The sequence below is a fragment of the Sphingobacterium sp. SRCM116780 genome, assembly GCF_021442025.1.
Classification (GTDB): Bacteria; Bacteroidota; Bacteroidia; order Sphingobacteriales; family Sphingobacteriaceae; genus Sphingobacterium.
Genome location: NZ_CP090446.1, coordinates 2,364,530 through 3,287,275, shown reverse-complemented (window position 1 = coordinate 3,287,275; position 922,746 = coordinate 2,364,530). Strand labels below are relative to the sequence as shown.

Here is a 922,746-nt window from a genome sequence, read left to right as displayed (position 1 = left end):
CCATTTAAATGGTTCAATTTTGGAACGACAATTAATGCAAGTCGCAGTCTTCGAGATAGAAATAGAAGTTTACGTGATCGTTTTGGAGAAGCATCTTATGTGCCCGATCTTTCTGTGCCTATTTCTCCAAATAAGCAAATGTATGGCCAATACTTATCTATCTACGATAAAGCATTGGACAATAACTCTGTGAACATGCTTAATCTATTGGTCAACTTAGACCTCTATCTACTTCCAAATTTAAAATTTAATTCAAGTTTGGGGATTGATTATTCAGAAGGAGCCAGACAAGCATTCTTTCCAGGATCGTTGATGGAGACAAATAATTATATGTCGAGTTATTTTGGATTTAACCAACGTCTTGTGTTTAATAATTCATTGAATTATAACTTTGCATTACAAGATGAACATAAATTCAATTTTACTTTAGGGTCAACCTATACACAAGACCTCTACCGATACAATTATGCCCGAGCGTATGATGGTCCAAATGATTTTATCAAGGTCAATGTGGTCGAAGGAGATCCTAACAAAGCAGGTTACTTAACACCAATTGGAGGTTTATATGTTAACCGTTGGTCAAATCGAGAAGACTTTAGATTACACTCGCTTTATCTTTCTGGCGAATACAGCTGGAAAAATAAATTGGATGTGAATGCTGTGATCCGTTATGACGGATCTTCTACGATGCAACCTGATTCAAGATGGTTGGCTACACCAGCAGTTGCTGCAAAATATCATTTTATTCCAGAAGCAAATGAAGGACTTTGGAATCATTTTGACGTAAAAGCATCTTGGGCTAGAATTGGAAAGCCCGTATTCACAAGTAAGTATGCGGTGGGACCCAATTATACAGCGGATTTAAATTGGGGATCCGAGTCTTCTTTAGTTTCATACAATGGTTTTGCAGTAGCATCACGTCCTTATTCTGAGGGATGGGTAGGTTACAATATCAAATGGCCTTACACCGATCATGCTGAATTGACTTTTGATGGTTCATTACTCAATAAACGTCTGGACTTTGCCTTATCACTGTATCAGAAAAAAGATGTGAATCAATTGATTAATACACCAATACCAGCTGAATATGGTTACAGTGGACAGATCATCAATGGAATGAGTGTACAGAACAGAGGGATCGATTTTAGTGCAGGAGCTCAAGTTTTAACAAATCCTGAAAATCTACAATGGAATACTTCTTTAAACTTAAGTGTTAATCAAAATAAATTGACTGCACTACCAGAGGGTCGTCAAGAATTAGTCATTGGCAATCGAATATTAAAAGTTGGACAAGCAGTAGATCAGTTTTGGCTTTATGAAAATGAAGGAATTTACAACGAAGAGTCAGAAATACCAGTACAGAATGGTCAAAAATTGCAATTCGATGGCGTTGATTTTGCTGTAGGAGACCCACGCTGGAAAGATCAAAATGGCGATTTTCAAGTGAACGATGATGATCGTGTCATGAAGGGTAATGCAATGCCTAAACTAGTAGGAGCATTTCAGAACCAATTCAAGTATAAAGGATTTGATTTGAATTTTCAATGGTATTTTGCTTTAGGGCAAAAAGCAATGAACCAACGTGCCTCCAATAAATACGATTTTATCAATACCGAAAATACAAACTCATTAGAAGGTATTCGTGAAGTATTTCATTGGCAACAAGATGTTGACATAAGCAAATATCCAATCTATAATCCATGGAGTCCGATTGTTGCTTACCGTGTAGATCAAGATCTGTTTTTGGAAAATGCATCTTTCTTAAAATTGCGCTCAGTTAGTCTAGGTTACGACTTAGCACATATGAATGCCATCAAGGATAAATTCAAAAGTATTCGTAGAGCTTACGTGTATGTATCTGGAACAAACCTATTGACTATATCTAAATTTTCAGGAAAAGATCCTGAGCTTGTGGATTTCAATGGGTATTATACAGGTTATGGTTTGCCATTGTCACCTGTGGTTTCCATGGGAATAAAATTGGAGTTATAATATCATAATGCTGAAAAAGATGTTAAAAATGAAAAGATTTAATCAATTGAGAATAGCAGTACTAGTAGGCGTTAGTGTACTAGTCTCAGCAACGTCTTGTAATAAAAAATTGGATATTGTATCATCCAATTTAGGTTCTGAAAGCAAAGAATGGGCGTCTATTTCTGACACACGTGCCCACCTCATGGGTATATATGGTTTAATGCGCGCAGCAACAGTTAATAACTATGGGCATTGGATCTATGGAGAGATGCGATATGGGGATTTTACACCTTATTCCCGTGCAGATCTACGTGTAGTACAAGAAAATAAATTAAAGTCAGCTTATCCATTGGTTAAAGATTTGACCGATTGGAGACGTTTTTATGCGGCTATCAATGCTGCGTCTTTGTTTATTGAAAGAGCACCTGAAGTGATGGCAAAAGATAAACGTTATACCGAACGAGATATGAAGTATGATGTTGCTCAAGCAAGAGCTGCCAGAGCATTTATGTATTTCTATATGGTGCGTATCTGGGGTGAAGTTCCTTTATTAAAAGACTCTTACGACAATGGTAGTTTTGTTGAAGTCAATAAATCTTCTGAAGCAACTGTATTGGCGTTTGCAGAAGATGAATTATTGAAAGCTGCACAAGACTTACCTTATGCGTATGGTGTAGGAACACAAACGTATTATGGCGAAAATTCAAGTACTTGGGTAGGCGTATTGATCAATAAAATAACAGCTTATTCGTTATTAGCACATATTGCAGCTTGGCAAAATAAATACATCAATGCGGATGTGTATGCTAAATTTGTGGTTGACAATTATACGAAAGCAGGACTAAACATTCTATCTGTCGCAAATATTGTCAATCCTACAGATGGTCTATTTGGACCAAGTACAAGACCTCAAATCTTAGCTATACGTGCGTCGTATGAGCTTGGTGAAGCTACGAATACTGGCCATATTGAGTCTCTGACTTTAGGTTATCCGATAGTAACGAAAGCAAAACCAGATATTTATGTTTCTCGCGATACCATTAATAACGTATTTGACGATGTGAATGATACCCGATTTGGTATAGACTCTGTATCGGGCTTGGTAAGGACCAATTATTTCACTAATTATAATGGCGATATCCCTATTTTCTCTAAAATAAAAGTAATCCGTAATGGAGCCGGTGATTCTGATTTTTCCATTTTTGGATCCAATTTGATCTTTACTCGTTTGGAGGAAATAATACTTTTATTAGCAGAAGCGAAAGAGGTTTTGGGACAACACGATGAGGCCATTAAATACTTAAATCAAATCAAATCGGCTCGGGGACTGAAACCTTATATTTCATCTTCTACAAAAGATCTGCTAGAAGAAATTTTCTCAGAACGTCGTCGTGAATTGATGGGTGAAGGATGGAGATGGTATGATCAAATTCGTTTAGCTAAAATCAAAAAAAATAATCCAACTATTAACAATTTGATTGCTACTGGAGGAATTTATTGGCCTATTTCGGCAGATGTCTTGGCACGAAATTCAAAATTGCAACAAAATACATATTGGAAATAACCTAGCAATATACCATGATGAAAAGACAATTATATATCGTGTTCTCCTTTTTGACACTGGTAATAGGCTTTGCAGCCTGTAAAAAGGGAAACACTTATTATGAAGATTATCAGTTAAAAGATACGGAGTTCAAAGGAACTACGCTAAACTTTTTGGAAACACAAGGATCAGTTTATGACTCTTTACTATTAGCCTTGGAGCGTGTACCAGATTTGCGAAGCAAATTGAATAGCACAACGGATACGTTGACATTTTTTGCGACGACCAATAGTAGTTTTACCAATGCTTTGGAAGCGATGAATGCGGTCAGAAAAGCGTCCAATAGAGCGCCATTATTTATAGAGGACATTCCTCAAATAGTTTTAGATAGTTTGATGTATCATTATGCCTTTAATGGAAATTATAATACAAATTCTTTAGAAGAATTTAAAGAAGGTAAAGAGGTCCGTGCTATTGATAATTATCGGATGCATTTGATGTTTAAAGTGACATCAGCTTCTGGGATTACAAATGGTGGTCAACAACAGATCAAACTGAGTGACATCAATAACTCCATCTTTCAAAGATACTGGCAAGAAAGTAATACATCTGTTGTCAATATTAAAACTACAAATGGAACAGTTCATATTTTAAGCCCTAGTCACAACTTTGGGTTCAGTAAACTAGCCAAAATTTTAAATAAATAGCATGAACATAAAATTTTACAATCCACTCAAACAAGTTGCATTGTTCGGTCTAGGACTGTTCGTGTTGGCTTCTTGTAAGAAAAATATTCCAGATGATATTGATTCATTGGGTCAAGATATTGTATATAGTAATAATGAAATTACTCCCATATTAGGAAGAAATACTTTCTATAGTAATATTGTTAGTATAGGAGAGAATACCTCGCAACCTTTAACGTTCAAGCTAGTCAATATTCGTGATATTGATGGACAACCTGCGACTATATTTAACGATAAATTCCCCGTTACAATTTGGAAAGAAAGCTACACTGGTAATGAAAAATCAATTGCTGAAATAGAAAGTAAAAGAAAAATTGAATATCGTCCTATTTTGGAAGTATTGGAACACTCTGGCAATATCAATTTTTGGGGACAATCAGCAAATTCTAGTTTTGTCAAAGCGCAACCAGACTCAGGTTATGTCTTTGATATTGAAGTGAGTAATAGTGGTGGTCGTCGCTATATTCGAGACTTTAAATTAAAGCCTTTTCGTGAAAGACCTTATGAACCGAGTATTGTTGATCCAATTACAGGTCTATCCATACTTCCATATACATGGCCTCAAACGGTTCGAAATATGCAAGGATCTCGAACAAAGCTAGTGATGTCGAGTTCTGACATCAATATCTATTTTAATAAGCTGGAGAGCAAAGGACAAGGAACTAAAACACTGACGATCAGTTTTCTTGACTCTTTAAATAATCCAATCGATCCAGTTAAGTTCAATGCTACGAACTGGGATAAATTGTTGCATGGTTTTAATCATCGCTTCGAAAATAAAAAGGTTATCTATGATGTTGCTTATCCTATTCCACTAACACCTATTGAAACAGAATATACAATAGGCGGGGGAAATTATGCATATATGCAATTTAAATATCGTAGAAAAGGCGATTTTGGAAATTTGGAAGACTGTTATTTTGGATTTTATTATGCCATTTATGAAGAAGGAGACTGGGAGATCCAATTTCGCTTCCCACATGAGTCTCCTTTATTTGATTGATAACATACCAATTGATTTAGCTAACAATTATGAAACAGTTTTGTATAACAATAATACTTTTTACCAGCATGTTGGGGAATGTCCTTTTGGCACAAACTAAATTGGTAAAAGGAACGGTAAAAGGAACCGATAATAAACCTTTAAGTGGGGTTTCCATCAAATTGGAATCACCAAAAAGAGATCTAGGAAAAACAGGAGATGATGGAAGGTTTGTCATTTCTGTACCTGTAAATGGGGTAATGATTTTTACCTATCAAGGATATGGTACAGTTAAGGCAACTGTTACGGCATCAAAAAATGAATACAACATCGAGATGGGAAGTAAAAACCAGGAAATCGATGAGGTTGTCGTAGTGGGTTACCAACAGCGTAAACGAGAAACATTGACTGGGTCTGTTGTCACGATTAGCGGTAAAGAAATTCAAGATATTCCTGCAGGTAACTTTGTGGATCTATTGCAAGGAAAAGTGGCGGGTATGAATATCCAAAATAATACGGGTAGCCCTGGTATGCGTGGTACAATAGCCGTACGTGGTATTTCTAATTTTAATGTATCTGGAAGTGGAGACAATGCCTTTTTGACTCCAACCTCTCCCTTATTTGTTATCGATGGGGTGCCTATTGATGATAACTCAGGTTACGAATATGGATTTGAAACAGCAGGACCTGGTGTATCTCCAATCTCCATGATTCCACCAGAAGATGTAGAAGATATTACCGTATTAAAAGATGCACAAGCAACAGCATTATATGGTTCCAGAGGAGCTTATGGTGTTATCTTGGTTCGAACTAAACGTGGTAATTCGAAAGTGCCTCTTGTACAGTATCAAGGTCAGTTCTTTTTAAGTACTGTGCCAACCTTAAGAAAGGTAATTGGAGGTCGAGATGAGCGTATGCTTCGAATTGATCAAATTTTAAGAAACGATACAACATTAGCGATGGCTTTTCAAAGAATCAACGACTCGCCAATGTTAGCAGATAGTTTAAACCCTTATTATAATAATTCAACAGATTGGCAATCGTATTTTTATAGAAATACCTATAACCAGACACATAACGTCAATATTTCAGGAGGTGAACGTGTGTTTAACTATAAGGTCAATATGAACTATTACGATGAGAATGGTATCATTGCTAATACGGGTTTCAAACGGTATACGGTACAATCCAATATGCAGTACGAACCTAATGACCGTTTCCGGATGATGGCGAATGTAAACGCCAATCTTGCTGAAAATCAAATGGGTAGTGGTAATGCGATGCTGCAAACAGGAGTCGGTAAATCGGTGAATACAACTTCACTGTATCCATCTCCATCGCTATTCTCTGGAAGTATGGGAGCCTTATCAGCTTTAAACGTAGATGATCAAAATAAAACAGGTAATTATGTGGCTCAGGTAGAGTTGCAATATGAACCGATTAAAGGCTTAAGGGCGACATCAACGTTTAATTATAATTATACCACCTCAACAAAAGATCGTTATACTCCAGAACTACTTTTAGGGAACAGCTCAGAAGTATATGGATACTATGATAACAAAAGTAAAGTCTATAATAGAAACTTAATTTCCTGGGTAAAAGCTATAAAAGAGAAGCATGTGTTCAACATTTATGGTTTTACTGAAATGGAAATTTCACAATCTTCGGCTAATCTGAATATTATTCGGGGTACAGCAAATGACCAGTTTCAAAATGGTATCAGTTACAATACCCGTAATTCTTTAGGAGGACTGTTAAATAATCTAGCCAATTACCGTTCGGTAGCATATGCAGGTAATGCATCTTATAACTATGATTCCAAATATATTGTGGATTTGACTTATCGTTTAGATGGAACTTCTGTGACAGGAGGTAAATCTCCTTGGTCTTCTAATCCATCTTTAGGTTTCCGTTGGAATTTCAAAAAAGAAAAATTCATGGAGAACTTGGGATGGTGGGATACCGGATTTTTCCGTGGTTCAGTAGGTCGTACAATCTCTCCTACAGGAACGTTATCTGATCTTTATGGATGGTATAAAATTGATGATGGCCGCTATAACAATAGACCTACAACTTCTTTAGATCTGGAAAATGCTCCTAATACAGAATTGGTGCCACAGACAACAACGCAATGGTCTGTCGGAACTGAATTGGGATTTTTTAATAGTGCTTTGTATATAACTTACGAAACCTATTACAAACAATCAGATAAAATCTTACGTTCAAAAGCAATTGCTAACCACAATGCTTTTCAAAATGTATTGACTAATGAATCAGCAATGGTTAATATGGGACATGAATTAACGATTAATTTCAGACCTCCACTTCAAAATAAAGAATGGGAATTGACTGGTACTGCGACATTTGCTATGAACAAGGATTATATGGCCGCATTACCTGATGGAGCTCGTCAATTATTACAACCAGATCTTAGTTCAGGTTATGATTTACCAACCTACTATAGACTTGGTCGTAATTCGCAAACATTTGTATTGTACGACTATAAAGGAGTATATAAATCGGATGATGAAGTACCCGTTAATCCTTTGACAGGACTGCGTTATCGAGCAGGAGGTGCGCTATCGGAAGGAAAATTCTTCCGTGCTGGAGATCCTATTTTTACCGATCTGAATGGCGATTATATATTGGATCAAAATGATCTTGTTTATGTCGGTAATTCGCAACCAAAAATGACAGGAGGATTGAGTCTTTATTTACGTCACAAAGGATGGTCATTGCGTACACAATTTTCATATACGTTGAAACGAGATATCTTGAATACCGCTTTGGCAGATCGTTTCCGTAATTACTCTAATCCTACAGGTATCTATGCTGATCCCAATGCACAACCAGGAGCGTATGTTCCATTGGATGCCTACAATGTATGGCGAGAATTAGGACAGAATGCAGATTATCCAAATGTTTCAGACTTTACACGTCTTTCTTTATACAATCCATATCGCTATAACTCAACGATGTTCTTAGAAGATGGTTCGTATGTTAAATTCAACTCTGCGACTTTAGGATATAATTTTGATCGTCAATGGATACGACAATTTGGAATTAGTTCCGCACGTATCAATTTTACAGCAAACAATATCTATACTTTTAGTCATTATTCTGGACCAGATCCAGAGATTGTGACAGGTGTGGGTAGGGATGGTTCCAATGGCTATCCAAGTAAAAGAACTTATTCATTGGGTGTTAGTGTACAGTTCTAAATAAAATGATCATGAAAAGAAAGTTTATTTATACGATATTATTAGGAGTCAGTTTAGTGTTAGGCTCATGTGGAAAGGATTTTTTGAATATTACCCAAATTGATAAATTGACTGGTAATAATTATTGGACTTCAAAAGAGGATGTGGAGCAATATATGGGTGGAATATATTCTACGTTTCGTGAAGCGACCATGTCCAATATCTTTTTCCCTGCAAGTGGCGATTTGCGTTGTGCTCCAATCAATCGCACAAGCGCGACCAACAATTCAGGAAGGGATTATTTAGTTTATTTAAGACAAAATAACCTAAGCCTGATTTTCGCGAGAGAAGCTGATTTCTCTTATTTTGGATTTCCGAAAATATCAAAATGGAATGAGTTTTATAAAATGGTTCAAAATGCCAATATTGTTTGTTATCAATTGGAAAACAAAGATATGCCATTTCTATCCGAACAACAGAAGAAAGCATACAAAGCTGAAGCCGTTTTCTTACGTTCATTAGCATACTTTTTCATGGTTCGACTTTTTGGAGACATTCCTTACTATACTGATGTGAATACAAACCCACTTCCGAGAACCAATATGATCACGGTATTGAAAAATATCTCAGCAGATTTGGATGCCAATTATAAGGAATTGCCTTGGACTTTTGATGATCCTTCTATTGTTGCGGTGAAAGCCATGCGAGGAAGTGCATTGGCTTTAAACATGCATATCAATATGTGGATTGCAGGTTTTGCTAATGAAGATAAGGCTCCTTACTATGAAAAGGTAGCAACTATGGGAAAAGAATTGATGGAAGAAAATAATGGTGCATATGGATTATTGAGTTTATCAAGAACGAAAGAGATTTTTAAGGGACGTACGAAAGAAGGATTATTTGAGATCGTTCAAAACTTCAATTATGGTGAGAGTTTTCATTTATCAGCATCCTTTTCAGATTACGTTCTTCGTGCTCCAAATAAAGTAACGACCAATTCCTATATCTTTTATGATCCTAAGTTTATGGAAGAATTGTATCCACCAGTAGGGGGAGATTTACGTAAGACCTATTGGTTCGATGATGAAATTTATTCCACTAACGGTAAATTTCAATGTTTGAAATTCCTGAATGTTTTTATGGAAGAAGGCGAAGATAATAATCCAGATGATAACCAAATGGTTTTCCGCTATTCTGATCCTATTTTGCTTCGGGCAGAGGCATTGGCGGAATTAAATCGCGACGAAGAAGCTCGTGATGTAGTCAATGTTATTCGCGATCGAGCAGAAGCCTCTTTGATTACCGAAAGCGGAGATGAATTGAAAGATGCGATCTGGTGGGAAAGAGCTCGTGAACTTTTTGGGGAAGGTAACTTCTTTTATGATTTAGTTCGAACTAAAAAAGTGGTTAATTCGAAATATACCTCCGCACCTATGTCAGTAGGAGCCTTTAACGCAGGGGGATGGACATGGCCAATCGATAGATCTGCCTTGACTAACAATCCGTATATGCGTTTAAATAATTATTGGAATTAAGAAAATAGCGATATGAAGAATTTGATGAAAATAAGCTTTATGATGCTGATAGCTAGTATGATTTTATTTTCTTGTAAGAAAGAAGATTATATAGATACAGGTATACATGATCCCAAGTTTAATGGAACAACTTGGCAATATTTAGAATCCAGACCTGAGCTTTTTGATACACTGATGGTAGCATTAAAGATTGCTAAATTGGATGATGTAATCAAAAATGAAGAAGTAACTTTTTTTGCCCCTCCAGATAAATCTATTTTAAAATCTGTATGGAAATTAAATGAATCATTGTTTCGTATGGGGCAAGATACCATTACCACATTGGATCAAGTACGTCCAGAGGTTTGGCGTAAATTTTTATCTAAATACATCATTAAAGGCAAGTATTTGGCAAAAGATTTCAATCAAATGGATACGTTGAATTTAGCGGCATTTCCTGGAGGCGTATATAAAAACTATGAAGGTACCGATATGAATATTGGCGTATTGTACAATGATATTAAAACATCTTCCAATACAGGTACTCAAATTATTAAATATGCAGGTTATAGACAATTATATTTGAATTTTCCTTATTCTGTAGCAGTTCCAGATGAAGAACAAGATTATTTTATTCCATTCCTAACCGCTCCAGTTGCGACTTCAGACATACAACCAACAAATGGAGTGTTACATGTTTTGCAATTCTCAAAACATGCATTTGGATTCCAGACTAATCTTTTTGTCAATGAGGCTTGGACAGTTGGCATATTATATAAATAACCATAAGATCTGAATAATTATGAAAAATAAATTATATAAATCTTTTTACTTGCTATTCGCATTGGGTGTCCTTGCTTTTACAGCGTGTAATAAAGAAATTGTGACAGGGGAGGATCCTTATGCTGGAGGCAAGGGATCCTTAGGGATCGGATTCATAACCAATTATCCAACTCCTAATGTGGCTAAACCTGGAGAATTGGTTGATTTTAACGTAAAAGGATTGAAACCTTATCTCGGTAAAATTGATTTCTTTGTCAATAATACCAAAGTTGAAATTGTCACTGCTCAAGATTCTTTGGTCACGATCAAAGTACCTGCGGAAATATCTTCTGGAGATGCGAAGATTGTCGTGGATGGACAGGTTTTTTACGGCCCTCGATTAGAAATTGAGGGAAATACCAGTTTGGATGAAAACTATGGCATGATCAACGGTTTTAGAGGGTCAGTTTATGATATTTTACCAAATGCTGGTGGGTTTATCGTTGCAGGATATTTCAACAATTTTGAAAATGAAGCCGTTGATAAAGAAACCTACCGCAATGGTATTCACTTTATCGATGCAAGTGGAAAAACTTCCTCCACGATGAGCTTTGGTAAAGGAACAGGGGCTACAGGGGGTGTTAATTCTATCGCTAAATTAAGTAACGGTAGCTTTATTGTTGGGGGGAATTTTACTTCTTTCAATGGAAAACAAGTATATGGACTTGCCAAACTGTATAGCAATGGTGAATTGGATTCTACGGTTGTCGATGTCATCAATACAACTGAAAATCCTAAAAATTCTTTAGACACGGTTTCGAGCTTTAATGCTGGGGTATATGGTGGTCCTGTCTTAAAAGTATTTTCGGTAACAGATGATAAAGTGATTGTTGTAGGAAACTTTAGTCGCTATTTTAAGATAGACTATGACTATTCATCTCGTGATAATAGACGATCGATCGTTACAGAAGCGAAACATGTGATTCGTTTACGTTCAGATGGTTCTTTGGACTCCACTTATATTATAAAAAATGAAGGAGCCAACGGAATGATCTTAGATGCGACGATGATTGACAATGAACGCATATTGGTCATCGGTTCTTTCACATCTTATAATGGAAAAGCTGCACCAGGTATTGTTTGCTTAAACGCAGACGGTAGTGTTGACCCTGCTTTTAACTTGTCTGGATCTATAACACGCTTCTTGAGTGTTACCTACAATGAAGAGAATGAAAAAATTGCTTTAACAGGTATATTTAGTGGCTTAGGAGGAAATGCGAATGCAAAAAGTGTAGCACTACTTAATACAGATGGGTCTGTTGATAATCAATTTGTACTAGGGAATATCGGAACAGGAATTGTCAGCTATGCTCAAGTCTTGAATAATGAACAAGTTGTGGTTCAGGGTTCTATGGATACTTACAATGGTATCGGAAGAGGAAAAATGTTAATCCTAGAAAAAGATGGTAAGCTATTGCAGAAATATAATTCACAAGCACCATTTTCAGGATCCATTTTCAAAATTGTTGAAACCAAGTCGTCAACTGGAGAACCAGCACTATTGGTTGGTGGTAGTGTATCACAATATGGTGTTAAAACAGTTGGTAATTTTTTCCGATTAGAGATCAAAGAATAATTTTTTATTGAACCAAATATGAAAAAGTCTTTAAATATATATAGCAAGATCGTGTATGGTCTGACTACGCTCTTAGTGTTTTGCGCCTGTAATAAGGATTTTCCAAACTTATTGCAAAACTTTAATGAAGCCAAAGACAGTCCTGAAACACATGATAAAGTTTTATTGGTCATCGTCGACGGACTTTCTGGACCAGCAGTACAAGATATTGAACCTGAAAACCTTATTTTATATACCCGAAATGGATTAGTTACTTATGGAAGTTTGGCAGATCCAACAACAGATTTTGAAGTGACTAACACTTCGGTAGCTACGGCATTACTTACAGGTGTCAATAGTGCCAAGAACAAAGTAACGGCAGATGATCTTTCAGTCTTGGATACGGAAGAGTATCCAACCATTTTTAGTAAATTAAAAAATATAGGTAGACGTAAATCAAAATTGTTTACTTCTTCTACAAGTTATGAAACTTACTTAGGAAAAGATGCTACGGTTGAACACGGAACAGATGATGTTGCTGTTGTTGCTGCTGCAGTTAAAAATTTACAAGTCGATTCGGCAGATCTTAATGTAGTTCATTTAGCACAAGTGGAAAAGGCAGGGGATGAAAATGGTTTTGGTTCCGAAATTCCACAATATGTAGATGCGATTAAAGTGATGGATAAGCAAGTAAAACAATTGGTAGAGAGTTTGAAAGCTCGTAAATCTTATGGAACTGAAAACTGGTTGGTTATTGTTACTTCTGGAAAAGGAGCACCTGCTACAGAACCAACAACAGATTTTACACCTTATGGGGATTCGAAAAGAGATACTTACACGTTGATGTATTCTCCTGAATTTTCTAGAAAAATTATACCTCGTCCTAATGCGAAAGACATACCTTTTGCAGGTAATGCTACGCGATATACCTATGCTTCTAATAACCAGGTAATTGGTAAATTAAATGATGTTAGCAAATTTAATATGGGTACAGGATCCGACTGGACGATCACGTTGTTTCTAAAATACAACATTGCGAATGACAATTATTATTACCCTTCTTTTATGTCGAAAAGAGCTGCTGGGTTTAGTGGTGCTGGATGGAATATGTTTTTAGAAGGAGGATACTGGGGTATGAATAGCTCTATCGCAGGGCAGGCATTTGGACCTAATATTAACGACGGAGAGTGGCACGCACTGACAACTGTTATTAAACGAAGTGGAGATCAAGATTCCCTTTATGTATTTACAGATGGAACAACTGCTGCAGTATCAGGTAAGGTTTCGCAAATTTCAGCAAATAGTAATAATTTGGATAATACCGCCCCTTTAACATTAGGTTATCTGACAAGTGACGGAAATACCAATGCTGACATTTCTATTTGTAATGTACAGATCTATAATCGTGCGTTTAATTATGAAGAAGTTAGGAGATATGGAGGAGTAACACATATCGATGAGACATTCCCATTTTGGGATAATCTACAAGGTTATTGGCCCGGTTATGATGATGTAAATACGTCTAAATTAACAGAAAAAACAGGTAAAGCAGGTAATTTTAATATCAAAGGGCCTGTAACGTGGACAAGTTTTAATGAGTTGGTGCCATTTTTCCAACCTCCTATCGGTGAATCATTCTTTCGCTTGGTTCCCAATGCCGTAGATATTCCATTTATGATCTATCAATGGTTGGGTGTTACTGTTGAAAGTTCTTGGAATTTAGATGGAAAAAGCTGGAGTCCAAATTATACACAAATTAGAAACTAACTTTTAGAATTAACCATTATGAACATTCGATATATAACATTAGGAGCCTTTTGTGCTATGTTGACATTGGCTTCTTCCTGTGGCAAATATGGCGTTGATTTTGAAAATGGCTATCAACAAGGAGATTCGACAGAAACACCAATTCTGACTGATACGACTATGGGTAAAGCTGATAAAAGTCTATATCACCGGGCTAGGATTTATCCTGGGCTGGTTGGCGATAATGTGTCTCGTGTTAAAGACACCACCTTATCCATGTTAATGAACCGTGAGTATGTGAGTCCATTTGATTACAAAGTAAGCTATGTTCCACCTGCAATTTATAGTACTGGACTCTATGCTCCTGCAGGAGAAGTTATTCGTATTACTGTTCCACAAGGACTTATTGGATTGACAGTCCAAATTGGTGTACATACCGATAACATTTCGGGTATAGATGCACCACGTCGGGACAATATTATTTATACGAAGAAAGAATTGTTTCCTGGAAATAATTATGTCATGAATCTATATGGAGGTACGATTTGGATTCACAATCAAAATGCACGTTCAACACCTATAAGCCTAAAATTTGCAGGAGTTGTTAAAGCGAATGATTTTGTGCTAGGGAGAGACAATGTGAGTCAATGGCAGAAAGAAGTCTTGGCAAACGATGTTCCATGGATGGACTTGATCGGTAAACGAACAATATTTTCAGTACCTCGATCATTAATCGTTAAATTTATTCAATCAGGTCGTGCAGACCAAATTGATGAAGCCCTAAGTTTATGGGATAAATCTTATGAACAAGATTACTATAATTGGATGGAACTTACACCCACAGCCAGTGATAAAAAGAATCGCTATCCTTCGCTTTGGGAGCGAGGGGTAATGGATATTCATCCTTCTGCTGGTTATGCGCATAGTGGTAACCCTTGGATTATGCAAGAAGACGAATATTGGTTGGATGAGTTAACGAATCCGACGACCATAAAAAAAGGAACCTCTTGGGGTAGTTATCACGAAGTAGGGCACAATTATCAAGCAGGAAACTCTTGGAGTTGGAGCGATTTAGGCGAAACAACCAATAATCTTTTTATTTTCAATGCGGCACGCAATCGTGGAGAAACGAATCGTATTGACTTTCACCCTGCCTTAAAAACAGCTATTCCAGGAGCTTTAGCGTATGCGAAATTCACAGGAGCTAAAAGTTTTTCAAGTTTTCCGACAGGATTTGGAATAGATGCGGATGATCCATTCGCTCGTATTACACCTTTCTTGCAGATCTTTGACAAGGTAAAGGGTAAAAATGGTCAGTTAGGATGGGATTTCTTTCCATATATCTATAACAAAGCTCGAAATGAAAACTTTACGACACCTTTAGATCAAGCGAAGAAAGATTATTTTTATCGTCAGCTTTGTCATTTTGCAGGAGTAGATTTCAATCGCTTTTTTATTGCCTGGGGTATTCCAGTAAGTGCTGGAGCAAAAAGAGAGATACGTAATCTGTATCCACCGATGACCACTGCAATTTGGGAGTATAATCCGCTGACCTTTACAGGAGGAGATGCGCCATTAGCTTCAAAATATTACTTACCGAGTAGTACATACGATTTTACGGCTAACGTGGCAACGGCTACTGGAGAAAGTACTGGAAAATTCTCTGCGATGATAGATGGCTCTGCCTCGACGTATTGGCATACTTGTTATTCTGGCTGTAGTGTTTCTACTGATCTTCCAGTAGAATTAACGATGAATATGAAAGAAGTAAATGCTTTTAAAGGTTTTTATATCCAAAACAGACAAAATAATACTTTCCAAACAAAAGTTAAGGTCTTGGTGAGCCGAGATAATAACAACTGGACAGAAATGGGAACGTATACACTAGCGCAAGCATCTGAAACTACAGCACAAAGAAATGCAATACGTGAATTTTCTTTTCCTCAGATTGTAGAAATGCAATACGTGAAATTTGTATTCCCAGATAAAAATTTAGGCGGAGAGAACCATGTCGCTTTAGCTGAAATTGGAGTGTTTTACGATATATAATTAAACAGTTATGAAAAGAAATTTTAGTCGAATAAAAGCTACTATTTATGCATTAACAATGTTAATGATATGGAGTAGCTGTACGAAATACGAAAATCCTCCAGTAGTATTTGAAGAATATGAACAGGAGGGAACCCAAGAGGTAAAAAGAAAGGTTTTATTTATTTCGATAGATGGAGCAGTGGGTCAGGAAATCAAAAAGAAATTACCGGCCAATTTAACCACGCTGTTAAAAACCAGCAAATATACGTTCAATGCATTTGCGGATGAAAATACAAGTGATGCTTCCGCTTGGATGTCGATGATGAGTGGAGTATCCTTTGCCAATCACGGCATTGAGGATGATAGTTATATTCCGAAACCAGATGAGAACGACCCGCATCATAACGTAGCAGGGTATCCCTCCATATTATATCGGATTGCCACTATTGCGCCTAGTACCAAAACAGCTGTTGTTTCAAGATCGGTTAGTTTAAATGACAAACTATTGGTTAGTGCGGATGAAACTTATGATGAAACCACAGACGAAGGGGTTAAAAATCAGGTAGTAAACTTGTTAGAGAAGAAAAATGAAGATTTAATGATTGTTCAGTTTACAAGTTTATTGGATGCTGGAAAAGAAAATGGATTTTCTGCTGACAATGTAGCATATGTTAACGCATTAAATAAAGTTGATGGTTATATTGGTAATATTTTAGATGCGCTGAAAGCTAGACAAAATTATGCAAACGAAGATTGGTTGATCATTGTCACATCAAATCACGGAGGTATTGATAAATCTTATGGTGGCTCATCTGCTCCCGAGCGTAACACATTTGCAATTTTTGCTAATCCAAACTTTAAGGAAGCTGAATTGACTGGAAAGGCGATGAGCTATGTTCGATTATGGGGATATGATGGGACAGGTAATAAACCTCTTGGTGTGAGAGCTGTAAGTGAAAATCTAGGTAATGCAAGTGACTATGACTTGTCTACATCTAAAGAACTAACTATTTCGACAAGATTCAGATTTAATTTGAATAATACCATTATATCTTCCACATATCAACCCAATACCTATAATTATTGGTATTCAGGTATTTTTGGAAAAGATTCGAATACCAGTACAGGTACGCCTGGTTGGATGTATTATACATTTGGTAATGATATTCAAGTTCGAATAAGTGATGGTACAACTATTGCTTCGTGTCAAACCCCAAAAATTAATGGAGAATGGTATACAATGACTACAGTTATATCAGCAATTGCGCCAGATAAGGTAAATATTAAGATTTTTAATAATGGAACATTGGCACAAGAAACAACAACGTCGGGTATGAACATCAATAATATTAAAACAGATGATCCATTAATTTTTGGATACCGCCCTACAATTTCATATGATTTAGTAGATTTTGATGTATCTGACATTCATATCTTCAATAAGGCCTATAATCAACAAGAAATACGAGATTTTACCTGTTATTCGGGTGAACTGAGTACATCCTCTTACGCCGCGAATTTGAAAGGTTATTGGAAAATGAGCCCGACTTCATCTGGACAAGTTTCAAATGAGATAGCTGGAAAAAGTAATATGCAATTATCAGGAGCATTCAGTGCAAAAAGTGTATCCGAAATTAAACCTTGTGATTTGGGGAATAATGCTGTCTTTGTTCAGGCTACAGATTTCTATACCCAGATATTTTATTGGATGGAGTTGCAAACGCAACAAGATTGGAATTTAGAAGGGCAAGTATTCTTGAACAAGTATGAAATTGAATTTTTAAAGCCATAGATTTTAACCTGTCATGATAAAATTAAAAAGAACTATGAGAATCAATCAGTTCGTCCTTTTCGGAGGGATGTTACTGGCTTTGAATGCATGTAAGGAAGAGGAGTTGGTGTTTCCTAAAAATGTAAATCAAGAAATCGAGATCACAGAAAAAAGACCAACAGCAAAACCAGCTAATTTAACTTTTGTATCTGATTTTAATCAGACAATTGAAATCTATTGGCCAGAGTTGAGCGAACGGGTAACGAAGGCAGTAATTACCTACAAAGAAGGAACTGAAGTTAAAAAGATTGAAGTAACCAAGTTTGACGAAGCGACTATTCTTCATCTAGATGAAATGAAAGAATACGATTTTGATTTACAATATTTTACTTCAGAGGGAACATCTTCTAAAACCACTTCAGTAAAGTTGAGCCCTAGACCTTTTGAGGCAGATTATAAAATTCTAAATCTAAATGCTCAACCTATTGCAGGCGGAGTTAGTTTTATATTTCCCAAGACTTCAACGCGAGAAATTCCTGGAACGATCACATATAGTTTTAATGGAAAATCTTATGAAAAAGAGATTAAAGGAAATATAGCAGATACTGTAAATGTTGTAGGGTTGACGGATGAGACCCAAGAAATAGCATTTGCGATTACTTTAAATGATGCAAAATGGACACGAGAGGCTAAAGGAACTAAACAATTAGCTCCTGGATTATTAGTATACAAATTGATTCTTCCATCACTTTTAGCTTATATGGAGGGAAATAATGCAGTTGTCAGCTGGAAAAATAATACAGGAGATCCTGTAGATGTGCAAGTTAATTATAAACTAAACGGTGTTAACAAAACAGCTGTTGTGAATGCGAGTACAGAAACTACAGGTAAACTTAGTTTTGATGTTGGTGGAAATGCAACAATCTTAAATGTTACGTTAAGCACTGACGGAAGTACATCTCCAGTTCAAATTATTCCAGTAAAACCACTCACTGAGATTGCTAAAACAGGTTGGACAGCTGAAGTCTCTTCTACGGAGAACAATGAAGGAGCTGCAAACGGTAAAGGATCATCATTAATTGATGGTGATATCAATACGTATTGGCATTCAAATTGGTCGGGACCTGGATCTAATTACCCACATTGGTTTATTATAGATTTTGGACAAATTGAAACGATAGGTAAATTTGGAATGATTCGAAGACATAATAATGCAACTGGCGGTTTTAAAACCTTCAATGTAGAAGTTTCTCTGGATGGTCAAAACTGGACAGAGGTTGGAAAAAATCTGAACTTTAATTCTAGCGATTCTCCTGCTGCATGGCAAGACTATACTTTAGCCGCAGTTAAAGCTAAGTATATACGTATTACGATGACCGCACCAATGAATAGTGCGACATCTACACATCTTGCTGAATTTAGAGTTTCTGGATATTAATACTAGTTTTTTAAATAAAATAAGAGGTCTTGAATATATTATTCAGGACCTCTTATTGTTTAAAAAGAACAGGTACACTATTACTTATTTAAATAGTTTTCGATAATAAATAATTTTACCTATATACGTAATACCTTGAATGGTTAAATAATATCCTTTTTACACTCGATAAATAACAAAATTATTTAGCTAATAATTTGAAAGCCCTTTCTACAGAAACATTGTCACCTGTGATTGCATTGCCATCCTTATCAACCAATGTCAATTTTACTTTTGCATCACCTAATGGTAAACCTTTAATTTCATAAGGACCCCATTTGTCTAATGTAAATTGTTTACCATTTACATCTGCGATAACCTTATTTCCATCAGCTGCTAAAGTTGTATTTACTAAGAAAAAATCCAATAAGAGTACTTTCGTATCTTCCCCTTTATACTCTCCTTTTGGGCGGCTATAAAACAAAGAAGGGCTCGTTACAGCAGATTCTTGTACGACTTTACCATCTTTATCGAGTTTGAATTTCACCAATTTAGAAGCAGCAGTTGTTTTGATCGACTCATGATAAGAGCGAGACAAGAATGATAGCAGATAATGCTCCGAGTTTAATGCCAGCGTTATCGTATTTTCTGGTTTATACAAAGCTACATATGGTTTATTATCCAAAATAAAATGGATATGTTGACCATCATGCGAATTAGCCATATGATGATCATGAATCGTTTGTTCCGTTAATTTGAAATTGTTAACCGTGTATTTTACGGTTACTTTTGCAGAATCCGTCCCTACTTTTTCAGAAGTAATGGATGCGATTTTCAAATCAGCACCAGGGAATTCTTTTGAGTCTGCCACAGGAGTCACCGTAATTTCTGTAGCTACAGTTGTTGTATCACCAGTAGCAGTCGAATCTTGTTCCGACGTACTTTTTGTTGACGTATTTTGACAAGAAGTAAGCGTAGCTGAAATTGCTATGAAAACTAATGCAGATTTTAATAAAATATTTTTTTTCATGATTGATATAGATTTACTACTAGAGGTAAACAATTTGTTCTTGAAAAAGTTTACAATTCATTAAAAACGAGATCCAATGCTGCAAAAATATGCTGTTTCGTTGTGTCTAAATCCTGTGCAGTATGTGCATGAGAAACAAAACCAACTTCATAACCCGAAGGACCGAAGTAGATTCCTCTATTGAGCAATTCACGATGCATTTTTTTGTAGGACTCCATAGAATTTGGATCAATGTCACTCGCTTTTAAAATCGCGTCTTGTTCCGTAAAAGCAAACCAGAATATGGAAGCAATGGTAAAGATTTTTACAGGATACTTCTTCTCTGTTATATAATGACGTATATCAGCTACAAAAGCTGCTGTTTTTGCATTCAGATTTTTATAGAAATCAGGCTGTGTCAGGACTTTGCAAGTCGCAATTCCAGCAGCCATAGCAACAGGATTTCCAGAGAGCGTTCCAGCTTGATAAACAGCACCATCAGGAGAGATACAACTCATTAATTCTTTTGATGCACCGTAAGCTCCTACAGGCATACCTCCACCAATAATTTTACCATAGGTGATGATATCAGGCTGAATCTCATAATAAGCTGCTGCACCCTCAAAACCTAAACGAAAACCTGTAATGACTTCATCAAATATGAGCAAAGAACCATTTTGTTTGGTGATTTCACTCAAAAACTGAACGTATTCTTTTGTTTGAATTAATAAACCATTATTTGCGGGTACACCTTCAATAATAACAGCGGCTATTTGATCTTTGAACTGTTCAAAAACTGTTGAAAGAGCCTCCTTATCATTTAATGCAATAACAATTGTTTCATCAGCAAATGCTTTGGGTACACCTGCAGAAGAAGTTTCTCCAAAAGTTACTAATCCTGAACCAGCTTTTACTAATAAAGAGTCCGAATGTCCATGATAACAACCCTCAAATTTGACAATTTTATCTCGCTTTGTATAGCCTCTAGCTAAGCGGATAGCCGACATAACTGCTTCCGTACCAGAACTAACGAAGCGAATCTTTTCAATAAATCTATTATTGGATATAATCAGATCAGCAAGCTCATTTTCCAATGCCGTAGGTGCACCAAAACTTAACCCTTTGCTTAATTGAGCAGTAACCGCTTCACGAATCTGATCATTATTATGACCCAGAATAAGTGGACCCCAAGAACAACAAAAATCAATAAATTCATTTTCATCAGCATCCCAGATATGTGCTTTGTCTCCTCGTTCAATAAAAAGAGGTGTACCATAAACAGATTTGAATGCTCTTACTGGTGAATTTACTCCACCTGGAAAATATTGTTTCGCTTTTTCAAAAAGTTGAGCAGACTTTTCTCTAGAAATATCAGCTGTTTTTGTTTGAGCGCTATTTTGTTGTGTCATATGTAGTATAATTTACCCTGCAAATTTATCCATTTATTTGATAAAATCTCTCATATGAGTGTAAGTTATAATAGATCTTTAGCTAGATGATAATAATGCGAATTTTAAATTATTAAGAATATCTAAACAAACAAAGCCTAAGTATATACTCAGGCTTTGTTTGTTTTATGGGAGAATAGATCTTTATTTTATCCATCCTTTTTCAATAGCTTCTTTAGCGTGATAAGTCAAGATTGCAGTAGCACCTGCTCGACGGAAGCTCATTAAAGTTTCCAAAATAGCATTTTCTTGTAACCAACCGTTTCCGATAGCAGCTTTAATCATCGCATATTCACCAGAGACATTATAAGCCGCAATCGGTAAATCAAAATTATCATGCAACGACTTGATGATATCCAAATAAGGAAGACCTGGTTTCACCATTAAAAAGTCTGCACCCTCTTCTAGATCTAATTGCGCTTCTATTAGAGCCTCTCTAGCATTGGCATAGTTCATTTGGTAGGACTTTTTATCTCCTTTTTTTGGAGCAGAACCTAGCGCATCACGAAAAGGACCGTAAAATGCAGAAGCATATTTAGCCGTATAAGACATTAAAGAAACATGGGTAAAGCCATTCTCATCGAGTATATTTCGAATATAGCCAATACGTCCATCCATCATGTCCGAAGGAGCGATGATGTCTGCACCTGCTTGTGCATGTGCTAAGGCCATTTTGCCTAAAACAACTAAAGTCTCATCATTTAGGATTTCACCATCTTCAACAATACCATCATGACCATCAGAACTATAAGGATCCATAGCAACATCTGTGATCACACATGCCTCAGGGAAATTCTTCTTTACCTCTTCAATAGCGCGAAGATATAAAGTTCCCTTTTTATAACTTTCTGTAGCAAATTTATCTTTCAAAGATTCTTCTACAGCAGGAAATAAATCAAATGAATTTAATCCCAATTTTAAACAGCCTTCTATCTCACGCAATAAGTTATCAATCGAATAGCGAAAGATACCAGGCATTGACGTAATTTCTGTTTTTTGATTTTGTCCTTCTACAATAAAGAGTGGAAAGATTAAATTACCCGTACTTAAACGGTTTTCTTGAATCATATCGCGAATCACGGCTGATTTGCGATTTCTTCTCGGACGTTGTAACATAAGTATATGTATTTAAAATTGGAAGAAAATACATCCTTCCAATCGTTATTATGATGAATAGTCTAATCCAAAAATTGCCTCAGCTAAGCCAATTTCATCTGGCGAATAAGGTAGTGTGTACGATAGTCCCATTTCGTCAAATTTTGCAGCAGTGGAACGACCGATGCAAATTACATGCTGGTCAGGTTCGATTAAATTCTCAACAAAATAAGCTTCTACATTGCTGGGGCTTGTGAATATCAACACCTCTGCACTCGTCGCATTTACTTGATCTTCTAAAACGGTTTCATAGACTGGCATATTGATAATCTTTGTTTCAGGAGAGAGCGCTTTTTGAATCGTTTCTAATGATTCCTTCGCGCGAGGAATTAAAACAGTTCCTCCATTTGCTAATTCGGCAAAACGAGTTCCGATCTCTTCCATATTAATCCCAGACTGTTCTCCAGAAAAATCAGCTACACGATCAAATTTTCGTAAAGCCTCTTCAGATCCACGTCCTACAACCGCAATTTTCGTTTTTTTACTCAAACGAGGTTCCAGATTGAAGAAATGTTCAATACCATTCTTACTACCAAAGAAAATCCAATCCACATGTTTCAATATGAAAGGATCCAGTTTATTAATAATGGGGAATATTTTAATTAAAGAACGGGCATCCGCTTGCATCTTGTGTTTAGCAAAGAAACGTGATAAATAGGAATGCTCATCCAAATCACGTGTAATGAAAACAGAAGTTGGTAATTTGCGATCTTTGCTGTATTTGGAAAAGATGATATCCGCTAATTTCGAAGGATCATCCCCTTTCACATACACACGATCTGGAAAATCATCACTTGTATCTGCAATAGAAGCCCAAGCTTCATACATATCACCTGTCTGACGACAATAAGCACCAAGTGGTGCATGACAACCCGCATCAAATAAATTAAGAACTTTACGCTCTACAGCAATCATTTTTTGAACCTCTTCATTGTTGATCGGTTTTAGCGCTTGCAATAGTTCCGTATCTACTTCGCGAATCTGAACAGCCAATACACCTTGAGCAGGAGCGGGGATCAATTCCACAGCAGGAATTTCTTCAACATGAAAATCTGAAATATCCATTTCAATTCGAGCAATACCTGCTTTAGCTAACATGATGGCATCATATTGTTCATCACGAAGCTTCTGTATACGCGTCTGCAAATTACCTCTTAGATCTGTAAATTCTAAATCAGGTCTTATAGCAGAAAGCTGTGCTTTACGACGATTTGATGAGGTTCCAATGGTTGCATTGTGTTTTAAAGAAAGTCGTTTCTTGATATCAACACAATCTTTGTGGATAATCAATAACTCTGCAGGATTTTCGCGTTCAGATACTGCTGCAATTATCAACCCTGGAGGGTTTACAGTTGGTAAATCTTTATGTGAATGAACGGCTAAATCAATGGTTCCGTTTAATAACTCTTCTTCTAATTCCTTGGTAAAGAAACCCTTTCCTTCGAGCTTATCTAAACGAAGGTGTTGAATAATATCACCTTGAGTTTTGATGATTTTTAATTCAGATTCAATGCCAATTTCAGCGAGACGATCTTTTATAAAGTTTGCTTGCCATAACGCAAGTGCACTTCCACGTGTTCCAATGATAAGTTTTCTATTCACAATCTATATAATTTACCTTATTTTGATAATTAAGATAGGCAAAAATAAAAAAATAGTCTTGATTTGTTGACACGTTACTGTCAGATTAAACTGAATAAAAAGGAAAAAAGAATTTTAAGAAGAGTAGAGATTAGTTTACACCATTTTCGCTCACTTTGACTAAAATTTCTTTAGCCATAACCATTGGAACTTTGATGTATTTTTTCTCCATGTAATTAATGATCTTTTCCAGTACATCACGAGCCTCGGGGTTTAAGGCTTGAATCTCAGAAGCAAAAACTTCATTCAATGCAACAGATTTGATTTCTTTAATTTTTTGTGGAACTTGACGCATGGCTACTTCTACACGTCTTTGTTTGATAATAGGGATGAACTCTTGGATATTATCCTCAATTATTTTTTCGGCATGAGATAACTCACTATAACGGTCTTCAATGTTCTTATTTGCAATGGCCTGGAGCGAACTAACTTCGATATAATGAATGGCGTTATTGACGAGTACTTCAGCATCAATGTCATTTGGAACAGCTAAATCAACAATGACTTTTTTATCCGTCTCTCCATTTAATAAAGACTGGTACAACGTATTATCAATAATGGCTGTTGGGGCACCAGTACAAGTAATTAAAATATCAAATCCACCTTTATAGTTCATCAACTCTGCTAGTGGATAAACTTCTGCTTTTAATTCTTCAGCTAATTTTTGAGCATTTTCAACAGTGCGGTTAAAAATCACAAAATTATTCGATTGATTTTTTTGAAAGTACTTAGCAAGATTCTGATTGGTTTCTCCAGAACCAATAATTAAAATCCTTGGATTCTCAACCAGTTTGATCTCTCTTAATTTGCGGTAAGCTAACGAAACAACGGAAATAGGATTTCTAGATATTTTGGTGTAGGTATAGACTTCTTTTGCTGTCTTCACCAAACGATCCATCAATAGACGTAAAAAATCACCCGTAAAACCAGCTTCTCTACATCTTTCGTAAGCACGTCGCACCTGTGCTAAAATTTCTTTCTCACCAACGACTAAGCTTTCAAGTGAACAAGACATACGAAGTAGATGGTTTAAAGCATCTAAACCTTCATATTTGTCGACTTGACCTAAATAGCATTGCAATCTTTCTTGAGGGACACAGAAATTGAGTTTTTCCATAAACTGAGCAATGAATTCATGGGTTAAGTCATGAGCACCATAAAACACAAATTCAACACGGTTACAAGTACCAATATAGAACACTTCAGGAATATCTAAGTTATGTTTTAGATTCATTAGTCTACTTTCTAACTCCTCATTACAAATAACTAGATTACCTAAATCTTTAAGTTCTACGTGTTTATGTGTAAATGCTAATACCTTAAGATTCTTCAAAGCTATACCCTCGATTGATTTTAACACTGCAAATGTACTTTAAAAGCATCTGTCATATGTCAAAAATCTGTCAAACAGAGGAATTTAGAACGATTATAAATAATGTTAATTTTATGTTAAGCTCTTGATAATTAGAGGAATTTATCTTTAAACTATTACAAATGTGACTCCTGTCATTTTATATGGCGTTTATCGTATTGGCATTTCACACAATAAATAGCATATAAAAGAGTTTTTGACCCTATTATAGCCTATTGTCATATTATTTCCAAAACAGTATAATAATTTATCAAAGAAATAACAAAATTGAACAGCTAGATGATTATTTTTGATACATATTTAAATTAGATAATATGATTATCATAAGAAAAAACTTAGCACTGTTAGGTTTGATACTATGTTTCTTGGCGGGTATGCTACCCCTATTGAAAGTTCCTGTTAAAGGGAATTGGAACCTTTATCAAACTGACGCGGCACTATTTTTTATTACCTATATGATTTTAGGGATAACAGCCTTACTCTTTTTCATACGACAATTGCAAGGATATCGTTTGATGACACTTGTAGCCGGAACTTGGTATGTGATTAGTATTTTTGGCGTGTATTTTAAAATCAACAACTATTTTGGTTGGGGATTTGCCGACCGTTTATTGTCAAAAACAATACATATGCGTTGGGGCTGGATTGTGTACTTAATAGGCGTCCTACTCTTATTGTTGAGTACGAAAAAATTAAAAAAGATAGCAGATTAAAAATAAGCTTGGAAATTTTCCAAGCTTATTTTTTGTTAGGGCGGTGGGAGATGAAATGTGATTTTAATTTATCTATTCCCAAATCTTCTTCCTCTTTATCAAGTTCGTAAAACCAAACTTTATCTCCAAGGATATCATTTATCTGTTTCGGATTTGTAAGATCCACTGGCCTCACGCGTTGTTCCTTAACAATTGGATTTTGGGTCTGTTGCAAACTGTTTGCATGTCTTATAATTTGAAAACGGAAAGTTGGCCATTTCCCAACAGTGGCAAAGTTCCCAGAATAAAACTGAACAGAATCGTGTTTGCTTATTTTCTCAGCAAATATTCCTTTTGACTTGTTAGCAGTCGTATCAGAGATGCTCACTAATAATTCATAAGAAGTTTCATTGATAAGGTGTAATTTGGCTAACCCATCCTTATGATCCCCCGAAATCGCCAATAAGATTCCTTTTTCAATAAATTTTGAAGATACCTCTTCCGCTTTTTCATCAAGCTCATCATCATCACGACGCATATTGCCATGTATTAACGTCAACTTGTTTGCTAATACAGGTATTTCAAACCCTGTATCATCCGTTACGCCAATGAGATCATTGGCTTGAAAAGATGTAATATGACCTTCAATTGGTTCATCTACAAATCTGACTAAATCTCCTATCTTAAAAGCCATGTTATGTTAAAATTTTAGTGTCAATAATTTTTAATAATCTTTCTAAATCAGCATCATCATTATAAAGATGAAATCCGATTCGTATCCCAGTTCCTCTTGGGAAACATTTGATATTATTCTCCATTAAAGTGGAAAAATGTTTTTGATCTATTTGCAGATTAAAAATAGTACTCGTTTCTGCTCTATTGATGGTAACAGGACTCAGTAAATTTCTTTTGCACAACTCATCTTTGGCTTGCTTTACCAGTTGGTGGGTATAAGCAGAAGTATTTTCTAAACCTAGTGTGTTAAAAAATTCTATTCCTTGTTGTAAAGTCCCTTGTGATAAGGTATCGATATGACCAGGTTCAAAATAGAGTTGAATGATATCTTTCCCATCCCACATCTTATCCAGTTGGATATGCTGTGTAGCGACCTGAGAAAAAAGGACATGCTTTGCAAATTCACTAAAAAGAAGAAAACCATTGCCATAACCCCCTAAAAGCCATTTGTATCCACTTGCACCCACAATATCAAAACCCGATTGCGAGAAATCAAAAACCTCAGTTCCTAAAAATTGCGTTCCATCTCCTATGATCAGTAATTCTGGGAATTGATCCTTTATCTTTCTTATAAACTCAAGATTAATTTTTACACCAGAGATGTATTGAACTATACTGAAAATAAATACCGTGGGCTGATGTTTCTTTATCGTGTTGAATATGTTATTTTCTAATTGCTCATCTATAGCAGCTGTCACATATTGAAAACCTCTAGCAATGACTGGAAAATTAACGGAAGGATAGTCCCCATCTAACAATAGCACCTTTGCATCTTTAGGAATTCGTTCTAGTAAAGCATTGAAACCTGTTGAAAAATTTGACGTGTTATACACATTGTTAACAGGAATTGTGAAAAACTTAGCAATACTATTTTTTACACCTAAATTAAATTCCCCTTGTCTTTCTCTGAGATCAGTAGATACCGAAAAAAAATCTTTATCCCTTTCTGAACGCCATTTTTGAGAAGCTGTGGGCAATAAACCAGAGCCTGGAGTAGTCAGATAGCAGATATGATCAGGAATATCAAAATATGATTTATATCGCTGTTGTGTCATTTTCTTTTAATAGGGTTAAATATTCTTCTTGTGAAATGATAGAGCCTCCCATAGAAGCTAAATGTGGCGTGTGAAATTGACAGTCTACAAATTTTAAAGAAAAATGTGTTAACAAATAAATCAAAGCTACTTTTGAAGCGTTAGAAACTTTCGAAAACATACTTTCCCCACAAAAAACCTGGTTGATATAAATTCCATAGAGTCCACCAACCAATTCATTATCTTGCCATACTTCAACAGAGTGTGCATAGTTGATTTTTTGAAGATCAGTATAAGCACAAATCATGTCTGCTGTAATCCAGGTTCCATCCTGATCTTTTCGGACAATTTTTGAGCAGTTGCTGATGACTTCAGAAAAAGCTTGATCGACAGTAATTGAAAACTTGTTACTCTTCAATACCTGTCGCATACTTTTGCTGATTTTAAGATGCTCAGGAAATATGACAAATCGTTCATGCGGAGCATACCATAGAATAGGAGTATCATCATTAAACCACGGAAATATACCATTTTCATAAGCCAACACCAATCGATCAGCACTCAAATCTCCACCTATTGCTAATAATCCATCCTCATCTGCCAGTTTAGGATGAGGAAAACTAATTTGGTTCTTATCAAAATCTAAATTAAAGACCATGTTTAAAAATAGAAAAAAAAACCAGATTGTTTAATCTGGTTGCCTTGTTTCTTTGCTGATTTCTTCAAATATTTTATCCATATGCTCAACATATTCATTGGTATCGTCTAGGAAAAAATCGAGTTGAGGGACAATCCTAACCTGATTTTTTATTTTAGAGCCCAATTTATATCGAATCTCCGTTGTTTTAGTACGGATTGCTTTTAAATCTTCAGGAGCTGTTTTCGTATTTAAAAAACTTAAATATACCCTTGCAATCGCTAAGTCTGGTGTGACGCGTACCCGTGTAACCGTAATAAATGCACCTGGTGCCCAGCTATTGCCTTCGCGTTGGAGTAATTCGGCTAAGTCTTGTTGTAATACACCTGCAAAACGTTGCTGTCTTTTGCTTTCTGTTCCCATCGTTCAGTTTTTTGATTTAGTGGAAATTCACCTTTATTATGTTACAAAGATAAATATAAAAAAGAACAAAGGCATATCTTGGATGGATATGCCTGTATAATTATGGTTTATAATCGGTTAGGGTCTAATTTCTTAAAGTTTAAAGACGTTATGGTCTATCATAGTTTGGTTTTGTGAGGCTTTAAAAGTAAGTGTTTGCTAACTTTAAAACGTATATTTTCTTCTTTCACTCTCCCTAGTGGTACAAACATATAAAATTTAACTTGTTGCCACAATAACGGAATCAAAAACAAAGTAATTACTCACTCACTATCGCTGTTTATTGACTTTTTAACAAACATTTAACAAAAAAATATTTTTTATTTAGATAGATTATAGTTCAAATTATTCCAATAACTGATTTAATGTTGTACTTATCCTAATACAAAATATACAGTTTGAGCTGTAATTGTTTTATTTGTTTTCAAATGGTATTTTTGCAACGCATATTAATAGCACATTAGAAATGAAAATCTGGCAAAAAAATATAGATGTTGATGCATTCGTAGAATCATTTACCGTAGGCAATGATCGTGTAATGGATTTACAATTGGCAGCAGCTGATGTTTTGGGCTCTTTGGCTCATACACGCATGTTGAATAGTATCAACCTGATGACAGACGAAGATCTATCGTTAGTACAGCAGGAATTGAAAAATATCTATCGAGAAATACTAGCCGGAAAATTTGAAATTGAGGATTCAGTAGAAGATGTGCATTCTCAAGTGGAGATGTTGTTGACAGAACGAATCGGAGAAGCAGGGAAAAAAATCCATGCTGGACGTTCTCGTAATGATCAAGTTTTAGTTGATCTGAAATTATACTTTCGAACAGAGATTCACAATATCGTGAACAATACAGAAATTTTATTTCATGAGTTGATTAAACTAAGTGAGCAATACAAAGATATCCTGATCCCAGGTTATACGCATTTACAAATTGCTATGCCATCATCGTTTGGACTATGGTTTGGGGCTTATGCCGAGAGCCTAGTCGATGATTTAGAACTGATGAGAGCAGCATGGAAAGTGTGTAATAAGAATCCATTAGGTTCTGCTGCAGGTTACGGTTCCTCTTTTCCGCTAAATCGTACGATGACTACAGCGTTGTTAGGATTTGAAGACTTGAACTATAATGTGGTTTATGCGCAAATGGGTCGAGGAAAAACAGAAAGAATCTTAGCACAAGCAATGAGTTCCATAGCAGCGACTTTAGCCAAATTTGCGATGGATGTGACTTTATACATTAATCAAAACTTTGGATTTATATCTTTCCCAGCTCATTTGACAACAGGATCCAGCATTATGCCGCATAAAAAGAATCCTGATGTATTTGAATTGATCCGCTCACGTTGCAATAAAATTCAAGCACTGCCTAATGAAATTGCTTTGATGACAACTAATCTTCCATCAGGATATCACCGCGATTTACAGTTGCTAAAAGAAAATCTGTTTCCAGCATTTAAATCATTGAACGATTGCTTGGAAATAGCAACATTCATGTTGGAAAATATTTCTGTTAAAAAAGATGTATTGAATGACCCTAAATACGATTATTTGTTTTCTGTAGAAGTGGTGAATAATGAGGTGTTAAAAGGAATTCCTTTCCGTGAAGCGTATAAAAATATCGGAATTGCTATTGATGCAGGAGAATTCCAACCTTCCAAAGAAGTAAATCATACACATGAAGGAAGTATTGGTAACTTGGGCAATGACCAAATACAGCGTATGTTTGAACAAGTGAAGGCAACGTTTGGATTCGAAAAAGTAGAACAGGCATTAGATGAATTAGTGAAATAATGTATGTTCATTCATAATATAACAAAATGGGGAGACTAAGCCTCCCCATTTTGTTATATTATTTTTCAATTGAAAATTTATAATGCGTTTCGGATATAAATTCTTCTCCAGTTTTCAGCAAAGTAGATGGAAATTCAGGTTGATTTGGACTGTCTGGAAAATGTTGTGTTTCCAAGCAAAATCCAGCATAAGGCAAATACGTATTTCCCGACTTCCCAATATCATTTCCTGTCATCCAGTTTCCAGTATACAATTGTACACCAGGCTCTGTCGTAAAGACATCTAAGCGGACACCCGAACTAGGTGAATAAACAGTTGCACAAGCTTGAGAAATTGGATTGTTGTGGATATAGCAATGATCATAACCTTTTGCTGAAATTAATTGTTCATCAGGAGCAATAATATCCTGAGCAATTGATTTGAATTCCTGAAAGTCAAATGCTGTTCCAGCAACAGGAACTCTAGCACAAGGGATTTGATAATCGTCAACAGCCAAATAAGCATCAGCATGAATTCTTAACTGATGACTTAAAATATCTCCGGATCCCTCTCCATTCAAATTGAAATACGTATGATTGGTCAAATTGATTACCGTATCTTGATCGCTATCTGCCCGATATTTTATAATGATTTCATTTTCATTTGTTAAGGTATAACTGACAGAAACGTTCAGGTTTCCTGGAAAACCTTCTTCTCCATCTGCAGATATTAAATAAAACTCAGCTTGCGATTCATAACTGACACGTCTATCCCAAATCTTTTTGTGGAAACCATTTGGTCCACCATGAAGACAATTAATTCCGTTATTGATAGGAAGAGAAAATTCTTTCCCATTTAATTCAAATTTGCCATTCGCGATGCGATTGGCAAATCTTCCTGCAGTAACCCCGTGGTATTGTTCATCAGCATAATAATAACGGTGTATCGAACCAAATCCTAAAGCAACATCAATAAGGTTTCCCTTGTTGTCGGGCACTAGAATGCTAACAATTCTTGCCCCATAATCGCTCAAAGCAACCTGCATTCCTCTTGTATTTTTTAAAACGATAAGATGCGTGTTTTTTTCGTTAATTGTGCTTGAAAAATTATGAATAGATGGTAAGTGATAGTGATTCATGATATTGGTTATTTTTGATTCCTTGCTAAAGATAACGAATAATACCAGGTTAAAAAATGATTCTCGTCATTTATAAAAATTCAAATTGTAGCAAAAAGCCACAACAGTTAGAAAATCAAAAAATGTATATTTGCACCATGTCTGTAAATACAAGTATGAATTGGAAACAACTGCTATCAGCTAAACGTTGGGGATATGAAGATCGCGTGAGCGATAGCTATTTGATAACACGTTCGGAATTTCAACGGGATTATGATCGATTGATCTTTTCTTCTCCATTTAGAAGACTGCAGAATAAAACCCAAGTTTTCCCGTTGCCAGGAGCTGTATTTGTTCATAATCGATTGACCCATAGTCTGGAAGTTGCCAGTGTGGGGAGGTCATTAGGTCGTTTGTTTTATACGAAGATGAAAGATGCGAATCCTGCAGTCGATGAACTTTTTCCATATTTACAAGAAGTAGGGAATATTGTTTCAGCAGCATGTCTATCGCATGATCTGGGTAATCCGGCATTTGGACACTCAGGAGAGGCCGCTATTTCCACTTATTTCACAGAAGGAGACGGTCGAAAATATCAGGAACAAGTAACAAAAGAAGAATGGGCAGACTTAACACATTTTGAAGGGAACGCAAATGCGCTTCGTATTCTAACGCATCCTTTTAATGGAAAAGATGATAAAGGATTTGCTTTAACCTATACCTCTTTGGCATCCATTGTGAAGTATCCATGTGCAGCGATTGATGGTCACATCAAAAAGAATCACCATCGTAAGAAATATGGTTTCTTTGCTTCTGAAAAACAGACTTTTGAAACAATAGCCATAGAATTAGGCATTTTGGTAGACCCAACGAATGCAAGAGGTTATTTACGTCACCCACTTGTATATCTAGTAGAAGCCGCGGACGATATTTGTTATAATATCATTGATCTAGAAGATGCACACCATTTAAAAATACTGACCTATCCCGAAGTAGAAGAACTGTTACTTCCTCTGTGTGGTGGCGAAGATTTAAGAACACGTTTAGACTCCCTGATCGATACCGCAAGCCGAGTAGCATTATTAAGGGCGAAAGCAATCAATACGTTAACAAAAGCGTGTGTAGAAGTATTTTATGCTGAACAAGAAAGAATATTAAGCGGAACTTTTCCGTCCTCATTGATGGATGCGCTAGACGCTGATGTTGTTGCTCATCTGAAAAGAATTTCTACAATATCTATAGCAAAAATTTACAATGCACCTACAGTTGTTCAAATTGAAGTGGCTGGTTATAAAGTGATGAATGCTTTACTAGCCGAATTTGTACCAGCCTATTTGAAGAAGAACAAAAATAGTTATGATGAGAAACTTGTGGCATTAATCCCACATCAGTTTTATACAGATCGAGAAGATTCTTATTCTAAAATAAGATCAGTATTGGATTTTGTTTCGGGAATGACAGATGTATATGCCATCGATTTGTATCGTAAAATTACAGGTATGATTATTCCTTCAATAGATTAAGCTTAAAAATTAAACAGTATAAAAGAGATCATGAACAGGAGAGGGACAACTTTCCATATGCATGATATTTTATCTAAATATAAAATATGAAAGTCGTTATTGCCGAAAAACCATCAGTTGCAAGAGATTTGGCCCGTGTCATGGGCGCAAAAGAAACAAATGATGGTTATATTTCAGGAAATGGTTATGCTTTCACCTATGCCTTTGGACATTTAGTACAGCTATGTACACCACAAGCATATGGATTTCATAATTGGTCAATTGGAAATTTACCTATTATCCCAACAGAATTTAAGCTAGAATCCAAGAAGATAAAGCGTGATGGTAAACAGCTGGATGATGCAGGAGCATTGAAGCAATTGAATACAATTAAATATTTATTGGATAAAGCTGAAGAAGTCATTGTAGCAACCGATGCTGGACGAGAAGGGGAATTGATCTTTCGTAATATTTATTATTACCTTGGTTCCAAGGTTCCGTTCAAGCGTTTATGGATTTCTTCACAGACAGATAAAGCAATCAAAGAAGGTTTTGCCAATCTAAAAGAAGGAACAGAATATGATAGTTTGTATATGTCTGCACGTTCTCGATCAGAGTCAGATTGGCTTATCGGAATTAATGCAACACAAGCCATTACATTAGCTGCAGGCAATAGAGGCTTACTCTCTCTAGGTCGTGTGCAAACGCCTACTTTGGCGATGATTTGTTCGCGCTATTTAGAAAATAAAGATTTTAAGCCACAGACTTTTTATAAGATTCAAGCAGGATTTGAAAAAGATAGTATCAAATTTAAAGCGACTTCCGAAAAGATAGATAAAAAAGACGTAGCAGAAGAAGCAGTCGCCAAGATATCCGTTGGTTCACAAGCGAAAGTAGTTAAAGTAGAGGCAAAAGAAACAAAAGAACAACCTCCTTTATTATTTGATTTGACTTCTTTGCAACAAGATGCTAATAAAAAATATGGTTATTCTGCCGATCAAACGTTGAACATCGCACAGGCACTTTACGAAAAGAAAGTAATTACCTATCCCCGTACCGGCTCTCGTTATATTGGAGAAGACGTATTTGAAAAGGTAGAAGAATTATTTCAACACCTAGCCGATACAGCAGAAGAAAGTATTGCGACCATATCACGTAATCTGATTGGAGCAAAACTCAATAAAAGATCTGTCGATGAAAAGAAAGTAACCGATCACCATGCACTACTGGTGACCGATGAGAAACCAGGAGCATTATTGCAAGAACAACGGAATATCTATAACATGATTGCGAAGCGCATGGTCGAGAGTTTTTCTGATGTTTGTCTGAAAGATATCACAACTGTTGTGATTGATGCAGCAGGAGTGGAGCTGATCGCAAAAGGAACGGTGATACGACAATATGGATGGCGTCTTTCTGCGGATCAAATTGAACTGCCAGATGAAGACAAGAATACAGACGATCAAGATAATGAGAATGCACAATTACCTAAATTGACAGCAGAAGAATTACTGGAAATTCTATCTTTAGAATTGTCTGAAAGATTCACAAAAGCAAAACCCATTCATACGGAGGCCTCCTTATTGAAATCAATGGAGACATCAGGGAAAGAAATCGATGACGATGAAATGCGACAGGCGATGAAAGATTGTGGTTTAGGAACTCCAGCAACACGTGCAGCTACCATTGAAACTCTGTTCCAACGAGATTATATCAAACGTGATAAAAAGAAACTGATTCCTACGGATAAAGGTTTAACCGTATACAATTTAGTGAAAGATCGTTCCATTGCGAAAGTGACGCTGACAGGTAAATGGGAACAGAAATTAGAAGAGATGCGTGCGAATAAAGTTTCCTATGAAGTTTTTATGAAACATATCAAGGATTACACCGAACGCATCACTAAAGAATTACTTCAATTACGGATCTCTATTGCCCATGAGGAAGTAAAACCCTTACAAAAAGGCAAAATAAAATGTCCTAAATGCGATCCTGGTCAAATACAACTATTTGATAAAGTTGCACAATGCGATCATTATGCGAAAGGTTGTGATTTTAAAATCTGGCGTACACTGAATGGTGTTACTCTGGATGAGAAAGAGATGAAAAACCTGCTGGAGAAAGGAAAAACATCCGAATTAAAAGGTGTTAAAACCAAAGAAGGAACTATCATGGATGCGGTTTTGACCTTTGAAAATTTTAAAGTGAATATTGGTTAGGATCTTTTGTTATGATTAAGCTTTATGCACTTTCGGGACTTGGAGCTGATCAAAAAGCGTATTCAAAACTGGATTTATCCGAGTTTGATGTCGTTTATGTAGAGTGGATAACACCTTTAGAGAAAGAAAGCTTAGCTAATTATGTTGCTAGACTCGCTCATCACTATGATATTCCAAAGAAAGGAGCCCATATAATGGGTGTTTCTTTTGGGGGAATGTGCATCAGTGAGTTAGCAAAAAGCTATGATTTTGAAAAAATTATTCTCATCTCCTCTGCTAAAACTAAATTTGAACTTCCAAGGCTATATCATTACTATAAGTATATCTCTTTTCATCAACTGTTTCCAAATAAATTTTTTAAGAAATCAAACTTGATTATCAATTGGTTATTTGGCGTTCATTTGGAACAAGACAAATCTATTTTAGCGAATATATTTAAAGATTCGAATCCAGTTTTTGTGAAATGGGCTATTGATAAGATCATCAATTGGGACAATATACAGAGCTCTAAATCAGCTCTACATCTCCATGGTGATAGCGATCATATTATTCCAATGCAAAATGTCAACTATACAACGAAAATTAACAAAGCAGGTCATTTGATGGTATTGACCCATGCTGCAGAAATTTCTATTGCTATCCGGAATTATTTATTGAAATAACGTAGTACTTTGAAAGGTAGTGCCTTGGATGAGAAAGAGACGAAAAAAAACTGCTAAAAAAAAGGAAAACATCCAAATTGGAAGGTGTTAAAACCAAAGAAGCAACCATCATAGATGTGGTTTTAACCTTTGAAAACTTTAACGTGAGTATTGATAATCGTTTTTAAAACGAAGATAAGTCAATTCATGATTTTTGATACTATCAAATGATACTATTGCTATAAAATAATTTTTAGAACACACAAGCCCCCATAAAACGGTTATAGTTTTTAGGGGTGAAGGTAGAGTCTTCATCCTATTTTTTATGTATAGAACTGAAAGAATCAATTACCAAAGTTTATTTTTCGGTGACTTTACTTTTTATAAAACATGTACCTTTGTACCCTATATGTCAACATCGTTATACAATCCATTTAAAATATTCAAATTTGATAATCAAACCTGTTTTTTGACAGGAGAGACATTATCTTCTATAGACGAACAGATTCAGGTTTTTCCAGTTTGGATGATGCGAGCTTTTGATCTGGAAGAAAAACCTTTTAAAATGCTAGACGAATCTATCGTCACTTATAAAAGCTTGAAACTTCCCTGTTCAGCTGACGCCGCATTGGCGATTGAAAAAATGGAATCAGAAGTTGAACGCGCATTTGCAACGGGTTATGAAGCAGTACGCGATTTATCACAGATTACCTTATTCCAGTGGATGTCAAAGATATTGTATGGTGTTGTTTTCAATGAAATTCAAACCGGTATTCGTCAACAAACCTTAACAGGTGAGGAAATGAATTTTTCGCAGGTATTAGTGCAGAAGTTTAAGAATCTCCATGCGATGTTGCAATCGTTACTACAACCCATGGAGTTCGAAGGAACGAATCCCTTCTCCATATTTCTAAGTCAAGTCGATAATGCAGCAGAGACATTCAATTATCGTGATGAAATCAACACCTTGATCTTTTCACTACGGATGAATGATTTTGGAATTGTTGCTTGTCTACAAGATAACGCAACGAACAACATCTATCATGAAGATGCATTAAAGTTAGTTGAAGGGAAAATATTACACCCTATTCAATTCGAAGAACTAGCAGCCCGTTATTTTTATTCTGTATATCTATTTAATCGTCTTCCAGAATATACCTATTTGAATACGCCAAAAATGATCTATGTGGAGCCGATGCCATTGGCAGACATGTCGATGAAACCAATTTTTGATCATTGGCAAGTCAAGGTTTATGGTCAGGTTCTGGAGAACTTCTGGAAACCTTGGGGCTTTATCTTATTTGAGATTATCAAAGATCCCGATTATCCGATGAGCTTTATAAGGGATCAAGAAGGAAATTTCGTTCCACGTGAAGCAATTCAATTGCCACTTGGATAAATATAAAAATCTCCTAAATTATTTTTTAGGAGATTTTTTATGCTTTTGAATCTGTTGTGGTCTTTTTTTCTGCTCTTCCAGATCCTCCTCTTTTTTCTTTTTATTCAAGATGAATATCAACCCAAACGGACCAAGTATGGGAATGCATAATCCCAATATGGAAAGAATGACAAATCCTCCTGTTACGTTCTTAAGTCTAAATAATCTGAATAACGCGATAGCCATTAATGCAAAGTGAATAACCGTCACTAATTGTACTAATGCGAACTTACCTGAATCCATATGCCGTTTTAATAATTATTGCAAAGGTAAGCAGATTCATTGAAAAAGAGAACCTTGAAATCAAGACACGCAATTAGACGATTATAGTATCCTATCCATGATTTCAATAGCTTTGTCAAGCTCCTCAATACTGACATTCAAGTGTGGTCTAAAACGTATACTTCGCTCACCACAGCCCAATAAGAGTAATTTATTTGCAAATGCATTTTTGATGAATTGATCTCTTTCCTCTTCATTCGGGAAATCAAAGGCTATAAATAATCCTTTCCCTCTAATATTACTAATTTGCGGATGTTTATTGGCTAATCCTTCCAATTTCTCCATAAAATAAGAACCCTTAGGTGCAATCTGCTCAATTAAGTTTTCCTGCTCTATGACTTCCAAAATCAGTTTGAAACGCATCATATCTGTGAAATCTCCTCCAAAAGTTGAATTAAGGCGAGAAGACTCTACAAAAACATGTTTTTCTACTTGATCGAATTTTTCTTTGTTGGCTAGCAAACCACAAACCTGTGTTTTCTTTCCAAAGGCAATTAAATCCGGAACGATTCCAACGGTTTGAAAAGCCCACATATCACCCGTTAACCCAACCCCAGTTTGCACCTCATCAAAAATCAATAAAATTTCGTGCTCATCGCAAATGTCACGTAAGGCTTGTAAAAACTCGTTTCTGAAATGATTGTCACCACCTTCAGCTTGAATTGGTTCTATAATGATACAGGCAATGTCATTCGGATGATCTGCTAACGCTGTTCGGATCTCTTGAATCGCTATTTTTTCTTTTTCGATTACTTGAGATAAATTTTCCTCTGTAATAGGAAAAGTTACTTTAGGATTGCTGATTCTTGGCCAATTAAATTTTGGAAAGTACATGTGCTTTCTTGGATCTTTTGTATTGGTCAGTGATAAGGTATACCCTGATCTGCCATGAAATGCCTCCTTGAAGTGAATAACTTGTGACGCCTCTTGCTGAATTCCTCTTGACAAGTTTAACCTTGTTTTCCAATCAAAAGCCGCTTTCAATGTGTTTTCAACAGCTAATGTACCCCCAGCTATAAAAAAACAGTATTGCAACTCTTTAGGTAAAGCAACACGTTCGAAAACTTCCATAAAATCAGCAAATTCTTTTGGGTAAATATCTGACAATGCCGGTTTATTAATGGCCATTTTGCCCAAAAACTCTTGTTCCTTTACGATATAAGGATGATTATAACCAATAGCCACAGAAGCGAACATACTGAATAGATCTAAGTAGGTATCTCCGTTTCGATCAACTAAATAGGACCCATGGGATTTTTCCATATCCATAACAATGGGGAAACCATCGGCTAATAGATGTCTGGATAAAATTTCGTGAACAGTACTCATATGATATATTAATTTAAGGTTATAATTAAAGATTAAACGTAATTCCCTGTGCTAACGGTAGTGCTGTGCTATAGTTGATGGTATTGGTCTGTCTTCTCATATAAGCTTTCCAAGCATCAGATCCAGACTCTCTGCCGCCACCTGTATCTTTTTCGCCACCAAAAGCACCTCCTATTTCCGCTCCAGAAGTTCCAATATTGACATTGGCAATACCACAATCCGAACCCTGTGCACTTAAAAATAGCTCTGCCTCACGAAGATTGGTAGTCATAATAGCAGATGACAAACCTTGTTTAACATCATTTTGAATGGCAATAGCTTCCAAAACATCACCCGTATATTTTATTAAATACAAAATAGGCGCAAAAGTTTCGTGTTGCACGATATCAAAATCATTTTTTACTTCAGCAATGGCTGGTTTTACATAACAACCACTTTCAAAACCTTTTCCTGTTAACACACCGCCATCCACGATTATTTTCCCACCTTGTTTTTTGATTTGTTCTAAAGCGTTTAAGTAATGATTAACAGCAATTTCATCGATTAAAGGACCGACATGATTATTTGTATTCAGGGGATCTCCAATTTTTAATTGAGCATAAGCTTTTACTAAAGATTCTTTTACTTGATCGTATACACTTTCGTGAATGATGAGCCTACGTGTAGACGTGCATCGTTGACCAGCAGTACCCACAGCTCCAAATACAGCTCCTATAGTGGTCATCTTCAGATCAGCATCTGCTGTAATAATGATCGCATTATTTCCTCCCAACTCAAGAATTGTTTTCCCGAGCCTTGAAGCCACTTGTTGCGCGACGATTTTACCCATTTTAGTTGAGCCTGTCGCTGAGATTAGCGGAATATTGTTGTCATTGACAAGCCATTCACCTACCGTTTTATCACCTATGATTAAGTTCGAAATACCTTCTGGTAATTCTTTTTCTTTCAAAACCTCAGCGAGGATTCGTTGACAAGCAATCGCACATAACGGCGTTTTTTCACTGGGTTTCCAGATGACAACATCACCACAAACAAGAGCTAAGGCTGTATTCCAGGCCCAAACAGCTACTGGGAAATTGAAGGCAGAAATAATACCGACAATTCCAAGAGGATGATATTGATCGTACATCCGATGGTAAGGACGTTCAGAGTGAATGGTTGATCCATAGAGTTGACGAGATATACCAACAGCAAAATCACAGATATCGATCATCTCTTGCACTTCACCCATTCCTTCTTGTAGCGATTTACCCATTTCATAAGACACGAGTTTTCCTAAAGTCGATTTCAGTTGTCTTAATCGATCTCCAAATAAGCGAACCACCTCACCCCTTTGTGGAGCGGGTACGATACGCCAGGTTAAATATGCTTTTTTAGCTTGAATACAGATTTGATCATAATCTTTTTTGGAAGAACTGGTAACGGAGGCAATCTGTTTCCCATCCACAGGGGAATGAGAAGAAATCGTTTCACCTGTTGCAAACCAAGTTTCTCCTGTAGAAGAACCTAAATTGGTCGGTAGAATCCCCAATTCTTTTAATTCTTTTGTTATCATACTGGCTTATATTGTTCGTTTATATTTCGAATATAATGAATTATATTCGAAATTATGATTATATTTAGATATTAAATTATGATAAGTATGAATTTAACATGCGATTATTTCAATATTGATGCGTTATTGTCAGAAGAAAATAAACTCATCCGCCAGTCGGTTCGAGATTTTGTAAATACGGAAATAAAACCTGTGATTGATCAGGCAGCACAGCATCACGAAGATATTCCCAATTTAATGCTGAAGTTGGGTGCAATTGGAGCCTTGGGCCCTTATATCCCGATCGAATATGGAGGATCTGGTTTGGATCAGATTGCTTACGGTATTATCATGCAGGAATTGGAAGCAGGTGATTCGGCAATTCGCTCGGCTGCTTCTGTGCAATCTTCATTGGTGATGTATCCTATTTTTACTTTTGGTAGTGAAGAACAAAAACAGAAGTACCTTCCTAAGCTTGCAAAAGGTGAATACATCGGAAGTTTTGGATTGACAGAACCCAATCATGGATCAGATCCAGCGACAATGGAAACACGATTGGTAAGAAAAGCAGATCATTATATACTGAATGGTGCTAAAATGTGGATTACAAACGCACCATTATGTAATATCGCGGTTGTTTGGGCAAGAGATGAAGAAGGAAAAATACGTGGTATCATTGTAGAACGTGGAATGAAAGGGTTTTCCACACCAGAAACATTCAATAAATGGTCATTGCGTGCTTCAAAAACTGGAGAATTGATTTTTCAAGACGTGGAAATTCCTTTTGAGAACGTGCTCCCCGATGTAAATTCACTTCGAGGACCATTCTCGTGTCTGAATTCTGCCCGTTATGGAATTTCTTGGGGGGTGATAGGTGCGGCGATAGACTGTTATCAAACAGCGGTCAAATATGCATTGGAAAGAGAGCAGTTTGGAAAACCTATTGCTTCCTATCAATTGCAGCAGAAAAAACTAGCCGAGTTTCTCACAGAAATAACAAAAGCCCAATTATTATCATGGCGTTTAGGAGTCCTGAAAAATGAAGGAAAGGCAACTCCGGCCCAGATTTCAATGGCAAAACGAAATAATGTCCATATGGCATTGCAAATTGCGAGAGAATCTAGACAGATATTGGGAGCAATGGGTATTGTAGGCGATTTTCCGATGATGCGACACATGATGAATCTAGAATCCGTGATTACCTATGAAGGCACACATGATATTCATTTATTGATCACCGGGAATGACATTACTGGATTAAGTGCTTTTTAAGCAAAAGATCCTAAAATAACTTGAAATGACGTGAAATAATCTTGTGTCATTTTATCCCAGCTATAATGTTGTAAAGAGTATTGTTGAAACCCTTCGCTTCTGGTTTTCAAAAGCGAAGGGTTTTCAAGTGCTACATGAATGCAATCAACCCAGACACTTGCTTCTTCTGATGGAAGTAGAAAACCATTTTTATAATCAACAATCGCATCTCTTATCCCTTCAATATCCGCTGCAAATACGGTAGCGCCACAAATACTCGCCTCTAAACACACCAATCCAAATCCCTCCATGTCCCCCTCAACCTGGATGTTGGGCATGATAAAAAGACCCGTATGTCGAAGCAAACATTGCAGATCAGCTAATGGAATCTTGCCTATATGTTGCAATTTATCGCTGTAATGCGGGTCGCTTAAATAGTGCCGTATGGCTCTTTCATCAGAAGGATACCCTAGAAATAAAAACAACAAATGCCTCATGGCAGGAGGTAAGAGGTAGAATAACCTTTCTTTCCATGTTGCTGTTTTGGTAAAAGGACCGATTAAAATAAGTTTGCAAGAAGAAGGTAATTGTCGAAGTACATGTTTAATAAACCAAGAAATTCCTTTCCGTTTTACAGAACGACCTAAAGCTACAATAATTCTTTCTGCTTTTTGATCAATCTGATAACGGGTTAGAATTTCAGCTATGGTTATTTCAGACGATTCCAAAAGATGATGATCGACTCCATTTAAAATCACCTCAATTTTATTTGCCTGTATACCTCTTGCTATAGCAGCCTCTCGTGTGGCACGACTCACCGCGATAATTTTATCAAACCGATTGAGTTTGGGAATAATCTTCCTTTGGAAATAGCCTAATGGAAACACAATATCTAAACCATGAATAGTCACTACCTTTTTTAGCTGATCATAACCATGATGGTATAAGGAAAAAGTAGCTAATAAACCATCATTAAAATGAATGAGTTTAATATTTGGATGTTTTTTCAGCATAGCACGAATCCGTCTGTTTAACAGGAAGAAAAATTTGAGAATAGATTCATCGGCCTTATAAACAATTTTGTGTACGGTTGTATATGCCTCCATATTCTCTATCAACTCAAAACTTTGTTTTTCCATTCCTCCGATAGCAGGAGGATATTTATGACTGACGAATAATATCTCCATGATAGGAAGTAGAATAATGCTTTTTGATGATTAAGTAGGCGAAGAATCCAAAAGCAATCCAGAATAACTGTCTGGATCTTCGGATTAAAGCAATCACGATCCAGATATTGACCGTATAGATGCCAATGCTTGTGAGCAGTATTTTGTTTCCAAATTCTTCTACCCCGATCTGACCAGGAATGAAAGCCCCAAAACTCTTAATGATCACGATACTCATGTCCATAAATACGCTTAGGAAAATGGAAACCGTTATGCCAGAAAAATATAATATGAAGAACAACTCGATGGAACCAATGATCCAATGAAGACAAAAATAGAAGTATGCACGATAGCATTTGTTGGCATGATCTTGATAAAACTCGATGACAGCATTCATGACAACCTGCAGGCGAATGCTTAGTTTTCTGAAAACTTGATAGGAAAGAGCAGAATCTTCTTTGAACCTTCTCGCTTGTTTAAGGATATAAAAGAAAAGGATAGGAGTACTACAGCACACAATAGCCAATGCCCATAAAACGATCTGAAATTGATCGGGTATGTTTTTTCTAAAAGAACTCAGTAAAAAATAAAATCCACTGATTCCAACTAAACTAAATTGAGAGATAACTGCTAACACGCGAGAGATCAAAACGGAATTCAAAATATCTTGTTTGGACATTTCTGCAGGTTTTAGTAATACTGTTTTAATATAATCTCCACCAATAATACTCGTCGGATTAAATAACGATATTGTTTCTCCAATATGGCGGATGCAGAAAAATTTCCAGAGCGATACATCTTTGGGTTTCTGTATAAAGCAACTTTGCCAACCTATAGTGCCGAATAAGTAAGCAGAAGCAGTGATGACAATAATCCAAAGTAACTTCCAGCCGATATGGTGAACTTCGTCTATTACAGCTTTTATATCGATATGTCGAATGAAAGCAAATAAAGAAATGAAGATGAGGAGCGTTAAAATTATTTTAAGAAGTCGTTTATACATTAACCCACTTGCGATTTAAATAATGAATGTGCTGAATTTTTGCTCATTTTTTCAAGATCTTCAAAATAGACATCCGCAAGTGAGTTCCAATCCAGTGATTTACTGAATAACAATGCTTCCATTCCGATTTGTTTTCTTAATTTTTCATGCTGCAGTAATTGCAGTATTCTGTTCACAAACATGCTGGCATCTTTTGGTTGACATTTAAATCCGTTGACTCCTTCTTTTATCAGATCAGCAGAACCTCCTCCGTCAGCAATAACGCAAGGTAATCCAGATGCCATCGCTTCAATGACAACATTGCCATAGGTTTCGGAATGAGAAGGAAATACAAATACAGAAGACGATGCGTATAGTTTTGCTAGATTTTTATGGTCTAATTTCCCTAAAAAGAGAGCATCAGGCATACTGGATTGACAAGATTCCATTGCTGAACCATCTCCGGCAATGATAAAATTAAAGGATAGGTTTTCTTGTTTTAGGATAGTATATATGGCAATTAATGTTTCCAAATTCTTCTCCCAAACCAATCGACTAGCAAACAGAATCGTTGGATGATCATTTTGAGTTATTTTTTTAAGCCAATTTCTGTTTCGTTTTTTTGGTGAAAATAGCTGATTATCGATCCCCCTTTTCCATATTTGCATTAATGCAGGATAGACACCCATTGTTATCAGTTCAGATACAATACTGTTTGTGGGTACATACACCTTGTCACAATTATTGTAAAATTTGTTTTGTGTTTGGATAATTTTATTTTTGGTTGGCTGTATAAGGAAAGGAATCCGCCTTAGATAATAATCTATATAGCTGACAAAATGTGTGTGATAAATACTGATAATCGGTATTTGATTTTTTAAAGCATATTTCTGTGCATAAAACCCCAATAATGAAGGAGTAGCGATATGAATGATATCCGGATTAAAATCATATAGTTTTTTCTTGATGCGTTGATCGACAAACGAAGGTATTGCCATCGTATAATTTTGTTGGATAGGAAGGCTTAGCGCAGGAATTTTGAGTGATTCAAAATCCTGTATTTGGTCAGGTCCTGTCCCATAGATAAATAAAAATTCAAATTTCTTTTTATCGATGCGGTTTACTAACTGGAAAATCGTGCGTGCAGCTCCGTCGAAGTCCGGAATCATGATCTCAGCAAAAAAAGCAACTCTTATCATTTTTTACAGTTTTTTCAAAATAACAGTACGGATGTTTCTTTATGAATAAGGATTTGTCAAGTAATAAAGGTCTTTATATTAATATAGTGTTATCAGTTTTCCACCTTTTCGGGTGATTTCATCTTTATTTAAGAAAAAGGAAGTTCTAAGAATAAATCTATAAATCTTGAATAAACGGTTATAAGTGTCCCAGGGATCAAATTAAAACCAAATTGGGACCAACTCTGGACTGTGGGTACCTTGCGTGTAGGGTGGGAACGCCGTGTGAGTACAGTAAAAGGTGGACTCACGGTGCACGCACCGTGCTCTCACTGTGCTCACAGGTAGGAATTGGTCCCAATTTGGTCTCCGGTTAACCCCTATCATTGACCGCAATGGATAGCAGAACGGTTTATTATTATCTGGACATGATGGTACGACTCCTAAATAAACTAAGGTCCATTCATAATTATAAGGACTGTTTTTCTGTTTTAGTTGACTTTGAGAACTTTTTCGGGGCAGGTTGTTATGCCCGCTACTCGGAGAGCCTCTTTTTACAGTATCTTTTCTCTACCGGTGTTAACCCTGCAGGCTGTTCCTGCTACATCCACGAATAATATCCTTATCCAAAGGAAACAAGCCACAGTAGGATATTGCAGGCAGAAATAACCCCATCTCGGATCAGGTGCCTGTTTTATCCCCTGCGGTAGAAATTAATCGTTCAATGTTACAGCAAGTTAACGTTAATATTAAAAAATAAGCAGGCCAGGTCTTGGAATTAGGTTATAAAAGTTGCTATCTTTGCACCACTCCGCAAGGGAGGAAGGGTTGCTTTGGAAGAAGCAATCCTGAAAAAAGAGGGGTTTAAGCTTGCTTGAACGCAGAAATCGGAAGAGAAACGATAAAAAATAAATATAGATTTATTTTGGAATTTCGGAAAATATTTCTACCTTTGCAGTCCCCTCGGAAACGAAGGGTTTTAAAACAAGAAAAGATCGGGGCGCAATGCCGAAGATATACAAGCCGAAGCGTGAAGCGGAAGCGAAGCAAGTTCTTTAAAAATATAATCATGTAACGTAACGAGTAGTGTTGAGAAACAGCGAAAGTTAAAAAACTCAACCTGTCAATTTTAGAATTAGAAATAAAAATACAAGACAATTCTATTTATTATAAATAGTCTTGATCTTACCCTTCATTTTACAATGGAGAGTTTGATCCTGGCTCAGGATGAACGCTAGCGGCAGGCCTAATACATGCAAGTCGGACGGGATTGGGATCAAAGCTTGCTTTGGTTCCATGAGAGTGGCGCACGGGTGCGTAACGCGTGAGCAACCTGCCCATATCAGGGGGATAGCCTCTCGAAAGAGAGATTAATACCGCATAACATCATTTAACGGCATCGTTGAATGATCAAATATTTATAGGATATGGATGGGCTCGCGTGACATTAGCTAGTTGGCGGGGTAACGGCCCACCAAGGCTACGATGTCTAGGGGCTCTGAGAGGAGAATCCCCCACACTGGTACTGAGACACGGACCAGACTCCTACGGGAGGCAGCAGTAAGGAATATTGGTCAATGGAGGGAACTCTGAACCAGCCATGCCGCGTGCAGGATGACTGCCCTATGGGTTGTAAACTGCTTTTGTCCAGGAATAAACACCCCTACGTGTAGGGGCTTGAATGTACTGGAAGAATAAGGATCGGCTAACTCCGTGCCAGCAGCCGCGGTAATACGGAGGATCCAAGCGTTATCCGGATTTATTGGGTTTAAAGGGTGCGTAGGCGGTCTTATAAGTCAGTGGTGAAATACGGCAGCTCAACTGTCGCAGTGCCTTTGATACTGTAGGACTTGAATACACTTGAAGTGGGCGGAATAAGACAAGTAGCGGTGAAATGCATAGATATGTCTTAGAACTCCGATTGCGAAGGCAGCTCACTAAGGTGTGATTGACGCTGATGCACGAAAGCGTGGGGATCAAACAGGATTAGATACCCTGGTAGTCCACGCCCTAAACGATGATAACTCGATGTTGGCGATACACAGTCAGCGTCCCAGCGAAAGCGTTAAGTTATCCACCTGGGGAGTACGGTCGCAAGATTGAAACTCAAAGGAATTGACGGGGGCCCGCACAAGCGGAGGAGCATGTGGTTTAATTCGATGATACGCGAGGAACCTTACCCGGGCTTGAAAGTTAGTGAATGATCCAGAGACGGATCAGTCCTTCGGGACACGAAACTAGGTGCTGCATGGCTGTCGTCAGCTCGTGCCGTGAGGTGTTGGGTTAAGTCCCGCAACGAGCGCAACCCCTATGTTTAGTTGCCAGCACGTCAAGGTGGGGACTCTAAACAGACTGCCTGTGCAAACAGCGAGGAAGGTGGGGACGACGTCAAGTCATCATGGCCCTTACGTCCGGGGCTACACACGTGCTACAATGGATGGTACAGCGGGCAGCTACATAGCAATATGATGCTAATCTCTAAAAGCCATTCACAGTTCGGATTGAGGTCTGCAACTCGACCTCATGAAGTTGGATTCGCTAGTAATCGCGTATCAGCAATGACGCGGTGAATACGTTCCCGGGCCTTGTACACACCGCCCGTCAAGCCATGAAAGTTGGGGGTACCTAAAGCATGTAACCGCAAGGAGCGTGTTAGGGTAAAACCGATAATTGGGGCTAAGTCGTAACAAGGTAGCCGTACCGGAAGGTGCGGCTGGAATACCTCCTTTCTAGAGCATTCGGAATTGAAGCTCGTTACGTATACACATGGTTAATATTAAGAAAACAAAGATGAACATTTGAAGAAATGTGCCCGTCCCTTTAGGATGGTCCATTGAGAGATGAAGAATGATAAGCTAGTCCCGTAGCTCAGTTGGTTAGAGCACTACACTGATAATGTAGGGGTCAGCAGTTCAAATCTGCTCGGGACTACCATCTAAGATCAGAGATGAAAGATAAGAGACAAGAGACAGAGTAAATAGTCTCGGATCTCGGCTCTGAACTCTGCTGTCTACACAAAGGGGAATTAGCTCAGCTGGCTAGAGCACCTGCCTTGCACGCAGGGGGTCATCGGTTCGACTCCGATATTCTCCACATTATTACATAGACCTGGTCCGCGATGGACGAAAGGGGAAAAAAACAAGACGAAGAAAGGCCATAGGGGCCAGAGCATCCCGATCCATCGGTAGGTTCATCGGTTCGACTCCGATATTCTCCACATCTCTGGATATGAGACGATAGATATGAGACAAGAGACACTTATGGGCAACCATACCAGATCTCAAATCTCTGATCTAATATCTCAACTCTAGAAGAAGAGTTCTTTGACATATTGAAAGAAAAAAATTACAAGAGAAGACAACAGTAGAGACAATACTGTGGTGTGCCTGATGTATTGAGAAGACCCTCGGTCAAAAGCCGAACGGATCGATGCGTAGCACCATGGTTATATATCAAAAGCAACCCATAGTAGCAAAAGGGCTATGAGGTGAAGAAAGTAAATAAGGGCACACGGGGGATGCCTAGGCTCTCAGAGGCGATGAAGGACGTGATAAGCTGCGATAAGCTTCGGGTATTAGCAAATGTGATTTGATCCGAAGATTTCCGAATGGGGCAACCTAGCATACTGAAGGTATGCTGTATAAAACGCGAACGCGCTGAACTGAAACATCTAAGTAGGCGTAGGAGAAGAAAATAATAATGATTTCCCAAGTAGTGGCGAGCGAACGGGAAAGAGCCCAAACCGGTGATGTTACGGCATGACCGGGGTTGTAGGGCTGCGATGTGGCATTAGCAGACAGAAGTGGAATGGGATGGGAAGCCCAGCTATAGACGGTGATAGCCCGGTACACGTATAGAAAGCTAGCCTAGCAGTACCCTGAGTACCGCGGGGTCGGAGACGCCCTGTGGGAATCTGTCAGCACCATCTGATAAGGCTAAATACTCCTGAGAGACCGATAGTGAACTAGTACCGTGAGGGAAAGGTGAAAAGAACCTCGAACAGAGGAGTGAAAAGAACCTGAAACCGTGTGCTTACAAGCGGTCGGAGCTGGCGGGTCCAGTGACGGCGTGCCTTTTGCATAATGAGCCTACGAGTTACTCTTGTCTGGCAAGGTTAAGCGGTTCAGCCGCGCAGCCGAAGCGAAAGCGAGTCTTAATAGGGCGCATAGTCAGATGAGGTAGACGCGAAACCTTGTGATCTACCCTTGGGCAGGTTGAAGTTGCAGTAACATGTAATGGAGGACCGAACCGATAAACGTTGAAAAGTTTCCGGATGACCTGAGGGTAGGGGTGAAAGGCTAATCAAACTGGGAAATAGCTCGTACTCCCCGAAATGTTTTTAGGAACAGCGTCGGCATGGAGTCTTATAGAGGTAGAGCTACCGATTGGGTGCGGGGGAGTCAAATCCTACCAAATCCAGACGAACTCCGAATGCTATAAGATATGGCCGGCAGTGAGGCTTTGGGTGCTAAGGTCCAAGGCCGAGAGGGAAAGAACCCAGACCATCAGCTAAGGTCCCTAAATATACGCTAAGTTGAACTAACGAGGTCCGGTTGCCCAGACAGCTAGGATGTTGGCTTGGAAGCAGCCATTCATTTAAAGAGTGCGTAACAGCTCACTAGTCGAGCGGCCGGGCGTGGATAATAAACGGGCATCAAGTGTATTACCGAAGCTATGGATTTGCAGCATAAGCTGCATCTGGTAGGGGAGCATTCCATGTGGGGCGAAGCGGCCTGGTAATGGACCGTGGACCGTATGGAAAAGCAAATGTAGGCATAAGTAACGATAAGGCGGGTGAGAAACCCGCCCACCGAAAGACTAAGGTTTCCTGATCAACGCTAATCGGATCAGGGTTAGTCGGGGCCTAAGGCGCATCCGAATGGAGAAAGCCGATGGACAACTGGTTAATATTCCAGTACTTTTTATAACTGCGATGTGGTGACGGAGTAGTGACACTGCCGCGGACTGACGGAATAGTCCGTTAAAAGGCGTAGGTATAGGGACGGTAGGCAAATCCGCCGACCCTGCTGAGACCCAATAGTACAGCAAAGCTTCGGTGGCGCTGATAGAGCAGGTAAACAGACTTCCAAGAAAACCCGCTAAGCTTCAGGTTATAAAAACCCGTACCGTAAACCGACACAGGTAGTCGAGGAGAGAATCCTAAGGTGCTCGAGTGAATCATGGCTAAGGAACTCGGCAAAATGGCCCTGTAACTTCGGGAGAAGGGGCGCTTCCTTGTAGCAGTACAAGAAGCCGCAGTGAAAAGGCCCAGGCGACTGTTTAACAAAAACATATGGCTTTGCAAAATCGAAAGATGAGGTATAAGGCCTGACACCTGCCCGGTGCTGGAAGGTTAAGAGGGGATGTCATCGCAAGAGAAGCATTGAATCGAAGCCCCAGTAAACGGCGGCCGTAACTATAACGGTCCTAAGGTAGCGAAATTCCTTGTCGGGTAAGTTCCGACCTGCACGAATGGTGTAACGATCTGGGCGCTGTCTCAGCCATGAGCTCGGTGAAATTGTGGTATCGGTGAAGACGCCGATTACCCGCAACGGGACGGAAAGACCCCATGCACCTTCACTATAGCTTAACATTGGAATTGGGTACAGGATGTGTAGGATAGGCGGGAGATGTTGAAGTGGCTTCGCCAGGAGTCATGGAATCAACCTTGAAATACCGCCCTTTCTGTATCCGGTTTCTAACTCCCCGATGGGGAGGACATTGTTTGGTGGGTAGTTTGACTGGGGTGGTCGCCTCCAAAAAGGTAACGGAGGCTTTCAAAGGTAAGCTCAGTACGCTTGGTAACCGTACGCGGAGTGCAATGGCATAAGCTTGCTTGACTGTGAGACCGACAAGTCGACCAGGGTCGAAAGACGGACATAGTGATCCGGTGGTTCTGTATGGAAGGGCCATCGCTCAAAGGATAAAAGGTACGCTGGGGATAACAGGCTGATCTCCCCCAAGAGCTCATATCGACGGGGAGGTTTGGCACCTCGATGTCGGCTCGTCACATCCTGGGGCTGGAGAAGGTCCCAAGGGTTGGGCTGTTCGCCCATTAAAGTGGCACGCGAGCTGGGTTCAGAACGTCGCGAGACAGTTCGGTCCCTATCTGTTGTGGGCGTTGGAAGTTTGAGTGGATCTGTCCTTAGTACGAGAGGACCGGGATGGACTGACCGCTGGTGAACCAGTTATGCCGCCAGGTGTACGGCTGGGTAGCTACGTCGGGAATAGATAAGCGCTGAAAGCATCTAAGTGCGAAACTAGCCACGAGATGAGACTTCCTTATAGGGCCGTAGCAGATGACTACGTTGATAGGTTGCAGGTGTAAAGGTAGAGATACCATAGCTGAGCAATACTAATCACCCGAAGCTTTCTCAAAGCACGCATACACTGTTGTCTTCCTCTTTGATTTTTTCTTTCAATTGTCTATAGATTAGATGACATAGATGTGAGACGATAGATATGAGATGTGAGACAAAAGAAAAGTCTCCAATCTTTGATCTGATATCTCCTATCTATAATCTGATAAAAACATTTTAGGTGCCTATATCGGCGGTGTCTACCTCTTCCCATTCCGAACAGAGCAGTCAAGCCCGCCAGAGCCGATGGTATTGCCGTAACAGGTGGGAGAGTAGGTCGGTGCCTTTTTTTATACAGAAGCCTTTGCTGAAAAGCAAAGGCTTTTTTGTACACTTTACTTTTCCCCCTCAAATTCTTTCCTCATTCGTTTCTGGAAACAGAACAATTGTTACTTTTCATTCTTAATTCTCATCTTTGATGGAAACATAGAGAAGATAGCAAGCTAATAAGAGTGATCTATTCAAAAGATTAGTAATAACTAATCTAACAATCTAACTCCCTAACCATTTAACTATTTAACATATTTCTAAAGTATACCAATAAGATTATAAACTCTTTTAGTATGTTCGAAATTTCTTATCTCATCTTTTTTGTATAGCGGTGAAGTTTGACTTTAAAGATTTTCTGTAGCTGAACATTAATTTTTATACTATATGTATGATTGTTAATATTGCTAAAAGCAATTGATGTAATCAAAGAGTTACTAAAATTACAGGTGAAATAATTGTTAATGATCACAAATTGCAAACGGTTGTTTATTTTGAACAATCGTTTGCTTTGTTTTTTTATTTTTTAATATCAAATTTCTAATGTATCCTTGTTATAGAAAAGGTCGACGATCAATTCTATAACTAATTATTGAACTACCCATCATCAAGTTTAATAATCATTGCAAAGACTGTTTAGTTTGTTTTAAAAATAGGTGATTTTAGAGGGGCTTTCTATAGCCCCTTTAATTTTGTTTGCAACATTATATCTATAAAAAATTATATCTATCAAATATGAATTCTAATAGAAGAGATTTCTTAAAAAAAGCAGGTATCTTATCATCTGTAGCGATGACATTACCAACTTTAAATTCCAACGTATTAGCAGGGACAAAATTCAATATGTCAGGTTATGCATCTCCTAAAATTGATAAAGTACGCGTAGCGATTATAGGTCTAGGTATGCGCGGTCCTGGTGCTGTTGATCGACTATCTTATATTGATGGTGTTGAAATTGTGGCTTTATGTGATAAACACGCAGATCGTGTAGAACGTGCTCAAGGTATATTACGTAAAAAGTCACTCAAAGATGCCAAATCTTATTCTGGTGAAGATGGCTGGAAAGAGATGTTGAATAATGAAAAATTAGACCTCGTATATATATGCTCACCGTGGGATTATCATACGCCAATGAGTATTGGGGCAATGAAAGCTGGTGCACATGTGGCTTGTGAAGTACCTATTGCACTAACATTAAAGGATTGCTGGGAGGTCGTGAAAGTTTCTGAAGAAACAAAGAAACATTGTATGATGTTGGAAAACTGCTGCTATGACTTCTTCGAAATGTTAACCTTAAATATGACTCGTCAGGGACTATTTGGTGAAATTTTACATGGGGAAGGTGCATATATTCACGATTTATTGGATTTGAATTTTGCGAAGAATGGATATGACAATATGTGGAGATTGCGTGAAAACATGAAGTTAAATGGTAACTTGTATCCCACGCATGGTTTAGGTCCAGTTGCACAATGTATGAATATCAATCGTGGAGATAAGATGAACCATTTGGTAGCGATGTCTACAAATGATTTTCAAATGGGAGCAAAAGCAAAAGAATTAGCAGAAAAGGATTCATTCTATCAAGAATTTATAGGTAAAAGCTTCCGTGGTAATATGAATACTACTTTAATTCGAACAGAATTGGGTAAAACGATTATGTTACAACATGATGTCACTTCTCCAAGACCATATTCACGATTACATACATTGAGTGGTACTAAAGGTTTCGCACAAAAATACCCAACTGAAAATATTGCCTTTGGACATAGTTTTATTTCAAAGGATAAGTTAAAGGAATTATACACACAATATACCCCAGAGCTAGTGAAATTTATTGGTGACCAAGCAAAGCAAGTGGGAGGACATGGTGGCATGGACTTTATGATGGACTGGAGATTAATCGACTGTTTACGTAATGGATTACCTTTGGATCAGGACGTTTATGATGCAGCTTCATGGAGTTGTGTCGTTCCATTAAGTTGTGACTCTGTAAAACGTAATTCACGCACTGTCGATATTCCAGATTTTACGCAAGGTGCTTGGAAAACAAATAAACCTGTTGATATTACATTAAATGGGGGAGGTACCACTAAAATTCGCTCAAAAGAAGGAAAAGCAAGTGCTGTCCAATTAGATGTATAATCTTTTCAAGATCCAGGAATTAACATGATAGAAGAAGAGAACAATAAAATGTTCTCTTTTTTGTTTTTATAAATTTCCACTTGCTATTTAAAATCTATAAATTAGAATTTTGAATTAATGTTCAGCTGTTTATGGTCAGAAATCTATCTATTTTATATCCATTTTGTCTTTTATTAACTTCTTGCTTAAGTAGTGCTAAACCAACGGTTAATCCAGCAAACTTATTTATTTCACCAGATTCTTCACGTTGCTATATGGCAAAAAGTATTCCTTCTCGGTTTTCGAATCTGGAATCCGATGTCAATATTGTAACGGGATCAGGATTAGATCAGGAGAAAATGATAAAGATAACAGGTGGATATTTCAAGATGGGATCGGATAATTTCTCGGACGCAAAGCCGATTCATGAAGTTAAACTGAATAGCTTCTTGATGGATGAGCATGAAGTGACGAATGCACAATTTGAAAAATTTGTTCAAGCAACAGGATATGTTACTGTTGCCGAAAGACCTTTAGATCCGAAGGAGTTTCCAGGGGTAGATTCGGAAATGTTAAAACCAGGGTCAGCAATTTTTTCCCCTCCAAAAGAAGTCAAAGATTTGCATAATCATTTACAATGGTGGTCTTATGTTATTGGAGCTAGTTGGAAACATCCTGAAGGAGCTATGAGTAGTATCAAAGGTAGAGAAAACCATCCAGTAGTACATATTGCTTACCAAGATGCAGAAGCATATGCAAAGTGGGCAGGAAAACGATTACCAACAGAAGCCGAATGGGAATATGCCGCTCGTTCTCGAACCTCCAATCCATTAACCTACTATTGGGGTAATGAATTGTTAGATAACGATCGTTATTTAGCAAATATTTTTCAAGGTCAGTTCCCTGTTCAGAATACGAAGTTAGATGGATTTATAGGAACTTCTCCGATTAAATCATTCCCCGCAAATAGTATTGGCTTATATGATATGGAAGGAAATATTTGGGAATGGTGTGCTGATTATTATCGTCCTGATTATTACGCGAACAGCAATGTTGACAATCCAAAAGGACCTGAAGATTCCTATGATCCTGAGGAACCTAATGCCATTAAAAGGGTACAACGAGGAGGATCATTTCTTTGTAACGATCAATATTGCGAACGATATAAAGCTGGAAGTAGGGGGAAAGGTGAAATTAACAGCCCAACCAATAATGTAGGGTTTAGATGTGTAAAGGACATATAATAGCAATAGTTGATCGCATAAAAAGTCGCTGTCTTAAAGTTAACTGTAGGGATGAAAATAAATCTTGTTGATTTATTAGTTCATTTTATAAAAGATCCAATCTGTCAAAAGTGGTTTCATATCACATTCTCTGAACACTGTTGCTATTTGTCCTCTATGATAAGTTGAGTGGTTAATAATTTGAAATAAAATATCCCGAATAGTATTATTATAGGGTTTTCCATTAAAAGTTGAATATTGTATTTCAAAGGCTAAGTCAAATTTCTCCATTATAGAAATTGAGGAATTAAAGTTTGCATTATCAATTTCTATCAATTCTTTCACACTAAATGTGTCCCATGGTTTATAATTTATCTTCGTTGATAGAATTCTACTATTCCATATACCATGAACATTTACCATATGACTAAGAAGCCTTATTAATTTGTCCGAAATTTGTTCCTGATTTTCAGCTAAAAAATAAAGAGTCTTTTGGTTGAAATTGAAATTGTATTCAAATAATTCTTTAAAGAATGTTTTCATTTGCTTTGATTGTTGTTATTGGACGGTATAACCTCCAGCTGTTTAGGTAAGATAGCAACATTTAAACATTTTAAAAAGAACAAGAATCTAATTGCATGACAAAAAACTGATTTCGCATTTAATTGTAGACCCCTGAATTTAAGAATTCAAAGAAATTATTAATCAAAATATCTGACAGAAGAATTGTAGAAATACGTAAAGCAGTTGATAATAAAAACACAAGCGGCTGTCTCAAAATATGGAGGCAGCCGCTTGTGTTTAATAGGAAAGCATGAAACTTATTTCGATAAGAACATCGATTTTTTAGCGACTAAATCTCTAAAGTAAGGATCATTTAAATCTTTGATGAAACGGATGGCTTCACCTGTAGATTTCATTTCTGGGCCTAATTGTTTGTCAACTTCAGGGAATTTTGAGAATGAGAACACCGGTTCTTTGATTGCCCACCCTTGTAGTTTACGTTCAATTTTGAAATCTTTCAATTTATTAGCACCTAACATTATTTTAGTAGCAATATTGATGTAAGGTACATCATAAGCTTTCGCGATGAAAGGAACAGTACGAGATGCACGAGGATTCGCTTCGATCACATATACCTTTTCACCTTTGACTGCAAATTGTATGTTCAATAAGCCACTTACATTTAATGCTTTTGCTAATTTAATCGAGTATTCAGCCATTTTATCTTGAACAGCTTGTGATAAGCTAAATGGAGGTAATACTGCGTAAGAATCACCAGAGTGGATACCTGCAGGTTCAATGTGTTCCATCATACCAATGATGTGTACATCTTCACCATCACAAATTGAATCGGATTCCGCTTCTTCAGCACGGTCTAAGAAATGGTCAATTAAGACACGATTTCCTGGAAGATTTTTCAGTAAGTTAACAACAGCTTTCTCTAAGTCTTCGTCATTGATAACAATACTCATTCCTTGGCCTCCTAATACATACGAAGGACGAACAAGAACGGGGTATCCAACCTCATTTGCTACTTGGATAGCTTCTTCTGCCGATTCAGCAACACCATATTTAGGATAAGGAATATCTAATGATTTCAATAAATCTGAGAAACGACCACGATCTTCAGCTAAGTCCATATTTTGGAAGTTCGTTCCAATGATCTTAACACCTAAAGCTTCTAATTGATCAGCCATTTTCAGTGCTGTCTGTCCACCCAATTGAACAATTACACCTACAGGTTTTTCTAATTCAATGATTTCACGAACATGCTCCCAGAATACAGGTTCAAAGTATAGCTTATCAGCCATATTGAAGTCTGTAGAAACTGTTTCAGGATTACAGTTTACCATGATGGCTTCATATCCAGCTTCTTTAGCTGCTAAGAGACCGTGTACACATGAATAATCAAACTCGATACCTTGACCGATACGGTTAGGGCCTGAACCTAATACGACGATTTTTTTCTTGTCAGATGCAATCGATTCGTTTTCTTCCTCAAAAGTAGAGTAGTAATAAGGCGTTTGTGCAGGGAATTCCGCAGCACAAGTATCAACCATTTTGTAAACACGGCTAATACCTAGTTCTTTACGACGGTCGTACACCTGATCTTCTGTCACATTTCCTAACAACCAAGAGATCTGAATATCTGAATAACCTTTTTGTTTTAAGGTCATGAAGAAATCTTTTGGAATATTATTCAATTGGTAACGGCGAAGTTCTGTTTCTAAGGCTACTAATTCTTGAATCTGTACTAAGTACCATTTATCGATACGTGTTGCTTTGCGAATAGATTCCAAAGGAACACCTAATTCGAATGCATCTTTGATATGGAATAGACGATCACCACTTGGATGCTCCAGGCTATCCATGATCTCTTCTAAATTGCGTAATTGACGACCATCAGCCCCTAAACCAGCGCGGTTTGTTTCCAATGATTGACATGCTTTTTGTAGCGCTTCGATGAACGTACGGCCGATAGCCATTACTTCACCTACTGCTTTCATCTGTAAACCTAATTCTTTGTTTGCTCCTTTGAATTTATCAAAGTTGAAACGAGGAACTTTTACGATTACATAATCTAAGGTTGGTTCGAAGTAAGCTGAAGTTGTTTTTGTGATTTGGTTTTGTAACTCATCCAAATTGTAACCTATTGCTAATTTAGCAGCAATTTTTGCAATTGGGTAACCTGTTGCTTTAGATGCTAAAGCAGAAGAGCGAGATACACGAGGGTTGATCTCGATAGCGATAATATCTTCGTTTTCTGGATTAACAGAGAACTGTACGTTACAACCACCTGCAAAGTTACCGATAGAGCGCATCATCAAGATGGCTTGATTACGCATGCTTTGGTAGCACTTGTCAGATAGGGTCATACCAGGAGCAACTGTAATAGAGTCACCTGTATGGATACCCATCGGGTCAAAGTTCTCAATTGTACAAATGATGATTACGTTATCATTGGTGTCGCGTAACAACTCTAATTCGAATTCTTTCCAGCCAAGAACGGCTTTTTCAACTAATACTTCATGCGTAGGAGAAGCACTTAGACCTCTACTTAAGGCAGCGTCGAATTCATCTTTCGAGTGGACAAACCCACCTCCAGTACCTGCTAACGTATAAGAAGGACGGATAACTAATGGGAAACCAATTTCTTGTGCAGCTTCTTTACCTTCTAAGAACGAGTTCGCGATTTTCGAAGGTGCTACACCTACACCGATATCAATCATTAATTGGCGGAACTCTTCACGGTTTTCTGTTTTTTCAATTGCAGCAACATCAACACCGATAACCTTAACATCATATTTTTCCCATAAACCGATGTTTGAAGCTTCAATACATAAATTTAACGCTGTTTGGCCACCCATAGTAGGTAACACGGCGTCAACATTATGTTCTTTGAGGATTTGTTCAATACTTTCTACAGTTAACGGAAGTAAATAGACGTGATCTGCAATGACTTTGTCAGTCATGATGGTTGCAGGGTTTGAGTTGATGATGGAGACTTCAATACCTTCTTCTTTTAAAGAAAGGGCTGCTTGAGATCCCGAATAATCAAATTCACAGGCTTGACCAATTACAATTGGACCTGATCCAATGATTAAAACCGATTTAATGGAGGTGTTTCTGGGCATTATATCTAGTTCAAAAAATAAAATTTCAATTCAAAATCATGAACAAAGACAATCAAAAATGCGCTTCGAGAAGGGGATATTCCGACCGCTTTGTCGGAGTGCAAAATTACATTATTTTATTTAATTTTTTGCTATTTATTTTCAGATAAATGATTTAAAGGAATAATATAGGTCAACTTAAAAGATGTGACAGCTCTAAAAATGTCACATCTTTTAAAGCTATAACCACACTTAGTAGACAATAAGCTCGTCTGTAAATAGAAATCCTTTTTTAGTATTCGTTGCTACTACACGCACATATCTTGCTTGTTGAGGCTTCGCTAATTTTAACTCAAATCTTTTAAAGATGAGGGTAGGATCTTGATCAGAAATGTCATTTTTAATAACACCTACCTCTCTAAAAGTACGTCCATTTTCGGATAATAAAACTTTAAACTCTCCTGGCATAAATACACCAGGACCACTAAGCTGCATAAAATTCATTGCGACACTATTGATTTCTTCACGACGTTCAAAGTCAACAACAACATCTAGATCTTTTAGAAAACCTTGCCATTGCCCATCCTGATATGTTAATCCTCCTTTAATACCATTGGTTAGCGTCAAGTCTTTCTGTGCAGGATATCCTTCGCTCCAAGGATTATTATAAGTCACGGTTTTACCGATGGCTTTATGTACATCCAATTGGATTGTTTGAATAGGCCCTACTTGAGTGGAATCTAAGAAATATGCTGCATTTACGACTGTTGGTACAGATAGATCAAACGGATTATTGTAAGGTGCAGTATGATAGGTTGGTTTGGATCCATCTATGGTATAATGAATATTGCTGGCATGTAACTGTTCTGAGCTTAACGTTACCGTATTCAAGGATTTCTTTTCGTCAAAATCTACTTTATAATTGACATTGTAAGAAGGACGATAATAATTCACTTCAAACTTTTGCAATAATTTGTAGTGCGATTGAAGTCGTTTATGAAAATTAGGCCAGTTTTTTAATTCAGACTTTGTCCATACCACTTCAGATAAAGCTAACGCTCTAGGGAAAGCCATGTATTCGATCTGCTGATAATTTGGCATGTACTCTGCCCATAAGGTCGCTTGAGCACCAAGGACATGCTTAACTTTATCTTGTTGAATGTCTTTTGGAATAGGATTATATTCATACACTTTGCTGAGCGGTAGGTAGCCACCAATCGTTTCCGGTTGCGTTCTTGGATCAGATTGATAAGAATCAAAATAAAGATGAGAACCAGGAGTCATAATCACATCGTGACCTGCATTTGCAGATTTAATACCTCCAGATTCACCTCGCCAACTCATAACTGTTGCCCCTTTTGTTAGTCCTCCTTCCAAAATCTCATCCCATCCAATGATTTTTCGACCTTTCGATTGTACATATTCGTCCATTTGTCTGATTAAATAGCTTTGTAGCTCTTCTTCAGATTTTAAGCCCTCTTTTGTTTTTAAAGCTTGACATTTGGGACATGTCTTCCAATGTTTTTTATCAGCTTCATCTCCACCAATATGAATATATGGAGAAGGGAAAATAGCAATGACCTCATCCAACACATTTTTCAAAAATTCATATGTTTTCTCATTTCCAATACAGAATTCAGATTGGGTATATGGTTTACCAGAGCAAGATAACTCAGGATAGATGGCAAGTACCTCCTCTGAATGTCCAGGCATTTCAATCTCAGGAATGATATTTATACCCTTTTTTGCAGCGTAGTCGACGAGTTCCCGAGCTTGTTCTTGTGTATAGAACCCACCACTAGCATTGGGAGAGCCAGCATCAACATACTGACGACCATTGTTCCACCAATCTTTCCACTTGACATGTGTACGCCAAGCTGCTTTTGAAGTTAGTTCTGGATATTTTTTTATTTCCAATCGCCAGCCAGCTCCATCCGTTAGGTGCCAGTGTAAATTGTTGAATTTATATATTGCCATGATATCCACAAACTTTTTCATAAAGGAAAAAGGGATAAAATGACGAGAAGGGTCTATGTGCATACCCCGATAGGAGAAGGCTGGTTGATCTTCAATATCGACTGCATGTATTTGAGCAGGGTTATCTTGTAGATATCCCAGTTGAACCAATGTATAAATAGCATTGATTAAGGGAGGAACTTCATGTGCGATAATAAGAATACCTTTTTCATCAATAGAAATACGATATCCAGATTTATCTAATTTATCCGTATCCTCAGCTTTCAATATCCGAATCCCTTCTTTGGGAGCTTTTTTTACTTTTTTGACGATTTCCGTAGTTATCGATTCGATAGCAGGGTGTTCAGGTAATAATTGAGCAGCAGTTAAAAACTCTTCTGATACAAAAACTTTTGGAGAGGCAGGAATTTCGTAGGTTCCTACCACAAGAGTCAAACTAGCAGGTTTTGGAATTAAATCAAAATTTTCTTGCGCAAATATGTTCAGGGGAAGTATTCCCACAAAAAGTAATATTGCTATTGAGTGAGTAAATCTCATGTGAATAGGTGTTAAATATGACGCACGTAACAAATATCTTAAAAAAAACAATACGTTCAACACTATGTATTGCTTGTTAAGTATTAATTATGATAATATTCATACAAAACGTGGATAAAAAATTACAGTAATAATCATTAACTTTGCTTTATGATTGAACTTCCTGTTACTCCTGCAACACAAGCACAGCGTAAGCCTGATTGGTTGCGTGTAAAATTGCCTGTAGGTAAAGAATATAGACATGTCAGAGGCCTTGTGGATGAGCATAAGCTACATACCATATGTGAGAGTGGTAACTGTCCTAACATGGGAGAATGTTGGGGTGCAGGAACTGCTACGTTCATGATCTTGGGTAATATCTGTACACGCTCATGTTCTTTTTGTGCAGTATCAACTGGTAGACCAAAAGCGGTGGAATTGGATGAACCTGCGCGTGTAGCCAATTCTGTGAAATTGATGCAGGTGAAACACTGTGTGATTACTTCCGTTGACCGTGATGATTTAAAAGATGGGGGTTCTACGATCTGGGCAGAAACCATTTTAGCTATTCGTCATGAAAGTCCTACAACAACTTTAGAGACATTGATTCCTGATTTTAAAGGACAGTGGGAGAATCTTGACCGTGTGTTGGCTGTTCGTCCAGAAGTAGTTTCACATAATATAGAAACGGTTCGTCGTTTGACTCGTGAAGTACGGATTCAAGCAAAATATGATCGTTCATTAGAATGTCTTCGTCGTATTTCGGAAGCAGGTTTGCGTACTAAATCAGGAATTATGCTTGGTTTTGGTGAAACAGAAGAAGATGTTATCGAGACCATGCAAGATTTGTTTAACGTAGGAGTTGATATTTTGACTATCGGTCAATACCTACAACCGACGAAAGCACATCATCCAGTTGTGGAGTGGATTACACCAGAGCAATTTGATAAATATAAAGAAATTGGTTTGAAAATGGGATTCAAATATGTAGAATCGGGACCATTGGTAAGATCATCTTATCATGCAGAGAAACATTTGTTTGATATGCAATAAGAATAAAATTGGAATTGTAACGCCTCAAATAGTTAACTATTTGAGGCTTTTTTTGTGCGGTATTATCAGTAAAATTTGGCATATTTAGGGCATGAGTGTATTGGCATATTTTAAAAGCTTGTATCCTATTGATGACGATCTGGATTTATTCTTTGAGCGAATTATTGAAATAAAAGAATTTCATAAAGGAGATGTAATTTTTGAGCCAGGTAGTTATTTGAAATATATTTATTTTATAGAAACGGGCATGACCCGTATTTTTTACTATAAAAACAATAAGGATATTACGCATTATTTCTTCGGACCCAATACATTTAGTACAGGCATAGAAAGCGTCTTTTATCAGAAACCGTCTTTATTTGGCTTTCAAGCCCTGACATCATGTAAGATTTCATTAATTCCTTTTCAAGCGATTTATGAGCTAGCCAAGACCAATATCGTGGTCAATCAAATTATTCAAAAGGCATTGTTAGATTCTTTAATTAATTTTTCCAATCGTTTTTATAATACACAATTTCAGTCCGCATTGGAACGGTATCAACTGCTTCTGGCAGAGAATCCAGAACTCCTTCAAAATGCTTCCCTTGGTCATATTGCTTCTTATTTAGGTATTTCCCAGCAGACACTGTCAGTCATAAGAGGACAAGTCGTTTAATTTTTTCCTTTTTTAAGATATCTGAAAATTTAATCCATAAAACATAGTCACCTTTGTATTGTTACAACATATACAATCGATTTATGAATATGGTATTAAAAAAAGTTGTCATCCTTAGTTTTTTTCTGTCGTTTTTAACAACAGAGCTGTCCTTTGCGCAGCAAGGCATCACAGCACGATTGAAAGAGCCTATTTTAAAAGCAATTCAAAATAGTACGGAGATTAAGAACAGCTATTTAGAAAATCAAAAAACGATTTTAGATAAAAATAGTGTCGGTGGTAAATTATTGCCTCAGGTAAGTGCCTTGGGTATGTATGGTTACTTGAATGGCTCTGGAGAAATTGACTTACCGACAAGAACATTACCTATTTTGGGTCTTGACTTATTTGATGGTGCTCAAAAATTTAATGCCTCTTCTCAAATCGGTCTCGCGGGTGTAAATGCGACTCAAGTTATTTTTAGCGGATTGCAAATCACGAATGGTAAGAAAGCGTTGGACGAAAAATTTAAAGCGCAACAACTGATGACAGAAGCTAGTTATGATCAGGTAGCACAAGAAGTCGTGCTGGCTTTTGATCAAATTATGTTACTAAAAGAAGTTGATGCCTTGATTCTGGATTCAGAAAAAAGATTGAATAAGGAACATTTAAAAGTGATAAAAGCAATAGAAAACGGTCTAGCAATTCCTTATGATCGAGATAAGATAAAATTGGCCATGCTGGAACTGGAAAGTAAAAAGGCAGAGTCGTTTAATAATCGAGAACTGCTATATTTTAAATTGGAAGAATTAACAAAAATGTCTGTTGAAGAGCTTAAAAAATTAGATTATTCACTCGAATTAATGTTAATAGATTCCTTACGATCATCTATTGAAAATAGAAAAGAATTACAGGCTTTAAATGCATCGCAACGTGCTTACGAATATGTGTTGAAAAAAGAGAAAGGAGCTCGCTTACCACAGGTTTTTGCATTTGGGAGTGCATTTTACGTCAATGCATTTGATACAAAATTTAAGCTGAAAGATTTACCTCAAGTCGGCAATCTTAATCTATCTGCCAATCATTTTCAACTGGCACCTAGCTTTGCTTTAGGTGTTGGTGTGAAGTGGACTGTTTTTGATGGAAATCAACATCGCAATAATATCAAGAAAGCAAATATTGATTTAATGATGAATCAAAATAAATTGAATGATACCAAAGACAAACTTTCGTTATTGAATCGTAAGACATACTCAGATTATCGATTGGCAGTGAAAAAAATTGCTGTTCATCAGCAACAAATCAAAATTGCAGATAATAATCTTGATTTGGCCTCTAAACAGTTTGAAGCAGGTTTAATTGATGTGACAGAGCGGTTAAGTGCTGAAAACGAAATGTACAAGCAGTCGTTGAGTTATTACAGTCAATTATTGTTACAACGTAGTGCAGCTTTAGAATTGCTGAAATCACAGGGAAATCTTTACGAATCATTAGTCAAATAGTCATGAAAAAAATAATATATATAGTAGGAATAGCGGTATTAGCACAAAGCTGTCGTAATGGTGAAAAGGTTAAAAATACTTTCGAAGGAAAAATTGAACGAGATCAGATTTCGGTAACAACAAAAATTCCTGGAAAAGTACATCAAATATTGGTAAGTGAAGGAGCGATTGTTCAAGCTGGAGATACCTTGATGATTCTAGAATTTCCAGAAGTAGATGCGAAGTCGGCTCAAGCAAAGGGGGCATTAGATGCTGCTCAGGCACAGTATAATATGGCAGTAAAAGGAGCAACAGATAATCAGTTAAAGCAATTGCGAGCAAAGAGAGATGGATTACGTGAACAATACGAATTCGCACAAAAGTCGTTGAAACGCATGCAGAACCTCATTAAAGATTCTTTAATCGCTCAACAACAATATGATGAAGTGTATATGAAATTTCAAGGCGCTAAAAATCAGTACTTGGCTGTGCAAGCCGAATTGGCAGATGCTGAAAATGGAGCTCGAATAGAACAACAGCATATGGCACTGGGTCAGAAAGAAAGAGCGCTTGGAGCTGTTTCTGAGATCAATGTTGCGACGAAGGAACGTTATATCATCGCACCACAAAATATGACGGTAGAAACCATTAATTTGAAGGTCGGTGAACTTGCATTAGCCGGATATAGTTTGATTTCAGGTTATTTGATTGATGGAACGTATTTTAGGGTCACCATTCCAGAAAAGCAATTACAAAATCTCACTGCAGGAAGTAAACAGGAACTTTCTTTTCCTTATTTAAACAATAAAAAAATCACAGCGGAAATTGTTTCTGTTAAAGCTTTAAGCTCTTATGCAAATATTGCCACAGCCTATCCAGATTTTGAACAACAGGAATCGTTGTTTGAAGTAAAATTGAAACCAATGCAGAGGGAAGATGCACAAAAACTGTTGACCAAAGCAACCTTCATTCTTCACATTGGCACTACAAAATAAGTATTATGCGGACATTTTTATCTTTATTAAAGCGAGAATTTCAGCTGTTTTTCCAAAACAAGGTCTTGTTAATGCTTTTCGTTGGAGCTCCGATTTTATATGGTGTTTTAATTGGTGCTGTCTATCAAAAAGGAAAGGTGACACATTTACCCATAATTGTTGTGGATGAAGATCATAGTCCACTTAGTCGGCAATTGATCACCATGTTCAATGAAAGTGAAGTCATTTATGTAGCAGCTGTGCTGCCAGATGCTTTTCATGCAAAAGAAGAAGCCTTAAAACATGAAGCAACAGTAGTTGTACAGATTCCGAAGAATTTTGATGCAAATGTAAATTATAATCGATCGACAGAATTGACTTTTTTTGTGAATGCCTCCAATACATTGACGTCCAACTATGCGAGTATGGCGGCGAATGTTTGTGCTACCACACTAAAAGCTGGGATTCAGATAAAAGCGCAGCAGAAAAAAGGAGTGCCAGAATATGTCGCTACACAGCAGTATGAACCTTTTAAGACGACTATTATTCGTCAAAATATTAAAAGTGGAAATTATTTATACTTTATGCTTCCCGGTGTGCTCTTGACGGTATTACAACAGGTGATGATGCTTGGACTTGCATTAAGTTTTGCTTCGGAATTTGAGAAGGGAACATTTGCAACCCTAGTTGCCAAATCATCTAACATAGGGATGTTGATACTCGTAAAGATAGCGCCTTACTTAATCATGTCTGTCGGTATTTATTTACTATACTTTGGTTTTTCTATCTTTTATAGAATGCCTTTGGAAGTGGATATGGGAACATTTCTATTGGGGACGATCTTGTTTCTACTTGCGGTTAGTTTTATAGGAATATTAGTCAGTATCCTTATTCCTAGTCAACTTAAAGCAACGGAGATCTTAATGGTTATTGCTACCCCTAGTTTTATTTTGAGTGGTTTTACCTGGCCATTAAGTCAAATGCCAGATTGGGTAGTATGTATTTCGAAACTCATACCGCTTACACATTATTTGGAAATATTCCGAGTCTTAGTTATTGAGCATGGTACAATAACCAATGTTCAGTCTTCTATAATAGCACTTGCTATCACAGCACTTGTTTGCTTCATGCTCTGCTTTATTTTGTTATCTATGAAAGTGAAAAGAATGAAAAAGCAAACGTTGACGACCAGACAGGACACTAAAATATAAAGTTGAAATATGAAGGTTTTAATAGACAACATCCTTGCTATTTGAATTTTAAAAATAAGGATGTTCAGCAATTAGATACATAATTATTATAATTCGATAATAATCTATTTTTTGTTGTTAATTAATTGTAAATAAGTTTGTTAAACTGATTTTATTTTGTTTGTGGCATCTCCTTTGAGCAGTCTCAGTCATTGAACACTTAAATTCTTTTCAACTATGAAAATCATGAATTTTCCTACAAAAATAGTAACGGTAGTTGCTATGCTAGCGGTATTCGGTGTATCACCGATAGCTGCTCAACAAACACATCCTGAAAAGGTTGTGAAAAAGACTGCACAAGCAGTAAAACCATTGGCACCTGTGAAGAGAGCACATGTAGTAAAAGATTCTATTTCTCAAAAGAAAACTACAGATATGAAAGTTAAAAGTGTAGCCCCTAAGGCAAAATCAGCAACAAAGTAATTCGAATTTGGATCGTCTATAGGAGAAAAGATTTTACTAGGGCAGAAGTAGAGCCTTTTTTCTAAAAGATGGATATGTTTTTCTCGATTTCATCGTAAAGAGCTTGCCTAAGCTGTATCTGACTTTTCTCAAATAAAAACTTTTAACTGTTTCATGAATTGGACAAAATCGTGTACTAAATTTTAAGTACGATGACTATCTTTTTTATGAGACTTTTGTGTAAACCTTTTTAGTAATACTTCTAACGTTAAATCTTTGTTAATTATGTCTGAATGAAGATTTTTTTAATTGTGTGGCATTTGTTTTGAATTATCGAATATAGTTTAAAAATAAAATATTGGGTTATGAATATCTCAAATTATTTCAAAAAAATGGCAGCATTAGCTGCATTTGTTTCCATGTTTGGAGTTACAATAAGTAATGCACAAGAAACAGCTCCATATAAGGCGGTGAAAAAACCTGAAAAGGCTGTTAAAAACATGACAGTCAAAACTCAGGATGCAACAAAGCAACAAGCAAAGAAAGGAACAGTTGCCGCAAAAGATGAAGCAGGTAAAGCGGTGAAGTCTGCAGAGAAAGCAAAAGTTAATACAACAAAAACGACGGAAGTTGCTAAGCAAAAAGTAAATCAAAAAACAGCCACTGCAAAAAACGAAGCTGGTAAAGCGGTGAAATCTACAGAAAAAGCAAAGAATGATGCAACAACGGCGGCAGTAGCGACTAAACAAAAAGTAAAACAAGAAAAAGCTGTTGCAAAAGATGAAACAAGTAAAGCAGTGAAATCCGCAGAAAAAGCAAAGGATAATGCAACAAAAACAGCGGAAGTAACAAAACAAACCGTTAAAAGGGAGGCTGCTAATACAAAAGATGCAGGACAAAAAGCAGTATCGTTGACGCAGAACACAACTAAGGCTACTAAAACTGCAGTATCAGATAAATTGTCTTCTGAAAAATACAATGGACATGCCGTATATATTGGTCCAGAAGGAGGTAAGTATTATATTAACAGCAATGGTAATAAGACCTATATTCCGCGAAAATAAATAACAGAGAACATTATCAATAAATCTCTCGTTGTTATAATTTTTTTTGACAAGAGATAGAAAATGAAGAAAGGCTGCTCGAATAACTCGAACAGCCTTTTTAATTCAAAAAATCAAAATAAATGATTAACAGTACTCGTCAAAAGCTGCAGCTAAATTATCTGCAATCATTTGTGCAGAGCGACCTTCAATCATATGTCTTTCAATCATGTGTACCAATTTACCATCTTTGAATAAAGCCATCGCTGGAGAAGATGGAGGATAAGGTAACATGTAATTTCTAGCTTTATCTACAGCCTCTTTTTCCATACCTGCAAATACAGTTACAAATTTAGTAGGATGTTTTTCGTTTTTCACAGCAGCTTTTGCTGCCGGACGAGCATTTGCTGCTGCACAACCACATACCGAGTTCACAACGACAAATACAGTTCCTTCTGTTGCAATAGCTGCATCAACCTCTTCTGGAGTTTTTAATTCTTCGAAACCTACATCAGTAAGCTCTTTACGCATAGGTTCTACTAAATATTCTGGATACATAATCTTCTTTTTAAAATTTAATACTACAAATATAAGGGTTGTCAGGAGGTAAGTCAAGACATAAGTCTCAAAACAATGTCAGAATTTGAAAGCTTTCAATTCCAACGTTTTGATTTAAAGGTATTGAATGGTATTTTTGCTAAATAAATTTAAAATTTAAAAAGAATAAAATATGTCATCAGTAGAAAGTACATACGTACCTTACAAAGTAAAGGATAGCAGCCTTGCTGAATGGGGCCGTAAAGAAATAGAATTAGCGGAAGCTGAAATGCCTGGTTTAATGAGTCTTCGTGCTGAGTTTGGTGCGGCAAAACCATTAGCAGGAGCGCGTATTGCAGGTTGTCTTCACATGACTATCCAGACAGCAGTTTTAATTGAAACATTGGTTGAATTAGGTGCTGATGTCACTTGGTCTTCTTGTAATATCTTCTCTACGCAAGATCATGCTGCTGCTGCTATTGCTGCTGCAGGGATCCCAGTTTATGCTTGGAAAGGGATGAATGAGGAAGAATTCAACTGGTGTATCGAGCAGACGTTATTCTTTGGTGAAGAGCGTCAACCCTTGAATATGATCTTAGATGATGGTGGTGATTTGACCAATATGGTCTTTGATAAATACCCAGAATTGATTGCTGGAATCAAAGGTTTATCAGAAGAAACAACGACTGGTGTTCACCGTCTTTACGAACGTATGAAAAACGGAACATTACATTTGCCTGCGATCAATGTAAATGATTCTGTTACAAAATCTAAGTTTGATAATAAATACGGTTGTCGCGAATCATTAGTGGATGCGATCCGCCGTGCGACAGATTTAATGTTAGCAGGTAAAGTTGCTGTTGTTGCGGGTTACGGTGACGTAGGTAAAGGTTCTGCAGAATCTTTACGTTCTTCAGGAGTACGTGTTATCGTAACAGAAATCGATCCGATCTGTGCTTTACAAGCTGCAATGGAAGGTTTTGAAGTGAAAAAATTTGCTGATGCTGTAAAAGAAGCCAATATCGTTGTGACAACGACAGGTAATAAAGATATCGTTCGTCCAGAGCATTTCAAAACGATGAAAGATAAAACGGTTGTGTGTAATATCGGTCACTTCGATAATGAAATCGATGTTGCTTGGTTAAATGCAAACTATGGTAATACAAAAGTTGAAATCAAACCTCAAGTAGATAAATATACGATCGATGGAGTTGACATCATTTTATTGGCTGAAGGACGCTTGGTAAACTTAGGTTGTGCTACAGGTCACCCTTCATTTGTGATGTCTAATTCTTTCACAAATCAAACGCTAGCGCAATTGGAATTGTGGACGAATACAGCTGCTTATGAAAATCAAGTGTATACACTTCCAAAACATTTGGATGAGAAGGTAGCGCGACTTCACTTAGCACATATCGGTGTAGAATTAGATGTGTTAACACAAGAGCAAGCTTCTTATATCGGAGTAACTGTAGAAGGTCCGTTCAAAGCGGATGCTTACCGTTACTAGTATACGATATGATATAGTAGAAACAGAAGCCCTATCATAAAATGATAGGGTTTTTTTATGTTTATTTTTTAAAATATGTTGCTATTGCCTCAATAGCATTTTTGAATCGCTCTTCACCTAGTCCCGATATGATGGTATACTTAGCATTCAAGGAGCGCAATTCTGATTCCCAGACAGCCATGAAGTGTTCTCGTTGATCAGGAAAATCACGCAAAGGATCTTCTACCCAAGGAAGGTCAATATTCATAAGCAGATAGAGATCATAATGGTGATGATTAATTTCATCCTTTACTTCTTGTGGGGTATCGCCAAATAGGTAATCGCACCAGATTTTGATCGTCATGATGGTCGTATCACAGATAAGAATGTCATTTTTTGCCAAAGGTATCAACGTATTTTCCAATGCGATTTGACCATAATACATATTGACTTCATCTTGCAGTGTATAGGTGTTCCCTAAGTTTTTACAATATTCGCGAGCATATTCTGGTACGCAAACCGTATTCAAATATTGAGCAAGTTCTTGAGCAATAGAAGATTTTCCTGTTGACTCTGGACCAACTATTGCAATCTTTTTTAACGTATTCATTCGTAATTATTTTGACTTTTGATAGGTTCTATTCCAATCATGATACCCGTTCCAAGCAATAAATGCAAAGGCAAGATAAAGAATCGCGGTTAATAATAAGCTTTTGTGGAAATATAAGGGGATATAACACAAATCAACAAAGATCCACAAGATCCAGTTTTGTAGTACTTTTCTTGTCATTAAAAACTGAGCAACAAAACTAACGGAAGTGCAGAAACCATCTGCATAAGGAACATCAGAATCTGTGATATGGTCTAAGAATATGCCTAATAAACCTGCGAGAACAAAGATAATCAACACCGTATACAGCATTTGTCTGTTGGAGAAAGCTACGATGGGTTTTTCATCTCTTTTTGTTTTTCTTATCCAATAATACCAGCCATAAACAGCGGTAAAAAGAAAATAAAGTTGGAGTACGGCATCGCCGTATAATTTACTTTCGAAGAATAAGAAAGCATAGGCCAAAACACTGATGATACTAATCGGCCAATTGAGAATGTTTTGTTTAGCAGCAAGATATACACACATAAAACCCGTTAGTGTACCTATCCATTCCAACCAAGTCGTTTGATTAAATTGTTGGAAAATTTGCTGAAAGAAATCGTGCATACCTAAAAAACTTATCGCTTTAAAGATACATAACAGCACGCAATTTTCTGAAATATTCTACTGTACTTGCTTGTTGGCACAAGTTGTACTAGCAAAAGATTCGGGTTTAGCTTTGAATACAAATCCCATTCCCATGATATAACCCATGGCTTCTTTTAAGGCTACGTTAGATTGAAAATTTGGATTGGTATTGATGTCGGCATGTACTTCCAGATCGACTTGGTATTGTTCTAGAAGTGGACAAAGTTGATAGGCAACTTCGATAGATTTTTGAACTTCAAGTAACATCCGTTCCTTGATACTCATGAGATGATACCTTTTGTCTTTATGTACAAACATAAATCCTCCGCGATGCTCTCGGAGAAATACAATGACAGTTGCAAAGTCGATTGTACCTCGTTTTACCTGAGAGTCTGTTCCAATATATACTTTAAGTTTATTGCCTAAAGCTATTTCTCTCAATATATTTGTTTCAACTGCATCTCGTATGGATGTTTTGATGCTTTCGCCGTTGTATTTCTGCCAATTCATATGAAAATTGTTTTTTGTGTGTAAAAGCGTATTCCATTTTATAGATTAAATTTACTGTTATATAAGGTGTTAACATCAATGATGTGTGTTAAGTTTTTACTATTAAATTATAAATTCTAGGAGTGCTTGTTCCCATAAGCAAGATCTCCTGCGTCTCCTAAACCAGGTACGATATACGCTTTGCTTGTCAATTCATTATCGACTGCACCCACCCAAATATGCGCTTTTGGTAAAAAAGCTTGTACGTGTTTAATACCCTCTTCAGAAGCAATTGCGACAACTAGATGTAATTCTTTGATGGCATAATCACTTAACAAATCTTTACAACATAAGACCGCACTTCTTCCTGTAGCTAACATTGGGTCAGAAAGGATCACCACTTTATGATCCAGATCGGGTGTATTCACGTATTCTTTACGAACTTCAAACTCGCCACTTTTTTTTGTGTGTCGATAAGCAGCAATAAAAGCACTGTCAGAATGATCGAAAATATTCAATAATCCTTGGTGCATCGGTAAACCCGCTCGGAGTATGGTTGCCAAAACAGGTTGTTCAAGGAGCATTTGCGTGCTTGCTATTCCTAACGGTGTTTCTACATCTTTAGGAGCATAGGTCAATGTTTTACTGATTTCATAAGCAAAAATTTCTCCTAAACGTTCAAGATTGCGACGGAAACGCATGCGATCTTGTTGAATTTGGACATCGCGCAATTCTGCAATATATTGATTCGCAATGCTATTCTGGGTACTGAGGATAGTTAGCATATGATATAGTTTAAAGTGATTAGTAGCAATTTACACAAATATTCTTATTTATCGCATGATTATCAGCAAAATAGTCCTGTTATTATGTGCTCATGGAAATATGTAAATGCCTCATATATTTTGATTAAATTTGTGAGTACTTGAATAGGATTTTATGAAGTTTCAGCTTACGTCAGAATATAAACCAACTGGAGATCAGCCAGGAGCCATTAAAGAATTGGTAGCAGGCCTGAATGAAGGAGAACAATATCAAACATTACTTGGAGTTACTGGATCAGGGAAAACGTTTACCGTGGCAAATGTGATTCAGCAAACACAAAAACCCACGCTAATTTTGAGTCATAATAAAACATTAGCCGCACAACTGTATGGTGAATTTAAACAGTTTTTTCCACAGAATGCGGTTAATTATTTTGTTTCCTATTACGACTATTATCAACCAGAAGCGTTTATAGCTTCATCCAATACCTATATAGAAAAAGATCTAGCCATCAATGAAGAGATAGAAAAACTACGCTTGGCAACGACAACAGCACTGATGTCTGGAAGGCGTGATATCGTAGTCGTATCTTCTGTATCCTGCATTTATGGTATGGGTAATCCAGAAGATTTTTCTCGTTCCATCTTTCGCTTTGCCGTTGGAAACACGATTTCTAGGAATGCTTTTTTACATCGTTTGGTTGAAATCTTATATGCCCGTACAACAACAGAATTCAAGAGAGGAACCTTTCGTGTGAAAGGAGATACGGTCGATATATACCCCGCTTATCTAGACTTTGCGGTTCGGGTATCATTCTTTGGTGATGAAATAGATGAGTTAAGTGAGATTGATCCTGTATCTGGAAAAACGTTAAATAAGATGGAAGATCTAGCTCTTTTTCCAGCGACTTTATTTGTTACACCAAAAGAAAAATTCACTTCTTCCATATGGGCTATTCAAGATGAAATGGTACAGCGGAAAACACAATTGGAAGATGAGGGAAAAATGTTGGAAGCAAAACGCTTGGAAGAACGTGTCAATTACGATTTGGAAATGATGCGTGAGTTGGGATACTGTTCAGGAATTGAGAATTATTCCAGATTTTTTGATGGTCGTGATCCAGGCATGAGACCTTTCTGTTTATTGGATTATTTTCCAGAAGATTATCTTCTTGTTATCGATGAGAGCCATGTCACAATTCCGCAACTACGTGCTATGTATGGAGGAGACCGTTCGAGAAAAATTGCTTTAGTCGAACATGGGTTTCGATTACCAGCCGCTTTGGATAATAGGCCTTTGAATTTTCCAGAATTTGAATCCCTGACTAATCAGACGATTTATGTCTCTGCGACACCTGGTGATTATGAGTTACAACAAACAGAAGGAGTTTTTGTGGAGCAAGTTATTCGTCCGACGGGCTTATTGGATCCGATTATAGAAGTGCATCCCGCGATCAATCAGGTGGATGATTTTCTAGAAGAGGCCGATAAAGCCATTAAAGCAGGAGGACGTGTTTTAGCAACTACTTTGACGAAGCGGATGGCAGAAGAGCTGACGAAATATATGACGAAACTGCATATAAAAGTGCGTTATATCCACTCTGAAGTAAAAACCTTGGAGCGTGTGGAAATTCTTCGTGGATTGCGTTTGGGAGAATTTGATGTTCTGGTGGGGGTTAATCTATTAAGAGAAGGATTAGATTTACCAGAAGTAACGTTGGTCGCTATTTTAGATGCCGACAAGGAGGGTTTCTTACGTTCGCAAAGATCATTGATCCAAACGATTGGACGTGCAGCACGTAATGATAAAGGTCGTGTAATCATGTATGCGGATAAGATGACCGATAGTATGCGCGCTACAATTGAAGAAACGAATCGCCGTCGTGAAAAACAAATGAAATATAATGAAGAACATCATATAACACCTCGGACGGTTGGTAAAACAAAAGAGGAAATTATGGGACAAACGTCATTATCTGATTATAATGGATTGGAACAACAAATATATGTAGAACCAGATCCGTCAGTGAGCATTGCAGCAGATCCTGTATTGCAGTATTTGGGTGAGAAAGAACTGAAAAAAGCTATTGACACCGTCCGTAAGAAAATGGAAAAAGCGGCAAAAGAAATGGACTTTTTGGAAGCTGCGAAACTGCGGGATGAAATGTTCTCGCTCGAAAAGTTATTTGAAGAAAGATTCTCTTAATCGTAGGTTTTACGAGAGCTTACCAATCAAGTTAGCAGTGGTTTGTTTTCTGTAGGATTGCGTGATACCTTGAAACAATAAAAGCCGGATTATTCTGGCTTTTATTGTTTTTCTTTATAAAGTTCGTCACCTCCCTTTATTAATGTCCAGCAATGATCATCTTGGATCAATCTGTAATCATTATTTGCATACTCGTGTTCTTTTACATGCTTGAGAACAATACTTTCTGGGTTTTCTTTAATAAACACTTCTGCTCCATGTTTAGCCTCGTCAATAATTAAATAAGCTGCCGTTTCGTACGTATCTTGATTATTGATGACACCCAGTTGTATTTGTTCGAAAGGTCGCACACAGCTATCTTTTAAAGTTGACCAAGTATAACCCGCACTTGCAATACAGCCATTTTTATCTTTGTCCGCTCCGACGATTGTCGAATCCTTTGTATTTTCAGCCTGCTTGTTATTTGTATTGGATTGACAAGAAACAACTGAAATCGCAGCTGCTATTATCATGTAAAGTATACGATTCATAATTTGATCTATTAAGTTCATGATTATACTGCATAAACTGTACCATATAAAATATATTAATTTACTAGATTTTTTTGATAAACCTTTCTTTTATCAAAACGCTTCGTTATTTTTATAAGAATAAGTCAATACCTACTAAACTAAGCAGAAAATTACATGAAAAAGCCAATAGTTGTGATCAAGTTTGGCTCGGCCTCTATCACAACAAAAGATGGAGAAGTAGACGAGCGGATTGTATTGGAGATTGCTCGACAGACCGCTCAATTACAGCAACACTATAACATTGTGTTGGTATCTTCTGGAGCAGTGGCTGCCGGGAAAAAATATTTACCAAACTATGCGGGTACCTTATCAGAACGCAAAGCGGCAGCTGCAATTGGTAATCCATTGCTATTGCAGACCTATAGTACTTACTTCAGACCTTTTAAGATTGCATTGGCACAAAGCTTATGTGAACGTCAACATTTTGCGAATAGAGACCAATTTCTACAATTGAAAAGCACCTATGAGGAGCTTTGGAAAAACAATATTATTCCTGTAGCGAACGAGAATGATGTCGTGAGTAATAATGAATTAAAATTCTCAGATAATGACGAATTGGCAACATTAATTGCTGTTGGTTTTGGTGTTGAACAAATTTTATTTAGCACGTCGGTGCCAGGTGTCTTAGATGCAAAAGGAAAGGTTATTCCAGAATTAAAAGTGATCGATAAAGCAGCGCTTTCGCTAGCCAGAAAAGATAAGTCTTCAGTAGGTTTGGGAGGAATGACTTCTAAATTGAACTTTGCCCGATTGGCCAATCAAATGGGAATTCGAGCAGTTATTTTCAGTATGCAAACAGAAAATGGATTGCTAAAAGCGATAAAAGGAGAGACGGGCACGGTATGCCTTCCTGAAACTAAAAAGGTGTCCTCTCGTAATAAATGGCTGGCTAGTGGTAGTTTGATCAAAGGAAAAGTAATTGTTGATCAGGGAGCAGTGGAGGCATTATTAAACCGCAAAAGCCTTTTACTGGTTGGAGTAAAACAAATCGTTCAAGCGTTTGAACAGGGAGAGGTATTTCATATTTTTGATGATGCGGGAAATACCATCGCAGTAGCAAAGTCAAAATTAGATACCGCATCTTTACAGGAAGAAGGAAATAAAAAAAATGTCGCATTAGCGCATGCTGATGATATCGTATTGTTGTAGAATGGAAAATATTACAGAACAGTTAAAAGCAGCTCTAGCAGCTACCCAAGATATAAATCAACTCGATTCTAGCAGAAAGGAGTCGCTATTAAAAGATTTAGCAGATGCCATTGTCGTGCAGTGGAAAGCGATCATTGTGGAAAATGAAAAGGATTTGAGCCAGTTAGATATAGATGATCCCAAAAGAGATCGCTTAGTTTTAAACGAAGAACGTATCCATACATTAGCAAGAAGTGTTTTAGATGTAGCGCAATTAGCAGATCCTGCAGGTAAGTTATTATCAGAACAAGTACTGGAAAATGGATTACTGTTGCAGAAGAAAGCTGTTCCTTTAGGCGTGGTGGCAGTCATTTATGAGTCAAGACCAAATGTGACCATCGATGTGGCTTCCCTTTGTATTCGGTCTGGAAATGTTTGCTTGCTAAGAGGAGGAACAGATGCTTTTCATACCAACAGTATTTTCATCCAAATTATTCAAGGAGTATTATTGAAGCATAACTTAAACCCCAATATTGTCCAATTATTGCCAACCGATAGAAGATTTGTGCAAGAATTGTTGGAGGCAACCAAGTATGTGGATATCATTATACCAAGAGGATCGCAATCCCTCATTGATTTCGTTCGTACCCATGCTAAAGTACCGGTTATTGAAACTGGGGCAGGAGTATGCCATACTTACGTAGAACAATCCGCGTCCATCGATAAAGCTGTTGCCATTGTAGCAAATGCTAAGATATCTCGTCCTTCCGTTTGCAATGCCTTAGACACGATTTTATTGGATGAACAGATTGCTGTTCCGTTTTTGGAAGGGATAATAAATCCTTTTGTAGCAGCAAAAGTAGAAGTCTTTGCAGATGAAAAGAGCTATGCATTGCTTCAACAACTCCATTATCCCTATTTGCAGAAAGCAGAAGAGGCTGACTTCGGTCGAGAATTCTTAGATTTGAAATGTTCAGTTAAAGTACTGAATGGTTTGGGTCAAGCATTAACACATATTGCAACACACTCATCGCGACATTCTGAATGTATGGTCTCCAATGACCCAATTAAATTGGAACGATTTATGAATGCAGTAGATGCTGCTGCGGTTTACGCAAATGCCTCTACGCGATTCACCGATGGAGGAGAATTTGGATTAGGAGCAGAAATTGGTATCTCGACACAAAAACTTCATGCGAGAGGACCTTTTGCTTTAGAGAAATTAGTGACTGAAAAATGGTTTGTAACCGGTAATGGACAAATAAGATAAATATGGGAATTAGATTTGAAAAGGATTCATTGCTGAATTGGGTCAATGAAATGGGGAAATTTCTGAGATTGCTTGTGGATGAACATCATGCTTTTGATGAACCAACGGCTGTTGTGTTTGATAAAGCATATGAGGAGTTTTTTAAGAAAAGCCGAAATTATTTTTTATTGGTAACCGATGAAGAATTGAGAAATTATGTCAAAGAGGATTTGGAAGTAGAGCAGATCAGACCCTTAGCTTTAGTTTTGATGCACGATGGATTGAGAAGTTTGGATGAGAAGGAGCAACAAATCTTATTACTAAAATCGAAATTGCTGTTAAATTATGTGATGCAAGAAACATCAAATTTTGCATTTGAAGATTACAGTTATTTATCGACGATAGATAACAAGCTTTCTTAAGAAGACATCGAATAACACATTGATCTGTTGTAAAGATTTATAAAGTCACAGCAGTATTAAAATGAGAAAAACAAAAAGGGGGATGATTTAATTCGTCCCCCTTTGTATTATTATTTTAAGATCTCTCTCGCAATCACTAATCGCTGTATTTCCGATGTTCCCTCGTAAATCTGTGTAATTTTTGCATCACGCATCAATCGTTCTACATGATATTCTTTCACATATCCGTAACCTCCATGAATCTGTACGGCCTCAATACTGGTTTTCATGGCGACTTCTGAAGCATGTAGTTTAGCCATAGCCGCTTCCTTACTGTATGGAAGCCCTTGATCTTTTGTCCATGCTGCCTTATAAGTCAATAATCTCGCCGCTTCAATTTCAACCTCCATATCTGCTAACTTAAATTGGATCGCTTGATGATCCGAAATTGGCTTACCAAAGGTCTTACGCTCTTTAGAATAGGCTAAGGCAAGATCATAAGCACCAGCAGCTATGCCTAAGGCTTGTGCCGCAATACCAATACGACCACCGTCTAATGTTTTCATGGCAAACTTAAATCCAAATCCATCTTCCCCAATGCGATTTTCTTTTGGTACTTTCACATCCGAGAACATTAAGGAGTGTGTGTCTGAACTGCGAATCCCCAATTTATTTTCTTTAGGACCAATTGTAAATCCCTCCATTCCTTTCTCTACAATCAATACATTGATGCCACGATGTGCTTTCTCAGGGTGTGTCTGTGCAATAACCAAGTAGATATCTGCATTACCTCCATTCGTAATCCAGTTTTTCGTTCCATTAAGAAGATAATAATCCCCTTTATCTTCTGCAACCGTATGTTGTGATGTTGCATCAGATCCCGCTTCAGGTTCTGATAGTGCAAATGCACCCAGTTTTTCCCCAGAAGCTAAAGGTTTCAAATATTTTAATTTTTGTTCTTCTGTCCCAAATGCCTGCAAACCATAACAAACAAGGGAATTATTGACAGACATAATAACAGCGGCAGATGCATCGACTTTGGCAATTTCTTCCAACACCATGGTATAAGCCAAAGCATCCAATCCAGCACCACCATATTGGATATCCACCATCATGCCCATGAAACCTAATTCACCCATTTTTTTGATCTGTTCATAAGGAAAGACAGCTTTTTCATCTCTTTCTATGACACCAGGTTTGAGTTCTTGCTGTGCAAAATCCCTTGCGGCTTCCTGAATCATTTTATATTCTTCGTTGAGTTCAAAATTCATAATATGTACATTCGTAATGGTTTGTAAGTAAATATACTATTTTTTTATTATGCAAGCATAGCAAAAACAAATAAATAATGTTAAGCTTTTCTTAAAAAGACAGGGTAATGTTTTATATTGATTAAAAATCTACTATATTTGTAGAGTAAATTGTTTTAACAAGTTCTAAATAGTAAAATATGAGTTTAAGATTAGGAGATGAAGCGCCAAATTTTAAAGCGCAAACAACAATAGGAGACATTGATTTCCATCAATATATTCAAGATAGTTGGGTCGTGTTTTTCTCTCACCCATCAGATTTTACACCTGTATGTACAACCGAACTTGGTCGTACATCAAAACTAAAATCAGAGTTTGACAAAAGAGGAGTAAAGGCGATTGCTTTAAGTGTAGATCCTTTACAAGATCATTTGACTTGGATTGAAGATATCAATGAAACACAGAATACAACGGTTAATTTCCCAATTATTGCAGATGAAGACAAGCATATTTCTGAATTGTATGATATGATTCATCCAAATGCTTCTGCTACAGCGACCGTTCGATCGGTATTTATTATAGGTCCTGATAAGAAAGTAAAACTGACATTAACGTACCCAGCTTCTACTGGTCGTAATTTTGATGAGATTTTACGTGTCATAGATTCCTTGCAGTTAACAGCGGATTACTCTGTTGCTACACCTGCAGATTGGAAGCATGGAGAAGATGTGATTGTCGTACCTGCAATTAAGACGGAAGATATTCCAGCTAAGTTTCCAAAAGGTTTTAAAGAAATCAAACCTTACTTGAGAACAACGCCTCAGCCAAATTTGTAGGATTTAATAATGTAATTCCATCAGCATGTGCTGATCTTTAAATAAGAAAAGGCGTCCAAATATTTGGACGCCTTTTCTTATTTAAAGATATTTTTAGTGATTAATATACTTTCACCATGTATATATAATCTTGTAGTCTCTTGATCTGTTCGGTTCTAGATAAACCAGATAACATATTTTTCTTATTCAATTTCACTTGACCTTGTAAAGAATCTGCTGGTATTTCATCCAAAGCTTTTAAGATAGATTTTGTTTTGATGGCAAAAGCAGCTCCATCAATACCTCTTTGTTTTCCACTGATAATACCGATCACATTTCCTTTTGTATCCATTACAGGTCCTCCGCTGTTACCTGGGTTGACAGGAATAGAAATTTGATAAGCAATCGTATCACCAGCATATCCAGTAGCAGAACTTAAATACCCTTGACCATATACGGCTTCATCACGAGGGAAACCAATGGTATAGATATCTTCTCCCAAATCAGATGCACCAGTTTTAAATGTATAGGGTAGTGTTTTCCCCTTTTTAAAATTAGCATCTGCGATGAGTAAAATCGCTAGATCATTAGTCGCATCTGAATGGATCACTTGTGCTTTGAAAGATTCTCCTTTGTTATTTTGAAGATAAATAGAATCTGCGCCACTGACTACGTGATAATTAGTAACCACATAACCGTTGTTCGATACCATAAATCCAGTAGCTCCAAATTGACTGGCAGAAGCTTCATTCGTTTTTGTTGATTTATTATTGATACTTTTTAGTGCAGCGTTATGTTCATTAACATTTCTCTTCACATTGTTCATATCTCGTTTTAAAGCACTATAATCTGTATTGGCTTTATCAATATTTTTGTAATAACCAGACATCCATAATGTCGAAAAAACCGCTACTACTGCAACTGCTGCTGCCACTAAAGAACTCGCCTTCAACTTTTCCCATAAAGAAACAATTTTTGTTTGTTTCATTGGTATAACCTTCGCTTTCTGATATGCTTGATGATAGGTTTTAGCAGATTGCGTAAGTTGTTGTTTAAAATCAATACGTGCCTGTGTATCCTTTAAATTATTCAGAAATTGACGGTGTTGTACTAGTTGCGCCGAGAAAGAAGGATTTTCTGCACAGAAAGATTCAAAAGAGAAGCGTTCTTCTTTTGTCATTTCATCTCTGAGATAGCGATCTGCTAATTCAAAAAATTCTTGTTGACTCATCATACTCATTGTTTGTTACTCTAAATTAGTTACTGCGTGAAAAACAGTTTTTTTAACCTTTGCAGGCATTTGTATTTTTGAGTTTTGGCATTGTCAGTATTTGTATATCCAAATTTCTCGCAGATATCCTGCATGGAGTGGTTTTCGATATAAAAATCATGAAGAATGGTTTTGCAAGGTTCACCGATAAGGTTCATTGCTTGTTCCATTTGATCAAATTTTTTGTCAAGCTCCTGATGTTTTTCAATATCATCATCATCAACTAACGAATCCTCGTATCCACTGATGTCACTTGAACCAAAACCTGCACGATTTAACTGTTTTAGCCAAAGCCTTCTGCAAATCGAATAAAGATAAGTCTTAAGCTTACTGCTTAATTCAAAATTTCCCTTGGAGACCTTGTCATATAAAACAATAACCGCCTCTTGGAAAATATCCTTTGCCTCATCTTCGCTCCCATTATTCTGAGTAATCATATGCTCAATCGAGGGGTAGTATAATTGATAGATCGTATCAAGTGCTATACTATTCCCAGTTTTGATTCCTGCTATGATTTGCTCATCATTATCGAGCTTATTTGATTTACTGATCTTACTCACCTATTAATACCTTATATAACTAATAGTAACCCAATGTGTTTAATATTTCTGAAGTTCACTCCAAAAAACCATGCTATGTTACGTCAAACCTACTCTTTTTTTTTGATATGAATAAATTTTTTAAACGTAAAAATTACTGATTTCGTATTGTAAACAGATGTTTTTTATCACATTAATAATAGGAATATCAATCCTTGTTCTACAAGATTATTTTTATAAAATCACTTAGGCTCATATAGATATGAAAATTTACGCAATCGAATGATTGAGTTTAAGGTCTTGTAATTCATGATATTGTTTATATTTTTATAAAATAACCTCTATTTAACAATTAAGTATGATTAGAATCTTCGCTATGAAAATAAGCTGTATAATGGCAGTTTTATTGACATCGACATACCAAACAAATGCACAGATAGGCGATTCGGTTGCAGGATTTCGTTATGGAGTTGAAACAGCTCCTACTGGAAAAGAATGGGAGTCTCCACAAGATTTAGCGCTCAATAAAGAGCAACCACATGCCTATTTCTTTTCTTTCCAAGATGCCAATAGTGCACGTAAAGTATTACCAGAAAACAGTCCGTATTGGCAGTCTCTGAATGGTACATGGAAATTCAATTGGGTAAAAGAACCTGATGAGCGACCGAAAAACTTTTTTGATCCTCAAGAAAATGTTTCCGCTTGGGATAATGTTGCTGTTCCGATGAGTTGGAATATCGCAGGTATCCAAAAAGATGGTACATTAAAATATGGAGTACCGATCTATGTCAATCAACAAGTGATATTCAAACATACCGTAAAAGTTGATGACTGGAAGGGAGGAGTAATGCGTACAGCACCTAAAGATTGGACAACCTATATCTACCGGAATGAAGTTGGATCTTACAGACGCTCTTTTACTGTTCCCGCGAATTGGGATGGACGAGATATCTACATCAACTTTGACGGTGTTGATTCGTTTTTCTATTTATGGATCAATGGCAAATATGTTGGATTTTCTAAAAACTCCCGTAATGTAGCGTCCTTCAATATCACAAACTTTTTGAATAAAAAGGGTGAAAATATAGTCGCAGTACAGGTATACCGAAGTTCTGATGCATCTTTTATAGAAGCTCAGGATATGTTTCGTCTTCCAGGTATTTTTAGAACAGTAGCGTTGACGAGTAAGCCTAAGGTTCAAATTCGAGATCTCATTGCTATACCAGATTTGGATGCAAATTATCAAAATGGAACGTTAGCAATCAAAACTGAAATTCGCAATACAACAAAAAAAGAAGTTAAAGGATACAAGGTACACTATACATTATATGCCAATGAATTATATAGCGATAACACTAATGCCTTCCAATCAAACGCGATCTCCAGTAATATTGTAGACGTAAGTGCTAATCGCTCAGCTATTGTGCAGGCAGTTCTTCCAGTTGAAAACCCCAATAAATGGTCTGCAGAAAATCCTTATCGATACACACTTGTTGCAGAACTAAAAGATAATAAAAATCGAACCATCGAAACAAGTTCCACCTATGTAGGTTTCCGTAAAGTTGAAATTAAAGATACCAAAGCCTCGGATGACGAGTTTGGTTTGGCAGGCCGATACTTCTATGTGAATGGTAAAACCATTAAACTGAAAGGTGTCAATCGCCATGAGTCAAACCCAGAAAAAGGGAAAGTGGTGACACGTGAACAAATGGAACAGGAAATCAGATTAATGAAGAAAGCGAATATCAACCATGTTCGTAATTCACATTATCCTGATGATCCCTATTGGTACTATTTATGTGACAAGTACGGAATTTATCTAGAAGATGAAGCGAATATTGAAAGCCATGAATATTATTATGGAGATGCTTCTCTTTCACATCCACCAGAATGGAAAAATGCACACGTAGCACGTAACTTAGAAATGATTCATGCGGATGTCAATCACCCTGCAATTGTATTATGGTCATTGGGAAATGAAGCTGGACCTGGAAAAAACTTCGTAGCAGCTTATGAAGCCATCAAAAAATTTGATGTTTCTCGTCCTGTTCAATATGAGCGTAACAACAATATTGTGGATATTGGTTCCAACCAGTATCCTTCTATCGAATGGGTACGCCAAGCGGTGAAAGGTGAATTCAAAATGAAATATCCTTTTCACATATCAGAGTATGCACATTCGATGGGAAATGCATCAGGTAACCTGATTGATTATTGGAAAGCGATCGAGTCTACGAACTTCTTTATGGGAGGAGCTACTTGGGATTGGATTGATCAGGCGATGTATTATTACGATAAACAAACGGGAGAAAAATTCCTTGCCTATGGTGGTGATTTTGGTGACAAACCTAATGATGGCACCTTTGTCAATAACGGTTTGATTTTCGCAGATATGAAACCAAAACCACAATACTATGAATTGAAGAAAGTATACCAAAATGTTGGGGTTAAATCCGTTGATATCACGCAAGGTAAAATAGAGCTGTTCAATAAGAACTATTTTGTTTCTTTAGCAGATTATGATATTGTATGGTCGTTATATGAAAATGGGGTAGAGGTGAAAAAACCAACTCCTGTACTTGACAAGGGAGATGATATTCGAGCTCGTGAGAAAAAAACAGTCACCTTACCATTGGATTTTCAAAAACTAAATAAACAATCTGAATATTTTGTTAAAATACAGTTTCTATTAGGGAAGGATAGGCTGTGGGCAGAAAAAGGATATTTACAAATGGAAGAACAGCTGTTTGTAAAAGCTGCAGAAGATAAAACTTCCATTGCAGCTGTACAAACAAAAGGTCAATTGAATAGCATTGATGAACAAAAATTAAAGGTTATTCAAGGAAAAGACTTTACGGTCAAGTTTGATATAGAAAATGGATCTATCTATAGCTTAAACTATGCTGGAAAGCAAATTATTCGTGATGGGGAAGGACCTAAATTGGACGCGTTCCGAGCAGCAGTAGACAATGATAACTGGGCTTACCAACAATGGTTCCAAAAGGGATTACACAATCTAAAACACAAAGCATTGTCTAGCTCAATTTATACAAGACAAGATGGTGCTATCGTTCTTTCTTTCTTAGTCGAATCACAAGCACCAAACGCAGCCTCCGTTCATGGAGGTACTTCTGGTACCTATACCATTCAAGAGCATACCGATAGACCATTTGGCGCTGATGACTTTAAGTTTACAACAAATCAAGTTTGGACAGTTTATCAAGATGGTTCGTTAGAATTAGAAGCGAATGTTACTTCGAATGATGAAACATTCGCATTAGCAAGATTAGGATATGGATTGCAATTACCACAAGAATACAGTAACTATACCTATTACGGTAGAGGACCAATCAATAATTATGCAGATCGTAAAACGGCGCAAAATATTGAATTACATAAAAGTACAGTTAAAGATCAATTTGTTCCTTGGCCGAACCCACAAAGTATGAGCAATAATGAAGAAGTCCGTTGGACTGCTTTGACAGATGCTTCAGGCAATGGAGTTGCATTTATTGCAAAAGATCACCTATCTACATCTGCATTACCTTGGAGTGAATTGGAGTTGATGCTAGCAAGCCATCCTTATAAATTACCAAAGAGTTCTGGAACCCATCTGCATATCGATGCCGCAGTTACAGGTTTAGGTGGAAATAGCTGTGGACAAGGGCCTCCATTGGAACAAGATCGTGTAAAAGCAAAGTCAACTTCATTTGGTTTTATTATACGTCCTGTTTCCAATCAAGATTATAGTAAAAAGGCACAAGTTCGGGTAGCAGGAGATATGCCAATTGCAGTTTCGAGAAATCGGACTGGCGACATTCAAATCTCAAGTGAAAATCCACAAGCAGAATTATATTACAGTATTGGTAAAGGTCAGGCAAAAGCATTTAAAACCCCTTTCAATTTACGTGAAGGCGGTCTGGTAACGGCATGGGCGAAGGGAAATGAAAAGGTGAAAGTTACCTTTGAATTTCCTAAAATTTCAAGTATTCCGATGCAGGTGATCTTTGCTTCTAGTGAAGAAACAGGGGAAGGAGAAGCTGCCAATTTATTAGATGGGGATCCATCTACCATTTGGCATTCGATGTATTCGGTTACCGTGGCTCAGTATCCGCATTGGGTAGATTTTGACGCAGCTGCAATCAAAACCATTAAAGCTTTTACCTATACACCACGTGAAGGCGGTGGAAATGGGAACATCAAGGGATATAAATTGCAAATCAGTACGGATGGCAAAAACTGGGGAACTCCAGTTGCCGAAGGAAATTTTGAAAATAATGGAAAACCAAAAACAGTCACTTTATCAAAGCCTGTAAAAGGGCGTTATATTCGATTTACGGCATTAAGTTCTCAAAATGGGCAAGACTTTGCCTCAGGGGCTGAATTTGCCGTAAGCGCAGAATAAATAGCTTTAAATAGAACCTGGAAGGCTTAGTAACCTGCGTTCGATTCATCAGTATGTAGCTAATTGGTTAGTAACCTGATGAATTGAACGCAGGTTATTTAGTAAATAGCTTTTAATAGTGCTCTCATACTACTCAGAAGATGGAAGCACGATTGGTCCAGTCCCTAAGCAGGTATACTACAGGGTATAAGCATAGATAAAGCGTTATTCAAGAGAGCACGATATTTGGAACTGGTAAGAGCGTGGTAAGAGCGTTGATACTGCGTTTTAGGTATACTTTTAATACTGTATGTACGCTTTATCCCTGCTTAGTCCGTACTTGATCCCTACCTAGGGACAGGAGAATGTCTAGTTCACACACAGTTAATCATGTCGGATTGCTTTGGTCAGGTGCGTTAACCTGTTCCTTTATATACCTAACAGTGAACACTCATGTATAGGTGCTCATTTGTTCCAAATCAATAGTTTCAATCTGTTAGCGTGTTGCATTCGGTTATTATTTGAGCTTGTTTGCAAGGTAATAGTTAAGGATGAAGGTAAATTCAGTAGTCAGAAACGGATGAAGACAATAGCGAATATAATGAGCTATCATCTTTTAATATCAGCTGGATAATGGACGGATCTCTTACGGATATTGGACGCTTACATCCGAAGCTCATGCGTCCAATATCCGTCTAATATCCGAACAAATAACGTCCAATAGCAAGAGCTGGTTAAAAATTGCTACTGTGTCTTATCCTGAAGAAGACAATAGAAATAGGAGAAGAAGTTTAAGACAAATTGAACAATGAAGGCACAGATCATACACTAATTTTAGTTCACACACTTGATCATTAGCCTGATTCCAGACGCATTCTTTTTAAGAAAAACTGCTATTAAGTTTGAAAGGAATTTCTCAACTAAAGGAACGCTATTTTAAAATCTAACCTAGGTTGTAGGTATCCAATGGTGTTGTTTGAGTGAACATCAATAAAACAAAAAAAGCTTTCAATGTGCATTGAAAGCTTTCTTATTTCAGCGGTCCGGACGGGACTCGAACCCGCGACCCCATGCGTGACAGGCATGTATTCTAACCAGCTGAACTACCGGACCGTTTTTTACTATTTTTTGGCGGTCTGGACGGGACTCGAACCCGCGACCCCATGCGTGACAGGCATGTATTCTAACCAGCTGAACTACCAGACCGAAAAATGTAAAGTTATATTTAAAATTGGCGGTCCGGACGGGACTCGAACCCGCGACCCCATGCGTGACAGGCATGTATTCTAACCAGCTGAACTACCGGACCAAATTTTAAATGTTGTTAAAGAACTGTTTTGAGGTTACCTCTTTTTAGCGGTCTGGACGGGACTCGAACCCGCGACCCCATGCGTGACAGGCATGTATTCTAACCAGCTGAACTACCAGACCATTTACCTTCTCTCTTGAAGGTGTGCAAATATAGCGTTTATTTCTTTATTTGCTAATATTTTTTTAAAAAATCTAGTCTACAGCGCCGTCTTTCATCTTTTCTGCATTCTCAGCAAATTGCAATGCATCGATAATTGGTTGAATATCACCATCCAAAATAGCAGGTAAATTGTAGGTGGTCATACCAATTCGGTGTTCTGTAAATCTTCCTTGTGGGTAGTTATACGTACGGATTTTTGCCGAGCGGTCACCTGTCGATACTAGAGTTTTTCTCTTAGCAGCGATATCACCGTTCTTTTTGTTCAATTCAATCTCGTAAAGTTTTGTACGAAGCATCTCCATCGCCAATTCGCGGTTAGCAAGTTGAGAACGTTCTACCTGACAAACCACGACAATTCCTGATGGTTTATGTGTCAATTGTACTTTTGTTTCAACCTTATTGACGTTTTGACCTCCGGCACCACCAGAACGAGAAGTTTGTAATTCAACATCGCCAGGATTAATTTCAACATCGACTTCCTCTGCTTCTGGAAGCACAGCAACAGATGCTGCAGAAGTATGGACACGACCCTGAGTTTCTGTATCTGGGACACGCTGTACTCGGTGTACACCCGATTCATATTTCAATTGTCCGTAGGTATCTTCACCGATTACTTTTAAGATCACCTCTTTATATCCACCAGAAGTTCCTTCTGTTACATCCATCACCTCAACTCTCCAGCCTTTGGTCTCAAAGAAACGGGTATACATACGGTATAAATCACCTGCAAATAGGGCAGCTTCATCACCTCCAGTACCACCACGAATCTCCAATATAGCATTCTTGTCATCTTCTGGATCCTTGGGAACTAACATCATGCGGATCTCGTCTTCTTTCTCTTCTTTCGTACTCAATAAGATATCAAGCTCTTCTTTCGCCATCTCACGAAGCTCTTGATCTTTCTCATTGCTGATGATATTTTTATTTGTTTCGATGTTGCTGACCATATTTCTGTAAATATGGTATTGGTCTACAATTTTGCCTAAATCTTTGTACTCTTTATTTAATTTAGCAAAACGCTTCATATCTTTGATGGTATCTGGATTGCTTAATTCAGCCTCCACTTCTTCCCATCTTTCTTTTATAGCTTGTAATTTTTCTAGCATAATTCAAATAATTCAAATCCTGCTATAATAGCAGGAGCTTTTGAGCTTACAAAAGTAAAGAAATTTTGTCGCTTTTATAACAGTTCTTGTGCTTAATGTGAAGAAACTGCTTTAAGACCTATAATGGAAGCAATAAGTGTGAAAATGAAGAATATGCGCCAGAAATCTGCACTTTCTTTGAAGAAAAATATACCAATTAATACCGTGCCCACAGCACCGATTCCTGTCCATACGGCATAAGCTGTACCCAACGGTAATGTTTGTGTCGCTTTGATCAATAATCCCATACTCGCAAAAAGAGAGATAACAAACCCAAGATACCAAAGATACATTTCAGCACCCTCACTTTGTTTCGCTTTTCCTAGACAAGAGGTAAATCCGATTTCGAATAACCCTCCTAAAATTAGTAATATCCAATTCATATCTTGATGTATTTGTTTCCACAAAGATGATTAGAAATAGCTGGATTATTTTTTACATATGTTAAAAAATTAACGAATGGAAGCACGTATGCGACTCAAGGTAACCTGAGAAATTCCTAGGTAAGAAGCGATATAGCCTAATTTGATGCGGTTGATATAAGTTGGGTATTTCGCAAGGAGATCCATATATCTGGTTTGGGCAGAGTTGAATAGCTTAGACATCGCACGTTGTTCGATTTTGATGAATTCGTACTCTGCGATCTTTCTGCCCAGATTGGCAATCCGAATATTTTCTTCGTACAACTTAAAAAGAGCAGTAGGGTTTATTTTAAATAAAATAGCGTCTTCCAAAATGGAAATATTTTCATACCCAGGTTGATTACGCGAATAGGTATTGATGGACATCAACATACTGCCAGCATCGTTAAAATCTAATGTAATTTCTCGATCAGGCACTTCGTAATATATTCTCGCCAATCCAGACGACAAAAGGTAGATGTCGTGTTGCAGTTTATCTTGTTGGATAATAATGGTATTTCTAGGGATGTGGACGACTGTGGTGATCGCCTCAATAGCAGCGATATCACTTTCCGCTAATGGATAATAGTTCAAAAGGCACTCCCGTAGGCTTTTGCTTATTTCACCCATTTTTCAAGCACAAGTTCTTGACCGTTCCAAACCGCATAGGTGTGATAATTAATCCATTCTCCGAGGTTTATCACACGACTTTGATCCGAAAGTTTCCTATCATAGGGGAGATGGCGATGGCCGAAAATATAAAAATCATGGTGGGTTTTCGCTTCCATCTCTTTTGCGTAGCCAATTAACCATTCTTTATCCTCACCTAAGAATTGCTCATCTGCATTATTGGCAAGGCGACTATGTTTCGACCAACGCGTAGCGATACCAATCCCTAAATTGGGATGTAAACGTGCAAAAAGCCATTGACAAGTTTTGCTGCGGAAGATTTTCTTGAGTAGCTTATACTTCCGATCTCCTATACCTAATCCATCTCCATGATGCAAATAGAAAGTTTTATTATCGCGTTCGATAATGAATTCATCATCAACAATCGTGGCTTGAAGTTCCTCTTTTAAGTAACTGAACATCCACATGTCATGATTGCCCTTGAATACGGTGAGTTTAATACCAGCATCCACTAATTCAGCTAATTTTCCTAAAAATCGAATATATCCTTTCGGGACAACGGTGCTGTATTCAAACCAAAAATCAAAAATATCACCTACTAAATAGAGTTCGGAAGCATCGTGCTTGATATGGTCAAGCCAAGAGATAATGAGACGCTCTCTTTCTTTGGACTTCTCTAAAGGATAAGATCCTAAATGAAAATCCGAAGCGAAATAGATATTTTTTGCTGTTGACATGTGCTCAAAACTACCTAAATCACTTCGGATTTCAAATTTATTCGTTCGAGTCTTTTTTATTTGGGACTCATGATTGTTCTACAACTAAGGGTTTTTCTTAAGCGATGCAATTAAAGAGGCGAGATGTTCTTTCGCTTCCGAATCCACAGATTCAATCGCTTGATTCAATTTCGCTGGAGCTAATTTTTTGATTGCAAGTAGAGACGCACTGATGACTGCATATGACTGTTCTTTCAAACCTTTCTCAATGATCGACAAATTCTTTTGATCACGACTATTCCCTAAAGCAAAGATGGCAGAAGCACGTACCTTTGTTTTTGGATCTTGTTGTGCGATTGCAATAATTTTAGACTCGACCAATTTTTTTAGAGCAGGATCATTTAAATCCAATCCTTGTATCGCAATAGCCCGAAGATCCTCTTCCTTATCATCTAGAGCTGCTATTAAGATTTTGGTTGTTTCAACGTTCTTATTATATAAAGCATAACCAATTGCTTTGCTTCGATTAAAATAAGTAGGTACATTTTTATATTGATAACTATAATCTGCTTGTGTTTTATTGTCACGAACTTCACCTACTAATATTTTAGCGGGATCAAAATCGATGAAATCAGGCTTTTGAGCAAAAGGGAAAGTAAATTCTTGCGCACGTTGATTCATAACAATAGACCTTGTCTCTTTCCCATTTGCGGTATAGAAATCAATATTTAGCGGTAACGTGAAGGTTTGTACGGTACTATCTTGAATTTGTTTAATGGCTAATTTCTGAATACCATTTTCATAGGTATATTGAATGTCCAATATGGGATGTCCACCTTGATAATACCATTGATTGAAATAAGGATTCCAGTCTTTTCCTGTCACTTCTTCCATCGCCAACCGAAGTTGGTGTGTCTCTCCAGCCTTATGGGCATTGTCTGTTAAATATTTTTGTAATGATTTATAGAAAGCAGTATCTCCCATTTGATTTTTTAACGCATACAGAATAATAGAACCCTTTGAGTACGAAATATTATCAAACATATCCTCTTTATCATTATAATAAAAGCGAGCTAAGGTTGGGCTTTGTCCATTTTTAGTCGATCTTAAATAGCTTTGAAGCTTTTCGAAACGAGATTTATCTTCTTTGTCCTGACCGCCATCATGACCGCGCCAGATGACTTCTCCAAATGTGGCAAAAGATTCATTCATCGTCAGATTTGACCATGATTCAGCAGTCACCAAATCACCAAACCATTGATGGAATAACTCATGTGCAATAGTCCCTTCCTGGTTATCATCAAGCAATTCACGTGTCGTTTTTTGAACAGATTCACCATGTAGGGTCGCAGTTGTATTTTCCATCGCTCCGGACACATAGTCACGAGCCACCACTTGTGCATATTTATTCCATGGATACTCGACACCTAAAACTTGGCTGTAGTACGCCATCATATCTGGTGTTTTTCCAAAGATTTGCTTTGCAAATGGGGCATATTTAGGCTCTAGATAATAATCTACAGGAATAGATTTATATTGATCTTTAAAAATTTTAAAATCACCAACAGCCATCATAAACAAATAAGGAGAATGCGCTTGGGTCATTTTCCAGGTATCTGTTCTCGTGCCATCTGCATTTTTCTGTTGATTAGTCAATGCACCATTGGAGAGCGTTGTATACTGATCCTTTACGGTTATTGAAATTTCAGATGTTGTTTTCTGACTAGGCTTATCTATCGTAGGAAACCAGACCGAAGAGGCTTCTGTCTCTCCCTGTGTCCATATTTGAATAGGTTTGTTAGGATCTTTTCCATCTGGATTGATAAAGTACAATCCCTTGGCATCCGTAATAGCAGCACTTCCTTTTGCTTTTAGCTCATCAGGTTTTGCCGTGTAGGCAATGTAAATGGTATAGGAATCTGTCGATTGAAATGTCTTTCCTAAATGAATCAACAGCGATTCACTATCGTATTCATATTTTAAAGCTGTTTTCTGTTTATCATTTTGCAAAGAAACTTCCTTGATATCCATTCCTTTTGCATCAAGGCGTAAAGAGTCTGTGGGATAAAAATGCGGTTTTAATGTCACCCATTCTTGCCCATAGAGGTAACGTTTGACATAATCAAACTTAACATCCAATTTCGTATGAATCAGATCATTGACTTTGGTTTCTGTAACACGGTATTGCTTAATGGGTAATAGCGGGTTAGTTTGTGCGAGAGAAGCAGTGAAGCTCATACTAGCCAAAACACCCAAAGTGAAAAATATTTTATGAATCATACGATTTTAGTTTATGCGGATGCAAAATGCGATATTTTCTGTATTAAACGAATTTTTGATTGTAAAAAGTTTTGTACAATCTAATAAATTAAGAGAACGAGAAACAAATTTAATTTTGTTAATTTTGTTTATAACCTTATTTGACAAAATATGAATAAAAAACTGAGTTTAATTTTAACCGTAATTGCAATGTCAGCCATACAGCAAGGGAATGCCCAAGGAATGAAATATCCAGATACAAAGAAGGATCAAGTCGTTGATGAGTATTTTGGAGAATCAGTTCCCGATCCATACCGTTGGTTAGAGGATGATTTAGCAACAGAAACAAAGGATTGGGTTGTTGCGCAAAATAAATTGACTTTTGATTATTTAGCACAGATTCCTTATCGTGATCAATTGAAAAAGCAATTGACAGATATCTGGAATTACGAAAAAGTAGGTACTCCATTTGTTGAAGGTGATTATACCTATTTTTATAAAAATGATGGTTTACAACAACATGCTGTTTTGTATAGAAAAGCAACGAAAAGTGGAAAGGAGGAAGTATTCTTAGATCCCAATACATTCTCTAAAGATGGATCAACCTCTTTATCTGATGTGAGTTTTTCTAAAGACGGGAGTTTAATGGCTTATTCGATTTCCGAAGGCGGTTCAGACTGGAGAAAAGTCATTGTTTTGAATACCGCAGATAAGAAGCAAATTGGTGAAACCCTTATTGACATTAAATTCTCAGGTATCGCTTGGAAAGGAAACACCGGATTTTATTATTCAAGCTACGATAAACCAAAAGGTTCAGAGCTGTCTGAAAAAACAGATCAACATAAGGTATATTTTCATCAATTAGGTACTAAGCAAACGACAGACAAAATGATTTTTGGAGGGACGGAAGTACCTCGTCGTTATATTGGTGCATCTTTGACAGATGATGAACGGTTTTTAGTTATTTCTGCTGCAAATACCACAACAGGTAATGAATTATATATACAAGACTTGTCTAAGCCAGGAAGTAAAATCGTCAATATTTTAAGTGGTTTTGAAAGCAGTACATACATTGTGGATAATGATGGCGAAACTTTTTATCTGCAGACCAATTTAAATGCCCCGAACAATAGACTGGTAAAAACAAATATTCTTCACCCTGAGGCTAAAAACTGGGTGAATGTGATTCCTGAGACAGAAAATGTTTTAGCAATTTCTACTGGTGGAGGTTATTTATTCGCCAATTACTTAAAGGATGCTATTTCTGTGATTGAACAATATGATTTTACAGGTAAAAAGATTCGTGAAATTAAATTACCAGGAATCGGTACTGCTGCAGGGTTTTCAGGAAAGAAAAAAGAGAAAACCATTTATTACGGTTTTTCAAACTATATCACACCATCTACAAGTTTCAAATTTAATGTAGATAATGGTCAATCTGAGGTTTATATTAAACCAAAAGTAAAGTTCAATCCTGATGATTTTGAATCAAAACAAGTGTTTTATACCTCAAAAGATGGTACAAAGGTACCAATGATCATCACCTACAAGAAAGGACTTAAACTAGATGGTAAAAACCCTACGATCGTCTATGGCTATGGTGGTTTTAATATCAGCCTAACCCCTGGATTTAGTGTGTCGACAGCCAATTGGATTCAAAATGGAGGTGTATATGCTGTTGCAAATTTAAGAGGTGGAGGTGAATATGGACAAAAATGGCATGATGGCGGTCGTAAATTCAATAAATTGAACGTATTTAATGATTTCATCGCAGCTGCTGAGTATTTACAAACCAATGGGTACACTTCACCAGACTATACCGCTTTGTCGGGAGGTTCTAATGGTGGATTGTTAGTGGGTGCAACGATTACGTTAAACCCTGCTATTGCAAAAGTAGCCTTACCTGCAGTAGGTGTATTGGATATGTTGCGTTACCACACCTTTACTGCTGGAGCCGGTTGGGGATATGACTATGGAACAGCAAATGATAGCAAAGAAATGTTTGATTATTTGAAAGCATATTCACCTGTACATAATGTTAAGGCTGGTGTGTGCTATCCTGCAACGCTCGTAACAACAGGAGATCATGATGATCGCGTAGTACCTGCGCATTCGTATAAGTTCGCCGCAGAGCTTCAGGCAAAACAAAACTGTGAGCGCCCAGTTCTCATTCGGATTGAGACTAAAGCAGGACATGGTGCTGGTCGATCTACAGAAGTTGTTATCAATGAGACAGCCGATAAATTTGCTTTTACACTTTGGAATATGGGCATAAAGACATTAAAATAATTATCATTTGAAAGTAAATCCACTCCCAAAAAGAGTGGATTTTTTATAGAAAGACTTATTTTTACTTAAAACAAAGATATAATGAGTACAAAAGCATATGCTGCCTTTTCGAAGTCAGAAGATTTAAGAGCACATGAGATCCAACGTCGGGATCTAGATGATAAGGATGTGTTTATTGATATTGAATATTGTGGTGTTTGCCATAGTGATATTCATACCGCGAGAGCAGAATGGGGAGAACCTCATTATCCAGTAGTGCCAGGACATGAAATTATCGGTCGCGTGTTAGCCATAGGAGCGAAGGTGACCAAATACAAAGTAGGCGATCTGGTAGGAGTCGGCTGTATGGTTGAATCCTGTAAGCATTGCCATTCTTGTGATGAAGGCTTAGAGCAATATTGTGAAAATGGATTGATTGGAACCTATAATAGTGCGAACTCGAAATACGGAGGTGTTACCTATGGTGGATATTCTGAAAATATTGTAGTAGAAGAAGATTTCGTGCTGCGTATACCCACTAATATTGACATAAAAGCAACAGCACCTTTATTGTGTGCAGGTATCACAACTTGGTCTCCATTACGCCATTGGAATGTAAAAGCTGGCGATAAAGTAGGTGTTATTGGTCTGGGTGGATTAGGACATATGGGCGTGAAATTTGCTAAAGCAATGGGTGCTCATGTGGTCATGATTACAACATCAGCAGAAAAAGGAGAAGACGCGAAAAAGTTAGGAGCAGATGAAGTGTTACTTTCTAAAGATCCAGAACAACTCGCGAAACACAATAATACATTTGATTTTCTGTTGAATACGATTCCAGTAGGACATGATGTTAATCCATATTTGAACCTATTGAAATTGGATAAAACGATGTGTATTGTAGGAGCTGTAGAACCTTTACCAGGCGTACATGGAGGTTTGTTGATCATGAAGCGTCGTCACTTAGCTGGATCACTTATTGGAGGTATCAAAGAAACACAAGAGATGTTGGATTTCTGCGGAGAGCATAACATTGTTTCTGATGTTGAAGTGATCGATATCCAAGACATCAATACAGCCTATGAGCGTATGATTAAGTCGGATGTAAAATATCGATTTGTTATTGATATCAAATCTTTGAAAAAATAGTATCCATAGTTATAAAACAAAGCGGCTGAAAATTTCTAATTTTCAGCCGCTTTGTTTTATCGTTCAATCGCGAACCCTCATCATTTGTTTATTGCCAAGTAGGAAGGTCACTCTTCATTTTAGTAAGCGTATCTTGATAATTACCTTGTTCGCCTTCCATAGCTAGCGATAACGCTTGTTCTTGCCACTTGATCGCATTCACTTTATCTCCTTTTTTATATAATAAATTAGCATAGGTGTCTAGATAAGCACTTCTCGTATCTTGTTCAACTGCTTTTTTACTCCATTTTAAAGCCGCATTGAGACAAGCAGCATCATTACACTTTTCAAAAATTTCCCACGCATAACTATTTAATTGATTCGAAGTTAAATCTTCAGAAGTTAAATAGTTTTCAATGATAGCAGTGAAAGCAGGCCAATTATGGGATTGCATATAATATTGTGCTTTCATAATCTTAAATATCGGCTCAAAATTGATATTGCTATATTTTTGGCTTACCTCCGTTTTTAAAGATTCCCAATTAGGTTCTGTATTAAAGTCGATTTTCTTTCCTAATACTTCATTGACAGCAACAGAAGCAACAACACGGTTAGCTTCCCCATTTTTACCTAATAAGGCATCAATTTTTTCAGGCTGATTACGCAATAATTCAAAAGCCTTCGATTTCGTTGTACGTGTATTTGTTATTAAATAGGTTGCACATTCTTTAGTTAGATCCTCAGGCCTTGTATGAGAAAGAATAATATCTTCAACTTTGATCACAGTAGCCTCATCGTAAGCCGTATTTGCCGCTTTTACCATACGATGTGCTAAAGGTAAATCGGTTGGATTATTTTCAAAAGTCTTTAGCAGTGTATAATATTGTGTTTCTGGATTTAAAGCCTCTTTTGCGCGTGCTATAAATTCGTCCGCTTCTCCACCACCCACCATGCGGTGAACAAGCTCTCCCTGTGGACTGAATACTAAAAAGGTTGGATATGCTACGATGTTATAATCTTTAGCAAAGCGCTCGGCTTCATTGTACCAACTTTTCACCCCTTCATTATCTTTGTCTGTTTTATCCATTTGGATTTTTGTACTCACAAATTGAGCGTTGAAGAAATCACCAACTTTTTGTTGAGGAAATACAGTTGATGACATATATTTGCAAGGACCACACCAAGTCGTAAAGACATCAACAAAAATATATTTGTTTTCTTTCTTCGCCTTTTCTTTAATTTGATTCCAGTCCAGTCCCTGCTCAAATGTTATTCCTTTTTCTTGCCCTATAGCGATAAAGGGTAAAATAAGGAGGAATAAAAATATCTTTTTCATAACCAAGTATTAAATAAAGTTTTTAATTGGATTTCCCTTGTCTACTAAAGTTATGTAATAAAATTGTAAAAAAATAGGTTACAGAAATTTATTTCTGTAACCTATTCGTTAATCATTATTTATGTGCGATTAGATCTTCAATTTAGACTTTAAATCTTTTTGAATACCATCTTTATGTACTAACAAAGAAGTTGTTTTGTAACGAACAAATTCTTTAGTTACATATAAATACCCTTTATAATCGTTAGATACTCCCCAAGAGTTTTTAACGATATAGTATTCTTTACCATTTTGATCTTTTACTAAACCAACAATGTGCATACCATGATCATCAGTTGTTTGGTAGTTATCAAAAGCCTTTTGTCTTTCTTCAGCGGTAATTTTAGCTTCTGGTTTTGGACCTACAAACATTTCTTGTTGTTCTTTTGGAGTCATTTCCTCAAAAGGTTTTGTCGGCACATAAGCCACACCATTTTTCCAGCTAAAACTTTTTTCAGATACATCGGTCGCCCAAGCAACAGTAAATCCTTTATTTAAAGCGTTGTCAATAATATCAGTCAAATCATTGATTTGTACATTATAGAAATTATCAAACGACCAGTTGTCAGGGATCAATAGCACGAATTTGTTGTAATAAGGGTGATCCGTTACAGAAGCAATCGGTACATAATCGTCTGGATTGATACCAATCACTTGATCCGCAAAAGTACGTGGTGTATAGCTTTTACCTTTGTATTGGAAGTTCGCAGGAACATCTCCTAAATAAGCATCCATTGCAGCAGCATATGCTTTTTCCCAATTTGGAGTTAACGTTTTGCTCTTCGTAAAAGAAGCTAACATGCCATCCAACATCGTAGTCATCTCACCAAAGTTATTTTTATCTGATCCATAATGTAAACCAGTATATTCTGTTTGTGGTAATGCCCCGTATTTACGGAAAGCATTTAATACATCATGAAATTGACCACCTTCACCTAAAGATAAACCACCATGTAAACGAACATAGTTTTTAGCTTTATCTAAATACGTATTACGAGCGGAGTAAATTTGTGAAATTTCAACAGGTTCTTTTCCCATTCTAATCATTTCTGATTCTAAAAAAGAATTCCCAGAGTATGACCAACATGTACCCGAAGAACCTTGGTTTTTGATGGAAGTATTTTTTAAATTGATAACCTCAGTAAATGTGAAGCCATCTTTACTGTTATCGTTTTGATTTGTTTTTAAGGCGTTGATTAAATTATCCTGTGCCTGTGATACTTGTAAAGAAGCAACAAATAATGATGCTGCTAATACCAGTGACTTATTCCAATTCATTTGCTAAAAAATTAATGATTTTATGTTGCTAAATTAAAAATAAATTTAATTAACATCGTGCTAAACTTAATATTTGATTGTAATAAAATTGTGCATATACAAAAACGGGGCTTTTAAGCCCCGTTTGTTAATTTTCTAAGTTTAGATCTTCCTTTTTTGGAAACATTAAAGATGCGATAACGCTAATTGCTAATATGCTGACGATGACAATCAATGAATGTGACGTCGAGAATCCAAATTCCACTAACCAATGGTGTAATAACATTTTCAAACCTATGAAAATCAATAAAAAGGCTAATCCAACTTTTAAATAGTGGAATTTGTGAATAATATTGACCAATAAGAAGAACATCGAACGTAAACCCAGTATCGCAAAGATGTTTGAGAAAAATACGATATAAGCATCTTTCGTTACAGAGAAGATCGCAGGAATTGAATCTACAGCAAAGATTAAATCTGTAAATTCAATTACTAATAGTACCAAAAATAAAGGAGTCATATATTTGACGCCATTTTCAATGTGGAAGAAATGTCCTCCATCTAATTTTGGCGTCACTTTAAAGTATTTAGAGGCAAATTTTACAACAGGGTGATTCTGTGGATCTACTTCTTCTTCGTGATTTCTATTGATAAACATTTTTACTCCTGTAATCAATAAAAACCCACCAAAGATGTACAGAATCCATCCAAATTTAGTAATCAGCGCAGCACCTAAGAAAATGAAAATAAAACGCATCAAAACAGCACCAATTACTCCCCATACCAATACTTTATGGTAGTAACGCTCTGGAATGCCAAAAGAAGAAAATAATAGCACCATGACGAAGATATTATCGACGGATAAGGCATACTCAACGACATAACCTGTAATAAATTCCAAAGCGAGGTTATTGTTGTATAAAGCGATACTTCCTTCAAGATCACCAGGAATTATTTTCACATCGTGTACATGTGCTTTAATGATTTGTTGTAAGTGATTTAAATCTTGAATATTATGTAATTCGTGTCCATAATGACGAAGGATCCAATAAAAACCTAACGCTAATAATACCCAAATAAGACTCATAATTGCGGCACTTTTCAGTGAGATATTTTTGTCTCCTTTTGCAAAAACGCCTAAATCTATGGCTAGCATTAAAATAATGAAGATTAAAAATCCTCCAAAAAACATAATTTCGTGACTCATTTCTATTTTTTTCTTTCAGTTGTAAATTTGACAAGTTCTAATAATCCTGTTTTATATTCGTTATCAGGAAATTCATCTAATATTTTAAACGCATCTTTTTGGTAATCTAACATTTTCTCTGTTGCATATTGCAACCCACCACTTTGTCTAACAAATGCAATGACTTCCGCTACTTTTTTGTTATCCTCACTATGGTTTTTTACGAGATTGATGATCCTTCTTTTTTCTGCTTTGTCGGTTTGACTTAAAGCATAAATAAGTGGTAATGTCATTTTTTTCTCCTTAATATCATTACCAAGTGGTTTACCTACATCGTCAAGACCGAAATCAAATAAATCATCTTTTATTTGAAATGCAATTCCTATTTTTTCACCAAATGTGTGCAATTTCTTTACTGTCTCTTCATTTGCTCCAGAAGAAGCAGCGCCACAGGCACAACATGAAGCGATCAATGAAGCTGTTTTTTGTCGAATAACCTCGAAATAGATCGATTCCTCAATATCCAGTTTTCTCGCTTTTTCAATCTGCAATAATTCCCCCTCACTCATTTGTTCCACTGCTTCTGATACTATTTTCAGTAAATGATAATCATGGTGTTTAACGGAAAGCAGTAAACCTTTGGAAAGTAAAAAATCGCCAACTAATACAGATACCTTATTTTTCCAAATGGCATTCACAGAAAAGAAACCTCTTCGTTCATTGGCATTGTCTACCACATCATCATGTACCAATGATGCGGTATGGAGTAATTCTACAAGAGACGCTCCTCGATAAGTTGATTCGTTGATACCATTACAGAGTCCTGCTGAAAAGAAAACAAACATCGGACGCATCTGTTTTCCTTTAGTTTTGACAATATAACCTGTAATACGGTCTAACAAAGGAATGGAGCTTTTCATTGAAGCTTTAAATTCAGTTTCAAAAGTTGCTAATTCCTTTATGATGGGGCGTTGTATATCTTTTAATTTTAGCATGGAAGATGGTTGAAAACCACTATTATCTTCTTAAAATGTCTATAAATATAAGAAATAGATTATAATGAATCTATTGTGTCTTCTAGTTTGTGATACCATTCTTCTCCGTATTCGCGGATTAATGGATCTTTTAAGAATTTGTAAACAGGGACTTGTAATTCTTTGCCAAAAGTACAAGCATCTTTACAGATGTGCCATCGATCATAATGAAGGACATCAAATTCAGGGTAGTTCGTTGTGCGGATAGGGTATAGGTGACAGGAAATAGGTTTTTTCCAGTTGATATCACCTAATTCATAAGCCTTCTCTATCGCACATTTTGTGATTCCGTTTTCCCAAGTGACATAGGCACACTCTTTGTTGCCATCTACACACGGAGTGGTAAGATCACCATCCAGATCGATGACATGGGTGCCTTGTTGTTCTATCGCTTCTATACCTTTAGCTGTCATATAAGGTTTCACCTTTGGATATATTTCCGCAAGTATTCCCAGCTCATTTTGTTTCAATGGAGCGCCGGAATCCCCCTCTATACAACAAATGCCTTTGCATTTGGAAAGATTGCATACGAAGTCATTGTTGATCAAATCCTCGTGCACTAATACATTTCCTACTTCTATCATGATATTAATTATTTTGAATAGCTCACTCGTTGTCCGAGTTTATACTTCAAGCCATCGGCTTGGAGAAGCTCTAATGTGACAGATCCAATTAAAATGTCAACATTCGCTTTTACAGGAATACGATTCCCATCATTGGTTACCCAAAGATACAACTTACTATTCTTTTTGAAAATTCTACCTGGTTTGATTTCAGGACTAAATTTTAGGCATTGTAAAGATCCTAATTCTGTTTCAATGGTTTCGATACCAATATATTTTATTCCTAAAGTGGCGATTTCGTCATTTAAGAAATACGTTAATTTAAAAGATTGTCCCTCTTTTACGGATGACAAGTCTAAGTTTCTAGCAAAATAATAAGCAGATAGTAAATCAAATGTTTGAGAAACGGTACTTTTAAAATTACCTTTATTTCCACTTACCGCTTTATTTTTTTGATCAAAAGTTACCTTATCATTACGTCTATAGCCACCTTCTCTAATATTCTCCGTATAGTAATAAGGCAAATAACTTTTTCCATCAATGTAAGAGTTATATTCGTTTTTTACAGTATAAATGGCAAATGCACCAGCGGTTTTCCCTGTTGCATATAATCTAAATGCTGGAGTGCCTGATCCTGATTTGGTATCTGTGACTGTTAATAAACCTGTTGCTGCAGATAGAAACCCGTATTTCAATTTATATTGTAATTTTTCTCCACCTTTAAAAGCTGATTCTTTCAGGTGAGGAAGCTCTTGAGCAAATACTTGACTAAATAAACTGAATAATAATAGTGTTAAAGTGACTAGCTTTTTCATATACGTAAGAATACAAAAATAATTTTGGAAATACGAATGGAACTATTTCCGTTTAAATACAGGAACGGTAGAACACGGTTCGCCGTACATAATGCTTTTAGCAACTTTTGCTAATTGGAAGGAAAACTGTACAAAAGCAGATTCAGGTACTTTAATATCACCACAACCTTTTACAACTATCCGCTGATCTGTATATGGCGACATATCGACTTGAGCGATAGCCTGTGCAAATAATATGCGCTCTAATTCATCCAAATCACCAAACACAACAGTCGTCGCAAAAGGCTCTAATTTGGTTGCTAAAAGCATATAAGCCCATGTTTGTACAATAGCATCTGATGAACAAGTAATCGCTACATGTTTACCTGTATATTGAGACCAGTCATGTTCCTTGATAAAATCTCTAAAATCCTTCTCCTTTAAAATCAATCCATGAAAAAGATTATCCTTAATATCATATTGGACAAATTCACCAGTAGGTTTGAATTTAGCTAAATCGATGGTGATGATACCACTTTGAGCAACTTTATTAACAATGTCAGTTTGAATATCCATATCTAATAATAAAAAAGCCGGACGAGCTATCGTCCGGCTACAAAGTTAACTAAAAATATTCTAAAAGAATTTCACACGATTGTCAGTGATTTCCGCTTTATCTTGTAATGCTCTAAAAATCGACGCCCAAGCACGTTGCGTTTTACTCGCTAAAATTTGTTTTTTCTGTTCGTTTAAATCAGGAATTGCAGCAGGATTAACAAATGCATTAACCTGAACGGCAAAAATACCTTGTGTTCCTTCAATTGCTTTCGATGGTTTATTTGGTTGTAATCCAAATACAGTACCTACAACTTTGTTTTCTTGAGAAACACCTGGAATAACAGGGTTCGCCAATACAATATTTTCAACAGCTACAGGTGTTTTACCTAATTTTTGACCTACTTGAGCTAGAGAAGAAGCACCGCTTAAAGCTGCATTCATTTTCTCTTTCAGAAGTTTTGCTTTTACGGTATTCTTAACAGCAACTTCGATATCTTTTTTAATACTTTCCAATGGCACGATACCTTTAGGTTGCACATCCACTAGACGAGCTAAAATATAAGATTGCTCCGTTTCAAAAACGCGATCCGAGATATCACCTTTTTTCGCGTCGAAAGCCCATTTGATCAATTCTCTTGGTGCCTCGTTTCCATCTAATGTATTATCCATTGCTAATACACGACTAGCAGTAGTCGTTTTTAATCCTAACTTCTGAGCTTCTTGCGCAAAGTTTTGTGCAGTAGCAACCGTTAAGAATGCATTCGCTTTACTATGTGCATTGTTTAATGTTTCTTTACCGCTGATAATTGCTTTGTCGACAATGGCCGCTTTTACGTATTTCGTAGAACCAATTGAATTTTCAATTTTAATGATCTGAACACCATATTGAGATTCTACAATTTTGATATCGCCAGTTTTACTATTGAAAATAGCATCTTCAATAACGGCAGGCATACGTCCACGAGTCAAAGTACCAAGTTCACCACCATTTACTTTACTCGCTTCATCTGTGCTAAATTGAACAGCCAAAGTAGAGAATTTTTCTCCTTTAGCTAATAAACCTTTGATTGAATCCGCTTTTGCTAATGCCTTTTGAACACCACCTTCAGCAGTAGGGTTTAATAAGATATGGCTTGCTTTTACAGAATCAGGTCCCACAGTAGTTTGTACTACCTTAGCAATTTCAAGTGTACCATTCGATTCAAATGGACCAACAATACTTCCTGCAGGAGCGTTGAAAACAACAGAATCTAAAGCAGGGCTCAGTTGACCTTTCTTCACAAAAGCATAAGGATATTTGTTGTCTGAATTGATAGATGCAAATAACGAATCATTTGCAGCAGTTGCCAATTCTGTTTTTAACTTGTTGATCGTTTCTTTTGCAAAGTTGATATCTTTTGCTGTTGGACGAGCGTCTACGACAGCATACTCAATAGAGCGTGTTTCTTCTTGGTTTTTAAAGGAGTTTTTATGCTCATCGTAGTAGGCTTGATAATCAGCATCAGTAACTTTGATTTCATTATCTTTAACACTAGCATAATCCAACAACAAGTAATTGAAATTAGCCAATTTATTGCGTTGTTGATATTCATCATTAGCCTCTAAAGACGTAACATAAACACTATTGTTTAATAAACTTGAATATTTACTGTTTAAACGTTCTTCTTTTACAGCAGCTAACAACATTTCCCATTGTTGAGCAGCTTGTGCATTTCCAGATGTATTTACTTGAGAAATGAATGTTAACAATTGATTACGATCAAATTGTCCAGTTTGTGGGTTTGAAAAAGCTTGAACAATTTGATTGGAAGGATTTTTTCCTGTCACTAAATCATTTAATTCATTTTTACTTACATCTAAACCGATTTTTTCAATTTCACCTTTTAGGATTTCTTTTTGCAATAATTGATTCCATACCTGTTGAACAGCATATGATTTCATTTGAGGAGTCAAATTACCACCACCCATTTGTTGTTTAAACATCTCTGCTGTTTGATCAACTTGTTGATTGAATTCTTGATAATCAATTTTTTCTCCATTTATTTCTCCTACGCGATTTTGGTTTTTAGCCCAAAACGGAGTTCCAGATTTGACAACATCTCCTAATAAAAATGCTAGAATTGCGACAGCCATAGCTCCAGTTAAAATGTAACCAGCTCGGTTGCGCAAAAAGCTCATTAATCCCATAGTCTGTTTATTGTGTTTATATTGTTTAAATACTTAATATATCTTAATCCAAGCAATAGTATGCCTAAATGCGGTGCAAGATACAATTTTTATAAAAAAAAGAGTAATAATTTCTAATTAAGACAAACTTATTTACTTGAAATTTGTTTCGGACGGATTTTATTGCCCAAAAGTTGGGAACATGCTATTATCTTTTATAATCATGACACCAGTAGAATTTTGAATATTAATTTTCTTGAAGTCCTTATCAGAAGTAAAGGAAGAGCCTTGTAAATTCCCTCTATTGTCTTTGAAATAGGCGGTTATAGGTACTTGATTGTAGAAAGATTCTTTTCCTTCATCATACACGATTTCTTCTGTTTTGATGATTGATCCATCAGCCATGGTAACGATAACATTCTTTTTGAAGGTAGTCGTTTTGTTTGCTTCATGCTGAATGGCATAATCGGATGTGATTCTTTGTGTTTCCTTGACGTTTTTGTCGTAAAATATAATCTTTATACCCTTTGGAAATTCATATACCTGTGTACTATCATGTTTGATGCGCATTTCTGGGGCGCTCATTTCTGCTTTTACAATAGTGGAATCACTGTAAATAACCGTCACTTGGCGAGAAATATCCACCGCTTCTTCCTTTTTCATATTAGCGATCCGATCGACTTCTTTTAAATCGGGTTCACAAGCAGTAAAGAATATTGCCACTAATGCAAAGAGAAGCATTAGTGGCAATGTGTAAGCTTGTTTTGTGGCAATTGAATGGGTTGCCATATGTCGTTTACTATTAATCAATTTGACTTTTTCTAAACCAGCGGTCGTTCAATGTAAAACCAACATTCAAATTCACATATCGTTCTCTGATTAAATTATTGTTTAGCGTACCCATCTGTCCCAATTCAGCAGAAATATTCACTTTTGAAAAAGCACCTGAATAAGGGTTTCTTGCTAAAGGTAGACCAACACCAAAAGTAATTGCCATATCATTAATATCTTGTTTATTAATAAAATATTGCGTTTTGTTATAACGGAAACCTAAGCGGTAATCAACAAGCTTTGTATATTTAGACGATGTAGGATCAGGTGTGATTTGCCCACCAATAGCAAAACCATAATTTGTTTTCAGATTTTCTTCTCCCTTTCTCACTTGAAATTTAGACCAATCTGCATATTTAAATTCAGCACCTACCATCCAACGATTGGTTTTAGCAAATGTGATACCTATATTGTGTTTGAGTGGAAGATTTAAATCTCTTCTTACACGATCTGTACTAAATACCGTATCTAATGCAATGTTAGAATCTTCTTCTGTAACTGCTGGTTGTACACGAGTGGTATAAGACGTGGTCCGATCGTGAATGGTATTATTAAGTGATCCAGAATATCCTACTGTCAATGCGTACTCTTTATTGATGGGCTGATAGTATTGTGCTCCATAATCAAAACTTAATCCCTGAATTTCACGTTTGTCTTGTTGTTGAACATTCAACGCTCCGTAGTTGTAAGGGAATTCTGTTTTTCTAAAATCATTTAAAGTTCCAAATAGGTAAGCAATATTAGCTCCAACACTGATATTCTTCGTTACATTAACACCATAACCAAAATAAGCTTTTGTCAAACCACCTTCTCCAGTAAATACTTTTCTAAAATTGATAGAATCTAATTTTTGAACACTATTGGAATTGTATCCTAAATCAGAGTAAGGTAAAAGACCTAAACTAATACCTCCAGCTTTTTTCATAGGAAACGTCATGGTAATGTGGCTGAAAGCAAAATCAGCGGTATTATCTGTTTTACTGGTATTGCTTAATTGTGTAAAGTTACCATACAAGCCAGCATCGAAAGTACTAAACTGTGCTGCAGAATAAGAAGCAGGATTGCTTGGGTTTGTATTGTAAACGGAACCGAAATAACGAACTCCAGTTGATAATCCACCCATGGCACGTTGTTGAGGGAGTAAATCTTCACGCATTTGACCGAAGCCAAACTGTGAATAAGGAGATGCAGACGTCGATTTCTGCGCAAATGCTACCGACGAGCTGTATAATAAGCCTAAAGTCAATAACACTTGAGGTACTTTATTTGTAATGGAGCTTAAAAAGCGTTTCTGCATGATTATAGATTAAAGTTGCGAAACTAATATTTATATAAATAGTAATTTAAAGTTTTAAGTGTTTCAAAGATTCTAAAAATAGTCAAAAAAGATAGATATTATTGGTTAAAAATCTGTTCCAATTTATATTTTGCGATGATCTTATCAGCATACAAAACTATTTAATTTTTGCGACCTTGTAGAGTTGATTTTGTTAAAAAAGGTTAAACTCCTGATTGTTAAAATTTTAGAAAAACTGAAAGTACAAGATTGTTAAAATAATGATGACATAAACACTCTCAAAAATCCACTTTTTCTTTGCATGAGTAAAATAATACGCCATATAGATCGCCAATGGTGGGGCGCATAACAAAAAATGTGTTTCCGTAATTTGTTTGTTCCAGTAAAAAGAACCGAATGCAAAAATAAACATGAAAAACAAAAGCTGAAAAGATTTTCGAATATGGACGACACTCTTGAAAAAATTATCTTTCAGTACCAACAAAAATAGAATCAAGGTAAATAAGATTGGGATTAGAACAAAATAGTCATGCAGCTCCATGCTGATGGTACTTGGAAATTTGTTTGTCAATGGTAACCAGATTCCATAGAATTCTTTTATTCTTCCCAACCAGAGATAAATAACGGCAAGGATGAAATAGATAGTTGCAAAACCTAGTAAAGGGGTTATCCATTCTCTCCAATTGAACGGTCTAAAGATAATAAGACTTATCCAGAGCAGCAGAAACATGATAATAAAGGGAAAATAGATCAAGCTACCAATAGCTACGATCATCCCTAAATCAAACATTAAAGCTTTGATATCATGTCGATGATAGAGACTTAATAATTTACTAAGCATCCAAACGGATATAAAATTACAGATCAGAGCCGTTGAAATCACTAAAAAAGGTAAAAATAAGCTCGCTAATGTCAAATACATCAATGCAACAAGGAAGCTTGGTTTTCCCAATAAATTAAAATGACTGATGATCCTATTTAAAATCGTTGCCTGAATAATAGTAAGCGCCAAAGTGACAATCACATTCATTTGTGGTGAAAGTGTATGCATGCCATCTTTCCCTATTAAATTGCTTAAAGCGGGTTCAAATAGTATGGGCGTGAGTTGATCAGGCAAATGGATAAATACTCCAAAACATAAGAAAAATCCGATTAGAATTAAAAATATGACGTTAAAAGGAGTGTATTTCCTAAATTGACTGATAATCATGTTTGTCCTTTGCGAAGTGATTGCCTACAATAATACTATTAAATTCCGAATTAAAAGCTGTTAAAACCAACAATGCCATCATACTTGGATATGATAGCATTGTTGGAAATTTATTGTTTCCAATGCTATTTCTGTTCCTGTTTTTTCTCTAGTTTAGTTATTTTTCTATCCAGGATAAATAAATACCCGGCAACCCCTAAGAACAGAACTAACATCACCAAAACAACGACATATATTTTGCCTGAACTTCTTAGTCCAGTTGCCATATCTACATCACTTTGTGCAAATATATTTAATGTAGTCATTAAAATGAAAGCGATAGAAAGGGATAACTTTTTCATATTAATTATCAATAACTTTTTCAAAAAATTAATTAATTTCATTTTGCTTGTTTTCTATCAAGCGCATGCGATAACGTAAAGAGCACATCCATGTTCCCATTAAGATCCAACCAATGATGGCCGTATAAAATACGGGTCGCAACTGATTGTTCATATCCAAATTTCCGAAAGTAGAGTTACCACCATTACCTGGGTGCAATGAATCTGTTAATTTTGGAAGAATATAGAGCAATACAATCATGATCGGGAAGGCGAAAATATTATAAACAGCTGATATTTTTGCTCTTTTTTGCTCTTCTTCCAACGCATTTCTTAATACTAAATAAGCAAGATACATTAATGTTGCAATCGCTGATCCGTTTAATTTTGGATCATTCGGCCATGGATCTCCCCATGTAATATTTGCCCATAACATGCCTGTTGCTAAACCCATAAAACAGAATGTGATACCCGTATTCACTGCTTCTACAGCAATAAAGTCATATTCTTGTTTACCTGTATTGAGATATTTGATACTATATATAACAGAAATTAGATATAGGAAAATCATAGCAAACCACATCGGGACATGGAAATAAACATTTCTGATGGTTTCATGAAGAATAGGTAAGACAGGTACTGGTCCTAATAAACCAGCGATGATGACGAATGAAAGTAAGACTACTGCCAAAATTTTCCACCAACTTTTTCTCATTATTATGAATATTTTAAAACTTCAATTCTACGATTAATCACGCCAAAGGTAAGGAAATAACAACAAAGAAACAGTGATTGTAATGATATTAATTGCAAGTAAAACCACGATTTCATTGAGACTTTCTGCGCGATCCATCCCTAACATGGCATTTCGCGAAAGTTCAATCAACACAATCAGTAAAGGAATGATAACAGGGAAACTAAGAATAGCCATCAAGGTACTGTTGTTCCCGGCTTTTGACGTAATGCCAGATACCATAGTAAAAACAGAGGCAAAACTAATGCTTCCTAGTATAACAGCAAATAAATATAGACCTGGGTCACCCAATGGATTTTTAAAAATGACCGAATACGTTACATACGCAATAATCGCTAAAAAAGCCATTAAAAACATATTGTAAACTATCTTGGAAAGGATGATTGCTTTGGGGCTGACAATCGAATAGTAATAGAGTTGACGTTGTTGACTTTCTTGGATAAAGCTTTTATTAATTGCATTGACAGATGCGAAAAGCATGATAATCCAAAAAAGCGCATTCCATATCGTAGCATCTACAGATTTGAATGCTTGATAGCAAACAAACACTGTAGATATTACGTATAATAAAATGCTGTTAATGGCATATTTGGATCGCCATTCCAGGATGGCATCTTTATAGATTAAAGTTTTTACCTGTTGTAGTAAATTCATACAGCGCAAAGATACAAATGAAATGTAATACGCGGAATGAATCGTGCAACGACACTGTAAAATTTAAGAATGCTTATGCATTATCAACTTTATTTTTTGCAGTATCTACTGCCTCATCCACGTGGTTCGCTAATCTTTGTGCAGAACTATTTGTACTATTCAAGGCGTCTCTACCTACTTCCTTAGCCTTGTTTTTTAAAGATCCGAATTCGTCTACTGCTTTGTTTTTCAAAGCGTGTAACTCCTCAGAAGCTTGAGTAGCTAGTTTTCTCGCTCTCTTAGCCTCTCTTTTTGAAACATCTTTTAAAGAACGAGTAAGCTCCTTAATACCGTCATTAGCACGATTTAATTGTTTTTTACCATCGTCTGTACCCAACAAATACCATGTTGCAGCTCCTGCAGCCAGTCCTAATAACGCGAATGCTACTAATCCATTTTTATTTTTCATAACTCACAAATTTTATAAATTTCCTTTATATTCTATATTCAACTATAATACCAAAATAAACAGTTATATAGAAGAAAAGTTTTTAAGAGTAGTGAAAATTAACAATTTTTCACATTTGCACCTTTTGTTTTGATTGTAGCGAGTATAAATGGTGGTATAACCCACTTCCTTTACTCATCAGTTCAATATGATTGCCAGATTCAGATACAGTTCCGTTTTCAATGACGAGAATTTGATCAGAGTCTACAATAGTAGACAATCGATGCGCGATGATGATGGAGGTTCTTCCTTTCATGAGTTCTTCCAATGCCAACTGAACCAATCTTTCTGATTCCGAATCCAAAGACGATGTAGCTTCATCTAATATCAAGATCGCAGGATCTTTCAGTAGGGCACGTGCAATAGCGATACGTTGGCGCTGTCCCCCAGATAGTTTAACGCCTCTTTCTCCGACAAGGGTATCGTATCCTTCAGGGAAATTCATAATGAAGTCATGTGCATTCGCACGTCTCGACGCCATGACGATATCTTCAGCCTCAGCATCCAATTTACCATAAGCGATATTTTCACGAATGGTACCGCCAAATAAAAGTACATCTTGGGGAACAATAGCCACTTGGTTTCTAATATCGGATAATAAGTAGTCATCACTACTCATGCCATCATATAAGATTTCACCGGTATCCGGTTTGTAGAACTGGAGGATCAGAGATGCAATTGTCGATTTTCCGATTCCACTAGGTCCTACAATGGCTATTTTCTCTCCTGCTTTTGCATGGAAGGTAATTTCTTTCAGAATTTTGATATCAGGTCTGCTGGGGTAGGAGAAGGAGATGTTGTTGAAGGTTAAATCGCCGTGGAAATGTTTGCGAATTTCTTTTGAACTTTCATCAATGTTGATGTTTTCTGGCTCTTCCTGTAGAATTTCTAATACACGTTCACTAGCACCCAAGGCTCGCTGAATATTGGCATATAACTCTGGGAAACTGCCCATAGAACCTGCTACAAACATCGAATATAGAATATAAGTTGTCAGATCCCCAACAGACATTTCGCCTAAAAATACAAGTGTGGAGCCGTACCAGATAACCGCAATCACAGCACCGAAAATACAGAAGATAATAAAAGAAGCAAACGCACCTCGATAAGTAGCACCTTTGACAGCTAACTGAACGACAGCATCAAGCTGGTTCGAATATCTTCTTGTCTCGTAGTACTCATTCACAAAAGCTTTTACGTTGCTGATACCTTGTAATGTTTCTTGAACGATGGTATTGGAGGCCGCTAATTTATCTTGTGCCTGACGGGATAGATTACGGATGAACTTGCCAAAAACGATCGCCGTAACCACCAGAATAGGTAAGATACACAGATTCATTAAGGCCAGTTTTGGAGATACAAAAACCAATAAGGCTATCCCAAATCCTAAACTGATAAATTGCCTTAAAATCTCAGCCAATGTAGTGGTCATGGTATCTTGGATCTGAGCCAAATCTGCAGAAAGTCTACTGTTCAATTCTCCAACACGACGATTGGCAAAAAATTCCATGGGAAGGGATATCAATTTCTGGTAGGAATCGCGACGAATACAAGCCAATGACTTTTCCGCAATTTCTACAAATATTCGAATTCTAAAAAATGATAGAATAGAAGTGACGGTCAATATGGAAAAAGCTATTCCTCCAATTTTGAACACATCAGAAGGAAGCCAAGGATAAGTCTGCTTCCCTTCAGAAGCATCGATCATGGCACCTAAAAGTGCTGGGAAGGTTAGCATCGCCAAACTAGAAAGAGCTAAAAAAATCATCCCCATCAAAAATTTCATTCTAAATGGTTTTAGATATGAAAATATTTGAGAGGCTTTTTTAAATAATTCTTTATTAAGTTTCGGTTTTGGTAGTTCTTCTTCTTGTTTATTTCCGCTGTTAAATCCTCTTGCCATAACACCATCAATTTAATATTGAGATTTGCAAAAATAACGACTCTTCGTCAATCACTTATCATCCTTTAGTAAATTTTTGACTTCGAAATAGTAAAAATCCGAGAATTACGATCACAATCAATGCGATATATAAGAAAATATTACTGCTATGATCACTATTTTCTAATTTCCCAAGCTCCTTTTTCAAATTTTCATTTTCATTTTGAAGCTTATTAATCGTGCCCATATAGGCAGAAACCTGCTTGTCGTACTCATTGGCAAGATTTTGAAATTTCTGTTTCTCATCATCCTTGATATGAATCAACTTTTGAGTTTCTAAAAAAATATGATTGTCTGTGATGACGATGTTTTTTAAAATATCAATTGTTTTTTGCATATCACCTTTAGACTTGAACAATCCAAAAATGCCAGTTTTCTTTTCTAAGCTCACATCATACTCGCCGAATTTTACTTTTCTGTCCTCAATGAGTTTATTGACACGGACACGTTGCGCTTCAAAGGAAGTAGAATCTGTATTTTGAGCAGATGCAGGTATAGCTGTTAGTAAAAATAAGATGAAAGCAAATAGTTGTAATGACTTCATATAATCTTTTGTTAAATCCACGATAACATGAACAAATATAAAAAAAGTTTAAGAGTAGGTCGGGTTGTATCTAATTATGGAATTCTATTCTAATGATATGGGATTCATCATCAAATAAACCAAGCAGCTGACTTGCATTTGCTTTATTCATCGCGATTTCTAGAAAGTTACTGATCCCGAACAGACATAATTTCTCTCCCTCCGTCACTTCGTTATAATTCCAAGAAAGATTGGAGATTGTCTCATTTCTTTTAAAATACAACGTAAAACTTCTACCTTTTTGTACACGGTTGAATAACTCTTTGGAGATATTCGTGATGGCATTTCCAAAAGCATCGACGTAAACGACATTCCCTCGAATCGTATCACGATCAAAAATAGGTTGTAAAGTTACCTTTTCCACTGTATTATCAATGGCAACGCCGATTTCAGCTAATGCGCCACCTTTTGCAATATGACATGCTGATTTGGTTAGAATATCCGCTAAAGGAAAATGAAGATATCGAAGATCTTGAATTAGATTGAGTTCGAAGAGCTCTTGAGGTTTATCACCATTTAAAAGTAAACTGAAAATACCATTATCAGCGCCTACGAAGAAGTGATCATTGTATTTCATGGCAACATAACGGGAGCCTTCATGAAATAAGGTGTTGATACCAATAATATGTACGGTGTTTTTTGGAAAATAATGATAAGCATTGGCCAAAACAAAAGCTGCTCTTGGGATATTAAAAGCGGGTATTTCATGTGTAATATCAACAATACGAGCATCAGGAAGCTCCGATATCAAGCTACCCTTTAATGCTGCCTGATAGAAATCTTTATGTCCTAAATCTGTTGTTAATGTAATGACGTCCATTCGTTAATTATTTCCCTTAATATCCTAGTCAAATTCCCTCTTTGTTCTTAGGATTTGTGATGTTACTTTCAAAGTAATGAAAATTTTAATCCAAAAAAAAGAAAAGGTACGCAAAAGTACGCAATGTCTTTTGATAAAATTAAATAGAATCTTGGAATTCGAATATAGAATTCCTTCTTTGTTTTTTTTATCTTGATATCCATGGATATAAAATTAAAATTGCCTTGTTTTTTTTATTTTTATTCTACAATGTAATGTCAAAATTCATATTAATACTGTATTTTTGAATATTGGTTAGCAAGTCATCATATCTTGCCAACGCAGAAAGAAATTTACCTTAAATTGAATGATTTGAATGAATTACTAATTACATTAGAAGGTGTCAATCTAGCCATGCTTTGGGGAGCTCAAAATGAACATTTTGATTTCGTTAAAAAACAATATCCCAAATTGAAAATTGTGGCAAGAGGAAATGAAATGAGGGTGTTGGGAGATGACAATCAACTCACTATTTTTAAACAATCCTTTGAGGATGTTATCAGCCATTTAGAGAAGTACAACAAACTTTCGTTGATGGATTTAGAAAATCTACTGCATGCAAGTTCTGGCTCTGCTGCTCAAGAAGAAAAGATGTTAGCTGATAAAGCCGCAGCAATTGGCTCGGAGCCAATTGTATATGGACCCAATGGAATTGTTGTCCGTGCACGCACCCCCAATCAACGGAAAATGGTTGACAGCATCAATACAAGTGATATTCTTTTTGCTATTGGTCCAGCAGGTACAGGTAAAACATATACTGCAGTTGCTCTAGCTGTTCGAGCATTACGTAATAAGGAAATAAAACGTATTATTTTAACACGCCCAGCTGTTGAGGCTGGTGAAAATTTAGGTTTTCTTCCAGGTGATCTGAAAGAGAAAGTAGACCCATACCTGCGACCTTTATACGATGCTTTGGATGATATGATTCCAGTAGAAAAATTGAAAGGTTACTTAGAAAACAGAACGATTGAAGTTGCTCCATTGGCATTTATGCGTGGACGTACTTTAGATAACTGTTTTGTGATCTTAGATGAAGCGCAGAATGCAACAGATATGCAGTTGAAGATGTTTTTAACTCGGATGGGACCTACTGCAAAATTTATTGTGACAGGCGACATAACACAAATCGATTTGCCAAAGAAAAACCAATCTGGATTGGCGACAGCTATTCGTCTGTTAGATAATATTGAAGGCATTGATATTATTCATTTAAATGGCGCCGATGTTGTTCGTCACAAATTAGTGAAACGAATCTTGGAAGCCTACGGAGATATTTAATCGTAAATAATAAAATTGAGGTAGTGAGAAGCTACCCACTCATGATATGAACGCAATACAAGAAACAAATTTTAATTTCGAAAATCAAACCGCTTTTTATAGGGGTAAAGTACGTGATGTATATACCATTGCAAATGAATATTTAGCCATGGTCGCATCCGATCGTATTTCAGCATTTGATGTGGTTTTACCAAGACCTATCCCTTATAAAGGACAAGTTTTGAATCAGATTGCTGCTAAATTTCTGAAAGCAACCGAGGATATCTTACCAAACTGGGTTGTTTCTGTTCCAGATCCAAGCGTAACAATAGGAATGATGTGTGAACCATTTAAAGTAGAAATGGTGATTCGCGGTTATTTATCAGGTCATGCATGGAGAGAATATAGTATTGGTAAACGTGAGGTTTGTGGAGAAGCAATGCCTGATGGTTTAAAAGAAAACGCAAAATTACCAGAACCCATCATTACACCGACGACAAAAGCAGCAGTAGGGCACGATGAAGATATTTCAAGAGCAGCTATCTTGGCAAAAGGTATCGTAAGTGAAGAGGATTATGTACAATTGGAAAAATATACAAAAGCATTATTCCAACGCGGAACAGAAATCGCTGCCGAAAGAGGGTTGATTTTAGTGGATACGAAATATGAATTCGGAAAGAAAGACGGTAAAATTGTTTTAATTGATGAAATTCATACGCCAGATTCTTCGCGATATTTTTATGCGGAAGGATATGAAGAACGTCAAGCGAATGATGAACCGCAAAAACAGCTTTCGAAAGAATTTGTTCGTAAATGGTTAATTGAAAATGGATTTCAAGGAAAGGATGGACAACAAGTTCCAGAAATGACCGATGAAATAATAAAATCGATTTCTGAACGATATATCGAACTTTATGAGCATATTGTCGGTGAAGAATTTGTTTATCCAAATCAAGAAGATGTTTTGGCCCGTGTAGAACGCAACGTATCGACTGCTTTAAAAGAACTAAAATATTAATTGAAAGACCTGATTTATGAAATATACGATTGATAAACATGACCGCTATATTGTGATAGAACCTCTTTCTGATACTTTGGATGCAGAAAAGGCGGCTAAACTGAAAGGTGAATTTCTGTTGAGAAACACGGTTGGTCAACGTAATATTATTTTAGATCTTTCCAATGTGCGTAAGATAGATGAAAGCTGTCTTCGTTTAGCGATACTGGCCAACCGCCTTTGTGATGCTAGTGGAGGACTTTTTATTTTAGCAAATATAGATTCAGATGTTCTAGAGGTAATCGAAATGTCTCATTTCCATACCAATTTCACCATTGTGAATTCGATTAAAGATGCTGAAGATATAGTTTTTGCACATGAAATAGAAATGGATTATAGAGGGGAAAAAGAGAAATAATATGCGTTTTGAAGTTTTGATTTTAGGGAATAGTTCAGCAACCCCTATGTACGATAGACATCCCACAAGTCAAGTATTGAACTTCAATGAACAATTGTTTTTAATTGATTGTGGCGAAGGCACCCAGATGCAATTGAACCGCTATGGGATTAAAAGTAATAAAATCAGTCATATTTTTATTAGTCATTTGCATGGAGACCACTATCTTGGTTTAATCGGGTTATTGTCCTCCATGCATTTAATTGGACGCAAAAGCGATTTACATCTCTATGGGCCAATAGGTTTGGATGAAATATTAGCTGTTCAGTTTAAATATTCGGAGACTATGCTTCGATATAACTTAATCTTTCACGAAACTTCGGCAGAACGTCCAGAAGTTATCTTTGAAAACAGAACACTCAAAGTCAGCACTTTTCCACTGACACACCGTATTCCTTGTACTGGATTCCGATTTGATGAAGGACAGCGAGCACGAACCTTATTAATGGATGAAGTGGAAAAAGAAAACATTCCGGTAGCGTATTATCAGGTGCTTAAAAAAGGAATGGATTATATCGCTGATGATGGACGTGTTTTCAAAGCCGCAGACTTTACATTGCCAGCTCCGTTATCTAGGAGCTATGCCTACTGTTCAGACACCATTCGAACAGCATCTTACCTGCCTTACATTCAACAGGCGACTCTGCTATATCACGAATCTACTTTCCTGCATGATATGGTTGATCGAGCAAAAGAAACATTTCACACGACTTCTTTAGAAGCAGCTGAAATTGCAAAAGAAACAGCAGTAGGAAAGCTATTATTAGGACATTATTCTGCTCGATATAAAGATTTACAACCGCTGTTAGCAGAAGCGCAATCCGTTTTTCAGCATTCCATGTTGTCTCAGGAAGGAAAATGGTATACCGTTTAAGATTTTTTGTAAATTTTCTCGCTATAAAAAAACTTAGAGATAGGGGAGAGAACGATACTAACGAAGCACCCAAGAGTACTTGTTAAATAGTAGGATAACGAATAAATTTGCTCATATAGGCAATTATATTGTGTATCTAAGCAAATTTATCTAAGTTTACGCTTTAAAATTTAACAAATTAATGGACACTCCATTCAACTTAACGAAATTATTACGAGCAAACATTCAAAATCTCGTACCTTATTCTTCTGCAAGAGATGAATTCAAAGGGGAAGCATCAGTTTTAATAGATGCAAATGAAAACGCTTTTGGCTCTCCTTTAGCGCATAATTACAACCGATACCCAGATCCTCTTCAACATCAAGTTAAACATAAACTTTCGCAGATTAAAGGTGTTCCAGCAGCAAATATATTCTTAGGTAATGGAAGTGATGAAGCCATTGATATTTTATTCCGTGCATTTTGTCGCCCAGGAGTAGATAACGTGGTATTAGTACCGCCTACTTATGGTATGTACGAAGTGTCAGCAAATATTAATGATGTTGCCTATCGGAAGGTAAATTTAACAGCAACTTATCAATTGGATCTACCTGCTATTGCAGATGCAATTGATGAACATACCAAATTGATTTTTATCTGTTCACCAAATAATCCGACAGGCAATAGTATCAATCGTCAAGATATTGAGACGATCTTAAATAACTTTGAGGGTTTGGTCGTTGTGGATGAGGCGTATATTAATTTTTCGCAAACTAAATCATTCACACATGAATTGGTTGAATATCCAAACTTGGTTGTTTTACAAACGCTTTCTAAAGCATGGGGATTAGCCGCTTTACGTTTAGGAATGGCTTTTGCCAGTACTGAAATTATCGCCGTCTTCAACAAAATAAAACCACCTTACAATATCAATCAAGCAACACAAGACATCGTATTGGAAGCCTTGGAAAATATTGATCAAGTCAACTCATGGATTAAACAAACCGTTGAAGAACGTGAAAAGTTAGTGCAAGAATTGGATAAATTGGAAATGGTTCAACATATTACACCTTCTGATGCAAACTTTATCCTTGTGAAAATGAATGATCCACGAGGAGTTTACGAATACTTAGTTGGAAATGGTATTATCGTACGGGATCGTTCTAAAGTAGAATTATGTGAAGGATGTCTGCGTATTACAGTTGGTACTCCACAAGAGAATCAATTATTATTAGAAAAATTAACAACAATCAATAGCTAAAAAAATGCCTAATCAGCTTAAACGTGTATTATTCATCGACCGCGATGGTACTTTAATTTTGGAACCAGAAGATCAACAAATTGATTCTTTTGCGAAGTTGAAGTTTTACCCTGCAGCATTACAATATCTGCCACGTATTGCGAAAGAATTAGATTTCGATCTGGTATTAGTATCTAACCAAGACGGATTGGGAACAGATGCTCATCCAGAAGCCAACTTTTGGCCAGTCCATCAATTTATTATCGACACGTTTGCTGCTGAAGGCGTTGTTTTTTCTCAAGAACATATTGATCGTACATTTCCGCATGAAAATGCGGCAACACGTAAACCAGGTATCGGTATGCTGTTGGATTATTTTGATCCTTCAACATATAATTTAGCACAATCTTTTGTTATCGGAGATCGTGTCAATGATGTAAAATTAGCACAAAATTTAGGTGCCAAAGCCATCTGGTTGCGAAACAATGATGATTTGGGCGTATTAGAAAATGTACAAATAGATCCAGAAACCATTGCGCTAGAAACCTCCGATTGGAAATCCATTTATGAGTTTTTAAAATTGGGAACGCGTACAGGAGAACATCATCGGAAAACAAATGAAACGGATATCTATATCAAATTAAATTTGGATGGATCTGGGAAAGCTGATATTGATACAGGATTGCCATTTTTTGATCATATGTTAGATCAGATTGCACGTCATGGCGCAATTGATTTGACGGTGAAGGCAAAAGGAGATTTACATATCGACGAACATCATACGATTGAAGATACAGGTATCGCTTTAGGAGAAGTGTTTTTAAAAGTGTTAGGAGATAAACGCGGTATTGAACGTTATTCCTATACATTGCCAATGGACGATTGTTTAGCGCAAGTAGCTTTGGATTTTGGAGGTCGTAATTGGATCGTTTGGGATGCAGAATTTAAACGGGAGAAAATTGGTGATATGCCAACAGAAATGTTCTTCCATTTCTTTAAGTCATTCTCTGATGCTTCAAAATCGAACTTGAATATTAAAGCCGAAGGCGACAATGAACATCATAAAATAGAAGCAATATTTAAGGCATTCGCAAAATCAATAAAAAAGGCGGTTCGTCGGGACGCGGATAATATGCAACTGCCAAGTACGAAAGGGGTTTTGTAGAATTAGATTTGAGACAATAGATTTGAGATTGGAGACTGTGTATAGTTTACTATTTTGTAGATAGAAGCAGATAAGAAAATCAAGTCTCTCATGTCTAATATCTCAAATCTGATATCTCATATCTAAAAAAATATGATAGGAATTATAAATTACGGAGCTGGCAATATTTTTTCATTGACGGCAGCTTTGGATCGTGTTGGACTTACCTATGGGATGGTCAACAAAGTAAAAGATATCGATCAATATGACCGGATTATCATACCAGGTGTTGGACATGCAGGAGCTGCTATGGAAAAACTACGCGCTTCTGGATTGGCAGAATGTATTCATACCATTCAAAAACCTGTATTAGGGATTTGTGTGGGGATGCAATTGTTGACTGATTTTTCAGAAGAAGGACAGGCAGATTTATTAGCTATTATCCCATTAAAAACACTTCATTTTGATCAAAAAATTAAAGAGAAGGTTCCACATATGGGTTGGAACAGCATTTCGATCAGAAATGACAATCCATTATTCAGCAATATAGAAGATAATGCTTATTTTTACTTTGTGCACTCCTATTTCATTGAATATGATGAGGAATACACAGCAGCAAGCTGTACTTATGGAGTACAATTTTCGGCTGCCATCAGCAAAGGGAATGTCTATGGAGTACAATTTCACCCCGAGAAATCAGGGAAAGCAGGCGAGCAATTATTAGTGAATTTTTCAAAATTAAGTTAGAAATATAAAATATTTTACAATGTATATTATACCCGCTATTGACGTTTTAGATAAGAAAGTCGTTCGTTTGAGAGAAGGAAACTACAACGATGTGACCTCTTATGAAATCAGTTTAGAAGAGCAAATCGAGAAGTACCATGCGAATGGTACAGAATTGGTACATATCATTGATTTGAATGGAGCAAAAGGAGATTTTAGCAATCAAGAATATTTATTTGATATCATTCAGAAAACAGAGATGAAAATTCAATACGGTGGAGGTGTTCGTAGTATTGAGAAAGTCAAAGAATTGGTTGATGCAGGTATTTACCGTGTTATTGTCGGTACACAGGCCATCACAAATCCTTCATTTTTAGAAGAACTAAGCAGCTTGAATGAAGGCAAAGTAAAATATGCTGATCACATCATTATTGCTATTGATGTTTTAGATGAAGTGATTAAGTATTCCGGATGGTTAGAATCGTCACCGATTAAATTAATTGAATACATTGATAAATGTCTTGCTTTAGGATTCTTCCGTTTCTTATGTACTGACATTAGTAAAGATGGTAAATTAGGAGGTGCAGGAGTTGATTTATATAAGAAACTGCTCGATCATTCACCCATTATCAAATTAATCGGATCAGGAGGGATTAGCTCGATGGACGATATTCGCAATCTAAACGCATTAGGTACGATGGAATCTGTTGTTGTTGGAAAAGCTATTTATGAAAATAGAGTTTCTATTGAAGAAATTAAAGACTGGAATTTAAAATCCTTAATTAGCTTTTAAGGATGTTAGCAAAGCGGATAATTCCTTGTCTAGATGTCAAAGACGGACGAACAGTAAAAGGAGTCAACTTTGTTGATTTACGTGATGCTGGAGATCCTGTAGAATTGGCATGGCAATATTCCCAACAAGGGGCTGATGAATTGGTTTTTTTGGATATCGCTGCGACACATGAAGGCCGTAAAACGACTATTGACTTGGTGAAAGCAGTTGCCCGAGAAGTGAATATTCCATTTACAATAGGTGGTGGTATTAACGAAATGAAAGACGCTGAAGTTCTGTTGAACTCTGGAGCAGATAAAATTTCCATTAATTCAGCTGCGGTACGTAATCCGCAATTGATCAATGATCTTGCTGCAGCATTTGGAACTCAGTTTGTTGTTGTAGCTGTAGATACCCGCTATTTGGACGGACAAAACTTTGTTCATTTAAGTGGAGGACGTATCCAAACAGAAATAAAAACAGAAGACTGGGTGAGAGAGGCACAAGAAAGAGGAGCTGGTGAAATTCTGTTGACATCGATGGATCATGACGGAACGAAGAATGGTTTTGATAATGGCTTGTTGAAAAAAATCAATGATTCCATTACTATTCCGTTGATCGCATCGGGAGGAGCTGGTCAACAACAACATTTTGTTGATGTATTTCAACAAAGTAATGTGGATGCCGCTTTAGCAGCTTCTGTATTCCACTATGGTGAAATATTGATCCCAGAATTAAAAAATACATTACGCAGTAATGGTATTGTTGTACGTTAAACTTGCTTGCACAAGTAAGGCTAAATACCTAGTGCTAAATACTAACTACTAGTGATAACCTTTCTAGATTTAAGTGACCGCTGAAAGAGCGAATACTTAAACCAGTTAAGGATATAATTACTAAATACAAAGAATAGGTTGAGCCGTAGGCTTGCAGAAGCAAATCTAAATACTCAATACTAACTACTAAATACTAAAGATAGGTTGAGTCGTAGACTTGCACAAGCAAATCTAGCTACTAAATACTAGCTACTAAATACTATTAAAAAATGTTAGATTTTTCAAAAAGTGACGGACTTGTTCCTGTGATTGTGCAAGACGCTCAAACATTGGAAGTGTTGATGCTAGGCTACATGAATGAAGAAGCATGGCAAAAAACACAAGCTGAAAAGCGTGTTACTTTTTTCTCAAGAAGTAAAAATCGATTGTGGACAAAAGGCGAAGAAAGTGGAAACTTTTTAACCGTGGTGAGTGTACATATCGATTGTGATCAAGATACCGTATTGATTAAAGCTAAACCAGCGGGCCCTACTTGTCATACGGGTAGTCGTAGCTGTTTTAATACCACATACAATCAAAATTTCCTATTGGAGTTAGAGCGTATCATTAAACATCGTTACGAATTTCCTTCCGATGAATCTTACGTCAATCGTCTTCGTTCGAAAGGAATTAATAAAATAGCACAGAAAGTTGGTGAAGAAGCTGTTGAAACGGTCATTGCCGCATTGACGGAAACAGAGCACGATTTTATCAATGAGACATCAGATTTATTCTTCCACTTATTGGTACTCTTGCGAGAAAAAGGAATCACCTTAGAAACGATCGCTAAAAATTTAGAAAGTAGACATCAATAACATATCCTTAGTTTTCGATGACACAATAAAAATAGATTGCTGTATATTTGTATACGGCAATTTTTTTATGGATAAATTTGAGATCGAATTAGCAGCAACTTTAAATGGGCATCAGAACCCAATTTTTGCATTGGAAAATGGCTATTTTTCCAATACCTTCTTCTCAGGAGGCAATGATAAAGGTGTCGTAGAATGGGATTTAGAAAAGAAGGGATTCAAACGCATTCTTTGTGCAGTCAGTTCATCTATCTATGCCTTACATTTAATACCTAACACACCTTATTTAGCGATCGCACTGCGTGAAGGAAAAGTGATGATTGTCGATGTTGAAAATCAAAAACTGATCGCCAACTTGCATGTCTCCAACAAAGCTGTTTTTGCTTTGCAAACGATCCCTAATAAAAAAGAACTTGTCGCTGTAGGAGAGGACGGCATCGCGAGCGTTTGGTCGTTGACATCGTATGAAAAAGTACATGAATTCGCTATTTCATCCAATACGATCCGTACTGTTGCCTTATCTCATGATCAAAAGAACATTGTATTTGGAGATAAAAATGGAGATCTATTTCTATTCTCTGCCGAAGACTACCATTTTTTATTGGCAAATCAAAAACATACCATGCCCATTACAAGTCTGGTCTTCTCTAAAGATGATCGTTTGGTTTTTAGTGGAGCAAGAGATGCAGCCTTCAAAATATCGGATGTAGCATCATTGAAAGAACAGCATACCTTCACGCCACATATGTTTACCGTATATGGTATTTATCCGCATCCCATTTATCCCATAATGGCTACCGTAAGCCGCGATAAGTCATTCAAAATTTGGGAAGACAATACCTACTCGTTATTGAAAGCAGTAAGTCGGGATAAATTCTACGATTCACATACCTTATCCATTAACACCGGGATATGGTTGGCAGAAGGCAAGTACTTCTTAACCGCAGGAGATGATAAACTGATTAAGATATGGGAAATGAAGCTTCCTTAAGAGAGTAAACTAACAATTTCAGTTAAATATTTTTCATCAATTTCATCAAAAGCATTCAGTTCTGCACTATCCACATCCAAGATACCGACGATGGAATCTTGTTGATAAATAGGTATGACGATTTCCGATTTTGACAAAGAGCTACAGGCGATATGCCCTGGAAATTCATCGACATTAGGTACCACAATTGTTTTTGACTCTTTCCAAGCTGTACCACAGACACCTCTTCCATAGTTGATGCGTGTACAGGCAACAGGACCCTGAAATGGACCCAATACCAATTGCTCTCCCGCAACTAAATAAAAACCTACCCAAAAGAAATTGAACTGTTCTTTTAAAGCTGCTGCTACATTGGCCAAATTTGCAATTTGATTATCTTCTCCGGTAATTAATCCTTTAATTTGAGGAATTAATCCAACATATTGTTCCTCTTTTGTTCCTTTATGAATGCTTAAATCCTCTGCCATAAAAAAAATGCGCTATTATGCTGTTCAAAGTTAACAGAATAATAGCGCTTGAAATAGTAAAAAATATAAAATGTTGTTCTGATGATAATAATCTATTTTTCGTGATTACAATCTTTTTAGAGCTAATTTGATCATATCCTCAACAGAAAGATTCGAGTCTGCCTGCATGATGGTATTTAAGACCTTCTCAGAAGCCGATTTATTAAAACCTAACATGACTAAAGCCGATAGTGCTTCGTCTGGTAACGACTGCCCCATTGGTATTGTCGATAACGCATCCACTCCTTCTTTTTTCAATTTATCTTGAAGTTCCAGAATCAAGCGTTGCGCTGTTTTAGGACCTATCCCTTTTATTTTTTGGATTAGCACAACTTGCCCATTGACAATGGCCGATTGAATTTCTTCAGGTGTATTCGAGGAAAGAATCATGCGACCTGTATTGGGACCTATCCCAGATACAGATATCAGGTTTTCAAATAATTTTTTCTCTCCTTCTGTAGCAAAACCAAAAAGCGTATGTGCATCTTCCCTTACTTGAAAAGAGATGAACAGCTTACACTGTTCTTGGTCTTTAATTTGGGAAAATGTATGTAAGGAAATATGGATATAATAACCAATCCCACCCACATCAAGAACGACATGGGTAGGGGCTTTATGAGCTAATTTTCCGTTGAAGTATGCATACATAACGTAAAAAACTAATTATTTACCTTGTTTTTCGTACGACTGTACATCGACAACTGCAATCGTCACCATGTTAACAATCTCACGAACAGAACTATCCAATTGTAATACGTGAATAGGCTTGTTCATTCCCAATAAAATTGGACCTACTGCTTCCGCATTACCTACTTCTTGTAATAATTTATACGCAATGTTTCCTGATTCTAAGTTCGGGAAAACTAGCGTATTCGCTGGTTGTCCTTTTAATGTACTGAAAGGGAAATTGGCTTCTAATAATTCACTGTTAAGTGCAAAGTTTGCTTGTAAATCACCATCAGCAACAATTTCAGGGTGTTCTTTGTGAACGATCTGGATGGCTTCTCGAACTTTTGTCGGTGTATTACCTTCATTAGAACCAAAATTAGAATAGGATAACAGTGCAATGCGCGGACTGATGTTCATTTTTCGAACTGCAGCATCCAATTGTACCGTAATATCAGCTAATTCTTTAGCCGTAGGTTCTTTGTTGACAGTTGTATCGCCTAAGAAAATAGGTCCTTTTTTAGTCAACATCATATACATACCAACAATACGACTTCCTTCTTTTGCTCCGATCACATGTAAAGCAGGTTTAATCGTATGTGCGTAATTTTTAGTTAACCCAGAAATTAACGTATCAGCCTCGCCAAATTGAACCATACTTGCTCCGAAATAATTACGGTCAAATAACAGTTTCTTCGCATCAAATTTTGAAATACCACGACGTTGTCTTTTCGTAAATAAGTGATCTACATATTTATTGACACGTGCTGATTCTGCCTCTTCAATAGGATCGATAATTTCTACAGCATCTAATTCAAAGCCATACTCCTTAATTAAATCGTTGATTTTATTTTTCTTACCCAATAAAATAGGAATCGCGATACCTTCTTCTTTGACAATTTGTGCTGCACGAAGCGTTTTGTAATTGTCAGCTTCAGCAAATACAACACGTTTAGGGTCACGTTTTGCCGCCATAGTCAAATTGCGCATGATCGCGTCATCTTGACCTAATCTTTTGCGTAACGTCTCTCTATAGTTATCCCAGTCTTCAATGGCATGTTTAGCAACACCTGAAGCAATAGCAGCTTTTGCTACAGCTACAGAAACTTCTGTGATTAAACGTGGATCATTTGGTTTTGGAATGATATATTCCGCAGAATATTTTAAATTACTCGTATTATAAGCTTGGTTTACCTCTTCAGGTACGGGTTGTTTTGCCAATTCAGCAATTGCTTTCGTTGCCGCCACTTTCATTTCTTCGTTGATCGCTGTTGCACGTACGTCTAAAGCACCACGGAAGATATAAGGGAAACCCAATACATTGTTCACCTGATTCGGGTAATCCGAACGACCTGTGCCCATAATGACATCATTACGTGTGGCAAGTGCTAAATCGTAAGCAATCTCCGGGTTAGGATTGGCCATGGCTAATACGATTGGTTTAGCAGCCATTGTTAATAGCATTTCAGGAGTTAGTACATCTGCTGCAGAAAGTCCGATGAATACATCCGATCCATCTACTGCATCAGCAAGTGTGCGAATGTCCCGATCTGTAGCATAAACAGCTTTCATGCCATCTAAGTTTTCGCGATCACGACGGATAACACCTTTACTGTCTAACATGACAATATTTTCCTTTTTAGCACCAGCAGATACATACATCCCGGTACACGAGATCGCTGCAGCACCAGCACCATTTACGACGATTTTAACCTCCTCGATTTTCTTTCCAATCAATTCACAAGCATTGATCAAAGCTGCACAGGAAATAATCGCTGTACCGTGTTGATCGTCATGCATGACCGGTATATTCATTTCAGCTTTCAAACGTCTTTCAATTTCAAAACATTCTGGAGCTTTAATATCTTCTAAATTGATACCACCAAAAGTAGGTTCTAATGCCTTTACAATATTCACAAACTCATCGACATTCTTCGTGTCGAGTTCGATGTCAAAAACATCAATATCAGCAAAGATTTTGAATAATAAACCTTTACCTTCCATAACCGGTTTACCTGCTACAGCGCCAATATCTCCAAGACCCAATACTGCGGTACCATTACTAATTACGGCAACTAAATTTCCTTTTGCCGTATATTTATAGGCATCTTCTTTGTTTGCCGCGATAGCTAAACAAGGCTCAGCAACACCTGGTGAATAAGCTAGCGATAAATCCCGTTGAGAATTTGTTGGCTTGGTAGGCACAACAGCTATTTTACCAGGTCTACCCATCGAATGGTAGTCCAATGCGGCTTGTTTACGATTTACATTACTCATTTTTATTCTTTTAAAATACTCGTTTATTCAACTAAGGTTACAAATGTATCATTCTTTTTGTGAGAAAGAAATGATTTTTCCTCAAATATTTATTCTGATAGGTCAAATTATTTTAAAGTATCCAGAAGCTGGAACATCTGTTTGCGCATGGCACTGGTGGATCCCGAATAATTGTTTACTAATAAGGTGAATGTAAATTTTTCTCCCATCGAATTTGTTTGAATACCGGTATATCCCAATGCGCCACCTATGGTACCACTTTTCATTTTCATTTTGTTGTATTCGGGTAAGCTCTTATAGAATTCTGGAAACCAAGATTGTGATTGTGTATACTGCATGATTTTAGCCATGGCACCCGTTGTTACGCGATTTTGGGGAGAAAGTCCGGATCCATCACAGCTGTTCAGCTCATTTGGGTTAATCTTCAGTTTGTTTTCCCAATATTTTTGTACACAAGAAGCCCCATCACTGGTTTCTGTTTTTTGAGCTGTTTGGTAAGCGATCGCCTTCAACAACGCTTCTCCATAAAGATTGATACTTTTTTGATTGAACCAGTAGATAATTTCAGATAAAGGAGCTGATTCGTGTATATCTAAGCTATGTTTTTCTATATCTGTCGTCACTATGCTCCGACTGTTACTTGGTGGATTAGCTGTTTTAATACCTGCATTGGTTAATGATTTTGATAACTGAAAGGCAACATCATAAGCGGGATCAGGAACAGCGATCTCGATCGTCTTTTTTAGATCGGCACCATAAGTTCCTCGGATATATACCTGAGATGCGTAAGGACCTGAATACGCATAGACGTTATCGCCAGACTCATTTTTACCTGTGGTGACTTCATTGATGATTTGAAGGTAAGACAGATCTGCTGTCAATTTCTGAATAGCAGCTGGACTACCAATTTTTTCACTTGGATTGAAAACAACACCTACCGCATTTTCTCTCCAGTTGAGCGATGAAACACCTGCTCCGTAATAATTGCCGATGTCTGTCCAAATCCAGCCTCCGGGAACCTTATATCCTCCATATAGACTGTCGTCACCAATAACTCGACCTTTTATTTCTTTTATTCCTGCATTCTGGATCACATAAACCCATTTATTTAAGAGTTGTTCTTCACTAGATTCGGGGTAACGACTGCTACCTAGAGTGGGATCACCAGTGCCGTGGATAATGATATCACCATCAAGAATACCATTTTCTTGGATAGATCCTGTATAATATAGGGTTGTTTTAAATTTAAAATCTTTACCCAAAACATCAAAAGCGGTAGCCGCGGTGATGATTTTCATTGTTGATGCTGTTGCCAATCCAACGGTTTCATTCTGCTGAAAGATAGGTTCTCCTGTCGTACCGTTCAATACGGTCAGGGAAGCTGTTCCATTTTTTAAAGCAGGATCATGTTCGAATAAGCGATAAGCTTCTTCGATTTTTGACTTTGTAATAGATTGTGCAAAACTAGGGGTGATCAATAAAGGGGATAAGAAAATACTGAGAATGCTGATGGATGTATTGGTTTTCATTAATAATGGGCTATCTGTTTATATAAAGGTACTATTGTTTGGTTAAAACTTGTTTAATATAAAAGTCAAAGTTATGATACAAATCGTGTTTACTTCTTGAAAATTCCTAACTTGCCATGATAAAATTAGAGAAAAAATGACGCATTCAGAAAAATTAGCGGCAATAAGAGGTTTAATGAAAGACCAGGGTGTTGATGGTTATATTATCCCTTCTTCCGACCCGCATATCAGTGAATACTTACCAGATCGATATAAATGTATCGCTTGGACTTCTGGTTTTACAGGTTCTGCAGGTACACTAGTCATTACACAAGATTTTGCAGGTTTATGGACAGATGCGCGTTATTTTGTTCAAGCAAATGAACAATTGGCAGGAAGTGGCTTTGAACTGGTGAAATTAAAAGTGCAAGGTAATGCGGAATATGCAGACTGGTTGGGCGAGCAGTTAACAAAAGGAGCAAAGGTAGCCTTTGATGGTAATTTAGCTTCTTTATTGGTGGCACAATCTGTACAGCAAATCTTGACTCCTTTGGAGATTCAGGTTGATGGACATGTCGATTTGCTATCTCCGCTTTGGGAAGGACGTCCTTCTCTACCTTTAGCCAAAGCTTATTTATTGGACGAAGCAACAACAGGACAATCTACAACATCAAAACTAGGAGCTGTTCGTGCTGTTCTGGCAAAAAATAGAGCACAAACACATTTAATTTCCTCTTTGGATGATTTAGCTTGGTTATTAAATATTCGTGGTCGCGATGTCCCTTGTAACCCAGTCGTGTTAGGATTTGTCTACATAACCGCAACAGAGGCCACCTTATATATTGAGTCTGCTAAACTGGAATCAGCAACGATTGCCAGTTTGAACGCCTCAGGTATTCAAATAAAAGAATATCATGAGGTATATGCCCAAATCAGCCATTTAAGTGTAGACTCAATCCTCATCGATCCCAAAAGAACGTGTTTTGCTATTTACGATGCTATCCCTTCATCAGTAACCATCGTCGAAAAAATCAATCCTTCGACTTCCTTAAAAACCATTAAGAATGAAGTCGAGATTGCACATACGAGAGAAACCATGATTAAAGATGGTGTTGCTTTAACTAAATTTTTTAAATGGTTGGAAGAAGCTGTACCACAAGGAGGACAATCCGAAATTTCTATCGCTGCTCGATTGCAAGAATTTAGAGAAGAACAATCTGGTTTTAATGATATTAGTTTCAATACCATAGCAGGCTATTTAGATCACGGCGCATTGCCACATTATTCAGCAACTGAAGAAAGCAATTACGCATTAGCATCAAAAGGACTTTTATTAGTAGATTCAGGAGGTCAATACCAAACTGGAACGACTGATATTACACGTGTCGTTTCCTTGGGACAAATCACCCAAGAGGAAAAAGATGATTATACCATTGTGTTGAAAGGTACCATTGAGGGAAGTCAAACTATTTATCCAAAAGGTTCAAAAGGATATCAAATTGATGCGATTACACGTCGTCCGATTTGGGCTACATTGCGAAATTATGGTCATGGAACAGGACATGGTGTAGGCTTCTTTTTAAATGTACATGAAGGGCCTCAAGTATTCAACTCTGCGAATATCGATATCGCGATTGAAGCGGGCATGATCACTTCGATTGAACCAGGCTTGTATCGTGAAGGCAAACATGGTATCCGTATCGAAAACCTCGTGTTATCCAAAAAACATGATGCTTCTATTTTTGGAGATTTCATGAACTTTGAAACCTTAACGATATGTTATATTGCGACGGATTTGGTTGAAAAATCTTTATTGGAACAAACACATATCAATTGGTTGAATACGTATAATCAATGGGTATTTGATCAGTTATCACCAAGATTAAGTATAGAAGAAACAGCCTGGTTGAAAGATAAAACACAGGCGATTTAATCCAATAATAAGAGCATAAAAATAAAGGAGGTCTAATAAGGTCTCCTTTATTTTTTATCTGAAATTGGTTTGCTATAACGTTTTAATTCTGTAAAATTAATACTATTTTTGTTAAAAGACCCAAAGACAATTATGCGTAAGATCTTATTTTTCAGTTTTATTTTTTTCTATTCCTTTTCTTTGTTTGCCCAAAACAATATCATTCCCATGCCCCAGCATGTAGAAGTTCTCAATAAAGGAGTATTTCTATTGAAAGGAAATTTGACAATCAGGAAATCCGTATTTGGTGAGCAAGCTCAGTATTTAGCCAGTCAATTGGAAACTGTTTTAGCGGCAAAAGTACCAGTAAAGAAATCGGGAACGATTCGTTTTCAGAAAATAACCCATCCGACTGCTGATGAACATGACTATTATGAGCTAAAAATTGATGCAAAAGGAGTTTTGATCGCGGCCTCTACAGAAAGTGCGGCTTTTTATGCTACTCAAACCTTGTTGCAATTGGTTCAAGAAAACCAAGCTAAAGGAGGCATCCCTTATTTAGAAATAAAAGACTTTGCGAAGTTTGGTTACCGAGGAGCACATTTGGATGTGTGCAGACATTTTTTTACAGTAGATGAGGTCAAACAGTTTTTGACCTACTTGTCGCGCTATAAAATGAATAAGTTTCATTGGCATCTAACGGATGATCAAGGCTGGCGTATTGAAATAAAAAGCCACCCTAAATTGACAGAAATTGGTGCTTATAGAGCCATTACCGATGATGTTAAACAAAATACGGCACTCCTGAAAGATGGTCGTTATGGCGGTTTTTATACACAAGAACAAATTAAAGAAGTTGTTGCCTATGCAAAAAAATTACAGATTGAAGTAATTCCTGAGATTGAAATGCCAGGACATGCACTTGCAGCATTGGCCGCTTATCCAGAACTCTCCTGTACAGGAGGTCCGTTTCAAGTGGGTACGACTTGGGGGGTAATGGATGATATTTTTTGTCCCAAAGAAGAAACCTTCGCTTTGTTACAAGATGTAATAGATGAGGTTGTCACCCTATTTCCAAGTCATTATATCCATATCGGTGGTGATGAAGCACCAAAAACAAGATGGAAATCCTGTGCATATTGTCAAGCCCTGATCAAAAAACAAGGACTAAAAGATGAGCTTGAATTACAATCTTATTTCATCAAAAGGATGGAAAAGTATATCAATGGAAAAGGGAAAAGTATCATTGGTTGGGATGAAATCTTAGAAGGTGGATTAGCACCAAATGCGACTGTGATGAGTTGGACAGGAATTGAGGGCGCTATTCATGCTGCAAAAACAGGGCACGATGCGATTATGACTCCTGTCAGCCATATGTACTTTGATTATTATCAAGGAAATCCACAATCGGAACCCTTAGCATTCAGTGCGGAACTACGTTTGAATAAAGTGTATGCGTTTAACCCGATTCCCAAGGAACTTACAGCACAAGAGGCTAAACATATTTTGGGACCACAAGCGAACATGTGGACCGAATATATCCCGAACTTTAAGCAAGTACAATATATGTTATTCCCAAGACTCTTGGCCTTATCTGAGGTTGCCTGGGGAACAGCCAAACCTGAGGCATACACATCTTTTGAGAACAGAGTTATTCATGAATTTGCCTATTTAGATCAACAACATATTCCATACAGTAAAGCGATTTTTGAACTCAACAGTGATTATGTTTTCAAAGAAGGAAAGATGTATTATAAACTTTCGACTAGTAGAGATGATGGTGATATCCGATATACTACGGACGGTACTATTCCAAATGCAAATAGCAAAAGTTATCAAGATCTTATTTTAATAGACAAAACAATGGAAATACAAGCCGGTGATTTTGCACAAGATCGTTTGATAGGTTCTGTCTTAAAACAAAATTTTGTTGTGAGTAAATCAACAGGAAAAACCATTCAATTGGTTGATAAACCAAGCGAGTCTTACCATGCAAATGGCGCTGCAACGTTAGTTGATGCGATATATGGGCATTCGAATTATTTTAAGAAAAACTGGTTAGGTTTTAATGGAAAAGATCTGGTTGCGACTATTGATTTAGGAGAACCTACCACATTTTCTGCTGTTGAATTAAATACAATCGACCAGAAAGGAAGCTGGATTCATTTTCCAAAAGCAGTTCAAGTATTTGTTTCCAAAGACAATCAGACGTTTTCTCTTGTCCAAGAAATGGGAAAACAGGAAATCGATCGATCGAATGGAAAAATTAAATTGAAATTTGATAACCAAACAGCACAATTTATCAAGATTGAAGTTCAGAATGCAGGGACTATTCCGACAGGATTTGTGGGTGCTGGTTCTCCAGCTTGGTTATTCGTTGATGAGCTATCCGTTTATTAAGTTAAGATATCCACGCATCAATAAGAATTTGATCAAGTAAAACGATAACATAACCATTCACTTTGTTTCCATTGTTATTTCAAATAGTGGGAAATATAGCGAAAAAATGTAAAAAAGGAAATTCTTTTAATTGATCTGACGGATAATGTCGAAAAGAGCAAATTTGTCTATCGGTTTTACTAAATAACCATTGATAAATGGATAATGATCAAGTTGCTCCTGATCTATTTTGCACGTGGAGGAGCTTACAATATAGATTGTCACTTTATTGACAAAATTAAGGTCAGCTTCTAGCTTATCCATCATCTCCCAACCCGTCATGAAAGGCATACTAATATCAACAAATAGGATATCGGGCAATTGATCTGGATTATAATTATTTTTTTTATCAAAAAAATCCAACGCATTCTCAAACAAATGAACTTCAAGATGGAAATCAGGGAAACCCTTAATCATATTGCTAAAAATAACACGTAAAATAGCATTGTCATCTACAATGGCTACTCTTCTTGTTTTTAGTTTGTTCTCCTGCTGCATGTGTTATTTTTTTGAAAATTTTACTAAAAATGTACTTCCTACTTCTGGCTCACTTTGCACATCAATTTTTCCACCTAAGGATTCAATCTGATAACGTGTTATAAACAATCCAATACCTTTACTGTGGAAACCACGATGAATATTTTTTTTGAACATAAAAAGATGTGATTTAAATTTAGGTAAATCAATACCTATTCCATTGTCTTGGACGCTTAGTATGATTGCTCGATTTTCTTTGAACGTTCGAATATGAATGATCGGTTGTTTTCCTTTGCTGGTATATTTCAACGCGTTACTCAGCAGGTTGTTTAATATGTTTTCCAAATATATTTTGGGATAATAAATTTCTGGAGCTTGAAAATCTGGGATAAGAATGGCTTTTTTACGGTGAATTTCCTTGGAAAATTGATTGATAACCTGTTGATAGATGGCAAGGAAATTACATTTTTTAAATGTAATAAATTGCGTCGCGCGAAGCTCTAATACTTCGGACAACTCCGCTAGTGTTTCGCTTACATTGTCATTGCTAATTTTCAGAAGTTTCAGATATTCATCTTTACAAACAGCATTCTTTTCATCTCTTAATTGATCGATCAGCATATGGATGTTACTCACAGGGCCTCTCAAATTATGGGCAACGATTTGATTGAACTCTTCCAGTTGTTGAACTTTTGATTCCAGATCCATTTTGATGATGCCTAATTCCTTTTTTTGTCTTTTTAACGTTTCTATATTTTTTTTGATTTCAGAAATATCCTGTAGTTGAGAAATAAGAAACGAGACTTCTTGAAATTGATTAAGAACGGTGGATATGGTTACAGCACACCAGATATAATGACCACGCTTGTGTCTATAGCGTTTTTCTATATAAAAACTTTCGATCTCACCACAGATCAGTTTTTGACGTAATTGATAGTATTTATCATGATCTTCCGGATGTATATAATCCGAGAAGTTCATCTTGGAGAGCTCTTTTTTAGAAAATCCTGTAATTTTGGTTAGTGTTTTATTTGCCTCTATACAATATCCCCCAATATTTGTTAATATCATACCCAAGCCCGAAAAATGAAAAGCTTGATTGAATTTGTGTTCATTGAACCTTATTTTCTCGTTTGATTCTATACTTTTGGTAATATCAGAGATCAGAAGAGCAACTCTGTTCTGGGTTAAATGAATAGGTTTAACTTGCAGGTTATACCAATTATTTTTATGCGAATCTACCGGTGATTGAAAATCCATCTTGTAGGAAATACCATCCGCCAAAGACTTTTTTATTAAGGCTATCGTTTTTTTTGATATCTCCGTCGGGAATAAGTCCGAGAGGTTTTTATTCAGAAAATGTTTGGGTTCGTAAAAGAGTAAACTGGGATCGTTGGTCCAATAATTTATGAATACTCCTTCTCCAGTTACTTCAAATACAATATCGTTCAATGAGGCGACTAAAAGTTTTAAGTGATGTTTTTTTTCAACTAACTGTCTATGCTGATTGATAATCTTAGAAACATCAATGATCGAAATCAGGATGTAAGATGAAATTTGATCCGTGATTCGTTTTGAACTACATGATAACCAGATAAACATATGGTCATCAATTTTGATCCCTACTGTTTTCTCCAGTACGTCTACCCCTGTTGTCAAGCTGATATAAAAAGGTGTTTGTTCTAACGGGATTGGACTTAGATCCTCTACTGTATAGTACGTAAATAAATGATGGAACTGTTTTTCTTGATAGGCTACTTCCTCAATAGGTAAGAGAACACGAGCTCGCTCATTACAAGACTGTATATATCCATCCAAATTTATAACAATCAACCCTTCCATACTTTGTAATGGAGTGGAGAGTAAAAGATCGTTTAGAGGAGTATGTCTAAAATTCATGTTTGAACATATTAAAAAAACAGCTAATACTGATCCTAATGGACGTTTTATACATTAATATTTGGCGCGTTTAAATTACGTGAAATTTACATCTAACTTTGTAGATATTCAGCTACATTTAACAGAAAAGTGTAGGCGGATTCTATTTAATCCTTTCTATCCAAATTCTGTTTAGCCAAAGTTGTTGATTTCCAACGACATGAAAATCTATCTTTTTATTCCCAATTTTTTCAACATTAAATTCCCCAATTCGTTTATCGATAAATTCATCCGTGTAGTAATTTTGATTCGGTTCAACAACCAACTTTCCATTAGGTTTTAGTGTTCCTGTAAAAGATTGATCTCCTATTTGGATGTCAACCGTTATATCTTTTCCGCTTGGATTATGTGCTGACACATCCAATGTATAGGTTCCTTTCTCAGGGAATTCTACTTCCCAGTTGATCACTTCGCCTTCGGTCTCGATATGTTGCGGTCTGGTGCCGTCGTATTGAACAATTTTTAACTTGTTTTTATTGATGGTATTGTTGCTGTTTAATGAAAAACCTCCAAAAGTAGATTCGGCAACCATATCAGGATTCAATTGTAAAGGCTCGTCATACGTCAATAGAATAGAAGAGACAAAATTATCGGGTTGTTTTTCGGGGAGGTGTACATATAAAATACTACCTTTTTGCTCAAATTTTAATTTATCCATTGTCTTTCCCGATAATACAGCAACCTGTTGAGGTGTTGTTTTAATTCCGGATATCCGTAAGATCCGATCCAACGGCCAATTGAATACCTGAGCGTACACTTTTGTTTGGTCTCCTTCTGTTTTTGTTGTTAGATAGCCCCAATCATGCTGATTCGCACGTAACGCTAGACCTGTAGCACCGTAAACTCCTTGACCATATTTCTGTAACCATGATCCGATCTCTTCAAGTCTCGAGATACTCTCATAAGGTACCGTACCATCAGCACGAGGGCCAATATTTAAGGTGAAACTTCCATTTAAGCTTACGTTGGAGATGAGTGATTGGAAAATTTGACTAGTAGATTTCCATTCATTTTCCTGTCCATTATAGCCCCAAGAGTGCGCAATGGTACCAGGAGTTTCCCAAGGATGATTGACATATGACGTTCCAAACTGGTTATCACCGAAAGTCTCAAAATCAATATTTTTCTCATCTGTCGGCAGACCCAATCTGGAGTTGATTAAACAATTGGGTTGCAACGTATGGATCAGTTCCACCACTTGTTCCAATTGCTCTTTTTTAATAATTGATTCTTGGTAAGGAATCCACATATCAAACCAAATCAGCGCAATATCGCCATAATTGGTTAAAAGTTCCCGTAACTGAGGAATGACTTTTTCTTGCCAATATTGGTTGTATTGAGCATCGGTTACATGACCGGTTAATTCTTGATTATGATTCCAACCATAAGGATGTTCCCAATCGATCCAGTGTGAATAGTAAAATCCGAGCTTCATGCCATGTTTTTTACATGCAGCAGCTAACTCTTTGATGACGTCACGATTGCTTCCGCTTAACTTAGGTAAACTATAGTTCCCTATTTTAGTGTCCCAAATCGCTACTCCATCATGGTGCTTAGCCGTTATGATGATGTATTTCATACCCGCTTTTTTTGCCAGCAAAACCCACTCTTCAGGATTGATTTGATCCCAAACAAACCGTTTGGCTAATGTGCCATATTCTTCTTTTGAGACACGGTTACGATAGCGAAGCCACTCCGCATAATTATTGAGGTAACGCAATTTTTCACCTTTCCAAAGACCTTCAGCACCGCTGTATAAGCCCCAATGGATGAACATCCCAAAACGATCATCGCTGAACCATTTGGTCTTCTGTGAATTTTGTGCAAAAAGCTGTGTAGATAAAGTGAAGAGCAGGCAAATAAGTACGGATTTTTTCAAATTCAATATCATAAGGCGTCATAATTGTTAGACTAACAAGATAAGAAAAAATATTCAAAAGGAGGTTTCTGTGAATAGATTGAATTGTTGATATAACTATCATTAACCTGTCTCAAGTACGCAGTCGGAACACGAAGTATATTAATAGGAAACATCACTTCCAGAGAATAAAATTTTTATTCAACTTAGTTTAACAAGTGTATGAGAATGTTTAAGTTTGTTTAATTAAAGATAAACCAAATTTAAATCAATCAAATTTTATATATTTCATGAAGTCATACTTCTTTTTATTGTCTTTAGCTTTTATTTTTAATATCGTTTCTGGGCAGGGAATTCAATTTAAAGGACAGGGTGTATTGATTGAAAATCGATCTTCATACCAAGTTTTTGAAACCCGTTCACCGGAGTTTTTCAATAAACTGAATATAGATTTTCAACTTTCATTTCAAGATATTACTCCGTTTGGATATATATTATATATCAAAGATGATCATGGAACAAACGCCTTTAGCTTAATTTATACCAATAAAGGAGATGGTATGAGCCAATTCAGATTAAATGAGGAGGGGCGTTCCAACCTGATGACATTTGATGTTGAACAAAGTCGTATCAAAAGAGAAGGCTGGATCCCTATTAAACTTTGTTTAGATGCAATAGCTAATAAAATAGTACTGCAGATAGGTACGCAGATAAAATCATGCACGTATAAATTTATTGAACGTTCATTTAAACCGCATATTACTTTTGGCTTAAATGAACGTTCAGTAGATATGGCTTCATATGCCATTCGAGATTTAAAGGTACATGACCAAAAGGAGAGATATGAATTTAAATTTAGAGAAAACTCTGGCGATATTGTTTCCGATCAATTTCAAAATAAAATAGGACTGGTGAAAAATGCAGATTGGCTGATCAAGAATTCTTATCATTGGAAAAAGATACTGGATCACCACGTAAAGTCTGTGACGGGTATTACATATTTACAACCGGATCTTTTGTATTTCATAGGTATGGATTCTCTGAAATCCTATAATTTTGATAATGAAAATTTTGAGACATATCCATATAGTAATGCATTCCCATTAAAAACCTGGTCGTTGGGTATGGTCATGGCTAAAGATAACGAGCACCTTATCGCGTATGAGGTCAGATCTAATGAATATGAGCCAACCGTCACGGAATTGGATATCAATAAAAGAAAGTGGGGCAGTATCCATATAGGTGGACTAGGAAAGCAAATGCATCAGCATAATCAGATTTTTGATACCAATAATCAACAATTACTGCTGTTTGGAGGATTTGGAAATCAACATTATTTTAATGAAATAAATAGATTTAGTGACAAAAGCAAAAGGTGGGAAAGTATAGTATTTAAAGGTGATATCCCAGCTCCGAGATTCTATTCTTCTTGGACTTTTCTGCCAAACAAAAATGAAATATTATTATTTGGAGGAATAGGCAATCTATCTGGTGATCAGACTGTCGGTAGAAATTACTTTTACGATCTATATAAAATTGATCTTTCACAACAGTCCATCCGTAAATTGTGGGATATAAAATGGCATGACAAGAATTTGGTACCCTCGAGAAATCTTGTGATGCTGGATGATTCTAGTTTTTATGCCTTATGTTACCCTGAGTATGAACCCAACTCGTATGCACAGCTTTTTAAATTCAGTATCAAAGATGGAACACATGAAAAAGTTGGTGATAGTATTCCGTTCAGATCAGATATGATCACGACCAACTTGAATCTCTTCTTTAATACAGTACAGCAAAAATTTATTGCCAGTATCCAGGTGTTTGATGATAACGACAGGTCTACTATTTCTATATTTACCCTTAATAACCCTGCATTAACCCAATCTGAATATCAGGAATTACATATACATTCTCATGGAGATCGCACCTTGAATTATATTTGTATGGTACTCCTTATCGTGGGAACAGGGGGAATCCTTGGTTACTTTTTAATAAAGAAGAGGAAAAAGAGTGCTCCCAAAGTTTTGGATGATTATTCTCCACAAAGTGTAGCGGCCGAGCAGGAATCTGAGCGTATTGACATAGCGGGAGACCAAACGACAAATAGTATCTATTTATTTGGAAATTTTACTATCTACAATTCAAAAGGGAAAGAAATAACCTATCTCTTTAGCCAGCGACTGCGCAATTTATTGTTAGTACTGCTCATATATGATAGTCAACTGGGTGTTTCTTCTCAAAGATTAAGTCAATTGATTTGGCCAGATAAGGATGAATTGTCTGTTAAGAATCTGAGAGGTGTTTCCATGAATCAACTGCGAAAGGCATTATCAGATATTTTGGGCTTTGAGATTATATTTGAAAATAGTCTTTTCAGGTTAAAATATCAAGATGGTTTCTGTTGCGACTTTTTACAAGTCGATAATGCGATCGTAAAAGGCGATGAACTGACTGCTATTAACATTGGTCATATCGTTTCATTACTTTCTAGGGGACAGTTTTTAAAAGATTTTCCCGATCAGTTACAGCAGGAGGTATTAGTAAACTGGAAAGTGGCTATAGATCGTATCTGGATACCGCAATTTAAAGATCTCATTGCGCAAGGTAACTGTATTACTATCATGCCCATCATTAAATATTTCTTTCAACTTTATCCGCTTGATGAAGACTTGTTAAAGCTATACTTGAATTGTCTAAAATCTACAAAGAAAAATATAGCTTATCAGGAAGTACTCGCCACATTTAAAAGTAATTATAAAGCCAAATATCAGCAGGAATATATGGGCTCATCTGATTTAAGTTAATACTGAGCCACAGTTTTGAACATCTATGCTACGCTGTTTTTAACGGTGAGGTAAATCGAGTTCATCAGTCATTAATCATCCGATTAATGCTTTTTATTGCTCATTAACCCATTATTAACCCGCTATTAATCGCTAGAATGTTTAATATCATTTAATTTCGGATTTATAGAATTGCATTCAAATTTCTCATCTTTTTATCCAAAATAAGAATAGATGGTCTGAAGCTTTTTATAGGGGAAATTAATAACCAATTAAACAATCTGATTATGATACAGAAACCAATTAAACAAAAATTGTGTATTAGACAGAAATGGCTATACAATAAACGATCAACATGCCATTTTAGTTTAATGCTGACACTAGCATTAGGTACCGCCCAGTTACCGATTAGTTTCGTTCAAGCGCATGAACGTTTTGTTCAAGATGTTCAAAAAATAACCATCAGTGGAAAGATTGTCACGAATAAAGGTGAATCACTAGCAGGTGTATCGGTTTATCTTGAAGGCACTTCTTCGGCGACTAAAAGTAATGCTGATGGTACTTTTCAAATACAATCAACCAAAAGTTCAGGACAATTAAAAATCAGGTTAGTAGGATATAAAGAGAAGCTTGTTCCTTTTTCAGGAATAAATCTACTGACGATCCAACTAGAATCGGAAACAACTGTACTTGATGAAATCGTGACGGTGGGTTATGCCAAAGAGAAAAAAATCAATCTGACTGGAGCAGTTGCCTCTGTAGATGCCAAAGTTTTGGATGATCGTCCACTAGCGAATTTAGGTGCTGGACTACAAGGTATGATCGGTAATTTAAATATATCAACGGGCAACGGGGCTCCTGGAAAAGGAAGTGGTTTTAATATCCGGGGATTGAATTCGATCAATGGAGGAGGTCCTTTGATTTTGGTCGACGGCGCACAGATGGATCCAAACTTGATTAATCCTGCCGATGTAGAAAGTGTATCTGTACTTAAAGATGCGGCATCTTCATCAATATACGGTACTCAAGCGGCATATGGCGTCATCTTAATCACAACAAAAAAAGGTAAAGAAGGAAATGCCAAAATTAACATTCAGTCCAATTTGGCGATCAACCAACCCACACGTATTCCGAGCTATTTGAATTCATGGGAGTTTGCCAACTTTCTCAACGAGACAAATCGTAATTCAGGCGGTTCAGATTATTATGATCAGAATTATATGGACCATGTGTATGCCTATTTTACCGATCCGAAAAACAATGCGCCTGTCTTTATAGATCCTAATGATCCGAATAAGTATTTATACAATGGGAATACCGACTGGATCCAGGAGACGCGTAAAAAAACAGCATTGATGCAAAATCATTCGGTATCCATCAGTGGCAGATCTGATAAGACAAGTTACTATGGTTCGGTCGGTATGCTTAGTCAAGAAGGTTTTTTAAAACACTATGATGACAGCTACAAACGGTATAATCTCAACCTCAATCTGTCAAGTGAATTAAAAGACTGGATGCAGGTGAGATTAAAATCACGTTATAATCATGCTTATCGCGATATGCCTTTCGGGACCAATTCAAATGATATGGAATCTGCGTTTTATGGCGCTGACCTTAGACCGCTGATGCCTGTCTACCATCCTGATGGTAATTTTTCAGGACAAGGTAGTTGGACCAATATGGTGGCGATACAGGAAATTTCAGGTACACGTAGACATAAAGAAAATGATGTGTGGATAGGGGGTGGATTGACATTGAAACCACTGAAAAGTTGGAATATCAATGTGGATTATAACTTCAACATGTATAGTATCAATAAAAAATATCACGGGAAAGAAATTTTAGAGCATACAGCCAATCCCAATATTGTGACTGTATTTCCACATACTAGTCCCAGTTCGGTTGAATATACCAATGATGATAACTACTACCATAATGTAAGGGCATTTACTGATTATGAATACAAATTAGAAAAACATCAGTTCAAATTTTTGGCAGGTTATGATTTTGAAAAGAAAAGCTATCGATGGTTCAATGCTAAACGGGTTAGTTTAATTAGTAATGATCTGGGACAGCTAGGACAGGCTATTGGTGAAAAATATAACAATAGTGGCGAGCGTGCAAATGCGACGATGGGGTATTTTGGGCGAATCAACTATAATTATGACGATCGTTATTTGCTTGAAGTTAATGGTCGTTATGATGGTTCTTCCCGTTTTCCATCAGTGAAACGATTTGCATTTTTCCCATCTGTATCTGGAGCATGGCGGATTTCTAATGAAGCATTTTTTAGTGATTTGAAACAACATGTTAATGAATTGAAATTCCGAGCCTCTTATGGGCAACTTGGTAATCAAAGTGTAGGTGGAGATTACCCTTATATACCGACTATGTCGACCAATGCTGAGATGGGTTATATAATTGACGGTAAACAAATATCCAGTGTAAACCCGCCAGGATTAGTGAGCCCATTTTTAACCTGGGAAACTGTTAGACAGTTAGATTTTGGGTTGGATTGGTCTATGTTCAATAATAGACTGACCGGAACATTTGACTGGTACCGACGCAACACGTTGAATATGGTGACTTCAGGAACCCCATTGCCAGCTATTCTAGGTACTGCTGTTCCACAGGAAAATTCAGCAGATCTTAAGACTACAGGGTGGGAGCTGAACTTAGGTTGGCAGGATCATAAAGGAGACCTATCATATGGTCTCCATGCTATTCTTTCGGACAATAAGGGTACGATAACCCGTTTCAATAATCCACAAGGACAGATTTCTACACATTATGCTGGAAAAGTTTGGGGTGAGATCTGGGGATATGAGACAGAGGGACTATTTCAGAGCGTAGAAGAAATAACACAACATGCCAATCAATCGAAGGTCTTTGGTGGCACTTGGAATCCTGGAGATGTCAAATATAAAGATCTGAATGGTGATGGAGAAATCTCGGAAGGAAAGGGAACATTAGCAGATCATGGTGATCTGAAGATTATTGGTAATAGTGAACCGCGTTATTCTTTCGGATTCCGTGGAGATTTAAAATGGAAGAATATTGATTTTGACTTTTTTATTCAAGGTATAGGAAAACGAAATATCATGCCAGGAGGCAATCAGTTCTGGGGTTTTGGTAATGAATGGCATGTTCCATTCCAACATAGTCTAGATTCGTGGCGTGAGGATAATAAAGATGCTTATTTCCCGCGGTCGACCTATGATAACGTAACTGGAAATCGAAAAACACAGACACGATATCTCCAAAATGCAGCTTATGGCAGACTAAAATCTGTCAGTATAGGTTATTCACTGCCGCAGCATATTCTTTCTAAAGTGAAAATAGATCGTGTGAGATTTTATGTGACAGGAGAAAATCTGGTTACGGTGACGAGTTTATTAAAACTTTATGATCCAGAAACGATTAATGTAGGCGCTTACCCGTTGTACAAGTCTATTTCATTTGGTGTCAATTTAACCCTTTAATCTTAGTGTTATGAAAATACAATATTATATCTTCATATTAGGCGTAGTATTAGGATACTCGTCTTGTAAAAACGAATTGAACCTGTATCCTGAAGATGCCCTTTCGGATCCTTCTTTTTGGAAAAGTGAACAGGATCTTGAGCTGTATGCCTCCCGTTTTTATGATATCCTTCCAGGTGCAAATGGACCAGGTGCAGATAATCAATCGGATTGGTATGTTAGCAATTCGCCCAATTCATATCTGTTTGGCTATGATGTTACACCTACTTCAGGTGGGGGGTGGTCATCGGGAGACTGGGAAAATATTCGAGCCTGCAATTATTTTCTACGTAACTATACCCGTGTTAAGGGAAGTGAAACACGTATCGCTAAAAGTGTAGCTCTGGTTCGCTTTTTTCGGGCTTGGGAATACTTCAATAAACTGAAAAATTTTGGTGATTTACCTTGGTTGGGCACAGATCTACAGGTTAATGCTGATGAATTGTTTGCACCAAGAACATCTCGTGAAATCGTTATGGATTCGATTATCGCCGATCTTGATTATGCTATAGCCAAATTACCTGAACAAAATGAGGTTAAAGTAGGAGAGCTTCATCGCTATGCCGCAATGGCATTCAAATCTCGCATCTGTCTTTTCGAAGGGACTTATCGTAAATATAGAAATATGTCGGGTGCAACGGCATTACTTCAGACATCCATAGCAGCAGCAAAGCAGATCATGGATTCCAATAATTATGCAATTTGGAGTACAGGTCAAGCAGGAACTGATTATACCAATTTGTTCCTTCAGGAAGATTTAAGTAAAAATACAGAAACTATTCTTGCCAGAACTTATGTGTCAGAACTGCTGATGCATAACAATACCCGTCAACTGGAAGAAAGTGGAACGGGATTGAGTAAGGCTGCGGTGGAAAGTTATTTATGTACCGACGGTCGACCTATTTCGGTAAGTAAGTTATATCAGGGTGACCAATTGCCTACTACCGAACTTCAGAATAGAGACCCACGTCTATTGCAGACTGTTGATAATCCCCAGTTGCCTTTCAAAAACCTAGCAGATGGATCTACGCAGTATCGACCGTTACCGATGATCGATCCGCAATATTGTACCACGGGTTATTATGTGATGAAATATCATTCGCCGGATCCCGTACAATGGAATATAGGGATGTCTACATTAGATGTTTTTATCTTCCGTTATGCCGAAGTGCTGCTTAATTATGCAGAAGCAAATGCCGAGTTGGGCACTTGTACCCAATCGGTCTTGGATCAAAGTATCAATAAACTGAGAGATCGTGTTGCAATGGCGCATTTGGTTGAAAGTGTAGGGTTTCAGGATGCAAACTGGCCGAATTACGGATACAATTTAAGTCCACTGCTTCATGAAATCCGTAGAGAACGTGCCGTAGAGTTAGTAGGAGAAGGTTTCAGATGGGATGATATCGTTCGTTGGAAAGGTGGAAAACTAATTGAAAATCCAAAAACTATACAGGGACTTCATGTAACAACGGCGCTAGCAAAGCAATATCCTAATTTCAATAAAGAATTGAGTGCCGATGGACTATTGCTTGTTTATCCAAAGCTCAACGTGCGGAAGTGGAATGATAAGCTTTATCTCAGACCGCTGCCTATCGATCAGTTGACACTGAATGACAAATTGAACCAAAACCCAGGATGGTAATATGATTATTTTTATATTCATCCAACTTGTTTATTATAGTAGTTTATAACTAAATACATATCAGACCTTATATGAAGAAACTATTTTTAATTCCTTTAACATTTATGCTTTTTAAGCAAAACAACTGTTTAGCGCAAGATATTATACCTTATGGGTTGACCCCTAATGCCAGACAAGTGGAGTGGTATAACCAAGAGATCATCGCTTTCTTTCATTTTGGTTTAAATACTTATGAAGAGTTTGTCAATGAAGGAGATGGAAAAGCGAGTACATCATTATTTAATCCGACAGATTTAAATATAGATCAGTGGGCAAAAACACTAAAAGCAGCTGGTATTCCAAATGGGATCTTAACGGCAAAACATGCCGATGGTTTCTGTTTATGGCCAAGTGCATATACCGATTATAATGTGAAAAACAGTCCTTGGAAGAATGGGAAGGGCGATGTCGTTAAGGAATTTACAGAGGCGTTTAGCCGAAATGGCTTAAAAGCAAGTGTTTATTTAGGGCCACACGATCGACATGAGCATTTACATCCAGAATATTCCATCGCAAAATATAAACAGTATTATGGCAATCAATTGCGCGAACTGATGGGCAATTATGGACCAATTTGGGAAACCTGGTGGGACGGTGCAGGAGCAGATGAACTGACTACTCCTGTATACAGCAGTTGGTCAAAGATCGTACACGAACTACAGCCCAATTGTGTAATCTTTGGTACGAAAAATTCTTATCGATTTGCAGATGTACGATGGGTCGGAAATGAGTCCGGTTTTGCAGGAGATCCATGCTGGTCAACGATCGATTCAGCAAGTATCCGTGATGAAGCCGCAAATATCAAATATCTTAATCAGGGAGAATTAGATGGAGATGCTTATATACCTGCAGAAACTGATGTCTCGATAAGACCGAGTTGGTTCTATCACCAAGAAGAAGACAAAATGGTGAAAACAACAAAAGAGCTGTGGGACATCTACTGCCAATCAGTTGGTCGTAATAGTGTATTGCTGCTGAACCTTCCACCAGATCGCAGAGGGCAATTATCACCTATCGATTCCACCAATGTGGTACAATTGCGTCAAGGGATCAATGAAACTTTTGGTAACAATTTATTAAAAGGGGCTCAGATAAAATCCAAAAATGGTAGAGGCGGACAGTATGTCGAGACAACTCTTTTAGATAATTCAACTGAAACTTTCTATACTACCAAGGATAAACAGACTACAGATGAAATTACTTTTACCATGTCGGATAAAAAGGAGTTTGACTGTCTGATGATACAGGAAGTCATTCAATTGGGGCATCGTACCACAGGATGGGAAGTGGATTATTCGCAAGATGGTAAACGTTGGACGACGATCTCCGAAACAAAAGGCAGACAAAGTATTGGTCATAAATGGATCGTGAGATTTGAACCTATCGAGGCAAAATACATCCGTTTACGCATCACTAAAGGACAGGCTACTCCGGCTTTACATAGCTTTGGTATCTACAAACAGTCTTTATTATTTACCTAAATAGATAGTAGTGTTTATCTTATAAATCAGGGTACACGTACATATGTACCCTAATTTATATGTTGATTGCTAAATATTATCATTCAATCAAGTTATCATGCAAAATAAACTTCAAAGACTTTTTGTGGTCTTTATGCTATTGAATACTTTTTTTTATAGTAAAGGGCAAGAATTGGACACCAGTAGATTTTATAAGATTATCAGCCCGTTGGGACTTGTCTGGGATAATCATCAAAGTCCTGATAACAATAGTTTTATAAAACTTGAAAGTCCTAAGCTCAATCAAGAAGGTCAAATCTGGAAATTCACGTTGTTATCGAATGGATTTTATGCGATTTCAAATCCATTTTTAGGAAAAGGAATAGACAATAATGGTGCACAGAGTGGACAGACCGTCGATGTGATCCAATGGGAAAGCAATGCGAATAATCCCAATCAACAATGGAAATTGACGGTTACTGGTACTGGAGGTTTTATCATCAGTCATCCGGTTAATAAGCTACAAATTGCGGTAAAAGGTAAAGAGGTAAGTGGTGGTCAGATAGGTCAGTTGCCCAATGCTTATCAGGTATGGAAACTTGTCGGAGTAGATGCTCGAGTGCCAAAAAAAGAAGTACATGCCAAGAGTGACTTAGAATGGGAAAATGAGCAGGTTTTCGGGGTCAATAAAGAGGAGGGACATGCTACCTTCTTTCCATTTCCCAATAGCGGACTATTAAAGCAAGATCCTTATTTTCAGTATCCTTGGGTCTTTCCAAATTCTCCCAATGTAAAAAGTTTAAATGGTTTATGGAAATTCAATTGGGTGAATGAACCCAGCTTACGGCCTGTCAATTTCTATGAAGAAAATTATTCAACGGCTACTTGGAAAGAAATTCAGGTTCCATCCAATTGGGAGATGGAGGGTTACGGCACACCTATATACACCAATATTACCTATCCATTTCGCAATGAACCACCCTTTATCTTACCTCAAAAAGGTTATACCAATGAAACAGAGATCAACCCAGTAGGGTCGTACAAAAGGGAATTTGATATTCCTGCTGATTGGAAGGACAAGAATATTTTTGTTCACTTTGATGGAGTATATAGTGGCATGTATATATGGGTGAACGGACAAAAGGTAGGCTATAGTGAAGGAGCAAATAATGATGCCGAATTTAATATCAGTAAGTACGTGAGACCTGGAAAAAACACACTTTCCGTAGAAGTTTACCGCTGGACAGATGCGAGTTACATTGAAGATCAAGATATGTTTCGGTTGAGCGGTATACATCGTGATGTTTATTTGGTCGCTCGGTCCAAGAGCTATATCCAGGACTGGCAGCTTAAAGATAAATTTTTAGCAGAAGACCTGTCCAAAGTACAGCTGTCAACAGCAGTCTATTTTGGAGGTGAGGATACTGGGGCAAGACAGGTACAATTGACGATGCTAGATGCCGGTGGTAAAGTCGTCGGTCAACAGCAGATAGCTGTAGGGAAGGAAGTGCAGACGACATTACAGGTAATACTAGACCATCCACATTTATGGTCTGCCGAACAGCCGTATTTATATGATCTGATATTGAGCTATCAGGACGATAATGGAAAAGAGATAGAGGTGGTTGCTCAAAAACATGGATTTCGCTCACTCCAGCTAAAAAATGGAAGGGTTTATGTCAACCAGCAGCAGGTCTTTTTTAAAGGGGTAAATCGTCATGATATCCATCCGCGATTTGGTAAAGCTGTTCCTGTTGAAACTATGCTACAGGATGTACGAATGATGAAACAACATAATATCAATACAATACGTACCAGTCACTATCCCAATAGTCAAAAGATGTATGCGATGTACGACTACTTTGGATTATATGTGATGGATGAGGCCGATCTCGAGAACCATGGAAATCATAGTATAGCACATAATCCCGATTGGATCCCGGCATTTAATGATCGTATCAAACGGGTTATCCAACGCGATCGTAACCATCCATCGGTCTTGTTCTGGTCATTGGGAAACGAAGGTAGTGATGGGGATAACTTTCGGGTGATGGCTCAGTTGACTAGAGAAATGGATCCAAGTCGTCTTATTCATTACGAAGGTAAAAATGAGATTGCAGATATGGACTCCCATATGTACCCATCTTTGGAAAGAATGCAGCAGTTCGATCAGGAGGGCGCGGATAAACCTTATTTTCTATGTGAATATGGTCATGCTATGGGCAACGCAGTAGGGAATTTAAAAGAGTATTGGGATTATATTGAGAACAATTCAAAGCGCATGATCGGAGGCTGTATATGGGATTGGGTGGACCAAGGTATCAATAAACCTGGACGACCATTAGATGAATATTATTATGGAGGAGATTTTGGGGACAAACCGAATGACGGTGATTTTTCCAATAATGGTCTGACGACGCCCGACCGTCGTGTTACAGCTAAATTATTAGAAGTGAAAAAGATCTATCAATATATCAAAGTCACGCAAAATCAAGGTGCCGTTAATAAATTCACGATACAGAACAAGTACAATTTTACCAATCTTAATGCTTTTCAAACCAAGTGGAAATTACGAAGGGAAGGTGTTGTTATTGCTGAAGGTATACTTCCGGTATTGCATGTTGAGCCGAATCAGAGTCAGGTCGTTGAAATTCCTGTAGCGCAGTACATAAAGAGTGATCATGAATATCTGATTGATTTCAGTTTTGCGATAAAGCAAGATCATTCATGGGCAGATAAGGGATTTGAGATGGCTTCAGCACAGTTCGCATTGACCGGTCGTACTACAGTAGTTGGCGTTGATCTGAAAAATATTAAAAAAATCAATTATGAAGCACATGGGAATAATATCCATGTATTTGGACAGGATTATCGCGCTATATTCAGTTCGGAAAGAGGAACCTTGACGTCATTGAAATACAAAGGGGTAGAAATGATCGATCAAGAACAAGGTCCCTTGATGAATTGGTACCGTTCGGTTAATAATGATAAATACACCGATCAAAACTATTATCCAATGCAACGTGAAAAAACACAGTTCACCTTTGATATGGATCCCGATGGTAAGTTTATTCGTTTCATAATAGGCAATCGTTTTGATATTGCATCACCAGAACCATTTCATCTCCATACCACCACTATCTATACACTTTATGGTAATGGAAGTATCGACGTGGAAAATCGCTTTGATAAACCTAAACAAGAAAATCTATTGAGACGTTTAGGTTTACAGTTGTTTGTGCCTAAAGGTATGCAGAAGGTAAGCTGGTATGGCAGAGGACCATTCGAAAACTATATAGACCGTAAGGATGCCTCTTTCCTGGGTTTGTATACTAATACGGTAACGGGCTTTGCATCAGAACATTATGTGCGTAGTCAAAGCATGGGCAATAGGGAAGATGTACGATGGTTGAGCATGCAGGATGAAAAGGGCAATGGATTTAAAATAAGCAGTTATGATCGTTTATCCTTTACAGCTCTTGCATATACTGATCAGGAGCTGTGGGAAGCCAAGCATGATTTTAAATTAAAAGAAATCAAAAGAGACAATATTGTGCTCAATTTAGATTGTTTTCAACAGGGTTTGGGCAATGCCAGTTGTGGACCTTTGCCCTTGGTTCAATATTTGATGCCAACATCAGAATCGTTGACATTTAGATTTAGGATTGACCCTTTGTAACATGATTGTTGATTTTAATTAAAGTAATACGTGTAATCTTCTCACCTGAAAAGCTTACACGTATTGTTTTTATTTAGCTATAATAGCAAATTCTTTTTCTCCTTTTCATTTCTGCTATTCAAAGTATTTTAATTTTATAGACTAAATGAATTTAAATGTTATCGCTATAACCTCAACGGGCTTTTGAACTATTCTTACAGCTGCATTGGGCATTTTGATCTTCTATATTTAAATCTTAAAAGCACTGATAATGGCTGCTGTATTGAAATCCTTTGTATTCAATAGATATTCTTTCGTTCCATTTGTTGTTGTATGTTGTGATATATAATGAATATTGAGACCGACGAGAATAGTTTTGTTTTTAACAGCATGGCAATCGATGATCCAATGCTGTGGTTCGGCAATAGGGACGTGAAAAAAGTCCTCCATTTCGAATTCCACACTTTTGATTTTTTCTGAACTTTGATCGGGAAAATTTAAGTCTACGACCTGAAAATGCATAATGATTTTATCACATTTTTTAGGCATACGTACAGCTCTGATGATATCAAATTCAGGGAGTTGAATATGTAATTGTTGATTATGATCCAAGTGAATTTTAGGATCAAGGAAAAGGTAGTCCTCCATATGATTTTTTTCATTGAATTGAAATCCGACTAAACGACTCAATACCGCGTGATCCATGGACATCATTCCCGCCACTTGGTCTGGATTAGATCGCAAGGCACGATAGATCTGTTTATTCAGCCGATTGATCATTTGTCCATCGTACAGATTCTGATGAATTTCAATCAAACCAAATCGGATGGTAAAAGATGCACGGCTTGCTACTCCAAAATCATGGGAGCACTCTTTGGTACCTTCGCTCTGTTTGATGCGACGACCAGCTTTGGTTTGAATAACATTGATACTTCCTAATTTGCGGTTTACCAGGTTGCCAACTTGCCCCCGTAAGAATCCATTTTGATTGATAGCCATATCCAAATATACGGCTGTAAACTGTCGAAAATCAAATATTTGTGCATTTTTGCGAATATGAAAAGGACTGAACACAAGTGCATTATTAAATTTGAAATGACGCATCACAACTCATTTCAAATTTGATAATCAGTTTGCCTCATCCGATTGTTTTGATTTATCTTTCAGCAGGTAACTGTTGACAAATACTTGGGAGTTACTGGGAGATTGCTAGGGGACTGATTGGATATAACTTGTACCTGCGAGTAGGGTTTGTCTACCATCCGAAAATGGTGTGAGCACTTATAAAAGGTGCACTCACGGTGGACGCATGGTGCTCACACGGTGCTCACAGGTACAAGAAGGTCCTAAGTTAGTCCCCAGTAAACCCTAAACAATATAACCACCAATGATTCCACCAAGTAGATACAGATATGGTTAAATTTTACTAATTTTAATTGGACAAAAATAATCGTTTAGAAACTAGCTAAGTATCATGACCTTCCGCTTTCTATCTCGCGCTGTATTGGGTGTCATTGTCTCTTTTACGGTTTGCACCTTACTTTCTTATCGCAATGAAATGCCCAATGATGGTGCGTTACAGATCGGATTTCCGTTTCATTTTTTTAGACAATCAGTGGGTTATGATCCCGTCTTAAATGTCATGGATGAAGCCAGTAATTTTTCCTACAGTTACTTTGTTGGCGATTTTCTTTTTGCGATCCTACTCTTTTTCTTTTTACAACTGCTTTTTAGAAAAATCTTGACAAAGAAAAAGTAATGGTTGTCTTGTCCAGATGTAATAGGAATTCTAATGCGCTTTTTAAATTATACTCCTATGGAATATCCTTGTTAAAGGAAAATTAAAAGATTAATTTGTATCTTTATAGTAAGATTATCATGTAATTGTGAACCATGGTTGATTTAAATAAAGTTAATGTAGATAAAAGTTTTAGTGAAGCAGAAATAGCATTGTTAAAAGAAGGCCTTAGTCGATCTTATAAAGAAAGATTTGAAATGGCTACAAGGCTTTATAAAATTCAACAAACCCTAAAAAAAGCTAAAATTTCCCATAAACCATTTTTAGAAAAGTAATTTGTCTATGGATATATTTGATGAAGAAATTCTATCATTTTGGAGAAATCTTGAAACTTGTCATGTTGATTGATTATATTATGATCGGTGGTTATGCGACTAATTTACATGGCTTTCAACGATTCACAGGCGATCTTGATATCTGGATAAAAGATTCTTCACAAAACAGAGCTTATCTCCGTAAGGCATTTGTATTATCTTCTTTGGGAGATATTTCACAATTAGAAACAATGGATTTTATTACTGGTTGGACAGATTTTCATTTGAATAATGGACTACGATTGGATATCTTAACTCATATGAAAGGTTTAGAAAATTATTCCTTTGATGAGTGCCTGGAACTAGCTTCTATAGCTGAGATTGAAGGAATACATATTCCATTTCTCCATATCAATCAATTGATCGCTAATAAAAGAGCCGTAAATCGTCCAAAAGATCAAGTGGATATTGATGCGTTGGAGCAAATAGTGAAGCTGCGAGAAGATAATGAACAAGATTGAGTAAATTCTTGATAATTAAATTGCAAAAAGACGATTGTTCGTCTTTTTTTATGAGATTCTTTTTAAAAAAGATAACATGATTAACTTTTTCTATTGCTAAATCGTTATTTTAGTGGTTTAAAAACCGAATACAAATTCTATTATATATTATTTTCGACAATGAAATTTAGCTCAATTCTTATTCTGGGTATACTTTCCTGCAGTTTCTCGCAGCTTCAGGCGCAGCAAATGCCTTATAAAAACAGTAAGCTGCCTGTAGAAACACGTGTGCATGATCTCTTAGGAAGAATGACTGTGGAAGAAAAGGTTGGACAGTTATCTAAATTGTTGGGCTGGGAGATGTATGAAAAGAATGCAAAAGGGGTTGCTGTTAGTGCTAAATTAAAGAAAGCTGTCAAGGAACAGCATATCGGTCTGCTTTGGGCAACCTTAAGAGCAGACCCTTGGACACAGAAAACGTTGTTAAATGGTTTGAGTCCTGTGGAAGCCGCTCGTGCGACTAATGCAATCCAGCGTTATATGCTGGATAGTACGCGTCTAGGGATACCTCTCTTGCTTTCGGAAGAGGCGCCACATGGTCATATGGCCATTGGAGCAACGGTTTTTCCAACGGCCATTGGACAGGCTAGCACTTGGAATCCCACACTAATTCAGGAGATGGCTGCAACCATAGCAAAAGAAACCTATGCCGTAGGAGGGAAGAATGGTTATGGTCCTGTGTTGGATTTGGCTCGTGATCCGCGTTGGTCTCGTACCGAAGAAACGTATGGTGAAGATCCGTATTTGATCGGACAGATGGGAAAAGCAATGGTGCAGGGATTTCAAGGTGATCACATTGGTCAAACAGATAAAATAATAGGGACATTGAAACATTTCGTCGCTTATGCCGCTCCAGATGGTGGACATAATGGCGAAAGTGTTGCCTTAGGGGAACGAGCATTGCGACATTATTTTTTACCACCATTCGAACAAGCTGTACGTGCAGGAGCTGGTTCCGTGATGACGGCTTACAATAGTATCGATGGTATTCCATGTTCGGCTAATCCGTGGTTACTGAAAGATGTATTACGTAAGGAGTGGGGTTTTAATGGTTTTGTTGTTTCAGATCTCTTAAGTATCTCAGGACTTAATGGGGGACATGCCACAGCTTCGGATGGGGTAGATGCGGCTTCGCAAAGTATACATGCTGGACTGGATGTTGATTTAAGTGGTTCGGGTTATGGTCCAAACTTATTGAAAGCAGTACAGCAAGGTTTGGTCGAAAAATCTGTATTGGATACTGCTGTCACACGTGTTCTTCGCATGAAATTTAATCTTGGTTTGTTTGATCGTCCTTATGTGGATGAAAAACGGGTTGCACAGCAAGTAGGAACAGACGAGAATAAGACAATTGCACGAAAAGTAGCGCAAGAATCAATTATTTTATTGAAAAACGAGGGGGGAGTATTACCCTTAAGTAAATCGTTACAACGTATAGCGGTGATCGGACCGAATGCAGACAATGTTTATAATCAGTTGGGAGACTATACAGCTCCACAGGCTGATGGAAAAGTAAAGACGGTATTGGATGGTATCCGTGCTGCGGTAGGAAAAGGTGTGCAAGTGGATTACGTGAAAGGCTGTGCCATCCGCGATACTTCGGTGAATAGTATTGCAGAAGCTGTCGAAGCTGCCAAACGATCGGATGTGGTTGTGGTGGTTTTGGGTGGATCGAGTGCACGTGATTTTAAAACGTCTTATCAGGCAACAGGCGCGGCTAATGTCGATGCCAATGCGATTAGTGATATGGAGAGTGGGGAAGGGTTTGATCGCGTTTCCTTGGATATGATGGGAAATCAGTTGAATTTATTGCAGGCTTTGCACGCTACAGGTAAATCGATCGTATTGGTTAACATTATGGGAAGACCCTTGAACTTGAACTGGGCATCGGATCATATCCCTGCGATTATCAATGCCTGGTATCCTGGACAGGAGGGTGGTTTGGCTATTGCTGATGTTCTTTTTGGAGATTATAATCCTGCTGGGCGCTTACCGATTTCAATACCGCGTTCGGTCGGACAATTGCCTGTACATTATAACTATAGCAAACCTAAACATCACGACTATGTGGAGATGGAAGCGAAACCTCGCTATGCATTTGGCTATGGCTTGAGTTATAGTACTTTTGGTTATACTAATCTTAAAATTGATCTGAAAGAGGAGTCTGCTGATTTTTTATGCACGGTCTCTTTTGATGTCAGTAACCAAGGACAACGGAATGGTGATGAGGTTGCACAATTGTATGTTGTCGATGAAGTGAGTTCGGTCGTTACGCCTATTAAACAGTTAAAACGTTTCGAACGGAAATCAATTGATGCGGGTAAACGCGCTACTTACTCATTTCAATTAACCAAAGCGGATTTGAAATTATGGGCTGTTGACAAATCCTGGAAAACAGAGAAAGGAAAATTTAAATTGCAGATCGGGGCTGCGTCAGATGATATTCGTTTAGAAGGGGACGTCGAGTTAACGAAAGATTATCTTTAGTAGGTTAGATAGTTAGATTCATCTTGTGTAAACCTTCGGTTTCTTGAGTCTTAAGTTTTAGATTTGGTTGCGCAAGGCTTTAGCCCTTAACTGGTTTATTGTTCGCTTTTTCAGCGGTCAATAAATCTAATATAAAATCTAAGACTCTGTATGGAAATAAAGCAAAAACGACCATCTGAAATATAATGTTTATTTAGTACTACATTTCGGTCTGGAGACCTTGGTTTCAAAATAGGATTTAAGTGATCCGTTGGAACACTTAAACCAGGTTGTGTAAGCCTACGGCATTTTTGAATATTCAGTTTTAGACTTGGTTGCGCAAACCTTTAGGCTTCAACCTATTCTTACTTCAAAACGACATGTTTAATGCTTTTTCTATTCCAGGTATAGGTGATATGGATATGTCCTTTGCTGTCTTGAATAAGGGTTGGATAGGAATATTCATCGCCTTTAACGCCATCTTCCAATTGCATCGCATCTTTCCATTTGATGCCGTCTTTGGATAAGGCTACCCGTAGTTTGGTTCGCCCTTCCCACCAATCTTTTCCAGCAATATCTGGGTTGTAAACAATCATATAATAACCATTTTTCAATTGAATAGCGTCTGTGGCCGCGTTTGGATTTAATAAGTTTGTAGGCGTCCAATCGTCCCATGTTTTTCCTTGGTCTTTAGAGAAGGCTGTCATAACCGAGTTTTCTTTGCTACGACAAAGGACTTGTATCCTGCCGTCTTTGTGTAGCAGAACACTGGGTTGGATGACTTGAATGGGACTGTCTGGATTTATTTTACGAACAGTCCATGTTTTTCCTTTATCCTGACTAACTTCAATGTGAGCTTTCCAGATTTCTTCTTTCGATTCTGTGCTGGATGGTGATAAAATAACACCATTTTTAAGTGTCAATGGTTTATTCTTAATCGGGCCTAAAATTCCTTCTGGCAATGCTTGTCTCGCAGACCAAGTGGTTCCTTTATCCATGGAATATTGATAATAACCTTTCCATTCCCTTGGATTTGGTCCGATCTTGTAATACAAAAACAAACTGTCTGAAGTTGGATGTTGATAGAGTACGGGATTCCAACTGGGATAACGCTTGTCTTCCAATTGTCCATTGGCTACATTGATTGGTTGTTGCCATTTGCCATTGACACTAAGCGACATCCATATACAGACATCTGGATTGGACTCGTGTGTTCCGCCAAACCAAGCGCTGAGCAAACTGTCTTTTCCAACCTCTTGAATGGTTGATGCATGACATTGCTTGAAATCGACTTGTCCAACAGAAAAGATTTGCTCATTACTAAGCAATGTGGGTTGGTAACTTTTACAAGAGGTAAGGCTTAGGAGTAGCAAACAAAAAAGTATATCGAATTGATAGCGCATAATAGGAGTTTTAAATTGATCAGAAGATCTAGTAATTGTCGAAATCATCATTCACAACAGCATATAAACTCCAACTGCTACAGGTTAATAACAATTGGAGCTTGCTTTTTATTTCGCTTTTAACTGGATGACAGTTGCATAATTAAGTCGTGTGTTTACTCCTTTTACGCTTATTTGATTATCCTTCTGTGACCATTTTAATTTGCCTTTATGTCCTAAGATGCTGATATCTTTTACATTAAAATTCTCTGGTAATGTGAACGTATAGGTCGCAGGTTGTTTATAGGTATCACCACTTTGTAAATGGAATACATTGACTACTTTACTGTCCTTGCTACGGGTATAATAATAATCGTCTACATGAAATGGAGCAATGGGACGTGTGGCATATACGGCAGATTGATTGATTTGCATCCAAGCAGCTAATTCTTTCAATCGATCGTAAGCTGCTTGATCATAATCACCGTTTGGTCCCGGAGCGATATTCATCAGGTAATTTCCTCCTCTTGAAATGATCTTAACCAACGTTTCGACAATCTTTTTTGTAGGCTTATAGTTATCATTGGGTACATAGCTAAAGGAATCTCCCATCGTGATACAGCTTTCCCAAGGGATATCTAAGGTGTGATCAGGAACAGCTTGTTCTGGAGTAACATAATTTTCCCACTTACCTGGAACGGTACGGTCTACAACGATAATACCAGGTTGATTCTTTCGAGCCATGGTACCAATACGATCCATATCGATATCTTGTTCGACTTTGATGGTTCGTTGCCAATCTACGGATTGATCAATGGTTTTAAATGGTCTTACCCATCCACCATCTAACCAAAGAATATCGACTTTGCCATATTCGGAGGTCAGTTCATTGAGCTGGTTGTAGGTATAGTCTTTAAATTTTTGCCATCTTTCGGGATGTTTTTGCGGATCGTAGTTGACATTACGATCTTTCGGTGGGAAATAGTTCCACCAATAAAAATCGGTATGCCAATCGGGTTTTGAAAAATAGGCACCTATTTTAAAGCCATCATTCCGGAAAGTATTAAAAATTTCTTTGGTGACATTGGCTTTAGGATTTGTTGAAAAAGGGGTATTGGGTGATGTGATTTTATAGTCTGATTCTTTTGTGTCAAACATAGCAAATCCATCGTGATGCTTAGTGGTGAATACCACATATTTCATCCCTGCAGCTTTGGCGGCATCGGCCCATTTCTGTGGATTGAAGTCTGTTGGATTAAAGGATTTTTGTAAATTTTCGTAATTCTTTACATAGTCATTATAGTTCTTGCCATGTTCAGGTTTTCTTTTCGTCCACCCTTCGTCTTCTGGACATAGACTCCAACTTTCTACAATACCCCATTGGCTATAGGTACCCCAATGCATAAATAGACCAAATTTCATGTCTTGCCATTGTTCGAGATTTTCGACAACTAATGGATCAGTAGGTTTTTGATAACCTGCGGATACATTGTGCGCTTGAGGAAAAGCTTTTGAAGTTGAAAGAGCCAATAGACTTACGGCTATTATTTTTTTATAATAAGTCGACATGTGTATGCAATATATTAGTAATGTAAATTCGTGAAAAATAGTTGTTTTTATGTACGTTTATACGAAAGCTATCATCAAACCGATTTGAATATTCCATGTCATTTTTATTACAGGAAACAAATGATAAGCTCAATAATAAAGATAATAAATAAAGGATCTTTTTCATAAAAGTTTATGCTAATTAGTTAACCTATGTAACGCGAAGATTATTCAAAATACTATAATATAAAGAAAGCCACTGATGTGGCTTTCTTTATTAAGTTAAAAAAAATTAGTTAACGTCCCAGAATAATTTTGTATTCGGATTGTCCTGGTCTTTAACGACATTATAGTTCGCCTCATTATATGTTGCTTCAGCCTGTGGTAAAGTCAACTTAACTGGCACAGTTTTTTGAATGTCAGAACTAAAGGTAGGAATCGTAAATTTAGGATAATCTAGCCTTCTTACTTCTGACCAGTTTTCTACCGCTTGAAACAAGTTGAAGTGTAACCATTTTTGCGTTGCAATCAATTGAATTTTGTTGCTGGCGGCATCCCAATTAACAGTTGAAATGAACGTTGCAATTTCAGCAGCAGTTGGTACAGCAGCAGCAGGAACTGTTTTATCGTCACTTTTCTTGCTGATACTGCTATATAAGTTAATGGACTCTTTTAATCCATTTTCAAATGCTGCTTTTGCAGATCCTGCATTTCCCGTTTTATTATAATACTCTGCCAAAAGGAAATTTACTTGCGAAGCACTAATCAGAATACCCGGGATGTATTTATTTCGAGATAACGTATGTCTATTATAGATCGTTAACGTATTTCCTCTTACTAAAGTAGATTGTTCATTATTGTTCAACGATTGATCCAAACCAATGTATACTCCAGCAGCTTTATCACCTGTCTCAAATAAAATAGGAAGTCTAGGATCATGTGTACTGACCATTTGGTCAATCATGGGTTTACTCGCTATATTCGCATACCATCCATCCGTTTCAAAAGCACCCTTAATATCTTCAGATTTGATATCTGAACTTACATTAAAAATATCAATTTGAGCGTTTTCACTATTTGTGAGAATCAACGGATACTTTGTTTGGTTCTTAACGATTTCATCAATTTCAGCCGTTGCTCTACTTGCAAATTGGCTGCTTGCCGATACACGTGTCAGCATTCTTAGACGAAGTGAATTACAATATTTTTTCCAAAGTTCTAAATCACCATTATTAATTAAATCTTGAGTTTTGAAAGAACCTGCAAAAGTTGCTGGAATTTGCAATGTATTAAGATCCTCACTCATGATTTTTAAATCATCAAGCATTGTGGTATAGATATCTACTGCTTTGTCATATTTCGGATAGGAAATAGTATAGTCTCCACCATTAGCCATTAGGTTTCCTGCTTCTGTCCAAGGAATGTCGCCTACTAGATCAACCATTTGTTGTGTTTGATCATAGAATAAAACTTTCGCAGCTAAAAGCATCGCTTTTTTATTTGCTTTGTCTTCTTCACTTTGATTATTGAATAACCGTATAAATTCTTTGTATTGTGTAAGACCTGCATAGTATTTATTCCATCTTTCTTCAATAGCAGCGGAGCCCGGGACTAATTGGTTCGCTTGGTTAAGTGAACCTAGGTTTTGAATGTAAAGATTAATGGTAGGACGGAGTGTAATAAAGTAATTCCCGTATGTTGGAATGATTAACGCCCTAAAATCATAAATTATCCCAGTGAATTGTTTTTCTATACTTGATTCGGAGACTTTTGCTGGATTTTTATAATAATCGGCAAAAGTATCTTTTTTACAAGATGTTATCGTTGAAAATGAAGCTACACAGAGCCCCATCATTATAAGTGACTTTTTCATTATTTTTTTCTTTAGAAGCTAGCACGTAGCATTAAACCATAAGTTCTAGTTGCAGGAGAAGTTCCAGCATTTGAAACACTATTAATCCAATTGGATCCACCAGTCATTTGCTCAGGATCTAAATCTTTAATCGATCTGTAAATGAAGAATAAATTACGACCAAATGCAGATAATTGAACATTTTTTGCTCTTAATTTACTAGCGATTGAACTCGGCAATTTATATCCTAATGAAATTTCACGCATTTTAAGATAATTGTTTTTTTGAACATATAGTTCATAACGTGATTGAGAATATTGAGGTCCTCCCCAATTATAGGTGTTGTTATAGTAAGTAGCTTGCGAAATAACATTACTGTTCTCCGTTCCGTTGGCTAGTTTTCCATCCATTAACATTCCATCATGATAAACAATTTCACCATTTGGACCTGCAGTAGAATTGGTTGCGACACCCATCGTATTACCTGCAGCATCTTTTGTTTGGTAATAACTAAGACCGCCATGCTCCGTATCCATATTATTTAAACTCTCTTCTAATAAACCACGACTGATCATCCAATTGATACCTGTAGGCATCACGCTGCCTCCTAACCTGAAGTCCATTAATAAATCTAACGAAAAGTTCTTGTAAGAAAAGTTGTTGATAAATCCTCCAGTAGCTTTTGGCATTGCATTTCCAGCTTTGATCCATGAATTTCCATCAATTTCATAAAGCCCATTTGCTGCCACAACTTTGTCTCCATTTTGATCTGTTTTAACTGGGCGCACCATGATGTCTCCCATAGACTCTCCGACATTAGCAACGAGTTGAGCTGCTTTACCATCGTAATCTCTTAATAATAATGAACCTGCATTACCTGGTAAAGAAATTACTTTGTTTTTATTCATAGAGAAATTAAGAACAGTATTCCATTTGAAATTCTCATGTTGGATTGGTGTGCCATTAATAGCAAATTCCCATCCTGTGTTGCGTAAACTTCCTACATTGGCAAGAATAGAATTTGCACCAGATGTAATAGGTAGCGTATAATTTAGAATTTGATCTTTAACCAATCCATTATAGTAAGTTATATCTAATCCTAAACGTCCTTTGAGCATTTTTGTTTCTAAACCAAACTCAACCTCATTTTTAGTTTCAGGTTTGATATTCTCGTTGCCAAATTCTGTTGTTGGAACTGTGGTATAAATAACGGATGTACCACCATCAGCTTGTGGTCCTAATGTTTTTTGCGTGTAGGATAGTGCACTTTTATAAATATCAGGATAATTACCCACTATACCCCATGATCCTCTTAACTTGGCATAACTAAAGATTTCTGGTAATTTAACAGCATCAGAGAGAATAAAACTTGTGTTTAAGGATGGGTAATATAAAACATTATTGTCAGGATTCATCGTAGAAATACGTTCACGTCTTAATGTTCCTTCAACATTCCAAAATTGCTTTAAATTGAAGTTTACTGTTCCGAAAACGGCATCACGTAACATGTAATTACGATAATTGTATCGGTCATTTCTTTTTGCCTGATTTAATGTGGCGTTTACGTCATACCAGTTTCTAACGGTTAAACCACCATCGGTTTCATTTTCAACATAGATGTCTTGTGAACGGGTTGCGGTATATCCTGCTACTACACCTAACTTAATGTCATCATTAAGTTGTTTGTTGTAGGTCGCCATTAAGTCTGTGTAGTAAATATTGGCATTTTGATTTCCTAATGAGAAAAAACCAGTATTACCAAAGGCTAAAGGAACCTCATTTGGTTGTTTGTCTTCTGTTTTTAATGAAGTTACATCTGCAGAGACACGTCCACGTAAAGATAAGTCATCCGTTATACTCCATGTTGCTGTATAGGAACCAATCAGTCGATTTGAATTTTCATCGTATTGTTTTGCTTTCGAGTTCCAATAGTATTCAAGAACGTCACCTCTATAACCAAAATAATGAATATCTTCAGCAGGAGTCAACGATTGTGTTTTTGGGTCTTTGATCACATATTTATAACCAAGACTTGTTTGGTATTTATTTAAATACCAATCCGGATTGTCAAACGTGGAAATCATCCCTGTGAAATTGTTAATTAAACGATCTGTTAGGAGCGGTCTATTGTGTGTTTGTTGGTTGATAAAGTTGACAACAACATCATTTTTAAATTTTTTCCATAATGTGAAACTTGCATTCAGATTCGCAATATTTTTTTTGTTATAGGAATCCATCGCAGTCATTTGGTTATCTTGACGTGTAATAGAGAATCGAATATTTGAGTTCTCCGTAGCGTTTCCTATCGCAAGATTGAAAATCGAATTATTCGGGTTGTTGAAAAATTTATTGTAAGAATTCTGCGCACTGTATGGTCTTACTTGACCATCCCAAGAAATGATATCTTGACCATCAAACTTTGGTCCGAAATTGATTCCCGAGTTCATAACACCTCGATTCACCCCATTAATTGCTTCAGCTGGAGTATAATAATAAAACAGATCATCTGATTGTTTATCGTTTTGATAAGCCTTAGAATACCCTGGTCCTCTAACATCTTGAAATCTTGGTAAATAAGCAATCTGATCATGTGCGTATGTGGCATTAAAATCAACAGAGAATCCTTTTCCAGCTTTTCCTGATTTTGTTGTCACTAGTACAACACCATTCATCGCTTCTGATCCATATAATGCGGCAGCGGAAGCACCTTTCAAGATGCTGATATTTTCAATATCTTCTGGATTAAGATCTTCTAATCCGTTACCACGAGCACGTTGGTCCCCCCAATAATCGGAGTTATTAAAGGAACTTTGACGCATCGGTACACCATCTATGATAACCAAAGGTTGGGAGTTACCTGTAATGGAGTTTGTACCACGGATATTGATATTGACACCTGAAGTGGCACCACCTGGAGCAGCTGAAATACGTACGCCTGGAGCTTTACCGTATAAGGCACCAGCAAAGTTAGGGGAACCTGTCTTAGTCAACTCTTTCGAATCGACCGTACTCATGGCATATCCCAATTCTTTAGGGGCTCTCTTGATACCCATAGCTGTTACCACAACCTCGTCTAATGCAGATGCATCCTCTTGTAGTGATACATTAATCGTTTTAGTTGACCCAACTGAAATTTCTGTGGCTTTATAACCGACCATCGAAAATCGCAATGTTTCTCCCTGAGCTGCTTGGATAGTAAAACTACCATCTGGGCCTGTTTGCGTTCCGCGTGAGGTTCCTTTTATAGAAACGCTAACACCGGAAATTGGTCCTGTAGCATCCGTTACCTTTCCTGTAACAGATTGCTGTGCGAATAACGCTGATGCACTAAATAATGTGCATAACGCCAATCCCGCACTTTTTTTGTAAAAATAACTCATACGTTAAGGGTTGATAAGTTTTAATTAGTTTGGTGTTATTAGTGTGTGTATTAAGTTTTCGATAATAAACGCTGCTGTACCTAAGCTTTGCGCTCTCTTATTTAAATCTGATATTTTTAATTCTGTGGCTTTTGCTAACCGAGGGATACAAAATTCGTTGACTGCGGTTTGGATTTGAGGCATCAAAATATCGCCTGCCTTGGCTCCTCTTCCGCTAATAATGATCGCTTCGGGGTTGACAATATGGATCAATGTGGCGATTCCCTTTCCGAGCATATAGCCAATTTTTCCTAAACTGGCAACGGCCAATTGATCACCTTTTAATGCATGTTCCAATAAGGCATCTCCTTGCGCTAAGAGATTGCTATACTGTTCCGATTCTAGACTTGATTTTTCTCCAGCGACTAATGCGGTCTCGACGTTTTTTAAGGCAGCCGTTAGAGAAGCTTCCACTTCCAGACATCCTTTTTTTCCGCACGAACATAATTCATTGCTATCACTCAATGGGATATGACTGAATTCTCCAGCATAACCACTAGAACCTTTGAAGATCTCATCATTGACAATGATACCTAAGCCTACTCCCCAGTTTAAATTGATAACCAGTGAGTTTTTTATATCTTTTGCAACACCAAATTTCTGTTCTGCAAAAGCAATACAGGTGGAATCATTTTCGAGAATAACAGGTACTTTAAAGTGATCCGCAATATGTTTTTTTATATGATACAGCTTGGCCTGTTTGTCAAAAGAATCATTGATACCTATAGAGGGATCGACAAATCCAGGCATGCTGATACCAAAACCAAGAAAATTGGATAACGGAATATTGGATTGCTCCAACACTTGCTCAATAACACCAATAATAGTGGAAAGGCTTTTCGGATTTGAAACTAGAGGATTATATATATCCGTACTTTCATGAATGATATTATTTTCTAGATCGTAGATTTGAATCGAGGTATAGAACTGATCCAGTATGATAACTAATGTATATGTTGATCGCTTGTTGTTAACTTTGAATTGAATCGCCCTTCTTCCACCAGTTGATACAGCAAAACCATTCTCTTCAACAAGATTCATCTCCAATAATGAATTTATTGATTTAGTAATGAGTGGTATACTTTTATTAAACGTTTTACTTAGATCCGCAATCGATTGCGATTCTTGAAAGTAAAGTGCTTTCAAAATTTGGCAGTTTATCATACTGTGGTTTGTTGATTTTCGCAATGTGGCTGTAAATAAATGAAATTTATTTTAATATAGCAACAACTTTATAATTTTTTTTAAAAAGTGGGTGTTACTTTTGTTTTTAATTCTAGTAGAATGAGGATTGTGTAAGAGATTAAAATCAATAACGAGTATTGTTGTAACGAAATTATGATACCTAAGTTTGTATTACTGATCACTTCATATGCTATAGAATTCTTGTTTTGCTTAGTGCTTTGGATAACTAAAACGCTCTTCAAATTGATTTTCAGATTTTTCTGTATACAATAAGATAAGTGATAAACAAGAAATGTAATAATGTGGATACAAACTAAAAGCTCTCTTCATAAATCAAGCATCCGAAATTTTTAGTCATAAAAAAAGCATGTCCAAAGACATGCTGTAAAAAAGGAAAGCTACCGAAGTAGCTTTCTTTATTAAGATTTTAAAATTTTAGTTTACGTCCCAGAAAAGTTTAGTTGTCAAATTATCTTTATCTTTTACGTTTTGATAATTGACTGGATTATAAGTTCGTTCATTTTCAGGATACAGCAATCTTGTAGGAGGCATTGGGCTTTGTTGAGATCCATTATCTTTAACAAATGTCAATTTAGGAAAGTTTGTTCTCCTATACTCTGCCCAAGCATGTTGTGCTTGAATAGGTGAAAAATTCAACCAATTTTGTGAAGCAATTTTTTCTAGCTTTTCTTGTTTTGAACCTGAGTAAGCAATTAATGCATTGGTTAAAAAAGTATTAATTTGAGATTCAGTTGGCTTCGTTTTAGGAACATAAGCTGTACCATCAGCATTGTCATTTAAACTATTGACGTAGTACCAAAAATCGATAGATTGTTTTATCCCGTTTTTATATTCCATTTCAGCTGAGTTTCCAATACCCCATCTTTCATTAGCTTCTGCTTTCAGAAAAGACACTTCCGCTGGTGTAATAATGATCCCAGGGAATTTATCATTTCTGCTAAATGTAGCAGAATCTACACGTGATATCAGATTACCATTGATCTGGTTTTCTTGAGTTGTTTCATCAAGATTAGGATCCAAACCTAAATATTCTCCTTTGATGTTTTTCGAGAAAAATACTTGTAAACGAGGATCTGCCGAAGGTTTCATTAAATTATTGATAATATACCCAGGAGCGTAGTTGAATCCAGAACTTTCAAATGAATTTTTAATACCATCTACACCAACAACACTTCTTAATTGAGTGCCCCGTGCATCAATTTTTATTGAATTCGCAATGGTGGTAACAACTGGATATAAAGTTGGGTTAGTAAGGATTTCATTGACTACTTGTTTGGCTTTTGTTTCGTTTGCATAACTAATGCGCATTGCTAAACGTAGTCGTAATGAATTGGCATAAATTTTCCATTTATCCAGATTTCCTAAATTTAATAAATCAGCTTTATCAAACATTTGTTTGTAATAGGTTGTTGTCTTATTATTATTTAGGTCGTCTGCAATTACCTTTAAGTCATCAATCATTTGATTGTACAATGCTTCTTGGTCATCATATTTTCCATTGATAATATCTCCACCTGTTAAAATGACTTGACCAGCTTCAGAAAATGGGATATCTCCCCACATGTCAATCATTTGTGCAGTTTGATCGTATAGGAAAACCTTACTGGTTTGAACGAAAATTTTATACCCTTCTTTATCTTCGTTCGTTGTTAATGTTTCATAAAATTTAGTTATTTCTTTATATGAAGCTAATGGAGCTGTATAATAGTATTGCCAGCGGCTTTGTGAATATGCAGTTTTTTGTTCATACATTCCAGGACCGGAAGTATACCCAAATAATTGTGTATAAGTCCCTAAAGTTGGCAATTGAAAAACATATAAATTCCAATATCTTGGCATTATCGTGTTAGCACTAGCTGTGCTTTGATTAAAAAGAAGTCCAGAAAAAAGTCTAGGTATATCTGCTTCTACTGAAGCTTCGGGATTATAGTAATTTTCATCAAAAGTTGACTTTTTACAGGATGAAAATGCTGTGGATAGCAATAATCCGCTTAAAATGATATTTTTGATTGTTTTTTTCATAACATTTGTTGTTAATAATTTTTAAAATGAAGCTCTTAATGATACACCAAATGATCTTGGTACCACCCCTGCATTACCAATATTGGCACGAGTAAGCCAATTGGTTCCCATAGTTGCTTCAGGATCTAAATGTGGAATGGTTTTGTGGAAGTAAAATAGATTTCTACCATAAGCCGTTATCGTTACATTTTTCGCTTTTAATTTTTTATTGATAGATTGAGGAAGCATATAAGCGAATGAAATTTCTCTCATTTTTATAAAATCGTTGTCGAAAACAGCACTTTTATAAGTTCCCGTTAATCCTGAACCTGGGTAAGCCCCCCAATAATTTGATATACGATAGAATTCTCCAGCTTCTATAATGGTACTGTTTTCAGTTCCATCTGCGCGTTTACCTTCTAGGATCATTCCATCATGGTATGTTGTAGATCCAGAAGGAGCACCATTACCAACAGGAATGAAATTTCCTTGAGAATCGGCATAGTAAGCCAAACCTCCACTGGCTTCATCTCTACCAAAAAGGGTTTCTTTATACATACCAGCACTTCGTCCATATTGGATCGATGGCGAATACACTTGTCCTCCGAATCTAAAATCAATAACCGTATTCAATGAAAATGATTTGTATGTAAATCCATTGATAAATCCTCCAACTGTTTTGGGCTGAATATTACCAGCTACAATTAGATTGTCAAAATCTGGTACATAAAAACCATCATCTCCAACTAATAAACTACCATCTTGATTTCTGGTTAAATCGTAGGTATAAATATTACCTGCCGCTTCACCAACTTTAGACCTAACATATAATGAACCGTTGTCTACATTAGAATGTTGAAGCATATCCAAATTTTCTGCTAGTTTTAATAGTTTATTGCGGTTGAATGCAAAATTGATTCGACTATCCCATGTGAAATTTGTATTTTTAACAGGAGTGAAACTCAATCCAATCTCAAGACCGTAATTTCTCATGTTGCCGACATTTTGCATGATATTATTTACACCTGTGGTATAAGCAACATCCAATGGTACAATCATATCAACAATTTTGTTATTGTAGTAGGTTAAATCCAAACCTAATCTACTGTTCAGAAACTTATTTTCTAAACCAACTTCAAACTCACGTTTAGTTTCATTTTTTAGATTATTGTTTCCATATGTTGATGGTACGACTAATGTTGGTGTTCCAGACACACTTTCTGCTGTATAGACCACATTGGCGGCATAGGTGTCAGGAGGATTACCCACGACTCCAAATGAAGTACGTAATTTACTATAATTAATAAATTTCGGCAATTTCACTGCATTGCTTAGTTCAAAAGCTGCACTTACAGAAGGATAATAGAATACATTGTTACCAGGTGCAAGTGTAGATGTTCTTTCTTGTCTTAATGATCCTTCTAAGAATAAATAATTATTGATGTCAAAGCTAACAACTCCAAATAATCCGTCTTTTACTAGATTTCTTCTTGAAGAATACCCTCTTGTCGCGCTATTTGATGCATTCATAGAGTACCAATTTCGTTGTGATAAACCACCTTCAGTATTTTGGGACGAGAAATCAAAATTTTCTTCTCTACCTTGATATCCAGCTTGAAGCGTTAAGCCGATCTTTTCAGCCAGTTTCGTATTATAAGCAAGCAAAATATCTCCATATAGAATATTGAAGCGGTTATGATTTGTGCTATAGTAACCAGATGTTCCAAGGGATAATGGTAAGGTATTAGGCTCTTTATTTTCGGAATAGAAACTGGTAAAATCTGTACCCATTGTACCTCTGATCGATAAATTATCAAGAATTTTGTAATTAATCTTTCCTGTTGCCATTAACCTATTGGAATATTCATCATATTGTCTCTCGTTTTGCGTCCAGTAGTACTCCATATAATCAGTTCCAGATACAGTAAGGTCAAAAGCTTCCTCAGGGTTTTGTGCACGGTTACCAGCTGTAACATATTTATAACCTTGACTAGTTTTATAATACTTTTTAAACCAATCAATGTTATTAACTGAACTTAAAAAACCCGTATAGTTATTCGTCATTCTATCAATCATGTAAGGACGATTGTTGATATGCTCATTAACATAGTTCGCAATAATACTTACATTTAGTTTCGGGGAAAGATTGTAGTTGGAATTTAAATTAAACGTATTTTTGTTCTGTGGCCCACTTTCCATAACCCCTTGGTACGTGTTTCTTGTATAAGAAACCCGATAGTTCGATTTTTCGTTAGAGTTCGAAATAGCAAGATTATAGATACCACTTCGTCCATTTTGATAAAATTTCTTATAGTTGTCCTTATAAGCATTATAGTTTCTCACTTCTCCATCCCAGTAAATAACTTCGGAACCATCAAAACGAGGTCCAAACTGTCCCCAAGCACTGAAACGAGGTTGTTTGATGATATCACCTTCTTTATAACCCGCTGGAGCAGCGATATTATAAGTCGTTGAGACATTCGGGGTACCAAACCAAATTCGGCCATTGGAAATCGTTCTATGAATAAAACCATCAGCTTCTACACCTGCGGCTGCAGTTCTTGCGTAACCTGGTCCGAAATCATATTGATAATCTGGAAGTATACCAACTTGTTCAATACCTTGAGATAAACTGAAATCGACACCAAAACCTTGTGAACCTTTACCACTTTTAGTAGTAATCACGACAACCCCTGCTGCTGCATCGGATCCATAAAGTGCCGATGCTGCGGCTCCTTTTAGAATGTTGATGCTTTCTATATTTTCAGGATTTATATCTAAAATACCATTTCCTCTAATGCGTTGGTCACTCCAAAAACCACTGTTATTTACTTCTTCATTTCTAGTAATGATTCCATCTACTACAATTAGTGGTTGTTTTTGAAAACTAATGGAGTTCATATTTCCCCGAATATCAATACTCACTGCAGAGTTACCTCCTCCTGCATTTGTATTAATGGATACTCCTGTAGCTTTACCGTATAGTGCACTAGCAAAGTTTGTGGGAGAGGTTTTAATGATGTCTTCACTTTTAACTGTGGAAACAGCATATCCAACTTTACGTTGTTCCATAGTTCTTCCCATAGCGGTTACGATAACCTCATCTAATGCTCCTGCATCTTCTTGCAACGAGATGTTAATCGTTTTAGTTGATCCAACCACAATTTCTGTGGCTTTGTAACCGACCATAGAAAAACGTAATGTTTCGCCTTGTGTCGCTTGGATGGTGAAACTACCGTTGGCTCCTGTTTGTGTTCCGCGTGATGTTCCTTTTACGGAAACGCTAACGCCAGAAATTGGTCCTGTAGCATCTGTTACCTTTCCTGTAACAGATTGCTGTGCGAATAACGCTGATGCACTAAATAGTGTGCATAACGCCAATCCCGCACTTTTTTTGTAAAAATAACTCATACGTAAGGATTGATAAGTTTAAATTAATTTGGTTTTATTAGTGTGTGTATTAAGTTTTCGATAATAAAGGCTGATGTGCCTAAGCTTTGTGCCTGTTTATTCAAGTTTGATATTTTTAATTCTGTTGCTTTTGCTAACCGAGGAATACAAAATTCGTTGACGGCAGTCTGAATATGGGGCATTAAGATCGTATCTGCTTTAGCTCCTCTTCCACTAATAATAATGGCTTCCGGGTTGAGAATATGGATCAACGTAGCGATTCCTTTTCCAAGCATATAGCCAATTTTTCCTAAACTGGCAATGGCTACCTGGTCACCTTTTAACGCATTTTCCAATAAGGCGTCTTCTTGTGCTAGAAAATTATTATACTGTTCTGTTTCCAGACTTGACTTTTCTCCTGCTATTAATGCTTCCTGCACATTTTTTAAAGCAGCAGTTAAAGAAGCTCCTACTTCCAGACATCCTTTTTTTCCGCAGGAACATAGTTCATTACTATCACTTAATGGAATATGGCTAAACTCTCCTGCATAGCCACTGGATCCCTTAAAAATTTCGTTATTGACAATGATACCTAAGCCTACGCCCCAGTTTAAATTGATAACCAACGAGCTTTTTATATCTTTTGCAACACCAAACTTCTGCTCTGCAAAAGCAATACAGGTCGAGTCATTTTCAATAATAGTAGGTACTTTAAAGTGTTCAGTGATGTGTTTTTTTATATGGTGTAACTTGGACTGTTTATCAAAAGAATCATTGATACCCTTAGTTGTATCCACAAATCCAGGCATGCTGATACCAAAACCAAGAAAGTTGGACAATGGAATATTGGATTGCTCTAATACTTGTTCCACAGCAACAATAATGGTTGAAAGGATTTTAGGGTTTGAAACTAACGGATTATATATATCTGTGTTTTCCTGAATAATATTATTTTCCAGATCGAAGATCTGAATGGAGGTATAGAACTGATCCAGTGCAATAACCAATGTATATTTCGATCGCTTGTTGTTGACTTTGAATTGAATAGCCCTTCTTCCGCCAGTGGATACGGCAAAACCATTACCTTCAATGACATTCATTTCCAATAATGAATTTATCGACTTTGTAATAAGGGGTATACTTTTATTAAACGTTTTACTTAAATCCGCAATCGATTGTGATTCTTGAAAGTAAAGCGCTTTCAAAATTTGGCTATTCATAATACTTGGGTTAATGGCTCTTACTTGTATTGCGAGTAAAGAAATAAAAAAAAAATTAAAAAAACAATAACTTTATAACTTTTTTTAATAAGTATTCATTTCTTATGCATTTTTTGGTGTTTAAATATTGTTTTATTTGTAACTTTTTTAAAAGTTTAAACGTATAACGTTATTTGTGTAACTTTTTTATAGCATTACGAAAAATGATAATTTGATATAAAGTAGTTAGATTTTGGAATTACTCCAGTTGTTTATGATGGTTTGATAGCTGTAATTTTTGTTTTCGAGACCTATATGATTCTGCTTAGGAAAGTTCTGCTGTTTTTCATCTAAAAATAATATCTTTGGTTTATAACCACTATGTATGAAACAACGCTATTATTCACTTGATGTATTTCGCGGAGCGACAGTTGCTTTGATGATTATGGTCAATAACCCAGGAACATGGTCGCATATGTTTGCACCATTAAAACATGCCGAATGGCATGGTTGTAGCCCAACAGATTTAGTTTTTCCTTTCTTTTTATTTGCTGTCGGCAACGCAATGTCTTTTGTAATTCCGCGCTTGCAAGAAGCTGGTGATGCTGTTTTTTGGAAAAAAGTCATCAAGAGAACCGTTCTAATTTTTGCTATCGGATTGTTTTTGAACTGGTTTCCCTTTGTGCAATGGACGGGGGATTCTTTGGGATGGAAACATTGGGTGAATCCTGATCATGCCGAAAAAGGTATTCGTATATTGGGTGTGCTACAACGAATCGCTTTGGCTTATTGCTTTGCTTCTATTTTGGCTTATTATTTCAAAGAGAAAACCCTCATTTGGATTTCAGCGTTTATACTCCTTCTTTACTGGGCTATTTGTGCTTTTGCAGGTCAGGCGGGAGATCCTTATAGCTTGGCTGGTTGGTTTGGCACCTCGTTGGATATTCAAATTTTAGGCATGGCACATGTCTATAAAGGAGAGGGTGTACCATTTGATCCAGAAGGATTGATGAGTACGTTGCCAACTATTGTGCAGGTTGTGTTTGGTTATTTAGTTGGAACGTATATTAAAAAGCAAGGTCAAGTAGATTGGTTGTGGTCTAAGGTGCCAGAAAGTAAAGAGCCACATTTTAAATTACTCTCCGGATTATTGGTTACTGGATTTATCTTAGTGGTATTGGGTTGGATCTGGTCATTGGGATTCCCAATCAATAAGAAAATATGGACAAGTTCATATGTGCTTTATACTGTTGGTTTAGGAACGATGACAATTGCTGCTATGATCTGGTTTATCGAAGTGCAAAGCGTGAAGAATACACTAACCAAGTTTTTTGATGTTTTTGGAAAGAACCCGTTATTCATTTTTGTTTTGAGTGGTGTTTTACCTCGACTAGTGGAACTAGCGCGTATTCCTGATGGAGTAGGGGAAAATGGAGAAGCGGCATATACAAATGCTTTTACTTGGTTCTACACGACAATATGTAAACCATTGCCTGGCGCACCTGAAGTAGGTTCTTTTGCATACTCGTTGTGTTTTTTAGCGCTGATGTGGGTGATTTGTTATTATTTAGACAAGAAGAAAATTTACGTAAAGGTTTAAGTCAGTGATTGGCCTAAGAATTTAAATTTATAGATAATAGCCGTTTTGTTATCCAATGGATTCCAGCATTGATAAATAGCCATCGGCTTGCATTACCAAAGTCTTACTACTAAATACTACAAACATTTGGCATTACAAAGTTTATATAGTATCTTTGCAGACAATTAACAAAAATTTTTAACGCTTTAATATTATTCAAGAGATGTATTTAAGTAAAGAGTACAAAGCAGATATCTTCGCGGAATTTGCAGGTTCGGCAACGAACACAGGTTCTACTGAAGGTCAAGTAGCTTTATTCACTAAGAGAATTGCTCACTTAACTGAGCATTTGAAAAAAAACAGAAAAGATTTTAACACACAACGTGCCCTACAAATGTTAGTAGGTAAACGTCGTTCATTATTAGCTTACCTGTACAAAACAGATATCAACCGTTACCGTGCGATCATCAAAGGTCTAGGTTTACGTGATATTATCAAATAAGCTTTTAGTACAAAACTTTAGAAAAGCCGTCTCTTTGGAGATGGCTTTTTTTGTTTTTACGTTTTGGAAATATTGTTTTTACACATATTTCCGCTATAAAATAGTTTTCTATGCTAGAGAAGAGTGTGATCAATTGCTTTTATACACAATTATAATTCCATGTAAAAGCAATTGATCTAAGTTTGATTGTAAATATTTTACCTTATCTTTGTGCCGAAATTAAATAGTTTTAATATAGGTATGCTGCCAAAAGATGAAAAGCATATCGCAAATAACAACGAATGAGTTATAACGAAATCAAAACAGTAATCGATATGGGCAATGGCTCCCAAATCGAGCTTTCTACTGGTAAATTGGCTAAACAGGCTGATGGTTCAGTAGTTTTAAAACAAGGAGATACCATGCTCCTTGCAACTGTAGTTTCTGCTAGAGAGGCAAAAGCTGGAGTTGACTTTTTACCTTTATCCGTAGATTACCAAGAGAAGTACGCGGCTACAGGCCGTATTCCTGGAGGTTTCTTACGTCGTGAGGCACGTTTATCAGATTACGAGGTGTTAATCTCTCGTTTGGTGGATCGTGCGTTACGTCCTTTATTCCCTGAAAATTATCACGCAGATACGCAAGTGATGATCTCTTTGATCTCCGCAGATAAAGATATTATGCCTGATGCATTAGCTGGTTTAGCAGCTTCTGCTGCAATCGCGGTTTCTGATATTCCTTTCAATGGTCCTATTTCAGAAGTTCGTGTTGCGAAAATCGATGGTCAATTGGTGATCAATCCAAAAGTTTCTGAATTAGAAAGAGCAACTTTAGAATTTATTGTTGCGGGTTCTGCACAAGATATCGGTATGGTGGAAGGTGAAGCTGATGAAATTTCTGAAACAGAAATGGTTGAAGCGATTGCTTTTGCACACGAAGCGATAAAAAAACAAGTTGCTGCTCAGGTTGAATTGGCAAACTTAGTGGGTAAGACGGTAAAACGTGAGTACAATCACGAACCTACAAATGAAACATTGCGAGCTGAAATTTTCAGCGCGACTTATGACAAGGTATATGCTGTTGCAAAATCAGCATCTGCTAAACATGAGCGTTCTGAAGCTTTTGCGGCTATCTCAGATGAATTTAGAGCAACACTTCCAGAAGAAATGGATGACGATACTAAATTCTTATACAAAAAATATTTCCACGATGTACAATTCGACGCAGTTCGTAATTTAGTATTGGATGAAGGTATGCGTTTAGATGGTCGTAATGTACGTACTGTACGTCCGATCTGGTCTGAAGTGGATTACTTACCTGCAGCTCACGGTTCAGCAGTATTTACACGCGGTGAAACACAATCATTGACTTCTGTTACTTTAGGAGCAAAAGATGCGGAACAAATGATCGATGGTGCATTCTTCCATGGGTATAATAAATTTATTTTACACTACAACTTCCCTGCATTCTCTACGGGTGAAGTAAGACCAAATAGAGGTCCAGGTCGTCGTGAAGTTGGTCACGGTAATTTGGCAATGCGTTCATTGAAAAAAGTATTACCTGCAGATACAGAGAATCCATACACAATTCGTGTTGTTTCGGATATCTTAGAGTCAAATGGTTCTTCTTCTATGGCGACTGTTTGTGCTGGTACATTGGCTTTATTAGACGCAGGGATTAAGTTGAAAGCACCAGTTTCTGGTATTGCTATGGGTTTAATCTCGGATGAAGCAACTGGTAAATACGCAATCCTTTCGGATATCTTAGGTGATGAAGATCATTTGGGTGATATGGACTTTAAAGTAACGGGTACTGAAAAAGGTATTGTTGCTTGTCAAATGGACTTAAAGATCAATGGTTTGAAATGGGAAGTGTTGACGCAAGCGTTAGACCAAGCGAAAGAAGCTCGTCTTCATATCTTAGGTGAGATGAAGAAAACGATTACTGCTCCTCGTGAAGATTATAAACCGCATGCTCCTCGTATCGTTCAAATCATCATTGATAAAGAATTTATTGGTGCTGTTATCGGACCTGGTGGTAAAATTATCCAAGAAATGCAACGTGAAACTGGAGCAACTATTTCTATTGAAGAGGTAGATGGTAAAGGTATCGTTCAGATCTTCGCTGATAATAAAGCTGCGATTGATGATGCAAGTACACGTATTAAGAATATCGCTGCAAAACCTGAGGTAGGTGCTACTTACGAAGGTAAAGTGAAGTCTATCATGCCTTTTGGTGCTTTCGTTGAAATCATGCCAGGAAAAGATGGTTTATTGCACATCTCTGAAATCGATTGGAAACGTTTTGAAACAATGGATGGTATTTTCAAGGAAGGTGATCAGGTAACTGTGAAGTTATTGGATATCGATAAACAAGGTAAATTGAAGCTTTCTCGCAAAGCGTTATTGCCTCGTCCTCCTCGTGAAGAGAAACCTGCTGGAGAAGCGCCTCAAAATGATGCTCCTCAAGCGTAAGTTTTAAAAACTTACTGAAATATTAAAGCCCACTGAAAAGTGGGCTTTTTTTGTTTAGATAGGACTATCTTTTCATCAACACATCATATTTATTTTCATAAACTCAAATAAACAAATCTTCAACATAATTCCTTAAATAAGTCTGTATTGAAGAGTCTATATTAAATGAGCTGCTCTTTCAGTTATAATCATTTTTTTATTTTATTAAATCATAATAAAATAAAAAATAATTGTTGCTAAATTTTTTTTATTTTCGCATTTCTAGTCAATGTTAAGTTAAATATCAATTTTTATGAAAATTGTTTTCGCTATCCTTTTTATTATAGGTATTAATACTTTTGTTTGTTTTGGACAACAACCTCAGCCTAACAATAGGATTAATTTGCCAGATTTTCAAAACCCTCAGGCTGCAAGTTTAGGCAAATTTGGAATATATCCTACAGCAGAATATACAGGAGCATTACCAATAGATATCCCCTTGTTCGAAGTAGATGCTAAAGGATATAAAATTCCATTTTCACTTTCATTCCATGGTTCAGGTGTAAAGTTGGATCAAATGGAAACAGAAGTTGGTTTAGGGTGGAGTTTGTCTGGTATTGGGATGATAAGTCGTTCCGTTGTTGGTGTTCCAGATGAGAAACCAAATGGGAGTTGCAATATTATTCTTAAAACGGGACAGGAAATATTTAATAATGCAGTATTACCTCCTACAGCAAGCCAAAGTGAAATTATGTCAAAAAGAGTATGGTTAAAAGCAATGTCTGAAGGAAAAGGAGAAGACACCCATACAGATTATTATTTTTACAATTTCCCAAATCATTCAGGAAAATTTATTATTAACAATAAAACAGAATATTTACCGATTCCTTTTTCTCCAATAAAAATTGAAAGAGGAAATATTTCGAATGATTTGTATAGCTCATTCCCTTTCAAAATCACGGATGAACAAGGTTCGATTTTATCTTTTAATAGTACTACATACTCTACTCCAGAAAATTTTGAACCTTTACAAAATAATGCCGTTACCAGTAGTTGGTATTTGGACAATATTTTGATCCCAGACCACAATGAGTCTATCAGTTTTATTTATGAGGATTTTTTTATAAAAGAATATACCTCATATCAAGAACAGAGTATTGGGTATAATGGAAATGCTGATGGTACTATTAGTCCAATTCAACCTTTAATTTCTAGCATATCTGGATCTATCATGCAAAGAATGAAATTGATTAAAGAGATATCATATGGAAATGGGGCTATTAAATTCAATTATATGGATTCTCCTAATGCGAATGTTTCAACAATGAAATTTTTGAAAGAAATTCTTATTTATGATAAATCCAATATTTTAATTAAAAAAATTGGATTTGACTATAGTGTTCCAGCAAATCGAGTAAAATTGAGCCAAGTAAATTTAATCGATCTGCAAAATGCATCGAATTCGGGTTCTTACAAAATCATTTATAATAGTTTAAATTTCCCTAGTCGATTTAATTCAGGAAGTCCAAGTGATTATTGGGGGTATTACAATGAAAAGGGATCAGGTATGATTGCTCGTAAAGATATCTTGCGTTCGAACATTTCTTTATCTGCAGATGGGGAAAGTAGTTGGGTAGATTATGCTATATCTGTCGGTAACTCAGATCGTACTGTGAATGAAAATGTCAATCAAGCAGAAATGATCTCAAAATTAATCTATCCAACTGGAGGATACACTAATTTTATATTTGAACCAAACAAGTTTTTAAACAGAGAGATAGTAACTTCTGATGTTAATATTCAATATGGAGGTAGCGTAAATGGAAAAGGAACTAATACTAAAAGCGAACAAGTTTATCTCTTTTCATTAGATTCTACCAATATTTTGAAAAAGTTCTCACCAAGACCAAAGATTGATATTACTTTTGGTCCGCCAACCCCAATTAATGGAGCTTTTCAAACTTACACACAATTTGTTGCATTAAAAGATCTGACTACAAATACTATTATTTTTACAAAATATCACGACTCAGATCCTTCCTTGCCATTAAGCTTTTCCGAAGAATTGGATTTAATTCCTGAACACCAATATGAACTTAGACTGACTGTTTATGGTGTTTCCACTTATGTAAATGGGAATATGACCTCTTCAATTAATGCCTATGTAAAATGGATCAGTAATAAAAATGAATATGGATATAATACCCGATTGGCTGGAGGTTTGAGAACCAAACGCGTTGAAAATTATGATTTTAATGCTAATCTTATTAATAGTGAAGAATATGCTTATGGTAAAGATGAAAATGGTACTGGTCGACCATTATTTGATCCAGATATATTTTTCAAGAATTATCAAGATTTTCAATATTATACTTTCTATCAAGCACCCACAACTCCAGGTTTTGCTTCACAGCCAAGATCATTAAAATTTTGGGAAAGAAAATATTTTGGTGTAACAGAATATTCTAGTATTGGGCTAAATGGATCTCCGGTTTTTTATGATTTTGTTACAAAATATACAAAATCAAATAATTCTGTAGAAAAATTTAAAGCAATTAAGGAGTATAAATTAAATTCTGAGAAAACATATGAATCTATTGAATTTATGAATTCTAAGAATTACGGAGCATTTTCCTATTTGTTAAACATGCCAGTTCCTATTAGTGAGAAATTATTTGATTCAAAAAATCAACTAATTAACACAAAAGTATGGAATTATGATTTTTTCAAATATAATACGTATACACCAGCGTTGGTCTTTGAAAATAATGTTTTTCAAGATCCACCTTCAGGATTGTCGGGAGGATATATTTTTGATTATAATATTGTTTCAGATTTTAGGATTACAGGCTCATCGATTAGAAATGCTTTGCAATTACCAATTTACGAATCAGAATCAACATATTTTTATTCTAATGGTGCATTGTTAGATAGTTCTATTGTTAAAAAAAATATGAATTATCTCTCTTCTTATACATTAGCACCTTCAGAAATTAAGATATTACAATCAGATCAAAAAGAGAGTGTTACAAAAATAAAATATCCCGATGATATAACCTCAACAACTCTGGCTGGGGGTAATTTGTCTGCGTTAGAACTTCAGTCCATTCAAAAACTTAATAAAGCTAATCAGCATCAAATAGGTGTTCCTATCCAAACAGAGTATTATAGCAATAGTAATCTATTATCGATTGAAAGAAATCTGTATGCTGACTACGGAGGGAAGTCAAGATTAAATAAAAACTTGAAAAAGTTTTTACCATCAGAGTTTAGTGAAAATATACAGTTTCTCAAATATGATGCTTATGGTAACCCTCAAGAAATAAAAAAGAAACTAGAACCAAATACCACCTACCTCTGGGGTTACGGAGGGCAGTATCCGATTGCGGAAATCAAGAATGCGACCTATGCGGAAGTATTGGCAATTCTGGGTCAAGCTACTATCGATAATCTAAATGCACTGACCGTTTCGGAAACGACGATCAATACGGCGATGAATACGTTACGTACGCACGCTAATCTTTCCAAAGCGATAGTGACCAGCTATACGTATAAACCTTTGGTCGGGATGAAAAGCAAGACCGATCCACGAGGGGTTACCGAGTATTACGAATACGATGGCATGCAGCGTCTGCAAGCTGTTCTTGACCAGTTCAAGAATGCGACCAGTTCCATGGATTATCATTACCGTCCCAACTAACCAAGATCATTTATGAAAAGACATATTTTAACGACCATAGCGATAGTAGCATGCCTGGCAGTACAGGGGCAAAGCCTTGTTGACGATCTGGTACTAAATACCTATAGCAACCAAACAAGTATACAGGCTTTAAAGAGCATTACGCTGACCAATGGTTTTTATATCCCAACAGGGAAAACAGTGACACTTTCGATCGCTGCTTTTCCTCTACTGACAAGCCTGCCCACTCCTGGCCAGAACTATATTCTGACCAAGAAGTTCCGTACTCCGGGTGTTACTGTCGCAACATTGAATGCTTCGCGCAGCATCGGGGACGAGAACCAGACGGTTCAGTATTTCGATGGACTGGGCAGACCGTTACAGACCGTCCAGCTGATGGCGAGTCCCGGTTATAAGGATATCGTACAGCATATCGAATACGACGGCTTCGGCAGGGAGAGCACGAAATATCTTCCTTATGCCGAGCAGACGAGCAATAACGGCAGTTATAAAACCACTGCTAAGACCAGCCAGACCAATTTTTATAAGAGTACAGGCTGGGATACCCATGTCAAAAAAACCGACCAGCCCTTTGCGGTTACGGTTTTCGAGAACAGCCCGTTGAACCGTGTGCAGCAGCAGGGAGCACCCGGTCTGGCTTGGCAGCCTGCTACTGATAGAGGAACTGTAGCTGTTACTTCGACCACAGGTCATACCGCTGTGACCGAGTATGGAACGAATCTGGCCAGTGATGTGAAACTATGGACTATGACTGCCGCAGGTACGGGAGCGACCTCAGCATTCTATGCTGCAGGCACATTATATAAGACAATCATCAAAGATGAGAACTGGGTAAAGGCTACGGGTAAGCAGGGGACAGTCGAAGAATATAAGGATTTTGATGGACATGTCGTATTAAAACGTGTCTGGGAAACAGATACGAAGAAACTGGAAACCCATTATGTGTATGATGATTTTGGAGATTTGCGTTATGTGATCCCACCGGGATATACAGCAACCACGGTCACAGACGACAATGCGGACTTCAATGAGCTGCTCTATGCTTACAAATATGACGGTAGACGTAGGCTTGTAGAGAAGAAAGTTCCCGGTAAAGGCTGGGAATACCTGGTCTACAACAAGAATGACCAGATTGTTCTCACGCAGGATGCGAACCAGCGTGTACGCAAGGAATGGAGCTATACCCGTTATGATGCCTTTGGCCATGTCACCACAACAGGACTTTATGTCAATATCAATGCAGCACAGCTGACAAGGGCACAAATGGAAACTTATGTGGATACCCATACAGGACCCTTATGGGAAAGCCGAAATGGAGCAGCTACTTATCTGACCCCTGCAACAACTTTCCCTACAGCAGGTACAGGTATCACGATCACTCCCTTGCTGGTGAATTATTATGACGATTATAGTTTTACAGGTGCCACGACTTTACCCCAACAAAGCATAACCAAAAGTGTGAAGATCAAAGGTCTGTTGACAGGGAGTTTAGTCTACAAGGACGATGGTACAACACCGCTGTTGACCGTACAGTATTATGACGACTATGGGCGGGTGATCCAGACTGCGAGCCAGAATCATCTGGCAGGTACCGATTATGTGACCAATACCTACAACTTTCCTGGAGAACTGTTGACCAGTAAACGGATACATACCCCAGCGACTGGAACAGCAACCACGATCCTGACGACCAATGATTATGATCATGTGGGCAGATTGCTGACGACCAAAAAGAAAGTGAATACCCAGGCCGAGATCCTTCAGAGCAAGCTTGCTTATAATGAGATCGGTCAGCTCAAAAGCAAAGGTATCCATAGTGAAAACAGTGGTACGAACTTCCTGACCAATATAACCTATGCTTACAATGAGCGTGGCTGGGGAATCAAAACCTCTGCTCCACAGTTTACCTACGAGCTGAACTATAACTTGAACAGTGCAGGATCAGCGATACTCAGCAATGCACAATACAACGGCAATATCGCCCAGCAGTTATGGGGTCATGCAGCGACGACCAGCAGTACTTTTGTGTATACGTATGATGCCCTCAATAGGCTGAAGAATGGAACCAGTACAGGTACGGTCATGAGTGAGGCTTTGACCTATGATGATATGGGTAATATCAAGACTTTGACAAGGGACGGTGGTACTACAATTACCTATGCTTACAACAATACGAACAAGAGTAACCGGCTGGCAACTTTAACAGGAGGATTGACAGGGACGTTTACCTATGATCTGAACGGTAATGCGACCAAGGACCGTACAGGTATGGCTTTTACCTACAACCAGCTGAACCTGCCCAAGACGGCAGCAATAACAGGAAGAACGGTTGCTTATGTGTATGATGCAACAGGAGCTAAACTGAAAAAGACAGCAACAGTTGCAGCTGTTACCACCGAGCAGGATTATGTGGACGGGATTGAATACAGTAAGCTGGGAGCGGCAGCCAGTGTGATCGAGCGTATCGCTACAGAGGAAGGTTTTTTGTTGAACAGTGCTGGAATCTACAGTTATCATTATAACCTGACCGACCATCTGGGTAATGTACGCTCGGTGATCAAGCAGACAGGAACTCCTGCTGCACCGATTGCAACGGTGGTACAGAAACAGGATTACTATCCATTTGGAAAGACCAAATCTATTGTAAATAGTGTAAATAGTAAGTATCTTTATAATGGCAAGGAGATGCAGAGTGATCTGAATGTGGGTACGCATACCTTAGGAGGTACTTATTTTCTGGAAGGGGAGTTGGATTACGGTGCTCGATTCTATGATGCGGAGATCGGTCGATGGAATGTGGTGGATCCAATGGCAGATAAGATGCGCAGACATTCTCCATATAATTATGCCTTTGATAATCCGATTCGGTTTATTGATCCTGATGGTAGAGAGTCGACTGGTTGGATAAAATCGAAAGATTCAAATGGAGCTTCAACTTATACTTATGATGCAACTATAAAGAGTCAGAAAGATTTGGAAGTCGCTATTCCGAATTCAGGTAAGACATATATTGGAGAAAATTTCACATTATCGAGCTATACAAATGGTGCTGCTGATGGTTCTTATAAATATTCTTTTAAAGGAATTTCAGCTACGGATATAAATGGTGATAAGGTTGACCTTACTGGAAATTTGACTACTCCTTTGGGTTCTACAGTGATGGATCCAAAAAATACAGGAGGATCATATACTGGGTTTTCGATAGGTGGGGCTGTAGGAGGTGGAATTAGTTTACAGTTAGGTGTCGTTACGGATAATTTCGGAGATAAAGGTCTATATTTTACCTTTGGAGGACATGCTGGATTTGGTGGAGGAATTGGAGTTTCTTCTGGTGTGACAAGTCCTTCTGGAGGTCAAACATTTAGTGTAGGAGACTTTGGAGGAATGGGAAATTCAATTAGCGTAGGTATGGGAGTTGGTCCTGTTTCGGTTGGAGCTTCATATGGAGGTTCACAAGGAGGTAGCTTTTCAAATTTTGGAAATCAAACTACAGAGACCCCAAGATCTTATTTTTCATATGGAGGGGGACAGTCTTCTCAATATCCAGGGGTGAGTATGAAATTAGGCGGAGGAATTTCAGTAGGAGCAACTATTGATGCAACAAGAACTTGGGTGTTAAAGTTTTAAATTAGATAACAAATGAGTTTGAAAAAAGAGAGTATATATAATTTAATAAAGATTTTTCTGTTTTTTAGTTTCTTAACTTGGCTTATATATTTTATTTTTACTAAAAAAACGGTTTTGAATGCATTGAATATTGGATTTAGCAATCAAGTGGAGAGTGAATATGAGGGAATCATTCAGAAAAAATATGTAGACCATGACAATCATAATAGTACAATGGTAGCCTTTACACATCGTAATGCAATCGGAATCAATGGTGAGTTTTGGGGACAAATGGAAGAAGGAGATTCTATTAGTAAAGTAAAGGGAGATTCGGTGATACAGGTGTTTCGTGGGGATAAAAAGATTTTGATTGAAATTGCGCCATTTTATAGGGAGGCTATTCAGAAAGAAATTGATAAAAGAAAAAGTAAATAGATAGGCAAAATGTAATAATAAAACAATACTGTTTTGAGACCAAAAACACGATCTTTCTGTTATCCTTTTTCTATTTGAGGAAGGATAACAGAAAGATTGAAACCTATTCGAGCAAATCGTAAACTCCTTCGTTATTAAGGTCTAAATAATACTTAATAGATGTAATTACAAATAATACCCTCTTTATAACAACAATGCCTTTTTGCTGACTAAAATGCTGATGCTCAAGTTCGATAGACTTATAGATATATACTGTTGGACTACCTCCAAAATCCATTATAAAATTAGTATTCTCTTCTTCTATTTTTTTTAGGAAATCGGGGCATTCCATGTTACTAATAGATATCACTTTATATCCAATTGAGTTAAACTTTTTGTTAATAGAGGATGCATAGTTAGTTTTATTAACGACTGTAACTATGAGTGCGAAACCTAGAAGAAAGAGTAGTCCTAGAATAAAAAAAATCAATAATATAGCCATTCTTATTTAATGCAAATATCCTTTTCCATTCTTTGAATCATATACTATTGTATTTGCAAGGAAAAAGAGTCTATCTTTTAATGAATGATTCAAGTTCCTTTATCTCGTGGATAAGCTTTAGGGTCTGTTTGCCAAAACTGTTCCTATTATCAGAAAGGTAATTGAGTGAAATCTCTATAGCGTCTTATGATCTTGTAGAATATAATTGCATGCAGAGCAAATTATGTTTGTGAGATTTTTCGACTTGCATAGTATCACTATTTTATCTCTGACGTTTATTAACATACAAAAGATGTTTAATCCAGTTGAATAGCTCAAATGTAGAAATAAAAGTTAAAAAATGAAATTATCATTTTCTTATGGAAAGCAACTCCTTTTTTGCATATATTCGGAATAGTTTCCCTAAAACTTGCTAACAATAGTTAGTTCCTAATCTACATGGATAGTAAGCTGAATATGACGGAACTTGGTAAAATTAAATTAAAAACTGTACAAAGGCAACAAGATATAGATTTGTAGTTAGGGAAAGAAAAGGGGCATGTCCCAATAACATTTATGTAGTGCTGTATTTTGGTCTGGAGACTTGGTCGCTAAAAAGGATTTAAGTGGCCCGTTGGAACACTTAAACCAAACGGGGAAATATGTGGGATTATAGGGGTAAATTGATTTCTTATCACTGGATTTATTCTTTGTAATCTTTATAAAAGGTAAGAAATATCTTGTTTACGATGAGACAACGACGGGGTATGTTGATGGGGAATTATATTGGGCTATTCGCTTCGATAATATGTTGTAATATTTGTATCCTATATTTTTTTGTAAGAGATTTTAGTTAGTTATTATTTTTATGGAATTTTCATATGGATTAAAATTATTTGTTTCCATTTTTTTTATAGTGTCGGGTATTATGGCTAGATATTCTATTGGAGATGGTTGGAGCTCATTAAAAAAGTATTGGAGGTTATTGCTGTTTTTGGGCATTATTTCTTTGATAGTGAATATCTATACATTTATTTAGTGTAGAGAAGAACTATAAAGGTATAGGTTTCATAATAGGGGGAGAGGTAATAAGTTTTGTTATGAAAAGATTCCAATAAAAGGTCTGGGTAATGAAATACTAATACAGGGAGTAAGCATATGATAGGGATATAAAAACAAAGAAAGAGGTTACAGACAAAGGGTACGCTTGATCCCTACTTGATCCCTACCTAAGGACAGGAGAACACCTACAAGTGAGGTAAGTAGAGGTACACTTAAAAGCGTTTTATTGTTTGGTCTGATGATGTGGAAGAACCAGAATTATGGGAATGATTAGAATGATGAAGGAAGGTATTAGTTGTTTTCAAATTTCCTAAAACAAGAGAAGGCTGTCTATAGACAGCCTTCTCTTGTTTTATTATAGCATAATGACCGATTCTATTTTCGATACTTTTTTATAATAATCGATTACTTCATCTGCATGATTAACGAAAACTTCTACGGTGATAGATTTGTATTTACCACCTGATGATTCTTTTTCAGTGTATTTTGCACTTGTATGCGTAAACACATTTTTCACTGCTTCTATTTTATCTGCATCTGCTGTAACAATGAATTTAAACGTGTACAATAATGGAAATTGTTCTACATCAATCAGCTTTTGTTTAAAGTTTGCGTAGAAATCCGTATTGTTATCTCCGTCTTCAATAGCATTGATACGAATGTTATTGTTTAATTCTGACATTTTTAATCTCCTTTTATAGCTTATTATCAAAAGCTATTCCATAATTAAAACCTGACAATCTTGCTGTTAATTCTGCGCAGAAACAGGTCTATCTTGTAAGGTTTTACCAAAGTTTTTGTTCGGACTGCTGCTCATTTCAATTTCAAGACTTCCTCCTTTTAAGATATCATCATACGTAATGTATGATTTTGAATAGACCTGACCATTGCGTTTGATACTTTTGATATAGCTGTTTTGCGCTCCTTGATTTTTTACTTGAATAACCAGTTGTTTTGTATTCGGAAGATTGATAGTTGCTTTTTCCATCATCGGTGAACCGAATACATAAATGCCACTCACAGGGCTCAACGGGTACATACCCATGGCTGAAAATACATACCAGGCGCTCATCTGTCCAGCATCGTCATTACCACATAAACCATTCGGTTTGCTGGTATAGAAACTCTTCATTGCTTTTCGGGCAAGAGCAGCACCTTTCCACGGTTCTCCAGCATATGCATAAAGATAAGGAATATGGTGATTAGGTTCATTACCTTGTGCATATTGACCAATAAGACCCGTGATATCATTGGATGCTTCGCCGCCCAGATCAGAAGACATCGATGTGAACTCATCTAGTTTTTTCAAAAATTTCTGATCGCCACCAAAAAGATTGATTAAACCTTTAACATCTTGAGGAACCAACCAGGTATATTGCCATGCATTCCCTTCACAGTAATCGTTTTCACGGTGTTTCGCCATCAAGGGGTTGAAAGGTCTGCGGAATTCTCCCGTGGCTTTACGTCCAACAAAATGACCAACTTCTTTGTCGAAATATTTTTCGTACAGTTTATATCTTTTTTCAAAGTAAGCAGCATCTTCTTTTTTACCAAGCTTTTCTGCCATTTTGAAAGCGCTATAATCAGCAATTGCATATTCCAGAGCCCAAGCAACAGACTCATGATCCATGCTATCAATAGGGATATAGGTTAATTCACGAACGAATTTTAAACCATTATCATAACCCATTGCTGTCGTTTTAACCGCTTCCCAAGCTAGTTCGTAATCTTTTTCATCAAGGATGCCTTTAATGACAGCATCGGCCACAACAGGTATCGCAGGAAGACCTACCATGGTATTCGTTTCATTACCTTGTAAAGGCCATACAGGAAGTTTGCCCTGTTGTTGGTAAATAGCCAACATCGATTTGATAAAATCTTGATTGATTTTTCGATCTTCCAATAGGTTCATTAAGGGATGTAAACCTCTGTAGGTATCCCATAGTGAAAATACCGTATGGTTCGTGAAATCTTGTTTTTCGTACACTTGTTTATCTGTCCCTAAATAATCGCCATTGACATCGTTAAAGATTGTAGGTGCAAAATAGGTATGGTACAAAGCCGTGTAGAATATTTTCTTTGTATCCGAATCACCTTCAAATTGAATTTTATTTAACGTATTGTTCCATTTGTCGTTTGCTTGACTTTTTGTTTGCGCAAAATCCCAGTTTGGAATTTCTGCTTGGATATTAGCTAAAGCATTTGTGGTGCTAACGGCAGAGATGCCTACTTTTACTTCAATAGTTTTGTTTTTTACGGCATCAAAAAATAAAGCGGCTTTAATGGCTTGGCCTTTTACCGTTGTGGAACCCAATTTTTGATTTTTATCATCGTAGAATTGAACCTTTTGGATAGGAACTGATGTTTTTAATGCAAAATAGACTTTTTGGTCATTTGCCCATCCCATAGAAAAGCGATACCCTACAAAAGTGCTGTCATTGATTTGTTTGATATAAGAGTCTGTCGTTTTATCCCAGTTCATCTTAAACGCCAGGTCCAGAAGTAGATGTGCATTATCAGACTTTTTGTAGATATATTGGTGATAACCTACACGTTCTGTCGCCGTTAAGTTGGCTTGAACTTGGTAATCATCCAAAAGAACGCTGTAAAAACCCGGTTGACAGATTTCATTTGCTTTTTGAAAATGTGACCCATAACCGGTATTCATCTTATCGAATTCTGCAGGAGCTAACTGAACTTTACCTGTTGCAGGCACGAGCATAATGTCGTTAAGGTCGCCAATACCTGTACCACTTAAATGGGTATGGGTAAAACCTAAAATTTCTTTGCTTTTGTAATTGTAACCACTGCACCAATCCCAACCGTTAAACTGATCCCAGGTCTGTGAGATTTGCGAGGGGCCGAGTTGAACTGCACCAAGGGGTACATTTGCACCGACAAACACGTGACCATGATCTTCGGAACCGATGAAAGGATCTACAAATGCAGTTAAATTCTGTTGAGCAGCTAAGCTTAATGGTAGGCTAGCAAGGATACTTAAAAATATTTTACTGTAATTCATGCGAATCATAAGTTATTAATTTGATCTTATTTAGTGCTGAAATATAGTACTTTTTTGTTAAATAAAACCTTTTAGCTTTATTTTTTTTACAATAAATAATGTTATTACTTTATTTTTTTTTAGATTAGTGACTGACATATTTAAAATTAGTATAGTTAATGAAGAAGAGAATTTTGATTAGTGACATAGCAAAAGCTTTAGGGGTTTCGGTTACGACGGTATCTTTTATACTAAATGATAAAGCCAAAGAAAAGCGAATTAGCGAATCATTAACAAAGCGCGTTCTTGATTATGTGAAAAAAGTAGGCTACAAACCCAATGAACTTGCTAAAAGCTTACGTACGGGTAAAACAAAAATTATCGGTTTAATTATTGAAGATATCTCGAATCCTTTTTTTGGAAATATTGCCCGCCTGATTGAAACGAAAGTTTATGAACAAGGTTATCGGATTATTTATTGTAGTACAAATAATGATACGGAGAAAACAAAGGAACTTATTGGTGTTTTTAATGACAGACAAGTGGACGGTTTTATTATCACACCATCAGAAGGGATAGAAGAAACGGTTTCGAGTTTGATGCAATCCAATGTTCCAGTCGTTTTATTTGACCGTTATCTGCCTGAGATCGATACTGATTATGTTATTGCTGATAATTTTCAAGGTGCTTTTGATGCTACTGTTCATTTAAATGAGCAAGGCTACAAACGTATCGGACTTGTCTCTTTATATTCCGATCAAACGCAAATGAAAGATCGTTTAGGGGGGTATATGAAAGCGATGGATCAGTTTAAAAAACAAGCGTATATCAAAAAAATACAATTGGATGCGTCTGAAAGTGAGGCTATCGACGAGCTACATGAATTCATTGCAGATAATAGACTCGATGCTGTTTTATTTGCGACTAATTACCTTGCGATTACAGGACTTAAATCGGCTAAGAAACATGGATTTAAATTACCAGCATTAATTGCCTTTGATGACCATACTTTGTTTAAGCTGCATGAACCATCCATTACTGTTGTTTCGCAGCCAATAGAACAGATTGCTGATCAGATCATCAGTGTGCTGCTCCTTAAATTACAGGGTAAAGCCAAATCTTTGAAACATCTGACTTTACCTTGCGAATTAAAAATCCGTGAATCTTCTATTTTGAAACCGTAGTATCTGCTACAAATTTCATGGAAATAGAATTGACACAGTGACGTGTGTTTTTATTGGTGAATCCTTCTCCGATAAAAACATGACCTAGATGTGCCCCACATGCTTGGCATAGAATCTCTGTTCTTCTACCATCTGCATCAGTTTCTTTGCGAACAGCACCCTTAATTTCATCGTCAAAACTTGGCCATCCGCAGTGCGAATCAAATTTATCTTCCGATCGATAAAGAGGGGCATTACATCTTTTGCAGATGTAGGTTCCTTTTACTTTGTTTTCCAATAGCGTTCCAGTATAAGGACGTTCTGTTCCTTTGTGAAGAATCACGTATTCTTCATCTTTTGTCAGTTGATTATATTTTGTTGAGTCTTCCATTTGTTTAAAGATTGATGTCTTTTCTACGGTTTGGCGAGTTTGCGCTTGACAGGAATTCGTCAAAAAAATCAAGCTATATAAAATTAACAATTTGCCCATAATAAAAGTATATGCGTAAAGTTACCATTCTGTCTTTAATTCTTTGTCAGGATACTGTTAGGAAGAAAGGAATCGCTGGTATATTTTTAATATTTCAAAATGTCATATTAATGTCTTAAATTGCTACATGTCAATTTCCACTCCATGTATAGGAAGTTTACTGGTTGTTCGTAATCGCAATTTTCAATTTATTTAGAACGATTATAAATTGAAAAATTAAGTCATAAAATTGTCAGCGATTTGTTAATAAGTTATACTTTTGTGGCATTATTAGGCGGGGTTATGCCTTGTCTAGAGTGGTGTTTAAATTTTTATATTCACAAATAAATAGTATAAAGTGCTAAATATGAGAAATATCTCATCCGTTTTGGGAAAACTTGCGAGGGTAGTGTCAATGAGTTTGGTACTATTATTTGCCGTTACGACGCTGCATGCGCAAGATGTCAAGGAAGGTGAAAAAATCTTCAAATCTAAATGTACAAGCTGTCACGCCATTGGTAGAAAAGTTGTTGGTCCTGCTTTAAAAGGAGTTACTGATAAGCAATCTGAGGAATGGTTGATTAAGTGGGTTAAAAATTCTCAAGCTTTCATCGCTTCTGGTGATAAGGATGCGGTCGCAATCTTTGAGGAGTATAACAAATCCGTGATGACTTCTTTTACAGATTTATCAGATGATCAAGTAAAGTCTGTATTGGCTTACATCAAAGCTGAATCTGTAGAGAAACCTAAAGAGGCTGGTGCTCCTGGTGAGGCGGCAAAAGATGACAATGCAAACTTATTTATGATCTTCGGATTGTTAGGTGTGGTTGTTTTGGCTATCGTTGTTATTGTTGTTTTAAACCGTGTCATCCGTACGTTAGAGAAAGTTATTGCAACGAATCAAGCTGCAGTTGAAGCTGATGAGGAACCTAAGAATAGTAAGAAATTCCTTTCTTTTGCGCAAGGGTTTATTAAAAACAAGAAATTAGTTGGTTTTGCTGTATTGATGTTGGTTGCGTTATTGGCAGTAGGTGGTTGGAAAACAATGTGGAACATTGGTGTTCATACTGGTTATCAACCCGTTCAGCCGATTAAATTCTCTCACCAATTACACGCTGGTGTGAATAAGATTGAATGTCAATATTGTCACGGTGGTGCTTTTAAATCTAAAAATGCATCTATCCCTTCTGCAAACGTGTGTATGAACTGTCACAATACAGTAACAGCATCTGAACACTATGATGGTGAAATCTCACCTGAAATTGCGAAAATTTACCGTGCATTGGATTGGGATCCAGAGAAGCGTACTTATGGTGATAACCCTAAGCCGATTCAGTGGGTTCGTATTCACAACTTGCCAGATTTTGCTTATTTTAATCACTCACAACACGTAACAGTAGCAGGAGTAGCATGTCAAACCTGTCACGGTCCAGTTGAAACAATGGAAGAAGTATACCAATACTCTCCGTTGACCATGAAATGGTGTGTGGAGTGTCACAAGAAAACAGATGTGAAATCAGATAACAAATACTACGAAGAGTTGATCAAAGCACATGAAAGCATCAAAAAAGGTGAAAAAATGACAGCAGCGATGATCGGTGGTCTTGAGTGTGGTAAATGTCACTATTAATAATTATTCAGAAATACGCAATCTTATATACAGCTTAAATGGATAGCAATAAAAAATATTGGAAAGGTTTGGAAGAATTGAAACAAACGCCTGCTTTTGTTGAAAAAAGTAAGGGTGAGTTTGCCGAATCTATTCCTGTAGAAGATGTCTTAAATGAAGCAGGGTTGAGTACAAAAACTCCACGCCGTGACTTCTTAAAAGCATTAGGTTTTGGTGTTGGGGCTGTTACTTTAGCCGCATGTAACCGCACACCTGTGCATAAAGCAGTTCCTTATTTAATCAAACCTGAGGAGGTTACTCCTGGTATTCCTAACTTCTATACGTCGACTTTTAACGGTCAAAGTATTTTGGTAAGAACACGCGAAGGTCGTCCTATTAACGTAGAGGCTAACCCGAATGGGATTGGTTTGAATCAAGGTACAGATTCTGGTACTGCAGCATCAGTTTTAGATTTATACGATGAGTCTAAATTAAAAACTGCTCAATTAAAAGGGCAAGATGTAGAATGGTCTAAATTAGATAGTACGGTTATCGCTGCTTTAAACGCAGCAGCTACTGCTGGTAAACAAATTACAATTGTTGCAAGCACGGTAAATAGTCCGACTACGTTGGCTGCTATCGCTAAATTAGCTGCGAAGTATCCAACGACAAATTTAGTACAAGTAGATGCTGTTTCTTATAGCGCTATGATTGAGGCGAACAAAAACGCTTTCGGTAAAGCGGTTGTTCCTTCTTATCATTTTGATAAAGCAAATGTTGTTGTTTCCGTAGCTGCTGATTTCTTAGGAACTTGGGTTGCTGGTGAAGAACATACACAACAATATGTTAAAAACCGTGATTATAAATCATTGAAAAATGGTAAAATGTCACGTCATATTCAATTTGAGTCAGGTCTAAGTATGACTGGATCAAATGCGGATGTGCGTATCGCGATCAAACCTTCGGAAGAGGCTGCGGTATTAATCGCTTTATATAATGCGGTAACAGGTTCTTCTTTAGCAGGTGGTATTGCGACTAAAAAGGCACAAACTGCTGTTACGCTAGTAGCAAAAGAATTACTGAATAATAAAGGTGCTGCTGTGGTTGTTGCAGGTTCGAATGATATCAATATTCAAACCTTAGCAAATGCAATCAACAGTGCTTTAGGTTCATACGGATCGACCATTGATTTAGATAATTTCTCTAAACAACATCAAGGTTCTGATGCAGCATTTGCTCAATTCTTGACAAACGCGAAAGCAGGTCAAGTAGGTGTAGCCTTATTATTAGACAGTAACCCTGTTTATAATTATTTCAAAGCTGAAGAAGTGAAAGCGGCATTGAAGAAAGTTGATTTTACATTATCTTTCTCACAACGTGCAGATGAAACGGCTTCAACATTGACTGCTATTGCTCCAACCAATACATTCTTAGAATCTTGGGGTGATGCAAATCCTAAAGAAGGATTATTCTCAATCGTTCAACCAACAATTAATCCTGTTTTCAATACGCGTCAGGCTGATCAATCTTTATTGATTTGGGCAGGTGATACAACAGATATTTACACATTCGTTAAAAATCTTTGGACTACATCTATCTTAGCTGGAAGCACTAAAAACTGGAATGCAGTATTACAAACTGGTTTTGAATATAAAGGAGCAAAAACTGCTGCAGCTTATTCATTCACTGGAGATGTAGCTGCTGCTGCGAATGCAGCTATTGCTGCTGCTAAAACAGTTGTGGGTGATTTCGAATTGAAATTATACGAACCAGCTGGCGTACGCGATGGTAAATTTGCGAATAATGCCTACTTACAAGAGCTTCCGGATCCAGTATCTAAAGTAACTTGGGATAATTATGCTGCTTTGAATCCTAAAGATGCCGAGAAATTAGGCTTAGGTGAAGATGCTACTGTTACCGTTGAAGCGAATGGTTACAAAGTGGAGTTGCCCGTTGTTCAACAACCGGGACAAGCTTTAGGTACTGTTTCAATCGCTATCGGTTACGGACGTACACAAGTTGGTAAAGCGGGTAATAATGTAGGTAAAAATGCATATCCTTTCGCTAGCTTAGTTAATGGAACCATCCAATTCGTAAGCAAAGCGACTATCGCGAAGGCAACGACCATTTATCAATTAGCACAAACACAAACACACCATACAATCGAAGGTCGTAACATCATTCGTGAGACAACTTTCGCTAATTATTTAAAAGATCCAAACTCAGAATCAGGTCGCTTTACAGATAAACACAAAACATACGATTTGTGGAACAAGTATGAGCAACCAGGTCACAAATGGGTGATGGCAATTGATTTAAATGCTTGTACTGGTTGTGGTTCTTGTATTGTTGCTTGTAACGTAGAAAATAATATCCCTGTTGTAGGTCGTGATGAGGTTCGCCGTCGTCGTGAAATGCACTGGTTACGTATTGACCGTTACTACACAATCGAAGCCGATGGTCAAGAATATACGAAGGAAAAAGAGATTCAAAAACTTAATGATTTCGAAAATGTAACTGTTGTTCACCAACCGATGTTATGTCAACACTGTGCACATGCACCATGTGAGACAGTATGTCCAGTATTAGCTACTGTACACTCATCAGAAGGTTTAAACCATATGGCTTACAACAGATGTTTCGGAACACGTTACTGTGCGAATAACTGTCCATATAAAGTTCGTCGTTTCAACTGGTTTAATTACTGGAATGATTCACGTTTTGATAACTACTTGAATAATGAGTTTACACAATTGGTATTGAATCCAGATGTAACAACACGTTCACGTGGGGTTATGGAGAAATGTTCAATGTGTATCCAACGTATTCAAGCAGGTAAGTTACATGCGAAAATAGAGAACCGTAAAGTAAAAGACGGTGATATCAAAATGGCATGTCAACAAGCATGTTCTGCAAATGCAATTATCTTCGGTGACGCTAATGATCCAGAATCAGAAGTATCGAAAGCATTACGCAATGAGCGTGTTTATTACGTACTTGAGGAAATCAATGTACAGCCAGGTATCGGTTATATGACAAAAGTTAGAAACACTTTTGAGGCGTAATCTTGTTCATTATTTGAAATAAAAATACTATGTCATCGCATAACGAATCAATATTAAGAGAACCATTAATGACCGGTAAGAACATCACGTATGCAAAAATTACGGATGATATCTTACTACCGGTTGAAAATAAACCGAATAAAGCATGGTGGATCGGATTCACTGTAGCCGTTTTGGGTGCTTTATTATGGGTAGTCAGCGTTAGTTATACCTTTTGGACAGGTATCGGCGCTTGGGGTCTGAATAAAACAGTAGGCTGGGCTTGGGATATCACCGACTTTGTATGGTGGGTAGGTATCGGTCACGCAGGTACATTGATTTCAGCCGTATTATTAATTTTCCGTCAAAACTGGCGTAATTCTATCAACCGTTCTGCAGAGGCGATGACGATCTTCGCCGTTATCTGTGCTGCAACGTATGTTGTTGCCCACATGGGTCGTCCTTGGTTAGCGTACTGGATTTTCCCACTACCGAATCAATTCGGATCTTTATGGGTTAACTTTAACTCACCATTAGTATGGGATGCCTTTGCGATCTCGACTTACTTTACAGTTTCCTTAGTATTCTGGTACTGTGGTTTGTTGCCTGATATTGCAACAATACGTGACCGTGCTGTTGGTCTTAAACAAAAAATATACTCGGTTCTTTCATTCGGTTGGAATGGATCGGTAAAAACGTGGCAACGTTTTGAGATTGTGTCATTAATTTTGGCAGGTATCTCAACACCATTGGTACTTTCGGTACACACGATTGTATCTTTTGACTTTGCAACGTCTGTTATTCCAGGATGGCATACGACAATCTTCCCTCCATATTTCGTTGCAGGTGCGATCTTCTCTGGTTTTGCGATGGTGCAAACGTTATTGTTGATCGTACGTAAAGTGATGAATTTTGAGGACTATATCACCATGTTCCACATCGAATCGATGAATAAAATCATTATGACGACAGGTTCTATTGTTGGTATTGCATACTTAACAGAGTTATTTATCGCCATGTATTCACAATCAGAATACGAGATGTACGCTTTTGAGAACCGTATGTTCGGTCCTTACGCTTGGGCTTACTGGTCGATGATGACGTGTAACGTAATTTCACCACAATTATTCTGGTTTAAGAAAATCCGTACAAGTATTCCTATTTCATGGATATTATCGATCGTGGTAAACATCGGGATGTGGTTTGAGCGTTTCGTAATTATCGTGACGTCATTACACCGTGATTATTTACCATCATCTTGGGCAATGTTCTACCCAACATGGACTGACGTGGGTATCTTTGTAGGATCTATCGGATTATTCTTTACGTTATTCTTATTGTTCTTACGTTTCTTACCGGGTATCGCTATTGCCGAAGTGAAGTTGTTGTTGAAAAGCTCAAGTTTACAACAGAAAACGAAATTGGTTAAAGAAGGTGCATTCCCAGCTGAACAAGTGGAATACTTTAGAGATTCTTTGGGTAAATATGATTCGATAACAGAAGAAGAAATTAGAGAGTTAAAATAATAGCAATGGGCAATACAAAATATATATTAGGTAGTTTTGCTGATCCAGATGAAATGATGCATGGGATCGACAAATTACAGAAAAATAATGTAAGCATCTATGATTGCTTTACTCCAATGCCAATTCACGGTATTGAAGCTAAATTGGGCGTTAAACCTTCGCGTTTGCCTATTGCAGCATTTTGCTTTGGAGCATTAGGAACAACATTGGGATTTAGTTTATTGTATTACACAATGGTGCATGACTGGCCGATGAACATCGGCGGTAAACCATCATTTGCTATTCCGAACTTTGTTCCCGTAACATTCGAGGTAACGATTTTAATCTGTGCATTGGGTATGGTGGCGACTTTCTTTTATCGCAATCACTTATTCCCAGGACGTACTCCTCGAGTAATGGATTTGAGAGCTACAGATGATCGTTTCATCATCGCTATAGATGCGCAGGAAAACGCAGACCACGCTTTGATTGATTCTTTATTGAAAGAAGCAGGTGCTGTAGAAGTTAAGTACAATGATAGAAAATATGTTAGTTATGAATAAGAAGAATTTACTCGTTACAGTATGTGCAGCGTTATCGTTGACAGCAGTCGTTTCTTCTTGTGGTGACAAGACTACTCGTAGTACAGGTTTTGAGTTTTCTCGTAACATGTACGATCCGATTGCATTCAACCCGGATCAACCAAACGAGAATTTTAAAAATAAACAGACTGCTCAAACACCTCCAAAAGGAACAGATCCGATTGGGTTTACAAGATTTGAGTATGCCAATACTTTAGAAGATTATGAACGTGCAGGACGTGAAGTAACTAGTCCTTTGGAGCATACACAAGCAAACCTAGAAAAAGGTCAAGCTTTGTTTACGACCTATTGTGCGGTATGTCATGGACCAGAAGGAAAAGGTGATGGTTCTATTACAAAAGATCGTGAGATTACAGATTCAAGAGGTACTCGTAAGTTGGAGAACTTCCCTAATCCACCTTCTTATCATAGAACGGATGCAGTAAATTCTTCAAGAGGTGGTTTGATGGCTGATCTTACAGATGGTAAAATTTACCATACGATCTATTACGGTCACAACTCAATGGGATCACATGCATCTCAATTGTCTCCTGAAGAACGTTGGGAAGTGGTTATGTACGTTCATGAATTACAAAAGAAATAATCTAACATCAGATAAATAAATGGGAACTCACAATCATCATCACGATTATAATTTCAACGAGCGATACGAGTTTGCTGGTAAAGCAAAAACATTCAGTATTATCGCAATCGTTGTTGGTATAGCTGCAGTAGCCTACGGAATGCTTATGGGCGATCATATTCTTGTAGAGCGTACTTATGCTAACTTATTATTGATGGGTTATTATTTTACATGTGTATGTGCTGCCGGAGCATTTTTCGTAGCCTTACAATATGTAACACAATCTGCTTGGTCAGCTGGTATCGTTCGTATACCGCAGGCAATGGCAGGTATTTTGCCTATTGCTGCAATCATTTTACTAGTGATTGTCGGATTAGGATTAAGCACTCACAATCTATACCACCACTGGCACGCAGAGGGTCTTACGGATCCGAAAAGCGCTAATTATGATAGCATCATTGCCGGTAAATCATGGTATTTAAATTTTTCAGGCTTTTTAACTCGCCAGGTAATTTTTATGGGACTATACAGTATTTTTGCTGTTATCCTTGCTAAATTATCTTATAAAGAGGACTTAGAAGGTGGTTTGAATTCTTACAAAAAGAGCTTTAAATTATCGGCTATATTCTTAGTTATATTTGGTTTCACGACACCTATTTGGTCATTTGATACGATCATGTCATTAGAGGCACACTGGTTCTCTACGATGTTTGGTTGGTATAATTTTGCTGCCATGTGGGTAAGTGGACTTTGTGCGATTACTGTTATTTTAATCGTATTGAAGAAAGCTGGATATATGAATTGGGTAAATGAAAATCATTTACATGACTTGGGTAAATTAATATTCGGTTTCTCAATCTTCTGGACTTATGTTTGGTTTGCACAGTTTGTATTAATCTGGTATGCAAACATGCCTGAGGAAACAGTATACTTCTACAAACGTTGGGAGCCTGAATACAAACCATGGTTTTGGTTGAGTATTATTATTAATTTCGTAGCTCCTTTATTGTTATTGGTAGACCGTGATGCAAAACGTAAGCAGAATGCGATGTTATTCGTTTCTATCTTATTGTTAGCAGGTCACTGGTTGGATTACTACATCATGATTATGCCAGGTACAGTGGAGACACACCGTGGATTTGGGATCGTTGAAATTGGAACAACAATTGGTTTCATTGGTTTATTTACATTCTTAGTGCTGAATAAATTAAGTAAACAGAATTTAGTAGCTAAGAACCATCCGTTCTTGGATGAAAGTTTACATCACCAAATATAGTTTCACTTTAAAGGGTTATTACGTAAAATCGTTATAAAAAAATGAGCTTTAAATTAAATAATAGATTCAAATCCATCTCGGGTTTTGTACTTGCAATCGGATTGTTTTTTGCAGTCCCATCTTTCGCAAGTCAAGATACTGTTGTGGTAGACACAGCTAAAGCTACAACAGCTGTTGCCGTAAAAGCAACAGCGGATACAGCAAAAGTTGTTGATTCGGCTGCAGCTGCTCCAGCAAGTGTAGCAGCTTCGGCAGGGACGTCTACTGCAAAAGTTGACGCGGCGAAAGTAGAAGAAGTAAAAACAATAGACCCTCAAGTCTATAAAAACTTCATTTATTATGTTTTATTATTCTTAGTTATCTGTACAGTAGTTGCTGTTATTGGTAAGGTTATCTCCATCTATGAGTTAACAAACAAGATGAATAGAAAACATAATCCGTTAACATCAAATACTTTTCAAGCAACTTTATTATTCATTTTCCTATTCGTTTTCTTAGGAGGTGTTTATTATTCATTTGATCACTACGGTAGCATGTCTTGGAGAGACGCTGTTACCGAACATGGTGCTAAGATGGATACCATGTTTGTCATTACAACGGTTATCACAACTTTTGTATTGGTCATTACACACATTTTATTATTGACGTTCACGTTTATTTATAGAATGCGTAAAAATGGTAAAGCCTACTATTTGCCACATAACAACACGATTGAAAAAATCTGGACGATTGTTCCAGCTATTGTGCTAACGGTATTGGTATTATTTGGTTTCTTTACATGGAGAGCAATTACCAATGTTCCTGAAGATTTACAGAAATCTGCTATTCAGATCGAAGTCCTTGGTGAGCAATTCCAATGGCAAGTTCGTTATGCTGGTGCAGATGGTGTAATTGGTAAGCGTAATTACAAAATGACGACACCGACGAACTCATATGGTATCGATTTTAATGATAAAAATTCTTGGGATGATATCCAAGGTGCTGATATTGTGATTCCGGTTAATAAATCCGTTCGTTTCCGTATTGTATCGAAAGATATTATTCACTCATTCTTCATTCCTGATTTCCGTGTTCAAATCAACGCAGTACCAGGTATGACCAATTACTTTCAGTTTACACCAACGGTGACAACTGAAGAAATGCGTGAGCGTATGAATGACTACAAATATGATTATGTTATGTTATGTAATAAGATCTGTGGTCAAGGACACTATAACATGCAGAAAAAAGTGGTAGTTGTTACTGAAGCTGAATACAAAGCATGGTTAGCGACTCAGAATAAATATTTTACTGAGGACTTACAAAAAGAGTTTGCTGGTCAAACTACGCCAACTCCAAAAGTAAAAGATAGCGTAAACGTTACTGCTTCTTTAAATTAATTTGAATAATTGAATTTTAAAAACGAATATGTCAAGTACAGTTATTTCGCATAGCGCTGAGCATCACGATTCGCATGGACATCATCATCAAGAGTCGTTCATCACGAAATATATCTTCAGTGGTGACCACAAGATGATTGCTAAGCAATTCTTGATCACAGGTATTTTCATGGCAGTATTTGCTATGATGTTATCAATATTATTCCGTATCCAACTTGCTTGGCCGGAGAAAGAATTTCCTATTTTGGAAGTATTCTTAGGTAAATGGGCTGAAGGTGGTCGTATCGCACCAGACTTCTTCCTTTCTTTGGTAACCATTCACGGTACCATCATGGTATTCTTTGTTTTGACAGCAGGTCTATCCGGTACTTTTAGTAATTTGTTGATTCCTTATCAAATTGGTGCCCGAGATATGGCGTCACCTTTGATGAACATGATGTCTTACTGGTTATTTTTCATCGCTTCTGTGATCATGATTGCATCTTTCTTTGTTGAAAGTGGACCTGCTTCTGCTGGTTGGACAATCTATCCTCCTTTATCTGCAGTACCTACAGCAATCTCAGGTTCTGCTACAGGTATGACTTTATGGTTAGTGAGTATGGTATTATTTGTTGCATCACAATTGATCGGTGGTATTAACTACGTGAGTACAATTTTGAATATGCGTACAAAAGGGATGGATCTTTGGAAAATGCCTTTAACAATCTGGGCATTCTTCTTGACGGCTATCGTAGGTATGTTATCATTCCCTGTTTTAGTATCTGCTGTTGTTTTGTTAATCTTTGACCGTTCATTCGGTACTTCTTTCTACTTATCAGATTTAGTTGTTCAAGGTCAAATTTTACCTAATGAAGGTGGTTCTCCAATTTTATTTCAACATTTATTCTGGTTCTTAGGTCACCCTGAGGTATATATCGTTGTGATGCCTGCGTTGGGTCTTACTTCGGAAGTAATCTCAACAAACTCTCGTAAACCAATCTTTGGTTACCATGCGATGGTTTACTCGTTAATCGGTATTACTGTTCTATCCTTTATCGTATGGGGTCACCATATGTTTGTGACAGGTATGAATCCTTTCTTAGGAGGCGTATTTATGATCACAACATTGATTATTGCAGTTCCTTCGGCGGTAAAAGCGTTTAATTATATGGCTACATTATGGAGAGGTAACATTCGTTTCACTCCAGCGATGATGTTTGCGATTGGTTTAGTATCATTCTTTATTTCAGGTGGTCTTACAGGATTATTCTTAGGTAATGCTGCTTTAGATATTAACTTACATGATACGTACTTCGTTGTTGCCCACTTCCACTTAGTAATGGGATCAGCTTCTATTTTTGGTATGTTGTGTGGTGTTTACCACTGGTATCCAAAAATGTTCGGTCGTATGATGAATACAAAATTGGGTTATTTACACTTCTGGTTGACTTTCATTGGCGCGTACTTGGTATTCTTCCCAATGCACTTTATGGGTATTGATGGAGTTCCTCGTCGTTACTATGCATTTACGCAGTTTGCTTTCATGGAGAAATGGGTATCGGTTAATATGTTGATTACTTGGGCGGCAATCGTTGCTGGTTTAGGTCAAGTAGCTTTCTTATTCAATTTCTTTTACTCGATATTTTTTGGAGAAAGAGCTCCTCAAAATCCTTGGAATTCAAATACATTAGAGTGGACAACTCCAGTAGAACATATCCACGGAAACTGGCCAGGAGAAATTCCTACGGTACACCGTTGGCCATATGACTATAGTAAACCAGGACATGATCAGGATTTTATTCCTCAAAATGTTCCTTTCTCTGAAACCATGAGTTCTAATTTCATTCATGATTTTGAAGGAAACGAAGAAGCGGAACGCATCCAAGCGGAATGGGATGCGCAGCATAAAAAATAATTAAACAAGGTATCTAGCGTAAATCGTGCGAAATGATTTACGCTAGATACCATTCATAATAAAATACGGTAAACGATATGCTTCCAGCTGCTGAAAAGCGATTTGTTAGAACTAATTTCATCACGATTATTGTGTTGTTTTTAGTGATTGTTGCTGGAGGGGTTGTACGAAGTACAGGTTCTGGAATGGGGTGTCCTGATTGGCCGAAATGCTTTAATCGGATCATACCCCCAACAGCTGTATCACAATTACCCGTTGGTTATGAAGAACATTATATAGCAGGTAGAGCTAAAAAGAATGAACGATTTGCCAAGATGATTGATTTCTTTGGCTACCGTGAATTAGCTTCTAAAATTCGTCATGATAAAAGTATTCTTGTTCATGAAGAGTTTAATGTTGCCAAGACATGGACCGAATATGCCAACAGATTGGTTGGTGTTGTTGCAGGTTTTTGTTTATTGTTTACAGCAATCTATTCTTTTACCTATATAAAATCCAAAAGATCAATCTTTGTTTGGTCTGTGATTAATTTATTTGTTGTTGTTTTTCAAGCTTGGTTAGGTTCTATTGTCGTTTCAACAAATCTAACACCTTGGGTAATTACGGTGCATATGTTATTGGCTTTAGTTATTGTCGCGATCGCCATATACACCTATTTTAAGGCAAGAACATTACGAGATAAATCAATCCTAGTCAATCGTGATTCTAAAGGATTAAAAATCCTTGCTATCATCTCTTTATTGTTGATGTTGGTGCAAGTAATTTTCGGAACGGAAGTGCGCGAAATGGTTGATGCATTAACCACTTCGGGTATGCCGAGAGCAGATTTTATACAAAATATTGGTCAACATTTTGAAATACATCGTTGGCTAGCATATAGTTCTTTGATTTTAGTAATTGTATTGTTCTTTTTAGTGCGTTCAAAATTTAGGGGTTGTACAACTCAAGCGAGATTTGCGACTATACTCCTGATTTTGATAGGGGGTCAGATGTTGTCAGGTATTATTTTGGCAAGATTTGCAATTCCTGCGTTCGCACAAACAACACATTTAGTGATTGGTAGTCTTTTATTCGGAACCCAATATTATTTGATGTTGTTATTAGGGAAATCAAAACGTTAATTGAATGAATGAAATGAATGCACATGGTAAGTTAGATTTACTTTGTACACGCAGTTAAAAAGAGGACATTTGTCGCTATGAAAGAATTTATTTCTGATTTCAAGAAATTAGTTAAGTTAAGACTGACATTAACGGTTGTTTTTTCGGCATCCATCTCTTTTTTGATCGGTGCCAAACAGTTAGGTGGAGATATTTTATGGTTCAATTGGTTGTTGCTGACGCTGGGAGGTTTCTTAGTGACAGGGGCAGCAAATGGATTCAATGAAATCATTGAAAAGGATCTGGACAAATTAATGACACGTACAGCAGACCGTCCTTTACCTTCGGGTAGAATGACAACAGGTCAGGCTTTGATCCTCAGCTTATTTATGGGGATTCTAGGAACTTTGGTTTTAGTACGTCTAAATTTTGTTGCCGGTTTGTTATCCGTGTTTTCTATCTTGTTATACGCTTTTTTGTATACGCCACTAAAAAGAAAATCGCCAATAGCTGTATTTGTAGGAGCTTTTCCTGGAGCATTGCCTCCCTTGATTGGATATTTTGCAGCATTCAGTCAAGATGATCTTGCTTCCTATAGTCAAACGAATGAGAGTGCAATCATTATGATTCCATTCATCTTATTCGCGATACAGTTTTTATGGCAATTTCCTCATTTCTGGTCCTTAGCTTGGGTCATTGATGATGATTATAAACAGGCTGGTTTTAGACTGTTGCCAACAACCAAAAGGGATAAAGTATCTGCATTTATGGTATTTCTTTCAGCATTACTGATGATACCTGCAGCGTTTCTTCCTATGTATTCTGGGTTTGGCGGATGGATCTTTACAACTGTTTCTGTAATTGGCGGATTGTTCTTTACTTATTATGGCTTTTTGCTATTTAAGAATCAGGATATTCCTTCGGCTAAAAAAGTGATGTTTACCTCATTTTTTTATCTACCTATTACACAACTAGTCTTATTATTTGACTTTATACCTTTGAAATAATGTTAGATCAAAGAGAACAACAAACTGACGAGAAGTTAGTATCGCGAAGAGCTCAAAAATTTAGCCTATGGTTAGGTATGTTGGGAATGTTTATGATGTTTGCCGCACTATCAAGTGGTTTTATTGTCTATACGGCAAGTGGTGTGGACAAAGGTCTTAAAACATTATTACCAGATACGTTTATCTATAGTACGATCGTAATTGTTTTGAGTAGCATCAGTATTCATTTTGCTTATAAAGCAGCACAAGTGGGTAATTTGGCTAGACAAAAGGCATTACTGTTTGTTACCTTAATTTTGGGTCTCTTATTTTTTGTGCTACAAGTTAATTCTTGGGAAATATTGGCAGAGCGGGGCATTTATTTTGTTAATAATAATGCGTCACAGTCCTTTGTATATATTTTCACTGGAATGCACTTAGCACACATTATTGCGGGCGTGATCGTATTGATTGTAGCTTTAATAGGAGTGTTTAAACCACTTCCTCCAGATAGCAATCAATTCCGCATGAATTTGGCAAGTATTTTTTGGCATTTTCTCGATCTTTTATGGATTTATATATATGTTTTCTTACTTTTGAATCAATAATAGTAAACAATGAGTACAACTGTATCACAATTGGATAAGGTAAAAACCGGTCCATGGAATGGTGGAAAATCACCTTGGAATTTGGAATACGGAAAAATCATGATGTGGTTTTTCTTAGTTGGGGATGCCTTTACATTTTCTGCGTTTTTAGTTTATTACGGAACGCAACGATTTGCACATACTACATGGCCAGATGCGGATAAGATCTTCCAATCTATACCAGTTCTTGCTGAGCATGGGCAACCGTTAGTTTTCGTCGGTCTTATGACTTTTATTTTGATTATGTCATCTGTCACTATGGTATTGGCTGTAGAAGCGGGGCATCGTAATTCGAAAAATGAAGTTGTCAAATGGATGCTTTGGACAATATTAGGTGGTATCTGTTTCGTCGGATGTCAAGCTATTGAGTGGACCCACTTACACCATTTGGGATTCTGGTTTGGTAGAAACCCAGCAACTGGCTTAGAGGGTGATGCCATTAAAAACGCTTTACAACCGTATTTCTCACATGATATCTCTTATACGTCAGCATTGCAATTTGCCAATCTGTTCTTTACAATCACTGGTTTCCACGGTTTCCACGTTAGTGTAGGTATTGTATTAAATATTATTATACTGTGCATGACGTTAAATAATACATTCGAAAATCGTGGTTCGTATTTGATGATTGAAAAGGTAGGTTTATACTGGCACTTTGTGGATTTAGTTTGGGTGTTTGTATTTACATTCTTCTATTTGGTATAATTATAAGTTTTTAATTTTAGAAAGGCTATGTCACAACATCAAGATCATATTGCTCACGATGAGCACGAGCACGTAGAAGGAATGGATAAAAAAGGTATCTGGAGAATTTTCTTCGTCCTTTTGGCTTTAACTAGTTTAGAGTTCTTAATCGCATTGGGATTTGTTCATCACTGGCAAATTTTAGCGAAAGGTGCTTTGGTTAATACCATTTATATCGCGTTAACATTAGTAAAAGCATATTATATCGTTGCTTACTTTATGCACTTAAAATTTGAGAAATCTAGTTTTATTGTTACGGTAAGTATCGTCTTCATATTCATTATTTATTTTATCGTTTTAATGCTTACAGAAGGTAACTTCTTATTACATGAATTACAACCTCACCAATTGTGGGAAAATAAATAGTATAAATGAGTCAAAATACTGGCAGAAATAAAGGTATTCAAACAATCATGATCCTGGCAATAGTATTATTATTGCCAGGATTTTTGTATGTAGTGTTGAATAAAAGTGGCATGGCCAATTCTTATTCCACTTTGCCTATTTATGGGGAGAAAAAAGTCCCTGGCACTACACATCGGAAATGGGGGCGCGATCTAATGGACACTATTTATCATGAAGTACCGAATCTTTCTTTCGTGAATTATGATGGTAAGAAAATCCAACTTTTCGAACAGGATAGTGCCATCACTGTTATTCATCTTTTCTATTCCCGAGACCAATCTTTCTCCACAACACTGATTAATAACTTGAATAAGATAACAGGAGAATTTAGACAAAGTCCCAATATCAAGTTTTATTCGATTACCGTAGATACGAGTTATGACAGCCCAGAGGTTGTCACCAAGTATATTAAAAATATTGATCCTTCAGGAAAGAGTTGGTATTTCTTAACAAAACCATCTTCTGATATTTTTAAATTTGCGAAAGATGGTCTACTTCAGGATGCTTTAACAACCAGTGATGTGAATAAACCTTTTGTTATTGGTTCATCTTATGTACTCATTGATTCGAAAAGAAGAATCCGAGGTTTTTATGATGTGACGATGAAGAAGGAGCCTGAACGTTTGGCCGATGAGATTAAATTATTGACGGTGGAAGAAATAAGGAACCATCCAGCTAAGATTGAAACAAAATAAAAATGGAACAGACTGTAGAAGAAAAAAAATATAACAAGTGGATCATTATTTTATCGGTTGTGATTCCGCTTGTCGTAGCCGCTTTGTTTGGTGTTAATTTGCGAAAATTGGGTTATGATGTACAGCCTTTAAGTTTTTTACCACCAATATATGCGACTATAAATGGGATTACGGCTATTTTATTGGTTTGGGCTGTGGCAGTTATTAGAAAAGGAAATAGAAAATTACATGAAAGATTAATTAAAATCTGTGTTTGTTGTTCTGTTGCTTTTCTAGGGATGTACGTAGCTTATCACATGACATCCAACTCGACACCTTATGGGGGTGAGGGAATTTTACGACCTATTTACTTCTTTATTTTGATTTCGCATATTGTTTTGTCAGTTATTATTATTCCCTTTGTATTGATTACATATGTAAGAGGTATTACGGGATCTTATGAAAGACATAAAAAAATAGCGCGTATCACTTATCCAATGTGGTTGTATGTGGCAGTTACTGGAGTGATTGTTTATTTGATGATTTCTCCTTATTACATTCATTAATTAAATTATTCGATATGACAAGTGCGTGGGTTTATCAATCGAATCGTTTCTTTACCAATGAAGAAGCGGTATTGATTCAGGAAAAATTAACTGATTTTGCAGCAGGATGGAAAGTTCATGGAGAACCTTTATCGGCACAAGCAGTTGTGAAAGATAATTTATTTATTGTGCTTTCTGTTGACGAGCAGCTAGCTGCAGCTTCTGGTTGTTCTATTGATAGTTCTGTTCGCTTTCTTAAAAGCTTAGAGGAAGAATTTAATATTCAACTTTTTGATCGGATGAATGTCGCTTATAAAAAGAATGATCAACTTCTTTTGGCGACAAGAGATGAGTTTGAAGATTTAGTTAAAACAGGTGCCATTGAGGCTACTACCTTTGTGTTTGATAATACGATAACTTCTTTAGATGCCCTAAGAGATAAATGGGAAATTCCATTTGCTGAAAGTTGGCATAAGCGCGTGTTTGGATAAAAAATTAAAAGCGATGATTGATCATCGCTTTTTTTATGACTGGATTTATTTTTAAAATTGTGAATAGATTTTTAAAATCAATGCTGTTGTATGGATAAGATCTTGATTTTATTCTGGAATCTGATAATGATCAATATACCGAACAATGCTATTTGCTCTGTGGTTGACATATACCGATGGATTACGGGCATCCCATTGTCTTGGATTCGGAAGGATAGCGATAATCAACGCCGCTTGCTTTTTGGATAGGCTCGCACCTGATTTTTTGAAGTAGTATTGCGAAGCTGCTTCAGCTCCATATATGCCTTGTCCCATTTCGATGACATTGAGGTATACTTCCAATATTCTCTTTTTGCTCCAAAGTGCTTCGATCAAGACCGTGAAATACGTTTCCAATCCTTTTCTTAACCATGATCTTTTAGGCCATAAGAATACATTTTTTGCTACCTGTTGGCTGATGGTACTGCCGCCACGTAGATTTTTCCCATCTTTATTTTTTTCTATGGCCTTTTGAATGGCATCGGTATCAAATCCCCAATGTGTTAAAAAATGGGAATCTTCACCAGCAATCGCAGCACGTTTTAGATTATCAGATATTTCATCATAACTCAACCAATCTTTTTCTAACTTAAAGCCTTTACCAGCAGCTTTGAGTTCAAATCCTCGTTGTATCATGAGCCATGTGATCGGAGGATTGATAATTTTAAGCGCCAATACCCAAAATATAGGAAGCACAAAAATAGCAATACCGATACGTATTGACCACATTTTTAGCTTCTTTTGCCAACCTATAGGAGTTGTTTTTTTCTTGATCTTATTCGATCTTTTAATGGCCATTATACTCTTTTTTTACGAATGCAAACATAAATAAAAAAACGTCAAATTGTAAAAAAGAACAAAGCAATCAATCGTATAAATTGTGTCATAAATTGAAGTATCAAGCATATGATTTTATATGTAATAAGTAAAATGATTCCCCATCTGGTTTTCTATTCATTTGCAGGAATAGCATTTCATCTGCTATTTGAAAAATAATCGTAAATAGTACGCTAATGTAAGCTGATATTCTTGTCAAATCCCCTCAATTATCCTATTTTTACAGACTACAACTAAATGAAACAAGCGTTGGCAAAGGCAGAAAAAAAGGTAACTCCATTAATGCAGCAATATAATGCGATCAAGGTAAAATATCCTGGAGCGCTGTTGTTGTTCCGTGTAGGTGATTTTTATGAAACATTTGGCGAAGATGCAATCAAAGCAGCCAGTATTTTAGGAATCGTTCAAACAAAAAGAGGAAATGGAACGGAATCTGAAACTGCTTTGGCGGGTTTCCCTCATCATTCTTTGGAAACTTATTTACCGAAATTAGTTCGTGCTGGTCAACGTGTTGCGATCTGTGATCAATTGGAAGATCCGAAGCAGACCAAAACAATTGTCAAACGTGGAGTGACGGAGTTAATTACTCCAGGTGTGTCATATAGTGATAATATTGTACAGCAAAAGTCCAATAATTATTTAGCGTCTATTTATTTTGAAAAAACACAGATCGGAGTTTCTTTCTTAGATATTTCTACAGGTGAATTTTTGGTTGCGCAAGGAACTCAATCTTATATTGATAAGTTGTTGCAAGGTTTTAAGCCGACAGAAATCATTATGGCCAAGAAGCAAGCGAAGGAGTTTGCGGAGCTTTTTGGTAATCAATATTATACGTATACCCTTGATGAATGGCCTTATACAGGTGATTTTGCCACAGAGAATTTATTGAAGCATTTCGATGTCAATTCGATGAAAGGTTTTGGTATTGATCGTATGTCTGTAGCCGTTGTCGCTGCAGGTGTGGCGTTACACTACCTGAATGAAACAGAACATCGTAATCTACAGCATATTTCTAATATATCCCGTATTGAAGAAGATCGTCATATGTGGTTGGATCGTTTTACAGTTCGTAATCTGGAATTGATCGGTTCTGCGAATGAGAATGCAACAACTTTATCGGATGTGCTCGATCAAACGGCTTCTCCCATGGGAGCGCGCTTATTAAAACGCTGGATTGTGATGCCTTTGAAAGACCGTAAGTCTATTCAGGAGCGTCTGGATGTGGTAGCCTACTTTTCGGAGCATAAAGAGTTGCGTGATGAATTGATTCAGGAAATCAAACAAGTAGGGGATTTGGAAAGGTTGATTTCAAAAATCGGTCTTCTGAAAGCTTCTCCTCGAGAGATTGTGCAATTGAAACGTGCGCTATATGCGATTGAGAAATTGAAGAAATTGACCAATCAAAACGATTCTGAAGCTTTAAGAGTGATTGCAGAACAGTTGGATACTTGTTCTATCATTCGTGATCAGATTGAAAAAGAAGTATATCCTGAACCTCCTGTAGCGCTCAATAAAGGTAATGTGATTGCTAATGGAGTAGATGATGAATTGGATCGTTTACGAAAAATCTCTTTCGGTGGAAAAGATTATTTGATAGAAATTCAAAAAAGAGAAGCAGATGCAACAGGAATTCCTTCGCTTAAAATTGCTTTTAATAATGTCTTTGGTTACTATTTGGAGGTGACGAATACACATCGTGATAAAGTACCCTCAGGATGGATGCGTAAGCAGACTTTAGTAAATGCAGAACGCTACATTACAGAAGAATTAAAGGAATATGAAGATCAGATTTTAGGTGCGGAAGAGAAGATTCAAGTCATTGAAAACCGACTGTATGCCGAATTGCTGGTTGCTATTGCTGCTTATATCAAACCGATTCAATTGAATGCGCAATTACTGGCCAAATTGGATGTACTCTTAAATTTTTCTGTTATTGCAGAGAAAAATTATTACGTTCAACCAGAAATCTCGGAGAGTAAAATTTTAGATATTAAAGGTGGGCGTCATCCTGTTATCGAAAAGAAAATGGCTATTGGTGAGGACTATATCACGAATGATGTCTATCTTGATAATGAGACGCAGCAAATCATCATCATTACGGGTCCCAATATGGCAGGTAAGTCTGCTCTTTTACGTCAGACTGCGCTCATTGTTTTGATGGCTCAGATCGGCTCTTTTGTTCCTGTAAAAGAAGCGAAGATTGGTCTTGTTGACAAAATTTTTACCCGTGTGGGCGCTTCTGATAATCTGTCTTCGGGTGAGTCTACCTTTATGGTTGAAATGAATGAGACAGCAAGTATCATGAACAACCTCTCGGATAGAAGTTTAATCCTATTGGACGAAATAGGTCGTGGTACCAGTACCTATGATGGTATATCAATCGCTTGGGCTATTGCCGAGTTTTTACATAATCACCCTACAGCGAAAGCGAAAACATTATTTGCAACACATTATCATGAGCTGAATGAATTGACAAATTCGATGCCTCGTATCAAAAATTATAATGTGACGGTCAAAGAGGTTAATAATAAGGTTATATTCTTGCGGAAACTGGTTCCTGGTGGTTCTGAACATAGTTTTGGTATTCACGTAGCCAAACTCGCAGGTATGCCTTCAAAATTACTTAGTCGTGCCAATGAGATACTAAAAAGATTGGAACAGGAACGCACAGGAGGGGAGCAGATCAAGGATAGTATGCGTAAGATTCAAAAGCAAGCCTATCAACTGCAAATGTTCTCTATTGATGATCCTGTGTTAGAGAAAATACGTGATATGTTGAATAATTTAGATGTCAACACCTTGACACCAGTAGAAGCCTTGATGAAGTTGGATGAAATCCAACGGTTATTGAAGAATTAGAAACGGAAGAATAGTTCTATACTTCCATAGTGATTGTAAATACTGCTGATCAGTTGACTATCCCATTGATAAGGTGTATAGTGATAACCCGCTTCTATACCCATGTATTTTTTTCCATTGACCTGAATCATTCCTGCTAAACTCAATCCAAGATGCATGGTATTTACGGTATGTAGTTTTGTTGCGTTTCCACCATCAATATAATAGCCATTACCATCATAGTATCCGTCGTTATATACTTCTTCAGATATTCCTGTATCTACGATATCAACGCCTAAATTAAGTTTAGGGAGCAATATAAATTTAGTGTTGTCATATACTTTATATCCTATAGCACCTCCAGCGAATAGTCCATATCCAGCATTTACGGATTCGGCTTGGTCGTAATAATTATAGTCAAAATTTTTATCATTGGAATTAATCCTGACTTTAATACCGCCTTCAAAGACAAATGATCTTGCTAAGGAGCTCATCACCGTGAAACCAAGGGATACATTTGTGCCAAAAGTTGTATTTTTCCCTCCTATAGGGCCATATATACCGATATAAGGTATATATCCAATCTTGGATTTATAGTATGTACTTATTTGATCCTTAGTGGGTTGTTGTGTGATTTGAGCTGGTTCTTCAACGGTTTCCGTGGTTTGATTTTCAACAACTTCCTGATTTTTTGTCCATTCTTCATTTGAAAAAAGACGGAGTATATCAATTTCCGAATCGTTTAATACATACAATTGGGACTGAAGTAAAGCTTTTGCACGTGTTTTGATCAAGAGATCAAGCGGATGACGTAAAGGAAAATAATCGTATTGCGCTTTATTGGATTCATATTGATAGGCATAATCTTCTTTTGCTGCATCTCGGAAACGTTTAAGCAACTTTTCATCTAAACTATTATCCAAATATTGTGTGATAGCGACAGTACTATTTTCTTTTTGGATAATCAGATTTAATATTCTTATCCGTTGACTTAATTCCGTCTGTCCACAGCTATTCTCCATTTGGATCAATAAAGGATCCAATTCGTTATATTCGTTCGCATTCAATTTCTGAGTTATCGATGTTAACGAGTTCGCCAGGGTAAGCTCGCATTTTTCTTGTGCAATAGCTGATGGTGTTCCTAATAATAACGAAATACCGCTGAAAAGAAGAGCAAATAGATAATGACGCATATATTGATCTGTGCTTAATGGTATAAAAGTAAATAAAAATTATCTTTTGACAAGGAGCAGTACATTTTTAAAAGAATTATCTTTGTGACAATGGCTTCTATATTTCAATTTAAAGAGTTTGCGGTAGATCAAACGGATTGTGCGATGAAAATCAACACCGATGCTGTGCTATTGGCTTCATTGGTCGATGTTGGTGAATCTAAGCGTATATTAGATATTGGGACAGGGACTGGAGTAATTGCATTGATGTTAGCACAACGTTGTACTGAAAGTCAGGTGGTTGCTGTTGAAATTGATTCTGCTGCTGCCCAAAGAGCTCAGGAGAATTTTAGGAACTCACGCTTTCATGATCGAATGAAACTTCATGCTTGCGCTTTTCAGGAACTCGCTGATGAAGATACTTTTGATTTTATTATTTCCAATCCACCTTTTTATACCGATTCTTTGCACAATCCAGATGCGAGAAAAAAATTGGCTAGACATACCAATTTGGAATTTTTTGACGAGTTATTTCAATTTTGTTCTCAATATTTAAGTACAAAAGGAAAATTAGCATTAATATTACCAACGTTGTTGGCTGATGAATTAACAGAAATGGCAAAATCTATTGACTTAAATCTGCAGCAAGAGATCCTGATTCGCTCCTTTGACGGGGGAGAAGTAATCCGGAAAATTATCCTTTTTGAAATGGGATACACAGGTGCAATTGCTAGTACTGAATTTATTATTTATCAAGAAAAAGGTATGCATTCGGAAGGATATAAAGCTGCTTTGAAACCTTATTTTTTAGCGTTTTAATATGACAAAGATTGGATTAATTTCAGATACACATGCTTATTTGGATCAAGCGGTATTCAAGTATTTTGAACACTGTGATGAAATCTGGCATATTGGGGACTTTGGAAGTATAGCTATCGCTGATGAATTGGAAGCTTTTAAACCATTGCGGGCTGTATATGGGAATATTGATGGTCAAGATATCCGAATACGATTTCCTGAAGATCTACGGTTCAAATGTGAAGAAGTGGATGTTTGGTTAACGCACATTGGAGGTTATCCGGGGAGATATGCTCCAAGGATCAAGAAATTGATAACAGAAAATCCTCCACAGTTATTTATTACGGGGCATTCTCATATATTGAAGGTGATGTACGATCAAAAATTGAAATGTCTACACCTCAATCCAGGAGCTGCAGGAAAGCAGGGATGGCACAAAGTCAGAACGCTGATGCGTTTTGATATTGATGGCAGTAAAATCGAAAATTTGGAAATTATTGAACTCGCTGAAAGATAAACCTACAAGCTATCCCGTACTTCCATTAAGAAACTTTTTAATTTCTCTAAGGAGTCAATAACACGTTGGTTCTCTTTTGCCTCTGATTTATTTGTACGGAGATATTCGCGCGCACCTTGTAAGGTATAGCCTTTATCTTTTACGAGATTGAAAATGATTTTCAAATTAGCAATATCATCCTGTGTGAAAAGACGGTTCCCTTTTTTATTCTTTTTGGGTTGAATAATATCAAATTCACGCTCATAAAAACGAATTTGCGAAGCATTGACTTGAAATAGCTCTGTCACTTCCCCCATCGTATAATATAATTTATTAATTTCGCGCTCTTTGTAAGGCATACTAATTTTTTAATTTTAATATAACAAACTTAGCTAAATTTGCTCGTATACACAATACAATTGTGTTGGAATAAATGGTAAATTATTTAATTCTTATCATAGAGGAAATATACTGTAATATAGATTATAAAAATTAGCTATCTTAAATGGGCGAATTATCAATTCGGAATAATTATTGATTGGATTTGATTTTAACTACTAACATGATTTTTGTAAGCCGCTTTTGGACTAAACTATTTTCATTTGGAAAAGCTGATGCGATCACGATCTATCCGTTTATATTTTTAAAAAAAAGAATATTCAAAGACAATCAACAACTCATCAATCATGAGAAAATCCATATTCGACAGGCAGCAGAGCTGTTGATTATTTTCTTTTATTTCAGCTATTTAATCGAGTTTTTATTTCGATATATCCAATATCGGGATTTTCATCAAGCTTATCTGAATATTTCTTATGAACGGGAAGCATACTCCAATGAAGCAGACTTTAACTATCTGTCTCAACGGAAGTTTTGGGCTTTTTGGAAATACCTAAAAAAATAAGAGCTCCAATTTGGAACTCTTATTTTTTACTCTTTTACCAACTACAATTTTTATCTGTTGTAAAATTTGCTGTTTGGTCTATAAACGGGATTGATTTATTTAACCAATCTCAAGTAAGTCGAAACTTTTTGTTTTAATTCTCTTCTGTCTACGATGAAGTCTAAGAAACCATGTTCTAAAACGAATTCAGAAGTTTGAAATCCTTTTGGAAGATCTTTTTTGATTGTTTCTTTAATCACACGTGGGCCTGCAAAACCAATTAATGCACCAGGTTCAGCAAAATTGATATCGCCTAGCATGGCATATGAAGCGGTTACCCCTCCTGTCGTTGGATCTGTTAGTAAGCAGACATAAGGTAATCCTGCTTTTGCTAATAAGGCTAATTTGGCAGAGGTTTTAGCCATCTGCATTAATGAAAATGCCGCTTCCATCATACGTGCTCCACCAGATTTAGAGATCAACATAAAAGGAATTTTATGTTTGATACAGTAATCAATAGAACGGGCAATTTTTTCACCAACAACTGATCCCATAGAACCTCCAATAAAGTTGAAGTCCATACAAGCAATGACAAGATCTTGTCCGTCGATTTTACCATGACCAGAACGGATAGCATCTACCAAACCTGTTTTTACTTGGCTTTCTTTTAATCGTTCGCTGTAAGGTTTTGAATCGAAGAAGTTGATAGGATCACCTGAGCTTAGTGTAGGGAATAATTCTGTAAACTCGTTGTTATCAAAAATGATGGAAAAATAGGCTGCAGAACCAATTCTAAGATGATATCCACAGTATTGACAAACGTAGTTGTTTTCAATTTGTTCAAGGTTCAATAACGGTTTTTTACATGAGGGACATTTGTTCCACATTCCGTCTGGAGCCTCTTTCTTATTTTCTGTTGCCGTGCTAATTCCGGCTTTATCTCTTTTAAACCAACTCATACGATAGTTCTAATTCAGTTACAAATAAACAAAAAAAAAATTAGATTTGAGATAATAGAAGTGACATTTGAGGTTGGAAAGGAAAAATTTAGGCAAAAAAAATGGGTAAGCTCCTTCTATCGCACCGCTCAACCAAATACCCTTGCTTTGTTCCCAACCTGGGGGAGTCAATGGGAGCTGGTCGTAAAAGACTTACCCGTCACAAAAGTAGAAAAAAAATTGTTCTTAAGAAACATTTTTCGTGAATTGTGTTTACTGCCTTGATATTCAATACGAATAGTTTTAAGTCCTCTCTTTTGCATACTCTCCACAAAGGGCATAGTAACCAAACAACCCTAAGCCCATGGAGATAATCGGAGTTAAAATGAACATGATGATAATTCCGAAGACTAAATCTTCCTGATGTCCAACTTTTATTTTGGGTATTGCAAGTTCGAATAGGCAAAAATAAGCCGTAAACAAGGCTAATGCAATCCAAACGAGACCTAATATTTTTTTTAGATTATCCATTGTTAAGGTGATTAGGTTTATTTTTAATATAAAGTGAACCGATAGTAAAACAAACAGCGGCTATAATAATGGGATACCATAAGCCTGCTAGATAAAATTCAGGATCATTTGCGACTTTCGCATTGGTTGTGAGATAAGTGGAAATTGCAGGTAATAATCCTCCGAATATGCCATTGCCGACATGGTAGGGAAGGGACATCGAGGTGTAGCGAATCTTGACGGGAAACATTTCGACTAAAAATGCCGCAATAGGACCATAAACCATCGTAATATAGATGATTTGAATAAAAATTAAAGCCGTTAACCAAATACGTGTGCTACCATGTACGGTAACTGTATTTTTGATCCGGGTTTCTTTTGTTATGCTATTCAGCTCCTGAGTCTCTTGAGCATGGGTGCCATCTGTATATAGGTCTGTCTTTATTTGTTTATGATCATCAACTTGCTGCGTGCTGCTGGAAACAAGTTCTTTTTTTGCAAGATCGGTTAATTGGTACATCGCTTTATAAATAGGTCTATAGGTGCAGAGGGCAAGCAACATACCCAATAACATGATCCATTTTCTTCCAACTTTATCGCTTAGCCATCCAAAGAAAATAAAGAATGGTGTTCCGATCAATAGGGCTGTTCCCAAGATCATATCTGCTTCGTCTGAACTCAGATGCATCACCGTTTTCATATAACTCATGGAGTAGAATTGACCCGTATACCAAACCACACCTTGCCCCATTGCAGCACCAAATAAGGCTAGCAACACAAATTTGAGGTTATAGCGATTACCGAAACTTTCCTTTAAAGGATTTTTACTTGTTGTACCCTCTTCTTTGGCTTTCGAAAATTCGGGTGATTCGCTCATATTTTTACGAATCAAATAAGAAACATACACCATTAAGATCGACAAGATAAAAGGAACACGCCATCCCCAGGCATCAAACTGTTGTTCTGTTAAGATAGATTTGGTGATTAAAATAACCACCAAGGAGATGAAAAGCCCAAAAGTTGCTGTTGTTTGGATCCAAGAAGTCCAATAGCCCCGTTGTCCTTCTGGGGCATGCTCAGCAACATAAGTCGCAGCTCCACCATATTCTCCTCCAAGTGCAAGTCCCTGCAATAGGCGTAAGATAAGAACCAGTAGTGGTGCAAAAAACCCTATACTTTGATAACTCGGTATACAGCCGATCAAGAAAGTGGCTCCGCCCATCAACAGTAGGGTAACCATAAACGTGTATTTTCTTCCGATTAAATCTCCTAATCTCCCAAAGAATAGTGCTCCAAATGGACGTACAACAAAACCTGCAGCGAATGTTGCTAATGTTGATAAAAAAGCTGCGGTTGGATTGTCTGCAGGAAAAAACTTGGTTGAGATGACGATAGAGAGACTTCCGAAAATAAAGAAATCATACCATTCAATCAGCGTGCCCATGGAGGAGGCGCCAATTACTTTCCAAATTGTTTTGGTGTTAGCCTTATTTTTCATTTAGGTTTTGAAGAATAGTTGAAATTTTAGGATTGTTTTTATAATGTATATACTTTGCCTGGAAGGGAGGTTATATGACCATTCATTTCCATTTCGAGTAATACGATCGCTAATTTACTTTGTGACCAATTGCAAAAGCGGCTAATCTTATCAATAGTAACTTGTTTTTTTTCTTTTATAAAATGATAAATATGTAATTGATCTTGATTTAAATCTGTTGGGATCAAGGATAATTGCGTTTGGGTTTTCGTGTTTTCAAGATCCCAATTCATCAGATAGCATAAATCTTGTGCATCGCGGATCAAGTGAGCACGGTTGGTTTTGATGAGGTAATTGCATCCTGCTGAATACGTCTGATCGACACCTCCAGGAAAAGCACAGACATCTCTGTTATAACTATTCGCTATTTCTGCTGTGATCAGGGCACCGCCTTTTATTGCGGCTTCGATAACGATGGTTACATCCGCCATGCCTGCAATAATCCGATTCCGCATAGGGAAGTTTTGACGCTCTAATTTGGTGTCAGAAGCAAATTCTGTCAATAAACCACCTTGATAAATCATATTGGATGCCGTTTCTCTATGACTAGCGGGATATATTCGGTCTAATCCATGTCCCAATACAGCGACTGTCGGTATTTGATTCAGCAATGCACTTTTGTGTGCAGCTATATCAATACCGTAGGCAAGCCCGCTAACAATCGTGGTATGAAGTGGTTTCAACTGCTCTATTAAGGTGTCACATATTTTTCGACCATAATTTGTTGCATCTCTTGTGCCGACAATACTCACCACACGTTCATTGTTGAGATCGGCATTACCTTTATAATATAAAACAAGTGGAGCATCTTCGCAGTTTCTTAATTTCGTAGGGTAATCGGGGTTCGTTATCCATAACACCTGAATCTGATGTTTTTCGACGAATGCGATTTCTTTCTCGGTCGCTTCCTGATAGTTTTTTGCCGCTATTTCAGTGGCAGTTTTGCTATTAACCCCTGGTATTTTTGCTAATATGCTTGCTTTTGTTTCTAATATTTCTTGCACAGAACCACAGTAGGCGAGTAAATTTCGCGCAGTTTTAGGTCCTACACCTTTAATTTTGGTAAGTGCTATTTGATGGTAAAAACTCATAATTGGTACTTTAAAGATAAGCTTTACTTCTGTGATTTTAAATTAAAAAGATATATTTGTTTATATTTCAATTCAATATGAACCTAAGATTTTTTTGTTTAATTTTTATCTACATTTTGTTTTGCCGTATCTGTGTCGGTCAAGATAAAATAATGTTGTCTCCTTTGGAACAGCGAGAAGATTTTAAAGCCTTGGTGGATACATTAAAACTGGTACATCCAAATATATATCAACGTATCTCTGAAAAGAAACTGAATAACATAATTGATTCATTAGCGCTGACTATGCAAAAAGAAATCTCGCTAGCAGGTTTTTATCATAAAAGCATGGAATTATTGCAAAGGATAGCAGATGGGCATCTTGCAATCAATCCATTTTCTCTGAACAAAGATGTAAATTATGCTAGTCCCATTTATAATTTTAGGTATTATCTTAAGGATGAACATATCTATATTGTGGATAGCAATGAAGAGGATAAGCATTTGATCGGCTATGAATTGCAAAGTATAAATGGAATTCCTGTGCAAAAAATTATTAAGTACATTACAGCTGGATCAATCTGCTTTGATGGTGAAAATAATGGATTTCAAACCTACTATCTCAATGAGTTTTTTCATCTTCCCTACTTTATGATTCAATATTTTAATCTTGAGTCTACAGCGCATTTTATTTTGAAAAAGGGAAATGATATCGTGGAGCTTGTGTTAGAAAAAGATATAAATAAAAAAACGAAGTGGTTTCCTACAGAGAGACCAAAGATCGTTAATACTGGAGATAATGAGGTGGGGTATCGTCGTTTTTTATACAGCATGGGACTCAATTCTTTTCAATCAGCCACAGCGGTAGAAGCGTATTTTGATCAGATCGGATTGGATACTTTGGGCAGCTTTGTGTTGGATTTACGTAATAATACAGGTGGGTTTAATCATCTTAGCATGGAGCTTCTTTCTTATTTTATTTCAGATACGACTTATTACTTAGAGAAAGGAATAATGAACGAATCTTTCTTGCAGTTTCTGGCTGTCAGAAATGTTGATTATAGAAATGAACTGGTCAAAGTCGGGGAAGATATGAGGCAAATGGTTGTTCCTTCCAAAAAATCGTTTAAAGGGACATTATATGTTTTGGTCAATAATGGAACTTTTTCTAATGGGGCTTATCTCGCTTCTCATTTAAAAAGGCAAAAAAATGTTGTTTTGGTAGGCGATACTGTCGGTGGATCGGGATATAGCAGTATTGCCGGTAGAATGATTCCTTTTAATCTTCCTAATTCAAAATTGCAAGTTACGATGGGTGCATTTTATAATCAAATTTATGGTGGTCAGAAAAGTGATTCTTTGCTTACTCCAACCATTTTTATTCCTTATGATATCGAAGATATCATATTGAAAAAGGACAAGGAAATGGCATGGGTCATTGCATTAATGAAGAAAACAAATAACTTTGCTTATTAAATTTTTGCGCTATGGAAATGAAAGAGCCTTTTGATATAGAGATCGAAAATATAGTTTACTCGGTATTCCCTGAAGAGGAGGATACGTATGTTATCTTTAAAGAAGGAGTGGAGTATGTCCAGATTATTAAAGATACCGAGAGTCAATGGTTAAAAACAAACCCTGAAACTGGTCTACCTATGTTTGGTATGGATGAGGAGGTGAATACGATTGGTAAGAAGATCATAGAAGAGTTGGGATAGGATTTATATTCAGAATCATTTAATATGATTCTGAATATAATAAACCTCTAAGGGGTATTAATGGGCTAAAAAACTCAGTTTTTAGCCTATTTACATGGCGACATATACCACATACTTGGTGTCGAAGAAATCTTCTTTAAAATAATCGGATAGTGGATGAAGTTCCGCTTTCAAACGTGATTCCTTAATTTCCTCTTTTAGATCACCACCTTTTAAATATAGAATTCCATTTGGAATACCATTTTTATCTTGTTTGAAGAATTTATTGCGAATCCAAGGAGCAAAATCTGCCAATCGTGTAACCGCACGTGATACAACGAAATCATACTTATCATCCAGTTGTTCGGCACGGATATGATCTGCTTCTACATTTTGAAGACCCAATGCTGCCGCAACTTCACGGACTACTTTAATTTTTTTACCAATAGAATCAACCAAGTGAAACTTCACTTCAGGAAATAAAATCGCTAAAGGAATACCAGGGAAACCTCCTCCTGTTCCTACATCTAAGATGCGTGTGCCAGGAGCAAATGTCATCACATATTTGGCAATACCTAAAGAATGTAAAACATGGTGTAAATACAGGCTTTCAACGTCCTTACGTGAAATAACGTTGATTTGATCATTCCAGAAAGGATAGAGTTCTGCCAGTTGGGCGAATTGTGTTTTCTGAACTTCTGTTAAGTTCGGAAAATAGTGATATATGATGTCTACTGTAGGATTCAAAGCGTATGTGTTAAAGAATAAATATTATTTCCAGCTAACTGATTTCTTTTTTCGGTTAAATAAACCATTGGTGCAAATATAGAAATAGTAGATGATGTCTAATAATGGCAACCACCAAATCAGATCAGAAACAGCTAATTTCTTATAAATTGATCTAAAAACAAGCAACTGTACTAATAATCGAATAGCATATGCAGCCAAAGGTACATACCAATAACCCGGGAAAAAAAGTGCTGTCAAGATGATACCGCAATAAAATAAAAAAGAAGTTATCAATTGCATACCCAACATCCGTTGATGCTTTTTCTTGTAAAGAACTGAAGCTCCGGAATGACGCGCTTTTTGCTTGTAATAACTTTTCCAAGTTTTTTTAGGTTCTGAGTATACGATCGAATCAGGATGGATACATACCACAGTATTATCTCTTGTTGTATTTTCATTAACAAAAAGATCATCATCGCCAGATTTGACATGCATATGGGAAGCAAAGCCTTTATTCTTAAAAAAAAGAGATTTCTTATACGCCATGTTTCTTCCAACAGCCATATAGGCATCTTTTTTCAAAGCATAGGCTAGATAACTCATAGCAGTATGTGTGGTTTCAAAACGAATAAGTTTGTTTAAAAAGCCTTTCTGTTTGAAATAAGGAGAATAGCCAATGACAATTTCTGTGTTCGGTTGACATAAAGCTCCAGCAATTTCCTTGAGCCAATTATTGGATTGCGGTATACAATCAGCATCTGTTAAGACCAATTGTTCATAGGAAGCAGATTTGATTCCCATCGTTACCGCGAACTTCTTGCCGTGTTTTAACCGGATATGTTCTTTGATATCGACAATCTTTAGCTGTGGATAACGGGTTTGAAATTCTTGTAAAACCCATTTCGTATCATCGGTAGAGTAATCATTCACGACAATCACTTCAAATTGTGGATAGTCTTGTTCTAAAATTGATGTCAAAAATTGTTGCAGATTATTTTGCTCATTATGGGCGCAAATGATCACTGAAATAGGATCAAACTCGTCTTGATCTTGAAAGGATAATATTGCGTAGCGACTCAATTTTCCATATACAAATAGCAGATAGTATAACTGAAAAAGGAGTAACAGAGCTAGCATACCAAAGGCTATAAAGGGATAATAGAAAGCATATTGTTGTATGATGATCATAGATTGCAAAGATAGGATGTTCAGCGGATATTTGGTTTAAGAATGTTTTTTGTATTGTAAATGTTAAAATCTTGTGAAAGGGCAAGCTTTGCATTGGTTTTTATAGTATTTTTGCAAAGATTTTTAAAAAATGAATGGGGGAAATTGCTTTTGAAAAGCATAAAAATCATCAAATTAAAGTCCCCAAAAATAAGATATTAATGAAATTCACCCTTCAAGTACAAGATAAATTTTCCAAAGCGCGTGCAGGTGTTATCGAGACAGCTCACGGAAAAATTCAAACTCCTATTTTTATGCCTGTTGGTACCGCTGGTACTGTTAAAGGTGTTCATCAACATGAATTAAAAAATGATATTGAAGCTCAAATTATTTTGGGTAATACGTATCATTTGTATCTACGTCCGGGATTGGATGTATTGAATAAGGCTGGAGGTCTACATCAATTTATAGGCTGGGACAGACCTATTTTAACAGATTCTGGAGGTTACCAAGTTTACTCTTTGTCCGATAATCGTAAGATTAAGGAAGAAGGTGTAACGTTTCGTTCACATGTAGATGGTTCGAAGCATTTATTTACACCTGAGAACGTGATGGATACACAACGTATCATCGGAGCGGATATCATTATGGCGTTTGACGAATGTACTCCTTATCCATGTGATTATGGGTATGCGCGTCGTTCGATCGATATGACTCACCGTTGGTTGAAGCGGTGTTGTGACCGTTTTGATAGTACAGAACCGCTTTATGGCTATGATCAAACGTTGTTTCCCATTGTTCAGGGATCGGTTTATAAAGATTTACGTGAAAAATCTGCAGAGAAAATTGCTTCATTCAACCGAGAGGGAAATGCTATTGGCGGATTGTCTGTAGGCGAACCTGCGGAGGAGATGTATGCGATGACAGAAGTTGTCTGCAATATCCTTCCTGTTGACAAACCTCGTTATTTAATGGGAGTTGGCACGCCCATCAATTTGTTAGAAAATATTGCTTTGGGTATTGATATGTTTGATTGTGTAATGCCAACACGTAATGCACGTAATGGTATGATTTTTACACGTCATGGTACGATTAACATCAAAAATGAAAAATGGAAAGACGATTTCTCTCCATTGGATCCAGATAGTGATCTTTTTGCAGATCAGGTGTATACGAAAGCTTATCTACGTCATTTAATCCGTTCACAAGAGCTTTTAGGGGCGCAAATTGCTTCTTTACACAATTTACATTTCTATTTGTGGCTAGTGAATGAAGCTCGCGAGAAAATTGTAGACGGTACATTCTATGATTGGAAAAATAAAATGGTCAAAGTATTAGGTCAACGTTTGTAATTTTTTGCATCTTAGTAGCATTATGTTTTCTATCATCGATCGTTATATCATCAAGAAATATCTGACCACGTTTGTGTTCACGATGGCTATTTTTACTGTAGTCATGGTCATTTTTGATATTTCTGAACGATTGGATGACTTTTTGAAATATAATGCACCAATGGACAAGATTATATTTGAATATTACGCGGGATTTATTCCGTTTTATTTAAATTTTCTGTGTCCTTTGATCAATTTTATTGCTGTTATCTTCTTTACATCAAAGATGGCAGACCAAACTGAAATAGTCCCCATCTTAAGTGCAGGCTATAGTTTCAATCGTCTTTTGCGACCATATGCTTTTTCTGCTACGCTTATTTTTGCCATCTCTTTCATCTTTAATCTATACATTATTCCGAAAACGAATAAGATTAAAATTGACTTTGAAAATATCTATGTGAAACCGCTCAAGGATAACACCAAGGTATCCACACATATGCAGATTGATAAAAACAGTTATGTCTATATTGACAACTTTGATAATAATATGAAAGTTGGTTATAAGTTCGTTTTGGAGAAATTTAAAGGGGACACATTGTTGGAGAAACTGATTGCAGAACGGATTACTTGGGATTCGGTTACGACAAAATGGAAGATCCAGGATTATAGCAATCGTATTATCAATGGTCTGCATGAGCGTATGGAAAAAGGGGTATCAAAAGACACGACATTGGATATGAAACCTGCGGATTTTGAACTGTATGATAATATTTTTACAGCGATGGATACCAAAGATCTGAATGAACGTATTCATAAGGAAGAAATTAGGGGTACTGGGATGATGACGGATTTGAAATTGGAAAAATATAAACGTTATGTCTATCCTTTTTCTGCTTTTGTGCTCACGTTGATGGGTGTGGCATTATCTTCCAAAAAAGTAAGAGGGGGGATTGGACTGAGTTTAGGTATTGGTATTGGACTGAGCTTTACCTATATCGTTTTTATCCAATTTGCCAATATGTTTTCTTTAAAGGGAGGACTTCCTCCTTTGATTGCGGTATTGATCCCAAACGTGACGTTTTTAATTATTGCAATCTATTTGGCTATAAAAGCGCCAAAATAAACATATTTATATGTCTAATATAAAAATAAATCAGAATGTTCTTATTCTGCATTTAACTGTCCTGATATGGGGTTTTACGGGTATTTTAGGAAATTTAATTTCTGTTTCTGCTATTCATCTTGTTTGGTATCGTGTCTTAATTGCTGCAATTTCCCTATTTGTCTATCTTGTAGCAACTAAACAGCAGATTCTGGTAACACGAAGAAATTTTATATCTTTTATATTAGTAGGAGGAATCGTGGGTTTTCACTGGGTTTTATTCTTTTATGCCATTAAAGTATCTACAGTATCTGTTGCATTAGTGACACTCTCATCACTTACGCTGTATACCGCTATTCTTGAGCCGATTATCAATAAACAAAAGATTCCGATCATGGATATGGTGATTGGTGTGGTGATTATACTCGGGATTTATATGATATTTCAGTTTGAATCTCATTATATTGAAGGTATCATTGCAGGTTTAACTTGTGCATTTTGTGCCAGTATCTTTTCTATAGCAAATGCGAGAATGGTCAAGAAATCCAGTGCAACCTTGATTACATTTTATGAAATGTTAGGTGCTTGGTTTTGGATATCCATTTATATGGCTTTTAGTGGAGACTTTAATGAACACATGCTATTGAACCAATCTGACTTAATCTATTTACTTATTTTAGGGGTGATCTGTACCGCAATAGCTTATGTACTTGGTGTTGCGGTGATGAAAGAATTGAGTGCATTTACAGTCGCCTTAGCAACCAATTTAGAACCTGTTTATGGTATTATACTCGCTATACTCATCTTCGGTCAGGAAGAGACCATGAGCTTGGGTTTCTATATAGGTGCTGTGATTGTTTTAGGTGCCGTATTTCTATATCCCTATATTAAAACGAAGATGAAGAAACGGAAGAAAGAGTTGATCATTAGAAAGATTTACTAATCTGAGTCAAATTTTAAAATAGTGTTACTCTTTTAATTTGGGTTGTCTGGATATTAAATTGTAAAATAATTCATATATAAAACGTATCTCATACGTATTTCAACCGTACCTTGTTCGTTTTTATTCGAACGAGGTCTGAACAAGGTACGGTTGAGGTCCGAACCAGCTCCCTACTATTTTACCAGTTAAATCCTATGTCTATCCTGAATTATCCTTACAGCATTCGGATAGTTAAACGGTTAAATCCTTACAATTATAAAAAGTTATACGGATATATCCTTACATTGTTTTTTCTTTGTCCGTGTATACCCTTACAATCGGGTTGTACTGTTTCTTGTTTTAGTGATTTCCTGACTATGTCTTTGCGCCGGTGTCATCATTTTACAGCTCATGTGCGGTCTGACATTATTGTATCTTTCTATCGCTCTGCACACCGGTTCAATAGCCATTGAATAGGACTCAAAGGTGTTATAGAGCTCAAATTCTGTTTTCAGTATACCGTTTACCCTTTCGGCAATTGCATTATCATAGGGTGATCCGGACTGAGTCATACTGATCTGGATATGGTTTCTCTGCAATAGTTCCACATAGGCATCACAGCAGTACTGTATCCCCCTGTCCGAGTGGTGGATCAGCGGCCTTTGCTTATATTCCCTGCCGTTTATAGCCTTTTGGAGTGCCGATAGGCATCCGGAAGCTTTTAGTGACTGGCTGAGATGGTAGCCTACGATCTTTCTGGAATAGGCATCTGTGATCAGAAAAAGGTAGATAAATCCCGTGCCTGTCCGCAGATAGGTAATATCGCTTACCCAGACCTGCTCGGCCATCAGGGGCTTTGCCCGGCTGATCATATCCGGCCATTTCCTGTAATGATGGTAGGACATCGTGGTGGTCACATATCTCCTTTTGGGATAGATCAGCATGCCATTGTCCCTGATCAGCCTGGAAAAAGCATCCCTTCCGATGGTAATATGATGCGCTTTGAGGTTCTGCTGCAGCATATGAAGAAGCTTTACGCATCCTGTACGCGGAAGCACTGATCTGATTTCCCGGACCCATTCTAGTATCATTCCATCCTGAATCACCGAAACGTCCCTTCTGGCGTTCATTTCATACCAGGACTGTCTTGTTCTGCCAAACAGCGAGCAAATGGTACTCAGGGGAATATTGATAAATATCTCCTTCATTTTACTGGCGGTTTGGTACCAGACTTTTTTCGGATATCGATATCCAGCTCCTGCTCTGCAATATGGATCATCATCTCAAGGGCGGTAATCTTCAGCCTGGCAAGCCGGAGTTCCTCCTGAAGCTGCTCATCAGGACTGCTGGATGCTAAAGGCGGCAGCTCGCTGTCAGGTGAAATAAGGCCTGAATGGATTTGGGCGATGTTCTTTTTGTACCAGTTGACAAAATAGCGAACCACCTCGCCACTCTTAAGTCCATGTTTACGCCCAAGCTGTGACTGGCTCAGATTGCCCTCAAGGTATTCTCTGGCAACTGCAATCTTAAAAGATGATTCGTAGGTAACAGGGGCTCCTGTATGTTTCCCTTTTCTCGGTGTTTCCATATTATATAAAATTAATAATTACTCCGATTTGTGTAAGGGTAATTTAGGAATAGACACTAATTTTATCCTTAATGCTCTATTGTCTTCATGTGTTAAATATTGCCTTGCAAACAAGTTTAATACCAAATCGAAGATGGCATGCTGAGACAACTAAGTCAATACTGCAGTTATGGAAGAGAAGAAGAAAGCGTGTCCCAACAAGAACACGCTTTCTGTACGATAAGACGTATAAAAACGTTAAAAATCAAATGTTCCAATCGTCACATTACGCTCTTTATCCTTATCTAAGTATATGGTGATGATTTTACGTTCTTGCCTTCCGGAACTATAATACAGATATATTTCAGCCATAACAGCAGCAGGACCAGCGAGTGTTAATTCGCTATTGTTATAAAAATCGACTTCGATTTTGTATTTTCCTTTGACTGCTTTTTTTAATAAAAACTGTTCAGGTCCATATCCTCCTGTAAAATCATTACTCAAACGACCTCCAATAGCTGTGCTATTGTTGCTGTAGAAACATTTTTCGTCTCGAGGATCTGTTACCCAAAGATCAATATCTGTATTTCTAGAATTCCAGTTGATTACCACACGAATGTCAACAGGCAGATCAGCTATGAGTTTTTTACTCGTATGATTAGCGTTTATAGCAGCCTTATTTAATTTCAATAAATTATTCAATTCCATAACAATAATTTCTTCGATACCATCATCTCGATTGGCTGCTTCGGGTGAGTAGCTCTGTGTTAGGATGCTATAAAGTTGCTCAAATGCTTCTTGGTAATGATGATTGTCTTGTAGCGCTAAAGCATAGTCCCGATGACTTTGTGGATCCATCGGACGCCAATCTAAAATTTTCTTACTGATATATTGTTCACTCTTATATTGTTCCCATTGTTTAAGTTTGTAAGCCAATGTTTTAAATAGATCTGCATTTTCAATTTGAAGATCTGCAAGCGAACTTAGCACTAACAAGGCTTTATCCTTCATCCCTTTTCTATAAAAGAAATTGGCAACATCAAAATAAAATGTAGGCGTTCCCAAATATGCTGGACGCAGTTCGAGGTATGTTTGATAGGGATGAGCTGATTTTTCTAGTGCTTGGAGATAAACATTGTCTTCTTTAATCTCAGGAATTGTAATTTTTGCACGAGAAGAAGCATTATTTATTGCTGTGTTCTCATTGGCAATACTGACACCGGCAACTTTACCTTGCAATGTGCCTGTCACCACAACCTCTTGTAGTGCATCTGATGATTCCATTTTTTTAGCATCCATTGAGATAGATTCCTTTTCAGTAGCTTGTGAGTTTGCTACGGGAGGAGTATAATCTGCTACAGGTCTCATTTCTTCAACAGCAATTTCATCTATTATTTTCTTCGGTTTAGGGTAATGTTTCTTTGGGCTGAAGTCGGTATTCCACCAAATTTTAAGTTGTTCAACCGATAGTTCAGCTTGTGCTAATAAATCATTGACACGTTCTTCCTGAAGGGTATTTCGCTCTTTTTTAAGGCTATTATACTCGGCAAGCAGTTCTGCGGGTGGTGCAATGTCATAGCGTACATAGTCGGATGCTGTCTCTAAGACAATTAAACTTGTGTTACGGGTAACAATGCCAAATTGCTTACCCAGTTCTTCAATCTGTTCTTTATTTTGGTTATAATCCACATCCAATGCAGCGATTTTTTGCTGTGCCCATATTTTATGAACGTCTAACTCATTCTGTTGATAATTCACATCGACTTTAACTTCTTTGGTTACTTGATTGCCATAACCAAACTGTAAGGTCATCTGTTTCAAATTTTTATTTTTCCCCAGACCCGTTATTGCGATATGTTCATGGACTTCTGTGTTGGCGGCAGGATATATTTCTGAAAAATCCATCGCTTCTTTTATACCTAAAAATTTTAAATTTTCAGATCCTAATTGTTCTACTGCATCAGCAGGATTTGTTTTCAATAGATTGATGGTCTTTCCTCCTGTTTTTTTACTGATGGCTTGGAGTGTGCTGTAATCGGCAATAGCGGAAGAAGAAATACAATAAATCGGCTTTCTGATGGCTACTTGGTTTGAGCCAAATGTCGATAGGCCTTCTGTAAAAAATAGATACTCATCCGCTTGTAATACTTGTTCGTTTAATTGGGAGAAATCTGTTCCTCCATCGTAAGTTATGGCCAATAAATAGTCTTTCAATGCAGTCCAATTCCCTTGTTCAATCTGGAATGTTTTTGCTTTAACATAGTTGATGTTAAGCAAACCAAGTTCTATCGTTAGATCCTTTTTTTGTTGTATGATACGATCTAGCAAGTCCAATTCCTTTTGGATGTCTTTGTCTTTAGCACTTAAGGAATTATCCCAAATGATACCTATTTTGTTCTTCCAAGTTTTTGTTTTTGAAGGAGCTTCTAGGAATACATTGCTGAGAAAGTAGAACGATTGATCTTGATTGACCTGTGTTAGGATCTTATTTTTATTGACCTGTTTGGGTAATATTATGCTGAGTGACTTTTCCGGTATAAAATTAGTTTTATTTATGCTCGCTTGGTACATGTGATTTTCTTCTGAGAAAGAAAGTGAGGCATCTGGATTGCTAACGAAAGTTGGCTTTTTATCCGATTGATAGACGTTTACCTGAAGTTTAAATTGCGCAATAGCTTGTTTATAAGCTAGCGGCAGATTATATTGAAAACCTGTAGTAGCATGAAATTGCAAGTTCTCTTCATAGGTAATGCTGATAGTTCTTTGTCCTTTTGCTGGTAAGGGATAAATTCTTGTTTTAAAATTATTGCCTTCTACACGTTCTAGCAATCCTGGATCCACACGACGAGACTCAATACTTTCGAAGATCTCAGTACCCTTGTTTTTGTCCACTGCAACGGCTTGACGAAGCTTCCCATTGATATCAAAAGCGTATCCTGTTACAGAGACACCTTCTGGCATCGGAAAAGTTAATGTTCCTTCTAAATCTCTGTTCTCATCGTTGTGAAAAGTCATTGTCATCGTTGTTTTGGCTATATTGCCAAAGATGTCGACTTGGATATCGAGGTTCTGTAAACCTACCTTTGCTTGTCCCTTTGGATCATTCGAGATCTTTAAACTCGGAATTGGTCTTGTTGGGTTCTCTTGCGATTTGATCTCGTCATGTTGCGAGAGACATAAAATCAGCAATAATAGCATCAGCTTTTTCATATTTTTTAGATTAGCTTATTGGATTAATTTCGGATAGGATGCAGGATCTCATCAGATTCCATAAGTGCTCTTGTTTTTTTATGATAAATAATTTCTGAACGAATAGTATACTTAACATTCTTCTAATCATAAGGTAATTTCACTGTATTAAGTTTGCGGAATAAAATACGTAGACAATGAAAAAAATTTATGGTGTGCTAGCTGTTTCGCTCTTGCTTTCAGCTTGTGGTAAAGATGATGTCAACAAAATCATAGATCCGATTGTTAATCTGACTTATCCTGATTATGCAACGGCCTCTAATCCAAAAGTATTGGCTGATGTACAGGGTGTAAAAGTGTATAACGGGGGTTATGGATCGGCAATGGTTCAAGATCCGAATGATAAGGCTATCTTTTATCTATTGACCGATCGGGGACCGAATATCGATGGTCAAGTGAAGGACAGTAAAGTTTTTGCAAATCCTGCATTTACGCCGCAGATCGGAAAATTTAGATTAAAAGACAACACACTTGTGTTGGAGTCTATTGTCGAATTGAAAAACAAGAATGGCGTCCATTTGAATGGCTTACCAAATCCAGATGGGGTGGGAGGATCAGGAGAAATTGCTTTAGCGGTAGATGGTACTCCATTGACACCAAGTGTTGATGGCATAGATTCTGAAGGATTGGCAAGAGGAGCTGATGGATCTTGGTGGGTGAGTGATGAATATGGGCCACATATCATTCATTTTGATGCAACGGGAAGAGAAATTGAACGATTGAACCCCTGGTCTACAGGAAAGAAGTTGCCTTTAGTATTAGCCAAACGCCGCCCAAATCGTGGTATGGAGGGGCTAACGTTAACACCTGATGGGAAAACTTTAGTGGGTATCATGCAATATCCATTGTACAACCCAAGTAAAGATGCAATGAAGAACTCATTGGCTATTCGTATCGTTACTGTTGATCTCATGAGTGGAACAACAAAGCAATTTGTGTATATGATGGAGAATAAAGACTTGCAAGCTGTAAGTGAAATTGCAGCGATCAGCAATTCTACTTTTATTGTTTTAGAGCGTGATGGTGAGTATGCAACTGCAGCAAATAAAGTAACAGTATTTAAAAAGATTTATAAAATTGATCTTGCCGATGCAACCGATATCAGTGATCCAAATAATACCGCAAATGGTAAGCTGTTTGATGGAAAAACAGTTGAAGAACTGAAAGATGCTGCTACATTGGCGAAATATAACATAAAACCGGTTACGAAAACATTGGTTGTAGATCTCATGACGGATGTCAACCCTTTATATCCGCATGATAAGGCGGAGGGTCTAACCGTTATCAACTCCACATTGATCGCCGTGTGTAATGATGATGATTTTGGAGTGACAGGAACTGGAATTTACGCGAGTAAAATACTTCCTTATACCTCAACAGTTGACAAAAATAGTATCTACTTCATTAAGTTGAAAACAGCGCTCAAATAGGTGGTTACCTCCCGCTGTACAAAATGGTGGGTAGCCTCTTGAACTGGAAATGCATCAAAAATAAAACCCCGTAAATTTCTTTACTGGGTTTCTTCTTTTCTATTTTAGGATTGGTATTAAGCGTAATAATGAGTTGCTTCTTTGCTTTCGAGTTCTGAATATCCCATTAGAAATTCATCTACTTTTCGGGCACATTCGCGACCTTCTGAGATTGCCCATACAACTAAAGACTGACCTTTTCTACAATCACCAGCTGTAAAGACGTGGTTGACTGAAGTTTGGTAAGCTTTATCGGTTGCAATGATATTGCCACGAGCATCTACTTGAACACCTAACTGGGCTGTTAATTGATGCTCGGTATGTTGATATCCTACAGCCAAAAGAACTAGATCTGCAGGTATTTCCTTAGGCTCGGATTGCCCTAAAAGCGTTCTTCTACCATAATCATCAACTTGATATTCGACTTCGATGATCTGAACAGCTTTAACATGTCCGTCTTCACCACTGATAAATGCTTTCGTTTCTGTTGCCCAAAGACGATCGCAACCTTCTTCCTGTGAAGAGGAGGTCTCAAACGTTATTTTATCCATAGGCCAAGGATTATTTTTTAATCTTTCCTTGGATGGAGTAGGTTTCCGTGCGATCTGTGTAATACTTTTCGCTTGTTGGCGATTGGAGGTTCCAATACAGTCGGATCCGGTGTCTCCATCTCCAATGACCACAACATGTTTTCCTGTTGCCAAGATCGCTTGTTCTGTGAAATCAATAGCACTTACTTTCTTATTTTGCTGTTTCAAGAAATCCATCGCAAAGTGAATACCATTTAAATCTTTTCCAGGAATATCTAAATGCCAGGGTACTGTTGATCCTGTCGCTAAAATAACGGAATCGAAGGCTAATAACTCGCTAGTTGAGATATTGTTTCCAACTTCCGCATTGACCTTAAACACGATGCCAGAAGCTTTCATGATATCAATCCGACGATCAATAATTTTCTTGTCTAATTTGAAGTCAGGAATACCATAGCGTAATAAACCGCCGACTTGATCATCTCGCTCAAAAACGACTACCTCATGACCAGCTTTATTCAATTGTGCTGCGGCAGCTAAACCTGCTGGGCCAGAGCCTACAATAGCGACTTTTTTATCTGTTTTGATATAGCCTTTGTTAGGTTTTACATAACCTTTATTAAAAGCAATTTCAATAATATGTTTTTCGATCTCTTCAATAGTAATTGGAGAACTATGGATACCCAATACACATGCCGACTCACAAGGTGCAGGACAGATGCGTCCTGTAAACTCGGGAAAGTTGTTGGTTGAAGTGAGGATATGATAGGCTTCTTCCCATTTGCCATCGTATACCGCATCGTTAAATTCAGGAATTACATTGCCAAGTGGACATCCCGAATGACAAAATGGGATACCACAGTCCATACATCTTGCTGCTTGCGTATGCAATTGACTATCGGAATATCCTTTATTAAACTCTTGATAATTTTGTGTTCTGCTTGCTACCGGTTCTTTTTGAGGAAGCTCGCGATTATATTCTTTAAATCCTGTTATTTTACCCATGACTTTTCCTCCTGACTTATGCTTCGACTAATTTTTTACCTAATACATGTTTGTATTCTTTCGGGAATACTTTAATAAATTTGCTTTTTTCAGCACTCCAATGTTGCAGGATGTGTTGCGCAATTGTACTGTTGGTTAATAAAATATGTCGTTTTAATAAAGCAATAATAGCCGTTTCATCTTCTTGTTCCAATGGATCTAAATCCACCATTTCTGTATTGCAGTTGTCTCTAAATGTTCCCTGTGTGTCGTAGATCCATGCGATGCCACCGCTCATACCAGCTCCAAAATTACGTCCTGTAGATCCTAAAATTAATGCACGTCCTCCAGTCATATATTCACAACCATGATCACCAACACCCTCTACAACTGCCGTAGCTCCAGAGTTACGGACAGCAAATCGCTCTCCTGCTTGTCCATTGATGAACAGATGTCCGGATGTCGCTCCAAATAAGGCAACATTTCCGATAATGATGTTTTCATGTGGCACTAATTGACTTTCCGCTTTTGGATAAATAGCCAATTGTGCTCCAGATAAGCCTTTTCCAACATAGTCATTTGCTTCTCCTTCTAATTCAAAGGATAATCCTTTGGTTGAGAATGCACCAAAACTTTGCCCAGCAGAACCTTCAAATTTATAATTGATCGTATTATCTGGCAATCCTTCTGACCCATATATCTTGGAAATCTCATTGGACAAGAGTGTTCCAATCGTACGATCCGTATTTTTAACCACGAAAGTGCCAAATACTGGAGTCTTATTTTCTAAAGCAATCTTTGCTTGCTTCAATAATCCCCAGTCCAGGATCATACCCATGCCATGATCTTGCTCTTCTGTGTTGTACAACGATTGACCTTGTTCGTTGGGTTCTACATATAAGATGCCTGAAAAATCAATCTTAGCGGCTTTCCAATGCGTGATGTCTTCGCGTTTTTTCAAGAACTGTGCTTTCCCAACCATTTCATTAATGGTTCTGAAACCCAATTCGGCCATGGTTTCTCGGATTTCTTCTGCCATAAAGCGGAATAAGTTCACGATATCTTCTGGCTTTCCTGTAAACAATTTACGTAATTCTGGATCTTGGGTCGCTACGCCTACAGGACATGTATTCAAGTGACATTTACGCATCATGATACATCCACCAGCGATAAGGGCAGCGGTAGAAACACCCCACTCTTCTGCGCCTAATAATGTGGCAACAACAATATCACGACCTGTTTTTACTTGTCCGTCTGCTTGTAATACAATACGGCTTCTTAATTTATTTTTAACCAATGTTTGATGTGCTTCCGCTAATCCCAATTCCCAAGGTAAACCTGCATGTTTTGTTGAACTAATAGGTGATGCACCTGTTCCGCCATCAAATCCAGCAATTAATATGACATCAGCATGCGCTTTTGCTACACCTGCGGCAATGGTACCCACTCCAGCTTTGGAAACTAATTTGACATTGATACGAGCTGCACGGTTCGCATTTTTCAAATCAAAGATTAATTGTGCTAAATCTTCGATAGAATAGATGTCATGATGGGGAGGGGGAGAAATCAAACCTACCCCTGGAGTCGAGTGACGTGTTTTTGCAATCCATTCATTCACTTTAGGACCTGGTAATTGTCCTCCTTCTCCAGGTTTTGCTCCCTGCGCCATCTTGATTTGTATTTCATCAGCCTGAGTCAAGTAGTTGGATGTTACACCGAAACGGGCGGATGCGACTTGCTTAATGGCAGATCGCATGGAGTCTCCATTTGGTAGGGGTTCATAACGTAATTCATCTTCTCCGCCTTCACCTGTATTGGATTTCGCTCCAATACGATTCATGGCAATCGCTAATGTGCTATGTGCCTCATGGGAAATGGAACCGAAAGACATCGCTCCAGTGGCAAAACGTTTTAATATTTCGCTGGCAGGTTCTACTTCACTCAACGGAATAGCAGTTCTATGTTTTGCAAAGTCTAATAAACCACGCAATGTGAACATCTGTTCCTTTTGGTTGTTTATTTTCTCTGCATATCTTTTGTAAGTGGCATAATCATCATTTCGACAAGCTTGTTGCAGCAAGTGAACGGTATCAGGATTCCATAAATGTCCTTCACCACGACGTTTCCATTGGTATATTCCTCCTTCAGGTAGTAGTGTTTTTGGTGTACGGCTTTCTTTGAAATTCACCCAATGTTTTGTCAGTACTTCTTGCGCAATATCATCCAGGTTTAATCCCCCTATTCGCGATACCGCTCCACAGAAATACTTGTCAACAACAGTCTTGTCAATGCCTAAAACTTCAAAAATCTGTGCCCCATGATAAGACTGTAAGGTTGATATTCCCATTTTTGAGAATATTTTCAATAATCCAGCATTTACGGCTTTTACATAATTTTTTGAAAGTTCAGGCCAAGTGAGTTCTGTTTCGATCGTATTTTGCTCTTTCATGGTACGGATACTCGCTAAGGCCATATAAGGATTAATGGCTGTTGCACCAAATGCTAATAAGCAAGCAAAATGATGAACTTCCCATGTGTCTCCTGCTTCGACAACAAGTCCAACAGCACCACGGTTACCCGTTTTGATTAAATGGTGATGTACAGCGGATACTGCTAGTATCGATGGAATAGGAGCATGTTGTGAGTCAATTGCCCGATCTGAAAGAATCAAGACTTCAAAACCATCGCGCACGGCATCATCAGCATACCGACATAAACGTTCTAATCCAGCTTCTAAAGATCCGTCTTGACCATCTGCCCTAAAGTAGGTTTGCAAAGTTTTTGCTTGGAAAACACCTGTATCAATAGAACGTAGTTTCTCTAATTCTTTGGATGTTAATATGGGATGTTCAAGGGTTACACAGTGACAGAATTTCTTGTCTTCAATTAAGATGTTTCCTGCATTACCAATAAAAGTAGCCAAACTCATCACCAGTTTTTCTCGAATAGGATCAATTGGTGGGTTGGTTACTTGTGCAAAAAACTGTTTGAAGTAACTTGATAAATGCTGCGGTTGATCGGATAAGATGGCCAAAGGTACATCGGAACCCATAGATCCTGTTGGCTCATAACCCGTGAGTGCCATTGGTGTCAAGATCGTTTCCAGATCTTCTCTTGAATAACCAAATGTTTGTTGATATCGAAATACCGATTCTTTTGATAAATAGGTATAGGTAACACGAGGTTCTGTTAATTCTTCTAATTTAATTTTATAACGATCTAACCAATCTCCGTAAGGTTGTTGGCGAACTAATTCTCCTTTTACTTCTTCGTCAGATAATATTTTTCCTTGCTCCATATCGACCAAGAAAATTTTCCCTGCTTGTTGTCTTCCCTTTTTAATAATGGTTGATTCATCAATAGGAAGCGCTCCAGCTTCAGAAGCGACAATAACACGGTCATCGGAAGTGATCGCATAGCGTAACGGACGTAATCCATTGCGATCTAACGTTGCACCAATGGATTTACCGTCTGTAAAACATAAGGCTGCAGGACCATCCCAAGGCTCCATTAATGTAGCATGATACTCGTAAAACGCTCTTTTTAAAGGATCCATTTGTGTGTTGCCATCCCATGCTTCTGGTACAAGCATCAGCATGACATGCGCTAAACTTCTACCGCTATGTAATAATAGCTCTGCTACGTTATCTAAACAAGCGGAGTCAGATTGGCCGCGATCTACTACTGGTAGTAAGATCTCCATTTCATCTTCGGTAAAATAAGGTGATGAAAGTGCGCGCATACCGGCATAAAACCAGTTCAGGTTACCTGTTAATGTATTGATCTCGCCATTATGCGCCAACATTCGGAAAGGTTGTGCTAATGACCAAGAAGGAAATGTATTGGTTGAAAATCGAGAGTGTACTAAACCAAAAGCCGAGATAACTCGAGGATCACGCAGGTCCTTAAAATAGGTGCCTACTTGATAAGTTGTCAACTGACCTTTGTAAATAATTGTTTTACAAGATAAAGAAGCGAAATAAAGTGGAAGTGGATATTCTTGATGTTTCTTGATCTTTTGGATGATCAGACGTCTTAGGACGAATAGTTTGCGTTCAAATTCTTCGGTATCACGTACACCGTCTGGTCTGTCGATAAAGAATTGAACAATTTCGGGTTCAGCGCTCAAAGCCGTTGGTCCGATACCAGCTCTACTTACTGGAACGTCCCGAAACCCAAGGAACTTCATGTCTCTTTCTGCAGCAGCTTCTTCAATGACAGCTCTGCATATTTTGTTCATTTCAGTTTCTTTTGGAAGGAAAACCATTCCTGTTCCATAGTAACCTGGTTCTTTTAGCTGTATACCTAAATTAATACATTCTTCCCATAAAAATTCGTGTGGCAACTGGATCATAATACCTGCGCCATCACCGCTTTCTGGATCACATCCACATGCTCCACGATGTTCCATATTCTCTAACATGGTTAAAGCATCCTGCACTTGTGCGTGTGATTTTATTCCCTTTATATGTGCTACAAAACCAACTCCACAAGCATCATGCTCAAAATTTGGATCGTAGAGCCCCTCTTGGTTTTTACCAGTTTCAATCATCTTCTTCCTTTTCAAATATTGTTTTGCTAATATAAGAACAAAAACTGTATTTAATTGTAGATTTTATAAAATATTTTAATTTATATTGTTTTATTTGTAAATATAGGTGCTTTTGTTGTTGATATTGTATTTTGTTGTTGGTTTTTATGGTTTTTTTTAATTTCACGATTGCGTATTTTATTATGAGTCTACCGCAGAATTAAATTCAATATTGATTTGCTTGCAGAATTTTTTTCTTAAACTACCTATAATATTCATTTAATATGTAATAACTAGATTTACGATCTGTATTCGATTTGACAATATGTTTAAAAAGGAGTTGATCTTTTTAGTTAAAAGCATAAGTACTGTTAGAAGAATGGAGATATGGTTTGTGCTATAAAAAAATGCATGCTACGGGATACATACGATTATACAGTTTACGAACACAAAAAAGTTAAACACGATCATGATAAAATTAGTCAAAGTAATACTATGGAGTACAATTATGCTCATGCATTTGCATAGCTATGGACAGGAGCAGCATAAGTTGTTTGATAGTTTGATGTTTAGCAATGCTTCGGCAACTTCAAATGTACAGATCAAAGGTCATAGCCATAACGACTATGAACAGCATATTCCTTTTTACACGGCTTACTATGCAGGTATGGAATCTATAGAAGCGGATGTGTTTCTTAGGAACGGGGTCTTATATGTTGCTCATAATAAAAATGAGATCAAAAAAGATCGGACTTTGTCATCCCTTTATCTGGATCCGATCATCCGTATGATGAAAACGCATGACGGTCATATCTTTCAAGATAAGAACAAAAAAATGCAGTTGATGATTGATATTAAAGAAGATTATGTGCATGCCTTGGACAACTTGATCAAATTAATTTCAACACATGGAGAAGTATTTGATACGAGTAAAAATCCGAATGCTGTAAAAATAGTGATCAGCGGTGATCGCCCTGTTCCTGCAGATTTTAAAAAGTATCCAAAATGGTTGTTTTTTGATGGGTTGGTTGATCAAACGTATACTGCAGATCAATGGAAACGTGTTGCGATGATCAGCGCCGATCTAAAGGATTATACCAATTGGAATGGCAAAGGAACGCCTATTCCTGAAGATAAAGCTAAAATCAAAGCTGCGATAGCTATTGCAGAGCAACAACAGCTTCCTTTTCGTTTTTGGGATAACCACGATAGCCCCAATACTTGGCAGGAGCTAAATAAGTTAGGTGTCTACTGGATCAATACAGACCAGCCCGAAGCTTTATCCCGATTTATTGATCGAATGCCCTATGAACAGTTTCGTCTAACAGAGCCGCAGCAGGTTTATACTCCTTCTTATCAGGTCGATGATACAGATACTGATATCCGTAAAGTGATCTTACTGATTGGCGATGGAATGGGTTTGGCGCAGGTTAAAGCGGCCATGGCTGTAAATCGAGGATTACTCCATATGTCGACGATGCGTAAGATTGGTATTTCGAGGACAGAGGCAGCTAATTCTGACAATACGGATTCTGCAGCTGGAGGTTCTGCACTTGCTACTGGGAAGAAAACAAACAACAGAAGTATTGCCGTTGATACACTAGGAAAGCCAATGACGAGTTTGGCGGATACGCTTCAAAAAATGGGTTGGGGAACAGCTATTTTATCAACAGGTGACTTAACAGATGCTACTCCTGCTGTTTTTTATGCACATGTTGCCGAACGAGATTCTTCGAAAGTGATTGCAGCTCAGGCGCTAGATGCTCCATTCTCCATCTTAGCTGGTGGCACACCGGGATGGTTTAAAGGAGAGGCTGCACAGCAGTATCGCACTTCTATGCAACAAAAAGGGATAGCTTATGGTCAAACTCCTCAGTTGCAATCAGCTGCCAAAAAGCAGATTCTGTTTTTAGATGCTACTTATACAAAACCGATTAAAGATGGTCGTACACAAGTGCTAAGTCAATTGTTGCGTGAAAGCTTAACCGTATTGGATAAACAACATGACCGTTTCTTTATTATGGCTGAAGGTGCACAAATAGATTATGGGGGGCATGCCAACGATCTTCCTTATGTGATTTCAGAGACATTGGATTTTGATCTTGCAGTAGGAGAGGCTTTACGTTATGCAGACCAAGATGGTCATACACTTGTTATCGTAACTGCAGACCATGAAACTGGGGGGTTGACATTATTGGACAGTGATGAAAAGAATGGTTATGTACGTGGAAATTTTAGTAGTAACGATCATACGAGTGTTCCCGTTCCCGTATTTATTTATGGCCCTAAATCCGATAAACTGACAGGTTATTACCCCAATACAGAACTGTTTCATCGTATATTAAAAATAGTAAAATAACGCTTTTGATTAAGAATTTACGTTTATCAAGGGTCACTATTTTTAGTATTCTTTGTTTATCTTCGCTTTTGTTATTTCCTTTAACCAAAGGAAGCAGAAGACAATTTTAAACATGAAAATAACCGAAATAGAAATTTATCGTTTGCGTATTCCGATGGAGCCTTTTGTTATTGCTACAGGTACCATGGACTATGCACAGAACACATTTATTCGTATACATACGGATGAGAACATCTTTGGTGTCGGCGAATGTTCTGCTTTCCCTATGATCGTAGGAGAAACACAGGATACTTGTTTAGTTCTTGCGCGTGATTTTGCGAAAATTTGGAAAGGAAAAGATCCATTACAGATCGAAGAACGATTGGCGGAGCTGGATCTGTATATTGCCGGGAATAAGACCATCAAGTCAGCATTTGACAATGCCTTATATGATCTAGCTGCGAAGCATGCCGGACTACCTTTGTATAAATTCTTGAAGGGGACGCCTAGAGAGATTGTAACCGACATAACATTAGGTATTGCATCTCCGGAAGAAATGGCTATAAAAGCGAAGGAGTTGTATGATGCAGGTGCAGTGATGTTAAAAGTAAAACTAGGAAAAGATCCTAAAACGGATATTGCACGTATTCGTGAGATTAGGAAAGCTGTTGGTTTTGATATGCCGATCCGTATAGATGCCAATCAGGGTTGGTCATATGCGGGAGCTGTTGAAGCTTTGCAAGGTTTGGAACCGTTCAAAATCCAATTTTGCGAACAGCCAATGCGGACTTATCTCGATCATTTACTTCCGCAGTTGCGTACCGAAACCACGGTATTGATTATGGCTGATGAATCGGTGTATTCACATCATGATGCAGAACGTTTATGTCGAGAAGATGCTTGTGATTATATCAATATTAAATTTTCAAAATCTGGAGGAATTCATGAAGCCCTGAAAATCGCTGCGGTAGCTGCGGAGTTTAATATTGCTTGTATGATCGGTGGTATGTTAGAAAGTCGATTAGCTTTGGCGGCAAAGGTACATTTTGCGTATGCTGCTCCTAACGTGAAATTTTATGATTTGGATACCTGCATGGTTGGTCATTTGGAAGATCCGGTTATTGGTGGTATTCAATATAATGGCTATCATATTCATATTTCGGACGAATTGGGTATTGGTGCGGACATGAAGCAAGAGTTTTTGGATAAGTGTGAACGTTGGGTGATTTAAATTACTGTTGAAGGTGAAATTCTATTTTTCTTTTATTAAGGTTAAATAGATAATATTTTCATTGCTATTCGTTCTTTTCCAAGATTCTTTATTATTGATCCATAATTTTTGTATTTCATTGCTTGTGTTAAATTCGACATCAATGGTATCTATAATTGTTTGACTCCAATTGATTATCGTTCTTGATTTATTATTTGTTTTCTGGTTATTTAAGGAAATCTGAATACCAAATTCATTTTGATTTTTAGTAAAAATGAAAAAACCTTTAGGGTAATCAGAATTGGGATTATAGACTTTTGTAGGAATATGATCGTTCACATAATAAAGGTGAATATTTTCGGCTTTGTAAGCGTGCTCGTATGCAGGGTATAACAAATCGTTTTGATGTTTATCTACTAGCGAAAGAACTAGGTTAGTTCTAATTAGATCCTTGGACATACAACAATCTTCTCCTTTACAAGAAAACAACAAAAATACAGTGCTGAATAATAAGGAAAGGATTATAATTTTTTTCATTTAATTGGTTTATTTTCTAGTAAAACGTCGGTTTCTTTGTGGTTGCGACAGAAATATAGTAAATAATATTCAGTATCTTTGCAACACTTATTATTTTATTAAAAAGTAACAAAATATTATGAGTTCACAAAAAGGTCCTATTTCTCAGTTTATTGAGAAAAATTACCTTCACTTCAATGCTGCGGCATTGGTAGATGCTGCCAAAGGTTATGAGGCCCATCTATTGGAAGGTGGTAAAATGTTAATTTCTTTAGGTGGTGCGATGAGTACTGCTGAATTGGGAATTTCTTTGGCTGAAATGATTCGTCAAGATAAAGTACATATCATTTCATGTACAGGTGCGAATTTGGAAGAAGATGTGATGAATTTAGTGGCGCACTCACATTATAAGCGCGTTCCGAACTACCGTGATTTGACTCCAGAGCAAGAAAGAGAATTATTAGATCAACATTATAACCGTGTAACAGATACTTGTATACCGGAAGAGGAAGCTTTCCGTCGGTTACAAAAGCATTTGGAAGATGTATGGCATGCCGCTGAAGCAAAAGGTGAGCGTTATTTACCACATGAATTTTTATACCAAGTTGTCAACTCTGGTGTTTTAGCACAATATTATGAAATTGATCCTAAAGATTCTTGGATTGTTGCTGCAGCAGAGAAAAACTTACCTATTATCTGTCCAGGATGGGAAGATTCGACGACTGGTAATATTTTTACAGCCAATGTAATCAAAGGTAATCTAAATGTGCATACCGTAAAATCTGGTATTGAATATATGATTTATTTGACAGAGTGGTATCGTGCTAATTCTGCTGGTAAAGGTGTTGGTTTCTTCCAAATTGGTGGTGGTATTTCTGGTGATTTCCCTATTTGTGTGGTTCCGATGATGTATCAAGATTTAGAATGGGAAGATGTTCCTTTCTGGTCTTACTTCTGTCAAATTTCGGATTCGACGACTTCTTATGGTTCGTATTCTGGTGCGGTTCCAAATGAAAAAATTACTTGGGGTAAATTGGATATCGATACACCAAAATTTGTGGTTGAATCTGATGCAACAATTGTTGCTCCTTTGATTTTTGCTTATATATTAGGCAACTAATTAAAACATATGTCGAGTTTACTGACTTCAGATCCTATTGCTTTACAAGTATTTATGTCCGAGACTATTTTTGCAACAGCGGATGCTATAGGGGTATTGAAAGATAATGCTGAAGTCTTGACTCAACCACATATTCCGCAACAGACTTCTGCTCATCAAGAGTCTGTTGCGGAATTTATATTCCAAGGATCGAAAGAGAAAGGTATTCTTTTTATTTTGCGTTATGCTGATTTCCCTTACTTCTCTCCCGAAGCCGAGGATGCTTTTATTAAAACGATTGCTGCATTGAAATTAACCCTTGCTGATGTTGCTGTTGTTAATTTGGCAAATGCACATAACCCGAATGAATTCAAGCGAATTATGGAATTCTTTAGTCCAAAGAAGATTATTCTTTTAGGAGTGGAGCCAAAATCTTTGCAACTTCCTGCTATTGCGCATAATTCTTATATGCATGGACGTGTCGCTACAGTATTTAATACCTTTAGCTTTGAAGAGATGTTTGTCGATCTTACTAAGAAAAAAGCTTTTTGGACTGAATTTAAATCGCTTATTCAGCATCAAAATTAGAAGAGAAATTAAAGTCTTTTATTTTTCTTTTTATAATTTCTACATTTGAGTTGGTTTACAGCTTTAGCTTGTACAACAAAATTCTTACTACTAGATACTAAAGAAATAATGATTGAACTTATTTTTGCGACAAATAATGCACATAAACTTGAGGAGGTACAGGCGATCATCGGAAACAAATTTTTACTCAAATCTTTAGCGGATATTGATTGTTATGATGATATTCCGGAGACAGGTGATACCTTCCATGAAAATGCAAAACAGAAAACAGATTACTTAGTGGAAAGATACGCTGGTTTGAATTGTTTTGGAGATGACTCAGGTCTGGAAATAACAGCTTTAAACGGTGAACCTGGAGTTTATTCGGCGCGTTATTCAGGATCCCGAGATATGGAGCAAAATATCAATTTAGTTCTGGAAAAGTTGGAAGGGATATCTGATTGTCGAGCACGATTTATTACCGTAATTTCGCTTTTTTTAAATAAACAGCAATATTTCTTTGAAGGAACGATTGAAGGAACTATTCTTTCGGAACGAAAAGGTGTTGATGGTTTTGGTTACGATCCTATTTTTATTCCAAATGGCTATACCAAAACATTTGCAGAAATGACAGCCGAAGAGAAAAATAAAATTAGTCACCGTGCTATTGCTGTACAAAAATTAGCGGCGTTCTTATATAAACTTTCATGAATATAAAACGTATTTTTTTTAAGAATAAGAATTTCAAATTCGGGTATTATGTGCAAGCCATATTAAGGGAGTATTCGCTTTTGTCGTATTATAGATTAAAAAGAACGCGATTAAAGAATTCTATACATTTATTTGATCCAGTGGTTGTGCGATCACGTTTGGATTATTACAATAAATTGAATGAACATGCTACTTTAGGAATTGGCGCTTGTCAGTTAAAAGATATTAAAAGACCAAAAAAAAGAACGCCTTACTATTTTGATTTGAAAGCTTATCTTCGCTATTTTGATCAAAAACTAAAGCTTGAAATGATACCCGGAGATGTCATTGTGATTCCTGAAACTCCAGCCATTGTGAAAAGTAGACCAATAATGGGAAGTAATCGAAATGCTGTGCTGTTGAATTTGGATAAGACACGCCATTTTAATTTTATACAGGATCACATCTGTTATAGGGATAAAAAAAATATATTGCTGGGACGTGCTTCGGTATACCAAGAACATCGATCTCGGTTTTATGATCTGTATTTTGATCATCCGATGTGCGATCTTGGGGATGTCTCAAAGAAACATCAGGATTCGCCTTGGTTTAAATCAGCTATCCGTATTAGCGATCATCTGCAATATAAATTTATTCTGGCTCTCGAAGGAAATGATGTAGCGACGAATCTAAAATGGATCATGTCTTCCAACTCGATCGCAGTGATGCCAACACCAAAATATGAAACTTGGTTTATGGAAGGTTTGTTATTGCCTGATGTCCATTATATTCATATTCGGGATGATTACTCGGATTTAGAAGAGAAATTGAATTATTATATTGCACATCCAGAAAAAGCGGAGGAGATTATCATGCATGCACATGCATTTGTTCAACAATTTCAAAATCATAAATTGGAAGATCTCATTTCCATTATGGTTTTGGAGAAATATTTTGAAAAAACAGGGCAAAGGGTTACTCCATTATAATCCGAGTTGTTTTCCTATTACTTGCTGAGGAGTTATAAAGCAATACATGAACTTTTGAAATTGTATAAATTTAACCTTGAATCTTGTAAGTATAGCGATTTTTCAATGCTTAATTTTGTTCTATAATTTTAAGTACTGGAATAATCACTAAAATACAGGTTATGTTTTTAATAAGATATTTTATACTCTTCGTTGGTTTGTTTTTCTTTTCACTGAATTCATTTGCACAAGAACAACATAACAGTACACATACCACAGCATCCGTTTATGTATGTCCGATGCATCCTGAGGAGACTTCCTCGAAACCAGGTATATGTCCGAAATGCAGTATGGAGCTAATCAAAAAAGAAGGACGTATGCAGGACTCGATGTCTCATCATACTGTTACCGATAATCCTTATTTGGGAAATAACAATCGCTATAGTAGCTTTCAAAATTTTGCTATTCCAGTGCTAAGACCAACTACAGATCCTTCCAGAATTCCACCATTTACCTTAGCGAATCTTGAAAAGGATATAGAGACGAAGTCTATAGAGGGGGCTCGTGCAGGTTTGCATTTACCGAAAGGAACTCCAGATGTTAAGACCATTCGTTATGATTTATTTGTGTCAGATTCCACCGTTAACTTTACGGGTAAAAAGCGGAGAGCGATTGCTGTGAATGGTAGTCTCCCAGCACCACCATTGGTATTTACTGTTGGAGATACGGCATTGATTTATGTTCATAACAACAGTGATGAACCAACGAGTATACATTGGCATGGAATATTTCTGCCAAATCGAATGGATGGGGTCGCGCATTTAACACAACACCCAATACCTCCTCATCAAACTTATGTGTATAAATTTCCAGTGTTGCAGGATGGAACTTTTTGGTATCATAGCCACTTCTCCTTGCAGGAACAAATCGGTCTATATGGTGCTTTGATTTTTAATAAACGAACGGAACCTGATATTCCAACCATACCAGTTGTTTTGAGTGATTGGAGTGATATGAATCCGCATGAGATCAATCGTAGTTTACATGCGGGGAATGATTGGTTTGCCATAAAAAAGAAAGCTACCCAGAGCTATAGTGAGGCTATCAAAGCAGGACGCTTAGGAGTCAAATTGACAAATGAATGGAAACGGATGACTGCGATGGATGTGAGTGATGTGTATTATGAGAAGTTTTTACTTAATGGTACTCCAGCACAGCACTTGTCTCAATTTAAAGCCGGAGATGAAGTTCGATTACGTATTGTCAATGGTAGTGCATCGACTTATTTTTGGTTGAGTTTTGCTGGGGGTAAATTGAAAGTTATTGCTAATGATGGTAATGATGTGACTCCTGTAGAGGTCAATCGGATGTTAATTGCTCCTTCTGAGACCTATGATTTGATCGTAAAAATTCCGGATAATATGAAATATGAGTTTTTGGCTACAGCCGAAGATCGGACAAATCATGCTTCGTTATGGTTAGGGTCTGGTATGGAAATACCAGCTGGAAAACTGCCTAAGTTGGCCTATTTCGAGGGGATGAAAATGATGAATGGCATGATGAAAATGAATGGTGATATGAAGCCAATGGGACATGAGATGAGTTTACAGCAGGTAGATATGAATGCTGTCATGTATCCAGAGCTGAAAAAATCTACTGAAACAGCTCATCATAGTCTGCATACGGGAAAAGTATATGTATGTCCAATGCATCCTGATGTTGTTTCTAATCAACCAGGTACTTGTTCGAAATGTGGAATGGAATTGGAATTAAAGAAGGAATCTGCTGGGACAGGGAATTCACACAACCATGTTGATGTAGATACGAGTGGGTTGGTGACGTTGAACTATAACATGTTGGAGTCGGTGGAGAAAACAACTTTACCTACTGGAAGTTGGAAAGAGTTGAATTTTGAGTTGACGGGGAATATGAATCGCTATGTGTGGACCTTAAATAATAAAACGGTTTCTGAATCAGATAAAATTTTGATTAAACGAGGTGAAAATGTTCGAATCAAATTGTATAATAATTCCATGATGCGCCATCCGATGCATCTCCATGGACATGATTTTAGATTAATCAACCAATATGGAGAACGTTCACCTCTTAAGAATGTAGTGGATATTATGCCGATGGAAACGTTGACACTAGAATTTGCGGCTACGGAAGATGGTGACTGGTTTTTTCATTGTCATATTCTTTACCATATGATGAGTGGTATGGGACGTATATTCACTTATGAGAATTCTGAAGCAAACCCAGAGATTCATGATCCTATAGAGGCTTATAAAATGGTGAAAATGGATGATCGTATGTTTACTTTAGCGGGTGAAGCAAGTGTGCAAAGTAATGGTACGGAAGGGTTGGTGACTTATAGTAATACGCGTTGGCAGGTGTCTCAAATGTGGAATGTTGGTTACCAAGCTACACATGGTTATGAAAGTGAAATAACAGTTGGGCGCTTTGTTGATAAAATGCAATATTTGATGCCTTATGTCGGCTTTGATTACCATTACAAAAAAATAACGGATTATGAAAAGAACTTGTTCGGTAATCCTGAACGGAATATGTTTGGTCAGAAGGCGAATAAAAATAACCGAAAGGTTCCTGTATTCGGTATTGCTTACACCTTACCTTGGTTAGTTACGGCTGATATGCGTGTAGATACGAACGGAAAGTTACGTTTTCAATTGGGAAGGGAAGATATCCCTTTAACTCCTCGGTTACGGATGAATTGGATGCTGAACACAGATAAGGAATATGCAATTGGTTCTCGTTATATATTAACGAAATATATTTCGTTAGGCGCACACTATGACAGTGACATGGGGCTAGGTGCTGGTTTGGTATTCACTTATTGATAAAATTTATCTCATCATATGATGGGATAAATTTTGATTTTTATGCTAAGATTACTAATCTTAGCATTTTCTCTAAAATGCTGGTCTAATTACCATGGTCTTTCGATGACCACAGCACATTAAACAATAGCTATTTTTTTGTAATCGATGGCTGCAGTTTTAAAGGAGCTTCCTTTTTTGCGGCTTCTTGTTGGAGATTTGTAGAGTCTACCTTTGTTGTGCCTTTTTGTATCCCTGTTGGAGCTTTTGTGTCAATAACTTTGTCTTTCATCTCCTTTTTTACAGATGTGGAGTCGACTGTTGTTTTGTCCTTTTGTATCTCTACTGCTGTATTTTCTTCTAGAATTGGAGTAATCTTTTTCTTTTCTTGACCTTTACTGTTTCCTTGTTTCAGATCAGTCTCTTTATTTTCTGGGTCAGGAGTTTTAACTTTTGTTTGGGAAATATCACGTTTTCGATTTAATAAATCTTCTTTAGATTTCGGACGATCTTCAGGTTTCCAAATAAAACCAGGTAAAAATTCCTTTTCTTGCGTTAATTGTGCAATAGGGTATACTTTGCCATCTACTTTTCTGATGGATACATATTCTTTCAACTTATTGTTTTCCATGTATATCTTAATGCGACTGCTTCGATCATGAAATAATTCTGTTGCTACATTTGTCTCTTCATTAATCACGTAAATAATGTTTTCGGCATTGCCATCTACAAACATGCGCTCTAATCTGTTTTTATCAAAGAATCCAGTAATTTTACGCCCTTTCAGTTGGTTGTATTTGGCAGAGTCTAGTGTTGAATTTACCATAAAAGCATTGCCAACAAGTAGGGTATTATCCAGCTTTTGATTAACGAATTGTAGGTAGATTGTGTCTGCAGATATTTGTGATTTTTCTGCCCATATCATTGGCTTACCCATTAATCGGAACATGGAGTCAGCCATACCGTAATATACAGAATCTGCTACTGCCTGAAAGTCAGATTTGAACATGCGGACATTATGATAAGCCTTAACAATACGAGTCTTTGTTATATCCACAGGTGCATTTGCGTTTTCTTCTTTATTTTTAGCTGATGCGAGTGCTTTATTAAAAATTTGCGTACTAAAATCTGCCTTTGGAACAATCGCATTTTTCCGTAAGATACTATCGGCTTTACTATTTTTCTCTAATTCAAAGCGGTTCAAATCTTTTATCTCTCCTCTTGAAGGTTGTTTGTTATTACTAGCTTGAGGTGTTATTTCTTTTTTGACTTCTTTTTTAACAGTTTGCTTTGTATCTGATGACTTGCCTTTTACTTTCTTCTGTAAAGAATCTTTCGTAATAACTGTTTTTCCTAATGAATCTGTTTGCAAACTCGAACCATTAGTTCCCTCATTGAAAGAAGTTTCAGGACTATCACTATCATCATCACCATAATCTTCTTCGACTTCTACATCCAATGCGCCACCATCTCGACTTAGGTGGAAATTTTTAGCAATATAAGCACTGCGTAAAATCATTTTTGAAAAGAGTGTGTCAGCAGTCATGAATATAGAATCCATTTGTGTAGATTCTTTGGGTAAAGCCTCACTTTCTATCTTGAGCGTTTTATCTTTAGATTCTTCGCTCTCTTTTGCAACGATTTCAGTTTTAACGTTTTTATCAGTTTTTTCTTTTTTCTTTACTTCTTTAGTGGAAGTCGAGCTCTTTTTTGAAGGCGCGGTAACTGTAGGCTCATTTTGAGTACTATCTTTTTTCACTACGGTAATCACTAAAGGTTTATCCGTCATGGTAATGGATTCATCCGATTCCTGGTAAAATCCTTTGTCTCCGTAGACATAGAATTTATCTAATGTATCAATAAAAACAACATTCTTGATCGCTTGTCCTTCTCCCGTACTTCGGTTATAATGTAAGATGTCTCCTTTTAACATTTTACTGCCTTCCGTGTATAAATTGTTTTTCGTGAAGTTTGCTATACCAGTTGATGTATTGTAATCACCTTTCTCTGTGTACAAATTCTCTCCTTTATTCCCTTTGATATTGGTTGGTGTATAGAAATATGTCATACTACTCGGTGAATTATACTTCATCGAATCAGTAAAAATCTTAACATTTTGAGAACGTACCACGACTTTTTTATTGAAAAATGCATCCTGTGTATTTTCAAAATAGGTGGCGTTTGTGCTGGTGATGGTATCGGTACCACTTGTGATACGTCCTCCTCCATAGTAATTACCAACACTGCTTCTCATGTTATATTCCAGATGATTGGTCGTTAACACGGAAGAGCGACTGACCATTCTTACATTTCTGGTTAAAGTCGCGTTTTGGGAAGCAGCATCGTAATGCAATTTATCTGCGAATATTTGCGTTCCTGTCGGTTGTGTGATGATAACATTGCTGTAGGCTTCAAAATATTGTCTTCCTATATCATCCTTGTGTAAATATCCGCTATCTGCAGAAAGTGTCGATCCTTTATGTTCGTACACAGGTCTGTAAAACATAGCATTTCCAGTTTTGGCATTGAGAACACTATAAGAAGATGAAAGCAAACGAAGTTCATCCTGCTGCTGTGCAGATGCTATCATAAGGCCCATCACCAGAAATATAAAAGATAAAAAGTACTGTTTCACAAAGGCAAAAATATGTATTTTAAAGTGAACTTGTTGATTATTGGTAAATTTTCATTTAAACAAATATAGGCTCTCAAAATATACTGTACCTTTGTTATATGAATTTGCTGGAGAGACTGACATTTTTTATTCAAAATAATGGCCTTTTTGAGGCTAATGATAAGATACTGTTGACAGTAAGTGGTGGACGGGACTCGATGTTAATGACATTTTTATTAACTAAAGCTGGATATAAAGTAGCAATTGCACATTGTAATTTTCAACTGCGAGGGACTGAGTCTGATCTGGATGAAAGTTTGGTCAGAAGTTTCGCCGAGGAACATGGAATCCCTTTTTATGTAAAACATTTTGAAACTACGCAGATTGCCCTCGAAAGAGGGATTTCAATCCAAATGGCGGCAAGAGAACTGCGGTATAATTGGTTTGAACAATTGCGTATTGCTATTGGTTATGACAAAATCGCTATTGCACATCATCTGAATGATCATATTGAAACAGTCTTGCTTAACCTTTTGCGCGGAACCGGTCTCCAAGGTTTACAAGGAATCCAGCTTAAGCGAGATAAATTAATTCGTCCTTTATTATTTTTAAAAGCAGAAGAAGTACTGCGATATGTACAAGAGTATCAAATCCCATATCGAGATGATCAATCAAATTTCTCTACGAAATATGCTCGAAATAAAGTACGTATTGATATTATACCGCAATTCAAAAAGATGCAACCAGATTTTGAAAGTATCTTTGAACAGAATATTATACATTTTAAAGAAAGTTATACTTTATTACAGCAATTTATAAATCCTATTCGTCAGTCTCTTTTTAGAAAGGAATATGATGAATGGACGGTTGAAAAGGCAGAGCTTAATCTCTATATCCATGATCTACCCTTGCTTTATGAATTGTTTTCAACATTTGGTTTTACCAAAAATGTATTGGCTGATTTACAGTCTTGTTGGGATAAAGAATCTGGTCGGTTATTTCAATCGGAGTGCTATGATTTGTTGTTGGATCGTGATTTTTTAATCATTCGCGAAAAGGAATATAAACAACAGGATGAAACGGTTATCACTTCTGAAACAAAATCTGTATCTTGGAGGAATGCTTGTTTTACCTGTGATTATTCTGTCGATCTTTCGATTGTTAAGGATAAACAGATCGCAAAAATCGATGCTGATCTATTGATCTTTCCTTTAACATTACGTTCCTGGAAGACTGGAGACTTTTTTTACCCTTTAGGAATGACAGGTAGAAAGAAGTTGAGTGATCTGTTTACTAATTACAAAGTGAATATCTTTGAAAAGGAAAATGTCCCAATTTTAGTAAATGGAAATGGTGACATTATCTGGGTGGTAAACTATCAACTTGATGATCGTTATAAAATAAGTAGTAATACAAAAAAAGTGTTTATTTTAGTTTGTAAATAGTATGATGAAAGAAGGACTTCTTTATACAGAAAATCAATATTTAGGAAGAGACAAAGTATGGATAAGTGTACGTTTAGTACTTGCGCTATTTTGTTTTACTGCAGTTTATTTAAATATTGATCAATTAATTTCGAGTCAATTATTTTTGTTGGTAGGGATTGCTATCATCATTACATCAGTTATCATGATGTATATGTTGTTGTACCGCATTGAAGTGTTTGAAGGCAAGATTATGCTTAGTGGATTGTGGACAACACGTCTGGTTAAAATTGAATTGAGCTCTATCGTGAAAGTGGAAAAAAAACCTTTCAGTAATTTTTTCTTTAATAATCCAGTTTATAATCTACATATCAATGGTAAAATTAAGTTTTATGCAGGTGGTAAAGATGCGGTATGGTTAACGGATGAGGATGGCCTGGTTTATGTAATTGGCACCCAACGTCAGGAAGAATTGTTTAGAGCTGTGCAACAAGCAAAATTGAATAAGGGAAACTCTTAAAAATTGTTAAAATCAAATTACTGACATTCTGAAGACAACTCTTTTAAGAGAGATTGGTTAAATTTGATAAAATGACACAGATATAAGTTATGGTAGGGTTATTAAAATTTTTATTGATCGCATTCGCTGTTTGGTATTTGGTTAAATTATTAATTCGATTATTTCTACCATTTGCGATGCGCAAAGCTGCAGAAACGTTAATGAAAAAAGCGCAGCAACAAGGTGGGTCTACCTATACAAATGAGGGAGGCACTTTTCATTATGAAACATTTGGTCAGCATAATACACGTTCGCAATCTACACGAGCAAATGAAGGGAGTGTATCTGTAGATTATGTACCACCCAAACAAGATCATAAAAGAAAAGTAGCAGATGATGCTGGTGAGTTTGTCGATTTTGAAGAAATAAAATAAATGAGTTGCTACGCTAAATAGCGTATCTTTGTGCTATGTGGTTGCGTCAGCTTTCGGTTTTAAATTTTAAAAATTATTCAGAATCTTCTCTAGAGTTCCTTCCAGAAGTCAATGCTTTTGCTGGAGATAATGGTGTTGGAAAAACCAACTTATTGGATGCCATCCATTATCTTTCCTTGTGTAAAAGTTATTTTAATCCCGTTGATTCACAACACATCAAGCAGGGGAATGATTGGTTCATGGTGCAGGGAGCTTTCGAGAAAGATGAATATCATGATGTTATCTCCTGTAGCATCAAACGTAATCAGAAAAAACAGTTTAAAAAAAATAAAAAGGATTATCCCAGATTGGCTGATCATATTGGTCAATTTCCTTTGGTGATGATCTCTCCTAATGATAGTATTATTGTTACGGATGGAAGTGAAGAGCGACGCAAGTTTATCGATAATGTCATTTCACAGACGGATAATCAATACTTAGATACCCTTATTGTTTATAATAAAATTATTGCGCAACGTAATATGTTGCTGAAGCAAGCAAGACAAAGTGGGTTTCTAGATTTAGGACTTGTAGAAGTATTAAATATACAGTTGGAAGAAGTGGGCACGCTTATCTATCAAAAACGTGTCTCTTTTATGGCTGAGTTTCAACCTGAGTTTGATCGACATTATTTGTATCTGACTGAAGGTGCAGAAACAGTACAACTTGTATATGACTCGCCTCTGATGCAGGATTCTTTTTTGAATATTTTGGAAAAGAATCTAGAAAAAGATCGTATACTGGAAAGAACTTCACTTGGTATTCATAAAGATGATTTGATTTTTACCATTCATGAGGATATGCCGTTGAAAAAATTTGGTTCACAAGGACAACAAAAATCTTTTCTCATCGCATTGAAATTAGCTCAATACTCGTTTTTGCAACAAAAAAAAGGTTTTAAACCACTTTTATTGCTTGACGATATTTTTGATAAATTGGATGATAAGCGTACTCATAAGTTAATGCAGATGGTTTCTGACGATGAATTTGGACAGATTTTCTTGACAGATACGGATGCAGAAAGAATTCAACGAATTTTTGATGAGATTGCCAGTCCAGTACGTATCTTTGGGATATCAGGAGGTGAAGTTTATGTATAATAAAAAGTATAAAGGTGGATTGGAATATATTCGTTCTAGCGATGATATCACAATCAAAGAGGCAGTTGATAGACTGTTGGATGCCTACAAGCTAAAACGTAAATTTGAAGAAACCTCTATTTTAGCTGTTTGGCCAACGTTGATTGGTAAAGCAATCGCTAATCGAACCAAACAAATCTATATCAAAGACAAAAAGCTTTTTGTAAAAGTTGAATCGGCAGTCATTAAAAATGAACTGGTATTGATGCGTAAGCAAATATTGGGACGTGTGAATGAACATGTGGGGCATGTTATTGTCGAAGAACTAATTGTTCTATAATTGCGTGTTGAAATGATAATCTTGATAAGATGAATTCTTTCTTTCAAAATCAAATCACTCAGTTATTTGAAATTCCGCAACAAAATCTTGAAACAATATTGGCTTCTTTTGAAGAAGAGGATTTACCTAAAGGTGCTTATTTTTTGGAAGAAGGAAGGCGTTGTGATCGACTAAGCTTTATTCAATCTGGTCTTGTTCGTGTATTTAGAGATACTGCGTCTGGACAGGTTACTCAATGGATAGGGCAAGAGGGATACTTCATCACAGATTTATCTTCTTTTCTATTTGAACAACCTGCACGATGGAATATTCAAGTCTTGGGTGATACTAAATTACTTTCTATTCATAGAAAGGATTATCTGTCTTTTGAAAAGCATATTCCAGATTGGAATCGACTGGAAAAACATTTTATTGCTAAATGTTTTTTGCAACTGGAAGATCGTATTTATAATTTTATAGCACATACTGCTGAGGAACGATATCGCTTATATTTTGAACAGAATAAAACTCTTTTTAATCAAGTTCCTTTGCAATATATCGCTTCATTGCTCGGTATGTCTCCAGAAACATTAAGCCGAATACGAGCAAAAGTGAATTCTTGATAAAAGTCAAGTACATGATTATTTAGATAGGCTACTTTTGGTATATGAAAATAAATATCGAAAGTAAAATAACCATTCATGCCAATATTCATGCTGTGTGGTTGGTATTAGCTGATTTTAATCAATATCCAACTTGGAGTCCTACTATTAAATCGTTTGCAGAGATTCCACATGTTGGAAAACGATCTGAAGTTGAATTGGAGCAACCTGACGGCCCTGGTATGACAATGAGACCTTTGTTTCTTAAGATTGAGCCAAATGAAGAATTGCGTTGGAAAGGAAGACTTTTAATGAATGGATTATTTGATGGAGAGCACTATTTTATATTAGAAAAAATTACAGATACTGAAACGATTCTTATACAAGGAGAAATATTTTCAGGTGTATTCGTTCGGTTTTTTCAAAAAATGATTAATGGTGCCACCTTGAATGGATTCCGACTGTTCAACGAAGCGATAAAATCGAGGGCAGAAGAACAGATTGTTTAAGATATTATAGATACTGCTCTAGATCTCCTTTACCTTCTCGGATGATTTCAAATTCTCCTTCTGTGACATCAACAACTGTAGAGGCAACATTGTCTCCATAGCCACCATCAATAACGATGTCTACTAGATTTTCATATTTCTCATGAATCAATTCTGGGTCAGTAGAGTATTCTACAATATCATCTTCATCATGAATAGAGGCTGTCACAATAGGATTACCCAGCATACGGACAATTTCGCGAACAATATTATTATCTGGAATACGAATGCCGACGGTTTTCTTTTTGGAACTTAATAGTTTTGGTACTTGTCCACTTGCATTAAAGATAAATGTAAAAGGACCAGGAAGTGCTTTTTTCAATACTCTAAAAACAGTTGTATCAAATGGCTTGGTATAGAGTGAGATGTCTGTTAGATCGTAACAAATAAAAGATAAATTGGCTTTATCGGCTTTTAATCCACGTATTTCACAGATTTTTTCAATTGCTTTTTGATTGGTAATATCACAACCAATACCATATACCGTATCAGTCGGGTAGATGATAATGCCTCCTTTTTTCAATACATCAACGACTTGCTGTATTGATTTTTCATTTGGATTATTTTCGTAGATACGGATTAACATTTGTTTTCGTATTAAGATTTGCGATGTGAAATATGAAATTTTAGTTTTTCTAACCTATATAGTTAAGTATCTCTACTTCTTATGTAAAAGAATAACAGCCAAAATATTTGTTTTGGCTGTTATTCTTTTATTAAAACTCTGCGTTATTTGGTGTACGAGGGAAAGGAATGACGTCACGAATGTTTGTCATACCTGTAACAAATAAAACCAAACGTTCAAATCCTAAACCAAAACCAGCGTGTGGGGCTGAACCAAAGCGTCTTGTATCTAAGAACCAATCCATCTCTTCAGCTGGTATACCAACCTCAGCCATTCGAGAAAGAAGTTTATCTAAGTTTTCCTCCCGTTGAGAACCCCCAACCATTTCTCCAATACCTGGGAATAAGATATCCATTGCGCGGACTGTTTTATGTCCGTTCGCATCGATAGCATTCTGTTTCATATAGAATGACTTGATTTCTGCTGGATAATCGATTAAGATAACAGGTTTTTTATAGTGTTTTTCTACTAAATAACGTTCGTGTTCAGATTGTAAGTCAGCTCCCCATTCGTCAATCAGGTATTTGAACTGTTTCTTTTGGTTTGGCTTACTACGTTTTAATACTTCAATTGCTTCTGTATACGTAACACGTTCGAAATCGTTATTCAATACGAATGTTAACTTATCTATTAGATTCAACTCCGCTCTTTCTGTAGCAGGCTTGTTTTTTTCCTCTTCTAATAAACGGTTTTTTAAGAATTCTATTTCTTCTGGACATGTTTCTAAGGCATACCTGATGACGTATTTCAATAAGTCTTCAGCTAAATCCATATTGTCTTCCAATTCATAAAAAGCCATTTCTGGTTCGATCATCCAGAATTCAGCGAGATGACGTGTTGTATTAGAATTTTCTGCTCGGAAGGTAGGTCCAAATGTATAGATGTTTCCTAATGCCATAGCCGCTAATTCTCCTTCTAATTGTCCAGAGACAGTTAGGTTTGTCGACTTACCAAAGAAGTCTTCTTTGAAATCAATTTCTCCATTCTCAGTACGTGGAATATTGTTCAGATCTAACGATGTAACACGAAACATTTCACCTGCACCTTCAGCATCAGAACCTGTAATAATCGGTGTATGCATGTAAACAAAGTCTTTTTCATTAAAAAACTTATGAACAGCAAATGCTAGGGCATTACGGACTTTAAAAATAGCATTAAAAGTAGTGGTACGGAAACGTAAGTGAGCAATTTCACGTAAAAATTCTAAACTGTGTTTTTTGGGCTGTAGTGGAAATTTCTCAGCATCTGAATCTCCCAAGATGGTCAACTCATTTACTTTAATTTCAACTTTTTGGCCTTTACCTAATGATTCAATTAAGTTCCCTTTTATGCGTAAAGCGGCACCTGTCGTGATTCTTTTTAATAACGTTTCTGGTGTATTTTCAAAGTCAACGACTGCTTGAATATTTTGAATGGAAGATCCATCATTGATTGCTATAAATTGATTGTTACGGAAAGTTTTAACCCAACCTTTAACAATAACCTCATGCCCAAATTCTGTGGCATTTAATAATTCTTTTATACGTGTATGTTCCATTTTAATTGTAGCATTTCAAATAAGATATAAATTATAGTCTAGATCTTATTCTTTGATATACGAGACTCAAAAATAGGGTATAATTTATAAAAATCCTTGATTTATTTAGAAATAATCTGTATTTGTTAAGATAAAACAATTCTGGAAATCTGTGAGAGATTTTTATAATCAATAAAGCTGATTGAACTTACTTAATAACGATAGTCATCAATTGACTTTTCAAAAAAAAAGCCTCTGAAGATTTTCAGAGGCTCTCTATATTATTTTAAAGGGAAAATTATCCTTTTAATACTTTTGTTACTAATTCAGCAGCTTCTTGTAATTGAATAGCAGAATAAACTTGTAATCCTGAATCATCAATTAATTTTTTAGCTTCTGCTGCATTTGTTCCTTGAAGACGAACGATAATTGGCACTGGAATATTTCCAATTTCATTATAAGCATCAATCACACCTTGCGCTACACGGTCACAACGAACAATACCACCGAAAATGTTGATTAAAATTGCTTTTACATTTGGATCAGATAAGATAATGTTAAAACCAGCTTTAACAGTTTCAGCATTAGCAGTACCACCCACGTCTAAGAAGTTAGCAGGCTCACCTCCAGCAATTTTGATAATATCCATAGTTGCCATTGCAAGACCAGCACCGTTAACCATACAACCTACGTTACCATCTAATTTTACGTAGTTTAAGTTTGATTTACCAGCTTCTACTTCTGTTGGATCTTCTTCTGTCACATCACGCATTGCTGCATAATCTGGGTGACGATATAATGCATTTTCATCTAAGTTTACTTTAGCATCTACTGCTAAAATTTTGTCATCAGATGTTTTTAATACAGGATTGATTTCAAACATAGAAGAATCAGTCTCTTCATAAGCTTTGTATAAGGCAGCAACAAATTTTACCATTTCTTTGTGTGCAGCACCAGTCAGGCCTAAGTTGAAAGCGATTTTACGGGCTTCGAAACCTTGTAAACCTACTTTAGGATCAATTTCTTCTTTGAAAATTAAGTGAGGAGTTTTCTCAGCTACTTCTTCAATGTCCATTCCACCTTCTGTAGAATACATGATGATGTTACGACCTTTGGTACGATCTAATAACACAGACATATAGAATTCTTTTGTTTCACTTTCACCAGGATAGTAAACATCTTGAGCAACTAGTACCTTATTTACTTTTTTACCTTCAGCACCAGTTTGTGGAGTTACTAACTGCATACCGATAATATCTGTAGCACGTTGTGTTACTTCTTCTAAGTTTTTAGCTAATTTAACGCCACCACCTTTACCGCGACCACCAGCATGAATTTGAGCTTTGATTACAACCCAATCAGAATTGTATTCTTCTTTCAATTTTTTAGCAGCTTCTACAGCTTGCTCTGGAGTTTCAGCAACAATACCTTCTTGTACTCTTACGCCAAAACTTTTAAGTATTTCTTTTCCTTGATATTCGTGAATGTTCATTGCAAAAATGTTTGTGTTGTAAAAGTATTATTTTTTAAGCGAATGGTCAAGTTCTAGAGCATATTTTTAGCTTAAAATTGACTTTTATTGAATAGTGTATGGCGGATATGGACTAATCTTGTTGGTATTTATTCAAACGTTTTGTTTGCAAAAAATATTTAACTTTGTCATATGATGTTACAAGCCAAAGGTATTTTTAAATCATATGGTCCACTTCCTATTTTAAAGGGGGTAGATATAGAAGTTGAAAAAGGCGAAATTGTGAGTATTGTTGGAGCCTCAGGTGCAGGAAAAAGTACGTTACTTCATATTATTGGTACTTTAGATTTAGCTGATAAAGGCGAGCTGCAGATAAACGGAACGAGTATAAAAGGACTAAGTGCAAAAAAATTAAGCGCTTTTCGAAATCAACATATTGGATTTGTTTTTCAATTTCATCATTTACTTCCTGAATTCACTGCTCTGGAAAATGTTTGCATACCCGCTTTTATTAACGGAGTTGGACGTAAGGAAGCAGAACTTCGTGCGCTAGAATTATTGAGTCTATTAGGGGTATCTCATCGAGCTGATCATAAACCAACAGAAATGTCCGGTGGTGAACAGCAACGCGTATCTGTTGCTAGAGCTTTGATCAATAATCCTTCTGTTGTATTAGCCGATGAACCTTCTGGAAATTTAGATTCAGAAAATGCAACTGCACTGCATCAATTGTTTTTTGATCTTCGAAATAAATTTCAACAGACTTTTATAATCGTTACTCACAATGAAGAGTTAGCGCGTATTTCTGATCGTATTATTCATATGCGTGATGGAAATGTGATGATATAGTGAAACGAGCTCAATAAAATTAAAGCTAACACGCAATATTAAAAGAATTTATTCTGATGAAAAAAAGAATATTAATAACCTTTGGAACAAGGGGACTGGGACAACGTATTGGAAAATTATTATCAGATCGCTTTGATGTTTATTTTGCTAGTTCGGAGGAGATTCCAACAGTATTGTTAAATTCTGAAAAATATGTAAAAATTCCTCCAGGATTAATGCCAACTTATGCACATGAACTGTTGAAAATAAGCCTAGATAAGCAAATAGATTATGTATTACCTTTAGGTGGTTTTGAATTTGAACCGCTAGCACAAGCGAAGATTTTATTTGAAGAATATGCGATAAAAGTAATTGTTCCAGAACATGTAGTATTAGAAAACTACTTTATTATTGAAAATCCATCTAAGGATCTAGCGTTAGTTTTACTAGTTGATGGAAAGTCTTTAATTGATAGCTTTGAACTTGAAAATTCTTCTTTGGATGGTTTATTTGTTATTTCAGATTCTGGAGATGATTTTGCGTTATGTGCTGTTTCAAAAGATTAATGTTAATATATTCTGATTTCCCATCTGAAAAAACAGTTTTTGTTTTTGAATTGGATGATGTTATTTATCCAAAGAGGGAATATTTATTGCAAATTTATTATCTATTTGCAAATTTTTTGGAATTTACAGAAGCATTTCCTCCGCAAGCTGATTTAGTTTCATTCTTCAAAAATCATTTGGATAGCCAAGGTGAAGAATTGATTTTCGAACATGCACAAGAAACTTTTAAGTTTGATGTGAAATATAAAGAGAATTTTGAACGCTTATTTGTTAATGCTGTATTGCCTGTCAAATTGTTGATGAAGGAAGGGATAAAAGAACTTTTCAATGATATTATTACTGCAGATAAGCAAATTTGTATTTTGACCAAAGGAAATCCATTAACACAATTGAATAAAATAAAGCATATTGAATGGGGTGTTTTTGCGTCTAAATTGAAAGTCTATTTCGTTGATGAATTGAAATTTCGCAATCTAAACCCTCTTGATTATATAACGGATGAACTTCAAATAGCTAAAAGCGAGCTTATCTATATCGATTGATTTGTTTTTAATTTAGCGATTGATATTCAGTTTATTGTCAGATTAATTAGCGTAATTTTTTTATTTTTAAAAAACTCTTTTTCTAAAAATATGCTAAATAGTGTTATATTTATCGTGAATGTAAATTTAGTGAAATTCGACTATGAGTACGCAAGGAGATAAACCAACAACAATTAAAGAAATAGCTAAGAAGCTAAAAATTTCGCCATCTACTGTGTCTCGAGCATTGAATGACCATCCAAGCATTGGGTTAGTTACGACTATGCGGGTGAAAAAGGTAGCGCAAGAATTGAATTATGAACCAAATCAAACGGCTATATTTTTCAAGCAGCGCAAAACTTTCACTATTGGTGTTTTATTACCAAGTTTATCTGAACCATTTTTTTCATCAGCAATTAGTGAAATTGAAAACGTCTCTAATGACCATAAATATACCGTTATTATGGGACAGTCTCTGGATGATGCAGAAAGAGAAGAAAGGATCTTGAAAACTTTTAAAAGTCATCGTGTCGATGGTGTTTTGATGTCAGTAGGCAAAAATACGACGAATCTAGAATTTATTGAGAAGTTAGAAAATTCAGGAACCCCAATCGTATTTTTTGACTGTGTCCCTGATATTCCAAAAATTAATAAGGTTGAAAGTGATTTAGGAACTGGAATGAATGAAGCAATAGATGCTTTCGTTGCAAGAGGGCATGCTAAAATAGCGTTAATTAATGGCCCTCAATTACTTCCTGCAAGTGACGAACGTAAAAGCTCATTTTTATCCGCTTTAAAGCGTAATGGTTTAGATTATGATGAAAAATATATTGTCAATACTGATTTGACAACCGAAGGCAATGAAGCGGCTATGGATAGGTTATATGCATTACCAGAAAGACCTACAGCTGTGGTTTCTTTTAATGATTTTGTGACTTTAGATGTGATGAAGGCTGCCCGAAATAAAGGGTTAGTTTTAAATCATGATATCCATTTTATCAGTTATGCTAATTATCCGCTCTGGAAATATATGGAAAATCCTCCAATGGGTTGTATTGAACAGTTCCCAGGAAATCAAGCTAAAAAAGCTGCAGAAATTTTGTTTGGAAAAATAAATAATCCAGATTTAGCTTCACAACAGATTGTCTTTAAATCAAGATTGATTATGTAGTAAATATATAAGTAATAGAAAAGGCTTACCATTTGGTAAGCCTTTTCTATTACTTATATATTTAAGCTAGTTTCTGTCAATTATAAATGAATGACTTCACCATAAGCGTCTGCACATGCTTCCATGATTGCTTCGCTCATTGTTGGATGTGGATGAACTGCTTTGATCATTTCATGACCAGTTGTTTCTAATTTTCGAGCCACTACAATTTCAGCAATCATTTCAGTTACATTAGCACCAATTAAGTGTGCCCCTAAAAACTCACCATATTTAGCATCAAAAATAACTTTTACAAATCCATCTTTTGTACCCGCTGCAGATGCTTTACCAGATGCTGAGAAAGGAAATTTACCTACTTTTATTTCATAACCAGCTTCTTTTGCCGCTTTTTCAGTATATCCTACAGAAGCTACCTCAGGAGAACAATATGTACAACCTGGAATATTATTATAATCGATAGGTTCTACATGAAGACCTTTTATTGCTTCAATACAAGTAATTCCTTCTGCTGAAGCAACATGAGCCAGCGCTTGACCTTTTACAATATCTCCAATAGCGTATACGCCTTCGATATTTGTTTTATAATAATCGTCTACTAGAACACGACCACGATCTGTTTTTACACCAACCTCTTCAAGGCCTAAATTCTCGATGTTTGGCATGATACCTACTGCTGATAATACTACTTCAGCTTCGATAACTTCCATTCCTTTAGCCGATTTGATATTTACTTTGCTTAAAGCACCTGAGGTGTCAACAGATTGTACTTCAGAGGAAGTTAAAATATTAATACCTTGTTTCTTTAAACTTTTTTCTAATTGTTTCGATATCTCTTCATCTTCAACAGGTACAATTCTATCCATGAATTCTACAACAGTCACTTTCGTACCAATAGCATTGTAGAAATAAGCAAATTCAATTCCAATAGCTCCAGATCCTACGATAACAAGTGATTTTGGTTGTTTTGGAAGAACTAATGCTTGTCTATATCCGATGATTTTTTTACCATCTTGAGGTAAGTTTGGTAATTCACGTGAGCGCGCACCAGTGGCTAAAATAGTATGTTTGGCAGTATATTCTTTAGAAGAACCATCTGCTGCTTTTACATCGATTTTACCACCCTTTTTAATTTTTGCAGTACCATTAATGACGTCAACTTTATTCTTCTTCATTAAGAATTGAATACCTTTGCTCATTCCATCAGCTACGCCACGACTTCTTTTCACTATTGCATCAAAATCAGGTTCTCCACCTTGTACATTGATACCATATTCAGCAGCATGATTTAAATATTCAAAAACTTGTGCACTTTTTAATAGAGCTTTAGTTGGGATACATCCCCAGTTTAAACAAATACCACCTAAAGATTCGCGCTCGATGATAGCGGTTTTGAAACCTAATTGTGAGGCTCTAATGGCAGCAACATATCCACCAGGACCACTACCAATTACAATGATGTCGTAATTCATAAAATAATTATTGTGTAGTTGAATGCTCAATCTATTTTGATTCTCTAGATATTCAGAATGGATTGAGGTTGCTCAAAAGTACACATTTTTTCCGAATGTTATAAAATAGATCCGCATTAAATTGGCTGATACTAATAAATATTGACCTCTTGAAATTTAATTATGTCAAACGGAGGTCAAAGCGTGAATTATTGAATTTTCATGTCATTAAATAATTCTATTTTTGGAATTAACGCATTTTTAAATAAAGTTTTATGCTCCGTATTTTTAGACAAATAGCGCTTTGGGAAGCTATTTCAACCCTATGTTTGTTTTTCTTTGCTATGCCGATGAAGTATTTTTTTGCGACACGTGAAGCGGTAAAGATTGCAGGTTCAATTCATGGCTTTTTCGTCGTCATATTTGTCATTATGTTGATCATGTGTACGATTGAATATAAATGGAATTGGAAGAGAACATTGACCTATTTTGTTGTTTCACTCATCCCTATTTTAGGATTTTGGGTTGAGCTAGATGTGAAGAAGATTATTAATGGCCAAAAGAAATAAATGACTAAAATAAAAAAGACGATTTACACATCGTCTTTTTTTATTTTATCAATTCCTACATAGGCGTAAGTAATTTCTGTACGACCATGTGCTGTTGGCATTCCTTCTTGATTGAGATTTACAAAGACAAGTTTATCAATAGAAAGGATGGTTTTTCGTGTGATTTTGTTACGCACTTCACAACGCATGGTAATAGAAGTTGTCCCAAAGTTAATAGCTTCTATACCTAATTCTATAATATCGCCTTGTTGAGCAGAACTAACAAAATTAATTTCGGAGATATATTTTGTTACAACATGTGGATTGCCAAGTTGAACAATAGCATATATGACTGCTTCCTCATCGATCCATCTCAGAAGTGTACCTCCAAATAATGAACCATTGGGATTTAAATCTTCTGGTTTTACCCATTTTCTAGTATAGAAATTCATGTCTTTTTTAGGCTAAAAAATTTGTTGAAAAGAAAAGGGGAAAATTTTAATTTTCCCCTTTTTATTTTTTAAGCGTGAATGGCTCTATTTGCAGTTGCAGCCAATGCAGCTTCTTTTATTGCTTCAGTATATGTTGGATGAGCATGACAAATACGGCCAATGTCTTCTGCAGAAGCGCGATATTCCATCGCTACTACAGCTTCAGCGATCATGTCTGCGGCTCTTGGGCCGATCATGTGTACCCCAATAACCTCATCTGTTTCAGAGTCAGCCAATATTTTTACAAAACCGTCTGTATCCATAGATGCTTTCGCACGACCTGATGCCTTAAACGAGAATGAACCTGTTTTATATTTTACACCAGCTTCTTTCAATTGTTCTTCTGTTTTACCAACAGAGGCAACTTCTGGCCAAGTATAAACAACACCAGGGATTAAGTTGTAATCAATATGAGGTTTTTGACCTACAATACTTTCCGCAACATAAGTACCTTCGTCTTCTGCTTTATGGGCAAGCATTGCACCTTTGACAACATCTCCAATAGCATAAACTCCGGGTACAATAGTTTCCAAATGATCATTTACTGTTATTTTTTTACCTCTTTCTTCCACCGTGATACCGATATTTTCTAAACCTAGATTTTCAGTATATGCTGTACGGCCAACGGCAACAATACAATAATCACCTTCTAAAGAAATGATTTCTCCTTTCGGATTTTCAGCAGTTACAGTAACTGTTTTTCCTTTAGTCGTTGCTCCAGTTACTTTATGCCCAGTATAGAATTCCATTCCAACTGATTTTTTCAAAACGCGTTGTAACTCTTTCCCTAAACCACCGTCCATCGTGCCAATAATTGACTTTGCAAATTCTACAACAGAAACTTTAGCACCTAAACGAGCGTATACAGAACCCAATTCAAGACCAATAACACCTCCACCGATTACAATGAGATGTTTAGGTACTTCTGTTAAGTTTAAGGCTTCTGTAGAAGTAATAATTCTTTTTTTATCGACTGGTAAGAAAGGTAAATAGGTAGGTTTTGAACCTGTGGCAATAATTACATTTTTACCTGTAATCTGCTCTGAAGAACCATCTTCTTTTGTGATTTTAATTGTATTTTTATCTACAAATGATCCAATACCTTGAAAACTATCAATTTTGTTCTTCTTAAATAAAAAAGTAATACCAGCAGTATTTTGATTGATTACATCGTCTTTACGAGCAATCATTTTTTTCATGTCAACTTTTAAATTACTTAAATTGATACCATGAGCTTCGAAAGAGTGTGCAGCATTGTGATAATGCTCTGATGAATCTAATAAAGCTTTTGAAGGGATACAGCCTACATTTAAACAGGTTCCTCCAAAAGTACTATATTTCTCAATTACAGCAGTTTTTAATCCTAATTGTGCACAACGGATTGCTGCTACATATCCGCCTGGTCCACTTCCAATTACTATTACGTCGTATTGCATCGATTAAGTTTTATAAATTTTAGCAAATTTAGTGATAATTAACATTATAGTAAATCTATTTTTGTTAAAATCATGTATAATTTTGAAATTGATATATTTCTAATTTAAAATGAAACCTTATTACCAAAAAGGGATAATAAACCTTAAATTTTAAAAAAGAAAACGGACTCTCAGATAAAAAATAAACATTCAAAAAAAAAAGACATTCCGCAAAAGAATGTCTTTTTTTGAAATGTTTTGTCAGTTTATTCTGCAACAATTTTTCCTTGCATCACACCGTAATGTCCTGGGAAGCTACAAATGAAATCGTAAGTTCCTTTTTCTAAAGTAAATGTAATTTTATCAGTTTCTCCTGGACCTAATAATTTAGTGTGCGCCACAACAGATGATAGAGCAGATTTAGGTACATAGTCATCCGCTTTTGCACCAGCTGCTTCTCCACCAAAAGTAGCTAAATCAGTTCCTGGTTTTAGGACAACAACGTTATGACCCATAGATTCTTTTGGCATGGAGCCTGCATTTTTTAATGTCAATTCTACTGCTTGTCCAGCTTTAACACGGAATAAATTTTTATCAAATTTCATAGCGTCACTAGCTTCCAAAGCTACTGTATTAGAAACTTCAACATTTTCAATGCCAGGTACTGTTTCCGAAGGAGCCTCTGGAGTTGTTTGTTCAGTTGTTGAACCGCCTTCATTTTTTGTAGTATTGCCTCCGCAAGAAGCGAAAGATATTGCTAATGCAATAACTGGTAAAACAAATAATTTTTTCATTCTGTTAGTACGTTTTTTTATTAAAATTAAATAAAATATTGCTTTTAATTGTTTTTTTTGAGCAATAATTTTTCTATTACTGCATGTAGTTGTATAGGATCGAATGGTTTTCCAATCACTTCATTAGCTCCAGCATCAAATGCTTCTTGTTGTTCAGCCTCCAAAACGGATGCAGAAATCGATATAATCAGCATATTTGAAATTGTCGGATTTGGATTGTTTCGTATATTTCGTATCGTATCAAATCCACTCATAACAGGCATATGTGAATCCATAAAAACAATACTATAGTCATTGTTTTCAACTTTTTCTAATGCTATTTGTCCATTTATAGCAGTATCCACTTCACAGTTCCATGTTTTTAGAATACTCGCTAACATAAAACTATTTAACTCGTTATCTTCTGCTACTAGAATTTTTAAGTTATTAAATCGGCTTAATTCTGAATATAATATCTTTTCTGGTTTGGCCTTAACGACTGTACTCACACGATCAAACCAACATTCGAAAGTAAACTCACTGCCTTCGCCATAAGAACTAGATGCTGTTACTTTTCCTTCAAGCAAAGTCGAAAGTCTTTTTACAATAGCTAAACCTAAGCCAGTTCCTCCAAATTTTTTTGTAATTCCATCTTCCCCCTGCTCAAATGCAAAAAATATTTTTTCTAACGATTGGTGAGGAATTCCAATACCAGTATCTTTTACTTGAAACTGTAAACATAATTGATGATCATTGGAATCAATAAGATTTATATTTAATTCGATATGACCCTTGGATGTGAATTTGAAACTGTTTGAAATAAAGTTAGTTAGAATCTGCTTTAAACGGAAAGGGTCTGTTAAGAAAAAACTGTCAATTTTTTCATCAATATTAATATAGAACTGAAGTCCTTTATGAATAGCTTTATCCACAAATAAATTTTTGAGATCGTCAGTGATATCATGTACCGAAGTGGGTTCGAATTCCAATTTCATCATCCCTGAATCAAATTTGGATAAATCTAAAATATCATTGACAATATTCAATAAGCTCAATGATGCACTATTTAGTTTATTGACCCAGTCTTGTTGCTCAGGAGACAATGAAGAATTTTTTAACATTTGAGCGATTCCCATAACTCCATTGATTGGAGTTCGGATCTCATGACTCATATTGGCCAAAAAGGTTTCCTTAGACTTGCGAGCCAGTTCAGCTTCTTCTTTTGCTCGGATAAGTTCTATTTTGGATTTTTCTAAAGCAATATTTTTTTCTTTTATTTCATTCTGAGTTTGTACTTGTTGAATGAAAGATTGCACTTTCGCTATTGTTATTTCAGGACTTAAAGGTTTATATAAATAATCTACGGCTCCGCTATTCAATCCTTTAATGAGATATTTTTCTTCTTTAGATATCGCTGTAACCATTATTGCGATAATATGGCTAGTCTTAGGGTTATGTTTTATTAATGAGACAAATTCGAAGCCATTGATTTCTGGCATTTGAACATCTACCAATGCAATATCAATGTTTTGCTTATAGCAAATGCGAAGTGCTTCATTAGGATCTTCACTACTAATGATATTGATATTTTCTATATCTGTTAATAGTGCTGTCAGACTAATGATATTCTCAATTTTGTCATCAACTATTAATAAGTTTATCTTCTTCATTTACTAATTATTTTAATTGATGAATATATTTGATTATTTCTTCTGTTGAATAAATAAAATGTTGCGCACCAATATCTATAGCTGATTGAGGCATCGTAGGGACTTCAGCTTCTGTTGGATCTTGAACAATACATATTCCGCCAGAATTTTTAATCTTTAATAAACCTTTTGCTCCATCTTGATTGGCTCCTGAAAATAAAATAGCAATACAGTTCTCTTTATAAACTTCAGCTGCAGATTCAAAAGTAACATCAATTGAAGGTCTAGAAAATTGGACAGGTTCTGAGATATCCAATGATAATTTGAAATCTGGTTCAATTAATAAATGATAACCTGGAGGTGCAAAGTATACTTTACCTGTTTCGATTTGTTCTTTATCTTCAGCAGACTTGATCTCTATCGTAAACGCATTTTTAAACGCATTTTCGAAATTAGAATGAAACTTTGGATTCCGGTGTATAATAACAAGGATAGGTATTGGAAAAGATGTAGGAATAGATTTTAACAATTCTAAAATAACGCTGAACCCTCCTGCAGATCCACCTAATAATAAGATTTTGTTATTTGTTCTCATTAAGCTATTTTTTGATAGATGTTATTCTTTTTATCAACTAATTTGAACCGATCTGAATGCTTGTAATTAATCATCGATTCTTTAGAACCTAAACACAAAAAACCTAATTTACATAAAGAATTGTAAAATAGATCGAATACTTTTTGTTGTAAGGCTACATCAAAATATATAAGTACATTACGACAGGTAATCAATTGAAATTCATTAAATACACCGTCAGAGATCAAATTGTGAATAGAAAATAGAATATTTTTCTTCAAATCATTTTGAATGGCTGCTGCATCATACATCGCTGTATAATACTCCGATAGTGAATGTTCGGTGTTTGTTTTGATGTAATTTTCAGAATATTCTTTGAGTTTAGTTAAACTATAAATACCTTTTTTTGCTTTCTCAATCACATTGTGATTGATATCTGTTCCATAAATAAACGAGCGACTAAGTAGATTAGATTCTTTCAACAAGATTGCTAAAGAGTACACTTCTTCACCTGTTGAACAACCAGCACTCCATATTTTTATATGTGGATAAGTTTCTAAATAGGGAAATAGTTTTGTTTTTATAGATGTATAAAAATCTGGATCTCGAAACATTTCAGTGACATTGACAGTCATTTCTAAAATGAAATAATGCATAAAGCCTTCTTGATTAATCAGATTAGATTTTAGTTCGATAAGATCAAATTTGTTGATATCCATAATACGAGTAACGCGTCTTTTTAAAGAGGCTTTTGAATATCCAGATATATCTAAACTGTGAAAATTCTTAATAATTTCAATAATTTCTTCTAATTCAGAATAGTTTAACATACTCTACTTTTTTAACTAACCCAAACACGTATTAAAGAAATCAATTTATCGATATCAATTGGTTTACTGATATAATCATTTGCGCCTGCTTCGATTGCTTTTTCTTTATCACCTTTCATTGCCTTTGCAGTGACGGCTATAATTGGCAAATCCTGATACTTTTTGTTTTTACGTATATTTTCTATGGCCTCGTAACCATCCATAATAGGCATCATAATGTCCATTAATACAAGATCAATTTTATTTTCTTTATTTAACAAATCTAAAGCCTCTTGTCCATTATTTGCAATTTCAACACGAACATTCAGATCTTCAAAAGCACTCGATAATGCAAAAATATTTCTCATATCATCGTCAGCTAATAGAATTGTTTTGTTTTCTAATGTTTTTTCAGGAATAAAATCTTTTGTTTTATAACTTACAATAGCTTTATTTTCTGGATCCTGATTTATTTTGTTTAAGAATAAGTGAACCTCATCAATGAGTCTATCATTAGACTTTGCAGATTTTAAAACCATTGCTTGGGAATGTTTTAAAATTCTTGAAGTTTGTTCTGAAGTCAACTCCATTGCTGTATTAATAATTATTGGTGTTTCGGCATAAGTTGCATCTGCCTTAATTTCGTCTAATAATTCTAATCCAGACTTATCAGGAAGATGTAGATCTAAAATAATACAGTCATATTTGTTTGCTTTATTAGCCAATAACTCGCTTGCTTTATTGGCATCATAAGCTTGATCAACAATTAACTTCTCTTCTTCTAAACCATTTTTGATAAAATCACTTTGAATCTGATGATCCTCAATAAGTAACACTCTTTTAACAGAAGTTGTAATCATTGATCTAATTTTTTCAAATGTTTTCTCCAAAGATTCCTCCGATACTGGCTTTGACATAAATCCAATAGCGCCTGCACTTATCGGCTCGTTATGCAGATATGTTCCTGCTGACATCATATGTACAGGTATTGATTTGGTATCTTCGTTTGCTTTTAATGCTTTCAAAACATTCCAACCATCTATTTTAGGTAGCATAATGTCTAGTATGATTGCTTTTGGTTTAAGCGTTAATGCTTTTTCTAAACCCTGTTCTCCATCATGAGCAAGAGTAACATGATAATTGTTGACCTCTGCATAGTCTTTTAATATATCAGCAAAAACTAAATCATCTTCAATGATCAATAACGTATTTGAATCTTCAATAACCTTATTTGACGATTTATTTTCCGGTATTTTTGAAGAAGATTCAATACTTTTAACGATAGCTGTTTTTTCTTCATTAACTACTGTTTTATTTTTGACCTCTTCTACTGAACTTGCCGATGTAACAAGCGGGATTGTTAATATAAAAGTACTCCCAGCACCAACTTCGCTCATCAAATCAATTTTTCCACCTAATAATTGAGATGTTTCTCTGCAAATGGATAATCCCAAACCTGTTCCCCCATATTTCCGACTAGTAGAGCCATCTTCCTGTTTGAATGCTTCAAATATTAATTTTTGTTTATCTGGTGCAATACCTATTCCAGTGTCTACAACTTTAAATAGAAGGTGATTATCAATAGTTTTGTCAATGTTAATCGTTACATCGCCACCTGGATTGGTAAATTTGAACGCATTGGAGATTAGATTTTTTAAAATCTGCTGTAATCGATATTCATCAGAGATGAAATGAGTGGGCACATCTCCAGCTAGAGCTATTTTAAAATTAATTTTTTTATCTTCTGCGGCATTTTTGAAAAAATCTTCAATATAATTAGTTAAGTCTTTGATATCGATGTTTTCTTGAGACAGTTCTACTTTTCCAGATTCTATTTTTGCGAGATCTAAGAGATCATTAATTAAGTGGAGTAAATCTGATCCTGCATTATGAATGACTGCTGAATATTTGATTTGTTCTGGGGTGAGATTTTTATTTTTATTATCTTGTAATAGCTTGGCCAATATTAAGATACTATTTAAAGGGGTACGTAATTCATGGCTCATATTTGCCATAAATTCCGATTTATATTTAGACGCTAATTCAACCTCTTTGATCTTTAATGCAATATTATCCTTTGCCTTCTCTAGCTCATTATTTTGCTGTTGCAATAAATTAGCTTTTTCATCTAATTCATTATTTGTTTGAACTAATTCTTCCTGTTGTACTCTAAGTTCTTCTTCTGAAGCCTCTAATAAGTTAGTTTTATAACTTAACTCTTCGTTTGTCGTTCTTAATTCTTCTTGTTGAGCTTCTAATTCTTCTGTCTGTTGTTGTAATTCTTCATATAGTTCGGCCATCTTCGTATGTGCCTGAGCCACTTTTAAACTAATAGCAAGTATTCTACTGACACTTTTCAAGTATTCAATATGTTGATGTTCTTTTTTATTATCGCTTTGACAAGCTAACTCGATAATACCAATGGATTCATTTTCATAAACAATCGGTATTAAATATAAATGTGTTTGAAATTTATCAATTAAGGAAGAAGAAACAGCATATCTGGCAGCATCCACATCATGAATTATTCGAAAGTTTTGTTGCTCAATTACATCATTTAACAGACCATCTCCTTCTGAAATTATATTTTTTAAATCTATGCCAGCGGGAATTCCTTGTTTGGCTAATAGAGAGAAAAAGTTACTATCTTCTTTTTTTACATATACTGTACCAGCCAATGCGTTGGTTGTTTTACAAATACTTTTTAATCCAATATTAGCAATCTCTATTTCATTAAAATCTCCTCTCAAATTTTCATCCAAGAGATTAATGTTATTTAAAAAATAATTGTCTTGCTCAATCTTATTAGTCAGTTTTACTAATTCTGCATTGGATTTTTTCTCGTCATTAATACTCTTTTTTAAGATCTTGAATACTCTTAATGTAACAACGAAAATATAGACCATGATGGATAAGCCAATAAATACCAAAACGTAGGTAACATGTCTTATCGTCATTAATTTATTATTGGAACTCAGGATTAATTCTTTTCTTTGGTCCTGTAGTTCTTTGGTGAATATTGTTAATTGGTTTTGAATATCCGATCTCTTATGATTAACGTTTAAAACATGAAATTCATTTTTTTTATTTAATTCAATATCCTGTTCGAAATCGTAGAATTCTAATATTGTATTTTTTAAAGTATTTAATTTGTTATTATCGATTGTATAATACTGATCAGAATTACTTAAGTTTTTAATAGCATCTAATATAGTTGTAAGCTCTCGGGCATAGGGAGTATAAATACTTTCTTTTTTATCTGTATAGTATTCTAATTTGACATCATTTACGGCTGCAACGCTCTTTTTTATATTCTCAATTTGATCAAATTTTGATTCAGAAGCTTGAATGATGGATTGTTCATAGGCAATATGCCTATCTAATTGGGTAAAGAATAATAAAGCAGCAGAGAGGATAATTAGAAATGAAAATATAATCCCAATGATAAGTTGTTGTTGAAAACGTAGCTTTTTCATTTAAGTATAATAGTAATCTTTTGATAAGAAGTTAAATAAAAACTTGAATAGAAATTCAGTGTTATTTGTTTGATTTCTTGTTTGTTAAGTAATCTGTTTTGAATATTTGGATCTATTTGCTTATTGATGTTTTTCTAAATAATCCCCAATGAAAACTCCAACTACAAAAAATAATGAGTAAAAGTAATAAAAAAAATAAGTAAGTGGTTACAACTTTTATTGTTAATTTTTGATGATATTTTTATAGTTTGTTGAATTTTGTTGTATTTAAATAATTTCTCATTATTTTTTTTTAATGAAGTGTAGCGAACTATGACCATTATTTAATATCTTTAAAACAAATACTATATTAATTTAATCTAATGGATCCAAATTTTTCCTTTGCCTTAATGATTGTAGGCTGTGTAGTAGCCTTATTTCTTTTACTTTACTTATTGCCTGTCAATCTGTGGTTCACTGCACAATTGTCTAATGTTAAAATTAGTTTATTGAATTTGGTTTTGATGAGACTTCGTAAAGTACCTCCATCTTTGGTTACGAATGCGATGATTACATCAACGAAAGCTGGGTTAAATATTACCTCCAATGATATCGAAACTCATTATTTGGCAGGGGGAAACGTGAATAAAGTAATTAGGGCTTTAATTTCAGCAGATAAAGCAAATATTCCTTTGGATTTTAAACTAGCAACAGCGATTGATTTGGCTGGGCGTGATGTTTTTGATGCAGTTCAATTATCTGTAAATCCTCAAGTAATCAATACACCTCCCGTAGCAGCTGTAGCAAAAGATGGCATTCAATTGATTGCTAAAGCAAGGGTAACGGTTAGGGCTAATATCAACCAATTAGTGGGAGGGGCAGGTGAAGAGACTATTTTAGCTCGTGTGGGCGAAGGTATTGTAACAACAATTGGATCGTCAGAAAATCACAAACAGGTTTTAGAAAATCCAGATCGTATTTCAAAAACTGTTCTTTCAAAAGGATTGGATAGTGGTACTGCATTTGAAATATTATCAATTGATATTGCTGATATTGACATCGGTGAGAACGTAGGTGCAAAATTACAAACGGATCAAGCTGAAGCAGATTTGAAAGTAGCAAATGCGCGAGCTGAAGAACGTCGAGCCATGGCAGTTGCGAATGAACAAGAGATGCGGGCAAAAGCACAAGAGGCAAGAGCGAAAGTAATTGAAGCTGAGTCTCAATTACCTTTGGCCATGGCGGAAGCTTTTAAAAATGGAAATTTAGGAGTAATGGACTATTACAAGATGCAAAATATTCAAGCGGATACAGATATGAGAACTTCTATTTCTAAACCAGGACACGATACAAAAGGACATAAGGATTAAATCTTTATGTAACAGTTTTTTTATATTATTTGACAACCGATTGCAAGTGCTATGCAATCGGTTTTTTGTTTAATCTGGTTTTTGAGCATAAACTATTGTTGTTTCTATCGATTATATTTATTGATCTAATTAATTATATGAAAATGGAATCAATCAAAAAGTTATTATTTTTATTTCTCTTTTTAAACCTCACAATCGTTTATGGACAATCTTCAACTGAGTTGGAATTGGGTGAAAATTTCGTGCCTATTGGAGGAAATAGCTGGGAATATCCACAAGCAAATTATAGAAAATCCATCCTAAAAACAGGAAAAATTGAAAATTGGAAGAGTCCTGAGCAATCTATAAAAACATTTATGCGATTTGGGAAAACTGGTAATTTAAATGTTGCTGTTCATGTTATTGCAGCCAATGAAGGAGGTAAGTTTACCTTTACTTTAGCGGGGAAAAGTGTTAATGTAGTCGTTGACGCTAATCAAAAGGGGAAAATTAATATTTCAAATTTTAGTATTCCAGATACAGGCTATTATGCAATCGAAATAAAAGCAAATACAATTCAAGCCCTATATCCGACTATTGATGGCTATATTATATCGGGAGATGCATCGGACGGTAAAATGAATTATGTGAAAAATAATGATGATAATTTTTTCTATTGGGGCAGGAGAGGGCCTTCTACGCATATGGGATATCAGCAACCCACAGATAAGAAAATAGAATATTATTATAATGAAGTTACGGTTCCAAAAGGAAGTGATATTGAAGGTTCTTATTTTATGTCCAATGGATTTAATGTTGGTTATTTTGGCATGCAGGTGAATAGCTCCACCGAACGTAGAATTCTATTTTCTGTCTGGAGCCCTTTTACAACCGATAATCCCAAAGAAATTCCAGATGATCATAAGATTATCTTGAAGACGAAAGGAGAAACTGTGCATACTGGTGAATTTGGAAATGAAGGATCTGGAGGTCAAAGCTTTTTAAAATTTAACTGGGTTGCAGGAAATACCTATAAATTTTTATTACGAGGGAGACCTATTGGAAATAATTACACAGCCTATACAGCTTGGTTTTATGCTCCTGAAATAGGGAAATGGCAAATCATAGCCGAATTTCATCGACCACAGACAGATCAATATTTAACAGGGTTTCATTCATTTTTGGAAAACTTTAATCCTGATCAAGGAATTTATGAAAGACAAGTTCAATTTGCAAATCAGTGGGTAGCTGATAACCAAGGTAATTGGTATGAGTGTACACAAGGACGATTTACAGTAGATAACACAGGAAAAAAAGGATATCGAATGGATTATTCTGGTGGAGTAAATGAAAAAGGATTCTATTTGAAGAATTTTGGCTTTTTTAAAGAATATGTTCCTGCTGGTAGTAAATTTATACGAAAAGCAAATGGTATAAAACCTAAAATAAATTTTAAATCTCTCCCTCAAAAATAGAGAATAAGTGAGTTAAAGAAGACTGTAAATAATTTTTTTTTACAGCTTTTTTTGTATTCTAGTTGTTTAAAAAACAAAACCCTGATGATGGGCATCAGGGTTCGTTACTAACCAATTATAAACCTAAATTATGAAAAGACATTTTTAAATAAATCACTTTATTTGGTGATTTGATAGTTCAAAATTAATGATAAACATTTGATTGAATGTTGTATGAATGTCATTTCCATTTTTAATAATAGACATCCCATATTAATTTTTTCACATTTGATAATGCTTATTATCTTCGACAAAGATACAGCTAAATATATATTTATTCCAAATGTTTTTATATAAAGTTGTTTTTGCAATCTACGTTATGACGTTAATATGATCTTTTGTCTTTTAAGAATAACTAATTGACTTTTGCGCAGAAAAATTTAAGTTAGATTTATGACAGTTCAAATATTTTAATACTTATTTTTGAAAAAAAAACAATGATTTTTGATAATCTGAAAAAAGTAAAGGCTTTCGTATTGGATGTGGATGGTGTATTGACAAATGGAACAGTACTTGTCAATGAAGCTGGAGATCAAATGCGAACTTTTAATATTAAGGACGGCTATATCATGCAATTAGCTGTCAAATTAGGCTATCCTCTTATTATTATTACTGGAGGAAATTCAGCAGGAGTTGCTAAAAGACTTGTTGGATTAGGAATTAAAGAAGTTCACTCTGGAGTTGCTAACAAGGTCGAGAAATTGAAGGAAATTATGAATTCTTATAATTTGAATTTCCAAGATATACTTTACATGGGTGATGATATACCTGATCTAGCGTGTATGAAACTGGTTGGACTCGCAACATGTCCAGCAGATGCTATAGAGGAGATAAAAGCGATTTGTCAATATATATCTCCTAAAAAAGGGGGAGATGGTGCTGTTCGTGATGTGATGGAAAAAGTACTAAAACTTCAAGGGAAATGGCAGATTGATTCAACCATTAAAAGTATTTAAGGAATGATAAATTTAGCACATAAGCAAATTATATTGGGCTCGCAGTCTCCACGTAGAAGTCAATTATTAAGTGAGTTAGGAATAAAATTTGACGTTATTGTCCGGGAAACAGATGAGATCGTAGATGCAAGCTTGAAACCAATAGATGTTGTTCGTACAATTGCTGAGAAAAAAGCCGAAGCTTTTTTGTCTGATTTTCAAAATGCTCTCATCATAACTGCTGACACAATTGTGGTGACTTCGGAACAAGAAATATTAGGGAAGCCAAAAAGCACAGATGAAGCTTTTCAAGTTTTAAAAAATTTGTCAGGAAATAAGCATGAAGTAATTACTGCTGTTTGTCTCTTAAATAATCAGAGGTTAACAACTTTTGCAGAAACAACAGAGGTCGAATTTTATACTTTAAGTGATGATGAAATTAATTTCTATATCGAGAAATGTCAACCAATGGATAAAGCTGGTTCTTATGGTATACAAGAATGGATTGGTCGTATTGGTATCAAAAGGATAATCGGTGAATATACAAATGTTGTTGGACTGCCCACAGCTCGACTATATCAGGAATTAAAAAAAATAAAATAGAAAAGGAACAATTTGTTCCTTTTCTATTCTTTTAATTAAGATGGTATCTTACCCCTGTGTAGAACATTCTACCCGTCAATGGACCCCATAATAAAGAAGTGTCAAAATAATTTCCAAAAGGATCATCAGCTCCTAATATAGGATTATGTTGATAATAATTTGTTAAATTCTCTCCTCCTATGTATACGGTTAAGTTTTTGTTTTTACCAAAATCTTTGCTAATCTGTGCATTCATTTTCACATAAGTATTTGATTTTGTTGTTAATCGGTAAGCTATTGGGTTTTCCTCTGTGGATGGGATTCTTTTATCACCAACTATGTTCAAGGTATAATCAAAGCTCCAACCTGAAGGAAGTGTATAAGCTAAATTGGTAAAGCCTCTATGTTTAGCAAGTAAAGGTTTACTTTTTCTACCACTCTCAAAATCCGTTTGAACATCCAACAAGCGATAAGCAAATCTTGTCTCTAATTGTGATAATGGACTAAATCGCAATTCTGTTTGAAGACTATTTGAATAAGATTTACCTGTTAAGTTATAAAATGATATTTCTCTTGGATTTTCATAATCCACAACAACTTGATTGTTAAAGTGATTTCTAAATAGTTCTATAGATGCTGTTGCTTCTCTATTGAATAATCGAAAATTTTGATCGATGGTGACTCCAGTGTTCCAGGAAACCTCTGGTTGTAATCCATAGGCATTTTTAAAATTGTCTACAGATTTTATAATTAAGGTACGACTACTTGCTAATGCAGACATATTTTCAGCAATAATGTTGGCTGTTCTTTGTCCTCTTCCGGCACTTAAACGAATTGTATTTCCAGAGAAAGGAGCATAACGTAAATTTAGACGTGGAGTGTTGAACCAACCGTATAAGGAATTGTAATCCTGTCTAAGTCCTACTACGGCATCAAATTTCTCGCTTGGACTAAAGGTATACTCTAAGAAAACTCCCGAAACGGTTTCTTTTCTTTTGAAGTTCTGTACATCTAAATAAAGTTCATTGTAGTTATCGTAATTAACAGAAGCTCCTACACGATATTTGTGAGCTACTGTTCCAATCACATCTTGAAAGATCAAGTTCGCATAACCGTTCTGTTGTTCACCATTATAATTTTTCAAACCAAAATAGCTCTTTTGATTATAGTTTGAACCCGCGAGTTGTAAACCTATGCTACGATGTCTATTTTCAGGAAACACGTAGCCAATTTTTGCAAACCCTTCAATTCTTTCAATATCAAAACCTAAACCATATTTGTTTGTAGTTCCTTTATCTGTTTTTTTATCAAAATCAGTTTGACCTCCTGTACGATCATCATTTAAATATTTTATTCCAAATTGAGCAATAAGTCCTTTACCATTTTCATAGTGCCAACGGTTGATTCCTGAAAAGAGATTGCCGACAGGGATATCACGAAACCCATTGTCACTGAAATTCATATGTTTATTAAACATGAAATTATCATGCAATAAAACGGAAGTAGACCAGTTGTTATTAATCTTTTGTGCTAAGTTTAAATTCATATCCGTTCTTCCCATGTTGTTTGCATATGCATTAAAGAAAAGTCGATCAGAATTATGAGGTTTCTTAAGTTCCACATTAATTTGCCCTGCCATGTTTTCATAACCATTAGCAACGGAGCCAATACCTTTAGCGATTTGAATTGATTCAATCCAAGTACCAGAGATCGAGTTTAGTCCTAATGGAGAAGAGAGTCCCCGTGGACCAGGTAAATTTTCAACAGTGAGTTGGGTATAAATACCACTCAAACCAAGCATTTGAATTTGCTTCGATCCAGTTACAGCATCATTGCTAACGACATCAACAGAAGCGTTAGTTTCGAAACTTTCACTTAAATCACAACATGCGGCTTTAAACAATTCTTTCGTTGTTAACACTTCTACACGAGCTGGGTTCATTCGGTTAATGAAATTTGATCTTCTGCTACCTGTTACTACTACTTCTGCCAAAACATTACTTTTAGCGTTAATCATAATAACATCGTGCAAGTCTTTTACTGTAATGGTATCCGGTTGCATGCTGGCGAAACTAATGACTAATTTCTCGAACCCCTTATGATGTTGTAACTTGAAAACACCATTTTCATTGGTTCTTACATTTTTACTTTTGTCCTCTAACCAATGGATGTTAACACCAACAATAGGATTTAGATCTCCTTTTTCATTCTCTTCAACAACACCTGTTACAATATGGTTATGATCATGTTGATCATCTTTATTAACCTTTACCTCTGTTATTTTTCCATTTTCCATTCTCGGATACAAACAACACTCATGTAAGGCTTCGTATGTTTTATCATCTGCTCGGAGGTTTTCGACGTCATGTCCTACGGTAGCAATACTCTTTTTTATATCCTCTAATGTTGACTTTTTGTGATTATAAGTGAGTGCTAGTTGTTTTGTTTCTATATTCCAAGAGGCAGATGAAACTCCTGAAAGTGAGGCTGCTTTCTCGATACGTTTTTTACATAACCCGCAGTTACCTGCTACATGGATGGATATGGTACTATCTTGTTTGATGATAATAGATTCTGCTTTTAAAGCGACTGATAATAAAAGGAGTAAAGATATAAACGTGTATTTTATTAATTGTTTCATGTTTTTTAAATTTTTAAAATAGCAATTCTACTTCAAGCTCATGGCTTGAAGTGTAATAGGGAAAGTCTCTAGGAGACTACTAAAAATTTAAAAATTAGATTCTGAAGTTACAATTAATTAAATATGGGGAGATATTCGATTCGGAAATCGGTATATTGGAAGATAAAACATATTTCGAATGATCTATATTTTCAAAATACAGTTGATTCAATACTATCCAGTGCAATACTAGTATTGCTGGACTTATGCTGGGAGAAATCTTTGCGTTATCTTTAAAAAAATGATTGTCGTCAACCTTTTTTAAATCAAGAGAGACATTTTTGCAACCATCTTCTTCCGATGCTTTAGTAGTAGAGCTTTGTTTATGATAAGATTTATTTTCTTTACACAATGGACATTCCTGCTTCGAGGCATCTTGCTTATCAAAGGAGATAGATTGCGCTTCACCATGACAAAAATGAAAATAAACAGTTGCACTACTCGCTGTAAGGGAATAATGAAATATTAAGATTAATATAATTAACTGCTTCATTTGGGCAAATCTAATAAAGAACTACTTACTTTAAGTATTCTTGTTGTCATATTATCGCTACAAAATATTCATTTTAACACTTGATTGATATAAAATAATTTTTATTGTTTAAAATAATTTTTAGTTTAGTCACAATAATTTTACAACCAAACCTTAACATCTTAATACTATGAGTTTTCACTTAGATCCAATTTTACTTTATTTCACAGCATGTCTATTAATCTTAGGAGCAGCAATACTTTACAAAGTATTTTTTAAGATAATAAAGAAAATTTAAGCATAAAAATATCCTTGTTTAGCAAGGATATTTTTATATTATCTTTATATTATCCTTTTATCGATTTAATAAAATCTGGAATTTTCTCTAAATAACTATCTGCCGCTAATAATTTGACAAATGCAGTCCCTATAATAGCTCCTGTAGCATAAGATGTTGCTTGTCTGAAGGACTCACTATTTGAAATCCCAAAACCAATAACCAAAGGATTTTTGAGGTTCATATTTTTAACGCGTTGAAAATAAGCTGTAGTTTTATCTTCTACATTTAGTTTTGTACCAGTTGTAGCATTGGAAGATAATAGATAAATAAAGCTATTAGAAAGATTATCGATTTTTTTAATACGTTCTTCCGATGTTTGAGGTGTCACAATGAATATATTGGCTACCTCATTTTTTTCAAATATATCCTGATATAGTTCCTCATATTCATACATCGGTAAATCAGGAACGATAATTCCATCAATACCGATAGCTTTACACGATTCACAAAAACGTTCTACCCCATATTGTAATAAAGGGTTTACGTATCCCATTAAAAATACAGGAATACTGACATGTTTACGTAAATCTTTTAATTGTTCAAATAGTTTTTCTACTGTCATCCCATTTTTTAATGCAATTTCTGAACTATTTTGAATCGTTGGGCCATCAGCAACTGGATCTGAATAAGGAAATCCTATTTCTAAAAAGTCTACACCAGATTCTTCGAGTTTTTTTGCAATAGCTACTGTACTATCTAAGGTTGGATAGCCTGCTGTATAATATATGGATAGAAGACCTTGATCTCCTTTTTTTTCTATCTTTCTCATCATTAAAAACCAAAGTATTTCATATAATTGTCTAGATCTTTGTCACCTCTCCCGGATAAACAGACCACGATTGTATCGTCCTTTTTAAATTGCATTTTCTCCAAATATGCTAATGCATGTGCACTTTCTATGGCTGGGATGATGCCTTCCAGTCTGGTGAGTAATAATCCTGCCTCCATGGCTTCCTTATCAGTTACGCTGACATAATGCCCTCGTCCTGATTTAAACAACCAGGCATGTTGTGGTCCGATTCCAGGATAGTCTAATCCTGCAGATATGGAGTAAGGTTCCACAACTTGTCCATCTGGAGTCTGCATTAATATCGATCGACTTCCATGCAATACACCTTCTTTTCCTAAGGCTGTTGTTGCAGCAGATTCTCCAGAATCGACTCCATGTCCTGCAGCTTCCACTGCAATAAGCTGTACTGCTTCTTCATCTAGAAAATGATAGAACATGCCTGCTGCATTCGATCCACCACCTACACAAGCTATAGCATAGTCAGGGTTAGCTTTACCTGTTTTTTCAAACAGTTGTTTTTTCGTTTCTTCGGAAATAATCGATTGGAAACGAGCAACCATATCTGGATAGGGGTGGGGTCCAACCACAGATCCGATAATATAATGTGTATCTACGGGATTATTTATCCAATCTCTTAATGCTTCGTTAGTTGCATCTTTTAATGTCTTACTTCCTGATTCTGCTGGGATAACCTCAGCTCCCATCATCTTCATACGAGCAACATTTGGTGCTTGTCTTTCAATATCAATTGCTCCCATATAAACCACGCACTGCAAGCCTTTTAAAGCACATACTGTTGCAGTTGCAACACCATGTTGTCCTGCACCAGTTTCGGCGATAATTCTTTTTTTTCCTAATCTTTCAGCTAATAAGATTTGACCAATGGTATTGTTTATTTTATGGGCTCCTGTATGATTAAGGTCTTCTCTTTTTAAGTAAACATTCGTTTTGTATTTTTCTGAAAGTCTACTTGCATAGTAAAGTGGAGAAGGACGTCCCACATAATCTCTTAAAAGCTGATTAAATTCCTCTTGAAAACTAGACTCTTGGATGATGTCTAAATACTGCTGACGCAATTCTTCTACATTTGGATATAGCATTTCTGGAATGTAAGCACCTCCAAAATGGCCATAATATCCCTTTTCATTAACTTGGTATTTGCTCATTTCTAATGATTTTCAATGTCTTTTCTAATAATTCTATATTTTTTATACCCGATTTAAATTCAAATTTTGAATTTAAATCAAGCCCATATAATCGATTGTCCGGAATTTGGATAGCAGACTCAATATTATCAGCGCTCAACCCTCCGCTTAAAAAATAGGGCTTATCTAAAGGATAGTTCAATAATAAAGTCCAATCAAACTGTGTTCCTGTTCCACCGTGGTTGACACTTTTTGTGTCAAATAAAAAATAATCCACAGCAGACTCATAAGATTTTAATGATTGCCAATCAAAATTTTCATCAATGCCGAATGCTTTAATAACAAGCATATCGTGTAACTTGATTTGTTGGCAAAATGCTGGACTTTCATGACCATGTAATTGGATTCCCTCCAATCCAAAGTTATTGATCTGATTCAAAATCTCTTGTTCACTGCTATTGACGAAAACACCAATCTTTTTTACCCCTTGAAGAGATTTTATAAAATGGGCATCTATGGTGCTGATATAACGTTTTGATTTTTCATAAAAGATCAATCCCATATAGTCAATAGGTAATTTAATCAGATCTAACATGTTATCTAGATCTCGCATGCCACACACCTTTATTTTCAAGCTCATGTTATCTATGAATCAATTTTTTGAAACTATTTAATGCTTTTCCGCTTTTTAATGCTTCTTCTGCTTCATAAAAGCAATCACCGAAGGTCTTTTGTGGATCAAATGTTTTGATTGCAAAAGCAGCATTGGTAAGTACAACATTGTTTTGGATGTCATTCCCCTCGTTACTGATAATTTTTTTGAATGTGGCAGCCGCTTCTTCAATTGTTTCTCCACCAGTTAATGAAATAGGAGAAATAGGGTCAAATCCTAATTGTCGAATACTATAATAATTTTCTCCAGCATTGGTAATTACTTTGAAATCCCCTGTTAAAGATATTTCATCATACCCATCAAGCGCGTGAATAATGGAGTACTGTTTCGCCGAATCTTGATACAGATAACCATATAAACGAGCCAACTCCAAACTGAAAACACCAACAGATTGAAATTTTGGATTGGCTGGGTTAGTCAATGGCCCTAACATATTAAAAAAAGTTTTTACACCAAGTGCTTTTCGAATAGGAGCAACAGTTTTCATAGCAGGATGAAATAAAGGTGCATGTAGAAAACAGATATTTGCCTCGTCTAGTTGTCTTGTTAGTTCTCCTTTGTCATTTGTGAATTGATAACCCAAATATTCCATGACATTCGATGAGCCACATCCAGATGAAACACCTATATTACCATGTTTAGCAACATGATAACCTGCTCCAGCGACAACGAATGAGGCTAATGTTGAAATATTAAAGGTGTTTTTTCCATCACCTCCCGTACCGCATAAATCGATCAGATTATAACCTGTAAAGTTAAGTTGGAGACATAGATCATACATAGCATCCCGAAAACCACCAAGTTCTTCTACACGAATACTTCTCATACCATAAGCTGTCATGAATGCCGCAATTTGATGGCTGTCATATTTTCCTTCCGTAATATTGATAAGAATATCATAAGCTTCTTTTCTGCTAAATGATTTGTATTCAAATAAGTGTGCTAATATTTTTTTCATGATGCTATTAAAAATAAAAAAGGCTTACCTAAAAAGGCAAGCCTACTATTTTGACGTATAGATAAATCTAAGCAATAGTTCTTTGCCACAACAGTTAACTGCTATGCCACCACCAAGCCTTATTTATTACGTTTTTATTCATTTTTTATTGTATAAGCAAATATGCTTCATTGTTTTTAAAAAAACAAGGGATTTAATGAAATTTTTTAATATGTTACAAAATGAGCCAAATTATCACCTTTAGATACCAGTGTAAAGGATGCGATTTTTCCAGCATCTAAATACAATGCGACGACTAATCTATCTTTGATTTTTAGAAAGTATATATTGTTTGCATTTTTTCCCTCTAAGTCAATGTCACGAGTTTCTTTTTTTGGAAGCTGAAAGTAGTTAATATATTGTATCTGACTAATATCCTTCATTTGTATATTGAGTCTTACTTCATCAAGGCTGACTTGTAAATATTCAAAATACTCATCCGTTAACTCGTTGGTGATGGTTATATACTGACTCAAAATTACATCAGTGGCAATGTTTGTGTTGTTCAAATCCTTGACAAACTTGTTGATATAAATTAGATTTGATTCAGAAGGTTTATTTTCCTGCGCAAAGCTACTGTTAGGAATAATAAACGTCAGAAGGATCAATACGTTTCTTAAATATGTAATCATATTGGTATGACTTATATTTTTGAGAAAGGATTAAAAATTAATAAAAAATGCCTCACTAGATAGCAAGGCATTTTTTATTAATACTCGTCTTCATTAAAGAAGAAATCATCCTTTGTTGGATAATCTGGCCAAATTTCTTCTATATTCTCATAAGGCTCGCCGTCGTCTTCTAAATCTTGTAAATTTTCGATCACTTCAACTGGAGCACCAGAACGAATACCATAATCAATTAATTCATCTTTTGTTGCCGGCCAAGGGGCATCTTCTAAATGTGAAGCTAACTCTAATGTCCAATACATAATAAAAACAATTTAAGTTTTCAATTTTCGCAAAACTATAATATAATTTGTCTTTAACAAGTTATTTAACATTTTTTTTTAATGGTTGAGTTTAAGGTGTTGATATTCAATGTTAAAAAATGAATCTCATATAGATGAATTTTTAGATGTTTTCGAAATCATCACCACTTTCCTGTAAAGCTGTCAATCTTGGAGAGACAGATTTAATATCTGTATTTGGATAGTCAGCTTCAATAAGACCATCTCGCATGCGTACGATTCGATGTGCATGTTGTGCAATATCTTCTTCGTGTGTCACTAATATAATTGTATTGCCTTTAGAGTGAATTTCTTCTAAAAGTCCCATGATTTCAATGGAAGTCTTCGTGTCAAGATTTCCTGTTGGTTCATCCGCAAGTATGATCGATGGATTATTTATCAAAGCACGAGCCACTGCAACACGTTGTCGTTGTCCTCCGGAAAGTTCATTTGGTCTATGATCCATTCGATTACCTAACCCAACACTATCCAAAGCCTGAGCTGCTTTTTCCTCTCTTATGTTTTGCTTAATTCCTGCATAAATTAATGGAAGCGCGACGTTTTCTAAAGCTGTACTCTTAGGAAGTAAATTGAACGTTTGAAAAACAAATCCTATTTCTTTGTTTCTAACCTCGGCCAATTCATCATCAGTCATATCACTAACATTTATCCCATTGAGAATATATGCACCATGATTAGGTGTATCCAGACATCCTAGAATATTCATTAGTGTGGATTTTCCAGATCCTGATGGCCCCATCAATGCAACAAATTCACCCTTTTTGATATGTAACGAAACAGATTTTAAAGCATGAATCGTTTCTGTTCCAATGGTATATTGTCGGGCAATTTCTTGGATTTCAATTAAAGTGGAGACAGCCATAATTTATATGTTAATGTTTACGGATGAAATTACGATTTATTCTGTAATATCCAATGTGAAAGCATTTTATTATAAACGTAATCTTCTAACTTTTCTGCATTTTGTTCACTGTATTGTTCTGTATTTATTGGTGCAAGAACTTGAATATGAACAATTCCTGGATGCGAACCTAATCGACGTCCATCATCCCACAAGATTTTCCAAGCATTCTCAATAACAATCGGTATAATGGGAATATTATTATCTATAGCCATTCGAAATGCACCAGATTTGAATTCATGTAAAGTAGGAGGGTATACATCATCAATTTTTCCTTCAGGAAAAATGGCCAAAGATTTGCCTTCTTGTAACCGATCATTTGCTTTTTTAAAAGATCGAAAAGAAGACATTCTGCTTTTACGATCAACAGGTATATCAATAGTTTTAAAGAAAATACGCGTGACAGGATTTTTAAGAAGCTCAGCTTTTCCAATAAATGAGAAAGGTACCGGTGATATATAGGTTAGGGCAGTGATATCTAAGATTGAAGTGTGATTAGCACATAGGATAAATGGTTTAGTCCAATCTATTTCTTCTTCAAGTTTGACAGAATAAAAAATCCCTACAAAATAAGAACCCAATAAACTCATCCATTTTCTAAGAATGCCTATTTTATTATAATTTTTTTCTGGATTTTTAGCATAAAACCATAATAAAGGAAAAAAGAGACAGAAGACTAAAAAAACACTAGCAAAATAGAAATGTCGATGAAGTTTCTTTAAAAGTCGTATCATAAAATATGCTAACGTTTTTGTTGAATAGAGAAAAAGTTAATCAAGATATTAATCTAAAATAAAAGGGATTCAACGATTGAACCCCTTTTATATATTTTCTAATCTTATTTACTTAATTCTGCATAATATTTATGAAATAAAGGAATCGTAGAAATACCTTTAAGGTAGTTTTCTATACCATACTTCTCATTTGGAGAGTGCAGATTATCACTGTTTAATCCGAATCCTAGCAATACTGTTTTTAGACCCAATACTTCTTCAAAAAGAGCAACAATCGGAATTGAACCACCGCCACGAGTTGGTATTGGTTTTACGCCAAAAGTATCTGTTAAAGCTTTTTCAGCCGCTTTATAAGCCACACTATCAGTAGGCGTTACGACAGGTTCACCACCATGGTGAGGCTTGACTTCAACTTTTACAGTATTTGGAGCGATACTTTCAAAATGTGTTTTAAATAATTCGGTAATGCGATGTGAATTTTGATTGGGAACCAAACGCATAGAGATTTTTGCAAAGGCTTTTGATGGAAGTACCGTTTTGGCTCCCTCACCAATGTATCCACCCCAAATGCCGTTAACTTCTAATGTTGGGCGAGTACCCGTACGTTCAATTGTTGAATAACCATTTTCTCCCCATAACTCCTCAACACCTAAATCTTTTTTGTATTCTTCTATTTCGAATGGTGCTTTATTGAGCTCGTTACGTTCCTCTTGCGATAATTCTACAATATCATCGTAAAAACCTGGTATTGCAATATGATTATTTTCGTCATGTAATGAAGCAATTAATTTCGCTAAAATAGTAGCTGGGTTAGCAACAGCACCACCATATATACCTGAGTGTAGATCTCGATTAGGTCCAGTAACTTCTACTTCTACATAAGACAATCCTCTTAATCCTGTTTCCAATGATGGTGTTTCTAAGCTGATCATCGATGTATCTGAGATAACAATAACATCAGCTTTTAGCCTTTCTGTATTTTCTTTCACGAATGTTCCTAAGTTAGCGGATCCTACCTCTTCTTCACCTTCGATCATAAATTTAATATTACATGCTAAGGCATTATTTCTCATCATGTATTCAAAAGCCTTTACATGCATGTAGAATTGTCCTTTGTCATCCGCAGAACCACGTGCATAGATTTTACCATCACGAATAGTAGGTTCAAATGGAGGTGTATCCCACAATTCATAGGGATCTGCAGGTTGTACATCATAATGTCCATAAGTTAACACTGTTGGTAAAGCAGGGTCGATTATTTTTTCACCATATACGATCGGATTACCTGCTGTCTGACAAATCTCAACATTGTCTGCACCGGCTTCTTTTAATTTTTGAGCAACAAATTCAGCAGTTTTTTCGATATCGTTTTTAAATTTTGGATCTGCACTTACTGAAGGAAGGCGTAATAAATCAAACAATTCATCTAAAAATCTTTGCTTGTTTGTCTCTACATATTCTTTTATAGTTTGCATAATATGATTGTATTTCAAACAAAAATAGGTAAAACATTAGTAGTGTCATAGGTAATAGTTTAATATATTGATTTTTAACTATTTATGTGCATTTTTTATTCTCTGATTTAAAAATCGATAAATATAAAGCTTAACTAAATGGAGACTTTGAATTATTTTATATTATAGAAATATATCTGAGTTTTTCATAAGATTTATTGGTTTCATAAGATTTATAATGTTTTTTAAAAAAAAGTGTAAAATAACTGTAACATTTCGATTGAAACCTTATCTAATAGATATATTAATACAATATATTTATACAATTTTATTAACCATCGTGATATTTATAGTTTTTAGATGAAAAGAAAAACAATTATCCAGTTGTTATTACTCTTACCAATGCTCATTAGCTTTTGCTTCGCCCAAAGTAAAATACAAGGTAAGATTAGTGATTCCAAAGATCAGCAGAAGTTGCAAAATGCAACAATTATGCTTTTAAGCACGAAAGATTCTGTTCTTTTGGATTTTACTAGGTCCGATGAGAATGGAAATTTTTCATTAAATAAACCAGTTACTAACGAAGGTTTATTAATCGTTAGTTATCCTAAATATGGTGATTACTATACATCAATTTTACCAGGTCAAGATTATTCAGCTTTAAAGGTCGGATTGACTAACAGCGCACAACTTCTACAAGAAGTAATCGTGAATGGTCGCATTCCAATTACAATAAAAGGAGATACGACCGAATTTGATGCGGGTAGTTTTAAGGTTGAAAAAAATGCTAAAGTAGAAGATTTGTTAAAAGTTTTGCCAGGTATTACTGTTGATGCATCTGGAAAAATTACCGCTCAAGGAAAAACAGTTAAAAAAGTCTTATTAGATGGAGAGGAATTCTTTGGGGATGATCCAACATTAGTGACTCGCAATATTCGTTCAGATATGGTCGATAAAGTACAGGTATATGAAAAAAAATCTGAACAAGCTGAACGTACTGGAGTCGATGATGGGCAAAGGGAGCAGACCATCAATGTTAAATTGAAAGATGGAGCAAAGAGAGGAATGTTTGGTAAAGCTTTAATTGGCGGTGGTACTGATGATTATTACATGGGACAAATCATGGTCAATAAATTCAAAGGTTCACAAAAGATATCCGCTTATGGTTTATTTGGAAATAATGGCACTACGAGCATGAATTGGCAAGATGCTGATAAATATGGAGGCGATTCTGGAGTTTCATATGGCGACGATGGATCGATGAGCATGATGAATTATACGGATCCTTTTTCAGGTCAAGGGGTAATTGGTATTCCTAAAGCAATCAATTCAGGGATTAATTTTTCAGATAAATTTGATAAGAACAAACATAATGTTAATATCAGTTACAAGTATGGTCGTCTTAGTAGTGACGGTCAAGATGAAACAATTATGAGTGGATTGATCAATAATAGAACTGTTAAAAATATTGATACAGAGAATGATCAGCACAGAGTTAATCTGAAATATGATCTTAATTTTGATTCCTTAAATACCTTGACAATTCGGGGTGGAGCCTCTAAAAAGAATTTATGGTCTGACAATAAGCGGCTAGCACATCAATTCTCAACCGATTTGGATACCATAACTTCTGAAAATACAAAAGAAATTATTGATAATGATGTAAAGACCTATAATTTAAGTGCTTTATTCACGCATAAATTTAAGAAAAAAGGAAGGTCAATCACCTTAAATGCACAGGCTAAAAAAGATGAAATGACAGGTATTGGATCGTTGTATTCAGCAGTGCATAAGTATAATCTGGATACCGATTCGATCACTGATCAACGAAAAAATAGAGTTCAGAATACATCTAATAAACAAGCTTCTTTAACCTATACAGAACCATTATCTAAAGTTTTGAACTTATCAATTGGTGGTGGCATTGAACGTGATGAAAGCTCATCATTGGTCGAATCGTTTAACAAATCAACTACAGGAAACTACGATCAATTAGATACTCGTTACAGCAATGATTATGATTTTGATAGGACAAGTAGCAATTACAAATTAGCATTAAGTTATACCACAGAAAAACTACGTTTTAACTTGACCAATAGTTTTAATAATGATGGTTTAAATCAACAGAATAATTACACCAATAAAGAGTTTTCAAGAGATTTTTTCACTTACAATCCATCACTAAGTGCAGGTTACTCATTTACAAAAAGTAAACATCTATGGTTCAACTATAATGGCCGCAATCAGCTACCTTCTTTAACTCAAATTCAACCAATTTTAGATAATTCAGATCAATTGAATCGTTATTTAGGTAATGAAAATTTGAAACCCTCTTTTAGCAACAATGTGAATTTGGGCTATAATACATTTAAATTGCTTACGGGAAGTTATGCCTATATCGGTGGTAATCTAAACTTAGTGAAAGATCCTATTTCGCAAAATATCAGTACTTCAAACGGAATAAATACTTATGAATGGAATAATATTACAGGAAAGACAAATGTTTCTGCAAATTTTTGGTCTGGCTATTATTTCAAGTTAGATAAGAAACTAGGAGTGAGTAATTCTCCCCAATTATCAATGTCATTATCAGAGAACTATAATTTCTTCAATAATGAACTAAACAAAGTAAATACAACCAATTATAATTTTACATATAATCTAACCCGTGATACCAAGACAGGATTAAATTTTAATATTAATATGAGTCCTCAATACCGTGTTATGGAATCGAGTTTACAAGAGAACACAAATAGTAATGGATTTGTATTTAGTTCTTCGGGTAGCGTGGAATACTTCTTTACAAAAACATTTAAAGTGTATAGTAATTACGAATATACCTATGAAGCTGCAACCAAAGCATTTGATCAGAAATTTGAGCAATTTTTATTGCATCCTGGAATTAGCAAAAAATTCTTAAAAAATGAATCATTGATGTTAGATTTTACGATAAATGATGTTTTGAATCAAAATAAGGGCTTTAGCAGATCAGCCTCCAATTCTGTTTTTACACAAAGAAGATACGATACAATCAGACGTTATTATATGCTGAAACTATCATGGGATTTTACTAAAATGTTTTTATAAGATGAAACACATGAAAATAATTAATTATTGCATTCTTTTTGTACTCTTACTATCTGGTTCATTAGCAAAAGCTCAGTATACACTGTTTTCAAAAGTAGGATCGATCTCTTTTGATAAGACAATGTATATGAAAAATATTGTGAGTAAGCAATTTATTGCTAAAGCCGATGGAAATTCAAAAGATCAGTTTGAGCGTATGCTTCCTACAATTCCAGAAAATGTCGTGTTAAAAAAGACCTTAAAATTCAACGGAAATGAAACACTTTTTGAACCTGTAGTAGGTCAAGAAATAGATATGAAGGTGAAGCAATTAATCATGATGTTTGCCCTTGATTTTGATGCACAAACGTTGTCCAATCTATCAACAAGGGATTATAAACGGTTTAATGATGTCATGGGTGATAAGGTTATTATTCAAGATTCCGTGAAGTCTATCAAATGGCGAATCACGGATGAATACCGTGACATTGCAGGATACACCTGTCGTCGAGCGAATGGCTTTACTTCAGACTCTACGTATGTGATTGGTTTTTATGCCAATGAAATTCCTATAAGTGGGGGGCCTGAATCGATTAATGGTTTACCAGGGATGATTCTAGGACTTGTAGTACCAAGTCAACATGTTTCTTATTTTGCAACTAAAGTAGAGTTGAGTAATACAGTAGTATTAGATAAAAAGGTATTCGAGAATAAGAAAACTAAAACAATGACACGTAAACAAATGGTTGATCAATTCACGGCTACTATATCACAATGGTTAAATAAAGAAACAGTAGAATACATCATGCGATTAGCTACGCTGTAGTTTTAAGTATAATAGAGTATTAAAACAAAAGCCCTTCAATTTAGTTGTTGAAGGGCTTTTGTATTTATCAAAAATACTATAAAAGAAAAGGCGCTTAATTAGCGCCTTTTCTTTTAAGAAGATAAATAAAAATTATTTACCATCATTTTTCTTAGCAGTAACTTCGTTACGAATGTCTTGTGCTAATGTTTTAATGTCTTGTAATCCTTTGCGTACACGAGTACCAGCTGCTGAATTACCATTGTTGAAAAATTTGTCTGCATCTGCTTCGATCGATGCTACTAACTCTTTTAATTTTACGTAGTTTTCCATTTTAATAATTATAATTTTAGTTTTATGGTCTTGTTTATTAATCTAATTAACACAATAAATATACAAAAACCAATTTAATAGAAAATATTTTTTCTGAAAAATTAGTGTTAAAAATTGTAAAATGGTAATTAATCTACAATTTTTAATTCATTTATGATATTTGTAGCTCCTGCAAATTTGTCAATTACAAATAAAACATACCTGATATCAACAGATATCGTACGTTGCAATTTGTGATCAAAAATGACATCACCTGCCATTGCTTCAATATTACCATCAAAAGCCAAGCCAATTAACTCACCATTTCCATTTATTACTGGAGAACCAGAGTTTCCTCCTGTAATATCATTGTCGCTTAGGAAGTTAACTGGAAGATAACCAGCTTTATCCGCATAACGGCCATAATCTTTAGAATTTTGTAAATCAATCAATCTTTGTGGCAAATCAAACTCTTCATCGCCCTTTTTGTACTTCGCAATTGTACCTTGTAATGTGGTATAGAAGTTCTGTGCGGCATCATTACGTTTGTCAGCAGGCAAAGATTTAATAGAACCATACGTTAAACGTAAAGTACTGTTTGCATCTGGATAAAATTTACCTTTTGGATTTGAAGCGAGTACACCAGCAACATATTTACGGTGAGCAGCTTCAAATTTATCCGTTGCCTCTTTATCAGCGGCTGATGATTCACGGTATTTATTTAATAATGCAGTAGATAATTTGTATAAAGGATCATTTTCTAATGCAACAGCATTTGGATTATTTAAGAAATTATTTAGTCTTTCTGCGGATGCAAAAATACTGTTTTTAACGGCCTCCTGAACATAAGAGGTTAAATTGTTATTGTTAGCCTTTGCTAATTCTGCTACATAAGGAGCGATATTACCACCTTTTTTTGCATACAGGTTTAATTCATCTGCTAATACATCTTCCTCAAGAGGCAAGTATAATTTCTCATAACTAGAAGTAATAGCACCCTGTAGTCTTGGTAACAATTCTTTGCGCTGTGCTTCGTTTGCTTTAATATATACATCTAAACCATTGCCAATGGAAAATGGCAAGGCAGCTAGTGTACTAGAACGTATCATACCACTCAAGTAGTTGTCGTGGCGAGCTTTTTCGTTCGTTGCTGCATAATATGCATTGATCGTTGAAATGACATCACCATATTGCTCTTTATTGGCTTTTTTATTTGCCCATTTATTGAACTTTGCTTCATCTTTTGCTTTTGTGATCGCAGTTTTATGCAATGTTAAAGCATCAATCATACCTTGACGGTTTTTCCAATAATTAGCTACCTGAGAATATTTAGAAGCATAATTTATTTTAACAGCTTGGTCTTTGTCCATGTGTTTTTTCATGGCGTCCATACCTGTTTTAGAAGCCTCTACCCAAGCAGGATAAGCAAACTTTACATTTTGATCAATTCCTCCAGAAGGCATCCAACGATTCGTACGACCAGGATACCCTAAGATCATGGCAAAATCTCCTTCTTTAAAACCTTTTAAGCTAATAGGTAAGAAATGCTTAGGTTTTAATGGTACATTATCTGTGGAATAACTTGCTGGATTACCATTTTTGTCTCCATATACGCGGAAAATAGAGAAGTCTCCTGTGTGACGAGGCCATTCCCAGTTGTCAGTATCTCCACCAAATTTGCCAATGCTGTTTGGAGGAGTACCCACTAAGCGAACATCTTCGAAATCCTGATAAACGAAGTAGTAATATTCATTTCCATTGTAAAATGATTTTACATTTACCACATATTTACCATTCTCGCTGTTCTCCTTTTCGATTTTAGCAATTTCTTGGCTAATGATTTTTTGACGTTCAGGCTCAGGCATCTTATCATTTACCAATGACAAAATTCTTTTAGAAACATCATCCATACGAACGAAGAAACGAACGAATAAAGATTTAGGTTTTAATTCTTCTGACTTTGTTTTTGCCCAAAAACCATTCGTTAAATGATCGTTTTCAGGAGTAGACAATTCAGCGATAGCACCATAACCACAGTGATGATTAGTGAATACTAACCCTTGGTCAGAAACAATTTCTGCAGTACAACCACCATTGAATTGGACAATTGCATCTTTTAGACTAGAATTGTTGATACTGTAGATTTCTTCTGCAGTCAATTTCAATCCTTTTTTTTGCATATCAGCCTCATTTAAACGCTTCAAATGCATTAAGAACCACATTCCTTCATCTGCGAATGTGGTCATACTTGCTGTGATTAACAGCAATAAGATCCATAATTTTTTCATACAAACTTGATAAAAAAGTTTAGTTATTTACTACAAAGATGATTTAATTCTGCTTTAAATCAAAATATCAGATAATCTGCTCATTTTTTTAATGCAAAACTAGGCAATAATGTCAATTTTAAGTCAATGTATGAATCATTTGATACATTGGATAAGCAAGTGAATGGTTTTCATTACCTTTGTAAAATGCAGCAAACATTTGAAAATTTTAAATTGAATAAGCAGCTTTTGAATGCAATTGAAGAGGCAGGTTATTCAGTTCCAACAGAAATACAACAAAAAGCTATTACACCGATTCTAGCTGGTCAAGATATCATGGGAGTAGCACAAACAGGCACTGGAAAGACTGCTGCATTTGTCTTACCTATACTGATGAAACTGAAGTACGCACAAGGACAAGATGCCCGCGCTTTAATTTTATCTCCTACACGTGAATTGGCGATGCAAATCGAAGAAAACATCCAAACATTTTCGAAGTATCTGGATTTACGTACTGTTGTATTATATGGTGGTTTGGGACCTAAAACGCAAATTGAAAATCTTGAAAAAGGAGTGGATATCATTGTCGCTACACCTGGACGTTTCTTAGATCTGTATCTAGAGGGACATATCAATGTGAAGTCTTTGAAGTTCTTAGTAATGGATGAAGCCGACAAAATGATGGATATGGGATTCATTTCTAAACTTCACCGCATTTTGGAAATCGTACCACGCAAAAGACAAAATTTATTGTTCTCTGCGACAATGGGCGAGTTGGTGCGTAAAATTGCAGGTGACTTTTTGGCTTTTCCGACTATAATAGAAGTTTCAGAACAAGCAACTCCAGCGGTCACCGTTAATCAACGTATCTATTTCGTACCAAATCAAAAGACAAAATTGAATTTACTGCAATATTTGTTGAAAGATGACGAATCCTTTCATCGTTTGATTGTCTTTTGTAAGACAAGAACTGTAGCAGATAATGTGTTTGCTTTCTTGGAGAGGAAGTACGGCAAAGATCAAGTTCGAGTGATACATGCTAATAAAGGTCAAAATACACGAATCAATTCTATCAATGCTTTTAAAGAAGGTAACATTCGAATATTAGTGGCGACTGATGTGGCTGCCCGTGGCTTAGACGTGTCTAATGTATCACATGTTATTAATTTTGAAGTTCCGATTGTTACAGAAGACTACGTACACCGCATCGGACGTACGGGACGTGCATTTAATTCTGGTGATGCGATTACTTTTTGTAATGATGCTGAAAAATATTATTTCAGAAAAATTGAAAAGTTAATGCGTCAATCTGTAGAAGTTGCTTCAATACCAGATGAAGTGTTTATAGAAGAAACACCTTATTTCGAACGTCAGATTATTGCAAAGGAAATTGATAATCAAAAGCGGAAATCGGATCCTGATTTTAAAGGCGCGTTTCATGAGAAAAAGTTTGCAATTAAACAGAAAGAAGCAAAAGCCTCACAACGTGCTTCTGGTTATAAATCGAACAAGCAAGGTCCCAAAACTTCTACTAAAAGAAATTATAGAACAAAATAGTGAGACTTACACCCATTAATATCTTATCAGCTTGTCTTGTGGCTTGGTATTTTGTGGAAGATATTTCGGATCAAACTCCATTATTATCTTTTTTCGGATTACTGATCTTAATGGTTGTTTTATTATTGGTGGATATCTTTTTTAGGATCATTGTTAAACAAGATAAAAAACTTTGGCTGTATGAGTTAGGTTTTATGATAGTAGTTGCTTTATTGATACTCATTATAAAAATAACCTAAGCAATTTTAAAATAGAATTATTAATATGAAAAAAGCAGAAATAAAATTACAAATTGAATTGGATGAAGCAAATGTTCCTGACACCATTACCTGGTCTTCTAGTGATGGAGAATCATCTGATGAACTCCCTGCAAAAGCCATGTTTTTAGCTTTATGGGACTCAGCATATAAGAATTCAATGCGTATCGATTTATGGACTAAAGATATGCCTTATGATGAAATGAAACGTTTCTTTTATGAGACACTTCAGACGATGGGCGATTCATTTTTACGCTCTTCTGGAGGAGACCCTATGGCAGAAAAAATTATTGCTGATTTACGTGATTATTGTGCACATTTTGCTGATAAAATGGAAGTATTGGAACAACAAAACTAATTTCTTTTTGATATGAATTACTTTTTAGTCAAATCAGAACCTTTCAAATATAGTTGGGAACAATTTAATAAAGATGGTCAAACCTTCTGGGATGGTGTGCGTAATTATCAAGCACGTAACAATCTAAAAGCAATGAAAGAAGGCGACCTTGTTTTATTCTATCACAGCAATGAAGGAAAAGAAGTAGTCGGTATTGCAAAAGTCATAAAAGAGTATTACCAAGATCCTACGACAGAAGATACCAAATGGGTTGTTGTAGACCTAGCACCTGTAGAAACATTTAAAAAGGCAGTAACTTTGGAACAAATTAAGGCAGATGAGTTTTTACAAGATGTTGCCCTGGTGCGCCAAGGACGGTTGTCCGTGATGCCGTTGAAAGCGGAAGAATTTGATCGTATCGTCGCTTTAGGTACTGAATAGATCTTTACACGAAAAAGCCTCTGATATCATTCAGAGGCTTTTTCTTTATCCTTTGTGGTCAAATAAACTTACGAGACTTTTTAACTCCGTAGCATCATTTGGGTCTAGTTTGCCACCTAAAATCAATCTTAATTCGCGACGTCTCATCGCTTCATCAAAAAGTTTATATTCCAGTTCTGTTTCAGGAACTACCTTAGGGATAGGTTGCGGCTTAGCGAGTATATCTACCGCAACAAATGTATAATAAGCTTCATTCGATTTTTCTTTCGTTCCTAATGGCAGGTTTTGAGCAAACACTTCCATTCTTACTTCCAACGAAGTATTAAATGCACGTGTAACTTTCGCTTCAATCGTCACTACTTCTCCGAGACGGATGGATCTTTTAAACGAAACATTATCAACGGATACCGTGACCACTGGACTATTGCAATGTTTCTGTGCTGCCATCGCCGAGCAGATATCCATCCAATATAATAATCTACCTCCCATTAAGTTTCCAAATGTATTGGTATCATTGGGCAACACCAACTCATTCATCACCGTAGTAGATTCTCTTGCAAATTTATCCTTCATGTCAATTCTTTTATTTACGGAAAATACCGTATTGTGTTTCAATTATTTTTAAACTCTCTTTAAAAGATGTGGGTTGGTATCCCAAGATAGATTTCGCTTTCGATAAGTCAAAGCCAGTTTTGCGAGGTCGGTTTTCAGATTGACCAATTTCTGCTGCCGTTATTTCTGAAATTAACGTTTTATCCAACTTCCAGAAATCAGCAACTTGGTATACCGCTTCTGCAATGGTTAACATTTCTTCTCCACTGATATGGAAAACGCTAGTCACTCTTTTTTCAAGGGCTAAAAGACAGGCATTTGCGAGATCATCAACAAAAGTAGGCATCCGCCATTGATCGTTAACAACCTTTATTGACTCTTGTTTTGTGAGTTTCTCTTTTGCCCAAAGTACTAGATTAGAACGATTTGGGTTTGCATTAATACCATAAACTAAGATTGTTCTTAAAATAGCATAGGCACATTCGGACTTCTGGATAACTTGTTCAGAACGCCATTTACTTTTACCATATTCACTCAATGGATGAGCTAAATCATCTTCTTTGTAAAGACCATTTTGGCCATCGAAAATAAAATCTGTGGATAATTGTATTAAAAAAGCCTGCTCACGCTTGCAGTAAGAGGCCAATTGTTCCACAAGATCCACATTCATCCGTTGACATTTTTCTTTGTCAGCCTCACAGGCTTCAACACTTGTGATTGCAGCAGTATGAATAATGTAATCTGGCTTTACTTGATCTAGATAATCATTCAATTTTTCCGTATCCAATAAATCCATTTGTTGAAAATCATAATTTCCGATAGTTGGATTATCGTTTTCATGCATGGAAATGGCAAATACTTTGTAGTCAGCATGCATACTGAGAAGATCAACTAGCTTTTGTCCTAAAAAACCATTAGAACCTGTTATTAACACTTTGTGGATAACGCTCATTAATTTGTGAATTGAAAATCTAGTTTTTCAGTTTGTTTTAACATATTGTTGATAACCATGATTTCAAAGTCAATAATTCCGGTAAGGCCAGGGTAATTGATCTTTTCAGGATCATCAGTTGGCATATGGTAATCTGGATGTCCCCCAGTGTGAAAAAATAACACGGGAATTTCTTTTTTATAGAAAGACGTTTGATCAGAACCGCCATTGCCATCATGACCAGTATAAAACTTAATCGAAGGAACAATCCCGTTAAAGATCTCTGGCCATTTTTTACTCGTACCATAACCGATCACAGCTACACCCTGAGCAGGATTCAATCTTCCGATCATATCCATGTTCAACATGGCCGTGATTTTATTTAATGCAAATGTAGGATGTGTTGTAAAATATTTAGACCCTACCAATCCCAATTCTTCGGCACCAAAAGCAATGAAGAGAAAGTTATAACTCTCCTTGAGATTATTGGTACTGTAGTAACGAGCCAACTCCAATAAACCAGAGACACCAGAAGCATTGTCATCAGCGCCATTGTGAATTTTTCCAACCCCTAATGAATCTTTGGAACTTCCCTGTTGTCCAGTTCCCAAGTGATCGTAATGGGCTCCTATAACAATGGTCAATGGGGCATCATTATCTAAGAAAGCGATAATATTATCTGCTTTCCGGATGCTGTCCGCAACTTTAACCTTCCACACTTTTGCTTCAAAAGATTGACGGAATCCTTTTTCACCTAATGGTTGAAGTTTTAGCTTTTTGAAGTATTTTTCAATATAATCGGCAGCTTTGAATACTTCTTTGCTGCCTGTACCACGACCTTTCATCTTATCGTTAGCCAGGTAATTGATGTGTTTTTTTACTAGAGCTATATTGCTATACTGTGCATTTGTTGTTAAACAAAGGATGCTGAATAGTACAAGTAAGGAAAATTTAATATCTAATTTCATGAGATTGATATCTATTATTATTCAATAAAAAAAGCCTTGATAATTCAAGACTTTAATAAGTCGTTTTTTAATCTTCAACGATTTCACTATGTATGCTGGTCTTTTCTTCTTTTTCTTCTTTGAAATACTTCTTTTGAAAAAGTAAAATCAGAACGACACCAACAGATATAGCCGAATCAGCAATATTAAATACTGGTCGGAAGAATAAGAAATCCTGTCCACCCCAAAAAGGTAACCAAGAAGGAAAAGTTCCATCAATTAGAGGGAAGTATAACATGTCCACTACCTTTCCATGAAAGATCGTCGCATATCCACCTTCAGCAGGAAACAAAGACGCTTTATTATACCAAGTGCTTTCATTAAAGATCAAACCGTAAAATGTAGAATCAATGATATTGCCCAATGCTCCTGCAAATATCAAAGCAATGTTAAGTATGAATGCTCTATTATATTTCTTTTTGACCATATAATGTAGGCCATAACCGATCCCACCTACAGCAATAATACGGAAAAGTGTGAGCATGAGTTTTCCAAATTCTCCGCCGAATTCCATTCCATAAGCCATTCCATTGTTTTCAATAAAATGTATTTGTACAAATTTACCGATCACTTCATAGCTTTGACCAATGGTCATATTCAATTTGACCCAAATTTTAAAAATTTGATCAATTAAAAGGATTAGAATAATTAATATTACTGGTTTAGTATAACCTTTCATAGTTGTAAAAATGGTCTTTACGGAAAGTAAAGACCATTATTTTTATGTATTTAAATAAAATTAATACTGCTTATTTTTAGCTTCAATGCTTAGGGTTGTATGAGGAACTGCTTTCAATCTTTCTTTTTGAATCAATTTTCCAGTTTCTCTACAGATGCCGTATGTTTTGTTTTCAATACGTACCAAAGCAGCCTCTAAGTTATCAATGAACTTTCTTTGACGTGCAGCTAATTGATTGGTTTGTTCTTTTTCTAATGTTGCAGAACCATCTTCCAATGTTTTATAAGTGCCAGCAGTATCGTCTGTCCCATTTGCATCACTGTTATTTAAGGATGCAGTCAACGACGAAAGTTCTTCTTTTGCTATTCTCAATTTTTCTAAGATAATGCCTTTAAACTCTTGTAGCTCTGAATCGCTATAGCGTGTCTTTTCGTTGTTAGTTGCCATAATTTAATTTTTTTCGATTAATATCTTCAATTCTTTTCCGTCAATATCAATACTATCTCCGGCTGTTAGTGACTCTTCAAATCTCAATGAATCGGCTAGAATTTCGGTACAAATATAAGACAAATTTTTATTCGTTGCTTCCTCAATATCAGTATCTTTACTTACTTGAACTATGATGCGGTCTGTGACCTCAAAACCCTTATCTTTTCTAAGATTTTGGATACGATTAATCAGCTCACGAGACAAACCTTCTTGTTTTAATTCTTCTGATATATGAACATCTAAAGCAACGGTTAATTTGGCTAAATTAGCTACTTGCCATCCAGCAACGTCTTCTGCTATAATTTCTACATCATTTAATTGGATTGTATAGGCAGTATCAGCTAACATAAGTTCGCCATCCTGTTCCAACTGTGTTACTTCTTCGGTAGAAAGTGCATTGATCTTTGCAGATACTAACTTCATGTCCTTACCAACTTTCGAGCCAAGAGCTTTGAAGTTCGGCTTTATTTTTTTCTTAATAATGCCTGTAGTATCGGTAATGAATTGAATATCTTTGATATTCGTTTCTGAAAGTATTAAATCTTTTACCTTTTCTACGCGTTCTTGAAAACTATTATCTAAAACAGGAAGTAAGATTTTGTTTAGAGGTTGACGTACATTGATGCCCACTTTTTTGCGCAGTGAAAGTGTCAACGAAGAAATATCTTGCGCTAAAGCCATTCGCTCTTCTAAGTCTTTATCAACCAACTGTTCCTGATAAATTGGAAAATTAGCTAAATGTACAGACTCAAAAGTTTCTTTACCAGTCGCATTGTTTAGATCCAAATACAGTTGATCTGAAAAGAATGGAGAAATAGGAGACATCAATTTTGCTATCGTATCCAAACAGGTATATAAAGTTTGATAAGCTGAAATTTTGTCTTCTGAATATTCACCCTTCCAAAAGCGACGACGACAAAGACGAACATACCAGTTACTTAAATGCTCATCTACAAAATTTTGGATCGCACGAGCCGCTTTGGTCGGTTCAAAATCTGCGAAATATTCATCAACCTCTTTTGTTAAACTGTTCAATAATGAAATCACCCAACGATCGATTTCAGGACGTTTCTCTAAAGCAATATCTGCTTCAGCGTAACTGAATTTGTCAATGTTCGCATATAGTGCGAAGAATGCATACGTGTTATATAAAGTACCAAAAAATTTACGACGAACTTCGTCTAAACCTTCTACATTGAATTTTAAGTTGTCCCATGGAGATGCATTGCTGATCATATACCAACGAGTAGCATCAGCACTGTATTGATCTAAAGTTGCAAATGGATCAACACCATTACCAAGACGTTTAGACATTTTATTTCCATTCTTATCTAATACAAGTCCATTAGAAACAACATTTTTAAAAGCAACAGATTTCTGAAGCATGGTTGATATGGCATGTAATGTGAAGAACCAACCACGTGTTTGATCAACACCCTCAGCAATAAAATCAGCAGGGAAAGCTTCATTATAACCATTTTTAAATGGCAATGCTTCTCCTTTTGATAACTTGTCATAATCTAATCCCCATTGTGCATAAGGCATCGCTCCCGAATCAAACCAAACATCAATCAAGTCAGGCTCACGGAATAGTTTTTGACCGGCATCCGATACTAAAATAATATCGTCTACGTAAGGACGATGCAAGTCCAATTTCTCTGTCCCAAATTTATCTAAATAGGATTTGTTTGTTGCTTTTTCCTCTTCTGATAATACATTTGAAAGCAATGAAGCTTCCAATAAAGATTTCAGTTCAGGCATAGAGCCCACGCAGACTTCTTCATTTTCATCTTCCGAACGCCAAATTGGAAGAGGAGTTCCCCAATAACGAGAACGAGATAAGTTCCAGTCCACTAAGTTCTCTAACCAATTACCAAAACGTCCAGAACCTGTCGCTTCTGGTTTCCAGTTAATGGTTTTATTTAAGGAAACTAAATCATTCTTTACAGCTGTAGATTTGATAAACCAGCTATCCAAAGGATAGTATAAGACCGGTTTATCTGTACGCCAACAGTGTGGGTAAGTATGCTCATATTTTTTAACGTCAAATGCTTTATTATCTTCTTTCAATTTAATAGCAATAAGCACATCCGTTGGACGGAAATCTTTATCTGCTCGTTCTGCATCAGCATAATATTCTTCTTTGACAAAACGTCCAGCGAAGTCAGTTATTTCCTTGATGAAACGTCCGGTACGATCTACTGTAGGTATTTCTTTTCCGTTTTCATCTTTAACCAAAATTCCAGGTACTCCTTGTTCCTTAGCGACTCTAAAGTCATCTGCACCATAGGTTGGGGCAGCATGGACGATACCTGTACCATCTTCCGTAGTTACAAAATCACCAGGAATCACCCGAAAAGCTTTCTCCTGCAATTCATCCGAAGTGATATAAGGCATCAATTGCTGGTAGCGTAAACCAATAAGTTCCTCACCAGTAAATTCTGTATCGACTTCCCAAGGGATGATTTTATCTCCTAAAGTATAATCTTGAAAAGAAGCCTCTTTTCCTTCAGCTTTGAAATGTTTTAAAATTAAATCTTTAGCCAAGATCACGGAAACTGGAGTCCCTGTATACTGGTTGAAAGTTCTAATTTTAACATAGTTGATTTTTTTACCAACAACTAATGCGGTATTGGAAGGTAAAGTCCATGGGGTCGTTGTCCAAGCGATAAAGGCAACATCTTCAGATTCATCTTCTACCAATTTATCCATAGCAGGATGAAGCTGATCTTTGATCAATCTAAATTGAGCAACGATAGTGGTATCCTTTACATCCTTATACGTTCCTGGTTGATTCAATTCATGTGAACTCAATCCTGTACCAGCTGCTGGAGAATAGGGCTGTATAGTATAGCCTTTGTATAAGAGACCTTTTTTGTATAATTCCTTTAATAAATACCAAAGTGTCTCAATATATTCATTCTGATAGGTGATATAGGGATGTTCTAGATCTACCCAATAGCCCATTTTCGTCGTTAAGTCATTCCATACATCAGTGTACTTCATGACCTCTTTACGACAAGCATCATTGTATTCTTCAACCGATATCTTTTTACCAATATCCTCTTTTGTAATTCCAAGTGTTTTCTCTACTGCAAGTTCAATAGGAAGACCGTGCGTATCCCAGCCACCTTTTCGTTTTACCTGAAATCCCTTTAAAGTTTTATAACGACAGAAGATATCTTTGATTGTACGACCCATTACATGGTGAATACCAGGCATACCGTTAGCCGAAGGTGGTCCCTCATAAAACGTATAAGGCTTGCTTGCTGGACGGTTTGTGATACTTTTTTCGAATATTTTTTCCTGTTCCCAACGGGTCAATATTTCTTTGCCTATTTCTGGCAAATTAAGCTGCTTATATTCTTTATACATCAGTGTCTCGTATTCTTTTTCTAAAGGTCGCTAATTTAATCAATTAAGCTGAAAGCTGAAAGTGAAAAAATGAGCAGCCTTTTTAAGGTAAATGACTGTTAAATTAATCAATTTTTACTGAAAATCAATAATTATTTTTGAATGATTATTATGGCAGCTGTTATGAACGAACAAAGCCCAATATTATTGAAATATTGGGCTTTGTTTATATGTCTATTTGTTTAGTTTATGCTGAGAAAGAACTTCCGCAACCACAAGTACTGGAAGCATTTGGGTTGTTAAATGTAAATCCACGAGCATCTAAGCCATTTTTGAAATCAACTTCCATTCCTGCTAGATATAAACCATGTGCTTTATTCATAAAAACACGGATACCATCAATGCTATATTCGCTATCACCTTCTTTTTTTTGGTCGAAACCTAAAATATAGCTCATTCCAGAACAACCCCCGCCCTCAACACCAATACGCAATCCAAAATCGTCTGAAATCTCTTGTTGATCCTTCAGTTTTTTTAACTCCTTTATTGCTCCTTCAGTTAATGTTAAAGGTGCTTTCTCTGTTATCGTTTCTGTATTCATCGTGATAATATTTTAATCAACTTATACAAAATTACATATTTTTATACAAAGTTTTGATGGCTTCAGTTTTATGACACTGATCAAACATAGTGATAGAATAGGAGTGAGATAGATCAGTATAACAGATATTTATGTCGAGATGTATGAAGCTTTTTGATGACGCGAGAAACAAATCCTTAATTTGGGAAATTAAGATGACCCGTTGGGTATAATTATTTGAAGTAAAATAAATCGCCCAAACCAGGCAATGACGGGGATTAACTGGAGACCAAATTGGGACCAATTCCTACCTGTGAGCACAGTGAGAGCACGGTGCGTGCACCGTGAGTCCACCTTTTACTGTACTCACACGGCGCTCCCACCCTACAGGCAAGGTACTCACAGTCCAGAGTTGGTTCTAATTTGGTTTTAATTTGATCCCTGGGACATCTTTAACCGTTTATCGGGGTTGAGATGTTCATCCATAACACTTCGTCTATTCTTAAATAAAAGCGAAATCAGCTGAAAAGGTGGAAAAATCAAACAATTTAATTACACCCAACGAGTTAAGATATATTGAAACAATAATTAAATAAATCATAATAAAGAGGGGGTTTTTGTGATATTTTGCAATAAAAGAGCGCATTTGTGAAGCTCTTTTTAAGTATTATACTATATTTGTAGAATAAAATCATAATATTCATATTTTATACTATATTAAAACAATGGAAAGAGATCAAGCCATTTTCAATTTGATAGCTGATGAGCTTAAACGCCAAGAAGAGGGTATCGAATTAATTGCTTCAGAAAACTTCGTTTCTAAACAAGTTATGGAAGCTGCAGGTTCAGTTTTGACAAACAAATATGCTGAAGGCTTACCAGGAAAACGTTACTATGGTGGTTGCGAGGTTGTCGATGAAATTGAAACAATTGCTATTAATCGAGCTAAACAATTATTTGGTGCAGAATGGGTAAATGTACAACCACATTCTGGAGCGCAGGCAAATGCAGCTGTTTTCTTGGCTACAATAAAGCCAGGGGACAAAATTTTAGGACTTGATTTATCACATGGTGGTCACTTAACACATGGTTCTCCAGCAAATCTTTCAGGTAAAATCTACCAACCGTTGTTTTACGGTGTAAAAGAAGATACAGGTTTAATTGATTACGAACAATTAGAGGAAACAGCACTTCGTGAGAAACCAAAAATGATTATCTGTGGCGCTTCTGCCTACTCTCGTGATTGGGATTATGCCCGTATTCGTAAAGTAGCCGATGAAATCGGTGCTTTAGTTTTAGCAGATATTTCACACCCAGCAGGATTAATCGCTAGAGGGTTGTTAAATGATCCACTTCCTTATTGTCATATCGTGACAACGACCACACATAAAACACTTCGTGGACCTCGTGGTGGTATGATTATGGTTGGCAAAGATTTCGAAAATACTTGGGGAGTTAAAACTCCAAAGGGCGAAACACGTACCATCACACAATTATTAGATTTAGCTGTTTTCCCAGGTACGCAAGGTGGGCCTTTGGAACATACAATAGCAGCAAAAGCTATTGCCTATGGTGAGGCTCTTTCGGATGAATATATGGATTATATTGTTCAAGTAAAGAAAAACGCAGCTGCTTTAGCCCAATTCTTTGTTGAAAGAGATTACAAAATTATTTCTGGTGGTACAGACAATCACTTAATGTTGGTTGATTTACGAAATAAAGATATTTCAGGTAAAGAAGCAGAAGCTGTTTTGGGTAAAGCAGGTATCACTACAAATAAAAATATGGTTCCTTTTGATTCACGTTCTCCATTTGTAACTTCAGGTGTTCGTTTTGGTACAGCTGCGATTACTTCACGTGGTATCAAAGAAACAGAAATTATTCAAATTGGTGAATTGATTGATGCAGCAATTACAAATGCATCTAATGAGTCTGAGTTAGCTAACATCCATTCAAAAGTGAGAGAGATGATGGCAGCTTTCCCTCTTTATAAATAAAAATTTACATTTATCATACTGATAACTTACTGAGTGCCTCAATTTTAAATTGAGGCACTTTTTTTGTGCAAAGTGTTAAAAAGTCTTAAAAAATATTGTAATAATTTGATTACTGGATAATTTTTTCTTGCTTTGACTATACAAAAATTGATCACAAACTAAACGAACTACTATACGGAATACATTTACTTTTTTAAACAGGTGTTAATTAATTAATTTGGTAACTGCTAAAAATAGGTGAGGTATGAGTATTTTAAATAAGAAAACGGATCAAGAATTAATCCACATATATTTAAGTGGTAAAGAGTCAGCGTTAGCAGCTTTGTTAGAGCGTTATAAATCAAAAATATATACATCCATTTACATGAAAGTGAAAGATGAATATCTTGCTGAAGATATTTTTCAAGAAACTTTTATCAAAGTCATCAATACATTAAAAGGTGGAAAATACAATGATGAAGGTAAATTTTTACCTTGGGTGATGCGTATTGCACACAATATGATCATCGATCATTTCCGAAGAGAAAAAAGAGCCCCAAATATTGTGAATACAGAAGGGTTTGATATTTTCGATGTGCTAGAATTTAGCGATGAGAATGTGGAATCAAAGATGCTGAAAGAACAACGAGATATTGATTTGAAAAGAATGATTCAAAAATTACCAGACGATCAAAAAGAAGTGCTAATTATGAGACACTTTTGCGATATGAGTTTTAAAGATATTGCGGATATTACAGAAGTCAGCATCAATACTGCACTAGGTCGTATGCGCTATGCATTGACCAATCTAAGAAAAATGATTGAAGGAGAAAGTTTGATGTTACAGATTAATTAGAAAATCTTAATGATATTAAAAAAGGATGTACTTTTTAAAGTACATCCTTTTTTGTTTTTGACTTTTTATGCAATAATGGCATATTTCTGTTTGACTTTTTACTGTATTTTACCATCTTGAATCATTTAAGTGCTTTAGTAAGTGAAATTTTGTCCGATATAAGAGGATGGAATGTATTTTGATAATCATTAAGAAAAGAACGAAAGATTATGTATTGGATTTTATTTATAGGGATCATGGTTGTCAGCCTGATCGTACAAACCCGATTTAAAAATAAGTTTAAAAAATATTCAGAAATTCCTTTGACCAGTGGTCTTACAGGGGCTGAAGTAGCTCAAAAAATGCTTCATGATAATGGTATTTATGACGTAAATGTCGTTTCGATCCCAGATCGTTTGGGAGATCATTATAACCCAGCAGATAAGACCGTGAACTTAAGTCCTGAAGTATACAGTGGTAGGAGCATAGCTGCTGCAGCAGTTTCGGCACACGAGTGTGGTCATGCTGTCCAACATGCTACGGCTTACAAATGGTTGGGATTTAGATCTGCTATGGTTCCAATGGTTAACTTTGCTTCAAAACTAACTTCTTGGATCTTGATGTTAGGAGTTATGTTGATGGTGTTTTCTAAAATTTATATTTTACTGGCGATTGGTGTTGCGGCGTTAGCCATAACAACTATTTTTAGTTTTGTGACACTTCCTGTAGAATTCGATGCTTCTAATCGTGCTAAGGCATGGTTAAGTAATAATGGAGTAACCCATAGTGCAGCAGAGGATGAGGGCGTTAGAGATGCTTTAAAATGGGCAGCAATGACCTATGTAGTAGCGGCGTTAAGTGCATTGGTAACTTTATTGTATTATGCATCTATGTTATTTGGTAGAAGGAATTAATCGCTTTAATTCGCCATCAAATGAAAAAGGCAAGCATTTTATACATGTTTGCCTTTTTTTATGCTTTTAATGCTTGGAATTGAATTCTATATGCTTGAGCTTCCGACAATTTTTTTAACTTTGCTTTTTATATAGCATAGACTTACAATTATCATGTTTCAGAACTTACAGGATAAATTAGATAGAGCCTTTAAGGTTTTAAAAGGCCAAGGTAGTATTACCGAAATCAACGTTGCAGAAACGATGAAAGAAATTCGCAAGGCATTATTGGATGCCGATGTGAATTATAAAACTGCAAAAACATTTACAGACGATGTCAAACAAAAAGCTTTAGGACAAAATGTATTAACAAGCATTTCTCCAGGTCAATTGTTGACAAAAATCATGAGCGATGAGTTGACGGATTTAATGGGAGGTTCTGTTACAGAATTAGAGACTTCTAAAAATCCTACTGTTATATTGATTGCTGGTTTAAATGGTGCTGGTAAAACAACATTTTCAGGAAAACTAGCACTACATTTAAAAGATAAAAAAGGAAAAAAACCTTTATTGGTTGCAGGTGACGTTTACCGCCCTGCTGCGATAGATCAGTTGCAAGTATTAGGTGAACAAGTAGGTGTTCCTGTATATGTCGATCGCACTTCTACTGATCCTATTGCGATAGCAAAAGCTGGTGTTGAAGAGGCGAAAAGAAACGGAAATAATATTGTCATCATTGATACTGCAGGTCGTTTAGCCATTGATGAGCCATTGATGATAGAGATTACGGCAGTAAAAGAAGCGACACAACCACAGGAAATCCTTTTCGTGGTCGATTCAATGACTGGTCAAGATGCGGTAAACACGGCAAAGACGTTCAATGATCGTTTAGATTTCACAGGTGTTGTATTGACGAAATTAGATGGCGATACACGTGGTGGAGCTGCCTTGTCTATTAAATCTGTCGTTAATAAACCAATTAAGTTTATCGGTACTGGCGAGAAGATGGATGCATTAGATGTTTTCTATCCAGATCGTATGGCTTCTCGTATTTTAGGGATGGGTGATGTTGTTTCACTCGTTGAACGTGCGCAACAACAATTTGATGAGAAAGAGGCCGCTGAACTACAAAAAAAGATTCGTAAAAATAAATTTGACTTCAACGATTTCAAATCTCAAATCCAACAAATCAAAAAAATGGGTAACATGAAAGATTTGATGGGAATGATTCCCGGGGTGGGAAAAGCAATGAAAGATATTGAAGTTGATGATAATGCATTTAGACCTATTGAAGCGATTATTGATTCAATGACACCTTTCGAAAGAGAGAATCCTGATGCGATTGATCAAAAACGTCGTGTTCGTATTGCTAAGGGTTCAGGAACAGATATCAATGAAGTGAATAAGTTGATGAAACAATTTGGCGATATGCGCAAAGTCATGAAACAAATGTCAAATCCAGCTATGGCAGCAAAATTAATGAAGAATATGCCAAAGATGCCAGGAAAGTAAAATAGAAAATATAAAGTTTATACTAAAAAACACGTTAAAATTTTTAACGTGTTTTTTATTTGTATGTTGATTTCGATAAATATTGAGAATGTGATATTTCGCTTAATATTTTGTATTTATTTTTTGTATTTTGGACTAAGTTCTATTTGTAATAGAATTATTTTTTAACTTTGTAACACAATGGATGACCCCGGACAATTATCGGAATACGGAAAGATACTTATCATAATTTTGGTAGGGATATTTTTAGTTGCGATGACCATTATGGCAGGAAGAATGCTGTCTGTTAAAAAGCCAAATCCCCAGAAATTAAGTACATACGAGTGTGGAGAAGATGCTGTAGGCTCTTCTTGGATTCAATTTAATCCTCGATTTTATGTTATTGCACTTATATTTCTACTCTTTGATGTTGAATTAATCTTTATTTTTCCTTGGGCGACTGTATTTGGTCAAGCAGATTATATCGCAGCAGATGGAAGGTGGGGATGGTTTACGTTAATCGAAATGAGTTTGTTTGTTGGTATACTAATTTTGGGGTTGATATTTGTTTGGGTAAAAGGTGATCTAGAATGGGTAAAACCTTTAAATTACCGTCCATCTGTAGATGTTAAAATTCCTGCTACTGCCTACGATACTCTTAATGATGCAACTTATCAGGTGAGAGATTATAAACAATCCGTGCAAGTTGAAAAATCTGTTGATATAAAATCAGAAGAGTTATCGACTGCTCCTAAAATAGCCTTTAAACCAAGATTCAAAAAACCAGGTGCAACCTCATGAGTTTAGAAAGTCAAATACAAAATAATGGCGTTATTGTTGCTAAATTGGATGATTTGCTAAATTGGGCGCGCCTATCTTCTATGTGGCCGATAAGTTTTGGAATTGCTTGTTGTGCGATTGAGATGATGGGAGCTATGGCAGCTAACTATGACTTGGATCGATTGGGAGTGTTTCCACGACCTTCTCCCAGACAATCTGATGTGATGATTATCGCAGGAACAGTAACCTTTAAAATGGCCGATCGTATACGAAAATTGTATGAGCAAATGCCAGAACCCAAATACGTCATTTCAATGGGTTCATGTGCTAATTGTGGTGGCCCGTATTGGCAACATGGCTATCATGTAGTCAAAGGTGTAGATCAGGTAATTCCAGTGGATGTATATGTACAGGGATGCCCCCCTAGACCAGAAGCATTGATTGGTGCATTTTTAGAACTTCAAAAGAAAATTGAAAAAGAAAGTTTACTGGGAGAACAATTGTTTAACCAAAAAGCTTAATAGAATAGAAAAATAGACATGGGAAAAGATTTTTATGGTGATTTGCAATTAGGTGTTCTTGGCGGTGGTCAATTGGGCCGTATGTTGATTCAAGAGGCCATTAATTATAATGTTAATGTTCATATCCTTGATCCAGATAAGAATGCTCCTTGCCGTAAATTATGCAATCGTTTTGAATGTGGCTCTTTGAGTGATTTTGAAACCGTATACAATTTTGGAAAAGATCTTGATATGATTACGATTGAGATTGAAAAAGTAAATGTAGATGCGTTGGAAAAATTGGAAGAAGAGGGTGTACTTGTTTATCCACAATCGCGTATTATTCGCTTGATACAAGATAAGGGGTTGCAAAAACAATTTTTTAAACAAAATGACATTCCAACTTCAGCATTTCAATTGATCTCTACTAAAGAGCATCTTAAAAATGCAAATTTGACCATTCCTTACATCCAAAAACTACGTAAAGATGGCTATGATGGTAAAGGAGTGAAGAAGATAAATGTCATAGAAGATATCGAAACAGCATTTGATGAACCATCTTTGATAGAAGAATGGGTAGATTTTGAAAAAGAAATCGCTGTTATTGTTGCACGAAATGATGATGGTGATGTGGCTACCTTTCCTATGGTAGAAATGGAATTCAATCCAGATGCCAATTTAGTTGAGTTCTTGATTGCTCCATCGACGTATGGTTTCGATATTCAGCAAAGAGCAGAAGAACTTGCAAAGAAGATTGCAACCGATTTGCAAATTGTAGGATTATTAGCTGTTGAAATGTTCTTAACAAAAGAAGGTGATATACTGGTCAATGAATTAGCACCTCGTACACACAACAGTGGTCATCAAACCATAGAAGGAAATTATATCTCTCAATTTGCACAGCATTTGAGAGCAATATTTAACCTTCCTTTGGGCGATACACGCTGTCGTACGAATGCTGTGATGATTAATTTACTAGGAGAAGAAGGATATGAAGGTTTAGCAAAATATGAAGGCGTAGAGGAGATTTTAGCCATGGAGGGTGTATATGTTCACTTGTATGGGAAGAAGTTTACAAAACCTTTCCGTAAAATGGGACATGTATGTATCATCAATGACGATCGTGAATTGGCCATTCAAAATGCGAGAAAAGTACAAGAGATTTTGAAAGTAAAAGCTTAAAATATATGTCAACATTGAACCAAGCCTTAGTTGGAATTATTATGGGAAGCAAATCAGACTTACCTGTGATGCAAGATGCAGTCGATGTATTGAAAACATTAGGAGTGCCCTTTGAGGTAACTATTGTTTCGGCACATCGTACCCCACAAAGAATGTTTGATTATGCACAAGACGCTGCAGAGAGAGGGCTAAAAGTCATCATTGCGGGCGCTGGCGGCGCGGCCCATTTACCAGGAATGGTCGCATCCATTACACATTTACCTGTTATCGGAGTTCCTGTGAAATCTTCCAATTCGATTGATGGTTGGGATTCTGTCTTATCGATTTTACAAATGCCTAATGGTATTCCTGTAGCAACAGTAGCCTTGAATGCGGCTAAAAATGCAGGTATTCTTGCGGCACAGATTTTAGGTACGTACAATGCTGAAACAGCTAAAAATGTCATTGCATTTAAAGCTGACTTAGCTAAAAAAGTAATTGAAACTGCTGAAGAAGTAGAACAAATGACTTTCTAAGCAATCTTATCGATTAAAAAAAGGGCTATAGCCCTTTTTTTGTATCCTTATATTTTTGCCAATTTCTCTTGGACATAATCATAACTCTTTTTCAAACTTTCAAATTTGTTTGGTATGTAAATATCATCCTGTTCAACAAAAGCATATCGTAAACCAGCCTTATCTTTTGCTTGAGCAATAGAAATGAAATCAATATTTCCAGTACCTACTTCTGCATATTTTACCTCCTTTGAAATAGCTCTAAAATCTAATTTATCGAATTCAGGACCCACAATTGTTTTTGTAAAAGCTTTGTCCATATCTTTGATATGCCAGAACTTAAATCTGTTAGGAAATTTTTCAAATAAACTAACCGGATTGATCCCTGCTTTCTCCGCCCAATATAAATCCAATTCAAAATCAACCAAATCAGGTTCTGTAAATGCCAATAAAACCTCTTCACCTTTCGTTCCATTTCCTAAATCACGGAATTCCCAAAAATGATTATGAAAGGCGACCTTTAAACCATGTTTCTTCGCTTGCTCACCAGCCTTGTTCAATTGCTCTGCAATGTATAGAAAATCATCTTTCTTCAATGCAGAAATATCAAACATAGGAGATACTGGTGCAATGACATATTCTTGTCCTAACTCTTTAGCCGCATCAAAATAAAGAGTCAAATCCTCTTTATCCTGATAGTTTCGACTGAAATATTTGGACATATCATAATGGCCACTATGTGACTTCAATCCATTATCATCCAGAACCTTTTTTAAACCTTTATAATCTAATCCCCAGAAACGTTTTGTGGCAGTATCTATTCCAAATGTTTCCACATGCTTGTAACCAATTTTAGCAACTTTTTGTAACGAGTCAGTTGGGTTTACAGCCATCAGATCCCGAATAGAATACAGTTGAACACCTAAATTTGCAAAAGGAGAATCACTAACTGCTTTTCTGTTTTTACAAGAGATCAATTGAGGTAAAAAATAAGCGGCAGAAAGCCCTAGACCAGCTTTCTTAATAAATTGACGACGAGAATTATTCATGCTGTTTAGTTTCTTTAAGTTTAGTATAAAGATTAAGGTACAACTAATTTTAAATAAATCAATACATTTTAAATGAAAAAAGGAGGATGTAAACCTTTTTTTACATCCTCCTTTTTTAAATTCTTATCAAAAAAATTATACCGTCATGATATCTTTCTCTTTCAACTCCGCTAATTTATCGACCTTAGCAATAAATAAATCTGTTAGTTTTTGAACTTCAGCTTCGCCCACTTTGATTTCATCTTCTGAAGCACCATCATTTTTCAATTTTTTCAAAGATTCATTGGTCTCCTTACGGATGTTACGAACGACGATACGACCTTTTTCAGTTTCTTCTTTTGCTTTTCTAACTAAGTCACGTCTTCTCTCTTCTGTTAAAGCTGGAATAACTAAGCGGATCACAATACCATCATTTTGTGGATTGACACCAAGATTAGCATCTGTAATTGCTTTTTCAATAGCAGAGATTAATTGTTTTTCCCATGGTTGGATAACAATTGTACGTGCATCAGTTGTATTAATATTACTAACTTGAGACAATGCAGTTGGTGATCCATAATAATCTACAGAAATACCATCTAACATAGAGGGCGATGCTTTACCCGCACGAATTTTTGTTAACTCTGATTCTGTAAAAGAAACAGCTTTGGACATACTCTCCTTACAATCGTCCAATTCAAGTGAAATTAATTCATTCATATCTTAATATCGTTTTTATCTTTTTATGATTAGCGTACGACAGTACCCACGTGTTCGCCGTTTGCTAATTTTAACAAATTACCTGGTTTATTCATATCAAATACGATAATTGGCAAATTGTTCTCTTGACATAATGTAAATGCCGTCATATCCATAACATTTAGACCTCTTTCATATACTTCCGTAAATGAAATCTCATCAAAACGTGTTGCTGTAGGATCCTTCTCTGGATCAGCTGTATAGATACCATCTACACGAGTCCCTTTTAATACAGCATCTGCATTAATTTCGATTGCTCTTAATGATGCAGCAGTATCGGTTGTGAAATATGGATTACCTGTACCTGCACCGAAGATAACAATGCGACCCTTTTCTAGGTGACGAACAGCTCTTCTACGGATAAATGGTTCGCATATTTGCTCCATTTTAATCGCCGTTAATAAACGAGTTTTCAGTCCTACTTTTTCAAGCCCATCTTGAAGTGCCATACTGTTGATAACAGTTGCCAACATGCCCATATAGTCCGCTTGTACACGATCCATACCTGATTGCTCTGCACTTAAGCCTCTATAGATATTACCCCCACCAATAACAATAGCAATTTCTAGACCTTGTGTATGTAATTCTTTGATATCTTTAGCATACTGGGCAACTCTCTTGATATCAATGCCATAGCTTTGATCCCCCATTAAGGATTCTCCGCTAAGTTTTAATAGGATACGTTTATATTTCATAATTGTTTTTTTGGAAATTCTCCAAAGGCCAAAGATAAAATTTTTTTTTCATCCACTAAGGACGAAAGTTATATTTATTGTGATTTATTTACCTTTTCTATCACCTCTCTATAGTAATCTTCGTATTGAGGCATGATATTACTCAGTTGAAATGTTTTAGCATGTTCTAACGCTGCTTCTTTAAATTTTTCCAAACGATCAGAATCTTTTAAGATATAAATAGCATTTTTAGCCATTTCCTCCACATTTCCAATATCACTTAAGAAACCCGTCACACCATTGACATTTAATTCAGGAAGACCACCCGTATTGGTCGATATCACTGGAACTTTACAAGCCATAGCCTCTAAAGCTGCAAGACCAAAGCTCTCAGAACTGGAAGGCATTAAGAACAAATCTGAAACAGATAAGATTTCCTCTACAGCATCTTGTTTCCCTAAAAATCGAACATCTTGACACACCTCAAGCTCACGACATAGCTCTTCTGCATTGGTTCTCTCTGGACCATCCCCCACCATTAACAACTTACTTGGAATATGTTCATTTATTTTTTGAAAAATACGGATCACATCTCCTGTATTCTTTACTTTCCTAAAGTTTGATGTGTGAATTAATATACGTTCATTTCCAGGAGCAATTGCTTTTTTGAAATGAGATCGATCTTTAATGCTAAATCTTTCTAGATCAATAAAGTTTGGAATGACTTGAATAGCTCTTTTTATATCAAAATAACTAAGAGTTTGATCTTTTAGACTTTGAGAAACTGTCGTAACACCATCCGATTGATTAATCGAAAAAGTAACGACGGGACTAAAACTTTTATCTTTGCCAACTAACGTGATATCTGTTCCATGAAGTGTAGTCACAACTGGGATATTAATACCATAGGTTAATAAAATTTGTTTTGCCATGAATGCCGCAGAGGCATGGGGAATCGCATAATGAACATGGATAACATCTAACTTTTCAAAACGAACAACATCGACAAGTTTACTTGCTAAAGCCGATTCGTAAGGTAAGAAATCAAAAAGAGGATATTGTGAAACAGCTACTTCATGGTAAAAAAGATTCTCTGAAAAGAAATCTAATCTTGCCGGTTGTCGGTACGTGATGAAATGAACTTGGTGTCCATTGTTTGCTAAAGCCTTTCCTAGCTCTGTGGCAACTACACCACTACCACCAAATGTTGGGTAACATACGATACCTATTTTCATATTTCTAATTTCTTTTACTGCAAATTAAAGATTATTTTGGAAAAGGGTCTATCACACAAATGCAATAATTCTTTTTAATAACATAAAGTCCAATCAATGAGTTATTAATGAAAACCATTATCTTGTACCATATTTAACTAGCTAATATTGTATGAAAACTTTTGTAAGTAGTTTATCTGGTAAGACATTTCCCATGTCTAATAAGGTTTTGGTTTCTACATTAAGAGGTTCGATTTTTGATCTCATCAAACAAGATTTTCCAAATATTTCAAGAGCAGACTTACTATCATTGACTGAATTGGAAGCTTACAAAGAGAAGTATATGTCTGGTATATTAAAGACAGAACTGCGAGAATTGACTCGTCTAGATGAGTTGGTTTTAGATAGTCTAAAAAATAATGAAATCATTAGTGCTTCTCTTGATCAGGAAGATCATAAGGAATCATTTGGTTCTAAAATAGCGGATAAAGTAGCTGATTTTGGAGGAAGTTGGACGTTTATATTATCCTTTATTGGATTTTTGCTATGTTGGATTGCATTAAATATATTTTGGTTGGGTAATAAAGGATTTGATCCCTATCCATTTATTTTATTGAACCTCATATTATCTTGCGTAGCAGCATTACAAGCGCCAGTGATTATGATGAGTCAAAATAGACAAGAGGACAAAGATCGTAAGCGGGCTCAAAATGATTACATGGTTAATCTGAAAGCAGAATTGGAAATACGAACATTACATGAGAAAATCGATCACTTACTAATTCATAAAGAAGAAGAAATAGTGCAAATGCAACAATTTCAATTGGATGTGATGAAAAATCTAATTGAAAAAATAGAAAAATTGGAAAAGAATAAACATGATAAATAAAGATTTACTACTTAAAGAGTTAACATTTAAATTTGCACGCTCAGGTGGAGCAGGGGGACAGCACGTCAATAAAGTATCCTCTAAAGTTTTATTGCAGTGGTCGGTTTTGGCTTCTGCAACTTTTGACGATGATGAAAAAAATCTGATCATAGAACATTTGAATAACCGTATTAACAAAGACATGATCTTCCAGTTGGAATGTGACACCGATCGATCGCAATTGAAAAATAAAGAGATTGCTATTGAAAGATTCCTGCAGATCATAAAAACAACGCTGACACCTGTCAAACCACGAAAGAAAACTAAAGTACCCTATAGCAAGGTCTTGGATCGACTGGACCGTAAAGCAAAACTTGCAGACAAAAAAGCTAATCGTAGCTGGAAAATGGAATAAAATTTTTCGTTGAGATTATCTTCAATATTTGAATCGTTTCGACTTCTAAAACTATTGTAATAGTTATCCTTTTCCTCTCAAAATAATACATTATTACTTTTTTGTTTAAAGAATTCGGCTATAAAAAATGGTGTCAATGGAATTGTTGAAGTCGCTTTTGTTGTCGAAAAAGATGGTAGTTTATCTGATTTTAAAGTGAAAAAAGATCTGAACTATGGAACAGGAGAGGCTGCTGTTAATGTGTTAAAAAAATATCCTAAAAAATGGAATCCAGGTGTGCAAAATGGAAGAAATGTACGAGTAGCTTATACCATGCCGATACGATTAAATACAGTTAAATAGAGAAAGATCGTTTATCGTCTTGTAAATGCTGGACAATCCTATGGGTCATTTGTGGTTTGTAAAAGAAATTACCCTGTTGAATTGACCGGTTTACATCATCATACGATTTGGAAAGATGAGATTTTGGTTGAAGGTGATTTACCCAATTAATATCAAAGCCTTGAATTAAGATTCCAAGGCCTTGATATAATTTTTTAAGCGTTGCAACTCGTCTTGTAGATGTTCTACTTTATGAATGAGATGGTTGGCAACTTCTATTCCAGCGGGATTGACATCTAAGTCATAATACCAATTGGCAAATCTTTCCAAATCTCTCAATTGTTCTTCTTCAATGTATTTTTCCTCTTGCTGTACGATAATATGTAATAGGCCATATTCATTTAATGTCTCTATAAAAGTGATCTCTACTTTTCTGGAATTACAATAATCCGTTAATCTAATTAAGGTTGTTTCCATCTTTTTTATTTTTTTAAATCAGCTAATTGTTTGAATAGATCTTTTTCTTTATCAGATAGATTGGTTGGAATCTTAATATTCATACTGACATATAAATCCCCGAATTCCCCTTCTTTTTTATATATCGGGAATCCTTTCCCTTTGAGCCTTACTTTTGTATTGTTTTGCGTTTCTGGTTTGATTTTAAGTTTTATCTTTCCTCCATAAGTATCAATTACTGCTTCCCCACCCAAAATTGCGGTATATAAGTTGATATCTAAAGAACTGTATAAATCATTACCTTGTCTTTTGAATTTAGGATCTGGCTGGATATGAAAAGTAATATATAAATCTCCTTTAGGACCTCCATTAACGCCATCGCTTCCAAGACCTTTAAGCTTTATTTTTTGACCATCTTCTACACCTGCATTGATGGTGATCCGTATATTTTTACCGTTTATAGTAAATGTCTGGGAGTGCGTTATATAAGCCTGTTGCTGTGTTAGTTCCAGTTCTGCATTGAAGTCCTGTCCACGAAAATTGCTCTGTCTTCCACCTCCAGTACGGCTTCCGAACATCTGTTCAAAGAAATCCGAAAACTGACCGTCATCAAAATTTCCCGAATAGCTTTGTGATCCACCAAATGGATTTCCTCCAGATTGGCGATGCTGTTGCTGCGCTTTTTCATACTCCTCTCCATGTTGCCAATTTTCACCATATTGATCATATTTCTTCCGTTTATCAGGATCTGAAAGCACCTCATTCGCTTCGTTTATCTCCTGAAACTTCTGCTTCGCTGCTTCATCACTGGGATTCAGATCAGGATGATATTTTCGAGCTAATTTGCGATATGCTTTTTTTACATCATCAGAAGATGCTGTTTTGTTAATGCCAAGTACTTGATAGTAATCTACAAATGCCATATTAAATTTAATTTCTACAGTCTCAACAATCAATAAGCCTGTTTTGTTTATTTTTTCAGTGTCGTAATCTTGAATTTATAAATGTATCCAAGCAAAAAGTATTGCCGAAGGGTAATGGAATCGTGGTAATAAGTTGTATTTCCATAGGTACCCCAGTAATTTTGGGTATTCTGATTTAAAATATCAAAACCAGTTAACTTGATTTGAGAATTATTCTTTAATGTATAGTAGAGAGACGAATTTAAGATATGGTAATTTTGTCTTTCACTTAAGCCACTTGCTCTATTTTCTAAGGAATAAGAAGTTTCTAAAGAGAATCCTTTTATCGGATTGATATTTAATCCAGCACCGATTTTATGTGTTTCATAAGAACTTTCAATAAAATTGGGATTGTTTTGTACAGAATTCATGGCTTTGTTCCAACTATATTCATATTTAGGTGAAAATCCGATCAGGTTTTTCCAAGTAACAGAAAATTCTTGTTTCAAATTTATTCCCAGATTACTTAATTTATTATCAACATCATTGATAGAAGCATATCGTTCGTAAGTATATAAGCTGCTATTTTGAGAAATGTAAAAAGTCCAATCTTTGCCAGATTTGAAATTATACCGACCATAGAAGTATATACTATGATTCGTCGTAGATCCTGCTTGAAAAGATTGTATCGTGTAACGACCTGTGGTCACATCTCTCCAACTTTTAGAACCTTCACTTTTATCTTTATAATTTAAGTCGGCATAGAAACCAATTTGATAGTTTTGTGCATATTTATTAAAGGAGAATCGGGCCCTTTGGTTTTGAACATTCTGATAAAAAAATGAGGATAGCCTTGTCATCAATGGATTTAAGTCATCCGTTACCGTTTGCATTCTGGATGTGGTGGGCGAAGCAAGATCCTTTGACCATGACAATTCAAATTCTTGAAAACGAATATTAATATTGGGTAACCAATAACCATTTGAAGTTGTTTTATGTTCATCTATTTTATATAAATCGAACTGGTTATCCTTAAGGGCATATGCTGTACCAAAATTGATTGCTAAATTTTTTATTGGCTTCCAAAAGAATTTTATCCCTGAAATATATTCTTGTGAATCATAACTATAGTTGTTCTCATATTGCTCTCCATGAACAGCTCCTGTGCTGTCACGATTGAAGTATATGGTTTCGAAAGGAGTGTTTTTCGATGAATTATAAGCAACATAGAAATCGAAATTTAATTTTTCGATGCTTCTATTATTATATCCTACATTTAGATTTATAGTGCTCGATTTTTCATTTTCCACTTTATTTTCCCATAAACTGGAATTAGGTATTGGATTTTGATAGATATTTGAAATTTGATTATTCGTTTCTTCACTCTTGTTTTTATTGATACTTATATTATTTCGTAAAGAAATAATATGGTTTTTATTCCATTGTTTTTCTATATAGAAACTATGTGAATAATCTAAACTAAATTTATTTGACAGATTCGTGCTCGTGTTATTATTTAAGGGTTTATCGATTGTGTATGTTTTCATCCAACTATTACTTTTACCATCTCCATTTGAAATATTCAAGTTGGGAGTAAACTCTAGATAAGCTGTTGTATCCATACGATGTCTAAAGAGTGTTTTAATATTGTGCGCAACAGACTTATTATGGGTGTTATATATATTTTCATTAAATTGTTCTATACTATCGTATAGAGCTGATTGATTACCTGTATTGCTATTTTCATCTTTCTTATATTTTAGCATATACATCACATTTAATTTGGTTTTCTGTCCCCAATCATTATTGAGGTTAAATCCAGCGGCCATATCATTAGCTTTACCTCCGTAGTTTCTACCTCCAAAATCATTGAAACCATAGTTTTCTGCTCTTCCCAGTCCAGCATGTTGACTCAGTTCATTATAGTCAAAACTTTCACGATTGATATTATTTCCAAATCCAATAAAACTTAATTGTAACGTATCACGAAAGCTATTTACTAAACCTCCTGCCTCGTACCGATCTCGCGTACCAACACTCCCATATAATTTTCCAAAACTCGCTTTTAGAAAATCTTTCTTAAATTTTAGGTTGATGGTGATGGGTAGTTTTTCCTCATCTTCTACGATTTTTTTTGATTCTCCTTTGTCGCGATACACTTGTACAGTCTTAATCAATGAAGCATCTAAATTACGAGTTGCAATTCGGAGATCACTTGCGAAAAAATCTTTCCCATTCACTTTAACTTGTGATACTTCTTTTCCTTCATAATAAATAGTACCATCCATATTGATTTGTAATCCAGGAAGTTGTTTTAAGAGTTCTTCTGCATTCGCATTTGGTCTTGTTTTAAAATAATCGGTATTGTATTCTAACGTATCTTTATTCATTCGGACAGGAGGGGCAATAGCAATCACGACTTCATCCAGTTGTTTTCCTTCCATAAGAATGCTGTCTATTTGCCTCTTTTCATCAGGAGCAAGTCGGATTATCTGATGAAAATTGTCACTATTAATATGTGAGATATATAAGATTAAATCTTTATTTGTAGGAAGCTTAACAAGGCTAAATTCTCCTTTTTCATTTGTTAGCGCGTATAATAGGAGAGAGGAGTCTTGTTTCACCAGAATAGAGACAGTCGCCTTTTCTAATGGTTTATGATACGAATCAAGAACAGTTCCTTTTAAACTTCCAGTATTTTGTGAAAAAGCAAAATTTATACATAATGAGAAAATAGCTAATAAATATAGCTTCATAATTTAATGAGTTAAGGTTGGTTGAATACAGATGCAAAATAATTAAATTAATGACTGCTGAGCTATTAATTAACATTTTTAACAAATTCGTTACTTTCTATTTATTAGTTTTAATAAATTGAATTCTATTCATTTTTCCTCCGCTTGATCGATAAGATGGCTAATTGACATTGTCTTAATGATGGGATTGATGAAAACATAACGAAAAACAAGTATTTGATATGCAATAGAGGAAAGCTATATAGTTACAGATATGAGATGATTATATCAAGAGCAGGTATAAAAAAGGGGCTTTCAATATATTGAAAGCCCCTTTTTTAATTATTATCATTGAAACAATCTAGTCTTTTTTACTATCTACAGCGGGTTTTGTATCGCGATTAGCGACATCCCAAGCGGTTTGGAAAATAAATTTTTCCCTCTTGACCATAATTGGGAAATCAATTTTATCAACCGTATCGTCTGGTGTATGGTAATCTGGGTGTAAACCTGAAAAATAGAAAATGGAAGGAATACCCTTGCTTGCAAAATTATAATGATCAGAGCGATAATAAAGACGCATAGGATCTTTAGGATCATCATACATAAAGTCTAGTTCCAATTGACTGGATTTTTCATTCGCCTCTTTGTTTATTGTGGATAATTCAGAACTTAATTTATCGGCACCAATCGAGTGGATATATTGATGATTACCATTTAAGTGCTTATTATCGATGCGACCTATCATGTCGATATTGATACAAGTAACGGTATTGTTGAGTGGAAAGATCGGATTCTCCGTATAGTATTTGGAACCCAATAGTCCCTTTTCTTCTGCAGCATATGTAATAAACAAGATGCTTCTTCGGGGACCATTACCCTCTGCCTTGGCTTGACTGAATGCTTTTGCTAGCTCCAAAACAGCTGTTGTACCAGAAGCATTGTCGTCTGCTCCTGGAAAGATTGTGCCATCGGCGTCTTTGCCGTCATGATCATAATGGCCACCGATCACAATAAGTTCATTTTTAAGATCGGTACCTTCCAAATAGCCCATCACATTAGGATCTGTAAATTGTTCCGCCATCAAGCCTAATTGGCTATTAAAAACAGTGTTAATGGTGAATGACTGTGGCTTCTGACTTCGATTTATTTTTGAAGTAATATTTGCTAAACTTGTTTTTCCTTGATTTAAAATGTAGTTAGCTACATGATCCGTAATATTAACAACAATAGGCATAGGGTTAGTTTCAGGAGCTGCTTGATCCTGAGCTAAGTTAAAGCGTCCTTCTGTCGCACGACCTCCTGCATTTTCCAGCCATTTGTCCAATTCTTCTGTGTACGCTAAAACTAATTTAGGATGGTGCTTCATGATCTCTTTGATTTTTTTATTCCTGACGGTAGACCATTCTGATAATTTAGTTGTTCCCGTAATGATTGATTTTCCATTCTCATCAACGGGTTCCTTATCATTTAATAAAAGAACAATTTTATCTTTTAGATCTAATCCCTTTATGTCCGAATATTTAGGGTCATCAATGCCATAACCAATAAAAATAATTTCTTTATCATCTATTGATTTTAATTCATTATTTCCTAATGCCAAGAGATCTTGTCCATTCACGAAGGGACGTCCAGCAATTGTGAAATTTTTGACTTGATAACTATTTTTCAATAAACTTACAGGTTGAAAGTATTTACCCCCCACAGGTGCTGTTAAACCTAATTTTTTATATTCATTAGCAATGTATTCAGTTGCCAGCCGTCCACCTTTCTGACCAGTACCACGTCCTTCAAAATCTACCGAAGCAAGTATCGTAAGATGTTTTCTTGTTGATTCTTCTGTAATAGCATTGGCATATTTAGCCGCAGGATTTTGTGCAACAGCACAGCTATATAAGGACGAGATAAAACAGATAACACTAAAGAATTTTTTCATACTTTTTTATATAAAACAAAAAAAACGGAGAAAAAGTATATACACACCTCTTCTCCGTCCCTTAAATTATGTTAAAAATTAACAATCACAGGCAATTTTATTCACTCGGTTTGCATGTCTACCACCATCAAAATCTGTTGAAACAAATGTTTTGACGATAGATTTTGCTAATTCCAAATCGATAAACCGAGCTGGAATACAAATGATGTTCGCATCATTATGTTGACGAGCTAAAGCAGCGATTTCTTCTAACCAAGCAATAGCGGCACGGATTCCTTGATGTTTGTTCGCAGTAATTGCAACACCGTTCGCACTACCGCAAATCAGTATACCTAGACTTGCTTTCTTGTCTTCTACTTCACTTGCAACTGGGTGTGCATAATCCGGATAATCCACAGAATCGCTATTATAGGGTCCGAAATCTTTTACTTCGTAACCTAATTCATTCAATAAAGCTATGATAGCTGTTTTGTATTCAAAACCTGCATGATCACTTCCTATTGCAATTGTTTTTAAAGTACTCATTATATATTATTTTTTTCTTGTGCTAATTTTGCTTTCTTAACATTCGCAGATACTAAGATACTGATTTCATACAAAATGAACATTGGAGTAGCTACCGTTAACATTGTAATGACATCGGCAGTAGGGGTGATGATGGCTGCAATAACTAAGATAATTACTGAGGCATATCTTCTACTCGCACGCATAAACTCTGGTGTCATGATTCCTATTTTAGATAAAATAAAGATTAATATCGGTAATAAGAATACAATACCACAACCTAAGGATAATGTTGCAATCGTGGAAAGATAAGAGTCAATGGTAATTTGATTGGTAATTTCGACACTTAATGAAATATTAGCTAGGAAGTTGACCGATAAAGGTACCACGACATAATATCCAAATAAAACACCTAATACGAAGAGTAAAGTAGCATAAAAAACAAAACCCTGAGCCGATCTACGCTCAATATCTGTTAAAGCAGGTTTTATAAAAAGCCAGATTTCAAACAAAATGTAAGGGAAACCTAATAATAAGGACATCAATAAACAGGAGTTAATCTGTAGCATGAACTGCCCTGCCAATTCGGTATTGATAATATTAAAAGGAATATGTTCGACACAGAACCCATCAAGATTAAATTTATTACCCACAATACACATCATTCTGTATGTCCAAAAATTAAGATTTTTGGGTCCCATAATAATTTCGTTGAAGACGAAATCGTAGAAAGTGAAGGATAAACCCGCAAAGATACAAATTGCAATGACTGAACGAACCAAGTGCCATCTTAATACCTCGAGATGGTCAAAGAAAGACATCTCTGCCTCTAAATTTTTTCCTTTATCTTTTATAGATTCTATTAAGCTTTTTCGTTCTGTTGTACTCATAAAAAATGTTTGTAAACAAAAATACCATTCTTATTGAAAAGAATGGTATTTTTTATCTATGTAAAGATAATTTTATTATGCAATATCCTCTGAAAGATCAAAAGTCTCCATAAATTTCGTGGTAAAGTTACCCGCTCTGAAGTTTGGATCACGCATTAGACGTAAATGAAGTGGAATTGTAGTTTTAATACCTTCAATAACAAATTCACTTAACGCTCTTTCCATGGTCGAAATTGCTTCCTCACGTGTTTGTGCAACACATATTAATTTTGCAATCATTGAATCATAGTTTGGAGGTATGGTATAGCCTGCATATACATGTGTATCTACACGTACGCCATGACCACCTGGTGAATGGAAATTCGTGATTTTTCCTGGTGATGGACGGAAATTTTGGAAAGGATCTTCCGCATTGATACGACATTCAATAGCATGCATGGTTGGTTCGTAGTTTTTACCAGAAATTGGGATACCAGCAGCCACTTTAATTTGTTCTTTAATTAAATCAAAATTAATGACTTCCTCGGTTACGGGATGTTCTACCTGGATACGTGTATTCATCTCCATAAAGTAGAAGTTGCGGTTTTTGTCAACCAGAAATTCGATTGTACCAGCACCTTCGTAATTTACCGCTTTAGCACCTTTAATCGCTGCTTCTCCCATCTTTTGACGCAATTCTGGTGTAATGAATGGAGAAGGAGCCTCTTCTAATAATTTTTGATGACGACGTTGTATCGAACAATCTCTTTCAGATAAATGACATACCGTGCCAAATTGATCACCCACGACTTGGATTTCAATGTGTCTAGGTTCTTCTACATATTTTTCCAGATACATACCATCATTACCAAAAGCAGCAGCAGATTCCTGACGAGCAGAATCCCAAGCCTGCTCAAATTCTTCATCTTTCCAAATGATACGCATACCTCTACCACCACCACCAGCAGTTGCTTTAATGATAACAGGATATCCGATTCCATTCGCCAGTTTAATACCTTCTTGAAAAGAAGTCAAAAGACCTTCAGAACCAGGTACCGTAGGCACACCCGCTTTTTTCATCGTGTCCTTTGCATGAGCTTTATCGCCCATTTTCTCTATCTGATCAGCAGTAGCACCAATAAATTTGATGCCGTATTCAGCACAAATAGCTGAAAATCTTGCATTTTCAGATAAGAAGCCATATCCAGGATGAATCGCATCTGCATTTGTTAACTCTGCAGCTGAGATAATATTTGGAATGTTTAAGTAAGAATCTTTACTCGCAGGAGGACCTATACAAACAGCTTCATCCGCAAAACGAACATGTAAACTATCTCTATCGGCTGTTGAATAAACAGCTACACTCTTAATACCCATTTCACGACATGTGCGAATGATACGTAAGGCGATTTCTCCTCTATTAGCTATTAATATTTTTTTAAACATTGTATTTTCTGTGAAGTTTTGGGTTATGAGTGCGCACTTTGTGCACGCTCATGTTGATCGGTAATAGAAATACTGACGATTGTTTATCTTGGATCTACCAAGAATAATGGTTGGTCGAACTCAACGGGTTGAGCATCTTCTACCAAGATTTTAACAATTTTACCTGAAACTTCAGATTCAATTTCATTGAATAATTTCATTGCTTCAATGATACACAATACCTTACCACTATTGATTTCGTCTCCAACATTTGCAAACATTGGTTTACCAGGTCCCGCCGAACGATAGAAAGTACCGATCATAGGAGACTTGATCGTAATAAAATTAGCCTCTTCAGAAACAACAATTGGTGCAGCTGCACTTGCTACTGGAGTTGCTGCAACAGGTTGAGGAGCAGCTGCTAATGGTGCCGCAGCAACAGGAGCTGAAGCGGTAACATATGTAGGCTCTTGATTTGTTTTTATTGTAATTTTGAAATCTTTTTCTTCGATTGCTACTTCATTCACACCTGATTTTGAAACGAATTTAATCAAGTCTTGAATTTGTTTAATGTCCATACCCATAGTTATGCAGGTTAAATATTTTAGTTTAAATTTAAAAATCTTTTTGAACAACTTCTAAAGTTACAAAATAAATTTTGTACTTAGTAAGCCCATTTTATGTAGATAGATCCCCAAGTAAAGCCACCACCAAAGGCAGCTAAAATCAGATTATCACCTTTTTTCAATTTGTTTTCCCATTCCCATAAACACAATGGAATAGTAGCACTTGTGGTATTACCGTATTTCTGAATATTGATCATAACCTTTTCTTCCGGTAATCCAGCACGTTCAGCTGTCGCATCGATAATACGTTTATTTGCTTGATGAGGAACTAGAAAAGCAATATCATCTGCGGTCAGATTATTTTTTTCCATAATCTCCGCTGCAACATTGGCCATATTCGTAACGGCAAATTTAAAGACAGTTTTACCCTCTTGATAAGCATAATGCATACCCGCATCTACAGTAGCGTGCGAAGCAGGGTTTAGTGAACCTCCACCTTTGATATTTAAATACTGACCACCAGAGCCATCCGTTCTCAATATACTATCTTGAATGCCCAATCCTTCTTCATTTGGCTCTAATAAAACAGCAGCACAGCCATCACCAAATAGGATACAGGTGTTACGGTCTTGATAGTTAACGACAGAAGACATTTTATCAGCACCTACAACAAGTACTTTTTTATGTTTTCCAGACTCAATAAACTGAACCCCAGTTGTTAATCCAAATAGAAATCCAGAACATGCTGCTTGCAAATCATATCCCCAAGCATTTGTTGCGCCTATTTTATAGGCTAAGATATTGGCTGTTGCAGGAAAAAGCATATCAGGCGTGCTTGTACAGAAAATGATCAATTCAATATCTGTAGCCGCTATACCTCTTTTTTCCAATAACTGTTGTACTGCAGGTACAGCTAAGTCTGAAGTTGCTTTACCTTCTCCTTTTAAGATTCTACGTTCTTTGATACCCGTACGAGAGACAATCCACTCGTCATTAGTATCAACCATCGTTTCTAGCTCTTTATTGGTGAGGATATAATCCGGAACATATCCACCAACTGCTGTAATAGCAGCATGAATTTTTGACATAAAATTTAATTAAAAGCAGATCTGATTTTGTCAATAAAATCTGACTGAATCATATCTCTAGATTGTAAAACCATATTTTTAATAGCCTGTGGAGTTGATATTCCATGACCTATTATAACAGGAGCATTTACTCCTAAAACAGGACTTCCTCCATATTGCTCGTAGTTGAATCGATCGAAGAATTCATCTTTGAATCCTTTTTTCAATGTCACTACGTAAAATGATTCTGCTAGTTTTAAAACAACGTTACCCGTGAAACCATCACAAACGTATACATCAGCAAGATCTGAAAACAGATCGCGACCTTCTATGTTTCCAATGAAGTTAATACGCTCGTTATTTTTTAAAAGGGGATAGGTGGTTGTGGTTAGGAGATTACCTTTTTCTTCTTCTTCACCGATGTTTAGTAAACCCACTTTCGGTAAAGTGATACCGTACATATGTTGCGAATACAAACTTCCCAAAATGGCAAACTGATTCAGCATTTCGGGTTTGCAATCTGCATTAGCACCGACATCAAGTAATAGCCCAAAACCTGATTTGAGTTTTGGAACAATTGTCGTAATAGCAGGTCTTAATACACCAGGCACTGTTTTTACACTGAAAACAGATCCAACAAGCATTGCACCAGTATTACCAGCGGAAGCAAAAGAATCTATTTCACCATTTTTTAGTAATTCAAAGCCTTTGGCAATACTAGAATTTGGTTTTTGTGTAATTGCTTTAGTAGGGTGTTCACCCATACTAATATTGTCAGGAGCATGCACATATTCAAAATCTAAAGGATTACCCCCAGCTTGTTCAATAAGTGATCTTGTCTCATCTTTATTACCAAAAAGAACAATCTTTTGATCGTTTGATAATATCTGTTGAGCTTCTATCGCTCCTAATATTGTTGCTTTAGGGGCGTAGTCGCCACCCAAAATGTCTAAACCAATCTTCATTCGTGATTATTTTTCAAGTCAATAATACGCAAAAAACATCCCAAATTAAAGTATAATTTTTTAATTATACTTGTTTTGGGATGTTTTATGTTCTGAAAGATCTAAGTTAGACAACAGCTGTATTTTCAATGATCAATTTACCGTTGTAGTATACATTTCCGTCTACTGTGTATGCACGGTGTGGTAAATGAACTGCACCAGTCTCTTTACAAATTGTTAAGCTAGGTTTGTCAGCTTTATAATGTGTTCTTCTTTTGTCTCTTCTTGATTTAGAAGTCTTACGCTTTGGATGTGCCATCTCGTATCTCTGTTTTAGTTATTTTTAATATTTCTTAATGCTGCCCAACGTGGGTCAATGTTTTCTTCTTTTGCTTGATTTTCCTTTTCATGCTCACTGGATAAGTGTGCTAACATCGCCGGATCACAAGTAATATCCATTCCTTGATCGCTACATTTAGCAAATAAAGGAACAGCTAAATTGATATATTCATATAACAATTCAGTAAGATCTAGTTCATGATCGCTTTTAGATAAGACCAATACTTCTTCTGTATTATCTGTCCAGTCCTCTTCAGTGAATTTGACCAATATGCGTTCTTTTACTGTAATTGGCGATAGAAATTCGCTTAAACAAACATCGCATGTCAATTGGATTTCACCAACAATTGTAAAATTCAAAATCAGCAAGTTTTCTTGCTTTTGCAATTCGATATTTGCGATCAGATTTCCATTCTTTACAATGGAATGCTCAAAACAATCAAAGAACTTTTTATCTATTTCAAATTCAAAATTGTGTTTTCCTGCATTTAGCCCCGAAAACGGTATTTTATATTGTTTTAGATGTTTCACAATCTTGCATTTGAGCCTGCAAAGGTATGTATAAATAAGTTAGAATTGAAATATATTTTAAAAAATATATTTCAATTATTTCTTAAATATGAGCCTTATAACAAGCTTTATTCATAATAATTTTTACCTAATTCTATTTTTTCTCTACCCGTTTCCATTCGCCAGCGATTGGTGTCCCGTAAAGAGTAAGCACAACCACAATATTCCTGCATGTAAAAACGTTCTTTTTTAGATATTTCTAACATACGGATAGCACCCCCTTTTTTTCTCCAATTGAACGTCCAATAATCCATTCCTTCATGACGAGAGGCAGCACGTAACCCACAATCATTGATTTGATCCATATTTTTCCATCTCGAAATTCCTAACGAACTAGAAATAACATCAAATCCATGTGCGGCAGCATATTCAGCTGTTTTTTCAAACCGCATATCAAAACACATCGTACAACGAATCCCTTTTTCGGGCTCATGTTCCATTCCTTTTGCTAACTCAAACCAATGATCAACATCATAGTCTGCATCAATAAAAGGGATATTGTGTTTTTCAGCAAAACGTATATTCTCCTCTTTACGTAAATCGTATTCTTTACGTGGATGAATATTAGGATTATAGAAATAGATGGTGAATTCGATATTCGAACTGATTAACGCTTCCATTACTTCTCCAGCACATGGTGCACAGCAAGAATGTAAAAGCAATTTCTTGCCTTCATTGGGTAATGTTAATTTTTCTCTGATGAACTCCTGCTCTTCCATTGCTATTAAACTAATAAAAGTTTGGCAATTTTACTCAAAAAGTACTGAATTTACAAATATTTGGATAATAGAATTCTTGATACAGAAGCGAATCTCTATTTTTTTATCTGTATATTGGATCATATTTGTAGATTTGTACATATATCAAATTAAAAATGAAATCACTAACAACATATATCACGCTTTTAATTTTTGTGCTTGTAACATGTTTAACTTCTTGTGTTAGAGAAGATGATGATCCAGAGCTGGCAAGGATTTCGATTTCAAGACTATACGTGTCTTTTTCAGAATTTCAATTGAATGAGGCACTGACTCCCTATAATAATATTGATATTATTGATCGTGCAGATTCTGCAACTTCTTTTGTACCCTCGTTATCCTATAATTCAGGGATAAAAGGTGGTTCAGGAATTCTTTTTAATCCGATTGCCAAATATGTTTTTCAAAGCAGTGCCAATGGTAGTGGTTCAATTCGAGATACCACAATTCAGGTGATGTCAATTAATGCCTTGACAGGTGCTCCAGCTAGCAAAGGTATGATTTCAAATGGACTTTTAAAAAATGTAAAAGGGTTAGCTTATCATTATAATAATGGTGCTGATAATCTTTATGTATCCAATATTGGAGAAGGAACCAATCCATCTTTTATCTATTTGTTTCAAAGTCCAGGAAATTTTAGAGGAAAAGCAATTCCTAAACAACGTATTGCTTTAGGTACACTTAAACCTTGGACGATGGCATTCAAAGGCCCTGAGGCAAATGCAGATTTATTGATGTCAGTAACAGAAGGAAAAAAAGGAATAGCAATTTTTGGAAATATTCTAAATAAAAATCCAGCAGTGGATTCGGTATTGAATGAACAATCTTTTCCTCCAAGAGCAGTATTGACAATTGCAGATCAAGGCGAAATAAGAGGCTTTAGTTACTCGGCGCGCCAAGATTTACTAGCAGTAGCTACCTATGTGACAACGAATGGAACTTCAGTCGGTAAAATTTTATTATATGAAGGAGCTTCGGCGTTATTATCCAGTTCAGCTGATCAAGCGATTTCACCAACCCGTATCATTTCAGGTGATTTAACAGGTTTAAAAAGACCACTTGATGTTGCAATTGATAATCGAGATGGGGCTAAATATTTGTATGTTGCTGATGCTGACACAAAGATTGTTTCCCGTTTTCTAATAACAGATAATGGCAATGTTGAACCAAATATTAAAAAACAATATGCGTTAACACCTGTTGCATTATCATTGGATGCAAGAGGTCCAAACGAACAATAAATTATTCCTCCAAGAGTTTGAAGAGTGTTTCTATTTCTTGTTTCTTGCTTGAACTTTCATTTTGTTCGTAAGCAGTGATTAGATTTCGTAACACTCTTTTTAGTATGGTGACATTATCGCAAGGTAGCATAAACTCCTTTGATAAGGGAAGGTTGAGTTGCTTTAGAAAAGAAATAACATCTGATTTTTGCATAACTTGACCCTTATTGAAAGCATTGATGTAAAACAATACCTCATTTTCTTGCTGATCATCATCCACATACGAAAGCATAAAATGTTTCGGAAGGTTAATGCCAAAAATAGGAATATCTAACTTTTGAGCGATAATCGTATAGATGCAAGAAAGTGTTAATGGATTCCCTTTTTTAGACTCTAGAACTCGCCCGATAAAGGAATTTTGAGGATTATGATAATCATTTGTATTCCCTGATAGACCAAACTTATTAAACAAGACGTAATTCATTAACGACACCTTCTCCAAAGGAGTCATTTCATAACGAAGTTCCAACCATATTTCACGTTTTAGATCCTCCATCGTAATGCGAATAAGATTGTTATCATAAGACGGATACTGGTAACTATTAATCACAAGTAAACCTTCTAGCAAATTATAAGAGTTACTCATTTTCCAAACTAATAATTCATTTTTAGTCTGTTCAAATTGTATGTTATGAATAATTTTTTCTAACCGTTCCTGTATATTGGGATCAAAAGAAGATTCCCAATATTCTTCCAACGAGGGAATAATGTCAGGACCTAAGCTCAATAATTTATTTTCGATTTCTTCAAAAATTATTTGGTCAGGGTCATCCAATAACGTTATTAAAGCCTGTAATTCTTTTTCATCCATATACAAATTTAATAAAAATCCCTGCTTAATGCCAAATTTGACATCTGCAGGGAGTTATTTCGGTTATATTGGTTTGTGAAATTACTTCAATTGACCATCAAGCATGTGAATAGTTCTTTTTCCATAAGTGGCATTTTTTTCAGAGTGTGTTACCTGAATGATCGTGACACCATCTGCATTGAGCTGTTGGAATAATTCCATGATTTCTTCACCCTGTTTAGAATTTAGATTTCCAGTTGGTTCATCTGCCAATAGGAGGGATGGAGAACCAGCCAAAGCTCTAGCAATTCCAACAATCTGTTGTTGACCACCTGATAATTGAGCAGGAAAAAGATCTTTTTTACCAACAATATTAAAACGATCCAATAGATCACTGACGATCGATTTACGTTCAGAAGAAGATTTGTTTTTATAGATTAGCGGTGTTTCGATGTTTTCATATACCGTCATCTCGTCGAGCAAATGGTAGGATTGAAACACATACCCCATATGCGATTGGAAAAGTTGCGTTCTTTTCTTTTGCTTTAAATCCAATACATTTTCTCCCATAAATAGATACTCTCCCTCGTCAGGTTCATCCAACATACCAATGATATTTAAAAGCGTTGATTTTCCAGATCCAGAAGGTCCCATAATGGAAATGAAGTCACCTTCATCAATAGTTAAACTAACATCCTTCAATACGAATGAACGTGCAGCTCCGACATTATACCATTTAAATAAATGTTTTAATTGTATCATATGATGTATTTTTTATCTCTTTTTATTTAATAATTTTTATGTATTACGAATCCATCATTTGTAATCAGTTTTTCTACCGCTCTTGCGAAGTATACTATTGAATGATGAAGTTACTTTAACCTTATGATTAATCAAATCACAATTTTATATGCTCTTGCGCTCTATGATCATTCATCCCTTAAATTATCTATTGGATTAGCTTTTGCAGCTTGAATAGTTTGAAAACTAATTGAAATCACGATAATGATAAAAACAATCAAAAAGGCAAATAAGAAATGTGCCCATTGTATTTCGACACGATATGCAAAATGTTCTAACCACCTGTTCAAGAGTAAGTAGGCTAGGGGAGTCGAAACCAAGCTTGCTACTATAAATAATTTGAAAAAAGGTTTGTTCAGTTGGAAGAATATGGTTTGCACAGAGGCCCCCAAAACTTTACGGACACTCATTTCTTTTTTACGGATAACAACTAGATAAGCCGACATACTAAATAATCCAAGAGCAGCAATAATAACAGATAAAATGGTAAAGCTATTGAAGACTTTCTGTAATTCTTGCTGTTTCTGATGCAATAACGCGTATTGCTGATCCATAAAAGAATAGTCCAAAGGAAGTGATTGTGCGAAAGAATTTTTTTGCCATTCCTTTTGAACGGTCTCGATAACTTGATCTACTTTTCCTTTTGCAATTTTCACCATTAATGTTGTTTGAGGACGTATAGGTCCACATTCATTTTTGTAGGAATAGATAGTTGGAGACACTGCATTTTCAAAACCATAGGCCTTACTATCTTTTATTACGGCTATAATTTCAAAACTTACGCCGCACCCTGCGAGTTTTGTACCAATAGGTTGACTTAGGTTTAAGGTTTTTGCTGTTGACTCGTTGATGACCGCATAATGTGACAGAGAGTCTTTGAGTAATTGATCAATCGAGATCCGATTGTCTCCTTGTAAAGTCGGAATATCTAAGGTTTTAAAATATCCTTTGTCAATACCAATATGTTCCAAATTAAATTGCTTCTGACTGTAAGTAAATTGTTTTTGTGACGGGATTTCTCCCTCTCCAGGGATATTGGTAGCCGAGGCAACAGAAAGAATATTTGGCTCATTTTCTAAGCGCTGTTTGAGATTTTGATAGGAACCCTTTAAAGTTCCATCATAATACATTCCTATTCCTTTAAAGCTAATGACCTGACTAGGTTCAAATCCCTTATCTGTAGTCTGCATATAACGAATTTGTCCATGTATAACGAACATTCCACTGATAAATAAAAGTGCTATACTGATCTGAAAAACTAAGAGACCATTTCCAAAGGAATTTTTTTTACGTGTAGGCGTTAAGCCCCCTTTTAGTAAATTGATCGATTTAAATCCTGAAAGAATAATGGCAGGATAAATACCCGATAAGATTGTTGTCGCGATAACTCCAATAAAAAGCTGTAATACAGTTGCTGTGCTCAGGATGTACTGTTTGAGGTCATCGTTGAACCATTTCTGTAATATATTCCCTGTAATGGATAATGTCATTAAGCTCAATAATGCAGCAATCAAAGTCAAGACAAAAACTTCTAAAAGGAGCTGGCGTATAATGGACCAACGTGAACTACCCAGTATTCTTTTTAATGCTAATTCTTTAATCCGTTGGTCAGCTTGAGCCATCATCATATTGGCGAAATTAGCAGATGCCAATACAAGAATTAAGATAGATATGATACCTACTATCCATATCATTAAATAAGGTGTGTTGCTTCCCGATTTTGGTCTTAAATGCAGATTAGCTAAAGGATCCAAATAAATTTTTCCCTTAGCCAAGCTCGAGGATTGAATTTGACCTTGAGAAGCAATTTTATCACGATACAACGTATTTATCTTTTGAGACAATTGATCGATGTCTGTGCCAACTTTAACTTGAATATAAGTTTGATATAAAAAAGGACTTCCAGTAGCAAATAAGTCTTGTGGTTCTTTGATAAAAAGTAAATCATAGTCAATTAAGGAAAGATTTCGAGGTTTACTGATACCATATATATTTTCTTGTTGTCCTAGCTGAAGGCTCATAGCAGGAACCGATTTTGGGCTATCAAAATTTAAATCTGATTTTTTAAATAATTTTTCAGCTAGATGACCTTTTACTAATGTGGCTTCATTTTGCTCCTTATTTTTATAAAGAGCACCCGTTTTGCTTTCCACTTGGAAGATGTGAGCTGCAGAAGAGTCGATCATTGCCGCATTTTTGACGTAGACTGTCTGTTCGCCAAACAAAGGATAAGCACCAAAATTATAGTTGACTTTTCTTCCTGCAGTCTCTATTTCCGGTAAACTTTCCTTCAGTAATGGAGCTAAGGTTGCTGGAGTTTCATTTGTAAATACGCCTTCATTTTGAAAACCTATTTGATAGATACGATCAAAATTAGCATTCCATTTATCATAACTTGTTTCACGATTAATATATTGATAGGATAGAATAAAACCTGAAAAACCTAACATCAGACCCAATATATTCAACAATGAAAAAATCTTATTTTTCCATAGACTTCGCCAAGCAATTTTGATATCTGTTTGAAACATAAGCTGTCCAGTTCTACGCTGTTTATAAATTTATATGAGATATATTTTATCCTTCTATTTGAGTATACAATCGCTTTGCCATGTTGTTATTTTGTTGTTATTCAGTTGTTTGATTTCCTTTTCGGATTTTAAACTGTTCGTTATTGAACAGTTTTCGTTCACAACCGTACAACTGGAAATCACTCATTTCGTAGACTATCTACTGGATTCGATCGTATGGCTTTTAATGTTTGGAAACTGATTGTTCCTAAAGCAATCAGAATAGCAAAACATCCAGCGACAGCAAAATACAGCCAGCCGATATCAATTCGATAATTAAAATCTGCTAGCCATTGATTCATTGCCCACCAAGCGATTGGTGTGGCAATGACAATGGCGGCAAACACCAGTTTCATGAAATCACCTGATAATAATTTTAACAAGCGTATATTACTTGCGCCAAGAACCTTTCTGACGCCAATTTCTTTGGTACGTTGTTCTGTGATATAAGTAGCCAAGCCAAATAATCCGAGAGAAGCGATACAAATAGCGACCACAGCAAAACAGATGAAAATATTTTTTGTTCGTTCCACATCTCGATATAAGGCTTCAAATCCTTCATCCAGAAAGCTGTAGTTGATTTTTTGATTTGGGGCAAACTGATTCCAGACTTTTGTAATCGCTGCCAATGTTTGATCCATCTTTTGCGGTTTTACCTTAATAACCATCAAAGAAGGACTATTTTGTAATGTCAAGCCAAGAGGGGCTATTCCTTCACCTTTTAAAGATTCGAAAATAAAATCATCTACTACACCTAAGATTGTCCAAGTCTGACCATTGGTGATTTTTGTACCAATAGGATTCGTAATGCCTAATTCTTTCAGCATCTGTTTGTTTACAATGATGCCCGAACTATCCGATGCCAGTTGAGGATTGAAATTACGTCCGTCCACCAATTGAAGTTCGAAGATTGAAATGTAATCTTGATCAACGTTCCACAATTGCCCTTGTATTGCGAGATCCATTTCTCTTCTTCCATCTAACCAAAAAGGGTTGCCATTTCTTTTGGCACCATCGATTGGTACCGGAAGATAATCGCCGATGGAAACGTTACTGACTGAAGGAATATTTTTAAGTTCATTTTTGAAGAGCGTCAGCTGATTGGGAATTGCGCTCAATCCCCGCAGTACGATTATTTGATCTTTGCTGAATCCCAAATCTTTATTTAAGATATATTGAATTTGTTGGTTACTGATCAATGCACCAATAATCAGGGTAATGGAAGTTGCAAATTGAAAAATAACCAAACCATTACGTAGAAAAGAACTACGTGGATTGCCAGCCGATTTATTCTTTAGAGCAGATATGGGTTTGAAACTCGATAGATAAAGTGCTGGATACAGACCTGCTATAATACCGATGATAAAGGTGGCAAAAATTAAGAAGGGAATAAAATACCACGTCAACCAAGGTATTTCAACGGATTGATTGATGATGTTATTAAACAAAGGGAGTAATAATGAAGCTAAGAATAAACCAATAAATAAGGACAGAAAACTATAACTTAGTGCTTCGCACATAAACTGGCTAATTAAGCTTTTTCGGTTAGATCCAATGGTTTTGCGAATACCAATTTCCTTAGCCCTTGTTGTTGCATTGGCTGTAGATAAATTAATAAAATTAATACAGGCAATCAGTAGGATAAAAAGTGCTATCGCTGCAAATGTCCATACCATACGGATATCTCCACGATTCAAGGTTGAAATTTTATCGTCTTCGATGTCAGATGAATGCAGATGAATGTCTAGTGCATTTTGAAGCGTGATCTTAATTTGATGAACAATGGGATTAACTTTTCGTCCTGCTTTAATGAGTTCTCGAATATAATGTCCCGTGATATAATTTTTGATAATTTCCTGTTCTGCAAGCTTTACATTTGCTCCTGCTTTCAATTTAACATAGATTGTGTAATTATTGCTGGTCCATTTAATTTGTTCGCCTGGATAAAATGGTTCTCCTGCTAGTGACATAAAGAAATCATAACCATATAAAGTAGAATTGCTGGAGATATCCTCAATGACTCCCGTAATAGTATAAGCTTTTGATTTATTGTTATTCAAATAAATCTGTTGTCCAATTGGATTTCCTTTAAAGTATTTAGTCGCTTTACTTTTTGTTAAAACTAAGGTGTTCGGTTTGTCCAACGCATGTTCCAATTGACCATATAACATGGGTGAAGGAAACATGTCCAATATAGATTGGTCGATATATACAAACCCTTCATCATAATGATTGTCTGGTGTCTGGTTAATGGAAAATTGATTACTTCCAGCGCCGAATAAAGGATTGGGAAGCATACGACCTGAAGTTTCGATTGCTGGAATTTCTTCTTTTAATGTTGACGCTCCAGGAGCAGAAAGAGATACCCAACGATTTATTTTATTACCTTCCGGTGCTTGAACAATTAAGCGATAAACCCTATCCATTGATGGATAGAACTTATTATAGCTTGTTTGATGTTTGATATACAACACAATTAAAATACAGATGGATATGCTAAATGCAAACCCACCGATTTTGATACTGGAATATAATTTATTCTTTGTAATATTCCGCCAAGCGATTTTAAGATTATTTCTGATCATATCAATTGCTTTAGTTTGAAGGCCTCTCCTTAATCGCTGAAACAACGAGTCATACCTCATAAGGCAATTGCATTGCCAAATTTTTATTTTATTAATTATCAGGACATTACAGTCTATTTTGATAAAATATTTTTGTACGATATCGAACGTAAACTGTTCGATATCGTACAAACCCTTTATAAGAAGATTATGCTATTATTCATTTGGTTAGGATAAGTATATAACTTTGTGTTGGGGCGGCTCAACCAAGATTGATTCTTCATTAAAAATAGCATTAATTTCCTCATCCGATTTATTGATAAGCTCAAAATCATCCTGTTTTACTTTCACAAACAGTTTCACTCTCCTTGAACTGAATGTGAAAAGCATAGCTATCCCAGGTTTTGTGGAATAGATTATAAGTTACCACAGGATTGAGATATTGATAATCTGCACCTATGGTAACTTATAATCTATACGTTAAAAACCTAATCGATGTTCATGCAAAAGTCCGCATTATTCATCTCTTAACTTTTCAATCGGATTGAATCGGGTCGCACGATAGATAATTCCTATAATCAAGGTGCCAAGTAATAAAGCCAAAAAGCTTAACGGCAGTAAATAGGTTAGTATCTCTATATGAATGCGGCTTATATAATTTTGTAACCAAATATTCATCAGTAAGTAACTTGTCGGTATAGTCACAATTAAGGCTAGAACAAAAATTAAATAAAACTCTTTTGAAAACAATAAGATTAAATTTAATAAGGAGGCACCAAGAACTTTACGGATGCCAACTTCTTTGTTCCTCAAATTTATCGACAGTGTAATTAAGCCGATTATACCCAATGATACAATCAATAAAGATGCGATTGTTGCGACTTGCGATGCACGTTGTAACTGAAGTTCCGTCTCATACAGTTTTCGAATACGTTCATCCATAAATTGATATTGAAAAGGTGCATCAGGAAGCAGTTCTTTCCATTTTTTTTCCAACGCTTGTATAGAAGTAGCTACAGAACCTGCTTTCAGTCGAATACTTAGATATCGAAATTGATTACTTTTGGACACATCCATCCAAACAATTGGTGGAGACTCAGTATGCATGGAATTTGCTACAAAATCTGCTGTTATACCAGCAATGGTAACTAAACTATCTACTCCTTTTAAAGTAATGATTTGTCCAATGGCTTCATCGGGATGTTGAAATCCTAAGGAAAGCATCGCTTTTTTATTTAATACAACGTAAAAGTTATTGACCTGATCAACGGCATTTTGATAAAAAAAATGACCAGCTAGTAATGGAATTTGATACGTTTTGGCAAAATAGGCGTCCGATGTAATGGTTTGCGCAGTTACCTCTTTGTTGGCCTTACTATTGATGATAGACACATTATAGTTTCCCAGTAGACCAGGAGTCTCATAAGAAAGGCTTAAGGATTCAATCTCAGGAAGCTGTTGAAGCTCATTTCTAAAAGTCTTCATCTTCTTAAGACCCTGTTCACTCCAATCCCGTGGCACCTGTATGGTCAGCAGGGATTCTTTATTGTAGCCTAGATTTCCATCGATAAATAAATTGATTTGTTTAGATATAATGATGGTTGCCATTAAGATAATGATGGCAACGGCAAATTGCAAGAATAACAAGACCCTACGAACAACTTGTTTGCTGCTATTTTGTGTAAATTTATTTTTTACAGACTCCAAAACACCATTACTAGACAACTTAACTGCTGGATAAATTCCTGCGAGAAGACCAACTGCACACGCGAATAGAAATAACAGAATAAAAAAAACAAATGGGAGCGTTGTTAATGCTGGTAATTTACGCATGAAGATTTCTTCAAACAAAGGACGTAGTGATACATATAGAGGAAGACTGACGACAACAGCAATAATCATGGTAATGATATACTCGGCGAGTAATTGTGAGATGAGCTGCGAATGAGAAGAACCCATCACTTTTCGGATACCAATTTCTTTTAAACGTGTGATATTTTGACTGATGGAAATATTGATGAAATTGATGATAGCCATGAACAAAACAAACCCCCCAATCCATAATAACGTGGAAATCATTTTACGTATGGCTCCATTGTTATCATCTAAAAAATAGGTTTTTAAAGGTTTTAAATCTGGAGCATAGTTTGCTGAAAATTCTTGATCCGTATTACGCTTTACTAGATCTTGGATGGGACCTTGCAATTGATCTGCTGTAACACCTTTTTGCAGTTCAATAAAGGAAGCAATATAAGGATTGTTCCAGTTGTCAATAGAGCGTCCAAAATACGATTCGCTTGCTATAGGCAAGAATACATCACAGTGCATAGCCTCGTTTAAATGCATTACGGAGTTCTGAGTATTGGACTTGATTACGCCCGTGATGGTGAAAGGATGTTTTTCACCTGTGAAATTTTTTATTTCTAAAGTTTGTCCCAAAACATCCACTTTTCCAAAATATTTTTTAGCAGCGTTTTCTGTTAATACAACGGTAAAAGGTGTTGTTAATGCTGTAGATGCATCTCCTTCAAGTAAAGAAAAACCAAACATGTTTAGAAATGTCGGATCACCAAGACCCACACCTTCTTCAAATGTTTTTTGACCATTGGACAGGATACAAGTCAATCCATCGGTGCGATAATAGTTGGCAACTAAATTTGGATATTCTTCTTTTAAAGCCTTAGGTAGGGCACCCAAACTAGTTAAAGCTAAACCAAAGCCCTCTTTTTTATAGCTACTCTGTAATAAATATTGTTGATCTTTATTCCTTAATTGGCTATTCACCTGATACACATCCCATATATAAGCGGCAACTAACATGACGAAAGTAACACTACAAACTAACCCTAATAGATTGATTATACTTTGATATTTTCGTTTTGCAATATTCCGCCAAGCGGTTTTGATATAATTTTTGATCATTGTCAAACTGTATTTTTTTTACTTTATATTCAGTACCCTATTACTCATCCCTTAATGTTTTGACAGGATTAGTATTTGCAGCCTTTATAGCCTGCATACTAACAGTAGTAATAGCAACAGCTAAAGCTGAAACTCCTGCTAAAATAAATATCCACCATTGTATTTCTATGCGATAAGAAAAATCTTGTAGCCATTTGTTCATCGCCCACCAGGCAATAGGAGAGGCAATAAGGATAGATAAAACCACTAACTTGACAAAGTCTTTGGACAACATTGTTGTGATACCAGTAACGGACGCTCCTAACACTTTTCGGATGCCAATTTCCTTTATCCTTAATTCAGCGATATAAGAAGTGAGTCCAAATAAACCAAGACATGAAATGAAAATGGCCAAAACAGAAAAAATTAAGGCTAATTGTCCTGTCTGCTCTTGCTCCTTGAATTTTTTTGCAAATTGCTGATCAACAAAACTGTAGTTAAAAGGATAGGCAGGGTTGAATTTTTTAAAAATAACCTCTATTTTTTGTAGTACCTGATCTGTTGGCATACTTGTATTTGTATGGATAGCGATATTGTAAAGCCATTCTTTTGATGGAAGAACGAGCATTGGACTAATTGGACTGTAAGGTGATCCACTGATAAAATCTTTAAATACACCAACAATGGTATAGGTATTATCTCCCCGTTTAAAGAATTTTCCAACAGGATTTTGCAGTTTCATTTCTTTAATAGCGGCTTCATTTAATAAGACAGCCGCACTATCTGCCGCTAATCGTGCGTAGTCCAAATCTCTTCCATCAACCAATGTCAATCCAAGTGTCTTGATGAAATCACTTTCTGTTCGAACTAAATTAAAACTCAAATTTTTGATTTGTTTAGGTGTTGCACCATCCCAAGAGAAATTACCACTTGAATTGGATGCATCTCGTGTTATTGACCAACCCGTTCTTGTAACACTGGTTGCTATACCAGTGTTGACCAATTCCGATTTAATCACTTCATAATTTTTTTCAATATCACCCTCCACTGGAATTTCAATTAACCGGGAAGTCGCATAGCCAATGTCCCGTAGCCCTGCATAATCGATTTGCTTACGCACGATTAGCGTGGCGATGATGAGTACAATTGCAATTCCAAATTGCAATACCACTAGAACTTCACGAAAATTTAACGTAAATCTCTTTCTTGTTCCAATCGTTTTTAATGCTTTTATAGGTTGAAAAGAAGACAGAACAAAGGCAGGGTAAAGTCCTGCTAGCAACCCAGTCATGAGTATAAAGCCCAGCATTCCTAACCAAATTAGCGGATTTGTCAATTCCAAGGAAAGGGGTTTATCCAATAATTGATTAAATAAGGGTAATACAATAAATGTTAAGCCGAGCGCTAAGATTCCAGAAATGAAGGTCAATAAAACCGATTCTGTTAAAAACTGACCAATTAAGCTACTTCTGTTTGCACCCACTACTTTTCGCACAGCAACTTCCTTTGCTCTCTTTTGGCTTCGCGCTGTGCTCAAGTTGATGAAATTAATACAAGCAATTAATAAGATTAACAGACCGATACCAGCCACCAATCTTACCTGTTCTATTTTACCTCCAACGGCAACACCTTGTTCGAATTGAGAATAGAGATGCATCTTCGCTATCGGATATAGAAATACCGAGCTTTTCAACTCATCATTGGTTTGTTTACGGACTAGGTTTGCTATTTTCTTATTAAATGCATTAACATCGGTTCCTGCCTTTAGTTGTACATACGTGTAAAATGTATTTGTATTCCAATTAGATCCATACATATCTGCCTTTAACGGAATCAGATAACTAAAATCAAAATCCGTATAACTAGGCAAATCTTGCATCACTCCAGTGACCTTAAAAGATTCCTTATTGTCCAAAGTGATGGTTTTGTCCATAGGATCTTCATTTCCAAAGAGGCTTTTTGCTAAGCTCACTGTGAGAACAATACTTTTTGGATCGTTTAATATATGTTGTGCAGTTCCTTTTATTAATGGAAAATTAAACATTTGCAAAAACGAAGCATCCACTTCATTCCCTTTGGATTTCAGTTTTTTATCCGCATAAGTGAATAGACGATCCGTTAACCAATACATACGAGCAGTGTATTCAACCTCTGGAAATTCATCTTTCAAAGCTGGTGCAGTGGGAGCAGAAGTGATATCATATACACCAATCTCTCCTTCATCTTCGTATTTATTCCAAACTTTGTACAGATTTTCTTTATTGCTATAAAAGTTGTCAAATTGCAATTGATTTTGAACCCAAATAGCAATGACTAACACAGCTGTCATTCCAATAGCTAACCCCATGATGTTAATAACAGAATAACCTTTGCTCTTCCAAAGGTTACGCCATGCCATTTTAATATAGTTTTTGATCATCTTTATCTTATTTAGCCTATTACTTTATCTCATTTTAGTTTACTCGTTTCTAATCTCAAGCATGTTCAGGTGAGAAGCATCATCATTTTATAGAACCAATCCTTACGCCATATTTTTAATACATTGAAAATGAGATTTTAATGTATTTTGATATGTTTTTTCAAGTGTTCATATTCGAACAGTATTCGTTCAAAAGCGCACATATCTAACTTCTTTATCGATGCAGTCTTGTTTGGAAAAACTCATGCACTTTGCTTTGTGATTACCAGACTGCTTTTATAATGATAAAAATATTTGATGGATGTATCATGAAGGATCAATATGGAGTTTTCAACTCCCAAAAATTTTCGATTTACTCATTCTTCAACGTATCCACTGGGTTTGTTAATGCCGCTTTGATTGCTTGGTAACTCACGGTGAGTAGGGTAATAGTAAGAGCAACAACTCCTGTGAATAGGAAAACAGACCAAGTAATAGAAATACGATAAACATAGTTTTCCAGCCATTTATTCATCAATAAATAAGCGAGCGGTGCTGCGATGGCAAATCCAAGTAAAGTAAGCCAGATATATTCAGTCGTCATCAATTTCCATAGATTAAATTCCGAAGCACCTAATACTTTTCGGATACCGATTTCTTTTTCCCGTTGTTCAGTCAAGAAAGAAACTAAAGCATATAATCCCAAACAAGATATCATGATGGCAAGTCCCGTAAAAAGGCTGATCAAACTTTTGATCATTTCCATTTGCGCAAACTGTTTAGCGTAAGCTTGATCCGTAAAGGTATAATTGAACGTAATATTAGGATCTATTTTGGTGAATTGTTCAGCAATAGCTTTCATTGTCGGATTGACTTCAGCATGATCTTTTAATCGTAAGGTAATCTTGCTTGTCGGTAATAGATTTAGAAAATAAGCCGTAGGTGTAATCGATTTAAATGGAGATTCCGACATCGTATTCTGTATGACGGCAAGGATGTGGTAATTTACCCCTCTAAAACTCAATTGCTTGCTATCCAACGCCGATACCCCCATATATTCTGCAGCAGCTTCATTTAAAATAACGGCAGCAGAATCTGTTTTAAAATCTTTTGAAAAATTTCGGCCCTTAATAAATTTCCATTGCACAGTATTGGCAAAATTTTCATCTATGGTAAACATACCCATAATAGATCCTTCTTTGACGTCATTACCCTGCCAGGTAAATCCGCCTCCTGTTAAGGAGAGATTATTTATAAAACTGGATGATAAGGTTGCATCTTGGATTAAACCCTTCGCAAATAACTCTTGTTTAAGCACATCAAAATTTTTAATAATTTCATTGCTTGTGCTGGTTACGTTGACTAGATTTTTATTGCTATAACCAATAGGTCTATCCTTTACATAATACAATTGTTTTATGACCAAATAAGTAGCGATCATCATAAAGATGGAGATGGTAAATTGGATTACGACCATCGTTTTTCGTGCGTTAAATTTGGATTTTCCCTGAATTGCTTTTCCCTTTAGTGCCAAAATTGGATTAAAGGAAGATAAGAATAGAGAGGGATATAACCCAGTTAAAAGTCCTAATCCGAGGATGCATAAGAAGGAATAGGCATAAAAATTAAAGGAATAAACAGGAATGTGTAATGCTGTGCCTGTGATATTGTTTATCCAAGGAAGAAGTAAGGCTGTCAAAATCAACCCGATGATAAAAGCAAAAAAAACAGATAGTATAGATTCAAATAAAAAACCCTGAACCAATTGCAACTGATGTACACCAATTGATTTTAGAATACCAATTTCTCGACCTCTTTTGATGCTTCGTGCCGTACTTAGGTTGATAAAATTAATGCAAGCCAATAAGATAATCAGTACGCTAATCAAGGTAAACATCCATACATATTGGATCTGACCACCATTGTTTTTCCCATTTTTAAAGGAATCGTATAAGTGCCATTTCGACATCGGATGCAAAAGTATCTCTGGATCGATATCTGTTAATTTTGGTTTAAGTATGGCCGTCAATTTAGTTGCTAATGAAGAAGAATAATCAGGATTCTTCATTGATCCATAAATACTAAAAAAACAATTTCCCCAGCTTTGGTCTACGTTTGGATTTTTTTGAAGATAATCTGTAAAAGGCAATACATAATCCAGTTGAAAGAAGGTGCTATTCTCTGGAATATCTGTATACACTCCCTTTACTTCATATTGTTCATTACCGTTTAGTTGAACCATTTTTCCAACAGCATCTGTCTCTCCAAAAAGGCGATTAGCCAAAGACGCAGAGATAATTAAGGTAGCTGGTGCAGTAGGGGTTGATACATCACCCTGAAGAGCTTTAAATGAAAAAAGTTCTGCAAATGTTCCTAAGGCATAGTGACCGTTAGCATGCAATCGCTTTTCTCCGACTTTAAAATTAGCCTGTTCCAGTTTACTCACCAAGGTCACCTGTTGCATTTCATTTTTAAAATCTGCTTGCAGGGCTTTCGCTAATGGAATAGGGGCAGAAGGATCTGTTGATTGCTCTCCATTGAATGTTCCAGTTACCATTACCTGGTAGATGTTATGGTAGTTGTTGAAATTTTTGTCAAAAGAAAACTGCTTCAAAATCCATAAGGAACTGACGATAGCTACCGTAAAACCAAGTGCTAAACCAAGTATATTGATGATCGAATTAACGGAATTACGTTTGATATTACGCAAAGAAGTTTTTAGAAATAGCTTTATCATTGTTCTTCTGATTTAGACCTTGGGCGATAAGCTTAAGGCTCTCTTATATTGGTATGTTTTATTTAGCTGATAGGTCTCGTACTTCCATATACAATCTTTATTGAAAATAAATACTTCTTCCATGCTATTAATCGCTAAGTTGAGGTATTAAACCCCGTGATCAATATGTTTGAAACTATTCATCTCGTAAACTATCTACTGGGTTAGCCATGGCTGCCATAATGCTTTTCGTTGATAAGACGAAGCAGGCAAAAGCAATCAATCCAACAGCTGATAAAGCGAAAATTGATAAATTGATATCTGTTTTATAGGCAAAATCTTCCAGCCACTTATGCATAGCATAATAGGCTATCGGAAAGGCAATTAAACAGGCTATTCCGACTAAAACAACTAGATTTTTCAATAAAAGAAATACGATCTGCATAATAGTAGCGCCTAATACCTTACGAATACCAATCTCTTTCGTTCTTTGATTTGCTGTAAATATGGCCAAGCCAAATAAACCTAGACTAGCAATTAGAATGGATAAACCAACTGCCCAAGTAAGTAATGTCGAAAGTTCCCTCTCCCTGTCATAAAATTTTTTGATGACCTCATCCAAAAACTGGAGATCTATGTCATCATCTGGAAAAATTGTTTTATAAGTTGTTGTGATTTTATTGATTGTATTTTTCCAATTTTCAGGATGTGCTTTGTCTAATGCAATATGTAAAACATAACCATCTTTATTTCCAAAATAAAGGAGAGGTTTTATTGCTTGATGTGCAGAAGCGATATCAAAGTCTTTCATTACACCAACTATTGTTTTGTTGCCCTTATCAAATGTTTTTCCAATAGCATCCTCTGGATGCTTAATATTTAATAACGCTAAACCTTTTTCATTGATCAATACTTCAGAAGTAGAATCTAAAAGCCTGATATTTCTTCCTGCAATTAATGGGATATGATAGACAGCAAGATAATTTTCATCCCCTGAACGGCTGTCAAATAGCAATTCTTTTGGATCATTGCTGTTATCCAGATTGATCGAGGTTTGCATATAACCATTCATTGCGGGGGCAATATTACCGAAACTGACCGCTTTTATTTCTGGAAGATTCTTCAACTTATCTTTGAGAAGATTTCCTTTATCCGAATTTTGAAAAGCTCCAGGGATATATAAATTCACAATCGCATCTTTTTGAAAACCCATATCTTTTTGTGAAACGTAATTGATTTGTCTGATAACGATCAATACACAAATTAAAAAAGATTGGGCCAAGACAAACTGGAAAATAGTCAATGCTTTTCTGATCCACGCACTACGAGATAAATTTGAATTTTGTGATTGTTGATTTTTTAATGCCAAAACAGGTGCATAACCCGTGAGTATCCAGGCAGGATAGAAACCTGCCAGTAATGTAATGATGATAAGTTGTGCTAACAAAAAGAATCCAATAGCGATTTTAGGTAAATTACTTATCTGTAAATCGCTTGGAATAAAACCATCAAATACGTGAAGAAATAAGGGTAAAAGAATAGCGGATAGGATCGTGGCGATTAGTGTAATCAAAAATGTCTCTACTAAAAACTGTTTGATCAAGGTAGATTTAGAACTCCCTAATGTTTTGCGAATACCCACTTCTTTAGCTCTTTCTGTAGCTTGTGCGGTCGATAAGTTAATAAAATTTACTGCACCAAGAGCCAATAAGAAAAATGCGAGTAATATTAAATTTCTTAACGTTTCAGGCTTGGTCGCTCCGTAATTAAAAGTTGTATTAAAATGTACATCGCCAAGAGGTTGTAAGATAAATTTATCTGTTATTTTTTCACCATTACTTGCTTTATGTTTTTTAATCAAACTTGCAATATTTGATTCAATAGTTTTTGTAGACGTACCTTGTTTTGTTTTTATCAAGACTTGATGAGCGTCTGATACACTATTCCAAGCATCCCAATTAAACAGATCTTTTAAACTAGTGTTGGCTTCAATGGTTTTTTGTGAGATAAAGCTGTCAAAACTAAAATCAGAATTTCCGATCGGGTTATCGACAACTCCGACAACCTGTAAAGATATACTATCCGCATATAAGATTACTTTTCCAATAACTTCGGCAGGAGAAGTTATTCCATAATAGCGTTCTAATGTTTTTTTTGTTAAAACAATTGTTCCGATTTGATTGAGTTCTTTAGCATTACCAGATAACCATTTAAATGGGAAAATATCGAAGTATTGACTATTAGTCAATACTATCTTTTCTTCCTTTGGAAATATTTGATACTTATTTTTATTCCCAGAACCAATTTTTATTTTTTGCACGTAGCTTTTGAAAATAGGTGCAATGGTCTCTATATTGGGAACTTCCTCTTCTATGGATCGAACAAGAGGAGTGATTACTCCTGCATTTTTATACTCTCCATCATTGACAATGCGATATATTCGCTCTTGATTAGGAACATTTTGATCGAAGCTATAATCATGTTGAATCATTAAGAAAATGACCAAAGTCGCACTGATCCCAATAGAAAGACTGAGAATATTGATTGTTGTAATCAACTTATGCTTTTTTAAAAAGCGAAGAGCAATTTTAATATAATTTTTTATCATAATCTCTATAATTGTTTACTGATTTAAGTTAAATATCTACTCAATACAATAACTACTCATCCCGTAGACTGTCGATTACATTTACTTTCGCAGCTCGGATAGCTTGATAACCAATTGTCATTCCCGCAATCAATAACGCTATACTTGCACCTATTAAAAATATCCAAATGTTCAATTCTGTTCTGAAACTGAAATTGGCCAACCATTCCTTTGAAAAATACCAAGCTAGTGGACCAGCAATCAAAATGGCAACTAATAATAAGCCGACAAACTCTCTTCCCAATAACTGAACGATTTGTGGTATACTAGCGCCCAGCACTTTACGGATGCCGATTTCTTTCACTTTTGTTTGTGCAGAATTAGCAGCTAGCGCTAACAGTCCAAGAGAAGAAACAAAGATGGCGATCGAAGCAAAGATGTTGAAAAGAAGACCCGTGCGTAGATCTGATTTATATAACTTGTCAAATTTGCTATCCAAAAATGTGTATTCGAAAGGTTGCGTTGATGGGTAACTATTATAAATAGTTTTCACTTTCTCTATCGCTTTTTGTGCATTTGAAGCTGTTGTTTTTACATATAAGGTTCCTGAATAGCGATGCGTCCAAAAAACCATCGGACCAATCGGATTTTTTAGATCATTGAAATTGAAATCCTGGACAACACCGACAACTGTTCCAGGGACTTCGTGCAATGACATTTGAGCACCAACATAAGGTTTTTTCAATCCCATCTGTTTAGCCAATGTTTCATTGATGATATAACTTGATGAGTCAGCCGGAACTCCTTTGAGATTACTTCCTTCAATCAATTTCATCCCCATTAATGGAATAAAGTTCTTATCTATAGTAGCTCTTGCGACAATGAGCGAGTAATCTTTTGCACGGTTTGGCCAATCGATATCTCCAGTAGAATTGCCATAACTCATAGGGTCGTAAACACTATTGATCGAGTACGAAACGATGGAAGGATCTTCAGCAAGTTTGGCTGCTACAGTTGATTTATTTTCAACAGCTCCTTCGTTAAGCTGAACGGTAAAGATATAGGAAGTGTCATACCCTAAGTTATACTCACGGATGTACTTCATCTGTTTTTGAATAACCAACGTGCAGATAATCAATATGATTGATGTTACATATTGAAATACCACTAAAGCTTTTCGGAAAATACTATTTTTCGGTTTGGATGATTTGCCTTTCAATGCCGTGATTGGTTTGAAAGCTGACAGTTGAATGGAAGGGTATATACTGGACAACAATACCGTCACTAGCAAGGCTGATCCAATTAAAAGCCAAAGCGCTGGATTACCTAGACTGAATACCATTGATTTTCCTGAAATAGTATTGTAAGCTGAGAAAGACAATCCAATCCATAAGGCAGCAACAAGAGTCGCTAAAATAAATGTTAGAAAGGTTTCCGACATAAATTGAAAGAACAATTGTTGTCGGTTAGCGCCGATAATCTTTCGGATACTGACTTCCTTCGCTCTATCCATTGCTCTGGCGGTAGAAAGATTGACATAATTGATTGCTCCAATAAAAAGCAATAATAAGGCCACTACTCCAAATATTTGCACCATGCGCAATGCGGATTTGTTTCCATCTGGTGCTATTAAATGCTTGTCCTCAAGGGTTCCAAGTTTAAAGGTGGTCTTTGTACTACCTTCCTTTGCTTTAATGAATCTGTTATTTATTTGTGCAATGGCTTGCTCAGGATCCGCCGCGGGTTTTAATTTTAAATACGTATCAAAGTAATAATTTCCTAAATCTTCGTCTATGGTCTTCCATACACCATTACCTCCATTTTCAGTAAAAGATTTGGCTTGATAGGCCATCGGAAAAATAACATCGAATCGGATAGAAGAATTTTGTGGTATATCCAAAAATACGCCTGTTACGAAGAAGGGATTTTTTCCCAAAAGGATAGTTTTGCCAATAGCATCTTGTCCATGGAAAAGTTTTTTGCTTAGTGTTTCGCTAATGGTCACTTCGTCTATATTCGTCAATACATTGGGCTTGCTGGATTGTAGCAGTGGAAAAGAAAAAAAACTAAAAAACGTGCTGTCAGCATAAGCTATTGAAAGCCCTGTATAGGGATCTTTCTGTTCCTTTAGGCTAATGATACCATTATATTCTTGTGCTATCCTGACTGATGATTCTACTGCAGGAATGTCTTTCGCATAAAATCCAACTGGCCCTGGTGTATTATTGGAAATTTGTTCTTTATCACCCCCTTTCCAGATATTATGGACATTATAAATTCGTTTGTAATCTTTGTGAAATCGATCATAACCAATTTCGTCCTGTACCCAAAGTAAGATCAGGATAGCTGTAGCTATACTGATCGAAAGTCCTAGGATATTAATGGCTGTGTAAAACTTGCTTTTTTTCAAATTACGCCATCCAGTTTTGATGTATTTAAAAATCATAAGAGTAATTTCTATGTGATGGTTTGTACTTTTAGGTTGTTTTCTTTTTTTAATTTTAAAGTCCAATCCCTAAGCCACTGTTTTAAACATCTTATATACAGATTATTAAGTGTTTTGGTCTGCTGCTATAAGTGTACGTTTACGAACACTAGACGTTCGTAAACGTACATTTATGTATAAATTATTGATCTCTCAAACTATTTACAGGATTGGCTCTAGCAGCTTTTAAAGCTTGGTAACTTACGGTCACCAAAGCGATGAACAAAGCACTCATCCCCGCAGTAGCGAACATCCACCATTGCATATCAATGTGGTAAGCAAAATTATCCAACCATTTATTCATTGCCCAATAGGCAATAGGTGTCGCGATACAAATAGCAATAAGAACTAGTTTGATGAAATCAATGGATAATAATTGGATAATACCAAAGATGCTTGCTCCTAGTACTTTACGAATTCCAATCTCTTTTGTACGTTGTTGAGCGGTATAGGTAATGAGCCCTAATAGTCCCAAACAGGCTATAAAAAGAGCAAATCCTGAAAATGTGGTGAAAATTCTTCTGAATCGATAATCAGCTTCATATTGACGATCAAAACTCTCATCCAAAAAACTGTAGTTAAATGGAATGTTGGGTGCCAATCTAGACCAAAGCTTTTGTATCTTAGCAATAGTCTCTGATTGATTGGCTTTCTGAAGTTTAATCGTTATATATCTACCACTTGATGGATCTAATCTTAAGGCTAGGGCTTCCACTTTATTATGTAAGGAGAGATAGTTGAAATCTTTTACTACACCAATTATTTGGCCTTCTCTACCCCATTGATTAAATCGTTTGCCAATGATCTCTTGTGGATTGGTATATCCCCAAAGTTTAGCAGCAGCTTCATTGATGATCAGTGAATGTGCGGTGTCGGCAGGGAAGTCTCGAGAATAAGCGCGTCCAGCAATCATCTTCATGCCCATGTTGGGAATAAAATCGATATCCACTTCAAAAAGACCTGGCGCTAAAGGAACCATTTTGCCTTCGCGTGATTCAATATCAGTTCCCGCATTTGGGAAGAATGTTCCAGGAACGCTACGCGAGGATGAAACAGCAATGACATCTTTTTCTTTTGATAAAGAATTTTTGATGGACTCTAAATTTTTATTTACTTGATCATCAAAGTTGTAATCAATGGTCAACATTTGATTTTGTTGAAAACCAAGATCTGTATGTTGTAAATGATGTAATTGTGAAAAGACGATACAAGTTCCTGCAATGAGCACGATGGATAAACCGAATTGGAAGACAACTAATCCTTTTCTTAAAAACTGCCCTCCAGCAACACTTTTAAACGTTCCCTTTAACACTTCGACAGGTTTAAAACTAGCCAAAATAAAAGCAGGATAACTAGCGGCAATAATTCCAGTCAAAGTCACGATCCCCAAGAAAACAGTAAGACTTGTCCAATTAAATAGGCTAGTCCAAGCTAACTGCTTTCCAGCAAAGGCTTCCATAAAAGGAAGAAGTATAACGACAAATAGCAGGGCAAGTAACGCAGAAATAAATACCAATGCTAACGATTCACACATAAATTGAAGTATGAGGTTGCGATGGTTAGCTCCGATAGCTTTTCGAACACCCACCTCTTTCGCTCTTTCCATAGAGCGGGATGTGGCTAAATTCATAAAATTAACGCAGGCTATAAAAAGGATAAATAGACCAATAATTGCGAATATGTATAGATTTTGCACACTACCAGTTACACCAGGTTGTCTACCTGCTGTAGAATGGAGATAGGCATCACGTAGAGGTTCAAGATGGAAATTATACCGACCTTCTTGTGAAGCATTGTGCTGTTTGAGAAATTGAGGAATTTTTTTATTGAAATCAGCAAGGTTAAATTGATCAGACACCAACAAATAAGTGTAAAAATCTACATATCCCCAAGAATCAAAAATATCAGCACGAGTCTGTTCAAAAGTTCGCATGGACAACAGCACATCGAATGTAAAATGAGAATTTGAAGGTACATCTTCAATAACTGCTGTAATTTTGTATAACCCTGGGTCAGCACGTCCAGCGGCAAGGCCACCTTCTAATGTTTTGCCAATAGGGTTTTCATCACCAAAATACTTTTTTGCCGCACTTTTAGTTAAAACAGCTGAGTAAGGTTCATTTAATGCCGTGCTTGAATTGCCAATGATTGTCTTCCAGCTAAACACATCAAATGCGGTAGAATTCATAAAAAAGACACGTTCTTCTTGAAAGACTTTTTCTTTATTCTTAAAAGAAATGGAGACCTGTCCTGAAAATTGCACCACCTTTTCAACTTCTGGGAAATCTGCTTGTAAAGCAGGACCGATGGGTGCTACTCCCCATACATCTTCTCGCTTTGTTTGTCCTTTTTCTTCCCAAGAATGGACAACACGATAAATGCGATCCTTGTTGACGTGATATTGATCATAGGAAAGTTCGTCATGTATATATAATACAATTAATAAACAACAAGCTAAACCTATCGCTAAACCAATAATATTGATGGAAGAATAACCTTTATTTTTCCAAAGGTTTCTCCATGCTATTTTTAGATAATTCTTGATCATTTTTTAATTTTTTTAATACTTAAGTATTGATTTCTTTAGCTGTAGATAAATTAATTTACCCATACTATTCATCTTTTAGACTATTGACAGGATTAGCTATTGCTGCTCGTATGGCCTGCGTACTGACAGTAAGCAAGGCAATTACAATAGCTAGAAGTCCAGCTATTGCAAACATCCACCACTGAATATGCACGCGGTAAGCGAAATCTTGTAACCAAGTATTCATCGCCCACCAAGCTATCGGAGAGGCAATAAGGATAGCAATGAACACCAATTTGATAAATTCGAAAGATAACATGCGTGTAATATCGGATACAGAAGCACCGATTACTTTTCGGATTCCAATTTCTTTTTTACGCTGGAGAGCAGTGAAGATGGCTAATCCCAATAATCCAAGACAGGCTACAAAAATCGTTAGTGTCGAAAAAATAGTCAACAGTTGTCCGATCTTAAGTTCTGACTGATAAGTCTGATTATATCGGTCATCAAGAAAAGAATAATCGAAAGGAAGATCTGATGGGAAGGCATTGTAGCTTTGTTTCACGGTCTCCAGTAATTTTTCCATGTCTGTTGCTTTTGTCTTGATGATCAGATGCCCAGCTTCATGACCTAAGACCATCACCAAGGGAGCAATGGCTTCATGTAAAGGTTTGAAATGAAAATCTTCTACAACTCCAACGACTTGATAAACTTTGTTATCCTTATTTGTTAATGTTCTTCCGACGATATTGTCTTTCCATCCAAGATTTTTGGCAGCCGTTTCATTGATAACAGCCGATAGGCTGTCGTTACCATAAGTAGCTGAAAAATTGCGACCTTCCTTTAGCTTCATCCCCATTGTAGGGATATATTGTTCATCCACATCATAACGGAGCGTTTTCACCCACTGGTTTGGACTTTCTTTCGGATAGACAAAGAAGTTGTTGTTATTAGTGGCTCCAGCTGGAAGATAAGACGAGTGAGAGACATGCAGTATTCGACTATCTTGAGCGAGACGTTCAGCGAATGCTTTTTCATTCGCTCCTAAAGGCCAACTTTGGACAATAATGACATTTTCCTTATCATAACCCAATTTAATATGCCGTATATAATTTAGTTGGCGATTGACCACGACTGTACAAAAAATCAACCCCACTGATATCATAAATTGAAAAACAACTAAACCACTTCTTAATCCGAAACCTTTCTCAGAAAAATTGAATCTGTTTCTTAAAATCGATAAAGGGTTAAAGGAAGATAAATATAAAGCAGGGTAGCTACTGGAGAATAAACCAATCAGTAAACCAAAGCCAATTAGAAATGGAATTGCCTTAAAAGGAGACAGCTGTTGAATCTCCAAAGACTTTCCAGAAAAGTGATTGAATAGGGGAAGAGCAAGCAATACAATACCTACAGCTAATAACAGGGCGATATAGGTGATGAGAACGCCTTCTGTGAAGAATTGAATCAGCAGATTTTGTTTTCCTGCTCCCAAAACTTTTCTTACGCCAACTTCTTTAAATCTTTTGGAACCACTAGCCGTAGATAGGTTCATGAAATTGATCGTCGCAATTAATAACATAAAGAGGCCAATTACACCAAAAATATACAGGTATCTGATGTCACCAGAAGCACTCAGGTCATTCACAAAATCGGAATGTAAATGAATGTCCGTTAAGGGCTGAAGATAAAGTCCAATCCTGTTTCCTGCTTTTTTGTAATCTTCGTAACTCATACCAAAACCAGCCATAAACTGTGGACCGACATGCTTATCAAATAAAGTAGCGAGTTTGGCTTCTACTTGTTTAGCTGTAGCATCCTTATTCAATAACGCATAGGTATAGTATTCGGAGGTCATCCACGATGTGGATCGTGCATCTTCCAAAGCCTCAATAGAAGTAAAGATATCAAAATGGAAGTGAGAGTTTTTAGGTATGTCTTTCATCACACCTGTTATTTTCAAGATAGCCTGATTTCCTTTAATCGGTAGCTCTTTTCCAAGCACGTCAATCGTGTTGAAGTATTTCCGAGCCATAGTTTCGGATATTATAGCCGTGTTAGGCTGCGCGATTGCGGTCAAAGGATCGCCTTTTAATAGCGGAAACGTAAATATTTTGAAGAAGGAAGCATCGACATAAGCCAAATGCTCATCATGGAAAACTTTATCGCCCACTTGGAATAGCGGAGTTCCACCTATTCGTAGACGAGCAGTTTCTTGGACATCTGTTAATTCAGCTTTCATCGTAGACGCTACAGGTGGCATAATATGGGCTTCTTTGATATCACCTCCTTTTACCTGACCTCGAAAAACAACACGTACGATGCGGTTGGCTTGACTGTGAAATCGATCATAGCTTAGTTCATCAACGATGTACAGGCTGATGAGTAAGCAGGTGGCGATGCCTAAGGCTAATCCACATATATTGATCAAAGAAATGGAGATATTCCTTGTTAGGTTTCGTACGGCTACTTTTATATAATTCTTGATCATGTCTGTTGATATCTAAGATGTTGTGCTATATTTTTAACTTTGCTCTCTACTCACCGAATAAACGATCTACGGGTTTAGCCGTCAACTTTTTAATATTTAATTTTACGTTGTACACTTCCGTATGTTATTTTAAAGCAGAGGTCTCCATAATCACTTGCCCATCCAGCATGCGGATCACGCGATCTGAAAATTTAGCATCATGCTCACTGTGTGTTACCATGACGATGGTTGTTCCTGCTTCATTTAGCTCGGTCAGCAATTGCATAACTTCATTGCCATTATTGGAATCTAAATTTCCAGTAGGCTCATCGGCTAAGATCAGTTTCGGATTGTTAACCACCGCACGAGCTACGGCGACACGTTGCTGTTGCCCTCCTGAAAGCTGTTGTGGGAAGTGATTACGTCGGTGCATGATCTGCACTTTCTCTAATACCTCTTCCACACGGCGTTTACGTTCTGCAGCAGGAACATTCGTATAAACCAAAGGAAGCTCTACGTTTTCATATACCGTCAATTCATCTATCAGATTGAAGCTTTGGAATACAAAACCGATATTGTGTTTGCGTAAATCTGAGCGACCACGCTCTTTGAACTTGGCAACTTCAATTTCATTGAATAGGTAACTTCCTTCATCCAAGTCATCTAAAAGCCCAATAATATTGAGCAGCGTAGATTTACCACATCCCGATGGACCCATCACTGCTACAAATTCACCTTCTTTGACATGAATATTCAAATTATTCAATGCCACAGTTTCCACTTCTTCTGTACGATAGTACTTTTGAAGATTGCTTATTTTGATCATGTTTTTTTCCACAATATCTTAATTTACGTTTTGAAATTTAATGCTGATGCTCAACTAAATCTAATCGTTAACTTGACTATTTTTTGATATTTAATTCTTGTATTTTATCGTAAGTCTCATAACTCGACACGATCACTTTATCACCAGGTTGCAAACCTTTGATGACTTCATAATATTCCGGATTCTGTCTTCCTAATTGAATATCTATGCGATAGGCAGTCGTGCCATTTTTATCTAATTTGAATATCCAGTTTCCACCTGTTTGTTGATAAAAACCTCCTTTTGCAAGTAATACGGCTTTGGTTTCATCACTTAAAGCTAATCGGATTTGTAACGTTTGACCTCGGCGAATGCCTTTAGGAACTTCATTGATAAACTCCATATCGACTTGAAAGCGACCATTGGTTACTTGTGTGTATACTTTTTTGATTCGCAATTTGTATGATTTGTCGCCGATTGTAAACTCACCCTGTAAATCAGGAAAGATTCGATTGATATAATGTTCATCGATATCTGCACGAACTTTAAATCCAGTAAGGACATCGATTTGCCCCAAACGCTCTCCAGCATTCTTGCTTTGCCCTATTTCTGCATCAAATGATGTCAGTTGTCCATCAACAGGTGAACGGACAATCAAATCACCAATTTTTCTCTTCATTAATTCTAGAGCACTCTGCGTACGATGATAGGTTTCGCGATCCTGATTAGCTTTTTGATTGGTCGAAACTTCATCTTGTTTTAAGATTTGTTTCGTCAGACTTACTCTTTCTTTTTGGTAATTGTATTCGTTCTTAGATTTTTCGAACTCTTGCGAACCAATTGCTTTCTCGTTCAATAACTTTTGATTTAATCGGTATACACGCTCAGCCTCTTTGTAAGCCTGTTCTACATCGGCCATTTGGTTACGGTTGTTGATGGAAACCTGTTGGGCATTTGTTTGCGCGATTTGGGATTGTGTTAATAAATTCAAAACTTGAGTTTCCTGTTGAATCAGGCTCAGTTCTTGATCGGTGTTGGACAGACGCATAATGGGATCACCTTTTTTTAAGATAGCTCCGTCTTCTACATATTTTTCTTCTACTCGTCCCCCCACAGAGGCGTCTAAATAAATGCTGCTGATAGGAAGTACCGTTCCGTTAATGGGAATGAACTCCTGAAAATTATCTTTTTTTATCTCAACAATGGAAATACGATCTGCATCTACATTTAGTTTGCTTTTTCCACTTGTAAAATAAAAACTTGCAGCAATGAGGCCAACCAAACCCGTAATTCCAACTAAGGTTAATATGCGTTTGTTATTCCATTTCTTCTTTTCTAAAGGTCTGTCCATAATGCGTTTCAATTTTGTTATTAACTATGAAAGCTGTGCCATAAATATAATGTATTGATAATTAGCTTGTTAATTTGATTTATTTGTTTTCTAGTGTTCGTAATCGAACACTAGTTGTTCGCCTACGTACAACTTGATAATTACTTCCAGATAGAGCAATAGATTTTTAGGAAAATGAAAAGAATATTGTTAGTGTTCGTAATCGAACACCTAATTGTACGAAGATGAACATGTATATGGGTTGTTGGTTATTATTTGTCTGATAATTAACACGTTGCTTATTTGGCATGGCCTATGGTTAAAGATTTGGAAAATATGAAATATGAAACAAATCTTGATATACAGTTTGTGTTTTCTTTGTAGCTTGACTTTTGCGAACGCTCAATCCCATCAGCGTTCAATTGCTGAATGCGTGCAGTTGGCTATTCGAGAAAACCCTGCTTTAATGCAAAATGAACTTAATGTTAAAAGAGCAGATATTAATTTGAAACAAGCAAAAGCAAATCGGTTACCAGATGTCAATGCCAATTTAAATCATGGCTTCAGTACCGGACGTTATTTGGATAAGACGATTAATCAATATACAACAACGAACAACTCTTCTGGAGGTTTTTCTGTTGGAGCAGATATTCCTGTATTTAATGGATTTCGAATCTTGCACGATGTACGGATGAAGGCTGACGCTAAGGAAGCGAGCAAGTTGGAGTTTGATTCACAAATCAATGTACTTAAATTGGATGTGATCGAAGCTTTTATCCAAATCTTAACAGCCCAAGATGTACTAAAACAATCCGAATTGCAAACCGACGTAACAAGAGAGCAAGTGCGTAGGGCAGAAGTACTGCATAAAGAAGGAGCAATCAATCCTGGAGATTATTTTGATCTGAAAGGACAATTGGCGAATGATATCAATGCGATTGAAAACAACAAACAGCTGTTATATCTCAATCGATTACGTTTGTCTAACTTATTGAACGTAGAAGAAGAGAACTTGGGAGAATTGAAACCCTTGGAATTCAAACCAGATGCTGAAGTGCAAACAGCATCCCAACTGTTTAATAGTGCAATTGAAAAACTACCCAATGTTCCAGCTCTTGACTGGAGAATAAAAGCTGCTGAAAGAAATATTAAAGTGGTGAAGTCTGGTTATTGGCCATCACTTTCATTAAGTGCAGGTTTATCCACGAATTATTCAAACGGAGCAGATTTTGGTTATTTGAAACAATTTAACAATAATTTAGGGAAGTCGGTTTCTTTAAATTTGAACATTCCGATTTTTAATCATTTAACAATATACAATCAGGTAAAATTAGCTAAATTGGATTTGGAAACCGCTAAATTTCAGAAGGATATTGCCTTAAACAATTTACATGTAGAAACGGCAAAAGCAGTTTTTAATTTGAAAAATGCCAGTAGCAACATTGTACAATTACAAGAACAACAGCAAAGTTATACAGAGTCATTTCGTATTGCGCAAGTACACTTTGAAGCTGGAAATAGCAATTCCGTATTGTACTTAACAGCAAAAAATAAATTGGATAGTAGTCAGATTCAACTGTTGGTCAAACAATATGAATGGCTCTTGCAAAAATATATCAGCGATTATTATGCTGGCTCGTTGAATTTATAGTTACCTTAGTATTCAAATAAAACCATCAAGAGCTTTCAAGTGCGCAACTGTTATGAACCGATCAAAATTGAATATGTTCTTGAACCTTTGAAAGCAAATCATAATAAAAATAGGAACGGCTAATGATCGTTCCATAGCCTTTAAAAAACAAATTATTTGAATGAAAAAAGCAGCAATTTTAGTCGTCGATGATGACCAGGATTTATTGACAGCCGCACGGATTCTGCTTAAACCTAAAGTGCGTCATGTGCAAGTAGAGTCTAATCCAGAAAATCTGATGGGACATTTGGATAAGATGCCCTATGATCTGGTGTTGCTGGATATGAACTTTAAGAGCACGATCAATACAGGTAACGAAGGACTTTTTTGGTTATCAAGAATCAAAGAAAAATATCCCACCATTCGGGTCATTATGATCACAGCTTATGCTGCAGTGGATTTGGCTGTAAAATCGCTTAAGAAAGGTGCCTCGGATTTTGTGGTCAAGCCATGGATCAATGAGCAGTTATTAGCAACAATAGAAAGCACGTTAACAGAACATAAAAATCAAGATAAAAAAACAAAAAGTTCGCTCTTAACCTTGGATGGTACACCTGATCTTATTGGGCAATCCGTTATTATGGACGAATTGCAATATAAACTCGAAAAAATAGCACCAACAGATGCTAATATTCTTATTTTAGGTGAAAATGGTACTGGAAAGGATCTGATCGCACAGGCGATCCAAAAACGTTCGTTGCGCTCAAAAGAAGTGTATGTAAAAGTTGATGTAGGTTCTTTGACCGAAAGCTTATTTGAAAGTGAGTTATTTGGCTATAAAAAAGGAGCTTTCACGGATGCACGTGAAGATCGCCAAGGTCGTTTTGAAACAGCGAATGGTGGAACTTTATTTCTGGATGAAATTGGTAATATTTCTTTACAACAACAATCTAAATTATTGACCGTACTTCAGAATCGTTATGTGACACCTTTGGGATCTCATCAGGTGATACCCGTAGATATCCGGCTTATTACAGCAACAAATGTTGCGTTAAAAGTTCTTGCAGATGAAAATAGATTTAGAAAAGATTTGATCTATCGCATCAATACTGTAGAGATTCAAGTTCCTCCTTTACGACATAGAGGACAGGATATACAACTTCTCGCAGAACATTTTTTAACCGTATATACAAAAAAGTACAATAAGCGTATCGACGGATTTGAAACAGATGCCTTAAAAAAATTATTTTCCTATCATTTCCCTGGTAATGTACGTGAACTACAGTATAGCATCGAGCGCGCTGTGATCATGGCTGACCAAGCGAGTATCCGTGGTGATGATATCTTTTTCTCACCGATTGAACAACAACCAGAAGAAAAACCTTTTGAATCCTCCATATCGGGTAGTAATTTGGAAGAACTGGAGAGGAAAACGATAAAAGCTGCTGTTGAACGTTATAATGGAAATATAAGCAAAGCTGCAAAAGAGTTGGGTTTGACACGAGCAGCCCTTTATAGAAGATTGGAGAAATATGATATTTAAGCGATGAGAGGTGGTCGATTGCTACAAGTAATAAAATTATTATTGGTACTACTTTTCTGTATAATAACAGCCTATTTCGTTATGATAGGTTTATATGTCTATGCAGCAATATTTTTTATTATCCTATTGGCACTTGCTTATAATCTTTATCACCATTTTAACTTGCTCTTTCGGCAATTGGTTGAATTTGCTGAGGCTGTTAAATATCATGACTTTACAAGGCGCTTTGTCGTAAAGAATCCAAAAACGGCTGAGGGAAAACTTTTCACAGCCTTCAACCAGATAAACGATATCTATAAAGAAATCAGTATTGATAAGGAAATCCAACATCAGTATCTCGATCGGGTCATCAACATGTTGAATTCAGCGATTATCTTTTATCAATTGGAAAATGGGAAGGTGATGTGGGTCAACGATGCCTTTAAGCAGTTGTTTCATATGCCTCACTTAGGAAATATTTCTGCACTGAAAAAAAAACATGAAGAACTTTATGAAAAAACCATGCACTTGGAAGTGGGACAACAGCAAATGGAATCAGTACAATCTAGTAAAGGTAAGATTAAGCTATTGATTCAAAGTTCGAGTTTTGAAACCCAAGACGCAGTATTTCGAATTGTTGTTTATCAGAATATCAACGAGGCGATGGATGAAACTGAAACAAAAGCTTGGCATAAGCTTTTGCGGGTACTGACACATGAAATCATGAATTCAATCGCTCCGATTAGCTCTTTAGCAGAAACGCTAAATGGTCGATTGAATCATTTTAGAGGGCAAGAAGATATTGAAGATCTAAAAGTGGGTATTTCTACCATTAAAAGAAGGAGTGAAGGACTTTTACATTTTGCCAAAAGTTATCGAATGATTAATAAAGTGGATCAACCTCAACTCGTCCCTATTCATGTAGCACAATTATTTGAACATATCTATCAACTATTGGAACCAACACTCATTCAGAAAAATGTAGATGTTGATATTATTCTTAAAAATACGAGATTGGTTTTGCATGCAGATGTCAATCTGATCGAACAGGTGATCATCAACTTAATGCTCAATGCGATTGATGCGGTTAAAATAAGAGATGATGCCTATATCAGTCTTTCCGCACTTGAAGTTGAGGGTAAAATACAAATCAGGATTGAAGATAATGGGGTAGGGATACCCACTGATCTGCAGGAGCAGATCTTTACACCATTTTTTACAACAAAGAAAACAGGAACAGGTGTAGGATTAACCTTAAGTAAACAAATTATGTTACTCCATAAAGGGACAATCTTTGTCAATAGTGAGGAAGGAAAAGGAAGTACGTTTGTTTTGCAGTTTTAAACGATTATTTTTTCATCCTCTCCGCAAATTTCTAACCAGCATCTCGTAAAGATACATCTCTCATAATAATTTCTTTTTCATGCTTTTTTGGCCATGTTCCATGTGGAATATAGTTGAAAAGAAATCAAAAAAACAACCAACTAACCCCAAATAATTCTTTAAATATTCCTTACTGGATACTTAATCCCGCTGTATCTTATACACCTTGTTTTTAAAAAAATAGAACTATATGATAGTCTGATCAAATAGAAGATCGCTTATTATCATATTCATATTTAATAGGGATATAACAGGGTATTAGTAGGGGGTTAATAGGGGTTTAGTAGGGATATATCCCTACTAAACCCCTACTAATACAGAGTGAAATCATTACTAAATCTATACTAAGATAGAATATGGTATCCTCCTTGTTGAAAATTCTATCACTCTATGTACATTTGCAGTTGACATGTATTATTTAAAATATTTACGCCATTATTTAATTTCCCATAGTCGTCATGGTACGCATTCACCGTTTGTTTATCAATTGGTGGATGAAGTCATTTATCAAAAGCCTACTGAATTGGAATTGAATGCTGTGCCGTTAACTTATATACAAGCTGGTCATAAATCTTTGAAAAAATATCTGCTTGTGGAGCGTCTCTTGAAAACTCTTGCATTTAATGAATTTAAAATACAGACAAAATCAACCCATCCTGATCTTGAAAAATTATTTGAACAACACAAAGGAATGGCTTGCAAAAGAGTTATTCATTATATCGATACGGATACAGACTATTTAGCTGTACTGCATAATATTGGAGATCAAGACTTGTTGATGATAGAAGAACCTCATCTTTCTAAGGAACGGGATAGCAATTGGGAAAGAATAAAAGGAGACAGCAGCGTCACTGTCACAATTGATCTTTTTTATTTTGGATTGGTTTTTTTTAGAAAAGGACAAAGAAAAGAAGATTTTTTAATTCGTTTTTAATAGACAAGCCAGCGTTTTTATGACTGTCTTATCTATTAAAATTCAAGAAGTCTTTCTAAAAAGCTTCACTTAGCGATAAATAAAATCCAGATTGCCTTTTCTCTCCAGGACGTTGTTCCCCAAAGGCATAGTCAATACGAATATTGCTATTGTGTTCGAGGCTAAAAAAGTAACGAAGACCACCCCCATAAGAGGGAACGAATCGGGCATTATATTCTTTTGAGAAAACAGATCCAAGGCCAACAAATCCAGTTACCCCAAATCTGGGATGAAAACGATAACGCAATTCTGCCTGCGAAGCCAAGTAATTTTTATCCTTGTAACGACCGATATAATACCCTCTCATCATCATGTCTCCTCCAATATCACGATATGCATAGAAAGGAATTGTTTTTCCAAAAGTCGCTCTATATATCGCTTGTGCAGCAAGGGTTACTTTTTGATGTAGCGGGAAGAATCCACGTAAGTCCGTGTCAAAAATCCCACCTTCAAAATCTTCTTTTGTCCACAATTTTGGAGCATAGGCTAATTTTGCTCTCGCATAGTAACCTTTTGTTGTGTAAGACACATTATTTCGGTTATCATATAATTGGGAGATCCCTATTAATAGTTGTTGTCCACCATTTTTTCCAATTAAAGATGCCTCATCAAATATACCTCCACTTTCTTTGTCTCTAAATTGCAAATAATCATATTGGATATTTACACCAGTATAATAATGAGGGATAATTTTCTTTTCAACCTCGACTTTAGCACGAAACAATTTTTGGCTGATTAAATCTTCATCTATTTTTTTTGTATCCATACCAATACCATAGAAATTAAAGGGCCAGTTACGGTAGCGGATTTCTGAAACTATGTGGTAATTATTATTACTTGTCCATATGTCAGTTTGTAATTTGATGTTTGATTGTTTTTTAGAAGTATAAGTTCCCATTAACAAGATGTTGGAAGATCTGATACTGGTATCTTTTTTATTTAAATAAAAATTGTAATTACTCGCAATTCCATATTCTACACCCGTTTCTTGTGCGTATCCGAAAGCAGGTAAGATCATAAAAAAACCAGATCTGGCAGAATCTCGCTCGGTAGAAAAGACTTTTTTTGTAACCTTTTCTATTATATTTTGAGCTTTTAATATGTGCGTATAGGTGATAAGAACGATGAATAACACGGAAACGAGTATCTTGATCACCTTGTTTTGATCTGGATTTTGCATGGCCAAAGATAGAATTTTGTAAGAACAATATAAATTGTAATATTTCAACTAAAATTTATTTATCTGCATATCAGTAGTGTTGTGAAAAACTCTATTTTTTTTTAGAAAAATATTTTTGTAATGTGGGTTTAGTGTATATCTTTGCATCAGCAAACGAGGAAATAGCAATGCTAACAGAAAAGGTTTGAATAGTTCTTTTAAGAGTGAAAAAAAATAAAAAAAAGCTTGTAGATATCAAAATTAAAATGGATATTTGCACTCGCTAAACAAAAGAAATAAAGTTTAGGGATTAAAAAGCTTTTAAATAGAAACGCCTCTTTAGCTCAGCTGGTAGAGCAACTGACTTGTAATCAGTAGGTCATTGGTTCGATTCCGATAAGAGGCTCAAACATAACTTATCAAGTTATGGGGGGGTTCCAGAGCGGTCAAATGGGACGGACTGTAAATCCGTTACTTCGGTTTCGAAGGTTCGAATCCTTCTCCCCCCACACTAAACAGTTTGCGTACTGTGAAGTAGATGAAAATCTAAATAAAATCGCAAGCAAAGCGGAAGTAGCTCAGTTGGTAGAGCGATAGCCTTCCAAGCTATAGGTCGCGAGTTCGAACCTCGTCTTCCGCTCAAATTTTTAAGTATTGATTTTTAGTCTCTGTCTTCTTTGATAATAGTATATCTAAAGGTGGAGGCATTAATCTGTAGATGGAATTTTCGAAAGCCGAAGTAGCTCAGGGGTAGAGCACTTCCTTGGTAAGGAAGAGGTCGTGGGTTCAAATCCCATCTTTGGCTCGTACAACATTGTATAACAAATAGAGAAATATTTATAATTACTAATTCGCATAAACATGGCAAAAGAGAAATTTGACCGTAGTAAACCACACTTAAACATTGGTACAATCGGTCACGTTGACCACGGTAAAACTACTACAACTGCAGCTATCACGAAAGTATTAGCAGACAAAGGTCTATCAGAAGCTCGTTCATTTGATTCAATTGACTCTGCTCCTGAAGAAAAAGAACGTGGTATCACAATTAATACTGCACACGTTGAGTATTCAACAGCTAACCGTCACTATGCGCACGTTGACTGTCCTGGTCACGCCGATTACGTGAAAAACATGGTTACTGGTGCTGCTCAAATGGATGGTGCTATCATCGTAGTTGCTGCTACTGATGGTCCTATGCCTCAAACTCGTGAGCACATCTTATTGGCTCGTCAAGTAGGTGTTCCTGCATTAGTTGTTTTCATGAACAAAACTGACTTAGTTGATGATCCAGAATTATTAGACTTAGTTGAAATGGAAGTTCGTGAATTATTATCATTCTACGAATACCCAGGTGATGATATTCCAGTAATTAAAGGTTCAGCTTTAGGTGCTTTAAACGGCGAGCCTGAGTGGGTTGAAAAAATTATGGAATTAATGGATGCTGTTGATAACTACATTCCAATCCCTCCACGTTTAACTGAATTACCTTTCTTAATGCCAGTAGAGGATGTATTCTCGATCACAGGTCGTGGTACAGTTGCTACAGGTCGTATTGAAAGAGGTGTAATCAACTCTGGAGATCCAGTTGAGATCTTAGGTATGGGTGCTGAGAACTTAAAATCTACAGTAACAGGAGTTGAGATGTTCCGTAAAATTTTGGATTACGGTGAGGCTGGTGATAACGTAGGTTTATTGTTACGTGGTATTGAGAAAACTGATATCCGTCGTGGTATGGTTATCTGTAAACCAGGATCAGTAACTCCTCACGATTATTTCAAAGCTGAGGTTTACGTTTTATCAAAAGCTGAAGGTGGTCGTCACACACCATTCTTTAACAAATACCGTCCTCAATTCTATTTCCGTACAACAGACGTAACTGGTGAGATTTCATTAGCTGAAGGTACTGAAATGGTAATGCCGGGTGATAACGTTACGATCACTGTTAAATTGATCTCTCCTATCGCTATGGAAAAAGGTCTACGTTTCGCTATCCGTGAGGGTGGTCGTACAGTAGGTGCTGGTCAGGTAACTGAAATTATCTAGTCTGTAAAGATTATATAAAATATAAAATAAGCTAATCGGTTCATACTGATTAGCTTATTTTTTCAGTCCCTAATAGGCATTAAAAAGCAATAAAAAAGATTAAAAATATTTGCGAGGGATAGTTTAAAACACTATATTTGCATCATCAAAATAAGAAAATACACGGGAATAGTTCAACGGTAGAATAGAGGTCTCCAAAACCTTTGATCAGGGTTCGAATCCTTGTTCCCGTGCTTAATAAATAAACTGAAAATGGCAAAAGTACTTGATTTTTTTAAAGACTCTTATGTCGAGATTACAGAGAAGGTTACTTGGCCTACTTGGGCTCAATTGCAAAGTTCCGCTGTAATTGTACTTGTTGCTTCTCTTATTATCGCATTATTAGTTTTTGTAATGGATAAGGCTTCAAGTAACGTATTGGAGTTGTTGTACGGTATTGCTTCTTAATTTCATCAAATATTATTTATGGCAGATCAAAGTTTAAAATGGTACGTAGTTCGTGCTGTGAGTGGTAAGGAGAAGAAGGTAAAGCAATATATAGATGCCGAAGTTAGCCGTTTAGGAATTGAGCATTTGGTAACACAAGTGTTGATTCCTATGGAAAAGTATTATTTAATGCGTGATGGAAAAAAAGTTGCTAAAGAACGCAATTATTATCCTGGATATGTTTTGTTGGAAGCAGCCTTAGATGGTGAGTTGGAACATATTATCAAAGGAGTTAATAGTGTTATTGGTTTCTTGGGAGATAAAGCTGGGAATGCAATTCCATTACGTCAAGCAGAAGTTAATCGTATTCTAGGTAAAGTAGATGAGATGGCTGAACAAGGTGAGACTATTAATGTACCATATTATGTTGGTGAGACCGTGAAGGTGAATGACGGTCCATTTAATGGTTTTACAGGTGAAATTGAAGAAGTCCACGAAGACAAGAAAAAATTAATCGTAATGGTGAAAGTTTTCGGAAGAAAGACACCATTGGAATTAAACTACATGCAAGTAGAAAAAGAATAATAAAAAAGAGCAAAGTTTAACCTTTGCTCTTTTTTATGTTGTAAAAAATTTGCATTTCGTTTATTTTCTATATATCTTTGCACCTCATTTAGTGGTGAAACGAAAGTTTGCCACGATGTGAAATAATAAATGTTACGTTATTTGCTTCCAACTTACTAACAAACATTTAATAATTTAATTCAAAACAAGATGGCAAAAGAAGTCAGTGCGTTAGTAAAATTACAAGTTAAAGGCGGAGCTGCGAATCCTTCACCTCCAGTAGGACCTGCATTAGGTGCTAAAGGGGTGAATATCATGGATTTCTGTAAGCAGTTCAATGCCCGTACGCAAGACAAACCAGGAAAAGTATTACCTGTTGTCATTACAGTTTACGCTGATAAATCTTTTGATTTTATCATTAAAACTCCACCAGTTGCTATTCAATTGAAAGAAACTGCAGGGTTGAAAAGCGGTTCAGGTGAGCCTAACCGTAAAAAAGTAGCTTCAGTTACTTGGGAACAAGTAGAAGTTATTGCCAAAGATAAAATGGTAGATTTAAACGCGTTTACTTTAGATGCTGCTATGAGAATGGTAGCTGGGACAGCACGTAGTATGGGTATTACCGTTGCAGGTAATGCTCCTTGGAACAATTAATTAAGAAATCAATTTAAGAAAAGTGGCTAGATTAACAAAAAATCAAAAAGCGGCACTATCCAAAATTGAAGCTGGTAAAGCATACTCTTTAAAAGAAGCTGCGGCTTTAGTTAAAGAAATCTCATTGACCAAATTCGATGCTTCTGTGGATATCGACGTTCGTTTAGGCGTAGATCCCCGTAAAGCAAATCAAATGGTTCGTGGTATTGCAACTTTACCTCACGGAACTGGTAAAACTGTACGTGTTTTAGTTTTATGTACTCCTGATAAGGAAGAAGAAGCTAAAGCTGCAGGAGCAGACTTCGTAGGTTTAGATGAGTATATCAGTAAAATTGAAGGCGGTTGGACTGACGTTGATATCATTATTACAATGCCTAGTGTGATGGCTAAAGTAGGTAAATTGGGTCGTATTTTAGGTCCAAGAAACTTAATGCCAAATCCTAAAACTGGTACAGTAACTACAGAAGTAGGTAAAGCTGTAACAGATGTTAAAGGCGGTAAGATTGATTTCAAAGTTGATAAAACTGGTATCATCCATACTTCAGTTGGTAAAGCGTCGTTCGATGCAGACAAAATTTATGAAAACGCATTAGAGGTATTACAAACTATCTCTCGTTTGAAACCGTCTGCAGCTAAAGGAACATACTTTAAAAGCATTCACATTTCAGCAACTATGAGTCCTGGTATTCATGTTGAAACTAAATCAGTAGCGGGTATTTAATCATGAGAAAAGAAGAAAAACAAGAAATTGTTCAAGCTTTGGCCGAGCAGATTAAATCTTACGGTAATTTCTATATTACTGACACTTCTGAATTATCGGTAGAAAAAGTGAATGGCATTCGTCGCAAATGTTTCGAAAGTGATATTGAAATTAAAGCTGTTAAGAACACTTTAATCAAAAAGGCATTAATTGAAGCTGGCATTGATTCAGAAGAAATCGTAGGAGCATTGAAAGGTGCGTCAACAATGATGTTCTCTGAAGTTGCAAATGCTCCAGCAAAATTAATTCAAGCTTTACGTAAAGAAGGTGATAAACCTTTGTTAAAAGCTGCTTATATCCAAGAAACTGCATTTGTAGGTGACAATCAATTGAAAGCGTTAGTGAGTCTTAAATCTAAAAATGAACTCATCGCTGACGTTATCGCTGCATTGGAATCTCCTGCGAAGAATGTTATTTCAGCTCTTCAATCGGGTGGAAATACAATTTCAGGTTTAGTAAAAGCTTTAGAACAAAGAGGTTAACGAATACTCTTTTTAAATAAAACATTCGTTGTATTATAATTAACAATTTTTCACAAAGACAATCAAAAATTCAAAATAAAATGGCAGATTTAAAACAACTTGCTGAACAGTTAGTTAACTTAACAGTAAAAGAAGTTAAAGAATTAGCTGATATCTTAAAAGACGAGTATGGTATCGAGCCTGCTGCTGCTGCTGTTGCAGTTGCTGCTGCTCCAGCTGAAGGTGCTGCTGCTGCAGAAGAGAAAACATCTTTCGATGTTATCTTGAAAGAAGCAGGTGGTGCTAAATTAGCTGTAGTTAAATTAGTAAAAGATTTAGCTGGATTAGGCTTGAAAGAAGCTAAAGATTTAGTAGACGGTGCTCCTAAAGAAATCAAAACTGGTGTTTCTAAAGACGAAGCACAAGCTTTGAAACAACAATTAGAAGAAGCTGGAGCTGTTGTTGAGATTAAATAATCTTAGCTAACAAGCCCTCAAAAGGTTTAGACTCTGACGTATTTTCGTTAGAGTCTATTCCTATTTATGATATTTGACTACTAGTCTATGTGTATGCTGAACATAGTCGAGATGTAGTAATAGCAGCATAGTTAAGCTCAGTTTTTTTAAAACTAAAATTCATATTCCCTTGGCAAACAATAATATTCAACAAGAAAGAGTAAATTTTGCAACAAGCAGGAAAGTTCTGGAATATCCAGATTTCTTAGATGTGCAATTGCAATCTTTCAAGGAGTTTTTTCAACTAGAAACTACTTCTGACAACCGCCATCAGGAAGGGCTGTTCAAGGTATTCTCGGAAAACTTCCCTATTTCTGATTCAAGAAACATTTTTGTGCTAGAGTTTTTGGATTATTTCATTGATCCTCCTCGCTATGATATACAAGAATGTATCGAACGTGGGTTAACTTATAGCGTTCCTTTAAAGGCAAAGTTAAAGTTATCTTGTAATGATGAAGAACACGAAGATTTCGAAACTATTGTACAGGACGTATACTTGGGTACCATCCCATATATGACACCGAAAGGTACTTTCGTGATTAATGGTGCAGAGCGTGTGATCGTATCTCAATTACACCGTTCACCAGGCGTTTTCTTTGGTCAAAGTAGACACACAAATGGTACTAAACTTTATTCTGCAAGGGTAATTCCTTTTAAAGGATCTTGGATTGAATTTGCAACTGACGTAAATAACGTCATGTATGCTTATATCGACCGTAAGAAAAAATTCCCAGTTACTACTTTATTACGTGCTATCGGTTACGATTCAGATAAGGATATCTTAGAATTATTTGATCTTGCTGACGAAATTAAAGTAAGTAAATCTGGTCTTAAAAAATATGTTGGTCGTCGTTTGGCGGCAAGGGTATTGAAAAAATGGATTGAAGATTTCGTTGATGAAGATACTGGTGAAGTAGTATCCATCGATCGTAATGAAATCATCCTTGAACGTGAGACTGTTTTAGAAGAAGATCACATTGACTTGATCATCGATGCTGGAGTAAAATCTATTATTTTAGCAAAAGAAGATGCATCAAACAATGCTGACTATTCAATCATATATAACACATTACAAAAAGATACGTCAAACTCTGAGAAAGAGGCGGTAGAACATATCTATCGTCAATTGCGTAACGCTGAACCACCTGATGAGGAAACTGCTCGTGGTATCATCGATCGTTTATTCTTCTCAGATAAACGTTACGATTTGGGTGATGTAGGTCGTTACCGCATTAACCGTAAATTGAAATTAAATACTCCAGATGAGACGAAGGTATTGACTCGTGAAGATATCATCGCTATCGTGAAGTATTTGATTAACTTAATCAACTCTAAAGCTGAGGTGGATGATATTGACCACTTATCTAATCGTCGTGTACGTACAGTAGGTGAGCAATTATACGCGCAATTTGGAGTAGGTCTTTCTCGTATGGCACGTACGATTCGTGAGCGTATGAACATTCGTGATAATGAGGTGTTCACACCTACAGATTTAATTAACGCACGTACGTTATCATCGGTTATTAATTCTTTCTTTGGTACTAACCAGTTATCACAGTTCATGGACCAAACGAATCCTTTAGCAGAAATCACGCACAAGCGTCGTCTTTCAGCTTTAGGTCCAGGTGGTCTTTCTCGTGAGCGTGCAGGTTTCGAAGTTCGTGACGTTCACTATACGCACTACGGTCGTTTGTGTACAATCGAAACTCCTGAAGGACCAAATATTGGTTTGATTTCATCATTAGCTGTTCACGCTAAGATTAATAATTTAGGTTTTATTGAAACTCCATACCGTCGTGTTCAAGATGGTCGTGTAGTGGTTGAAGAGCCTGTTCATTATTTATCTGCAGAGGACGAGGATGAAAAAACTATTGGTCAAGCAAATGCAAAATATGATGATGGCGGTAATTTTATCGATGCTAAAGTAAAGGCAAGATATTTTGGTGACTTCCCGGTAATCGAACCTACGCGTTTGGATTATATGGACGTTGCTCCTAACCAGATTACATCTATTGCGGCTTCATTAATTCCTTTCTTGGAGCATGATGATGCCAACCGTGCATTGATGGGATCAAACATGCAGCGTCAAGCTGTTCCAATTTTACGTCCACAAGCACCTATCGTCGGTACTGGTCTAGAAGGCCGTGTTGCGAAAGATTCTCGTACATTAATTAATGCAGAGGGTAATGGTATTGTTGAATATGTAGATGCGGATGAAATTAAAATTCGTTATGACCGTACAGATGATGACCGTTTAGTGTCATTTGATGATGATGTCAGAACATATCGATTGATCAAATTCAAGAAAACCAATCAAAATACTTGTATGAACTTGAAACCTATCGTAAGAAAAGGTCAACGAGTTGAAAAAGGACAAGTATTATGTGAAGGTTATGCAACTGAAAATGGTGAATTAGCATTAGGACGTAACTTGAAAGTAGCATTCATGCCTTGGCAAGGATATAACTTTGAGGATGCGATCGTAATTTCTGAGCGTGTAGCAAAAGAAGACTGGTTTACTTCTCTTCATATTGAAGAGTTTGAATTGGAAGTTCGTGATACAAAACGTGGTGAAGAGGAATTAACGGCAGATATCCCGAATGTTTCGGAAGAAGCAACTAAAGACTTGGACGAAAACGGTATTATCCGTATTGGTGCTGAAGTGAATGGTGGTGATATCTTGATTGGTAAAATTACACCTAAAGGTGAATCTGATCCTTCTCCAGAAGAGAAATTATTACGTGCGATCTTTGGTGACAAAGCTGGTGATGTGAAAGATGCTTCATTGAAAGCTTCTCCTTCACTGAAAGGTGTTGTTATCGATACGAAGTTATTTGCTCGTGCTAAAAAATTATCGAAAGAAGTTGAACGTAAAACATTAGAGAAATTAGAGACAGCACACGAAAGAGCTGTTAAAGTTTTGAAAGAGCGATTAGTAGAGAAATTATTTACGATCGTAAATGGAAAAACTTCTCAAGGTATCTACAATGTTTATAAAGAATTGTTAGTAGCGAAAGGATCTAAGTTTACACAAAAAATCTTAGCTGAATTAGACTACAATAATATCAACCCAACAGGTTGGACAACAGATGAAGATAAGAATGAAATGATTAAAGCTTCTTTACACTTCTATAACATCAAGTTAAATGAAGAGTTAGGTGCTTTCAAACGTGATAAGTTCGCAGTTTCTGTCGGTGATGAATTACCATCAGGTATTGTTCAAATGGCTAAAGTTTACGTTGCTAAAAAACGTAAATTGAAAGTAGGGGATAAGATGGCAGGTCGTCACGGTAATAAAGGTATTGTTGCACGTATTGTACGTGATGAAGATATGCCTTTCTTAGACGACGGAACACCAGTAGATATCGTGTTAAATCCATTAGGTGTACCTTCTCGTATGAACTTAGGACAGATTTACGAAACTGTTTTAGGTTGGGCTGGTCAAAAACTAGGTGTTAAATTTGCGACTCCTATTTTTGATGGTGCGGAAAAAGAAGAGGTAGAAGATTGGGTTGCTAAAGCAGGTTTACCAGCTTCAGGTAGAACTTACCTTTATAATGGTTTAACAGGTGAGCGTTTTGACCAACCAACGACAGTTGGGGTGATCTATATGTTAAAATTAGGTCACATGGTTGATGATAAAATGCACGCTCGTTCTATCGGACCATATTCATTGATTACACAACAACCATTGGGTGGTAAAGCTCAATTCGGGGGTCAGCGTTTTGGTGAGATGGAGGTTTGGGCTTTAGAGGCATTTGGTGCATCTAATATCCTACAAGAAATCTTAACTGTTAAATCGGATGATGTTGTTGGGCGTGCGAAAACTTACGAGGCTATCGTAAAAGGAAACAATTTGCCAACACCATCTGTACCAGAATCGTTCAACGTATTGGTACATGAGTTACGTGGTTTAGGTTTAGATATCACATTGGATTAATTAAGCAAAATAGAGTTTCAGTGATCACTATGATCACTGAAACTTCTTCATAAAGCTTTAACTTTTGAATAAGTATGTCTTACAAAAAAGATAATAAAATTAAAAGCAACTTTACATCAATTACTGTAAGCTTGGCGTCTCCAGAAACAATCTTAGAGCGTTCAAGTGGTGAAGTTGTAAAACCGGAAACGATTAACTATCGTACCTACAAACCAGAACGTGATGGTTTATTCTGTGAACGTATCTTTGGTCCTGTAAAGGATTATGAGTGTCACTGTGGTAAATACAAACGTATCCGTTATAAAGGTATCGTATGTGACCGTTGTGGTGTTGAAGTTACGGAGAAAAAAGTACGTCGTGAGCGTATGGGACACATTTCATTGGTTGTTCCTGTTGCTCATATCTGGTACTTCCGTTCTCTTCCAAATAAAATTGGTTATTTATTAGGTCTTCCTACTAAAAAATTAGACATGATTATCTACTACGAAAGATATGTAGTTATTCAGGCTGGTATTAAAGAGGATGATGGTATCAACTATATGGACTTCTTGACTGAAGAAGAATATTTAGATATTTTGGATACTTTACCTAAAGAAAACCAATATTTAGACGATAACGATCCTCAAAAATTCGTTGCTAAAATGGGTGCTGAGGCGTTAGAAGAATTGTTGAAACGTATTGATTTAGATAAATTATCTTATGATTTACGTCACCAAGCTGCTAATGAGACTTCTCAACAACGTAAAAATGAGGCATTAAAACGTCTTCATGTTGTAGAAGCATTCCGTGGTTCTAGAGATCGTATTGAAAATCGTCCAGAATGGATGATTGTTAAAATCGTTCCTATTATTCCACCAGAATTACGTCCTTTAGTTCCTTTAGATGGTGGTCGTTTTGCGACTTCAGATTTAAATGATTTATATCGTCGTGTTATTATCCGTAATAACCGTTTGAAACGTCTAATCGAAATCAAAGCTCCAGAAGTAATCTTACGTAATGAAAAACGTATGTTACAAGAAGCCGTAGATTCATTATTCGATAACTCACGTAAAGTTAACGCAGTGAAAACTGAAGGTAACCGTGCGTTGAAATCGTTATCTGATATCTTAAAAGGTAAACAAGGTCGTTTCCGTCAAAATTTATTAGGTAAGCGTGTGGATTATTCGGCTCGTTCGGTAATCGTCGTTGGACCTCACTTGAAATTACATGAGTGTGGTTTGCCTAAAGATATGGCAGCAGAACTTTACAAACCGTTTATCATCCGTAAGATGATCGAGCGTGGTATTGTGAAAACTGTAAAATCAGCTAAGAAAATTGTCGATCGTAAAGATCCAGTTGTTTGGGATATTTTAGAAAATGTGTTGAAAGGTCACCCGGTATTATTAAACCGTGCACCTACATTACACAGATTGGGTATTCAAGCGTTCCAACCTACTTTAGTAGAAGGTAAAGCGATTCAATTACACCCATTAGTGTGTACAGCATTCAACGCCGATTTTGATGGTGACCAGATGGCAGTCCACTTACCTTTAGGTAATGCTGCAGTTTTGGAAGCACAAGTTTTAATGTTGGCTGCTCACAATATCTTGAACCCTGCAAATGGTTCTCCTGTAACTGTACCTTCTCAGGATATGGTTTTGGGTCTTTATTATATTACTAAAGGCCGCAAAAGTACAGAAGAGAAAATTGTTAATGGGGAAGGAATGACTTTCTACTCTGCAGAAGAGGTGATTATCGCTTTGAATGAGAAGAAGATTGATTTGCATGCCTTCATTAAAGTAAAAACAAAAATCAGAACAAAAGAAGGTAATATCGTTGATACGTTATTAGATACAACAGTTGGACGTGTTATATTCAACCAGGTTGTGCCTCATGAGGTGGGATTCATTAACGAATTATTGACGAAAAAATCTTTACGTAATATCATTGGAGAAATTGTGAAAACTACGGGTATGGCTCGTGCTGCACAGTTCTTAGATGACATGAAAGAATTAGGTTTCCAAACAGCCTTTAAAGGTGGTTTGTCGTTCAACTTACAAGATTTGAACATTCCTGATGCGAAGGCTGATTTAATTCAACAAGCAACAAACGAAGTTGAAGACGTAATGAATAACTATAATATGGGTTTCATTACAAACAACGAACGTTATAATCAAATCATTGATATTTGGACACGTATCAACAATAAGTTGACATCACACGTAATGGATATCTTATCGAATGACAACCAAGGATTCAACTCGGTATACATGATGCTTGATTCTGGTGCACGTGGTTCGAAAGAGCAAATTCGTCAGTTGTGTGGTATGCGTGGTTTGATGGCTAAACCTCAGAAATCTGGTTCAGCTGGTGGTGAAATTATTGAAAACCCGATTTTATCTAACTTTAAAGAGGGTCTTTCCGTATTAGAATACTTTATCTCTACCCACGGTGCGCGTAAAGGTCTTGCCGATACAGCTTTGAAAACGGCGGATGCGGGTTACTTAACTCGTCGTTTACATGACGTGGCACAAGATATGATCGTTATTGATCAAGATTGTGGAGGTTTAAGAGGTATTTATACGACAGCATTAAAAGATAATGATGATGTTGTTGAACCATTATACGATCGTATTTTAGGTCGTGTGTCGTTATACAATGTGTATGATCCTGAATCTGGAGAGTTAATCGTTTCTGCAAATGAAGATATTGAGGAAGATATTGCAGAACGTATCGAAAGCTCTGGTATTGAGGGTGTTGAAATTCGTACGGTATTAACATGTGAAGCGAAACGTGGTGTATGTGCTTGTTGTTATGGTCGTAACTTGGCTTCTGGTAAACGTGTTCAGTTGGGAGAGGCTGTCGGAGTTATCGCAGCGCAATCAATTGGTGAGCCGGGTACACAGTTGACACTTCGTACGTTCCACGTCGGTGGTACGGCATCTAACATTGCTGCTGAGTCTCAAATTTCTTCTAAATACGAAGGTACAGTCGAATTCGAAAATGTACGTACAGTATCGCAAGAAGGTGAAGATGGTACACATCAAGTCGTATTGGGTCGTTCAGGGGAGATCAAAATTTTGGACGCAACAGGTAAAGTTGTATTCCAACAAAATATCCCTTACGGTTCTCAATTATTTGTTGAAGAAGGTAGCAAAGTTTTAAAAGGTGATAAATTAGTTGCATGGGATCCATACAATGCGGTTATTATCTCTGAGTTTGCTGGTAAAGTAGAATTTGATGCCATTGTTGAAGGGGTAACCTTCCGCGAAGAATCAGATGAACAAACTGGTCACAAAGAGAAAGTAATTATTGAAACGCGTGATAAAACGAAAAACCCTGCTATCAAAATTTTAGATAAAAAAGGTGAAGTTATTCGTACATACAACATTCCAGTAGGAGCTCACGTTTCTGTAGCGGATGGTGTTGCTGTAAAAGAGGGTGGTATCTTAGTGAAGATCCCTCGTTCTACAGGTAAAACACGAGATATTACAGGGGGTCTTCCTCGTGTAACAGAATTGTTCGAAGCACGTAACCCTTCTAATCCAGCAGTTGTGACTGAGATTGATGGTGTGGTAACATTAGGTGGTGTTAAACGTGGTAACCGTGAGATCTCTATCGAGTCTCGTGATGGCCAAATTAAAAAATACTTAGTTCCACTTTCTAAACATATCTTAGTACAGGATAATGACTTTATCAAAGCGGGTATGCCTTTATCAGATGGTTCGATCTCTCCAGCAGATATCTTATCTATCAAAGGTCCTTCAGCGGTACAACATTATATTGTAAATGGTATTCAAGAGGTTTACCGTCTTCAAGGTGTAAAAATCAATGATAAACACTTTGAAACAATTGTTCACCAAATGATGCAAAAAGTGAATATTGAAGATCCAGGAGATACACGTTTCTTAGAAAAAGAAGCCGTGAACAAATGGGATTTCATGGAAGAAAATGATTCACTTTACGACAAAAAAGTTGTTGTTGAAGCTGGTGATTCAAATGATCTACGTCCAGGACAAATTGTTTCATTACGTAAATTACGTGAAGAAAATTCAAGCTTGAGACGTCGTGATTTAAAACTAGTAGAAGTGCGTGATGCAATTCCTGCGACATCAAGTCCATTATTGCAAGGTATCACAAGAGCTTCGTTAGGTACGAAATCATTTATCTCTGCAGCGTCCTTCCAAGAGACTACAAAAGTCTTGAATGAGGCAGCTATCGCAGGTAAACGTGATAATCTATTAGGATTGAAAGAAAACGTAATTGTAGGTCACTTAATTCCTTCAGGTACAGGTCTTCGTCAATATGGTAATATCATCGTAGGTTCTCGTGAAGAATACGATCAATTATTAGCTTCTAAAGAAGAGGATTAATAATTTTCAATAATAAAAGAAAGGGTTGTAGATTTTATCTGCAACCCTTTCTTGTTTTTTAGGTGTTTTGTTGATCTTAAATTCTGATTAGAGGATTATTTTTCTATTGGTCGAAATATATCGATAGATAGATATTTGTAAGATATCTTTTCTCTTTATATTTCTATAGTAGAAGTAGGGGAGACTGGCGTGATACTAACAATCGCCGACTTGGGGTATCTCTACAGTGTTAAAAGAATTGATATCAAGTATGCCATTATAAGTTTTCAAGAAGAATTTATTTCACAAGATTATCGTGTTGGTTTTTAAGCTCATTTCAAGGCTACAGCTTTTTTGTACAAAAATTAATGTTTTCAGTCGATATATAACAACAAATGTATTGGAAGAAGAGTAAGATTATGTTGAACTATTTTTATTATGCAATAATCCCACAGAAGCGAAAAATCATCTTTTTTTGCACTTTGATCCACGTTTATTTACAAATTAATCGTTCAATGTTACAGCCAGTTAAGGTTAATATTAAGAAATAAGTCAGAAAAGGTTAGGAATTGCGCCTAAGAAGTTGTTATCTTTGCACCACTCCGCAAGGGAGGAAGGGTTGTTCCGAGAGGAACGGCCTTGAAAAAAGGAGGGTTTAAAGTGATTTGAACGCAGAAATCTGAGGAGAAGCGATAAAAAATAAATTCAGATTTATTTTGGAATTTCGGAAAAGATTTCTACCTTTGCAGTCCCAACGGAGACGAAGGGAATAAAACAAGAGAAGATCGGGGCGCAATGCCGAAGATATAAAAGCAGAAGCGTGAAGCGGATGCGAAGCAAGTTCTTTAAAAATATAATCATGTAACGTAACGAGTAGTGTTGAGAAACAGCGAAAGTTAAAAACTCAACCTGTCAATTTTAGAATTAGAAATAAAAATACAAGACAATTCTATTTATTATAAATAGTCTTGATCTTACCCTTCATTTTACAATGGAGAGTTTGATCCTGGCTCAGGATGAACGCTAGCGGCAGGCCTAATACATGCAAGTCGGACGGGATTGGGATCAAAGCTTGCTTTGGTTCCATGAGAGTGGCGCACGGGTGCGTAACGCGTGAGCAACCTGCCCATATCAGGGGGATAGCCTCTCGAAAGAGAGATTAATACCGCATAACATCATTTAACGGCATCGTTGAATGATCAAATATTTATAGGATATGGATGGGCTCGCGTGACATTAGCTAGTTGGCGGGGTAACGGCCCACCAAGGCTACGATGTCTAGGGGCTCTGAGAGGAGAATCCCCCACACTGGTACTGAGACACGGACCAGACTCCTACGGGAGGCAGCAGTAAGGAATATTGGTCAATGGAGGGAACTCTGAACCAGCCATGCCGCGTGCAGGATGACTGCCCTATGGGTTGTAAACTGCTTTTGTCCAGGAATAAACACCTCTACGTGTAGGGGCTTGAATGTACTGGAAGAATAAGGATCGGCTAACTCCGTGCCAGCAGCCGCGGTAATACGGAGGATCCAAGCGTTATCCGGATTTATTGGGTTTAAAGGGTGCGTAGGCGGTCTTATAAGTCAGTGGTGAAATACGGCAGCTCAACTGTCGCAGTGCCTTTGATACTGTAGGACTTGAATACACTTGAAGTGGGCGGAATAAGACAAGTAGCGGTGAAATGCATAGATATGTCTTAGAACTCCGATTGCGAAGGCAGCTCACTAAGGTGTGATTGACGCTGATGCACGAAAGCGTGGGGATCAAACAGGATTAGATACCCTGGTAGTCCACGCCCTAAACGATGATAACTCGATGTTGGCGATACACAGTCAGCGTCCCAGCGAAAGCGTTAAGTTATCCACCTGGGGAGTACGGTCGCAAGATTGAAACTCAAAGGAATTGACGGGGGCCCGCACAAGCGGAGGAGCATGTGGTTTAATTCGATGATACGCGAGGAACCTTACCCGGGCTTGAAAGTTAGTGAATGATCCAGAGACGGATCAGTCCTTCGGGACACGAAACTAGGTGCTGCATGGCTGTCGTCAGCTCGTGCCGTGAGGTGTTGGGTTAAGTCCCGCAACGAGCGCAACCCCTATGTTTAGTTGCCAGCACGTCAAGGTGGGGACTCTAAACAGACTGCCTGTGCAAACAGCGAGGAAGGTGGGGACGACGTCAAGTCATCATGGCCCTTACGTCCGGGGCTACACACGTGCTACAATGGATGGTACAGCGGGCAGCTACATAGCAATATGATGCTAATCTCTAAAAGCCATTCACAGTTCGGATTGAGGTCTGCAACTCGACCTCATGAAGTTGGATTCGCTAGTAATCGCGTATCAGCAATGACGCGGTGAATACGTTCCCGGGCCTTGTACACACCGCCCGTCAAGCCATGAAAGTTGGGGGTACCTAAAGCATGTAACCGCAAGGAGCGTGTTAGGGTAAAACCGATAATTGGGGCTAAGTCGTAACAAGGTAGCCGTACCGGAAGGTGCGGCTGGAATACCTCCTTTCTAGAGCATTCGGAATTGAAGCTCGTTACGTATACACATGGTTAATATTAAGAAAACAAAGATGAACATTTGAAGAAATGTGCCCGTCCCTTTAGGATGGTCCATTGAGAGATGAAGAATGATAAGCTAGTCCCGTAGCTCAGTTGGTTAGAGCACTACACTGATAATGTAGGGGTCAGCAGTTCAAATCTGCTCGGGACTACCATCTAAGATCAGAGATGAAAGATAAGAGACAAGAGACAGAGTAAATAGTCTCGGATCTCGGCTCTGAACTCTGCTGTCTACACAAAGGGGAATTAGCTCAGCTGGCTAGAGCACCTGCCTTGCACGCAGGGGGTCATCGGTTCGACTCCGATATTCTCCACATCTCTGGATATGAGACGATAGATATGAGACAAGAGACACTTATGGGCAACCATACCAGATCTCAAATCTCCCATCTCTGATCTCACATCTAGAAGAAGAGTTCTTTGACATATTGAAAGAAAAAAAATTACAAGAGAAGACAACAGTAGAGACCATACTGTGGTGTGCTTGATGTATTGAGAAGACCCTCGGTCAAAAGCCGAACGGATCGATGCGTAGCACCATGGTTATATATCAAAAGCAACCCATAGTAGCAAAAGGGCTATGAGGTGAAGAAAGTAAATAAGGGCACACGGGGGATGCCTAGGCTCTCAGAGGCGATGAAGGACGTGATAAGCTGCGATAAGCTTCGGGTATTAGCAAATGTGATTTGATCCGAAGATTTCCGAATGGGGCAACCTAGCATACTGAAGGTATGCTGTATAAAACGCGAACGCGCTGAACTGAAACATCTAAGTAGGCGTAGGAGAAGAAAATAATAATGATTTCCCAAGTAGTGGCGAGCGAACGGGAAAGAGCCCAAACCGGTGATGTTACGGCATGACCGGGGTTGTAGGGCTGCGATGTGGCATTAGCAGACAGAAGTGGAATGGGATGGGAAGCCCAGCTATAGACGGTGATAGCCCGGTACACGTATAGAAAGCTAGCCTAGCAGTACCCTGAGTACCGCGGGGTCGGAGACGCCCTGTGGGAATCTGTCAGCACCATCTGATAAGGCTAAATACTCCTGAGAGACCGATAGTGAACTAGTACCGTGAGGGAAAGGTGAAAAGAACCTCGAACAGAGGAGTGAAAAGAACCTGAAACCGTGTGCTTACAAGCGGTCGGAGCTGGCGGGTCCAGTGACGGCGTGCCTTTTGCATAATGAGCCTACGAGTTACTCTTGTCTGGCAAGGTTAAGCGGTTCAGCCGCGCAGCCGAAGCGAAAGCGAGTCTTAATAGGGCGCATAGTCAGATGAGGTAGACGCGAAACCTTGTGATCTACCCTTGGGCAGGTTGAAGTTGCAGTAACATGTAATGGAGGACCGAACCGATAAACGTTGAAAAGTTTCCGGATGACCTGAGGGTAGGGGTGAAAGGCTAATCAAACTGGGAAATAGCTCGTACTCCCCGAAATGTTTTTAGGAACAGCGTCGGCATGGAGTCTTATAGAGGTAGAGCTACCGATTGGGTGCGGGGGAGTCAAATCCTACCAAATCCAGACGAACTCCGAATGCTATAAGATATGGCCGGCAGTGAGGCTTTGGGTGCTAAGGTCCAAGGCCGAGAGGGAAAGAACCCAGACCATCAGCTAAGGTCCCTAAATATACGCTAAGTTGAACTAACGAGGTCCGGTTGCCCAGACAGCTAGGATGTTGGCTTGGAAGCAGCCATTCATTTAAAGAGTGCGTAACAGCTCACTAGTCGAGCGGCCGGGCGTGGATAATAAACGGGCATCAAGTGTATTACCGAAGCTATGGATTTGCAGCATAAGCTGCATCTGGTAGGGGAGCATTCCATGTGGGGCGAAGCGGCCTGGTAATGGACCGTGGACCGTATGGAAAAGCAAATGTAGGCATAAGTAACGATAAGGCGGGTGAGAAACCCGCCCACCGAAAGACTAAGGTTTCCTGATCAACGCTAATCGGATCAGGGTTAGTCGGGGCCTAAGGCGCATCCGAATGGAGAAAGCCGATGGACAACTGGTTAATATTCCAGTACTTTTTATAACTGCGATGTGGTGACGGAGTAGTGACACTGCCGCGGACTGACGGAATAGTCCGTTAAAAGGCGTAGGTATAGGGACGGTAGGCAAATCCGCCGACCCTGCTGAGACCCAATAGTACAGCAAAGCTTCGGTGGCGCTGATAGAGCAGGTAAACAGACTTCCAAGAAAACCCGCTAAGCTTCAGGTTATAAAAACCCGTACCGTAAACCGACACAGGTAGTCGAGGAGAGAATCCTAAGGTGCTCGAGTGAATCATGGCTAAGGAACTCGGCAAAATGGCCCTGTAACTTCGGGAGAAGGGGCGCTTCCTTGTAGCAGTACAAGAAGCCGCAGTGAAAAGGCCCAGGCGACTGTTTAACAAAAACATATGGCTTTGCAAAATCGAAAGATGAGGTATAAGGCCTGACACCTGCCCGGTGCTGGAAGGTTAAGAGGGGATGTCATCGCAAGAGAAGCATTGAATCGAAGCCCCAGTAAACGGCGGCCGTAACTATAACGGTCCTAAGGTAGCGAAATTCCTTGTCGGGTAAGTTCCGACCTGCACGAATGGTGTAACGATCTGGGCGCTGTCTCAGCCATGAGCTCGGTGAAATTGTGGTATCGGTGAAGACGCCGATTACCCGCAACGGGACGGAAAGACCCCATGCACCTTCACTATAGCTTAACATTGGAATTGGGTACAGGATGTGTAGGATAGGCGGGAGATGTTGAAGTGGCTTCGCCAGGAGTCATGGAATCAACCTTGAAATACCGCCCTTTCTGTATCCGGTTTCTAACTCGATCATGTCGAGGACATTGTTTGGTGGGTAGTTTGACTGGGGTGGTCGCCTCCAAAAAGGTAACGGAGGCTTTCAAAGGTAAGCTCAGTACGCTTGGTAACCGTACGCGGAGTGCAATGGCATAAGCTTGCTTGACTGTGAGACCGACAAGTCGACCAGGGTCGAAAGACGGACATAGTGATCCGGTGGTTCTGTATGGAAGGGCCATCGCTCAAAGGATAAAAGGTACGCTGGGGATAACAGGCTGATCTCCCCCAAGAGCTCATATCGACGGGGAGGTTTGGCACCTCGATGTCGGCTCGTCACATCCTGGGGCTGGAGAAGGTCCCAAGGGTTGGGCTGTTCGCCCATTAAAGTGGCACGCGAGCTGGGTTCAGAACGTCGCGAGACAGTTCGGTCCCTATCTGTTGTGGGCGTTGGAAGTTTGAGTGGATCTGTCCTTAGTACGAGAGGACCGGGATGGACTGACCGCTGGTGAACCAGTTATGCCGCCAGGTGTACGGCTGGGTAGCTACGTCGGGAATAGATAAGCGCTGAAAGCATCTAAGTGCGAAACTAGCCACGAGATGAGACTTCCTTATAGGGCCGTAGCAGATGACTACGTTGATAGGTTGCAGGTGTAAAGGTAGAGATACCATAGCTGAGCAATACTAATCACCCGAAGCTTTCTCAAGCAACGCATACACTGTTGTCTTCCTCTTTGATTTTTTCTTTCAATTGTCTATAGATTAGATATGAGACGATAGATATGAGAGACCTAGATTTTCCGAAAGGAATGATCTGACCTCCGATCTGATGTCAAATATGAGACGTAAGATAAATACATGGGCGACCATATACTATCTCAAATCTCCCATCTCAAATCTAATATCTAAAAAACATTTTAGGTGCCTATATCGGCGGTGTCTACCTCTTCCCATTCCGAACAGAGCAGTCAAGCCCGCCAGAGCCGATGGTATTGCCGTAACAGGTGGGAGAGTAGGTCGGTGCCTTTTTTTATACAGAAGCCTTTGCTGAAAAGCAAAGGCTTTTTTGTGCTATATACTTTTTACTTTCCTAATCTTAGAGACAGAATACCTCATTACTTCTCTCTTTTCCTGTTTTTCTTTCTTCGTTAGTCTGGAAATAGCATACTTATTACTTACCTAAGAATGGAGATATCATTACTTTTCTGAAGCCAGAATTCCTGTATCTAAGTAATATATCATTTGATATAAACTTTACTGATTGGGTAGGCATTCTTTATTTTATATTTAACATATCTTGGAATAGGATGCTAGTAGCATATTTTTATTTTGCAGGATAATCTTTATATTTAAATCATGATAATAATATCCAAGACGATGAAATGTAATCTATGTATATCATTTATACTCTTATGTATATTAAATTCTTTTTCAAGTTCCGCTCAAACAGTAAAGAGTAAAAAACCGAATATTATTTTTATTTTATCAGATGATCATACGAATAAAGCAATAGGAGTATATGGCAATAAATTGGCAAAAACACCCAATATTGATCGTATTGCTAAAGAAGGGGCATTGTTCAAAAACTTTTTTGTCACAAACTCTATTTGTGGGCCTAGTCGAGCGACTTTACTTACAGGGAAATACAGTCATGTAAATGGATTTATTTCAAATGACAAAAAGTTTGATATCAATCAATTTATTTTTTCTCGAACCTTGGAAGATTCAGGATATCAAACCGCTTGGATAGGAAAATGGCACTTGGAAACATTACCTCGGGATGCTTTTAGCTATTGGAACATTCTTCCGGATCAAGGTTATTATTTTAATCCAAACTTTATTACACAACAAAACGATACGGTTAGTTATAAAGGCTATGTAACGGATATTATCACAGATCTTTCAGAGAATTGGATAAAAAATAGAGATCATGCAAAACCTTTTTTCTTAGTAATAGGAGAAAAGGCTACACATCGTGAGTGGTTACCTGCTATAGAGGACTTGGGGTCATATGATGATGTTAATTTCCCCATACCAGCATCTTTTTATGATACTTATGATAAGCGAAAAGCGGCAGGTCACCAAGATATGTCAATTGCGGAGACGATGAAATTAGGTTTTGATTTGAAAATAAATGTTGACTACGATACGGATTGGATTTATAGCAGGCTGGATAAAGAACAGAGGGCGGCGTATAAAGCTTATTATGGTGATAAAATAAGTAAAGAGTTTAACGAAAAAAAACTTTCTGGTAAGGCATTGGCAGAATGGAAATACCAACGGTATATGCGAGATTATTTTGCGACAGCTAATTCTTTGGATAGAAATATCGGTAAAATTCTAGACTTCTTAGATACTAATGGATTAGCCGAAAATACAATCGTCATTTATGGTTCAGATCAAGGTTTTTATTTGGGAGAACATGGTTGGTTTGATAAGCGCTTTATCTATGAGGAATCATTGAGAACTCCTTTTATGATCCGCTATCCAGGAGTCATTAAACCAGGAACAGTAATCGAGCAGTCGGCACTTAATATTGATTGGGCACCTACGTTGTTGGATATGGCTGCTGTGCAGAGTCCAAAAGAAATTCAAGGTAATTCCTTTGCTAAACTCTTAGAAAATAAAACAATCCCTTGGAGAGATCGGATTTATTATCATTATTATGAATATCCACAACCACATCGAGTAATGCCACATTTTGGCATACGAACAACAAGATATAAGTTGGCTCGATTTTATGGTAATGAAAATTTTTGGGAACTCTATGATTTAAAAAAGGATCCTCAGGAATTGAACAATATTTATAGTCAGTATGAGAATAGTAAACTGGTTAAGAAGTTAAAACAGGATTTGAATGCATCAATTGCGGAATATAAAGATGATTTAGCAGCACAAATTATCAGTAAATAATTAGTATTCTTCTTGTTGGGTTTATAATCCAAATATTTTCAACCTAATGGATTTGATAAGTGATGATGTTGATTTTTTTTAAATAATATTTTATTTGCTTAGCTAACTGATTTGTAATTAGCATTTTACTTTTTGTATAATAGGGGCCACTTCTATTTGGTTTTGTTTTGGTATAGTATTTGGAAATTAATTCTTAAAGAATTAATTATGAAAGCAAAACTTGCGATATTTTTAAGTGGATTAATGCTGCTATTAGTAGCGAGCTCTTGTGTAGGATATTATCACGATCGTGGACCAAGATATGATCGAGGACACCATTACGGTCATTATAATAAGCATTATAAAAAACATCATAGGCATCACCATTAACATGACAAGGGAATAAGCAATTATTCCCTTTTGTTTTGGTTATAAAGGCTGTATAACACAGGAATTAAACTTCGTATGGGAATCAGATTGAATTGAAATAGTACTGGGTAAACTAGATAGATTCACGAATAATTAGTTCAGCCTCTAATGCTATTGTTTCATAAACAATTTCTCTCTTTTTCATACGTAAGTCTAATATATTAATCATTTTCTCAATGGCTAACTTTCCGATATTTTTAGCTGGTTGAGAAATACAAGTTAACGGAGGGTTAAAGGAAAAAGCATAGTTGGTATTTGAAAAACCAATTAAGGCAATTTCATCTGGTATTTTTATTTTTTGTTGCGCAAGCAAACCTATAGTTCTATTTGTCAATAAATCAGTTGCTGTAAAAATTGCATCTGGACTTTTATTCGCTTGTTTTAATTTAGTTAGCTTATTTAAGATTTGGTTTTCTACAATTTCTATTTGTGAAAGATCACATCTTAAAAGATTATGCTCTTGGAAAGTGATGTTATTTTGTTTGAGGGCTTCTTGGAAACCTGTAAGTCGTTCATTTGTAACGCCATTATTAAGTCCCGTTATATGTAAGATATTTCTGTAATTTCTATTAATAAGTTCTTGGGTAGCTCTTTTTGCAGCTTTTTTATTGTCTATTCCTATTTTGAAGGTATTGAGATGGTTATTGATACGATCGAAAATTACAATCGGGCAGTCTGTCTGATGCAGTTGTTGTAGATAGTTTAAGTTTGCACTATCAGATACGGGTGAAATTAATATACCATCGACTCCTTTAGAATATAAAATATCAATACATTTTTTTTCTATAGCAGGATTCTCTCTACTCTGCATGATAATAACATTATATTGTTGCATCAGAGACGACTCTTCGATTCCCTCCAAAATCTGAGAAAAGAATGAATTGCTAATGGTCGAGACAATAACACCTATAATGTTCGTTTTACCTGTTTTTAAGCTTCTTGCTAATGTGTTATACTGATAATTATGTTTACGAGCATAAGCGGCAATTTTCTTTTTTGTATCCTTATTGATTTCATGACTATCAGAGAGGGCTTTGGAAACAGTAGATACTGATAAGTTTAACGCAATTGCAATATCTTTAAGGGTTATTTTTTTCATAGTTTCCTGGTATAACTTATAAAGATACTAAATTGAATAATGAAATCTATTATTGGCCTGTATATAATATAACCCAAATAATTAAATCCTATGAAATCTTTCTATCTTTGTATTTATGAGCACATTATTAGATATAGGACAAAAGCCATACAATCATTATGGATCTTATTTAAAGAAAAAATATAATGGTCAACGCGTATATAAAGTTATCGTGGATGGAAATTTTACTTGTCCTAATCGCGATGGAAGTAAGGGATATGGCGGTTGTTCGTATTGTAATGTCGATTCATTTACGCCAGAATCAGCTCGTAAATTACCAACCATTCGTGAACAAGTAGAAGAAGGAATTAAAAGAGCTAGGGAAGGTTACCGTGCCGATAAATTTGTCATTTACTTTCAACCGAATACCAACACCTATGCTCCAGCTCATTTTTTAAAAACAATGTATGATGAAGCTTTAGCAGTATGCCCCGAGGATACAGTCGGACTGTCTGTAGGAACACGCCCAGATTGCATCGATTTTGAGAAAGTAGCCTTATTGGAGAGCTATTGTGATCGTTTTGATGTTGATTTGGAGATGGGTATGGAGTCGATCTATGATGATACGTTGAACCGTATAAACCGGGGATGTTCACATGAAGAGTTGCAAAAAGCTTTAAAATTGGTAGAAAATAGTCCTTTGGAAATTTGTGTACATACGATTTTCGGTTTTCCATGGGAAACAAAGGAAATGATGCTGAAATATGCGAATGAAATTAATAAGCATCCTCAAATTAAATTTGTGAAGTTGCATCATTTACATATCGTAGAAGGTTCTATTATGGGAGTTCAGTATAAGCGAGAACCTTTCCATGTATTTTCTATTGATGAATATTGTGATTTTCTGGCCGAATTTATTCCATTATTACGACCAGATATTGTGATTCAGCGTTTATTTGGATTGGCGGATCAAGATCTATTAATTGCACCCAACTGGGGAATGAAGAAATCCGCAATTCAAAGCTATATTGACAAGGCTTTAGAAAGAAAAAAAGCCATTCAAGGCTCTAAATATTTAGGATAAGAAGAAAGGGCTATACAGCCCTTTCTTTTTATCCTTCTATGATTGATTTTAAATCAGCCGGAGAATAATTAATGGATTTCAGTGTTTTATTATCTTCAGCTCTGAAGACTAAAAATAGCCCATCCACTTCTTTATAATAACTCTCCACATCCTTTGTATCTTTATAATGTTTTATCGTTGCTTCTGCCTCTTCTATCGATTGACAAGCTTTGCTCATATTTGAACGTTGTACCTCTTCAAATAAGGCGTTGAATTTGTCTTTTAAGCCAAATTCAAGAACAGCACCTGATAATACATATTGAATGTCACACAAGGCATCTGCTACCTCTACAAGATCATTATTTTGAATTGCTTCTTCTAGTTCTTTTAATTCTTCGGCAATCAGAGATACACGTAATGCACTTCTTTTTTCGTCAGGAATAGTAGGGGTATCTAAAATCGGATGTTGAAAAGTTTTATGAAATTCAGCGACCGATGTTAACGTTTTTGGATCTGTCATGATATGGATGATTTTTGCTAAATTATATAATATTCTGTAATTATAAAAAGAGATTGTAAGAAAAAAAGCAGCTATAAAAGCTGCTTTCTATATTAATAAGAGTAATTTCTAAATTAAATGTTTCAATTGAACTAATTCTCGTTCTTCAATATATCTCCAACGACCTCTAGGTAAATCCTTTTTAGTCAAGTTAGCATATACAACACGATCAAGTTTAATTACTTCGTAGCCTAGTGATTCAAAAATACGTCTTACGATACGATTTTTACCACTATGAATTTGGATACCAACTTCTTTTTTACTTGCACCCGTTACGAAACTTAAATCATCAGGTTTTATAAAACCATCTTCTAACTCCAAACCAAATTCGATTTTATTGAAATCGCCTTGTGTTAAATTTTTATTTAATTCTACGTTATAGATCTTGCTGATATTATTACGAGGATGTGATAATTTTTCTGCTAAATTACCATCATTAGTCATTAATAATAAACCAGTGGTGTTTCTATCTAATCGACCTACAGGATAAATACGTTCTTTTGTTGCTTTTGAAACCAACTCCATGACCGTATGACGTTCTTGAGGATCATCCGTAGTGGTGATATAATCTTTTGGTTTATTCAATAAAACGTAAACCATTTTTTCACGTTTCAAGCGCTCACCGTTATATTTGATATCGTCTTTAGCCGGATCAACTTTTGTTCCCAATTCTGTCACGAATTCTCCATTGACACTCACAACACCAGCAGCAATCAGTTCGTCCGCTTTTCTTCTAGAACATATGCCAGAGTTTGCAATGTAACGATTTAAACGGATTGTACCATCATCTTCTTTTGAATATTTAGAACGTTTAGGTCTTTCTGTATATTTTTTTTCACCAGAAGACTCTTTACGATCCTCCTCGTTATTGAATTTTTTGTATGAAGATTTGTACTGTCTATCCGATCTGTCAAAATTTCCTTTTCTATCAGGGCTTTCATTATCAAATTTTCTGAACGGTCTGTCCCCACCAAAAGATTTACCTTCTTTGTTGAATGGTTTGTCGAAAGTTCTTTTTCTATCGGAGTTTTCACCATCGAATTTCTTGAACGGTCTGTCTCCGCCGAAAGCTCTGCCTTCTTTGTTGAACGGTTTGTCGAAAGTTCTTTTTCTATCGGAGTTTTCACCATCAAACTTCTTGAATGGTCTATCTCCTCCGAAAGCTCTACCTTCTTTGTTGAACGGTTTGTCGAAACTTCTTTTTCTGCCTGAGCTTTCCCCATCAAATTTCTTGAATGGTCTGTCTCCACCAAAAGATTTACCATCTTTGTTAAACGGCTTGTCGAAACTTCTCTTTCTATCGGAGCTTTCACCATCAAATTTTTTGAACGGTCTGTCTCCACCAAAAGATTTACCATCTTTGTTAAACGGTTTGTCGAAACTTCTTTTTCTGTCAGAGTTTTCCCCATCAAATTTTTTGAACGGTCTATCACCTCCAAAAGATTTTCTGTCGTTATTGTATGGTTTGTCTGTGTTATCTTTATTACCGAATGAAGAAGTTCTCGGTCTTTTATTGTCTTTGAAATTAGAGGATCTTTCATCCTTTGAACGATCACCTCTTGGTTTGAAGTTTTCTGAGGTACTTCTTGAGTTTTTGGACTTGTCATCACGACTGTTCCTTTTATTGCTGAATGGCATCTTATTACGATAAAATAATGTGAACGGCAAAGTTAGCTATAATATTCCTTTATTCGCTAGAAATTATAATTATTTTTAAATGGTCGATCAAAAGTTACAAAAGAATCAAGGTTTAAAGCGATTTAAACCCTGAAAAGTAGTAAGTGTTTGTTTTTTAGGCAAATAGTCTTTATCTTTGTTGCCTTGAATTTGTACCAAGCTATTTTTTGATCGATTTTATCGTGGATAGGGTAGCATTAAGGGAGTGAATGTTTAGAAAAAAAGTACTATGTTGTAGTCTGATTTTGTCAGCGTTAGTGTTGTCAAAATTGTACTCAAACCCAAACAGAATTGCTAGAGGTGGTGATAAGATCATTACTGTGATAGCGCCGAATAATCTTTCGCGTGAGGGAGATGAAAAGGAAAAAAATGATGATGACGACAATAGTCATTATTTAAGTTCATTAACATTTGCAAATGATACACTACCTATTAATAGGCCCAATGTAGAAAGCAAATTGTTAAGATATTTTAAAAATTTCTCTTTTAAGAAAAGAGGTTCTTACAGTCTACATAAAAAAGCAGAAGCCTATCTGCCTAAGATTGAAAAGATTTTAGCATCTTATAATATTCCTGAAGACTTCAAGTACATCCCATTAGTAGAAAGTGGATTGGATCGCGGTGTGGTTTCTTCTAAAGGAGCTGGAGGTTACTGGCAATTTATGCCTGCTACAGCGAGATTATACGGATTGAAAGTAAATGGTAGCGTTGATGAAAGATTAGACTTGGTTAAATCAACTCATGCCGCTGCTAAATACATTAAATCACTGTATAAGGAGTTTGGAAATTGGACCCTGGTTGCTGCAGCCTATAATGTAGGAGGGGGAAGCCTAAAAGGAACAATCAGACGCCAAAAAGAAGATAGTTATTACGATTTGAAATTAAATAATGAGACAGGTTCATATGTCTATAAATTAATTTCAATGAAGGAAATTATCGAAAATCCACAGAAGCATGGTTATACACGCTATGCTAATCGAGTAGATAAAGACGAAGATAATTCAAAAGAAAATTTACTATAAAAAAGAAAGGGCTTGAATAATTTTATTCAAGCCCTTTCTTTTTTATAGTAATCTCATTATCTCAAATCCACTATTTCATACCCACTATATTTTCCTTTATTAAAGGTAAATAAACTGCTGTCTAAATTTTTGTTAGCAGTTTGTGTTTTAATGGTATAATTGTATTTACCTCCATTTTTATCAAATACAGTCGCATCGTGAATAAGTTTTGTAGACTTATTGATGCGCAATTTGATTTTGGAGTAATTCTTTTTTGTGTCCGTTGGACTTAATTCTACTACATTTAATACCGTTGTTCCAGATTTTTCATTGGCCGCTAACGTATATTTAAATCCAGTTTTGTAAAAGCTAAAAATATTACTTGGATCTATGGCATCAGCACTTTTCTCTACTTCTGCCATTTGAACTTCTTTTTCATTCTTTAAGATCGTATAGAGGTTTTTACCATCAGATATCATATCTTGACTTTTCATCGAAATTTGGTATCTGTTATTTTTCTTATCCAAATAAAGAGTACCAGCATCCGCGTATGCAGATTTGTTAGCTCCCTGCACAGCAGAAAAAGAAAAATTTGCTTGCACACTCTGATAACTGTCGTATTTTTTACTGACTTCAGCTAAAATTTTTTTTGCAGCTGCATCTTGTTGTGCAAAAGCTGAGGTCGCGCATACTAAGGTTAACATGCTAACCAAAAAGCTCATCGATTTTTTCATTTTTTTTAATCCTTCCTTAATGTTTCTAAAAACTGTTCCAAAGAATATTCATCAGGATAAAGTACTTCACGTGCTTTACTCCCTTCAAAAGGACCAACAATACCTGCTGATTCCAATTGATCGATTATTCTTCCAGCTCTATTGTAGCCCAACTTCAATTTACGTTGGATTAAAGAGGTTGACCCTTGTTGATGCATAACGATTAGGCGTGCAGCTTCTTCAAATAATTGATCTCGGTCAGAGAAATCAAAATCTGTTGACCCTGAACCATCGCCATTCTCATCCACGTATTCCGGTAACATAAATGCCGAAGGATATCCTCGCTGACCACCGATAAAGTCAGAAATCATTTCTACTTCAGGGGTATCGACAAATGCACATTGAATACGAATCAAATCACTACCTGTTGATAAAAGCATATCCCCACGACCTATTAACTGATCGGCACCTCCAGAATCTAAAATAGTACGTGAATCTACTTTAGATAATACGCGGAATGCCAAACGAGCCGGGAAATTGGCTTTAATCGTTCCTGTAATGATATTGACTGAAGGACGTTGGGTGGCAATCACTAAGTGAATACCTACTGCACGAGCTAATTGTGCTAAACGTGCAATTGGTGTTTCTACTTCTTTACCAGCCGTCATCATCAAGTCGGCAAACTCATCTACTATAAGAACTATAAAGGGTAAGAATCGATGACCCTCCTCAGGGTTTAATCTGCGATTGACAAATTTTGCATTATATTCTTTTAAATTACGAACATGACCGTTCTTTAACAAATCATATCGTTGATCCATCTCAATACAAAGAGAATTTAATGTATTGATAACCTTCTTTGTATCTGTAATAATAGCATCTTCTTCTCCAGGTAGCTTCGCTAAAAAGTGACGTTCTACCTTTTTGAACAATGAAAGTTCTACTTTTTTTGGATCGACCAATACGAATTTTAATTCCGCTGGATGTTTTTTGTAAAGTAATGAAGTCAAAATAGCGTTGATACCAACAGATTTACCTTGTCCAGTAGCACCCGCAACGAGTAAGTGGGGCATTTTGGCTAAATCTGCAATATATACTTCATTTGATATTGTTTTCCCCAATGCAATAGGAAGATCCATATCTGTTTTTTGGAATTTCTCGGTAGCAATAATAGATTTCATAGATACCATTTCAGGGTTGCTATTTGGTACCTCAATCCCGATGGTACCTTTCCCTGGCATTGGCGCGATAATACGTATCCCTAAAGCGGCTAAACTTAGCGCGATATCATCTTCTAAATTTTTAATTTTTGAAATACGAACTCCCGGTTTCGGAATGATCTCATATAAAGTAACTGTAGGGCCAATTGTTGCCTTTATGTGCTCAATTTCAATGTTATAATTTCTTAAGGTATCAACGATTCTATTTTTATTCGCTTCTAACTCTTGCTGATTAATAGTAATTTTTCCAGTACCATAATCTTTTAATAAATCCAATGTCGGATGTTGGTAACCTGCCAAATCAAGTTTAGGGTCATATTGACCAAACTGTGCAACTAGATCATTCGCTGTTATTGTTTTTTCCTCTTTTAACGATTCGACTTCTAACTCATGATGCTCTTCTACTTCGATAACAGGATCCAATTCTAACGGTTCATCTACTGTAAAAGAGATGCTATTATCTACTACAGGATTGGGATGTTGCTCAACGTTAAAACTGTCTTCTATGTCAAAAGGAATGATTACTTTGTTTTCTGGTTGAATTTCGTTGACAGGTAAAATGATTTCTTTATGTGGAATAACAGATTCCTCATTTAATTTGATTTCACTATTTCTACCAGATTGAAATTTATCATTTAGACTAGGAGGAGGGGTGTAAGATTCTCTTCTATTGACTAAAGGTTCCGAGTCAATACTTTCAGATTTACGAATGGTATTACTATAATTGCCATCGTCTTCATCATCATCTTCTTCAAAAAATTCTTCTTCTACCTTTTTTCTGGAGTCAAAAATGCTAAATTTTAAGTCCAAGTTATAGATTAAAATTAATGTTGTAAGACACGCAAAGATTAAAATTCCAGCTACACCTACAGTTCCTATTTGCGCCTCTAATAATTTATTTGTCCAAAAACCAAACTTTCCTTCTAAGATATGAGGTGCCTTTTCTATAAAACTATGGAAAAAACCCAATGTCACCGAAATGAATACAATAGCAATGAATGAATATATGATGGTGCGAAAAACAGGTAGTATTGATTTTTTATATAATAATCTATATCCAATTACAAACAATACTAATAAGAATAGAAACGAAGCAACCCCAAACCAATTGTAAATAAATTGGTTTGCAAATAAGGCACCATATTTTCCTAGTTTATTTTGAACGATAGGTAAGTCTATGTCAGGATCATCTATTTCATCAGCGGTATTCATTACTGTGCCCCATCCGCCATTGGAAGAAGCAATATAACTTTGATCTTCTGACCATGTAAATAAATAGGAGACAAATGCAACTCCCAATAAAACAGCACATAACAATAGAAAAGCTCCAAAAATTTTAATTAATTTTTGTTGCACTTCTGATAAATCTCTAGCAGGAGATTGCTCTTTATTTTCGAACTTTTTATTTATTGGAGTTTCCTTTTTTGTACTCCTTTTCGTTGATGTATTAGCGCTAGACGGTCTAAATGTATTTCCTTTATTTGACATGAATATTTCACAATTATCCTTCATACAAACTTAAGTATTTAGACGGAAATTTAATTGTGTTATAAACCTTTTATTTTTCGTTGTAGCATTTTATTTATAACAAACGTCTTTTATACAGACGGTCGTTGAACTTTATTGAAAATAAAAAAATGAAAATGAAAAAGGCATTATTTTTTGGATTAACTGTAATGGTCCTCATGCTGACATTGAATTCTTGCAATAAGCTAGATGATGATTATTCTTATGTAGAAATATCAGCGGTGTCAGCGGTGAATGTTGTCCCTGGCTCTGCTGGTTTGGATATCGGATTAGACCAAAACAAGTTGAATAATGGTTGGGAAGTGTTTTCCTACAATCATGTTTTAAATTATAAAAACGCATATCCCGGCAATCGGTTAGTTCGAGTCTTTGACCCTAAGGCGATGGCTGGTGATACTGCACTTGTGCGTAAAAATGTAAATTTTACACCTGGAAAATATTACAGTTTGTATATCATAGGAAAAGATAAAATAGATGTACTCGCTACCGAAGACGATTTTGGCGTGTTGAAAACGGGACTGGCTAAATTCAGATTTATGAATTTAAGTCCAGAGGCACCTAAACTAACACTAACATTGAATACGACAGATAGTTTATCTGTGAAAGACAAAATGTATAAAGATTTAAGTGCATTTAAAAATATTAAGAGTAGTGAAACCTATACCTTGAAAATCAATGGTGCGGGTATGACAGAACTGGTAGGAGAGTTTAAACCTGAAGATAAGGAAGTCTATACCATTTATGCTGCTGGATTAAAGTCAAGCAATGAAAGTAATAAAAAATATAGCTTTCAAATCGTTAAGCATAAATAGCTTGAAAGTTAGATTATAATTTTGGTTGATTATAATGGTTAAGCCTGCTCTGAAAAGAGCAGGTTTTTTATTTATCCTACTGTATTTAATCGAATCGGTATGATATACTTGACATGTACCGTTATTCCCCTTTGCACTCCAGGTTCCCAGTTTTTCATTTTTTTAAGTACCTTAATCGCTGCTTCTCCAGTTCCATAACCGAGGTCTGTTTTGATCTTAAAATCTTTTGGTTGTCCACTTTTATCGATAACGAATTCAACTTCTACGATGCCATTTATACGTGCAAGTAACGCTTGTTTGGGATAATCATAGTTGGAACCAATGAAGCGCATCAATGCTAGGATTCCATCAGGATAGGTGGGTTCTTTCGAACCTTTTGTAGCATCATAAGAAGTTTTATTACCGAGTGAATCCGTTGTAACGCCCGATATAAGTTTATTTTCTTTAAAAGTTTCTACGAAAGTGTATTTCTTGTTGTCAAAATGTCCTTTCCACTCGCCATCTTTTTTATGGTTCACATAACTTCCTTCTTCGTAACTATAGGAGTTTTCTGAAACAGCAAAACCATTTCCGTCTTTTAAAAGTACCTTTCCTGTTGAGTCTTCATAGATTAAATAAAGAGGTTCTTCAATTTTATATTTTCCTTTTTTACCTATAGTAAAAGGGTAATATAGAACAGATTTAATTTTTCCGTTTTCATGATAATAAAAAGCCGTATCAATTTGCTCTGATTGATTCGAGAACATTTCTTCTGATTTCAGATTACCATTTTCAAAGAGCTCATATTTTTTACCTTTAAATTTTGTTCCAGCGATATCTGTTACGGTACCTTGTAGTTTTAGCGCTTTATTGGATGTATAAAATTCTTCAACAATTCTATCTTTTGTATTTTGATCTGGAATGTTGACGATTCGTGTGTAATATGCTTTTTCTAATTCTTTCGTTACGTTTCCATCTTTTGTATATAGGGTTTGAAAACTAATTTGGGCATAGCCCGTGATACAAGTCAGTACAAACAGAACAATAAGTAGGATCTCTTTTCTCATAAAATTTAAAGATTGTGGTTGCTATATCCTCATTTAAATGAGGATATAGCAGTAAAGTTTTACAAAATATAAATAGCCGCTTTAAACGGCTATTTATATTGATGATTCTGCTTACTCAGCAATAATCAAATAATAATTTTTCTTTCCTCTTTGCGCAATGATATATTGATCATTGATCAGATTAGAAGTATCAATATTTTGTTCAATATCGGTTGCCTTCTCTCGATTGATAGACACACCACCACCTTGCAGCATTTTACGCGCTTCTCCTTTTGACGGGAAAATTTGCGTCGTAACCGCTAAAAGATCTAAAATATTAATTCCATTAACTAAGGACTCTCTAGACACCTTAAATTGTGGAATACCTTCAAATACATCTAAAACACCTTCATGATCCAATCCGTTCAAGAATTCTAATGTTCCGTTACCAAATAAGAAATCAGAAGTTTTAATAGCGGTATCATAAGCTTCTTCCGAATGGGTACGGATGGTGATATCTTGTGCTAAAGCTTTTTGTACAGCACGTGTGTGTGGCGCAGCATCATGTTCCGCAATAATAGCATCAATTTCTTCTTGTGACTTTAATGTAAAAATCTTGATCCAGTTTTTAGCATCATCATCAGAAGTGTTTAACCAAAACTGGTAATATTTGTAAGGAGAAGTCTTCTTTGCATCTAACCAGATTGCACCAGATTCTGTTTTACCAAATTTCTGACCATCTGCTTTTTTTATCAACTGTGTTGTAATGGCAAAAGCAGTTCCTTGATCTTGACGACGGATGAATTCCGTACCTGTTACAATATTTCCCCATTGGTCAGACCCACCCATTTGCACTTGACAATTATGGTGTTTCCATAGATAATAGAAGTCGTATCCTTGAATCAATTGGTACGAAAATTCTGTAAATGAAAGACCGTTTTCGCCTTCCAAACGTTTTTTTACAGAATCTTTAGCCATCATATAGTTAACAGTAATTAATTTACCGACATCACGAATGAAATCCAAAAATTTAAAATCTTTGAACCAATCATAATTGTTAACCATTTTGGCATCGTTTACACCTTCTCCAAATGCAAGAAATTTGCCTAACTGATTTTTTAGACATTCCACATTGTGGTTTAATGTGTTTTCGTCTAATAAGTTACGTTCTGCAGATTTGAAAGAAGGGTCTCCAATCATTCCTGTTGCACCACCAACCAAAGCAACAGGTTTATGTCCTGCATTTTGGAAATGGATTAACGTCATGATTTGCGTCAAGTGACCTACGTGTAAAGAGTCTCCAGTGGGATCAAAACCAATATAACCAGATACCTTTTCTTTATTTAATAAGTCCTCAGTTCCGGGCATAATGTCTTGAAGCATGCCTCTCCAGCGTAATTCTTCTACAAAGCTCATTGTGTAAAATGGGTTAAAATTTTTAATATAAGCCACAAATATAAGAGATTAAGCTGTATATTGAGTGCATATTTCTCGTTAAATAATAGCGATAAACATAAAAATGTAGTTATGAATTTTTTGTCACACTTTTATTTTGAACGTTTTGCGACTACTCCAGAGCGGGTTGTAGGAAGTCTATTACCAGACTTATTGAAAAACGCTGATAAGGATTTTGCGCTGAGACCAAATAACTTCGAAGATCGATTAAGTGCAAATCCGTTACATGGAGAATTATTGAAAGGCTGGAATGGACATATTGAGGTCGACCGTTTATTTCACAATTCAGATTATTTCTTTCATCATACACATGAAATCAAAGATTGTATTAAAGAAGAATTGCAAGGATTAGAAATTAGACCCTCATTTTTTGCCCATATTGCGTTAGAGCTACTCTTGGATCATCAATTGATCCAACATAAAGCCATATCTATTGACCGGTTTTATCTCATGTTAGAAAAAGTAAATCGCGATTCTTTACGATCTTTCTTACAGATAAACGAATTAAATGACATCCAAAAATTTGATGTTTTTTATGATAAATTCAAAGAGGTTAAATATATTTACGAATATGCAGATTTAGAGCAGATCACTCGATCCTTATTTCAAATTTGTCGAAGATTATGGACTTTTGAAATTCAAGAAGAACAAGTTTTATTGATAATCGCTAAATTGGCTCAATATAGGAAAGACCATTTAAATAATTTTAATGAAATCTACCACTACATACAGCACGAAATGATCGATTTCGAATAGTATTTTTGTTGTATACCTGCTATCACCCTTATTTTTTTTATTTTCGTAACCAATTACTTAACATTTAACATTCATTACATGTTTAAAAGACTTTTTCGAAAGAAAAGTGTAGATCAGATTTTATACGACTCCGAGCATGGAGAAGGTACAGGACTTGCAAAAGTACTTGGCGTACGAGATTTGGTTTCACTTGGTATCGCAGCTATTGTAGGCGCAGGGATTTTTAGTACAATAGGATTAGCGAGCTATGAAGGTGGACCAGCAGTTTCGCTTTTGTTTATATTCACAGCTATTGCCTGTGTATTTACCGCTTTGGCCTATGCACAGTTTGCAAGCACTGTTCCCGTATCTGGGAGTGCTTATACTTACGCATATGTGGCTTTTGGAGAACTATTTGCCTGGATTATTGGTTGGGCATTGGTGCTAGAGTATGCTGTTTCCAATACTGTTATTGCCATCTCTTGGTCTCAATATTTTGTATCGATGTTAGAGGGATTCGGTATTCAGATACCTGCATGGCTGTCTATGGCTCCAGGATATGCTTTAGATGCTGCACAAAAACTTTCGGAGAAAGGAGCAGATAGCTTAACAGCTATAGATAAACATGGATTAGAAGCTTATTTGAATGCTCCCCGCATAGGAGGAATACCTATTATATTTGATTTACCGGCAGGTATCATCACCGTTTTGGTGACCGCTTTGGTATACATTGGTATTAAAGAATCGCAACGTGCAAGTACCATCATGGTGATGATCAAGGTGGGAATTATTTTAGCTGTTATTTTTGGCGGTATTTTTTATATAAAGCCTGAGAATTGGACACCATTTGCTCCTAACGGTATGCACGGTGTGATGGGAAGTGTCGCTGCAGTATTCTTTGCTTTTATTGGTTTTGACTCTATTTCTACCACGGCAGAAGAGTGTAAGGATCCACAACGTGATTTACCAAAGGCAATGATCTGGTGTTTAGTCATCTGTACGATATTGTACGTGGCTATTACCTTAGTCTTAACAGGAATGGTGAACTACACAGAATTGAATGTAAAAGATCCTTTAGCTTTTGTGTTTAAATATGTTGGGTTCGATTATATGGCGGGTATTATCTCCATTACGTCCGTTATTGCTATTACAAGTGCCTTGTTGGTCTATCAATTGGCACAACCTAGAATTTGGATGACCATGAGCCGTGATGGATTGATGTCAAAACGATTTGCAAGAGTGCATCCCAAATATAAAACACCTTCGTATGCCACGATCGTCACGGGAATAGTCGTGGGAATTCCGTCATTGTTCTTTAAAATGGACTTTTTTGTGGATCTAACAAGTGTCGGTACCTTTTTTGCATTTATTATGGTATGCGCAGGTGTGCTGTATATGGATTTCTCTGGTTTATCTCAAAAATCCAAATTCAAAGTTCCTTATGTAAATGGGAAATACTTAGTCGGTCTTGGGTTGTTAGTGACCATCGTGCTGATGTTGATCTACGGACAATCTATCTTGTTAGAATGGAAAAGCTTACCTTTTATGGAGATTATCAAACATAAAGTTTTGATTATCGTGTTTTGGTTGACTTGGTTGGGGTTAAGTATTTATAGTTTTAAAATGAATTTCTCTTTACTACCTGTAACGGGTATTTTGATTAATTTATATTTAATGACAGAATTAGGAGCCAGTAACTGGATTATCTTTATTATTTGGCTGATTGGTGGACTTGTGATCTATTTCTTATATGGCTATAAGCACTCCAAGTTAAATAGGGACAGTATGTCATCTTCCTTATAAAATGGCATAAAAAAAGCTCTAAACAACGTTTAGAGCTTTTTTTATGTCTTTAGAATCTCCATAGTAATATGCGACCTACTTTGTTTCCTTGTTCCATTCGGATGACCTCCATTTCAGTCACATTCATTTTCTTTAATTTATGTTGTAAACCTCTGATATCTTCGCGATGCGCTACCAATGTGGAGAACCATTTTACTTGTTCTTTGTAAAATTGGCTTTCAAAAATCATCCTTCCTATGAATGCTTTTTCACCACCATCACACCAGAGTTCACTCCCTTGGCCAGCGAAACTCTGTACTATTTTATCTTCGGATGTTGTTTTTAAGCTTTTCACTTTACGATCAGCTTGTGCTAACGCTTCTAATTGAGAAGAGAAAAAAGGAGGATTACAAATCACCATATCATACTTTTCATCCTCCAAGATAATATCTTTAAAAATGGCTTTCGGGTTATTTTGTAATCTAATTTGCACATTGTTCTTCAGTTCCGGATTTAACCGAACGATTTCAATGGCATTCTTATAAGCTTTTTTTACAATCTCGGATCCTACAAATGACCATCCATATTCATGGTGGCCCACAATTGGATAAATACAGTTTGCACCAACACCGATGTCTAAAATTTTAACTTGTTTTCCTTTCGGAATCTCATTGTTATTTGCTTTCGCTAAGATATCAGCAACATAATGGATATAATCAGCACGTCCAGGAATAGGAGGACATAAATTTTCTTTGGGGACATCCCAAAATTGAATATTGTAATATTGTTGAAGTAAGCCTTTGTTTAACAGTTTAACTGCCTCAGGATTTGTAAAATCTATTGTTTTGGTTTGGTAATCATTGACAAAAACAAACTCCTTTAGTTCTGGAATGATTTTGATGAGTTTAACGAAATCATACGCATGAAGATGTTTATTTCTAGGATGAAGTTTCTTCGTTGTGGGAGTTGTTGCTGTTCCTGCCATATATTATGTATTTGACGCAAAAATAAGCTTTTATTTTAAGACATCCGTTAAATAAAATATGTCTGGATTCAAAACGATGTTTCTTTTTCTTGGACATAAAAAATGCTCCCAGAAAGTGATTCACTTTCTGGGAGCATTTTTTATAATTGTTCTTTTTAATTTTTCCTTTTCAGATCGATGATCGACGTTTGCGGTAAATTTAACGGAACACGCTCAATGGTCACAAAGCTGGCATCCAAACCAAATCCTTTTTCTTCGGATAAACTTAGTTTTTTAAGATAACCATATATCTCCATGATGATACGTTGAAACCAATTTAATTGATTTCCCTTTGATAATATCTTTTCCAGTACGACAAATTTAAAATCTCCAGGGATATTGTGTTTGCGTAAGGTGTCATATCGACTGGTAATATCAATTTCACCTTTTTCTACCATATCTTCTACGACTTTTCTGAATAGTAAACTGATCCGTTGTTCTTCTCTGAAACCAAGTTTAAAATCGATACGAATTAATTTCCCAGGGATCAACTGATCAATCGTATATTCACGGGTATAGGGATGATCCATAACATCAACATGGAGCAACCAATATACATCTGCACGTTTTGGTTTTTTATTCAGTATCGAATAAATGATTTTAGATTCAATTTCTGATTTGAAATTAGCGCTAGTCAAGTATACCAGATGCGATGCATAAGGAGGTACAGACTTATCTTCACTAAGCTCTGAAATGATTGGATAATACTTGTCAATATTGATGAAGTTGACAAATCTATTTTTAATACGTCTAGCATTCCACCAAGCATACATGATGAGAAATAGAAGGGATGCCAATAATAGCGTTAACCAACCACCATGAACAATTTTTACACCATTTCCGAGTAAAAGAATGAGTTCTAATGCTAAATAGAATCCTGTAAACAACGCGATGATAAATTTGTTGACTTTTTTCATTGCCAAAAAGTACGTTACCAAAACGGTTGTTGTGAGGAACGTGAGGTTAATGGCCAATCCATATGCAGCTTCCATATTGCTGGATTCACCAAAAATTCGGATGATAACCATACATCCTGCCCACAAGATCAAATTGATAGAAGGTACATATAGTTGTCCTTTATGTTCACTTGGATAGCGGATGGCAACTTTAGGCCAAATATTCAAGCGGACAGCCTCAGAAATTAAAGTGTATGATCCAGAGATCATCGCTTGACTGGCAATTACTGCCGCTATGGTGGCAATAGCGATACCATAACCCAAGAACCAATGGGGCATAATGGCGTAAAAAGGATTGTTTTCCCCTAATACTTTACCTTCTTGAGTAAGTAACCAAGCGCCTTGTCCGAAGTAGTTGAGGACAAGTGTAAGTTTTACAAAAATCCAACTGATACGGATATTTCCTTTACCACAGTGCCCCATATCAGAATAGAGTGCTTCGGCACCTGTTGTACATAAAAACACAGCTCCAATAATAAACAAAGCATTGGGATAAGCAATTAATAGTTTGACGGCATAATAAGGATTAAATGCTTTTAATACTTCTAATTCCAAGTGTATATTCGTTAAACCTAAAATACCTATTGTTGAAAACCAAATCAACATGAGTGGTCCAAATATTTTGCCAACCACAGAAGTTCCGAAACGTTGAATAGCAAATAATAAGGTAATGATTGTAACAACGATCGGAATCGTCGGTAAACCTGGGTATTTAATGTCTAAACCTTCAATCGCAGAAGAAATAGTGATCGCAGGTGTAATCATTCCATCAGCAAGAAGCGTCGCCGCCCCAATCATCGCTGGAAAAATTAACCATGGAGCTCTTTTTCTGACAAGTGAAAATAAGGATAATATTCCTCCCTCGCCTTTATTGTCTGCCTGAAGCGTAATTAATACATATTTGACAGTAGTTTGAAGTGTAATCGTCCAAAAGACACATGATAAACCTCCTAAAACGAGCGCCTTATCAATTACACCTTTGTTCATTATCGCTTTAAAAACGTAAAGAGGAGAGGTACCAATATCTCCAAAAATTATCCCTAAACTAATGAGTAAACCTGCAAGACTTACTTTTTGTGCGGTACTTTGATGACTAGCCGTCATTTTTTTTATTTTTTTTAAGTGAAAAACCTTCTTTTTAACCTAATTATGAAGGTTCGTTAGCATTGAAAAACTTGTGCCAAATTTTAGCATTTTGTTTGACAACGCCAAATCTTGTTAAAAATTGTTAAATGAAAAATAATAATTCTAAATAAGCGCTAAATATTTAAACAAATATGCTACTTTTGTTGTTGATATATTGGTCTATAAATATTATATTTGATTAAACTTAAGCCAATTCAACGAGTCCTAGTATTGCAACATGAAAATTAATATGAAGAAAATAGCTTACTTATGTCTGCTCAGTGTGATTTCACTGACAGGAAGTTTAGGTTATGCTTCTGTATTACATGTTTCTAAGTCGATTCAATATGAGGATAACCAATCTTATTTTGATAGATTTGATCGTGTTTCTTATACTAATTCTTTCCGTTTGGTATCGGAGAGCAGTAAGGACGTTGATAAATTGATCAATAACGTAAAAGTTTTTTATAACCCCATTTCTGAACAAATTAGTTTATCATTTAAATTAGGCAAACAAACATCTGTTGCTATTAAAGTAATGGATGCTTTAGGAAATGAAGTATTGCAGTTAATGAATGGAACTTTAGATGCTGGTAATCAAAACTTATCTTTTGATCCAAGCGGTAAATTAAATTCAGGATTTTATTTTGTCCGTGTAGTTTCTGGATCAGAAACTGTTGTAAAGAGATTCTCCGTTCGATAATAGAACTTATTCAAAAATATATAAAGGCCTAAATGTTTGATCATTTAGGCCTTTTTTCTTTTAGTTTGGAATTTCATTTTCATCAATCCACAATCCATCTGATTTGATGATATCAATGAGCTCATTTAGAGCGTGTACAGTGCTTACATTTTTCTTAACGACTTCCTGTCCGCGGTAAAGTGTGATTTTATCTGGTCCAGCTCCTACGTAACCATAATCTGCATCAGCCATTTCACCTGGACCATTGACAATACAACCCATGATCCCTATTTTTAATCCTTTCAGATGATTTGTTCTATTTCTGATCATTTGCGTTGTTTCTTGAAGATCAAATAAGGTGCGACCACAGCTTGGACAGGAAATATATTCAGTCTTCGATATCCTAGACCTTGTCGCTTGAAGAATACCAAAAGATAAGGATACGATTTTATCTAATGGTGTCGCAGGAGAATCAATCCAAATACCAGATCCTAATCCATCAATCAATAGTGCTCCTAAATCTGTTGCTGTATAAAGCTGAATTTTAGAAATAGGTTCTTCAGGATTCATGATATCACCCAATGGTCCTGAAAAATCTTCAACGGCATAAGTTCTTTTAATGATAACCGGGTTATCAATACCTATTTCTTGAAGATTTTTGAAAAACTGCCGTTGCTCGGCCATTCCATGGACAGCTATTGTTTCTAATAGGAATACAACCGTTTTATCCAGTTGGAGATTTTCAAACAGATCTGATGATAAATCTGTATTTTTTATTTGAATAAGATTCAATACAGGATCTTTTTCATCCGCTTGGTTAAACGCTTCTAACGTAAACAAAGGATGAATATTTGTTCTATTTTGGATATTCTTCCAAGTCTTGTAGTTATACAGTTGTTTTAAGTTTGCCGGCATATTAAATGACGGTAACTCATCGGCTAGATAAACAAAATCGACAGACTGTTCACCCATATGGTATTTATCTAACAAGATATCATAACGATAACCAGCTTGCGATAAAATCTGTGCATCTTTCAGATTCTGTTTAGAAATATCAACAACTACTCGAGGAACCAAAGAACCTCCAATAAATGTGTTTACTTCTTTAGAAGTATATGGTGTTGTTTTATTGTTATCTGTTAATGCTAAGATAGTCGGAATTTCCGCTGTTTGAAAAGCATGCTGTCTTTTTGTATAGCGATTCACTAAAGCGATAGCCACAGGAGCCTCCTTTTCGGGTTCTTCTGTCAGTGATACGCGAACAGTGTCGCCCAATCCATCCTCCAACAAAGTGCCTATGCCTACAGCCGATTTCACACGGCCATCCTCTCCATCACCCGCTTCTGTAACGCCTAAGTGAAGCGGATAGTTCATATTTTCCGATATCATCTTTTCAACCAACAGTCGATAAGCACGAACCATAACTTGTGGATTACTCGATTTCATCGAGATACATAAATTATAATAATTTAAATCTTCACAAATTCGGATGAATTCCATCGCAGATTCGACCATCCCTTCTGGAGTATCACCATAATGGCTCATGATACGGTCCGAAAGAGAACCATGATTAGTACCTATTCGCATCGCTGTACCATATTCTTTACAAATATTGACAAGCGGTTTAAACTTTTTATAGATACGGTCTAATTCCGCCTGATAGGATGTCTCTGTATAACTGAGCTGATCAAACTTTTTCTTATCCGCATAGTTTCCTGGATTAATACGCACTTTCTCTACAATTCGTGCGGCAACTTCAGCAGCATTTGGTGTAAAATGAATGTCCGCAACTAAAGGAACGTGATATCCCCGCAGGCGCAACTCTTTCTTGATATTAGCCAGGTTATTTGCTTCTTTAATAGATGGAGCTGTTATTCTTACGTATTCACAGCCTGCATCTACCATTTTTATGGTTTGCGCAACAGAACCCAGGGTATCCATCGTATCTATTGTTGTCATACTTTGAATACGTATTGGATTTTCCCCACCCATCGGTACATCCCCAATTTGCACTTCTCTTGTTTTCCATCTTGAATAAGTGGTTTGAGAATTGCAATACATCCCAGGTAATGTCAAAAGTTTACTTGTGTCCATATCTAATTGCAAAGTTATGTATTCTACTGCAATTATTGTAAGTTCTTTTAATATCTTCTGATCGATACAGATGTAATTCCTGCATCTATTGTTATATCATATTTCGCAGTTGCATTATGGTAATTAGCGGTTGTATAATGACCAGTTTCATCATCTTTATGAAAACTATCATCAACATCAATTGAAGATAAGGCCATTTCCGAAATCAATTGACAGGCAACACCCTTAGGAATGTAAATTTCCATCGATGACGCTCCAGCATCAATAGCGATTTTAGAATCCTGCAATGGATTACCCAGTTTAAGTTTCGTGCTACTTGCACCCGTATCAAAAGATAAATTTCTGATTTTAAATGGAGACAAATCCGCATTGATATCAATGGCGCCTACATCAAAATTAAGATCCCATTCTACATTTTTATTCAATTTGATAATCGTCCGGTTATCTTTTGAATCTAAATTCTTTTTGGTCTTTCCTTTTAAATTTATTGTCGTCTCATGTTCATCATCGATTACGGTACTTAACGAGAGAAAAGCCATTTCAGCACTATTATTTGCTTCAAATAAGTTTGTTGCTGTGCTGTCCTTTAATATCAGAGCCGTAGCACCCAAATCGATATTTGCAGTTGCTCGTGTTGTATTGGGCGTATTTTTTGCGAAGACAAAATGCGAAGCATCTTTGAAATCATCCTCATCATCCGTATTTGTATTGACTGTGCTGCGGCTATTGATGATACGCGATAGTAAACTTTGGTTTGGAGTTGTGAGTCCGATAAAGGTGAATATTCCTAAAATAACACAAGTAGTGCCGATGGATATGATATAGCCGATATCCTTTTTCGGTACCAATACATTGACACCCAATAATATAATCAATAATGGCCAATAACGAATAACCTCAAACCAGTTAAATTCGATGACATCCATCTTACTTAATAAAAGTACCACTCCTATAAATAAAAATATAATGCCTGTTGTGATTCTTTTCGCGTCCATAATATATGCGTTTATTAATTTATCTTTTATTGTATAGCACAAATGTACTGTAAAATTTATTTTTTGGTTTTGATAATTAGGTTACTCATTTACTAATCTCGGTAAAATATACCATTTAGTCGGTAAATGAATGATAGCAATCAACTGGTTTAAAGGAAAATTATTGCATCGCTTAAATATTGCTTACCTTCGTTATATATCATCCTAACAATAGAAAACCATTTTGTATAATCTGGTGTTATAATGGTATATTAGATTTTAAAGAAGAAAACACTGTAAAAATATATGATATTTCACCATATAGGTTCTTATTTGCTCTTGCTACGTTCGGTTTTTAAGAAACCAGAGAAAGGAAAAATTTATTGGAAAGAGACCATGCATGCGATGAATGAAATAGGGTTAGGTTCAATTGGACTTATTGTTATTATTTCTACTTTCATTGGGGCAGTTATGACGATGCAAATTGCATTTCAATTGGTGTCTGACTTGATTCCAAATTCAATCATCGGATCTATTAATAGAGATTCTAATATTTTAGAGTTGGGGCCAACGATTTCGGCTTTAGTGTTAATGGGAAGTGTAGGCTCTTCTATTTCTTCTCAAATCGGTTCGATGCGGGTGACCGAGCAAATTGATGCTTTGGAAATCATGGGGATTAATGCTCCAGGTTATTTAATATTACCGAAAATATTAGCAGGCATCACGATGGTTCCAGTTTTGGTTATAATCGCTATCTTCTGTGCCATTGTTGGAGGACTTTTGGGTGGAGCCCTTTCTGGGGCTGTAACGCCTGCAGATTATATCATGGGTATTCAAGAAGGCTTTAATGGATTTACAGTAACAGTTGCGTTGGTTAAAGCTTTTGCATTCGGTTTTATTATTACCTCCATCGCTGCGTATAAAGGCTTCACTGTAAAAGGAGGAGCTTTGGAAGTTGGGCAAGCAAGTACGAAAGCTGTTGTTGTCGGATGTATAACCATTTTGGCAGCTGATTATCTCATAACAGCTTTGATGCTGTAATCCTGTTTAAAAATCATGATACAAATAGAGAATATTTATAAATCTTTTGGAAGTAACGAAGTATTGAAAGGTATTGATGCCAGTTTTGAACCTGGAAAAGTCAGTTTAATTATTGGAGGTTCAGGATCAGGAAAAAGTACCTTATTAAAATGTATGGTTGGTTTACATGAGTCGGATAAAGGCCGTGTATTATTTGATGGTAAAGATTTTTCAAAATTAAGCTTTGAAGACCGTATCCCTATTCGAAAAGAAATAGGGATGCTTTTTCAAAATTCAGCTTTATTTGACTCCATGACTGTGGAGCAAAATATCATTTTTTCGTTAGATATGTTTACGGATATGTCTAAATCAGAAAAATTAGATCGTGCTAATTTTTGTTTAGAAAGGGTGAATCTGAAAGGGAGGAATAAGCTTTTCCCTTCAGAATTATCTGGAGGAATGAAAAAGCGTGTAGGGATCGCCAGAGCAATAGCCATGAGTCCCAAATATTTGTTCTGTGACGAACCAAACTCAGGTTTAGATCCGGAAACATCCATCTTGATCGATGAATTGATTTTAGATTTAACACAAGAGTATAACTCGACTACGATTGTCGTGACCCACGATATGAACTCCGTAATGGGCATAGGGGAGTATATTTTGTATCTGTATAAAGGAGAAAAATTTTGGGAAGGTTCCAATCAGGATATGATGCGGTCAGAAGTCAAAGAATTAAATGATTTCGTATTTGCCAGCCCGTTAATGAAGCGCGCGAAAGAAACAATGTAATCCGAATCGTCTATGCCTAATTGTTTTTAGATTTACGTATCTTTGCGCCAAATTATTGATTTTGACTACGACAGATATACAATTATTAACACCGCAACATTGGAAAGATTACGAGCTAATCGATTGTGGTGATTTCGAAAAATTAGAACGTTTTGGGGATTTAGTTTTAATTCGTCCAGAACCTCAGGCTGTTTGGCCAAAAGCACTTTCGGAAACAGAATGGAATAAACGCCAGGATATTAAATTCAAAGGCCGCTCGGCTACGTCAGGTGAATGGCTAAAAAAGAATCCTAAAATTCAAGATCGTTGGCATATTCAATATAAGAATGATGATGTAGCGATTAAGTTTCGTCTAGGATTGACTTCATTCAAACATGTGGGTATCTTTCCTGAGCAAGCAGTAAACTGGGATTATATTTCGCAATCCGTTCGTGCGTTTAAAATCGAGAAACCAAAGGTGTTAAATTTATTTGCGTATACAGGTGGTGCTTCTTTGATCGCTCGTGCTGCTGGTGCAGATACGACACACGTTGATTCCATCAAACAGGTGGTGACTTGGGCGAATGAAAATCAAGAATTATCTGCAATTGATAATATCCGTTGGGTGGTAGAAGATGCGTTGAAATTTGTAAAACGTGAAGTGAAGCGTGGGAATACATATAATGGTATCATTTTGGATCCTCCTGCATATGGGCATGGTCCTAAAGGAGAGAAATGGAAGCTGGAAGATCACATCATGGAAATGATGCATGATGTGGTGCAGTTATTAGATCCAAAAGAACATTTCTTGATTTTAAATACCTATTCATTAGGTTTTTCTTCTGTTATTGTCGAAAACCTTATTCGTTCCGCGTTTCCTAAAGTTGAAAATCTCGAAGTTGGAGAATTGTATTTACAAGCTACAGCAGGACCAAAATTGCCTTTAGGTGTGTTTGGTAAGTTTAGAAAAGTAGCCGAATAGCGCTAAATAACGATAAAAAAATAAGGGACGGCCATACAGCTGTCCCTTATTTTTTTATATCCATTGCTGAGAGAGAATCTAGTATCAGATTAAAGGACTAGTTTTGAAATGTTATCTGTGCTAATTCTTTTTCTGCATTTTTGAGTTGCTCTGGAATACCGGCAATGATATGACTTGAAAAATCATATAACTCATTTTTGAGTTGTTCATAATAATTAATCCCTTCCATAAGTTGCGTTTTAAATTTTTCTAAGTATTTGATGTTTTTGTCGTTGACAGTAGCTGTATTCATTTCTACATATTTTTTGATATGCGCGACATATAGGCGTAATTCATTGATAAAGAAAAAGGGCCTATCTTCATTTTGAATTAAATCTGTTCTTCCATAGATATGGTTGATCATTTGATCTAGAGAAAATTTATTTTTGAACCATACGGTATTTGGGCCTGGACAGATGGCAACAGCATCTTTTTCTTTAGGTTTTAAAATATTATATTTTAAATAAGCAGGAGCTGCAAGACCATCGCAAAGACATGTTTTTTCGGTAATCTCCGAAAACTCCTTTTCATATCGGACTGGGTCTAATTTTTTTGCTTCCAATTCTTTAATCTTGAGATGCTGATAGGCACGAGATGCAGTACAAATAGGCGTTGAACCATACTCGATATTGGAAACTAGATATTTCTTTTTACAAGGACTTCCAGGTTTACCTTCTTTTATTCTTTTGAGTCGTAATTGTTCCGATGAACTTTTTCTGAAGTTATTAAACGGTACTCCAAGGGGAGAAGCTCCACTGCTATAGAAATCATCAGCTGTTGCCGAAGTCAAGGCGGCTAAAGTTTCTTCATCAACTGTTGTTGCTTCTGGAACAAGCAAGAATGGTGACCCCCAACCCACAGCATCAAACTCATAATGTTTCAGTAAAAATGTGTGTTCATCTGCCGTGCCAACTCCTCCTTGAACGGTATATTTTATAGGAGGAGCATGTTCAATACAAATGTCTTTTTGACTCCAATACTGTCGATAGCTAGTGAATAGCTCTTGTTGTAATGCTTGTTTTTTATTTTTGAACTCAGCTAATATAGGACCTAGTAAGAGACCGTCTGTAGCAAAAGCATGTCCTCCACAGTTTAGTCCAGATTCTACGCGGAATTCCGAAACCCAAATTCCTTTCTTTGCCAAAAACTTTGCTTGAATATATGCAGATCTATAATCACTCACTTTTAAGGTCAATTTCTTGTCAAAACTACCATCTTTTTTCTGCCAAAAAGCCGGTAATTCAGCTAAATAGGAATATAATCGCGGATTCATCCCTGCAGATAGAATGACGGAAGACTGTAAGTTTGAATTTGTAAAACCACGTAATGCGGCTAGCGCATCTGAAAATTTTTCTTCAAGAGCATCCCCATTTTTCGCATAATTCACCTTGTCCACCTTTGCCATGATGTTGACATCAATGTCCCCCGCTTCAATAAATGATCTTAAACTTTGTTTCTTTTTAGCTTTTTCTACATTGTTCGTCTCGGAGATCATTGCATAGTAGATCTTTTTTGCAGGATGCGATTCTGGGATGAATTGAAAATAGCGTTCAATTTCTGATCCTTCTTCAAAAAACTGCGTACGTATGTTCTCCATCTGTTCATGTACGAGTTTGGAGACTAAGTTTAAGTAGCTTGATATGCGATTTGCCCTGTAATCGTGATCTTTTTTTGTGATGGGTAAGTATTCGCGCTTGTTTATCTTACAATAGTATGCCCGAATGCGTTCAATTAATTCATCATCTACGATAGAGATGACAGAAGAAATACCAAATCGAGCGACTTTTAATGGAGAATCTATCGAAAATGCTAATCCCAAAACAGGAATGTGGAAAGAATGCGTCATATCATTTTTATTTCAGTACGAAATACTGAATAAAAATGAAATCAAAAAGTAATGTATCTAGCAAGAAAAAATGATTGTTATCATCTTTTCTCTTAAGAATCGAAAATCACTGTTTTATTCCCATTAAGCATCACACGATCTTCACTCAATAGTTTGATCGCCTTGCTGAGTACCGCTTTTTCAATTTCTTTACCAGCAGACACCATATCTTTTACCGTGAAGTTATGCGCTACACGAGCGGTATTCTGTACGATAATAGGACCTTCATCCAGATCATTGGTGACAAAATGAGCTGTAGCGCCAATAATTTTGACTCCTCTTGTATGCGCTTGACGGTAGGGATTTGCACCAATAAATGCAGGTAAAAAGGAATGGTGTATATTGATTAGTTTGTGCTCAAAAGTTTGTACAAAAGTAGGGGATAAGATACGCATAAACTTCGCTAAGATAATGTAGTCATAATCATAACGGTTGATTTGATCAATAGTTTCTTGCTCAAATGCCTCTTTTGTCTTTCCTTCATGGTCGATATGATGGTATGGAATTTCAAATTTTTCAGTAAAATTTCTCAACTCGTCATAGTTACCCACGACAGCTTGCACTTCAGCTCCCCAGGATTCGAAATGATGTCTGACCAAGATATCAGCCAAACAGTGATGCTCTTTGGTGACCAACACGACGATCTTCTTTCTTTGGCTGGGATTTACACTTACTTCTGCATCTTTCGGTAATACATCTTTTAGTGATGCAATCAATAGATCGCTATCATTTAGTTCACCATTACAGGCAACACGGACAAAGAACTTGTTGGCTTCTTCGTCCACAAATTCACGCATGGTCACGATATTGAGGTGGTATGCGGCTACCGTATTCGCTATACGTGCGACTAATCCGACAGCATCTTGACATTGGATTAGAATTAAGGTTTGGTTTTGCATAGGCTGATAAAAGCGGGTTATTTTAACCCGCTTGTTGTGCTTCTAGAGCTTCTTTTGCTAATTCTTCTTCTAGATCCAATTCAATTCGAAGGTTATTGACAATGTGCTTTTGTCTATCGGGTGTATTTTTACCCATATAGTACTCCAAAAGCTGTTTTATCTTGTTATCTTTTGATAAAAAGACAGGATCTAAACGGATGTCTTTACCAATAAATAAACCAAACTCTGATGGAGAAATTTCACCAAGACCTTTAAAGCGTGTAATTTCAGGCTTATTCCCTAATTTAGCAATAGCACGTTGTCTTTCTTCATCCGAATAACAATAGATTGTTTCTTTTTTATTTCGGACACGGAAAAGAGGTGTTTGCAAAATAGAAACATGGCCAGCTTTGACAAGATCTGGGAAAAATTGCAAGAAAAATGTCAATAGTAATAAACGGATGTGCATACCATCAACATCGGCATCGGTTGCAAACACAATATTGTTGTAACGTAATCCATCCAAGCCATCCTCAATATTCAGCGCATGTTGTAATAAGTTGAACTCTTCATTCTCATAGACGATTTTCTTCGACATGCCATAGGAGTTCAATGGTTTACCTTTTAAACTAAAAACAGCTTGTGTCTGTACATCACGAGACTTTGTAATCGATCCCGAAGCAGAATCCCCCTCCGTAATAAATAAGGTTGTTTCTTGATTTCGTTCATTCTTATCAGAAAAATGTACTTTACAATCCCGTAATTTACGATTATGTAGAGAAGCCTTCTTCGCGCGCTCATTCGCTAATTTTTTGATACCTGCGATATCTTTACGCTCTCTCTCGGATTGTAGAATACGTTTCAATAAGGCATCAGCCGTATCTGAATTTTTATGTAGATAATCGTCTAATGCTTTTTTTAAGAAATCATTGATAAATGTCCGTACTGTTGGCCCATCAGGTCCAACACTTTGCGAACCTAGTTTTGTTTTCGTCTGCGATTCAAAAACAGGTTCTTGTACTTTTATCGCAATGGCACCAATGATAGAAGAACGTACGTCAGATGCTTCAAATTCTTTCTTATAAAACTCACGTATTGTTTTCACTAAAGCTTCTCTAAAAGCAGCTTGATGCGTACCGCCCTGAGTCGTATGTTGTCCATTAACAAAAGAATAGTATTCTTCACCATACTGCTGACCATGTGTAATGGCTATTTCGATATCCTCACCTTTCAGATGAATGATCGGGTAGCGCATAGACTCGGTGTCAATATTCCGTTCTAACAGATCTTTCAATCCATTTTCAGAAATGAATTTTTGACCATTGAAATTTATCGTTAATCCAGAATTTAAGAAAACATAATTCCAGATCATATTCTCTACAAATTCTAAACGATATTTGTAGTTCCGGAATATGGTTTCATCGGGGTAAAATGTTACCGCTGTACCGTTGCGTTGTGTTGTTTCTTTTTCCTCATCTGTAAGAAGCTCTCCTTGACTAAATTGCGCGATACGGGTTACTCTTTCACGATAAGATTGAACAGTAAACTGTCCTGATAATGCGTTGACAGCTTTTGTACCCACCCCATTAAGACCTACAGACTTTTGAAAGGCTTTACTGTCGTATTTACCACCGGTATTGATTTTAGAAACAACATCCACCACAGAACCAATTGGAATTCCTCGACCATAATCACGAACAGCAACTTTATTGTCATTCACGGTAATGTCTATTGTTTTTCCCGCACCCATGACAAACTCGTCAATACAGTTGTCGACTACTTCTTTTAATAAGACATAAATACCATCGTCATAGGCAGAGCCATCTCCTAATTTCCCAATATACATACCAGGACGTAAGCGAATATGTTCTTTCCAATCAAGGGAACGTATACTGTCTTCGTTATAAGTACTCATGTTCTTTAATTATTCTTCAGTGTGTAGCAAAAATAGCAAAATAAAGATTAAATAAGAGCAGTCCAAAGTTTAATTAAAATATTTAGTTTGCATGAAATGTGCGATTGATCCATTTTTGAATTCTTTTATATACAAGGTGATTCTATTGGATATAAAAGGAAATTTATCTAAGTTTAAGGAAAGTTATAAAAAACAAGTTATGGGATTATTTGATAAAATAAGAAACGAGTTTATAGACATCATCGAGTGGGTTGATGATAGTTCAGATACGATTGTGTGGAAGTTTCCACGTTATCAGAATGAAATAAAAATGAATGCACAACTTACTGTTCGAGAAGGTCAGGTTGCTGTATTTATGAATGAAGGTGTGATTGCAGATGTTTTTTCAGCAGGTCGACATGTATTGACCACGCAGAATATGCCGATCATGACGACATTACAAGGATGGAAATATGGATTCAATAGCCCCTTTAAAGCTGATGTTTTCTTTGTCAGCTTACGTCAATTTACGAATCAAAAGTGGGGAACGAAAAACCCAATTATGTTGCGTGATGTCGAGTTTGGGCCTGTACGATTACGTGCTTTTGGATCTTATGCTTTTCAAGTCAAAGATGCCGCGGTCTTTTTAAAACAAATAGCCGCGACCAATCCCACATTTACGATTGAAGATATCAATGAACAATTGCGTAATATCGCTGTCACTCGTGGGATGGATGCGATTGCCGAATCAAAAATTGCGGTTTTGGATTTAGCTTCCAATTATGACGAAGTTTCCGTTTTTGTGCAACAAAAAATAAGTCCTGAGTTTGAGGAAATTGGATTGAGCTTAACGAAGTTTTTGGTAGAAAATATTTCTTTACCTGAAGAAGTTGAGAAAGTATTGGATAAGAGAAGCAGTATGGGCATCGTTGGAAATTTGGGTGCTTATGCACAATTTCAAGCTGCAAACGCGATGGAAAAGGCTGCCGAGAATCCAAGTGGGGGAGGAATTATGGGAGCTGGATTGGGCGTAGGACTAGGAGCAGGAATGGCTGGACAAATGGGAGGAGTATTTCAACAGAATAAATTTGATGGAAATAATCCGTCAGGTACTAGTGCTGCTGTGGTTCCACCTGCGATACCGACAGCTGTACACTATTTTTTAGCGATTAATGGGGTACAAGCGGGACCTTTTACGATCGAACAACTGAAAGAAGAAGTCCAAAAAGGCACCTTACTTTCTTCGACACTGGCTTGGAAAGCAGGTCTAGAAAATTGGAAAGAAGCGAATCAAATCGAAGAGTTGAAAAATTTATTTCATACTGTACCACCCCCACTTCCAGGCGTATAATCGGATAGTATGAGTTTTGAAGATAAAACAGCAGCGATCAGCGAACATTTGCAATGTCAAGGTTGTGGAGCACTATTGCACTACCAACCTGGAACTTCCTATTTAAAGTGTGCATACTGTGGAACTGAAAATCAGATCACGGAATCAGACGCCATCGATCATGTTGTCAAATCTGTGGATTATGAGGAGTTTACAACTGCCATGCAGAATGTTGCTGATGCGCGATTTACCATTTCTGCTGAGGTCGTTCACTGTCGTAATTGTGGTGCCAACTCTACGTTAAATCCGCATATCACAGCAGATTTATGCGCTTTCTGTGCCTCCCCTTTAGTGATTGACCATTTGGAAGAGCGAATCGTCAAGCCTCATGGCTTAATTCCTTTTTTTGTTGAAGAGAAAAAGGCTTTTCCTCTTTTTAAACAGTGGGCTGGAGCGCTTTGGTTTGCCCCAAATGATTTCAAACGTGTTTTTAGCGCACAGAATAATCGATTAAAAGGCGTCTATATTCCATTTTGGAGTTATGATGCGGAAGCGGATTCTTCTTATCAAGGTCAAAGGGGAGAATACTACTACGTGACGAGAACGCGTAAAACTTCTGACGGTAAATCCGAAAGCTATGAAGAACAACGGACAAGATGGTATTATGCATCTGGTCAGGTACATAATAGTTTTAAAGATGTTTTGATTAGTGCTTCCACATCGTTGCCTAATAATTTTGCATCCAAGATAGGTCCCTGGAATACGGCCTATCTGAAACCATATAATGATCAATATTTGAGTGGTTTTATTGCAGAAACCTTCACCATTGATCATGTTGCTGCGGCGCAGACTGCAAAAACAATCATGGCCAATGAAATTGAGCATACAGTACGACGTGATATCGGCGGTGATACGCAACAGGTAGATAACATAGACTCTACTTATCATGCGATTAAATTGAAATATATTTTATTACCCGTTTGGCTATCGGCTTACCAATACAAGGATAAGAGTTATCAGATTATGGTCAATGCATTTAATGGTACCGTTTACGGTCAGCGACCTTATAGTTTTTGGAAAATCGCATTTGTTGTGCTATTAGGACTTATCATTATCTTTTTATTAACTCAAATGGGGTAGGTTCTTGTTCATTGCTCTTGGTTCTAATCAGATTTTAAATCTATTCCGTTTCAGCTTTAGAAATTCCCTCCTCCTTCTTTCAAAACGTCCTTTATCACTTAATTTTTTGAGCACACTTCCAATCTGTTGCTTAGTTAAAATCTGTAGACGTTTTGTAGTAATTTTTAATTAGAAAAGTAGTCCTTTTGTAGCGGATGTTTTCTTTTTTATCGGACTTGGGTGTCGGAATTTTGAATTGTAATAAATCAATAACAGAAATGATATATTTTTTCGAAACACGCTCTACTCTTTTTACTGAACAAAAAGAAAATGTAGACACGATATAATAAATTGAACGAAATTTTTAAAGAGAAGTTGTAGGTTGATACCTGATTGAAATAAATAAAAATAATGATGGAAAATTACACGTTAGCTCATTTTGGAGCTATTGTAACAGAGAATTTAAACGAGTATTATCGAGTTACTATAGATTTTAATGGTGGAAAACTTAATCTTGACCTCAATTTTAGAAACAAAGAAATTGACATACCAACATTGGCTAAAGTAGAAACTTTTCTTAATGGTATGGACGCATTTGATAAGTCAAACCTGAATCAGATCATCAATAATTACGATGAAAAAAACAGTTTAGTAAGAGAGTATATTGATTTTCACCTTGAAGAATTACCAAAGAACCAACTTGAACAATTGATAGATGTCAAAAATCAAAAGGTGTCTCCAGAAAAGCAAATGTTAGGCAAGTTGAAGCTTGAACGCATTGGTTTATATCCTGATGGAGCCTACAACACCGAATCTTTTGCTGTTTTTGACTACACTTTCGAAGGAAATATTTATGTAGACGGTAGAAGAACAATAACTGACCAGATTATAGTGCTAAAAACCAGTGAAAATGGAGCGTTTAACGATATGACATGGGAGAGCTAAAACTAGCTGATAGCATGTTAAAACGGTATTGACAATATTGATTCCTGAAGGGCTTAATTAACAACAAAACAAATAAAAAAATGAATCAGAAATCATTAATCCTTATATTTTTTACTTTAATGCTATCTGTAACATCATGTAGTTTGGGAGAAAAAAGTTATTCAGAAGAGGTATTTCAAAAGGTAAAACTGAATAGTAATAAAATACCAAATGGATTTAAACAGCACTTTAATGAAATAAGAGGACAGCTCAAAGCAGGAAGCCTTAAAATCGTAACCCAAGAGAATGAGGTGAAAAATGTGAATGCTTCAGAATATGTACAGAATCACTATGTCCATATGTTCGACAAAGATATCGAGGATGTAAAGGGTATAAAACCTGATGACGAAACAGCACCAATATTAAAAGTCTCTCTGGAAATGTTTCAATACGTAGATGAGATCTATAAGACCGATTTTCCAAGAATTGCCAAAATGATTGATGACGGCAAGTCTGACGAAGAGATCAATGCAGCTATCGAAGAACTGGATGAGATAAAAGGACCTATTGTGGATGAAAAATTTAATAAAGTTCACGATCTCATTATGCCTTATGCCGATAAACATGGTGTAGAATACAAAATTCTGGATATGCCCAAACCTGTTAATTACTGAAAAAATGAAGTATGTTAAGGAAGCAGATATAAACAAGAAATGTTGTTGCTGATCATGGAGTGTTTAGAAAAATAAAAAATATCCGGCTTATGGATTTAGACAAAAAATATATAAAATATTTTCCCGAGTGCGAAGAAGTATTCATTGGAGATATGGATCAATATCGCAAACACTTTCTGCCAATTTGTTCAATCAATTTGCAGGCAATTTATCCCGAGGAAAACCAATGGCTTCACTTTGTTTCCGTGAATGAAATATACGACGGATGTGTGGGACAGGAAACCCAGGATTATCATACCGATTATTGTAAAGAAGATATGGTCGGTTTTAATGTCATTGGCGACAAGTATGAATTTGAAGCAGATTGGAAGTATTTCGTCATCGAACATGGGCCTGAAGAATATCAACTGGCAAATGAAGAAATCGTAAAGTTATACCGGGACAAACTATCTGATTTTGTGTCACAGGAAGCCGCTGAAGAATGGGTCGATTCTTTTGGAAAAAGATTGTCTACAGTTACCGCCGACAAATTAAAGGCGAAGTACAAACTCTTTGCTACTTCAGAAGATAAAGGTTTTGTAAATGCTATGCTAGACAGATTCCAGAAACAAGCCATTCAAGCGGATAGCGATAGCCTCGCAGGCGCCTATAGATTGAACCAAGCAACCTACGATCTCGCTAAAAATTATTATAAGAAACACAATCGTATTTATCCTTTTACGATCGGCAATTATTTTGACGAAGTGTTCACGCTTGAAAAACTCGAAGAGAATGTTAAAAAAGATCGGCATTACGTTAAATATCCCGAAATGTATGGCATTTTGGATGACATTCAATTTCACTCTAAAGGCTGTGTAAGCTTAATGAAAGAGTATACTATTCCTTTAGAAAAAATGAAAAGCTTTGAAAACACGAATTTAACAGAAGTGCCACGTGATCAGGATGGAAATATATTTGAGTACGTCGGAACTTTTACCGGCTATTTATTCCAATGCTTTGGTGCTGATCACGCCTATCTATTTTACAATAAAGAACTTCGGAAAGCGGTTGTCTGTTTCGAATATACATAATCTTATTGTTTATTCATGCAGCATACATGTAAATGAATTTAATACGCAAAACCCTAAACCATGAACTTACCTTTTATAGAAATAATCGAAGCCACAACGCCAGATCCTAATCTGTTGCTATGGAAATACAAAGACGAAGATAAAGAGATTAAAAACGGCGCAAAGCTTACTGTAAGGGAATCTCAGTCCGCCATATTTCTCAATGAAGGACAGCTTGCTGATATTTTTGCTCCTGGACTGCATACGTTGAGTACGGAGAACATTCCAGTGTTAAGTAAACTCAAAGGTTGGAAATATGGCTTCAATAGTCCATTTAAAGCAGATATTTATTTTGTAAATACACGTCAGTTTGTAAACAACAAATGGGGAACTCGCGCCCCAATTATGATGCGGGATCCCGAATTCGGACAAGTACGCATTCGTGCATTTGGAACATTTGATATACAGATCCGCCATATGGGCGTTTTTTTTCGTCAATATGCTGGGAGTTTTGAGACCTTCAACATTTTTGAGTTACAGCACGAATTACGGGATTTTATTGCTCCGAAATTCGTTGAAGTATTGGCACAGCAGAATATGTCCGTAAAAGACGTCGCTGGTAATCTTACCGAATTGAGTAAGCAAGTAGAGCCATTTCTGAAACCGTATTTTGAGCAGTTCGGAATTGAACTGATAACTTTTACGATCAGCAGTGTAACACTTCCAGAAGAGGTATCGGCTCATTTTGATAAGATCACCAATATGAATATGGTAAATGATATGGATAAATATACCCAGTTCAATACCGCCAATGCGATCTCACAACAGGGAACGGTATCAAATCAGGCAACTGTAAACGGGATGATGGCGGGAATGATGATGAACCAAATGCAGCAACATCAGCCACCAAATAATAGCGATGACATAACGGTAAAATTGCAAAAGCTCAAAACACTTTTTGAAAGTGGATTGATTGACGAAGAAGAATATAAAACCAAAAAAGCAGATCTTATTAAACAACTGTAAAACGATGGGAACAGAAAACAGTAAACCGCTTTCCATTTTGGAGCGCATGAAACAAAAAGCCCAAGAACAACAGACCTACGGTGGAAAACAGGAAGACAGGCCTGCGAATATGAAAGCCAAAGATTGTCCCAATTGCGGAGCAGGTCGCGCTCAGGATGATGGATTGACACATTGTGCTTTCTGTGGCTTTAAATTCATGACAGTAAAACTGACCGATGGTATCCATATTAAAAAAGAAGACAATTCTAATAATTAGTAACTAACCATGCAGTACAATCCATCTGTTATCAAGACCGATATGCAGGATACCCAACAACGATTTCTGGTTTTCGTTGATAAATTAAAGACCAAACTTCAGGAATTTGCAGAAGCTTCGATTCCGGAACTTCGTGAAATGAATGCGAATAAAGATGATGAAGATTCTTATCATCGGATGAGATCTGCCGTACTGGGACAGGTTGAAAGCATCCGAAAGAAAGCTTACGACGTATTGGAAGAAAAAATATCCAATTACACTTTTCCTTTGAATGATCCTGATCTTCGAGATCAATACTATGAAATGAGAAGGATCTGTCGTGATGCTTATAATGGATTAGATGAACTCGTACAACATTATCGAAGAGAAATAGAGGCTACATTTTCGGAGGATCTGGAGGCACAGTACCAATCTATTTTGGATGAATTTGAAAACATAAAAGACAAATTCAGTTGTACACAATGCGGAGGAAATCTGACCATTGATAAGATCTATTTCACCACGACTTACATAGCCTGCTCATATTGTCAGACCCAAAACACCTTTGAGCCCAGTTCACAGGCAAAATCATTGGAATATCTTGGACGTTCATTGGCTGAACAGCGAAGTCTACCTTTATTACAACATTACCAAGAAGCCTTGGATACGGAAGGAAGACTCTTTCAGCAAAAACATCATCTGGAAATGGAAATGAGTTTTGAAAGAGATGAATTAGAAAAAAACAATAAAAGTATTGAATTCAGGGCAATTGTGCAGCATTGGGAAAAAGCAAGAGAAGATTCTATAAACCGTTATGAAAATTATCTGCGCGGCATGTTTGATGAGTGGAACAAGATAAACCCAGCACTCCGTTCAGAACATGAACGTTTTTATAACCGTATGCTGAATGACTATATGGAAACTAGATTAAAAGATTAATATAAACGACAAATAAAGAAAAAATGAGTAATCCATTATTAGAACCAATTCACGGTGTTTCGCTTTACGATTATGCGACCGTGTCCGCTAAAATAGCATCAGGAATAGAGCAAGAAGCCATTTTAAAAGCTTTGGGTATTGAAAATGCCATTTATGAAGAAGCTTCAGCATTGTGGATTACCCGAATGCAGGAAGATAAGGATTTTGTGATTATAACCGAATTTGGTAAACATTACGCTAACACAGATAATCATCCTAAATTAAAAGATTTAAAACCAGAGGTTAGTGCTGAAGGTGCTCAGAATCTTGAAAAACTAAAATCGGACCGTCATTTCTATGAGGAGCTTTGCGGAGCAAGAATAGCTGCTTACCAGTATGGCTATGATGGATCACAATGGATACTGGATAATTACGGTATCACCTTAGGTGAATTTCAGAACGTAGCGATGCAATGGGCAGAGGTTTCGACCGCAGAGGCTATCGGTGAAGATGTGGAGCAAGTACATTATTGGTCAAGTTTTCAACAACAGAAGCAAGCGGAGTATGCTCAAAAATTTGCTTCTGAACAGGGTGGAAATATCGGTGATGATGTGGAGTTTTAATTGAACCAGATTTTTGCACAAACCATATGCTAAGAGTATCATCAAAAAGTGCATTTAGTATCGCTTACTGGGGCGAATATGGTGTTTCTCAAGCAATGAGATTGGGCTGATTTGATTAAGAGAGGTATTGATGAGAAATTTTAAAGAAGTTTTGAGACTTGAACCAGATTTGGTCAATTTCCTTCAAAAGGAAGAATATTTTGAAAAACCTTACCATGGCTTAAAAGATAATTTTTTAATAATAACTGATCCTAAAGTGGCGGATGCATACTTTAATAACATTACCGATGCTGGGGATTGGGAAGATATTCAAAATTCAGGGGATTGGGATATTGATGATGTCCCATCTACCGAATTTGACTCTGAAAATCTCAAGTATGTTTCAGATAATTTTTTATCTAAAAATAAGAAATATCATAATGCAAATGATGCAGCAGAAAATCTGCAAGATAACATGATATCAGATTTTTGTAGAATGTTTGACTTCTGTTGTATGGAGATGGATGCGCCCCCAATATGGAAGACCATTCGATATGTTTATCTTCATTCTGGTTGGCCTTGTGGTTGGGATGGCGATTATCCAAACGGAAGAATGGTGATTTTTTCCAATGAAGTTAATTTAAAATAGTTTTAACTGTCAAGGTTTATTTTTAAAAGCGCAACTTTTTACTCCTCCTAATATTCCGAAAATCTTACAGTATTGGGTTGTTCCCACAACCCATATTTATAACGTTGAGCCAAATGCTCAGCCTAAGCAAACTCATCGGATTTATTGAGCAGCTATATAATGCCCAGCAAGTACCTGCTAGTAATAATTTTAGATTGATACTAATTGTAGCACTTGTCCATACAATACCAGCTCTTCTTTCATAACGATCGGTATCTCTGACGTCAACCAATTATAATCTTTGAAAAACATAGATCCACGGTAAATTGCTTTGCTACATTCGCAAAGTCCTGTCTTTTTTCTGAACAGTCAATCCATAAAAACCATCTCTAATTTGAGTATTTATTGAATCAAGGATTGTTATCGTATCACTATCCGATATGCTGACAACTTTACTTTTGATTGTTTGACTAAGCGTTTCTATCAATCTAACATCCACAAACCATCGTTTATAGCTGAATTTGACTCTTTAAGCATGATAAATTTGTCATCATAGAAGTTCTCTCCACAAATTTTAGGATACGTTCCACTAGCTAATTTTCATAGTTTTCGGTATTTCGGAGATACCGCTTAGAAACAGCAGATTTTAGGGTTATTCCGCTCTTAAACCCGCTACTTTTGTATAGTAATCAAAGATAATTGACGGTTGATCATACAGATTATTGGTATTCTAGAAGCTAAAATAAAAAGTATTTGGCCTCAATTCTTGATCACAAGGTGATGTCGGACATTAGGATCATGTCAGCATCATTACCACAAAGTATTTAAAATTTATTATGACAACAAAATCAGAATTAAAAAGGTTTTTTGAAAATGGGGATGTCCCTGATCAAGAACAATTTTGGGCATGGCTGGAGAGCTACTGGCACAAGGAAGAAATGATGGATGCTGCATCGATGCAGTATACCAATCCGCTTCCGAGCATTTACCCGGTAGGAGGAGTACCTGTTGGGACAACATTCGACCAAATGCCTATTAAGGATTTATTAGATTTAATTTTCTACGGAAAGACAAAACGTACATTGACGATCACCACAACACCTGTCGATGCGACGGTTAAGATCAATGATGTTGTAGGAAATACCAGCAATATGACCATAGGAACAACGGTGAGCTATACGGTAGAAAGACCGGGGTATTTTCCAAAAACAGCAACGGTGACGGTTACAGAAGACATGACGATCGATGTTGCACTCGAACCAGATCTGTCGAATACCGAGATCACATTCACAGTAAGAACTACCCAACTAAATGAGCAGGTGCCTATCGCACTTTTGCGGACTTCGGACACCCAGACACTCGCTAAGATTAACTATGGCGATGGAAAAGAAGACCTGGTTTCGGTGCCTCCTTTCAATGGTTCCCAGTCCTGGACGGATAATGAAGGAAATATTCATTATGTAGACAATGGTAATACTTTTTATCATGTCTTCGATAATATTGGAGACTATGTAGTCACCATAAATGCTGGATCCAACGTCAGCTATGTACGATTCTGTGAAGGTTTGACAAGCGGGGCAGGATATCTATCTCCAACCATCAACAATTATGTACAGGAGATTTCGAAGTTCAGGTCTGATTCGTTAGCGAATCTGGATTATACCTTTGCTGGTTTATCCCAGGCAAATGTCAGTACAAGTTTTAAATTGGAAACACCGCAAGTAACCAGCATGAACGCCACATTTTACGGTTTTGGGGTAAGCAGGGAGTTTGACAGTTTTCCTGCAGACATGCTTGCGCAGATTACCAAACCAACGATATTAATGGGTACATTCTTTAAAGCAGGGCTTAAAAAGATTCTTCCTGGACTATTGGACAGTTTCGCTGATCTGGTGAGTGTTTTTGAATGTTTTAAAAACTCGAAACTTGGAAAAGGATACTACAATGGAATCACAGCAGGAAATTATAGAGATAAACACAGTATAAACTCATCCTATGATTTTATACCGGTATCCTTATTCTGGAAGAATCCGAAATTAAAAGATGTATCGCATTGTTTTAACTATATCGGCGAAGGTGGATTTGGTAACCTGACTTCAGGATACCTGGCGTTTAATATTGTGCGTAGAGAACTGTTCTGGAACGGAAAATCAGTGGGTAATGCAACGGGTACGATCGAAAATGCATTCTACCTATTTGCTAAAAACAATCGGATCCTATGTGAAGCGAACTTCCTGAAATATGCGCCCAATATGAAACATATCGGCGGTATGTTTACGCAGACCAATCATGTGTCCCATGCGATTAGCTGGGGAGGAATGATTCCTATTGCCAAGAATGAGACGACTTCCATTCGTTCCAATGATGGGGGACAACCATTTGAAATGGCAGGAAATGGCTTAACCTATGATTTAAATGTGATGTTCCCGGATGCGAGTTATCCGAATATCCTGACTTTAAACGGTGCGTTTACGGCAGCTGCTACAGGAGCGACATATGGATTTAATCATGATCTGAACTATACTGCTAGTGCTAGTCCGGTCACCATCAACCAAAGTTTCAATGCTGCAGACTTCCTGGCTAAATTTCCAAATGCGAAAGCAGGAAGTGTAGATGCTTATGCTAAACAGATGCTTGGACAGTCGGGAGGAACAACAGATGAGAAGAATGATGGCCGTAACGGTGTGTTCTATCTGCTGAATCAGGATACCAGAATCACGGACAAGGCAACTTTGCCAGCACTTGTTTTCAACAACGCGATTCCATATTAAGCTTTTAGAGACAAGAGAGTTCCTCTTGATCCACGCACATTAACAAATAAATTTTTACCCTTAAAAATTGATCTGCAATCAGGTCAACAGGTAAAACTATGTCTAAAAATTTAAAAAAATAAAAAAATGAGTACAAATAATAATAACGCATCACAGACACTTTTTCGTTTAGCAGGTTTACGAAGCCCGCAATTAACAGAAACAAGAAAAGAAAATCTGGGCTTTATCCACCGTCCGGATGTAGAAGGAATAAAAGGCTTTTTTGATGCCATTTTAGAAGCGGGAGCTACAACTGATGGTATTACAAAATTTACAGCATTAGAAATAGCTTCTAAGGATTTTACAGTTCCAGAAGATTTTAAATCAGATATAAAACTGGAAAACCTATATCCTGCATTGTCCAGTCTGGGGAAAAGCCTCTGTAAAAGAGAAGAAATTACAGCGAGTGCTATCAATAAGGCTACAGCAGAGTGGAGTGCCAAAACTTCAGGTCTGAATGCAGATGAGACTATTGCACAGCAGAAGATCCTTTGGGACAATATGATCTATCAGACTGTAACACAGCATGATTTTCAAGTAAAAGAAGTGATCATTCAGATCCTCAAAGCTATTCACTACCTGGATGCCGATTCATTGGAGAGAACCGAAGAGACCATCAAAATCAATGGGGAAGATTTTCGAGCAAAAGCAGCAACAGCAGCAATTGTCTTTCCTGATGCTTTAGTGCTGCGTACCACAACAGAGAATAATGGAATTCCATTTACTGTGAATCAAAGTGCCGTTGGGGGTGCGAGCATAAAATATGCTAACAGCAGAACTTTATCTGTATCGGAGCAAAATCAGCTGACCAATATGGCAAATATCGAAGTAGGAGTTTCAGAGAGTTTGTTGCGGAAAGATGCACTTGAAGTACTTAAAAGCGAGCTGGAAAATGCTCGAAAAGAGTATACTATTGCCTACAATGCCTCGTATAATACGCAGTATGCAGCATATCAGGTTAGTATACAGCCAGAAAAGGATAGATACGAAGGCGAGGTCAGAGCGGTAGAAGCGGGCTTTACGGATCAGACGACAGACGCTGAAAAAACCGCGGCATATCAAAATGTTATTCCGGTTAATATTCCTCCGTTTGAATTTATTTTCAATAAGGAAATTGATCTGACAGTATTAAAGAATAAACTGTCAGGTACCTCCTTTGCTGTATTTGTGGAATTATTCACCAATTATGGTGAAGATTTAAAAATGTATATCTCCCAAAATCCAGCTGTCGAAATTGATATTCAGGTGATTTCACCCACATTGGCGGAGATCAACGGTTTTACCCTGTCATTGAATGCTATATATTCAACTTTTGAAGCTGTAATAACAAAATTAAACAGCGGAATTTCTGAAAATTTTTCAAAAGCATCATCGCTTAAGGTGCTGCCACAAAGACAGTTTGCAAATATTGGAGGGGTATTGATTCCTGTTGCAGAAAGTGCGAAAGTATTTCCAAATAGTTATTATTTGCGCTTAACTTCCGAGAATAGTTTATTTGTGACAAACACTGGTTATCTGCAATTTGGTTTCACCACTGAAGATAGCTCCTGGTCTGTTTCGTCCATAAAAATTTCCGTAGGTACTGGTGATCTTTCTCAGGAGGAAACACAATATAATATTGCGGTTACCGATGGCAGCATAACAATTCCGCCAATGCTGATTGAAAGATTTGAGGATATAGGTAGTTTAAGCATACATATCTGGTTTGACAACGGATGTGAAAGCACATTAGATTATGCTTCTTTAGCAGTCAATACAGACATGAACGGTATTTTAAATATAACAAAATCATCAGCTTCTGGAGATACACCGTCTGTTTTCCAGCCTAAACATTTTGGCGTTAAACGTCTGGGGATTGCCGATTATCTAAAAGTAGAGCAGAGCATTCATGCTTATGTACCAGGAGAAATTTCCAATATCGAAAATGTGATGGCCAGCGAGCTGCGCCATAAATCCTCCACATCCAGAGAATATTCGGAAATTACAACCAGTACATCCAAAAGTCAGGAAACGGAAAAACTTTCCGATACCACTAAAACATCCAGAGCGGATATGCAGACGGAAGTGGCACGTCAATTGGAAAAAGAACAAAGCTATGACGCGCATACCAGATTTGGTAAATCGGGAACCTGGTATTTTGAAGCTGGCGGCAGTTATGCAAGTAACAGCGCGCAGCAGGACAGCACCAGACAAGCTGTTGCGAAATCCCAGGAAATTACCGAGCGGGCGCTGGAAAGTGTGCTAACAAAGATTTCAGAAGAGCGTGTAGAAAAGATCATCAAAGAATATACAGAGACCAATGTCCATGAATATGATAACCGTGGTAAAGTGATCGGAACGAATACTCCTGATACCCGTCCGCAGCATATTTCTGGAGTCTACCGCTGGGTAGATAAGAAAATGAAAAATCAGATATTCAATTATGGTAAGAGGATGATGTTTGAATTTATGATTCCTGAGCCGGCAAGACTTCATACCTTGGCAACAAAATCAGTAAAAGCAACACTTACTGAGCCTTTAGATCCTAGAAAAGCCAATGATTTGGTTGCTTTAAGATCATATAGTGAGGTAACGGAGGATAAACTGAAATACTGGTTAAAATTCTATCCGGAACTGGACTTAGAATTTCACCCATTAACAGCTGTTATTCCGTTAACCAAATCGATCGAGCAATGGAGTAATGACGGAAGAGAATCTCATGCCGCAGAATTTGATATTAACTTGCCTGAGAATTATAAATTAGATACCATCAAAGGTATTGTAAGAGTGGGCGAAGGTAAGAGCCAAGCTTGTTTCGGGAATATGTGGTCTGATACATACGTTGCAGGCCAAATAATACATACAGGAGGTTACAGAAATGATTGGCCTATTGACTTAAATTATATTGGCGGAGGTGAAATAACAGGCAATATCCAAGTGACTAATAATTCTTGGGATATTGGATCGATTAACTATTCTATGGTTTTAAGCTGTTCCATTGTACCTGCGTTCTTAGAAATGTGGAAAATCAAATCATTTAATTTGTTAGTTGCGGCTTATGAAGCTGCATATGAGAAATTCCGTGAAGCACAAAGTGCTATTAATGAACAGGCTGCAGAACAGGAAAAAGAGAACAATGAAAAAGCTGCAATCTTCTACCGCAGTACAGAGTCCAATATCTTAAAGCACAACTGTATTGCTTATCTCCTGCAGAATTACAACGCCATAGGCTTGGAAATGTCTGTAGATGACGGTCAAAACATGCAGAGCTTTAATATGAAGTTTGGTGACAATCTGGATCAATACACTGCTCTTGCTAAATTTATGGAGCAGGCTTTTGAATGGACTGTGATGGATTATACTTTCTATCCCTACTATTGGGCAAATAAAAATCACTGGCAGGATCTGTATATGTCAGAAGAACTGAATCCATTGTTCCGTAGTTTCTTACAGGCGGGTATGGCACGTGTCATTGTCACTGTAAAACCAGGCTTTGAAGATGCAGTACAGTTCTTTATGAATACCGGAAGAATCTGGAACGGCGGGATAGTGCCTGTTATTGGTGATCCGTTATACCTATCGATTGTGGATGAAATGCGTGAACCTACAGGTGTTCCGCAAGGAAAATTCTGGATTACACGTGTACCAACCACTTTGACCATACTGCAGGCAAAATCTGCGGGTCTTGAAGTGGAAGATGCATTACCGATTTTCCCTGAAGATAATCCGGAGAACTGTGAAAATCCGAAGGAATTGGAAACCGTAAGTGCTTTTGGAGCACCTGTAGATGCAGTTATGCTGTCTCTGCCAGGTACGACAAGTACATTAGGCTAAATTAATTGAAGGAAATGGTGGTATAACTGCCACCATTTCTATTACTTAATCTTAAACAAAATAAAATGAGTGCTATAAAAAGATTGGGGATCTCTAAGGTAAAGGCCTTAGGGTTGAAGGATACTGCTTTTGCAGGAAACTCGTACCGAAATTTTCTAGAAAAAAAAGCGAAATATCCTGCTATAGCTGGAAACTTTCCAGATATTGATTTTGAAAAAATTTCATATCAAGAAATTTCAACAATTATTAACATTAAATACAAATAATATGGAAGACTTATGTTCTGTTAGACAAATAAGAGTCATTGAAACGACTTTTGAATCGGATATATATTCCACTTTTTTAAAAGCTGCTTATGAGCAAACAAAAAATACAGTTAATAATGCTTTTTGGTTTCTTGAAGGAAATGATTCAAATCTAATATTATTTCACCTTTTCTCAAATCGTAAAACTGGTGATGTAGAATATGTGATCTGCAATTTGGGAAGTGATATTTTTGATTGTATAAAACTGAATACCAGCGTTTTTGCTACTGGAGGTTACGTTATAGAATCTAATGGAGTAAAAACTGTAAATCCTGAACTGGATACATTTAAAGAAGATCTCACTATAAACATTTTAGAATTATACAGAAAAGAGTTTAATAAATATAGACTTGAAGCATATCAAATTAATAAAGCTCTGGATCTAGAATTTAAAGCTGAAGCTCATTACGTAAGTATGGTCGATTGGATTTTTAATAAAATTGAAATTACAACAACATTCAAATATTTTATGGATGGACTAAATAACTATGCAGGAGATATTCGGAAAAATAAAGTAGAGGATTTTAACTATCTGCCCTATCTACCCAATTTTGATCCTTTGATAAATGATAGTTTTTTGAAAGCTTTTGGTATAAATCCTACAACGTTGATTGAAAGATATACAGTTTCCAAAGAGGAACTAGAATATTATAAAATCAAGGAAAAGGAGGTGAATTGGGTATATGCCTTTAATGCCGAATTCTGTGGCTTTTGGAATGCTTTTATCGATTCTATAGAAGGCTTATATCTCTTACTTCCCGGTTTATACGAAATACTGACCGATAGAGCAAACTTAAAGAGTTTTATCAGATTGATCATCAGTATTTTTGAAAAATTTTCTAAGATTAAAGACATTATTACACAATATGATTACGAAAATAGCAATGGTTCTATTTATAGATATTGTTATCAGCAAAGCTACGAAGTCGCTATGATACTTAGTCTGTTGTTACCTTTGCCTAAAGCTGCAAAAGGTATAACAGCACCTTCTACATTTGAATTCTTCTCTACTGCTTTAGCTCAACTTTCATTGAAAAGCGAACTCCTACTACTGGCGTATAGACTGGGCCTCCGAATAGAGAGGACAGCAGATGAATGGGCATTAATTTCTGAAAAAGCAACACTTTTTAAAGGAACAAAAGAAAAGGTGTTGAAAAGGATAGAACACATTGCAGAAGTAACAAAGAAAAATCCTAAATTCGTATTGAAAAATCTTTCTTTGAAAAGATTAGAAAACCTAATTAAGATTAAAAAGGCAGAAGGACTTCTTTTGCGTGGACTTACTAAGGAAGAAATACTGATTGTGCAAAAAAGATTAAGATCAGCCAATATAGCGGTTGTCAAATTTAAGGTTAGCTACAAAGGGAAAGTAATTAATATAGAACTAAAAGCATATTCTGGACATACTATTAAAGAATTAAATAATTCAGGTTTTGCTAAAACTGCTAATATAAGAAGCGGGGAAAAATTAACTCAATTTGAAGAGATTACAGAAAAAGGTTTGACTCGAAGGTTTCAAGATACTGAAAGTAAATTATTTCGAGAGTTTGAAGATTCGCATTTAAAGAAAGTTATAAATCAGCTGGGGGTTAAGTCAGTAAATGAACTAAAGATTGAAGCAGAATTATTAACCTTATTAGATCCTTGTAATGTATGTCAAGGGCAAATGAATGTTTTTCAGGCAAAGTATAATGCAAAAATTAATATCTATAGTAGTGGCGCAAACAATACACAAAAATTAATAGAACTATACCCTAAGTTTAAATAAGGAATAATCATGGACTTAACATATTTGAAAAATTTAGAAAATTATTATATCAATAATCCTAAGATATCTAGAATTGGTATATCTGAACAACAAATTGAAAAATTAGAAAAAGAGCTGAGTATTGAATTACCTAAAGCATATAAAGAATTTCTAAACCTAGCGGGAGATAGAGATAATCTTTTAGGTGATTGGAATAGAGGATTCGACCAATTAAGTTGGATACAAGAAGAAATAAAAGAGAGTATGACAGATGTAAACTTACACTTAAAACCTTTTTTTGTCTTTGCAGAATATAGTAGAGATCAAGCCTTATTTTTCTTTTTAAATGAAGGGGAAAATCCCTCAGTTTATGCTTATTATGAAGAAAGAATAGAAGAAAACGGTAAAGAAGTTTTTTATATTAAGTTTAGAAATTCTTTCAGCGAATATATTGATAGATGCATTAATGAAATGTTGACCAATAAATAACGGACTGTTATGGCTAATAAAAGAAAACAGCATGGATTTAATCCATGCTGTTTTCTTTTATTTTAGAGTTTTAGTTCTCCTAGAGAACTAAATAAATTTTATCTAAAATTTAAAGTAGCTAACCTTAAAAATTAATATGATGCAAATAGAATATTTAACCAAAATGAAAAATACACCTAAGATTGGTAAAAGAGAAAATGAAGGAGTATCCGAGGAAGAAATTTCGCGGCTGGAAAATAAACTCAATGTAACTTTACCCAAAGCATATAAAGAGTTCTTGCTTTTAGGTGGAAGATATGATAATATCATTAATAATTTTGAATTGGATTTTGATGGTTTGGAATCTATGCAAAAATTAGCAAAAGAAAAAGTAGAGACAGAAAATCTAGATTTAAAAAATTTTTGGTGTTTTGCAGAATATGGTGATTTTGATTCTTTTATGTTCTTTTTATTAAATGATGGTGAAAATCCTGCTGTTTATAGCTTTATAGCAGAAAAAGGACTATTAAATGATAAGAATGAGCCTGTTTCGTATTTAAAATTTAGAAACTCTTTTAATGAATATATTGATAGATGTATTGATGAGGCGTTGAATGATAAATAACTATCCATTAGAGTCAAATAAATAAAGTAGCGTGGATTTAAACTGTGCTGTTTTTGTATAATTATCTTAAAGTTTTGTATGCCAGAGAACTAAATAAATTTTATCTAAAATTTAAAGTAGCTAACCTTAAAAATTAATATGATGGAAATACAATATTTAACCAAAATGAAAAATAATCCTAAAGTAGGAAGATTTGAAAACGAAGGGATATCTGAGGTAGAAATTGATAAATTAGAACAATGGTTCACTATCAAATTTCCTCAGGCCTATAAAGAATTTTTATATTTAGGAGGAGAAACTGAGCAGATTATTGATGGTTGGAGTTCAGAAGCAAAATATCTAAATTGGCGACAACAAAATATAAAGGAGAGTATGGAAAGTGTAAATTTGAAGCTAAGACCATATTTTGCTTTTGCTGATTTTAACGGAAGCAATTGTCTCTTTTTCTTTTTGGATGAAGGTGAAAATCCACCTGTCTATGGATATGATGAGAGTAAGATTTATACAAATGAAAATGGAGATGAAGTTTATTTTATAAAAACACATGTTTCTTTTAGTAGTTTTATTGAGGAATTTATAAATCATGCTCTTAACAATAAATAATTTGTATAGAGGTTGTCAGTTAAACTGTTCCTAAAAAGTTGGACAAATTTAGTTATTAGATTTGTTATAATGAGCTCGATATTCCATCGGGCTCATTCCATTAGAAACCTCCTCCGGTTTATTGTTCCAAAGGGTCTCTTCAATTCTCTCTTTTGAAGTACGGTCTCCAAACCCGAAATATAGCGCTACAAATACTTAATCGTCTGTTCCATTTCCAGACAGAGTCTTGGATTTTATGTTGGATTTAAGTGGCCGCTGGAAAAGCGAACACTTAAACCAGATAGGGAGTAGTGGTTCTTATAGATTCTTGCACAAGGATTATTTAGGCAGTATCTTAGCCATCAGTAGCGAAGACGGTACTTTGTTAGAAGAGCGTCATTTTGATGCCTGGGGCAATCTGACCCATGGAACAATGGATCTGCTAGATAGAGGATATACTTCTCATGAACATTTTGACGAGATAGGGATTGTCCATATGAATGGTCGTTTATATGACCCATCGTTGAGGAGATTCTTAAATGCTGATGAGCATATTCAGGATATATTCAATACCCAAAATTACAATAAATATGGGTATGTGCTGAACAATCCATTGATGCACAATGATCCAAATGGAGAGGTGTTCTTCTTTGCATTCTTAGCAGCTTGGGGGTTAAGCGCCTTATGGGCAACTGTAGCGACAGGAGCGATTATTGGAGCAGGTATTGGACTAGCAAGTTATACGCTTGGCCTAGCGGTTTCTGGAAATATAGGCCAATGGAGTGTTGGAGGAGCACTCAGAGCAACTTTATTTGGTGCTGTTTCTGGTGCTGTTACAGCTGGTATTGGGGAACTATTTAGTACCGCGGCACAAACTTTTGGCAATGCACTCTTGCAAGCGGGGGTACATGGTGTTGCCCAAGGCGTTCTGGGGCTGGTCCAAGGAGCAAATTTCTTAAGTTCAGCAGCTGGAGGTTTGTTAGGAAGTTTAGGTGCTTACGGTTGGGGCCAAATGATGAACGGTGTAGGATTAGCTCAATTTTCTCAAAGTACCTATGGAATGATTGGTTTTGGAGCCTTATCTGGTGGTATCGGAGCGGAACTTACTGGTGGTAACTTCTGGCAAGGTGCAATCGTAGGAGGTGTTGTCGCTGGATTGAATCATGCGATGCATAAGTTAGCAGGCCCAGGGGATGAAAAAGGAAAAGGTCGTTCCGCAAAAGCCACAAATGATGCACAAGGAGATAAATTGAATTGGTTTAATGAGGACGAAGATGGCGGTCTTTATACCGTTGCTAACAATGATAACAATGTTCCTGAAGGAACAGTTAGGATATATGCTCACGGAAATAAAAATTTGATAGTTGGTCCTGATGGAGTGTCTATTAAGAATGCAGAACAATTTGATAAAGCCCTTATGGAAAGAAGCCCAACTTGGAGAAATTACAGAGAAAACGGAGGAAGCATAAAAATAGAATTAATGTCTTGCAATACAGGTAATGGATTTGCCAGTATGATTTCAAAGGCTTTTAGATTTTCTTCAGTTATGGCACCTAATAATTATTATGTTGCAATTACAAAAAGGAATGTTTCTTGGGGAACTGTATCGGGTCGAAATAACTTAATTAATCCTGGAAGATGGTATAATTTTGTTAATGGTCAAAATATGACTACTATAAATTTACAATTGGGATACGGAAAATAATGAGAAATATAGGTAAACTTTTGACAGTTTTATTTTTTACAATAGGCTGTAATAGAAATAATGTTGTGAAAAAAGATTTGACACAACCCGTTAATAATTCAGATACTGTAGTAACAGTAATTGATACTGCTTCAGTATTTACGAATAATCAAATAGAAGAATATCAAAAAAATGTAATTAATAAAGGAGATGTAGGCTCGTTTAGCAGACTTTTAATTCATTATGACAATCTTTCTAATTATAAAGAATTGCACAAATATGCATTGATTATGGCAGATAAATACAATAATGGAGCAGGTTGTAATCAGGTTTTTGTAGATATAGTTGCAATCAATAATAACAATGATTTTGATATTAATGCCTTATTGAGACTTAATGAAAAAGATAAATCCACAGCTTTGAAATATTTGAAAAAAGGGGCTTTGTTGAATGATATTGAGTCCATATTAATGCTTGCCGAAATTTACAGAAATGGAATTGGTGTCGAGAAAGATGTTAAAAAAGCTGATGAGCTCAAGAAAAAGATAGAAGAAATATAATAATCTATATCTTAATAATAATCCCGCCGAAAGGCGGGATTTTTTTATAAAACGGCGACATTTTTATTAAAGAAGTTTTTAAATTTTTTCTTTGTGAGTATTGTTTGTACAATTTTAACTACAATAGATTTATCTTCCTCGTCTACTTGCGGATAGGGCTGAATCATATCATGCATAAGTTAGCAGGAAAGTCATAAAAGACCAAAATAATTTGATATGAAATTAAAAACAATATTAATAGCAGGATTAATTATTATTCTAGTGGGATCTTGTAACAGTTATTTAAATTTATTGGTTTCAGAAAAATATGAGACCCAACTAGAGGGTTTAGGCCCAACTGAACAACAGATTAAAGAAGCAAAGGAATTAAAAAAGAAAATAGACTTGGAAAAGAAGATTACTATTGCAGTAGCTTTAATTTCACTAGCGTTATTTTATCCAGTTTCTTTAATGAAGAGTAAGTCCAAATAAGATAATATAAATTTCATTTATTTAAGTATAATAAATGAATAGTGGGAACTCATTAGAGTTTCCACTATTCATTTGAAACTATATAACATTTTCTTATGGACTTATGAAACACGATTTAAGTTTAAGGTTTTGTATCTGGCAATACGAAGATGTCACACATGAAGAGATTACAAGTACGCTTGGCTTACTTCCTTATAAGGTATATGTAAAAGGAGAACACGTATATCCTCAATATGAAAGATTAGCAAAAGACAGTGGATGGATATATGGAACTCCTTACAACAACCCAGATGATTTTGTAACACAAATGGATAAAATATTGGATGCTCTCGAACCTAAAATTCCTATTTTACGAGAATACGCAGAAAAATATCATTGTGAATTTTCTTGCGCTATTTTTATCAATAATAAGGAAGAAAGTGCTCCTCGAATTTATCTTGATAAGAGATATAATGCTTTTATCAGAGAAGTGAATGCCATCTTTGATGTTGAAATTTATACTCCTGATTTAGACGATGAAGAAGAATGAAAAATATGAGAAGTTTTCATAATAATATTCTTTTAGAACTTTAAATGGATGGATAGCACGAACGTATAGTCCGTGCTATTTTTGATATTATCATCCATATTTATGGAGATAAATATTTTAATAGAAAATTCAATAATATTTTTCAACTTAGTCCAAGAACAAGGATGGGCAAACTTTCAAGCAAAAGGAATTTGGGAACAGATAGTTGTAGCTATATTTATGGGTATTGTTCCTTATGAAACTGAAAGAAAGAATGGAGCTCCTTATAATGAATTTGATGCTGAACAAAAAAGGCTCGAAATCCAAAGATAATTGAATATAATATGAAAGTAATAGTTTTTTTATTGAGCTTATTTATGCTGAACAGTTGTATAATGCCTATGTCACCAAGGTATGATCATTACTATATGAAAAACGTAACAAATAGTGATTCTTCTGCGAAGTATGGCTATGTCTATAAAGATCAGTACAGTATTCTAAATTTATGGGTTCATTCAACACGTTGGAAATCAGTGTGTTTAAGTACTGATTTATCTGTTGACGATTCTGTAAAATTAACAAAAAATGATGGTAGCATTTTGTATCTAAAGAAGGTGAGTGGTGAACGAATTAATGAGTTACCTTTTCATATGTATCACAATGATTCTGTCAATGTTTATCAAGCAACATTAAAAATCAGAGATAAAAAGTGGTATAGTAAGAAGAAAGATAAGCTACGTCGTGATACCATTACAATTGAGCTAAATAATAAAAACTATGAGTTTTTCTTATCAAAGTAAGAATTTCTTTTGAATATTTTTAAAAGGGATGGACGAAAGTTCATACCTTTTTTGATATCATCAACAATCACTAGATTTATAACAAGTATAACAATCAATTTTATGAAACACGACTTGAATTTAAGTTTTTGTATCTGGAAACACCAAGAGATCATACATGGAGATTACAAGTTCGTTTGGCTTAATTCCTTGGAAGATATTCTGTATAATTTAACCTATAAAAATATTTATATGCAGAGCTATCCATGCTAGTATCGAAATAATTAGAGGAGCAACAAACGATCTAGCTCTATATTTTAGATCTTTTGGAAACATGAGGTCTCTAATGTAAAATAATCCTGATGCTCCAACTCCAGAAATAAAAAATGTTACGTAGAAAAGACCTTGATTATCTTTCAGATAATTTTCATGAATATAATATGTTATATAAATTTGAAATATTACGAAAACAACCCCATATACTATAGAGATAAATATGCCTTTCGAATTTTTAATTTTAGCAAAATTTACAACTTGAAGAATCGTCCCATAAATAACTCCGAAAACAATACTAAAAACCATATGGGAGTGTAACTCAAACTGTGTCATTGGATAATTATCTAATGCTAAAATCCTCTATCCAGCTTGAGCCTATCTCCAAATTTAATATAAAGTTGAGATATCGTCAAGCCCCAGTTGTGCATCGGCATTGTCCACTTTTTAGAGATATCCTTAATTATCAGGAACATTAACTTCATAAGAGCTTGCTCAGAACTGAATGCACCTTTAGACTTCGTAATTTTACGGATCTGACGGTGCATGCCTTCAATAGGATTAGTGGTGTAAATAGCCTTGCGAACCTGTTCATCGTATTCGAAAAAAGTAGATAAGTTGATCCAATTGTCCAGCCAGGATTTAGCAGCAATTGGATATTTCTTACCCCATTTCTCCTCAAAGGCGAGTAAGTTTTCGTAGCCCATTTCTTCGTTAATCGCTTTATAAACAGGTTTTAGATCTTCAATGACTGCTTTTTTATCTTTTTCTGTAACATAGCGCATACTTGATCTGATCTGGTGGACAATACATAACTGAACTTTAGTTTTAGGGAAAATAGCTTCAATAGCTTCGGGGAAGCCTTTCAAACCATCGATACAGGCAATTAGAATATCTTCGACACCACGCTGTTTTAGGTCTGTGAGAACAGATAACCAAAACTTTGCACCTTCATTCTCTGAGCTATAAAGACCTATCAGATCTTTACGTCCATCCATCCCTACACCTAATATATTATAAATAGCCCTAGATTCAACTGTACCATTCTGACGTATTTTATAGTGCATGCAGTCTAAGAACACAAAGGGATATACTGCTTCCAATGGACGACTTCTCCACTCATTTACTGCTGGCATGACACTTTCTGTGATACGGGATATTTCAGTAGCAGAAATATCCATAGCGTACATCTCACGAATAAAATCGCTGATAGCACGCGTACTCATGCCTTTGGCATACATACCAAGAACATGCCCTTCTAGCTGTTCTGTAATAATAAGCTGACGCTTGGGAACTACTTTAGGTTCGAATGTGCCAGATCTATCACGCCCTGATTCTAGTTCAAAAGTACCTGTATTAAGACCTCGAACTGTCTTTTTTGTCTTTCCATTACGACGATTAGAGCTGCCAGAGGCCTTCTCCTCTTGAAGATGATTCTCTAGCTCTCCATCCATCATAGACTCCAGTAAATGTTTCATTAAGGGCGCTAGAACGCCGTCGTTGGGAGATAGACTCTTGCCGTTGTAGAGACCTTGCATGGCTTCCTGTTTGAAGCGGTCAAAGTCGAATGGGGTCTTTTCTTTCATGACCATGTCGTTTGAATAATTAAATATAAAAAATCTTATTAAATTATTCCGTTGACACAGTTCTCGTTACAGTCTCGCTAACGCTGATAGTTATCTTTCAACATCTTAATAATATTACTTTTTATGAAAATAATTTTCCTTTTGAGTTTGATGAAGGGTATCAGTCTGTTATCCCTGTACTATTGTAACGTCCGTTTGCTGATGTGAAGCATCTCGCAAACCTGTCCTCCTGTCAGGTAGATTTCCTTTTTTAAGAGTGAGTGAAAATATTCCTTGATATACAGCAGTTCATTTTTGATACCTACCACAGCTTCGAGCAAGGCAAGCATATGTTCGTTTGAATTTCCAACCTGTTTCATCTCTTTTGCTTTTTTAATGGCCGCTCTCCCTACATCAGTAGTTCCACTTCAGACAATCTGAAATATAAGTCTTCCGATTGATGTGCGTTACCCCAAGCATGCTCTTTACCTTGTACGTTTGTAACGTCCTTTTACTTGACAAACTTCTTGTTGATCTAGTCATTTTGTTGCCTGTTGCAGTGCCTTGTAAGGTGAAGTAATTTTCTCAATCAATTTGGAAACTTCCTTGACTTCCCTATGCAATGTTTTTAAAATCTGAATGTCTAAAACCGTTATTTCCATGTTACGTCATTTATACCTCGGAAATAAAAGCCTATTCCAATAAGCATCCCTAATGTTGCTTCCAGTGACTTTATTTGGCGTTCAGTTGCCGAATACTGGCATATAATCCCAACTTTGGTTTCTTGTTTTTTTGGATTGACTGTTGCGGTTTGATTAAGTTGCTGATTTTTAAAGTAGACTTTTTGTTAGTCTGTACAACTTGATTTTTTTATTTTGTTGAAATGACATTGTATCTGACTACAAAGATATACCAACTGTCGAAAACATTTGAGGTACTTCACAACTTTTTTTAAAAGCACGAATCTTTTTCAACGAATTGTAAACTATGCTCGTCAAATTGTAAATGATTTTACATTTCTACAATAGAGATGTATATCTTTAGAAGGAAAATTATTTAGAGGAGACGAAATATTACGCAATTAAAAGAAAAACTCAATAAAAATTGGGAATTCCCTAAAATCATTGATAATGAAAAATAAGATTTTTGTATTTCCCGAAGATTGAGTTTTCCTTGTTTGAAAAGGATTATAAATAGAAAAAAATGAAATAATTAATTCTAATTTTTTGTCTAGCACAATGAAAAAAACAACCTTTTATGTTATCATCTTCCTTACTACAATCCTTTTAGCTTCTTGCTTTTCCTCTTGTGATGGCATTTTGGGACGTAATAAAAAACCATTGGCTTCAGCATATGCACATTTTCAAGAAATCAACGAAAAATACCGTTCCGAAAACTTCGAGGTAAAGTTGTTTTGTGAAACCCAAGCGTTGAGCTCCGCTTCGCCCCACCCAATTCGTGTTTTTCCATCGGTAAACAACCATTTGATTGTGTCTTGTGATGCAGAAAAAAATGAGAAAACCCAAGGCGATCAAATTTATTATAAAATAAATAGCGATGGAGCGCGAGTAGATACTTTGTATTTGCCTCAAGACGAGTATTCGCCAGAATTCATAGATGATTTTATGGTTTTCACCAATTATGACGAAGCCTATTATACCACTTGGCCTCAAAACGGCGACACAACCAAACAAGCCATTAAGGTTTTAAATGAAGATTTGAATTGGGCTGAAGAAAAAGTAAATCAAAAAATTGAAAATGCAAAAAAAGATGGAAAATATTGGTTTTTTAAAAATGTGACCAATAATGATAATTATTACATGCAGTTTTTCTTTTATCAAGACAGACAATGGCAGATGTTGTGGCAAAAATTGCCAGCATACAGAAGCCTTGATCGTAGTGAAACAGCGGATCGCTACTGTATAGATGTTTTTTGGACAGGCGAAGAAGATTTTGATCTACCAGACAATGTTAATTTTTTACATTTTCATCCTGAAGAAAAATTAAGCTATGACCACCATATTGGCGGAGGAAATCCTGGGTATAGTGTAACCAATTGGCGCGGAAAAGCTTTCTTTAAAACACAAATTGGCGGCAAAGATTTTAATTTTTTTGCACCCAATATCGTTGTGGAAAATGAAAAATTTGATGACTTTAAAAATCGATTTTACAAAGTAAGAGACCGAGATTCTGGGGCAATAATTTTCAGACCATCGTTTTATATTTCAGCTAATGGTTTTGCATTTTATTCTTCCGACAGCCAAAAAATGTATTTAATCCGCAAAAAAAACAATCAGTAAAACAACTCAATTAGCAAATTATGAAAAAAATATCACTTCTTTTAATGGTTTTATGTTGTATTTCAAATGTTGTGTTGGCACAGAAAAAAATCACCGCAAACGATTGGACAAAAATACTTTCGAGTAGCATTACAAGTTATCAAGATTACCAATAAAAAATAAATTGTATACGGATGAAAAATATACTAACCTGCCTAATATTTATCGTCTTGGCTACGAGTTGCCAAGGGCAAACAAAAAGTACTGGAACGCCTAAAACGCAAGTGAAAAATGTATCCAATTACGATACATCAACCAAAACCATTCATGTTTTTGTTGCACTTTGCGATAATAAATACCAAGGTATTGTACCCGTACCCAAGTTAATAGGCAACGGACAAGATCCAAACAATAATTTATATTGGGGCTGTTCTTATGGCGTGAAAAGCTATTTTAAAAAGAGTAAAGAGTGGAAATTACTACGGTCCGAAAAACTTGATAAAGTACGAATGGAGCGTTTAATATTTAAGCATACCACACAAAATTATTATCTCGTTGCCGATGCTTATGATGGGCAATACATCAAAAAAACAACGACAGATTTTTTATATAGCGCTGCTGGGCAACTAAAAGATACTATCAACATAAATAAGACAACAATTGGTATAAACGGCAATGCAAAATTAGTGGCTTACATTGGGCATGATGGTTTAATGGATTTTCAGCTGAACGAAAATTTTACCAATGCTGATGGACAACAACGCGATGCCATAATTTTGGCCTGCATCAGTAAAAAATATTTTGCTCCACATTTAACACAGACAAAAGCAAATCCACTTGTATGGACAACTGGTTTAATGGCACCCGAAGCTTACACTTTACACGATGCTTTGAGTCGTTACATTGCTGGCGGAACGGCAGAAGAAATTCGTACTAAAAGTGCTATGGCTTATACCAAATTCCAAAAATGTAGTTTAAAAGCATCGAGAAATTTATTGGTTACAGGATATTAAGATTAAATCGATAGACATAAGAAAAAGAGAACCTTGAAAGGATAAAACATATTAGAAACCGATATAAACAATTAAAAGATGTCAGATAGCAATGGTTTTACAAGAATAAAACAGATCATGAAAAATAAAAAATGGTTTCTTATTGCCGCTGCGGTTGTACTGCTGATTAGCTTGTGCATCATTTTCCCTATAGAAAGTAGTAAAAGTGATTTTATCGCAGATTATATTTACACATATATAACCTTGGTTACGGCAGTCATCATTGCCATGTATGGCTTAATGGGCAAAAACTTTTTCAAAGGCCTACTTTTTATCTTTTGTAGTGCCGCTTTTAGCGTTTTTTGTTGGTTCTTTTTATTGCCAACTGACGAGTTAACGGAATCTAGCTCTGGGTTTCTGGCGCTAATTGTCGTTATTTTAACTGTGTTTGTAAATTTTGCTGCTCTTTTTATGGGAACTGTAACGGGTATCATTTCAGGCTTACTATTTTTAATTGTTAACGCCAGAGTTTTGAAAGATGAAAATCGTTACAAACTTTTTGCAAAAAGGCTACTGGCTTATTTGCTAATTTTAGTTATTGTTTCCATGTTATTTTATAAGGGAGGCGATTGGATTGATGAAATTTCCGACTATTTTAAACCAAATTAATGAACAATATGACAATAACGTTCCAAAACCCTTTTGAAGAAAACATTAGGTCGATTAATTACATCAATAAGGAGCAAACAATCAAATCATTTTTAGATATAAATTGGGAACAGTTAAATATTGATAGTTACGAAAAACACGATGAGGCTATACAGGATTACTATTTTTTCGATATTGAATTTACAGATAGCCTCAATTTTAAGCATTGCCTTAACATTAGCGGTCAATATACTTACGGCAATACCTTAATCAATGATGGGCCACACTTTTACGTTCGCTACATAAGACCTATCGAAAAAACAAGCAGAGGCTTTTTGGGCTTGGGTGCATCAAAAACAAAAACTGTTTTAAGAGAATTGGAAATGGAAGAATGCAATAAACCGTTCGTTATTGATTGCTTAACTGCATTTTTAAATCAAGACACCGTTTTTCTAGAAAACAATATCATCAATAACATAACTTCAAGTTTTTAGGTTTCTGCTTAACAAGCTGGGCACGTAATACACAAGAAATGAACAATTGAATGAACAGAAAAATAAAATTATTTAGGTTTAGCTTTTTCCTGAAAACTTAAAATAAAAAATCACGAAAACTTAAAGCTTCCGTGATTTTTTATTTTGTTGAAATGAATTGTATCTGATTACAAAGCTATATTATCTGCCAAAATCATCCTGAACGCGAACAATATCATCTTCGTTAGATGGATTTTCGCTATCTGTATGTTGCCAAATCTCCGCTAAGATACCGTATCCGTCTAATCCAATTAGACGGTGGCGTTGACCTTGGCGAAGTTTGATAATACTACCTGCACTTAAGGTCTGAACAACAGATTCATCATCTGTATCCGAAACCATCACACCAACTGTTCCATGGATTACTTTCCAGATTTCAGCACGACGGTGGTGATATTGCCATGATAATCTTTTTTGTGGTGCTACAACTAAAATTTTTGGACTTAGTTTATCTGAAATTTTTAAATCTTTGACGTCTAGGCCATCGAAATATTCATTCGCAAATTTCTGCGCTTGATCTTCATTGATAACAAAAAAACCACCCCAAGGTCTTGTTTGGTCAGATTTTTCAATTTCAAATCCTTTTTCTTTTAACGCTTTATCTAATTCCTCAAATAGCGTCGATTTATCAGTTACCATAATATTATATACTTAATAAGAATGTACGTTTATTTTTATTGCTAAATATAAAAAAAATCTTTTAAATAAAAATTGCACAACCGATTTAGCTAAAATTATTTTCTTCTATAATGAAATTGTTCTTTTTAAAATTTATTGAATCGATATAGCTTCCTGTACAGACATCATAGATGATATTGAGCATGATTACACTAGGGCTATCATTATCTCCTCTCAAAATATTTGATTAGTTTTGTATTCCTATTTAAATTATCAATATGTCAGAAATTAAGATCGATCGTGAGAATACATCTTTTATGCAAGCTGTTGCTTTTGTCAACCAGACAAATCAACATATTTTTCTTACGGGAAAAGCAGGAACGGGTAAAACGACATTTCTGAAATACATACGTGATCATAGTTATAAAAAAATGGCGATTACTGCCCCCACTGGTGTGGCAGCTATGAATGCTGGGGGGACAACCTTACACTCTTTGTTTTGGTTGCCTTTTGGAACTTTTATAGAAGACTATGAATTAAAATGGGATGAGCAAGACGGCCATATTTATAATAAGAGTCGATTGTTTAGCACCATTAAACTGACAAAACAACGCCGTACGATCCTTCAGGAATTGGAATTGTTGGTTATCGATGAGGTATCGATGGTTCGTGCAGATACGCTGGATGCCATCAATGTCATCCTGCAATCTGTCCGTCGTGATATGCGACCTTTTGGAGGTTTACAATTACTTTTTATTGGAGATTTATATCAATTGCCTCCTGTGGTACGTGACCATGAATGGCAGGTGCTTCGTAATCATTATAGTTCGATATTTTTCTTTAATGCAAAGGTGCTACGGGACAATCCTCCAATTTTGTTGGAACTGGATAAAATCTATCGACAACAGGATGAAGGTTTTATTTCTATTCTGAATGCTATTCGCAACAATAATTGCGACACAGAGATGTTGCAACAGCTCAATGGATATTATCATCCTGATTTTGAACCTAAAGAAGGAGATCAATTTATTACACTGACTTCCCATAACCGTAATGCGGATGATATAAACGGCAAAGCATTAGCCAGTTTATCGGGTAAAATGCTCAATCTGAAAGCTGTCGTGAAGGATGATTTTGCACAAGGATCGTATCCTGCAGAAGAGATTTTATCGTTGAAGGTTGGTGCTCAAGTGATGTTCATTCGTAATGATACGGGTGACGATCGGAAGTATTACAATGGAAAAATCGGTACTGTAAAAGAAATCAATCTGCAAGCAGAAAGCGTAACAGTTTCATTTCCGGATGGGAGTGAAGATGTCGTTGCCAAACGGGAGACTTGGGAGAATATTAAATATAATTATGATAAAGGGCAAGATCAGATCAAAGAAGAGGTGCTGGGAACTTTTTCACAATTTCCGTTGCGGTTAGCGTGGGCTATTACGATTCACAAAAGCCAAGGTTTGACCTTTGATAAGGCTATTATCGATGCAGGAACCTCTTTTGCTGCTGGGCAGGTGTATGTCGCACTCAGTAGATTAACAAGTCTAAAAGGCTTGGTATTAAAATCCATTATCCCGAGTTATGCTATTCGTACCGATGCACAGGTTGTCGAATTTGCCTTGCGTTCTTCTTTTCAAACTGATATCAAAGAAATATTGGAACAGTGTCAAAGAAGCTACCTGGCTCAGAATCTGATCAATTGTTTCCGTTGGGATGCTTTGACGGGTGCTTGTCAAGATCAGGTAACGGCATTGGCTGATCGAAATATTGATAGCAAAATAGAAGCGGAAGCTTTTTGGGCAACTGTGCAATCCAATTTAGCAACACAAGAAAAAGTAGCGCATAAATTTATTGGTCAATTGTATGAATTGTTGAAAAAGACGGATGAACATGTTGATTACGTGTTAATCTGTGAGCGCACAACTTCTGCTGTTAGCTGGTTTCTGCCCAAAATGGACAAAGACCTAGTTGAAGCCTTAGATAAACACATCAAAGAATGGCAGATTAAAAAGCGTACAAAAAAATATATCGATGAGGCGAAAGAGTTGTTGTTGGATTTTAAGCGTAAAAGGGAACAATTGCAACAATGTCTGATCATTGCAGATGCATTGTCCAAGAAAGATGATTTTCAAACGGCTTTAGAGCAAGTACAGGAACAATCGAAGACGAAAGAGAAGGAAGACCTTGTCGTACAAAAAGAGGAGGGAGCATCTCCTGGGAAGCTGGATACAAAACAGGTGACATTGGAATTGTATAAAGATGGGGCTACTATTGAAGAAATTGCTGTAAAAAGAGGCATGGTGGCAGGAACGATCTATGGTCATCTCATTCATTTTGTGGGGACTGAAGTCGAAGCGACAGAATTGATCGCACAGAGTAAGTTGGAGATTATTGTGAATGCGATTAAAACCAATCCTGGAAAATCATCATCAGAATTAAAAATGATTTTAGGGGCAGATATCGATTATCCCGACATTAAAATTGGACAAAAAGTGCTAGAAACCCCCGTTCATGATTAAGATTTTTCAAAATATGTGTATGTTTGTAACATTAGCTATAAATAGCCATGGGAAAGTCTAATAAGAATCCCAATAAATGGATGGTTTTTGTCTCATTGCCTGTGCAAATGGGAGCCACGATTTATTTGATGTATCTATTAGGGACATGGTTGGATGAGAAATATCATTTTTCTAATGATGTTGCCATGAAAGTCTGTACTTTTATTGGTATTTTCGCCTCACTATACCATTTTATACGAGAAGCTAATCGATTGAATAGAGATGAATAATTATATAAAATTTATTGCAATACTTTTAATTTTCACTATTATCCTATTTGGAGGTCATTATTTCGCTTTACCATCATTCGGAATGGAGGATTTTAAAAGTCTTACAGGATTTCAATTATATAGTTTGTATTTATTTGAAGCGATAGCATCTTTAATTATTCTGATCATCGTACTGGCTACAGACGCAGTGATGCCTAAAAACATAGGTTTTATTTTTTTGGGATTAATTACACTAAAAGCGGCAGCGAGTTATCTTTTTTTTAAAAATGGATTTAACTATTCGTTGGATGATATTTTCGAGTATAATTTTTTAATTGTGTTTTTTCTATTCTTATTTTTCGACGTATTTGTGGCTTTTAAGGTCATTAATAAAGAAGTAGAATCAACCAAAAAGTTGTTTTAATAAAAAGTTTAAATTAATCGCAAAACTTGACAAATAATATTGTATTTTTGCGCAAAAATAAAAACAGAACATGGGGAGCGTTAAGAAAGCATTTCTTTTTTTTACAGTGATTTTATTTGCTGTTAATCCATTTTTGGCTAAGGCTAATGAAGCAAGCGTAGCGCCTGATTCTCAAGACAAAGAGATCAAGTCATACATTGAGCATCACTTGCAAGATGATCATTACTTCTCTTTGTATACAGATAAAGAAGCGGGTAAAACGTATGGATTCTCGTTACCTGTTATCTTAATCGATGGAGGTTTGAAAGTATTTTTATCAGGAGCGTTTGATCATGGTCATGCCGTTGTTGAAAAAGATGGTCAGTACTATGCTTTACACCACGGTAAAATTTATAAAACAGATGCTGAAGGTACGTTGAATGGATATGAGTATCATAAAGATGAGACCGGAAAATATATCACGCTAAAAGATGCTAACGGTAAGGAGCAAAATCAAGAGTTTGAAGCATCTTACAAAATCAACTCTCACGAACTTCATGAAGCACATGATTTTCATCCTACAAATGCAAAAGCATTGGATTTCTCCATTACCAAAAATGTTTTGGGATTAATTTTAACAGCTATTTTGTTATTCTGGGGTTTTATCAGTTTAGCAAATACGTATAAAAAAGGGGCTAATAATTTACCAAAAGGGGTAGGCCGAGTTTTAGAACCATTGGTCTTGTATGTTCGTGATGAGATGGCTATCCCAAATATTGGTCATCGTTATAAAGAATTTATGCCTTATCTATTGTCGGTATTCTTCTTAATTCTGGTATTAAACTTATTAGGGTTGACTCCACTGGGATTCAATGTTACCGGTAATATCACGATTACCTTTTGTTTAGCAATCTTTACATTTTTATTCGTCAATATTAAAGCGAATAAAGATTATTGGAAACATATTTTTTGGATGCCAGGTGTACCGGTTCCTTTTAAAGTAGTGTTGGCACCAATTGAAGTTTTAGGTATGTTTACTAAACCATTCTCTTTAATGGTTCGTTTATTTGCCAATATTACAGCGGGTCACACGGTTATCATGGGATTGATTGCTGTTGTTTATCTATTGCAAAATCAGTTAACATTAGGAGGAAGTATTGGTGTGTCGATGTTATTGACAACCTTCCTGATGGTTATTGAATTATTAGTTGCGTTTTTGCAAGCATTTATTTTCACGATGATGTCATCCCTTTTCATTGGTATGGCGGTTGAGGAACATAATGAAGCACATCACTAAAAGAAATTTTTTGTTTAATTATATTTAAATCATTTATTATGTACAATTTAATTGGAGCAGGTTTAATCGTTATCGGAGCAGGATTAGGTCTAGGTAAAATCGGTGGGTCAGCAATGGAAGCAATCGCTCGTCAACCAGAAGCAGCTAGTAAAATCCAAACTGCGATGATCATTATCGGAGCCTTATTAGAAGGTTTAGCTTTCGGTGCGTTATTGTTAGGTAAATAATCACCCAATGAATTTAAAAGTATTATTTGCGACGGTTGGTCGTAAATAATACTTTCAATTAGACGAAATACAAAAAATATTATCATTCATAATGGAGAAATTAATAGAACAGTTTTCATTTGGTTTGTTTTTCTGGCAAGTCATTATCTTAGTAATCATTATCTTTTTATTAGGTAAATTTGCTTGGAAACCAATTGTAAATGCATTAGCTGAGCGTGAGCAAGGTATTTCTGATGCATTAGATGCTGCAGAGAAAGCGAAATTAGAAATGGCTCGTTTGACAAACGAAAATGAGGCATTATTAAAAGAAGCGAGAGTAGAGCGTGATTTAATCTTGAAAGAAGCAAAAGAAATGAAAGATAAAATTGTTGCTGAAGCTAAAAATCATGCACATGCAGAAGGTGCAAAAATGATTGCGCAGGCATCAATCGAAATCAACGAGCAAAAGAATAAAGCGATGGCAGAAGTAAAAAGTCAAGTTTCTACTTTAGCATTGGATATTGCGCGTAAAGTATTAAGTAAGGAATTTGAAGACCAAAATAAGCAAGAAGCATTAGTAGCAGATTTGCTTAAAGACGTGAAAGTTAACTAATTGGTCATTCAAATTTTATCATTTAAAGAAGTATGTCAGTATTTAAAGTAGCATCAAGATACGCCAAATCATTAATTGATTTAGGAAAAGAACAAGGTAGTTTGGACGCTATCAAAACCGATATGGATCAATTTATCGCTGTTTTGAAAGCTAACCCTGAGCTACGTGCAGTATTGTCTAATCCGATTGTTAAATTGGATAAGAAAGTAAATATCTTAGCGGCATTATTTAAAGATAAAATCAATCCTGCTATCTTATCATTCTTTAACATCATGATCACGAAAGGTCGTGCTGAAGTTATTGAAGCTGCTGCTCATGAGTTTGTTCGTGAGTACAATGAGGTAAAAGGAATTGTAAAGGCTACAGTAACATCTGCAGCACCACTTTCTGATACTAATTTATCAGAATTGAAAGCAACGATTGCCAATCAAATCAATGCACAGGTAGTCATTACCAATAAAGTTGATCAAAGTCTGATCGGCGGTTTTGTAATCACTATTGGTAATAAACAATATGATGCAAGCATTGCAGGTAAATTAAACAGATTAGAAAGATATTTTGAAGGTCAACGTGTATAACGTTGATTTTAGCATTTAACAAAATCAAAAACCCCTTATAATAATAACAATGATAGAGGTAAGACCAGATGAAGTTTCGGCAGTTTTAAGAGAACAATTGTCGGGCTTTAAATCAGAAGCCGAACTAGAGGAAGTTGGTACCGTACTAAGTATTGGTGACGGTATTGCTCGTATTTACGGCTTAACTAAAGTTCAGTCCGGTGAATTGGTTGAATTTGATAACGGATTACAAGGTATCGTATTAAACTTAGAAGAAGATAACGTTGGTGTTGTACTTTTAGGCCCTTCCGATATCGTGAAAGAAGGTGATACCATCAAACGTACCAACCGTATCGCATCTATTAAAGTAGGTGAAGGTATGTGTGGTCGTGTTGTGAATACATTGGGTCAGCCAATTGATGGTAAAGGACCTATCACTGGTGAGACATACGAAATGCCTATCGAGCGTAAAGCTCCAGGTGTCTTGTTCCGTCAACCCGTAACGGAGCCATTACAAACAGGTATCAAAGCGATCGATGCGATGATTCCAGTTGGTCGTGGACAACGTGAGTTGGTTATCGGTGACCGTCAAACAGGTAAAACTGCTGTGTGTATCGATACCATCTTAAACCAAAAAGAATTTTATGATGCAGGTGAACCTGTATTTTGTATCTATGTTGCTGTTGGTCAAAAGAACTCTACTGTTGCGAATATCGTTCGTACGTTAGAAGAACGTGGTGCTATGGCTTATACTGTTGTAGTTGCTGCTTCTGCTGCAGATCCAGCTCCATTACAATTCTACGCACCAATGGCAGGAGCTGCTATCGGAGAGTTTTTCCGTGATACTGGTCGTCCAGCATTGATCGTATATGATGATTTATCAAAACAAGCGGTAGCTTACCGTGAGGTGTCTTTATTATTGAAAAGACCTCCAGGACGTGAAGCATACCCAGGTGACGTATTCTATTTGCACAGTCGTTTATTAGAAAGAGCTGCGAAAATCAATGCTTCTGATGAGATTGCTAAAAATATGAATGACCTTCCTGAGTCGATCAGACATTTAGTAAAAGGTGGTGGTTCATTAACAGCTCTTCCTATCATCGAGACGCAAGCAGGTGACGTTTCTGCTTATATCCCTACAAACGTAATTTCCATTACCGATGGTCAGATTTTCTTGGAGTCTAACTTGTTTAACGCAGGTATTCGTCCAGCGATCAACGTGGGTATCTCGGTATCACGTGTGGGTGGTAATGCACAAATCAAACCGATGAAAAAAGTAGCAGGTACATTGAAATTAGACCAAGCACAATACCGTGAGCTAGAGGCTTTCGCGAAATTTGGTTCTGATTTAGATGCTGCAACTAAAGGTGTTTTGGACAAAGGTATTCGTAACGTTGAAATCTTGAAACAAGCACAATATTCTCCGGTATCTGTTGAAAAACAGGTCGCTATTATTTATGCAGGTACAAAAGGTTTATTCCGTTCTGTTCCAGTAAATAAAGTAAGAGAATTTGAAGAAGAATACTTAACGTTGTTAGAGCAACGTCATCCAGAAGTTTTAGCTGCTTTTAAAGCCAATAAATTCTCTGATGAGTTAACTTCAGTATTAGAAACAGTAGCTAAAGATTTAGCATCAAAATATTAATTTAGGTTTGAGATATTAGATTTGAGATAAGAGGCAGTAGATTGCGTATCGTTTATTCAACCATACAGCATCTCATATCTCAAATCTCATGTCTCCTATCTCTGATCTCCAATCTCGATATGGCAAATTTAAAAGAAGTAAGAATCCGTATTGCATCGGTAACATCAACTCAGCAGATCACCAAAGCGATGAAAATGGTATCTGCGGCGAAATTAAAACGTGCTACTAATGCGATTATTCAATTGCGTCCGTATGCGAATAAACTTCGTGATATTTTGGCTAATGTATCTGCAAGCGTAGAAGGTAGTAACTCTCCTTATACGGTAGATCGCGAACCGAATAAAGTGTTGATTATTGTTGTTTCTTCCAATAGAGGTTTGGCTGGTGCTTTCAATGCTAACGCAATCAAAACTGCGAATAAATTAGTCGCTGAGAAGTATGCTGATCAGTTACGTAAAGGTGATGTAAGCATTATTACGGTAGGTAAAAAAGGGTATGATTTTTATGTTAAAAAACCTGCATATAACATAATTGCTAATCATAGTGAGTTATTTGCTGACTTGAACTTTGCGAACACTTCAAAAATCACTGAATTTGTGATGGAACAGTTTAAGGTGGGTAATTTTGATCGTGTGGAAGTGGTCTATAACCAATTCAGAAATGCTGCGGTACAAATCTTAACTTCTGAACAAATATTGCCATTGCTTCCTTCTGAAGATCATCAAGCTACTAAGGAAAAAACAGCTGAAGTGGATTATATCATCGAACCTTCTAAAGAGAAGATCATTGAGGAGTTAATTCCAAAAGCGATTAAAATTCAATTATACAAAGCTATTTTGGATTCCCATGCTTCTGAGCATGGAGCGCGTATGACAGCTATGGATAAAGCAACGGATAATGCAGGTGATTTGTTAAAATCATTGAAACTATCTTACAACCAAGCTCGTCAGGCGGCTATTACAACAGAGTTAACGGAGATTGTATCTGGTGCAGCGGCACTGTCAAATGGCTAAATAAAGATTCATATCCATATAAAAAAGGCGATGAAAGTTTAACTTTCATCGCCTTTTTCTTTACACCTATATGTTATTTAATCATTTTCCTGTTTTCATCGTAAAGACCGATCAGCAAGCTGTTTCCTTTGTCATCAACCTGTATCCCTCCAAATTTTGCTTTGTCATATTTCGCTGCTTCTCCTTCTTGAAAGAAGTAAGATTCAGCACCGATTAGGAGTGTATACTTGTTTGGCATGGTATATTTAATGACTATTTCTTCTTTATTTAAAGGTGTCATGTTGGATTGAATTCGAAGTGCTTCGGCTACTCCTGAACGGTTTAATTTGACCACTAAATAGCCTCTTCTGGAGACATCGTTCAACGTGAATTTTTGAGCAAGTGCATAGCGCAATGTCATGTAATCTCCTTGCATCAGCGATCTTGGATCAACAGGTGCCAATTGCAATAGTATAACTTGACCATCTTTTAGGATTTTTTCTTTTTGAACGATCGTAAAGCTAAAATAAGCAATGATGATCAGTAGATTGGCGATGATGATCCAGTTTTTATATTTTTTCATTGGAAGATTTATTAATATTGATCACGAAGTATATGATTAAAAATAGTACACCAGAAAGCATAAGCGCTATCGATTTTGTCAGTAAACTGAAGTTGAGGTCATAGTAAAATCGCCATAAACAATACAAGAATGCAATAATAGCTAGGGATAAGCCAATTTTATATTGATAATAAAAGCAGATGAATAGGAGTAATATACTTCCTGATATGCCTGGATTGATGATGGTAGGTGCTAAAATCAATATACTTAACACATAGATGCTCAACATCAATACTGATTTTTTAACGTTTAATTTATGCATGATTTTATAGATCATGAATAGGACACCGATACCATATGCTACGGATAGGAGATATAAGGCATTTTTCCAATTGGTTTCACTGTTATTCAAGAATAAATGATGTGATGAAGAAATAATATATCCGGTAATCCCAATCGAGGTAAGTGTAAATGCATCTCTCAAGGAATCATATAGGGTACTAATCAAATTTCTTTTCGCTAGGATTGTTGCTTCATTGGATAAAAGATAGATAAGACCAATAGCGACTAAGGCCGCCATAATGGAGAGTAAAAGATAGTTTTCGAAGTTATGGATCAGCAAGCCTATTATACCAATTAGAATGCATAGTATGTTGAACAGGGATAGCAGATAGCGTTGTACGATCAATAACGTGCCGATGCTAATGGCTATGACGATGATCAGTATAAGATTCGTATTGTCCATGTCCATACCATAGATCAGCATCCACCCTCCCAAAGCATATAAGGCTAAGCTGGATGTATCGATGATAATGGTATTGTATTTTTTTATAAAAAATATAGATACGGTCAGTAAAAGGAAACCAAAGACAAGTAAATTTATATTTTCATCCAATAGATGTAGAAAATATAAAGCTGCAATAAAAGCGAAAACACTTAGGATGACGCCGACTATAGACAATACTTTTATGGCGATATTGGATTTGTTTGTGGATAAGAATCTATATTCTTCCACTATTTTTTCTGTATTTATTTGAATAGCTGTAGGACGAGCTTTGCTGACTTCCGCTATTATGTGTTGTATCTCTTCGTTCGTTTTCATAAAATAATTTTTAACAGTAATGAAGCTAGCATAAACAATTAATATACATCATGATTTGTGGGTGGTGTGCTGATGCTAATTTCATTGTTCCATTTTTTTTGGAGATTCAACAATAGTTTAATAATAGCTGTAACTGCAACGAGTACGAAAAGGCTGATGATAAACAAAACGGCTTCATCTTCAAATGCCTTTATCAATAACGCACAGAAAATGATCATGACACTAAAGGATACTGAGGCAATCAAAAATATACTTTTATTCGATAGTGCATATTTGATCGCATATAGATAGTAACAGAGAGTGCCAATAATTAATAATATGCCAGAAATAGTGTAATCATCAAATATGAAATAGCAAATACCTAAGGTGGACATCGTTGTTACGGCAAGTGCTAATGTGTTTCTGAACCATAACGGAATCAAGGTTTTTCGACGTTCATTAATGAGTAGCAATAAAATGAGTGTCAAGCCATTGATGAAAAAAAGTAACGTGACGATACCTACATCATTCAGATTGGTCAATACTTGTTCATTATACAGCACAATGGTGGTATTGATCAGGAGTAAGTATAATAACCAAAGAGGGTAAAAATTTGCAATGATTACCCACAGCGTTATAAACAACGTCCAAGCAAGAAAGAAGTCATAAGCATTGGCACCTGTCTGGTAAATTTGACCAAATACGGCAAATAATACACCAACAAGCATAGCTGCTGCAGTGAGGATTAAGTTTTTATAAACTTCCTTTTTTACGAGTAGACTACCTGCGGTGGTTGCAATAAGTAGGATACCGATAATACCAATTTTAAGAAACTTGTTTAGCTCTGCCCAATTGTATGCAAAGAAGAATACGATACCGGTTGTGACAAATCCTATACCTAAGGTCAGCACAAATAGATTGATGAATTTTTGCCAATCTTTCTTATCTGCATAGCTATTTTGTTCTAAAAGGTATCCTATTTCCTCCTTAGACAAATCACTATGTTTGCTTGTCATATATATATCTTCGCGATTAATTTTTTTCATTACTAAATCTAGTGAAAAATTGTAGGATTTCTTTGCCTAATTTAATCTAATAAAAATAGGTTTGGTGTTAGGAAAGGGAATAGGTCGTAAATATTTAGAATTCTATCTACAGGAAGGAAATCAATTATTAACATAGTTATCCACATTGTGTTAATAACTATGTTGGAAAGACGCTGGATAAAGCTATTGTAGCATTATCACTAGATAATGATTTATTATTGCTTTTTTTATTCTGTTAAATTTTGGTATTATTGATTATCGTTATTCTTATTCAAATGAATCTATATAAAATTTTTACCTCTTTAAGTTGTATGGTAGTTTTTACAGTGTCTGTACAAGCTCAAATTGTGAAAAGCTTTGCTCCTGTATATGCGGATATTAAAAAAGTTATTTCAGATAACCAATCTGACAATCATTATCCCAAATTATTAAAAAGGTTTTTGGAAATGGATTCGACTTTAACCGAAGAGCAGTATTATGTGATTTATTATGGACAATGTTTGCAGGATAATTACAATCCACTGAGCAAGGGAAATGAAAGCATTCAAAAATTAGCACAAAAAGTAACTGCAGAGAATTATACTGATTTTAAAACAGCATATTTAAAAACAAAAGATCAATATCCTCTTGACTTGAGATCGCTACAAAATGCCTATATATTAGCATATAAGTTTCAAGATGATGCGTTCGTTAGAAAATTACAGGTACCACTTATTGGTTTAATCAAGGTAATAGCTAGTTCAGGAGATGGGAAATCTCCAGATCAAGGTTTCCACATTATGAATGAAAGTGATGAGTATGTCTTTTGTAATTTGCTTAATCTTCATATACTAGAAAAATCACAAGTTGGCGAGTTTGATTTTATTCAGCTATCAAAAAATGAAAGATTCGGAAAAATTATCTATTTTATTAATAGACCCCAATTATCTAATAAAAGTCCAGTAATATTAGAAGAATTCGTGGATGATTAAAAGGGGATCTTTCTAAATCCCCTTTTTGTATTACCATCTGATTAAGGCAGATCCCCAAGTAAATCCAGCTCCGAAAGCCGCTAAACAAACCAAGTCACCATCTTTTATTTTTCCTGCTTCCCAAGCCTCACATAATGCGATTGGTACGGAAGCGGCAGTGGTATTTCCATATTTTTGAATATTGTTGAACACCTGATCGTCACGTAGTCTTAGTGTTTTTTGGATAAATTGTGAGATTCTTAGATTTGCTTGGTGTGGTACCAATAAGCTAATATCCGCTGTTGTTAACTTATTTTTCGCTAATGCTTCTCCGATTACTTCTGGGAATTTGACTACTGCTTTTTTGAAAACAGCTTGACCATCCATAACAGGGAAGGCAGATCCATCATCAAGCATTTCTTTTGTCATTAACATCCCTCCAAGTTCTTGTTCTGGCCATTTTGGTTTTTCATCGAGCCATATACCACCAGAAGCACCAGGGAAATACATGGCTAATTTTTCAGCATCTGCTCCATCTGAATGCAAATGGGTGCTTAATATCCCTTTTCCCTCCTCTATAGTCGGTTGCAGAACGACAGCTCCAGCACCATCTCCAAAGATAACGGATACGCCTCGACCTCTTGTCGAATAGTCTAAGGCAAATGAATGCTTCTCTGAGCCTACGACTAAAATATTTTTGTACATACCAGTTTTGATAAACTGGTCCGCGACAGATAAGGCGTATACAAAACCCGAGCATTGATTTCTGATATCCAAAGCTCCAACTTCTTTCATTCCCATCTCTCTTTGCAGGAGTACACCACAACCTGGGAAATAGTAGTCTGGAGATAATGTTGCAAAAATGATGAAATCTATTTCTTGTGCAGTTGTATTGGCACGTTCTATGGCTATTTTAGAGGCTTCTACAGCCATTGTTGTAGTGGTCTCACCAATTCGATCCGCATATCGACGCTCTTTGATCCCTGTTCGTTCTTGAATCCACTCATCACTCGTATCCATAAAACGAGTTAGATCTTGATTTGTATAGATATTCTTAGGGACATAATACCCGATACCTGCGATTTTGGATTGAAACATACTGATTTGTTAGTGTTTAAGTTTTCAAATTCAGTAAAATTACGTATTTTTTGAAAATTAAAACTACTTTTGTCTTATGAGTACAGAAACAGCGCAAGAGACCTATTCCTTATCCGAAATTTTGGCTTCAGTTAAAGAGTCTAATCGATTGATTCTCTGGAACGATGATATCAATACTTTTGATCATGTCATCTTTTGTATGATGCATCATCTTCAGTATTCAGAATCTGAAGCCGAAAGAATTGCCTTTAAGGTTCACAATGAAGGTAAGTGTGCGATATTAGAAGGCTCATTGACCGAAGTGGAAATCTATCGGAAAATCTTGAAAGCAGAAGGTTTGACTGTTTCTGTAGAATAATATATAAGCGTATATTTATCTTAAACACGCTTTTTCTTTTTGGTAATAAAGTGGTTACGAGTAGTTTTAGTTCAACAAAAAAATACATTTTTGTGAAATTATAGCTTATAACGACAGTATGTTATCAAAAAATCAATCTTTACTTGTTACTTTTTTAATTACAACCTTGTTCTTTCCAATGCTAGCTTTAGCACAATCAGGAAAGATATCCGCCGTACTTGTAGATGAAAAAACTGGTGCTACAGTCAATTATGCCAGTGCAGCTTTACTCACTGGTGCTAGTCAAACCTATTTAAAAGGAACCCAATCTGACGATAAAGGAGTAATAACTTTTAATGATGTTCCAAATGGGACTTTCACACTTCGAGTTACTTATGTCGGCTATTTGGATTTCTTAAAAACGAATGTTACAATCGCTAATTCTTCTTCTGTCAATCTTGGTAAACTCACATTGAAACCTTCTGGTGAAGTATTAAACGAAGTTGTTGTGGAGGGAAAAGTCCCTGCCATGCAGATCGGGATTGATCGCAAGGTTTTTAATGTAGGCGAAAGCTTAGTGAGTGCAGGTGGTACCGCAACAGATCTACTGGCAAATGTGCCTACGCTACAGGTAGATCAAGATGGTACGGTTAGTCTGAGAGGCTCTAATGTTAAGATTTTAATCGATGGGAAAGAGTCTGCTATGGCAGGAAGTAACGTGACCGCTTTATTGCAAAGTTTACCTGCAAATTCAATTGAAAAGGTCGAAATCATTACGAATCCCTCATCGAAATATGATGCAGAGGGACAGACGGGTATTGTGAATATTGTGATGAAGAAAAATATCCGTACAGGACTGAATGGATCTGTAAATGCTTCTGTTGGATCTTATGATAATTATATGGCTGGGCTGACGTTGAATTACCGGGATAAGAAGTTTAATTATTTTGGTAGCTATAATTTCAATCATCGAAATATGGTTGGAAGTGGGAAAAGTGATAATACCTTTTTGGATAATAATAGTCGGATTTATAATGAGTCCGAATCATCACGTAAAGGGAAGGGACATACCGTTAAAGCTGGAGTTGATTATTCTGTAACCGATAAAACAACTTTAGGACTGTCTGCGAATATAAGTGTTCGAAACAGTGATCGTTCTGAAGATTTGAATTATCAATATTTTAATCATCCTAAATTATCAGGCACAAGTAATCGTAATTCGAGACAATTTGAAGATGATCTTGGCTATGATTTAAATTTTGATTTCAGACATCAATTTAAAAGATCCGGTGAGGAATTGACTGCCACTGCGAGTTATGGAAACGATAAAGAAGATGGTACAAATGATTTTGTACAACAGTATACAGATGATAATCCAGATAGTGGACGGAAGAATGTGACTTCTGAAAATGGAAAAGTGATTAATTTACAGGCAGACTATATACTTCCGTTTTCGGAAACGAGTAAGTTTGAAGCGGGGTATCGTACGCAAATTAGAAAATCTTTTGACACACAATTCTCGGATACTTTAAATGTCAACAATGGTCATTATTTCCCCGATTATTTGATCAGTAATGATTTTGATTTCACCAGTACAGTACATGCAGTATATGCAAATTATCAAAACAGATTGAGTAAAAAGATTGGCTACCAATTGGGATTACGTGCAGAACAATTTGAATTAAAATCTACCTATTTTTCCAAAGACCCTGCAGTCGTAGATAAAGAAACACATGCTAATCAAGATTTTTTTCGATTATATCCGACAGTTTTCTTGACCTATGATGTGGGTGATGCTGGTGATAAGGTACAGTTGAGTTATTCTCGTCGTGTACAACGTGCGCAAGGCTGGCAGGTGAATCCATTTTTGGATGTGTCGGATGATATGAATCGTCGTCAGGGTAATCCCAATTTAAAACCTGAAGATGTTCATGCTGTTGAATTGAGTTTCGCGAAAACTTTTGGTAAAGTGAATTTGGTTAGCTCCGCATATTTTAACTATACGAATGATGTTATACAGCCTTATGTTTTTCGTGTAGACAATACCAATAGTGTAACTTATAGTAGATGGGAAAATTTAACAAGTCGTAGTTTATCTGGTTTGGAACTTATTTCGAAAGTCAATGCAACAAAGGACTTCGATTTTACGTTCAATCTGAACCTGATCAATATCAATTATAAAGCAAATGAAGCTTACAAGTTAAAGGGTTCTAATGGCTTTGCTTACAATTCGAATCTGACCGTGAATTATCGGCTTACCCCAACTTTTACCGCGCAAGTAAAAGGAGATTATAATTCTTCTCGTGTGGTCGCACAAGGAAATATGAATGCGATGACGGGTGTTGATGTTGCTTTGAAAAAAGATATATTGAATAAAAAAGCTTCGATTATGTTTAACGCGCGTGATCTATTTAACTCGAGGAAAATGGAGGGTTATATGGAAACTCCTCAGCTAATCTCTGATTTTGAAAGACGCTGGATGAAACGGATGTTTACACTTTCTTTCTCGTATAGATTCGGAAGTCAGGATTTATCGAAGCTCAAGAAAAAAGAAAATAATCCAAATGAAGTTAGCGGGGGCGAAGAATATTAAAAAAAATTCTTCATTGTGATTCAAATTTTTTAAATTTAATAAACTAAACTATAGACATGAAATTAAATGCAATCGTTTTAGCAGCGGCAATAGTCGCTTGCACATCCAATATCAGTGGGTCATTTGCCCAAGAGAAAAAAGAAGTTCCAGCTTATAAAATCTTAGATCTGCCGAGAGTAAATTTGAAAAAATTTAAGAAAAATAAACAAGGAGCCTATATCCTTTTTGATGGTACATCTTTAGAAGGATGGCGTGGATATGATAAAACTGTCGTTCCTAAAAAATGGGTTCTTGATGATGGAGCCATCAAGTTTGACAGCCAAGCTAATGTAGGAAAAGATGAAGGGGGTGATTTAATTTTTGCGTATGATTTCAAAAATTTTGAATTGGAATTGGAATGGAAAGTTGCTAAAGGATCGAACTCGGGTATTTTCTTTTTAGCGAAGGAAGTTGAAGGGCAACCGATTTATATTTCTAGCCCAGAATGTCAGGTGTTGGATAATGAAAATCATCCGGATGCTAAAATGGGAGTAGATGGTAATCGTAAGTCGACTTCATTGTATGATATGATTCCGGCTAAACCTCAAAATGCTAAACCTTATGGCGAATGGAATAAAGTGAAGATCGTGGTGAATAATGGCAAAGTTGAACAATGGCAAAATGGTGTAAAAGTTGTTGAATACACGCTTTGGGATCAATCTTGGATTGATTTATTACAAAAAAGTAAATTCAGCGAAACAAAATGGCCATTGGCTTATGAGTTGTTGAAAAATGTAGGTGGTAAGTCGAAATCTGGTGTTATTGGTTTCCAAGATCATGGTAATGATGTTTGGTTCAAAAATGTCACGGTTAAAAAATTGTAACAGCATCTTAATGGATAAAAAAAGCGAGCTTGATTCTTTTCAAGCTCGCTTTTTTTATGCTCTGTTTTTTCTTGTATGCCGCTATAGCTATTATGGTAAAGTCAACTGGTTCGATTGTTTTCGAGAAGTATCGCGTTCAAACGGTATCGGTGATCTGCTCTGAACAGGAAAATAGTTATGTACAATAAATACCTTTATAAAATAGATTGTAGTTCTTTTAAATTCGTGATCATGTGCGGTATATCTTGTGGTTTTTCTGCCCATGTAGGATTAAAAAATATAGCATCCATTCCTACCTGCATAGCGCCACGAACATCGGCATCCAAATTATCGCCAATCATCATGGAAGTATATGCCCGTGCATCCGCTTGATTGATGGCGAAATGGAATATTCGAGGATCTGGTTTATTGACACCAACAACTTCAGATATAAAGACATTTTTGAAATATTTATTCAAATCGCTTGTCGCTAATTTGGTCTCGCAAGCTTCTTTAAATCCATTGGAAATCAAATGTAAATTATACTGATCATACAGATAAGTTAATGTTTCATGTGCATGTGGAAATAAATTTGTCTTTTGTGGACAAATGAATAAATATTCTTCTTCAAAATTCTTTGGAAAAAGTATCGGATCGACCCCTAGTTGTGTAAAGGTATCTGCAAAACGGGCTCGACGTAATTCTGTTTTATCTATTTTACCATGATGGTACAGATTCCAAAGACGGTGATTATTAACGGTATAGGTTTGAATGAAGAGTTCAGAAGTTGGCTGTTGGAATAATTGATCAAATTGATATTGATAGTATAATTCATGCAATGTCTCTTCTGCATTTTTGTCAAAATCCCAAATGGTATGGTCCAAATCGAAGAATATATCCTTTTTTTTGTTTTTAAACATAGTGCAAATATAAGGGTAATCTCAAGGATGGAAAAGTATTCTTGTCTGTTGAATTTTCCTCTTTGTGTCATAAAGTCCAACACATTTTTTTATACCTCTGTTTATCGTTATTTTTGTTCTGTTGCGATATATGGTATGAAAAAAGCACTTGTTTTATTTTATTTTCTTGTTTTTTATGCTACCTCTCAATTGATTTGGTGGGGAGTTATGCTGGTACAATTTCAACCTCAACGGAAACCGATGATCATCGGGGAAGGTATATTTTTCTTACTGATCTTTATGTGGGGGGCGATGCGGTTAAAAAAACTATTTGTCCGGGAACAAAAATTACAACAACAGCAACAGAATTTTTTGCTTGCCATAACACATGAGTTAAAATCTCCATTGGCTTCTGTGAAATTGTATATCCAAACCATCTTAAAAAGAGATCTGGATAAAGAACAGCAACAGGTTTTTCTTAAAAATTCATTGAAAGATATTGAACGGTTAGATGATTTGGTGGAGAATGTATTGATGACCACCAAACTTGAAAATCGCAATTTTAATTTACCAAAGGAAGAGTTTAATTTGACAGAATTGGTGGAACAAATCGTTGATCGTCTGCAAAAGAATGCATGCCGTACACAGGTTTTGAAACCCAATTTACAGGAGAATATCATGCTATATGCCGATAAGTTTGCCATTAGTAATGTGGTGACCAATTTGATTGAGAATGCCATTAAATATTCACCTCCATGTGCAAATGTTGTTGTTAAATTGGCAAATGAAGGCAATGGAATTATTTTTTCCGTTGCGGATCATGGAATTGGTATCCGTGATGAAGAGAAAAAACTTATCTTTAATAAATTTTATCGTGTAGGAAGTGAGGCAACTCGTAAAACTAAAGGAACAGGTTTGGGGTTGTATATAGTGAAGACGGTTTTGCAGAAACATAACGCGTCTATTAAAGTAAAAGATAACACTCCTTCGGGGAGTATTTTTGAAGTAACATTTGATAAAAATGCAAAGTAAACAACGCATACTACTCGTAGAGGACGAAGAACACTTGTTAGAGGCTATCAAGTTAAATTTGGAGTTAGAAGGCTACCGTGTCACAACAGCGACAGACGGTAAAAAGGCTTTGAAAATCTTCAAGGAAGAACGCTTCAACTTAATCATTTTGGATGTCATGATTCCAGAAATTGATGGATTTCAAGTAGCAGAAACCATTCGTCTTCAAAATACTGAAGTTCCGATTATGTTTTTAACGGCTAAAAATAGCAGTGAAGATCGTATTACTGGACTTAAAAAAGGAGCTGATGATTATTTAATAAAACCCTTCAATTTAGAAGAACTTATTCTTCGGGTAGGTAACTTGGTTCGTAGAAGTTTGAAACCGGATGATTTGAAAGAGCTCAACTCGTATCAGATTGGCGACAAGACAATTTATTTTAATTCTTACGAATTGCATCACGCTGATGGTACCATTACATCTTTGACAAAGAAGGAGACAATGTTGTTGAAGTTGCTTATTGAGCGTCGTAATGAGGCTGTTTCTCGTGAACAAATTTTAGAAACGGTATGGAACTATGATGTTTATCCTTCGACACGTACGATTGATAATTTTATATTGACTTTCCGTAAATATTTTGAACCTGATCAAAAGCATCCTATTTATTTCCACTCTATTCGTGGGGTAGGCTATAAGTTTACAGATAACAACGCATAGTAATATTTTATGATGACATTTAAGGCTCGTGTAGCTGTTATTATTATTGCATTATTATTGATTGGGTATGGGGTTTATGGGGGTCATTATCAGACTTCCATCCTGATTGCGGGTGGAGTTTGTTATTTAGTTTGGAGTCATCTCCGAGAGAGCTCAGTAGCGATGGCTAGTGACGCGTTCCATAAACAAAACTACACAAAAGCAAAATTACTGTTGGCGGAGGTGAAGAATCCTGATCGTCTGAGAAAAGGCCGTCGTAATATTTATGAATATATGATGGGTACTATTTCTCTCCATGAGGATCGCATCGATGAAGCAGAATACCATTTCCAATTAGCCTCTCGATTACCTTGGAAAAAGGATAATGAAAGAGGGATGATCTTGATCAACTTGGCCAATATTAGTTTACGAAAAGAAGCGTATGAACGTGCTCAGACGTATATTGACGTGACTAAGAAGCTAACCCTAACGGAACGTCAGATGAGTATAATTGGAAAAATACAAAACGAAATTTCAAAACATATATAGTGAGTACTACTTTACAAAACGACTTATTGATTAGAGCTGCATTTTCGCAGCAGACAGAACGTCCACCTGTGTGGATGATGCGCCAAGCTGGAAGATTTATGCCTCAGTATTGGGAGATAAAAAATAAATATTCCTTTTTGGAAATGTGCAAAACTCCAGAAATTGCAGCCGATGTAACCATGTTGCCTGTTGATTTATTAGGAATTGATGCTGCAATTTTGTTTTCCGATATTTTGGTAACTGCAGAAGCTATGGGTGGGGATTTGAGTTTTGAACAAGGGGTAGGTCCTCGTTTTGCAAATCCAGTGCGCTCTTTTGCGGATGCTGATAAATTGACAACAGATTGTCTTCCCAAATTGGAATATGTTGCTGATGCGATAAAAGTTATTCAACAACGTTTGAATGGCAGTATTCCTTTAATTGGTTTTGCTGGTGCACCTTTTACCATCTTGAGTTACTTAGTGGAAGGGGCTTCTTCAAAAGATTTCAAATTGACTAAATTGATGTTGAATAATGAGCCTAAGCTGGCGCATACTATTCTTCAGAAAATCGCGGATGTTACCGTGGAATATTTGAATATGCAGATCGCTGCAGGGGTAAATGCTATTCAATTATTTGATAGCTGGGCATTGGCATTATCTTGGAATGATTATCAAGAGTTCTCGCATTATTACAATCAGCAGATTATAGCTAAATTGAATCGGCAGGATATTCCAGTGATTTCATTTTGTAAGGGTTCTTCTGTTTTTGCTCCTATTATGGCAGAGGCAAAACCCGATGTAATTTCAGTAGATTGGAATGCTGATTTAAAAAATATTAAGCAATCGTTGCCTTCAGGGATTGCTGTTCAGGGTAATTTAGATCCTTTCGTTTTATATGCGGACAAAAAAGTAATCAAAGATAAAATAATCCAATTGTTTGAACGCATGCGCGGAGAAAACGGATTTATTTTTAATTTAGGACATGGAATCATGCCTGATATTCCTTTCGATAACGTAAAATACGCCATTGAAGTTGTAAAAGAATTCAGGTATTAATAACTTAATAAGTATGAAATAAAACAAGGAGCATATACTTTATGTTCCTTGTCTTGTTTTCAGATCTTCTATCAATCTCTTCTAATTAAAAAAATATTCGGCTATCTTTGTCCTAATTCATTATACTCATGGTTTATCTCTACGCTAAGGCTGTACATATTATATTTGTTATTTGTTGGATGGCAGGTTTATTTTATATGCCTCGATTATTTATTTATCATACGGAAGCTAAGGATCAATCTAAAGAAGCCTATACTGTTTTACATAAACAATTCTCGATCATGGAAAACCGTTTGTGGTGGGTGATTACGACACCATCCATGTATATTACGGTTATCTCTGCATTGGTCATGTTGTATATCAATCCCGAATTATTACAAATGGGCTGGATGCAAGTGAAGCTGTTATTTGTAGCAGGTATGATCACTTATCATTTCATCAGTCAGCGTATGATGTTCAACCTCCGTGATGAAAAATCAACATTAAGTTCTTCCAAACTCCGCATGTGGAATGAAGTAGCAACCATTCTATTATTTGCCATTGTATTTACCGTTATTTTAAAATCTGCATTAAATTGGATCTATGGTGTACTTGGTCTTTTATCTTTAGCCATTTTGTTAATGTTATTGATTAAGGCGTATAAAAAATACAGACTATCAAAAGGTAATAAGTAAGATCTAATTTATCTTCATCTTTCCAAGAAATAAAAACCAACTCTTCCCTTTTATAAAAACGAGAAAAAGTAAACAGACTTATTTTAGGAGAAGTGGGGGAAGAATTATGTACTTTTGTCGTAAATAAAACATGCTTATGTCATTTGAATCTTTAGGATTATCACACCATATTATTCATTCTGTTAAACAATTGGGTTATCTAAAACCTTTTCCAATACAAGAACAAACCATTCCGGTTATCTTGTCGGGAAAAGATTTAATGGGAATTGCACAAACAGGATCGGGAAAGACAGCTTGTTTTGTGATGCCTATTCTAGAGAAACTACAGCAGCAGGAGGTTAAGCGTGATCGAAATATTCAGGTATTAGTTCTTGTTCCCACGCGTGAATTAGCTATTCAAATCGATGAAGTTTTTAGGGCTTTTACAGGCCATCTAAAACGTGAAATCAAAACGATGGCGGTCTATGGAGGTGTTTCTATCAATCCGCAAATGAAAGGGATGTTAGGGGTGGAAGTGTTAACCGCAACTCCAGGTCGTCTGCTCGACTTAATCCATAACAAAGCATTAAGCATTAGTCAAATTCAACATTTAGTTATTGATGAGGCTGATAAAATGTTTCAGTTAGGATTTGAGGATGAATTAAAGCAAATTTTTGCTTTGTTGCCTAAGAAAAAACAAACGACATTATTTTCAGCAACTTTAAATGATAAAATTTCTGAAATAAAGAATATTCTAGCGATTCAACCTGTTGTTGTAGAGATTGCAAAAGATGCTCTTGATATTGATAAAATAGATCAGGTAGCTTATCATGTGACTGCAGAAACGAAGGGGCCATTCTTGCGCTATCTGATCAAAGAAAATAAAATGAATCAGGTTCTGGTATTTGTATCTTCTACACGTACGGCTGATAAACTCGTGGAGAAGCTACTGAAAAATAAAATTAGGGCTATTTCTATTCATGGTGAAAAATCACAAGGGAGTAGAAGAGATCATCTGGATTATTTTAAAAAAGGGGATGTGCAAGTTTTAGTTGCTACAGATTTAATCGGTCGTGGTATCCATATTGATGCTTTACCAGTTGTTATTAATTTTGAACTCCCACGTTCTCCATTGGATTATGTTCACCGTATTGGTCGAACTGGTCGTGCACATGATGCTGGATCTGCTATTACTTTATTAACAGATGAGGACATGCATCACTTTGGTGTTATTCAAAAGAAAATGGGTAAAACTGTTGAAATAAAACCTACGACGGATATCAATTTACATGGTTATTAGCAGGTTCTGTTTATTCTTGTTCCTCATATTTTGATGTAAATCATCTTTTATTATCCCTATCATACTTTTTATTCAATAGGATCTATTTTGGGGCTTTTATTTCCTCAAAAACAAATTTGCTCTGATCATAGTTGATGGGAACATCGGGTGCGTAATAGGGGATATCCAAGAAACTCATCACTGCACCCGTCCCTAATCTTAATGTCTTTCCTTTTTGCAAGAGTGCAAATGCGGTTCTTTTTTTTGTACCTCCATTTCTAGGAATATAGAAATAATCGCCTATGAGTGTGTCCCCTGAAATCTTACCTTGAACTTCACCAGAATCCTTTGAACTCAACCCATATTGAATGATATACTGACCATAGAAAAAATTCTTACGTTTGGTGATTTTAAGAAATGCGGTATCTCGATTAGCAATTGCTTGATAGTATTTTGGTGTGGCATCATTTTCCGCAGAGCTGCAGCTCAACAGCATGACTAGGGTGGGCAGGTAAAAATATTTAAAAACGTAATTAAAAATCATTTTCTATAATTAAAGGCTTTAAGCAGTTATTGTTCCTCGAAATACCAGGAAACAGAGCTCTCAAGCTCTTCAATTAAGTCTTTATCCATGAATTTGTATTGATCAGGGATTTCCAAGGTGACTATTTCTAACGCTTTAGTTTCAACAGGAAATTGCGTTATTAATTTTTCTTTATGATGCTTTTCCATTACAAATACCCTATCGGCCCAAGTTAAGTGCTTTGCGTTTACTTTTATTCTTGCATTACTTTCGGTTCCGGCAGATTTGACTTTAATCGAGGGATGGTTTTTATAAATTGTTTCCGCTGTTAAACTTCTCCACCTATTTCTACTACAAATGAATAATATGTTTTGCATGCTTTACTGATTTTCTTGTCGCAAAAATATATAATTCTATTGATCAGGTGTCTTTAGTTCTCTACTTGATGATTTACCATCCTTAGCAACTATTTTTATCTGAAGGATACTTATATCAAATTCGTTTTGATGATAAGAGGGGCATCAGCTAAATATTCTTGAGCAACTGTTCCAAAATTTTTGATATAAGGTTGTTCATTATGTGCGTCGAGACCTGCTTGATCTGACCATGTTTCATAAAATGTAAATACATTCGGGTCTTCGGTACCTTGATGTAGATTATACAGTTCGGCAGCAGGTTCAAGACGCGTCTGACGAACCATATCCAGCAGGGTTTGTTTTACTTGTTCGCGATAAGCTTCTTTCGTACGTAATACAACGGTTAAATAAACTTTCATTTCTTTCCTTTTTAATGAAGTGGGGTTTTCCTACTCCTAATCTCTAAAATACAGATTTTTCCCTAGATCGTGTATATTGTACCTAAAATGTTATTCGATCTTTTAAGTCTATTCTTGCTATTTTTTGAAATTATGTATAATATTACATATAAGCATTCCGGGATATTCAATAAAAACCTAAACCGAGAATAGAAAAGAATGTCTTAATCTCATAATAAAACAAACAATGATGAAATTAAAATTTTTAGTAACCGCATTATTAATAACCGGGACTAGTCTTTTAGGATTTAAAAGTCTTGCGCAACAGAAAGTTAAAAAGAAAGAAATTGGATTGCAATTGTACTCTGTTAAAAGTTTAATCCACAATGACACAGATTATTTTCCAGTTTTAAAAAGATTGGCAGGTATGGGCTATACAGGTGTTGAAGCTGCAGGCTTTAATGATGGTCTATTCTACAATACAAGCCCGCAAGATTTTAAAAGTAAAGTTGAAAAAGCAGGAATGAAAGTTATTTCTTCACATGTAACTAGAACGTTGACAAAGGAAGAGTTAGCATCAGGTGATTTTTCAAATGCGTTGGCATGGTGGGAGAAAGCGATCGATGCACATAAAGCCGCTGGTATGAAATACATTGTAACACCATGGCTTGAAGTTCCGAAAACAGTCAAAGATTTGGAAACACAATGTAAGTACTTAAATGAAGTAGGGAAGTTATGTCGTCAAAAGGGGATTAAATATGGGTATCATAACCATGCGCATGAATTTCAAAAAGTAGAAGACAAAGTGATCATGTTTGACTATATGATCGAACATACGGATCCTCAAAATGTATTTTTTGAAATGGATGTATATTGGACAGTTATCGGTAAATCAAGCCCAGTAGATTATTTCAATAAATATCCAGGTAGATTTTTAGCACTTCATATCAAAGATCACAGAGAAGTTGGACAAAGTGGAATGGTTGGTTTTGACGCTATCTTCAAAAATGCAAAAAAGGCAGGTGTGCAACAAATATTTGTTGAACTGGAAGAAGTTTCTGGAGATTTGGAAGTTGGTTTACAGCAAAGTATAGATTATCTTAAAGCAGCATCTTATGTACCTGCTAGCTATGCGAAATAGTTTTTAAACAGGACAAAATAAAGATCTTTAATCTAAAAATAAAGTACAACATATTGATTACCCCCAAAAAGTTAAACACTTTCTGGGGGCATTTTTATAATGTTAAAATTCAATACAATGATGAATTTGGACATTATAAAAAGTGTTCTACATTATTCGGCAAAGCACAAATATTTCAATTCCATGTATTCATCCAGACCATGTTTGGATCCTTCCCGTCCGACACCCGATTCTTTGACCCCTCCAAATGGAGCAGCTGCATTGGATATTAACCCGGTATTAATACCGACCATACCTGCTTCTAATTGCTCAGCAACACGAAAACAACGGTTGACATTTTGGCTATAGAAGTAAGATGCTAATCCAAATGGGGTATCGTTTGCCAGTGTAAGAACTTCCTCTTCTGTTTTGAATTTGAATAAGGCGCATACAGGGCCAAAGGTTTCTTCTTTGGCGATTAGTGCATCGTGGGTTAAGTTTGTCAGTACTGTAGGCTCAAAAAACAAACCAGACATCGGTTTACCACCTGTTGTAATTGTCGCGCCATGTTTTAGCGCATCATCCAGATGTTTTTGAACTTTCTCCAGACCCTTGCTATTAATGAGGGGACCAACCTGTACGCCTTTCTCCAGACCATTGCCTACCTTCAGCTTTTTAACAGCTGCTGTTAGTTTTTGTGCAAATGAATCATAGATATTCTCTTGCACATAAAATCGATTAATGGATACACAGGTTTGTCCTGAGTTACGAAATTTACCTGCTATAGCACCTTTTACAGCAGCATCAATATCAGCATCTTCAAAAACAATGAAGGGAGCATTCCCTCCTAATTCCATGGATACTTTTTTGATATTTGAAGCTGCTTGTTGCATTAAAGTTCTTCCAACTTCAGTTGAACCTGTAAACGATAATTTTCTTACAATAGGGTTGGTTGCTAGTTCTTGACCAAAAGCAGCGCTATTTTTACTTGTTAATACGTTAAAGACACCTTTTGGTATTCCTGCCTCTTCTGCTAGTTTGACTAAAGCCAATGCGGTGAATGGGGTTTGTGAGGCAGGTTTTAAGACCACTGTACAGCCAGATACAAGTGCTGGTGCTACTTTTCGGGTGATCATGGCCAAAGGGAAATTCCATGGGGTGATAGCCGCTACGACGCCGATACCTTGCTTGATCGTCATCAAGTGCATGCCATTTTGTGAAGAGGGTATAGTTTCTCCATAAGCCCGTTTTCCTTCTTCAGCAAACCACTCGACAAAGGAATTACCGTAATCAACTTCAGTTAATGATTCTTGTAAGGGTTTTCCACTTTCAAGAGTCATAATTTCGGCTAAATGATCTTTGTTCTCTAAGATGAGTTCGTACCATTTTCTGACAAATATGCTTCGTGCTCCTGAAGATACTTTTCGCCAAGTAAGCCAAGCTTTTTCTGCCGATTGTATTGCTTTTTGACAGGCTTCGATGTCTAAATCAGGGACTGTATCAATGACTTTTCCTGTTGCAGGATTGATGACTTCAAACGTCTTTTTAGAGGAAATGAATTTTCCATTCATATATGCTTGATTGAGCAATAAAGGATTTTTCATAGCTTGTAAATTTTTTTAAATAAATTTTTTACGGATTTGTTCAGAAGGTACTTCGCATGTTTCTCTTTTTCCAAACCAACGATATCTATTTCTTGCGATATAATCATAACAATTGTCTCTCCAAGTTGTTGGCAGAAATCGAAAAATAGTCAGTAATGAATAGGGAAAGCCTAGATCTTTGGCAATAAATAAGGCTGCGGTACTTTTTGTTAAGACTTGCTTATTTCTGATGTAGAAAATAGAATCGGATTTTGAAGGTATAGCACGGAGATACGACTGCCCAATTTCGGATTGTAGGGAGGTAAATCGAAACTTGTCCTTTTTATCTTTTTTGATGATAAAATTCACAGTTCCGTTGCATAAATTGCAAACGCCATCAAATATAACGAGCTGCTGCATGTCTTCTTGTATCATCTAAAACTACAAATAAAAAGGGAGCACTTGCGAACTCCCTGATATGATTAAAGATTTTTCATAATGGTATGACCCATTCGATCTCTTTTTGTTTTTAAATATTCTTCATTATAAGGATTTGAATCGATTTCAATTGGAACATTTTCAACAATTTCTAATCCATAACCGATTAAACCTGCGCGTTTTGTAGGGTTGTTGGACATCAAACGCATTTTAGTAATGCCTAGATTCCGTAAGATTTGAGCACCTACGCCATAATCACGTAAATCTGCCTTAAAACCTAATTCTAAATTCGCATCCACGGTATCTACACCGTTTTCTTGCAATTTGTATGCATGCAATTTATTAACAAGGCCTATTCCACGACCTTCTTGATTCATATATACGATAACACCTTTTCCTTCTTTTTGAATCATGTCCATCGCTTTGTGTAACTGAGGGCCACAATCACAACGACAAGAACCAAAAATATCTCCTGTGATACATGAACTGTGTACGCGAACGAGTACAGGTTCATCTTCTGTCCATTCTCCTTTATAGAGTGCTAAATGGTGTTCTCCAGTATCTTTTTGAGTGTAGGCTTTTAATTGGAAGTCACCATAGGTCGTTGGCATGTTGACTTTAACTTCTTCGGTGATCAGTGAATCATGTTTTAAACGGTATTCAATTAAATCCTCGATGCTGACAATTTTTAGATCAAAGCGTTTTGCTACTTCCATCAATTCGGGGAGTCTAGCCATTTCACCATCTTCTTTCAAAATTTCAACCAATACCCCTGCAGGTTCAAACCCAGCAAGACGAGCTAAGTCTACTGAAGCCTCTGTGTGGCCTGTGCGTCTGAGTACACCACCGTCTTTGGCAATTAAAGGGAAAATATGTCCTGGACGACCTAATTCTTCAGGACGAATATTCGGATCAATTAATGCTTTAATTGTTTTTGAGCGATCTGAAGCGGAAATACCTGTTGTACAGCCATATCCTTGTAAATCGACTGAAACAGTAAAGTTCGTTTCATAAACAGCTGTATTTTTTCCAACCATTAATTCTAATTGCAATTCATCACAACGTTCTCTTGTTAAAGGAGCACATACTAATCCTCTTCCGTGAGTTGCCATGAAATTGATAATTTCTGGAGTTGCATTTCTTGCTGCAGTGATAAAATCACCTTCGTTTTCGCGGTCTTCATCATCCACTACGATGATCACTTTGCCAGCTTTTATATCTTCGATTGCTTCTTCAATCGTATTTAATTTGAAATCCATTGATATCTTAAATGTATTATACAAAGTTAGTGTAGAATTCTATTTTATTTATAATGTATAAGTCAAAATGAGCTTTTTATTGCGTTTTCGCTTTCTTTTGTCCAAATTTATTCTTGATCCAGTTCCAACCTGCTTCTGCTTTTATTTTATATTGATCAATATCGAATAAGGCTGAATCTGTGGTTGACTTATAGGTTAGGAATGCTGCCAATGGTGATAGCACGATAATAGCCATCCACATTCCTAAAATAGGGGAGATACCACCATCTTTAGCAGATTTTTCTGCTACGGTAGAAATAATGTGATAGATCAAAAAGAAAATAATAGCCATGATAACGGGTAGACCCAATCCTCCTTTTCGGATAATGGCCCCTAAGGGTGCCCCAATAGCAAATAGCAAAAGACAAGAAACAGCTAATGTAAATTTTCGATGAAACTCGATCCGATAACGGATATCTTTTCCATTCAAATCTTTATAATCAGGTAATCGATTACTCAGCTCATCTTTCATGTAGGTTACTTGACTCAATGCATTTGCCGCAATTTGAGCTCTTTGTTCTGGAATAACAAGATCTTCTACTAAATTGTCAAAGGGTTTTATTTTCGCAGGTTTTATTTTTTCTTGTTTATCATTAAAATAAGTGGAATACAAATTAAAACGATGATCCAACGTTTTAGATAGGATAGTCCTTACGCTATCTAATCTCATTTTATTTGAATCGGTATATATCTTTAACTGTTTTAAATTCAACATGGCTTGGTGGCTCTTGAACAGATTTTCATCTGTTCGTTGCATTTTATTCCATTCCATATCAAATTTTTGTTCCGTCTCTTTAAACTTGAATCGTGTAAATTGTTGTCGAGGGTCGTAACTTTTTGAGCTTTTTACACGTGCATCTTCATAGCGAATACCATCTTTTAGTTTTAAGATCATATAGCTATTGTCAGGTGAATTGTAAATAAAGCCTTCTTTAGCAATCAATACCGTGTTTCCTGCATTTCCACCTTGATTATCATAAATCATCAAATCGTACAAGATGGTACCATTGTCATTTTTACCTTTTGCACGGATAGAATAGCCTGGAATGGTGTTATTGAAAATCCCTGGTTTAATGAGGAAATCGGCTTTCTTATTTCTTACATCGTATAAGAGCGATCCCATTTTGAGATTGACGATAGGTAGGATGTAATCTGAAAATAAAAAGGAGCTCAAGCTAAAAAAACCAACCAAAATAAATAAGGGTGTCATTGCTTTTCTGAGGGAAACTCCTGCTGCTTTGATGGCAACAAGTTCATAGCTTTCACCTAGATTACCAAAAGTCATGATGGAAGATAATAGCATAGAAAGGGGCATAGCCATAGAAATCTGGACGGCACATTGATAGCCGATTAATTTCAGTATGACATACCATTCAAAACCTTTTCCTATTAAATCATCGATGTATTTAAATAAGAAAAGCATCAAAAGCACAAACATCACGATACAAAAAGTGACAAAGAATGGCTTTATAAAGGATTTAAGAATAAGTAAATAAATCTTTTTCATCCGCTCACGTGTTCCTTTCTAAAGCCTTGATTTTTTTGAAGCTTTAGAGGTCTATTTTCATAGACCTTTATTTAGATGCAAAGATATACTTTTTTATCCTCCAATTACACTTTGAAGATATTCAATTGAATTATTCCAGATCATTTTACGATTTTCGACATCTTCTTCTTTAGCAAAATCTGTGATACGTAGCGCCACATCATTTGTTAATTCGTCTTGATCGATTTCTAATTCGAAGTAATAGGGTTCGTCTTCAAGCCATTTATATCGAATGAGTTTGTTTTCTTTAATGCTGACAATTTTGGCCTTGTAACTTTCGTCATCCCAAATAAAGTCATAGATAGATTCGCGAAAATTAACATCATCGGCAAACCATTGTGATAGGGCATTCGGTTCCTCTAAATAGGGAAATAAAATTCTTGGTGAAGAATTTACAATATATTCTAGGTTTAATTTTATTTTTTCTGCCATATTACATGAATAATTATTTTTTCTTTAAATCAAAAAATCTATATTTGCATTCCCAAAAACGGCGGGGTAGCTCAGATGGTTAGAGCGCAGGATTCATAACCCTGAGGTCGGCAGTTCGATCCTGCTCCCCGCTACTAAAACCTCCCTTCCACTAGCATTGCGTATTGGCTATACTTTCATAGTATTATTTGTAATAATACATATTTATTTTGTTTTTGCAATTATTTTAGTGAAAACTTTTGTGCTAAATATATTTCTAAATGTTTGCAACATGTTTAGCAAGTTTCTCTATTTCAAGTATTCGTTCGTTAATGAAATTAGTATTTATTTCATTATAAAGGAATTGCATTTTTTAAGCCCTGAAAGACATCTAAACGGTGAAAAAAAATTAAAAAAAGCTTTTTATTTGAAGGGTTATTGCTATATTTGCATACCGAAAAACGGCGGGGTAGCTCAGATGGTTAGAGCGCAGGATTCATAACCCTGAGGTCGGCAGTTCGATCCTGCTCCCCGCTACTAAAAAGCTTCAAGGAAACTTGAAGCTTTTGTCATTTTATAGGTTTTTGGCTAAGATTCATAACACCAGCTGGCAGACTGTAGTTCTCCACTATCGGTTATATAAACTCGAGATGTCGAAAATTCAGTGATTTCAACGACTAATTTAAATATTTGAGCATGTTTAAAGTTTTATGTCGCCAGTACTTAGATACTGAACCACGATTTGTGTAAATAAAGTATTGTATTTCGTCTGGATAAGCTCACTTTCCGCCGTAAGCAGATTTGATCGTGATGTGTTCAGGTCGTATATACTGATTTTTCCTGCCTCATAACTCTTTAGACTTAATTCAAATGCTTTTTTGGTTACTTCTAAAATATTAGTAGCTAATTTATATTGCTTCTGATAATTATCCAGATCCAATAACTGTTTTGCTAAATCCTGTTTGATCGTAAGTTGTTCTAGTTCCAGCTGTTTTACATTTTCTGCCTGTTGAATTTTATTCTTTTGAACGGCTATCTTGACTGCGTTCTTATTGAATATCGGCACATTGATGGTCAAACCTATCTGCTGAGAAAAATTATTTTGAAGTTGATTAAACAAAGGAAGCCTGCCAAAACTAGTGGTCAAATTATTGAAATAAAAACTCCCCAGCGTCAGATTGGCATCTATCGTTGGATACAGTTGCGCTTTAATTGCTTTTTGATCAAATTGGAGTGCTTCGTTCAACAATGCATATTTTTTCAAACCAGGGTGTTGCTGTAAAAAGGATGCATATAAATCTGAACTTTTATAATTCGATTCTGGTAACGATGATAAAGCTTGGAGCTCCGTATTGATTTCAAAATTTTGATCCGGTTCAATAGCCATGATTTGTTCAAGTTCCAACATGGCTTTATCTATGGTGTAGTGCGCTTGCCTATTCTTTTCATTTTCACGTTCATAATTCGCCTTTGCTTCATATAATATCGTGAGTGAAGTGGCACCAAGATCGGTTGACTTCTGTATCTTTTGAAGCTGATGCTGAGCAAATAGCAAAGCTGTATCGACAGACTTACAGATCTCCTTTTGCAACAATACGTTTAAGTAACCTTGAATAGTTTTCAGGGTTATTTCTCTTTTCAACAACGCTAAATCTTGTCCACTGGCTTCCAACTCCATTTTTGCCTTTTTAATGGAATTTCGCAGTTTCCCATTATTTAGAATGGAATAAGATGAGGATAAACCTAAGGTACCGTTAAAGTTGTCATTTCGTGCATTATTACCAAAAATATCCTGTGATTGTCCAAAATTGCTATATAGATTTGTAAATCCATTTACATTAGGTAGGCGCTCATTTTTATAACTTTTTACATCCAAGTTTTTGTTGTCCAGGTCTAACTCAGCTTTATCTACAGTGATGTTTTTTTCAAGTGCAATGGCAATACATTGATTTAAATCGAAAGTCTGCTGTGCTAACAAAACCTTGTCTGTCATAAATGTGATCACAAGCGTTAGCAATATATATCGAAAGTATACAAACATTAATTATCCTGGTATCTAAGTAAACTCCTCAATTGACTCAATATTCTTTCAGCAAGGGTCAATTCTTCTGTGACGATATCGGCTGTTCCACTCAACTCTTTGTCAAATGCAATCGTTTTATGATACGAAGTTTGCAATCCATTTGGCAAACCTACCTCGACATAGTATTTACTATCTTTATCCTGCAACGAAGCGATGGACTTGATTTTCCCTTGTACTATTCCATATTCCTGATACTTGTAGTTATCTAGCTTAATCAACACCTTTTGATTTATTTTTATCTTTCCTTGATTTTGGGCTCCTATATGCATTTGCCCTACCGTTACCTGTCTATTATTCGGCAGTATACTGAGCAACGTACTTCCCGCTTTTACAAATTGTTTCTCTCCTAAAAACTGCAGGTAACTTAATGTTCCATCTATGGACGCATAGATCAGGTAATTTTTTTCCCATTGACGTAGCGCTTTCTTAAGTTTTTCAAGCAATAAGATAGATGCGGATGAATAGGAAGTTTTCTCTTTAACAATATTCACATCTGCACCAGATTTCAATTTTTTAAAATTTAAAATGGTCTCTTCCAGCTGGGCAATAGAAATTTCTGTGTTTTTAAAGTTCTTTTGTGCCTCCAATAATTTTACTTTTTCGTTTTCAAGTTCCAGAGGAGATATCACACCTTCATGCTGCAGCGATTCAGAGCGTTTATAATTTTTTTCGGTCAGCTGAAGCTTGCTTGATTCCAATATATGCTGTTGCTTCAGATTAGCGATACGTTCTTTATAATCTGTAATACCTTTTAAGGCCGTAATTTCTTCTGCAGCATACGGTTGCAAACTGGTAAATAAGATCTCTTCTTCCAGCGCCTTGGCAAAAGCATTATAATCTTCCTGCACTTCTCCCAATCTAAAACTTGACACAAGCTGCAATGGAAATTTGGAAAGCTGCTTTGTAGAGATTGAATCGAGAATTCCCTTCAATTGATGGATATCTTCATCGTCTGCCGATGACTCCAATACCATTAGTAAATCTCCCTTTTTTACTGTTTTTTGATCCTTTGCAATCAGCTTTTCAATCCGTGAATCTATCCTAATCTCAATTTTTTCTGGTGGATTTTGAGAAGATATAATAATGGTTGATGGAATGAATTCTGGATATTTAATGATGCAGGCCAGTAAAAAAAACAAAAGAATTATACCCAAAACAACTAAGCTCCCCCAGCGGATAAGCCAATTTGGTGGTGTCTCCAAAACCTCTTGTACCTGCTCAGAACGCAGATTAATATTGTCCAATATGTTGTCTTTAGTTTCCAAGTTCCAATTGATTTTTTACTAATCGATAATATTCTCCTTTTAGGGACACAAGGTGTTCATGATTGCCTTCCTCTACCACTTTACCTTTATCCAGTACGATTATTTTATCTGCGTTTTTTACCGTTGATAACCGATGGGCTATAATAACAGCTGTACGTCCTTTTAGAAACTGATTCAAATTATCTGTTATTACTTTTTCTGTATTTGCATCTAGCGCAGAAGTAGCTTCATCAAAAAACACATACTGCGGTGATTTATACACTGCCCGCGCGATTAACATCCTTTGGCGCTGGCCTCCACTAATACCGAGTCCCTCATAACCTATTTTGGTATTATAACTTATGGGCAATGACTCAATAAAATCTTTAATATGTGCGATCTCAACCGCGTGCTTTAATTTGTGTTTATCTACGGTAATATTACCCATCGCGATATTATTCGCTATACTTTCATTGAAAATGTAACCATCTTGCATCACCACACCGCAGGTAGCACGCCACATGCTTGGAGCAATATGACGGATATCAGTCTGACCGATCTTAATTTCACCTTCATCTGCATCGTAAAACTTTGTTAAGAGTTTCATGAGAGTCGTTTTTCCAGAACCGCTTGCGCCTACAATAGCCGTTGTTTTTTCATAAGGAATTATCAGGTTTAACTCTTCAAATACAGGATTAGTTGATCCTTTATAGCGAAATGTCAAATTGGACACGGAAATATCCTGCGCTGGTATCTCGGACGCATAGCTATTATCCATCCGTTCCTCATCATCCTTTCCATGGATTTCGTTCAATCGCTCCAATGCAATTTTAGCATCTTGAGATTGTCGGATAAAGTTCATAAACTGTATTAATGGACTATTTAATTGTCCAATAATGTATTGGACAGAAAGCATCATCCCTAAAGTCAACTGACCTTCTACCACTAAGCTTGCCGCAACAAAACTGATGAATACATCTTTGAGTTGATTGATAATATTCCCGCCGATTGTCTGTACCTGTTCCAGCTTAAGGGCTTTAATTTTAATTCGGAAAACTTTTATCTGAATTCCTTCCCATTGCCAGCGTTTATTGGTTTCGGCATTATTCATTTTGATTTCCTGCATACCATTGATCAGTTCCATGACCTGTCCTTGCTCTTCGGCTAATTGGGAGAATTGCTTATAGTCTAATTCTCTTCTCTTTTTCAGAAAAAATGCAATCCAAAAGAAGTAAAGAATAGCACCAACCAAGTAAAGTAGAAAAAGCTTATAGCTATAAAGAAGAAGAACAACACCAAAAACTAAAAAGTTGATGAGTGAAAAGATCGTCTGTAAAGAATTATTGGTCAGTAATTGTTCGATTCGACCATGATCAGCGATGCGCTGCATGATATCTGCTGTCACCCTGGAATCAAAAAAATTAATAGGCAGGCGCATCAGTTTAATGAAGAAATCAGATACGATGGATATATTAATCCGCGAGGAAAGGTGTAACAAAATCCATCCTCGGATGACCTCTATCCCCATTTGTCCGATATAGAGCATAATCTGAGCAAATAGCACCAGATAGATAAAATTTAAGTCCTGATTCTGAATCCCTATATCTACTATACTCTGTGTTAGAAATGGGAAAACCAAGGATAGTAAACTTCCTCCGATCAACCCAAAAGCCAATTGAATGATAAAGGATTTATACTTGAAAAAATAGTGCTTCAGATAGCTTGTTATCGAAAAGGTTTTGTCAGAAACATTTTGTTGTTGGTCAAAACGTGTTGTTGTTTCTACGACGAGTGCAATCCCTTCTTCTGTTGTATCGGTAGCACCTTTGCCTATCCAGTGATTTAAAAACTCTTCTTCTGAATAACTGATCAAGCCATAACTTGGGTCTGAAACATGTATGCGATAGCCTTGACGTTTTTTTTCAATCTTATAGACAACAACAAAGTGTTGTTTCATCCAAAACACAACACATGGAAGTGGGGCATCTTCAACAAGTGTCTTAAAATCTATTTTTACAGAAAGGGTTTTAAATCCGATGGATTCAGCAGCTTTACTTAATCCCAAAAGACTTGAACCTTCACGTGTTGTTTCGGCCAAATCGCGAAGCATTTGAAGTGGTAAAATTTTTCCATAATATTTGCTGATAATACGGAGACAGGTCGGTCCACAATCTTTGGAATCTGGCTGTTTATAGAATGGAAATTTTGCCATATTTATTCTTTCACTGTCAATTGTTCAAAACCATAATGTGCTATTGCTTGCTGCTTCAGCGGATTCAATGACCAGTCTGACCATTCATTGCTGTACGGATCATAGCCACATTTCAAGGGTTTTGAGATATCTAAACCTAATTTATTATCATGTGAACGTTCTGTAAAAGCTCTGCAATCGGTACACACATTTCTAAACTCACAATCTTTACAGACCATAACTTCATCTTTCGTCAGGTGCCAATATTGCTGAACAGCATCTTGTTGTAAAACCTGTTCTAAAGTCATTTCGTTTATATTACCAAAAGACTGTGGCATTGCTGGACAATTTTTAATATTGCCATTGATATCAATCCCAAGCTTTTTGTGAAGACAGGAATTGTGGTTTATAGCCTCCAAAACCTTAGGCATATTCGTACTGAAGTCATCCACGTTTACTTTTCCACAGGAATTAATTGATAGTATATCTTCCGTAAAATCTAGCATAAATTTGTAGCTGGTATTCGCAATCACAGGAACCTCTTCACATTGATAAAATACCAAATGATAAATGCGCTGGCTTTGATCTTGAACAGCTTGAAGAAAATCGGCATTGATTGCCGTGGAATAAGCCGAATATATTTCTAAACCTTCTAAAGGTGTATTTTCAAAAGTGCCGTCAAAATCGATCAAGTCCTGTGAAGATGCTGCACTTCTACAAAAAACAACCAAATGCTTAATATTTAGGTTGACTATAGAGTGTATTAACGTTTCTGATAGCGCTAATTTTTCAACTTCTATAAATAAATTGGAGATCAATTGATAATCGTGGTATGCATAAGATAAGGGTGGAAAATTTTTGTCCCAATCACCTTCAGTTATAAAACCATATTCTTTTTCCAATAAATAATCTACATATTCTTGGACAATAATTTTGGATTCGGAATCATAATTTTCAAGTACCGATTCAATGGAAGTAGATTTTAATTCTGCTATAAGCTCATGTAATTCCAAAGGATATAATTTAGAAATATTTCTTCCTAAATCGGAAATCAGTATACGATTATATCCCTTAGTTATAAAGATATCACTGTACAAATTAAAGAATCTCATATCAGTCTCGTCAATCGTTTAAATGGTTTTGTCCGTAACAAATAATCTGTTTGATAGGTTGAACATTTCAGATAATGTGATGAACTTGAATTATTCGAACTTTTACCACCATACAACTCCATGTATTCAAAGGTCAATGGAAGTTTGTTCTTTTCTTTTATGATCAGGTCTTTTACTTTTTCTTCCATATTACAAGTATGCTGCTATTTCTCTTTCTAATCCATAGTTGCAGGTATTTGACATCCCTAAGAATTGGCCGATTGCATTAATTTCTAAAAAATAAAACGTATCACCGGATTTGATAAAATCCAAAGAGCCCGAGTTTAAATCTAATGCCTGCATCAATACATCAATTTTATGCTCTACTTCCAGAGGAAGGTTATACCGCACATTTCTATTGGGGATTTTGCTGTTGTATCTTCTATGATCAATCTTGGTTTTTTCATCGTTTTGTGAAATAATGGCTGTCGAGTAAATTTTTCCATTTAAATAGAAACTTCGGATCTCAAAATCTTTTTCGATCTTATCTTGAAAAAAAGAAATAAAGAAGTTCGACGCTTTCTTTTGTTCAATAACCGATGTATACATAATTCCATTTTGGTTTTCTTGGATCTGATCTATTATTGGCGTTCCAGAGATGGGTTTTACTATGGTTTGATTGATGATCACATCTTCCATATCCTCAGCCAAAAAATAGGGTGGTACATCCAGTCCTACTTCTTTTGCTTTTTCTAAAACCAATAGTTTGTTTACATGGCTGTTACTTTCCTTGTTGATATGTTTTTTTCCTTCCAAAGACTTGATCACATAATCCATTAACCAGTGTTGTACCTCAAACATATAGCGATCTATAGCTGGATTCTGATACTTTAACGTATCAAATGCTATACCTCCTCTTCGATACCAAACAGCCCTTATCTCATCAAGAAAAAATTGATTGCGATGACTTTTTAAAAGGATTCTTTTTTTTACAGCTTTGATTTCAAACACCTCATCTTCATGAATGCGAATAAATGGCTTATTCATGGCAATAAGCCACTTTATGACCGTTGTAGTCGTGATTTCATTGTTTTTAGAGATTATTAAAATCATAAATTTGAATGGTATCGTACTTTTTGAGAATAGCAACCTTTTTCTAAAACACAAGCTGCTTTTGCAAACAAAAGCAGCTTGTGTTTTAGAAAAGTATTTGATTAAAATTGAAGTTCAGCTTAATCTAAGTGGGGAAATCCTCCTTCTCTGATCCATACTCTTGACAAGTATGCGCCTCCATTTCCATCATAAACATCTACATCATAGCAACCATGCGCATCAACGAAGTTTGATTGTATTTCATAAAAACCTCCGCCACCGGACATCGCTAACCCACCGATGATATTCATATCGACTTTCTTCTTTTCCAAAGTAGAAAAATCCTTCATTCCTATTAACTTTTTCATTTTCTTAAAATTTAAGATTAGCAACCTGAACAATCAAAATGTCTAGCACGCCATTTACCATCATAATAATAATCGACATCTTGACATCCATTTTCATCGAGAAAATTAGACTGAATAAACTGAGGGCCACCAGCTAAACTACCCAACACAGCTTTAGAATTTTCTAAGTCTAGTTTTTTGTTTTCTAAAGAAGAGAAACTCTTCATTCCGTTTAATTTTTTCATTTTTTAAAAATTATAATTAACAAATTGAATACCTTAATACTCGTGTTTCTTAAAATTAATCAATAAGTCAAGTGTCTTTTTGGGTAATAAATATTCGATAGGTATTTATAGACTTTCGCATACTTTTAAGTGATATTCGTTTCATCAATAATTTACCCTGATTGATCATGCTACATTGCATGTCCATTATAAGATTTGTAATGCTCGAATATATATATCACAATCAAATGAAGCATCAGCAATTTATCGTGCGTGAATTTATTTTAGTTTAGTTATCAATATATTGCGTAATACTATCACGTTTAGGATTGAACAGCATTCCGTTGGATGTTACTTTTTGGAGAGTAGCAACGAGAAATCAGTTTGAAGATTTTGAATTTTATATACTTAGAAAGTTGACCTTATTTTACAACACTATGAACCTGATACTGATTCAGCGTATGTTGTAGGTCAGCAATATAAAGTTCCAGTTCTTGCTTCGTATCTGCACTTAACCGCAGTTGAGTTGCAAACATATATTTACGGGACAGTTTTCCATCTTTTGTTTGAATTTGAAAACGTCCAGTATAACCATTTTGCCGAGCGGCAGTTTCTATGGAGAAAACAACCAGATCAATATCTGATAACGAATAAGACTTGGTCCATAAACTATTTACTTTAAAGCGCTTGTTTTCGATACTAAAAGGCTTTGGATTGACACCTGATTTCCTTAAAATCCATAGGAATAGTTGAATACCTACAGCAAAAAGTATAACAGCCCATAAAAACCAATAATTGGTGGAGTAGGAGGTCTTGGCATTCACCAATTCTGTTTTTTTGATCGTTGCCATATGATCTGTACGAACGAGTTTTCGAATTTCTTCTGTCTGGATTTTTGGTGATAGAAGGGCATCAACCGTAGCTTTATCGGTAATACGATAAATGGTTTGACCAACCAGCTGTGTATCGCCAAGTTGATCAAAGTAATAATAGTTACTTCCATTTTTCCAAACCGATCCATAATTATAATTGACCATACCTATCTTTTCCCATGTTCCTGTCGTGGGTTCATCTAGCCTATAGATATGCGTTGATTTGGATTTAAGTCCAGGATTTCTTCTACCTCCCCAAAAGTCACTTGTCTCTGTATAGAGAATTTGCTGACCATCAGAAAAAATCAACGGTGCGATTTCTTTAAATTTTCCACTGTTAAACGGATTGTCTTTGACTCTCAAAACCTTATTTTCCTCCTTATCAAAGTAGAATATCCCATCTTTGCTTAGAAATAACGTATGATAAACATGTCCGCCATGTAAAGACAATACATGATAGGGGGCATGCTGCTTTTCGAAAGCAATATCATTGACATATGCCATACCCTGTTTAGGGTCGATGAGATAATTTTCTTGATTTTGCGCATCAATAACGATCGCGTATAGATCCGCATTATCTTGGAGTGGTAGTCGGGTATTTTTATAATATACGTGTTGACCATCAGCTAGATAGATTTCACTGTCACGGATATCACCATCGTTGTATAATTTTGGAATCTGTCTAAGATGTTCCGAATTTGCTTGGGGCAGAATTTTTCCTTCGTAGTAAGATAAGGGACCATTCGTAGCAATATCTGTATTCAAGATTGCACGATAAGGAGTTGCAGTGGTTTTCAGCTTAAAGAAGGGATAAATATAGGTCTGGGGCTTATCATCCGTAATTCCTAAACCATACTGCATCCGCTGGTTTAATTCTGAAACGATGGATAATGCATCATTGTTGACACTCATCATCGCACAGTAACACGTTTGCTTGCCATCACTAAAGTAATCATTGCCAATTGCTTTAGCTGTAGAGGGATTGAGATCTTCGACAATTAGGTTTCCGCAGTAGGCGTGATGTTTATCTACACCGAACTGACGGTTTTGGTAGTTGTCATCCAACAACCTAAAACTGCTAGGGTCAGCCCCCTTGATCAGATAATTACCATTACTTGGTACGGATGCATATATCTGGTTGTTGTACTTCTTAAATATACCCCCTATATCCTGTCCGTTACGATCGATATCCATACTATTCGGACCTTTGGAGTCCGATAGCAACAAGGATGCTATAAGTAACAATGAAAACGTGACGGCAACAATAGCCACCGTTATGCCAATACGTTTAATCATGTTTACGTTCATTCTTTAATTTTAGCACTTAAATTAGCATTCCGTATCCTCACGACTATTAGCCGAAAGATGCCTAGCTTCTTCGCCTTTGAGTTCATCAAAAACGTATTTCTGAAATAGCTCTTGGTATTAGATATTCCCAAAATATACATAAGATGACAGCGTTCGAAGATTGCTTTTGTAATTTTCCTAATTTATTAAAATTACTGTAATTATTTATCCCCACCTGTTTTAAGTGTTCCAACGGATCACTTAAATCCTTTTTAAGTAAGATTACATTGGTTAAAATTTGTTATTAAATTTTTAAGCAATTGCTCCACTCAAGTAACATTATTTTAAAATCGAATTTAGGTTATTAATAAATTAGACATGCTGCTATAAGCTAAGGCTGATGTTCTACATATTTTTTGAAACTGTCTAATAGCGCTTGCCAACCTAAAGAAGTCGCTGGTTAGTAAGTATGGCTTCTCTTATGAGTAATTATAGAAAATCCCCAGATTGATTCTTAAGCTTTACTTTTCCATCTCTGAATATATAGTCGAACTTATTTCCCTTATTGTCTTCAAAATCATAGTTCTTATCACTTTTACTAGTTCTCCGAAACGTTGCGACATCGGGAACCTGTATGATTTCGGTACCATTATATACGTGGTTTTTGTCTTTGCCTATCGATAGATGCATATGTTGATATGTTGCAGGGTCGGCATCTTTGATAATTTCCTCCTGATAGTACACCTGATTTTTATCTTTTGCTATAAAAAATGTGCTGGACAGGAAGAGTATTTCAAAGGATGTAGCATCCGCATCTTTGGTTCTAAAAGGTTGTCCATCTACAATCACGGCATCATTGATACATACAACTGTGTTATCGAGTACGCGTATATTTTTTATTATATCAAAATGCTGGTCAAATAGGCTGTTTTGATAGTAAAGTAATGTTTTATTGTCAAGCAAAATATAGGAATCTGTTAGTGAGTCCACAGTTGTAGCCGTAAATTTGGTCGGTGTACATGTATTACCATCATGTATATACACGCTATTTTTGTCTTTAGAAAACCGTTTGTTGATAATTTTAAAGGACTGGTAATCTACTTCTAGCGGTTCGTTATTATAAAAATACCTGTTCTTGTCTTTAGCAAACTCGTAATACGGTTTTGTGAGCTTGACATAAGTCTGTGGATCTGCTAATGGAATGATGCTCCATTCGTGACTATGAGGAGAATTATAAGCGATGTCATAGCTATTGTCGTGATATACATGGTTCTTATCCTTAAAAATACCATGCGCTATAGAAAAGGAATGGTAATCTACTTGAGGTTGTTTATAACCTTTGTAATAGATATGAGATTTGTCTTTTCCTACATCTTCAGATAATACCTGAAACGTGTTTTTATCAGCATCTGTTTTAACGGATCCTCTTTCAAACCAATTTCCTCCAGGGGTATAGCATATTTCACCGCTTTTGAGATAGTAATTCTGTGATAAGGGATCTACTTGTTCACCGCAGGAAAGAAAGATTCCTAACAGCGAGAATAACAATATACGATATAGATTTTTTTTCATTGATAAGTCCGATACACTGCTATAAGTTATGGTTGCAGTTCCACATATTTTTTAAAATTATCTAGTATCGCTTGCCAACCTGCACGTTGCATTTCTTCGGTATGCGTTGTCTCAATCTCAAAACTTTGAACGATCGTAACGGTATTATTATTTTCTAAAAATTTTGTACTTACTTCTCTATGATCTTGTAAGGTATAGGCGATGTGCTCTAATGGTTTAATTTCATCATATGTTCCTCCAAAGTCAAACCCAAAACTTTTATCTTTTGCAGCCATATGAAAGCTGAATTTGCCCCCAGGAGTGAGGTCATTGGTTGCTGAAGTAGTTTCCCAATCATCACTTGCTGCATTCCATTTGACAATATGTTCAGGAAGTGTAAATAGCTCCCACACAAATGCTAATGGGGCATGAATATCAGTACTAATCGTTATTGTTGACATAAGGATATGTGTAATAAATGAATATTTATAAAGGTAATTGATTTTTTAATTGTCATCAAAAGCTAAACTCTTCCAGTTTTCTTTTTTAAGATATTTGATCATGAGTAAGAAAATAATCCAAGCGATAATAGCAAGCGCCCAAATGATCATTTCATAATCACGAATGATGATATGTAAGTATCCAATTAATGCTAATAGTCCGAAAACTAATATATTGATGAGCACTCTACTTTTTCCATTTTCTGTTGCTTGAGAAAATGGAAATGATTTTACTAAAAAGAGCATGACCAAAACACTTTCGATCCCACCAATTGCTGTCGCTAATAGAATGTCATTGGTGACATGTGGTCCAAAAAGGGGCACACAGATGATCAAGAAAATGAGATTGAAAGGAATAAAATATTTTAAAAAGGCAGATTTCAATACTCCCGACATCAATTCGCCTGTTTGCTGAATGGGTGCTGCATAATAAATCCATGCAGCTTTATATTTTTCACTTTTGGTGATTAATTGAAAAACGCTCAGTACGGTTAATAACGACAAGTAGAAAATTAAAATGTAGTTTCCAGTTGCATTCATATGATCTAAGCGTTCAGCCAATGTACTATCTTTACCTTGCAATAACAGAAAAACACAATAGATGGGTAAATAAGCCATCGTAGGATACAGTTGCATTTTAAATTCTCTGGAACGTGCTGTGATGAGCCAAATGATTGAAAAGCCAGCTTTTTCTATGGGGCCACTGGTAAATATCTTTTCAATCTTTTTATAGAATGGAATCTTTCTGGCATCATATGTTGCCATCTTTTCGGTTGGAAGATCACCGCCTGCGAGTTGTGCTATTTTAGTGTTAAAATCCTTTGAGAATAATTGTGACGAACCAAAAAAGGCAATAATAAGCAAGATGATGGTAAGCGCAAAAAATAACCAGATTAACATACTGAAATCTTTTACTAGCAACGCTTGAAAAGAAGCTATCCATGTTCCAGGAGATAACCAAAGTAATTTTAGATCATGGACTTTGGTTTTTCCTTCTGTAACACTTTGCATAACTCTCGGGCCTATTTGATAGCCTAAAAAAACAAAAATGGAAAAGAATATTTGCATATAACCTATGGTATCCTTGAATTTTTGGATGGATAAAAATCGGAGACATAGGGAATAAAAAATATTGACAAAAAAAACAGCTACAAGTGCAGCTATTATAATTTGAATGAGAAAAAAGATGGAGGATAAGATATCCCAGCTGATGAAAACATAGATAATACTCGGTAATGTGATCGCTATCAATTGCGTTGAAATCTTAACCATCATATAGAGTATTCTCGAAAATGCAACCGTTTTATCCGAAACTGGTCTAGGAAGGATAATATATTGATCTTTCGTATCCAATAAAATGTTCGAAAAATCAGAGATTAATGAAAGGGATAGCATCCCCAATGTTAGTGTCAGGAATAAAGAGGTTGCTAAGAATTTGTCTGGCACAGTGACAAATGCTAGGAACATCAAACCCATCAAGGAAAATATAAAGAATTGAAACCAGGTAGAATATTGAGATGGTTTTCTATTTTGTTTTCTTGAAAATGAGGTTAAAGGACGACGATCGTCCAGGGTTAATTTTGTTTGCAATATTAATCTCAATTGTGCGACATCAATACCCATACTTGCCCATAGTTTGCTGAAAAGCAAAATAAATTTCAACGTTAGTTTTTGCATGTTATCTAATTACAATTAACGAATGGCTGAAATAATGTTGGAGGCATCGACGAGTCCATTTTCTTTTCCGGTGAGTTTTGAAAAGATCTGTTCCAAAGAGTCTGATTGATTTGTTTTTAATTGTTCAAAACTACCATCAGCAATGATGTTTCCTTCTGAAATTAACAAAATTCGGTCGGATACTTTTTCGACGACATCCATCATGTGGGAACAATAAAAGATTGTCTTACCCTCTTTTGCCAATAAAGAAATCAATTCTTTAACAATGATAACCGCATTCGCATCTAATCCTGATAAAGGTTCATCTAAAATGATGATTTGTGGATTGTGGATAATACCTGATATGAGGAGTACTTTTTGACGCATACCTTTGGAAAAGGTATCCATCCTGTTGTTTATATTTGCTTCTAAACCAAAAGCGGTCAATAATTGTTGAGCTCTTTGTTGAATGAGTGTATCTTCCATCCCGTATAATTTGCCGACAAAGTCTAGGTATTCCATTGGAGTAAGTACATCATAGAGTTCTGCATTTTCAGGAACATATCCAATTTGACTTTTCACCGCTAACGGATTTTCTTTGATATCAATATCGTTGATATACACTTCACCTTCGAAATCATTAATTAAGCCCGTTAAAACCTTTACGGTAGTTGATTTTCCCGCCCCATTTGGTCCGATATAACCAATAACTTGACCTGGATAGACATCTAAATTAATTCCTTTTAATATTTCTTTTGTACCATAAGATTTTCGAAGATTAGAAATTCTAATGGTAGGTTTGTTGATTTCCATACACTATAATATTATAAGCTAAAGATATAAAATTTGAAAGCTTATTTAGTGAAATTTTATAAATAGGAAATCAGCGCTAATAATAGGTAGCTAATTCTTAGAAAACGAAATAAGCGTCATCTCAAACGGAATAGGAGATGACGCTTATGTAGTTTGTTTGAAGGAGTTGATTTGTTTTATATACTTAATCGTAGTTGATCGGATAGCCTTCTTCATCGAGATCATCTTGTAGATCTTCTGGAGTTTCTGATAGTAATTTGTCCAGCGGATTCAATTTGACTTCTCCTTCTATGCGCATGCCATCCCCATCCAAATCATCCTCTATCAGATCATCCAAATCCGCATATTCATCCCCAACATACGGGTTTGAATTGTCGTATGTTGAATCGTCATCAATGGCTCCTTCTGCAACAGTTTCATAATCACTTGGATGATCGTAATCTGGGTCATCATCGTCTACGTCTAATTCGAAAGACTTTTTATCAGCATCGTATGCCAATTGATCCGGATTTGAAGTTTTAAATTCGTTATCCTCTTCGTTTTTCTTATTTTGTTTTGACATTTTTATCTCTCCTTTTCTATATAAGAAAAAACAAAGGAGGAGAAGAAAAGTTTAAAAAATTATGCTTCGATTTTGATGCCATATTCAGTTAATAAGCCTGGTAGACTGGACAAAGAAAATTTTGCTTTTTTTAGTTTATTTCTATTGGGGGAGATGACCACATTTAGTGCATTTCGAAAATCCACTTGTTCGAGGTTTGTTTGATCAAAGATTGCTTGATTCAAATCAGAAGAATTAAAAGATGAATTCGTCAAATCTGATTCTGAAAAATCTACTTCTCGCAATTGGCAATTTGTAAAGTTTGTGTTTTTGATTTTCAACTGGTAAAAAGATGCATGATCGATATTACAATTTTGGAAAGTAAAGGAGAGACCAAAACTATTGCATTGATTGAACTGTAATCCTAATAATTTACAGTTCTGGAAGAGCACCTGCTGAAAGGATGTTCCTAACAATTCTGCTAATGAAAAATTGCAATCAATGAAGGTGCAATCTGCAAAAATACTATTGTTTAATTTACAATTTGAGAAATCACAGCTTTCAAAAGTACAATTGTCATATTCTGCTTGTTCGAAAATATTCTTTTTATAATCGATAGAGCTGAATTTTTCGCTCTCATAATATCCAGTAGTCATATTCAAAAGTAAAGAATTTAAATCAAGAATATACGGAAAGTTGCTTCTCTAATTCTAGATTTTATACTCAAGAATACAGTAAATGTTAGTGGTTGAGAGACCTTCAATATTTAGCAAGTTTTAAACAAATTGCCAGATGTTATTCAACAACAATAATTACGGGAAGATGATCGACAGGAATATTTATTGACTTTGCGATAAAACAAAAACTATTTGCTTTGGCATGTAATTCTTTAGCTAGTGTTACATGTTCGGATCCTCTAATCCAAACTGTTGGGTGAAGTGTAATCTTTGTGAATTGGCCAGCGCCAGATTTTTCCTCTGTTAGTATTCCAATAGGTTGATCTTCGTATCGTTCTACGAGAATGCCTGATACTGCACAAAAATGTAAATACCAAAGCATATGACAGCTTGATACTGCGCTTAAGAATAAATCTTCGGGATTATGCCTGGTTGGATCACCTAAAAATGCAGGGTCTGATGAACCTAAGATTGTCGCTTTCGAGGGTAGCTTGATTTCAAAATCCCTTTTATAATCTTGGTAAGATAAGGTGTCCTTACCCATATTACCTGTCCAAATTAGTTTTTGCTGATAGTGATGTTCTTTTGCCATAATTAAAAAAATACAAAAAGCTAAACGTATCCCGTTTAGCTTTTGTAATTTACGAATTTAAAATCTTTATTTATGTGGGTTAACATCAACATTGATCATCCAATGGATGCCAAATTGATCTGTCAGCATACCGAAATAAGCTCCCCAGAACGTTTGACTCATAGGCATTGTTTGCGCACCATTTGTTGATAGAGCTGCATATAATCGATCAGCTTCTGTAGTTTCAGTGCTATTGATTGATAGTGTAATGTTTGTACCTTTTACAAAGGGACCACCGCCACAAGATTCATCCATGCTGTCACTGCCCATCAAAACGCTTTCTCCATCAATAGGTAAAGAAACATGCATGATTCTATTTGCTTGTTCTGGCGATAAAGCCTCTTGGCCTTCTGCAGGTGGCATTTCACCAAATCTACCAACATATTGGAATTCTTTTTTGAAAACACCTTTATAGAAATTAAATGCTTCTTCGCAATTTCCGTCAAATGTCAAATAGGGATTAATTGTTGTCATGATTTATTATTTGTTAGTTTCTAAATTTGTTTTTAATCGTTGTAATCCTACTTCCAGATCACCACCTAGCATTTTGTCAAAATCCATGCAGAGTAACATGAGGTTCATTGGATAATTCATGTGACCATCAAATCCCCAGCTTACTTTTGTCGCCGTTGGAGATACTGGTTCGGTAATCATGTAGGCTTTATCTTTTGATTCAAAAGGTTTGATGAATCTGATCTCAAAGTCAATACGTTTTCCATTATCGATTTTTAAGATCTCTTGTTCCCCTTTTCCCACACTATCCAATTTACTGTCCCAAGCAGAGATAAATCCAACTGTACCATCGGTCCCCGAGTACGTTTTTTGCATATTGGGATCCATCATTGCCCATTTACTGAAAAAATCTTGATTACGTAAGTATTTAATGTAATCAAATACTTCTTGATTTGGTTTGTTGATGGTGATTTCTCGTTTAACAGCATAATCTTTTTTAATGAATAAAGCTGTTACTAACAGGATTGCTACAAGAACGAGTAACCCAATTAGGATTCTTTTTAAAATTTTCATAATTTAAAGTTTATTTAATCTAAGATAATACTTCTTTTGGAAATTTATCAGCAATTAAATTTAAGTTTATCCCATGTTCAAGATAGGCTTTACATCCGTCTAAGACTGTTGTGAATCCACCTGTTGAATCCATTAATATCTTCGTCAATTCGTCACCTGATTCTGAGAATCCCTTCTGTTTAATGACAACATAGGTGCTCTCTGGAGAAAGAGATTTAAAATTGAATTCGACTTCTGTTGCAGGTTCTCCCCAAAGCACGACAATTTTTTCATTTGGAATAATATCTTGAACAGTAGCCGGGCTTTTGACCCCATACATTTCCCACTCCCAAATACTGGTTTTGCCTAATTCCAGTTTCCCTGAACTTTTGGTAAACCAAAAATGAATGGTGATCTCAGGATCAATAAATGCTTGAAAAACTTCTGAAGCAGGTTTTCTAATTAGCATTTGTGCTTCTACATATAGTTTATTTTCCATGGGGGTATACTATTGAATTTGTTTTAAATAATTAATGATACCAATCACATCTGATTCTCCAAAACCAGCATTATGTGCTTTTTGATAGCTATCGATTAAAACAGCGCTCATCGGAGTATTGACACCCTCTTTTTTAGCGAGGTTGATATCTTTCAGCATCAGATCTAACGCAAAAGCTGGTCGATAGTCGTCTTGTAATAGGAGTGGGGTTTTAACTTTGGTGGCTCCACTACCACTTGCACTTTCATTGATAATGGCTAACATATCTTCTCTTGCAATACCACTTTTTTCTGCAAATAAAACGGTTTCTGCTAGTCCTTGATAAATGATGGATAGGAAGTAGTTAATAGCAAGCTTTGCAGCAATACCACTTCCTACAGGACCCAAATGTTTAATCGCTTTACCCAGTTTTTGTAAATAGGGTAACGCTTCTTCTATATCCTTTTCTTCTCCTCCAGCCATAATAATCAGCGTTCCTTCTTTTGCAGGGGCTGTACTTCCTGCTACTGGAGCGTCAATAAATCGCGCCTGTCGTTCTTGTATTTCTTGTGCAATTTTTAAAGATAGTCCTTTGGAAATGGTACTCATATCAATGAATAATTTCTCTGAAAGATCCTCAAGTGTAAATATTTGCTGAAAAAGGTCAGTAATTGCTTGGTCGTTTGTCACCATTGTGAAGATGATATCACAATTTTTAACCAATTCTATCGCACTGATATAGACTTCTGATTGATCGATAAAGGGTTCTGCTTTGGTTACGGTTCTGTTGTAAACGGATAAGGAAAATCCAGCATTTTCGAGGTTCTTCGCCATCGGAAGTCCCATGTTTCCTAACCCAATCCAACCGATTTTTTTACTATGCATATCTCTGAATTTATTACTAAATATAACAACTATTTTTTGAGTTGGTTTTTATATGCTGTTGGGGTCATATTTTTTTTCTTTTTAAAGAAATGTGTTAAATGACTATCATCGATAAAACCCAATTCTTCAGCAATTTGCTTCATTGTATATAAGCCTGTTCGAATTCTTGATTCAATGATTTCTAATCGATAGCTATCAATATAGTTCTTGTAAGTCATATCAAAAGTTCTTTTGAAAAAAGCACTGAAATAATTGATCGAGATATGAAACGAGGCTGCGACCGTTTTAATTTGAGTTTGTTGTGGGCTATAGATGTTTTGTTCAATATAAGCGACGAGTTCATCTTTCAAGGTCTCTTTCTCATCTCCCGGAGGAATGATTTTTTGTGTTTTCTCCAGAATAGCAAAAAGAGAAAGTAGTTGAAAATAGGCTAATGAATTGCTGTTCAATTCATCTTTCTTTTGAATGAGTAATAGATTTTCTAGGGTATTGCGAAGGAAAAGAAGAGATTTATTGGAGAAGCTTAGTTTTTCTCTCTTGAATTGATCCAATTGAACAAGATGATTGGGGGAGTAGGTTAATCTAAAATCATCTAAGAATGTATTCTGGTTTTTGAAATATGTTGGATCAAATTGAATGGATACCATTCTGCTATTTTTCTTGACCTCAAAAACAAAAATATCTTCTGTAGAAAATAGGAAAAGATCATCTTCGCCATACTTATGTTTAAAAGAAGAGCAATGTAGATTACCCTTTCCTTTGAAAATAAAAATAAGGTGGTTATAACCGTTTGATGTTGATTTTAACTTTGATTTTTCTTCAATTTCTTCAACAATTAAAGATGGTCTGAATTGCTCTTTCATCTTATAAAGATACAATAAAAGAGCTTTTTCAAGTTCGAATTATTTGTTTTCGTACAAATAAATTTTAAGGTAAAGTTCTTCTACTTTTTTACGAGCCCATGGCGTTTTGCGTAAAAAAACTAAAGATGATTTTATACTTGGATTTTCATTGAAACAGCGAATATTGATCCGTTGACCCAATTCTTCCCAACCGCCGAAATACGTGACTAGATATTCTAGTATAGCATCCAATCTTTTTCCGTGTAGTGGATTATTCTGTTGTTCCATTATTTTTGTTTTTTAAAATTTAAATCTTGAAAGTCAAAGCTGAAATCTGTCAATGGTGAGATGGGCTTCATGGTAAATCCAATAACTTCGTTCTTTTGAATATCAAAATTAACAAACGCATCGGCATACATAAAACGATTGTTCCATTTTACAACATAGGTATTATCTTGATAATAGAATAACTCACCTGTGAGTTGCGGGGAACGCTTAGAGGCAAATTCTAACTTATTTTTTTTAACCTGAATGGCTACATCTCCCAACCAATTATCGACATAGTGACCTTGAATTGCTTGGTGATGTACGTCTTTGGTTTTTTTATTCTCTTCAACGATGCGCCATGTGTTTTGTGTGATACTATCCGCTTGAGCCGTATTTTGCGTTAAACTTTTTTGATAAGTTGAAATCCATTTTTGATCGGATATACCTAAATAAAAATCTTTAATGCTATTACTAATGGCATTAAAGGCAACACCTTCTTGTTGATTTGTTAAGACAACTATACCTAGATTTAATTGCGGAAGCATAACAATTTGCGTCACAATACCTTCTAGGCCACCGGTATGTGACACTTCTAATTTACCAGCTACATCTGTCAGACGAAACCCTAATCCATAAGCTCTAAATAATGAATAATACGGTGCTGAGGTAGTGCCAGGGATAATGGTTTGGGCTGTCGTTAATTCTTTCATCTGCTTTTTAGAAATCAACTGTTTCCCATTGATACTTCCTGTATTGAGATGGAAAATCATCCATTTGTTCAGATCATCAACATTGGAGTAAATCCCACCAGCAGCGTCCAAGATGGTATTTGTGTACCGATTACTAACTTGTACTTTGCCCGATATAGGTACATGGGGAGCAATAACATCCTCGCGATCTTGCAGTAAATTCCAATTAGCGGCTGAATGATTCATCGCTAAGGGATTAAAAATCCGTTCTTGAATAAATGCTTGCCAAGTTTGTCCTGTTACTCGCTCGAGTACTTCTCCTGCGATAATGTAAAGCAGGTTGTCATAATCATATTTTGTACGAAAGCCTGAAGTGGGTTTTAGAAATTGAATATTATGGATGATGTCTTCAGGAGTAAAGTCATGTCCATCTGGCCAAATCATCAAATCGCCGGCTCCTAAACCTAGACCACTTCTGTGTGTCAATAAATCACGGATAGTAAAATTTTCACTAACATAATCCGTATACATTTTAAACTCAGGAATGTATTTTCGAACGGGATCGTCCCAATTTAATTTTCCTTCATCGACCAACATAGCCAAGGCTGAAGTCGTAAATGCTTTTGAATTAGATGCTATTCCAAAATTTGTGGAAGATCGCACTTTGTTCATCTTATTGAGATCGGCAATACCATAACCTTTTGCCAGGATAACTTGATTATCTTTTACGATACCTACTGCAATACCAGGTACGTTGAATGTAGATAAGGTTTGTTGCACCAAAGAGTCTACGGTACTTTCTTTTATATTTTGTGCAAATAATAAAGAAGATCCATTAAGGAAAAGAAGGGTTATGAGGGCAATTTTTTTCATCCATTCGTTATTGTTCCTCAAATATCTGAATAAAACAGTATATGTTTTGTATGAACATAAAAAAGCGGTAAAATTTTCATCTTACCGCAAGTAATTTCTTATGTGCTTTTGGCTCCTCGAGTCAGTTTTTCAACCATGTCCCATTGTTCTTCTGAAACGGCATCAAGAGCATTAAATTCACCAGCACCTTTTAGCCATTCACCACCATCAATGGTAATAACATCTCCGTTGATATAAGCGGAATAGTCAGATACTAGATATGCTGCTAGATTGGCTAATTCTTGTAGGTCTCCTGTTCGTCCTAGCGGGATTCTATTGACAGGATTGAGGGTGTTACTGAGGTTGCTTGGGAACAAACGATCAAAGGCTCCTGTGGTGTGAAAAGGACCAGGGGCAATCGCATTCAGACGAATGCCTTTGCGTCCCCATTCTACAGCCAATGATCGAGTCATTGCCAGCACGCCAGCTTTTGCGGAAGCAGAAGGAACGACATAGCCTGAACCTGTACTTGCGTAAGTTGTGACAATATTTAATACCGCTTTGTCTTTATCTTTATTTGCGATCCAGATTTTTCCGAGTGCCAATGTACAGTTAATCGTTCCTTGTAACACAATTCCTAAAACGGATTCAAAAGCGCGGTGACTAAGACGTTCAGTAGGAGAGATGAAGTTACCTGCAGCATTGTTAACTAATACATCAATAGAACCGAGTTCTTGAATGCCATATGCAATGACTGTTTCGACTTGTTCATAATCGCGAACATCACAAGCGATCGCGATACACTTACCATTTGTTTCCTCGCTTAGCTCGAGGGCTGTTTTCTTGATGACCTCTTCTTTACGACTCGTGATGATACATTGTGCTCCTAATTGCAAAAAGTATCGCGTCATCGCCTTTCCAAGACCTGTACCACCTCCTGTAATTAATATATTTTTACCTTTTAGTGCATCATCACGAAGCATACCTTGTGTTATACTCATCTCTATACCATTTAGTGGTTTATAATCAAAATTGTAACCCAATTTACAAAAAAGAAACTTCGTTTTTGTACTATTTTATCTAGAAGAGACTGTTTTGATATCTTCAATTTCTAAAATCGCTTTTGCATATCCCTGTTTTACAACGTTTATCATGGCTTTCCCTACTTGCTCCATGGTAAGCGATTTCTTAGGGAATAAATAAGGGAAGATGGCGATAACAACTTTAAGAATCGACTTCACATTTTTCTGTCCTTTAAACGGTTTCATAAACCCTGGTCTAAAGTTATAGACTGATTTTAATGGTAGCTTCAGCAAAGCATTTTCTGTTTTACCTTTTACTCGTGCCCACATGGTTTTACCGGTTTCAGTACTGTCCGTTTGCGCTCCGGATACAAACGTAAAAACCATATTGGGATTCAATTGGGTAAGTTGTGTAGCGAAATGGGTGGTGGTGTCGTAGGTAATCTCGGTGTATTTTTTTTCGTCCATCCCGATGGAGCTGATACCAGCACAATAAAAGCAAGCATCATAACCAGCTAGTTCTTGTTGATAATCTTCCAATTTCATGAAATTTGGAATAATTAATTCTTTCAACTTGGGAGATTCCATTGAATAGTGTTTGCGATTGACCATCAATATTTCTTGTACATCGGGATTTTGTATGCATTCAAATAGAACGCCTTCACCAACCATTCCTGTTGCCCCTGTTAGTATAATTCTCATCGTTATGTATTTAAATGATTGTTTAATTCTTAAAATTTAAATGTAATCTGAATTTGATTGGCATCTTTTCCTCTTTCCCATTTAGGCCCATTTCTAAGAATTCTTATTAAATTTTGATCCAATACTGTATTTGTACTTTCCATGATCTGGATACGAGAAGGAGAACCATCTATATCCAGTGCAAAGATAAGTTTAACCTTACCTTTTAACTGTAGTTGTTGAATTTCCCTTTTTATATATTCATCAAAAGATTGGCGTCCTCCAATAGGTGCCGATTTTTTTAATTCTATTTTTTTGCGATACCCTGATACAACAATTTCATTTAGCGTAGCATTATCAGGAGCAAGCTGGATCATATTGTTATGCATAGAGATGTAGTTGAGATGCGCTGCATTATATCCAATGGCAAATACATCAATGATAGAATCTTTTGGAATAATAGGGATCGTAAACTTACCCTGTAGATCGGATACGGTTGTATATTTACTCTTTTTTAATTGAATAGAAGCACCTTCAATTGGTGAGCCACTTCTGGAGTCAATAATTGTCCCTTGCGAGATTGTACTTGGATGAAGAGCATCATCCGTCACGGTATTAACTGCTCCTAATATTGATTTGCCTTTTTTATTTTCGTTTTTTTCAAAACGATTTGGTGAAATATACAATCCACTAACTTTTCCAGCTAACTCTGTATTGGCTAAGACTTGAAAACTATCTAGTGTAATTTCTTTATTAATAGAAGGATAGGTGTTGGAGAGCTCCTCCGTTTCGATCTGATCTCTTCTTATACTTTCTGCTTTTGGTTGTGCTTGTGCTATTTTTACCTCTGTTCGTTTTGTATTGGGTAAGGTTTCCGATGCAGATGGAGCTGCTACATTTGCACTCGACTCATTATGCTGCTCTGATGAATCATATTTTGATTCACCTTTTATCTGAGGAGCAACTTTGTCAACACTTGCTGTTTGGTTTTCAATTTTTTGATTTTGTTGAAAATAAAATAGCGCAACACCAGATAAGAAGAGAAACGTTGCCGCTATAGACATATAACGCCAGTTGATAGGACGTGTTTTGTTTGGTACCTGCGCTGTCCTTTCTTGAATGCGTTGCTGAATATGCCGTAGAGGGATATCCTGGGTGAATTCGTTTTCAAACTCCATACCCAATAAGATATCCATCAGCATCGGATCATCCTGTGCGGATCTTTCAACAGCATGCATCTCCTTAGCATTCAGTTCGCCACGAAGATATTTTCGAAGATATGCAATATCGTAGTTACTGTTTTTCATGCCAAGTTTCCATACAATTTTTTAAATTCCTCTTCCCATTTTGGATATAACTTTTTACTTCAGGAAGACTATACCCTGTATATACGCTGATTTCTTGATAACATTTTTCCTGAAGGAAAAATAAATGTATTGTTTCTTTTTGTTTTTCTGGTAATCGCTCCATACAGCCTTCCATCGCTGTCAATTGTTGTTCCTTTTCATCATCATATTCTACCTGATGCAATTCGGAAGGGAATTTCACAAATTCGTCTAAAGAAACTGATGATTTATTTTTTTGAGCCCTTAAATACATTAAACAATGATTTTTGCTGACTACATATAACCAACGTGGAAAGTCTTTAATCTCCTGCTTGTTGATTTTATGGATGAGTTCTTCAAAGATATTCATGACAGCATCTTTACTCATCTCCTGGTCTTGAAGATAACGTAAGCAGACATAATACACCATTTCGGTATGTCTTTGATATAAATCTCCCAAAATGGCCAAATCTCCTGATTTCCGATAACGGTCAACCAAGATGTGATCTTCTTCTTTTTGGTCAGTGGAATAAATAAACATGCTCATTTTCAGAGATCAAAGTAATTTATTTTTTTCAGTTATGGAAATAATATTTCGTGTTTGTCCTAAAACTAAAATGATACAGGAGAATGAATAAAAAGCACTCCGCTGTAGTAATCTTGAATATAGCACTGATCCTATTCATAAACCTAATTTTTTAAGGAAATGGTTTTGTCATTTATTCGATATTCCTTTCTAGAAATCTAGACGAGAAAATATTGGAAATATCAAAATTGTCACATTTGAATGGAGAAAATGAGCCTTGATGTTATTATAAAAAAGAAATAGCATTACTCTAATCAAGTTGATATGAAATCGAGATTTATAGAAGAGCTTTTGCTATCATTTCATATTCCCAAAGTTTGTATTGATGATCATAAGGAATTGTACAGATCATGATTTCGTCAAATCCGTAAAGTTCTTGCTCTCGTAGGAGGTGATCAGTCACTTCTTTTACGGTTCCTTTTATATGCCAAGAAGAGTTTTCCTTTATGTTCGCTTTATCCATTTCAGATAAGGGGAAATTCTGCGCATCTTCAGGAGAGAGTCGTAAGACATTTTGCCCACGATGTAATAGCATCCTCGCAATGTCAGCAGGTAATCCCTGGTATTCAGCTTCTTCTTTTGTATTTCCTACGGTTACAAAATAACAAACTAAAGAATAAGGTTTTTCGAAATATGCTGATGGTTGAAAATACTGTTTATAGGTGTCAAATGTAGTTGGATCCATTTTACCATTGAAAAATTGAACATAGGCATATCCAACACCCATATGTCCTGCTTGTGCAGCACTATTGCCACTGGAGCCAAGCATAAATGGTTCGGGTAATACGATTTGTTGTGGGTGAGCAATAATATTTTGATACGTTGCCTCCAAGCCTGGCTGATCTTGAATCAGTTGCAAGGTATTATAAAATTTGCTGTATAATTCTTGATGCATACTGTCTCTACCTTCTGATAGCGCATAGATTGCTTTTCCATCTCCTCCAGGAGCTCGACCACCACCAAAATCGATTCTCCCAGGGGCAAAGGCGCTCAACGTTTTAAATACTTCTGCCATTTTATAAGGAGAGTAATGCATCATCATTGTGCCTCCAGAACCGAATCTTATGCGCTCTGTTTTACCTGATAAATAGGCCATCGATATCTCAGGAGCAGAACTGGCAAGACTATAAGAATTATGATGTTCCGCTATCCAAAAACGATGATACCCTAATTTATCTGCAAAGATCGCTCCTGCTTCCATATTTTTTAGGGCTTGTGCAGGTGATATTCCTTTTGATATAGGAGCTTGATCTAATATGCTTATTTTCATGCTATGAACTCGAAATGAATAAAATCTCTTATTGTTAGATAAATGTATTGTAATATATCGACTGTTCTGTCTACATACTGTCAAATGAAGCAAAACGACAATAGTATGAAATAAGATCTTTATCTAAAAGCTTGTATTGATGTTAAGACTAATCATTTTTCAAAACAGCTACTTACATCGCAGTATTTATTTCCAAGCTATACGGTTTGTTTAACCTAATTTATGTTATGGCAATAAGTGGATTCGTCATTCGGATAAAGACGAAGCTAAATTCTAAATAAAGATTTTCAGAAGAATTATTATGTTGTTTAGCATAATAAAATGATTAGAAATACGTATTTTGGTGGAGTATGTCTATTAATGAAATCGCAAAATATTTAAAAGTATCCAAATCTACCGTTTCATTGGTCATTAACGGAAAAGCAGAGCAGGGGCGTATTAGCAAAACTCTGGAGAAGCGGATATTGGATTATGTTGAGCAAATCGGATACAAACCCAATGCTTTAGCCAAAAGTTTGGCTACAGGAAAATCACACACGATTGGTTTGATTGTAGAGAATATTGGAGATTCTTTTTTTGGACCTATTGCATTGTATATTGAAGCGTATCTCCGTGTGTTTGATTACCATGTCCTGTACAGCAGTACGATGGGAGACAGTCGCGTAGCGTCTACAATTATTGATACGATGCTAGAGAAGAAGGTCGAGGGAATTATCCTAGCACCGACACAAGACTTGGTGGAAAGTGTCAATAAGATTGTCAATAGTCAGGTACCGTTGGTCATTTTTGATCGCAATATTCCTGAAGTAGAGGTTAATTATGTGGGAACTAATAACTATGAGGCGAGTCGTGAGGCATGCCTGCACTTATTAGGGCGTGATTTCAAGAATGTAGGTATGGTAACGATCAATTCCGTACAACCCCAAATGGCGGAGCGCCGTAAAGCATATGAGGATTTGTTGAAAGAGAAGAGGATATCAACCAAGATACTTTCGGTACCTTTTGAAAATTATAAATCACAAGCGATAACCGAAATACGAGCATGGCTTAAGAAAAATCCAGATCTGGATGCCATCTATTTTACAACCAATTATCTATGTATTGCAGGACTCAAAGCTATTGAGATGTGCAAAACACAGAACAAACAGTATGGTGTCATTGCTTTTGATGATCATGATCTCTTTGACCTTATGAATCCTCCAATATCGTGTATACATCAGCCGCTGGAACTTTTGGCTAAACATACAGTAGACTTACTTTTACAGCAGATTAATGATGGAAGTAGCCCTATTTCCAAAATCATAATTCCTTCCAACCTTATCGTTAGAAATAGCTCCTGTTAAAAAAAATTTGGAGATTAATTTTAAATAGCATAGCTTTACTTTAACTGCAAAACCGGTTTTTCAGTTGATTTAAGTAACCAATTTATAAACTTATTATGATAAAATCACAATTTTCCAATCCGTTGGGGACAGTAAGTAAACTTATTGTATGTGGTATATTATCGATTGCACTACCGTATGCAGGTCGTGCAAAAACAAAATCGATCGATGCCACAACATCTGTACAACAAACGTACACAGGTAAAGTATTGGATGATACAGGTCGTGCCTTATTGGGTGCATCTGTGCGTAATCTTACCTCCAATTTAATGACGGCTACCGACCCAGGTGGTATATTCAGTATACAAGGAAAGCCAAATGATGTGCTAGAGATAACATTTACAGGATTTGATAAACAACAGATCACGTTGTCATCGAATACAGCTATAACTGTAACCTTGACTAGTCATAGTCTACAGGTTGACGAAGTGGTAGTGGTCGGCTATAATTCGCTGAAAAAGTCCAACATCAATGGTGCCATAAGTCGGGTCGATATGTCTATTGCTGACAAACGCCGCGTACAAGATATCTCTCAACTTTTGCAAGGCCAGGCTACAGGTATTAACGTTACTCAATCTACAGGTCAACCTGGAGATGATATTGATATCCGCGTACGAGGTGTAGGTACATTAGGCAATAATTCACCTCTGTTTATCGTAGATGGAATTCCTACGACTAACTTTAGTTTTATCAATCCAGCAGATGTAGCCTCTATTTCAGTATTAAAAGATGCGTCAGCTGCCTCTATCTATGGTTCAAGGGCTGCGGCAGGGGTGATCATCGTGACGACCAAAAAAGGCACAGCTGGCAAGACTAAGTTTGACGTCAATCTGTATAGCGGTATACAACAGGTGACCAATCTACCAGTCATGATGAATACGGAACAGTATTTAAATACTGTTGAAAAAGCTTGGAATAACTCCAATTCAACGGGGACAAATCCCTATACGCTACAGAAAGGGCGTACAGATCTGGCAAATACGAATTGGATGAATGAGCTTTTTGAGAATGGCCATACTCAAAGTTTTCAATTAAGTGCTTCTGGAGGTAACGAAAAGGTAACTTACATGTTTTCTTCTGGTTACTTTAATCAAGATGGCATCCTCCGCTTCGATAATGATCGATACAAACGTTTGGAGTTCCGTAGCAATGTGACTGCAAAACTGACAGATCGTATTCAGATCAAATCGAATATCTTATTAAACCATCAAGATAAATTTGTAGTTTCTTCCAAAGGAGATGTACCAGGCATCATTCGTCATGCTTTTTTGAGGCCTCCAGTTCTTTCTGTTTACAAAGATACTGGAGATCCAACCTATTCGGCCGAAGATCCTTTTACTGATTTACCCTTTTATGTCAGTCCTTCAAACTTTCAATCCAATCTCTATGAGTGGAGCCAAAATCCTATAGCTCTTGCTTATTTTTCCAATAACAACCAAAAGCAGTATAAACTCTTTGGAAATGTGGAGGGAAGTGTAGACGTTTTAAAGGATAAGTCTTTGACATTTAGAAGCTCTTTAGGGATAGAGATGAACTTTAATCACAATAAAGCATTCATGCAAAACTATGGAGATGATGATGGGGCAGGAAACCCTATTGATGCGGGATTGGGAAGGATAAATAGACCAAACGGATTGAATGAAGATCGTGGAGATGATTATACATTGACTTGGAATAATGTATTTAATTACAACAAAACCATAGGAGACCACCAGATCAATGCACTGGCGGGGACTGAATTTATTACGAATAATGGAAGTTCGATCAATGCTTCCAGACGTCGATATGAATATGAATCAGATCGTTTTCAATATATGAACTTAGGAGGTACTACCCAGGATCTTTGGAATGGGGGCTTTGCACAGGAATGGGCATTGTTCTCCTTGTTCAGTTCGATGACTTATATCTACAAGGATCGATATAGTTTAACGGGTAATATCCGTGCAGATGCTTCGTCTCGATTTGGTTCGGATAATAAATGGGGATATTTTCCTTCTGTAGCAGCAGGATGGACAGTGACGAATGAGGATTTCTTTCCCAAAAACGATATTGTTTCTTATTTAAAACTGAGAGCCAGCTCGGGTGCATTGGGTAATCAGAACATTCCTAACTATGCCTATTTAACTTTGTTTAGTAGAGAAGGAGATATTACACGATATGGTAACTCCAAGTACAAATGGGAATCCACTCGTCAAAATAATATAGGGATCGATATGCGTTTGTTCCAAAACAAACTGGAACTTAATGCAGATCTATTTCAGAAAAAAACGAATGATATCTTGTTGGAGTTAAGTTTGCCTAGTTTAGTAGGTGATGTGAGTCCAACCTATGTCAATGCGGGACAAGTGGATAACAAAGGTTTTGAGCTAAATCTTAAGTTCGCGGATAAAATCGGTTCTGATTTTGGATATGCCTTAGGGGGAAATGTAACAGGTATAAGCAATAAAGTGGTTGCACTGCATGAGAATCTACCACGAATCACTGGGACTGTATCTCGTGTAGAGGTCGGACAATCTATGGACACGTATTATGGATATGTGATGGAAGGAATCTACCAAAATGAAAATGAGATCACAAGTCACCTTTTTGGAATTAGTAATCCTTTGAACAAACCAGGGGATGTTAAGTTTAAAGATCTGAATAATGATGGTGTGATTAACGATTCTGACCGTACGTATATTGGTAATTCAATTCCTAAATGGAGCTATGGTTTCTTTGGACAGGTAAATGTGAAAGGGTTTGATCTTAATGTGTTTTTTCAAGGAGTAGGTGATGTGGATCGTTACAACGATGCCATGCGTATTGTTGATTTTGATACACGTCCGTTCAATTATTCGACCCGTATGCTGGATGCATGGGATGGAGAGGGTAGTAGCAATAGTTTACCAAGGGTAGCATTTGAAGATACCGGTATCAGCAAGTTCTCTTCTCTTTATATTGAAGATGCCTCCTATCTACGTCTTAAGAATATTGAGTTGGGGTATTCCTTCGGAAAGCTCTTGTCTAAATATAAAATCAATCAGGCGCGTGTATATGTTTCTTGTCAGAATTTGTTTACTTGGACCAATTACAAGGGGTTGGATCCAGAGACTACAGACCTGATTGATAGGGGAACCTACCCTCAGTCTAAATCAGTATTATTAGGTATTAACTTTAATTTTTAGCAATATGAAAAAGATTATTCTATATAGTTTGGGAATGTTGACATTAACAGGCTGTTCTAAATGGCTTGATAAGGAGCCTATTGGTATTCTCACAGAAGAACAGGTACAAGGAGATCCGACTGAAGGTACGGTGATGACAGGTATCAATAATGCTTATAGACCTTTAGCTTATACATTGAATATTTTTGGAAACTGGGATTGGAACGGAGGTTTGGTTGTTCGTCCTGATTTTATCCTCGAAGATTTTGCTTCTGGTGATGCGAACAAAAAATGGTCGCCAGATGGAGATCAGGCTTGGATGGATGATGTGGCCAATTTTAATTTTACGGCTGAGAACGGTGCATTTGCAGGGATCTGGAAGTATGACTATGAGGGTATCGCCAGGTGTAATATGGCAATCTTTCAACTGACGGACCCAGCGATCTTAAAGAAACTTAACTTCAATGAAGAAAAAAGGATGCAATTACTTGGAGAAAGTTCTTTTTTAAGAGCATTTTTCTATTTTGACTTGGTTAAGTATTTTGGCGATGTACCCATGGTGTTGAAACCATTGAGTAGTTTTAATGAAGCCTATGAGGTGGCTGTTCGGGTTCCTAAAAAGGATGTTTATGAACAGATCAAGACCGACCTACAAGTAGCGATAACAGGTATACCTACTACTAAGTACAGCCACACAACCGACAAATGGCGTGTATCCAAAGGTGCAGCTATAGCCTTAATGGCTAAGGTTGCTTTGTTTAATGAAGATTGGCAAGGAGTAATCAATCAAGTGGGTGCGTTAGATCAACTTGGATTCTACAGTTTAAATACTCGTTATTTTGATGCTTTTGATGAAAGTAAGGCCTACAATGAAAATGAGAATATTTTTATTTATGATCACCAAAATGGACAACAACCTTTGCATGGTAATGGATTGACAGCATTGATGGGTTGGGGATTTTATGCTCCTTCTACAAATTTCTTGTCTGAATTCGAAACGAATGATCCAAGAAAAGAATTGACGGTAAATGTGACGGATCAGGCGATCTATAAATTATTAGGTGCACAAAATACCGTATTTAAAGGAAATGATGACTCACCAGTAAACAAGATTTTTATTCGTTATTCGGATGTGTTATTATGGAAAGCTGAAGCTTTAATTCGTACTAACCAATTAAGTGCAGGGGTTACAATAATTAATCAAATAAGACAGCGTGCTAGAGCAGGACAAGCTGGCGTGCTGCCCGATAGAAATGTCAACACTACAGATGCCAATCAGGCTATGCAATGGTTGCAACACGAACGTCGAGTGGAATTAGGGCTGGAATGTCATCGAATGAGTGACTTACGTCGATGGAACATTGCAAAACAGACGTTGAATGCATTGGGTAAACCTTATGCGGATAAACATAACTTGTATCCAATACCACAAGCTGAAGTAGATAAGACCGCAGGTAAAATAGTACAAAACACTGGATATTAATGATGAAGAATTTAAAGCTCTTACCTTTCTTTTTTTTAGCGCTTACGCTATCTTGTAAACATCAGAAAGATGAAAACAAACAGATTGTTCCGGATTGGACACTTGGTGGTTTTACCCGTCCTGAAAAGGTCAACCCTATTATAGAACCAGATTCTACGGCTTCATTTCTAGATCCAATGAGTGGAAAGATGGTGCGTTGGGAGGAAAATGATACCTTCAATCCAGGGGCTGTTGTGAAGGATGGCAAAGTGTGCCTATTGTATCGCGCGGAAGATAAATTTGGTGTAGGAATTGGTTTCAGAACTTCTCGACTAGGTCTTGCTAGCAGCTTGGATGGTATTCATTTTGAACGTAGCAAAACTCCAGTACTCTATCCAGACAATGATGCACAAAAATCTTATGAATGGCCAGGAGGTGTGGAAGATCCTCGTTTAGCAGTGACAGAGGATGGCACTTATGTCGTGATCTATACACAATGGAATAGGGATGTACCGCGTTTAGGGATCGCGACATCTAAAGATTTAGTGACCTGGAAAAAGCATGGGCCAATCTTCAAAAATGCGCATTATACTAAATTAGTGGATACGCCTCATAAGTCAGCTTCCATCCTGACAACGGTCAAGAATGATCGATTAGTTATCACCAAATGGAAAGGGAAGTACTGGATGTATTGGGGAGAGCACGGGGTATCAGGAGCTACCTCTGAAAATTTGGTGGATTGGGAACCTATATTGGATGATAAAGGAGAGATTGCTAAATTCATCATGCCACGTCCTGGGTTCTTCGATAGTGAACTGACCGAGTGTGGTCCTCCAGCAATTCTAACAGATAAAGGTATTTTACTACTGTATAACGGGAAAAACCATAAAAAACAAGGTGATAAGCGTTTCACCTTAGGTACTTATAGTGCAGGGCAGGTCTTATTTGACAAGAATGATCCTACTCGGGTATTGAAACGATTGGATGTGCCGTTTATGCGACCAATGGAAGACTTTGAAAAAAGTGGACAATACGTGGATGGAACTGTCTTTATTCAAGGACTTGTTTATTTCCACTCTAAATGGTTCTTGTATTATGGATGTGCTGATTCTAAGGTAGGGGTATCTGTATTTGATCCTACTGATTCAACAGCTTTTGACCCCCTACCATCATCATATGGAAAATAGATTCGTAATTTGTTTGGATATCGGTGGAACGCATATCTCTGCGGGTATTGTTAATACAAAGGATCTTACCCTGTGGAATGATTCCCACAGGGTGGGAGCAGTTGATAGTCTGGGAGATCGATCAGCTATTTTGCAGGAATGGGGTCTGGTGATTAGTGAGGTCCTCCATACAGCAGGTGCAACAGTGGAAGGAATGATCGTTTCCATTCCTGGCCCATTTGATTATGAGAAAGGAGTGTGTCTTATGGATGGTATGCACAAGTATCAGGCATTGCTACATGCCGATTTGAAGAACTATTTTTCTCAACAGTATAATCTACCAACTGAACATATCTGGTTTTTTAATGATGCATTGTCCTTTTTAATGGGAGAGGTATTTTATTATAACTTGTCTGACAAGAAGGTCGTCGGGCTGACGTTGGGTACAGGCCTGGGATCTGCGGAATATCATTCCCATCAGATTCGTGATCTTAACTATGGTTCTGCCTCTTTTCGTAATGGAATAGCGGAAGACTATATCTCAACGAGAGGTATGATATCTTTCTTGAATGGTCTAGGAGTACATCATATCCCTCATGTGAAAGCGCTAATTGAAACCAAAGGATTGGAAGATGAATGTCGACAAGTGTTCGATTATCTTTCGAAAGCTTTGATAGACTTTATTGAGCAATACATTATTTTGCTGAATCCGGATTGTATCGTATTAGGAGGAAGTATTGCTCAGGCTAGTCGTTTATTTTTACCGCAGATTCAACAGGCTATTGCTATTCCTATACAGATAGCTTCTTTTGATGAGCGCAATTTATTTTTTGGTTTAACATCAAGTGTTGAAATATGAAACATGTTTGGAAATATTCGTTAATAGCCTCTTTAGGAGGTTTCTTGTTCGGTTTTGAAACTGCCGTAATCTCTGGAGCAGAGCAGACGATTCAAAAATTATGGCACTTAAACTCTTTCTGGCATGGCCTTACGGTGTCTATTTCCTTGATCGGAACAATAGTGGGAGCAATAGTTGCAGGTCGTATTTCTGAAAAGTACGGTCGTAAGTTGGTGTTGCTCTTTATCGCCTTATTGTATGTATTCTCCGCTATAGGCTGTGGAGTTGCACCTGTTTGGGAGATGTTCTTACTCTTTAGGTTCCTGGGTGGTTTGGCTGTCGGAATCAGCTCAGTTGTAGGACCGGTGTATATTTCTGAAATCTCACCTGCCAAAGATCGTGGTAAGCTTACTGGATTGTTTCAGATCATGATTGTGTCTGGAATTTTTATAGCTTATCTCACCAATTATATGTTTATGGGTATTGGTGACGATTCATGGCGTTATATGTTGGGTATTATGGCTTTACCAGCTTTATTATTTTATTTCTTGCTCAAGCAGATCCCTGAAAGTCCGAGATGGTTGGCTTTACATCATAAAATGGATGCTGCAAAAGAGGTTTTTGATCAGCTTCAACAACCCTTTTCTATTATAACGGTGGCGGATGACGAAAAGACGGAGAGCGTAGCTCTATTTCAGTCCAAATATATTAAACCAATCATCTTTGCAGTGCTTCTGGCATTCTTCAATCAACTGACGGGGATTAACGCGATTTTGTATTATGCTCCTCGTATTTTTGAAATGGCAGGATTTGATTCAAAATTGGCTTTCATGCAACCTATTTTTATAGGGGGAACTAATGTGTTGTTTACTTTTTTGGGAATGAGTATCATTGATAAGTTCGGGCGCAAGAAGCTGCTATTGGTTGGAGCTGTAGGTATGTTTGTATTTCTCTTACTTACTGCATTTGATCTTAAAGGTCAAAACTCCTCCTTTTTATTATTTTATATTATAGGTTTTATTGCAAGCTTTGCTTTGTCTCAAGGAGCTGTTATATGGGTGTTTCTGGCTGAAATATTTCCGAACGAGGTGCGAGCTAAAGGGTCTTCTTTAGGAAGTACGACACATTGGGTATTTGCTGCTGCAATTTCCTGGATCTTCCCGATTGTTGTTGAAAGTGTAAAAGATGGTGGATATTACATCTTTTTATTTTATGCTATCATGGTCGTTTTATCCTTTGTATTCATTCTGTTTATTCCAGAGACTAAAGGTAAATCTCTCGAGGATATCCAAAGTAATCTAAAATAATAAGAATAAAATAGATGCGTGTTATTTGTCGCAATACCTACAATGACACGCATTTTTATTTAAACAGATTACATGATGATTGCATCTCGTTATTTACTTCAGGCTAGGTAAGTAGTAGGTGTTCAAAAATCTTTTTATTGTAATATATCTATTGTTCTGTCAAATGAAGCAAAACGAAAATGCTATGAAATAAGGCTAAATATTAAAAGAGGTAAGAGGGTAAAGAAAGAGACCTATCTTTTGTGAAGATAGGTCTCTTTTATAGTCGAATGTAAGAACAGAAAGATCTTTCTTGTTCTTATTTCAATTACGCGCCTAATTGAACACGTTTGAATGCCGTAACGGTTAAACCTTTAGCAACTGAATCTAAGAATTGAGCGATAGATTTAGAGTTATCTTTCACGAATTCTTGGTTCAACAAAGTAGTTTCTTTGAAGAATTTGTTCAATTTACCAGCAGCGATTTTCTCAGCCATTTCAGCTGGTTTACCTTCTGCCATGATTTGTTCTTTAGCGATAGCGATTTCGCGTTCGATAGTATGTGCATCTACACCATCTTTATCGATAGCGATCGGGTTCATAGCAGCGATTTGCATAGCCACATCTTTACCTGCTTCTTCAACACCAGCAACATCTGCAGATAAACCTACTAATACACCTAAACGGTAGTTAGCGTGGATATAAGCAACAACTTTTTCAGCTGAAATAGTTTCGTATTTAGAAACTTCAATTTTCTCACCGATTTTACCAGTTTGATCGATCAATAAATCAGCGATTTTAACACCACCAATTTCTAAAGCTTTTAGGTCTTCTAAAGTAGCAGGATTGTTTGCTAAAGCGACGTCAGCAACTGACTCGGCGAAAGCTACGAAATCTGCGTTTTTAGCTACGAAATCTGTTTCACAGTTTACTTCAACTACGATACCTGATTTACCATTAGCAGCAGCTTTAGCGATGATAACACCTTCGTTAGAATCACGGTCTTGACGGCTAGCAGCAACTTTAGCTCCTTTTTTACGTAAGTAATCAACAGCAGCTTCGAAATCACCGTTTGCTTCCACTAATGCTTTTTTACAATCCATCATACCTGCGCCTGTTTGTTGACGCAATTTGTTTACATCTGATGCAGAAATTTGTACTGACATGATATATTCTTTTTTAAATTTTTGACTTATTATTTTCTTGACAATATTAACTTAACTTATGTTAAGCTAATATAAAGTTTATCATTTCTTATTACAGAAAGAATAAACCAAAAAACCGGACAGATAGGTTAGTCCAAGAAAAGAATTCTTTTCCAGAAACCAACGCTACACTATCCGGTTTGGAATAAAAAATATTATTCTCCGTCTTTCGCTTTACGCGGACGTTTAGCTTCTGAAGCTTCAGGAGTAGTATCAACTTTAGCTTTTGCTGCCGCTGCTTCTTTTTCTGCTTCGTCTTCTTTATCACGTTTACGTTCGTCTAAACCTTCTTGGATTGCTTGACCAATGATACCAGCGATTAAGCTAATAGATTTACTAGCGTCATCATTTGCAGGGATTGGGAAGTCAATGTTTGAAGGGTTAGAGTTTGTATCAACCATTGCAAAAGTAGGGATGTTCAATTTGATTGCCTCTGTTACAGCGATGTGTTCTTTTTTCACATCGATGATGAATAAAGCAGCCGGTAAACGGTTCAAATCAGCGATACCTCCTAATAGAGATTCCAATTTGATACGCTCACGTTGAATCATCAACTTCTCTTTTTTAGACAATACATCGTATGTACCATCTTTTTGCATTTTGTCAATAGTAGACATTTTTTTGATGGACTTACGCACTGTTGTGAAGTTTGTAAGCATACCACCTAACCATCTTTCAGTAACGAAAGGCATGTTAACTGCTTTCGCTTGTTGCGCGATGATTTCTTTTGCTTGTTTTTTCGTTGCTACGAATAAAACCTTACGACCTGACTTTACGATTTGTTTGATAGCTGAAGCAGCTTCTTCTAATTTCGTAAGCGTTTTGTTCAAGTCAATGATGTGGATACCGTTACGTTCCATGAAAATGTACTTAGCCATTTTCGGATCCCATTTACGAGTAAGGTGACCAAAGTGCACACCTGCATCCAATAAGTCTTGATAAGTTGTTCTTGCCATTTTTTGATCCTCCTTTGATTAACGTTTACTGAATTGGAATCTTTTACGAGCTTTCTTGCGTCCTGGTTTTTTACGTTCAACCATACGGTCATCACGTGTTACCAAACCTTTAGCGCGTAAAGCTGGTTTTGCCTCTGGGTCTAATTCAACTAATGCTTTCGCAATAGCCAAACGAACAGCCTCAGCTTGTCCTTTTACACCACCTCCATTAACGTTCACTTTCGCATCAAAATTCCCTGCTTGACCTGCTACTTCTAATGATTGAGTAACAATGTATTGCAAAGGCAATGTTGGGAAATATTCTTTGTAGTCTTTACCATTAATAGTAAGGACTCCGCTACCAGCAGTTAAGTAAATGCGGGCAACAGCAGTTTTTCTTCTTCCTGAAGTATTAGTTGTTGACATGTCGATTCTCCTTAAAATTTAACTGGTTTTGGATTTTGTGCCTCTTGTTTGTGCTCTGTTCCTGCATAAACATAAAGGTTTTTAAACAATTGACGACCTAAACGGTTTTTAGGAAGCATACCACGAACAGCCTTCTCAATGATGCGCTCAGGGTGTTTAGCCAATAATTCTTTAGGAGTGATGAAACGTTGACCACCTGGGTATCCCGTGTAGCGAACGTAGGTTTTGTCACCTAATTTATTACCTGTCAATCTAATTTTGTCTGCATTGATAACAATGACGTTATCTCCACAATCTACGTGAGGGGTAAATGATGGCTTGTGTTTTCCACGAATTACTTTCGCAATTTCGCTTGCCAAGCGCCCCAAAATCTCGCCTTCAGCATCAACAACAATCCATTCTTTGTTGACGGTGTTCTTGTTGGCAGAGACAGTTTTGTAACTTAACGTATTCACTTGCTTTTAATTAAATAATTAATAAAATGATATTTACTTCTTTTTCCTTTATCACAAAGGTCTGCAAAGGTACTTTTATTTTTCGGATTATGGAAATCTATTTCACTTTATTTTAATGCATTCCATTCTTCCCGAACGAAGGAATTTGTTTTTATTTTTTTATTGACCAAAACATAATCGTAAAAATAGTATATAAGTTAGGATAACATTATATCTACAATTGTGGTTTATTAGTATATTGCAACATAATTAACACTGATATAGGTGCAAGAAGAGAATTATTTATGCTTAAGAAATATTTGAAATACGCTGTATTGGTAACTATGTTCACAGGGGTAGGACAGTTGGTATCAGCTCAAAGTAATATAAAGGAGAAACCATATTCACAACAATTAAAAAATATAGAAGTTTTTTTAAGAAAAGGGGATTACAATCAAGCTTTAGATTCGTTGAATGCAATTACGGAACGTTATCCCAAGGCGGATGATGTTTACTTTACAAAAGCAGTCTTGTTTGGTCAAATGCGAAATGCAGATCAAGCACTGGAAGAGGTGAACAAAGCGATAGCAATTGATCCTAAAGAAGAATACCTGAGTTTCAATATTGATGTGAATAAGGGTAAAGGTGATATTCCTAGTGCTATTCGCACATTGGATATCTTGATTGAAAAGAAAAAGGTCAATAAAGCGGCTTTAAATCGTGAGAAAATTATGCTGTTATTCAACAGTGATAAGAAAGATGAAGCCTTTACCTTATATCAAGATATTCGTAAGTCATCAACAGCTTCAGATACGTTAGATGTTGTAGGTGCTACGTTGTTATTATCAAAAGATGATTTTCCTGCTGTCATCACGCTATTGGAACCTTGGGCATCCCAAAAATCACCCTTAGCACAGGTGTATAGTCAATTGGCGCAAGCCTACCGAGGAATTAAGGATCCAAAGAAAGCCATTTCCATATTAAATACAGGTATTCTAAATACAAATGATGATTATCTATTTTTAGATCTAGCAGATGAGTATCGTTTATCTGGGAAAAGCAAGTTTTCATTCGACTATCTCAAGCAAGCATTTCTGTCAAAAAAGATAGATTTTGCGGATAAGAATAGAATTATTTTGTCATTATTAGGTCCTAATAGTGGATTTTCTTTACAGCAATTACAAGATTTGGCGAATGTTTTAGTTGACACACATCCTCGAGTTGCTGAAAGTCACGTAGCGAAAGGCCAAGTAAATTGGTTACGTAATGATTTGGTTGGAGCCCAATCATCATTTTCTATTGCAGTTGGGATCAATCCTTATCAGATCGATGCATGGCGTATGTTAATGAATGTTGATTTAGCATTGGAGCAATATGATCAGGCGATAGAGCATGGGGGTGAAGCATTGCAAAATATACCCAATAACCCAGTAATCCTTTATTTCTCTTCAGTAGCTTATACGATGAAAGGAGATCATACACGAGCCCGTAATTTGATGGAGGCGGCATTAAATAATGGACAAAATGAGAATGCTATCTTCCAATCGAATATTTACAGCGGATTGGGTGATATTTATCATACGCTAAATATGGAGTCTGCATCGGATGTTGCCTATAGAGAAGCGATTAAGCTAGATAGTACAAATGTCAGCGCAATGAACAATTTAGCTTACTATTTATCGTTAAGAAAGCAGGATTTGGAAGATGCCGCTCATTTTTCAAAAACAGCGACTACATTGCGTCCAAATGATGCAACCCTAGAAGATACGTATGCCTGGGTTTTGTTTAAACAGGAAAAATATACAGATGCGTTAATATGGATTGAAAAGGCAATTGAAAATTCACAAACAGCCTCTACAGTGTTGTTAGAGCATTATGGTGATATTTTGATTAAAAATCAAAAAACTTCAGATGCATTGAAACAATGGAAACTTGCATTAGAAAAAAAAGAAGTATCGGGTGAAAATGAAGAGAAGTTAAAAGAAAAAATAAATAAAAAAACTTATGTGGAATAAATTTGCTACTGCAGTGTTTTTGGTAGTGCTATTGGCTTCCTGTAGTACAAAAAAGAAAATAACTGCTGTTGGAAATAAAAACGAAGTAGACGTGGTTGTGAAATCGGATTCAAAAAAAGAAGCTGTTCAAAAATTTTTATCGTCCAATCTACAGTTCACTACTTTTTCAGGAAAGGCTAAAAGCAAAATAGGTTTTGGAAAATCTTCTTACGATGTAACTACGAATATTCGAATAGAAAAAGATAAGAAAATTTGGATTTCTATTAGTGCAATATTAGGTCTTGAAGTTGGCCGTGTCTTAATCACGCCTGATAGTGTTCAGATTCTAAATAAATTTCAGGGTGAATATATGGCGAAACCATTTAGTTATTTATATCAATATGCGAGTAAGGATCTCACTTTTGAGAATGTTCAGGATTTGTTTTTAGCAAATTTATCGACAAACTTATTCAATTTAGATGACTTGGAAATTGGTCAACCAGACTCTATCATCGAGTTACGGGGCAAAAAGAATGAATTGAATTATTTGTATACGATTAATCAGCAAAATAGACCTAATTTATTTCGTTTGGAACAGATAAGTAAGGGACAGAAATTAGAAGCAAACTATACAACATATGCTGATAATGCTGGACAATTATTTCCAATGGGACTTGATTTACTTATATCAGGAGGTGTAACAAGTATAACGGCAAATATTAACTATAGTAGAGTTTCGTTTAATGAAGCGATAGAAATGCCTTTCACTATATCTAATAAATATAAAGTAATTAATTAATGTTTGTCCGATAATCCTTAAGATTTATTACTTTCGCATTTGAGACGTGTTTTAATTGAAATATATTAAACGGAAATCAACTGCTAGTAAAAGATTACTATAGATGAATTTAAAAAAAGTAACATTTAGTATAATTGCGTTTTTTTTGATGCTTGGTGTGGGTTTTTCGCAGACAAGAGCTGAATTAGAAAAAAAACGTGAAAAAATAAATCGTGAAATAGCGGAATTGCAAAAAACGCTGAAAGAAACGACAACGGAGAAAATATTGACGCAGAAGCAAGTTACTGCATTAAGTAGTCAGATTAATCTTCGTGAAGAAAAAATCACAACCATTAGCTCCGAAATGAGTTTAATCAATCGCCAGATTGGTGTAAATACAAATGCGGTTGATAAATTGAAAGCAGAGTTGGAGAAAATGCGTAAAGATTATGAAAAGATGATCATGTTTGCATTTCGCAATCGTAATGCTTACAATAAATTGATGTTCATCTTTGCCTCAAAGGATTTTAATCAGGGGTTTCGTCGTGTAAAATATTTACAACAATTCAATGATTCAAGAAAATTGAAGGCTGGCGAAATAGAAGGTACGAAAAAGCAGATAGAGCAAAAAATAGCACAACTGCAAGCTGACCGTAATAAGCATAAACAATTATTGAATGAACAAGAACAGGAAAAGAAAACGATCGCACAGCAACGTTCTGTTTTTTCTAATGAGCTGAGTTCACTTATCACGACAGAAAGAGGTGTGAAAAGGGATATTACCCAAAAACAAAAAGAAGAGCGTAAGTTAAAATCTGCTATTCAAGCGATTATTAAGCGAGAAATTGAAGCAGAGCGTAGGAGACAAGAAGCTGCACGTAGAGCTGCTGAAGCTGCTGCTGCAAGAAATGCAAAGAAAAATGAACCTAAAGACGATAAAGGTTCTTCTAAATCTACAACAAGAAAATCGGATTCTGAGGTATTACGTGCTACACCTGAAGCAGCTCGTCTGTCAGCAGATTTTAGATCAAACCGTGGCCGACTACCATGGCCAGTTTCAAATGCTAAAATTTTACAAAGTTTTGGTACGGATAGAACAGGTAGAAATGTGTCGGTAAGTCATGAATCATTGAAATTAGAAACTTCTAGTGGTGCGACGGTTAAAGCTGTATTCTCGGGTACTGTAACCAGTACATTGACTCTAAATGGATTGAAAGTTATCATTATTTCACATGGTGAATTCTTCTCTGTATACAGTAACTTGGCGAGCTTCAGTGTTTCAAAAGGTCAAAAAGTCTCTGCAGGACAGGCAATAGGTACTGTTGCGAATGATCCTGATTTGGATGCTCCTGTATTGGATTTCCAAATTTGGCAAGGGCAAACACCAATGAATCCGCAATCATGGTTAGCGAATTAAAAAATATAGAAATAAAAATTATTATGTACATTTGTTTATCAGGTATATAACATGTACTTTAAGTGAATATTGAAAAACAGTAAATTATAAATTATGTTGACATCAGGGTTATTAATAATGGGTATTGGAGGTCAGGAATTAATTGTAATCGTTGTAATATTATTATTATTATTTGGCGGTAAAAAAATTCCTGAATTGATGCGTGGATTAGGTAAAGGCATGAAAGAATTTAAGGACGGACAAAAAGAGGATTCGACAGAGGATACTAAAGAGAAAACAACAGAGAATAAATAGTTTTATTTATTCGTTAGAAATAAGATTTTACGAAAAGTAAAATCTTATTTCATTTTTGGCAATTTATATTGAAAATTGCTCTCAAGGGATTTACTAAAACTTCTGATTTAATTCAAGAGAATTGTGGAAGTTTTTTTTGCTGACCCTAAACTAAAAATATGATTGGAAAAAAGAGAACTTTACTAGCTTTTGGTTTTATTTTGAGCGTATATAGTTTATCTGCTCAAGAAATAGCTGTGAATGAAATGAGAAATTCTACTCAAAATGTTATGTCAGCAGCTATTGATCGTGAGAATACATCTATTCTACAACAACTTGATAGTATTAAATTCGTAAATTCAGGTGAAAAGGATATCAAGGGAGTCATATTTGATGTAGAAGATGTTAACATCGTTCGAAAGTTAAATGCATTACAACGTGAGGTTCCACTCCATTATAATCAATCTGTTCGAAAATATATTGATTTGTATGGTTCTAAAAATTATTCAGGACACATGTCTCGGATGTTGGGACTAGCTCAGTATTACTTCCCAATTTATGACCGTATTTTCTCAGAAATGGGCGTTCCGAAAGAAATCAAATACCTCTCCATAATAGAATCTGCTTTAAATCCTCATGATGTTTCCCGCGTGGGCGCAACTGGCCCATGGCAGTTCATGTATGGAACAGCGAAGATTTATAATTTGTCAATGGATAATTATGTTGATGAACGTAAGGATCCTGTTGCATCTAGTTATGCTGCAGCTAAATATCTAAAAGAGGCTTATACTGAATTTGGAGATTGGTTGTTAGCAATAGCCTCTTATAACTGTGGAAAGGGAGGCATTAAAAGAGCGATTCTAAAATCAGGAAAAATTCAACCTTCATTTTGGGAGATAGCTTCCTTTCTTCCCAAAGAAACCAGGAATTACATCCCAGCTTATATCGCAATGACCTATACACTTGGATATGCGCAAGAACACGGGATAGAGGCTGAGAATAGTGAAATGGCCTTGAATACACGTGCCTTGGAAATCGATAAATTTATTTCGATTGCTGATGTAGCTAAAGCGATAAACGTTCCAGAGGAAGGCTTAAAGAAGCTAAATCCAGCTTATAAGAAAGGAATAGTAAATGGTTCGTCTGAAATACATCGCCGTTTAATTATTCCAGCGCTAAGTGATGATATGAATCCGGATAAACTTTATGCTGCTTTAAACACAGTCGTTCAAGTTCCAACTCAAGTTCCTGTACTTGAAGATGACGATGACCGCGTTAAGAAGGTTGCCAATACTAAAAGACACGTAGTAAAGCGAGGAGAGAGTTTAGCGACTATCGCCAATACATATGATATTAGTGTGCAAAATTTGAAAGCTTGGAATAACTTAAGAAGATCTACCGTTGAGACTGGTACTTCGCTGGTCGTTAATAGTAATGGCGTCAATAGCCGATTGGCTCAAAAAGCGAATACAAGTGCAACAAAAAAATCAGATAGTCTTGTTTATACAGTGAAAAAAGGAGATACACTTTCTGAGATTGCAAACCGAAAGGGGATATCCTTATCCAGGTTGAAAGCTGATAATGACTTGTCTCATTCGAAACTGAAACCAGGCATGAAGCTTAAGATTAATAGAAGTTAAAAAGCTTAGCAGCTATATCGCTAAAAAAACGAGTCGGACTTATTAAAAATTCGACTCGTTTTTGTATAATGAAGAAACAGGAACAAGTTTATCGGTATGCTTCTTTATTTTTTGGGGTTTAAATTAAACCAACCAAGCGGCATCGTTCTCTTCTTGAAAACCTTCAAGATTTACTTCCACATGTTCTTTTAATATGGTTGAAAGCTTCAATCCATAATAGTCACTGACAATTGGAAATTTTGGATGACTTCTGTCAATCAATACGGCTGTTCTCATTTTTTTGAGCGGAACATTTAAAAAGACTCCTAAGCCATATGCTAATGTTCTTCCACTATTTAATACATCATCCACTAATATTAAGGTCTTATTCTTGACACTTTCAACAGGTTGATCTGCTTCAGCTTTTAATGAACGACTTGTTTTATTCATCGTCACCTTTATTAGCTCAATGTTTTTACTTGATATTTCGGTTAATATTTTCTGTAAGCGTTGTGCAAAAACATACCCTCTGTCCGCAATACCTACAAGTACTAATGTATCTTCCTCAAAGTTATCTTCTAAGATTTGATAGGCAATACGTATTGATTTTTGCTTAATTTGTTCTTTATCTAATATGAGCGTTTTCTTTGACGACATAATGCTACTAAATTTATTTACTGGTAAAAGTACTAAATTCTTCGCTAAAAAAAAGTCCGAATGTCATGACATTCGGACTTAAAATTATTTTTTAATAGGATTCAATATTAATTGAATTTGTCTGATTTATCTCCTTTTAATATTTCAGCTGTCAATGATTTGTTATCATCCGGAAGTCTTCCTCCGTCATAATAATAACGTCTCCAATAAGCTTCATCTAAATTGCTAATCATAACACCTTTACTTGAGGATGCATGCGCGAATTTGTTATCTCCAATATAAACGCCTACATGCGTTATACTTTTGCTTCTAATCTTGAAAAACACTAAATCTCCAGCTTTTAAATCATTTTTTTTGACCGTCTGAATTTGAGAATATTGATTACGGCTATTATAACCTAATGTTGTATTAAACACTTTGTCATAAAGCTCAAACGAGAACTTAGAACAATCAATACCTCTTTTAGAGTCTCCTCCTAAGCGGTAGGGAGTTCCTAACCATTCGTAAACAAATTGATATAATTTTGTGTTTGTTGTTGCTGAAACTGCAACGCCCATGATTTGTGAAAAGTATTCTTTAGCTAGATTATCAGGGTCAGATTCTGGTTTAGATTGGGTTTTGGTTGATTGTGCCTGCGACACTAGACATAAGCCTATAAATAGCATGGAAGCTAATATTTTCTTTGTTTTCATTCGCTTTATTTATACAACGTTAACTTATTCTTTTTTGTTGTAGGATGTCAGTTATTTTGGACATCACTGTTGCGAATATAATACAACTGTGCTTACGATGCAAAAAATATGACAACTATTTAACGAATTTTTAACGTTTTTAACACTTTTTTTATTGAAATTCAATCAATCATCTTGTATTAACGGAATAGGTGTTCACATAAAATCAATAATCCTGTAATGCATAATTGATATTTAAATACTGATTTCTTTAATAAATATTAAAAAAAAGAATATTTTATTTTGATTAATAATAAATATTATACTATATTTACAGAAACAAAGCAATAATAATGAAAATTACTACAACCATTACGTCGATTATTATTACCACCGGGATAAAACTTAGGAGGAGGTAGTTTCGTTGTATAGAAATGTAGACAAAATATTTTATAAACGCCTTCCTCCCAGAGTGAAGGCGTTTTTTTTGAGTTTAAAACAACTAAACAGTATCGTATATTATGAAAATTTTGAAATTTGGAGGGACATCAGTAGGTTCTGCAGAAAGCATTAAAGCAGTGCTCAACATCGTTAAGAAATCATATGAAGCGCAAGAGCGCCCATTAATTGTTTTATCAGCAATGTCAGGAGTGACAAACTTGTTAACAAAAATGGCAGAAGATGCTGCAGAAGGAAAAACCTTTGATGAGGGGCTGAAAACATTAGAAGCAAAACACTTTGAGATCATTAAAGCACTGATCTCGATCAAATATCAAAACCCAGTATTCACGAAACTCAAGTTGTTTTTTAATGAAATAGAAGAATTATTACAAGGTATATATGCTTTAAAGGAATTAAGTGAGCAAAGTAAAGATTTAGTCGTTAGCTATGGCGAACGTTGTTCTACGTTTATGGTTTCAAAAATTTCTGAACAATATTTACCAGAATCTATGTTTGTCGATGCTTCGCATTATATAAAAACAGATTCACATTTTGGACATGCCCATGTCAATGATGCTTTGACCGAGCAACTGGTTCAATCCTTATATTTAACAAACAGTGATAAATTGCTTTTTGTGACAGGTTTCATTGCTTCAAATGAAAAGGGGCGTATGACGACTTTAGGAAGAGGAGGATCAGATTATACAGCGGCTATTTTTGGGTCTATTTTGAATGCTTCAGCCATCGAAATATGGACAGATGTAAATGGTATGTTAACAGCAGATCCTCGTATTGTTAAAAAAGCATTCTCTTTGCCAATCCTTTCTTATACAGAAGCCATGGAGTTATCTTACTTTGGAGCAAAGGTTATTTATCCACCAACCATGATTCCTGCTTTTTTGAAGAAGATACCAATTATTATCCGAAACACTTTTGAACCTGATTTTTCAGGTACTGTTATTCAGTTTGATAGTGGAAATACAACCTTGCCAATAAAGGGTATTTCCTCTATTGGAGATATCTCCATTATTAATTTGAGTGGTTCAGGTATGATTGGTAAATCTGGATTCAGTGGTCGATTATTTACGCTGTTAGCGAGGGAGCAGATTAATGTTATCTTAATTACACAATCTTCTTCAGAGCACAGTATCACTTTTGCAGTCAATCCTGATGATGCAGTAAGAGCGAAAATGTTAATCGAAAATGAGTTTGAACTTGAATTGCAAGCTAATAAATTAGCAACACCAGATATTGAAGATCATTTATCAGTACTGGCAATTGTTGGAGAAAATATGAAAAAAACACCTGGAATGTCAGGACAGTTATTTGCGGCATTGGGACGTAATGGCATCAACGTGCGTGCTATAGCACAAGGTTCCTCGGAATACAATATTTCTGTTATTATTGCTAAAAATGATTTATCAAAAGCACTTAATGCTGTTCATGATGCATTTTTTGCTGAATTGAAAAAGACGTTATACGTATTCAACTTGGGAACAGGGAATATCGGTTCGACTTTATTCAAGCAATTGGAAAGCCAACACAATTTCTTGTTGGAAAAAAATGATATTGAAATCAAAGTGGTTGGTGTTTCAAATAGCCGAAAAATGTTATTCAATCTGGATGGTGTTGACTTAGCAAACTGGGAAACGACACTTCAGGAAGATGGAGAAGATGCAGATCTATCTATTTTCATTGAACGTATGAAAGGTTTTAATCTTCCAAATTGTGTATTTATAGATAATACGGCAAGTAAACTACCATCAACTTACTACGAGGGTATTTTCAAAGCTAATATTTCCATTGTTACTTGTAATAAAATTGCGAATTCAGGGAAATATGAACAATATAAAACCCTACGTGATACAGCCCGTAAACATGGTGTGGATTTTTTTTACGAAACAAATGTTGGCGCTGGACTTCCAATTGTGCGTGTGTTAAAAGATTTGATGCTGAGTGGAGATAGAATTGTAAAAATAGAGGCTATTCTTTCTGGAACAATCTCCTATATCTTTAATAATTTTAAAGAGAGTACATCCTTCTATGATGTCGTGAAGCAAGCACAAGAATTGGGATATACGGAGCCAGATCCTCGCGATGATTTAGGAGGAATAGACTTTATGCGTAAAATGTTAATCTTGGCTCGTGATGCGGGATACACCGTAGAAGCGGAAGATGTAGACTTAGGTGCAATTTTACCAGAAGCGTGTTTAAAAGCTACTTCAGTAGAGTCGTTCTATGAAGAATTGAAAAATGAAAATGCGTATTTCGAAGCATTGAAAGAAAAGGCTCAACGTGAAAACAAAGTGATCCGTTATATTGGAAAATTGGAAGATGGCAAAGTCACTATTTCTGTTCAATTGGTAGATGATAAACATCCTTTTTATGCTTTATCAGGAAGTGACAATATTATTTCATTTACTACACAACGCTATAAAGATAGACCATTGGTTGTGAAAGGTCCTGGTGCTGGAGCTGAAGTAACTGCTGCCGGGGTGTTCGCAGATTTAGTAAACGTCGGAGCATAATTAACATTTAAATCCTATCTGTTATTGATGGGGTGATAGCTATAAAAATTAAATATGGAAACTTCTCTATTGAAGAAAAAAATAAATTTAAGCAGTATGTTAACAGAGGTGAGAGTTTTTGCTCCTGCTACTGTAGCCAATATGATTTGTGGTTTTGATATTCTAGGATTTGCATTAGAAGAGCCAGGTGATGAGGTTATTATGCGAAAAACTAGTTCCCCTGGAGTGATTATTACTAAAATCACGGGTGATGATGGGCGTCTTCCTTTAGATGCAGATAAAAATACAGTATCCGCTTGTGTTCAGTTCCTGTTACAACATCTAGGCTTACAACATGATGTAGGGGTCGAGATCGAATTACATAAACATATGCCCATTGGTTCTGGATTAGGTTCAAGCGCAGCAAGCACAGTTGCAGGTTTATATGCCATCAACAAAATGTTGGGAGATCCCTTATCTAAAGAAGAGTTACTCCCCTTCTGTGTAGAGGGTGAAAGACTTGCATGCGGACATGGGCATGCTGATAATGTAGCTCCTTCCTTATTCGGTGGTATTACCTTGATTCGTGGAAATGATCCTTTGGATCTTATCCCTTTGCCGGTTCCTCAGGAATTGATTGCATCGGTGGTATTTCCGCAGGTGGATGTTCCAACACGAGATGCTCGTCAATTGATTAAAGAAAAAGTTTTCCTGAAAGATGCAGTAACACAATGGGGTAATATTGCTGGTTTGGTCGCTGGTTTATTTAAAGAAGATTACGATTTGATCGCTAGAAGTATGCAAGATGTATTGATTGAGCCAACTAGAGCGATTTTAATTCCACAGTTTTACGAGATGAAAAAAATCGCTTTAGAAAATGGAGCGTTAAGTTTTGGAATATCTGGCTCAGGACCTTCTGTCGTTGCAATTACAAAGGATAGAGATAAAGCTAGACACATTACAGATTTGATTCAAGCGCATCTTTCTGTATCTGAAATCGAGAGTTTTGGATATGTATCTGCAGTAAATGTTGAAGGACCTAAAGTATTAAATTAACATATTATGAAATTATACAGTACAAATAATAAAGCGTTAAGAGTGTCATTTAAAGAGGCTGTTTTTAATTCATTGCCTGAAGATAAGGGACTTTATATGCCAGAAGTGATCCCACAATTGGATCCTTTATTCTTGAGAAATATACAGCAATATTCTTTGCAGGAAATTGCTTTTACAATAGCGAATACACTGATTGGAGCGGATATTCCAGTAAATGACTTGAAAAAAATCATTAAAGATGCCATTGATTTTGACGCTCCAGTAAAATTTTTAGCTGCTGATACTGCAGTTTTGGAATTATTTCATGGACCATCTTATGCCTTTAAAGACTTTGGAGCTCGTTTTATGAGTCGTGTGATGGGTTATTTCTCGGCAGCGGATGATCAACTGCTTGATGTATTAGTTGCCACCTCTGGCGATACAGGAGGGGCTGTGGCATTAGGGTTTTTGGGCGTTGAAGGTACACGTGTAACGATTCTTTATCCAAAAGGAAAGGTTTCTGAAGTTCAAGAGTTACAATTGACAACGAATGGACAGAATATCAGAGCTATTGAAGTTGATGGTACTTTTGATGATTGTCAAGCATTAGTTAAACGTGCTTTTAATGATCAAGAGTTGAATCAACAATTACGGTTGACTTCCGCTAATTCGATCAATATCGCACGGTTAATTCCGCAAACATTTTATTATTTTTATGCTTATGCGCAATTAAAAGCACAAGGAGTAGATCGCGTTGTTTTTACTGTTCCAAGCGGTAATTTTGGAAATATTGGTGCAGGCTTGTTGGCTTTTAAAATGGGACTTCCTGTAGAGCAGTTTGTTGCCGCTACAAATGCAAATGATACCGTTCCCCGTTTTCTTAAGTCTGGTCATTATGAACCGAAACCTTCCGTACAAACATTAGCAAATGCAATGGATGTAGGTGATCCAAGTAATTGGGTTCGTATCCAAGATTTATTCGGAAAGGATATTGAGGAATTGAAAAAGATAATTACGACGTATACTTATCAGGATCAAGAAACAAAAGCAGCTATGGAACAATTGTATCATTCTTATCATTATATTGCTTGTCCACATACAGCAATTGCTTGGTTAGCTTCTCAAGCATACAAGGGTGAACATCCTGGTCAATATGGATCAGTGTTCTTATCGACAGCTCATCCATGTAAATTTCCTGATGCGATTTCTGAAGAAGTATTTGCTAAAATTAAATTACCAGCAGGTGCAGAAAAACTAGACGCTAAGAATAAAGAGGTAGTCGCATTAGCTGTAGACTACGATGCTTTTAAGCATTACTTATTAAACCATAAATAAAAAAGATAGCTGTTTGAAAAAGGAAATCGACTGTAAGCAGGTTTTCTCTAGCAGATATCCATATAAAGAGTGTTTGTCCAGCTTATTTGGACAAACACTCTTTTTTATGAAAACTTAAAGCGTTTCCCATACATGGCAGGCATAACGTGCTTGTGTGCTTACTACATTGTCAAAAAATGAATATTAAATAGTAGCATCAAAATATCTTTGTTAAGTCTGTATATGTTGATTTGTTGGTGATAATTACCAAAGTCATCTTTAATTCGCAGTAAGATTCTAGTCAAATTAGTGAAAAACGAGTACTTTTGTGTCGATGAAAAAAATTATTCTGAATAAAGGAAAAGATAAGGCAGCATGGCAACTTCATCCATGGGTCTTTTCGGGGGCAATAAATAGGGTAGAAGGATCACCAGATAACGGGGATGTTGTCAGTGTTTATAATGCAGGGAACGAATTTATTGCCTATGGACTTTATCACGACTCATCTCGTGTTGCTGTTCGATTGCTAGAATGGCATCCTGATCAACAGGTTGATGATCAATGGTGGAGAACACGCATTCAAAAAGCTATAAAAGCACGTCAACATTTGTTTATTGAAGGAAATAACGATACAGCTCGCTTGATTTTTGCCGAAGCGGATTTTATACCAGGATTAATCGTTGATAAATATGCGGATTATATATCTATTCAGGTACATGCTGCAGGTATAGAGAAAATAAAAGATATTGTTATCGATGAACTTAACAAACTTTTGAGTCCCAAAGGTATTTATGAACGTTCTGACCTTAAATCTCGCGAACATGAAGGCTTACCGGATACAAATGGATTGCTTTCCGGCGAATTACCTCCAGAGTTTGTAGAAATTATCGAAAATGGAATTCGCTATCAAGTGAACATTATAGATGGTCAAAAATCAGGCTTCTATTGTGATCAACGTGAAAACAGAGCTCTGACGGCACACTATGTAAAAGACAAGAAGGTCTTGGATTGCTTTTGCTATTCAGGAGGTTTTACATTGAATGCTTTTCAAGAGGGAGCGGCTAGTGTGACTTCCGTAGATAGTTCTGCTTTGGCAATTGAAACTTTGAGAAGCAATATAGTGCTGAATGGTTATGATCAGGATAACCATATTGCCATTCAATCGGATGTCAATAAGCAATTGAAAGAATTTGTAACTACAAATGAAAAGTTCGATGTCATTATTTTAGATCCACCTAAATATGCACCATCAAGATCTGCTTTAGAAAGAGCGTCTCGTGCCTATAAAGATTTAAATAGAAGAGGTTTGCTGCTGTTGGAATCTGGTGGATTACTGGCCACATTCTCTTGTTCCGCTGCTATGGATATTGATACCTTTAAACAAGTGTTGGCATGGGCAGCATTGGATGCTGGTAAAGAGATCCAATTTATTAAACAGTTTCATCAACCCGAAGACCACCCCGTAAGAGCATCCTTTCCAGAGGGGGAATATTTAAAAGGATTATTAGTAAGAGTTATTTAAAAAATAGGAGAGGTTGCTAATCAAAAAGTAACCTCTTTTTTATGTGGATATGGAAGAACAAAAAAATAAAATAAGACCCGAATTTTCTGTTTTACTTGCCGTTAGTTTTGCACATTTATTGAATGATTTTATGCAAGGAGTGATACCTTCCGTATACCCTTTGTTAAAAGAAGAACATCATTTAAGCTTTTCTCAAATTGGACTTATAACTTTCGTCTATCAATTAGCAGCATCTATTTTTCAACCTGTGGTTGGTTCGTACACAGATCGAAAACCGATACCTTATTCTCAAATCATTGGAATGAGTTTTTCAATAACTGGGATGGCATTATTTGCATATGCTCCTAGTTATTCAATTATCTTATGTTCGGTTTTTCTAGTTGGTATTGGATCATCCATATTCCACCCAGAATCCTCTCGAGTTGCTTATATGGCTTCAGGAGGTAAACGAAGCATGGCGCAATCAATCTTCCAAATAGGGGGGAATGGAGGGACAGCATTAGCTCCGATTATTGTTGCCTATTTGGTGTTACCGAGAGGCCAATCTGCCATTGCTTGGTTTTGTCTAGTTGGAATTACAGGACAAATTGTTTCTAGTTATATCGGAAATTGGTACAGTCAGAAACTTAAAAATAGAAGTAAGAATGGAAAAACAACTGTTAAAATTCCTGACTTGTCAGAAACACGTGTTATGATGACAATCTTTATATTGATGTTATTGATTATCTCCAAATACTTTTATATCGCGAGTATTACGAATTACTTTCAATTTTATACCATGAAAAAATTTGGTATTTCAGAAATTCAAGCACAGGTTTATCTTTTTTACTTTTTGATAGCTGTTGCCGCAGGGACATTGTTAGGCGGAATTTTTGGAGATCGTTTTGGAAGAAAATATGTGATTTGGTTTTCAGTATTAGGAGTCGCTCCCTTCACTTTAGCATTGCCTTATGCAAGTTATACGATGACTGGAGTTTTGGTTGTCGTTATAGGTTTGATTCTATCATCCGCATTCCCGGCTATTATTGTCTATGCACAAGAATTATTACCTAAAAAACTGGGAATGGTTTCTGGATTATTTTATGGATTTGCCTTTGGTATGGGCGGGCTTGGTTCAGCTTTATTAGGCTGGCAAGCAGATCATACATCCATTGAGTTTATTTATCATGTCTGTTCCTATTTACCATTAATTGGCGTAGTAGCCTATTTCTTACCCAATTTACAGAACACGCTTTACAAAGAAGTACAATAAACTTCTCTCACGATGTTATAAAATAAATAAAGCGCTCTAGAAGAGCGCTTTATTTATTTTATAACATCTAGCCAAGATTCGGACATAAGACTCGCTCCTGCCAAAGAGGTGTGTATACCATCTGTTGTCCAATAGGAACCTGAAGCACGCTTTTGAGCATCGTCAAAAATGGATTGATAAGGAATAATTGCAGCATTGAACTCTTTTGCGATTTCAATACATACTTGTTGATAGCCTGGAAAATCTGGGAACCAACTATCTGTAACGTGTTTCACATTTTTAACACCAAATGGTTCCCCAATAATCAATTTCACTTGTGGAAGTTGGTCTAATGTTTTTTGTAGTAACACTTGATACTGTTTTTTGAACTGTTCAGGTGTGTTTATTGCGCCACTATCTTTTGTTCTCCAAAAATCATTGACACCAATAAGGATACTTAAAATAGTAGGTTTGAGATCAATAGTGTCTTGTTGCCATCTATTTTGTAGATCTGGTACACGATTTCCACTAATTCCACGATTGTAAATCTTGATATTTTTGTCAGCATATTCTTCAAGTAACATAGCTGCAGCGAGATGGGCATATCCAGTCCCTAGCGCACCACTGTCATTCGCATTGTTATTATTTCGATCCCGACCGTTGTCGGTGATGGAGTCACCTTGAAATAAAATAATATCATTGTTATTGATGCTTATCTTTTTCGATTTTTTTGTACTTGTAATCGTTTCAGCTTGAGACGAAAATAAATTGGCGTTGGTCAATAAACCAGCGCCAATAATACTTTTTGTAATAAATGATCTGCGATTTGTTTTCATATAAGCTATTGATTAGTAGCTTAAATATAAAAAAAATTAACAATACTTTTCAATACCCATCAGAATAATGCTACAAGCCTTCTCAATTTCTGCATGTGAAATCGTTAACGGAGGAGCTACGCGTAGTGCTGTTTCACAATGCAAATACCAGTCAATCATGATTCCTTGTTTCGCGCAATAATTGCTGACATTATACACTTGTTCAAAATTTTCAAGTTGCAAACACATCATCAATCCTTTACCTCTAATCTCTTTGATTTTAGGATGGTTGAGGAGCGTTCTAAACAACTGTTCTTTTTCAGCAACCTGTTCGACCAGTTTGTTCTCTAGAATTACTTCCAAAGAAGCTTTTGCGGCAGCACAACTAACAGGATGACCTCCGAAGGTTGTAATATGACCGAGCATTGGATTATCTTTGATGACATCCATAACTTCCTTAGCGGCTACGAATGCCCCTAATGGCATACCTCCACCAATACCTTTTGCTAACATCAAGATATCCGGTACGATGCCATAGTGTTCAAAAGCGAATAATTTTCCTGTACGACCAAAGCCCGTTTGAATTTCATCAACAACTAACAGTGTGCCTGTTTCATCGCAACGTTTGCGTAGGGCTTGCATATAAGCAGTATCTGGTACCCGAACACCAGCCTCTCCTTGAATAGCTTCTAGGATAACAGCTGCGGTTTTTTCACTAATTAATGATAAGTCTTCTATCTTGTTAAATTCGATAAATTCAATTTCTGGTAGTAGGGGTGCGTATGCAGTATGGTATTCTTCATTCCCAATAAGACTTAAGGCGCCTTGCGTGCTTCCATGATACGCTTTTTTTGTCGCAATAATTTGTCTTCTTCCAGTAAACCGTTTGGCTATTTTCATACTACCTTCTACCGCTTCCGCACCAGAATTGGTAAAATAAACAGATTGAAAATGATCGGGCAGTACAGCTAATAAATCACTGGCAAATTGCACCTGAGGAGCTTGTACAAATTCACCATATACCGTGACATGCAGATATTTTTCAAGTTGATCTTGAATGGCTTGAATGACTTTAGGATTTCTATGGCCGATATTGCTCACGTTAAATCCAGAAACTAAATCCATATACTCCTCACCGTTGGGACCATATAGATAAACTCCTTCTGCTTTTGCAATTTCAATCATCCGTGGTGAGTGAGATGTTTGGGCAGTATTCAATAGGAAAAGTTCACGATTACTTAACATGTTATAGTTACTTTAAAAAAAAGAAGAAGTCTTTTGGACTTCTTCCTGTATTTTGATTCAATTATTTATTATCTTCTGTTATTGAGGGATTTAATCAAGTACTCTCGAAATTCTTGTTCCACTTGAAAGAATTGAGAAGCACGCGCATTGCCAATGACTTTTGCGAATTTTTCTCGATAGCTTTTTTTGATCTCCACTTCTTTGGCGTCGTAAGCGATGACATCACGAGAACCACCTCCTCTTAAACTGTTTTTAGGTGATCCATTACCAGTTTTAGCTTTCTTAACACTCCACATTTGCTTTGAATATTCATTGTATATGGGGAAGAATTGCTGTGCCTCATTTCTAGATAAGTTCAATTCCCTGGTGATAAAAGCTACTTTTTCATTTTCAATCATTTGAAAACGCTCATTGTCTTGTGCATAAGTTGATGATAAACCTATTATACAGAAACAAAATACGACTAGTATATTCTTAACTTTTGACATCATTATAACGTGTATTTAAGATATTCTTCAATATCCTCGTCTTTAATTTTACCATTTGTACCCACCTTTTCTATATCATCGCTATCCATATATTTTGCTACATAGAATAGATCATCTCCACCTCCTGTTTGCGCAAGATAATTGATAATTTCTTGGTCAGATACTTGAGCAAGATTACTTTGCTGCTTTTGAGCATTGCTGTTTTGATATCCAAAATATCCACCAATACCTAGTACAATAGCTAAAGATGCTGCTGCACCATATCTAGCCCAAGACCTTTGTTTAGTGATGGAGCGAATAACAACTTCTTTTTTAACAACTGTACCCGATTCCACTTGAATCGATTTAGTAATTTTTGAAGCCAATCCATCAAAATAATCTTTTGGAACTTCAAATCCGTCTAATGCAGCAAGTTGTTTTAAATTACTTTCCGATATTTTCGATGAGATTTGAGCATTAAGATCTGCAAAATATGCTGAAGGAACATCAAATCCATCTTGATCTACTTGTGACTTTAATTTATCTTCGAAGACCTTCGTTAAGGTATCGTTTTGCAATTGAGGAAAATAATCTTCAGGAACATAAAATCCATCTGTCTGAACTTGTTCTTTTATTTTCTCCTCAGCTATTCTAGCGAAGATTTTTTCTTGAAGGCTTGCAAAATAATCAGTGGGAATGTCAAAATTCTCCTCCTCTTTCCGCGATTCCAATTTGACCTTCGAAATTAACGATGATGTTAAATCATTAAAATAATTTTCGGGAGTGCCAAAAGGATTTACACGTAAAGAGTTTGGAAGATTATTTGCATCCATTCCTTCATGATATGTGCTATTTTCCTTCATAGTAATACTATAGAGTGCTTAAGTTGAAAAAGGTTTAATCATTGTTGTGAAAAAAGGCCTCTATTTTTTTTACAGCCAAATGATATGACGCTTTTAGAGCACCAACACTAGTCCCTAAGACATCAGAAATTTCATCATATTTCATATCATCAAAGTATTTCATGTTGAACACAAGTTTTTGCTTTTCTGGTAATGTCAATAAAGCCTGTTGCAATTTCATCTGTGCTTTATCACCATTAAAATAACTACCACTTGATAAAGATTCCGCTAAATAAGCAGAACTGTCATCATCCAATGACACGTTCTGCTTTAGTTTTTTCTTATTCAAGAATGTTATACACTCATTCGTTGCGATGCGGTAAAGCCAGGTATACAGTTGAGAATCCTCTCTAAAGTTTGCCAAATTGCGCCATACCTTGATGAATATGTCTTGAACAACATCATCTGCATCGTCATGATCAATGACCATTCTTCTCACATGCCAATAGATTTTTTGCTGGTATTTCTTCAACAAAAGATTAAATGCTTCTTCACGCGTACTTTCGTTAGCAAATTTTGAAATGATTAAAGCATCTTCCATTATATTGACGTTGTGATCTATATTTTATTTTCTATTAATAACACGTTGAGCAGCAGCTACAATTGCAGCAGCATTCAAACCATATTTTTCCATTAACTGAGCAGGAGTACCAGACTCACCGAAGCTATCGTCTACTGCGACATATTCTTGAGGACTTGGTAAATGTTTCGCTAATACTTGTGCAACACTATCACCTAGACCACCAAGACGATTATGTTCTTCGGCAGTAACAACGCACTTCGTCTTACCAACTGATGCTAAGATAGCCTCTTCATCCAATGGTTTTATCGTGTGAATATTAATGATTTCAGCATTGATACCTAATTCAGCTAATTTTTCACCCGCTTGAATCGCTTCCCATACTAAATGACCAGTAGCGATAATGGTTACATCCGTTCCTTCATTTAATGTGATTGCTTTACCAATAACAAATTCTTGATCTGCAGGAGTAAAATTAGGAACAACAGGACGTCCGAAACGTAAATAAACAGGACCTTCATATTTTGCAGCAGCAATAGTAGCTGCTTTCGTTTGGTTGAAATCACAAGGATTGATAACCGTCATTCCTGGTAACATTTTCATCAAACCGATGTCCTCTAAAATTTGGTGAGTAGCACCATCTTCTCCTAAAGTCAAACCAGCGTGTGAAGCTGCTATTTTAACATTTTTGTTAGAATAAGCAATGGATTGACGGATCTGATCATAAACACGACCCGTTGAGAAATTTGCAAATGTACCAGTGAAAGGAATTTTACCACCAATTGTTAATCCTGCGGCAATTCCCATCATGTTTGCTTCAGCAATACCAATTTGGAAAAAGCGTTCTGGAAACTCATTTATAAAATCGTTCATTTTTAATGAACCGATTAAGTCAGCACATAATGCAACAACATTTTCGTTTTGTTTACCTGCTTCTAATAATCCGGCTCCAAATCCTGAACGGGTATCTTTTGATTCTGTGAAAGTATATTTTTTCATTTTTACTAGTATTTAGATATTAGTAGATAGTATTTAGATCTAATATCTATTATCTAAAAATTAATAATCGCCTAAAGTTTCTGATAATTGACCTAGAGCAGATACTAATTGATCATTGTTAGGAGCAACACCATGCCATTTGTGAGATCCCATCATGAAATCTACACCATTACCCATTTCAGTATGCAATAATATAACAACTGGTTTACCTTTTCCTGTGTGTGATTTAGCTTCTTCAAGTCCAGCTACAACAGACGCCATATTGTTACCTTTTGCGATTTCTAATACATCCCATCCGAAAGCTTCCCATTTCGCGCGAAGATTTCCTAATGAAAGGACTTGTTCTGTTGAACCATCGATTTGAGCACCATTGTAATCAACTGCAGCAATTAAGTTGTCAACTTTATTGTGAGGAGCGTACATGGCTGCCTCCCAAACTTGACCTTCTTGCAATTCACCATCTCCCATTAAAACATAAACAAGATTCGTATCCTTATTTAGTTTTTTAGCTTGAGCAGCACCAATTGCAGCAGAAAGACCTTGACCTAATGAACCAGATGCAATGCGAATTCCCGGTAAATGCTCGTGCGTAGTAGGGTGTCCTTGAAGGCGTGAATTGATTTTTCTGAATGTCGCCAATTCACTTATTTCAAAGTATCCTGCACGTGCAAGTGTACTGTAGAAAACAGGTGAAATGTGACCATTTGATAAGAAAAATAAATCTTCTCCGATGCCATCCATATGGAAAGATGGATCATGTTTCATCGCATTGAAATAAAGAGCTACAAAGTAATCCGTACAACCTAATGAACCACCTGGGTGGCCAGATTGACAAGCATGTACCATGCGTACGATGTCACGTCTTACTTGTGATGCAATTTGTTCTAGTTTATTGATATCTGCACTCATTTTAATATATTGATTTCACAATTAGCCGTAAAGTTAGTCATTTTTAGGAGAGTAGGGGACATAAAATGCAAATTTATCGTGATTCACCATCGTCGATAGAAGAATTTATACATTCGTTTATTTTTCAGGATTATATCCTATATTAAGTACTGCTATTGTGGTCATTATAAATGGGACGTTTTAAGGACATTATTTAAAATAATGCTAAATATTTTTGTAAGTTTAGAACCAAGTTTAGTGTCTGATTATGATTAAATTTAAATATACCATTACCTTTCTTTTGTTGAGCTGTGCAAATTGTGTTTTAGCCCAAAATAACACGAACATTTATCATAGAAATTGGATTGATTTTAATAAAAATGGAAAAATGGATCCATTTGAAGATCCGAAACAAGCTATTGATCTCCGTGTTGCAGATTTACTAGCGCAGATGAACGACGATGAGAAAATAAATCAAACAGTTACACTGTATGGATATGGACGAGTCCTTCAGGATGAACTTCCCACTGCTGAATGGAAAAATAAGGTTTGGGTTCATGGGCTAGGAAATATAGATGAGATGTTAAATGGTTTAGCCTATAATAAATCTGCTCAAACAGTATATTCTTATCCTTTCAGTAAACATGCACAGGCATTAAATAAAATACAAAAATGGTTTATTGAAGAAACAAGATTAGGTATTCCAGTAGATTTTACCAATGAAGGAATCCACGGTCTTAACCATGATCGTGCAACAGCATTGCCTGCCCCTATCAATATTGGAAGTACTTGGAATAGAGCGCTGGTACACCAATCTGCCGAGATGATTGGGAGAGAAGCGCGAAATTTAGGCTATACCAATGTTTATTCACCAATTTTGGATGTTTCAAGAGATCCGCGTTGGGGGAGAGTCGTCGAAACATATGGTGAGGATCCGTTTCATATTGCTGAACTAGGAAAACAAGTGGTACTTGGGATTCAATCTCAAGGAGTTGCTTCCACTTTAAAGCACTTTGCAGTATATTCTGTCCCTAAAGGAGGTCGCGATGGAAATGCACGAACTGATCCTCATGTCGCTTTTAGAGAATTGCATATGATGCATTTGTATCCATTTAGAAGAGTCATAAAAGAGGCGCATCCATTAGGGGTGATGAGCAGTTATAATGATTATGACGGAATTCCAGTTTCAGGAAGTCGATATTTTCTGTATGATTTGCTTCGTAAAGATTATGGTTTTGAAGGATACGTCGTTTCTGATAGTGATGCATTAGAATTTATTTATAATAAACACTCCGTTGTCGATTCATATAAAATGGCCATTAAAAAAGCATTAGAAGCTGGATTAAATGTTAGGACTACTTTTACAGAACCAGATGTCTATTTGAATCCTTTACGTGAATTAGTTCAAAATAAAGAAATTGATATTACTGTCATTGACGATCGCGTTCGGGAGATTTTAAAAACAAAGTTTAAGTTGGGTTTATTTGATCCTAAAGTAGTCCAGGTAAACAAGTCTGTTGATAAAGAAATGCATACTGCAGAGGATGAAAAAATTTCTTTAGAAATGAACCGCGAATCTATCGTATTATTGAAAAATGAAAATAAGTTATTGCCATTGGATAAAACAAAAATAAAATCATTGTTTATTACAGGGCCAATGGCTGAAGAAAAAAGATATACAACGAGTCGCTATGGGCCTTCAAATAATGATGTTACGACGATTAGAAAAGGTATTGAGGACTATGCCTTAGCCAACGGTATTTCATCCCAATATGCAAAAGGAGTAAATACGATAGATAAGGGCTGGCCTGAAACTGAAATTATACCTACGGAAATCGACGACGATGAAAGAAAGGATATGAAAGCAGGGTTGTCATTGGCGGCTCAAAGTGATGTCATTATAGCTGTAATGGGAGAATCTGATCGTGAAGTTGGAGAAAGTCGTTCAAGAACAAGTTTAGATTTACCAGGTAAGCAACGAAATTATCTAATGGAACTGCAAAAATTAGGTAAACCAATCGTATTAGTTTTGGTAAATGGCAGACCCCTTACCATTAATTGGGAAAATAAATATTTGCCAGCCATCTTAGAAACTTGGTTTTTAGGCCCCCAAAGTGGTCGTATAGTTGCCGAAACACTATTTGGAGATAATAACCCTGGCGGAAAATTATCAATCTCTTTTCCAAAATCAATTGGACAGATTGAAATGAATTTTCCGACCAAGCCAGCTGCTCAAGCAGGGCAACCAGGAGTAGGACCGAATGGTTGGGGGAATAGTAGGGTCGAGGGATTCCTTTATCCATTTGGCTATGGTTTAAGTTATACCTCTTTCGAGCTATCAAATCTTGTTGTTGATAAAAAAAATATCACGAGTACAGATAGTCTTACTGTTCGTGTTGATGTGAAAAATACTGGAGATAGAATAGGTGATGAAGTTGTTCAACTCTATATTAAAGATGTGGTCTCTTCAGTCACTACTTATGAAATGGATTTAAGAGGATTTGAACGGGTTCGGTTAAACCCCAATGAAGTTAAAACCATTACATTTAAAATCAGACCTCAAGATTTGATATTATTAGATGAGCACATGAATTGGACAGTTGAGCCAGGTGATTTTGAAATTTTTATTGGTAATTCATCTCAAAATTTACCATTGAAGACAAAATTTTCTGTGCAGTAGAATAGCTGGTGTAACAATAGAATCTACGGAATGTTTTTGCCAATGGGACTTATAAAAATTGTCATGTTGTAGCAATAAGTTGGCAGTATTGTATAGCCTTTGTTATTAAAAGATAATTTATCCACAATGGGAAAAATACGTTGCAAAAGAAAAGCCGTTCATTTAGAACGGCTTTTCTTTTATAATCTCTATGTATAGACTTACATCGCTTCAGCTACAACTTCTTCAACTTCAGGAACCATACGTTTTAATAAACCTTCAATTCCAGATTTTAACGTGATGGTAGAAGAAGGGCAGCCACTGCATGATCCACGTAATTCTACTGTCACAACACCTTCATTGAAAGATTTATAAGCAATCGCTCCACCGTCTTGTTCTACAGCAGGACGTACGTAATCATGTAATACTTGTTGGATTTTAATCTCTACCTCCGAACCTTCAAAGTTTACATCTTCTGTATGTTCAATTGGTTTTACAGCAAGTTCTGACTCCACAGCACCTTTTACAAAATCTTTTAAAAGCGTTTCGATATCACTCCATTCAGCATCTTCAGTCTTCGTAATGGTGACGAAATTACTAGCAAAAAATACACCGTTTACAAAGTTGAATTTAAATAATTCCTTTGCAAAAACTGATTCTTGTGCTTTCTCTTTATCTGGATAATCCAAACTACCATTGATCAATAGCTTATTGACCAAAAATTTCATTGTAGCTGGATTTGGAGTAGATTCTGTATATACGTTTATTGTTGCCATATTAATCTGTGTCTATTTGAAAAACAAATATAAGCTAAATATAAAGTGAAGTTCGTCATTAAAGCGTAAAAGCTTATAGACTAACACCCGTATAGCTAGAAGGACTGATCAATTTTAATTCTGCCTTTACTTCTTCTGTAACATTTAAACCATCAACAAATACTGCAATTGTTTCTGCTGTCACATGTGTGTTTGTCCGCGTCAAATCTTTCAACGCTTCATATGGTTTTGGATAACCTTCGCGTCTCAAAATAGTTTGAATAGCTTCTGCAACTACAGCCCAGTTATTATTTAAATCAGCTTGCAAAGCATTTTCATTTAAGATCAATTTACGTAAACCTCTTAATGTAGATTTAATAGCAATTAACGTATGTGCAAATGGAACACCAATATTACGTAAAACGGTTGAATCTGTTAAATCACGTTGCAGACGAGAAATAGGTAATTTTGCTGCTAAGTGTTCAAAAATAGCATTCGCAATTCCTAAATTACCTTCCGCATTTTCAAAATCAATTGGGTTTACTTTATGCGGCATTGCCGATGATCCAATTTGACCAGCAGTAATTTTTTGCTTAAAATATTCCATGGATACATAAGTCCAAATATCACGACATAGATCGATGATAATATTGTTAATGCGTTTGAAAGCATCACAACTCGCTGCAAAATTATCATAATGTTCGATTTGTGTAGTCGTTTGTGAACGACTCAAACCTAATGATTCATTGACAAATTTATTTCCAAAAGCTACCCAATCTGTTTGTGGATAAGCAACGTGATGCGCATTGAAGTTTCCAGTAGCACCACCAAATTTTGCTGAGTATGGTACAGCAGATAATTGTTCCAATTGACGTTCAATACGTTCAACAAAAACTTTTATCTCTTTACCTAGTCGAGTCGGAGAGGCTGGTTGTCCATGTGTACGTGCTAACATGGATACATGTGACCAATTCTGAGATAACGATGTTAATTCTTGAACCAATTCATTGATTGCTGGTGTATAGACATTTTTTATAGCATCCTTCCAAGAATAAGGAATAGCGGTGTTATTGATGTCCTGAGAAGTTAAACCAAAATGGATGAATTCTAAAGAGTCATGGAGACCTAGTTTTTCAAATCGATCTTTCAAAAAGTATTCAACAGCTTTTACATCATGATTCGTTACTTTCTCTGTATTCTTAATCCAAGTTGCATCTTCTTCTGTAAAGTTTCTATATAGATCACGTAGTTTTTCGTTCAAAGAACCATCAAAATGATTCAATTGTTCAATCCCCGATTCAGAAAGAGCAATAAAATACTCTACTTCTACTAATACACGGTATTTAATTAAGGCAAATTCAGAAAAATAAGCTGCTAATTCTTGTGTTGCGTTATGATAACGACCGTCTACTGGAGATACGGCGGTAAGTGATGATAAGGCCATAATACTTTTTTGTTTGTGCAAAGGTAAAAAATTGATAGGAGCTTATCAATTTAAATCAGAGGTATATAACAAAAAAAAGCCCCACATCATGTGGAGCTTTTAATATTTTTAAAATCAGTTCCCTGAAATTAGTGAGCAGCTTTTGCTGAATCAATAGCAACTTTAGCTGAATCAACAACAGCTTTAGCTGAGTCAATAGCAACATTAGCTGAATCAATAACAGTTTTAGCTGAGTCAACAGCAGCTGAATCAGTAGCAGTTTCTGTTTTGTTTGCAGTACCATTACAAGAAGCGAAAGCTACAGTTAAAGCTAATCCTAAGAAAGCGAATTTGAATGAATTTTTCATTTTGATATTTTTTTAATTTTATTAAATTTCTTTATTTATATATGTTTATACCTTAAATAAGAAAAGGTAACCCATTTATTTTATTTTTTTTGAAGAAAGCTTGCATCATAACAATGCAAGCTTTTATTCTTTAAACAGTACTAAAATTATTTAGTAACTGCTGAATCAACTTTCGCAGCAGCAGAATCAACTTTTGCAGCAGCAGAGTCAACTTTGTTAGCAGCTGAATCTAATACAGTAGCAGCAGAATCAACTAAAGCAGCAGCTGAATCAGCAGCAGCATTAGTTTTAGTTTCAGCACCACCACAAGAAGCGAAAGCTACAGTTAAAGCTAATCCTAAGAAAGCGAATTTTAATGAATTTTTCATTTTGATTTTTCTAAATTAATTGAAACAAAATTGTTTATTTATCATTAATACCCTTAAAGGAAAAAGGTAACCTACAAAATGTTATTTTTTTTAAAATAATTTTAATATGCTGATTTTCAGATTTATAAAATTTATTTTTTTGTAAATCTGAGCGTTTTTATCTCAAATAACAAAAACTTTCTGCCATAAATACTGTATATTGATCATACAAGAGATAGGTATTAACTAAAAAAGGAGATTATGTTTGATAAAATGAAAGGCATATTGGATCTAATAAAAACAGTCGATTTGGAGAAGTTGCAACAGATTTCTCAAAAGGTTGATTTGGGTCAAGTATTGGATGCTGTATCAAAAATGGATGATAATCAATTAAAAGGAGTGATGAAACTGCTTTCAGGAGAAAGTAAAAAAAGAGAACTCCCTCCCATTAATGGTGATTTTTATAATATTGATGCTAAACTATCAACAGAAGATAGAGCTATTCAGTTGAAAGTTCGCGATTTTATGGAAAAGGAAATTAGCCCCTTAGTTAATAGTTATTGGTTGAAAGATGAGTTTCCCTTTGAAATTATAGAAAAATTTGCTGCTTTAAATATTTGTGGTTACACCTATGATGGTTATGGATGTGCTGGAGGAAGTTCCCTAATGGAGGGGGTAATTGCAGCTGAAATAGCGCGAGTTGATGCCTCTATCGCAACATTTTTTGGTGTTCAAAGTGGTTTGGCTATGGGCTCAATTTATATTTGTGGTTCTGATGCTCAAAAAGAAGAATGGCTGCCGCGTATGCAACAGATGAAAGTTATAGGAGCTTTTGGTCTTACGGAGCCCGAGGTAGGATCTGGTGCAGCAGGGGGATTGACCACGACATGCAAAAAAACAGATGAGGGATGGGTGCTTAATGGCCAAAAGAAATGGATTGGAAATTCAACCTTTTCTGATATCACGATTATTTGGGCAAGAGATTTAGATGATGGAGAAGTAAAGGGTTTTATTGTTCGTAAAGATAATCCTGCTTTTAAAGTAGAAAAAATAAAAGGGAAGATGGCTTTGCGGATTGTTCAAAATGGATTAATCACATTAACAGATTGCTTAATTCCAGAATCAGATCGTTTACAAAATGCAAATAGTTTTAAAGACACGGCAAAGGTTTTGCAAATGACTAGGGCAGGTGTCGCATGGATGGCAGTAGGTTGTGCGCGAGGAGCCTATGAAAATGCGCTAGATTATACAAGAAAACGGAAGCAATTTGGAAAACCAATTGCTGCTTTTCAGTTGATCCAAAACCACCTGGTGGAAATGTTATCTAATTTAACGGCTATGCAGACGCTGGTGTATCGGTTATCTGAACTTCAGGATAATGGTGAATTGAAAGATGAACATGCCTCTTTGGCAAAAGTGTTTTGTTCATTACGTACACGGGATATCGTCTCTAAAGCACGTGAAGTAATGGGAGGGAATGGAATCTTGTTGGAATATAATGTTGCCCGGTTCTTAGCTGATGCTGAAGCTATTTATTCATACGAAGGCACGAAAGAAATCAATTCTTTAATTGTGGGTAGAAGCATAACAGGTTTTAGTGCCTTTGTCTAAAAAGGTCATTGACTAACCATAAAAAAAGGATTCCAAATTGATTTGGAATCCTTTTTTTATGGTATTAAATTAATCCCTATTTTTTATGAAAACGCATCATCGCAATATCACCCATAATGAACGTTAGTGTTTGCCCGTCAACACTATAGGTATTAATTTTTTCCAAAGTACTGAAGTAAACCTGTTCTCCAGAACCTCCACACCCCATTTTTGTAGACATGATAGGGCCAAAATTGATTTTATGATCGTCAGTTTTGAAATTAGTATTGTAAGTATTGCAACTTCCGTTACCTGAAACTTTATTTGACGCTAGATCAAAAGTAATGGTTGGTTTTGAATTTGGATACAAACCGTTGAAAGCAATGCGAGGACCCGATATATAGTCCAATTCCCAAGTTCCTGATAATGCATTTGCTGTGGTTGCTTCTGGCATCAATTTGAATTTAGCTAAAGAAGTAGATGCGCCTTTATTTAGGTTTAAAATACCTTCTTTTATAATATATCCATCAGCAGCGATTAGTGCTTTTGATAATGAATGTTCAATATCCAGATCAGGACAAGCCATCATCGTTGACATACCTTGAGAAAATTTAATTTTATTTTTTCCTGTAATACTTACCGCACCACCCATTGTATTGCAGCCCGCATTGGCAAGGTAGTTTTTATCGTCCAATTGCAAATATGGTATACGACCATTTATCTTTTCAGCTATTGCTTTTCCATTTAATTCAATTAATTGCCATTTCTTACCCGTAATCTCGATTGTTTTTGTTGTATTGGAGGTATCATGCATGTCTGCTTTCTTTCTGAAAATTGAGCAACTGCTCAATCCTACTAAAAGAGTTGCTATTATTAAAGTCTGGCTAAATTTCATTTTTATCTTATTTTAATGTAACTGTTAAACACTAAATCTAACGTATTGTTTAACGGATTGCTACAGTAGCATACGAAAAAAGAGGAAACCAATCGCTGATTTCCTCTTTTTCAAGTTCTTAATTATAGTATATATTATTTTTTATTTTGTTGTGCTTGACGCATCGCCTCTTCCATTCTAGATTGGAAAGTCGATTTCTTCTGCACTTTAGGATTCTTTTTATTGCTTTCCAATTTTGCTAAAATCTTATCATCATTAACCATTGAGCGGATGATCAATTGTGTCAAGAATGTTAGGATAGCACTTAGGAAGTAATAGTAGTTCAAACCAGCAGGGAAGCTGTTCAAGACAAAGAAGAAAATTAAAGGCATAATATAACCGATGTATTTCATTTGTCCTGTAGCACCTGAAGTCGAATTATTATACCAAGTTGTTAGCAATGTTGTCAAAGTCATCAACACACACATTAATGATACGTGATTCAACACACCAAAAATTGGAGCAAAAGAAAATAAAGTATCATACGTGGACATATCCTTCATGAACAAGAAACTTTCGCCTCTCAATTCGAATAAATTCGGAAAGAAATAGAAAAAGGCAATTGTAAATGGCATTTGCAAAACCAAAGGAAGACAACCTCCAAGGGGGTTTACACCAGCCGTTTTATACAATTTCATTTGTTCCTGTTGAAGCAATACAGCATTGTCTTCCCCAACTTTAGCTTTGATTTCATCTAACTGAGGTTTTAAAACACGCATTTTAGCCATAGATAGATATGATTTATATGTCAATGGTGACAATACTAATTTTAACAATAACGTTAAAATTAGGATGACAATACCATAACTCATATTAAATCCATCTAAGAAATCAAATACAGGTACCGTAATGAACTGGTTGATCCAACGCATTGGACCCCATCCCATATTGATAATCTTATGGAAATCATGACCTTCAGCTTTTAACGTTTTGTATTGATTCGGTCCAAAAAAGAAGCTTAAAGAATAATTGTTATCTCTTTGTGTTGCATAATCTAACTGAGCAGTAGAGCTATAAAGCTTAATAACACCCTCTTCCTTTGTTGATTTTACATCAACTTTAGTGGAGGTAAAGCCAGTTTTGCTAGAAAGAATATTAGAAAAATAGTGTTGTTTAAATGCAATCCATACTACCTTTTCTTTCAATTCTTTTTCCTCATCCTTAGCTTCGGATAAATGATCAACATTATCACCTTCTTTATAATAAATGGTAGATTTCTGACGTTCAGAGGCTATGTTTTGTTCCTTTTGAAGTAAGATAGTTTCCCAATCTAAATCAATTGATTTCTGATCAATTTTATTTTGGATACCTTTTGTATTGATATCCAGTCCAAGATTGTACCCATGACCTTTTAAAGTGTAAACATATTCAATATACTGATCAGCTCCATAATTCAATTTCAATTTGATTGATTTTGAATCTTCACCTGTGATTTTGACATCAGCGTCTTCAGATGTGAAATATAAATCGTTCGTATTGATCGCTTGACCAGCAACATTAAATTTTAATCCAAATTTGTTATCGTCTCCTTCAAATAACAGTAATGGCTTACCATTAAAATTTGTCTCACCTTTTAATTGTACAGATTTTACACGACCACCTTTAGAACTTATTTTAGCAATGATCTTATCATTTTCTAACGTGATAATTTTCTCAGTTCCAAATTTTGTCGCTCCAAAAGGAAGTTTTAAAGTCGCAGAATCAGCAGTCTGTGCTGGTTGCGTTGTTACGATCTGTCCATTTGTTTTCGTCGAGTCAGTTAAAGGTGCTAAACCTTTTTTAACACGCGCTAACGAATCCTGTAGAGCTTGTTCTTTCTTTATTTCTACGTCGGATGGTTTCATTAAATAAAATGAACCAGCTATGATTCCGAACATCAGAAGTAAACCAATAAGGGTATTTCTATCCATTTTTAAAAATTAAACTTACTTAATTGTTTCCTGCTTTTGTATCTTATTTTTCTTATTTGACAGAGCAGCGGCTACAAAGCTAACAAAAAGTGGGTGAGGATTTGCAACAGTTGACTTTAATTCTGGATGAAATTGTCCTGCAACGAAAAAAGGATGGTTTTTTAATTCCACAATTTCCACTAAACCTGAAGTTGGATTGATTCCTGAAGCAATCATACCAGCGGCTTCATACTGCTTTAAATAGTCATTATTGAATTCATAACGATGACGATGACGCTCCGTAATTCTAGTCTTTCCATAAATACTATATGCTTTTGTACCTTTTTTGACATCGCAGTCATAAGCACCTAAACGCATAGTACCTCCCATATTGGTAATATTTTTTTGATCCTCCATCAAATTGATTACTGGATTTAGGGTATCAGCATTCATTTCAACACTATTTGCATCTTTTAAACCTAATACGTTACGCCCAAATTCGATAACTGAACATTGCATTCCCAAACAGATACCAAAGAAAGGAATATTATTTTCGCGAACATATTTAATAGAAGCCAATTTTCCTTCTAAGCCACGTTCACCAAATCCAGGTGCAACAAGTACACCATCCATTTCTTTCAATTTATCTTGAACATTATCATCGTTCACACTCTCAGCAGCAATGTATGCTAATTTTACTTTACATTCATTAGTAGCGCCAGCGTGAATAAAACTTTCAACAATTGATTTATAAGCATCAGGTAATTCTACATATTTACCCACTAAACCAATGTTAACTTCATTTGTCGGATTTTTTAATTTACCTAAGAAAGCTTTCCAGCTGTCTAAATCAGGTTCGTTTTTATTCGAAAGTTTCAATTTAGCCAATACAGTTTTGTCTAACTGCTCTTTCAACATATTTAAAGGAACATCGTAAATGGTAGGAGCATCAATTGATTCTACTACTGCATTCAGGTTGACATTGCAAAACAAAGCCAATTTCTTACGAATTTCCTGCGTTAATTTATGTTCCGTACGACAAACTAAAATATCAGGTTGAATACCGTATTCCAATAATGTTTTAACAGAGTGTTGTGTAGGTTTAGTTTTCAATTCACCTGCAGCAGCTAAATAAGGAACTAATGTTAAGTGGATAACTACAGAATCATTTGTGCCTAATTCCCATCTCAATTGACGCACAGCCTCAATGAAAGGCAATGATTCAATATCACCAACAGTACCACCTAATTCTGTAATGACAATATCATATTGACCCGTTTGACCTAACAATTGCATCCGGTTCTTAATCTCATCTGTGATATGGGGAACAACTTGAACAGTTTTTCCTAAATAAGCACCTTCACGCTCTTTTTGGATAACAGATTGATAAATACGACCTGTAGTTACATTATTGGCTTGAGAAGTTGGAACATTTAAGAAACGTTCATAATAACCCAAATCAAGATCCGTTTCAGCGCCATCTTCAGTAACATAACACTCACCATGTTCATAGGGATTCAATGTTCCTGGGTCGATGTTAATGTAGGGGTCGAATTTTTGAATGGTTACTTTGTAGCCACGTGCTTGGAGAAGTTTAGCAAGAGAAGATGCAATAATACCCTTCCCTAACGACGAAGTAACGCCGCCCGTAACAAAAATATATTTAGTCATAACAATAATGGATTTCAAAATATAAGGTCTAAAGTGACCTAAATATCTGCTTTATGTACGGGATACAAAGATAAGAATATTTGTGGAAGACTAAGTTTTTTTTTGTTTTTAATTTTTACGATTTAAAATTTTTGAAGCATAAGATATTTAATTGCGACTTCAGTTAATTCAATTTTGATCTGAATTTCATGAAAAAATCTTCAAAATATTTTTTAGACAGATGCGCTGTGATGCATGTGCCCACAATGACAAGGACATAAAAAATAGTAAAACTGAGCCAAGGATCCAGATTTAATAAATATTTTTTTCCAAGATGGATAACCGCAAATATCACAATCATATGGTACATGTAAATACCATAAGAGATTTTACCTGCATAGTCAAGAAATGATCTATTAAAAAATGACTCTGAACTTAGTATAACACTGGAAAATAAAATCAGATTTAAAAAGAGAAAATTTAAGATGATATAAGAAAATAGCCAACTTTCAAAAATATCAAATCCAAGTAATGCATGAGCATATGCTCTGAAAAAGAAATAAACAAACAGTACAGTTGACAATAAGTAATTTAGAGGTGCATACTTTTTATACAATTGATGTATATCCATAGAGGTATTGTATAGAAAATAAGCTCCAAGTCCACCAATAGCCATGGATTCAAATGCAAATGTTTTAATCAGGTGTACAAGTAGATCGTTCACAATCATGTTGTTAAAACAAAGTGTTAACAGGATTATTTTGATCAAAAATATACCGATAATAAATGCCAGTTTATTATCTATCCATTTGAATAGAGGTGCCCAGATAATATAAAACCACTCTTCTACGCCAATTGACCAAAGCGGTTCCAATAAATGGGAGCCAAATTTAAAGGTTACTACACTAGGTAAGAATAGCAAGAATAAAAGCCATACTTGATCAACCTTATAGGGAAAAGTATACTTGATATGTAATACCTCAAATAAAAAAGGAAATAGCAGGATGCCAATAGTAACTAATAAAAAATAAAGAGGCCATATACGGATTACTCTTTTCAAATAGAAATTTGGAATAGATATCGTCTTTTTCTCAGCTTTCTCTTTTAGCAACAGATAGCTAATTAGAAAACCACTTAGAACAAAGAAAAATTTAACAGCAGTACTCCCGTTTTGAAAAAAACTTAAATGTTCATAACTAATAAAATCATTTTTCGCTCGAATTACCTCTCCATGATGAAAGATGACCAGTAATGCAGCAACAAATCTTAACGCATTCAGATTGGGAAAAAAGGATATATTCTTATACATTATTGCTTGTAAAAGTAATAATATTAGTTCTATTTTCTTTGGGTGTTTTGTTGAAGATTGAATATCATTTCAAATGACTATGGTTATTAAAATGAATATCCGAACCCATCTATAAATAATCTCCTCTTTTATGAGCTACTTGATAAATAATCAGCTTTTAATTTTAGTTAATCATAAAACCTTAATCTACGGATTGATCTCAAAATTACCCTTATTGTCTAAGTATACATACATTTTCTTTGATCGATGATCAACGATTTGCATATTATAATTCTTTTTATCCTGACTTAAGTTCAACGTGATCTGATAATTTTTTAGAATTGGATTTATATTTTCTTTAAACAGAGAAAGTTTTGATAGCTGGTTCGTGTACATACGATTCTCTTTATAAAATAATCGTTGTAAATAATGAATATTCCAAGCCAATTTTGTTATTTCATACGTCTCTGGTAAAGCAGGAGGTTGTTCCTGTGCATGTTCTACAAATTGTATATAACCCCATCTTTCAGGATAATGCATGTTGATTAGGCCTATTGGAGACCATACCCAATTGTCCTCTTCTAAAATCTTGTTATTCTTTGTTTTTCTGCGGTATTGATCGTTGATGACTTCATGTTGCCATTGTACACGGGAGAAGTTGCAAAGCCAGTAGTCATTAGGTTTAGGCATCATAGGTTTTCCAAATGCATAAATAGATTGATGTGGTATTGCAAACTCAACAGACCAGAACGAGTCGGTATCTTGTGGGTTGTTGAGTGAGCCATTAACATAGACTGCCGATTTAAGATTTTTTAGATCCCAATGTGTGATTGCTTCTCCACCAAATCGGTAAGGTTTTGTAAGCATAAGGTCGAATATGGTTTGAAGGGCATTAACTTCGACTTCGTAATATTCAGCTTGATGCAAATTTGGTTTTAGGAAAATCTCAAAGTCGTTGTTCAAATAGACAATTTCATCATGTTTCTTAATATCTGCCCAAATATGAGGATCATAAAGTTTCGCATAAACATATAAATAAGTCGAATCCCATAACATTTTCAGTTCTGTTTTATAAGCAGGTTGTTTGAAGTTTTTGCCTTGGATATCTTCAAAATTAGTGATTGTCTTTGCTTGTGCCCAGCTATTTTCATTATCCTTTCCATCAATTTGCAAGGTTTCATTCGTTTTAAGAACAGCGTAGGTTTTTGGTATCGATTGCAGCGCTAAAAATTCTTTGATAGAATTTTGACCATAGCTGATCGTATAGCAGCATGATAATATAAAGATAAAAATAGATTTGTTCATAAAAATAACTTTTCAGCCCATTAAGATAAACTAAAAAGATTTAGCATTAAAGTATATTTTGCCTTGTAAAGAAAATGTTGCTAAAGAGGGCGAAGGTATGTCAGCTTTTACTATTGCCTAAAATCTATATCAACTTCTAACCAACTTCTAACCAACTTCGGACTCTCTTCTAACTTCCAGTACTCTTCTACCGTCCTTTCTCCGCCTTTTTACCACAGTTGACTCGGGGAAAAGGCGGTGCAACAGCGGTAAAAGAGCGTTCCAGGTGTATTGAAACTTAGAAGATGGTTCGAAGAAAGTACGAAGAAGGTTAGAAAAAGGTATCCTTTCATCCATGTCTTAATTACTGAATTATCCTTGCAAGATTCGGATAGTTAAACGGTTAAATCCTTGTAAGTATAAAAAGTTATACGAACACAACTTTACATTTAGCGCAATAAAATAATTTGCACGCCTGAAATATTTCATTTACATTGGTTAAAAAATATAAAACGCTTATCTAACCAATCCTTTGATATTTATAATGCCAATATCAAAGTTAAATATGGTTGATTATGTATACAACATAAAATAAAACCTAAATAACTAAATCTAAAAAACCTAAACATTATTTGGCAAACTATTTTAACGGTCTAACTAAGAGGTATTCTAATTAAATAGTTCATGCAGACCACATAAATTAAAGTTTAAAATACCTTATTCACAAATTATAAATAATGAAAAATATAACCATTTTCTTAAGTGCATTATACATCAGTATTCAAGTAGGTAGTGCCCAAACTTCAAAACAGGAAATGTTTGACAATCCTGAAAAAACCGCAGGTGTGTACTATGCTTATCCAGAAAAGGAAATTTCACCTCAAGCACCTGTACCAAAGGGATATGAGCCATTTTATATCAGTCATTTTAGTCGCCATGGCTCCCGTTATTTAGTTAGTGACGATCAATATAAAGTGGTACTGGATCTGTTGCAGGATGCCGCTAATAACCATACATTGTCCGCGTTAGGAAAAGATGTATTCGAACGGTTGAAAAAAGTATGGCAGGAAGCTGAATTCAGGGGAGGAGATCTTTCTCCTTTGGGAGTCAGACAGCATAGGGGTATAGCCGAACGTATGTATACTAGATACCCTCAGATTTTCGTTGATAAGGCCGAAATTTCGGCTCAATCTACAACTGTTCTCCGTTGTGCATTAAGTATGGATGCCTTTAGCGAACGACTGAAGGAACTTAACCCGAAGTTGCTTATTTCAAGAGATGCGAGTATGAAATACCAACGTTATCTTAACTTTCATACCAATGAAGCGAATATGTTTAATTCTTCAAAATCTGACTGGAGAGCAGATTATGATAAATTTGAAAATAACCATATCAACCCAAGTCGAATGGTACACGCTCTTTTTACGGATAGCGTTTATATACAACAGCATGTAAATCAAAAGCAGCTGTTTGAAGGGATGTACGAAATTGCTGGTGATATGCAGAATATTGAAACTAAACTAAATTTTTATGATGTGTTTGAGAAACAAGAGCTTTTTGATTTATGGCAATGTCGCAATTATAAAAATTATGTAAGTGATGCAAATTCTGCATTAAATGGGGGGATAATGTTTGAGAATGCTAAACCAATTTTACGGGATATTCTGGAAAGAGCTGAAAAAACTATCTCCACCCATTCAAATGGCGCCGCATTTCGATTTGCTCACGATGGAAACATTATCCCATTAGCTATGCTTTTGCATTTGGAAGATACGTATAACAGTGTTTCCGAACCATCAGAATTTTATAAGGCGTGGAGTAATTTCAAGATCGCACCTATGGCCGCTAATATTCAGATTGTTTTCTTTAGAAAGCCAGGTTCCTCAGATATTATCGTAAAATTCTTACTTAACGAGAATGAAAAACTGATACCTCCAGTAAAGAGTGATATTTTGCCCTATTACCATTGGAAGGATATAGAAGCGTATTATAAATCACTATTAGGAAATAAGGTAAGCTTATAAGTTACAAAGCTTTGTGTCCAAGAGATGCAATGCGGCTTTGTTTTGAAAATTTTAAAATAAAAAAAGGCTTTTGAAATGAATCAAAGCCTTTTTTTATGCTTGCGTAGTCGTAATTAGATTCTTTTAGACTTAATACGAGCAGCTTTACCAGTAAGACCACGTAAATAAAATAATTTAGCGCGACGTACTTTACCGTAGCTGTTTACTACAATTTTTTCAATGTTAGGCGAATTTACAGGGAAAATACGTTCCACACCAATGCCATTTGAAATTTTGCGTACAGTGAAAGTTGAATTAACACCTTCGCTGTTCAATTGGAGAACCACACCTTGGTAAATTTGGATACGCTCTTTATTTCCTTCGCGAATTTTATAATGAACGCTTATGGTGTCTCCAGCTTTAAATGCGGGAACTTCATTTATGATTACCGCTTGTTCTTCTACAAATTTTACTAAATCCATGATTTTGAGTATTAAATACGATTATTAGCCTGTAAAAATCGGAATGCAATATTACAGCTTTTTTTTTACTTTAAGAAATACTTTTTTCAAAAAGTTTTATGCCGTCTTAGTTTGTTGCAAAGATAGACAATCCCTTTTGATTTTATAGAGGCTACTCTAGATATATTTTAAAAAGTTTTACACATCATAATAGGAGGATATTCATGTAATTATGATAATAGTTAGAGGTAATAATTTTATTTCTCATTAAATCAGAGGTTTATTGAATAAAGTGATTTTTATCCTTGATAAATATAAAAATCACTGTATATTTGCATCACAGTAAAACAAAAGGTGATACCTTTTTCGGGGTGTAGCGTAGCCCGGTATCGCGCCACATTTGGGATGTGGAGGTCGTAGGTTCGAATCCTGCCACCCCGACAATAAAATTGAAGCCCTCCGCATAGCGGAAGGCTTTTTTTGTGGATAGGATAGACCAAATTTATTTGTGATTGCCCTAGATCATGTTCAAAAGTTGCAACCTGTTTATTTCAACATATTAACTACAACCACAAACAATATTAAAGCGCCAATTAAAATAAGTCCAGCGAAATATGTTAAAGGTGTTTTAACATTACTTTTTTGAGCGTTGATGTAATTACGACTTTCTGGAGCAAGCTCATACGCGTTTAATATTTGTTTACAATGTGGGCATTGGGTCATCCCTTTTTTGCCAAATGGAAACATGGGTATCCAAAAGATATGGAAATAGCTAATGGTGTAAGCTAAATTTAATTTGCCAGTGTTGCAATGACCGCAAGTTTGCTCAGTATTGAATGCGGTTAAAAACTTATTTCTTGTTCCAAAAATGATCATATTGTTCTGTATTTGTAAGTGTTAAATTTTTTATTTTATCCAGTAATCTTATTGTTGTTGTTATTTCATTACATCATTATAGCTTTCTTTGCTAATTACTACGTTAGAGAATCGATGGTTAATGTGGCAATGAGTGCCAAGACTAAAATTTTTCGTTTTTAGATTGTTTTCATTAGTTATGAATTTTAATTTATAAAATGAAGCTTTAATAATCATTTTTTATGAACTAGCTCCAGCTATGATCAGCTGCTCTACAATCTCATTGTAGCCCTTTTCTGAAGCATAATGCAATGCTGAATGCTCGTCGTTGTCTTTTTCGTTTACACTGGCACCATGATCAACAAGTAAGGCGGTAATTTCATTAAACCCACAAATGGAAGCCACAATTAACGGGGTTTCGCCTTCATTGTTTTTGCTGTTCATGTCCATTCCTTTTTCGATAAGTAACTTGGCAATTTCCTTGTTTCCACGGCCACTGCTATAATGCAAAACCGAGTTGCCATCCAAGCGTTTCAATAACATATCGGCGTCGGCGTTGAGCAATTGCTCTGTAATTCGTAAATTATTTTGCATACAGGCCAAAACCAATGCACTATCGCCTTGGTCGTTTATAGCATTAATGTTAATGGTATTTATTTTCAATAATTCGCTAACCACCTCGGCTTCATTGTTCCAAACAGCTTGATGAAGCGCTGTGTTTCCAGTGCTATTTTTATCATCTGCCTCACCAACCAACAATGCAACGGTATCTCGTAAACCTCTGCTGGTGGCATAATCTAAAGCACTATGTCCGTCGTTATCTTTAATGGTTTTATCAGCACCTTTTGATAAGAGAAATTTGGTAAATTCAGTCCTTCCTTCGGCCAACGAATAAATCAGTGCGGTTTTGCCTGCTTTATCGGTTACATTAATATCGGCACCATTATTTAGCAAAATAGTCGCTATTTCTTTATTTCCGCTTTGTGAAACAATATGTAAAGGTGTAGCACTTTGGTTATTTGCCAGATTGATATCGGCTCCAGCCTCTACTAAAATTTTAACGATGTCTCTTGCACCTTTTTGGCACGAATAGAACAATGGCGTATTGCCCATCGCGTCGCGCTTATTGAGATTGATGTCGCCTTTTTTAAGCAAAGTTTGCACAATTGCTTTTTGGTTGTTTTTACAAGCGTTTAAAAAAATATTATCCATTTTATGTATAAGTAAATGTTTATTATTCTATTTTTTTGATTTACATTCTCTCTACCAACCAAGCAACTAATGGCTCATTATTTTGCACAACAGCATAATCCAAAGCAGATTTTCCAGCATTATCTTTAGCATCAATAAGCAGATTTCCAAATTCTACCAATAATTCGCAATAGGTTTTTGCTGCCGATTTATCCGAATTATTTACGGCATAAATCAGTGCTGTTTTTCCGTTTTTATCGCGCAATTCGGTAGATGCACTTTGCTCTAAAAGGGTAATTAGGTTTTTTTCACCTCTTTTGGTATCAGCTAAACACAAATACATCAATGCCGAAATGCCATCACGATTGGTTTTGTTAACATCAGCATTCGAATAAACTACTTCATCAATCAACACTGTTGTAATGGAATTACCGTTGTAAAGTTGCAGGTCGTCAGCATATTTAGCAGATACCGTTAAAAGCGTGTTTTCATCATCATCTAAAAGAGAATTGATATCGAAACCTGCATCGAGATAAGCGTTTAAAATCTTCGGAAAAACCTTATTTTGAAATTGGTCGAAATTGGTATTTACTCCTGAAACTGGTGTATACAAATACCTAAACGGATGCCAAGCTTTACTATCACGAAGTGTTGCATCGGCTCCGTTTTTCAATAACACATCTGTAACCTCAAAATAATGTTGCGTCATTGCGATAGCCAAAGGGGTCATTCCATTAAACTTATCACCTTCTTTATCGTAAGCCTCATTTAAATCTTCTCCTATTTGGATGAGAGCATTCAATGCTTCAAGGTCATTTTTGGCGCAAGCCTGATAAATATTCATTCCGCCCGCCTCAAAATACAGTGGTACGGTTTCCTGATTAGAGAAATCGACACCTTTTAAAATAGCCCCTATAGCTTTCGATTGATAATAAATGGCCACATCAATAGCTGTTTCACCTTCATTGTTTTTTTGATATGGATCGGCATTAAATTCCATCGCTGTTATAGCATAAGTAATAAATTGATTGAACCTTGCTTTATTTACATTGAAATGCCATTCCAATTCGGCTCTTTCTTGCGCCTGACGTGGGTTTTCAGCATCAAAATTTGAATCGTTTTGATGAATAAGTAAGCGTTCCATTGCAGTTTGGTAAGCTGAAACTGCATGAGACGAGTATTGTGCGATAATGTGTAACAAGGTATTGCCATTACGATCTGTAAAATCTGTTTTTGCACCTATTTCTGCGTAAGCCTGTAACATTTCAGTATATCCAACTCTAGAACTAAGCAGTAGGGCAGTGTCGCCATCATTGTTTTTGCGCAATGGACTAACTTTTGTTTCCAATAATTTTTTTGTGCACTCATAAACTCTTTGTTCGGCAATAAAATAATTATAGCCATGCTTAGGTTGAGCCAAAAGATGCAACAACGTATTTCCGTCTTGATCTTCTACGCCAGTGGTACGCCAACCTTTCGCAATCAAATAATCAATCATTTCTACATTGGCAAAACTGCATACTTGTTTCCAGATTTCTATTTGCTCGTTCTCTGTTTCATCTTCCAATAAATTTTTGTAAAGCTCGTTTATCTCTGAGTTTTCTTTTCCTTGCAAATAAGCCTGTTCAATCTGATATAAATTCATATTTCCTTTTAGGTATTTGTTTTAGATTTTGCAATTGCCAGCGCTTCTTGTACGTTTTGGCATTTGTTCATTTCTGGCAATAATGCAAGGCGTAATATTTCTTGCCAGTTTTCAAGTTCCAGGTACACATCTACCAAAAGTCTGCGTATACGCAACTTTATACTATTGGTACATAGCACAACGGCTGTTTCATTTAACGCAAGGCGATAATAGCTGTTCTCATATTCGTATATGAATAAATTGCTTGACAAATGGTTTATCGCATGATGTGAAACCGAAGGAATACTAATTTGCGTTAGTGCCTCGTTTAATACTTCAATAGCTTTTGAGTTTTCTTTTGCAGAACAATGGCACAATGCCATATTGTACAGCAATGTAACCGACTTGTTTCTTTCACCCTGACATAAATGCGCAAAAGCTGTGTATGCCAACAGCCATTGAGAGGTGTTGATATAGTTGATGCCATCGGCAAATATTTTACACCTATCAAGAGGAGCGTTTGTTGTCGGTTTATTGTTGATGAACATTTTGTTTTTTTCGATTGCTCAATAGTTGCTTTTGTTTTCCTTGCTTTATACTTTTATCAATTAATGAGCGTGCTGTTTGCTTTATTGGTTCGCATTTGTTTATGTTGTTTATATTGGCTTAACAAAGGAAATAAATTTTTTACATTTACGCAATTTTTTGTTCCTTTATGTAGGAATATTTTTAAATGTATAGCTAACCATCTAAACATTCGCTACATTACATACAGACTAAAATAGTAAGGTTTTAATAGTAATTATTGCTAATATTACTAAAGTTGCAAAGGTAGACAGACGTTTGGTTTCTCTTTATTTTGGAGGCATAGATATTAATACAGCAGAAGGAAAAGAACGCATTGTATTAGTAAGGCTTTGGAAATGGTGATGGCGTATGGAAAAGAGAAGTTGTAATAGTTATTAAATGACAACAGATTATAGAAACATTAAAAAACTTCAACTTTCTTATGCCTATTTTCAACGGAATCCCTAAAAGAAATAAATGAAACAAAACATAATAGTAAATTAGATATAGGAATAATATTGACTTGAATGAAATATCCTAAAGTAAAAGCATATTAAATACTTATAATAGCATATAATGAAAAAACTAATTGAAAGAAATGCCAAGTTTATTTTTTTTATTTTACCACTATCTATTTTTTCATTAATTGGTTTTATTGCATTTTATTTTGCAATTAAATTCCCAGAAAATGTACCTGTATATGGTTGGATTACTATTGCAATATTTGCCATTATACCATTAATAATAATCTATGGTTTTGTTTTTGGATTTTCAATTTCCGAAAAACAACAAAGACAAATAGAGGAAAGGCAAATGAAGTTGCTTTCTGATGAACAAGGAATTACAATTGAAATGCCATTATTTGATAAAAATTGTTTTATAAGTTGGCAATCTATTGAGGCTATTATTTACTATAATTATATTATCAGTAGTGATTTTACGGAGTATTATGAAGGTTATAAACTGTATTTGAATACAATTCCTATTTATACAAAATATGAAAAACAATGGTGGTTAAATAAATTATTCCCGAAAGATTCTCAAAGTAAAATAATTGATATTGATAATAAAACAAAACACTTTTGTGAAATACCAAAAATGGTAGAGAAATTCCTTAATTCAAAAGTAGATATCGGGTTTAAAGACCCGATGAAAGGCACATTGCTTTCAAGTCAAACTTATCAAAGTAAGAATAAAATTACAACCATTGAAAAATGGAAACCAAGTGATATTGAAGACGAACAAATTGTTTTTGATAAATTTAGAAGAAGTTTAGAAGAAATAAAAAAGAGCTACTGTTAATATGAGTTTACCTATAGTGCTACTTCATGGTTGTTTCAGGCAGACTGATTGTAAAATTCAATAATAAAGAAACCAAACAATGAAATACTATTTTAAAATTTTTCTCCTTTCGGTGGTCATTGGAATAATTAATGTTCTGGTTTTTTTATTTTTATTACCATTTCAAATTATTCACAATAGTGGATACGTACCTCAAGAGGCTTTTACTATTTTTCTAATTTTAGTAGCAATTCCCGTACAAGCTCTTATATTATTTTTAGTTGCATTTATTTTTAAAAGAAATCAATTGGCAATTAAAATTACTTCAGGATTATTCATTGTGGTTTGCTTTTTCCTGCTTTGGTTCACATCTATTGAAGAAAGGCAAAGATATAACAACGAACGAGTTTATAATAGAACAGAAAAATATGATTATGAACAAGGAATTTCCACACCAGAAGGTTACCCTATAAAATTACTTTCAGAAAGTGAATTTACTGTTGCCGTGAAAGGAGACCGCAATCCGGTTACACTTTTAGAAACCAGTAAAGTTTATTCAGAAAATTGGGGAAATGGAGGTACCACTTTTAAATCATCTGATGAAGGAGGTATTGTATTACCAGATAGTTTGAAACTTTATTGGTATTCTTTTTTAGAAAATAAATATTATGGATTAACTACAAAATTAAACAAAACTCAAATATCTGAATATTTCAAAAAAGGATATAAGTGGGATATAAGTGGAAAATTAGATCATATAATACAAGCTAATTATGACGAATTGATTGCAGGCATTGCTCCAGGTGGCGATGTTGTCTTGTGGATTTCGAGCGCTAATGATACTAAGGAATTAGAAATTTTCAAAGCTGACTTAATGAATGTCAAACAACTTAAGGAGTATGATGTAGTAAAAGAGGATGAGATAAAAGAAGTTTTGAGTGATACCTGCACCTGTGAGGATAATATTCAATTCAGAAAAATAGTAAATAATGGCAAACCTATCCCTTTTGGGATTTGGACCAATAAATACCGAAAAAAATATAATTGGAAAGTAACGATCAATAGTTTTGGTCAAACAAAATCAGAACTGGATTTTAGTTTTTTTACTGGAGAAAGGTACGAATTATACAATGAAGATATCAGTAAAATGAAATACCAAAAACAAGTTTTACCTGATTATCTGATTTATAAATTCATAAAAAATCAAAAAAAATACAAGGCATATTTAGCGTTTGACGAAAATGAAATATTCAACCATTTTGAAAAACTTGCAGCAAACAATTCAAGTGAGTTTTTTGATATTGTATTGAATATAAACTCGAATTTAACTCAAGTGACAATTGAATTGCGTTCAAAAGATAAGACGCTTAATTTTGAAAAAATGAAAAGTGTAGAAATCTATGCCAAATAAAACTACCGCTAACAATACGTTACTTACGGTGCTATTTTGTGATCGCGGGTGCCTTGATTACAAAAATCAAGTGTAGTAATTCTATTAGACATTGATTTTACGAACCATTTTTACAAAATTGTAAGCTGCTCCCCAAGAGTTGTAAATAATTTCGGTATTTGAATCGTTGATTATTACATTTGGAATAATAACCTTTATAACTAACAGCAATTCTTTTAGGAATCAAACAGATTTAATAATAAACATTGAAAAATATGGAAAAGAAAAAAGCACTATCCTTTACTTTTATTATTATAGCAATTATTTTAGGCGTGACATTGTTTAAGCAATTCGACTTTGAAAATTTAAAATTTGAGAAAACTGGGTTAGCAATTGTTTATGGGATTGCGTTTATATTTTCAATTTACTTTCTAATCAGGAACGCTAAAAATAAATAACAACATCAACATTAGGAATTTGAATAAAATTTAGTACTAAAAATCTGCCAAACGCAAAGTTTCAAAAGGTTATATGTAACTTAAATCAATCGGAACCACCAAAAAGAGAATTTGTCATTAGTACTTGAACATGAGTATATTTAGTGGAATTGGTGAAGATTTTATTAATCAATTGGCTGAAAAAGAAAATTTAATCATCGAAAGGAATACAAAATCACAAGGCTTAATTCCTTCGATGGATATGCTAAATCTATCAGGCATGGAATTATCCAATTTATCCCAACAAGTTATTGGATTTTATGAAAACACAGCTAAGTATAACTTGGACTTTACCGTAAAATGGAATCCTTTTTTTAAACTTTTCGGAGTTTTAGTGAACAAATTATTCAGCAACAGAATAAACCAATTGAACATTCCAACGAAAAATATAAAAAACACAGAATCGATAAAAAGCGAAATAATCACTCTTTTTGATCCTACGTCTAATCAAGTAAAATATACCATTTGGCTTAGAACGATTAAGTCAAATAGTCAAATAATTTATTCAGGTGTCTATGGAGTATGTAAATTGCCTTCAGGTAAAACATGTATCAAAGCTGTATTTCCTTTGCCAAAAGGTAATGCAACTGTTATCATGTCTCCTAGTGTTGGAATAAATGGTGAACTAATTCTAGAATCATCAGGAAAAAAATTTGGTGACGCTGGCTTTTACTTTTTATTAAATGATTCGAAAGGAAACTATTGGTCTCAATTCATAAATTCTTTTCATGACCGATTAATAATAGGTACAGAAAATGAATACATTACCGCTGAACAAACATTAACACTTTGGCGTCAAAGGGTTCTTAAGTTTAACTATAAAATAGAATTAAAAAATAAACTTAATCACTACGCACATTTATAGAAAAGACCAAAATTTAATTGAATTTTGGTCTTTTCTATTATAACAAATAACTCACAAATCTTAGTTTGACTCAAATGCCCAAAAATGATTTATGATATAGTTTTTTACAAATTGTAAACCAAGTCTTACGAATTGTAAACGGTTTTGATGTTAGTGTGGTTGGTTGTTAGATTTGGAATAACTAAATATTTTGAAACACAAAAGAATAAAACAGTAAAAGGACTTTTGTGATTTTGCTGTTTTTAAAATATTGTACCCAGGTTCCACTGACAAAATAAAATACCGACTATCGCCAAGCACTCAAAACGTTGTGCTATGTTTTGCAACCATACTAAAAAAATACAAATGAATAAAACAGATTCAATAACTATTAAAACACATAAACCAATTGATAATCTTTTGTTAGTCTTTTGGACAATATTGTTTGTGGCAAGTATCCTTACATTGTTAGACAAAGAAACGTTTAAAACATTTCGGCTTTTAATACCAATAGCTTCCATCGGATTATTTTTTACTGTTTTAAAATGCACAAAAAAAATAATCTTTAACCTTGCTTCTAAAGAGGTTATAATTAAGGATTTAATTTTCAAAAAGATAATAGCAAAAGACGAGATATTGTATTTTCAAAGAGTTAATTCTGCTTCTTATGGCGATTGGTACGGCATTGTTTTAAAAAAAGACAAATATGGTAAACCCATTCAAATATCTTTTCCTCCAAAACTGACAACTAACATTCAAAAGCACGCAGATACATTTGAAAAAGAAACACTGCCAATTTTAAACAAATTTTTAAACTAAACGATGAAACACTACAATAAAAAAAACAATAATTACAGCTTTTACGATATAAATACAATCATGTGTATGATAGGTCTTATCGTATTTGCGCTAAGTTTGAGAGTAATAATCAACTATGAATTGATAACGCCTGTAGTTTTTAATGACTACATAAAATTATTATCACCTGTCTGGATACTTTTATCAATTTATTTTATGGCAGTAGGCGTAAAACAGATGGTCATCTATCCAAAAGAAAATTTGTTTGCCATTAAGTATCTATTCGGTATCTATACCCAGAAATATAAAATAAACAAGCCATTAAAAACAGAAGTGATAACCAACCTTAAAAAAGGTAGTAATATTGGGAATGATATATTCATTCAAACGGACAAGGGAATGATTAAATTTCAATCGTATTCGCCAGTATATAGAAATAGAATTGATGAATTTTTATCAGAAACAGAACAAATATTGAAAGATTAAAAATGGGAAAACAGTTCTTATGATATCGCTATGCTAATTTTTAAATTTTAACGAATTGTAATTCTGTCTCAACGAATTGTAAATGATTTGAAACAATTTAATTGCCACTTGTATTTTTATAGTATTGTGAATTTGTAACACATAATATTTATTAATAAATTTCATTCTGATGTCACTTAAACAAATATTATTAATCATAGTAATTTTTGTAACAGCCTCAAATTTTTCGTTTGCAAGGTTAAAAATTCCTATTGGAGAGAGAGAAGTTTTAAATAAAGTCTATGATTTGCCTAATACGGATGAATTTAAATTAGAAAATGGTGATTATTTAGATTTAGCCACACTCCATACAGAATTTAATATAGCTTACATACTACCGCTATATATAACCAAAGATTCAAAGTTAGTTGGGTACAATGAAAAAACAAAAGAGTTTTTTGATATTCCCGAAAATGAATTAAATGCGATTTTGGTATCGCAAAAACTGAACAAAGAAAGCATTAACCAATTGCCATTTTACACAAAATTTGGTGGAAAACTGGTTGCTGTATTGATCATTGGCTTTTTAATTTGGGGTAGTATCCCTTCAAAAAAACATAAAATAGAACCCAAACAAGTTTAATTATATTTATTTACTAAAAATTTAAAATTATGAGTTCCACAGTTATTTTTGTTATTGTTTTTATGGTTGTATTTTATGCAGGTATATTTTATGCAGTTAAAAAAGAAGAAACAGAAAGAAATGTTTCAAAGTACAGATTTTGTTGCTGAAATGAATAATGCCGAGAACTATAAAACTAAATTTTTGAATGCTGAACTTTCTTTCCTAACAAAACAGATGGAAGGTAGGTCCATTGATGCCTTTAATTATGGTAATTTAGACTACTCTACAAAGGATTCTGTAAAAGATGGCCTTAAAGACGGATTAAAAAGTATGGCAACCCTAGGTACAGTAAAATTTCATACCGTTCAAACTCCAAAATATCTTATCTTAAGCGGAAGCGATTTACACCTTTTAGATACCGATACAGAAGGAGAAATCTCAAACCATTTGATTTTTAATGCCTCTCGTTTAGAAAAATCGACGATAAGTGAAATTCCTTTAGAAGGTATGATAAAAGCATTTGCTAAACAAAAGGGCGATAATGTAAAAGCTTATAAAATTTCGTTAGCCACAGATGGAAATCCGATTGAATTAATTATTTTTTCTGCGTTGGTATTTACTTATGCTACTTCCGGTGCCAGCGCGTTTTCATTAAATACGCAAAAAAACTTAGAAGAAATTATCATTGCAACAGATTTCTTGAAAAAAATAGGTGCTAAATATGCAAATCTAAAAGTTGATATTTCATTTTAAGGGATAATTAGCAATTTCAAAAACACTTCAACTTGCATAATTTATTTTGCAATACAAGAAGATGGTCATAAATCGATTTTCTAATACGACCTCAATAGTATTACTATACATAAATATTGAAATTATATGAAAAAGATACTGCAATACGGACTAACAATTTTAGGAGTCGCAGCTATTGTACTATGGCAAACTGGATATAATCCTTTTGCTTCAAAAACAGAAGCGGAAGTTGTTTCTCCAAATGTATTTAAAGAGATGAAGAAACAGACTGAAAGCGACGGCAAACGTATCGCGTTAATAGGAACTTTTTCCGTGTCTAATTCTGATATTACAATAAATTTGGGACAACCTACAAGTTTGATGTTTGAAGATGAAAACAACAACCATATTGACTTTTTTAAGGTCTGGAACGGAAATGGAAAAAATGAGTTTTCTTTACCGACTACATTCACTCCTAAAGACTTAAAAGTTTACGATAATGAAGGAAAGGAGCATCGTTATAATGAAAAAATTAAAATTTCCTTTACATTAAAAAGAATTAAAGAAGCAGAACCAGAGAAAGACCCCAATACAGGTGAATATGCTTGGGAGTGGGAACAACTAAGAATAGATCCTTTAAAATAGTACTGCCAAACAAGGGTTTCTTACAGTGCTATTCACGGTGGCGTCAGGTAGGCTGTATTTCAAAATTCGACATCTGTTCTTCGATTGAACTTTAGTACCAAATAAATGTTAAATTTTAAAATTATGATAGAAAAAAATTCAACACTAGTAACCATAGAAAAAATCAAATCTTTTGCTATCGCTTTGGTAGGGGCAGGTATTTTTAGTATGGGTAGCACTTATTTTTCAGAACAGGCATCTTATCGTGTACCAAGAATTTTATTACCAGTTTATGAAATCTTTGGTAACATAGGTTTAGCAGTAGGAATGTTGATTTTAGGCGCAGGTTTAATGTATTTTGCTTACAAAAAATTCACTAAAAACGAAGGTAAATCCATGTATTTACTTGTGTTTTTAGTGATTGCAGTTTTGGGTTTTTACGGAATAATTTTTTCTACAAGCAGTAAATCTACTTCAATTGAGGATATAAAGGCAAGTATAGAAGAAGGTCAAAAGAAAACACAAGACGAAATTATGAATACGGAAAAACCAAGTTTGGATAATGATTTGGCAAACAAATATTTAGATAAATTAGAGGCGTTAGAAAAAAAGTTTGAAAAGGCCATAAATGAAACAGATAAAACAAAGTTTGATGCATGTGAAAAGGAATATGATACTGTTACCGCGATAGAATTTGGAAATGTAGTAAAGGAAATATCAACCATGCCAGAGTATAAGGATTTTGCCATGTATAATGCTAAAATATTAGACAAAATTCAAGTATTTAGATCGCATAAATGGTAGCATAGAAAAAACAAATTTTTTCAGGTATTGCGTAAAAGACATTATGGTAGTGGAAAAAAATCATCTTAATTAAACTTGCAGATGTTGAAAAGGTAAGTTTATAGTTCAGCCCTGTTAGGACACATGGGTATATTTATTCATTTCGTAAAATGAACTTGTACTACCAGAAGTTCGAACAATTTATAGAAACACGAGATGAACAGACTTTACGATCTGTTGAAGGTATATCCGTTGAAAAGACCTTTAAAAAGGGTAATTTCCTTTTAAAGCAGGGAGATATATGTAAATTCAGCTTTACCATAATAGATGGAGTTGTAAGAAAATTCTACAGCGGAGATCAAAAAGAGATGACCACAGAATTTTACTTTGCCGATGATGTGGCACTTTCTTTTAATAGTTATCTATTGCAGAAACCAAGTGAAGAGATAATTGAATGTGTGACTGATGGATACGACAGTTAAATGAAATCGTATCTTATAGAGTGCCTTGACTTTACTGAACAGCGTATCAGAGAAAATACAATTTCCAAAAAAGTGTAGGCGGTAAGAATGGGATACATAAGTTCCTGCATGATTTGTATGCGTATATTTGCTTTATGGGCGTCTATGGAATGAATTTTGACAGTAAGTCAGAGTTGAAATAGGTATATGGATAAGAACGAATACGGAAAAAGAATGATACTGAAAGAAAGGAATGGCTATAACTACCTGAAATACCTGCTTACCGGGGTCTTTTTAGCAGTGCTGGTTATGGGATATGCACAGGAAGAGGAGAAAAAACAGAAAGAAAAGCGACAACCTAGTGAGCAACAAGGCGAAAATCAACCTGCGATTATAGATTCTATGGATGTCGTACGCGAATATCGGCCGATATTGGCCGATGCCGTCAAGATGCGCCGAACTCCGGATATGAATTTTGATCGTCAAGCGCTAGAGGTTGAGCTTCGCAAGATCGCCGCTGACAGATATTTTGCAAAAAACAAATTCAAACAAGCTTATTACAGTATCGTACTGAAACGGCACCCTGATGCTTCGCAAAACAATATCGATAATTACCGGATCGGCTACCTGGCCTACCAAGCACGCGAATACGAAAGAGCGGCCTCTATTATGAAGAAGTTGACAGCTTCGGATGCCTTTTATCAAAGCTCGCTGATTACTTTAGGCCATATCGCCCTAGAAACCGGGGATAAGCAAGGTGCTAGCAATGCATTTGCCCAAGCGTCCAAATTGGATTTCGATCCGATACTGAAAGAGGATGGGCTGTTTAACTATGCTAAAATCTTATATGAATTGGACTCCACCCCAGCTACCTTGAAAGTCGCACAGGAATATATTGCTCAGAAATATAGGGATCATGGTCCGAAGACTAGAGAATCAGAGACTGAAGAAACACTGTCGGCTGATATCTTGTTGGGTACGAGTAATTTACATGCAGGGGTAAGTCTGTTAGAAATGTTCGACAATAGGGAGCGGGAAGACGATATAATCTATCAAAAAGCAACGTATTATCGCGGATTGGAGTTTTATAATGAGCGTGCTTTTGAAAACAGCATATCCATGTTCATGCGATCCGAAAAATTCCCAATCGATGCGGAAATGGCGGCGTTGGCCACGTATTGGAAAGCGGAGGCGATGTATGAAGTGCGCAAGTACGGGGAAGCTGTTGATAACTTTTCACGGTTCCTTCGGTTGCCCGCTGCACGAAACACGGATGTATACAATTACGCGAACTATGGCTTGGCTTATGCGGCGTTCCGTAATAACAGCTTTGATATGGCAGCCGGATATTTTGAACGCTTTATGTCTCTTGAGGGAAGTTCAATGGAGGATAAAGTACGTTATGACGTGATCGCACGTTTGGGTGATTCGTATCTAGCCGTGCGCAATTACGACCGAGCTAATCAATATTACGATGAGTTGATCAACAGCAAAGCTCCTAATCAGGACTATGCACTGTTCCAGCGTGGTATTCTTCATGGATTACAGGGCGACAATAAAACCAAGCTCAGTATCCTGAGGTCTGTTATCGAACAATTTCCAAATTCGAACTACGCAGATGACGTAGCCTTTGAGATACCATATACGTATTTCACTAAAGGAGATTACGATATCGCTATTGAAGGCTTGCAGAAGATGATAGAACAATACCCGCGTAGCAGCTATGTTCCCCGGGCATTGATGACCATCGGATTGGTTCAGTACAATAAAGATGAAACCGAAGCTGCGAAAGCCACTTTTCAAAAGGTGATAGAGGAACATAGCGCGACTGCCGAGGCACAGCAGGCTATGCGTTCCATTGAAAATATATACCTGGATCAGGGTGATGCTAAGAGTTATATTAATTACGCGACCAACGTTAATATCAGTGATCTGAGTCCCGCAGAACAGGATAACATGGCTTTCCAGGTAGCCAATTCCTTGTTTTCTAAAAAGGCATATGGGGCCGCCGTGGAAGCGATCAATGCGTATTTTGATAAATTTCCGAAACCCAGACAGGAAAAATATGCCCGTTATATCCGTGGGGTGAGTTTGTACAATAGTGGGCGCCCCAAGGAAGCGCTGCATGACCTGAATATTATCCTAAACGACTGGACGAGTCAGTATACAGAGAACACCTTGCTGACGGTAGCAGCCTTATATCTGGATTTGAAGGAATACAACGAGGCCATCGTGCACCTCAAAAAACTAGAGCTCACTTCAGAATACAAAGAACGTTATGGCTATGCGGTAACGAACCTGATGAAGTGTTATTTCGAAATCGGTGATTTAGAGCAGGCTGCCAAGTATTCGATGTTGGTAAAGACTTATGATCAGGCAACTGAGGAGGAAATTGCTATAGCACATTTGTACGACGCACGACTCATGTTGAAGGAAGGGAACGTGGAGTCTGCCATGAAGGAGCTAAATCTAGCGGCACAAAAGAGCCAAAAGGCAGTCGGTGCAGAAGCGCGGTACCGCCTAGGACAATTACAGTATGAAAACAAACAATATGATAAAGCTGAGAAAACAGCCTTCGATGTGATCAACAACATGGGATCACAAGACTATTGGGTGGCCAAGAGCTTCATCCTGCTTGCGGATGCCTATGTTGGCAAAGGCGATAAATTTCAGGCGAAGAGCACGTTGGAAAGTGTGATTGAAAATTATGAAGGAGATGATGATGTTATCCCTCTAGCAAAAGAGCGATTAAAGAAATTGAACGGTAAGTAAAATACGATTCTGTAAAACGTACGAAATACGGTCATGTTTTATCATTTACGCTTAATTGGATTGTATATCTTTTTAATTCATGCGCTTCATCTATGATTTGTTTTTTTTCGGCGTAACATCAATGTAATTATGTGAGGAGTGGGGATATTGCCCTCCCTAAATGTATAATCAACATTATTAAACCCACATTCTTTCAACAACTCTGCTCATACTTGCGCTTTGTAAGGCGCATTAAACATTGTAATTCGATATACACCTCTGTCTATTTGTTTCTTTTCATTCAAAAATTTATTTTTAAAAACTAAATAATCATCATTTACGGATACCAATTTCCTTAAATCCTCAAAAAAATAGTTCGAAAATTGTACTGTGAAATCGACAGTAAAATTGAAGTCCTCCGCTATGTGGAGGACTTTTTTTTTGTGAATAAGGTGAATCAAATTTATTTGATATTCAAGTGTTTAGGACTCATAAATGGTAGTATAAGAAAAGTATATGTTTCAGGTAATGAGTAAAGATAGTATGGTAATGAAAAAGGTTTGTCTTTTAATTAACATGTAGAAATTGAAATGATAAATTTATAGTTCAGCCCTGTTAAAATACATAGCTATATTTATTAATTTCGTAAAATGAACTTGTACTACCAAAAGCTCGAACAATTTATAGAAACACTAGATGAACAGACTTTACGAGCTGTGGAAGATATATCCATTGAAAAGACCTTTAAAAAGGGTGATTTCATTTTAAAACAGGGAGACATATGTAAATTTAGCTTTACCATAATAGATGGGGTTGCAAGAAAATTCTACAATGGAGATAAAAAAGAGATGACCACAGAATTTTACTTTGCAGATGATGTAGCACTTTCTTTTAATAGTTATCTATTGCAAAAACCAAGTGAAGAGGTAATTGAATGTGTGACGGACCTCCGTGTGAAATGTATTTCTCGTGATAATTTTCAAAAAGTTAAGCAGTCATTTCCTAAATTGGTCGAGTATGATTTGTTATTTACCGAAATGTATGCCGCATGGCTTGAGGAAAGATTGTTTGATTTTAATGTGTTGAGTGCTACTGAGCGCTACACAAAATTAATTCAAATGTCTCCGAAGTATTTTCATCAAATTAAACTTACTCATATTGCTTCTTATCTAGGCATTTCTCTCGAAACCTTAAGTAGGATTCGTTCCAGGATCTGATTTTTTGACTTAGGTCAAATGTAATCCTGCTTGGTTTCATCAACTTTGCTAAACAGTTTTTAAACAATATGAAGCAAAGAATTATCGGTTTCGATCTAGCGCGTGCTTACGCCATTTTTGGAATGTTTATCGTCAATTTTAACATTGTCTTTGGTAACGCTAAGGATGATAGTTTTTTAGGAAAGTTTTTGGGGCTATTTAGTGGTAATTCCAGTACGGTGTTTGTCATGCTTGCAGGTATGGGGGTTGCTTTAATGAGTAATCGTATCAAGGAGTATAGTGCTGAAGATCGTAGCCATCTTCGACTTACACTTATAAAAAGAGCTGCTTTTTTATTTGTTTTTGGCTTGTTATTTTCATTTTGGTGGTCAGCAGATATATTGCACCTGTATGGATGTTATATATTGATCGCTTCTGCTATCCTTTTTCTTGATAAAAAACTCTTCCTGATTATTGCAATAATCACAATAACCGTTTTCCATGTACTGTTGATGCTCATTCCTTATGAAACAGGTTGGAATCTTAATAATTTAACTTATCTAGATTTATGGACGTTTAAAGGCTTCTTACGAAATACATTCTATAATGGCTGGAACCCCATATTTCCATGGTTCTCTTATTTTGCCATAGGCATGTTTTTGGGTCGTTTACACTGGACCGATGTAGCATTGCATAAGAAGGTAATTATTACTGGAGCAGCACTCTATATAACGATAGAAATTATGCAATATGTAGTAGAAAATACAGCAACCAATCCCCAAGTTATTGAATTTTTTACTGCAGATTATATCCCACCACTTTTTCCATTTTTATTGAGCACTACCGGTTTTGGTCTGGTAATTATTGGTTTTTTTATGTTGATAGGAGAGCGCTATGCCAATAAAAAATGGGCAATAAATCTTGCAAAAACAGGACAAATGACCCTTACCCATTATGTGATCCATCTGACAGTGGGACTATTATTAATTTCAATATGGCGGGGTGAACATACAGGATGGAGCTCACCACTTTTTGTGCTTCTAGTTTCTTCGTTGTTCTTTGTGGCTAGCTTCTATTTTAGTATCTATTGGACCAAGAAATATCAACGTGGTCCTTTGGAAAGCTTAATGCGGAGAATTGCGGCTTAAGATTGTCTATTGAAGAATAGAGTTCTTTTGAAAACAATAGATTACAATTTGAATGTAAAATACCAGGATATGTTCATCATTAGTAGGCAGATTACGTAATTTTACTAGGCAAAGATGTTTGAAATGGACCATGATGAACAACCCTTCTAAAATCAAAGAAATTAATAATGCTCAGGAATTCAAGAAATTTTATCTTGAGGATGTTCATTATTCCTATTGTGCCGAATGTAATGATATTGAATATGCACACGGTAGTGGTTTTCTTGAAATTGTCGCTTTAGAAGATATTCAGAAATTACAAAACCAACATGTCGGGCATCAGGTTCGGAGAAAATTTTACAGCATTATTCTCTTGACTTCGGGTGAGGTAGCAGAAAATATCGGACATCAACACTATCATTTTGGTCCGCAAAGCATGTATTTTATTCCTGAAAATCAGATTCATTCCATTGAATCGTGGAGTGAAGACCTAAAAGGAATGCTCTGTATGTTTGATGCAGATTATTTCCTGCTTTGCATTAAACATCAGATCAAGCTTAACCAATTTCCATTCTTTCAACTGGATAAAGTTCCCTTTGTAAATCTTTCTGATCGGGAAACACAAATGATGCAGCATCTGTTTTGGAAGTTGAATCTTGAAAAATGCCAGAAAAAGACGTTTAACGATGATCTGCTTGTCAGAATGTTTTTAAATATTATCCTTTTGGAAGCTGAGCGTATTTATAACGATAAAAGTATAGCAGAAACATTTAATCTTTCTCGTAAAGAGCAATTGGTCGCTCAATTTCAACTTTTGGTCAATCGGCACTTTCTTGAAAAAAAACAAGTGACAGCATATGCCGAAATGTTGAATGTTCATCCCCATTACTTAAATGATGTAGTAAAAGAGATTTCTGGATTTTCAGCAAGTTATTTTATTCACAAACAGCTCATACAAGAAGCAAAATCTCGTTTGTTGCAAACCAATAGTACAGTATCTATGATTGCTTCAGAGCTTAATTTCGTAGACGACTCTTATTTTGGACGCTTTTTTAAAAAACTCACCGGACTTAGTCCTTTACAATTTCGCAAACAACACAAACATCACTAATATGTGATTTGTGCCATTTTCCCTCCTGTAAGTGTCAGGCTATTCTCTATCATGTCCGTTAATTTTGTACTATCAAATTTTAGGACATGGTAAATTCAGAAAATAAAATTCAGAGTGTTGAAGATCTAAATCTTTTACAATTTTATACAAAGCGGTGTCAATCGAGTATGATGATGAAACCAATTTTGGAAACGATCATCCAAAAGTGGCTTGATTGGTTAGCGACCAAGCAAATCGCCGTTAACAGAGAACAAATAAGTTCCAGTCAATATCATATATATGATATTCCAAATTTTGTCGTACTCAAAAACAACAAGGATTGTGGAAAAAAATGGGAATGCTATCAGCAAGTTCTTTCTCTGCAATGTTATTCTTATTAAGATAGATATTTCTCACCCATTATTTAAATTATCAAATTCAATCGTATACTTATGAATGATTCAAATACTTTCAAAAATATTGAAAGACCACTACTACTACAATTTTCTGCGGCATGGTGCGGTCCGTGCAAGATGTTAACCCCTATCGTAAATCAAGTAGAACAAAAAATAAATGATTTAGCAGATGTAAGACGAATAGATGTTGATGAAGAAGGCGAGCTATCAATTAAATTTTCTATACGGGCGGTTCCTACGCTCGTGCTTTTAGATAAAAATGGTACTATCTTTTGGAGACACACCGGATTGATATCAGAACAAGATCTCATACAACAAATTGAGCGTCTGAAATAAGATCATTTTTAGAAGCTGTGAAAGAAGAAATGTGAATTAACAAAGCAGAAATCAATGGAAACAACAAAATGTTTAATTATTGGGTCGGGTCCTGCAGGGTATACTGCAGCCATTTATGCTTCAAGATCAGCATTATACCCGATATTATTTTCTGGACTTCAAATTGGAGGACAATTAATACAAACGACGGATGTAGACAATTTCCCGGGGTATCCTCAAGGTGTTCAGGGAGGAGCACTTATGGAAGATCTGAAACTTCAATCGGAAAGATTTGGAACCAGAATTGTAAATGAAGAAATCCAGAATATCAATTTTAACGAACGTCCATTTAAAGTAACAACAGGCACTGGTGAACAATTTTTATCAGAAACAATTATTATAGCAACAGGGGCAACCGCAAAATGGTTAGGACTGCATAATGAAGCTGAATATAATGGAAGAGGAGTCTCGGCCTGTGCTACTTGTGATGGTTTTTTTTACAGAGGTAAAGAGGTCGTTGTAGTAGGTGGTGGAGATACCGCCATGGAGGAAGCTATTTTCTTGGCTAATTTAGTTAAGAAAGTATATTTACTGGTTCGGAAGGATAAGTTCAAAGCCTCTAAAATAATGCAGGAACGCCTGAAAAATTTAGATAATGTTGAGGTGTTGTTTAATACACAACTCATCCATATTCTTGGTGATGGTGATAGTATAAATGGGGCTAAAATATATGATAGCAGTACAGATACAGAAGCCATCCTACGAGTAGAAGGTATATTTATTGCTATTGGTCATACCCCAAATACCAAGATTTTTGAAAAAGATATTTTACTAGATGATTTGGGCTATATAAAAACTATACCTGGCACATCAAAGACCAATATTTCAGGTGTATTCGCTTGCGGAGATGTACAAGATCGTGAATATCGACAAGCTATCACTGCAGCTGGTTCAGGATGTATCGCTGCAATGGATGCGACACACTATCTATCTACCAGAGTCAATAAAAACGGTATTTTCTGTGTAGCGTCCAATATCGAAATTTCAACTATTATCTCTAAGGATGGTATCAACTGTATTTATCAATGATTACACGAAGAAAATTTATTGCACAAAGCGGTTTACTTACTTCTGCACTAGCTATATCTGGAACAGTTATGTCCTTTTCAGCTTTAAATAAAGGGATTGAAAATCAGACTTTTGATGTCATCATTATTGGTGGTAGCTATGCAGGTCTTTCTGCTGCAATGGCTTTAGGTCGTTCTTTGCGTAAAGTTCTCCTTATTGATAGTGGATTGCCGTGTAACAGACAAGCCCCACACGCGCATAATTTCATCACTCAGGATGGAGAGATGCCAAAAAATATTGCGAATAAAGCTAAAACACAGGTGCTGAATTACGAAACGGTTACCTTTCACGAAGATATTGCTATTCAAGTAAGAAGGAGCGGAGATACATTTGAACTTATGACGCAATTGGGAAAGACATTTTCAACGAAAAAAATGTTATTTGCCACAGGCTTAAAAGATATTATGCCGCCTATCCCTGGATTTTCTGACTGCTGGGCAAAATCTATTTTACATTGTCCATACTGTCATGGTTATGAAGTTAAAAATCAGGAAACAGGTATTTTAGGAAATAGTAATTTGGCCTTTCATTATGCACAGCTCGTATCAAATCTCACCGATAAGTTAACCATTTTTACCAATGGAAAGTCCGTATTCAGTGCAGAGCAGTATCAGTTGATCCAAAGAAATAAAATCCGGATTATAGAACAAGAAGTACTTGCCATAGAACATCATAACGGACAGCTTTCTAGTATTCTTTTAAAAGATGGTTCCGTAAATCAATTGAAAGCACTCTATGCCAGACCCTCTGTTGAGCAACATTGTAAAATTCCCATTGAATTGAGCTGTGAACTTACAGATCAGGGATTATTAAAACTAGACAACTTTCAGCAAACTACAGTTCCTGGGATATATGCGTGTGGTGATAATTCAGCATTCCGCTCTATTGCAACAGCTGTTTCGTCTGGTTCGCAGGCAGGTGCTACTATTAATATGGCGCTATCAACAGAAATTTTTAATTTTAAATAACACATATGAATACCTTTTTTGAACTGATCATTTTTTCAATAGTAATAGGCATTGGAGCCACTATAGTTATGGACGTCTATGGTTTGATCATGCGGCTTTTGTTTAACATACCACCTTTAGATATGGGGCTTGTAGGTAGATGGATTGGTCATTTTAAGCATGGCGTATTTTCTCATAGAACCATTTTACAAGCAGAAAACATTAAGGGTGAACGGATCATTGGATGGATCGCTCATTATTTGATCGGGATTTCTTTTGCTTTCCTACTTTTACTGATCTGGGGTGTAGCATGGGTATACAAACCAACCTTTTTACCTGCCTTAGCTATTGGTGTTTTAACGACCATAGCACCATGGTTCATGATGCAACCGGCATTTGGTTTTGGGATTGCCGCTTCCAAAACACCCAATCCCTCACAGGCTAGGTTCAGAAGCTTGAAAGCCCATACTATTTATGGAATTGGATTGTATCTGTCAGCTGTATTACTTAGTATGATTATTTCATAGCAAGAAAATTTTACCTAGCACATGATTTCCGTTATTTTAATTTGTTAATGGATGTTCTTAAGATATCTACAGCTTTCTCCAATTGCTCTTCATGAAGAGAGGCAAAACCAAATCTGAAAGCATTGTATTGTGCATGGCTACCTTGATTGTATACGCTACCACTGATCTTTAATCCCTTGGAAGAAGTTTTTTCAATAATCTTTGTCAATTGAACATTTGGATGGAATCGCAGCCACACTGCCATTCCTCCATTTGGTCTCTTGAATTCAGTAACTTCACCTAGTTGTGAAGTTAATAAATCTGCTAAAAAGTGACAGCGTTGACGATAAAGTCTATTTGCCTTTTGGATCAATCTTGTTAGATCACCGCTTTCTATTAGACCAGAAACCACTTGTTCAGTAAAAACATCACCTCTTAAGTCGATTAGTAACCGCTTCTTAGCTGCGGCATGTATGAATCTTTCAGCAGCAATCAGGTAGCCTAGACGGAAAGGGGTGCCAAGTACTTTCGTTAATGATCCAATGTAAATTATATTGCCTTCGTGATTGCCACTGGCTAAGGGTAAGTAAGGATCGTATTGAAACTGGCAATCATAGTCATAATCATCTTCAATTACTGCAAGCTTATTATCTCGGATTAACTTTAGCAAATGATTTCGCCGTTCTACGCTCATGGTCACAGTAGTCGGATGATGATGGTGTGGAATGACATAAAGTAATTTGATGTCATGTTTGATAAGCAATTCTTCTACCATATGGGTACACATGCCATGATCGTCTACGGGAACACGAATCAATTCAGCTCCAAAATTTTCAAAGATCATATTGGCGAACATATAACTAGGCTCGCTAACAATCACTTTATCCCCTGGTTGAATAATGAGTGAAGCTGCAACGTAGATCGCCATCTGTGCCCCTCTTGTCGTAAGTAGGTTCTCCGTCCGAATATCAATTCCACGTGTCTGGTTTAAAAAACCGCAAAGAGCATTTTTAAAGTTTGTTGTTCCTTCTAGGTCCCAACCTAAACTCATTCTTTTTAAAGAAGGGTAATCCAATGTTCTTTTGTATTGCCTAAACATTGCTTCTGTTGGAAGTAATGCAATATCAGGAAGACCATCGTCTATCACAATGTCCGTTTTTTTTGAGGACGATGAAGGATAAATAATATCAGTAAGTTTTTTATACTGAAACCCTGGATCGGCTTCGTATGCTGCCATCCGGTTGGAATGGTAGGATCGTGGCTTTACAATAGGTAAATGGGGAGATACGATAAAGCCTTTGCGTAACAAGCTGACTACCCAATCTTCTGAAACTAATAGTTCATAAGCAGCGACAATAGTTTTTCGATGTAATTCCAGATCAAATGCGAGTGTTCGAGTGCTTGGTAATGCTGTGCCTGGCAAAAGCTTCCCTTCCTGTATAAGACGAATAAACTGCGTAGCAATTTGTTTAAAAATAGCTATAGGACTGTTTTTATCTATAATGAATAGATTTTTATAAGGAAGCATAATAAGATATTGACAGATTCTGAAGAACAAATATAGGAAAAACACTGGACTACCTATATATATTTATCTGGTATGTCAAACAGGTTTCAAGGGAAGATACCTTTGTATAGTTAAAATAAAAAGCAGTACGAAAAGACTTTATCTAGCAATAGATAGGGTGTTTCGTAGCATAAATAAAATAAATAATTGATGTGTTACATTTTTAAATAGTATAGTGATGTCAAATAGATTAAATATTAAGGAACTGATTCCTAATTCCTATCAAATTATAACAGAATTATCGCAATTTGTGGCAAATGCTGGAATCGATAAATTACAACAGGAGCTTATCAAAATACGAGCTTCTCAAATCAATGGATGTGCATATTGCATGAGTATGCATAGCGAAGAAGCCCTGAAATGTGGCGAAGACCCTAAAAGATTACATGTTTTAAGTGCATGGAGAGAAGCCAAGAATTGGTTCAGTAAAGAAGATCAGGTTATTTTGAAATTGACAGAAGAAATTACTTTAATCGCTGCTGGTGGTTTGAGCGATCAAACCTATGAGGAGGCAACGACACTTTTTGGAGAGGAAATGACGGCTAAATTGATAATGGCGGTGATCAATATAAATGCACTGAACCGTATTGGTCTTTCTTTAAGTATGCATCCTTTTTAAATTATAAACGATATAAAAACAAAAAATGAGCAAAATATTAATTATAAATGCAAGTGCCCGTAATGAACGCTCTATAAGCAGATATATGACGAGTGTATTCGTTGATTGCTGGAAAGAAATGCACTCAAATGATATCATCGTCTATCGAGAGGTTGGACAAGAGGATATTCCTCACGTCACTGAAAAATGGATCGTTGGAGCCTTTAAACCATCTGAATTAAGGAATGCTGAAGATGTTGAGGCACTGCGTGTGAGCGATAAGCTAGTTGCAGAACTGAAGGGTGCCGATATTATTGTACTGGGGACACCAATGTATAATTGGTCAATACCTAGTGCACTAAAAGCGTATATAGATCAAGTATTGCGGGTAAATGAAACGATTCTGATTAGTAAAGAGGATCCAAAAAATCCATATAAGGGATTGTTGAAAGATAAAAAGGTTTTTCTATTGATGGTTCGTAGCAACATTGGATATGAACCTGGTGAATTCTATGAACATATGGATTTTCAGACCAATTATCTGAAGACAGTATTTCGTATTATGGGCATAGAAGATATTGAGCACGTTGCACTGAATGGCGTAGGGCTAAAAGAAGAAGCATTGCTATTAGCTAGGCAAAAAGTTGAACAGTTAATAAATAACCAACATGAAGAATAATCGTATGAATTTTATAGTAGCTAAAACGAAGGAACAAATTGCATTTTGTAAAGATATACTTTTTGCATTCAGAACTAATCTTAATGACACGACCTATATGGACCTGTTAATGAAAATGATCGAAGATGAACGGTTCAAGCTGGTATATATACCAGCAGATGATAATATGAGGGCTGTGGCCTTTATCGGTTACAGAGTCATGCACACCCTCAGAACAAGTTGGATGATTTACGTTGACGATCTATACACTGATCCGGAGCACAGAGGTAGGGGGTATGCTGGTGCCTTGCTTGATTATGTTGATCAACAGGCAACAGAAGCGGGTATCCAATCTGTTCATCTGGATAGCGGCTATGAATTATCTGATGCACACAGGCTTTATTTTAACAAGGGGTATGCATTAACTTGCAACCATTTTGGAAAACGAATAGATCTATCCATTTAATGTAAAAAAGAAGGTGATTGCTAAAATTCAGATCAGGAAATATAATCAACTTTTATTTACAAGCAATTAACAAAATATATAACTAAAACAAAAAAGTTAAAAAGTCAGCAAATAGAAATGGAAGAAACAAACGGAATTACAATTAGAACGGATATCTGTCCTGGAGATTTAGGAACGATTATTTACTTGCATGGTATTTTATATAAAGATGAATACAATTACGGTATTTCTTTTGAATCAATTGTGGCTACAGGATTGAGTGAATTCTATAATTCGTATAATCCTGAAAAGGAACGGATATGGATTATTGAAGATAATAGTAAAATAGTAGGATGCCTTCTCTTGAAAAACCGTGGAGAAACAGCTCAATTAAGATATTTTGTTTTAGCACCCGAATATCGAGGATTGGGATTGGGCAATCGTTTGATGCAAAAGTTTATGGAGTTTGCTAAAGACTGTCAATATAAAGATGCTTATCTGTGGACTACTAATGATTTAGATACTGCTCATCGCTTATATAAGAAATACGGCATTACATTGACAGAAGAGAAACCATCTCATGAATTTGGCAAATTTCTTATCGAGCAACGATATGATTGTATTTTTTAATAAGGCTAAAGGGCTACTCAAAGGAGCAGTTTTTTATGTTATTATTGTACGATAGTTATAAAAGTTGATGAAATGGTTGAACTTGATTTAAGAAAGCTTTAAGGTGTTGGAAATAATGTAAGTATCAAAAATCCGTAAATCAATGTGATCTGCGGATTTTTGTTTTTCAGATCAAAAAACTTTAAAAAAATAAAATCAAGCAGATTAATTGTCACGCATAATTTATTTTTTTTACAATTTGTCAGATATCAACTATAAATTTTAAATGAATAACAATCATCCATTTAAAATTTGATAAATTTACATAAAAATAACCCGAAGCATGATAACCATAGCCATTATTGAAGATGAACCTGCAGTACGTAAGGAAATCAGTTACCTTGTGCAACAGGAAGTTGGAACAGAACTTGTCGGTTGGAGTGATAATGTACAAAATGCTTTGGAATTAATAAATGAAAAGAAGCCGGATCTACTCTTAATGGATATTCAATTGCGGGATGGAACAGCTTTCGATATCTTAAAAAAACTTAGTTCTATCCCGGAGAATATTATATTTATCACAGCACATAATCAGTTTGCTGTCAGATGTATCAAGTACGGAGCGCTTGATTATTTATTAAAACCTATTGATCAAAGTGAGCTGAAAGAAGCATTGGAACGTTATCGACGACGACGTGATAATAATCCACAATGGATGCAACAACTCTCGTTGGTACAGCAATCGCTAGAGAAAGGGGACGAGCTACCAGAAAGTATTGCACTCGCTTCATTGAATAATGTGCGTATTATTGCTGTGCAAGATATTGTGTATTGCAAAGGTGACGGACCTTATACCTTTTTCTATCTCAACAATGGAGAAAAAGAACTCGTTTCTAAACCGCTTAAGTATTATGAAGAATTGCTGAAGGCACCCTGTTTTCTAAGAACGCACCAGTCATATCTAGTCAATCGCAAATATGTTTCAGGAGTTATCCATTCTGAGTACATTGTACTTGTAAATAAGGAAGAAATTCCGATATCATCCCGCCGGAAAAGCTTTATTCTTAACCAACTTCTTCCATAATATGAAAAAAAAGATATCAAATGCCTTGTTCTTTATATTATTGATGTCGCTGTTTTCTTGTCAAGAAAAATCGTTGAACGGTTCTCAATATAATGAAGTAGCTCAACAAGTAGAACAATTGAGACAAATAGTATCTACACCAGCAAATGGCGATTCTTTATTAAAAAATTGGAAAGCGCTCGATACAAACCCTATTATAAAAAATGATACCTTGCTTGCAGCAAGGGTAAAGTATAATATTGGTCGGCTATATGGAATGGCAGGAAAGGATTCAGCAAAATTTTATGTAGAAGATGCCATGGAACTGCTCGAGCCGACCAAGGGAAATCTGGAAGATAAAGCTCGTAACTATAATGGTATGGGTAATATTTGGAGTGAAAAATCCAAAGAACATCAAGCAAATTATTACTATAACAAGGCTGCTACGATTGTTCTATCAGATAGTACGCTGACGCTATCCCCATTGTCAAAAACAATTATGCTACTTTCTGCTGCTCAAAGTAACAGTAGTCTTTTTCAGTACGATCTTGCGCAGCAAATGAACAAAGCAGCATTGGCACTGGTACCTCAGCTTCCTCCTGGACATATTAATCGACAACGACCTCTTGTACAAATTATCCAGACAATGAGCGCGCTACATGAGTCTCCGGATAGCATGAAGGTATATCTCAATAAAATTGAAGCATTACATCGAGAGAATCCCGATGATTATGAAATTGGGTTTCTATATGAATGTAAAAATAAATATTTTAAAAGTATCAATCAGAACGATTCCCTGTTGCATTACCTAATCCTGAAGTGTAAAATGGATGAAGAAGCATATCTGCAATATCCATTGATGCAAACTAGAATTAATAATCTATTTATTTCTTATACCAATATAGCGGGCACTTATATTCTCCTTAAAAAGGGTGATATGGCGCAAAAAAACCTGCAAAAGGCAAAAGAATTACTGGAAAAAAATAAGAATATAATCTCGGAAGAACACTCCATCATTTATAAAAATAATCTTGCTGCATTATACGAACTTCAAGGTAAAAGCGCTGAAGCTTTACACTTAATGTATCAAGCTTTTGATTTGCAAAAAAACAATTATCAAACTGAAAATACACAGGCAGTTGCGGAAATGAACGCATTATACCAGTTGCAAGCAAAAGATCGCTCCATACAAACACTAAATGAAAATGTAAAAATCAACCAGTTACAATTACAACAAAATCGCCTATGGTTGGCTCTATCTATTTTAACAATCGTATTATTGGGAATCACTTTGCTGTTTCTCTATTACACCAATAAATTGCGACGTGAAGGACAGGAGAAGGAAAAAGTGTTGTTGCAGCATCAATTACTTCGTACGCAAATGGAACCACATTTTATTTTCAATACCTTGTCTGCCGTGCAAAGTTTTATTCGATTAGATAATAAAGAAAATGCAATCAAATATCTCAATCGGTTTAGTCAGCTATTACGCAGCAGCCTTGAACTTAGCCGTGAAAATTTCGTATCGCTAGATGACGAGATAGAAATGTTGGAAAACTATTTGGTTCTCCAACAGATGCGGTTTGAAAATGTATTTTCTTATCATATCCTGTACCCTCATGAACATGATTTTTCGGAAATCATGGTGCCACCCATGTTGATACAGCCTTTTGTGGAAAATGCGCTGCTACATGGTATAGATCTTGATAATGGTCTTGGAAACGTTGATATCAGTTTTGAACTTAAAGAAGATATCTTGCGGGTTACCATTACAGATAGTGGTAAAGAAAAAATTACCCAAGACGAACCCATGCATCGTTCCTTGTCCAGAACCATTAGTCAAGAGCGTGTACACTTGTTGGGGAAAAAGGCAAGCATTACAACTCAGTCCACTGATCATGGAGGTACAATTGTTGTTATGCATATTCCACTTGTCTATGCATAGATTCACGGATTGTAAATCTATCTAAACGAATTGTAAACAATTTTAGAACATCAACTATTTGTTATCATATTAGCAGTACTGTCAAAAAAGGAATTAAACAAATGGGACGAATCATATTAGTAGTAGCAATGCTTTTTTCGATAACAACATCTGCTCAACAAATGAATAAAGACCCTCGATATAAACAGTATACAGGACGATATGGAGGGAATTCGGGTGTGTGCCTTTTTGATGATGGAAAGTTTATGTTATATGGATACGCTACTATGGTCTTCGGTAGTTACGGATTTGAAAAAGATTACTTAGTTTTTTTCCCAGAAGAACAGGAATTATTTCAAGTATTTGCCCATCATAACAATACCCTGGGTGATAGCACAAAAATTAATTTTGTTGGCTTTGACAGAGGGGGTAAAACCTTCGTGCAATTTGATAAGGATACTGTATATCGGGTTTTTAATGAACATGCGAATTGCTTTAATGGTCCTTTTGTATACATGAAAAATGCTATTCCGCAAACTTTTAGACTTGCTAATGCGTTAGGAGATTTGATCTGGTATAACCGTGAACCTGAAAACTCATGGTATTATACAAATGATAAAGGCTATAATGATTTTATACTGATATATAATAAACCGCGGCGAGAATATCAAAACTTCTTTGGGAGTATCTCTACAACTGAAAATATTACTGTTCTAAAATTGTCCAATTATGGAGGAGAGGGAGGATACCCAAAACAAAAAATGAACAAAGATGATAAAGAACAATGGGAAAAAGCACGGGAATGGAAAAACGAATACTATCATTCAGATTCAATACAGGAAAACGTAATCTTTGCTAATAAACATTACAATACGTTTCTTCCCGATTCGGCTGATTATACATACGAAAAATCATCAAACCAATATATTAATAAGCAAGCTTTGGAGAATGAAGGCTATTTTCGCAATAATCAGTATGATGATGATCGTTATCTGCGAAAATATGTCAAGCTACTACCGAAAATAAAAGATACAACTGGATTTTCGAAAAATGAGATTACTAATTCAAGCATTTTCTTTACCGCTTGTGACGAAGGTTCCAAAAAGTCTTATCATTATGAAGGTATTGAAAACTCAGAAGAGGAAAGCGCTGTTCCGCAAACAGTAATAGGTATGTCAGAAAAGAAATAAACAATAGAGGTTATTGGAGAATTAATTTTTTTGATAATTACAAAATATTTTCTACTTTTGCATCGATAAATAATAAAAACCCTTTAATCGAAGAATAAAATGTTCGTATCTCGTATATCTCCATTTAACATAGCTGCAACAGTTGCGATCTTGTTTCTTCGTGCCCAAATATAACGGATTAGATTAATCAATATATAGAAAGCCCGAAGACAATTCGGGCTTTTTTGTTTATTCCGGACCCTTTCAAATTTTCCCGAATTGAAAACCGTTGGAATTAATTCCAACCCACATAACTGTGTTATTTTTTTAACACTTGATTTTCAATTTAAAAATACAATAATGGGAAGTAAACTCTCAGGGAAAGACTTGATAAAATTAGGTTTTCCACAAAATAATAGTATAAATATTGCCTTAGGGCAAATACAACGCTATAGAAAGCGTGAAAAAAAAGAACGTATCCTGCAAGAAGCGCAGGAAGTTTTAGTAGATCCTGCAAAATTTGCAGGACATGGTGTATGGGGTAAATTGGCCGAAGGTTTGATAAAACCTGTAGAAGTAAGAAGACATGAATTGCTAAACCAACGTGTTCCATTTTCCATTTTTGGAGAAGATTTGATTGATGAACGGGCGAAATTTCAACTCTATGATGCATTGAAATTACCTGTCTCCGTTGCAGGAGCATTAATGCCAGATGCACATGCCGGATATGGATTACCAATAGGAGGTGTGTTAGCAACAGATCAGGCTGTCATACCCTATGGAGTAGGCGTTGATATTGGATGTCGAATGAGCATGTCCATTTTTGATTTACCTGCATCCTTTATAAAAGGAAAAGATGCTATGTTATTAAAAATACTAGCGGAGCAAACGAAGTTTGGGATGTATGAAACACATCAGAATAAAGCGGATCATGCATTATTTTCTAGAACAGAATTTCAGGATATTCCATTGTTAAAAAGCTTGCTAGGTAAGGCTTATAAACAGTTGGGAACTTCTGGAGGAGGGAATCATTTTGTCGAGTTCGGCATAGTGGATTTGCAGGAAACAAAAGCAGATTGGAAACTGGAAGCAGGTTCATATTTAGCGATACTATCACATAGTGGATCTCGTGGATTAGGAGCAAATATTGCCAAACACTATACTTATTTGGCACAAAAACAATGTCCTTTACCTAAACAAGTCCAACATTTGGCTTGGTTAGATTTGAATACACATGACGGACAAGAATACTGGATGGCGATGAATCTAGCTGGTGATTATGCAAAAGCCTGTCATGAAAATATCCATCAGCGCATTGCAAAAGCTTTAGGTAAGCGTATTGTTTTGACCATTGAAAATCATCACAATTTTGCGTGGAAAGAACTTGTTGGAGGAAAAGAATGTATCGTACATCGGAAAGGAGCAACACCTGCGGACAAAGGTAGGTTGGGCATTATTCCTGGCTCAATGACAGCTCCAGGGTATATTGTTGAGGGTTTAGGAAACGCTGAAAGTTTGCATTCAGCTTCCCATGGCGCTGGACGATTATTTTCGAGAGCAACAGCTAAAGTTAGTTTCAGTAAATCTGATGTGAAAAAAGCATTACACGATGCCCAAGTCCAAGTCATTGGAGGGAATCTTGATGAAGCACCAATGGCCTATAAAGACATTGAGAAAGTGATGCATGTGCAAAATGATTTGGTGAAAGTATTGGGAATTTTTAGACCCAAGTTTGTGCGTATGGATAAGTAAAGCAATGGAAATATGTATTCAATTAAGTGCAGGAAGAGGTCCCCGAGAGTGTGACTTTTTCCTGACCCAAGTGCTCGATATTTTTAAAGAAGAGGCACTTGCAGCACAAATTACAGTGACCATCATAAAACAAGATCAAAATCAATACCACTTGTTGAGTTCAGTGATTTGTAGGCTTGTTGGGACAGATGTTCATCGATTTTTAACTACTTGGAAGGGTTCATTATTATGGATCTGTGAAAGCCCATTCCGACCTTTTCATCCACGTAAAAATTGGTTTATTGAATTATTTGAGATAACAAAAGAAGACAAGCTTACTATTTCTGAAGATGATATAAGCTATCAAGTAATGCGTAGTTCTGGTGCAGGAGGTCAACATGTGAATAAAGTGAGTTCCGCTGTACGTGCTATCCATATACCAACTGGCATAATGGCTATAGCAATGGATAGTCGTTCACAATTGCAAAATAAAAAAATTGCAACGGAACGTTTAATACAAAAAATCACAGAAAAGGACAACAAAATGGCTGGACAATTGATAAAAGAACAATGGCAAAACCATCATGAGATCAAACGTGGAGATCCTATCCGTGTTTTTAAAGGTTCTAAGTTTAAGAGTAGATAACATGAATTTTTAAGGGCACCTGATCAGGTGCCCTTAAGTTTAAAAAGTTTAATAAAGTGGGGGTAAAACAAACAAATATCCCTTAGGGTATTTCTGTTTTGAATATTGCTCGTATAAATTATAAATACAATAAAGCATTATTTATTGTATCGAAAATAATTATAAGTTATCTGAAATCGGAAAATCTGTTGGGAAAGTATACACAAGACTATTAATATTAATACCGGCTCCCATGGCAGCCATTACAATATGTTCACCTTTCTTAAAGGTATGAGATTTTAAGTTATGGTTTGCAATAAGGTCAAACAGAGTAGGTATGGTTGCTACAGAGCTATTCCCTAAAAATGAAATTGTCATAGGCATTTTATCTTTTGGCACTTCGGCAATTCCATATTGTTCAAAAAGACGGGCAATGACAGCTTCATCCATTTTTTGATTTGCCTGATGAATTAAAAATCGGGAGATAGCTGAAATTGAAAGATTGGCTTTCTCTATACATTCACTGATGATGGTAGGAACATTTTTTAATACCTGTTCATAAAGTTTGCGTCCATCCATTTTTAAAAATAAATCATCCCCAGCATAAGTAGGATTGTACGATTTGTCTAGACGTAGGAAATAGGCAAATGGACTCGCATAGGTCTTACTCACATGAGTAATAATACCAATAGGGACATCACTCTGTTGCGCTTCTAATATCACAGCGCCAGCTCCATCCGAGTATATCATGCTGTCCCGGTCATGTGGGTCACATATACGAGATAGTGTTTCAGCTCCAATAATCAATACACGTTTTGAAGTTCCAGACTTTATATATTGATCTGCTTGAATCACACCCTGTAACCAGCCAGCGCAGCCAAATGGTAAATCATAGGCAACCGTTTCAGGATTATTGATCCCAAGATTATATTTCACCCGGGAGGCTAGGCTTGGAACCAAATCACTTCTTCTATTATCATGTCGGATATCGCCAAAGTTATGAGACACAATGATATGATCCAAAGATTCAGGGTCGATACCACTTGTTCGGATAGCTTCAACTGCAGCTAAAGTCGCGATATCCGAAGCAACCAGATCATCTTCTACATAGCGCCTCTCGTGTATACCCGTAATCTGCACCAGCTGATCAACAATCTGTTGATTCGTTTTTGAAAGCTTCTGGCCATTGCTGTCGTAAAAAGTGTGCGATAAAAAAGCGTCGTTTCCTACGACCTTTGTGGGAAGATAGCTACCGCTACCAATGATTACAGAATAAGTATGATCTGACAACATATGGAATACTTTTTTAAATCCTCGACACTCTTCTAAGTGATACAGGTTGTGATGATGTAAGTTACTATTTTATGTTCATCATTGCACTAAAAGCAACAATAATTTAATCCTAATGCTATGATTCCAATTAGGAATCAAAAAAATCACTTTTAGAGGATGAATATAAATAGATAATATTACTATTTTTTGTTGTAAAAAAGACGTTTTTTTTCATTTATATCACACTTTTATTCACCGATTTTCATCAAATACCTATAAACATAGAAATTATGCTAAAAATCTGATTTTCAATATAATTAACCTTTTTTAATTCACAAATTCCCTAACTTTATTATGTAATATAAATGCCAAACGAGGTATTTACTGCCAAAGAAAAACAAGTATAAACTAACTTATATTTTATGTCTAATTCATCACAAGAAAATTATAGCTTTTTAAAAGGTGTTGGTCAAAATTTTGATAAAGCGTCGAAATTTACTCGATTTTCATCAGGAATTTTAGAGCAAATCAAAGCGTGCAACTCTATTTTGCGTGTGAAGTTTCCAGTAAAGATAGGTGATACTGTAGAAGTCATCGAGGCTTATCGCGTACAGCATTCACATCACAAGCTTCCTTGTAAAGGAGGTATACGGTTTAGTATGGGAGTAGATCAAGAAGAAGTAATGGCGCTGGCTGCATTAATGACTTACAAATGCGCAATTGTAAATGTTCCTTTTGGAGGGGCAAAAGGGGGAATTAAAATTGATAAAAGTAAGTATACAGAATTTGAATTGGAAAAAATTACTCGGCGATATACATCCGAATTGGTCAAGAAAAATTTCATTGGACCAGGGATTGACGTTCCAGCACCAGATTATGGTACAGGAGCTCAAGAAATGAGTTGGATATTGGATACCTATTCGTCGTTGAATCCGAATGATGTCAATGCACAAGCGTGCGTTACAGGTAAACCCATATCTCAAGGTGGTGTTCATGGTCGGACAGAAGCAACAGGTCTAGGGGTGTATTTCGGAATTCGCGAAGTTTGCTCTGTAACCGAAGATATGCAACGTTTAGGATTGCCTGTCGGTATTGAAAATAAGAAAGTAATTGTACAAGGATTGGGTAATGTTGGATACCATGCTGCCAAGTTTTTTCAAGATAATGGAGCCATTATTGTCGGGTTGATAGAGTATGAAGGCGCCATCTATAGCGAAGGCGGACTTGATGTAGATGCTGTTGTTGCGCACCGAAAATCAACAGGTTCAATTTTACACTATCCTGGAGCTAGAGATCTAGAAAATGGTGAAGCTGGACTAGAGCAGCCTTGTGATATTTTGATTCCTGCGGCTTTAGAATCTGTGATCCATGCAGGCAATGCAGGCCGTATACAAGCAAAGATTATTGGAGAAGCGGCTAATGGACCGTTGACACCTGATGCAGATGAGATTCTATTGAAAAAAGGAGTTTGGATCATACCAGATATGTACCTCAATGCTGGAGGAGTTACCGTTTCTTATTTTGAGTGGTTGAAAAATCTAAGCCATGTGCGCTATGGACGTCTTGAAAAAAGATTCAGTGAGAATATGTATGCAGAACTTGTAAACATTATTGAATCGCTAACATCAAAAAATGTCTCCGAACTTGAACGTAAGATTATCTTACGTGGACCTGATGAGATCGATCTCATTTATTCGGGTCTTGAGGATACAATGATCGGATCATATCAAGAGATTAGAGAGGTGTATGCCAAAACTGACGGAGTAGAAGATCTCCGAACAGCAGCCTTCATTTGTGCTATTAATAAAGTGGGTGCAGCATATGAACAATTAGGGATTTTTCCATAACGATATATTGTTTTTCTCTTTTGTAAAGACTAAAAATGCCTTTCAAATTTGGAAAGGCATTTTTTTATTTTCCACTTCTAAAATCTAATATAGGTTCTGGATTTAGCTGTAGATGGCTGATTTCAGACTCAAATCCTTCTCCACGAGGAGATTGTACACCATAACCTACCATGACTTCCTCATCAAGCTCAAAACCAAAAGTTCTAACAAATCGCCAATAAATACCATCTAAGGAATAATGCAATCCCCAGATGTTGTTAACTCTTGTAATTCTTAGCCAAGGTGATTGTGTGGTTATAAGCTCTCCGTTTGCATCATCAGACCATTTATTGGTGATGACAGACACGACGTTATACTGCCTGTCAGATCCAAGTTCTAGGGCTAATTTAATCCATTGTTCTTCTTTAGCACGGACCATCAAAAAGATGGCGTCATAAGTTGCATGCGCATCTATTTTGACTTGAGCATGAAAAGAAAAATTGCCACTAACCATTTGATAAAAGAACGCTGCATTGTCAATTGGGGTTCCTTTATATTTTCTAAAGAAGTCTACTTTAGATTGGGAGCGTAGTATCATTTTATCACCAACTAACGTCGTGTGACACGGATTTATAGCTTGTAAATTTGAAAAATTAAAATGATGAGTCATATCTTTAAATTATACACCCTTTTCTTGTAACCAAGAAAATAAAGATTGATAAACCTGATTTCGAACATCCTTTGAAGACAAAACTAAATCATGGATACCATTTTCAATAGACATCGTTGTAATATCCCCATATAGCTTTTTAGCCTTTTCTTCAATATCTTTTACATTTAATACCAAGTCACTTTTTGCTATATCTTCGCTCCATTCTTTTGGATTTTTACTTTGTTTACTGTACATGACTAGCGTGGGTACATTGATCTTTGAGCCACTAGCTAATACCTGATGAACTTGATGAACCGCCCTGATGAAACTGATTGATGAATAGGGGAAATCCAAGGGTTTCCAATCCAAATTAAAATCCCATTCCCCTAAATGATCTTTGTGCAAGCTTCGGGCATAATGCTTATTTAAACCATTTGGCATGCGTAGGTTAGGGAATAGCTTGGCTAATACACCAACCAACGGGAGACCGATTTTTTTTGTTAACATATCCGTGTTGAAATCATAAAATGGACTGTTTAACCATAGTGCTTTTATTAAAGAATGATGGGGATGGCGAATCGTATAATACGTCATTGTCAGTCCTCCAGTTGAATGTCCGCACATCACAACACAATCATGTCCTTCCTTTTCAATCATGTCCAATGATAAGGAAATCTCTTCATCATATTCCTTTATATCCTTTACATGAAAAAGGGATTGATGCGGGAGGTAGGAACGACCATATTTTCGGAGATCTAATGCATAGAAATCATAACCATGAAGATTAAATTGCTCAGCCATTTCTGTTTGAAAGAAATAATCAATATAACCATGCACATATAATGCAGCTTTCCTTGTTTTTTCGAAATTCTTTTTGCGAACCAAGGTCGCCACAACTGGACCTTCATCGTCATGCTTGAGATGAAGTGTGGTTCGTTCATAAGATTCCCCTAAAAGATCTTGCTGATAATGATGTATATTTTCTTCCATGATGCTTTAATTTAAAGTAATTGGCTTACTATACAGATCATGCTCTTACTCCTTAAAATGTATATAAACAGTTATTTTTGCGACTCCTTGCTTTCGACAGTTAATTTTGATTGAAGCTTATGTATACAATTCTTGACCAACAAATCTGCTTAGGATACTTAAAATAATTGAAATTATTATTGCTCATTAAGATGTTGTTTTTCTTTTCAAATTTAGATTCACATGCAACATCTAGAAATCTAATATTATGTGTAAGGATAACTTGTTAATCAAATTTAACATAAAAGTCCAATAGTCGCAAAACTGTTTGATAATTGCGATCAAGCTTCTCTTAGACTTAAACGATATACATGTTTTTAATTAATAACTTGCTATTAGAAAGCATATACTAGTGCAAGTGAAAATTGGCCAGCATTTTTTGATGGTGAGAGATCTTGTTTTACAAACATCTGTTCGTCACTATTATCCAATCTGATTTCAGGAATAAAAGTAAACCCATGATGTTTAAAGTTGGCTGTCAATGTTGTTGAGATGATTTCATTACCAACAATTTCTTGGGAAGGAGCATCTTTTGTTTTAAAGTATTCTCCACGGATACCTATTCCTATATTTTCATTTATATTGACCTTTGGGTAAAGAGAGATTCCCGAATAGCCACCTTCTCCTTTTCTATTGTATTCAGTCGCATTTGCGCCTAGAGAAAACATTGGAGAAAAGGAATGGTTACCTACAAAATCAATTAAAGTTCCTGAACTGTAATTGCTGGCACCCCCTTGTGAAGAACCTGTTAAAAAATTAAGATAAAAACTTGATTTGTCATTAGGAGTTATAGATAACTGTGAGCCAAAGTGGGACACTCCATTGAGATCTTGATATACATTCCAATCATTAAAGATCCCAACCATAAGACCTACTTGATCAGAAAAGGCATATTGTGCTTTTAATCCGGCGTCTTGAAACGGACCTGCTCCAAATAGATAAGAAGTAGAATAGTGAAAGTTGAATGACGGGTTGATAACCTCATAACCGACAAACGTGCCCATGAATCCGGCTGTCATGGTCAGTTTTTCTGTTAATGCATAGGATATATAAAGATTCTGAATATGAAAACTATTTTTATCATCGCCACTTTGCCCGTCTCCATTAAGAATAGAACGGTACTGTCCTCTTGGTCCAAACGATAATTCCCCAACGAAAGAAGCTTTTCCAGTAGTTTTTTTAAGGGCAAGGTCAACCATTCCAATCGATACAGAGTTATTATCCTCTGTAAAATAGGTGTTGATATTTGGTTGTTTTTGAAAGTCATACTTCCAATAGGTGTCTACAGAACCTGATATTTCCAGACCTAATAGCTGACTTTTTTCAGTTTGTGCATAGATTGTAATCGTAATTAACAGCAAAATGATTGTGGTAAGGGTTGATTTTTTCATTTTTTAAGTTTTAAACAGGTGAATTGATTGTTTTTTATTTAAAAAACATTAAAATATTCTATTTTTTATTTTTTAGTTTGTTGTTTTTCGTTTTTTAATAATAAAATTTACTGTTTTTGATATTTGTTTAGTGTATTTTTAGTGTTTTTGTAGATATTATATTGTAAATATATGATTTTATTTTAATTTTTATTGATTTTTCAATTTTTTGATACTATATTTGAATCATATTAAAATATTTTAAAGTCTTATTGATTAATTTGTATGTAAAACAGTTGTTGTTTGTTAAAATTTAAAATAAAAACCTATGAAAAAATTTGTTCCACTTGTTATTTTGATTTTTTTGGCTATCATCGGCTTACTCACACCATCCCTAGAAGTTGTCAACTTGGAAGGGGTGAAGATTGACTCCGGAGATACAGCTTGGTTGCTCACATCATCTGCTTTAGTTTTAATTATGACGCCAGGTTTGGCATTCTTTTATGGAGGGATGGTCAGTAAGAAGAATGTGATTTCCACGATGATGCAGAGTTTTATCTGTATGTGTCTTATTTCTGTTCTTTGGGTGATCTTTGGCTTTAGCTTAGCTTTTGGAGATGATATTGGAGGTATTATTGGAGATCCTCGAACATTCTATATGATGAAAGGGATGTTAGGTAACGTGACTTGGTCGGCCTTACCGACAATCCCACTCGTACTTTTTGCGATGTTTCAGCTCAAGTTTGCCATCATCACACCCGCACTGATTACAGGAGCTTTTGCTGAGCGCGTTCGGTTCAACTCCTTTATGGTGTTCATTATCTTGTTCAGCATATTTATCTACATGCCACTGGCGCATGCAACTTGGCATCCAGAAGGTATTTTGGCAAAATTTGGAGTTTTAGACTTTGCAGGAGGAACTGTTGTTCATATGTCGGCAGGATGGGCAGCTTTGGCTTCAGCAATATACCTTAAAGGACGTAAAACACCTACGCATTCACCAGCCCGTATTAGTTACGTGATTTTAGGGACAGCACTTCTATGGTTTGGATGGTTTGGTTTCAATGCGGGTTCAGCAGGTGGTGCAAATAGTTTGGCAGCATACGCATTTGCAACGACCACTATCGCTTCTGCAGTGGCTTCCATCGCTTGGATATTTGTGGATATCATCCGTGGGAAAAAACCATCTGCAATGGGTGCTTGTATTGGGGCGGTAGTTGGGCTGGTTGCCATTACGCCAGGAGCTGGATTTGTCAGTATCCCGCATTCAATCGTCATCGGTCTGATAGCAGCTCTTGTCAGCAATCTGGTTGTATTTCTCCGCAGTAAAACGCGCATCGACGATACGCTAGATGTCTTTCCGTGCCATGGTGTAGGAGGAATGGTTGGTATGGTACTGACTGGAGTTTTTGCGAATAGTAATGTGAATAGTGTAGTCACCACCAATGGATTATATTTTGGAGAAACTAAGCTGTTTATTGCTCACCTTGTGGCTCTTATTGCAGTATCTATTTTTGCTTTTTTTGGATCCTTACTACTTATTAAAATAACAGATATGATTACGCCGCTTCGTGTACATGAAAACGAAGAAGAACTTGGTTTGGATAGAACACAACATGATGAAGAATTGTAGGATTAAGAATATCTGGTAAATATTTACGCCTGGTATACAAATATGAATCGGTTGTTTTTTGAAAGTACAATGTATGTAGATTTCTATCTATGATAGATATATGATTTTAAATAAAAAAATACAGTTATGAAAAAAATGATGTCATCAGTAATTACGCTTATGTCATGTGTAAGATTTACATCTTCTTCATCTCGTGAGCAAAGAAAAGTAGCTGCTTCACAGCTTGTGCCTACAAATCCATTTAAGGTCTACAATCAAGCATTTAATTATGCGATGTCAAATGGATGGAGCTTAGAAGATTCCCTTGCTTGGGCGAAAACCCAAATGTACATTTGGGTCAACAATTATAATTAATAAAAATCTTAAGCATAGTCATTGGTGTATGTCTAGCAAAAGCTGAATAAAATAATATAATAATGGAATTTCTATTGTTGAAAGTCTATTATCTAATCAAATTATAGATTGTTAAAAAAGGAAGACTTTCGGTCTTCCTTTTTTAACTTAAACATTGATGATCATTATTATCTGGAAAAAATAGGGTTTCTTTATTAGCCACAGCAGATTAATGATTCTTGTTTGAGATGTCTAATACTTAGCGAACGAGAATCACCTGTAAATCCTCAAGAAATTCATGTTGTTGATCCACAAATGGATAATGGGAACAATTTTCAATGCTGTAAAAATTAGCCTCACCCACGATCTTTCTTAAGGATAAAATTTGCTTCTCCGAAAAAATTCCGTCTTGCTTCCCATATATAGCAGATAATTTTACCTTTTTCACTTTAATTTTTTTCAGAATAGCCTTGGTATCGATATTCACCTGCTTTTCATTTTTATAAAAAAGAAGTGGAGCTTCGTCATTTCTGATGTTGGATTTTGAGTATTCACTTTCTGTATAACTTTTATTGATCAATTTGGACTCAGTCGTTGGGTTTGGCATATTAAAATATCCGAAATAAGAGGCAACTTCATAAACTTGTTTTCTATAGGCAGCACTTTTTTTATCTAATTTATTTATAGTATTTATTCTTTGAATCGTTTGCTTATCGTGATTTTGTTGTGCTTTTTTAAGTCCGGTTTTCAAGATATGGTCATAACTTTCCTGTTGAGCAAACAAAGCACCCACTAAAATTAAGCGATCAACTTTTTCAGGATATTTATTGGTGTACAATGTGGAAACAAGACCTCCAAAACTATGTCCGATTATAGTCACTTTTTTTAAACCATATTTCAAAATCACTCCATTTAAATCATTAAAAGCTTCTTCGAAAGTAAGTTTCGCATTCGGATCGCTCGATCTTCCTTCACCTCGTCTGTCATAAACAATTACAAAGTAACCCTTATCTGCAAGTGTTTGAGCAGTCGTACCCTCAAATAGCGTAGCATTACCTCTTGGGCCGCCATGTATGTAAATGATGGCAGGTTTATTTTTATCGCCATAAGTTTTGGTATAAATGTCTTGGGCAAAAATCAATAGAGAAAATGTAGTAAGCACTAACGTGAGAACGATTTTAATCTTTCCAAAAAGCATATTTAATATATTTAGTTTTCAAGTTAATAAAAAAAGTAATTTACCTGTCGATATCCACTATTTACCGAGTTTTTATTTGTATTCGTCTAAAGTCTGTAGGCTAAGGACGTTACTTGTTCTAATTTTGAATCAACAAATAAGAACAAAACGAACATAAAAATAAAAGCATTATGAAAACTTTAGTAAAAACATTCACAGCAGCTTTAATCGCAGTATCAACATGTACAATGGCCGCAGAGAAACCAGAAAAAGGTATGCTTAAGCTATCCACAGCAAACTTGGCTATTGACAGCTATGTTTCGGTTATGACAGAGGGACAGTCAGCAGGAGTAGAACAATTGTTTGGATCTGATTTTAGCCAAAAGATACAAGGTGAAAACGGAAAAACGAATAGCCGCTCAGAAGTCATCGCATTCTTGAAAAAACAAAAAGGAGAGAAGATGAATTGTAAAACGAATATCCAGATTATTGAAACATCTGCTGATTATATGATCGCTAAAGTAACGATGCAGTTTGAAGATTTTACCAAAACAGATCTTGTGACCTTGGTTAACGAAGGTGGAAGCTGGAAGGTGTCTAAATCGATCAACTCTTATAAGTAGTTTACTGGGATCAAGTGAAATTGTTGGGAGATATTTAAATAATTCTTAATTTAGCTTCATCAAAGAATATCGTTCCATCCGAATATGAAAATATCGAATTGGAATCAAGAGGTTTTCTACCCTCTCTTCGCATATCAAAAGTCCTTGAAAGTCCATGCAAGTCCTTTAAAGTCCATAGAAGTGCCAACAATGTTCGATACTGATCCGTACATACTACGATACAGCTACAGTTGTGTCTTACCCGACCTGTGGTAGTTGTAAGGCCTCTATTCCATATATCTTCAAAAACAAGGCAAGTAAGACTCTTTCCCCAATCAAAGCATAGTCAAGTCAGTTTTGAAACACTTTCAGAACCAACTTGAACAATAACTGAAACATACTTAAAAAACAGTTGATCGACAGTTGTTCTAGACTCATCCTATGAGCGTACTACAGATAACCATCAAGGTACACGCGTATCGATTCAACATGCTTAACCTACAATTTATCTGTGCAAATCATATGCTATGATGGTTCTTCTCGAGGAAACGCTTTTACAACGCCTAGCATACGCTTTATCCCTGCCTAGTCCCTGCTTTATCCGCGGCTCAGAAGTATGATTTTACAAGAATAATCAGCTTGATTGGTACAATCATGGATTTTAAACTCAGATAAAATCCATTAATGATTGAAGAAGACAGAAGATCTATTGGATGCTTTTCTCTCAGATAGCTATATTTTCTATCTAAAATGGAAAAAAGTATTAAGATTGTATGATTTATAAAGCTACTTGACAATACTTTGTAAGTTTTTTCGAGGTATCTGAAATTAGAATGAAATTGTGTGCCTAAAAGTATTCCTCCCAACAATTCCGCTTGATCCGTTTACTGTTTAATTATCATATGTTTATAGAAAGCCATATCGGGAGATGTGGTTTTCTTGTAAATCAAAAGGGCCTAATTTTCATTAGACCCTTTATCTTGGCGTTTTGCTGCACAGTAAATTTTTTTGTTTCTTATCGTTTCCTCTTTTTTGTTTCGTCATCCAAAGTTGATGAAGACATTTGGATTTTTTACTGTACGACGTCATTTATACTTAGCATCCTTTCCATTGAAAGGAGATTTTGTATCTGTTTTTCTATAATAAGAACAGTTGTCGTTTAAAAAAGTTTAAAATTTTTTTATTTTTTTTAAAATTCTTCATATTTCTATATAATCCCTCAGTATTTAATTAAGATTTAAGACATTCTGTTTCTCTACGATTTTTCGATTAATACGCCCCAATTTGAGTGAAAAGTAGATATTTGGTAAATTCAATACTTACAAATCACTCTCCATTTAGCTTACAATTTTCGTTCATTTTCCTGGATATGAAGATCGTTGATACTGGCAAATCGTTTAGTCATATAGCCATTTTCATCAAATTCCCAATTTTCATTGCCATAAGCTCTATACCAGTTACCTTCGGATGTTTGATACTCATATTCAAACCGTACAGCGATGCGGTTGTCGGTATGTGCCCAATAGGATTTCTTTAATTTGTAATTATGTTCTTTTTTCCATTTATCTGTCAGAAAAGAAATGATTGCTGATCGACCGTTGATAAACAGATCTCTATTGCGCCATTCGCTATCCACAGTATAAGCCTGAGCAACTAATTCTGGATTTTGTGTATTCCATGCATCTTCTGCTTTTTGAATTTTTTCCATAGCAGATTCAACGGTAAAAGGAGGAAGAGGATATCTTTTTTCCATGATTAATTTTTGATTAGTTTATTGATAATGGATTTACTACGTTCGATCAGTTCATTCGAACGAAACAGTTGACTCTCAATTAAGGCAGCTTCGAATAAAAGATAGACCTGTTCTGAAAGTTCAATTTTTGAGGTAAGTTGTTGAAAAAACATTCTCAAATCTTTTTTATGACTTTGAATTTCATGCAGAATCTCTGGCTGATCTTTACTGATCTCTGATAAAATATTTAAGAAACTACAGCCTCTGAAATCTTCTTGATCATTCATGTGAATCAAGAAATCAAAAGAAGCTATAATCTTTTCCTTACTTGAATGGAACTTTTCAGTAAAAAGATGTAGTTCAGAAAACCAATACATATGTCTATGGTTCAGGTAGGCAACACAAAGCTCATCCTTCGATTTGAAGTGCTGATAAAAACTAGCTTTAGCTACTTTTGCATCGGCAATGATCTGATTGATACCTGTTCTATTATATCCCTGTTGATGAAAAAGAGATAATGCAATTGTTAGAATACGTTCTTTTGGATTACTCATTATATGAATATCATGTATAATGATCCAAAATTACAATAAATATTTTAAAACAGACAGACTTGTCTGTTTTTTTTATTGAAGATAAATACTTCTACCTATTAGAAAAGCTGCTTCAGAATAAATTAGCAAGAATTTTTCCTAATAGACCGCTTAAACTAGTTGTTTATTGAAGACTATTTTTGATCTCTTCGTGTAGTTGTCTGGTTTCTAAATAAGAATCAAATTGAATCTCTTGTATTATCTTTTTGGACAATGCACTGTTTTCGATCAAAATTTCAATTAACTCTTTTCTGTGAATAGCACAATTCATCTTACTATAAAGGACCTCAATAGGCTCTTTACACGCTTTCGTTTTGTTTGCTTTGAAAATGTCTGAAAAAATTATAGCTAATTGTTCAATCTTAAATCCACTTCTTGTCTTCTTGGCAATATCCGTTAACATTTTATGATCGCCGACCCGATAATTGGAGATTAAAATCTGAAGGTAATCAATTGGATTTTTTGAATTGTTTATTTGTTCTAAAGCAAAAGTTCTGATGTTGTCACTTTCTAAATGCTGGAGCGCTTCTGTCGCATATTGAACAATTTTATAATTAAAGGATTGTTTTTGTTGGGCAAACTTCAAAATTAATGTACTGTCGTAAGGGAATTTATGAAAAATAAAAATATTCAAAAGTTTTGCAATTTTTGTATTGTCTGTTTCTATAGTAAGCTGTTTTGCAATCTCATTCACTTCTTCTTTTGTCAATTTTTTTCTTCGACGAGCTGTCATGTAGGGCTTGCTATTTATTACCTCATCGACAATATTATGGTATTGAATAGTCTTAGGTTTATATTTTTTTCTAATTTCTTGGTTTTCTTTAACGGAGTCAAGATATATGCGAATATATTTGTCAGTTTTTGAAGCTTTTAGAAGGTCTTCTTGTACTTTGATGTTTGGATTTTCTTCTTGAAATTGTCTAATGATGCTATCATCCTGCCAATCATCAGGATTTTGTTCCAGGAGTTTTCCAAATTTTTTAGCTATAAATAATAGTCCATCAAATCCATCAAGTTGAAGAATTTCGTCATATCCTGCCCAATCACTAGATGCTATTGGATTCTGTAGAAATCGATTATATATTGCCTGCTTGGCTTCGACATCATCTTGTTCTGAAAATAGTTTTGTTATCGCAAAAAGATGAGTCAAATTCCAAGTATCTTCTGTTTCTGTTGCAAGACCATTTAATACCGCTTTTCGAATTTTTTCTTTTTGGTTTGAGATTACAATTAAATCATAAATATATTGTGCTCTATCACCTTCAACTTGTCCATGGTAGGCGTAATTATTCAGAGCACCTTGAATAATTTCATCAGAAAAATCGATTTCAGGATTCTTTTTGGCGATTAGATATGCCTCCCCGGTTCCACATTTCAGTGACTTGAGAAACCGTCTTCTTATAAGCGAAATTCTGGTCATTATAGATCTTACTTAAAGGTTAATACTTCGTTGAAGTTTGTTAGGGTAAGATAAAACTTATTCCTTTAAATCATGCTCATTGTCTTATTATATAGTACTTTATTGTTTATGCTAGCTAAGCATTCGAATATAATCGAAGGTAAAAAAGTAATTATAATTTTTGAATTATGACTATAACCCGATGATATAGAATCATTTTAGATGTCAAATGTATAATTCCTTGGTTACTTAAAAAGAAAAATAAGTCAATTGAATCTAACTAATCCTAATTTATTGATAGTCAGCTCTGTTATTTAAGTTTTTTTTGAACAATAAGCCTGTAATCTTGAAAAATATTTTAACCTAATGTGTTTTTTTGTTATAATTGCTCTCGCGATCAAACCATTTTAGTGAGTCCCAAAAACTAATGAACGAGTACCATTTTTGTAGAGAAGAGAACTTATTGCAGATGATAAAGGATGGTAATTACATTGCTTTTGAAGAATTGTATGCTAGATATTTTGATTTACTTTTTGGTTACGCTTATAATATTGTACGTGATTTAGATATAACTCGGGATATTATTCAGGATATTTTTACTTGGTTTTGGGCGAATAGAGATCAATGGAAATTAGAATCTTGTAAGGGCTATTTATTAACAGCAGTAAAGTTCAAAACAGCAAGCTATTTCAGATCCAGTAAGGCTCAGGAAAGTTTTTACGATAAGTTGAAAGAAGTTCCCCCACTTCATCAGGATGATAGCCTGCAACTCGAAGTCAAACAACTTCAAGAACTTATCGAATCTTTAGTTGATGATTTACCAAGCCGCTGCAAAGAGATATTTAAATTGAGTCGGTTTTCTCATCGTTCGAATAAGGAAATTGCAAAAGAGTTGGGTATATCTGAAAAAACAGTTGAAGCACAAATTACCATCGCATTAAAAAAACTACGCTTAACATTGGGTAAATACAATTATATTTTATTTTTTTTGATTTGATAATCAATTGATTATGTTTTTTTTAAAATAAAACATATAATTTCTTAGGGGATGAGAGTGTTATTATCGCTTTACTATAATATAAGGGGATAATATGGAGAAAGAAAAATTTATACAAATCGCCAGCCGAGTCGCAGATGGTGTTGCAACACCAGAGGAGATTGCGCAATATATTTACTATTTAGATTGGTCTGCCCAACATAGTTCATTATGGAATGAGGTGCCACTTATGGATAAGACCAGCTTTCAAGAAAGCATTAGACTCAATTTATCACAACAATTTCAAACAAAAAAGAGCATTCCTTTTTATAAAAAAACAAAATGGATTGCCGCGGCAGCCATGCTTCTTGCGATAGGTACATGCTCCATCATGTTCTATAAATCTCTTCAATCAACCAACTATTCAAAAGAAAATATCCAAGCCTCTACTATAAAACCAGGACAACAAAAGGCAACATTAACGCTAGCCAATGGCAAAAAAATAGTTTTAAATAATCAAAGTGATGGTCAAGTACTGACAGATGCTGGGGTGGAAATCGTGAAAGAGAGTAACGGACAATTGGTTTATCGTGTTCTTGAAAATCAGCAATCTGCAAAAGGAGATAACACCTTAAGTACGCAGCGTGGGGAGACCTATTCCGTTGTACTTCTTGATGGAACTAAAGTCTGGCTAAACGCTTCATCGTCGTTGACTTATTCTACCCTGTTATATACGGAGGGCAAAAGAAAAGTTAAAATAGAAGGAGAGGCCTATTTTGAAGTTTCCAAAGATGCACTTCATCCATTTATTGTTCAAAGTGAAAATCAAGAAGTTGAAGTACTCGGCACGCATTTTAATGTGGATGCCTATCCAGAAGATAAAGTGGTGAGAACAACATTATTGGAGGGACAAGTTGCTGTTAAGAGCGGACGTGAAAAACGGATACTTCGACCCAATCAACAAATCAGCAATTATAATCATCAGTTAAGTGTGCAGGATGTAGACGGGTTAGATGCTGTAGCATGGAAAAATGGCAAGTTTGTTTTTCATCAAGAGTCCATGGAAAGTATTATGCAAAAGATTTCCAGATGGTATGATGTCGATATTGATTACCAAAATGAAGAACTTAAAAAGGTGGCTTTTACGGGTACTATAGCGAAGTATGATCGTATTGAAAAGGTACTTTCAAAATTAGCACTGACCGAAGAAGTAAAATTTAGCATACAAAAAAATACAATTGTTGTCAACTCAAATTAGCATGTAACGAAACGGTTAATCTCCTAAAGATTATTTTAAAACTAACTAACTAACTAACACTAACCATTAACAAATCATTTTAGTCATCAATTATTGTAAAATAATGATTGCTGGAATGCTCTGATAATAAATTTCAGCAGCTATGTAGTACAAGGATATCGCTGAGGTAAAAACAGGGAGAACTATTTTAAAACAACAAACATTACACCGAATTATGAAAATTAAAGATTGCACCTTCAATACGCTCGGTTTCGGATTGAATAGGGGGAAAAGGCGTATGACCAACCTGGCCATGGTGCTGATGACAGGAGCTTTTTTACAAGCGAATGCCTCTGTGTTTGCACAAAAAGTCAATTTTGTGAAAAAGAACACAACAATTGGAGAAGTATTTCAACAGATTAAAAAGCAAACGGGTTATGAAGTACTCTACGCAAATCAAAAGTTAGATTTTTCTAAAAAATTGAATGCAGACTTTGTTAATGTTGAGTTGAATGAAGTCCTCAACAAATGTTTGACAAATCTTTCTGTGAGTTATGTGATAGAGGATAAAGTGATTGTGATTAAAAGTAAATCCAAAATCACGATAAACAACAAAAATCAACCTATAAGCCTTCAGGTATCCAAGATAGATGTTAAAGGAAAGATTCTAGATCCTGATGGGAAACCGTTAGGCGGTGCTTCGATCAGTGTTAAGGGCACCAAAATCGGTACAAAATCTAATAGTGAAGGTGATTTCTCGTTACCAGGAGTTGATTCCAAAGGGATATTACTGGTTTCTTATATCGGCTATCAACCCTTAGAGATTAGCCCGAAGATAGAAATAGGAACGATTAAAATGCAGAAGGCATCAAATATTCTGGCAGATGTGGTCATTATTTCTACGGGCTATCAAAACATTGCTCAATCACAAAATACAGGATCTGTAGCGAGAGTTAAGGCGCAAGATTTAGTCATTAATGGGGCGACTACAATTGAGCAAATGCTGCAAGGAAAACTTGCAGGTGTGGAAGTCGTTAATAATTCAGGGATGGTTGGGAAGCGGCAAACAGTCCGCGTTAGAGGAACCTCTACGTTACTAGGTAACCAAGAACCAGTTTGGGTTGTGGATGGCATCATACAAGAAGATCCACTTCCATTCAAAGCTTCCGAATTAAATGCGTTTAATCAAGATCCAGCCAATGCAGATGCCTTGAAAAATTTTATCGGAAGTGCAATCTCCTGGCTTAACCCTTACGATATCCAAGACATAACGGTTTTAAAAGATGCCGCATCAACGGCAATATACGGTGTAAAAGCAGCTAATGGCGTTATTGTAATCAATACAAAACGTGGAGTAACTGGACGAGCCCCATCTGTGAGTTATAGTACCAGTCTTTCCTCCCAACAGGGAAGAACTTATGATAAGATGAACTTAATGAATTCCAAAGAACGTGTGGATGTATCCCGAGAAATTTGGGAAAAAGGATTGGTTTCACAGTTCGGTTTAGACGACATCGGTTATTCAAAAATTTTAAAAGAATATTTGACGGAAAAGCTTTCATACGACGAGTTTAATGCCAAAGCAAAACAATTGGAGGTGAATAATACCGATTGGTTTGATTTACTTTTTCATCAGCCGTTTAGTCACAACCACAATGTCAGTATTAGTGGAGGCGGTACTGGTAGTACTTATTATGGATCATTGGGATATAACAATCAACAAGGAGAAGCTAAAGGCAACGGGATGGATAGTTATTTGGCCAACCTTAACTTTACGAGCATAATTTCCAGTAAGCTCACTATTTCGACGCGATTGTCTGGAAACTACTCCAATACCAGTGGTTATTTTAGAGTAGATCCCTATTCGTATGCCAGAAATACAAGTCGAGTTATTCCTGCCACTCTTCCTGATGGTAGCCTATCTTACTATACATTAGGGGGGTATCGTTATAATGTTTTGAATGAGTTAAATAACACTGGAAATGAAAATATAAAAACAAATTTAAATGCAGCGGTCAATCTGAGGTACGAGCTTCCCTATAATCTTCGTTTTGAATCCACTTTCGGGATAGCCTTTACCAATGCACATGCAGAATCTTATGCGACTGAACTTACCAATCGGATTAGCAGCCTAAGAGGTTATGAATATGGTCAGTTTACTCCCGTATCAAATGAGTATAAAATGTCTCGACTACCCATTGGAGGTGAGTTGGCAACCGCTGATGATCGAAATACAAATTACACCTGGAGAAATGCGATTACTTACGGTAAAGTTTTCAATCATAAGCACAGCATATCCAGTATGCTTGGACTAGAACTACGCAGTAATGTCTACAAAGGAATGTCCAATACCGTATTTGGATATTTACCTGAGAGAGGTAAAGCGATTAGTAATCCCCCAGCTACAATTATCAATGGTGGAGTGAACTACCCGAACTCTATTTATGATCCAGGTGCAGGAGATAGTTTCAAATTTTTAGTCACCGATCGCACAGCTAACTATGTATCATATTATTATAGTGGTTCGTATAGTTATGACAATCGTTATATTTTTAGTGCTAGCTTACGAGGAGATGCCTCTAATCGTTTTGGACAAGATACTAAAAATAGATTTAACCCCATCTGGGCTTTAGGAGGTCGATGGAATGTTGCTAGAGAAAACTTTTTTAATAAAAGCACCTGGTTTAATGATTTTAGCCTGCGCGGTAGCTATGGCTATCAAGGAAACGTTGCAGAAAACTATGGACCTGACTTGATTGCACGTATTCCAACGGGTGGTGGAGCATCGGTCATCAGTCCACAAACAGGTGAACCGATTTTGAATATCAAATCTTTGCCTTATGCTAATTTACGATGGGAAAAAACACAAACGGTTAACCTAGGGCTTGATTTTGGTTTTTTTAACAATAGAGTTGTCGCTAGTTTAGATTACTACAATAAAGCGAGTAAAGATCTGATTGTGCTAAAAGACATTCCTTATGAGAATGGTGCTCGTCAGATGCCGATGAATGGTGGAACACTGACCAATACCGGTTATGAAGCACAAGTAAGTTTCTTCCCGATTAGAAAAAAAGACTGGAACTGGGGGATATCCGTGAATAGTTCGAAAAATATCAGTAAAGTAACGAATAAACTATTACCAAATCCTACCTGGGCGAATGCAGTGTCTGGTAATTACTTTGTCGACGGCTATGCTGTTTCTTCTTTCTGGGTGTTTGATTATAAAGGACCTAATCCAGAAACTGGTTTACCAGAGTTTAATATTCCGACCACTGAAGAAAATCCGGATGCGAAATTTAATGCAGCCTCATTTATGAAATACGCAGGGAAATTGAACGCTGATTTTACGGCTGGCTTTAATACCTCATTACGCTATAAGCAACTTACCGTTTCAACCAATCTATATGCATCACTTGGAGGACATAAGCTATTGGCTCCATTGTATACGACAGACATGGTGAATAATACCCCTAACGAGTACAATAATCTTTCAAAGGATCTTGTGGATCGCTGGAGAAAACCAGGAGATGAAGCATTCACCAACATTCCTGGTCTACCATACTTTGGTGTTCCATTTGTTAGTATCCCTTCTGGTTCAACTTCTCTGCAACCAGGCAGTTCGTCTCCTTATACCTTGTATAATTACAGTACTGCACGTTTAGTGAATGCCTCCTATCTGCGGATCAATAATGTCAACTTGTCCTATACACTTCCAGACTATATCGCAAGACGGATACATACCAAGAGCTTGACATTAGGTTATACCATGAGCAACCTCTATACTTTTGTGAGTAAGGATTTTAAGGATGTAGATCCAGAAGTAGCTTCTGGAGGTCAACCTTTACCACAAACTCATGTACTTAATTTATCCGTTACCTTCTAAAAATTTGAAAATGAAACGTATAGTTTATATATTAATTGCAACGATTTCTTTTACCAGTATAGGATGTAAGAAATTCCTAGAGGAAAAGAGCTTGGATGAAGTAAAGCCGACAACGGCTAAAGACTTATCCAGTTTGATGGCTGGAGAAGCTTATCCTTATCAAACAAACCTATCTCCAATTTTAAATCTGATTACGGACGATGTTAGCGCTAATGGAGGCCAGGATCAACTCAATTATCAAGATGTCATGAAAAAAGGAAGACCAGTCTTTTCTTGGTCTAAACAGATGTTCGAAGAACTCTTATTGCCAACGGGTTTTTCCAATACTGCCTATATCAACTCTTGGGAAGTGATCTATCAAAAAATTGCAGGTTGCAATGTTGCACTGGAATATGCAGATCAAGTCAGTGGAACAGACGCTGAAAAAGCGAATATGAAAGGAGAAGCATTAGCACTTCGCGCTTATTATTACTTTTTGTTGGTCAACATGTTTGGTCAACCCTACAATACAGCAGGTTTAGATCCTAAGGACAATTTAGGAGTGCCATTGAAGTTGGAAATGGCTGTAAAAGATGAACTTTTTAAACGAAATTCCGTTGCCGAAGTTTACGCACAAATTGAAAAAGATTTACAAGATGCAATAGGCTATTTTAGCGCTTACCCTGTAGAAAAAGGGGTTTATAAAATGAATGAAACAGCGGTTTACACGTTGTTATCTCGTGTTTCCCTTTATGAGGAAAAATGGGATCAAGCAATTTTATATGCCAATAAAGCCCTAGCAAAAAAATCAATACTGAGCCAATTATCAACCTTTAATGCAGTTGATTATTATTTATTTAATGTCAATACCAATACGAATAATTTGAACCGTATCTATGATCCAGCCGTCAGTAGAGAAATTATTTGGGCTTATGTACCATTAAGCGGAGGAGAGAATGAAATTTTCCGCTCTTCACTGATTCCTGGATATAATGCTGTCAGAAATCCTCCTTATCGTGTATCCGCAGATTTACTGAAGCTATATGATAGCCAGGGAGACAGCCAGAATGAAATTTATATCGGTGATCTACGACCGCGTATTTACTTTAAATACAGTCCTGTAATTCTTTCATTCATTCCCCCAAATACAGTTATTCGAGACTATAAACCTTTTGATGGTGGTATGGGTGGAGCAGGATTTCGTGTGGCTGAATTATATTTAAATCGTGCTGAAGCCAATGTTCGAAAATATATGCAAACTGGAGATGACGCACAACGAATAGCTGCTCTAAAAGACATCAACACTTTAAGAGCATCCAGATACGATACACGTAAACCTTATGTAGCAATTGATATCACAGATAAAGAACAATTATTAAGTTTTTACAAAGATGAGCGTCGGAGAGAATTCCCATTTGATGGACATCGTTGGTTTGACTTGAGACGTTATGGCATGCCTGCTATTACTCATTACTATGAAGAGCAAGTTGGAGCTGGTGAAACGTTTACGCTTTCAGATAAGGACAGTCGGTATACATTACCGATTCCGCAAGCAGTATTGGATCGTAACGGACTTATTATTCCTAATCCATAAGAGGTTTAATTTATTGATTAAAGATGTTTAAAATGAAAAATTTCAAGACCATATATAAAACTGTTCTCTGTATAGGACTGACCATAATCCTCGGATTTGTTGCCTGTAAAAAGACAGAAGAACCCTTAACACCTTCAGATATCCCCGAGCCAGGTTATCAACTGGCTCAGGGAAATAATAGTTACGATATACGTATCAAAGCATATTTTGAGCGATGGGGTACTTATATCCTCTATCAATTTACACCTGCACAAATCAATTGGAAGGTTACCGGTTATGATACTTATTACAAATCAGCACCCGCCGAAGAAGCTTTTGTCGATCAGCAGTTAGATCTATTGAATGAAACCTTTTTTCAATACTATGCGGATTCAACTTTACAGAAGTACCTGCCTGTGAAATTGTTTTTATGTAGCTCTTTACAAGCAGGGACATCGAGTCAGCAAATAGATGCTTACCTTTTGACAATGAGCAATGGTCGTTTTGGAGGCTATCAAAGTTTTGCAGTAAATGGGGGAAATAGCGCTATTTCCAACATCAATAAAGTAACCTATCGGGCAAATGTAAATTTTAGCTTTTTGAAAATGATGGATCTGGAATCTAAAATGACAAAATCACCAGTTTTTCTCAGTCTAACTGATTATGTTAATGCCATTGTTGGAACCACGGTAGCTGATCGATATAAGCGAGGTTTTTTAGCCTCTACGTCAGGATTTTCTGATCAAGCGCAAGATTGGCAATCCTATATTCAAGCCATTACGGCTTATCCATACAGTTATTTGACAGATGTGAATACAGATGCTAATGATGCTACAGCTAAAGGAATATTGAGTCCAGTAAAAGATGTCAATGGATTGATTCGGAAAAAGTATGATGCGCTTGTGAAGCATTACAAAGATCAATACGGTATCGATATTCAACGTATAGGAAACGGTATGTAAACATTACGGAAAATTATGATCATGAAACACAAAATAATTATTGTATTGGGATTGGTTTTGTCGATTTTTCAAGCGTTAGCGCAAGAAGGATTGACCCTGTCAGGTACCATAAAAACCATTACACCAGTTGAGATTTCCCTGCAATCACTTTCTGGACAGTCGGTTTTTAAAACCGCTATTGATAAGAATGTGGGAAAATTTTCATTGGGCCCTGTTCAGATTATCCCCGATCTCTATGTGCTTTCCATAGGAAAGACAAAGCAACATGTATATTTTGTCAATAATGCTGTGACGATCAATGGCTATTATGATGATATGAACAGTGAGTCCAGTAGTTTGACATTTACTGGTCTAGATGACTTTTTCAAATTAAGTGAGTATGGACCTAAGCGAATTGCGGATACCGTGCTCAATCCTAAAGCACTTCAGGTACTGAATCCTGCTCAACTCACAGCGCTCGCTTATCTTTTTCACTCCGATCAATATCAACTCAATAAGCAGCTATTGGAAAAGGTACCACCTGCAGACCTTAATACAATAACTGGAAAATGGTTAGCAAAAACGGTTGATAGCCTAAAAAATTTCGAACGCGGTTTAATTGCTCCCGACTTTACGCTGCCCAATCAAGACGGAAAGATGATCACCTTAAAAGATTTTAGAGGAAAGATTGTTGTACTGGATTTTTGGGCTTCTTGGTGTGGACCTTGTCGAAGAGCAATGCAAGAATTTAAAACCTTCTATCGCGAGTTCCAACCCGATGTTCAATTCATTAGCATCTCTATGGATGACAATAGCGAAAGCTATCAACAAGGACAAAAAGAAATGGAAATTCCTTGGGTGAACCTTTGGGATAACACGGGTATCTCAACTGAAAAAACTAAGAATTCAGGTTTTTATAATTCAAAGATTAGACCTTTCTACGGTTTTAAATCCATCCCATTCCTTGTCATTATTGATCAAAACGGTGTCGTATTAGAACGAGGTAATTTACATGGTGAAGCGTTAAAAGAGGCACTTCATCGGATTATCAAAAAATAGCGTTGAATTAGTAACATATAGCATATGAAAAATAGATATAACCGCGTACTCCTAATCGTCTTTTTCACTCTATTCGGCATGCATAGCTATGCACAAGAGGTTACCGTTTTGCCCTATGAAATGATCGGTGAAAAAATGATTGTAAAGATGTTGATCAATGGTGAATTGACTCCAATGGTATTTGATACTGGCGGCAAGAACCTCATTAAAGTCAAATTAAAAGAAAAACTAGGATTATCGACAATTAACTCCAAAGAAGTCATAGATGTTTCTGGACAGAAACAACATGTAGATATCGTACAAGTCAACAGTATAGAAACACCAGATCATAAGACTTCTTTTCAAAAAGTACCCGTTTTGGTATTGGATAACGAGCTTTTCGAGTGCGAAGATGGTCCACAAGGTTTAATCGGAAGTGATCTGTGGCAAAACTCAACGATAGAGATTGATGACAAAGCCAAAGTAATAAAAATAAGATCAGGAGGATTAGCCTCTTTAAAAAATAATCCGCAGGCACTTCCTTTTATTGATAATGGTCAGGGAAGTCCCATTTTTGAAATCAAGATTGGACGATTTGATAAAGCACGCGTTCTTTTTGATAGTGGAGCAGCTGGCTTTCTAACACTTAAAGTACCTGAATATCCACGTTTGGAGGGACTGGGAGCCTTGTACATGATTCGTCAAGGAGAGGCGAGTGGTTCATTGGGTGTGCTGGGTAGAGGAGCAAATGGAAATCGTTACTTATTAGAAGCGAGAGAAATCTTTATTGGGCAAGGAAGCTTTTCAAAATTTAGATTTGGAGTCACTAACTCAACCGAATCACTCTTGGGATATCAATTGTTAACTTATGGTAATATAACGATCGATTATGTCAATAAACTGTTTTTATTCGAACCTTTTACAACAGAAAAAGTAAAAGGGGCACAGACTTTCTGGGAACTGGAAATGGGACCAGCTGATGATAAGATGATTGTAACAACAGTTTGGGAAAAATTAAAAGGTGAAGTAGCAGTAGGTGACGAAATTACACATATCAATGGCAAGAAAATTATTCCGTTGAGCTTTTGTGAAAATCTAAAGGGGGGATACCCGATTCTGGAGGAAAGTGAACGTCTGGTATTAACCATCAAAACCAAGGATGGGATTAAAGAGATTGAAGTTGTAAAAGATTAATATGATGAGAAATTCAAACAATTACAAATGGTTTTGTAAAATCTGTTTAATCAGCTGCTTTTGCTTTTTTTTGAGTAATGCTTATGCACAAGAGACTACTGTCCTTCCATACAAAGTTGTTGCAAATAAAATGATTGTCGAAGTTGTCTTGAATGGGAAGGAAGTTCCGATGATTTTTGATACTGGAGGAAGAAATTCTATCAGCACACGACTAAAAAAAGAATTGCAAACCCCATTACTTCAATCACGCGAGCTCACAGATGCCAATAATAATAAGATGATGGTAGAAGAGGTAACTGTCGATCAGGTGAAGACAATAGATGGTTTTGCAAGTTTCAACAACATCTCCTTCTTTGTTTTTGATAGTGAATTGTTTGATTGTTTGGGTGTAGAAGGATTTATTGGCAGTGATCTCTTGCAACAAAACACCATCGAGATCAATGATCAAACCAAACAGATCACGATAAAAAAAGGAGGAACTCCTTCTTTGAGAAGTAATAGACAAACGCTTTCTTTTTTGCCTGATGCGAAAGGGATGCCCATTATCAATTTGAATATCGGATCTACGCATGAAGCCCGTGTGTTATTTGATACGGGTTCAGATGGATTGTTAACGTTCAAAACAAGCGAATTTACACGACTACATCAGGAAGGAGCTTTACAGATTACTCGAGAAGGTCAGGGTGGAGGTGCCATTGCTGCATCTGGAAGAGGAAATGCTGGTAAACAGATTGAAGTTGGAGTTCCTGAGATTGTGCTAGGAGGCACTCACTTTGTCGCTGGTCGAGCGAAAGTGAGCAATTCACCAGAAACATTATTTGGGTATCAATCCCTAACCTACGGAAAGGTTACCATTGACTATGTCAACCAACTGTTACGTTTCGAACCTTTTAACAAAGGACAAGTGACACTTGAACCTAAAAAGATCTGGGACTTACAATTGGCAGTTATCGATAACAAGTTAGTGATTGCAACGGTCTGGGATAACGTAAAAGGAAAAGCTGAAGTAGGGGACATCGTCACCCACATCAACGGAAAACAAGTAAAACCTATGGATTTTTGCGAAAGCATCACCCAGGGAATGCCTGTCCTAAAGGAAAATGATCAAGTGGTATTGACTGTAAAAACAAAAACTGGAATAAAAGATATAACCATTACGAAAAGCTAAATAAAATTAAAACAATGAAAAACATAACACTATTACTCACAGTAGCTTTCAGTACCGCTGTACTTACTGGAACAGCGCAATTAGTGCAAAGAACACAAAAGAAAGAAAAAACAAACGATTGGTATAATGCATCATTCGAGAAAGACGGGATATACGGATCAGAAGTCAACCGTACTTATGAGTTTTTAAAAGGGAAAAAATTAAAGAAGAAACCCATCGTTGCAGTGATTGGTTATGGTCTAGATGCTGAGCACGAGGATTTAGTGGGCAAGCAATGGATCAACCCGAAGGAGAAAGAGGATGGCAAAGACAACGATGGTAATGGATGGGTAGATGATATGCATGGGTGGAACTTTTTAGGTAATGCAGAAGGGGAAATGGTGGAAAAGGTCAATAAAGAAGGTGATCGGGAATTTTTACGTCTTAAACCGCTATACGAAGGCATATTTTTCAATGGTAAAGATTATGTGAAATTTGATGACAATTTGCAAAAACCTGTGAAAGTAGCAACTCCTGCCAATGAAGCTGAATATCGATTTTTTCGATATGGTCTTCAGAAAGAATCTGAGTTGGCTACGACATGTATGTCCTATTATGTCAATAAGTTTCTGAAATATTACCTGAAAAATGAGTTTGACCCGATCATGAAAAAAAGTTACCCGAACTTAGCAAAAGCAGGACAAAAGGAGTTTACCAAAGCGACGGAATACATTGGTTTAGCTGGAGCACAAACCGATTCATTAGCCTTTATGTCGCGTTACTTCTTCTTGATCAATATAGGGGTTAACAATGGAATGGCCATTAAAGGAAAACGCGACTCTGTCACCTATGAATCGATCCGAGATCTGACTTTAAATAATACAAAGGCAGAAGATAATTATAAAAAGCTTCTTGCCAACAGCATTCGTGCGGAAGAAATAACGGGTAACCATTACGACGATATCAATCAAAAAAATTATGGTAATAATAATTTATACAGTAACGGATCATTTTCAGGTACCATGATTTCAGGAATTATTGCTGCCGAGCGTAACAATGGAATTGGTATTGATGGTATTATGCCTGAGGCACAATTGATGTCTCTGCGTGCATATCCAAGAGAAGGAGAAGCTTATTACAAAGATATTGCTTTGGCGATTCGTTATGCGGTAGACAATCAGGCTGATGTGATTATGTTAGGTCCATCGAATACCCTTTATCCTGAATATGAAGCTAAGTGGGTAAATGACGCGTTACTGTATGCTGAACAAAAAGGTATTTTGGTTGTTTCTTCTGTCTGGGATCTGTCTCGTGACCTTGCTAAGCAAGCTTTTTACCCAAATCAATTTATCAAAGGAAAAGAACTTAAAAATTTTATTCAAGTAGCCGCTTCCGATAGCCTGGGTATGCCATTCGCGACAGCTAATATTGGTGAAAAACAAGTACATCTATTTGCTCCAGGTGTAGGTATTCAAACGACCTATATGGGGACCACTTATCGGTCTGGAAATAGCTCCTTGTTTGCAGGTGCAACTGTAGCTGCTACAGCAGCAATGATCAAAGCTTACTATCCGAATTTAACAGCCGTTCAAATACGAGATATTATCTTGAAAACGGTTACGGATCGAAAAAATGTAGAAGTAGAAAAACAAGTCGGTAAAAATATTGACCAATATCTTTTTAGTCAATTATGTACATCGGGCGGAATTCTCAATACCTACCAAGCTATTCAAGCTGCCGATCGATTAAGCGCAGGTAAATAAGATAAAAATAAACAGCTGTGTATTTCATTTATTTTCGAAGAATAGGTGAAGTACACAGCTAAAAATCAGAAAAGATGAAGAAAATAGGATTATATATGTTGCTCTTTTGTACCATCATGCTTTCTACTAATGTTAGACAAGCTTTTGCACAAGGAAATAAAGACGAGGTTTTACCTTATCGTGAAGAAAATGGGTACATGATTATACGCGCAAATGTTGGGGGAACAGAAGGTGACTTTCTGTTAGATTCAAGAGGAGCTGTTGCGCTAACAGAAGAAGCGGCTACTGATAGAGCAATAAAGATTGACGCAGTAAAAGGAGAATATGCCCGTACAGATGACTATCAATTGGCTGGAAAAGGAACTGCACAGGGTTTCTTTATTGGTAAAACCGTGTATAAAGAGAAGGTTAATGTGATGATCCTTAAAGCCAATGCCTTACTTCAAAAATTAAAAGTTGACGGTGTAATTGGTTTTAATGCGTTTACAAATTCGGTATTGACCATCAATAGTCATGCAAAAACCATTACATTATCAGAACCTTATAAGCCTGCATATATGAATTTGGCTAATCGGTCAGACGCTAAACTAACGGTAGGTGGATTGTTTGTAAAGATAAACGTCAATGGTAAAGAAATCATGGCACTGACTGATTTTTATGAGGATAAGCCACTTATTCTTGCTGCAACAGATTTTGAAACCGTAGGAACAAAATCAGCAACGGTTAAATTGATCAATCAATCTTTTGAAAAAATCACGGTAATAAAAGGTACTGATAAACAACAGTACTCGATCATTGGAAAAAGTCTGCTCAACAAAGGTGTGATCTCTTTTGATGTACAGCGTAGCAAATATTATTTCCAACCCTTTGGACAAGGCGAAGAACAAGTTGCTCCAATCACAAAGGATGCTTCCATAGTTATTGTTCCCGGTAAAGTGAATAGCATTGATAAAACGTATTTCCGTGAACATATTTATGATTATAAGCAAGATAAAGAATGGAAATTCAAAGGAGATAAACCCGTTGTTATTGACTTCTGGGCGACATGGTGTGCTCCATGTATGAAATTGATGCCTGCTATGGAAGCCTTGGCTGCTAAATATAAGGATAAGGTGATTTTTTGTAAAGTCAACATTGATAAAGAAGGTGAATTGAGACAAGTGTTTGGTATTAACGCTATCCCGCTCTTATACTTTGCTCCTGTCAAAGGGGATGTGGTTAAGGTATTGGGTTTAGAAGATATCTCAAAAATAGAAGCACAGATTCAGCAACTTTTGAAATAGAAGCACCATGAAGTCAACACTAAAAAAGCTGTGTACCCCCCTTTTTGGAACCCTGCTTCTACTGAATGGAATTTCCCTTTCCTCTTACGGACAGGCAATAGCATTGTTGCCCGAAGGGTTTCATTTTGAGCCCGCACCGCAACATGCTGTAGTAACGAAAACCATTGCTGATATGATCGCCAATTATCATTATGAAAAAGTAACGATTGATGATGCGATGTCGACGAAAATTCTAGATCAATACTTCAGCAATGTAGACAAGGCGAAAACCCTATTTTTAGTTTCAGATATCAAAGAAGCCGAGCAGTATAAACGAACACTGGATGATGCGCTACGTAATGGTGATCCTAAACCAGCCTTTGATCTATTTTCTATTTATGCCAATAGATTGACAGGTAAAATGGACTATTGTTTGAACTTGTTGAAGACCAATGAGCTTTCCCAAACAGGAGAGTCCTTTATGCGTACCCGTGAAGACATGCCCAGATTTACGTCTTTACAAGAGGCACAACAGTATTGGGCACAGCAACTACACTACGAGATGCTATTACTGATGAGTAGTCAAAAAAGCAAAGAGGAAGCGAGGAAACTTTTGGTGCAACGTTATGATAAAGTAAAAAAACGTGTGGCGCGACTCAATAACGAACATGCGTTTTCCTTATTTTTAAATGCATTTACGGGAGCTATCGACCCGCATACCAATTATCTGTCACCCACAGTTGCGGATGGGTTCAATGCCAATATGAATAAAGCCTTGGTGGGTATTGGTGTGGAGCTGATGGTTCAGGATGAATATCCGACAATCAAAGCTCTTATAAAAGGCGGACCTGCGGAAAGAAGTGGAACTCTTGCCGTCAATGATCGTATCGTTGCTTTGGCGGATGGAGAACAAGGTGAATACAACGATGTGGTGGGTTGGGATCTGACAGAAGTGGCAGATAAAATAAGAGGAGAAAAAGGTTCCACATTACGTTTGCGGGTTTTACCCAATACCGCATCATTGGCTACGCAACCTCAGGAAATCCGTATTGTTCGAGATAAAATTGTTTTAGAAGATCAGAAAGCTAAAAGTGAAGTTGTATCGATTGGAACAGGAAAGCGGACAAAAAAAATAGGAGTTATTACCATTCCTAACTTTTACTTGGACATAGCAGCGCAACGTAAGGGAGATCCCAACTATGCTTCAACATCTAAGGATGTGAGGAGAATACTGGAAGAATTAAAAAAACAACATGTTGATGCCGTGATGGTCGACCTTCGAAATAATGGAGGTGGTTCTATGACAGAAGCCATAGACCTCTCAGGTTTATTCATATCCCGTGGTCCAGTCGTTCAATTGCAAGATGCTAAAAAACAGACCACTGTTTTTTCTGATCAAGATAGCACAGTTGCATATTCAGGGCCGTTAACCGTATTGGTGAATCACTTTAGTGCATCCTCTTCTGAAATATTTGCAGCAGCGATGCAAGATTATGGTCGAGGCGTTATTATTGGAGAAGAAACTTACGGCAAAGGAACTGCTCAAAATACCTATCCACTTAGTCAGCTCCTGAAAGAGCCGAACCAAAATCTAGGGCAATTGAATATGACTTTTTCTAAGTTTTATCGGATAAATGGTCGCAGCACGCAAAATTTAGGTGTGAGTCCTGATATTTTATTCCCAACCTTATCTCTTTCAATAGGAGAGAGAACCTTGCCAAACGCACTCAAATATGATGAAATTGAAGTTTCAAAATATACTCCTGTAGCTGACCTTCATAAAACGATAACAAAACTTAAAAGCGAGCATGATGGTCGGATGAAAAACAATTTAGATTATCGCTTTCTATTAGAAGATGTGCAGAAGCTGAAAGAAGTGATGGATCAAAAAACGTATGTATTGGATCAGGATAAATTTACCGCTTTACGTGTTGCACAACAAGAACAACAATTAAACAGAATGAATCAAAGAAGAAAAAACAAAGGTTTAAAGCCACTGACAAGCTTAGTGGGACAAACAATTGAAAAGGAAGACTTGATGAAAGAAGAGGCTTTAGCAGTTACTGCTGAACTCAGTTTATAGTCTAAATATCCTATGTATGTTGTTGCATTTTGGGAACTGCTTATGAGCAGCGATACATATCCACAGCATATTTGAAATTTAATACATAATCATATGCTTACAAGAAAGCCACATCGGAAGATGTGGCTTTCTTGTCAATCAGAAGGATCTAATTGTTTAATAGCTATTAATGGTGATCATGATCTTTTTCCATCAGATCCAATCCCATACCATAAGAAATATAGTAAGTATAACTCAGATAAGAGAAAAATCTGTCATTTTTATATGCGATCTATAGTTTGTGGACATATTATTCTATACGATTTTATGGTATAGATTTAAACCACACATCATTCTGAACTCAAGCCTATTACCAGCGGTATTGTAGTCTAGTTGTAAAGACATTATCCTTGATATCAGCTAGATAGTTTTTAAGACTTGTCTTCTCATTCTTTACCTGTTCGTTGTAAACGGTTAACTTCAAACGTTGGCTGACTTGATAAGTTAGACCATATCCGAGTGTATTGAATTTAACATCGCCATCATTCGTAAAGTTATCCAAAGCACCTATTGTTTGACCACTAGCTTTTGTGTTTGGATCGTACACATCATACGCCAATAGTGCGGTTAGTCCAGTTTTACCCAATACCTGCGTGAACCAAACATAATAACCATTAAAGGGCCTTCTATAGAGATCGGTGGCAGGTTGAGATGTAAAACTTCGACTCGCATATGGACCCTTGATATCAGCAGAACTGGCAACTCCAGGCTGATTACCCGTTACATACTCCGTTTTTAAACTGGTTGAGCCAAAGTCGTTGTCATATTGCACCTGCAAATTTGCACCATAATAACTCCTATCTATATTTTTCCCAATAAACTCATCACCAGTATGCGCGTTATATCCCAAATCGGTGGCTGTATAATAGGTTTTAGTATTATTACGTACAGATCCTTTGTAGACAGATCCTCCAAAAGCCAGATATAGTTTTTTTGCAGCTAGACTATCAAATTTGAAGAATAGATTACCAATATAATCAGCCTTGGAGTCATAGTCCTTGGCAGACTGTCCACTTCCATTGACAACTGCAAATTCGGCATTTAAAAATTTGAGCCCATTGACAGGATGAAAACCGACCATTGCGCCTATATCGCGCTCCCGTGGCATGATGGTCTGAAAAACCCGTGGACGTTCTGGAAAATCTCTATACCCAGATGAATATACGATCGAATATCCAAATGGTCTGTTGAACAAACCTGCAGTAAGATTGACGGATTTATACTTGGGATGACGCAATTGGATAAAAGCATCCATCAGTTGTACACCATCCTGTGTCGCATCAAGTTGAAAGACAACACTTGTATATTTATCCACCCGATCAATTTTTAATCGACCTCTCCTGATCATAAAACGGTGGTCAGCATTGGTGGAAAAATCACCACCAGAAAATGAAGTTACTCCAGGGGATTGCACTTTTTGAAATTGAGTCTGGAGGTACCCAGTAATCTTGATGTCATGTGGATCATAACTGGAGGGTGCGTTATTATTTTGTCCCCGAGAAAGGAGCGGAATAATTATTAATAAAAGCAATATTTTTTTCATCGGAAATAAAAGTAGTTGCTGAATGTTAATTTAATATTAAGAATATGTTAATTCTTCACGTGTAGTTAAATATCTACAATTTAGAACTAAATTTCAGTTACTTTTTGTCGTTTCTCTTCCGTTAATTTGATTCCAGAGATGAATGAAACAGCTACCAAAATTGCCATGCAAAAGTAGAGAAATATATTAAGAAGCTACAGTTTTATTTTTTTATCATCACCTGATTTAGCAGGAACGAACTTTAGATTTACGTTGAGATAGAATTGATTAGAGATTATTGAAAACCTTTTTGAAAGATTGGGGACAGCTATGCGCTTATGCTCCATTTGTCGGACTATAGCAATTGATGTATCGTAGCTGTTAAGGAAAACCGATATTCTCAAGCCAATAAAGTTAGTGGATGACGTGTTAAGATGAATTGGAATAATCTAAAAATTTTTGTTAATTACTATGTTTCAAACACTAACTAGATTATATTTTTTGGTAAATAACCTATTAAGATAAATTAATGCACACTTTATTACCCTTTTTCCTGGCCATGATTGCCGCCATTGTGTTGCTGAATATGCTAGCGACCAAACTGAAAATTGCTTATCCAATCGTATTAGTTGTAGCTGGATTGCTGGTCAGTTTTATTCCTGGTTTACCACCTGTAAAAATTGATCCTAACCTCATTTTTTTCATATTTCTACCACCGCTTTTATTTGAAGCCAGCTGGACCATTTCATTTAAAGAAATGAAAAAATGGTACCGTATTATCACCAGTTTTGCTTTTTTAGTCGTGTTTTTCACCGCATTATCTGTGGCAGTAGTCAGCAATTATTTCATTCCTGGTTTTACCATTGTATTGGGTTTTTTGCTTGGGGGGATTGTTTCTCCGCCAGATGCCGTAAGTACAGGCGCCATTACCAAATTTGTGAAAATCCCAAAATCGACCTCGACTATTTTAGAAGGCGAAAGTTTATTGAACGATGCATCATCCCTCATTATTTTGCGTTTTGCATTGGTCACGATTGGTACTGGGCAATTTATATGGGCTGAAGCTGCGACTAGTTTCATATGGATGGTGTTGGGAGGTGTAGGAATTGGTCTGTTATTAGGATGGATCTTTGTGCAGGTTCAGAAACGCCTTCCGACAGATGCACGCTCAGATATTGCTATTTCATTCATACAACCTTATATTATGTATTGGTTGGCTGAACAGGTGCACAGTTCAGGTGTATTGGCTGTCGTTGCTGGTGGACTGTATCTGTCTTCCAAACGACTTGTCTTTTTAAATAGTTCAAGCCGTATCCGAGCATATAGTGTATGGGAAAGTTTTGTATTTATTCTAAATGGTATTGTTTTCCTTATCATCGGTCTCGAACTTCCTGAAATTGTAGCAGGTGTTCGCGCCAAAGGCATTCCATTGGGTACAGCTATTGGGTATGGTGTGATCGTAACCGTCGTGTTAATTGCCGCTAGAATGATCAGCAGTTATGCCGCATTGATTACGACACTCATTTTTAGACGAAATGCACTCCCTCATGCGGCGAATAGGAAAAGACGCTTTCTAATGCCTCTCATATTAGGTTGGACGGGAATGCGTGGGGTGGTATCCTTGGCAGCAGCTTTGTCCATTCCTGTTACTTTGGATGACGGTTCAGCATTCCCACATCGGGAACTGATTTTACTCATTACATTTGTTGCTATTTTACTTACTCTATTAATACAGGGACTTACGCTTCCTTATATCATTAAGCGTAGCCGATTGTTTGATGATATTTTTAATGAGGAAGCCGAAGAAATCACCCGTTTAAAAATGAAGCAAGGATTGAAAAAGCATGTTTATACTTTTCTGAAAGATAAATATGACAATGAATTCAACGCTAATGCCATCATGGAAAAATTCCTAAAACATTGGGAAGAACGGTCGGAAGCCACCGATGATAATTGGATGAATGAAAAGACAAAACTCATTTTTATTGAATTACTCGAAAGCCAGAGAGCATACCTGACCGAATTGAACAAAGACCCGAAAATTGATGAAGAAATTATCCGTCAGCAACTGTATCAGCTAGATTTGGAAGAAGAGCGCCTGAAAATTGTATAAACACTTTAAGATATAAATAAACGATTTTAAATCATACAAGTAGTTTACTGGTTAAGGGGCTACATGAAGGAAAGCCATATCGGGAGATAAATTTTTGTTCAAAAAATCAAAAAGGGCCTAATTTTCATTAGACCCCTTATTCTGGCGTTTTGCTGTACAGTAAATTTTTTGTTTCCTATCGTTTCCTCTTTTTTGTTTCGTCATCCAAAGTTGATAAAGACATTTGGATTTTTTGCTGTACGACGTCATTTATATTTGGCGTCCTTTCAATGGAAAGGATGTTTTGTATCTGGTTTGTGTAATAAGAACAGTTGTCATTTAAAAAAGTTTAAAAAATTTTATTTTATTTTCAATTGTCAAAATTATAATGATAAATCCTTCTCTATGTAATATGGTTTTATTCTTCGTCCAATTTTTTTAGATCACTTGGTGAAAAATCAGAATCAGTATTTTCAATGAGCCATGATATAAAATCGCGACGCCCACCATTCAACCCACCATAATCCTTTATTATAATCACCAAAACCGATATTACTTTTTATTCCAGGTATTCGTTGAAGAAATGTTATCAGGTCTGTATGATCCGTATTTTCCATGTAGAAGTCTTTATTTGTGTTTTATTGGTGTTAGTTATATTCTCGTAATTTGCTTTTAACCAAAATTGAAAAACTTTATTGGAATTCTGAATAAATATAGGATCAAGAATAAGAAGATAAGTTCGAAACTATCTTGCAATTTTCACATTTGAAATCGTATAAACCATGTAATTGGGTTTTTAAATTCCATTTTTTTCCACAGTTTGGACATGGTCTATTTTGTTCATCTCCTTTGTACTTTTTATAATTGAACAAATAATAAAAGGTAGGAACAGCAGTTTGCTCTTCAATTTGTTTACATATGACAACTCCTTGTTTCGAAAGTTGAGAAGATAACTCTTGCATTTGATTTAATGCCCAACGCTCTCCGACTTCACAGTTCATTTGTAGACTATCACAAGATTGATAATTTGTTTCCCAACCTAAAATGGGCATATAACCATCATCTTTATATTTTGGAAGAGTATATAGAGGAACCGAATTGTTGCAAGTCCCACAAGTAAGTGGAGATTCGATCGTGATATAATTGGTTATCAGTATATAAAACTCTGGTTTTTTACAGCGACAAGCTCCAGTATAATTCTTATAGGTTTTACCTTTAGTTTCAATTGAAATAGTTGATTTCGCCAATAGCTGAATTTTCTCAATTTGATTATTGACGTACTTATTGTTATTCTTTGCTTTGAGAGAATCCTTCTCAAGCGAAAATGGCAGGGAAGATATCCGATTATTTTGCAAAAATTGAGATTCTATTTTTCCTTGTGTTTGTCCGTTACTTCGATAAAATGCCATCAATAGATTGAAATCATCAACAAGCGTGTCTTTATCGACATTTGACTTTATTTCTAAAGATATTTCATGTACGTACATCTTTCTTGGTTTTGTGAAATTTAAATATTTAGGTTCTATTTATTTCTGATCTGGGATCAATAGGTTTATAAGGTTACTTGTAGTCTACAACAAAAAAATCATCTATCAACTCACCCTTTATGGAATAAGATAAAGCATAATACCCAATTTTAACTTCTTTATGAAAAATATAAACTTGAAAAGAATGTAAACCCAAATCAGTTTTATGATGACTCAAACTATACAATCTAATTGTTACATCTTTACTTTTAAGATTCAATTCATCCTTTGAGTTTTTTTTCAATACATGAATGAAATTGTTTTGAATAGCATTTTTTATTTGATACTTTTCAATAAACCAATTTATTTCTTCATTTATAACTTTAATTTTTTCTTCCATAAATACATAGATTATATAAGTGATCTTAGAATATAATCCACTTTATTCCTGATGAATTTACAGATTTCAGTTGACGCTTACAAACTCACCCTCTCATTTCCGCCACTTACCGAGTTTTTCCTATTACTGGTCTAAAGGTCATAGGCTAGAGGTGATGTATACTGTACTTTTGAATCAACAAATAAGAACAAAAAAACTAACACAATTAAAATAAAGAAATTATGAACACTTTAATAAAAACATTCGCAGCAGCAGCCTTGATCGCAGTATCTACATGGACAACGGCAGCAGAGAAACCAGAGAAAGGAATCGTTAATCTTTCTACAGCAGACTTCGCTATTGATAATTACGTCGCGGTTATGACCGAAGGACAATCCGTAGGAGTAGAGCAATTGTTTGCTTCCGATTTCAACCAAAAAGTACAAACAGAAAATGCAAAGACCAATAGCCGTTCAGAAGTGATCAACTTTTTAAAAAGACAAAAAGGAGAGAAGTTGAACTGTAAAACAACCACAACGATCATCGAAGAATCTGCAGATTATATGCTAGCTAAAGTAACCATGCAGTTTGAAGGTTTTACTAAGACAGATCTAGTGACGTTAATCAATGAAGGTGGAAGCTGGAAGGTGTCTAAATCTATTAATTCCTATAAGTAGTTTAGTGTTATAATATCATATGTTAAGGGAAAGTCACATCGAGAGATGTGGCTTTTTTTACTACTAATTTTCTAAAAAAATACACAAGCTCTTTAAACTCTTACCTGTGATCTTCTGTATAAATTCAGTTTAACAATCGTGTATGCTAGCGGGTCATATTTATACATATTAACTAGAGATTTCTCAGTTCCTCATAAACCAACTACTTTAGGATGATTGATCAAATAATTTTTCGTAGCATAAAGGGATCTTGAATAGGTCTTTTATAAAAAAATTTATTCATGCAAAACCAATACAGCTTTGACCGATTTATTCAAGATTTCATTAACAGTACTACTAGCAAATAATCGGTAGATGATATTATGATTACGTTTCACCAAACATAGAATATCAGTTTCGTTCTCTCCAATAAAATCAATAATTCCATTTGAAGCTTTTACATCATCATCGACATAATTAAAGTGAATCTCTACTGAAGGAAGCAGACTTTTCATTTTCTTTTCGCCATTCCTGATCACTTTGACTTCCATATCTTTTTCAGAAATATGAAGTACCTCCAGTTTTTTGGGATTAGAAATTTTCAATATCTCATTTAATGCTTTGACGTCTCGTATCGAGAGCTTGGTCGTTTTGTAGTCCGTGGCCAAAGTCACAATAGGCTTAGCGGACAAAGTACTTTCTAATGGTACGATAAGTGTAGGGATACGCATTTTTGTCACCGCCATACTGGCATTGCTCCCTACAAGGCCTTTTATACCTGTTGCGCCCGTAATCCCCATGATCAAAAATGACACCGCATTGTATTCTACGTACTTGGAAATCACAGTTCGCAAAAAACCAACATCACACACAGTTGTAATCTTTATATGTTCAAATCCACTTTTTTGAACTAATTGATCCACCCATTCATGTAATGCTATTCTTTTTCTAGCATAATAATCTTCTATAAAAATTGCATTATATGTACTGTTATTTATACCCTCGGTGGGGTGTATAGCATGAATAACGGTAATTTCCATTTGCAGTACCTGGGCTAAAGACAAAGCATATCTAAAGGCATTACTTGCACTGTTTGAAAAATCTGAGGCAACCAGTATTTGTTTCATTTTTTTTAGTTTGAATGCAAATCAGTTATAAATCTGACTTATTAAATAAATAGATGAAAGACTACAAATAATAATAAAGATAATAATATAGAAACAGGTAGGGTCAATACCCAAGCCAGACCAATATTCTTCAAGGTACCTTTATTTAAATTGCTCTTTCCTCCCGACGCAACCATTGAACCAGCAATGCCGCTCGATAAAACATGCGTAGTACTTACTGGCAAACCCAAGAGTGTACTAATACCAATGGTGGAAGCGGCAACAATTTCGCTCGAGGCTCCTTGAGCATAACTTAAATGCTCATTACCTATTTTCTCACCAATGGTGACCACGATCCTTTTCCATCCGATCATCGTACCTAATCCCAGTGCAAAAGAGATCGTCAATATAACCCAGATAGGGGCAAAATCTGTTATTTTTTTAAGTTCGCTGAGTTGATGATCGAGTTTATTCTGGTCTGTATGGTCAATTATTATTGATTTATTAGCCTCCAAAGCAACAATAGATTTAACTAGATTTTCCACCTGTCTTCTAAATTTATAAGTGCTTTTTTTATCTGTTTTGCTTCTATCGGACAAATTTGTTTTTACTGTTTCTATATCATCATATAACTTCACGAATGTTGCATTTCTAAGACTATTGGAAGTAGAGACTGTCTGTATAATACTTTTAGTTTCATCAAGTATCGATACGATGTGTCCATCCGAGATATGATGATTAATTGCAAAACGTGCAGGTAAAAACGCAATCAAGATCAACATAAAAAGTCCAACACCCTTCTGACCATCGTTACTGCCATGAAAAAAACTAACTAGAGTACAAGTTATGATCAATATCCCCCTTATGAGCAGTGGAGGTCTATCATTTTCACCTTGTGGAATATGGAAAAGCGCAGGATACCGAATGACACGTTTTAAAAAATACATCAACAATACTGCCAGCCCAAATCCGATTAGCGGAGAGAGGATAAGCGATAGGCCAATTTCTTCAACTTTATGCCAATTGACACCACTACCACCATAATACCATGTAAAACCTAATCCTGCTCCGATTAATGCACCAATAAGCGTGTGGGAACTTGAACATGGAATTCCGAGATACCATGTTCCGAGATTCCAGATAATAGCAGCAAGTAAAACAGAGAGTACCAGACATGCTCCAACTTCCACGGGCAAGGTCATCAATGTATCCATAGGAACAAGTTTTAAGATCCCCATAGCGACAGCAATACCGCCAGTAAAAACACCTAAAAAATTCCAAAACCCCGACCAAGGAATGGCGATAATGGGCTTAAGTGCTTTGGTATAAATCACGGTTGCTACCGCATTTGCGGTATCATGAAAACCATTTACAAATTCAAATGCAACTACTGCAAACAAGCATAGCCCAAAGACAATTATAAGACCAGTGGTCAAATCAGTTTCACCTAAAAAGGGAATAATTTTGCAGAAATGCATAGTGTTCTTTTTATTTTTTTATAATATTAAGTCTATCATTTGTGGACACTTATCGTATACCATTTTATTACATAGATTTAAGTCATAGGTTATTTAAATTTTTATCTGTTCATTATAAACTGTTCGCTTCAACCCTTGACTGAGTTGATAAATTGAATCATATTTGGGTATGTTGAATGTAACATCAGCAATAGAAAATGGTTTCACTCCAGTAGATTTCATTTTTTGAAATTGATTTAAGAAACACTGAATAATCTTAATATGGTGTAGCCCGTAACTTAAGGGCTCATTATTATTTTGTCTCCTAGAAAGGTGCGGGATAATTATTTTTATTAAAAGCAATATTTTGTTCATCTACAATAAAAGTACTCGTCGAATATTACCTGAATGTCAAGGAAATATTAACTTTTTTGATGCCGTTGGAGACATCAATAGAATTGCACATAGAAGACTTTGATAAATCTTTCTCTGGGTATTACAAACTCACCCTCTCATTTCCTACACTTACCGAGTTTTTCCTATAACTGGTCTAAAGTCCATAGGCTAGAGATGATTCATGCTGTACTTTTGAGTCAACAAATAAGAACAAAAAACTAACACAATTAAAATAAAGACATTATGAAAACTTTAGTAAAAACATTCACAGCAGCAGCCTTGATCGTAGTATCTACATGTACAATGGCAGCAGAAAAACCAGAGAAAGGAATTGTTAATCTTTCTACAGCAGACTTCGCTATTGATAATTACGTCGCGGTTATGACCGAAGGACAATCCGTAGGAGTAGAGCAATTGTTTGCTTCCGATTTCAACCAAAAAGTACAAACAGAAAATGCAAAGACTAATAGCCGTTCAGAAGTGATCAACTTCTTGAAAAGACAAAAAGGAGAGAAGCTGAACTGTAAAACAACCACAACGATCATCGAAGAATCTGCAGATTATATGCTAGCTAAAGTAACCATGCAGTTTGAAGGTTTCACCAAAACAGATCTTGTAACGTTGATTAATGAAGGTGGAAACTGGAAGGTGTCTAAATCTATTAATTCCTATAAGTAGTTTAATGTTATAATATCATATGTTAAGGGAAAGTCACATCGAGAGATGTGGCTTTTTTTGTTAACTGAAACATTCTTTACATGGTGTATCTTTTTCTAGATTATACGGTATAAGATTTAGTCGATCCAGACTATATAGTCAACTTTATGGATATTAGCGAACAAATAGCTATTTTTTATTACAAGCAGAGAAAAATTTAAAATCGTTGTTGCGATAAATGAGATAAACAATCATTGTAACTAAAAGACTAGTGTATTATCTATTTTGGACAGTATGCAATAGATTCTAAAGATTTCCATTCATGTTCAATATTTTCCATGAGTATAGCATTATCGAATTGAATGGTACCTTCAGGAAATAAGTCCCGATTTTCAAAAAAACTAGATTTTATTTGTTCCACATGGAGTGGTTTTATTTGCCATTGGTAAGTTTCTAGCTTGAGACCATCAAAGTCTCTGCCATTTGGTGAATAGCCAATGGCCCCCTTTTTAAAGAATGAAGATACATTATCCAAGTTTTCAAATATCGAATTCTTATTTAACTTGTCCGTTATCTTTGCGTCAACTAAGATGCTGGTATTGTCGGAACTTTTAAAGTCCAAATGATAGCATCCATCTTTTTCAGCTACATTAAATTTTGCTAAATGATGCTTCCCTGGAAAGAGCTTTCCTCCCACTAATGCATTTAGTTTTAAAGAAGTATCTCTCCTAGGAATGTACACACCTTCTTTTGTTTCTCCATTTTCGTCCCATTCTACTGTAATTCTATGCGCTGCATTTTCCGAATTCACGCCTGGAAAACTTGGAAAACCCTTAGGTTTGATATTTTTCAGACGAATAAGACATATGCCTACGATGGCTTTACCCTGATACAATTTGGGGCGAAAGGGTAGAGGCAAGATCCTTTCTATATACATGGGATCAACGGTATAGTTGATGAGCATACGCCTCTCGATAAATCCATGGATGTTCGGTATTTTCATTGTAAAATTTTAGTTGATCTCACTTGTTAGTATATACTGTTCTAATTCTTCAATTAAAATTGGTGTCCACATATATTGAAGTTAATAAATTATTCTTTCCTTCTATGGCATTTGCTAGGTTAACAATCGAAGTAGATTACCTAGGATCTCATGTTATTTTGATTTCTACTCATACGTTGTAAAACAAAACCAAAATATGGAAATATGCCTGCCTGAAGCCCAAATATGATTAAATTAAATCTGTTGCTTTTAGTAATAAAAGCTAACCAATCATTTTCAAATAATGCTAAGTATAAGTAAATCGTTACTAAAACAAAGTGTGTAAATAATGGCATATTAATTTTGTTTATCATATATACTACTACATTTATTTTTTAATGAAACTGAACAGAAAGCTTACACTCTAACTTTCCACCTTATTCGAAACACTCTTGAATAATACTATTTTACAAAAATAATGAATCTATTTTTAATGTTAATCAGATGACTTGGAGACGTATTTCTTTTTTGAATGTTTAAGTTATAGAATATTAGAAAAACTTAGATTTTCTAGATGAATTTCTATAGGAAGACATAAATGTTTTTGTTAACTTCACATACTATTATAAACTAAATCTACTTAAAATATTAAGGTATGGAAAACTACCCAATTCCAGAAAACGAATTGGAACGTATCCAGCGATTAAAGTCCTATGAACTTTTGGGACTGGGTAAGGATCCCGATCTTGACGTATTCGCTCAGGCTGCGTGTCTTATTACAGATTGCCCTGCTTCCCTTATCGCGATGATGGAAGAGGATACTCAACGGATTCAAAGCTGTGTGGGATTGAAATTGGAAACTGTGGAAAGACGCCATACAGTATGTCAGTATACCATTATGAATAAAGAGATCCTTGTTATAGAAGACACCTTCCAAGATCCGAGATCATCGACTAATCCATTGATTCAGGAAGGAAATATTCGCTTCTACGCAGGAGTACCATTATTAGATGAAGATGACAATCCTTTAGGAACCATATGTGTGATCGACTTTAAAGTCAAATCTCTTAGTGCAAACCAAATAGATTCCTTGCAGCAATTGGGAAAAGCTGTTACTAAAATTCTTTTAGGTAAAAGAAGAAAAGTGCAAGCTGGATATTTTGAAGAGATCTTTCAGCTCACGAATAATATGATCTGTGTATTGGATGATCAATACCGCATCAAGGAACTTAATCCCGCTTTTACTGAAATTCTAAAGATCTCAAAATCTAAAGCAATGGGAGCATCTTTTTTTACTTTCCTAGATCATGATGATCAAGCTTTGCGAGATAAATTAAAGAAAATAGCTGAAATAGACCAAGGGATCCAGTATACGACCACCATGCCTCAACCTGACAGTCATGATATCATTATCGAGTGGCATTTTAAATATGATTATACTACGCATGAAGTGTTTGCATTTGGTCGAAATGTGACAACAGAGATAGAAGAAAAATTAAAGCTTGAAAATTCAGAACGTCGCTTTCGCAATTTCTTTGAGAATGCGATGGGCCTCATGAGTATGCATGACATGAATGGAAACATTCTTGCTGTAAATGAGAAAGGACGAAATCTTCTAAAATATTCAGAAGAGGAGATCAGAGGTCTCAATCTTAAGCAATTGGTTCCTGAACATCATTTAGATCCACTTAATAAATATTTAAAGCGTATTTATGAGAATAAAGAGGATTCAGGTATGATGATTCTTAATTCCAAAGATGGTCAAAAGACTTATTGGATGTATCATAATATGTTAGAGACAGACATCGATGGGAAAACCTATGTAGTAAGCACTTCTCTAAATATGACAGAAAGAATCCAGCTAGAAAATGATCTACTGCATACTAAACAGATATTAGAACATACCAATACTGTTGCACAAGTTGGGGGATGGGAAGTTAATCTGGAAGAGAGTAAAGTCTATTGGTCAGATTCAGCGAAATTAATTCATGGCGTAGATAAAGATTTTATTCCCGATTTTGAACATGCAATTGGATTTTATGAGGAAGAAAGTCAAGAAAAATTAAAAAAGGTTTTTGAGCAAGCAATCCTTGAGGCATGTCCATACGATATTGAATTAAGACTTCAGCAACAACAAAGTGGCGAATTAATTTGGGTACGTGTGAAGGGAATTCCAGAGTTTGAAAATGGAATTTGCAAACGGGTTTTTGGTATTATACAAAATATTGATTTTAGTAAAAACCTTTATTTGGAACTGGAGCGTAAAGAAGCGATGTTACAAGCCTTTGTAGATTATGTTCCTGCATCTGTAGCGATGTTCGATAATAATTTCCGTTATGTCTCTGTTAGCCATCAATGGATGGATGACTTTCACCAAGGAAAGACGGATATTTTAGATCAGAATTTGTTTGGATTGTTTCCGAATATTCCTGAGAGACGTAAAAAAATTTACTTTGATGCTCTTCAAGGTAAATCATATAAGAATGTGGATGAGATAATAGAGATAGAAGGACTTCCTAAATCTCAACATTTTAACTGGGAAGTGAGACCTTGGCATCTTTCTGATGGCAGTATTGGAGGAATTATTATTTTTACTCAAAATATTAGCGAATCAGTTAAAGTGAATCTTGAACTGAAAAAGGCTAAAGAATTGGCCGATTTGGCTAGTCAAGCAAAATCTGAGTTTTTGGCAAACATGAGCCACGAGATCCGAACACCACTGAACGGAGTAATCGGGTTTTCGGATCTTTTGTTGAAGACACCTCTGAATGATGTTCAGAAACAATACTTAAACTATATTAACGAGTCTGGAAATAGTTTATTGAATATCATAAATGATATATTAGATTTCTCAAAGATTGAATCTGGGAAACTAGAGCTGTACATTGACAAATTTAATATCTATGATTTGGCGCATCAGGTAATTAATGTTGTGTTATATCAGGCTCAGCGTAAAGACATCGAACTACTCCTGAATATCGAACAAGGTCTACCTCCTTATGTATGGATAGATGAGGCTCGTATTAAACAAGTTCTAATCAATTTACTGGGTAACGCTATTAAGTTTACGGAAAGTGGTGAAATCGAATTCAAAATTGAGAAATTATGCTTTGAAAATGACAAAATCAAATTGCGGTTTTCTGTTCGCGATACAGGTATAGGTATACCAGTTGAAAAACAACAACGTATTTTTGATGCTTTTACGCAAGAAGATAGTTCTGTGAGTAAACGATATGGGGGTACGGGTTTGGGACTTACAATATCCAATAATTTGTTGAAATATATGGGAAGCAAGCTCCATTTGGATAGTGAAGTTAACAAAGGATCTGTATTTTATTTTGATCTTGAATTCCTATATGAAGAAGGGGGGCAGGAAGAAGTCGATTTACCTTTGAATCGAGTGCTTATTGTTGATGATAATGCCAATAATCGTTTGATCATTCAACATATGCTAGCTTACAAAGGTGTAGGTCAGTGTTAGCTGAAAATGGTTTGGCGGCTCTGCAATTACTCATGAACCGGGAACGTTTTGATGTAATCTTAATGGATTATCATATGCCTATTTTTTCAGGATTAGAAACCATTGAGAAAATAAAAGAACTCTTCTGTACACAGAATGAAAGTATACCCCTTATTATATTACATACCTCATCAGAAGAACATGAGGTTATATCATCTTTTCGTCAAGAAGAACGATCATTTTGCTTATTAAAACCAATTAAATCTGACGAGTTATATTTCACGCTTTGTCGAGCTATACAACAGAATAAGTCTGATAATGAAATCGTGACTCAAGATTTGACATCATCCACATCAAATATTTACCAACAATATGCTCACGTACTTCTGGCGGACGATAATTCAGTAAATATGGCGCTTAACCTCCAAATGATGAAGTCAATTATGCCTAATGCACAACTTGTGGAGGTTGCCAATGGACAAGATGCTATACGTCAATGTACTCGTATAGCTTTTGATTTGATATTGATGGATGTACAGATGCCAGAAGTGGATGGTATTGAAGCTACTAAAAAAATACGTATGCTTCCTTTTTATCAAAATATACCAATTATAGGTATAACAGCTGGCAATGTTCAGGGTGAAAAGGAAAAATGTTTAGCTGCAGGGATGTCCGATTTTCTTTCTAAACCCATACGTCAGCATGAGCTGTATACTGTACTGCAGAAATTTTTACAGATAGCGTGTATAGAAGAAAGTCATGAATCGTTGAACGAACATTTGGATATGGCTACTTTGAAAGAACAGATTGGAGACGACCCTAGCTTTACGTCATTTTTCTTAGATTTAGTTGTAAAGGAAATTAAACAGGCAGCCAGTCATCTAAGAAATGCAAGGGAGTCACAAGATTTCAATAGCATGAAAATTGTTCTTCACAAATTACGTGGAACTTCATCCACTGCAGGACTTATTAAACTATCCAAGTTAACAGCAGATATGGAAGACGAATTATCATCAACCGATTCGATACCATTACTCGACAATATTGAACGAGAAATTGAAATTGGAATAAACCTAATTAGTAAACTTTTAAACACTCAATAGCATGTTGATTTTGATTGCAGAAGATGACGAATTAATATTACGTACAATTGAACATAAATTAGTAAAGGAAGGACATACTGTGATTTTGACCAGAAATGGTAAGGACGCGATCGAAAAAATTAGCGAGTTGGATTTAGATTTGGTCGTAACTGATATCATGATGCCATTTGCTTCAGGTATAGAGATTCTATCCGCTATACTTAGCTTGGGTAAAAAAACACCCGTGATTGTTCTTTCCAGTATGGGACAGGAAGAAGTTGTGATTGATGCATTCGGTTTGGGAGCTTCAGATTTTATGGTTAAACCATTCAGCCCAAATGAACTTCTTCTACGTATTAAACGCTTGACCAGCAAATAAGTTTATAACCTATGTTGCAGTTTATCACCATTCATGAACTCGTACTAGCAATTACCATTGTATTTATCCTGGTTTTACTATTGATCATAATAGTCTTACTTTATAGTGTATATAAGTACCGAGTCTTGCACAATAGACAAATTTGGACGCATATTATTGAAAGTAAGATTACATCGTTTATTGTTGAAGATCAAAACTTTTTAGATACAGATGAATCCTTTTTAAACCATCTTCAGGTGCCCGCATTCCGAAGTCTTTTTTTAGATCTTTTGGTGAAATCTGAACAGAAATTTTCTGGAGTAGCTCATGAGCAGATTACTCATATTTTTCAATTATTTCAATTGGAAGATGAGGCTTGGCGCAACCTGCATAAAAAGAAATCATATCTTATAGCAGGAGGTATTCAAGAATTAACCGCTATGCGCGTGGAACGTGCTTTACCAATGTTTATATCGCTACTTGCTCATCCACAGCAACATGTTTATCAAGAAGCTCAATATGCAATTGTTAGTTTTAAAGGCTTTGAGGGATTAAATTTTTTAGAGACCCTCGTTCAACCTTTATCTGATTGGCAACAACTCCGTCTATTACGATCGATCACTGATATTCCTAACTTACAGATATTCCGAATATATAGCTGGTTAGAAAGTTCTAATGCCTCGGTCACTATTTTTACACTTCGTCTTATCCGTAAGTTTCAACTTTTGTCATTTTATGAGGCTGTACTGAAACTTTTAAATCACTCGATGTTAACAGTAAAGATAGAAGTTGTTCGCACGTTACAGGCGCTAGAAAATATCGATACGGTCAATCAATTAATGGGATCATTTCCCCATCAGCCACAAAGTATTCAGATAGAGATCTTAAAAGCGTTGAAGGTGTCGAAGAATTTGCAGACAGAACAATTTTTAAAAGAACAGTTATGGCAGCATCCTGCAAATTCTATTAAGATTGCTTCTGCCGAAGTGTTAGTTTGTTTAGGTCAACGGCAGTATTTACGAGATATGGCTTGGGAGATCTCTACCCCAGCTCAGTTTAAACAGATTATCAACCATGCTTTGCAAGAAAAAATATGTTAGAGTTTGCGCATCTTGTATACGAAATAATTATTTGGATATTCCTGATATATTCAGTTGCCATATTGCTTATTTACTTATGGGTTGGCATATATGCCTATGGAGCAATAACACATTATAAAAATGATAATACTTTTACAGACTATACGCTTATAGCAACCAATATTAATGCACCTAGCTTTAGTCTTGTTGCTCCCGCATTTAACGAAGGTATGACTATCGTAGACAATGTACGATCGTTACTTTCTCTTTATTATTATCATTTGGAAATTATTATTGTCAATGACGGAAGTCGTGATGACTCTATGCAGCAGCTCATTAAAGCTTATGCACTTGAATCAGTCCCATTTTTTGTACAGGGAGATATTGAGACTAAAGAAATTCGAGGTATTTATAAGAGCAAAAATTCGGCATTTAAAAAACTCATTGTTGTTGATAAAGAAAATGGTGGTAAAGCAGATGCGTTAAATGTAGGTGTTAATATTTCTTCAGGGGATTATATCGTATGTATAGATGTTGACTGTATTCTGGAGCAAGATGCGCTTCTTAAGTTGGCAAAACCATTTCTGGAACAAACGGATAAGCGCGTTATCGCTTGTGGAGGAGTTATTCGTTTGGCCAATAATTGTAAAATTGAAAACGGAAAGGTTGTTGACATCAATTTACCAAAATCTTGGCTAGGTCGTACACAAGCGTTAGAGTATATTCGCGCTTTTATCTTAGGAAGGATGGCTTGGTCGAGAGCTTCTGGTTTGATCTTGATTTCAGGTGCATTTGGTGCATTCGACAAGCAAATTGTGTTGGCTTGTGGTGGATACGATAAGAATACGGTTGGCGAGGATATGGAATTAGTCGTTCGAATGAGACGTTACATGGAAGAACAACGACTTCCATACGAAGTGGTTAATATTCCCGATCCATTATGTTGGACAGAAGCTCCTGAATCAAAAGAAGTGTTAAAAAAACAACGAAATAGATGGATGAGGGGCACGATGGAAACATTATGGAAACATCGTACACTTATGTTTAACCCTAAGTATGGCAGATTAGGGATGATAAGTATTCCTTATTGGTTTTTATTTGAATTTCTTGGACCCCTAGTCGAATTCGCAGGATACATCTTTTTTGTTATTTTTCTTATTCTAGGCATAATCAATTGGTCTTTTTTCTTTGCATTATTTGCACTGGTTATTTCATCAGGTATTCTGTATTCTATTTATGCTATATTAACAGATTTAGTAAGTCACCAAGTTTATAGTAAAAAGCAAGACCTTTCAAAATTGATTGTGACAGCTATTTTAGAACCACTTTATTTTCATCCAATTGTTGTTGGCGCCAGTGTAAGCGGTACGATAGATTTCTTTCGAAAAAAACACAGCTGGGGCGAGATGACAAGACAGGGGTTTCAGCAGACTGCTTTGGAGAAGTCATTTTTTAAGCGGTTAAGTATAAAGCTCAGCATCGCTTTGAAAAACTTTGGAACCATAGCGATGGTATTTCTGATTCTTTATATGTTTTCCATTGGAGTCGAGTGGTGGTGGTATAAACAACAATTTACGCAGTTAACCGTATCCAACAATGGGAGAGAGTTGTTTTTTGATAATTTGTACTTTGCTTTTCAAATACTAACTGGAGGAGGCTTAGTGTATCTCATTTTGTATTTAATCAGTTGTTCGTTGGCAAAAATACAGGTTATCATTCTGTATACCTTTATTGTGGTTATGCAATACATTCTGTTTTCATACTTTGCCGAATCTCGTAATTTACTTGGCGCGGATATGTTCTATTACAGTGCTGATGAGATGACGCATATCTTAGAAGCCAGTGGAATAATGAGTCTGACTAATATAGTTTTATTGATCGTATTATTGTTAATCACTTATATTCCAATATGGATTGCCTCCAAAAGACCACTTCATACAATTTATATAAGCTTAGCTGTATTCTTGATCGGTATTTTTGCTAATATTCTACCGATTGATAATCAAAAAAATTCTTTAGAAGAAAAGGATGAGTTTGTTCAAAATGCAGGACGTAGCAAATGGCGTTACTTTCTAAGTTCTAATGTTTCAAATTATATCGAAGAACATCCTGGAATATGGACAGCATGGGGAAATGAAGGAAGCGACTCTATAGGTCAAAAAGATGGTTTTCCCTTTCTTCGAAATGAGGATACAAAAGATATTCTAGGTACATATTTAAAAAAAACAATCGCTCCTCCAAATTTGGTAATTATTGTTGTAGAGGGACTAGGTCACGCCTATAGCTCACCTGCAGGTTATATTGGAAATTTCACTCCTTTTATAGACTCCTTGTCAAAAAAATCCTTATACTGGGAAAATAATCTCAGTTCTTCCGGTAGAACATTTTCTGTACTACCTACATTGACAGGATCATTACCCTTTGCTACTCACGGTTTTTTGGAACAAGATAGTTTGCCCCAACATTTCAATCTCTTTAATGTTTTGAAGAAAAATGGCTTTAGTACGGGTTTTTTCTATGGAGGGGATTCTCATTTTGATTTTATGGAAAAATTCATGAGGTATAGTCGAGTAGATACGCTTATTGACCAAAGATCTTTTACCATACCCTATAAAAAACTTCCAAAAAAAGGAGGGGAAAGTTGGGGATACGAGGATCAAGCCGTATTTAGTAAATTACTAGAAGTACAACATCCACAAACACAACCTTATTTTCATCTTTTGTTGACCTTATCTACTCATAATCCTTTTCTGATTAATAATGCAAATTATTACGAAAAACTTTTTGATCAACATGTGGCCAATTTAGCATTACCTCCAGATCATAAAAAATGGGTTTTAGAAAATCGGAAACAATTGGTATCTGTGTTAAATTTGGATGATGCATTACATCAGTTTTTCAAGGCTTATGAAAAAAGATCAGATTTCCATAATACATTATTTGTGATTACTGGTGATCATGCGATGCCGGAGATTCCTTTGCAAAATAAAATCGATCGCTATCATGTCCCATTAATAATCTATTCTCCTTTACTGAAGACAGCTCATACTTTTCAGTATACTGTGAGTCATTTCGATGTAGCACCTACTCTTTTAGCTTTTTATCGTGAAAATTATCAACTGCGTACACCTGATCAAGTGACTTGGATTGGAAGGGGCTTGAGTGAGGGATCATCCGTTAGGAATATGGGTATAGCGATGATGCAGAGTAAGAATCAATTAATAGATTTCGTATACAAAGATTATCATTTTGTAGATGGACAGCTTTATAAAATCGATCTACATCTTAATGAAGAACCTATTTCCAATAGTTCTGCAAAAGCATTACTTTCACAACATTTTGAAATATTTAAACAGAAAAATAGACAATTCTATAATAAAAAACAATTGCTGCCAGATAGTACTTATAGCAACTATTTCAACCAAGTTATATCAAAACATTAGAAGGTTTTGATATAACCAAAGGTAATGTCTAGTTGATTCCCCTTTTCTTTGGGTTTAAACTCTTGATTGTAATAGGTAGTAGATAGAGAAAAGAGGTTTGTACGGTTGATGGATAAATTATATTCGGCACCAACCTTAAATGTTTTTAACTTGTAAGTAGCATTATCCAATAGGTTGCTCCGGTTTTCTTCAGGGCTTAAACCAGTACCAATAACAAATCCTAAATAGTCATTAGCACCTTTTGTATAATATCGGATTGTTCCAGTATAAGATTGTGAAATGTTTTCTTGATTCGGAGTTAAATAAGTTTTGAGATTGAACCAGAAGTTTTGATAGTATTTTCCTATGGAAGCCGTATACATCCATATGTTTTTACTAAAGTATAATTGTCTGTATCCTAATTCGCCTTCGAAACTAAATGGTAAATTAGCATATAAAGATACTCCAGTTCTATATCTTGGAAAAATACCAACATTGTTTGAATATCCCGTACCTACGTATAGATAAAATATTTTAGATAGTCTAGGATAAGCTTCCAATTCAAATTGCAAACCATTATCTGCAAATTTATTCGCATAGTTTGTCTTAAAGATTATTGATCCTATTGGAGTTACTCTTTTATAACTTAGTCCCACAATATGCCAGTTATTTTCGAACTGTTTATCAAAGTGAACAAAATTATAATTGATACCTAAAGCATTTTTGGCAACATATTCTTGTATACTTTTAGATAACGCTCTTGCTTCCGTATGTTTAGGATTCAGTTTCAGTAATCTATCTACCGATTTTTCTGCACTTTCATAAGCATCATTACTGTAATCTATTTTAGATTTTAGCAAGAGTAGGTCTTGAGATGTTGGGTGTAATAAGATCCCCTTGTCGACAAGTGCAGTTGCTTTTAACGGTTGGTCGTTCCAATACTCTAAAGAACCATAAGCTAAGTAGAAATCTTCATCCTGTATATTCTGACTGTTCAGCTGTTCGAATATTTGCCGTGCTGAATCAATCTGGTTTGACCAAGCGTACAACCTGCCCAAAAAAATACTGATATCTGTATATTTAGGAGCCTTTTGCAAAGCTTGTTTACTAGTTTTTATTGCTTGAGTATAATCTTTTAATTCAAAAGCCTGTTTGCGTGCTTTTATAAAGAGGCTATCAGCAGTTAAATCAGTTTCCTGACAAACAGAAGATAATGGAAACAGAAATATACAAAGCAAAAAATAAAGAAATTTCTTCATTTCAGATAGATTGTTTAACATAGTTGGGTCAATACTTATTAAGAACTAAGTTAGTAAAATTAGTTTGACTATGAATTCTAATCCTAAAAAAACAAAAACTTTCAAAAATGAATTTATTGCACACATAAATGATTATTTATTGATAGAAAGCCACACCGCAGGCTATCGCTTTTTTAATCTTTCATTGAGTATGCTGAAAACCAAGACTCCCGCTCTATGTAGAAAAAGCGTGGATAGCATTTGGGTTATGGTACTGGTGCCTATAGCGCATTCTGAAGATTGGAAATTTAATCTACACTAATGCAAGACTTACTTCTAGTTTACCTAGTACTTTAAACGGACTTTATTCAAACCTCAAACGTACCTTGTTCGTTTTTGTTCGAACGAGGTACGACTAAGGTACGAATGAGGTACGAACCAGCTCCCTATTAGTTTACCAGTTGAACCCTCTGTCTTATACTTTTGGTGTCCAATTTTTTTTTAAATAAGATGACTTTGTCCTATTTATAAATTTTAAAATCAGTCGCGTAATCCGCACGGGTTACACGACTGATTAATCGGTTTAATATCCAGGATTTTGTTCCAGTTTATTATTACCTGCAATCGCTTCGTTAGGAACAGGGAAGCGGTTTAAATGTGCTGAATTAGAAGCTGTGTGATCCCACCATTTCTCCGTGGTAAATGCTTTCCATCGAATGAGATCAGTTCTCCGTCTTCCTTCACCAATAAATTCAATACTCCATTCATTCAATATCCGATATTTGTCGAGATTGGCCACTGTTACTGGATTTGGATCGATATTATCCTTGAAATTTCTTTTTCTTACTTCATTAAAAAGATTTGCAGCCTTTTGTTTGTCTCCGATGCGGAATTCACATTCAGCCAACATATAATAGATTTCTGATAACCGAATGACAGGCATATCTGCTCCCCATCGCAACGTGTTATTCGCCAGATTAGGAATAGGAACTTTCACGAGACGAATTCCTGTGTTTTCTTCTCCTTCGGACATTTTAGACGGTAACTGAGCAATGGAGCTGTATTTTTTTCCAGGTCCAACTTCTGAAAAACGTCCCACTTGATCGACAAAAGTTAAAGGCAAGTCCTTATATTCCTCTCCACCCAAAATGGCTTGACCAGTAGGCGATAAATGTGGGCCAATAATAAACATCCCCGTGTATTGGTCGGTTCCCAGATACTTGTAGGGTGCTTTTCGGAAATCACCATCATCAAATGTTTCAAAGGGCGAACCCAATTTGAAATCTGGCTTATAAAGTGTTCCATCAGGTTTTCTAGAAGGAGTTAAATGTGCCCCATTATTTCCCCCCATATCCTGATCGAAATAACTTCGGGTATTATAATGATAAAAATCTGCATAGAACCAACTGTATTCCAGCATTTTGAATTCAGAAGGCATCGACCAGACAATTTCTGGAGATTCATTATTTTTGAAGCCATGCACACCATTCCAGCGGGAATCAATTTGGTATTCGCCATATTCTTTGTTGACGATTGACTGCGCTAGTTTTCGACTTTCTTCATACATGGGTTTTCCGATATAGGCCTCTGCGTTAAAATATAATTGCGCCAACATAGCTGCAGCTGCAGCTTTGCGTATAGCTCCCTCTTCCTTGTCTCCAGCTTTTTTGGCAGGAAGATTATTCATCGCCGCTTTTAGTAGCTTTTCAATATGTGCAAAAAGCTCTTGATCCGTATTTCGGGGCAAAGATTCTTGATCCAGAGATTCGAAGACAGGCATTCCACCAAAGTAGTCCAGACCTCTGAGGTAGAAATAAGCGATAAGTGCGTCCAGCTGCGCAAGATCTGCAGCCTGGCGTTCAGGAGTTAAAGCAAATTTTGTATAATCCAATTTGGAGAGATCATTTTTGGCATCCAATGCTAAAGCGACACCCATTAGTGTACCACGCCAGCTACCCCAAATCCACCCATCATCAGCGGTCCATCTGTGATAATGGTAACGTTCGTTCTCACCACCGTTATACCAATGTCTGCCTTTAGTGGTGATGGCAAAATTATCCGCGGTATATTCTTGCAAACGCCAACGATCCTCTCCAAGATACCATTTCGCATGTGTAAATGGTCTGAAAAGTGCAGCTTTAATATCTTTCTCACTCTTAAAAAATGTTTCAGGGGTAACCGAACTGTAAAATTCTTGATCCAGTTTTGTGCAACCTTGAAATAATAATCCAATGGATAGGGTCAATATAGAAATGTATTTTTTCATAATGCTAGAAATTAAAAGTTTACTTGAAGTCCCATCATAAATGTTCTGGTCTTAGGATAGACATTTCTTTCTTCAAATCCGGGTTCAAGCCCATTGATATTGACTTCAGGATCCAAACCAGTATACTTGGTGAACACAAACAAGTCTCTTGCTGTCGCATATACACGTAACGATTTAAGCGGTTTGATCCAATTTTGCTTAAAAGCATAACCAATATTGAAAGCATCAACTTTGAGGAATGTTCCTTTTTCTAACCAATAATCACTCAACTCTTTTTCTCCTTTGATGTCTTTGTGTTTCTCAAAGGCTTCCTCCAGTACGTTCTGTCCTTTTACATTCGGTAAACTGTAATACATGTTGATCATGTTGAAAACATCATGTCCAATCCAGCTTCGCATATAAATACTTGCGTCCCAGTTTTTATAAGTAAATTGATTATTCCAAGATAACTGAAGTTTTGGGATCGCATTTCCAACAAAAGCTTTGTCTCCAACGGTTTTGCTACGATCTCTGACATCAAAAGCATTTCCATCCTGATCATAAAGCTTCCAATACCCATCGTCTGTAAATCCTGCAAATTTCCATATGAAAAAACGTCCAATATCTTCTCCTGGGTAAAGCCGTACTGCTGAACCTGGTGAACCTGGTGCTGGAAATCCTTTTCGATCGGAGAATGTTTGACTGCCCCAAAGTGAATTGAGTCTACTGTTGTTATGCGAAGCGACAATTCCTGTTGTATAAGTGAAATTCTCCTTATCAACTGCCTTGAAATTTAATTCAAACTCGTAGCCTGTATTCTGCATACTGCCGACGTTCATCGTTGTTTTATCATGAATTGCTGGAGGTTGTGATACGCTGATGTCATAAATAAGATCATCGATTTTTCGTTTATAAACATCAAATCGTCCACTCAATCGATTTGAGAGAATAGAAAAATCTAGACCTAGATTGTATTCCTTTTTTACTTCCCATTTGATGTCTGGATTTTGGTTATGCATTACCCCATAAGTTCTGAACCAATTGCCATCTTGCAAAAACCAAGTGTCTGCGCTGTACATACGGGATGCAACTTTGGCATCGAAACCTTCGTTTCCAGTTTCTCCATACCCCCCTCTTAACTTCAGATCGTTAACAAAGCTGACATCTTTTAAGAAGGATTCTTGGGATACGCGCCAAGCGGCAGAGATCCCTGGGAAAAAACCCCATCTATTTTCGGGAGCAAACTTACTTGAACCTTCATAACGTGCGGTTGCGGTCACAATATAGCGATCTAAATAGGAGTAATTGACACGTCCAAAGAAAGCAGCTAGTTTAACCCAAGGATTTTTCCACGAACCTATACCCGCTCTACCTTCCACCAGATAACTTCCAGTTCCCATATCGTTCTCCCGAATACCATCTACGGGGAAGTCTGAGTTGCTCGCTGAAAATCCCTGACCATTGAAATCTTGGTAGCTATACCCAGCAACAGCATTAATTGTATGGTTATCCCATCGATTGTTATAATTTACTGTCCATTCAAATATGCGATCATTGGACTTGTTATAATATTGTTGTGCATATCCGTCTACACCATCCTGTCTCGATATCCGATGTTGTGCCGACCGATAGTAATTTCCATGCTCGGTATTATTTTTTATGCCTATAGTAGCGCTGGTTGTTAAATGTTCCGTTAGATTGAGTTTTAATGTACTATTGGCTAACAAATATTTGTACTGCTTTTCATCTGATCGGAGTCTTGCTTCAGCAACGGGATTCCAATATTCGTATCCACCTACTAATACATTGTATCCACTCACATCTGCGGCATTATACGGCGTCTCGGTAGGATTCAACACCATAGCCATATTGAAGATGTCGTTATTATTGAAAATGTCGCCATTTGCACCGTATGCTTTCGCCTCATTATAGCTCACATTGCTGTTTAATTCGGCAAATCCGTCAAAGAACTTGAAAGAGGTATTGATACGACCTCCAATTTCATTTCTTTTGGAAGTAATAGCCATACCTGTGGCATCTCTTTTTGTAAAGGTGGCATAGACATTGGCGTTTTCAGAACCACCATTGATGTTCACCACCTGTCTATGACTGAAAGGATTGTTATTGGTGACTTCATCATACCAATCGGTGCGATGGCCTAAATCTTCACCGAGACCATATTCCACAAATTTTTCGGCAGAAAGTACTTCAGGTCGCTTGCGTATGGTCTCGACAAAATATTCGGATGTAAAATTGACCTGGGCTTTACCTATTTGAGGTCGCTTGGTCGTAATTAAAATAACACCACCAGAAGCTCTTGTGCCATAAATGGCCGCTGCGGATGCATCTTTTAGTATGTTTATGGATTCGATATCTTCTTTCACAACCGAATTGATATCACCACCAGGTACGCCATCAATAACGACCAAAGGACCCTGTGAGGCATTGACCGAATTGACGCCACGCAGTTGAAGCGAAACACCCGCATTAGGATCTGTACCATTGGTAGAGATGACACTCAACCCTGAGACCTTACCTTGAATGGCAAGCAGGGGAGATGTGGCTCCAGCGATCATATCCTTTTGCTTAATGGTAGATACGGCACTTGTCATATCTTTTTTGTTAATAGAACCATAACCGACTACAACGGCTTCCTCCAGATCTTGCGTGCTGGATTCCATTTTTACGGTTAATGTAGATTCGCCAGTGTACCGGATTTCTTTGGAGACATACCCGATCATACTGACGACCACTGTGGCGTTTGTTGGAACATTGGCCAGTTTAAAACGCCCATTTTGATCAGACGAAGTACTATTACTGCTTCCTTTGATCGATATCGTAGCACCGACTAGTGGAGCGCCATCCTGATCAGTTACTGTACCCGAAAGTACGGACTGTGCTTCTTTGACATGATGTGTCGATGACGAAGCAAGAGCGGTAACTGCATAAAGGTTTGTGCTGAACAGCAATAATTTAGTAGCCACTTTAAAAGTGTTGATGTTAACTTTCATAAGCTAGTGTGTTTATTAAAGGGTTTGGTTTTTTTATAAATGGAATGATGAGTAGCAATCAACTTAAATAACCGATATAGGAGTTGATTTTGTACTCAAAAATAGCATAGCTCAAAAGATAGTAAGTCAGTTGATTGTACATATAATTGGTTTAGTTGGTTATTCTAAATTTAGAATTTTCTGACGTTGAACAATCATCATGAGAAAATATAGCAGTACTTTGAGACGATTTGTTGTAATACTTGCGCCCAATCGAACCCGATATCAGGAAACTGTTTTACGAAAGGTTTAATGTTGGTTTTTGGGTACCTAGATCGATTTCGTGGGACTTCTTTGGTTTTTTGTATAAAAACTACATGGTTTCGTATAATAGATGAAACTGTTAGTTGCTGAAAGTTTAAATTTGTTTAACAGCTGTTTTTGGCTATGATAATTAGCGGTGCTAATTGGTTAAATTTTAAAACGAAGAAATAATGATTAAGCAGGTATTGATTTTTAAAAGTTCCGTAAAAACAATAGGGAAGAAAATGTTTTTGATGCAAATCTTGAAGATTCATATGCCCGAAGTACAATCTGCCACTGTGGATCTGGACGATGAAGATGCTATATTTCGAGTTGAAACAGAGGGATGTTCGGTAGACTTGTTAATTAACTTGTTGCAAAAGCATGATATCAAAGTTGATTTTTTAGACCGTTTTGTAGTCGCCTAATTTTTCATAACGGATGCTATAAGTGTCCTGCTGTATATTTTTGAAAGAAGGAATCTCGGTATACTTCACCAATGGGGATTTCAAACTCATCTATATAAATCGTATGGTTGTCAAAGGAATCAATAAATGAAATGTTGATCAAATAGGATTTGCTCACTCGAATAAATACATCGGAAAGCAGTTTTTGATGTATAGTTTTTAGGTTCATGGCCGTAATCAACTTATTGGTAGGTGTATAGATCACTACGTAGTCTTTTAACGCTTCAATAAATTTAATATCCTTGAATGCGATTTTATAATATTTCCTTTCAGATTTTATAAACAATGCATCTTCATTGCTGGTTTCAAATGTATTTTTATTGTCTTTTAGGGACAGCAATTTTTTGTATGTAATCGCTTTATCGATTGCTTTTATCAATCGATCTTTTTTGATGGGTTTGAGCAGATAATCAATCGCGTCCACTTCATAACCCCTCAGTGCATATTGTGTATAAGCAGTTGTTAGAATCACCAACTTGTCATCAGGTAGCGATTGTGCAAAATCCAAACCATTAACAGCTGGCATCATGATATCCAGGAAAAGAAGATCTACTGGGTTGGTTTTTATAAAATCTAATGCTGAAATAGCATTGGAAAACTCTCCGACGATTTCGAGTGAAGAGATTTCTTTAAGCAGATTACGCATTTCCTCTCTCGCTAGAGGTTCGTCATCAACGATCATACACTTCATATGGGAATGGTTAATTTCACGATGTAATCGGTATCACTCGCTGCAATATCCAAATGATACTCGTTTTGGTATAGTAATTCTAATCTTCGTTTGGCATTAGTCAACCCCAATCCTCCATATTGACTTTTGGGAAACTGAAGACTTGGGTTCGTGGAGTTTTTGCATTCAAAAGACAGTTGACGTTCTGTCGTCGTAAAGCTGATATGGATAAAGGTCGGCTCTTCGGTTGCACTTAAACTGTGTTTGATTGCATTTTCGACAAAAGCTGTAAATAGATGGGGAGGAAGAAATATATTTTTTTTAGCTATTTCAGGATCATATTGCAGGGTTGTGATCAGGTGATCTCTACGAATCTCTTCAAGCTTTAAAAAATTGGAAATAAAGTTTATTTCGGATATTAATAGCGTTTTGTCACCGTTATTTTCGTACAATTGATACCGCAAAAAATCGGATAGTTTCATAATAACTTCCGTGGCCATTTCGGAGTCTTTCCGAATCAACGCTTTGACATTGTTCAACATATTGAATAGGAAATGCGGTTGAATCTGGTTCTTTAAAGATGCCAGTTCGGTCTTCAATGCTAGATTTTTTAATTCAGAAATCCTTTTGTTATCCTGTATCCAACGATTAAAAAGTTTTAATGTAGTGGTGGTCAATATGATGGAGATACAAACAAATATACCGTTAACAAAGTTCATGATATGATAACGTTGTGTTTCAATAGTTGGGGTTTGGACCGTATAGATATAATTGACCATTTGCACCACGACAAATAAACAGGAAGTTACCAACAGGATCAAAAGTAAAATATAGATTTCATACTTTCCTTTGAAAAAGAAACGAGGAAGTAAGACATACATATTGATATAAAACATACCAACGAAAACAATCCACATAGCTAAGGAAAAATATGTTTTGTAGGGGTATGAAAATTGTATATTGACCGTGGAATTGGTAAAAAGAAGAAAAAGTCCGATTAGAAACACAACATGCCGCAAAAGCCTGAATTTCTTTTCTGTTAAATATCTTAAGATCAGCCGATTGTTAAAATCTTGCATAAGTCATATCTGTTACTACGCTGTATGTCAACAAAAATAATTTTTTTTGCTGCAAGTTTTTTTTCTTTTATACGAATGTCGTCTTTTTTTATACCAAAATACGAAATAAGTATAAAGAAGCTTCATATACTCACCTGTAAAAGGGGCTTTCGTATAGTAATATAACCACTTGGTATAAAAACAATTTTTCGTGTCTTCGTTTGAATTATCCTTGTAAAGTTTACTGCATAGGTTTCGTCTACAACTGATGGAAATCAGCCTACTGTGGTTTGCAGTTAAGTTTTAAGTTCAAATAGATGATTGAAATGTTAAAAAAAATTGTGCTAATATGTGGTATTGTTGTATTGAAATTTGATACCTACGCTCAAAATCAGGATAGCATCCCACAAAAAGTAATGGCGGTAGTTGCGGACAAATTTCCTGCAACACGTGTCATGAACTTAGAATATCAGTCTACGGGTAGTTACAAGTTTTCGTCGAAATACCTTGGAAATGATTTACCGAAAGGAGAAGTGACAGCCTTACATCAAGTGAGTGGCAGCATCAATATCAATTTGGTGAAAAAGAGTAAGTGGACTTTGGGTGCAAACGTAGGTTATCGCTTTATTTCTATAGCATCTCAAAACTCAGATCTTTTTCCAGAACAAATAAAACATGAAGCTGATTATTTTCACTATCATCATGAATCGCTGAATTTCACCTATTATTCCAAGCTGTTTGGAAAGATGATCATCTACTCTGGTCGTGTGATGGTGGATGGAAGTGAAAAGGGGATCGAACGTGCAAAAGGTATCGTGACAGGAACGCTTGTATTGAAAGCTACAAAAAAAGTGCAGATGTCCATCGGACTGGTAGCTCTGTTGGATCCTGCTGCAATAGTACCTGTTCTGCCAACGTTTATCTATAAAGAACAATACGCTAATGGATGGATGCTCGACATGGTATTGCCAAGAAGTGCCTATGTTCGTAAGACAATCTTTCCTAATAGTCGACTTTCATTAGGAGCAGATATTACGAGTACGTTTTTTTATCTCCATAACTTCGCTGGATCAGATCACGTATATTCCTTTAATCAGATGGAGATCAACTCAGGACTTATCTATGAGCATAATTTAGGAGGGTCTTTTATTGTGTCTTTTAAGACAGGGATGAAAACAATTCCAAGAGCACGCATATTTGAGAAAAATGAAAAACAAGAAGATTATATTTTTGAGGCTTCTCCAAATCCCTCTTTATATTTTAATGCAGGTTTGTCTTTTAATCCTTTTGCCAAAAAAAGGAGATAATCTCATGAATGGCTACGATATTTAGAGGCTCTCTTTTTGTATAAGTTTAAGCAATCGATGAGCGATAAGATATCTAGCTGCTGATCCTGCTCTCAAATGTTTAAATCAGCGGATTAAGCTTGGATAAAAAAAACGCATTCAGCTAAAATATGGTATAGGATTTCGATAATGTATTGCAGATTTTAAGAAGAACAACTGTCACGAGTCATAAAACAGTAAAGAATCAGATAAGGAAATGAGAGTTGTTGCAATATTGTTGCAATAAATGAGATTATCATTATCTTTATCAAAATAAGATCTGTAGTTGTTTACATGATCTGTTAACAATAGATGTAGGATGAGAAAAGCTAAAATTTATGATGCAATTGTTATTGGAGGAAGCTATGCTGGACTTTCAGCAGCAATGACATTAGGACGTTCCTTAAGAAATGTGTTGATCATCGATAGTGGAATGCCCTGTAATTGGCAAACTCCTCATTCCCATAATTTCTTGACACAGGATGGAAAAACACCATTCGAGATTGCAACCTTAGCTAAACAACAGGTCGCTCAATATAAAACAGTGGAGTTTTGTGATGACTTTGTTATAGTTGGAGAAATTGTACAGGAGAGTTTTGCACTCCAAACGAAAGCAGGAGCAAATTTTACTGCTAAAAAATTGATTTTTGCAACAGGGATTCGGGACATTATGCCTGATATAAAGGGGTTTTCTGCCTGTTGGGGGATATCCGTTATTCATTGTCCTTATTGTCATGGATATGAATTCCGACATCAAAAAACAGGACTAATCGCCAATGGGGATAGGGCTATGCACCTAGCTTCTTTAGTTCATAATCTGACGGATAGCCTGTGCATTTTGACAACTGGAAAAGCTGATTTTCAGGAAGAACAATTTTTGAAATTGAAAAAAAATGGTATTGAAGTAATAACGACTAAAATAGCAGAAATCGTGCATGAAGCGGGTCATGTCCAAGAAGTGATCTTCGAGGATGGCGCTAGACAAAATTTCGATGCGGTCTATGCGGTGATTCCATTTGTGCAGCATTCGGATATTCCTGCTGCTTTGGGGTGCGAACTAACTGAACAAGGACATATTAAGGTGGATGGTTTTCAAAAAACAACCATTCCAGGTATCTATGCTTGTGGGGATAGTGTCATTATGATGCGCTCTGTCGCGAGTGCCGTGAGTAGTGGAAATCTAACAGGTGCAATGGTCAATATGGAGTTGACAAAAGAACGATTCTAATAGCGTTAAGCGGACTCATTTCAATATCATGAGATACGATTTCATCATAATATGTTTTTGGATGATCCAATACAGGTTAAAAATTCAATAGTAGGATCGGATATAAGATGAAGGTCTCGTTGTTGTTGAAATGCTAAAAAGGAAGGTACATGTAAGAGCTCCTGTTGAATAGATTCATTTTTGTATTGCGATAGATGGATGAAAGTGTCGCTATCTTGTAATTGAAATATCGAATACACAAATTGACTATTGTCTAATGTTTTAAATGCATTCAGAAAGGCTTGAATTCTTTTTTTGTTAGATTCAACATATTCCTTTTTAACGGTATAGGTAACTTTTACTGTAATCATTGTTTTTCTTTTAGGGAGTCAAGCTTGATGTACGGATGTTAATTTTTCTGTTTTAAAAATCACTATTCAATAGATGATGAAAAAACAAAACTTATTTTCATCTGTAATATACGCAATTGCCTACACAATATAAGTACTAGAATAGCAGCAAGTATATTTTATATAAAACAACATATACGGAAAAGGTCTATTTCAAATAGACCTTTTCCGTATATCCAAAGAAGTATAATTTAAAATTTGGACAATGCCAATTGGATGGTATTCAATTCTTCTGAAGAAAGTTGAATACGTAAGGCCTCCGCATTTTCAATCGCTTGTTCTGTATTACGCGCTCCAGCTAATACAACACGAATAGCTGGTTGTAAAGTCGTCCAACGTAAAACCAATTGCGACATACTGACGTTCTTTTCTACGGCAATTTTTTCTAGATCTGCTAATAAGGTTTTTACTTTTTCCAACTCGAATTGCGCGAAGTAGCCATTACGGTGATCATCTGCTTTCAATTGTGCTTCTTTAAAATATTTACCCGTTAACAGTCCTCTTTCCATGGGACTATAAACAATAATTCCAAGATCATTTTCTAACGCATATGGCACTAAATCTTTTTCAATAGCTCTGTTCAACATGCTGTATGAAACTTGATTGCTCGCCAATGACAGTGTTCTCTCAGCTTCTTGTAACTGCACTACACTATAATTACTTACCCCTGCAGCACGGATTTTTCCTTGTTGAATTAAAAGTTCTAAGGTTTCCATTGTTTCGTTTATTGGGGTAGAATTATCTGGCCAATGCAATTGCAAAAGATCGATGTAATCTGTTCCTAAACGTTTTAAACTGGCTTCGACTTCACGGATGATGCTCGCTTTAGCTGCATATTTGTATACAGGAATGGTTTTACCATTTTCTTCGGCATCAAAGAAAAACTCTCCTTTACCCTGGTTGCTACCATCCCAAACCAAACCAAATTTAGTCAAGAGTTGGATCTTAGAACGATCTTTACCTTTAATGGCTTCACCAATCATTTCTTCACTTAATCCAAATCCATAGAAAGGAGCTGTATCAATAGAAGTGACACCATAATCCAAAGAAGAATGGATGGAATCGATCGAATCCTTTTTTGCATTTCCTCCCCACATATTTCCACCGATGGCAAATGCACCATGTGTAATAGCTGATAACGATAGATTTGTATTTCCTAATTTCCGATATTCCATTTTCTTTGAATTTTTAAATTAATACTGTTTTTACGATAAGCGGCGCTTCTGCCAATTGCTCTTCGATAATCGATTGAAAATCTTTTATATAAGGTTGTTCATTGTGCATATCTAGACTCGCCTGATCTTTCCAGATTTCGTAGAACGTAAACACATTTTTATCCTCTGTACTTTGATGCAGGTTGTATAATTCAACAACAACTTCTTTTCGAGTTTCTGCGACCATATTCAACAAAGTTTTCTTGACCTGTTCACGATAGGCATCCTTTGCACGTACAACGACAGTAAGATATATTTTCATATGCTATTATTATTAAATTACTGAATTTCAAGTGCCATTTCTTTTTCAAATACCTGTTGAAGATGATTCCTGTAAATCTCCATGTCACGTTCGATATTTGCATTTTTTTCTACGTCATGAAAATGAAAACTATCCATTTTTTCTATAGCAGCAAAAGCATTCATACGATGGAAACCAAATAAAGGACCGTCATCCACACTGGTTTCTTGGAAGAACTCTCCTGGAAGTGTAAAGGCTGTTTGTGGAGCATTCCAACTTGTAGTCAATAAATATTTGGTTCCTGCTAACATCCCGCCAGTTCCATAGTTGATTTCTGGATTGTCAGATCGACGACCATCGCTACGATAAATACCTGTTTTGTGCCCAGCTGTAAACACCTCGTCAATATATTTTTTAAAACCATGTGGCAATTGAAACCACCATATCGGGGTATGGTAAATGACATAATCTGCCCAAACGAATTTACTGACTTCTTCCTGCTCGTCATATCCTTCTTCGATATGCGTCATCTGCACCTCAAAATCAGGGTTGTTTTTGAAAAATTTTAATGTTTCTTCTGTTATTGTTTGATTGTAAAGACCTCCGGAATGTCCGAAGTTTTGACCTGCATTAATAATAAATATCTTTTTCATTTTGTTTTTTGCTATTTGTATAGCACAAAATTACGGTAGCTTTTGTTATTATAAAAATAGGATAAATTATAGATAACTATTATAATTATAATAATTAGTATCTTTGTATGCGATAATCAATGGAAGAAGTGAATGAAACTATAGCATCAATCATTCCTGCATGTACATTGGCTTATTCATTTAAATTTTTGTCAATTTAGAAGAGAACAATATGGTCAATCTGGAATGGTACCGCACGTTTAAGGAAATTTATAAAACAGGAACATTAACGGGAGCTGCTGAAGCGTTGTTTATTTCTCAACCAGGCGTAAGTCTTCATTTGAGTTCGCTGGAGTCCTATGTTGGGTATAAATTATTTGATCGGACAGGTCGTAAAATGGTTCCAACAGAAAGGGGAAAGGTTTTGTACAATGCGATCTTAGAGCCTGTGCAAAAATTAGAAAACGTAGAAAAGAACTTCCAGAAATCAACAGAGAAAAATACACCGACCATCAGTATCGGGATGTGCTTTGAAACCTTTCAAACGACTTTAGAACAGTATGTCTCGACCTTACCTTTTAACTTGATTATCAATTTTGGAAACTATCCGGAGATGTTGGATCAATTGGATAAGGGAATTTTGGATCTGATCATTACACCTAAAAAGGGTTCTTCAACCAATATCGATCACGAAGCTTTTTCATCGGAACAAATCGTATTGGTAGGCGGTGAAAAAGTGGATATGGGCGCATTTAACAAAGTGCTTGAAAGTGGAGAAAAGGAAACCGTAGAGAACTGGTTAAAGCAAGAGAAGTGGTATGGTACAACGGGAGATATGGAGCATTTGTTTCAGTTCTGGGGCTTGAATTTCGGACATAAACCTGATTTTCGTCCAAACTATATTGTTCCCAATCTCAATTCCATTGTTCGCTGTTTAAAAGGTGGAAATGGTTTAGCAGTTATTCCTGATTTTTTATGTAAAAAAGAAATTGATGCGAAAGAAATCCAACTGATATGGGAAGGGGAGAACCCCCTTAAAAACACACTGTACTTTGGAACCCGCAAAAACACCAGTTTCAAAGAAGAGATCAATCATATCAAGAAATTGTTTAGACAGGTGATGAGTTGATTAAGAGATATATCTCTAGTTCTATAAATAATTTTTTTAATTTTAGTTATAATAAATTATCTTTTCTATATTCAAATAATAATTGTCCTATCTATGGGATAAAAAGAAGAAACAGATATTGAAACATTTAAATTATTTAAACGATGTGGTATTTTATTTTAGCGCTTTTATTTGGTAATCCTTCGGATGCAAATACAAACAGTGGACAAACAACAATTCAAACGGCTCGTGATGGCGATGGGGGAGATACAGGTCAAGTACGTCCTCCCAAAGGATAATCTTTACACCCTTATTTTTTGCACGTCATTTATAAAATGTTTTTACACTGTGCTTTTCTATTTGTGCATCTCCTTTTATAGCATACTGTTCGATAATATGTTCAGTTGCTACCTTTAATGATCTTTGTCCATGTATCGGATGAAATCCAGGTGCGGTGAAGAATTCTACGTTATTGTTTATTTTAGAATACCAAACCTGATTGACATCCTTAGCTGTAAGCGTATCTGGTTTGGTGATTTTCTTAAATTCATTTAATTTTTGCTCATCCAAAGCAATGATTTCACCCTTTATATTGTTATTCTGACAGTCAACAGCAATATAATGATCCCCGACCCAGCACATACATTGTTTTGGTGTTAGGTAATAGGTACTGATAAACAGACCAATTACGAATGTAGTTCCTCCTAGAGCACGAAGAGCATGTCTATTCCTAAATAATATAAAAAACCATTTTGATTTTGGTTTTACTTTCTCTTCTGAAAGTGAAATGAAACTCTTAGGTTTTTGTATTTCATTATGCTTACTGATTACCTCATCATTATCTATATTCTCTTCATATGGGGTATTTTCATTGATCTGAGATGAAACTTGTTCCGAACCCGAAGGGAGAATAATATTCTTTTTATCGAGATCAGTTGTATCTTCTTCACAAGTTTCTTCAAAAACTTCTTCCTTACTCACTTCTACTACGGTTTCTTTAGGAGAAATCTCTTCATTTTTCTTATCCTCTGAAATTTCGCCATTATTAATTATATCAGCATCAGTTTTTATATCGTCATGTTGATAGTCTTTTGAATCTTCAAGTAATGAAGTTTTTAAATCATATAATCTTCTCCATTCATCAAAGGGTCTGGGTTGAAAATCAATTAATATGGAGAGTAGCTTTATGCTATTATCTGTTGGTTTGGTTGTTTTTTGTATTATAAAATCTTGAAGCGGTCGAAATTTATCTGCACCAACTTTTTTTATAGCAGCTTCTATATTTTCATATTTATGATGCGGATCGAAAATACTGATCAACGTAGGTATATCTTTTTTTAGTTTTCCTCTTGCCAAAAGAGTTAAACAGTAATTCATAAGTTTTGCTCGAGAAGGTTTCTCGATTTCTAGTGGTAATTCTTTTTGGATTTTTTTTCCAAAATAAAACTTTATCACCTCTTCATTAAATAGATCAATTTCAAACATTATCACAAAATTAAATTATTCACAGCATCGGAATTTACGGTTTTCCGTAAATAAATTAACCTTTTTTCAATCTTTCTTTTACCAAAAATGACGGAATTCCATAGGAAATTCTGGATGAACAAAGGAAATCCTGGAATAGTATCGGAAACATCGGAAATATCTGATGTTAAGGGTTTTATCCGCTATAAATTTGTTTTCGAAATCAGTTCATATATCGATTGGTTCTTTCGAGGAAAGATACAAAAGAGATTTCACAAAGAGAAGATATCGCGGTAGTATTTAGCCGGTTTGGGAAGCAGCTTTAGCCTCCCGTGATGGACACTCACACTTCCCAAAAAATTCAGAAGGCCTTCTGAAAACTTTTGTAGTAATCCCGTGCATAGGGCACGTGGACCTACCCAGTTTTTGACTTTTAATTTTTTGAAACATGTGGTATTTAATTTTCATGCTTTTATTTGGTAATCCATCTGGTTCTAATACGAACAGTGGACAAACAACAACTCAAACAACTCGCGATGGAGATGGTGGAACAACTGGTGACACAAGCACACCAATTCCTCCACGTCCAACAAGACCATAATTAGGATTTTATAATAAAAAGGTAGCGAGAGCTGCCTTTTTCTTTTAGTTCTCATTGTTTTTGCATTTAATTTTCAGTAGTTTCGAATAAAACCAATAACCTTGAGATCAGTAATCATATTTCTATTTTTCTTTATTTTTTTATCCTGCTCAAAAAAAGCAGTTGAGAAGAGAACATCAGTAGATAATCCTTATTACGATAAAGCCTATGAATTTTTCAATGAAAGAAAAGCTGACAGTGCATTTTTAAATTTTAGTCAAGCCAAAGATATATTTAGTGAAGCAAACGATAGTTTAAACACAGCGAATTGTTTAATTATTATGGCTATCATACAAAAGGATGAAGGAGATTATTTTGGTGCACAAGAAACGGCATTACAAGCTATAGACTATCTAGATAAAAACAACTCTCAAAACCGCACTTATTTGAGTCATAATTACAATAATTTAGGTGTTGCTACATATCAACTAAAAGATTATGATAAGGCTTTATATTTTTACGACTTAGCAATTAAATATTCTAACGACTCTTTGAGTAATCAGATATATTTAAATAATAAGGCAAAAGTTTATCATGATAATGGTAATTATAGTGAAGCGATAACAATTTATACTAAAATTTTAAATGAAACAGGTAAAAATAGAAAGGAGTATGCGCGTTTTTTAACCAATATAGCATTATCACGTTGGCAGCAGAATCATAATTATAATCCAACTCATGATCTTTTAATAGCACTAAATATACGTAAAGATGATGATGATATAATGGGACTTAATTCTAGTTATACACATCTAACAGATTATTATATGGATAATAAACCTGATTCAGCTTTATTTTATGCAAGAAAGCTATATACTGTTGCAAAACAACTGAAAAATACAGAAGACGAAATGAAAGCAGTAGAAAGATTAGCTTACGTAAGTTCTCCAGACTCTGCAAGAAATTATTTTAAAATTTATCAACAACTGAGCGATAGCATCCAACAAGCAAGATCTGCTGCCAAAAACCAATTCGCTGTGATCCGTTATGAAGTGGAAAAGAATAAATCTGACAACTTAATGCTACAGAAAGATAATGCAGAGAAAGCCAATCGCCTGACAAGGCAACGGGTAGTAACAGGAGGGATAACACTACTTTCGATTGTCCTTCTTGGGGGAGGAAGCATCTATTATAAAAAACGTAAACAACGCTTAGAGTTAGAAGCTCAAAATAAGATTAAGGCTAGTCAGCTCAAAACATCTCGCAAAGTTCACGATGTGGTAGCCAATGGCCTTTATCGGGTGATGATTGAGATTGAAAATCGCGACGATATTGATCGCACTGGTATACTCGATAGACTGGAAGAGATGTATGATAAATCACGGGATATCTCCTATGAAGGAGAAGAGCAAAAGGAAACCGACAGACCTTATAATGAATATATTGCCGAGTTGCTCAAATCGTTCGCAAGCGATAGCCATAAGGTGCTGATTGCAGGAAATGAAGTCGATCTTTGGCAATCTGTTGACAAACAGGCTAAAGAAGAGATCGCCCACGTGTTGCAAGAATTGATGGTCAATATGAAGAAACATAGCCAGGCCGACAATGTTGTTGTTCGCTTTGAAAAGAGTAACAATCAGTTGCATATTTATTTTAGTGACAATGGCGTAGGCATGGAAAAAGATAAATTATATGGAAATGGATTGACAAATACGGGAAACCGTATTGAAAGCTTAGGTGGCAAAATTAACTTTGCTGGTGAGTTGGGAAAAGGACTTAAAGTAGAAGTCATCATCCCACTATGCTAAAAAAGACGATAACGTATGTTTAAAAAAGTACTCATTGCCGAAGATCATGAGATCGCAAACATTTCCGTACAAAAAACACTTCAAGATTTAGGTATTCAAGATACTAAATATGTCTATTACTGCGACCATGCATTAACTTGGATCAGAAATGCCCTCCGAGATGGCGAACCTTATGACCTGTTGATCACGGATATTGAATTCGAGGATGACGACAGCCCGCAACAAATAGCAGATGGTATAGAACTGATCAAAGCCATCAAAGTCATACAACCCGATATCAAAGTGATTATCCTAACGGCAAATGACCTTTCCGGTACGATCAACCAAATGTTTAAAACAAATGAAGTAGATGGATTTGTTCGTAAAGCTAGACGAGATGGTCAACATCTTAAGGAAGCTCTTCATGCAACTTATCATAATAAAAGGTATCAATCTCCAGATCTGAAAAAAATATTTCAGGAAAAGAATTCTCACGAGTTTACCTCTTTGGATCTTCATATTGTCAAAATGCTTTATGAGGGAATACCACAAAAGAATATGCCAGATTACCTGCAGCAAAGAGACATTAAGCCTTCTAGTCTGAGCAGCATTGAGAAACGTTTGAATCTGATGAAAGAAGTGCAAAATTTTACTAATAATGAACAGTTGGTAGCTTATTGTAGAGAGAATAATCTGATCTAAAAGATCATCGTATTCGCTTTATTTTTCATTTTACCTTTTGAAACCTGTATGTCATGACTTTTAAAAGGTGAAAGAGAGTTTCAAAATCCGTTCAAGGGAGTGTCATTTCTATTCATTAAAACTATATATATTAACTTCATTATAAACGTGTCGGAGATTACTTAGTAATCTCCTTTTTTATTTTGTTTCTTGTTGTAAATCAGTTTGATAAATTTTTTAAAAATAACATTCACTTTACGGGAATCCGTAAAAATAAAGTGTTAAGTAAATATACTTTTGTCATATTAATTAACTGAAAACAACCAAAAATAAAAAACATGGCTTGGAATTTTAGGAGACGCGTAAAAATTATACCTGGCGTTCATTTGAACTTTAGTAAGAATGGAGTTTCGACTTCCATTGGAGTAAAAGGAGCAAGTATGACATTTGGTCCGTCAGGAACGTATCTGAATGCAGGTATACCAGCACTAGGGATATACAATAGACAGAAATTTACAGGTGAGCATGCAACAGTACCTCCTTCTCCTCAACACACGACTCCAATAATAGACGCTAGAGGCAATATTTTTAGTGCTGATATTCATGAGATAACCAGTCAAGATATGCAAGGCGTTAAAGAAGCAATCCTGCTCGCTAGGCAACAGCGGTTATCATTAACGAAAGACTTGTCAAAAATCCAACAGACACAAAGAACTACAAAGCTGAAGAAAACAATGAGTTACCTATTGCTATATGGACTGATTCAAAAATCAATTCCAGCTAACTTAACTCATGATATCTTGGCTCAAAGCGAAGCGATTAAGCAAACAAAGGAACAAATCAATGAGTCGTATGTGAAATTGGAGATTGATTTTGATCCTGAAATACAAACTGAAATACAAATAAGATATGAGACATTAATTCGAACTTTTATGGATTTAACTAGATGTCATCGCATTTGGGATGTCACTAGTGCTCATTATGAAGACAGAGCGATTACACGATCTTCAGCTGGTACTGTTGTAACGAGGAAAAATGTTGGGTTTAGTTTTAAGTCCATTCCTGATTTTAAGTCAGATATAAAGGCACTATATTTCCAGAATGCGAATGGCGCAGATCTGTATATCTATCCCAGCTTTATCGTCATGATGCAGGCTGGTTTATCCGACTTTGGAATTATTGGTTTGGACGAAATTGATTTACAGCAAAGCTTTGTCAGGTTTACGGAAACAGAGCCTGTTCCAGCTGATTCGAAGATCATTGATCAAACTTGGACAAAGGTAAACAAAAATGGCACACCCGATAGAAGGTTTAAAGGTAATTATCAAATCCCCGTTGTCAGGTATGGGGAAATACGGTTGAAGACGAATACTGGCCTCCATGAAGAATATGAGTTCAGCAACTATGAAGCTAGTGAATCTTTTGCTAAGGCATTTCAGGAATATCAAGCTTTTGTGAGACAATTGATGGTTTAGAAAAATAACCTTCTAAAAGTTATACAAGATAACAGCGTACTTTACGGTTTTCCGTAAGATTTAAGCACAAAGCTTAACGAATTTTAACAAGTTAAATTAAATTATAAAATCATGGCAAAGAAACCATTAGGAACAAAAGCGAAGACAGGAGAGACTTGTCCAGAATCAGGTGTGTGGAAAGTAATTGGAACACCATCAACCACGGCGCCAATTGCTGCGGGGAATAAAATGCCTCCGTATAGTGGTCAAGGAGTGACATGGGAATTGATCAGTTACGCTTAAATTTTAACGTATAGGTCACATTATGTGACCTATATCTTTTTTAGATACTATTCTTATGGAAATTATAATTAGTACGGCTTTACAAAGCCACTTCTTGAGACTCTATCAAATGGCTTGTTCAGATGAGAACTTTGATATGTTAGAAATGAAGCTCCTTTACAAATTCGCGGAAAATAGAGGGGTGAGTACCGAACGATTAAACAACATATTGACAAACCCTATTCAACAAATGGAATTACCCGAGTCAACTGAAAAACGAATTGAGTATTTATACGATTTGGCAGTGATGATATGGGCAGATAAACAAGTCACCCTAGATGAGCATAATCTATTGAGAAAATACTGTCGGACATTTGAATTTTTGGAGGAGAATGTTGAAGAGTTATGCGATTATCTCATCGATTGTGCTAAACAGCAAAAACAATTACATGAAGTATTAGATTTAATGAATTAGAAATATGGAAATTAAAAAACTATTTGCAATCAAGGAGCGAGATGTTCCATCAGTGATTCCTTCTGAATATGATGAACAAGACGAACAGCGGATTCGAATCACTTACTACCAAAGCGGTTACGGGGCCGCATTAAAAGCAATGGGAAGTCCATTGAATTTTAGGGCTTGTCTAGAAAATGTATACACCAGTTTTGAACAGCAATGTCGAGATCAAGAAATTCACCAACAAAAATTGAAACAACCTTACATTGAGGAAAAAAATCGCAAGCAAAGTGAATTGAAAAATACGGAAGCAGCTGTCTCTATTTTTGAAGAGAAGAAGGATCAAATTGTCGAAAAAATAAATAGCGTACAACGTGATATAGAAAATGTAAAATATCAGCCAGAAAAATATGGTGTGGATTCAACTAAAAAACCTCAAGCACAATTTTATATTGGATTGATCTTATTAGCTCCCATTACACTCTATTTGTTCGTTTTTTACATTTCAGCTTCTTATTCTGCTTTTTTTAAAACTTTCTCAGATGATAGCTTAACTGCTGCAATATTTGATGCACAAGCACTTAATAATGCCCTCCAGGCAGGATGGTTAGAAGGTGTTTTGGTATTAACTATTCCTTCCGTATTCTTAGGGTTAGGGTATGTCATCCACATGATTCAAAAAGGAAAAGGCATAAAGAATACTTTGCGGTTGATGGTTTTATACATCATCACCTTCTTGTTTGACGGTTTACTGGCGTATCAAATTGAAAAGAAAATATACGAGTTTCATAAAACCCTTGAATCTTCTTCTTATAATCTTCGTACTGCTGTAGGAGAAGCCGAATTTTGGATGATTATTTTTGCAGGATTTGTCGTTTACATCATTTGGGGATTAGTATTTGACATCACCATGAAGGAACATGAAAATCTAGATAAGATTAGAGGATTTATCAAGACCAAGCTAGAAGAGTTGAAACAACTCGAAGTTACGAGAACAGAAATAGTAGAAGAGATTAATAACTTGAGAAAAAGAGTTGTGGAGATCACTGGAAAAATTACTGAATTACAGGCTGTTATTGACGGTTTTATCATGAATCTAAAACAATATCTTCTTTACCATAACCAGTATAAAGAAGGTTGGTTTCAAGCAGTAACATCTGAAATAGCACTTGCACAGGCAACACAATCGAAATTGCTGTTGGAGTGCGAATCAGTTGCAAATGAACATCTTGTGAAGCTTAATTTGTCCGATCCTGATTTTCAAAATATTGTTTACACAAAAGTATCATAATGATGAAAAATAAAAATTTATGGTCAGCTTTAATCATCTGTTTACTTTATTGTAGTAGTTGTTCCAATGTTCCTGATTCCAGTAATGGAACCGAAGGCAAACAGAAAGAAATTATTGCTAAAAAAGGGATCAAGGAAAATTTGAATATTAGTATATTATTAGATTTGTCAGATCGTATTGATCCCATTAAAAATGCAAGTCCAGCAATGGAATTTTACAAACGGGATTTAGGCTATATTGAGTCGATAAGTAAGGCTTTTGAGGCACATTTAAGAAAAAAACCGATCAGGCAAATCAACGATCAAATTCAAGTTTATTTTGATCCAGAACCATCAAGTACTGAAATCAATAGCTTAGCAAAAGAATTAAGAATGTCTTTCAATAAAGAGACTGTATCCAAGGAAGCTATTGCGAGAATTTCACCTCAATTTGCATCCATCTCTGAAAAGATATATATGCAAGCCATTCATGATAAAAAATATTTAGGAGCTGATATCTGGGGTTTCTTTAAAACCAAGGTAAAAGATTATTGTATTAAACCAAATTATCGCAATATTCTTTTTATTCTGACGGATGGATATGTATTCCATGAAAATTCTAAATTTATGGAAGAAAATAGAAGCTCGTACCTAACTCCTCAGTTGGTCAAAGCACTAGGACTGAAAACATCTGCTTACAAAGATGTTATGCAGAAACAGAATTGCGGATTTATTAAGGCGACTGATGGATTAACAGAATTGGAAGTTGTAGTCTTAGGCATTAATCCAGTAAAGAATAGCCCATTTGAAGGTGATGTCATTGACGAATATTGGAAAAACTGGCTACAGGATATGAACGTCAAGGAACCTATTACAGCTCCGATATTAGCAGATTTACCGACCAATCTTGATCCTGTAATCAGTAGATATATTTTGTCTGGTCTCCGATGAAGAATATTGTTCATCAAGATTATAGGTTCATTTTCTTGTTAATCGTCCTTTTTATTTCGAGTTGTAATCATCACTCTGAAGCTGGTATTCAAACTTACCAATTATTCAGCACCACTAAAAAGTCTGATAAAGAAAATTCGACACATAACGAAAAGCGTCAAAAATGGGAAGAAGGATTCGTTTATGTTACTAAAGTGATCGATGGCGATACCTTCTGGGTAGATAATGGGGATAAGAAATTTAAGGTACGTTTTATTGGTGTCGATGCACCAGAAACCCGCAATTCACGTTGGAAACATAAAAGCCAATTCGCTGCAGAAGCGAAGGCTTATGTGAAAAAACTTGCCGAATATCAATGGGTTAGATTGGATATGGATATACAGCAAATGGATAGATATCAACGGTTGCTTGCTTACGTTTATTTGGCAGATGGAACATTCCTGAATGCCAGTTTGGTCGAAGGGGGGTATGCAGTGGTTGATACCTATCCTCCGAATGTTAAATATGTGGATCTGTTTATCAAACTACAACATCACGCACAGGAACAGAAACTCGGAGTTTGGATAGAATGATTGAATTATTTTTCCCTTTTACGGTTTCCCATAAAATACCCTTTCTACAACTCTTTAGCTTTGTTATATGATGAAAATAATCAGCATAGTATTCATATTCCTGCTTCATTACGATTGCACGGGCTTACAGATGAACGTCTATAAAAAAGTAAATAAAAACACCGTTTACATTTGTGGCAGTGGTAAAGGAAAACGTTATCACCTGACAGAAAGTTGTAGAGGGTTGAGGAATTGTAGTGCTCAAACGTTGAAAGTAACACTGGAAGAAGCAAGAAAAGAAGGAAAGACGCTTTGTGGATGGGAAGATTAAAAGATAAAATAACCGAATGCTCATAAATTAACTGATTTATATTATGGATTTTAAAGACGAAATTCGTCAGTTTGCCAGCCGCGTGGATAGATTGCTACCACAAATCAAAACTGAAGAGGCAACCAAAACTTCACTGATTATGCCTTTCCTTAAAATATTAGGATACGATGTATTTGATCCGTTCGAGGTACAGCCAGAGTTTATTGCTGACATTGGTATCAAAAAAGGTGAGAAAGTAGACTATGCTATTCTTCGGGAAGGTAAACCTATTATCCTAATCGAGTGTAAACATTATGCCGATGGCCTCGACCCACATAATTCACAACTCTTCCGTTATTTCCACACGAGTGAAGCCAAATTTAGTTTATTGACCAACGGTGTGGAGTATCGTTTTTATACCGATCTGGTTACTCCAAATAAGATGGATGAAAAACCGTTCTTCGAATTCAAGATTTCTGATATAAAAGATAATGAGCTTGCTGAATTGCGTAAATTTCATAAATCGGTATTTGATCTGGATAGCATATCCAGTGCGGCGAGTGAGCTCAAATATTTTAATGAATTAACGATCCTAGCCAATGGTGAAATGCAGAATCCAAGTGATGAGTTTGTTCGTTATTTTACAAGACAGGTATACCCCAGTGTTGTGACGGTAAAAATATTGGAGCAATTTACACCTTTGGTGAAACGAGTATTCTCACAAATCGTTAATGATCAAATTGCGGAACGGCTAAAAAGTGCGCTCAAAAAAGAAACAGAAAATGAGGCGCAGCAAATACTTACTCCTGCAGAACCCGAATCCTTGATTGTGACGACTGAGGAAGAAATTGATGGATTTCTGATCGTAAAATCTATCCTACGCAAGGATGTCGAGGTTGGACGAATCTTTATGCGTGATAATCAATCGTATTGTGGTGTCTTGCTAGACGATAATAATCGTAAGCCAATATGTCGGTTTTATTTTACACCAAATAAGCTGAGAATAGGTCTATTTGATCAAGAGAAAAAGGAGACCAAATACGACTTAGCACAATTAGATGATATCTACACGTATTCAGAACAGATTATGGAGACGATCGCTCATTATCAGCAAATCGACCATAAGAATTAAAGCAAAAGCACTTTCATCCTATTGCAGTACATAAGTATTGAATAGCTTAGTATAGTCTTGATTAATTAACCTAAAATCTAAATTTCGGAAAGATCATGAAGGTTCTTGGGTTTTAACAGATTAAGCTCTGATGAATAAAGTCCTATCGAGAGATAGGACTATTTTTGTTTAAAATGATCAATAACTTTATATCTTTTCTCGAAAATATAGCAATCTAATTATTTTACTGTAGTTATTAAGCTACCATATTTTAAAAAAAAATACTTTTAAAAATAATTATAAATCTGGTTGAAAATATAGTGAGATGTTATCTAGATTAGATTTTTGTAGTTGTTTTGTATCTTAATAGTCAATATTTATTAAGTAAAATTTAAAAATAGAATCAAATTAGGCTTTAACTGGTACGTTTCTTGTTTAAAATTCAAAACTAAACTAAAATAAATTATATAATCAAAGATTAAACTATGAAAAGATCTAAAATTGGAAAATTAGTAGTTGGATGCACGCTTTTATTAGCTTCAGTATTCATGTTCAGTGCTTGCAGTAAGAGTGATGATGATACTACCACTCCAACAGATGGAACAGTAAAAGTTCAATATCGTGTTATTGGATCTGCAGGTGTTAAGATCAGTGTTGTTGTATTTGGTGAAAATGGTGATTTTACTTCAGATACTTCTGATAAGACAGGAACAACTTGGACAAGTAAAGAAGTAACCGTAGAGAAGGCATATGCGATGGTTACTGCGAATGCTTCAGGACCAGCGAATAACTCAACATTAAAATGCCAAATTCTTCAAGGTGGTAAAGTGGTTAAAGATGGTAATGTGAATACTGGGCCAAATCTTTCAGCCTCTGTATCGTTATTTTAAAAGAATTATTGAACAGTAAAAAAGGCAGGTATTTACGCGTAAATACCTGCCTTTTTTTGCTTTATATTTTTAGTCTGTGATCTTGAATCGTTTTCTTGATTTTATTTTCTCGAAATAAAGACGGTCATTTATTCGACTATTGAAATGGATAGAGAAATCGTGCTGTAAAATTGGTGGATAAATAGAAAAATCTTCCACATTATGAACAAAATGGAGATAAGCTTGTTCATTCTTATAGCATCTAGTTTTATCTCTTATCTTAACTTCTCAGAAACATGGCTAAAAATAAAAAAACACAGCAAATAGACAATCATGTCATCGATAATACCAATAAAGGTATGACAACCAACGATGGTGTATTTATTACAGATAATAATAATACACTTAAAGCAGGGGAAAGGGGGCCATCTTTATTAGAAGATTTTATTTATTTAGATAAGTTGGCACATTTTGATCGAGAACGTATTCCTGAACGTGTCGTTCATGCACGGGGTTCTGGTGCTCATGGAGTATTCGAGTCTACGGTAGATATTTCTTCGATTACACGAGCACAATTTTTAAAAAAAGGAACTCAAACGCCAGTTTTTGTCCGATTTTCTACTGTTGCCGGGTTTAAAGGATCTACGGATTTAGCTCGGGATGTACGTGGATTTTCGGTAAAGTTTTATACGGAAGAGGGTAATTATGATTTAGTCGGGAATAATATTCCTGTATTTTTCATTCAGGATGCCATGCAATTTCCTGATGTTGTTCACGCTGTCAAGCCAGAACCTAATAATGAAATGCCACAGGCAGGATCTGCTCATGATACCTTTTGGGATTTTATTTCGTTGATGCCTGAAGCTGCCCATATGACGATGTGGACGATGTCGGATCGGGCGATACCTCGTTCTTTACGGATGATGGAAGGTTTTGGTGTGCATACGTTCAAATTTGTGAATACAGAAGGTAAAGGTACTTTTGTGAAATTTCATTGGAAACCTAAATTGGGTGTACATCAAGTGGCGTGGCAAGAAGCACAAAAAATTTCTGGTTACGATAGCGATTTTCATCGACGAGACCTTTGGGAAGCAATTGATGGAGGTGATTTTCCGCAATGGGATCTAGGGATACAACTGATACCAGAAGAGGATGAATTTAAATTTTCTTTTGATATTTTAGATCCTACTAAACTTATCCCTGAAGAATTAGTGCCAGTACAAATCATCGGTACCATGACTTTAAATCGTAACCCAGAGAACTTTTTTGCTGAAACAGAACAAGTTGCATTTGATCCCGGAAGGTTGGTTCCTGGTATAGATTTTAGTAATGATCCTTTACTCCAAGGTCGTATATTCTCTTATGCGGATACGCAGAATTACCGTTTAGGGGGACCTAATTTCCATGAACTTCCCATAAATAGACCGGTGAATGGTAAATATAATAATCAAAAAGACGGATTTGGTAGGCAAGAAATTCTAAAAGGGAATGTTAGTTATTTCCCCAATAGTTTAGGAAATGGATGTCCTTATCATGCCATGTTAAAAGGGGAAAAGGGTTTTGAATCACACGCTGAAAAAGTTGACGGAAAAAAAATCAGAAATAGATCTCAGTCCTTTGCAGATCATTTTACCCAAGCAAGATTATTTTTCAATTCGCAGTCTGATTCAGAGAAAAACCATCTCATCTCTGCATTGAGTTTTGAATTGTCTAAGGTGAAGTCTGAGGATGTTCGCAGAAGGGAATTGGCCATTCTAAATCAGATAGATAGTACGTTGGCTAAAAAGGTTGGTGATCACTTAGGATTGAAGCCGTCTACGAATTTGGATGACCTGACTTTGCAGTTTGCGAGACAGAACCATCCCGAATATCCAATTAAAGCTCCAAAACCAGAGATAGAAAAGTCGGCAGCATTAAGTATGGAGGTTAAGTTGGGCGAAGGAAATATCAGGACAAGGAAAGTTGCATTTTTAATCGCAGATGGGGTTAGTAAATCATCTATCGATAAAATGAAAAATGGATTGGAAGAAGAAGGTGCCAAAGCGGTGTTAATAGCGACAAAAGTTGGTCCTGTCAAATTTAAAGAAGGAGGGGAAGCGCTTGTACAATTCAGCTATCTGACAGAGGCTTCCGTGTGCTACGATGCCTTTTATACGCCAGAAGGAGACTCAATTTCAATCCTTAAGAATGAACCTGACTATTATCAATTTATCAATGAGGGATACCGTCATTGTAAAGCACTAGCGTTTGCTAAAGGCGCCGAAGAGTTGTTGCAGAATACCTATATTAAAGACGATAAGGTAGATAAAGGGGTGATTTTAGAGTCTAAAAACAACCTAGTGGAAGATTTTATCCAGGTGATGAAGGGGCACCGTATATGGGAAAGGGAACAGGACAGAAAGATACCTGTATAATGACGATATCGTTAGTGAATGAATGAAAATAAAATTGATAAGAAACTGAAGTAAACAAGGATAATTTTAGGCCATGTATCATTAATCATAAAAAGTCGAATGGAAATTCGACTTTTTGTATTCTTATCTTCTACGGTACAGTTTAATTATCATCGATTTTGGGATAAAAAAATGCTAAATAAATGTAAACCACATCATTTATTGGACAGATCATTTGGGAAAAGAGAACCAACATACTTGATTCTCTTTTTATTCAGATTCTTGCTTACTTTTGGAATTTAAATTCTTTCTACCGATAAACTCGCCAGTTCCCAATAAAAAATTAATCGCTTTCTCCACATTCCTGTCAACGCTGCTATCGGTTTTTAGAAATGAAATATATTTTACAATTTCCAATTTTAAGGATGGACGGAGCTGATTGAATACTTCTTCAGCAAGTGGATTTTCTTTTAATGCATTTTTAAATTTAGGGTGTATCGGTATTATTCTTTCCTCTTGATCTATTCCGATCAGGATACGTAGTAATTCTCCAATTCTTTTCGGTGAATTTTTCAACATAGTGGTATTTATATACAGTCGCCATTCTCCTTTGTATTTGAGAAGTGTTTGTCTATAATTCGTATGATCGTTTATACAGCCTTTTACAGCAATTTTTCCTTTGTCTTTTTCTGCTCTCTTTAAAATTTCAGTTAGAATTGGTTTTGGTAAAAAGACAAAAGGATTGATCCCGATGATTTCGAGTGTAGCCTCGAATGCTAGTAGTTCATTATTATCCGTCATTTCAAATCTTTTTTATAAAAATTGCCCGAAAGATGTTCTATCACCTCCTAAAAATAAAAACAATGATAGCGGTTTACCTTTCGATCCCCACTGTTTACCGAGTTTTCCTTATTGTTCATCTAAAGATAATAAACGAAATAGGTGTCTTGTGTTAATTTTGAATAAGAAAGTTAAAAATAGTGTAACAAAAATAAAATTTGAGCGACTATATAACAAACACAATAAAAAAACTAACAAAAAAATAAAGATATTATGAAAACTCTAGTAAAAACATTCACAGCAGCAGCTTTAATTGCCATATCGACATGTACAATAGCTGCGGTTAAACCAGAAAAAGGAATTATTAATCTTTCTACAGCAGATTATGCTATTGACAACTATATTGCGGTCATGACAGAAGGACAGTCAGCAGGAGTAGAGCAATTGTTTGCTACAGATTTTAGTCAGAAAGTACAAGGAATCGATACATTACTAAATCATAGCCGTTCGGAAGTGATCGATTTATTGAAAAAACAAAAAGGAGAGAAACTGAACTGCGAAACGAGTATAAAAATTATTGAAGAATCTGCACAATATAGAGTTGCTCGAGTGACGATGAAATTTACAGATTTTACCAAGACGGATTTAATTACTTTGATCAATGAAGGTGGCATTTGGAAAGTATCAAGTTCTGTAAATTCTTATCAATAATACCTTGTTATTTGGTGTCAGTATACGTTCGAAAAAGAATACATTTAGAGTAGACCTAGTATAGGACATCAAGAGCACAGCAAAAAATCATATGTTTATTAAGTAGATAGCCCCGTCGTGAGACGCGGCTTTTTTTATTATAGTTGTTATTCTTCGATGCAGGATATATAGCTAAATATGATATCTATGAATACTTGCAATTCCAGAATATCTAAAAAGGTCATTTTGAAAGCTTTGGTTGCTTAATCAGAAATATTGTCGTAGCGTCGTTAAAAATGCTTATAGCAAGCACGTATATGTTGCAGTATATACTTCAGTCTTTTCTTTATCCTCCTTTCTATTTCAACTTTACTTCATACATTCTTTGATTTAAGGACCTAAATATTTAGGGATGAGGTTAATAAAGTGAACATATAAAATAAAGACCTATGAGAACTTTAGTGAAAACATTAACAACGATAGCCTTAATTGTTGTATCCATATACACGATGGCTGCTAACAAACCCGAAAAAAAAATCATTAATCTTTCTACGGCAGTCTTAGCGATCGATCATTATGTAAACGTAATGACCGAAGGACAATCAATAGGGCTGGAGCAATTGTTTGCATCCGACTTTAGCCAGAAAGTACAAGGTGTAAATGCGAAAACAAACAGTCGTTCTGAAGTGATTAACTTTTTGAAAAAACAAAAGGGAGAGAAGATGAACTGTGAAACAATAACAAATATTTTGGAAAAGTCAGCGGATTATATGGTGGCTAAGATTACACTGAAATTTGAAGATTTTACGAAGACAGATATCATTACGTTGATCAACGAAGACGGCACTTGGAAAGTATCAAGTTCCGTGAATGCTTATCAATAGTATGACGTATTTCATATGAAAATTCTTTCGAGAGTGATACTATGTTGGACATATTATCTTGATGCAAGGATATCAAGATCAAAACAAAAAATCATATGTTTATCTAAGGAGAGAGCCCCGTCGTGAGATGCGGCTTTTTTTATTGTCACCAAACTCACCTCCCAATAGTTACTATTTACCGAGTTTTTGATATTGTTCATCTAAATGTAATAAACTCATCCTGTTGTTTGTCTTAATTTTGAATAAGTAAGTTGAAGGAATTGTTGCAACAAAAACAATAGTTAAGCGACTTCTACATATAAACAAGAGAAAACGAACCTTTAAAATAAAGATAACATGAAAACGTTAGTAAAAACATTCGCAATGACAGCTTTGATCTCCTTATCGACATGGACAATGGCTGCAAGCAAACCAAAAAAAGAAATTGTTAATCTGTCCAGTGCAAACTTGGCGATCGATCATTATATCGATGTAATGACTGAGGGGGAATCAAAAGGAGTGGAGCAATTGTTTGCTTCTGATTTCAACCTGAAAGTACAAGGACCAAAATTGCAAAACTATAATCGTGAAGAAGTGCTTGACTTTTTGAAAAAACAAAAAGGGAAAAAGATGAACTGTCAGACAACAACAACAATTATGGACGAGTCTGCTCATTATATGATCGCTAGAGTGACGATGAAATTTGAAGATTTTACCAAGATAGATTTGGTTATGTTAGTCAATGAAGGCGGTGCTTGGAAAGTATCAAGTTCTGTAAATTCTTATCAATAGTTGTCGTGTTCTTTTGAAATATAGCTTCAGACTAAGACAAGTGAGTTTGATCTAAATATAGTAAGATCACAACAAAAATCATATGTTTATCTAAAGAGAGAGCCCTGTCGAGAGACACGGCTTTTTATTTTTAGCAATCAATCGATTGTTTGACGATGTTAAGAGGATAATTCTCTCTGGGCTCCATTTTATTTCCTTATTTCTGCTATTTAATACATATTTATGGTGTTTGAATCATTGTGTAACGCTATTGTAACATATGTATTATCTTGTAGTGGTTGCGCTACAAGTGAAGTGAAATTATTCTTTTTGTAAAGAAAACCTTCTTCCTTTGCAGAGCTTTTTAAGCCTAAACGCTATAGATAACAAATGCAATTATGTAAGAGTTCATGCATTTGTTTCAACCAAATGAAAAAACTAGACTTTACAATAAAAGTGTAAACAAAATAATAATTACTACTGTTGATACTATAAAAGTACGCTAATGATACGATATTGCTTTTCTTTTTATCTGCTCATCTTTTTAGTTCTCCTAAGCTACCCAATTTGTAGTCAAGGTCAGAACAAGAAGATGAATGAGATATTGCAGCTTGCGCAAGAAGAGAATGAGAATAATCATTATGAGAAGGCAATAGCGCTATCGCAAAAAGCATTACAGTATGCTGAAAAGGATAAAAATACGGAAGGGATTGTGAAAAGCTATTTCAGAATTGCGTATTCCTTTAAGGGACTGGAAATGTATAAGGAAAGTCTGGAAATATTAAAAAAGATAGAGACTCAGTATGAACCATACCTAGAAAAGAATCAAGAAATGCTGGCGAATGTGAAGAGCTTATTTGGAAATAATTATTTGTCACTCGGTTTTACCGATCAAGCTGACAAGATGTTTTTGGAGATGTTACATATCGCGAAAGATATAAAACAGGACTCCGTACGAAATCTTCTTTTATTTCGCGCGTATCTTTCGGTTAAGGCGGCTCATCAAAGTAATAATCATGCAGATAGCTCATCTTATTATTTGAATATGGCAAGATCGTTGGTTCCTTTGATATCTAAATCAGAACAGACCGTGTTCTATTACAGCGTTGCGCGCTTTCATCTAGCGACTACTGGGAACTTAGATTCTGCGACATGGTATAATCAGAAAGGGAAACTTTTAGATAGCATCAATAAGTCCAAGTATTATTTAATGGGTTTAATGCAATCAGCAATTATTCTGAACAAGCAAAAAAGGTATCAAGAGTCGTTGGATATGTGTTTTAAGGTCTTACCAATTGCGGAAGCTGAGAAAAGAAATAACTTTATATTTAGTGTATATAATGTAACGGCTGATAACTATAAAGGGTTAAAAAATCTATCTAAACAAGCGCTATATCTAGACCTATATAAAAAAAAATGGGACAGTATGTATGTGCTGAAACAGAAGAATACACAAATAGCTGTAGAAATTATCGCAAATAGTAGATTAACATCATTTTCAAAAAAACAACTCAAAAATACCTATATGCTGTTGGCGCTTGTGCTGCTCGTTATAGGTGCATTGGGGGTTCTGGCTATTCAGATAAGGAAAAAGAGACAGTTATTGAAAATGAAAGATGTCGAAATGCGTACGTTAGAAGGTAAGGTGCATACAGACACTTACGAAAAGATCGTTGAATTAGCTGCGAAAAACTCTCCCGATTTTTTATATAGATTTAGCGAAAAGTATCCAAGTTTTATAAATGCTCTTCTAACAATAAATCCAGAGCTTCAACCTTCAGAGCTTATTTTTTGCGCTTATCTTAAACTCAACTTTTCAACCAAAGTAATCGCAACCTATATGTTCATTACCCCCTCTGCGGTACAAAATAGAAAAAATCGCATACGGAAAAGACTTAACATTCCCTCTGATGGCAATATCTATATTTGGATCAGTGATTTAGGATCATAAAAAGAAATAATTTCTTCCTATTCATCTCATCGCTTCTTACGACTTATTGTCGATTTTTTGATTTTGCCATGCCACTATAGATGAGATTAAAATCCATTATTTATCCTCTTTAAACAGTATAGGAAGCATCATTGTTTTTTTGCACTGATCTCCAGCTCAATGCTCCTAAAGCAATCTCAACCTACATATTTTTACCCTCTGTGGTATAAAATGAGAAAAATCGTATTTATTGTGATAATAATATATGTGTCTGGAGCAACAAGTAAAGATTATAAAAAGCAATCATTTTTTCTCCTTTTTCATTTCACAACCTTCATATAGCACCCCCAAACATATTATCGAAATTTTCAATTAACTATATATGCTGTTGATGAGTTTAAATTCAGAAAATCAGCTTTTATGTTCTTTAAATAAGAGAAGAGGATTGTCATTTCTATCATTTATTATTCTTAATTAACCCTCTATTTTTACGTCTATCATAAATGTAGCTTGTAATCTACATTTTTTCAGTGTTAAATTTTTGAAAATCAGTTATTTAACTATATATGGTATTGATGTGGTAGTGTTATATTCTTCCAAACTTCTGCAGGCCTTTACTTTTGCAGCACCATGTAAAACAGGCGATTCTGATAAAATTTAACTTCAGATGAATCAGATGACCTTCGGGATTTTTATTCATAGCCAGTGGTAATAAATAGGAAAATTAAAAAATATAATAAACTGGAAAAAATGAAAAAAAAGACACAACTCTACGTGCCTCCTAAAATCGAAATGAATATTCTGCAAATGGAAGATGGAATAGCAACAGGTTCAGCTTCTTTAAGACCGGGTGACGTGACGAATCCTGATCAGCCTGCTACAGCGGACTGGGTAGATAAAGGAAATTATGGTAATGGTGCTTTCGATCTTTAAACCGTTGTAGCAAAATTTTTTGAATCTTTTAAAACGAATGTAATCCATGTATACAATAAATAAAAAAATAAAGAATTTTATAAACTCTCTAATTGTCATAGGTCTTATCTCCGTAATATTCTCTTCATGTGCAAAGGATAGTGATGCCGTAATCTCAGATGAGCAAACTGGAACTGTTCTTACTGTCAATATCGCGGGAATAGAAGAAGATATGGCGATGCCAACTAAACTTGCTTCAGCTGCGAAAAATACAAGCAGTTATACGGCTCCTCGGACCATGATTGCCGAGAAAACACTGGTTTCTACACAGGGCTTTGATGCCTTGGTTAGCGTGGAAGGCCCGACACCTAAACAAAAGGCACTGAAAGCTGCAATGGGATCAACTCAAACATCTTCAGCCGCTATGGCTACATTGATGCCAGCAGGTATTAAATACCGCATCCTGCTTTATAACGCCGCAGGTACAACATTATTAAAAAATGTTGTCGCGACATCGGGAACAAATCCAAATATCCAGGTGGATGGAGGAACCCAGTACAAATGGGTTGCTGTCTCGATCAATACCACTACTGTACCTACTGTATCCAGTGGTAAAATTTTAGCGAGCGCCCTGGCAAATGAAGATGTTTTATACGCTTCAGGTGTTGTCTCAGCGGTAAAAGGCCAAAACTATCTGAATATTACGTTGACCCGAAAATCCACCAGGATACAGGTAGATGTAGATACTAGAGGATTATTTAATGAGATCACGACGTTCAAATCACTGGACTTAGGAACTGGAACAGGAACTGGTTTTCAAAGCCTGATGAAAACGGCTGATCTTGATATTCTGACAGGAAATCGTACAAATATCACTACGGTAGCGGCTACCCAAAATGTAAAGTATATTACCAATAAAGATGTAAGTACGGGTAACCTGGTCAAGACGGTATCACTTTATACTGTGATTCCTACTGGAACAGTTGTTGCGCCCAATACCTTAACGGTTAGACCCATCTTTGACGTGAAAATGGAGCCTAATGTTTATTATCAACCCAATAATACGAATGTGTCATCACGTACCTATGGCAATAGCAATATTTATCTTAAGGTAAATAATGCAAGTTTTACTCCTGTAAATGGTGAGCTTTACAAAATCGGCACACAGATGATCGAAGCTGCCATCAAAGTAGGCGGTATCTCTTGGGCACGTGCAGATTTATTCTATGATACCCGGACTGGACAGTTGGACCGTTATAAATTTAGACCTGATGCAGGAGCCATCCATTGGTTTGATTTTAGTACGAATGAAGACACGGATAAAAGATCGTACTGGAATTGGAAATCTCTGACACCTACAGGAACAGCTGGAAGCGGAGACCCCTGTGCCCTGGTGTATCCAGCTGGTTTATGGCGGATGCCAACAAGAGCAGAACTTACTACCGTTAGTGCAATGACATCCCATTTGTATCAGTGGTCGGGTACCACAGGTCAATACGTCAATTCTGTCTATGGTTATGGAGGTGTTAACCAGGCATGGAATACAGATGCTGGATCTCCAGCTACTTTCGGAGATTATTCTGATTATATGACAAATTTCATGTTGCTGTTCAACGGTTATCGCCAAAGTGGTGCATTAGTGGGTTCTAGAGCCGTACTCGATTATTGGCAGGCAACTGGTGGGGACAGAGCTGTAACGACACAGATGCGCTATTGGTCTTCAGAAGAAACTGGTGCTAACGCCTATGCAATAGGACAGACGATCACAGTTTTTTATCAAACGCGTAGTCAAACTGGACCACAGGGAGAAATATCGGATTCCTATGTGCAATCAACAGCCGCTAGAAGTGTATCCACATTTAGCAAAAATTTAGGGTTTAATATCCGCTGCGTGAGAGCACAACCAGTATCTTAGATCTACATAGAAAGCAATGTCTGTATGATAAAGAACATTGGATAACACGTATGATTCAATAAAGATAAAGAGGCTGTAGCCTCTTTATCTTTGTGTTGTTTATCCGTAGTTTCCTACTATTCAACTATTCAATTCTTAGATGACCCATCGACCTTTTTATCCACATTCTTTTTTAAAGATCTTTTTGTGAGATAAAGATTCTAGTCGCTTAATTATTCCATTATATTGATGCGGTTGACATCCCTTGTCCTCAGTTCGTATTTGTGGCTTTAAAATCAGCTACTCTTGTTTTTAAATAAGAGGGGAGGAGTACTGATTTGTAACATTTATTATGCTTGTTAACAGTCTATTTTTTTGTTTATCAGAAGTGTAGTTGTTAATTTACATTTTTTAGTGATAATAATCTGAAAATCAATTATTTAATTATTTATGGTATTGATGTGGTAGCATTTTATTCTTTCAAATTTCTGTGAGCATTTACTTTTACTTTGTGATTAAAACCCTGACCCGATAGTATCGGCTCCGACGGCGTGTCCCGAGCATTTACTTTTACTTTGTGATTAAAACTAGGTGCATAACAGGTAGTTAAGGTAAAATTCAACTTTAGCTGAATCAGACGACCTTCAGTGATTTTCTAGCCATTGGTAATAAATAAATTGAAAAGTAAAACAGAGAAAAAATGAAAAAAAAGTCACAACTCTACGTGCCTCCTAAAATCGAAATGAATACCCTGAAAATGGAAAATGGACTAGCAACAGGTTCAGCTTTCTTAAGACCAGGTGATACTACAAATCCCGATCAGCCTGCTACAGCAGACTGGGTAGATAAAGGAAATTATGGTAATGGTGCTTTCGATTTTTAAGTGATTGTGGCAAAAGTTTTTGAATCTTTTAAAACCAATTTAACCCAATGTATACACTAAATAAAAAAATAAAGAATCTTATACATTCTCTAATTGCCATAGGTCTTATAGCCGCAGTTTTCTCTTCATGTGCAAAGGAAAGTGATGCCGTTGTCTCAGAAGAGCAAACGGGAACTGCTCTTACAGTTAATATCGCTGGAATAGAAGAAGACATGGGCGTTCCAACCAAGCTTGCCTCAACTGGGAAAAATACAGGAAGTTCTGCTACGGCTCCCCGCACTATGATTACCGATAAAAAATTGATTTCTACACAGGACTTTGATGCATTGGTCAACGTAGAAGGTCCTGCACCTAAACAAAAGGCTCTGAAAGCTGCTATGGGATCAACTCAAACAACTTCAGCTGCTATGGCTACATTAATGCCTGCGGGTATTAAATACCGCATCCTGCTTTATAATGCTGCAGGTACAACATTATTAAGAGATGTTCTCGCTACATCGGGAACGAACCCAAATATCCAGGTTGATGGAGGAACCCAGTACAAATGGGTTGCTGTTTCGATCAACAGTACTACTACTGTACCTACTGTATCCAGTGGTAAAATTTTAGCGAGTGCCCTAGCAAATGAAGATGTTTTGTACGCTTCAGGTGTTGTCTCAGCTACAGCAGGTCAGAATTACCTGAATATTATGTTGACCCGCAAATCCACCAGGATACAGGTAGATGTGGATACAAGAGGTTTATTTGGTGAAATTACTTTATTTAGATCTTTAGACTTGGGAACGGGAACGGGAACTGGCTTTCAAAGCCTGATGAAAACGGCAGATCTGGATATCCTGACAGGAAACCGCACAAATAGCACTGCTGTAGCGATTACCCAAAATGTAAAGTATATCACCAATAAAGACGTAAGCACGGGTAACCACGTGAAGACGGTGTCACTTTACACCGTAATTCCTACCGGAACTGTTGTTGCGGCCAATAATTTAACGGTTAGACCTATCTTTGATATCAAAATGGAGCCTAATGTTTATCATCAGCCGACCAATACAAATCCTACATCACGTACTTATGGCAATAGCAGTATTTATCTTAAGGTAAATAATACAAGTTTTACTCCCTTAGATGGTGAGCTTTACAAGATCGGTACGCAGATGATCGAGTCTGCTATTAAAGTAGGTAATATTTCTTGGGCACGTGCGGACTTATTCTATGATACCCGAGCTGGACAGTTGGACCGCTATAAATTTAGACCTGATGCAGTTTCCATTCATTGGTTTAATAATACGACTAATGAGGATGTTCAAAGAAGATCGTACTGGAACTGGAAATCCCTGACACCTGCAGGAACAGCAGGAAGCGGAGACCCCTGTGCTCTGGTTTATCCGGCCGGTCTGTGGCGGATGCCAACAAGACCTGAACTTGCCCTACTTGCTGCAATGCCGTCCCATCCGTATCAGTGGCCAGGTTCTACAGGCGCATACATCAATTCTGTTTATAGATATGCAGGTGTAAACCAGACATGGAATACTGATGCTGGAGCTCCAGCTACTTTCGGAGATTATTCGGATTATATGACAAATTTCATGTTGCTATTTAATGGTTACCGCCAAAGCGGTGTACTAACGGAATCTAGAGCCATACTTGATTATTGGAAAGCAACCGGTGGTGACCGAAATGTAACGACACAGATGCGCTACTGGTCTTCTGAAGAGTCCGGTTCTACCGCATATGCAATCGCACAATCAGCTGTGGTTAACTATTATACACGTAACCCACCTCAACTGGGCGGACCAATATCCTCTTCCGATTTAATGTCAACGGGACCTAGAACTGTATCCACATTCGATAAAAATTTAGGTTTCAATATCCGCTGCTTGAGGGCACAACCAGCATCTTAGGCCTATGGTCGTAAACAATGTCTGTATGATACAGGATATCAAATAACTCGTATCATTTAACAAAGACTAAGCTTAAAAACCATGATACTTTAGAGAAGATATCATGGTTTTTAAGCTATTTTTTTATATAGAGCTATACGATCTATTAACATTTAGCCAATCATGATGTTTCTAGAATTCTTTGTTTGTATTTTCACGATGATGAATTAACGATCATAAAATGTTCGTAATCATTGAGGAATAGCTTAATATTTGAGAAAAGTAACTTCTTACTATGTTATCTATGGATGAACTTCATCCGTATTCACTCTTAGAAAAACAGTCGAAAACAATTTTCATTCTCTATTGAGATAAGTGTAAAGTCTCATTCGTATTGTAATTGAAAAACTATATTCGTTTATGCTCTTGACAAGAGATGTCTCTTTTATCAAGTTTGGATGAAACATCAAGCCATTTCCCATCGGTTGATATACATCAACTTTATTTTCTAAATTGATAACCTATCCAGGAGAAATAAGTACCAAAGTCTCTTCTTAACAATCGTAATAATTACATCTGTATTTTAGATCTCTACAGTTTACTGCCTTTAACAAAATACAGTAAATTCCAAAAGTGATGCGAGAGCTTATCTTTTCGTTTGTTTTTGAGAAATATCGAATACTCACTCAAAGATGTGTTTCTTTAAAAAACTCATTTTTTAAAGAAATACTAAATTTTAATATTCTTTTTTTTTGGCGATAAGTATTTGTAAATAAGATTAATATGAGTGTGTGGTATTGGTGTGGTAGGGTTTTATTCTTTGAAATTTCTGCGGACATTTACTTTTGCGGCATGATTTAAAAATTAGTGTTGCAACACATAATTACGATAAAATTTAACTTCAGCTGAATAAGATAACCCTGGTGATTTTCTAACCATAACCATTGGTAATAAATAAATTAAAAAATATAAAACAGAAAAGAAATGAAAAAAAAGCTACAACTCTACGTGCCTCCTAAAATCGAAATGACTATCATCCAAATGGAAGATGGAATAACAACAGGTTCAGCTTCGTTAAGACCAGGTGATGTCACAAATCCTGATCAACCTGTTACAGCTGACTGGGTAGATAAAGGAAATTATGGTAATGGTGCTTTTGATCTTTAAGCCGTAGTAAAAAAGTTGTTGAATCTTTTAAAACGAATCTAATAAAATGTATACACTAAATAAAAAAATAAAGAATCTTATAAATTCCCTACTTGTCATAGGTCTTATTACTGCGGTTTTCTCTTCATGTGCAAAGGATAGTGATGCCGATGTTTCGGAAGAGGTGACAGGCACTGTTCTTACTGTCAATATTGCAGGAATAGAAGAAGATATGGACATGCCCACTAAGCTTGCTTCCACAGCGAAAAGTACAGGCAGTTTTACTGTAGCTCCCCAGACGATCATTGCGGAGAAAACCCTGGCATCTACACAGGACTTTGACGCCTTGGTCAGTGTAGAAGGTCCTGCACCTAAACAAAAGACACTGAAAGCTACTATGGGATCAACTCAAGCAACTTCAGCCGCTATGGCTACCTTGATGCCTGCAGGAATCAAGTATAGACTCCTGCTTTATAACGCTGCTGGTACGACCTTGTTAAAAAATGTTATCGCGACATCGGGAACTAACCCGAATATCCAGGTGGATGGGGGAATCCAGTACAAATGGGTTGCTGTCTCGATCAACACCACTTCTGTACCTAATGTAAGTAATGGTAAAATTTTGGCAAGCGACTTAGCCAATGAAGATGTCCTGTATGCTTCTGGTGTTGTTTCTGCTAAGAAAGGAGAAAACTACCTGAACATTACGTTGATCCGAAAATCCACTAGAATACAGGTAGATGTAGATACAAGAGGTTTATTTGGTGAAATTACATCATTCAAATCGCTGGACCTAGGAACTGGAACAGGGACTGGTTTTCAGAGCCTGATGAAAACGGCAGATCTGGATATCCTGACAGGAAACCGTACAAACTTCACTACTGTGACGCCTACTCAGAATGTAACCTATATCACAAACAAAGCTGTAAGTACAGGTAACCATGTGAAGACGGTATCACTTTATACTGTGATTCCTACCGGAACAGTTGTTGCGGCGAACAGTTTAACGGTTAGGCCCATCTTTGATATCAAAATGGAACCTAACGTTTATTATCAGCCGACCAATACTAATCCTACGTCACGGACCTATGGTAATAGCAGTATTTATCTTAAGGTAAATAATGCAAGTTTTACTCCTGTTAACGGTGAGCTTTACAAAATTGGTACGCAGATGATCGAAGCTGCTATCAAAGTAGGCGGTATTTCTTGGGCCCGTGCGGACTTATTCTATGATACCCGTTCAGGACAGTTAGATCGTTATAAATTTAGACCAGATGCAGCTTCTCTCCATTGGTATTGGGAAACAACGGATGAAGACACGCAAACAAGATCGTACTGGAACTGGAAATCTTTGACACCTACAGGAACAGCTGGAAGCGGAGATCCTTGCACACTGGTTTATCCGGCAGGTTTATGGCGGATGCCAACACGAGCTGAAATTACTACAATTAGTGCAATGACATCCCATTTGTATCAGTGGCCAGGTTCTGCAGACGAATACATCAATGCTGTCTACGGTTATGCAGGGGTAAACCAAGCTTGGGATGCAGATGCAGGATCTCCAGCTACTTTCGGAGATTATTCTGACTATATGACAAATTTCATATTGATGTTCAATGGTTACCGCCAGAGCGGTGCACTAAAGGAATCAAGAGACGTACTCTATGATTGGGGACCAACTGGTGGAGACCGAGATGTAACGACACAGCTGCGGTACTGGTCTTCAGAAGAGTCCGGTGCGAGCGCTTATGCAATGGGACAGTCGCTCACCGTTCTTTACCAAACACTTGATGAAACTGGGCCACAAGGACAAATATCGGGCTCAATTGTGCAATCAACAGGGACGAGAAGTGTATCCACATTTAGCAAAAATTTAGGGTTTAACATCCGTTGTGTAAGAGCACAACCAGCATCTTAGACTTACGTTGTAAACAACGTCTATATGATACTGGACATCGTATAATTAAACATGAGAAAGAGGCTGCAATTTGTAGCCTCTTCTCTTTGTCTTGTTTATCCGTAGCTTCCTAGGTATTCAAATATTCAATTATCAGATGACCCATCTATCTTTTTCCTCACTCTTTTTAAAAAAATCTTTTTGTTAGACACGGTTTCTAATCTCTTAATGATTCAATTTTTATTGATTCTGTTGACCATTTACACTTAGTTCATATTTATGGTTCTAAACTCATTGGGACTTTGTCCAACGATTTTCTTGAAAAAACGAGAAAAATGTTGTGGGTATTTAAATCCTAATTCGTATGCAATTTCATTGATCGTTTTATCTCCATCAAAAATCTTATTTTTTGCCTCGTCGATTATTTTATTCTGGATATATTCCTGAGCAGACTTCCCTGTTTCTTTCTTGATGAGATCACCAAAATAATTGGCCGATAGATTCATTTTATCTGCAAAATAAGCGACCGAGGGAACCCCTAATTCTGTTGGATTATCGGATAAAAAATAACCATTCAAAAATTCCTCAAAATGTTCCAAGATTCCTTTATTCGCATTTTCGCGGGTAATGAATTGACGGTCATAGAAGCGTTCGCAATAGTTGAGAAATAGCTCAATATTAGAGGCAATCAATTTCTTACTATGTTTATCTACGGATTGACTTAATTCGTATTCAATCTTAGAAAAGCAATCGAAAACAATTTTTCTTTCTCTTTCAGATAGATGCAAGGCTTCATTTGTCTTATAATTGAAAAAGCTATATTCGTTTATGCTCTTAGCCAGAGATGTCCCTTTTATCAAGTCTGGATGAAAAACAAGACCATGTCCCATCGGTTGATATACATCAACTTTATTTTCCACATCGATAACCTGCCCAGGGGAAATAAATACCAAGGTACCTTCCTGATAATCGTAATAATTACATCCGTATTTTAGATCACCACAGTTCACTGCCTTTAGAAAAATGCAGTAAAGTCCAAAAGTCATGCGAGAGCCTGTTCTTTCGTTTGCTTTTGAGAAATCCACAACACTCACCAAAGGATGTAATGTCTCATGATTATTGAACGCATTGTATTGGCTCACGGTATCAAATTTATACGCTTGTTCCATAATTTTTAACCTTTTTACTTAAACAAAATTAAACATTCCACTGTAAGCATAATAGTGATGGACTTATAATCAGTAATAATGGTATTACATTCCGTAATCTGTATACCTATCTCTTATGAAATCATTTGCAATTTTGTAATTTAGATTAAGAGTTTTTCACACTAACGAAGGATAAAAAAAATAATCCTGATCTGACACAGATAACATTGAGAATTACAATATATATATATATGCGTATAATTTTAAGCTACTTGCTAATAGGTATTAGCTGTTTATGTTTCTTCCCGGCTCTTGTTCATGGACAATCTGTCCTTTCGTTGAAAGAAGCTTTAGCTATTGCGGAACAACAATATCCTTCTCTAGAAGCCAAACAGATGCAAATACGATCAGCAGAACAACTCGTAAAAGGCACCATGTTGGAACGTTTGCCAAACTTCAATATAGGAATCCAGCAATCTTATGGCACTGTTAATGGTATTACTGGGCCTATGTCAGGGCTTGAAGGAAGTGTTGGCTCCTCTGGACCAACTTTAACTGAACAGAATTGGAATGCTGCTTTTGGAGCCCTGTATGTCGCGGGGATTAACTGGGAATTTTTCACATTCGGCAGAAACCAACAACGGACACGTGTCGCAAAACAGGAATTGGTTCGTAATAGACAGGATTTCGAGCAAGCTTTATTTGAGCATAAAATCAAAGTAGCGGCAGCCTATCTGAACCTGATTGCAAGTCAACAGATAGCCCAGTCTTATGAAAAGAACTTCTTGCGAGCTGATTCACTCCGAGCATTGATCATCGCCCGTGTAAAGAGCGGTCTGGTAGCTGGAGTAGATTCAACCTTTGCAAATGCCGAACGATCCAATGCTCGAATGCTTTTTACCAACGCGAAGAATAAAGAAAGGGAACAAAAAAATATATTAACGCAATTGATTGGACGAGAGGATAACAATTTCTCTATTGTTAGCGATTTCATTGATCATATTCCTCATATCCTAAAGGATAGCTTATCAGATATTTCAAATCATCCTCGATTGAATTATTATAGAAGTCTCATTGCTGTAGGGGAAGAACAGACAAAACTGTTGAAGACGCAATACTTTCCTCGTGTTTCTTTATTGGGACTATTTCAAGGACGGGGATCTGGATTTTCTTCCACTTATGCTGTAGATCAATCTGCATATTCCACAAACTATTGGTCGGGAATAGAGCCTACACGGGCTAATTATCTGATGGGTATTAGTATCAATTGGAACCTGACAACACCGTTTCGTTTAAGCAAACAGATCGCTGCGCAGCAATATGCTGTACAGGCTGTACAGCAGGAGTATAAAGAGGCTGAACTATCCATGAAAACTCAGCTGCGTATTTCGGATGACAGACTGGACGCATCAATGCTCAATTACCATGAAGCTCCTATTCAAGTTGCAGCAGCAAGAGAAGCTTTTATTCAAAAATCTGTACTATACAAGAACGGACTCACCAATATGGTAGAGGTCATGCAAGTGGCAAATACCCTAATCCGGGCAGAAACAGATCGAGATATCGCCAACAACAACGTTTGGCAGGCTCTTCTTCTACAAGCAGCCTCAAAAGGAGATTTCAGCTTGTTTGAAAATCAACTTTAAAGCAATTTATACAAACTTTACATATTTAGCATCAAGATAATACATGAACCTCATACGTTTTGCCCTCAGGAAACCGATTTCTATTATGGTAGTCGTTGCGGCATTATTCTTTTTTGGAATAAAGGCGGTCAGTACAATCAAAATTGATCTGTTTCCAAAATTAGACTTGCCTGTAATATACATTTCTCATCCATTTGGCGGTTATACACCAGAACAGATGGAAGCTTATTTCGGGAAGCAATATGTTTCCTCATTGCTTATGGTAAACGGTATCAAAAGCATTGAAACCAAAAATATTCAGGGATTGACCTTCATTAAGATCAGTTTCTATCCAGGAACAGATATGGCACAAGCTGCAGCTGAGGTGACCGCATTTTCCAACCGTGCACAAGTGGGATTTCCACCTGGTTCGGCTCCACCGTTTATTATTCGATTTGATGTGTCTACTTTGCCTGTAGGACAATTGGTGCTGAGCAGCGAAAAACGTAGCAATAATGAATTGTTGGATATGGCCAATGTGTATGTCCGTTCATCTTTTACGTCTATACCTGGACTTGTAGGGTCAGTTCCCTTTGGTGGAAATGTCCGCACAGTAGTCATTAAGGCTAATCCTGATCAACTTCGAAGCCATAATCTTACACCTGATCAGCTGGTGGCAGCACTCCGAATCAATAATCAACCTTCACCAGCGGGGAATGTTCGTATTGGCGATAAAAATTATCTTACACCAGCAAATACGATTATCAAGACTGTAAAGGATTTTGAAAATATACCGCTGCTCACTGGCACAGGGGCATCCAATATTTACCTGAAGGATGTGGCAACAGTGGAAGATGCGGCGGATATTAATGCAGGCTATGCACTGATTAATGGGAGACGTTCTGTTTATCTCAATATCGCCAAATCTGCAGATGCCTCGACATGGGATGTTGTTCAGAACCTCAAAAAATCCTTACCCAAAATTCAGTCACAACTACCAAGTGATGTGAAATTGAGTTATGAATTTGATCAATCTTCCTATGTGATGAATTCTGTAAAAGGATTAATTCATGAAGGTATCATTGGAGCCATGTTAACGGGTTTGATGGTATTCTTGTTTCTACGTGACGCACGTGGTGCGTTGATTGTGATTTTGACTATTCCTACGTCAATCATTACGGGTATTCTCTTTTTAAATTTATTTGGGCAGACCATTAATATTATGACGTTAAGTGGTCTTGCTTTGGCCATTGGAATTCTTGTTGATGAAAGTACGGTAACGATAGAAAACATACATCAACATTTGGACATGGGTAAGTCCAAAGCGTTAGCGATATGGGATGCTTGTAAGGAAATCGCATTGCCAAAATTACTGATTCTATTTTGTATTCTCGCCGTATTTGCTCCTGCATTCACTATGGGTGGTATTCCGGGATCACTGTTTCTTCCACTTGCGCTGGCTATTGGCTTCAGTATGATCGCTTCTTATTTTTTGTCCCAAACTTTTGTTCCAGTTTTGGCGAACTGGATAATGAAGGCTAAACACGGTAAAGAAAACCAAAAGACAGAAGCAGAAGAGGATTTTTCTCAGCAAAAAGAACATTTATTACAAAACGATACACAAGAAAAACAAGACTATTTTGAGAAATTGCGAAGCCGTTATATGCGTTTTATTAATCGCATGTTGCCTTATCGAAAGTATATGGTTTATGGCTATATTCTTGTGATTGGTGCTGTTGTCGCTTTACTATTTAGGAGTATTGGACGGGATGTATTGCCAAAAGTGGATAGTGGACAATTCCAAATCCGAATGAAAATTGCCGATGGTACACGTATTGAAAAAACGGAGTTAAAAGCTATTGAATTGCTCAACATTATCAATGATATTGTAGGTAAGGAAAATATATCAGTCACTTCGACTTTTGTGGGAAATCATCCGCAACTATATTCCACGGCTTCACTTTTCCTTTTTATGGGAGGTCCCCATGAATCTGTATTTCAGGTGGCTCTGAAACCTGAAGCCGATTTTAAATTAGAACCCCTTAAAGATGAAATCCGTAAACGTGCAAAACTGGCTATTCCAGAAGCTAAACTATCATTCGAACCCATAGAACTTACGGACAAAATCCTGAGTCAAGGTTCTCCTACACCTATAGAAGTCCGTCTTTCAGGAAGGAATAAGGGATTGAATGAAGAATATGCCATGAAAGTAATCGAAAAATTGAAACAAATCCCTTATCTACGGGATGTGCAACTGGGACAGTCCATTAGGTATCCTCAATTGGATATTAATATTGATAGGGAACGTGCAGCGCAATTGGGTACAGATATCAGTGCGATTTCACGTTCATTAACTGTATCGACTTCTTCTTCACGGATGACGGAAAAAAATATATGGATCGACCCTATAAGTAACCAAACCTATAGTGTGCAAATACAGGTTCCGGAAAGTGAGATGAAAAGCAAAAGTGATATTGGTAGTATACCGTTGGTACCGAATGGGGTTCGTCCCTCAATCGCTGATGTGGCTAAAATTTCAGAAGGAACCACTTACGGTGAAGCTTATAATTTAGGAGCTGTACCTATGTTGACTGTGACAGCCAATATTCATAACGAAGATTTGGGTACTGCATCAGAAGCAGTACAAAAAGCTTTGAATGGACTAGGTGAATTGCCTAGAGGTTTGGATGTACAAATGATCGGGTTGAGCCAAACGTTGAATGATACTATGGGTAGCTTAGAAGGAGGATTGATGGTTGCGATTGTGGTTATTTTCTTGATGCTTGCGGCGAATTTCCAATCCTTCAAAGTTTCACTAATTGTTTTGGCGACTGTTCCTGCTGTATTGGTCGGCTCTCTTGGGCTTTTGATGTTGTCTGGCTCAACCTTGAATCTACAATCTTATATGGGAATGATTATGTCGGTAGGGGTATCCATTTCGAACGCTGTTCTATTAATTACCAATGCAGAACAAATCCGTAAACACAATGGCAATGCTTTACTATCAGTAAAAGAAGCTGCGGCCTTACGTTTAAGACCTATCCTAATGACCGCATTGGCAATGATTATGGGCATGATACCTATGGCATTGGGTATTGGTGAAGCTGGAGACCAGTCTGCTCCTTTAGGAAGAGCCGTGATCGGAGGCTTGATTGCCTCTACCTTTGCGACACTTTTTATCCTTCCGTTGGTATTTGCATGGGGACAAGGAAAATCAACAACTCAAAGTCCTTCGCTTGATCCCGAGGACAAAGAAAGTAAACATTATATCCCTACAATAAATAATACATCAAAAATTGATTGATCTTCATTATGAAAGCATTTAATAAATCCGTTATCCTTTACAGTACCATCCTGATTGTTGCGATGGGTCTACACAGTTGTTCAAACTCAAAAGCAGAAAAGGAAACGAAAGAAGAAATCTCTACTGTTAACGCATTTTTGTTGCAACAGGAACCATTATCTGATACTTTAACGATAGCAGGAGAATTGCTCGCGTTTCAACAAGTAGATCTTTATGCAAAAATGAACAGTTTTGTACGACAGTTAACAGTTGATGTCGGTTCAAAAGTGAATAAAGGTCAGCTACTTGCCGTGATGGATGCTCCTGAGATGAATGCACAGCAAGATGTCGTATCATCGCGAATGCAATCCCAAGAAGCCATTTATATGGCTAGTAAAGCGACCTATGATCGGCTATTGGAAACCAGCAAAACACCAGGTACGATATCACAAAATGATCTAGAGCAGGCCGAAGCGCGCAAGAATGCCGATTATGGACAATTACAAGCATCAAAAGCGATGTTACGAGAGTCAAAAAATAATAGGAGTTATCTGGAAATAAGAGCGCCGTTTTCAGGTGTTATCACCAGTAGAAATGTAAGCCAGGGTGCATTTGTCGGTGTTGGAGCTGGAGCTGTTCCGTTGTTTACTTTACAAGAGCAAGATAAACTACGTTTAATTATTCAAGTTCCTGAAAGCAATGCTGGTGCAATCCAGTTAGGACAGCGTGTAGATTTTACCGTCAGATCTATTCCTGAACAGATTTTTACGTCAAAAGCTGCAAGGCTTTCAGGGGCTTTGGATAATAGGTTACGTGCACAGCGGATTGAGATGGACGTTATTAATAAGGATAATAACTTATTGCCAGGTATGATTCCTGAAGTACAATTAGTTCTACAGGCCTCCACAAAAAATACATTTGTTGTTCCACAATCGGCATTGCTGCGTTCTAGCCAAGGAACTTTTATTATTAAAGTGGAGAAAGGCAAAACGATTTGGGTTCCTGTACAAACGGGTATTTCTTCTGGTGATAGAATTAGCATTTTCAGCTCACTGTCCTTACAAGATACCCTTATTTCCAATGCAACCGAAGAAATCAGAAATGGAGCAGTAATGAAAGGGCAGCTGAAAATAGTGCAGTAAATGAAAAAAAACAAAAGTGGCACTTAATGGATTTAGAAATTTGAATGCGTTCATTTTATTCTTTGTAATCCGAATATATACTGATCTGAGTCTGTAATTTTAGATGAACATTTTTTGTAAGGTAGTTTTTGTATTTCTGTCTTGTTGATGTGTAATTCTCTGTTTTCAAAAATCTAGCAAAATTGATCTAGAACTCTTTGGTTAAGGTGGTTAGAATGTTTAATTTCGTAAAGCAAAGATTTAAGCTTACATAGCGTGGCAATGGCTGAACAATTACTGAACCATATAAGAAAGTACATAAAACTTGACAAGGAGACTGTCGAACAAATTGTAAAATCGTTTGATAGCTTTGATTTACCAAAGCGAAAACTTGTGTTGACAGCAGTAGAGGTATGTCATTATATTTATTTTGTTGCAAAGGGATGTTTACGTATGTTTTATTTGGATGAAAAGGGAACGGAACAAACAATACAGCTAGCCCTTGAAAATTGGTGGATGACCGATATCGATGCCTTCAATAGAAAGGGCAAAGCAACGGTCTCTATTCAAGCTGTAGAAAGAGCAACTTTAATAAGAATACGTAAAACGGATTTTGATCTTCTGCTCGAAAGGTATTCTGGTTTGGAAAAATATTTTAGGATGATTTATGAAAGGGCTTATTCAGCTTTCTTATCTCGAATGAAGTATTTTAGATTACCTAAAGAAGAGTTTTATCATTTCTTCTGTGCTCAATATCCTGATTTTATACAACGTATACCTCAGAAATTATTGGCATCTTTTTTAGGATTTACTCCCGAATATTTGAGTGAGCTTCGAAAAAAGAATATAACTGTAAAAGAATAAAAGATTTCTTAAACGAGCTTAAGTTTTTTGGTCGAAACAATTCTGAATTTTGTTGTGTCATAATTGATAACAATTGAACACTTACAAAAATGGAAAATCGAATTAAAATCCAGGAAGTACAACCTACAGCATGGAAAGCAATGTATGGTTTGTCAAATTACTTAAATACTGTACAATTAACCAAGTCTCAACTGGAGCTTATCAAAATTAGAGCTTCACAAATTAATGGTTGTGCCTTTTGTATTGATATGCATAGCAAAGATGCATTAAAAAATGGTGAAACTGCTCAACGTATTTTTTTACTGAATGCATGGAAGGAAACGGGCTTGTTCTCAGAGGAAGAAAAAATACTTCTTGCTATAACCGAAGAGGTGACATTAATAAATAAGGAGGGATTGACGACATCAACTTACGAAAAAGCAAAAATATTTTTTTCAGAAGAAGTAATTGCACAGATCATTATGACTGTTGTCATTATTAATGCTTGGAATCGTATTGCAATTAGTACGCAAATGCCAGTGACAGTATAAATGGAGAAAGGGGTTCCTTTAGGATTCAGTTCGATTTCATCAGTAGATCAAGATCAGTTGGATACTTTTTAGCCCCTTTCTAAATATCTTTTGTACTATTGTTTGGTCAGTAGATAAATAAAAACGCTATATAATTATAGAGTATATTGCTAATTGCAGTCTATTTGTTTTTAAACTGTTTTAGCCATCTTGAATTTTCATATAAAGTTGATCTATTGATTCTTTTTGATTCGTGACCTTCAATCGCGTTCAAGTATTTTTTTATGGTATCGTAAATTTGTTTGGGCATTTGTTGGCTGATGATGATTTTATTAATGATGGATAAAGGGACATCAATTTCAAAAAATGATTGATTTTGTTGATCGCTTTCAGCAATGAATCGATATTCTTCTTCACATCGATATGGCCATCTTTTGATGAAGGGCATTTCTTCGACTTCAAAATTGTAATCTTTATTCTCTACCTCTCGTAATTTTTTATAGGTTACTTTTTTGTGTCTTAAATTGGGTATCGCATCTATGATTTCAAAGAGTTTACTTGCATTAAACTCAATGACACAACCACTTGGGCCATTTGAGAATGTTTTCCAATGATGTACGGTCTCATCTCCATAAGTGAAACAAAGGGCAAAAAGATTTTTGATACCTTTCCTAGCCTTATATTCAAGTATAACTTCAGAATCATTTCGATCATCCCATAATTTAGGATCGAGTAAAACCAATTTTTTTCGTTGAAGAAAATCTAATAATACAGGTAATGTTGTAAATCTTTTTAACCTTCTAACTTTTGTATCACTCATGATTTTTTGGGAAAATAGTTGAAATTCAGTTTGGTAATTTAATTGATCCGCCCGAATAAGATCAGCATTTTTTTTAATATTCAAAAAAATACAATTAATTATTTCTTCTTTATGCAGTTATTTTTTCAATTTTTACTGTTTTGATTGTCAATTACAGCTCTAAATCATGCTTGAATAACCGTGTAGTCAGCTAAGAGATCCTCGTTTTAGATCTTTGTTGATATGTTGTCTTGTGTTAATCTCCGATAGATAGCTGTTTATCAGGTTTTTCTTTTATGATTTGAGTTCGATTTATCAAAAGAGTTGCTACTTAAAAATGGTTATGGTATGAACTTTTTGAACAGTTCCGTGTTATTTTATGAATGGCTTCGTTATAAGTTCTATTTCATTATTTTTAAATAGTTGGATATTTTAATGCGTAATGATCCTATATGTTATAAAGAATAGAAAATTGGATAGAGGATTTTAAAATAAAATAATGTTAAAAACATTTTGGAACATACTGAAAAATTCTGTGATGGGCTTTATTAATGAAGATACTATGAAATATAGTGCGTCTTTATCCTATTATACGGTCTTTTCAATTGGACCTATCTTGGTCTTGATCATTGCGCTAGCAGGAATTTTTTACGGGGAGGATGCCATTGAAGGAAAAGTATTTTTAGAATTAAGAGAGTTAATTGGTAACAGTGCCGCCAGACAGATTCAAGAGGTAATACAGAATTTGCAATTGTCGGGTAAATCCAATATGGCCTTAATCATAAGTGCTGTAACCTTAATCTTAAGTGCTACTACCGTATTTGGTGACATCCAAAATTCCATTAATAAAATATGGCATGTGCGAGCCAAACCAAAAAAAGGATGGCTTAAATTGATTGAGGATCGACTATTGTCTTCTTCTTTGGTCATTGGTTTGGGATTTCTATTGGTGGTAACACTCATTATTAACGGAGTAGTATTGGCGTTAACAGGACAATTGCAACGATACTTTCCTGATATAACAGTCTTCTTGATGAATGCCATAAATTTTGTTCTATCATTTGGTATTATTTTCGTCCTCTTTAGCGTGATCTTTAAAACATTACCGGATGTCGATATACACTGGAAGACAGTACGGGCGGGTGCATTGTTTACGGCGATATTATTTTTATTTGGACGTTATCTAATTGGTATTTACCTAGAAAATTCGGCCACACAAGATACTTATGGCGCGGCAGGATCCTTTGTGCTTATATTGCTTTGGGTGTATTATACAGCAGCTATTCTATATTTTGGAGCTATATTCACGAGAGAATATGCCACCCTTATGGGCATACCCATTAAACCATCTCAATATGCCGTTCATGTAGAAATTCAAGAAATTGAACGAACGGTTGATGAAATCCCCCCCGCACCATTAACACCAGAAGAAACAACCATTGAAGTACCCGATCAGACTAAAAATAACTAAATAGGCTTGTAGTATATTTTTCACTCGTTTTTTCTGTAAAAATTGAAGAAGTAATTGTATATCACTAAAAATACAATGTATTTTCCTAACAATAATCTGGCAGGTTTCTATGTTTTTTCACAACCATCATGGGTAATAAGATGCTATCCTATTTTTTCATCTGTTATTCCTGTATATGCTTCTAGTGCTACATTGAAGCAGTATACCTGTTAAATGTCTGCTTGAGGAATCTGAGCATGTTGGACAGGTATTTCATGATGCCTCCATTCATCGTTAGTAAATCGCATCTTTATGTATTTAAATTGGGCACTGTCCTTGTTTTTTCGTGGACAGCTATAACTAAGGTTGAAATTCGTGGTGCTATACGTCGTGGTTATTATATTATTATGACCGTTGACGGTCGTAAATATTTCTTTGGATTGGGAGAGCATAGTATGGTTCAATTACTTCAACGAGAGCTTTTACAACGTAGTCCTAATTTGGAGTTAAGTTGATGACAGTTGAATTTTTCTTCAATTTTAAGCGATGAGTTCACCATTTGACTTCCTGAAAAAATAATGGTACATTTAGAAGGAAAAACCAGTGGGTACCTAATAACTCCCAATAAGTTAAGTACTTAAATTAAAGATAACTACCAAATGAAAAATACAACCCTCTTAGCACTGAAATTATTCCTCGGTGTAATTTGTAGCCATGTATATTTACTTTTTTTGATTATTTCATTTTCTTTTTATGACAATATTCCACATTGGTGTCAAACTTTGATGAGTATTTTTGGTAATCTATTCACTATCCCAGTGATTTTATACGTATTATTTGTCTTTGGCTTTAGTATATGTCTTTGGCTTTAGTATATACAAACTCTTGTTTAAGCAACAGTATTCTTTGTGGTGGATTTTATGCTTGATTGGATCGGTTTTATGTATAGTAATCGGATATGTTGGAGATCAGTATATTCAATAATGCAAGTTTATTTTAAATATTTTTTGCCATTTAATCATTAGTTTTTCAAAAAAGTTACACTAAAAGAAAAAATAATATTTTTTTAAGAAGTAATTTATTTTTTTTGAGTGTGTAATTTGTCGGATAGCATCTTTTCTCTCTAATTTCTTAGCCCATCATTTTTTCAATGATTATCTTATCTACAAGATCAGACTTATGAATACCCACTTAAAAAATTTTCCCATTTTAAGACAAGTCTCCGATATTTAGGTTACAATTCCAAGTTTTTTTTCGAATCAGCTATACTCAAAAAATCATTCCCAAAAAGGTTAGTGTATCCATCATAAATTGAGTTCTAATTAAAGAAATAAGGATATTATACGATTTTCGTTTCATATTCTGATTGGAAAATCTGATCAAAATAACCTCCAAATATCAAGTATACTGTCAGTTAATAAAAAAAATATTTGTAGATATGAAAAATTGTTTATAGTATTGCTATAGTATAGAATAGTATAGCTTATCTACTGCTACTTCATACTCAAAATAACCAATTATAAAATAATAGCTAATTATGAACGATTATTTGTATCATCAATTCTGTAAATGGCAACGATTAGGTATTGTCTTCCTTTTCTTACTAATCTCCAGTTTTGCGTCTGCGCAGTCTCAATCATTTGAGCTAAGAGGAATTGTGTTGGACAGTGTTGGTCACTTGCCTATTGCAAATGTCACAATTTCTACAAAAGGGAAGAGTGCTATGGCGTCAACAGATGCTCAAGGTCAATTTTTATTAAAGGAAGTCCATGCGGGAGATGTGCTACAATTTACTTCCGTGGGATTTGAACGAAAATCTATTCAGGTTGACAATGGAAATCGATTGACTGTTTATTTAGCATCTTCGAGTTCTAATCTGGAGGAGGTGACGGTAGTTGCCTATGGAACTCAAAAGAAGACAAGTATGGTTGCTTCGATCACTTCGATCAATCCGAAAGAAATTAAAGGTCCCACTTCTAACTTAACTTCGATGCTGGCAGGGCGTGTTGCAGGTTTGATTGCCTATCAACGGAGCGGAGAACCTGGAAATGACAATGCCTCTTTTTTTATTCGAGGTGTAGGAACATTTGGTGCCGGAAAAAAGGATCCGTTGATCTTGATAGATGGAATGGAATCCAATACGACAGCTTTGGCTAGATTGCAGCCTGATGATATTGCCGGATTCTCTGTGTTAAAAGATGCAGCAGCAGCTTCTCTATATGGGGCAAGAGGAGCAAATGGTGTCGTATTGGTCAATACGAAAAGTGGTATTATAGGTAAGGCTAAATTTAATGCTCGATTTGAAAATTCAATTTCAACCAATACACGGAATTTCAAATTCGGAGATAATATTACTTACATGAGAATGGCGAATGAGGCTGTTTTGACTCGAGATCCTAAAGGTACGCTTCCATATAGCCAGAACAAGATCGACCATACGGAAAGAGGTGACGATCCGCTTCTTTATCCCAACAACAATTGGATAGATCAATTGATAAAAGATCATACAGACAATCAACGATTTAATTTCAATGTTACAGGTGGGGGCAATCTAGCGCAATATTATGTAGCTGGTACTTTTAATAATGATAAAGGTATTTTAAGATCGGAAAATGGAAATAGTTTTGATAATAATATCAATCTGAAGAATTATTCTTTACGTTCCAACATTACTTTAAATATAACACCAACTACAACGGGTATTATCCGTACCTCAGCACAATTTGATGATTACACGGGTCCATTAGGAGGATATGATAAATGGGGAAATCTAATCAACGGTGGACAACGTATATTTAGAGAAGCGATTTGGTCTAACCCAGTTATGTTTCCTGCCATATATCCATCATCATATTCTCCATATGCTACGCATCCATTATTTGGTAATAATTACATTCCAACAACCAAGACTTTGTACAATAATCCATATGCTAATATGGTGAACGGTTTTCAAGAATATAATAGTTCAACAGTCAATGTTCAGTTAGAACTAAAACAAAATTTTGATTTCCTTACCAAAGGTTTATCAGCTCGATTAATGGCATATACGCAACGCTATTCTTATTTTTCAGTGATGAGAAGTTTCAAACCTTTCTATTATAATTTAGTGAAGATTCCAGGGACGGACAATTCCGTACTGAGTTTATTGAACGAGAATGAAGGAACAGAATACTTAGATTATAATCAAGGAAATAAAATCTTGAATACAACGACTTATGGAGAATTCGCAGTCAATTACAATCGGACGATAGCCGAAGATCATGATGTTACGGCCATGCTGATTGGTATTATCCGTAATTATCAAACAGCCAATGGTGGCGATCTCCAGGCGTCTCTACCAGCTCGAAATCTAGGTGTATCTGGTCGTACTACGTATGCTTATAAGAATAAATATCTCTTTGAATTTAACTTTGGTTATAACGGCTCTGAACGTTTTTCCAAAAATCATCGGTTTGGGTTTTTCCCATCTTTTGGTGTCGGATGGAATCTCCATGAAGAAAAAATGTTTGCTTTTATGACTCCCCTTATATCTAGATTTAAGTTGAGAGCAACATACGGTTTGGTTGGAAACGATCAAATAGGTGATGAAAATGATCGCTTCTTTTATTTGTCACAAGTAAACCCAAATAATGGTGGGAAAGGTTTCTCTTGGGGAAACAATTGGGACTATACTAAGCCTGGTTACTCTATATCGCGTTACGAAAATCGAGATATCACTTGGGAACGAGCGCAAACATTTGATGCAGGGTTTGATTTGAATTTCAAGAATGGTCTAGGTGTTGTCTTTGACTACTACGATTCTAAGCGGAATAACATCTTGATGGTTCGGTCGAATATTCCTTCAACCACAGGATTCCAAGCGGATATCCAAGCGAATATCGGGAAAGTACAAAGTAAAGGGTTTGATCTCGCTTTGGATTATAATAAATCTTTTGAGAATACTTGGTGGACACAATTACGGGCAAATATGACCTATGCGACGAATAAACTGTTGGTCAACGAAGAACCTAATTATCCGAGCAACTTAGAATATTTAAGTCATTTAGGACTTCCTGTGAAACAAGGATATGGTTTGATTGCGGAAAGATTATTTGTTGATGATATTGAGGCTGAAAATTCACCTTTGCAAAATTTTGGTGGAACTTTTAAAACGATGGGTGGGGATATCAAATACAGGGATGTCAATGGTGATGGTAAGATAACGGATTTGGATAAGGTACCAATTGGTTATCCTACTGATCCTGAGATTGTTTATGGTATGGGTTTTTCAGTGGGCTTCAAGGGATTTGATGTCAGTGCATTTTTACAAGGTTCTGCGAGATCTTCTTTCTTTATCGATCCTGGAAATATTACCCCTTTTGCTATAAATGGGCCTTATCAAAATGGTTTATTGCAAGAAGTCGCAAATAGTTATTGGTCTGAAGATAATCAGGATATTCGGGCATTTTGGCCTCGGTTAACAGATGGTTTCAACAATAATAACAATCAATTCTCTACATGGTGGATGCGAAATGGAGCTTTCCTTCGCTTGAAGTCTGTGGAACTTGGTTATAATTTACCCGATAAATTCTTAAGCAGATTTAAAATGTCTAATGTCCGCTTTTATATGAATGCATTAAATTTAGCTGTGTGGAGCAAGTTTAAAATGTGGGATCCAGAAATGGGGGGAGAAGGTCTGGGTTATCCTGTGCAAGCGGTTTATAATGTGGGTATAAATGTTGGATTTTAAAAAAGCAATTTATCATGAAAAAGTTAACTGTATTTAAATTAATAGTTGTATCAGGTTTATTGTCTTTTCAATCCTGCAATTATTTAGATGTCGTACCTGACAATGTCGCAACAATCGATAATGCCTTTACGATGCGCAGTGAGGCGATTAAGTATTTGGCTACTTGCTATTCTTATCTACCTCAAGATGGTGATCCGACTAGAAATCCCGCTTATTTGGCTGGAGATGAATTTTGGTTGGATTACCCAACACTCAGTATAGATGGGACAAACTGGAATATTGCCCGTGGTAATCAGAATGTCACAAATCCTTATGTTAATTATTGGGATGGTTATATGTTTAATGGTATCCGTGACTGTAATATCTTTTTGGAAAATATTCGCAATCCAGAGAAGGTACGCGATATGACGCAGGATGAACGGACCACTTGGGAAGGAGAGGTTTTGTTCCTAAAAGCTTACTACCATTTTATGTTGATGCGACACTATGGACCAATTCCTACGATGGATGTCAATTTGCTGGTCAATACCTCTATTGAAGATGCAAAAGTAAAACGTCAGCCAATAGACGAAATCGTAGATTATATCGTCAAGGTGTTGGATGAAGCGATCGTTAAGCTTCCTAATACCGTTCAATCACCTGTTACAGATTTGGGCCGTATTACCAAGCCAATTGCTATGGGAATCAAAGCCAAAGTACTCTTATATGCGGCTAGCCCATTGTTTAATGGTAACAAAGACTATGCTACCTTCAAAAATGTGGACGGAACTTTATTTTTCAATCAAAGTTTTCAAACTGAAAAATGGCAAAAAGCTGCTCAAGCGGCAAAAGAGGCAATTGTAGCTTGTGAGAATTTAGGTATGGGTTTGTATCAATTTCCAGGGACAGTATTTCCTTTATCAGATACCACGATGATTCAAATGAGTATTCGGAATGCTGTTACTGAAAAATGGAACAAAGAGATTATTTGGGCCAATCCAACTTCTCGTGCTTGGCAGATGCAGTATTCTGCTATGGCACATATTGATCCGAATAATTCTGGTAACAATAGTGTTCACGGAACGCTGGCTCCATCGATAAAAATCATTGAACAATTTTACACTAAAAATGGTGTCCCAATAGAAGAGGATAAAACCTTGGATTTTAGTAATAAAAATCAACTGCGTACAGGAACTCATGCAGAACGATTCAACAATATTGAAAATTATCAAACTGCACGGCTACACTTTGATCGGGAAAATCGGTTTTATGCGAATGTCGGATTTGATGGAGGTATCTGGTTTATGGAAAATAGCCCTAGTCGCAGCGATGAAAATACCTGGACAACTCAACTTCGTTTGGGACTTTTTGGAAGCGGACTTTCTATACCTATTACCACTTATTACCCGAAAAAATTGGTCAATTGGAAATTTGCTTTTAAAGATGGAAATAGCTCGCATATCGAAGAATATCCATGGCCTATGCTACGGTTAGCAGATTTGTATTTGATGTATGCAGAAGCATTGAATGAAAGTCAAGGACCAACAGCTGATGTATTCCTTTATTTGGACAAGATTAGAACGAGAGCTGGATTAGAGGGAGTCAAAGAGTCTTGGGTTAAATATGCTTTTAATAGCAATAAACCAAATACAAAAGAAGGGTTACGCACAATTATACAGCGTGAAAGAAATATCGAAATGAGCTTTGAAGGATCGCGTTTTTGGGATTTAAAAAGATGGAAATTGGCTGCTCAAGAACTGAACAAAAATATCACGGGTTGGGATAGAAATCAAGATAAAGACCATCCGGAGTTGTTTTACAAAGAGCTTACCTTTTTTCAACAACGATTTGTAGCACCTCGCGATTATTTTTGGCCAATCCGAGAAAATAATTTGTTAGTTAATCCAAATTTAGTACAAAATCCAGGTTGGTAAACTGTTGGATTAAACCTTTAGAAATCATGAAAAATCTAAAATATTTCAAAAACATATCGTTCCTAATAACCTTGCTAATTTTAATGGGTAGCTGTAAAGAGGAAAAAGGATGGAATTTGTTGGAGGATGATCAAGCTAAGCCTGGACTTGTTCAAAATACTTCCGTGACAAATGGATTTGGACAGGCGATTATCCATTATAATTTGCCAGAAAACCAGAATGTGCTATATGTCAAAGCAACATATGTCATGGACAATGGTGAGACACGTGTGGTCAAATCCTCCCAATATAAAAATGAAATCCTGATTGATGGATTTCCTGATACCCAAAAGCATGTGGTGCAACTTTATGCCGTTAGTAAAGCAGAAGTAGCTTCAGATCCTGTCGATGTAACGGTTGAACCAAAAACTCCCATCTTTGATCTTGTCTTCGAGCAAATGAAGGTTTCACCAACTTTTGGAGGAGTTCGTATTACTTCAATTAATAAGGAAAAAGGTAATATTGTCATTGTTCCACTAGTAGATTCCTTAAATAATGGAGAGTACTTGCCCTTAGATAATTACTATAGTCAAGATTCGCTTATACAATACAACATTCGTGGTTTAAAATCCAAAGAAATGAAATTTGCATTTTATGTTCGGGATCGTTGGTTAAATAAATCGGATACACTTTATACTTCTCTTGTACCACTCGAAGAAAATCTGTTTGACAGACAATTATTCTCTGCATTACATTTACCTGGCGATGCACAATATATGTATGGAACGACCTCGGAAATGATGTGGGATGGTAATATGAATCCTTCAAGATGGCCCGCTCTTTATACCGTTGAAAGTGCTGGAGCCCCTCAGTCTTTAACTTTCTCTATTGGAAAAGAAGCTAAACTAAGCCGAATCGTGGTCTTTCCGAGAAGAGAGGATGGTTTCTATGATAAAGGGAATCTGCGAGATTTTGAAGTTTGGGCAAGTAATAATCCAAATCTAGATGGTTCTTGGGATTCTTGGACCAAGTTGACTACTTGTACTGTCCGAAAACCTTCTGGGACACCTCCTGGAACCAATACCAATGCGGATGAAGTTTATGGTATTGCAGGCTGGTCCTTTGATCTTCCAGAAGATGCACCTAAATACAAATATTTACGGATTAGAAATCTTCGAAATTGGAGAGGTAGCTATTTTATGCAGATTGCTCAGGTTCAGGTTTGGGGTGTTTATTAATAATTAAAAATTAACAATATGAAACTATATATATTCCTACTTTCTCTAATGGGATTTTGGATGCTGGTAGCTTGTTCTAAAATGGATGAGTTTACCAAGTATACTAATGGAGAAGAGAAAGTTTATCCTGCAAAAATGGATTCGATTAAAGTCAGATCTGGTAAATATAGGGTACAAGTTGAAGGCGTTTTTAGAGTGAATTCTGGTGTTTCAGAAATTCGTGTCTATTGGAATAGTAAACAGGATTCTCTAAAATTTCCTGTTAAGCTAACCAATGGAAATGATACGATCCGCTGTTTGATTGAGCACCTTCCAGAAGGGCCCATGAACTTCGAAGTCAGAACAGTGGATGATGAAGGTCGCCTATCTATACCTACTTTTGTAGTCGGTTCGGCCTATGGAGACCGTTATCGAGAAGGATTATTCCAACGTTCTGTTCTCCAACAAAACTTTGTTGCGGGTAAACAACTAGAACTGGTTGTTCAAGATGTCGCAGCCAATCAAGGGGTTGATGCTATGCGGGTTATCTATAAAAATGATGGTGGCAAAACCGTGGATAGTTTGGTGAAAACAAAATCTCTAGATGAAAGTATACACTTACCAGGATATTTGCCAAATAGTGAATTATCATATCGCACTATTTTTAGACCTGACAGTAATGCAATAGATACTTTTATGGTTCAACCTACTAAACTTTTGCCAAAAGGAGATATTACAGCTTGGTACTTGAAAAACTATAAAAATCCTTTTACAGCCACCGAATATGACGGAAATCGTTGGGGTAATTTGGACAATTGGATCACCAACTCTAGCATAAAAAACCACAATGGCTATGGCGGATTTGGTTCTGATGATGGAGGAGTAGTCAATATTGAGGCTGGATGGGGAGCTCCAGCTGTTATAAATGGTAAAATTGAACAAAAGGTCACGTTTCTTCCTGGAAAATACCGATTTTTCTGTAATTTATCATGGACTAATTATGATCAACCACCTGCTTATTTGGTAATAAGTAAAACCAATACCAATATTCCTGATTGGGAACAGATAGAACAGGCAATGGCCTACGCGTCCGTTAAATCGGATGGGGTCTATTTCGAAATCAAGGAAAAGATTACAGTCAATATTGGTATGTTGGTGAATTTTGAACCAGATCATTATATGAAAATTAATGCTTTCCAAATCATTTTACAATAACTTAGACATCATACAAGCATGAGATACATTTTGGGAATATTTTTAGTACTTGTGACTGCGATTTACTTAAGTGCTCAACCTTTTCAGGTTAAAAAAAATGGTATTGTATGGAGCTACAACAAAGAGGCTGGTACTTATAGTATCAGCCAAAACAATAACTTGACAATTAAGAATGCTATCGCTTATACAGTACTTTCAGACGGAACAAGAATCAGTTCTGATCAAATAAAAGGAATTAAAAAAATAAGTGAACAGCCTATTCAGGACAAGTTGGGGAGAGGAACACACTATACTGTGTTATCAAAAATTAAAAATGGATTAGAAATGAAACAACATTTTTTTCTATACGATCAAAAACCCATCATTTTGGTTCAGTTGGAAATTAATGGAAAGAATATCGCTAGCAATGAAATGGCTCCATTATGGATGGAGTCCACAGTTAGTTCGCTCGGAAAATCTTTGTATCAAGTAGCTGTTCCGTTTGATAATGATGCTTTTATCTCTTACGAAAATGAACCACTTTCCAATACGAATAAAGTAAGTGCTGAAATCGGTGTCATCTATGATAGAGAAAGTCAACATGGCTTACTGATCGGGTCTTTAGATCAATCGGTTTGGAAGTCAGGTATAGCAATTAAAGGTAATCAAGGAAATTGCAATTTTATCGCGGTTAAAACAGGGTTCACAGATGTCAATATTACGCGAGACTCCATGGAGCATGGCTTTGTGAAGGGAGATCGTGTTTTGTCTCCTAAATATTTAATTTCGTATGTAAACGATTGGCGTGCTGGAATGGAGGAATATGCTAAGATCCATCGTCAATTGCTTCCCCCATATGTGCAGCAATGGAAAGGAGCTACACCTGTAGGTTGGAATAGCTGGGGAGTCATCCAAGATAAAATTAATTTTCACAATGCTACTGCCACAGCACGTTATTTTGTAGAGGACATTCCCTATTTTCGGAATGCTGATGGTGAAGCTTTTATTGATTTAGATTCTTTCTGGGACAATATGACTCCAGGAGTCATGTCAGGTGATTATACCCAATTGAAAAAATTCGTTCACTATTGTGACTCTCTTGGTCTAAAACCTGGTGTGTATTGGGCACCATTCACCGATTGGGGGCATGGCGGTGGACCGGAAAGAAAAGCGGAAGGAAGTTTATATACTTTTGGCCAAATGTGGACTAAAACGAAAGGTGGGTATCACAATCTGGATGGAGGGCGTGCTTTGGATCCTACCCACCCCGGTACATTAGCGCGTATGGATGTTATTTTAGGAAAGCTGGTTGATTGCGGTTTCAAAATGATTAAAATAGATTTTCTTTCTCATGCTGCTATCGAATCTACAGGTTTCTACGATAAAAATAGTACAACAGGAATGCAAGCCTATGCACTAGGGATGAAACATCTTGTGGATGTTTTACAAGGAAAGATGTTGATCTATGCTGCCATTTCTCCATCCTTGGCAACTTCCCAATTTGCACATATGAGACGCATTGCATGTGATGCATGGAAAACCATCGATCAAACCCAATATACCTTGAACAGTGTCAGCTATGGATGGTGGCAAACCTACATGTATGATTTTATTGATGCTGATCATTTGGTTTTTCATGATGAGACTGCAGAAATAAACAAAGCGAGATTACTTTCTGGAATTGTAACAGGAACGATTATCCTTGGAGATGATTTCTCTAAAAAAGAAAGTTGGCAGATCAACATGAATACCTATCTCCAAAATCCTGAGATCTTAAAGGTAATACGAGATGGTAAAAGCTTCAGACCAGCAGGTTTTGTCGAAGGGAGGGCCGCAAATCAATATTATTTCAAAAAATCAGGTAAGGATCTCTACGTTGCTTTATTTAACTTTAGCAATGAAAAACGTACGATTGATATAGACTTTAAACAACTTGGATTGAATAGCAGCAAGAAATATAAAGCAGAGGAATTGTTTGCAAAAACAAAACTGGATATAATAGCTGGACTACCCATCACATTTGAAGAAGCTGGTGGTAAATTATTTCGGATCGCGCTTTAATCAAGACTAATACATATGAAAATACCCAAAGAAGAAAATTTTACACCCTTAATCGATCGAATCAAGCGATTGGAAGCATTGAATGCATTGTCCAAACACGAGTGCATCGTTCAAGGAGTTTTAGATGCTATTGATGCGAATGAACTGGAAGTGCATGCTAGCCTACCTTCCGTAAATAATATGATTCAATATCTAGGTTACGCTAGAGAAACTTTTGCCAAAGCGTATCGGGATCTTATTGCTCATGGAGTCGTTGAGTCTAAAAATAGAAAAGGTTATTTTGTAGTGAGCAACAATACCCAAATGAAACAAAAAGTAGCTGTTGTGCTGTATGCTTATGATACTTTTCAAGATACTCTTGTGTCAGAACTGAGGGCTAATCTTCCAGAAGAAGTGTCGGTAGATTTGTTTTTTCACCACAATAATATGGAGACGTTTGAAGATATCTTCAATCGTATTCAAGGCAGATATACCGTTTATATCGTAGCTCCGATCGAAAATAAACCTTCAATTCAATTGCTGCAGTCCATACCATCTTCCAAACTTTTGATTATTGATCGATTATTGGATCTTGGAGAAGAATATTCATATGTAGCTCAAGAATTTGAAAAGTCAACTTATCAGGTATTTGAACAGTTGTACCCGAAGATCAAAAAATATGAGGATGTCATCTTTTACTTTAGGGAGCATACAGCCGAACCAAATGAAATTAAAAATGCATTTTTAAAATTCTTAAAAAAATATAAAATAAAAGGTCATATAGAAAAACAGTATCATGCTGGTGAACTGCAACAAGGAAAGCTCTATTTTACGATTCACAATCCTGAACTCTATCAAATGCTCAAAGAGGTACTCCAAAAAGGCTGGGAACTAGGTGATGATTTAGGTATTCTTTCCCACAATGATGATGTTATTAAAGAGATCATCAGCGGTGGAATTACGACTTTCTCCACAAGCTTTTCAGAAATCGGTAAAGAAGCTGCAAAATTTGTATTGGATAGAGAGTTCGTTAAAATGATTGTGCCAACCACTTTGGCCGATCGTAATTCAGTTTAATTCATGTAATGGGATAGGTATGGTCATTATAAGTTTTTGCTTTTTTACGGGTTTAGTTGCTTTATGGTCCTTATGGAAGTTTAGAACTAAATATACAAGTACGCTCAATGGATTCTTTTTGGCAGGAAAGAGTAATAGCTTTTGGATGGTTGGAGCTGGTTTGTTATTGACTAACTTAAGTGCTAATCAATTTATTGGTGAAAACGAATCCGTCTATATCAATAACTTGTCAGTCATAGGTTGGGGTGTAAGCTCCGTAGTCGCTATGCTTTTGGTATCAGAATTTCTATTGCCTATCTATTTTAAACATGGATTTCATACCGTACCTGATTTCTTGTCTTTAAGATTTGATCCCAAAACCAAAATACTTGTGTCCATGCTTATACTGATAGGCTATATTGTCAATTTATTACCACCAGTGCTGTATGGAGGTGCTTTGAGTCTTGCTACGATGTTTGATGTACCTGGCTTATTGCATATCAGTTACTGGCAGAGTATCTGGTTATTGGTGTGGGCTTTGGGTATTATTGGAAGTTTTTATAGTATTCTTGGTGGATTAAAATTAATCTCTCTGTCAGATTTGAGCCTAGGTCTGTGTTTATTTATGCTAGCACTCCTAATTCCAATATTTGCATTTTGGTACTTAGGTAGTGGAGATATCTGGTCAGGTGTGCAACAGGTTTTCCTATCTAAAAAGGAACATTTGAATGCGGTGGGTAATAAACATGATGCTATTCCTTTCTCCACTTTGTTCACGGGAATGTTATTGATCAATTTCTATTACTGGGGGATGGAACCCTATATCGCCCAACAGGCATTAAGTGCGAAAAACTTGACAGAAGCTCAAAAAGGGATGACCTTGGCTGCAGGAGGAAAATTGTTCATGCCTTTACTTATCAATCTTCCAGGTTTATTGGCGGTTCACCTTTTACCCAATATTGAACCCACGGCATCAGTATTTCCCAAATTGATCCTCCATATTTTCCCGGACGTTCTTATTGGTTTTTCACTGGCACTGGTTTTTGGTGCGGCGATGACAACTTATACTGCTGGCTTACAAAGTTGTGGCAGCTTGTTCATTTTTAATATTTATAAACCTTATCTAAAACATAAGAATATTGATCTCAGTGAAATCCAATTAGTAAAAAAGGGGAAATATTTTGAGTTGATAATTTCATTGTCGGCTATGTTCATTGCACCGTTTATTCTTTTTGCTCACGATGGATTTTATACCTATTTACAAACGGTATCGGGTCTTTTTAATATGCCAATTTTTACGATAATGATCATGGGGATACTTTCAAGGAAGATCACTTCAAGTATGGCTCAAGTTGGATTGTTCTTGTATATGATCAGTTATTTTGTACTTGTTTTTATCTGGAAGCTTGACCTACACTATTTACATTTATTTGCACTTTTATTCTTAGCCATAGCCTTCATCATGTGGATTGGAAGTAAGTGGACACAACCTCATTATTTATCAACGTTTCAATTTGAATTTTCTGGTCAAGATCGTGCATCCTATTGGAAAGGTAGATATCTGGTAGGAACTATCCTCCTTCTTTTGATGGTCAGTATTTATTTGATTTTTTCACCTTTGGGCCTAGCCCGTTAAACCTGCTTAAGTATATGTTAATACGAAAAAGAATTGAACTCTTAATCTTCATTTTAATTGGCTTATTCTATAAGCAGACTTATGGACAAAATTATGTTCTCTGGGATGATAGACCAGCTAAAGATTGGATGACTGAAGCATATCCAATTGGTAATGGTCGTCTAGGTGCGATGATCTTTGGAGATGTACATCAAGAACATATTCAATTTAACGAAAACAGCTTATGGACAGGTGATGAGCAAGAGACGGGTGAATATCAAGCTTTTGGAGATCTGTTTATCCAGTTTGACTCCGTAAATGCTAAACCTTTTTCAAACTATAGTCGAACACTTGATTTAGACCAAGCGTTACATGCGATTTCCTTTCGACAAAATAATCAACAGTTACATCGGCGTTACTTTGCCAGTAATCCTGATCAAGTAATTGCTTTAGAGTATGTTGGTAGTCATAAAAAATCATTAACGGCAACGATCAACCTTAAAGATGCACATGGTAAATATTCTACCTTAGCTTCTGGAGATTTGGTCTTCAGTGGCACATTGTCGAATGGAATGCAATATGCCGCTCAACTTCATATCAAAACAGAAGGTGGTACGCTGCAAGAAATAAAGGATAAAGATGGACATGTTACTTTACAAATTAAAGCAGCAGACAAAATCATTCTTTTATTAAGTGCAGCTACGAACTATGCCAATACACGATCTACGCATTGGAAAACAAATGAAAATCCATTAAAAGTAAATGAACAAACTATTAACCATGCCAAAGCCTATAGTTTTGAACAGCTACTCAATCGCCATACGAAAGATTATGCATCCTTATTTGGAAATGTTCAACTTCAATTGGGACAAAAACTGCTTGATAGGAAATTAACAACAAAGGAACTTCTAATACAATATAAGAAAGGTCCATTTCCTGAACTGGAAGCTCTTGTCTACCAGTACGGTCGATATCTGTTGATCAGTTCTTCACGTAAAGGTGGGCTACCAGCCAATTTGCAAGGATTGTGGAACAATAGCAATACACCACCTTGGCGATCAGACTACCATTCTAACATCAATGTACAGATGAATTACTGGCCTGCCGAGGTTGCCAATTTGAGCGAATCTGCTTGGCCATATTTGGATTACATCAATAGTATGCGGGAGGTAAAGAAAGAACACACACAGAAGGAATATCCTGGAGTTCGTGGATGGACTGTACGTACCGAAAACAATATTTTTGGAGGCGAGAGCTTTAACTGGAATACCCCAGGAAGTGCTTGGTATGCTCAAGCATTGTGGGAACATTATGCATTCAATCAGGATAAAAATTATTTACGAGAATTTGCCTATCCTATTTTAAAAGAAATATGTGAGTTTTGGGATGATCGACTTGTACGTCGAACTGATGGGACAGTTGTGGCTCCTATGGGATGGTCTCCTGAACATGGACCGACAGAAGATGCCGTGAGCTATGATCACCAAATCATTTATAATCTCTTTAGCAATTATATTGCTGCATGTGATAGTTTGAAAACAGATGAAAATTATAAACTTCATATTAAAGGACTTCGAGATGCACTATTAAAACCTAAGATTGGAAAATGGGGTCAATTGCAAGAGTGGGAAGCAGATCGTGATGATCCACAGGATAAGCATCGCCATGTTTCGCATTTATTTGCTCTTTATCCGGGTAATCAGATCTCTGTTTTACAAACACCAGAATTGACCAAGGCTGCAGAAGTAACGCTAACAGCACGAGGTGATGAATCCACAGGATGGTCTATGGCTTGGAAAATAGCCTTTTGGGCTAGATTACAAGATGGTAATCATGCGCACCGGATCTTAAACAATTTTATCAATTTAGTGGGAGGTGATGGTATTGATTATAACAATGGAGGAGGAGTTTATGCAAATCTCCTTTGTGCACATCCTCCATTTCAAATTGATGGAAACTTCGGTTACGTTGCTGCGGTAAGTGAAATGCTGTTGCAGTCTCATACCAATACGCTTGAATTATTGCCTGCATTACCAGACGTATGGACAGAGGGAAAAATCAAAGGATTAAAAGCAAGAGGAAATGTCCTTGTCAATGAGCTATCTTGGAAAAGTAATCAATTGGAATCCATTGTGCTCTCTTCTCCTAAAACTCAAATTATTCAAGTTTTGAGCCCAACAATGCTCCAAAATACACCATTACAAAAAGAAATAAAAGGAAAATACTTATACCAAGTACAACTACAAGCAAACAAACAACTCAAATTAGTTCGTAAACGTTAAAAATTTATGCGATATGCCAAAACCTTATTTTAGACATTTATTCATAGGATTTTTGCTCATTAAGGGACTGATCTCCTTGGATGTCCAAGCACAATCAAGCCAAATACCAATTGAAACGAAATCCAAAGCATTGGTATTGGAATACGACTCTACCAAGACATTACGTATGTTGTACTATGGAGAGAAACTGAGTAATATAAAAGAATATAGCACAATCTCCAAAGGTTATAAACAAATGACCGATTACAGTGGATTGTCCAATGCAGCGTATACCCCTTCGGGTTCCAAAAATCTTCTTGAACCCGCAATCAGTGTTATCCATGCTGATGGAAATAGATCGTTGGATTTACGCTATGTCAAACATGAGGTTAAGTCTATTGATCCCAATAGTAATCAATTAGATATTACGCTCAAGGATCCAGTATACGATATCTATGTTGTCCTGCATTACAAATCGTTTTTGAGTGAGGATATGATCGAACAATGGACTACGATACAGAATAAAGAAAAAAAATCGATATCCTTGGAGAAATTTGCTTCAGCCAATTTAACCTTAAAATCCAATGCCTATTGGTTGCGACAATATCATGGTGATTGGGCGAGAGAAATGCAGGTAGAGGAAGCTCCTTTGACCCATGGGATTAAGGTATTGGATAGTAAATTAGGTACACGAGCCAATTTATTCCAACCACCTTCTTTTATGGTTTCTTTAGGAGAAAAAGCATCGGAGGATGAGGGTACTGTATTGATGGCTAGTTTGGCTTATAGTGGTAATTTCAAGATTGATCTCGAAGTAGATTACCTCAACAATCTCAGAATCATTGCTGGCATTAATAATTATGCTTCCACTGTTACGCTTCAATCTAATCAGGACTTTATCACTCCAAAATTAATTTACACATTGTCCACGGAAGGAAAAGGAAAAGCGTCACGTAATCTGCATGATTGGGCTCGTAAATACAAATTATTGGATGGTAATGGTGAACGATTGACCTTGCTCAATAATTGGGAAGCAACATACTTTGATTTCAATGAGCAAAAGCTGAAAGGTTTACTTCAGGATACGAAAAAACTAGGAGTAGATTTATTTCTATTAGATGATGGTTGGTTTGGTAATAAATATCCACGGAACAGTGACCATTCCAGTTTAGGAGATTGGGAACCTAATCGCCAAAAACTACCTAATGGAATTACTACATTGGTGGAAGAAGCAACTAAACAAGACGTAAAATTTGGTATATGGGTTGAACCTGAAATGGTAAGTCCAAAATCGGAACTTTATGAGAAGCATCCTGACTGGGTGGTGAAACAACCCCAACGTGAGGAGCATTATTTTAGAAACCAATTGGTATTAGACTTAGCCAATCCTAAGGTTCAAGATTTTGTGTTTCAGGTTTTGGATGACCTCTTTACTAAAAATCCAGCATTGGCTTATATCAAATGGGATTGTAACGCAGTTATTTACAATGCTCATTCAGCTTTTCTAAAGGACCAAGGAGCATTTTATATTTCTTATGTCCAAGGCTTGTATAACGTATTGGAACGTATTCGTGCTAAATATCCAAAAGTTCCGATGATGCTTTGTTCTGGTGGAGGAGGTCGAGTTGACTATGCTGCTCTACAATATTTTACGGAATTTTGGCCATCTGATAATACAGATCCTTTAGAACGTGTATTTATGCAGTATGAATATTCTTATTTTTTTCCAGCAATAAGTACCTCAAACCATGTTACCGATTGGGGTAAACAACCCCTCAAATATCGTACAGATGTAGCTATGATGGGAAAATTGGGCTTTGATATCGTGGTCAGTCATTTAAATGATAAGGATCTTCTATTCTGCCAAAATGCAGTCAAGACTTATGATTCCTTCAAAGATATCGTATGGCACGGTCAGCAATATCGATTGGCCGATCCGAGAGTAGGTGACTATGCATCCATCATGTATGTCGATGATCAAAAGTCTGAAGCTGTTATATTCAATTATTTGGTCAATAATCGCTATGGAGCTGGTAGTACTGATCCTGTACGTTTACAAGGATTAGATCCTCAGAAACGTTATCAAGTCCAAGAAATTAATCTATATCCCGAAATCAGTTCAACATTGGAAAATTCTCAGATCTATTCTGGGGATTATCTGATGAAAATTGGGGTCAATCCAGATTTGAATAACAAACGGACGAGTGTTCTTTTAAAAATTAGCGCCCAGTAAAAAATAGATAACTCATGAAAGTCAAAGATTATAGAAAGGTGATGATGCTATTGATTCTTGCATTGACGGGATTGACAGTGGCGCAAGCCAAAGTACAGTTGTCCAATTTTATTGGCGATAATATGGTGTTGCAACAAAAAGAAAAAGTCAAGATTTGGGGCACAAGTACGTTCTCAGGTCAACATTTGAATGTCAATACCAGCTGGAATAATAAGACGTATCAAGTACAGATAAATCAGCAAGGGCAATGGGAAGTTTATTTGGAAACTCCAGTTTATGGAGGGCCCTATCAAATTACCCTAGATGATGGGGATAAATTGACGTTAAACAATATCTTAATTGGCGAGGTCTGGTTCTGTTCAGGTCAATCCAATATGGAAATGCCTCTGGCTGGATGGGGAAAGATCAATCATTACCAACAAGAAATCAATTCGGCTAATTTTCCGAATATTCGAATATTACAGATTCCCAAATCTACGAGCAACTTACCGATAACGGACAGCAAAGTGGAGACAGGGGGTTGGAACTCCGTTTCGCCACAAAGTATTGCCGAATTTTCAGCAACTGCTTATTTCTTTGCTCGTGAAATCTATGAAAAAACAGGTATTCCAATAGGTCTGATCCATTCATCTTGGGGTGGTACCATTATTGAAACCTGGATGAGTAGACAGGGATTAGCTCCATTCACACCTTATACTTCCATGATTGAAAAGATACAACGGCCAGATGCACAAGAGCTATTTAATAAGGAGATGGAAGTATGGAATACACTAGCAGATAAACAAGATAAAGGTAAGCCAGGAACAGAAGGAAGCTGGCTTTCACGTAACATCGATATTCGTGCATGGGACAATATTTCTATTCCTAGCTATTATGATAAAAACCTATTTCCAGGCATGGATGGTGTTATCTATTTTCGGAAAGACATCGAATTACCTAAACATTGGATAGGTCGAAATATCAGATTGATTTTGGGAACAGTCGATGATAACGATATAACCTATGTCAATGGACAGTTTGTGGGAGAGACAAATGGGTATAACCTCAATCGAAACTATACGATTTCAGGCGTCATAAATGATCAGCCTAGTCTACATATTGCCATGCGGGTATTTGATGGTGGAGGTGAAGGTGGAATTTATAGTGGATCAGAACAACCTAGATTGGAAGGACCAAATGGAGAAACCCTTTCCTTGGTAGGAGAATGGAAATGCAAAGTTGGCTACGATTTGAACCAATTACCTCCGAAACCTAATACAATGGAGGGGCCGAATAGACCAACTGTATTATACAATGCCATGGTCCAGCCTTTTGTAGACTTCAAGATCAAAGGTGTCATTTGGTATCAGGGTGAAAGCAATACAGAGACTAAGGATAGCCCTTATAACGAGTTGTTACCTGGGTTGATCAAGGATTGGAGGACAAAGTGGAACAATGAGAATATGCCTTTCTACTATGTACAGTTGGCCAATTTTAAAGATAAGATAGCACATCCAGAACCTTCATCTTGGGCAATCTTAAGAGATGCGCAACTGTCAACCTTAAAAGTACCACACACGGGTATGGCTGTGATTGCCGATATTGGAGAAGCTGGAGATATTCATCCAAAAAATAAACAAGATGTGGGTAAGCGACTTGCTTTTATAGCACTGAACAAACTGTATGGGAAAACGATTGCTTTCAGTGGCCCCTCACTAAAGAATTGGTCTATAAAAGGGCATGAAGTCCAACTTAATTTTGATCCCATGGGAAAGAAATTGGCACTCAAAAGTCTTGATAAAACAAATGGAGGATTTACCATTGCAGGAAAAGATCAGGTGTTTTATCCAGCAGAAATCAAACAAATAGGGCGTAAAATTCGACTAAGTGCTAAGGAAGTGTCCGCTCCTGTAGCAGTAAGATATGGATGGGCAGATAATCCTGACCTTATCCTATATAATGATGCAGGTCTTCCTGCTTCTCCTTTTCGGACAGATAATTGGAACAATTAATAAACGATTATGAAAAGAATAAATCACGATCATCTCAATCACTTTCGCATCATTATTTGTATGCTTCTTTTCCTTTCTTCTGGAAAAATATTCGGACAGAATACGGATTTAAAACTCTGGTATCGTCAACCAGCCAAACAATGGGAGGAAACACTACCGCTAGGAAATGGAAAGATTGGAATGATGCCAGACGGTGGATTGCAAACTGAACAGTTGGTTTTAAATGATATAACCCTGTGGTCAGGAAGTCCGCAAGATGCTAATAATGATGAAGCTGGCAACTATTTGGATAGCATTAGATCGTTGATCAAAAAAGGCAAAAATGATTTGGCACAGCAACTGATCGACCAACACTTTGTGTGCAAAGGTCCTGGTTCGGGAGGTAAGCAATGGGGATGCTATCAGAATCTAGGAAATTTAACATTGAATTTTGATCACAAGATGGATATAGCTAAAGTCAAAAATTATCATCGTGAATTGGATCTGGAGCATGCAATTGTAAGGACAAGCTATCAATTGGACGGAATAAACTATAGTAGAGAATATTGGACTAGTTTTTCAGATGATGTTGCTGTAATCAAATTGAAAAGTAGCAAAAGGGGAAAAATTAATCTCCAAATTAAAATTGAACGTTCCGAACGAGCAACTTCTTTTACTAAAGATGGAGAGCTCATTTTATTTGGTCAACTGGATAATGGAGTAGATGGGAAAGGTATGCAGTTTAAGACACGAATTAGAACAAAGATCAAAGGAGGCATACAGCAGATCAATAGTCAAAATATAGAAATTAAGGGAGCTGATGAAGTATTGCTCTATCTCGCTACGGATACAGATTTTAAAGGAAAGGATTTTGAAACTACCAGTCGTGCTACCCTGGATGCAGCAATGAAGAAATCTTATGAAAAACAATATGCCGAACATATCAAGCATTATACGGAAAAATTTGACAGATTAAGACTAACACTAGGTAGATCAAAAACAGATTTGCCAACAGATCAGCGTTTGGTTTCTTTTGGCAAAGAGCCAGATGCAGATCCAGGTTTAGCAGTCTTATTTTATCAGTACGGAAGATATTTAAGTATCAGTAGTACCAGAATAGGTTTATTACCTCCCAATCTTCAAGGACTTTGGGCAAATCAAATTCAAACTCCTTGGAATAGCGATTACCACCTGGATATCAATGTCCAGATGAACCATTGGCACTTAGGTGCTGCAAACTTAGGTGAATTGAATGAACCCTTGGTGAATCTGGTAGAAGGATTGATGATCCCTGGTCAAAGAACGGCCAAAGCTTATTACCATGCTAATGGCTGGGTAGCACACGTCATTACCAATGTTTGGGGATATACAGCACCTGGAGAATCAGCATCATGGGGCATTACCAATGCAGGATCAGGATGGTTGTGTAATAACCTTTGGGAACATTATCTCTATTCTGAAGATAAGACCTATCTCAATAGAATTTATCCTATCCTATATGGAGCTGCACAATTTTATGCTAATGCTTTGACAACCTATCCCAGCAAAGGTTGGTTAGTTACTTCACCTTCGGTATCGCCAGAAAATTCTTTTAAACTACCGAATGGACATCAGGTAAATGTGACTATGGGCCCCACTATTGATAATCAGATCGTTCGGGAGCTATTCCAAAATTTGATTGAAGCATCACAGATACTGGAGAAATCATCAGATCCATTTATAACTGAAGTTACACAAAAACTGAAAAAACTAGCACCTGTAGTACAGATTGGTAAAGACGGAAGAATAATGGAATGGATAGAAGATTATGAAGAAGTAGATCCTCAGCATAGACATATTTCTCATTTATATGGTTTGTATCCAGGATATCTTATTCAAAAGGATAATAATCCAGTGTGGGCGGATGCCGCTAGAAAAAGTTTGGAAGTAAGAGTAGATGATGGACCAAGTTGGGCTATTGCTCACAAGATGCTCTTTTGGTCCAGATTGCACGATGGAGAAAGAGCTTATAAACTATTTAAGCAACTGATGACCCCACGAGTGGATACACGTATTAATTACGGGGCAGGAGGAGGAGTCTATTCTAATCTTTTGGCCGCGGGACCACCGTTTCAAATCGATGGCAATTTTGGAGGAGCAGCAGGTATTGCTGAAATGTTGGTACAATCCCATGCAGATAGTGTTTATCTTTTGCCAGCTATACCGAGGGCATGGAAGAAGGAAGGCAATATAAGAGGGATTCGTCTGAAAGGAAATTGTACATTAGAGATGACTTGGAAAGAGGGTGAAATCGTGAATTATAAAATCAATTCTCCAAGACACAAGAAAATCAACGTATACAAAAATGGTAAGTGGGAACTCTATCATACATCATAAAAAAATATCAGGTTAATCATTAGATCAAAATCGTACAAACTAAGGGGGCCAAAACAACATTTCTATCCTGATTATGTTCTTTTGGCACCCCTTTTCTATTAACAAAATGCATCTCACCTTGAGTTGGAAGCAAGTGTGTTTGAAAGAGAATATAAGTTGAAAGTGATATCAAACCTTCGTACTACTTTAAGATTATTCTTATATCTATTGTGTTAATGACGAGTCTTAGTATTGATTATAATCCTCCAAGTAAACAAATATAAATCGTATGTGACTTTCACCTTTATAATGTAACTAAATCATAGGGAAAATGGAGTAAATATCTAATGAGTCAAAATAATTTTAACTGTTTTAACTTTTTTAATATAGTATTAATACAATTTTTTTTATATTTTAACGATTTAGAATTTTAAATAAAGAAATGGCGTTAACAAACTTGTCAAAACGTGTTGCACTAGGAATAGATATTGGTGGAACGAATACTAAATTTGGAGTAGTGAATCATCGTGGAGAAGTCCTTGAAAAAGGAGATATCAGAACAGATGAATATCCAAAAGTCGAAGATTTCATTGATGCGTTATATCATAAAATTCATCCTTTAATTGAGAAATACGGTACAGAGGAAAATTTTGACGGGATGGGAGTAGGGATTCCTAATGGGAACTATTACAAAGGTACGGCTGAACAAGCACCTAACTTACCTTGGAAGGGTGTGGTTCCTATCGGTGATATGATGAAAACTAAATTTGGTATGAGTTGTACCGTGACCAATGATGCGAATGCTGCAGCTCTTGGTGAAATGCTTTTTGGAGCGGCTCGAGGAATGAAAAATTTCATTATGATCACCTTAGGTACAGGTGTAGGAAGTGGTATAGTGGCCAATGGAAGCTTAATCTATGGACATGATGGTTTTGCTGGAGAACTCGGACATACTATCGTAAAACCTGGAGGAAGAAAACACTGGAGTACGGGATCGGAAGGAAGTTTGGAAGCATACGCTTCTGCTACAGGTATCGCAATTACAGCAAAGAAGATGAGAGCAGAATTTCCAAGCTCAATGCTTAATCAGTATCCTGAAGAAGCAATCAATTCTAAAACAGTCTATGAGTGTGCGATTCAAGGAGACCCAATTGCTATTGAAGTATTTCGGTATACAGGGCAAAAACTCGGTGAAGCTTTAGCCAACTTTGTGATGTTTTCTTCTCCTGAAGCTATTCTTTTATTTGGCGGTGTTATCAAAGCAGGAGATTTTATTCTAAAACCAGCTAAACTTCATATGGAAAGAAATCTGTTACCGATATTTAGAGACAAAGTAAGATTAGTTTTTAGTGAACTTCATGAGGCTGACGCAGCAATCCTTGGAGCTAGTGCTTTAGCTTGGGAACAGTAAACGTAAGTTGCTAACACGATTTTATATTAGACATAATGTTAGGATATTAGCGAGTTCGGACATTCCTTTTTGCTTGCTGATCAAGTCTAGTAACATTGTGTTCGCTAATTATATTTAGTCTTTAGGAATGCTTTTTAGCTCGCCTAAATATCAGGTGTCATTTCTCAATGGGTTGACCTATATCAACGCAGTTGCTATCGGTTAACCCTTCTGAATGTCAGATTAATCCGAGGTAAGATGTCTCGAGCTGTTTTGGGTACCTGATGTTGCCAAAAGCTGTTGGTCGTTCCTGCCATTAACAAGAATGAACCATCGTGCAATGGGATTTCCAGCTGTTGGATCTCGTTTCTAAATTTATGACGGAGTCGAAACAGACGAGTTTCTCCGAAGCTTACTGAGGCGATCACTGGATTGTGCCCTGATGTGTCGATGCGGTCGCTATGCCAAGCTACCCTGTCCTTTCCATTACGATAAAGATTCAGTAGTACCATTAAATGTGAGTGTTGTTTCCTGCTCCACGCGCTGTCTGATTGCCAATAACTCGGTAGTCCAATCTGGACCATTTTGGTTCGCTCCGATGTTGTCTTTATCTTCATACCAAGCAATCATGCGTGGAGCCTTAACAGTTTTATCAAAGATTTCCATTTCATACTCTCGCCATGCAGTAGTATTCAACAACGTATGGTAATAGTGATCGGATTCTGCTTTTGTAAAAAAGGTATCTATCAGCATAAGGTCACTATCAGATAGATCAAATATTTTCTTGCCCATACTTCCAGAAGTAAATATTTCGGTGTCGTCTTTTAGGGTGAGTTAGTGAAAAAGAAAATCAGAAAATAGCGCAAAAAATAACAACTTACTAAACAATCTGACCTTTAGAGCGTTCTTTAACTACTAAACTTTGCAAATCATGGAAAACGAAAAAATCAATATGGATGCACGCATCTTACAATATAATCTGCATTACGGTTTTATGGAAAACCCGAAGATGTTCAAATTTGAAGATCATCCACACCGACTGATTGTACGAAATTATGCACTACGAAATAAAGATAAGGAAGTATATGAAAAATATTTGCTTGATTTCTTTCCAGATAGAGCCACAAAAGAATTGAAGCAGTTTGATGAAGATCTCCAGCATTTGAAATATATGGATAGGGAAGAGGGTATAAAGTGGTTAGTGAAGCAAAATGTTAAAGTTCTGCAATCGGATATTCATGGAGAAGATCCAGATGCTGTCTTTAGTATGATTCATATATCCCAAAAGGATGATGTTCAGTTAATAGATAATGAAGGGTTTATATTAAATAACGTGGAGGCTGATAAACTGCTGAAAACACATGACCACATCTGGCTGGATACTCAAGTAAGATCTAGCCGTCATATTGTATAATAATTCATATTCGATCTTAAAATATGATACTAAGTGGAAGTACAATAGAAAAATAAAGTAGATGAAGATTCACTTCTGTTCATCATTAAATACTTTGTCCGAAAGTCAAGAGGTTACTATCTGGATCCAGAATCGAAAATTCTTTTTGACCCCATGGTTTTATTGCTAATTTTCCATTTGGATGAATAGGTACTTGTTTTTCAATCAAAGATTCGTAAAAACCAACAATATCATCAGTTCTGATATAAACCTGTCCGTCGTTTGTACTGAGGTCAAGGTCTTTAAAGAAAAAAAAATGAATCTGAATATTGTCTTTCTGTACCATCAGGTAGTCATCATAATCTGCATCCCCAAACTGTTGAAAACCTAACTTGTTCAAATAAAAATCCTTTGTTGCTGCTTTGTTTCGCATAGGCAATTTGGGGTGGATAGCTGTAAGCATATTGTTCTGTTTTTAGTTAAAGCAAAGTTGCTGATAATAATGCAAATTACAATTAATTGTTAATCATAATCATACCATATATTCTTACTCTATTTTGTGTTCCAGCTGTAGTTTTGGGAAACATAATTGGAAAACATATTTCCTACAGAAATCACACAAAGGTATTGGTGGTTTATTTATTTGTTTTTTATGTCATCATACTATTTCTCTTAGCGTTTGTAATTAAGAGTAAAGCTATTTTATTGCCTTAGTACTATCGGATTTTATCTACAGTAACGTTCCTGCATTCAAGTTGTTGTATGTGCAGCTTTCAGAGCGTAAATCTCCAGGAAGCCGAGGCAACTGAAGGTCTGTTTATAGGTGACCAGATCGCCAATAGTTATCTTACACGTCATGTGGCTCCATGGATTGGAGGCATGTTTGTGGTGATTGCGGCTTTACTTGCCTTTATAAATCTACAAAGGAAGAACAGCTTGCTAGTTGAATAACATGAGACGAACGTTTTATATCATTCTCTATGTTTGAGACAGAAGATTTAAAGCAATCTTTAATTCTTTTAATAATCCGTTTAAAATATGTACATTCATTTCCATAAAAGTCAAAAAATAGATCTAATTAAATATACTTCGTAAGCAAAAATGACCCTATTCGCTAAACTATTATTCAGCATTGTCCTTTTATTCCCTATTGGAAAAATAGCAATTGCACAACAGGTAACGACTACATATCACAAAAAAAATGGAGATTCATTAAGCACTTTGGAATCGTCCTATTTTTATCGAAATATGTATGTGGACACAACAATTAATGGTAAATCTATTTATCGGGTAGAAGAGTATTATTCAGAAGGGAATAATGCCAAAACTTATGGCTATAGTAGTACAGATAAAACACCATTAAGATTTGTTGGAGAATTACAAACATTCTATCCAAACCAGAATATTGAGTCTTTTGGAGAATATGATATTTCAGGACTTCAAATTGATAGTGCTTATTATTTCTATCCTAATAGACAACTAAAATTAGTTGTTTATCGAGATATGGAACATAATAAATTAGCTAGCAAAGAATCTATTGAATATATCGCTTATTTCGATAGCTCGCAAAATCTATTGATGAGTAATGGAAATGGTTTTGTATGTATTGATCTTCAAAATGGATTGGTGGCAAATGATCCACTTAGCTATGAGGAAGGGTCTTTGATTAATAATAATCGAGATGGAATTTGGAAAGGGGTCGATGGGCAATATAGATTTGAAGAACACTATAAAGCTGGAGAACTTCTCGAAGGAAAATCTTATGGATCAGATAATAATGTTTTTACGTATTCAAGCGATACCTATGATCAAAACCCTGAATACCCAGGAGGTGTACAAGGAATTCAAGAACACATCACTCGCAATTTTAAACTATCGGATGAAGCTCAGCGAAATGGTGTTCACGGACATATCGTGATCAGCTTCAATGTAGATGAAAAGGGAAAAGTGCAAGATATCAAGATAAAAAATGATCTGGGGTTTGGTACCAAAGAAGAATCTATTAAAGTGATCCGAACAATGGATAAATGGAAGCCAGCTACACGGAGAGGGATACCCGTGAAAGTATCTTTTACTTTACCAATAAATATTTAGAAAGGAAACAAATGTCCAAAAAATAATATTTTATTCCATACCATATATCCACTGCTTATAGTTATATTTTCCCTACAAAATCCAAATAAGAAGAAACACTTTTCTCAATCCATTCCTCCGAACAGCTTTGTTCTATTCCATAGTAAGCAAAAAATCCTTTATAATCAGCTTTAATGTATTCAAATGTTAATTCAAAAGGAGACAAAAGGTGTTCCAAGCTATACTTGTATTTACCAGTAGGACTGTATTCCTCCTCATCTATTCCTACAGAAATAGCAAGACCAATTTTTTTATTCGCCATTTTATAACCACTCTTACTTCCATAAGCCCAGCCATAGCTCAACACCACATCCAACCATTTTTTTAACAAGGGTGTACAATTAAACCAATAAAATGGAAATTGGAACAAGATACAGTCAAAGGATTCTATTAATTTCTGTTCCTTAACGACATCAATCTTTTCATCAGGATAAACTTGATAGAGATCGTGGACGGTAAATTTATCTTGATGTTTATTTAACTCTTCGAGCCATCTTTTGTTAATTTTTGATTCATCCATATTCGGATGAACAATGATAACCAATGTGTTCATATTACGAAGTATATTTCAATTTTAATTGTACAAAGTTAATTAGCTTTACTCTAGTTTTGTAATTTAGCTACCTATTGTAGGGTACTATAAAAAATGTAAGTAATGACAAAAGTTAAAGTGACATCGACTAATTTTGAGAATAAACAAAATTTGGCTGATGAATGCCCAGAAGTATATGCCACTAATATTATTGGAGGTCAATGGACATTGGCAATATGTTGTTATCTGATAAATGGCAAGCTCAGATTTGGAGAATTAAAAAAATGTTTGCCGAATATTACAGAACGTATGCTGACTTTACAGTTACGTAAACTCGAACAGCATAAAATTGTTAAACGTACTGTATTTGCAGAAATGCCTCCTCGAGTTGAATACGAACTGACATCCATCGGATACAAGCTTAGTCCAATAATAAAAGAACTGGGCGCTTGGGGAAGAGCACATAAGTGTATAGAATCAAAAGGATAATAGTTACCAGATTGTAAAATCCTAAAAAAGCAAGTTTTTTATTGCTTATCAGTTGTATAAATCGTTAAAGTTCACTATTTTCAATGTTACTTAAACCCTTTAATGATGAGAAGTATACTTTATTCCTTCACTGCTTTAGCTTTAATGATTTCACAATCTGTATATGCACAGAAAAACCCCGTATTTCCAGGTTGGTATGCTGACCCCGAAGGAATTGTTTACAACAATGAGTATTGGATCTTTCCAACATACTCTGCACCTTATGAAGATCAGATTTTCTTTGATGCATTCTCGTCAAAAGATTTAGTAAACTGGAAAAAGCATGAGCGAATTATTGATACTACAGCAGTAAAATGGGCGAAAAAAGCCATGTGGGCTCCAAGTGTTATTCAGAAAGATGACAAATATTATTTTTTCTTTGGTGCAAATGATGTTCATAAAGGTGAAATAGGAGGAATAGGTGTTTCTGTATCCGATAAACCCGAAGGTCCATATAAAGACCTGCTGGGAAAACCATTAATTAATGAAATCATCAATGGCGCTCAACCAATTGATCAATTTATTTTTAAAGATAAAGACGGTCAATACTATATGTTTTATGGTGGTTGGCAACACTGTAATATTGTTAAACTGAGCGATGATTTTAAAAGCTTAGTCCCGTTTGAAGATGGAACAATTTATAAAGAGATTACCCCAGAAAACTATGTAGAGGGACCATTTATGTTTATCCGAAACAGTAAATATTACTTTATGTGGTCTGAGGGTGGTTGGGGTGGTCCAAATTATAAAGTAGCCTACGCCATATCCGATTCACCATTTGGTCCATTTAAACGGATAGGGACGGTTTTAGAACAAGATCCAGCAGTTGCAACTGGTGCAGGCCATCATTCGATTATTAAAGTTCCAAATGAAGATAAGTACTATATCGTTTATCATAGAAGACCCTTAGGCAAAACTGGAGCCAACGAAAGAGAAACTTGTATTGATGAACTATCATTTGATAAAAAGGGTTATATAAAACCTGTAAAAATGACTTTTGAAGGAGTAAAACATCCACTTAATCCATAATCTTATTTATAATAAGATAAACACATAAAGTATTTGATAGGTTCCAGCTGATGTTAATAAATGCATTACTTTATTTCCGTCATTCTGTATTTTTCTTTATTACATATACACCTTGATTTTCATCAGAATTCCAATTTGTCGGATATTTATAATACATAAAACTCAAGGCGTTTTTATCTTGAAATTTTGTCGGAATGTCAAATAGATAAATGTAATTTTTCACTTTTTCATTATTAAATCCTGCTCCTTTTGTGGCTTTTGTTTTAAAGGTAAAATGACTGTTTTTAATGACCAGTTTGTTGATGACTGTTCCACCAAATAGAACAGGAATAATGGTATAAGGTGCTTCTTGAAGCTGTTCTTTCTTAAACGATAACGTTTCTATACTTGTCTGCTGGTTATACAACATTTGATTTTCAGCCAAATTACTGTTGTCAAACTGATCGTCAACATTCAGATAGTTGCTGTATGCTTTGCGTTTAACATCTTTGAGTAGATACAATCTGTCAAATTTGTCTTTAATATAATTGTCACCAATACGAATTTTTACATGACCTTCATCTGAATTAACATGAATATTTTTATGTGTATAAAGAATAGTCCATTTTCCCTGTTTTTTGAAGTATAGTGGATTAGTTTTTCCTCCATTGTTCGATTTACGATAACCAAAAAGGACAACTTCAGAACTTGCATAAAGGTCATTAAATTGTTTAATCCAATCTTCTTTGTTCATACCTTCGTCTTCATTAAGCAACGTGTTAAATTTTTCCAAGTAAGGTTTTTCTTTGGATAAATCGTAAATTCCAGACCAACTAATCACATAATGAGATGAATTGTAATAATCCATATTATCTGGCATATTATTGGGCGATTTTTCCATTAGATTCAGTTCGAAAACAGCTTTCCCTTCACTATTGATTTTTATTACTTTTTTTTCTTCGGCAGTCAAGTAAAAATTATTAGCAGGATCATAAACAATTTCGCACCAAATAGTGTTGGTTATTTTTTCTATTTTGTAAGAACCGTTTTCCAAAGGCAAGGATAAATCAGGAATGTTGGTATGTGTGAAAACTCCAAAATTAAGATTGACAGTAGTACATCTAATTATAAAAAGAACGAAAAAAAATAATGTGATAATGAGGAACATAATTTTTCGATTTTTAATATTTCTCATGGTTATGTGTTTAACAGAGTTATTACTTGTTTGAATTCACTGTGTAGTGCGCTAAAACTCGTGTATATTCAATTCTATTTTGTTGTCTTTTTTTACAATTAACCCTTCAAAATTAAATTTTGTACTTTATTTGTTAACATTTATAATCCAAATATAAAAAGTAATGCGTCGTATTTGAATATTCATTTACAATTCGCAGGAACTATTTACGATTCGAAAAAAGTATTCTACAGCAGCCTGACAGCATAATGTCAAGTACAATGTATTTATTTAAGAATAAAGATCGAAGCTATGGAAGACCTTCAACAACATACTAAAAATTAGAAATGACATTTATTTTATTCCCTATTTTTGGAAAGAATAATTGAGACAGCTTATTTTCACAAAAGATGAGCATTAATAAATTATAATCATGATAAAAATATATCATAATAGGATGTGTAGCAAAAGTTGTGCTGCACTGAATTTGTTGCAAGAGAAAGGTTTAGAAATACAGATACAGGAATATATTCACCATGTTCCAAGTAAATATGAATTGATCGAACTGTTGACTTTACTTAAGCTCAAACCGCTTGAACTGATCCGACAGAAAGAACCTCTGTTTCAGGAGAAATTCCAAGATCTCCTATTGACTGAGGAAGAATGGATCGACATCATGTTGGAACATCCGATACTCATCGAACGCCCTATCGTCGTAAAGGATGGTAAGGCAGTTATCGGCCGTCCTCTAGAAAAAATAGTTAACCTGTTAATTGATTAGATGAATTACGTGTATATATAATCTTCCAAATAAAGATCATTGAACATATTTGACCTTTACAGTTTTGATCCAGAAGGTGCCACTTCAACGTGTTGGTCATTTTAATTCACTTCCTTTTGCTCTTTGATCATCAGAATTAATAATCAGTTTACACATTGGAACTGGACAATCAAGCCAATTCTTAAATAATGGAGATAGCTGTTATATGGGAAAGAGAGAAGTTCGGTTGAGCTTTATCTCAAATGTTGTTTAGCGTAGTGGATCGAAATTTTTCGATCCACTACTTGTTTTTATGCAACATTATTTGTCGCTTGAATGGTCTTGGTTATAGCATCCAATAACGATTTTTGATAGGCGATGAACTGAATCTGACGATCTTCTTCTTCGGCCAATTTAAGAGCAGTTTTACATGTTTTTACAACTTGTAATTCATCTAGGTAAAGCCCATTAAATGTTACTGTATCTTTATTCTTTAGTATTCGTATCGTGTGGGAATATTGTTCAAATATATCCGTTATGATAGCTAAATTTGCAGCATCATAATGCTGAAGACCAATTGTTTTTTCAGAAAGCTTCTCAAGCTTTTTTCTTTCTTTTGCGTAACCCATAATGCATGCGAAGGTACAGTTTTTTCCATAGCTATTATAATCATATCCAATGTACATGTAAATGAGTAGTTGGTCTACTGTGATCAGCACTTAGCAATAATGTTTATGCGATTGGTTATTATTTTTGGGAGATCATGAAAACAAGAGGTGATAGCAAGGCCTTTTCTACAATGAAACAAAAACTAACTCTAATAAGGGAAGGGGGGGGATAGAATCGCAACTTCTGAAGATTATTTTTCTTCTTTTTGGGAAGAATACTCGACACAGATTTTTAGCTTAAAAGCTAAGTATAAATAAATTGTAATCATGATAAAAATATATCATAACAAGATGTGTAGCAAAAGTTGTGCAGCACTGGATTTGTTGCAAGATAATGGTCTAGAATTACAGATACAGGATTATATTCACGATATGCCAAGTAAAGATGAATTAATTGAACTGCTGACATTACTCAAGCCTAAACCGCTTGGACTGATCCGATAGAACGAATTGATATCTCAGGAAAAATTCCAAGACCTTATATTAACTGACGAAAAATGGATCGACATCATGTTGGAAAATCCGATACTCATAGAACGTCCTATCGCCATTAAAGATGGTAAGGCAATCATCCATTCCTTGGAAAAAATAGTTAACTTATTATCTGATAAGTAAGCTAGTTGAATGGTATATATCCTGCTGGATTTATATTAAAATTGGAACTAGAAGAATTTGTGTCTTTGATTTTTAAAAGCGATGAATGAAACCGTGAAAGAAATCCAATAATAAAAATGATTATTATATCATAACCCGTTGGGTGTAATTATTTGAAGTAAAATAAATCGCCCAAACTAGACAATGACGGGGATTAACTGGAGACCAAATTAGGACCAATTCCTACCTGTGAGCACAGTGAGAGCACGGTGCGTGCACCGTGAGTCCACCTTTTACTGTACTCACACGGCGCTCCCACCCTACAGGCAAGGTACTCACAGTCCTGAGTTGGTCCCAATTTGGTTTTAATTTGATCCCTGGGATATCTCTAACCGTTTATCGAGGTTGAGATGTTCATCCATAACACTTCATCTATTCTCTAATAAAAGCGAAATCACCCGAAAAGGTGGAAAAATCAAACAATTTAATTACACCCAACGGGTTATATCATACTCTTTATCTATTTTGATTTTTTTGGAAAACATGAAATTATAACGATAGATTCTGATCACCGAAATACTGGTGAAATGGAGAGTTCAAGATAGGATATGATTATTCAATCCATAGAAGTGGCATTTTTTAAATCAAGATCCAATCAGCACTCTGTGATGGCGTTAAAAAATCAGTACGTGGAGGGAGATTTAAGTATGGATAATTAACTTTAGATAAATATAATCCTATTGGATGTGCAGGTCTCAATATTTTTGGTAATTCTAGCGTAATTAAATGATACTCAAATTCATCAATAGATAATTCTCCATTACCTATTTTTAAAAGCTTACCTATCAAAATACGAATCATTTTACCCAAAAAACGATTACTCGAAATATTAAAACGAATTCTATCACCTTTTGCATTTACAAATATTCCAGCCGCCGTTACATTGCAAATTGTATGTTCGTTTTTATCAGGATGTGTACAAAAGGCCCGAAAATCTTTATATTTAAGTAATAATTTTGCAGCTTCGCTCATTTTTTGAAAATCTAAGTTGGGGTATAGATACAATGAACTTTGATTGCTTAAAAATGGATCTTTATACGTATGAATAAAATAATCGTACTCTCGATGTACTGCATCGAAACGAGCATGTGGTTTGCCTTCCATTTTTATGATATCGTAAATAGCAATGGTAACAGGAAGCGCTTTATTTAACCGATAAAGTAAATCAAAATCAAATTCTTTTTCTATATCTGCATGAAAAAAATATTGACTAGCGTGTACCTGAGCATCTGTACGGCCACAGCCAAATATAGTAGTCGGTATCTTTAAAATTTTATAAAGCGTATTTTCCAAAACCTCTTGTACGCTTTTAACTTCTGGTTGTCTTTGCCAACCACTATAATATTGACCTTGATAGGCGATATGGAAAAAATATCTCAATTTAATTTTATATATAATGCAATTTTACACAAAAATGCTAGCATAATATTACTAAGGAGGATTTTTTTATGTTTTGGCACGGCATTAGCCTATTGCCTATGATAGTTATCTGATATGACACAAAGACTTATTTTAATTTTATTGCTCTTTCTGGTAGGTGATATTTACTTTTATCAAGCTGTTGTTACACTTTCTTCGAATTCACTGATTCCTGTTTTTTATTGGATTATTGATGTGCTATTGCTTATTACACTCATAGGTATTATATTTCTTCGGCAAAGGATTAGCGATATTCAACGTATTGCTTCAATTTTGATTACAACCATGTTGCTCATCTTTATACCAAAATTGTTTGCTTTTCCGATTCTATTTGTAGAAGATATCGGACGATTGTTCCGTGGTTTTCCCTCCAGGAGTGTTTATGTAAGTGAAGTCGTTGTTATTTTTGCAGGTGCGATCTTCTTAGCCATTGTTTTCGGTTTGACACGGGGCAGGCATTTTTATCGGGTGAGAAAGGAAATTCTATATTTTTCAGATCTACCAGAAGCATTCGATGGTTTTACGATTACACAATTGTCCGACATACATTCTGGAAGCTTCAGCAATAGCAAAGGTGTACAAAAAGGCATTGATTTGGCTAATGCTCAAAATAGTGATCTATTATTATTTACAGGTGATTTGGTCAATAATATGGCCTCGGAGATGGATCCATGGATCGACATCTTTACAGTATTAAAAGCCCCTTATGGCAAGTATTCAGTTCTAGGCAATCATGATTATGGCGATTATGTCAAATGGACGAGCATATCATTGAAAGAAGCCAACCTGAGGCGTCTGAAAGAAATACATCGTGAAATGGGCTTTAAATTGCTACTGAATGAGGCTGTCACACTTCATAAACAAGGCGAACGCATTGCATTAATTGGTGTCGAGAATTGGGGCAAAGGTGGTTTTCACCAATTTGGCAATCTTAGTGAAGCAGCTATGGATATACCTGCAGATTCTTTCAAGATCCTGATGTCGCATGACCCATCGCATTGGGATGCGGTGACGGTCGATCATGAAAAACATGTACATCTTACTTTAGCAGGACACACACACGGAATGCAGTTTGGAATAGAACTCTTTGGTTTCAAATGGAGCCCCATCCAATACTTTTATAAGCAATGGGCAGGATTGTATCAAAGAGATGGAAAATTTCTGTATGTCAATAGAGGTTTTGGTTTTCATGGATTGAAAGGCAGGGTAGGTGTATGGCCTGAAATTACAGTGCTTACTTTAAAGCGATCCAAAACTTAAGTAGAGTTGATCGTTAATTTATATCTAATTTACACCTCAATCCTTTTTTAAAATTCCCTTATCTACGCTCTCGTTAATTAATTTTTCTGCAAACTTCCAGATTATCTTGGAGCCTTCATCTATGACTTTCTTTTTTTCGTACACGTTGCTATAGCTGACATCAAATTCATTCCATGTCCCACCATTATTTGACGAGTTTTGCAACAGAGGTTCTAACCGGTCCATTGCTTTTGCAAACTTAGCTTCTTCCGTTAGCCCAGCCTCAAATTCTTCCCAAATTTCAATAAGTTCTTCTGATTGTTTCTTTGGTAATAAACCAAAAATCCGATTTGCAGCTAGCCTTTCCTCGTCCGTATTCGAATGATTTTTCTGTGTATCATAAATAAAGGTATCCCCAGCGTCAATCTCAACAATATCATGTATGAGAACCATTTTTATCACCTTCAGAATATCAATAGATGCATTAGAATGTTCAGCCAAAACAATTGCCATAACAGCTAAATGCCAACTGTGTTCCGCATCGTTTTCATTTCGATTGCTATTGAATAACTTGGTTTTTCTTTGTATGTATTTGACTTTATCGATTTCTTTGATGAAATCAATTTGTTTCAATAAATTTTCAAGATGCATTTTTATAAAATAGTAATTGTATTACAAAGATAGCTTAAATAAAATAGGCATGAATATCGCATTTATATATTTTTAGCTAGTTCTCTTGTCATCCATTCCATTAACACAGTTGTTTAGCATTCTTGAAAAAATAAAAAGGAAAGAAGCAGAATTGCAAGACAACTACAATGATCATCGAGAAATCTGCAGATGATATGGTGGCTAAAGTAACGATGCAATTTTTACCAAGATCGATCTAGTGACTTTGGTTAACGAAGGGAAAAGTTGGAAAGTATCGAAGTCGATTAATTCCTATAAGTAATTTATTGTTTAGTAAAAGCCAAATCGAGACACCTAGCTTTTTTGTAAATAAAAAAAAACTAACGATCATTAGAATAACTTATCTTTTAAAAGCAATGATGCAATCTTCTACTTGAACAAAACTCTTGTTCTCTGAAACCCAATTTTTATATAATGGGCTATCACTCCAAAGATATTTTCACCTGCAATATCACTGGCTAAAGACGGTGGTAAAAGTTCATAAATGCTGATGCCAAAATAGTTGGCTATTTTATAAACCTGATCCACCTTTACCTTGGTTTCATTTCTTTCAATTTTTGAATATGCTGCTTGCGACATATCCAAGATAAAGGCAACTGCCTCCTGTGATATTCTTAAGTTTTCTCTCTTTTGTCTTATGAATGTTCCAATTTCAGCCTTTGACATAATAAATTATTATAATTTCAATATAACAAATTTAACAATATAACTTGTGGTTATAAAATTATATCTGTTAAAACCTTAAGTTGTAGCTTAAAACCTATGGTTGTGGTGTAATCTATTTTTTTATATGAATTTTATTTTAAATAAATAAAATCAAAAATCATGGAAGAAAAAATTAAAAATAGTCACGTTATAGAACTCACCTTAGAGGAGAAAAAAGAGATAAATGGAGGAACAGAAAGAGAGAATTCAAAACAGTCCGGATGGTTTGAAAAACTTTGGGACCTATTTACGGGTTAAGGATTTAATTAAATATGAAATTATAGACTTCAATTATAGATTGGGGGCGGATCACGATGGAAAGTACTGCCCCTGTTAAATATGCAGATAAGTGCAAATACTTATTAATTTTAGTTTTTTTGATTTGTGCTAACAAAATTAATATCAATAGCCCACAGAACCACAGCTGTACAGAGTTGGTTACAAATGAGAAAATTGTACTTTTCATTGGTTGTAAAGGAAAGAATAGTGCCGAGAAACCATATAAACCAAAGGCAAGACCAGAAGCCCCCATTGATGTAAAGTAAAAATCGTTTCTTTTTTGAAAAGTCTGAAAAAGATTCGGTAAAGAAATTAATAAGAAAAACAACAATGGAGTCAGTACATATGCAGTTAAAGTACCATATACCTGCATAATATTTCCGAACATATCATACCCCAATCCGTATATAATCAAAGCATTAAATAGCAGATGTAGCAAATTTCGATGAATACATGCAGAAGTAAGCAAAGTATGAATACGCTTCCTTCTTGCTATTTCATAAGGATGTAAGATCAATGCATGAAAATAGGGTTTGTAATAAAATCCAATGACACTACTAATCATAATGATTGGCACTATAATATAAGAATATGGAGCTTCTTCAAAAGTTGGAAATATATCAAAAAAATGCATCTACGTTTATCCTTTATTGTTTTCAATATAGCATAATAATTTTAAAATACAACCTGTAGTTGTGGTACTTTAACTTCTTATTAGAGAAATTTGAATCAATACACAAGCTTTATTAAACGCACATGATTTCGCTATAAACTTTTTATATGATCATGTTTCAGGAGGTATCAAATTTTTATATTAATTATAGTAAAATACAGGATTATGCAGCTATTCAAGTACATTGACCGCATTAACTTAATGGATAGATTGATCCGTCAAGGACATACAGGGACACAAACCGAATTTGCACGCCGTTTGGGATTATCGGTCTCTCGATTAGCGCGGATTGTTGAGTATTTGAAGGATATGGGCGCTCCATTGGAGTACGATCGAACAAGGAATACGTATTACTATGAAGGAGAATATTCTATTCAGATCAAAGTTGATATCCAGCAACTCACCCATCAATAGATCAGATATATTTCAGCTGAAATATATTAATTTGATAAAAACTATTTCCAATGCTTTTTTTGAGCATTGAACGGTAGTAATTTAGTATTGTTAATCAACGGAAGCAGAATCCTGATAGAAGTTATTTGACAAGTAAGGATAATTAAAAATTAGTGTTCAAGAAATGAATACTAACAAAATGGTAAATTGGTGTGAAATTTCCAGTATTAATTACAATAACAGTTGAGCAATCATAGATGCAAAGAGTGGGTTAAGCAGTTATTCTAAAATTATCTATGATGAATGGGGAATCAATCTTTAAGATTGATTCCCCATTTAGTTTAATGACAATTTTACTATTTTTAAATGATAATTTTAAGAGACAATAGTGCTTTTTTTCCGCAAAATCCTTATTTTTTTGTCAATTGAAAATATTAAATCTCTAAAGGATTTAAATTTAGAAGGTGCTAACTTCATATATCGAAAATCGGACAGTTCTCTTTGTTCAGAATTTATTTCTCGTCTAATAAAAATCTCTTTCCTACTTTTCGGTATTTAGCTTTTACCGCGTACAAACAACTTTTTTTGTGCTAGAAAAGATTGTTTTAGCTGTTACTTTAGCATAGTTCCTAAGCACAATGAAAAACAGATTAACAGCTTGGAAACAGGACTTTTAAAAACTAAAACTATAAAGCTATGAGCAATCAATTGATTATCAAAAACACAATGAATGACATGAGAAATATGTCTGTAGCAGAAATTGCTTCATTGGAAGGACTAACCCCTGAGTTTGCAGGAGTAATGTTACTTGGCTACTACGAAAAGAACGATACCCCAATGCCGATTATTTATTCTTTATCAACCACTAGTGCAGTTGATGATGGGGGGAGTGTCATTACAGTAATGGGAAAAAAATTAATACATTTATTTAAAGATGATATTGATATACGTTACTTTGGAGGGAAAGCCGAAGTTGGATATAATAATGCTGCCATCCTTCAGAATATTTCCAATTATTGTAATTTAAATAGTAAAAGAACAATTATTATAAATAGCGGTACTTCACAAGGTTTTGAAACATCAAGCCCATTTCTATTGCCAATAAGTACAAACATTAACATGACATCAGAGCTTATTTATACTGGAATTGATCATGTTGCCTTTTTTGAAGTAGGTAATCCTACAGCATATAATTTTGGAGCAAAGCTTCGCATTAAAGTCGTGAGAAAAACAGTATCAGATTGGCTGAACTATGATTCAGTTGGTGTACTTGTTCACAATCTGATAGAATCTACGGAGGTTTTCATTGATAAAATTCAAGGATTTACAAGAGGAGTCGTGTTTTTAGCAACAGCTAAAGGAGTTGTATATAATAATATTACTTTTGGATCTATTATCAATTGTCGTGAATCCATTATTTTGACAAATGTAAATAATGGTTGGACCAATGAAAATAATTTCTTTGGAGGAAGAATACAGCAGACATCAACCAATCATGTTGACAAATCTAGAACAGGTATTATCATCACGTCAAAAGACAATATGCGTTATAATAACAATAATAAGTTTTGGAAACCTTCAATAGAACTTCAATCCTATATAGATATCACAACTATTCCTATTTTAATTGAGTATGGAAATTTTAATTCATTTTATGAGATGAGAAGTGAATTTAATGATCAAGGAACTTATGGAGACGTTTCCATAGTAACCAAAAACGATAGTGATGAAAATTTTGTAATCGTGGGTTTTGCTCCCCACAATTCACTTACTCATTCTGTAAAGTCAGAAGGTAATTTTGGTGGAGCATTAGGTCACAGCTTAGGTTTTTTACAGTATTCTTTTCAAGATTATTATCCTGTATTTTCGAATGATAATATTGTGGAAAACTGTTCTGAATATAGCGTAACGAATACCTATATAAGTAATGGATTATTTTTCTTTACTTCTGCAGGAACCTCTAGCAATAATGTATCAGGAGTAAAATTAAATTCGAATTCTATAAATATCAACTCTACTAGAGGAATTGGTATTTATATCGATACCCGACAGTCAAAAAGATTCCTCCTATCTACTATTTTATCAAGTGATAGTCCAGTCACAAGTGGATTCAGATTTTATATCAAATGTTATGACACAACAGGTCTTTTAATCGAAGGTGGCGAAAATAAAATGGTTAAAGGTACTGGAACACTAAGTGTAGTATATAATCCCGCCACTAAAAGTTGGAATACAGGCGTTAACAATTCCTTCTTTGCATTTACTTTAGATAGGAGCGTTGCTTATATAGATGTTATTGTAATGGGAGGAACGGGTACTGGAGGTGCAAATTTACAAGGTTTATCAATTGGATCTTTTGAATATTATGCTCCTAAATTAAATAAATTTCCTACAAAAGGATTGAAGTCGACTATAAAACCTACATTGACCATATATAATGAGGGAACTTTTGTTAAAAATAATATGAGTAATACTCCTATAGGTTGGTTGTTTAACAATGGAAGTTGGCAAGATGTAAATCCTGTTGCTGACTTTTCTACCTTTGGGCTAGTAAAACAATCCAAAAGCATAGAAAACATTATTATTAATGATATTCCGAACGCTAATTTTAGCTCAGCAAGTGATGTTGGAGGCTTGCTGGCGGATTTCAATTCTTTAATTAGTGAGTATAATAAACTAGTAACTTTAGTTAATACAACTAAATCGACTTTGAATACTAAATTAGAAGCCGATATAGTCTCTGGTCAACAAGAGAGTTAACTTATAATAGTTTAAACTTCGTACAAAACACATGTTGTGTCCGCTTTGTACGAAGTTTAGATTTAAAAATGGATCTTAGTGTTATGCCATTAGTCTACTGTTTTAAGAAGAATAATATCATAACAGTCATCACAGCTAATATTAAGAATGTCTTTTACTGTTTAGTTTTGCCCTCTTATAAAATTTGTGAAGATACTTCTGTTTACATTGTCCTGATTGTTGATAGAAATTGGTCGTAGTACATGTTTTTTTGTAGGAACATGCAAAAAATAACATCCCATCTTTTCATACTTGGCTTTTCTGTATCTAACCAAAAAATCTTGATCTAGTAAAAGATATTATCAAAAAATCAATGTTTATCTCGCGATATCGATTACCAGACCAAGTTGGTAACTATTGACAACATCATCATAACGAATGTTGAGATAGTCACGTCCAAAGTAATGTTTCCCTATAAATCCGATATTACCTTTTGCTATTGGATAATAGGTTAAGTAATTGTGTACACCAAAACGATATTTGTTTGTCCCTGGAAATAAACCTAAGTTTGAATCTAAGATATATGACATCTCAGATCTAAAAGCCAAATGCCTTGCTTGATCGATATATCTTTTTTTATCCATTGGTATCTCTACTACCCTATATTTTGGTCTTTGAAGCCATTGGAAAGTTAACAACATGTTATTCAGACCGTATGAGTTTTTTAATTCAGGACTTAATTTAAAAAGACTACCGATGCCTAAATCACGCTGGTAACCTAAACTACCAGAAAATAAACTTCTTTCAAATACTTCTTTTGAAGCATAAAGAGATAAACGAATGTAGTTTGTGCTAAAATCACCGTTCTTATATTTATTTCTAAGGGGATTAGTGCTTTCATAGAAACCATTATCGCTTTGACCATTTGAGTAATGATGTATTTGGAGTGTTGTCCATACGTGTAATTTTCTAAATGGATTTTCTTGATTTTCAATAGAGCTTAAAAGATAGTCAAGTCCTAGGCCAAATCGGTTATTACTTGGCAATAATGGACTCGAATTGTCTTTAGTCATTCGTATTGTAAAGCCAGCATCAAAAGTAATGCGCATCCTTCTCGTCCATTTAGGACTATAATAATGCGCTTTGTATATCGGAAGACGATGAATAAGATTTCCTTCTAATAAATATCCTTTTTTTCCTTCTCCATCTTGTAAAGGAATAGCCCTCGTTTTAGCAGATTTAAAAGAGGGGAGAATGCCTACATATAAAATAGGATCGTTGTAGTGCAGTAGTCTATGATATGTTTTGACGGCATTGTTAAGGGTATCAAACTTTTCGTTTGATATTCTTTCCGTATCATAAATAATAGTGGTGTCTTGGCTAAAAGATGCGTGTGCATATAGGAATACACATAGCGTTAGTAGTAGTTTTTTCATATTCAATTTATTAATTTGTATTAATTGAATTTACTACAACTAGAAACACGGGTGTCCACTTTTTGTTTTAAGAAATAATATAAGGCAGTATGTACATGAATACTTTTTTATTTTTGATATAGATTAACTTATATCATTATAAATAGTTATCATAGTTTCTATTTAACTTTTCTATGATCAAATTTGTATTTATCTAAATATTCATTTAATACTAGCATCAAATCATTGTGACTTATATCCATTGTAGAGGCCGCTATGTTATAGGGAGAACCGTAGTTGTTATTATTGAATTGCATTGTTTTCTTTATAATTTTATTTTTCTCTAACCCTATTACCCCATGACTGTTTTTTATTTGGATAATAATAATGGAGTTTGAGTGTATTGAGATTTCTCTAAAACCTTTAATATTCTCCCATGGTATAAAAGTTTTGTTCTTAATACCTACATACAATCCTTGATTTGTGAGTACCAACGCCAGTCTGTTTTTTAAGAGTTGATAAATAGAAACAATGACCCCAAGTCCAAAGAATAGAGCCGAGACTATTCCCATAAATATCGTCACTAGGGGAGATCCTTTAAATTCTTCAGGATAGAGGACTAAGAAAATTCCTCCTATAACAAAGATTAATGACGCTATTAACAGAAAAAACGCTTTTTTCTTGCTTGTGTATATTTCTATTTTATCTCCCATAATATTCTTCAAACTATTCTGTTGTGTCTAATATTTAAAGATGCATATTTTTTTACTCAGCTGTTTTGATTATCCCTTTACTTGGATAGATTACAATTTTCATTTTCAAAATACGCTTTTACATTCTCCTTTCCTGTCTATGATTCTGTGTCTTTATATTCAGGACAGTAAAATAAAGATAAAAGTAAAGTGCTGTATTTTATGATTCATTTGAGTATTATCTCCTAAAAGCTGTGGGCGAATTTGAAAATTTATTAATATAATAAGCAACCTAGCCGAGAATAATTCAAAATTTATTCTAAATCTCTTCATTGCTTTGTCGTGTAATTTAATTTCTTATATAGGTGTGTTGAGATTACAGCTTTCAAAAAGTGCAAAAAATAAGCTGACAAAACCACTCTGTCTTGCGTTGATGTCGTTATAAAGATCCATTCAAAAACAAATGGGTATTATCGGCAATGCTACCTACTTGCAGGATACGATAATAATTAGAAGAAAGGCAGACAAAATGAGTTTCAATTATAGCAACGATGATAACCGAGAAAGTTAAAGACAAAACATATAATTAAATGATGACATATGTTAAATAAATTTATCAAAGTAAATCTGCCAACAAATAACATGATGAACACATCTGTTATTCGTAATTATTCAAAACTCAAGCGTTCTTTATTTTTTTTCCCCCTGTTTTTTTTAGTTACCATAGTTTTATTCCTTTATAAACAAGATTCGTTACATGTTGATAAATACATACAGATTCAAAAGGATTGTTTCTATTTTCTGAATTCAAAATTATCACAATTCCCCAATACAATATTTAACCTCACCCAACTTGGAGACGAGATAATTATTTTATCTTTCCTTAGCGCTTTTATTCTTTATGTTCCTAAAATTTGGGAATCTTTAATATCCGCTTCTCTTGTTTCCTGTATATTCTCTTTTTTACTAAAAAAAACATTTGCTGTACCAAGACCTGCTGCTGTATTTGATCATACTAGTTTTGTTATCATTGGCAAAACATTGACAGGACATAACAGTTTACCATCTGGGCACTCCATTACAGTTTTTACCGTACTAACTGTTTTGCTATTTGCATTCATACCTAAAAAGATGAACTATAAAATTTTATGGTTTATTTTCATGATCAGTATAGGATTGATAATTGGGTTTACAAGAGTAGGTATAGGAGCACATTATCCGCTTGATGTTATTATAGGTGGAATTATTGGATATATCTCAGGACTATTAGGTATTTTTATCAACGAAAAATATAAAATCTGGACTTGGATCAATAATAAAAATTACTATCTAATTTTTATGCTGTTCTTTCTGATTTGCAGTATTTCATTAATCAACAAAATAATGATTGATCATTTAATTATATTTTATTTATCATTGACCAGCTTACTCATTTCACTCTATAAAATCGTTCATATTTATGTTAAAAAATAATTTGAAAATTGCTCATTTTGCTTTATTAATGAGTTTTCTTAATTTTTTATTCTTTCATTTCCCATTTTATGTTTTTGTCTTCAATAATGTTGATTATACAAGTTTGAACGGTATTGCGATCATTATTAGTGTAATGATTCTGATGTTGGTTGCCAATGCTTTTGTTTTTTATCTGATCTGTTGTCTGCCACGTAATGTAGGAAAATTTTTATTAATCATTTTTTTTATTACCAATGCCATTGCTGTTTATTTTATTAATACTTACGGTGTTATCATAGATAAAACGATGATCGGTAATATCCTCAATACCAATTATGCTGAGTCTAGTAGTTTTTTTTCAATGAAATTATTACTATACATCATTCTACTTGGTATTCTTCCTAGCATTTACATCTTTAAAGTTAAAATAATACATGTAGCATGGAAAAAATCTGCAATAACCTCCTCGCTCACCCTATTATTTATGCTGATTTTAATACTCGTTAATGCAAGCAATTGGCTATGGATTGATAAAAATTCAAAAAAATTAGGTGGGCTTGCTATGCCTTGGTCTTATTTAGTAAATACGTCACTTTTTTATTCTGACAAATATAAAAGTAATGAAAAAGAAATTTTACTGCCAGATGCGACAATAAAAGATAATCAGAAATCGGTTGTCGTTCTTGTTATAGGGGAATCTGCAAGAAGCCAAAATTTTTCTTTATATGGATACAAAAAAAATACGAATCCACTGCTTTCCAAAATACCTCATTTATTTCATTTTGATGCTACCTCTTGTGCTACTTATACAACGGCTGGTGTCAAATGTATTTTAGAACATACAAATACAGATAAGTTATATGAAATCTTACCCAATTATTTATATAGAAATAATGTAGACGTTATTTGGAGAACCTCAAATTGGGGGGAACCACCAGTTCATATTAAAGATTATCAAAATAGAGATGTTTTATTGCCAAATTGTAAAGGTGAAGGATGTGATTATGATGAAGTTCTTCTGACAGGATTAAAAGAACAAATATTAGCCAGTAAAAAGAATAAAGTATTGATCATATTGCACACAAGTACAAGTCATGGACCTACATATAGTACTAAATATCCATCCCGATTTGAGACTTTCAAACCCGTATGCAATAGTGTTGAATTAGGAAAATGTTCTCAAACAGAGCTAATCAATGCTTATGACAATACCATTGTTTATACGGATTATATTTTATCTCAGATAATTGAAGATTTAAAAGAATTAAACGCGTATAAAAGTGCTATGATTTTTGTTTCAGATCATGGTGAATCTTTAGGAGAAAAAAATCTCTATATGCATGGAGTACCTATAAGTATTGCACCAAAGGAACAATATGAGATTCCTTTTATCGTTTGGACATCTGATGGATCGAAACAAGTCAAACCCAATAAAATATTGTCTCAGAACCATGTATTTCATAGTGTTTTAAATTTTTTAAATATTCAAAGTCCTATTTATGATGAGGAGATGAATATTTTTAAATAATTTAATATACCACAAACCTTAGCTTATAATACGGGAACAAACTTTTTAAGTTCAGAAACAAGAGGTTTAGGTGCTTATGGTTGGGTTCAAATCATGAATGGCGTAGGATTAGCATCTGTTTTTTTTGACTGAATGTTTGTCTTTTTTCTCAATTACACATACTTCTGTCAACGTAGGTCTTACCGCCATTACCATTGATATAGTAACAGCCTCCTCGAGGACCTCGTATATATGATCTAGAAGAAGAGTTCTTATTCTTTAAAGATGTTGCTTTCAAGCCAGAATTGCCAGGTGCAGAGGATACTCTATTGATAGATGTCACATTAGATTTAGCATACTCCCATGTACCATCCGACTTTAAGATTACCTTTTGACCATTTGTTGTCGTGGCATACTGGGTTTGACCAAATAATATCACGACAAATAGAGAAAGCGTAATGGCTAATAATAGATTTTTTATCATTCTATTCTTGATTATTCCCCTGTTTTAACTCACCGATCTTGGGTTCTTTATAACATAAGATACTTATACAATCATTTTGCCCTAAGATCAGATATTCTTTAGGGTTGAAATCATCCATATATCCCAAAAGAAAGCCCTCGCGTTTTTTTTCTTGATCGTACCAACCGTTCTCTTTAATTTCCCAAATCCATCCTGCTGGTCTTGAGGAGTTCCAAAACTCCAATAAGTTACCTTCATCCAAAACTCTAAATCCTACTATCGAAGTGAATTTTACTTCAATAATTTCATCATCAGGATCATAAAATGAAACTGTAACGATCAAAGACTCTAGGTCATAGTTGATTTCAATAATTTGTGGGACCTTGCTTTTATTTATAAGTTCCCCAAATTCTATTGCAATTGTATCTTTCATATGACTACAATTTATTGTTGTATTATTTTTTCCAATCCAATTTCCAGCTGCTTAAATATTTCCTTTAAAGAACCCTCCGTTTCTTCTTTTGGTATTAGTAATGGTTTAGGCCAATTGATTGAGGGCAATTTAAACTTTCCTTTAAATTCTGGGAATAGTTGATCAATTTGATTTTCGTTGAAATCTGAATATTCTAGAAAAGTCCATTTTGAACTTTTATTTAATTTTACCGCCATCAGATTCGTTATCTTTATAAATTTTTTTGATGTATCGGAAGGAGATATCACTAATACTTGTGGGATGAGGGTGAAAATTATTCCATGTTTTTCCAGTGGATTCAGTCTATTGAAATAATATACAGTATCTACTGAAACTCCATCATTATCAAGTGAACTATATGATTCTTGTAGTTTTTTTATAGCATAAGTTTTACCTCCCATTGCCTCAAGTAATCTAGGGAAAGTTAAATCTAAAAGTCCTTTGGCATCTTTACTTAGATGAGCCTTTACAAGTGATTTAAGTTCATCATCTATTTCAGTACTCTTTTGGCAATATCCATTGCTGATTCCAGCTATAAAGAATAAAATGAAGATGGTATATTTAAGATTTAGTAACATTTTCTTTTTTGACGATTTTAAACGAAATGGTAATGTATATGATTATCTTACCTTCATATATTCTCCAATTGAATCTATCGTTACTAGTTTTCCAAAGTATTTTCGTTTTGCATAAATATTGAGAATCTTTCTAACAAATACGAATTACTGCATAGAAATTGGTTCAAAACTAATCTCTCCACGTTCTTCCAAAGATAACATGATAGATTCTGTAAGAATCGGATATTTTCTGACGTACTGTGTATATCCATAAGATTTGAATTTAATGTATCCATCTTGAAGTTCGATGTGCCATTCATATACCCATTTGTTTTTCTCTTCTTCATGTTTGGAAACAAGAATTATGTCGGCTACTTCCAACATATCAGTTAACCCACCTCTTCGATCAATATTGATAACCAAACCATATGTATTTTTAAAAACCAATGTACAAGGTGAAATCCAGAATAAGAAATTAATCTTAGGCCGAATAGGATTAATCCATTTAAATATATAGTCGATATCAAATGCTAAATCCGAAAACCCCGTTTCCTTATTGACTTCCTTAAAAACCATTCCATAGATATTGCAATCATGCCATCCCATGTTATCATAATCTTGTTCTGTCCAAATCGATTTTTTAAGTTCAAAAGTCTCCATCGAGAAAATGTTTTAATATAATTATAGGAAAATACCTGCTTACTTTACTGACATCTTACAGTATTGATAATTCAATTTTTCTTTGGCTTGTCTTTTATAAATAATGCTATTATAAAAAATGTAAAAAGGAACATGATAAATTGAATGATGAATACAGGAATTAAATAATCGGCTTCAAAGAATCTATATATAAAACTGAAAAATGTTACTGGGATTGTAAACATTAAAACAGGGATTGACCATTCGCCGTACAAAAGATCACCTCCTGCAATTGAGCAAACGGCTAAGGTCCCTATACCTACATAAGTTGAAGAAATATACAATGCAATTTTTCTTGTTTTCAGAAATGAGTTTTTGCCTGACCCATACATTGCTGTTGGGTCATTTTCTCTTTTGGTTTTAATTAAATTTTCAATCTGTTCTGCTTCACTCTCAGAAAAAGATCTTCCTCTTTCTTTCAAAATTTCATAAGCATATTGAACCGCATCAGCAACAAATGTAGTATCGGACTTGATATAATTTTCAAGTTCCTTATCACTTAATTTTCTGATCACATTTCTATTTGCCATAATACTTGGTAAAACTTTTTGTTAGTGTAAAACCACTTAGTACAAATGCAAGATCGAATTTAATGAAAGTTTTATTCAAACCACTTTATCCCAATCTAGATCACGCTTTTGATCGTGGTTTAGTAGCAGTGGACGCAGATTATTGTGTTTTGTTTTAAGCATATATGAGAATCGGAAGGAATATCCTTAAAGCTCACAACAGCTCAGGGGCAAAAAACTTATTTTACCTAAATATGAATAGTACTATCCATCAATAGAAAATCTAGGATGGCATAGGGTGAAGTATTTAAAGAAGGATAAGTGTGAAGTTGAAAGGAACATCACCAATTTAATCTGTGAAATTGACCAAGAAACTGGAAGTCTTTTAATTGTAAATTTTGTCAAGTAAGGAACAGAGTGTACCGGATTTGACCAAATACTGTCACTATAAGTAAAGAAAGCGTAATGGTTAATATTAGATTTTTTAACATTCTATTATTGATTTATCGCCATGTTTTACCTCGCCAATTTCGGGTTCATTATAACACAAGATACTTATACAATCACTTTGCCCTAAGATAAGATATTCTTTAAGATTGTAACCAGCCATGTATCCCAAAAGACAACCCTCACGTTTTTTTTCTTGGTCAAACCAACCGTTCTCTTTAATTTCCCATATCCATCCTGCTGGTCTTGAGGAATTCCAAAACTCCAATAGATTGCCTTCATCTAAAACTCTAAACCCTTCTATAGAAGTAAATTTTACTTCTATAATTTCATCATTAGGATCATAAAAGGAAATTGTAACAACCAAAGACTCGAGATTATAGTTGATTCCAATAATTTGTGGGACTTTGTTTCTATTTATAAGTTCTCCAAATTCTATTGCAATTGCATCTTTCATATAACCACAATTTATTGTTTTATTATTCTTTCAAATCTCTCCATTGAGAAACATTAAGCTGCACATATAAATTGTTACATCTATCACTTCAAGTATTTTATATTTCCAGCGCTATCGTCTCTAAATGATTGTATTTAATACCTTGTATAACTTTAATAAGGAGTCAGCCATTCGCTTTTTCCAGTATCCAGTGCATATTTATATACTCCAAATAACATTCCTACGTATAGGATGTTATTGTGCATAATTATTGAAGAAGACGTTGAATGGTCTTCCCAAAGATCAAAGGAGACTATTGATTTTATCTGTTTATTTTTATCAACAGAAACTATATTTTTGGTAGTGACGATTAAAATATTATCTTCTTTATCTAGACAGGCAGTTTGCGGAGCAAATGGTAACTCTAAATATTTTTGGGCAGTCCATATGTCCTCTTTTTTTATCAGTTGCATTATCCTTCCATCACTTGTTCCTAAATGAGCAAGGCCTTCTAATACTAATATATCGTTACTTCTGGTGATAAATTGAATGTAGTTTCCAGCATCAACGTGATAGTTTTTTTTACCATTTTTAGAAAACCAGTATAGTTCTCCCCCCCATTCACCTCGGTTTACACTAATAAGAAAGCCATTATCAGTAATTTGAAAATCACTGGGATCTGCGTGTGTCAGAATTTTATCAGAGCTTTCATATTCCTTTGAGTCTTTGAGTTGGATATACTTTGGTAATTCTATCGGTTTACTCTTCTCTGTTACTTTAGGTTGATCATCCTCCAAGTATACAGTCCAAAGATCAATCTGTCCTTCATAACTTTGATGCTTAGGTAAGGGATTGCTTTTCCAGTCTTTTAATAACTTATTATAAGATTGTGCAGATAGGATAGTTGGAATGAGTGAAATCAATAAGATAAATAATTTTTTCACCATCATAGTGCTTTTCATAAAATGATTATTACTGAATAATTCCATAACTAATCTTAACAATAAACTGGTCTTAACTTTTTTTTGATTCATAAAAAAGGTTTTGACGTTTATGTTATGAGACATAAATGTCAAAACCTAAATGTACGAAGTGCTTGACAAAGAAACAATAAAAATAGTTCTGTACTTGAGCCCGTTCTATTTCTATTTAAAAGTAATACTATTCAGTAGGGTATTTATAAAAGCTTCTGCTTTGGCACTATCTTCTTTTGTAGAAATAATGGTACCCATTAATTTGTATCTATTCTGCTTATCTTGAATCTCAAAATATTTATTGTTATCCGTGCGAAAATAATATACTAGTGTTTCATAGTTATTGACATTTTTTACTTCATCAAAGTATATGCCTTTAAAAGCTTTACCTACACCAGCTCCCTCTGGACGATAGGCATATCTAAGTTTTTGAAAATCTTCTTTTTTACCCAGAAGTATAGTTCGGGATACTATTTTTATCAACATATTATCGATTAGCCAAAACTCTCCAACTAGATCTAAGGATTGTTTGTAGCTTGTGACAGAGTTACGAGTCTTATATATACCAAATGCATCTTCCATTGACAGTCGTTTTGAAGCAGGAAGTAATTGACTTGTTGCGATGCCTGATAGGGGGGTGACACTCTCACCTTGTATATAAGTTTGTGCCTTTATATTTAGAACTGTAAATAGTAAAAGTATAAATAAGGTGCTGTATTTCATGATTACTGTGTGTTGCAATTGTTAAAAATTGGTTTATTAGTGCTTGTCTCTAATATCAAAGGTTTGAAATCTAATGTTGCTACCTTATCAGAGCGGTATATATTGACAACACCATCATACAATTTTAATAAGGCATATTCTTGTGCCTCATTGAAAGGTACGTTTCGGTTTTTTTCATAATATTCATTATATAACCTTCTATATTCTGTTGTATTTGTATTTATTTTCTCTTCAAAGTTCGTGCCCATTGCTATCCATTTATCGGCATCTTTTATTGTCACCATGTATATATAACTTGGAGTCACAATAGTCGCACTAAAATAGTCTATAAATATGGTCTTTTGCGATGTGGGTATCTGATTGTAACCAGTTGATCCATTAAAAAGATCTCTCGGGGTGGGACCACTTTCAAATGGGTGTGAATGTACAAATCCCACAGTTACACCGCTGCTTCCCCATTTCATCCTCCACTGTATCTCCTGTTTCTCCCCATCTGTCCGAATAGGAGTATTCTCCAATACCTTATTGGTAACATCCGTCATTACCGTTTCATAGGCATACTCTACAGTATCGGTCAGTGCGATTATTTTGTTGAGATATACCTTGGATGAATCGAGAGTGGAGCGTTCATTTATCGACATGCGTCCTGCACAAGGGTCTTTTGATGGTTTTTTGACAAGCTTGTATGTATTTGGTGGACCGTCTCCCGCATCTGCAGGAATTCTTGGATCCAAGCTTGGTAGTGGTCCTGTTTGCTGTCCACCACCTCCAGTTCCACTTCCAGAATCAATATAAATGTAGTCACAAATCGTATTGGTATAGCTATACCCATTTAAGGATGCGGTTATTGACCTGCAATTAGTAGTTACCCAGACTCCTGCTACCTTTGTACCCGTTCGCATCAGTTTTGTAGGCCTATCTAAATAGATCCTTAGCTTATAATCAGCATAACCTATTTTAGGAGAGAATGCATCCGCAGTAATCAAGGTCCCCGTAAAAGCTTCTTGCGTACTTCCTTCATTAGGGATCAATAGATTGGTTTGGAAATGCCACGAACCAGATTTATACGTTGCCGTTGTAAACATTCTATTGGTCATAGTATGCTCTCTATTATCATCACCTTTGATATACTCAAAAGAATCCAACACATTAATCCCAATGTACAGTAAGGAGTCAGACTGCTTAAAAGTTCTAGACCAATCCAACTCGTAATTTATTTGTGTAAGAAAGTTCGCGTCTTTCTGTTTTTTACTCTCTTGGTCGTTATAGCTGTTTTTCACCTCTTGTAGCAGTGGCGTAGAAGAGGTTTCATACAAGTCTTTGTTGCAGCCAATAAAAAGCAGCGTTCCAAAAAGAATCAAAAATAAACTAACAATTTGGTTCTTAATTTTCATTTAACATTTATTTTATTTAGGTTTTATTTATTTTTCATGAAAATATAAAATAAATCGATCAAATAAAAAATATCGCTTGAGAAATTAATTACTTGTCGAATAGTTTGCTGATTACATGATAGTTAAAGTTGTGATTTATGAAAGCAATATTTTTTTATTGTTCCCATTACGGGAATCCGTAAATAGGAGTGATACCTATGGATTAACTTTGAAACCAGTCAAACAATAGTGTTTACTCATCACATTCATGTTATTACATTATGGAATACAGAGTAGTACCCTTTACAGCCATCTTAAATCCCAAACTGATTACAGCAGACAATGTTGCAGATCAATTAGCGCAGATCATCGTAAATTATGGCTCCCAGGGGTGGGACTATGTCAGATTAGAGAGCGTCTCTACCTATATAAGTCCAAATTCAGGTTGCTTTGGATTGGGGGCAAGACCTGGATATATGTCCGCTTATCAAATGGTCGTTTTTAGTAGAAAATCCCTGTGAAGTACCTGTTGATTATTTTGATTAAAATCTACTGGCAGCTTATTCCTCGCAACAAACGAAGATGCTGTATCTTTCGAGTCAGCTGTTCCCAATATGTTTATCAGCAGAGCAAACAAAAAGGGTTGATAGACGGATTGAAGGCCCTTCATTATCGGATAAGCAACTGCAGAGGTGGATTCCAACTTTTTGATCATCCTATTGATGGATCAAAAATGATACTTTTACCCACAGGAGAGGTATTAGAAGAGCATCAAATAGCAACGCATTTTCTCCATAAAAATTAATTGCAATTACATCTAATTTATTGTTTTTAAATACCAATTACACCTCAATATCAACAGCAATGCCATTGAAAAGAGATAAATCCAAGGTTATTTTGATTCTATTATCACTAAAAATGGATCTCCTATTTCGTCTCATTCACGGATAAATGAAGCTGCTACAAGTTATACAGTTTCGTCAAAAGGAAGTGGGGGTGGTGGAAATGCTAGTGAAGGAACGACAAGTTCAAGTTATTGTGGAGCTCCAACTCAAAAAGGTAGACCCTGTACAAGAAAAGTCTCTGGAAACGAGAAATGCTGGCAACATCAATAATTAATTAAATCTTTTATACATATAATCTAAAAATTATGGCAACTAGACGTGAAATCCAATGAGTTATTAAAATAATAACAATGTTTATAGTATCAGAAGAAAGAAGTTGAATGTGTCTTTAACAATGACTTTAATACTGTATTTTACAATATTAACCCTAGTAACTTAATTATGAATAATTTAAAAGAACTTTTACAGAAAAACCATTTTCAGGATAATACATTTGCTCAGATTGCAGAGTTGTTGCTCAATCATTCCTTGTTGACCGTTAATGAAAAGAGCTATCGACTTACCGAAATCGAGTTTTATTGGAATGACAATAAAGATCATCAAGACAAGAGCACCTACATTCGTAACCATACTGAAAATTTGCAGGCAGGTCAATTGTTTTTTCATTACTCCGGGTTTGATATAGCAATGGACAATGAGTTTGGCTATGGAGGTATTTTGATCCGAGCTGTTTATGATCTTTCAAACAATAAGCATTATAAAGGACCGATGGTCAGTTGTATGCACATTTTTAGTGGAGTATCTGTGTTTGGGGGGCATATGGATGTGCGATTGGAAGAGAAGAGTTTAGACCCACCATTGGATGTCTTTACTAAACCAAAGATAGGTTTGGGAAAGAATGCGATTGAAGGAGGATTTGATAGCAAAGATTATAATTACTCCATTAAACTTTTGAAAAAATAAACTTATTTAAATGATGAGGCAATCGAGTTTGAAACAGTAATTTATAGCAATTATTTCATAAATATATAAGGAGAAAAATCACGAGGACTATACTTCGTGATTTTTCTCCTTCTTATAATTCATATTCCCATATTAATTGCCCTAAGGTCAAGTATAAATATATAACGATCCGTACAGAAGAAGAATATTTGTACAACCAGTACTACCCATAAATAAAAAATCTAGAATGGCACTAGGAGTGAAGTGTTTAAAGAAAGCTAATTTTAAGATGAGCTCATAGGTTTATTTCCACAACCTCCTCGTCTCCAAGAAAAGTTCAATCTGATTCAGCACCAGAGGTAGTTTTTTGATGATATCCTGTGTCCAAAAGCGGAATACTGTATAGCCCATATCTCGAAGAGCTCTATTGACACGTTCATCCTTTTGCATATTGCGTTCAATCTTCGGTATCCAGAAGAGGCGGTTGGATTTAATACGGTTGCGGTTGTTTCTCCAGTCGAATCCATGCCAAAATTCACCATCTACAAAGATGGCAAGTTTATACTTTTTAATCACGATATCAGGAGTGCCAGGAAGCGATTTATCATGCAAGCGGAAACGGATATTCTCTGCCCACAGCGCCTTCCGCAAGATCAGTTCTGGCTTGGAGTTCTTAGCCTTGATTCTTGACATATTATAACTGCGCTTCGGACTGGTGTAAAAACCTGCTTTTTCTTCGAAGCGAGGAACATAGATTTTTTCCGAATCATCATCATAGGTTCGCATATCCTAAAATTACGGAATAATATTGCCCTCCCTATATATTTATTCTATTTCTCTAAATCAATTATAGCAGGATTATTAATCTGTGTATTTTATTTGAAATACTGAATGTCTTAAGCTATTAGAGTACTCGTTTAGATAAATCTTATTTGGAGATTTAATTTGAAGAAATTTTCACCATTCTCTTGATAAATCAGACCAAATTTATGCTTAGTTGTACTGGGTGTTTCTAACTTGGTGTTTTTCAGTAAGTAATCTTCAAATTCATTTCTATTATATACATGGTAGCAAAGTACATCACCGTTTTCTTTTACCACAAGATAACCACCATTTGCTTCGTAGATTCCATTCCAAATTTTACCAGGCATCATTCCTAGTGCAATGTCAACTAACAGTCTTTTTAATTTATAATTGTAATACAAATGAGCGGTGCTTGTGTCAAAATTTAAGGGGTTTCTCTCTTCTAGTTTTTCACAGAGTCTTTCCAGGTTTGAATCACCCAATTCAGCTGAAAGTAGTAATAAAGAAGAAAGAATTTGTGGAAGCATACTATCTATCAAAATCAGATTATTTTGAAAAACTTGTTTTTGCGTTCCGACAAATCTTAGTGTTGATCCCGTATTGCCTATGGCTGTAATCCTATCCTTTAATTTTTGCCTACTGTCGATATTATTGATTCGCTCAATTTCAGTTGAACTAAGATTAGAATTTTCAACTTTATAAACAAAGTTTGTCGTCTCCCCTGCGTTTAATAGGGTAGAAGGGCTACCTAATCTTGATTTTATACTAAAGCCCAAAACAGGCTGGATACCCGTTCTTAGATCATGTATAATAATCGTAATATCTGTTTTAGCAGTAGATTTTGCTTTTAATGAATGAGAATTGATCGTATTCATAAACGATTCAATTTCAGGTATCGCAAATGTTTTGGTATTTGTTTTAATCGCCTTTAGCAAATCATTTGCTTTGTTTAAAAACTCAACTGCAACTACAGTTATTGAATTTCCTTTTGAATCGATGATATTAACATTTGTATTATCTATCGTATATGAAAAATCGTCAACGGGTTCTTTTCTTAAAATACTGATTATCGGATAAACAAGGTTTGCGACTCTATTTAGATCGCCATCGCCAGCATACATTTTGCCATCACCCAACAGTTTGAACAATGCATAAATTTCACTCCATTCTCCTTTGTTTCCTGTCAGCATAATTTAGATCAGATTTAGTGTTTTTAAAATTTGTTTAGCTGTTGCCTGAATCGCTGGCACCGCTACTGAATTGCCAAATTGTTTATATGCAGAAGCATCGGCCACCGATATGATAAATTCATCAGGAAACCCCTGCAATCTAGCCCATTCTCTTGGCGTCATTTTTCGGATACCTTCACGATTTACTTCACCTTTTATTTTGGTGGTAGGATTGAAATCCGTTATACGGTCATCATAGACTAAGTTTCTTTCTCTTCCCATGCCACCACACACTACAGCATTCGCAATGTTTTCATCTGGAATGACCATATACCCAAATCCATTACCCTTATTGGCATGACGAGCCTTATGTTCCACCAATGTTTTCAGGTACTGGGTAGACAAGTAGTATTTAGTTGGAACCACCTCTCTTTCTTTGACATCAGCAAAAGAAACCGGTCTGTCCAATGCTTTAGGATAGATAAAAGAAGTTACTCCCGTACTTGGGTGAAAACCTACAATAAATATACGTTCACGATTTTGAGGAACCCCAAAATCTTTAGCATTCATTATTTGCGGGTCGGGCACATAATAACCTAAATCATTCCGTAAAACATTCAGAATTGTTTCTAAGGTTTTACCCTTATCATGATTTCGCAATCCCTTTACATTCTCCAAAAAGAAAGCCTTAGGCTGTTTACGTTTAATAATTTCTGCTACATCAAAGAATAGTGTCCCACGGGTATCTTCAAAGCCCCCTCTTTTGCCTGCAATCGAAAAAGCTTGACAGGGAAATCCAGCACATAGTACATCAAATCCATCCGGGATATAAGACTTTGTTTTTTCCTTGGTGATATCTCCAAAGGGCAATTCTCCAAAATTTGTCAAATAAGTTCTTTTAGCCTCCTTATCCCACTCACTGGTAAATACGCATTTACCACCTAAATTTTGGAATGCCAGGCGAAAACCTCCAATACCTGCAAATAAATCGATAAATTGAAATTTAGGATTTTTTATAGGAACAAATGGTACATTTATTTTTTCAAAAAGATCTGTCTGTAATGCCTTTTGTGCTATTTCTATAGTGATGTTCTGTTTTACAAATCGCTCTTGCAATGATGTTTGGGTGTAAGTAACAGCACCCTCCTTAAAATAGCTAGATACACCGTTTTTATCATTATGCAAAAAATGAGTTAAAGCAGATTCCATATAATCATCAGGATCAATTGGATTTACTTTACTGCGTCTTTCTGTCAAATATTTTAAAGATATCTTTTCCTTGAATTCCATATTTTTCTCTTCTTTCTTCAGCCTCTTTCATCACATCGCAAGATAGGGATTTTTTGGAAAATGATGAACATACTGACTTTCTTGACTTTGATATTTTTATACAATCCGTTTCCATAAGAGTACTGTTTCGGACAAATTTATTTAAAATAGCTATATAAAACTAAAAAAAATAGCATTTATTATTTTTAATTACTAATATTGTTAACAATTGTTCTCTATTCGATTATCAATAATAAACCTTAAGCTAAGAATATGAAAGAAATAACTCGAAACCCATTTACAGAATTAAGCAAGATCATTAGTCAGAAATCACTCATCAATTCTATGTTTGGAAAGCGATCTCCCAAATCGGGGAGAATTGAGAGATATATATTAGCACTCATATTAATAGGAATTTGTGCATACAGCCCGTTTATATATACTCGATTTTACGCTGATTGGTGGATAATTTATTTTCTGACTATTTCAATAATTATGTATTTATTAAAGAAAAAACTAGATGATGCTAATTATATTAATAAATTCGGTTATATGAATTTGCATGATAAGTTGAAATATGAAATTTATCAAAAAATAAAAGAATTAGAACTTGATTTTGAAGAATTCGAAGCATACAAAAAACACTTGAGAAATTTTGCTCTCGACAATAAAACCAATATCTTTTCTTGGCCGACCTTCTTTACTATTACTAGTATCGTTACAACAGCTGTAATTGGTTTATATGCCATAGCGCCAGAAAATATTGATATATTGAAACTGGGTACAGCTATTCTTCTTCTTTCATATTCTTTTTGGTATTTTTTTAAACTAATTGAAAGCGAGATTTTAAATAGAAAATATAGTAGATATTACGAGTTGTATTTGATTTTTTCGAGTTATAGAAAGGAAGATTTGAAATAAAAATAAACAGCAAGCGGTTTCAATTTATGTTACCTTATCTTCAATTTTTTAAAGATTATATTCCTTAAAATTAAGAAGGATATTAATATTCCGCTGAAATACGTTTTTCATTACCTGAGTCTTAACCTCTTCAATTTTATCAATGAGCTCATCGATTTTTTCGAGAATACACTCATTTTTATTCTCAAGGAGTACATTACTAGTCGCCCTTAAGGCTGAAATCCAGTAATCTCCTCTCTTTTATCTGGAAGATTTACTTTTGATTTCTTCAGATTATTAACAAATGTTTGTTATCATATGTTATCCAAATGGATTACTCATTATAAATTCCTAGATTTGTGCTATGCAACCATGCCCCACATATGATAAAGCACAATTGCGTGAATTGGCCTCTTTAGTGTCTCATGCGGCATTTAAGAAGCTAGGCAATAGCACCAATCAGTCGACATATATCCGTCGTATGAAGAAGTCTATTGGCTGGGATAATACGGAGACAGCAAAACCAAGATGCCTGAGCGATTTGATATCCTATTCTTATCAAATACTGGAGCAACAATATAGACATGAGTACATCTATAAAAACAAATTGCTGAATGATTTTGTCATGGAATATTACGCCATGGATGATACCATTCTACTCAATGAATTTCGTATCGGTCAATCCATTGCCGATGCGGTACTCATTAATGGTACTAACAAGGTTTTTGAAATCAAGACCGAACTAGATACACCCGAACGTCTAGAAAGTCAATTGAATGACTATTACAAAGCATTTACCGAAGTTTATTTGTTTACACATATCTCCCTATTGGACAAGTATCTCAGTATACTCCCAAACTATGTAGGTGTATTGATCTATACAGAAGAAGGAGAGGTCGCTCAATTTCGTCCAGCTATCAATAATAAAGAATTTCTAGATGCTAGCTTTATGATGGCTTCCTTGCGTAAACCCGAATATAGCAGACTCGTTAAGGAGTTAGTAGGCTTTCTACCCGAAGTAACACCTGTATTTTATTACCGAGCATGCTTAACGGTTCTGAATGAATTACCTATTGAAGATGTTCAAAGCATGTATTGCCACATCTTGAAGAATCGTATCGACAAGCAAACGAATATGTATCTGACACAAGGAGATCTACCATCTTTTGTGAACTTCTCTTTTTATCAGGCGAAATACAATAAAAAAGCGTATCTTACTATGATTAATAATCTAAGTAAGAACCTATTATAATTGCCTATGTATTTCCCTTATCTTAGAGGTAAGCAGTTTGAACTAATCGCTTTACGCGAATTAGCGGCTTTGCCTTTAAACCCTAATAAAATTATTCCTATTGTTGAACCTGTGAAAATAGGTTTAAAATCTATTTCAACAGCTCTAAAAGTGTTGAAACAATTCGAGGTGAAAATACAATTAATTGTCAATCCCAAAGTTGGTCAATTAGTAGGAAAGACGGATGAGATTATAACCTTTATTAGTGAGCAAATTGCACAAGGAATAGATAATATTATACCAACATTTTTGATTGAGGGAGATTCTGACGTGGTTTTATTACAAAATGTTGCTCAGGATCAAGGTTTTGATAAGACGGGCTATGCACTAATTCATATGGCTCCAGTACGGAAATTAGAGGAGTTAAGTAAATATTCGCAGGATACTACCTGCTTGTATAACACGATTCATATCAATCATGTATTTGCGTTAAGGCGTAAGTTCAGAGTAGAAACTTTGGGTATTTTAGGTGATTATTTTAGAAAACAAAGAGTCAACGCCGATTATGCCAATGATTTGGATGAATCATTTTCAAGTGATTGTTTTTACTATCGAAATGAAGGCTTTGCAGTTTTCTCAGATTATCAATCCATTGGAGACAGCTGGATAGAAGGAGGAATGTTACCCAAAGCTGTTGTCATTCATTTAACCTATCGTGATCCAGGACAAGATGAAATCCGTATTCATCATTTTGTTTCCAATACGAATGATGACACGCTTGATGTAGCAGGTAAATTTTATGAAGCATTGACAAAATTAGTTAACTTTTGTAACCAACTAGAGTTAAAGGACAGTTTGGCAATAAAATCTTTTCGTGATCTGCATGCACGCGAGGCATTTCCAGGACTTGGAGTCGTCAAAAAGCTTTCCATTATGCATCATATCGAATTAATTCAGGGATTAATTTAAATTCAATTATTTATGAATTGCTGTGTCCACTGTTTTGCCGACCAAGGGTTGCAAAATAGGATAGAAGCTGAGACTAATGGAAAAGGTGATTGCGATTTTTGTGAAAGTAGTGAAGTTAGTATAATCGCCTGTGAAGAGCTATCCGATATTTTTGATGCTTTATTTGAACTCTATGTTAACCATCCTACCGCAGTATCCTCTTTAAAGGAAAACAAAGCGGTCTCCATGCATGAGCACATACTTCGTTATTGGCCCGGCTTATTTAATCCCACGAAGCTAAAATCAAAAGGTGTAAAGCAATTGATTAATCAGATTGGTCGTGGTTGGGTTGGTTTTAACGAACCATTATTTGAGCAACCTGTCGAATTGCAAATCTATCTCAATGGAGAAGCCGAAGATGACTCCTACACGATAGAATGGGACACATTTGCCAGCGAGATAAAAGGAGAGAATCGCTTTTTTATTTCAAAGAAATTAGATTTGGAACTATTAGAATCTACATTTGCTCGGTTTGCAAAGACCTATCCGGCAGGAACTCGTTTTTATCGTGCACGCATCAGCGATCTCCCCCTTTCAAAAGAACAATTAGGTAAACCTCCTAAAGCCGTTACAACACCTGGGCGAGCTAATCCTGTTGGAATTCCTTATCTCTACATTTCAGATCAAGAGGAAACGACACTTTATGAAACTCGTATCTCTTTGCATGAATCTATCAGTATCGGAAGTTTCGTTTTGACGGCTCCTCTGCAAATCATCTCACTAAAAAATATTGTTGATTTTGGACCTTTTGAGATTCAGGATAAAGGTTTTGATATTGAGGAATTTATGCTCATTCGACCTTATCTGTTGAAATTGGAAGAAGAGCTTTCAAAACCAGTGCGTAAGCAAGATGTCAATTTAGATTATTTACCGACACAGTATCTGTGCGAGTATATAAAATCTTTGAACTTTAATGCTGTGGAATATAGAAGTGCTATGAAAGATGGGGGATATAATCTAGCAGTATTTAATGACAATAATTTGGAATGTATTTCTGTTGAACATTATCAGATTAAAGAGTTGAAATATAAATGGAACTGAAAATCTAAAATAGTTAAAAAGATAATTTATGAGGTCTATTATAAACTTACGTTGTTTATGTATTTCCAAATTCAGACCAAGTACTAAGAAAATTGACACTTTCTAATAAAGAATGTATCAAAAAAGTGAACAATAATAAACAGATACTTTTGATTTTATTGCTTTAATTGTATTGTTCTAGAATATGTTATTGAGAAAATGTGAGCTATTTAAAATAGCTCACATTAAAAATATTAATTTAAATTCTCGAGGTTCAGTTCTGGATAGTTTATTTTAGCATATTCAATAAACTCATCCAAAGAATTACTATATTGTATAACGAAATCTACAAGATTTTTTTTAGGTTTTTTATAATGCTTGTATATTTCTTTAATAATAGCTTTTTTAGTCCCATCTTTCATTTTACTAATCATTTTTTGAGATGGAGGGGTGGACATATTTAATACCTCTTTGGAAATATAATTAGCGGAAACAAACCAATTATATCTACTAGCGAATTCTCTCTTTGAAGATAAGATAGTCGTTGGGACTAAAATTATGTGTCTTCCAAATTGTGGTAAATCAACAATCGTTGTTTCCCACTTGTTTGCTTTATCGTTGTAAAATTCTATATCTATAGGTTTAGTACTTATTCCTAATCTTAAACATTCTTTACTAGTAAAATTAGCAAAAATATCTCTACAGACATTTGAAATGATATCAGACATAATATCTTGTCCAATACCATCAACAAGTAACAAAACATTATGTGCTTCGTTAGTAATAGAAGAGTTTTGTTTGGAAAAGGCATTGTTTCTTAAAGCATTAAAGATATCATTGGCTTTAGATTTAGATACAGCTTTACCTTTGTTGGTTGAAGAATATCCTAAGTGATATTCATTTGGTTCATGTAAGTGGTCAAGAAATGAAATTCCATTGTTTACATCATTTGTTTTGATGTAGGTCGTATTTAGCTCTCTTAAAAAATTTTTAATTCTCTGAGAGACTTGTAGTTCAAGTTTATCCTTTTTATGCTTCTCTATTAAAAAAGGGCATATAAAGGCTTCCAAATCATTGTCATCAATAGGAATGTCAACGAAACTGATTGGTGTATTTTTACTTATTCCAAAATGTTTTGTAAATTTTAAAGCCATATTTTATTTATTTATAGTTATGAATTGTGGTAGATTATACCACTCCTGTTAAAAAAAAGTGTTAAAATTATTGACGAATTAGAATTAGTTTATATCTTTGCACATCGACAACATTAATTTAAAATAATTCTAACGGTTTCAAAGTTTTACCTCGTTAACTCTTTGAAAATTTATTTTGTTTATATCATATAATTGTATTTAAGTTTAAATAAACCTATTTAACAATAATGTTGCCTGTCTATTATTTTACAATAAACAGGTCTATTATTTTTAATTTCCGCCACTATGACATTACCTTTATGTCATGTTATAAGTAATTATGCCTATATGGCATGATTATACCTAACTCTGCTTAAATAAGAAATGTAGATTTTGACGTTAAGAACCGTGATATTCTATATAGAAGCTACTCAATATTTCTTAATTAATTTTTGAATAAATAAAAGTCTATTTAATATTGAACTTGTTTCAGGAAGAAAATTGGAGTAGAATTAATTCTCAATAACTTACCTTATTCAATATCGCACTATCTCTAGGATTTTCGATGTTTCCGACAAACCGAGGAATCATGTGACATTAGAAATAAAATACAGCTTGTCCATTGGCTTTATCTCAGTTCAGATACTTTAGGAATTTTTATTCCAAATATATTAACAAGAGCATTACAACGAAAACAATGAAACATATAAAAGCAATCTCTAATCCGCCGAATATTGCTGTTAATATCATTATGAAAAATACCCAAGTATTGATTACTTTTAAGAATCTGCGATTTTGCATGATAGGTTGATAATGACTAATGTAATTTATAATTTTCTTGATAACCATGCAAAATTAGAATTCATTTATGTATTTAAAATACGGGAAACCGTAAGTCTCTAGCACATTTCATTTTTCGTTTATCGATCTAAAAACTTCTCAGTATTTTCCTTTTTGGGCCTAAAGCTTTAATAGATTCCTTGTTTTTATTTGATGGTTATTTGATAACCATGCATTAAGTGAAATGAATGAATAGAGTTTTATGATTTTTAAAAGAAGCTATTTCTTTTTTTTATCAAATAGTTGATATAGAATAATAGGTGCTAATCGTGAAGATGAGCTTGCCTTTTCCATGAATGTATAGTTTTTATAAATTTCAATAACGTTTACAGTAGCATTTTTTACTTTTATTCTACTTTTAAAGTAGTTGTATCCAAATTATTCAATGGGGAATCAAATGCATAAGGTACTCGTCCGGATGGAACAAACTTCGACGAGTCTTTCAGATGTACATCTTGATCATCAAAGAAAATATGTGCTCCAAAAGCTTTTAAAACTTTATCTTTAGAAAGCCCTCCTAGGAAGTAGGCTTCATCAACATATACTCCCCATTTACGTAACGTTTTAATAACTCTCATATGCGAGGGTGCATTTCTTGCCGTTACAATAGCAATTCTTAATGGAGATAATTCAATAGTACCAGGAATCTGTTCTTGAATTTTTGATAGTTTAATCAATAATTTGGCAAACGGTCCTTCTTGTAGAGGAACATCTTCATTTTCTTGTTCGTGTTTGTGAAAAGCTTCTATTCCTTCTTTTTTATATCTGTTTTCAGATTCGTCAGAAAATATGACAGCATCTGCATCAAATGCAATTTTCACTCGATTATCTAAAGGTTTAAATTCCGTTGGGGGTTCATATATGTATGCAGCTGCACAAGTTTTTGAGTCTATAACAGTTTGTACATCTTTTTCGTCTTTGCTTAGAAAAAGATCGATATCAAAAGCATCAATATAGGCAGCTAATGGTTCCCCTCCACTCAAGGCAATTCGAGTTATATCTAAATGATGATCTCTTAAAGAATTCATAATACGCACACCTGTTTCAGGGCTGTTTCGTGACATTACTACTACTTCAACTATTCTTTTTTTTGCATTAGAATTAAGATGCAGTAAACTTTGTACTAAATGAAAGGCCGTTCCAGGCTCTAAAGCTTCATTTTCGTGATCTTGCTGATATTTTCTATATCCTGATATTCCTTGTTGATTGAATATTTCATTTTCAACTTCTAAATTAAAAAGGGCACGACTAGAAACCCCAATCACTAATACATCTGATAAATCTAATGGCATAATATTTTAGAATAAATTTTAATAATAACAGATTAATTATTTTGGCTATATATAATCGTAAAATACTTTAGTCACACCCTAGATATCTTCTGTAAGATTTAGTGATAGCATTTCTTTCAGCAAATTTATTTATCATTTTATATTATAGCTTACGGTTTTCCGTAAAACTCAATATTTAATAAAACTTGAATTTTTTAGGCAATATATATCCTAAGATATCTATTGTTTTTTATATAAATAATAACAGTGATTTAATTAACGAGAATTTTTAATAGGAGGAAAGTCTGTACTACTAATCAAGATATTTTGCAAACCATTATCATTAAATAATTTCAGCTTCACCGATTTGATGCGGACCTTCATGAATCCACCATATTCGACCTTTTGTCAAGTATTTCTCAATAGGTTGATACATTAAGAATCGTACAGTAACAGAACGCTCTTCACCAGGTTGAATCTCATTGTCATTTTCAAAGACAATATCACCAATATATGTTTGATCTATTTTTCCATCTATTGTATATTCAAAAACATGATTTGGACGATAACCGCTTATAATACCATTTTTACGACCACCAGTTTCTGTTGATTTTAGTCGCAGAATAGCTTTGAATATAATTAATCTATTTTGATGTTCATATTGTAGATCACAAATACTCGAATGCGTGTATTTATCATAAGCCATCACATCAAATACTTTAGATTGTCCAGTATCTAACCAACGTTTATAAACGAGGTCGCCATTGATATATAAATACAACTCATTGCCTTTAATCTCCTTAAAAATCATCCTATAGCTTTAACTTTTGTCCAGAATTACACTTGTCTAGTAAATCTCAATTTCTTATCCTCCTATACCCTGAAGGTCTTAGAGTATTAGATACTATTCCCAACCCATATTAAAAGAATTTAGCTAAGTGTTCAGCCTGAGCAAACACCTCTAAATCCTTACCTAGTAAAAGCAAAATAGATCACATACAGCCAGCTGCAGATACCGTGGAAAATAGCCCATAGTATTGATTTATTTCTCTCCCATGAAGTAACAACAGCGATTACCGAACCTAAACCAATGCCAGATTGGGTGATTGTTTTTGTTGTATTGGTTGTCAATTCCTGTCCAAAAACAATAGAGGTCATGGAGAGCAGAAAAATAATTAAGGTTAGCTTTTTCATAATTAGGATTATATTTTTTAATGTCTATTTTTCGATTTTCAAATTCTTTTATGGTTTTTATCTCTTTAGAAATTAGCAAATAGCTTTCATTTTCATCCAGCGTTACCCTTATCTATATAAGTCTTAACTTCTTACTCCTCCTATACTCCCAAGGTCTTACGGCGTTACGTTGTCTCCACAAACCAGATTTATTAAGTTGTGCCAAATGTTCCGCCTGAGCAAACTCATCCGATTTATCAAACATCTTATAATGCCAAGCAAGACCTGATTTTAGTAATGCTAAATTGACATCAACAGAGTCACTCGTCCAGACGATGCCAACTCTTCTTCCATACCGATCGATATCTTTAACATCAACAGTTACCATTTTAGAAAAACATAAGTCTGACGTAAACTGCCTCGCTACATTTGCAAAATCTTGTCCTTTTTCAGGACAATCAATTCCATAAAAGCGAACTCTGATTTGCGTATTGGTTGAATCAAGAATGGTTATCGTATCACCATCTGAAACTCGAACAACTTTACCTTTAATAATTCCGCAAAAGCAAATGATTGGTAGAAAAAGTATAAGAAAGGAAAGAAAATATTTGATACTTATCTTAATAATATTCATTTTCCTTTATTTCCCTTTATAAGTAATTAAATCTGCCAATGTAATTTCAAGACCTTTACATATCTTCAATAGCGTTATAAATTGAAAATCTTCTTTAGCCCTTTCTATATCACTTATTTTCGCGTGATCAAATTTTTCACCACTTCTTTTAGCTAATTGTTCTTGTGTAAGATTTAAAGATTTCCTTATTTTCCGTATGTTTTCGCCAATGAGTTTATAATCCTTTTCAAAATTTATGTCTACCATATAAATATTTTTTGGTTTTATTGCCAAATTTAAATCTTATTATTATATTTGTTTCAGTTATTTAAGCGACTAATAAAGTAGGGGATATCCCCTTACTTTAAACGATGTCACTCGTGAGTGGAAACCGTCAAAATTTCACATGAGTTGATCGTGAGTTCGTCATATCTATTGGATTTTACTATCTTTACGATACTAAGCCAATAGGGCGAACCTCATGTTAGACTTTGTGAAAATTAACATTTTTGTTAAGCAGGTTCTTGACGGTACCTCACTCAAAGCTTTGAAGTTCGCCCTATTGGTTTTACCTGCCAATTAAGCTTTCTTTCTTGCTTTAGAGTTTCATCGTTTTCATAACCAACTAAAATTATGAGAACAAAAAAAACGATTATCAAAGAACCCCAAGATGAAATCCAGGATTTGCATCTCACGTTTTCCAATTCAAACATATTAAAGAACAAGTGTCGTGCACCAAGCTGATGACGATACGACATTAAAAACCAATTAAAAAAGAACGGTTATAGAGCAGTATTTTATTCTACCTGTATACTGTATATGACTAAACTTTGATAAGGTTTTACCGGCTTGTATTTAATCCTTACAATTCCCCCGTTTTTTGTTACGCCCGACTGCTGTGATATCTTGACACATAAAACTAGCAAATAAAAGCATACGATCAAAAAACAGTTGTAGAATTAAGCTTATTGCGATGCAATAAGGCAAGTCGGTTTTTCATTTTACACAAAATAATGCAATCACGAAGACCAATTATAACCAGTGACGAAGCAGTAAAATTGCATTTTTTCCAACTTATTTTTTAACTGTTGAAAGGTTGAACAGGGAGCTTAGTGCCAAGGTTATAGCTCCCGATCACCTTTCTATTTAATCTTAAAAAAATGCAGAAATTATGCAAAGGGGAAAGCTATGCACTATTCCCAACGAAAAAAACTGCCTCTACCCGAGGGTTATTAGTAGGTCTTCATCGTAAAACAGACCAAAAAACGAACATATTGAAAAATTCTACTCCTACTAAAATAAGGCAGTCGGTGGACATGCCCCAAGGAAACTTGATATCCCGAGTGACCACCATCAAAAGATATTGGTTACAGCCTATGGCGGTATGCCTGATGATAATCGCGTTAAATGCGGTTTATATGTTTAGTGTATCAGCTCAGACGCCCCGCAAGGACAGCGGGGCGAATGGGCCGATAAAAAAATGCCAACAAGGAAATATCAAAAATGGATCATCGAACATGTGCAGCGCAATCAAGCTATTTTAGCAGAACAGTCCTCTCCAGCTGTTTCTGCTACGTATTGATCTTATAAGATCTTATTCCGTATCTCTTGCTCGTCTAAACCTGTGTACGCAGCAAAAATTTTGATGCTGATATACTGGTTTGATGTTAGCCCATAACAATCCCGTATGATCCGAAAAATACGATAAGTCTGTTTTTCACTCTTCCCCAATAAAATGGTTGCTCCTTTGGGATATATACAAATTCGATTAATATTTTTCATATGATATTCATGTTTGCTTGCCGATAGCAAACATCCGCTATTGATCCAGTCGCTAAGCAGGGATACTCCAGGGTATAGACATATCAAAGGCGTTATTCAAGAACGCACAGTATTTGGAGGTGGTAAGAGCGTTGTAAGTGTGTTCCAGCTATGCTTTTAACGCACTATGTACGCTTTATGTACGCTTTATCCCTGCTTAGTCCCTACTTGATCCCTACTTAATGAACAAAGGATTCCCATATAAGCTGTGCTTGAATAATTTGTTATACACCTGATTTATTTTGGTTAAAATGGTTTCAATTCCTCTCCAGGGAATGCTGATAACGGTGATGTAGTGTTGAAAATACAAAAAATAATAGGTTCTCCAGTATCATATTTCCCCATTATTCCCCATATCAGCCCATTTGATCCCGATCATTTTTTATGGATAGCCATCTTCGTATTGTCAAACAAAATTAACGTCATGGCAAGATCAGAAGGTTTAATCAAATTGAATGGAACGGTCGGGGACCTTTCCTTCTACAAAACAAAAGGTATTGGTTACCAGGCACGCATGAAAACGGGTGTTTCAGGTGATCGCATTGCAAATGATCCAGCATTTGCCCGTACCCGAGAGAATGGGGCGGAATTTGGAAGGGCGCAGCAACTGGGCAAGAAACTCCGCGAATTGCTTCGAGATGCGCTATTTCAAAATTCGGACAACAAGTTCAGCACCCGATTGGCGGGCCGTCTATTGAAAGTGGTGCAAATGGATACCGTAAATGTCCGGGGTAGCCGGATTATGTTGCCCGAGAATATGGTGCTGCTGCAAGACTTGGAGTGTAACAGTAGATCGAGTTTGGGAACCATCACGCTGAAACCGCTAACGTTGGACTATGATCGGACCTCGGGTCTGGGAATATTGGAATGCTCGCGATTGGTTCCTCACCTGAACATCGCTAAATTAAAAGGAGCGACACATGTGCAGTACAGCTTGGTGCTACAGGAATTCTCAGGAACGGATCTGGATAATCGTCCTGTGATTCAACGGTCTGCCTATATCGAGCTTGGTGAGATCGATCCGATGGATCTGGCGGTGCAAGCAACGTTGGATGCTGATCCAGCTAAAACGGTGTTGATCCTGGTTGGAACAGGTTACTATCAAATGGTCAATGGGGCGTATTATCCATTAGCGAATGGCCAATATAACGCCATGAGCGTGAAACAGGTGCTTGTACCTTAGTAGTAGTTAGTATTAAGTACTTAGACATACGAAGTTTTAGAAACCTTCGGTTCGAAGGTGCATCTGCTTTTAGAAAGTGTTGGAGTATTGCAATAATAAATTATTATATAGAAAATTGTAAAAAAATGAGAGAGATCATTGTAAAAATAAGTCGTGTGCTTCAAGTGGTATTGATGGCACCTATAAAACTGCCAGTTAAGGTATTGGAAATTGTCAAGTATATTGCTCTGGGATTGGGAGTTATCGAGACCGTGCTTGATAAGGGACAGGAAGAGGAAACGGAAAAAAATCCTCCTGCAGAAAAGGAAGATCAACTGGAAGAATCCGCATCGAAAGTGTTACTTGACGAGGAAGAATATCAAAAAGTTCCAAACGTAGTCATGAATGACACGAAAAATGAAGATGACCCCCTGGAAAGCTTGCAGGACGATGAGGGACAGCCATTCGAGCGATTACATCGTACTGAACCCCAACAGGATGATGGCACAGAAAGAACCGTTACAATACCACAAGATGTCTTGGATCAGGATGTCGGATTAGTCAAGGAAAAGATCAAAAAAAGTGAAAAGAAGAAGGAGGGGGCTAATGAAAATCAATGATATGCGTTTTGGTGTATTGGGAGGGACACTCTGCTCCATTTGGATTTCGATTTCATTTGGTGATGTGCTGCAAACCATGCTGATGGCGGTGGTAGGGACAGCGGTCAGTTTTGTAACCAGTCGGTTGTTGGGTAAATTGGGGCAACGTAAAAAGTAATCCGCATAGGCATGGCTGTATGTTTGAAGCACCTCGACCGCAATCGAGGTGCTTCATTCGTATTTATTAAAACAATAGATTCTATTTTGTAAGGCTATTTATCGTTGATAAGATGGCAATTACAATTTCATCCGGTGAAGCAAAAAAGAGGAGAATTCTTGAACGGCAACTTGGATACATGCCTCATCTACCTGAAAGTTAGGTGCATGATTCATCGCAATTATTCCCTTTTCGATGTTAGAGCCACCTAAAAGAAAATAGACACCTGGTATTTCTTTTTGGAAATAAGCAAAATCATCATTGAAATAAGGGGCTTGTCCATAGCTAAGTTTTAACCGATCCATCTGTTGAAAGGCATTCGAAGTTAAACTGCTATCATTTTGAACGGTTGGGTTATCCATGATAAAGGAAATGGATTGCCAACGTTCTTTTAGACCCTTATTTTCAATAATTTTTTCGACTGTTGATACTAGATTTGAAATTTTATTTTTATCTGTTTCATAGACATCAAAACTCAATTTGCCATTTTCGTTATCGTGCGACATGGAAAAATTGCTGACAAACAGGTAGTCTGCAAATATGGTATTCGGATTTCCTAAACCCAGATTCGGATCCACCATTTTACTGATATCAGCAGGACTAGTTGTGGTATTGACCCGAGAAATCTGTGTAGAAATAGCTTCCTTTAATTGGATTAACTTTTCTTTCTCCACAACGGAATTGAATTGTACCTGCAATCTTCTTTGGTAAGCAAATATTTCATTTGGTCTTACCATAATATCACCAACAGGTAAAGCGGTGACATGTAGACCATAAATTTCATTCAGTTGTAGACTATCGATGTGTTTTCCTTCCACCATTCTTTTGGCTCCGATAAAGCTCTCTTCCTCGGGCTGAAAGATGAAATATAATGTTCCACTAAAATCGTTTTTATACTTTTTAAGTACTTGGGCAATGCCTAGCGCAATAGTCATATGGACATCATGCCCACATCCATGAGACACGCCCTTGTTGTTGGATTTGAATTCGGAATCCGTACTTTCATCCATGGGTAAAGCATCCATATCAGATCGCCATCCTATAGCTGGACCTGGTTTTTTACCTCTTAATATGCCAATCACACTATTGCCATAACCGTTTGCTTTTACTTCTAAACCTAAGGACAATAGGTAGTTGATGATCTTATCTTTTGTGACTTTTTCTCCTCCAGCAAGTTCTGGATGTTGATGAAAATCTCTCCTTAAGGCAACCAGTGATTTGAAAATATCTTCGGTATTGTTTTTAATGGATTGTTTCAGTTCCATGTTTTGTTTTTGAGCTGAACAGAGCAGAGAAAAGCTACAGCAAATCAAAAGAAGTAATGTTTTCATATTGTTAATTAATTAGCGCAGCTGTTTATCGCGTTAAGATTTATTTAAAACTACGCATTTACCCAGACATCCTCATATCGATTTCGGTAAACAGTAGCTTGTTCTCGGTCAATGGCAACTTTTAATCGGTAGTTATAGATATGGGAAGGAATAGGAGTGGCGTGTTGGAGAGATGTAGCCAACGTAAAAAGGTGCTCTAATTTTTAATGACAGTATGCTCCAAGCACCTGATGACTGAGGTGCTTAGAGTATAGTAAAATAATGAACCTACTGAATAGGTTTATATAATTTCAAATTCAGATCCAAGTATTGGTTTTTTGAATTTCGAATATAGATATAGGCTTTTTTTCGATTTTCTTGAATCATTTCAATCGCTATTTGAGAATCATATGCATATTCGCCGTAATTTAAAGGTTCTAACGATGCATAAGCTAAAGACGAAAAATCATTTTCAGCAGCTGATGCGATTTTCCACTGCATCGTAGTTAAGTCCATCAAACCCTTTTGCTTTCCTATTGTCAATATGGCATAGCCTATATCTTGCGTATTGTTTGTCCAATTGGGCGATTCGCTAAAAGATTCTTTTAATTGTATGCCACTCAATAGCGACCTGAAACTGTATTCTTCTTTACCGGTATTCATCCAAAACCAAGCATCGTCTTCATTGCTGTAACTTTGTTTTTTGGTTGGAATGTCGCTTAGTTTTTCAAAATTTGGAAAAGGAACACCTCGTTGATTAATGACAGCATAATGATTGTCATACATGACTATTGCACAATATGCATTCTTAACTTTAAAAATCCGAAATATAGTAGGTCTATCCTCTACCTCGTCATAAAAATGAGGACTGAAATAAGTAAGTTGACCTTCTTCGTCTACTTCAAAACCCGTTAAGTCCGATTTTACAAAACTTTTGAAAGATGGTTTGATTTCTCCTTCTTCTTTCATCGTTACAAAGAGTTGAGATTCACTTGATGCTGTTTCCTTGAGCTTATAGTTATCTAGGCTACCGGATATTTCACCTGTACAGCGATCTTCACTCATTTGTTCAAGACTATAATGAAAATTAAGATTTGGATGAAAGAAATAAGGTTCGTTCAATATCGGTTTGGTGATTATTTTCTTTGTTTTCCGATGGAAAAATCCCCATTTGTTGACCTGTTTAGAATAGTAAGGAATCAGATCGTTGGATGCATACGGCTTTATTTTTTCTATCAAAAATTTATCTACTTTCTCTTCACAAGTCATCGTCGTTTGAGCACGCACACTAAAATGAAATAGGATATAGGCGAATAAAATTATTTTCTTCATTTAATATCTATTTAAATTTAATTTCAATGATTGTTTAGTTTCATTTTGCATCAGAAATATAAACTATTGAATAGGTTTATATAATTTTAAATCTAGATCCAGGTACTGGTTTTTTGAATTTTGAATATAGATATAGGCTTTTTTTCTGTTTTCCTGAATCATTTCAATCGCTATTACAGAATTGTATCCATTTTCGTTCTGATTTAAAGGTTCTAATGATGCGTATTCCAAATACAAGAAATCATTTTTAATGGAGGGCTTGATTCTCCATTGCATCGTAGTTAAGTCCATTAGACCCTTTTGCTTCCCTATTGTCAATATGGCATAACCTATATTTTGTTCATGATTTCTCCAATTTGGCGAATCGTTAAAGGTTTCTTTTAGTTGTGTACCCTTCAATAATGATCTGAAAATATACGCCCCTTTATCCGTGTCAATCAAAAACCAAACATCGTTTTCGTTGCTATAACTTTGCTTTTTAGCAGGATAATGTCGTAGTTTTTCAAAATTTGGAAAAGAAACACCTTTTTGATTGATGACAGCATAGTAACTGGTATCCTCTTCTTTATAGGTTATTACTGCGTAGTATTCATCTTTAACTTTAAAAATGTTTACTATCTTGGGTTTATCGTTGATCTCGTCATAAAAGCGAGGATTAAAATAAGTGAGCTTGTCTTTTTCGTCTACTTCAAATCCCGGGAGATCCGATTTTACAAAGCTTTTGTACGAGATATGGGCTGGTTCTGTACCCATTGCCTCATAGACTTGATACCTACTTGATGCTATCTCTTTTACCGTATAGTGTTTTTGGCTACCTGATACTTCTCCTGTACATCCGTCTTCACCTTTTTGTTCAAAACTATAATAAAACGTAAGATTTGGTTGAAAAAAATAAGCATCATGAAAGATCGGTTTGGTGATTATTTTCTTTGTTTTCCGATGAAAAAATCCCCATTTACCAGCCTTTTCAGAATAATAAGGAATCAAGTCGTTAGACGCATATGGTTTTATTTTTTCTATCAAAAGCTTCTCGACCTTCTCTTCGCATGTCATCGTCGTTTGAGCACGCACACTAACATGGAATACGATACAGGCAAATAAAATTATTTTCTTCATTTAATATCTATTAAAACTTAATTTCAATGATTGTTTAGTTTCATTTTGTATCAGAAATATAAATTAGTGAATAGGTTTATATAATTTTAAATCTAGATCTAGGTATTGGTTTTTTGAATTTTGAATATAGATATAGGCTTTTTCTCGATTTTCTTGAATCATTTCAGTTGGTATCGAAGCATCGTAACTATGCTCTTTGTGATGTAAAGGTTCTAGAGATGCGTATTCCAAAAACGAAAAATCATTTTTAATGGAAGGTTTGATTTTCCATTCCATTGTGGTTAAGTCCATCAGACCATTTTGCTTCCCTATAGTCAATATGGCATAACCTATATTTTGTGCATGGTTTGTCCAATTTGGTGAATCAGTAAAAGTTTCTTTTAGCCGTGTACCATGCAAAAGTGATCTGAAAATATATTCGTCTTTACCTGTTTCAATCCAAAACCAAGCATCTTTTTCGTTGCTGTAACTTTGTTTCAGAATAGGGTAGTGCTGTAGTTTTTCAAAATTTGGAAGAGCAATACCTTTTTGATTGATGACAGCGTAGTATGTGGTATCATTTTCTTTATAAGTTGTTATTGCATAGTATTCATTCTTAATGTTAAAAGTGTGTAATATATTGGGTCTATCATTGATTTCGTCATAAAAACGAGGATTAAAAGAGGCGAGGTTGCCTAGCATATCTATTTCAAATCCAGAGATATCCGATTTTACAAAATTTTTGTAAGATACTTTGGAATCTGTTGATCCCATTGCCTCAACAATTCGGTATTCACTTGATGCTATTTCTTTTATGGTATAGTGCTCTTGACTGCCAAGTACTTCTCCATTGCATCCGTCTCCGCCCGCTTGTTCAAAACTATAAGAAAAGCTAAGAGTTGGTCGAAAAAAATAAGCTTCATTAAAGATGGGCTTGGTGACAATTTTCTTTGTTTTCCGATGAAAAAATCCCCATTTACCAGCCTGTTCAGAATAATAAGGAATCAGATCGTTGGAGGCATAGGGTTTTATTTTTTCTATCAATAGCTTATTTACCTTCTCTTCGCAAGTCATCACCGTTTGCGCAGATACAGTAAAATGGAATAGGATACAGGCGAATAAAATTATTTTCTTCATTTTTATAAATTATTTTACTAGAGGCAATAGGTGGTTGTTAACTAATTTCTTTTAACACTTTACATGGGTTTCCTACAGCAATCGTATTGCTCGGAATATCTTTGGTAACCACGCTTCCTGCCCCGATGACACAGTTATCTCCGATAGTCACACCAGGCAAAACCACGACATTTCCACCAAACCAAACATTATCGCCTACCCTTATCGGCCGTGCATATTCTAGGCCTTTGTTTCTTTGTTCTACATCGATAGGGTGACCGGCCGTATAAAAGCTGCAATTGGGGCCAATAAAAACATTGTCACCAAAAGCTACTTTTGCGCAATCTAAAATAACGAGGTTATGATTGGAATAAAAGTTTTCGCCAAGCTCGATATTATAACCATAGTCACACCAAAACGATGGCTCGATATAAAAGCTATTTTTAGTTTTTTTTATGATTTTTCTGATGAGTATAGTGCGTTCCTCAAGTGCTGAACTTTTCATTTGATTATATTCCGAGCACAGATCTTTGCAGTTTAAACGTTCCTGTTTTAAATCCTCATCATAATTGGCGTCGTACAACAAACCTTGTGCGCATTTTTCCTTTTCGGTCATGGTTCTATAATTAAGTAAAATTGTATAATAGGTTTAAAATATCAAGTGAGATACCGTGTTATGTATAACCGAATATTAAGTTAAATATAATATTAACTTATTTCAATAGCAAATTAAAATAAAGTTAATATTTAGCTACCTGCTTTGTTTAATTTTACACCTGACTTAACTTTCGATAAAGCCATCCGTATGGGATGGCTTTTATCTATTGGGATTTTCTTCTTATTTCAATACAAGATGTTTATGCGAAGACAAGTTTAAATGGATAGGGTTGGCATTCTTTTTTAACAGAAGTTTTACTTGCATATGAAGAATCCTGTTGATATCAATTGTTTCCTCATGATCAGGTCAGCGGAATCCGCTCATAAGAAAACCTCAGGAGCTGGTTTATCCAGCTCCTGAGGTTTTCTTATGATGATGCAATTTAAAATGGTACATCTGGATTGACGATCTTACGTTCGTCATTTCCAATCAGGATCTTTTAGTCTCCCTTATTGCGTCCAGCCACCTCCTAAAGATCGGTACAGATCCACAACGGCGGCGAGTTCCGCTTTCTTGACTTGTGCGAGTTCCAATTCACTTTGTAGCATATTGCTTTGCGCTGTGATGACCTCTAAATAAGTGGCCATACCGGTTTCGAAAAGCAGATCAGCATGTTGGATGGCTGTTTTTAAACGGTTGACCCGTTGTGCCGTAAGCTGTTGTTTTTCTTTTAATTTTTGTATCGAAACCAACGCATCCGACACTTCCCCAACAGCTGTGATAACCGTCTGTTTAAAGCGGATCACATTTTTCTCTTGCTCTACGCGTGCCACTTCATATTGTGTTTTGAGTTCGCGACGTTGGAGAATAGGCTGTGTGATACTTCCGGCAATGGCTCCAAATAGGGATCCTGGAATATTAAACCAATTGCTAGCCTTAAAAGCATTAACACCTGCTTCAGCACTGATCACCAAAGAAGGGTACATCTTCGCTTTAGCAGCTTGTTGATAGGCTTGTGAGGCTGTGACAGCGAGTTCTGCTTGCTTGACATCGGGTCTACGACTTAATAAGTCGGCAGGTATTCCTGTTGCCAAATCTTCAGGAAGACGAATATTCGCTAGCTTCTCTGTTGTTTTGATTTCCTTGGGCAGTTGACCGCTAAGAATTTGAATGGCATTTTCTTGTAGATGAATTTGCTGTTCAAAATCGGGGATCAGGGTAGCGGCTGTTAATCGTTGTGCATCGATCTGTTCTACGGCCAATAGGCTGATGTCACCTACTTCATATTGCTGTTGTACAATGCGTAAGGTGCTATCGCTTAAACGCAGGTTTTGCTGTGCAATCTCATGCAACTGATAGAGCATAAGCAGTTGATAGTACCCTTGGGCTACTTGTGAAATCAACTGAGTTTGCACCGCTTTTTTAGCTTCTTCTGTTTGTAAATAGGAAGCTAAGGCCACCTTATTTTGACTTTTGATCTTGCCCCATAAGTCGGCTTCCCAGGAAAGACCCAAGGATGCGGTATAATCTTCCACATGATTCTGACCTAAAAACTGACCTAGGCTCAACCCATTCATACTGTTGTTGGATGGGTTGGTGCTATTGGCTTTGACTTGCAGTTGCAAGGTGGGCAAATAGCCAGCTTTTGCTTGTCTCAGCATCAGTTGTGACGATTCGATGTTTTTGATCGCCAGTTGCATATCCACATTGTGTTGGATAGCACTGTCGATCAAATTTTGTAGGGTGCGATCTTGAAAGAAATCACGCCATGGAATCGAACCGATATTGTTTTCTTGTACCGCTTGTTCCTGATCACGATACTGCTCAGGAAGGGCAGGGGCAAGATGCTGGTTACTGACCAGTTTTTCTGTTTTACAGGACCAGACAACAAGGGGTAAGATGAAAACGAGCAGTATAGTTATTTTTATATTCATGTATGTCGATTTTGTCATTGTTCACTAGTTGGTGTGGATTGGAATGCGAATAGCTGCCTGACGATCCGATTCTTGTTCTACTTTAGATAATGGACTTATTTTCTCTTGTATAAACTGGAAGAAGATAAAAAGTATTGGTATGATAAAGAGCCCAAGCACAACACCGGTCAGCATCCCGCCTGCAGCGGCAATACTGATCGAATGATTTCCTTGTGCCGAAGGTCCTACAGCAGTCATCATCGGAATCATCCCCACAATAAAGGCAAGTGAGGTCATGATAATGGGTCTCAACCGTAGTCGTGCAGCTTTGAGGGCAGCACTAGGAATGGAAAGTCCACGTTTACGTCCTTGAATCGCAAATTCGACAATCAGGATGGCATTTTTGGCTAATAATCCAATCAGCATGACTAAGGCTACTTGTACATAGATATTGTTGGCGATATCGGTTACACTAATGGCCGCAAATACACCAAATATTCCTGTTGGAATGGATAGGATAACCGCTAATGGGATGATGTAACTCTCATATTGCGCAGCAAGTAGGAAGTAAACAAAGATCAAACACAGGATAAAGATCAGGGTAGATTGTCCACCCGATACAATTTCCTCTTTGGTCATACCCGAAAACTCATAGGTATATCCTGTTGGCAATTGTTGTGCGGCAACTTCTTCCACAGCACGAATCGCATCTCCTGAACTGTAACCTGGTTTTGGAATCGCATTGATACCGATGGAATTGAACAGGTTGTATCGGGAAGCAGTTTCTGGACCATAGACACGTACCATTTTGACCAAGGTATTGATCGGCACCATATCCCCTAAGCGATTCTTAACAAAGATACCATCCATGGAAGAAGGTTCAGTACGGTCTTTTACATCGGCTTGAACCATAACTCGATAATACTTTCCAAATCGGTTGAAATCGGATGCTTGTGCACTTCCGAAGTATGCCTGCATGGTCTGCAAGATACTTTTGGTACTCACGCCAAGTTGTTCTGCTTTGATGTCATCCACTTGCAGTTCATACTGCGGATAATCCGCTTTAAACGTCGTAAAGGCCATCATAATCTCGGGACGCTTCATCAGTTCGCCAATAAAGTGTTGGCCTACGGTACTGAATTTACCGAGTTGCCCACCGGTTCTATCTTGTAAAACCATATCGAGCCCGTCTACATTACTAAATCCGGGTACCGTTGGAAAAGTGAAGACGAAAAAGTTAGCACCTTTAATTTTGGATAAGCGTTGATTGACATCCGCCATGATGGCGTTGATGTCTTTAATAGCACCGCGTTCTTCATGCGATTTGAGCAGAATAAAGGCTACCCCTGCAGATGGACTGGTAGATTGTGTCAAAATGTTAAAACCAGCCAATACATTCAGGGTTTTTGTAAAATCAGCTTGTTGCAGCTGTTGCTCAGCCTCTTTCAACGCACTTGAAGTACGATCTAGGGAAGCCCCTGCTGGCATAGAAAGAGATATGGCAATAAAACCTTGATCTTCCGATGGAATAAAGCCAGTCGGTGTCTTACGAATCATCACGACCGTCAGGATCAAGATAATAGCCAAGCCACTGAATGCAACCCATTTGTAGCGGATTAAAAAGCGTAGGCTACCCAGGTAATTTTTGGTTAACCGATCAAAACCAGCATTGAATCCGGTAAAGAAACGTTCTTTAAAATTGAGTTTTTTGCTATCGTCATGACCGTGATGTGCAGGCTTTAAAAAGAGCGCACAAAGTGCTGGACTTAACGTCAGGGCATTGATGGCCGAAATTACAATGGCAATCGCCAAGGTAAAGGCAAATTGTCGATAGAACACTCCTGTAGAACCTTCCATAAAACCAATGGGAAGAAATACAGCGGACATGACTAAGGTAATGGAAATGATGGCTCCGGTGATCTCGCTCATCGCCGAAGTGGTTGCCAGTTTAGGAGACAGGTGCTCATGCTCCATCTTGGCATGTACAGCCTCGACGACGACAATCGCATCATCGACGACAATACCAATGGCCAATACCAACGCAAATAGCGTCAATAAGTTGATGGAGAAGCCAAAGAGTTGCATAAAGAAAAAGGTTCCGACAATCGCTACGGGTACTGCGATAGCAGGTATCAACGTCGATCTAAAATCTTGCAAGAATAGGAAAACAACCAAAAAGACTAGGATAAAAGCTTCGATCAGGGTATGTTTTACCTGATCAATGGATTGATCCAAGGCATCTTTGGTGTTGTAGAGTACCAGGTATTTCACACCTTTTGGAAAACTCAGTGAAGCTTTCTCCATAAATTTCTGTATCGCGATCTGGATTTCATTGGCATTGGATCCAGACAATTGCATCACACCAATATTAAGTCCTGCTTTTCCATTGATGCGTGTATGGCTGGCATAGGTATAAGAACCCAATTCCACACGAGCGACATCTTTGAGTCTCAATATGGAACCATCGGTATTTGAACGGATGATGATGTTTTCATAATCACTTGGTTGGTTCAGCTTTCCTTTGTATTTGATGACAAATTCAAACGCTTCTTTGCTGTTTTCACCAAATTTACCAGGGGCTGCTTCGACGTTTTTGTCCTGAATGGCCGCCATGACTTCTTCTGGTGTCAATTTGTAAGTTGCCATTTGATTGGGATTGAGCCATACCCGCATCGAATAATCTTTACTTCCCCCAAATACCATCGCTTGCCCAACTCCGGGAATACGTTTAAGTTCTGGGATAATATTGATCTGTGCATAATTGGTTACGAAAGTTTGATCATATTTACCTTCATCTTCGGTATACAGATCCAGTACCATGATTAAGCTGTTCTGTTGTTTTGCTGTTGTTATCCCTGCTTGCACCACTTCGGAAGGAAGTTGACTGGTTGCCTGCGAAACACGGTTTTGCACATTGACCGCAGCTTGATCGGGATCAGTACCTAGTTTGAAATAAACGGTAATCATGAGTGATCCATCGTTACTGGCTGTGGAACTCATGTAACTCATGTTTTCAACCCCATTGATCGATTCTTCTAACGAAGGTGCTACTGCACGAAGGACCGTCTCGGCATTCGCACCTGGGTATAAAGCGGTTACTTGTACCGCAGGGGGAGCAATGTCGGGAAACTGTTGTAAGGGTAATTTTAAAATCCCGATAATCCCCAGTATGACAAGTAATATCGAGATTACGGTAGCCAGTACAGGTCTTTCTATAAATTTCTTAAGCATGTGTTTGTCGAATTATGTTTTAGTTGATGCTATCTTTTGCTACAGCTTGTGGCGTGATCTGTTGACCATCCTGTAGCAGATCGATTCCTTTATATACGATACGATCTCCTTCTTTTACACCTGTACCCACCAGATAGTTGCTGCCGCTTTTACCGATAATCGTGATCGGTTGTTGTACGACTTTATTTTCTTTATTAACAGTATACACGAAAATTTTATCTTGCATCTCCAATGTTGCCATTTGTGGTACCAAGAGTGTTTTGTTATACTTCTTTTGTAGGCGGACACGTCCTGTATTTCCATTTCGTAAGATGCCTTCTGGATTACGGAAAGTCGCACGTAAGGTGATCGCACCAGTGTTTTTATCAAACTGTCCATCAACCATATCTATTTTTCCCGTTTGATCATAGGTACTTTGATCGGATAAGACTAAGCTGATCGGAGGGAGGTTGTTTAATTTCTGTTGCAGATTGCTCCCTGCTGTATTATTTTTGAAAGCAATGAAATCATTCTCCCCAAGAGAAAAGTAAACGTGAAGATCTTTGACATCTGAAAGTGCGGTTAACGGCTCGACATCAGCTGGACTAACCAAACTTCCTTGCTTTTTTTGTAATCGACCAATATAACCATCGGATGTCGCCCGAATTAGGGTATAGCCGACATTGATCTTAGCTGCTTCGACTGCAGAGATGGTCAATTGTACGTTTGCTTGCGCAGCATTTCGAGCACTGATGGCCGTTTTTAATTGAAAATCTGTCAAGACCTTGCTATTGACCAAACGGGTTTTCTTTTCTACTTCCAATGCGGCACTTTCTAACGCTGCTTTTGCGGACAACACGTTTGCTTTCGCCTGATTGAGTTGCTCTTGGTAAGGACGGTCATTAATTTTAAAGAGCGCTTGTCCTTTTGTTACTTTGGCACCTTCATCGATATAGATACGTTCCAGAATCCCTGCGACCTGAGGACGGATTTCGATATTAGCGGAAGCTTCGATACTGGCCGGATATTCCTGATAGATGGTTTCATCTCCACTTTCGATGCTGATAACTGGTAAGCTTGCAGGGGGGGGAGGTGCAGGTTTGCCAGTACCTGTGGAACAGCTATATAAGCATATCGCTGAGATAAAATAAATTGCCTTTACAATATTAATTTGCTTAACACTGTTAAATGATAAGGCCTGAGTTTTCTGAAGATGGAGTAATCGTTGTGTTTTCATGAAATATTAAAAATTGTGGTATAGTTTATTTAACGGTGTTAGATTCTTTAACATTGTATTTTTTAAGGCAAAAAAAACTAATCAGTCAAGGAGCGTGTGATGCCATAAATGGCATCTTTCAATACTTGTTGATTCGTAATATCACCATTGCCTTTATTGACTAAATTGATCGATATCAATCCGTGTATAATCGACCAGTAAGTAAAGTACTTTCTACAGATCAATTCTTCTTCAGGATTTTTTTCTTTCATGATCTCGCGGATAACATCACTGATGAGCTTACCATGGGATTCTGCACATTTATAGGTCTTTTCAAATCCACAACATGCCGTACCGACTCCAAACATCAATTGATAAAGTTCGCGTTCTTCAAAGGCAAAATCCCAATAGCTAAACCACATGGCTTCCAATTGTTTTTCTGGATCCGTCTGTGTCGATTTAGCCAGTTTGACCTGTTCGGCGAGCAGGCGATACCCTTGATTGGCTAGTTCAGTCAAGATGGCATCCTTATTGGCAAAATACTCATAAATCATGGGTGCCGTATATTCGATGATATCGGCGATCTTACGCATACTCAATGCCTGCCAACCCTCTTCTTTTACAATTTGAAGAGCGGCGTCAAGGATATTGTTTTTGTTTTCGTCTTTCTGACGTTGTATGCGTTCTTTACTACCCATGCTTTAGTTGCATAAATGATTTAACATCGTTAAGCAAAAGTCTAATTTTTCTTTTTATTTAATGACATTTCAAAGTCATTAAATAAAAAAACTCATTAAAAACCGACTAAAGCTACTGTTAGTTGAATACTAAAAGTGATTGGAAACGAATGGATTAAGGTTTTTACGCTCAGTGTATTTTTTAAAAAGATTAGCTTGATTCCATAATGCCGTTGACCTGAATCTGTTTTTACTTTCATCAATTCGAGATAAGAATGCGGGTCGTGAAATGAATAAAAGCGCTCCTTTTTAGGAGCGCTTTTATATGAAGTGTGATTTGTTAACGCAAGATTAACGTTTGTCCCACCATACTTTGGAAAGGAAAGAATCGCCATTGCTCAAGCGCGCTACGGCTTCTTTATAATTTGCTTCATTCAGTTCAGCTTCTTCGCTGGAATAAATTCCCCTTCTTGGAATCTTCCCATTGGTAGAACCTGGATTTGGCCCTGGCGTTAGCACTGGGTAGCCTGTTCTTCTCCACTCGGCAAAGGCTTCCATATTTCTACCGAACAACTGTATCCACTTTTGGGTACCTATTTTCTCCATCTTTTGAGCATCTGTCAGACCTGTAAAGCTCAAGACCTGTTGCTCATAGGTGCTGGGTAGGCTAGTCAAATTGTAAGGAGGTAAAGCAAAGGCTGCTTTCACGCCATTAACAAATTGGGTATGTGCCTCACTATTTGTCGCTCCCCAGCCTAATAAAGCTGCTTCTGCTTTGTAAAAGCAGACATCGGAGTAGGTCATAGCATAACTTGGAATGGCTACTGCTGTTAGGCTAAACCAAGTGGATTTATTTGGTGTGGAATAATTAGCGCGGATCAACTGTGATAACTCATTATCAGTCAATGCAACACCTATCCCTTGGTATACCGTATTTCCATTGATGGTAACAGGTTGTGCCAAAAGGGGGAGACGGGGATCATCATACGTTTTTAATGTATTGACAAGTGTATTTGCCAAATACCGCAGATCGGCACTTCCTGTCGTAAACATGCGCAGGATCGGGTTTTGGTTTTCTGCTTGTGCATTATTAAAGGTGGCTACAGCTGCATTGTCCGCATTACTGGCCAATAGTCCATATTCGGAGGAAAGAGCAGTCGTTACCGTTTGTTGCGCCAAACTTGGATTGGCATAACGCATCCGCATGCCTAATCGCAATTTAAGGGAATTACCAAATTTTTTCCATTTATCAATACTGCCCCCATAAAAGAAATCGGCAGTACCATAGGAGGAATCTCCTGCGGTCAGTTTGGCTAAAGCAGCATCCAGATGTTGCACCAATGCTGGATAAATGTCCTCTTGTTTGTCAAATTTTGGTGTTCTATTGATCGTGGTACTGGATTGGGTAATTTCTGAAAATGGAATGTCACCAAAAAGATCTGTCAAACGTTGGTACAGATAAACCTCGTAAATCTCGGCGATAGCGAGTTTACTCCTTCCTGCCGGATCGTTTTCCAATCCTTTAAGTTCTTGTTTGATCTGCACAATATTGCGGAGCAATTGAAAGTGCTGAGACCAAATTAGATTTTCAGGACCTTCGAAGTAGCGGGATACCGGTACAACTGGACCGCCAGCCCAATGTTGTACCCAAGAGCCAAATTTGTTATTAGGTACTTCACCCGATTCCTGAAATGTACCATCTCGGAGGACGCGGGATAGCAGTAAAGCCGGATCAACACTCGTAACCGAGGTTGGCGGTGTGTTTATCTTTTCAAAATCTTTTGTACACGAGGTGTTACCCAATAATAGAAAAGTGCCTACACCTAGATATGCTATATTTTTTAATGTTTTCGTTTTCATCTGATTATATTTTACTGGATTATAAGCCAACGCTGAGGTTGATTCCAAAAGTGCGCATCATTGGTAAAGAAGTCGACTCAATACCGATAGACGAGTTGTTGACGTTGAAGGCCGAAGCTTCTGGTGAAAATCCATCTGTCTTGCGTTGGAAATAAAACAGGTTACGTCCATAAAGGCCTACTTTTATATTTCTGATAACTTGGTGCGGCATGAATTTTTTTGGTAGGTTGTATGAAAGACTGATCTCCCGCATGGCTACATAGCTCATATCGTTGATCATTTCTTCCGATACCATGACTTCTTTGTCACTGGCTACCATATTCCAATAAGCCTGAGCGGTAACTTGTGTGCTGTTTTGAACCCCTGTACTGCTCCATTCACCATTGGCATCTTGCTTGCCTATCATGCCTGCTGCGACATAGGTGCCATCACGACCTTCCAATGTTTTGTTGGTTGTACCATAGATAATCTGCTCTCGATTGGATTGTGAAAAGATAACACCTCCTTGACGGATATCGACTAAGGCATAAAGACTAACACCTTTATACGTCAGGGTGTTGCTAAATCCGCCGATCCAATCTGGTTGTGCATTGCCTAAATCGGTTTCTACACGACCACTGGTGCGTAATGGTAATCCCGTTTTGGGATCGATCAAGCGGTTGCCCTGCTCGTCCTTGATCCAGGCAAACTGTGTTCCTTTGAGTTGTCCAAATGGTTTCCCAACTTCAGCAACGACATTGATACCCCGATCTGTCGCCAATAGGAAAGTCTCCACGCCTGGATAAAGCGATTCTACTTTATTGCGGTTGCGGTTGAAATTGAATTGACTCGCCCACTCAAAGTTGTCCGTTTTGATCGGAGATCCACCAATGACAAATTCAAATCCTTTGTTCGATATCTCCCCTGCGTTTATTCTGTTTTTAACATATAAGCTGGATGGAGAAATTGGCACATCTAAGATCTGATTTTTGGTCTTCGCCTGATAATAGGTGAAAGATAAAGATAGTCGATTTTTGAATAATCTAAAATCAGCACCTGCTTCAATGGAAGTGGTCAACTCATTTTTTAAATTAGGGTCAGGGATGATCTCGGTATATGAAGCCATCGGAATACCACCATGGGTAAACTGATTTAGACTATAAGCGCCAGTGAGCTGATAAGGATTCCCGGAGTTACCTGCCTGTGCCCATGATGCTCGGATCTTGGCGTAAGAAAGGGTTGGGCTCTTCCATTTGAATGCATCTGTAAGGACTAAACTGCTGCTGACAGAAGGATAGAAAAAGGAATTGTTTTCTTTGGAAAGGGTAGAAGACCAATCGTTTCGGGCTGAGAAATCTACAAACCAATAATCGCGAAAGCTAAACTGTCCTGATAGGTAGGCGGAATTGATCTGTGACTCAACAAGATCGAAGAGATACGAATTGGTTGTGGTATTGTTGATCACAAACAAGTCGGGTACGATAAATTGATTTCCTGTGTTTCCTGTAAGACGTAGGTATCTGTTTTGATGACTTCCACCAAAGTTAAGACTCATTTTGATATCTTCGGAAACAGCAAAGTTGGAACTGGCTAAAATATCGTAGTTGTCTTCTCTGGAACGGATAACTTCCTCGCGGATATCACCTTTTTTGTTCAAACTCTGGTAAGTATTGATTGGTCGGTAACGAAAACGTTGATCGGTATAAAAGTCGGTTCCTCCAGTAGCAGATACTTTAAGCCATGGAGCAAAATCGTAACTCAGACGTAATAAACCAATCAAACGGTCTCTACGGTCTTCATTATGGTTTTCGTAAATCGTCCAAAACGGATTGGCCGTCGAACTGTTGGTCGCATATGTTTTTTCTAAACCTTCATATACACCTGAAAAACCCAGTTGTTTGCTGACGTCATTAGCACTCCATTTGTATTGCGAAGCAATGGCATTGCTCAAACTCCGAGGTTGACTAATAAATAAGTAGGCAGGGTTGTCGGGTGCATCAGAGAGACTGGGTCTATTGTTTGCCTCTTGCATGATGTAGTTTGCCTTGACATCGATATGTAATTTGTCGGTAATCTTACCTTGGGTACGTAATCCGAAATTGTTCCGGTTTAAGGTATTGGTTGGTATATAGCCGTCAACATGGGTGTTGGCATAAGAAAAACGATAGTTTAACTTTTCGTTACCTCCATCTACACTGAGGTTATTGACACTTTGCTTTTCAGTCTGAAAGAAAGACTGATAGGTATCGGCAGCTGGATTGAGCTGCAATACATTGCCATACATGTCTTCGTAAGTTTGTCCTTCCATACGAGGTCCCCAGCTGGCTCTTGTTGTGCGGTCACGCCCTCCAGACATTTTGGGTGTTCCTGAATAATTATTAGCCAAAGCTTCGCTCATAGGTACGATGGTACCATCATCTTTTCTAAAGTGGGTAAAGGTACCATTCAATCCTTGACCATATTCATTTTGAAAATCGGGCAATATCAGGCCGTTTCCTACAGAATAGTCGGTATTGAAATTAAAAGAGGTTTTACCAGCTTTACCCGATTTGGTTGTAATGAGGATGACCCCGTTGCTTCCTCGCTGTCCATATAAAGCAGCGGCATTGGGTCCCTTCAGTACAGACATGCTTTCGATATCGTCGGGATTGATGTTTCCAATACCATCACCATAATCCGTTCCTCCAGATTGGTTTGGAGCGGAGATATTTTGGTTATCGATCGGTACACCGTCAACAACGTAAAGGGGTTGACTATTACCGATCAAGGAGTTATTACCACGGATAAGTACCTTGGCCGATCCTCCAGCTCCTGATGCGGCACGGCTTACTTGGACACCAGCTACTTTTCCGGATAATGCATTAGCCACATTGGCTTCTTTTCCTTGTGTGAGTTCACTTCCTTTCAATTCGGCTACGGTATAACCCAATGCTTTCTTATCACGTTTTATACCCAAGGCAGTCACAACAACTTCTTGTAGTTGTTCTGAATCTGAATCTAACGATACGGAAATGGCGACTTTATCTTTCGCATTGATGGTGTAGTTACTTAATGTTTTGGCTTTGAAACCTAAAGAGTTGACCTTAATGGTGTAGCCCTGTCCTTCAGGAATACGATTAAACAGGAAAGTACCGTCAGCTTGCGTTGTGGTGACTTGACGAAAGTTATTGGCTGAATTTTCGATTGTCACAGTCGCGGAGGCTAGAGCGCCACCATTGCTATCGCGAACCACACCACTGACTGTTGCATTGGTCTGCGCCATACTGACTTGGTAGCTCATGCCCACAAGTCCCAATACGCCCAATCGTAATTTCCAATTGATTCCTGGACTGTTTAATCGCAGGAGCAGCATGGTGAATAGCTGCTTTTTGTTTGGTAAATAATTGCTCATAATGAATTGATTTATTTTATAATTTTGTTGTTGTTTTGGAATAGGTTATGTGCGTTGCATGGAGATAATTTATCTCTTGAATAATCTGTTGGTATGCTTCTGCCGTATTGGTGAAGGATCCACTAAAGAACTTATCCTTTAGATTTGCAGCTTCGTACTGGATATCGATATTATAGTTTTGCTGTAGGATGGCAATAACATCTTGTAAGGCCAGATTTTTAAATTGTAAAACTTGGGGTTGTTGTAAGAAATAACCTGCACGATCGAGTCCTGCGGCATTTATTTTTTTCTCATTGACTATTTTGCCAGCCGTATGGTCGAAGGTGATCTCTTCATCAGGTTTGATTTTTCTTATCAGCGGTTTGCCAGCTTTCGGATTGTTGGATGTCACTTCTATTGACCCTTCTAATAGCTGAATCCGTATCTCTGATTTTTTTATTTCATCGACGATAAATACGGTACCCAAAGCGGTGGTCACGACGCCTTGAGCATATACACGAAAGGGTTTTGTTTTATCTTTGGCAACCTCAAATTTTGCTTTCCCTTTGAGTTGCAAGATTCTTTCGTGCTGCTTGCTGAAGTCTTCAGCATATTTGATTTCAGATTGCGGATATAGGGTGATCACTGTACCATCGCTAGCCGTCAACATCATATTCTCATTACCAGAATTGATATAATATAGATTTGCGACTTCTGTTTCTTGTGGATGACTTGTACTTTTTGTAACAGTGCGTGAGGGAAGCTGGGGGGGCGTTGACTTATCTGCTATAAACCAATATATACCGAAGACGAATAGGAAAAGGGCAGCAATAGACACCACTTTACGCATATACAGGCGATAGTTCTTTCTTGGCTCAATGTGTTTCTGAATGTTTTGATAAACATGTTCCTGATGGATATAAGGGACATCATCGGGAGTAGATTGCCATTCTTTTTCAGGGAACAGTTCGTCCAATGCTTGTGGATGCTCGTCGAGATACTGCTCAATGGCAGCCGCTTCTACAGGTGTGCACTCACCTTTTAAGTATCGATCTATATGGGCTTTCGTAATCTTCATTATATAGGAATACGACGCAAAAAGCGTTTACCCCCAAATGAATTTAAATAAAAGTGAACATATTGATCAAGAAAATGAAAAAAGCCTTTTTGATAACTTTTAAAGCAAGGTGAATATGGTTTTCAACAGTTTTGGGTGTAATAGAGAGACGTTGTGCAATCTCCTTATAACTCAGTTGTTCAAATCGACTGAGTTGAAAGACTTTTTTACGTGCTTCAGGCATCTTTTCGATAATTTGATCCAATTGCAGTTGCATTTCCTTTAAGCGATATAGGTCTAATGGTGTCGGAGAGGATGAAAGGTGTTGTTCTTGAGCGGGTGCAGCCAGTTGACGACGACGTTCTTCTTTAATAACATCTAAAAGTACCGTGCGTGTGATACAAAAAAGCTGTGCCTCCAATTTGATTGCCACTTGTTTGTTGCTTAAATTATCCCATAGTTTGATAAATACACGTTGTACGGTCTCTTCAGCAATATACGGAGAGGATGTTTTGGATAGGGCATACTGATAGACCTTTCTATTCCAGGTGTGGAATAGCTGTTCAAAATCGGCTTTCGTGATGGAACGGTGGTTTATCATAATTTGGCTACGAAGCTCAACGAATATAGAAATAATTATTTGGTTTTGTAAGTTTATGATCATTCAGATTTTACAGGATCTATTTTCATTTTATTCATACATAAGGAATAAATCTGTATGTCTGTTTTTAATACTTAGTGTCAAAATTTTAACGTAATAAATAAGTTTTTTTCTCGTACACAAGATACTGGTGGGATGTGAAGAAATTATGAACGGAAGATGATCTTATTATTAAAAATAAAAGAATAGGGAGATGAAGGCGTTATTGAATATGGAGACAAAAAAATAAGCCCCTGAAGTTTTTCACTTCGGGGGCTTACTCGACAAAGGGTTGGTATACCCAATTTGCTTATTTATTCCACCATAGTTTGGTGCTGATGACATCATCACCTTGTTGCGCAAGAGCAGCTTGATAGTTGAGCTTGTTGGTACTTTGTTCTTTTAATGGATACACTAAACGACTAGGTATAGCATTTCCTACCTCTGGAGTGAAGGTATAAGTAACGGGTTTACCTTCCACGGTACCGCTCCAGGTCACATCACCTTTTTTGATTAAGTATAACGGATATCCTGTTCGTCTGATCTCTGTCCAGGCTTCGATACTTTGGTTGAAAAGTGCGATATATTTTTGTGAAAGTACATATTCTTTATTAGCAGCTGGTAGTTGTGCTAAATAGGTCGAAATATCTGGTTGTGCGACTCCCCATTTTTCCAAAGATGCACGTACCGCTTTTTCATAGTTGGCTTGATCCCAGTTGTTATTTTCGGATAGCAAAAATGCGACTTCAGCATATTCTAACAACACCTCTGCGTAGTCTGCTGCATTGATGATTTCTCCTGGTAAGGAAATTTTTTCTACAGGAAATAAATTACCTGCTGCTAAAGGCAAACCATAGGGTTGTCCAAAATAGCTACCATCTGCCGTTGGTTTCGCATATTTAGCTAACCGTGGATCTGCCGTTTTAAAGGGTCCTCTTTTTCCTTGTAAAGCTTCAACGATTACATTTGAAACAGCAAAATCTTTTCGATTTGCTGTAACTGTTGCCCGGTATAGGGGTGCTTCATTGGGTGAAGTTTTGGAATATTTAAAGACAGCATTATCACTGTTGGAAGTAAAGACTCCTTTTTTGATCGCATCTTCGATATGTGCTTGCGCTAAACTCGCGTCTTTGTTTTTGATATGAGTCGCCAAACGTAGACGAAGAGAGTTGGCAAATTTTGCCCAGCTGTTATTATTTCCTTTGTAAATTACGTCTGAAGGGCCAAATGTGGTAGCACTTTGATATTTAATTAACGTATCTGCTGCTTGTTGCAATTCATTCAAGATATCTTTGTAGATTTTTTCCTGACTGGCATAAGCTGGTATCAGGTTATCGGGATCTTGTTGTAAAGCTTGAAAATCAGGATCGGGATTTCCATAGGATTGATAAGGAATATTACCAAAGACATCCGATAACGAATGGAATGCATAAGATTTCAAAATACGGGCAATCGCAATTTGATTGGCATTGCTGCCTGCTGTTCCAGCTGAAGCAAGTACTTTGGTACTTTCATTTGAATTTAACTTGATAATCTCATTCAAGTTATTGAGTGCTTTATAGGTTGCTGTCCAATAATTGTCCGAATAGCTGGTCGGAATCTGGTAACGCGATTGATCGGTATAGATATTTTGACTGAAATATTGCGCAAAAAGCTGCGGCCCTCTTAAGCTGATATCTTCACTTCGCAGTGCGTTGACCAGTTGCTTTTCTGCAGTGACCAATAATGTAGGTGTCGTTACCGAAGTTGGTCGATTGGGATCTGTATTGATATCGCTAAAGGTAGACTTGGAACAAGAAGTCAACGCTATTCCGATTAGGGTATAATAGAGTGTATTTAATAGTTTCATTTTTACTAGAATTTAAGATTGACATTAAAACCGTAAGTGACAGGAGTAGGGATATTACCACCTTCAATTCCTTGAACGTTTCCTCCACTGGAAGTAAATTCTGGATCGATATATTTACTCTTGGTATAGATGTTCCATAGATTTCTTCCATAGACATTGACACCAATGTTTTTGATCACTTTAGAATTTGTCAACGGGAAGTTGTATCCGAAAGTGATTTCTCGTAATTTGATGAAAGTAGCATCAAAAATAGAGAATGCAGTAGGTCCATTATATTCATTCCGAGCCCAATCTTGTGCAGAGATATTCGTGTTATTTTCACTGATATTGGATACCTTATAGGTTCCGTCGCTATTAAAAGCAACATCAGCTTTGACACCATCTACGGTGATTCCTGTTTCTCGGATATTGTTGGCTGCTGTTCTGTCCAAAATACCGGAATACATACCCACTTTGTAAGTTTGCGAGAAGAATTTACCACCTACACGTCCTGCGATTAAGAATCCTAAATTGAATCTTTTATAGCGGAAACTGTTTTGGAAACCAAAAGTATAATCGGGTAGGATAGATCCTAAGGGTACTAATTGAGAAGTCTTCATAAAAGTACCATCTTCTTGAACGACACGTTCTCCGTCTGGCGTATACACAAAGTCATAACCTAGAAATTGTCCGTAAGACTCACCTTCACGTGCAACAAGATCAACTAGGGTATTGCTCAAACTTAAGGTATTGACTTGCTCATCCAATTTCACAACTTTGTTTTTGTTCTTAGCCCAGTTGATGGTCGCATCCCAGGTAAAGTTTTCGGTTTTGATAGGGGTACCGTTCAGTACAATCTCAACCCCTTTATTGTTTATTTTTCCTGCATTGAATATTTTGGATGCATAACCAAATGAAGAAGAAACAGGGACGCCAAGAATTTGGTTTCTAGAGTTGTTATTGTAATAAGTAACATCTAAACCTAAACGATTTTTGAACAATTGTAGGTTCAAACCTGTTTCCCAAGAACTGGTAATTTCTGGTTTCAGATCTGCATTCGGTTTTGTGTTAGGTAATCCATAAGAAGGATTACCTTCAAAGGCTTGTTCTGCCTCATATACTTTATAAAGTTGATAAGGATCTGTATCATTACCCACTTGTGCCCAACCTAAACGAATTTTTCCAAAACTCAACCAATCCAATTGTTTGAATGCTGGTAATTGTGAGAATACAAAACTTCCAGTAAGGGATGGATAGATGAAAGAATTGTTCTCAACGGGAAGGGTAGAAGACCAATCATTACGGACTGTTCCATCCAAATAAAGCAAGTCATTATACCCTAGAGAGAAACTTCCATAGACAGAGGCAATGCGACGATCGTATTTGAAATTGTCTATTTTAACAGCAGACGCATTTTTAAGGTTATAGTAGTTTGGTAAAATCAATCCACCTTGTGTAATCGCATAGTCATTCTTACGTTGTTGATCACGAAGATTGGCCCCTACATTGGCAATAAGGGAAAATTTATCCCAATTCTTTTTGGCGGTAGCTAAGAATTCGTAGTTGTATTCATTAAGCTTATTGCTCGTTTCCTCATATTGAGAGGCGCTACGTGAATATACAGCAATACGATCCTGAGATTGGAAGGAATAGATATCGCCATGTACTTTTGCTCCTAAAGTCAACCAGTTATTGACGTCATATTGCAATCCAACATTTCCATAAAAACGATCTCTGCTATCTTCCATATAAGATTCATAAGCCGACCAATAGGGATTGTCAATGAAACGGGTGGCCTCTGCTGCAGGCGTATTCTGCCAACCCGTACGGTTCCAAGCTAAGGGTGTTCCATCTGCTCGTTTGTAGTTCTCTAATATTTTATAGTCTACTTGTACACCTCCCCATTGGAAGGCTTCTAGGATGATATTTCTGTTGGATGCACCTGTCCAAGGACGGCCAACTGAAGCATTTCTGATGTAGTTGAAATTGGAATTGATCTTGAGTTTACCCAATTGTGTCCCACCAGAAAAGTTGAAGGTGTTACGCTCTAAACTGGAATTAGGTACAGTACCCCAAACATTTTTATTGGTATAGGAAAAACGGTAGTTGGTATTGCCTGTATTCCCTGCAATGGCAAAATTGTTGGTGTTGGCGACACCTGTACGGAAGAAATAGCTCACATCATTCTTAGGGTAAAGCCAAGGAGATGGTTTTAAATAGCTCGCTTCATCTTCTGGATTTAGATTATACCATTGTAATACGGGTGTTCCATCCAATCTTGGTCCCCAACTCTCATCTGCAGCATAATCCACGATTTTGTAATCTGTGCCATTGATATTTTGTGTTTGGAAACTGGTGGCGTATCCTTGTCCATACAACTGTTGACGTTTGGGTAGTCGGGTAATGTTTTCAAAATCAACACCTGTGTTGACCGATATGTCTACCTTTTCACCTTTTGATGCCCGTTTTGTTGTAATTAAGATAACTCCATTGGCCGCTCTGGAACCATAAAGTGCGGCAGCAGAGGGTCCTTTTAATACCGAAATATTTTCGATATCATCAGGGTTGATATCTTGGATCATATTACCCACATCTTTCCCTGCACTTCCATTGATAGTAGAGGAACTGTTGAGATCCGTATTGTCAATGGGAGTACCATCGATAACATATAAAGGTTGGTTATTGCCAGAAATGGAATTTATACCACGCAGTAAGACATGTGATGAACCGCCCATATTACCGCCTGAAGTTGTGACTTGGAGTCCGGCCACTTTTCCTGACAAAGCGCTTAATGCATTCGTCGGACGTGTTTGGAGCTCGGCAGATTTTACTTCCTGAACAGCATATCCTAAAGATCTTTTCTCTCTCGAAATACCCAGTGCAGTCACGACAACCTCATCCAATTGGGATTGGCTAGGAGACAATTGGATTGTTGTAAACCCTGTTGGGTTCGCCTGTATCGTTTTAGCTTCAAAACCAATGTATTGAATTTGTAAAGTCACTGTATTTCCATTGGCTGGAAATTCGAAGAGTCCTTGTGCATCACTTTGGATTTGTTTTTTGCTATTTACCTCGGTAATCGTTGCCCCTTGTATCGGGGTATTATTAGTATCGACTACTTTTCCTTTTATTGTGGATTGTGCATATAGCGAACCGGTACTGAGGGAGAGGGCGGCTAATGCAACAAAATGGGTAGCATGTTTTGTCATATTAAATTATTGATAATGATTAAAATAGTTAAATAGTGCGTCTTGTCGGAGATCGTTAAATATGATAACAAATATCTCCTATACGCATTCGTTTGGAAGGCGTATACTTAGTATCTTTTTTCATGTTTGAATTGATAAGGTGCAAATATATAAAATCTACCTGATAAGTATACTTTAATTTTACTTTTTTTTGAAAAGAGAAGAAAAAGAAGATATATACTGTAGAAAAATGACAATTATTCCATTTTTCAATAGTTTTTAAGGGAGAAGGGCTGTGTGGAAAGGTGTTTATTCTTGATTATAGTCTTAGTGAGATATTTCTTTAACATCTTGATGTTTGGTAATGATAACAATCAAGTAAACCTATCCTTTGCTATTTGGTTTTCAGTGATTATAAATTGTAAAGACTGGATACCTGCTGGTACATATATCCAGCATGCTAAGTGCAATCCACAGGAAATGTGAGTTTAATAAACGTGCCCACACTTAATGAGCTATTCACGACAATATTTCCACCCAATCGCTCTATAATGCGCTTTACGAGTCCAAGTCCAATCCCATTGCCTTGGTATTGGGACGCATTTGTTCCTCTGTAATAAACATCGAATACCGCTGATAACTGCTCGGAAGGGATGCCTATGCCATTATCTTGAATATAATAGGTGACTTGGTTATTCTCCAACTCACTATGGATTTCGATCTGTGGATCATTTTCCTTAGACGAATATTTAACAGCATTTCCAATCAGATTAAGAAAAATTTGGTAGAGTACACTTTTTTCACCGCATATCGGATGCAGTTTACCGAAACGAAAAGTACTATTGGTATTGTTATGGATAATTTTAGCTTCTCGACATAACGCCCGGATAATAGGGGCCATTGGAATGCTTTCTTTTGTATATTGATAGGTATGCGTTTGACACAATTGCACGGCATTATGAATCAAATTTTCGATATCCTCGATACCTTTTAGCATATTGCTACCCCATTTCTGTTGTTGTTCTTTCGGCAAATCATTATCCTGTAGAAATTGCATACTCATCTTGACAATAGATAGTGGATTCTTAAGATCATGGGATAACGTAAAATTGACGAGCTCCAACTCATTATTCAATGAGACCAGTTCATCATTGATACGTTCCTGTTCTCGTGCCTTGCTGATGATCGTTTCGTTGATCAAGTTATAAAGATTGTGAACAAAATTAAGATCATTGTCATCCCACGGTATACTGGCATCTCGCATGGTTCTTTCCCAGATCTTATAGGGATCAGCGGTTTTATTTTCTTCTTTTTTTATTGCTTGTCCAACAGTTGTAGTACGGTCGATCTGAAGAACAGCGGTAATTGATTCTTTTCGAAACCAGAGGATATAATGATCGTCATAATCATTTAATTCCAAGATAAGTATACCTGCGATGGCGAGGATCCCGTTGATTTCTTGACCTCGTTTCTCCCGAAAATTATAATCTTTGAAGAGTGGACGTTTCGACTGTTTTTTAAACAGGGCTACAATCTCTTCAAGTTGGGATTCGGAAGGACTGAGACCATCGGAGACAACATCACCTTGAAAATAGATGGCTATACCATCTGCTTTAGGAAGATCTTTGATCTTTTGCATATTGCGTACGAGTCCAGCATGAATGGTCTTGCTTTCTAATAGAATCGATTTGAGTTCTCCTTCCAGATCTTTGACTTGTTCAAGATGCTCTAACCGATTTTGTTTACTACGTGCTTCATGTTTGCTGGCAGCATTTTGTACAATAAAGCTACATAGTTTTCTTTTTTGTAGATCGACTTTCTTCGATGAAAAATGGTGTGCAATGACTAAGCCCCAAAATTGGCCATCAATCAGGATACGAAAAATTAGTGCAGCGGTCACCCCCATGTTTTTCATATAAAATTCATGTTCTTCGGGAAACCCTTTAAATAGGCAAGGTGCGAGATCGATGTAAGTATTGGCTTGTAACGCTTGTTTTTTCAGGTGAATATCAGGACTATATAAATAAGCACGATCGGTATAATACTGAACGATATTTTCAGGCATATAGGCTTCCGAGAATACTTTCTGCCATAGTGGTGTATAGGGTTTATTACAAGCTTCAGCAATAATTTGACTGGTACGTGTTTCTGAAACTTGTAGAATAGCTACGCGATCATATTCAATCAGTTTTTGGATGGAAAAGCAGAGGGAATACCAGGTGTCGGAAGGATGTTGTTCGAACAAAAAACCAATCTCATTCATTTCAGAAGCGAGTACCGCTTGCGCTATCTGCGGCTCCCATTCCATATAAAGATGATCGCCATAGACGTAAATATGGATATAGTAGGTAACCCCATTTAAGGTATGAAGAATAAGTTTGCGAGGAGAAACTGAACTGGCTATCTCATGGATTGCGATCAAAATTTTTTCTGAAGAATCTGGACAACAGGTCTTCACAAAATTTTCCAAACAGGATCCTGATCCAAAAGATTCATTTGGTCCTACAAGTATAGCTAAGTTTTCCGTGACTCCTACAATACGGAGATCCAATGTACAAACGATAAGGTAGCCAAAAGATTGGATTTGTGCGCTTGCATAGGGAAATGGTTCTACGACCGACTTCATATGTTTTATATAGGCTTTAATTTCTCTTTAGGCAATGTTATGTATAATAACGCATATTTATAGCAATTATTATAAATGTAATTTCTTTCGTCCATAAAATCAGCGGTTTATCTTCGTCGTGTTAATGATGAAGGATTACTATTCAGTGCAAACAGATGCTATTTTTCCAATTACATTTTAATCTTTTGCTCGTTATATTTTCCTGAGTAGATCGCTGTTTTTTTTGTTTATGTTGATTGAAAATACACGTTTCAGTTTTATACGTGTTGGTTTTGGTTTTATACGTGTTTAGGTGGAAATAACTACAGGAATTGTAATCTGTTAAAACGAATAGCCAGCAGGTACGTTCTCTTAATGTATAGCCAAAACAAGGGATATAATTATAAAACGGATGAAAAATGATAACATACCCAATGCGCATTTACAGGAGTTATTTGTTGATGAGTTAAAAGATATTTTAGGAGCGGAATACCAGTTACTGCATGGGCTAAAAAAAATGTCCAAAGCAGCCATCAGTCCTGCATTAAAAGTGGCTTTTGATACCCATTACCAACAGACAGCAGATCATATTGAAAGACTTAAAACCGCGTTCTCCAATCTTGGTATTCCGATGCACGGGAGAAAATATCAAACAATGGAAGACTTATTGGTGGAAGCTGATGAAATTATTGAAGATTTTCAAGAAAGTTTAGAAGTACTGATTGCTGCACTCATCGAAGCAGTACAAAAGGTCCAACATTATGAAGGAGCAAGCTCAGGTTGCGTGGTCACGTATGCGATGCTACTGGAACGTTCAGGAACTAAAAAAATGTTCGGACAAAGGTTAGTAGAAGAGAGAGAGACCAACGAATTGTTGACTGAGGTTGCCATGAATTAAGTGCATGCAGAAATAAGTAGTCTATATTAAAAAATCAGTACGTAGGTGCTGGCTTTTAACTGCTCACTATACTCCGTTAAGAGCTATACATGATAAATCCTAATCTAAAAATTTCAATTATGCAACGTGATGGTAAAAATAGAAGCATCTGGCAGGAAGTAGTAAGCAAGGCATCTACCGCTAATCCTCATATCAAACAGTATTCAGTCATAATCATTGGAGGGGGGATTACAGGTATGACGACTGCTCTTCAGTTGCAAGAGCAAAAAAAATCTTGTGTTATTTTGGAAGCGAATCAAATAGGTTTCGGTACCACAAGTGGTACTTCTGCGCACCTTAATACCGTATTGGATACGCCTTATTCGCAAATTATCAAACAACATGGAATTGAAAAAGCAAAGGAGGTTCTAGAGTCTGCACGTGAGGCTATCGCACACATTTCGCGCAATATTGAACACTATCAGATTTCATGTGACTTTATGACTTGTTCTGGATATATGTATGCTGAGGATGAAGAACAAGAGGGGGAATTAATGGAAATCAAAAAAGCGATCCATCAAGTAGGTATAGCCTGTGAAGAAGTGTTCGAAACCCCGCTTCCTGTAGGTTGTGTATATGCAATAAAATTTGAAGAGCAGGGACGTTTTCATCCAACGAAATACCTGATGGGGTTGCAGAAAGCATTTGTAGCATTGGGTGGACAGGTGATTGAAAATACTTTAGTACAACAGGTACAGGAAGAGCATCATAGATTTCAAGTGAAGACAGCAGATGGACAGGTGTTTTTGACAGATGCAGTGGTCTACGCCACCCATACTCCGCCAGGTGTTCAGTTTATGAATTTAAGGTTGGTGCCTTATCGAAGTTATATACAGGTTTGGGAGTTAGATGAACGAGAGATTTATCCACGAGATCTGGTTTATGATATGAAAGATCCTTTTCATTATTTCAGAACGGTACTCTATAAAGGGAAATCCTGTCTCATGGTAGGGGGACAAGATCATAAAACTGCCCACCACGATAATGAACAGCAAAATTTTTTAGAACTGGAAGCTTTTGTAAAAAAGCTATTTTCCGTTAAACGAAAACTTTACCAATGGTCTTCTCAATATTATGAAAGTCAAGATAGCTTACCTTTTATTGGTTATTATCCTGGAAAAGGACAAAGGAACGAATTTATTGCCACAGGTTTTGGCGGAAATGGGATGATATTCGGGACCTTATCAGGACGAATGATCACTAATCTGATTCAAGAAGGAAAATGTAATTATCAAGAATTGTATGCACCAGCTAGGATTGGCCCGATAGCAGCTTTTCAGGATGTGTTGAGAGAGCAGACGGATGTCGTCAAGCATTTTGTCCAAGATCGTTGTGCCGTTGAAAGAATAGAAGGATTTGCTGAGATGAGTCGAGGAGAGGGAAAAGTGTTGAAGTATGAAGGGGAACGAATAGGTCTCTTCAAAGATGAAAATGGGAAAGTTTTTGGCGTTAACCCAGTCTGCCGACATATTTCTTGTATTGTTAAATGGAATAATGCGGAACAAAGTTGGGACTGTCCTTGTCATGGGGCGCGCTATGCAGCAGACGGTAATTTGTTGAATGGGCCTGCGGTAGCGCCACTTAAAAGATGGAATTTTAGAGCGGATGAGCTATTACCTGGGTTGGGATAAGTGTATAAGCATCGTACTATAAAATATTTAAAATAATAATATCACGTTAATAAATTGTTAGATTAATTTTATCGTTTTAAAATTAATATGAGTTTAATTCTTCTTTAACATGGTTCTCATTTCTTTGCGCAAAATCTTGTAGCATGAAGAAACCATATCAATTACCTTTTTTTAGAAAAAGTTCACAAATCACTCTATGTGTAGCACTCCTATATGCGATGCAGCCAGAGGTGGTTTGGGCGAACAAACTATTATCAACAGCGATTATTGGAACTGTTGACTTGAATCAAGAAACAATCAAGGGCGTCATTCGTGACCAAGATAATAAACCCATTGATGGTGGTACAATTATTAATGAAACCAATAAGCAGAGTACACGTACAGAATTTAATGGAAATTTCTCGATCAAAGGAAAAACAGGAGACCAGATTCGAATTTCTTCTTTAGGCTATAAAACCCAATTAGTCACTGTAAGTAAAATACCCTTAGAAATTGTACTTGAAAAGGACGAATCGAAGTTGGATGAAGTGGTGGTTACCGCTATCGGAATCAAGCAACAGAAGAAGCAAATTGGTTATGCCACCCAAGAGGTAAAATTGGATGTCTTAAAAGAATCCAAAACCATGAACATTGGTACGGCGTTAACTGGCCAGGTTTCGGGTTTGACAGTCAATAATCCAACGGGAATCTTTCAAGCTCCTTCTTTTCAGCTTCGCGGTAAAAATCCACTTATCGTTGTGGATGGTATCCCTGTAGAAACTGATTTTTTTGATATGCCAAGCCAGAATATTGAAAATATCAATGTGCTGAAGGGTACTGCAGCTTCGTCTCTGTATGGTTCCCGTGGTAAGAATGGTGCCATTTTGATTACAACTAAAAGTGCCAAAAGTGATCGATTGGAATTTTCAGTAGGTACCAGCAATATGTTCTCCGCTGGTTTTACTGTCTTCCCAGAATCACAAAAGGAGTTTGGTAGTGGTTCGAATGGGAAATATGAATTTTGGGATGGTGCCGATGGCGGTATTTCGGATGGGGATATGACATGGGGACCAAAATTAGACATTGGTCTTCAAGTGCCGCAATGGAATAGCCCCATACGTGATAAAGAAACAGGAGAAGTTACTCCTTGGTGGGGAGATGTCAAGGGTACCAAATATGATAATAAATCACGTTATGAGCGGGTACCCACGGATTGGGTATCGCATGATAACTTGAATGACTTCTTAGGTACAGGATTGATTACGGAGAATAATGCGACTGTTTCATACCGATCAGAAAAAGTAAGCATCTTCGGATCTGGAAAATATGCGTTCCAAAAGGGACAAGTGCCTAATACCAAGTTGAGCACTGGAGGATTAAATTTGAATACTTCGTTTCGATTCAGACCTGAAGTGCAATTGGATCTGAATCTTTCTTATAATAAGGTAAAATCTCCAAACTATCCTCGTTATGGATATGGTCCGAAAAATCATATGTATACCATCTTATTATGGATGGGTAATGATGTGAATGGGCAGGAGCTGAATGAACATCGCTATATACCTGGTCAAGAGGGATATCGTCAGGCAAATTACAATTATGCTTGGTATAACAATCCTTATTTTGCGGCATATGAACTTAATCAAGTTTACGATCAAGATGTCTTGCAAGGTCAAACGGCTTTGACTTGGCGGATTACACCTGAGTTTACAGTAAAAGGACGTGCAGCTGCTCGTCAAAAAAATAGCTTTCAAGATATGCAGAGCCCCAAATCGTATATGAACTATGGTGATTCTAGAAATGGGGACTATAAAAATTGGGATAGCAAACAATTGAATTTTGACGCGGATGTACTGGCAACCTATACAAAAGAATTGTCTGACCAATTTGGACTTACAGTAAATGCAGGATCTTCTACTTTCAAAAGAGAATACCGTCAATTGTATCAAACGACAGATGGTTTGGTGGTTCCCTTTGTTTATAGTTTAAGCAATACACAGGGACCTGCAAAGGCAGAGAGTTTGTTTACAGAAAAAATTATCCGAAGTGCTTATGCATCGGTCAATTTGAACTTGTTTAAATCGACTTTCTTGAATTTTTCAGGAAGAAATGACTGGTCTTCAACTTTATCTAAATCAAACCAATCTTTTTTCTATCCTTCCGTGTCGTTGAGTACGGTTATATCAGATTATTTTAGCCTTCCTGATCAAATTGATTTTATTAAGTTATATAGTTCTTGGGCTTCAGTTTCTTCCGATTTGGATCCTTATAGCATCATGGCGACTTATAAAAAGGATGTGACCTACGGTTCTACTCCTTCTGTGACCTATCCAGAAGGTATCATCAATCCAGATATTTTGCCTCAACAGTCTATTTCTTTGGAATTGGGTACCTCACTTGCTTTTTTTAAAAATCGATTGACCGCAGATGTTACTTATTACAATGTCGTTGATAAAAATCAAATCATTGATTTAAGTATCTCACAAGCATCGGCCTTTACTTCGCGTAAAGTGAATGGAAATCGCTATCGTACGCATGGTTTGGAAATTTCTTTGACTGGTAATATCATCAAACAGCAACAATTCTCTTGGACTTCTACGGTCAATTGGTCTCGGGCGGTTCAACGTCTGGAAGAAATATATAACGATAATCTTAAATATGGAAACTTAAAAAAGGGTGATCGTGCAGACAGTTATTACGCTACTGTTTGGGAGAAATCTGCAAATGGAGAACTGATTTTAAACCCGAATACAGGAATGCCAATCCGGAATCCTTTTCCACAATATTTAGGTTATTTCCAACCTGATTGGCAATTTGGATCTGCAAATAGATTTAAGGTTAAAGATTTTACCATCAACCTGGATATCGATGGTTCGATCGGAGGGGTCATGAACTCAACGACAATCGAAAAGATGTGGTGGGGTGGTAAACATCCTTCATCCGTATTATACCGACAGGAACAATATGATGCAGGTAAACCGATCTATGTACCTGAAGGAGTTATTGTGACAGGAGGTGAGTTGACACGAGATGTCAATGGAAATATCACATCGGATACGCGTACCTATGCTCAGAATAGTAAAGCGGTTGACTGGCAGGCTTGGAGTCAAAACTACCCTTATCAAGGGCGTGTAACGGAAGCTGAAAATAAATTATTTGCCAATGTGTTTGATCGTTCATTTGTCAAATTGAGAAGGATATCCGTTGGTTACGATGTAAATAAATTGTTCAAACTGAAACATTTGTCTGCTTTGGATGCCTCTCTATTTGGTTATAACTTGGCTATGTGGAAAAAGGTACCTTATATCGATCCTGATTTTGGAGTTGGGAATGATGGCAATCTGCAAGATCCTTCTACGCGTTACATCGGTTTATCTCTTGATTTTAAATTTTAAAGACTCTTATAACATGAAACTTGTTTTCAAACAGCTATTATTTTCGCTAGGACTGGTTGCGGTTCTGGGCTTGCATTCTTGCGAAAAATTGACAGAAGTCAATATCAATCCAAATGAAGCGGTTACGACCCACCCACAAGCCTTACTGACCAAGGTAGAATGGGATGTTTTCCGTACTTGGCATGGAACAGCTCCCTTATATACACTAAAAATGATTGTGCAAACAGATGGTGAGAATGCCAATCAGATCTATAATTGGCAACGGGGTAGTTTCGAACAATATGGTCTGCTCCGAAACATCACTAAAATGACGGAAGAGGCAGATAAAATAGAAGCAAAGGAATATGTGGCTTTAGCAAAATTCTTTCGGGCTTACTACTTCTACAATTTAACCCTGACATTTGGAGATATTCCCTATACAGAAGCAGCTAAAGGAGAAAGTACTGCGATATATGCTCCAAAATACGATAGTCAGAAAGATGTTTTTGTAGGTGTTTTGAAAGAATTGGAGGAGGCTAATACCTTATTAAAGTTGAATTCCAATGCGATTACGGGTGATATCATCTATGGAGGGAATCGCGAAAAATGGTGTAAGTTGATCAATTCTTTTCGGTTAAAAGTACTCATGACACTTTCCAAAAAAATAGGCGATTTTCCATTGGATATCAAATCGGAGTTTGCTCAAGTTTTTTCCTCCGAGCCATTGATTTCGGATGTATCTGGAGGAGAAGATGGACAGCTAGTCTTTTTAGATCAAGATGGTAACCGTTATCCAGAATTTAATTCGAGTGGCTACGGATCGGGAATGTACATGGATTCTACTTTCATCCAACGCTTACAAGATCTGAAGGATCCACGTCTGTTTGTATTGGCAACACAAACGCGTGTTGGTAAAGAAGCAGGGAAGGCACTTAATGATTTTAGTTCGTATGAAGGTGGTGATCCGATTGTTCCTTATGTAGAAGTAAATGCAAAGGCTGTTTTGGGTAAGCTATCTAAGGTTCATGAGCGATTTACGAAATATCCTACTGGGGAGCCACTGGTTTTGCTTGGTCATGCTGAATTAAAATTTATTTTGGCAGAAGCGATTTTAAAAGGTTGGATAAATGGAGATCTTAAAAGTGTTTATAACGCAGGTATTCGATCATCATTTCTATTTTATCAAAAATATGCTAAAACAAAAGAGGAAAATTTAATTAAGTTTGTGGATGATCAAAGTCTTGAAGCCTATCTGATGCAAAATAAGGTCGCTATTGATGCGGTGGAAACAACCCAAAAAAAACTGGAACGTATTCTTATGCAAAAATACTTGAGATCTTTTCATCAAGGAGGATATTCGGCTTATTTTGATCATTTGAGAACTGGTTATCCGAGTTTTAGTAAAGCTGAGAATGTGAAAGTGGCTTACCGGTGGATGTATCCACAGGATGAATACAACAATAATACGGTAAATGTATCGGAAGCCATCAAAAATCAATTTGCTGGAAATGATAATATTAACCTACAAACCTGGTGGTTGAAATAATGGAATCGAGAAGACAATTTATTAAAAAAGCTTCGGTATTGGCTGGAGCTAGCGCGGCATTCAATTGTTTGCCTGCCTCTATTCAAAAAGCATTGGCTATTGAAGCGCCTGTTGGATCTACATTTTTGGATGCGGAACATATCGTATTCTTAATGCAGGAAAACCGCTCTTTTGACCACTGTTTTGGTACTTTACGTGGGGTTAGGGGATTTAACGATCCCAGAGCCCTAAAATTGCCCAATGGACTTCCTGTATGGGTTCAAGGCGATAAAAAAGGACAACATTTTGCGCCATTTCATTTGGATATTGTCAATAGCAAATCGACATGGATGGGTTCTCTGCCACATGGTTGGAGTGATATGGTTGCGGCACGTAATAATGGACGTATGGACAATTGGCTGGACGCTAAAAGTTCAGGAATAGCGGACTATAAGGCGATGCCACTGACGATGGGTTATTATAACCGGGCTGATATACCTTTCTACTATGCATTTGCAGATGCTTTTACCGTTTGCGATCAGCATTTCTGTTCTTCATTGACAGGGACGAGCGCCAATCGTTCTTATTTCTGGACGGGAACTATCCGGGAGAATCCTCACGATCCAGAGTCTACAGCACATGTTGATAATGATCAGCTTAATTATAAAGACTTGAGCTGGAAAACTTATCCAGAACGTTTGGAAGAGGCTGGTGTTTCCTGGAAAGTGTATCAAAATGAATTGAGTGTTGCTGTAGGATTTGAAGGAGAAGAAGAAGATTGGCTGGCTAACTTTACGGATAATAACCTGGAGTTTCATAAACAATATGGCGTACGGTACCATCCGGCTCATCGTACTTGGATGGAAAAGAGGGTCGTGCTGTTGGAAAAAGAACTCGCTCATGAAAAAGATGCGGTAAAAACAGCTAAGCTGACGAAACAGATCAACACCTTAAAGGAAGATCTAAATCGTTATTCGAAAGAGAACTTTGAGCAACAATCGGAGATGCTCAAAGCCATTCATCAAAAGGCTTTTACAACAAATATTGGAGATCCAAACTACCATCGGGTTGAAAAATTAGTTTACGAAGATGAGCATGGAAAACAAGAGGTTGACGTGCCTGCCGGGGATGTTTTTCATCAATTTCGTCAAGATGTCAAAGAGAAGAAATTACCTACGGTATCTTGGCTAGTGGCTCCCTGTCGTTTCTCCGATCATCCAGGCTCTCCTTGGTATGGAGCTTGGTATGTGTCGGAAGCACTGGATATTCTGACACAAGATCCCGAAGTATGGAAAAAGACGATCTTTATCTTGACGTATGATGAGAATGATGGCTATTTTGATCATGTCTCCCCATTTGTACCCCCTCAAAGCAATAATGCAGATACGGGTAGAATAGTCCCTGGAATACATACAGAAGAAGAGTATGTGAGTAAAGAGCAAGAACGGAAAAGGATTGGAAAACAAGATTCGGAACTTGAAAGTCCGATCGGTTTGGGATTCCGCGTTCCTTTGGTCATCGCTTCTCCTTGGTCTAAAGGTGGTTGGGTCAATTCTGAAGTATTTGATCATACTTCTTGCTTACAGTTTTTGGAGCAATTTCTACTTCAAAAAACAGGAAAAGAGGTTAAAGAAACGAATATCTCTGCTTGGAGAAGATTGGTGTGTGGTGACTTGACTTCCGCATTCCGTAAAGTGGAAGATGCTGCCTTTAAAGGACTGGAGCCTGTCAATCGGAATGCATACGTAACGCGTATTCATACGGCACGTGAAAAGAAATTGCCTGCGGACTTTATCCAGATTCCTTCAGCAGACATAACAGCTATAAAACAACAGGGTTTAACAGGTTCCTTCAAACCTGTGCAAGAAGAGGGAATTAAATCCGCTTGCGCGTTGCCGTATGTGCTGAACGTGAATGCGAAGCTAGATCAGCTAGATTTTAAGTTAGATTTTGAAGTGAAGCATCCTTTTTCTGCTTCTGCAAAAAAAATTGGAGTGCCTTTTCAGGTGATGGCGCATATGGGATATGGTGACATTTCTAATGGAAAGGTCTGGAATTTTACTGCCAAAGAAAACACTCCGTTGCAATATGAATGGAAACTAGATCAGGTAAAGGGTGATTTGATTCAATTGGATTTGCACGGGCCTAATGGTTTCTTTCGTGGATTTAAATTACACAAGTCAAGACCGCATGCTTTACATATCGAGCAAGACTCGAAAAAAGGATCTCAGGCGTTGCAGTTAGAAAAGCGGAACAAGGATTACAGTTATCAAGTTAAGGATCGGTCTTATGGACTTTTTGCATCTTTTACTTTGGATCGGACTTTCAATGGGTTTAAAACGCTTGATTTTTCAAAAAGCCATGGCTGGTATGATCTGGAAATTACCTGTCAGGAAGATCCTGATTTCTGCTTTGTTTTTGCAGGCCATATAGAAAATGGAATGCCAAGCAAAACGGATCCGTTAATGGGAAATGTAAGTCTTTGATGCTAGATCAGGATCAAAAGCGATCTAGTTGTCAAGAAAATTGATATTTTAAGGCGTAACTGAAAAAGTTACGCCTTTTTTGTTCATGACTTTGCTATTTGTGATTCATGAAATTCGGATGGGCTTAATCCAAATTGTTTCTGAAAGTTGCGTGAGAAATGGGTAGCAGAGCTGTAGCCAAGTAAATTGGATATCTCATATATTTTAAACTTTTTCTGGGTCAGCATTTCTGCCGCCTTCCGTAGTCGGGTGAGGTTGATTAACTCATTTGGTGATAGACTGGACACCACATTGATCTTCCTATAGAGTGTTGGCCTGCTCATACATAAGATATCAGCCATCCGATCAACATTAAATTTGGGATCGTCTAAATGATTTAAGATAATTTCATCTATTTTCTCCAGAAATTCTTGATCACTTTGATTGATGCCAATACTTTGAATTTGTGCCAATGGATTGTTGATGAAAAAATTTTTGACTTTGAGTCTGTTTTTTAAAAGACTGGTAATTTGAGCTTGTAGAAACGCAGGTGAAAAAGGTTTCTCGATATAAGCATCGGCTCCAAATTCAAGACCTTGTATTTTAGATTCTATACTGTTTTTTGCTGTCAATAGAATAACAGGAATATGGGAATAAGCAATATTCTCTTTAATACGCTGACAAAGTTCGTAACCATCCATTTCGGGCATCATGATATCACTGATGATTAAATCAAAAGTTTCGGATTCCAGTAGTTGCAAAGCTTCAATACCATTGTTGGTCGTCTGGACATGATAATATTCACACAAATCATCTGCAATAAATTCCAATAATTCCTGATGGTCGTCGACTAATAAGAGGTTCGCTTTTGCTTTCATGATGATAGATTTTCGCTTTGATTTAATGGTAGCATCAATATAAACGTATTGAAATGATCAGGAGCATAGATCAAAGTTCCTTGATGTTTCAAGGCTAACGTTTTGGTCAATGCCAGTCCTAAACCACTTCCCGGTATATTTTTGGTTTGTTTTGATCGATTAAATGGTTCAAAAATACGTTCCCTTTCTTCTTTAGGTATTAACGAACCATCATTTTTGATGCACAATATAAACATATTTTCTTTTCTATTTTCTTCTAAAATCACTTCAATATGCTGTTCTGAATATTTTAAAGCATTGTTGAGCAAATTGGAACAGATTTTTTCAAAAGCATCAGCATCGATTAATGCAATAATATTTTCTTGGATGTTGATACGTAATAATTTATGTTTAGCGAGTAAGGTGACCGAAAAATTATTGAGGATATTCTGCAAGATCTGACTCACATTTTCAGTTTCAAAATGTAGCTTGAATCCTTCTGCTTCTACCTTTCTGAAATCTAATAATTGATTGCTGAGTTCAATTAATTTTTCGGTGTTATTTTGCATGGTCAACAGCAATTTATCAATGGCTGGGTTTCGGTCTACTTTATCCATCAATTTTTCCAAAGGGGCCTTGATTAAAGTTAAAGGTGTTCTGATTTCATGGGCAACATCGGTGTAGAAATTTATCTTGGAACGATAGAGTTGTTGTTCTCTTAGATTCTGGATCGTCAAAATATGTTGTCTATTACGTTGTTTTATTTTTTCGTTGAAATGATGGATAATAAAAATAACTAGCCCTATTAAGATGATACTATAAATGATAAATGCTGAAATACTAGCCCAAATGGGTGGAAGAACCTGTATGGCTAAACTTTTGATCTGTGGAATGGCAATACCGTTTGGGTCTTCGGCTTTTACGATAAAAGTATATTTTCCAGGGGCTAATTTGGTGAAATATGCGCGATGATTACCTGTGATTTTAGTCCATTTTTCGTCCATTCCTTCCATTTTATAACTGTATTGTACGGAATGTGGTGCTTGATAATGTAGCGCTGCAAAATCTAAACTAAAGGATGATTCATCGTGCTTGAGTTGAATGTGATCGGTAAATAGAATGGATTTTTTCAGAATGGTAGAATCGTTGATCTGATTCACCTCTCGATTATTAACAGTTAAATTGGTAATAAAAATAGGAGTGGTCGAACTATAATGGATTTGATTTAATTTTTCAGGTTTAAAACGTATCAATCCATTGATCGTACCAAAATAGAAGTATCCATTTTTATCATCAAAAGAGGAGTTGTAGTTAAATTGAAGTGTGGATAAGCCAGATTCCATATTGAAAACACGTAATTGGTTAGTTTGAGGATTGTATTTAACCAATCCCTTGGAAGTGGCTGCCCAAATATTTTTTTCCTTATCCTCCAAAAAAGATAGGATCACATTACTGGGCATACCATCTTTCATACTGATGCAATCGAATCCATTTTTATTGACTTGTTTTCGAACCATTCCTCCTTCTGTGGCGATCCATAGCTGTTTTTTTGAATCTTCAAATAGGCTATTGATGCGATTATTGGGTAAGGAATGGTCGTCATTTGATTGCTGGGTATAGTGTTTAAAGTATTGACTCTTTGGGTTGTAGCAAAATAATCCATCACGCCAGGTTCCTATCCATAAATTACCTTGTGAGTCCTCCAAAATGGTTGTATAAAAAATATAGATGGGTACATTTTTGATCAGATAAAATTGCTTTGACTTCGGATCAAATCGGTAGAGACCTCGAGTCGACCCAGCAAAGATATCGCCATTGCGAGTTTGGTACAGGTAGAAAATAAAATTGCTTTCTAATTCGGAATCTCGATAACTGTTTCTATCCAAATGCTGGATAACCTTTTCTTTTTTTAGATCAAAAATATCAAGCCCATTGACAAATGTACTGACCAGCAATTTATCGCCAACGGGTAGTACACCATGAATATTATTATTGGCGAGCGAACTATTTTGACTTGTAAAGTTTTGAATTTTATTGGTAGAAAGATCCCATTTAGCCAATCCGCCATTTTCTGTTCCGATCCAAATATGACCTTCTTGGTCTTTTTTTATGGCTCTTACAACAGATCCTTGTAAACTAGAAGAATCGCCAGGTAAGATTTTTTCGATAATGCTATTGTGCGCATGGTAATAATTAAGTCCACCGAAATAGGTACCTAACCAGATACCTTTATCCTTATCCTGTAAGATATTGTAGATTGCATTATCTGAAATTCCCCAAGGATTATTTTTTTCTTTATGTAAATGGATATACGTGTTATTCGCAATTCGATAAATAAATAAACCCGATTCTGTCGCAAACCAGTATTCTTGATCATTGGGTTGAATAATATCTCGGACGTATAAAAATTGTTTCAATTGCTTTTGTCCTAAGATAGAGGTAAGGGTGTGGGTAGCTGGTTTGTATGTAAAGACTCCTGCTTTTGATGTGCCTATTAATAATTCTCCTTGTCGTGTCTCTACTATTTTTTCAATACTATACCAATCTTTTTTTCCAAACGTTTTCGTGAAATCGAGTAATAAGGTTACCTTGTTGTTGTCGCAAACCGTATATATTGTGCCTTCAGGGGTACCAAAATAAATTACTCCAGCGCGCGTAGTATTGATGGAAGTGACATAGTATTCCGATTTGGTGATCTGCGTTGTTTCTTTATTATCTATATTATATACATAGAGAGCACCATTGGAAATAAACCAGAGTTTATGCTTATTATCCGCTATAATAACAGGGACCTCTGTACCTCTAAATTTTTCACTCAGTAAACGGAATTTTTCATGAATGGGATCATAGGAATAAATACCTTGGTCGGTACCTATCCACATGTGTTTCTGATAATCCTCTCTTAAAGATATGATCGAATTGCTTCCGAGACTATTTTTATCTTGATGTGATGAGGTAAAGAGTTTGAAATTATTGCCATCAAATCTGTTTAATCCATCCTTGGTACCAAACCATAAGAAGCCATAACTATCTTGCATACTACAAATGACCGCATTGTTGGATAACCCCTCATTGATTTGATAATGATTGAAATAATAAGGTTGGGCATAAGAGTTGAGGGACAGGAAGAAACAAGCCAAATAAAGGAGCAATGATTTAAATTTTATCATGTTTATTGGTTATTGATACAAAATAGCGAAATTATGAAACAATTTCGATCATCAATGTTTTGAAAATTTAGGATTTTAGCATTTGTGCTATTGATAGGTAAAAATAGAAAATAAAACAGAACTTCTCATGTACATCTGATCTCTTTTGTTGAAATACAGCAATTGTCGAACGACAAAGGCCAAAATAAGAGACATAAAAAAGGATAGTTATAAACCGATTTAAATTATATAAGGATGAATAGAAAAATGAAATGGATAGGTCTGGCAAGTACTTTTGCCGTTCTAATGGCGTGTCAACAACCCAATGCATCAAAAAATAGTGATGAAAATTCGCCAACGACGCAAATGGATAGTTCCTCTTTTGCAGGAAAAGTCAATAATATGGATGTTCATCTGTATGAATTGAAAAATAAAAATGGGATGAAAGCCTATTTCACCAATTTTGGGGCAAGGATTGTAGGATTATGGGTGCCTGATCAAGAAGGTAACTTACGTGACGTGGTGCTGGGATTTGCAAAAGGAGCAGATTACAATAATCCAAAGGAACCTTTTTTTGGAACAATTGTCGGCCCTTTTGGTAACCGTATTGCAAAAGGTAAATTCAAAATAGATGGACAAACGTATAAACTTGCTATTAACAATGGTGTGAATACGTTGCATGGTGGATTTAAAGGTGTACATTTTGCCAACTGGTCCGTGAAATCTGCAAATGATTCAGCCATTACTTTCTCTTATACATTACCTGATGGTGCGGAAGGTTTTCCTGGCAATATTGCGATGGAAGTTACTTATTCCTTAAATGATCAAAACGAGTTGACAATTGCTTATCAAGCACAATCTGATAAAAAAACAGTTATCAATCTGACCAACCACGCTTACTTTAATCTGAACGGGGAAGGTAGTGGAACAGTTTTAGATCATCAATTGCAATTATTTGCGGATCAATTTACCCCAGTGGATAGCACATTGATTCCAACAGGGGAATTAGCATCGGTAAAAGGGACGGCCTTTGATTTTACAGTAGCGAAAACGATTGGAAAAGATATCAATGCGAATGATCAACAACTTTTTTATGGAAAAGGATATGATCATAATTTTGTATTGAACAAATCGACAGATGGGGAATGGCACAAGGCAGCCCTTGTTGTTGGAGACAAGTCGGGTATCGAAATGGAAATTTGGACACAGGAACCAGGAATTCAGTTCTATAGCGGTAATTTTATGAATGAGCAGGTACAGTTGAAGAATGGTAAAAAAGATTCATTTCGTACAGCATTTTGCCTAGAACCGCAACATTTTCCAGATTCACCCAATCAACCTAGTTTTCCGTCTACGCTGTTAACTCCAGGGCAGATTTATAAAACGAAATCTTTGTATCGGTTTTCAACAAAGTAATCGATCATTTAAATAGTTATTATAGGATAAAGCGCAGCTTCAGATTGGAAGCTGCGCTTTTTTATTTAAGGAAAATTAAAACGGTTTAGCTTGTTAACATGAAATGATACAAATAAGCAGATTATTGAGAAAATTCGAAAGTCTGAGGTTGGAGTTATCAGCTAAATTTGGATAACCAATAATAAAACTAAATACACTAGATATGCTTAAAGATTTTAAATGTCTGCCACTATCTATTACTATGTTCTGTACTGCCAGTTGTTTTTTGCCAACAGCCTCTGGATTGACATTGTCTCGTTCAACATCTAATGTTGAGTTCCGATTGCAGAAATCCATTAATGGAACAGTAAAAGATAAAGATGGAACACCTATCGGTAGCGTTACGATTTCAGTGAAATCTAATCCTAAAGTCGCAACCTCGACCAATGATCTTGGTCAGTTCAATCTGCCGAATACCAATACAGGTGAAATACTAATTATTAAATCCGTTGGTTATGTGACGCAAGAAGTAGCCGCAACATCCAATCTTCAAATCGTATTACAAACCAACGAGTCTCAGATTGACGAAGTTGTTGTCGTGGGTTACGGAACACAAAAGAAGGAATCGATAACAGGAGCTATTTCTGCTGTTTCTTCTCAAGATCTTTCTAGATCAGTCGCCACTACCACATCTGGTGCTTTGGTTGGAAAGATTGCGGGGGTAAATAGTCGGATGTCCGACGGTCGTCCTGGCGCTTCTACGGGTATAAACATTCGGAACATGGGAACACCTCTTTATGTTATTGATGGCGTTCAAAAAGACGAGGGACAATTTAATAATCTTGATTTTAATGATATTGAATCGGTTTCCGTATTGAAGGATGCCTCGGCAGCAATTTATGGTGTTCGTGCTGCGAATGGTGTGGTTGTGGTAACCACTAAAAAAGGAAAAAGAGGAGATAATAATACGTTTAGCCTCAACTCTTATTATGGTTGGCAAAATATGTTTCGTTTTCCTAAACCCGCTGATGCCAGTACCTATATCAAGAGTTATATCCAATCGGATGCTATTCTGGGCGTACAAGATCCTAAATATACTTTAGATGATCTAGCAAAATGGGAACAAGGTACAGAAAAAGGATATAGGCCTTTTGATTGGTACGACTATATTCTTAAGACCAGTCCGCAAACCTATTTTTCGGGTAGTGTAAGTGGTGGTTCGGAGAAAATCAATTACTATATAAGTGCTGGGCATCTGGATCAAAAATCCATTATTCAGAATTATGGAGGTTTTAACCGGACGAATGTACAAATGAATATTGATGCTAATGTTTCCAAAAAATTAAAAATTGGAGCGAACTTAAATGGCCGAATTGAAAAAAGGCAACAACCAGGTGTTCCTGGAGCTGATGATACTTGGCAGGCTTTGTTTGCGATCTATCGAAACTTACCTACTGCTCGTCCTTTTGCGAATGACAACCCGCTCTATCCGACGCAAACTGCTGCTAATACGGAAACTAATTTTGCGATGTTGAATTATGATCTTTCGGGAGAGTATAAAGAGACCTGGCGCGTGATGCAATTAAATTTTAATGCGGAGTATAAGATAACGAATGATTTGGTTGCGAAAGGTACAGTTGGTTATTATTTGGCGAACAAATGGATGGACAATCAGGAATTTACGTATAAATTATATAAGTATGATGAACCGACAGATACTTATCCAGTCATGTTTAGCATGGATAATCCTTGGCGCGAACGTTCTATTACGCAAGTGGAGGAATTGTCTACCCAGTTTACATTAAACTACAATAAGCGCTTTGGCAAACACGGAATTAATGCCGTGCTGGCAGCAGAATCGATCAAAAGAGATAACCCTGATATTTATGTACACGATCGTCCAGCATCTAATGCTTTGAGCTTAATTTATTTTCAAACGATGGATACCTATAATGATACAGGAATCAATACACAAGCAAGAGCGGGTTTTGCTGGACGAGTAAATTATGACTACGATCAAAAATACCTGTTGGAATTATCTTCTCGTTATGATGGATCTTGGAAATTTGCTCCAGGTAGCCGATGGGGATTTTTTCCTTCTGTTTCTGCAGGATGGCGTATTTCCAGTGAAAAATTCTGGGAGGATAATTTGAAAACGGTATTCGATGATCTTAAGTTAAGAGCTTCTTACGGTGTTCTAGGAGATGATAATTTGGATGCGTGGGGATATAATGCTTTTGGGTATTTAAGTGGTTATACCTATAAAACTGGAGGATCTACGATCGATGGTAAATATGTCATTGGTACACAACCAAGAGGACTTCCTGTAACCACTCTATCATGGATCGAAGCGCATATGATGAATGTGGGTATGGATTTCAGCACATTGGGTGGAAGATTATCAGGTAGTCTTGATTTCTTCGAACGTAAACGTAAAGGTTTACCAGCTTCAAGAAATGATATCTTGATCCCGAATGAAGTGGGATTTGGCCTGCCTTATGAAAATCTGAATTCGGATATCCACAGAGGTTTTGATGGTTCTATCATGTGGCGAAGCAAAATCAGTGATCTAAGCTATTTTGTCGGAGGTAATTTTACTTTCGCAAGGCAAATAGATGGAGAACAATATAAACCTCGTTTCGGTAACTCATGGGATCAATACCGCAATTCCATCTATGATCGGTATGCCTTTTTAAATTGGGGGTTACATGCCACAGGACAGTTTCAATCGTGGGAAGAAATTGCCAATTATGATGTAGACAATGATAGACAAGGGAATACAACCTTAAGACCTGGAGACATCAAATATGACGATATAAATGGTGATAAAGTGATCAATGACTTAGATGCTCGTCCTATCGGATATCGTCAAGGAGGACTTCCTTATTTTAACTACGCCCTGAATCTTGGAGCACAATATAAAGGTTTCGATTTGGCGATGGATTTTACAGGAGCTTCATTTGCGTCTTATCGAGCCAACTATGAAGGTATGTTGCCTTTTCATGATGGCGGTAACAATGCGCAATACTATATGGAAGATCAATGGATGTTGAGTGATATCACGGATCCCAATAGTACATTGATTCCAGGTAAATATCCAACGTTAATTCGTGGACATCAAGATCACAGTAATTATTGGCATAGTGATTTTTGGTTAAAAAATGTCAATTATTTGAAACTGAGGAATCTGCAGTTCGGTTACACCTTGCCCGATAGATGGATGAAACCTGCAGGTATTCAACGTTTAAGAATCTATACGATGATGCAAAATCTATTTAGTATAGACAATTTAGGGGAAATGAAAATTGATCCAGAAATCACGAGTGATTCAGGTATTCAATATCCCACCAATCGAGTTATTAACTTAGGTGTCAACTTAACTTTCTAAGGCATATGCTTAGTAAAAAAATAACAATAGTAGCAGCATGTCTACTATGGACTTTTTCGAGCTGCGAAAAATTTTTGGATCGCGAATCGCAATCCATTTTTACAGATGATCAAATTTTCACCGATCAGAATATGGTGAAATCTGTGCTGGCAAATTATTATGGACGTATCAGCTGGGGTCAGCATTTTGGCGATAATGGTTCTTTTGCCATGTTGGACGAAGCAGGGTTTTCAAGTGGTTCACCCAATAATATGCAAGAGTTTCCGAATGATTTTTGGCGTATGTACGACTATGGATTAATTCGAAATCTCAATCAGTTTATTGCAGGTATTCGCAGTTCTTCACTGGAAGAATCGAATAAGAAAAGTATAGAGGGGGAAGCGCGTTTTATTCGTGCTTGGACTTATTTCAATATGATAAAACGTTTGGGTGGAGTTCCAATAGTAGGAGATAAGGTGTATACGTATGAAGGGGCTATGGATCCTGCAGAGTTGCAATTACCACGATCGACAGAAGCAGTAAGTTATGATTATGTCATTAGTGAATGTACAGAAGCAGCACAAATGCTAGGTACGGATAAAACAATCAATTCGGCAAGGGCAAACAAATGGACGGCCTTGGCTTTGAAAGCCAGAGCAAGTTTATACGCGGCATCAATTGCAAAATTTAATTATAAAACTCCAGATGTTGTGACTGCTAGTGGTGAAGTCGGGATACCAGTAGGAGAGGCCAATAAATATTATCAAATAGCTTATGAAACGGCGCTGGACATCGTTAACAACAGTCCATATGCACTCTATAATGCAAATCCGGATAAGGGAAAGAATTTCTATTTGGCCGTGACTTCCAAATCAAGTAATGAGGTGATCTGGGCTAAAGATTATGCTTATCCAGGCGAAACACACAGTTTCAGTAACAATAATATTGCTTCATCAGTTCGAGGTGATATTGATGCTAATTTTGTCACTCCTGTCTTGAATCTGGTAGAAGATTTTGAATATACAGATAATCGGAACGGCGAATTAAAAACAAAGGATGCTGCTGGTAATTATATTTATTATACCAATCCAGAAGATATTTTTGCGAATAAAGATGCACGCCTTTTTGGAACAGTGATTTATTCAGGAGCTGATTTTGCAGGTACAAAAATTACCTATCAGGCTGGAGTACGTTATCTGGAAAATGGACAATGGAAAACAATCACTGCTTCTCCTGGGAAATCAGATGCTAAATATGGTGGATTAATTACCAGTAACGATGGACCAACGACTTCCAATGATCAATATGTGAATAAGACTGGTTTTAACATTCGGAAGTTTATTGATGAAAATAAAGATGCGTCTACTCGGGGTAGAGGTAGCGATATCTGGTTCGTCCGATTCCGTTATGCTGAATTTTTATTGATCGCAGCCGAGGCAGGATTAGAGTTAGGAAAGCCACAGCCTGAATTGCTAGGATATGTCAACCAATTGCGTGATCGGGGTGGAATACAAAAACTAACAACACTTACTTTGAATGATATTGTTCGAGAGCGAAGAGTCGAATTTGCATTTGAAGATCACCGTTTTTGGGATCTGAAAAGATGGCGTATCGCACATGAGATATGGAATGGCAATGCCGATAACGCAAAAGCAGTACACTATGTATTGTTTCCATATAAAATCTATGCACCTGGTGATCCAAATAATGGCAAATGGATATTTGATAAACAAAAAGCCAGTCATACGTTATATCCGCGTAATTTCAAATTCCAAAATTATTATAATTTCATTGATCAAAGCTGGATCAACAATAATCCAAAATTGAACCGTAACCCTTACCAATAAAAGCTATGAGAATATATGTTAAAAGGATAATAATCGCATGCTGTTCTTTCCTTGTATTAGGGAGCTGCGGTAAAGATAATTATGACGCGCCAGGTAGTACGTTAAGCGGAAAGGTTAGCTATCAAGGTAAGCCTATTGGTGTACGTGGATCTAATCAGTCTGTTTATTTACAGCTATGGCAAGATGGTTTTCAGTTTCGTTCGGCAATCAACGTGTATTTGACACAAGATGGTTCTTTTTCCGCTCAATTGTTTGATGGTACTTATAAAATGGTCAGTACCTCTGGGAATGGCCCTTGGGGTGGCACTCGGGATACTTTGTTAGTCGAGGTGAAAGGTAATACATCGATTGATTATAGTGTAAAACCCTATTATACATTGAGTAACATCAACTATCAAGTGGAGGGCAACCTATTGAAGGCTTCTTTTGATATCGAAACAATTGATAATAGTCGAGGAATAGATGGAGTTGTATTACTTGTTAATGATACCAAATTTGTTGATCTAGGGCAATATGCGGCAAAAATTGAAAAAAATGATGTGACGACCTCTCATGTTGAGTTAGCACTGGACGTTAAGGACGTCTTAGATAAAGGAACTGCTGTTTATGGACGTGTGGGATTAAGAATCTCCGGAATAACAGAAGCCATTTACGATAGTGCTCTTTACAAATTGAAATAAACATTATGATAAAAGCATTAGGATTTTTAGTTTGTTCTGTTAGTATTTGGAGCTCTACTGTTGCACAGACAGCTGCTATTGTAACTGTTGATCAGTTGCCTATGGATGCTAAAAATGTCAATTACATTAATAATCGGTTGCCACTGAAACAAAATGCTTTACTCAAAATTCCAATTGGTAGCATTGTGCCTGATGGATGGTTGGGTAAATATTTGGAATTGCAAAAAGAGGGCCTGACTGGGCATCTTGGAGAGATTAGTGCTTGGCTTTCTAAGAAAAATAATGCTTGGTTGAGTACAGATGGTAAAGGTGATTTTGGATGGGAAGAGGTGCCTTATTGGTTAAAAGGATACGCACATTTGGGCTATATCCTAAAGGATCCAAAAATCTTGGCAGAGTCAAAGATTTGGTTGGAAGCAGCATTAAAAAGTCAACGACCAGATGGGTATTTTGGACCCTTGATTTTGAGAAACAATAAACCTGATTTGTGGGGAAATATGATCATGCTTTGGTGCTTACAATCGTACTATGAATATAGCACTGATCCTCGTGTATTGGACTTGATGTCCAACTATTTTAAATGGCAATTGAAACTTCCTGATAGTTTTTTCTTACAGGATTATTGGGAAAATAGTCGTGGCGGTGATAATTTATTATCTGTATATTGGTTATACAATCGAACCAAAGATAATGCATGGTTAATGGAATTGGCAGATAAAATACATCGAAACACAGCGAATTGGGAACAAACAAATGATTTGCCCAATTGGCATAATGTAAATATTGCGCAATGTTTTAGAGAACCAGCGACTTATTATCTGAAAAGTCAATCGGCAACAGACCTGAAAGCTACTTATGATAACTTTCATTTTGTAAGACAAGTCTTTGGACAGGTTCCTGGGGGTATGTTTGGGGCAGATGAAAATGCGCGACCTGGTTACACAGATCCTAGACAGGGGGTTGAAACTTGTGGTATGGTGGAACAGATGGCCTCAAATGAAATACTGTTGGGAATTACAGGTGATCCGTTTTGGGCTGACCATGCCGAAGAGGTCGCTTTTAATACTTATCCAGCTGCAGTTACCGCAGACTTCCGAGCTTTGCGTTATATTACCAGTCCGAATATGAGTATTAGTGATAGCCATAATCATGCCCCTGGCATTGACAATAACGGACCTTTTCTGATGATGAATCCATTCAGTTCGAGGTGTTGTCAACATAACCATAGTCAAGGATGGCCTTATTATGCTGAACATCTCTACATGGCGACGAATGATAATGGTATAGCTGCTGTGCTCTACGCAGCATCTCATGCTTCCTTAAAAGTTGGCAATAATCAAACTGTCAATATCCAGCAGGAAACCAATTATCCGTTTGAGGAAGCGATTACATTTAAAATAAGTATTGCTTCTGAACAGGTGAATTTTCCATTTTATTTGCGTATCCCAGCATGGGCTCAACAAGTACAAGTGAAGGTTAATGGTAAGGCGACAGATATTGCAAACAATGGGAAATATGTTAAAATAGCACGTAACTGGAAAAATGGAGATCGGGTAGAGTTGTCTTTGCCAATGACAATCGAATTGAAACAATGGACAGCAAATAAAAACTCAGTAAGTATCAATCGGGGACCCTTAACCTATGCGTTAAAAATAAAAGAAAACTATGTACAAAAAGATAGTAAAGCCTCGGCAATAGGGGATTCTAAATGGCAGGAATCTGCTGATCCTACAAAATGGCCTTCTTTTGAGATTCTTCCTGCCAGTGATTGGAATTATGGCCTTTTAGAGGAGCAGCTGACTGATCTGAAACAATTGAAGGTGGTCAAAAGAGCTTGGCCGAAAGATTCCTTTCCCTTTGAAGCAAATGCAGTTCCGATCTCCATAATGGCTAAGGCAAAGAAGATAGCAGGATGGAAGATTGATGAAAATGGATTGACAGCTGTATTGCCTGTTAGTCCAGTCATAACGGAAACTCCTGTACAAGAAGTTGAATTGATTCCTATGGGAGCAGCACGATTAAGGATCGCAGCTTTCCCTACCGTAAAATAATGATATAGATAAAGATTTTTAATGATTAAAACGTTTTTTATGATGAAGAAGACCTTATTATTAGCCAGTTTGTTGGTGGCCGTACAAATGAATTTTGCTCAAGATTGGAAACCTGCAGGTTCGCATATTTTAACTCCATGGGGAGAAAAAGTAAATGCTGAAAAACCGCATCCAGAATATCCTAGACCACAATTGGTACGTGCAAACAATTGGCAAAATCTAAATGGCCTTTGGAAATATGCCATCACCAATGTTTCTACAAAAGAAATACCTACACAGTGGGATGGCCGTATATTGGTTCCTTTTGCTGTTGAATCGGCCTTGTCCGGTGTGGGAAAAGAAGTAGGTAAGGATAAAGCACTTTGGTATAGCAACAGCATCACGCTCAATAAAGCTGTGCAAAAAAATAAGGTTTTACTACATTTTGGAGCTGTAGATTGGCAATGTGACGTATTCGTTAATCAGCAACTGGTAGGAAGACATGAAGGAGGGTTTGATCCATTTTCGATGGATATATCGACATTCTTGAAGAAGGGAAACAAACAGGAGATTGCTATACGGGTATGGGACCCGACGGATGAGGGACCTCAGCCTCGTGGAAAGCAAGTCAATCATCCCAATGGAATATGGTATACACCAGTAACAGGGATGTGGCAAACCGTATGGCTAGAGAGCGTACCGCAAAGTTATATTGCCAGTACCAAACAAACACCTCAACTGGATGCAGGTAGTCTAACTTTTCAAGCTTTGGTAACAGGTAGTCAAACAGGAGATCAGATCAAGGTAAAAGCATTAGATGGTGCTAAGGTGCTGCAAGAGCAATCTGGTGAACCAAATACTGCATTTGAAGTAGCGATACCAAATGCAGAACCCTGGTCTCCTTCTCACCCAAAATTGTACGATCTAGAAGTTCAGTTGATTCGTAAAGGTAAAGTGATCGATCAGGCAAAGAGTTATTTTGCTATGCGTAAAATCTCGATGCAAAAGGATCAAGACGGTATTCAACGGTTGATGTTAAATAACAAGTTTACGTTCCAATTTGGTCCTTTGGATCAAGGTTGGTGGCCTGATGGTCTACATACAGCACCTTCAGATGAAGCATTAAAATTTGATATTATCAAAACCAAAGAAATGGGTTTTAATATGATCCGGAAGCATATTAAGGTGGAACCTGCTCGTTGGTACCGCTATTGCGATAGCATAGGTATGTTGGTATGGCAAGATATGCCAAGTGGTGATCTGGGTGGAAATCATTGGGACATGCAACCTGGAAAAATATCAGGAGGTAATCGTGACAAGGAGCGCTCAGCCATTTCAGAAGAGTATTACAGAAGGGAATGGAAGTCGATCATGGAAGTGTTGCATAATTTTCCAAGTATCGTGATATGGGTTCCGTTTAACGAAGCTTGGGGACAGTTTAAAACCAAAGAAATAACGGAATGGACGATGGCAAATGATCCTTCTCGTTTGGTGAATAGTGCCAGCGGTGGTAATTTTATGGAAACTGGACATATTTTAGATATTCATAATTATCCTGATGCGGCTATGCCTGATCCTTCTTTGTTTGGCGCAAATCAAGTATTAGCATTAGGTGAATTTGGTGGCCTTGGGCTTCCTGTAGATGGTCATTCTTGGCAGCAGAAAGATAATTGGGGTTATCAAAGTTTCAAAAATAAAACGGAACTATTGGATCGTTATAAAAGATTGATCCATGATCTAAACAGGTTGATTCCATTTGGTCTATCTGCTGCTGTATATACCCAAACAACGGACGTAGAGGTAGAAACAAATGGATTGATGACTTATGATCGTAAAGTTGTAAAAATGCCTGAAAGTGAATTAAACACACTGCACCAGGCTTTGTATGCTGTTCCTGTTAAGTAACAAATCGAATGCGTGCTTTATAGATCTTTCATTTTTCTATAAAGCACACATCTTTATCTCAACGCTCGTGACCTAACCCTTATTTGTATTAACTTTTAGTAGTATTTATGATGAAATTAAAATTTGTAGCAGTTGTCGCTATTCTTTGTCAATCGCTTTCGTTATCGGCACAAAATAGTCCAATAAAAAACAATTTACGTGCACCCGCATTTCCATTGGTTACAGTGGATCCAAATACAAGTGCCTGGTCTTACAGCAATGAGCTTTATGGTGATGTGGTGAGACACTGGACAGGAAAGTCTTTTCCTTTGCTTGGAGTCATTAAAGTGGATGGTAAGTCCTATCGTTTTTTAGGTAAAGAGGAAGTAGAGTTAAACCCTATTGCTAGAATGGGGGGAGATGAAAACTGGAAAGCGCAGTATAGTGAATCGGAACCAGCATCGGATTGGACTAAATTGCAATTCAATGATACCAATTGGAAAACTGGAATTGCTCCTTTTGGTACAAAAGATAAAGAATCTCATGTGAAAACAGATTGGCAAGAACCTAAGATTTGGGTTCGCAGAGTGATCAATTTGGATGAGGACTTGTCTGGAAAATCTGTCTATGTGGAATTTACACACGATGATGATGCTATTTTGTATGTGAATGGTATCGAAGTTGTTAATACGGGTAATGCGACGGGTAAGAATACACGTGTTAAACTTTCAGATCAAGTGGTTAAGTCACTTAAAAAAGGAAAAAATTTATTGGCTGGCTATTGTTATAACCGTGTAGCAAATGGATTTTTTGATTTTGGGTTATTTGTAGAAAAAGAAGGCAGTACCCATTTTGATCAGACTGCACAACAGGAAAGTGTTGACGTTCAAGCGACACAGACGCATTATGCTTTTGCTTGTGGTCCTGTAAAATTGAAAGTGACCTTTACAGCTCCTGTATTTTTGGATAACTTGGACTTACTGAGTCGTCCTGTTAATTATCTTTCCTATCAAGTAGAAGCTAAGGATGGTAAAAAACACCAAGTTCAACTTTATCTGGAAGCTGCTCCAAACTGGGCTTTAAATTCCCCAATGCAAGAAGCAGCAAGTAGCCAGTTTAAAAAGGGTTCTTTGCAATATGTAAAAACAGGAAGTAAAAGCCAACAGATTTTAGGCAAAAAAGGAGATGATCTTCGCATAGACTGGGGTTATTTTTATATGGCAGGAGATCAACGAAATACCAAAGCGATGGTGGGGGATAGTCACTTGTTACGCACTCATTTCTTGAAGGGAGGTCAGTCCGCTCCAGGTTCCAGCACTGGCAATCAGTTCGCTTTAGTACAATCATTTGAGGTGACTTCAAAATATAGCGATAAAGTGCTTTTGGGTTACGATGATATCTATTCTATCCAATATTTTAATGAAAATTTACGTCCTTATTGGAACAGAGACAATAATAGTTCAATTGAGAAGCAATTTGATCTCGCCAATAATGAATATAGCAAATTAATACAAGCTTGTGATCAGTTTGATGCCAACCTGATGCAAACAGCTTTTCAGACAGGTGGTCAAGAGTATGCCTCTTTATGTGCTTTGGCCTATAGACAAGCGATAGCTGCCCATAAATTAGTGAAAGCTCCCAATGGTGATCTGTTATTATTATCCAAAGAAAATGATAGTAATGGATCGATCGGAACCGTAGATATTACCTATCCATCAGCTCCTTTATTCTTGTATTATAATCCTGAATTGGCGAAAGCCTTGATGAATTTTATTTTCTACTACAGTGAAAGTAATAAATGGACGAAACCATTTGCTGCCCATGATGTCGGAACGTATCCATTAGCAAATGGACAGACTTATGGTGGAGATATGCCAGTAGAAGAATCTGGTAATATGTTGATATCGACTTATGCTGTTGCTAAAATGGAGGGAAACGCAAACTATGCAAAGAAGCATTGGAAAGTATTGACAACATGGGCTAATTATTTAGTGGAAAAAGGACTTGATCCTGAAAATCAATTGTGTACAGATGATTTTGCTGGTCATTTTGCGCACAATGCCAATTTATCGATCAAGGCAATTCTCGGAATTGCTTCTTACGGATATTTAGTAGGTATGCAAGGCGATCAACAAACGGCTGATCAATATATCAACCAAGCCAAATCAATGGCTAAGAAATGGAAAGAGATGGCGCAGGATGGTGATCATTATAAATTAACCTTTGATAAATCGAATACCTGGAGTCAAAAATATAATTTGGTATGGGATGAATTGTTGAAAATGGGAATTTTTGATGCAGATATCAAAACAGCGGAGGTCAAGTATTACCTGACAAAACAAAACATGTACGGGCTTCCATTGGATAATCGTCAACCTTATACCAAAACAGATTGGATCTGTTGGACAGCAACAATGGCCAATGATAAAGAAACTTTTCAGCGTTTTATAAATCCTGTATATCGGTTTATGAATGAAACGGTGGATCGTGTTCCTATGTCTGATTGGACATTTACAGATAAACCTAAACGTTCAGGTTTCAAGGCCAGAGCTGTAGTGGGCGGATATTTTATCAAAATGTTAGCAGAAAAATTAAAAAAAGTAAATTAAGTTTGGTGTGAGGGTCTTTTATATGCAATTGTGTATAAAGACCCTTTTTAACTTTAAATACCAAGACAATTAGCTAAGTAAGAAATAATCCAAATGTTAAAGATTTTAAAATATGAGGTTTATGCTATTTTTTTAATGCACGTTCTGTTTTCTTGTCATTCTCCTGTCGATTCGGTAAAAAATCCAAGGGAGATAAACAAAGCAAGTGTATTGAAAAAAACATATATCAATCCTGTTTTTGAACCTATCCTTGCTGATCCATCTGTGGTTAGAGATCCAAACACAAAAGATTTCTATGCATACGGTACAGCAGATAATTGGGGAGATGGAAAAGGACAACGTCTAGTTTCTATCTTGCACTCTAAAAATCTGGTGGATTGGACTTGGATTGGGACAGCTTTTCAACAAAAACCAACTTGGAAACCAGAAGGAGGAATTTGGGCACCTGATGTGGTTCGGTTAAATAACAAATATGTATTGTATTACGCTTTTTCTACTTGGGGAGATCCCAATCCAGGCATAGGTGTTGCTACTGCTGATCAGGCTGCAGGACCGTTTGTCGACCATGGAAAAGTGTTTGATAGTCATCAAATCAATGTGCCCAATTCAATTGATCCATTTTTCTTTCGTGAAAAAGGAGCTAATTATTTGTTTTGGGGTAGTTTTAGTGATGCCAGTACGCAAGGTACTTATGGCACCCTGCTTACGGGGGATGGACTACAGGTACTTGACATGCATAAAAAGTTTAAGGTTGCAGCTGGAGATTTTGAAGCTGTAGTGATCCATAAACGAAAGGATTTTTATTACTTTTTTGGTTCAAAAGGTTCTTGTTGTGAGGGTGCAAAAAGTACCTACCATATCTTAGTAGGAAGGGCCAAACAGCTCCAAGGACCTTACTATGATCGAGAAGGTCATGATCTAACAAATAGGGGCAGTGGAACACTGCTGTTAAAAGGGAATACAAAGTTTGTCGGAACTGGACATAATTCTCGAATAATGACAGATGATCATGGTGATGATTGGCTATTGTATCACGGTATCGACCCGAAACAAGATCGTGTGCCTACTGGAGGAAATAGACGTGTGCTTCTTTTGGATAAAATTGCATGGGTAGATGATTGGCCTCTTGTCGAAAAGAATACGAGTAGCATCAATGCTAAATCAGCTCCATTTTTTAATACAATTGCATTATCATCAAGAAAATGATCAGCAAATTAAAAAAGCATTTCGAACTATTGGATAGACTAAGAGGGATAAATTTTTAACCTAAAAATACTAGAATGAAGTTATTGATCGGATATAGTTTGATTATCTGCGCAATGGGGATGATACCTATTTCGTCAAATGCACAATCCAATGTCAATCTTACGAAAACGCAACAGGATCTTGCTCAAAAATTAATTCAACAAAATGTAGACAAGGCTTACCAAGCTTTTAATCAACAGGTGTTCGACCCTGTCCGAAAGCTGTATTATCGCGATACACAAAAGACACAAGATGTCGGTGCCATATGGACACAAGCGATCTATTGGGATATGGCAATGAATGCGTATAAAAGAAATAAAACCAAGGAAAATCTGAGGTTCATCTATGATCTGTATGAAGGGAACAAAAAGCATTATGCAGCTTATGATTGGACAAATGATAAAGTATGGTTTATTTACGATGATATCATGTGGTGGGTGATTGCTATGGCTCGTGCCTATGAATTGACAAAGGATAAGCAATTTTTAGCACATGCTGAATCTGGTTTTATAAGAGTTTGGAGTGGTGTACCTGGGATAGATATAGGATCTTATGATCAGGAGAAAAGTGGGATGTTTTGGGATTGGACTTTTGGGCGAAAGGGAAAGATGTCTTGTATCAACTATCCAACTGTTATTGCTGCAGCGACCTTATATGAAGTAACTAAAAAGAAGGAATATTTAGCCAAAGCAAAAGAAATTTATGATTGGTCGTCCAATAATCTATTGGATCGTTCTATGGGGCGAATTGCGGATTCAAAACATGGAGATGGTCAACCCAATTGGACGACTCATCTTTACAATCAAGCGACGGCTATAGGGGCAGGAACTATCCTGTATAAAATCACAAAGCAAAAATCTTATTTAACCGATGCGATCTTAATCGCTGACTACACAAAAAATGTGCTATCTAAGGCTGATGTGTTACCTTATGAAAAAGGGGAGGAACAAGGAGTCTATGCAGCGATCTTAGCACAATATATGATTCGATTGATCCAAGATGGTAAGCAAGCCAGTTACTTACCTTGGTTGAGACATACGGTAACAGTAGGGTGGGGTAATCGGGATCAACAACGGAATCTGACAACAAAAGATTATACAAAGAAGTTGGATGAAAAGGAAATTGTCTCTTGCTATGATGCCAGTGGAATTCCTGCACTCATGTTAGTGCTGGCTGAAAAATAGAAATAACCTAATTCTTGATGAAGACCAATAAGTTGAGGTAGACATTCCCTAAGTGCTAAAGATAAACATTACTAAACCCAGTTCATGCAAACATGGTATGCTCTGGGTTTATTTTTTGTGCAATAATGAGTTTTTTGTTTACGGTAGACAGTTCATCTGCTATCTGATAATAATACATTAAGGGATAATTATTTGTTGATTAAGTTTGCTGCATGTTATCATAAAACTCATCATTATGACGTTAATTTGTATATGGATACTTTATACATAATAGCAATCGTTCTCATTATTTTACTTTATATCTTTAGAAAGAAATTATTTTGCAAACATAGATGGGATGTAACAACACATAACAATATCTATCCAACTTGGGTTTGTCGAAAATGTAATAAGGTTAAAAGAATCAAATAAGACACTCTTCATAAAAAAGGCAACAGGATAAATAAATAGACATATTCTTTATTATTTTTAAAATATGAAATACGAATCAGGTAACTGTTTTGCTTTTGTATCAGGATTGCTATAGGGCAGATTCTTTAAAGCAGATGATATTTTAGTATATTCGTTTATTAAAGACAATTAGAAATCTACATCAATAAGTTTCAAGAAATGTTAAAGAATCGTTTAAAATATAGTGTTCTGTTTTGCCTTTTGGGAGCAGGTATGACATCATTGCAGGCTCAAGATCAGAAGAAAAAAGATCCTACAGAAGAGCATAATCCTGTCAAACAGGTTATTCCAGAAGCAGCTAAAAATTTACTAGGTCGTTGGGATTTAAATGTGAATAAACAGGGAAAAGTGGTCCCTTCTTGGTTGGAGATAAAACTTTCTGGATTTACTACTTTGGTGGGATATTATGTAGGTGACAGCGGAAGTGCGCGTCCTGTGTCTCATGTGAAATTGGAGAACGGAAAATTCTCGTTTTCGATACCTCCACAATGGGAAGGGGGTGAAGGTGATTTTGTGATCCAGGGTGAACTGACTGCCAATGGTATGAAAGGAACAGTGAAGACAAACAAAGGGACTAGTTTTGACTTTACGGGTGAAAAAGCTCCTTATTTAAAACGTACAAGTACTGTAAAGTGGGGCAAACCAATTGAACTTTTTAACGGAAAAGATTTGACTGGATGGAAAGCAACATCAGCTAATAATCAATGGGTAGTAAAGGATGGAATCTTAATAAACCAAAAAGCTGGTGCTAACTTAATTACTGATCAAAAATTTGATGATTTTAAATTGGAAGCAGAATTTCGTTATACAACTGACGCAAATTCTGGTATTTATTTGAGAGGACGTTATGAATTACAGATTGAGGATAGTCCTAAGGATAGACATCCAGGTAATCTGTACTTCGGTGGGATCTATGGATTCTTGTCACCAAATGAAATGGCTACTTTAGGAACCAATGAATGGCAAAAATATGAAGTTACCCTTGTCGGACGTTTAGTAACTGTTGTAGCAAATGGAAAGACCATCATCAGCAACCAAGAGATCCCAGGAATTACAGGAGGTGCACTTGATAGTAAAGAAGGCGAATCAGGTCCTATTTATCTACAAGGTGATCATGCTGCTGTTGAATTTAGAAAAATAAAAATTACACCAGCAAAAAAGTAAGATTTAATCATACAAAAGCCTCTTTCTATTTATTTAGAAAGAGGCTTTTTCTTGTATGCTTATATTATAACAAAACTCGAATGAATTTACCTTCCATATCAAAAAGTAAATCGATATCATTTGTTAATTCGATTTCAAATGTACTAATAACTTTATCAATGGTATTAATCTTTATCGCAGGATAGTTTGTTGTCACATAAGTGACTATGGATGGTAATATAAAACTTGTTGGAATGGCAGCATTATTATCACCTTCTACTTCTTTCCAAGTTCCTTCTTGATCAAAATCTACCTCTATACCATTTACTAAATCTACACTGTAAACGGTACCATTTGTTTGCGTAGGGATTAATTTTTCAACAGTTCGAATATGGATACCTTTAAAATGCGTGTCAAGGAAACTTGATGCAGGTACAGGTAAGGATGAACTTGGAACTTGATAATCGTTGTCCTTGTCGTCACATGATAGGGTCATGAACACTATGGCAAATAACGCTGTGCATATTAAAATTAATTTTTTCATTTTTTCCCTTTCTTACTTAATCATCAATTTTAATGAATTGTCCTTTTTTATTGAATTGCAATTCCAATCCATTTGATATTTCGACCTCGTATTTACGATTTGATTGTTTGATTTTTACAATCTGTGTATCGGGAAAACTTTTAGCGATATAATTTTTAATTGCAGTCGGAACGATCTTTAAAGGGATTGCCGTATTTTCCCCATCAACTTCTTCCCAGTTTCCTGTTTTATCAAAATCTATTTTTGTGCCATTTTTTAAGATAATCTTATATTCTTTGTAGAATAGATTTTCTGTTTCTTCGATGATACTGCTGATCTGATTAGTCGAAAAATTGTTTTTAATAAATGTTTGTGCATTTGCAGGCAACTGATTGCTATTTATTACTTTTTTTTGTGCAAATCCACTTGTCGATAAGGCGACTAACACGACGATAGCCATTGATTTAATTCTGTTCATATGATATCTCCTTTTATTTATATCACAAAGTTGCCAAGTGATTTGGGAAAGAATTAGGAATTATAATTTATAAAGAGAAAAAGTGTGTAAATTATTTAAGTATGAGTAGGTTATTTTTAGATTTTTATTTGTTTCTACGATTGTTTTAACAATCGATAATCCCAATCCATTGGAACTGATAGCCGTATTTTCTTTTCTAAATCGATCAAAAATAGTTTCTCCATGTAGTGCTGTTTGTTTTCCACTGTTGGCGATAGATAATTTTTCTTTCGAGATATCTATCCTGATAAGACCGCCGTTTTGCTTGTTATAATAAATTGCATTTCGAATTAAATTGGACAATAAAATATTCGCCAAATCTGAATTTAATTCCGCTTGGAATATATCATGCTCATGAACCTCTACTGTAACTCCTTTGAAGTCTAAGATTTCTGAAAATTCATGGCATAACTGCTGAATAAGACTGTTGAAATTTAAGTTTACAGTATGTTCAAATTGATTATTCTCGATTCGAGAAAGCATCAACAGTGCTTTATTTAACTTGATCATCCGATCGAGAGCCTCTTTTGTTTCACTAATTTTAATCAGCTGATTTTCATTTAACTGCTCATCCTCTAATAGTAGCTCTAATTTGTTGGTGCTAATCGCTAACGGTGTTTGTAATTCATGCGATGCATTTTCAATAAATAATTTTTGTTGCTTAAATATCTTTTCATTCCGATCGATCATTTTGTCAATTTCGATATTCAATATATCAAATTCTCTAACATTACTAGCGATATGTACAGCTTCTTTTGTTTTGCCAAATTGATATTTTTCCAATTTGTCTAATATCTGATAGAAAGGTTTAAAAGCGCGATAGAATACAATTCTGTTAATGAAATAGATGCTGATGATAATAAAAATATAAAGAATAATCAATGCTGTCGCTAAATCTGATTTTAGCTCGTCTTCTTCAACAGTTGAAGTGCGAATTTCTAAGTCATATAACTGATTATCTTTCCCATAGAAATTGGTGCTTAAAATGCGATAAGGCTCCATTTCTTCATCATAAGGCATATAGATAAAATCATTTTTGAATATATTTTTTTGCTTTTGTTTTTCCTTGAGTAATGATTTCGTTATTTTAAATTGATTAATCCCAAAATCAGCTGTCTGTAAAATGGACTCGTTTTCATAAGCCGCACGAATGATTTCAATCTTTTGATTTTTCAATCCATCATCTACATTGTCATATACTTCCTCCATGATATAGGCATAGAACAAGGTCGCCCATAAGGCAATCACGATGAGAATCATGATTGTGATATAACGTATGGTATAGTTTTTAAGCGACTTTTTCATTAAATCAATTTATACCCGATGCCATACACGGCTTGAATATCAAGTTGAGCATGATTATCTTTTAATTTTTTTCTTAAATTTTTAATTTGAGAATAGATAAAGTCAAGACTATCAGCTTGATCAATATGATCTCCCCAGATTGATTCCGCTAAGGCATTTTTTTGCACTAATTTAGTCGGTCTGATCATAAAATAGTAAAGCAAGTCAAACTCTTTCCTATTGAGATTGATGATCTTATTATTAACTTGTGTTGTTCGATCTGTTGTATTAAGCGCGACATTCTTGTACACAAGAATATCATCTCCTTGTTGATTTTTCCGTCGTATAATAGATTTTATTCGCGCATGTAACTCTGCTAGGTGAAAAGGCTTGGCTAGATAGTCATCAGCTCCAAGCTCTAATCCTTTTACTTTATCATCAACAGAATCTTTAGCGGAGAGGATAATAATGGATTCATCTTTTCCCATTTCTTTTACCTGTTCCAATAATTGTAAGCCTGATCCTCCTGGTAACATGATATCCAGTAAAATACAGTCATAAGCATATAATGCTATTTTTGATAAGGCACTTTCATAATCAAAAGCTTGTTCCACAAGATATTGCTCATCAACTAAAGATTGCATGATTACTTGACTTAGCGCTATTTCATCTTCTATCAATAGTATTTTCATATTTTAATTCAATAGACAAGGATAAAACTCGAATTGGGAAAGATTTAGGAATTTTATAGGTGATCTTTATTTCTAGGTATCAACAGATTAAAATCCAATGACAACGATCACGATATCTTCATTATGATAGGCAGGATGGTAATGCGATATTGCACCTTGGTTTTTGTAGATGCTTAATTCATCGTAAACCATTTTTTTGAGGACTCCTTTTCCTTTACCATGGACAAATTTAATTTCTGGCATATCCCAATAGATAGCGGCGTCTAGCATGTCTCGCATATAGATCATAGATTCGTTTGCTAACTCGTCTGCTGAATAATTTTCCCAATCGAGTAAAAAAGCTTCAGCATGTAAATCTATTTGTTCGGAAGGTTTCTTCATAATGTTTTTAATATAATGCAAAAATACAATTATGAAACTAACAAATAAAGGAAGGCTCCAGTTACTTGATATAAATGGCATCAGCCAAGCGATCATACCATTTTTTTACAGTGGCGGCTAACTCGTAGTGTTCTTTTTCAGCATGTTCCAGCATGATTTCTTTTACTTGATCAAACATATCGACCAAATTTTGAAAAAGACCGTTCCCATCTCTATAATCCGAAATAATTTCAAATAAATAGTCCAGTAATTCCACTTTATAAAACAAAAAGGTATGTTTTTCACCGATTTGGTCAACAAGCTTTTCGCTTTGTTCGCCAGGTTGACTTCTCTGGTTGCGTGCCTTATTATATAATTGACTATAATCAGCAATGCGATTTTTGAAGTCATATATACAATTTTGAAGATCTTCAATTAAAACAATGAGATTTTCTTGAATTTCATACTCTTTAGATACGACTGACATAATAGCATCTTTGTTGTTGGAAGATTGATAACCCATTTTTTATATTATTAAATTACAAATAATTTTTTAAAAAGTTTTCTAATTAATTATAACTTAGGGTTATAACTCTATTTTTTTTAGGCTGATATACATATAAACTATAATTTATTTGTGTGGTTGTATTGTTGTATTTTTGTCGTGTAACAAGAGGAGCAATTTTATTGAGTGAAGAATAGTATTGATAGGAATGTATAATTAAAATGCATTTGAGATTTATGCTTTAATTTGAAGAAAATAAAAAAATCTAGCTGGATTTTCTTTTTTTATGAAAAGATAGTTTTTCAATAAAAAAATAATATATTAAATGCATGGGAAAAGAAATTAGTATCAATAAATATCAGTTAGAGATTTGTGCGAATTCTCCACAATCCGCGTTGTATGCAGCGCAAGGTGGTGCTACTCGGGTGGAATTATGTCAAAACTTGGAGAATGGAGGAACAACTCCTTCATATGGTCAGATTGTTCTGGCAAGAAAGCTAGTTGATATTGGTATACACGTACTCATACGCCCCCGAGGTGGTGATTTTGTATATTCAACATTGGAATTTGAAGAAATGATAGCTGATATTCAATTCTGTAAGGAATCGGGATGTGATGGTGTTGTTATTGGTGTTATGGAGAGAAATGGTATGGTAGATATCGAACGAACAAAAACATTAGTGGAAGCTGCAAGACCTATGCATGTGACTTTCCATCGTGCGTTTGATAAATGTGTTGATCCATTTGCTTCTTTAGCTATTTTGATGGACTTAAAAATCGATCGTGTATTGACTTCTGGATTAAGAAATAAAGCTATAGAAGGAGTAGATTTACTAAAACAACTGGTCGATTATGCTGCCGGAAAAATTGTTATTATGCCAGGAGCTTCTGTGGATAATACAAATATAGCTGAAATATTAGAAAGAACTGGAGCAATTGCTATTCATACTTCAGCAAAGGAAACATTGTTATCAGAGATGACTTATGATCGGGTAGAAGTAGCAGGAATGAATGAATCTATCTACAGCACCTCAAAAGAAAAAGTCCACCAATTGGTAGACATCTTAAAGAAGCAATAAAGTTGTACAATACAACTTTATTGCTTCTTATATTTTTTATACTTACTTAGCTTCTGAGGCTAATTTATTTAAGACCGCGTCGTTTTTAACGATTTGATTTGTTTTTTTCATTTTAGATCTTGAACCAAGTTCAATATTACTACCTAAGCTTAAAAACTGAACTTCAACACGTGAAGTAGTTTTATTTCTTCTATCTTTTCTTTTTAAACGTGTAACTCCCATTTTGATAAATTTTTTTATTGTTCAATAAAACGAGGTCGGAAGCGGATTCGAACCGCTGTAGGAGGTTTTGCAGACCTCAGCCTAGCCACTCGGCCATCCGACCCTCTTTTTTGTTCCCTGAGGGAATGCAAAAGTAAAATTAATAATTGGATTAAAAAAGACTATTGACAATTTATTTTTTAAACAAATCATTATCAAGCTTTTTTGTTTGTTATTCTTTTTGATATACTAAAAGCATTGATTTGTAAACTGTGTTTGGTAAGTCAGTTTGTATATTTTTTAATACACTCTTGTCAGGGAAAGATTATCTATTATTGAGTTGGAAATAAGCATCTTATTGATTTGGCTTGCAACTTGCAATACATATGGAAATAGAAAAATAAATTAATATAAAACATAGAACAATGAAAAAGTTATTACTATCATTTGGAGCAGCATTTTTATTATCTGCAGGTGTACAGGCTCAAACTAGCTATGGATTAAAAGCTGGTGTCAATTTAGGCAAATACAGTAATCCATCAGATTTAGAAAAGGATTTTCAAAAAAACAATACATCATTTTATGTGACTGGTTTTGCTGATCTTCCTGTAGGAACTAATTTTTCCATCCAACCTGGTGTTTCATTACAAGGAAAAGGAAATAAAATGCAATATGATGGCGACGGATCGAATGGATCATCTACAACAAATGTTATGTCAATCGAGATTCCTGTAAATGCAGTATATTATATCCCTACGGGAACATCTGGTTCTGTATTTTTAGGAGCTGGTCCTTACTTGGGATTTAATGTAAGTGGTAAAACTAAAGTAAAGGGAAACATTGGGGGTGGTACAGCCGAAGGAAACTATGATCTTAAATTCTCTGGAGATGATAAAGATATGAAAGTCATTGATGCAGGTGCTAACTTTATGTTAGGGTACAAATTTAATAGTGGTTTGTTGATTAATGCTGGTTATGGATTGGGATTGAGTAATTTATCTCCAAGTAGTGATTCAAACGATAAATTCTCTAATCGAGTGCTTTCATTTGGAATTGGTTTCCAATTATAAGAATAAAGAATAATATAAGAATAAAAGCAGCTTTCGGGCTGCTTTTTTGTTTTTTATGCTTGAGATATATCGAATACACTCGGTTACAATATTATATTCTTTCTTTATTGGTATTTTGAATGGCTAGTTTTAGGAAATTTTTTTAATTTCAAACTTTACTGTAGCTTTATTGTTCTAAATCAATACATATATAGTTCACGATGATAAAATTTCTAAGTTTACCATTCTACATAAAATTTGCCTGTACATTAATCTCTATAGTCATATTAGGTTATTTAGCTAAAATTGGAGATACGATCTTAGTGCCATTTATTTTAGGCTTACTATTGGCTCTGTTGTTAGTTCCTGTCAGTAATTTCTTTGAAAGAAAACTGAAACTTCCACGTACAGTTGCGGGAATCATTACCGTTTTATTGTTTTTTGGAATAGTAGGCTATGGATTTTATATGCTAGCTTCGCAATTATCAATGATTAAAGATGATTGGCCAGCTTTTAAAGAACAAATCATGGCTGGCATTCAAAATCTACAAGCCTGGGTTAGCGATCGCTTTGGTGTGATGCATAGTGAACAAATGGACATTCTCAATAAGACAGCGACCAAGTCATTGGATAGTGGTACTCTTATTTTAGGTACTGCGCTTTTATCTTTGTCTTCGTTATTCATTTTATTGGTATTTACTTTCCTATACACGTTTTTTTTATTAATCTATCGAAGCCATATTGTTCGTTTTTTATTACTGTTAAATAAACAAGAGCATCATGAAGTTGTCATGGATGTCGTGACCCAGATTCAATATGTGGTAAAGAAATACCTGATTGGATTATTATTACAAATGCTGATCGTATCTACTCTAGTGTTTGCTTCATTAAGTATTATAGGAGTAAAATATAGCTTGTTATTGGCCATTATCACAGGTGTATTTAACGTATTACCTTATGTTGGTATATTTACATCCATATTAATCATTGCACTTCTTACCTTCGCCACGTCTTCGTTTACACATGTTTTAATTGTCATTAGCGTGCTTATCCTTATTCATCTTATCGATAGTAATTTTATAGTGCCTAAGGTTGTTGGCTCTAAAGTAAAGGTGAATTCTTTATTTGCGATGATGGCTATTATCGTAGGGGAGATGTTATGGGGAATTTCAGGTATGTTTTTAGCAATTCCAATACTTGCTATTTGTAAGATCATTATGGATCGTGTTAAAGAATTAAAAGCTTGGGGATTTTTATTAGGAGAAGAAGATAATAAAGGAAGTACTTATATGAGCATATTAAAAACTATAAGTCCTAAAAAGAATTAATAATATAATTATTGATACTTTTTAAGTATGGTATGGGACATAAATTTTTAAGCTATAAATTTCAAAAATAACTGACTTATAAAAAATTGACAATTGTCTTATGGTTGAGTAGCTATAGATTTCCAATGGTAAGAAAAACCAAAAGAAAAGGCTCCTAATTTATCATTAGAAGCCTTTCTTGTTTCATGTACTGAAATCCTATCACACTTTGATTTCTACTTCAACACCTGAAGGTAATTCAAGTTTCATCAACGCGTCAACAGTTTTAGAGTTAGACGAATAAATATCTAACAATCTTTTGTATGAACACAATTGGAATTGCTCACGCGCCTTCTTGTTAACGTGTGGTGAACGTAAAACGGTATAGATTTTTTTCTCAGTAGGTAATGGAATAGGACCACTAACAACTGCACCTGTAGGTTTTACTGTTTTTACGATTTTCTCAGCTGATTTGTCAACTAAATTGTAATCGTATGATTTCAATTTGATTCTGATTCTTTGGCTCATTCTTGTTTTTGTTTAAAAATGATCTCCCGTTAGAGCTATTATCAACAGGAGATCGGTTTGTCTTTATTTAGAAAGGATTATTCTCCTTTTAATTTACCTTTTGCTTTAGCAACAACTTCTTCAGTTACGTTACGAGGAGCTTCTTCAAAGTGATCAAATTCCATTGTAGAAGTTGCACGACCTGAAGTGATAGTACGTAATTGAGTTACATAACCAAACATCTCCGAAAGTGGAACTAATGCTTTAATTACTTGAGAACCGTTACGCGTATCTAAACCTTGCATCAAACCACGACGACGGTTTAAGTCACCCATTACATCACCCATATTTTCTTCTGGTGTTAAAACCTCTATTTTCATAATAGGTTCCATTAACACTGGTGAACATTTTGGTAATGCTTCACGGTATGCTGAACGAGCCGCTAATTCGAAAGATAATGAATCTGAATCGACAGCGTGGAATGAACCATCAATCAAACGAACTTTCATTCCTGATAATGGAAATCCTGCTAATACACCGTTTTTCATTGATGTTTCAAATCCTTTCTGAACGGAAGGGATAAATTCTTTTGGAATTTTACCACCAACAATTTCGTTTACGAATTGAAGAGGTGATTTAGTTAAATCATAATCTGCATCAGCTGGAGAAATAACAACTTTGATATCCGCGAATTTACCACGACCACCTGATTGTTTTTTGAATACCTCACGGTGTTCAGTAGTACCGTTGATAGACTCTTTGTATGATACTTGAGGAGCACCTTGGTTAACCTCAACTTTGAATTCACGTTTCAAACGATCGATCAAGATCTCTAAGTGAAGTTCACCCATACCAGAGATAACTGTTTGACCAGTTTCCTCGTCAGTTTTTACTACGAATGTAGGATCTTCTTCAGCTAATTTACCAAGACCAATACCTAATCTATCAACGTCAGCTTGAGTTTTAGGCTCAATAGCTAAACCGATAACTGGTTCTGGGAAATTCATTGACTCTAACACGATAGGGTGTTTTTCATCACATAATGTATCACCCGTTTTGATGTCTTTGAAACCAACAACAGCACCAATATCACCAGCCTCGATGAATGGGATAGGGTTTTGTTTGTTAGCATGCATTTGGAAGATACGAGAGATACGTTCTTTGTTACCTGAACGCGTATTCAATACATAAGAACCAGCATCTAATTTACCAGAATAAGCACGGATGAAACATAGACGACCTACGAAAGGATCCGTTGCGATTTTGAAACCTAATGCAGCAAAAGGCTCGTTAACATCTGGTCTACGTAAAATTTCTGCACCTGTATCTGGATTAGTACCTTTTACACCTTCTGAATCCATTGGTGAAGGCAATAATTCCATTACTAAATCCAACATGGTTTGAACACCTTTGTTTTTGAAAGATGAACCACAAACCATAGGAACGATGGAGTTATCCAATACTGCTGCACGTAAAGCATTTAAGATTTCACGCTCAGTTAATGAATTAGGATCTTCGAAGAATTTTTCCATCAAAGTCTCATCATAACCAGCAACAGCTTCTAATAATTTTTCACGGTATTCAGCAACCTCTTCCAACATATCTTCTGGAATTGGCACTTCTGTAAAAGTCATACCTTTATCATGCTCATTCCAAACGATACCACGGTTATTGATTAAATCAACAACACCTGTGAATGAATCTTCAGCTCCGATAGGTAGTTGTAAAGCTACTGCATCAGAACCTAACATTGATTTTACCTGACCAACAACTTTTAAGAAATCAGCACCTGAACGGTCCATTTTGTTAACGAAACCAATACGAGGAACGGCATAGTTATCCGCTAATCTCCAGTTAGTCTCAGATTGAGGTTCAACACCATCAACTGCTGAAAATAAGAAAACTAATCCGTCTAATACACGTAATGAACGATTTACCTCTACCGTGAAATCCACGTGACCTGGGGTATCGATTACGTTTACTTGGTATTTGTTGCCACGGTACTGCCAGAACACGGTAGTAGCAGCAGAAGTAATCGTGATACCACGCTCAGCTTCTTGCTCCATCCAGTCCATTGTTGAAGCACCTTCGTGTACTTCACCAATTTTATGATTTACTCCTGAGTAGTAAAGAATACGCTCAGTTGTTGTAGTTTTACCAGCATCGATGTGAGCAGCGATACCGATATTTCTAGTGAATTTTAAATCTCTTGCCATAATATTTTTAAGCATTAGCCTAGATAAGGCCGTATGTTTTTTTGTCTAAATAAGTACACCGATCCTGATAAAAGAATAAACGTTTACCTAAGATCGGTGTAATCATATTTGGGTGTTTGTGTTCAAAACTAGAATCTGAAGTGTGAGAACGCTTTGTTAGCTTCCGCCATTTTGTGCGTATCTTCTTTCTTCTTAACAGCAGCACCTTCACCTTTAGAAGCTGAAATGATTTCTCCTGCTAATTTTTCGAACATTGTTTTTTCACCACGTTTACGAGAATATGAAATTAACCATTTCATACCTAAAGCAATTTTGCGCTCAGGACGAACTTCCATAGGAACTTGGAAGTTAGCACCACCAACACGACGAGATTTAACCTCTACAGCTGGCATAACGTTGTTTAAAGCTTTTTTCCAAGCTTCTAAACCACTTTCGCTAGTTTTTTGCTCTACTAATTCAATCGCGCTGTAAAAAATATCATATGCTGTTGATTTTTTACCATCATACATCATATTGTTTACAAAACGTGTTACCTGAGTGTCGTTAAACTTTGGATCAGGTAAAATGATTCTCTTTTTTGGTTTTGATTTTCTCATTTTTCTTTCCTCCGTTTAATTATTTCTTTTTACCTTTTGCTGGCGCTGCCGCTGCTTGTCCTGGTTTAGGACGTTTTGTTCCGTATTTAGAACGACGTTGGTTACGACCTGCTACTCCAGAAGTATCTAATGCACCACGGATAATGTGGTAACGTACACCTGGTAAATCCTTAACACGACCACCACGAATCAAAACGATTGAGTGTTCTTGTAAGTTGTGACCTTCTCCAGGGATGTAAGCGTTAACCTCTTTACCGTTTGTTAAACGTACACGAGCTACTTTACGCATTGCTGAGTTTGGTTTTTTAGGGGTAGTAGTATATACACGTGTACATACACCTCTTCGCTGTGGACATGAATCCAACGCTGGTGACTTACTCTTATCAACCAGAGCTACTCTACCTTTTCTAACTAATTGTTGAATAGTAGGCATTTACCTGTTTTTGTTATTTAATTTAATTTTTAAATTATTATAAGTCCGCAAAGATAGCGATTTTATTGTTAAATTGAAATACTCACCCAATTAGTTTTCCACATTTTTCTGTAAATCAACCTGTAATCCTTAAATCAGCTTGTTTCTTAATAAATACGAGATAACCTGATCAGCCCCATATTTTGACAAATGATCGTCATCATGCATGTACGGATCCTTTCCATTGTACTTGATCACCTCTGGTAAATCATATATATCAATATAGATGTCCGCTGGAATAAATGTTTTGAGATACTGATTGATATGGGCAGACCGGTATTCAAGGTAATTACTTTCATTCAGTTTACTGTGTTTTAGCTGAAGAGCTAAGATATTGGGAAAAATGATGGAATAGGTAGGTGTTTGTCCAATCATCTTTAACGGGATGTTTTTGGACTTAAAGTATTGGATAACTTGTTGTAATTTGATCTTTAAAGTCTCATCTGGGTATTGCTGTGATCCCCAAAAACCGACAAGTATGACTTCATCTATATCTTTTGCGTGTTTTGGGATAAATGCTTGATACATATAATCAATCAGCTCACAGGAAACTTTTGGTCCTTTTGTTTCTAAAAGCGGATAACTAGTCGATACCGTTGCTTGAAGTAAGTTGATGTCTAACTTGCTTAACTGTTCTTTTAGGGATTGGCCAAATACCCCTGCATGACTATCGCCTAATAAAAGAATGTTTTTTTTGTTGGGTGAAATGGTAGCGCAGGAGGCAAAGTCATATTGTTGAAATGTATTGTCAACATCTAAGTGGCAAGAACCTTTTCTGAATTGAGTAGGAAGATGTTCTTTTCTATAGATGCTATTGTAGTTGGTTAGATGTTCTATCTCTTCGTTGATTTTTAGTCGATCATATGGAAATATCATTACGATGATGGCTAATACGACTACAGCTAATGTAGAAAATATTGTCAGTCGAACTCGGTCAAACCTTTTATTGGATTCAATAAGATAATACGAAACACAAGCGCAGCAGAAGGAGAGGCTAAAAATAAAAAAAGTAGCATTTGGTTGATTGAACCCCAGGTATATCGCCAATACATAGATTGGCCAATGCCATAAATAGAGTGAATAAGATAATTTGCCGATATATTGAATCGGTTTAAAAGCTAAAATTTTAAAGTCAGACTGTGTGATAATAATGAAAAATGTTGCCAATACTGGGATTAGCGTGTAATAGGAGGGCCAACTGATATTTTCTTCATCTAGCAAATATATGCATGCCAATAATGTTCCATATCCGATAACTGCAATGACTTTTTTGAATCCGTTATAAATCCCTTTTCTTAATAAACCTTCTTGTAAGAATGCAAGTCCTCCAATCAACATTTCCCATGCTCGTGTTGGGAACATGTAAAAGCTAAAGGATAGATCCTTTGTGTTGATATACTGGTTTAATCCAAATGAAAAAATGATCAGGCCAATAAAAATACTCGTAAATAGCATCTTATTTTTTGAATAGATTGCTTTAAATGGATATAGTAATAATGGAAACAAGAGGTAAAATTGCCATTCGACCGAAAGCGACCAAGTATGTAAGAGTATATTATTTTGAGACGATGCGTCGAAATAACCACTATGGAGATAATAATCTATGTTAGAAACAAACAGCGCACTAAAAAAAGCGTTATTTCCCAATTGTTGTAAATCACTGGGAAGTAAAATGAAATTTCCGATCAGCATCAATCCAACTAAAAGAAAAAGGAGAGCGGGTATGATACGAGTAATCCGTTTGGAATAGAAATGCTTGAAAGAAAAGTTTTCATTCTCGAATCCATTTAAAATGATGCGTGTCATCAAATACCCTGAAATAACAAAGAAAACGTCAACACCGCTAAAGCCTCCGTTGAAATATGGAACTTTGAAATGAAAAAAAAGTACGGCTAGCACTGCCAAAGCGCGTAGCGCTCCTATGTCATTTCTAAACTTCATTTTTATTCCTGCTTGTTGTAAACTGCAAATCTGAGCAAAATAATTTATTCCACCTATTTAATTTTACTTCATCATGTTTTGATGGGTGTAACGGTAGTTTAAACGACATGTTAGCGGTATTTGCGTAAACCTTATTATCAATCTCAGTTTGATTTTAAAATAAAGTTACTTGGGATTTAACTGGTGAAATAGTAGGGAGCTGGTTCGGACCTCATTCGCTTTTGTTCGTACCTCGTTCGAACAAAAGCGAATGAGGTACGGTTGAAGTACGTATGAGCTACGTTTTACATATGAATTATTTTACTATGTGTAAGATTTTGTCTTATCCTGAATTATCCTTACAGCATTCGGATAGTTAAACGGTTAAATCCTTACAATTATAAAAAGTTATACGGATATATCCTTACATTGTTTTTTCTTTGTCCGTGTATACCCTTACAATCGGGTTGTACTGTTTCTTGTTTTAGTGATTTCCTGACTATGTCTTTGCGCCGGTGTCATCATTTTACAGCTCATGTGCGGTCTGACATTATTGTATCTTTCTATCGCTCTGCACACCGGTTCAATAGCCATTGAATAGGACTCAAAGGTGTTATAGAGCTCAAATTCTGTTTTCAGTATACCGTTTACCCTTTCGGCAATTGCATTATCATAGGGTGATCCGGATTGAGTCATACTGATCTGGATATGGTTTCTCTGCAATAGTTCCACATAGGCATCACAGCAGTACTGTATCCCCCTGTCCGAGTGGTGGATCAGCGGCCTTTGCTTATATTCCCTGCCGTTTATAGCCTTTTGGAGTGCCGATAGGCATCCGGAAGCTTTTAGTGACTGGCTGAGATGGTAGCCTACGATCTTTCTGGAATAGGCATCTGTGATCAGAAAAAGGTAGATAAATCCCGTGCCTGTCCGCAGATAGGTAATATCGCTTACCCAGACCTGCTCGGCCATCAGGGGCTTTGCCCGGCTGATCATATCCGGCCATTTCCTGTAATGATGGTAGGACATCGTGGTGGTCACATATCTCCTTTTGGGATAGATCAGCATGCCATTGTCCCTGATCAGCCTGGAAAAAGCATCCCTTCCGATGGTAATATGATGCGCTTTGAGGTTCTGCTGCAGCATATGAAGAAGCTTTACGCATCCTGTACGCGGAAGCACTGATCTGATTTCCCGGACCCATTCTAGTATCATTCCATCCTGAATCACCGAAACGTCCCTTCTGGCGTTCATTTCATACCAGGACTGTCTTGTTCTGCCAAACAGCGAGCAAATGGTACTCAGGGGAATATTGATAAATATCTCCTTCATTTTACTGGCGGTTTGGTACCAGACTTTTTTCGGATATCGATATCCAGCTCCTGCTCTGCAATATGGATCATCATCTCAAGGGCGGTAATCTTCAGCCTGGCAAGCCGGAGTTCCTCCTGAAGCTGCTCATCAGGACTGCTGGATGCTAAAGGCGGCAGCTCGCTGTCAGGTGAAATAAGGCCTGAATGGATTTGGGCGATGTTCTTTTTGTACCAGTTGACAAAATAGCGAACCACCTCGCCACTCTTAAGTCCATGTTTACGCCCAAGCTGTGACTGGCTCAGATTGCCCTCAAGGTATTCTCTGGCAACTGCAATCTTAAAAGATGATTCGTAGGTAACAGGGGCTCCTGTATGTTTCCCTTTTCTCGGTGTTTCCATATTATATAAAATTAATAATTACTCCGATTTGTGTAAGGGTAATTTAGGAATAGACATTTAGGAATAGACACTTTGTATTTGATAGCAGGTTTTTTGAAAAAAAAACTATATACAGCAAGTTTTGCAAGAATATGCATCTTCATTTTAGTAATACGAATGGATTTGAGGGTGTGAAATTCCTTATTTTCAGTGAAATGTCAACTTTTTTATTAGCTAGAAAAAAATGATTTTTTCTAGCTAGATTTAACTGTCATTCAAGAAGATGTGTGAGAAATAGTTTTTTCTGAAGTAAAAAGTGTATGGTTATGAATTATTTAGAAGATATTCAAAAGTTGTTTTTGTATTATAAACATTTAGTTGATAGTACGTTGGGTCAATTGGATGATACGCAATTATTTTGGCGTTACAATGAAGAAAGTAATAGTGTGGCTGTTCTTATTCAGCATATTTCAGGTAATATGAAGTCGCGATTTACAGATTTTTTAACCGCTGATGGTGAGAAAGAATGGCGTAATCGAGATGCTGAATTTGAATTGGTGGATCAAGACAAGGATCGTTTGTTTCGAGAGTGGGAAGAATCTTGGAATCATTTGTTTGCAACGTTGAAAAACCTCGAATTTGAAGATCTTAGCAGGACTGTTTACATCAGAAATCAAGGCCATACAGTCGTAGAAGCAATTAATAGGCAACTTGCCCATTATCCCTATCATGTGGGGCAGATTGTGATGTTAGGAAAAATGATGAAAGGTAATAACTGGAGATCTTTATCTATTCCGAAAGGAGAATCACAGGCTTATAACGCCGTTAAATTTACGCAACTAAGACATGTCGAACACTTTACAGACGAGATGTTGCGCCATTTAGATGGGTAATGCTTGACATAGAGGTCGTAATAAAAACGGAAGCGCTCGCGAGCACTTCCGTTTTTATTTTGTTAGCTAATCAAAGTAAAATCGATTTGACGCTTGTCTAAATCTACTTTTTTGACTTTGATTTGAACTTCATCACCCAATTGGTATTTCTTTTTCTTGCGTTGACCAATGATTGCATAATTTTTTTCATCCAAGACGTAAAAATCATCAACGATATCGCGCAATCTGACCATTCCCTCACATTTATTGGATTGTATTTCTACATACATACCCCATTCAGTTACTCCAGAAATAATGCCTGTATATTCTGTACCGATCTGATCTTTTAGAAATTCTGCTTGTTTATACTTAATCGATGCGCGTTCTGCTTCAGCGGCCTTTTTTTCCATTTGAGAAGCGTGCTCACACATTTTTTCGTAATGATCCGCATTGATTTTGTTCCCTCCGTCTAAATAGTAAGCTAACAGTCGGTGTACCATCACATCAGGATACCTTCTGATAGGGGAGGTGAAGTGGGTGTAGTAATCAAATGCTAATCCATAATGACTCGTTCCTTTCGTTGTGTAGATCGCTTTTGCCATCGAGCGTATGGCAAGAGATGTTAACATGTTCTGCTCTCTACTGCCTTCAATTTTCGTCATTAAAGCATTTAAAGATTTTGCGGTCTCTTTATCCGACTTAATCGTTAATTTATGACCAAACCGAGAAGCAAATTGCGAGAATGTTGTCAATGTCTCTGGATTTGGAACATCATGAAACCGATAGACGAAGGGAAGTCTGTTTTTTCCTTTACCTTGTTTTCCGATATATTCAGCTACTTTTCTGTTTGCAAGAAGCATGAAATCCTCGATGAGTTTATGGGCATCTTTTCGGACTTTGGTATAAACACCAGTCGGTTTACCATTTTCATCCAAAACGAACTTAACCTCTTCACTTTCGAAAGCAATTGCTCCATTTTTGAATTTCCGTTCTCTTAAGATATAAGCCAGTTCATTTAATTTTAATATCTCCTTTTCAAAATCTCCTGATTTTGTTTCAATAACTTCTTGTGCCTCTTCATAAGAAAAACGACGATCGGAATGGATAATAGTTCTGCCAAACCATTGGTTAATGATATTCGCTTTCTCATCGATCTCAAAGACGGCAGAGAAGCATAGTTTGTCTTCATGTGGACGTAGAGAGCAGACGCCATTAGAAAGTCGCTCAGGGAGCATTGGAATTACTCTGTCAACTAAGTATACGGATGTTCCTCTTTCAAAGGCTTCCTTGTCTAGTTCTGATTCAGGAATGACAAAGTGTGATACATCGGCTATATGCACTCCAATTTCGTAATTTCCATTCTCTAATTCTTGAAAAGAAATGGCGTCATCAAAGTCTTTTGCATCAGCAGGGTCAATGGTAAATGTGGTGACATTTCGGAAATCCTTTCTTTTAGCGATTTCTTCCTTAGCGATGCTCTCTGGTATTGCATTCGCTTCGTTCTCGACTTTTTTAGGAAATTGAAGTGGAAATCCAAAATCTGCCAAGATGGCATTCATTTCCGTATTGTTCTCTCCCTTTTTTCCTAAAACGGTTTTCACTTCTCCGATAGGATTCTTTGCTTCTCTAGGCCAATCGACAATGGATACAATAACTTTTTCACCATCTTTTGCACCATGTAAATGATCGAGCGGGATGAAAATATCATGTAGCATTTTTCGATCATCGGTAATGAAGAATGCAAAGTTTGGAGAAAGGTTGATAATACCAGTGAAATCCGTTTTTGCACGTTGTATTATTTCAACAACCTCACCCTCTTTTTTACGTCCTCTACTCTTCTCAAATGTGTGCACTTTAACGATGTCTCCATGCAACGCTTGGCGTAGTTTTCTTGGGGCTATATAGATGTCATTTTCAAACTCATCTTCAGGTACGATATAGGCTGACCCGTCAGTGGTCATGTCCACTTTTCCTGTAATATAAACCTTGAGTTGGCGAAGTTTAAATTTACCTTTTTCTACCTCTAAGAAAGGGCTGTTTTTCGGGTTGGCAGTTAGGATGTTGGCAACAGCTATTTTAGAATCGGAGTCTTGAACATTTAATTTGGATGCGACTTGTTTGTAGTTGAGTGGTTTGTTATTTGACTTCTCAAAGATGTCGATGATGAGCTGTGTCAAAACCTCTTGATATGGGTTTTCTTTTTTTGTCGTCATACGTGTTTATTTACTTTTTGTACTGTTGTTAAGTAGGGGAGACGTGGCGATTTTATCAGATCTACTAGTTTCACTTCACTCGCGGTTTCCCTTGTCTTATCACCTACAAGGTACAAATATAAATTTGAAATTTATGTTAAATCATGTCCTTTGTTTAGTCTCTTTTCTTGTTGTGTATTTACAGTTCTTTTTAGCATTTATAACCATTTGATATATAGGTGGTAATGATGTTTATTGCTTAATGTTTTAGATTTGTTAGTTTCGTTTAATCTCTATTTAAAGTGTTTGTGTGTTTTGGATAGTTTTTGCTAAATATATTTATTTTAAATATTTATCTATTCAAATGGTATTAATGTATTTTATATCAGCTATTTAAAAATACAATAGCTAAAATTTAACTATTGTATTTTTATTGTAATTAGCTTGATTTTATGAAATAATATTGAAATGGAATGATGGTTTTATGGAGATCATAAACCATCAAATTTTGTAGGTGGATAGGTGTTCTTTTTTTATTTCTCTTGACAATTATCGCAGAGACCAACTGCATTTATGGCAACAGATTCGAGCTTATAACCTTTGGGAAGGTTGAACTTTGGAAGCGTTATTTCGTCCATACAATACACCGAATTACATACCCGACAGATGAAGTGAATATGTTGATCGTGATGGTCATGTTCAGAGCAATTTGTTGAACAAAGTGCGTAAGTTGCTGTTCCGTTGAGATCAAAAATTTTATGAAGAATTCCCTTTTCTTCAAACGAAGACAGTACACGATATAGCGTAACACGATCAATTTCCTTACCGATTAATTTTTCTAACTCGGGTTGTGAGATTGCCGATTTTTTAGTTGAAATAATCTCCAAGGTACGCAATCTAGGTTGTGTTACTTTCAGATGATATTGCTTTAAAAGGTCTGCAAAATCGACACTCTGAACGACGCTTTTTATCTGTTCTTGTTCTCTGTTCATAAGTCAAAAATACATCATTATTACTATAAAAAAAAACGGTCAAAAACAAGTTGATAATTCTTGTTTTTGACCGCTATGATACGATCGTTTATTCGATTTTATTTACTTGCAGCTTTAGCATGATCTGCTAAGAAAGTTGCCAAGCCACTATCTGTTAAAGGGTGTTTTAATAAAGCTGTAATTGCCGATAAAGGGCCAGTCATTACATCAGCTCCAATCTTTGCACAGCCTAAAATATGAGCGCTATTGCGTACGGAAGCAGCTAAGATTTGAGTAGGAAAACTATAGTTATCATAGATCAAACGAATCTCTTCAATCAGTCCAAGACCATCTGTCGAAATGTCATCTAAACGTCCAATGAAAGGTGAAACATAAGTCGCACCAGCTTTAGCTGCTAACAACGCTTGACCTGCAGAGAAAACTAAAGTACAGTTGGTTTTAATGCCTTTTTTGCTGAAATACTTGATCGCTTTGATACCATCTTTGATCATTGGGACTTTAACAACAATTTTGTCATCTAACTTCGCAAGTGCTTCCCCCTCCTTGATCATGTCTTCGTAATTCGTAGCAATTACTTCTGCGCTTACATCTCCATCTACTATAGCACAGATCGCTTTGTAATGATTGATAACATTTTCGTCACCACTAATACCTTCTTTAGCCATTAGACTTGGGTTTGTTGTAACACCGTCTAATACACCTAAATCTTGCGCTTCTTTGATCTGTTCTAAGTTTGCTGTGTCAATAAAAAATTTCATCTTGTATTGAATTGATTGTTAATTGTTTGGTTTATTTACCTTTAGGTGGCAAAGTTATCGATTAAAATTCACTAATCTTGTGCTGAATTGAAATTACTGCACAAATATTGCTTAGTAATTGCAGTCAACGTATCGTTACTCCTTTAATTTATTTCTATTATCCATTGATATGCAGATATTTCGCTCGCTTCAATATCCTAATTTCAGATTACATATAATCGGTCAAGCTATTTCATTGATGGGAACCTGGATGCAGCGTGTAGCCATTAGTTGGTTGGTATATAAGCTCACAGATTCAGTTTTTTGGTTAGGTTTTGTTTCTTTTATATCGCTACTTCCATCTTTAGTACTATCTCCTTTTATAGGCAGCTTTGTTGATAAACATAAGAAATATAAACTCGTTTTTGCAACTCAGATTGGTTTGATGATACAAGCAGGAACCTTGACTTTGTTGGTTTATCTGGGAATGGAGAATGTACTATGGCTTTCTATATTGGGTTTTTCACAAGGAGTTATTAATGCCTTTGACGTTTTGGGACGACAGTCTCTGATGGTTCATCTTGTTGATAATAGAAAAGATCTACCGAATGCCATCGCGCTCAATTCATCTATATTTAATGCCGCACGAATGGTGGGGCCAGCTATCGGTGGTATTCTATTGAGTACCTATGGTGAAATGATGTGTTTCAGTAGTAATTTTTTGAGCTTTATTCCTGTTCTAATCACCTTATGGATGATGAAAGTCACAGAAAATACAGCTGGTTTAAGTAAGGGGAGTAATTGGCAGGGACTTGTTGAAGGTTTTTACTACTTAAAACGATCTCCCCATATCTTTTCACTCATTATAGTCATGACTTTTTCTAGCTTATTGGTCATCCCATATACTTCCTTATTGCCTGCAGTAGCCAAAGAAATGTTTCATGGTGACGCCAGTACCTTTTCTTGGTTTGAAAGTGCTGCAGGTCTTGGAGCTATGATTGGAGCGATCAATATGGCTCGGTTAAAATCAGGTACCAATCTGCGTTATCAAGTTATGGGAGCTGCTCTTTTAATGGGAGGAGCATTATTTTTACTAGGCCATTCTTCTGTTTTGATGCTAGCCTTAGTCTATACAGCTATCGTTTCCTTTGCCATGATGATGCAAAATTCCAGTATCAACACCTATATTCAAACGCATGCCATGCCGATGTATAGAGCAAGAGCAATTTCTTATTATGTGATGGCTTTTCAAGGAATTTTCCCGATTGGGAGTTTGTTGATTGGTGCTGTTGCCAGTTATTTTGGTTTAAGAAGCACACTATACGTCATGGGAGTTGCTGGACTATTAATCGCTTTATCCTATTACCTATATCTACGATTACATATTCACAAAAGATTATTTAAGTTTTAACTTTCTTTTCAGAATTTTAAGTGTTCTTTTTTTGTAATCGATGACAGCTCCATAAGGCGCTAAGATATCTCCTCCGATAACACCAATGACAGGAGATAGGTTCATCTGCTCATAGGCATAATTGATGGAACTGAGGTCTAAAACTGCAGTTTTAAAGTTCTTGATTGTCCAATCATGTATTTTTAAAACTGGAATGTTGATCAAAAAACTCTGCATGCTGTTCGTTCCTAACCCTGTGGAAAGTATGTCTGTACTTTCTAATGTTAAGTGATCAGCAAACATTTTTTCTAACTGGTTTTTATCAAAAACAGTTTTAGAAGCTCCAGTATCTACCACCATAATTTGAACCGTATCAAATAATGTTACTTCAACTAAGATGTGTGTGCCTTGTTCTTGTAATTGTAAAACGCGTAAGGGTATGATTGCCATCCTTCAAACATATAAAAAATATGTTCATCCTGAAAGGGATGAACATATTTTTTATATGTTATTATTGAATCTGATCCAATGTATGACGAAGTGCTGTTGGATTTTTTAAATTTTTGAATTGCGTAGGTGTTAGACCTGTATTCTTTTTAAACTGATTGCTTAAATAAGCAGCACTGGAGTAATTTAGCTTATCTGCAATTTCTGCAAGAGAAAGCTCATCATAAATTAATAATTCTTTGATGTATTCAATTTTTTGATAAATGGTATACTTTTCAATGCTAATAGCGGTAATAGAGGAGAATAAAGCACTTAAGGAGCTATATTCAACATGCAAATTATCTGTTAAAATATCGGATAGATTTTTATTCAAAAAATTGTAGGGTTGACGTACGTAGGCGATAATTAATAACTTTATTTTTTCGATAATACGTGTGTTTTTATCATCGATCAACTGAAAACCTATGTTTTGAAGCTTTTCTTGTAACAACTTCCTTTGATCGGGTTTTAATGCTGTGTCTAAAGTAACAATTCCTAATTGCAGTTCACTATAGTGGATATGCAACTCTTTAAGTATATTTTCTACGGCCATCTTACATCTATTGCAGACCATATTTTTTATAAAGAGTTGCATGTTATTTTTTATAAAACGTTAATTTCTTTTAATACGTTATTCATGATTCTGACAGCATCAGCACTTTTGTATAATTTTTGCTTTTCCTCATCAGATAATTTCAAAGGTACAATTTTATCCCATCCATTTTTATTAATGATAACAGGAACACCAATATTGATATCAGATAAACCATATTCACCATCTAAAAATACACTTGCAGTGAATAATTTATTTTGATCACGCACAATACTCTCAACCACTGCTGCTGTAGCAGCCCCTGGAGCATACCAAGCTGAAGTACCGATTAAAGAAGTCAATGTAGCCCCACCAACCATTGTTTTCTGTACAATTTCATCTTGTTCCTGCTCCGTTAAAAACTGCGTAACAGGAATACTGTTCCATGTTGCATGGTTAATAAGGGGAATCATGGTTGTATCACCATGACCACCGATAACAATAGCGTCCATATCACTAGGAGAGGCATTTAGTTTTTGACTCAATTGATATTTAAATCGAGCAGAATCCAATGTTCCACCCATCCCGATGATTCTATTTTTTGGAAGTCCCGAAGTTTTTAACGTCAAATAAGTCATCGTATCCATAGGATTGGAGACAATGACAATAATAATTTCAGGTGAATATTTCACTAAATTGTCGACGACTGTTTTAACAATATTTGCATTCGTTCCGATCAATTCTTCTCTTGTCATTCCAGGTTTTCTTGGTATTCCTGAAGTGATAACGGCTACTGTTGATCCTGCCGTAACACTGTAATCATTCGTTACCCCTTTAATTTTAGATTCAAATCCTAACAAGGCGGCCGTTTGAGACATATCTTGTGCTTTGCCTTCAGCAAAGCCTTCTTTGATATCCAAAAGAATAATTTCTTCAGCAACATTTCTTCTAATTAAATTATCTGCAGTTGTAGCTCCAACTGCTCCTGCACCAACGATTGTAACTTTCATAAGCTTATTTATTTTGGTCCTTGTGATTTAATTTTCTTTGAATTTACTCAATAAATAATAGGAATACAATTAAGTTTGATAAAAAATAACTAAATAAAAAAGGAGAAACCGCGGTTTCTCCTTTTTTATTTAGAATGGATATCCAATGGCTAAATTGAACATCAGATTATTTTTTCGCCATGCTTTGCTTCCCAAATCAATATCTTTAAATACCCATCGATCTCCCTTTTCTAAATAAGGGATGCGGAATGGAATTGCAAAGTCTGTTCTTAGAATCAGGAAACTAAAGTCAAACCGTAATCCTAATCCTCCACCAACGGCTAATTCTGTTAAGAAGTCTTTACTGAATTTTGCTCCAGGTTTTTCATCATCTGTATTTTGGAGCCATACATTTCCAGCATCAATAAACGCCGCCCAATGTACAAAACCTGCTAATTTAGCACGATATTCTGTATTGAGTTCCAGTTTTATATCACCTGTTTGATCGGCATAGAATTTATCACTTCCAATGTTTTGTGGTTTAAGTGTTCCAGGTCCTATTGCTCTTGCTGCAAAGGCACGGATGCTATTAGGACCACCTACATAATATTGTTTTAGATATGGAAGTGCGTTTGAGTTTCCGTATGAATAGCTTAGTCCGAGACTTACACGAGAGGCCAATTGTGAATTCTCACTTAGTTTCATGTAATGTCTTCCATCTCCACTCACTTTTATATATTGAGAGAAATAAGCATTTAATAGTTTGAATGTTTTACCTTCTTTATAATTAGCACCTTTAATTAATCCCAATACATTACCAGACAGATCTAAATTACCTTTAAAATAAAAGGTGTTTTTTAGATTCTTATTTAAGGTATTGGATAAGGTAAAGTTATAATTCGGACCAATTGTAAATTGGGGCTCAATAGCATGCTTAAGCGTCGGTACGGTGTCCATTTGTGCCTGATATTCTGGAGAAATACGACTAGGCTGTACATAAGTGATTTCTATCAAGCCCAAATCATGTTGTTTTTCTTCCGATTCTTGCCATACATAACCATAATCCAAGTTAATCGATCGTAAAGTGTAAGCTTTCATTCTATTTAAAAACTCAAATCCTGTTTTGATATACGTTTTCGGAATAAATCGACGACTAGGACTTATTTTAAAGGGAGATAAGATGCGCGGAAAAGAAAGCGTTAGATCCGCCCCATAGCGATAGTAGCTAGAGTTCAAGCTGACACTACCACCAGTTTGTGTTTCATAACCACCAAAAACATTCAGACTCAAAGTCTCTGCCCCTTTAAATGCGTTACGCAACTGCCAATTGACATTAATCTCAGATCCATTGTATACAGACGCCATTTTTCCCAATAACTCTACACGAATAGATTTTTTGGGAAGAGGAGTAAGATAGTAATAGACATCAAGTGCATTTTTGACATCTTTGCTATCGACAAAATTATTTTTGACAAATTTGAAGCTATTCAAATTTACCAAATGACTGATTGTCTTATTATGAGAGCCCCTATTATACATATCGCCCTTTTTGAAGAAGATATGATTGGCAATAACAGGTTTCCTAAATGTGTTCCTTGGATCGATAAAATAATAGGTACTATCATAAAGTACCGCATTTCGAGGTGTTCTTTGGTAGCCTGATCCTGACCCAGTATAATTTGGGAAGATATAAATATTGTTGATTTTCGAAGGACTCTTTGCAATTGCAGGTGTTTCAGGTTTAATGGTAACATACATATCGACCTTATTACTCCCGACAGTACTATCCACTTGTACCAATATATAATCTGGGCTAAAATAGTAATAACCGATATTCTTCAATTCATTGTCTATCCGATCACGCTCATTTATGATATCATCAAAACTATAATGTTTCCCAACTTTAAGTAATGATTTGTCTTGAAATTTTAGAATATCTTTACCCAGCTGTATACTGCTATCCAAATCAAATTTTACAGACTTAATTTTGTAGATGAGATTAGGGGTCGCAATATAATGGATTGTAGCTTCTTTTTTTTCAATTGTCGTATCAGATTTAACTTCTGCATTGAAGAACCCCATATTTTCAAGTCTGTTTCGAATAAGGTTCTCATTGTATTCCCGATTGACATCACTTAGCAAAACAGGTTCTTCCCCCCATTTTTTTAGTTGCTTACGGATGAAGCCTTTTTGTATCGAATCGTTACCAGCCATATTATTGAAAGCTAACTTATAGCGCCATCCTAAAATGGATTTATTCGGTTTAGGCATGAGTACCTCTTCTAGATGTGTTGACAGCGCTTTTTTATGCTCCTTTGATATCGTATCTGATTCAATATCAATATGACCATCAACATACAGAGATTCACCTTCTTTTAAATTCTTAGTTGTCGAACAAGAAGCAATGAAAAGTCCAAGGAATAGGACTAAAATTATAAACTGATTATTTTTTTTCATTATTCTCCTTTTCTTCATTTCTAATCACTTTTTCTCCGATAGTATCTACTTTTTGCTTAGTAGAGTCTGTTTTATTGTTTGTATTCGTTTTTTGTATGCTCTCCTTTTTCGGTTGACTCAAATAACGTTCTTTATATTTTTTAGGATCATGACGCATAATACTATCGCGAATAACATAACGTACACTATCACGATAAACCGAGTCGGTCTCCATACGTTCAACATTAAAACGTTTTCTAAAACCCCTGCTATTTGTATTATACTCTGTCAACTGTTTTGAATTCATCCAAATTTCTTTGAATTTGTTATAATTCATATTAATGATAAATCCGATACCTGTTTCCACATATTGTCCCTGCAAGGTAACTTGATATTGATTTTTACGGTAGACACGTGCAAAATAACGGCCATCAACAGATAACTGATAATCCAAACTAATATCACCCGCAATATTTGCCGCTTGTTCACCAGGTCTCGAATTTCCTTCAACTTCAAAATTAGAACCAATGGTAATTTTCAATCGATCATTGAATAACATTTTTGAAACCCCGATGTTTAAATCAGTACGTGTTTGTCCTACCCCCGTGGTATAATCCTCAGCAGATTGAAGATCAAAATCTAATTCCACACCTTTAATCAAATCTGATGCTAATCGATTCAGTTGAGAGGTTAATAACGAACTCACACTGTTACGAGCCATCGATTCAACACCACCACCACCAGATAAACTTTCAAATGGATTTGAAGCTAAAAACCGTCCCAATACAATCAAAGAAAAGACTTGTTTATTCATTTCTGATGGATCTTCTCGCAATTGTGCTAATCCATTATTGACTTTACTGACTACATCTTGAGAAACAATTGCATTATTCTCATCCAGATCAATATCAAAACCTAATTTAGGTTGAAAAAGTTGTTCTGTAATCAATAAATTAACATTAAAAGGAACACGTTGTTTGTATAGATTTGAGTTTTCAGATCCTAATTGTGTTTGTACCAACTCTAGGGTAGGTGCTTTCACTTTATAGACGGCAGTAATATCCATCCTTGCATCCAAAGGATCTCCTGCCCAGGTAATTGTACTACCTTCTTTGAATGTAAATTCACGTTTTACAGGACCAAACGAGAAGGAATAGCTCCCTTTATCAACAGTATAAGTTCCTGACATCGTCATTTTATTACTAGGATCTATACCAGCATTTAATTCTGCTTCCCCTTGGATATTTAAAGCATCCTGAGATCCTTCGTCTAAGATAATTTTAAATTTCGCATTTTTGTCCGTTTGGAGATTAAGAGTCACATCTAGACCTGTCAATTTTGTTGTTGTTAATGAATCCAGTTGCGCAAATATATTTGCTTGGGTGGTATCACTTTTATCAACAAATTCCACCACACCTTTTCGTTCAACCATCCCTGGATTATCGTTTGGCATGATGAAAACAAAATCTGTTTTATCTTGCACTTTAATATTCCCATCAACAACAGGTTTATCCAATGTACCACGAATTTTTAGATCTGAAGACACGTACATCTTTCCAAAGAATAGGTCATTGTCTTGACGCGTTGAATTAACAACTTCAAAATTATTCGTTTTAAGGTCTAAATTAAAGCCATAATCTATATAATTGGACGTATTAATGGCACCATTCAATGTACCAATATTACCTTTCTTGTCCTTAACGTCGAAATCTGACAAGGAAATTCCCTTATCTGTAAATCTTATTTTTTCATCATCAATAAAAAATGCAGCATTCAACATAGCAACATTAAATTCTGCGGCATTGAAATTCAGATCCCCATTAATAATAGGTCTGTCAGTAGTACCAGATATTTTTAATTCACCCTGTACTTCTCCTTTTGATTCTTTTAAATAACCTAAACTAAAAGCTTGCACTGTTTTCATTTGTAAAGGAGCAATATTTAAAACAGCATCAAAAGTAGCTTTTCCTTTTGGAGGGCTGATAAATTCCCCAATTAAACTAACATTATTGCCATTTTCGGTAATACTAACATTAGCAGCATAGGTATTCTCCTTTTCATTGTTTACCTTAATATTGATATTCCCGACAGTATCTTTTCCTAAATAGAATTTTTCAATAACAATATCGGATACAAATACTGGATTACTTTCCAAACGTGAAATGGTTGCTTGTCCATTAATTCCACCCCCTAAATTCATGTTATCTGCAGCAACCATTTTACTTAAGGTTTCAATTCTAAAATTTTTAAAAAGTAAGTCAATAGGAGAGTTCAAGACACTATCTTGCGATTTTATTTCTAGCAATTGCCCTTTATTTTCCAGCCTGAAATTTTTTGCTTGCATACCAGATTTACCAAACGAAAGGACATTTGTACTATCTACATCCCATTTATCATAATTTAACATTAATCCATTCTCCATTAAGCTAAATAGAAAGTTACCTTGATCCACTTTCATATTAGCCCCCAAATGATACTGTTCTTTATCTTTTTTATCCTTAATCCACAGACCAAAATCCATATTGTTTTTAACAACCTTACCACTGAATACGGTGTTGATTAATTCGATATTACTCACTTTGATTTTATTGATTAAAGCAGAGTAATACATGGTGCTATCTACTGTTGTTAAATCGAGAGATACACTGTTGATATCCGTTCCTGCATAGACAATTTTAGGAGCATTAAGTTTCGCTTGAATCAATTTGCTTTTACTATTAAACATACCGTCCAGCGTGATATCTTTCATCTCCGTTAGATCTGGTAAGAAGTCTTTGATAAACTTTGTTCTTGTTAATTGTGCAGAAAACTCAAATTGTTGATCCTCGTATTTTGGAATGGTTATCGGTGCACCAGGTTGATAATAAGCATGTACAATATCTTGAACAGCAGAACCTAATTCCATTATTTTATATTTTCCAATTAAATGGGCATTTAGAAATGACGATTTAACCATTAAGAGGTTTGAGCTGGTATCTGATTTGGCAATAAATGATATACTATCCAATGTATAACGATCATTATTATAGGCAATGGACGAATTGCTGATATGTGCCTCTCCATTTAAATAATTGGGATCAGCAGTTTCAAAATTTCCGACTAATTTTCCATGGTAGCGAAAATCTTCCTCCATCAAGTGTAAATTTTTGAGATTGACACTATCGACCATCAGTTCAAAATTGACTTTTGGATACTTATTCTTCATATCGGCAGAAGCAGCTAAATTGAAACTAATATTTGGATCATCACTGCTGATCTTGGCTTGGATATCGCCCTGATTAGCATCCATATTCATGTCAATATTATGATATTGATAACCAAGTGCATCTAATCGGATCAATTTCCCGTCAATATTGGCCATTGCTTTTTTAGGATCAAGTCCATGGCCTTTAACATTGGCTTCAAAGGATAATATTCCTAATGTTGAATCTTGTTTTAAGATTTTTCCAATATCGAAGTCTTTGATGGAAACAAAAGCATCATAAGTCGTATCACGGTTTGTCATGGCAAAATTACCGTTTACTTTTGCCGTACCTTTCTCTGTTACTAAGGACATATCCGTATCGAATGCTTGCATCCCCCCCTTAAATGTTCCCGTTAAACCAATCGCGTTAGGTAGCTCTAAATTTTTAGGAAACATTGACTTTGCCACTAACTTTTCAATATCAGACTTACCTGAGGTAAATCTTTTGATATTCAAATCTAAAGTCATCTTCTCTATATTAGGAAGTCCTTTTATGCGACCACTAGCAAGCACTTTCGTGTTTGATAAGGTGCTAAAATCCAAATGCGAAATATTCAGATCATTGATTTTTCCAATTACTTTTCCGTCAATATTGAATTTTTTGTCCATTAATGGCTTCATCACCTCCATTGTATCTAAGAAAGGAGCAAAGTAATAGATATCACGCATGTCGACATGACTTTTTTTGATATTGGCATTTACAAAAAGAAGTTCTGGTTTTTCTACAACTGCTTCAATTGATGGATAAGTAACTTTGATATAATCTTGTAATAACGTTCTTGGAGTTGCGGCATATAAATTTTTGATTTCTGCACCTGTGTTCGTATAGATGAAATCACCTTTCAGATTTTTGATTTCTAAACCCGATTGATCTTTCGCAATCAAAGATTTCAACGATCCACTAATGGAATCAGCACTATAGAATAAATCAGTCATTGAAGCAGTGACAGCAGGAATTTTAATATTAAAATAATCGAATCCTTTTATTCGAGGCTCATTATCATCTTTATACCTGATTTTAGTGTCATTGATGTCGATATCTTGCGCGGATACAACCCAGTTTATTTTAGTTGAACTTGAGCTAGTTGCTTTTTTATCCGCAGTTGTAGTTTTCTTTACCTGCGCGATTTTATCGAATAATACCTCTGCATCTGATCCAGCTAAACTTATTTTTTGAATGTCAACAATTTCTTTATTGAGATCCACTTTGTTGATTTCAGCATATAATTTATCAATAGCAAATCGTGTCCGGAGTTTGGATGATTTGTCTTCGTATTTGACATTGATATTTTTAAGGTCAGCAGTATTGATTCCAATATCAGGGAGCAGAAAAGTTGCAATAGCTGTAGAATCTGTAATCCCAAAATCTTCAACACTTGGTCCAGCACCATCTTTGACAGGGTTCCATTGGGTGACGATAGCAGCAAGGCCATCAATATTAACTTTTGGCATATCAAATGCCATATTTTTAGTCAAATCAAATTTTTTGACCTGAGTATCAAAATGCTTTAAGTAAACATCAGCACTTGTACCGATTACATCATCTGCATAAACAACATGAAAGCGTTCAAATAATACCTTATCAAGGTTGAAAACCATTGCTGACGAAGTATCGGATTTTATTTTGTCTTCTTCTGGACTAGCGAAAGCTTTGACGATATAATCAAAATTGAAACTACTGTCAGGCATCGATCGACGGATTTTTGCCGTAATACCAGAAGCTTCCAATTGTTGAATTTCAATTGTATTTTTCAGAAGCTTCATCATACTGATATCAACTTTGATGGCCTCACCAGCAACCAATGTATCCTTAGATTGATCTTCTAAATAGATGTTTTCTAAAACAAGTTTTTTGGGAAATTCGATGTTAACACTTCCGATATGAAAAGGAGTTCCAATTTTGCCCTCAACGTAATTTGCAACTTTTCCAGCTATGAAATTTTGCACAGAAGGAAGTCGGATCAAAAATATAGCTAGAAGTAAGAGCGCAATTACAGACCCAATGATCCATAATATAGTCTTTAGTGCGATACGGCTAAATTTATTCAAAATATCTTTTAGTCTTATAAACCCTCAATTTAATAATTATAACGTAAAAACAAGCGAATATGTTTACGCTTTTATTATTTTTTCACAATTAAAACTATTTTATTCGTAGGAGATGAATACGTAAGTTTCTTCCTGTATCCGTAAAATAAATAGAGAATTCTTTACAATGTTAACAATATTAATCAAAAACAATGCCTTATTTCTTCAAAATTGACTATTGTTTTTTATCCTTTTTACACGATTGGCAATCTCTTTTTTTCTATGTATATTCGACATAATCAATATGAAACCCATGGAAAGAAAGAAATTTTTAAAATCATTAGCCATTGTAAGTACTACAGGAACTGTCCTGCAATCGTGTACGAATACGGATCAAAAGAATAAAACAGAAGATTCTTTACAAGTAGGATTTATCTTTCATAGCGTTTATTTCTGGTTGAAAGATGGTATTACAGAAGAAGAGGAACATGATTTTTTAAACTTTTTTGAAATTCTAAAAAAAATATCGGGTATCGTATCTTTCCATACAGGTAAACCTGCAGCGACCAATCCAAGGCCAGTTGTTGACAATTCGTTCTCTTATCATATTATGCTTGTTTTTACTGATCTTGAAGCAATAACGAGCTACGAAAAACACCCTGATCACCTAGCTGCAATAGAAAAATACAGCAAGTATTGGAAGAAAGTAGAAGTAAAAGATACACTTATCCGTTAAGAACATTCCTAACAAAGAAAGAAGCAAAGGGAAAAATACTTCTCCCTTTGCGATATATTATTTTACTTCAATGTTTTGCGAGGAATCTGTCGTGTCCTGATGATCGTTGTGTTGATCATTCTTTCGTTCAACAGTTATTTTACATTCCGTTAGAAGTGCTGCCATAGCACCTACAGCTGCAAAGATAGGTGCAAAGATAAGCCCAATAGCACCAACGGTAACGGGGAAGCTCATGATTTCTTTCCCTGTTTTGTCTGAGATGCTAATCTTGGTCACATTACCTTCTGCAATGAGTTCTTTTATTTTTTTTAATAAATTCTCACCATTAATCGAAAATGTTTCTTTTATGCTCATAATATGTTGATAGTTAAATTGATATTATTTTAAATATACGTGCTTTTCTTCATTAAATATGGAAAAGATCAAGACTAATAAGATTGGTTCCGCCTTATTTGGTTAAATCTCGTTTTGTTTTTACCATCAACACGTGATGCTACAGCCCAGATAGCTGCAGGTAGCCAACCAATTAGTGTGCACTGCAATATCAGACATAAAAGGCCAGAGAAAATCTTACCTCTTAAAAAGAATGATAACCATGGTAATAATACTGCTATTAAGATCATATCTATTGTGTTTAAATATGTGTCAAAGATAAAAGCAACTTCACTTATTTCTAATAAGAATTAGGTGAATACACTTAAAATATCGGTAAATATTTTAAAAATTAAGGTGAATAAAAAATACAGCTCAATTTAGAATCTACTATTATTTCATTGTTAAGACTTGACTTAAGGTAGTTCCATCCCAAGTATAATTGATTTGACTTTTCGTTTCCTTATATTGAGGCTCATCATTCAAATTTTCGTTGCTATTTTCAGCCTCTACTATTTTTTTGTAAATCATCGTTTGATCACCTTTATGCTCGGAGGGAAATAAAATAGTCTCTTCATGATAAAATACACTAGCATCAGCGACAGACATTTTATCGGGAAAGCGAATCAGGTTTTGACCATTCCAGGCAAAATAATAATATTGGGTAGCTATGCCACATGCCTCACCTAAAAAAGCTGATCGATGTATATTTTTAATGTTTTTTAAACCCATTCCTGCTAAAATTTTAGTTTCCGTACCCGTCTGCCCGTCTACAGAAGCTTGATAAGTAGCACGAGCGATACATTTCTTTTCCCTATCAAATACCTTTATTTCGGCATCATAATAAGAAGCCTCATCTTCAGTTGCAGATTTAAATTTTTTGAAACCATAGATGAATTGTTCACCATCTTCATTCTGTATACTATGGAGAGCCAAGAGACCTAGCCAAATAAAACCTTCTTTTTTGCGATTATCTTTTAAATAAGTTATTTTATACCAAGGAGCATAAAAACCTCTAATTTTATTGCCATTATAACCCTCACTTGCAATTAAGACTGTTGCACCTTCTGGTAGAGAATCTATTAATTTTGATTTGGAGTCTGGATAATCACGTATATAGGCCATATCTGCGAAAACATAAGCCGTATCACCCTTTTGAAAATTCCATAAATTGTATTCTTTACTCACGACATAAGCAGCAGGTTTCTCTTGGGCATAAGCGAATAATATAGCTAGAGAAAATAAGAATAGGATAGCTGTTTTTTTCATATTGTAAACGATCTTATGTTTTTAATAGTTTGTATTTCGTTCTTTATATCAACCGAAATCTTAATTACAAATTTTAGTCCAAATATCGGGTGAATTATTTGATATATAAATTTTAACATTGACTTTAGTACATATAAAAATTGACAGCTGCTATATAATTCTTGATCACTACTGAAGCTGAACAAATAAAGATTGTGTACGTATGTTGACGATTGGAAAGGGGGGAGATTTCATCTAATGTAAAAAGGCTAGTTTTCAATTCGAGAACTAGCCTTTTTACATTAGATATAATCAATTAAGATAAACTTGCTAAGCTTTCCGCTAAGATCTTAATTTTGGATTCAGCATCTGCTTTTTTGTTTTGTTCATTTTGAATGATCTCAGGTTTTGCATTTTGTACAAAACGCTCATTTGATAATTTTTTATCTACTGAAACCAGAAATCCTTGTAAATAGTCGATTTCTTTTGTAATTCGCTCACGTTCTGCATCTACGTCAATATTTTCTTCTAAAGCGATATAACATTCATCTTTACCTGCCAAGAAACTGATCGCCCCTGTTACTTTCTCTTGAACAAACGTTAACGAGGATATATTAGCCAATTTGATAATACTTTCTTGGTATTTCGTGAAATCAATTTCTGTTGCATTTATCGCCAAAGGCAATGCAACTTTCGGAGAAATCTGTTTCGTGTTACGGATGTTACGAACTTCAGAAATGATCTGTTGAACAAATGTAAACTCCTTGATGATTTTTTCATCGATAGTGCCAACAGTAGGAAATTCTGCTACGATGATACAGTCTTGTGGATCACGTTCTCCAAATAATTCATCATGCCATAACTCTTCAGATAGAAAAGGCATAAATGGATGAACCAAAGTCAGAATGCGTTTGAAAAAATCTTTTACGACCTCAAAAGTTTCGTATTCAATAGGAGCTTGATATGGCGGTTTAACCAATTCTAAATACCAAGCACAGAAATCATCCCACACCAATTTATAGGTAGACATCAAGGCATCAGATAAACGATAATGATTAAAGTGGTCTTCTATCTCTATTAATGTGGCATTAAATTTACTATCAAACCACAGAGCAGCTGTTTTTTGAGCTTCTGTGGCAGGACTATCAATGGTTTCCCAACCTTTAACTAAACGGAAAGCATTCCAAATTTTATTTGCAAAATTACGACCTTGCTCACAATAAGAGACATCAAACATCAAGTCGTTTCCTGCAGGAGATGATAGTAACATCCCTACACGAACACCATCAGTACCATACTGTCCCATTAATTCAATGGGGTCAGGAGAGTTGCCTAATGATTTAGACATTTTACGACCTAGCTTATCGCGAACAATCCCCGTTAGGTATACGTTTTTGAAAGGAGCTTTTCCTGTATAGGCATGACCCATGATCATCATACGTGCTACCCAGAAAAATAAAATCTCAGGTGCTGTTACCAGATCATTTGTTGGGTAGTAATACTTGAAATCTTCATTATCAGGATTACGAACACCATCAAACACCGACATAGGCCACAAGCCGGAAGAAAACCAAGTGTCTAAGACATCATCTTCTTGACGTATGGATTCAACAACTTTACCTTGTGCTTCAAATTCTTGAATCGCTTCCGCTTCAGTTTTGGCTACTACCCATTCGTTTTTTTCATTATACCATGCAGGTATACGTTGTCCCCACCATAATTGACGTGAAATACACCAATCTTTGACATTTTCCATCCAATGTTTATAGCTGGATGTGAATTTATCTGGGATTAGGTTCACCTCTCCACTCACAACATAATCAAGTGCAGGTTGTGCCAATTGATCCATTTTACACCACCATTGCATCGATAATTTAGGTTCAATAGCAGCGTCAGTACGTTCTGAGAAACCTACTTGCGATTTGTAATCTTCGACTTTCTCGATTTGATCCACCTCTTCCAATAACTTCGCAATTTTTTTACGTGCTATGAAACGGTCTTCTCCGATTAAGATTTGTGCATTCGCATTTAGCGTACCATCGTCGTTCAATAGATCAATGATTTCTAAATTATGTTTTTGTCCTAAAGCGTAGTCATTTAAATCATGTGCCGGAGTTACTTTTAAACAACCTGTACCAAACTCCATCTCCACATATTCATCTTCGATGATCGGAATTTCACGATTTACTAAAGGAACGATAGCTGTTTTACCTTTTAAATGCGTATAACGTTCATCATTCGGATGAATACAGATCGCAGCATCTGCCATAATCGTCTCTGGACGAGTCGTAGCGATCAGGATGAACTCATCGGAATCTTTGATCTTATAGCGGATATAGTATAATTTTTGATTTACCTCTTTACGGATAACCTCTTCATCTGATAAAGCCGTTTTTCCCTGAGGATCCCAGTTTACCATCCGTACACCACGGTAGATATAACCTTCTTTATAAAATTTGATAAACGTATCGATTACAGATTCTGAAAGATCGGCATCCATTGTAAACTTTGTACGTTCCCAATCACAAGAAGCACCTAGTTTTTCGAGTTGTTTTAATATAATACCCCCATATTTTTCTTTCCATTCCCAAGCATATGTTAAAAAATCCTCACGCGATAATGATTTTTTATCAATTCCTTGTTCTTTTAACATCGCTACAACCTTAGCTTCTGTGGCAATAGATGCATGATCTGTACCAGGTATCCAACAAGCATTTTTACCTTGCATACGTGCACGACGAATCAATACATCTTGAATCGTATTATTCAACATATGTCCCATGTGCAATACTCCAGTGACATTTGGTGGAGGTATTACGATCGTATATGGTTCACGCTCGTCAGGTGTCGAACGGAAAAATCCATTCTCCATCCAATAGCTGTACCATTTGTCTTCAGCTTCTTTAGGATTGTAAGTTTTTGCTATGCTCATGATAATTTTTTTTCAAAATCGTTTGCAAATTTAATGATTTTAGTTGTTTTATTGAACTTTAATATTTCTATTTAATGAATGCTATTTCTCTGATTTTTCTGCATAATTTAGAATAAGTAAAATATGAAGGAGAAAAAATGAGCAGGATGTTTCAGCCTTTCTGTAAAGTATTGATAACTTGAATTTTATTGTTATTGCGGGTTGATTACTATGATAAGGAAATAAAATTTATCATATGATAATATTTTTATAATATTATCATAACATATCCGTCTAATATTATTGAAATACCGTACATTTGCGTGTTTTAAATAATTACTAAAAATGAATAGAATTGCCAATGAGTTAAAGGCATTAACTCAATACTTCTTATTTTGGCTCATTATATGTTTCATCGACCGATTGCTGTTTATAGCTAGTTTTTTCGAAAAAATAGGTTTTAAAAACTTTGCTGAGGTATTCAAGATCTATTATCATGGGCTTAGCCTGGATTTTTCCGCAGTATCTTATCTATGTGTCATTCCTTTTTTGCTGTATTGCATTTTATCATTTTTACCAAACGTACATTACAAAAGAAAGGTTCTAGACATTTATACTATAGTATTATTAGTTGTTTATTTTGTCGTTTCCTTTATTAATATCAATATTTATAGAGAATGGGGAGACAAGATTTCGAAGCGTGCTATTGATGCTTTTTTCGCATCACCTTCCGGAGCTGTTGCATCAGCAGAATCTACCCCCATATTTTTCCCTATTTTTGGTATGATCGTAGGCATTGTTGTCGGGTATTTTCTATATCGTTGGATGTTCAAAAAGGTACATTTCTATAATATCAAATCTCCTTGGCAGAATGGAATTAAATTTGTTATTGGTGCCTTATTATTATTCACGTTTATTCGAGGAGGTTATGGAAGGGCAACTTTAAACCCAAGCAAAGCGTATTATTCTGAACAAAGTTTTTATAATCATGCAGCTGTAAATACACAATGGGCATTATTACGAGATTACTTTTCAAAGAGTACGCGTTTAAAAAGTCCCTATACATTTTATGCGGATGAGGCACAATTACAAGCCGTTTTAAAACCAGCTTTTGAAGCAAACCCTGATTCTTCTATCTCCATACTGACAGAAAAACGTCCAAATATTGTCGTAGTTATGTTAGAAAGTTTTGTGGGGGACTTGATTCAATCTATGGGGGGAGAAAAAGGAATTACACCAAACTTTGAAAAACTGATTGGTCAAGGTGTATTCTTCGATCATATCTATGCTGCTGCAGATCGATCGGATAAGGGAATGATCGGTATTTTTAGTGCTTTCCCTGCACAGGGGCCCGAAAGTATTATTAAATATATTGATAAGCATGAAAACCTACCTGCTATAGGTCAGGAACTGAGTACAGCCGGTTATCATGGTTCTTTTTATCATGGAGGACAAAGTGAGTTTTACAATTTTAAATCGTACATGTTAACACATGGAGTTCCCAAGGTCGTTGATAATGCCAGTTTTGGCGTTGATGCAGACCGAGCATCATGGGGAGTTTATGATCATGTGGTTCTAAATCGTATGTTGCATGATTTTGATACCGAACAAAAACCTTTCTTTTCCACCATTTTTACCCTGATCAATCATGAACCTTTTAATTTGAAAGATGGATATAAATTTGGTGATAAAACGAATGCGGATAAATTCAGAAGTACAGCCTACTATACTGATTCTGTTGTTTATGATTTCATTAACCAAGCAAAAGCAAAAAGTTGGTATAAAAATACTTTATTTGTTGTTGTTGCTGACCATGGACATCGGTTACCTGCTGAAAAATGGGAATTGTCACAACCTAACCGTTTCCATATTCCCTTATTATTTTTTGGAGATGTGATCAAACCTGAGTTTAGAGGACGCAAATTTAATCGAATTGGTAATCAAACAGATATTGTAGCCACCCTGCTTCATCAATTAAACCTTCCTTCCACAAGATATCATTGGAGTCGAGATTTGTTTAATCCTACAACTCCTCAGATTGCATTTTATAATTCTAAAGATGCATTTGGAGTTATTACACCAGAACAGGTGGTGAGCTTTGATAATGTGGGGAAAATTATCAATTTTAAACAAAATAGTCATTATTCAACGGCAAAAACAGATAGCTTATTGAATATTGGAAAAGCTTATTATCAAGAAGTCTATAAAGAATTTTTAAAATATTAACGAGAAACAATGATAAAGTTGAAAGGTCCATTTGCACCATATGTAGGATTAGTGATCCGATTCCTATTCTTGTTATTGATTTACTGTTTTCTAAGACTAGGTTTTTATTGGATCAATCACTCTTTATTTCCCAATATCAGTACAGAGCGTCTTTTATTTATGCTATGGGGAGGTGTTAAGTTTGATCTTGTCGCATTGCTATATTTGAATGCCCTTTATATTCTGTTACAGATCATACCAGCACCATTTAAGTATAATCTTACGTATCAAAAAGTAGCGAAATGGATCTTTATTGTCACTAATGCTATAGGTATAGCCTTAAATTTGGCTGATTTCGCTTACTACCCATTTACCCTAAAACGTACTACAGGAACCGTATTTGATCAATTTGCACATGAAGAAAATCTCCTGAAATTAGCCTTTGATTTCTGTTTGGATTATTGGTATCTCTTCATCCTATTTGCGTTATTGGTATATGGTTTAATCAAATTATATCATCTCGTGCAAGTGCTACGTCCTGTATCGTTTAAATGGACGACCTATAGCCTGCAATCGGTTATGTTTTTATTTGCTATTTTTCTTTTTATAGGGGGAGTTCGTGGTGGATGGGCACACAGTACAAGACCGATTACATTGAGTAATGCCGGGGATTATGTAATCAATCCAGAAGAGATGAATATTGTTTTAAATACCCCCTTTAGCTTAATGAAAACGCTGAAAGCGGTGAATTTAAAACCCATTCATATCTACTCTGATCAAGAGATTGCAGCCATTTATAATCCTATCCATTATCCACAAAGTAAAGTCCCTTTCAAAAAAATGAATGTGGTTTTCTTGATTTTGGAAAGTTTTGCCAAAGAACATTTTGGTGAACTGAATAAAGATATTCAGGGAGGAAATTACAAAGGATTTACACCTTTCTTGGACTCTTTGATTCGAGAAGGCTATACCTTTGAGCATACATATGCCAATGGGCGTAAATCAATCGATGCATTACCATCTGTCATCACAGGAGTTCCTTCTGTAGGAGAACCTTTTGTATTATCGGTTTATTCAGGTAACAAAACAACGAGTATCGCGAAATTATTGGGAGACGAGGGCTATGAAACAGCCTTCTTTCATGGCGCTCCAAATGGTAGCATGGGCTTTTCGGCATATATGAAATTAGCGGGTATTCAGCATTATTTTGGTAAGAATGAATACAATAATGATGCAGACTTCGATGGTATTTGGGGAATTTGGGATGAACCTTTTATGCAATTTATGGCCAATAAAATCAATACTTTTAAACAGCCTTTTTTTGCAAGTTTCTTTTCATTGTCCTCACATCATCCGTTTAAGGTGCCTGAAAAATATCAAGGTGTATTTCCGAAAGGAGAACTTCCTGTACAAGAGCCTATAGGTTATACCGACAATGCGTTAAGACAATTTTTCAAAACTGCCGCTACTATGCCTTGGTACAAAAATACATTGTTTGTGATTTGTGCGGATCATGCTACTGTAAGTGCATTGCCAGAATACAAAACTGCAGCCAATAGTTTTGCTATTCCAATTATCCTCTATACGCCTGGAGGAGAGTTAAGGGGTAGGGCTGATAAGTTGGCACAGCAGATTGATATTATGCCAACTGTATTGAATTATTTGAACTACGATAAACCGTATTTTGCATTTGGCTTTGATGCCTTGAATCCAACAAAGGAAAACTTTGTCGTAAATAACAATGCAGGAACCTATAATTTCTATTATAAAGATTATTTACTGATTAACGATGGAACAAAAAATGTTTCGTTACATAATCTAAAAGAAGATCGATTCATGAAGAAGGACTTGCTAAATGAACATCCTGTCGTACTGGATACAATGGAAACTAAATTTAAAGCCTTTCAACAACAATACAATAATCGGATGATTGGAAATAAGCTCATTTACGATGGCCATTAAATTGAAGTAAACAAAAAAAAGCAGAACATCGTTCTGCTTTTTTTTGTTTATAAGAAGCGTAAATTAGTTTTTGAATTCAAATGAACCCTTCAACACATCTCTTGAATTTGTACCTATAAATACCTCGAACTGTCCAGGTTCACAAACGAATTGCAATTCATTATTATAGAATTTTAAATCATTTTCACTGATCTGAAAAGTAATAGTTTTCTTTTCTCCAGCTTTGAAATGGACTTTCTGAAAACCTTTCAATTCTTTTACAGGACGTGTTACAGAACCCACTAGATCATGAATATAAAGTTGTACAACTTCATCACCATCATATTTACCTGTGTTTTGAACATCAACAGAAACTTGTATCGTTTCTCCTTTTGAAAATGCGGAGCGACTTACGTTTAAATGATCATATTGGAAGGAAGAATAACTCAGACCAAATCCAAAAGGGTAAAGAGGGTTATTATCCACATCTAAATAGTTTGATTTGAATTTTTGGAACCAAGGCGTAGTATCTAATGGACGACCTGTGTGTTTCGCATTATAATATAACGGGATTTGACCCACATTCTTTGGAAACGTTGCAGGTAACTTACCTGAAGGATTGACATCCCCAAACAAAACATCAGCTACTGCTTTTCCTGTTTCTGTACCACCAAACCATACATTTAAGATCGCAGGAACATGCTCTTGTTCCCAAGTTAAGGTCAACGGCCTACCTGTAAATAAAACTAAAATAACTGGTTTTCCTGTTTTTAGTAAAGCTTGCAATAATCTTTGTTGAATAGCAGGTATCCCGATTTCTGTTCGGCTAGAGCTTTCTCCACTCATTTCAGAACTTTCTCCCAATGCAGCAACTACGACATCAGCATGATTTGCAGCTTCAACTGCTTCTTGAATCAAGCTGGCTTCATCGCGCTCATCGCGAGGGATTGTACGACCAAACATCGTTGCCCGCTCTTGGTATGTGGCATCTTCCAATAGATTACTACCCAAAGTGTAAGATATATCCACTTGTTTACCTAGTGCGTCCCGCATCCCTTGAAGTAGGGAAGGGGTTTTCGCAAGATCAGCACTCACACTCCAGGTTCCAGGCATATTACTGCCTGTATTACCCAAGGGGCCGATTAAAGCTACTTTACCTTTTTTTGCTAAAGGAAGAGTTTGGTTATCATTTTTTAATAAAACAAATGACTTACCAGCAACTTCACGTGTTTTTTGAAGATGATCAGCACTCAAAATTTCTTTTTTTGCACGCTCTTCATTACAATACCGATAAGGATCGTCAAATAAACCTAGTTTGTATTTAGCCTCTAAAATATTGCGACAAGCTCTGTCAATGTCGGCCATTTTTACCTTATCCTCTTGTAAAGACTTCTTTAAAGTCGTCAGAAAACCTTCCCCAACCATATCCATATCCACTCCAGCCTGTAAAGATAGCGCTGATACTTGCTGCAAGTCTCCCAACCCATGGGCCATCAATTCATTCACACCCGTGTAATCGGTCACGACCATCCCTTTAAATCCCCATTGTTTGCGAAGCACATCGGTAACTAACCAATGATTCGCTGTTGCGGGAACACCATTGATGTCATTGAAAGAAGTCATAACCGTACCCGCTCCAGCATCAATCGCTGCTTTATAAGGAGGGAAATACTCATTATACATCCGATGTAAACTCATATCAGTCGTGTTGTAATCCCGACCCGATTCTGCAGCACCATATAGGGCAAAGTGTTTGACACATGCCATAAGTGTATTGATCGCTTTTAAATCATCCCCTTGATATCCTTTTACCATGGCCTCCGCTATACGAGAACCTAAATAAGGATCTTCGCCACTACCTTCAGAGAAACGCCCCCATCTGGGATCACGGGAAATATCGACCATAGGGGAGAATGTCCAATTGATCCCATCAGCCGCTGCTTCTGTTGCGGCAATACGAGCTGTTTCTTGAATTAATCCAATATCCCAAGTCGCAGCTAAACCAAGTGGTATTGGAAATAAGGTTTTATAACCATGTATTACATCCATTCCAAATATAATCGGAATTTTCAGACGTGATTGTTTAATTGCTAATTCCTGTGTAGCTCTAATTTTTGATGGTGTACTCATGCTGAATATTCCACCAATCTGACCAGCTTTGATTTTAGATTCTACACCTGTACTGACAGATGTTCCCGTTACCGCTTCACCACCTGTTACCAAATTTAACTGTCCAATCTTCTCTTCCACAGTCATTTTGTTCATTAAGTCCAAAATGAATTTATCCATTTTATGATCTTGAGCAAAAGTTGTGAAAGCTGTAGACACCGTTAAAATTGAGGTTACCAACCATTTTTTCATCTTAATCTATTTTTATAATTTCATGTCGTAAGGACACACCGTTTTCATTGATCGCCTCTATTGTAAAATAATAAGGCTTTTGACTATCCATTGCTTTATAATAGTATTCATTTGCATTATGTACCATGATACAATTATAGAGTTTATCTGGTGCTAAACCTGTATAGATATTATATGCATAGGCATCATCTACAGGTTGCCACTTGATCCAGGCACTACGTTTATCTTTTTCCGTTCGCATAACGAAAAATTGTTTTACTTGCTCAGGCTTTTCACCGTTACCATTACCAAATACACGTAAACCAGAGATCGCAAATTTACCAGAAGGCATATGTATATTTTCTAATTTGATGTAACGTGCCTGAACAGTTTTTGATAAAGCCACATAATCATGTGGGACATCCGTTTTATTTTTGCTTTTATCTACTATAACTTGCCATTTTTTACCATCTAAGGAAGCATATAGCACATACTGATGGTATATATTGACTTGTTTTCCAAGGAAAGAACTATCGACATCTTGGTCAGCGTAGTTAATCTGAACAGCTTTTACTGTTGATATTTTGCCAAGATCAGTCTGTATCCATTCTCCTTTATTCCCTGAAGATGCGCTCCAATATGTTTTCATACTTTCATCTACCGCATTGTTAGGTCCGTAATTTGCGGCGAAAGTGGATGAAACCTGTATAGGTTTATTATAATTGAGGAGCATCCATCCAGTAAAACGACTTTTAAGATGATCACCGGAACCATTTGGCAAATAATGTGGATAATCTCCAAAAGCTGTATTGGTAAACATGACACCATCCTGATCAAAACCTGCTGGCCAGATGCCCAATCTACGTTCGAAATTGTTTTTGACTCCTAACGTAATGGTGGAAACATGCCAGTAATTTTTTTCATTATCCTGGAAAGTAGACCCATGTCCAGCGCCTCGAGCAAATCCTCCAGGTTTATAGCTTAATGGATCCGACTGCAATACAAATGGACCCAATGGTGTATCACCAACGGCCACACCATCAGCATAACCACTAAATTCTGTTCCCGGGCCAGCAAATTGAAAGTAGTATTTCCCATTATGCTTGGTCATATGTGCTCCTTCTAAAAAAGGATCCAGAAAAGTATTATCCATATTTTCGCCAAAACGTTGCCATCCGTATCGCCAATCATCTAACGATAACAGTTCTTTTCTGGTGCCAATAGGCGCCATAGTTTTTCGATTTAATTCAATTCCATACAAAGGGTAACGATTGCTACTACCATTGTACATATAGAACCGACCATTATCATCCGTAAAAAAATCAGGATCCCATCCCCCTATAGCAAACGAGTCCACCAAAGGTTTCCATTCATTGGCCTTGGGATTTGTACTCATCCAAATGCTGAATTTGTCTGTATACGTAGATCCAAACACCAGCAAAGTATCTCCAACAATACCTACGGCAGGAGCACATAACTCATCATAAACTTTGCCATTCCAAGACCGTAGAAATTTCTTAGACACAAAATTCCATTGTGATAGATCTGGACTCCACCAATAGCCCCATTGATTGGTACTGAATAGATAATAATCACCTTTATAGTTCACAATCATAGGATCAGCAGTTGCACGATGCCTGCCCCATTCAGAAAAATTAGGGATAGGTATATAGGCATAATCTAAATTAATAGGATTACAATAGGTCTTTTGTTGTTCTTGTGCTTTTCCCTGTGTAGAAAGCAAAAATAGTATACTTACTAGAAACGTAACTCGGATCCATTTCATATTCAAAACTATTCAGTAGTAAAACCTAATTTATTTAATCCCTGTTGTACATCAGGGGCACCCATAAACAATTTCCACATCAAACCAGATCTATAGTTTTCAATCATAACCAGAATAGGACCTTGATCAATGGCTAAATAACGTTGTGGATACCAATTTGCCGTTTCGCTATAGGCGTCATAGAATCCATATTTTCCCCAAGTTTTTGAACCTAGATGTTCATATAGATAATGAGCAAATGCCAGACTTTCTTTTGGTGTATAGGCGATAGAAGAAAGTGCTGCCGTTGGGCTGATGACACCATGATCATTATCAGGATGGTGAGCGTCATATCCTTTAATCGAATAACTTGCGGTTAGTCCCCAACCTTTATCACCACCATATCCCACATAATTTTTTGGATTTTGATTGGCATAAGCAATATTAATTTTTGTGTGGTTGCTCACAACATCCCAGTAATGCGCATACTGATCTTTTAATCCTTTTGGATTTAATCCTAAATACGAGTAGTGTTCCCAGAATAGTGGACCAACAGCATTTGGAGATGCATTGTGTTTGAGTACCAAAGGAATTCCAAATTTTGTTTCCTTGCTAACAATTGCTCCGCTTCGAGCCCATCCTTTATGATAAGTATCAGCGGGAATCGCAAAAGTAGGGGAGGATGCAGCTAGAATATAAGTAATCAAGCATTCATCATAACCTTGAATAGCATGGTTCATTCCCCAGCCATAAGTAGGACTCCAATGCCAATAAAGGACATCTTTTTCATTTCGGAAGAAATTCCAATCGATGTCTTTCCAAAGCATATCAGCCTGTTTCGCCATGTTCTGTTGGCTTGCTGTACCATTTTTATAATATTCACGTACACAAATCAATGCTTGTGCCATGAAAGCTGTTTCTACAACATCAGCTCCATCATCTTGTTTACTAAATGATTTTACCTTGCCTGTAGGACCCTCATACCAATGAGACCAAGCCCCGTGGAAACGGTCAGCTTTTTTAAGGTAATCTAAGATTTTTGCAATACGATTTTCGCCCTCTTGTTTTGGAATAAATTGGCGTTCAATACCCACGAGGAGCCCCATTAGACCAAAACCACTACCACCAATGGTAATGACATTTTGATCATTTTCAGGATATACACCATCGATATGTATACGTTCTCTTGCCATACCAGAAGTCGGTTCAGCACCATCCCAAAAGTATTGAAAAGTTTGTTTTTGAATTAACGTCAATAAAGCCTCGTCACTTAATTTTGAAGTGTTTTTATCTGCAGGTATATGTGAATTTGTTTTGCATGAGAAAAAAAATGCAAAGCAAATCACGAGTATAGAAGTCGATGTTTTCATAGGAAAGTAAAAAAGTAGACATGAACGAATTCATGTCTACCCATTGTTTAGTTTAAATTTTGATTTAAATCTTTTTGTACTTGAGGTATTGGTAAGTACTCACTTTGTCCTGCTACAAAACCAAATTCTGCCAAAGCAGTTGCTGCAGTACCTGTACGGACTAAATCATTGTAACGTTCACCCCACCATTCACAAGCAAATTCTGCTCTTCTTTCATCCAGTACCTGTTGTAATGTCGCATTGGTAATCGAACCTAAACCAACACGGTTGCGTACCATATTCAGCTGTTGATCTCCATTTTGACCTTTTCTGATTTTTGCTTCTGCATTTAACAGCAACACATCAGAATAACGATAAACACGTACGTTATTGTCCGATCCGTAGCTTGTTCTTCCAGGTGTCATTTGATTTTTAGGAAAGTAAACCTTACCATTAAAATATTTATCACCATTGGTATTTCCGTAAACATTATCGCCACTTGGACTTGTTACAAAAGTAGAAGTTGTTGCACCTGCATAAAGAATAGTGGTTTTTAGACGAGTTGCTTCCCCTCGCGCTGTTAAGAAATCAACTATTTTTTGAGAAGGTGTTAAAAATCCCCATCCACTTATTGGACTTCCCTGTTGGTTTCCTGAAGGACCTTGGAAAGCAAAAAATGCATCTGGACTTACATCTGTTCCACTACTTGTTCCAAAATCAGTAAATTGGATCTCATATAATGACTCGTTGCTTAGTTTTCCTGGACGTTTGAATAACTCATAATAATCAGCATAAAGGCTGAATTTGTTGCTTGAGATGATTTGATTAGTTGCATCAAGCACAATATTCCAATATGTACTGCCATTATCATTTTTCGCCAAATCAGTTGCCGCTTTTGCCTTTAAAAGTAAAGCTGAATATTTGGTTACGGCGCCAACGTGACTCGCTTGATTAGGTCTCACATCCTCCATGTCTGGGATCGAAAGATCCATTTCATCAATAATAAATTGACGAACTTGATCAACTGTACTTTTTGGAACCTCATTGATCATCGCGTTATCCGTTAAAATAGGCACATCACCAAACACACGCGATACCGTTAAATGAGCAAAGGCTCTTAAAAATCTCAGTTCTCCTTTATAGCTTTTATTTCGGGCTAATGATGCCGCATCGGACGCTGGAATATTAGCAGCAAATTTATCCAATTCTGCTAATGCTTCATTACAATAAAAGATAAAGCCATAATAATCTGTCCAACAGTTGTTCATCCCCCAAAAATTCTGAACAGAAATACCTGTATTTCTAAAGTATTTGATATCCGTTAAAGGTGATTGATCGAGTGTGGAGCTACCTTTGTTCAAATCATCTCCACGTACACCACGAATACCTAAATCTACCCAGTGGACAAATCCTGGAGCCGCTTTACCAGCATTTCTGTATACACCCGAAACAGGTTGATACATCAGGCTTAAGTCTGTATAATCGACACTTTCTGCAGGACTTGTATTTTCTAAGGGACGATCCAAAAAATCTTTTGAACAACTCCCTAATATTAGCGATCCTGAAAGTAAAGCAAATTTTATATAATTTTTCATATTGATTAATCTAAATAATACCATTAATAAGATACACGTACACCAAAACTATATGTTGATGAGATAGGGTAGGTATTACTGTCATAACCACCACCTTCAGTAGTTCCCGTAATCTCTGGTGTGAATCCGTTATATTTTGTAAATATTGCAGGTCTATCCGCTGTAATGTAAAGTCTAATGCCCGTTTTCTTTTCCTCTTTACCTACAGAAAAACTGTAACCAAGTTGAACATTTTGAATACGTAAATAAGAACCATCCTCTACGAAAAATGAATTAGCAGCATAATTGTAATTCTGAGTAGTACCATAAGCAGAAGGATATTTATTTGTAGATCCTTCACCTGTCCATAGATTCGTTACAAAATCAGCATCACCATTCATATCTGTATATTTAGAACGTAATGCTCTATTTTGATTTAAGATTTTGTTACCCGACTGACCTTGAAAAGCAATACCTAAGTCAAAATTTTTGTAATCAAATGCGACATTGAAACCGTACATAACTTTTGGTAAATAACTACCTAAATTAACACGATCTTTTTCATCTAATACATTGTCACCATTTTGATCTTTGTATTTAAAATATCCAGGTTGAACATTATTTGCGACTGCAATAGGATCAGCTGTTACTTCAGCTTGATTTTGATAAACACCGATTTGCTCGTATCCGTAGAAGAAGTTTAATGGTTGTCCAACTTCAATACGGGTAGGGAATTCTGATTTTCCAGTCGATAGGTAAGCTAAGCCACCTAGATCTTTCACTTCATTTTTCAATGTCGTTAAGTTACCTCCGATTTTATAACCCAAATCACCAAACTTATCAGACCAAGATAAATTCAATTCTAAACCGCTATTCGCAACATCACCGAAATTTCCATAGATCGTACCACCTCTTAATGAGCGCGTTCTATTAAAAGCCAATCCAGTTGTTAATCTGTGATAATAGTCTAAGGAACCTTTTAATTTATTTTTTGCTAAGGTAAAATCTAAACCAGCATCCCACTCTTCAACAACTTCCCATCCAATTTTAGAAAACTGACTTTCAATGGTATATCCAGGTAGGTAAGCACCATTTGCTAATCCCATACTTCCAAAAATACCAGAATAATCATTTCCTGTATTTAAGGTTGCGTAACCTGCATTTGCAGTGATTCCATCATTACCTAATTTACCCCAGCTACCTCTTAATTTTAAGAAATTAATTGCACTAGAATTTGCTAAGAAGGACTCGTTAGATAACACCCATCCAAGACCGACAGAAGGGAAGTAACCCCATTTTGTTTGGTATTTAGAACTTCCATCAGCACGGAAAGTCGCTGTTAACAAATATGTCTTTTTAAAATCATAAGTACCTCTGGCAAAATAAGACAATCCAGCATTACGTGTACCGTCTTCAGAATAACCAGTAACGGATTTAGTTCCTTGGTTGACATACCAGCTTTCTTCGTTTGCAGGGATATTATCTGCAGATACATTTGTATTTCTCCAACGATCTTCTCTAACCGATTGACCTAACAATACCGACCAGCTATGATCATTCACTTGATCTTTATAGGTCAATAAATTATCCCAAATGTAGTTGGTATAACGGTCTTGGATAGAAACCAATTTAGATAAAGCCGAACGTTGCGTATTATCAACATAATATTCAGGAAGATAATTGTAGTTTTGGTTCGAAGCTAACTTTTGACTAAATTGAGTTTTGAACGTGATTTTGTCTTTCCAGATATTGGCGTCAGCATAAAATGATGGCAACACTTGAAAAGATTTTGTCCGATCATAACGATAGAAAGCCGCTGCATATGGGTTATTGTAAACACCATTATTATAACCTAATGATGTTGAAGAAGCAAACTTTTCTGGAAAAGCCAAATTGTTTGTCTGATCGTACACGGGGTATAATGGAGAAGCATAATAAGCAAGTACAAAAGCGCCATTTTCAGGAGAGAATAATGTAGAATTACTCATGTGCACGGTAAATCCTACTTTCAACCAATCAAAAGCCTTAGCTTCTGTTTGTAGTCTGATGTTGTATCGTTTATAATCATTTTTGGCATCCATTACACCATCTTGGTATAAGTAATTCGCACCAAACGAGTAATTAACACGGTCTGTACCGCCCATGATATCCACAGCATGACTATGCATTGGGGCATTTTTACTTAATAATTCTGAGTACCAATCGGTATTTGTGCTTGGATTAAGACCTGATCCTCCAAATTTAGCTACTGATAATAAAACACGGGATGAATCAGAAGAAGTTCTTTTCAACAGTTGCATAGCTGCATATTCACTTCCATTAGCCATTTTTAACATATTGGTAGGACTTTGGAAACCCACGTAACCGTTATAGTTCACACGAGTTTTCATGTTCATCTTTCCCTTTTTAGTAGTAATCAATACCACACCGTTGGCTGCGCGTACCCCATAAATAGCTGCTCCAGAAGCATCTTTTAAGATCGACATATCTTCAATATCATTTGAATTTAAGAAGTCGATATTGTCCACAAACATACCATCTACAACATAAAGTGGGTTCTCATTGTTCAAAGATCCAACACCCCTCACTCGTACTGTAGCCGAACTACCAGGAGCTCCTTTAGTAACTACCTGCACACCGGAAACACTACCTTGTAAAGCTTGCATCGGGTTGGCCGTGGTTCTTTTGTTTAAATCTTCCACATTTACGCTTGTCACGGGAGCGGTAAGGTCACTTTTCTTTGCTGTACCATAACCAATAACGACAACCTCTTCTAATGCTGCAGATTCATTTTCTAAAGCAATGTTTAGGTTCGTGCTACTTCCAACAGGAACCTCTTTTGTTTTAAATCCTACATAAGTTACAGTTAGTATATCTGTACTTTTTGCTTGGATGTTGAAAATACCCTGTCCATCGGACTGCGTGGCAGTTGAACTGCCTTTTACAACTACAGTAGCTCCGGATATTGGAGAGCCATTGCTCATATCTGTAATTTTTCCGCTTATTCTCGCTGCTTGCTGTGCAAATCCGGGTAGGAATAAAAACAGCATGAACAAGAACAGTCCATAAGTAAATAATTTCCTCATATGTGTTTGTTTAGTGTGTAAATTCTATCAATTTATTTGTTAATTGATTCAAATTGGTTACGCAGTATGCTTTATACTGCGTAACAAAGATGTGATGTATAATTTATTACAGCAATTATTTAACTACAACAATGTTACACTTGATTTAGTTTTGTTAAAATCTATTTATTTTTTTAAAATTAAATATCTTTTATTCAGTTGTTTGTGATTTTTTGTTTACAATTAAAAAAAGAGATATAGTGTGTTTTGTACACTTTTGACAAGGAGAGGTAATGATGTAGTAAATGAACGATTTTTTGTGGGTATAGTAGAAATGTGAGAGGTGTTTAAGTGCATGATATGTTCAAAATATTAGAACATATCATATATGATGGACAGCGGATTTTTATACTTCAAGTAAGAATTCTGTCAGGTTTTTTTCAGTCGGAATATTCAATTTTTTGCGTAATCGGTATCTTCTTATTTCAACACCTCGAGTGGTAATATTTAAAAGAGAAGCAATTTCTTTACTGCTCATGTTCATACGTAAGTAGGCACATAGTTTGAGATCATTGGGTACCAACGTAGGATGATTTTGTTTTAGTTTCTTAAAGAAATTTTCATGCGCCTCATCAAAACTCTTTTCAAAAATATTCCAATCCTGATCATCATCATACGCTTCATCTATAATCTTACTGATCTTACGAAGTTGATCAGACGATAACTTCTGTCCATCTTTATCTTTTAAATCCATCAGCTCTTCATGAATATTCGTCAATAATTGATTCTTATAAACAATACTCATGGCAGAATTCGCTAGTTCTCGGTTTTTATTATCCAATTCCTTTTCGAGTTGTTCATTTTTCAATTCGACAATTCTTTTTTCATTTTCCTTTACTTCCTGTTCGATCAATTTGCTTTGTTCTTCGGCAAGCTTACGCTGGATCAGGTTTTGATGACTTTTAAGTTTCTGCTGATATTTTTTCTGAAAATAATATAACGCGATAAAAAATAAACCTATATAAAGTAGATAAGCCCACCAAGTCTGATACCAAGGAGACAAGATCGTAAAGGTCAGATCCGTTTGTTCAGTAATCTGCCCATTTGGAAGTCTTGCGCGTACATGGAACGTATATTGTTGCGGTTGCAAATTGGTAAACTCTTTTTGAAAATCTTCTGTCCATGCTGACCAATCGTTCGAGTGACCCTCTAAATAATATTGGAATTCAATGGGAGTGGAACTAAACCAAGGCATCGCGTAATGAATGCGAATATTATTATCTCGAAATGGAATTTCAATCAAGCCATCTTTATCGACGTTTATCGCTACAGGGGATTGCGAAATATTTAATAATTCCCGAATAATAGGCTTTTGACCTTTTGAAAAAGCAGGTATTTTATTTTTGTTATTATAAAGAGCAAATCCGTTATCTAAGCTGATCAGGTACAGCGATGGAGCAACAGCTGTTACAAATTCATAATCATTAATCATGCGATGATTCAATACCCGCAAACTGCTCGTATCGATACTGATTTTTGCCTGATCCTGAAATTGTACATAGGCAAGCTTACCCTTGTTCATAAACCAATAAGAATTTTGTTCTTGCGCAGGAATGATTTTAGAAGAAGAGGCAAAACTTCCTAACTTTTCATTTAAAAAGGAATAAGGTTGAAACTTATCCGATAACTCATCGTACCTGAATAAACCCAAATCGGAAGTAAATACAAAAGTTTGATTCAATTTGAAAACATGTGTGTTTTTTTGAAGACCAGGAGCATTAGTCTTCGTATATAATCTATTTTTGACCACCTGTGTATAGGAAGGGTCAAATTGAAGCAATTGTAATCCTTCAAATCCAGTCGCCCAAAACTCCGTTCCACCCTTATATTCCAGATGTGTAATGGGTTTCGTGAGGCTTTTGATCCGATTTTTAAATACCAAACCATTTCCCGCTTTCTGGAAAAAGCTGATACCTGTATAATTTGCCTGAATGAACAAGTTAGCGTGATTAGGAATCTGTTTTAAAACCCATCCTCCAGTGATATCCGATATTTTATCCAATTGGTTGCCATTTACTCGAAAAGTTCCATCATTATGTCCACAGATCAATTGCTGATTGATGATAGAAAGATCCCATACTTGACCTTGTGAGTTCGGTACAAATTGAAATCGCAACTTATTATTTTTCATATCGGGAGACCAATCGCTATAGAACAAGCCTTGATTTGTACCCACATATAACTTGTTCTCGAATACTTTTGCGGTATAGATTGTTCCTAAGGAACCATTAACATCGGTATAATAATAAAGAGGTGACTGGATGTCGATGCGGTCGATTCCATTATCAAGTCCTGTCCATATTTGCTGCTGACGATCTTGAATCAAGGAGAGAACAGTATTGTTTTGCAAGCCATTTTGTTTATTAAGATGTTGGATGATATCACCTTGTTTATTGATAATGATCAATCCACTTAGAATGGTTCCATAAGCATAATAATTATTGAACAATAAAACCCCATTATTAACTTGACTTGTCGACAAGAGATTATTCGCTGGAATATTCCACCGACTGATTCCTATTCCATCCTGATACTTATAAAGACCATTCTTAGCTGTCGCAATGATATAACTGTTTTTACTTTCAGGGAGAATGCTTAAAATATGTTGGTTTGCGAGGAGTTCTTTTCCCTGTACAGGAATAAACTGATCTCCCTGTAATTCGAATAGGCCATCTGGTATTTTTTCAATGAACACTTTATCATTCGCATGATGGATAAACAAAAAAGGTTGACCATTTCCCAATAAGGTGGTTACTTTTTTATTTTTTAAACGGTAGATACGAGCAAAAGATTGGAAAAGAATTTGATCTTTTTGAATAATAATTTTCCATATTTCATCTTGTTGTAGTGTACTGTTTCTTTGCTCTTGGCTTAAACTGTGGTAGCTAAGTGGTCCAATTCCATTTCTTTCCCAATATCCAAATTCCGCATATCCACCAGTATATATTTTGCCGTCAGTTGCTATAGCGACAGACCGAATAATACCCTTATTAGGTAATGGAAACAGCTTCCAGGATTGCCCATCAAATTCCAACAAACCTTCTGTATTAGCGACGTAAATGAACCCGTTTGGATGTACCGCTAAACCCCAGTTTTGATTCCCAGCTTTGTAACTGAATTTGGAATATTGTTGAATCCAAGGTTGCTCCAATGAGGAGATCTGCTGACTATAGGCAAAAGGACAACTCCAGAATAAAAGGAGTGCAGTAAAAAAAGTTAGGGTAAAGGATTTTGAAATTAGCATTTACAATATATTATTCTACCAAATATATCAATTTGTAATTTATTTGCAAGTGAACACAGCCTTAATCCTTATCTTTGCAGCATGTCTGAACACGCTATTTTGGAACAAGAAACAATCGTGGCTCTAGCCACAGCTAGTGGTAGTGGAGCAATTGCTGTTATCCGACTCTCGGGAAAAGATGCTATTGCAATTACCAATCAAGTTTTTCGAGGTAAGAATTTGTTGAAACAAGCTTCTCATACTCTTCATTTTGGTACTATCCGTGATGGAGAAGAAATCATTGATGAAGTGTTGGTTTCCCTATTTGTAGGCCCCCATTCCTATACCAAAGAAAATGTGGTGGAGATTTCGACTCACAATTCTAAATACATCATTGAACGGGTGATGAGTTTACTCATTAAAAAAGGAGCACGTGCAGCAAAAGCAGGAGAGTTTACGTTACGAGCTTTTTTAAATGGAGGGATGGATCTTTCACAGGCAGAAGCTGTTGCCGATTTGATTGCTTCAAATTCTGCGGCTTCCCATCAGATCGCTATGCAACAAATGCGAGGAGGATTCTCCAATCAATTGAAAAAATTACGTGATGACTTGATTCATTTCGCATCTCTTATCGAATTGGAACTAGACTTTTCAGAAGAGGATGTTGAATTTGCAAATCGTGATCAGTTGAAGAAGCTGATCAAAGAAATCAATCAAGTGGTGAATAAGCTGATTGCTTCTTTTGAACAAGGTAATGTGTTGAAGAATGGTGTCCCTGTGGTGATTGCAGGAAAACCAAATGTTGGTAAATCCACGCTATTGAATGCATTGTTGAATGAAGAGCGTGCCATTGTTTCAGATATAGCGGGTACAACACGTGATACCATCGAAGACGAGATCAATATTAAAGGAATCACATTCCGCTTTATTGATACCGCTGGAATCCGAGAAACAATTGATGTCATCGAAGCGAAAGGAGTGGAGCGTACGCGAGAGAAGATGAAGCAAGCACGTTTGATTATTTACTTATTTGATCCGACGCAAGATCAGGTAGCAGATATTCAATCACAGATTTCGGATGTTACAGTTTTAAATATTCCTTTTGTGACGATTATTAATAAATCAGATCTCCTTACTGCTGAACAAAAACAACAATATGAGGTCTTGAAACCCTTGTATATCTCTGCGAAAGAGCAGGTAGGTGTGGAAGAGTTGAAAGACGAGTTATTGCAACAAGTGAATCTTGCAAATTTGAATACAGATGATATTTTAGTAACCAACATCCGCCATGTGGAAGCGCTGCAAAACACCCAATCTTCTTTGGAACGTGTGCTGTATGGTATCGATAATCCAGTTACTTCTGACTTTTTAGCCATGGATATTCGAGAGTCTTTATATCATTTAGGTATGATCACAGGCAGTGTCTCAACTGACGATTTGTTGGATAATATCTTTTCGAAATTTTGTATCGGAAAATAATTTTCATAAATAAAACAAAGGAGTATTTCGTCAATAATAGAAAGCAACTCATCTCAATGGAGGAGTTGCTTTTTATTAAAATATAACTCGTCTGCTATAAAGTGCTTAGCCATGTTCACATGCAGATGCTACATGTTTCAATTGATTTGTCTTTTCGTTTTCTGTGATATTTTTCGGAAAGGTCACAAAGCTCAGAATAAATGTAACTGTCAGCAGCAAAATACTTACCCATAAAACATACTGAACGCCATAATAAGCACTAACTAATCCTCCGAGAAATGCACCTAATGAAATTCCAATATTAAAGGATGAAGTCAGTAAACTATTTACAAATTCTAATGCATGATGTGGAACAGATTGTGTTGTTCGGATATTTGAAACCAGAAATCCTCCAGTATGGATCATTCCCCAAAGCGAGACGATGATGACCATAGGAGTAAAAATCCCCCCAAGATAATAGGCTAGAATCTGTACCGTCATTAAGAGCATTAAAAACAGTCTTGCAGTCAACATTACATTGCGATTCAATGCGATTCCCATGAGCCAATTCCCTAGAGTCCCCATTCCTCCGAAAAGAAGGAGCATCAAACTGATCTGTGCACCATCCATCTTTGTAATTTGTTCGAGGTAAGCAGTAAGATAGGTGTAACTGGCAAACATTGCCGCTAGTGTAGCTATGCTAGCAATCAGATTAAGCCATAATAGAGGACTTTTCAACACCTCTAGTTGATTCTTGGCAGATTTTGTACGATCTGCGGGAATAGAGGGTATAAAGAACAATAGACCAATAAAGGCAATCAAACTGATAGCGCTATTAAGGAAAAATGATGCCTGCCAATGATGGAATAGATCTACTGCATAGGTTGTGAAGGGGATACCGAGTACCGTGGCTAAACTTAATCCTAACATGACTGTAGAAACCCCTTTTGCTCCCTTTTCCTTGAATGCAATTGCAATGGAGATATTCCAGAATAGGGGATGCAATATCGCCGGCAATATTCTTGCAATCATAAGCGTCGTGAAATTTGTGGAAAATGCTGAGATTAAATTAGAAAAAACAAATATACTCATTACCAAGCACAACAAAAGTTTTCGGTTTATTCTGGTTGTATATGAAGTAATAAATGGGGAAGAAACGGCGACAGTTATCGCAAATGCACTCAGGAGCCATCCCGCTGTATCGATTGATACGCCGAATTGCCGACTAATAGTCGGTAGAATGCCGACTATTCCAAATTCAGTGGTAATGATGCCAAACGCTCCCAGTGCTAAGATGTAGATTGATGTTTTCATTAATGTTTAAAATTTTTATTTAGCAAATTTGAACAGAAAAATTGTAAAAAATCAGTATATTTTAATGATAATTGGGTATTTTTACCTTATGAGAACAGAGAATATAGATCAATTGGTAAAGGTTGAATACCATCAGACGACCAGCTGCCCCTTAAAAGATAGCCAGTTCTCCTTTTTCCAAATTGTATATGTTATTTCTGGAAAAGGATTCCTTAAGATAAACAACAATATTGCTTCTTTCAGTAAAGGCAGCTTAATTCTCCTGACTCCAAATGACCATCACTATTTGGAAATTTGTGAAAATACAGAACTTTTGCTGGTGAAATTCAGTGAACGTTATGTAAAGGAATACAAGTGGAACAGTATTAATTCGATGGAATGTCTACTTTATGGTGCTTCCTTTTTGTCTGGCTGTATTTTGCAGAATAAACCTGATGTTGTTTTGGTTGATTCAATCATAACATCGCTGCTCCACGGTCTAAATAATCCAGACCTTTACCAGCAGGAACTGACCTTGCATTATGTAAATGCATTGATCGTGATCGCAGCAAGGAATATTTCAAAGATGAGAGCGGAGAATGTTACTTCCAATACGGACAAAAGAGTAATTGATATTATTGATTATATTCAGGGAAACATCCATGATCCATCATTGTTGAAGATCTCTGCAATATCTCGGAAATATGGATTTTCAGAAACCTATCTTGGCAGTTATTTTAAAAAGCAAAGCGGGGAAACGATTCAGCAGTATATATTGAACTATAAAATGAGATTGATTGAACATCGGCTGCTATTCAGCGATATGCGGGTGAATGAAATTGTGACTGAGTTCGGTTTTTCAGATGAAAGCCACCTCAATAAGTTTTTTAAAAAACGGCACCATGTTAGTTTGACAGAGTTCAAAAAGATGAAAGGACTTAAAGCACTGGTATAACCATCATACTCCCGGTACTAGACATTTAAACATGTATTGTTCTTGTTTTGAAGATAATTTGAGTTTGTTTTTGACTTTAGACCATCCATTGTATTTAGTAAATTTGTATCAATTGTTACTCAATGAGGTTCACTTTTAGTATCGGGAAGTAAGAGATAAACTGCTTTAAAAACAAGCGATCATTTATATGGAAGCTTTGTTTAAAAGATGGTTTTATGTGGAGATGTGTAAGTTGGAAAAGTGATTGTCATGACCCTTATTTTCTAGATTTATCAGATATGTATTCTGAAAAAGATTTCGAAACATCTATCATTGTTGAATTACAATATTTTATTGTAGAATTGAGGAGTGATTTTGCTTTCATGGCTCGTCAAAAGCATATCAATATTGATAATAGAGATTATTATATCAAGCTTCTATTCTATCATCGTAGGCTAAACATGGAACCGGTAAAAGTTTCTATTTGGGAGTTACTAGGGAGATATCTGATTTTTTTTAAATTCACTCGGTCGCATCCCATATTTTGATTTAAAAACTGTAGAGAAGTAATTTGGGGAAGAAAAACCAACCATATACGTGATTTCTGCTATGCTATATCTTTCATTAATTAGTAAGTATTTTGCTTTTTTCAACCTCCTGTTCATGATATAATCAGCTACACTGCAATCCAGTAGGGCTTTAACTTTCCTGTACAACTGAACTCTGGAGATGCCTATTTCTTTACTGATCTCATCAACACTAAAATTTTCGTTAGAAAGATTTTGTTCTACTATTCCTGCAAAGTCATTTATGAATTTTTTGTCCAGACTTTTAGAAATCGGTTGCTTCCCCGAACTGCTTATATCACTAACATAATGGCTTTTGAGTAGGTAACGGTTCTTTAACAAGCTCTTTACGGTTGCTACTAGATAGTCGTAATTAAATGGCTTTACAATATAAGCATCAGCCATACTTTCCATGCCGTTAATTTGTTGCTCCAGGCTGCCATGGGCAGATAATAGTATAATTGGAATATGTGAGGTCCGAATATCGGATTTCAGTTTTTCAGTGATCGAACGTCCTGACAATTCAGGAAGTACCAGATCTGATATGATCAGGTCAGGTACTTGTTCGTATGCTGAAGCTATGCCTTTTTCACCTGTGTCCGCTAAGAAAACTTCATAGTCCTCTTCAAACTTATTACCCAGATAATTCAGCAGATCATGATTATCCTCAATAATTAATACCGATTCCTGTTTTATTGTTGTCAATGAATCCAAGTTTCTAATCTCATTTATATCACTAAGTCCAGTTGTATAGATTTTAGCATCTTCATAAAGCACGTCTTTGTTAACTTTTCCTCTCAATTTTTCCTGTTCACTAAAGTGAGCATCCCCCAATTGAAGTCGAATGCTGAACTTCGTTCCCTGGATTTTTGTGCTTTCAACTGTAATGTTACCATGATGAAGTGTCATCAGTTCCTTGGATAAGGATAAACCAAGCCCCGAGCCTTTTGCAGCATTCGTATGCGCTTGATAAAAATGGTCGAATACATGTTCAATCTCCTCTGCCGCGATTCCTGGTCCATTATCCTTCACGGAGAGAACTACTGATTCTGAACCATGAGTGATTTCCACGTAAATGATCTCATTGGCTGGAGTAAATTTTAACGCATTAGACAATAGATTGAATATTACTTTGTCCAGCATGTTGACATCCAACCATACTTTGATCTCCTGGGCATCTGTGATCAGTCTGATATCGATATTTTTCTTTCTCGCGTTATATTGAAAGCTCTCCAGAATATCATTTACAAAACTGACAATATTGGTCTGAGAAACACTCAAGCGCATTTTATTATGTTCTATTTTCCGATAGTCAATGAGTTGATTGATGAGTTTAAGCAGTCGATAGACATTTTTGTGAATAAGGTTCAGTTTTTTTTCTGCCACTGACTTGATCTTTTCGTTCTGTATAAGATCTTCAAGAGGGGATAAAATTAAGGTAAGGGGAGTTCGGAACTCATGAGACATATTCGTGAAAAAGTTCAGTTTAGCCTCTGTAGCTGCCTCTGCTTTACTTGACATTTCAATCAGTTGGTTGCGCTGATTTAATATTTCAATATTATTTGCCTCCAGGTTTTTATTGATCTTTCTGTTTTCTAACAAGGCGTAGAGCGCAAGACCTCCAAAAACCACTGAAAGCACAAGGGTTATTACTATTATATTAAGTACGATCTGTTGGTTTTTAAAAAGTTTCTTTTGCCCTTTCAGTAAACTTCCCTGGCGTTCAATATCTTTCTGCTGACTAGTGAATTTGTTCCATTGGAGTTTCATAAGATCAACATTTGTTGAATCAATGACAAGGGACTGTAAAATATTTTCTTTAGAAAAGGATTCTTTGTTTAGGATTTTAAAAGCGGTGGTAATAGCCTCTTTACCTCCTGTCGGATACAGCACACTAGCTGTTAAAACTTTACTGCTTACCATTTCCAAACCTCCTCCTTTTCCCGGTAATGCATCAATCCCAATTACTTTGATCTGTTTTTTCAACTGGAGGTTATTCAAAATTTTTCTGCTTCCAGAAGCCATCTGGTCATTATGTGCAAAAACGGCATCTATATTTATTAAGGAATCTTTGATTTTAGCTAGCTCCTCCTCCGTATCTTTTTTTAACCAGTTTCCATAAACCTGATTTGTAACGCTAATGCCTGGATACTTTTTCAAGCCTTCATTGAATCCTCGCTGCCGCTCAATTGTGGGAGAGGAACCAGGAAGTCCCATAACTTCAACGATGTTTCCTTTTCCTTTAAGTATTTCTCCCACATACTCGCCTGCCATTTTTCCTATTTGGAAATTGTCTGCACCCACATAAGCGGTATAGGCTGTAGAGGCTGTCTTCCGATCAATAATAATTACAGGTATGCCCTTGTTATATGCTTCCTCTACGATGGGGGTTAGGGGCTGAGCCTCATTTGGGGATATAATCAGAATGTCAATCCCTTCATTGATCATTTCGCGCGTCTGTTTCTCTTGAAGTTTACTACTGCCATTCGCATCTGCATAGGTCAGTTCCGCATCCTGATGTAAAGAAAGTTCCATTTTTATTTCTTCGAGCATCGTTCTTCGCCAAAGATCTGAACCAACACACTGAGAAAAACCAATTCTATAGGACGGATTCTCCTTTTGCTTTTCACATCCTGAGAGTAAGAAGCAGAAAAAAAATAATAACGTAATGTTGTTAAGTCGATTATAGATGGTTTTCATTGTGGAATTCATTTTGGAATTTCATTTAAATATATAGAAAAGGTTGCTATAAGTGAAATAAGGTCTGACCAGCACCCTTCAAATCCTCGGCTTGCATGTATCAAAACCTGAGCTTTTGTGATTCAAAATTGAAAGTCTGAAATTTTTATTCTTTTTAGTTATGTGCAAGTGTCTTGTTTTCAATGCTTTGTTTGATTGTTGAAATTTGTAGTTTTTAGAAATGATTTTGATGTTTTTCATCCAAGGGGTGCTCTAATTTGCAATCATAAACCAATTATAAATTTTGAGTATGAAAAAATATTCCGTCCTGGCGTGGTCCATGGTCGTAGCCCTTGGAGGCTTTCTTTTTGGATTCGATACGGCAGTTATCTCTGGTGCAGAAAAATCAATCCAGCAGTTTTGGCAGCTTTCATCGTTTGAACATGGATTTACCATATCTATAGCACTTATAGGAACTGTAATTGGTTCTCTTATCGGTTCCCGCCCTTCAGATCGTTTCGGTCGTAAAAACACGTTGTATTTTGTAGCAATAGCTTATTTATTGTCCTCTATCGGTACAGCTATGGCGACAGACTGGCATATCTTTTTAACTTTTAGGTTCCTCGGTGGACTTGGAGTCGGGATATCCTCTGTCACAGCACCCATATATATATCAGAAATTTCTCCTGCGCATAAAAGAGGAAGATTAGTAGGTTTATTTCAGTTCAATGTTGTTTTAGGCATTCTGATTTCTTACCTGTCCAATTACCTCATCAGTCAGATTGGAGAGTCCTCATGGCGATGGATGTTGGGTGTTCAGGCATTCCCTTCTTTACTGTTTCTGGTGCTGATCTATTTCATCCCCGAAAGTCCGAGATGGTTGGTGTTAAAAAAAGGAGCTACTGAAGTTGCTTTGAAAATACTTAAAGTTATCAATCCACTTAATTGTGAAGAAGAATTGACAGCTATTCAAAATTCAGCTTTAAAATCGACATCAGGGAATGATGAAAATCTATTCTCCCGTAAATACAAAACTCCAGTGATGTTGGCTATATTATTTGCTTTTTTCAATCAGGTTTCTGGGATCAATGCTATCATTTATTATGCACCCCGAATTTTTGAAATGGCTGGGCTTGGTGCACATTCCTCTTTGCTTTCAACCGTAGGGATCGGGATGATCAATTTCATTTTTACATTAATCGCCATTAATTGTATTGACAGGGTCGGTAGAAGAGTATTGATGCTGGTAGGTTCCTTTGGATTAATCGCTTCCCTTTTTCTTGTTGGATTTACTTTTTATACAGAGAATTTTTCTGGCTTCGCAATTCCTGCTTACATGATGCTTTTTATCGCATTTTTTGCTTTCTCTCAAGGTGCGGTAATCTGGGTTTTCATATCCGAAATCTTCCCCAATTCAGTTCGTGCAAAAGGACAAACCCTTGGTAGCTCAACCCACTGGATCATGGCGGCGATTATCGCATTTTGTTTTCCATATTTAGCGGAAACCTTAGGAGGAGCAACGACATTTTTCTTCTTCGCAGCAATGATGGTGCTCCAGCTGATTTTTGTATGGAAACTGATGCCTGAAACCAAAGGTAAATCCTTGGAACAGATAGGAACGAATATAATCATGCATTAGCTATCGAAGATATGAATTTATCAACAAAAAAATCAGTGGTATGCTTCGGTGAAATCCTTTGGGATAATCTTCTGGATGGCAAAAGACCAGGTGGTGCACCAATGAATGTAGCCTACCACTTGCATAAGTTAGGACTGCAAAGTCATTTGATCAGCAGTATTGGCAATGATAAACCGGGCAAAGAGCTATTGGAGTTCCTGAACAAGATCGGCATAAAAACCGAATGGATACAGACAGACGATCAGCATGAAACCAGCCAGGTACTGGCTACTATCAGCGAGGAAAATGAAGTAAGTTATGAGATTGTAGCGCCTGTTGCCTGGGATTATATCAGGTGGGAAGATGAAATGGAAGGCTTGATCAAATCATCCGACACATTTGTATTTGGAAGTTTGGGTTCTAGAAATGAAGCTTCTCGCTCAACCTTGTTTAAAATGCTTGCGCATGCACAGTACAAAGTTTTTGACGTGAATTTAAGAATACCACACTATAGTCCTGAATTGGTGTCAGAGTTGCTTAAATGCGCTGATATGGTTAAAATAAATGCTACTGAGCTGCACATGATCTCGGATTGGAGCGGGATTTCCTATTCTAGGGAACTGGATTGCATTGCTGCCATTTTCAGCAAGTTTGGAATGAAGGAAATTCTGATTACCAAGGGATCGCAAGGTGCAACCTATTACACGAGAAACCTGATTTATCAATATCCAGCATATACGATTAGTGTCGCTGATACGATAGGAAGCGGAGATTCTTTTCTGGCCGCATTCCTAGCCATGAAGCTTGCAGGTGAGCCGCTGGAAGTAACCTTAGATTATGCAGTAGCAATGGGGGCGTTTATCACATCCCAGTCGGGAGCTTGTCCCGAATATTCAAAGTTTGATTTTGACAGATTTATCTGGGAACGCAAATGGTTCACATCAGAAATTTCATCATTATAAATAAACCAACCAATTATAAACTTAATCAATTAATATGAACAAAGAAGGTACTTTGCCACCCTAACATGAGGGAAATTTTAGCGCTCAAACTAACCAAATAAGGATATGACGTTGCTACAACTGTCACATCTTACCTTTCACAACTAAATTATAACAAGGAAATGAAAATAAGCTATTTTCTAATACTCCTGATAACGTGCCTCTTTTATCAGAACCTGAACGCACAAAACAACATAACCGTTACCGGGTCGGTAAAAGACAACAAAGGAGAGACATTGACTGGTGTAGGAATTTTGCTCAAAGGAACCAAAATCGGCGCCAGTACTAATGACCAGGGTCAATATTCCCTAAGTGTTTCAGGTAATAATCCCATATTGATCATTTCTCATATCGGATTTCTTACTCAGGAAATTACAGTAAACAATAAAACAAAAATCGATATTACTTTAGAACCGGATTCTAAAAACCTGGAAGAGGTTGTGGTAACCGGTTATCAGAAAGAACGCAAGAAAGATATAACAGGAGCGGTAAATGTTGTTGATGTATCAAAAATTAAGGATATTCCTTCTGGTAATCCTATAAAATCACTTCAGGGAAGGGTTCCTGGTGTGTTAATTACAACTGATGGCTCACCAACAGGGGCGGCTACGGTAAGGATTCGTGGAATTGGAACCTTGGGTAATAACGACCCTTTATATGTTATTGATGGAGTGCCTACGAAAAGTGGTATGGATCAGCTAAATCAAAACGACATTGAATCAATCCAAGTGTTAAAAGATGCATCATCTGCCACCATATATGGTTCAAGAGCTGCAAATGGTGTAATTATTGTCACTACCAAAAAAGCAAAGAAAGGTTTTTCTAAAATTGATTTTAATGCATCAACCTCTTTACAGGGCTATGCAACCAAACTTAAAACATTAAATGCTGAAGAAAGAGGCAGGGCATACTGGCAGGCAGCAGTAAATGATAAAGCTAACCCAAACAACAATCAGATTTATCAGTATGACTGGAATAATAATGTTGACAATCCGATACTTAACCGCGTAATTTTTCCGGAATATATTGATGGTGCAAAAACAATGAAACCAGCAGATACGCATTGGTTTGATGAAATTGCACAAAATTCTATTATTCAATCTTATGATGTTGCATTATCTAATGGTGGCGAGAAAGGAAATACTCTTTTTTCAATGGGATATTATGATAACCAAGGGATAGTGAAAGGATCAAGAAGTCAAAAATATACAGCTAGATTTAATTCGGATTATAATTATTTGAATAACAAGTTAAAAGTCGGCGAGAATTTCTCCGCAAGTTATATCAAGAATGCGCTTATTCCTACCAGTGATATTTTATTTGCTTCGTTGGTTCAACAGCCGATTGTTCCTGTACATACAGTTTCTGGTGGATGGGGTGGTCCTGCTGCTGGGATGACTGACAGACAAAACCCAGTTAGGCTAATTGAAGATAATGCTCAGAATAAAATGAAATTTTTCAGAGTATTAGGAAATGCATACGCCGATTATCAGATTATTCCTAACTTAAGTTTCAGGACAAATTTTGGTATAGACTATAATGGTACCTATCAGCGTTTGTTGAAAAAGTCTTATGCTTCAGGTTTTTTGGTTGATCCAGCAAATCAGGTAACCAATTCACAAAACTATCAAGGAAATGTAATCTGGCAAAATACATTAAATTATAAAATTGTCAAAAATAACCATAATGTTGAGGTATTACTGGGCCAGGAATATATCAAAAATATTAATCAGGAATTTTCTGCCAGCAAACAAGGATTAGCCTTAGAAAACATTGATTATGCCTATTTAAATGCAGGTTCAACCAATACTTTAAATGGTGGTAGCGGTGCTGGTAATACTTTACTTTCTTATTTTGGAAAGGTTAATTACAGCTATAACGATAGATATATTGCATCAGTAACTTTGAGAAGAGATGGTTCATCACGTTTTGGTAAAGAAAACCGCTATGGAACATTTCCGGCTTTTTCATTAGGATGGAGAGCCAGCGAAGAAAAATTTATTAAGGATCTTGGATTATTCTCTGATTTAAAATTAAGGTATGGATGGGGACGTTCTGGAAATCAGGAAATACCAAATAATGCACCTCTTTCACTTTATTCAGCAATTTATGGTACAGACCCGACATGGGATTTCGACCAAGGTACCGCCTATGATATTAGTGGTGCGGGTACCGGACAACTTCCATCAGGATTTAAACTTATTCAACAAGGTAATGATAACCTGAAATGGGAATCGTTAAGCGAATCTAACTTTGGTATTGATTTTGGCCTTTTGAGCAATAAAGTTACGGGTTCAGTAGATTATTTCATTAAAAAAACTTCTGATATTCTAATTAGTCCAGCTTATCTTGCTGTATTGGGAGATGGTGGCAATCAGTATAGTAATGGAGCGTCATTACAAAATAAGGGGCTTGATGCCATTCTTACCTATGAAGATAAGATTGGAAATGACCTTAGCTTTAGTTTAACTGGTAATTTTTCGCTTTATAGAAATCAAGTAACTTATTTGCCTAAAGATGTTTTGGCTTCTTATCCAGGTAATGGTTCCGATAAAAATGTATTAGGAAGACCAATCAATTCTTATTTTGGTTACATCGCAGATGGATTGTTTACCTCGCAGGCAGAAGTAGATGCTTATGCTAACCAACCAGGTAAAGGACTTGGCCGCATCAAGTATAAAGATTTGAACAATGATGGGGTAGTTAACGATCTTGATCGGGATTTTATAGGAAGTAACAGTCCAAAATTTACCTACGGCCTTAATGTTTCATTAACTTATAAGAACTTTGATATGAGCTTTTTTCTTCAGGCTATCCATGTTGACGTAGTAAATGAATTTAAAACCTATACCGATTTCTCTTCTTTGTGGACAGGAACTAACTGGGGAAGTAGAACGTTAGAAGCATGGTCTCCATCTAACCCAGGTTCAACTATTCCGGCATTAACGCTTGTTGATAGGAATAATGAAGGTAGATTTTCTACTTATTTCATTGAAAACGGCTCTTACCTAAAATTACGAAACCTACAAATTGGCTACAACCTAAAAAAAGCATTCAATATGAAAATTCAAAACTTTAGGGTTTTTGCTCAGGGAAGCAATTTATTTACGATTAAGAGCAAATCCTTTACCGGAACTGATCCAGAAATTCCAAATTATGGATTTCCAGTACCAGTTGTTGGAACTATTGGACTAAATATTACACTGTAAAATATATTCGTTATTAAGATGAAAAGGATATTCTATATGCTAACACTTTTTTGCACGATATTATGTTCGTGTCAAAAAACTCTTGATGAACCTGCGCAGGGCGTAGCTTCAGGAGATGACTTAAATACCCCTGAAAATATTGATAAAATGGTGATTGCCGCTTATTCAGCATTAGGAAACGATCACTACACCTCGCCATATTCGAGTATGTGGTCTTATGGAAGTGTTCGTGGAGGCGATACCTATAAGGGTGGGGATGGACCTGGCGATCTTTCCGAGTTCCATTTATTTGAAACATTCTCTCTAAACAGACCAGATAATGCATTAATTGACCAACTTTGGTTTAGATTGTATGTTGGTGTAGGAAGAGCTAATGATGCTTTGAGAAGAGTGGATGCAATTCCTGAAAGTGATTATCCTAATAAAATGCAACGCCAAGCAGAACTTAGGTTTTTAAGAGGACACTTCTATTTTCTTTTGAAAATTTTGTTCAAATATGTGCCTTATATTGATCAGAATGTACCAAAGACTGATTATCCAACGATTTCAAACAAGGCACTGAGTAATGATACGCTATGGAATAAAATTGCAGATGACTTTAGAGCTGCGGCGGCTAATTTACCTGTAGATCAAACAGATAAAGGTAGAGTGAATAAGTTTTCTGCAAAAGCTTACTTGGCAAAAGTGCTTCTTTATCAGGCTTATACCCAAAATGAAACCAATGCAGTAAGCAGTGTTGATGCAGCTAAATTAAACGAGGTTAATGCTTTATGCGATGAAATTATTGCTTCTGGTAAATTTAATTTGAGTTTAGATTTCGCAAATAACTTCCTTGCCTCTTCAGAAAATAGTACTGAATCTGTTTTTGCCATCCAGTACTCGAAAGATGATGGTACACCTAAAGGTCGGTTAGACTATGGACATGCGCTGAACTATCCGATGAACTCAGAATATGGTTGCTGCGGTTTTAATGTTCCAAGTCATGATTTAATCAATGCCTTTAAAACTGACGCAAATGGATTACCACAATTTACGACTTACAATAATACGGATGTAGCAGCAGCGTTGGATTTTCAAACCAGCTCGTTTGACCCACGTTTAGACCATACAGTTGCAAAACCTGGTGCACCATTCAAATATAAACCTACTTTTATTTTTGCACGTTCTTGGGCACGTGCTCCTGCCATATACGGTGCTTTTGCCAGTATGAAAGAAGCAGTTCTTCCAGATGATCCATCTTTTCAAAAAATCCCACCTTTTATTGGCAGTTCAAAAAACTGGGAAATTATTCGTTATGCAGATGTATTGTTATGGAAAGCTGAGGCATTGATAGAATTAGGACGATTTATAGAAGCCGTTCCGCTTATCAATCAGATTAGAAATAGATCTAATGCAAGTAAAGCATTATTAAAAAATGCCAATGGAACTCCGACTTCTAACTATAATGTACAGCTTTATCAACCAGGGGTTAACTGTACCTGGACTCAGGATTACGCCAGACAGGCCCTTCGATTTGAAAGAAGACTGGAGTTTGCTACAGAAGGCTATCATTTCTTTGATTTAGTAAGATGGGGCATTGCTTCTCAAACGATGAATGCATATTTTACAACAGAGAAATCAAGGGTTTCTCATCTTGCCGATGCAAAATTTACGCAAGGAAGAGATGAATATTTTCCAATCCCATTAAATCAGATTAACTTTAGTGGAGGTGTATATAAACAGAATAATGGCTGGTAATACTATTAACAGCTGTTCAGAGAAATTTCTCTGAACAGCTGTTTTAGCTTAAATATAAAATCAGATACATATCGTGATTGCAAGATATGAAATCTATCTGCAGCTGCCAGATAATCCTAAAGCATTTTTTTATGACTTATCGACAGTTTAAGACTACTTTTCCGAATGTTCGGAACATCGGACAGGAACCTCCAGACTTTTGCCACAAATCCTGGTAAAGAAGTTAATATGAAAGCGTGGAAGATGGAACTCTATCTGGAAATGAACGAATTAAAACACATGAATATGAATAAGAAATTTTTAAAACTTGTTTTTAACATCTTGGTAGGGTGTATTTTTAGCTTAAATACAACGACTGCTCAGGAGCAGATACCTTTGCAAGGTGAAGCACATCGCCCTCAATTCCATTTTTCTCCTAAAGCGCATTGGATGAATGATCCAAATGGAATGGTATACTACAAAGGCGTTTATCACCTTTTTTATCAGTATTATCCTAATGGTACAGTATGGGGACCCATGCACTGGGGTCATGCAACAACCAAAGATTTCTTTCATTGGCAGGAGAAACCTATCGCTCTTTATCCTGATAGTCTAGGTTATATTTTTTCGGGAAGTATCGTGATGGATGAGCACAATACTTCCGGATTAGGCAAGGAGGGAAAAGCGCCTATGGTCGCAATTTTTACACACCACGATCCAAAGCTGGAAGAGAAAAAAACAAATAATTTCCAGAACCAAAGTATAGCCTATAGTCTGGATGAAGGAAACACATGGACTAAATATTCTGGTAATCCGGTATTACGAAATCCGGGTATCACAGATTTCCGTGACCCTAAAGTGATGTGGTATGAAGCCGGAAAGAAATGGATTATGACGCTAGCTACTAAAGACCGGATTACCTTTTACTCCTCTAAAGATTTAAAAGATTGGAAGAAGGAAAGTGAGTTTGGAAATAACCTTGGGGCACATGGTGGCGTATGGGAATGCCCCGATCTTTTTCCACTGGAATATCAAGGTAAAACAGTTTGGGTATTACTTGTCAGTATAAACCCAGGAGGGCCAAACGGAGGTTCTGCAACCCAATATTTTACAGGAAGTTTTGACGGAAGTAAATTTGCAACCGATTCAAAGTCAAAAAAATGGATGGATTATGGAACTGATAACTATGCAGGTGTTACCTGGTCAAATACCGGAAATAGAAAAATCTTCATTGGTTGGATGAATAACTGGCAGTATGCAAACCAAGTGCCGACAAAGAACTGGAGAGGTGCGACAACAATTGCCAGAGATTTATATCTGTATCAAAACGCGGGAGATTTTTATGTGCAGTCTATTCCTGTCAAAGAAATGAATGTCCATTTAAAACCGGTTTATAAAAAGAAATCTTTAACACTAAACAAGGAGATCGATCTGTCCGATTACACGAAGGATCTAGGAGGAAGGATGAAGCTTGACTTTACTTTCAATACTTCTGAGAATGTTCAGCTTGTACTGAGTAATAAAGGAGGACAAAAGCTTCTGGTTGGTTATGATTATCAGACAAAAACCTATTATATTGACAGAACTCATGCTGGTGTCTCAGATTTTGAAAAAGGATTTGCAAAAAAGCACACTGCACCAAGAATAGCTAGTACCACGTATGCGAAAGTTAGTCTGATCCTGGATGTTGCATCCGCAGAACTTTTTGCTGACGATGGTTTAACAGTAATGACGGATGTATTTTTCCCTGGAACTTTAATGAACAGCGTCCATTTTCCAGAGAATAAAAATCAGAAAATAAGCAATCTGGTCTTATCTGCTATTCCATCATTTCAATAGTTAATCGATATGATCGTGGACTGTAAACAGGAGCAAAGGCTCATTTATCATGGGAAAATACACAAGTATAACTATGCTATTGATCAAAGATAATATAGTCATTTAGGTCTTATTGGAATCCAGAAATTCTTCTGTTTGAAATAAAAGTAGAAGGTTGAGATATTTGATCTCATTTTAACTAAAATCAGATTAATTGCGGAGAATAACTATCATATTCTCCGCTTTTCTTGCGTTTAATAAGTCGTATATTTATTGCACAATGCAAATTATGAGCTGGATTTGTAAAACTGAATTTAATATTTCGTTATTTACACACTTTGCGGAACATTACCAAGACTTATGAAGTGGCTATATAAAAAAGACTTGAGAGATACCAGTTCTATCCAAAAAGTAGAACAAACATTAGGAATTAATTTTCCATTAGATTATCAAAAAGTAATTTTAGAACATAATGGGGCAACAGCATCTCCCAATACCATCAATACATCAAGACAAATAGGAAAAGCATTTGGTGAGCTTCTAAACTTTAATTTAGACTCAGAAGAAAATATCCTTTCCTTGTATGAAGAATTAAAGAATAAAATTCCTGAAAAAGTATATCCAATCACGATGGATCCAGAAGGGAATTTTTTATGCTATGATTTTAGAGATGATCAAAATAATCCTAAACTCGTAAGATGGGATCATGAACAAAAATTTATAATTCAAGATAAGAAATTGATCATTGAAGACTATGATAAAGAATCAGATTATTATCATGTAGACTTTGTTGCTAATAGTTTTACAGAAGTACTTGCAGAATTATATGGTGAAGATATAGAAGAATCTAATAGTTGGGATAAATTTCAAGATGAAGAAAAATTAAAACAATTTTCAGGTGAAGATTTAACTCAAATAAATAGAATTAGAGCTTTGCAAGGTTTACCACCAATTGAAAAATAATAATTTTGAATTACTGCTTCCTGATCATCTCTCCCTGATCTGTCGAAGAAAGTCGCCTGGTCTGACTCCAGTAAAGAATCTGAATACCTTGTCAAAATAACTCACATTGCTGAATCCCGATTGGTAACAGACTTCCGAAATGTTTACTCCCGGTTGGCACATTAACCGTTTAGACAGCTCGATTCGCTGGTGGTTAATATAATTGATGGGTGATGTATTGTGGACATCTTTGAAATGTCTAAATACAGATGCTTTGCTACCCGTTGCTATTTTAGCAAGATCTTCGACTGTGATCTTATCCGTAATATGGTTTCGGATATAGGCCTCCATTCGCAGCATAGGATCTGGCTTATGAAAATCATTTTCTTTTATTGAGGGTAGCGATTGGGTTTGCATTACCCGCACCAGTAGGGTTTTCAATGTTAGGTCAGCAAGCGCATCCTTGCCTATATCATCTTCCATACTGATAGAAATAAGCCTATTGAGTGTAGCCGTCAGCATCTGGTTGTTATTGAAATGATAATTCTTGAAATCAAGTTTCCACATTTTTCCATCTTCTCTGGAATATTGCTCATTAAGCCGATCAATGCATGCATTGACGACATCCCAATGCAACATCAACGTAGCACACTGTACAGGGTTGAAACTGTCGGCATCTGGAAAATTCGCTTTCATACTGACACCAGAAGGTATCATGATAGAAGTCCCCGGAAGAAAATCAAACCCAGGTTCTTGTCCATAATGCATCACTTTTTTGCCACGCATCATACTCGTGATAACAAGTCCTTCATAGCTAAGATGAACACTTGTACATCGGGTAAAAGTCTCAAAGATACTCAACTCAAGATTTTTAAGCGTATAGACTTTCCGATGCTCTACCAAGGAATCAATGGTACTGGTATCACTCAAGTTGATGGGCTGTAAATAGTGTTTCTGATCCATAAATGAGCCATTCATACTTATAAATATACAAAAGTATTTTCTTACCCCTTACTAAGTGATAGTATTATTTTATCAATTGATAGGATTGTGTCACACTGCTCGAAATGTTGTTGGTAAATTTATAATAATCAAACAATTATAAAACATTTAAAAAACAAAAGACGATGAGTATCACCTTAGAGCAAGCACAAAAAGCAGTGGCCGCTGCCATTGCTAAAGCAAAAGAAATAAATACAAAAATGAATATCGCTGTAGTGGATGCTGGTACCAATCTGGTAGCCTTTGCGCATATGGATGATGCCTGGCTAGGTTCTATTGACATTTCTCAAAAGAAAGCCCGCACAGCCCGCTATTTTAATATGGATACAGGAGAGATCGGCAAATTGTCTCAACCTGGAGGTTCATTGTACAACATAGAGCATTCCAACAATGGTCTGATTACTTTTCCTGGAGGCGTATGCATAAAAGATGCTGCAGGTAACATTGTTGGTGCGATTGGTGTAAGCGGTTCCACGGTAGAAGACGACCATCTTGTGGCTTCTGCTGGAGCATTGGCTGCATTTTAATTCTATTTTTGAACAAGGTATATGCTATCGTTTGACGGGCATATACTCTAAAACAATTTGTTATGTGTAAAAATCATGCAGTAGTATATTTAGAGCCTGGTAAAGTAGACATACAAGAGATCGACTATCCCAAGTTGGCATTGGGTAATCGGAAATGTGAACATGGTGTTATCCTGAAGGTGGTATCTACCAATATCTGTGGTTCTGATCAGCATATGGTGCGAGGTCGTACCACAGCCCCTAAAGGATTGGTTCTTGGTCACGAGATTACAGGGCAAGTTATAGAGATTGGACGTGATGTAGAGTTTATAAAAGTAGGGGATATTGTATCCGTGCCGTTTAATATTGCCTGCGGACGATGCCGTAACTGTAAAGAAGGTAATACAGGTATCTGCCTGAACGTAAATCCCGCTCGTCCTGGTGCCGCTTATGGTTATGTAGATATGGGAGGCTGGGTAGGAGGACAAAGCGAATATGTGATGGTTCCCTATGCCGATTTCAACCTGTTGAAATTTCCTGACAATGAACAAGCTCTGGCTTATATCCGAGATCTAACCTTACTCTCTGATATTTTCCCTACCGGATTCCATGGCGCTGTAACAGCAGGTGTAGGTCCAGGAAGTATTGTATATGTTGCAGGAGCAGGACCAGTAGGTCTAGCCTGTGCGGCAAGTTGTCACCTGTTGGGGGCTGCGGTGGTTATTGTTGGTGATATGATAGAAGAACGTCTTGCTCAAGCAAAAAGCTTTGGTTGTGAAACCATTAACTTAAAAGACCCCACACCATTGGAAGAGCAAATTGCAGCTATTGTGGGGGTACCAGAAGTAGATAGTTTTGTTGATTGTGTAGGTTTTGAAGCGCGTGGGCATGGGGGTGATGCAGGCGAAGAACATCCGGCTACCGTACTGAACCAAGCGATGGCAATTACTCGTGCTGGAGGAGCTATAGGAATCCCAGGATTGTATGTTACAGAGGATCCCGGAGCCAAGGATAGTGCCGCAAAAGTGGGTAGTTTAAAAATTAGAATAGGGTTGGGCTGGGCCAAATCTCATTCGTTTCATACAGGGCAATGTCCAGTGATGAAATATCACCTCAGGTTGATGAATGCTATTCTACACGATAAGATTAAAATCGCCCAAGCGGTGAATGTACAGGTGATCAACCTCAAAGATGCTCCAAAAGGTTATAAAGACTTTGATAACGGTGTCGCGAAAAAATTTGTTATTGACCCACATGGTATGATTGCTGTATAATCCACGTTTGATAGAAATGAAATATTCATCCTTTTTATAAGTATTGATACATGATATGAAAACCTTCCTGCATACGTATCCAGAAAGATTTTTTTTAAATTCATGTAGGAAATAATACCTTATAATACAGCAAAATTTAAGTTTCGTGTTTCGATCTATAACTATTCAAATGTTATTCTCTTAATTACTTGTAAATTTCTCTATTAACCAATGATCTTTTTCTTTCACTAAATCAAATACTATGGTTACCGTATAATCTCCTTGATTTCCTGTTACAATTACTTTTGCAGAATTTGTCGTAATTTCTTTTTCAATATAATTATAAACCTTTTTATCGTTTCTATATTTTTCTCTTTCAGATTGTGCTATATTTTCTTCGAAATTTTTAATATTGTCAATAAAATATCCAACCAATGATAAGAACACTAGTCCTGATCTGTTTTTTAGCAATATTTTATTCCTGTACGGAAAAAAAGAATACAGACAAGAAGGAACAAGTAAGTTCAAAAATAGATACTATACTTGTAAAGAAGAAAAATAAGCTGGAAGGGTTTAACGAAGACTATATGACAAAATCATATAGCTATTATTGGGTCACTGTAAATGATACTGCAGATATTGTTATCAATGCCTACGAACGTAAAGAAGATAATACTTTACATCTGGTAGTTGATCAACGGAAAATGGTTTTGTTTAATAGCGTTATTGACAAACTCAACCAATCTATTCCTAAGATAAAAGAAGATTTTGATTGGACAAAAATCGGTTCCATATTCCTTAATGCACCTGTTTATTACCCTGATTTGGCAAATGCTTTATCGAAAGAATACGAACAAAAATTTGGTAGGAAAGCGATAAGCTATGAGAAACTAAATCAATTTCTTTTGCAATCGTCACTCAACACACAACTCAATAATTTTTTAAATCCATTTGATAAGAAAACTGAAAGCTACGGCATTGAGAAATTCCACTTTTTAGAAAAGAAAGATTATTCATCTATTTTTTCAGATAGTGATCTATCTGTATATCCTGAATTTACTCTTCATGGTATGGGAATTTATGTACAGATAACAACTGACAAAAGTCCGAAGTAATATTGTTCATCGTTCAGAAGCATATTTTGCTAGAAAGAATTACTTCTGAACGATGAACAATATTAAAAATTTACTACTTCAAATTATTAACCAATTTTATTAAATCGTCCTTATCCGTAACTTTCAGTTCATCTAGGCCAAATTCATAAGTTCCATCTTTTGAAATTTCAACAGACTTGATCGAATAGGCAAGTTTTCCTGCGCTTTCGGACACAAAGATAATATGTACCTTAAAACCGATCGGAACAAAACCATAATGTTCGGTAAAATACTTTCCACTGGTATCATATAAATCCAATTTTGCCAACAAATTCGGCTGATCCTCATAGCTTAAGTATACAGCGGAATTTTCTCCATTATAGCCAGAAGGCACTTTTACCTTAATCTGTGTCTTTGGACGACTGTCTGAGTAGAAACGATCCACATTGGTCCATCCAAAAGAGCCACTCAATATATCGTATGTTCCGTATTCTCCATTTATGACAACCTCAGTTTCCAGATTAGGAGCCTCTACATTAGGAGTGTCTACTTTAATTTCGGGAAAAAGCTCTGGGTTATTGACATCAAAATAGGTAAGATCTCCTTTATCATCGATAAAACCTTTCCACAATTTCATTCCATTGTCTATAGCTCCTGTATTCTTGGCTGGGATACGGACATGGAATGAACATCCAGGATGAAGAACTTTATTGCCTTGCTTAATTTCTAGATAATACTGACCTCCAGTAACCAAAGGCAATGTCTGTGTTTGATTATTGACCCCCATCAAGGGTTTGTCGGCCATCAAGATATTGCCTCTGTCATATAGTTCAATAAAGTTTAAGGTTACCTGCCCTGTAACTAAAGTTTGATTCTGGTCGTATAAACAATTCGGATCCAATTGTACAACGGCTCCACCTTTGGAAGTGAAATCTACTCCTGATTCTGCAGGAAAGTTTTGAGTCTGATTTTTGCTATCGAGGAAATCTGAATGCAATGCCACAAAGCCATGCTTTGTGGGTGCTTGGATTTTTAAATCGGTCTTCTCTTTGCTACAAGATAGCAAAAGGGACATGCTCACAAGGAATATACCTCCTGATGTCCATAAATTTTTCTTTTTCATGTAATTTTTAAATAGTTTAGTTTGTATAATAAGTTTATTAATTTTTGAAGAATAAAAGTTAATAAATAGTAAAACAAATTTAATATGTGGAGTTTTTACGACATAATGTAAACTTTTTTAAGCATAAGCTTATTTCTTAGAAATTTTCACCCCTAGCTTCAGGATTTGTTCTGTCTTCGTATATTGAAGTGTACCATCCTGCAATGTTCTACTAATATGACAACTGTCTTTTTTTTTATCAATACCGCTCTTTAATAGGATTTGAAGACTATCAATATGATTCGACAGGGTCCAAACGACAAGAGCTGCACCCTCACCATAACACGATAAAAATCATTCTCCTCACATTGCAAATGTACAAAAGCTGTGTACGTTATTACATCTCTGACAAGTGGAAATTAAAAACATATATTTTATATTGAATTGATATGTAGTGTATTATGTTTGTGTGTAGACATTTTGTAGTGATTGGATATTTTTATTGTAGGTGTTTTGAGGTGGTTATAAATCCAGGTTCAAAAACAAGGAACTAAGGATGAGTTAAACAAGTTGTAGTATAATGGTTACACATCTATATATTAACTATATCTGGGATTGGATAATGAGCGGAATTAATTTTTTTTAGTAAACTTTTAAAGAAGGTATAAGAATATTGAGTTGTGTTAAGATGAAAAATATCATTGTTTTATTCATAATACTATTAACCGGATTTGCTTCTAAAGGACAAGAAAGAAAGCTTTCAATTGGAGACAATGTGATTGTTAAAAGCAACTATCGTGTCAATAAGCAAGGCGCAAATAGTTTTTACGTGCAAAATATAACCGATAGCGATATCCCTAAACATGATGTTCACAGAAATGCTATTAATGAGGTGGTATTATCAAATAAGAACGCAATTATTGATATTTTTAGAAGTTCACTTAACAAAAAAATTAAGAGAGCAACACGAAAAGGAAAAATAGTTGTTTCACTGTATGTGGACAGTTTCGGAGATGTTATATCTATAAGTTATTCATTGAACAAGTTGTCATTACTGTCACTAGAGGAAATAAACAGTGTGAATAAAAGATTACAATACAAAAATCTTTTTCAAGTTTCGAAAGCATTTAAAGGTATGGTCATCTAATTCTTATTGATCAAGTGATAGATCTGGGAAAAATTTAATTAAATTTTGAAAGGGATTTTGTATTTTTTCGCAGACAAGCATGAAATGTCTGATGGATTGAATATTTGAGACTAAAAAATTATAGGTAGCATGCGAATATATAGTACAATACTTTTTTTATTATTTCAATTAATAAGCTGTCAAAGCAATACAAAAAATTCTGATGGTCATTTGAAAAAAATAGACAATAAAGAACAAAGCATATCAAAACCAGTCACTGCTTCATTACTTGAAGATTGGACAGGAATTTATATGAATTCTGATGATCAGAAACTAACTTCTTTTAAGGAAATAAAAAATAAAATTGGCTGGTATGAGTTGATAATAAGTCCAACGGAAATCATTTTCAGTAATGATAGCAGGATGGAAAGTGAATTTCCAACAGCATCTCCTGGAGGATATGCAATCAATTACAAGTGTGATTATCACATTTCTAACGATACAATAAAACTTTATGAGAAGAAAGAAGATGATGCTAAGTCATCCATTGTTTCATTTTTGCTTTTCCCAATTACCATGACATGAAGTGATGTCCTGAAATTACTATCTTCAATAGTATATACGAGATTGCCGATATCAAATATTTCTATCAAGCTCTCACCTTTTGGGGTATGAAATGCACCGAATTTGAAAAGATTTTTTCCATTAGTCCAATTGGACATTTCTTTTAATAAGATGTTTTTCATCAGCTGGACCCTTAAATGATGATTTCTATTTAAATAAATTTCCCGACTTAATTTCAATGCTTCAATTTGTTGTCTTTCATGAGAAGAAAGGTCTAAGGTTAGTAACAAATTAATTTTGTCTAAACAGTCTTCGGAAAACAAATATCTTTTCTTTTTATCTTGCAAGGATAATTCTTGAGCTTGATGAAGCATTTGCATGTAAATTTCTCGTGCTCTATTATTTTTAGAATTTTCATTCAGCTCAGAAATAATCAGGTTACTAGCATATAGACTTATTTGTTCAACACCAAACGTCTTTATTCCACTTTGAACAATTTTCTTATACAAACTGAAATCCTCTTCAATTTGTAAAAATGAAAAATTAGAATTGTATTCTTTTACAAATTCGTGGAGTTTTTCAGATGATAATGATTTAATTTTAGAGGCTATTATTTGCGTTGAAAACGGATCTATTTCTTGAAAATAATTGTCGAATTTAACAGCATCAATGATGGCATTCGTGAAATAAGGAATCTCTTTTGTAAAATGAGTTTCTCCTAATAATACAGAATTTGCATTGTTAATTTCTGTCAATAAAATTTCCCAACCTTTCCCTTTAAAAGACCTGTTCTTGCCTTCCATTTCAAAAGTATGATAGTTCTTTTGAATGATGCTGTCCATTAAGTTACCCTGGGCGTTGGTAATATTGTAAAAGCAATTTAATAAGAACAAAAAAATAATTTTCTTCATTTTCATCTTTTTGTTAAAGACGTCTTTACCATCAAAATGTTACATGAATGCCGAATTTTTTATAAGATCATGAGACTTCTAGACAGAAGGAATTTATTTGTACAATCAGGTTATGAAGATTTGATTCCACTATAGACCCCAATTAACTTGAACTTACATGTCGGAGTGCTGATACAGCATATGCTGTCCATTTTTCTTTATGATCATAAGAAACTTGTACCCATTCTTTCATTGGTCTTTTTTTACCAGACGGATCAAATAATTGTGATCCATCCAAACGGAGCGCTTCTGTATGTATATCTCCCGAAAGTTTAAAAACCATTTCGTTTTGAAAAAAACACACAAAAGCCTTATTGCCAATTTTGAAACAAGGCTTTCCAAACATTTGGCTCTGTACCGTGTCTTTTAGACTTTGTGCTATTGAAATATATAGAGCTTCCTGTTGTGTCATCTGTTAGATAAATCTTAAAAATATAAAAAGATTCTTTAGAACCTTTATTGTGAATATAAGAACAATCTCCATATTTATAAATACTTGAAGCTTTCGACTTTCATTTCAAGATTCTTTTCAGAACAGATGAATATTGATTGAAAATTAATTTTGTTAAAATTAATTTTTACCAAGTATTTCACATTAGGTTAAAAAGACATATATTTGAGTCTATAGCTAACCCTATTAAGCCCTAGAATATATGAGGTATATCATTTTTTTGCTTTCTTTTTTATTTGTCATTTCATGTAAACAAGAGCGAACCTTTAGTAAATTCGAAAATAAGACTGATTTTTTTAATTTTCTTAACAAATTATCTCCAGCTGATCGCACAGCTTTTTTAAAAAATCAATCTGCGGATATTGATTCTACATTAAAAAATGCAGCAGGTAATAGTGTCTATTTTAGTTTTTCTATGGGGTTATCCTCAGGTGATGAAAAAAAAGTAGACTGGGATACCGTGGATTTTAACCAATTGGATATAAAAGAAGATCCATTTGTATTAACTCCTGCAGATACGTTAAAAGCTCAATTTCAGGATTATGTCAAACAGTTGACAGTATTGCAGCATTTCAAATTACCGAATTCTAATTTTGCATATGATGCTGGAGAATCTCTTACAGATGAAGATAAGATCGAGGTGCAATTTAATCAGATTTATTCAGGTAAAACTCGCATCGATTCTGCTGCCATTGGCCTTAAATTGGTAGATAGTATCGCTATGACGCTTCATTATGATGTACCAATAGGTTTGGATTCGTTAGTGATACTCCCTGGATCAAAAACAGCGAAGTTTGAAGGACATGAATTGGATATCGATACCATCACTGCTCAAGGAATAGAAATCGATCTTCCATTGGAAGTATACGCACGCTATTTAGATAATCGAGGTGTCCTTAAAAACGATCAGGTGATCAGTACCAATTCCTATTCTGCAATGCCGCTTTTTGGACTTCATCCCAAAGTGAAAACATTTGCTGAAAAATCTTCTAATTTATTTAAAAAATATGGAGCAAAAGAGTTAAGTGATGCTGATTTGATTTTATTTGAAAAAGAGTTTACAGATGAAATGTTTTTGGGAACAAAAAATTTGTCAATCTGTAAAAATGAAAAATGGAAAGAACTTGAACATCTTCTTAAAGGAGATGAAGATGCGGATGTTTTCGACCAAATTAAGAAGATGCGGGAGTTTTTAGAAAAAAATCAGGAATACTTTGGCCCTACAGCACAACGATTAACGATTGCTTATCCGTATCCAGTTAAAGCATTTAATTTATATTTTACAAAGGAAAGTACAAGAATTACCCAAACGAAGACTGCTCAAGTAACCAGAGAGCCAGGGTCATCATATGCAGCAATTTATGATGAAAAACTAAATCGTTACGGTATTGTGGATTCCATCGGTCACATGCTGATTGAACCGAAGTTTGAGCAACTTAGTCGAGTATCAAACGGATATTTCTTTGATAATAAAGATAGTATAAGTTATTATCTCAATACAAAAACAAAGGAATTGGAGCCTGTAAAGAAAGGATATACCATTGATAAGATGTTAAACAAGGACTTGGGTGTATTTGAAAATAAGGATGATTTTAAAGGAATACTAAAAAATAACAAGGAGGAGTTAGTTCCTTTCAAATATGATGAGATTGAATTAGTCAATAAATTATTGATTGCTAAGTATACATTAAGAGGAAGATCCGTTTACGATTTTTATCAGATTGATGGCAAAAAAATAGATGTACCTATCATCCGAGATATTGAATATTTAGTGGATGAAAATATTGTACTAAGAGATAGCAAACGTCAATTCGGTATCTTATCGAATAGTGGACAGCTTCTAGTTCCCTTACAATATTCCAATATAAAAGATCTTAAAATCCCAAAAGTAGTTTCAGCCCTAAAAGACAATAAAGAAGTATTGTTGCATTATGATGGGAAATCATATCCATTGCCAGCCGATTTTAAAGATTTTTACTCGTTGAAGACTGCAGAAGGACTGATTGCTTTCGCTGGACAAAATTATAACGTGGGATATATGGATAGTCAAGGACGTGTTTTGATTCCAGCAACCTATTCCGATGTGACACAGTTTTACAGAGGTCATGCATTAGCAGAGACGGAGAATAATGAAATAAAGATGATCGATCAATCGAATAGAACGATAAAAGTGTTGAAAACGGCAAGTGATCATAACCCATCGATTGATTTTCATCTCTTTTCTGAGAAGGATGGTTATTTTACTATTGATGAACAAGTTTATGATTGGCAGGGTAATCCAGCAGCCATTACCTATGAAATGTTAACGCAAGATAATACAGAGAACTAATGAAGATTAAAATGAACAAATACAGCTGTATTCTTTTTTTGATGTTGACCATTTTGTCTTGTCAACATCAAGGAAATCGCTTTGGAGAAGGGGCTTTTCAGTTGGAAGATTTAGATTTTGGAATGAATTTGGAAGACTTCTATGGCAATGAAGATTTATTTCGCGGAAAGGTGGAAAAAGTAGGGTTGCGGACAGGTGAGCATGAAATAGAAGTCTCACGAGAAGGATTGGAAGATTCTATTGTTAGATATGTACAATATGATGTGACATCTCAGTCTGGAGACCTTAATTTGGCGAATTATCGAAATGTAAAATTTAATACATTAGAGCTGCTTGCGAATGATGACGAAACAGAAGTGTTGGTCGCGATGGCTGTAAAGGACACGATGAACAAGGATGATATTTCTAAATTGGTTGATAGGATTGAAAAAGATAATACGGAATCATTCATGAAGTCAAAAGAAATAGAAAAAGAAGATGGCCTGCGGTTGATTTGGCGCGGCCCGACAAAAACAATACAAATCGTATTACCAGAAAAAGATCCGATTCAATTTGATCGATCCGATGAAACATATTCACAAGGATATGATGAGAATGGTAAACCTATAGAAGAACCTGAAAAATTTTCTAAAATGGATATCATTCAACACTTCAAATCCAATCTGGATGAACTTGATCATGCTAAGGTCTATCTATTCATTTCAAAACCTAGTTTTTATGATTTATTTCACGAAAATGGCGCAAGTAGTTCTGGAACATTAACTGAATTTTAAATTTTTATATAAGTTTTTGAAAATAAGAGTATAAAATGCTATTATTAGTCCTGTTTGTTGAGGTGAATATATGCTAGCTATTCGTCTATTGAAAACTTTTGATGCTATTGGAGAGCAAGTAATTTTTTCTTTATTACAACAATTTATAAATCACTAACGTTAAGATTCTTACATGCTAGAAAACTTTCCATTTTACTTATCCCTAATCGTTCTCATTATTTTCCTGATCATGATTGGGAACAAAATAAAGGTGGCTTATCCTGTTTTGTTGGTTTTAGCAGGGTTGGGGATAAGCTTAATCCCAGGGATACCGATGTTGAAAATTAATCCAGAATTGATTTTCATTATTTTTTTACCACCACTGTTGTATGAGGCCGCTTGGGCAACCTCATGGAAAGAACTCTGGCATTGGCGACGTATCATAGGAAGCTTTGCCTTTGTAGTTGTCTTTCTTACAGCGGTATCGGTTGCCTTTGTAGCAAATCATTTCATTCCAGGATTTTCACTTGCTTTAGGGTTTTTATTGGGTGGTATTGTTTCACCTCCAGATGCGGTAAGTGCAAATGCTATATTAAAATTTGTGAAGGTTCCAAAACGGTTGTCGAGTATCTTGGAGGGGGAAAGTTTACTCAATGATGCCTCTTCTTTAATCATCTTTCGATTTGCCTTGATTGCTGTCGCTACTAGACAATTTATATGGCACGATGCGCTATTAAGTTTTGGTTGGATGGTCATTGGTGGTGTGGGTATTGGATTGCTGATTGGTTATGTTTTTATGAAAATCCATAAACGGTTGCCAACAGATGTCAACATGGATATTGCTTTAACTTTAGTAGCTCCCTATGTCATGTATATAGCTGCGGAAGAGGTGCATAGCTCTGGCGTCTTAGCGGTTGTAAGTGCTGGACTCTTTCTATCCAATCAACGACATAAATTCTTAAAAGGTACTTCCCGTTTACGATCTGAGAATGTTTGGCAGAGTTTCGTATTTCTTTTAAATGGACTTGTCTTTATGCTGATTGGTTTAGATATGCCCGAAATTACTTCAGGTTTGCGAGCAGAAGGAATCAATATTTACCAAGCAACAGGCTTCGGATTACTCATCACCTTGGTATTGGTTGTCGGAAGAATTTTAGCTTGTTATGGTGCCGTGTTGGTTACGCTGGTGATGCGAAATTTCATCACTGTTGCCGATGCTAAAAATCCAGGCTTACGGACACCAATATTTTTGGGCTGGGCGGGTATGCGTGGGGTTGTATCTCTGGCTGCTGCACTTTCTATACCGGTGCATATGGACAACGGGATGGCATTTCCACATCGCAATATGATCCTGTATATCACCTTTGTCGTGATCTTAGTGACTTTATTGGTGCAAGGATTAACATTGCCCATATTAATTAAAAAAGCACCATTACCAGAGTTCCCTGATCATTTGACAGAAGCAGAAACCGAAGAGATGCTGGAAAACGCTTTATCCAGAGAATTATCAAATTTTCTGGGTGAAACGAAAGATCCAAATAATCTTAATCATCAAATAAAAGACCTTGTGAGTATCCTGAATGAACATCATCATTCAACCAGAGCAATAGAATCAAACGAACAAATAAAAACAATTTGGTTGACTTTACTCGAAAGACAACGGATTTTGCTATTGGAAATGAATAAAAAACACCCAAATATAGATGAAGAGATTATCCGTAAATATCTGCATAAAATAGATCTGGATGAAGAAAAACTAAACTGTTAAGATATGCTATTTAACAGGACACCTTTTTCTAACCTTATTCGGACTTTCTTCTAACCAACTTCTAAGTTCCACTATACCTGGAACGCTGTTTTACCGCTGTTGCACCGCTCTTTTCCCGATGCAGATGTGGTAAAAAGGCGGTGCAAGGGTGGTATTTTAGTGTTTGGGTTCCGAAGTTGGTTAGAAGAAGGTATAGTGTTGGTATAAAGAAAACCCTATACAAGTACATCGACAGTTCAAACATTTTGGAATACATCGAAAGTATGGTAAATTGCATAAGCTCACAAAGGGTAGCACTATATCGGTCGACGAAAGCTCCACAATAGCGCAGCATCAAGAAATTAGCTAGAAGATTGGACATAAGCAGTAATCTACTGAAAGTTTATCTCCAACATGGAGAAAGAACAAAATAGTAGCATCTTAAAAAAGATAGCGATAAACAAAGCTATAAGCGTATCAAAATATACTCGATAGAGTAATTGATGTCGTTGGGGGTTTGATCCGCTTAAACAAGCTTATTTTAAGGAAAAACGACAAGCTTATACCACGTCTGCATTCATCATGTTGTTATGAGAGAAAGTTTAATAGAGAACATACAATCCAAAATAAAATTAAGTACCGAAGAAATAGAGATTTTTAATACGTTTTGGAAAGAAAGAAAGCTGGTTAAAAATGAATATATCTTTAGAAACGGAGAAATTTGCAAATTTGATAGTTTTGTTATTTCAGGTAGTTTTAAAGCCTTTTATATCCATCCAGATACAGGAAAAGAAGAAATAATCTTTTTCGCTATTGAAAATTGGTGGGCGACCGATTTAGATAGCTTTTCTAATCAAAGTCCATCCATGTATGCCATACAGGCAATTGAAAACTCGATTGTACTGCAAATAAATTATCCCTCCTTTGAAGAACTGTTAAGACAAATACCAAAACTTGAACGATACTTCAGACTCATTTTACAAGGCTATAATTCTTCGATCCAAAGAAGAATAATCTTAACCAATTCCCACTCAGCAGAAGAGCGCTATCGTGATTTTGTGCAGCGGTATCCAAAAATTATTCAAAAAGTCCCGCAATATCTGATCGCTTCATACCTTGGAATAACACCTGAGTTTTTAAGCAAAATCAGAGGGAAAAAGAACTGATTTTTTCTTAATATATATTAAGAAAGTACTGAAATGTTGCTGATACTTTTGTCTTACAATCAAATAAAAGGACAAATGAAAAAAGTTTTGGTTATTAACGCAAGTACAAGAGATGAAAAATCACAGAGCAGAACGCTCACAAAATTGTTCGTTGAAACCTGGTCTAAAAATTACCCGGAAGATCGCTATACCTATCGAGAGGTAGGTTTAACTCCAGTTCCACACATCACAAGTGATTGGATCACCGCTTCCTTCATCAAGCCTGCAGATCGAACAAAAGAAAATCAGGAACCCTTAGCATTAAGCAATATGCTTGTAAAAGAACTTCAAGAAGCAGATATTTACGTCTTAGGTGTTCCCATGTATAACTGGTCTATTCCAAGTGGATTAAAATCTTACATCGATCAAGTGATGCGTATCAATGAAACATGGAAGTTCCGATCAGGAGAACCTGACGGAGACTATGTGGGACTGTTATCGCATAAAAAACTATTTATTTTATCGAGCAGAGGAGACAGTGGATATGGTCTGGGAGAGCCAAATGCGCATATGAATTTTCAAACCACTTACCTAAAGACAATTTTTACAATCATGGGAGTAAAGGATATTGAAATCATATCCCTTGATAACGAAGAGTATGGCGGAGCCCTTTTCGCTAAATCTCAGCTAAAAATACACAAACAGATAGTAAAGTTAAAATAGATTTAAACTAGGTATAATTGCTGATACATAGATTATTATAAATTTAAACGCCATGATCAACGATCATGGCGTTTATAGTATTTATTTTCTTATACCATCCAGCGGAATAGACTTGCTCCCCATGAAAAACCAGCACCAAATGCCGTTAACATAACGAGATCCCCCGTTTTCATCTGTTTTAAGTTTTCCCAGATACACAAAGGTATAGTTGCTGCTATCGTATTTCCAAGATATTCAATATTACTTAAGGTACGGCCTTCCGGAATGTTTAATGAGCGACCAACAGCATCAATGATCCGTTGATTTGCTTGATGTGGTACAACCCAATTCACATCCGCTATCGTTAAATTATTTCGTTGCAATACTTGACTGCAGGCATCGCTCATGGATTGAACAGCTTGTTTAAAAACTGTTTTACCATCTTGACGCAAGTATCTATTTTGTATGTTTGTATCTATTAAACTAATCGGATATCGTGTTCCTCCAGCTTCAATATTTAAAAACTCTCGGCCATCACCATTACTTCTTAAATAAGCATCCATAATACCACCTTCCACAGAAGGTTGCAATAATACTACTCCAGCACCATCTCCAAATAAAATATTAGTAGAACGATCATGGATATCGACATAGGTACTGATATTATCTGCTCCGACAACTAATACATTTTTGTAACGACCAGTTTCAACCAATGATGCACCCATATCTAAGGCGTATAAAAATCCGGAACAAGCGGCATTAATATCAAAAGCCCATACCTGTCTAAGACCTAATTTTTCTGCAATGATATTGGCTGTTGCAGGCATTAGCATATCAGGTGTTGATGTGGCAACGAGAATAGCATCTATTTCCTGTAAATCTTTTCCATATTGATTTGCCAAATCCTGAATCGCCCGAACTGCCATATCAGAAGTCGCTAATTCGTCCTCTAGAATTCGACGTTCCTTGATTCCAGTCCTTTTTATGATCCACTCATCAGTTGTATCACATACCTTCTCAAGATCAGAATTTGTTCGTCTATTTTGAGGAATATATCCCCCAATTGCGGTAATTGCAGCGTAAAGTTTATTTGGAAAAGTTGTATTCATATACAGTGGTTATCATAGTTAAGTATGATTAGCCTTTGAATGTTGTTTATTTTTTTATCAATCTCTATCCTATAGCTCCGTTATTTATACTTTCACAGACCCAAAAAGAGTTGCAAAAGTAATATATTTTTATCAACAGTTTACAAAATAATGATATTGTGACAAAATGATTACGATGAATTACTTTTTTTGAACCGAATTGCAAAACGGTCTAGTAATGATACCGTTCAAAATTTATTGTTTAGAATTTAATTTTGGAAAAACAAGTAATAACAAAATATCTGAAATAATTGTTTCTCGGACAAAAGCAGCTAAATTCTAGACTGATTATTTCTCTTAATAAAGCAACCATGACAAAGAGATGGTGCATAAGACCGCTTTGTTGATCACGACATGCTTAATGTAAACGCTACTGAAAGTATTTAACTAACTTATAAAGTTTGCTACCTATACTTTATACCGATAAATTGTTTGAAAATGGTTAAAAAACACGATATTGTCTTCAGTAATCAAAATGAATAAAATAGAACAGATGATACATTTTTCGCTTCAACCCCACTTAGAAAATGATAAGCTCAGATTAGTTCCCCTTAAAGAAGAAGATTTTGAAATACTTTATGAAGTAGCAAAAGATCCACTCGTTTGGGAACAACATCCAAATAAAGACAGGTATCAACGACCGGTATTCCAAACATTTTTTGAAGGCGCATTATTGAGCCAGGGTGCTTATTTGATACAAGAAAAACAAAGTGGTGAGATTTTAGGAAGCACACGATTTTACGAGTACAATGAAGCAGATAAGAGTATTTTCATTGGTTACACATTTTATGGAACCAAAACTTGGGGGAAGGGAATCAACCCACAGGTGAAAAAGATGATGCTCGATTATATCTTTCAGTTTGTTGATACCGTTTATTTTCATGTAGGAAAAAATAATGTGCGATCACAGAAAGCGATGGAAAGACTAGGAGGAAGAAAAATAGCGGAGCAAGAAGTCGCCTACCATGGTGAACCCAATCGGATAAATGTCGTTTATGAAATTAGAAAAACAGATCATCTACCTTCAACAAGTAAAAGTAGTCGTCATTAGTGCTACATAGATTTCACAATTATTGTCAAGGATATTTCAATAACATGCAGGAATTCGAGCATGTGAAACGTGTTAAATACGCTTTTTTTGCAAGCTATTTGGTCATGATAATTTTTATTAAAATGGGTTTCATTTTCCTTTTTTAGTAAGTGATTTTTAAAAGAGCTGAATAATGGTTGTTAAAAAAATAAAATTTAAGCGATTCATTTAGCATTTCCTTTATTTAAAAAGAGCTATTTCCTTGTAAAAGCTTCATATTCTTTAGTTTACCTGTGGTAAAAAAACTAAATTTGTCTATAGCTTATTTACAAATGGAAACATACGGTAATCCGGTATTACATCATCTACCCCTACATCTCAAACGGTATATAGTACCACAACAATATGAACGTTATACAGCTTTAGATCAAGCCGTATGGCGCTATGTCATGAGACAAAACTATGCCTATTTGAAAGACATAGCCTACTATCCTTATATCCCGGGACTTCGCAAAGCAGGTCTTACGATTGAAGAGATTCCAAATTTGCAAGCCATGAATGACAGTCTCAAACAGATTGGATGGGGAGCAGCTACTGTGGATGGATTTATTCCTCCTGCAGCTTTTATGGAATTTCAAGCCTATCGTGTATTGGTCGTCGCTGCTGATATCCGTCAAATAGAACATATTGAATATACACCTGCACCAGATATCATACATGAATCTTCAGGTCATGCACCCATCATTGGAGAACCTGAATATGCGGAATACCTACAATATTTTGGAGAAATCGGTACAAAAGCAATGTTTTCAGCGAAAGATTTCGAATTATACGAAGCGATTCGACATCTTTCTATTTTAAAAGAAAGCAGTACGGCTACAACAGCTTTAATTTGCGAAGCTGAAGGAAAGCTTAAGCATATCCAGGAAAATATGGGAGCACCTTCCGAAATGGCTTTATTGAGCAGACTACATTGGTGGACCGTGGAATATGGATTGATTGGTACAGTAGATGACCCTAAAATTTATGGTGCCGGATTACTTTCTTCGATAGGAGAGAGTGTATCCTGTATGCGAAAAGAAGTACCTAAATTACCGTATTCTTTAGGGGCTTTGAATTACGCTTACGATATTACGAAACCACAACCCCAATTATTTGTTACGCCAGATTTTACACATTTACGAAAGGTATTGGATCAATTTGCCAATACAATGGCTTTTCGTGTAGGAGGGAAAATAGGTTTGGAAAAAGCGATTGCTTGTAAGAATTTATGCACAATCGTTTACCGTTCCGGTTTACAGGTTTCCGGATTGTTTCAAACAGGTATTGTTGCCAATGAAATCGAATATATTCAAACAACTGGACCTACGGCATTGGCAGTTCATGATAAACAACTAGAAGGGCATGGTAAAACATATCATGCTGAAGGTTTTGGTTCGCCTGTAGGGCGTTTGCTTGGTACTCATAAAGCATTAGAAGATTTTGATGAGGTTGATTTAATGGAACATGGAATTATAGCCGATCAACAAACAATATTGACATTTACTTCTGGTATTGAGGTAAGAGGAGTCGTAAAATCCTTAGTACAGCAAGATAACAAAATACAACTGATCTCTTTTTATCCTTGTCAGGTCATCGACAATAGAAACTGTCAAACCTTATTTGATCCAGCCTGGGGAACTTATGATATGGCTGTAGGTGAACGGATTGTCTCGGTGTTTTGTGGAGCGGCAGATAAAGCAGCGTATGAACAAGATGCCTCTGTTTCTGAACTCAAAACCATCTTACATGAACAGGATGATCAAACAAAAGAGAGAGATCAACTATATAGCCTCATCCGTCAAAGACGCATCAATAATGGATCTATAATAACACTGACGGAACTTTATAAACATATAATAGCCAATTATCCAACAGATTGGTTGGCACTTGTTGAAATGCTGGAAATCGCAATACATGATCAAGATCAATCATTGGCGATACAAATCGAACAACGACTTCATGATATTATAACAGATCAACCGCAATTGACCAAGCTTATTCAGGATGGAATTCGATTAGCAAAAGATCAGCAGATTGCTTTACTAGTAGCCCAGTAATAATACCTGCCAAGCTTTGGTCACCTCACCTTGATCCAAAAGCTTGGCAGCATATTGATGAAGTTTTTTACTTCTTTCCTGCACATCAGCAAAGGAGTGGTCTACCAATGATTGTATCACCTGATCTTCGATCCCTATATTTTCTGCTATTCGAGTCGGTAATTGTTCAACATTTGCGAGCATACCCAAATGATTGCCTGTCAGGACTTCGGACAAACGGATATGTTCTGGTAAACAATCTACTCCAATACCTAAATTGCGCAGAGGTTTTGGTACTTCAAATAAGTTGTCTTTGGTGACACGACAATACCAATTGTCCCCCAATCGCGCGACAAGATCGAGCGAATCTTGTGCTACTTGATGATGCTCATTCATTAATTCTTCATGAATATGCATACATACAATCTCCGCAATGACTAAGTTACCTGCTCCAGGACCATCACCTAAACTGATGATTTCGCGAACTTTACATTCCAATTGTACAGGAGATTCGGCTACGCGAGGTGGTGTGATATGTGTTGATGGAATGGGAGTGAACCCTGATTTCTCAAACTCATTGATACCCTTGGCATATTCTGTACTGGCAAGAGACTGCTGTTGTACCATCGCATAGTTGACGATATTGATCACCACTTCAGGAACTTCCTTTATATTTTCAAGGCTGTGTTTTGTAGATCCATCCCGCATGCGTCTCAATGGTGAAAAAACACAAATCGGAGGTTGTTGCGACATGAAATTAAAGAAACTAAAAGGACTCAGATTGACCTGACCAGCAGCATCTATCGTACTGGCAAAACAAATAGGACGCGGTGCTACAGCATATTTGATTAGATTGTCAAAAATAGCTTGTTGTGCTATTGGATCGATAACAGTTGTTTTTTTTAGTGGCATCGTAAAAATAGGTCTAAATGCAATCGTAATTAATCTTCGTGCTGTGCAATAATTTTGGTGTATAACTGTCCCAACCCCGTTACCTCCATAAGGACGGAATCACCAGCCTGCAACCATTGTTCTTCGTACACCGGGTTGTTTAGTTTACCCGTACCATTGAGTTCTAAGAAACAACCGGTTCCGACTGTTCCCGATCCGATCACATCACCAGGAAACATCTCAACGCCATAGGAAACCCGTTCGATAATTTCAGCAAACGTCCAATCCATATCGGCTAGATTTCCTTTTGAAACCAGTTGGCCATTGACATAACAAGTCATTTCCAGATTATAAGTGGCACCAATATGACCAGCAGCAGTAGCGACACGATACTTTTCAAGTTCATCCGGAGTGACCAACCAAGGTCCGATAACCGTTGCAAAATCCTTGCCTTTAGCAGGACCTAGGTTGAGTTTCATCTCTTCCATTTGCAGTGTTCTGGCACTCAGGTCATTCATGATCATATAGCCACCAATATAGGTGTCAGCATCTGCAGCACAGATATTTTTCCCCTGTTTATCTAATACCACGGCCACCTCCAATTCAAAATCAAGTTTATCAAAATGCTTGGGCATACAGGCGACTTCTCCAGGTCCACAAATAGCACGATGATTAGAAAAATAGAATACAGGGAATAGATCAAACTCAGGAATCATTGCTAAACCGCGATTTCTACGAGAGGTAGCCACATGTTGACGAAAAGCATAAGCATCTCTTAGCGAACTTGGATAAGGAACAGGAGCGCGTAAAGTTGTATTGTTAACAGTAAGAGGGGCTATCGTTTGGGTAGCTGAACAAAGCATATCATAAGCATGTTTCATCTGTACTTTAGTTTCCTCATCTGTGTGCAAATAAGCTTGCATGGAATCAGGAAAGCTCGAATTTATTTGTCTGCATAAATGGATGTTGGTATCAACCACAAAACCCAAAGACTCTTTTTCTTCTTGAATACAGGTAACAAGTTTCATAATCTAGATGCTATATTGTGCAAATTGGTTTCCTTCTTATTACCTTTTTTAGCTTATCTAATTATAATAAGCTTTTTCGTTACGCATAAGTAGGATGGGCATAAATATAGGAAGTTCAGCTATATTTTTTTGTTTATTTTTTTAAATATTCAAAATTAAAATATTACATTTGATATAATCAATAATCCAATTATGAACATCAACGGACTCCAATATTCAAGAGTCATGCTCGGTATGAACGCTTTCGTGAAGGCGTTGATTGCTGATGTGGTGTTTGCACAGTACTAATTTCTGTTTCCTCTCTTTTTTCTGTGCCAGAATGAATTGTTAAACAAGTTCTGCAAAAATATATCTTTTAACATTTTTAATTGATTCCCATATGCCAGTTTATCATCAATTGGGGGAAGTTCCTCCTAAAAGACACACCGTATTTAGAAAACCGGATGGTGCACTATATTCCGAAGAATTAGTCTCTACTCACGGTTTTTCGAGCACCTATTCATTGGTTTACCATTGCCATCCACCGACATTAGTGAAGCAAATTCAGGAACCTTATGATGTATCCCCAAAGATTGTCCGAGACAAACATTTGAAACACACCAGCCTAAAGGGCTTTGCTGTTTCACCAAAGGACGATTACTTAGAAAGTCGCACTCCTGTTCTGGTCAATCAAGATCTTCACATCTCGTTGGCTGCCCCACGAAAGTCAATGACGGACTATTTTTATAAGAATAGTCAAGCGGATGAGATTATATTTATCCATGAAGGTACAGGCGTACTCAAGACAGGATACGGCCAAATTCCTTTTGGTTATGGTGATTATATCGTCATTCCAAGAGGTGTCATCTATCAGATCCATTTTAATAGTCCAGACAACCGGCTATTTATTATTGAATCATTTTCACCTATTCGCACACCTAAACGTTATCGCAATGAATTTGGACAATTGATGGAGCATGCGCCATTCTATGAGCGAGATATGAGAAAACCTGTGCAGTTAGAAACGAACGACCAATTCGGTGATTTTGAGATCAGAATAAAGAAGCAAGGGTTGATTTATCCGTATATATATGGCAGTCACCCATTTGATTTTGTAGGATGGGACGGCTATCATTATCCTTGGGCTTTTTCTATCCATGACTTTATGCCCATTACGGGCAAATTGCATCAACCTCCTCCCGTACATCAAACTTTTGAAACCGACAGTTTTGTGGTCTGTAGCTTCTGTCCAAGACTCTACGACTACCATCCGCAATCTATTCCTGCACCCTATAGCCATAGCAATGTCGATTCCGATGAGGTCTTGTATTACGTAGATGGCGATTTCATGAGCCGCAAAAGTGTGGAACGGGGACAGATCACCCTACATCCGGGAGGGATACCACATGGACCACATCCAGGTACAGTAGAAAAAAGTATCGGACAAAAACTGACAGAAGAACTTGCGGTGATGATCGATCCTTTTAGACCGCTGATGTTAACCGAAGAAGCCTTGAAGATTGAAGATCCAGATTATTTTAAATCCTGGATGAGTGAGTAAAAAATAAATAATACAGAAACTATGAAACAACAAACTTTTGCTGAAAAAATAGCCTTAGCACAAGATTTCCTTCCCATTAATGGAACAGACTACATCGAATTCTACGTGGGGAATGCTAAGCAAGCTGCACATTTTTATAAAACAGCTTTTGGATTTCAATCCGAAGCTTATGCAGGGCCTGAAACAGGTGTACGCGATCGTGCTTCTTATGTCTTGAGACAAGGGAAGATCCGATTGGTATTAACCACTGCACTTCGGTCGGATCACCCCATAGCCGAACATGTCAAAAAACATGGTGATGGGGTCAAAATTCTTGCCCTATGGGTAGATGATGCAACAAAATCTTTTGAGGAGACAACAAAACGAGGAGCCAAAGTTTATCAAGAACCTCAAGTGTTGAAGGATGAATATGGGGAAGTGTGTACTTCCGGTATTTATACTTATGGAGAAACAGTCCATCTTTTTGTGGAACGTAAAAATTATACAGGTTCTTTTTTACCGGGTTATGAAGCTTGGGAAAGTGACTATCAGCCCGAAGAAGTGGGATTGCTGTACATTGATCATTGCGTAGGAAATGTGGGCTGGAACAAGATGAATGAGACGGTGGAATGGTATCAACAAGTGATGGGTTTTGTGAATGTCCTGTCCTTTGATGATAAACAAATTAATACCGAATATTCTGCACTCATGAGCAAGGTGATGAGTAATGGAAATGGCTATGTCAAATTTCCGATTAACGAACCTGCAGAAGGACAGAAGAAATCCCAAATCGAAGAATATTTGGAATTCTATGAAGGAGAAGGTGTACAACATGCAGCCTTGGCAACAAAAGATATCGTTAAAACGGTAAAAGCGTTGAAAGCTCGAGGAGTAGAGTTTTTAGGTGCACCTCCTGAAGCATACTACGATATGTTACCTGAACGTGTAGGTGAGATTGATGAAGAAATCAAAATCATCCAAGATCTGGGAATTCTTGTTGATCGTGATGATGAAGGATATCTATTGCAAATTTTTACAAAGCCAGTGGAAGATCGACCGACTTTGTTTTTTGAAATCATTCAACGTAAGGGCGCTCAGAGTTTTGGGGCTGGGAATTTTAAAGCTCTGTTTGAAGCCATAGAAAGAGAACAAGCGAAACGAGGAAATCTATAAATAGTTGAACAATAAAAAAATATATGCATTGCCAATATGAAAGACATGAAAGATTTATTGCAAGCTTTTGAACGTAAAAGGCCAGAGATTGTATTTGAATGGAAAGACAACGAAACAGAAGCTGAAGGTTGGGTCGTTATTAATTCTCTGCGGGGAGGGGCAGCAGGAGGAGGTACTCGTATACGTTTGGGTTTGGATAAAAATGAGGTGGAATCTTTAGCAAAGACGATGGAAGTTAAATTTACCGTCTCTGGCCCTGCCATTGGAGGAGCAAAATCGGGTATTAACTTCGATCCATCTGACCCACGTAAACAAGGGGTTTTGGATCGATGGTTTAAAGTCGTCACTCCTTTATTGAAAAACTATTATGGAACTGGTGGAGATCTCAATGTAGACGAAATTCACGATGTCATCCCGCTGACCGAGCAATATGGTCTTTGGCATCCACAAGAAGGTGTCTTGAATGGACATTTTAATGTCCGCGAAAATGAAAGAATCCATCAAATCGGACAGCTGCGGTATGGTGTTTCTAAAGTATTGGAAGATCCGGCTTATAGTCCGGATATGAAACGCAAATATAAAATTGCGGACATGATTACGGGCTTTGGTGTTTCAGAAGCTGTTAAACATTTTTATAGCCTATATGGTTCAGATTGTGCAGGTAAAAGAGCCATTATTCAAGGATGGGGGAATGTCGCTGCAGCTGCGGCTTTTTATCTCAGTAAAATGGGAGTGAAGATCGTGGGTATCATAGACCGTGTTGGCGGATTGATCAATGCTGCTGGCTTTACGGAAGAAGAAATCACGTCACTTTTTTTGAACAGAAAAGGAAACGCACTGACGAGCCCAGATTTAATGCCTTTTGAAGAAGTGAATAAACAGATTTGGGGTATTGCTGCTGAAGTTTTTATCCCTGCAGCAGCTTCTCGATTGGTTTCAAAAGAACAAGTGAGTGAAATGGTGGCAAACGGACTGGAAGTCATTGCTTCAGGAGCCAATGTTCCATTTTCAGACCGTGAAATATTTTATGGACCTGTGATGGAATATGCCGATACGCAAGTATCTGTTATTCCGGATTTTATTGCCAACTGTGGTATGGCGCGTGTATTTGCCTATTTGATGCAACCAAATGTAGAAATTAGTGACGATGCTATTTTCTCAGATGTTTCACGCATTATTGAACAAGCAATCAAAAATATCAGAACCGTTTCGGAATCTAAAACACATATTTCATCAACAGCTTATGAAATTGCCTTGAAACAATTGGTGTAATATCACATATAAGGTAAAAATAAAAAAATGCCTTAGGCGGGGAGCCTGAGGCATTTTTACTAACCAATTATTAACCTAAATTATGAATCTAAGTTAATTCAAATGCTGTGCCAAAAATATAAATGTTCTTGTTTTTTACAATAATTAACTATTTTTCTCTAGCTGGTAAGAAAGTTCCCCTAACTTGATTAGTTTAAATGTGGCACCGACTTCTAGCCCTAACTCTTCCGCAGCAGCTTGCCCCAAACTCAGGACATGCGATCGATCTCGTCGATAAGAAAAGGCACATTCATGCTCATTTTTTATCAGTACTCTAATCTTTTTTGTTTTGTTTGGAAATAACGATTTTAAATCTTTCGTAATTCTAATTTGATGTTTACTAACATCTTCGCTCGTGATATGGTTGCCTTTAGAGGGGATAATAGCGGTTTCTAAAGATTCCGAAGTCGGTTTTGCTGTCGCTTGATGGGTTGGTGTATTAGTAACCTGATTATCCTTTGATGAAATAACAATAGTTTCCAAGGATTCCACGGTAGGTTTTGTTGTCGCTTGATTGTGCGATTTATCGGTGAACTTCTTGCTTTTTTGTGGACTGACAGTTATGTCTACGGGTTCAAAAGCCGCTTTTGTTGCTATTTGATTGACGGATTTGTTGATGATATTTCTGATGTAGTAGTTTTTTATTCTTGATTTTTCCGTATTTCTTTCTTCTATTTCGAAATCCTCTTTATAAGCTTTAAAAAGATGCGATATTTTTGCGTAACCATAATTTCTAGCATCAAAATCTGGTTTTCTTTTATTGAATAGACTTCCTATTTCTCCTAAAAAAGCCCATCCGTTTTCATCAGCAGTATCATCTACTGTATCCTTCAATAATTCAAGTGTTTCTTCATCCAAGGAGGAAATCTTGTTTTGTTCAACTGGAATAGGAGTGGTGTTGGGTACCGTATTATTTTTCTTTTTGATAGCTTTCTTTTTAACTTCTTTCTCTAAAATCTCTACATAGATAAATTTATCACAAGAAGAAATAAAGGGTTTTGGAGTTTTCCGTTCCCCAACACCAATAACCAATTTGCCCGATTCTCTTAATCTTGTTGCTAAACGTGTAAAGTCACTATCACTGGAAACGATACAGAAGCCATCTACGCGATCCGAGTGCAGGATGTCCATAGCGTCGATAATTAAAGCAGAATCCGTGGAATTTTTACCTTGGGTGTAACTATATTGTTGAATGGGTGTGATCGCATGTGTCAAGAGGCTGTCTTTCCAGTTTTCTACATAAGGGCTTGTCCAATCACCATAAATCCGCTTGATCGTGGGCACCCCATATCTTTTAACCTCGTTTAATATCTCTTCTATTTTTTTATACGAGATATTATCGGCATCAATCAAGATGGCTATTTTAAGTTCTTTTTCTTCTGACATCTCTCGTTATTTTAATATGCTTTATGTATGGAATGCACTTGGAATGCTATACAACGTATGCGTTTAAATGAATCTTTACGTCGAATAGGGTGGGAAAATGGAAATGCGTATACATGATTAAAAAGTATCTGCATATAGCATTTCTAGTATCCTTTCTTGTAAATATAAGGTTTCATTTTTATTCTTTTGATATGGAGGGATAATTTCTTTCCTACTATATAAAAGGAGATATTACATATGGATTGGGTTGTACAGACTATATCTTACACAGAAAAATATCCGTATGATACTTCCATGGAATTTAAAAACCAACGCTATCATTTAACCTTGACTGCGTCGATAATTATTTCCAATGTATGTACTTATAGATTCATTTTGATGATGCGATAGCACTAAAAGAGAGGTGAAACGGCATTATTGAACAGGTAGATGATTGAAAAATTCCAGGAATGGGGTCAATAATCTACCTGTTCGTTAGCAAATGAAGTTAAGATCGATCTACAGATTTGCTGTTGTTATTTAACAATTAGGATGTAGCATCCACATTCCAGCCGGAAAGTATGCCACCATAAAAGTAAAAAGTAACATGAAATTTCTTTTTGCTTAATTTGTCCTCTACCAAGTATCGCTGTGTTACATCATAAGCATCAACTTTCTTAAACTTAGATAGTGCTATGGTAGGAAGGTTGGTTTCTTCGTCAGAATTTGCAACTAGTTTTTGAATTTTAGTATGAATCAGCTGCATGATTCCTTCTTTTTTAAATGGATCTTTTTCAACAGTATTTTGACCAACGATGGGCATTACTCCATGGTTAGCTGCTTTTTTCGCCTTCGCCTGATCCGTATAATTTTTGAATTTTCTTTTGATTTCCGGGTCACGTATACCGTTTACCGTAAAGATAGAAATACCTTGTGCACCATGGTTTAATGCAGCGTCCATATCCGTAAACATGGCGTCACTATTACTTGCCATAAGTCCACAGTATAAATTTGTCATTTGGTTTTTATCTTGGCTATTTTCGATCGTACAGTCTGTAATAAAACTTACATCTTCTGTATAGTAATTACTATAGACCATTGGGAAAACAATATCGAGCTTCCATTTTCCCCAATCTTGTCTTACCATTCGTGAAGCCATTTTAGGTGTAGGAAACGGAGATGCCGCCATTGTTTTTCCACTCGCATGTACGACATCAGCAATCATATTGGCGACTTCAGTGATTTGATCACATCGAAACTGTCTCCATTTGAGATCTTTAGAAGGATCTTTCTGCTCACGAGGGTCATAACCATATTGTGCTTTAAACTTTTGAATGGCTACCGGGTGATATCCAAAATCCCAAGCTGGATATTCGCGATCCTGTACAATGTTATATTTAGGCCATAGTGTTGTTGGTAAAACAACATCTACATACCGATGATAATCGATCGATATACCACTTAACCCTTCTATGGCACAATAAGACTCAACTCTCTTTTTTATATAGTCTCTAACCTCAGGCAATACAGGGGATAAAAATTTGTAATACCCAACATAAGCGGTTGTATCGGCTAGACTTTTTCCATTTCTATTGACACTAAACCATTCTGGATGCTCTTTCAATATTTTTTCTCGATCATGTTCCAGATTCATCGTCCAGAGCCAAGCCACTATTTTAATTCCATATTTTTGCGCTATGGGAATGGCAACGCGATAATCATCGGGAGTAGGGGCATTGAGCATAATACCATCAATGCCTAAAGCGTGAATTTCATTACAGACGGAATCAAAGTTCATGGTTGGACTATATCCTAACCAGGTCCAAAACATGGGTGGTTCATCTATTTTTGCTGATTTAGCCTCTGCATTTGTAAATAGAACCAGGCCTAATAAAACAAGTACGTATACACGTAGG

751 protein-coding genes, 17 tRNA genes, 6 rRNA genes and 1 other RNA gene (2 of these 775 only partly in view) are annotated in these 922,746 nt (G+C 36.1%); 411 read left to right on the top strand and 364 right to left on the bottom strand.

Annotated elements, in window-relative coordinates; translation table 11 throughout:
• The 12 genes in view from LZQ00_RS14080 to LZQ00_RS14025 are tightly spaced (at most 34 nt apart) and all read left to right on the top strand, a layout consistent with a single transcriptional unit that may run on beyond the window.
• A protein-coding gene (locus LZQ00_RS14080) for a SusC/RagA family TonB-linked outer membrane protein (RefSeq protein ID WP_234509911.1) crosses the window boundary here: on the top strand, positions 1 to 1,992 show its 3' portion. The gene continues 942 nt to the left of window position 1, outside the view; 1,992 of the gene's 2,934 nt are visible here — the last part of the coding sequence; its start codon lies beyond the left edge, outside the window; the stop codon is at positions 1,990 to 1,992.
• A gap of 28 nt (positions 1,993 to 2,020) precedes the next feature.
• The gene (locus LZQ00_RS14075; RefSeq protein ID WP_234509910.1) at positions 2,021 to 3,538 is read left to right on the top strand and encodes a RagB/SusD family nutrient uptake outer membrane protein; all 1,518 of its coding nucleotides are present in this window, start codon (positions 2,021 to 2,023) and stop codon (positions 3,536 to 3,538) included.
• 14 nt (positions 3,539 to 3,552) lie between these two features.
• A complete protein-coding gene (locus tag LZQ00_RS14070) occupies positions 3,553 to 4,224 on the top strand; it encodes a fasciclin domain-containing protein (RefSeq protein WP_234509909.1) in 672 nt (223 codons plus the stop codon).
• Between the two features lies 1 nt (position 4,225).
• Complete coding sequence (locus LZQ00_RS14065) at positions 4,226 to 5,266, top strand: DUF5007 domain-containing protein (protein ID WP_234509908.1); 1,041 nt, start codon at positions 4,226 to 4,228, stop codon at positions 5,264 to 5,266.
• Between the two features lie 29 nt (positions 5,267 to 5,295).
• Positions 5,296 to 8,466: a SusC/RagA family TonB-linked outer membrane protein gene (locus LZQ00_RS14060; protein WP_234509907.1), complete on the top strand. Its 3,171-nt coding sequence runs from the start codon at positions 5,296 to 5,298 to the stop codon at positions 8,464 to 8,466.
• 11 nt (positions 8,467 to 8,477) lie between these two features.
• A complete protein-coding gene (locus tag LZQ00_RS14055; RefSeq protein WP_234509906.1) occupies positions 8,478 to 9,980 on the top strand; it encodes a RagB/SusD family nutrient uptake outer membrane protein in 1,503 nt (500 codons plus the stop codon).
• A 12-nt stretch (positions 9,981 to 9,992) separates the two neighbouring features.
• The gene (locus LZQ00_RS14050) at positions 9,993 to 10,742 is read left to right on the top strand and encodes a fasciclin domain-containing protein (RefSeq protein ID WP_234509905.1); all 750 of its coding nucleotides are present in this window, start codon (positions 9,993 to 9,995) and stop codon (positions 10,740 to 10,742) included.
• A gap of 19 nt (positions 10,743 to 10,761) precedes the next feature.
• Entirely contained in the window at positions 10,762 to 12,357 is a 1,596-nt protein-coding gene (locus LZQ00_RS14045) for a DUF5008 domain-containing protein (protein WP_234509904.1), read from the top strand.
• Between the two features lie 18 nt (positions 12,358 to 12,375).
• Positions 12,376 to 14,103: a DUF4983 domain-containing protein gene (locus tag LZQ00_RS14040; protein WP_234509903.1), complete on the top strand. Its 1,728-nt coding sequence runs from the start codon at positions 12,376 to 12,378 to the stop codon at positions 14,101 to 14,103.
• Between the two features lie 18 nt (positions 14,104 to 14,121).
• Entirely contained in the window at positions 14,122 to 16,131 is a 2,010-nt protein-coding gene (locus LZQ00_RS14035) for a M60 family metallopeptidase (RefSeq protein ID WP_234509902.1), read from the top strand.
• A gap of 10 nt (positions 16,132 to 16,141) precedes the next feature.
• Positions 16,142 to 17,905 (top strand): alkaline phosphatase family protein, encoded by a 1,764-nt coding sequence (locus tag LZQ00_RS14030; RefSeq protein ID WP_234509901.1) that lies wholly within the window; start codon positions 16,142 to 16,144, stop codon positions 17,903 to 17,905.
• 34 nt (positions 17,906 to 17,939) lie between these two features.
• Entirely contained in the window at positions 17,940 to 19,322 is a 1,383-nt protein-coding gene (locus LZQ00_RS14025; RefSeq protein ID WP_234509900.1) for a discoidin domain-containing protein, read from the top strand.
• A gap of 181 nt (positions 19,323 to 19,503) precedes the next feature.
• Here the strand turns inward: LZQ00_RS14025 and LZQ00_RS14020 are convergent, their stop codons facing one another.
• The 5 genes from LZQ00_RS14020 to hemA all read right to left on the bottom strand — a co-directional run bounded on the left by LZQ00_RS14020 (position 19,504) and on the right by hemA (position 25,887).
• Positions 19,504 to 20,331 carry a hypothetical protein gene (locus tag LZQ00_RS14020; RefSeq protein WP_234509899.1) on the bottom strand — a complete coding sequence of 276 codons (828 nt, stop codon included), beginning with the start codon at positions 20,329 to 20,331 and terminating at the stop codon, positions 19,504 to 19,506.
• Positions 20,332 to 20,381: 50 nt separating this feature from the next.
• A complete protein-coding gene (gene hemL / locus LZQ00_RS14015; protein ID WP_234509898.1) occupies positions 20,382 to 21,719 on the bottom strand; it encodes a glutamate-1-semialdehyde 2,1-aminomutase in 1,338 nt (445 codons plus the stop codon).
• Between the two features lie 183 nt (positions 21,720 to 21,902).
• Positions 21,903 to 22,874 carry a porphobilinogen synthase gene (hemB, locus tag LZQ00_RS14010; protein WP_234509897.1) on the bottom strand — a complete coding sequence of 324 codons (972 nt, stop codon included), beginning with the start codon at positions 22,872 to 22,874 and terminating at the stop codon, positions 21,903 to 21,905.
• 48 nt (positions 22,875 to 22,922) lie between these two features.
• Positions 22,923 to 24,515, bottom strand: coding sequence for a hydroxymethylbilane synthase (gene hemC, locus LZQ00_RS14005; RefSeq protein ID WP_234509896.1), 1,593 nt, complete (start codon positions 24,513 to 24,515; stop codon positions 22,923 to 22,925).
• Positions 24,516 to 24,645: 130 nt separating this feature from the next.
• Entirely contained in the window at positions 24,646 to 25,887 is a 1,242-nt protein-coding gene (gene hemA, locus LZQ00_RS14000) for a glutamyl-tRNA reductase (RefSeq protein WP_234514812.1), read from the bottom strand.
• A 353-nt stretch (positions 25,888 to 26,240) separates the two neighbouring features.
• On the opposite strand from hemA, the gene LZQ00_RS13995 reads away from it, so the two are divergent.
• Positions 26,241 to 26,639, top strand: coding sequence for a hypothetical protein (locus tag LZQ00_RS13995; protein ID WP_234509895.1), 399 nt, complete (start codon positions 26,241 to 26,243; stop codon positions 26,637 to 26,639).
• A gap of 25 nt (positions 26,640 to 26,664) precedes the next feature.
• Here the strand turns inward: LZQ00_RS13995 and LZQ00_RS13990 are convergent, their stop codons facing one another.
• The 4 genes from LZQ00_RS13990 to rbfA are packed head-to-tail and all read right to left on the bottom strand — an operon-like array spanning position 26,665 to position 29,447.
• Positions 26,665 to 27,312: a hypothetical protein gene (locus tag LZQ00_RS13990; RefSeq protein ID WP_234509894.1), complete on the bottom strand. Its 648-nt coding sequence runs from the start codon at positions 27,310 to 27,312 to the stop codon at positions 26,665 to 26,667.
• 1 nt (position 27,313) lies between these two features.
• Positions 27,314 to 28,408, bottom strand: coding sequence for an aminotransferase class V-fold PLP-dependent enzyme (locus LZQ00_RS13985; RefSeq protein WP_234509893.1), 1,095 nt, complete (start codon positions 28,406 to 28,408; stop codon positions 27,314 to 27,316).
• Positions 28,389 to 29,045: a leucyl/phenylalanyl-tRNA--protein transferase gene (gene aat, locus LZQ00_RS13980; protein ID WP_234509892.1), complete on the bottom strand. Its 657-nt coding sequence runs from the start codon at positions 29,043 to 29,045 to the stop codon at positions 28,389 to 28,391. Before aat ends, LZQ00_RS13985 begins: the two co-directional genes overlap by 20 nt.
• A gap of 30 nt (positions 29,046 to 29,075) precedes the next feature.
• The gene (rbfA, locus tag LZQ00_RS13975) at positions 29,076 to 29,447 is read right to left on the bottom strand and encodes a 30S ribosome-binding factor RbfA (RefSeq protein WP_132771498.1); all 372 of its coding nucleotides are present in this window, start codon (positions 29,445 to 29,447) and stop codon (positions 29,076 to 29,078) included.
• Positions 29,448 to 29,952: 505 nt separating this feature from the next.
• Between rbfA and argH the strand changes: the two genes are divergently transcribed.
• Positions 29,953 to 31,284, top strand: a complete 1,332-nt coding sequence (argH, locus tag LZQ00_RS13970; protein ID WP_234509891.1) for an argininosuccinate lyase — start codon at positions 29,953 to 29,955, stop codon at positions 31,282 to 31,284.
• Positions 31,285 to 31,342: 58 nt separating this feature from the next.
• Here argH and LZQ00_RS13965 read toward each other — a convergent pair whose 3' ends face one another.
• On the bottom strand, positions 31,343 to 32,401 hold the full coding sequence (locus LZQ00_RS13965; protein ID WP_234509890.1) for an aldose epimerase family protein: 1,059 nt from the start codon (positions 32,399 to 32,401) through the stop codon (positions 31,343 to 31,345).
• A 137-nt stretch (positions 32,402 to 32,538) separates the two neighbouring features.
• Here LZQ00_RS13965 and LZQ00_RS13960 point away from each other — a divergent pair, with 137 nt between their 5' ends.
• From LZQ00_RS13960 to LZQ00_RS13945, 4 genes are all read left to right on the top strand, one after another.
• Positions 32,539 to 33,903: a deoxyguanosinetriphosphate triphosphohydrolase gene (locus LZQ00_RS13960; protein ID WP_234509889.1), complete on the top strand. Its 1,365-nt coding sequence runs from the start codon at positions 32,539 to 32,541 to the stop codon at positions 33,901 to 33,903.
• A gap of 86 nt (positions 33,904 to 33,989) precedes the next feature.
• Positions 33,990 to 36,101 carry a type IA DNA topoisomerase gene (locus tag LZQ00_RS13955; RefSeq protein ID WP_234509888.1) on the top strand — a complete coding sequence of 704 codons (2,112 nt, stop codon included), beginning with the start codon at positions 33,990 to 33,992 and terminating at the stop codon, positions 36,099 to 36,101.
• Positions 36,102 to 36,112: 11 nt separating this feature from the next.
• Entirely contained in the window at positions 36,113 to 36,763 is a 651-nt protein-coding gene (locus LZQ00_RS13950; RefSeq protein WP_234509887.1) for an alpha/beta fold hydrolase, read from the top strand.
• Positions 36,764 to 37,151: 388 nt separating this feature from the next.
• Positions 37,152 to 38,141 (top strand): hypothetical protein, encoded by a 990-nt coding sequence (locus LZQ00_RS13945; RefSeq protein WP_234509886.1) that lies wholly within the window; start codon positions 37,152 to 37,154, stop codon positions 38,139 to 38,141.
• A gap of 18 nt (positions 38,142 to 38,159) precedes the next feature.
• Here LZQ00_RS13945 and LZQ00_RS13940 read toward each other — a convergent pair whose 3' ends face one another.
• The 3 genes from LZQ00_RS13940 to LZQ00_RS13930 all read right to left on the bottom strand — a co-directional run bounded on the left by LZQ00_RS13940 (position 38,160) and on the right by LZQ00_RS13930 (position 41,346).
• Positions 38,160 to 38,423, bottom strand: coding sequence for a hypothetical protein (locus LZQ00_RS13940; protein WP_234509885.1), 264 nt, complete (start codon positions 38,421 to 38,423; stop codon positions 38,160 to 38,162).
• Between the two features lie 81 nt (positions 38,424 to 38,504).
• On the bottom strand, positions 38,505 to 39,791 hold the full coding sequence (gene lat, locus LZQ00_RS13935) for an L-lysine 6-transaminase (protein WP_234509884.1): 1,287 nt from the start codon (positions 39,789 to 39,791) through the stop codon (positions 38,505 to 38,507).
• 25 nt (positions 39,792 to 39,816) lie between these two features.
• Positions 39,817 to 41,346, bottom strand: coding sequence for an aldehyde dehydrogenase family protein (locus LZQ00_RS13930; protein WP_234509883.1), 1,530 nt, complete (start codon positions 41,344 to 41,346; stop codon positions 39,817 to 39,819).
• A gap of 87 nt (positions 41,347 to 41,433) precedes the next feature.
• Between LZQ00_RS13930 and LZQ00_RS13925 the strand changes: the two genes are divergently transcribed.
• Positions 41,434 to 42,597: an acyl-CoA dehydrogenase family protein gene (locus LZQ00_RS13925; RefSeq protein WP_234509882.1), complete on the top strand. Its 1,164-nt coding sequence runs from the start codon at positions 41,434 to 41,436 to the stop codon at positions 42,595 to 42,597.
• Here the strand turns inward: LZQ00_RS13925 and LZQ00_RS13920 are convergent.
• Genes LZQ00_RS13920 through LZQ00_RS13910 form a run of 3 tightly spaced genes read right to left on the bottom strand, consistent with a single transcriptional unit; the run spans position 42,594 to position 45,923 of the window.
• The gene (locus LZQ00_RS13920; protein ID WP_234509881.1) at positions 42,594 to 43,763 is read right to left on the bottom strand and encodes a glycosyltransferase family 4 protein; all 1,170 of its coding nucleotides are present in this window, start codon (positions 43,761 to 43,763) and stop codon (positions 42,594 to 42,596) included. The two genes, LZQ00_RS13925 and LZQ00_RS13920, sit on opposite strands and share 4 nt — an antisense overlap.
• On the bottom strand, positions 43,738 to 44,745 hold the full coding sequence (locus LZQ00_RS13915) for a lysylphosphatidylglycerol synthase domain-containing protein (RefSeq protein ID WP_234509880.1): 1,008 nt from the start codon (positions 44,743 to 44,745) through the stop codon (positions 43,738 to 43,740). Before LZQ00_RS13915 ends, LZQ00_RS13920 begins: the two co-directional genes overlap by 26 nt.
• A complete protein-coding gene (locus LZQ00_RS13910; RefSeq protein WP_234509879.1) occupies positions 44,745 to 45,923 on the bottom strand; it encodes a glycosyltransferase family 4 protein in 1,179 nt (392 codons plus the stop codon). Before LZQ00_RS13910 ends, LZQ00_RS13915 begins: the two co-directional genes overlap by 1 nt.
• A 1,178-nt stretch (positions 45,924 to 47,101) precedes the next feature.
• On the opposite strand from LZQ00_RS13910, the gene LZQ00_RS13905 reads away from it, so the two are divergent.
• The 7 genes from LZQ00_RS13905 to LZQ00_RS13875 all read left to right on the top strand — a co-directional run bounded on the left by LZQ00_RS13905 (position 47,102) and on the right by LZQ00_RS13875 (position 55,896).
• Positions 47,102 to 48,631: ribosomal RNA gene (locus LZQ00_RS13905) — 16S ribosomal RNA — on the top strand.
• A gap of 128 nt (positions 48,632 to 48,759) precedes the next feature.
• Positions 48,760 to 48,836: transfer RNA gene (locus tag LZQ00_RS13900), tRNA-Ile, on the top strand.
• An 85-nt stretch (positions 48,837 to 48,921) separates the two neighbouring features.
• Positions 48,922 to 48,995, top strand: a tRNA-Ala gene (locus LZQ00_RS13895).
• A gap of 397 nt (positions 48,996 to 49,392) precedes the next feature.
• Positions 49,393 to 52,280, top strand: a 23S ribosomal RNA gene (locus tag LZQ00_RS13890).
• Positions 52,281 to 52,438: 158 nt separating this feature from the next.
• Positions 52,439 to 52,550 (top strand): 5S ribosomal RNA (gene rrf / locus LZQ00_RS13885).
• The 16S, 23S and 5S rRNA genes sit together here with 2 tRNA genes alongside, the layout of an rRNA operon.
• A 713-nt stretch (positions 52,551 to 53,263) precedes the next feature.
• The gene (locus LZQ00_RS13880; protein WP_234509878.1) at positions 53,264 to 54,673 is read left to right on the top strand and encodes a Gfo/Idh/MocA family protein; all 1,410 of its coding nucleotides are present in this window, start codon (positions 53,264 to 53,266) and stop codon (positions 54,671 to 54,673) included.
• Positions 54,674 to 54,804: 131 nt separating this feature from the next.
• Positions 54,805 to 55,896 carry a formylglycine-generating enzyme family protein gene (locus tag LZQ00_RS13875; protein WP_234509877.1) on the top strand — a complete coding sequence of 364 codons (1,092 nt, stop codon included), beginning with the start codon at positions 54,805 to 54,807 and terminating at the stop codon, positions 55,894 to 55,896.
• A gap of 75 nt (positions 55,897 to 55,971) precedes the next feature.
• On the opposite strand, the gene LZQ00_RS13870 is transcribed toward LZQ00_RS13875, so the two are convergent.
• From LZQ00_RS13870 to LZQ00_RS13860, 3 genes are all read right to left on the bottom strand, one after another.
• On the bottom strand, positions 55,972 to 56,418 hold the full coding sequence (locus LZQ00_RS13870; RefSeq protein ID WP_234509876.1) for a DinB family protein: 447 nt from the start codon (positions 56,416 to 56,418) through the stop codon (positions 55,972 to 55,974).
• Positions 56,419 to 56,696: 278 nt separating this feature from the next.
• On the bottom strand, positions 56,697 to 59,513 hold the full coding sequence (gene carB, locus LZQ00_RS13865) for a carbamoyl-phosphate synthase large subunit (RefSeq protein WP_234509875.1): 2,817 nt from the start codon (positions 59,511 to 59,513) through the stop codon (positions 56,697 to 56,699).
• Positions 59,514 to 59,744: 231 nt separating this feature from the next.
• Entirely contained in the window at positions 59,745 to 62,006 is a 2,262-nt protein-coding gene (locus LZQ00_RS13860) for a family 20 glycosylhydrolase (protein WP_234509874.1), read from the bottom strand.
• A gap of 150 nt (positions 62,007 to 62,156) precedes the next feature.
• Here LZQ00_RS13860 and lipA point away from each other — a divergent pair, with 150 nt between their 5' ends.
• The 7 genes from lipA to LZQ00_RS13825 all read left to right on the top strand — a co-directional run bounded on the left by lipA (position 62,157) and on the right by LZQ00_RS13825 (position 68,843).
• Complete coding sequence (gene lipA / locus LZQ00_RS13855; RefSeq protein WP_234509873.1) at positions 62,157 to 63,038, top strand: lipoyl synthase; 882 nt, start codon at positions 62,157 to 62,159, stop codon at positions 63,036 to 63,038.
• Between the two features lie 91 nt (positions 63,039 to 63,129).
• Entirely contained in the window at positions 63,130 to 63,693 is a 564-nt protein-coding gene (locus LZQ00_RS13850; protein ID WP_234509872.1) for a Crp/Fnr family transcriptional regulator, read from the top strand.
• An 83-nt stretch (positions 63,694 to 63,776) separates the two neighbouring features.
• Entirely contained in the window at positions 63,777 to 65,174 is a 1,398-nt protein-coding gene (locus LZQ00_RS13845) for a TolC family protein (protein ID WP_234509871.1), read from the top strand.
• 2 nt (positions 65,175 to 65,176) lie between these two features.
• Positions 65,177 to 66,148 (top strand): HlyD family secretion protein, encoded by a 972-nt coding sequence (locus tag LZQ00_RS13840; protein WP_234509870.1) that lies wholly within the window; start codon positions 65,177 to 65,179, stop codon positions 66,146 to 66,148.
• A 5-nt stretch (positions 66,149 to 66,153) separates the two neighbouring features.
• On the top strand, positions 66,154 to 67,338 hold the full coding sequence (locus LZQ00_RS13835; RefSeq protein WP_234509869.1) for an ABC transporter permease: 1,185 nt from the start codon (positions 66,154 to 66,156) through the stop codon (positions 67,336 to 67,338).
• A 216-nt stretch (positions 67,339 to 67,554) separates the two neighbouring features.
• On the top strand, positions 67,555 to 67,800 hold the full coding sequence (locus tag LZQ00_RS13830) for a hypothetical protein (RefSeq protein ID WP_234509868.1): 246 nt from the start codon (positions 67,555 to 67,557) through the stop codon (positions 67,798 to 67,800).
• A 344-nt stretch (positions 67,801 to 68,144) separates the two neighbouring features.
• The gene (locus tag LZQ00_RS13825) at positions 68,145 to 68,843 is read left to right on the top strand and encodes a hypothetical protein (RefSeq protein WP_234509867.1); all 699 of its coding nucleotides are present in this window, start codon (positions 68,145 to 68,147) and stop codon (positions 68,841 to 68,843) included.
• 126 nt (positions 68,844 to 68,969) lie between these two features.
• Here LZQ00_RS13825 and LZQ00_RS13820 read toward each other — a convergent pair whose 3' ends face one another.
• A complete protein-coding gene (locus LZQ00_RS13820) occupies positions 68,970 to 69,380 on the bottom strand; it encodes a BrxA/BrxB family bacilliredoxin (protein ID WP_234509866.1) in 411 nt (136 codons plus the stop codon).
• A gap of 172 nt (positions 69,381 to 69,552) precedes the next feature.
• On the opposite strand from LZQ00_RS13820, the gene ahcY reads away from it, so the two are divergent.
• On the top strand, positions 69,553 to 70,869 hold the full coding sequence (gene ahcY, locus LZQ00_RS13815; RefSeq protein WP_234509865.1) for an adenosylhomocysteinase: 1,317 nt from the start codon (positions 69,553 to 69,555) through the stop codon (positions 70,867 to 70,869).
• A 61-nt stretch (positions 70,870 to 70,930) separates the two neighbouring features.
• Here ahcY and LZQ00_RS13810 read toward each other — a convergent pair whose 3' ends face one another.
• The 4 genes from LZQ00_RS13810 to upp all read right to left on the bottom strand — a co-directional run bounded on the left by LZQ00_RS13810 (position 70,931) and on the right by upp (position 73,362).
• Positions 70,931 to 71,458: an AAA family ATPase gene (locus tag LZQ00_RS13810; RefSeq protein ID WP_234509864.1), complete on the bottom strand. Its 528-nt coding sequence runs from the start codon at positions 71,456 to 71,458 to the stop codon at positions 70,931 to 70,933.
• Between the two features lie 6 nt (positions 71,459 to 71,464).
• Positions 71,465 to 72,067 carry a nicotinamide riboside transporter PnuC gene (gene pnuC, locus LZQ00_RS13805; RefSeq protein WP_234509863.1) on the bottom strand — a complete coding sequence of 201 codons (603 nt, stop codon included), beginning with the start codon at positions 72,065 to 72,067 and terminating at the stop codon, positions 71,465 to 71,467.
• 57 nt (positions 72,068 to 72,124) lie between these two features.
• Entirely contained in the window at positions 72,125 to 72,598 is a 474-nt protein-coding gene (locus tag LZQ00_RS13800; protein WP_234509862.1) for a ribonuclease H-like YkuK family protein, read from the bottom strand.
• A 116-nt stretch (positions 72,599 to 72,714) separates the two neighbouring features.
• Entirely contained in the window at positions 72,715 to 73,362 is a 648-nt protein-coding gene (gene upp / locus LZQ00_RS13795) for a uracil phosphoribosyltransferase (RefSeq protein ID WP_234509861.1), read from the bottom strand.
• 154 nt (positions 73,363 to 73,516) lie between these two features.
• On the opposite strand from upp, the gene uvrB reads away from it, so the two are divergent.
• A complete protein-coding gene (uvrB, locus tag LZQ00_RS13790; RefSeq protein ID WP_234509860.1) occupies positions 73,517 to 75,547 on the top strand; it encodes an excinuclease ABC subunit UvrB in 2,031 nt (676 codons plus the stop codon).
• A 101-nt stretch (positions 75,548 to 75,648) separates the two neighbouring features.
• On the opposite strand, the gene LZQ00_RS13785 is transcribed toward uvrB, so the two are convergent.
• Entirely contained in the window at positions 75,649 to 76,077 is a 429-nt protein-coding gene (locus LZQ00_RS13785; RefSeq protein ID WP_234509859.1) for a hypothetical protein, read from the bottom strand.
• A 156-nt stretch (positions 76,078 to 76,233) separates the two neighbouring features.
• Between LZQ00_RS13785 and proB the strand changes: the two genes are divergently transcribed.
• Genes proB through LZQ00_RS13770 form a run of 3 tightly spaced genes read left to right on the top strand, consistent with a single transcriptional unit; the run spans position 76,234 to position 78,918 of the window.
• Positions 76,234 to 77,268 (top strand): glutamate 5-kinase, encoded by a 1,035-nt coding sequence (gene proB, locus LZQ00_RS13780; RefSeq protein ID WP_234509858.1) that lies wholly within the window; start codon positions 76,234 to 76,236, stop codon positions 77,266 to 77,268.
• A gap of 1 nt (position 77,269) precedes the next feature.
• Complete coding sequence (locus tag LZQ00_RS13775) at positions 77,270 to 78,517, top strand: glutamate-5-semialdehyde dehydrogenase (RefSeq protein ID WP_234509857.1); 1,248 nt, start codon at positions 77,270 to 77,272, stop codon at positions 78,515 to 78,517.
• A gap of 2 nt (positions 78,518 to 78,519) precedes the next feature.
• Positions 78,520 to 78,918 (top strand): hypothetical protein, encoded by a 399-nt coding sequence (locus tag LZQ00_RS13770; RefSeq protein ID WP_234509856.1) that lies wholly within the window; start codon positions 78,520 to 78,522, stop codon positions 78,916 to 78,918.
• A gap of 110 nt (positions 78,919 to 79,028) precedes the next feature.
• Here the strand turns inward: LZQ00_RS13770 and LZQ00_RS13765 are convergent, their stop codons facing one another.
• Positions 79,029 to 80,168: an acyl-CoA dehydrogenase gene (locus LZQ00_RS13765; RefSeq protein WP_234509855.1), complete on the bottom strand. Its 1,140-nt coding sequence runs from the start codon at positions 80,166 to 80,168 to the stop codon at positions 79,029 to 79,031.
• Between the two features lie 179 nt (positions 80,169 to 80,347).
• Between LZQ00_RS13765 and LZQ00_RS13760 the strand changes: the two genes are divergently transcribed.
• Positions 80,348 to 80,983 (top strand): peroxiredoxin, encoded by a 636-nt coding sequence (locus LZQ00_RS13760; protein WP_234509854.1) that lies wholly within the window; start codon positions 80,348 to 80,350, stop codon positions 80,981 to 80,983.
• A 100-nt stretch (positions 80,984 to 81,083) separates the two neighbouring features.
• Here the strand turns inward: LZQ00_RS13760 and LZQ00_RS13755 are convergent, their stop codons facing one another.
• Complete coding sequence (locus tag LZQ00_RS13755; RefSeq protein WP_234509853.1) at positions 81,084 to 82,202, bottom strand: S1C family serine protease; 1,119 nt, start codon at positions 82,200 to 82,202, stop codon at positions 81,084 to 81,086.
• Positions 82,203 to 82,222: 20 nt separating this feature from the next.
• A complete protein-coding gene (locus LZQ00_RS13750; RefSeq protein WP_234509852.1) occupies positions 82,223 to 82,792 on the bottom strand; it encodes an RNA polymerase sigma factor in 570 nt (189 codons plus the stop codon).
• A gap of 373 nt (positions 82,793 to 83,165) precedes the next feature.
• On the opposite strand from LZQ00_RS13750, the gene LZQ00_RS13745 reads away from it, so the two are divergent.
• Positions 83,166 to 87,176: a glycoside hydrolase family 2 TIM barrel-domain containing protein gene (locus LZQ00_RS13745; RefSeq protein WP_234509851.1), complete on the top strand. Its 4,011-nt coding sequence runs from the start codon at positions 83,166 to 83,168 to the stop codon at positions 87,174 to 87,176.
• 1,018 nt (positions 87,177 to 88,194) lie between these two features.
• Here the strand turns inward: LZQ00_RS13745 and LZQ00_RS13740 are convergent.
• From LZQ00_RS13740 to LZQ00_RS13700, 9 genes are all read right to left on the bottom strand, one after another.
• A tRNA-Asp gene (locus tag LZQ00_RS13740) sits at positions 88,195 to 88,268 on the bottom strand.
• A 16-nt stretch (positions 88,269 to 88,284) separates the two neighbouring features.
• A tRNA-Asp gene (locus tag LZQ00_RS13735) sits at positions 88,285 to 88,361 on the bottom strand.
• Between the two features lie 26 nt (positions 88,362 to 88,387).
• Positions 88,388 to 88,464, bottom strand: a tRNA-Asp gene (locus LZQ00_RS13730).
• A 48-nt stretch (positions 88,465 to 88,512) separates the two neighbouring features.
• Positions 88,513 to 88,586, bottom strand: a tRNA-Asp gene (locus LZQ00_RS13725).
• A 72-nt stretch (positions 88,587 to 88,658) separates the two neighbouring features.
• Positions 88,659 to 89,732 (bottom strand): peptide chain release factor 1, encoded by a 1,074-nt coding sequence (gene prfA, locus LZQ00_RS13720; protein WP_234509850.1) that lies wholly within the window; start codon positions 89,730 to 89,732, stop codon positions 88,659 to 88,661.
• 92 nt (positions 89,733 to 89,824) lie between these two features.
• Entirely contained in the window at positions 89,825 to 90,154 is a 330-nt protein-coding gene (locus LZQ00_RS13715) for a DMT family transporter (protein WP_234509849.1), read from the bottom strand.
• A gap of 69 nt (positions 90,155 to 90,223) precedes the next feature.
• A complete protein-coding gene (locus LZQ00_RS13710; protein WP_234509848.1) occupies positions 90,224 to 90,802 on the bottom strand; it encodes a Crp/Fnr family transcriptional regulator in 579 nt (192 codons plus the stop codon).
• Positions 90,790 to 91,539 carry a UDP-2,3-diacylglucosamine diphosphatase gene (locus LZQ00_RS13705; protein WP_234509847.1) on the bottom strand — a complete coding sequence of 250 codons (750 nt, stop codon included), beginning with the start codon at positions 91,537 to 91,539 and terminating at the stop codon, positions 90,790 to 90,792. Before LZQ00_RS13705 ends, LZQ00_RS13710 begins: the two co-directional genes overlap by 13 nt.
• 84 nt (positions 91,540 to 91,623) lie before the next feature.
• Positions 91,624 to 93,798 carry a M1 family aminopeptidase gene (locus LZQ00_RS13700; RefSeq protein ID WP_234509846.1) on the bottom strand — a complete coding sequence of 725 codons (2,175 nt, stop codon included), beginning with the start codon at positions 93,796 to 93,798 and terminating at the stop codon, positions 91,624 to 91,626.
• Between the two features lie 150 nt (positions 93,799 to 93,948).
• On the opposite strand from LZQ00_RS13700, the gene LZQ00_RS13695 reads away from it, so the two are divergent.
• Together LZQ00_RS13695 and LZQ00_RS13690 are read left to right on the top strand one after the other, a co-directional pair.
• A complete protein-coding gene (locus LZQ00_RS13695) occupies positions 93,949 to 96,066 on the top strand; it encodes a prolyl oligopeptidase family serine peptidase (RefSeq protein ID WP_234509845.1) in 2,118 nt (705 codons plus the stop codon).
• An 81-nt stretch (positions 96,067 to 96,147) separates the two neighbouring features.
• Positions 96,148 to 97,194: an NAD(P)-dependent alcohol dehydrogenase gene (locus LZQ00_RS13690; RefSeq protein ID WP_234509844.1), complete on the top strand. Its 1,047-nt coding sequence runs from the start codon at positions 96,148 to 96,150 to the stop codon at positions 97,192 to 97,194.
• An 88-nt stretch (positions 97,195 to 97,282) separates the two neighbouring features.
• Here LZQ00_RS13690 and LZQ00_RS13685 read toward each other — a convergent pair whose 3' ends face one another.
• The 18 genes from LZQ00_RS13685 to LZQ00_RS13600 form a co-directional block, all read right to left on the bottom strand.
• Positions 97,283 to 98,509: a thioredoxin family protein gene (locus LZQ00_RS13685; protein WP_234509843.1), complete on the bottom strand. Its 1,227-nt coding sequence runs from the start codon at positions 98,507 to 98,509 to the stop codon at positions 97,283 to 97,285.
• Between the two features lie 129 nt (positions 98,510 to 98,638).
• The gene (locus LZQ00_RS13680; protein WP_234509842.1) at positions 98,639 to 99,826 is read right to left on the bottom strand and encodes an aminopeptidase C; all 1,188 of its coding nucleotides are present in this window, start codon (positions 99,824 to 99,826) and stop codon (positions 98,639 to 98,641) included.
• Positions 99,827 to 99,953: 127 nt separating this feature from the next.
• Positions 99,954 to 101,012 (bottom strand): TerC family protein, encoded by a 1,059-nt coding sequence (locus LZQ00_RS13675; protein WP_234509841.1) that lies wholly within the window; start codon positions 101,010 to 101,012, stop codon positions 99,954 to 99,956.
• Between the two features lie 2 nt (positions 101,013 to 101,014).
• The gene (locus tag LZQ00_RS13670) at positions 101,015 to 101,986 is read right to left on the bottom strand and encodes a polyprenyl synthetase family protein (RefSeq protein ID WP_234509840.1); all 972 of its coding nucleotides are present in this window, start codon (positions 101,984 to 101,986) and stop codon (positions 101,015 to 101,017) included.
• A gap of 59 nt (positions 101,987 to 102,045) precedes the next feature.
• A complete protein-coding gene (locus LZQ00_RS13665; protein ID WP_234509839.1) occupies positions 102,046 to 102,609 on the bottom strand; it encodes a DUF3109 family protein in 564 nt (187 codons plus the stop codon).
• Between the two features lie 8 nt (positions 102,610 to 102,617).
• Complete coding sequence (locus LZQ00_RS13660; protein ID WP_234509838.1) at positions 102,618 to 103,403, bottom strand: DUF3108 domain-containing protein; 786 nt, start codon at positions 103,401 to 103,403, stop codon at positions 102,618 to 102,620.
• Between the two features lie 42 nt (positions 103,404 to 103,445).
• A complete protein-coding gene (locus LZQ00_RS13655; protein WP_234509837.1) occupies positions 103,446 to 103,958 on the bottom strand; it encodes a DUF2480 family protein in 513 nt (170 codons plus the stop codon).
• 60 nt (positions 103,959 to 104,018) lie between these two features.
• Entirely contained in the window at positions 104,019 to 106,127 is a 2,109-nt protein-coding gene (locus LZQ00_RS13650) for a SurA N-terminal domain-containing protein (protein ID WP_234509836.1), read from the bottom strand.
• 159 nt (positions 106,128 to 106,286) lie between these two features.
• Positions 106,287 to 106,895, bottom strand: a complete 609-nt coding sequence (gene lptC, locus LZQ00_RS13645) for an LPS export ABC transporter periplasmic protein LptC (RefSeq protein WP_234509835.1) — start codon at positions 106,893 to 106,895, stop codon at positions 106,287 to 106,289.
• 13 nt (positions 106,896 to 106,908) lie between these two features.
• Entirely contained in the window at positions 106,909 to 108,234 is a 1,326-nt protein-coding gene (locus LZQ00_RS13640; protein WP_234509834.1) for an outer membrane protein transport protein, read from the bottom strand.
• 226 nt (positions 108,235 to 108,460) lie between these two features.
• On the bottom strand, positions 108,461 to 109,444 hold the full coding sequence (locus LZQ00_RS13635) for a DUF6427 family protein (protein ID WP_234509833.1): 984 nt from the start codon (positions 109,442 to 109,444) through the stop codon (positions 108,461 to 108,463).
• A 125-nt stretch (positions 109,445 to 109,569) separates the two neighbouring features.
• Entirely contained in the window at positions 109,570 to 109,785 is a 216-nt protein-coding gene (locus LZQ00_RS13630; RefSeq protein ID WP_234509832.1) for a CcmD family protein, read from the bottom strand.
• Positions 109,786 to 109,813: 28 nt separating this feature from the next.
• Entirely contained in the window at positions 109,814 to 110,479 is a 666-nt protein-coding gene (ccsA, locus tag LZQ00_RS13625) for a cytochrome c biogenesis protein CcsA (protein WP_234509831.1), read from the bottom strand.
• 33 nt (positions 110,480 to 110,512) lie between these two features.
• On the bottom strand, positions 110,513 to 111,172 hold the full coding sequence (locus tag LZQ00_RS13620; protein WP_234509830.1) for a heme exporter protein CcmB: 660 nt from the start codon (positions 111,170 to 111,172) through the stop codon (positions 110,513 to 110,515).
• Positions 111,173 to 111,245: 73 nt separating this feature from the next.
• Complete coding sequence (locus LZQ00_RS13615; RefSeq protein WP_234509829.1) at positions 111,246 to 111,620, bottom strand: hypothetical protein; 375 nt, start codon at positions 111,618 to 111,620, stop codon at positions 111,246 to 111,248.
• Positions 111,621 to 111,729: 109 nt separating this feature from the next.
• On the bottom strand, positions 111,730 to 113,562 hold the full coding sequence (locus tag LZQ00_RS13610) for an ABC transporter ATP-binding protein (RefSeq protein WP_234509828.1): 1,833 nt from the start codon (positions 113,560 to 113,562) through the stop codon (positions 111,730 to 111,732).
• Between the two features lie 58 nt (positions 113,563 to 113,620).
• Positions 113,621 to 114,145, bottom strand: a complete 525-nt coding sequence (locus LZQ00_RS13605; RefSeq protein ID WP_234509827.1) for a hypothetical protein — start codon at positions 114,143 to 114,145, stop codon at positions 113,621 to 113,623.
• A gap of 70 nt (positions 114,146 to 114,215) precedes the next feature.
• Positions 114,216 to 115,004, bottom strand: a complete 789-nt coding sequence (locus LZQ00_RS13600; RefSeq protein WP_234509826.1) for an S-adenosyl-l-methionine hydroxide adenosyltransferase family protein — start codon at positions 115,002 to 115,004, stop codon at positions 114,216 to 114,218.
• A gap of 351 nt (positions 115,005 to 115,355) precedes the next feature.
• On the opposite strand from LZQ00_RS13600, the gene LZQ00_RS13595 reads away from it, so the two are divergent.
• The 11 genes from LZQ00_RS13595 to LZQ00_RS13545 all read left to right on the top strand — a co-directional run bounded on the left by LZQ00_RS13595 (position 115,356) and on the right by LZQ00_RS13545 (position 125,107).
• Positions 115,356 to 116,321 carry a PhoH family protein gene (locus LZQ00_RS13595; protein WP_234509825.1) on the top strand — a complete coding sequence of 322 codons (966 nt, stop codon included), beginning with the start codon at positions 115,356 to 115,358 and terminating at the stop codon, positions 116,319 to 116,321.
• Between the two features lie 46 nt (positions 116,322 to 116,367).
• Positions 116,368 to 117,318 (top strand): phosphoribosylaminoimidazolesuccinocarboxamide synthase, encoded by a 951-nt coding sequence (locus LZQ00_RS13590; protein ID WP_234509824.1) that lies wholly within the window; start codon positions 116,368 to 116,370, stop codon positions 117,316 to 117,318.
• 16 nt (positions 117,319 to 117,334) lie between these two features.
• Positions 117,335 to 117,715 carry an STAS domain-containing protein gene (locus tag LZQ00_RS13585; protein WP_234509823.1) on the top strand — a complete coding sequence of 127 codons (381 nt, stop codon included), beginning with the start codon at positions 117,335 to 117,337 and terminating at the stop codon, positions 117,713 to 117,715.
• A 1-nt stretch (position 117,716) separates the two neighbouring features.
• Positions 117,717 to 118,628: a ribonuclease Z gene (locus LZQ00_RS13580; RefSeq protein WP_234509822.1), complete on the top strand. Its 912-nt coding sequence runs from the start codon at positions 117,717 to 117,719 to the stop codon at positions 118,626 to 118,628.
• 181 nt (positions 118,629 to 118,809) lie between these two features.
• Positions 118,810 to 119,868: a histidinol-phosphate transaminase gene (gene hisC, locus LZQ00_RS13575; RefSeq protein WP_234509821.1), complete on the top strand. Its 1,059-nt coding sequence runs from the start codon at positions 118,810 to 118,812 to the stop codon at positions 119,866 to 119,868.
• Positions 119,869 to 119,872: 4 nt separating this feature from the next.
• Complete coding sequence (gene hisB / locus LZQ00_RS13570) at positions 119,873 to 121,012, top strand: bifunctional histidinol-phosphatase/imidazoleglycerol-phosphate dehydratase HisB (RefSeq protein ID WP_234509820.1); 1,140 nt, start codon at positions 119,873 to 119,875, stop codon at positions 121,010 to 121,012.
• Between the two features lie 132 nt (positions 121,013 to 121,144).
• Positions 121,145 to 121,738, top strand: coding sequence for an imidazole glycerol phosphate synthase subunit HisH (hisH, locus tag LZQ00_RS13565; RefSeq protein WP_234509819.1), 594 nt, complete (start codon positions 121,145 to 121,147; stop codon positions 121,736 to 121,738).
• A gap of 19 nt (positions 121,739 to 121,757) precedes the next feature.
• Entirely contained in the window at positions 121,758 to 122,510 is a 753-nt protein-coding gene (locus tag LZQ00_RS13560; RefSeq protein WP_234509818.1) for a HisA/HisF-related TIM barrel protein, read from the top strand.
• A 2-nt stretch (positions 122,511 to 122,512) separates the two neighbouring features.
• A complete protein-coding gene (gene hisF / locus LZQ00_RS13555) occupies positions 122,513 to 123,265 on the top strand; it encodes an imidazole glycerol phosphate synthase subunit HisF (protein ID WP_234509817.1) in 753 nt (250 codons plus the stop codon).
• 269 nt (positions 123,266 to 123,534) lie between these two features.
• A complete protein-coding gene (gene hisIE, locus LZQ00_RS13550; protein ID WP_234509816.1) occupies positions 123,535 to 124,119 on the top strand; it encodes a bifunctional phosphoribosyl-AMP cyclohydrolase/phosphoribosyl-ATP diphosphatase HisIE in 585 nt (194 codons plus the stop codon).
• A gap of 67 nt (positions 124,120 to 124,186) precedes the next feature.
• Entirely contained in the window at positions 124,187 to 125,107 is a 921-nt protein-coding gene (locus LZQ00_RS13545; RefSeq protein ID WP_234509815.1) for a WD40 repeat domain-containing protein, read from the top strand.
• Here the strand turns inward: LZQ00_RS13545 and LZQ00_RS13540 are convergent.
• The 4 genes from LZQ00_RS13540 to dacB all read right to left on the bottom strand — a co-directional run bounded on the left by LZQ00_RS13540 (position 125,104) and on the right by dacB (position 130,085).
• On the bottom strand, positions 125,104 to 125,574 hold the full coding sequence (locus LZQ00_RS13540) for a GAF domain-containing protein (protein WP_234509814.1): 471 nt from the start codon (positions 125,572 to 125,574) through the stop codon (positions 125,104 to 125,106). The genes LZQ00_RS13545 and LZQ00_RS13540 overlap by 4 nt on opposite strands.
• A gap of 105 nt (positions 125,575 to 125,679) precedes the next feature.
• The gene (ruvA, locus tag LZQ00_RS13535) at positions 125,680 to 126,261 is read right to left on the bottom strand and encodes a Holliday junction branch migration protein RuvA (RefSeq protein ID WP_234509813.1); all 582 of its coding nucleotides are present in this window, start codon (positions 126,259 to 126,261) and stop codon (positions 125,680 to 125,682) included.
• A 15-nt stretch (positions 126,262 to 126,276) separates the two neighbouring features.
• Positions 126,277 to 128,556, bottom strand: coding sequence for an NADP-dependent malic enzyme (locus LZQ00_RS13530; protein ID WP_234509812.1), 2,280 nt, complete (start codon positions 128,554 to 128,556; stop codon positions 126,277 to 126,279).
• A gap of 107 nt (positions 128,557 to 128,663) precedes the next feature.
• Entirely contained in the window at positions 128,664 to 130,085 is a 1,422-nt protein-coding gene (dacB, locus tag LZQ00_RS13525; RefSeq protein WP_234509811.1) for a D-alanyl-D-alanine carboxypeptidase/D-alanyl-D-alanine-endopeptidase, read from the bottom strand.
• A 136-nt stretch (positions 130,086 to 130,221) separates the two neighbouring features.
• Here dacB and LZQ00_RS13520 point away from each other — a divergent pair, with 136 nt between their 5' ends.
• A complete protein-coding gene (locus tag LZQ00_RS13520) occupies positions 130,222 to 131,997 on the top strand; it encodes an aminopeptidase P family protein (protein WP_234509810.1) in 1,776 nt (591 codons plus the stop codon).
• A gap of 132 nt (positions 131,998 to 132,129) precedes the next feature.
• Positions 132,130 to 134,376, top strand: coding sequence for a glycoside hydrolase family 20 protein (locus LZQ00_RS13515; protein WP_234509809.1), 2,247 nt, complete (start codon positions 132,130 to 132,132; stop codon positions 134,374 to 134,376).
• A gap of 126 nt (positions 134,377 to 134,502) precedes the next feature.
• Here LZQ00_RS13515 and LZQ00_RS13510 read toward each other — a convergent pair whose 3' ends face one another.
• From LZQ00_RS13510 to LZQ00_RS13500, 3 genes are all read right to left on the bottom strand, one after another.
• Complete coding sequence (locus LZQ00_RS13510) at positions 134,503 to 134,913, bottom strand: response regulator (RefSeq protein WP_234509808.1); 411 nt, start codon at positions 134,911 to 134,913, stop codon at positions 134,503 to 134,505.
• Between the two features lie 3 nt (positions 134,914 to 134,916).
• Positions 134,917 to 136,791 carry a sensor histidine kinase gene (locus LZQ00_RS13505; protein WP_234509807.1) on the bottom strand — a complete coding sequence of 625 codons (1,875 nt, stop codon included), beginning with the start codon at positions 136,789 to 136,791 and terminating at the stop codon, positions 134,917 to 134,919.
• Between the two features lie 142 nt (positions 136,792 to 136,933).
• Positions 136,934 to 138,721 (bottom strand): alpha-L-fucosidase, encoded by a 1,788-nt coding sequence (locus LZQ00_RS13500; RefSeq protein ID WP_234509806.1) that lies wholly within the window; start codon positions 138,719 to 138,721, stop codon positions 136,934 to 136,936.
• Positions 138,722 to 138,978: 257 nt separating this feature from the next.
• On the opposite strand from LZQ00_RS13500, the gene LZQ00_RS13495 reads away from it, so the two are divergent.
• The 5 genes from LZQ00_RS13495 to LZQ00_RS13475 all read left to right on the top strand — a co-directional run bounded on the left by LZQ00_RS13495 (position 138,979) and on the right by LZQ00_RS13475 (position 151,815).
• The gene (locus LZQ00_RS13495; RefSeq protein ID WP_234509805.1) at positions 138,979 to 141,495 is read left to right on the top strand and encodes a kelch repeat-containing protein; all 2,517 of its coding nucleotides are present in this window, start codon (positions 138,979 to 138,981) and stop codon (positions 141,493 to 141,495) included.
• A 266-nt stretch (positions 141,496 to 141,761) separates the two neighbouring features.
• Positions 141,762 to 144,956: a SusC/RagA family TonB-linked outer membrane protein gene (locus LZQ00_RS13490; RefSeq protein WP_234509804.1), complete on the top strand. Its 3,195-nt coding sequence runs from the start codon at positions 141,762 to 141,764 to the stop codon at positions 144,954 to 144,956.
• Positions 144,957 to 144,966: 10 nt separating this feature from the next.
• Complete coding sequence (locus LZQ00_RS13485) at positions 144,967 to 146,637, top strand: RagB/SusD family nutrient uptake outer membrane protein (RefSeq protein ID WP_234509803.1); 1,671 nt, start codon at positions 144,967 to 144,969, stop codon at positions 146,635 to 146,637.
• Between the two features lie 71 nt (positions 146,638 to 146,708).
• A complete protein-coding gene (locus LZQ00_RS13480) occupies positions 146,709 to 148,157 on the top strand; it encodes an alpha-L-fucosidase (protein ID WP_234509802.1) in 1,449 nt (482 codons plus the stop codon).
• Positions 148,158 to 148,254: 97 nt separating this feature from the next.
• Positions 148,255 to 151,815: a glycoside hydrolase family 2 TIM barrel-domain containing protein gene (locus LZQ00_RS13475; protein ID WP_234509801.1), complete on the top strand. Its 3,561-nt coding sequence runs from the start codon at positions 148,255 to 148,257 to the stop codon at positions 151,813 to 151,815.
• Between the two features lie 228 nt (positions 151,816 to 152,043).
• Here the strand turns inward: LZQ00_RS13475 and LZQ00_RS13470 are convergent, their stop codons facing one another.
• Positions 152,044 to 152,898 (bottom strand): hypothetical protein, encoded by an 855-nt coding sequence (locus LZQ00_RS13470; protein ID WP_234509800.1) that lies wholly within the window; start codon positions 152,896 to 152,898, stop codon positions 152,044 to 152,046.
• 370 nt (positions 152,899 to 153,268) lie between these two features.
• Here LZQ00_RS13470 and LZQ00_RS13465 point away from each other — a divergent pair, with 370 nt between their 5' ends.
• From LZQ00_RS13465 to LZQ00_RS13450, 4 genes are all read left to right on the top strand, one after another.
• Positions 153,269 to 153,553 (top strand): hypothetical protein, encoded by a 285-nt coding sequence (locus tag LZQ00_RS13465; protein ID WP_234509799.1) that lies wholly within the window; start codon positions 153,269 to 153,271, stop codon positions 153,551 to 153,553.
• 134 nt (positions 153,554 to 153,687) lie between these two features.
• Positions 153,688 to 153,867 carry a hypothetical protein gene (locus tag LZQ00_RS13460; RefSeq protein ID WP_234509798.1) on the top strand — a complete coding sequence of 60 codons (180 nt, stop codon included), beginning with the start codon at positions 153,688 to 153,690 and terminating at the stop codon, positions 153,865 to 153,867.
• A gap of 20 nt (positions 153,868 to 153,887) precedes the next feature.
• The gene (locus LZQ00_RS13455; protein WP_234509797.1) at positions 153,888 to 154,367 is read left to right on the top strand and encodes a hypothetical protein; all 480 of its coding nucleotides are present in this window, start codon (positions 153,888 to 153,890) and stop codon (positions 154,365 to 154,367) included.
• Positions 154,368 to 154,526: 159 nt separating this feature from the next.
• A complete protein-coding gene (locus LZQ00_RS13450) occupies positions 154,527 to 156,893 on the top strand; it encodes a glycoside hydrolase family 3 N-terminal domain-containing protein (protein WP_234509796.1) in 2,367 nt (788 codons plus the stop codon).
• Between the two features lie 344 nt (positions 156,894 to 157,237).
• On the opposite strand, the gene LZQ00_RS13445 is transcribed toward LZQ00_RS13450, so the two are convergent.
• The 8 genes from LZQ00_RS13445 to LZQ00_RS13410 all read right to left on the bottom strand — a co-directional run bounded on the left by LZQ00_RS13445 (position 157,238) and on the right by LZQ00_RS13410 (position 172,890).
• Positions 157,238 to 158,275: a sialidase family protein gene (locus LZQ00_RS13445; protein WP_234509795.1), complete on the bottom strand. Its 1,038-nt coding sequence runs from the start codon at positions 158,273 to 158,275 to the stop codon at positions 157,238 to 157,240.
• Between the two features lie 108 nt (positions 158,276 to 158,383).
• Positions 158,384 to 159,823 carry an alpha-L-fucosidase gene (locus LZQ00_RS13440; RefSeq protein WP_234509794.1) on the bottom strand — a complete coding sequence of 480 codons (1,440 nt, stop codon included), beginning with the start codon at positions 159,821 to 159,823 and terminating at the stop codon, positions 158,384 to 158,386.
• 271 nt (positions 159,824 to 160,094) lie between these two features.
• On the bottom strand, positions 160,095 to 161,675 hold the full coding sequence (locus LZQ00_RS13435) for a SusD/RagB family nutrient-binding outer membrane lipoprotein (RefSeq protein ID WP_234509793.1): 1,581 nt from the start codon (positions 161,673 to 161,675) through the stop codon (positions 160,095 to 160,097).
• 11 nt (positions 161,676 to 161,686) lie between these two features.
• On the bottom strand, positions 161,687 to 165,034 hold the full coding sequence (locus LZQ00_RS13430) for a SusC/RagA family TonB-linked outer membrane protein (protein WP_234509792.1): 3,348 nt from the start codon (positions 165,032 to 165,034) through the stop codon (positions 161,687 to 161,689).
• A 24-nt stretch (positions 165,035 to 165,058) separates the two neighbouring features.
• Entirely contained in the window at positions 165,059 to 166,237 is a 1,179-nt protein-coding gene (locus LZQ00_RS13425; RefSeq protein WP_234509791.1) for an ROK family protein, read from the bottom strand.
• 456 nt (positions 166,238 to 166,693) lie between these two features.
• Positions 166,694 to 168,301 (bottom strand): SusD/RagB family nutrient-binding outer membrane lipoprotein, encoded by a 1,608-nt coding sequence (locus tag LZQ00_RS13420; protein ID WP_234509790.1) that lies wholly within the window; start codon positions 168,299 to 168,301, stop codon positions 166,694 to 166,696.
• Positions 168,302 to 168,322: 21 nt separating this feature from the next.
• A complete protein-coding gene (locus LZQ00_RS13415; protein WP_234509789.1) occupies positions 168,323 to 171,691 on the bottom strand; it encodes a SusC/RagA family TonB-linked outer membrane protein in 3,369 nt (1,122 codons plus the stop codon).
• Positions 171,692 to 171,714: 23 nt separating this feature from the next.
• The gene (locus LZQ00_RS13410) at positions 171,715 to 172,890 is read right to left on the bottom strand and encodes an ROK family protein (RefSeq protein ID WP_234509788.1); all 1,176 of its coding nucleotides are present in this window, start codon (positions 172,888 to 172,890) and stop codon (positions 171,715 to 171,717) included.
• A 364-nt stretch (positions 172,891 to 173,254) separates the two neighbouring features.
• Here LZQ00_RS13410 and LZQ00_RS13405 point away from each other — a divergent pair, with 364 nt between their 5' ends.
• The 6 genes from LZQ00_RS13405 (at position 173,255) to LZQ00_RS13380 (ending at position 185,123) form a co-directional block, all read left to right on the top strand.
• Positions 173,255 to 174,469 carry an acyltransferase family protein gene (locus LZQ00_RS13405; protein WP_234509787.1) on the top strand — a complete coding sequence of 405 codons (1,215 nt, stop codon included), beginning with the start codon at positions 173,255 to 173,257 and terminating at the stop codon, positions 174,467 to 174,469.
• Between the two features lie 202 nt (positions 174,470 to 174,671).
• Entirely contained in the window at positions 174,672 to 174,950 is a 279-nt protein-coding gene (gene rpsO, locus LZQ00_RS13400) for a 30S ribosomal protein S15 (protein WP_021191167.1), read from the top strand.
• Positions 174,951 to 175,231: 281 nt separating this feature from the next.
• Entirely contained in the window at positions 175,232 to 177,403 is a 2,172-nt protein-coding gene (gene pnp / locus LZQ00_RS13395; RefSeq protein ID WP_234509786.1) for a polyribonucleotide nucleotidyltransferase, read from the top strand.
• A 292-nt stretch (positions 177,404 to 177,695) separates the two neighbouring features.
• Positions 177,696 to 181,082 (top strand): hypothetical protein, encoded by a 3,387-nt coding sequence (locus tag LZQ00_RS13390; protein ID WP_234509785.1) that lies wholly within the window; start codon positions 177,696 to 177,698, stop codon positions 181,080 to 181,082.
• A 12-nt stretch (positions 181,083 to 181,094) separates the two neighbouring features.
• Complete coding sequence (locus LZQ00_RS13385; RefSeq protein ID WP_234509784.1) at positions 181,095 to 184,709, top strand: DUF6443 domain-containing protein; 3,615 nt, start codon at positions 181,095 to 181,097, stop codon at positions 184,707 to 184,709.
• Positions 184,710 to 184,721: 12 nt separating this feature from the next.
• On the top strand, positions 184,722 to 185,123 hold the full coding sequence (locus LZQ00_RS13380; protein WP_234509783.1) for a hypothetical protein: 402 nt from the start codon (positions 184,722 to 184,724) through the stop codon (positions 185,121 to 185,123).
• A 103-nt stretch (positions 185,124 to 185,226) separates the two neighbouring features.
• Here LZQ00_RS13380 and LZQ00_RS13375 read toward each other — a convergent pair whose 3' ends face one another.
• The 3 genes from LZQ00_RS13375 to LZQ00_RS13365 all read right to left on the bottom strand — a co-directional run bounded on the left by LZQ00_RS13375 (position 185,227) and on the right by LZQ00_RS13365 (position 189,667).
• Positions 185,227 to 185,604: a hypothetical protein gene (locus LZQ00_RS13375; RefSeq protein WP_234509782.1), complete on the bottom strand. Its 378-nt coding sequence runs from the start codon at positions 185,602 to 185,604 to the stop codon at positions 185,227 to 185,229.
• Between the two features lie 1,396 nt (positions 185,605 to 187,000).
• Positions 187,001 to 187,327 carry a DUF493 domain-containing protein gene (locus LZQ00_RS13370; RefSeq protein WP_234509781.1) on the bottom strand — a complete coding sequence of 109 codons (327 nt, stop codon included), beginning with the start codon at positions 187,325 to 187,327 and terminating at the stop codon, positions 187,001 to 187,003.
• Positions 187,328 to 187,393: 66 nt separating this feature from the next.
• Positions 187,394 to 189,667 carry a GH92 family glycosyl hydrolase gene (locus tag LZQ00_RS13365; protein WP_234509780.1) on the bottom strand — a complete coding sequence of 758 codons (2,274 nt, stop codon included), beginning with the start codon at positions 189,665 to 189,667 and terminating at the stop codon, positions 187,394 to 187,396.
• A 158-nt stretch (positions 189,668 to 189,825) separates the two neighbouring features.
• Here LZQ00_RS13365 and LZQ00_RS13360 point away from each other — a divergent pair, with 158 nt between their 5' ends.
• On the top strand, positions 189,826 to 190,830 hold the full coding sequence (locus LZQ00_RS13360; protein WP_234509779.1) for a LacI family DNA-binding transcriptional regulator: 1,005 nt from the start codon (positions 189,826 to 189,828) through the stop codon (positions 190,828 to 190,830).
• On the opposite strand, the gene LZQ00_RS13355 is transcribed toward LZQ00_RS13360, so the two are convergent.
• Positions 190,814 to 191,302, bottom strand: a complete 489-nt coding sequence (locus LZQ00_RS13355; RefSeq protein WP_411028068.1) for a methionine-R-sulfoxide reductase — start codon at positions 191,300 to 191,302, stop codon at positions 190,814 to 190,816. The two genes, LZQ00_RS13360 and LZQ00_RS13355, sit on opposite strands and share 17 nt — an antisense overlap.
• 343 nt (positions 191,303 to 191,645) lie before the next feature.
• On the opposite strand from LZQ00_RS13355, the gene LZQ00_RS13350 reads away from it, so the two are divergent.
• The 16 genes from LZQ00_RS13350 (at position 191,646) to LZQ00_RS13275 (ending at position 208,741) form a co-directional block, all read left to right on the top strand.
• Positions 191,646 to 192,908, top strand: coding sequence for a cytochrome c3 family protein (locus LZQ00_RS13350; protein WP_234509777.1), 1,263 nt, complete (start codon positions 191,646 to 191,648; stop codon positions 192,906 to 192,908).
• Between the two features lie 38 nt (positions 192,909 to 192,946).
• Positions 192,947 to 195,952, top strand: a complete 3,006-nt coding sequence (locus LZQ00_RS13345) for a TAT-variant-translocated molybdopterin oxidoreductase (protein WP_234509776.1) — start codon at positions 192,947 to 192,949, stop codon at positions 195,950 to 195,952.
• A 29-nt stretch (positions 195,953 to 195,981) separates the two neighbouring features.
• Positions 195,982 to 197,457 carry an NrfD/PsrC family molybdoenzyme membrane anchor subunit gene (gene nrfD / locus LZQ00_RS13340; protein ID WP_234509775.1) on the top strand — a complete coding sequence of 492 codons (1,476 nt, stop codon included), beginning with the start codon at positions 195,982 to 195,984 and terminating at the stop codon, positions 197,455 to 197,457.
• A gap of 5 nt (positions 197,458 to 197,462) precedes the next feature.
• The gene (locus LZQ00_RS13335) at positions 197,463 to 197,999 is read left to right on the top strand and encodes a DUF3341 domain-containing protein (RefSeq protein WP_234509774.1); all 537 of its coding nucleotides are present in this window, start codon (positions 197,463 to 197,465) and stop codon (positions 197,997 to 197,999) included.
• On the top strand, positions 197,983 to 198,621 hold the full coding sequence (locus tag LZQ00_RS13330; protein WP_411028054.1) for a c-type cytochrome: 639 nt from the start codon (positions 197,983 to 197,985) through the stop codon (positions 198,619 to 198,621). Before LZQ00_RS13335 ends, LZQ00_RS13330 begins: the two co-directional genes overlap by 17 nt.
• Before the next feature lie 19 nt (positions 198,622 to 198,640).
• Positions 198,641 to 199,876 carry a quinol:cytochrome C oxidoreductase gene (locus LZQ00_RS13325; RefSeq protein ID WP_234509772.1) on the top strand — a complete coding sequence of 412 codons (1,236 nt, stop codon included), beginning with the start codon at positions 198,641 to 198,643 and terminating at the stop codon, positions 199,874 to 199,876.
• A 41-nt stretch (positions 199,877 to 199,917) separates the two neighbouring features.
• Positions 199,918 to 201,255, top strand: a complete 1,338-nt coding sequence (locus LZQ00_RS13320) for a cytochrome c oxidase subunit II (protein ID WP_234509771.1) — start codon at positions 199,918 to 199,920, stop codon at positions 201,253 to 201,255.
• 28 nt (positions 201,256 to 201,283) lie between these two features.
• A complete protein-coding gene (locus tag LZQ00_RS13315) occupies positions 201,284 to 203,149 on the top strand; it encodes a cbb3-type cytochrome c oxidase subunit I (RefSeq protein WP_234509770.1) in 1,866 nt (621 codons plus the stop codon).
• Between the two features lie 77 nt (positions 203,150 to 203,226).
• On the top strand, positions 203,227 to 204,270 hold the full coding sequence (locus tag LZQ00_RS13310) for a COX15/CtaA family protein (protein WP_234509769.1): 1,044 nt from the start codon (positions 203,227 to 203,229) through the stop codon (positions 204,268 to 204,270).
• A gap of 77 nt (positions 204,271 to 204,347) precedes the next feature.
• Positions 204,348 to 205,256, top strand: coding sequence for a heme o synthase (gene cyoE, locus LZQ00_RS13305; RefSeq protein WP_234509768.1), 909 nt, complete (start codon positions 204,348 to 204,350; stop codon positions 205,254 to 205,256).
• A complete protein-coding gene (locus LZQ00_RS13300; RefSeq protein WP_234509767.1) occupies positions 205,256 to 205,843 on the top strand; it encodes a heme-copper oxidase subunit III in 588 nt (195 codons plus the stop codon). Before cyoE ends, LZQ00_RS13300 begins: the two co-directional genes overlap by 1 nt.
• 9 nt (positions 205,844 to 205,852) lie before the next feature.
• Positions 205,853 to 206,587, top strand: a complete 735-nt coding sequence (locus LZQ00_RS13295) for a cytochrome c oxidase subunit 3 (RefSeq protein WP_234509766.1) — start codon at positions 205,853 to 205,855, stop codon at positions 206,585 to 206,587.
• Between the two features lie 27 nt (positions 206,588 to 206,614).
• The gene (locus LZQ00_RS13290) at positions 206,615 to 206,992 is read left to right on the top strand and encodes a cytochrome C oxidase subunit IV family protein (protein ID WP_234509765.1); all 378 of its coding nucleotides are present in this window, start codon (positions 206,615 to 206,617) and stop codon (positions 206,990 to 206,992) included.
• Positions 206,993 to 206,997: 5 nt separating this feature from the next.
• Positions 206,998 to 207,726: an SCO family protein gene (locus tag LZQ00_RS13285; protein WP_234509764.1), complete on the top strand. Its 729-nt coding sequence runs from the start codon at positions 206,998 to 207,000 to the stop codon at positions 207,724 to 207,726.
• Between the two features lie 2 nt (positions 207,727 to 207,728).
• Positions 207,729 to 208,271, top strand: a complete 543-nt coding sequence (locus tag LZQ00_RS13280) for a DUF420 domain-containing protein (RefSeq protein ID WP_234509763.1) — start codon at positions 207,729 to 207,731, stop codon at positions 208,269 to 208,271.
• 14 nt (positions 208,272 to 208,285) lie between these two features.
• Positions 208,286 to 208,741: an ABC transporter ATPase gene (locus LZQ00_RS13275; RefSeq protein WP_234509762.1), complete on the top strand. Its 456-nt coding sequence runs from the start codon at positions 208,286 to 208,288 to the stop codon at positions 208,739 to 208,741.
• Between the two features lie 108 nt (positions 208,742 to 208,849).
• Here LZQ00_RS13275 and mtgA read toward each other — a convergent pair whose 3' ends face one another.
• Positions 208,850 to 209,578 carry a monofunctional biosynthetic peptidoglycan transglycosylase gene (mtgA, locus tag LZQ00_RS13270; RefSeq protein WP_234509761.1) on the bottom strand — a complete coding sequence of 243 codons (729 nt, stop codon included), beginning with the start codon at positions 209,576 to 209,578 and terminating at the stop codon, positions 208,850 to 208,852.
• Between the two features lie 276 nt (positions 209,579 to 209,854).
• On the opposite strand from mtgA, the gene mutS reads away from it, so the two are divergent.
• Complete coding sequence (gene mutS / locus LZQ00_RS13265) at positions 209,855 to 212,476, top strand: DNA mismatch repair protein MutS (RefSeq protein ID WP_234509760.1); 2,622 nt, start codon at positions 209,855 to 209,857, stop codon at positions 212,474 to 212,476.
• Here mutS and LZQ00_RS13260 read toward each other — a convergent pair.
• Entirely contained in the window at positions 212,473 to 213,648 is a 1,176-nt protein-coding gene (locus tag LZQ00_RS13260; protein ID WP_234509759.1) for a hypothetical protein, read from the bottom strand. The genes mutS and LZQ00_RS13260 overlap by 4 nt on opposite strands.
• Before the next feature lie 90 nt (positions 213,649 to 213,738).
• Between LZQ00_RS13260 and LZQ00_RS13255 the strand changes: the two genes are divergently transcribed.
• Together LZQ00_RS13255 and LZQ00_RS13250 are read left to right on the top strand one after the other, a co-directional pair.
• On the top strand, positions 213,739 to 214,446 hold the full coding sequence (locus LZQ00_RS13255; RefSeq protein ID WP_234509758.1) for a tRNA1(Val) (adenine(37)-N6)-methyltransferase: 708 nt from the start codon (positions 213,739 to 213,741) through the stop codon (positions 214,444 to 214,446).
• Between the two features lies 1 nt (position 214,447).
• Entirely contained in the window at positions 214,448 to 214,942 is a 495-nt protein-coding gene (locus LZQ00_RS13250) for a metallophosphoesterase family protein (protein WP_234509757.1), read from the top strand.
• 2 nt (positions 214,943 to 214,944) lie between these two features.
• Here the strand turns inward: LZQ00_RS13250 and LZQ00_RS13245 are convergent, their stop codons facing one another.
• On the bottom strand, positions 214,945 to 215,280 hold the full coding sequence (locus LZQ00_RS13245) for a MerR family transcriptional regulator (protein WP_234509756.1): 336 nt from the start codon (positions 215,278 to 215,280) through the stop codon (positions 214,945 to 214,947).
• 203 nt (positions 215,281 to 215,483) lie between these two features.
• Between LZQ00_RS13245 and LZQ00_RS13240 the strand changes: the two genes are divergently transcribed.
• The gene (locus tag LZQ00_RS13240; RefSeq protein ID WP_234509755.1) at positions 215,484 to 215,825 is read left to right on the top strand and encodes a hypothetical protein; all 342 of its coding nucleotides are present in this window, start codon (positions 215,484 to 215,486) and stop codon (positions 215,823 to 215,825) included.
• A gap of 95 nt (positions 215,826 to 215,920) precedes the next feature.
• Here LZQ00_RS13240 and accD read toward each other — a convergent pair whose 3' ends face one another.
• From accD to dprA, 5 genes are all read right to left on the bottom strand, one after another.
• On the bottom strand, positions 215,921 to 216,763 hold the full coding sequence (gene accD / locus LZQ00_RS13235; protein ID WP_234509754.1) for an acetyl-CoA carboxylase, carboxyltransferase subunit beta: 843 nt from the start codon (positions 216,761 to 216,763) through the stop codon (positions 215,921 to 215,923).
• 100 nt (positions 216,764 to 216,863) lie between these two features.
• Positions 216,864 to 216,961, bottom strand: an RNA gene (gene ffs, locus LZQ00_RS13230) — signal recognition particle sRNA small type.
• A gap of 84 nt (positions 216,962 to 217,045) precedes the next feature.
• Positions 217,046 to 217,273, bottom strand: a complete 228-nt coding sequence (locus LZQ00_RS13225) for a DUF6814 family protein (RefSeq protein ID WP_234509753.1) — start codon at positions 217,271 to 217,273, stop codon at positions 217,046 to 217,048.
• Positions 217,266 to 218,750, bottom strand: a complete 1,485-nt coding sequence (locus tag LZQ00_RS13220) for an MFS transporter (protein ID WP_234509752.1) — start codon at positions 218,748 to 218,750, stop codon at positions 217,266 to 217,268. Before LZQ00_RS13220 ends, LZQ00_RS13225 begins: the two co-directional genes overlap by 8 nt.
• 38 nt (positions 218,751 to 218,788) lie before the next feature.
• Positions 218,789 to 219,880 carry a DNA-processing protein DprA gene (dprA, locus tag LZQ00_RS13215; protein ID WP_234509751.1) on the bottom strand — a complete coding sequence of 364 codons (1,092 nt, stop codon included), beginning with the start codon at positions 219,878 to 219,880 and terminating at the stop codon, positions 218,789 to 218,791.
• A 77-nt stretch (positions 219,881 to 219,957) separates the two neighbouring features.
• Between dprA and LZQ00_RS13210 the strand changes: the two genes are divergently transcribed.
• Both LZQ00_RS13210 and LZQ00_RS13205 read left to right on the top strand, forming a co-directional pair.
• The gene (locus LZQ00_RS13210; RefSeq protein ID WP_234509750.1) at positions 219,958 to 221,334 is read left to right on the top strand and encodes a S41 family peptidase; all 1,377 of its coding nucleotides are present in this window, start codon (positions 219,958 to 219,960) and stop codon (positions 221,332 to 221,334) included.
• Between the two features lie 11 nt (positions 221,335 to 221,345).
• Entirely contained in the window at positions 221,346 to 221,576 is a 231-nt protein-coding gene (locus LZQ00_RS13205; protein ID WP_234509749.1) for a hypothetical protein, read from the top strand.
• A 90-nt stretch (positions 221,577 to 221,666) separates the two neighbouring features.
• Here LZQ00_RS13205 and rsmG read toward each other — a convergent pair whose 3' ends face one another.
• A complete protein-coding gene (rsmG, locus tag LZQ00_RS13200) occupies positions 221,667 to 222,302 on the bottom strand; it encodes a 16S rRNA (guanine(527)-N(7))-methyltransferase RsmG (RefSeq protein WP_234509748.1) in 636 nt (211 codons plus the stop codon).
• A 24-nt stretch (positions 222,303 to 222,326) separates the two neighbouring features.
• Positions 222,327 to 223,472, bottom strand: a complete 1,146-nt coding sequence (locus LZQ00_RS13195) for a glycosyltransferase (protein ID WP_234509747.1) — start codon at positions 223,470 to 223,472, stop codon at positions 222,327 to 222,329.
• Positions 223,473 to 223,672: 200 nt separating this feature from the next.
• Here LZQ00_RS13195 and tgt point away from each other — a divergent pair, with 200 nt between their 5' ends.
• Genes tgt through LZQ00_RS13180 form a run of 3 tightly spaced genes read left to right on the top strand, consistent with a single transcriptional unit; the run spans position 223,673 to position 226,827 of the window.
• Positions 223,673 to 224,803: a tRNA guanosine(34) transglycosylase Tgt gene (gene tgt / locus LZQ00_RS13190; RefSeq protein WP_234509746.1), complete on the top strand. Its 1,131-nt coding sequence runs from the start codon at positions 223,673 to 223,675 to the stop codon at positions 224,801 to 224,803.
• A 22-nt stretch (positions 224,804 to 224,825) separates the two neighbouring features.
• Positions 224,826 to 225,905 (top strand): LptF/LptG family permease, encoded by a 1,080-nt coding sequence (locus LZQ00_RS13185; protein ID WP_234509745.1) that lies wholly within the window; start codon positions 224,826 to 224,828, stop codon positions 225,903 to 225,905.
• A gap of 10 nt (positions 225,906 to 225,915) precedes the next feature.
• A complete protein-coding gene (locus LZQ00_RS13180; protein WP_234509744.1) occupies positions 225,916 to 226,827 on the top strand; it encodes a DMT family transporter in 912 nt (303 codons plus the stop codon).
• A gap of 311 nt (positions 226,828 to 227,138) precedes the next feature.
• Here the strand turns inward: LZQ00_RS13180 and LZQ00_RS13175 are convergent, their stop codons facing one another.
• The 3 genes from LZQ00_RS13175 to LZQ00_RS13165 all read right to left on the bottom strand — a co-directional run bounded on the left by LZQ00_RS13175 (position 227,139) and on the right by LZQ00_RS13165 (position 231,583).
• Positions 227,139 to 228,014 (bottom strand): IS3 family transposase, encoded by an 876-nt coding sequence (locus LZQ00_RS13175; protein WP_234509244.1) that lies wholly within the window; start codon positions 228,012 to 228,014, stop codon positions 227,139 to 227,141.
• Complete coding sequence (locus tag LZQ00_RS13170; RefSeq protein WP_234509243.1) at positions 228,011 to 228,394, bottom strand: transposase; 384 nt, start codon at positions 228,392 to 228,394, stop codon at positions 228,011 to 228,013. Before LZQ00_RS13170 ends, LZQ00_RS13175 begins: the two co-directional genes overlap by 4 nt.
• Before the next feature lie 237 nt (positions 228,395 to 228,631).
• Positions 228,632 to 231,583: a VIT domain-containing protein gene (locus LZQ00_RS13165; protein WP_234509743.1), complete on the bottom strand. Its 2,952-nt coding sequence runs from the start codon at positions 231,581 to 231,583 to the stop codon at positions 228,632 to 228,634.
• A 176-nt stretch (positions 231,584 to 231,759) separates the two neighbouring features.
• Here LZQ00_RS13165 and LZQ00_RS13160 point away from each other — a divergent pair, with 176 nt between their 5' ends.
• On the top strand, positions 231,760 to 233,052 hold the full coding sequence (locus LZQ00_RS13160; RefSeq protein ID WP_234509742.1) for an esterase-like activity of phytase family protein: 1,293 nt from the start codon (positions 231,760 to 231,762) through the stop codon (positions 233,050 to 233,052).
• Between the two features lie 116 nt (positions 233,053 to 233,168).
• On the opposite strand, the gene LZQ00_RS13155 is transcribed toward LZQ00_RS13160, so the two are convergent.
• Together LZQ00_RS13155 and gltB are read right to left on the bottom strand one after the other, a co-directional pair.
• Complete coding sequence (locus LZQ00_RS13155; protein WP_234509741.1) at positions 233,169 to 234,626, bottom strand: glutamate synthase subunit beta; 1,458 nt, start codon at positions 234,624 to 234,626, stop codon at positions 233,169 to 233,171.
• Positions 234,627 to 234,642: 16 nt separating this feature from the next.
• Positions 234,643 to 239,157, bottom strand: coding sequence for a glutamate synthase large subunit (gltB, locus tag LZQ00_RS13150; protein ID WP_234509740.1), 4,515 nt, complete (start codon positions 239,155 to 239,157; stop codon positions 234,643 to 234,645).
• Positions 239,158 to 239,605: 448 nt separating this feature from the next.
• On the opposite strand from gltB, the gene LZQ00_RS13145 reads away from it, so the two are divergent.
• Entirely contained in the window at positions 239,606 to 241,495 is a 1,890-nt protein-coding gene (locus tag LZQ00_RS13145) for an alkaline phosphatase (protein WP_234509739.1), read from the top strand.
• 112 nt (positions 241,496 to 241,607) lie between these two features.
• Positions 241,608 to 242,705, top strand: a complete 1,098-nt coding sequence (locus LZQ00_RS13140) for a mandelate racemase/muconate lactonizing enzyme family protein (protein WP_234509738.1) — start codon at positions 241,608 to 241,610, stop codon at positions 242,703 to 242,705.
• A 21-nt stretch (positions 242,706 to 242,726) separates the two neighbouring features.
• On the opposite strand, the gene LZQ00_RS13135 is transcribed toward LZQ00_RS13140, so the two are convergent.
• On the bottom strand, positions 242,727 to 243,221 hold the full coding sequence (locus LZQ00_RS13135) for a hypothetical protein (protein ID WP_234509737.1): 495 nt from the start codon (positions 243,219 to 243,221) through the stop codon (positions 242,727 to 242,729).
• Positions 243,222 to 243,339: 118 nt separating this feature from the next.
• On the opposite strand from LZQ00_RS13135, the gene LZQ00_RS13130 reads away from it, so the two are divergent.
• The 5 genes from LZQ00_RS13130 (at position 243,340) to LZQ00_RS13110 (ending at position 249,385) form a co-directional block, all read left to right on the top strand.
• Entirely contained in the window at positions 243,340 to 244,320 is a 981-nt protein-coding gene (locus LZQ00_RS13130) for a deoxyhypusine synthase family protein (RefSeq protein WP_234509736.1), read from the top strand.
• Positions 244,321 to 244,329: 9 nt separating this feature from the next.
• A complete protein-coding gene (locus LZQ00_RS13125) occupies positions 244,330 to 244,887 on the top strand; it encodes a hypothetical protein (RefSeq protein ID WP_234509735.1) in 558 nt (185 codons plus the stop codon).
• Positions 244,888 to 244,995: 108 nt separating this feature from the next.
• The gene (gene rdgB / locus LZQ00_RS13120; RefSeq protein WP_234514811.1) at positions 244,996 to 245,577 is read left to right on the top strand and encodes an RdgB/HAM1 family non-canonical purine NTP pyrophosphatase; all 582 of its coding nucleotides are present in this window, start codon (positions 244,996 to 244,998) and stop codon (positions 245,575 to 245,577) included.
• Entirely contained in the window at positions 245,574 to 246,545 is a 972-nt protein-coding gene (locus LZQ00_RS13115; RefSeq protein WP_234509734.1) for a glycosyl transferase family 90, read from the top strand. Before rdgB ends, LZQ00_RS13115 begins: the two co-directional genes overlap by 4 nt.
• Positions 246,546 to 246,706: 161 nt before the next feature.
• Positions 246,707 to 249,385, top strand: a complete 2,679-nt coding sequence (locus tag LZQ00_RS13110) for a multicopper oxidase domain-containing protein (protein WP_234509733.1) — start codon at positions 246,707 to 246,709, stop codon at positions 249,383 to 249,385.
• Positions 249,386 to 249,515: 130 nt separating this feature from the next.
• Here LZQ00_RS13110 and LZQ00_RS13105 read toward each other — a convergent pair whose 3' ends face one another.
• Positions 249,516 to 251,963 (bottom strand): OstA-like protein, encoded by a 2,448-nt coding sequence (locus LZQ00_RS13105; protein WP_234509732.1) that lies wholly within the window; start codon positions 251,961 to 251,963, stop codon positions 249,516 to 249,518.
• 134 nt (positions 251,964 to 252,097) lie between these two features.
• Between LZQ00_RS13105 and tilS the strand changes: the two genes are divergently transcribed.
• The 7 genes from tilS (at position 252,098) to LZQ00_RS13070 (ending at position 256,883) form a co-directional block, all read left to right on the top strand.
• Complete coding sequence (gene tilS, locus LZQ00_RS13100; RefSeq protein ID WP_234509731.1) at positions 252,098 to 253,423, top strand: tRNA lysidine(34) synthetase TilS; 1,326 nt, start codon at positions 252,098 to 252,100, stop codon at positions 253,421 to 253,423.
• Position 253,424: 1 nt separating this feature from the next.
• Positions 253,425 to 253,922: a hypothetical protein gene (locus LZQ00_RS13095; protein WP_317259281.1), complete on the top strand. Its 498-nt coding sequence runs from the start codon at positions 253,425 to 253,427 to the stop codon at positions 253,920 to 253,922.
• 89 nt (positions 253,923 to 254,011) lie between these two features.
• Positions 254,012 to 254,335 (top strand): DUF4834 family protein, encoded by a 324-nt coding sequence (locus tag LZQ00_RS13090; RefSeq protein WP_234509730.1) that lies wholly within the window; start codon positions 254,012 to 254,014, stop codon positions 254,333 to 254,335.
• Between the two features lie 35 nt (positions 254,336 to 254,370).
• Positions 254,371 to 255,474 (top strand): DNA replication/repair protein RecF, encoded by a 1,104-nt coding sequence (gene recF / locus LZQ00_RS13085; RefSeq protein ID WP_234509729.1) that lies wholly within the window; start codon positions 254,371 to 254,373, stop codon positions 255,472 to 255,474.
• Positions 255,467 to 255,793: a DUF721 domain-containing protein gene (locus tag LZQ00_RS13080; RefSeq protein ID WP_234509728.1), complete on the top strand. Its 327-nt coding sequence runs from the start codon at positions 255,467 to 255,469 to the stop codon at positions 255,791 to 255,793. Before recF ends, LZQ00_RS13080 begins: the two co-directional genes overlap by 8 nt.
• A gap of 29 nt (positions 255,794 to 255,822) precedes the next feature.
• Positions 255,823 to 256,395, top strand: a complete 573-nt coding sequence (locus LZQ00_RS13075; RefSeq protein ID WP_234509727.1) for a Crp/Fnr family transcriptional regulator — start codon at positions 255,823 to 255,825, stop codon at positions 256,393 to 256,395.
• Positions 256,396 to 256,439: 44 nt separating this feature from the next.
• Complete coding sequence (locus LZQ00_RS13070) at positions 256,440 to 256,883, top strand: SRPBCC domain-containing protein (RefSeq protein WP_234509726.1); 444 nt, start codon at positions 256,440 to 256,442, stop codon at positions 256,881 to 256,883.
• 4 nt (positions 256,884 to 256,887) lie between these two features.
• Here LZQ00_RS13070 and LZQ00_RS13065 read toward each other — a convergent pair whose 3' ends face one another.
• From LZQ00_RS13065 to sucC, 3 genes are all read right to left on the bottom strand, one after another.
• Entirely contained in the window at positions 256,888 to 257,508 is a 621-nt protein-coding gene (locus tag LZQ00_RS13065; protein ID WP_234509725.1) for an L-threonylcarbamoyladenylate synthase, read from the bottom strand.
• 130 nt (positions 257,509 to 257,638) lie between these two features.
• Complete coding sequence (gene asnS / locus LZQ00_RS13060; RefSeq protein WP_234509724.1) at positions 257,639 to 259,084, bottom strand: asparagine--tRNA ligase; 1,446 nt, start codon at positions 259,082 to 259,084, stop codon at positions 257,639 to 257,641.
• A gap of 277 nt (positions 259,085 to 259,361) precedes the next feature.
• Positions 259,362 to 260,555 carry an ADP-forming succinate--CoA ligase subunit beta gene (gene sucC, locus LZQ00_RS13055; protein WP_234509723.1) on the bottom strand — a complete coding sequence of 398 codons (1,194 nt, stop codon included), beginning with the start codon at positions 260,553 to 260,555 and terminating at the stop codon, positions 259,362 to 259,364.
• A 174-nt stretch (positions 260,556 to 260,729) separates the two neighbouring features.
• Between sucC and LZQ00_RS13050 the strand changes: the two genes are divergently transcribed.
• The 4 genes from LZQ00_RS13050 to LZQ00_RS13035 all read left to right on the top strand — a co-directional run bounded on the left by LZQ00_RS13050 (position 260,730) and on the right by LZQ00_RS13035 (position 263,620).
• Entirely contained in the window at positions 260,730 to 261,383 is a 654-nt protein-coding gene (locus tag LZQ00_RS13050; RefSeq protein WP_234514809.1) for an ABC transporter ATP-binding protein, read from the top strand.
• A 56-nt stretch (positions 261,384 to 261,439) separates the two neighbouring features.
• Complete coding sequence (locus LZQ00_RS13045) at positions 261,440 to 261,928, top strand: hypothetical protein (RefSeq protein ID WP_234509722.1); 489 nt, start codon at positions 261,440 to 261,442, stop codon at positions 261,926 to 261,928.
• A complete protein-coding gene (locus LZQ00_RS13040) occupies positions 261,928 to 262,470 on the top strand; it encodes an HAD hydrolase-like protein (protein ID WP_234509721.1) in 543 nt (180 codons plus the stop codon). Before LZQ00_RS13045 ends, LZQ00_RS13040 begins: the two co-directional genes overlap by 1 nt.
• Before the next feature lie 142 nt (positions 262,471 to 262,612).
• A complete protein-coding gene (locus tag LZQ00_RS13035; RefSeq protein WP_234509720.1) occupies positions 262,613 to 263,620 on the top strand; it encodes a LacI family DNA-binding transcriptional regulator in 1,008 nt (335 codons plus the stop codon).
• A gap of 80 nt (positions 263,621 to 263,700) precedes the next feature.
• Here LZQ00_RS13035 and lpdA (LZQ00_RS13030) read toward each other — a convergent pair whose 3' ends face one another.
• A complete protein-coding gene (gene lpdA / locus LZQ00_RS13030; RefSeq protein WP_234509719.1) occupies positions 263,701 to 265,089 on the bottom strand; it encodes a dihydrolipoyl dehydrogenase in 1,389 nt (462 codons plus the stop codon).
• A gap of 254 nt (positions 265,090 to 265,343) precedes the next feature.
• Here lpdA (LZQ00_RS13030) and LZQ00_RS13025 point away from each other — a divergent pair, with 254 nt between their 5' ends.
• The gene (locus LZQ00_RS13025) at positions 265,344 to 265,637 is read left to right on the top strand and encodes a DUF3817 domain-containing protein (protein ID WP_234509718.1); all 294 of its coding nucleotides are present in this window, start codon (positions 265,344 to 265,346) and stop codon (positions 265,635 to 265,637) included.
• Positions 265,638 to 265,660: 23 nt separating this feature from the next.
• Here LZQ00_RS13025 and LZQ00_RS13020 read toward each other — a convergent pair whose 3' ends face one another.
• The 7 genes from LZQ00_RS13020 to LZQ00_RS12990 form a co-directional block, all read right to left on the bottom strand.
• Positions 265,661 to 266,068, bottom strand: coding sequence for an acyl-CoA thioesterase (locus tag LZQ00_RS13020; RefSeq protein WP_234509717.1), 408 nt, complete (start codon positions 266,066 to 266,068; stop codon positions 265,661 to 265,663).
• Between the two features lie 68 nt (positions 266,069 to 266,136).
• Positions 266,137 to 267,543: a dihydrolipoyl dehydrogenase gene (lpdA, locus tag LZQ00_RS13015; protein WP_234509716.1), complete on the bottom strand. Its 1,407-nt coding sequence runs from the start codon at positions 267,541 to 267,543 to the stop codon at positions 266,137 to 266,139.
• Positions 267,544 to 267,788: 245 nt separating this feature from the next.
• Positions 267,789 to 268,316 (bottom strand): plastocyanin/azurin family copper-binding protein, encoded by a 528-nt coding sequence (locus tag LZQ00_RS13010; RefSeq protein ID WP_234509715.1) that lies wholly within the window; start codon positions 268,314 to 268,316, stop codon positions 267,789 to 267,791.
• Positions 268,317 to 268,360: 44 nt separating this feature from the next.
• Positions 268,361 to 269,965, bottom strand: a complete 1,605-nt coding sequence (locus tag LZQ00_RS13005; protein WP_234509714.1) for a response regulator — start codon at positions 269,963 to 269,965, stop codon at positions 268,361 to 268,363.
• Positions 269,966 to 269,972: 7 nt separating this feature from the next.
• The gene (locus tag LZQ00_RS13000; protein ID WP_234509713.1) at positions 269,973 to 270,539 is read right to left on the bottom strand and encodes a chemotaxis protein CheB; all 567 of its coding nucleotides are present in this window, start codon (positions 270,537 to 270,539) and stop codon (positions 269,973 to 269,975) included.
• The gene (locus LZQ00_RS12995) at positions 270,539 to 271,348 is read right to left on the bottom strand and encodes a CheR family methyltransferase (RefSeq protein ID WP_234509712.1); all 810 of its coding nucleotides are present in this window, start codon (positions 271,346 to 271,348) and stop codon (positions 270,539 to 270,541) included. Before LZQ00_RS12995 ends, LZQ00_RS13000 begins: the two co-directional genes overlap by 1 nt.
• 11 nt (positions 271,349 to 271,359) lie before the next feature.
• Positions 271,360 to 274,803, bottom strand: coding sequence for a response regulator (locus LZQ00_RS12990; protein WP_234509711.1), 3,444 nt, complete (start codon positions 274,801 to 274,803; stop codon positions 271,360 to 271,362).
• 362 nt (positions 274,804 to 275,165) lie between these two features.
• Between LZQ00_RS12990 and floA the strand changes: the two genes are divergently transcribed.
• From floA to LZQ00_RS12970, 4 genes are all read left to right on the top strand, one after another.
• Positions 275,166 to 276,152, top strand: a complete 987-nt coding sequence (gene floA, locus LZQ00_RS12985) for a flotillin-like protein FloA (protein ID WP_234509710.1) — start codon at positions 275,166 to 275,168, stop codon at positions 276,150 to 276,152.
• Positions 276,153 to 276,295: 143 nt separating this feature from the next.
• Positions 276,296 to 277,606: a DUF3472 domain-containing protein gene (locus tag LZQ00_RS12980; protein WP_234509709.1), complete on the top strand. Its 1,311-nt coding sequence runs from the start codon at positions 276,296 to 276,298 to the stop codon at positions 277,604 to 277,606.
• Positions 277,607 to 278,082: 476 nt separating this feature from the next.
• Complete coding sequence (locus tag LZQ00_RS12975; RefSeq protein WP_234509708.1) at positions 278,083 to 278,601, top strand: KdsC family phosphatase; 519 nt, start codon at positions 278,083 to 278,085, stop codon at positions 278,599 to 278,601.
• A gap of 3 nt (positions 278,602 to 278,604) precedes the next feature.
• Positions 278,605 to 279,183 (top strand): Maf family protein, encoded by a 579-nt coding sequence (locus tag LZQ00_RS12970; protein ID WP_234509707.1) that lies wholly within the window; start codon positions 278,605 to 278,607, stop codon positions 279,181 to 279,183.
• 31 nt (positions 279,184 to 279,214) lie between these two features.
• Here LZQ00_RS12970 and LZQ00_RS12965 read toward each other — a convergent pair whose 3' ends face one another.
• The 11 genes from LZQ00_RS12965 to LZQ00_RS12915 form a co-directional block, all read right to left on the bottom strand.
• Complete coding sequence (locus LZQ00_RS12965) at positions 279,215 to 281,803, bottom strand: TonB-dependent receptor domain-containing protein (RefSeq protein ID WP_234509706.1); 2,589 nt, start codon at positions 281,801 to 281,803, stop codon at positions 279,215 to 279,217.
• A gap of 94 nt (positions 281,804 to 281,897) precedes the next feature.
• Positions 281,898 to 282,335: a hypothetical protein gene (locus LZQ00_RS12960; protein WP_234509705.1), complete on the bottom strand. Its 438-nt coding sequence runs from the start codon at positions 282,333 to 282,335 to the stop codon at positions 281,898 to 281,900.
• 326 nt (positions 282,336 to 282,661) lie between these two features.
• On the bottom strand, positions 282,662 to 283,423 hold the full coding sequence (gene trpA, locus LZQ00_RS12955; protein ID WP_234509704.1) for a tryptophan synthase subunit alpha: 762 nt from the start codon (positions 283,421 to 283,423) through the stop codon (positions 282,662 to 282,664).
• A 2-nt stretch (positions 283,424 to 283,425) separates the two neighbouring features.
• Positions 283,426 to 284,610, bottom strand: a complete 1,185-nt coding sequence (gene trpB / locus LZQ00_RS12950) for a tryptophan synthase subunit beta (RefSeq protein WP_234509703.1) — start codon at positions 284,608 to 284,610, stop codon at positions 283,426 to 283,428.
• Positions 284,591 to 285,229, bottom strand: coding sequence for a phosphoribosylanthranilate isomerase (locus LZQ00_RS12945; RefSeq protein WP_234509702.1), 639 nt, complete (start codon positions 285,227 to 285,229; stop codon positions 284,591 to 284,593). The genes trpB and LZQ00_RS12945 overlap by 20 nt, the downstream gene beginning before the upstream one ends.
• 1 nt (position 285,230) lies before the next feature.
• The gene (trpD, locus tag LZQ00_RS12940) at positions 285,231 to 286,220 is read right to left on the bottom strand and encodes an anthranilate phosphoribosyltransferase (RefSeq protein WP_234509701.1); all 990 of its coding nucleotides are present in this window, start codon (positions 286,218 to 286,220) and stop codon (positions 285,231 to 285,233) included.
• Positions 286,221 to 286,426: 206 nt separating this feature from the next.
• Positions 286,427 to 286,891 carry a hypothetical protein gene (locus tag LZQ00_RS12935; protein ID WP_234509700.1) on the bottom strand — a complete coding sequence of 155 codons (465 nt, stop codon included), beginning with the start codon at positions 286,889 to 286,891 and terminating at the stop codon, positions 286,427 to 286,429.
• A 77-nt stretch (positions 286,892 to 286,968) separates the two neighbouring features.
• Positions 286,969 to 287,190: a DUF2795 domain-containing protein gene (locus LZQ00_RS12930; protein ID WP_021188822.1), complete on the bottom strand. Its 222-nt coding sequence runs from the start codon at positions 287,188 to 287,190 to the stop codon at positions 286,969 to 286,971.
• 142 nt (positions 287,191 to 287,332) lie between these two features.
• The gene (locus LZQ00_RS12925) at positions 287,333 to 288,091 is read right to left on the bottom strand and encodes an ABC transporter ATP-binding protein (protein ID WP_234509699.1); all 759 of its coding nucleotides are present in this window, start codon (positions 288,089 to 288,091) and stop codon (positions 287,333 to 287,335) included.
• A gap of 29 nt (positions 288,092 to 288,120) precedes the next feature.
• Positions 288,121 to 288,864, bottom strand: a complete 744-nt coding sequence (locus tag LZQ00_RS12920) for a lysophospholipid acyltransferase family protein (protein ID WP_234509698.1) — start codon at positions 288,862 to 288,864, stop codon at positions 288,121 to 288,123.
• Positions 288,865 to 288,968: 104 nt separating this feature from the next.
• A complete protein-coding gene (locus LZQ00_RS12915) occupies positions 288,969 to 290,339 on the bottom strand; it encodes a dipeptidase (RefSeq protein ID WP_234509697.1) in 1,371 nt (456 codons plus the stop codon).
• 339 nt (positions 290,340 to 290,678) lie between these two features.
• Between LZQ00_RS12915 and LZQ00_RS12910 the strand changes: the two genes are divergently transcribed.
• The gene (locus LZQ00_RS12910) at positions 290,679 to 293,405 is read left to right on the top strand and encodes an outer membrane beta-barrel protein (protein WP_234509696.1); all 2,727 of its coding nucleotides are present in this window, start codon (positions 290,679 to 290,681) and stop codon (positions 293,403 to 293,405) included.
• A 10-nt stretch (positions 293,406 to 293,415) separates the two neighbouring features.
• A complete protein-coding gene (locus LZQ00_RS12905) occupies positions 293,416 to 294,210 on the top strand; it encodes a GLPGLI family protein (protein ID WP_234509695.1) in 795 nt (264 codons plus the stop codon).
• A 132-nt stretch (positions 294,211 to 294,342) separates the two neighbouring features.
• Here LZQ00_RS12905 and LZQ00_RS12900 read toward each other — a convergent pair whose 3' ends face one another.
• The gene (locus LZQ00_RS12900; protein ID WP_234509694.1) at positions 294,343 to 294,522 is read right to left on the bottom strand and encodes a histone H1; all 180 of its coding nucleotides are present in this window, start codon (positions 294,520 to 294,522) and stop codon (positions 294,343 to 294,345) included.
• A 128-nt stretch (positions 294,523 to 294,650) separates the two neighbouring features.
• Entirely contained in the window at positions 294,651 to 296,789 is a 2,139-nt protein-coding gene (locus LZQ00_RS12895) for a S46 family peptidase (protein WP_234509693.1), read from the bottom strand.
• 186 nt (positions 296,790 to 296,975) lie between these two features.
• Between LZQ00_RS12895 and LZQ00_RS12890 the strand changes: the two genes are divergently transcribed.
• From LZQ00_RS12890 to LZQ00_RS12875, 4 genes are read left to right on the top strand one after another with little or no spacing between them, the layout of a single operon-like run.
• Positions 296,976 to 298,325 (top strand): DEAD/DEAH box helicase, encoded by a 1,350-nt coding sequence (locus tag LZQ00_RS12890; RefSeq protein WP_234514808.1) that lies wholly within the window; start codon positions 296,976 to 296,978, stop codon positions 298,323 to 298,325.
• Positions 298,326 to 298,363: 38 nt separating this feature from the next.
• The gene (locus LZQ00_RS12885) at positions 298,364 to 298,564 is read left to right on the top strand and encodes a hypothetical protein (protein ID WP_234509692.1); all 201 of its coding nucleotides are present in this window, start codon (positions 298,364 to 298,366) and stop codon (positions 298,562 to 298,564) included.
• A 25-nt stretch (positions 298,565 to 298,589) separates the two neighbouring features.
• Positions 298,590 to 298,940: a gliding motility protein GldC gene (gene gldC, locus LZQ00_RS12880; protein ID WP_234509691.1), complete on the top strand. Its 351-nt coding sequence runs from the start codon at positions 298,590 to 298,592 to the stop codon at positions 298,938 to 298,940.
• A 12-nt stretch (positions 298,941 to 298,952) separates the two neighbouring features.
• Positions 298,953 to 299,360, top strand: coding sequence for an EVE domain-containing protein (locus LZQ00_RS12875; RefSeq protein ID WP_234509690.1), 408 nt, complete (start codon positions 298,953 to 298,955; stop codon positions 299,358 to 299,360).
• 45 nt (positions 299,361 to 299,405) lie between these two features.
• Here LZQ00_RS12875 and LZQ00_RS12870 read toward each other — a convergent pair whose 3' ends face one another.
• The 7 genes from LZQ00_RS12870 to LZQ00_RS12840 form a co-directional block, all read right to left on the bottom strand.
• Complete coding sequence (locus LZQ00_RS12870) at positions 299,406 to 299,933, bottom strand: acyl-CoA thioesterase (protein WP_234509689.1); 528 nt, start codon at positions 299,931 to 299,933, stop codon at positions 299,406 to 299,408.
• 10 nt (positions 299,934 to 299,943) lie between these two features.
• Positions 299,944 to 300,864: an SDR family oxidoreductase gene (locus tag LZQ00_RS12865; protein ID WP_234509688.1), complete on the bottom strand. Its 921-nt coding sequence runs from the start codon at positions 300,862 to 300,864 to the stop codon at positions 299,944 to 299,946.
• A complete protein-coding gene (locus LZQ00_RS12860) occupies positions 300,864 to 301,811 on the bottom strand; it encodes a M20/M25/M40 family metallo-hydrolase (RefSeq protein WP_234509687.1) in 948 nt (315 codons plus the stop codon). The genes LZQ00_RS12865 and LZQ00_RS12860 overlap by 1 nt, the downstream gene beginning before the upstream one ends.
• 67 nt (positions 301,812 to 301,878) lie before the next feature.
• Positions 301,879 to 302,529 carry a lipoprotein signal peptidase gene (locus LZQ00_RS12855; RefSeq protein ID WP_234509686.1) on the bottom strand — a complete coding sequence of 217 codons (651 nt, stop codon included), beginning with the start codon at positions 302,527 to 302,529 and terminating at the stop codon, positions 301,879 to 301,881.
• 60 nt (positions 302,530 to 302,589) lie between these two features.
• Complete coding sequence (locus LZQ00_RS12850) at positions 302,590 to 302,976, bottom strand: TraR/DksA family transcriptional regulator (RefSeq protein ID WP_234509685.1); 387 nt, start codon at positions 302,974 to 302,976, stop codon at positions 302,590 to 302,592.
• Between the two features lie 3 nt (positions 302,977 to 302,979).
• Positions 302,980 to 306,393: an isoleucine--tRNA ligase gene (ileS, locus tag LZQ00_RS12845; RefSeq protein ID WP_234509684.1), complete on the bottom strand. Its 3,414-nt coding sequence runs from the start codon at positions 306,391 to 306,393 to the stop codon at positions 302,980 to 302,982.
• Positions 306,394 to 306,619: 226 nt separating this feature from the next.
• Positions 306,620 to 306,973, bottom strand: a complete 354-nt coding sequence (locus LZQ00_RS12840; protein WP_234509683.1) for a HesB/IscA family protein — start codon at positions 306,971 to 306,973, stop codon at positions 306,620 to 306,622.
• Positions 306,974 to 307,677: 704 nt separating this feature from the next.
• On the opposite strand from LZQ00_RS12840, the gene glyA reads away from it, so the two are divergent.
• The 8 genes from glyA (at position 307,678) to purE (ending at position 315,124) form a co-directional block, all read left to right on the top strand.
• Entirely contained in the window at positions 307,678 to 308,949 is a 1,272-nt protein-coding gene (gene glyA / locus LZQ00_RS12835; protein ID WP_234509682.1) for a serine hydroxymethyltransferase, read from the top strand.
• Positions 308,950 to 309,193: 244 nt separating this feature from the next.
• Positions 309,194 to 309,784 (top strand): RNA polymerase sigma factor, encoded by a 591-nt coding sequence (locus LZQ00_RS12830; protein WP_234509681.1) that lies wholly within the window; start codon positions 309,194 to 309,196, stop codon positions 309,782 to 309,784.
• Positions 309,785 to 309,993: 209 nt separating this feature from the next.
• Positions 309,994 to 310,677, top strand: a complete 684-nt coding sequence (locus LZQ00_RS12825) for a zinc metallopeptidase (RefSeq protein ID WP_234509680.1) — start codon at positions 309,994 to 309,996, stop codon at positions 310,675 to 310,677.
• A gap of 153 nt (positions 310,678 to 310,830) precedes the next feature.
• A complete protein-coding gene (gene ffh / locus LZQ00_RS12820) occupies positions 310,831 to 312,168 on the top strand; it encodes a signal recognition particle protein (RefSeq protein ID WP_234509679.1) in 1,338 nt (445 codons plus the stop codon).
• Positions 312,169 to 312,348: 180 nt separating this feature from the next.
• Positions 312,349 to 312,948: an NADH-quinone oxidoreductase subunit A gene (locus LZQ00_RS12815; protein WP_234509678.1), complete on the top strand. Its 600-nt coding sequence runs from the start codon at positions 312,349 to 312,351 to the stop codon at positions 312,946 to 312,948.
• Positions 312,945 to 313,448, top strand: a complete 504-nt coding sequence (locus tag LZQ00_RS12810) for an NADH-quinone oxidoreductase subunit B (protein ID WP_234509677.1) — start codon at positions 312,945 to 312,947, stop codon at positions 313,446 to 313,448. The genes LZQ00_RS12815 and LZQ00_RS12810 overlap by 4 nt, the downstream gene beginning before the upstream one ends.
• An 18-nt stretch (positions 313,449 to 313,466) precedes the next feature.
• Complete coding sequence (locus LZQ00_RS12805) at positions 313,467 to 314,609, top strand: 5-(carboxyamino)imidazole ribonucleotide synthase (RefSeq protein WP_234509676.1); 1,143 nt, start codon at positions 313,467 to 313,469, stop codon at positions 314,607 to 314,609.
• 5 nt (positions 314,610 to 314,614) lie between these two features.
• Positions 314,615 to 315,124, top strand: a complete 510-nt coding sequence (purE, locus tag LZQ00_RS12800) for a 5-(carboxyamino)imidazole ribonucleotide mutase (RefSeq protein ID WP_234509675.1) — start codon at positions 314,615 to 314,617, stop codon at positions 315,122 to 315,124.
• Positions 315,125 to 315,171: 47 nt separating this feature from the next.
• Here purE and LZQ00_RS12795 read toward each other — a convergent pair whose 3' ends face one another.
• The 4 genes from LZQ00_RS12795 to bshA all read right to left on the bottom strand — a co-directional run bounded on the left by LZQ00_RS12795 (position 315,172) and on the right by bshA (position 318,799).
• On the bottom strand, positions 315,172 to 316,152 hold the full coding sequence (locus tag LZQ00_RS12795) for a sugar phosphate isomerase/epimerase family protein (RefSeq protein ID WP_234509674.1): 981 nt from the start codon (positions 316,150 to 316,152) through the stop codon (positions 315,172 to 315,174).
• A 135-nt stretch (positions 316,153 to 316,287) separates the two neighbouring features.
• Positions 316,288 to 316,851, bottom strand: a complete 564-nt coding sequence (gene frr / locus LZQ00_RS12790) for a ribosome recycling factor (protein WP_234509673.1) — start codon at positions 316,849 to 316,851, stop codon at positions 316,288 to 316,290.
• A gap of 29 nt (positions 316,852 to 316,880) precedes the next feature.
• The gene (gene pyrH / locus LZQ00_RS12785; protein ID WP_234509672.1) at positions 316,881 to 317,585 is read right to left on the bottom strand and encodes a UMP kinase; all 705 of its coding nucleotides are present in this window, start codon (positions 317,583 to 317,585) and stop codon (positions 316,881 to 316,883) included.
• Between the two features lie 74 nt (positions 317,586 to 317,659).
• The gene (gene bshA / locus LZQ00_RS12780) at positions 317,660 to 318,799 is read right to left on the bottom strand and encodes an N-acetyl-alpha-D-glucosaminyl L-malate synthase BshA (RefSeq protein WP_234509671.1); all 1,140 of its coding nucleotides are present in this window, start codon (positions 318,797 to 318,799) and stop codon (positions 317,660 to 317,662) included.
• Between the two features lie 151 nt (positions 318,800 to 318,950).
• On the opposite strand from bshA, the gene LZQ00_RS12775 reads away from it, so the two are divergent.
• The 3 genes from LZQ00_RS12775 (at position 318,951) to LZQ00_RS12765 (ending at position 320,403) form a co-directional block, all read left to right on the top strand.
• Positions 318,951 to 319,667 (top strand): DUF1003 domain-containing protein, encoded by a 717-nt coding sequence (locus LZQ00_RS12775; RefSeq protein ID WP_234509670.1) that lies wholly within the window; start codon positions 318,951 to 318,953, stop codon positions 319,665 to 319,667.
• A complete protein-coding gene (gene arfB / locus LZQ00_RS12770; RefSeq protein WP_234509669.1) occupies positions 319,657 to 320,061 on the top strand; it encodes an alternative ribosome rescue aminoacyl-tRNA hydrolase ArfB in 405 nt (134 codons plus the stop codon). Before LZQ00_RS12775 ends, arfB begins: the two co-directional genes overlap by 11 nt.
• Before the next feature lie 120 nt (positions 320,062 to 320,181).
• Positions 320,182 to 320,403, top strand: coding sequence for an energy transducer TonB (locus tag LZQ00_RS12765; RefSeq protein WP_262910936.1), 222 nt, complete (start codon positions 320,182 to 320,184; stop codon positions 320,401 to 320,403).
• Between the two features lie 165 nt (positions 320,404 to 320,568).
• Here the strand turns inward: LZQ00_RS12765 and LZQ00_RS12760 are convergent, their stop codons facing one another.
• The 13 genes from LZQ00_RS12760 to LZQ00_RS12700 all read right to left on the bottom strand — a co-directional run bounded on the left by LZQ00_RS12760 (position 320,569) and on the right by LZQ00_RS12700 (position 333,414).
• A complete protein-coding gene (locus LZQ00_RS12760) occupies positions 320,569 to 320,859 on the bottom strand; it encodes a chaperone modulator CbpM (RefSeq protein ID WP_234509668.1) in 291 nt (96 codons plus the stop codon).
• A gap of 5 nt (positions 320,860 to 320,864) precedes the next feature.
• The gene (locus tag LZQ00_RS12755; protein WP_234509667.1) at positions 320,865 to 321,761 is read right to left on the bottom strand and encodes a DnaJ C-terminal domain-containing protein; all 897 of its coding nucleotides are present in this window, start codon (positions 321,759 to 321,761) and stop codon (positions 320,865 to 320,867) included.
• 47 nt (positions 321,762 to 321,808) lie between these two features.
• Positions 321,809 to 324,496: a carboxypeptidase-like regulatory domain-containing protein gene (locus LZQ00_RS12750; protein WP_234509666.1), complete on the bottom strand. Its 2,688-nt coding sequence runs from the start codon at positions 324,494 to 324,496 to the stop codon at positions 321,809 to 321,811.
• Positions 324,497 to 324,836: 340 nt separating this feature from the next.
• Positions 324,837 to 326,411 carry a M28 family peptidase gene (locus tag LZQ00_RS12745; protein WP_234509665.1) on the bottom strand — a complete coding sequence of 525 codons (1,575 nt, stop codon included), beginning with the start codon at positions 326,409 to 326,411 and terminating at the stop codon, positions 324,837 to 324,839.
• A gap of 78 nt (positions 326,412 to 326,489) precedes the next feature.
• On the bottom strand, positions 326,490 to 326,936 hold the full coding sequence (rpiB, locus tag LZQ00_RS12740) for a ribose 5-phosphate isomerase B (protein ID WP_234509664.1): 447 nt from the start codon (positions 326,934 to 326,936) through the stop codon (positions 326,490 to 326,492).
• Positions 326,936 to 327,805 (bottom strand): twin-arginine translocase subunit TatC, encoded by an 870-nt coding sequence (gene tatC, locus LZQ00_RS12735; RefSeq protein ID WP_234509663.1) that lies wholly within the window; start codon positions 327,803 to 327,805, stop codon positions 326,936 to 326,938. Before tatC ends, rpiB begins: the two co-directional genes overlap by 1 nt.
• Positions 327,806 to 327,880: 75 nt before the next feature.
• Positions 327,881 to 329,230, bottom strand: coding sequence for an acetyl-CoA carboxylase biotin carboxylase subunit (accC, locus tag LZQ00_RS12730; protein ID WP_234509662.1), 1,350 nt, complete (start codon positions 329,228 to 329,230; stop codon positions 327,881 to 327,883).
• 83 nt (positions 329,231 to 329,313) lie between these two features.
• Entirely contained in the window at positions 329,314 to 329,793 is a 480-nt protein-coding gene (gene accB, locus LZQ00_RS12725; RefSeq protein ID WP_234509661.1) for an acetyl-CoA carboxylase biotin carboxyl carrier protein, read from the bottom strand.
• An 80-nt stretch (positions 329,794 to 329,873) separates the two neighbouring features.
• Positions 329,874 to 330,863, bottom strand: a complete 990-nt coding sequence (locus LZQ00_RS12720) for a beta-ketoacyl-ACP synthase III (RefSeq protein ID WP_234509660.1) — start codon at positions 330,861 to 330,863, stop codon at positions 329,874 to 329,876.
• Positions 330,864 to 330,868: 5 nt separating this feature from the next.
• A complete protein-coding gene (gene plsX / locus LZQ00_RS12715) occupies positions 330,869 to 331,807 on the bottom strand; it encodes a phosphate acyltransferase PlsX (RefSeq protein ID WP_234509659.1) in 939 nt (312 codons plus the stop codon).
• Between the two features lie 106 nt (positions 331,808 to 331,913).
• Positions 331,914 to 332,105 (bottom strand): 50S ribosomal protein L32, encoded by a 192-nt coding sequence (gene rpmF / locus LZQ00_RS12710; protein WP_234509658.1) that lies wholly within the window; start codon positions 332,103 to 332,105, stop codon positions 331,914 to 331,916.
• A gap of 14 nt (positions 332,106 to 332,119) precedes the next feature.
• Positions 332,120 to 332,656, bottom strand: coding sequence for a YceD family protein (locus tag LZQ00_RS12705; protein WP_234509657.1), 537 nt, complete (start codon positions 332,654 to 332,656; stop codon positions 332,120 to 332,122).
• A gap of 107 nt (positions 332,657 to 332,763) precedes the next feature.
• A complete protein-coding gene (locus tag LZQ00_RS12700; RefSeq protein WP_234509656.1) occupies positions 332,764 to 333,414 on the bottom strand; it encodes an epoxyqueuosine reductase QueH in 651 nt (216 codons plus the stop codon).
• 155 nt (positions 333,415 to 333,569) lie between these two features.
• On the opposite strand from LZQ00_RS12700, the gene LZQ00_RS12695 reads away from it, so the two are divergent.
• Positions 333,570 to 334,694 (top strand): hypothetical protein, encoded by a 1,125-nt coding sequence (locus LZQ00_RS12695; protein ID WP_234509655.1) that lies wholly within the window; start codon positions 333,570 to 333,572, stop codon positions 334,692 to 334,694.
• Position 334,695: 1 nt separating this feature from the next.
• On the opposite strand, the gene LZQ00_RS12690 is transcribed toward LZQ00_RS12695, so the two are convergent.
• The 13 genes from LZQ00_RS12690 to LZQ00_RS12630 all read right to left on the bottom strand — a co-directional run bounded on the left by LZQ00_RS12690 (position 334,696) and on the right by LZQ00_RS12630 (position 361,698).
• Complete coding sequence (locus LZQ00_RS12690) at positions 334,696 to 335,544, bottom strand: transglutaminase-like domain-containing protein (RefSeq protein ID WP_234509654.1); 849 nt, start codon at positions 335,542 to 335,544, stop codon at positions 334,696 to 334,698.
• 81 nt (positions 335,545 to 335,625) lie between these two features.
• Positions 335,626 to 336,285 carry an ABC transporter ATP-binding protein gene (locus LZQ00_RS12685; RefSeq protein ID WP_234509653.1) on the bottom strand — a complete coding sequence of 220 codons (660 nt, stop codon included), beginning with the start codon at positions 336,283 to 336,285 and terminating at the stop codon, positions 335,626 to 335,628.
• 167 nt (positions 336,286 to 336,452) lie between these two features.
• Positions 336,453 to 338,855, bottom strand: a complete 2,403-nt coding sequence (locus LZQ00_RS12680) for an ABC transporter permease (protein WP_234509652.1) — start codon at positions 338,853 to 338,855, stop codon at positions 336,453 to 336,455.
• A 179-nt stretch (positions 338,856 to 339,034) separates the two neighbouring features.
• Complete coding sequence (locus LZQ00_RS12675) at positions 339,035 to 341,479, bottom strand: ABC transporter permease (RefSeq protein WP_234509651.1); 2,445 nt, start codon at positions 341,477 to 341,479, stop codon at positions 339,035 to 339,037.
• A gap of 495 nt (positions 341,480 to 341,974) precedes the next feature.
• A complete protein-coding gene (locus LZQ00_RS12670) occupies positions 341,975 to 344,380 on the bottom strand; it encodes an ABC transporter permease (protein ID WP_234509650.1) in 2,406 nt (801 codons plus the stop codon).
• Positions 344,381 to 344,420: 40 nt separating this feature from the next.
• The gene (locus tag LZQ00_RS12665; RefSeq protein WP_234509649.1) at positions 344,421 to 346,778 is read right to left on the bottom strand and encodes an ABC transporter permease; all 2,358 of its coding nucleotides are present in this window, start codon (positions 346,776 to 346,778) and stop codon (positions 344,421 to 344,423) included.
• A gap of 352 nt (positions 346,779 to 347,130) precedes the next feature.
• Positions 347,131 to 349,494, bottom strand: a complete 2,364-nt coding sequence (locus LZQ00_RS12660) for an ABC transporter permease (protein WP_234509648.1) — start codon at positions 349,492 to 349,494, stop codon at positions 347,131 to 347,133.
• 175 nt (positions 349,495 to 349,669) lie between these two features.
• Positions 349,670 to 352,081, bottom strand: a complete 2,412-nt coding sequence (locus tag LZQ00_RS12655) for an ABC transporter permease (protein ID WP_234509647.1) — start codon at positions 352,079 to 352,081, stop codon at positions 349,670 to 349,672.
• Between the two features lie 52 nt (positions 352,082 to 352,133).
• Positions 352,134 to 354,506 carry an ABC transporter permease gene (locus LZQ00_RS12650; protein WP_234509646.1) on the bottom strand — a complete coding sequence of 791 codons (2,373 nt, stop codon included), beginning with the start codon at positions 354,504 to 354,506 and terminating at the stop codon, positions 352,134 to 352,136.
• Between the two features lie 181 nt (positions 354,507 to 354,687).
• Positions 354,688 to 357,093, bottom strand: a complete 2,406-nt coding sequence (locus LZQ00_RS12645; RefSeq protein WP_234509645.1) for an ABC transporter permease — start codon at positions 357,091 to 357,093, stop codon at positions 354,688 to 354,690.
• Positions 357,094 to 357,157: 64 nt separating this feature from the next.
• The gene (locus tag LZQ00_RS12640; protein ID WP_234509644.1) at positions 357,158 to 359,563 is read right to left on the bottom strand and encodes an ABC transporter permease; all 2,406 of its coding nucleotides are present in this window, start codon (positions 359,561 to 359,563) and stop codon (positions 357,158 to 357,160) included.
• A 124-nt stretch (positions 359,564 to 359,687) separates the two neighbouring features.
• Positions 359,688 to 360,368: an ABC transporter ATP-binding protein gene (locus LZQ00_RS12635; RefSeq protein ID WP_234509643.1), complete on the bottom strand. Its 681-nt coding sequence runs from the start codon at positions 360,366 to 360,368 to the stop codon at positions 359,688 to 359,690.
• A gap of 76 nt (positions 360,369 to 360,444) precedes the next feature.
• A complete protein-coding gene (locus LZQ00_RS12630; RefSeq protein WP_234509642.1) occupies positions 360,445 to 361,698 on the bottom strand; it encodes an efflux RND transporter periplasmic adaptor subunit in 1,254 nt (417 codons plus the stop codon).
• A 322-nt stretch (positions 361,699 to 362,020) separates the two neighbouring features.
• Between LZQ00_RS12630 and LZQ00_RS12625 the strand changes: the two genes are divergently transcribed.
• The 4 genes from LZQ00_RS12625 (at position 362,021) to LZQ00_RS12610 (ending at position 367,146) form a co-directional block, all read left to right on the top strand.
• A complete protein-coding gene (locus tag LZQ00_RS12625; protein ID WP_262910912.1) occupies positions 362,021 to 363,328 on the top strand; it encodes a TolC family protein in 1,308 nt (435 codons plus the stop codon).
• Between the two features lie 160 nt (positions 363,329 to 363,488).
• The gene (locus tag LZQ00_RS12620; RefSeq protein WP_234509640.1) at positions 363,489 to 364,850 is read left to right on the top strand and encodes a sigma-54-dependent transcriptional regulator; all 1,362 of its coding nucleotides are present in this window, start codon (positions 363,489 to 363,491) and stop codon (positions 364,848 to 364,850) included.
• A gap of 81 nt (positions 364,851 to 364,931) precedes the next feature.
• On the top strand, positions 364,932 to 366,173 hold the full coding sequence (locus tag LZQ00_RS12615) for a sensor histidine kinase (protein WP_234509639.1): 1,242 nt from the start codon (positions 364,932 to 364,934) through the stop codon (positions 366,171 to 366,173).
• A gap of 448 nt (positions 366,174 to 366,621) precedes the next feature.
• Complete coding sequence (locus tag LZQ00_RS12610; RefSeq protein WP_234509638.1) at positions 366,622 to 367,146, top strand: hypothetical protein; 525 nt, start codon at positions 366,622 to 366,624, stop codon at positions 367,144 to 367,146.
• A 55-nt stretch (positions 367,147 to 367,201) separates the two neighbouring features.
• On the opposite strand, the gene LZQ00_RS12605 is transcribed toward LZQ00_RS12610, so the two are convergent.
• Positions 367,202 to 368,365: a BamA/TamA family outer membrane protein gene (locus LZQ00_RS12605; RefSeq protein ID WP_234509637.1), complete on the bottom strand. Its 1,164-nt coding sequence runs from the start codon at positions 368,363 to 368,365 to the stop codon at positions 367,202 to 367,204.
• A 312-nt stretch (positions 368,366 to 368,677) separates the two neighbouring features.
• Between LZQ00_RS12605 and LZQ00_RS12600 the strand changes: the two genes are divergently transcribed.
• From LZQ00_RS12600 to LZQ00_RS12505, 20 genes are all read left to right on the top strand, one after another.
• A tRNA-Thr gene (locus LZQ00_RS12600) sits at positions 368,678 to 368,750 on the top strand.
• Positions 368,751 to 368,772: 22 nt separating this feature from the next.
• A tRNA-Tyr gene (locus LZQ00_RS12595) sits at positions 368,773 to 368,853 on the top strand.
• 58 nt (positions 368,854 to 368,911) lie between these two features.
• Positions 368,912 to 368,984: transfer RNA gene (locus tag LZQ00_RS12590), tRNA-Gly, on the top strand.
• A gap of 93 nt (positions 368,985 to 369,077) precedes the next feature.
• Positions 369,078 to 369,149 (top strand) — tRNA-Thr (locus LZQ00_RS12585).
• 56 nt (positions 369,150 to 369,205) lie between these two features.
• The gene (gene tuf, locus LZQ00_RS12580) at positions 369,206 to 370,390 is read left to right on the top strand and encodes an elongation factor Tu (RefSeq protein ID WP_234509636.1); all 1,185 of its coding nucleotides are present in this window, start codon (positions 369,206 to 369,208) and stop codon (positions 370,388 to 370,390) included.
• Between the two features lie 162 nt (positions 370,391 to 370,552).
• Positions 370,553 to 370,623, top strand: a tRNA-Trp gene (locus tag LZQ00_RS12575).
• A gap of 19 nt (positions 370,624 to 370,642) precedes the next feature.
• Positions 370,643 to 370,837, top strand: a complete 195-nt coding sequence (gene secE, locus LZQ00_RS12570; RefSeq protein WP_234509635.1) for a preprotein translocase subunit SecE — start codon at positions 370,643 to 370,645, stop codon at positions 370,835 to 370,837.
• Positions 370,838 to 370,855: 18 nt separating this feature from the next.
• Positions 370,856 to 371,401 carry a transcription termination/antitermination protein NusG gene (nusG, locus tag LZQ00_RS12565; protein WP_045752392.1) on the top strand — a complete coding sequence of 182 codons (546 nt, stop codon included), beginning with the start codon at positions 370,856 to 370,858 and terminating at the stop codon, positions 371,399 to 371,401.
• Positions 371,402 to 371,590: 189 nt separating this feature from the next.
• Positions 371,591 to 372,034, top strand: coding sequence for a 50S ribosomal protein L11 (gene rplK, locus LZQ00_RS12560; RefSeq protein ID WP_021191050.1), 444 nt, complete (start codon positions 371,591 to 371,593; stop codon positions 372,032 to 372,034).
• A gap of 22 nt (positions 372,035 to 372,056) precedes the next feature.
• Positions 372,057 to 372,755, top strand: coding sequence for a 50S ribosomal protein L1 (rplA, locus tag LZQ00_RS12555; RefSeq protein WP_234509634.1), 699 nt, complete (start codon positions 372,057 to 372,059; stop codon positions 372,753 to 372,755).
• A 2-nt stretch (positions 372,756 to 372,757) separates the two neighbouring features.
• On the top strand, positions 372,758 to 373,276 hold the full coding sequence (gene rplJ / locus LZQ00_RS12550; protein ID WP_234509633.1) for a 50S ribosomal protein L10: 519 nt from the start codon (positions 372,758 to 372,760) through the stop codon (positions 373,274 to 373,276).
• An 80-nt stretch (positions 373,277 to 373,356) separates the two neighbouring features.
• On the top strand, positions 373,357 to 373,731 hold the full coding sequence (rplL, locus tag LZQ00_RS12545) for a 50S ribosomal protein L7/L12 (protein WP_234509632.1): 375 nt from the start codon (positions 373,357 to 373,359) through the stop codon (positions 373,729 to 373,731).
• 169 nt (positions 373,732 to 373,900) lie between these two features.
• Positions 373,901 to 377,710: a DNA-directed RNA polymerase subunit beta gene (rpoB, locus tag LZQ00_RS12540; protein WP_234509631.1), complete on the top strand. Its 3,810-nt coding sequence runs from the start codon at positions 373,901 to 373,903 to the stop codon at positions 377,708 to 377,710.
• 74 nt (positions 377,711 to 377,784) lie between these two features.
• The gene (rpoC, locus tag LZQ00_RS12535) at positions 377,785 to 382,062 is read left to right on the top strand and encodes a DNA-directed RNA polymerase subunit beta' (RefSeq protein WP_234509630.1); all 4,278 of its coding nucleotides are present in this window, start codon (positions 377,785 to 377,787) and stop codon (positions 382,060 to 382,062) included.
• A 967-nt stretch (positions 382,063 to 383,029) separates the two neighbouring features.
• Positions 383,030 to 384,559, top strand: a 16S ribosomal RNA gene (locus LZQ00_RS12530).
• 128 nt (positions 384,560 to 384,687) lie between these two features.
• A tRNA-Ile gene (locus tag LZQ00_RS12525) sits at positions 384,688 to 384,764 on the top strand.
• An 85-nt stretch (positions 384,765 to 384,849) separates the two neighbouring features.
• Positions 384,850 to 384,923: transfer RNA gene (locus tag LZQ00_RS12520), tRNA-Ala, on the top strand.
• Between the two features lie 274 nt (positions 384,924 to 385,197).
• Positions 385,198 to 388,085, top strand: a 23S ribosomal RNA gene (locus LZQ00_RS12515).
• A gap of 210 nt (positions 388,086 to 388,295) precedes the next feature.
• A 5S ribosomal RNA gene (rrf, locus tag LZQ00_RS12510) occupies positions 388,296 to 388,407 on the top strand.
• Between the two features lie 348 nt (positions 388,408 to 388,755).
• On the top strand, positions 388,756 to 390,291 hold the full coding sequence (locus LZQ00_RS12505; RefSeq protein WP_234509629.1) for a sulfatase: 1,536 nt from the start codon (positions 388,756 to 388,758) through the stop codon (positions 390,289 to 390,291).
• 481 nt (positions 390,292 to 390,772) lie between these two features.
• Here LZQ00_RS12505 and LZQ00_RS12500 read toward each other — a convergent pair whose 3' ends face one another.
• Positions 390,773 to 391,798, bottom strand: coding sequence for a LacI family DNA-binding transcriptional regulator (locus tag LZQ00_RS12500; protein WP_234509628.1), 1,026 nt, complete (start codon positions 391,796 to 391,798; stop codon positions 390,773 to 390,775).
• A 115-nt stretch (positions 391,799 to 391,913) separates the two neighbouring features.
• Between LZQ00_RS12500 and LZQ00_RS12495 the strand changes: the two genes are divergently transcribed.
• Positions 391,914 to 392,861: a TIGR01212 family radical SAM protein gene (locus LZQ00_RS12495; RefSeq protein WP_234509627.1), complete on the top strand. Its 948-nt coding sequence runs from the start codon at positions 391,914 to 391,916 to the stop codon at positions 392,859 to 392,861.
• 28 nt (positions 392,862 to 392,889) lie between these two features.
• Here the strand turns inward: LZQ00_RS12495 and LZQ00_RS12490 are convergent, their stop codons facing one another.
• Positions 392,890 to 393,360 (bottom strand): nucleoside triphosphate pyrophosphohydrolase family protein, encoded by a 471-nt coding sequence (locus LZQ00_RS12490; protein ID WP_234509626.1) that lies wholly within the window; start codon positions 393,358 to 393,360, stop codon positions 392,890 to 392,892.
• Between the two features lie 108 nt (positions 393,361 to 393,468).
• Positions 393,469 to 395,037, bottom strand: a complete 1,569-nt coding sequence (locus LZQ00_RS12485; RefSeq protein WP_234509625.1) for a pseudouridine synthase — start codon at positions 395,035 to 395,037, stop codon at positions 393,469 to 393,471.
• Between the two features lie 296 nt (positions 395,038 to 395,333).
• Here LZQ00_RS12485 and LZQ00_RS12480 point away from each other — a divergent pair, with 296 nt between their 5' ends.
• A complete protein-coding gene (locus LZQ00_RS12480) occupies positions 395,334 to 396,098 on the top strand; it encodes a lytic transglycosylase domain-containing protein (protein WP_234514806.1) in 765 nt (254 codons plus the stop codon).
• Between the two features lie 56 nt (positions 396,099 to 396,154).
• Here the strand turns inward: LZQ00_RS12480 and LZQ00_RS12475 are convergent, their stop codons facing one another.
• Both LZQ00_RS12475 and LZQ00_RS12470 read right to left on the bottom strand, forming a co-directional pair.
• The gene (locus tag LZQ00_RS12475; RefSeq protein ID WP_234509624.1) at positions 396,155 to 396,811 is read right to left on the bottom strand and encodes a LolA family protein; all 657 of its coding nucleotides are present in this window, start codon (positions 396,809 to 396,811) and stop codon (positions 396,155 to 396,157) included.
• 5 nt (positions 396,812 to 396,816) lie between these two features.
• Positions 396,817 to 399,498 (bottom strand): FtsK/SpoIIIE family DNA translocase, encoded by a 2,682-nt coding sequence (locus LZQ00_RS12470; RefSeq protein ID WP_234509623.1) that lies wholly within the window; start codon positions 399,496 to 399,498, stop codon positions 396,817 to 396,819.
• Between the two features lie 155 nt (positions 399,499 to 399,653).
• Between LZQ00_RS12470 and LZQ00_RS12465 the strand changes: the two genes are divergently transcribed.
• Positions 399,654 to 400,349, top strand: coding sequence for a DUF4397 domain-containing protein (locus LZQ00_RS12465; RefSeq protein ID WP_234509622.1), 696 nt, complete (start codon positions 399,654 to 399,656; stop codon positions 400,347 to 400,349).
• A 71-nt stretch (positions 400,350 to 400,420) separates the two neighbouring features.
• Here LZQ00_RS12465 and LZQ00_RS12460 read toward each other — a convergent pair whose 3' ends face one another.
• Together LZQ00_RS12460 and tyrS are read right to left on the bottom strand one after the other, a co-directional pair.
• Positions 400,421 to 401,395 carry an energy transducer TonB gene (locus LZQ00_RS12460; RefSeq protein WP_234509621.1) on the bottom strand — a complete coding sequence of 325 codons (975 nt, stop codon included), beginning with the start codon at positions 401,393 to 401,395 and terminating at the stop codon, positions 400,421 to 400,423.
• Positions 401,396 to 401,506: 111 nt separating this feature from the next.
• Positions 401,507 to 402,790, bottom strand: coding sequence for a tyrosine--tRNA ligase (gene tyrS, locus LZQ00_RS12455; RefSeq protein ID WP_234509620.1), 1,284 nt, complete (start codon positions 402,788 to 402,790; stop codon positions 401,507 to 401,509).
• Between the two features lie 111 nt (positions 402,791 to 402,901).
• On the opposite strand from tyrS, the gene LZQ00_RS12450 reads away from it, so the two are divergent.
• The gene (locus LZQ00_RS12450; RefSeq protein ID WP_234509619.1) at positions 402,902 to 403,585 is read left to right on the top strand and encodes a hypothetical protein; all 684 of its coding nucleotides are present in this window, start codon (positions 402,902 to 402,904) and stop codon (positions 403,583 to 403,585) included.
• Between the two features lie 78 nt (positions 403,586 to 403,663).
• On the top strand, positions 403,664 to 405,367 hold the full coding sequence (locus tag LZQ00_RS12445; protein ID WP_234509618.1) for an amino acid permease: 1,704 nt from the start codon (positions 403,664 to 403,666) through the stop codon (positions 405,365 to 405,367).
• Positions 405,368 to 405,416: 49 nt separating this feature from the next.
• Here the strand turns inward: LZQ00_RS12445 and rlmF are convergent, their stop codons facing one another.
• Positions 405,417 to 406,331, bottom strand: coding sequence for a 23S rRNA (adenine(1618)-N(6))-methyltransferase RlmF (gene rlmF, locus LZQ00_RS12440; protein ID WP_234509617.1), 915 nt, complete (start codon positions 406,329 to 406,331; stop codon positions 405,417 to 405,419).
• 155 nt (positions 406,332 to 406,486) lie between these two features.
• Complete coding sequence (locus LZQ00_RS12435; RefSeq protein ID WP_234509616.1) at positions 406,487 to 408,430, bottom strand: KUP/HAK/KT family potassium transporter; 1,944 nt, start codon at positions 408,428 to 408,430, stop codon at positions 406,487 to 406,489.
• Between the two features lie 259 nt (positions 408,431 to 408,689).
• Here LZQ00_RS12435 and LZQ00_RS12430 point away from each other — a divergent pair, with 259 nt between their 5' ends.
• Positions 408,690 to 409,154, top strand: coding sequence for a T9SS type A sorting domain-containing protein (locus LZQ00_RS12430; RefSeq protein WP_234509615.1), 465 nt, complete (start codon positions 408,690 to 408,692; stop codon positions 409,152 to 409,154).
• Between the two features lie 60 nt (positions 409,155 to 409,214).
• On the opposite strand, the gene ispG is transcribed toward LZQ00_RS12430, so the two are convergent.
• Both ispG and LZQ00_RS12420 read right to left on the bottom strand, forming a co-directional pair.
• A complete protein-coding gene (ispG, locus tag LZQ00_RS12425; RefSeq protein ID WP_234509614.1) occupies positions 409,215 to 411,227 on the bottom strand; it encodes a (E)-4-hydroxy-3-methylbut-2-enyl-diphosphate synthase in 2,013 nt (670 codons plus the stop codon).
• Between the two features lie 47 nt (positions 411,228 to 411,274).
• On the bottom strand, positions 411,275 to 412,222 hold the full coding sequence (locus LZQ00_RS12420) for a LiaI-LiaF-like domain-containing protein (protein WP_234509613.1): 948 nt from the start codon (positions 412,220 to 412,222) through the stop codon (positions 411,275 to 411,277).
• 285 nt (positions 412,223 to 412,507) lie between these two features.
• Here LZQ00_RS12420 and LZQ00_RS12415 point away from each other — a divergent pair, with 285 nt between their 5' ends.
• The 3 genes from LZQ00_RS12415 to LZQ00_RS12405 are packed head-to-tail and all read left to right on the top strand — an operon-like array spanning position 412,508 to position 414,971.
• Entirely contained in the window at positions 412,508 to 413,242 is a 735-nt protein-coding gene (locus LZQ00_RS12415; protein WP_234509612.1) for an MlaE family ABC transporter permease, read from the top strand.
• A gap of 15 nt (positions 413,243 to 413,257) precedes the next feature.
• The gene (locus LZQ00_RS12410; protein ID WP_234509611.1) at positions 413,258 to 414,010 is read left to right on the top strand and encodes an ABC transporter ATP-binding protein; all 753 of its coding nucleotides are present in this window, start codon (positions 413,258 to 413,260) and stop codon (positions 414,008 to 414,010) included.
• Positions 414,011 to 414,065: 55 nt separating this feature from the next.
• A complete protein-coding gene (locus LZQ00_RS12405; RefSeq protein ID WP_234509610.1) occupies positions 414,066 to 414,971 on the top strand; it encodes a class I SAM-dependent methyltransferase in 906 nt (301 codons plus the stop codon).
• Positions 414,972 to 415,068: 97 nt separating this feature from the next.
• On the opposite strand, the gene LZQ00_RS12400 is transcribed toward LZQ00_RS12405, so the two are convergent.
• The 3 genes from LZQ00_RS12400 to LZQ00_RS12390 all read right to left on the bottom strand — a co-directional run bounded on the left by LZQ00_RS12400 (position 415,069) and on the right by LZQ00_RS12390 (position 419,688).
• On the bottom strand, positions 415,069 to 416,856 hold the full coding sequence (locus tag LZQ00_RS12400; protein ID WP_234509609.1) for a hypothetical protein: 1,788 nt from the start codon (positions 416,854 to 416,856) through the stop codon (positions 415,069 to 415,071).
• A gap of 92 nt (positions 416,857 to 416,948) precedes the next feature.
• Positions 416,949 to 417,794 (bottom strand): formyltetrahydrofolate deformylase, encoded by an 846-nt coding sequence (gene purU / locus LZQ00_RS12395; protein ID WP_234509608.1) that lies wholly within the window; start codon positions 417,792 to 417,794, stop codon positions 416,949 to 416,951.
• 22 nt (positions 417,795 to 417,816) lie between these two features.
• Positions 417,817 to 419,688, bottom strand: a complete 1,872-nt coding sequence (locus tag LZQ00_RS12390; protein WP_234509607.1) for a DNA topoisomerase IV subunit B — start codon at positions 419,686 to 419,688, stop codon at positions 417,817 to 417,819.
• A gap of 199 nt (positions 419,689 to 419,887) precedes the next feature.
• Here LZQ00_RS12390 and LZQ00_RS12385 point away from each other — a divergent pair, with 199 nt between their 5' ends.
• The 23 genes from LZQ00_RS12385 to LZQ00_RS12275 all read left to right on the top strand — a co-directional run bounded on the left by LZQ00_RS12385 (position 419,888) and on the right by LZQ00_RS12275 (position 442,545).
• A complete protein-coding gene (locus LZQ00_RS12385) occupies positions 419,888 to 421,018 on the top strand; it encodes an SPFH domain-containing protein (protein ID WP_234509606.1) in 1,131 nt (376 codons plus the stop codon).
• A gap of 9 nt (positions 421,019 to 421,027) precedes the next feature.
• Positions 421,028 to 422,137 carry a zinc finger domain-containing protein gene (locus LZQ00_RS12380; RefSeq protein ID WP_234509605.1) on the top strand — a complete coding sequence of 370 codons (1,110 nt, stop codon included), beginning with the start codon at positions 421,028 to 421,030 and terminating at the stop codon, positions 422,135 to 422,137.
• A gap of 393 nt (positions 422,138 to 422,530) precedes the next feature.
• Positions 422,531 to 423,061, top strand: a complete 531-nt coding sequence (locus tag LZQ00_RS12375) for a DUF2004 domain-containing protein (RefSeq protein ID WP_234509604.1) — start codon at positions 422,531 to 422,533, stop codon at positions 423,059 to 423,061.
• An 80-nt stretch (positions 423,062 to 423,141) separates the two neighbouring features.
• On the top strand, positions 423,142 to 423,714 hold the full coding sequence (locus LZQ00_RS12370; protein ID WP_234509603.1) for a hypothetical protein: 573 nt from the start codon (positions 423,142 to 423,144) through the stop codon (positions 423,712 to 423,714).
• An 89-nt stretch (positions 423,715 to 423,803) separates the two neighbouring features.
• Positions 423,804 to 424,784 carry a hypothetical protein gene (locus LZQ00_RS12365; protein WP_234509602.1) on the top strand — a complete coding sequence of 327 codons (981 nt, stop codon included), beginning with the start codon at positions 423,804 to 423,806 and terminating at the stop codon, positions 424,782 to 424,784.
• 60 nt (positions 424,785 to 424,844) lie between these two features.
• Positions 424,845 to 425,789, top strand: a complete 945-nt coding sequence (locus LZQ00_RS12360; RefSeq protein ID WP_234509601.1) for an SPFH domain-containing protein — start codon at positions 424,845 to 424,847, stop codon at positions 425,787 to 425,789.
• Between the two features lie 4 nt (positions 425,790 to 425,793).
• The gene (locus LZQ00_RS12355) at positions 425,794 to 426,045 is read left to right on the top strand and encodes a hypothetical protein (protein ID WP_234509600.1); all 252 of its coding nucleotides are present in this window, start codon (positions 425,794 to 425,796) and stop codon (positions 426,043 to 426,045) included.
• Positions 426,046 to 426,054: 9 nt separating this feature from the next.
• A complete protein-coding gene (locus tag LZQ00_RS12350; protein WP_234509599.1) occupies positions 426,055 to 426,963 on the top strand; it encodes a hypothetical protein in 909 nt (302 codons plus the stop codon).
• A gap of 23 nt (positions 426,964 to 426,986) precedes the next feature.
• The gene (locus tag LZQ00_RS12345; protein ID WP_234509598.1) at positions 426,987 to 427,565 is read left to right on the top strand and encodes a DUF6620 family protein; all 579 of its coding nucleotides are present in this window, start codon (positions 426,987 to 426,989) and stop codon (positions 427,563 to 427,565) included.
• A gap of 130 nt (positions 427,566 to 427,695) precedes the next feature.
• Entirely contained in the window at positions 427,696 to 428,193 is a 498-nt protein-coding gene (locus LZQ00_RS12340; RefSeq protein ID WP_234509597.1) for a hypothetical protein, read from the top strand.
• 815 nt (positions 428,194 to 429,008) lie between these two features.
• Positions 429,009 to 430,943 (top strand): PEGA domain-containing protein, encoded by a 1,935-nt coding sequence (locus tag LZQ00_RS12335; RefSeq protein WP_234509596.1) that lies wholly within the window; start codon positions 429,009 to 429,011, stop codon positions 430,941 to 430,943.
• A gap of 126 nt (positions 430,944 to 431,069) precedes the next feature.
• Positions 431,070 to 434,795, top strand: coding sequence for a hypothetical protein (locus LZQ00_RS12330; RefSeq protein WP_234509595.1), 3,726 nt, complete (start codon positions 431,070 to 431,072; stop codon positions 434,793 to 434,795).
• 65 nt (positions 434,796 to 434,860) lie between these two features.
• Positions 434,861 to 435,061 (top strand): hypothetical protein, encoded by a 201-nt coding sequence (locus LZQ00_RS12325; RefSeq protein ID WP_234509594.1) that lies wholly within the window; start codon positions 434,861 to 434,863, stop codon positions 435,059 to 435,061.
• 1 nt (position 435,062) lies between these two features.
• Positions 435,063 to 436,868: a hypothetical protein gene (locus LZQ00_RS12320; protein ID WP_234509593.1), complete on the top strand. Its 1,806-nt coding sequence runs from the start codon at positions 435,063 to 435,065 to the stop codon at positions 436,866 to 436,868.
• Positions 436,869 to 436,877: 9 nt separating this feature from the next.
• Positions 436,878 to 437,336: an SMI1/KNR4 family protein gene (locus LZQ00_RS12315; RefSeq protein WP_234509592.1), complete on the top strand. Its 459-nt coding sequence runs from the start codon at positions 436,878 to 436,880 to the stop codon at positions 437,334 to 437,336.
• A gap of 136 nt (positions 437,337 to 437,472) precedes the next feature.
• Entirely contained in the window at positions 437,473 to 437,940 is a 468-nt protein-coding gene (locus tag LZQ00_RS12310; RefSeq protein WP_234509591.1) for an SMI1/KNR4 family protein, read from the top strand.
• Between the two features lie 165 nt (positions 437,941 to 438,105).
• Positions 438,106 to 438,543, top strand: a complete 438-nt coding sequence (locus LZQ00_RS12305; protein ID WP_234509590.1) for an SMI1/KNR4 family protein — start codon at positions 438,106 to 438,108, stop codon at positions 438,541 to 438,543.
• 235 nt (positions 438,544 to 438,778) lie between these two features.
• Positions 438,779 to 440,227 (top strand): RHS repeat-associated core domain-containing protein, encoded by a 1,449-nt coding sequence (locus LZQ00_RS12300; protein ID WP_234509589.1) that lies wholly within the window; start codon positions 438,779 to 438,781, stop codon positions 440,225 to 440,227.
• A complete protein-coding gene (locus LZQ00_RS12295; RefSeq protein ID WP_234509588.1) occupies positions 440,227 to 440,766 on the top strand; it encodes a hypothetical protein in 540 nt (179 codons plus the stop codon). Before LZQ00_RS12300 ends, LZQ00_RS12295 begins: the two co-directional genes overlap by 1 nt.
• Positions 440,767 to 440,982: 216 nt before the next feature.
• Positions 440,983 to 441,237, top strand: a complete 255-nt coding sequence (locus tag LZQ00_RS12290; protein ID WP_234509587.1) for a hypothetical protein — start codon at positions 440,983 to 440,985, stop codon at positions 441,235 to 441,237.
• Between the two features lie 103 nt (positions 441,238 to 441,340).
• Positions 441,341 to 441,766, top strand: a complete 426-nt coding sequence (locus LZQ00_RS12285) for a DUF4279 domain-containing protein (protein WP_234509586.1) — start codon at positions 441,341 to 441,343, stop codon at positions 441,764 to 441,766.
• Between the two features lie 102 nt (positions 441,767 to 441,868).
• Positions 441,869 to 442,078: a hypothetical protein gene (locus tag LZQ00_RS12280; RefSeq protein WP_234509585.1), complete on the top strand. Its 210-nt coding sequence runs from the start codon at positions 441,869 to 441,871 to the stop codon at positions 442,076 to 442,078.
• A 68-nt stretch (positions 442,079 to 442,146) separates the two neighbouring features.
• Positions 442,147 to 442,545: a hypothetical protein gene (locus LZQ00_RS12275; RefSeq protein WP_234509584.1), complete on the top strand. Its 399-nt coding sequence runs from the start codon at positions 442,147 to 442,149 to the stop codon at positions 442,543 to 442,545.
• Positions 442,546 to 443,150: 605 nt separating this feature from the next.
• Here LZQ00_RS12275 and LZQ00_RS12270 read toward each other — a convergent pair.
• Positions 443,151 to 444,383 carry an IS256 family transposase gene (locus LZQ00_RS12270; RefSeq protein ID WP_234509583.1) on the bottom strand — a complete coding sequence of 411 codons (1,233 nt, stop codon included), beginning with the start codon at positions 444,381 to 444,383 and terminating at the stop codon, positions 443,151 to 443,153.
• Positions 444,384 to 444,562: 179 nt separating this feature from the next.
• Positions 444,563 to 444,742: a hypothetical protein gene (locus tag LZQ00_RS12265; protein ID WP_234509582.1), complete on the bottom strand. Its 180-nt coding sequence runs from the start codon at positions 444,740 to 444,742 to the stop codon at positions 444,563 to 444,565.
• A gap of 858 nt (positions 444,743 to 445,600) precedes the next feature.
• On the opposite strand from LZQ00_RS12265, the gene LZQ00_RS12260 reads away from it, so the two are divergent.
• The 4 genes from LZQ00_RS12260 to LZQ00_RS12245 all read left to right on the top strand — a co-directional run bounded on the left by LZQ00_RS12260 (position 445,601) and on the right by LZQ00_RS12245 (position 448,775).
• Entirely contained in the window at positions 445,601 to 446,662 is a 1,062-nt protein-coding gene (locus LZQ00_RS12260; protein ID WP_234509581.1) for a hypothetical protein, read from the top strand.
• A gap of 173 nt (positions 446,663 to 446,835) precedes the next feature.
• On the top strand, positions 446,836 to 447,654 hold the full coding sequence (locus LZQ00_RS12255) for a hypothetical protein (protein WP_234509580.1): 819 nt from the start codon (positions 446,836 to 446,838) through the stop codon (positions 447,652 to 447,654).
• A 117-nt stretch (positions 447,655 to 447,771) separates the two neighbouring features.
• Positions 447,772 to 448,302, top strand: a complete 531-nt coding sequence (locus LZQ00_RS12250) for a hypothetical protein (protein ID WP_234509579.1) — start codon at positions 447,772 to 447,774, stop codon at positions 448,300 to 448,302.
• A gap of 8 nt (positions 448,303 to 448,310) precedes the next feature.
• A complete protein-coding gene (locus tag LZQ00_RS12245) occupies positions 448,311 to 448,775 on the top strand; it encodes a hypothetical protein (RefSeq protein WP_234509578.1) in 465 nt (154 codons plus the stop codon).
• Positions 448,776 to 448,955: 180 nt separating this feature from the next.
• Here LZQ00_RS12245 and LZQ00_RS12240 read toward each other — a convergent pair whose 3' ends face one another.
• Entirely contained in the window at positions 448,956 to 449,453 is a 498-nt protein-coding gene (locus tag LZQ00_RS12240) for a phosphoheptose isomerase (protein WP_234509577.1), read from the bottom strand.
• Positions 449,454 to 449,710: 257 nt separating this feature from the next.
• On the opposite strand from LZQ00_RS12240, the gene LZQ00_RS12235 reads away from it, so the two are divergent.
• The 9 genes from LZQ00_RS12235 to atpG all read left to right on the top strand — a co-directional run bounded on the left by LZQ00_RS12235 (position 449,711) and on the right by atpG (position 457,933).
• Positions 449,711 to 451,951, top strand: coding sequence for a helix-turn-helix domain-containing protein (locus LZQ00_RS12235; RefSeq protein ID WP_234509576.1), 2,241 nt, complete (start codon positions 449,711 to 449,713; stop codon positions 451,949 to 451,951).
• Positions 451,952 to 451,998: 47 nt separating this feature from the next.
• A complete protein-coding gene (locus LZQ00_RS12230) occupies positions 451,999 to 452,220 on the top strand; it encodes an AtpZ/AtpI family protein (protein ID WP_234509575.1) in 222 nt (73 codons plus the stop codon).
• Positions 452,213 to 452,623, top strand: a complete 411-nt coding sequence (locus LZQ00_RS12225; RefSeq protein ID WP_234509574.1) for a hypothetical protein — start codon at positions 452,213 to 452,215, stop codon at positions 452,621 to 452,623. The genes LZQ00_RS12230 and LZQ00_RS12225 overlap by 8 nt, the downstream gene beginning before the upstream one ends.
• A gap of 70 nt (positions 452,624 to 452,693) precedes the next feature.
• On the top strand, positions 452,694 to 453,899 hold the full coding sequence (atpB, locus tag LZQ00_RS12220) for a F0F1 ATP synthase subunit A (protein WP_234509573.1): 1,206 nt from the start codon (positions 452,694 to 452,696) through the stop codon (positions 453,897 to 453,899).
• A gap of 38 nt (positions 453,900 to 453,937) precedes the next feature.
• A complete protein-coding gene (atpE, locus tag LZQ00_RS12215; RefSeq protein WP_021188666.1) occupies positions 453,938 to 454,126 on the top strand; it encodes an ATP synthase F0 subunit C in 189 nt (62 codons plus the stop codon).
• A gap of 91 nt (positions 454,127 to 454,217) precedes the next feature.
• Positions 454,218 to 454,718 carry a F0F1 ATP synthase subunit B gene (locus LZQ00_RS12210; RefSeq protein ID WP_234509572.1) on the top strand — a complete coding sequence of 167 codons (501 nt, stop codon included), beginning with the start codon at positions 454,218 to 454,220 and terminating at the stop codon, positions 454,716 to 454,718.
• A gap of 32 nt (positions 454,719 to 454,750) precedes the next feature.
• Positions 454,751 to 455,296 carry a F0F1 ATP synthase subunit delta gene (locus tag LZQ00_RS12205; RefSeq protein ID WP_234509571.1) on the top strand — a complete coding sequence of 182 codons (546 nt, stop codon included), beginning with the start codon at positions 454,751 to 454,753 and terminating at the stop codon, positions 455,294 to 455,296.
• 49 nt (positions 455,297 to 455,345) lie between these two features.
• On the top strand, positions 455,346 to 456,920 hold the full coding sequence (gene atpA, locus LZQ00_RS12200; protein ID WP_234509570.1) for a F0F1 ATP synthase subunit alpha: 1,575 nt from the start codon (positions 455,346 to 455,348) through the stop codon (positions 456,918 to 456,920).
• A gap of 119 nt (positions 456,921 to 457,039) precedes the next feature.
• Complete coding sequence (atpG, locus tag LZQ00_RS12195) at positions 457,040 to 457,933, top strand: ATP synthase F1 subunit gamma (RefSeq protein WP_234509569.1); 894 nt, start codon at positions 457,040 to 457,042, stop codon at positions 457,931 to 457,933.
• 73 nt (positions 457,934 to 458,006) lie between these two features.
• On the opposite strand, the gene LZQ00_RS12190 is transcribed toward atpG, so the two are convergent.
• The 3 genes from LZQ00_RS12190 to LZQ00_RS12180 are packed head-to-tail and all read right to left on the bottom strand — an operon-like array spanning position 458,007 to position 460,601.
• Positions 458,007 to 458,495 carry a GDYXXLXY domain-containing protein gene (locus LZQ00_RS12190; RefSeq protein WP_234509568.1) on the bottom strand — a complete coding sequence of 163 codons (489 nt, stop codon included), beginning with the start codon at positions 458,493 to 458,495 and terminating at the stop codon, positions 458,007 to 458,009.
• Entirely contained in the window at positions 458,482 to 459,576 is a 1,095-nt protein-coding gene (locus tag LZQ00_RS12185; RefSeq protein ID WP_234509567.1) for a DUF4401 domain-containing protein, read from the bottom strand. Before LZQ00_RS12185 ends, LZQ00_RS12190 begins: the two co-directional genes overlap by 14 nt.
• A 38-nt stretch (positions 459,577 to 459,614) precedes the next feature.
• The gene (locus tag LZQ00_RS12180; protein ID WP_234509566.1) at positions 459,615 to 460,601 is read right to left on the bottom strand and encodes a DUF2157 domain-containing protein; all 987 of its coding nucleotides are present in this window, start codon (positions 460,599 to 460,601) and stop codon (positions 459,615 to 459,617) included.
• Positions 460,602 to 460,876: 275 nt separating this feature from the next.
• Here LZQ00_RS12180 and LZQ00_RS12175 point away from each other — a divergent pair, with 275 nt between their 5' ends.
• A complete protein-coding gene (locus tag LZQ00_RS12175; RefSeq protein ID WP_234509565.1) occupies positions 460,877 to 461,572 on the top strand; it encodes a DUF4919 domain-containing protein in 696 nt (231 codons plus the stop codon).
• A 30-nt stretch (positions 461,573 to 461,602) separates the two neighbouring features.
• Here the strand turns inward: LZQ00_RS12175 and LZQ00_RS12170 are convergent, their stop codons facing one another.
• Positions 461,603 to 462,649 carry a 3-oxoacyl-ACP synthase III family protein gene (locus LZQ00_RS12170; protein WP_234509564.1) on the bottom strand — a complete coding sequence of 349 codons (1,047 nt, stop codon included), beginning with the start codon at positions 462,647 to 462,649 and terminating at the stop codon, positions 461,603 to 461,605.
• A 76-nt stretch (positions 462,650 to 462,725) separates the two neighbouring features.
• On the opposite strand from LZQ00_RS12170, the gene LZQ00_RS12165 reads away from it, so the two are divergent.
• From LZQ00_RS12165 to LZQ00_RS12155, 3 genes are all read left to right on the top strand, one after another.
• A complete protein-coding gene (locus tag LZQ00_RS12165) occupies positions 462,726 to 463,007 on the top strand; it encodes an ATP-dependent Clp protease adaptor ClpS (protein ID WP_234509563.1) in 282 nt (93 codons plus the stop codon).
• A 118-nt stretch (positions 463,008 to 463,125) separates the two neighbouring features.
• Positions 463,126 to 465,579 carry a TonB-dependent receptor domain-containing protein gene (locus tag LZQ00_RS12160; protein WP_234509562.1) on the top strand — a complete coding sequence of 818 codons (2,454 nt, stop codon included), beginning with the start codon at positions 463,126 to 463,128 and terminating at the stop codon, positions 465,577 to 465,579.
• A gap of 56 nt (positions 465,580 to 465,635) precedes the next feature.
• Positions 465,636 to 466,442: a DUF1080 domain-containing protein gene (locus LZQ00_RS12155; protein ID WP_234509561.1), complete on the top strand. Its 807-nt coding sequence runs from the start codon at positions 465,636 to 465,638 to the stop codon at positions 466,440 to 466,442.
• A 194-nt stretch (positions 466,443 to 466,636) separates the two neighbouring features.
• On the opposite strand, the gene LZQ00_RS12150 is transcribed toward LZQ00_RS12155, so the two are convergent.
• Positions 466,637 to 467,341, bottom strand: coding sequence for a YjjG family noncanonical pyrimidine nucleotidase (locus LZQ00_RS12150; protein WP_234509560.1), 705 nt, complete (start codon positions 467,339 to 467,341; stop codon positions 466,637 to 466,639).
• Positions 467,342 to 467,476: 135 nt separating this feature from the next.
• Between LZQ00_RS12150 and LZQ00_RS12145 the strand changes: the two genes are divergently transcribed.
• From LZQ00_RS12145 to LZQ00_RS12120, 6 genes are all read left to right on the top strand, one after another.
• The gene (locus LZQ00_RS12145) at positions 467,477 to 468,352 is read left to right on the top strand and encodes a sensor histidine kinase (protein WP_234509559.1); all 876 of its coding nucleotides are present in this window, start codon (positions 467,477 to 467,479) and stop codon (positions 468,350 to 468,352) included.
• Positions 468,342 to 469,049, top strand: coding sequence for a response regulator transcription factor (locus LZQ00_RS12140; RefSeq protein WP_021189964.1), 708 nt, complete (start codon positions 468,342 to 468,344; stop codon positions 469,047 to 469,049). Before LZQ00_RS12145 ends, LZQ00_RS12140 begins: the two co-directional genes overlap by 11 nt.
• A gap of 9 nt (positions 469,050 to 469,058) precedes the next feature.
• Positions 469,059 to 469,577: a hypothetical protein gene (locus LZQ00_RS12135; RefSeq protein WP_234509558.1), complete on the top strand. Its 519-nt coding sequence runs from the start codon at positions 469,059 to 469,061 to the stop codon at positions 469,575 to 469,577.
• Positions 469,577 to 470,614 (top strand): uroporphyrinogen decarboxylase, encoded by a 1,038-nt coding sequence (hemE, locus tag LZQ00_RS12130; protein WP_234509557.1) that lies wholly within the window; start codon positions 469,577 to 469,579, stop codon positions 470,612 to 470,614. Before LZQ00_RS12135 ends, hemE begins: the two co-directional genes overlap by 1 nt.
• Before the next feature lie 128 nt (positions 470,615 to 470,742).
• Positions 470,743 to 471,288, top strand: coding sequence for a protoporphyrinogen oxidase HemJ (gene hemJ, locus LZQ00_RS12125; RefSeq protein WP_262910911.1), 546 nt, complete (start codon positions 470,743 to 470,745; stop codon positions 471,286 to 471,288).
• A 136-nt stretch (positions 471,289 to 471,424) separates the two neighbouring features.
• Positions 471,425 to 472,567, top strand: coding sequence for a DEAD/DEAH box helicase (locus tag LZQ00_RS12120; RefSeq protein WP_234509555.1), 1,143 nt, complete (start codon positions 471,425 to 471,427; stop codon positions 472,565 to 472,567).
• 82 nt (positions 472,568 to 472,649) lie between these two features.
• Here LZQ00_RS12120 and LZQ00_RS12115 read toward each other — a convergent pair whose 3' ends face one another.
• The 3 genes from LZQ00_RS12115 to LZQ00_RS12105 all read right to left on the bottom strand — a co-directional run bounded on the left by LZQ00_RS12115 (position 472,650) and on the right by LZQ00_RS12105 (position 473,844).
• A complete protein-coding gene (locus tag LZQ00_RS12115) occupies positions 472,650 to 473,090 on the bottom strand; it encodes a hypothetical protein (RefSeq protein WP_234509554.1) in 441 nt (146 codons plus the stop codon).
• A 26-nt stretch (positions 473,091 to 473,116) separates the two neighbouring features.
• Positions 473,117 to 473,446: a low molecular weight protein tyrosine phosphatase family protein gene (locus LZQ00_RS12110; RefSeq protein WP_234509553.1), complete on the bottom strand. Its 330-nt coding sequence runs from the start codon at positions 473,444 to 473,446 to the stop codon at positions 473,117 to 473,119.
• Positions 473,447 to 473,556: 110 nt separating this feature from the next.
• Complete coding sequence (locus LZQ00_RS12105; RefSeq protein ID WP_234509552.1) at positions 473,557 to 473,844, bottom strand: putative quinol monooxygenase; 288 nt, start codon at positions 473,842 to 473,844, stop codon at positions 473,557 to 473,559.
• Between the two features lie 226 nt (positions 473,845 to 474,070).
• Between LZQ00_RS12105 and LZQ00_RS12100 the strand changes: the two genes are divergently transcribed.
• Positions 474,071 to 474,964: a sugar phosphate isomerase/epimerase family protein gene (locus LZQ00_RS12100; RefSeq protein WP_234509551.1), complete on the top strand. Its 894-nt coding sequence runs from the start codon at positions 474,071 to 474,073 to the stop codon at positions 474,962 to 474,964.
• 152 nt (positions 474,965 to 475,116) lie between these two features.
• Here the strand turns inward: LZQ00_RS12100 and LZQ00_RS12095 are convergent, their stop codons facing one another.
• The 5 genes from LZQ00_RS12095 to LZQ00_RS12075 all read right to left on the bottom strand — a co-directional run bounded on the left by LZQ00_RS12095 (position 475,117) and on the right by LZQ00_RS12075 (position 480,240).
• A complete protein-coding gene (locus LZQ00_RS12095; RefSeq protein WP_234509550.1) occupies positions 475,117 to 476,547 on the bottom strand; it encodes an NAD-dependent succinate-semialdehyde dehydrogenase in 1,431 nt (476 codons plus the stop codon).
• A gap of 15 nt (positions 476,548 to 476,562) precedes the next feature.
• Complete coding sequence (locus tag LZQ00_RS12090; protein ID WP_234509549.1) at positions 476,563 to 476,946, bottom strand: thiol-disulfide oxidoreductase DCC family protein; 384 nt, start codon at positions 476,944 to 476,946, stop codon at positions 476,563 to 476,565.
• Between the two features lie 62 nt (positions 476,947 to 477,008).
• Entirely contained in the window at positions 477,009 to 478,223 is a 1,215-nt protein-coding gene (locus tag LZQ00_RS12085; protein WP_234509548.1) for a bifunctional 3,4-dihydroxy-2-butanone-4-phosphate synthase/GTP cyclohydrolase II, read from the bottom strand.
• A gap of 76 nt (positions 478,224 to 478,299) precedes the next feature.
• The gene (locus tag LZQ00_RS12080) at positions 478,300 to 479,769 is read right to left on the bottom strand and encodes an LptF/LptG family permease (protein ID WP_234509547.1); all 1,470 of its coding nucleotides are present in this window, start codon (positions 479,767 to 479,769) and stop codon (positions 478,300 to 478,302) included.
• A 93-nt stretch (positions 479,770 to 479,862) separates the two neighbouring features.
• Positions 479,863 to 480,240, bottom strand: coding sequence for an START-like domain-containing protein (locus LZQ00_RS12075; RefSeq protein ID WP_234509546.1), 378 nt, complete (start codon positions 480,238 to 480,240; stop codon positions 479,863 to 479,865).
• Between the two features lie 60 nt (positions 480,241 to 480,300).
• On the opposite strand from LZQ00_RS12075, the gene LZQ00_RS12070 reads away from it, so the two are divergent.
• Both LZQ00_RS12070 and LZQ00_RS12065 read left to right on the top strand, forming a co-directional pair.
• A tRNA-Met gene (locus LZQ00_RS12070) sits at positions 480,301 to 480,374 on the top strand.
• Positions 480,375 to 480,682: 308 nt separating this feature from the next.
• Positions 480,683 to 480,756 (top strand) — tRNA-Met (locus LZQ00_RS12065).
• A 163-nt stretch (positions 480,757 to 480,919) separates the two neighbouring features.
• Here LZQ00_RS12065 and LZQ00_RS12060 read toward each other — a convergent pair.
• The 28 genes from LZQ00_RS12060 to LZQ00_RS11925 all read right to left on the bottom strand — a co-directional run bounded on the left by LZQ00_RS12060 (position 480,920) and on the right by LZQ00_RS11925 (position 506,921).
• On the bottom strand, positions 480,920 to 482,212 hold the full coding sequence (locus LZQ00_RS12060) for a TolC family protein (RefSeq protein WP_234509545.1): 1,293 nt from the start codon (positions 482,210 to 482,212) through the stop codon (positions 480,920 to 480,922).
• A 47-nt stretch (positions 482,213 to 482,259) separates the two neighbouring features.
• The gene (locus tag LZQ00_RS12055) at positions 482,260 to 483,567 is read right to left on the bottom strand and encodes an HlyD family secretion protein (RefSeq protein WP_234509544.1); all 1,308 of its coding nucleotides are present in this window, start codon (positions 483,565 to 483,567) and stop codon (positions 482,260 to 482,262) included.
• Positions 483,557 to 485,758 carry a peptidase domain-containing ABC transporter gene (locus LZQ00_RS12050; RefSeq protein WP_234509543.1) on the bottom strand — a complete coding sequence of 734 codons (2,202 nt, stop codon included), beginning with the start codon at positions 485,756 to 485,758 and terminating at the stop codon, positions 483,557 to 483,559. Before LZQ00_RS12050 ends, LZQ00_RS12055 begins: the two co-directional genes overlap by 11 nt.
• A gap of 2 nt (positions 485,759 to 485,760) precedes the next feature.
• Positions 485,761 to 486,849 carry a grasp-with-spasm system SPASM domain peptide maturase gene (gene gwsS / locus LZQ00_RS12045; protein WP_234509542.1) on the bottom strand — a complete coding sequence of 363 codons (1,089 nt, stop codon included), beginning with the start codon at positions 486,847 to 486,849 and terminating at the stop codon, positions 485,761 to 485,763.
• The gene (locus tag LZQ00_RS12040) at positions 486,846 to 487,037 is read right to left on the bottom strand and encodes a hypothetical protein (RefSeq protein ID WP_234509541.1); all 192 of its coding nucleotides are present in this window, start codon (positions 487,035 to 487,037) and stop codon (positions 486,846 to 486,848) included. The genes gwsS and LZQ00_RS12040 overlap by 4 nt, the downstream gene beginning before the upstream one ends.
• 1 nt (position 487,038) lies before the next feature.
• On the bottom strand, positions 487,039 to 487,941 hold the full coding sequence (gene gwsG, locus LZQ00_RS12035; RefSeq protein ID WP_234509540.1) for a grasp-with-spasm system ATP-grasp peptide maturase: 903 nt from the start codon (positions 487,939 to 487,941) through the stop codon (positions 487,039 to 487,041).
• Between the two features lie 119 nt (positions 487,942 to 488,060).
• Complete coding sequence (locus LZQ00_RS12030; RefSeq protein WP_234509539.1) at positions 488,061 to 488,288, bottom strand: TIGR04139 family peptide modification target; 228 nt, start codon at positions 488,286 to 488,288, stop codon at positions 488,061 to 488,063.
• A gap of 17 nt (positions 488,289 to 488,305) precedes the next feature.
• Complete coding sequence (locus LZQ00_RS12025) at positions 488,306 to 488,512, bottom strand: TIGR04139 family peptide modification target (RefSeq protein WP_234509538.1); 207 nt, start codon at positions 488,510 to 488,512, stop codon at positions 488,306 to 488,308.
• A gap of 401 nt (positions 488,513 to 488,913) precedes the next feature.
• On the bottom strand, positions 488,914 to 490,659 hold the full coding sequence (locus LZQ00_RS12020) for a DKNYY domain-containing protein (RefSeq protein WP_234509537.1): 1,746 nt from the start codon (positions 490,657 to 490,659) through the stop codon (positions 488,914 to 488,916).
• Between the two features lie 480 nt (positions 490,660 to 491,139).
• On the bottom strand, positions 491,140 to 492,222 hold the full coding sequence (locus tag LZQ00_RS12015) for a DKNYY domain-containing protein (protein ID WP_234509536.1): 1,083 nt from the start codon (positions 492,220 to 492,222) through the stop codon (positions 491,140 to 491,142).
• Positions 492,223 to 492,248: 26 nt separating this feature from the next.
• Positions 492,249 to 492,662 (bottom strand): SRPBCC domain-containing protein, encoded by a 414-nt coding sequence (locus tag LZQ00_RS12010; RefSeq protein WP_234509535.1) that lies wholly within the window; start codon positions 492,660 to 492,662, stop codon positions 492,249 to 492,251.
• Positions 492,663 to 492,707: 45 nt separating this feature from the next.
• The gene (locus LZQ00_RS12005; RefSeq protein ID WP_234509534.1) at positions 492,708 to 494,378 is read right to left on the bottom strand and encodes a hypothetical protein; all 1,671 of its coding nucleotides are present in this window, start codon (positions 494,376 to 494,378) and stop codon (positions 492,708 to 492,710) included.
• 15 nt (positions 494,379 to 494,393) lie between these two features.
• Entirely contained in the window at positions 494,394 to 495,170 is a 777-nt protein-coding gene (locus tag LZQ00_RS12000; protein ID WP_234509533.1) for an ABC transporter ATP-binding protein, read from the bottom strand.
• 184 nt (positions 495,171 to 495,354) lie between these two features.
• Positions 495,355 to 495,732: a hypothetical protein gene (locus tag LZQ00_RS11995; RefSeq protein WP_234509532.1), complete on the bottom strand. Its 378-nt coding sequence runs from the start codon at positions 495,730 to 495,732 to the stop codon at positions 495,355 to 495,357.
• 59 nt (positions 495,733 to 495,791) lie between these two features.
• Entirely contained in the window at positions 495,792 to 496,367 is a 576-nt protein-coding gene (locus LZQ00_RS11990) for a pentapeptide repeat-containing protein (RefSeq protein WP_234509531.1), read from the bottom strand.
• 139 nt (positions 496,368 to 496,506) lie between these two features.
• Positions 496,507 to 496,980 (bottom strand): OsmC family protein, encoded by a 474-nt coding sequence (locus tag LZQ00_RS11985; protein ID WP_234509530.1) that lies wholly within the window; start codon positions 496,978 to 496,980, stop codon positions 496,507 to 496,509.
• Positions 496,981 to 497,046: 66 nt separating this feature from the next.
• A complete protein-coding gene (locus LZQ00_RS11980; RefSeq protein WP_234509529.1) occupies positions 497,047 to 497,493 on the bottom strand; it encodes a VOC family protein in 447 nt (148 codons plus the stop codon).
• 6 nt (positions 497,494 to 497,499) lie between these two features.
• The gene (locus tag LZQ00_RS11975; protein WP_234509528.1) at positions 497,500 to 498,045 is read right to left on the bottom strand and encodes an SRPBCC family protein; all 546 of its coding nucleotides are present in this window, start codon (positions 498,043 to 498,045) and stop codon (positions 497,500 to 497,502) included.
• Positions 498,046 to 498,064: 19 nt separating this feature from the next.
• On the bottom strand, positions 498,065 to 498,523 hold the full coding sequence (locus tag LZQ00_RS11970; protein WP_234509527.1) for an SRPBCC family protein: 459 nt from the start codon (positions 498,521 to 498,523) through the stop codon (positions 498,065 to 498,067).
• 9 nt (positions 498,524 to 498,532) lie between these two features.
• Positions 498,533 to 499,411 (bottom strand): NAD(P)-dependent oxidoreductase, encoded by an 879-nt coding sequence (locus tag LZQ00_RS11965; protein WP_262910934.1) that lies wholly within the window; start codon positions 499,409 to 499,411, stop codon positions 498,533 to 498,535.
• Between the two features lie 5 nt (positions 499,412 to 499,416).
• Positions 499,417 to 500,250: a helix-turn-helix domain-containing protein gene (locus tag LZQ00_RS11960; RefSeq protein WP_234509525.1), complete on the bottom strand. Its 834-nt coding sequence runs from the start codon at positions 500,248 to 500,250 to the stop codon at positions 499,417 to 499,419.
• Between the two features lie 39 nt (positions 500,251 to 500,289).
• Entirely contained in the window at positions 500,290 to 500,520 is a 231-nt protein-coding gene (locus LZQ00_RS11955; RefSeq protein WP_411028067.1) for a VF530 family DNA-binding protein, read from the bottom strand.
• Positions 500,517 to 502,058, bottom strand: a complete 1,542-nt coding sequence (locus LZQ00_RS11950; protein ID WP_234509523.1) for a serine hydrolase — start codon at positions 502,056 to 502,058, stop codon at positions 500,517 to 500,519. Before LZQ00_RS11950 ends, LZQ00_RS11955 begins: the two co-directional genes overlap by 4 nt.
• A 98-nt stretch (positions 502,059 to 502,156) precedes the next feature.
• Complete coding sequence (locus tag LZQ00_RS11945) at positions 502,157 to 503,038, bottom strand: SDR family oxidoreductase (RefSeq protein ID WP_234509522.1); 882 nt, start codon at positions 503,036 to 503,038, stop codon at positions 502,157 to 502,159.
• A gap of 75 nt (positions 503,039 to 503,113) precedes the next feature.
• The gene (locus tag LZQ00_RS11940) at positions 503,114 to 503,761 is read right to left on the bottom strand and encodes an NAD-dependent epimerase/dehydratase family protein (RefSeq protein WP_234509521.1); all 648 of its coding nucleotides are present in this window, start codon (positions 503,759 to 503,761) and stop codon (positions 503,114 to 503,116) included.
• A 29-nt stretch (positions 503,762 to 503,790) separates the two neighbouring features.
• Positions 503,791 to 505,047: an energy transducer TonB gene (locus tag LZQ00_RS11935; protein WP_234509520.1), complete on the bottom strand. Its 1,257-nt coding sequence runs from the start codon at positions 505,045 to 505,047 to the stop codon at positions 503,791 to 503,793.
• A complete protein-coding gene (locus LZQ00_RS11930; protein WP_234509519.1) occupies positions 505,034 to 505,612 on the bottom strand; it encodes an RNA polymerase sigma factor in 579 nt (192 codons plus the stop codon). The genes LZQ00_RS11935 and LZQ00_RS11930 overlap by 14 nt, the downstream gene beginning before the upstream one ends.
• Before the next feature lie 316 nt (positions 505,613 to 505,928).
• Entirely contained in the window at positions 505,929 to 506,921 is a 993-nt protein-coding gene (locus LZQ00_RS11925) for an MsnO8 family LLM class oxidoreductase (RefSeq protein ID WP_234509518.1), read from the bottom strand.
• Between the two features lie 350 nt (positions 506,922 to 507,271).
• Between LZQ00_RS11925 and LZQ00_RS11920 the strand changes: the two genes are divergently transcribed.
• From LZQ00_RS11920 to LZQ00_RS11895, 6 genes are all read left to right on the top strand, one after another.
• Positions 507,272 to 508,264, top strand: a complete 993-nt coding sequence (locus tag LZQ00_RS11920; protein WP_234509517.1) for a LacI family DNA-binding transcriptional regulator — start codon at positions 507,272 to 507,274, stop codon at positions 508,262 to 508,264.
• A 95-nt stretch (positions 508,265 to 508,359) separates the two neighbouring features.
• A complete protein-coding gene (locus tag LZQ00_RS11915) occupies positions 508,360 to 511,467 on the top strand; it encodes a SusC/RagA family TonB-linked outer membrane protein (protein ID WP_234509516.1) in 3,108 nt (1,035 codons plus the stop codon).
• Between the two features lie 4 nt (positions 511,468 to 511,471).
• Positions 511,472 to 512,929 (top strand): RagB/SusD family nutrient uptake outer membrane protein, encoded by a 1,458-nt coding sequence (locus LZQ00_RS11910; RefSeq protein WP_234509515.1) that lies wholly within the window; start codon positions 511,472 to 511,474, stop codon positions 512,927 to 512,929.
• A complete protein-coding gene (locus tag LZQ00_RS11905) occupies positions 512,929 to 514,095 on the top strand; it encodes a glycoside hydrolase family 130 protein (RefSeq protein WP_234509514.1) in 1,167 nt (388 codons plus the stop codon). The genes LZQ00_RS11910 and LZQ00_RS11905 overlap by 1 nt, the downstream gene beginning before the upstream one ends.
• Positions 514,085 to 514,933 carry an ROK family protein gene (locus LZQ00_RS11900; RefSeq protein ID WP_234509513.1) on the top strand — a complete coding sequence of 283 codons (849 nt, stop codon included), beginning with the start codon at positions 514,085 to 514,087 and terminating at the stop codon, positions 514,931 to 514,933. Before LZQ00_RS11905 ends, LZQ00_RS11900 begins: the two co-directional genes overlap by 11 nt.
• On the top strand, positions 514,930 to 516,219 hold the full coding sequence (locus tag LZQ00_RS11895) for a sugar porter family MFS transporter (protein WP_234509512.1): 1,290 nt from the start codon (positions 514,930 to 514,932) through the stop codon (positions 516,217 to 516,219). Before LZQ00_RS11900 ends, LZQ00_RS11895 begins: the two co-directional genes overlap by 4 nt.
• Positions 516,220 to 516,526: 307 nt before the next feature.
• Here the strand turns inward: LZQ00_RS11895 and tsf are convergent, their stop codons facing one another.
• From tsf to rplM, 4 genes are all read right to left on the bottom strand, one after another.
• On the bottom strand, positions 516,527 to 517,363 hold the full coding sequence (tsf, locus tag LZQ00_RS11890) for a translation elongation factor Ts (RefSeq protein WP_234509511.1): 837 nt from the start codon (positions 517,361 to 517,363) through the stop codon (positions 516,527 to 516,529).
• 194 nt (positions 517,364 to 517,557) lie between these two features.
• Positions 517,558 to 518,358 (bottom strand): 30S ribosomal protein S2, encoded by an 801-nt coding sequence (gene rpsB, locus LZQ00_RS11885; protein ID WP_234509510.1) that lies wholly within the window; start codon positions 518,356 to 518,358, stop codon positions 517,558 to 517,560.
• Positions 518,359 to 518,376: 18 nt separating this feature from the next.
• Complete coding sequence (rpsI, locus tag LZQ00_RS11880) at positions 518,377 to 518,763, bottom strand: 30S ribosomal protein S9 (protein WP_234509509.1); 387 nt, start codon at positions 518,761 to 518,763, stop codon at positions 518,377 to 518,379.
• Between the two features lie 11 nt (positions 518,764 to 518,774).
• On the bottom strand, positions 518,775 to 519,218 hold the full coding sequence (gene rplM / locus LZQ00_RS11875) for a 50S ribosomal protein L13 (protein WP_234509508.1): 444 nt from the start codon (positions 519,216 to 519,218) through the stop codon (positions 518,775 to 518,777).
• Positions 519,219 to 519,502: 284 nt separating this feature from the next.
• Here rplM and LZQ00_RS11870 point away from each other — a divergent pair, with 284 nt between their 5' ends.
• The 5 genes from LZQ00_RS11870 to LZQ00_RS11850 all read left to right on the top strand — a co-directional run bounded on the left by LZQ00_RS11870 (position 519,503) and on the right by LZQ00_RS11850 (position 525,299).
• Entirely contained in the window at positions 519,503 to 521,212 is a 1,710-nt protein-coding gene (locus tag LZQ00_RS11870) for a tetratricopeptide repeat protein (RefSeq protein WP_234509507.1), read from the top strand.
• A complete protein-coding gene (locus LZQ00_RS11865; RefSeq protein WP_234509506.1) occupies positions 521,202 to 521,990 on the top strand; it encodes a DUF4292 domain-containing protein in 789 nt (262 codons plus the stop codon). The genes LZQ00_RS11870 and LZQ00_RS11865 overlap by 11 nt, the downstream gene beginning before the upstream one ends.
• Positions 521,991 to 522,093: 103 nt before the next feature.
• Positions 522,094 to 523,386, top strand: coding sequence for a murein hydrolase activator EnvC family protein (locus LZQ00_RS11860; RefSeq protein ID WP_234509505.1), 1,293 nt, complete (start codon positions 522,094 to 522,096; stop codon positions 523,384 to 523,386).
• A 93-nt stretch (positions 523,387 to 523,479) separates the two neighbouring features.
• Entirely contained in the window at positions 523,480 to 523,680 is a 201-nt protein-coding gene (gene tatA, locus LZQ00_RS11855) for a twin-arginine translocase TatA/TatE family subunit (RefSeq protein WP_234509504.1), read from the top strand.
• Between the two features lie 158 nt (positions 523,681 to 523,838).
• A complete protein-coding gene (locus tag LZQ00_RS11850) occupies positions 523,839 to 525,299 on the top strand; it encodes a lytic transglycosylase domain-containing protein (RefSeq protein ID WP_234509503.1) in 1,461 nt (486 codons plus the stop codon).
• A gap of 123 nt (positions 525,300 to 525,422) precedes the next feature.
• Here LZQ00_RS11850 and LZQ00_RS11845 read toward each other — a convergent pair whose 3' ends face one another.
• On the bottom strand, positions 525,423 to 525,935 hold the full coding sequence (locus LZQ00_RS11845; protein WP_234509502.1) for a phosphoribosyltransferase family protein: 513 nt from the start codon (positions 525,933 to 525,935) through the stop codon (positions 525,423 to 525,425).
• 107 nt (positions 525,936 to 526,042) lie between these two features.
• A complete protein-coding gene (locus LZQ00_RS11840; protein WP_234509501.1) occupies positions 526,043 to 526,627 on the bottom strand; it encodes a C40 family peptidase in 585 nt (194 codons plus the stop codon).
• Between the two features lie 500 nt (positions 526,628 to 527,127).
• Between LZQ00_RS11840 and thrA the strand changes: the two genes are divergently transcribed.
• From thrA to LZQ00_RS11815, 5 genes are all read left to right on the top strand, one after another.
• Positions 527,128 to 529,575 (top strand): bifunctional aspartate kinase/homoserine dehydrogenase I, encoded by a 2,448-nt coding sequence (gene thrA, locus LZQ00_RS11835; RefSeq protein WP_234509500.1) that lies wholly within the window; start codon positions 527,128 to 527,130, stop codon positions 529,573 to 529,575.
• Between the two features lie 96 nt (positions 529,576 to 529,671).
• Complete coding sequence (locus tag LZQ00_RS11830; protein WP_234509499.1) at positions 529,672 to 530,610, top strand: homoserine kinase; 939 nt, start codon at positions 529,672 to 529,674, stop codon at positions 530,608 to 530,610.
• A 6-nt stretch (positions 530,611 to 530,616) separates the two neighbouring features.
• Complete coding sequence (thrC, locus tag LZQ00_RS11825) at positions 530,617 to 531,924, top strand: threonine synthase (RefSeq protein WP_234509498.1); 1,308 nt, start codon at positions 530,617 to 530,619, stop codon at positions 531,922 to 531,924.
• A 313-nt stretch (positions 531,925 to 532,237) separates the two neighbouring features.
• Positions 532,238 to 533,425 carry a class I SAM-dependent rRNA methyltransferase gene (locus tag LZQ00_RS11820; protein WP_234509497.1) on the top strand — a complete coding sequence of 396 codons (1,188 nt, stop codon included), beginning with the start codon at positions 532,238 to 532,240 and terminating at the stop codon, positions 533,423 to 533,425.
• 49 nt (positions 533,426 to 533,474) lie between these two features.
• On the top strand, positions 533,475 to 534,677 hold the full coding sequence (locus tag LZQ00_RS11815; RefSeq protein ID WP_234509496.1) for an MFS transporter: 1,203 nt from the start codon (positions 533,475 to 533,477) through the stop codon (positions 534,675 to 534,677).
• A gap of 53 nt (positions 534,678 to 534,730) precedes the next feature.
• On the opposite strand, the gene LZQ00_RS11810 is transcribed toward LZQ00_RS11815, so the two are convergent.
• The 7 genes from LZQ00_RS11810 to LZQ00_RS11780 form a co-directional block, all read right to left on the bottom strand.
• Positions 534,731 to 535,492 carry an SGNH/GDSL hydrolase family protein gene (locus tag LZQ00_RS11810; protein WP_234509495.1) on the bottom strand — a complete coding sequence of 254 codons (762 nt, stop codon included), beginning with the start codon at positions 535,490 to 535,492 and terminating at the stop codon, positions 534,731 to 534,733.
• A gap of 36 nt (positions 535,493 to 535,528) precedes the next feature.
• Positions 535,529 to 536,716 (bottom strand): aspartate aminotransferase family protein, encoded by a 1,188-nt coding sequence (locus LZQ00_RS11805; protein WP_234509494.1) that lies wholly within the window; start codon positions 536,714 to 536,716, stop codon positions 535,529 to 535,531.
• A gap of 68 nt (positions 536,717 to 536,784) precedes the next feature.
• Complete coding sequence (locus tag LZQ00_RS11800; protein ID WP_234509493.1) at positions 536,785 to 537,207, bottom strand: hypothetical protein; 423 nt, start codon at positions 537,205 to 537,207, stop codon at positions 536,785 to 536,787.
• The gene (locus tag LZQ00_RS11795; RefSeq protein WP_234509492.1) at positions 537,207 to 538,046 is read right to left on the bottom strand and encodes a hypothetical protein; all 840 of its coding nucleotides are present in this window, start codon (positions 538,044 to 538,046) and stop codon (positions 537,207 to 537,209) included. Before LZQ00_RS11795 ends, LZQ00_RS11800 begins: the two co-directional genes overlap by 1 nt.
• 34 nt (positions 538,047 to 538,080) lie before the next feature.
• Positions 538,081 to 538,626 carry an RNA polymerase sigma factor gene (locus LZQ00_RS11790; RefSeq protein WP_234509491.1) on the bottom strand — a complete coding sequence of 182 codons (546 nt, stop codon included), beginning with the start codon at positions 538,624 to 538,626 and terminating at the stop codon, positions 538,081 to 538,083.
• 24 nt (positions 538,627 to 538,650) lie between these two features.
• Positions 538,651 to 539,604 carry a transketolase family protein gene (locus tag LZQ00_RS11785; protein WP_234509490.1) on the bottom strand — a complete coding sequence of 318 codons (954 nt, stop codon included), beginning with the start codon at positions 539,602 to 539,604 and terminating at the stop codon, positions 538,651 to 538,653.
• Positions 539,605 to 539,664: 60 nt separating this feature from the next.
• Positions 539,665 to 540,513 carry a transketolase gene (locus LZQ00_RS11780; RefSeq protein ID WP_234509489.1) on the bottom strand — a complete coding sequence of 283 codons (849 nt, stop codon included), beginning with the start codon at positions 540,511 to 540,513 and terminating at the stop codon, positions 539,665 to 539,667.
• 247 nt (positions 540,514 to 540,760) lie between these two features.
• On the opposite strand from LZQ00_RS11780, the gene LZQ00_RS11775 reads away from it, so the two are divergent.
• On the top strand, positions 540,761 to 543,172 hold the full coding sequence (locus LZQ00_RS11775) for a glycoside hydrolase family 3 N-terminal domain-containing protein (RefSeq protein ID WP_234509488.1): 2,412 nt from the start codon (positions 540,761 to 540,763) through the stop codon (positions 543,170 to 543,172).
• Between the two features lie 200 nt (positions 543,173 to 543,372).
• Here LZQ00_RS11775 and LZQ00_RS11770 read toward each other — a convergent pair whose 3' ends face one another.
• The 4 genes from LZQ00_RS11770 to LZQ00_RS11755 form a co-directional block, all read right to left on the bottom strand.
• On the bottom strand, positions 543,373 to 543,927 hold the full coding sequence (locus tag LZQ00_RS11770) for a NifU family protein (protein ID WP_234509487.1): 555 nt from the start codon (positions 543,925 to 543,927) through the stop codon (positions 543,373 to 543,375).
• A gap of 73 nt (positions 543,928 to 544,000) precedes the next feature.
• Positions 544,001 to 545,350 (bottom strand): adenylosuccinate lyase, encoded by a 1,350-nt coding sequence (gene purB / locus LZQ00_RS11765; protein WP_234509486.1) that lies wholly within the window; start codon positions 545,348 to 545,350, stop codon positions 544,001 to 544,003.
• Positions 545,351 to 545,478: 128 nt separating this feature from the next.
• Positions 545,479 to 545,697, bottom strand: a complete 219-nt coding sequence (locus tag LZQ00_RS11760; RefSeq protein WP_234509485.1) for a hypothetical protein — start codon at positions 545,695 to 545,697, stop codon at positions 545,479 to 545,481.
• A gap of 146 nt (positions 545,698 to 545,843) precedes the next feature.
• Positions 545,844 to 546,065, bottom strand: coding sequence for a hypothetical protein (locus tag LZQ00_RS11755; RefSeq protein WP_234509484.1), 222 nt, complete (start codon positions 546,063 to 546,065; stop codon positions 545,844 to 545,846).
• Positions 546,066 to 546,305: 240 nt separating this feature from the next.
• Here LZQ00_RS11755 and LZQ00_RS11750 point away from each other — a divergent pair, with 240 nt between their 5' ends.
• Complete coding sequence (locus LZQ00_RS11750) at positions 546,306 to 547,655, top strand: acyl-CoA dehydrogenase family protein (protein ID WP_234509483.1); 1,350 nt, start codon at positions 546,306 to 546,308, stop codon at positions 547,653 to 547,655.
• A gap of 76 nt (positions 547,656 to 547,731) precedes the next feature.
• On the opposite strand, the gene LZQ00_RS11745 is transcribed toward LZQ00_RS11750, so the two are convergent.
• From LZQ00_RS11745 to LZQ00_RS11725, 5 genes are all read right to left on the bottom strand, one after another.
• A complete protein-coding gene (locus LZQ00_RS11745; RefSeq protein WP_234509482.1) occupies positions 547,732 to 548,529 on the bottom strand; it encodes an META domain-containing protein in 798 nt (265 codons plus the stop codon).
• 134 nt (positions 548,530 to 548,663) lie between these two features.
• Entirely contained in the window at positions 548,664 to 550,478 is a 1,815-nt protein-coding gene (gene yidC / locus LZQ00_RS11740; RefSeq protein ID WP_234509481.1) for a membrane protein insertase YidC, read from the bottom strand.
• 15 nt (positions 550,479 to 550,493) lie between these two features.
• Positions 550,494 to 552,128: a CTP synthase gene (locus LZQ00_RS11735; protein WP_234509480.1), complete on the bottom strand. Its 1,635-nt coding sequence runs from the start codon at positions 552,126 to 552,128 to the stop codon at positions 550,494 to 550,496.
• A gap of 163 nt (positions 552,129 to 552,291) precedes the next feature.
• A complete protein-coding gene (locus LZQ00_RS11730) occupies positions 552,292 to 553,416 on the bottom strand; it encodes an acyltransferase family protein (RefSeq protein WP_234509479.1) in 1,125 nt (374 codons plus the stop codon).
• A 186-nt stretch (positions 553,417 to 553,602) separates the two neighbouring features.
• Positions 553,603 to 554,700, bottom strand: coding sequence for a carbohydrate-binding family 9-like protein (locus LZQ00_RS11725; protein WP_234509478.1), 1,098 nt, complete (start codon positions 554,698 to 554,700; stop codon positions 553,603 to 553,605).
• Between the two features lie 716 nt (positions 554,701 to 555,416).
• Between LZQ00_RS11725 and LZQ00_RS11720 the strand changes: the two genes are divergently transcribed.
• On the top strand, positions 555,417 to 556,703 hold the full coding sequence (locus LZQ00_RS11720) for a histidine-type phosphatase (protein ID WP_234509477.1): 1,287 nt from the start codon (positions 555,417 to 555,419) through the stop codon (positions 556,701 to 556,703).
• Positions 556,704 to 556,816: 113 nt separating this feature from the next.
• On the opposite strand, the gene rplS is transcribed toward LZQ00_RS11720, so the two are convergent.
• Positions 556,817 to 557,164, bottom strand: coding sequence for a 50S ribosomal protein L19 (gene rplS / locus LZQ00_RS11715; protein ID WP_234509476.1), 348 nt, complete (start codon positions 557,162 to 557,164; stop codon positions 556,817 to 556,819).
• A gap of 346 nt (positions 557,165 to 557,510) precedes the next feature.
• On the opposite strand from rplS, the gene LZQ00_RS11710 reads away from it, so the two are divergent.
• Positions 557,511 to 557,584, top strand: a tRNA-Pro gene (locus tag LZQ00_RS11710).
• A gap of 105 nt (positions 557,585 to 557,689) precedes the next feature.
• On the opposite strand, the gene LZQ00_RS11705 is transcribed toward LZQ00_RS11710, so the two are convergent.
• The 4 genes from LZQ00_RS11705 to LZQ00_RS11690 all read right to left on the bottom strand — a co-directional run bounded on the left by LZQ00_RS11705 (position 557,690) and on the right by LZQ00_RS11690 (position 561,361).
• Entirely contained in the window at positions 557,690 to 558,019 is a 330-nt protein-coding gene (locus LZQ00_RS11705; RefSeq protein ID WP_234509475.1) for a zinc-ribbon domain-containing protein, read from the bottom strand.
• 219 nt (positions 558,020 to 558,238) lie between these two features.
• Positions 558,239 to 559,210, bottom strand: coding sequence for an ankyrin repeat domain-containing protein (locus LZQ00_RS11700; RefSeq protein WP_234509474.1), 972 nt, complete (start codon positions 559,208 to 559,210; stop codon positions 558,239 to 558,241).
• 40 nt (positions 559,211 to 559,250) lie between these two features.
• Entirely contained in the window at positions 559,251 to 560,834 is a 1,584-nt protein-coding gene (locus tag LZQ00_RS11695; protein WP_234509473.1) for an ankyrin repeat domain-containing protein, read from the bottom strand.
• An 8-nt stretch (positions 560,835 to 560,842) separates the two neighbouring features.
• Complete coding sequence (locus LZQ00_RS11690; protein WP_234509472.1) at positions 560,843 to 561,361, bottom strand: hypothetical protein; 519 nt, start codon at positions 561,359 to 561,361, stop codon at positions 560,843 to 560,845.
• 595 nt (positions 561,362 to 561,956) lie between these two features.
• Here LZQ00_RS11690 and LZQ00_RS11685 point away from each other — a divergent pair.
• From LZQ00_RS11685 to LZQ00_RS11590, 20 genes are all read left to right on the top strand, one after another.
• Positions 561,957 to 562,682, top strand: coding sequence for a hypothetical protein (locus tag LZQ00_RS11685; protein ID WP_234509471.1), 726 nt, complete (start codon positions 561,957 to 561,959; stop codon positions 562,680 to 562,682).
• Between the two features lie 79 nt (positions 562,683 to 562,761).
• Complete coding sequence (locus LZQ00_RS11680) at positions 562,762 to 564,072, top strand: DUF2931 family protein (RefSeq protein ID WP_234509470.1); 1,311 nt, start codon at positions 562,762 to 562,764, stop codon at positions 564,070 to 564,072.
• A gap of 254 nt (positions 564,073 to 564,326) precedes the next feature.
• Positions 564,327 to 564,509: a hypothetical protein gene (locus LZQ00_RS11675; RefSeq protein WP_234509469.1), complete on the top strand. Its 183-nt coding sequence runs from the start codon at positions 564,327 to 564,329 to the stop codon at positions 564,507 to 564,509.
• A gap of 130 nt (positions 564,510 to 564,639) precedes the next feature.
• Positions 564,640 to 565,413: a hypothetical protein gene (locus LZQ00_RS11670; RefSeq protein ID WP_234509468.1), complete on the top strand. Its 774-nt coding sequence runs from the start codon at positions 564,640 to 564,642 to the stop codon at positions 565,411 to 565,413.
• A 345-nt stretch (positions 565,414 to 565,758) separates the two neighbouring features.
• Positions 565,759 to 566,211, top strand: coding sequence for a hypothetical protein (locus LZQ00_RS11665; RefSeq protein ID WP_234509467.1), 453 nt, complete (start codon positions 565,759 to 565,761; stop codon positions 566,209 to 566,211).
• 195 nt (positions 566,212 to 566,406) lie between these two features.
• Entirely contained in the window at positions 566,407 to 566,676 is a 270-nt protein-coding gene (locus tag LZQ00_RS11660; RefSeq protein WP_234509466.1) for a hypothetical protein, read from the top strand.
• Between the two features lie 169 nt (positions 566,677 to 566,845).
• Positions 566,846 to 567,298 (top strand): hypothetical protein, encoded by a 453-nt coding sequence (locus LZQ00_RS11655; protein ID WP_234509465.1) that lies wholly within the window; start codon positions 566,846 to 566,848, stop codon positions 567,296 to 567,298.
• Positions 567,299 to 567,418: 120 nt separating this feature from the next.
• Positions 567,419 to 568,033, top strand: a complete 615-nt coding sequence (locus tag LZQ00_RS11650) for a hypothetical protein (RefSeq protein ID WP_234509464.1) — start codon at positions 567,419 to 567,421, stop codon at positions 568,031 to 568,033.
• A gap of 126 nt (positions 568,034 to 568,159) precedes the next feature.
• Positions 568,160 to 568,657, top strand: coding sequence for a hypothetical protein (locus tag LZQ00_RS11645; RefSeq protein WP_234509463.1), 498 nt, complete (start codon positions 568,160 to 568,162; stop codon positions 568,655 to 568,657).
• A 123-nt stretch (positions 568,658 to 568,780) separates the two neighbouring features.
• Positions 568,781 to 569,440 (top strand): DUF5353 domain-containing protein, encoded by a 660-nt coding sequence (locus LZQ00_RS11640; protein WP_234509462.1) that lies wholly within the window; start codon positions 568,781 to 568,783, stop codon positions 569,438 to 569,440.
• Positions 569,441 to 569,589: 149 nt separating this feature from the next.
• The gene (locus LZQ00_RS11635; protein WP_234509461.1) at positions 569,590 to 569,901 is read left to right on the top strand and encodes a Crp/Fnr family transcriptional regulator; all 312 of its coding nucleotides are present in this window, start codon (positions 569,590 to 569,592) and stop codon (positions 569,899 to 569,901) included.
• A 186-nt stretch (positions 569,902 to 570,087) separates the two neighbouring features.
• Entirely contained in the window at positions 570,088 to 572,652 is a 2,565-nt protein-coding gene (locus LZQ00_RS11630; RefSeq protein ID WP_234509460.1) for a tetratricopeptide repeat protein, read from the top strand.
• 629 nt (positions 572,653 to 573,281) lie between these two features.
• Positions 573,282 to 573,848 carry a Crp/Fnr family transcriptional regulator gene (locus LZQ00_RS11625; RefSeq protein ID WP_234509459.1) on the top strand — a complete coding sequence of 189 codons (567 nt, stop codon included), beginning with the start codon at positions 573,282 to 573,284 and terminating at the stop codon, positions 573,846 to 573,848.
• 68 nt (positions 573,849 to 573,916) lie between these two features.
• On the top strand, positions 573,917 to 574,975 hold the full coding sequence (locus tag LZQ00_RS11620) for a DUF418 domain-containing protein (RefSeq protein WP_234509458.1): 1,059 nt from the start codon (positions 573,917 to 573,919) through the stop codon (positions 574,973 to 574,975).
• Positions 574,976 to 575,108: 133 nt separating this feature from the next.
• Positions 575,109 to 576,065 (top strand): helix-turn-helix domain-containing protein, encoded by a 957-nt coding sequence (locus LZQ00_RS11615; protein WP_234509457.1) that lies wholly within the window; start codon positions 575,109 to 575,111, stop codon positions 576,063 to 576,065.
• An 86-nt stretch (positions 576,066 to 576,151) separates the two neighbouring features.
• A complete protein-coding gene (locus LZQ00_RS11610; protein WP_234509456.1) occupies positions 576,152 to 576,445 on the top strand; it encodes a thioredoxin domain-containing protein in 294 nt (97 codons plus the stop codon).
• Positions 576,446 to 576,496: 51 nt separating this feature from the next.
• The gene (locus LZQ00_RS11605) at positions 576,497 to 576,796 is read left to right on the top strand and encodes a thioredoxin family protein (RefSeq protein WP_234509455.1); all 300 of its coding nucleotides are present in this window, start codon (positions 576,497 to 576,499) and stop codon (positions 576,794 to 576,796) included.
• 54 nt (positions 576,797 to 576,850) lie between these two features.
• Positions 576,851 to 577,864: a thioredoxin-disulfide reductase gene (trxB, locus tag LZQ00_RS11600; RefSeq protein WP_234509454.1), complete on the top strand. Its 1,014-nt coding sequence runs from the start codon at positions 576,851 to 576,853 to the stop codon at positions 577,862 to 577,864.
• Positions 577,861 to 578,871, top strand: coding sequence for an NAD(P)/FAD-dependent oxidoreductase (locus LZQ00_RS11595; RefSeq protein WP_234509453.1), 1,011 nt, complete (start codon positions 577,861 to 577,863; stop codon positions 578,869 to 578,871). Before trxB ends, LZQ00_RS11595 begins: the two co-directional genes overlap by 4 nt.
• A gap of 5 nt (positions 578,872 to 578,876) precedes the next feature.
• Entirely contained in the window at positions 578,877 to 579,377 is a 501-nt protein-coding gene (locus LZQ00_RS11590; RefSeq protein ID WP_262910910.1) for a DUF2938 domain-containing protein, read from the top strand.
• 31 nt (positions 579,378 to 579,408) lie between these two features.
• Here the strand turns inward: LZQ00_RS11590 and LZQ00_RS11585 are convergent, their stop codons facing one another.
• Positions 579,409 to 580,884 (bottom strand): PLP-dependent aminotransferase family protein, encoded by a 1,476-nt coding sequence (locus tag LZQ00_RS11585; RefSeq protein ID WP_234509451.1) that lies wholly within the window; start codon positions 580,882 to 580,884, stop codon positions 579,409 to 579,411.
• A 217-nt stretch (positions 580,885 to 581,101) separates the two neighbouring features.
• On the opposite strand from LZQ00_RS11585, the gene LZQ00_RS11580 reads away from it, so the two are divergent.
• From LZQ00_RS11580 to prfH, 9 genes are all read left to right on the top strand, one after another.
• Entirely contained in the window at positions 581,102 to 581,542 is a 441-nt protein-coding gene (locus LZQ00_RS11580; RefSeq protein WP_234509450.1) for a carboxymuconolactone decarboxylase family protein, read from the top strand.
• A gap of 25 nt (positions 581,543 to 581,567) precedes the next feature.
• Positions 581,568 to 582,200 (top strand): FMN-dependent NADH-azoreductase, encoded by a 633-nt coding sequence (locus LZQ00_RS11575; RefSeq protein ID WP_262910909.1) that lies wholly within the window; start codon positions 581,568 to 581,570, stop codon positions 582,198 to 582,200.
• Entirely contained in the window at positions 582,190 to 582,645 is a 456-nt protein-coding gene (locus LZQ00_RS11570; RefSeq protein WP_234509448.1) for a GNAT family N-acetyltransferase, read from the top strand. Before LZQ00_RS11575 ends, LZQ00_RS11570 begins: the two co-directional genes overlap by 11 nt.
• Positions 582,646 to 582,762: 117 nt before the next feature.
• Positions 582,763 to 583,254 carry a GNAT family N-acetyltransferase gene (locus tag LZQ00_RS11565; RefSeq protein WP_234509447.1) on the top strand — a complete coding sequence of 164 codons (492 nt, stop codon included), beginning with the start codon at positions 582,763 to 582,765 and terminating at the stop codon, positions 583,252 to 583,254.
• A gap of 322 nt (positions 583,255 to 583,576) precedes the next feature.
• Positions 583,577 to 584,317: a LytR/AlgR family response regulator transcription factor gene (locus tag LZQ00_RS11560; RefSeq protein WP_234509446.1), complete on the top strand. Its 741-nt coding sequence runs from the start codon at positions 583,577 to 583,579 to the stop codon at positions 584,315 to 584,317.
• Between the two features lies 1 nt (position 584,318).
• Positions 584,319 to 586,241, top strand: a complete 1,923-nt coding sequence (locus tag LZQ00_RS11555; protein ID WP_234509445.1) for a histidine kinase — start codon at positions 584,319 to 584,321, stop codon at positions 586,239 to 586,241.
• Between the two features lie 101 nt (positions 586,242 to 586,342).
• On the top strand, positions 586,343 to 587,410 hold the full coding sequence (locus LZQ00_RS11550) for a preprotein translocase subunit SecD (protein ID WP_234509444.1): 1,068 nt from the start codon (positions 586,343 to 586,345) through the stop codon (positions 587,408 to 587,410).
• 339 nt (positions 587,411 to 587,749) lie between these two features.
• Entirely contained in the window at positions 587,750 to 589,141 is a 1,392-nt protein-coding gene (locus LZQ00_RS11545) for an RtcB family protein (protein ID WP_234509443.1), read from the top strand.
• Between the two features lie 4 nt (positions 589,142 to 589,145).
• Positions 589,146 to 589,766, top strand: coding sequence for a peptide chain release factor H (prfH, locus tag LZQ00_RS11540; protein WP_234509442.1), 621 nt, complete (start codon positions 589,146 to 589,148; stop codon positions 589,764 to 589,766).
• A 159-nt stretch (positions 589,767 to 589,925) separates the two neighbouring features.
• Here the strand turns inward: prfH and LZQ00_RS11535 are convergent, their stop codons facing one another.
• On the bottom strand, positions 589,926 to 591,038 hold the full coding sequence (locus LZQ00_RS11535; protein WP_234509441.1) for a 3-oxoacyl-ACP synthase III family protein: 1,113 nt from the start codon (positions 591,036 to 591,038) through the stop codon (positions 589,926 to 589,928).
• A 401-nt stretch (positions 591,039 to 591,439) separates the two neighbouring features.
• Here LZQ00_RS11535 and LZQ00_RS11530 point away from each other — a divergent pair, with 401 nt between their 5' ends.
• The gene (locus LZQ00_RS11530) at positions 591,440 to 592,864 is read left to right on the top strand and encodes a Glu/Leu/Phe/Val family dehydrogenase (RefSeq protein ID WP_234509440.1); all 1,425 of its coding nucleotides are present in this window, start codon (positions 591,440 to 591,442) and stop codon (positions 592,862 to 592,864) included.
• Positions 592,865 to 592,928: 64 nt separating this feature from the next.
• On the opposite strand, the gene LZQ00_RS11525 is transcribed toward LZQ00_RS11530, so the two are convergent.
• The 3 genes from LZQ00_RS11525 to LZQ00_RS11515 all read right to left on the bottom strand — a co-directional run bounded on the left by LZQ00_RS11525 (position 592,929) and on the right by LZQ00_RS11515 (position 595,915).
• On the bottom strand, positions 592,929 to 593,513 hold the full coding sequence (locus LZQ00_RS11525) for a DUF1349 domain-containing protein (protein ID WP_234509439.1): 585 nt from the start codon (positions 593,511 to 593,513) through the stop codon (positions 592,929 to 592,931).
• A 9-nt stretch (positions 593,514 to 593,522) separates the two neighbouring features.
• Positions 593,523 to 594,485: an alpha/beta hydrolase gene (locus LZQ00_RS11520; protein ID WP_234509438.1), complete on the bottom strand. Its 963-nt coding sequence runs from the start codon at positions 594,483 to 594,485 to the stop codon at positions 593,523 to 593,525.
• A 374-nt stretch (positions 594,486 to 594,859) separates the two neighbouring features.
• On the bottom strand, positions 594,860 to 595,915 hold the full coding sequence (locus tag LZQ00_RS11515) for an outer membrane beta-barrel protein (protein ID WP_234509437.1): 1,056 nt from the start codon (positions 595,913 to 595,915) through the stop codon (positions 594,860 to 594,862).
• A 307-nt stretch (positions 595,916 to 596,222) separates the two neighbouring features.
• On the opposite strand from LZQ00_RS11515, the gene LZQ00_RS11510 reads away from it, so the two are divergent.
• Together LZQ00_RS11510 and LZQ00_RS11505 are read left to right on the top strand one after the other, a co-directional pair.
• Positions 596,223 to 597,527 (top strand): ammonium transporter, encoded by a 1,305-nt coding sequence (locus LZQ00_RS11510; RefSeq protein ID WP_234509436.1) that lies wholly within the window; start codon positions 596,223 to 596,225, stop codon positions 597,525 to 597,527.
• 126 nt (positions 597,528 to 597,653) lie between these two features.
• Positions 597,654 to 597,881 (top strand): hypothetical protein, encoded by a 228-nt coding sequence (locus LZQ00_RS11505; RefSeq protein ID WP_234509435.1) that lies wholly within the window; start codon positions 597,654 to 597,656, stop codon positions 597,879 to 597,881.
• A gap of 238 nt (positions 597,882 to 598,119) precedes the next feature.
• Here LZQ00_RS11505 and LZQ00_RS11500 read toward each other — a convergent pair whose 3' ends face one another.
• Positions 598,120 to 599,058 carry an alpha/beta hydrolase gene (locus LZQ00_RS11500; RefSeq protein ID WP_234509434.1) on the bottom strand — a complete coding sequence of 313 codons (939 nt, stop codon included), beginning with the start codon at positions 599,056 to 599,058 and terminating at the stop codon, positions 598,120 to 598,122.
• Positions 599,059 to 599,228: 170 nt separating this feature from the next.
• Here LZQ00_RS11500 and LZQ00_RS11495 point away from each other — a divergent pair, with 170 nt between their 5' ends.
• The gene (locus LZQ00_RS11495) at positions 599,229 to 599,660 is read left to right on the top strand and encodes a nuclear transport factor 2 family protein (RefSeq protein WP_234509433.1); all 432 of its coding nucleotides are present in this window, start codon (positions 599,229 to 599,231) and stop codon (positions 599,658 to 599,660) included.
• 1,321 nt (positions 599,661 to 600,981) lie between these two features.
• Here LZQ00_RS11495 and LZQ00_RS11490 read toward each other — a convergent pair.
• From LZQ00_RS11490 to LZQ00_RS11480, 3 genes are all read right to left on the bottom strand, one after another.
• Complete coding sequence (locus LZQ00_RS11490; RefSeq protein WP_234509432.1) at positions 600,982 to 601,392, bottom strand: nuclear transport factor 2 family protein; 411 nt, start codon at positions 601,390 to 601,392, stop codon at positions 600,982 to 600,984.
• Positions 601,393 to 601,394: 2 nt separating this feature from the next.
• Positions 601,395 to 601,925 carry a TetR/AcrR family transcriptional regulator gene (locus LZQ00_RS11485; RefSeq protein ID WP_234509431.1) on the bottom strand — a complete coding sequence of 177 codons (531 nt, stop codon included), beginning with the start codon at positions 601,923 to 601,925 and terminating at the stop codon, positions 601,395 to 601,397.
• 163 nt (positions 601,926 to 602,088) lie between these two features.
• On the bottom strand, positions 602,089 to 603,384 hold the full coding sequence (locus LZQ00_RS11480) for a hypothetical protein (protein ID WP_234509430.1): 1,296 nt from the start codon (positions 603,382 to 603,384) through the stop codon (positions 602,089 to 602,091).
• 406 nt (positions 603,385 to 603,790) lie between these two features.
• On the opposite strand from LZQ00_RS11480, the gene LZQ00_RS11475 reads away from it, so the two are divergent.
• The 11 genes from LZQ00_RS11475 (at position 603,791) to LZQ00_RS11425 (ending at position 620,439) form a co-directional block, all read left to right on the top strand.
• Positions 603,791 to 604,360 (top strand): RNA polymerase sigma-70 factor, encoded by a 570-nt coding sequence (locus LZQ00_RS11475; RefSeq protein ID WP_234509429.1) that lies wholly within the window; start codon positions 603,791 to 603,793, stop codon positions 604,358 to 604,360.
• Positions 604,361 to 604,454: 94 nt separating this feature from the next.
• Entirely contained in the window at positions 604,455 to 605,597 is a 1,143-nt protein-coding gene (locus tag LZQ00_RS11470) for a FecR family protein (RefSeq protein ID WP_234509428.1), read from the top strand.
• A gap of 214 nt (positions 605,598 to 605,811) precedes the next feature.
• Positions 605,812 to 609,459, top strand: a complete 3,648-nt coding sequence (locus LZQ00_RS11465) for a SusC/RagA family TonB-linked outer membrane protein (RefSeq protein WP_234509427.1) — start codon at positions 605,812 to 605,814, stop codon at positions 609,457 to 609,459.
• Positions 609,460 to 609,469: 10 nt separating this feature from the next.
• Positions 609,470 to 611,032: a RagB/SusD family nutrient uptake outer membrane protein gene (locus LZQ00_RS11460; protein WP_234509426.1), complete on the top strand. Its 1,563-nt coding sequence runs from the start codon at positions 609,470 to 609,472 to the stop codon at positions 611,030 to 611,032.
• Positions 611,033 to 611,064: 32 nt separating this feature from the next.
• Entirely contained in the window at positions 611,065 to 611,973 is a 909-nt protein-coding gene (locus LZQ00_RS11455; protein WP_234509425.1) for a putative zinc-binding metallopeptidase, read from the top strand.
• Between the two features lie 21 nt (positions 611,974 to 611,994).
• A complete protein-coding gene (locus LZQ00_RS18480; RefSeq protein WP_317259267.1) occupies positions 611,995 to 613,011 on the top strand; it encodes a TlpA disulfide reductase family protein in 1,017 nt (338 codons plus the stop codon).
• Positions 613,012 to 613,035: 24 nt separating this feature from the next.
• On the top strand, positions 613,036 to 614,184 hold the full coding sequence (locus tag LZQ00_RS11445) for a retropepsin-like aspartic protease (RefSeq protein ID WP_234509424.1): 1,149 nt from the start codon (positions 613,036 to 613,038) through the stop codon (positions 614,182 to 614,184).
• A gap of 1 nt (position 614,185) precedes the next feature.
• On the top strand, positions 614,186 to 615,352 hold the full coding sequence (locus LZQ00_RS11440) for an aspartyl protease family protein (protein WP_234509423.1): 1,167 nt from the start codon (positions 614,186 to 614,188) through the stop codon (positions 615,350 to 615,352).
• Positions 615,353 to 615,366: 14 nt separating this feature from the next.
• A complete protein-coding gene (locus LZQ00_RS11435; protein ID WP_234509422.1) occupies positions 615,367 to 617,094 on the top strand; it encodes a S8 family serine peptidase in 1,728 nt (575 codons plus the stop codon).
• 74 nt (positions 617,095 to 617,168) lie between these two features.
• Positions 617,169 to 618,377, top strand: coding sequence for a thioredoxin domain-containing protein (locus LZQ00_RS11430; RefSeq protein ID WP_234509421.1), 1,209 nt, complete (start codon positions 617,169 to 617,171; stop codon positions 618,375 to 618,377).
• Positions 618,378 to 618,384: 7 nt separating this feature from the next.
• Entirely contained in the window at positions 618,385 to 620,439 is a 2,055-nt protein-coding gene (locus LZQ00_RS11425) for a carboxy terminal-processing peptidase (RefSeq protein ID WP_234509420.1), read from the top strand.
• A gap of 349 nt (positions 620,440 to 620,788) precedes the next feature.
• Here LZQ00_RS11425 and LZQ00_RS11420 read toward each other — a convergent pair whose 3' ends face one another.
• Complete coding sequence (locus LZQ00_RS11420) at positions 620,789 to 622,021, bottom strand: porin (RefSeq protein WP_234509419.1); 1,233 nt, start codon at positions 622,019 to 622,021, stop codon at positions 620,789 to 620,791.
• Between the two features lie 508 nt (positions 622,022 to 622,529).
• Between LZQ00_RS11420 and LZQ00_RS11415 the strand changes: the two genes are divergently transcribed.
• Positions 622,530 to 624,113, top strand: a complete 1,584-nt coding sequence (locus LZQ00_RS11415; protein ID WP_234509418.1) for a Na+/H+ antiporter — start codon at positions 622,530 to 622,532, stop codon at positions 624,111 to 624,113.
• A gap of 452 nt (positions 624,114 to 624,565) precedes the next feature.
• On the opposite strand, the gene LZQ00_RS11410 is transcribed toward LZQ00_RS11415, so the two are convergent.
• The 3 genes from LZQ00_RS11410 to LZQ00_RS11400 all read right to left on the bottom strand — a co-directional run bounded on the left by LZQ00_RS11410 (position 624,566) and on the right by LZQ00_RS11400 (position 625,958).
• On the bottom strand, positions 624,566 to 624,709 hold the full coding sequence (locus LZQ00_RS11410) for a hypothetical protein (protein ID WP_234509417.1): 144 nt from the start codon (positions 624,707 to 624,709) through the stop codon (positions 624,566 to 624,568).
• A gap of 102 nt (positions 624,710 to 624,811) precedes the next feature.
• The gene (locus LZQ00_RS11405) at positions 624,812 to 625,579 is read right to left on the bottom strand and encodes a DUF2310 family Zn-ribbon-containing protein (protein ID WP_234509416.1); all 768 of its coding nucleotides are present in this window, start codon (positions 625,577 to 625,579) and stop codon (positions 624,812 to 624,814) included.
• A gap of 73 nt (positions 625,580 to 625,652) precedes the next feature.
• Positions 625,653 to 625,958 carry a hypothetical protein gene (locus LZQ00_RS11400; RefSeq protein WP_234509415.1) on the bottom strand — a complete coding sequence of 102 codons (306 nt, stop codon included), beginning with the start codon at positions 625,956 to 625,958 and terminating at the stop codon, positions 625,653 to 625,655.
• Between the two features lie 221 nt (positions 625,959 to 626,179).
• Between LZQ00_RS11400 and LZQ00_RS11395 the strand changes: the two genes are divergently transcribed.
• Positions 626,180 to 626,614, top strand: coding sequence for a nuclear transport factor 2 family protein (locus LZQ00_RS11395; protein WP_234509414.1), 435 nt, complete (start codon positions 626,180 to 626,182; stop codon positions 626,612 to 626,614).
• Between the two features lie 275 nt (positions 626,615 to 626,889).
• Here LZQ00_RS11395 and LZQ00_RS11390 read toward each other — a convergent pair whose 3' ends face one another.
• The 3 genes from LZQ00_RS11390 to LZQ00_RS18470 form a co-directional block, all read right to left on the bottom strand.
• A complete protein-coding gene (locus LZQ00_RS11390; RefSeq protein WP_234509413.1) occupies positions 626,890 to 627,720 on the bottom strand; it encodes a universal stress protein in 831 nt (276 codons plus the stop codon).
• A gap of 41 nt (positions 627,721 to 627,761) precedes the next feature.
• Positions 627,762 to 629,177 carry an inorganic phosphate transporter gene (locus LZQ00_RS11385; RefSeq protein ID WP_234509412.1) on the bottom strand — a complete coding sequence of 472 codons (1,416 nt, stop codon included), beginning with the start codon at positions 629,175 to 629,177 and terminating at the stop codon, positions 627,762 to 627,764.
• Between the two features lie 93 nt (positions 629,178 to 629,270).
• Positions 629,271 to 629,399 (bottom strand): hypothetical protein, encoded by a 129-nt coding sequence (locus LZQ00_RS18470; protein WP_262910908.1) that lies wholly within the window; start codon positions 629,397 to 629,399, stop codon positions 629,271 to 629,273.
• Positions 629,400 to 629,795: 396 nt separating this feature from the next.
• Here LZQ00_RS18470 and LZQ00_RS11380 point away from each other — a divergent pair, with 396 nt between their 5' ends.
• Positions 629,796 to 630,230, top strand: coding sequence for a nuclear transport factor 2 family protein (locus tag LZQ00_RS11380; protein WP_234509411.1), 435 nt, complete (start codon positions 629,796 to 629,798; stop codon positions 630,228 to 630,230).
• Between the two features lie 259 nt (positions 630,231 to 630,489).
• Here LZQ00_RS11380 and LZQ00_RS11375 read toward each other — a convergent pair whose 3' ends face one another.
• Positions 630,490 to 631,212 (bottom strand): DUF2071 domain-containing protein, encoded by a 723-nt coding sequence (locus LZQ00_RS11375; RefSeq protein WP_234509410.1) that lies wholly within the window; start codon positions 631,210 to 631,212, stop codon positions 630,490 to 630,492.
• A 634-nt stretch (positions 631,213 to 631,846) separates the two neighbouring features.
• Here LZQ00_RS11375 and LZQ00_RS11370 point away from each other — a divergent pair.
• From LZQ00_RS11370 to LZQ00_RS11350, 5 genes are read left to right on the top strand one after another with little or no spacing between them, the layout of a single operon-like run.
• Positions 631,847 to 634,672: a PAS domain S-box protein gene (locus tag LZQ00_RS11370; protein WP_234509409.1), complete on the top strand. Its 2,826-nt coding sequence runs from the start codon at positions 631,847 to 631,849 to the stop codon at positions 634,670 to 634,672.
• Positions 634,666 to 635,754, top strand: a complete 1,089-nt coding sequence (locus tag LZQ00_RS11365; RefSeq protein WP_234509408.1) for a response regulator — start codon at positions 634,666 to 634,668, stop codon at positions 635,752 to 635,754. Before LZQ00_RS11370 ends, LZQ00_RS11365 begins: the two co-directional genes overlap by 7 nt.
• Position 635,755: 1 nt before the next feature.
• Positions 635,756 to 636,112, top strand: coding sequence for a response regulator transcription factor (locus LZQ00_RS11360; RefSeq protein ID WP_234509407.1), 357 nt, complete (start codon positions 635,756 to 635,758; stop codon positions 636,110 to 636,112).
• An 11-nt stretch (positions 636,113 to 636,123) separates the two neighbouring features.
• Entirely contained in the window at positions 636,124 to 637,191 is a 1,068-nt protein-coding gene (locus LZQ00_RS11355; protein ID WP_234509406.1) for a hypothetical protein, read from the top strand.
• Positions 637,185 to 640,613: a sulfatase-like hydrolase/transferase gene (locus tag LZQ00_RS11350; RefSeq protein WP_234509405.1), complete on the top strand. Its 3,429-nt coding sequence runs from the start codon at positions 637,185 to 637,187 to the stop codon at positions 640,611 to 640,613. The genes LZQ00_RS11355 and LZQ00_RS11350 overlap by 7 nt, the downstream gene beginning before the upstream one ends.
• Here the strand turns inward: LZQ00_RS11350 and LZQ00_RS11345 are convergent.
• Complete coding sequence (locus tag LZQ00_RS11345; RefSeq protein ID WP_234509404.1) at positions 640,610 to 641,851, bottom strand: YaiO family outer membrane beta-barrel protein; 1,242 nt, start codon at positions 641,849 to 641,851, stop codon at positions 640,610 to 640,612. The genes LZQ00_RS11350 and LZQ00_RS11345 overlap by 4 nt on opposite strands.
• A 70-nt stretch (positions 641,852 to 641,921) precedes the next feature.
• On the opposite strand from LZQ00_RS11345, the gene LZQ00_RS11340 reads away from it, so the two are divergent.
• Complete coding sequence (locus LZQ00_RS11340; RefSeq protein ID WP_234509403.1) at positions 641,922 to 642,152, top strand: hypothetical protein; 231 nt, start codon at positions 641,922 to 641,924, stop codon at positions 642,150 to 642,152.
• 261 nt (positions 642,153 to 642,413) lie between these two features.
• Here LZQ00_RS11340 and LZQ00_RS11335 read toward each other — a convergent pair whose 3' ends face one another.
• Together LZQ00_RS11335 and LZQ00_RS11330 are read right to left on the bottom strand one after the other, a co-directional pair.
• Entirely contained in the window at positions 642,414 to 644,096 is a 1,683-nt protein-coding gene (locus tag LZQ00_RS11335; RefSeq protein WP_234509402.1) for a RagB/SusD family nutrient uptake outer membrane protein, read from the bottom strand.
• Positions 644,097 to 644,107: 11 nt separating this feature from the next.
• Positions 644,108 to 647,086 (bottom strand): SusC/RagA family TonB-linked outer membrane protein, encoded by a 2,979-nt coding sequence (locus tag LZQ00_RS11330; protein ID WP_234509401.1) that lies wholly within the window; start codon positions 647,084 to 647,086, stop codon positions 644,108 to 644,110.
• Between the two features lie 473 nt (positions 647,087 to 647,559).
• Here LZQ00_RS11330 and LZQ00_RS11325 point away from each other — a divergent pair, with 473 nt between their 5' ends.
• A complete protein-coding gene (locus tag LZQ00_RS11325; RefSeq protein ID WP_234509400.1) occupies positions 647,560 to 647,796 on the top strand; it encodes a hypothetical protein in 237 nt (78 codons plus the stop codon).
• 16 nt (positions 647,797 to 647,812) lie between these two features.
• Here the strand turns inward: LZQ00_RS11325 and LZQ00_RS11320 are convergent, their stop codons facing one another.
• Positions 647,813 to 648,526, bottom strand: coding sequence for a LytR/AlgR family response regulator transcription factor (locus LZQ00_RS11320; RefSeq protein ID WP_234509399.1), 714 nt, complete (start codon positions 648,524 to 648,526; stop codon positions 647,813 to 647,815).
• Positions 648,523 to 649,422, bottom strand: a complete 900-nt coding sequence (locus LZQ00_RS11315; protein WP_234509398.1) for a sensor histidine kinase — start codon at positions 649,420 to 649,422, stop codon at positions 648,523 to 648,525. The genes LZQ00_RS11320 and LZQ00_RS11315 overlap by 4 nt, the downstream gene beginning before the upstream one ends.
• A 467-nt stretch (positions 649,423 to 649,889) precedes the next feature.
• Here LZQ00_RS11315 and LZQ00_RS11310 point away from each other — a divergent pair, with 467 nt between their 5' ends.
• Both LZQ00_RS11310 and LZQ00_RS11305 read left to right on the top strand, forming a co-directional pair.
• Positions 649,890 to 650,870: a DUF6268 family outer membrane beta-barrel protein gene (locus tag LZQ00_RS11310; RefSeq protein ID WP_234509397.1), complete on the top strand. Its 981-nt coding sequence runs from the start codon at positions 649,890 to 649,892 to the stop codon at positions 650,868 to 650,870.
• 337 nt (positions 650,871 to 651,207) lie between these two features.
• Entirely contained in the window at positions 651,208 to 652,116 is a 909-nt protein-coding gene (locus tag LZQ00_RS11305) for an NAD(P)/FAD-dependent oxidoreductase (RefSeq protein ID WP_234509396.1), read from the top strand.
• 44 nt (positions 652,117 to 652,160) lie between these two features.
• Here the strand turns inward: LZQ00_RS11305 and LZQ00_RS11300 are convergent, their stop codons facing one another.
• The 4 genes from LZQ00_RS11300 to LZQ00_RS11285 form a co-directional block, all read right to left on the bottom strand.
• Positions 652,161 to 652,466, bottom strand: coding sequence for a hypothetical protein (locus LZQ00_RS11300; RefSeq protein WP_234509395.1), 306 nt, complete (start codon positions 652,464 to 652,466; stop codon positions 652,161 to 652,163).
• Positions 652,467 to 652,696: 230 nt separating this feature from the next.
• Positions 652,697 to 653,680, bottom strand: coding sequence for an aldo/keto reductase (locus LZQ00_RS11295; RefSeq protein WP_234509394.1), 984 nt, complete (start codon positions 653,678 to 653,680; stop codon positions 652,697 to 652,699).
• A 13-nt stretch (positions 653,681 to 653,693) separates the two neighbouring features.
• Positions 653,694 to 653,981 carry a putative quinol monooxygenase gene (locus tag LZQ00_RS11290; RefSeq protein ID WP_234509393.1) on the bottom strand — a complete coding sequence of 96 codons (288 nt, stop codon included), beginning with the start codon at positions 653,979 to 653,981 and terminating at the stop codon, positions 653,694 to 653,696.
• Positions 653,982 to 653,998: 17 nt separating this feature from the next.
• Complete coding sequence (locus tag LZQ00_RS11285) at positions 653,999 to 654,613, bottom strand: NAD(P)H-dependent oxidoreductase (RefSeq protein ID WP_234509392.1); 615 nt, start codon at positions 654,611 to 654,613, stop codon at positions 653,999 to 654,001.
• A gap of 211 nt (positions 654,614 to 654,824) precedes the next feature.
• On the opposite strand from LZQ00_RS11285, the gene LZQ00_RS11280 reads away from it, so the two are divergent.
• Both LZQ00_RS11280 and LZQ00_RS18465 read left to right on the top strand, forming a co-directional pair.
• The gene (locus LZQ00_RS11280) at positions 654,825 to 655,721 is read left to right on the top strand and encodes a LysR family transcriptional regulator (RefSeq protein WP_234509391.1); all 897 of its coding nucleotides are present in this window, start codon (positions 654,825 to 654,827) and stop codon (positions 655,719 to 655,721) included.
• A gap of 143 nt (positions 655,722 to 655,864) precedes the next feature.
• Complete coding sequence (locus LZQ00_RS18465) at positions 655,865 to 655,999, top strand: hypothetical protein (protein ID WP_262910907.1); 135 nt, start codon at positions 655,865 to 655,867, stop codon at positions 655,997 to 655,999.
• Between the two features lie 25 nt (positions 656,000 to 656,024).
• Here the strand turns inward: LZQ00_RS18465 and LZQ00_RS11275 are convergent, their stop codons facing one another.
• Positions 656,025 to 657,185 (bottom strand): hypothetical protein, encoded by a 1,161-nt coding sequence (locus tag LZQ00_RS11275; protein WP_234509390.1) that lies wholly within the window; start codon positions 657,183 to 657,185, stop codon positions 656,025 to 656,027.
• A gap of 427 nt (positions 657,186 to 657,612) precedes the next feature.
• On the opposite strand from LZQ00_RS11275, the gene LZQ00_RS11270 reads away from it, so the two are divergent.
• The 13 genes from LZQ00_RS11270 (at position 657,613) to LZQ00_RS11210 (ending at position 669,880) form a co-directional block, all read left to right on the top strand.
• The gene (locus LZQ00_RS11270; protein WP_234509389.1) at positions 657,613 to 657,765 is read left to right on the top strand and encodes a hypothetical protein; all 153 of its coding nucleotides are present in this window, start codon (positions 657,613 to 657,615) and stop codon (positions 657,763 to 657,765) included.
• Positions 657,766 to 658,085: 320 nt separating this feature from the next.
• Positions 658,086 to 659,552: a tetratricopeptide repeat-containing sensor histidine kinase gene (locus tag LZQ00_RS11265; RefSeq protein WP_234509388.1), complete on the top strand. Its 1,467-nt coding sequence runs from the start codon at positions 658,086 to 658,088 to the stop codon at positions 659,550 to 659,552.
• 15 nt (positions 659,553 to 659,567) lie between these two features.
• Positions 659,568 to 660,233, top strand: a complete 666-nt coding sequence (locus LZQ00_RS11260) for a response regulator (protein WP_234509387.1) — start codon at positions 659,568 to 659,570, stop codon at positions 660,231 to 660,233.
• Between the two features lie 317 nt (positions 660,234 to 660,550).
• On the top strand, positions 660,551 to 661,687 hold the full coding sequence (locus LZQ00_RS11255; protein WP_234509386.1) for a DUF4236 domain-containing protein: 1,137 nt from the start codon (positions 660,551 to 660,553) through the stop codon (positions 661,685 to 661,687).
• Positions 661,688 to 661,798: 111 nt separating this feature from the next.
• Positions 661,799 to 661,969 (top strand): hypothetical protein, encoded by a 171-nt coding sequence (locus LZQ00_RS11250; RefSeq protein WP_234509385.1) that lies wholly within the window; start codon positions 661,799 to 661,801, stop codon positions 661,967 to 661,969.
• A gap of 55 nt (positions 661,970 to 662,024) precedes the next feature.
• Positions 662,025 to 662,423, top strand: coding sequence for a hypothetical protein (locus tag LZQ00_RS11245; RefSeq protein WP_234509384.1), 399 nt, complete (start codon positions 662,025 to 662,027; stop codon positions 662,421 to 662,423).
• Between the two features lie 4 nt (positions 662,424 to 662,427).
• Positions 662,428 to 663,696 (top strand): hypothetical protein, encoded by a 1,269-nt coding sequence (locus LZQ00_RS11240; RefSeq protein WP_234509383.1) that lies wholly within the window; start codon positions 662,428 to 662,430, stop codon positions 663,694 to 663,696.
• Between the two features lie 2 nt (positions 663,697 to 663,698).
• A complete protein-coding gene (locus LZQ00_RS11235; RefSeq protein WP_234509382.1) occupies positions 663,699 to 664,625 on the top strand; it encodes a hypothetical protein in 927 nt (308 codons plus the stop codon).
• Positions 664,622 to 665,197, top strand: coding sequence for a thermonuclease family protein (locus LZQ00_RS11230; RefSeq protein ID WP_234509381.1), 576 nt, complete (start codon positions 664,622 to 664,624; stop codon positions 665,195 to 665,197). The genes LZQ00_RS11235 and LZQ00_RS11230 overlap by 4 nt, the downstream gene beginning before the upstream one ends.
• Positions 665,198 to 665,264: 67 nt before the next feature.
• A complete protein-coding gene (locus tag LZQ00_RS11225; protein ID WP_234509380.1) occupies positions 665,265 to 665,507 on the top strand; it encodes a hypothetical protein in 243 nt (80 codons plus the stop codon).
• 43 nt (positions 665,508 to 665,550) lie between these two features.
• On the top strand, positions 665,551 to 666,618 hold the full coding sequence (locus LZQ00_RS11220; RefSeq protein ID WP_234509379.1) for a type I restriction endonuclease: 1,068 nt from the start codon (positions 665,551 to 665,553) through the stop codon (positions 666,616 to 666,618).
• Positions 666,619 to 667,082: 464 nt separating this feature from the next.
• A complete protein-coding gene (locus tag LZQ00_RS11215) occupies positions 667,083 to 667,487 on the top strand; it encodes a hypothetical protein (protein WP_234509378.1) in 405 nt (134 codons plus the stop codon).
• Positions 667,488 to 667,762: 275 nt separating this feature from the next.
• Positions 667,763 to 669,880 (top strand): catalase, encoded by a 2,118-nt coding sequence (locus tag LZQ00_RS11210; protein WP_234509377.1) that lies wholly within the window; start codon positions 667,763 to 667,765, stop codon positions 669,878 to 669,880.
• Positions 669,881 to 670,129: 249 nt separating this feature from the next.
• On the opposite strand, the gene LZQ00_RS11205 is transcribed toward LZQ00_RS11210, so the two are convergent.
• Entirely contained in the window at positions 670,130 to 670,660 is a 531-nt protein-coding gene (locus LZQ00_RS11205; RefSeq protein ID WP_234509376.1) for a DUF1905 domain-containing protein, read from the bottom strand.
• 252 nt (positions 670,661 to 670,912) lie between these two features.
• Between LZQ00_RS11205 and LZQ00_RS11200 the strand changes: the two genes are divergently transcribed.
• From LZQ00_RS11200 to LZQ00_RS11155, 10 genes are all read left to right on the top strand, one after another.
• Positions 670,913 to 671,350, top strand: coding sequence for a nuclear transport factor 2 family protein (locus LZQ00_RS11200; RefSeq protein ID WP_234509375.1), 438 nt, complete (start codon positions 670,913 to 670,915; stop codon positions 671,348 to 671,350).
• 428 nt (positions 671,351 to 671,778) lie between these two features.
• On the top strand, positions 671,779 to 672,213 hold the full coding sequence (locus LZQ00_RS11195) for a nuclear transport factor 2 family protein (protein ID WP_234509374.1): 435 nt from the start codon (positions 671,779 to 671,781) through the stop codon (positions 672,211 to 672,213).
• A 336-nt stretch (positions 672,214 to 672,549) separates the two neighbouring features.
• Positions 672,550 to 672,984 carry a nuclear transport factor 2 family protein gene (locus LZQ00_RS11190; protein WP_234509373.1) on the top strand — a complete coding sequence of 145 codons (435 nt, stop codon included), beginning with the start codon at positions 672,550 to 672,552 and terminating at the stop codon, positions 672,982 to 672,984.
• A 571-nt stretch (positions 672,985 to 673,555) separates the two neighbouring features.
• Positions 673,556 to 674,914, top strand: a complete 1,359-nt coding sequence (locus LZQ00_RS11185) for a helix-turn-helix transcriptional regulator (protein ID WP_234509372.1) — start codon at positions 673,556 to 673,558, stop codon at positions 674,912 to 674,914.
• 729 nt (positions 674,915 to 675,643) lie between these two features.
• Positions 675,644 to 675,826, top strand: coding sequence for a hypothetical protein (locus tag LZQ00_RS11180; protein ID WP_234509371.1), 183 nt, complete (start codon positions 675,644 to 675,646; stop codon positions 675,824 to 675,826).
• Between the two features lie 46 nt (positions 675,827 to 675,872).
• Positions 675,873 to 677,720: a hypothetical protein gene (locus LZQ00_RS11175; protein ID WP_234509370.1), complete on the top strand. Its 1,848-nt coding sequence runs from the start codon at positions 675,873 to 675,875 to the stop codon at positions 677,718 to 677,720.
• 679 nt (positions 677,721 to 678,399) lie between these two features.
• The gene (locus tag LZQ00_RS11170; protein ID WP_234509369.1) at positions 678,400 to 678,582 is read left to right on the top strand and encodes a hypothetical protein; all 183 of its coding nucleotides are present in this window, start codon (positions 678,400 to 678,402) and stop codon (positions 678,580 to 678,582) included.
• 47 nt (positions 678,583 to 678,629) lie between these two features.
• On the top strand, positions 678,630 to 680,483 hold the full coding sequence (locus tag LZQ00_RS11165) for a hypothetical protein (protein WP_234509368.1): 1,854 nt from the start codon (positions 678,630 to 678,632) through the stop codon (positions 680,481 to 680,483).
• A gap of 963 nt (positions 680,484 to 681,446) precedes the next feature.
• Complete coding sequence (locus LZQ00_RS11160) at positions 681,447 to 681,629, top strand: hypothetical protein (protein ID WP_234509367.1); 183 nt, start codon at positions 681,447 to 681,449, stop codon at positions 681,627 to 681,629.
• Positions 681,630 to 681,675: 46 nt separating this feature from the next.
• Positions 681,676 to 683,526: a hypothetical protein gene (locus LZQ00_RS11155; protein WP_234509366.1), complete on the top strand. Its 1,851-nt coding sequence runs from the start codon at positions 681,676 to 681,678 to the stop codon at positions 683,524 to 683,526.
• Positions 683,527 to 683,771: 245 nt separating this feature from the next.
• On the opposite strand, the gene LZQ00_RS11150 is transcribed toward LZQ00_RS11155, so the two are convergent.
• Positions 683,772 to 684,674: a helix-turn-helix domain-containing protein gene (locus LZQ00_RS11150; RefSeq protein WP_234509365.1), complete on the bottom strand. Its 903-nt coding sequence runs from the start codon at positions 684,672 to 684,674 to the stop codon at positions 683,772 to 683,774.
• 230 nt (positions 684,675 to 684,904) lie between these two features.
• Here LZQ00_RS11150 and LZQ00_RS11145 point away from each other — a divergent pair, with 230 nt between their 5' ends.
• From LZQ00_RS11145 to LZQ00_RS11125, 5 genes are all read left to right on the top strand, one after another.
• On the top strand, positions 684,905 to 686,299 hold the full coding sequence (locus LZQ00_RS11145) for a TolC family protein (RefSeq protein ID WP_234509364.1): 1,395 nt from the start codon (positions 684,905 to 684,907) through the stop codon (positions 686,297 to 686,299).
• 43 nt (positions 686,300 to 686,342) lie between these two features.
• On the top strand, positions 686,343 to 689,582 hold the full coding sequence (locus LZQ00_RS11140; RefSeq protein ID WP_234509363.1) for an efflux RND transporter permease subunit: 3,240 nt from the start codon (positions 686,343 to 686,345) through the stop codon (positions 689,580 to 689,582).
• Positions 689,583 to 689,590: 8 nt separating this feature from the next.
• On the top strand, positions 689,591 to 690,703 hold the full coding sequence (locus tag LZQ00_RS11135; RefSeq protein WP_234509362.1) for an efflux RND transporter periplasmic adaptor subunit: 1,113 nt from the start codon (positions 689,591 to 689,593) through the stop codon (positions 690,701 to 690,703).
• A gap of 261 nt (positions 690,704 to 690,964) precedes the next feature.
• Positions 690,965 to 691,546, top strand: coding sequence for a Crp/Fnr family transcriptional regulator (locus LZQ00_RS11130; protein ID WP_234509361.1), 582 nt, complete (start codon positions 690,965 to 690,967; stop codon positions 691,544 to 691,546).
• 89 nt (positions 691,547 to 691,635) lie between these two features.
• Positions 691,636 to 692,076 (top strand): carboxymuconolactone decarboxylase family protein, encoded by a 441-nt coding sequence (locus tag LZQ00_RS11125; protein ID WP_234509360.1) that lies wholly within the window; start codon positions 691,636 to 691,638, stop codon positions 692,074 to 692,076.
• 160 nt (positions 692,077 to 692,236) lie between these two features.
• Here the strand turns inward: LZQ00_RS11125 and LZQ00_RS11120 are convergent, their stop codons facing one another.
• The gene (locus tag LZQ00_RS11120; RefSeq protein ID WP_234509359.1) at positions 692,237 to 692,875 is read right to left on the bottom strand and encodes a hypothetical protein; all 639 of its coding nucleotides are present in this window, start codon (positions 692,873 to 692,875) and stop codon (positions 692,237 to 692,239) included.
• A 478-nt stretch (positions 692,876 to 693,353) separates the two neighbouring features.
• Between LZQ00_RS11120 and LZQ00_RS11115 the strand changes: the two genes are divergently transcribed.
• The 14 genes from LZQ00_RS11115 (at position 693,354) to LZQ00_RS11050 (ending at position 718,277) form a co-directional block, all read left to right on the top strand.
• A complete protein-coding gene (locus tag LZQ00_RS11115; RefSeq protein WP_234509358.1) occupies positions 693,354 to 694,325 on the top strand; it encodes a YihY/virulence factor BrkB family protein in 972 nt (323 codons plus the stop codon).
• 236 nt (positions 694,326 to 694,561) lie between these two features.
• A complete protein-coding gene (locus LZQ00_RS11110) occupies positions 694,562 to 694,819 on the top strand; it encodes a hypothetical protein (protein WP_234509357.1) in 258 nt (85 codons plus the stop codon).
• A gap of 1,022 nt (positions 694,820 to 695,841) precedes the next feature.
• On the top strand, positions 695,842 to 699,033 hold the full coding sequence (locus LZQ00_RS11105; protein WP_234509356.1) for a SusC/RagA family TonB-linked outer membrane protein: 3,192 nt from the start codon (positions 695,842 to 695,844) through the stop codon (positions 699,031 to 699,033).
• A gap of 14 nt (positions 699,034 to 699,047) precedes the next feature.
• The gene (locus LZQ00_RS11100) at positions 699,048 to 700,946 is read left to right on the top strand and encodes a RagB/SusD family nutrient uptake outer membrane protein (protein ID WP_234509355.1); all 1,899 of its coding nucleotides are present in this window, start codon (positions 699,048 to 699,050) and stop codon (positions 700,944 to 700,946) included.
• A 26-nt stretch (positions 700,947 to 700,972) separates the two neighbouring features.
• Positions 700,973 to 702,163: a DUF5000 domain-containing lipoprotein gene (locus LZQ00_RS11095; protein WP_234509354.1), complete on the top strand. Its 1,191-nt coding sequence runs from the start codon at positions 700,973 to 700,975 to the stop codon at positions 702,161 to 702,163.
• An 18-nt stretch (positions 702,164 to 702,181) separates the two neighbouring features.
• Positions 702,182 to 703,357 (top strand): DUF4998 domain-containing protein, encoded by a 1,176-nt coding sequence (locus tag LZQ00_RS11090; RefSeq protein WP_234509353.1) that lies wholly within the window; start codon positions 702,182 to 702,184, stop codon positions 703,355 to 703,357.
• Between the two features lie 18 nt (positions 703,358 to 703,375).
• Positions 703,376 to 705,397: an alpha-galactosidase gene (locus tag LZQ00_RS11085; RefSeq protein ID WP_234509352.1), complete on the top strand. Its 2,022-nt coding sequence runs from the start codon at positions 703,376 to 703,378 to the stop codon at positions 705,395 to 705,397.
• Positions 705,398 to 705,412: 15 nt separating this feature from the next.
• Positions 705,413 to 706,453 carry a GntR family transcriptional regulator gene (locus LZQ00_RS11080; RefSeq protein ID WP_234509351.1) on the top strand — a complete coding sequence of 347 codons (1,041 nt, stop codon included), beginning with the start codon at positions 705,413 to 705,415 and terminating at the stop codon, positions 706,451 to 706,453.
• Between the two features lie 19 nt (positions 706,454 to 706,472).
• Complete coding sequence (locus tag LZQ00_RS11075; protein ID WP_234509350.1) at positions 706,473 to 708,068, top strand: solute:sodium symporter family transporter; 1,596 nt, start codon at positions 706,473 to 706,475, stop codon at positions 708,066 to 708,068.
• 14 nt (positions 708,069 to 708,082) lie between these two features.
• The gene (locus tag LZQ00_RS11070) at positions 708,083 to 710,329 is read left to right on the top strand and encodes a glycosyl hydrolase family 95 catalytic domain-containing protein (RefSeq protein WP_234509349.1); all 2,247 of its coding nucleotides are present in this window, start codon (positions 708,083 to 708,085) and stop codon (positions 710,327 to 710,329) included.
• 13 nt (positions 710,330 to 710,342) lie between these two features.
• The gene (locus tag LZQ00_RS11065) at positions 710,343 to 712,541 is read left to right on the top strand and encodes an alpha-galactosidase (RefSeq protein WP_234509348.1); all 2,199 of its coding nucleotides are present in this window, start codon (positions 710,343 to 710,345) and stop codon (positions 712,539 to 712,541) included.
• Between the two features lie 14 nt (positions 712,542 to 712,555).
• Positions 712,556 to 714,532, top strand: a complete 1,977-nt coding sequence (locus tag LZQ00_RS11060) for a sialate O-acetylesterase (protein WP_234509347.1) — start codon at positions 712,556 to 712,558, stop codon at positions 714,530 to 714,532.
• A gap of 9 nt (positions 714,533 to 714,541) precedes the next feature.
• Positions 714,542 to 716,887, top strand: a complete 2,346-nt coding sequence (locus LZQ00_RS11055) for a glycosyl hydrolase family 95 catalytic domain-containing protein (protein WP_234509346.1) — start codon at positions 714,542 to 714,544, stop codon at positions 716,885 to 716,887.
• A 421-nt stretch (positions 716,888 to 717,308) separates the two neighbouring features.
• Positions 717,309 to 718,277, top strand: coding sequence for an ROK family protein (locus LZQ00_RS11050; protein WP_234509345.1), 969 nt, complete (start codon positions 717,309 to 717,311; stop codon positions 718,275 to 718,277).
• 194 nt (positions 718,278 to 718,471) lie between these two features.
• Here the strand turns inward: LZQ00_RS11050 and LZQ00_RS11045 are convergent, their stop codons facing one another.
• On the bottom strand, positions 718,472 to 718,768 hold the full coding sequence (locus LZQ00_RS11045; RefSeq protein ID WP_234509344.1) for an alpha-ketoglutarate-dependent dioxygenase AlkB family protein: 297 nt from the start codon (positions 718,766 to 718,768) through the stop codon (positions 718,472 to 718,474).
• Positions 718,743 to 719,048: a hypothetical protein gene (locus tag LZQ00_RS11040; RefSeq protein ID WP_234509343.1), complete on the bottom strand. Its 306-nt coding sequence runs from the start codon at positions 719,046 to 719,048 to the stop codon at positions 718,743 to 718,745. Before LZQ00_RS11040 ends, LZQ00_RS11045 begins: the two co-directional genes overlap by 26 nt.
• A 139-nt stretch (positions 719,049 to 719,187) precedes the next feature.
• On the opposite strand from LZQ00_RS11040, the gene LZQ00_RS11035 reads away from it, so the two are divergent.
• Positions 719,188 to 719,670, top strand: a complete 483-nt coding sequence (locus LZQ00_RS11035) for a hypothetical protein (RefSeq protein ID WP_234509342.1) — start codon at positions 719,188 to 719,190, stop codon at positions 719,668 to 719,670.
• Positions 719,671 to 719,755: 85 nt separating this feature from the next.
• Here LZQ00_RS11035 and LZQ00_RS11030 read toward each other — a convergent pair whose 3' ends face one another.
• Positions 719,756 to 720,112 (bottom strand): bleomycin resistance protein, encoded by a 357-nt coding sequence (locus LZQ00_RS11030; RefSeq protein ID WP_234509341.1) that lies wholly within the window; start codon positions 720,110 to 720,112, stop codon positions 719,756 to 719,758.
• A 638-nt stretch (positions 720,113 to 720,750) separates the two neighbouring features.
• Here LZQ00_RS11030 and LZQ00_RS11025 point away from each other — a divergent pair.
• Positions 720,751 to 721,743 (top strand): energy transducer TonB, encoded by a 993-nt coding sequence (locus tag LZQ00_RS11025; RefSeq protein WP_234509340.1) that lies wholly within the window; start codon positions 720,751 to 720,753, stop codon positions 721,741 to 721,743.
• A 61-nt stretch (positions 721,744 to 721,804) separates the two neighbouring features.
• Here the strand turns inward: LZQ00_RS11025 and LZQ00_RS11020 are convergent, their stop codons facing one another.
• The gene (locus tag LZQ00_RS11020; RefSeq protein ID WP_234509339.1) at positions 721,805 to 722,335 is read right to left on the bottom strand and encodes an NAD(P)H-dependent oxidoreductase; all 531 of its coding nucleotides are present in this window, start codon (positions 722,333 to 722,335) and stop codon (positions 721,805 to 721,807) included.
• A 102-nt stretch (positions 722,336 to 722,437) separates the two neighbouring features.
• Between LZQ00_RS11020 and LZQ00_RS11015 the strand changes: the two genes are divergently transcribed.
• Both LZQ00_RS11015 and LZQ00_RS11010 read left to right on the top strand, forming a co-directional pair.
• Positions 722,438 to 722,803: a winged helix-turn-helix transcriptional regulator gene (locus LZQ00_RS11015; protein ID WP_234509338.1), complete on the top strand. Its 366-nt coding sequence runs from the start codon at positions 722,438 to 722,440 to the stop codon at positions 722,801 to 722,803.
• Between the two features lie 105 nt (positions 722,804 to 722,908).
• Positions 722,909 to 723,871: a glycoside hydrolase family 43 protein gene (locus LZQ00_RS11010; protein WP_234509337.1), complete on the top strand. Its 963-nt coding sequence runs from the start codon at positions 722,909 to 722,911 to the stop codon at positions 723,869 to 723,871.
• Positions 723,872 to 723,950: 79 nt separating this feature from the next.
• Here the strand turns inward: LZQ00_RS11010 and LZQ00_RS11005 are convergent, their stop codons facing one another.
• Positions 723,951 to 725,045: a hypothetical protein gene (locus LZQ00_RS11005; RefSeq protein ID WP_234509336.1), complete on the bottom strand. Its 1,095-nt coding sequence runs from the start codon at positions 725,043 to 725,045 to the stop codon at positions 723,951 to 723,953.
• 412 nt (positions 725,046 to 725,457) lie between these two features.
• Between LZQ00_RS11005 and arsC the strand changes: the two genes are divergently transcribed.
• Entirely contained in the window at positions 725,458 to 725,805 is a 348-nt protein-coding gene (arsC, locus tag LZQ00_RS11000) for an arsenate reductase (glutaredoxin) (RefSeq protein ID WP_234509335.1), read from the top strand.
• Positions 725,806 to 726,095: 290 nt separating this feature from the next.
• On the opposite strand, the gene LZQ00_RS10995 is transcribed toward arsC, so the two are convergent.
• On the bottom strand, positions 726,096 to 726,413 hold the full coding sequence (locus tag LZQ00_RS10995; RefSeq protein ID WP_234509334.1) for a hypothetical protein: 318 nt from the start codon (positions 726,411 to 726,413) through the stop codon (positions 726,096 to 726,098).
• 330 nt (positions 726,414 to 726,743) lie between these two features.
• Here LZQ00_RS10995 and LZQ00_RS10990 point away from each other — a divergent pair, with 330 nt between their 5' ends.
• Positions 726,744 to 726,896 carry a hypothetical protein gene (locus LZQ00_RS10990; protein WP_234509333.1) on the top strand — a complete coding sequence of 51 codons (153 nt, stop codon included), beginning with the start codon at positions 726,744 to 726,746 and terminating at the stop codon, positions 726,894 to 726,896.
• Positions 726,897 to 726,902: 6 nt separating this feature from the next.
• Entirely contained in the window at positions 726,903 to 727,067 is a 165-nt protein-coding gene (locus tag LZQ00_RS10985; protein ID WP_234509332.1) for an ArsC/Spx/MgsR family protein, read from the top strand.
• A gap of 618 nt (positions 727,068 to 727,685) precedes the next feature.
• On the opposite strand, the gene truA is transcribed toward LZQ00_RS10985, so the two are convergent.
• Positions 727,686 to 728,486, bottom strand: coding sequence for a tRNA pseudouridine(38-40) synthase TruA (gene truA, locus LZQ00_RS10980; protein ID WP_234509331.1), 801 nt, complete (start codon positions 728,484 to 728,486; stop codon positions 727,686 to 727,688).
• A gap of 114 nt (positions 728,487 to 728,600) precedes the next feature.
• Between truA and LZQ00_RS10975 the strand changes: the two genes are divergently transcribed.
• Positions 728,601 to 729,785 carry a metallophosphoesterase gene (locus LZQ00_RS10975; RefSeq protein ID WP_234509330.1) on the top strand — a complete coding sequence of 395 codons (1,185 nt, stop codon included), beginning with the start codon at positions 728,601 to 728,603 and terminating at the stop codon, positions 729,783 to 729,785.
• Between the two features lie 36 nt (positions 729,786 to 729,821).
• On the opposite strand, the gene LZQ00_RS10970 is transcribed toward LZQ00_RS10975, so the two are convergent.
• Positions 729,822 to 730,415 carry an HD domain-containing protein gene (locus LZQ00_RS10970; protein WP_234509329.1) on the bottom strand — a complete coding sequence of 198 codons (594 nt, stop codon included), beginning with the start codon at positions 730,413 to 730,415 and terminating at the stop codon, positions 729,822 to 729,824.
• Positions 730,416 to 730,823: 408 nt separating this feature from the next.
• Positions 730,824 to 731,120, bottom strand: a complete 297-nt coding sequence (locus tag LZQ00_RS10965; protein WP_234509328.1) for a helix-turn-helix domain-containing protein — start codon at positions 731,118 to 731,120, stop codon at positions 730,824 to 730,826.
• Between the two features lie 159 nt (positions 731,121 to 731,279).
• Between LZQ00_RS10965 and LZQ00_RS10960 the strand changes: the two genes are divergently transcribed.
• Positions 731,280 to 731,417, top strand: coding sequence for a hypothetical protein (locus LZQ00_RS10960; RefSeq protein ID WP_234509327.1), 138 nt, complete (start codon positions 731,280 to 731,282; stop codon positions 731,415 to 731,417).
• Between the two features lie 4 nt (positions 731,418 to 731,421).
• Here LZQ00_RS10960 and LZQ00_RS10955 read toward each other — a convergent pair whose 3' ends face one another.
• Positions 731,422 to 732,072, bottom strand: a complete 651-nt coding sequence (locus LZQ00_RS10955; protein ID WP_234509326.1) for a rhomboid family intramembrane serine protease — start codon at positions 732,070 to 732,072, stop codon at positions 731,422 to 731,424.
• A 204-nt stretch (positions 732,073 to 732,276) separates the two neighbouring features.
• On the opposite strand from LZQ00_RS10955, the gene LZQ00_RS10950 reads away from it, so the two are divergent.
• Both LZQ00_RS10950 and LZQ00_RS10945 read left to right on the top strand, forming a co-directional pair.
• A complete protein-coding gene (locus LZQ00_RS10950; RefSeq protein ID WP_234509325.1) occupies positions 732,277 to 732,525 on the top strand; it encodes a hypothetical protein in 249 nt (82 codons plus the stop codon).
• A 675-nt stretch (positions 732,526 to 733,200) separates the two neighbouring features.
• Positions 733,201 to 735,264, top strand: coding sequence for a hypothetical protein (locus LZQ00_RS10945; RefSeq protein WP_234509324.1), 2,064 nt, complete (start codon positions 733,201 to 733,203; stop codon positions 735,262 to 735,264).
• Positions 735,265 to 735,620: 356 nt separating this feature from the next.
• Here LZQ00_RS10945 and LZQ00_RS10940 read toward each other — a convergent pair whose 3' ends face one another.
• Positions 735,621 to 736,679: a hypothetical protein gene (locus tag LZQ00_RS10940; protein WP_234509323.1), complete on the bottom strand. Its 1,059-nt coding sequence runs from the start codon at positions 736,677 to 736,679 to the stop codon at positions 735,621 to 735,623.
• A 158-nt stretch (positions 736,680 to 736,837) separates the two neighbouring features.
• Positions 736,838 to 737,371 carry an STM3941 family protein gene (locus LZQ00_RS10935; protein ID WP_234509322.1) on the bottom strand — a complete coding sequence of 178 codons (534 nt, stop codon included), beginning with the start codon at positions 737,369 to 737,371 and terminating at the stop codon, positions 736,838 to 736,840.
• A gap of 579 nt (positions 737,372 to 737,950) precedes the next feature.
• Between LZQ00_RS10935 and LZQ00_RS10930 the strand changes: the two genes are divergently transcribed.
• On the top strand, positions 737,951 to 738,823 hold the full coding sequence (locus LZQ00_RS10930; protein WP_234509321.1) for a phosphatase PAP2 family protein: 873 nt from the start codon (positions 737,951 to 737,953) through the stop codon (positions 738,821 to 738,823).
• Positions 738,810 to 740,330, top strand: coding sequence for a phosphoethanolamine--lipid A transferase EptA (gene eptA, locus LZQ00_RS10925; RefSeq protein ID WP_234509320.1), 1,521 nt, complete (start codon positions 738,810 to 738,812; stop codon positions 740,328 to 740,330). Before LZQ00_RS10930 ends, eptA begins: the two co-directional genes overlap by 14 nt.
• Before the next feature lie 148 nt (positions 740,331 to 740,478).
• Here eptA and LZQ00_RS10920 read toward each other — a convergent pair whose 3' ends face one another.
• From LZQ00_RS10920 to LZQ00_RS10880, 9 genes are all read right to left on the bottom strand, one after another.
• Positions 740,479 to 740,793, bottom strand: a complete 315-nt coding sequence (locus LZQ00_RS10920) for a hypothetical protein (RefSeq protein ID WP_234509319.1) — start codon at positions 740,791 to 740,793, stop codon at positions 740,479 to 740,481.
• Position 740,794: 1 nt separating this feature from the next.
• Positions 740,795 to 741,205: a hypothetical protein gene (locus LZQ00_RS10915; RefSeq protein ID WP_234509318.1), complete on the bottom strand. Its 411-nt coding sequence runs from the start codon at positions 741,203 to 741,205 to the stop codon at positions 740,795 to 740,797.
• Between the two features lie 11 nt (positions 741,206 to 741,216).
• The gene (locus LZQ00_RS10910; protein ID WP_234509317.1) at positions 741,217 to 741,822 is read right to left on the bottom strand and encodes a hypothetical protein; all 606 of its coding nucleotides are present in this window, start codon (positions 741,820 to 741,822) and stop codon (positions 741,217 to 741,219) included.
• Between the two features lie 144 nt (positions 741,823 to 741,966).
• Complete coding sequence (locus LZQ00_RS10905; protein WP_234509316.1) at positions 741,967 to 742,461, bottom strand: hypothetical protein; 495 nt, start codon at positions 742,459 to 742,461, stop codon at positions 741,967 to 741,969.
• A gap of 71 nt (positions 742,462 to 742,532) precedes the next feature.
• Positions 742,533 to 743,030, bottom strand: a complete 498-nt coding sequence (locus LZQ00_RS10900) for a hypothetical protein (RefSeq protein WP_234509315.1) — start codon at positions 743,028 to 743,030, stop codon at positions 742,533 to 742,535.
• Between the two features lie 463 nt (positions 743,031 to 743,493).
• Positions 743,494 to 743,913: a hypothetical protein gene (locus LZQ00_RS10895; protein ID WP_234509314.1), complete on the bottom strand. Its 420-nt coding sequence runs from the start codon at positions 743,911 to 743,913 to the stop codon at positions 743,494 to 743,496.
• Between the two features lie 152 nt (positions 743,914 to 744,065).
• Complete coding sequence (locus tag LZQ00_RS10890; protein ID WP_234509313.1) at positions 744,066 to 744,926, bottom strand: hypothetical protein; 861 nt, start codon at positions 744,924 to 744,926, stop codon at positions 744,066 to 744,068.
• A gap of 111 nt (positions 744,927 to 745,037) precedes the next feature.
• Positions 745,038 to 745,589, bottom strand: a complete 552-nt coding sequence (locus LZQ00_RS10885) for a hypothetical protein (protein ID WP_234509312.1) — start codon at positions 745,587 to 745,589, stop codon at positions 745,038 to 745,040.
• Positions 745,590 to 745,591: 2 nt separating this feature from the next.
• Entirely contained in the window at positions 745,592 to 746,983 is a 1,392-nt protein-coding gene (locus LZQ00_RS10880) for a hypothetical protein (RefSeq protein ID WP_234509311.1), read from the bottom strand.
• Positions 746,984 to 747,243: 260 nt separating this feature from the next.
• On the opposite strand from LZQ00_RS10880, the gene LZQ00_RS10875 reads away from it, so the two are divergent.
• The 4 genes from LZQ00_RS10875 to LZQ00_RS10865 all read left to right on the top strand — a co-directional run bounded on the left by LZQ00_RS10875 (position 747,244) and on the right by LZQ00_RS10865 (position 748,770).
• Entirely contained in the window at positions 747,244 to 747,483 is a 240-nt protein-coding gene (locus LZQ00_RS10875; protein ID WP_234509310.1) for a DUF4177 domain-containing protein, read from the top strand.
• Positions 747,480 to 747,767: a membrane protein insertion efficiency factor YidD gene (gene yidD, locus LZQ00_RS18530; RefSeq protein WP_411028053.1), complete on the top strand. Its 288-nt coding sequence runs from the start codon at positions 747,480 to 747,482 to the stop codon at positions 747,765 to 747,767. The genes LZQ00_RS10875 and yidD overlap by 4 nt, the downstream gene beginning before the upstream one ends.
• Before the next feature lie 146 nt (positions 747,768 to 747,913).
• Positions 747,914 to 748,081, top strand: a complete 168-nt coding sequence (locus tag LZQ00_RS10870) for a hypothetical protein (RefSeq protein ID WP_234509309.1) — start codon at positions 747,914 to 747,916, stop codon at positions 748,079 to 748,081.
• Positions 748,082 to 748,248: 167 nt separating this feature from the next.
• Positions 748,249 to 748,770 (top strand): hypothetical protein, encoded by a 522-nt coding sequence (locus tag LZQ00_RS10865; RefSeq protein ID WP_234509308.1) that lies wholly within the window; start codon positions 748,249 to 748,251, stop codon positions 748,768 to 748,770.
• Between the two features lie 282 nt (positions 748,771 to 749,052).
• Here the strand turns inward: LZQ00_RS10865 and LZQ00_RS10860 are convergent, their stop codons facing one another.
• The 3 genes from LZQ00_RS10860 to LZQ00_RS10850 all read right to left on the bottom strand — a co-directional run bounded on the left by LZQ00_RS10860 (position 749,053) and on the right by LZQ00_RS10850 (position 752,012).
• Positions 749,053 to 749,535 (bottom strand): very short patch repair endonuclease, encoded by a 483-nt coding sequence (locus LZQ00_RS10860; protein ID WP_234509307.1) that lies wholly within the window; start codon positions 749,533 to 749,535, stop codon positions 749,053 to 749,055.
• A gap of 131 nt (positions 749,536 to 749,666) precedes the next feature.
• Positions 749,667 to 750,743 carry an HpaII family restriction endonuclease gene (locus LZQ00_RS10855; RefSeq protein WP_234509306.1) on the bottom strand — a complete coding sequence of 359 codons (1,077 nt, stop codon included), beginning with the start codon at positions 750,741 to 750,743 and terminating at the stop codon, positions 749,667 to 749,669.
• Positions 750,744 to 750,746: 3 nt separating this feature from the next.
• Entirely contained in the window at positions 750,747 to 752,012 is a 1,266-nt protein-coding gene (locus LZQ00_RS10850) for a DNA cytosine methyltransferase (protein ID WP_234509305.1), read from the bottom strand.
• A gap of 252 nt (positions 752,013 to 752,264) precedes the next feature.
• Here LZQ00_RS10850 and LZQ00_RS10845 point away from each other — a divergent pair, with 252 nt between their 5' ends.
• The 4 genes from LZQ00_RS10845 (at position 752,265) to LZQ00_RS10830 (ending at position 756,171) form a co-directional block, all read left to right on the top strand.
• Entirely contained in the window at positions 752,265 to 752,912 is a 648-nt protein-coding gene (locus LZQ00_RS10845) for a hypothetical protein (protein WP_234509304.1), read from the top strand.
• 343 nt (positions 752,913 to 753,255) lie between these two features.
• Entirely contained in the window at positions 753,256 to 754,143 is an 888-nt protein-coding gene (locus LZQ00_RS10840; RefSeq protein ID WP_234509303.1) for a sce7726 family protein, read from the top strand.
• Between the two features lie 6 nt (positions 754,144 to 754,149).
• Positions 754,150 to 755,091, top strand: coding sequence for a sce7725 family protein (locus tag LZQ00_RS10835; RefSeq protein ID WP_234509302.1), 942 nt, complete (start codon positions 754,150 to 754,152; stop codon positions 755,089 to 755,091).
• A gap of 12 nt (positions 755,092 to 755,103) precedes the next feature.
• Positions 755,104 to 756,171 carry an RES family NAD+ phosphorylase gene (locus LZQ00_RS10830; RefSeq protein ID WP_234509301.1) on the top strand — a complete coding sequence of 356 codons (1,068 nt, stop codon included), beginning with the start codon at positions 755,104 to 755,106 and terminating at the stop codon, positions 756,169 to 756,171.
• 233 nt (positions 756,172 to 756,404) lie between these two features.
• On the opposite strand, the gene LZQ00_RS10825 is transcribed toward LZQ00_RS10830, so the two are convergent.
• The 7 genes from LZQ00_RS10825 to LZQ00_RS10795 all read right to left on the bottom strand — a co-directional run bounded on the left by LZQ00_RS10825 (position 756,405) and on the right by LZQ00_RS10795 (position 762,962).
• Positions 756,405 to 757,304, bottom strand: coding sequence for a hypothetical protein (locus tag LZQ00_RS10825; RefSeq protein WP_234509300.1), 900 nt, complete (start codon positions 757,302 to 757,304; stop codon positions 756,405 to 756,407).
• Positions 757,305 to 758,470: 1,166 nt separating this feature from the next.
• The gene (locus LZQ00_RS10820) at positions 758,471 to 759,415 is read right to left on the bottom strand and encodes a 5'-nucleotidase (protein ID WP_234509299.1); all 945 of its coding nucleotides are present in this window, start codon (positions 759,413 to 759,415) and stop codon (positions 758,471 to 758,473) included.
• A 322-nt stretch (positions 759,416 to 759,737) separates the two neighbouring features.
• A complete protein-coding gene (locus tag LZQ00_RS10815; protein ID WP_234509298.1) occupies positions 759,738 to 760,205 on the bottom strand; it encodes a hypothetical protein in 468 nt (155 codons plus the stop codon).
• A 158-nt stretch (positions 760,206 to 760,363) separates the two neighbouring features.
• Positions 760,364 to 760,588 (bottom strand): hypothetical protein, encoded by a 225-nt coding sequence (locus LZQ00_RS10810; RefSeq protein ID WP_234509297.1) that lies wholly within the window; start codon positions 760,586 to 760,588, stop codon positions 760,364 to 760,366.
• Between the two features lie 112 nt (positions 760,589 to 760,700).
• The gene (locus LZQ00_RS10805) at positions 760,701 to 761,201 is read right to left on the bottom strand and encodes a thermonuclease family protein (RefSeq protein ID WP_234509296.1); all 501 of its coding nucleotides are present in this window, start codon (positions 761,199 to 761,201) and stop codon (positions 760,701 to 760,703) included.
• A gap of 6 nt (positions 761,202 to 761,207) precedes the next feature.
• Positions 761,208 to 761,447 carry a helix-turn-helix domain-containing protein gene (locus LZQ00_RS10800; RefSeq protein ID WP_234509295.1) on the bottom strand — a complete coding sequence of 80 codons (240 nt, stop codon included), beginning with the start codon at positions 761,445 to 761,447 and terminating at the stop codon, positions 761,208 to 761,210.
• 1,317 nt (positions 761,448 to 762,764) lie between these two features.
• Entirely contained in the window at positions 762,765 to 762,962 is a 198-nt protein-coding gene (locus LZQ00_RS10795) for a hypothetical protein (RefSeq protein ID WP_234509294.1), read from the bottom strand.
• Between the two features lie 463 nt (positions 762,963 to 763,425).
• Between LZQ00_RS10795 and LZQ00_RS10790 the strand changes: the two genes are divergently transcribed.
• The 3 genes from LZQ00_RS10790 to LZQ00_RS10780 all read left to right on the top strand — a co-directional run bounded on the left by LZQ00_RS10790 (position 763,426) and on the right by LZQ00_RS10780 (position 764,940).
• Positions 763,426 to 764,184 carry a hypothetical protein gene (locus tag LZQ00_RS10790; RefSeq protein ID WP_234509293.1) on the top strand — a complete coding sequence of 253 codons (759 nt, stop codon included), beginning with the start codon at positions 763,426 to 763,428 and terminating at the stop codon, positions 764,182 to 764,184.
• Between the two features lie 125 nt (positions 764,185 to 764,309).
• Positions 764,310 to 764,783, top strand: coding sequence for a hypothetical protein (locus LZQ00_RS10785; RefSeq protein WP_234509292.1), 474 nt, complete (start codon positions 764,310 to 764,312; stop codon positions 764,781 to 764,783).
• The gene (locus tag LZQ00_RS10780) at positions 764,770 to 764,940 is read left to right on the top strand and encodes a hypothetical protein (protein ID WP_234509291.1); all 171 of its coding nucleotides are present in this window, start codon (positions 764,770 to 764,772) and stop codon (positions 764,938 to 764,940) included. The genes LZQ00_RS10785 and LZQ00_RS10780 overlap by 14 nt, the downstream gene beginning before the upstream one ends.
• Before the next feature lie 119 nt (positions 764,941 to 765,059).
• Here the strand turns inward: LZQ00_RS10780 and LZQ00_RS10775 are convergent, their stop codons facing one another.
• The 17 genes from LZQ00_RS10775 to LZQ00_RS10700 form a co-directional block, all read right to left on the bottom strand.
• Entirely contained in the window at positions 765,060 to 766,310 is a 1,251-nt protein-coding gene (locus tag LZQ00_RS10775) for a M20 family metallopeptidase (protein WP_234509290.1), read from the bottom strand.
• A gap of 50 nt (positions 766,311 to 766,360) precedes the next feature.
• A complete protein-coding gene (locus LZQ00_RS18460) occupies positions 766,361 to 766,492 on the bottom strand; it encodes a hypothetical protein (RefSeq protein ID WP_262910906.1) in 132 nt (43 codons plus the stop codon).
• An 85-nt stretch (positions 766,493 to 766,577) separates the two neighbouring features.
• On the bottom strand, positions 766,578 to 767,621 hold the full coding sequence (locus tag LZQ00_RS10770; RefSeq protein ID WP_234509289.1) for a hypothetical protein: 1,044 nt from the start codon (positions 767,619 to 767,621) through the stop codon (positions 766,578 to 766,580).
• 63 nt (positions 767,622 to 767,684) lie between these two features.
• The gene (locus LZQ00_RS10765) at positions 767,685 to 768,737 is read right to left on the bottom strand and encodes a hypothetical protein (RefSeq protein ID WP_234509288.1); all 1,053 of its coding nucleotides are present in this window, start codon (positions 768,735 to 768,737) and stop codon (positions 767,685 to 767,687) included.
• Between the two features lie 63 nt (positions 768,738 to 768,800).
• Positions 768,801 to 769,853, bottom strand: coding sequence for a hypothetical protein (locus LZQ00_RS10760; RefSeq protein WP_234509287.1), 1,053 nt, complete (start codon positions 769,851 to 769,853; stop codon positions 768,801 to 768,803).
• A gap of 37 nt (positions 769,854 to 769,890) precedes the next feature.
• Positions 769,891 to 770,448 carry a sugar O-acetyltransferase gene (locus LZQ00_RS10755; protein WP_234509286.1) on the bottom strand — a complete coding sequence of 186 codons (558 nt, stop codon included), beginning with the start codon at positions 770,446 to 770,448 and terminating at the stop codon, positions 769,891 to 769,893.
• Between the two features lie 491 nt (positions 770,449 to 770,939).
• Positions 770,940 to 772,382 (bottom strand): efflux transporter outer membrane subunit, encoded by a 1,443-nt coding sequence (locus tag LZQ00_RS10750; RefSeq protein ID WP_234509285.1) that lies wholly within the window; start codon positions 772,380 to 772,382, stop codon positions 770,940 to 770,942.
• 6 nt (positions 772,383 to 772,388) lie between these two features.
• Positions 772,389 to 775,574: an efflux RND transporter permease subunit gene (locus LZQ00_RS10745; protein WP_234509284.1), complete on the bottom strand. Its 3,186-nt coding sequence runs from the start codon at positions 775,572 to 775,574 to the stop codon at positions 772,389 to 772,391.
• Positions 775,575 to 775,593: 19 nt separating this feature from the next.
• Positions 775,594 to 776,790 (bottom strand): efflux RND transporter periplasmic adaptor subunit, encoded by a 1,197-nt coding sequence (locus LZQ00_RS10740; protein WP_234509283.1) that lies wholly within the window; start codon positions 776,788 to 776,790, stop codon positions 775,594 to 775,596.
• Between the two features lie 77 nt (positions 776,791 to 776,867).
• On the bottom strand, positions 776,868 to 777,467 hold the full coding sequence (locus LZQ00_RS10735; protein ID WP_234509282.1) for a TetR/AcrR family transcriptional regulator: 600 nt from the start codon (positions 777,465 to 777,467) through the stop codon (positions 776,868 to 776,870).
• A 330-nt stretch (positions 777,468 to 777,797) separates the two neighbouring features.
• The gene (locus LZQ00_RS10730) at positions 777,798 to 779,306 is read right to left on the bottom strand and encodes a SusD/RagB family nutrient-binding outer membrane lipoprotein (RefSeq protein ID WP_234509281.1); all 1,509 of its coding nucleotides are present in this window, start codon (positions 779,304 to 779,306) and stop codon (positions 777,798 to 777,800) included.
• Between the two features lie 19 nt (positions 779,307 to 779,325).
• Positions 779,326 to 782,676, bottom strand: a complete 3,351-nt coding sequence (locus LZQ00_RS10725) for a SusC/RagA family TonB-linked outer membrane protein (protein ID WP_234509280.1) — start codon at positions 782,674 to 782,676, stop codon at positions 779,326 to 779,328.
• A 16-nt stretch (positions 782,677 to 782,692) separates the two neighbouring features.
• On the bottom strand, positions 782,693 to 783,733 hold the full coding sequence (locus LZQ00_RS10720) for a FecR family protein (RefSeq protein ID WP_234509279.1): 1,041 nt from the start codon (positions 783,731 to 783,733) through the stop codon (positions 782,693 to 782,695).
• Positions 783,734 to 783,776: 43 nt separating this feature from the next.
• Positions 783,777 to 784,313: a sigma-70 family RNA polymerase sigma factor gene (locus tag LZQ00_RS10715; RefSeq protein ID WP_234509278.1), complete on the bottom strand. Its 537-nt coding sequence runs from the start codon at positions 784,311 to 784,313 to the stop codon at positions 783,777 to 783,779.
• A gap of 349 nt (positions 784,314 to 784,662) precedes the next feature.
• Positions 784,663 to 786,201 (bottom strand): SusD/RagB family nutrient-binding outer membrane lipoprotein, encoded by a 1,539-nt coding sequence (locus LZQ00_RS10710; protein WP_234509277.1) that lies wholly within the window; start codon positions 786,199 to 786,201, stop codon positions 784,663 to 784,665.
• Positions 786,202 to 786,206: 5 nt separating this feature from the next.
• Positions 786,207 to 789,389, bottom strand: a complete 3,183-nt coding sequence (locus LZQ00_RS10705; protein WP_234509276.1) for a SusC/RagA family TonB-linked outer membrane protein — start codon at positions 789,387 to 789,389, stop codon at positions 786,207 to 786,209.
• Positions 789,390 to 789,828: 439 nt separating this feature from the next.
• Positions 789,829 to 791,994, bottom strand: coding sequence for an ATP-binding protein (locus LZQ00_RS10700; protein WP_234509275.1), 2,166 nt, complete (start codon positions 791,992 to 791,994; stop codon positions 789,829 to 789,831).
• Between the two features lie 391 nt (positions 791,995 to 792,385).
• Between LZQ00_RS10700 and LZQ00_RS10695 the strand changes: the two genes are divergently transcribed.
• The 5 genes from LZQ00_RS10695 to LZQ00_RS10675 all read left to right on the top strand — a co-directional run bounded on the left by LZQ00_RS10695 (position 792,386) and on the right by LZQ00_RS10675 (position 801,905).
• Positions 792,386 to 792,871 carry a ferritin-like domain-containing protein gene (locus tag LZQ00_RS10695; RefSeq protein ID WP_234509274.1) on the top strand — a complete coding sequence of 162 codons (486 nt, stop codon included), beginning with the start codon at positions 792,386 to 792,388 and terminating at the stop codon, positions 792,869 to 792,871.
• A gap of 89 nt (positions 792,872 to 792,960) precedes the next feature.
• Complete coding sequence (locus LZQ00_RS10690) at positions 792,961 to 794,541, top strand: FAD-dependent oxidoreductase (RefSeq protein ID WP_234509273.1); 1,581 nt, start codon at positions 792,961 to 792,963, stop codon at positions 794,539 to 794,541.
• Between the two features lie 143 nt (positions 794,542 to 794,684).
• On the top strand, positions 794,685 to 797,915 hold the full coding sequence (locus LZQ00_RS10685; RefSeq protein WP_234509272.1) for a SusC/RagA family TonB-linked outer membrane protein: 3,231 nt from the start codon (positions 794,685 to 794,687) through the stop codon (positions 797,913 to 797,915).
• A gap of 13 nt (positions 797,916 to 797,928) precedes the next feature.
• A complete protein-coding gene (locus tag LZQ00_RS10680; RefSeq protein ID WP_234509271.1) occupies positions 797,929 to 799,440 on the top strand; it encodes a SusD/RagB family nutrient-binding outer membrane lipoprotein in 1,512 nt (503 codons plus the stop codon).
• Positions 799,440 to 801,905 (top strand): phosphocholine-specific phospholipase C, encoded by a 2,466-nt coding sequence (locus tag LZQ00_RS10675; RefSeq protein WP_234509270.1) that lies wholly within the window; start codon positions 799,440 to 799,442, stop codon positions 801,903 to 801,905. The genes LZQ00_RS10680 and LZQ00_RS10675 overlap by 1 nt, the downstream gene beginning before the upstream one ends.
• Before the next feature lie 83 nt (positions 801,906 to 801,988).
• Here LZQ00_RS10675 and LZQ00_RS10670 read toward each other — a convergent pair whose 3' ends face one another.
• Both LZQ00_RS10670 and LZQ00_RS10665 read right to left on the bottom strand, forming a co-directional pair.
• On the bottom strand, positions 801,989 to 802,762 hold the full coding sequence (locus LZQ00_RS10670) for a response regulator (RefSeq protein WP_234509269.1): 774 nt from the start codon (positions 802,760 to 802,762) through the stop codon (positions 801,989 to 801,991).
• Positions 802,759 to 805,911, bottom strand: a complete 3,153-nt coding sequence (locus tag LZQ00_RS10665) for a two-component regulator propeller domain-containing protein (protein ID WP_234509268.1) — start codon at positions 805,909 to 805,911, stop codon at positions 802,759 to 802,761. The genes LZQ00_RS10670 and LZQ00_RS10665 overlap by 4 nt, the downstream gene beginning before the upstream one ends.
• A 234-nt stretch (positions 805,912 to 806,145) precedes the next feature.
• Between LZQ00_RS10665 and LZQ00_RS10660 the strand changes: the two genes are divergently transcribed.
• The 10 genes from LZQ00_RS10660 to LZQ00_RS10615 all read left to right on the top strand — a co-directional run bounded on the left by LZQ00_RS10660 (position 806,146) and on the right by LZQ00_RS10615 (position 823,745).
• Positions 806,146 to 807,306: an aldose epimerase family protein gene (locus LZQ00_RS10660; RefSeq protein WP_234509267.1), complete on the top strand. Its 1,161-nt coding sequence runs from the start codon at positions 806,146 to 806,148 to the stop codon at positions 807,304 to 807,306.
• A 202-nt stretch (positions 807,307 to 807,508) separates the two neighbouring features.
• On the top strand, positions 807,509 to 810,673 hold the full coding sequence (locus LZQ00_RS10655) for a SusC/RagA family TonB-linked outer membrane protein (RefSeq protein ID WP_234509266.1): 3,165 nt from the start codon (positions 807,509 to 807,511) through the stop codon (positions 810,671 to 810,673).
• A gap of 5 nt (positions 810,674 to 810,678) precedes the next feature.
• Positions 810,679 to 812,499: a RagB/SusD family nutrient uptake outer membrane protein gene (locus LZQ00_RS10650; RefSeq protein WP_234509265.1), complete on the top strand. Its 1,821-nt coding sequence runs from the start codon at positions 810,679 to 810,681 to the stop codon at positions 812,497 to 812,499.
• Between the two features lie 5 nt (positions 812,500 to 812,504).
• Positions 812,505 to 813,179: a DUF3823 domain-containing protein gene (locus tag LZQ00_RS10645; RefSeq protein ID WP_234509264.1), complete on the top strand. Its 675-nt coding sequence runs from the start codon at positions 812,505 to 812,507 to the stop codon at positions 813,177 to 813,179.
• Between the two features lie 5 nt (positions 813,180 to 813,184).
• Positions 813,185 to 815,230, top strand: coding sequence for a beta-L-arabinofuranosidase domain-containing protein (locus LZQ00_RS10640; RefSeq protein ID WP_234509263.1), 2,046 nt, complete (start codon positions 813,185 to 813,187; stop codon positions 815,228 to 815,230).
• 39 nt (positions 815,231 to 815,269) lie between these two features.
• Entirely contained in the window at positions 815,270 to 817,114 is a 1,845-nt protein-coding gene (locus LZQ00_RS10635; RefSeq protein ID WP_234509262.1) for a glycoside hydrolase family 2 protein, read from the top strand.
• A gap of 107 nt (positions 817,115 to 817,221) precedes the next feature.
• Positions 817,222 to 819,702 (top strand): glutaminase family protein, encoded by a 2,481-nt coding sequence (locus LZQ00_RS10630; RefSeq protein ID WP_234509261.1) that lies wholly within the window; start codon positions 817,222 to 817,224, stop codon positions 819,700 to 819,702.
• A gap of 93 nt (positions 819,703 to 819,795) precedes the next feature.
• Positions 819,796 to 820,908, top strand: a complete 1,113-nt coding sequence (locus LZQ00_RS10625) for a family 43 glycosylhydrolase (RefSeq protein WP_234509260.1) — start codon at positions 819,796 to 819,798, stop codon at positions 820,906 to 820,908.
• Between the two features lie 74 nt (positions 820,909 to 820,982).
• A complete protein-coding gene (locus LZQ00_RS10620) occupies positions 820,983 to 822,131 on the top strand; it encodes a glycoside hydrolase family 76 protein (protein ID WP_234509259.1) in 1,149 nt (382 codons plus the stop codon).
• Positions 822,132 to 822,740: 609 nt separating this feature from the next.
• Positions 822,741 to 823,745 (top strand): DUF1080 domain-containing protein, encoded by a 1,005-nt coding sequence (locus LZQ00_RS10615; RefSeq protein ID WP_234509258.1) that lies wholly within the window; start codon positions 822,741 to 822,743, stop codon positions 823,743 to 823,745.
• A 64-nt stretch (positions 823,746 to 823,809) separates the two neighbouring features.
• Here LZQ00_RS10615 and LZQ00_RS10610 read toward each other — a convergent pair whose 3' ends face one another.
• The 6 genes from LZQ00_RS10610 to LZQ00_RS10585 all read right to left on the bottom strand — a co-directional run bounded on the left by LZQ00_RS10610 (position 823,810) and on the right by LZQ00_RS10585 (position 827,623).
• A complete protein-coding gene (locus tag LZQ00_RS10610) occupies positions 823,810 to 824,268 on the bottom strand; it encodes a PepSY-like domain-containing protein (protein WP_234509257.1) in 459 nt (152 codons plus the stop codon).
• Positions 824,269 to 824,284: 16 nt separating this feature from the next.
• Positions 824,285 to 824,725, bottom strand: a complete 441-nt coding sequence (locus LZQ00_RS10605; RefSeq protein ID WP_234509256.1) for a PepSY-like domain-containing protein — start codon at positions 824,723 to 824,725, stop codon at positions 824,285 to 824,287.
• A gap of 60 nt (positions 824,726 to 824,785) precedes the next feature.
• Positions 824,786 to 826,069, bottom strand: a complete 1,284-nt coding sequence (locus LZQ00_RS10600; protein ID WP_234509255.1) for a sensor histidine kinase — start codon at positions 826,067 to 826,069, stop codon at positions 824,786 to 824,788.
• A complete protein-coding gene (locus LZQ00_RS10595; RefSeq protein ID WP_234509254.1) occupies positions 826,069 to 826,740 on the bottom strand; it encodes a response regulator transcription factor in 672 nt (223 codons plus the stop codon). The genes LZQ00_RS10600 and LZQ00_RS10595 overlap by 1 nt, the downstream gene beginning before the upstream one ends.
• 87 nt (positions 826,741 to 826,827) lie before the next feature.
• Positions 826,828 to 827,121, bottom strand: coding sequence for a Smr/MutS family protein (locus tag LZQ00_RS10590; RefSeq protein WP_234509253.1), 294 nt, complete (start codon positions 827,119 to 827,121; stop codon positions 826,828 to 826,830).
• A gap of 61 nt (positions 827,122 to 827,182) precedes the next feature.
• Positions 827,183 to 827,623 (bottom strand): hypothetical protein, encoded by a 441-nt coding sequence (locus LZQ00_RS10585; protein ID WP_234509252.1) that lies wholly within the window; start codon positions 827,621 to 827,623, stop codon positions 827,183 to 827,185.
• A gap of 311 nt (positions 827,624 to 827,934) precedes the next feature.
• Here LZQ00_RS10585 and LZQ00_RS10580 point away from each other — a divergent pair, with 311 nt between their 5' ends.
• The gene (locus tag LZQ00_RS10580; RefSeq protein WP_234509251.1) at positions 827,935 to 828,684 is read left to right on the top strand and encodes a copper homeostasis protein CutC; all 750 of its coding nucleotides are present in this window, start codon (positions 827,935 to 827,937) and stop codon (positions 828,682 to 828,684) included.
• A gap of 42 nt (positions 828,685 to 828,726) precedes the next feature.
• Here the strand turns inward: LZQ00_RS10580 and LZQ00_RS10575 are convergent, their stop codons facing one another.
• Together LZQ00_RS10575 and LZQ00_RS10570 are read right to left on the bottom strand one after the other, a co-directional pair.
• The gene (locus tag LZQ00_RS10575) at positions 828,727 to 828,906 is read right to left on the bottom strand and encodes a spore protein (RefSeq protein WP_234509250.1); all 180 of its coding nucleotides are present in this window, start codon (positions 828,904 to 828,906) and stop codon (positions 828,727 to 828,729) included.
• Positions 828,907 to 828,938: 32 nt separating this feature from the next.
• A tRNA-Cys gene (locus LZQ00_RS10570) sits at positions 828,939 to 829,009 on the bottom strand.
• Positions 829,010 to 829,310: 301 nt separating this feature from the next.
• Between LZQ00_RS10570 and LZQ00_RS10565 the strand changes: the two genes are divergently transcribed.
• Together LZQ00_RS10565 and LZQ00_RS10560 are read left to right on the top strand one after the other, a co-directional pair.
• Positions 829,311 to 829,955 carry a porin family protein gene (locus LZQ00_RS10565; RefSeq protein WP_234509249.1) on the top strand — a complete coding sequence of 215 codons (645 nt, stop codon included), beginning with the start codon at positions 829,311 to 829,313 and terminating at the stop codon, positions 829,953 to 829,955.
• A gap of 200 nt (positions 829,956 to 830,155) precedes the next feature.
• Positions 830,156 to 831,262 carry an AI-2E family transporter gene (locus LZQ00_RS10560; RefSeq protein WP_234509248.1) on the top strand — a complete coding sequence of 369 codons (1,107 nt, stop codon included), beginning with the start codon at positions 830,156 to 830,158 and terminating at the stop codon, positions 831,260 to 831,262.
• Positions 831,263 to 831,463: 201 nt separating this feature from the next.
• On the opposite strand, the gene rpsJ is transcribed toward LZQ00_RS10560, so the two are convergent.
• The 7 genes from rpsJ to LZQ00_RS10525 all read right to left on the bottom strand — a co-directional run bounded on the left by rpsJ (position 831,464) and on the right by LZQ00_RS10525 (position 838,664).
• Positions 831,464 to 831,769 carry a 30S ribosomal protein S10 gene (gene rpsJ / locus LZQ00_RS10555; RefSeq protein ID WP_013667229.1) on the bottom strand — a complete coding sequence of 102 codons (306 nt, stop codon included), beginning with the start codon at positions 831,767 to 831,769 and terminating at the stop codon, positions 831,464 to 831,466.
• Between the two features lie 77 nt (positions 831,770 to 831,846).
• Positions 831,847 to 833,964: an elongation factor G gene (fusA, locus tag LZQ00_RS10550; protein WP_234509247.1), complete on the bottom strand. Its 2,118-nt coding sequence runs from the start codon at positions 833,962 to 833,964 to the stop codon at positions 831,847 to 831,849.
• 128 nt (positions 833,965 to 834,092) lie between these two features.
• Positions 834,093 to 834,560, bottom strand: coding sequence for a 30S ribosomal protein S7 (gene rpsG / locus LZQ00_RS10545; protein WP_234509246.1), 468 nt, complete (start codon positions 834,558 to 834,560; stop codon positions 834,093 to 834,095).
• A 19-nt stretch (positions 834,561 to 834,579) separates the two neighbouring features.
• Positions 834,580 to 834,993 (bottom strand): 30S ribosomal protein S12, encoded by a 414-nt coding sequence (rpsL, locus tag LZQ00_RS10540; protein WP_002993550.1) that lies wholly within the window; start codon positions 834,991 to 834,993, stop codon positions 834,580 to 834,582.
• Between the two features lie 129 nt (positions 834,994 to 835,122).
• Complete coding sequence (locus LZQ00_RS10535; protein WP_234509245.1) at positions 835,123 to 836,973, bottom strand: acyltransferase family protein; 1,851 nt, start codon at positions 836,971 to 836,973, stop codon at positions 835,123 to 835,125.
• A gap of 435 nt (positions 836,974 to 837,408) precedes the next feature.
• A complete protein-coding gene (locus tag LZQ00_RS10530) occupies positions 837,409 to 838,284 on the bottom strand; it encodes an IS3 family transposase (protein ID WP_234509244.1) in 876 nt (291 codons plus the stop codon).
• Positions 838,281 to 838,664, bottom strand: a complete 384-nt coding sequence (locus LZQ00_RS10525; protein ID WP_234509243.1) for a transposase — start codon at positions 838,662 to 838,664, stop codon at positions 838,281 to 838,283. Before LZQ00_RS10525 ends, LZQ00_RS10530 begins: the two co-directional genes overlap by 4 nt.
• 305 nt (positions 838,665 to 838,969) lie before the next feature.
• Here LZQ00_RS10525 and LZQ00_RS10520 point away from each other — a divergent pair, with 305 nt between their 5' ends.
• Positions 838,970 to 839,536 carry a DUF1572 family protein gene (locus LZQ00_RS10520; RefSeq protein ID WP_234509242.1) on the top strand — a complete coding sequence of 189 codons (567 nt, stop codon included), beginning with the start codon at positions 838,970 to 838,972 and terminating at the stop codon, positions 839,534 to 839,536.
• A gap of 62 nt (positions 839,537 to 839,598) precedes the next feature.
• Here the strand turns inward: LZQ00_RS10520 and rnr are convergent, their stop codons facing one another.
• The 3 genes from rnr to fsa form a co-directional block, all read right to left on the bottom strand.
• Positions 839,599 to 841,728, bottom strand: a complete 2,130-nt coding sequence (gene rnr / locus LZQ00_RS10515; RefSeq protein WP_234509241.1) for a ribonuclease R — start codon at positions 841,726 to 841,728, stop codon at positions 839,599 to 839,601.
• Between the two features lie 512 nt (positions 841,729 to 842,240).
• Complete coding sequence (locus LZQ00_RS10510; RefSeq protein ID WP_234509240.1) at positions 842,241 to 842,699, bottom strand: Fur family transcriptional regulator; 459 nt, start codon at positions 842,697 to 842,699, stop codon at positions 842,241 to 842,243.
• Between the two features lie 98 nt (positions 842,700 to 842,797).
• A complete protein-coding gene (fsa, locus tag LZQ00_RS10505; RefSeq protein WP_234509239.1) occupies positions 842,798 to 843,457 on the bottom strand; it encodes a fructose-6-phosphate aldolase in 660 nt (219 codons plus the stop codon).
• Between the two features lie 169 nt (positions 843,458 to 843,626).
• Here fsa and LZQ00_RS10500 point away from each other — a divergent pair, with 169 nt between their 5' ends.
• Entirely contained in the window at positions 843,627 to 844,847 is a 1,221-nt protein-coding gene (locus tag LZQ00_RS10500) for an MFS transporter (RefSeq protein ID WP_234509238.1), read from the top strand.
• On the opposite strand, the gene LZQ00_RS10495 is transcribed toward LZQ00_RS10500, so the two are convergent.
• The 5 genes from LZQ00_RS10495 to LZQ00_RS10475 all read right to left on the bottom strand — a co-directional run bounded on the left by LZQ00_RS10495 (position 844,833) and on the right by LZQ00_RS10475 (position 854,562).
• Positions 844,833 to 845,276 carry an aspartyl protease family protein gene (locus LZQ00_RS10495; protein WP_234509237.1) on the bottom strand — a complete coding sequence of 148 codons (444 nt, stop codon included), beginning with the start codon at positions 845,274 to 845,276 and terminating at the stop codon, positions 844,833 to 844,835. The genes LZQ00_RS10500 and LZQ00_RS10495 overlap by 15 nt on opposite strands.
• A 61-nt stretch (positions 845,277 to 845,337) precedes the next feature.
• On the bottom strand, positions 845,338 to 845,865 hold the full coding sequence (locus tag LZQ00_RS10490; protein WP_234509236.1) for a helix-turn-helix domain-containing protein: 528 nt from the start codon (positions 845,863 to 845,865) through the stop codon (positions 845,338 to 845,340).
• Between the two features lie 50 nt (positions 845,866 to 845,915).
• On the bottom strand, positions 845,916 to 846,854 hold the full coding sequence (locus LZQ00_RS10485) for a malate dehydrogenase (protein ID WP_234509235.1): 939 nt from the start codon (positions 846,852 to 846,854) through the stop codon (positions 845,916 to 845,918).
• A 129-nt stretch (positions 846,855 to 846,983) separates the two neighbouring features.
• A complete protein-coding gene (locus tag LZQ00_RS10480; protein WP_234509234.1) occupies positions 846,984 to 849,290 on the bottom strand; it encodes a BamA/TamA family outer membrane protein in 2,307 nt (768 codons plus the stop codon).
• Positions 849,277 to 854,562, bottom strand: coding sequence for a translocation/assembly module TamB (locus tag LZQ00_RS10475; RefSeq protein ID WP_234509233.1), 5,286 nt, complete (start codon positions 854,560 to 854,562; stop codon positions 849,277 to 849,279). Before LZQ00_RS10475 ends, LZQ00_RS10480 begins: the two co-directional genes overlap by 14 nt.
• Positions 854,563 to 854,854: 292 nt before the next feature.
• Here LZQ00_RS10475 and LZQ00_RS10470 point away from each other — a divergent pair, with 292 nt between their 5' ends.
• The gene (locus LZQ00_RS10470; protein WP_234509232.1) at positions 854,855 to 855,277 is read left to right on the top strand and encodes a Dabb family protein; all 423 of its coding nucleotides are present in this window, start codon (positions 854,855 to 854,857) and stop codon (positions 855,275 to 855,277) included.
• 57 nt (positions 855,278 to 855,334) lie between these two features.
• On the opposite strand, the gene LZQ00_RS10465 is transcribed toward LZQ00_RS10470, so the two are convergent.
• The 4 genes from LZQ00_RS10465 to LZQ00_RS10450 form a co-directional block, all read right to left on the bottom strand.
• The gene (locus LZQ00_RS10465; protein WP_234509231.1) at positions 855,335 to 855,631 is read right to left on the bottom strand and encodes a DUF4342 domain-containing protein; all 297 of its coding nucleotides are present in this window, start codon (positions 855,629 to 855,631) and stop codon (positions 855,335 to 855,337) included.
• A gap of 74 nt (positions 855,632 to 855,705) precedes the next feature.
• Entirely contained in the window at positions 855,706 to 855,900 is a 195-nt protein-coding gene (locus tag LZQ00_RS10460; RefSeq protein ID WP_234509230.1) for a YqaE/Pmp3 family membrane protein, read from the bottom strand.
• 142 nt (positions 855,901 to 856,042) lie between these two features.
• Complete coding sequence (locus LZQ00_RS10455) at positions 856,043 to 856,918, bottom strand: hypothetical protein (protein WP_234509229.1); 876 nt, start codon at positions 856,916 to 856,918, stop codon at positions 856,043 to 856,045.
• A 295-nt stretch (positions 856,919 to 857,213) separates the two neighbouring features.
• Positions 857,214 to 859,829, bottom strand: a complete 2,616-nt coding sequence (locus tag LZQ00_RS10450; RefSeq protein WP_234509228.1) for a valine--tRNA ligase — start codon at positions 859,827 to 859,829, stop codon at positions 857,214 to 857,216.
• 324 nt (positions 859,830 to 860,153) lie between these two features.
• Here LZQ00_RS10450 and LZQ00_RS10445 point away from each other — a divergent pair, with 324 nt between their 5' ends.
• Both LZQ00_RS10445 and LZQ00_RS10440 read left to right on the top strand, forming a co-directional pair.
• Positions 860,154 to 862,034, top strand: a complete 1,881-nt coding sequence (locus LZQ00_RS10445; RefSeq protein ID WP_234509227.1) for an LTA synthase family protein — start codon at positions 860,154 to 860,156, stop codon at positions 862,032 to 862,034.
• Positions 862,035 to 862,043: 9 nt separating this feature from the next.
• On the top strand, positions 862,044 to 863,975 hold the full coding sequence (locus LZQ00_RS10440; RefSeq protein ID WP_234509226.1) for an LTA synthase family protein: 1,932 nt from the start codon (positions 862,044 to 862,046) through the stop codon (positions 863,973 to 863,975).
• Between the two features lie 63 nt (positions 863,976 to 864,038).
• On the opposite strand, the gene bglX is transcribed toward LZQ00_RS10440, so the two are convergent.
• From bglX to LZQ00_RS10410, 6 genes are all read right to left on the bottom strand, one after another.
• The gene (gene bglX, locus LZQ00_RS10435; protein ID WP_262910905.1) at positions 864,039 to 866,315 is read right to left on the bottom strand and encodes a beta-glucosidase BglX; all 2,277 of its coding nucleotides are present in this window, start codon (positions 866,313 to 866,315) and stop codon (positions 864,039 to 864,041) included.
• 1 nt (position 866,316) lies between these two features.
• On the bottom strand, positions 866,317 to 868,080 hold the full coding sequence (locus tag LZQ00_RS10430) for a family 43 glycosylhydrolase (protein WP_234509225.1): 1,764 nt from the start codon (positions 868,078 to 868,080) through the stop codon (positions 866,317 to 866,319).
• Positions 868,081 to 868,088: 8 nt separating this feature from the next.
• Positions 868,089 to 869,429: a glucoamylase family protein gene (locus LZQ00_RS10425; protein ID WP_234509224.1), complete on the bottom strand. Its 1,341-nt coding sequence runs from the start codon at positions 869,427 to 869,429 to the stop codon at positions 868,089 to 868,091.
• Between the two features lie 47 nt (positions 869,430 to 869,476).
• The gene (locus LZQ00_RS10420) at positions 869,477 to 871,003 is read right to left on the bottom strand and encodes a RagB/SusD family nutrient uptake outer membrane protein (protein ID WP_234509223.1); all 1,527 of its coding nucleotides are present in this window, start codon (positions 871,001 to 871,003) and stop codon (positions 869,477 to 869,479) included.
• Positions 871,004 to 871,026: 23 nt separating this feature from the next.
• Positions 871,027 to 874,068 carry a SusC/RagA family TonB-linked outer membrane protein gene (locus LZQ00_RS10415; RefSeq protein WP_234509222.1) on the bottom strand — a complete coding sequence of 1,014 codons (3,042 nt, stop codon included), beginning with the start codon at positions 874,066 to 874,068 and terminating at the stop codon, positions 871,027 to 871,029.
• 385 nt (positions 874,069 to 874,453) lie between these two features.
• Complete coding sequence (locus tag LZQ00_RS10410; RefSeq protein WP_234509221.1) at positions 874,454 to 877,351, bottom strand: transcriptional regulator; 2,898 nt, start codon at positions 877,349 to 877,351, stop codon at positions 874,454 to 874,456.
• A gap of 81 nt (positions 877,352 to 877,432) precedes the next feature.
• Here LZQ00_RS10410 and mnmE point away from each other — a divergent pair, with 81 nt between their 5' ends.
• Positions 877,433 to 878,809 carry a tRNA uridine-5-carboxymethylaminomethyl(34) synthesis GTPase MnmE gene (gene mnmE, locus LZQ00_RS10405; protein WP_234509220.1) on the top strand — a complete coding sequence of 459 codons (1,377 nt, stop codon included), beginning with the start codon at positions 877,433 to 877,435 and terminating at the stop codon, positions 878,807 to 878,809.
• Between the two features lie 105 nt (positions 878,810 to 878,914).
• Here the strand turns inward: mnmE and LZQ00_RS10400 are convergent, their stop codons facing one another.
• Positions 878,915 to 880,102, bottom strand: a complete 1,188-nt coding sequence (locus LZQ00_RS10400; RefSeq protein ID WP_234509219.1) for an MFS transporter — start codon at positions 880,100 to 880,102, stop codon at positions 878,915 to 878,917.
• Positions 880,103 to 880,190: 88 nt separating this feature from the next.
• On the opposite strand from LZQ00_RS10400, the gene LZQ00_RS10395 reads away from it, so the two are divergent.
• Both LZQ00_RS10395 and LZQ00_RS18525 read left to right on the top strand, forming a co-directional pair.
• A complete protein-coding gene (locus LZQ00_RS10395; protein WP_234509218.1) occupies positions 880,191 to 881,036 on the top strand; it encodes an AraC family transcriptional regulator in 846 nt (281 codons plus the stop codon).
• Between the two features lie 215 nt (positions 881,037 to 881,251).
• Positions 881,252 to 881,563 carry a PDDEXK nuclease domain-containing protein gene (locus LZQ00_RS18525; protein ID WP_411028052.1) on the top strand — a complete coding sequence of 104 codons (312 nt, stop codon included), beginning with the start codon at positions 881,252 to 881,254 and terminating at the stop codon, positions 881,561 to 881,563.
• Here the strand turns inward: LZQ00_RS18525 and LZQ00_RS10390 are convergent.
• The gene (locus tag LZQ00_RS10390) at positions 881,510 to 884,281 is read right to left on the bottom strand and encodes a substrate-binding domain-containing protein (RefSeq protein WP_411028066.1); all 2,772 of its coding nucleotides are present in this window, start codon (positions 884,279 to 884,281) and stop codon (positions 881,510 to 881,512) included. The two genes, LZQ00_RS18525 and LZQ00_RS10390, sit on opposite strands and share 54 nt — an antisense overlap.
• A 289-nt stretch (positions 884,282 to 884,570) precedes the next feature.
• On the opposite strand from LZQ00_RS10390, the gene LZQ00_RS10385 reads away from it, so the two are divergent.
• The 6 genes from LZQ00_RS10385 to LZQ00_RS10360 all read left to right on the top strand — a co-directional run bounded on the left by LZQ00_RS10385 (position 884,571) and on the right by LZQ00_RS10360 (position 894,585).
• Positions 884,571 to 885,899, top strand: coding sequence for a sugar porter family MFS transporter (locus LZQ00_RS10385; protein ID WP_234509216.1), 1,329 nt, complete (start codon positions 884,571 to 884,573; stop codon positions 885,897 to 885,899).
• A gap of 11 nt (positions 885,900 to 885,910) precedes the next feature.
• Entirely contained in the window at positions 885,911 to 886,840 is a 930-nt protein-coding gene (locus LZQ00_RS10380; protein WP_234509215.1) for a carbohydrate kinase family protein, read from the top strand.
• Positions 886,841 to 887,001: 161 nt separating this feature from the next.
• Positions 887,002 to 890,088, top strand: coding sequence for a SusC/RagA family TonB-linked outer membrane protein (locus LZQ00_RS10375; protein ID WP_234509214.1), 3,087 nt, complete (start codon positions 887,002 to 887,004; stop codon positions 890,086 to 890,088).
• A gap of 18 nt (positions 890,089 to 890,106) precedes the next feature.
• Positions 890,107 to 891,825: a RagB/SusD family nutrient uptake outer membrane protein gene (locus LZQ00_RS10370; protein ID WP_234509213.1), complete on the top strand. Its 1,719-nt coding sequence runs from the start codon at positions 890,107 to 890,109 to the stop codon at positions 891,823 to 891,825.
• A 165-nt stretch (positions 891,826 to 891,990) separates the two neighbouring features.
• Positions 891,991 to 893,643: a glycoside hydrolase family 32 protein gene (locus LZQ00_RS10365; RefSeq protein ID WP_234509212.1), complete on the top strand. Its 1,653-nt coding sequence runs from the start codon at positions 891,991 to 891,993 to the stop codon at positions 893,641 to 893,643.
• A 339-nt stretch (positions 893,644 to 893,982) separates the two neighbouring features.
• The gene (locus tag LZQ00_RS10360) at positions 893,983 to 894,585 is read left to right on the top strand and encodes an SMI1/KNR4 family protein (RefSeq protein ID WP_234509211.1); all 603 of its coding nucleotides are present in this window, start codon (positions 893,983 to 893,985) and stop codon (positions 894,583 to 894,585) included.
• Between the two features lie 24 nt (positions 894,586 to 894,609).
• On the opposite strand, the gene LZQ00_RS10355 is transcribed toward LZQ00_RS10360, so the two are convergent.
• Entirely contained in the window at positions 894,610 to 895,542 is a 933-nt protein-coding gene (locus LZQ00_RS10355; protein WP_234509210.1) for a helix-turn-helix domain-containing protein, read from the bottom strand.
• 149 nt (positions 895,543 to 895,691) lie between these two features.
• On the opposite strand from LZQ00_RS10355, the gene LZQ00_RS10350 reads away from it, so the two are divergent.
• Together LZQ00_RS10350 and fdhA are read left to right on the top strand one after the other, a co-directional pair.
• Positions 895,692 to 896,093: a GlcG/HbpS family heme-binding protein gene (locus LZQ00_RS10350; protein ID WP_234509209.1), complete on the top strand. Its 402-nt coding sequence runs from the start codon at positions 895,692 to 895,694 to the stop codon at positions 896,091 to 896,093.
• Positions 896,094 to 896,155: 62 nt separating this feature from the next.
• The gene (gene fdhA, locus LZQ00_RS10345; RefSeq protein WP_234509208.1) at positions 896,156 to 897,346 is read left to right on the top strand and encodes a formaldehyde dehydrogenase, glutathione-independent; all 1,191 of its coding nucleotides are present in this window, start codon (positions 896,156 to 896,158) and stop codon (positions 897,344 to 897,346) included.
• A 180-nt stretch (positions 897,347 to 897,526) separates the two neighbouring features.
• Here fdhA and LZQ00_RS10340 read toward each other — a convergent pair whose 3' ends face one another.
• A complete protein-coding gene (locus tag LZQ00_RS10340; protein WP_234509207.1) occupies positions 897,527 to 897,772 on the bottom strand; it encodes a hypothetical protein in 246 nt (81 codons plus the stop codon).
• On the opposite strand from LZQ00_RS10340, the gene LZQ00_RS10335 reads away from it, so the two are divergent.
• Positions 897,760 to 898,440: a hypothetical protein gene (locus tag LZQ00_RS10335; protein WP_234509206.1), complete on the top strand. Its 681-nt coding sequence runs from the start codon at positions 897,760 to 897,762 to the stop codon at positions 898,438 to 898,440. The genes LZQ00_RS10340 and LZQ00_RS10335 overlap by 13 nt on opposite strands.
• 73 nt (positions 898,441 to 898,513) lie before the next feature.
• Here LZQ00_RS10335 and LZQ00_RS10330 read toward each other — a convergent pair whose 3' ends face one another.
• Complete coding sequence (locus LZQ00_RS10330; protein WP_234509205.1) at positions 898,514 to 899,542, bottom strand: hypothetical protein; 1,029 nt, start codon at positions 899,540 to 899,542, stop codon at positions 898,514 to 898,516.
• A gap of 667 nt (positions 899,543 to 900,209) precedes the next feature.
• Here LZQ00_RS10330 and LZQ00_RS10325 point away from each other — a divergent pair.
• A complete protein-coding gene (locus LZQ00_RS10325) occupies positions 900,210 to 900,668 on the top strand; it encodes a hypothetical protein (protein WP_234509204.1) in 459 nt (152 codons plus the stop codon).
• A gap of 210 nt (positions 900,669 to 900,878) precedes the next feature.
• A complete protein-coding gene (locus LZQ00_RS10320) occupies positions 900,879 to 901,232 on the top strand; it encodes a hypothetical protein (RefSeq protein WP_234509203.1) in 354 nt (117 codons plus the stop codon).
• On the opposite strand, the gene LZQ00_RS10315 is transcribed toward LZQ00_RS10320, so the two are convergent.
• Both LZQ00_RS10315 and LZQ00_RS10310 read right to left on the bottom strand, forming a co-directional pair.
• Entirely contained in the window at positions 901,160 to 902,122 is a 963-nt protein-coding gene (locus LZQ00_RS10315; RefSeq protein ID WP_234509202.1) for a hypothetical protein, read from the bottom strand. The genes LZQ00_RS10320 and LZQ00_RS10315 overlap by 73 nt on opposite strands.
• A gap of 142 nt (positions 902,123 to 902,264) precedes the next feature.
• Positions 902,265 to 902,573, bottom strand: a complete 309-nt coding sequence (locus LZQ00_RS10310; RefSeq protein WP_234509201.1) for a hypothetical protein — start codon at positions 902,571 to 902,573, stop codon at positions 902,265 to 902,267.
• Between the two features lie 241 nt (positions 902,574 to 902,814).
• Between LZQ00_RS10310 and LZQ00_RS10305 the strand changes: the two genes are divergently transcribed.
• The 5 genes from LZQ00_RS10305 (at position 902,815) to LZQ00_RS10285 (ending at position 909,308) form a co-directional block, all read left to right on the top strand.
• Positions 902,815 to 904,941, top strand: coding sequence for a WG repeat-containing protein (locus LZQ00_RS10305; protein ID WP_234509200.1), 2,127 nt, complete (start codon positions 902,815 to 902,817; stop codon positions 904,939 to 904,941).
• Complete coding sequence (locus LZQ00_RS10300) at positions 904,941 to 905,714, top strand: hypothetical protein (RefSeq protein WP_234509199.1); 774 nt, start codon at positions 904,941 to 904,943, stop codon at positions 905,712 to 905,714. Before LZQ00_RS10305 ends, LZQ00_RS10300 begins: the two co-directional genes overlap by 1 nt.
• Positions 905,715 to 905,886: 172 nt before the next feature.
• Entirely contained in the window at positions 905,887 to 907,461 is a 1,575-nt protein-coding gene (locus LZQ00_RS10295; protein WP_234509198.1) for a Na+/H+ antiporter, read from the top strand.
• Between the two features lie 569 nt (positions 907,462 to 908,030).
• On the top strand, positions 908,031 to 908,606 hold the full coding sequence (locus tag LZQ00_RS10290) for a Crp/Fnr family transcriptional regulator (RefSeq protein WP_234509197.1): 576 nt from the start codon (positions 908,031 to 908,033) through the stop codon (positions 908,604 to 908,606).
• A 75-nt stretch (positions 908,607 to 908,681) separates the two neighbouring features.
• Complete coding sequence (locus LZQ00_RS10285; protein ID WP_234509196.1) at positions 908,682 to 909,308, top strand: FMN-dependent NADH-azoreductase; 627 nt, start codon at positions 908,682 to 908,684, stop codon at positions 909,306 to 909,308.
• 89 nt (positions 909,309 to 909,397) lie between these two features.
• Here the strand turns inward: LZQ00_RS10285 and LZQ00_RS10280 are convergent, their stop codons facing one another.
• On the bottom strand, positions 909,398 to 910,396 hold the full coding sequence (locus tag LZQ00_RS10280) for a beta-ketoacyl-ACP synthase III (protein ID WP_234509195.1): 999 nt from the start codon (positions 910,394 to 910,396) through the stop codon (positions 909,398 to 909,400).
• 514 nt (positions 910,397 to 910,910) lie between these two features.
• Between LZQ00_RS10280 and LZQ00_RS10275 the strand changes: the two genes are divergently transcribed.
• Complete coding sequence (locus LZQ00_RS10275) at positions 910,911 to 911,486, top strand: GNAT family N-acetyltransferase (protein WP_234509194.1); 576 nt, start codon at positions 910,911 to 910,913, stop codon at positions 911,484 to 911,486.
• Between the two features lie 311 nt (positions 911,487 to 911,797).
• On the top strand, positions 911,798 to 913,564 hold the full coding sequence (locus LZQ00_RS10270) for an aromatic amino acid hydroxylase (RefSeq protein ID WP_234509193.1): 1,767 nt from the start codon (positions 911,798 to 911,800) through the stop codon (positions 913,562 to 913,564).
• On the opposite strand, the gene LZQ00_RS10265 is transcribed toward LZQ00_RS10270, so the two are convergent.
• Entirely contained in the window at positions 913,550 to 914,455 is a 906-nt protein-coding gene (locus LZQ00_RS10265) for a flavin reductase family protein (RefSeq protein ID WP_234509192.1), read from the bottom strand. The genes LZQ00_RS10270 and LZQ00_RS10265 overlap by 15 nt on opposite strands.
• A gap of 29 nt (positions 914,456 to 914,484) precedes the next feature.
• Complete coding sequence (locus LZQ00_RS10260; protein WP_234509191.1) at positions 914,485 to 915,462, bottom strand: fumarylacetoacetate hydrolase family protein; 978 nt, start codon at positions 915,460 to 915,462, stop codon at positions 914,485 to 914,487.
• A gap of 379 nt (positions 915,463 to 915,841) precedes the next feature.
• Between LZQ00_RS10260 and LZQ00_RS10255 the strand changes: the two genes are divergently transcribed.
• From LZQ00_RS10255 to LZQ00_RS10245, 3 genes are read left to right on the top strand one after another with little or no spacing between them, the layout of a single operon-like run.
• Complete coding sequence (locus LZQ00_RS10255) at positions 915,842 to 917,002, top strand: homogentisate 1,2-dioxygenase (protein ID WP_234509190.1); 1,161 nt, start codon at positions 915,842 to 915,844, stop codon at positions 917,000 to 917,002.
• A gap of 21 nt (positions 917,003 to 917,023) precedes the next feature.
• On the top strand, positions 917,024 to 918,154 hold the full coding sequence (gene hppD, locus LZQ00_RS10250; RefSeq protein WP_234509189.1) for a 4-hydroxyphenylpyruvate dioxygenase: 1,131 nt from the start codon (positions 917,024 to 917,026) through the stop codon (positions 918,152 to 918,154).
• A 45-nt stretch (positions 918,155 to 918,199) separates the two neighbouring features.
• Complete coding sequence (locus LZQ00_RS10245; protein WP_234509188.1) at positions 918,200 to 919,426, top strand: Glu/Leu/Phe/Val dehydrogenase dimerization domain-containing protein; 1,227 nt, start codon at positions 918,200 to 918,202, stop codon at positions 919,424 to 919,426.
• A 144-nt stretch (positions 919,427 to 919,570) separates the two neighbouring features.
• On the opposite strand, the gene LZQ00_RS10240 is transcribed toward LZQ00_RS10245, so the two are convergent.
• Complete coding sequence (locus LZQ00_RS10240; protein ID WP_234509187.1) at positions 919,571 to 920,851, bottom strand: NYN domain-containing protein; 1,281 nt, start codon at positions 920,849 to 920,851, stop codon at positions 919,571 to 919,573.
• Between the two features lie 526 nt (positions 920,852 to 921,377).
• Positions 921,378 to 922,746: the 3' portion of a family 10 glycosylhydrolase gene (locus LZQ00_RS10235; RefSeq protein WP_234509186.1), read on the bottom strand. 17 nt of this gene lie beyond the right edge of the window; 1,369 of the gene's 1,386 nt are visible here — the last part of the coding sequence; its start codon lies beyond the right edge, outside the window; the stop codon is at positions 921,378 to 921,380.

Coding starts and splice junctions, on each gene's coding strand:
- LZQ00_RS14075 (WP_234509910.1), top strand. CDS start 2,021: ATGAAAAGATTTAATCAATTGAGAATAGCAGTACTAGTAGGCGTTAGT.
- LZQ00_RS14070 (WP_234509909.1), top strand. CDS start 3,553: ATGATGAAAAGACAATTATATATCGTGTTCTCCTTTTTGACACTGGTA.
- LZQ00_RS14065 (WP_234509908.1), top strand. CDS start 4,226: ATGAACATAAAATTTTACAATCCACTCAAACAAGTTGCATTGTTCGGT.
- LZQ00_RS14060 (WP_234509907.1), top strand. CDS start 5,296: ATGAAACAGTTTTGTATAACAATAATACTTTTTACCAGCATGTTGGGG.
- LZQ00_RS14055 (WP_234509906.1), top strand. CDS start 8,478: ATGAAAAGAAAGTTTATTTATACGATATTATTAGGAGTCAGTTTAGTG.
- LZQ00_RS14050 (WP_234509905.1), top strand. CDS start 9,993: ATGAAGAATTTGATGAAAATAAGCTTTATGATGCTGATAGCTAGTATG.
- LZQ00_RS14045 (WP_234509904.1), top strand. CDS start 10,762: ATGAAAAATAAATTATATAAATCTTTTTACTTGCTATTCGCATTGGGT.
- LZQ00_RS14040 (WP_234509903.1), top strand. CDS start 12,376: ATGAAAAAGTCTTTAAATATATATAGCAAGATCGTGTATGGTCTGACT.
- LZQ00_RS14035 (WP_234509902.1), top strand. CDS start 14,122: ATGAACATTCGATATATAACATTAGGAGCCTTTTGTGCTATGTTGACA.
- LZQ00_RS14030 (WP_234509901.1), top strand. CDS start 16,142: ATGAAAAGAAATTTTAGTCGAATAAAAGCTACTATTTATGCATTAACA.
- LZQ00_RS14025 (WP_234509900.1), top strand. CDS start 17,940: ATGAGAATCAATCAGTTCGTCCTTTTCGGAGGGATGTTACTGGCTTTG.
- LZQ00_RS14020 (WP_234509899.1), bottom strand. CDS start 20,331: ATGAAAAAAAATATTTTATTAAAATCTGCATTAGTTTTCATAGCAATT.
- hemL (WP_234509898.1), bottom strand. CDS start 21,719: ATGACACAACAAAATAGCGCTCAAACAAAAACAGCTGATATTTCTAGA.
- hemB (WP_234509897.1), bottom strand. CDS start 22,874: ATGTTACAACGTCCGAGAAGAAATCGCAAATCAGCCGTGATTCGCGAT.
- LZQ00_RS13995 (WP_234509895.1), top strand. CDS start 26,241: ATGATTATCATAAGAAAAAACTTAGCACTGTTAGGTTTGATACTATGT.
- LZQ00_RS13990 (WP_234509894.1), bottom strand. CDS start 27,312: ATGGCTTTTAAGATAGGAGATTTAGTCAGATTTGTAGATGAACCAATT.
- LZQ00_RS13985 (WP_234509893.1), bottom strand. CDS start 28,408: ATGACACAACAGCGATATAAATCATATTTTGATATTCCTGATCATATC.
- aat (WP_234509892.1), bottom strand. CDS start 29,045: ATGGTCTTTAATTTAGATTTTGATAAGAACCAAATTAGTTTTCCTCAT.
- rbfA (WP_132771498.1), bottom strand. CDS start 29,447: ATGGGAACAGAAAGCAAAAGACAGCAACGTTTTGCAGGTGTATTACAA.
- argH (WP_234509891.1), top strand. CDS start 29,953: ATGAAAATCTGGCAAAAAAATATAGATGTTGATGCATTCGTAGAATCA.
- LZQ00_RS13965 (WP_234509890.1), bottom strand. CDS start 32,401: ATGAATCACTATCACTTACCATCTATTCATAATTTTTCAAGCACAATT.
- LZQ00_RS13960 (WP_234509889.1), top strand. CDS start 32,539: ATGTCTGTAAATACAAGTATGAATTGGAAACAACTGCTATCAGCTAAA.
- LZQ00_RS13955 (WP_234509888.1), top strand. CDS start 33,990: ATGAAAGTCGTTATTGCCGAAAAACCATCAGTTGCAAGAGATTTGGCC.
- LZQ00_RS13950 (WP_234509887.1), top strand. CDS start 36,113: ATGATTAAGCTTTATGCACTTTCGGGACTTGGAGCTGATCAAAAAGCG.
- LZQ00_RS13945 (WP_234509886.1), top strand. CDS start 37,152: ATGTCAACATCGTTATACAATCCATTTAAAATATTCAAATTTGATAAT.
- LZQ00_RS13940 (WP_234509885.1), bottom strand. CDS start 38,423: ATGGATTCAGGTAAGTTCGCATTAGTACAATTAGTGACGGTTATTCAC.
- lat (WP_234509884.1), bottom strand. CDS start 39,791: ATGAGTACTGTTCACGAAATTTTATCCAGACATCTATTAGCCGATGGT.
- LZQ00_RS13930 (WP_234509883.1), bottom strand. CDS start 41,346: ATGATAACAAAAGAATTAAAAGAATTGGGGATTCTACCGACCAATTTA.
- LZQ00_RS13925 (WP_234509882.1), top strand. CDS start 41,434: ATGAATTTAACATGCGATTATTTCAATATTGATGCGTTATTGTCAGAA.
- LZQ00_RS13920 (WP_234509881.1), bottom strand. CDS start 43,763: ATGGAGATATTATTCGTCAGTCATAAATATCCTCCTGCTATCGGAGGA.
- LZQ00_RS13915 (WP_234509880.1), bottom strand. CDS start 44,745: ATGTATAAACGACTTCTTAAAATAATTTTAACGCTCCTCATCTTCATT.
- LZQ00_RS13910 (WP_234509879.1), bottom strand. CDS start 45,923: ATGATAAGAGTTGCTTTTTTTGCTGAGATCATGATTCCGGACTTCGAC.
- LZQ00_RS13880 (WP_234509878.1), top strand. CDS start 53,264: ATGAATTCTAATAGAAGAGATTTCTTAAAAAAAGCAGGTATCTTATCA.
- LZQ00_RS13875 (WP_234509877.1), top strand. CDS start 54,805: ATGGTCAGAAATCTATCTATTTTATATCCATTTTGTCTTTTATTAACT.
- LZQ00_RS13870 (WP_234509876.1), bottom strand. CDS start 56,418: ATGAAAACATTCTTTAAAGAATTATTTGAATACAATTTCAATTTCAAC.
- carB (WP_234509875.1), bottom strand. CDS start 59,513: ATGCCCAGAAACACCTCCATTAAATCGGTTTTAATCATTGGATCAGGT.
- LZQ00_RS13860 (WP_234509874.1), bottom strand. CDS start 62,006: ATGAGATTTACTCACTCAATAGCAATATTACTTTTTGTGGGAATACTT.
- lipA (WP_234509873.1), top strand. CDS start 62,157: ATGATTGAACTTCCTGTTACTCCTGCAACACAAGCACAGCGTAAGCCT.
- LZQ00_RS13850 (WP_234509872.1), top strand. CDS start 63,130: ATGAGTGTATTGGCATATTTTAAAAGCTTGTATCCTATTGATGACGAT.
- LZQ00_RS13845 (WP_234509871.1), top strand. CDS start 63,777: ATGAATATGGTATTAAAAAAAGTTGTCATCCTTAGTTTTTTTCTGTCG.
- LZQ00_RS13840 (WP_234509870.1), top strand. CDS start 65,177: ATGAAAAAAATAATATATATAGTAGGAATAGCGGTATTAGCACAAAGC.
- LZQ00_RS13835 (WP_234509869.1), top strand. CDS start 66,154: ATGCGGACATTTTTATCTTTATTAAAGCGAGAATTTCAGCTGTTTTTC.
- LZQ00_RS13830 (WP_234509868.1), top strand. CDS start 67,555: ATGAAAATCATGAATTTTCCTACAAAAATAGTAACGGTAGTTGCTATG.
- LZQ00_RS13825 (WP_234509867.1), top strand. CDS start 68,145: ATGAATATCTCAAATTATTTCAAAAAAATGGCAGCATTAGCTGCATTT.
- LZQ00_RS13820 (WP_234509866.1), bottom strand. CDS start 69,380: ATGTATCCAGAATATTTAGTAGAACCTATGCGTAAAGAGCTTACTGAT.
- ahcY (WP_234509865.1), top strand. CDS start 69,553: ATGTCATCAGTAGAAAGTACATACGTACCTTACAAAGTAAAGGATAGC.
- LZQ00_RS13810 (WP_234509864.1), bottom strand. CDS start 71,458: ATGAATACGTTAAAAAAGATTGCAATAGTTGGTCCAGAGTCAACAGGA.
- pnuC (WP_234509863.1), bottom strand. CDS start 72,067: ATGCACGATTTCTTTCAGCAAATTTTCCAACAATTTAATCAAACGACT.
- LZQ00_RS13800 (WP_234509862.1), bottom strand. CDS start 72,598: ATGAATTGGCAGAAATACAACGGCGAAAGCATCAAAACATCCATACGA.
- upp (WP_234509861.1), bottom strand. CDS start 73,362: ATGCTAACTATCCTCAGTACCCAGAATAGCATTGCGAATCAATATATT.
- uvrB (WP_234509860.1), top strand. CDS start 73,517: ATGAAGTTTCAGCTTACGTCAGAATATAAACCAACTGGAGATCAGCCA.
- LZQ00_RS13785 (WP_234509859.1), bottom strand. CDS start 76,077: ATGAATCGTATACTTTACATGATAATAGCAGCTGCGATTTCAGTTGTT.
- proB (WP_234509858.1), top strand. CDS start 76,234: ATGAAAAAGCCAATAGTTGTGATCAAGTTTGGCTCGGCCTCTATCACA.
- LZQ00_RS13775 (WP_234509857.1), top strand. CDS start 77,270: ATGGAAAATATTACAGAACAGTTAAAAGCAGCTCTAGCAGCTACCCAA.
- LZQ00_RS13770 (WP_234509856.1), top strand. CDS start 78,520: ATGGGAATTAGATTTGAAAAGGATTCATTGCTGAATTGGGTCAATGAA.
- LZQ00_RS13765 (WP_234509855.1), bottom strand. CDS start 80,168: ATGAATTTTGAACTCAACGAAGAATATAAAATGATTCAGGAAGCCGCA.
- LZQ00_RS13760 (WP_234509854.1), top strand. CDS start 80,348: ATGAGTTTAAGATTAGGAGATGAAGCGCCAAATTTTAAAGCGCAAACA.
- LZQ00_RS13755 (WP_234509853.1), bottom strand. CDS start 82,202: ATGAGTATGATGAGTCAACAAGAATTTTTTGAATTAGCAGATCGCTAT.
- LZQ00_RS13745 (WP_234509851.1), top strand. CDS start 83,166: ATGGCAGTTTTATTGACATCGACATACCAAACAAATGCACAGATAGGC.
- prfA (WP_234509850.1), bottom strand. CDS start 89,732: ATGCTAGAAAAATTACAAGCTATAAAAGAAAGATGGGAAGAAGTGGAG.
- LZQ00_RS13715 (WP_234509849.1), bottom strand. CDS start 90,154: ATGAATTGGATATTACTAATTTTAGGAGGGTTATTCGAAATCGGATTT.
- LZQ00_RS13710 (WP_234509848.1), bottom strand. CDS start 90,802: ATGGGTGAAATAAGCAAAAGCCTACGGGAGTGCCTTTTGAACTATTAT.
- LZQ00_RS13705 (WP_234509847.1), bottom strand. CDS start 91,539: ATGTCAACAGCAAAAAATATCTATTTCGCTTCGGATTTTCATTTAGGA.
- LZQ00_RS13700 (WP_234509846.1), bottom strand. CDS start 93,798: ATGATTCATAAAATATTTTTCACTTTGGGTGTTTTGGCTAGTATGAGC.
- LZQ00_RS13695 (WP_234509845.1), top strand. CDS start 93,949: ATGAATAAAAAACTGAGTTTAATTTTAACCGTAATTGCAATGTCAGCC.
- LZQ00_RS13690 (WP_234509844.1), top strand. CDS start 96,148: ATGAGTACAAAAGCATATGCTGCCTTTTCGAAGTCAGAAGATTTAAGA.
- LZQ00_RS13685 (WP_234509843.1), bottom strand. CDS start 98,509: ATGAAAAAGATATTTTTATTCCTCCTTATTTTACCCTTTATCGCTATA.
- LZQ00_RS13680 (WP_234509842.1), bottom strand. CDS start 99,826: ATGAATTGGAATAAGTCACTGGTATTAGCAGCATCATTATTTGTTGCT.
- LZQ00_RS13675 (WP_234509841.1), bottom strand. CDS start 101,012: ATGAGTCACGAAATTATGTTTTTTGGAGGATTTTTAATCTTCATTATT.
- LZQ00_RS13670 (WP_234509840.1), bottom strand. CDS start 101,986: ATGCTAAAATTAAAAGATATACAACGCCCCATCATAAAGGAATTAGCA.
- LZQ00_RS13665 (WP_234509839.1), bottom strand. CDS start 102,609: ATGATAGAAGTAGGAAATGTATTAGTGCACGAGGATTTGATCAACAAT.
- LZQ00_RS13660 (WP_234509838.1), bottom strand. CDS start 103,403: ATGAAAAAGCTAGTCACTTTAACACTATTATTATTCAGTTTATTTAGT.
- LZQ00_RS13655 (WP_234509837.1), bottom strand. CDS start 103,958: ATGGATATTCAAACTGACATTGTTAATAAAGTTGCTCAAAGTGGTATC.
- LZQ00_RS13650 (WP_234509836.1), bottom strand. CDS start 106,127: ATGGGATTAATGAGCTTTTTGCGCAACCGAGCTGGTTACATTTTAACT.
- lptC (WP_234509835.1), bottom strand. CDS start 106,895: ATGGCAACCCATTCAATTGCCACAAAACAAGCTTACACATTGCCACTA.
- LZQ00_RS13640 (WP_234509834.1), bottom strand. CDS start 108,234: ATGCAGAAACGCTTTTTAAGCTCCATTACAAATAAAGTACCTCAAGTG.
- LZQ00_RS13635 (WP_234509833.1), bottom strand. CDS start 109,444: ATGATTATCAGTCAATTTAGGAAATACACTCCTTTTAACGTCATATTT.
- LZQ00_RS13630 (WP_234509832.1), bottom strand. CDS start 109,785: ATGAAAAAGTTATCCCTTTCTATCGCTTTCATTTTAATGACTACATTA.
- ccsA (WP_234509831.1), bottom strand. CDS start 110,479: ATGAGAAAAAGTTGGTGGAAAATTTTGGCAGTAGTCTTACTTTCATTC.
- LZQ00_RS13620 (WP_234509830.1), bottom strand. CDS start 111,172: ATGAATTTACTACAACAGGTAAAAACTTTAATCTATAAAGATGCCATC.
- LZQ00_RS13615 (WP_234509829.1), bottom strand. CDS start 111,620: ATGAAAAATAAAAATGGATTAGTAGCATTCGCGTTATTAGGACTGGCT.
- LZQ00_RS13610 (WP_234509828.1), bottom strand. CDS start 113,562: ATGGCAAGAGGATTTAACAGCGGAAATAAACAAGAAGAAGAACTACCA.
- LZQ00_RS13605 (WP_234509827.1), bottom strand. CDS start 114,145: ATGAAGTCATTACAACTATTTGCTTTCATCTTATTTTTACTAACAGCT.
- LZQ00_RS13600 (WP_234509826.1), bottom strand. CDS start 115,004: ATGGACGTCATTACATTAACAACAGATTTAGGACATAAAGATTTCTAT.
- LZQ00_RS13590 (WP_234509824.1), top strand. CDS start 116,368: ATGAACGCAATACAAGAAACAAATTTTAATTTCGAAAATCAAACCGCT.
- LZQ00_RS13585 (WP_234509823.1), top strand. CDS start 117,335: ATGAAATATACGATTGATAAACATGACCGCTATATTGTGATAGAACCT.
- LZQ00_RS13580 (WP_234509822.1), top strand. CDS start 117,717: ATGCGTTTTGAAGTTTTGATTTTAGGGAATAGTTCAGCAACCCCTATG.
- hisC (WP_234509821.1), top strand. CDS start 118,810: ATGGACACTCCATTCAACTTAACGAAATTATTACGAGCAAACATTCAA.
- hisB (WP_234509820.1), top strand. CDS start 119,873: ATGCCTAATCAGCTTAAACGTGTATTATTCATCGACCGCGATGGTACT.
- hisH (WP_234509819.1), top strand. CDS start 121,145: ATGATAGGAATTATAAATTACGGAGCTGGCAATATTTTTTCATTGACG.
- LZQ00_RS13560 (WP_234509818.1), top strand. CDS start 121,758: ATGTATATTATACCCGCTATTGACGTTTTAGATAAGAAAGTCGTTCGT.
- hisF (WP_234509817.1), top strand. CDS start 122,513: ATGTTAGCAAAGCGGATAATTCCTTGTCTAGATGTCAAAGACGGACGA.
- hisIE (WP_234509816.1), top strand. CDS start 123,535: ATGTTAGATTTTTCAAAAAGTGACGGACTTGTTCCTGTGATTGTGCAA.
- LZQ00_RS13545 (WP_234509815.1), top strand. CDS start 124,187: ATGGATAAATTTGAGATCGAATTAGCAGCAACTTTAAATGGGCATCAG.
- LZQ00_RS13540 (WP_234509814.1), bottom strand. CDS start 125,574: ATGGCAGAGGATTTAAGCATTCATAAAGGAACAAAAGAGGAACAATAT.
- ruvA (WP_234509813.1), bottom strand. CDS start 126,261: ATGTATGCATACTTCAACGGAAAATTAGCTCATAAAGCCCCTACCCAT.
- LZQ00_RS13530 (WP_234509812.1), bottom strand. CDS start 128,556: ATGAGTAATGTAAATCGTAAACAAGCCGCATTGGACTACCATTCGATG.
- dacB (WP_234509811.1), bottom strand. CDS start 130,085: ATGAAAACCAATACATCCATCAGCATTCTCAGTATTTTCTTATCCCCT.
- LZQ00_RS13520 (WP_234509810.1), top strand. CDS start 130,222: ATGACGCATTCAGAAAAATTAGCGGCAATAAGAGGTTTAATGAAAGAC.
- LZQ00_RS13515 (WP_234509809.1), top strand. CDS start 132,130: ATGCGTAAGATCTTATTTTTCAGTTTTATTTTTTTCTATTCCTTTTCT.
- LZQ00_RS13510 (WP_234509808.1), bottom strand. CDS start 134,913: ATGCAGCAGGAGAACAAACTAAAAACAAGAAGAGTAGCCATTGTAGAT.
- LZQ00_RS13505 (WP_234509807.1), bottom strand. CDS start 136,791: ATGAATTTTAGACATACTCCTCTAAACGATCTTTTACTCTCCACTCCA.
- LZQ00_RS13500 (WP_234509806.1), bottom strand. CDS start 138,721: ATGATATTGAATTTGAAAAAATCCGTACTTATTTGCCTGCTCTTCACT.
- LZQ00_RS13495 (WP_234509805.1), top strand. CDS start 138,979: ATGAAGTCATACTTCTTTTTATTGTCTTTAGCTTTTATTTTTAATATC.
- LZQ00_RS13490 (WP_234509804.1), top strand. CDS start 141,762: ATGATACAGAAACCAATTAAACAAAAATTGTGTATTAGACAGAAATGG.
- LZQ00_RS13485 (WP_234509803.1), top strand. CDS start 144,967: ATGAAAATACAATATTATATCTTCATATTAGGCGTAGTATTAGGATAC.
- LZQ00_RS13480 (WP_234509802.1), top strand. CDS start 146,709: ATGAAGAAACTATTTTTAATTCCTTTAACATTTATGCTTTTTAAGCAA.
- LZQ00_RS13475 (WP_234509801.1), top strand. CDS start 148,255: ATGCAAAATAAACTTCAAAGACTTTTTGTGGTCTTTATGCTATTGAAT.
- LZQ00_RS13470 (WP_234509800.1), bottom strand. CDS start 152,898: ATGCGTCATTTCAAATTTAATAATGCACTTGTGTTCAGTCCTTTTCAT.
- LZQ00_RS13465 (WP_234509799.1), top strand. CDS start 153,269: ATGACCTTCCGCTTTCTATCTCGCGCTGTATTGGGTGTCATTGTCTCT.
- LZQ00_RS13460 (WP_234509798.1), top strand. CDS start 153,688: ATGGTTGATTTAAATAAAGTTAATGTAGATAAAAGTTTTAGTGAAGCA.
- LZQ00_RS13455 (WP_234509797.1), top strand. CDS start 153,888: ATGAAGAAATTCTATCATTTTGGAGAAATCTTGAAACTTGTCATGTTG.
- LZQ00_RS13450 (WP_234509796.1), top strand. CDS start 154,527: ATGAAATTTAGCTCAATTCTTATTCTGGGTATACTTTCCTGCAGTTTC.
- LZQ00_RS13445 (WP_234509795.1), bottom strand. CDS start 158,275: ATGCGCTATCAATTCGATATACTTTTTTGTTTGCTACTCCTAAGCCTT.
- LZQ00_RS13440 (WP_234509794.1), bottom strand. CDS start 159,823: ATGTCGACTTATTATAAAAAAATAATAGCCGTAAGTCTATTGGCTCTT.
- LZQ00_RS13435 (WP_234509793.1), bottom strand. CDS start 161,675: ATGAAAAAGTCACTTATAATGATGGGGCTCTGTGTAGCTTCATTTTCA.
- LZQ00_RS13430 (WP_234509792.1), bottom strand. CDS start 165,034: ATGAGTTATTTTTACAAAAAAAGTGCGGGATTGGCGTTATGCACATTA.
- LZQ00_RS13425 (WP_234509791.1), bottom strand. CDS start 166,237: ATGATAAACTGCCAAATTTTGAAAGCACTTTACTTTCAAGAATCGCAA.
- LZQ00_RS13420 (WP_234509790.1), bottom strand. CDS start 168,301: ATGAAAAAAACAATCAAAAATATCATTTTAAGCGGATTATTGCTATCC.
- LZQ00_RS13415 (WP_234509789.1), bottom strand. CDS start 171,691: ATGAGTTATTTTTACAAAAAAAGTGCGGGATTGGCGTTATGCACACTA.
- LZQ00_RS13410 (WP_234509788.1), bottom strand. CDS start 172,890: ATGAATAGCCAAATTTTGAAAGCGCTTTACTTTCAAGAATCACAATCG.
- LZQ00_RS13405 (WP_234509787.1), top strand. CDS start 173,255: ATGAAACAACGCTATTATTCACTTGATGTATTTCGCGGAGCGACAGTT.
- rpsO (WP_021191167.1), top strand. CDS start 174,672: ATGTATTTAAGTAAAGAGTACAAAGCAGATATCTTCGCGGAATTTGCA.
- pnp (WP_234509786.1), top strand. CDS start 175,232: ATGAGTTATAACGAAATCAAAACAGTAATCGATATGGGCAATGGCTCC.
- LZQ00_RS13390 (WP_234509785.1), top strand. CDS start 177,696: ATGAAAATTGTTTTCGCTATCCTTTTTATTATAGGTATTAATACTTTT.
- LZQ00_RS13385 (WP_234509784.1), top strand. CDS start 181,095: ATGAAAAGACATATTTTAACGACCATAGCGATAGTAGCATGCCTGGCA.
- LZQ00_RS13380 (WP_234509783.1), top strand. CDS start 184,722: ATGAGTTTGAAAAAAGAGAGTATATATAATTTAATAAAGATTTTTCTG.
- LZQ00_RS13375 (WP_234509782.1), bottom strand. CDS start 185,604: ATGGCTATATTATTGATTTTTTTTATTCTAGGACTACTCTTTCTTCTA.
- LZQ00_RS13370 (WP_234509781.1), bottom strand. CDS start 187,327: ATGTCAGAATTAAACAATAACATTCGTATCAATGCTATTGAAGACGGA.
- LZQ00_RS13365 (WP_234509780.1), bottom strand. CDS start 189,667: ATGAATTACAGTAAAATATTTTTAAGTATCCTTGCTAGCCTACCATTA.
- LZQ00_RS13360 (WP_234509779.1), top strand. CDS start 189,826: ATGAAGAAGAGAATTTTGATTAGTGACATAGCAAAAGCTTTAGGGGTT.
- LZQ00_RS13350 (WP_234509777.1), top strand. CDS start 191,646: ATGAGAAATATCTCATCCGTTTTGGGAAAACTTGCGAGGGTAGTGTCA.
- LZQ00_RS13345 (WP_234509776.1), top strand. CDS start 192,947: ATGGATAGCAATAAAAAATATTGGAAAGGTTTGGAAGAATTGAAACAA.
- nrfD (WP_234509775.1), top strand. CDS start 195,982: ATGTCATCGCATAACGAATCAATATTAAGAGAACCATTAATGACCGGT.
- LZQ00_RS13335 (WP_234509774.1), top strand. CDS start 197,463: ATGGGCAATACAAAATATATATTAGGTAGTTTTGCTGATCCAGATGAA.
- LZQ00_RS13330 (WP_411028054.1), top strand. CDS start 197,983: ATGTTAGTTATGAATAAGAAGAATTTACTCGTTACAGTATGTGCAGCG.
- LZQ00_RS13325 (WP_234509772.1), top strand. CDS start 198,641: ATGGGAACTCACAATCATCATCACGATTATAATTTCAACGAGCGATAC.
- LZQ00_RS13320 (WP_234509771.1), top strand. CDS start 199,918: ATGAGCTTTAAATTAAATAATAGATTCAAATCCATCTCGGGTTTTGTA.
- LZQ00_RS13315 (WP_234509770.1), top strand. CDS start 201,284: ATGTCAAGTACAGTTATTTCGCATAGCGCTGAGCATCACGATTCGCAT.
- LZQ00_RS13310 (WP_234509769.1), top strand. CDS start 203,227: ATGCTTCCAGCTGCTGAAAAGCGATTTGTTAGAACTAATTTCATCACG.
- cyoE (WP_234509768.1), top strand. CDS start 204,348: ATGAAAGAATTTATTTCTGATTTCAAGAAATTAGTTAAGTTAAGACTG.
- LZQ00_RS13300 (WP_234509767.1), top strand. CDS start 205,256: ATGTTAGATCAAAGAGAACAACAAACTGACGAGAAGTTAGTATCGCGA.
- LZQ00_RS13295 (WP_234509766.1), top strand. CDS start 205,853: ATGAGTACAACTGTATCACAATTGGATAAGGTAAAAACCGGTCCATGG.
- LZQ00_RS13290 (WP_234509765.1), top strand. CDS start 206,615: ATGTCACAACATCAAGATCATATTGCTCACGATGAGCACGAGCACGTA.
- LZQ00_RS13285 (WP_234509764.1), top strand. CDS start 206,998: ATGAGTCAAAATACTGGCAGAAATAAAGGTATTCAAACAATCATGATC.
- LZQ00_RS13280 (WP_234509763.1), top strand. CDS start 207,729: ATGGAACAGACTGTAGAAGAAAAAAAATATAACAAGTGGATCATTATT.
- LZQ00_RS13275 (WP_234509762.1), top strand. CDS start 208,286: ATGACAAGTGCGTGGGTTTATCAATCGAATCGTTTCTTTACCAATGAA.
- mtgA (WP_234509761.1), bottom strand. CDS start 209,578: ATGGCCATTAAAAGATCGAATAAGATCAAGAAAAAAACAACTCCTATA.
- mutS (WP_234509760.1), top strand. CDS start 209,855: ATGAAACAAGCGTTGGCAAAGGCAGAAAAAAAGGTAACTCCATTAATG.
- LZQ00_RS13260 (WP_234509759.1), bottom strand. CDS start 213,648: ATGCGTCATTATCTATTTGCTCTTCTTTTCAGCGGTATTTCGTTATTA.
- LZQ00_RS13255 (WP_234509758.1), top strand. CDS start 213,739: ATGGCTTCTATATTTCAATTTAAAGAGTTTGCGGTAGATCAAACGGAT.
- LZQ00_RS13250 (WP_234509757.1), top strand. CDS start 214,448: ATGACAAAGATTGGATTAATTTCAGATACACATGCTTATTTGGATCAA.
- LZQ00_RS13245 (WP_234509756.1), bottom strand. CDS start 215,280: ATGCCTTACAAAGAGCGCGAAATTAATAAATTATATTATACGATGGGG.
- LZQ00_RS13240 (WP_234509755.1), top strand. CDS start 215,484: ATGATTTTTGTAAGCCGCTTTTGGACTAAACTATTTTCATTTGGAAAA.
- accD (WP_234509754.1), bottom strand. CDS start 216,763: ATGAGTTGGTTTAAAAGAGATAAAGCCGGAATTAGCACGGCAACAGAA.
- LZQ00_RS13225 (WP_234509753.1), bottom strand. CDS start 217,273: ATGGATAATCTAAAAAAAATATTAGGTCTCGTTTGGATTGCATTAGCC.
- LZQ00_RS13220 (WP_234509752.1), bottom strand. CDS start 218,750: ATGAAAAATAAGGCTAACACCAAAACAATTTGGAAAGTAATTGGCGCC.
- dprA (WP_234509751.1), bottom strand. CDS start 219,880: ATGAGTTTTTACCATCAAATAGCACTTACCAAAATTAAAGGTGTAGGA.
- LZQ00_RS13210 (WP_234509750.1), top strand. CDS start 219,958: ATGAACCTAAGATTTTTTTGTTTAATTTTTATCTACATTTTGTTTTGC.
- LZQ00_RS13205 (WP_234509749.1), top strand. CDS start 221,346: ATGGAAATGAAAGAGCCTTTTGATATAGAGATCGAAAATATAGTTTAC.
- LZQ00_RS13195 (WP_234509747.1), bottom strand. CDS start 223,472: ATGATCATCATACAACAATATGCTTTCTATTATCCCTTTATAGCCTTT.
- tgt (WP_234509746.1), top strand. CDS start 223,673: ATGAAATTCACCCTTCAAGTACAAGATAAATTTTCCAAAGCGCGTGCA.
- LZQ00_RS13185 (WP_234509745.1), top strand. CDS start 224,826: ATGTTTTCTATCATCGATCGTTATATCATCAAGAAATATCTGACCACG.
- LZQ00_RS13180 (WP_234509744.1), top strand. CDS start 225,916: ATGTCTAATATAAAAATAAATCAGAATGTTCTTATTCTGCATTTAACT.
- LZQ00_RS13175 (WP_234509244.1), bottom strand. CDS start 228,014: ATGAAGGAGATATTTATCAATATTCCCCTGAGTACCATTTGCTCGCTG.
- LZQ00_RS13170 (WP_234509243.1), bottom strand. CDS start 228,394: ATGGAAACACCGAGAAAAGGGAAACATACAGGAGCCCCTGTTACCTAC.
- LZQ00_RS13165 (WP_234509743.1), bottom strand. CDS start 231,583: ATGAAAAAGCTGATGCTATTATTGCTGATTTTATGTCTCTCGCAACAT.
- LZQ00_RS13160 (WP_234509742.1), top strand. CDS start 231,760: ATGAAAAAAATTTATGGTGTGCTAGCTGTTTCGCTCTTGCTTTCAGCT.
- LZQ00_RS13155 (WP_234509741.1), bottom strand. CDS start 234,626: ATGGGTAAAATAACAGGATTTAAAGAATATAATCGCGAGCTTCCTCAA.
- gltB (WP_234509740.1), bottom strand. CDS start 239,157: ATGATTGAAACTGGTAAAAACCAAGAGGGGCTCTACGATCCAAATTTT.
- LZQ00_RS13145 (WP_234509739.1), top strand. CDS start 239,606: ATGATAAAATTAGTCAAAGTAATACTATGGAGTACAATTATGCTCATG.
- LZQ00_RS13140 (WP_234509738.1), top strand. CDS start 241,608: ATGAAAATAACCGAAATAGAAATTTATCGTTTGCGTATTCCGATGGAG.
- LZQ00_RS13135 (WP_234509737.1), bottom strand. CDS start 243,221: ATGAAAAAAATTATAATCCTTTCCTTATTATTCAGCACTGTATTTTTG.
- LZQ00_RS13130 (WP_234509736.1), top strand. CDS start 243,340: ATGAGTTCACAAAAAGGTCCTATTTCTCAGTTTATTGAGAAAAATTAC.
- LZQ00_RS13125 (WP_234509735.1), top strand. CDS start 244,330: ATGTCGAGTTTACTGACTTCAGATCCTATTGCTTTACAAGTATTTATG.
- rdgB (WP_234514811.1), top strand. CDS start 244,996: ATGATTGAACTTATTTTTGCGACAAATAATGCACATAAACTTGAGGAG.
- LZQ00_RS13115 (WP_234509734.1), top strand. CDS start 245,574: ATGAATATAAAACGTATTTTTTTTAAGAATAAGAATTTCAAATTCGGG.
- LZQ00_RS13110 (WP_234509733.1), top strand. CDS start 246,707: ATGTTTTTAATAAGATATTTTATACTCTTCGTTGGTTTGTTTTTCTTT.
- LZQ00_RS13105 (WP_234509732.1), bottom strand. CDS start 251,963: ATGGGCCTTATGATAGCATCTGCACAGCAGCAGGATGAACTTCGTTTG.
- tilS (WP_234509731.1), top strand. CDS start 252,098: ATGAATTTGCTGGAGAGACTGACATTTTTTATTCAAAATAATGGCCTT.
- LZQ00_RS13095 (WP_317259281.1), top strand. CDS start 253,425: ATGATGAAAGAAGGACTTCTTTATACAGAAAATCAATATTTAGGAAGA.
- LZQ00_RS13090 (WP_234509730.1), top strand. CDS start 254,012: ATGGTAGGGTTATTAAAATTTTTATTGATCGCATTCGCTGTTTGGTAT.
- recF (WP_234509729.1), top strand. CDS start 254,371: ATGTGGTTGCGTCAGCTTTCGGTTTTAAATTTTAAAAATTATTCAGAA.
- LZQ00_RS13080 (WP_234509728.1), top strand. CDS start 255,467: ATGTATAATAAAAAGTATAAAGGTGGATTGGAATATATTCGTTCTAGC.
- LZQ00_RS13075 (WP_234509727.1), top strand. CDS start 255,823: ATGAATTCTTTCTTTCAAAATCAAATCACTCAGTTATTTGAAATTCCG.
- LZQ00_RS13070 (WP_234509726.1), top strand. CDS start 256,440: ATGAAAATAAATATCGAAAGTAAAATAACCATTCATGCCAATATTCAT.
- LZQ00_RS13065 (WP_234509725.1), bottom strand. CDS start 257,508: ATGTTAATCCGTATCTACGAAAATAATCCAAATGAAAAATCAATACAG.
- asnS (WP_234509724.1), bottom strand. CDS start 259,084: ATGGAACATACACGTATAAAAGAATTATTAAATGCCACAGAATTTGGG.
- sucC (WP_234509723.1), bottom strand. CDS start 260,555: ATGAACATTCACGAATATCAAGGAAAAGAAATACTTAAAAGTTTTGGC.
- LZQ00_RS13050 (WP_234514809.1), top strand. CDS start 260,730: ATGTTACAAGCCAAAGGTATTTTTAAATCATATGGTCCACTTCCTATT.
- LZQ00_RS13045 (WP_234509722.1), top strand. CDS start 261,440: ATGAAAAAAAGAATATTAATAACCTTTGGAACAAGGGGACTGGGACAA.
- LZQ00_RS13040 (WP_234509721.1), top strand. CDS start 261,928: ATGTTAATATATTCTGATTTCCCATCTGAAAAAACAGTTTTTGTTTTT.
- LZQ00_RS13035 (WP_234509720.1), top strand. CDS start 262,613: ATGAGTACGCAAGGAGATAAACCAACAACAATTAAAGAAATAGCTAAG.
- lpdA (WP_234509719.1), bottom strand. CDS start 265,089: ATGAATTACGACATCATTGTAATTGGTAGTGGTCCTGGTGGATATGTT.
- LZQ00_RS13025 (WP_234509718.1), top strand. CDS start 265,344: ATGCTCCGTATTTTTAGACAAATAGCGCTTTGGGAAGCTATTTCAACC.
- LZQ00_RS13020 (WP_234509717.1), bottom strand. CDS start 266,068: ATGAATTTCTATACTAGAAAATGGGTAAAACCAGAAGATTTAAATCCC.
- lpdA (WP_234509716.1), bottom strand. CDS start 267,543: ATGCAATACGACGTAATAGTAATTGGAAGTGGACCAGGCGGATATGTA.
- LZQ00_RS13010 (WP_234509715.1), bottom strand. CDS start 268,316: ATGAAAAAATTATTTGTTTTACCAGTTATTGCATTAGCAATATCTTTC.
- LZQ00_RS13005 (WP_234509714.1), bottom strand. CDS start 269,965: ATGAAGAAGATAAACTTATTAATAGTTGATGACAAAATTGAGAATATC.
- LZQ00_RS13000 (WP_234509713.1), bottom strand. CDS start 270,539: ATGAGAACAAATAACAAAATCTTATTATTAGGTGGATCTGCAGGAGGG.
- LZQ00_RS12995 (WP_234509712.1), bottom strand. CDS start 271,348: ATGTTAAACTATTCTGAATTAGAAGAAATTATTGAAATTATTAAGAAT.
- LZQ00_RS12990 (WP_234509711.1), bottom strand. CDS start 274,803: ATGAAAAAGCTACGTTTTCAACAACAACTTATCATTGGGATTATATTT.
- floA (WP_234509710.1), top strand. CDS start 275,166: ATGGATCCAAATTTTTCCTTTGCCTTAATGATTGTAGGCTGTGTAGTA.
- LZQ00_RS12980 (WP_234509709.1), top strand. CDS start 276,296: ATGGAATCAATCAAAAAGTTATTATTTTTATTTCTCTTTTTAAACCTC.
- LZQ00_RS12975 (WP_234509708.1), top strand. CDS start 278,083: ATGATTTTTGATAATCTGAAAAAAGTAAAGGCTTTCGTATTGGATGTG.
- LZQ00_RS12970 (WP_234509707.1), top strand. CDS start 278,605: ATGATAAATTTAGCACATAAGCAAATTATATTGGGCTCGCAGTCTCCA.
- LZQ00_RS12965 (WP_234509706.1), bottom strand. CDS start 281,803: ATGAAACAATTAATAAAATACACGTTTATATCTTTACTCCTTTTATTA.
- LZQ00_RS12960 (WP_234509705.1), bottom strand. CDS start 282,335: ATGAAGCAGTTAATTATATTAATCTTAATATTTCATTATTCCCTTACA.
- trpA (WP_234509704.1), bottom strand. CDS start 283,423: ATGAGAAAGATAGAAAAAAAAGGAGATCAAGGTCTTCTATCCATATAT.
- trpB (WP_234509703.1), bottom strand. CDS start 284,610: ATGAGCAAATACCAAGTTAATGAAAAGGGATATTATGGCCATTTTGGA.
- LZQ00_RS12945 (WP_234509702.1), bottom strand. CDS start 285,229: ATGAGCTTGAAAATAAAGGTGTGTGGCATGCGAGATCTAGATAACATG.
- trpD (WP_234509701.1), bottom strand. CDS start 286,220: ATGAAAAAAATATTAGCACACTTATTTGAATACAAATCATTTAGCAGA.
- LZQ00_RS12935 (WP_234509700.1), bottom strand. CDS start 286,891: ATGATTACATATTTAAGAAACGTATTGATCCTTCTGACGTTTATTATT.
- LZQ00_RS12930 (WP_021188822.1), bottom strand. CDS start 287,190: ATGTATTGGACATTAGAGTTAGCTTCACATTTAGAAGATGCCCCTTGG.
- LZQ00_RS12925 (WP_234509699.1), bottom strand. CDS start 288,091: ATGGCTGTCTCCACTTTAATTGAAATCCAAGAAATTGCCCGACAATAT.
- LZQ00_RS12920 (WP_234509698.1), bottom strand. CDS start 288,864: ATGATACGACTTTTAAAGAAACTTCATCGACATTTCTATTTTGCTAGT.
- LZQ00_RS12915 (WP_234509697.1), bottom strand. CDS start 290,339: ATGCAAACTATAAAAGAATATGTAGAGACAAACAAGCAAAGATTTTTA.
- LZQ00_RS12910 (WP_234509696.1), top strand. CDS start 290,679: ATGAAAAGAAAAACAATTATCCAGTTGTTATTACTCTTACCAATGCTC.
- LZQ00_RS12905 (WP_234509695.1), top strand. CDS start 293,416: ATGAAAATAATTAATTATTGCATTCTTTTTGTACTCTTACTATCTGGT.
- LZQ00_RS12900 (WP_234509694.1), bottom strand. CDS start 294,522: ATGGAAAACTACGTAAAATTAAAAGAGTTAGTAGCATCGATCGAAGCA.
- LZQ00_RS12895 (WP_234509693.1), bottom strand. CDS start 296,789: ATGAAAAAATTATGGATCTTATTGCTGTTAATCACAGCAAGTATGACC.
- LZQ00_RS12890 (WP_234514808.1), top strand. CDS start 296,976: ATGCAGCAAACATTTGAAAATTTTAAATTGAATAAGCAGCTTTTGAAT.
- gldC (WP_234509691.1), top strand. CDS start 298,590: ATGAAAAAAGCAGAAATAAAATTACAAATTGAATTGGATGAAGCAAAT.
- LZQ00_RS12875 (WP_234509690.1), top strand. CDS start 298,953: ATGAATTACTTTTTAGTCAAATCAGAACCTTTCAAATATAGTTGGGAA.
- LZQ00_RS12870 (WP_234509689.1), bottom strand. CDS start 299,933: ATGAAGGATAAATTTGCAAGAGAATCTACTACGGTGATGAATGAGTTG.
- LZQ00_RS12865 (WP_234509688.1), bottom strand. CDS start 300,864: ATGAGCGTTATCCACAAAGTGTTAATAACAGGTTCTAATGGTTTTTTA.
- LZQ00_RS12860 (WP_234509687.1), bottom strand. CDS start 301,811: ATGAAATTAGATATTAAATTTTCCTTACTTGTACTATTCAGCATCCTT.
- LZQ00_RS12855 (WP_234509686.1), bottom strand. CDS start 302,529: ATGAAAGGTTATACTAAACCAGTAATATTAATTATTCTAATCCTTTTA.
- LZQ00_RS12850 (WP_234509685.1), bottom strand. CDS start 302,976: ATGGCAACTAACAACGAAAAGACACGCTATAGCGATTCAGAGCTACAA.
- ileS (WP_234509684.1), bottom strand. CDS start 306,393: ATGTATAAAGAATATAAGCAGCTTAATTTGCCAGAAATAGGCAAAGAA.
- LZQ00_RS12840 (WP_234509683.1), bottom strand. CDS start 306,973: ATGAATACAGAAACGATAACAGAGAAAGCACCTTTAACATTAACTGAA.
- glyA (WP_234509682.1), top strand. CDS start 307,678: ATGGAAAGAGATCAAGCCATTTTCAATTTGATAGCTGATGAGCTTAAA.
- LZQ00_RS12830 (WP_234509681.1), top strand. CDS start 309,194: ATGAGTATTTTAAATAAGAAAACGGATCAAGAATTAATCCACATATAT.
- LZQ00_RS12825 (WP_234509680.1), top strand. CDS start 309,994: ATGTATTGGATTTTATTTATAGGGATCATGGTTGTCAGCCTGATCGTA.
- ffh (WP_234509679.1), top strand. CDS start 310,831: ATGTTTCAGAACTTACAGGATAAATTAGATAGAGCCTTTAAGGTTTTA.
- LZQ00_RS12815 (WP_234509678.1), top strand. CDS start 312,349: ATGGATGACCCCGGACAATTATCGGAATACGGAAAGATACTTATCATA.
- LZQ00_RS12810 (WP_234509677.1), top strand. CDS start 312,945: ATGAGTTTAGAAAGTCAAATACAAAATAATGGCGTTATTGTTGCTAAA.
- LZQ00_RS12805 (WP_234509676.1), top strand. CDS start 313,467: ATGGGAAAAGATTTTTATGGTGATTTGCAATTAGGTGTTCTTGGCGGT.
- purE (WP_234509675.1), top strand. CDS start 314,615: ATGTCAACATTGAACCAAGCCTTAGTTGGAATTATTATGGGAAGCAAA.
- LZQ00_RS12795 (WP_234509674.1), bottom strand. CDS start 316,152: ATGAATAATTCTCGTCGTCAATTTATTAAGAAAGCTGGTCTAGGGCTT.
- frr (WP_234509673.1), bottom strand. CDS start 316,851: ATGAATGAATTAATTTCACTTGAATTGGACGATTGTAAGGAGAGTATG.
- pyrH (WP_234509672.1), bottom strand. CDS start 317,585: ATGAAATATAAACGTATCCTATTAAAACTTAGCGGAGAATCCTTAATG.
- bshA (WP_234509671.1), bottom strand. CDS start 318,799: ATGAAAATAGGTATCGTATGTTACCCAACATTTGGTGGTAGTGGTGTA.
- LZQ00_RS12775 (WP_234509670.1), top strand. CDS start 318,951: ATGAAAACTTTTGTAAGTAGTTTATCTGGTAAGACATTTCCCATGTCT.
- arfB (WP_234509669.1), top strand. CDS start 319,657: ATGATAAATAAAGATTTACTACTTAAAGAGTTAACATTTAAATTTGCA.
- LZQ00_RS12760 (WP_234509668.1), bottom strand. CDS start 320,859: ATGGAAACAACCTTAATTAGATTAACGGATTATTGTAATTCCAGAAAA.
- LZQ00_RS12755 (WP_234509667.1), bottom strand. CDS start 321,761: ATGGCATTTGTAGATTACTATCAAGTACTTGGCATTAACAAAACAGCA.
- LZQ00_RS12750 (WP_234509666.1), bottom strand. CDS start 324,496: ATGAAGCTATATTTATTAGCTATTTTCTCATTATGTATAAATTTTGCT.
- LZQ00_RS12745 (WP_234509665.1), bottom strand. CDS start 326,411: ATGAAAAAATTCTTTAGTGTTATCTGTTTTATCTCGTCCTTATATAGC.
- rpiB (WP_234509664.1), bottom strand. CDS start 326,936: ATGAGTACTTTAAAAACAATTGCAATAGGAAGTGATCATGCAGGTTTT.
- tatC (WP_234509663.1), bottom strand. CDS start 327,805: ATGAGTACAACAGAACGAAAAAGCTTAATAGAATCTATAAAAGATAAA.
- accC (WP_234509662.1), bottom strand. CDS start 329,230: ATGTTTAAAAAAATATTAATAGCTAATAGAGGAGAAATCGCCTTACGT.
- accB (WP_234509661.1), bottom strand. CDS start 329,793: ATGGGTATGGACATTAAACAAATTCAAGACTTGATTAAATTCGTTTCA.
- LZQ00_RS12720 (WP_234509660.1), bottom strand. CDS start 330,863: ATGTCAAAAATTCATGCTGCTATTACAGCAGTTGGTGGATATGTTCCG.
- plsX (WP_234509659.1), bottom strand. CDS start 331,807: ATGAAGATTGGTTTAGACATTTTGGGTGGCGACTACGCCCCTAAAGCA.
- rpmF (WP_234509658.1), bottom strand. CDS start 332,105: ATGGCACATCCAAAGCGTAAGACTTCTAAATCAAGAAGAGACAAAAGA.
- LZQ00_RS12700 (WP_234509656.1), bottom strand. CDS start 333,414: ATGGAAGAGCAGGAGTTCATCAGAGAAAAATTAACATTACCCAATGAA.
- LZQ00_RS12695 (WP_234509655.1), top strand. CDS start 333,570: ATGAAATCACTAACAACATATATCACGCTTTTAATTTTTGTGCTTGTA.
- LZQ00_RS12690 (WP_234509654.1), bottom strand. CDS start 335,544: ATGGATGAAAAAGAATTACAGGCTTTAATAACGTTATTGGATGACCCT.
- LZQ00_RS12685 (WP_234509653.1), bottom strand. CDS start 336,285: ATGATACAATTAAAACATTTATTTAAATGGTATAATGTCGGAGCTGCA.
- LZQ00_RS12680 (WP_234509652.1), bottom strand. CDS start 338,855: ATGTTTCAAACAGATATCAAAATTGCTTGGCGAAGTCTATGGAAAAAT.
- LZQ00_RS12675 (WP_234509651.1), bottom strand. CDS start 341,479: ATGATCAGAAATAATCTTAAAATCGCTTGGCGGAATATTACAAAGAAT.
- LZQ00_RS12670 (WP_234509650.1), bottom strand. CDS start 344,380: ATGATCAAAAATTATATCAAAACCGCTTGGCGGAATATTGCAAAACGA.
- LZQ00_RS12665 (WP_234509649.1), bottom strand. CDS start 346,778: ATGATCAAAAACTATATTAAAATGGCATGGCGTAACCTTTGGAAGAGC.
- LZQ00_RS12660 (WP_234509648.1), bottom strand. CDS start 349,494: ATGATAAAGCTATTTCTAAAAACTTCTTTGCGTAATATCAAACGTAAT.
- LZQ00_RS12655 (WP_234509647.1), bottom strand. CDS start 352,081: ATGATAAAAAATTATATTAAAATTGCTCTTCGCTTTTTAAAAAAGCAT.
- LZQ00_RS12650 (WP_234509646.1), bottom strand. CDS start 354,506: ATGATTTTTAAATACATCAAAACTGGATGGCGTAATTTGAAAAAAAGC.
- LZQ00_RS12645 (WP_234509645.1), bottom strand. CDS start 357,093: ATGATCAAGAATTATCTAAAAATAGCATGGAGAAACCTTTGGAAAAAT.
- LZQ00_RS12640 (WP_234509644.1), bottom strand. CDS start 359,563: ATGATCAAGAATTATATAAAAGTAGCCGTACGAAACCTAACAAGGAAT.
- LZQ00_RS12635 (WP_234509643.1), bottom strand. CDS start 360,368: ATGATCAAAATAAGCAATCTTCAAAAGTACTATCGTACAGAAGAAGTG.
- LZQ00_RS12630 (WP_234509642.1), bottom strand. CDS start 361,698: ATGGACAGACCTTTAGAAAAGAAGAAATGGAATAACAAACGCATATTA.
- LZQ00_RS12625 (WP_262910912.1), top strand. CDS start 362,021: ATGAAACAAATCTTGATATACAGTTTGTGTTTTCTTTGTAGCTTGACT.
- LZQ00_RS12620 (WP_234509640.1), top strand. CDS start 363,489: ATGAAAAAAGCAGCAATTTTAGTCGTCGATGATGACCAGGATTTATTG.
- LZQ00_RS12615 (WP_234509639.1), top strand. CDS start 364,932: ATGATAGGTTTATATGTCTATGCAGCAATATTTTTTATTATCCTATTG.
- LZQ00_RS12610 (WP_234509638.1), top strand. CDS start 366,622: ATGTATTATTTAAAATATTTACGCCATTATTTAATTTCCCATAGTCGT.
- LZQ00_RS12605 (WP_234509637.1), bottom strand. CDS start 368,365: ATGCAAAATCCAGATCAAAACAAGGTGATCAAGATACTCGTTTCCGTG.
- tuf (WP_234509636.1), top strand. CDS start 369,206: ATGGCAAAAGAGAAATTTGACCGTAGTAAACCACACTTAAACATTGGT.
- secE (WP_234509635.1), top strand. CDS start 370,643: ATGGCAAAAGTACTTGATTTTTTTAAAGACTCTTATGTCGAGATTACA.
- nusG (WP_045752392.1), top strand. CDS start 370,856: ATGGCAGATCAAAGTTTAAAATGGTACGTAGTTCGTGCTGTGAGTGGT.
- rplK (WP_021191050.1), top strand. CDS start 371,591: ATGGCAAAAGAAGTCAGTGCGTTAGTAAAATTACAAGTTAAAGGCGGA.
- rplJ (WP_234509633.1), top strand. CDS start 372,758: ATGAGAAAAGAAGAAAAACAAGAAATTGTTCAAGCTTTGGCCGAGCAG.
- rplL (WP_234509632.1), top strand. CDS start 373,357: ATGGCAGATTTAAAACAACTTGCTGAACAGTTAGTTAACTTAACAGTA.
- rpoC (WP_234509630.1), top strand. CDS start 377,785: ATGTCTTACAAAAAAGATAATAAAATTAAAAGCAACTTTACATCAATT.
- LZQ00_RS12505 (WP_234509629.1), top strand. CDS start 388,756: ATGAAATGTAATCTATGTATATCATTTATACTCTTATGTATATTAAAT.
- LZQ00_RS12500 (WP_234509628.1), bottom strand. CDS start 391,798: ATGAAAAAAATAACCCTTAAAGATATTGCAATTGCGTTAAACTTATCA.
- LZQ00_RS12495 (WP_234509627.1), top strand. CDS start 391,914: ATGAGCACATTATTAGATATAGGACAAAAGCCATACAATCATTATGGA.
- LZQ00_RS12490 (WP_234509626.1), bottom strand. CDS start 393,360: ATGACAGATCCAAAAACGTTAACATCGGTCGCTGAATTTCATAAAACT.
- LZQ00_RS12485 (WP_234509625.1), bottom strand. CDS start 395,037: ATGCCATTCAGCAATAAAAGGAACAGTCGTGATGACAAGTCCAAAAAC.
- LZQ00_RS12475 (WP_234509624.1), bottom strand. CDS start 396,811: ATGAAAAAATCGATGAGCTTTTTGGTTAGCATGTTAACCTTAGTATGC.
- LZQ00_RS12470 (WP_234509623.1), bottom strand. CDS start 399,498: ATGTCAAATAAAGGAAATACATTTAGACCGTCTAGCGCTAATACATCA.
- LZQ00_RS12465 (WP_234509622.1), top strand. CDS start 399,654: ATGAAAAAGGCATTATTTTTTGGATTAACTGTAATGGTCCTCATGCTG.
- LZQ00_RS12460 (WP_234509621.1), bottom strand. CDS start 401,395: ATGAGAAAAGAGATCCTACTTATTGTTCTGTTTGTACTGACTTGTATC.
- tyrS (WP_234509620.1), bottom strand. CDS start 402,790: ATGAGCTTTGTAGAAGAATTACGCTGGAGAGGCATGCTTCAAGACATT.
- LZQ00_RS12450 (WP_234509619.1), top strand. CDS start 402,902: ATGAATTTTTTGTCACACTTTTATTTTGAACGTTTTGCGACTACTCCA.
- LZQ00_RS12445 (WP_234509618.1), top strand. CDS start 403,664: ATGTTTAAAAGACTTTTTCGAAAGAAAAGTGTAGATCAGATTTTATAC.
- rlmF (WP_234509617.1), bottom strand. CDS start 406,331: ATGGCAGGAACAGCAACAACTCCCACAACGAAGAAACTTCATCCTAGA.
- LZQ00_RS12435 (WP_234509616.1), bottom strand. CDS start 408,430: ATGACGGCTAGTCATCAAAGTACCGCACAAAAAGTAAGTCTTGCAGGT.
- LZQ00_RS12430 (WP_234509615.1), top strand. CDS start 408,690: ATGAAAATTAATATGAAGAAAATAGCTTACTTATGTCTGCTCAGTGTG.
- ispG (WP_234509614.1), bottom strand. CDS start 411,227: ATGGACACAAGTAAACTTTTGACATTACCTGGGATGTATTGCAATTCT.
- LZQ00_RS12420 (WP_234509613.1), bottom strand. CDS start 412,222: ATGGACGCGAAAAGAATCACAACAGGCATTATATTTTTATTTATAGGA.
- LZQ00_RS12415 (WP_234509612.1), top strand. CDS start 412,508: ATGATATTTCACCATATAGGTTCTTATTTGCTCTTGCTACGTTCGGTT.
- LZQ00_RS12410 (WP_234509611.1), top strand. CDS start 413,258: ATGATACAAATAGAGAATATTTATAAATCTTTTGGAAGTAACGAAGTA.
- LZQ00_RS12400 (WP_234509609.1), bottom strand. CDS start 416,856: ATGACGCATTCTTTCCACATTCCTGTTTTGGGATTAGCATTTTCGATA.
- purU (WP_234509608.1), bottom strand. CDS start 417,794: ATGCAAAACCAAACCTTAATTCTAATCCAATGTCAAGATGCTGTCGGA.
- LZQ00_RS12390 (WP_234509607.1), bottom strand. CDS start 419,688: ATGAGTACTTATAACGAAGACAGTATACGTTCCCTTGATTGGAAAGAA.
- LZQ00_RS12385 (WP_234509606.1), top strand. CDS start 419,888: ATGGGATTATTTGATAAAATAAGAAACGAGTTTATAGACATCATCGAG.
- LZQ00_RS12380 (WP_234509605.1), top strand. CDS start 421,028: ATGAGTTTTGAAGATAAAACAGCAGCGATCAGCGAACATTTGCAATGT.
- LZQ00_RS12375 (WP_234509604.1), top strand. CDS start 422,531: ATGGAAAATTACACGTTAGCTCATTTTGGAGCTATTGTAACAGAGAAT.
- LZQ00_RS12370 (WP_234509603.1), top strand. CDS start 423,142: ATGAATCAGAAATCATTAATCCTTATATTTTTTACTTTAATGCTATCT.
- LZQ00_RS12365 (WP_234509602.1), top strand. CDS start 423,804: ATGGATTTAGACAAAAAATATATAAAATATTTTCCCGAGTGCGAAGAA.
- LZQ00_RS12360 (WP_234509601.1), top strand. CDS start 424,845: ATGAACTTACCTTTTATAGAAATAATCGAAGCCACAACGCCAGATCCT.
- LZQ00_RS12355 (WP_234509600.1), top strand. CDS start 425,794: ATGGGAACAGAAAACAGTAAACCGCTTTCCATTTTGGAGCGCATGAAA.
- LZQ00_RS12350 (WP_234509599.1), top strand. CDS start 426,055: ATGCAGTACAATCCATCTGTTATCAAGACCGATATGCAGGATACCCAA.
- LZQ00_RS12345 (WP_234509598.1), top strand. CDS start 426,987: ATGAGTAATCCATTATTAGAACCAATTCACGGTGTTTCGCTTTACGAT.
- LZQ00_RS12340 (WP_234509597.1), top strand. CDS start 427,696: ATGAGAAATTTTAAAGAAGTTTTGAGACTTGAACCAGATTTGGTCAAT.
- LZQ00_RS12335 (WP_234509596.1), top strand. CDS start 429,009: ATGACAACAAAATCAGAATTAAAAAGGTTTTTTGAAAATGGGGATGTC.
- LZQ00_RS12330 (WP_234509595.1), top strand. CDS start 431,070: ATGAGTACAAATAATAATAACGCATCACAGACACTTTTTCGTTTAGCA.
- LZQ00_RS12325 (WP_234509594.1), top strand. CDS start 434,861: ATGAGTGCTATAAAAAGATTGGGGATCTCTAAGGTAAAGGCCTTAGGG.
- LZQ00_RS12320 (WP_234509593.1), top strand. CDS start 435,063: ATGGAAGACTTATGTTCTGTTAGACAAATAAGAGTCATTGAAACGACT.
- LZQ00_RS12315 (WP_234509592.1), top strand. CDS start 436,878: ATGGACTTAACATATTTGAAAAATTTAGAAAATTATTATATCAATAAT.
- LZQ00_RS12310 (WP_234509591.1), top strand. CDS start 437,473: ATGATGCAAATAGAATATTTAACCAAAATGAAAAATACACCTAAGATT.
- LZQ00_RS12305 (WP_234509590.1), top strand. CDS start 438,106: ATGAAAAATAATCCTAAAGTAGGAAGATTTGAAAACGAAGGGATATCT.
- LZQ00_RS12300 (WP_234509589.1), top strand. CDS start 438,779: ATGTTGGATTTAAGTGGCCGCTGGAAAAGCGAACACTTAAACCAGATA.
- LZQ00_RS12295 (WP_234509588.1), top strand. CDS start 440,227: ATGAGAAATATAGGTAAACTTTTGACAGTTTTATTTTTTACAATAGGC.
- LZQ00_RS12290 (WP_234509587.1), top strand. CDS start 440,983: ATGAAATTAAAAACAATATTAATAGCAGGATTAATTATTATTCTAGTG.
- LZQ00_RS12285 (WP_234509586.1), top strand. CDS start 441,341: ATGAAACACGATTTAAGTTTAAGGTTTTGTATCTGGCAATACGAAGAT.
- LZQ00_RS12280 (WP_234509585.1), top strand. CDS start 441,869: ATGGAGATAAATATTTTAATAGAAAATTCAATAATATTTTTCAACTTA.
- LZQ00_RS12275 (WP_234509584.1), top strand. CDS start 442,147: ATGTCACCAAGGTATGATCATTACTATATGAAAAACGTAACAAATAGT.
- LZQ00_RS12270 (WP_234509583.1), bottom strand. CDS start 444,383: ATGAAAGAAAAGACCCCATTCGACTTTGACCGCTTCAAACAGGAAGCC.
- LZQ00_RS12265 (WP_234509582.1), bottom strand. CDS start 444,742: ATGAAACAGGTTGGAAATTCAAACGAACATATGCTTGCCTTGCTCGAA.
- LZQ00_RS12260 (WP_234509581.1), top strand. CDS start 445,601: ATGAAAAAAACAACCTTTTATGTTATCATCTTCCTTACTACAATCCTT.
- LZQ00_RS12255 (WP_234509580.1), top strand. CDS start 446,836: ATGAAAAATATACTAACCTGCCTAATATTTATCGTCTTGGCTACGAGT.
- LZQ00_RS12250 (WP_234509579.1), top strand. CDS start 447,772: ATGAAAAATAAAAAATGGTTTCTTATTGCCGCTGCGGTTGTACTGCTG.
- LZQ00_RS12245 (WP_234509578.1), top strand. CDS start 448,311: ATGACAATAACGTTCCAAAACCCTTTTGAAGAAAACATTAGGTCGATT.
- LZQ00_RS12240 (WP_234509577.1), bottom strand. CDS start 449,453: ATGGTAACTGATAAATCGACGCTATTTGAGGAATTAGATAAAGCGTTA.
- LZQ00_RS12235 (WP_234509576.1), top strand. CDS start 449,711: ATGTCAGAAATTAAGATCGATCGTGAGAATACATCTTTTATGCAAGCT.
- LZQ00_RS12230 (WP_234509575.1), top strand. CDS start 451,999: ATGGGAAAGTCTAATAAGAATCCCAATAAATGGATGGTTTTTGTCTCA.
- LZQ00_RS12225 (WP_234509574.1), top strand. CDS start 452,213: ATGAATAATTATATAAAATTTATTGCAATACTTTTAATTTTCACTATT.
- atpB (WP_234509573.1), top strand. CDS start 452,694: ATGGGGAGCGTTAAGAAAGCATTTCTTTTTTTTACAGTGATTTTATTT.
- atpE (WP_021188666.1), top strand. CDS start 453,938: ATGTACAATTTAATTGGAGCAGGTTTAATCGTTATCGGAGCAGGATTA.
- LZQ00_RS12210 (WP_234509572.1), top strand. CDS start 454,218: ATGGAGAAATTAATAGAACAGTTTTCATTTGGTTTGTTTTTCTGGCAA.
- LZQ00_RS12205 (WP_234509571.1), top strand. CDS start 454,751: ATGTCAGTATTTAAAGTAGCATCAAGATACGCCAAATCATTAATTGAT.
- atpA (WP_234509570.1), top strand. CDS start 455,346: ATGATAGAGGTAAGACCAGATGAAGTTTCGGCAGTTTTAAGAGAACAA.
- atpG (WP_234509569.1), top strand. CDS start 457,040: ATGGCAAATTTAAAAGAAGTAAGAATCCGTATTGCATCGGTAACATCA.
- LZQ00_RS12190 (WP_234509568.1), bottom strand. CDS start 458,495: ATGAAAAAATATAAAAACTGGATCATCATCGCCAATCTACTGATCATC.
- LZQ00_RS12185 (WP_234509567.1), bottom strand. CDS start 459,576: ATGAAAACGAACGAAGAGATACAACACATAATAGCGGAAGTCAGCAAA.
- LZQ00_RS12180 (WP_234509566.1), bottom strand. CDS start 460,601: ATGAAAAAAATTAATCGCGAAGATATATATATGACAAGCAAACATAGT.
- LZQ00_RS12175 (WP_234509565.1), top strand. CDS start 460,877: ATGAATCTATATAAAATTTTTACCTCTTTAAGTTGTATGGTAGTTTTT.
- LZQ00_RS12170 (WP_234509564.1), bottom strand. CDS start 462,649: ATGTTTCAATCCAAAATCGCAGGTATCGGGTATTATGTCCCTAAGAAT.
- LZQ00_RS12165 (WP_234509563.1), top strand. CDS start 462,726: ATGAGTACAGAAACAGCGCAAGAGACCTATTCCTTATCCGAAATTTTG.
- LZQ00_RS12160 (WP_234509562.1), top strand. CDS start 463,126: ATGTTATCAAAAAATCAATCTTTACTTGTTACTTTTTTAATTACAACC.
- LZQ00_RS12155 (WP_234509561.1), top strand. CDS start 465,636: ATGAAATTAAATGCAATCGTTTTAGCAGCGGCAATAGTCGCTTGCACA.
- LZQ00_RS12150 (WP_234509560.1), bottom strand. CDS start 467,341: ATGTTTAAAAACAAAAAAAAGGATATATTCTTCGATTTGGACCATACC.
- LZQ00_RS12145 (WP_234509559.1), top strand. CDS start 467,477: ATGAAAAAAGCACTTGTTTTATTTTATTTTCTTGTTTTTTATGCTACC.
- LZQ00_RS12140 (WP_021189964.1), top strand. CDS start 468,342: ATGCAAAGTAAACAACGCATACTACTCGTAGAGGACGAAGAACACTTG.
- LZQ00_RS12135 (WP_234509558.1), top strand. CDS start 469,059: ATGATGACATTTAAGGCTCGTGTAGCTGTTATTATTATTGCATTATTA.
- hemJ (WP_262910911.1), top strand. CDS start 470,743: ATGGTTTATCTCTACGCTAAGGCTGTACATATTATATTTGTTATTTGT.
- LZQ00_RS12120 (WP_234509555.1), top strand. CDS start 471,425: ATGTCATTTGAATCTTTAGGATTATCACACCATATTATTCATTCTGTT.
- LZQ00_RS12115 (WP_234509554.1), bottom strand. CDS start 473,090: ATGATTTTTAATTACGTTTTTAAATATTTTTACCTGCCCACCCTAGTC.
- LZQ00_RS12110 (WP_234509553.1), bottom strand. CDS start 473,446: ATGCAAAACATATTATTCATTTGTAGTAGAAATAGGTGGAGAAGTTTA.
- LZQ00_RS12105 (WP_234509552.1), bottom strand. CDS start 473,844: ATGAAAGTTTATTTAACCGTTGTATTACGTACGAAAGAAGCTTATCGC.
- LZQ00_RS12100 (WP_234509551.1), top strand. CDS start 474,071: ATGATGAAATTAAAATTTTTAGTAACCGCATTATTAATAACCGGGACT.
- LZQ00_RS12095 (WP_234509550.1), bottom strand. CDS start 476,547: ATGAAAAATCCTTTATTGCTCAATCAAGCATATATGAATGGAAAATTC.
- LZQ00_RS12090 (WP_234509549.1), bottom strand. CDS start 476,946: ATGCAGCAGCTCGTTATATTTGATGGCGTTTGCAATTTATGCAACGGA.
- LZQ00_RS12085 (WP_234509548.1), bottom strand. CDS start 478,223: ATGGATTTCAAATTAAATACGATTGAAGAAGCAATCGAAGATATAAAA.
- LZQ00_RS12080 (WP_234509547.1), bottom strand. CDS start 479,769: ATGAAAAAGATTTATTTACTTATTCTTAAATCCTTTATAAAGCCATTC.
- LZQ00_RS12075 (WP_234509546.1), bottom strand. CDS start 480,240: ATGGCAGAAAAAATAAAATTAAACCTAGAATATATTGTAAATTCTTCA.
- LZQ00_RS12060 (WP_234509545.1), bottom strand. CDS start 482,212: ATGACAGACAAGGTTTTGTTAGCACAGCAGACTTTCGATTTAAATCAA.
- LZQ00_RS12050 (WP_234509543.1), bottom strand. CDS start 485,758: ATGGCAAAATTTCCATTCTATAAACAGCCAGATTCCAAAGATTGTGGA.
- gwsS (WP_234509542.1), bottom strand. CDS start 486,849: ATGAGATTCTTTAATTTGTACAGTGATATCTTTATAACTAAGGGATAT.
- LZQ00_RS12040 (WP_234509541.1), bottom strand. CDS start 487,037: ATGGAAGAAAAAGTAAAAGACCTGATCATAAAAGAAAAGAACAAACTT.
- gwsG (WP_234509540.1), bottom strand. CDS start 487,941: ATGATTTTAATAATCTCTAAAAACAATGAAATCACGACTACAACGGTC.
- LZQ00_RS12030 (WP_234509539.1), bottom strand. CDS start 488,288: ATGAAAAAGTTAATAGGAATGAAGGATTTTTCTACTTTGGAAAAGAAG.
- LZQ00_RS12025 (WP_234509538.1), bottom strand. CDS start 488,512: ATGAAAAAATTAAACGGAATGAAGAGTTTCTCTTCTTTAGAAAACAAA.
- LZQ00_RS12020 (WP_234509537.1), bottom strand. CDS start 490,659: ATGATTAAACGTATTGGCATAACGGTGGCTATTGTTGCCGTCACGTTT.
- LZQ00_RS12015 (WP_234509536.1), bottom strand. CDS start 492,222: ATGAAAAAAAATCTATATCGTATATTGTTATTCTCGCTGTTAGGAATC.
- LZQ00_RS12010 (WP_234509535.1), bottom strand. CDS start 492,662: ATGTCAACAATAACGATTAGTACTGATATTCATGCCCCATTAGCATTT.
- LZQ00_RS12005 (WP_234509534.1), bottom strand. CDS start 494,378: ATGCAAAAACTAACGTTGAAATTTATTTTGCTTTTCAGCAAACTATGG.
- LZQ00_RS12000 (WP_234509533.1), bottom strand. CDS start 495,170: ATGGAAATCAACAAACCTACCATTAGAATTTCTAATCTTCGAAAATCT.
- LZQ00_RS11995 (WP_234509532.1), bottom strand. CDS start 495,732: ATGTCAAAACAAAATAAGAAAAACGAAGAGGATAACGAATTTAAAACT.
- LZQ00_RS11990 (WP_234509531.1), bottom strand. CDS start 496,367: ATGACTACTGGATATTATGAGAGCGAAAAATTCAGCTCTATCGATTAT.
- LZQ00_RS11985 (WP_234509530.1), bottom strand. CDS start 496,980: ATGGCAAAAGAACATCACTATCAGCAAAAACTAATTTGGACAGGTAAT.
- LZQ00_RS11980 (WP_234509529.1), bottom strand. CDS start 497,493: ATGACAACAATTAATCCCTATTTGACATTTGACGGAAATTGCGAAGAA.
- LZQ00_RS11975 (WP_234509528.1), bottom strand. CDS start 498,045: ATGAAAATTTTAAAAAGAATCCTAATTGGGTTACTCGTTCTTGTAGCA.
- LZQ00_RS11970 (WP_234509527.1), bottom strand. CDS start 498,523: ATGGAAAATAAACTATATGTAGAAGCACAAATGCTAATTAGAAAACCT.
- LZQ00_RS11960 (WP_234509525.1), bottom strand. CDS start 500,250: ATGAAAGAGCAATTCAGACCATCTTTAATTGTTGAAGAAATTGAAGAA.
- LZQ00_RS11950 (WP_234509523.1), bottom strand. CDS start 502,058: ATGAAAAAAATTGCCCTCATAACCCTTCTTTTCCTTAATGGATCTTCT.
- LZQ00_RS11945 (WP_234509522.1), bottom strand. CDS start 503,038: ATGAGTATAACACAAGGTATGCTTCGTGATGATGCACTAAAAGGTAAA.
- LZQ00_RS11940 (WP_234509521.1), bottom strand. CDS start 503,761: ATGAGAATTATACTAACAGGGGCAACAGGAATGGTTGGTGAAGGCGTT.
- LZQ00_RS11935 (WP_234509520.1), bottom strand. CDS start 505,047: ATGAAAAACAGTAACTACGATATTGCATATCTTCGAAAATATCTTCGT.
- LZQ00_RS11930 (WP_234509519.1), bottom strand. CDS start 505,612: ATGAGCATGTTTATTTATTCCACTGACCAAAAAGAAGAAGATCACATC.
- LZQ00_RS11925 (WP_234509518.1), bottom strand. CDS start 506,921: ATGAAAATAAGCATATTAGATCAAGCTCCTATATCAAAAGGAATATCA.
- LZQ00_RS11920 (WP_234509517.1), top strand. CDS start 507,272: ATGTCTATTAATGAAATCGCAAAATATTTAAAAGTATCCAAATCTACC.
- LZQ00_RS11915 (WP_234509516.1), top strand. CDS start 508,360: ATGATAAAATCACAATTTTCCAATCCGTTGGGGACAGTAAGTAAACTT.
- LZQ00_RS11910 (WP_234509515.1), top strand. CDS start 511,472: ATGAAAAAGATTATTCTATATAGTTTGGGAATGTTGACATTAACAGGC.
- LZQ00_RS11905 (WP_234509514.1), top strand. CDS start 512,929: ATGATGAAGAATTTAAAGCTCTTACCTTTCTTTTTTTTAGCGCTTACG.
- LZQ00_RS11900 (WP_234509513.1), top strand. CDS start 514,085: ATGGAAAATAGATTCGTAATTTGTTTGGATATCGGTGGAACGCATATC.
- LZQ00_RS11895 (WP_234509512.1), top strand. CDS start 514,930: ATGAAACATGTTTGGAAATATTCGTTAATAGCCTCTTTAGGAGGTTTC.
- tsf (WP_234509511.1), bottom strand. CDS start 517,363: ATGTCAGTACAAATTTCTGCATCAGATGTAAACAAATTGCGTCAACAA.
- rpsB (WP_234509510.1), bottom strand. CDS start 518,358: ATGGCAAGAACAACTTATCAAGACTTATTGGATGCAGGTGTGCACTTT.
- rpsI (WP_234509509.1), bottom strand. CDS start 518,763: ATGTCAACAACTAATACTTCAGGAAGAAGAAAAACTGCTGTTGCCCGC.
- LZQ00_RS11870 (WP_234509507.1), top strand. CDS start 519,503: ATGCTTAAGAAATATTTGAAATACGCTGTATTGGTAACTATGTTCACA.
- LZQ00_RS11865 (WP_234509506.1), top strand. CDS start 521,202: ATGTGGAATAAATTTGCTACTGCAGTGTTTTTGGTAGTGCTATTGGCT.
- LZQ00_RS11860 (WP_234509505.1), top strand. CDS start 522,094: ATGAATTTAAAAAAAGTAACATTTAGTATAATTGCGTTTTTTTTGATG.
- tatA (WP_234509504.1), top strand. CDS start 523,480: ATGTTGACATCAGGGTTATTAATAATGGGTATTGGAGGTCAGGAATTA.
- LZQ00_RS11850 (WP_234509503.1), top strand. CDS start 523,839: ATGATTGGAAAAAAGAGAACTTTACTAGCTTTTGGTTTTATTTTGAGC.
- LZQ00_RS11845 (WP_234509502.1), bottom strand. CDS start 525,935: ATGTCGTCAAAGAAAACGCTCATATTAGATAAAGAACAAATTAAGCAA.
- LZQ00_RS11840 (WP_234509501.1), bottom strand. CDS start 526,627: ATGAAAACAAAGAAAATATTAGCTTCCATGCTATTTATAGGCTTATGT.
- thrA (WP_234509500.1), top strand. CDS start 527,128: ATGAAAATTTTGAAATTTGGAGGGACATCAGTAGGTTCTGCAGAAAGC.
- LZQ00_RS11830 (WP_234509499.1), top strand. CDS start 529,672: ATGTTAACAGAGGTGAGAGTTTTTGCTCCTGCTACTGTAGCCAATATG.
- thrC (WP_234509498.1), top strand. CDS start 530,617: ATGAAATTATACAGTACAAATAATAAAGCGTTAAGAGTGTCATTTAAA.
- LZQ00_RS11820 (WP_234509497.1), top strand. CDS start 532,238: ATGAAAAAAATTATTCTGAATAAAGGAAAAGATAAGGCAGCATGGCAA.
- LZQ00_RS11815 (WP_234509496.1), top strand. CDS start 533,475: ATGGAAGAACAAAAAAATAAAATAAGACCCGAATTTTCTGTTTTACTT.
- LZQ00_RS11810 (WP_234509495.1), bottom strand. CDS start 535,492: ATGAAAACAAATCGCAGATCATTTATTACAAAAAGTATTATTGGCGCT.
- LZQ00_RS11805 (WP_234509494.1), bottom strand. CDS start 536,716: ATGTTAAGTAATCGTGAACTTTTCCTATTGAATACTGCCCAAACATCT.
- LZQ00_RS11800 (WP_234509493.1), bottom strand. CDS start 537,207: ATGATGTCAAAAGTTAAGAATATACTAGTCGTATTTTGTTTCTGTATA.
- LZQ00_RS11795 (WP_234509492.1), bottom strand. CDS start 538,046: ATGAAGGAAAATAGCACATATCATGAAGGAATGGATGCAAATAATCTT.
- LZQ00_RS11790 (WP_234509491.1), bottom strand. CDS start 538,626: ATGGAAGATGCTTTAATCATTTCAAAATTTGCTAACGAAAGTACGCGT.
- LZQ00_RS11785 (WP_234509490.1), bottom strand. CDS start 539,604: ATGAAAAAATATACTTTCACAGAATCAAAAGATACCCGTTCAGGATTT.
- LZQ00_RS11780 (WP_234509489.1), bottom strand. CDS start 540,513: ATGAGTGCAGATATCAATAAACTAGAACAAATTGCATCACAAGTAAGA.
- LZQ00_RS11775 (WP_234509488.1), top strand. CDS start 540,761: ATGATTAAATTTAAATATACCATTACCTTTCTTTTGTTGAGCTGTGCA.
- LZQ00_RS11770 (WP_234509487.1), bottom strand. CDS start 543,927: ATGGCAACAATAAACGTATATACAGAATCTACTCCAAATCCAGCTACA.
- purB (WP_234509486.1), bottom strand. CDS start 545,350: ATGGCCTTATCATCACTTACCGCCGTATCTCCAGTAGACGGTCGTTAT.
- LZQ00_RS11760 (WP_234509485.1), bottom strand. CDS start 545,697: ATGAAAAATTCATTCAAATTCGCTTTCTTAGGATTAGCTTTAACTGTA.
- LZQ00_RS11755 (WP_234509484.1), bottom strand. CDS start 546,065: ATGAAAAATTCATTAAAATTCGCTTTCTTAGGATTAGCTTTAACTGTA.
- LZQ00_RS11750 (WP_234509483.1), top strand. CDS start 546,306: ATGTTTGATAAAATGAAAGGCATATTGGATCTAATAAAAACAGTCGAT.
- LZQ00_RS11745 (WP_234509482.1), bottom strand. CDS start 548,529: ATGAAATTTAGCCAGACTTTAATAATAGCAACTCTTTTAGTAGGATTG.
- yidC (WP_234509481.1), bottom strand. CDS start 550,478: ATGGATAGAAATACCCTTATTGGTTTACTTCTGATGTTCGGAATCATA.
- LZQ00_RS11735 (WP_234509480.1), bottom strand. CDS start 552,128: ATGACTAAATATATTTTTGTTACGGGCGGCGTTACTTCGTCGTTAGGG.
- LZQ00_RS11730 (WP_234509479.1), bottom strand. CDS start 553,416: ATGTATAAGAATATATCCTTTTTTCCCAATCTGAATGCGTTAAGATTT.
- LZQ00_RS11725 (WP_234509478.1), bottom strand. CDS start 554,700: ATGAACAAATCTATTTTTATCTTTATATTATCATGCTGCTATACGATC.
- LZQ00_RS11720 (WP_234509477.1), top strand. CDS start 555,417: ATGAAAAATATAACCATTTTCTTAAGTGCATTATACATCAGTATTCAA.
- rplS (WP_234509476.1), bottom strand. CDS start 557,164: ATGGATTTAGTAAAATTTGTAGAAGAACAAGCGGTAATCATAAATGAA.
- LZQ00_RS11705 (WP_234509475.1), bottom strand. CDS start 558,019: ATGATCATTTTTGGAACAAGAAATAAGTTTTTAACCGCATTCAATACT.
- LZQ00_RS11700 (WP_234509474.1), bottom strand. CDS start 559,210: ATGGATAATATTTTTTTAAACGCTTGTAAAAACAACCAAAAAGCAATT.
- LZQ00_RS11695 (WP_234509473.1), bottom strand. CDS start 560,834: ATGAATTTATATCAGATTGAACAGGCTTATTTGCAAGGAAAAGAAAAC.
- LZQ00_RS11690 (WP_234509472.1), bottom strand. CDS start 561,361: ATGTTCATCAACAATAAACCGACAACAAACGCTCCTCTTGATAGGTGT.
- LZQ00_RS11685 (WP_234509471.1), top strand. CDS start 561,957: ATGAAAAAACTAATTGAAAGAAATGCCAAGTTTATTTTTTTTATTTTA.
- LZQ00_RS11680 (WP_234509470.1), top strand. CDS start 562,762: ATGAAATACTATTTTAAAATTTTTCTCCTTTCGGTGGTCATTGGAATA.
- LZQ00_RS11675 (WP_234509469.1), top strand. CDS start 564,327: ATGGAAAAGAAAAAAGCACTATCCTTTACTTTTATTATTATAGCAATT.
- LZQ00_RS11670 (WP_234509468.1), top strand. CDS start 564,640: ATGAGTATATTTAGTGGAATTGGTGAAGATTTTATTAATCAATTGGCT.
- LZQ00_RS11665 (WP_234509467.1), top strand. CDS start 565,759: ATGAATAAAACAGATTCAATAACTATTAAAACACATAAACCAATTGAT.
- LZQ00_RS11660 (WP_234509466.1), top strand. CDS start 566,407: ATGGCAGTAGGCGTAAAACAGATGGTCATCTATCCAAAAGAAAATTTG.
- LZQ00_RS11655 (WP_234509465.1), top strand. CDS start 566,846: ATGTCACTTAAACAAATATTATTAATCATAGTAATTTTTGTAACAGCC.
- LZQ00_RS11650 (WP_234509464.1), top strand. CDS start 567,419: ATGTTTCAAAGTACAGATTTTGTTGCTGAAATGAATAATGCCGAGAAC.
- LZQ00_RS11645 (WP_234509463.1), top strand. CDS start 568,160: ATGAAAAAGATACTGCAATACGGACTAACAATTTTAGGAGTCGCAGCT.
- LZQ00_RS11640 (WP_234509462.1), top strand. CDS start 568,781: ATGATAGAAAAAAATTCAACACTAGTAACCATAGAAAAAATCAAATCT.
- LZQ00_RS11635 (WP_234509461.1), top strand. CDS start 569,590: ATGAACTTGTACTACCAGAAGTTCGAACAATTTATAGAAACACGAGAT.
- LZQ00_RS11630 (WP_234509460.1), top strand. CDS start 570,088: ATGGATAAGAACGAATACGGAAAAAGAATGATACTGAAAGAAAGGAAT.
- LZQ00_RS11625 (WP_234509459.1), top strand. CDS start 573,282: ATGAACTTGTACTACCAAAAGCTCGAACAATTTATAGAAACACTAGAT.
- LZQ00_RS11620 (WP_234509458.1), top strand. CDS start 573,917: ATGAAGCAAAGAATTATCGGTTTCGATCTAGCGCGTGCTTACGCCATT.
- LZQ00_RS11615 (WP_234509457.1), top strand. CDS start 575,109: ATGAACAACCCTTCTAAAATCAAAGAAATTAATAATGCTCAGGAATTC.
- LZQ00_RS11610 (WP_234509456.1), top strand. CDS start 576,152: ATGGTAAATTCAGAAAATAAAATTCAGAGTGTTGAAGATCTAAATCTT.
- LZQ00_RS11605 (WP_234509455.1), top strand. CDS start 576,497: ATGAATGATTCAAATACTTTCAAAAATATTGAAAGACCACTACTACTA.
- trxB (WP_234509454.1), top strand. CDS start 576,851: ATGGAAACAACAAAATGTTTAATTATTGGGTCGGGTCCTGCAGGGTAT.
- LZQ00_RS11595 (WP_234509453.1), top strand. CDS start 577,861: ATGATTACACGAAGAAAATTTATTGCACAAAGCGGTTTACTTACTTCT.
- LZQ00_RS11590 (WP_262910910.1), top strand. CDS start 578,877: ATGAATACCTTTTTTGAACTGATCATTTTTTCAATAGTAATAGGCATT.
- LZQ00_RS11585 (WP_234509451.1), bottom strand. CDS start 580,884: ATGCTTCCTTATAAAAATCTATTCATTATAGATAAAAACAGTCCTATA.
- LZQ00_RS11580 (WP_234509450.1), top strand. CDS start 581,102: ATGTCAAATAGATTAAATATTAAGGAACTGATTCCTAATTCCTATCAA.
- LZQ00_RS11575 (WP_262910909.1), top strand. CDS start 581,568: ATGAGCAAAATATTAATTATAAATGCAAGTGCCCGTAATGAACGCTCT.
- LZQ00_RS11570 (WP_234509448.1), top strand. CDS start 582,190: ATGAAGAATAATCGTATGAATTTTATAGTAGCTAAAACGAAGGAACAA.
- LZQ00_RS11565 (WP_234509447.1), top strand. CDS start 582,763: ATGGAAGAAACAAACGGAATTACAATTAGAACGGATATCTGTCCTGGA.
- LZQ00_RS11560 (WP_234509446.1), top strand. CDS start 583,577: ATGATAACCATAGCCATTATTGAAGATGAACCTGCAGTACGTAAGGAA.
- LZQ00_RS11555 (WP_234509445.1), top strand. CDS start 584,319: ATGAAAAAAAAGATATCAAATGCCTTGTTCTTTATATTATTGATGTCG.
- LZQ00_RS11550 (WP_234509444.1), top strand. CDS start 586,343: ATGGGACGAATCATATTAGTAGTAGCAATGCTTTTTTCGATAACAACA.
- LZQ00_RS11545 (WP_234509443.1), top strand. CDS start 587,750: ATGGGAAGTAAACTCTCAGGGAAAGACTTGATAAAATTAGGTTTTCCA.
- prfH (WP_234509442.1), top strand. CDS start 589,146: ATGGAAATATGTATTCAATTAAGTGCAGGAAGAGGTCCCCGAGAGTGT.
- LZQ00_RS11535 (WP_234509441.1), bottom strand. CDS start 591,038: ATGTTGTCAGATCATACTTATTCTGTAATCATTGGTAGCGGTAGCTAT.
- LZQ00_RS11530 (WP_234509440.1), top strand. CDS start 591,440: ATGTCTAATTCATCACAAGAAAATTATAGCTTTTTAAAAGGTGTTGGT.
- LZQ00_RS11525 (WP_234509439.1), bottom strand. CDS start 593,513: ATGACTCATCATTTTAATTTTTCAAATTTACAAGCTATAAATCCGTGT.
- LZQ00_RS11520 (WP_234509438.1), bottom strand. CDS start 594,485: ATGGAAGAAAATATACATCATTATCAGCAAGATCTTTTAGGGGAATCT.
- LZQ00_RS11515 (WP_234509437.1), bottom strand. CDS start 595,915: ATGAAAAAATCAACCCTTACCACAATCATTTTGCTGTTAATTACGATT.
- LZQ00_RS11510 (WP_234509436.1), top strand. CDS start 596,223: ATGAAAAAATTTGTTCCACTTGTTATTTTGATTTTTTTGGCTATCATC.
- LZQ00_RS11505 (WP_234509435.1), top strand. CDS start 597,654: ATGAAAAAAATGATGTCATCAGTAATTACGCTTATGTCATGTGTAAGA.
- LZQ00_RS11500 (WP_234509434.1), bottom strand. CDS start 599,058: ATGCTTTTTGGAAAGATTAAAATCGTTCTCACGTTAGTGCTTACTACA.
- LZQ00_RS11495 (WP_234509433.1), top strand. CDS start 599,229: ATGAAAACTTTAGTAAAAACATTCACAGCAGCTTTAATCGCAGTATCA.
- LZQ00_RS11490 (WP_234509432.1), bottom strand. CDS start 601,392: ATGGAAAAAAGATATCCTCTTCCTCCTTTTACCGTTGAATCTGCTATG.
- LZQ00_RS11485 (WP_234509431.1), bottom strand. CDS start 601,925: ATGAGTAATCCAAAAGAACGTATTCTAACAATTGCATTATCTCTTTTT.
- LZQ00_RS11480 (WP_234509430.1), bottom strand. CDS start 603,384: ATGACCAGAATTTCGCTTATAAGAAGACGGTTTCTCAAGTCACTGAAA.
- LZQ00_RS11475 (WP_234509429.1), top strand. CDS start 603,791: ATGAACGAGTACCATTTTTGTAGAGAAGAGAACTTATTGCAGATGATA.
- LZQ00_RS11470 (WP_234509428.1), top strand. CDS start 604,455: ATGGAGAAAGAAAAATTTATACAAATCGCCAGCCGAGTCGCAGATGGT.
- LZQ00_RS11465 (WP_234509427.1), top strand. CDS start 605,812: ATGAAAATTAAAGATTGCACCTTCAATACGCTCGGTTTCGGATTGAAT.
- LZQ00_RS11460 (WP_234509426.1), top strand. CDS start 609,470: ATGAAACGTATAGTTTATATATTAATTGCAACGATTTCTTTTACCAGT.
- LZQ00_RS11455 (WP_234509425.1), top strand. CDS start 611,065: ATGAAAAATTTCAAGACCATATATAAAACTGTTCTCTGTATAGGACTG.
- LZQ00_RS18480 (WP_317259267.1), top strand. CDS start 611,995: ATGAAACACAAAATAATTATTGTATTGGGATTGGTTTTGTCGATTTTT.
- LZQ00_RS11445 (WP_234509424.1), top strand. CDS start 613,036: ATGAAAAATAGATATAACCGCGTACTCCTAATCGTCTTTTTCACTCTA.
- LZQ00_RS11440 (WP_234509423.1), top strand. CDS start 614,186: ATGATGAGAAATTCAAACAATTACAAATGGTTTTGTAAAATCTGTTTA.
- LZQ00_RS11435 (WP_234509422.1), top strand. CDS start 615,367: ATGAAAAACATAACACTATTACTCACAGTAGCTTTCAGTACCGCTGTA.
- LZQ00_RS11430 (WP_234509421.1), top strand. CDS start 617,169: ATGAAGAAAATAGGATTATATATGTTGCTCTTTTGTACCATCATGCTT.
- LZQ00_RS11425 (WP_234509420.1), top strand. CDS start 618,385: ATGAAGTCAACACTAAAAAAGCTGTGTACCCCCCTTTTTGGAACCCTG.
- LZQ00_RS11420 (WP_234509419.1), bottom strand. CDS start 622,021: ATGAAAAAAATATTGCTTTTATTAATAATTATTCCGCTCCTTTCTCGG.
- LZQ00_RS11415 (WP_234509418.1), top strand. CDS start 622,530: ATGCACACTTTATTACCCTTTTTCCTGGCCATGATTGCCGCCATTGTG.
- LZQ00_RS11410 (WP_234509417.1), bottom strand. CDS start 624,709: ATGGAAAATACGGATCATACAGACCTGATAACATTTCTTCAACGAATA.
- LZQ00_RS11405 (WP_234509416.1), bottom strand. CDS start 625,579: ATGTACGTACATGAAATATCTTTAGAAATAAAGTCAAATGTCGATAAA.
- LZQ00_RS11400 (WP_234509415.1), bottom strand. CDS start 625,958: ATGGAAGAAAAAATTAAAGTTATAAATGAAGAAATAAATTGGTTTATT.
- LZQ00_RS11395 (WP_234509414.1), top strand. CDS start 626,180: ATGAACACTTTAATAAAAACATTCGCAGCAGCAGCCTTGATCGCAGTA.
- LZQ00_RS11390 (WP_234509413.1), bottom strand. CDS start 627,720: ATGAAACAAATACTGGTTGCCTCAGATTTTTCAAACAGTGCAAGTAAT.
- LZQ00_RS11385 (WP_234509412.1), bottom strand. CDS start 629,177: ATGCATTTCTGCAAAATTATTCCCTTTTTAGGTGAAACTGATTTGACC.
- LZQ00_RS18470 (WP_262910908.1), bottom strand. CDS start 629,399: ATGAAATCTACTGGAGTGAAACCATTTTCTATTGCTGATGTTACATTC.
- LZQ00_RS11380 (WP_234509411.1), top strand. CDS start 629,796: ATGAAAACTTTAGTAAAAACATTCACAGCAGCAGCCTTGATCGTAGTA.
- LZQ00_RS11375 (WP_234509410.1), bottom strand. CDS start 631,212: ATGAAAATACCGAACATCCATGGATTTATCGAGAGGCGTATGCTCATC.
- LZQ00_RS11370 (WP_234509409.1), top strand. CDS start 631,847: ATGGAAAACTACCCAATTCCAGAAAACGAATTGGAACGTATCCAGCGA.
- LZQ00_RS11360 (WP_234509407.1), top strand. CDS start 635,756: ATGTTGATTTTGATTGCAGAAGATGACGAATTAATATTACGTACAATT.
- LZQ00_RS11355 (WP_234509406.1), top strand. CDS start 636,124: ATGTTGCAGTTTATCACCATTCATGAACTCGTACTAGCAATTACCATT.
- LZQ00_RS11350 (WP_234509405.1), top strand. CDS start 637,185: ATGTTAGAGTTTGCGCATCTTGTATACGAAATAATTATTTGGATATTC.
- LZQ00_RS11345 (WP_234509404.1), bottom strand. CDS start 641,851: ATGAAGAAATTTCTTTATTTTTTGCTTTGTATATTTCTGTTTCCATTA.
- LZQ00_RS11340 (WP_234509403.1), top strand. CDS start 641,922: ATGAATTCTAATCCTAAAAAAACAAAAACTTTCAAAAATGAATTTATT.
- LZQ00_RS11335 (WP_234509402.1), bottom strand. CDS start 644,096: ATGAAAAAATACATTTCTATATTGACCCTATCCATTGGATTATTATTT.
- LZQ00_RS11330 (WP_234509401.1), bottom strand. CDS start 647,086: ATGAAAGTTAACATCAACACTTTTAAAGTGGCTACTAAATTATTGCTG.
- LZQ00_RS11325 (WP_234509400.1), top strand. CDS start 647,560: ATGATTAAGCAGGTATTGATTTTTAAAAGTTCCGTAAAAACAATAGGG.
- LZQ00_RS11320 (WP_234509399.1), bottom strand. CDS start 648,526: ATGAAGTGTATGATCGTTGATGACGAACCTCTAGCGAGAGAGGAAATG.
- LZQ00_RS11315 (WP_234509398.1), bottom strand. CDS start 649,422: ATGTGGATTGTTTTCGTTGGTATGTTTTATATCAATATGTATGTCTTA.
- LZQ00_RS11310 (WP_234509397.1), top strand. CDS start 649,890: ATGTTAAAAAAAATTGTGCTAATATGTGGTATTGTTGTATTGAAATTT.
- LZQ00_RS11305 (WP_234509396.1), top strand. CDS start 651,208: ATGAGAAAAGCTAAAATTTATGATGCAATTGTTATTGGAGGAAGCTAT.
- LZQ00_RS11300 (WP_234509395.1), bottom strand. CDS start 652,466: ATGATTACAGTAAAAGTTACCTATACCGTTAAAAAGGAATATGTTGAA.
- LZQ00_RS11295 (WP_234509394.1), bottom strand. CDS start 653,680: ATGGAATATCGGAAATTAGGAAATACAAATCTATCGTTATCAGCTATT.
- LZQ00_RS11290 (WP_234509393.1), bottom strand. CDS start 653,981: ATGAAAATATATCTTACTGTCGTTGTACGTGCAAAGGATGCCTATCGT.
- LZQ00_RS11285 (WP_234509392.1), bottom strand. CDS start 654,613: ATGAAAAAGATATTTATTATTAATGCAGGTCAAAACTTCGGACATTCC.
- LZQ00_RS11280 (WP_234509391.1), top strand. CDS start 654,825: ATGGTCAATCTGGAATGGTACCGCACGTTTAAGGAAATTTATAAAACA.
- LZQ00_RS18465 (WP_262910907.1), top strand. CDS start 655,865: ATGTGGTATTTTATTTTAGCGCTTTTATTTGGTAATCCTTCGGATGCA.
- LZQ00_RS11275 (WP_234509390.1), bottom strand. CDS start 657,185: ATGTTTGAAATTGATCTATTTAATGAAGAGGTGATAAAGTTTTATTTT.
- LZQ00_RS11270 (WP_234509389.1), top strand. CDS start 657,613: ATGTGGTATTTAATTTTCATGCTTTTATTTGGTAATCCATCTGGTTCT.
- LZQ00_RS11265 (WP_234509388.1), top strand. CDS start 658,086: ATGGCTATCATACAAAAGGATGAAGGAGATTATTTTGGTGCACAAGAA.
- LZQ00_RS11260 (WP_234509387.1), top strand. CDS start 659,568: ATGTTTAAAAAAGTACTCATTGCCGAAGATCATGAGATCGCAAACATT.
- LZQ00_RS11255 (WP_234509386.1), top strand. CDS start 660,551: ATGGCTTGGAATTTTAGGAGACGCGTAAAAATTATACCTGGCGTTCAT.
- LZQ00_RS11250 (WP_234509385.1), top strand. CDS start 661,799: ATGGCAAAGAAACCATTAGGAACAAAAGCGAAGACAGGAGAGACTTGT.
- LZQ00_RS11245 (WP_234509384.1), top strand. CDS start 662,025: ATGGAAATTATAATTAGTACGGCTTTACAAAGCCACTTCTTGAGACTC.
- LZQ00_RS11240 (WP_234509383.1), top strand. CDS start 662,428: ATGGAAATTAAAAAACTATTTGCAATCAAGGAGCGAGATGTTCCATCA.
- LZQ00_RS11235 (WP_234509382.1), top strand. CDS start 663,699: ATGAAAAATAAAAATTTATGGTCAGCTTTAATCATCTGTTTACTTTAT.
- LZQ00_RS11230 (WP_234509381.1), top strand. CDS start 664,622: ATGAAGAATATTGTTCATCAAGATTATAGGTTCATTTTCTTGTTAATC.
- LZQ00_RS11225 (WP_234509380.1), top strand. CDS start 665,265: ATGATGAAAATAATCAGCATAGTATTCATATTCCTGCTTCATTACGAT.
- LZQ00_RS11220 (WP_234509379.1), top strand. CDS start 665,551: ATGGATTTTAAAGACGAAATTCGTCAGTTTGCCAGCCGCGTGGATAGA.
- LZQ00_RS11215 (WP_234509378.1), top strand. CDS start 667,083: ATGAAAAGATCTAAAATTGGAAAATTAGTAGTTGGATGCACGCTTTTA.
- LZQ00_RS11210 (WP_234509377.1), top strand. CDS start 667,763: ATGGCTAAAAATAAAAAAACACAGCAAATAGACAATCATGTCATCGAT.
- LZQ00_RS11205 (WP_234509376.1), bottom strand. CDS start 670,660: ATGACGGATAATAATGAACTACTAGCATTCGAGGCTACACTCGAAATC.
- LZQ00_RS11200 (WP_234509375.1), top strand. CDS start 670,913: ATGAAAACTCTAGTAAAAACATTCACAGCAGCAGCTTTAATTGCCATA.
- LZQ00_RS11195 (WP_234509374.1), top strand. CDS start 671,779: ATGAGAACTTTAGTGAAAACATTAACAACGATAGCCTTAATTGTTGTA.
- LZQ00_RS11190 (WP_234509373.1), top strand. CDS start 672,550: ATGAAAACGTTAGTAAAAACATTCGCAATGACAGCTTTGATCTCCTTA.
- LZQ00_RS11185 (WP_234509372.1), top strand. CDS start 673,556: ATGAATGAGATATTGCAGCTTGCGCAAGAAGAGAATGAGAATAATCAT.
- LZQ00_RS11180 (WP_234509371.1), top strand. CDS start 675,644: ATGAAAAAAAAGACACAACTCTACGTGCCTCCTAAAATCGAAATGAAT.
- LZQ00_RS11175 (WP_234509370.1), top strand. CDS start 675,873: ATGTATACAATAAATAAAAAAATAAAGAATTTTATAAACTCTCTAATT.
- LZQ00_RS11170 (WP_234509369.1), top strand. CDS start 678,400: ATGAAAAAAAAGTCACAACTCTACGTGCCTCCTAAAATCGAAATGAAT.
- LZQ00_RS11165 (WP_234509368.1), top strand. CDS start 678,630: ATGTATACACTAAATAAAAAAATAAAGAATCTTATACATTCTCTAATT.
- LZQ00_RS11160 (WP_234509367.1), top strand. CDS start 681,447: ATGAAAAAAAAGCTACAACTCTACGTGCCTCCTAAAATCGAAATGACT.
- LZQ00_RS11155 (WP_234509366.1), top strand. CDS start 681,676: ATGTATACACTAAATAAAAAAATAAAGAATCTTATAAATTCCCTACTT.
- LZQ00_RS11150 (WP_234509365.1), bottom strand. CDS start 684,674: ATGGAACAAGCGTATAAATTTGATACCGTGAGCCAATACAATGCGTTC.
- LZQ00_RS11145 (WP_234509364.1), top strand. CDS start 684,905: ATGCGTATAATTTTAAGCTACTTGCTAATAGGTATTAGCTGTTTATGT.
- LZQ00_RS11140 (WP_234509363.1), top strand. CDS start 686,343: ATGAACCTCATACGTTTTGCCCTCAGGAAACCGATTTCTATTATGGTA.
- LZQ00_RS11135 (WP_234509362.1), top strand. CDS start 689,591: ATGAAAGCATTTAATAAATCCGTTATCCTTTACAGTACCATCCTGATT.
- LZQ00_RS11130 (WP_234509361.1), top strand. CDS start 690,965: ATGGCTGAACAATTACTGAACCATATAAGAAAGTACATAAAACTTGAC.
- LZQ00_RS11125 (WP_234509360.1), top strand. CDS start 691,636: ATGGAAAATCGAATTAAAATCCAGGAAGTACAACCTACAGCATGGAAA.
- LZQ00_RS11120 (WP_234509359.1), bottom strand. CDS start 692,875: ATGAGTGATACAAAAGTTAGAAGGTTAAAAAGATTTACAACATTACCT.
- LZQ00_RS11115 (WP_234509358.1), top strand. CDS start 693,354: ATGTTAAAAACATTTTGGAACATACTGAAAAATTCTGTGATGGGCTTT.
- LZQ00_RS11110 (WP_234509357.1), top strand. CDS start 694,562: ATGTTGGACAGGTATTTCATGATGCCTCCATTCATCGTTAGTAAATCG.
- LZQ00_RS11105 (WP_234509356.1), top strand. CDS start 695,842: ATGAACGATTATTTGTATCATCAATTCTGTAAATGGCAACGATTAGGT.
- LZQ00_RS11100 (WP_234509355.1), top strand. CDS start 699,048: ATGAAAAAGTTAACTGTATTTAAATTAATAGTTGTATCAGGTTTATTG.
- LZQ00_RS11095 (WP_234509354.1), top strand. CDS start 700,973: ATGAAAAATCTAAAATATTTCAAAAACATATCGTTCCTAATAACCTTG.
- LZQ00_RS11090 (WP_234509353.1), top strand. CDS start 702,182: ATGAAACTATATATATTCCTACTTTCTCTAATGGGATTTTGGATGCTG.
- LZQ00_RS11085 (WP_234509352.1), top strand. CDS start 703,376: ATGAGATACATTTTGGGAATATTTTTAGTACTTGTGACTGCGATTTAC.
- LZQ00_RS11080 (WP_234509351.1), top strand. CDS start 705,413: ATGAAAATACCCAAAGAAGAAAATTTTACACCCTTAATCGATCGAATC.
- LZQ00_RS11075 (WP_234509350.1), top strand. CDS start 706,473: ATGGTCATTATAAGTTTTTGCTTTTTTACGGGTTTAGTTGCTTTATGG.
- LZQ00_RS11070 (WP_234509349.1), top strand. CDS start 708,083: ATGTTAATACGAAAAAGAATTGAACTCTTAATCTTCATTTTAATTGGC.
- LZQ00_RS11065 (WP_234509348.1), top strand. CDS start 710,343: ATGCCAAAACCTTATTTTAGACATTTATTCATAGGATTTTTGCTCATT.
- LZQ00_RS11060 (WP_234509347.1), top strand. CDS start 712,556: ATGAAAGTCAAAGATTATAGAAAGGTGATGATGCTATTGATTCTTGCA.
- LZQ00_RS11055 (WP_234509346.1), top strand. CDS start 714,542: ATGAAAAGAATAAATCACGATCATCTCAATCACTTTCGCATCATTATT.
- LZQ00_RS11050 (WP_234509345.1), top strand. CDS start 717,309: ATGGCGTTAACAAACTTGTCAAAACGTGTTGCACTAGGAATAGATATT.
- LZQ00_RS11045 (WP_234509344.1), bottom strand. CDS start 718,768: ATGGTACTACTGAATCTTTATCGTAATGGAAAGGACAGGGTAGCTTGG.
- LZQ00_RS11040 (WP_234509343.1), bottom strand. CDS start 719,048: ATGGGCAAGAAAATATTTGATCTATCTGATAGTGACCTTATGCTGATA.
- LZQ00_RS11035 (WP_234509342.1), top strand. CDS start 719,188: ATGGAAAACGAAAAAATCAATATGGATGCACGCATCTTACAATATAAT.
- LZQ00_RS11030 (WP_234509341.1), bottom strand. CDS start 720,112: ATGCTTACAGCTATCCACCCCAAATTGCCTATGCGAAACAAAGCAGCA.
- LZQ00_RS11025 (WP_234509340.1), top strand. CDS start 720,751: ATGACCCTATTCGCTAAACTATTATTCAGCATTGTCCTTTTATTCCCT.
- LZQ00_RS11020 (WP_234509339.1), bottom strand. CDS start 722,335: ATGAACACATTGGTTATCATTGTTCATCCGAATATGGATGAATCAAAA.
- LZQ00_RS11015 (WP_234509338.1), top strand. CDS start 722,438: ATGACAAAAGTTAAAGTGACATCGACTAATTTTGAGAATAAACAAAAT.
- LZQ00_RS11010 (WP_234509337.1), top strand. CDS start 722,909: ATGAGAAGTATACTTTATTCCTTCACTGCTTTAGCTTTAATGATTTCA.
- LZQ00_RS11005 (WP_234509336.1), bottom strand. CDS start 725,045: ATGAGAAATATTAAAAATCGAAAAATTATGTTCCTCATTATCACATTA.
- arsC (WP_234509335.1), top strand. CDS start 725,458: ATGATAAAAATATATCATAATAGGATGTGTAGCAAAAGTTGTGCTGCA.
- LZQ00_RS10995 (WP_234509334.1), bottom strand. CDS start 726,413: ATGGGTTACGCAAAAGAAAGAAAAAAGCTTGAGAAGCTTTCTGAAAAA.
- LZQ00_RS10990 (WP_234509333.1), top strand. CDS start 726,744: ATGTGTAGCAAAAGTTGTGCAGCACTGGATTTGTTGCAAGATAATGGT.
- LZQ00_RS10975 (WP_234509330.1), top strand. CDS start 728,601: ATGACACAAAGACTTATTTTAATTTTATTGCTCTTTCTGGTAGGTGAT.
- LZQ00_RS10970 (WP_234509329.1), bottom strand. CDS start 730,415: ATGCATCTTGAAAATTTATTGAAACAAATTGATTTCATCAAAGAAATC.
- LZQ00_RS10965 (WP_234509328.1), bottom strand. CDS start 731,120: ATGTCAAAGGCTGAAATTGGAACATTCATAAGACAAAAGAGAGAAAAC.
- LZQ00_RS10960 (WP_234509327.1), top strand. CDS start 731,280: ATGGAAGAAAAAATTAAAAATAGTCACGTTATAGAACTCACCTTAGAG.
- LZQ00_RS10955 (WP_234509326.1), bottom strand. CDS start 732,072: ATGCATTTTTTTGATATATTTCCAACTTTTGAAGAAGCTCCATATTCT.
- LZQ00_RS10950 (WP_234509325.1), top strand. CDS start 732,277: ATGCAGCTATTCAAGTACATTGACCGCATTAACTTAATGGATAGATTG.
- LZQ00_RS10945 (WP_234509324.1), top strand. CDS start 733,201: ATGAGCAATCAATTGATTATCAAAAACACAATGAATGACATGAGAAAT.
- LZQ00_RS10940 (WP_234509323.1), bottom strand. CDS start 736,679: ATGAAAAAACTACTACTAACGCTATGTGTATTCCTATATGCACACGCA.
- LZQ00_RS10935 (WP_234509322.1), bottom strand. CDS start 737,371: ATGGGAGATAAAATAGAAATATACACAAGCAAGAAAAAAGCGTTTTTT.
- LZQ00_RS10930 (WP_234509321.1), top strand. CDS start 737,951: ATGTTAAATAAATTTATCAAAGTAAATCTGCCAACAAATAACATGATG.
- eptA (WP_234509320.1), top strand. CDS start 738,810: ATGTTAAAAAATAATTTGAAAATTGCTCATTTTGCTTTATTAATGAGT.
- LZQ00_RS10920 (WP_234509319.1), bottom strand. CDS start 740,793: ATGATAAAAAATCTATTATTAGCCATTACGCTTTCTCTATTTGTCGTG.
- LZQ00_RS10915 (WP_234509318.1), bottom strand. CDS start 741,205: ATGAAAGATACAATTGCAATAGAATTTGGGGAACTTATAAATAAAAGC.
- LZQ00_RS10910 (WP_234509317.1), bottom strand. CDS start 741,822: ATGTTACTAAATCTTAAATATACCATCTTCATTTTATTCTTTATAGCT.
- LZQ00_RS10905 (WP_234509316.1), bottom strand. CDS start 742,461: ATGGAGACTTTTGAACTTAAAAAATCGATTTGGACAGAACAAGATTAT.
- LZQ00_RS10900 (WP_234509315.1), bottom strand. CDS start 743,030: ATGGCAAATAGAAATGTGATCAGAAAATTAAGTGATAAGGAACTTGAA.
- LZQ00_RS10895 (WP_234509314.1), bottom strand. CDS start 743,913: ATGAAAGATGCAATTGCAATAGAATTTGGAGAACTTATAAATAGAAAC.
- LZQ00_RS10890 (WP_234509313.1), bottom strand. CDS start 744,926: ATGAATCAAAAAAAAGTTAAGACCAGTTTATTGTTAAGATTAGTTATG.
- LZQ00_RS10885 (WP_234509312.1), bottom strand. CDS start 745,589: ATGAAATACAGCACCTTATTTATACTTTTACTATTTACAGTTCTAAAT.
- LZQ00_RS10880 (WP_234509311.1), bottom strand. CDS start 746,983: ATGAAAATTAAGAACCAAATTGTTAGTTTATTTTTGATTCTTTTTGGA.
- LZQ00_RS10875 (WP_234509310.1), top strand. CDS start 747,244: ATGGAATACAGAGTAGTACCCTTTACAGCCATCTTAAATCCCAAACTG.
- LZQ00_RS10870 (WP_234509309.1), top strand. CDS start 747,914: ATGAAGCTGCTACAAGTTATACAGTTTCGTCAAAAGGAAGTGGGGGTG.
- LZQ00_RS10865 (WP_234509308.1), top strand. CDS start 748,249: ATGAATAATTTAAAAGAACTTTTACAGAAAAACCATTTTCAGGATAAT.
- LZQ00_RS10860 (WP_234509307.1), bottom strand. CDS start 749,535: ATGCGAACCTATGATGATGATTCGGAAAAAATCTATGTTCCTCGCTTC.
- LZQ00_RS10855 (WP_234509306.1), bottom strand. CDS start 750,743: ATGCTGACAGGAAACAAAGGAGAATGGAGTGAAATTTATGCATTGTTC.
- LZQ00_RS10850 (WP_234509305.1), bottom strand. CDS start 752,012: ATGGAATTCAAGGAAAAGATATCTTTAAAATATTTGACAGAAAGACGC.
- LZQ00_RS10845 (WP_234509304.1), top strand. CDS start 752,265: ATGAAAGAAATAACTCGAAACCCATTTACAGAATTAAGCAAGATCATT.
- LZQ00_RS10840 (WP_234509303.1), top strand. CDS start 753,256: ATGCAACCATGCCCCACATATGATAAAGCACAATTGCGTGAATTGGCC.
- LZQ00_RS10835 (WP_234509302.1), top strand. CDS start 754,150: ATGTATTTCCCTTATCTTAGAGGTAAGCAGTTTGAACTAATCGCTTTA.
- LZQ00_RS10830 (WP_234509301.1), top strand. CDS start 755,104: ATGAATTGCTGTGTCCACTGTTTTGCCGACCAAGGGTTGCAAAATAGG.
- LZQ00_RS10825 (WP_234509300.1), bottom strand. CDS start 757,304: ATGGCTTTAAAATTTACAAAACATTTTGGAATAAGTAAAAATACACCA.
- LZQ00_RS10820 (WP_234509299.1), bottom strand. CDS start 759,415: ATGCCATTAGATTTATCAGATGTATTAGTGATTGGGGTTTCTAGTCGT.
- LZQ00_RS10815 (WP_234509298.1), bottom strand. CDS start 760,205: ATGATTTTTAAGGAGATTAAAGGCAATGAGTTGTATTTATATATCAAT.
- LZQ00_RS10810 (WP_234509297.1), bottom strand. CDS start 760,588: ATGAAAAAGCTAACCTTAATTATTTTTCTGCTCTCCATGACCTCTATT.
- LZQ00_RS10805 (WP_234509296.1), bottom strand. CDS start 761,201: ATGAATATTATTAAGATAAGTATCAAATATTTTCTTTCCTTTCTTATA.
- LZQ00_RS10800 (WP_234509295.1), bottom strand. CDS start 761,447: ATGGTAGACATAAATTTTGAAAAGGATTATAAACTCATTGGCGAAAAC.
- LZQ00_RS10795 (WP_234509294.1), bottom strand. CDS start 762,962: ATGAAAAATATTAATCGAATTTGTATATATCCCAAAGGAGCAACCATT.
- LZQ00_RS10790 (WP_234509293.1), top strand. CDS start 763,426: ATGGCAAGATCAGAAGGTTTAATCAAATTGAATGGAACGGTCGGGGAC.
- LZQ00_RS10785 (WP_234509292.1), top strand. CDS start 764,310: ATGAGAGAGATCATTGTAAAAATAAGTCGTGTGCTTCAAGTGGTATTG.
- LZQ00_RS10780 (WP_234509291.1), top strand. CDS start 764,770: ATGAAAATCAATGATATGCGTTTTGGTGTATTGGGAGGGACACTCTGC.
- LZQ00_RS10775 (WP_234509290.1), bottom strand. CDS start 766,310: ATGAAAACATTACTTCTTTTGATTTGCTGTAGCTTTTCTCTGCTCTGT.
- LZQ00_RS10770 (WP_234509289.1), bottom strand. CDS start 767,621: ATGAAGAAAATAATTTTATTCGCCTATATCCTATTTCATTTTAGTGTG.
- LZQ00_RS10765 (WP_234509288.1), bottom strand. CDS start 768,737: ATGAAGAAAATAATTTTATTTGCCTGTATCGTATTCCATGTTAGTGTG.
- LZQ00_RS10760 (WP_234509287.1), bottom strand. CDS start 769,853: ATGAAGAAAATAATTTTATTCGCCTGTATCCTATTCCATTTTACTGTA.
- LZQ00_RS10755 (WP_234509286.1), bottom strand. CDS start 770,448: ATGACCGAAAAGGAAAAATGCGCACAAGGTTTGTTGTACGACGCCAAT.
- LZQ00_RS10750 (WP_234509285.1), bottom strand. CDS start 772,382: ATGACAAAATCGACATACATGAATATAAAAATAACTATACTGCTCGTT.
- LZQ00_RS10745 (WP_234509284.1), bottom strand. CDS start 775,574: ATGCTTAAGAAATTTATAGAAAGACCTGTACTGGCTACCGTAATCTCG.
- LZQ00_RS10740 (WP_234509283.1), bottom strand. CDS start 776,790: ATGAAAACACAACGATTACTCCATCTTCAGAAAACTCAGGCCTTATCA.
- LZQ00_RS10735 (WP_234509282.1), bottom strand. CDS start 777,467: ATGGGTAGTAAAGAACGCATACAACGTCAGAAAGACGAAAACAAAAAC.
- LZQ00_RS10730 (WP_234509281.1), bottom strand. CDS start 779,306: ATGAAAACGAAAACATTAAAAAATATAGCATATCTAGGTGTAGGCACT.
- LZQ00_RS10725 (WP_234509280.1), bottom strand. CDS start 782,676: ATGAGCAATTATTTACCAAACAAAAAGCAGCTATTCACCATGCTGCTC.
- LZQ00_RS10720 (WP_234509279.1), bottom strand. CDS start 783,733: ATGAAGATTACGAAAGCCCATATAGATCGATACTTAAAAGGTGAGTGC.
- LZQ00_RS10715 (WP_234509278.1), bottom strand. CDS start 784,313: ATGATAAACCACCGTTCCATCACGAAAGCCGATTTTGAACAGCTATTC.
- LZQ00_RS10710 (WP_234509277.1), bottom strand. CDS start 786,201: ATGAAACTATTAAATACACTCTATTATACCCTAATCGGAATAGCGTTG.
- LZQ00_RS10705 (WP_234509276.1), bottom strand. CDS start 789,389: ATGACAAAACATGCTACCCATTTTGTTGCATTAGCCGCCCTCTCCCTC.
- LZQ00_RS10700 (WP_234509275.1), bottom strand. CDS start 791,994: ATGAAGTCGGTCGTAGAACCATTTCCCTATGCAAGCGCACAAATCCAA.
- LZQ00_RS10695 (WP_234509274.1), top strand. CDS start 792,386: ATGAAAAATGATAACATACCCAATGCGCATTTACAGGAGTTATTTGTT.
- LZQ00_RS10690 (WP_234509273.1), top strand. CDS start 792,961: ATGATAAATCCTAATCTAAAAATTTCAATTATGCAACGTGATGGTAAA.
- LZQ00_RS10685 (WP_234509272.1), top strand. CDS start 794,685: ATGAAGAAACCATATCAATTACCTTTTTTTAGAAAAAGTTCACAAATC.
- LZQ00_RS10680 (WP_234509271.1), top strand. CDS start 797,929: ATGAAACTTGTTTTCAAACAGCTATTATTTTCGCTAGGACTGGTTGCG.
- LZQ00_RS10675 (WP_234509270.1), top strand. CDS start 799,440: ATGGAATCGAGAAGACAATTTATTAAAAAAGCTTCGGTATTGGCTGGA.
- LZQ00_RS10670 (WP_234509269.1), bottom strand. CDS start 802,762: ATGAAAGCAAAAGCGAACCTCTTATTAGTCGACGACCATCAGGAATTA.
- LZQ00_RS10665 (WP_234509268.1), bottom strand. CDS start 805,911: ATGATAAAATTTAAATCATTGCTCCTTTATTTGGCTTGTTTCTTCCTG.
- LZQ00_RS10660 (WP_234509267.1), top strand. CDS start 806,146: ATGAATAGAAAAATGAAATGGATAGGTCTGGCAAGTACTTTTGCCGTT.
- LZQ00_RS10655 (WP_234509266.1), top strand. CDS start 807,509: ATGCTTAAAGATTTTAAATGTCTGCCACTATCTATTACTATGTTCTGT.
- LZQ00_RS10650 (WP_234509265.1), top strand. CDS start 810,679: ATGCTTAGTAAAAAAATAACAATAGTAGCAGCATGTCTACTATGGACT.
- LZQ00_RS10645 (WP_234509264.1), top strand. CDS start 812,505: ATGAGAATATATGTTAAAAGGATAATAATCGCATGCTGTTCTTTCCTT.
- LZQ00_RS10640 (WP_234509263.1), top strand. CDS start 813,185: ATGATAAAAGCATTAGGATTTTTAGTTTGTTCTGTTAGTATTTGGAGC.
- LZQ00_RS10635 (WP_234509262.1), top strand. CDS start 815,270: ATGATGAAGAAGACCTTATTATTAGCCAGTTTGTTGGTGGCCGTACAA.
- LZQ00_RS10630 (WP_234509261.1), top strand. CDS start 817,222: ATGATGAAATTAAAATTTGTAGCAGTTGTCGCTATTCTTTGTCAATCG.
- LZQ00_RS10625 (WP_234509260.1), top strand. CDS start 819,796: ATGTTAAAGATTTTAAAATATGAGGTTTATGCTATTTTTTTAATGCAC.
- LZQ00_RS10620 (WP_234509259.1), top strand. CDS start 820,983: ATGAAGTTATTGATCGGATATAGTTTGATTATCTGCGCAATGGGGATG.
- LZQ00_RS10615 (WP_234509258.1), top strand. CDS start 822,741: ATGTTAAAGAATCGTTTAAAATATAGTGTTCTGTTTTGCCTTTTGGGA.
- LZQ00_RS10610 (WP_234509257.1), bottom strand. CDS start 824,268: ATGAAAAAATTAATTTTAATATGCACAGCGTTATTTGCCATAGTGTTC.
- LZQ00_RS10605 (WP_234509256.1), bottom strand. CDS start 824,725: ATGAACAGAATTAAATCAATGGCTATCGTCGTGTTAGTCGCCTTATCG.
- LZQ00_RS10600 (WP_234509255.1), bottom strand. CDS start 826,069: ATGAAAAAGTCGCTTAAAAACTATACCATACGTTATATCACAATCATG.
- LZQ00_RS10595 (WP_234509254.1), bottom strand. CDS start 826,740: ATGAAAATACTATTGATAGAAGATGAAATAGCGCTAAGTCAAGTAATC.
- LZQ00_RS10590 (WP_234509253.1), bottom strand. CDS start 827,121: ATGAAGAAACCTTCCGAACAAATAGATTTACATGCTGAAGCTTTTTTA.
- LZQ00_RS10585 (WP_234509252.1), bottom strand. CDS start 827,623: ATGGGTTATCAATCTTCCAACAACAAAGATGCTATTATGTCAGTCGTA.
- LZQ00_RS10580 (WP_234509251.1), top strand. CDS start 827,935: ATGGGAAAAGAAATTAGTATCAATAAATATCAGTTAGAGATTTGTGCG.
- LZQ00_RS10575 (WP_234509250.1), bottom strand. CDS start 828,906: ATGGGAGTTACACGTTTAAAAAGAAAAGATAGAAGAAATAAAACTACT.
- LZQ00_RS10565 (WP_234509249.1), top strand. CDS start 829,311: ATGAAAAAGTTATTACTATCATTTGGAGCAGCATTTTTATTATCTGCA.
- LZQ00_RS10560 (WP_234509248.1), top strand. CDS start 830,156: ATGATAAAATTTCTAAGTTTACCATTCTACATAAAATTTGCCTGTACA.
- rpsJ (WP_013667229.1), bottom strand. CDS start 831,769: ATGAGCCAAAGAATCAGAATCAAATTGAAATCATACGATTACAATTTA.
- fusA (WP_234509247.1), bottom strand. CDS start 833,964: ATGGCAAGAGATTTAAAATTCACTAGAAATATCGGTATCGCTGCTCAC.
- rpsG (WP_234509246.1), bottom strand. CDS start 834,560: ATGAGAAAATCAAAACCAAAAAAGAGAATCATTTTACCTGATCCAAAG.
- rpsL (WP_002993550.1), bottom strand. CDS start 834,993: ATGCCTACTATTCAACAATTAGTTAGAAAAGGTAGAGTAGCTCTGGTT.
- LZQ00_RS10535 (WP_234509245.1), bottom strand. CDS start 836,973: ATGAAGTTTAGAAATGACATAGGAGCGCTACGCGCTTTGGCAGTGCTA.
- LZQ00_RS10530 (WP_234509244.1), bottom strand. CDS start 838,284: ATGAAGGAGATATTTATCAATATTCCCCTGAGTACCATTTGCTCGCTG.
- LZQ00_RS10525 (WP_234509243.1), bottom strand. CDS start 838,664: ATGGAAACACCGAGAAAAGGGAAACATACAGGAGCCCCTGTTACCTAC.
- LZQ00_RS10520 (WP_234509242.1), top strand. CDS start 838,970: ATGAATTATTTAGAAGATATTCAAAAGTTGTTTTTGTATTATAAACAT.
- rnr (WP_234509241.1), bottom strand. CDS start 841,728: ATGACGACAAAAAAAGAAAACCCATATCAAGAGGTTTTGACACAGCTC.
- LZQ00_RS10510 (WP_234509240.1), bottom strand. CDS start 842,699: ATGAACAGAGAACAAGAACAGATAAAAAGCGTCGTTCAGAGTGTCGAT.
- fsa (WP_234509239.1), bottom strand. CDS start 843,457: ATGAAATTTTTTATTGACACAGCAAACTTAGAACAGATCAAAGAAGCG.
- LZQ00_RS10500 (WP_234509238.1), top strand. CDS start 843,627: ATGCAGATATTTCGCTCGCTTCAATATCCTAATTTCAGATTACATATA.
- LZQ00_RS10495 (WP_234509237.1), bottom strand. CDS start 845,276: ATGGCAATCATACCCTTACGCGTTTTACAATTACAAGAACAAGGCACA.
- LZQ00_RS10490 (WP_234509236.1), bottom strand. CDS start 845,865: ATGGCCGTAGAAAATATACTTAAAGAGTTGCATATCCACTATAGTGAA.
- LZQ00_RS10485 (WP_234509235.1), bottom strand. CDS start 846,854: ATGAAAGTTACAATCGTTGGTGCAGGAGCAGTTGGAGCTACAACTGCA.
- LZQ00_RS10480 (WP_234509234.1), bottom strand. CDS start 849,290: ATGAAAAAAAATAATCAGTTTATAATTTTAGTCCTATTCCTTGGACTT.
- LZQ00_RS10470 (WP_234509232.1), top strand. CDS start 854,855: ATGGAAAGAAAGAAATTTTTAAAATCATTAGCCATTGTAAGTACTACA.
- LZQ00_RS10465 (WP_234509231.1), bottom strand. CDS start 855,631: ATGAGCATAAAAGAAACATTTTCGATTAATGGTGAGAATTTATTAAAA.
- LZQ00_RS10460 (WP_234509230.1), bottom strand. CDS start 855,900: ATGATCTTAATAGCAGTATTATTACCATGGTTATCATTCTTTTTAAGA.
- LZQ00_RS10455 (WP_234509229.1), bottom strand. CDS start 856,918: ATGAAAAAAACAGCTATCCTATTCTTATTTTCTCTAGCTATATTATTC.
- LZQ00_RS10450 (WP_234509228.1), bottom strand. CDS start 859,829: ATGAGCATAGCAAAAACTTACAATCCTAAAGAAGCTGAAGACAAATGG.
- LZQ00_RS10445 (WP_234509227.1), top strand. CDS start 860,154: ATGAATAGAATTGCCAATGAGTTAAAGGCATTAACTCAATACTTCTTA.
- LZQ00_RS10440 (WP_234509226.1), top strand. CDS start 862,044: ATGATAAAGTTGAAAGGTCCATTTGCACCATATGTAGGATTAGTGATC.
- bglX (WP_262910905.1), bottom strand. CDS start 866,315: ATGAAAAAATGGTTGGTAACCTCAATTTTAACGGTGTCTACAGCTTTC.
- LZQ00_RS10430 (WP_234509225.1), bottom strand. CDS start 868,080: ATGAAATGGATCCGAGTTACGTTTCTAGTAAGTATACTATTTTTGCTT.
- LZQ00_RS10425 (WP_234509224.1), bottom strand. CDS start 869,429: ATGAAAACATCGACTTCTATACTCGTGATTTGCTTTGCATTTTTTTTC.
- LZQ00_RS10420 (WP_234509223.1), bottom strand. CDS start 871,003: ATGAAAAATTATATAAAATTTGCTTTACTTTCAGGATCGCTAATATTA.
- LZQ00_RS10415 (WP_234509222.1), bottom strand. CDS start 874,068: ATGAGGAAATTATTTACTTATGGACTGTTCTTGTTCATGCTGTTTTTA.
- LZQ00_RS10410 (WP_234509221.1), bottom strand. CDS start 877,351: ATGCTAATTTCAAAATCCTTTACCCTAACTTTTTTTACTGCACTCCTT.
- mnmE (WP_234509220.1), top strand. CDS start 877,433: ATGTCTGAACACGCTATTTTGGAACAAGAAACAATCGTGGCTCTAGCC.
- LZQ00_RS10400 (WP_234509219.1), bottom strand. CDS start 880,102: ATGAAAACATCAATCTACATCTTAGCACTGGGAGCGTTTGGCATCATT.
- LZQ00_RS10395 (WP_234509218.1), top strand. CDS start 880,191: ATGAGAACAGAGAATATAGATCAATTGGTAAAGGTTGAATACCATCAG.
- LZQ00_RS18525 (WP_411028052.1), top strand. CDS start 881,252: ATGTGGAGATGTGTAAGTTGGAAAAGTGATTGTCATGACCCTTATTTT.
- LZQ00_RS10390 (WP_411028066.1), bottom strand. CDS start 884,281: ATGAAAACCATCTATAATCGACTTAACAACATTACGTTATTATTTTTT.
- LZQ00_RS10385 (WP_234509216.1), top strand. CDS start 884,571: ATGAAAAAATATTCCGTCCTGGCGTGGTCCATGGTCGTAGCCCTTGGA.
- LZQ00_RS10380 (WP_234509215.1), top strand. CDS start 885,911: ATGAATTTATCAACAAAAAAATCAGTGGTATGCTTCGGTGAAATCCTT.
- LZQ00_RS10375 (WP_234509214.1), top strand. CDS start 887,002: ATGAAAATAAGCTATTTTCTAATACTCCTGATAACGTGCCTCTTTTAT.
- LZQ00_RS10370 (WP_234509213.1), top strand. CDS start 890,107: ATGAAAAGGATATTCTATATGCTAACACTTTTTTGCACGATATTATGT.
- LZQ00_RS10365 (WP_234509212.1), top strand. CDS start 891,991: ATGTTCGGAACATCGGACAGGAACCTCCAGACTTTTGCCACAAATCCT.
- LZQ00_RS10360 (WP_234509211.1), top strand. CDS start 893,983: ATGAAGTGGCTATATAAAAAAGACTTGAGAGATACCAGTTCTATCCAA.
- LZQ00_RS10355 (WP_234509210.1), bottom strand. CDS start 895,542: ATGAATGGCTCATTTATGGATCAGAAACACTATTTACAGCCCATCAAC.
- LZQ00_RS10350 (WP_234509209.1), top strand. CDS start 895,692: ATGAGTATCACCTTAGAGCAAGCACAAAAAGCAGTGGCCGCTGCCATT.
- fdhA (WP_234509208.1), top strand. CDS start 896,156: ATGTGTAAAAATCATGCAGTAGTATATTTAGAGCCTGGTAAAGTAGAC.
- LZQ00_RS10335 (WP_234509206.1), top strand. CDS start 897,760: ATGATAAGAACACTAGTCCTGATCTGTTTTTTAGCAATATTTTATTCC.
- LZQ00_RS10330 (WP_234509205.1), bottom strand. CDS start 899,542: ATGAAAAAGAAAAATTTATGGACATCAGGAGGTATATTCCTTGTGAGC.
- LZQ00_RS10325 (WP_234509204.1), top strand. CDS start 900,210: ATGAAAAATATCATTGTTTTATTCATAATACTATTAACCGGATTTGCT.
- LZQ00_RS10315 (WP_234509202.1), bottom strand. CDS start 902,122: ATGAAGAAAATTATTTTTTTGTTCTTATTAAATTGCTTTTACAATATT.
- LZQ00_RS10310 (WP_234509201.1), bottom strand. CDS start 902,573: ATGACACAACAGGAAGCTCTATATATTTCAATAGCACAAAGTCTAAAA.
- LZQ00_RS10305 (WP_234509200.1), top strand. CDS start 902,815: ATGAGGTATATCATTTTTTTGCTTTCTTTTTTATTTGTCATTTCATGT.
- LZQ00_RS10300 (WP_234509199.1), top strand. CDS start 904,941: ATGAAGATTAAAATGAACAAATACAGCTGTATTCTTTTTTTGATGTTG.
- LZQ00_RS10295 (WP_234509198.1), top strand. CDS start 905,887: ATGCTAGAAAACTTTCCATTTTACTTATCCCTAATCGTTCTCATTATT.
- LZQ00_RS10290 (WP_234509197.1), top strand. CDS start 908,031: ATGAGAGAAAGTTTAATAGAGAACATACAATCCAAAATAAAATTAAGT.
- LZQ00_RS10285 (WP_234509196.1), top strand. CDS start 908,682: ATGAAAAAAGTTTTGGTTATTAACGCAAGTACAAGAGATGAAAAATCA.
- LZQ00_RS10280 (WP_234509195.1), bottom strand. CDS start 910,396: ATGAATACAACTTTTCCAAATAAACTTTACGCTGCAATTACCGCAATT.
- LZQ00_RS10275 (WP_234509194.1), top strand. CDS start 910,911: ATGAATAAAATAGAACAGATGATACATTTTTCGCTTCAACCCCACTTA.
- LZQ00_RS10270 (WP_234509193.1), top strand. CDS start 911,798: ATGGAAACATACGGTAATCCGGTATTACATCATCTACCCCTACATCTC.
- LZQ00_RS10265 (WP_234509192.1), bottom strand. CDS start 914,455: ATGCCACTAAAAAAAACAACTGTTATCGATCCAATAGCACAACAAGCT.
- LZQ00_RS10260 (WP_234509191.1), bottom strand. CDS start 915,462: ATGAAACTTGTTACCTGTATTCAAGAAGAAAAAGAGTCTTTGGGTTTT.
- LZQ00_RS10255 (WP_234509190.1), top strand. CDS start 915,842: ATGCCAGTTTATCATCAATTGGGGGAAGTTCCTCCTAAAAGACACACC.
- hppD (WP_234509189.1), top strand. CDS start 917,024: ATGAAACAACAAACTTTTGCTGAAAAAATAGCCTTAGCACAAGATTTC.
- LZQ00_RS10245 (WP_234509188.1), top strand. CDS start 918,200: ATGAAAGATTTATTGCAAGCTTTTGAACGTAAAAGGCCAGAGATTGTA.
- LZQ00_RS10240 (WP_234509187.1), bottom strand. CDS start 920,851: ATGTCAGAAGAAAAAGAACTTAAAATAGCCATCTTGATTGATGCCGAT.